The sequence below is a fragment of the Photorhabdus machadonis genome (assembly GCF_052657765.1).
Map to the genome: position 1 here is coordinate 4,208,755 of NZ_CP199761.1, position 922,746 is coordinate 5,131,500.

Here is a 922,746-nt window from a genome sequence, read left to right on the forward strand (position 1 = left end):
TTTTCGCTCATAAGAATGGGTCCCGGCAACTTAAGAATATTTTCAGAAAAGAGTTTTCACAGAAAAAGTTGCGCGAGATTATAGTGATTTAGACCAGCAAAAACCAGCGGAAACAGGGAATCGATGAATCACATTATTCTTACCAAAATAAAGTGGTATTCTGAGCTCAATAGCATCAAAGCGTTAATCACTTGTAATAATAAAACCTATGTCTCTGGTAGAGAGTAATATTTCCATCTTATTGAGATGCAGTCACAGGAGATTCGTCGTGTCAGAACTATCACAATTATCCCCTCAGCCTCTGTGGGACATCTTTGCCAAAATCTGCTCTATTCCTCACCCTTCTTATCATGAAGAAGCGCTGGCAACCCATATTGTTCAATGGGCGCAGGAAAAAGGCTTGCACGTTGAACGCGATCAAGTTGGCAATATTCTGCTCAGAAAGCCCGCCAGTAAAGGGTTGGAAAATCGTAAAGCCGTTGTTCTGCAAGCTCACCTTGATATGGTGCCACAGAAAAACAACGATACAGAACATGACTTCACCAAAGATCCTATCCGTCCTTATATTGATGGTGAATGGGTTACTGCACAGGGTACAACATTAGGTGCAGATAATGGTATTGGCCTGGCATCAGCATTGGCAGTGCTGGCTGATGACAATGTAAAACATGGTCCTCTGGAAGTTTTACTGACCATGACAGAAGAAACCGGAATGGATGGTGCTTTTGGCCTGCAACCGGGCTGGCTACAGGCTGATATTTTAATCAATACCGATTCAGAAGAAGAAGGCGAAATCTACATGGGTTGTGCCGGAGGTATCGATTTCACCACAACGTTAGCACTTACCCGTGAAACGGTTCCAGCTCACTACAAAACACTAAAACTCACCATCAAAGGTCTGAAAGGCGGGCATTCCGGTTGTGATATTCATTTAGGGCTGGGTAATGCCAACAAACTACTGGCACGATTCCTTACTGCCCATACTGAGGAACTGGCGCTAAAACTGCTTGAGTTCCAGGGTGGTACGCTGCGTAATGCCATTCCACGTGAAGGTCATGTTATTGTTGCCGTCCCCGCAGATAAAACAGCGCGGCTGACCCAACTGAAAGATAACTACCTGGGCATCCTGAAAAATGAATATGTCATCGTCGAGAAAAATCTGACTGTATTGCTGGAAGAGGTTGAAACCGATATTCAGGCACTGACTGATGATTGCCAGAACCGTTTTATCCCACTGCTGAACAGTACACCCAACGGCGTTATCCGTATGAGTGATATCATCAAAGGCGTAGTAGAAACTTCTCTCAACGTGGGCGTTGTGGCCATGGAACAGGATAAGGTCAATATTATTTGTCTGATCCGTTCGCTTATCGACAGTGGTAAATCTTATATTATAGGCATGCTCAGTTCCCTAGCTAAACTGTCAAATGCTGAAATTATCGCTAAAGGCAATTATCCAGGCTGGCAGCCGGATGCGAATTCTCCGGTTATGCACCTGGTACGTGAAACTTATCAACAGCTGTTCGATAAAACACCCAATATTATGGTGATTCACGCAGGGCTGGAATGTGGTTTGTTTAAGAAACCTTATCCTGATATGGATATGGTCTCTATCGGGCCAACTATCACAGGCGCTCACTCCCCTGACGAACAAGTTCACATCAAAAGTGTTGGTCAATATTGGCAGCTGCTGACCGCAGTCCTAAAAGCTATTCCTGAAAAATCTTAATCAAATCTCCCCTGCTCCGATGTAGTAGCAGGGGAATTACCACTCAAGCAAAAGTTGCCGATCAATTTGTGGGTCCAGCAAAGTTACATGCAGGCCCACTAAGCGAACTCCTCGCCCTTCTCGCCGGGATGCCCATGCTTTCTGAGCCAATTGGAGTAAATCCGGTTTATCCAGTATTGGGTGGACATGTTCCTGAGTTGTCAGTTGAAAATCATCAAATTTCAATTTAACTCCCTGACGGGCAATCCGCAGATCAGGTTTGACTGCGCTCAAGCGTTTTTCCAACTCCAGATACAAACTTTCTATCAGTTCAGTGCACTGTTCCCAATGGTGAATATCCTTCGCCAGTGTCCGCTCCACCCCAACCGATTTTCGCAGACAATCCGAACGAACCAACCGCTCATCAATACCGTGGCACCGATCCCAAAGTACCTGACCAAATTTTCCCAACCGTTTCACCAGAGCAATCACATCATATTTTTGTACATCAGCACAGGTTTCCAGCCCCATATCTTTCAGACGTTGCACCGTGACTTTGCCGACACCCGGAATTTTTTTCAGAGGTAAAGTTTTAACAAACTCAGACACTTGATCAGGTGAAATCACATATTGCCCATTCGGTTTATTAATATCAGAAGCGATTTTTGCCAGAAATTTTACCGATGCAATACCGGCTGATGCCGTCAGTTGCAGTTCATCAAAAATAGATTTACGGATTTCATGGGCGATAAGCGTGGCGGATCCATAACAATGATGGCTATCAGTGACATCCAAATAGGCTTCATCCAGTGAAAGAGGTTCTATTCGCTCAGTATAACGAGAAAATATCTGACGGATATGCTGGGAAACCTCTTTATACAGAGCCATACGCCCCGGAAGAACGTTGAGCTGAGGACACCGTTTCAGCGCCATTGCGGTAGACATTGCACTATGTACCCCGAAACGACGGGCAGGATAATTAGCCGTGCTGATAACACCTCGTCTATCTGCACTGCCACCAACAGCTATCGGAATATGACGGAATGACGGATTATCACGCATTTCAATAGCTGCGTAGAAACAGTCCATATCCACATGAATAATCTTTCGCATTTTACTTTGACCAACCACCATAGACTGTATAAATATACAGTTAACTATAATAAAGATCAATCGGAAAAAAGTTAATTCCGTTATTAACTTTCTTCTGCCCGATTCCCTTCGTTAAGTGACCTGTTGGATACAACTTTTTTATTTAGTGACATTTCAAAGGTGATTATGACAATTAAAAATAGCGGGAAACTGCAAAAAAGCTCAGCCACAATGGTTACACAACAAATCAATCGCACTATTCGTTATGCCTTATCAGGCATGATTATTCTTAGTGCAGGTCTGCCCGGTTATCTGACAGCACAGGAGAATGAAACACAGAAAACCGCAGAACAGTTAGAAAAATCAGAGAAAGTGATTGCCCTGCCCGCACTTTCCGTTATTGGAGAGTTAAACAATAGCGTCAGCGCTGGAAGTTCTGTATTAAGAAAATCAGATATTGAGCGTACCCAAGCAGACAATATCGCCGAGTTACTCAACCAACTCCCTGGGGTTTCTATGTCAGGCTCGCCCCGTCCAGGCGGTCAAACTCTGAATATCTGGGGAATGGGTGATACAGAAGACATCAAAATCACACTGGATGATGCACCAAAAAGCTTCGAAAAATATCGCCAGGGATCTATCTTTATTGAGCCGGAATTAATCAAACGAGTCGATGTCGATAAAGGCCCACATAACCTACTTGATGGTAACGGAGGATTTGGCGGAACAGTCAAAGTTGTCACCAAAGATGCTAGTGACCTGTTACAGCCAGGAGAAGATTTTGGTGGATTGCTAAAATACAGTTATCACACCAATGACCGCCAAAATATTTATAGCAGCGCAGTTTATGGCCGGACAGTAGAAGGCTTCGCTGACGGCCTGTTATATATGAGCAAACGAGATGGCGGCAATATTAAACGGCCAGATGGCACCCGTTTTGCTTTCTCTAAAAGTGATCAGGCATCCTATTTATTGAAAACGAATTTTTACCTGAACGATGCCAATACATTGACGCTTTCCGCTATGCGTTCTGATTCTGCTGGCTGGCAACCATGGGCAGCAAAACGCGATGAAATAGTCGTTCCGTCAGAATCCGAGGTTGAAAAATATGGTTGGCATGAAGCCTGGCGCCGTAAGTTGGTTTATCGTGATCAAACGGATCAAAACTACACCGCCAAGTGGAATATCGCACCAGAAGACAATCCGTTACTTAACCTGACAGCAACCTATGCCTATTCGAAAACAGCACAGCATGATAAACGCTCTGAAAAAGCCCACAGCGGTTTTATTGGTTCATTAGGAAATGGAAGCTGGATCGACTATGTGGATAACTTAGCAGATATCAATAACAAAAGTGTTTTTATAACCGGGCCAATAGAACACACATTACTCGTTGGCGCTCGTTGGCATAAAAATCAACGTAATACCCTTATGCATGATAAAAGCAAAGACAAAAAACCTGAATATAACCATGGCTATTTCCAGCCAACCTACATGCCTTCAGGCGAGCAAAAAACGAACAGCTTCTATTTACAAGATGAAATGGTTATCGGCAACGTTACTGTGACCCCCAGTGTCCGCTATGACCATATCACCAATACCGGCAAACCCAATATCGCGGCAATCTACAATGATAGCTCACCAAATGTAGGCCATGATTACAGCAGCGTCACCTATACTGGTTGGTCTCCACATTTAGGTATCATATGGAAAGCAACGCAAAACCTGTCATTATTCTCGGATGTCAGCCGGACATGGCGAGCTCCACTCGTGGATGAACAGTATGAAATGCAATATGCACAAGCGAGTATCACGGCCACCAGCCGTAATTTAGACGTAGAAAGAATGACGGGTTTACGCTTCGGTGCGATTCTGAATTTCAATAACCTGCTGGCAGACCAAGATAGCTTGCAAATCCGTACGACTTTATTCCGAAATAGAGGCAAGGATGAAATATTTGTCCGTCGTGGAGTCGTGTGTAAATTACCGGATTGTGGAAAGCCTTTATCCAACTACCGTAATTTACCGGGATACACCATTCAGGGGCTGGAAATCGAGACTTTCTACGACAGCGATTACCTGTTTGGAAAACTTTCTTATTCAACTATCCGTGGTCAGAGAGATGCTTCACCACGCGATCCTTGGGGTAATAAAACCTGGATTGCGGAAATTCCACCCACCGCTGCCCGCGCCATGTTAGGCATAAAAATCCCTCAATGGCAGATATCTATGGGCTGGACTGGCGATTTTGTCCGTAAGCAAGATCGATCGCCTAAAGATGGCGATCCCATGGCAGTACTCTGGTCAATACCCAAAAGCCAAGGTTACGTTCTGCACGGTTTATTCGCCAGCTGGCAACCTGATTTTCAGCAAGGTCTTGAAGCCCGTGTAACGGTAAATAACCTGTTTAATCATGATTATTACCCATACCTCAGTGAATCCTTTTCTGGGGTTGGGCGTAACATTAAATTCAGTATCTCCCAGAAGTTCTGATTTCTTACCTGACAGTTCCCTCTCTTTGAGGGAACTCAGGCTGCTGACCAACCCATTTGACATTTCGCTTTATCGGAAACTTTAGATAGCGTGTTGTCGGCGGATTCGTTTTCTCTGGTGCTTTAATCATGTTTTATTACATCAACGATGGTAAACACCTGGCAGATTAATCAACCAGAAAAATTATAACGGTTAAACGGATATTTAAACATTAAAATAACGCTTAAATCGCTTATAAAAAAAACGATATGAATTAATTTTAGCATGAAAACATTAAAGACATAATTAAAAACATAAAAAGAGGAATGGTTTAAATCATTTATTTTCGGATTTTATTACGCCGATTTTTCATGATTGATGATTTAATTGGTTTATAAAAAAGTTTATTCCCCGGTTGAAAACGTTATTAAAATCGGTTTCTTTTTGACAATAGATTGTCTGATTAATATATTAATATTCTTATTTACTTTTTTCTGAATATATAATCATTAATAAAACCAATTTTTATTTCTTATTCTTCACTGTATAACTCTATGATAGACAGGTTTTAAACTGTTATTAAAAGCCATTTTTTAACCCCTAATTTTAATCGACACAATAAGGTTTTAGCCATTGTTTGAACTACTTTTAATACCTAATTCTTATTAAGTTTAATCATCATGATATATTGTGCTTTATGTTTAACTAACGTTGATTATACTCACTTTATCTTTACTGACACTGTTTTACTGGTAATACTGTGCAGTTTTTATAAATCACCATCCTATATTTTATCTTTATAAATCAACTGGTAAATAGTTTTATAGTATCAAGATACCCCTTTGTGTTTTTCGGATAATATTCTTTTTTACTGATTGATTTTCAATTTTCTGTTAATAGTTAATGGGCTTAGATTAAATTTGACTAATGTCTTTTTAAAAACCGCACTTATAGTTAAATCCATCTTTTATATAAAAGCTTTAATATCTCTATTTTTGTGCTTTTAAATGGTCATGATAGATTAGGTAAATGTAAAATAAGTAGAGAACAACATTGCCGATAAACAAATTAAACATAGATGTGAATAGTCTATTAAAGGGAAATTCAGGTAAAAAGATAAAATGAACATGGTAAAAAGAGTGATATCGAGTCAAGCAATTCTCATTCCGAAAGTTTTCTTATTTTTTAATTAAAAATTTATTTAATGAATGGTTTTGAGTCTGTAATTTAAATTTTTCCATTTTCATTAAATTGATAATCGGATTTTCTCGTTTTTCATTTTTCCTGTATTTGGTTTTTAGATTTAAAACCAAAGGGGGAAATAGATAGACTAATGGTATTAAAATCAAAATCCATTTCTTTAATCATTTTTAACACTGATAAACGCTATTGTTATTTTTTCGCTATGCGGTTAACTCTGTTAAATGTTTTAATATAATCTCATGTTTTTGTTACTTCAATTAACCCGCATTGAAGCGCGGGTTTTTGCCCAACTGGGCGGAGATACGTGCCTGTGCGGTGAATAACGAGGAAGCGTATCAGATTAAGGATGCCATCGGTAAGCTCCAGTCGGCGCTGGCTTACTGTGGCTATGCGCCTCGGTAAATCATGAATAAGGCCGGAAGATCGCAGGGATCTTCCGGTTATTTTACAGGCCTTGAACTAACTTCATGCCCTTATCTTCTGTTTGAGAGAGCAGTTGTTTGAAGAACTCTTCAAAAGAATAGGATATCTTATAAAGATTTCCACATTCATCTACCTCATTAAAGGCAATATCTTGTATTTCATCCTCAATATGTAAATGAGTCCTGTCCCAATAATAAACGCCTCCATGCTCTCCTTCTGTTACCAATACATAAAAATTACCACCGGGATCTGTACCAATAATCAGCAAATTTTTTATAAAAAATAACTCATCTAAATAATAATCATTTATTTCAGTTAAGTTGAAGTTTTCATTTTCAATATTGATACCGAATAAAGCGTCAAAAGCGATCTCACCATCATCAACACCTTGATATGAAAGATTACATGCGTCCGGATCTTCAACATAAAATCCGTTATATTTCTTCAAGAAAGCACGGTAACTTTCAGGAAGAGTTATTGAATAATGCTGCTCTACGGATGATATTTCGTCATCATCTACATTAATACCATGATTTATTGGCATAACTTTCCCTCAAGACTATTCGTTAACATTTTTTTCTTAGCGTTGATGCGCCGCCACGGTGAGTAAAGGTGCCGTGTACATTTCTAGGCACTTCTTGCATTGTTTTTCCATTTTCATGATGATGCCAAGTATTTGAACCATAATCAGCTTTACCTTTTGGCGCTAACTTGTCAGCTTTTGCAAAATCACCATCTCCATATCGATGATGGTTTCCTTTCAGATCCGGCACATCTACACGTTGTTTTTCATACGGTGAAAAATCAGGGTATCCATTTGGGTAACGAACGACATTACCTGAGGCATCTTTATATACCCATGTTTTCGAGTCTATTTCTTGCCAGACGGTTCCGCCTTTTTTATTTACCCATTTACCGGCATCCGGTGAGTTCATCGGTTTTCCGGTTAATCCCCACGGATCAATCCACATCAAAGGATTGGGGGCATACGTGTATAGGTTCAGACCCCCTGCTAATCCTATCGGATCAGGCGTGATAAACCGGCCTATCTCCGGCGCATAATACCGATACGTATTAAAATGCAGCCCCATATCTAAACTTCAGTTAGCGCCGGCTTGCCGTGGCTATGCACCTCGGTAAATCATGAATAAGGCCGGAAGATCATAAAGATCTTCCGGTTTGCGGCTTAATCTAGAAAATCATCGTATACAAGATAATGTATCACTGCTTCAATTAAATCTTCTTTAATCGCATTAGGATTGTGTTCCAGTTTGTTATCGATAATATCTGCAAACATGGGGCATTCTAGAAATGTTCCATGAGTTTCATCCATATCAAACTCTTCATCATCATTTTCAGCCAGATAATAATTTTTATTTAAAATATCTTGGGTAGATTCTGTATCAAAATCTTTATCAATATAAATCCAACCAACATCAGGCAGTTGTTTATAAAGACTAAGTAGCTGATCGAAACCACTAATTGTTTTCATATAATAACTCCATTACTTGCGGCATTTATTCCCACCTCCCCATTTATCTCTACCACCTGATCCATCAGGATGATAAATCTTGTGATAGGACTTATGGTCATATCGGTCAACCAGACTTAATTTCCCTGGCTGATTCTCATGATGCCAAGTCATATTCTTTGGTGAAGTCCCTCTAAAGTTCCCTTTAGAATTTGGCTGAACATGTTCCACCACTCCCGGATATTTAGTCTGCATTTCATGTCTGAATGCCGGATCGCGCTGCATTCTTTCGTACACAGATTGGTTGCCCCGTTTAAAGTGCTGACCATCAGATAACTGATATTCAGATGGATTCAGAGTATGTTCATGGAAGACATGGTACTTCCCTAAACCCCGTTGTCCCTCACCCTTGTATAACCCCCACGGATCGATCCAACTCATTGGGTTAGGCGCGTAAGTATATAAGTTTAATCCACCTGCTAATCCTATCGGATCAGGCGTAATAAACCGGCCAATTTCCGGCGCATAATACCGATACGTATTAAAATGCAGCCTGGTCTCTTTGTCAAAATATTGCCCTGCATAACGCAGGTTTTGCCGGAAGTCAAAGCCCTTTGATGACCGGGCCGGATCGGTGAAGTAAGCCAGCGGGGCGCCATCCAGTTCACCGAAAGTACTGTATTTCTCCGCCCACGCAATTTTGCCCTCTTCGTCCGTCACTTCCAACGGCGCTCCATTGATATGAGATGACGATGGCGATTGAGCATTTGCAGAACATTCAGTTAACCCACATTGAAGCGCTGGCCCAACTGGTTAAGCGGTTAAACTGGGCAGAGATACGCGCCTGTGCGGTGAATGACGAGGAAGCGTATCAGATTAAGGATGCTGTCGGTAAGCTCCAGTCGGCACTGGCTTACTGTGGCTATGCGCCACGGTAGATCATTAGAAGGCCGGAAGATCGTGAGGATCTTCCGGCTTGCTTTTAATTTCACTCTTTGATAGCAAACATATTAATATCGTCTATCGCATCTTCTATTCGACCAGTGAAACGGGTGTCCATAGCTTTTTTCTTTAGTGCGGGAATTACCTTATCTCGATCAATATTAGAGTAAATACGCGCTATATGCCCCAAACAAGTAATAGCTAAACCAATGATATCTTCATTATTACTATCAAATAGTTGCAAACATTTTTCTTGCACCCAATTATAGTCATTAACGTTGAATGTCAAATATAAAAGAGCATCAGTTACTATTTTGACATCGCCAGAATGTAATAAACTTTCTAACTCAGATTTAGAATATTCCTTCATATTTAGCACCCTTTAATTTTCCCTCTTTTATTCACTTTTCCAGTTTTTTTCAAAGCAGATTGCTGATCATTATGTAGCGCATCCCATTCTCTAACGTGTCCATGGAATAATTCATCACCACTCGATAATGTGCGAGTTTTATCCATAACAACAATTTCATTATTTTTTATATCTACACCAACTCGACGAGGTGAGGTAGGTTTCACTTGAACTGAATTATCTAATGCTGCCTGACCATTTACTGGGGCTTTACTTTTTACTGCATTATCGGTTTTACCGTGGTAAGGAGCATCTTCGTAGATCCTCGATAATCCAAGCGGATCGATCCATGTCAGGGGGTTTGGTGCGTACTGATATAAGTTTAATCCCCCTGCTAATCCAATCGGATCAGGCGTAATAAACCGGCCAATTTCCGGCGCATAATACCGATACGTATTAAAATGCAGCCCGGTCTCTTTGTCAAAATATTGCCCTGCATAACGCAGGTTTTGCCGGAAGTCAAAGCTCTTTGATGACCGGGCCGGATCGGTGAAGTAAGCCAGCGGGGTGCCATCCAGTTCACCGAAAGTACTGTATTTCTCCGACCACGCAATTTTGCCCTCTTCGTCCGTCACTTCCAGCGGCGCACCGTTGATATCCGTGTGGTACCAGTAGTAATCGTGCCGGGTTCCCTTCGTGATGATGCTGGCCAGCGGGGTGTAGCTGTCATGGGATTCGTAGCAGTAGGTTTGCGTTTCACCCCTTTTTGCCTCGCGCTCCTGCAACAGTCGCAGGCCATGCCAGACAAAATCGGTTTGTTCATAACGCGCCAGTCCATCAATCCCGATCTTCACCACTTTGCGGATACGCCGCCCAAGGGCATCATAATGATAACGCGCCGTGGTGTTGCCGATTACCGCCACGGTCAGGCGGTTGTCGCCATCATAGCGGTAATCCTGGGTTTCGCGCATGCTGCCCGCCCGGCGGGTTATGTTGCCGTGCGGGTCATGCTCATAGCGCCATTCCCGCCAGTGGTTCAGGCGGTCGCCCTGCGGCTCCATTGTCTTAGACAACCCCCGCTCTTCCGCTTCACGCTCCAGTATCGCCTGCGGTTGCTCCAGCAGGTTATCCGCCCGGTCATACCACAACATATCCTCATAAGCGTTACCCCAATGCGTCACTTTTTTCAGGCGACTTTCGGCGTCATAAAGATATTCGATCACGCCCCGGTAATGATCTTCCATTACCTGTAATTCGTCCTGGAGGGTGTAGAGCCACGCCCGCCACGGCTTACCCTCGCTGAGATAGGGCAGTGGTTCGGCCTCGGCCTGCGTCAGCGGCAGGCTGTACTGGCGGGTACAGCGCCCCAGAGGATCATAATCGCGCCGCTGGAATAACTTGCCCTGCGTGCGGCGGGTTTCCCGATGCAGGTCATCGCGCTCAAATTCAGTGATGAGTGTCTGTTCATGCCGGATTGCACTCAGGTGGCCAGAGCCGTAGTAGAGCCAGCTTAAGGTGCCGCCCTGTGGCAGCGTGAGGGCGGTCAGGTTATCCCGTTCGTCATAACTGAACTGGAGGCAGTCGTCGCCGTTCTGCTCGCGAATGACGCGCCCCAATGCGTCATAGCCAAAACGCACGGTGTTGGGCTCGATCCCCAGTTGTTTGCCGTTGTCGTTCGGTTCACGGCGGGCTTCCCGCAGCCGGCCCATTTTATCCCACTGGTACTGATAGGTGTCCGTGTAGGTTTCCCGCTGGATCAACTGACCGGCCGCATCATAATGCTGGTGTACCCGGCGTTCCGGGTATTTGAACACGCGGTCACCCAGGCGCCGCTCGGTGCTCAATAAGCCCGCCGCGTTGTATTCGTACTGGATTAAGGTGTCGTCGGGGCGGATTTCTTCGATTAAGCGCCCTTCGGCATCCCGGTTCAGCAAATAGCGGCCATCGTTGGCATTCTCAATGTTCACCAGATGCCCTTCAGGGCTGTACTGATAGCGAATTTGACGTTGCAGACGGTCTGTCGCACAGACCACCTGACCGAATGCATTGTATTCCCAGGCGCGGGGCGCATTCTCATTGCGCTGGTGATGGATAAGCTGACCCGCGCTGTCCCATGCCATGTGTTCCGTGGAATCGTCAGGATAGGTGATGAGGATTAACTGGCCGTTATCGTTATAGTCATAACTGACCCTTTCCATCAACGCATTGGTAAAGCGGCTCAACCGGTGCTCATTGTCGTAGTACCATGTGCTGCTTTGCCCAGAACAGTCGGTGTGGCGGATCAGCTGCCCCTGACCATTCCAGATAAAATGGCTTTCTCCGCCTTTGGCATCCGTGATTCTGTAAGGACGCACCGTATTATTAAAGCTGTAGTGATAACGGGTCGTTTGTTTCAGTGGCGAGGTTTCACTCACCCGCCGTCCAAATTCATCGTAAGCCAGCGCCGTCTCGGTGCCATCCGGCCAGAAGATAAAAGTGAGCCGGTCGGTATCATTCTGGTACTGCCAGCCGGTCTGGTTGCCGTTGGCATCGGTGAAACTCAGCTGGCGACCATGCGCGTCCCATTCACTCAGACGGGTGTGGCCGTCCGCATCTGTGTAACCGTTCGGCAGGCCAAATTCATCCCACAGGATATGGTGTTCCGTGCCGTTGCGGTCGCGGCAGTGGATGATGTGGTGTGCGTCGTTGAGGCGCCAAACCGTGCGGCTGCCGTCGTGCCAGTGTGCCGTGCGGGTGGAGTTTTCATCATCGTATGCCAGCCGATAGCCCGCCCCCTCGCTGGTTTGCTGGGCCATGACACGCCACAGCCCTTCTTCAGTCTGTTCCCACTGGTAATCACAGCGTAATCCCCGCGGGTCCTGATGCCATGCCATCACGCCGGGCTCTGTCCAGCCGAATTGTCGCTGGAGCGCGTCGTTGCGATGGCTGACCCCCGTCAGTTGGGCGTTTTCATTATAATGGTAGCGGCAAAGCTGAATACGCTGGCCGTCATGCAATTCGCGCCAGACGGTGGTGAGGCGGGTAACCGTTTTGCCCCCGATATCCAGCGTCACATAGTCACAATGCAGGTTCAGCCCGCCATGGCCCGTGATGCTGACCATCCGGTTCTGCTCGTTGTAATGAAAGCGCTGTTCGTTGCCGACGTTATCGCGGATGTGGCTCAGGCGGCTGAGGCCGTCATTATCAAAAGCCGTGTAGTGATAAACTAATTCGCCTGCATCACGGATTGCCCAGGTGTTTTCCGGCGTGTGTACCAGGTTGCTTTGGGCCTCCGGGCAGAAACAACGGTGTCCTGCCGGCACATCAGGGAAGGGCACGATATCCCCGGCAGGGGAACGCCAGAGCAGCCCGTCTTCCACGCGCGTGAGGTGGCTTTCCCAGAACAGGCTCCAGCCCTGACCAAGTACACTGTCATACTGATAACGGCTCAGGTAGCTACGCTGCCAGTAGAGCGGCAATTCAGCGTCAAAAACGAAGTCCAGTTCATCCTCATCGTTCAGGAATTTCTGGCCGGCAATGACTTCCACCGGGTTCATCAGAATACCCGCGACCGGCACCGCCACGGCAAGCGCCCCCAGCCGGCAGGCGATTTTGCGGATTTTAGCCGCTCCCGGTATCTTGTTAAACAGCGTCTGCAACGCGCCGGGGCCTTTGGCTGCCGCGCCACCAAAACTGATTAACCCGGCCGCAAACATCGTTAAATCGGAAACGGTATACGCCCATTTGGGGATTTCCGGCGCAATGTTTGCCGTCTGCGCCGTTCCGCCGCCGATGAAGACATTAGACGAACCGGTCATGACTACCGCATCACAGACCGTTTTGTCTCCCACCCGCACCACCGGATAACCATTGATGAAAACGGAAGCAGAGCCTTCCGCCATCTGACGAAGGCCATCCTCTTTACTGCACGCCACCTGACTCCGCGTCGCGATGGCGGCGGGTTTGCCGTTGATAAAAACATTGGGGGAGCCCCGGGTGATTTCCCCGCAGGGACTTCGCGACGAGGCTCCCTGAGAGACGCCGGCGTCACGTGCCATGTCGCCTAAATATCCCGCTGCCATGCCCACCGCAATGGCGGCACCTATCAGCAAAACGCCCACCCCGATGCAGGATGTGGCCAATCCGGCCACAAAGAGGGCCCCCGCGAGTATTCCCCCGGCGGCTGAAATTAATGAACCGATGACGGTACCCGCAACCAATCCGGCCAGGGCGCTGGAATGGCCTATCGTGTCTCCGAGCCGTGCAGCTTCTGGCATAGCGCCTCCCTAGAATTGGAAACTGTTCAGGCCGTCATCCAGCCACTGCCGTTGAGCATCGGTGAATGCCTGCTGAGATGACAGGGTGAAAATCAGCGCTTTTTTCTCATCCAGCAGAAATACCGCCTGATATTGATGAACCTGCTGCCCCTTCTTGGGCCGATAACGGGAAAGCAGCGTCGTGCCTTGCCGCAGGTTATCACCCAGCGTCGCGGGCTGTTCTGCCAATAATTGCCAGTCGCGCAGACCGCTTTTCAGCAGACCTTTCTGGCGGGTGAGGTAACTGGCGAGATCTTCACCTGCGACCAGCTGATCCCGCGAGATGTTCAGCGCAGGGGCATCGGGCGCAATGAGGATGTTTACGGTCTGTTCCTGATAGCCTTCCGGTAATGTGATGCTGCCTTCAGTGAACCGACAACGGGGGCGATTGTCCATTTTTCTTTAGTCTTATTTAATCATTAAGTGATGTTATCAATATATTAAGCCTGTTTATCCGGTGAGGTGAGTGAACCGAATGCTGATGAAGTCACAACTTTGGCATCAGCACCGTTAATCCACTGTTGTCACAGATAACCTGAATTAATAACACTGACTGAACAGAGTGGAGAGGTATCCTCTTCTCAGTCATTAATAAAGATACATAATCAATCATGTTATCCGCTTAATATTCAGGCAAAAGGTTATAACAAAAAATCGGCGATGTCTTGATTAATAGGTGAATTAACACTCAGTTAATTTAATGAAATGTGAATAGCATCACAAAAAACATCAATAATCTCACTAAAAATCAGCCTTAATGAGCTAAATAACTTAAATTTTATTAAATACCTTTCCCTTGCTTGGTTTATAGCCTTTGCATTAATCACCAAATAAATTTAACTCTGTATTTTTATCATCTTTATTTAAGAATAGTCAGTTCCGAGGCGCACATATTCGGATTCAGTGGGTTCTTGCCGGTATAGCGATAGCGTACTCAAGACCCATTTTTCGTATTTGGTTAACGTGACTGCTCCCCGCCGTAAAAAACGGCGAGGCTTCCCACTTCTCAGGCCGCAACCGTTGGTGCAACGGATTTACGCAGACCTCCATGAACAGAGACGACGTGTCCCGCCGCCTGTAATTCAACTATCCCTTTTTGCCGAATGTTGATAGCTGCATTGATGTCGCGGTCATGTTCTACCGAGCATTCAGGGCATTGCCGGCGCCGTTTATGCAGCGGCATTTCCGACATCTTGCAACCACAACCATGACACCTTCTGGAACTGGCGTACCACTGATCGAGTTTCACCACATAAACGCCTTTTTGTTCCGCTTTGTATTCCAGCCTGCTGATGAAACTATGCCAGCCTGCATCCCCGATGTAGTGCAGGCGGCGCAACGATTGAAACGTTGAAAACCTATGTCAGATCGCAGGAAACCCCTGGTTAGCTCCCCTTACTATCGCCGCCCGATTGGGCGACGGTTTACGGGGCAATTGCTAAAACCCATTTTTCCTGATGTTTTCTCTTTCAATATTAGGGGCTGTTGATGTTTTAAAGTCATTATTCAATCAACCCACATCGGCAACCAGACAATGATGAATGCGAGTGCCACCATACTGGTATAATTCCGTTCAAGTTTATCGTATCTCGTTGCTATTGCTCGAAAATGCTTAATTCGAGCAATAGCATTCTCGACTAAATGGCGATAACGGTATAAGCACTTATCAATACCCTGGTCTGTTTTTCGACTATTTTTACGATAAGGGAGCACTGGAGTCGCATCCCGTTGTTTAATAAACATCCTGAAACGCTGACTGTCATATCCTTTATCAGCAATAACTGCTTCGGAAGTGGGAGACTTGGAAATAAGGCTTTCTGCGTGAACACTGTCATGAACCTGCCCCCCCGAAAGTTCAAAATGAACGGGCAAGCCTCCGCTGTCTACCGCTAAATGGATCTTGGTTGAACGTCCACCACGACTTTTGCCTATCGCCTCGTCGTTATCTGAAGCAGCTCCAGCACTATGTTGATGAGCCCGAACGATAGTCCCATCAATGAACAACCACTCTGTATCTGCAATCGCAGATAACCCTTTGAAAATAATCTGTAAAATACCTCTCTTTGACCAAGCGTTGAAACGCGAAAAGACCGTATTCCATTTGCCGAATTCTGTGGGTAAATCGCGCCAGGGGATGCTTGTTCTCATCCGATAAATAATGCCTTCCAAGGTCAAACGGTGTTCAGGTTTATCATAAATCCAACCGGTGTGTTGCATGAATGCGGATAGCTTATTCCAGTAGAGATCTGTTAACATTGTTCTCGGCATGATGGTGAGGTCTGGTTGTTTTTTGGCGAAAGTAATTATATCAAATCATCATGCTGTCTAATAATCCCCCGAAAAACATCAACAACCCCTAATGAGTTGGCCTGTGCTGGCCGGGGAAAAAGATGAGCTGGCCACCACACTCAAACAGCTTGACCAGGTGCAGGCCAGTTTGGAACGCGCCCGGGTTTTGGCCGTTCAGGAGGGGCAGGCAGACCGTTTTTATTTTGATTATCTACGTGCTAACCGGGACCTCAATATTGTCCGTGAAGGCATTAACCGCTATCTGACCCCCTCCCGTGCCCAACCCGGGATTTCTGCGGCAGCGCTAGATGTGACCGGTCAGTATCGTCAGGAGCGAATACGGTGAACGAGGTACAACGCAATGCATTCAGGGCGGCTTCCGGCAATCTCGATCCTCATGTGATGCAATTTCTCTGTATCGGTTTACTGATAGCGGTGCTGTTTCTTTGGGCCGCATGGGGAATGGTGGACGTCTGGCAGGGCTGGGCCAATGAAAAGGTCCGTGAAGCGGCGATGAACCGTTTTGTCATTCGTGTGGTGTTGTTGCTGGTGATGGCTATCTGGATGTTTGCCAGCTAATCGGTTTTTAACCTGTAATGGAAAAAAGGGAAGAAGGAAATGGATCTGTTAAACCGGGGATGTCAGTCACTGTTCCGCCTGTTTGTCCGTATCAATACCTGTGCAGTGTCACTCAGTGTGTTGGCTTATCTGGTTTGTCAACCTGTGACAGCGGCATTGCCAACGGTTGAACCGCCTTCCAGCGGGAGTGGCGGTGGTATTTTTAATACCGTCAAAGGTTACTTGCAGGACGGCATAGTAATAGGCGGGCTGGTCGTTGCCGCGATCACGTTTATCAATGTGGCGACCGCGGCAATTCATACTTTTTCTGAAGTTCGCAGTGACAGAGCCTCCTGGACTAAATTTGGTGCGATTGTGGTGGTTGGCGTGGTGCTGTTAGTGGCGGTTATCTGGCTGCTGGGCAAATCGACGTCCATTCTCTTTTGACCCCAGGAAGTGTCAGTATGGTTCAGACTATTCGTTTTTTACCTGACCGTCTTAACGCCGAACCTGTCGTGTTCCGGGGATTTACTACCCCAGAACTGGGCTGGACGGCATTAACGGGACTGATAGCTGGCACGGTCATTGGTTTGTTACTGACACCGGTAACGGGTTGGGTGATGATACCGACGGTGGCACTGATTGCGCCGTTGTTATTGATTGCCTTTGGCGGCAAATACCTGGCCCGGATGAAACGCGGTAAACCGGCGCATTATCTCTATCGACGGCTGGAGGTTAAAAAGCGGTGCTGGGGTCTGGGTGACCCGTCACTGATTATCACCTCACAACGCTGGTCGTTGCGCCGCCGTCACCGGGTAATGACCCGAATGGGGCGGTTATGAGCCGTTTTCGTCATGCAATTCAAGATCGGGACCAGCATATCCTGACGTTACGTGCGGCCTGTGGTGTGCTGGTTTTGTTGTTGTTACTGAGTCTGAGTGGCTGGATGATGGCGCCGAGAGCGTTAACCATTTATACGCCGCCGGATGTCCGCAGTGGTAGTACCCGCCCGTGGTGGCCAGTGCCAGTCTCCCAGGTCTATGCCTTTGGTTTTTATATTTTTCAGCAACTGAATGCTTGGCCGAAAGACGGGGAAGTCGATTATCCAGCGAAAATATACGGCTCCGCTGCCGGTGGTCCTGACCCGTTACGCCGCGCAGAATCTGTATGCACCGCTGCGTACAGTAGAAGCTGTTCCCGGCATTCACCCGGTATCATTGGCGTTGTCGCCCCGATTGACCACATTGTATCCCTCTGCGCCGGTAATAGTCTCCCCGTTAGGGGGCTGGGGTGTGGATAACCTCACTGTGGTGGCGCTGAAAGTGCGTAATACCCACCGTGAGAACGTAGTGCTTGATCCACGCAGGTTGCAGGGGCAATTCATAGCAGCGACCTTTCAGCATCGTTGGCTGGGACCGTCAGGTACGCCGGAAGACACGACTACCGTCTATTTGGTGGTGAAAGGTCGGCCTGACCGTGCCTTTCTGCCTGAACCGATGAGGTCAAAAACGCCCATGAAGCAACAAGGAAATCCCCATGCAAATTAAGTCAAACGGTCTGGTGAAATGGGTCGTGCCTGCTTTTGTTATTGCGGGGCTGGTCGTGGGGATCAGGAGTTGTTGGCAATCAGAGATGCCCGTCAGCCAGACAGTGAGTCATCAGGCTTTGGCGGAACTGTCTCCCGGGGAGCTGAGGGCATTGGGGATTGAGGGGGACAATGGCATTCGGTTAAGATAACAACTATGCTATAAAAATCTAAGTTTCCCCGGAGAGTATGCTGATGGATATATATCATTTTCTGAACAAAACTTTTTTTGATTCATGCTCAAAAATTGACAAATCCTGGCGAAAAAGAAAAAGGTCAATAGACACAAAATTGATTGTTCTATTTCTCATGAAAATCATATCAGGGAAAAATAACCACGGATACTCTTATATTATTAATGAAATATGGGCTGAGTGCATTCGTGAAAAAATACCGTTACCTCAGCATAAGCCCGTCTCGGCTTCATCAATGTGCGAAGCCAGAATGAAATTACCTGATGATGCAATAAAAACCATAAACAAAAATATCGTTTCTGTATGGGAAGATAATACCCATCCCGAAACATGGAAAGGACATCGACTGTTTGCTATAGATGGCTCAAAATTAAACATTCCCAGAGGGTTGCTGGAAAATGGATATAAAACACCCAAAAACACATCACGACATTATCCCTATGCAATGATGAGTTGTCTCTATGATGTATTGAATTCGATCATATATGACGTTGATTTTGTTAACCATAATAATGAGAGGGCTTGTGTCGAAAAGCATCTCCAGTGTTTAGATAGCAATGCTATCGTGATCTTCGATCGGGGATACTTTAGCTATTACTTGTTATATCAAGTAATGCAAAACAATCTGAATGCAGTATTCAGAGTACAGGAGGGAAACAGGAATAAGGCTATTAGAGATTTTTCTGACAGTAATTCAGATGATCTTATTGTTAGTTATACGCCATCGGAAGCAGTAAAGTCAGATCTTAGAAAGAGAAAGCTTCTTTCAGAATTCCCATGCTTAACATTAAGACTAATAAAGCATACTGACCGAAATGGTGAATATATTCTTGCCACTACTCTTGTTGAACAAGGATATTATGAAGCCGAAGCCTTTCATGATTTATATCATCATCGATGGAATATAGAAGAGTTATATAAATTGTCAAAGTCAATCCTTTGCATTGAGGATTTCCATTCACAGAGTGAGAAAGGTGTCAGACAAGAAATCCAAGCGCATATATTATTACTGAACCTGGCAAGGATATCGGAAAATGATATTAATCACAGAGGTAACGATAGCGACTGCATTGATAGCAGAGAAAATAAACAGAAATTGAATTTCAAAAACTGTTTGTTTCTCGTTGTAAAACACTTGTCTTTGCTGATGCAGGGGATAAAAAAACATTTAAAATCATTTTATTGTGCTCTTTCAGAGGGACTTGCCGGAATGACTCAACGGGTGAGGCCTGGGAGGCACTATCCACGAAAATCTATGCGTCCCAGAACCCGATGGAACTCTTTTGATGCCCCAGCAAGAGGTTAACCGAATGCCATTGGTGAGTGAACTGCCCTGCATCAATAGGGATGGTATGAAATCTATGGTCACCCCCGTTTTTGCAACACTGATTTTGATGTAGGGTTGGCTTGCTTAAATCTATCCGGCGTCTCTATAGGCAAAGATGCCCGCGCCACGATGAGTTCCGCGCCTGATGAACCTGAAAAAAATATCGGCTTCGATGAGCCATTTTCATACTCAGATTCTTCATCAGGCCGATAGGCCGTTCATATCATCAATAATCAGTCTTAGCAAAACCAGATGGGTAACTGTCTTTAACTACTTTATCATTAACCTGAGCTTCGCTTAAGGGAAGGGAACTAAAGTGCCTGAGGCACGATCAAAGTTTTTGCTAAAGAAAACAAAATCGTGGAGACCCTCAGGCATGGTTAATTTAGAAGAACTTTACTGCTGCGTCGATGACTTTTGCCAAAAATTTATTCCTCTCTGGCATCAACAACTCATTGAACATGGATTACGTAAACGACACCGGGAGGCATCTCTTTCTCTCAGTGAAGTCATGATGATCCTCATTTTATTTCATATGAGTCATTATCGTGATTTTAAAACATTTTATATTGAACATGTAAAACAATATCTTACAGCCGATTTCCCCGGATTAGTCAGCTATACGCGTATCCTCACCCTGAAAAAAAGGGCGCTTATTCCTTTATGCGCTTTTCTTTCATCACGTAAGGCACAAACTCAAGGAATTGCTTTTATTGATTCCACCAAAATTGCTGTTTGTCACAATCGTCGTATTCCTCGTCATCGCGTATTTGAAGGGATGGCACAACGAGGTAAAACGAGCACAGGCTGGTTTTATGGCTTTAAACTTCATTTGGTTATCAATGATTGCGGTGAATTGTTAGCCGTGAAACTCACCGCAGGAAACCAGGATGATCGTCAGCCAGTCAGCGCGTTGACAAAAGGACTCACAGGCTGTTTGTATGGGGATAAAGGGTATTTGTCCCAGGCTTTATGCGATGAGTTAGAAGCGGAAGGTGTCACGTTAATCACCAATGTCCGGAGTAACATGAAAGCCAAAGCATTATCTCTCTGGGATAGGTTGATGTTAAGACGGCGATTTTTGATAGAAACGGTCGTCGACCAGCTCAAAAATATTTCTCAGATAGAACATTCAAGGCATCGCAGTCAGCTCGGTTTTTTGTTAGAAGTTGCTGCCGGTCTTATTGCTTATACATTCCAGCCTAAAAAACCGAGCTTGAATCTACGGGATAATGAGATCGCTATCTTTAAACGAAGCTGAGGTCATTAGCCTGTTGAATCAGATTGACATAGATCAGACCCGATATTCATTTTGCTGAGTGGTGATTGCCCACGCGATCCGTGCCAGCTTGTTTGCCAGCGCACAGGCAACGACATTCGAATGCTTCTTATTCAGTTGTTCCCGAACCCACTCAGCCAGTCTGCCCCGTTGATGTTCCAGCCGCATCATGAATATGCGGGCGCACTGAACCAGTAACCTGCGCAGATTTTTGTTGCCTCGCTTGCTGATACCCAGCAGGGTGGTTTTTCCGCCTGTGCTGTATTGTCGGGGCACAAGCCCGGTATCCATATAGAGGACTTCCCTCTTAAACATCTAAAGGATAACTATTATGGGTCTTAAACCTGGTCCTAAACCAATTGCTAAATCGACAGGTGAGCCTGATAAACGTCGACGTGATAATAAAGATACTCCTGGTAATACTCCGGCATTAAAACCTAGTAAATCCACAGGAAAATAAGTAACTCAGGGTGTGGATAAATTATCCATACCCTGACTACCATTCCGCCAAGCTTTAATCAGTGAATTGCTACTGGTGATCCAAGCTCTGCCATGTCATGTCTGCTCCAGACATAACATCCGCTCTTAGCAGCCGTTCAGTTACCAAAAGCAAAAAGCCCGCTCAGGTTTCCCTGAGCGGGCTTCTCTAATATGGTTCCTCTGACTGGGATCGCCTTTGCCAGTAACTGGCTAACAAATAAGCTAAAGAAGAATTCCCTGCCTGTCAAGACCCCCAGAATGACCACCATCAGACACGGGTTGCATAAAACTAGCTGGCGTTCTTTAAGGAAGGTGGTGATCGTAAGTAGGGTGCCCACCGCAAGAAAATCGGCGTACTCATTCCTCCCCGAAAAGGAGAACCATCTAAGGGCAAAACTTTATGACAAAGTGAATGTATTCATTACGGATAGCAATGTACGGTAGTTCATCCTGTTTCACGGGCTAATGTATAGTGAGTTAATTGATTTACTTATATTAATCAATGTAATGCTGTGCATTGGTTGCGCATTTTTATGCAAAAAAAACCGATTTCAAGATATCATCTCATTAGAGATAAAATATTATTTTTATTCTCTTTGTGCTTTAATTCTCCGTTGCAATGTTGCGTGTTTATTTTTTTGTAGGTTTTAATTCTGTTTTTTGTTTTTTTATGGAGCAATATGATTTCCTGGTTTTTATTGGTGAGATTTTGATTGGCATAAGAAATTCTAAAGTGATAACTTATTACAAACATTGAATAATTGAAATATTTATACATATTCTCTATTGTGAAAGTTTGGGGTGAGGTATAGGAATGTTATCTCTAAAAGAATGCACTGGAAGTGAAATTGGGGAATATTGCACCATCTTTGTTAATGAATATAAGATGGATCTTATTAGAAACCATCAGTTCAGCCAGTTAGAAGCGCACCAAAAAGCGAATGCTACATTCAACACCTCTTTTCCTGACAACCAGCCAGCAAAAAATAATTCCCTGCTCCGTATTAACAAAATACTCAGCGATGTCCCTTGTCATGTCGGTTACATGTGGTTGCTTTATTATCCCGAAGAGCAATCGGTATTTATAATGGATTTCTACATATCTCCGGAATATCGTAATAAAAAAATTGGCCATGAGGCGATGAATAACGTGATAGCGATGCTTGAAAAAAAGAAAATGGCTACACTGAAATTACGCGTTGAGCCTGATAATCAAGCAGCTATCGGACTATATAAAAAAACAGGGTTTGATATTACAGGGATAAACATGACTCACAGGATAACTCCAAAGGGAGTGTAAAATGATATATCAAGCGGCAGAGAGCATTAATGATGGACGGGTTTTTCTTAAAATTGATGAGTTCATTAAAAATAATAGCATCTATGTTAAAATAGAAAACATGAATCCCGGAGGGTCAATAAAAATAAAAACTGCGATAGCATTAGTTGATGCGGCAGAAAAAAACCTATGTTTAAAAAATAAAAAGCATGTTATCGAATCCAGCTCGGGTAATTTGGGGATAGCATTAAGTATCATTTGCGCGGCAAGGAAATATAAGTTCACTTGCGTTGCCGATAAAAATACATTGCCTCATACTATCAAAGTAATGAAAGCCTATGGGGTGGAAGTTATTATCATCGAAACTCCCCATCCTGAAAGAGACTATCTCGGTGCAAGGCTCGATTATATAAAACAAAGACTACTATCTGATACTAGGCTGCGTCCCTTAATTATTTAACCGCCTGTAAAAGAGTCGAATACAGCCTAATTTCACCATGGACAAATAGTGTCGGGCGGTTTTTTCGTAACGGGTTGCAATACGCCGATTTCCTTTCAGAAAACCGAAACAGCGTTCGACAACATTGCGGTTACGATAAGCCGGTTCATCAAATTGCGTACGACCATCAGAACAGCCTTTTTCATTGATTTTATAAGGAATTACGCTCTTGATCTTCAATTTACGCAGATAACCGCGAAGCTTTCTACTCGAGTACCCTTTGTCTGCCAGCACCGCTTTGCCGCGCCGTTTCAGGAAACCATTTTTGCGTTGTATACCAATGCCGTCGAGCAAAGGGATGGCGGATTGACTTTCATGAGCTTGCCCAGCGGTCAACATCAGGTTGAGGGGAAAACCCTTTCCGTCGGTTGCCAGGTGGATTTTGGTGCCATAACCACCGCGTGAGCGACCCAGCGCATGATCGTCAGTGATATCGGGATGTTTTTTTTCGCGCCTGCCGCATCTTTACTCGCGCGAATATTGCTGCCATCCAGGCAAATTTCAGCCCAGTCAATCGAGCCTTTTTCATCCAGAATGGACAGTAACCGATTAAATCGGTTATAGACCGTTTTCCAAGAACCATAGCGTTCAGGTAAATCACGCCACGGTGCCCCAGAGCACAAGACCCAGAACATTCCATTCATCACACGGCGGTGTTCAACATGTGGACGTCCTGCCCGCTCTGAATGGACCGGAGGTAAAACAAGGTTCTATCACTACCCATGCGTCATCAGGAATGTCGTAACGTGCCATCATCTTTTTCCCATATTGAAAACAGTTTAGATGATAGTACTATTAATTTACATTAAGGGACACAGCCTAGAGTCGTCAGCATTTCTATATATGTAGCTACTATATCACTGAATTCTCGTTTGAGATTTTGACATACTATGCTTGTGTCCTCTACTGTACATATAGCCAAGCGGCGGCAAGCGTTTCTTCTGTATGTGGCAAAAAAATGGCCAGCCTAGCTACTTCAGTTAGATGTAAAATATAAAATTTGTTAGTATATTTCTGCCTTTTTACTTAGCTTTAAAAGGCCGTTGTTACTTTCTTCTAACATTTTTTGCAACCCATGTGCCATTTGTATTGTCTGGCTCGAAATTCACGTTGATACCTATTTCGTGAGGTAAATTCTTTTCATGATTTCCATGGGCATCGAGAACAAATAGATTACTTGGATGTTTAAATGCTTTTATTGAAACCACCTTACCTTCAACCTTTACAATTACACCATCCAATCTTGTTTCTGCAATGTTTGTATTATACCAAGCCTCTATATCTACTGGATGTACTTGATCAAAATCTTTGGCTGCCTGTTTGAATCTCTCAATAGTTTCCTTTTTACACAGTTGTGTTATTTGCTCTATACTTTCCATAATAACAATTGTTTTGAGATTAGAGGGGTTAATATACTTAATTAAGTTCAAACACATCTTAAAACTATTGAGTACTGTATTAATGTGACCTTCAACTGAAAAACTTTTCTTATTATGCCATATAGGCTCATGATGAGCGATTCTATTTCGAAGAAAATTAAGTTTTTTTATGTCGTTGGTTATATGCTTGAAAGTCACTTTTTCACCTGGGAATGAAAAATCTATCATTTCCGGCCATATTTTAAGGGACCCCTGTTTATCAGATTTATGATGATTGGAGCAAATGTTACTCCATACACCAAATGTAAGCTTTGCAATCAATTCATCCGGAGTTACTTCTCTTTTTTCTTCTTGGATAGAAGAAAGGGCATTTTCCACTGCCTCACGGCTTTTTATAAATTTGTTATCTTCTGTATTTAAATAGAAATGTTGAATCCAGTTTCTGTCTATTGTCATTTCAGCAGCGGCAGGGGGAAGCCCACTATCTATAAGTTTTTGCCGTTGATATGCTAAGTGACCATAGTATAAACTGTTTCTTAGCGAAACTTCTAAAAGTTGTAATACAGGAAAAAAAGTGGCGCAGAGCATATATAGAGTCCTAAACATTCAGCTTCATCTTCTGTGTTAAAACCTCTTTTGTAAGTTGATATACGTCTTTCTGATATTGACATTAGAACACTTTTGACGGTCATTGTAATTCATATCCTTTTCTCACATGATTTAAAATAATATAATAATGATTATGGTATTTCATCTATACTTTTCACTTGCCTCTTTTCCATTCTTTGTGATTCATTACAGGCTGTTGTTTTAGCAGCAGGATGCTTGACGCTATCTGTTTGTTGCTGTAGTATTCCCTCTGCTGATCGCGGCTATTGCCGCTAGCAACGTGCTAGGGTCACAGATGATGGAAATCATGCTGCTGATGCCGAAAGATATTCGGGATAAACCCCTGTTGAGAAATCAATAGGGGTTTTCTCGTTTTTTTAATTAGAAAGGCAAAAATTAATATACGGAAATCCTATTTACTGGTATTTGTTAGTACTATAAATTGCACATCTTTATTTGTCTCAACAGAAGGTACATTCATAAGAAAGCTTTAAGTCATGCGGTTTCTCAGCATCGTGAGCATCAGAAAAACACAGATTTTTGATTTTTATAACTATAGTACTAAATGATGATAGGGGAAGGTTATGCAATCAAAACGCCGAATTTCTGAACTTAAGAAAATGTCCGTAAAAGAACGCAAAATTGAAGGCATGCGTCGAGCTAGGGCTGCTTTTGATCTGGCTGAACGTACAGGTACGTTAACAAAACGTCCTGTTATCGTTGAGTGCTGTTTTTTTCGTTAGCTTGATAAAGCTTTGTCTGTGACTTCCTTTTGAGTGGTGGTGAGCTTTTAGGTTGGTTTACCTAGTTCGTAATTATTCTTCGGGTGTTTTACACAATTGACCCACACACTCAGTTCTCCGTGCTGTTTCTCAATGTGATGCATTTTTATCTGGCTATTCGCCTGACTAAGTGAAAATTGAAAGGTATCGTCATTCTATACCCAAGAAACTTCAAGATGCAGTTTTTAGCACCTGAAAATGGTCGTTAATTCTAGACATCAGCGAGTCCGCTATATCCGGTAGCGTTGTGGTGAAAAATTTGAAGACGTTGTCTCGAAATTCATGTTTATCAGCGAAATAACGGTTATTTCGAACCTGTTCATTCATGACCTTCCATAATCGCTCTATCGGGTTTAAATTTGGGCTGTATGGCGGAAGGTAATGTAATTCAATATTGCTAACATAAGCCCACTCCTTAACAAGATGAGCTTTGTTGTCACCCGCCCCATCCACAATAAGATGAATTTTTTGATGATAGTCAGGATAAGACTTTCTTATTTCATTGAAAAAACAGCAAATATTGTAGTCATTGAGGGTTTGATATTCCTGGAACACCGTACGACCAATGGCATTCAGGTTGAGCGCGCCCAATATATTCAGGCGAGTCCGGCTTCCTGTTGTCTTGACGGTTTTTTTCTCGCCTTTTCGCATCCAGCCATAACTGAGTTTGGTGCCTTGAGTCGGGTGAACAGCGTCAAGAAAAAGGATGGGTTCGTCTTTCGCTGTGACTTTAAGATTCTCATAATATTCAATAAATTGTCGCTGTTTTTCTGCGTCGAATTTATGAGGGACGCCACCCGGTTTTTTATAAGAAAAACCCTGACGGTGTAGCCATTTATTCATGCCGGGAATGCTAAAGGTAATCTTCCAGAGCTGAGCAACATAGGCCACGATTTCATGGGTGTGATGGAAAAGATGTTGAGATAAGTGATTGATTAAAAAATCAGTTTGTTCTCGGGAAAGCAAACTATCAGACCCTCCATTGTCAGATTTAAGTTTACCTTGATTAAGGTAATCACTGATATGGCGGTCAACGGTGGTCTGATGGAGTCGCAATGCCTGGGCGATCATCACAGAACGCCACCCTTCAGAAGCCAGAAGGATAGCTTTTATTCTGTCTCGTACCTGACCATCACGAGTGGTGTCGTGAAGACGTTCAAGTTTGATTTTTTGTTCTGATGTAATAAATATTTTCATAGCGAGGATAAGGATCTCCATTTCGGATAAAATCAAGCATCTTCAATGATTACGGGTATATACCTATGCTTAACTCTACGCTGTTATGAGCATCAATCGGTTGTGTTTAATTTTTTTCTTGACTTATCAGGGTAGTAATACATTGCAAGATTTCTTTATCTGTTTATTCATCCCCAGCAAGAGCCATTTTGATTGCTTGTTTCAAGCTTGATCTAATATGAAGCTTATCAATGGTATCCTTGATATCTTGTTTTTCATGAGCCATTGTTAATAGCCCTTAAATACCTTTACGATGAATTAATTTTATAAGCTTATCTACTTCGCATAGATTTAGGGAGTTAAAAACCAAGTTCCAGGAATGTCGTAGCTCAATATCATCATAGTGTGCATCTGGTGTTTCAAATTTGAAATTTTTATCCCCATTTGCAAGCCAATCCAAGCTTACATTTTCCTTATTAGCAACAATTTGCATATATTTTAATGATGGGCTTGTTCCTTTATTGATGTAGTTATTGAGAGTTGAGTAAGGCAAGCCCTAATCTTTTGCAGCAGTCCTAATGTTTCTTTGCCCTACAAGTTGTAATAACCTACTGATAAAACCTTCTTTTTCTTCATCACTAAAATAAGCACCTGATGCTTTTTTGTTTTTCATTTTCTCAATTTTCATTCAATTGGTTGATTTTTAATTAAAAATTATTCCCTAAAGATAATATTTTCAAATCAGGGGATTTTTGGTTCTAATTTGCTTTACAATTTTCAAATTTAGATCAATACCTGTGTTCCAGTGAATAATTTCCCAAAGATTATTTGCACTGACAATTGGTTAGAGTAATTGAAATATAGATTGAAGTAAAACGTACTACTAACAGAGTTTAAAGTAAAGAATGTTACTCGTCGTTTTACAGTATTATTAGATAGTTATACCCGATTGGAGAATTATTGTGGAGAAAAAAGATTGGCATTCGGCAGATATTATCGCTGCGTTAAAAAAGAAAGGAACGTCATTGGCTGCCATTTCTCGGGAAGCTGGACTGGCATCGTCAACATTATCCAATGCTTTACAGCGTCCCTGGCACAAAGGTGAGACAATCATTGCGAATGCATTGGGACAGAAGCCTGATGAAATCTGGCCTTCCCGTTATCAGAAAAGAAGGAAGGGATATTGATCTCGAAGAGAAAAAATATGGTGGCTGCTATAGGAGCCATAAAAGCAACGCTCTGAAAGTGAGGCAACACAATCAGAGCGTCTAACCACAACATTACAAGAACTAATGTATGGCTAATATGAATAGTAACATATCCTCATACTCAAAGCATTATACATTTAACGCACAATCTAATGTAGAAATCAAAGTACACACCTTACTTGCGGACTTTTCTTTGGTTTTAATTTTTTGTAAACCAATTGGGAAGCAATATTATGCACAGTAGCATCCCTGATACTCCCGACGACGGTGATATATCTGATGTGAATACCCTATGGTCTGGCATGTCGGATGCGATTACATCACTGGATCTCTCATGTGTTAGTGATACTGTACTGTGTCAGCTAATTGAATCATCCAAAGAAAATACTATGGGCATTTGTCATGGAGTAACTTTTCTTGGTGACTCAATGTTGTCGTTTGCCAGTAATAATATCCATGAATTTACTCCAGAGAGTTTGTGTCAGCTCGGGCATAGCCTATCAGCGCTGAGTTCTCTATTACCGATGCTGTTTACCATGCATGAAAAAGCGAGTGGTGAATATCGTCGTAGAACTTCGAAAAACGAGATAAAATAGCTTTGTCAAATGAAACCGGAAAATTTTTGGATGGTTTTCCGGTTTAAAGGCATAAACTATCGCCGACAGGGTGTTCGATACTCATCAGAGCTGATTTTTCCCCTTCCCGAGGCTCGGTAAAAGTTTCTTTTGATGTATGGGCCCGTGTATTTTGTGAGTGGTGTATTAGTTCAGATTAGATCTGACACTTCGATTTGAAAAGAAGAGAGTTACCCGTTTTGATTAAAGGTCGCGGTAGGAATAGCCAGTAACGGCTATTCCTACCGCGACCAATGAACACATTAATAAAAAGGACGTTAGTTGCTGCGGCTGACGCTCTTAATGGGATTCCTTCTGGTGTCAGAATCAATGACGGATCTGCGCCAACTCGTCTTCAGATAAGCCAGTCGCTTCGAGAACAGCCTCGCGAGGCATCCCCATTTTCAGAAGGCTGTGGGCAACGTCGAGTTTACCCAGCCGCACGCCTTCTTCACGTCCTTTCTGTTCACCCAACTGAATCCCTTTCCGAATCCCGCGTTGTTCGCCCTCGAGGCGGAGTTTTTCAGCGATAGTCATCAGAGCTTCCTCATGCTGTGGCACACGTGATGCCAGAGTGTTTAGCAAAGCAGCCGGATCGTGAGATTCTCCCGCCTGCAGCATATAGTTTATCACAGATATCAGCTGTTCCTGTGTGGTATATCCTTCCAGTAACAATGTTACCAGCTGGTCAAGCAGCTCGGTCAGATCACGCTGGCGAATGTGTTTCTGCAACATTTCGAGCACAGCCATACGACGATGTTTCATTATTTCGTCGTCCGGAATAACGGTAATATCAACCAGCGGAAAATCTTTATTGTACAGCTCGCCGGCAAGTTCCGGATCATCGAACTCCAAAAGCCAATTCATCGGATACGGACTGATCTTTCCCTGGTAAAATAATACGGGTATCACCAACGGTAATGTTTTATGACCAGCATCAAGATGACGTTGCATGGCAGCAATGGCATAACGCAACATACGAAAAGCCATGTGTTTATCAGGCGAGCTTTGATGTTCAATCAGACAGTATACATAACCGTCACCCTTACCCGTTTTCAGTGAATACAAAACGTCACTGTAGTATGGCCGCAGATCGTCTTCAATGAAGCTTCCCGATACCAGTTGCAGCGTATTCAGATCACAAACCTTCAGCAGAGTTAGTGGTAAATGGAACTGTAGAAAATCTCTGGCCGTATCTGGATGCGTCAGAAACTGCTTAAAAATAGCATCATGTAATGTTGGCGTAGTGTTCTTCTTCATTGTTCATCATATCCCTGTAACCCCGATACTCATTTTAACATATTCTCCGGAGGTTCACAGAGAGATCAGTTCAGGTAAAAGGTTAAATGACCCTCGACAGAAACCAACCCCACATTTGTGATTTTTACTCCTACCTAGGTCAATACGCATCCATAAATCAAGAGAACCTTGCTCTAACAGAACAAGGCTTTTTGATACATAAAATGTATTAATTGATTTTATTAGCTTTTTCCATAACAATTTTTAAGTTATCACGGGCATCTTTTTTTGTTTTGCCTTTACCTTGTATTGTTTTTGCATACTCCTCTACAGATATAATTTCATTTTTAGTTATGGTGTTATCCATTCTAGATACATCAAATTCAATAACATACTTACCATTAACAAGATAAGTATAAATATCTACACCTTGATCTATACCCTGACCTAAGAAATAAGCTGAATTAACAACCCCAAACTCTTTTTTAAAAAAAGGGATAATATTGTTTTGTTCTAATAACTTAAAATCAACCAACATCTTTTTTGCTAATTCATCTACATTCATATTACATCTTTCCCGGAGTTGCTGTTATCAAATTACCATGTTTATCTGTAAGAATTGTCATAGTATTTGTTGGTTTTCCATCACTAAATTTATCGACACCTATATTTCTATCAAAAGTAATTACTCGTTCATAAAGAATCTCTTTTTGACCAGTTGTCTTATTAATTGAAATACGAGTATTACTAATAGGTATTTTTGTAACTTCTGAACTCTTAAGGATATTTTTCACTTCAGACTGACTGATAGTAAATTGACTCGCGTTATCTTTACCAGAAAAATGACGTTTAATAACATGCTCCCAACCAGCCTTAGAGTCACCATTTTGAACATTGATACGAGATTGAACAATTGGGTGATCTAAATTTGTTTTAGCAATTACATTATCAGCACCGTTTGAAATTTTATATCCATTGACAGTAGAGATTTCCTTCCCTTTTTCGGTATTAACCTGCTGACCTTGGGCTGCATTGATGGCACTCTTACCTGCCTTACTAATCCCACCGGCAACCGCCGCAGACGCCGCAATCCCCGTCTGCCCCATAATCTTCACGATTTCCTGGGTCGTCTCTTCTGAGCCGCCGGTGATTTGGGCACGATGGAGCACTAAATTCCGTGATGCGTCAATATTCGACATGGCACCGCGTAAATCTGCCCATAGCCGTACTTCTGCCGGCGTAAGGGAATCCAGCCCCTGTATTCTGGCTTTTTCCTGAATTTCACTCATCCGGGCGCTGTAATCACCTTGCAATGCCCGCAACTCTTTGGCAACAGCAACGCACTAGTCAGCCCCGGAACACGTTGTTATCCGCTCCTGAACCTTATCATACTCCTGCCGATATTTATCCCTAACGGCAGAACGGCAACTGCTATCACCCTGACAATTAACCAGTTCCTCACTGCGCGATTGGTTCTTCTCCACACTGAGGTGGTTGTTGTCTACAACAACACACTCCATTGCGGAGTTGACCGCCGACATTAAATTTTTTCAATGAATTCAGTTAGTTAAAAGCAACTTTCCCCGGTATGATTCGATGTCCAGCTCACAACGCCCCGACGCGACTTTTCAGCCTGATAAGCCACTTTTCCCAGACGTAATGAACTACCCCTTTTAAATGTCGGATGATTGCCTAACATTTGGGGCAGTTTACAATAGCCGGGATCAATGTTCATTTATTAGGTGGATAGCTGTAATAATCTGGGATTACGTAATCTTCTGGAATAGAAGGTAATTCACATTGTTCACTCCAGCCAACTTTTTCAATATCTTCAAAGATATTCAGGAAAAAATTTGATAAATCAAGTGAAATAACTCGAGCCATAACTAAAGCACACTTAGCCGTTATCATATCTTTCCTTTGGATTGCATCTGTCAATAAATTCAGTTCTATTTCTAACTTAACTAAGTCTTCTTGCAGTCTATTATCAAGATCTAATCGATAATCGATACTCCAATCCGAATCAACAAACTTAAAATCAGCAGCACTGATTTTTGACAGTTCTAAGATTGCACGTTTAATTTGATCCAAACCACTCATTTTAATTTCCTACCCATAGCTTTGTCTGTTTTGGCTTGATTAATGCTCCCATCAAGGTTGATAACAACCTTAAAGTTTCCTCTTTTGTCAAAGACTTCCAAGTGGTTCTTATGATCGCCGTCCAAATAAAATTGATCACCTTTTTTGATATGAGTCCCAATATCACTTGAAGCTCGATAAATACTCTGACCATCATACATTTTACTTGTTTTTTGTGAATTCGATTTTGTTTGGCTCCCAAAACCCGATTGCCTGAAGAATTCACCCATATTACCAACTGCCCCCTGATTCGGTTGATATGGTTGTTTACCTTTTCCGTCATCCCCGCGGCCTTTTGCTCCAGCTTTACTGATCCCTCCAGCCACTCCCGCAGACGCCGCAATTCCCGTCTGCCCCATAATCTTCACGATTTCCTGGGTGGTTTCTTCTGAGCCGCCGGTGACTTGGGCACGATGGAGCACTAAATTCCGTGATGCGTCAATATTCGACATGGCACCGCGTAAATCTGCCCATTCCCGTACTTCTGCCGGTGTGAGGGAATCCAGTCCCTGCATTCTGGCTTTTTCCTGAATTTCACTCATCCGGGCACTGTAGTCACCTTGCAATGCCCGCAGCTCTTTGGCAACAGCAACGCACTGGTCAGCCCCGGAACACGTTGTTATCCGCTCCTGAACCTTATCATACTCCTGCCGATATTTATCCCTAACGGCAGAACGGCAACTGCTATCACCCTGACAATTAACCAGTTCCTCACTGCGCGATTGGTTCTTCTCCACACTGAGGTGGTTGTTGTCTACATCTTATTTTACAACATCTCGTGATAAGAATAGACCAGTATAAGGATCGAAAAATATTCTTCTTCCATAAAAATCAACAACAAAATATTGCCCTTCAACGACGTTCAACCCTTCATATGGGTAACTTATTTGGCCTTCTTTTTGTAAATCTGACGGCTCTATTTGCCAAAGAAATTCTCCATTATTTGTATAAGAAAATAGATTATTTAGCCCATCATCTCCTATAGGAATATCAGTTAAGACAAGAACAGAACCATTATCAATTTCTATCGCCTTAATAATCTTTTGATTAAGTATAATTAAGTGCCCATTAATATTAATCTTGTTATCGTTAACTAAGATAGCCATTTTGATGTCCTATTTTTTTTGAAGAGCCCGTTCATTAGTGAATGTAAATAACTTTTCAAAATAATAGATCACTTGGAGGGAACTCAGTCCGATTTTTGCGATCTGATCAATTGCGAAAAATCCCAAACCCCAACACGGACTGAGTGATGCCTATCATAGCACCTATACCTCAAGATGAATGCCAGAAAATGAGAAAACTTATCCATAAAACCCGTGATAAGAACTATTCCCGTCGATTAACGGCGTTATTGATGCTCAATGAAGGATTGACAGTGACTTATGTCGCCAAGACCCTTCATGCCGCACGCTCTTCCGTCAATCGTTGGGTTCAGTGGTTTACATTATATGGGCTGGAAGGACTCGAAAGTTTACCCGTTGGCCGACCTGTTGTCTGGGATCTCTCCCCGCTCTATAACCTCTTACTTTTCTTATTACAGCAATCCCCCCAAAAGTTAGGCTATCTCCGCTCTCGCTGGAGCCTTGAACTCATGACTCATACCCTCAATGAATTACTCAACCTCTCTCTGACGCAAAATGTCCTTTATCGTTACTTTGCTCAGGTGGGGATTGTCTGGCGTAGAGCGGCACCCACAGTGAAACAACCTGATCCCGAATACGATGAGAAAATGGCAAAGATCGCGGAAGCCAAAGCGAACATTTCAGAAAAACATCCCGTTTTTTATGAAGATGAGGTGGATATTGATTTAAACCCGAAAATCGGCGCGGACTGGTGCTTCAAAGGACAACAAAAACGGGTTATCACCCCGGGAAAAAACGAAAAACATTACCTTGCGGGCTGCCTTAATGCCCAAACAGAGCAAATCACCTATGTTAAAGGAGTAAAAAAGAATTCTGATTTATTTATCAAAATGTTAGATGAACTGAATCATCAATATCCCCATGCGGAAACCCTCACATTAATCTTAGATAACTACTGTATTCATAAAAGTCAGAAGGTAAAGGACTGGCTGGCATGACATCCAAAATTTACCCTGTTGTTTTTACCGGTCTATTCACCGTGGCTAAATAAAATAGAACGGTTATGGCAATCGCTCCATGAGACAATAACGCGAAATCATTGTTGTCAATTTATGTGGCAGTTACTGAATTATGTTGATGCCTTTTTGGCATCGTTTTCATCACAGCAAAAGCCAGGAAGACAAAAAATGGGTGTAGCACAATTATGAAATCTTATTTAGTGATATATATCTAGTTTGAAAGTCAAATCTCTGTATAAATAACTCATACAATCTAATATTATATGAGTTAGTCAAAGATGAAACATTTCGGAGTAAAATATTTGTGAAAGAGCCTTGTAGCATTGTTAAGTAAGATAAAACAGTATCAGCGAAAGTTATTTCAATTTTCCCTTCACCTGAAATATATGTTGCTCTTTCTTGTAACCATCTAACCTCTCGTTTGACATTTTCTTCTTTAACAAAAATTGTTCTATCCCAAAGTCGATCAACGGCTTTGTTTAATTCCCTTTCTGCATTTTCTCTACCCATTTCAGGAAAGTTACAAAAAAACTCAGAGGCTGTAACTGTCATTGTTTTTTGCGCTTCTGCTGGGATATTAAAAGCCTTTAGCTTGCTAATGTAGGTAAGCAAAAAACGTTGTTCTTGCAAGGTTAACTTGTAACCAGCTTCAACTAAGAACCTATCCCAAAAGGAATTGTCATATTCTATAATGAATAATTTCGAAAGGTATAGAGAGTATGACAAACAACAAATGGCGGCTCAGTGATGAACTTTGGGAAAAAATGATGCCACTTATCCCCAAACATAAAACTCAGCATCCGCCAGGTACACATCACAAACGTGTTGATAACCGCGCCACTATGGATGCCATCTTCTTTGTGCTCAGAACGGGCTGCCAATGGAACGCCCTAAAACCCTATTGGGATAGGATCTTATTTAGGATAGCCCCATAAACTATATTATTGTTTTACACATATAGTTTATAATAGGATTTTTTGGCTAAAATTAAAACCAATAGGATATAACATGACAATTAAGCTTGATGATATAACTAACTTTGAGGAAAATAATTTAAATTTATGGAAACCCAGACTTCCTGAATTTACACCTCAAGGATATGCTAACTGGCAATTTATTACTATCAATAATAAAAAAGCATTATTATTCAATACCAATGGTGGCATTGATAATAGTGGTAGCGTTTTGACAAAGCAATATTCCAATTTGATTATTGGCCATTGGTATAGTTTCACCGTTTATGTCCGTCGTTATAATAATGTTAACCCTGCGCCAAAAATTTCTCTTCGTGTAGGGGGATCTGAAAATGACTCATCTAATGATATTACCATTTATGGAGATACTATACCTGAACAAGGTAATGGAACAATTTTATCTGGTCTGATAAAAGCACAAACTCCTACATATTATTTTAAAATATATAATAGCACACCAGACTCTCTTGGTAATGATTTCTCAATATCACGTATTCAAGTAACAGAACACGTGTGGTTGTGAACCAAAATACTAGAAATTTTTACCACTCCGACCCAGTTGTTATTACAAGCTCATCCAAATCGATGAGCTTTATGTTTAAATAACTTATATGGACACCGACTCAATTCAAGTGGGTGAGTAAATTTTTCTGACAACGTAGTCGCAAACATATATTCGGCTTCAATGAGCCCTGATGAAAATCCGCACTCTCTGCCCTCATTATTATTTCAACAGTCTCGATAAACTGGGCTATTTACCCGGTTCACAGAGAGTCGGTTCTACCTGTCAATACATCAACTTATGAACTTCTACATCATGGGTAACTCATCGTGGTTCATAACTCGATTGTTGGCTGACCAGAGCCCAGGCTATTCGGGCATTTTTATTTGCCAGGGCAACTGCCGCTCTATTGAGCCCGCTGCGGGCTATCACGCCTTTTAACCAGCGTTGTAATCCATTACATTGTTCATCAGGGATTTTTTGCACCCGATAAACAACTGAACGGGCACCATGAATCAGTATTCCTCGCAAATAGCCATTCCCGCGTTTCGTGATACCCAATAACCTGACTATCATCAAAGCGGATGCCCCCAGTGGACCAATACCCGGTAGCGTCAGTAGACGGCGAATATCTTCCTCTTGTGCATTCAAATGGTTGAGGCGTTTATCCAGCACTTTCAGACGCTGCTGCTATTCTTTGAGTTCAAAGAAAAAGCCCGTGTTACATTGATTCATGTGATGACACTTCTGGAGACGATGAAAATCAAGGATCGTCAAATTTGTGAATATTATCAATCAAACCTAAAACTGCGCTTTTATCAATAATCTGAACAGAGGTCGAAAAAATGGGTAATGATTTTCATTTACAATCGAAAAGCTATGCCGCTACTACAGCTATATGCAAATAATCAAAGGTCAAAAAATAGCGGAAACACAAATTAACCCTTGCTAACACCGTTATTTCTGCCTGATTAATGATTAAATCTTCACAATTAAAGCTATCGATAATGATTTTGATCATAAAATACACGCCAGAATCATTAGCAATAGAATATTCCAACAAACTACTAGAAAAAACAAACTAAATCGTCTGATTCATATCATTATTAATGATAAAATATTAGATTAGATAATAAATATCACTACTATTTCCTCTGTTCAAATCATTTAATCAATTGTTTAAGTCTGAAAATCACATACAAACACACCAAATCAAACGATTAATTTAAAATTATAACATCATGAAATAACAAGATATTTTTATAAAACAGAAAAAAAACACTCTTTTTTTATTTAAGTTGTTGAAAAAGATCATATTTTAGTTAATACTCCTCCCCATCGCATGAGAATAGCCCTAAAGAAAGATGAAAGTTCCAAATTGAAAACAAGTTAATGATATTAAGAAAAATTTATTGCCATCGTAATTATAATCAAGATGGCAATTTATTTAATTGTATTAATATAGCACCACTACGGTTAGCTCAATCAGAACATTGATGTAAATCTCTGTGTAAGATACATGTACCGAGCTTAACAATGATAGTTCGTTTTCATTAATGCAGTTATTTCACTAGTGGATATCCGCTCAGCAGACAATAAAGATAAATTTATCCATGCATATATCTTACCCACAAGAGCTTTTCACTGCATTATAACAATCACCTGGTAAAAATTTCATGATTGGTATGAAAATTTATCGTATCTGAGTACTTGCGATACTTTAACACAAATAAGAATCATTATTAATAACGTTAAGAGATTTGCAGTAATAGATGATATTTGGGAGAAAAAATTGCTCCTTGGGCTAAAATTAATATCAAAGATTATTATTAACAAACATGATGATATATCCAGAAAAGATCACAGAAATTACTGACGAATTATTTATCAGTAAAAAACGCTTAGTAGAAAGTTAACAGCATATACAAAATAGAGGTAAAAACTCAATCGAGTTATATATCACTATGTAAATTAATTCAATTATATAATCAGCCATTAAATTATAACTCTGGTTGGGTATATAGTTTTATTGTACAAAAAAATCACACACATCTTTATTAAGGGAAGGTATTTTTAAATGAGAAAGAATTTTATTTGGGCTTCTTTGGCTATGGTATTGGGGATTTTTACCAGTTTCAATGCATTGTCTTATGATGGAGTCATTAAATTCAGAGGGACAATTCTTGAGAACGGCTGTACTATTAGTAGCGGAAAAGACCAAACAGTTAATTTTGGCAATATACCTAAAGAAAGGTTTTCTGATATTAAAGGAACCATAGGTCATGCTAAATCGTTTACAATTAATTTAACTAATTGCCCAGGTTCAAAAATTGGTGTCGAATTTAACGGTAAAAAGGATAATGATGACCATAATCTGTACTCTTCAGGAGTTTCTGGTATAGGTATTCTGATTGCTAAAAGTGACGATACTAAAATACACGCAAATACATCAATCAATGATTATACACTTACAAGTAAAAGTGTCGATATACCTCTTATAGCAAAATTACAAACAACTAAAACTACTCCGAGTCATGGTATTATTAACTCAGATGTAAATTTCACAATTATCTATCCATAAAATCGGTTAAGTGCTTTATTAACGTTCATTTATAAAATCATTTATAACTAAAGGAGTAAAAATGCTTCGCTTTATTACTCCCTTTTTACTTGTCTTTTTTATGGGGCAAGTACAAGCAGGGATTACCTTAGGTGGAACCCGCCTTATCTATAATGGCTCACAAAAAGAAGCCACTATTTCTATCACAAACTCGGACACAGAACGACCTTATCTTGTTCAGTCGTGGGTAGATAATATCGATAACAGTCAAAACAAAGTACCGTTTGTTATCACACCGCCACTGTTTAAAGTGTCAAAAGAGAGCGAACACCAGATCCGTGTTTCATATATCGGTAATCATCTGCCAATGGATCGGGAATCGATATTTTTGCTAAATGTCAATGCGATTCCAGCAGTGGAAAAAAATGACAACAGCAAAATGATCATCACGATAAAAAACATTATCAAACTGATTTATCGTCCAATCGGGCTATCTGATAATGACGCTAATAATGTCATCAATCGTTTAGAAATATCACGTAATACTAATGGCATCCAGTTAACCAACCCCACTGCCTATTACGTCAATCTTAATGAAATGAAAATTGACGGGAAATCAATCGATAAACCCGGGTTTATCCCGCCTTTTAGCGATAAGGTATTTCCAACCAAAAGTAGTATAAAAAAGGTAACTCTGACGGCTATCAATGACTACGGTGGAACAACAGAAGAACGCCTGTTTAGTTTCTAATAAAATAATCTGATGAGAGTATTGTGAAAAAGATAATCAGCTTTGCGTTAATTGCTTATTGTTTATCATTACCAGTATATGCAGAGCTGTACTTTGATATCAATGCATTACAATTATCAGATGAAGACAGAGAAAATATTAACCTGGATAGCCTGGCAAAAACAGATTCTCACATTCCAGGCATCTATAAAGTAAATGTTATTGTCAATAAAAAAGATATCGGCATTAAAAATCTCGCCTTTATCGAGTGTGGAGATAAACTTTGCCCTGAGCTATCTGTCAGCTTGCTAAAGGAAATCGGAGTAAAAACAGAAAGCTTTCCTGAATTAGCGTCACTTTCTGAACAAGAAATTATTTCTCAACCAGAGAAATATATCAAACAAGCATCAACAGAGCTGGATTTAAGCCAGCTTACTTTGCACCTGAATTTTCCTCAGGCGGCAATGAGATCACAAATCAGGGGCGATATCTCTCCTGATCAGTGGAATGATGGCATGCCTATGTTTTTCACCAATTATCATCTGACCGGGATGCAATCCTGGAATAAAAATCAAAGTGAACAGAATCAATATCTGAATTTACGCAGCGGCGTTAATTTAGGTCCGTGGCGTGTTCGCCATAGTAGTTATTATAGCCGTAATAACACGACATCTGAATGGAAATCACTTAAAGCCTATGCTGAACGAGACATTCGTCCATTAAGATCCCGTCTGGTATTGGGTGAAACATCAACCGACAGTATGGTATTCGATAGTTTTACTTTTAATGGCGTTAAACTGATGTCTGATAGCCAAATGCTGCCAGATAGCCAGCAAGGGTTTGCCCCTGTTGTTCGCGGTATTGCCATGACTCACGCCAGAATAGAAGTCCATCAGAAAGATAATCTTATTTATCAAACTTTTGTTCCACCAGGTGCTTTTGAAATTACTGATATTTATCCGAGCAACCTTAATGGTGATCTGGAAGTATCCATTTATGAAGAAAATGGCAAAGTTAGGAAATTGACTCAGCCCTTTTCTGCTTCACCATTGATGATCCGTGAAGGCCAAATAAAATACCTGGTTAATCTCGGTAAATTCAGTGGTAGCAAACAAACCAGTAAAAAAAGGTTTATTCAAACAGAGGCGATTTACGGGTTATGGGACAGCACCACTATTTATGGTGGCGCCATTATTTCTCCTGACTATTTAGGCAGTGCAATAGGCTTAGGGCATAATCTTGGCTCATTTGGTGCAGTGTCAATAGATGTGACAAATGCAAAAACGCATTTCCCAACCGGAGAAAAGAAAACCGGCCAGTCTTATCAGATACGTTACAGCAAAGGTTTTACCGCGACCAATACAACGGTGACATTAGCGGGTTATCGCTACAATACTAATGGTTATTACAGCTTTAGCGATGCTAATAATAGCCGCCAATTTACTGATAACCACCGAAATAACGCGCCAAAAAACCGGATGCAAATAACAATGGGCCAGAGTTTAGGTCAATATGGCAGTTTTTCATTATCTGCTTGGCAACAAGATTATTGGCAAGATAAGACCAGCAAGAATCAATCATATTCTATGTCTTATAACACCAGTATTCGTGATATCTCTTTATCATTGGGCTATAACTATCACCGTAATCGTTCAAAAATTAATAACGATCAGGTTTTTTCACTTAATATCAGTGTTCCTTTGGACAAGTGGCTGCCATCAGGTAATCACAGTGCAACCGTAGATTATAACACCTCTTATAATACAAACGGTGACAGCCAGCATTCGATGTCATTATCCGGCTCATTACTGGAACAACAAAATCTAAGTTATATGATTTCTCAGGATTACAGTTATGAAAAATCAGAGAAAGAAAAACAATCAGGTAATGCCGCCAGTCTGTATTATAGAGGCTCATATGGTTCAATTAATGCCGGTTACACCACGGATCATGGTAAAAATCAACGCATTAATTATGGGTTAGAAGGTGCAATTATTGCCCATCCCTATGGCGTTACTCTGGCTCAAAATATCAGCGAAAGCGGCGCTAGTGCCTTAATTCGCGCCCCTGGGGCAGTCAATGCAAAAGTACTGAATAATACTTCTATCAGCACAGACTGGCGGGGATATACCATTGTTCCTTATATATCGCAATATCGGGAAAACTTGTTGTCTCTTGATACCAATACATTCAGTGATGACATCGATATTGATAACCCGACGGCTAAAGTTATTCCAACGAAAGGCGCATTGGTACTGGCGGATTATTCGATTCGCGTTGGTCATCGAGTATTTTTAACTTTACAGCATAAAGGTAAAAAACTCCCTTTCGGAACGGTAATCACCGGCAAGAATAGCGTCAATGGTATGGTGAATGAAAGAAGTGAAGTCTTCCTTAGTGGTGTCAGTGACACAGCAGAATTAAAAGCCGATTTAGGCAATAAACAAAGCTGTTATATTAATTTCGACAGTAAGTTATATCAGAAAAATAATGGTATTATCCTGGCTTCATTGAATTGCCAGTAACTAAAATAATCTTTATCCCGGAACAATATGAAAAATAAATTAATTACACTGGCAATATTAATACTGACACTATTCAGTATTACAGAATCAATTGCCACATGTACATTAAACAAAAAATTTAAAGCTATTGATTTAAATGTTAATATAAATGAAATTATCAATGCAGATTTTAACACTCGAAGACCTATTACCATTGCTGAATATGGTCCAATGGAGCTGGCTAACAAGATAGGAATTAAAGCCGATGCAACTATTGCTACCTGTGATAATAATGAAAACATAGTTTATAAAACAAAACCAGGTGAAATAAAATCATCCAAAAATAGTGGTTGGATAAATACAAGTGTAGATGATTTATATTTTTTCGTATCTTATGATGGAAATGGTCGTTCTCATGATGGTATCAATAAAAAAATAACTTTAAGAGATATCGGGAAAATAAAAATTGAGCTTATTCAAGAAAGAGATATCCGATCAGGCTCTATACTTAAAAAAGGGTTGATATCTTCGTTATTAACAGATGATGGTAAAAAATTAATAAATATCATATATAACAAAGACAATATCATTGGCAGTAAAAGCTGCATGACATCAACACCCTATCAAGAAATAAAGTTCGGAAAGATTCACTCTTCTGCATTTAAAAGAGAAGGTTCTACAGCAGGTGGTAATAGTTTTTATATTGTGATTCAATGTAAAGATGAAAATATCCCTGATATTAGTTTCTCAGGGGAAGTCGTGAGCTCAAGCCTAAATAACATTATTAAATTACATCAATACGGCGATGGAAATACAGCCAACGGTATTGGTGTTCAATTGTTACATGAAGATAGACCTGTTTATATGAACACACGTATTCCTATAGCTAAATGGGGAAGTGAAAAAGATCTCTATTATTTACGACTTACTGCCCGCTATTATCAAACCAATAAAACAATAACTGGGGGAAAGGCTAACGCCACAGTACATTTTACAATTGAATATAAATAGCTTTACAATCTTCTCTATTGAGATTAGTATATTAACATTATGCTAACATATAAAAAGAGAAACTCTCCACAGTAGTATTAAGCAAGAATTAAACGCAGATTTATACCACAAATAAATCTGCCATATTAATTTCATCAGTAAATTATATCAGAAAGATAATAGCATTATTCTGGCTTCATTGAATTATCAGTAATTAAGAATAAATCTCAACTGGAATCTATATGAAACGCTACTTAATGATAATCACAATATTTACATTAATATTACTCAGTATTACAGACACACATGCACGCTGCTTATTAAATGCAAGGCAAATTAGCTTAGATATTGATCTTAATCATATTGACATTAATCCAGGTGTAAATGAGAAAAAAAGCATTCTTGTTGGTGAATTCAGACCATGGCAACTGGCTCAACTCATGAATATTAATGACAATACGCCTCTTCTTAATTCCCATAATTGTGATCCAACCGGAGAGCCTTTTATTTTTATGGGAGATATATATCCATCTAAACCAGGGAATACACCTCATGGTACAGGAATGATAACCACAGGAATAGATAATCTCTATTTTTATCTTATTGCCTCTGGAGAAGAAGAAAACATGAAATTACCCACAACAAGTGGCAGTAATTACATTTATAAATATAAAGATAGAATGACATTAAAAGATATAGGGAAAATCAGTGTTTATCTTTACCAAGAAGGAACGTTGACATCAGGGAAAGTACTCAGGCCAAGAAAGATTGCTATGTTACAAACACTTGCAGGTACAGAATTAATAAGAATAAAAACCAAGAACAATTACACGATAAAAACTAAAACTTGCTCGACAGCAACCCCAAGGCCAATGGTAAATTTTGGTCGTGTGAACAGTGCTTTATTTAAAGGTATAGGCTCTACTGTGGGTAATGCGGGTTTTAATATCGAAATTAAATGTACAGAAAGTGTTAAGCCCAAAATTACTTTTTCAGCAGAAAAAATAGATTATGCCCCAGACAGTGTCATTCAATTAAATAACCCCAATAGGAGAAATACAGCTAAAGGCGTTGGTGTACAAATCTTATATATGGGAACAACACCGGTTTCTCTGGAAAATCCACTGGTTTTCGGATATGCAACAGCAAACGCCACCTATACATTACCTTTCACTGCCCGCTATTACCAAACCGATGGTAAAATAACAGCTGGAGAGGCTAACGCTATCGCACATTTTACAATTCAATATGAATGATATTAAGTATAGACTGTAGGATATTTCATTATCTGGATTATAAACATGGAACAGACAGTTATACACACCACTCAAGCACCACTGCCAGAATATAGCAATGGCTTTATCACTCAAATCGAGTATGGAACCGTTATTCAGTACCCTCAGGTACATTTCTGGCAAGCCCGTTTTGATCTGTCACATTATCACGATGACCTGTTCGAACAGTTAGATCTCCCTTTCCCTGCTCAGTTAGCCAAGGCCGTCAATAAACGGCGGGCTGAATATCTGGCAGCACGTTATTGCGCCAGACAACTTTTAGCACAATTAGGGCAACCGGCGTTTAATCTGATCTCAGGCAATGATCGCGCCCCAATCTGGCCAAAGGATATTTGCGGTTCGGTTTCTCATTCAGCGCATTGTGCAATTGTACTGGCAGCACCGCGAACGAATAACAGATTAATTGGTGCCGATGTCGAAACTATTGTCAACCGTCAAAATACGGATGAACTCACAACAATGATCGTGAATGACAGGGAAATACAACGCCTGAAACATTGTCATTTACCCTTTGAACAAGCGTTTACCCTCGCTTTTTCAGTAAAAGAGAGCTTGTATAAAGCGCTTTATCCACAAGTAAAACGGTTCTTTGGCTTTGAAGCAGCTGAGATAACTGCCCTATCCCTCGAAAATAATGAAATAACATTGGCGTTGCAGGAAACACTCACCCCTCATTATCCGGCAGGTACAATATTTCATGGGCAATTTATTATCTACCCACAGGAAATATTAACGCTAATTATTCAATAGTCCAAAATAATAATTGCTGATGCTGATCTTACTCAGCAATTTTTCTATTATTCATCATCATAATTTTGAATAAAATTTTTATTTAACTTTCTTACCCTTATTTCCCGCTGAGCTCTTACCAACAACAATTAACTCCTCCAACAACGCTGAAAGCTGAGCCATCTTCTCTGACGAAAAGGCTTTTTCTATGGCCTGATATCCCTGTTCAACCTGCTCTTTCGCCTTTTCATAAAGTTGCTGACCCTCCGGCGTCAAAGAAACATAAAGTTTGCGCTGGTCATTCATCGGTTTAAGACGAAAGATCAATCCATCACGTTCCATGCGAGTCAATATCCCCGTCAGACTTGGACGAAGAATACAGGTCTGGCAAGATAAATCATAAAAATCAATTGACCGGTTATCAGACAGTACACGAATAATACGCCACTGCTGTTCAGTCAAATTATGACTCTTAAGGATTGGGCGGAAAAAACCCATCGCGGTTTCCCGCGCCTGAAGTAATGCAATTGTCAGAGATTCATGCATGGGTAATGAAGGCTCTCATCTTAGTTAATCACTGATTTACTCTCTGTCGAGAGTGTCTATGTCACTCTGTAACTACAATAAAAAAGACTAGCACGTCACTCCATCAACCACAAAGAAAAAATCATAAAAATATTAATAAGTAAACAAAAATAAGCCCTAAAAACGAGGTTAATAAAAAGTTAATACGATAGTAATTATTTTATTTATAAAAATATTAACATATTGATTAATAATGATAAAAAACAAATTTAGCAGAGATATTGTTACTGAGATCACAATTAAAATTAACAAACACATTAACATATTGCAACAAATCGATTTGTGGTTTATTAATATATTAATAAATACATCTTAAAGCTGTCTGTTTACGCTCAGAGGAGTCGTTAATGAAAGGCACTGTCTTCGCCGTAGCCCTCAACCATCAGAGCCAGGTCGATTTCTGGCATGACTCATTTCAGCAAGCACCTTATAACACCCTGCCTAAAACCCCTATATGGTTTATCAAACCGCAGAATACCGTTATCACCTCCGGTGACGTTATTCCCCATCCTGCGGGGGAAGAGGTTCAGAGCGGCGCAACACTGGCGCTGGTGATAGGTAAAACCGCCCGTAAAGTCACCGCTGAAAACGCGGCCGAATATATCGCGGGTTATGCATTAGCCAATGAAGTCAGCCTGCCTGAAACGGCGTTCTATCGCCCGGCCATTAAAGCGAAATGTCGCGATGGCTTTTGCCCTGTAGGTCAAATGATCAATCCTGAATCAATGGATGCGCTGGACATCATTACTGAAATCAATGGGCAGGAAGTTGATCGCTGGTCAACAACCGATCTGGTGCGTTCAGCAGCAGAATTAGTCGCGGCATTAAGTGATTTCGCCACCCTGAAAGAAGGTGATGTGATCCTGCTTGGCACTCCGCATCAACGGGTTTCCATCAAACCGGGTGACAACGTGGTTATTCGGGCAGCAGGTTTCCCATCACTGGAGAATCAAGTTGTGCCAGCAGGAGAAAAAGCATGAAACACGCAAGAGTTCGTTATCAGGGCCAGGATCTGAATGTGACGGTTGATGATCAGGAAAATGTCTGCCTGCCGGATGGCAGCAAAGTCAGCAGCGAATCCGTTCAATGGCTGCCACCCGCCGATGGAACCCTGTTTGCCCTCGGCCTGAACTACGCCGATCACGCCACTGAACTTGAATTTAAGCCACCGGAAGAACCACTGGTTTTTATCAAGGCATCCAATACGCTGATCGGCCATCGTCAGGTTTCCGTTCGCCCGGATAATGTGGAATACATGCATTATGAATCTGAGCTAGTGGTTGTCATCGGCAAAACCGCCCATAAAGTCGCCAAAGAACAGGCGATGGATTACGTTGCCGGATACACGGTTTGTAACGACTACGCGATCCGTGACTATCTGGAAAACTATTATCGTCCTAACCTCCGGGTAAAAAGCCGCGACACGCTGACCCCCATCGGGCCGTGGATCATTGATAAAGAAGATGTCTCGGATCCACATAATCTGACATTAAGCACCTGGGTCAATGGTGAATTGCGTCAGCGCGGCGCCACCGCCGATCTGATCTTCGATATCCCCTTCCTGATCGCCTATCTGAGCGACTTTATGACGCTGCAACCGGGCGACATGATCGCCACCGGGACACCTAAAGGGCTGTCTGATGTCGTACCGGGGGATGAAGTGATTGTTGAGGTTGAAGGCGTTGGACGTCTGGTCAACCGTATTGTCAGCCAGCAAGACTATGAGGATAGCCTGTCATGACGATGATTAATCATTGGATCAACGGCAAAAACGTCAGCAGTAAAGCGTATTTTGCAACCACCAACCCGGCTAGCGGTGAAGTGCTGGCTGAAGTGGCTGCCGGTGGTCAGGAAGAGATTGATCAAGCGGTTGCCGCGGCAAAAGAAGCCTTCCCCAAATGGGCTGATCTGCCAATGAAAGAACGTGCACGCCTGATGCGCCGTTTGGGTGAGCTAATTGATGAGAATGTGCCTGAAATCGCGGCAATGGAGACCAAAGACACCGGCTTGCCTATTCATCAAACGCAAAATGTCCTGATCCCACGCGCTTCTCACAACTTCAACTTCTTTGCTGAGATTTGTCAGCAAATGAACGGCCGGACCTATCCGGTTGACGATAAGATGCTCAACTATACGCTGGTGCAGCCAGTCGGTGTTTGTGCGCTGATTTCGCCGTGGAATGTGCCATTTATGACCGCGACCTGGAAAGTCGCCCCCTGTTTGGCGCTGGGTAACACGGCGGTGCTGAAAATGTCAGAACTCTCCCCATTAACTGCAAACCGTTTGGGAGAGCTGGCACTGGAAGCCGGCATCCCTGCCGGTGTTTTAAACGTAGTGCAAGGATACGGCGCGACTGCCGGTGATGCATTAGTGAAACATCACGATGTTCGGGCAGTTTCTTTTACCGGCGGTACCGCCACCGGCCGCCAGATCATGAAAAATGCCGGCCTGAAAAAATATTCAATGGAACTGGGCGGTAAATCGCCGGTTCTGATCTTCGAAGACGCCGATATTGAACGTGCGCTGGATGCCGCTCTGTTCACCATTTTCTCTATCAATGGTGAACGTTGTACCGCCGGTTCACGCATTTTTATTCAAGAAAGCATCTACCCTGAGTTTGTGCAACGTTTTGCTGAACGCGCGAATCGTCTGCGGGTTGGCGATCCACAAGATCCCAGCACGCAGATTGGTGCACTTATCAGCAAGCAGCATTGGGAAAAAGTCTCTGGTTACATCCGTCTGGGTATTGAAGAAGGGGCAACGCTGCTAGCTGGTGGCCCAGATAAACCCGCTGATTTGCCGGAACATCTGAAAGGCGGCAATTTCCTGCGTCCAACAGTTTTGGCGGATGTCGATAACCGTATGCGCGTTGCACAGGAAGAGATCTTCGGCCCTGTCGCGTGTTTATTGCCATTCAAGGATGAGGCAGAAGGTCTGCGCCTGGCGAATGACGTGGAATATGGTCTGGCTTCTTACCTCTGGACTCAGGATGTCAGCAAGGTGTTGCGTCTGGCCCGTAATATTGAAGCAGGCATGGTATTCGTCAATACCCAGAATGTCCGTGACCTGCGCCAGCCATTCGGCGGGGTGAAAGCCTCCGGTACCGGTCGTGAAGGCGGTGAATACAGTTTTGAAGTGTTTGCAGAGATGAAAAATGTCTGTATCTCTATGGGGGATCATCCCATCCCGCGTTGGGGGGTATAACGGTTTCATCAGCGTTAACCACGGCGAACTCCGGTTCGCCGTCCTGATATCAAATGAGGATTTTATGGGTAAGTTAGCGTTAGCGGCCAAAATTACACATGTGCCATCAATGTATCTGTCTGAACTGCCGGGAAAACATCATGGTTGTCGCCAGGGAGCCATTGACGGGCACAAAGAGATCAGCCGTCGTTGCCGTGAAATGGGTGTCGATACGATTATCGTGTTTGATACCCACTGGCTGGTAAACAGTGCCTATCACATCAATTGTGCCGACCATTTCTCCGGTATTTACACCAGTAATGAATTGCCACATTTCATTCGCGATATGAGTTATGAATATGACGGTAACCCTGAATTGGGACAAATGATCGCGGAAGAGGCACGCAATATGGGGGTTCGTGCTCAGGCGCATGAAATCCCAAGCCTGACACTGGAATACGGCACGCTAGTACCAATGCGTTACATGAATAGTGACCGACATTTTAAAGTCATTTCTATCTCCGCGTTTTGTACTGTTCATGCTTTTGAAGACAGTCGACGTCTTGGGGAAGCTATTCTGAAAGCCATTGAGAAATATGACGGCACAGTTGCGGTACTGGCCAGTGGCTCCCTTTCTCACCGCTTTATTGATGATCAGCGCGCGGAAGAGGGCATGAACAGCTACACCCGCGAATTTGATGAACAGATGGATCACCGGGTGGTACAGCTTTGGAAAGAGGGCAAATTCAAAGAGTTCTGCAAGATGCTGCCGGAATATGCAGATTACTGCTACGGCGAAGGCAATATGCACGATACGGTGATGCTGCTGGGCCTGCTCGGTTGGGATAAATATGACGGTAAGGTGGAATTCCTGACCGAACTGTTCCCCAGTTCCGGCACTGGGCAAGTCAACGCGGTATTCCCGCTACCTAATAACATTACCGGCGAGCAAGCCACAGCCTGATTTGGAGTCACCTATGCCACATTTTTATGCTGAATGTACGGAAAATATCCGTGAACAAGCCAATCTGCCAGCGCTGTTTGCCAAAGTGAATCAAGCACTGGCAGATACCGGCATTTTTCCATTAGCGGGAATACGCAGCCGTGCTGTCTGGCTGGATACCTGGCACATGGCTGACGGTCAACATGATTACGCCTTTGTCCATATGACACTGAAAATCGGTGCCGGACGCAGCCTTGAAAGTCGTCAACAGGTTGGCGAGATGCTATTCAGCCTGATCAAAGAACATTTTGCCTCACTGATGGCACAGCGTTACCTCGCCCTCTCTTTTTCGATGGAAGAATTGGACCCGGTACTGAACTACAAACAAAACAACGTTCACGCTTTGTTTCGTAAGGAATAGTGATGCCGAAGCCCTTTAATCAACATCCCCCGCGCTGGCTAATCCCGTTATTGGGTGCGCTGGTGGCATTCGGGCCTTTGTCGATTGATATGTACCTGCCAGCCTTGCCGGAAATGGCAAGGCAATTACAGGCAACACAAGGGCAGATGCAATATACTTTGGGCGCGTTTTTCGCCGGCTTTTGCATTGGAATGCTGTTATATGGCCCACTGAGTGACCGTTTAGGGCGCAGAAAGCTGTTGCTCAGTGGCATGGCGTTATTCGTCGTCGCCAGTGTGTTGTGTACACAGGTGACGCAAGTTGAACATTTGATTTTACTGCGCGCATTACAGGCGCTTGGCAGCGGTGCGGCGGTTGTCATGGCCAGAGCCATCGCCCGTGATATCTATCGCCCTGCGGAATTACCCCGGGTGTTGTCACTGATGACGCTGGTGACCATGATAGCGCCTCTTATCGCTCCCTTACTCGGTGGCTTACTGTTAACCTATTTCAACTGGCAGGCCATCTTTATTTTGCTGACGCTGGTCGGCTGTATCAGCGGGTTATTATTATTATTTTTGTTGCCAGAAACGCTACCTGCCAATAATGACGGTAGCAAACTTATCACCGCGTTTAAAAACTACGGCAAATTGCTGGCTGACCGTGAAGCAATGGCAACTATCGGCACATTGGCATTCACTTGCGCCGCCATGTTCGCTTTCATCAGTGGTTCGCCTTTCGTCTATATCAATTACTTTCAGGTTCCGGCGAACGACTACGGATTACTGTTCGGCTGTAATGCACTGGGCATGATAGTGATGGTGCTGATCAATGTTCAGTTACTAAAATTTTATAACCTTTCTGGTCTGTTATTTATCCAAACCAGTGCTCAATTACTGTTTGGTATTTTGTTGGTTATTTTTTATCAGCAAAATCTGACGGTTATCGTTATTTTGGTCATGCTGGTAATATCGCTGGTTAATGCCATTGGTACTAATGGCCTCTCCCTATTGCTTCAACATCGTGGTCAACTCGCCGGCAGCGCCAGCGCACTCGCTATCTCTTCTCAATTCGCGATGGCGGCACTCGCCAGCGTTGCCGTCTCTTTATTACAAGATGAAACCCCTTTTGCTATGGCCCTTGTGATGGCCGTTTGCGCCGGGTTGAGTTGGTTATGCCAACTACTGGCAACTTTTCACCAACAGACGCCACTCATCCAAGTGTTTTCAGGAGAAAAAAACAATGACAAATAATGTGAATACAGAACTATTGCGCCAGCAGGCTTATATCAACGGGCAATGGATCGATGCCGATAACAAATTCACGTTTAAGGTGACTAACCCAGCAAATGGCGAGGTTATTGCACACGTCAGTAATATGGGCGCGGCGGAAACAGAACGGGCAATTGCCGCCGCTCAACAAGCCCTGCCGGCCTGGAGAGCAATGACCGCCAAACAACGCAGCCAGCTTCTGCAACGCTGGTTTCGGTTAATAATGGAGAATCAACAGGCTCTGGCAGAATTGTTGAGTCTGGAGCAAGGGAAACCGCAGTCGGAAGCGATGGGAGAGATCGCTTATGGTGCCAGTTTCATCGAGTGGTTTGCGGAAGAAGGCAAACGTACCTACGGTGAAACGATCCCAAGCCCGCTGCCCGGTCGCCGGATCATCACGATCAAACAGCCTATCGGCGTTGTCGCCGCCATTACACCGTGGAACTTCCCTCATGCCATGATCGCCCGCAAAGTTGGCCCGGCACTGGCGGCAGGCTGTACCGTGGTACTGAAACCCGCCGCAGAAACCCCACTTTCAGCCCTGGCTTTAGCCGCGCTGGCTGAACAAGCGGGCATCCCCGCTGGCGTCCTGAATGTTGTCACAGGAAAAGAGGCTAAGGCTATCGGCGGTGTTATGACCCAAAGCCCGATTGTGCGCAAACTCTCGTTTACCGGCTCAACCGGTGTCGGCAAATTACTGATGGCCCAAAGCGCCGATACGGTGAAAAAGCTGTCGCTGGAACTGGGTGGCAATGCGCCATTTATCGTTTTCGATGACGCGGATATTGATGCCGCTGTACAGGGCGCACTTACCGCTAAATTCCGCAATAGCGGTCAAACATGCGTTTGCGCTAACCGTATCCTGGTTCAGGAAACCATTTATGACACCTTCGCAGAACGTCTGGCGCAAGCAGTCAATGCGTTGCAGGTTGGCCCAGCCAATGACGTCAAATCACAGCAAGGCCCGCTGATCAATCAGGCAGCCGTCGATAAAGTGCAAGAACACATCAGTGATGCCGTTTCTCATGGCGCACGCATACTGGCTGGCGGCAAGCCACACGCTCTGGGCGGCTTGTTTTTCGAACCTACCGTGCTGGTTGACGTCACTCAATCCATGCTTATCTCCCGTGAGGAAACATTCGGGCCTATCGCCCCCCTCTTCAAATTCCGTGATGAGGCAGAAGCCATTCATCTGGCAAATGATACTGAATTCGGCCTGGCAGCTTATTTTTACTCCCGTGATATCGGCCGGATCTACCGTGTGGCTGAAGCACTGGAGAGCGGTATGGTCGGCATCAATGAAGGTTTGATTTCTAATGAAGTCGCCCCATTTGGCGGCATTAAACAATCGGGGCTGGGGCGCGAAGGTTCACGTTACGGCATCGAAGATTATCTGGAAGTGAAATATCTCTGCTTTGGTGGCATAGAAGACACAGGAGCTTAACCGCATGTTACAGAAAGACGTCGTATCACAGGTTGCACACCGTCTGCATCAGGCAGAGAAAAGCCGTGAGCAAATACGCCAAATCTCGTTGGATCACCCTGAAATCACCATTGACGACGCTTATGCCATTCAGCGTGAATGGGTGAATTTGAAAATTGCGGAAGGTCGCGTACTCAAAGGCCACAAAATTGGCCTGACCTCCAAAGCCATGCAAGCCAGTTCACAAATCAGCGAGCCAGACTACGGCGCTCTGCTGGATGATATGTTTTTCCCTGATGGCAGCGATATTCCATGCGACCGCTTTATTGTGCCCCGTATTGAAGTCGAACTGGCTTTCATACTGGCAAAACCGCTGCGTGGCCCAAATTGCACACTGTTTGATGTTTACAATGCAACAGATTATGTCATTCCAGCGCTGGAATTGATTGACGCCCGTTGCCACAACATCGATCCGGAAACCCATCGCCCGCGCAAAGTGTTCGATACGATTTCTGACAACGCCGCCAACGGCGGTGTGATTATGGGTGGCCGCCCGATTAAGCCAGACGCGTTTGATCTGCGCTGGATCAGCGCCCTGCTCTATCGCAATGGCGTGATTGAAGAATCCGGCGTCGCGGCGGCGGTACTTAATCATCCCGCTAACGGTGTTGCATGGTTAGCAAACAAACTGGCGCCACACGGTGTTCAACTTGAAGCAGGGCAAATCATCCTTGGCGGATCCTTTACTCGCCCGGTTCCAGCCCGTAAAGGGGATACTTTCCATGTGGATTACGGCCCGCTCGGTTCCATCAGTTGCCGTTTCGTTTAAGGAGAAAATATGGATCGGTTAACCAACACATTTAAACAGGCATTAAAAGCAGGCCGTCCACAAATCGGCTTATGGCTGGGGCTTTGCAGCCCCTACAGCGCAGAATTAGTGGCTGGAGCCGGTTTCGACTGGCTGCTGATTGATGGCGAACATGCGCCGAACAACGTTCAGACTATTCTGAGCCAATTGCAAGCAGTCGCCCCTTATCCAAGCCATCCCGTGGTACGCCCACCCTGGAATGATCTGGTGATCATCAAGCAGTTGCTGGATGTGGGCGCCCAAACCTTACTCATACCGATGATACAAAACGCCGAACAGGCTTACGAAGCGGTTCGCGCCACTCGTTACCCACCAGAAGGTATTCGTGGCGTGGGCAGCGCTCTGGCAAGAGCCTCCCACTGGAACCGGATCCCTGATTACCTGCATCGTGCCAACGATGAAATATGCGTTCTGGTTCAGGTAGAAACCCGTGAAGCACTGCGTAACTTGCCGGAGATCCTCAAAGTAGACGGTGTGGATGGTGCGTTTATCGGCCCGGCGGATCTAAGTTCCGATATGGGTTTTACCAATAGTCCACATCACCCCGAAGTGAAAGCGGCGATTGAGCAGGCTATCGCTCAAATCAAAGCGGCCGGTAAAGCACCGGGCATTCTGATGTCAGCACCCGATGTTGCCGAGCATTACCTGAAACTCGGCGCGTTGTTTGTTGCTGTCGGTATCGACACAACTTTACTGGCTCGGGCGGCAGAAGCGCTGGCGGCACGATTTGGCGCGGGCAAAGACCTTCCCGCAACGCCTGCATCCAGTGTTTATTAATCCTGACAATTATCAACACTAACAACCGATTTACCCGACAAGCGTTTGATTTGCCATAACAACGTAATACAGATAAAAAAATAATAAGGAAAATGACAATGAGCGATTCATCAACCGCTGCGCAACAGCCGGATCTCGCGGCAGCTCAACATAAGCAGCTAACGGCACAACAGCAATCCGTCATTAACAAGTTATTCCGTCGCCTGATTATTTTCCTGTTTGTCTTATTTGTATTCTCGTTTCTGGACCGCATCAATATCGGGTTTGCCGGCCTGACAATGGGTAAAGATCTTGGGCTGAACGCGACAATGTTCGGTCTGGCAGCAACACTGTTTTATGTCACTTATGTCATCTTCGGTATTCCCAGCAATATCATGCTCAGTATTGTCGGGGCGCGGCGCTGGATAGCCACGATCATGGTGCTTTGGGGGATCTCCTCCACTGCCACCATGTTCGCCACCGGACCAACCAGTCTGTACATCTTACGTATGTTGGTCGGTATCGCCGAAGCCGGTTTCGTACCGGGCATCCTGGTCTATCTGACTTACTGGTTCCCGGCTTACTACCGCGCCCGTGCCAATGCGCTGTTTATGGTGGCAATGCCGGTGACCATGGCGTTTGGTTCTCTGGCTTCCGGTTACATTCTGGCAATGGATGGCCTCCTGAACCTTCACGGTTGGCAATGGCTATTCCTGCTGGAAGGTTTTCCTTCAGTATTACTGGGAATAATCGTTTGGTTCTATCTTGATGATTCACCCAAACGAGCCAACTGGCTGACAGATGCAGACAAAAAATGCTTACAAGAGATGATGGATAACGACCAGCTTGCTCTGGTTCAACCAGCAGCCCCATCAACTCATCAGACCCTGCAACAACGCAGTATATGGCGTGAGATTTTCACACCAACAGTGCTGATGTACACCCTAGCCTATTTCTGCCTGACCAACACCTTGAGCGCAATTAATATCTGGACGCCACAGATTGTACAAAGCTTCAATCAGGGAAGCAGTAACATCACCATCGGCATTTTGGCTGCGATCCCTCAGTTCTGTACTATTGTGGGAATGGTTTACTGGAGCCGCCGTTCAGACCGGTTGCAAGAGCGTAAGATGCACACTGCTCTGCCCTATCTATTTGCTGCTGCGGGCTGGATACTGACTTCACTGACCAACCACAGTGTCATTCAATTGATTGGGATTATTATGGCTTCGACCGGTTCATTTACCGCAATGGCCGTCTTCTGGACAACCCCGGATCAATCCATCAGCTTACGCGCAAGAGCGATCGGCATTGCGGTTATTGCCGCCACGGGTAACATAGGTTCAGCCCTTAGCCCGTTATTAATCGGCTGGCTGAAAGATCAGACAGGAAGCTTTAATACGGGTCTCTATTTTGTAGCCGGATTACTGATCATTGGCGCAGCCATTATCCAAACAATCCCAATGAAACATTCCAGACCGAGCGCAACAACGTAATTTTCAATCAGAAAGGAAAAACCAGCATGACCGAGCCTATGATTGCCAATATTGATATCAGCAAAGATTATGATGAGACCCAAGGCACTGATGATGTGCATTACCAGACCTTTGGCAGGATGGCGGCATTCTTCGGTCGTGATATGCAAGCTCATCGTCATGATGGTTTCTTCCAGCTTCATTTTTTGATCATCGGTCATATTGAATTGCAGTTGGATGATCAACACTATTCTGTACAGGCACCGCTGTTCATCCTGACGCCACCCTCCGTTCCTCATGCTTTTTTTACTCAAGATGACAGTGACGGATATGTACTCACCGTGCGGCAGGAATTGATATTACCGCTATTAGAATCGCTCTATCCTGCCAACAAAGATATTCTGGATATTCCGGCGATTTGCTTATCTGTCGCAGATAAACCAGAAGAGCTGGAAGCTTTTAACCATTACTGGGCATTAATAGCCCGCGAATCATTCAATAACTTTACCGGACGGGCGCAAGCACTGACATTTTTAGCGCAAGCCATGTTTACGCTGTTGCTGCGCAATATTCCCCTTGATGACCACCCTATTAATGGCGTTCGAGGAGAAATCAAGTTATTTCAGCGATTCAACCAATTAATAGACAATTATTATCATCATCATCTTTCCGTACCGGAATATGCTAATAAGCTGGGAATTACCGAATCGCGGTTAAAAGATATGTGCCGCCGGTTTGCCAATCGCCCCCCTAAACGATTAATTTTCGACCGTCAACTTCGTGAGGCCAAACGGTTATTACTCTTCAGTGATTGTGCCGTATTTGAAGTCGCTTATCAGCTTGGATTCAAAGATCCCGCCTATTTTGCCCGTTTCTTTAATCGATTAGTGGGCTGTTCTCCCAGCCTTTGGCGGGAAAAAAATACTCACGAAACATAAACACCAATACCCTTTATAGCAAGATAGGCACTTTTTATTCTAACCGTAAGAAAAATATGAAATTTAAAAATTTTAATATCGTCCGGAAACTTTTACTTTAAACGACAAATGAGGTGATAATTACTGTGCTATCTGTCTTTCCAATCTTTATATTTTCTGCTATTAACTTACCCCAGATTTAATCATTTTTGTTACAAAACCTCTTCCCAGAATTAAAATTATGAATATACTGGAGTTATACGACTTACTGGAACTATTAAGGATAAGCTAATGGCGACCGGAGTGCCGATATAGATAAATTTATTCAAGAAAAGGAAGTGACATATGAAAAATCCTTACTATGCGGCGGATAAATTCGGATCCCTGAGTTCTGATGCAACGTCCTTTACGTGCTATAAATGGCACGCCGGTAGTCCACATAATGTAACTAATCAAAGTTATTTATGGGCACATAAATCGGCTTGTTTACAATACAAAGAAACTTAATAATAAAGTACGCTCACTAAGGAAAAACCGCTATTTTACTATTTATGGAAATAGAGAAAAAATAATGCATTTAATAATGAGAATTTCAGAATGAGCAAATTAGCTATAGCTTTGGCTTTAAATATCAGTTATGCCATTTTTTGTGCGTTATTTATATTTTTGATGTCTTATTTAGAAGAAGAACACTACGTAGTTGGTAAGGATTTAAATAACATCTGCGCTATTTATAGAACACTTATAGATGATAACCGTGATCTATTTGCACCAACATGCTTACTGATTATATCGCCATTAATTTATGCAACTGCAAAAAAAAGATTCAAATCACGTTCCCTGAATGTCATTACATTTACGTTACTGGGATATTGGATATGGCGGTTTTTTATCAGACTAATGGTCTGTATTTAAAATAATTTCAAATAATTAGGTAGCAGCTATCAGATGCTACCTGAATATCCTGTCGGGTTTAGACTCCGTTTTATACTTTGATTTTATGACAATCTTGGCATTTGAAAACCACGTATTTCCTGATATTCAAATCACATAGAAATCACAGAATTAAAAATGTCTTTATCAACATCTCTTCGTGAAGAAAGAAAACCTCTCATTATCACTAACAACATGATATAAAAAGATAAATAATCTGATGACATTGATCATATCGCCCCTATTTCTTCGCCATATTTCCTTTCTATCCGCTTTATTAATGTAAATTACTCCAAATTTACAAATTTTTGGTTGATTTTTCCACACACCCTACAAGAGAATCAAATAAACAGTATAAGGAGCAACCAATATGGCGAATATAATCTATTTAACACTAAAAGGTAAAAAACAGGGGTTAATCTCCGCTGGCTGCGGCTCCTTAAACTCCATAGGAAATCATTACCAGCATGGTCATGAAAATGAAATTTTCATTTACACTCTTCAACATTTGATGACCAGAGAGCAGCATGCTTCTCATCATCCGGTCATGATAATAAAGCCTATTGATAAATCGTCCCCTTTACTGGCGCAGTGTTTTTCTGAAAATGAAGAGCTGGAATGTTTATTTGAATTGTACCGAACATCGCCAACCGGAGGGTTAGAAAAATACTATTCCATCAGGCTGGGCCATGCTTTTATATCCAGCATAAAATCCAATTATCCGCACTCCAAAGACAATAATTCAGGCACACCACAAGAAGTTATCTGTTTTACTTACAAGAATATCACCTGGAACAATCTTGCTTGTTCAACTGGTTCTTACAGCTTCTGGGATGACAGGATCTATTAACCATGAATAACGTCAATTATTTGACTGATGATGCTGTGGATTCAGAATCTGAAAATGGGTTACGCATTATTTTGTCGCCGGTTCAGCTGGCAGCGATTCTGTCGGATAATACCATTACTGAAGAAGAAACCTGGAGTAACCGAATATTAGGGGGTGCGGGTTTAGCCGCCGGGGTGGTTGAACTTATTGGTGCCGGCGGTCTTTGTCTGGTACCCGACCCGACAACACTAACTAAAGCGGCCTGTGTTATTGTCGGGGCACACAGTCTTGATGTAATGAATGCTTCTGCCAGTCAAATAATAACCGGCAGAGAAACCATGACGGAAACTTATCGCGCGGCGGTAGATTTAGCAAAAGAATTTGGTGCTGATGATTACACCGCGTCTGAAATAGGGCTTACCGTTGATATCGCTGTACCGCTTTCATTTGCTTCAATGGTGGGAGCTGTAAGAGTTGCCTCTGTTCGGGTAGGCAGGATTAAATTAATTGAGCATGAGTCAGAGACTGGATTAAAACCGGGTGGTCATACTTTGGCTAAACATGTTGGGTTATCGGAGCAGGAATTGAGAGAAAGACTCTTAAATAACAAGTCGATATCTAGAGCAAGTACATTTTACAATCAAGATGTAGCAGAGAAAGTGATTTCGGAAGCTCTAAAAGCAAATAGAATACACTTAGAGAATTGGGCTAAATATGTCCCTCCAACAGTATCTGCACCTATTGAATACGTTTCAAGTACCTCTATTGGTTTTGGTGTTACTAAAGGATCGAAATATGTAGAAAAGTTATATAAAGTCAGGGTTGTTCTAAGGTATTCTGAATACAATGGTAAACCATTATATATATTAACAGCATTTCCAAAGGCTTAATTTAATGACCGGACAATATCCATTCCTAGATATCTTAATGCATGCCTACTTTAATCAGGACTTCGATATAATATCCGGTCCTGAGCTTGATGATGTTATCAATGATTTTCTTAATGACGCATCTCAGGGAATGAAAAAAGGGTTAATAGAAGAAATCAACGATCTTATTGGCTCTTCTGAAGATGTAGAGAACACATTTGATTATCATTATCATGATGCTGAAGTTCTCCCCGAAGGGTGGGGCATGACAGCGCTTGAATTTTTGACACATGTGTCAAATAAGTCACAAGATTATTTAAACAAGCACACTGAACAAGATGAATGATTAAAGCATTCTGAATTTAACGGCAAACAATACTATATATTAACAGTATTCCCAAAATTTAATTAAAATTTATGGAGAAGAAAATGGCACTAAACCGCTTAATGTTTGCTTATTTCAATCAAGACTATGACATAATATCTGGCCCTGAGCTTGGTGATGTCATAAATGACTACCTTGATACCACGAATGAAGCAATGAAGAAAGAGTTAATAGAGGAAATAGAGGAAATAGAGGAAATAGAGGAAATAGAGGAAATAGAGGAAATAGAGGAAATAGAGGAAATAGAGTCTATTATTCATAATTCAGAGAATATAGAGAAAGACTTTCAAACTCTCTACTATAGTTCTAGCTTTTGCCCTAAATTATGGGATACCACAGCACTTGAATTTTCAAATCATATATCTCAAAGAACCCAGAGTTTTTTAAATGCACATCCTGAAAAAAAAGATGAGTAATTAAAATTTCTTTAATACAACCGTAAACAAAGAGGTTAAATATAATGGACATGAGAGAAAAATTGCAGTACGTAGATAAGCTGAAAAATGCTATTGATAATAATGATTATGAATTATTTCACAAAATATTCAATGAGTTGCAAGGAAATCATCTTAATATTGCACCACTAATATTATTAGAAAATATTAATCATCTTATCCGGGACACTAAAAATATAAAAGGATGCTTTAGCAACCATTATTATGGCGCAGCTGATCCAAAGTTATGGGAAACTATTTCCGCCATATTAGAACACCTGAATCAGTCATCAAAAATAATGCAAAGTTATATAAACAAATACCTTAAAAAGGATAAATAAATCAACCTTATATCCGTAAGATTTTCAAGAAAAAACGCTTTTGAAGGTAATAAATTAATTATATATTATACTTCAAAAGCGCCATTCAACAGTAATGACCTGCATTTGCACCAACATGCTTACTGATTATATCGCCATTAATTTATGCAACTGCAAAAAAAAGATTCAAATCACGTTCCCTGAATATCATTACATTTACGTTACTGGGATATTGGATATGACGGTTTTTTATCAGACTAATGGTCTGTATTTAAAATAATTTCAAATAATTAGGTAGCAGCTATCAGATGCTACCTGAATATCCTGTCGGGTTTAGACTCCGTTTTATACTTTGATTTTATGACAATCTTGGCATTTGAAAACCACGTATTTCCTGATATTCAAATCACATAGAAATCACAGAATTAAAAATGTCTTTATCAACATCTCTTCGTGAAGAAAGAAAACCTCTCATTATCACTAACAACATGATATAAAAAGATAAATAATCTGATGACATTGATCATATCGCCCCTATTTCTTCGCCATATTTCCTTTCTATCCGCTTTATTAATGTAAATTACTCCAAATTTACAAATTTTTGGTTGATTTTTCCACACACCCTACAAGAGAATCAAATAAACAGTATAAGGAGCAACCAATATGGCGAATATAATCTATTTAACACTAAAAGGTAAAAAACAGGGGTTAATCTCCGCTGGCTGCGGCTCCTTAAACTCCATAGGAAATCATTACCAGCATGGTCATGAAAATGAAATTTTCATTTACACTCTTCAACATTTGATGACCAGAGAGCAGCATGCTTCTCATCATCCGGTCATGATAATAAAGCCTATTGATAAATCGTCCCCTTTACTGGCGCAGTGTTTTTCTGAAAATGAAGAGCTGGAATGTTTATTTGAATTGTACCGAACATCGCCAACCGGAGGGTTAGAAAAATACTATTCCATCAGGCTGGGCCATGCTTTTATATCCAGCATAAAATCCAATTATCCGCACTCCAAAGACAATAATTCAGGCACACCACAAGAAGTTATCTGTTTTACTTACAAGAATATCACCTGGAACAATCTTGCTTGTTCAACTGGTTCTTACAGCTTCTGGGATGACAGGATCTATTAACCATGAATAACGTCAATTATTTGACTGATGATGCTGTGGATTCAGAATCTGAAAATGGGTTACGCATTATTTTGTCGCCGGTTCAGCTGGCAGCGATTCTGTCGGATAATACCATTACTGAAGAAGAAACCTGGAGTAACCGAATATTAGGGGGTGCGGGTTTAGCCGCCGGGGTGGTTGAACTTATTGGTGCCGGCGGTCTTTGTCTGGTACCCGACCCGACAACACTAACTAAAGCGGCCTGTGTTATTGTCGGGGCACACAGTCTTGATGTAATGAATGCTTCTGCCAGTCAAATAATAACCGGCAGAGAAACCATGACGGAAACTTATCGCGCGGCGGTAGATTTAGCAAAAGAATTTGGTGCTGATGATTATACTGCGTCTGAAATAGGGCTTACCGTTGATATCGCTGTACCACTTTCATTTGCTTCAATGGTGGGAGCTGTTAGAGTTGCCTCTGTTCGGGTAGGCAGGATTAAATTAATTGAGCATGAGTCAGAGACTGGATTAAAACCGGGTGGTCATACTTTGGCTAAACATGTTGGGTTGTCGGAGCAGGAATTGAGAGAAAGGCTAGCAGATGTATCTAGAGCAAGTACTTTTTACAATCAAGATGTGGCAGAACAAGTCATTTCAAAAACCTTGAAAGCAAATAAAATACATCTAGAAAATTGGGCTAAGTATTCGCTCCCAGAAGGAATGTATGCACCTATTGAATATGTTTCAAAAACACCGATTGGTTTTGGTGTTACCAAAGGATCTCAAAATATAAAAGAATTATATACAGTCAGGATTGTTTTAAATTATTCTGAATACAATGGTAAACCATTCTATATATTAACTGCATATCCAAAGGGATAACCTAATGAACAAACAATATCCGTTTCTAGATATTTTAATATATGCTTATTTTAATCAAGATTATAAGATTATATCAGGTCCAAAGCTTAATAATGTTATCGATGATTTTCTTCACGTTGCAACTCGAGGAATGATAAAAGGGTTAATAGAAGAAATCGATTCTATTATTAACACATCCGAAAATGTAGAGAACAGATTTGATTTTCTCTATCATGATGCTGATGTTCTCCCAGAAGTATGGAATATGACAGCGCTTGAATTTTTAACACATGTGTCAAATAAGTCACAAGATTATTTAAACAAGCACACTGAACAAGATGAATGATTAAAGCATTCTGAATTTAACGGCAAACATTCATAATTCAGAGAATATAGAGAAAGACTTTCAAACTCTCTACTATAGTTCTAGCTTTTGCCCTAAATTATGGGATACCACAGCACTTGAATTTTCAAATCATATATCTCAAAGAACCCAGGGTTTTTTAAATGCACATCCTGAAAAAAAGATGAGTAATTAAAATTCCTTTAATACAACCGTAAACAAAGAGGTTAAATATAATGGACATGAGAGAAAAATTGCAGTACGTAGATAAGCTGAAAAATGCTATTGATAATAATGATTATGAATTATTTCACAAAATATTCAATGAGTTGCAAGGAAATCATCTTAATATTGCACCACTAATATTATTAGAAAATATTAATCATCTTATCCGGGACACTAAAAATATAAAAGGATGCTTTAGCAACCATTATTATGGCGCAGCTGATCCAAAGTTATGGGAAACTATTTCCGCCATATTAGAACACCTGAATCAGTCATCAAAAATAATGCAAAGTTATATAAACAAATACCTTAAAAAGGATAAATAAATCAACCTTATATCCGTAAGATTTTCAAGAAAAAACGCTTTTGAAGGTAATAAATTAATTATATATTATACTTCAAAAGCGCCATTCAACAGTAATGACCTGCATTTGCACCAACATGCTTACTGATTATATCGCCATTAATTTATGCAACTGCAAAAAAAAGATTCAAATCACGTTCCCTGAATATCATTACATTTACGTTACTGGGATATTGGATATGACGGTTTTTTATCAGACTAATGGTCTGTATTTAAAATAATTTCAAATAATTAGGTAGCAGCTATCAGATGCTACCTGAATATCCTGTCGGGTTTAGACTCCGTTTTATACTTTGATTTTATGACAATCTTGGCATTTGAAAACCACGTATTTCCTGATATTCAAATCACATAGAAATCACAGAATTAAAAATGTCTTTATCAACATCTCTTCGTGAAGAAAGAAAACCTCTCATTATCACTAACAACATGATATAAAAAGATAAATAATCTGATGACATTGATCATATCGCCCCTATTTCTTCGCCATATTTCCTTTCTATCCGCTTTATTAATGTAAATTACTCCAAATTTACAAATTTTTGGTTGATTTTTCCACACACCCTACAAGAGAATCAAATAAACAGTATAAGGAGCAACCAATATGGCGAATATAATCTATTTAACACTAAAAGGTAAAAAACAGGGGTTAATCTCCGCTGGCTGCGGCTCCTTAAACTCCATAGGAAATCATTACCAGCATGGTCATGAAAATGAAATTTTCATTTACACTCTTCAACATTTGATGACCAGAGAGCAGCATGCTTCTCATCATCCGGTCATGATAATAAAGCCTATTGATAAATCGTCCCCTTTACTGGCGCAGTGTTTTTCTGAAAATGAAGAGCTGGAATGTTTATTTGAATTGTACCGAACATCGCCAACCGGAGGGTTAGAAAAATACTATTCCATCAGGCTGGGCCATGCTTTTATATCCAGCATAAAATCCAATTATCCGCACTCCAAAGACAATAATTCAGGCACACCACAAGAAGTTATCTGTTTTACTTACAAGAATATCACCTGGAACAATCTTGCTTGTTCAACTGGTTCTTACAGCTTCTGGGATGACAGGATCTATTAACCATGAATAACGTCAATTATTTGACTGATGATGCTGTGGATTCAGAATCTGAAAATGGGTTACGCATTATTTTGTCGCCGGTTCAGTTGGCAGCGATTCTGTCGGATAATACCATTACTGAAGAAGAAACCTGGAGTAACCGAATATTAGGGGGTGCGGGTTTAGCCGCCGGGGTGGTTGAACTTATTGGTGCCGGCGGTCTTTGTCTGGTACCCGACCCGACAACACTAACTAAAGCGGCCTGTGTTATTGTCGGGGCACACAGTCTTGATGTAATGAATGCTTCTGCCAGTCAAATAATAACCGGCAGAGAAACCATGACGGAAACTTATCGCGCGGCGGTAAATTTAGCAAAAGAATTTGGTGCTGATGATTACACCGCGTCTGAAATAGGGCTTACCGTTGATATCGCTGTACCGTTATCATTTGCTTCAATGGTGGGGGCTGTTAGAGTTGCCTCTGTTCGGGTAGGCAGAATTAAATTAATTGAACATGAGTCAGAGACTGGATTAAAACCGGGTGGTCATACTTTGGCTAAACATGTTGGGTTATCGGAGCAGGAATTGAGGGCAAGACTAGCAAATATATCTAGAGCAAGTACTTTTTACAATCAAGATGTGGCAGAGCAAGTGATTTCGAAAGCTCTAAAAGCAAATAGTATACATCTAGAGAATTGGGCTAGATATGCTCTTCCAGAAGGAATCACTGCTCCTATTGAATATGTTTCAAGTACTTCTATTGGTTTTGGTATTACCAGAGGATCACGATATATAGACAAATTATATAAAGTCAAGGTTATTTTAAAGTACTCTGAATACAATGGTCAACCCTATTATATATTAACTGCATTTCCAGTATATTAGAATTTACAGAGACAAACTTTAAAAGACTAAGATTACACATTCCAACATATAAAAGGTTTAATTAAAATGAACGGACAATATCCATTTCTAGACATCTTAGTAGGTGCTTATTTTTGTCAAGATTATGACTTATTGTATGGAGAAACTATGGATGAAGTCATAGATTGCTTTCTTAATGTTGCAACTCAAGAAATGATAAAAGAATTAATAGAAGAAATTGACTCTTTTATTAACACTTCAAAAGATATAGAGAAAGACTTTGACGCTCTCTACTATAGTGACTTTGACCCAGATTTTTGGGATACTGCCACAGCACTTGGTTTTTTAAACTATGTATCCAAAAGAGCACAGGATTTTTTAAACGAACATACTGAAAAAGATGAATAATTAAGGCATTCTGAATTTAACGGCAAACAATACTATATATTAACAGTATTCCCAAAATTTAATTAAAATTTATGGAGAAGAAAATGGCACTAAACCGCTTAATGTTTGCTTATTTCAATCAAGACTATGACATAATATCTGGCCCTGAGCTTGGTGATGTCATAAATGACTACCTTGATACCACGAATGAAGCAATGAAGAAAGAGTTAATAGAGGAAATAGAGGAAATAGAGGAAATAGAGGAAATAGAGGAAATAGAGTCTATTATTCATAATTCAGAGAATATAGAGCAAGACATTCAAACTCTCTACTATAGTTCTAAATCATATACAGGATCTTAAGAATTAAGTCGTTCAAAACACGCATCCAATGTTTTGTTTTTAGACGACTTTCTTTGCGGTGTTTTGAATGCATTCTGGGATAAATAGGTTTTGGCTTTTTCCAGCCAAAAACACGTTTCCGACCATGCCCTTTGGAGGAGATTTTCTATTATGGGTTTTAACCAGATCTCCGTATTTTGGGCCGCTTTAAGCAGTGAAACCGCTGGGAATAATCGCCTTGCCAGCGAGCGTCTGAGCAACAACGCTAATAAGCTCAGCCAGATAAGCCCCGTGACCAACGTTTCTTTTCGTGTCGTAAACCGGTGCCAGTTCGTGTGTGATTTGAGTTCTTTAAACAACAGTTCTATTTGCCAGCGGCAACGATAAATATCCATGATGTCATTGGCTGTAAATTCCTCGACTGATAAGTTAGTCAGCCAGAGACAGAAACGTTTTTCTTCAGCAAACCAACGGCGGATCAGGCGAAACTCATAGCCATTACGCCGACAAATCAGATCCAACACCTCAGAACGATTCGTTCTGCGTGTCACGGATTTCAGGGGCTTATCGGACAGCTTCGATAAGATTTTTCCCTGACCATTGCGTGCCCTGATTATTTGGGGATTAAGCGATTTACCGCCCCGCACAATAAACGAACCGCCTGAGCGTGAGAGTTGTTCAAAATACTCAAAATCGACATAACCGGCATCCGCTAATAATAATTGGTCATGCAATGTTGCCGGAATAGGCAGGTGAGTCCGCTCAGAGGCGGTATCTGCAGTAACAGCCATTTTCACGGGAGACTGGGTTAATAATGACAAGGTCATGTGACATTCCACTGCCGCTGCGGTTGCCTGAAATCGACAAGGAAAAACATCAGCCAGTGCCGAATGGACTTTAAATGAACTGCCATCCTGTAAAATAACATTTTGAAATTTGGCGAGTTTTTTGGGCAGGACGAGGTGCTTTTCAGCCCATTGTGCCATGGCAAACCTGACCAATATTTTGACAAATTCAACAAAAGCCGCTTTCCGTAGCTGATTATAAAAAGGACGGTAGCTAACGTGTTGTTTTTCATCGGGGCACAGGCCATTAAATTTTTGGTGTAGCTGAGCTATAGACGTCACTTTCCCCGAACTGAGCGCTGTGATAAGACTGAGAATAAGCGTATGAGGCTCGATATTTCTCACGCGCTGAATAAACCCGCAGCGAAGCGCCATTTTTTGCAAAGAAACGTCACTGAAGAATTGCATTAATTGGTGTTTTATAGCGATAATCGTCACAGGCTTCATCCGTGGTTTTGGTATTAGTTTGGCGACGATTATCAGATCATAAATGAAGCCTTTTTTCTATCTAAAATATACAGTTACTGCTTAAGAGCCTGTATATGAGTTCTAAATAACTTTTCAAAATAATAGATCACTTGGAGGGAACTCAGTCCGATTTTTGCGATCTGATCAATTGCGAAAAATCCCAAACCCCAACACGGACTGAGTGATGCCTATCATAGCACCTATACCTCAAGATGAATGCCAGAAAATGAGAAAACTTATCCATAAAACCCGTGATAAGAACTATTCCCGTCGATTAACGGCGTTATTGATGCTCAATGAAGGATTGACAGTGACTTATGTCGCCAAGACCCTTCATGCCGCACGCTCTTCCGTCAATCGTTGGGTTCAGTGGTTTACATTATATGGGCTGGAAGGACTCGAAAGTTTACCCGTTGGCCGACCTGTTGTCTGGGATCTCTCCCCGCTCTATAACCTCTTACTTTTCTTATTACAGCAATCCCCCCAAAAGTTAGGCTATCTCCGCTCTCGCTGGAGCCTTGAACTCATGACTCATACCCTCAATGAATTACTCAACCTCTCTCTGACGCAAAATGTCCTTTATCGTTACTTTGCTCAGGTGGGGATTGTCTGGCGTAGAGCGGCACCCACAGTGAAACAACCTGATCCCGAATACGATGAGAAAATGGCAAAGATCGCGGAAGCCAAAGCGAACATTTCAGAAAAACATCCCGTTTTTTATGAAGATGAGGTGGATATTGATTTAAACCCGAAAATCGGCGCGGACTGGTGCTTCAAAGGACAACAAAAACGGGTTATCACCCCGGGAAAAAACGAAAAACATTACCTTGCGGGCTGCCTTAATGCCCAAACAGAGCAAATCACCTATGTTAAAGGAGTAAAAAAGAATTCTGATTTATTTATCAAAATGTTAGATGAACTGAATCATCAATATCCCCATGCGGAAACCCTCACATTAATCTTAGATAACTACTGTATTCATAAAAGTCAGAAGGTAAAGGACTGGCTGGCATGACATCCAAAATTTACCCTGTTGTTTTTACCGGTCTATTCACCGTGGCTAAATAAAATAGAACGGTTATGGCAATCGCTCCATGAGACAATAACGCGAAATCATTGTTGTCAATTTATGTGGCAGTTACTGAATTATGTTGATGCCTTTTTGGCATCGTTTTCATCACAGCAAAAGCCAGGAAGACAAAAAATGGGTGTAGCACAATTATGAAATCTTATTTAGCTTTTGCCCTAAATTATGGAATGCCACAGCACTTGAATTTTCAAATCATATATCTCAAAGAACCCAGGGTTTTTTAAATGCACATCCTGAAAAAAAGATGAGTAATTAAAATTCCTTTAATACAACCGTAAACAAAGAGGTTAAATATAATGGACATGAGAGAAAAATTGCAGTACGTAGATAAGCTGAAAAATGCTATTGATAATAATGATTATGAATTATTTCACAAAATATTCAATGAGTTGCAAGGAAATCATCTTAATATTGCACCACTAATATTATTAGAAAATATTAATCATCTTATCCGGGACACTAAAAATATAAAAGGATGCTTTAGCAACCATTATTATGGCGCAGCTGATCCAAAGTTATGGGAAACTATTTCCGCCATATTAGAACACCTGAATCAGTCATCAAAAATAATGCAAAGTTATATAAACAAATACCTTAAAAAGGATAAATAAATCAACCTTATATCCGTAAGATTTTCAAGAAAAAACGCTTTTGAAGGTAATAAATTAATTATATATTATACTTCAAAAGCGCCATTCAACAGTAATGACCTGCATTTGCACCAACATGCTTACTGATTATATCGCCATTAATTTATGCAACTGCAAAAAAAAGATTCAAATCACGTTCCCTGAATATCATTACATTTACGTTACTGGGATATTGGATATGACGGTTTTTTATCAGACTAATGGTCTGTATTTAAAATAATTTCAAATAATTAGGTAGCAGCTATCAGATGCTACCTGAATATCCTGTCGGGTTTAGACTCCGTTTTATACTTTGATTTTATGACAATCTTGGCATTTGAAAACCACGTATTTCCTGATATTCAAATCACATAGAAATCACAGAATTAAAAATGTCTTTATCAACATCTCTTCGTGAAGAAAGAAAACCTCTCATTATCACTAACAACATGATATAAAAAGATAAATAATCTGATGACATTGATCATATCGCCCCTATTTCTTCGCCATATTTCCTTTCTATCCGCTTTATTAATGTAAATTACTCCAAATTTACAAATTTTTGGTTGATTTTTCCACACACCCTACAAGAGAATCAAATAAACAGTATAAGGAGCAACCAATATGGCGAATATAATCTATTTAACACTAAAAGGTAAAAAACAGGGGTTAATCTCCGCTGGCTGCGGCTCCTTAAACTCCATAGGAAATCATTACCAGCATGGTCATGAAACCGTCATTCCGCACCGTATTTCTGATTTAAAAATAATGTGATCTTACACAGGTTTTTTGTATTGATGACATCGGTGGGGTTGACGGTAATCGCTAATTTTGATCTATTATTTTTATTTGCCGGAAAGCGAATATGTCCACACCCATACCTGCCATTAAACGTCTCGATCATCCTGGCCTTATCGCCGCTTTTTGTCATGAAGCCGGTTTACCCCGCATGATTGATGCCATTATCCCAAAATATTCATCGCATACCGTCTCTCACGCCGACGCTTTTCTGGCGATGATCCTTAACGGGCTGGGGTTTCACAGCCGGACATTGCACATGTTTTCTGGCTTTTTTCAACATAAGCCGATTGCGCGTTTAATTGGCGCTGACATTGAAGCTGAACACCTTAATGATGATGTGCTCGGCCGTACACTGGATGCCTTATATGAAGCGGGGGTGTCGGAAGTTTATCAGGTGCTTGCTGAGCAAGTGGTTGATAAATTGGGGCTGAAGCCCGATTCCGTTCATTTGGATATCACGAGTTTTCATGTCGATGGTGACTATGACAGCGCGTTGGGAGATGACACAAAACGCATTGCACTGGTGCCGGGTTATAGCCGGGATCACCGGCCTGAACTGAACCAGGTTGTCCTTGAACTGATTTGCGAAAATCAGGCAGGCATCCCTGTCTATATGCAGGCTATGAGCGGGAATACGAATGATGCCAAAGCCTTTGCCCAGACGATCAAAACCCATATTCAATGTCTGAAAGCGGCACAAAACAGCCGCTACTTTGTGGCCGATGCTGCCCTTTATACTGAAGCCGCGATCGCTTCGCTTCATCAGCAAAAACAACGATTTATTACGCGTGTTCCCCTGACGATCAAGGAAGCTAAACAGTCTCTCCTGAACGTGACAGCGGAGCAATTCAGCCCCATCAGTGAGGGCTATTCAGGCTGCTGGGTGACGTCATCGTATGGCGGCGTTCCTCAGCGTTGGTTACTGGTGAACAGTACGGCGGCTGAAAAACGTGAAAACCAGACTTTCCGGAAAAACACACTCAGGGAAACAGAAAACGAGTCTAAACAGTTCGACAAACTGGGCAAAAAATCCTTTGCCTGCCGGGAAGATGCCTTACAGGCACTGCATGATTTTGAGTCTCAATGCCAGCTTATCGGCATCGCCTCGCCGGAAATTCAGGCGATTACCGTCTATGCGGGGCGCGGGAAACCCGGCAAGCATCAACACCCCAAATCGGTTCATTATCAATTAGCTGGTCAGGTTTATACCCGGTTAGACAAGGTGAAGCAGGCCAGATTGCGGGTCGGGAGGTTTATTTTAGCGACCAATGAACGGGATGAAGGACGGCTTGATATGGCGGCGTTACTGGCTAATTATAAGGCACAACAAAAGGTGGAACGGGGTTTTCGCTTCCTGAAAAGTCCGGAATTCCTGACGTCTGCTATTTTCCTGAAAAAACCAGAGCGGATAGAAGCGCTGTTAATGGTGATGACATGTTGTCTCATGGTTTATGCGGCGCTGGAACATAAAATTCGCCATGAATTGAAACAAAGTGTGCCGTTTTTCCCCGATATGAAGAACAAACCGACACAATCCCCCACCGCGCGTTGGGTGTTTCTGGCCTTTGAAGGGATCAGCACCTTTGAATTTCAAGAACATAAAATGGTGACAGGAATGCAATCTTACCACCATGAGCTTTTGAGTTTATTAGGCGCACAATATAAAGCGGTTTATTCCTGAATTAGGTGCGGAATGAAGGATATAAACATCTGGAATTAAATCTGACAGTCACCAGTAATATTAAATGTCAAACTAACAGCCTATCCCATTAATGCTACTGGGATAGGCTCTAAAACAACACATTATAGAAATTCAATCACATCCCAAATTCAACATAACAAAAGCAGCGTGATTAAAGAGCATCCTCAACAGCTTTAATTTGTGCTGTTAAACTCTCTAAACCACCACCAGATAAATACCACAAATCAGATTTCAGATAAGTAATTTTACTATTCTTATACGCAGAAGTAGATTTTACTTTATCATTTTCAAACTGTGCTTTATCAAGTTTACCGGCACCAATTGCTTCGCTGCGATCAATAATGAGAATCACATCTGGATTGGCCTGAGCAATCATGTCGGAAGTCACCACAATGCGTTTGGTTTTATCCTCACCAACCGGAATAGACACTTCCGCTTTTTGTGCCTTAACCACATCAAATACGACGCTCTGGTTATTCAGCATTAATTTATCTGCGTTATGCAATAATACTAAAACCTTAGCACCAGAAACTTTAGCTTTATCCTGAGCGTTAGCAATTGTTTTTTCCAATTCAACAATCTGCTCTTTCACTTCATTTTGCTTACTAAACAACTCACCTAATAACTTCAGGTTATTTTCAACTGAAACCAGATAATTTTTACTATCAGTTCCCAGATTAATGGTTGGCGCTATTTTTGACAAACGTTCATAGAAAGGCCCCTGGCGGGCAGTGATAACGATCAGATCGGGTTTAATTTGCGCCAATTTTTCCAAATTTGGCTCTTTTATACCCCCGGCACTTTCTACCCCTTTAGGCAAATTATTGCGGAGATATTCAGGCGTATGACCAGTAGGTAGTGCAATAACTCGATCTGACAAGCCTAATTTAGCCAATGAATCATAAGTACCGAAATCAAATAAAACAACTTTCTGAGGATTCCTTTTGACATCTGTTTCACCAGAAAGATGTTTCACTGTGATTTTATCGCCAACCTGGGAAGCAACAGCATTTGGAGTGAATACAGCAGATGTCTGACTAAATGTGGAATGGCTTGCAACAACAAATAATGAAGCCAGAACGACAGGGATTATCTTTTTCATATATCGCGATCCAAGAAAGAATATTAGTAACAATCTGCATTCTAGGCGGCGGGAAGAATATGTCAATCTAAATAAGAATCAATTACAAATTGATTCTTATTTGTAATTATTGGGGATTACTTAATAGAATTCAGTAATTCAATTCTTTGTTGTTCAAGGCCGCTGACTTTACCACAAACCTCTTTACCAAAACGCTGGAAATCTTCTTCCTGAGTTTTCCATTCGGCTTTCAGATTATTCTGCAACCCACCTAAGCTACCAAGCAAAGATTGCAATGCCTGATTATTATCACCATTCAAACTGAATTGTTTATTACCAATCTCATTAATGCTGTCTTGTAACACCTCACCAAGGCTCTGTTCAATTAAGCTACGGCTCTCTTTTTCAACCTGCTTAATCGCCTGATGATGAAATGCTATACCATCTGAGCGGGTTTCAATAATTCGGCTTATCTGTTTATTAAGCCCTGATTCAAGATCAGACAGCCGGTTACGCACATTACTGTCCTTCCCCATAGTATCTGCCACCACTTTATCCAAAGATTTACGGGCAGTTATCAGATGGTTACTGGTTTCTTGCTTAATCCAAGGCAAATCCTGCCGCAAAACTCGCTGATAATGTTGTGCTTTCCGACGCTGTTCCGTATTTAAGTTCAGATTCTTACCATCATGGATAACTGAACCATCAGGTGAAATCTGGAGATTACCACTTGCTCCCACAACCTGAACGGATTGAGAAGTAATAATAATGTCATTCTGCGGGTTTACCTGGCATTCATAACCAGCCTGAACCGGAGCAACAAATAGCAAAGATACAGCAATGATAGTCTTGCGTAACATATTTTCTCCTAAGAAAATCACCTGAGAGTTAAAAAACAGATCGCCCGACACGATCGGCTAACAGTTCTAAGGCAGCACAACCCGCTAAAGAGTTCCCCGATCGATCCAATTCTGGTGACCAGACAGCAACCGTCAATTCTCCCGGCACGACACACACGATCCCACCGCCAACGCCAGATTTTCCCGGCATACCAATTCTGAATGCAAATTCACCTGAACCATCATACATACCACAAGTCATCATCAGCGCATTAATCTGTCGTGCCTGACGCGGGCTCAAGATCTGCTGTTCAGAACCTATTGTGCTTCCCTGATTAGCCAAATAAACGAAACACCTGGCAAGTTCAATACAGTTCATTTTCAAAGCACAATAATGGAAATAAGTTTGCAGTACAGCAAGCACATCGTTATCGAAATTACCGAAGGATTTCATCAGATAAGCAATCGCCGCATTTCGGTGAGAATGTTCCATTTCAGAACGCACAACTTTATTATCGTAATAGATATCAGGACACCCTGACAATTTACGCACAAATTCCAGCATGCGCTGCTTAGGTGCGCTCAACCGAGACTGCAACATGTCACTCACAATTAACGCACCCGCGTTAATAAAAGGGTTGCGGGGTTTACCTTTTTCCAGTTCCAACTGAACTAATGAATTAAATGGCTGACCTGAAGGCTCCTGTCCGACCCGCTGCCAGATTTCCTGTTCCTGATAACGTGTCATCGCTAAGGTCAGGCTCAATATCTTAGAAATAGACTGAATCGAAAAACGCTTTTCAGCATCTCCGGCATGAAATATCTGCCCATCGATGGTGCAGATAGCTATTGCCAGGTTATCAGCGGGAACTTCCGCCAGTGCAGGAATATAATTTGCGACTTTCCCTTGACCAATCAGGGGGCGAACTTGTCGCAAAATATCCGACAATAACGTGTTAGAGAACGTTGTACTCACTGATTTTACTCCAGACAGGGGCACTTATTAATAGGCACCCCTGTTGTTATTCACTCAGGCTATTTTACAGCGATATGTTACTCAATCCCACCAAACATCAAACAATTCAGAGGTCATGACATCTTCCATACCGCGATCCTTCAGCCATTTCTCAACCAATTGGCGGTGTTCTTCTGTACACATACCAATTTTTTGCAGGCAGATTAAACCTTCCCAATGCAGGTAACCACTGGCATCCAGTGCTAAACCATTCGATTCAATCAGCTCATCAATAAATGCATCAACAGTGCTGTCAATAACATCTATAGGTGTATTAGGCGGAAAGCTCCACTTAACAGAAAAGCCCATTTCTTTGAATTCATCAATGTGCATCTTTTTACGCAAACGACGACTGCGGTTTTTAGCCATTACTTAACCCTCTTAAACATGATGTCCCACACGCCATGCCCCAACCGCTGACCGCGCAATTCAAATTTCGTTACCGGGCGTGAAGATGGACGCAGCACATAATCACCATTCTCAGACAAATTAAGGTAATTATCCACGCCATTCATCACTCCCAACATATGTTCAGCATATGGCTGCCAATCAGTCGCCATATGGAATACACCACCCACTTTCAACTTGCTTTTTATCAATTCAGCAAATGGCGGCTGGACAATCCTGCGTTTATTATGACGCGCTTTATGCCACGGATCTGGAAAGAAAAGCTGTACCATTTCCAAACTGTTCTCCGGGATCATATTCTCCAGCACTTCAATTGCGTCATGACACATCACCCGCAAGTTACTGATATTTTCACCTTCAGCAGAAGCCAGGCAAGCACCGACACCAGGTACATGAACTTCAATCCCAAGAAAGTTTTTTTCGGGATTCTGGCTTGCCATAGTGACAAGTGATGCTCCCATGCCAAAACCAATTTCCAGTACAATGGGGGCTTCACGCCCAAAAAGTGCCTCCATATCCAGTTTTTCCGCCTGATATTCAACACCCATTTTTGGCCAGAGATCATCAAGTGCTTGTTGCTGACGATGAGTTAACCGGCCTTGACGACGAACAAAACTTCTAACACGGCGCAATGGCCTGCCATTTTCATCAAATTTCGGCGAAATTACGTTATTTATCATGATATTTCTGTCAGTTTTAAAGGCATTTATTCAGGCGCTTATGGCTGCTTTACCGGCAAACCACCTAAGAGAGCGCATTATCCAAAGATGGGCGATTTTAGCAAGTCCAATAGTGACAAGTACAATTTTAATCCCAGATTGCTCAGTACCGCGAAAACAAAGTTCCGGTTTACAGCGAGGTAACACTATGTTGCAATCCTGTTCACGAAACACTGATTTTTCCCTAAAGATAATTATCCCAATGATGGAAGCAAAGCAATTCTCCGAAGTGGTACTGGATTGGTACCATCGTTACGGTCGTAAAACCCTGCCTTGGCAACTGGAAAAGACGTCTTATCACGTCTGGCTTTCAGAAGTGATGTTGCAACAAACCCAAGTTGCGACAGTCATTCCCTATTTTCAGCGTTTTATTTCACGATTTCCTGATGTAGCTTCACTTGCCGCCGCACCGCTTGATGAAGTTCTTCATTTATGGACCGGTCTTGGTTACTACGCCCGTGCCCGTAATTTGCATAAAGCAGCGCAACAGATTGTGGAACGGCATCATGATGAATTCCCAACAACATTTGATGATGTTGTTGCCCTGCCTGGCGTCGGCCGTTCAACCGCCGGTGCAATCCTTTCGCTTTCTCAGGGTAAACATTTCTCAATTCTTGATGGCAATGTTAAGCGAGTACTGGCCCGCTGTTACGCAGTAGACGGTTGGCCGGGTAAAAAAGAGGTTGAAAGTCACCTCTGGCAAATCAGCACCAATGTAACGCCAGCAAAAGAGGTAGAGTATTTTAATCAGGCAATGATGGATTTAGGGGCAATGGTTTGCACCCGCAGCAAGCCAAAATGTGAAATCTGCCCATTAAATCAGGGGTGTATCGCCTATGCGAACCATAGCTGGACAAAATACCCGGGTAAAAAACCTAAGCAAAGCATTCCTGAGAAAACAGCTTACTTCCTGCTAATGCAAAATGACAACACGGTCTGGCTGGAACAGCGCCCACCAACGGGGATCTGGGGAGGATTATTCGCGTTTCCTCAGTTCGAAAGCTTGGATTTGCTAAATAGCTGGCTGGAACAATCCGGTATTTCTCACAGCAAACATGAGCAACTAACTGCATTCCGCCACACCTTTAGCCATTTTCATCTGGATATTGTGCCGATAAAAATAAATATTTTATCTTTTGCCACCTGCATGGATGAAAATAAAGGACTTTGGTATAACTTACAGCAACCCGCGACTGTTGGGCTGGCAGCACCAGTTGAATATCTGTTACAACAACTGAGCTGAATCCCATACCCGCTATTTTGAGGATTTATTATGAGCAGAACTGTTTTTTGTACTTTCTTACAACGTGAAGCCGAGGGGCTGGATTTTCAACTTTATCCTGGAGAGTTGGGCAAACGCATTTTCAATGAAATTTCCAAAACAGCGTGGGGACAGTGGATGAGTAAACAAACCATGCTGATCAATGAGAAAAAACTGAGCACCATGAATCCGGAAGATCGTAAATTGCTTGAACAGGAAATGGTTAAATTTCTGTTCGAAGGCCATGATATTCAAATTGATGGATATACCCCACCAGAGAAATAATATTCAGCTTTCATCAGAGCCGCTGGCTCTGATGTTGTATTCAACACCAAATGGCAAATGTAAGATGAAAAAACTGTTAGCGCTGTTTGTTATTGCCCCACTGCTCGTTTCCTGTACCAATACTAAAGATACCAAATACAACGAAGAATATATAAAAGATACTAATGGCTTTGATATTTTGATGGGCCAATTTGCCCACGACATTGAAAACATTTGGGGGTTGCACGAAGTATTAATTGCGGGCCCAAAAGATTACGTCAAATATACCGATCAATACCAGACCCGCAGCCATATCAACTTTGAGGCCGGAACGATCACTATTGAGACAATTTCGCCAACAGACCCCACAACATATTTGCGCAAGGCCATTATCACCACCTTATTAATGGGTGATGATCCAGGTTCTGTCGATCTCTATTCTGATATTAACGACATTCAGATCAGTAAAGAACCCTTCCTTTACGGACAGGTTATGGACAATAACGGTCAGCCGATTCGTTGGGAATGGCGGGCTGCACATTTTGCAGATTATCTGCTGGCGAATAAATTACAAAAACGCCAATCTGGTTTACATGTTATCTGGTCTGTCACAATGCAACTGGTACCAAACCATTTGGATAAACGCGCTCATAAATATTTGCCATTGGTTCGTCAGGCTTCCATTAAATACGGTGTGGATGAATCCCTAATTCTGGCAATTATGCAAATAGAATCCAGTTTTAACCCCTATGCAGTCAGCCGCTCTGATGCACTTGGACTGATGCAGGTTGTACAACATACCGCTGGCCGTGATGTCTTTAAGATGAAAGGCAAATCAGGACAACCAAGCCGTAGTTATCTGTTTGATCCAGAAAATAATATTGATGCCGGCGCGGCATACTTATCGATATTACAAAACAGTTATCTGGGTGGCATCACTAACACCACCTCCCGCCGTTATGCGGTGATAACAGCTTACAATGGCGGCGCAGGCAGTGTATTACGGGTATTCTCCAGCGATAAAAAGAAAGCGGCTCAAATCATCAATGGAATGGCACCGGGTGATATTTATGAAACCCTGACAACTAAACACCCATCGGCAGAATCACGCCGCTACTTGATGAAAGTCAATACTGCCCAGAAAAACTACCATCATTAAAACGCCAGAGCGATAACATAATAACGGAGAGCAATTTTTCTACTCTTCGTTATTTTTTGCCTATACTTTTAACTAATCGAGTAATTTCAGAGCACAAATCACTATTTCAAAAGAAATATATTGACGGGTTCTACCGAATACGGTTTAATGCGCCCCGTTGCCCGGATAGCTCAGTCGGTAGAGCAGAGGATTGAAAATCCTCGTGTCGGTGGTTCGATTCCGCCTCCGGGCACCAATTCAAAGTGCGCTTGTTGGGAGATAAAAACTTAACGGGCGACCAATACAAGAACCCGAATGTATAACTGTGGTTAGTTTAGCTTTTCAGTATTTCGATATTGAACTGAACATAAGGGTTACCAAGCTAGGATGCTTAAGAATTTAGGCGTCCATTTTGTGCTGGAATGCAATACTTACAAGTTCTATTGCAGCTGTCAAGCCATCCAAACCAAAATCAATGAATTAATTAACACGATGTTGTATGTTGGTTACTCAACTTTCCTCATTGATCAGAAGAAAGTTAATTATGAGTGATTGTATCAGCTCAAAAAAATTCCCTATCTTGCAACAGGGAATTTGTACAGAAAAAACAAGTCCAGGCAACAGCGAAGAGATTTTGTTTTATCTGATTAACATTTCGCCTCTCTCTGGCTCAACATCAATATACAGCATTAATTCGCGCTCCAGCGCACGCCCGGCAATATCCAGATTGATATCAATATATTCCATCGTCGTGGCAATACTGCGGTGTCCCAATAATCCGCGTACCATTTGCAAATTACGATCAGGCGCTTTCATCAGTTCAGTTGCCAGAGTATGCCGGAAACGGTGTGGGCCCACATCAAATCCACACTCCTTTGACAAGCGCCGAAAGAATGATTTTATCGTCTGTAGCGGGTCGGTTTCATTTCCTCTGTCTGTTTTGGCGGTAAAATAATTCACACAGAACAGGGGATCATTCAGTTTTGCCCCAGCGGCCCGGGCACGCTCCAGCAAAATCTCCAGTCGAGGATACAACCATTTCACCACCGGCACCTGGTGTTCATAATGGTTTTTACTCCCCTCGGAGCAAAGAATAATCCGGCGCTCATTCAGATCAACATCCCCCAGCCGGATATGTAATAGTTGATTTTGCCGCATCCCGGTATAACGCAACGTATCCAGTACCGTCAGCCAGTACCCGGTCGGATATAATGCACAGCGGGCACGATGGTTATCCCCTGCCCGTCGCTCCCGCTCTTCAAATTGCCCCATCGTGAGATACAAAGCTGTCAATTGTTTTTTGGTCAATGTTTTCTTTTTATTTTTGTTCGCATTGACCTTTACACCATTAAATGGGTTTTCCGTTTGGGGCAGTATTTTTTCTTCTATCGCCAAATTAAACACCGCCCGCATATGCGTAATCTTACTGTTCCAGGTCACACCTTTCAGTCCGCGCTGATGCAACACATATCTGCGCCATGCCAGGACCTGCTGTCGGGTCACTTGCGCAGGCCGATTGTCTGCACCTGCAAACACCTGGAAGGTATTCACCACCTTGCGATAACTTGACTCCGTATCCGGCCGCAAAATTCTGGCAAAAAAATACTCATCCAGCAGGTTATCCCAGGTCATACTGTCCATCTCTACTTCCTCACTTCATCAATTTAAAAACCCATTGCGGGGCGCAGAAAATAACATATTGTTATTAAAGATGCTTTCTCATGAAATCATGAGAAAAGGGCTATCTTCCGGTACAGAACGGCCACGATAAAGCCACGTGTTTTTGATTAAGTAGCCATGAACACGTTGATAGGAGCCAGTCCGATCAGCCGAATCATAAAGATGACAGCAACAAAAACACTTTCCACGACTGACTCGATGTCGTCCCAGCCGCTCGAATGCAGTTTGTACCCGTTTCCATTTTTGGTTAACCTCTTTGCCATCCGCCTGCTGCTTCTCACTGAGAAACTGGAAGAAAATGGCCGGCGCACTCACAAACACAAAACCACTGACCAGATGTATCCGGGCTTTCGGCGTATTAATGGTTATCACACCCTGCATTAAGCCAGCGGACAACCAGTCCCAGAATTGCTCGCCAATACAGGGTGTCTCAATCGCATTTTCGTGCTGCAATGTTGTCTGAACCGCGTGTTGTGAAGGCACCGGCGTGTATGGCGGTACGATTTCTGCTTCACTCGCCATAATCTGTTCTGTCACCGTGCCCGCGACATTCATCCCCATTAGTGACAATAGCTGTTGCGTGCTCCCATCCGGCGGCATCCCCTTCTCCGACGTGACGGTCATGACAGTAGAAGGGATCTCATCAACAGACCTTACGGCTGATGAAACAATTTCAGTCATCGTGTTATCTTCCTGCCGTCTCTGAGAGGGCCGAACACTGTCCATTGCGGTTGATAAAGGCGTAGCAGAAACATCAGGACTTTTTGAGGCAATAATTTGCGGTGATGCAACCGAGACAGAGAATATTGCCGGCGCCCCGGCTTGACTCAGGGCTTCTGTGATTATCTGACCTATCGCGTCATCTTCCTTCATCTCACCAGAGAGAAGACAAAACAGCGAAGAGAAGGCATCAGGTATAGACGCCAGCCAGGTCAACGCCTTAGCCGGCAACAACCGCCCGGCAAGTAACCCCCCGAAATGACAGGCAACCCTCGTCTCCACTGGGGGAGTTTTGAACCGGAAACGATACGGCATCTGCGGCACAGCCAACCCAGGATACCAGGGTTGCCCTTCGTCCAGTTCCCCGTCAAACTGGGCTAAAATAGGTAAAAAATGAAATAACGCAGCGTAAAACACCACCGTGTTCCATCTCTCATTTTGTTCTGCCTGCGTTTCAGGGATCACCCCCGGCGGTAACATCTGCCCTTTCGCCAGACGTACCGCAAACGCAGTACATTGCAGAGTCACATCAATCAAGCCGCCCTGATGGGCATAAGGTCCCTGCGGTGCTGCCGGAAGTTGTTGCATCAATGCAACACACTCATGTAACGGGGCCAGCCACAGCGCCTGATAGTGTGTTTTAGGTAATGTGCTATTGTCCCACAGAGACTGTAAACACTGCCGTCGCCGGGCAGTCTCCAGCAGGAGCCTGGATTCAGACGGCCAAAAGTAGCCTGCTTTGACCGTTTCTGGGATGGCGGTGGGTTGTGGAAGTAACTTTTTTCCTGCGGATATTCCCGCCAGCAGGATGTTAATTTTTTTCAACACGATTAATCTCCCCCTTTTTTCCCAAAACCCTAATACATCCTCTGACAGGGACAAGGCAAAACTCTTTTCCGGGAATAAAAATTAATCAATGAAAACCGCACGCAATGATTCAAATGTTTCCAATTCAATCACGGGTAAACGAAGCATGTATCCGGTTCTTTCGTTGAATCAGTCATGATAAATACAAAAAGCAAGAATTTTATTCAAAAATGGATCATGCAAGAAAGGGTTAAAGAGGAAAATAGAGTGTGTCCGGTGCATCTGGGAAGCACTATTGATTCAAACCAAAAGTGTCAGCGATGAACAAAATAACCTCAATCGATTTACTTTTCATCTCCGTCCTGTTGGATAAAAACTCCGGCTCAAGAGCCGGAATTAGCTTAATTCAGTGTCTCAAACCGTTTGCACCTCATACTGCTTACGATTTTTCCTGAGACGACACGGCCAGTTTTCCAGCCAGTGTACCGGGGTATACATGACCTGATGACGTTCATTTGTCAGCGCATTACCTACCACCACCTCCCCGGGTATCCCCAACAGAGAAAGCTGGATATACGCCATGGAAGCGGCTATGACGTCCATATCAACGCAGGATACCCACATATGCCGGGCAGGGACATAGCCTGAGGTTTTCAATTCTTCCGCCACCGCAATAACCATACAACCCGCGCCACAGGCAGGCTCGTACAAGGTGAAAAAGGGGTGTTTCTCTAAAAATTGTCGCAGGTCACTCAATTGCATGTTTGCCATCACCCGGCTAATATGCCAGGGTGTGAAGAATTGTTTCAGGTGCTTGCTACCCAAATTCATCTCCATGAAAATGCCGCCAAGAAAATCGTGGGGTTCACGTTCCAATACCGTTATGACATGCAAAAGCAGTTGAGACAACCGCGTCACATCTTCCGGTTTATAATGTTTTATGATTTGCAAATACTGTTGCTCCAGCTCACTGTCCGGGCAAACAGCATTATGCAGACTGATTGCCGCACACTGCACAAAATCACCAAATACCCGGTCGCGCTGATGATAACGCGCTGTTTCATTCAATAAAGCCATAAACGCTTTTTTGTGATTAATCAATACAGACAAAACGTGTTCCTGAGAAAAGGGGGGAACACGCCCCCTCAGAGGACATATTCCCCCAATGGGTAAATCGCCGACGTCATATCCGCCGGCAGTAGCGTTATCAGACGCTCAGGTAAACCTGAACCTGTTTTTTATGTCAATTCACCACAAGGAATTTCCCTGCGGGATAACATTGTCAGCGCACTCACATCCGTCATATGAAATATTGCCGAGAATGTAGGCCGGCCCGATCACTTTACGGATACCGTCTTCCTCACCAAATTCCAGTTCATCAAAGCTGCCAGCTTCCCACTGCCCATTCTGGTATTTGTCGTAACCACAAAAGCCACAGACATCCTCAAAATAATGGGTAATATGGCAGTGATATTGCCGGGATAAAGGCACCATGATTTTTTCATACCATGGCTCCCAGGGTGCTGTATCAAAATTCCCGGTCAGACTACCATCATCATTGTACTTCCAGGCTATGTCATAACCTCGCGGGCGTGCCATATCGTACAATCGGAAATACAACTCATGAGTCGTTTCGTGATCCCTTAACAATCCACCGCAAAATCCATTGATTTCACTCGCAAGACGGGTCGGTATCAGCAGAAACAAGTCACCCGGAACTGTCTCTGTCAGCCTGTCATCAAGATGAGACCACAGCATTTCCGTGTCACGTTCTGCGTTCCAGCCAACCAGACCGAACCAGTCGCAGGACTTTTGGTTAAACAACGCGATGATGGTTTCCTGCGCTGCCGGGAGCAACGTCTCCCATTTTCGCGCGGCCAGACCACTTTGTTGGTATAGCCTGTCAATCTGTTGGCTGGTGACTTCATCAAGCGCCACATTCTCTTCTAACAAGGTCAGCCAGTGCTCAAACGCCCGGTTTTCCGGTGAGTCTACCCCTGTTCCTTTCGCTACCAGCGCCGGATAAAGTGAGTAATCTGTCGTTTCAGTGGGTTGCAAGAGACCGGCACAGCCCGCAACAAACAGCTTAATACTTTGATGGATAGCCTGCCCGTAATAGGGAGTTTTATCTCCCAATGCCCATTGTTGCAGCGCATCCAGTTGGTCAGGTTGACCCGTGATATGCAAACGATTGGCGTAACACTTCGGCATAGTAAAAAATCCTCTTTTTTTACCTGAAACAGGGCCTACCTGGTGAAGGCAATGACCCCACAGGCAGGTGATAAGTTCAGCGATGTGAAAAAAGGCTATCCGGCTTTCGGATAGACCCATCCCAGTTATTTATAGCCGGACAGCCGGTCTCCACAATTTTGTGGCCTGTACATCAGGGCGCCTTCTTTTTCCAAACGCCGCGATAATCCTGCCCGTCATCACCCGGTATAAATCAGGCTGGAAACGCCTGCCATGACGACGGGCGGCTTTGTTCTTGCAGACAGTTTTTGGGGCTGTTTTGGTTTTAATCTTTTTCATCGGTAACACGCCAAAATAAAAACGGGCGTTATCCCCTGACGGGAAATAACGCCCGTCAGGGTGAAAAATAACCACCGGCGTACCCGCAGTCAGGATTAACTTTCAATCAAGCCGCTAACTTTCGTATGGGGGCAATGGTACTCTCCGGGTGGGTTTTCCGCACAAACTGCTCATGTACCCATGTGATTGCCTCATCCATCACCTCCCGATAATCTCTGAGTGTTGGGTTGTTAACATCTTCAATGTCTATATCTGATCGAAAACTCTCTATCACACGATCATTTTTGTATACCACATCAACCTGGAACTGGACGGGTGTCATCAGTCCATCAGAGACCGCATCGATATACTCTTCGAGATACCCTGACTCAAATTCCTCTGCATCAATATTGTGCAAATCCTGTGGCCCCATGAATACATCGATGTAACCGATAGCGGAGGAAAAACGCCGTATTAAACGGGGTTCAACCTGTAAGTGACGCAGAAATTGACCCAAACGTTCAAAACAATACAGACACGTTTCTGTCAACCGCTTATCCAGATAGTCCATAAAATGTGTCCAGTATTTTTGCGTTTTGCTGAACTGTTCCAGCCCAATTTGCTCATCTTCCGGCAGGTTATCCTGCGCCGTCAGACGGAGAAACTCCTCCGCCGGCATATTCAGCAAAACGGCTGTGTCAGGTCTGATAAGGGTATCCACACGACCACTGCTTTCCGGATGGGTATAAGGCATCAGCCTCGGATCCTGATAAACATGAGATATCGCATCCATTCCCCGTATCCATAACGTCAGGATACGTTCACTATTTCTGCATCTGGCCCGGTTTGCCGGCTCCTCAGACAAACTGTCCAAAAGATGAGTCATGACAGGCAAAAGTAACTCTTTGGTAAACTTTACATGGGTATTGACGTAGTCTCCCTGGCACTCATGAAACAGACAGAAAATAGCATTGTCATTCAGCGCCAGCCCCATTCGTTCGACGAATTGATGCCGGATATAAAAACGTAATAAAGACATAAGGGAAATCTCGTGATTGACGGGGTTCCCCCTGTAGGGGATATCCCCTATCGGGTTAATGTGAGGCCACCCAATGGTGACTTGAATTAAAGATGTGTGTCAGCCAGCCTTGCGCATCGCTATTTCGTTTTCAGCTTCCTGACGCTGACGTTTGAACTGCCAGAAGCCTAAATGGTACATTGGCGTCACCATTTGCTGAGACATGACATGAGTGAGTGAATCGCCCACCGTGACCACGGCCGGGACACCCAGCAACGACAGCTGGATATACGTCATCATCGCGGCAACCGGGTCGATATCGACACAAAACGCCAGCATCTGCTGCTGAGGATTAAACCCCGCTTCCAGCATAGCCTGATGCATCGCAATAATCATCCCGCCGGCACCACAAGCCGGGTCAGACACCGTGATATATTCACGCTCACCGGATTTCAGCATTGGCAAACCGTCAGCCAGCTGTAATTTGGCCATCATATGGCTGACAGGAAACGGCGTAAGATACTGACCAGACTGGTCATTACCTAATTCCAGCGCCATAAAAATAGACCCCAGAAAATCACCGACCTCATACTCCAGACCCATAATAACTTCACTCAGCAAACGACTCAGCCGGAATGCATCTTCACGGGAATAACGTTTAACCCGCTGCATATAGTCCGCTTCAAATTCCTCATTTTGCAACAGCGCGTTATACAATGAACAGGCGGCCATATGCACAAAATCACAGAACACCTGCCAGCGATTTTCATGCGGGGCAATCTGGTTAAACAGTCTGATAAACGCCTGCTTATGTGGATTCGGTTCCCGGTAAGTCGCCGCCAAAGGTAGCGCCACCACATTATCGTCAGGAGAATAAGGGTCATTATCTTCATCCTCACTGTCCGTCTCAGACGCCACCGGCGGTGACAACCGCTCAGATTGTAATAACGTATCCGGTTCATCGGTATCAGCCTGTTCTGTGACCGGTACCCGATAATAGTTCAGACACGATGGCTGGCTGGAGAACAAGGCCAGTGCCTCACTGGCCGGCCCCAATTCTTCCGGGAATAACCGCCCTTCGGACTGATCACACCGGTCCCACTCGTATATTCGTGCCAATGCACTGATAGCCATGAGCGGCGTGATACCACCGTCGATATGACGCTGAACGACTGCATCACATCCCAACATCGTGTCATCCAGCGGCAGGCCATAATGTTCGCTAAGCAGTACGGTCGCCATCTGTTGCCACAACCCTACACGGGTTGGTAACTGTTGTCTTCGGCGCTGCAAATAATCCATAGCACGACGGGCATCATTAGCCACCTGAAACAACCACCATGGATCTGAACCCAAAGTCTGCACCCAGGGTGCCACACTATCCGGATATACCGGGTTACCCCGCACACCGGTCAGTACAGCCACAAACGCCGATCCCAGGGCTGTCACCCCTTGCTCCCGAGCTTCATCCCACTGACTTCGGGCTGTCAGGCCAAAGCGGTTTAACCGGGACGGATGGCCAGTGGCACACACCAGTTGATGCAACAAGTCATGCCAGTATTGTGCATCTTCAACGTAGTCCTGCCGGACGGGCAGCTCAATACGATCATGCCATGGTCGGTAAACGGGTATGATGCCCGACCGATGAACCACCGGGATCCCACTGGCCGTCACCAGTTGCTGAACAGCAGTAAAACCGGGAGCCGGACGGGGAGGTAAAGGACAACCGGGTTGAAGTTCTGTCGGCAGTCCTTCACATTGTTCCAGATTAATGACACGTATCAGCGACATTGAAGGCCGGTAACGGACGATGGTTGTCGGTTTTTCACCGTTGACCACCCATCCGCCTAACGCTCTTAACTCATCACCGGTTAACCAGCGGTTAGATATCAACTGCCGCTGCAACATAGTTTGCCAGAGCAACAGCACATTGATACCGCTAAACGGTTGTCCGGTCAGTGCATGCTGCGGCAAACCGTACTCACTGGCCGCTTGCCAGGGCTGCTGCCAGGGCGTCCATCCACTTTCCAGGCTGTCTGTAAGACGTCGGGTTATTAACCGGCAGATATCATCCGGTAGGTAAGAAAGGGTCATCATCTTTCCTGTCTAAAATTAAGGAAGAGACCCTTCCACAGGGAGTCGTCTCTCCCCGGGGGATAAATAATTAGCGCATGAAATAATGAGCTATTTTGGCCGGTAACGCGGTCAGCCAGTGATAAGCTGCTGACAAGTCAACTTCGTAAGCATGAAGCATCAAACACACGCCTGTCACCAGCGACGTCAATGCTATCCCGGTCAACAGCCAGCGACGACGCTGCCTGAGTTTTTTCTCCTTTAGCTGAACCTGTTGATACAGGAACAGCCCCAGCGTCTGCAACTCACTGAACCGGTGAAATTCCTCACGCCGTAAGGCTTCACAGGCCTCATCGTAACGCTCAAGCTCGGTCGGATGATGGCGAGCAAGAAAACAGCGGTAACCATGATTTCTCAGCGTGTGATAGTGATTGTCGAATTGCGCCTGCAGCCACTGATTAAACCGGCTACGGGTTTTTTTGAATATCTCCGGCTCAGTCAGCGCCTGCACTGACAGAGACTGAGACGGTTTCAGAATGTGTTCTTTCGTCGTCATTGTACTCATAGGGTTAACTCCTGTTGTAAAAAAATGACTGACGGAGTTAACCCTCACGGGTTTCCCCGTCAGGGTGATCAATAAATTAGGCGTCCAACGCAATCAGCAACCGATCAGATTCATGTTTAAGCCGCAGCGCTTGCCATAAGGGGGTCTTCATGTCGCCGTCATGCGGCAAACAGAAAAAACCAAACGTCACCTCACACGTTCCCGGCTTGGCTGCCGACCAGGCTTTGAATGCCTGGTAAATCAGTTGATGAAACCGCTCTGTTTCACATTCCGGCGCAGACGGATAACTTACCATTCGCAGCCAGACTTGCTCTTCAATCGCCACAGCCGGCATCACCGCCCGGGTAACGGCAGTCAACGTCTCATTGACCATTATGCGGCCTCATCATAAGCCTTCAACAAACTACGCTGTCTCAGCAGACGCGTGAGCATCTGTTGCGCCGAATCCACCGCTTCCGTTTCGTCGATAAGGTACCGCTCGCCATAAAACGGTTCCGGACTCTCCTCACCGAAATACAGCAACTCCACACCTGGTTTGTAGCTGTGTCTATCTCTGACCACAACCGGTCTCCCGCACGACTTCGCGTCATCAGAAAGTTGCCATTTACCGGCATACACCGTGTGTCTCCGTGCCTGGGTCATATGAGTCACCGGCAGTCTCACCTGTCTTCGGCGTAACAGCCAGGACATAACATGGTAAAACGACAGCGAAATCCAACGAATAATGCTCCAAAGTACTGTCACAAAGATCATTAACATCGTTCGTTTCCTTTATCCCCATAACAACTGGAAAACCAGCAACAGCACACCTAACGTCAGGATCCCTGCAATTTTGAACAGCGTTATCATGCCCAAAAGTTTAAGAAGTGCGTCACGATCTCGGTAGTCACACTCATCACGGATCAAATCGCGGATAAGTGAACGTTGTTTCGGTGTTAACCTCTCTGAAGCCGACAAGGCTGTCGTATCAGTGGTGGGGTGAAAAGCAGGCATTAACCACTCCTGTTACCGGGAGCCCGCCCTTGACGGGGACAAGCCCCGGGAAATGTAAGGAAGATGTTCATCACGAACATCATACAAAGTGAATAAATCCGTCAGGTCAATCCCTGTCAGGATGCCTGAACAGTATCGCTAGCCGGGGCAATTTCCCCGACTTAACTTTACGCCCAATCAGCGCTTCAAACCGGACAGCTTGCACCGATATTTCAGTGAATAACGATAAAGTTTGCATAATATTTCCTCAAATATAAAAAATGAGGAATAACCTCATCCCTCAGGGAAAGGTATTCCCCATCAGGAGGTGGTTGATATGAGAGAGACAACAGGCTTCACCCTGTCCCTCGACGGTGAGATCATCAGATGGCCAGCCGACCACCGTGTGTTACTAAAAATGCACCTTCATCACTGTAATCAGTGATACCCGTTTTCAAAGGATAAACGGGTGTACCGCCAAAAGGCACCATCTCTCAGGTTACAATGGTTTTATGACAAGTCACCCAAAGGCGTCAGTCTCAGACTCATCTGACATTGGCCGTTGTCCGAAAACAACAAATTAACGCCCTGATATTAAGCCCGGGGCGGTTTCGATTCAAGTTAAATTCAAAAACCGATTAATCGTCACCGTGCTATTTATTGTAGACACGGGCAACATAATGCCCGCGTCCATCCCCATGCCCTAAATCCATTGAAACCATCGCTTCCGCTTCTTTTCGACTGAATCCTTTCGACAAATGATAACTTATGGCCTCAACAGCATAAGCATAACGCAAACTGTGTGGCGAAGACTTTCCGGTTAACCCCGCTTCCCTGACGATATTCCGGTAACGATCAATGGCCGAATGTAAATTCGGTTTATCAATCAAACGACCCTGATTTTTATTGGCATACTTTATTGCCGTTCTGACTGCCTGGATCACTTTATCCCGCTCAACCACCGTCGTGTCACGGGGACGTCCTCCTTTTGTACCAAACACTACCCTCACTCTTTCATCCCCACGCAATAAGGCTTTTTCCCACGTTCTTAATGACTTTGCCGCCTGAACCGCTTCTTCCGTTCGCAGTCCCAGATAACGAGAAAGTTGCATAGCCGCAGCTACCCCTTCATCTTTCCCCCGGACCAAAACAAGCGTCGTGTGATAACGCTCATCCGAAATCGCCATCTTAGTCCCCTCCCGGCTGGCGCCAGATAATCCGAGCGCATGATTACTTAACCGTTCGTGATGAGGGTTAGCTAATTGAGATCTTCCCGCCATAGCGAATATCGCCCGAACGGCCGCCATCTCATTTTGTAACGTGCGCTTTGAAATATTCTCTGACTTTCGGCTATCGATATATTTTTCAATATGATTCATTTTCATATTCTTAATATCACGGATTTGAATATTTAATATCGCCATGCTTTCTGCCAGACGTTTGGCTATTTTCATTCTGTCTGAAACGGTTTTAAAACTGCCGCCAGCCTGACGGGCCAATGTGACTAACTGTTTACTCAACTTTGACATGCAAACGATTTCCTTTTTAACCCACACGACACCACCGCTTGTAACCTGACGGAGGCAAGCAATACAAAACGGTATTCTGAATGTCATCTCTCAACCCCAACGGCACGGTTTGATTTGCGCTTCCTGCAGCTCGACTGATATCTGTGCATCGGGGTGGCGAAATGTTGAGTTCTTACGAGGCACCCCAGCTCTCTGAGCTGTTCGCGGTTTACACCGTCCTGACCGTTGTCAGACTACCTCCAACGCCAGTTTTCACTGACGTCGCCATCAATACCGAGTCGATTGTTCTCCTTCTTCTGAATATAAAACGTCAACATGATTGTTTTTCACTCAAGACGTTAGGGTAAGTGGGCAGTCTTCAAACTATCCTGACCGATGTACTACGTGTCGATCAGACGGTAGAAGACGTGGGGAAAGCTTGTATTACGTGGTTTGGAAGGTTGTACGCTGGCAGCGTCACTTGGTTTTCGTTATCACGCCAACAAGTGACGCCGCCCATTTCTTCTGGACCCAATGCGTTGTCCGCAAGATACCCAATAACCTGTCAAATCTGGCAACAGTCATCCAGACTGCTGAACGAAACCACCCAGGCAAGCGTAGAAAGCAAAATCAACCCGCAGGGTGTTGTTTGAGGATACTGGCAAGTCAGAAAACTGTCTGTGAAATTGCACCTTCATCACTATTGTTAGTGATACCCGTTTTCAAAGGATAAACGGATTTGCCGTCCGAAGACGCCATCTCTCAGGCTATGATGGCATTGAGATCAGTCACCCGAAGGCGTTCCTCTCAGACTGCGGGAACATTAACGATCGCTTACGCGACAACGAATACTGCCTTAAATTAATCAAGGTCCATTTCAAGGTCAAGAAAGCTTTTCATACTGTATAGAATAATCATTTATGCCTTTCAAAAAGTGAGCAAAATGACAGGCCGAACAGTTGACACAAAGCAAGACTGGCATAAATCCGCACTAGCGATCTTTGTCTCCTTAAGGTTCATGATTTTTTCCACTCTGTGAATGAATTACGAACACCTGCTTCTGATGATTATCTCCCAATCCGCAATAGCGTAGCGCCTGTTTTGCCAACTGAGCTAAAAGTCATCATCCAATCTAATCAGAAAAGGTCATTACTTATCACAAATTAAAAATAACTGTCACAGTTCAAGTAATTCAATGCTGAAATCAATCATCATAAATGTGATGCTCATCACATAATTAAAATAAAACAATAAAATTAATTTGAAATTATTAATGTTGATTATTAAATGATTAATATTAATCTGTTTTTTATACAATCCTGTCACAAAATAATCACATTGGCCTGTTTTTTGCCTTGTCATATAACCTCTTGTTTTTGCTGCTATCTTGACCAACTCCCTATTTTAGTTGCCCGGTTGATAATCAATCCCAAATATTGATCGCTAAGTTAAATTCGCGGTTAATGCTGTTTCGACATTGTGGAATAGAAAGTCAATGAAAAGCAGTATTGTAGTATTAACGGTTTTTTGTAGTGCAGTCTCAGGTAGTCAAGCCGCCAACATCGCAGATCAACAACTCATTCATCAACAGGCCCGTCAGCAAGCCCTGGAGGCGCAATTAGCCCCGCCGCCCGCGGAGGTTCACCTGTCTGTACCGGAAACGGGGGAATCATCTGCTTTTCCGGTGGAAACTCCGTGTTTTCCCATTACCCACGTCAGACTGGCAGGCACCGAAAATTTCCCGCACTGGTTACCGTTTCGGCGTGTCGCTCAACAGGGCGAAAACCATTGTCTGGGCGATAAAGGCATTAGCTGGCTGATAACCCAATTGCAAGATCAGCTCATTAATCACGGCTATGTCACCAGCCGGGTTCTGGTTCCTCGTCAGGATTTGCGTACCCAAACCTTAAAACTGGTGATGATACCGGGAAAAATCCGGCATATCCGCTATACCCCTGACAGCGGGAAATATATCCAGCGGATAACCCCCTTTCCCGCGCGTGAAGGAAAATTACTGGATTTACGGGATATTGAGCAGGGACTGGAAAATCTGCAACGTTTCCCCACCGTGCAGGCGGATATGAATATTGTCCCGGCAGAGCAGCCGGGGGAGAGCGATATTGTGCTGGACTGGCGTCAGTCCCGGCACTGGCGAGTCGCCACGTATCTGGATGATACCGGCTCCAAAAGCACCGGACGTTATCAGGGCGGACTCACCTTCTTTCTGGATAATCCGCTGGCGCTCAGCGACCTGTTCTATCTCTCCGGTGGGCGCGATATTCATTCGTCTGCCGGGAAGGGCAGCCAAAATGACACGCTCTATTACTCCCTGCCCTTCGGTTACTGGATGGCGAGCGTGACGGCCAGCCATTACGATTATACCCAGACAATAGCCGGGCTGAATCAGGCGATCCAATACCGGGGCAAAAGTCAAAACCTGGCGGTCCAGCTTAGCCGGGTGCTGCACCGTAATGCCGACCAGAAAACCCTGCTTAACGGTGAAATTTATCGTCGGACTTCGCGCAATTTTATTGATAAAACCGAAGTTGATGTTCAGCGCCGGGAAACTGCGGGCTGGAAGCTGGGGCTGTCCCATCATCACTTTATCGGCAGCGCGACGCTGGATACCCGGGTGACTTACCAGCAAGGCATGCGCTGGTTTGGTGCGCAACCGGCGCCGGAAGAGTACCGCAATGAAGGGACCGCCTTACCCAAAATCACCCAGTTCTCGGCGACACTTGCCGGGCCGTTAACGCTGTTTTCTCAGCCCTTTTCTTATCAGACCCAATATTTGCGTCAGATAAGCGCCAGCCCATTGACGCCCCAGGATCGCTTCTCGATTGGCGGTCGCTGGACGGTACGCGGCTTTGATGGCGAGTTGACCTTATCCGCTGATCGGGGTTGGTACAGCCGCAACGACGCAACGAACTGGACTGGCAAACCCCGCTGCGCGGGCAGTCGCTGTATCTGGCAATGGATTATGGCGAAGTGGGCGGCCGGGGCAGCGACGCGCTGCTCGGAAAACACCTGGCGGGGAGCGCTCTGGGCTGGCGCGGCAGCCTGAAAAAGGTGAGCTACGACCTGTTTGTTGGTGTCCCGCTGTCCAAACCCGCCGGTTTCCAAACTTCCCCCGTCACGGCCGGATTCAACCTGTATTGGCAGTACTGATTCAGAATAATAACGCTGCCCGTGTGTAGCGAGTGAGTGGAGCAAACGTCATGAACAAGCAGTTGTATCGTATTATCTTTAATCAGGCCCGCCAGATGTGGATGGTGGTAGCAGAGATAGCACGCGCCGGACGGGGACGAACGGGACGTCGCACCCGGCGCCCATCTCTACTGTCGTGTCGTTGCCGACTCACCGTGCTACGATTCAGTCTTGTGTTAGCCCTTGGCGGCATTTCGCTCACCGCCCAGGCGAACATCGTGGCGGATGGGCAGGCACCGGGCCGTCAGCAACCGACGATTATCCACAGCGCCAATGGCACGCCGCAGGTCAATATTCAGACGCCCGGAGCCGACGGCGTTTCTCACAATACCTACCGTCAGTTTGACGTGGATAAACAGGGGGTTATCCTCAATAACAGCCATCAAGCTACGCAGACGCAACTCGGCGGCATGGTAGCGGGCAATCCGTGGTTAGCCAAAGGGGACGCCAGCGTTATTCTTAACGAAGTCAACAGTCGTGACCCCAGTCACCTCAATGGCTGGATTGAAGTCGCCGGGCATAAAGCTGAGGTGATTATTGCCAACCCGGCGGGTATCACCTGTAACGGTTGCGGGTTCATTAACTCACATCGCACCACGCTCACTACCGGACAAGCCCTGATGGAGAGAGGCCGGCTGAAAGGATTTGATGTCAATCAGGGGGACGTGCGGATTGACGGGCACGGCATGGACAGCACACAGCAAAGTTACACCGATATTATCGCCCGCTCCGTGGCGATTAACGCCAAATTACACGCGCAAGACCTGAAAGTGACCACCGGGCGCAATATTGTGGATGCGGCGCATCAGCAGATAGAGAAAAAATCGGTTGACGATGAAAAGCACCCGGCGTTTGCGCTGGATGTGGCGGCGCTGGGCGGCATGTATGCCCATAAAATCAGGCTGATAGGCACCGAAACGGGGGTGGGCGTGCATAATGCCGGTAATATCGGCGCGTCTGCCGGCGAGGTCCATATCACCGCTGAGGGTTGGGTAGAGAACCGCGGCACCATTAGTGGCCGTGACGCCCTGCAATTAACGGCTTCCTCGGGTATCTCGAATACGGGCAAATTGCTGTCACAATCGGCGGTAAATTTACAGACCAAGGGAGCACTGCGCAATCAGGGCCGGGTGGAAGCCCGCGGCGATACCACCGTTACTGCCGACACGATACACAGCAGCCATGACAGCGTATGGGCTGCGGGGCTGGATGATAACGGCAACACCACCCGCCCCGGCTCATTGACTCTGACCGCGCAGCACGTTCAGGCTAAGGGCAAAAATCTGGCCGCCGATACGCTGGCTATCCACAGTCAGCGGATTGACCTGAGCGACAGCCAGACCGCAGCCGGTCAGATTCAACTGACTGCCGGTCAATCGGGCATCAATACCGCTCGTGCCAGCGTCAATGCCGACCGTTTGACCGCGAAAACCCCGGGCCAGTTTAACAACGACGGCGGCCAGTTAGTGGCGCGGGCAATCCATCTGACGACGCCTGATATCTCTAACCTGAAAGGAGAAATTAACCAGACCGGGACCGGTGAACTGATGCTCCATACCCGCACCCTGAATAATCGTGAAGGGATGGTGTTCAATCAGGGGAAGCTGACGCTCACTACTGACCAGCTCGATAACCATCAGGGCACTATTGCCAGTCAGGGCGAGGACCTGCATCTGACCGCGCATCAGGCCGATAACAACCAGGGAACGGTGCAGTTGGCCGGTCAGGGGCAATTATCGCTCAATACCCAACGGTGGCTGGGTGATAAGGGCAAACTGCTCACCCATGGCGCCCTGACGATACAGGCCGGTGAACTGCAACTCAACCACGCTGAAACTCAGGCCGGGCAGATAACCATCAACGCCGACACCCTGAGCCATCAAGGCGGTGTGATGCAACAACAGGGCAAAGATACGCTGTCCCTCACCACCCGGAGGCTGGATAACCAGCACGGCACCCTTGCAGGCAACGGCAACCTGAACCTTAAAGCAACAACCGTCAATAATCGTCACGGCAACATCGTGGCCGCCGAAAAAGGCTCGCTGACACTGGCGGTCAAAGACACGCTGGACAATCAGTCGGGCCGGCTGGAAGCGGGCCACGCGTTCCGACTCAGTGCCTCCCAACTGAATAATAATCAGGGGAGCATTGTTGCCACCGGGGACAGCGCCACCCTCACCGTGGGCAAAACTATTCAAAACGTTAACGGTCATCTTGAAGCCAAAACCCGACTGACCACGACCAGCCAGACCCTGAATAACACGCAGGGCGTATTGCTGGCGCAAGACATTGACAGCCAGACCACAGGCCATCCCTTCACCAATACCGCCGGACAGGTGATAGCCGAGGACACCCTGAAGGTCAATAGTGGTGAACTGGATAACACGGCGGGGCTGTTACAATCTGGCCGCGAGATGTCCATTGATACCCACGGGCAGAAGCTCACCAATACCCGCGATGCCGACCAAAAAACGGGCCGGTTATTAAGCGGCGGACACTTAACTTTGCGTACTGGCGACATCGATAACACCGGCGGGATAATCGCGGCGGACGACAAAACCACGCTGACCAGCACCGCGCTTGATAATACTCAGGGCCAGATAGCCGGAAATGGCGGACTGGACATTCACAGCCGACAACTGACCAACCGCGAGGGCACCTTACAATCCGCTGACGCCCTGACTCTGGACACTGACGGGCAGTTACTGGATAACCAGCAGGGCCATATTCTCGGTGATGGCAAGACGACCCTCACCAGTGGCCCGCTGGACAATCGCCACGGTCATCTTCAAGGCGGACAGTTGGCTATCGATACCCGACACGCCGCGCTGGATAACCGGGACGGCAAATTGTTATCTACGGACACCTTAACCCTGAATACTCACCAGCTCGATAATCGTCACGGGCAGGCGCAGGCGGTGGGCGACACCACACTCAATGTTGACACCCAAACCGATAACACCGGCGGCCTTATCCGTGGCGGTCAGCAATTGACCCTGAACACCGCTCGCTTGATTAACCGGAAAACAGCGCAGGTTGATAACGGAGTGGAAGCGCAAAACCTGACGGTCAACGCTCAACAGGTGGACAATACCCAAGGCGCTTTACGGGCGGCCAATCACCTGCAAGCTCAGGTGAGTCACACGCTGGAGAATGCTGAGGGGTTAATCTCCGCGGGCAAACAGCTTACCGTAGACGACGAGACCCGTCCTACGTCTCTGGTGATTAACAACCGGCAAGGCACCCTGATTGCCGGGGAACAGGCCACGATTAACGCACATGGCCTGAGTGGGGACGGCCAACTGTTATCACAGGGCGATATGGCGGTCACCTTAACCGAGGATTTTCACCATACCGGCAACACTGCGGCCAATGGCAATCTGACGCTGAAAACGACCGGCAATCTTATCAATGACCGCCAGATAAAAGCCGGTCAAACGCTGCATCTTGATGCACACAACCTCACCAATAGCGCCTCCGGTGAAATTAGCGCCGGACAAACACAAATCCAGGTCCACGATACGCTGAACAACACCGGACTGATTGACGGCGGCCTGACCCACCTCACGGCTAATACCCTGAACAACATGGGTACCGGGCGTATTTACGGTGACCAACTTGCCCTCCAGACGGGCACGTTGAATAACACCGCACAAAACGGCAAAGCCGCGGTGATTGCGGCGCGTGACCGGCTGGATATTGGCACCGGCACACTGAACAACAGTGACCATGCCCAGATTTACAGCGTGGGCGACCTGCACATCGGCGGCCGGTTGGATAATACCCTGACGGCCACCGGTCAAGCCGGTGAACTCAATAATCACGCCGCGACGATTGAAGCCGGGAACAACCTGAAGATTCAGGCTGACCGGATTAACAATACCAACGCCGGGTTGGTGACTCAGGTCGTCGAAACGGAAAAATCGCCCCATCACGACGCGGTATTGAGCGGCCAGACCACCCGTTACGTGGTCACAGGTGGACACTTCCCGCCACAATAAATACGGCGTGCACGATGCCATCATGCCGGACGGCAGCGGCAGTAATGATTTTTACGAATATCAGTACACCCGCACCGTCAGGGAAACTCAGGTTAAACAGAGTGACCCCGGTAAAATGCTGGCCGGGGGTAATATCACGCTCAACAGTGCGCAGGTCACCAATCACGACAGCCAGATTGTCGCTGGCGGCACGCTCGGTGGTGAAATTGGTGAACTGCACAATATTGCTACTCAGGGAGAACGGATTACCACCGATACGGGCAGTCAGACCCACTGGTATGCTAAAAAAACCAAAAAGAAAAAGTTCGGGTTCGGGGGGACCAAAACCTCACAGGGGAAAAGCCGCAGCCATTATGACCCGGCCCCCGTAATAGAAACCCTCGACCTGAAAACGCTGGCCTGGCAGGAGAATACCCGTCCACAGGGCACCGATATTACGATGACAGACCGACAAACCGGTCAGATACATTCTGCCCCCACGACGGTCACACCGGTGAACGGTATCAAAAATCAGCCACTGGTATTGCCTCCCGGTCAGCCGTTTGAACTGTCCCTGCCCCCGGAGACCGTCAAAGGACAAACTGTCGACCCGGTGATACGCGTGGTGACGCCCGATACGCGTTTGCCGAATAACAGCCTGTATACCGTGCAACCGGGCAGTGACAGCCACTATCTGGTCGAGACCGACCCGAAATTTACCCAGTATAAACCGTGGCTGGGCTCGGACTACATGCGGCAACAGTTAACGCACGACCCGGCGCTGGTCCACAAACGTCTGGGCGATGGGTTCTACGAACAGCGGCTGGTGCGCGACCAAATCACCCAACTGACCGGCCAGCGCTATCTGCCGGGCTACAATAACGACGAAGCCCAGTTTAAGGCGTTGATGGATGCCGGCGTTGCCTTTGGCAAACAGCAACAATTGACGCCGGGTGTGGCCTTAAGTCCGGCGCAGATGGCGCTGCTGACCTCGGACATTATCTGGCTGACTCACCAAACCGTGACTTTACCGGATGGCACTACTGAGGTAGTCACCGTGCCACAGGTTTATGCGCGCGTCCGTCAGGGCGACCTGCGCAGTGATGGCAGTTTACTCGCCGGGAATACCGTGGCGCTCAACAGTCAGGGCGATATCACCAACAGCGGTACCATCAGCGGGCGTGACGTCACCCAACTGACGGCCAACAACCTGACCAACAGCGGCTTTATTCGCGGCGGCAAAGTGGATTTAACGGCCCAACAGACGCTCACCAACCGGGGCGGCCGGATTCAGGGGGATGACCGGGTGACCCTGAAAGGCCGCGATATCATCAGCGCATCGACGGTGCGCGGGGATGAGGCTAACCGTTGGTTAGACCGTCCGGCAGGCATCTATGTGCGGAACGATAACGGCGCCTTATCGCTGAGCGCCATCAACAATGTGCAATTAACCGCCAGTGACGTCAAGAATGCCGGTAAAGACAGTCACACCGAGATAACGGCAGGCCATGACCTGACGCTGGACGCCTTAAGCACGCGCCGCACAGAGCAAGGGAATTGGGGGAAAGATAACTATCGCCATCTGACCCAGCAACAGGATATCGGCAGCCAGATAACCGGCGCCGGTGAGGTGACCCTGCAAGCCGGGCAGGATTTGAACGCCACCGCCGCTCACGTCAACGCCGGTCAACAACTGACGGCGCAGGCTGGCAATAACCTGACGCTGACCACCGGTACCGCGTCCTCAGACTTAGTGGAGCACAGTAAGCAAACCAGCAAAGGCTGGCTGTTGAAGTCGTCAGTGGAAACCCACGACGAAGTGCATGACCGGCAGGCCCTGAGCACCACATTCAGTGGCGATAAGGTGAATCTCCAGGCCGGTAAAGACTTAAATATCAGCGGCAGCAATGTCGCCGGTACGCAGGATGTCAGCCTGAGCGCCGGTCATCAGCTCTCCGTCACCACCGCCGCCGAAGCGCACGATGAAACCCATTTGCGGCAGGAGAAAAAATCGGGCCTGATGGGGACTGGGGGGATTGGCTTCACCTTAGGTAAAGCCAGCCAGAAAGTCACCACCGACAGTGACAGCCAGCTGAGTAAAGGCAGCACGGTCGGCAGCAGTCAGGGTAACGTGGCCCTCAACGCCGGAGAACAACTCCGGGTTCACGGCAGTGAGGTGATTGCCGGTAAAGACCTGACGCTCGCCGGTCAACAGGTCGATATCACCAGTGTGGAAAACCGCCATCACACCTCGACAAAAACCGAACAAAAACAGAGCGGCTTAACCGTGGCGCTGAGTGGCACAGCAGGCGGGGCCGTCAACAGCGCGGTGCAAACAGCCAGAGCCGCCCGCACTGAAAGTGACCCGCGCCTGAAAGCCCTGCAAAACACTAAAGCCGCCCTCAGCGGAGTGCAAGCGGCGCAGGCTGGCCGACTGGCGGCGGCTCAGGGCAGTGACGACAAAGGCAATAATAATCTGGCCGGGGTGAGCCTGTCTTATGGTCGGCAATCCTCCCGTTCAGAACAGCAGCACCGCCAGACCACTCAACAGGGCAGCCGTCTCACGGCCGGGGATAACCTCACCATAACCGCCAAAGGGGATGGCAAAGGCGCATCAGGCCAGAATGGCGATATCCGTATTCAGGGCAGCCAGTTACAGGCGGGTAAAGACCTGCAACTCAATGCCAGCCGGGATATTCAGCTTTCATCCAGCCAGAACACCGAGCAGACTACCGGCAAAAACAGCAGCCACGGCAGCTCGCTGGGCGTGGGCCTGACTGCGGGACCGGGGGGCACCGGTCTGAACGTCTCGGCCAATGTCAGTCGGGGCAACGGCCGTGAAAACGGCAACGGCGTCAGTCACACTAACACCACGTTACAGGCGGGACAGACCGTCGGGCTGAACAGTGGCCGGGATACCACGCTGAAAGGGGCACAAGTCAGCGGCGAACAGATGACCGCCGGGGTGAAACGTCATCTGACCCTCAGCAGCGAGCAGGACAGCCAGCGCTATGACAGCAAACAACAGAATACCAGCGCGGGCGTCAGTGCCACCGTGGGTCCCCTCACTAACGGTACCGCGAGCCTCAATGCCAGCCGCAATAAACTGCACAGCAACTACGACAGCGTGCAGGAGCAGACCGGACTGTTTGCGGGGAAAGGCGGCTATCAGGTTAACGTCGGTGACCATACCCAACTGGACGGCGCGGTGATAGCAAGTACCGCCGATAAAGCCAAAAACACCCTGAACACCGGGACGCTGGGCTTTAAGGACATGCAAAATCAAGCAGACTTTACTGTCGAACAGCAAAGTGCGGGCGTCAGCCTCGGCCAACCGACTGCCGGTCAGGTCCTGAATAATCTGGCGGTCAATGGGCTGACGGGTTCCCATAATCAGGGGCATGACAGCACCACCACGCACGCTGCGGTCAGTGAGGGCAACCTGATTATCCGGGATAAGGTTCACCAGACGCAGGATGTCGCGAACTTAAGTCGCGATACCGATAATGCCGCGAATGTCCTGAGTCCAATATTTGATAAGGAAAAAGAGCAGCAACGGCTGAAACAGGCGCAACTGATTGGCGAGCTCAGCGCCCAGATGACCGAAATAGCCAGTACCGAAGGGAAAATTATTGCCACCAAAGCGGCGAAAGCGAAACTGGACCATATCAGTGAACCGGACAAAGCCGCAGCCAGAAAAAAACTGGTCGACAGTGGTAATCCACACCCGACTTCGGCGGATATCAATAAGCAAGTTTATGACACCGCTTACACGCAGGCACTGAATGACTCGGGCTTTGGGACCGGCGGAACCTATCAGAAAGCCCTACAGGCCGCCACCGCAGCGATTCAGGGCTTAGCGGGGAACAATCTCGGTCAGGCGCTGGCCGGAGGCGCTTCACCGTATCTGGCCGGGGTGATAAAAGCGCTGACGACGGACCCACAAACCCATCAGGTGGATATCGCCACCAATACGCTGGCCCATGCGATTTTAGGCGCGGTAGCGGCAGAGGTCAGCGGCAATAATGCCTTGTCAGGGGCAGCCGGTGCCGCGTCGGGTGAACTGGCGGCTCAGGTCCTGATTAAGCAACTTTACGGCGACGGGGCCAAAGTCAGTGAATTAACGGAGGAGCAGAAACAAACTATCAGCACCCTTTCCACCCTGGCGGCAGGGCTGGCAGGCGGTATTGCTGGTGACTCCACCGCCAGTGCCCTCACTGGGGCGCAGGCAGGGAAGAATGCAATTGAGAATAACTTTTTGAGCGCGGAGCAGATAGATGACTTTGCGGCCAGAGCCAAAGGGTGTGAGGGACGCGGCGACTGCAAACAGATCACGAAGGAAATGGAAGATCTGAGCCTCAAGCAGCAAAAAGAGCTGATCGCGGTGTGTTCTTCCAATCCCGCCGCCTGCAAGGAAAAATACGGCGATATCCCGGCTAATGGTATGCTGGTACGTCAAGCCATCGATCGCGTACTGGGTGACGATGTGCCTTCACGGATGAAGAATGACATGTCTTCTCTGTTGGCCCAGCAGATTGAAGCTGAAGGCGTCGTTTCGAGTACGGAATTTGCGCATCAGTTGCAAAGCCGCTACGGTATCGACAAGCAGCAGGCAGAAATCTTAGCGGGCGCTGCACTGGGTGCTGTAACTGGAGGATTGGGTAAAGGTAAATCTGGAAACTCTGCAAATAATACAAATTCTGGGGCTACCCTCCCTATGGGAGGTAAACAGAAGCAGATGAATCAGCCTAAGAATCCCTCTTATCAACCCGTAAGGAATGAACCTGCGACTATTAATAACAGAGAGTATTCCGGTCATGCCTTGGATCGTATGCAAGATCGCGGAATTACTCCATCTGTTGTAGAAAATACCATCAAAAATGGAATATCAACCCCGAGTAGAGGGGGAACGACTGTTCATTATGACCCAATGAATAATGTATCTATTGTTACTAATGAATCAGGTAAAGTGGTAACGGTGAAATATGGAAAATAAAGAATCCTTGATAAAAGATGCGGTTAACTCATTAGATGACTTAATGGTGTTCTCTAGGTTCATTCATTCATCAGAGGATCTGTACGATGATGAGCGATATCAGAAAATATGGTTTGAATTAGAAATAATTAATGCTGTTGCTTTAGCTGAATGGGAAGATCAAGGTCGACCAAGTGATTGGACTAAAGAATGGAGCATTAAATTTAAAGAAGAAGCCACTGAAGTGATGGCTTCACTTATTAATCGAATAAAAGAATCTTAGTAAAATTCCCGGCTTTATGAATTGACCAAGATCTTTCTTTTAGCTGTTAGTCATTTTCAGCCAGTTGAATGATTAACTGTCCGGCTTCGCTGGTAATAGTGATCGGCTTCCCTGTGGTAAAGCCCAACGCAGCCAACCAACGTCCCTTAATGGTGAGCTGCGGGTACGGATTGGGCTTGCCCCGGTTAGGCCGGTAGCCCACGGTGTAATGCCGTGGCTTTACAGCCTGCACTTTAGTTGTAATGGTTTTTGCTTTAGAATCGCATTTAGCCATGATGAACTACCTCTGATAGTTGGTGATGGTTAGCGGCGCTGGAGTGTTCCCGCACTTCAGCGCCGTGCTGTGTTAACTCTCTTCCTTCGCTGTTGTTGAAATACAGGCCATTGTGCCGGCAATCTGAGTTTTGATGATCATTGCATCCAGCAACTCCTTAATAACCTCCTGCTCATACTGCGGCATACGAGAAATTGCCTCAAATTGATAGCGCAGCCGCTCACTAGGCCCGCGCTCCTGTTCATCAAAAACCAGCATATCCGCACTGACACCGAGCGAAATAGCCAAGCGACGTATTACCTCTAAGGTAGGTTGTGCTGAGCCTCCCTCATAACGCCGGATCTGTAAAACTGCCACACCAGCCATATCAGCCAGCGCCTGCTGAGTGAGCCCGCGTTCCTTGCGTAATGTGGTAAGCCGTTCAGGGAACTGCATATCGAGAAACCAGGTTGTTGAACTTGATATCACTATATATCCCCCTTTTAAAAAGCTTGTTTTTAGATATCTTATCAGATATGTTTTAAATATCAATATAGCATCTTGACAGGTTTTTACAGGAGGTCATTGATGACCCGCGTTCCCGACACCGATTTAGTCCACTTAAAGCAAACCGTCTCGTTGCTGGGGCTGGCGCGTAAGCAAGGCCGTCCGATGAAAAAACGCGGTGAGGATTATGTGCTGCGCTGCCCGTTCCACAATGAGAAAACCCCTTCAATGGTGATCTCACCGGCTAAGAACCTGTATCACTGCTTTGGCTGTGGCGCAGCGGGATCGGTGCTGGACTGGGTGATACAAACGGAAGGGGTGACGCTGAAAATCGCTATCCGCCGGCTGCGGGAGCTGGCCGGGCTGCCGGACATGGACAATACGGTGGTGGCCGCCTCTTCGTTAGCCGCCCCGCCGGGATCACAGGCGGCCCCCCTGCCGCGCCCGAAACTGGCCGACCTGGACGATGACGGGCAGGCGCTGTTGCATCAGGTGATTGATTTTTATCATCAGCACTTACTGGCATCACCGGAAGCCAAAGCCTGGCTGGCACGACGCGGGCTGAATCATCCTGAACTGGTCAGCCACTTCCGGCTCGGTTATGCGGGTCATCACGGTATCAGCGGTTCCGCGGGATTGTTGCCGTCCAAAGACAGTCAGGAAGGCCAGCAGTTGCGCGGCAAGCTGTCAGGGCTGGGCGTGTTGCGTACCACCACCCGGCAGGACCACTTCCGGGGCTGCGTCGTGGTGCCGATAATCGGCTGGGCCGAATCGGCCAGTGTGGCCAGCCGCGGGCGGGTGCTGCAACTGTATGGCCGCCGAACCCAGCCGGATTACAAAGTCCTGAAAGACAGCCCGAAGCATCTGTACCTGTCCTCACCACTGGCCGGGGTCTGGAATGAGGCAGCGATGAAAGCCGCTGCGGAAATTATCCTGTGCGAAGCGCTGATCGATGCTATGACCTTCTGGTGTGCCGGGTTCCGCAACGTGATCGCCGCGTTCGGGGTGAACGGGTTTAACCGTGAGCACCTCGCAGCCTTGCCGTATCACGGCGTGAAACGGGTGCTGATTGCCTTTGACCGGGACGAGGCCGGAGACCGTGGCGCGGCCAGTGTGGCGGCTGATTTACTGGAAGCCGGTATCGAGGCGTGGCGGGTGCAGTTCCCACCGGGCATGGATGCCAATGACTATGCGCTCAAAAGCGGCAACGCCGAACATGCGCTGGGGCTGGCCTTGCAACAGGCGGTCTGGCTGGGACAGGGAACCGCGCCGGGCGCGGTGTTCAGCCATGAGCGGCCCGTCTCGCCGAGTGTGACGGAAAAGCCTCACAATGCCGGGGTGGCTAAACCGGCTGCTTTAGCCGCCCCGCCGGCGCTGACCGTTGCCCCCGTGGCCTGTGAGCGCACGGCCTCCGGTGAACTGCTGATGAAAAGCGGCCCCCGGGTCTGGCGGATACGGGGGATGAAAAAATCCCCGGTGCCGGACGTGATGAAAGTGAATGTGCAGGTGCGGGATGAAACGTCCGGCCTGTTCCATGTGGATACGCTGGACATGTACCATGCGCGGCATCGTCAGCACTACATCAGCACGGCGGCGCAAGAGCTGGCATGCGAGCCGTCGGTGATTAAACGTGAAGCCGGGCGGGTGCTGTTAATGCTGGAGCAGCAACAGGATGCTGAGCAGCGAGCAGAGGCCGAAGCCTCAGGGACAACGGCGGTGACGGTCAGCGCAGAAGACGAAGCCGCCGCGCTGGCGTTACTGACATCACCGAACTTAACAGAACAGATTATCAACGACATGGCCGCCTGTGGGGTGGTCGGCGAATCGACCAATCTGCTGACCGGGTATCTGGCGGCGGTCTCGCGCAAACTCGATAAACCGCTGGCCGTGTTAATCCAGAGCAGCAGCGCGGCAGGCAAGAGCAGCCTGATGGATGCCGTGCTGAACCTGATGCCGGAAGAGGAGCGTATCCAGTACTCGGCAATGACCGGGCAGAGCCTCTACTATCTTGGGGAAACCAGTCTGCAACACAAAATACTGGCGATAGCCGAAGAAGAAGGCGTGCGGCAGGCGGCCTATGCCCTGAAACTGTTGCAATCTGACGGCGAGCTGAAAATCGCCAGCACCGGCAAGAACGAACAGAGCGGCGAACTGGTGACGCGGGAATACAGGGTACAGGGACCGGTGATGCTGATGTTAACGACGACGGCCATTGATGTGGATGAAGAGCTGCTGAACCGCTGTCTGGTGCTGACGGTCAACGAATCGCGCGAGCAGACGCAGGCTATCCACGCCATGCAGCGGCACCGCCAGACACTGGCCGGGTTGCTGGCTGACTCGGAGAAAGGCTATCTGACGCAGTTACACCAGAACGCCCAGCGCCTGTTAAGGCCGCTGAAAGTGGTCAATCCTTACGCCCATCAACTGACGTTCCTGTCAGACAAAACCCGGATGCGGCGCGACCACATGAAATACCTGACGCTGATACAGGCCATTGCCCTGCTGCACCAGTATCAACGTGAAGTGAAGAAAACGCCCCACCGCGGGCAGGTCATCGAATATATCGAAGTCACCCAGGACGATATTGCCCTCGCCAACCGGCTGGCGCATGAGGTGCTGGGGCGCACGCTGGATGAAATGCCGCCGCAGACGCGCAAGCTGTTGCTGCTGATACAGGACTGGGTACGGGAAACCGCCGGACAACAGGCGGTCAGGGTCGATGAACTGCATTTTACCCGGCGGGATATTCGGACCGCTCTGCACTGGGGCGATACGCAACTGAAAGTGCATCTGGCGCGGTTGCTGGAAATGGAATACCTGTTGCTGCATCGCCGCGGGCTGACCTATGAATATACGCTGTTGTGGGATGGTGAAGATACCGGGCAACCGCATCTGTGCGGGTTACTGGAGATGACTGAATCCCGGTCAGAAATGACAGGCAATGCGTTCCGGTCGGGGTCAGAGGATATTCAGTCGGGTGCTGGTCGGGGCATGGTCGGCAGTCAGTCGGTCAGTCAGAATCCAGCCTCAGGGCAGGCAACACCAGACCTGTCGGCGGAAGTGGACGGGGTAAAGCAAAAAGCAGTTATCAAGACAGAAAAAAAACCGGCTTCAATCCCCCTGCCCGAAGAAACAGAAATGACGAATGACGCTGTTGCGGGCAAGGCGTTCCGGTCGGGGTCAGAGGGTGCTCAGTCGGGTACAGGTCGGCCCCAGGTCGGTACACAGCCGGACAGACAAAATCCGGCCTCAGCACAGACAGCACAAGGCTTAACAACAAAACCGGGCGGAGCCGGAAAGAAAACGGTTAACAGACATAAAACGCAAAAGGCCCCACCGCCCGCTGCCTCAGCCGCCCATCCCCAATCCGAAACGGAGGTTAATCATGGCAAACCGTAAACCGCGCAAAGGAAGTCTCCTGACCGTCAATGACGTCTACCGTCAGCCTGTAGGGCCGGCACATGACCCAAAAAGCCTGTATGCGCTGCTACTGCGCTTCGTGGCCTGGCGGCAGGAACGGAACTGGTCGGAAACCACGCTGAAAGTGCAGACCCATCACACCTATCACTTTATCCTGTGGGCCACGGACCGGGGCCTGTACTATGCCGCGGATATCACGCGGCCGATACTGGAGCGTTACCAGCGCTACCTGTACCAGTACCGCAAGACCAACGGAGAGCCGCTGAGCATCCGCACCCAGCGCACGCAGTTGCAGCCGTTACAGGTGTGGTTCAAATGGCTGACGAAACAGAACCTGATACTGGCGAACCCGGCAGCGGACATTGAGTTGCCGCGGGAAGAAAAACGGCTGCCGCGGTATATCCTGAGCATTGATGAAATCGAGCATATCCTGTCGCTGCCTGACCCGAATACGTTGCAGGGCGCGCGCGACCGGGCCCTGATGGAGCTGCTCTGGTCAACAGGGATACGACGCAGTGAAGCGGCCCGGCTCGATATCTACAGCATTGACGGGTCACGCAAAACCGTGACCATCCGGCAGGGCAAGGGGAATAAAGACCGGGTATTGCCCCTCGGCGAACGGGCCTTAAACTGGCTCCAGTTCTATCAGCAGCAGGTTCGCCCGCAACTGCTGGTCACCCCGGACATCCAGTCGCTGTTCGTGGCAATGGACGGTCTCGACGGATTGCAGCCGAACGGTATCACCCATGCCGTGAGCGGTTATATCCGGGCCGCCGGCATTGAGAAAAAAGGGGCCTGCCACCTGTTTCGGCATGCGATGGCGACGCAGATGCTGGAGAACGGCGCGGACCTGCGCTGGATACAGGCCATGTTAGGCCATGCCAGCGTGGAGTCAACTCAGGTGTATACGCAGGTCTCTATCCGGGCCTTGCAGGCGGTGCACGCCAGTACGCATCCGGCGGAGCAAATGGCCGACGAAAAAGTCTGCGACGCCGATGAAGTGGGTTTACTGGCCGACCTGTACGCCGACGATAACGCCGACACGGACACGCCGCCGGACAGTTCAGAGCCGACCTCAACCCCGATACCCGATGACTGTTCGCACGCCCCCGTTGAGTTGGGCGGGTTCGGTGTGGGGGCAGACCGTGGCCGGACTGCCCGTTAGCCTCGGCGCACGCGGGGGTAAATAGTCGTCAGGCGGCGCAAGCCCCGGTGTCCCCGTTGAGCCGGTCCAGGCCGCCCAACGCCTATTCAACATAATGCGGGGGAATTATACGCACTGCGCCGGTGAGCCCGGGCAACCGCCTGAGCATTGATGAGCGGCTTAATGCGTATAATTGGCATTATGTCTTGCGCCCCCGCGGGTCGGCATTGCGGGGAGTGGCGCACAAGGCTGCGCCTTATGCTCTAACCGACTGAGCCGGACATCGGCAACTCTGAGTTCTTCTTTAGCTGCCCTGCAACCGTTGGGCCACCCCCCTAAAGGCAGGTCGGCCTGCGGCCTCCGCTCATTGACTTCCCCCCGCCCCAACCCCGCTGCACTGGCTGCGCCCGGTTCGCAGTCGCCGGCTCCTTGCTCATTCCCGTGCTCGCCATCGCCGCCCCGTGCAGCCCCCGGGGGCTTCCCTGAACAAAACAAAACCGCGTGGTCATGCAAGGTCATACGCAAACCGAAGCCACAGTGCCTCAGAGCGTCGCAGGGGCGCCGCTTGCGGGCTCTATGCCGCCCGCGCCCGCAGAACGGGCGTCCGCCGCCCAAGCGAGTTGGGCGACGTTCGCCCGTTGCCGAAAAAGGCGCTACACTGACAATGGCACGGCGGGAAAAACCGGCCTTTGGAGGCGAAAAGCGCGTCAGGGGGTTTTGGGTCCGGCGGTCAACGCACATTGGAAAAAACGGGTGGTAACCGACTGAGTGCGCAGGGAAAATTGGTGTTCGGTAATCAACTTCGCAATGGAATGGGTTGTTGCGGATAATAATGCCCTTGGCGCAGCAGCCGGCTCGGATCTTGGATTCTGGTTAAGTAAAACACCAGACTGCGATACGACGTGCAAGGCTAATATTGCTAAAGGTATAGCTGATGGAAACCTAATTGTCTCTGCGGGAGGAATGGCAGTAGCTGGTGGTGCCCAGATTGTGGCCGCCACACCTGAAATTGCTGCACTGGAAGGATGTAAAGCTGCGCCAACAATTTGTCTAAATAATGCAGGTATTCAGGTCGCAGAAGCATTAACGCCGGGTGGTGTGGGCGCAGCCGGCGTAATAGGTGTGGGTAAAACTGCGGCAGAGGCAGTGGCAGCAAAATCCGAAGCTGTAGCGGCTAATGTGGTGAAGAATGTCTCGAAGAACTTAGAACAAGGAGTATCAAAAACTATAAAATCTTATAGCCCGCATGAAATTGGCCCATTAGGAAACCCCAATGATTTGCGAGCTCCTGCTTCAACGTTCAGAAGTGGAAGTTATACTGAAAAAGTCGCAGAAACAGATATGTATTTTTTCAGAGATTATGGCGGCTCTGCTAAAGTTGATGGTCGCTTTTGGACTCCTCAGCCATCAAAAGGACCTCTACAATCTCAACTGGATAGTGCTGTTTTACCTGAATGGGGTAATACTTTTAAAAACCAAGCCATTATAAAGATCCCCAAAGGTACTAGGCTGTGTCCCGCAATTCATTTGGACTGGCTGAAGGTGAAGAGAAAACGTCAATCTCGTTCATTTTTTGAACCATTAATCTGCATTTTTGCTATCAATCACCGAGAAAACTGCATGGTTTTCCACTGTGCAGACAATTGAGGGACACAGCCTAAGTATTATGAAGGGCCAGCGGCAGCACAAATTGGAACTAAAGGGACTCAACCAACGTTACATGGTGGTGGTACGCAAATATTTTTACCATCACTAGACAATAACTGGATAATTAAGAAATGAACACAAAAGAAATAGTTGAAAATTGGGTAAAAGAGAAAAAATCACTTTACTTCTTTCTCCCTGATGGCCCTTATGGTAGACCCTTTGATAATCAATATATTATTGAGAAAATTGAGGAAACCAGTGAGAGCTTTAACATAATATTTTCTAATGAAATAGCATTGCGTTTTCTGGGAAAAATTAATATCACAGATGAGGGATATAATCTAACAATAAGCGATTTTACTAAGTGTATATTTGAAATAAGCAGTAGGATTCTTAAAAGTTATACAGAAGGGCAAGTAGTATTAAGTGGCTTTTAAACAACGATCCAGCCTTTACAAAGCTAGGAGGGCAGCATGAGTCCACCGGGGTAATATTTAATCAGCTCCACGCTAGCAGGCGGTATTGCCGGTGACTCCACCGCCAGCGCCCTCACCGGGGCGCAGGCCGGGAAGAATTCGGTGGATAATAATGCCCTTAGCATGGGAAGTTTGTTTGGTTCCGAAAGCGCTAAACATTTTGAAGGCGCAGGGTCACTGGCTCAAAAGATGACTCAATCCGGGGCAACACCCGAAGAAATCAACGCAGCCTTAACTCACTACCTCAAAGGACAAGTCCCTGAGGGTCAAGACCCGGCAAAAGGTCTGATTATTGCGTGGGGGAACTTCTTTGGTGTTCCGTTAGATGTCGTGTTATCAAATGAGCAGATGACGCCACAGAAAGCGGCGGAAATTGTTGCTGGAGGGATACCTACTAGTGAAGCGAAGCTGATACAGTTTGCAGCCGCGAAAGCATATCTGTCTTTAAGTAAGTATCGGTCAACAGAAGTGGTTGAGGGGAAAGGAGGTTCTCTGGCTGATAAAAGTATTACTGGAAATAAGACGACGATTTCATCTATAAATGAGGGCAAAGGTACTTCTGGACGACTCCCTGAAAAGCCCATTAAAGAAGTAACAGCAACAGAAGTAAATAATTGGTGGAAAAGTCAGGGATATGAACAACCTCCATATACTCCAGGAACTACAGTAAAGGAATTTGAATTAGCAGCTAACACGCAATTTGTTAGGGTTTATGATGGTACTCATTCACAAATGAGAGGGGGATGGATGATGAAAGCCGAAGATATAAAAGGATTAAGTAGTAAACAAATTCAAGAAAAATTTGCTTTGCCATATGAGCCAAAATACGTTGCGGATGTTGAAATTAAAGCAGGTACTAAGATGAGAGTAGGTTCTGCAAATAGTCTGTTTGGCTATAAAGGTGGAGGAACCCAGTTTGATCTTATGGGGCAAAGAACAGGTACATTCACTAATGAACGGGCTATTCAGAAAAAATAGGATATAAAATGGCTATCTTAGTAAACGATAACAAGATTAATATTAATGGGCACTTAATTATATTTAATCAAAAGATTATTAAGGCGATAGAAATCGATAATGGTTCTGTTCTTGTCTTAACTGATATTCCTATAGGAGATGACGGACTAAATAATCTATTTTCTTACACAAATAATGGAGAATTTCTTTGGCAAATAGAGCCTTCAGATTTACAAAAAGAAGGTCAAATCAGTTACCCATATGAAGGATTGAACGTTGTTGAAGGGCAATATTTTGTTGTTGATTTTTATGGAAGAAGAATATTTTTCGATCCTCATACTGGCCTATTCTTATCACGAGATGTTGTAAAATAAGATTGAGAATAATGCGCTGGCCTCGCGAAATCTGGGCGATTGCCGCACGATGTCACCGGAAGCGTGCGGCAAGGCTAAAGAGCTGAGCCAGCGTATTCTGGATAAAGGTCTGCCGTCAGTGGAGGACATGCGCGGTAAACTGGCATCGTGTCAGGATGACAGATGCCGTAAAGGGGTCTGGACGGAATATCGACAGGCCAGTGATGCGACCATCAATACCCTGAAACAAATGTAAACGTCCGGTCATCTCACCTTGTTCTTCCTCTCCGGCCCATGCACGCTACTGCTTCCTTATCTTCACCTGGAGACTGACACCATGAGCCGTAGCCGATATACCCCGGAACAAAAATAGCAACATGTGACCCAATGGCGCCACAGTGACCTGACCCGAAAACAGTATTGCGAACAGCATCAGCTGAGTTTTTCCGCTTTTCGCGACTGGATTGCCGACAGTCACAAAATACGCCAACCTCTCAGCCAGACACTGCCCGCCCTCTTGCCAGTTTCACTCCAGCCTGACGACGCGCGCACCGTTACCCTGTATACCCCAGACGGCTATGCCATCGCCTGTCCATTGACGCTGTTGCCTGACGTGATGCGGGTACTGGCCCGATGCTGAAACCGCAACAGCTCTTTCTGGTGCGAGAGCCCGTCGACATGCGCCGGGGCATTGATGCCCTGACCCGGCACCTGGAGGGACTGAATTTGCGCTGGCAGGACGAGGCCGCTTTTGTTTTCTGCAACAAGGCCCGCTCCCGTCTCAAGGTGTTGCGCTGGGACCGACACGGCGTCTGGCTGTGTACCCGCCGTCTGCACCGGGCCCATTTTGTCTGGCCGAAGCAGGGCGAGCGCAGCTGGGTGATGACGCCCGCCCAGTTTGACTGGCTCATCCGCGGCATTCACTGGCAACAAGTCGAGGGAGATGACCTGTCCGGCTGGCGAAGCTAATTCCGCTACCCCGGTCACACTTTTACCGGATAACGACGGGGAATTATCCGGTACACTGTCGGCATGACGCTCAATGACTTAATCGCGCTGGATGACCCCGGCCAGTTCCGCCTGCGGGCACTGGCGCTGCTTCAGCAACAAGGTGATTATATTCGCCAGCTGGAAGACGCCCTGAAACAGGCGCAACGCTGGCGTTTTGGTGCGCACAGCGAAACCCTGCCTGCCGGTCCCAAACGCAGTCAGTTTGAGGAAGATGCCGATACCGATATCGCGGTGCTGGAAACCCGGCTGTCACGCCTGCATATCAAGGAAAACGCGACCCCGGCCCAGCCTAAACGTCAGCCTTTGCCGGCGACTTTACCCCGTGAAGATATCCGGCTGGCGCCGGAGACGGAGAGCTGCCCGGATTGCGGTCATGCCCTGCGCTTTTTGCGTGATGAAATCAGTGAGCGACTGGAATACTGTCCGGCCACGTTTATCGTCCGGCGTTATGTCTGTCCGCAGTACAGCTGTGCGGCCTGCCAGCGAATTCATGCTAAAGCCCAGCCCGCCCATCTTATTGAAAAGGGCCTTCCGGAGCCGGGGTTGCTGGCTCAGGTGGTGGTCGCTAAATATCGTGACCACCTGCCGCTCTACCGTCAGCAGCAAATCTATGCCCGCAGCGGTGTAACCCTGGCCCGCAGCACCCTGTCGGACTGGGTGGGGCAGGTGGCTGTGGCGTTGCAACCGCTGGCCGATGCCCTGAAGCAGACGCTGCTGACGTCCCCGGTGCTGCATGCCGATGAGACCCCGTTGCCGATACTGGCCCCGGGAAAAGGCCAGACCCGGCGAGCTTACCTGTGGACGTCTGTCACCGGCCCCGATACCTCGCCGGCAGTGGTGTACTATGAGCTGCATCCCGGCCGCAGCGGCCGTTATGCCCAGAGCCTGCTGAAAGACTGGTCGGGCGGCACGTTGGTGACGGATGACTATGCCGGTTACAACGCGCTGCATGCCCGGGCGGATATCACCGAAGCGGGTTGCTGGGCTCACGCCCGCCGCAAATTCTTTGACCAATACAAAGCGAGCCAAAGTCCGGTGGCGAAACAGGCGCTGGATGGCATTCGTGACCTGTACAAGCTGGAGCGAAAAATCAAACACCGGCTGCCGGATAAACGGCGTCAGTGGCGACAGCGTTATGCCCGGCCGTGGCTGAATGAGTTCCGGTCCTGGTTGCAGACGACTCAGGCCCAAACGGCACCCAACTCCGGGTTACGCAAAGCGATAGATTACACGCTGAAGCGCTGGCCGGCGCTGGTGTGTTATCTGGATGACGGGCGGGTGCCGATAGACAACAACCGGGCGGAGAATGCGGTCCGGGGTGTGGCGCTCGGCCGAAAGAACTGGCTTTTTGCGGGTTCACTGGCCGCGGGGCAACGGGCGGCCATGATAATGAGCCTGCTGGAAACGGCCAAAGCCAACGGACATGAGCCCTGGGTCTGGTTACGTGATGTCCTCAGTCGGCTGCCTGTCTGGCCGAACAGTCGGTTGAATGAGCTGCTGCCCTGGCCTGAGAATCCCTTCCGTTAACATCCCATTTTGTTGTTATCTGACAACGCAAGGTGAGTTCACCGGAACATTACGGTTAATCTGAACTGTACCCCAAATGTTAGGTAATCATCCGACATTTAAAGGGTGCAGTTCATTACGTCTGGGAAAAGTGGCTTATCAGGCTAAAAAATCGGTCACGGTAGGGGTTGCTGGTAACGGCTATTCCTACCGCGACCGATTGAGAAGACCCGCTTTGATTTAAGATTCAGCGCCTTTAATCAAAGCGGGTAACTCTCTTCTTTTCAAATCGAAGTATCAGATCTAATCTGAACTAATACACCACTCACAAAATGTACAGGCCCATACACCAAAAGAAACTTTTACCGGGCCTCGTGCCCAGTTTCTTTACCCTTGTGTTAAAAAATGGCCTTCGGATTATTTTAGCTCCTCATTAATGACCTGCCGAACAATCAACTTTGCAGCCCAACTCGTTAAGTTGATGATTTCATCATTTTCTAAACCAAAAGTATCTTTCAGAATAGTCATAGCCTCTGTACCATATAAAACTGAAATCAACATAATAATCTTATGTATTGTGTCATCTTTAAGCTGACCTTTTAGAGGCGCTAACGCCGTGGAAAGTGTCTCTTTACGGTTACTTTTTTTCTTCAAAACAGGTCGTTTGTCGTTATCTTCACCGGATAAAGATTCCTGCCAGCGTAACTGAGAAATGCGTAAAGCATCCCTCATCAGTGCCTCATTGGCTTCTATTTCTTCATAACCCCATCTTAATAATTTCTCAATATTGTCCTCTGCATCATCGCCCATAGGGGGGATAACGAATGATCCAATGACTTGTTTTACAACATATTCGACAAAATCACTGTGGGTTGAAAAGTAGCTGCGCAACGTGGCCTTCGCATATTCAGCTTCATTAGCAATCTCTTCAGGAGACGGAAATTTTTTTTCTCGATATAACTTCAGAGCTGAATGAGTGATACGTTCCAGGGTACGACGCCGGACTGGTGACAAATTTTCTTCATCAAACAGGATCATTTAACCCCCTTAAAGTTTTAACCATATAGCATTCACAATAAAAAATATCACTAATGATAAAAAATAACTTGCATGTTGTAAAATATTACAATAGGTTTACATTCGTCTTTGAACTAGGTATACCACATAGGGTGAACACTATGACGCGATTTGTGGTTGTCGTTGGCACAGCAGACACAAAACTGGACGAGCTGGTCTGGTTGAAATATTGTTTATACCTCGCAGGAGTTGATTCAATCATCATTGATGTGTTTACATCAATTCCTGGGAAAAATTATCAGAATAAAAAGATAGATATTCATTCACTTCCGGTGGCTGAGTATCATCCCTCTGGCGCTGACACTGTTTTTTGTGACGTGCGGAATAAAGCGATAACCGCGATGTTTGTCGCCCTCACGAATTTCCTGAACAGCTCAATCGACGATATCGCGGGGATGATTGGTATCAGCGGAACAACGCTGATCACTCCGGCTATGCAAAGCCTGCCGATCGGTTTACCTAAAATCATGGTATCAGCGATGACGTCAGGGAATGTCTCGGCCTACGTTAGGGCCAGCGATATTGCCATGCTTTATACGGTAACCGATCTCAACGGACTCAACCGTATTTCTCGTTCATCCTTGTCTAATGCTGCAAATATGATGGCTGGCTCTGTCAATTATTTTACGCCATTGGCTGATATTCATAAACCCGCTTTAGGGTTGACGATGTTTGGTGTGACAACTCCGTGCATTAATCAGACTAACATTAAAGATTATTTGGCTGTTGTTCGGATTATTGCCTGTGAGTTAAGTTTGATTGTTGAATCTAAATTAATAAGAAATAAAGTGTGTAAACAAGCTGAAAGCATTTTTTAATATGAAATCCCTTTAATGAAATTTACGATTTTTTATTCTAATTAAAATAGAAAACTGTCTTTACTGTTGATCATCAATGAAATAAAAATATCCACGCAATAACAAGGGTTTTAATGATTTGATATGTCAGATAATCAGAAAGAAATTTTAAAACGGCTCAGGCGAGATCCATTGATGAAACCAACGGAATTAGCCGATATTTTTGGGATTGGACATTCATGCACTTCAGGGCATAAAGACATTGTTCACTTTGAACAAAGATGCTCAGCTTTAGTCTTGTCCTTAAAATTCACCAATAATTCCAGCTTATCTCATAATAAAGTAAAAAACTTTTTGGAATCAAAATGAAAATTATTTTGGCAGGGTAATAACGAAAAACATTACTTGCAACAGTAATGGGCATGAATGACAAGGACGTTTTTTAGTAATAGTAATTTGACAAATAACTAGGAATCATAGTCCTGTGTTCATGGACATTGGTAAGAAACTTTTTGCCGATGTGTCTGTTATTAGCCTTTTCATGGCGGTTCTGGCGGGAGAAGTTTTGGTTTTGCTTGCCGGAAATGAACACTGATTCATGCATCCTATTTGAATAGCCACCATAAATCGATTAGGGGAAGTAAACAGAGATGATAACGGCTCAAAATGACTGGCATCCGGCAGATATTATTGCTGCATTACGTAAACGTGGCACAACACTTGCCGCATTATCAAGGGAATCAGGACTGAGTTCATCAACACTATCTAATGCATTAATACGCCGGTGGCCTAAAGGGGAGAGGATTATTGCGGACAGACTAGGAGTACATCCTTCAGAAATATGGCCCAGTCGATATTTTAACAAGAATGGGGATCCCATTAAGTGAAATTTTCGAAATTATTTGAATAACAGCACTAATGATAATAGTCGATATGCTATCCAGTTCTAATTTAAATCCACTATTATTTTTGTGTATTCAGAGGGGATGCTATAAGAAAACAGGTTTCATTAGATCAATGATATGCATATATCAGTTCTGGCAACTTCTTTATATGAGGTGTTCCTTGAAAAAGTAGCTAAAGAATTTTTATAACCCTTATCAGGTCTTATTACATTGGCATGTGATATAAATCAAGAAATTTATCGTACTCTTGTCGCGTATAATGAGGAAAAAGATATTTATATTATTAATAATCCAGGGTTGGTTAAAACTCTTTTAAAAACTCATATGAAAAAATTGTAAATATAATTTAAGCGCTACCTTTGAACCTTCATTTATATCTCTTAATCAAGGTCGGTAGCGCTTTCTTTGGTAATGACTCTAATTTATTGATAGTGATGAATATTCAAATACTCCCGCTCCCTCTATGTAAGCGGCGCATTCAGACCGTATTAACGGTGGCTAAGAAGTGAGATCGACCCGTTCATGCATCCGGTTTGCAGGCCAGTCCGCGATATGACTGATGACATGGCGTAGCCAGACCTCAGGATCCACTTTATTTAACCAACAAATACCGATAAGACTGTACAGAAGGTCGCTCGTTCGCCACCTTTGTCAGCGCCTGCAAAGAACCAGATAGTATTGACCTTTTATCATCACTTTAATTTTCTTGGTCGAAAACTCTGTTTTTCGAACAGGCACTTAGTTCAATTTTTTTATTCAGAACTCAAGTTATGTCTAATCTCATCAGAAGGTTGGTGACAGAAGTTATCGGCACCAAAAGAAACTTTTACCGGGCCTCATGCCCGGTTTACCCTTTATGTTAAAAAATGGTTTTCTGATTACTTTAGCTCCTCATTAATGGCCTGCCGAACAATCAACTTCGCGGCCCAACTCGTTAAGTTAATTATTTCATCATTTTCCAAACCAAAAGTATCTTTCAGAATAGTCATAGATTCTGTACCATATAAAACTGAAATCAACATAATAATCTTATGTATTGTGTCATCTTTAAGCTGACCTTTTAGAGGCGCTAACGCCGTAGAAAGTGTCTCTTTACGGTTACTTTTTTTCTTCAAAACAGGTCGTTTGTCGTTATCTTCACCGGATAAAGATTCCTGCCAGCGTAACTGAGAAATGCGTAAAGCATCCCTCATCAGTGCCTCATTGGCTTCTATTTCTTCATAACCCCATCTTAATAATTTCTCAATATTGTCCTCTGCATCATCGCCCATAGGGGGGATAACGAATGATCCAATGACTTGTTTTACAACATATTCGACAAAATCACTGTGGGTTGAAAAGTAGCTGCGCAACGTGGCCTTCGCATATTCAGCTTCATTAGCAATCTCTTCAGGAGACGGAAATTTTTTTTCTCGATATAACTTCAGAGCTGAATGAGTGATACGTTCCAGGGTACGACGCCGGACTGGCGACAGATTTTCTTCATCAAACAGGATCATTTAACCCCCTTAAAATTTTAACCGTATAGCATTAACAGTAATAAATATCACTAATGATAAAAAATAACTTGCATGTTGTAAAATATTACAATAGGTTTACATTAGTCTTTGAACTGGGTATGCCACATAGGGTGAACACTATGACGCGATTTGTGGTTGTCGTTGGCACAGCAGACACAAAACTGGACGAACTGGTCTGGTTGAAATGTTGTTTACACCTCGCAGGAGTTGATTCAATCATCATTGATGTGTCTACATCAATTCCTGGGAAAAATCATCAGAATAAAAAGATAGATATTCATTCACTTCAGGTGGCTGAGTATCATCCCGCTGGCACTGCTCCCGTTTTTTGTGGCGTGCGGAATAAAGCGATAACCGCGATGTCTGTCGCCCTCACGAATTTTCTGAACAGTTCAATCGACGATATCGCGGGGGTGATTGGTATCGGAGGCTCAGGTGGAACAGCGCTGATTACGCCAGCTATGCAAAGCCTGCCGATCGGTTTGCCTAAAATCATGGTATCAACGATGGCGTCAGGGAATGTCTCGGCCTACGTCAGGGCCAGCGATATTGCCATGCTTTATACGGTAACCGATCTCAACGGACTCAACCGTATTTCCCGTTCAGTCTTGTCTAATGCTGCAAATATGATGGCGGGCTCTGTCAATTATTTTACGCCATTGGCTGATATTCATAAACCCGCTTTAGGGTTAACGATGTTTGGTATGACGACGCCGTGCATTAATCAACTCACTACTGAGTTAAATACTCAATACGATTGCCTGGCTTTTCATGCTACCGGCAATGGTGGAACAAGCATGGAGAAATTGGCTAAGGACGGCGAATTGGTTTGTGTTTTAGATATTACATTAACAGAAATTGCTGATCTGTTATTTGGGGGTGTTTTGGGTTGTCCTGACACACGGTTAGACGTCATTGCAAAAAAAAATATTCCGTGGATCGGCAGTACTGGTGCTTTGGACATGGTTAACTTTGGTGCAAAAGACACGATCCCAGAACGCTACAGCAACAGGCTGTTTTTTGAGCATAACTCTCAGGTGACATTGATGCGAACGACACCTGAAGAAAACTATCAGCTTGGTATCTGGGTAGGGAACAAACTGAATAAGTGTGATGGACCTATTCGATTCATTATTCCGGAGGGCGGATTCTCTGCGCTAGATTGCCCTGAACAACCTTTTTATTTACCTGCATCAACACAGGCTTTCTGTCATGGACTAAAAAAAACAATAAAACAAACAAAATTGCGAAAAGTTATAAAAACACCTTTTCACATCAATTCACCACAATTTTGTACTCTTGTAATACAACAACTCAAGGAAATTATAGAACACCAGGGAATCTCTTATGAAGAAAAAATATAATCAGATTATTGAAACTCTAAAACAAAAAGTCGAACGTAAAGAAACTATTATTGGGGCGAGTGCAGGTAGTGGTCTTTCGGCACGTTGCGAGGAAGCAGGAGGGGCAGACCTCATTATCGTATATAATTCTGGACGCTTCAGAATGGCTGGCAGAGGATCATTGGCCGGATTAATGCCATACGGTAATGCAAATGAAATTGTCAGAGAAATGGGTAATGAAATATTACCGATAGTTAAGGAAACACCTGTATTGGCGGGTGTCTGTGGGACTGATCCATTCTGTAATTTATCTCTTTTCCTGGATGAACTAAAGGCACAAGGTTTCGCTGGTATTCAGAACTTCCCAACAGTAGGACTTATTGATGGAAAATTCAGAAAAAACCTGGAAGAAACAGGCATGAGCTATGCGCTGGAGGTGAAGCTAATCCGCTTGGCACATGAAAAAGGAATGATGACCACGCCTTATGTTTTCAATGAAAAAGAGGCTGAGGCTATGGCACAAGCAGGTGCTGATATCATCGTCGTACATCTTGGGCTAACCACTGGCGGTGATATTAGTGCTAATACATCATATGATCTGAAATCTTGTATACCAATCATTAACGCTTGTGCTTTGGCAGCTAAAACTATCCGAAATGACATTATTACTTTATGTCACGGCGGCCCAATTTTGGAACCGGAGGATGTCGCCTATATTATGGCTCATTGTCCCAATTGTCATGGATTCTATGGTGCTAGTTCAATGGAGCGTTTGCCAACAGAACAAGCCATCAAACACACCATCCAGAAATTTAAAGAAATTAATCGGGGTTAGTAAGAATTATACTTAAGCTATGCGGAAACTTAGTACTGCAACCGTCATACCTGTTACGTTATGATGACGCATCGTTTTCTTTTCCTCAAAATACGGAAAGGTATCCAATATGCCATACCCAGCCAACATATGCCTGTCTGGCTCCTTTATTTCATCCTACCAGGCCGCAACAACCCAGTCTCGCTTGTCTTCGGGGCTTACTCAGCAATGTTAGCGAAAAAATGGTTGGCAACTAGCTGGACAGAAGCCCCTACACCAGATGGCATTCAATACTTTTTTGAAGGTGCTGATCGAGGCAGAAACAGCCCTCAATATTCTACGTCTAGTGCGTGCTGATGCCGGACAAAGTGCACGGTGACGACATCTCGGTGCCAGTTCAAACCTCGTGAAAGGGAAAAATCAGCTCTGATGAGTATCGAACACCCTGTCGGCGATAGTTTATGCCTTTAAACCGGAAAACCATCCAAAAATTTTCCGGTTTCATTTGACAAAGCTATTTTATCTCGTTTTTCGAAGTTCTACGACGATATTCACCACTCGCTTTTTCATGCATGGTAAACAGCATCGGTAATAGAGAACTCAGCGCTGATAGGCTATGCCCGAGCTGACACAAACTCTCTGGCGTAAATTCATGGATATTATTACTGGCAAACGATAACATTGAGTCACCAAGAAAAGTTACTCCATGACAAATGCCCATAGTATTTTCTTTGGATGATTCAATTAGCTGACACAGTACAGTATCGCTAATACATGAAAAATCCAGTGATGCAATTGCATCCGACATGGCAGACCATAAGATATCCAGATCAGGTATATTACTGTCGTCGAGAATGTCTGGGATGCTACTGTGCATAATATTGCTTCTCAATTGATTTAGAAAAAATTAAAACCAAAGAAAAGTCTGTAAGCAAGGTATGTGCTTCGGTTTCTACATTAGATTGCGCGTTAAATGTATAACGCTTTGAGTATGAGGATATGTTACTATTCATATTAGCCATAGCATTAGCTCTTATAATGTTGTGGTTAGGCGCTCTGATTGTGTTACAGCACTTTCAGAGCGTTGTTTTTATGGTTCCTATAACTGTCACCATATTCTTTCGCCTGGAGATCAATATCTCTTCCTTCTTTTCTGGTAACGGGAAGGCCAGATTTCATCAGGCTTCTGTCCCAATGCATTTGCAATAATTGTTTCACCTTTACACCAAGGTCTTTGCAAGGCATTAGATAACGTTGACGATGCCAGCCCTGCTTCTCTAGAAATAGCTGCCAATGATGTTCCCTTTTTTCTTAAAGCAGCGATAATATCTGCTGGGTGCCAATCTTTTTTCTCCACAATAATTCTCCAATCGGGTATAACTATCTAATAATACTGTAAAACGACGAGTAACATTCTTTGCTTTAAACTCTGTTAGTAGTACGTTTTACTTCAATCTATATTTCAATTACTCTAAAAAGATATCAGTGCAGATAATCCTTGGAGGATCATTCACTGCTGTAGATTATCGTTCTATAAATAGAAAATTTCAACCATTATTTTCTATTTATAGATATTATTGATCTTTAAATAGAAATTCATTCGTAAAAAGGAAAATATGAACAATAAGACTAACGAAGCTACTTTCCTTGAAGAAGGAAAAGAAACCTTTAAAAACAGGTTAAAACAGCTTCTTAAAGGAAGGAGTCTTCGAGCTGCTTCAACAGAATGGCAAATACCTTATTCGACGTTAAATAACTACTTTGATAAAAAGACACTACCATCTCTATATGTAGCTCAGAAAATCGCTAGAATAGAAGGTGTTTCTTTGGAATGGCTAGCTTCTGGGACTCCGAATGAAAAACCTACTGATGATTCCCAAAGAGACGACACAGGCTATGGATATGATGAACTAAAAACAGCATGGTCCCTCATTTTAGATTCTCTTGATGTCAAAGAAGCAAAAACATTAATTAATTTAATGCATCGAAAAGGTATTGAAGGGATATTAACCATGATCCATGAAAAGCAAGATATCGAAGAACTTATTGATAAGCTTAAAATTAGATCAAATTTGAAACAAGCAATCAAAGTAGCTCTTGATGGGAATGAATCAACAGATAAAGAAATTTTGCGTTACATTACTACCCTGATAAGTCAAGAAAAAAATTAAACACCGTCAATTAGTGATCATAATAGTGTAGAGTTAAGCACAAGGTATAGAATGACGATACCTTTCAATTCTCGCTTAATCAGGCTAAATAGCCAATTAAGAATGCAGTACATTTAAGAAGCAGCACGGAGAAATGAGTGGGCGAGTATTAAAACAATTGGATAGAACACCCAAAGAATAATTACCAACCTAGCAAGCTAACGAAAAAAGCAGCACTCAACGATAACAGGACGCTTTGTTAACGTACCTGTACGTTCAGCCAGATCAAAAGCAGCCTTAGCTCGACGCATGCCTTCAATTTTGCGCTCTTTTACGGACATTCGCTTAAGTTCAGAAATTCGGCGTTTTGATTGCATAACCTTCCCCTATCATCACTCAGTACTACAAGCTATAAGAACCAAAAATCTGTGTTTTTTTGATGTTCACAATGCTGAGAAACCACATGACTTAAAGCTTTCCTATGAATGTACCTTCTGTCAAGACAAAAGATGTACTATTATAGTACTAACAAATGCCAATATATAGGATTTCCGTATACTAATTTTTTCCTTTTAATTAAGAAGAACGAGAAAACCCCTGTTGATTTCTCAACAAGGGTTTATCCCAAATATTTTTCGGCATCAGCAGCATGATTTCCATCATCTGTGACCCTAGCACGTTACTGGCGGCAATAGCCGCAACCAGCAGAGAGAATGCTACAGCAACAAACAGATAGCGTCAAGCATCCTGCGGCAAAAACAGCAGCCCGGTTATAAATCACAAAGAATGGAAAAGAGGAAAATGAAAAGTATAGGTGAAATATCACAATCATTATTATATTATTTTAAATCATGTGAGAAAAGGATATGAATTACAATGACAGTCCAAAGTGTTCTAATGTCAATATCAGAAAGACGTATATCAACTTACAAAAGAGGCTTTAACACAGAAAATGAAGCTGAATGTTTAGGACTCTATATATGGAATAAAAGGCTCTGCGCCACTTTCTTTCCTGTATTACAACTTTTAGAAGTTTCGCTAAGAAACAGTTTATACTATGGTCACTTAGCATATCAACGGCAAAAACTTATAGATAGTGGGCTTCCCCCTGCCGCTGCTGAAATGGCAATAGACAGAAACTGGATTCAACATTTCTATTTAAATACAGAAGATAACAAATTTATAAAAAGCCGTGAGGCAGTGGAAAATGCCCTTTCTTCTATCCAAGAAGAAAAAAGAAAAGTAACTCCGGATGAATTGATTGCAAAGCTTACATTTGGTGTATGGAGTAACATTTGCTCCAATCATCATAAATCTGATAAACAGGGGTCCCTTAAAATATGGCCGGAAATGATAGATTTTGCATTCCCAGGTGAAAAAGTGACTTTCAAGCATATAACCAACGACATAAAAAAACTTAATTCTCTTCGTAATAGAATCGCTCATCATGAGCCTATATGGCATAATAGGAAAAGTTTTTCCGTTGAAGGTCACATTAATACAGTACTCAATAGTTTTAAGATGTGCTTGAACTTAATTAAGTATATTAATCCCTCTAATCTAAAAACAATTGTTATTATGGAAAGTATAGAGCAAATAACCCAACTGTGTAAAAAGGAAACTATTGAGAGATTCAAACAGGCAGCCAAAGATTTTGATCAAGTACATCCAGTAGATATAGAAGCTTGGTATAATAAAAACATTGCAGAGACAAGATTGGATGGTGTAATTGTAAAGGTTGAAGGTAAAGTGGTTTCAATAAAAGCATTTAAACATCCAAGTAATCTATTTGTTCTCGATGCCCATGGAAATCATGAAAAGAATTTACCTCACGAAATAGGTATCAACGTGAATTTCGAGCCAGACAATACAAGTGGCATATGGGTTGCAAAAAATGTTAGAAGAAAATAACAACGGCCTTTTAAAGCTAAGTAAAAAGGCAGAAATATAATAACAAACTTTATATTTTACATCTAACTGAAGTAGCTAGGCTGGCCATTTTTTTGCCACATACAGAAGAAACGCTTGCCGCCGCTTGGCTATATGTACAGTAGAGGACACAAGCATAGTATGTCAAAATCTCAAACGAGAATTCAGTGATATAGTAGCTACATATATAGAAATGCTGACGACTCTGGTAATAACAATGGTGATAACAGAATTATCCAGAAGAATAATGATTATTACATTCATCTAAATCAGTACCAAAATCAAAAACTATAAAATTAACTGACCTCATTGACAATCCTGATTCGACTGTAAATCATTATCCTAGATTCGTACTAGTATATTCAGCTGAGAAGTCTCTAGATTATTTAAAGATAAGGATTTTATTTTAAATAACAATAACAATAACAAAAAAACCTTATCAAAACTATTAACAAACTTTCTTTTTATGATTCCAAATTTATAGAACGCTACAACAAGCTGAGTGAAAAATGTAATAAAGGTTATTCGATTAAATTAAATATCTCCTGTTTCCTACAAAATTCCAGACAAAAATACTGACAGGTGTTCCTGATAGTTTCGCAAAGAAATACTCTTTTCGATGCATCAACCCGCCAGAAAGTTAAAAATATGACTACTCACCTTATTCGTTAAAAAAGCGTTATACACAGTTACACCGCTGATGTTGGTTCGCCTCCCCAGCTCACCAACCGCTTCCATTCACCCGACCCTTTGATGGGGTCAGGTGAATGAGCTTTATCAGCCGTGCAAATGTGCATAACACACAACTCGTTTTACGATTCATACCATAGACGCCGCTTAAATTTTTGGCTAACCTAACCAAGAAATAATTATGTTATTTATGAATACCATCTCAACAAGAGGTTACTCAATGACTGACAATCATGACACACAACGTACAATGCGTGCTCAGATTCGGGGAGCAAAAGTTGCTGGAATTTATCTCAACTTATGCCAACGTTTACGTACCTGGGATGCAAATTGTGTTACTAAAGCCCACAAACATAATCTCCCTACATGGGTAGGGCATTTGCCCATTTACTTACTTGCTGCCAGTCTGGCGACCACTTTGCTGATGGGTACATTAATGGTAGTTGGGGTTATTATGCTAATATTTGGAATAATCCTAGGTTTTTCACTGAATAAAGGTGTAATTGATAAAAAACTTACAGATGAACAAGGTTACGGAAATCAATATCGTGATGGTCCCTATGGGTGGGGCTGGTATGATGCAACCGGTTATATTGATGTCGACAATAAAGATGAATAGTTCATAAAGGAAGGGATTCCCCTCCTTAATATAATTATGTTACCTACTTATTCTATCTCCTAATTTCCCACCCGATTTCTGAATATCAGCAGAACCATTTTTCGTTGCATTTGTTACTGCGTCACCCATTTTAATTCCCGCCCAAGACAAAGCACTCATCCACAATGCCGGCAGCACAATAAACATCGTCCCCATCACAAAACTCATAATGATATCGTCTGTGCTATTCTGAAAACCAGCCATATTCCAGCGGCTGTGCGTATCCGAACCGTACAAAGCCTCCAATAACCAGCTGTCCAACCAGCGTGCCAATTCCCACCAAAATGTCAAAAAGTTCAACGCAAACACGACAAAGGTCAGCGTAATGACCGTCTTATATTCGTAGACAGCAAATACTATAATCAGCGGTAATATGATAGTCACTGCCATCAGTATAACAGCCTGCACCATTGGTAATGCCTGGCGCATTGCATCAAATGCCGGAAATGCCGCCAGACTCCCCAACGACATCCCACCCAATGAAGCCAGACGGCCCACTGAATTCATCAGGGTAAAATCCGCGTTCCCCCCGTAACCTGCATAGACATGTCCCCCCTGAGATGTTGTCAGGCTTTCCGGACTCACCAAACGCCGTATCACTGCCTCCTTATACTCTGATGTCTCCTTACCCATCAATTTCAATGCCGCCGATAACCGAAACCACATGCCTGGCTCAGCCTGCGCCATGATCCGTTTTTCCAATCCTACCTGACTGTCTGACCACCATTCCTTACAGGTCGGATAGCCGCCTTGTCCCGTATTAGCAAAACCATCATCACGGCGCGGTTTCCAGGGAAAATCCGGCCGGGGCGTTTTTGACTGAAGCGCATCATAATAACCCGCCCCATTCAGAAACGTTTTTGACCCCAACCATTCAATATCCCGTAATACCGCTTCATCCAGGGTTTTTCCCTCGTCCCGGCGTTTCCACTGATACAATGCCAGCGCATAACAGTCATGGGTAAAATCCTGTAATATCTGAGCCAATGCCGGATTATTAATCTGCGTATGCTGGACCTCAAAACGCAGTTGCCTCAGGTCGGGGCGGCAGGGAAGAGAAGCTATTGCGGCCTGAGTGACCCCTTTGGAAATCTGATGAACCAGTATCCACCAAACTGGAGCGGCCGCTGTTTTACCCTCAAGCGACGATATCACTGACGCATAACCCGTTTCAGCCGGTTTCGGTGTCCAAGTACCACAACTTTTTACGCGCGAGTCATCATACGTAATGGTACTCAGACTCACATTGACCAACGGCACACAGCAAGCAATCATCACCAGAAAAGCGCCATACAAAGTGTTTTCAATCCGGGTTACTGAGAGCATGCCCTTATTTCCTTCATCCTCCCCTTCTTCCCGGACTTTCAGCCAGATACCTATCATTTTGAATGTCAGCGGCAGCACAAATAACCCGGTGGCCAGCAGCACATTCCACAAGCCGTTATTCACTATCCAGCCCAGCAGGGTCAGAAAATATTCCAGATAGCTGTAAGTTGTCATGACTGCTCTCCGGAGACGAAGAACATGGCATACTCACAACATCCCACAAATCCCAGCGAAATGAGCGCCATCCGTTTCAGAGCCGCTTTCTGTGTTAACGGCAATGGGGATCGCCAAAGCTGCCACATGAAACAGGCAATCACACTGTACATGGCCAATCGCCAGGCCAGCCAGCCGTAACGGGTCGTGTACATCCAATGTTGTAAGGCACTGAACTGAGACGGATACGCCAAGCCAACTGCGGCAACAAGTAACATGCCCCCCATCATCAACATGACGATTAACCCCCGCCTGAAATGCCGTTTCAGTCCCACTATCAACCTCTGTTTAGTGCCAGCAGGTACCCGAATTTCACTTTGCTCAGACATCATTATTGTCCTTCACGCCCTTTCGGCGGCACGGACAAGGTGTGAATACGACTGTCGGTATTATCGGTGGATTGCCGTTGCAGATTCATTTCAACCCGATGTTGTTCACGCTCAAGCGTGGTCAGTGCGGTATTTTGTGCAATCGCCCGGCGCAACTCCATTTCATTCTTCAGGGCAGTAATTTCTCTGTCCAGTGTCGCAATACGACGATCACTCTCTGCCATAGCCTGCGCCTGCGCAGCGGCATTCGGTTCTGCCTGCCCGGTCATCAACATTCGCCGCATAGTGAGCGCAGTCTCAATGGTGTCTGCCATCGCTAACTCACTGGCCAACCGACTCACCAGCGCACCACTGTCCGGATCACGTTTCAGGGCCTGGACAACCCCGCGAGTCACCATCAGGCTACCTGTTTTGAGTTTTGCCAGATTGACTATGGTAGGCGCATTTTCCCCGCTGACCAGTTTCATCAATTGCTCAATGTTGGTTCTGGTCGCCTCTTCCAGCATCGGCGCAAACCCCGTCCCAGCAACACTCGCACCCGGCTGGTCTTCGGTACTACCACTAGTACACTGACGGCTGTCAGTACAGGTACGAACCGAACGATCACCTAATACCTTGACGACCGCGTCTGCGGCTTCTTCACTGTTCTTGAATTTCTGGCAAGCAGCGCCATTACATTGTGTGTGGCTGACATTGGCATGGCTATTCGCCGGCAGGTTGTTCATCATATTGAAGCCGGCTTTTGCCAGATCCCGGATAGGCTGAATCGCTTTCTGTCCTTTTCCTCCCCGTTTTTCACCCCCAATCCAATTTGAACCTTGTGTACCGTCCGCAACCTCCATTTTTTGTGTCGTGCCAACCGCATCACCGTTGCCGGTATTCACCAGCGTTTTGTATTCCTCCATCAACGCCGCTTTAGTCCATTTACTGCTATCCGAAAAATCCATCATACGCTGTGACATGTTCTGGCAGCTTAGTTGTGATTTGTCGAACGCAATACCTGCCTGTAACACCCCGTTGGTCAGCATTTCATATAATCCCGGATTAGCACGCTGGATAACCATTGCCGGCAAACTGGCTACGGCCCCGGTAGCCCCCTGTATTACTTCCCCCATCAGGTTTTTAAACCCCGAAGTCAGGCCATTAAGCTGATTCCCTACCGTCGTTTTTAAATCAAAGTGACCGCACATCAGGTCACTGCTCCAACCGAGGTTTAATCCGCCCAGATGTTGCAGATGACTGCGGGTCGCCGGCTGCGATATCACTGATCCGCCACCTATGTTGTAAAACAGCTTATCCGATACCGCCCCATTCAGGCTTTTCCCGTAACCTATCGGGCTGTCCGCAATGGCAAAACCTGCCGCCTGAACAACAGGAACAGTCATAAACGCCAGTGCTATCAATACAGGCAAAAATAATCGTTGTCTCATCCCATGATCCCAGTCTCAAAAATCGGTACTGTAAAGAAAAGTCTGTCCACGTCGCTGACAACAACTGTAGGGTTGCCACAATGCAAAGACATAATTCCCGTCCTTGGCCGCTTCCCCGCTGTTATCCGGAAAAACAGCACAAGATGCGCTCATTTTCGGCGCTAAACGTTGCCATTGATGATTTTGGCTACCCGTATTCTCAACGACTTCGCCGGGTGGCCAGTAACCCTGTTTACGGTTCCCTTGCAGGGGTTGATAAACATGCCCCTGCCCGGTACGGGTGATAATGTCTGCTACCCGTTGCGCTACTACCGCAGCCGCTTTATTATCATCCTGTTGTGTCACAAACCCGCTTCGCGGATAAATATTGCCCCACATATTGCCCCGAAACGAATCCCCCAGCTCACGTTTACCAGGAATAAGCGCCTCGGGATAAAACGACTCTGGCACACCGGACCGCCAAACCAGGCTGTCCAGCGTACTCAAAAAGTAAGGCATAAAAGGCGTGGCGGCACTTTTACACGCATACCCCGAAATTTTCCCGCCCATCATGGCAGTTGCCGGATGCCCAATCGCATCGGCATATTTAAAATACAGATTGTTTTTTCGGTTGCCTGGGATTTTCAGCTGATGATTACCGCCCCCCACGGCTATCCCGGAAAGTGCTCTCGTTACGGTATTTTCCACTCCGTCAACAGTCTGGCTGACCAGAGACATTTCTCTCCAGGGATTACCGCCAGGCGCGTTATAGACGGAAACCACGGCCTGAGGAATAAAATGCGCAACTTTTATCGAGGTCTGCACTTTGCACCCCCAGGGAGAACACAGCAGCCAGTAACAAATACCTTTTATCCGCCAACTGATGCACGATACCGACGCGGCACTGGCCACAATCTGAGCCGTATTCACACTGGCAACGGCCACGGGCGCCAGAACAACCGTTAGCATCAGGACCATACCGAACTTTTTCAGCCGGGAATGCCATGTTAATGACGATAAATCCGAAGATTTCATGGCTGGTTTTCCTGCTGATAGGTATCCCAAAGTAACCGGGCCTGTCTGATGTCTGTCGTACCGTACACAACATAATCATCATCAAAAACCACTGCCGGGAACTTCTTAAGGCCCAACGTCCAGGCATTCAGTAACCCCTGGTAAGCCTGACTGATATGTCGCCCCTGTTGATGCCACGATGGAGACTGCAAAATCTGACGGAACTGTTTGACTGCCTGTTCAGGATCAGCCGATAACTGACCGAACAGTTGTGCTTGCAGCTGTTCGGCCCCATCAAGGTACACAACCCGGACACGTTGATCAGCATTGCGCGGCGGATGGCTTGTGTCGGTATATATCACCGTGCTGGCAAACACCGATACCGGCATTAACAACAGCAAAAGCGTCCAGAATACCCTGATATTCATAGCCTACACTCCTGCATGGCTAAGAGATCTTCATCACGCACATTTGCCGCTTCCCCGGATATCAGACCACGGGCACGGTCCAGCCTGCGCGCCACAACAAAGGCGGCATCCAATTCGCTGCAATAAAGCGCTTTCATAATCGCCCTGCGCTCTGCCTTTTCCTCTTTCTCCGTCATACCCAGCGCCAGATAGACACTGGGCGGCACCACCCGAAACAACGCCTCCACTTTTTTCGACAACACCACGCCTTCGGTGTAACAGCCCGGGAGTTTGCTGGCTGACAGCAACACCGATTTTTGTTCTTCAGACAGCTTTTTAAAACGCGCTATCTGTTCGACTTCATCCGGCGGCATTGTCAGACACAACCACCACTCCGCCATATTCAGCATCTTCTCCGCACTATCCGGATAGTCCGCCAAATTCTGAGTAGCCAGCCACAACCAGGCGCCCAGTTTTCGCCACATCTTGACGACTTTGGTCATGTAGGGCGACAACAGCGGATTAGTAGTCAGTATATGCGCTTCATCCACCACAAAATTAATTTCCCGGTCCTCAAACTGGTCACGCTCCGCCATATTGTTGATGGTATTGACCAGAGACACCATCGCCAGCGACATCTGGGCACCATACCCTTCACGCGCCAACGTACCGAGGTCAATCAGCGTCACATCGGCTTCTGGCCACGGAGTTCCCGGACGATTAAACAATTCCCCCTCAAAACCACTGGTGAACATTGACATCGCCCCCGCCATCTCTTCAGCACGGGTCCGACGCTGTTCGGTACACAATGCTCTCCCCTGTTCATCCCGCCGGCTGTCCCGGGCAATCACAGACAATGCCTTTTGCAAATCTTCCGCGATCATCTGTCGGCCGTCATCAAAGCTGGCTCTCGCCGCTATCATGATGGCTTCACGTATCATGCCCCGATCCGCCCGCGTCAGACGCTCCTCCTCTTTCTTCTCCCCGCCAGTGATCATCATACGGGCCGCAATTTCCATTTCACCCAGAATATCGCGCTGCTCATCGTCCCCGTCGTCTTCAATTTCCTCTGCCGGCTTTTCACCCGCCAAATCCAGCTGAGAAGATGCCATTTGAAGCAATTGGTGGGCATCAGCAAACAGCGCCAGACTGACACCACAGCCCGGTTTAATACTGATTTTGTTGACACTCAGCCCCAGACGTTGACAGTAATCAGCAAACAACCCAAAACTGTTGCCCGCTTCCGCCACAAATAACCGGGGACGGTGCACCGCCATCAGCTGCGATAAACTCACACAAAGCGTAGCCGACTTCCCCGCACCGGTCGGCCCGAACAGCAACAGATGCGCATTCTGGGTACGGTCATGTTTACTTTGCGGATCAAATGTCAGCACATCGCCGCCCCGGTTAAAAAAGCTAAGACCCGGGTTACCCGTGCCGGTCGCCCGCCCTGTCACTGGCAACAACCCAGCCACATGCTGCACCCAAGTCAACCGGGTATACCAGTGATGCTTGTCTCGTTGCGGGTTAAAACACATCGGTAAGGCACGCAGATAACCGTTTAACGGCGCGACGTCGCATTCGGGTTTGACCGGCTGCAACCCCGAGACCAACAGGGTGGCGGCCAGTTGCTGATGCCGACGGTTCAAATCATCAACATCAACCCCCTGTAACAAAAAAGTCAGTGCAGAACGGCACAGTTTATGTCTCAGCCCCAGATGCGCCTTAGCTTCTTTTACGTCTGCACGCACTCGCCCTGATTCAGTATTTTCTCCCATTGCATTTTTTGACAATCTGTCGAAATCCCGCTCCAGTGTATCCTGCGCCTGTATGACAATGGTCAATGAAACAAGAGTACCTGACGGTAATAAATCCATCAGCGCATTGATATGTTCACCCCGGACCATTTCACCGGTCAGCGTTCCCGGTTCTGGAGGGCGACGCAGCCGTTCAACCGGTACCGCCCGATGAGCAATATTATCAAACCACCAGACACCGTTTTTCACGTCAGAACGCGGCGGGGTAAACCACAAGGTTTCCGTGAAATCATTATCTGGCTTCCACTCACCAGCCTGTGGGGTTGCATAACTAGCCGCCTGATACAACGTCGTTTTATCTATCCAATCTGGAGCGGGATTGAATAACCGCAGTAACCAGTGATGAACCTGTTCACCATCTTGTCGTTCACACAAAATGCCGGCGCTGGCCAGCGAGGCCGTCAGTCGGTTACAGACCTGATTAAGCAACGCTGCCGGTGACAGAGCATCCTTCTGGCCTGCCGGGACCCAGCGATAAACAACCATTCGGGTACGGCGTTGCTGCCCTCTCCAAGGTTGACCGGTGATCAATGTGTCGTTAAACAGCCCTTCAGGCCGGGCAATACCCCGCAAATGTCGTTCAGTCTCAGCCAGCCACGTTTCGGTAAAGGCTGTGCCCTGTGCCCAGGGCCTGATATATTGACGAAGCTGCGTCAACGATGACGACGAGTCATCTTCATCCTGACAAAAAAACTGCACCACCCAGGGAGAAATATCCTCTTCCTCCAGACTGTCCTGCAACGCATCCTCCACCTGGTCACGGATCTCTTCCAGACGGGCAGCAGGGCGTCCATCTGTCGAGACCGGAGAGACGGTATAAACCGCCCCGACTGACAGACCGTCATCCAGCAACAGACACTTTTCCTCGTCCAGGTATTCTGCCCAGGGCAAATAATCAATGATAGATGGTGAAGGGTTATACAGTGCCGCTTCATCAACGTGCGTCATTTTGCCGGGCCGCTTTACAGGTTCACGCCCGATCACGCAGGAAGAAGGCGATAGGTTGTCCGCTTTACGCAGGCGGACTTTATTTAACCACGTCCACATCACAATGCCACCGTCCGCTCACCCGGCAGGGCATACTGCACCTGACTGTAAAACGAAAACACCGTGCTGTATCCCGGCACAGGCGAATTTCCCGCCACCAAATGGGGAAAGAGATACATCACCATGTCCGGATTGGGCAGCCGTGGGAAGGTTTGACTGATTTCATTTTCCTGTGTACGACTATAACTTTCAGCATAGTCAGTCGAAATCTGCTGCTCCCGTTCATTGAGCCCCCGGCGCAGCACCTGACGGGCTTCCAGCGTGATCTGTGACGACGCGGCCTTTCCCTGCCACAATGCCAGCATAGTCTGATCTCCCGATGGCAACATGTTCTCTTTGGACGTGCTGCAACCGGTCAGGAGCGTCGTCACTACGAGCAGGCAAACCCAACAACCTGATTTCAATCTGACGCTGCACATACCGGCTCCACAGATATTCACTTTCTCAGTCCAGCCCATCGCTGTTCTCCTGTTCCAGGCTAAAGGGGTATTTCACCTTGCGCCCCTGTGTGTCGTAATCAATGGTGATTTGTTGGGTAATATGTACCGCCACGCTGGCTCCCGGCGGCACGTAGACGGCATCAAAGGTTTGACCATAACGGGCTTTAACCCATTCCAACACGGCTTTAAATCCTCCGGCAGCCGCTTGCCCCAAAACCGCTTTACCGGCATCCCCGGTCAGTGATGATGTTGCGCCACCATAACCGTTAGTCTGGGTGGTAAGCTGGCTCTGTGACAGCACATCACCGGCTGCTGTACCACCAGAAAGAGCAAATAAGGTTGACAAGTAACTGGCTGCATTGGATTTTCGTGTCCCGCTGATACACGGAATACCATTATCGTCAGACAACCAGCCGATACCGCTGCCATGATTATCCTGAACGTGATGGCGGCCATTAATGCGATGATCCGATTTCGGTACGGTTCTGACGGTGCCGTCTGCAAAGACAAAGGTGAAAGAGGTGACATTGCCGCGCACACAAGACAAGGTCCAGTCACCGGTAGCCGTACCCGAAACAATCGCGCCTTCCACGTCCGGCAGTTCAATGCCGTTGGCAGTCAGGTTATCTTTACCCATCAGTATCTTAAAAGGATACGGGTCAGTGACTTTGTCATTTACCGGTACCCGGCCTAATAATGCCGTCATCGCCTGGCTGCCGACCAGCGTCGTATTCTCGGGCAGAGTATAAACGGGCCGAATAGTCTCGTTTGTATCACCCTCGGTAATGGCTCGCTGATTTTTAGTCATACCGTCATATTCCACTTTCTGACGGCGCAATGCATTGTCTTCCATAAATGACACGGGAAAACGGGGAGTCGCTGGCTGACCGCTCATTGCAACCTGTGAGTCAGCCGGTAACACGTCCTGTGGGGTAATCCAGACCAGCCTGTCCCCGTCTGAGGTCGTATTTTGGCCGGTATCGTCCAATCCTAATCCCAGCGGAATATCACGCTCAACCAAAGGAGAGTTTGTACTTATGCTTTTATTGCCTAACTGACGGGTCAACTGGTCAAGTCGGCTGAACAGCGTTTGCTGCTCCGCCTTCAACACCTGCTGTTGCTTTTCTGTTTCCTCACGGGTACCCGCTACCACCCGGTTAATCTGGTCAGTCATGCGCTGACTCCCGTTTCGCCATTTCTCATTGTCCGCCAGGAATTGTGCGTTTTGTTTTTCCAGTGCCGCCTGCTGAACACGGATACTGCGCAAAGCTCCAATCAAGGTACGCAATGTGTCTTCCGGGGTGTCTCCCTCAATACCTAATGCCCGCAGCTCCCCGGAAGACAGTTCCGCCAAAGCCTGATGACTCACTGTCTGGCTGACAGGCGTCTCTGATTGCCGACAACTTTTGATACCCACCGCCAGCCCTGCAACAACAAAAGCAGGCACGACCCACTTCACCACACCGTTTGACTTAATTTGCATGGGGATTTCCTTGTCGCTTCATGGGCGTTTTTGACCTCACCGGTTCAGGCAGAAAGGCACGGTCAGGCCGACCTTTCACCACCAAATAGACGGTAGTCGTGTCTTCCGGCGTACCTGACGGTCCCAACCAACGATGCTGAAAGGTCGCTGCTATGAATTGCCCCTGCAACCTGCGTGGATCAAGCACTACGTTCTCACGGTGGGTATTACGCACTTTCAGCGCCACCACAGTGAGGTTATCCACACCCCAGCCCCCTAACGGGGAGACTATTACCGGCGCAGAGGGATACAATGTGGTCAATCGGGGCGACAATGCCAATGATACCGGGTGAATGCCGGGAACAGCTTCTACTGTACGCAACGGCGCATACAGACTCTGCGCAGCATAACGGGTCAGGACCACCGGCAGCGGAGCCGTATAGGACGGTTTTTGACGCCGGGCGGCCTGACGTTCACCGGCAAGAGAGGGAGACGTTGCTGACGTATTATCCCCTTTGGCTCCATGATGAATCTGATGGTTGTCCGTCAACGTAATCACGTCCCCGTGGTACACCATACGAACCGGCTCAAGGGGACCTTTTCCATTTGTAGCTGTCACATCCAGCAAAATCACTTCACCACTTTCCACATCCTGAAGTTGTAGCCGGGTCTGGGTAAACGTTTCACTCGGATACAGATACACTGCACCACCGGTGCTTTGTACCCGCAATTTGCCATTCAACACACTCGGAAAACCTACCCGGACATTTTTATCCACAAAAACCACCCGCTCCTGTCCAACATGCAGGGCAACCGGCAGCGGGATACGCTCCCACTTCATCAACTCCACAGCCTCAACGGCTGAAACCATCACCAGCCCAGCGAATAATAATGCGGTCAATACCAATAACTCGACGAGTACCTGTTTTTTCACTGGAATATCCCCTTTTTCGCCGGTACCGGCTGTGATGCTGCTTCCAGCCGTTGCGGTGTGCTGTCATAACAATCCAGTGCCAGGCCAAACGGGTTACGCTCTGCATCCCCTTCCCAACGGGTGACTTTAATTGGGTAACGTACCAATGCCCGTTTGACCGGCTCAGCGTGAAAATATTCATCGACCACTAAATCTAACCGGATAACCCAGTTATCCCGGTCTTTTACCATCACATTGCTGTCACGAAAGCCCCGTTCCGGAATTTCATACACCACCCGCACGCGATCTTTTAGCTCACCCACTTGTGAGCGGTTTTGAGCATCCTGTTCCAGAAATACCTGACAGGAGGGGGTCAGATAAGGAGAAAGCGCCGCTATTTTCGCTGGATAATCGACTTCCCCGTCTTTCGGCCAGGCATTCAATTGCTGAAAAATATAAAAGCCAAAGGCATAGACCTGGGAGACAGGCACTTGCCACCACGGGCGGGTACTGCCACTGCGGACATCCGGCGGCGTATAAATGGTTAACGCTCTCGGCGCCATCATCCAGCCACTCAGACTCAGTAACAACAACAAAACCAGCACACCACAGGCCGCACGTAACGTCAGGATATGCTGGTCCCGATCTTGAATTGCATGACGAAAACGGCTCATAACCGCCCCATTCGGGTCATTACCCGGTGACGGCGGCGCAACGACCAGCGTTGTGAGGTGATAATCAGTGACGGGTCACCCAGACCCCAGCACCGCTTTTTAACCTCCAGCCGTCGATAGAGATAATGCGCCGGTTTACCGCGTTTCATCCGGGCCAGGTATTTGCCGCCAAAGGCAATCAATAACAACGGCGCAATCAGTGCCACCGTCGGTATCATCACCCAACCCGTTACCGGTGTCAGTAACAAACCAATGACCGTGCCAGCTATCAGTCCCGTTAATGCCGTCCAGCCCAGTTCTGGGGTAGTAAATCCCCGGAACACGACAGGTTCGGCGTTAAGACGGTCAGGTAAAAAACGAATAGTCTGAACCATACTGACACTTCCTGGGGTCAAAAGAGAATGGACGTCGATTTGCCCAGCAGCCAGATAACCGCCACTAACAGCACCACGCCAACCACCACAATCGCACCAAATTTAGTCCAGGAGGCTCTGTCACTGCGAACTTCAGAAAAAGTATGAATTGCCGCGGTCGCCACATTGATAAACGCGATCGCGGCAACAACCAGCCCGCCTATCACAATGCCGTCCTGCAAGTAACCTTTGACGGTATTAAAAATGCCGCCACCACTCCCGCTGGAAGGCGGTTCAACCGTTGGCAATGCCGCTGTCACGGGTTGACAAACCAGATAAGCCAGCACACTGAGTGACACTGCACAGGTATTGATACGGGCAAACAGGCGGAACAGTGACTGACATCCCCGGTTTAACAGATCCATTTCCTTTTCCCTTTTTTCCATTACAGGTTAAAAAAACCGATTAGCTGGCAAACATCCAGATAGCCATCACCAGCAACAACGCCACACGAATGACAAAACGGTTCATCGCCGCTTCACGGACCTTTTCATTGGCCCAGCCCTGCCAGACATCTACCATTCCCCATGCGGCCCAGAGAAACAGCACCGCTATCAGTAAACCGATACAGAGAAATTGCATCACATGGGGATCGAGATTGCCGGAAGCCGCCCTGAATGCATTGCGTTGTACCTCGTTCACCGGATTCGCTCCTGACGATATTGACCGGTCACATCCAGCGCAACCGCAGAAATCCCGGGTTGGGCACGGGAGGGGGTCAGATAGCGGTTAATACCTTCACGGACAATATTGAGGTCCCGGTTAGCACGTAGATAATCAAAATAAAAACGGTCTGCCTGACCCTCCTGAACGGCCAAAACCCGGGCGCGTTCCAAACTGGCTTGCACCTGGTCAAGCTGTTTGAGTGTGGTGGCCAGCTCATCTTTTTCCCCGGCCAGCACAGGCCAACTCATTAGTATCGTCAGGACAAAAAGACTATGGGAAAATAAACGGAAATAAACCATAGCATTACCCTAAATCTGCGTAGATATATACATCAACAGAGTGACGAAAAAGGGTAACGATTACAGTGAATAATTGTTTATCTGATTTTGAAAATTTTGGGTACTTGAATTTAAGGTTGAAACCAAGGCGGGATTCCACTTTGTATTTAACTTAAGGGGCTGTCCTAGATAAGTTATTTTATCTAGGATATCCAGATGAGAAAAAGTCGGATTAGCCAATACAAGCAAAAACGTCTTCATGGGCTCTTCGTTGCCGGGGCTACAACTCGAGTTAGTCGGTGTCAACAAAACGACTTCGGCTTACTATTTTCACCGCCTCAGAGTCCTTATCGCAGGTTATGTCGATGAATATTCTATGTTTGACGGTGAAGTCGAGATAGACGAAAGCTATTTCGGCGGTAAACGTAAGGGCAAACGCAGACGAGGCTCCTCGGGGAAAGTCCCTGTTTTTGGACTTCTCAAGCGAGGTGACAAGGTTTACACCCGCCTAATACCTAACGCTAAATCTGATACCTTAATGCCGATAATCACTGCCAAGATTAAGCCTGACAGCCTGGTCTACACAGACAATTTTGCCCGCTATGATGTGTTAGATGTATCCGATTTTAAACACTATCGAATCAACCATAGTACAGAGTGTGTAGACGCTAAAAATAGTCAAAATCATATCGATGGAATAGAGAATTTTTGGAACCAAGCCAAACGTCATTTGCGTAGATTTAAGCATACCAAAGGAGCATTTTGAGCTCTTTCTTAAGGAATGTGAGTGGAGGTTTAATACACCGGGTGTAAAAGACCAATTACACATTCTAAAACAAATAGTTAAAGGAAGAATATAATCGCGATCTAGGGCAGCCCCAAACATTTTTTATATTGAACATGTAAGACACTATTTTAAGGCTGATTTTCCCGGATTGGTCAGCTACACCTCCGTTTCCCCGTCATCAAGTATTTGAGAGCGTCTCACAGCAAATGAAAACGAGTACGGGCGTTTTATAACTTTAAACTTCATCTGATTATCAATGATTGTGGCAAACTTTTGGCGGTTAAGTTGATCTCAGGAAATTAGGATGATTGCCATCCCATCAAAGCGCGGGTACAAGGATTAACAGGATGGACGATAAAGGGTATTTATCACAGACCTTGTGCGATGAGCTGAAAGCAGAAGGAATAACGTTAATCACTCACCGTAATAATATGAAGGCAAAAGCATTATCTCTCTGGGATAAGCTGATGTTAAGAAGGCAATTTTTGATAGAAACGGTCATGGATCAGCTCAAAAATATTTCTCAGATAGCGCATTCAAGACACCGCAGTCAGCTCGGTTTTTTATTGGAAATCGTCGCTGGCCTAATTGCTTATACATTCCAACCTAAAAAATCAAGCTTGAATTTACAGGATTATGATATCACTATTTTTAAACGAAACCGAGGTTAATTAAAACAAAGTACCGGATAAAAAAACAATACCTTGTCAATAATCTGAAGAAAGCCCGCTCTGCGGACTTTCTCCCTTAAAGATGGAAAACTACGCGCTTACCCGTTGGAAGTGTCACATCAAGACTTAATTCGCCGCCTAATGCTTTCACATAGCGCTTAAGTGTTGATAGCCTTGGATCATTGTCAGCTTGTTCCATTCGAGCAACGGAAGGCTGTTTGACCCCCATAACAGCGGCCAATTCTGTTTGTGAAATTTTTAGCTCATCACGCAATTGGCTAAGGGCGATCTGGATACTGGCTTCTTCAACCCGTTCCGCGACTCGTGCCTGCATTTCAGGACTTTCTTTAGCCAACAGTTCTCTGTAAGTAGCCATGATTATTTCTCCAGTTTCGCAAGATGTTTATGGTACTCGGAATCAGCCAGCCGAATCATATCCTTATAGAAACGTTTCTCATTTAATCCCGTTTTATCGCCAGCACACAAAATAATTGCGCAGCGGGTAGGATCAAACGCAAAAAACGCTCTGATAGGATTACCAGCATGTTGTACACGCAGTTCCTTCATATTGGGGAAATCAGAACCACTCAATGTATCAACATATGGTCTGCCAAGTTTTGGGCCGAACTTTTCCAATACCCCCATAGCTTCATAGCTTCATAGCTTCATAGCTTCATAGCTTCATAGCTTCATAGCTTCATAGCTTCATAGCTTCATAGCTTCATAGCTTCATAGCTTCATAGCTTCATAGCTTCATAGACTGACTCCCTTAGAGCATCTTCCTGAGTCAGGAACCACTCATCAAAACACTCTGTCGTTATGACTTCCCACATATCGACTCCATAGCCTATTTGTTATAATCAAGAATATAACGTATTCACTATAATTTCAACCATAGCAGCTCGATTTTATATTCTTTTTTCAACCGAAAAAGCCGAGTTTGAATTTACGGGGTTCTGAACTCGCTCTTCTTAAGCAAAGTTGAGATTAACTAATGTCAGTTTTGCACTTTGATGGAGGTACTGGAACAAAAGTCAAACGTTGAAGGGTGCTGATGATATGAGACAACATTTCAGCTATTCTATTTATTGCCTGCTGCTTATATTTATAATGCTCTTCAGTTCTCTGTAATACACTCTTTTTTAGATTTATTATTAACCTATTCATTTCACTGCAAGCAGAACCTTTTCTGGCTGTATATTCCCCATGAAAGTAACAATAAAACTAACAAATGTCGTCCTCTGCAAGATAGTAGTGATCTCTACGACTCAATTCATCAATTTTTGCAAGACGGTAAGTCACAGATGTTCCCTAATATCCTCATAGTCTTTAACCCTTATAGCCCCTAACGCTTCATATTTTGCCGGCCAGCTAATCGAAGTATTCTTGAAACAAGATTCTAATATAAATAATTTCCTGCCTTGATTCAAAGCCGCTCTAGCTTGCGTCATCGTTCCTGAGGTATCAGATGCCTCAACGATAATAGTCGCTTCAGATAATGCTGACATAGTCACATTACGCTCAGGAAAAAACAGACGATTACTACGGTAATCTTGCTCAATATAACGTTTAAATGGTACCTGGCTAATTAGCAAATAACTTTCTCTAATTGCCTTTTGGAGCTCACTATTCTGTCTTGGGTAAATATGAGACAACGGAGTACCAATAACCGCTATTGTGTTACCTCCCAACTCCAACGCAGTCGTATGAGCAACCGTATCGACTCCCTCAGCCAAGCCAGAAATAATAGTAAATCCATCATTCACAAGACTTTTAACTAGCTTTCTTGTTCTACGGCGACCTTCATCAGATATCTTTCGTGAACCGACAACAGCCACACACCGAGTATTAACTAAATCCCACCAACCTTGATAATAAAACAATTCTATTGGGTGACGAGCATCTCTCAATTTATCAGGATACTCACTAGCTCCGTGCACTCTAACACCTAAATGCTCCACAGAATATTTATTAAGAATATATTTCAGTGACTTTTTGACAGACTCTCTTTTTTCTTCGGGGACGAGTTCAGATGGTATAGTACCATTAGGTGCTTGCCGGAACTTATCAGCAATAGTTTTAAATGTAGCGTCCTGCTCGGTCCACAACGCTTCATATGCCGCCATCTCCTCAAATGGAGATATCGCTCGTTCGAAGGAATCTGAAGATCCAAAATCAAGTTGCAACATTCTATCCGTTCTCAATTCATAGTATAAAAGGTTACTAAGAACACCTACTACAGTAACTGCCGAAAAGGCAGTACAAAAACAGGCTAAATGGTTAACTGAGCAAATGCCATTATTTTTTCTTTTTACTGCCAAATTAGGCTTTTTCGCTGAAAAATCTAACAAAAATCATTAAAAATTTCACCTATTTATTACCTCAAAGATATTTCTTAAAAGTACTTATCATCACGGTAATAGCGATCCCTAATAGAAGAGCTGCAGGCAACAAGAGTAAATTAGGATACACAGCCGATGGCCAGGAGAGATATAACAGACAGGGTACACAAAACGCTGGTTTCACAAACCGTTTGGCATGATGATAAACAAAACTCGACTCATAAGCGGCACCATAACGTCGCAAGTCACGTCGGCTTAGTCCTTCAACGACAGCAACGCCTATAACCATCACAAACAATGGCAAAGACAACACCAGAATAGTGAGCCGGATAATAAAGGTTACGGTCACATATACCGTTGCCAGCAAGTACTTCCGCAAACTTTCCGCCAGTAATACACGCCAATCGCTCAACTCTCTCACCATCTCATAGTGGCTCCGAGCTTGTACTGTATGTTGCTGGTTAATCCAGTCCAGTGCACCACTGTCTACAAACACCCACTGATAACTCCATTTTAACCCGATACTGAGCGTAGTCGCGGGCTCTGATAACAGTAAGCTGCGGGTAAATTCTTTAGACAACCAACCGCTTTCCGTGAGCATCACTTGTTGGCTGTGCCTTTCGCCCTGTTCCGGCCAGAAAAAGGCTATCCCAAGGTATTCAACAACCAAACTAAAAAACAACGATACCAGCAAAAAGCCAATGAGCATCCATGGCAGCTCCCACAGGGCCGTTTTTAACGGGCCTGATTTTTTCGGCGGCATCTGCGGCGATTTAGCTTTCTGCTGCGTCATCGTCAGCTTCCTCATCAGGCGTCAGCACCGCTGGATTTAACATCACATTGAAGTCAACCTGACTGTCATCTGGCATTGCACTACCCGACCACCAGGATTCACTGGTACGGTAATGTTTACTCGGCTAACACTTAATTGGAGCTATCTGCGCTCTTTTTGCGCAGATAGATGTAACTAAACCGGTTCCGCTCCAGGTTGGAGGGGGCTGGTTTATGAGATCATGAGGTCGGCCTTTTCAGCTATAGCGATTTCCCCAATTTTCGGAGCTTCGGCTCCCTTAATTTGACCAACGATTTTTACGCATTGCGTATTGCTAACTTATATGCTGAATTCCGAAAATGACTTCACGTTTTTCCTGTCTATACGCTCATTCTTCTCGTTCGGTTAGGTAAATTTGTCAGGCGCTTCTTAATAACTTCTTAGTCTCAAGATAGAGGTTTATAAGGCTAAGATAGCTTTACATTAGAGGTAGGTTCAAGTTCAGCTGAAATCATAGCTGAATGCATTCCAATCATTTTCATTTGGTTAGGCATTTCATTCTGTACTGTGCATTATGATAGGGGTGTTAACCCCATTTTAATGAGTGCAGAATATACCGCCTAACTGTTCGGAATTGGTTACCGTGCTACAGATTTAAAGGAAAAATGGGTAAATTGAATAAATTACAGTCATATTTACGACGCTAGTTGTGTAAAAAATTTTCAATAGATGAAACGCAATTGTCGCTTTATTTATCGAGCGGATAAGCGAAATTTATCGCGCGCGGCGTCAATATACGCTTGGTGAAGCACGCTCCAAATCAGCATTAACATGGGATAACGAAGCAATGAAGTGTTTCCGTGCCAAGGGTGGTGCTAACATCGGCATTCGCTGTATATCCACATGCCTGACCCACAAATTGACTTTGTGACAGGCGGCTTTCTTTAGCGGTGTGACCGCAACAGGCGCATTTCATACCAGCCCTGATCCCGTATTGAGCGGTGTTTAACATAGCCGTAGTTTCCTCTTGGCTTTCGATGTTGATCCCCAAAATAGTACCGCACCTTAATTTATAAAAAGGTGTAAATACATATCAGGCGCATTCTCCAGACTCAAAATGTGATGTTTAATAATCAATCGCCAATTTCTTTAAACGTGAGATCAATGTCGTTGGGTTCATTCCCAACAATTTTGCTGCGCCGTCATCACCAAAAATTTTCCCTTTACATTGTTTAACGGCAAGAGAGAGATTGTTAATTTCCAACTCTTTCAGCTGTTGCATGGTCAGCACGCTTTCGATTTGTTGAAGTTCATTGTGAATATTCTGATACGTAGTTTCGTTTTGCTGTTGATCTTGTTCCAGCAAATATTTAAAGGATACAGCGCCTTGTTTGACGGTAATGAGTGCGCGTTCAATGACATTTTGCAGCTCACGGATATTACCAGGCCAGTCATATTGCTGTAGCCCCAAAATATGTTTTTGAGAAAATGGTAGATAGTTAATTTTACGCTTGTCACAAATCAACTTAGTAAAGTGTGTCACCAACAGTGGAATATCTTCTTTACGGTCACGTAAGGCAGGTGCATAAATCGGGAATACATTTAAACGGAAATACAGATCTTCACGAAAGCGTTTGTGTTTAACTTCTTCTTTTAAATTGCGGTTGGTGGCGGCAATAATTCGCACATCCACCTGCCGCGTTTTTTCTTCGCCGACCCGCTCAAAGGTGCCTTCTTGCAATACACGCAGCAATTTACTTTGTAGCTCGATAGGAATTTCGCCAATTTCATCTAAAAACAGTGTGCCCTGATCTGCCAATTCGAAACGTCCGACACGGTCACGTACAGCGCCAGTAAATGCACCTTTGACATGTCCAAAAAATTCACTTTCAAACAGTTCCGAAGGAATGGCGGCACAGTTGACCCGAATAAGTGGTTGCTGTTTACGGTGACTGGATTGGTGAATAGCACGAGCAATCAGTTCCTTGCCTGTACCCGATTCACCATAAATCATCACATTGGCATCGGTTGGGGCGACCACCTTGATTTTTTCGATAATCTGTAAAATGGATGTACTACTGCCAATAATTTCATGATATTGATTTTCTTGTAAAATTTCTTCTTGCAGATATTCATTTTGTTGTTCCAGCCGACTTTTTAAATCTTGCAGTTCTTCAAGAGCATGAGTCAGTTGCCTTTCAGTATTCAGCCGATCAGTAATATTGCGGAACACCACTACCGCGCCAATAATTTCTCTGTCACGAATCACTGGGGTACTGGTAAATTCCACTGGAAAACAGCTGCCATCACGACGCCAAAAAATTTCCTGAACACCTTCATGCACAATACCATCATGTACCGCCGCATAAATCGGGCACTCTTCTTCAGGATAGTCTTCGCCATTTTCATGGGTATGGTGATGAATCTGATGGATATTATTACTCAGTACATCTTCAGGTTGCAGCCCCAACATTTTCGCCCCGACAGGGTTAATAAAGGTACACAAACCTTGTTTGTTGATACTGTAAATGCCGTCACCGACTGAACTCAGCAATAAATGTTTGCCTGTGTCGGAGTCAATAAACAGTTCTTGCAAGGCTTGCTGTTCTTTTAAGCCTGTGCTGATGACTTTATCGGCATTTTTATTGAGCTGGCGCAGTGCTAACTCTTTGACATCCACCAGCGACCATATCAGCAAGGTTTTATTTTTATAGGGCAATGACATGGAAGTAATATCCAACTGGATTTTTTCACCATTTTTATCAAAGATATACAGCTCATTATTCCAAGCCGAACCTTTTGCCAAAGCACCTTCGGTAAATGCCATAAGGTATGGCAGTTGTCTGAAATCACCAAAAATGGAAGTGACCGTTTTTTGAATAATCTCATGACGTTCATAGCGTAATAATTTAGTGGCACTGATATTCACATCAATAAACCGGTTTTGATGTGGGTCCAATACAATTAATGCTTGTGACGTGTGTTCAAACACCAACGGGCGAATCGAGTCTTCAGAAACGACCCAGTCCGAAATAAAGTCAGTCGTATTCATACTATGAATTTTCATAATTTAAGTTATGGAATTTCATAATACTACGAAAAATCATAACTTCCCAGCAGTTCAATTTATCTCCACAAAAACATTTTTATAAAAATTAAATGTTATTTTTCAATTTGATAGTAATTATCCTCCGCCAAAAAGTATAACTTGGCACAACTCTCGCATTAATACAGTCAGACTAGACTACATGTTGGTTCATTCCCAAATAACATTGAACTAGGAGGCTGCTATGCCAAACATTGATATCGAACAATATAAAGATGGCGATTTTCTCGTTGATTATGAGGAAAAAGTGTTTGAGGACGTCAAAGCCCAGCCGGGTGAAAAAGCATTGGTGACTTTCCATACCGTTGCATTTGAGGGATCAATTGGACTGGTCAATGTGTTACAGGCAAAGCGTTTATTGCGCAAAGGCTTTGAAACCAAAATCTTGCTTTACGGCCCAGGCGTACAGTTGGGTGTACAACGCGGTTTTCCAACTTTAGGGGCAGAAGCTTTTCCGGGTCATCTGGCCGTCAATAATCAGCTGAAAGCCTTTATGGCAGAAGGTGGCGAAGTCTATGCCTGCCGTTTTGCGTTGCAAGCGATGTATGGTCAAACCGAAAAAGCGCTTATTCCGGGAATTCGTCCAATTAATCCACTGGATGTAATGGATTTAAAACTGCTGATGCGTCGTGACAATGCCTTAATCATTGATACTTGGACTGTCTGAGTCAACATAAACTGTAAGGGGATAAGGTTATGAACCGAATCGTTAAAGCTGCCGCTGTGCAATGTAGCCCAGTGCTTTATAGTCAAGCCGCAACGGTAAAAAAAATCTGTGACATTATTGTAGAACTTGGAAAACAAGGAGTACAATTTGCCGTTTTTCCTGAAACCATCGTGCCTTATTACCCTTATTTCTCCTTTGTACAACCGCCATTCGCCATGGGTAAAGAGCACTTAAAGCTGTTGCATGAATCGGTGGTTGTCCCTTCCGAAGCAACCTTAGCGATTGGGCAAGCCTGTCTTGCAGCCAGCATGGTAGTGTCGATTGGCATTAATGAACGTGCGGGCAATACGATTTATAACGCCCAACTGTTATTTGATGCCGATGGTTCAATCATTCAGCATCGCCGCAAAATTACCCCAACTTACCATGAGCGAATGGTGTGGGGGCAAGGCGATGGCAGTGGTTTACGTGCCATTAATTCTGCGGTGGGACGTATTGGTTCGCTGGCATGTTGGGAACATTACAACCCGTTGGCACGTTTTTCTTTGATGGCAGATGGTGAGCAAATTCATGCTTCGATGTTTCCTGGTTCGTTGGTAGGACACGTGTTTGCCGATCAAATCAGCGCAACCATTCAACACCACGCTTTAGAGTCTGGCTGTTTTGTGGTCAATGCCACCGCATGGCTGCACCCCGAACAGCAACAGCAAATTATGCAGGATACTGGCTGTGATATCGGTCCAATTTCAGGCGGATGCTTTACCGCCATGGTTTCTCCCGAAGGCAAGTTCCTGGCTAAACCGATCACGCAAGGTGAAGGTTATTGCATTGCCGATCTGGATTTCAGCCTGATTAATAAACGCAAACGCATGATGGATTCGATTGGACATTACAGCCGTCCTGAATTGCTCAGTTTATTGATTGATCGTCGTCCAACACATGTATTACACGAACTGAAAGTTGAAACATCAGATCAAAGTCATCTCGAAAAGCGCTCAAAATCCAATGAAGAACATGTCGAAACCGTATTGATGTAAACCCAATCGATAGGGGGTAAAAATGTCTGCAATACAACTATTGACCGATTTGCAATGTAATGGTCTGAAATGGGAAGGCAAGTTTGGCTTGTCCCGTAAAGGTGGCGCTGGGCCAAGCGATCATAAAGCGTTGAGCCTTGACGGACAGACCATGATGATTCCGGTGCTGAACCTTGCAGCACAAGACTCTCCCTATACCGCAAGGCCTGAACCGCACTCCGACAAGGTGATTGTCTTTAAAAACCGGATACCGGTGGCGACCTTAACCGCCCCTGCACGACCCCGTTTTTATGATTTAAAAACCGCCGAAGGCATTGCCTATGAACAAATTGCGACCTTACATAGCCATGATGTGTTGGCGACAACGGTGTTACAGCATTGCATTCGGATGAAGAACAAAGCAACAGCATGCCAATTTTGCTCGATTGATCAGTCGTTAAAAGAGGGCCGAACCTTAACCCGTAAACGCCCGGAACAATTGGCGGAGGTCGCGAAAGCCGCCGTTGAACTGGATGGCGTCAAGCAAATGGTGATCACTACAGGCACGCCAAATACGGGAGATCGTGGGGCAAAAATTTTATATGACTCAGTTAACGCGATTAAGGCGCAAGTAGATTTGCCGATACAGGTACAGTGCGAACCACCCGATGATTTTGCCTGGTTTCAACGTTTAAAAAATGCAGGCGCTGTGTCGATTGGGATGCACCTTGAGGCAGTGAGCGAGCGTGTACGGCAGAAAATTATGCCGGGCAAAGCCGAAGTCTCGTTGGAAAAATATTTTGCGGCCTTTGAAGCAGCCGTTGCGGTGTTCGGTCGGGGACAGGTCAGTACCTATATTTTGGCCGGTTTGGGGGACACCGAACAGGAAATCGTGGAGATGACCGCCAAACTGACTGCAATGGGGGTGTATCCATTTGTAGTGCCGTTTGTGCCGATTCAAGGTACACCATTAGAGCATCATCCTAAACCTGATCACGCTTTTATGCAGTCGCTTTATCCGAAAATTGGGCAGCAACTTAAACAGCAGGGTTTGAACTCGGAAAATACTCAAGCAGGCTGTGCCAAATGTGGCGCCTGCTCTTCGCTGAAAGCGTATGAATAAGGCGAATGTGATATGGAACTTTCTCACGATCCTTGGCTGCTTGATCTGAATGAAGAGCTGAAACCATTTCTTAGCGATGACATTGTCATCAAAATAGTGTCGGAAGATTGGGAGCGTCGCCAATATTATCGTTTGCGTGAAGTCACCTTTCGCGATGAACAGAAGATCTTGCCAGCAGATCGCGACGAGCACGATGTTGATGCATTAGGCATTGTTGCCATTGGAAAAATGTTTGGTGAGCATGACCGGGTGATTGGTGCAGTACGGATTTTCCCTGATGGCGAACAGACGTGGTATGGCGGGCGTTTATGCGTAGAACCTTTATATCGACGTCACCATATCATTGGTAAAGCATTAATCAATACTGCGGTATCGACCGCCAAAAACTTGGGATGCCGTACTTTTTTAGCCACCGTGCAAAGTCAAAATGAGCGCTATTTCCAAAGATTATGTTGGGATAGCTTACGTCAGTTGACTGTCGCCAACATTCCACATGTGTTGATGCAGGCACAGATTGAAAACTATCCGTTACAGCATATCCCGATGCCAGCCTATATGCTGAAGGAGACACGATGATGGCACTCAATCAACTACTCGAAATGTTAAAACATACACCTGCGATGCAGTCCAAGCAGGCGATTGCTCACACGGTTTCAGTCAATACAACTTGCCATGTGGATTCATTGGATAGCTTATATGCCTGTCCCGGAGATGATACGGCGGCACTGCCGCTAAATGGTCAATATATATTGCACGCCTGTGAAGGCATGCTACCCAGTTTTGTGACCAATCATCCTTATTTTGCCGGATGGTCAGCGGTGATGGCGAATATCAGTGATATTGCCGCAATGGGTGGTCGGGCATTGTCGGTAGTGAATAGTTTTTGGCATACCAGTAGCGAACATGCCCGGTTGTTAATGCAAGGTATACAGGATGCTTGTCGTGCTTATGGTGTGCCATTGGTCGGTGGGCATACCAATCTTAGCGTCGTTTATCAGCCCACTTTATCCGTTGCGATGCAAGGCATAGCGCGAAAACTGCTCTCGGTGCTACATGTCAAACCACAACAAAAAATTCTGATTGCGTTAAATCTGCGAGGGCAATTCCACGCCAATACCACTTATTGGAAATGTTTTGAACGGGTGCCTGACCGCATTTTACAGTCACAAATTGCCTTGTTGCCACAATTAGCAGAGGCCAATCGGGTTCATGCCGCCCGTGATATTAGCAATGCCGGCATTTTAGGCAGTTTGCTGATGCTGCTCGAAGCGACAGCATCGGGGGCGCATATCAACTTAGATGCCATTCCTAAACCTGATGATGTGGGCTGGTTTAAATGGCTGCAAATTTTCCCCAGTTTTGGTTTTTTACTGACTGCCGATGCAAATGAATGCGAAGAAATTATCGGGCTGTTTCACCGTCAAGGCATTGCCTGCGCGGTGATTGGTGAAACCAATGTCAGTGGTGCGATTGCAGTACAACAGCAACAGCAGCACGACCTATTTTGGGATTTTAACCACCAAATGTTTACCGGTTTTTGTTATGCCGATGTTTTAACAAAGTTACCGACTCAATCCGTACAGAGTGAGGCTAAAAGTCAGCAGGAGTCTATGTTATGCCCAGTGTGAATTTTACTGTGAAATGGCCTGATGGGGAGCTGATGCAATATTACTCACCCTCAACGGTGATTTATGAATATCTGTCCATTGATCAGCGTTACCCAAGTGCGCAGTTCTTACATCAGGTTGAAAATGGCCTGAATGCTGCATCGGAAAGGGTACAGGTACGTTATGGCTTTGCCTGTAGTTCGGCCATGGACACTCTGGCAATGATCAAACACCAAGCCAAATTCTTCGGGTTAAGTCCAGAAGATCAAATTGAAGTTATTGAAATGACGAATCAATGAGAGGTGTCCCATGTTAAATATCCAAAATCAAATGTTACAGCCACATTATGATGTGGTGATTATTGGTGGTGGACAGGCAGGTTTATGTATCAGCCATTATTTGCAAAAAACAGGCATTGACCATGTGATATTAGAAAAAGAATCCGAGTTGACCCATAGCTGGCGCCATAAACGTTGGGATAATTTTACCTTGGTGACACCGAATTGGCAGTGTCTATTGCCTGAACATCCTTATCAGGGAAAAGAGCCTGACGGCTTTATGACCAAGCCTGAGATTGAGGCCTATCTTGATGATTTTATTGAAAAAACAAATCCTCCAGTCATTTTAAATATTCAAGTAGAACATGTGAAAAAAGTGGCAGCACATGAGTTTGTCATTAAAACCAATCACGGTACAACCACGGCCAAACAGCTTGTCGTTGCAGCAGGCGGGTATCACACCCCAATTTATCCAAAATTAAGTGATACCTTGCCTAAGCAGGTGAAAGTGATGCATTCGGAAGAGTATTCAAATGCAGATCAACTGCCTGAAGGAGCGGTGTTGGTGGTTGGGTCAGGGCAGTCCGGCGCACAAATTGCCGAAGATTTACATCTGGCGGGCAAAAAAGTCTATTTATCGACAGGCAATGCACCACGTTGTGCCCGATTCTATCGCGGTAAAGATGTGGTGAAGTGGTTGTTTGATATGGGGTATTACGAAACGACTGTCAACAATCATCGTTATAGTGAAGAAGTACGTAACAGCACCAACCACTATGTCACAGGACGTGATGGTGGGCGTGATATTGACCTGCGCAAATTTGCCTTAGAAGGTATGCAATTGTTCGGATATTTTGATGACTTTAAAGAGGGTCAATTCTGGTTTAGTCCAAATTTATCAGAAAACTTGGACAGTGCCGATGCCACTTATAATCGCATTAATGCCTCAATTGATGAGTATTTAGCGAAAAACAATATGGCAACCGATGAACCTGCATCGGTATATCAACCGGTTTGGCAGCCTGAGCAGGAAATCACACATATTGATTTAGCAAAAGAAAATATTACTTCCGTGATTTGGTGTATTGGTTTTAGACCAGATTATTCATGGCTTGATTTAGATATTTTTCAAGCCAATGGTTATCCAAAACATGACCGTGGTATTACTATTGATCAGGATGTCACGTTTATTGGTTTGCCATGGTTATATACTTGGGGTTCCGGGCGCTTTCTGGGGATCGATCAAGATGCCGCCTATGTGGTGCAGCATATTGAGCAACAAATAAGTCAGCAAAATATACCTATATTACCCACTTTGATTAAAAGCGCTAAATCTGAAATAAAAGATAAGAGAATATTTAAAATGTAACTTTTGAGACCTTGATTAACAACTTTATCTATATTTAATATGTGTTAGCTTGGGTAAATAAAATAAAACCCGCGGTTTTATGCGGGTTCAAACTGCTGACAAACCCTGTTTAAAATGGTAGGTGTTCCTTATTTTTCCTTTATTTTTATATTGAATTGAAAACCTAACTTCTATTATAATAATGCTATTATTAGTTACATAAATAAATAATTCACGTCCTTGTATAATAATTGCAATATAATTAAATTAAATCAATAACTTGAATGCAGTAAATAGATCTCTGAAAAGCAGTTGAAACAGATTAATAAGGAAAAATAGGAAATATTATTATTCATGACAAAAACAAAAACCCCGTTATTTTTAACGAGGTTTATCTGTATTCTTAAAAAACACTTAATCAAACTATCCGCCTATTCTACCTTCATAGTAAGCCTGGAAAGCGTCACGTCCGGTATGAAATTCACAAGCTCCACGACGCTCTTTTAAATACCATGTTATCTTTCCAAATCTAGTATCCTCCGTAAATACATTAGCAAAGTTATTATAAGGATTAACAACAAATCTATAATACTTACCACCACCCATAGGTGCTGGGTCCTGAGAATTACAATATGTTGCTGCCGAAGCAGTCCCAATTCCTCCGATTAATACTGCTGCTAACGCCCCAATTTTTAATAATTTCTTTAACATAACAATTTTCCTTTAATAGTTTAGAATTTGCAACTTAAATGTATCACTTATAAAGTCATATGTGATAATGCATGCTAAATCTAAATCATCACCAGATGATGTTACAATTTTAAAAATTTGAAATCAACTATATATTTCACTCTAGATTAGAAACCCAACTTCCATTATAGTAATTTATGAAAAATCATGATTCCGTTATTGATTTCATAAATAAAATAATTTATCTATAATTACAATGCACTGCTATTAAATATATTTAAGGAGATTGAATTTAAATTATTATTAAATTATTAATTTCTTAGCGTTAGCAAAAGTCGGTTATTTTAATAAAAGTCTATTACTACTGACAAATATAAATATTAAAGCGGAGAAATTATAAAAAACAGTGATTCTTATAAATTCTACTTGCAGCGTGGGTTACGTATGATTGATGGTCAATTGCATGAAACCAGAGGGATGGCAATCCATGCATGATAATAGTCAGTCCGCCAATTATGGCATGTCGGTACTCATGATATGGCGAGAAGCCTGGCGTAATTTGATGGCAACGGGGAGAAGTACTCTGCTTGCTTTATCGGGTATTGCTATTGGTTGCGCGTCTGTTGTGGCATTTGTTAATACCGGGCATAACGCTACACTTGCTGCGTTGAAAATGTTCAGCGGGCTTGATATCAATGTCATTACAGCAGACCTGAACTCCTATGATCATGGGGTTGATAGTGCGTCAATTAAAATGGCCGACTTAACAACGGCTATTCCTGGTTTATCTTCAGCAGCACCTTGGATCTATTACCCCTCTCCTGGGCGCTATAATGGGAAAACAGAAACATTTACCATGATAGGGTCCTCTGCGGAACTTGAGAAAGTCATGCAATTGCGACTTCGCCATGGCCGATTTATCTCTGATTATGATCAGCACTCTCCTTATCTGGTCATTGGCAATGAAGTGGCCGTCACCCTTGGTCAAGGGAACCCATCCCGTATACTTGGTGAACAGATTCAGATTGGCAATTATTTATACACAGTGATTGGCATCTTCGATATCAAAGGGCAAAACCCCATCTTTCCTTTTTCTCTGGATTCGGTAGTCATTGCCCCTATAAATGCCATGCGTAAAATATCACCCAATACTGATCTAAACGGCATCATCGCTCGCACCATAACGACCGCGACCACAGAAACCGATGCGAAGGATTTATTGGCGTTGCTCAAGCACAAGTTTCCAGCGGTTGAAATTGAGGTTCGGGTAGCTCAACAACTACTGAAAGGGCAGGCAGATCAAAGCAAGACCTTTTCTTTTATGTTGGTCGGGTTGGCGGGTATTTCGCTACTGACTGGCGGCATTGCGATTTCAAATGTAATGCTCATGAACGTTTCGACCCGACGGAAAGAGATTGGGTTGCGCATGGCTTTGGGCGCAAGACCCCATGATATCCGGCACCTTTTTTTGTATGAAGCGGTAGCACTGACTTTAGCCGGCGCAATCCTTGGTACGCTGGTAGGTGTCATCGTCTCCTTTCTTTTTGTTCTTTATTCTGGCTGGTCGTTTTCTCTAGCCCCTTTATCCATTCCTTTAGGGATAGGTAGTTCAATTGTGGCCGGGCTTATCTCCGGCTTTCATCCGGCACACAAGGCCTCACAGATGGAACCCGTACAGGCATTACGTGATGATTAAAAAATATTTCCTTTATGGCTCTTTTACCTTGTTTTTCCTTTTCCCCCGCACAGGGATCTCTGCATCTGAACAAGAGCGGTTAACTCTATCAGAACCTGATTACAGTCTGCGAGGCCTTGGCACGACACTGGAAAGTTGGGAGATAACACTCAATGATTAAACGTTATCGATGGGCCATAGCTGGCATATTTGTCGTGGCGGCCTGTTTTTTTGCCTTTTTGTCCTCAGAACCATCGCCCACTCAGGAATCAGTGCAGTGGATTGAAGTAAAACACGGCCTGATAGAAAAACAACTAGGTCTGGTTGGCAAGTTGCAATCTGGGCGTCTTGAAACCATCCCCGCGCCATTTGATGCAATTATCAAACAAGTCTTGGTCAAAGAAGGGCAACGGGTGAAAGCTGGCCAGACATTAGTGACGCTTGATACCCGGAAGCTTGATATTGAGCTTCGACAAGCGCAAGTTGAGATGATCAAAGCCTCATCTGTCGTTGACCAATTGCATGACTGGGAAAACAGCCAGGAAGTCATTCGGGCCAGAAGAAACGTCGAAAACGCGAACCATATGGTTATGGAATTGAAAGATAATCTCGCAAAAACACAGACTCTTTTTTCACGGGGCATCATTCCACAAATGGAAGTGGAAACCCTCCAGCAACAACTTCGCCGACAACTCATGGAACTCGCTTCAGCACAGGACGATCTTACGTCCATTAGACAAAAAGGAAGTCTTGATAATTTAAATGTCGCAAAGATGGAGCTTCAGAATGCAACAAGCCGCTATCAGGCGCTACAGGAACAATACTTATATAAAGAAATCAAAGCGCCATTTTCGGGTGTGGCGCTTAGGGCAGCACAAGGAGAAAGTAAGAAGCTCTTAACGATTCAAACAGGCGTTCGAGTTACCGAAGGGATGCCCTTACTGGAAATTATGGACACAACACAATATCAGGTACTGGCACAGGTTGAAGAAGCTGATCTCGCCAAACTCAAAGAAGGGCAGGCAGTAAAAATTAGTGGGGAGGGATTTTCTGAGCACCCTCTGGATGGAGAGATTGAAACCATTGCTATGCAAAGCGTCAGTACGGATAAACCCGGATCGGCGATTTATTATGATGTTGTGATTAAAGTGACTTCATCCATGAACCAGAGTTATCCCATCAGACCCGGTATGAGCGCCAAAATCAATATTGTGATTTATCGCAATGAACAGGGAATGGTTGTACCAGAAGCAGCACTCACTCACGATAGCAATGGACAATTAATCGTAAATTGGCGCCCGGATTTAAAACGTCAGGCGGTGTCTCGCCAGGTAACAGTTGGGGTGGCTATGCCGGAAGGTATGGAGATCCATGGACTGGAAGAGGGATTTATCGCACTGCCCCGTTGAAAAACAATAAGTTGGGAATAAGCGAAACAAAACCCGCGGTTTTCGGCGGGTTCAAGCTGCTGACAAACCTTACCTTGCTTAAACATCAAAATTTCGTAAATTGGGTGCCCATCGGTTACTCGTTCAAAGCGTTGAGTGTCAGTGTGCCGTTACCCAGCTCAATGGTACGGGGTTTATCCGCATCCAATTCATCGCGTTTGATCACCAACCGCCAGTGATTATTGACCGCATCCGGTGTATGGAACAGCCCCACGACCGCCACAAACCGCGCGGCTTTCTCCATCGGCATATCCAGTGCCACACTCCCTTGCGATGCCACCCTGATATCCCGCTGTGCCAGCCAGTCCGCCTTCAGTGCTTCACTATCCCCTTTTAACAGTTCCGCATAACTGGCCTGTTCAAAGGCTTTGTTGTCCTTGAGTTGATAAACACGCACCATCGTACTCAGTGGAATTTGTGCACCATGGGTGTTAAGCGCACTACGGGCATTGAAATCCAGATGCAGTGTCTTCACCTGCTTATAGAAAAGGGATTCAGTCACGGCGACAGTACTGTCGGATAGCGTCTGCGTCAGACCGCACCCGGTTAACTCCGCCGCCGCCAGCCACACCATACCGCCCATGATGACTGATTTAAAATTGATAACCGCCATTTTCGGCCTTCCTATACTGATAACCAGGCAATAACCCCTGATAGCATCCCAAATTAATCGTGACCATCCCTGAAATAATCTGTGCTCCCAGTTTCAAACCGAGTACCCCGGTTCGACCTAACCGGACACGCGGCTTCCCCAATTGCGCCAGCGGCAATATCCGTTTAGGCAAAGTGAGCTGTAACCGCACACTGCAACGCCAACCCAGATAAACACGCAGCAACGCCAGTAGAACGGATGGGATCATCAGCAGGCGAAATCGTACTGCCCAAAGGCGGACGCTCATCCCGCCGGCTTTCCAGCAACTGACAGAAGCGATAGAAGTTAAAACCGTAAATATTCGGTGCCAGCCGCTGCACTAGCCGGGAATACGCTGATTGTGATTTTCTTTCCATCGTAAACATTTCTCTGAAGGTTGAAGAAGTAGAGTCAACTGGGTAAATAGATGAATATCGGCATACAGCGCAAAGAAACGGTTAAGCATTTCACCAAATAGAAAAATATCGCCGTCACCGGTAAAGCCATGGCTGTTAAGGGTGATTTCAATATCAACCCCCCGCAACAGAAAGCCCTTTTCAAAACGCTGAATCAAGGTATGTTTAACCCCGATAATGGCATCCAGACGGCGGCAATTCATCTCATCATCTGTCCAGTTATACAGCCCCAATATCCCACGCAATATTTCCGGATTATCCATCATGCTCAGAAAGTTGGAACCGAGATGGCTCAGTATTCGCCAATGGAAACGATCATTCGCCGGGGGGTAACAAGGCAGCGTCGGTGAACACAGGTTTTTCACCGACAATTTGCCCCCGGCAGCTTGTAATGTCTGTTCAAATTGCGCATTACGCAGTGCCTCACGGGGCAACTGACCATTGGTGCCCGTGATACGCAGCGACAATGTTTCATCATCAATATCCGGATCATTTTCAAACGATTCACCGCCGAGGATCAGCCAGGTATCATGCAAACCGGAAGGGCCCAGAGACACACGAGTGTGATAGTAACGCTCCGGTGCGGTCTGGCGCATGATGCCGCCCCGATGGCGGAAACTGCTAAACGGCACAAAACGTTGTTCCTCACCCCGTCTGGAAGAGAACACCTCATCCACCGAGTAAATTTCAGTATGGCCGTCCTGAATGCGCATCGGACGTAACAAATACTCATTTTGCATCGGCGAAATGTGCATCGGATCCGCTTCAACATTAAACAAGTTGATCACCGGGACACAATGCAAACGGATATTTTCCGCCGCAAACGTCAACTGATACGGCCACAGTTCACTCAGTACGATGTCCAGTTCAAACCACGGCGTACCATCAGGAATGTTCAGCGTGTCCAGGCCGTTGAGAGCCACAAACATAAATTTTTCACGGAAAGTAAAATACTCCAGCAACAGTTGATAACCACTGAACGCACTTCCCCCTTTCGGCCACAGGACATCATCACTATCAAAACCCATGGGTGAAAAATAGCCCTCAAGACGGCAACGCGCCATCTCCGGCAGACGCAGATAAATGTGCTGGGTTTGTCGGGTCAGCGCCAGATGTAAAGCAGAACTCACCGGACTATCCGCCTTGAGATACAGGGGCAGTCGCGCCAAATCGACTTTATCCCATTCCGCCAACCGACCACAGTCGAAGCGCAGACGGATCACTGAACGTCCATCGGTTTCATTTTGCGCCGTGGCAGAAGTGATATGTAATGGCGCAATGCGCATATCACGAGTGGTACGATAATAGCAACGGGTCCGACCCGACCCTACGGGCTGGGATACCACCTCAAACCCTTTGGGCATATTTGCACTTCTTTGGGGACTCTGATAATCAGGGGCCAGCTCAACAATGGAAAGAGAAGGGATCGTCCGCATATAATGCGGCCATAGCAGGCTAACCAACCCTTCCGTCAGTTCCGGCAGATCATCGTCAAGCTTCTGACGCATCCGCCCCATCAGGAAAGCAAAGCCTTCAAGTAACCGCTCGACATAAGGATCGCGATCCCGCCCGTCGTCCAGATTCAGCATCGCCGCCCGATCCGGGTGCGCCTGCGCAAACTCTTTGCCTGCCTCACGCAGATAGTGCATTTCCGCCTCGTAATAGCGGAGAATTGGATCATCCATATTATGACTCTCATGGTTATGACAAAAATACCGTTGCCGGTTCAGAATAAAGACATCGTAAAGCGACAAAACAGTTCAATTGGACATTGTTGCCACCTGTTTTATTCTCCCTTAATGCTGAATATCTCCGTCGGCAATTGGAACCCTTTCAGTTTCAGCAGCGCCAGCGGACCCGTATCCTGTTTCAGCGCAATCATCCAGACTTCAATGTCAAGCATCAAATCATCAATTGAGATCACTTTATTCATGAGCGCAGCACCGCAAACAGTTCTAACTGAATACCCGATAATGTGCCGGGCACATAGAAAGCACAGCTCCCCGCTTCCAGCATGGCTTTAGCCAACGGATTATTCAGATCGAAAGCAAAATACTGGTTTTCCAGCCGCAGTGGGATCGCCGCCGGCACATGACTAAGCGGATGTAAAGGGATCCCCCTCAATGCCTGATTAATCAGCCGGTTAATATCATCAGGGGCGCCCACTTTGCACAATTGTGGAAACTGGGTTTGTAGTAAGTACGCCAGCATTGACGATCGTACTGAGAGATAGAAATCGGCTTCCTCTCGTAGACGCCTATCGTGAAGTGAGGCTTTCCACTGATTTTCGCGCACCACTTCCAGTTCAATAGCCACCACTCTGGATGGCAGGCTGGCTTCCAGTAAGGTGCTGATAAGCCGCATCAACGGCGGGAAAACATCACTTAATTGATCGTGTTTATAATGCGGGATGACATCAAGATCATGATCCAGAGAGAACGTGAGCAATGCGCCGGCCAACTTGACCAGTTCACGGTAGATGATTTACGGGTGCAGTGCAGGAGCAGTATTAAAAGCATTCAATACTGGCTCATAGCTGTTGAGCGCATTCAGCAACCGCAAAATCCGCCATTCTTTCATTACTCTCGCGGCGCATTCCCATCAGACGACTACGTTTAGTACGTAGCTGCATGAGCAGCAGATCGAGCTGTTCCAGTAGTGGCGGATGAGCAGCGAAAGAAATCAGCGGAGGAATAAAGCGATTATCAAGTTTCCAACCCGCTTTCTCAGCACGCACCAGACGGGCCATCGGACACGTTTGGTAAGCCTCATTTTCGTCATGGGCAAAGCGCAAGGACAGTGCGTGGCGCTCAACCGCAATAGACTCACACGTAGTGCCGTACCGGTCCTGCACCTCCACCCATTCCTGCTGATAACGTAGCGGTGTCTGGCCAGGTACCAGCGCCTCACTGCTTTGACGGCAGTTTCCCCCATTGGCGTGCTCCAGAGGTAACGCGAGTAATACTTCGACAGTACTCAACTCGTCGGGAATGACATGCAGCAAATCACAAGCCGCAGGCAACTTATCCGCGTGATCGGTGTCAATCAGTGTGCCATCTTGTAAACGGACTCGGAGATGTTGAACTTTCAGTCGGCCTAAGCGCAGTGCATCCTGATCAAACTGAATATTGTCTATCCCCCAAGGGTAGGTCACCGCCAAATGGGCAATAGAATTGTTAGTTAACACCTCCCAGCGTGCCTGTTGCTGAAATTGTTGCGGCGACAAAAAGGTATCCTCAATCCAAAGAGGACGTAAAATTTTCATCATAATCTCCTGGTGAACAGTTACGGTTACTCTTTCGCTTTCGGCATCTGAGAAACCAGAGACAAACTGACATTGAGCCCTTCTACCTGAAAGTGCGGGACGGCATACAATTTGACCCGGAAGAACCCCGGATTGTCGTCAATATCCTCAACAATGACGTGCGCTTCGCGCAACGGATGAGACGCCTGCAAATCGTCGGCAGGATCGGTCATCTCCGTCACTAACGTATCGATCCAATTATTCAGTTCAATTTCGAGCAGACGCCGATCCTTCGTGGTGCCGATATTCTCCCGCTGAATCAACTTCAAATAATGGGCAATACGTGACAACAGGAAGATATACGGTAGACGCGCATTAATACGGCTGTTAGCCGTCGCTTCGCAGGTATCGTACAACGCGGGTTTTTGTGTGGAATTGGCAGAAAAGAAGCAAGCGTAATCCCGTTTTTTATAGTAAGAAAGCGGAATAAAACCCAGCTTGGCAAATTCAAACTCACGGGTTTCCAGGATCATCACTTCTGATGGGATTTTAGCCTGATGGCGGGTCCCCAGATCGTAGAGATGAATCGGCAAATCGGTAACAGCACCACCTGCCAGAGGCCCACGGATCTGCACACACCAACCATTTTTCACAAAGCTTTTGACCATATTGGCCGCAAAAGCAAAAACCGCACTGATCCACAAATATTTATCGTGATTCGGCCCTTTTACCTGTTCGGTATAGTTAAACGTTCGCACCGGCACGGTATCTGGGTCGTATGGCAGACGCCCCAGCACTCGCGGCAAAGTCAGGCCGATATAACGGGCATCGTCGCTGTCGCGGAACGCTTGCCACTTGATGTATTCGGCGCGGTCAAAATAGTCACCAATATTTTTAATCGCAACCACGTCATCCATGTTTTTTTTGCCAAAAAAGGCCGGACCAGCAGCGGTAATGAAAGGCATATGCGCCGCCGCCGATACTTTGGCGATATTGCGCAAGAGGACAATATCCTGTGAACTCGCGTCAAACTCATAATTGGCAATTACCGATCCGATAGGTTCGCCGCCCGGCGTGTCGAACTCCTGAATGTAAGTGTGGCGATAGAAACCACTCTGGATAATTTCCGGCGCATCATCAAAATCCCGACGCAGATCATCCTTGGTCACATCCAGCACATCAATTTTGACGTTCTGACGAACATCAGTCCGATCTACCAGAAATTTCAAGCCTCGCCAGGCGGATTCGATGCGCTGGAACACCGGATGATGTATGACCACATCCAACTGGCGGCCAATTTGGCGGTCCAGTTCACCAATATAATGATCCAACAAGGCTTTGTTCAGCCGCTCGACTTTACGCCCTGAAGCTTTCAACAGATTGAGAAAAACGCTGACCGCCGCAGTCACCCGTTCATCCTCCGTCACCTCAGCCAGCACATCGCTGTTATGAAAGCGGTCGATACCACTCAGTCGTTCGATCGGCTGTAAATGGATTTTCTCAAACAATGATTGATAGACACGGCCTTCGGCGTAGATGGTGGTTGCCACCGCAGAAGCCGTTTGCTCTTGTTCAGCCATTAGATTTCCTTACTTAACTTAAATCGGAGCATGCCTTTATCCGGTGCCAAGACAACCCGTTCAGCCCACAGTTGAGGAATTTGGCGGGCCATTTGTTCAGGCTCGAAATCGTTTATTCGCTGAAAGGTGAATGCGATATTTTCTTCGCTGCCGTTTCCGGCCAGCGTATTAGTATGCAAATCCAATTTAATATTCACACGCGCTTTGGGGATCGCGTTTTGGAAACTCGGTATCACAAGCGGCTCCTCAACAATGAAAAAAAACTCAATAGCATGAGTCATGCCATAATAACAGGAATGCAAAACCGGATTCAGGTATTTCAGGACAGGCAATTAACCAAGCAGAAAATAAGAGAACACCGACAATACCCACCACAATAAATAACAGCATTTACCGGACAGGCCATTTCCTAACCAATGGTGATTTTCTAAACTCTCTTTTAAAAAATCAAGACATTTTTTTAAAAAAGCACTTTTTGTTTAAGACTTGCCAGAGATAAAACTCGCAAAGTTACGTAATAAACAAACAATATATCAACAAAACCTAAACGAATCGGCATTCTCTTTTAAAAAGAAATTGTATTTATTTTCATTAAATGATAGCCGATCATCTATTGCTCTATAATAGATAGAGTAACTCGGCTATATATTACACTGCCGTACTTTCATTATTTATATTATTTTTCAATCAGGTAAATGATAAAAAAACCACGTTAAAACATCGGTGAAAAAGAGAATAATTATCAATCAACATGTGAGAATGAGAATAGATTCCGTCAGGAAAAGTTATAATCTTCATAGTATATGACCAAGCATGATAATTATTTTATCGCTTATCTGTGATAATAATGAGTTTGAAGCCTGAATACTTATTAGAGAGTTTTTTAGATGTTTCTGCCATGGACATTATTGAAAATATTTTACGAGCAATGACAAGTTTCAGTTTTCCTTTCAGTAGATTTTACGTTTCATAAAACATAATTTCATTCTTAACATTAAGACCGAACTTACCCGCAAGTTGTTGGCATTGATATCGCCAAACACGTTTTTCAGGTTTGTGTCTGGTTTGATAGACGACACTGTGACCTAGGTTGTGTCCCTTAATATCAATTCATATACAGGCTCTTAAGCAGTAACTGTATATTTTAGATAGAAAAAAGGCTTCATTTATGATCTGATAATCGTCGCCAAACTAATACCAAAACCACGGATGAAGCCTGTGACGATTATCGCTATAAAACACCAATTAATGCAATTCTTCAGTGACGTTTCTTTGCAAAAAATGGCGCTTCGCTGCGGGTTTATTCAGCGCGTGAGAAATATCGAGCCTCATACGCTTATTCTCAGTCTTATCACAGCGCTCAGTTCGGGGAAAGTGACGTCTATAGCTCAGCTACACCAAAAATTTAATGGCCTGTGCCCCGATGAAAAACAACACGTTAGCTACCGTCCTTTTTATAATCAGCTACGGAAAGCGGCTTTTGTTGAATTTGTCAAAATATTGGTCAGGTTTGCCATGGCACAATGGGCTGAAAAGCACCTCGTCCTGCCCAAAAAACTCGCCAAATTTCAAAATGTTATTTTACAGGATGGCAGTTCATTTAAAGTCCATTCGGCACTGGCTGATGTTTTTCCTTGTCGATTTCAGGCAACCGCAGCGGCAGTGGAATGTCACATGACCTTGTCATTATTAACCCAGTCTCCCGTGAAAATGGCTGTTACTGCAGATACCGCCTCTGAGCGGACTCACCTGCCTATTCCGGCAACATTGCATGACCAATTATTATTAGCGGATGCCGGTTATGTCGATTTTGAGTATTTTGAACAACTCTCACGCTCAGGCGGTTCGTTTATTGTGCGGGGCGGTAAATCGCTTAATCCCCAAATAATCAGGGCACGCAATGGTCAGGGAAAAATCTTATCGAAGCTGTCCGATAAGCCCCTGAAATCCGTGACACGCAGAACGAATCGTTCTGAGGTGTTGGAGCTGATTTGTCGGCGTAATGGCTATGAGTTTCGCCTGATCCGCCGTTGGTTTGCTGAAGAAAAACGTTTCTGTCTCTGGCTGACTAACTTATCAGTCGAGGAATTTACAGCCAATGACATCATGGATATTTATCGTTGCCGCTGGCAAATAGAACTGTTGTTTAAAGAACTCAAATCACACACGAACTGGCACCGGTTTACGACACGAAAAGAAACGTTGGTCACGGGGCTTATCTGGCTGAGCTTATTAGCGTTGTTGCTCAGACGCTCGCTGGCAAGGCGATTATTCCCAGCGGTTTCACTGCTTAAAGCGGCCCAAAATACGGAGATCTGGTTAAAACCCATAATAGAAAATCTCCTCCAAAGGGCATGGTCGGAAACGTGTTTTTGGCTGGAAAAAGCCAAAGCCTATTTATCCCAGAATGCATTCAAAACACCGCAAAGAAAGTCGTCTAAAAACAAAACATTGGATGCGTGTTTTGAACGACTTAATTCTTAAGATCCTGTATATGATATCAATTAATAGTATTATTATCTGATTGATTTCGATGCAGGAACAAAATGATGGCACGTTACGACATTTCTGATGACGCCTGGATATTGATAGAATCTTGTTTGCCCCCTGTACGTTCAGGGCGGGCAGGACGTCCACATGTTGAACACCGCCGTGTGATGAATGGGATGTTCTGGGTGTTATGTTCAGGTGCGCCCTGGCGCGATTTGCCTGAACGCTACGGTCCCTGGAAAACGGTTTATAACCGATTACTGTCTACTCTGGATGAAAAATGCCTCATAGACTGGTCTGAAATTTGTCTGGATGGCAGCCATGTTCGTGCCAGTAAAGAGGCGGCCGGGGCGAAAAAAAACATCCCGATATCGCTGACGATCATGCGTTGGTCGCTCACGCGGTGGTTATGGCACCCAAATCCACCTGGCAACTGACGAAAAGGGCTTCCCACTCAACCTGATGTTGACGGCAGGCCAGGCCCATGAGAGTCAAACGGCTATTCCTTTGCTTGATGGCATTGGCGTCCAACGCAAGAATGGCTTTATGAAACGGCGTGGCAAAGCGGTGTTGGCAGATAAAGGCTATTCGGGAAGAAAACTCCGCGGTTACCTGCGCAAATTGAGAATAAAGAGCATTATTCCTTATAAAATCAATGAAAAAGGGCATAGTGATGGTCGTACACAATTTGATGAACAGGCTTATTGTGACCGTAATGTTGTCGAACGCTGTTTTGGTTTTTTGAAAGGTAATCGACGTATTGCCACCCGCTATGAAAAAACAGCACGAAACTATCTGTCGATGGTGAAATTAGGCTGTATTCGACTCTTTTGCCGGAGATTATATAATTAAGGGACACTACCTAGAATCAAAAATATCACGACAAAAACTGCTCAGTACGGTGAGAACCTTTCAACGCTTTGCCGAGTTTGCAAGCACTGATGAGAAAACGGCTACCGTCCCTGCAATAGCCTGGTCTTGACCAAGGTAGTGGTATGCCTATGTAGTAATAAGGAAACTTGCTCTCCTTTCCAGGCCACAGGAGTTTTCGTTCACCACCCGATGGGTAATCCTTGCAGCCAATGGATCATAAATAATAACGTATCATCGATTGGATTGAGCGGGGTCAAACTTTTGTTTGATGATGAGAATAGCTTCACCTCTATTCAAACATTGACAGCTTACAATATTTCTTAATCTATATGGTGGACGTTCCCGATTGTATAAGCATTGGAGTAACCTCTCATCTTTTTCTCACAAGTGTTACACTTATTTAAACTGGCGGTAGTTTATATTTGTATTTATGTGGCTGAAAGCCGCATAAACTCTGGGTTTGTAACGATGTAGATAATCTCCAGGTTAATATTATCTAAACCCCTGTTTTATTTTGTGATGATTATCACGGATAAATCGCATTTATATGTTAATTTATAGTTAACTAAAAGTGAGTATTTTACATAAATTTAACTGTTGTTTTTTCATTTTTTAATTCATTGTAAAGCCCTCAGGGCGAGAGCATGGGCACCTAAATTTCATTTAGACAGAGCTATAATCAAGCAGTATTGGCAATAATACTCATTGAACTATTTGAAATAACATCTTGATCTGATTGGTTTTCAAACTGAGGTTGTTTTATGTTGAAGAAGTTACTCAAACAGAAGAAATCGCTTACTTTTATTGAAGCACATAATCCGCTTTCAGCACTCATTATCAAAAATACAAATTATACAGATGATAATGGCTGTACCCATAAATTTGATGGTATCTGGTCAAGTTCTTTAACTGACTCAGCTGTTAAAGGTATTCCTGATAATGAAACATTGGATATTAATAGTCGTTTACAAAACATTCATGAAATAAAATTACTCACTAAAATCCCGGCTCAGTCAATATGAAAGGCACTATAACAATATTTTAATTATGCCGGGGCTGTGCTTTTTTATTGGTGCTGATGAAGAGAGTGCCAAAAAGAAATTTAACGATTTGCAGGCTCTTATTCACCCTGAATTTGGCCTCAGCATGTTATCTGATTTGCTCGGTGGTATTGATTTATCAGGCTACGATATTAATCAACCTCTGCCAGATCTTCCTGTTTCTAATGGAAATCAAAGCCGTCGGGCGATTATTGAAAAGATGGCCATATCAGAGTCTTTAACGATTAAACAGTTATACGAAAAAATCATTATTGCCAGAGGCCATTTAATTCTTATTGGCTCTTACCAACAAGTTGCTACGCAAATGGTGCAGTGGCTACAGGAAAAAGCCTGTGACGGATTTAATCTTATGCCTCCTTATATGCCCGGATGTCTGGAGGAATTTGTGACTCATGTTGTACCTGAATTACAAAAACGGGGTGTGTTCAAAACGGATTATAAATCAGGGACATTAAGGGAGAAGCTGAATATTCCCAAACCTCCCAGTAAATTTCACGTTTAAATAATACTCATTAATAGAAAATAAGGTTATGACGCTATGACTATTCAGCAGACTATTATTCTGGAAGATACAACGTTACGCGATGGTGAGCAGGCTCCTGGTGTTGCATTTTCAAAAGAAACAAAAGTGAGTATTTTTAATTCGTTGGTAGACGCCGGTGTTAAGTGGATAGAAGCCGGGATCCCAGCCATGAAAGGGGATGAAGTTCTGGCATTAGAAGAGATGCTGGAACGCAAGAATGAAGTGAATATTATCGGCTGGAATCGGGGGGTACTGGAAGATATTAAATATACTTTCTCTCTGGGATTTAAGGCGATACATATCGGCCTTCCGACTTCCAATATTCATCTTAAACACAGTGTGAGCAAAGACAGATATTGGTTGTTAATGACCGCCGACGATATGATCAAATTCGCTAAAGATAAAGGTGCTTTTGTCTCAATCAGTGCCGAAGATGTCGGCCGGACAGAAATCAGTTTTTTGCAAGAATATGCGGCTACCGTCGAGCAGGCTGGTGCCGACCGTCTACGTCTTTCAGACACGATAGGCATTCTGAATAGCCAGCAATATGCACAGCGGGTTTCCGCTGTTCGTCAGGCATCAGCCATTGATTTGCAGTGTCACTGCCATAATGACTTCGGGCTGGCTGTAGCCAATACGCTGGCGGGTCTTGAAGCGGGGGCTCGTTATTTCCATGTCTGCGTTAATGCGATGGGGGAACGCGCCGGAATGCCGGATTTAGCCCAGATGGTAATGGCTCTGCAACATTTCCATCAGATAGATACCGGTGTTGATACCCGACAACTTACCCGCCTATCTCAGAAAGTCGCTCAGGCCAGTAAACATACAATTTCTCCCTGGCAACCTATCGTTGGTGACAATGTTTTTGCCCATGAATCCGGTATTCATGTCAATGGAATGCTGAAAGATAGCAAAACATTTGAACCTTTTGAGCCTGAGCAGGTTGGCGGTCAGCGTCGTCTGGTTGTCGGCAAGCATTCCGGTCGGGCTATCTTACAAAATATGTTAGAAGAAAATAGCATAAAGACAGATCCACAGGCACTGGAATATTGTCTGGCGCTGGTACGTAAAGCTGCCGGAGAATATCCCAGCGGGATCCCAACACATGTATTGCATGAACTCTATCAGCAGGCAGAAGGAACATCAGAATGATGATTCATGAACAGCCTATCGCTAATCAGATTATTGCTGAACACAGCCAGAAACCCAGGGTTATGGCTAAGGAGCTGATAACTGTTGAGGTCGATAGAATTTATGTTCAGGATGGGAATTCACCGACTATCGCTAAACTCTTTCGCCAGCATAATCTGAAACAGGTTCTGCACCCGGAAAAAATTGGTTTTTTCTTCGACCATTCAGTGATTGTGCCCGATAGGTTAATGGCTGAACGTGTTAATGAAGCAATGGAATTTGCCAAATCGATTGGTGTCAATATTTTCGCCAGAGGTGAAGGTATCAGCCATTTAATTGCCTTGGAAGAGCAGTGGTTTCAACCCGGTAACATTGTAATTGGAGCTGATTCTCATACTTGTACAGGGGGTGCCGTACAGTCACTGGCCTTAGGCATGGGAGCTTCAGATGTATTGGCAGCAATGCTGACTGGGCAGACTTGGCTGAAAGTACCGGAAACAGTCAGTTTGAGTATTTCCGGTCAACCCCATCCGGCTACGCGGACTAAAGATGTGATGCTCGCTTTACTGCGACATTTCGGGCAATTCCCTTTTTTATATCGTTCAGTGGAGCTATGTGGGGAATGGAGCCAGACACTTTCCTTAGATTCTGCTGCCAGTTTCGCCAGTATGGGTGTTGAACTTGGCGCTAAATGTGTCTTTATGCCTGATGGGCCAGGCAGGCCAGCCAATATGCGGCCTATCAATCCAGAGGTTGTTGATCATCATCTGACATTTTCGCTGTCAGAACTGACACCACATATCTCCCTACCACATTCCCCTGCTCAGGCAGTGCCGCTAGAAACGCTGTCAGGGCAGAAGATAGATTATGTCTTCATCGGTAGTTGTACCAACAGCCGATTAGAAGATATTGCGGAAGTAGCGGCAATCCTTGATAAGCACCGCGTACATCAGGATGTTCATTGTATCGTTACGCCTGGTTCAAAACGTGTATATCTGGAAGCTATGCGACGTGGCTATATTGAAAAAATTGTTTCTGCGGGTGCTCTGGTAACTCCTCCCGGGTGTGGGGCCTGTGTTGGCACGCAAGGTACCATTCCCGCCAAAGGGGAAAGGGTTCTTTCAACGATGAACCGGAATTTTCAAGGGCGTATGGGTAATGCTGAAGCGGAAATTTATCTCTCATCGCCTTTAGTTGCAGCAAATGTGGCATTACATGGCAGGGTGCCGCTGATTACGGAGCTTGAATGGCATGATTGATCAAAAAAACGATTTTGCAAAAAGGGATCCCATCAAAAATCAACGTGTCAGGATGATTACGGGAGATATTTCTACCGACGATATTATTCCAGCACGTTACAAACACATGTACACCGAGCCAGCTCAACTGGCTCCTCATCTGTTTGAAAACCGGTTTCCTGAGTTTGTCTCTACACTTCAACCCGGAGATATCATTGTCTGTAATGGTATTTTTGGTATTGGTAGTTCAAGGGAACAGGCGGTGAGCACTTTATTAGCAGCAGGTATACCTATGGTTGTTGCTCCTGCTTTCGGGCGGATTTTTTTCCGCAACGCATGGAATCTTGGCTTGTTAGCGATTGAAGCCGACATTGAAGGTTTTCGTGAAGGATTAGCTGTTGAATGCTTAATTAACGAAGGCCGTTTTATCGCTGAAACGTCATTAGCGGATTTTTATCCACCATCCGAACAAATGTTGGCTGTTGTCCGAGCAGGTGGACGACTCAATTACATTTTTAATCAATTGCCCGAAAACCCATCACCCAAAGAGAAGGAGCGGAGGATAATATGACACAGCATAAAGAAAAATTTGATGGTTTAGCTAAAGGTTATGATCGCTACCGTCCTCATTACCCGCAGTCACTTTTCCGTGAAATTTGCCACTGGCTGCCTAAAGACAGGACACTGTCTGTTGTCGATATTGGTGCTGGAACCGGCATTGCTCTCGAGGGACTGGCAAATCTGCTTGGTCAGCAACACCACTACACTGCCATCGATATTTCTCAGGATATGATCGACACCGGTAAACAGAAACTGCCATGGGTCAATTGGTTACATGGCAGTGCTGAACAGCATCTCTCCAATGTGGGTAATCCTGACCTAATCATGGCAGCACAATCTTTTCAATGGATGGATCGTGCAACAGTATTAAATCTGGTCAGAAACAGTCTGGCAGATAATGGCATCATAGCGATCCTGCAAAATAACCGAGATTACCGGCATAGTGAATTTCTGAATGAGTATGAAAATCTGCTGGAAGAATTAAGCCCTAACTATAGCCGTTACTATCGGGATTTTGATTATGAGCAGGAATTGAATACAGCATTCCTGCATGAAAATGCCCTCCATATTACACTCAATACCCGCTGGAGTATGCTTATTCCCGGCGAAACATTTATCGGGATGAGTCGTTCATCGACTCAAGTGCAACGTGCTTTATCTGTCCACGGTGAGTTATTTATCGAAAGATTAAAAATGCTGGTGGATAAATATCAATTTGAGGGGAAATTGGCAATTTTATATGAAAGCCAACTGTTTATGGTTATTAAGCAGGTTAATTCTGGAAACGAATAATGTCAGAAATAGCGATCAGCTTCTCTATACCAACTGAAGAAGATATCCAAGGAATATTGGCACTCTTGCAAGACGTTTATCTGCCATTTGTGGCTGATTTTATGCCAACAGCACTGAATGAAACGCCTGTCAATATTATGGAGAAGTTAATTTATTGGAGAATTGCTAAATATGATAATCAGGTTGTTGCAGCTGTATTAATTGAGCAAGAAGACGATAATTTAACGTTCAGTTATTTATCTGTATTACCTGCATTCAGGTGCCGGGGAATTGCCAGCAAATTACTCAATATCATTTGCCAAGAAGCAGTCCAGCAGGAGCAATTACCTATCATTATTGCATTACGTCGTTCACTGGCGATGAATATTCATTTCTTTACTCAACGAGGATTTGAATATTTAGGCCCTTTTAATACCAACGAACACGATCTCTATATCTGGCGATCAGGAGAAAATGAATGAACAACACGGTTATTGTATTAGGATATCGTGAAGGTATTACGACAGCTTTAGCCCATCAGGGATATCAAATTATTCATATAGTGAAAAGAGTTAAACCTGCCCTTAGTGGCACGAAGTACTATATAGTTAAAAATCTGGAAGATGCACAAGAAGTTCTGCGGTGTGTATTAAGCTTTTCCTTACATACAGTTATAGGTATTGTTACAGGCAACGAAGACGGTGTATTTACGGCGGCGGTATTACGCAATATGTTACAATTACCTGGCCCTAAAGATTATCGTAATACTTTATATTTTCGGGATAAATGTTTACAAAAACAGAAGCTGGCACACCTTGTCCCTCATGCTTATTGCCGGTATGTAACCCGTGATGACGATTATTCACAATTGGTTGTTGAGTTGGGTACCCCTTTCATTATAAAACCGGCCAATAGCATGGGTTCTTTTGCTACTACTGCTATCAATTCAAGATCAGAGTATGAAACTTATTTCCAACAGTATGAAAAAAATCTAAGTAATGTGGCCTACGTTGCAGAAAATAAGATCACTGCTGCTGAATTTTGTGTTGATGGGATTTGGTCTGAAGGTAAATTACATTGGTTTTCTATCAGCCAATACGCCACCCCTGTGATGCAATGTAATGAAGGAAAAACACTAGCTTTACAAATACTATCACGTCAAGATTTTCCAGATATTTACCAACAAATTGATCAGTTTTGTCCACGTATTTTGGAACGTTTAAATGCCGCTAACGGGGTATTCCATCTTGAGTTTTTTAAAAATGAGGAAGGGGTATTTTTTAGTGAATGTGCTTTAAGACCTGCTGGTGCCTGGCTACCTGAAATAATAAAACTGAGCTATGGTGTCGATCTATATAGTGCTCATGCCACACTTTCTTTGGGGCTACCTTATGAACACCACCTGCCTAAATATCCTTCTCAGCTTTTTGCTGTTGTGCTATTACGTGCTTTTGACGGTGTCTCACTGACAAAACAGGCTTTTTACCAGAATTTTGATTTGGTTGAACTGGATTGGATAGAAGATACACAGATGCAATCTCAAGGCATTTATGGTCGTGCTGGCTACGCGATTATCACGCATAAGGATCACTACACACTAGTAGAAAATGTCAACAAACTTATTGCATTTACGGGAGCACGATAATGTCTGAACGAGCCCTTATTCTGGATACTCACAAAACAATGTTAGAACAATCGATTAATCAACATCAGGATATTGATTATATTCGTGTTTCTGAACCGCAGGTGTACTTTGCTCCACAGGAAGAAACGCTGGCAAAAATAGATAACATAATGAATCAGACACCTTTTCATTATGTGGTTGCAAGTTCAGAAAGTAATATGGCATTTTCCGGATTTCTCCGTAGTCGCTATGGATTGCCAGGCTTAAATTACGAACAGACGTTATGTATAACCAACAAATGGCGTATGCGTAAATGTCTTGAAGATGAATTACCTGCTCCAAGGTATTGGCTTTCAGGTCATTTCTACAACAATTTTGCACAATGCACTCAAGGAGCTGCCACCCATTTTATTATTAAGCCGCTGTCTAGTTCTTCATGCCAGAATGTTGAACGCCTAACCGTCGATCAGCTGTATCAAAAACTTACTCATCTGGATACATTAATGTTGATTGAGGAAGAGATAGATATGGAAGAAGAATTCCATCTTGACGGTATCGTCAATCTGTCTGAGATCGCTGTAGCCTGCCTTTCTTGTTACAGCCTTCCTATCCTCAGTGCCAGAGGTCAAACAAGAGCAAGTATTCACTTACCTTCATCCCATCCAATGTTTTCAATAGCCTATTCCATGGCTCAACGAGCCATTGCCAAATTAGCGCTAAAACAAGGCGTTTTTCATATGGAAGTTTACAGACGAGGTGAACGATTAATTTTTGGTGAAATTGGCCTACGGCCACCGGGAGTTGGCGTTGCTGAATCACTATTGCGTTTTACTGGAGTAGATTTATGGCAGGCTTTTGTTAACAGCCAGTTACTGCGCCCAATTAATAATATACCATCACAGGATTATCACGGTTATTCTGGGGTTATTGGTGTTTATCCAGAGGGGCACAGCGCATCAGATTTATTACGTTTACCAAATGTTGTTACTGTATCGGAATTAGAAAAAACACGCCATAAAATGACACGTACTGGTGCTCACGACTTCCGCTATTTGGCATTCGCCTCATGTCAAAGTCTGGCTGAATTTCATAATTTGATTAATCAATTGTCAAAATCTTCCCCATCAATGCATGTTAAGAGAGAAGTACAATGAATAATCAACAGTTATTGCGGAAAAAATTTATAGGGTTCCAAGCCTATACAGCTTTTTCTGCCTTAGCTGAGGGGATGCAAAGTGTGATTATTCTCTGGTTGGTTTTCCAAATCACACACAGTCCGTTAGCTATCAGTTTCACGATAATAGCAGGGTATCTTCCATCCGCAATTATGGGTTTTTTTCTTCTTTCATTTGCCGATACTAAAAACCCTGCCCGGCAACTCGCTGTCAGTAATGGCATCCTCACTCTGTCAGCACTCTGCCTGCCGCTGTTTTTTTTATTTTCAGCAACACAACCTACACTACTCATGCTGGCAGTTGTAACCGTACAAAGTATTTTATCTCTAGTGAAGATGTTCAATAAAACGTCGGTTAACCGTATTGTCCGGGATAATTTTACGCCAGAGGATGGCAGTAAAATGTTGCAAATTTCGGCATCAAATATTCAGATTTCGCAAACATCGGGTGCTGCATTGGGAGGGGTATTTCTCACATTGGATGCCGGTAATTCAGGCTTATTTATTGCTAGTTTTTTTTATGCCGCCAGTACAATAGCGACCGGCTTTTTTACTTCTTTTACTCTATCAGTGATACCAACAACAGTTCATACCGATAAAAAACAGAAACAACTGCTGGATAAAACATATCTCGTTCATATATTTAACCGACAGGAATTAAGAAAAATATTATTGTTTTCCATTCCTTCCAGTGGTGCATTTCAATTTATTAATGCCTCTTTACCACCACTAGCTGATACTCTTACTGAATCAGGGGCGAATTTTTACGCGTCACTCAATATTAGCTGTATGATAGCGGGGTTTATCTCTGGGTTACTTCTGTCGCGAAAAATAGTCGGAGAAAAATTTATTCTTAATCATGCGCTGTTAATCAGTGCAATCATAATTGCATTAATGGCTGGAACAGAGAATAAATATCTGGTAACTACATTGTTATTTGGTGCAACACTGTTTATCACCTGTCACGTTATATGTATTCAGGTAAAATGTAATCAGGTACCTGAAAAACAGGATGTCGGCAAATTTATTATGCTAAGAACATCCATTGCTTCATTGTCTAAGATAACGTTTTCATTAGGTGCTGGGGCATTATTATCACTCTTTTCCCTGAAAACCACTTATTACTTGGTGGTTGGTATCTTATTATTATTTTCTTTGCAATGGTATTTATCTCAGCGAGATTTACTTGATAAAGGAATAAAAAAACATGAATAATATAATTTATCGTCGATTAATTATTTCACAGATAAATAATCAAACATCTCTACTTTTTCCAACCCTGCCGGATAAATTATCACATAAAATATGGTCTTTATTAGGTTGGAATGAGATAACATTGAAACGTTTTCTCTGTGCAAAAAAAATATTTGTCACTTTACCCCATGCTAGTCCTAATATCTTTTTTCCACGCGCTGGTGTCAGTAAATTCGTTGCTGACAAACAAAAGGAAGACCATGAAATTTTTCATCTCCGGGTTGTGCTGACTCACACAAATTTTAGTGATCTTGGCTGGCGCCCTTATTCTTGGTGGTATCTCAATGAGGAAGGAGTATTAATAAAACAATCTATATTCAGTCGTAATAAAAAGAAAAAACATTATATTATTGCCAGCCAACCTCCTTTATTATCAGATAAACAATATTATCCCCCTGTTCTGAGACTGGGCATACAATTAGCGCAATATGCCGATAATCTGGCTCTCTCATATATTATTTTGCAGGCATTTCAGGAACAATTATCGGGATTTTCTCTTGCCGGCAGAACCCTTTATCTACCACTGGATATATTGATCTTATTGATGCAGACACTTGCCAGACAGCAACCTGGTGTACACCCCTGGTTATTGAATTTATTAATTCATGCACAAAGTCGAAAACTTAATAAATATCAACTTGAATATACACATCAGTGGGAAAATGCGTATGCTTATGATAATCATACAAATATATCACTATTATTTCCGTTAAATCCGACTGCAATCGTCGGGGGAATAAAGATGCAACGGTATTGGCCGGATATTATTGATAGTGTCAACATAATTAATGAAAAAACCACAACGCCTTGCCCGATACCGCAATGTCTTACTTTTCCGCAGTGTCAGGAATATCTGTTACCTTACCGGCCTAAACAGGAAACATTACGTCAAATTCAGACGGCCAATATTGAATACAGTCTTGCAATGGCAATAACCGAACATCAGCTTTATGTAACTTCATAAATTTGTTACTACATACTGGTTTTGCGAAGACTAATTATTGATGACATGAACGACCTGATGAAAAACCTAAGCATAACATTGAAGCGCAGGCATCCTTGCCCAAAATTTGACGATCAATTTAACTATTGAGGTAATCACCGATATGGCGGTCAACGGTGGTCTGATGGAGTCGCAATGCCTGGACTATCATCACAGAACTCCACCCTTCAGAAGCCAGAAGGATAGCTTTTATTCTGTCTCGTACCTGACCATCACGAGTGGTGTCGTGAAGACGTTCAAGTTTGATTTTTTGTTCTGATGTAATAAATATTTTCATAGCGAAGATAATGATCTCTATTTCGGATAAAATCAAGCATCTTCAATAATTACGGGTATTCTATCAGCTAAAGGTAAAAAACATAGGTGCTCTATTAATACCAGATTTAAAAAAGAGGCAGCGTGGCTGAAAACGGTTTTATTTTCTGTCACATTTAATGCATTTATCGGCAATATTATCCTATGTTTATTTTACATTTATCTAACCGACCTGATCATTTAAAAGCACTAATATAAATAGATTAAAATTTTTATATAAAATTCGGATTTAACTCAATAAATGCACTTTTCAGATAAATAGTAAATTTCGTTTAATCGAAATTTACTAAACAGGTAGATTCACATAATAAGTACAACATCGTTAATCTAGAAGTAAACATGTTTGTATTCCCTTAAATAATTCATGTCGCTACTTTTCAAATCATTTTCGTACCCTATTAACACTTAAATATCCATCTCCCCCCAAATACTAAAAGTGCGCTTTGCCCTCAATTAGCACTCAGGAAGGAGAATTCCGCCGATTTGTTAAACTCAAATAATCCGATGCTTCTCTAACTGAACCTGCCGAGCTGCTTCACGTGCCATACGTCTCTTACGGGCATCACAAGGTGCTGGGCAATCACACACTTTCTCCACACCAATACTGCTTAAACCACCACAGCTTCCTTGTATGCTCTTACGTTTAATCATGTAGCCTAACGACATTCCCGCAAAAGCCAGCAGGAAAAAGATGAAGGTTGCAATAAATACTGTCAACACGCCCTTCCCCTCCTCTCATTGATTTTTCTGTAAGTATGGCTCAAAGGCTTTACTGTAACGCTCTTCAAAACCATTTTTTGTTTTTACAATCATAAAAACCGGGATATTCAAGCTTTCCGCAACTTTCAATCCTTTTTCCGGCCCTAACACATTCAACCCGGTAGAAAGCCCATCAGCACTCATGCAAGCCGGCGCAACAACAGTAATAGAGACCAGATTATGCGAAATAGGATCACCGGTTTTTGGATCAATCGTGTGTGAATAGCGCACACCATCTTGTTCAAAATAGTTACGGTAATCGCCAGAAGTGGCAATCGACATATTTCCAGGCGTTATTACCTCTTGAGCACTTTGTTCCATTCCGGTATCAGAAGGCTTTTCAATCGCAATCCGCCACGGCAGATCTTTACCATTATGGCCTGATGTGCGAACTTCACCCCCAATATCAACCATATAATCGTTGATATTCTGCGATTCCAGATACTCAGCAACAACATCTACACCATAACCTTTAGCAATAGATGACAAATCGACATACAGCTCTGGCACTGTCTTAATCAGATTATTGCTTTCCACTGCCAGTTTCTCAATCCCCGTCCATTCACGACGTTTTTCCAGCTCACTTTCAGAAGGCGTTTTCGTCACACGGCCTTCAGGGCCAAAACCCCATAAATTCACCAACGGACCCACTGTCACATCCAATGCGCCATCGGTTAATTTATTAATATGGATCGCTTCTTTGACCACTTTTGCTGTCGCCGGTGATACAGGGAATGGTTTATTAATTTCACGACTTTGATTAAAACGACTCAATTCAGAATCAGGGCGATAAGTTGACATCTGGTCGTTAACCTCTTCCAGCAAACGATCAATCTCTTTTTGCAAAATTTCTGACGAGGGGGCCGACGAACCAGTGACAAATTTAATGGAGTAGTAAGTTCCCATCGTTTGCCCATGAATATTCTGCTGCTCCTGACCATCACAGGCAGCCAACAGCAGCACTGCAAATATTAATGCTATCCAGTCACTTATCTTTTTACGCACAATTCATTACCCTTTCTAAACCACCAACGCCCACAAATTGTGGGCGCCAGCATTAAATCAAACTGTTTATGGCCTATCAGCCACCAAAATCATCCAGCATGATGTTTTCATCCTCAACACCCAGATCTTTTAACATCTTGATCACTGCGGCATTCATGACCGGAGGTCCACACATGTAGAATTCACAATCTTCAGGAGCCGGATGGTCCTTCAAATAGTTTTCAAACAAAACATTGTGGATAAAACCGGTGTAACCATCCCAGTTGTCTTCAGGCAATGCATCAGATAAAGCCACATTCCAGGTAAAGTTTTCATTTTCAGCCGCCAGTTGGTCGAAATCTTCGGTATAGAACATTTCACGTTTAGAACGAGCACCATACCAAAAGCTGATCTTACGTTTGGAATTTAATCGCTTAAGCTGATCAAAAATATGAGAACGCATGGGTGCCATACCCGCACCACCACCGATGAAAATCATTTCCGCATCAGTATCTTTTGCAAAAAACTCACCGAATGGACCAGAAATAGTCACTTTATCACCGGATTTCAGTGACCAGATATAAGAAGACATCATTCCCGGAGGCGCTTCCGAATCCCTAGGTGGTGGCGTCGCAATACGAACGTTAAGCATGATAATGCCGTGTTCTTCTGGGTAGTTTGCCATTGAGTAAGCTCGAACTGTCGGCTCTTTCACCTCAGAGACAAAACGGAATAAGTTAAATTTATCCCAGTCTTCACGGTATTCTTCCGGCACATCATAATCTGAGTAACGAGCAGTATGTGGTTGAGCTTCAATCTGAATATAGCCACCGGCACGGAAAGGCACAACGTCCCCATCAGGGATCTTCAATTTCAGCTCTTTAATGAAAGTGGCTTTGTTATCATTGGAGATAACTTCACACTCCCATTTCTTAACACCAAATATCTCTTCCGGTAATTTAATTTTCAGGTCCTGTTTTACATTAACCTGACAAGCCAGACGGCAGCCCTCTTTCGCTTCACGCTTACTAATGTGGGAAAGCTCTGTTGGCAGAATATCGCCACCACCATCTTTAATCTTTACACGGCACTGACCACAAGAGCCACCACCACCACAGGCAGAAGAGACAAAAATGCCCTGGCTTGATAACATATTCAGCAACTTATCACCGGCAGGAGCGGTAAAGCTCTTTTCCGGATCACCGTTAACTTCAACTTTAATATTCCCGGTGTTAACTAACTTTGATTTTGCGAACAAAATCAGGGCCGTTAGTACCAACACAATCAGGGTAAACATCACTACGCCTAAAATTATTATATCCATGAACGCTTCTCGCCTTTATAACTGCACACCAGAGAAGGACATAAAACCCAATGCCATCAAACCCGTGGTGACAAAGGTGATCCCCAATCCTTTCAGACCTGCCGGAACATCAGCATATTTCATTTTTTCACGGATAGAAGCCAGCAGAACAATTGCCAGCATCCAGCCTATACCTGAACCAAAGCCATATACGATGGATTCAGAAAAGTTATAGTCACGCTGCGCCATGAAAGAAACACCACCAAAAATCGCACAGTTAACGGTAATCAGTGGCAAAAAGATGCCGAGCGCGTTATAGAGTGAAGGGAAATAACGATCGAGGATCATTTCAAGAATCTGCACTAATGCAGCAATCACGCCGATAAAAGTAATAAAGTTCAGGAAGCTGAGATCAACCCCCTCAACCAATGCACCGTCACGCAAGACAAAGTTATAAACGAGGTTATTGGCAGGAACAGAGATCCCCAAAACCACCGTTACTGCAATACCTAACCCAAACGCTGTCGTGACATTTTTCGATACGGCCAAAAAAGTGCACATACCGAGGAAGAAAGCCAACGCCATATTCTCGATAAAGACGGCACGGACAAACAGGCTTATAAAATGTTCCATGTTGTCAGTTACTCCTTCTCAGCCTGCGCCGGTTTCAACGTCCTCAGACCCCAAATCAGCATACCAATAATGAAAAACGCGCTAGGTGCTAACAGGAACAAGCCATTAGGCTGATACCAGCCACCATTCTGTACGGATTCCATAACGGTAATACCAAACAATTTGCCGGAGCCAAACAACTCACGCAGAAAACCAACCAGTACCAGAATAACGCCATACCCCAAGCCATTACCGATACCGTCCATAAAGCTCTCAATAGGTGGAGACTTCATAGCATAAGCTTCTGCACGCCCCATCACGATACAGTTAGTAATGATAAGACCAACAAATACAGACAATTGCTTGGAAATTTCATAAGCATATGCCTGCAAAATCTGATCTACTACGATAACCAGTGATGCAATAATCGCCATCTGTACAATAATTCGTACACTGCCGGGAATGTAATGACGGATCAATGAGATAAAAAAGCTGGAAAATGCGGTAACCAACGTCACAGCGATTGTCATCACCAACGCAGTTTCCAGTTTGGTTGTGACAGCCAGCGCGGAACAGATCCCCAGAACCTGCAATGCAATCGGGTTGTTATCCAATAGTGGTCCAAGAAGGACGCGTTTTATTTCTTTACTATCAGCCATCTTTCAACGCTCCTTTGCGTACTTTTTTCAGGAACGGACCAAAACCGTTATCTCCTAACCAAAAATCAAACATATTCTGCACACCAGCAGAGGTCAGAGTCGCACCAGACAGGCCATCAACACCATAAGGATTATCGGCAGCAGCACCGCCACGGACAATTTTGATCGCCGGGTGGCCCTCATCGTTATACAGTTTTTTACCTATCCACTTTTTACGCCATTGTGGATTATCGACCTCACCACCCAGCCCCGGGGTTTCTCCGTGTGCATAATAGGTAATTCCGCGGGCGGTTTTACCATCCACATCAACAGAGATAAAGGCATACATAACAGACCACAGACCAGAGCCATAAACAGGCAGAACGATTTCACTGGTTTTACCCTGTTCATCCTTCACCAGATAGATCTCCGCCATATTGGCACGACGGCGGATTTTCGCCAGATCCTTCTCAGGAGGCAATGCGATACTGGTATCATCACTGCGCAACGCATCATTCAGGTTAAACTTGCCATGACGCTTTTCAAGCGTTGCCGTATCCAGATTCAGTAATTCAGCTTTAATACGGCTTTTAAACGTTTCTTTAAGCTCATCAGCACTCATTTTGGGGGTTAATAACCCGGCAACATCAAGGATGTTACGCTGTTTATCCAGCAGTTTTTGTTCCTGTTGCTGAGATTTCAGCCCTACCGCAGAGCCTGCTACAACAATTGAACAAACGAGGCAGAGCACAAAAACAACGATAAACGTTCTGCCGATGCTGTCATTATTTTTTGGTTTATCATTAGCCACGGGCTTTTCTCCGCTTAATATTGGCCTGGACTACCAGATAATCAAACAATGGCGCAAACAGGTTGGCGAACAGAATCGCCAGCATCATGCCTTCCGGGTATGCCGGGTTAACAACCCTGATCAGAACACACATCACACCAATTAGAATGCCGTACCACCATTTACCTTTATCGGTAAATGAGGCGGATACCGGATCTGTCGCCATAAAAATCATACCAAAAGCAAAACCACCCAGAACCATGTGCCAATACCACGGCATAGCAAACAACGGGTTAGTATCTGAACCGATAGCATTAAACAAATAGGAAGTTGCGACCATCCCCAACATGACACCAGCGACAATGCGCCATGAAGCAATACGGGTAAACAGAATGATTGCCCCACCGATGAAAATCATCAGCGTAGAAACTTCACCAATAGAACCCGGAAGATTGCCAATAAAAGCATCCATCCAGGTAACAGGCTGACCGGTAACGGTATTCACTAATCCTTGGCTACCAGCAGCAGCCCACTGAGACAACGGGGTCGCACCAGAGAAACCATCAGCCGCCGTCCATACCAAGTCACCTGAAATTTGTGCAGGATAAGCAAAGAACAGAAAAGCACGGCCAGCCAGTGCCGGGTTCAGGAAATTACGACCGGTACCGCCGAAGACCTCTTTCGCAATCACAACACCAAATGTAATACCCAACGCCGCCTGCCACAGGGGAATTGTTGGCGGAACAATCAACGCAAACAGAATAGAGGTAACGAAGAATCCCTCATTAATTTCATGTTTACGGATAATGGCGAACAGTACTTCCCAGAAGCCACCAACAACAAATACAACGGCGTAAATAGGCAAGAAATAAGTTGCCCCAAGCAACATTTTACTGCCCCAACCCGCATCAGGTGTCAGTGACGCCCCAAGGAATTGAGCAACACGATAGTGCCAGTCAGATGCCAGTAATTGTTGCAATTCTGCACCATTGTATAAATGATGCAGTGCAGGTAACGCCTGTTGACCAACGTTATACATTCCCCAGAACATTGCCGGGAATACCGCCAGCCATACTGTGATCATCATACGTTTTAGATCGATAGCGTCACGGATATGGGCACGGCCAGAAGTGACTGTACCTGATGTATAGAAAATCGTCGTTATCGCTTCATACAACGGGTAATATTTTTCTAATTTTCCCCCGGGCTCAAAATGGTGCTCAATTTTTTCAAACAAGTTTTTCAGGCCCATGGATCATCCTTCCTGCTCAATCTTAGTCAGCACTTCACGCAGTACCGGACCATATTCATATTTGCCGGGACAGACATAGGTACAAAGTGCTAGGTCTTCCTCATCCAACTCCAGACAACCCAGTGCCTGAGCACTATCGGTATCACCTGCAAGCAGATCCCGCAGCAAATGCGTTGCCATAACATCCAAAGGCATAACACGCTCATAGTTACCGATTGGCACCATAGAGCGTTCACCACCATTCATCGTGGTTGAAAAAGCAAAACGCTTATTTTTCAGGAAATGACCAATAGTGGTTCGAGTAACAGAAAACTTATCGGTGCCCGGCATGATCCAACCAAACAGCTCTTTTTCGCGGCCTTCACGCAAAACAGAAACTAAGGTGTGGAAACGACCAAGATAGTGATGAGCGTCATCTGACTGCGTACCGCACAATACCGAACCTGAAATAATACGGTTTTCACCCGCTTTCAATTGAGCCTGAGTCAGCTCAAGCAGGTCTGCACCCAAGCGGGTGCGCATAAGACGCGGCTTCTCAACTTGTGGCCCTGCCAGTGCTATAACACGGTCAGTATAAAGTGTGCCGGTAGTGAATAATTTACCGATGGCAATCACATCCTGATATCCCAGGTGCCATACCGTTTTTGTCGCGCTGACGGGTTCAATAAAGTGGATGTGAGTTCCAGCGAGTCCCGCAGGATGTGGACCAGAGAACTGATTATAAGTGATTTGTGCATTATTACCGGCGTTCGGCAAGTTCCCTGCACCGTGGCAAACATGAACTTTACCTTCGGTTAATCTGGTCAGCACATTCAGTCCATCAACAAAAGCCTCTTCCTCAATAGCGATAACCACCTGTGGATTTGCAGCCAAGGGCTGGGTATCCATTGCTGTTACAAAAATTGCTTTCGGCGAGGAGCCGGGAGCAGGGCTTTGACTGTAAGGACGAGTACGCAGTGCAGTCCATAATCCGGAATCAATCAGATTCTTTTCTGCCTGTTCCCGGGATAACTGAGCAAGTTGGCAACGATCATAACGGTCAAAATCAACCTGCTCGTCTCCAGTTATTTCAATCACGATTGACTGAAATACACGCCGCTCACCGCGATTGATCGCAACTATCTGCCCACAAGCCGGACTGGTAAAAACCACCCCTGGATTCTTTTTATCTTCAAAAAGAATCTGGCCTTTCTTAACATGCTCACCTTCCTTAACCAACATAGAAGGACGCATTCCAACATACTCATCACCCAGCAGTGCTACATGGCGAATTGTCGGACCGTCTTCTATCACTTGAGCAGGCGCTCCTGCAATCGGGAGGTCGAGTCCTTTTTTAATTTTAATCATAAGATTTGCACAAGTTTATCAATTAAATCATATGCTACAGATTACCTGGTGGTAACATAGCCACTCTATAAAAAACCCCTTAAGTCACGAATCGTGCCCAGGTTATAATTCTCCGATAATTGTTACGATTTTCTTTTAATCTCAGGGCGGCAATTTTAACATCTCCCTTCTTCGACTGTCTGACTAATCAAGTGATTTAGTTCAAGCAAACAGGAATAATTTTAGCCCTGAACCATTAACAGATCGCAAAAAACGAACGATTGTATCACCTTTCCCGACGGCTGATTATTTTTTGATCTTATAATCACTTTCCAGGATGAAACCATCGTTATTATTTTTTATTCACAAAATCGATCACTCATGGCAATCTTAAGCTAAATCCTAGGTTAGCCCACGACATTTCTATACGGTAGTCACATGAAAAAAACTGCTGCTTTTGCTGCAATAACATTGTTGTTTTTTAGTTCAATCTTGCCTATCCATGCTCAAGATACTTTAGCTAGACTTAAGCAAAGCGCCCCCACACCACCCGACTCTCCCATCTTTATCCAAATATTCAAAGAGGAGCGGATACTGGAGCTTTACACTAAAAATAATCATGGAAACTACCAACTGGCTAAAAGCTACCCCATTTGCAATTACTCTGGTGGCCTCGGCCCCAAAACCACAGAAGGTGATTTGAAAAGCCCAGAAGGTTTTTATCGTGTAAAAACCAGTCAGCTAAATCCAAATAGTCGGTATTACCGATCGATTAATCTTGGTTTTCCAAATGAATACGATAAATCCAGAGGCTATTCCGGCAACCATTTAATGATCCACGGCGAGTGTAAATCTGTCGGTTGTTACGCAATGACTAACGGTTACATGGATGAGATCTACCACTATGCAGAAACTGCATTATTGCGTGGACAGTATGAAATTGATATCAGCATTTATCCATTCAGAATGACACCGCAGAATATGTTGCGCCACCGCTCATCCTCCCATTATCTGTTTTGGCTGCAATTACAGCCGGCCTATGAGTATTTTGTCAAAAATAATCGGCCAGCAGCGATTAGCGTCATCAATGGTCAATATGCGGTTAACGCAACACCTTATAAATCGCCATCTTTGCAAAATCAATCACAATATGCGCTCACCAAGATGAAATAGCGCATAATCACCCGGCGCGATCCGGTCCCAGGACTCATTGCCGGTTAAAGGCTGAGTCACAATGACAGAAACGACATCATCCGGCTGAGTGTGCTGTTGGAAATCAATTTCAACATCCTGATCCAAAAGTTTTGCTTTTCCAAACGGTGCCCGGCGGGTAATCCAATAAAGATGAGTTGAACAATATGCCATCACAAAACACCCATCTGACAGCAGCATATTGAATACACCTTTTTTCCTGAGTTCATCCGCCAGTGAGGCAATAAAACGAAAAACCGCAGGCCAGTTAGAGGGAGTCCTTGGATATTTTTGTGAAAGTTGATGTAAAATCCAGCAAAAAGCATGTTCACTGTCAGTTTGCCCTATTGGACGATATTGACCGGTTTCAAGCCGCCGGTACCCCCTAAGTTGCCCATTATGGGCATAGGTCCAATTGCGCCCCCACATCTCGCGGATAAAAGGGTGGGTATTTTCCAATGCAACATTACCCCGGTTAGCCTGCCGGATATGAGAGATCACCACTCTAGATTTAATCGGGTATTCTTGTACAAAACGGGCAACAGGTGAATGGTAACCTGGTTGATGATCTTTAAATGTGCGGCAGCCTCGCCCCTCATAAAAAGTGATCCCCCAACCATCTTTATGGGGTCCGGTATAACCGCCACGCTGGATCAGACCACCTAAACTAAAGCAGATATCTGTTGGCACATTTGCACTCATGCCAAGTAACTCACACATTGCCCACCTCTATAACCTGTAAAATCAAGCTCTAACCATTTCTTTTTCAATAAGTTGAATCAGGATATGAATCACTTTGATATGAATTTCTTGAATACGATCTGCATAGCCAAAATGCGGGACACGAATTTCCACATCAGCCGTTCCTGCCATTTTACCGCCATCTTTGCCTGTCAGCGTAATCACTTTCATGCCTTTTAAACGGGCAGCTTCAACGGCTTTGATAATGTTGCCGGAATTACCGGAAGTGGAGATACCCAGCAAGACATCCCCTGCTTGCCCAACCGCTTCCACATAACGAGAAAAAACAAATTCATAACCAAAATCATTACTGACGCAGGAAAGATGACTCACATCAGAAATTGCAATCGCCGGATAACCAGGGCGATTTTCGCGATAACGGCCTGTCAATTCTTCCGCGAAATGCATTGCATCACAGTGCGAACCACCATTACCGCAAGACAGTACCTTACCACCCGCTTTAAATGAATCAGCCAATAATACCGCGGCTTTCTGAATCGCTTCCATATTTGCATCGTGACTTAAAAACTTTGCCAGCGTATCTGCGGCTTCACTCAATTCACTACGGATCAGGTCTTGATACATAGGTTCCTCGCTCAGTCAGGTAATCTTTAATGTTGTGCAGAATGGCAGTTTACCGGATCAGGAGAATTGAAAGAAGACGCCATCACATTTCTGGGAAACTAATCCGCTCCCGATTACCACGAGTTTGTGAGCTGCATTGTAATTAAGATGTAAATATATTGCTAAAAACAGCTTCCTAGTCTAAAAAGAGAAGAACACCACAACAGGTCCGACCTCTGATGACTTACCCTGACCCTGAGATTAACCAGGAGCTTTTATTATGACCACATTGAGTATTATTCTATTTTTAGTCTTGATTGGGATACTTTGTTATCACAAAGTCAATCTCAGCCTCAGCAGCCTACTGCTCCTTGTCTATACCGTTTTGATGGGCGCTATTGATGCATGGAGCTACTGGATGTTGCTACCCATGGCCATCATTCTATTCCCGCTGAATTTTGCACCAATGCGTCATTCCTTACTTACTGCTCCGGCATTAAAAGCCTTCCGTAAAGTGATGCCAAGCCTATCCCGTACCGAAAAAGAAGCCCTTGATGCCGGTACTACCTGGTGGGAAGGCGAACTGTTCCGCGGTAACCCCGATTGGAAGAAATTACATGACTATCCAAAACCTCAATTAACCGCTGAAGAACAAGCATTTCTGGATGGGCCGGTAGAAGAAGCTTGCCGTATGACCAATGATTTCCAGATAAGCCATGAACTTGCTGATTTACCACCGGAGTTATGGAATTACCTGAAAGAACACCGTTTCTTTGCCATGATCATTAAAAAAGAGTATGGCGGTCTGGAATTTTCAGCATATGCGCAGGCACGAGTACTGCAAAAACTGGCGGGTACATCCGGCATTCTTGCCATTACCGTAGGTGTACCAAACTCCCTCGGCCCAGGTGAATTATTACAGCATTATGGCACCGACGAGCAGAAAAACCGTTATTTACCCGGACTTGCCCGTGGTGAAGAGATCCCTTGTTTCGCATTGACCAGCCCGGAAGCCGGTTCTGATGCAGGATCAATCCCAGATACCGGTGTAGTTTGTATGGGAGAATGGCAAGGCGAGCAAATTCTGGGTATGCGTCTAACCTGGAACAAACGTTACATTACACTTGCCCCTATCGCTACCGTACTTGGCTTGGCTTTCAAACTCTCTGACCCTGACCATTTACTGGGCGATACAAAAGAGTTAGGCATTACCTGCGCATTGATCCCGACAAATGTACCAGGAGTAGAAATTGGTCATCGCCATTTCCCACTGAACATTCCATTCCAGAATGGTCCAACTCGCGGTCAAGATATTTTTGTACCAATCGACTACATCATTGGTGGGCCGAAAATGGCCGGACAAGGCTGGCGAATGCTCGTTGAGTGTCTGTCTGTTGGCCGTGGTATTACCCTGCCGTCAAACGCAACGGGTGGTTTGAAAAGCGTTGCCATGGCGATTGGTGCATACGCTTATATTCGCCGTCAGTTCAAAATGCCAATTGGTAAAATGGAAGGAATTGAAGAACCACTGGCACGAATTGCCGGTAACGCCTATCTGATGGACGCCGCTTCAACACTTGCTACAACAGGTATCATGCTGGGCGAGAAGCCCTCCGTATTATCGGCGATTGTGAAATATCATTGTACTCACAGAGGCCAACGCTCGGTTATTGACGCAATGGATATTGCCGGTGGTAAAGGTATTTGCCTTGGCCCATCCAACTTCCTTGCCCGCACTTATCAGGGTGCACCTATCGCCATTACTGTTGAAGGTGCCAATATTCTAACCCGCAACATGATTATTTATGGTCAGGGAGCTATTCGCTGCCATCCTTATGTACTTGATGAAATGTCTGCGGCTGAAAATAATCGTATTAAAGATTTTGATAAGGCATTGTTCCGCCACCTTGGTCACGTTGCCAGTAACCTGTTACGCAGCTTCTGGCTTGGTCTGACCAACGGCCGCACCAGTCGCACGCCGGTCAATGATGCAACACGCCGTTACTATCAGCAATTAAACCGCCAGTGTGCCAACCTTGCGCTATTATCAGATGTCGCAATGGGGGTATTCGGTGGCAGCCTAAAACGTCGTGAACGTGTCTCCGCCCGCCTTGGCGACGTTCTAAGTCAAACGTATTTGGCTTCAGCGACCTTGAAACGTTATGAAGATGAAGGTCGTCAAAAAGAAGATTTACCGCTAGTCCAGTGGGCCGTTCAAGATAGCCTGTATCAGGCAGAACAGGCGATAGATAATTTACTGCGTAACTTCCCGAACCGTCTGGTTGCAGGTTTGATGCGTGCTATTGTCTTCCCATTAGGACGTGTACATTCAGCCCCATCTGACCGTCTGGATCACAAACTGGCGCAACTCTTACAACAACCTTCAGCTACTCGTGATCGCATCGGTCGTGGTCAGTTCCTGACACCGAGCGAACACAACCCTCACGGATTATTGGAAGAAGCTCTGCACGATATTATTGCCGCAGAACCGATCCACGCCCGCCTGAGCCGCGAAGCGGGTAAACACCTTGGCTTTACCCGCCTGGATAAACTGGCTGAACGGGCACTGGCAGAAAGTAAGATTTCTCAAGATGAGGCGGAAATTCTGAAACGCGCGGAAGCAAGCCGTCTGCGTTCTATTAATGTCGATGAATTTGAACCAGAAGCATTAGCTGTTCCTGCTCCAATCGCAAAGTCAAGAACGAAAGCAGCCTGATATTGACGACTAAAGAATGGACGTAATCACGGGGCGATACCTTAAGGTATCGCCCCCATATTTCACGACACAGATGCAAAAGATACGTCTTCCAGCGCTAATAACTCGTCAATCGTTTGACGACGGCGAATCAATTGAGGTTTGCCATTAATAAACAACACTTCTGAGATAAGCGGACGGCTATTGTAATTAGAAGACATTGACGCACCATAAGCACCGGTATCATGGAAAACCAGATAATCACCAACCTGAACAGGTGGCAACATTCTTGGCGCAACGCCACCACCTTCCACCTGCGTGAAAACATCACCTGATTCACATAACGGACCTGCAACTAACGTTTCCTGCAATGGAAGCGGTTCAAGCTGACGCCCATCAGCAGGCAAAACCGAAATATGATGATAACTGCCATACATTGCCGGCCGCATTAAATCATTGAATCCCGCATCCACCAGCACATAAAGACGGCTTCCCATCGGTTTAACAGCCCGAACTTCTGTCATCAGAATGCCGGATTCTGCAACCAGAAATCTCCCCGGTTCAATTTCCAGTTCAATGCTATGACCTAAATGTTGCTCAATTCTTTTACGAGCATCATCCCACAACCCAAAATAGTGAGCGATATTGATCTGTTCATCTCCCTGCTGATAAGGAGTAGATAAACCGCCACCGGCTGAAATTGCCTGAATATCTTCACCACAGAGAATAACTTGTTCAACCATAGCATCGCACACACTCGCAAGGTGCTGATAATCAACACCAGAGCCGATATGCATATGCAAACCAAGCAATTTCAATCCATAGTGCCGTATTTTCTCAATCGCCAGTGAGAGATCCTGATACCAAATACCATGTTTGCTGTTTTCACCACCAGTATTCGTTTTCTGGCTATGGCCATGACCAAATCCAGGGTTAATCCGCAACCATACCGGATGCCCTTTTTTACATTGACCAATCTGCTCCAGCATATCAATAGAGCCCGCATTAACTGGAATATCCAGTTCAGTTACCTGTCTAAGCGTTGGCACATCTATCAAATCAGCAGTAAAAACGATTTCTGCTATTTCTTGGCCTGGACGAAACCCAGCCCGCAAAGCACGCTCAATTTCACCCAGTGAAACCGCATCAACTTTCACACCATATTCACGCATAAGACGCAAAATATGAGTATTAGAGCAAGCTTTCTGCGCAAACCGAATCACATCAAACTGACGTAACATCCTGATTCTTTGGATAATTGTTTCGCTATCATAAACCCATAACGGAGCGCCATAAGTTTCTGGCAGACTGCTCAGATTTTCTGGTATCAGATCAGAACGACTATTAAGGATAAAGGCACTCATCAGGGTTTCTCTCACAAAATCAGCAGGTAACCCATTATTGGTTGTAAAAAACAGGAATAAAAATATCTGTTTCGCTATAGTCTATTCATCTGTGATATAGAGTTATTAACTGAAGGAGTTATCTATGTCTGCTTGTTCATGGCGCCATATTGAAATATTCCATGCGGTAATGACAGCAAAAAATCTGACAGAAGCGGCAGTTTTATTACAAACTTCACAACCAACAGTCAGCCGGGAATTAGCACGATTCGAGCATTTGATAAAATTCAAACTGTTTGACCGGGTAAAAGGCCGCCTGCATCCGACAGCCCAAGGATTACGCCTTTTTGAAGAAGTTCAGCGCTCTTATTATGGCCTTGAAAGAATAATGAATACGGCTGACAGTATCCGTAAATTTCAACACGCTCAACTTTCTATTACCTGCCTGCCGGTATTTTCACAATCCTTATTACCTAAAGTTTGTCACAACTTCACCCGCCAATACCCTGAGGCTAATTTAACCATCATTCCACAGGAATCACCGCTATTAGAAGAGTGGCTCTCAGCTCAACGTCATGACCTTGGCCTGACCGAACATTTGCAAACACCACCCGGTACACAAAGAGAAACACTGATCACGCTGAATGAAATTTGCATATTGCCCGCCACTCATCCGCTCAGTCATAAATCATTGCTGGCTCCAGAAGACTTCAGTGGGCAAAATTTTATCAGCCTTTCGATAACAGACAGCTACCGTCAACTTATTGATGGAATCTTCGCAGAACACCATATTAACCGCCGAATGATTATGGAAACTCACAGTGCCGCATCAGTATGTGCAATGGTGCGGGAAGGCATCGGCGTTTCTATTGTCAACCCACTGACCGTACTCGATTATCTGGACTGCCACGGCGAAGCTGAAATATGCGCCCGCCCGTTTAGTATTAACATTCCTTTTACTGTCAGCCTGATCAAACCCATTCACCGCCCTTCTTCCACCCCAGTCGATACTTTTATTGAACACCTGAAAGCACAGATTGCCCTGTTTCCTCAGAAGTTGAAATCAGCGTTTCAGCATTAACTTTTGCCAGTACGGAGAAGAAGCAAACCATTTCACCAAAAAATCCAGTAATGCCCTGAGCGTTGCTGGCATATTTTGACGACTGGCATAAATACCATAAATACCCATAGCCTGAGGTTGATATTCCGGCAACAACTGAATCAGTTTTCCTGATGCCAGATGAGAAGCAACAGAATAATAAGGTTGCATAGCGATTCCCGCCCCTTGCAATGTCGCTTCCATTAAGACAATGGATTCATTGGCGCTCAAAGTACCACTAACCGGAACAGAATATTTTTCTCCCTGACGCCCAAACAACCAAAGACTTTTGCCAAAAAAATTATAAGTCATACAGTTATGCAATGCCAAATCAGCCGGCTTATGAGGGATAATTTTTCCTGCCAGATAGGAAGGTGCAGCACAAACAACAGAGTGACAAGTCGATAACGGTCTGGCAATCAAATTCGGTTCCAGATTATTCGTGATCCGTAACGCCAAATCTATCCGCTCTTCGACCAGGTTTATTGCTTTATTACTCATCTGCATATCAATAGCTATCTGAGGATAAATTTGCATAAACTCAGGAATAGCCACAGACAGTGCGCTCATTGCCAGAGACTGAGAACTGCTTATCCGCAAAAGGCCACTAAGCTCTTGAGCTGCTACTGGTTGATGGACAGGTATCTCTTCCGCCAATTGCAACAGTTTACAGCTACGCTGATAGGCGATCTCTCCTGCCGATGTCAGGCTGATCTTTCTGGTTGTACGATGTAACAGGCGTACTCCCGCCCATTTTTCCATTTCAGCCAAATAGCGCGATACCATTGCACGCGACATATCTAACCGTTCCGATGCGGCAATCATGCTGCCTTGTTCTACAATTATAGTGAACACTTGCGCAGCAGTGACTCTATCCATCAATTAGCTCGATTTATGCAACAAATAATTGCTAATTATGCGGTTTTTCCATCGAAAAACGCAACTTATTATAAGCCCCATTGACACAACATCAGGAATTCAATCATGACTCGCAAAACAACATTGAATATTGCTCTGGCTGGTATCCTTTCTTTAGGTACCGTTTCTCTGGCACAAGCCGCTAATCTAAAACTGGATGTTTATAATCCAGGAGAAAAAAGCGTATTTCCCGTCTCTTCTGAAATCATTAGTGGTGATAAAGAAGTTGTACTGATCGATGCTCAGTTCCAAAAAAATGATGCTGAAGCACTGGTCAAGAGAATTAAGGATACCGGCAAAAAACTGACAACCATCTATATCAGTCAGTCCGATCCTGATTTCTACTTCGGTCTTGATGTCCTGACCAAAACGTTCCCTGATGCAAAAGTCATTGCATCCCCAGAAACAATTAAAGAAATCAACCAAACCAAAGATGGCAAATTGGCTTATTGGGGAGGTGTCCTGAAAGGACAGGCACCCAAAAAAGTTATCGTGCCGCAACCGCTGGAAGGTAACACTTTTACGGTTGATGGTGAAAAGCTGATCGTTGTAGGTCTTGATGGCCCGGCGGCTGACCGTACTTTCGTTTGGATACCAAAACTGAAAGCTGTAGTCGGTGGCGTCACCGTTTCAGGCAACATTCATGTCTGGATGGCAGATACACAGACTAAAGAATCCCGCAAGAATTGGATGCAAACGTTGGATCGTATCAAAAAACTGAAACCTACCATTGTGGTACCGGGACATTTCGTTGGTAACGCACCAATGACATTGCGATCGGTCAAGTTTACTCAAAAATACCTAGCTACTTTTGAGAAAGAATTACCAAAAGCGAAAGATTCAAAAGCGCTGATAGCCGCAATGGAAAAATATTATCCAAAACTTGGAGACAAATCCAGCCTCGAACTGAGTGCCAAAGTGCTAAAAGGCGAAATGAAGTGGCCTCAATAAGTCAATTAACTCTTTTTCAGGAATAAGTAATATGCCCGGAACGACTCTGCATTATATCTATGATCCCCTATGTGGCTGGTGTTATGGCGTTTCCGCTCTAATACAAGCAGCGCAAGAGGCCACAAATGTGAAAATTAAATTGCATGGCGGCGGAATGCTAACTGGAGATAACAAACGCCAAATAGACAGCGCATGGCGTGATTATATCCTTAGTCAGGATAAACGGATCGCAAGCCTTACCGGGCAAGTTTTCAGTGAACAATATGTCGCACTGTTAAACGATAGATCACTGATGATGGATTCATTACCACCAATATCAGCCATCCTTGCAGCAAAAAAGTTGTCTGGTAAAGGTGTCGAAATGTTACTGGCAGTACAAAAAGCGCATTATGTTCGTGGATTAAAAATCAGCGAAACTGAAACATTATTGAATTTAGCAAATGAATTACAGCTTGATTCAGAGCAGTTCCAGCAAGAGCTGACACTGAATAATGAATCAGAAAGTCTCCAACATATCAAGAACAGCCGTGAACTATTAGCAAAAGTTAGCGGCTCAGGCTTCCCTACTTTTATTCTAGAAAATGACAGAAACGAACTATCTGTTATTTCTCTTGATAAATATTTAGGACAACCAAAACGTTGGCAAGATGCACTGATTCACGCTCAGTTTTAATACCACAGTTTAACTAATGGTGCCCATATCTTATTCAGCTATTGGGCACCATCCACGATAATCCATCAATTCCTTGTAAGTTCAAATAGAGCATTATGATCGCAGAAATGGCTATATATGGGCCAAAAGCAACAGGTGCCTGATAATTTCCTCGTGATTTCCACATCCACAAACACCCAATAATGCCAAACAATGAAGATAGGAGCATTAATAAAGGAATTGCGCCAACACCCAACCAAGCACTAACTGCCGCCATTAACTTAAAATCACCATACCCCATTCCCTCTTTGTGATTGATAATTTTGAATAACCAATAGAACGACCATAAAATCAAATAACCCGCAACTGCACCTGTTACAGCGTGATCAATAGGCACAAAAGTTTGATTCAAATTCAATAATAAACCTAACCATAAAAGTGGATAATTTATTATATCTGGCAATAATTTAATTTTTATATCAATAAAAGAAAGTATAATTAGCATCCAAATAAATATCAAAGCAACATATAAATCAAAATTCAATGGGAAATAAATCACAAAAAAAGCAGTTACAAACAGTGTAACTAATTCAACCTGAAAATAATCAAAAGATATTTTTTCATATCCACAAACAATCTCAGGAAATAAAAACATTATTTTATTTAAAGTGATTCCTGACACTACCCCAATAAAAATCGCCAGAATGACAATTGTCACATTAAACCTCATTCAATAAAACACCTTTAATTTCAAATTATTACATTAAAAACACTTTTAATTGAATAACAGAAGGAATTCCCACTGTATTTTCGAACAATAAGATTGTAATAAAAACATCCACATTAAAACAACAAAATAAACATATAACATTCAAATAAGAAATAAATATGCGAGCAGACTCGCAACATTTATTCAGAGATAAAAATCAGTATCAGAGATAGCTTGATAGTTAGCTTAAGCCTCCCTTATCATAGCACTATTATTTATTGCCTTATGTTATAGCTCTACCCCGCAGGAAGGAACAAAAAACATGCGTATACCCCGCATTTATCACCCGGAATTACTCACATCCGACACTGAAATTTATTTGAGTGATGAGGCAGCCAACCATGTCGGGCGGGTACTCAGAATGAGTCATGGTCAACAGTTACAACTGTTTGATGGCAGTAATCAGATCTTCAATGCCGAAATCACCGAAGCCAATAAAAAATCTGTCCAGGTTCATATCAACAATAGCGAACTTGCCGATAACGAATCACCACTTAATCTGCATCTGGGGCAAGTCATATCCCGCGGTGAGAAAATGGAATTCACCATTCAAAAATCTGTAGAGTTAGGGGTGAATGTTATTACACCTTTAATTTCTGAGCGCTGCGGTGTCAAACTGGATGGAGAACGGCTGGCTAAAAAACTTCAGCAATGGCAAAAAATTGCCATTGCTGCCTGTGAGCAATGTTGCCGTAATCGCATACCTGAAATTCGTCCGGTAATGCAACTTGAACACTGGTGTGCAGAAGATGATGGCAGTTTAAAATTAAATTTACATCCACGCGCCAGTCAAAGCATCAATACCCTGCCTTTACCTGTGGAAAAAGTACGTTTACTGATTGGTCCGGAAGGTGGCTTATCAATAGATGAAATTGCTATGACCGCTAATTACCAATTTACTGATATCCTGTTAGGACCACGTGTCTTAAGAACAGAAACAACAGCGCTTACCGCAATTACTGCATTACAAGTGCGTTTCGGCGATTTGGGTTAAGGAGGAAGAATGATCAAACTCGGCATAGTGATGGATCCCATTTCATCCATCAAAATCAAGAAAGACACCAGTTTTGCTATGCTGTTGGAAGCGCAACGCCGCGGCTGGGAACTTCATTATATGGAGATGAGCGATCTCTATCTGCACCAAGGCGAAGCCCGCGCACGTACCCGCCTATTGCAAGTAGAAAACAATCCACAGCAATGGTATCAATTCGATAGAGAACAAGATCTGGCACTGGAAACACTGGATGTCATCTTGATGCGTAAAGATCCTCCATTTGATACTGAGTACATTTACGCCACTTATATTCTGGAGCGCGCTGAAGAGAAAGGGACACTTATCGTCAATAAACCTCAAAGTCTGCGCGATTGTAACGAAAAACTCTTTACAGCTTGGTTCTCTGATTTAACACCGGACACATTAGTGACCCGCAATGCTGCTCACCTACGTGAATTCCATCAAAAACATGGTGATGTCATCTTTAAACCGTTGGATGGCATGGGTGGCGCATCTATATTCCGCCTGAAAAAAGATGACCCAAACGTCGGCGTGATTATTGAAACCCTGACAGAACACGGCAATCGCTTCTGCATGGCGCAGAATTTCTTACCTGCTATAAAAGAAGGCGACAAACGGATATTAATTGTCGATGGTGAACCGGTTCCTTATTGTCTGGCCCGCATTCCAGCCCAGGGTGAAACCCGTGGTAACCTTGCTGTCGGTGGTCGTGGTGAAGCGCACCCGCTTTCAGAAAGTGACTGGGCTATAGCCAGAGCTGTTGCGCCAACGTTAAAAGAAAAAGGGTTAATTTTTGTTGGACTGGACATTATCGGTGACAAATTGACTGAAATTAATGTCACCAGCCCAACCTGTGCACGCGAGATAGAGGCGGCTTTCCCTGATATTTCAATAACCGGCATGTTGATGAATGCGATTGAAAAACAATTGGAGAAATAAAAATCTCTTTTCGTTAATTTTCCTGTCAAGGTTTGTCATTTGCACTTTTAGCCCACATACTGTGGGCTAAATAATCCTTAAATAGCCAGGTTAATTACCAAAAACAAAATGAATCTACAGCACCATTTTCTTATCGCCATGCCCACATTATCTGATTCCTACTTCAAACGCTCAGTTGTTTACGTTTGTGAACACAACGAAAACGGGGTAATGGGATTGGTGATAAATAAACCAATTGAACAAATCTCTGTTCGGAAAGTTTTACAAAAACTGAAAATCTCACCAGAAGATCGGGATGAAAGTATTAGCCTAAACAAACCGGTCATGACTGGTGGCCCTCTTGCCGAAGATCATGGTTTTATATTGCACACACCACAATCAGGTTTCAGTTCAAGTATCAAAATTTCCGATGACACGATGATTACCACATCCAAAGATGTACTTGAAACCCTGGGCACACCACGCCAACCAAAACAGATATTAGTCACGCTGGGGTATGCAAGTTGGGAAAAGGGGCAACTTGAAAAAGAGATCATGGAAAATAGTTGGCTAACCGCAAACGCTGATCCACATATTATTTTCAACTCACCCATTGCGGATCGCTGGCGTGAGGCCGCATCTTTGCTCGGTATCAATATCTATAATATTGCTCCACAGGCAGGACATGCATAGATGGGTAACCGCACAATAATGGCTTTCGATTTTGGTACCCGTAGTATCGGCGCAGCTATCGGGCAGGAAATTACGGGTACCGCCAGAGCATTGACCTCGTTTAAAGCCACAGAGGGTATCCCCAATTGGCAGCAAATCGAAAAATTACTTAAAGAGTGGCAGCCAGATCTGGTTATTGTTGGTCTTCCCCTCAATATGGATGGCACTGAGCAACTTGTAACAACACAGGCACGTAAATTTGCAAACCGGCTTCATGGCCGGTTTGGTGTGCAAATTGAACTCCAGGATGAACGCCTGACAACGGTTGAAGCCCGCGCTCATCTGTTTGACCGTGGAGGCTACAAAGCCTTAGATAAAGGGAAAGTCGATTCTGCATCCGCTGTTATTATTCTGGAAAGCTGGTTCGAGCAGCACTATTAAACTATCAACTAACAATAACTGCGGATCAACTAACAACAGCGATTAATTGTTAACCTCCGACTGCTCTGCCAATAATCCCTGTAATTTACGCTGCTGCCAGCCTTGCTCATAGGTTTGCATCCCACTGGCAGCACCTGTTTGCATAAGCGTTGTTATTTGATGATTTTTGCCTTCCCGTATCAGATGACTGACCGCCTGATTAACCACCAACACTTCATACACGGCAATCCGTCCTCCATCCTGCGCAGAAACCAATTGCTGCGCTATCACGGCCTTCAAACTCCCTGCAAGCTGACTGCGTACCCATCCTTTTTCTTCCGCCGAAAATATATCCACCAGCCGATCAATTGCCTGTACTGCGCCTCTGGTATGCAAAGTTGAAAATACCAAATGCCCTGTTTCTGCCGCAGTTAATGCCAGACGTATTGCCTCCTTATCTCTCAGCTCACCCAACAGCAATACATCAGGATCCTGCCGGAGAGCACCTTTCAGCGCTTCCTGATAGCTGGAGGAATCCAATCCGATTTGTCGTTGCTGTATTAGACAATTGCGGCTGTGGTGGATAAATTCTACAGGATCTTCCAATGTAATAATGTGCTGACAACAATGACTGTTCAGCATATCCACAATGGCGGTTAAGGTTGTCGATTTCCCGCTGCCTGTAGCACCGGTCACCAAGATCAATCCACTTTCTTCCCGTAAAATCATTTCCCGGATAATTGCAGGCGCTTTTAGCTGTTCCAGCGTTGGGCACTGAGAGCTAATTAAACGCAGAACGACTGACAGCCCCGATTGCTGACGAAAAATGTTGCCTCGCAATCGTTGGTGGTTTTCTGTCTCCATTGAGAAATCCACATGCCCACAAATTAATAGCTGTTTTAACTGATTTTCTGATAAAAACTGCCTGCTCCACTCTTCCAACAAAGTATTATTTACAGATGGCAGTTGAGTTTGTGAATAAAGCACACCATTTATACGTAATACAGGAGCTTGCCCAACACAAAGATGCAGATCAGAAGCATTATGCTTTACACTAAGGGCCACTAGCTTATCCATATTCATTTTTTAATCTCCTGAGTCACTATGAACAATATTGAACAAAACTTACAAGATGTCAGGACCCACATAGCCGTTGCCGCACAGAAATGCGAACGTTCTCCAGAAGAAATTACGCTGCTTGCAGTCAGTAAAACCAAACCTGTGGAAGATATCGAAAAAGCAATCGTTGCCGGTCAGCGCCAGTTTGGTGAGAATTACGTACAGGAAGGGGTAGAAAAAATTGCTTATTTTGCAAATCATAATGATTTGATATGGCACTTTATCGGTCCGTTACAGTCTAATAAAAGTCGTCTGGTGGCAGAAAATTTTAACTGGTGCCATACCGTTGACCGCCTGAAAATAGCACAGCGTCTAAGCGAACAACGCCCGGAAGGAATGGAACCACTGAATATTCTTATTCAAATAAATATCAGTGATGAACAGAGCAAATCAGGTATTCAACTTGACGAACTCCCCTCTCTGGCAACCGAAATAAGCAAACTGCCGAACGTGACGCTACGCGGTTTAATGGCAATCCCTGCACCGGAGCCCGACTATGAACACCAATTGGTGGTTTTCAGGCAAATGGAACAGGCTTTCTTTAATCTGAAAACTCAATATCCTCAAATAGATACCCTCTCAATGGGGATGACTGATGATATGGCTGCTGCCATTAATTGTGGTTCCACATTAGTGCGGATCGGGACGGCAATTTTCGGTGCACGTCGGTATCACAATTAACCATATCGACGCTACGAGGTATTTAATGGAAAAACGTAAAATTACTTTTATTGGTGCAGGTAATATGGCTCACGCCATCATTGCCGGATTAGTAAAAGGAGGCTACCCTGCTGAACTGATCAATGTCTGCGCTCCCGGTAATACTCGCCGCGATGTACTGGCAAAGGAGTATGGCGTCAACAGCAGCAGTGATAATATTCGCGGTACACAGGAAGCCGATGTTGTTGTTATGGCGGTAAAACCGCAAGTGATGGCAGATGTCTGCCAGCCGCTAAAGGAGCAGGTGGATTTCAGTAACAAATTGGTTCTGTCTATCGCAACAGGAATTCCTATTGCGCGCTTTGAAACTTTATTACAAGACAAACTCAACATTGTCCGTATCATGCCAAATACCCCGGCATTAGTTGGTCAGGGGTTGAGTGGATTATTCGCGTCTGAGCAAGTCAATCAGTCTGACCGTGATTTCACTCAAGCATTGATGAACAGCGTCGGTAAAACCCACTGGGTAAAAGATGAAAACGGCATCAATGATATTCTCGCTATAGCAGGTAGTGCCCCCGCTTATTTCTTCCTGTTTATGGAATCAATGCAACAAGAGGCAGAACGCCTAGGTTTTGACAGTGAAACAGCCCGTGAAATCGTTTTGCAAACAGCAACCGGTTCTGCGGCGCTGGCCGCATCAAATGCAGATCTCCCTTTTGCAACCTTGCGTGAGCAGGTAACATCTAAAGGTGGTACCACTGCGGAAGCATTGCGCATTTTTTATGAAGGCAAATTGCCGGAAATCGTATCCAGTGCCATGCAGGCAGCTATTCGCCGCGCACAGGAAATAGAAAAACAATTTTAATTTTATCAGGGCTGCTAAATGCAATTTTTAACTTTTATTCTGTTCACCGTTCTGGATTTATACATCGTTGTTTTATTACTTCGAGTATGGATGCAATGGGCCCGTTGTGATTTTTACAACCCATTTGCCCAGTTTATCGTGAAAATTACTCAGCCGATCGTTCGGCCACTGCGCCGTGTGCTCCCAGCTATTGGTCCGCTTGATACCGCTTCTGTTGTTGTGGCCTATGCTCTGGTGCTGCTTAAATTAACCATGCAACTCTGGTTCAGTACCGGTGCGTTTGCTTTCCTCACGCTTTTCATTCCTATCGGATTAATTGAACTACTGACAGCCGCCGGCAAGCTGGTATTTTGGCTGGTGCTGGCGCGTGCTCTGTTAAGCTGGATAAGCCAGGGCCGCAATCCGATTGACTATGCTCTGATGCAACTGACAGAACCACTGATGGCACCTATCCGCCGTATTATCCCGGCAATGGGTGGCCTTGATTTCTCCGCAATGATCGTCATTTTGATCCTCTACGCGCTGAACTATCTCCGCGCTGATGTTCTCTCATGGCTGATACAGTAAATAACAATTAAATTGGGTTCAAAATAATGCAAAAAGTTGTTCTGGCAACCGGCAATCCCGGAAAAGTGCGTGAATTGGCGCAATTACTGGCTGATTTTGGTCTGGATATCATTGCTCAAACTGAATTAGGCGTAAATTCCGCCGAAGAAACTGGGCTGACATTTATTGAAAATGCCATTCTTAAAGCCCGTCACGCGGCACAAATTACCAGCCTGCCAGCGATTGCTGATGATTCCGGTTTATCCGTAGATATCCTTGGCGGCGCTCCTGGCATCTATTCAGCCCGTTATGCGGGGGAAGATACTACCGATCAGCAAAATCTGGCAAAACTGTTGGATACGATGAAAGATATTCCTGATGATCAACGTCAGGCTCAGTTTAACTGTGTACTGGTTTATATGCGCCACGCAGAAGATCCCACTCCTCTGGTCTTTCATGGCCGCTGGCCGGGGATTATTGCCCATAAACCTGCCGGTAATGGCGGGTTTGGTTACGATCCCATCTTCTACATACCAGAATTAGGCTGTACTGCGGCTGAGTTAAGTGGTGAGCAAAAAAATGCCGTGTCACACCGCGGTCAAGCACTGAAAATGATGTTGGATACACTACATAATGCTTAAGCTTCCACCACTGAGTCTTTATATCCATATTCCGTGGTGTGTACAAAAGTGTCCTTACTGTGATTTCAACTCCCATGCCTTAAAAGGTGATGTTCCACATCAGGAATATGTTGACCATTTATTAGCAGATCTGAAAGCGGATCTTCCAATGGTCAACGGTCGGGAAATCACCACTATCTTTATTGGTGGTGGAACTCCCAGTCTGCTCAGTTCACAAGGGATGCAACAATTACTGGACGGTGTTCGTACTCTACTGCCGGTATCGGCGCAAGCTGAAATTACGATGGAAGCCAACCCGGGTACAGTGGAAGCCGACCGTTTCAGTGGTTATCAGCAAGCCGGTATTAACCGGATATCCATTGGTGCCCAGAGTTTCAGCCCGGATAAACTGGTACGCCTTGGCCGTATCCACGGCCCGGATGAAGCCAAACGGGCAGCACATTTAGCCGCCAGTCTGAAGCTACGCAGTTTTAATCTGGATTTGATGCACGGTTTGCCAAACCAAAGCCTTGATGAAGCACTGGATGACTTACGTCAGGCGATTGCGTTATCACCACCGCATCTTTCGTGGTATCAACTGACTATTGAACCAAATACCAGCTTTGGTTCCCGCCCTCCGGTTCTGCCTGACGATGATGCTTTGTGGGATATTTTTTCACAAGGGCATCAATTGCTGACAGCAGCAGGTTATCAGCAATACGAAACTTCTGCTTATGCCAAACCAGGCTATCAATGCCAGCATAATCTCAACTACTGGCGTTTTGGCGATTATCTTGGTATTGGTTGTGGCGCTCATGGAAAAATCACATTTGAAGATGGCCGTATTCTGCGTACAATAAAAACCAAACATCCTCGTGGATATATGCAGGCCCGCTATCTGGATAAACAGCATCAGGTAGGAAATGAAGATCGGCCATTTGAATTTTTTATGAACCGGTTCCGTTTACTGGAAGCCATGCCAAAACAAGATTTCAGTGATTTCACCGGATTGTCGGAAAGTTCAATCCGTAATCAAATTGATAAAGCCTTAGCCGCAGGTTATCTCTCTGAAACAGCAATACATTGGCAAATTACGCAGAAAGGGAAACTATTCCTGAATTCATTATTGGAACTGTTTATTTAATGCAGCAATTGCCTTCAAAAAATTCAACTCCACAAAATTCATTTTGTGCATGAAATCGATACCGACACTGGTTTCGGTTCTATTCATAATACATTGCCCCTACTGAATTTCAGTGGGGGCTCCCCCCCGTTAGACGGTGACAACTGAATACTCAGTGTCTCAATCAATAAAGATAATAAGCTATCACCCGAAAAAACCTCCGGTCCCCAACTGTTAGGGAAATTGATAACACATCATTTTTATCAAAATGAAGAGAATAACTATAAATAATCATAACTTTTGTACCAAGAAAACTAATATCCGAATAATGATCTGAATATTCTATCAGAACTGACACACCCAATATAGAAAATCATCTTGGATTCACATATAAATTACAACGCAATTAAAGTATTAATATTGAAATAACAATTAAATTATCAACAACAAAAGTCCAGCATGTAAAAAATAAATAAAACAAACATTCGTCAACTTTTCCTATAAATATATTTACCCATATAAATAATAGTTAATGTTGATTATTAATAAACACATTAGTTGCATTTTAATAAAATTAAAATATATCCGTCATTCCGCACCGTATTTCTGATTTAAAAATAATGTGATCTTACACAGGTTTTTTGTATTGATGACATCGGTGGGGTTGACGGTAATCGCTAATTTTGATCTATTACTTTTATTTGCCGGAAAGCGAATATGTCCACCCCCATACCTGCCATTAAACGTCTCGATCATCCTGGCCTTATCGCCGCTTTTTGTCATGAAGCCGGTTTACCCCGCATGATTGATGCCATTATCCCAAAATATTCATCGCATACCGTCTCTCACGCCGACGCTTTTCTGGCGATGATCCTTAACGGGCTGGGGTTTCACAGCCGGACATTGCACATGTTTTCCGGCTTTTTTCAACATAAGCCGATTGCGCGTTTAATTGGCGCTGATATTGAAGCTGAACACCTTAATGATGATGTGCTCGGCCGTACACTGGATGCCTTATATGAAGCGGGGGTGTCGGAAGTTTATCAGGTGCTTGCTGAGCAAGTGGTTGATAAATTGGGGCTGAAGCCCGATTCCGTTCATTTGGATATCACGAGTTTTCATGTCGATGGTGACTATGACAGCGCGTTGGGAGATGACACAAAACGCATTGCACTGGTGCCGGGTTATAGCCGGGATCACCGGCCTGAACTGAACCAGGTTGTCCTTGAACTGATTTGCGAAAATCAGGCAGGCATCCCTGTCTATATGCAGGCTATGAGCGGGAATACGAATGATGCCAAAGCCTTTGCCCAGACGATCAAAACCCATATTCAATGTCTGAAAGCGGCACAAAACAGCCGCTACTTTGTGGCCGATGCTGCCCTTTATACTGAAGCCGCGATCGCTTCGCTTCATCAGCAAAAACAACGATTTATTACGCGTGTTCCCCTGACGATCAAGGAAGCTAAACAGTCTCTCCTGAACGTGACAGCGGAGCAATTCAGCCCCATCAGTGAGGGCTATTCAGGCTGCTGGGTGACGTCATCGTATGGCGGCGTTCCTCAGCGTTGGTTACTGGTGAACAGTACGGCGGCAGAAAAACGTGAAAACCAGACTTTCCGGAAAAACACACTCAGGGAAACAGAAAACGAGTCTAAACAGTTCGACAAACTGGGCAAAAAATCCTTTGCCTGCCGGGAAGATGCCTTACAGGCACTGCATGATTTTGAGTCTCAATGCCAGTTTATCGGCATCGCCTCGCCGGAAATTCAGGCGATTACCGTCTATGCGGGGCGCGGGAAACCCGGCAAGCATCAACACCCCAAATCGGTTCATTATCAATTAGCCGGTCAGGTTTATACCCGGTTAGACAAGGTGAAGCAGGCCAGATTGCGGGTCGGGAGGTTTATTTTAGCGACCAATGAACGGGATGAAGGACGGCTTGATATGGCGGCGTTACTGGCTAATTATAAGGCACAACAAAAGGTGGAACGGGGTTTTCGCTTCCTGAAAAGTCCGGAATTCCTGACGTCTGCTATTTTCCTGAAAAAACCAGAGCGGATAGAAGCGCTGTTAATGGTGATGACATGTTGTCTCATGGTTTATGCGGCGCTGGAACATAAAATTCGCCATGAATTGAAACAAAGTGTGCCGTTTTTCCCCGATATGAAGAACAAACCGACACAATCCCCCACCGCGCGTTGGGTGTTTCTGGCCTTTGAAGGGATCAGCACCTTTGAATTTCAAGAACATAAAATGGTGACAGGAATGCAATCTTACCACCATGAGCTTTTGAGTTTATTAGGCGCACAATATAAAGCGGTTTATTCCTGAATTAGGTGCGGAATGAAGGATGAAAATGAAATTTTCATTTACACTCTTCAACATTTGATGACCAGAGAGCAGCATGCTTCTCATCATCCGGTCATGATAATAAAGCCTATTGATAAATCGTCCCCTTTACTGGCGCAGTGTTTTTCTGAAAATGAAGAGCTGGAATGTTTATTTGAATTGTACCGAACATCGCCAACCGGAGGGTTAGAAAAATACTATTCCATCAGGCTGGGCCATGCTTTTATATCCAGCATAAAATCCAATTATCCGCACTCCAAAGACAATAATTCAGGCACACCACAAGAAGTTATCTGTTTTACTTACAAGAATATCACCTGGAACAATCTTGCTTGTTCAACTGGTTCTTACAGCTTCTGGGATGACAGGATCTATTAACCATGAATAACGTCAATTATTTGACTGATGATGCTGTGGATTCAGAATCTGAAAATGGGTTACGCATTATTTTGTCGCCGGTTCAGTTGGCAGCGATTCTGTCGGATAATACCATTACTGAAGAAGAAACCTGGAGTAACCGAATATTAGGGGGGGCGGGTTTAGCCGCCGGGGTGGTTGAACTTATTGGTGCCGGCGGTCTTTGTCTGGTACCCGACCCGACAACACTAACTAAAGCGGCCTGTGTTATTGTCGGGACACACAGTCTTGATGTAATGAATGCTTCTGCCAGTCAAATAATAACCGGCAGAGAAACCATGACGGAAACTTATCGCGCGGCGGTAGATTTAGCAAAAGAATTTGGTGCTGATGATTATACCGCGTCTGAAATAGGGCTTACCGTTGATATCACTGTACCGCTTTCATTTGCTTCAATGGTGGGAGCTGTTAGAGTTGCCTCTGTTCGGGTAGGCAGAATTAAATTAATTGAGCATGAGTCAGAGACTGGATTAAAACCGGGTGGTCATACTTTGGCTAAACATGTTGGGTTATCGGAGCAGGAATTGAGAGCGAGATTTTTAACAAATAAAAAAATGGAAGTATCAAGTTCTTTTTATGATATAAAAATCGCAGAGACAGTGATTTCAAAAGTCTTAAGAAATAATCAAATCAAAATAACTTCCATGTTAAAATATGCCCCAAAAGGATTAAGATTAGAGATGGATTATATTTCAAGCACCCCCATTGGTATTAGTGTGACTAGAGGATCACAAAATGTAGAAAAATTATATAAAGTCAGAGTCGTTTTAATTCACTCTGAATATAATGGTCAACCGTATTATATATTGACCGCATTTCCAAAACCCAATTGAAATATATGGGGATAAAAATGGAACTCAATCGTTTAATCGACACTTATTTTAACCAAGATTGTTATATATTTGGCGAAATAACAATAGATGAGGTAATAACTGAGTATATAAATAGCGAACCTCCCATGCTTATGAAAGAATTAATAAAAGATATTGATTACTTTATCCATAATTCCGAAGATGTAGAAAGAGAATTCGAAGAACTGCATCGTCATAGTTTTAATTCTGATTTATGGGAAATTACTGCTTTAAACTTTCTAAATCATGTATCAGAAAGAGTACAGGATTATTTAGAATTCAATGGAGAAAAAATGGAACTAAATCGTTTAATAGGTGCTTATTTTAATCAAGATTGCGAAATAATATCTGGTCCAGAGATTGACGATACGATAAATGACTATCTTGAAACAACAACTAAAGGGATGAAAAGAGAATTATTAGAGGAGATCAAGTCTTTTATCCATAATTCTAAAGATCTAGAAAAAGAATTCAGAGAACTGTATCGTTATGATTTTAACCCTGATTTATGGGAGACTACTGCTTTAGACTTTCTAAATCATGTATCAAAAAGAGTACAAAATAATTTAGATAACGATAACTAACCATAGTATTTTTATATAGTTAGCACACACAGAGGTTTAATTTAATGAACGAACAGTATCCATTTCTAGATATTTTAATGTACGCTTATTTCAATCAAGATTACGATATAATATCTGGTCCAGAACTTGATAACGTCATAAATGACTATCTTGATACTGCAAGTGAAACGATGAAAAGAGAGTTAATGAAGGAGATAGAGTCTTTTATCCAGAATTCAGGAGATATAGAGAAAAACTTTCAAGTACTCTATTATAGTTCTAGTTTCTGCCCTAAATTATGGAATGCCACAGCACTTGAATTTTCAAATCATATATCTCAAAGAACCCAGAGTTTTTTAAATGCACATCCTGAAAAAAAGATGAGTAATTAAAATTTCTTTAATACAACCGTAAACAAAGAGGTTAAATATAATGGACATGAGAGAAAAATTGCAGTACGTAGATAAGCTGAAAAATGCTATTGATAATAATGATTTTGAATCATTTCACAAAACATTCAATGAGTTGCAAGGAAATCATCTTAATATTGCACCACTAATATTATTAGGAAATATTAATCATCTTATCCGTGACGCTAAAAATATAAAAGGATGTTTTAGCAACCATCATTATGATGCAGCTGATCCAAAGTTATGGGAAGCTATTTCCGCCATATTAGAACATCTGAATCAGTCATCAAAAATAATGCAAAGTTATATAAATAAACACCTTGAAAAGGATAAATAAATCAACCTTATTTTCGTAAAATTTTTAATAAAAAAACGCTTTTGAAAGTAATAATTTAATTATATATTACACTTCAAAAGCGCTATTCAACAGTAATAATACGCTATATATTAGCTGAACTTACAAAATAAAAACCTTAGGTAGACTCACATAATAATTACATTATAATGCCTTTGATTCCAATATATGGAAAACTGTTACCGTAGATTTTCTAAATTATACACGCTAGAAAGTAAATGAGAAAACCATGCAAAAAATCACATTAATTACGGGTGGATCACGCGGCATTGGTCGTGCAACGGCTTTTTATCTGGCAGAAAAAGGACATCATATTGGTATTGGTTACCATACTAATCAAGATAAAGCTCTGGAAGTCATTAAAATTATCCGTCGTATGGGCGGTAAAGCTATCGCCATTCAGGTCGATGTCGCTGATGAAAAACAAGTTATCGAACTTTTCCAGAGAACCGATACAGAACTTGGATGCATAACAGGTTTGGTCAATAACGCCGGAATACTTAAACCACAAGCGTCTATTGAGCAATTAACCGCTGATCGCTTAAATGATATTTTTGCCACCAATGTCGTGGGCAGTTTTCTCTGTGCACGGGAAGCCGTTAAAAGAATGTCTTTACGGCATGGTGGTCAAGGTGGATCAATCGTCAATGTTTCATCAGCAGCATCCCGGCTGGGATCACCGCATGAATATATTGATTACGCGGCATCGAAAGGCGCCATTGATACTTTAACAATCGGTCTGTCTCTGGAAGTCGCAGATCAGGGAATTCGGGTAAATGCCGTTCGCCCCGGATTTATTTATACCGATATGCATACCGATGGCGGCGAGCCAAACCGGGTTGAACGGGTGAAAAATTCCCTCCCGATGAAACGTGGCGGACAACCGGAGGAAGTCGCCCAAGCTATAGCCTGGCTGTTGTCGGATGAAGCTTCATACGTGACCGGGAATTTTATTGACCTGGCCGGAGGGAAATAGAGCAACATGCAGGAAAGAAACCAGAAAATAAAAGACGATCCCTATTTTCAATTACCCCCGAATTAATATCTGGGGTCTATTATTAATTAGCTGGACTCGCTATCAATACTAAGGCTGATCACCGCTATCTGGATAAATAATATGCCAAAACGCGCATCCAGCTTAATGCAGATAAAGCTGCAATTACAGGAATTATCAAATATAACAAAGAGATAAGTCATGAAAAACAGTGATCCAACACTTTATCAGCGCACGCCCACCGTCAGCGTCTACGATAACCGTGGCCTGACTATCCGTGACATCGGCTTTCACCGTACCGTTGCAGGAGGTGATACGGATACCCGTATTAACCGCCATCAATATGATGGTCGTGGGCGTTTGATCCAAAACATTGACCCACGTCTATATGATGTCAATTCAGCAAAGCCTAATTTTACCTGGCAATATGATTTGATCGGCAATGCCCTGCGAACAGAGAGTGTCGATGCAGGGCGTACTGTCACCCTCAATGATATAGAAGGTCGTCAGATATTGCTTGTAACGGCAGCTGGTGTTACCCAGACTCGGCAATATGAAGCGACCACCCTGCCCGGCCGCCTGTTGTCTGTAAGCGAACAGGCTCCAGAAGAAGAAACACCCCGCATCACTGAACACCTTATTTGGGCCGGTAATACGCAGGCAGAAAAAGGCCATAACCTTGCCAGTCAGTGTGTACGCCACTACGACACAGCCGGGCTGAATCAACTGAAAAGCCTGTCATTGACCGGAAACATTTTATCTCAGTCCCGTCAGTTACTGGCCGATGGGCTGGAGGCAAATTGGACAGGAGACGATGAAACCCTCTGGCAGGCAAAATTAAACAGCGAAACTGACACAACACAGAGCACTTTTGATGCTACCGGCGCTTTACTGACTCAAACCGATGCAAAAGGCAACCGACAACGTCTGGCCTATGATGTCGCCGGGCAATTAAAAGGTAGCTGGCTGACGGTGAAAAACCAAAGCGAGCAAATAATTGTTAAATCCTTGACCTATTCCGCCGCAGGACAAAAGTTACGCGAAGAACACGGTAACGGCATTATCACTGAATACCGCTATGAACCTGAAACCCAAAGGCTTATCGGTATCAAAACCCATCGCCCGTCAGATACCAAAGTGTTACAGGATTTACGCTATCAATATGATCCGGTAGGCAATGTCATCAATATTCGTAATGATGCAGAAGCCACACGCTTCTGGCGTAATCAGGAAGTGGTACCGGAGAATACCTATACCTACGATTCCCTGTATCAACTTATTAGTGCAACAGGACGAGAGATGGCTAATATCGGCCAGCAAAGCAACCAGCGTCCTTCTCCGATCCCTCTTCCTACTGATAACAACACGTATACCAATTATACCCGCACTTATGATTACGACCGTGGGGGCAATCTGGCTCAAATCCGGCACAGTTCACCCGCTATCCAAAATAACTACACCACAGATATGACAGTCTCGAATCGCAGTAACCGGACAGTATTGAGTTCACTCACCGAAGATCCAACACAGGTAGATGTATTGTTCGATGCAGGCGGACATCAAAAAACATTGCTGCCGGGGCAAAATCTGGTCTGGAATGCACGGGGGGAGCTGCAACAAGTAACGCCGGTAAACCGTGAGAATGCCAGTGATCGCGAATGGTATCGCTACGGTAACGACGGCATGCGACGGTTAAAAGTCAATGAACAGCAGACCGGTAACAGCACACAGCAACAACGAGTGACTTATCTTCCCGGATTAGAACTGCGTACAACGCAAAATGGCACAACTACATCAGAAGATCTGCATGTTATTACCGTAGGTGCCGCCGGTCACGCACAGGTACGGGTGCTGCATTGGGAAACTACACCACCAGCCGGTATCAGTAATAATCAATTCCGTTACAGCTATGATAATTTGATTGGTTCCAGCCAGCTTGAACTCGATAGCGAAGGGCAAATTATTAGTCAGGAAGAATATTATCCATTTGGCGGTACAGCGCTGTGGGCGGCAAGAAACCAAACAGAAGCCAGCTATAAAACCCTTCGTTACTCAGGCAAAGAGCGGGATGCAACCGGACTCTACTACTACGGCTATCGCTATTACCAGCCATGGGTAGGCAGGTGGTTAAGCGCCGATCCGGCGGGAACCGTGGATGGTCTGAATCTGTACCGGATGGTGAGAAATAATCCAATTACTTTATATGATAATGATGGTTTGGCACCTCCACGAGTGAGAGCCCGTCATCCTGATTCAGAGGGGGAATCAGAAAGCGAAGACAGTAGCATTGGTTATCGTGCATTGAGATCTGATGAGCATCCCTCTATACATGGCCTTCGTCCTCCAGAAGGAGCAAATCTAAATATTTCTGCTTATGCTCATGTTAGAACAGGGACAAGTGCAAAGGTCAAATCCCGTTGGATCTCCTATAGCCGTTCCTTGAAAGTTGCAGCAAGCTGGGCAGCCTCAAGTGGTAGCGGTAGAGTTGTTAAATTCCGAATAAAGAAAAATAACCGATCTTTTGATCTAACCAATAAAAGTGATCAGATCAGAATGCTTCAGGAACAAGCTACTTCATCTCATAGCGAAATAAATCTTGATCCTAATAAACACCCAGCAATTAACTTTGCTAAAGGATCTCAGGAGGGACTTGTTTACGGAAAAGTTGATAAATCACAAATTATCGCTGAATATCAGGCTGAAAAAACTACAGAACTTGAATATTCTGAATATAAGAGATTGAAAGAAAAAAATACTCCTGATGATGCGTGGAAGTTAATAAAATCGCGGACAACGGTTATGAAAAAGATTGATGGAGTGAAAGTTAAAACCACACCAGAACCTGTATTAATAACAGAGAGTTATAACGAGAGTAGTTTTTTAAATCAAGCCAGAGGAGAATGGGATGAATTACAGAATAAAGCATCACCGTTATTAATAGGACATTTAGAAAGTGAAGGATTGTCACCATACGAAATGGATTATATTTCAAATAAATCTGAATATAAAAAATATCGTGAAGATGTTCGTAATAGTATTGCTAAATATAGAAACAACCTACGTAACTAAATAATATAAAAGCTTTTGAGTCTGAACATAATCCCGTTCAATTATTCTCATCTCACTAATGGTGACCGTCTAAACGGTCACCAAACTCGATAATAAGTAGATTCCCCTTAGCCACAAAAACATCGCCTGGATCACACTTTAGTCACAAATCGCCATTTCCCAACGAAAAGTACCAGCGAACCTTCCAAAAATCTATTCAAGAAAAGCCGTTCTGAGGCTTCAATTAAGAAACACAAAATAAACATTAAATTAACATTTCCGTGCCAATATTGATTATCTTTATATCAAGATCGGCGCTTTTTATTCAGACTGTGAGGTAGACATGAAACCAGAAGATTTCCGCGCCGATAAAAAACGCCCGTTTACCGGTGAAGAGTACCTGAAAAGCCTTCAGGATGGCCGCGAAATTTATATTTACGGTGAGCGCGTAAAAGATGTCACCACCCATCCCGCGTTCCGCAATTCTGCTGCCTCAGTTGGTCAATTGTACGATGCCCTGCACGCGCCTGAAACCCATGATGCTTTATGCTGGAATACCGATACCGGCAATGGCGGATATACTCACAAATTCTTCCGCTTTGCCACTTGCGCTGACGATCTGCGCCTACAGCGTGACGCTATCGCTGAATGGTCACGTCAGACCTATGGTTGGATGGGCCGTTCACCTGACTATAAAGCGGCATTCGGCAGTGTGTTAGGCGCATTCCCGGAATATTATGGTCAATTCGCTGATAACGCCCGTCATTGGTATAAAAAAATTCAGGAAACGGGGGTATATTTTAACCATGCAATCGTTAACCCCCCCATCGATCGCCATAAACCCGCAGATCAAACCCGTGATGTTTTTATCCAACTGGAAAAAGAGACGGATGCCGGTATTGTCGTCAGCGGCGCAAAAGTGGTTGCGACCAACTCGGCTCTGACTCACTATAACTTTATCGGTTTTGGTTCCGCGCAAGTTATGGGAGATAACCCTGATTTCGCCCTGATGTTTGTCGCGCCAATGGATGCCGATGGGGTAAAACTGATTTCCCGTGCATCTTATGAACTGGTAGCCGGTGCGACAGGTTCCCCGTTCGATTATCCTTTATCCAGCCGTTTTGATGAAAACGATGCGATTCTGGTGATGGATAAGGTCCTTATCCCTTGGGAAAATGTGCTGATTTACCGTGATTTTGACCGCGCACGTCACTGGGCGGTTAAGGGCGGTTTTGCCAGCCTGTTCCCGTTACAGGCTTGTGTGCGTCTGGCGGTGAAACTGGATTTTATTACCGCCCTGCTGCAAAAGAGCCTGGAATGTACCGGCGTGATAGAATTCCGGGGAGTTCAGGCTGATCTGGGTGAAGTGGTTGCCTGGCGTAACCTGTTCTGGTCGCTGAGTGATGCTATGTGGGCAGAAGCCAAGCCATGGCAAGGCGGTGCTTATCTGCCGGATACTCAGGCAATACAAACTTATCGCGTAATGGCTCCAACCGCTTATACGAAAATTAAAAATATTATTGAAAAAAACGTCACCAGTGGCCTGATTTATCTGCCATCCAGTGTCCGTGATATGAATAACCCAGAAATTAATAAATACCTGGAACGATATGTTCGTGGTTCCAACGGTATAGATCACGTTGAACGCATCAAGGTTTTAAAACTGATGTGGGATGCCATTGGCAGTGAATTTGGTGGTCGTCATGAGTTGTACGAAATCAACTACGCTGGCAGCCAGGATGAAATTCGTCTGCAATGTCTGCGCCACGCCCACGGTTCCGGCAATATGAAGAAAATGATGGATATGGTTGATCGCTGTCTTTCTGACTATGATCAGAACGGCTGGCTCAGACCACACTTATACAACAATAACGATATTAACCAGTTAGATACGCTGCTGAAATGATCGGTAGCAGGAGGCCAATTATGTCTGTAGAAAATGAACATCGCCTGCGTTTCAGAGATGCGATGGCGAGCCTGTCAGCAGCAGTGAATATCGTCACCACCGATGGTCCTGCCGGATGCTGTGGTATTACTGCCACCGCAGTATGCTCGATCACCGATACGCCACCCACTCTGATGGTATGTCTTAACCGCAATAGTGCTATGAACGCGGTTTTTCAGGAAAATGGCCGCCTGTGTGTCAACATCTTAAACCATGAGCAAGAATTGATGGCACGCCACTTTGCGGGTATGACCGGAGTCAGTATGGAAGAACGTTTTCGCTGGAATATCTGGCAAAAAGGTCCGCTGGGCCAACCTGTGTTGACCGGCACCCTCGCTAGCCTTGAAGGTGAAATTGAGCAGGTTCAGGAAGTCGGCTCTCATAATGTGTATCTGGTTCACACCAAGCATATTACCCTGAGTGAACAAGGCCACGGCCTGATCTACTTCAAGCGTAATTTCCGTCCGGTTATGCTGGAAGCTGTCGCCGCCGCAGTTTAACAACCGACTGATTAAGCTCTAAGCTGTTCCTCCAATATTCAGGCCATAAACGGCCTGAATAGCTTTCTTTGCTTGCTTTATTCAGTTAACAATTCAACTAAATCCTCTTCCTAACCATTTTTGACATTCACATGATGAATATGCTGTTAAATTCTATATGCAATCTTTATGTTCGTGTGATCAACCATTGAGAATCTATTTTAACCTCGCAAGGAATTCCATCAGTCAGATATGGAGCATCTAGAATTTAGTCGCTTTGAACATTGCGAAAGGTGGGTAATATCGTAGACCTTCAGTATCTTTTGAAGCATCAGCGTCACTGTGTTCAAAAAGCTCAATAGTTTTGAACCCGGCCTCATTCAAGGTCTTGTAATATGTATCTTTATGCCAATGCGTATCCAAAATCTTAAAAATACACCCATTTGGCAGCTCTAAATACACTGGCCTGGTTTCTCCATCACTGTATTTTTTATTTAGATCACCACTCATAAAAGAGCTGAACTTAATCCCAACGGAATCCGGATTGGTATCCAATACGTAAAAAATGCCACCAGGTTTTAATGTCCTGTGAACTTCCTTAGCGATTTTCAAAAGATCAGACTTTTCACTGTTAGTAACGAACACATAACAGCATATAGCTGCGTCGAAAGTATTATCATTGAAGTTAAGGACATCCGTTGTGATTTGATGATAAGAACTATTGCCACGATTGATGTTACTGGAAGCTTTGTCCACCATGGTTTGTGAAATATCGACTCCCGTTACCGTCTTGATGCCCCCAGCAATTAGCCGACGTGACACTTTCCCACCACCACAACCGTAATCAAGAACTGATATGTTTTGCCCCAAGCTCTCCTTAAGGTTCTCAATCAACGGCGTGTACCCAAGTCTCTCCTCCAAATAATCATCATATTGATCGAATAAGTTTGAAACCTCTTCATTCATCCAGTCAGTATTCATTTGTCATCTCATATTCATTTATGTGTAGTCATAACCCAAAAAGGACTAGATTCGCCTATTTCAGCCCGCTCAATAAAAAGATCTGTGAAATGGATGGACGTTTTCAATCAGCATATCAGGCACGCACTCCCCGCTTCGGAAATAAATGTTCATTTTGAAGAGACGGAGAATTTCTATCCAGTACTCGTCTAGTGGAACCTGATTTATATCGCTCAAAGGCAATTCAGAGCAACGAATTGTCTTCTCGTACTCCAAAACCTTGGATACCACTGAAAAATCCGATTTAAGCATTACAGGCGGTAAATATATTGGCTCAAATGTTTCAAATGGACGATCCCGTACGAATTGGACTTTCTCTTGAATTGAAAGTGTATTTTCGGGGCACATCATATTTAGCAATATTGTTTTTTCCTTAAATTACTCACGTTCCTCCAACCCCCATTGTGAAAAAAATTCAATATCAAAATGACACAAATATAACCATGTGTATATGAGCATTATCTATATATTGAGTTCAGTCACAATATTCCTTCTTTTACAGAAGGTTTCTTGGATATATTTTCATTCTAAAAATAGTTTTAAAAAAATAATAACTAACCCGAGTTCTGGATAAGAAATTGACGAGAAGCCTGTTCCAAGAGCAAAGTTTTGGTGTACGCTAAAAACAGCTCCGAGGTGGAACAGGCTATGGACAACTTAGTTGAAGTTTTCTGTGATAATGAGAGCGTAAATAGGCTTTCTTTACAGAATAAGGGGATTATAAAGGCAGGGGAAGTTTATTCTGAAAACAACAAGAATGAATTAATGTCATTCTTAATAAAATATCACAATAAAGTTTAAGTTAATTTAGTGGAGAGATGTTTTCCTGTAATAATAGGGAGTTGTTTCAAGTGCTATAATAAGATGAAAATACGAAATCATTAATAGCTAACTTTTAATGGTATATACCCGTAATCATTGAAGATGCTTGATTTTATCCGAAATGGAGATCATTATTCTCGCTATGAAAATATTTATTACATCAGAACAAAAAATCAAACTTGAACGTCTTCACGACACCACTCGTGATGGTCAGGTACGAGACAGAATAAAAGCTATCCTTCTGGCTTCTGAAGGGGGGAGTTCTGTGATGATAGCCCAGGCATTGCGACTCCATCAGACCACTGTTGACCGCCATATCAGTGATTACCTTTAGCATTCCCGGCATGAATAAATGGCTACACCGTCAGGGTTTTTCTTATAAAAAACCTTGTGGCGTCCCTCATAAATTCGAGGCAGAAAAACAGAGACAATTTATTGAATATGATGAAAATCTTAAAATCACAGCGAAAGACGAACCCATCCTTTTTCTTGACGCGGTTCACCCGACTCAAGGCACCAAACTCGGTTATGGCTGGATGCGAAAAGGCGAGAAAAAAACCGTCAAAACAACAGGAAGCCGGACTCGCCTGAATATATTGGGCGCGCTCAACCTGAATGCCATTGGTCGTACGGTGTTCCAGGAATATCAAACCCTCAATGATGACAACATTTGCTGTTTTTTCAATGAAATAAGGAAGTCTTATCCTGACTATCATCAAAAAATTCATCTTATTGTGGATGGGGCGGGTGACAACAAAGCTCATCTCGTGAAGGAGTGGGCTTATGTTAGCAATATTGAGTGACATTACCTTCCTCCATACAGCCCAAATTTAAACCCGATAGAGCGATTATGGAAGGTCATGAATGAACAGGTTCGAAATAACCGTTATTTCGCTGATAAACATGAATTTCGAGACAACGTCTTCAAATTTTTCACCACAACGCTACCGGATATAGCGGACTCGCTGATGTCTAGAATTAACGACCATTTTCAGGTGCTAAAAACGGCATCTTGAAGTTTCTTGGGTATATACTGACCCAGTTTCATCATTTGCTGGTAATATCCATGATTCTGTTGGAGTAGCAAGAATAGCAAATGACTTAGTACTACAGCCGTACTTACTTCTCTCAATAGAAAAGACACTCATAGAAAAGCTTAATTCATGCGGTTTCTCAGAGTTGTGAATATTACCGTCAAAAGCACCACCTATACCAATATAAGAATTTGATTTAAAAGGTAAAAAACAGACCGAAAACAAGAATGAAAAGGGGTCTGAGGTGAGTAGACCCCTATTAATATTATTTATCATCTTACAGCCATTTTATCCCTATTTAGCAACATAATACGCTTTATGATATTATGGATAATGGTAACCTCAGGTAGTTTAAACTCATCAATGCAGTGGGTTCTCCGCGATACCCAGGAATGTTTTGAATGAAAACCGAGCCGGGCTATGAAAGCAATTTCGCCTTATTCGTCAAGGTGTTATGGCATCAGAAGTGAAGCAATGTCGTCATTCAAAAAATAAGGAGAAGACCGATGCAGGTCAGCAGAAGAGCTTTCTTCAAGATCTGCGCAGGTGGTATGGCGGGAACAACAGTCGCCGCGTTGGGATTTGCGCCAGCCGTGGCGCTGGCTGAAACTCGTCAGTACAAACTACTGCGCTCACGTGAAATTCGTAATAACTGCACTTATTGTTCCGTTGGCTGTGGCATTCTGATGTACAGCTTGGGCGATGGTGCTAAAAACGCCAAAGAAAGCATTTTTCACATCGAAGGTGATCCGGATCATCCGGTCAGCCGGGGTTCTCTGTGCCCAAAAGGGGCTGGAGTGCTCGATTATATTCGCAGTAAAAACCGCCTTCATTACCCCGAATACCGTGCTCCAGGTTCTGATAAATGGCAACGTATCAGTTGGGATCAAGCAATTGGACGCATTGCCCGTCTGATGAAGGATGATCGTGATGCCAACTTTGTTGAGAAGAATGAAAACAATGTCACCGTCAACCGCTGGCTGACAACGGGTATGCTCTGCTCCTCTGCGGCCAGTAACGAAACCGGTATTCTCGATCAGAAATTCACCCGCGCGATGGGCATGATCGCCATTGATTGTCAGGCACGCCTCTGCCACGGTCCGACAGTATCGGCCTTGGGGCCAACATTTGGCCGTGGAGCCATGACCAACAACTGGGTCGATATTAAAAACGCTAACGTTGTTTTGATCATGGGTGGAAACGCCGCTGAAGCGCATCCGGTAGGTTTTAAATGGGTGATTGAAGCAAAAATCAAAAACAATGCTCAAGTAATTGTGGTTGATCCGCGTTTCAATCGCAGTGCTGCCGTAGCTGATTTTTACGCACCGATCCGTGCCGGCTCAGATACTGCGTTCTTACTGGGTGTGATCCGCTATTTGATGCTCAACAACAAAATCCAGTCTGAGTATGTTAAAGCTTACACCAATGCGGGTTTGATTATTCGTGAAGATTATCAGTTTACAGACGGTTTATTCAGCGGCTTTGATCAAGCTACCAAAAGTTATGACAGATCTTCGTGGCATTACGAAACCGATGAACAGGGTTATGCCAAACGGGATGACACCTTATCCCATCCACGCTGTGTATGGAATTTGCTGAAAAATCACGTTGAACGTTATACCCCGGAACAGGTTTCTAATCTGTGTGGAACTTCAAAAGAGGATTTCCTCTATATCTGTTCTCAACTGGCAAGCACCTCAGTAACCAACCGCACTGCAACTATTCTCTATGCACTGGGCTGGACTCACCACACTGGCGGTGCTCAGATTATTCGTGCCGCCGCAATGGTTCAGCTACTGTTAGGTAACGTGGGAATGCCAGGCGGCGGTGTTAACGCATTACGCGGTCACTCCAATATTCAGGGCTACAGTGACCTTGGTTTATTGTCGCTTAACCTGCCCGGTTATCTGCCTCTGCCAAGTGAAAAACAGGAAAATCTCACCACTTATCTGGCGCAAACCACACCAAAAACCCTGGTGCCCAATCAGGTTAATTACTGGAAAAACACACCAAACTTCTTTATCAGCTTGTTAAAAGGTTTCTGGGGCGAACACGCCACAGCAGAAAATGATTGGGGTTACGACTGGCTGCCTAAATGGGATAAAAGCTACGATATCCTGACTCAGGCCGAATTAATGACTCAAGGCAAAATGAACGGCTACATCGTTCAGGGCTTTAATCCGCTGGCAGCATTCCCGGATAAAAACAAATCAAGCAGAGCATTAGCTAAACTAAAATATCTGGTGGTGATCGATCCGCTAGCCACAGAATCATCCAACTTCTGGCAGAACCACGGTGAGATGAATGATGTGAATCCGGCTGATATTCAAACCGAAGTTTTCCGCCTGCCCTCTTCCTGTTTTGCCGAGGAAAATGGATCGATTGCCAACTCAGGTCGCTGGCTGCAATGGCACTGGGCGGGGGCTCATCCACCGGGAGAAGCCCTGCACGACGGTAAAATTCTTGGCAAGCTGCTGATGCGTCTGCGTGAACTCTACCGTGAAGAAGGTGGCGCTTATGCCGATCCTATTATGAATCTGTCATGGGATTACCAAAATCCTGAAGATCCGACACCGGAAGAGATTGCCCGCGAAGCTAACGGGAAAGCATTAGAGGATATTAAAGACGAAAACGGCAATATCATACTGAAAAAAGGTCAGCAACTTTCCAGTTTCTCCCAACTGAAAGATGATGGTTCCACATCCAGTTTCTGCTGGGTCTACACTGGCTGCTGGACTGAACAAGGCAACCAGATGGCTCGTCGTGATAACTCGGATCCATCCGGTTTGGGCTGTACTCCGGGCTGGGCGTGGGCGTGGCCACAAAACCGCCGGGTGCTCTACAATCGCGCATCGGTTGATCCACAGGGCAAGCCGTGGGATCCGAACCGTGAGCTGATCAAATGGGATGGCAGCAAATGGTGTGGCTTTGATGTTGTTGATTACAGCAATGCCGCGCCAGGAACCCATGTCGGGCCGTTTATCATGCAGCCAGAAGGGGTTGCCCGCCTGTTTTCCATTGATAAAATGGCTGACGGGCCATTCCCTGAACATTACGAACCGATTGAATCACCTATCGGCACCAATCCACTTCATCCAAATGTGATCTCCAACCCGGTTGCCCGCATCTTTCATGCCGATGCTGCTTCTATGGGAGAAGCAAATGAATTCCCTTATGTTGCAACAACTTATTCCATTACCGAACTGTTCCGTCACTGGACAAAACACGCGCAGCTTAATGCCGTGATTCAGCCCGAACAATTTATTGAAATCGGTGAAACACTGGCAACAGAAAAAGGCATTATTCAGGGAGATGAAGTCAAAGTTTCTTCCAAACGCGGTTTTATCAAAGCCAAAGCGGTTGTCACCAAACGAATTCAGCAACTGACCATTAACGGCAAGCAAGTTGAAACTATTGGTATTCCTTGCCATTGGGGTTTCACAGGAGCAACCCGGAAAGGTTTTCTGGCAAACACTCTCACACCTTCCGTGGGTGATGCCAACGCGCATACACCAGAATACAAAGCGTTTCTGGTGAATGTGGAAAAAGTCTAACAGGAGCGAATTATGGCAATGCAATCTCAAGACATTATTCGTAAATCCGCCACCCATTCCTTTACCCCAGCACCTCGTGTGCGTGATCATCAGGAACACGTGGCAAAATTGATCGATGTCACCACCTGTATTGGCTGTAAAGCCTGTCAGGTAGCCTGTTCAGAATGGAACGATATCCGTGACGAAGTGGGTTTTAACGTCGGTGTTTATGATAATCCAACTGATCTGACCGCTAAATCATGGACCGTGATGCGGTTCTCTGAAGTGGAAGAACACGGCAAACTGGAGTGGCTTATCCGCAAAGATGGCTGTATGCACTGCGCTGATCCGGGCTGCCTGAAAGCATGTCCGTCAGAAGGTGCGATTATCCAGTATGCAAACGGCATTGTGGACTTCCAATCAGAACACTGTATCGGCTGTGGTTATTGTATCGCGGGTTGCCCGTTCAACGTGCCTCGGATCAACAAAGAAGACAACCGGGCATATAAATGTACCCTGTGTGTTGACCGTGTTGATGTCGGCCAGGAACCTGCCTGCGTGAAAACCTGTCCGACCGGAGCAATCCATTTCGGCACCAAAGAAGATATGAAAAATCTGGCATCCGAACGAGTCACTGAACTGCAAGGCCGTGGTTATCAGAACGCGGGGTTGTACGATCCCGCAGGTGTTGGTGGCACGCATGTTATGTACGTCCTGCATCATGCGGATAAACCGCAGCTTTATCACGGTTTGCCAGATAATCCGACCATCAGCCCAACCGTAACTTTCTGGAAAGGTATCTGGAAACCATTGGCAGCAGTGGGTTTTGCCGCGACATTCGCCGCCAGCCTCTTCCACTATGTCGGCATGGGTCCAAACCGCACCAGCGAAGCAGACGAAGAACATGCCCGTCAGGATGATGAGGCACCGGCAAAATCAGCTAATCGGGAGGTGTTGTGATGAAAAAGAAGGATATGATCCTCCGCCACTCACCGATTGAGCGGGTGAATCACTGGTCAGTGGTGCTCTGTTTTCTGTTTACGGCTATCAGTGGGTTGGGGTTCTTCTTCCCATCCTTTAACTGGTTGATGAATATTTTCGGCACACCTCAGTTAGCGCGGATATTACACCCGTTTATCGGCTCAATGATGTTTTTCTTGTTTATCTTTATGTTTTTCAGATATTTCAAACATAACTTCATCGACAAAGAAGACATTGTTTGGCTGAAAAACATCCATAAAGTCCTGAGAAACGAGGAAGCTGGCGATATCGGCCAATATAACTTGGGTCAAAAAGGCATTTATTGGTCTATCAGTGGCTGCCTGATCTTACTGGCTATCAGTGGCGTGATTATCTGGCGTCCCTATTTTGCCGATTTCTTCTCAATCCCGCTGATCCGGCTTGCACTTCTGGTGCACTCTCTGGCCGGAGTTGGCCTGATCCTGCTGATTATGATACATGCCTATGCCGCATTTTGGGTGAAAGGCTCTATCCGATCGATGGTGGAAGGCTGGGTAACCCGCGGCTGGGCGAAAAAACATCATCCTCGCTGGTATAGAGAAATCCGTCAAAAAGAGCAGCAGGAAGAGAAAAACTCTTAACGCGTTTTCCTGCTGAATTTTCCTGAACCATGCCATTTGAATAACTGACAGAGATATTCCGGCATGGTTTTTTTTACTCAATTTTCTTCTTTTCTCTGTTTATAACAGAATGAAAAGAAATTAAAATCAGCTAATTACAATACTTCACTATGATCTATCAATTTATGCCATTAAAAAGTAATTTCTATTTTTCACTTATACCTGATCGATTATTCTGTAACGTGAAAATGTTCTCCCGTTATCTTCTTACTGACAATCAATCTGCATAGTGAAATGCACTGATATATACGAATCTCAAAAAATAGGGTTGTTGTTGCATCATGCGGCATCTCTTCCCTATAACACTTACATTTTTAACGGAAATAATAAGCGAGAGCCATTATGGAAACGGCAAAAAACAACCATATCATGGTCGCAGATTCTCCTGCGGCAAAGCGGGCAAACATGACTGAAAGTGAATGGCGGGAAGCGATCAAGTTCAACAATCTTGATGTTGGCTGGGTCATCATGAGTATCGGCATGGCAATCGGTGCCGGTATTGTCTTCCTACCGGTTCAGGTTGGCTTGATGGGATTGTGGGTTTTCCTGCTGTCATCGGTGATTGGTTATCCGGCGATGTACCTGTTCCAACGTCTGTTTATCAACACGCTGGCAGAATCCCCCAAATGTAAAGATTATCCCAGCGTTATCAGCGGATATCTCGGTAAAAATTGGGGTATTCTGCTGGGTGCACTCTATTTTGTTATGCTGGTAATTTGGATGTTTGTTTACTCAACAGCCATCACCAATGACAGCGCTTCCTATCTGCAAACTTTCGGTGTTACTGACGGTTTGTTGTCCGACAATCCTCTCTACGGACTGGTACTGATTTGTATTCTGGTTGCGCTTTCATCCAGTGGTGAGCGACTCCTGTTCAAATTATCCAGCTTTATGGTGCTGTCCAAACTGCTTGTCGTCGCGATACTTGGCTTATCCATGATAGGCATGTGGCACTTATATCATATCGGTGCGCTGCCGCCGGCAGGAACGCTGATAAAACAGGCGATCATTACGCTGCCATTTACCCTGACTTCGATTCTGTTTATTCAAACCTTAAGCCCAATGGTTATCTCTTACCGCCATCACGAGAAAAATCGTGAAGTCGCCCGCTATAAAGCATTAAGAGCAATGAATATCGCCTTTGGCGTCCTGTTCTGTACAGTCTTCTTCTATGCAGTTTCATTCACCTTAGCAATGGGACATGATGAAGCGGTTCAAGCTTATGAACAAAATATCTCTGCTCTGGCAATTGCTGCAAAATTCTTCCCCGGTGGCTGGGTAACGGTTATCAGTGTCTTGCTGAATATCTTTGCTGTGATGACCGCCTTCTTTGGCGTTTATCTTGGCTTCCGTGAAGCAACCCAAGGCATAGTCATGAATATTCTGGCGCGTATCATGCCAGCAGAAAGAATCAATAAAAACTGGGTACAAAAGGGCATCATGATTTTCGCTATTCTGCTAGCTTGGGGAGCGATTATCCTGAATGCACCAGTACTGAGTTTTACTTCAATCTGTAGCCCGATATTCGGTATGGTAGGTTGTCTAATCCCGGCTTATTTGGTCTACAAAGTGCCAATGTTGCATAAATATAAAGGAATATCGCTAATCCTGATTATCTTTACCGGATTCCTATTGTGTATCTCACCATTGTTGGCATTTTCTTGAATTAAAAAAAATATTCATTGAATTGAATGGATCGCAGTCTGGTACCAGACTGCGTTTATCCAATGACACTGCATTTTAATCATTTATTCTTAAGTCATATACAGGACCTTAAGCAATAACCGTTTATTTTAGATAGAAAAAGGCTTCATTTATGATCTGATAATTGTAGCTGCTCGCAATTATCAAGGTTCTGAGTGAAGAAGAACTTTACTGCTGCGTCGATGACTTTTGCCAAAAATTTACTCCTCTCTGGCATCAACAGTTAATTGAAAATGGTTTGCTCAAACGTCGCCGCGAAGCTTCCCTTTTTCTCAGTGAAGTCATGACGATACTCATTTTATTCCACATGAGCCATGATCGTGATTTTAAAACATTTTATATTCAGAAGGAATAACGTTAATCACTCATGTCCGTAATAACATGAAGGCAAAAGAATTATCTCCCTGGGATAAGCTGATGTTAAGAAGGCGATTTTTGATAGAAACGGTCATAGATCAGCTTAAAAATATTTCTCAAATAGCGCATTCAAGACACCGCAGTCAGCTCGGTTTTTTATTGGAAATCGTCGCTGACCTAATTGCTTATACATTCCAACCTAAAAAACCGAGCTTGAATTTACGGGATGGTGATATCGCTATTTTTAAACGAAGCTGAGGTTAAATTAGGTTTATGCCGCTTCTTTTTCCGAATTTAGATAAACTTCCTGCATGTGTTCCCCGTTACGGATCTTTTTACTGTGTCCCGGATGATGTTGACGTACACCCAGAACAGAAAATAATAATCATTGTAATACTAAAGATTATCAGACTGTTCATTGACGAGAAAATAAAACCAACAACAAAAAAATAATTGCTTCTATGAATTAAAAAATCAAATTGAGAAAACACTTCATTTTTTCATTACCCTAAATTTCCAATGAATTTTTCAGTTATATAATTAATGATTACTAAAAAAATGAAATAAATAAGAATGAATTATTCATTTGTTATAACAATATTGCTGACAACGAAACCATAAAAGTGACCGTTCCGTCGGTCACGAAACTCAGACATCAACCAGTTTATACCTTCCCCCTCTTTAAACCATAATCAGTTAACATCCAAATTTACCCAATGTCGCTTCCGCAATAGGAATATATTGGTCCGTTAATTTACTGACGCTGTTATTAGTTGCAGGATAACAACAATCAAGGAAAAACCAGTTTATCGGTGTATCCAATATCGAAGCGATCTGCACCAGATGGGACAGATTAATGCGGTTTATCCCTCTTTCATAGCGTGAAAGTTGTTGTTGGCTGATACCTACTTGTTCCGCCAATTTTACTGCGGTCATGCCTAATTCTTTCCTTCTTTTCTGAATACGCTTCCCTACTAATAGATGATCTTGTTTCATTTTCATCCCAGCCTTTAGCTTAAAAAAACACCCTATTTTATGGCATTGCCAAAATTATTGCCCCTGATCCAGAAAAAGGCCCTGCCTCTACTCTGCCATTTTTCTGTAAAACTGATTTCACCGTAACCGGTACACTTCCACCAGCCGGTACAAAAACAGAAACACCATCTTCGCCTTTTCTATTATTTAATAATAACTGGGCTTTCAAACTACCATCACTTCTCAACGGTACGAATCCCCTGTCAGGACCGGTCGCTGTCACAATAATCTCTATATCTCTATTACAAGTCACATTAATATTCTCGGCTCTGGTTGCGCCTTCCAATTTCTCTTCGTCAATGTTGCCGTAATTAAGTTCAACTGAACCTTCACTTACTTGACAAAAACCGATCGGAGGGGGTGCAACACCACATAAAGATCCCGGCAATAGTCTTCCTCTAAAACCATTTCGATCGGTTTCATAAAACAACCCCACACATTCCTGGTGAGATTGAATAGCCGGGCCAAAATGTTTTGCAATTCCGGTAATTGGAAAACTTGTTTGTTTCAATATCTGAGCCTGAACTTGTTTCATCGTCCTGTATCTTTCTACACGGATATTGAATAGTTTATATGGCTGCCCTGAATAACCGTCTACACTATGACGATGGTTAACCGACACCCAACACGCAGAATAACCATAACAAGGATTTGGCGTAAAATCGTTCTCTTCATCCCAGCGTTCAATCACAAAAGTATAATAAGCATTTGAGGGAACACCTTCAGATTTAGTGATATATGAAAATATTGATGCCGCAGCACCTGATGAGAACAGCAATAAAAATACCAGACAAGCAGAGAATAATTTTTTCATTTACTTACCTAATAAAATAAAACCAAAACTGTGCGATTAGTCATAGTTGAGATTAAATGTCGCAATAGCATGAAACACGCCCCGTTTAATCGTCTGGTTACCCAGCGCCGTTGGTTCAGCCTGCACATACGCTTTCAGGATAATCACGTTTTCCCCCTCTTTTAGCGAATAGGCATCCCCGTCTTTATTCAACGGCAACCGTTTGCCTTCAGTCGTTTCGATACCAATGGCAATCCCGGAAGCCTGACTACCCGCGCCTAATGCTAATAAACCCGGTAATTGTGTGTTTTCTACCCCATTGAATGTCAGTTTAATAGATTTTCCCACACTCATATCACAGCCAGCCAACCTGAGCTGAAAAGGCTCACTATTGGTCCGGCCATGCAGATACAAATATTTTTCCGTAATCGAGCCTAAATCGAGCCGGATATCTTCATCACCCGGTTTAATTGTGCAGGGCTCTTCAACCAATGCGCCGTAAAAACGCATATTATCCGCAGCCTGTACCACCTGATTGCAATAAACCGCAGTAGCAACAATCATAAAACCAACGCGCAACACGAATAACTTGAAATAGTTCATTGGTTTTCCTTTCACTGGTATTCCGCCAATAATGTCGCTGTCACTTCAAATGCCCCTTCCGGTAACGTACTTCCCGGTTTTTTCACCGGCACAGCCTGTATCACCGGCAGTTTCTGTGATGTCACAGGAATACGCTTGTTAAGGGTGAATACTTTACCATCCAAAGTCAGACGAATACCCAAATTGGTGATATTCGTTTTCAAAGCAGCAGCATCAAATGAAGTCTGTGGACCAATCACCGTCAATCCTAAACTCCAGCCTGAAACATTAGGCGCACACACCAATTGATAATTCACCCGCTGGGTATAATTCACCCCATCCACTTTATGTATTCCAACGTTATGGCCGAAATAAACATCAATCATATTGCCGTCATTAATGACGCAAGGAGGTGGTTCAAGCAATGTGCCATGAAACCACATATTATCTGCCGCTTGCCCCGGCATCACGTTGATCAAGACCAGGCAAATCGTCCAGAAAGCACGATAAATTAAATGCTTCATCAGTGTCTCCTGTTCATTGGTACTCAACCATCATCGTAGCAGCAGCACCAAAACCACCGCCTTTCAATATCGCAGCCATATTTTTTACCGGCACGGCATATAACTCAGGAAAATCCGGGTAGGAAAATTTCATCCAGTCATTGACAGGTAATTTCTGTCCGTTATGAATAACCGCAATACCCAGCCCGGTATGATTGGTTTGTAACACTGCCCGGTCAAAACTGGCGGTGTTACCCGATATCATCATTTTCATCGCGTTGGCCGGCATTTTTTCACATTTCACCGTGTACTTAACCGGCTTCATGTAATTAACCCCATCAATACGAGTAATCATCACTTCACCAAAATCCACATCAATAGTATTACCATTATTAATCACACAAGGTGGAGGCGCGATAACAACACCATATATATTGACCGGCGTTTTACCCGAAAAACGATTAAATGCCGTGGCTGCAACGTTTACCCTTTTTGTCGGTAAATCAGCCTGAGCACTGACACTCAGTAAACAACCCAGCAGTAATACAACCCATTTTTTTCGCCGGCGGTACAGTTTTTTTATTCGCAGAGGTTTAGTCATAATTCACCCTAAAATCCACTACTGCCCGGTAATGCCCGATCCCCAATGTTCCCGACGTCCGCACCGGCGTCACGTAATACGCCAGACTATCCTGCCCCGCAGCCACAAAATGCGGGCGTCCCCGTTCTCCCAACCGGATATCATTATTAGCGGAATCTGTGATCTGTAACCCCAAGCCGGTGATCCCCGCCACCCGCACCAGATGGGGATAATCCCGATCCGCCGCAGCCACAAAACTGACGGTCACCACCGGCTGCAAATTACTCCACGTCAGATTGCCTGTCCGGGTATCACGCACCGCTCCTTTAGTCCGCAAGCAGTCGCGGAATTTCAGGGTGAACGGTATCGGCGTGCCTTTATCTCCCGGTCGGCGTAAATCACTGTTCGGCGTCGTCCCCAAACTCACTTCCTGCCACTCAGAAGTCATATCCAGATGGCACGTCGCCTCAGTTAACATACCAAATACATGCAGTTCACCGTGGTGACTCTCTATATCCGCTATATCCGTCACCCAGTTCTCCACCGCGTGACCCTCTGTCACCGGCATCAGTACGATCGCCAGCGCCAGTGCACGACCTGCTCGCTTTATGTTCATCGTCGCTCCTCGCGGTTTCGCCCGTTACGACGAACGTTCAGCCACCTGACACTGGCTTCCTGCACAGCTAAAAGTCAGTTGTGGCCGGCCACCAAAATCATTGATATAAGTCAGTACCGGCGCACTTCCCAACGTCCCCGCACTCCCACTCAGCACCGCGCTACTTTTTGGTGCCACCATCAACGGCTTAAAATCCGCCACACTCTTCCCCTTAAGCTGATTCGACGCATCCACCACGGTGATGTAATACGGCGTCGGGTTGTTCACCTGATATTGATCCCCCTGACGTGTCAGCGTCATCTTCTCTTGCCACGGGTTATCCAGATCAGTGCGACTGGCAAAAATCGCCTTTGGCCGATAGAACAGTTTTATCCGGGTTTGCAGCGCAATTTGCAATGTGTTCGGTTTCTTGCTGCGCGGCGGAATTTCACGCAAATTAAAATAGAACAGGCTTTCCCGGTCCTGTGGCAGCTGTGCTATTGCTGGCAGTGACTGTATTTTCACCTGGCTCTTTGCCCCCGGCTCCACTCGCTGCACTGGCGGCGTCACCACTAACGGACCATTGATTTTGTTACCCTGCTCATCTTCTATCCAGCCCTGAGCCAGATACGGCAACTCTTTGTTCTGGTTACTGATATCCATACTGGTGGATTTATCCTCACCGTTAAACACTATCCGGGTACGATCCAGTGCAATGGCCGCCATTGACTCACTGACCACTGACAAACTCAGGGCGGCGATCGTTACTGCGTTCATTGTTTTCTTCAATTTCATGCTCAATTACTCATTCTCAGAATATGTCATTTCAGCGTCATGACGGGTCACCGCGATAAGTTCCGGTGACAGCAACAAGGTTTTCACGCTGCCTGTCAGTTGAAACTATGGCTGTTTATTACCGCTGCTCAACTGGCAGAACAGTAATAACGAGGCCATCTCTTCAACTATTGGTAATTCATGCGGCAGTTCAATCACACACTGCAACTCCCCATCCCAGCGTACATCCAGTTTCTCCCCCGGATTTATCCCGCTCAGGTAGGTATTCCCACCATCATTGACGATGCCGATCTCCCGTCTATCCTTATTCAATACGGTGGCTCCAAACGGAGGTATACTCCCGTCCGACAAACGGATCATGCTCATCGCTTTCTCACCGGATATCACCTGAAATTTACGGTAACCAATCGCCCCTTCCGTCAGCGTCGCTTGTTGTACCGACCGTATTGCTTCCACATTGTCCGGCAGTTTATTCAAATCAATACTCGCACTGTTGCGGTAATAGTTGTTTACATCAGAGATCACCGCCTTACCGAACATATTGGTATGGGTAATCGCACCGAAGCCTTTCACCGGGACACCCCCTATACCATCGGTATCCACCATCAGACGCGTCGTACCCGGCGTATTGATGCGATGCAGTGCCGCACCTTCTGATGTGACAGTCACCCCACCCTGAACAGCAAGCGCCGCCGTGGTATAACGCCCATCCTGATAACTCGCACTGGTCGTCAGTTGGGCAAGATCACCGTAATGAGTTAAATAGCCATTAGCCGCTGCCTTGCCGCCAATACTGGTACCCGCGGCTAAACGATAGCTGCTGTTTTCATTAATCCGGTCATAATAACCTACCGTATTGGAGTTACCTTTGCGGTTAACCATCGCGTTATAACTGATCGTTCCTGAATTCCCCCACGGCAGGGATAACGTCAGATACATGCCATCGTCATTCTTACCTTCATATTTATGACGATAAGCCGACAAGTTCAGGTTAATATTCTTCATGGTTCCAATGCCGAAATAGCGTGATACCGATATGTTGTAGCGATCATTGTTCGACTGGTTCCAGTAAGTCTGGTGGCTGTAGTTTAGATAAGTACTGATCCCTAAATCCGTGAACTGCTTATTCAACATAATGGTATAAAGTTCTTTACTACTCTCCGCATCCCCATCGTAATAACGGCGATCTAAATACTGGCTCATGCTCATGAAATCACGTTCCGAGAAGCGATAACCCGCAAACGTCACCTGGCTGTCATATTCCTCAAAACGCTTGGAATAACTGAGACGATAAGAACCTCCGGTCAAAGTTTTACCCTCATCCGGTAAACGGGCACGGGATTCAGTCACATCAACCGACAACGCACCGAAGGCCATCAGATCACGCCCTATTCCCAACGACAGCGCGTTGTAATCTCCGGCCCCCAATAGCCCACCATACAGTGACCAACCGTTGTTTATCCCCCAGGAGAATTCCCCCAGCCCAAAGCCGTTCCCCTCACTGTGGTGTTTCCAATTGGTCGGCTTACCCGCCGCCAGTTTGTACTGCACCCGGCCCGGACGAGTCAGATAAGGAATGCTCGCGGTATCGACCTGAAATTCCTGTATGCCACCATCCTGTTCTTCCACCCGTACATCCAGTTTGCCGCTGACCGCATCATTGATGTCTTGAATCCGGAATGGCCCCGGCGCAACCTGGGTTTCATATAACACCCGGCCCTGCTGACGGATGGTCACTCTGGCATTGGTTTTCGCCACGCCAGTCACCTCCGGCGCATAACCACGCAGGTTTGGCGGCAACATATTGTCATCCGTCACCAGACTCGCCCCGGCAAAACGAAAACTGTCAAAAATACCTGAATTGAGATAATCCTCACCCAATGTCAGCTTGGCCTGCCAATGCGGTATCGCCCGGTACATGTAGTAACGGCTCCAATCCCAATTCCTTTCTGTACTCCCTTCCCGGCCAGTAGTGTGGTTATATTGTGACTGCCAATCTGCCCGCAGACGCCACACCCCAAAGTTTATCCCGGTTGTGCCGTTGGCACTGACATTATGATTCTCATTTCCCTTAGCCGGCTTAGATACCTGAGCGTTGACATTATAATCAAACATCATTCCTAAGATCCCTTCATCCCAACGTGATGGCGGGTCCCAATCTGATGAGCTGTACTCAAGATAAGCTTGCGGCACACTCAGATATAACGTATCGCTGCCCAAATCGCCGCGCACCGTCATTCCTGGCAGCGTTTTAATCGCCATGCACTGATTATTATTCCACCAGGTCACCTTTGATGCCCATTCCGCCCGCAGTCCTAGCTGCTTCACCATATCTGGCGGCAGACAAGCCACACTGCCCTTCGGATCATCCGGCGGCGCCATAAAAGTCACCGGCATCTCAGACAGCTCGCTTTTATTCAGACGTATCATCATCTGGTAATCCCCCGGCATAATATAACCAGCACGAGAAAACTCTTTTAAATCAATCCGCGAACGATCCTGAACATCCAATACGTCGGTATTAAATTCAATTTCTTCTTCCGCATACGCAGCATGAATCCCAATCACAGCAAGTAATACCAAAACAGTAAAAGGTTTCAGGACACACCGAACCGGGACCACCCAGTCATGTTCAGCGGTCAAACCAAAAAACAAAGCCATAACATTCCCTGATCGATGATTAGTGATAATCCAACCTGAACCGGACAGTGGTTCGATACTGCCCCGCCTGCAATAACTGGTGATTGCCCACCAATCGCATCGCGTAACTAAGAGTCATATGCCCTTCCTGTAAATCCCCCACAGATAATGGCATTCCCGGATAGGCCTGATTGCCGTACATGTCGGTAATTTGCAACGCGACACCTTGCGCCACACCATCCAAGCGAAAATTGTTCCCATCCGGCACGCCGTCAAACGTCATCTGAAAATGACGCCAGTCAGGCTTACCCAATGTGGCAGAAGTCAGTACGCAATTAATCAAACGGATGGAAAAGGGGCGAGCAAGCCCCTGCCCATCATGGACTATCCGGCTTACCGGAATCGTGGCTAGCTCAATCGTCTGATCACGGCTACCTGCGTCAATCGCACAGGCCGAATCAATAATGGCACCTTGCATGCTAACGCGACCATGCCCTTGTATTCCTCGTGTGGCAGTCGCTTCAACGCTGACAGCAATGCAGGAAAACATTAACAGGCAGGGCACCACAACAACGGCAGAATATCGGCTCATGACTTCTCTCCGGCTAAACTCATTCAAAATTTTTGATTAGGAAACACCTGCCTCCCTGTAGGCGTTTCCATGCATGAAAGCGTTATTGATAAGTCAGTTGAAAATTGGCAATGCCGGTGAAATCACCCGGAACAACGGCATCAGGCCCGGTATCACCCTGAAGATAAGCAGCGAAGTTTAGATCATTACTCCCATCATGCAGTGTTACTGCGGGAGCAGGCGTACCCAGTTTAATCTTATTGCCACCCCCATCGGTGATCGCAATACCTGCACCTTTAGCCGATCCTTCAATACCCAGCAGACCCTCACCGCCAGTGATACTGGATTTGGCACCGATAAACGTGGTTGTTACTGTATTTATCGTTTCAGTTGTGCAGTTCTCTAAAGAAATTTTGAACGGCTTAGAGGAAGAACGACCGCCGTTTTTCAAAGAAACGTTAGAGATAGAACCCAATGGTACAACCTGATCAACTGTTTCTGGGGTGATAGAACAAGGTGCATCAATGATAGACCCCGTAAAAGTGACTGTTCCATGACCTTGGCTAGGATTAGCCGCATTGACAGAACCCGCAACCAAAACCATGCCCAATCCCAGAGCCATAACCAATTTATTCAATTTCATGTGAATTAATTCCTTGAATTTAAGGATAAAATACCCATAACCATAAAAAAATAGCCGTGCAGGATTCCCGATCCATGCACCCGATATCCGGCACAAAATAGGGTTTCAAAATTTCGGATTAATATTTTTTAAAACCAAACAAAATGCACCAAACTGTTTTATTTGGTTAAAAATACTAATAATAAATAATAATTTGGAGTAAAAATTCAAAATTTCATATTATTTTAAATTAATAACCTGAGTAATTAATTAATATCTGATTAAATTCAGATGAATTGACTGAGTTTTTACAATCTAATTAATATGAGTTACGAGAAATAGTAAAAATTATCCAAGAAAATCTATATATTATAAATAGTTAAATATTGGCAATCTGGAATTACACTAAATTTGACTTAAGAGGTGGTTTTGTAGGAATATATTTACAGTTTGGTGCATTCTGTTTAGTTTCTTTTTATTGTCTAATAATTTCCAAATATATAATTACAAAGTTTACAAGCTGATATTTTCTATTAAAAAATAACTATTTGCGACTATCTGAAAACGGTATTTATAGATTTCGTCCCAAATAAATAGAATTACCAGCCAATAATTTTATAAAAGTTCTATTAATTGATATATTCCGGTAGATTAATATTATTTTCTACCGATAACTATCTGCTCAGATTCCACAGGAACTATTTTCATGAAGAAGCGTAAATTCTTAACCAGACATGAAATTAATGCGATTTTAGAAAAAACACGTCAAGGTCGTCACGCTGAGAGAGATTACTGTATGATACTCATGTGCTTCATTCATGGGTTTAGAGTTAGTGAGCTATGTAATCTAATGCTATCCGATCTTGATCTTCACTCGGAAATTATTCATGTAAGGCGACTAAAAGGGGGATTATCAACAACACACCCATTGCTTCCAGAAGAAATAATCGCGTTAAATAAATGGCTTAATATAAGAAAGCAGTGGAGAGAATCAGATACATCGTGGGTCTTTTTATCACAAAAATCAGGCGCTATTTCACGCCAGCAAGTTTATGGTTTATTAAAGCGTTATGGCAGACAAGCATTAGTGAATATTTCACCTCACCCACATATGTTAAGACATGCCTGCGGTTATGCTCTCGCTGATCTCGGAAGAGATACACGCCTTATTCAGGATTATCTCGGCCACCGCAATATATCCCATACCGTTATTTACACAGCAAGCAATGTAAAACGGTTTTCCCGAATATGGGAAACACCGTCAAAAAGTCTCGACTAATCTCAATATCTGTTTTTATAAAAAACACTGTAGGATAAGAAATTATTTCTCTTAGCAATAAAAAGCATCATTTAATTATAAAAATCCTTGTCTATGTATGTATTGATGAGGGTTTTTCATTCACTAAAATAATTATTAATATCATAAGATGCAGTTTCTTATTTCTTACAATTACGTTTAAATTAAATTTTTCAGAAATAAACACATTGCGTTATTAAATAAAAACTAAAGTTAGCATATACCCAATAGATTTCAAGTTGCAGCGCGGCGGCAAGTGAACGCATCCCCAGGCGCATAGATGACGATGTGACTGGGGTAAGTGAAAGCCGCCACCAAAGCAGCAACTTGAAAGATGAAGGGGATATATATTTAGATATATAATCTGCTTCAATAACTTAAAACGTGGATAACTCATCAATTGCAATAGTCACAACTCCCGACAAACGCCCCCAAGGAGATGAGCCATCGTATTAAACTGAGCTTAAGAATTGCCACATACCGATAACGCAAGAAAAATCGGCTCAGGTCATGGTACTAACAAAATATGGATGACGGTAAGAGGATTTTTCTCCCTGAATGCTCTTCAAAGAGAAAATCCTCTCATCCCTTCAATTTTACACAACAATCAAATAATCAATAAAATAATTATCACATTAATGATTATTTAATATAATTAACAAATAAATTAATGATTATTTTTCGCCGAAACGAGTTGTGTATCGGCGAAGTCTTCATTCAATTCATCATAATCTTTAACTTCATTTTTAAATGTAATAATCTTATCTTGCCCACTGCATTGGCTATTAGATATCATATTGCAATCATCTGGAATATTTTTTTCCTTTATTCCAAGCCATTGAGAAAATAAAGTTAGAAAATGTAATCCACTTCTTTTCGCCGTTATTTTTTCACGATGAAAATAATCGCTTCCGGTAATAAAAAAAGGCACCTGAAAACTCTGTTTATTCTTGTCATTATGTGTCAGATTTTCCTGATCGGTTCCTTCATCAACATGAGAAAGACCGTGATCTGAAAAATACATCATCGTCCATTTTAAATGATTACCATTCGCCTCAGACACAATTTCAGAAAGAAGCTTGTCTGTATTAGCGATACTTTTTATATAACAGGAAATTTCTTTCGATTGTAAAAACAGATCATATTTTCCATTAGTTCTGACGCACGCCTGTGGATGAGACCCCATCAGATGAATAACAATAAGTTTTTTCTTATTTTCTGATATTAACGCCTTTTTAATATAAGGCATCAATTTATCATCAGGTAAATAACGCCTGTCATCAGAACTGCCACTTTTCAGAAAATTAAAACTATCTGCCTGCTGCCCAATTAAAGCAATCGGAGAATCAAAAGCACTTTTCATACCCTGGTTAGATATCCAATAAGTATAAAATCCCGCTTTTTTTGCCAACGTTATGACACTGTTGCTCAAATTGATAGTATTGTCGTCTTTCAGAGCAAGTGAATTCGTCAAAGACAGCTGGGTAGATGCCGATGATGAAATATAATTTGTAAATATCTTGCCATTGGCTTTGTCCAGCCACGGCGTATTATTATAAGGAAAGCCATACGCATTCATAAAATCTTTTCTAACACTTTCACCAATTACCATTATATATGTTTCATATCGTTCCTCTTCCACCACCGGCTGCCATGAATCCTTCTGTTTTATTATTTCAGCAAATTTCACCCTTTCTGAATTAACGTCATTATAGCTCTCAACCAGATCGCTAAAAAACCTGATTTCAGGTAAGCCAGAGGATAATATATTAAAATCAGGATCGAAATTAGATTTTATATATCCTCTTACCGGTGACCAAAAAGCTGACAATACAAAAAATAGAGACAGAAACATGACACTATTTCGCTTCAAAGTCACTTTTATCTTGAGAGATAAAAACATTAAAGCAATGATTGCCAACGCAACTAAATAGGTAAACAAAGGAAGCCCACTGATGAATTCAATAACTTCATTTTTATTGGTGTAAATTAAAGACCCTACTGAATTAACATCAGGATAACCATAAATCAACCCGACTGGAGAATAAACCACACTCGTTAATCCAATAGCAAGTATAAAGATACAATATATAGAGAAGCTGAAATTAGATAACAATATTAGAATCGAAAAAGCACTGAATACATATATAAACTTTAACTGATACCCAAGACTTAAATGGGCTAAGATGAGAAAGCTAAATAAGCACACCAAAGTGAACAGTTCTCGAAAATTTTTACTTAACAACATAACTAACTCATTTCCTTACTTTATAGAGAAGACACCTCAAAATTAATAATATTTTCTTAACAATATAGATCATTTTACAAAATTAAAATCTCTGTGATTGGTCAACCTCCAGCCTGAATGCAATCATTTGTGCTAATATTTTGTTCAACACGATTATATTCCACATATCATCTATTCTTTTGGTTGAGAACTTCCTTAGTTAGGATATAAGATTTTCAGTTATTGATCTGCAATATTTAACTAAAAATCTGTAAATAAGGCGCATTTTCCTGTAAATAACAAAAATTCTGGGATACGCTGATCATGCTCATTATCTGTGAGCTATAATTATACAGATAAATTATGATCTGGAGTGTGTTATGAGAACAACTGCAAGTAGTAGAAAGAAGGGGGCAAACGTCTACCTTAAACATTGCATATGAATCTATCAGCAACACTAAAACAAGCCTTAAGCAAACGCTGTAAGTGAACGTAAACGTCAAAAATGGATTGAAACGGGATTGAAGCACTGAATGGCTTTATAAACAAAGCTGGATTATTTTCAGACGATGAAAGATTCAGGGGTGCCTGATGACTCAATTTTCAATTTATACACATGCCGTTAGCTGCCAAGAGTAAGGCTAATTCAAAAATTAATACCAATATTAACAATAAACGGTAAAGAATATGTCATGCTTTCAAATATGATTTCATCTACCGATGTTAAGAATTTGAAAAAAGATGATATTGTCATAGAAGCACCGAAAATACGAGATGATATATTTTCAGCTATAGATATGCTAATAGCAGGAATATAAAATTGCATTTTTCATTCGTTATTAACGAGTGTGACAGCATTACATTGACGTTATTCATTGTAAATCAAAAGGTTGTAATTAACCGAAAAAAGGATCAAAATCAAAGATAAATAATGTACTTAATCCATAAGATCTAAAAGCCTTGGCGTTCACCATCACAAAATTGCCACTATGATAGCAAAAAATGGCAAAAAAAACCTATTTTTGCTATCATAGTAGCAAAATTTACAATTCAATAGGTGCTGAAATGCTATCACTAAATACCCCATACGACACTCAGATTGCGTTTAAGACATATCTGAAGAAAGTTCGCAAAAACCGTAAGTTATCTATTGAGGCACTAGCACAACATTCCGGTGTACCCAACAGTACGATTCGAAAGTTTGAAGCAACAGGTAATATCTCTTTAAGACAATTCTTAATGCTTTATGATGCACTGTGCAATCTCAATGATATTCATCAGATAACCAAAATAAAACACCATCCCCAAAGTATCGAAGAGGTTTTAAAACATGCTTAATATCCCTTTACTGGTAAAGCGCAGATTCAGTAATGGAAACGTTGAGAACGTCGGTAAATTAGCTGAAAACAGCAACGGAGTTTACTTTCAATACGATGATAATTATTTATCAGCACACAAAAGCTCTATTGCTCCATTTAATCTCGAGCACGATGATTCATTGCAAAAAGCACCACATCAACCTCACTACGGATTACATGGCGTTTTTGGTGATAGCTTGCCCGATGAATGGGGATTATATTTGATGGATCGCGTTTTCCGCCAAAATGGTTATATTCCCCAAAATATCACAGCATTGGAAAGACTGGCGTTTATCGGAAATCGTGGCCCTGGCGCTTTATCCTATGAGCCTGAAATACAAATTGAAAACAGAGATAAATATCAAGATATAGAACTCATTACATTAGGTAAAGAAGCCGTTAAAGAATTTGAAGGAACGGAATCTCACCTAATAACACACCTAATGAACGCAGGGAGTTCAGGTGGTGCAAGACCAAAACTTAATGTAACCAAACTGGCAAATGGGACTTTTACCACAAAACAAGATGCTATTGGCGAAAAACTGATTATCAAATTAACCTCAGAGAAATTTGCGCTAGAACATTATGAAAGCCTTATTGAATATACCTATATGAAAATAGCAGAACGCGTAAATATTGAAGTTTCCGATTTTGAGTTATTTGATGCCGGGAATGGGCAATATTGGTTACAGCAATCCCGTTTTGACTGTGTAGGTGAACAAGGGCGTTTTCATATGATTTCTGCTTGCGGGTTACTGGATGCTCCTTTCAGAGAACCTTCGCTGGATTATATCGAATTGATCAAAGCAACCCGAATGTTATGTAACACTAATGAAGCCAAGAAACTTCTCTACAGAGCCATATTTAACTATCTGATGATGAACCAAGATGACCATGCAAAGAACTTCGCTTTCCTGGCCGATGACAATGATAACTGGCGTATCTCTCCTTTCTACGACATTATGTATAGTCCATCACGCTATAATGAACATATGACAGCTTTCAATGGTTATGGCTCGAAAATAACAAAACAAGCAATGGAATTAATGGCAGGTCAGGCCGGGTTATCAGGCGCAAAAGCGATGATGAATATAACCGCTGAAATTTATGACATAGCCAAAGATTTTCATATAGCAGCAGAACATGTTGGTATTCCAACAATTTTAGCCAGAGAAATTCAACGAAATATTGACAACAGATGGAACACGTTGAAAGAATAATCCTACAACTATAGGAGATGAGTAATGAACGAGAAATTCTATCAGTTAAAAATAACACTTACAGACTCACAACCCGCTATCTGGCGACAATTTGTCGTTCCTGCCTCTATTTCACTCGACAGGCTGCATGATGTGATACAAATCGTCATGGGATGGCAAGATAGCCATCTGCATGAATTTCGTATTGGCAAGCTGCGGCTAACAGAAATGCCAGAAAGTTCGTCTGATGACAAGGAAGAATATTTATATCGCTTGGTTGATCTGATTAAACAAAAAGGTCGAGCGTTTACCTATCTCTATGATTTTGGCGATAATTGGGAACATGAAATTGTTTTAGAAAACAGTAATTATCCTGAGAACGATCTTCCGCTGCCTTTTTACTGTCTGGATGGCGCCCGCTCATGTCCTCTTGAAGATACCGGTGGTGTTTATGGGTATGAAAATTTTATAGCGATACTCAATGATCCTTCTCATGAAGAATATAAAGAAACACTGCAATGGACCAATCAATTACTTGGTTTCCCTGAAAATGAGCATTTTGACCCTGAACAATTTTACCCTGATAATATTAATGCTTTCTTAGCACTTTATTATCGCTGGTCGCGAGATCGTTACCACCATTTATGGGAATGAGAAAAGTTTCAGATGAATCACTATTACAAATATTGGTGATTGATTCGGACTCATTTTTCTCATGGAGCAGGTAATGCTTAACTTATAGTATCGAGTGCAGTTTCAGAGATGTTTTTAACTTACCCCCTGTCAAACTGCACCGGCACTTTACACAGCGATAATTATGCTTTCCATAGCAATCTGAAGATATATCGTCATTCCTCTTGTTTAGATTGCATAATCGCCTCCCGACAACGATTAATGCATGTCCAGAACAATAATAATATTGCTGCAATGAAAATATAATTGGAATAAACCAATGATTGTGGCCAAAGTGCGATACACATCCCATAAACCCCCAGAAAGAAAGCCCGATCGCTTTTCCCTAATGGCCCTTTATAACTACGTACACCTGTCAGGGTCTGCGCAACAACACCACAAAACTCAGTAGATATGGCAAATATCACAGTAAAAATAACTAACCAAAGCGATGTATTCGCCAAAAGAGCAAAAGGTAAATATAACGCAAAATCAGACACGATATCGCCTATTTCATTTAATACGGTCCCCAATCGGGATTGCTGATTAAATTCTCTTGCTAACATGCCATCAATAGCATTAAGTGCCATACGGAAAAATAGAAAAAGAGGTAAGAAAAGAAAAAGATGTGGATAAGGAAAAAATGCCAGAATTCCACCTACAATCACCGAGGTTATCATTGCACACAACGTCACCTGATTGGCAGTAACACCTCGTTGATAAAAGCGTATCACCCAAGGTCTGAGTAAGTTTTGAAACTTTGGTTTTATATCATATAACGTCATAATTCACCTATCGTTAAAATTTCTTGAGTAATAATGTATAAATAGCCGATAACTTTCATTGTCTTTGCTATCATCATTAAAGATAAATCAAACTCATCAAAATACAATGAAAGAGACGTCATTAGATCAACAAGAAGTTTCTATTTCTAACCGGAAATTTGTTAACAATGACGTACAGTCGATAACTGTGAAGAATATGTTTTTTAATTAAAAATTAGCATGTTAAATATTCACCTTGGTATTAATTACATGAAAAGAAATTGAATTACAGACGATTTTATATCTCGTGGATTATTTTTCTGAGAAAATAGTATATTACTACCCTTTTTTATGATGTATTAGATTGAAGATAATTGAATCCATACTGAGTTATCATGCTTTCTTACAGTTTGTCACCATTTCTTACAAATTTATAGTTTTGTAAATTTATGAAAAATTCTTGCTATCTGATGAAAGTTCAATAATTATTACTTTAATTTCCATCATATGTACAGTATGAAAGGGATTTCAACCTCTGTTCCCTTTATTCAAAGGGATTAATCGATTGGAATACATTGCTGTCTTCCTGTCGTTCAATTCGTTATTACTCACTGCATTGAGCTGTGCTTTCTGTCTGTGGTAATAGAATTTTTGCTACCTTATTTTTTAGGATGGTGAGATCAATTATTTCAATTCCTGACAAGATATTTATGCTGAAAAATATCATACGACAAGGGGTTCCTGTGCGGGGTCACCAGCTTATCCTGACGCTGAACCCGGCTTGTTTTGCCAATCAGGGGAAATGAAAATGATTGATGGTCAGACAGGAGAAGTCTTGTGGGACTTTCAAGAGATGATGTTCGGGCTGTGTGCCTATATATAATGTGAAAAGAAGGATATTAAACCAATGGGCATATCAGATCCGCTTCTGTGTATAGATTGTAAGAAGTATTTGAGACACTGGGTAGAATTTCAGTTGGTGGATGAACAGGATAAGCCGCTGGTCAACCAGCCTTATCATCTGATCAGTCACGGAACCCCAGGTTATGTGCGTCAGGGCGTAACCGATGGTTTCGGGGTACTCAGGGAAGAAGACTTGTCAGCTTATCCCGTGACATTGTCTATCCATGCCCAATCGTTGGCGGATGAAATGGAACAGCGCCCGTTGCGGGAAATACGCGATGAAGCGGCGTCGATGGTGAAGCCCAAAGCAGAAGCCGAAGGCCATCACTATCACTATGTGACTATCGGGCAGATCAGTGATGGCTTGCCTGTGATGGAGGATTGGAATGACCCTAAAAAAATTCCACCGCCCTATCATTTCCCAGACCCGGAGCCTAAAGGGTTTTATTCCCGCCATCTAAATTGCCGACATGTTCTGGAAATATGCCCGTTCAGGGCTTGGGTTTTGCAGCTACATCATCAAAAGGAGTATTCCCTTGTTAATGCGTATAACCAGTGTTTGATGAGCGTGCTGGCTTATGCCGGTGGGAACGTCAAAGCAGGCAGGTGAACAGCAAAACGCCCTGTTTAACCAGCTCACCCCGCAAGAAAAGGATAAACTGTTTGCTGAAAATAAAAATCCTGAGTTAAAAGACAAACTAAGTATTCTTAATCACTTCTCATCTGAATATGCCGGTTATATTAATGCACGTCTTAAAGAGCTATGCGAACCGGATAAAATGACAGTTTATCAGGACAGTCAGCGTCAATTTAAGGAGAAAATGGATGTTTATAAGAGGTTGATCCCAGAGGCTATTTACTACCGTAATCTCTGTTTTCTGGAAATGGATAAACAGTTAATAACATCATTGGCCGTTAGTCAGCAAACAGAGAAGGGAAAACTGGCTTTACAGCATTATTGCAATGGTAAGGAACTCTCAGTATGAAAATAGTAAAAATCACGCTGTTATTGTTATTTTCGTATTTTATTTACTGGGCGTTAGGCGATACTTTTTTTAACTGGCTTTTTCCTTTTTCATCTGCTGGAAAAGGGCCGTGGATAACCGTGGACGGTGTCGCACCGAAATACACAAAACCCTATGTATCATCAGAGTATATCTCAAAATATTGCTTTTAATATCAATTGCATGCAAATGTGTCTCCTTATCAGGTACCGACCTATAACGGATTGACGGATTGCGCCTGAATGTAAAGGCCGATCCAAAAACCGGCCATTTTCAGGTAAAATTACCTTTCAGTGGTGGAGGGTGGTGTAAATGGAAAATTGGCCAGGCATTTGTGTCCGTGAGTTATACCGATGTCAGCCACCTAGTGAAAGATGCTATACCCTATGGAGGAACGGGTCTAACCGCCTTTATCAACGATGCAGTTCAAACAAATCTTAGCGAAACGGCGGCATCGAATACCATTGACTTTAGCCCAGTTATTTACCCTGTTTTAAAGGTAGTTGAAAAGCGTCCGAAAAGAATATCCTTACAAGGTGAAGTATCAAAAATGCGCTCCTTTCGACTCACGTTAACTCCAGGAGCGGAATGGAAAATTATCTTTAAACCTAAACTGGATGAAACTAAAATACCAAAAATCACTATTACGAACGAGAAAGGTGAGTGGGTTGAATATCCTGACGGGCAAATTGAAATCGGCACCCAAACAGTCGATTTTCGATACATAAAGTAACGCCATAAATAAAAAGTCCATATGAACGATAGCTAATATGTTCTCCGAATCAACGGAGATGAACCATAAACGAAGTGATAAGTCAATTGACTTCAAATACTGTCCCTCGTGTCCACGGGGATGAATGAGAAAAAATGAAATAATTCCAGCTTAATCTCTAATTATAGAATTAGATGATTTTCACGACTGTTGGGAACCCCCGGCTGTCGTCTGTCAGGATAGTGGATAATTTTCACTACTGTTTTTATTGTCATCATTAAAGATAAATCAAATACAACTAAACAAGTTCAATTGAATCATTAAGATGTTTTTACACCTGACAGAAAACCGGTTAACCGTGGAATACCATCGATTGGGCAAGATAATAATCTCATTACCCCCAGTATTTAATGAAGAATGACCTATTAGTGAAACACTTAAACAAATAGCTTTATTAGTTATCACAACAGATTTGAGCAAGTATATTTTTTGATTAAAAATCAATGTATTATTCTGTCGCAATGATAATGGGAAGGAATTCAGGTGAATCAGAAGCTGTTTTATCTATCGTGGATTATTTTTCTGAGAAAATAGTATATTACTACCCTTTTTTATAGTTTATTAGATTGAAGATAATTGAATCCATACTGAGTTTGTCATGCTTTCTTACAGTTTGTTACAATTTCTTACAAATTTATAGTTTTGTAAATTTATGAAAAACTCTTGCTATCTGATGAAAGTTCAATAATTATTACTTTAAGTTCCATTATATGAATAGTATGAAAGGGATTTCAACCTCTGTTCCCTTTATTCAAAGGGATTAATCGATTGGAATACATTGCTGTCTTCCTGTCGTTCAATTTGTTATTACTCACTGCATTGAGCTGTGCTTTCTGTCTGTGGTAATAGGATTTTTACTACCTTATTTTTAGAGTGGTGAGATCAATTATTTCAATTCCTGACAAGATATTTATGCTGAAAAATATCATACGAAAAGGGGACAAAACCTCTCATGGCGCCACATTAATCGCCTCACAGACACTTTTTCAGGCAAAAAATATATAAGGGTAGCGTGCAATGAATAGAAGAATATCGTTTTTCCTGCAAGAACTGAATTATATGCGGCAACTGGCGCAGGAAGCCGGAAAAGAACACCCTCATTTGGCCGGTTTTTTATCCGAAGGAGCGGGGGATCCAGATGTTGAACGAGCAATACAGGTTTATTCCCTGTTCGCTTCCCGTCTGCGCTACAAAATTGAGGATGATTTTCCTGAAATTACGCTAAATATGCTGACGCATATTTGGCCGCAAGCGCTGCGCCCATTGCCACCAACGAGTCTCGTTCAATTTTCACCGCAAGAAGGTAATCACCTGGGGGCGATGACGCTGCCGGCGGGTACGCCGGTTTTTGCCGGTGAAGGGGAACAGAAAATAAGTTTTGAAACCTGTTGTCCCCTGCATATTGAACCCCTGACGGTGATTGATCGACAATTAAGTGCCACCGCAGAATACAGTGAAATAACGTTAACACTGCGCTGTTCGGGCAATTCCCTGGAATGGCGAAGCCAGCCGCTGCATTTCTTTTTGGGCCGTGATCGTGAGCAGGCGGCACTATTAGCCTTATGGCTTGATTTTCATCTCTGTGATATCCAGTTACGGACACAGGGTAAAACCGTCACGCTTCGTGACAGCTACCCGGTATCGGCGTTGTGGGGGACAGAGCGGCAAGTTGCTATTCTTCCTGCCAAGGAAAATTCGCCGTTTTCCATTTTGCAACTGATGATGGAATATTACTATTTCCCGCATGTACATGATTTTGTGACGATTGATATCACGGGGGGGTGTTCGTTAGTGGCGTTGAACGCCGACCGGACATTCGAGTTGATTTTGCGGTTTGAAGGCAGTCTGGCACTGACTGATATTGCCCAAACCTTTCTGCTGGATTGCGTGCCGGTCAGACAACTGGAGCCGATGACCAGTGCAGCAATCCCGGTGAACAGTGGCATCAGCGATTATGACATCCCATTAGAGCCGACAGTACGACTGTTCAGCCTGGATCACGTTTACGTATCGACGGAGCCGAAGCTGGAACGCGGGCTGCCCTACTGCTATCTGCCGGTTAAACAATTTACCTTAACCTCTCATTTCCAGCAGGATGCCGAGTTTCTTTATTATTATCAACTGGATACGGAATGCGATATTTTACAGCATACCCGCCATCAGCTGCGTTTCTTTGACTGTCATGGTAAAGCAGCGAATAACCTGCCGTCACAGTCGATTTTTTGTCAGTTTACCGGCTATCGATCACAGGCAGCTGAATTGGGCATCGGCGATATCAATCTGGCGGGAGAAGATGCCACGGGGTTAACGGCCAGCAATATCACCCCGGTTTCCGCCTGTTATCCCCCCATGACAGAAGAAAGATCGGCCTGGCCGCTGATTTCCTGCTTTGCCGGCTCGCCTTGGATCATGTTTCAAACCCACTCGTTACAAGAGTTTCTGAAGATATTTGATTTTTCCCCTGATCAGGCATTAAGCCGACGTCTCCAGTCACATATTAACGGTATCGTCCGGCTGGAGAATATCCCGATAGATCGCCTGGACAAGGGCGTTCCGGTACGGGGCCACCAGCTTATCCTGACGCTGAACCCGGCTTGTTTTGCAAATCAGGGGAGATGTATCAATTCTGCTTGGTGGTGACACGCCTGATGACGATTTTCATTAGCATGGGCGCTTTTCTGATGATGAAAGTGATTGATGGTCAGACAGGAGAAGTCTTGTGGGACTTTCAAGAGATGATGTTCGGGCTGCGTGCTTATATATAATGTGAAAAGAAGGATGTTAAACCAATGGGTATATCAGATCCGCTTCTGTGTATAGATTGTAAGAAGTATTTGAGACACTGGGTAGAATTTCAGTTGGTGGATGAACAGGATAAGCCGCTGGTCAACCAGCCTTATCATCTGATCAGTCACGGAACCCCAGGTTATGTGCGTCAGGGCGTAACCGATGGTTTCGGGGTACTCAGGGAAGAAGACTTGTCAGCTTATCCCGTGACATTGTCTATCCATGCCCAATCGTTGGCGGATGAAATGGAACAGCGCCCGTTGCGGGAAATACGCGATGAAGCGGCATCGATGGTGAAGCCCAAAGCAGAAGCCGAAGGCCATCACTATCACTATGTGACTATCGGGCAGATCAGTGATGGCTTGCCGGTGATGGAGGATTGGAATGACCCTAAAAAAATTCCACCGCCCTATCATTTCCCAGACCCGGAGCCTAAAGGGTTTTATTCCCGCCATCTAAACTGCCGACATGTTCTGGAAATATGCCCGTTCAGGGCTTGGGTTTTGCAGCTACATCATCAAAAGGAGTATTCCCTTGTTAATGCGTATAACCAGTGTTTGATGAGTGTATTGGCTTATGCCGGTGGGGATGTTGATACTGAAGGCTCTGTGACTCACTTTTTTAATCGGCAGATGGTGGATGTTTCAAAGTTGCCTTACAAAGTTGAGGAATTGTCAGCAACTCCGGTGGTTTATGATGTGCCATTTAGTGAACGTTATACTCAAGTGGAATTTATTAATTCAAAAGCAGGAGATAATAAACAAGGTAATACTCAGCTGTTTTATACGATCAGCAAACGTGATGTCATTGTTAGTTGGCGGGGTACGACCAATACGGAGGATATCCTGACTGATGCTACGTACCAGCCTTTGGGGTTAGATTGTGATGAGAAGGTGCTGTGCAGCAGGTTTATTCACCATGGTAAGGTGCATAAAGGGTTTTGGGAAGGATTTAGTTTAGTTGGGATGTTAAGAGCTCCCAATAATAAAGATATAACAGTATTCAGCGATATTCTGGATTTAACCACAGGCAAAAGGTTGTTCGTTTGTGGACACAGTCTGGGAGGAGCATTGGCATTACTGCACAGTGCTCAATTGAAGGACCATAATCCTTGCCTCTATAGCTACGGGATGCCCAGAGTATTAACCATCAGTGCTATACGGGAACTCGCAGATATCACCCATTACCGTCATGTTAATGAAGATGACCCGATCCCTTCTTTACCACCGGAAAAAAATCTGGATAACTGGCTGTATGATTGTTGGGGGCCACTAGGCTATTTATTTAGCCCGGTTGAATTGCTAGATTTTACCGACAGCGGTGAAGTTTATCTACATCACGGAAAAATAGTGCACTTTTGTAAAATCAATCTGGTTATTGAATGGCTGGAAGAACGTAATCCCAGTAACCATGTACGACTCAGAACCACCTTACCCACCAAAACAAAATTGTATTTAGTTCCGTCATTAAACCGTGAAACAGAAGATAATCTGAAGGATGCCGGGAACATTCAGAAAAAATTTTTTCAACAGATCAGCGAGACAGATAAAGCCAAATGGTTTCCATTGAACGAAAACCCGACCTTAAAAGATGCGCTGGGTTTCCCTGATCACAGTTCACTGAAATATGCTCGTTATATTGGCGCACGACTTGCCGAACTGGTTGCGCCGGAGAAATACCATTTTTTCCGGGATCAGGAACAATTATTTGAAAAAACACTGAATGAAAGGACCGATATTGTTCAAGGTATTCGACAGCGCGATGCATTATTTTTACAGATGGATCATCAGTTGCAGCAAGCACTGATTTGTACTCAGCAGGATGAACAAGGTCCGTTGGCCTTATTGCGCTATACGGATAACGGGGGAAGAATTGAGGAAGATTTACCATGACAAATATCGATCAATACTTATTAGTATTGTTAATCACATTAATATCAGGTTGTGCTGACCCGGATGAACCACTTTCTCCCCCTAAAGAGAATCAGTGGATCACAGTCGAAGGGGTGGCACCGAAATACACAAAACCGTATGTGTCGGCAGAATATATCTCAAAAGATTGTCTTGAATATCAGTTGCATGCTGATATGTCGCCTTATAAGGTGCCAACTTATAATGGCCTTCGTCTGAAAGTAAAAGCTGACCCACAAACGGGGTACTTTCAGGCGAAGTTGCCTTTTTATGGCGGCGGCCGGTGCAAATGGAAAATTAACCAAGCATTTGTAACCGTAGGTTATACCGATGTCACCCATTTGATGAAAAATGCTGTTCAGGAGGCCGGGGCTGAAGGAACAGGTTTAACTGCATTTATCAACGATGCTGTCCGAATAAGTCTTAGCGAAACCGAGGCATTGAATATCATCAATTACAGCCCCACTATTTACCCTGTTTTGAAGATGGTTGAAAGGAGACCGAAAAGAATATTCTTACAAGGCCAAGTAGCGCAACGTTTTTTTAGGCTGAAGTTAACGCCGGGCGCTGAATGGAAAATTATCTATAAGCCTAAACTGGATGAAACCAAAATGCCGAAGGTCACGGTGACTGACGGGAAGGGAGAATGGGTTGAATATCCCGATGGACACATTGAAACTGATACTCAAATGGTAGATACCCGTTACATAAAGTAGTGTCACTGGAATAGCAACCTGTTTATGTTTATTCACATAAAATAGAATGAATGAGGCATGTTGGTTTTAACTCACTATACAGATAATGTTGTCGGGATCGAAGAAAACTGACCATGATAAATATGAAATGCAATAGTAAGGAACTCTCAGTATGCAGTATGAAAATAGTAAAAATCACGCTGTTATTGTTATTTTCATATTTTATTTACTGGGCGTTAGGCGATACTTTTTTTAACTGGCTGTTTCCTTTTTCATCTGAAGGAAAGGGTTGGTATAAATGGAAAAAATCCATATGAACAATGGATGACATGTTCTCCGAATCAACGGAGATGAACCATAAACGAAGTGATAATTCGATTGACTTCAAACACTGTTCCTCGTGTCCACGGGATGAGAATGCATTGGCATTTATTTTGGCTTCTCCCTTCATCCATGACCTTGCTTAAAAGCCGGCATGACTGTCGCTGTAAATTGCGCTCTGTACGGCAATCACCCTGCCGTCGTCTGTCGGGATACATTAAGACGTTTTTATTCCTGACAGGAAACCGGCCAACAACGAAATACCATCAATTGGGCAAGATAATAATCTCATTACCCCCGGTATTTAATGAAGAATGACCTATTAGTGAAACACTTAAACAAATAGCTTTATTAGTTATCACAACAGATTTGAGTAAGTGTATTTTTTGATTAAAAATCAATGCATTACTCTGTCGCAATAATAATGTGAAGGAATTCAGGTGAATCAGAAGCTGTTTTATCTATCGTGGATTATTTTTCTGAGAAAATAGTATATTACTACCCTTTTTTATGATGTATTAGATTGAAGATAATTGAATCCATACTGAGTTATCATGCTTTCTTACAGTTTGTCACCATTTCTTACAAATTTATAGTTTTGTAAATTTATGAAAAATTCTTGCTATCTGATGAAAGTTCAATAATTATTACTTTAATTTCCATCATATGTACAGTATGAAAGGGATTTCAACCTCTGTTCCCTTTATTCAAAGGGATTAATCGATTGGAATACATTGCTGTCTTCCTGTCGTTCAATTCGTTATTACTCACTGCATTGAGCTGTGCTTTCTGTCTGTGGTAATAGAATTTTTGCTACCTTATTTTTTAGGATGGTGAGATCAATTATTTCAATTCCTGACAAGATATTTATGCTGAAAAATATCATACGACAAGGGGTTCCTGTGCGGGGTCACCAGCTTATCCTGACGCTGAACCCGGCTTGTTTTGCCAATCAGGGGAAATGAAAGTGATTGATGGTCAGACAGGAGAAGTCTTGTGGGACTTTCAAGAGATGATGTTCGGGCTGTGTCCCTATATATAATGTGAAAAGAAGGATGTTAAACCAATGGGCATATCAGATCCGCTTCTGTGTATAGATTGTAAGAAGTATTTGAGACACTGGGTAGAATTTCAGTTGGTGGATGAACAGGATAAGCCGCTGGTCAACCAGCCTTATCATCTGATCAGTCACGGAACCCCAGGTTATGTGCGTCAGGGCGTAACCGATGGTTTCGGGGTACTCAGGGAAGAAGACTTGTCAGCTTATCCCGTGACATTGTCTATCCATGCCCAATCGTTGGCGGATGAAATGGAACAGCGCCCGTTGCGGGAAATACGCGATGAAGCGGCGTCGATGGTGAAGCCCAAAGCAGAAGCCGAAGGCCATCACTATCACTATGTGACTATCGGGCAGATCAGTGATGGCTTGCCGGTGATTAAGGGATGGGACACTAAAAATATTCCACCCCCCTATCATTTTCCAGACCCGGAGCCAAAGGGGTTTTATTCCCGCCAGTTAAACTGTCGGCATGTACTGGAAGTGTGTCCGTTTCGGACTTGGGTTTTGCAGTTACACCATCAAAAAGAGTATTCCCTTGTCAATGCCTATAATCAGTGTTTGATGAGTGTATTGGCTTATGCCGATGGAGATGTTAATACTGAAGGTTCTGTGGCTCATTTTTTTAACCGGCAAATGGTGGATGTCTCAACGTTGCCCTATAAAGTGGAAGAATTGTCGGCAACACCTGTGGTTTATGATGTGCCATTTAGTGAACGTTATACTCAGGTAGAGTTTATTAATTCAAAAGCAGGAGATAATAAACAGGGCAATACTCAACTGTTTTATGCGGTCAGCCAGCGTGATGTGATTGTCAGCTGGCGGGGTACAACTAATATAACAGATGCTGTTACGGACGCTACGTACCAGCCTTTAGGATTAGGTTGTGATGAAAAAGCCCTGTGCAGCGGGTTTATTCACCATGGTAACGTGCATAAAGGTTTTTGGGAGGCGTTTAGTTTAGTTGCGAGATTAAGAGTCCCAAGTGATACAACTCAAGAAGTATTCAGCGATATCCTTGATTTGGCTAAAAACAAACGGTTATTTATCTGCGGCCATAGCTTAGGCGGTGCACTGGCATTACTGCACAGTGCGCAATTAAAAGAACATGACCCCTGTCTCTATAGCTACGGAATGCCACGGGTGTTAACGGTCAGTGCGATACGAGAACTGGCAGATATCACCCATTACCGCCATGTCAATGAAAATGACCCGATCCCTTCCTTACCGCCGGAGAAAAATTTGGATAACTGGCTGTATGATTGTTGGGGACCCCTAGGTTATTTGTTTAGCCCGGTTGAATTGTTAGATTTCACCAACAGCGGTGAAATTTTCTTGCATCACGGGAAAATAGTGCATTTTTGTAAAATCAATCTGGTCATTGAATGGCTGGAAGAACGTAACCCTAGCAATCATATTCGGTTGATGACCACCTTACCCACCAAAACAAAACTGTATTTAATTCCGTCATTAAACAGTGAAACAGAAAATAATCTGAAGGATGCCGGGAACATTCAGAAAAAATTTTTTCAACAGATCAGTGAGGCAGATAAAGCCAAATGGTTTCCATTGAATGAAAACCCGACATTAAAAGATGCGCTGGGTTTCCCTGATCACAGCTCACTGAAATATGCTCGTTATATTGGCGCACGGCTTGCCGAACTGGTTGCGCCGGAGAAATACCATTTTTTCCGGGATCAGGAACAATTATTTGAAAAAACGCTAAATGAAAGGACCGACATTGTTCAAGGTATTCGACAGCGCGATGCATTATTTTTACAGATGGATCATCAGTTGCAGCAAGCATTGATTTGTACTCAGCAAGATGAACAAGGTCCGTTGGCCTTATTACGCTATACGGATAACGGAGTAAGAATTGAGGAAGATTTATCATGACAAATATCAAGCAATGCTTATTAGTATTGTTAATTACATTAATATCAGGTTGCGCTGACCCAAATGAACCACTTTCGCCCCCCAAAGATAATCAATGGATCACGGTAGAGGGAGTAGCACCGAAATACACAGAACCGCATGTATCAGCAGAGTATATTTCAAAATATTGCCTTGAATATCAGCTTCATGCAGACATGTCATCTTACAAAGTACCAACCTATAATGGCCTTCGTCTAAAAGTAAAGGTTGATCCGCAAACCGGTTACTTTCAGGCAAAATTACCTTTCAATGGTGGTGGCAGGTGCAAGTGGAAAATTAACCGAGCCTTTGTGTCTATCAGTTATACCGATGTGCATCATCTGGTGAAAGATGCTGTCCCGTACTCAGGAACAGGTTTAATCGCATTTATCAATGATGCAGTCCAGACCAATCTTAGCGAAATCGACGCATTGAATACCATTGACTTTAGCCCGGTTATTTACCCTGTTTTGAAAGTAGTTGAAAGACGCCCGAACAGGATATTCTTACAGGGTGAAGTATTAAAAATGCGCTCCTTTCGACTCATGTTAACTCCAGGAGCGGAATGGAAAATTACCTTTAAGCCTAAGCTGGATGAGACCAAAATGGCAAAGGTTACTGTGACTGACGGGAAAGGCGAGTGGGTTGAATATCCTGGCGGTAAGATTGATAACGGTACTCAAGAAGTCGATTTTCGGTACATGTATATGAACATGAAGTAACGCTATCAGAATCGCTCATTTACTTCTAATAAGAATGAACAGGAAGATTTGATATTGAATACGCTGTACGGATAATGCGGTAGAAATTGAGGAAAACTGACCATGATAAATATGAAATGCGATGGAAAGGAACTCTCAGTATGAAAATAGTAAAAATCACGCTGTTATTGTTATTTTCGTATTTTATTTACTGGGCGTTAGGCGATACTTTTTTTAACTGGCTTTTTCCTTTTTCATCTGCTGGAAAAGAACAGTTGATTACCGTGGAAGGCGTCATGCCGAAATACACAAAACCGTATGTATCCGCGGAATATATCTCAAAAAACTGTCTTGAGTATCAGTTGGACGCAGGAATGTCGCCGTTTAAAGTACCGACTTATTATGTATTGGATTTGGATGTAAAAGCCGATCCGCAAACCGGTTATTTTCAGGCGAAATTGCCTTTCAGTGGCGGAGGTTGGTGCAAATGGGAAATCAATCAGGCGTTTGTGTCCGTGGGTTATGCCGATGTTAGCCACCTGGTGAAAGATGCTATACCCTATGGAGGAACAGGTCTAACGGCCTTTATCAACGATGCAGCGCGAACATATTATTCTGAAGCCTCTGAGACTCGCGCATTAAATACGATAGACTTCAGCCCGGTTATTTACCCTGTGTTGAAACTAGCTGAAGGGCGGCCAAAAAGAATTTCCTTACAGGGTGTGGTCGGTTTGTTTCCTTTTCGGCTAAAATTAACACCGGGAGCTGAATGGAAAATCACCTTTAAACCTAAACTGGATGAAACCAAAATGCCGAAGATAACCATAACTGATGGGAAGGGAGAATGGGTTGAATATCCGAATGGCCGAATTGACCTCAATCGGCAATCAATAGATTACTGGAAAATAACGTCACCAAAGCTTCCAGCAAAATAAACAGGAAAATATAACCTTAACACGCTATACAGATAACGCGGTAGGAATCGAGGAAAACTGACCATAATAAATATGAAATGCGATGGTAAAGAGCTCTCAGTATGAAAATAGTAAAAATCACGCTGTTATTGTTATTTTCGTATTTTATTTACTGGGCGTTAGGCGATACTTTTTTTAACTGGCTTTTTCCTTTTTCATCTGCTGGAAAAGAACAGTTGATTACCGTGGAAGGCGTCATGCCGAAATACACAAAACCCTATATGTCGGCAGAATATATTTCAAAAGATTGTCTTGAATATGAGCTCGATGCAGATATACCGCCTTATAAGGTGCCAACCTACCCAAGGCCATATTACTCATTTACCTAACCACTAACACCAGAAATAAGGAGTCCCTATGAACGATGGATTACATTTTCTCTGTCAGGTTACCGATTTGCCGGAAAAAACTTTTGCGGTAGCGGAGTTCTCTTTACAGGAGGAATTATCTGAACTGTTTACCCTCTCTTTAACTCTGGTCAGTAAACGGGCCGATATTGATCTGGAGTCGCTGCTATTACAATCGGTAAAATTCCAGGTGGTTTTCAACGACGTTGAACAACGTCAGGTCAGCGGCATTATCGCACAGGCTGTATTGGGTGATACCCATACTCACCGCACGATTTATTATCTCACCGTCCGGCCTGCGCTCTGGCGGATGAACCTGAATCAGGACAGCCGGATTTATCATCGGCAAAGCGTACCGGAAATTCTTAAAAGCTTGCTGAAAAAACACCATATTCTGGCCGATTCCCAGTTGGATGAGTTTCATTACACGCGCGAGTATGTGACGCAAAAGCGTGAGTCCGATTATGACTTTTTTGCCCGGTTAGTCGCCGAGGAAGGGCTGAATTTCTGGTTTGAAGACGACAAACTGTTTTTCAGTGACAGCCATTTAGGCATGACGGCCAATTTACCGCTGGTTTACAATCCGCAGGTACAAGTCGCCACTGAAATGAATGTGGTTAATCAGGTGCGTCTGGGTGTCTCCATGACCCCGCAACGGGTGATCTATAAGGACCGAAATCCGCAAAACCCCTCTTATTTCCTGACACACCGGGCCAATGTCGATCCGCGTGTTGAGGGGCAAGAAACCCTGTTTTCAATCTTTGAAAGCTACGGCCGTTTTCAGAAAGACGCGGAGGCGAAACCGTTTGTCCAGCGCCGTCAGCAGGCCGTTCAGAATAAACGTCAGGCGGGCAGTGGGCAAAGCAACTGTTTTAAGCTGATGCCCGGTAAAATCTTTGACCTCAACGAGCATCCGATTGATGCCATGAACACCCGCTGGCAAATCGTGACCATTCATCATTACGGCAAATGTCCGCAGGCCCTGCAAGAAACCAGTGGCGGATCAGGAACTTATCTGCATAACGAATTCAGTTTTATTTCCGGCTATAAGGACTGGCGAGCGCTCTATCGTTATAAGCCATTGGCGGATGGTGATGAAGTCGCTACTGTGGTGGGCCCGAAAGGGGAAGAGATTTATGTCAACAAAGACGGTTGTATTCGCGTCCATTTTCACTGGGATCGCTATGATAAGGCCGATGAAAACGCGTCTTGTTGGGTACGGTTTGCGCAAGGCTGGAATGGCAGCGGTTACGGTTTTATGGCGGTTCCCCGTATCGGTCAGGAGGTGATTGTCTCCTATCTGAACGGCGATATTGATCGGCCGATTGTCACCGGCTGCACTTACAACGGCTTAAATCGGCCACCACTGGATTTACCCGCCGAAAAAAACCGCACCACGTTTAAAACCCGGACCCACAAAGGTGACGGTTTTAATGAATTGCGGTTTGAAGATGCCAAAGATCAGGAAGAGATTTACCTGCACGGGCAGAAAGATCTGACCGCCCATATTCAGCATGATGCTTACTGGCATATTAAACACGACCATAAACAGCGGATCGATAATAACCGGTACAGTGAAATCAGTGCCGATGACCACCGGAAAATCGCCGGCTCCGGTAAATACAGTACCGATGGGGATGTATCGCACCGTATCACCGGCAGTCAGTATTTACAGACCGGGGAGGCACTGGTCACTGAAAGCGGTCAGGAAACGCACCTGAAAAGTGGCGGTAAAATCGTGCTGGAAGCGGCGTCAGAAATCACCTTGAAAATCGGCGGCCATTTTATCCGGTTAACTCCCGGCGGTATTCTGACTTCCCCAAATTTATTAGTCGGACAAGGCGCTGCCGGTACCGGACGTGGCTTGTCCCTGCAACTGCCAGAAGGGGTAGAACCGCTGCCAGAGGTGAAATCTCCAGTCAAACCGATTTGTGCCTTACAAGCCCAGAGGGATGTTAATTTAACTATCAATAATCAGGAGGATGAATGAACACTTCCATAAACTGGCAACAATGGCTGAGCACGCCTGATAAGCCGCCTGTTTTCTTTATGCTCAATTCACTAGCAGAACCTAACCCCGTCGGTCACTTTTACAAAAATAACTGGGTAGAACAGGCTTTTCCACTATACAGCGGTACACCAATGGATCACCTGCTGGCGCAAAGCCCCTGGCTGGTTCAGCCTAAGTCAGGTTGCCTGGCAATAATAAGTCATTTACTTGATAGCCATACCCTGAGCGATAACAGTTGGGGCTGGGCTTATCGCAGTGAGGACTCATGGACTCAACAGCTTAATCACTGGCGTTCACGCCAGCAGGTGATATTACAGGAGAAACAGGTGCTTTTGCGCAGTATGGATACGCGTATTCTCAGTCAGTTATTACCGGCAATGATCATCAGCGATTGGTCGGGATTCCTGACGCCGGTGAGTGAATTAATGATCGACGCACCTGAGCCACAGATTTATTCTCGCCCTGAGAATTGTGGTCAAAGTGGGAGTGAACGACCTTTCGTCCTGGATAGTCATTTATCGTATGCCTGGCGTCATTCCGATTATGCCCTGAAAGGGAAAGCATTTGTGATCAGTAGTGATTTATGGGAAAACCACGGTGAATTAGCTGAAAAATTGAATGCGTCAGAGGGGCAATTAGTGGAACAGATAATCAATTGGCTGAAAGCGTGTTTAGAAAACGGCGATGACATCAGCAGCCTGACCAGTGAGGATTATTTGCAGATGCTCAATGAGCAACATACAACCACTCTATCCCTGTAAGCACAGGGAATACTTCATATTCATTATCTAAATCTTTTCTATTATCGGTTTATCCCCGCAAACACGGGGAACCTTTTTACTCTGCCACCACCACAAAACCCGAATCTGGTTAATCCCCGTAGACACGAGGAATTCTGGTACTATTGCGGGAATTTTCCTCCCCGATGACGGTCCATCCCCTCAAATTACAGGGAACACAGTTACAACAGACGAAGATGATTCTGTATTTAGCGGTTTATCCCCGTAGTAACAGGGAACATGTATGTTTCCACTAATTCAACCGCTAACTGTTCGGTTTATCCCAGTAAATACCGGGAACGTTTTTCCAAACCCGATATACAACAGTATCAGTTCGGTTCATCCTCGTAAACGAGGAATACTTTATTAACTGTCTTTAGTGGTAATATCCAAAACAACTGATCCCAGTCGATACAAGGAACACAGATTACCGCTAATTACGCCCCTGTTACTGCCCGGTTTATCCCCGAAGGTTACAAGGAACTTATTCCTGGCTTTTATGCTATTTGGAGCACTGCTAGGTTCATCCCTGTAATTACAGGGAACATTTAGTAAATTTACTAAAGCATCACTCATGACGCGGTTTATCCCCGCCAGTGCAGGGAACATGTAAGTTCGCGCATTGGTAAGATTTATCGAGTTAGGTTTATCCCCGTAAGCACAAGGAACATTCACCAACACGGTCTCTTATGGTTAATTATAGCGATTTATCCCATTAAGCAAAGGGAACGTATTCTTCCTAGTCTAAATGCATACCAAAACCCGGGTTTATCCCCACAGATAATGGGGAACACAGTAATTATTTTATCAATACCTTTAGCGTCACAACTGCACCCAACTCGACAGAATATCGCGGCACGAATACATTAATTAGCAATATCGCCAGTTACCCTGCTTTCAAAGCATAACACGAACACCTAATAACACAAATGAACCATCTTCAACAATCAATACCCTTAAGGCGATTATATTGCCATCCCCAACAGAAATAGATTTAAATGAAGTCAATGCCATTATACTGTTCTGATTAACATCAATCCGCACCCCATAGCTTTAGATCGACCAAAACCTTTTGTATATTGTGCCAAGAATAAATCACCATTGGTAATCGTCAGAAGTCCCTGGAAATCGACACTGGAGAATTGGATTTTTTGTCCCTTCCTTTTTACGCTGCGATGCTGCGTATAACCTTCAATATTCAGTAAATCATCAAACTGAATACCCCATTGCTGCATACGACGATTATCCAGGAGCCAATTACGAGCAGCATCCTCCATCATGGTCTTTATTTTCCCCTGTTCTATTTCACCTTGCCGTCTTGCCTGAAATTTGGCATGCATCAAAACATCATGACGCCGACGTTTTCCAGAAGGATCGGTAACACAAATTGTTGGATTAACACGTAATTTGAAAGCTAAACGCTGTCCCGCACTCAATAGAGGATAAAACGATTTCGTTTCAACATCAAATAATGGTGACTGCGTTTGGGGTGATGTTTTAGATAAAACATAGAATACAGGTAATCCCATTATTCCGATTTCTTGCCGGAATAGAAATTGACGCTGTACGTCTTCCGTAAACAATTTCCATAACAATTGATGAGAGGTATAAACTCCATTTGCACCAAGCTTCGCCAATATATTTGCTGTCTGGCCTGATTGACGAAGTGTAATTTTAGACAAATACATTAACACCCTCCTCGACAGAAAGTTGATACATAGTACGTTGCCTGAATTGCCAACGCCCACGGTTGATCGGCTCATCCCAAGGATGGCTTATTAAGATATTTGAAGAGATAATTTCATCTCCCTTTCCCTCCCAAAAATAAGTCACAAGACCATTTGCTCCCAGCCATAACTTATCTTCTTCATCAGAATGAATCAGTGGTGGGAAAGAGATATCCAACGCCGCTTTTAATATCGTTCGCCCAGTTAATTTAGGGCAGAGAGGTAAAGCAGGTGGGCAAGATTTACGGCCAAGATGCAAGACAAATACCGGTTTAAGTAAAGCATCCCGCAATTGTTCCAGAGTGAAAGAAGCACATTTGGTTAATGCAATAGCAACAATCCAAATACCATCACAACGATAGTCACGATTAGACAATATAGTATTCAGTTTATCTGAACTTAATTCACTTTTACGACTCTGATGAAACAGATTATTCTCGTGCGTTGGTACCTGTGTCGTATGGTAATCACGTATTAAGGAACTGGGAACAATTTGCTTAATTGCAATCAACACACTTTTTTGTAATTTCGCTAATTCAGACTCATTATCCCGTCGAATACCTAACGCTGCCCCTAATAACCCCAAAATCGCAGAACGACCAGGATATAATCCCGTCGGCCTTTCCCCACCAACTGCGGGTTGGCCCCAACTTGCCATCGGACCATATAATCGAAAGACTAAATACGCTTTCATTCTGCCCCCCATTACTGCGCAACAAACTTAAGCAGCTCGGTCAAACTTCCTTCCCCTGTAAATGTGTTGAATTTATAGCGGGCATCGGCACACGCACCGTAAACCTGATCAATATTGTGCATTTGGCTTTCTAATTCATGAATTGCCGATGGGCCTTGGTCACTGTCATGAATCGGTTTTAAAAATGCGACAGATAAAGAACGCGGTTGTTGTTCGCCTTTTTCAGCGAGAGCAAAATTGGCATAAGCACGAGAAGCAAAACTACTTTGTTTGCCCGTCGGTGAGACTTTCACTGCCGCTTCTGTCAATGCTTTAATCGCTTTATTAGCAAGCGCTTTATTACCATCCAAATTCTCTATTAATTGCGTTTTATTAATGCAGATATAACTGTAGAACAACGCCGCTGCAAAACCCGATTCCCCTATATGGGCCGAACCGGTGTCTTCCTTACCATCATTTAAATCATCCACCGCCGTAAAATAATCATCTTCAACGACAACACTGTGCACACTAATCGCATGAGCAACCTGGCAAGCGGCTTCGACGTTAAATGCAGGGCTTGAAGCTAACATTCGACCAAACAATGCAATATCCACAGCGGTTTGTTCAGCTTTTAACAGATTAAGTTCTTCCGATGTTGGTGCCCGGCCTTCTTCTGCCAACACGGCGACCAGCGACATGACAGATCGCTGCTCTGCCGGGCTGATATGTGCCAATTGTTCAGTCTCTAAAGCATCTTTTTTAGTTTTACCAAAAACACCAGCAATACTTGTAGCCAATGCCTTAGCTGATTTTTCTTTCACGCCGGCGCTGATCAAAGCTTCAAATACCTTGATACCAAAGCGCTTTGTACGAATACCAATATTCTCTGATAACGCTTGCTCAAATAATTCAGAAGTACGCCAGTGGCGCTTCAAACTTTGAGAACTCACACGTAGACGTTCAAAACCCCCCATTTTCGCTGTTTTCGGCCGGCCTAGATCATCACGATTAAGATTGGATGGTGCATAGGAGGTTAATAGGTGTAATTGAATAAACTGACTCATCGTCATTCCCCTAAATTTAATTAATAAGAATCTGCTAAATCAACCAATTTACTACTGGCAGCACAGTAATAATCCATCACCCACTTTACATTGATGCGCTTATCCGCTTTACATGGTCGTAATTGTCCATATTCAGCAAACCATTCCTCAATATCCTGAGCTAAAGCTAGAACAGAAATATTGCCCTTTACTTGCTGTATAATCCGACGTAATCGACGTAATAATTCGTTCGGTGTTTTCGCATTTTGTAATTGTGAAAAGCGCAATTCACTGACAACCGGTTTATTCCCTCCTCCTTTCCTACCCGCCGCCACGGCCAATTTAATACCGTTATTATTTCTGACATAAACTAATACCGCCGCTATCGTGGCCCAATATTCTATTTCTACCGGATTATCAGATAAGCTAATTTCGTCAGGTAAACTGAGCCATAAACCCCGAAAACCCTCAGTTAACATCGCCATTTCAACATTTTCACAGCGCTTTAATTGGGCTTTATAAGTAGAAGGAGACGGAATAATATCTTTCTCTTTTAACTGTTTTGGTGACAGAAACATACTTTGCCACCAACGCAATAATATCATTTCAGTCTTACTTTCCATTACATCTCCTCTTTACCAGAATTAATATGATTGTTGGTAATAAATGTTTTGATTTCTTTTAACGCTTTTTGCCCATATAACCCCATGATTAACTGCTGACGCGCTCTTATACGTTTCGCCATTGAACGCTCATTACCAAGTTCAGATAAAGCAGCATGTTCATCAAATAAATCCCGGCAGAGATGACGCAAGGTATTGAGCCAATGTTTGGCTTGTTCCGGGGTCAGAAAAGGATCACTCGAGCGCGCATTGTCGATAAGTTGATGAACCACTGAAAAGAATAACGATTCACTTTGTTGCCAAAAAGCAAGGTCAATAAAAGAAGTGTCTCCTTTCACCTCTGCGGGCTTTTCAAACCAGGCCGCTTTTATTTGGTTTCGGCATAACCAAATTATAGTGGTTGCCAGCTTTTGTAGATCTTTAACTTGACACAGAATATCTTCTTGCTGTTCAGGTAAGATAAAAAACAGCGGCATGATAACGGAATACCAGCAACGCGCTTTCATATTATCCATATCGTAGCCAAACACCCACAAATAGGGTATGGCACTTTGAAGTTCAGCAAAATCACAGCATAAAGAATAAAAATGGTTCACTACCGGTGCACAGCGTTGCCCTCTTTCATGACTGTTAAATACCAAAGTATCCCACGTTTTGTAGGTCACGCCTCCCGGCTGACCTTTAACAGATAAATGTTCTGCTGATTTTTTCGGGTCCCATTTATAGGGCGTTAATGGATGAAACCAATTACCGGAATAATTGCCACCATAATTCTGTGTGCGATATTCAGAAACAGTCAATGCAGAATACTTGCCTGAAATTTTACAAACCTGCTCCTTCTTTTCCACCACAAGACGTATACGTCTTGGCATCGCCCAATACATATGCAAGGGATGAACATCTGAAAAACAAATTTCCGTCCCTTCCTTAACACTTGCTTTTGTTGGCCCTAACCAAGGAAAAACCTGAGCACTGGTTAAATCAGGTTCGGAATAACACCATTCATTTCGATTAATGACGTTTAACCACAGTTTTTGCCATAATGTTGCATCAACCTGGCCTGGCCGCACTAACGTAGTTAATGGCCCTCCCCCCCGCAACCCGACCCGATGTCCCACACCACCTGATGGCGCGTTAATTTGTAAGGTAAAAAGCGCCAAAACGGCCATTTCAAGAGACATCACATCACCAATGCCACGCTTAATGAAATGATCAGTATTCAGTCTTAAACCATTGGCTCCTGGAGCTTCAATTAACAGTCCAGCGACAGTGGTTGATTTTACCTTTTGCAGAGGATCAAAATCCTGCATAAAAAGGGGACCGGTACCGGTAATATTGAAAGCATGTTCAGCTTTATCAAAAGCCTGTTGTAATGTTTTCGTATCAGGCGATGTTTCATATAAGGAATGCCATTGATATTGATTTTCCGGCGCAAAAACAGTCTGCAATAATCCAATAGCGAATTGACAAGCCGCTCCCTGAAAATCAGCTCTCGGTAAAGCAAAGTCCATAACATCATGGTCACATATCGCATTAATGGGCAGTACTTTTTCACTACCATCACGTAATCGGAAAGGCAACCACGGGTCCTGAACTAAGTTCATAACACCTCCTGCTTTTATTTTTCACAAAAGCCTATTGTTGAAGAATAAGTAAAATTTGGGTCCTGTTCTGGCAACCACGGTTGCAAGTATCTAACTTGGTGATATCTCTGTTGTAGTGCATTAAGAGCGGGAATTAATTTCCTTGGAATTGGCGCTAATTTATCCGCATACTTATTTTTAGATAATGTAATCGTACTCAATGACACTGAAAATTCGGCTGAATTTATCCAAGGTACAAGTTGTCCCGAATCAGTCTTTTTCAGTAATAGCACCGTCACAGTTTCAATATCGCTGTAGCGGGTATGAATATCGGCATCATCTTCATACCAATTATCAGCACTTCGATCGCAATAACCATATAGCTGCCATTGCAACCAATAAGATTTCGCTTTGGCTTCCTGACTTCGTTCCTCACCAATTAATACATTTTCCTGGCGCTTTAACTTTTCAGGCGCTTGCTCATAAGCATGACCATAAACCGCATCAATTAACTCACGGGTTTCCGCTGGCATACGTATTGCACCCAGCGTTCTCAACACGCGCATGCTTAACCACAAACGTGCAGGCGAGCGATAAACATATTGTGTGCTACGGAAATTATGGCTTAACCAATCGGATTCGGGTTGCTCCTTCCACTCAGGCGCGAGGATAAAGAGTATTGGTGCAGAACGTGAATCTTTAATTCCATGTTGATAAACGCCATCACTATCACGAGTATGGCGTTGCAAACGCCCTGTTCGCTGAATCAAGTCATCAATAGGGCAAATATCTGAAATCATCACATCGGTATCAGCATCCAAACTTTGCTGGAATACTTGTGTAGCAATTAATGCTTTACCGCGGCGTATCTCACTATGACTATTTTTACCAAAAATAGTCATTACATGATTTTCAATTTCTTTCCGGTGTTGCAATACAAACCGGCTATGAAATAACAGACAACGTTCAGGTTCAGTGAGCAAACTTCGCAATGTCTGATAAGCCTCAATAGCATCGTCTACTGTATTTCGGATCCAAACGACACATTGCCCTTGTACAATCGCAGCCAATACTTTTTCAACACAACAGACAAAGCTATTTAAGAAATCAACCTTGACTTCCCGGCTAACATCTTTTCGACTTGATAACGGTTGTTCAATAACGGGCGATATGGCATTTAAGCTTATTTTTGTCGCTAAAGGAAAATCCGTTTTTTGCAATAGTTGTGAGCTCAATCCACCGGCGTTCAACCAAATATCCGTTAAACGTTGACGCTGTTTCAGGGTCAGTGTCGCTGTCAGCAAAATAGCCGAACCACCTTGATAAAGATGCAGAGCTAATAAATTTTCCAATAAATTAAACATAAATTCATCAGCGGCATAAACTTCATCAACGATTAATACCTTACGATTAAGCCCAAATAATCTCAGTGCCTGATAACGCCTTGGTAATACAGCCAATAAAGCTTGATCAATAGCGCCTACTCCAACAGGCGCTAACAATGCTTTTTTGCGTGGATCCGCCAGCCATTGATGGCACTGCGCTGAAGTGGTGATATCTGTTTCGCCATAATTTCTGTCTGAATGACCTAACGCCAGAATGGCTTCACGAAATTGATCATTCATCTCTCGTGCACCATGAGCCAAAATAATACCGGGTTTACTGCCCTCGTCTGGTGATAGCATTTGCTGATAATGTTCAGCAATCCGGTTAAACATTGCATTGGAAGACGCTATATCAGGCACACCGAAATAAAAACCATCGGCTGCTTTTATTCGCATTAAACGATGTGTCAGCGCTAATGCCGCCTCTGTTTTTCCTGCACCAGTAACATCTTCTAAAATAAAGAGTTGAGGAGAATCATCTACAGGTATTGATTCAGCCCACTGCTGCAATGGCGTTGCAGCAAAACCGTAATAGTCCTGAATAGAAATAAATGGCTTAACTACCGGCGCTTTGCCTAAATCTGTCGCCATCACCGCTTTTTTTGCCACGGCTTTAGCATGTTGCCAATAATCTGTTAATGGCATAGGTTCAGATTGATATACAAAATAGTGACTATCAGAACCAATCCAATCCGCCAATATCGCAATACCAGCAAACTGCCAGCTCACTTGCTCTAATCGCCGTCGCCATTCTTTGGATTGTAATTTTTCAATAGGAAACTCAGGTTGGAGTAAGTCAATTAAATGATGAACAAAGAGTGTCGCAGCATTGAGATTATGAGGTTCGGTAAAATATTCGATAGCTTTATAGTCTGTTTTATCTATTGGCTGACCATGATGTCCTAATACACAGTCCATCAGCACCATTAAGGTATCGAAAATTTCTTGCTGTTCTCTCCGTTTAGCATCCTCAATATTAACCAGCTTTTTAAGCAATTTTGGTTTGATATTTTCCCAAAAATACAGCCCCATACGGTCATGACAAAAATAACGTCCATCATAGCCTTTGCAGCAATAAGGTTGATAAAGACCGGCTGACTGACCAGGAAATAATTTTTGAAAAGCAGATGCGAATTTACCAATATCGTGCAACGCCAGTACAAAAGAGACAATACTTTGTAACTGTTTTGTCGATAACGCTAAAAAATTAGTGAGATCTTTAGTCAGCGATCTTTCTAAAGAAAGTAACTGAATGCCGACAGCAGCGACGTCCAAACAATGATAAGGAAGTAGATGATAATCTGTACTCTCAGCGTCTGATGTTCGCTTCGCCTTACCCCAGTATTGAAAATAAATTGGTATTTCCATTTAAAATCCTTACTTAAACATTTCTTTTGCCTACTTTTAGAACATAATGCGAAAATTTAGATCAAAAAAATACTACTTTCTGTTTTTTTAGGATAATCCTGTATAAAGATGCCTTATTTAAACAGATAAACTTCCGGTTCATCTGTTTAAGCACAAACCAGAATTAAAGCGACATCGTATTGCAAGGAACAACTTGATAACGTGACCAATCTTGTCCATCAAATTGATAAATAAGTAAAAAATTTGTAACGTTTCACCAAGAATTCATTTATGCCAGCAACCCTGCATATATAATGTCTGACCAAGTTGGAATGAAAATACTGATGGGTGTTTAGCAATGTCAATACAATCATATGCGAATCGCTTTCAGTCTTTAGCGATACAAGCTTAAATCCTGATGCAATAACATAGTGAAAGGACTAATTTACTAACAAAAAAACCCTAATAGGTTGATTAATCTATATATTTTTACGGACTAACGAGTTTCAGTAAGAACATGGCGCAATTCAGATAATTGCGCCATTTTTGTGCCATCATTGTGGCGCAATAAAAGTTTCACTCTTTTTTATTTGCTCGCCATAAAACAATACTTTCTCCTTCATTTTCAGGATAACGGCTTAATCGATAGTGACATCCAACAGGATTTCAATGGCACCGCTACGTAAAAAACGTTGAGTTTTAGGTGCCACACTCACTTTTTCACTCACAGGAAGAACTTCAATCCCTGTGCCTAAAAATACTGGGATCATGGTTAAGAATATTTGCTGTAATTCACCGGCCTCGGCAAAATACGCAGCGGTTTTACCACCTCCTACCAACCAGACATTTTTACCATTAGCCAATTTCTTCGCCACAGCAGCAATATCTCCTGCTGCTGTATTGGTTATGGTAATATTTAACCCTTCATGCTTTGACAATGCCCGATGAGAAAGAACAAATGCGGGAATATTTTTGTATGGCCAATCATCCGATGAATTTGCCATTATCTATTCGTATGTTCCCGAACCCATAATCACCGCACCAATACCTTGGTAAAAATCATCATAAGATGTTGCGTCATCGCCAAGCACAAACTCATCCAACCAACCCAACCCGTGGTTATTATTAGCAATATAACCGTCTATTGTCGCAGCGACATAATAAATTAGTTTCGGCATTTTTCCTCCACACCAAACACAATGTTAAGACGCTATGCTGCCAGAATATATATATTAACACATAGATTTATTCGCACCATTTTATATCCTCTCCAACGTTCCATATTACAAAGAAAAATATAGAAGTACAGTTACTCATGTCCGATATTATCGTTTGTTAGATATCGCGGGACACCGATATTAACATTACGCAGAATGAGAAGAAGAAGTAAAGTGTATTACTAATCACAAATATCAAAATTCAACCAATAAATTATATTGACTGTCAAAGACTCTATAAAAAAATATATTTTTCAGTGTAACCTCCTCTATATTACATTCTATTTAAGCACTTAATATATTAGCCATTATAATATATCGATACAAAATAATGCTGTCACACTACAAAGGAGTACTTATCTTAAATTATCGATCGCATATTTAAAGCTTGTATAATTTAGCCCTGTTAATAATAAGTAAAAAACCTATCTGAACACCGTATCCCCGCAAATTATTTATTGGTAACGGAGAGTAATTACCTGTAACATGCCAAAAATGATAATGATTTGCATTTACATTGTAAAATAGCATGAAAATGACCGTTAATGCTTTAGACACTCAACAGATCCAGTGGATGTACGTCCAGAATCATGATTGGCTATTCCGTTGGCTTAAGCATCGTCTTCACTGCGATGAAACCGCCGCAGACCTGGCTCAGGATACTTTTGTCAAATTACTTCGCTCGCCCCTGCCACAGCGGTTAAATGAACCGCGTGCCTATATCGTCACTATCGCTAAGGGACTGATGGTTAACTGGTATCGCCGTCGATCACTTGAACAGTCTTATCTGGATCTGCTCGCCAGCCTGCCCGAGCTGCTTATTCCTGCACCAGAGCAGAGACTTATTATCCTCGAAACTCTTCAAGAAATTGATATGATGCTCAGTCAGCTCCCCACACCGGTACAAACTGCCTTTTTGCTCTCCCAGATAGAGGGAATGAAATATGAAGATATTGCAAATCATATGAATATTTCACTATCTACGGTAAAACGCTATATGAAACAAGGATTTTATCAGAGAGCATAAAAAACTGTGGGGCATTTATGTAGCAACGCAGCTAAAGAAGCCACTTTAACGTATAAGTATTCATGGGCCGATAATGGGTAATAGTCCGGTTGAGTTGCCCATTTTACCGCTAAATAACTCAAGTGCCCCACACATTTTGATGCTCTCCCTTAACTCCCAGGATAACTATAAGAACGCAGCAAACGGGCCTCCAGCACCCGGTGTATCATACCTAGGGTGAGCCCGCCCATCAGCAATGCTAAGGCACTCCCATATTCTCCCTTAACCAGAATTTCCCCAGCAGCATTAGCCGAAAACAGCAACGGTATGCCAATACCAAGCACGAATTTCCATCCGCCTTGAGGTAAAATACCAGAAGGAAGAAACACCATTCGACTCAGCTCAGATATCATGAAATCAGCCGGTGCCTGCCGTTGTGTTAAAAGCGCTGGCAACGAAATCAATGCAAAGAGGATGATAATTGTCAACACGCCTAAACCAAGCGCCAGAACGCCGCTAATCCACTCTAGTAACCCTCGCTGAGGAGAAGGATCAACCCAAGGCCAAATACAGAGCAAAAATAACACCAGTATCATGAACCCTGGTTCTGACCATCGTAATAGCTGCAAGAAGCGTCGTTTAATCGGTAGGGCAAGCATGGGATCGAGCTTTCCTTGCACTAATTTTCTGTAATATTGCTCTAACGAGCAGGTAAAGCATTCCGCGCATAAAATCACTATATTTGCCAAATAAAAGACGAAAACAGCTTCTTCTCTATTCCAACCATTTAGCTGGTCGGTATAGGTATAAACTGTATACAGATAGAAAAGAGTAAGTAATTGAGTCACACTCTGTATAGCAAGAAAAGACACATAGTTACCGGGATAGTGCCATTGAGTAGCATAAGCTTTACGCAACAACGTCCACATATCAACCTCCTCCCCCACTGTAGTTTTCGAGCGCTCGATTCCATAGGTACCTTAATAGCAGCAACAGTGCAAACACGTATAACAGGCTAATACCTAGGTCTTGCAATCCCTTATGGATATCACCATGAATAATGAATTGAGCAGGTGCTGAAATGAAATACTGAAAAGGATTGTATTCCATCAATGGGCGTATAAACTCAGGCCAAAACATTGGCGGAATAATAGCACCACCTAAAAACGCCACAACCGCTGTTAAGAATGTAAGAACAAAATCTGCTTTCATCAGCCAAAATACACTCGTCGCTAGAATCATTCCGATAGAAAAGCTCAGAATCACACCTATTAATAAAAAAGAGCAAAGTATTATTAGATAGAGAAGAGCGCTACTAAACGTTGACGCAAAAAAAAAGTCTTGCCGTATCCAAAATAGCGTGCATACCAACAGAACTGGAAAAACATACAGCACACCACCACCAAGATAGGTAAAAAACTTCTGAATTAATAAGTGGGTAGGACGTGCTATTAAAACCTCTAGCCTACCGTCAATGATTTCGTGCTCTATTTCTTCAATCAAGTCATAACAGTTGTGTAGCCGCGATAAAAAGATCGTTAACGCACAATAAACCATCAGAGCACTGAAGGAAAATCCGTTAATTTCCTCATCTTGAGTATAAATTGAAGTCCACACGAGAAACTGAATAAAAAAAGCGACTCCAGTGGCAATGAAAAAATCAACCAGCAGCACCCCGCGATCGACTATTAATAAGCGCAATCCGTTGAGCATATACGGTTTATGCCGCTCAATCATCTTCATCTTCCCCCGGAATTTCGTGCATTAGTTCATTACCAAATATGAATTCCTCATCGTTAGCATGATTCGCACGAAAAGTGTTTATTAAACTTTCCTCAAGACCTCGGCTATTATTAGGGCTGATATTGAATCGCTTCAACAGCTCGTCTAAGGTGCAATTTTCAAACAACCGACCAGCTTGCAGGAGCGCTATATGGCTACAACAGGATAATAAATCATTAACATCATGACTGGTGAGTAACATTGCTATCTGCTTTTCCTGCACAACGTGATTTATTACAGCGCGCAATTGCTGCTTAGACTCCATATCAACGCCAATGGTCGGCTCATCTAACAGTAAAACGCGTGGTTGGTGTGCCAAAGCCAATACCAGCTCGCACTTGATTCGTTCTCCAAGACTGAGTTGGCGCACCGCTCGTTCCATCAAATGTTCGATATGTAGTAAGTTGGCATAGTGCTGCATATCGCGCAGAAAAACCTCAGAGGGGGTTTGATAAATCTTTTGAATCGCCTCAAAAGAATGGCGAACCGGTAGATCCCACCACAAAGAAGTTTTATGGCCAAATACCACGCCTATTTGGCTTAAAAAATCAACTTGACGTCGCGAAGGCTCAAAACCCAACACCGAAATCTGTCCAGTATCAGGTTGGAGCATTCCAGTTAATAGCTTAACCAAGGTTGATTTGCCGGCCCCATTGGGGCCGACTAAACCTAAGCATTGACCGGCATAGATTTTTAAATCTATTTGATCGAGAGCCAAATGTTGATCGAATTCCGGTTTTAGCAATTGCTTCCACCATGCTCCTTGATGGTGGCGACTGCGGTAAATACGACTGACCGCTTGCAATTGCAGTGCCGGTAGCTTACTGAAAATTGGGTTGGGTTCTCGCATTAATGCTCCAATTTAAATAGGCGCGCTAGACGCACCGCGTCGCACATCAAGAGTCGCACAGTGGAAGGAGCCGCCAAATGTTTGAAAATGTTTAAAAGGTATAGGAATCGCTTCGATTTTCCAGGATTTAAACGCTTCTATCAATGGTGTTTCGCTTTCTTCTACCAGAACATGATGCGCATCTAACATTAAAATATTCACACTGATCCAGCGGCTGGTGAAAGGTAATGGATGCGAGTCAGATAGAGTGGATGGCGGTGGGGTCAATATTTCCCAGTCTTTAAAGAAATCAGGCAATCGCGAAACCCAAGCTTTATTGACTAGGACTCTTCCCGGAGCAATAGGCAGTAAGGTTGTGTCAATATGCATAGGACCAGCATCATCAAAATTGTACATATGTACTTTGTAATCTGGCCCGAGTTCGCGCGCCAGCCATTGAGCCCCAGTGCGGTTAGTCACATGGCTATACTGACCAATGATGTCTGGTCCAATGCGCACAAAATCTGCTGCATCAAATACAGGTTCTGCTTCTGTTAAAACCGAATCGAAATGTTCCACGGAACTGTCATAATCTTGGCGGTACAACGCCTTTTTCAGGGTAAGTGTGAATCGAAGCGTGAGACTCTGCCAATACTGCTACTATGGTCACGCCAGAACATGCTCAAGCCTGGGAGCAGGCACAATGCCTGTTAGCACGGTTACATCATCTGCCACCTCATATCGCATCACCCTTGTTGAACAATAAACGTCCCCTTACCCGCCGCGAAGCTATCAGAAAACTCACGCTTATGTTGTTAATACCGGCTGGAGCATCGTTCTTCTGGCAATCCGATCAATTTAAGCTTCTGACTGGCGATTATCACACCGCTATGGGACAAATACAGCACTGGTCATTACCAGACAGCAGTCAGCTAACGTTAAACACTCAAAGTTCAGCGGATGTTCATTACGACGATACCCAGCGGCTTGTTCATTTAAAGTTGGGGGAAATGTATATTGAAACCCATAAAGACAGCCACCAGCCAGTACGCCCATTTAAAGTACGAACCAAACAAGGCATCATTGTGGCGTTGGGTACAAAATTCAGCGTCCGCCAGCAAGCCTCCCACACTCAGGTGGAAATAGCAGAAGGGGCAGTTCGTATTATTCCAGATAATGGTTCACCACAAATATTGTATGCCGGAGAAACGACGCATTTCACTCCGTTTTCCGTTTCCCCACCACATCTCAGATCAGCAATATCACTAAGTTGGTTACAAAGTATGATAGTGGCTGATAATTTGCCGCTAGCAACGGTGATTGCTGAACTGAATCGCTATCGCTCCGGCGTGATCCGCTGTGATGATGCAGTGGCAAACCTGCGGGTTTCTGGCACCTTTCCTATACGGGATACGGATCTGGCACTGCATATGCTATTACAGACCTATTCGCTCTCAATGCGCAGCCTGACTCGCTACTGGATTACCCTCTATCCACCCAATTAATAAAAATAATTATTTTTACTGACACTTTTTTCAATCTCATACGGCATAGAGACCAAAGAAGCTTAAAAAGCGATGGAGAAATTGCCTATGCCATATCATGTTAACTGCCAGGGATCACAACCACGCCGGCAGAAAAAGTCCTTAACCGCATTGTTACTTCCATTGATTCTGCTGTCGGCGCAACCCATTTATGCCGCCACACAAACCGAGACCGTTTATTCCGTCAATATTCCGTCGGGAGCATTGGGAACTTCTTTGTCCCGTTTCGCTGCTCAAACAGGTACTGCATTCTCCTTTGATCCGAATTTAACCAATGGACTGACAGCACCTTCATTAAACGGCAGCTTTACCGCTCATGACGGCTTGGCCCGGCTGCTTACAGGCAGCCATTTACAACTGTCCCAGCGTACCAATGGCAGCTATACGTTAGTAAAAATAGCAAAAAATATGACTAGCAAAGGTGCAATAACACTGAGCCCCCTTGCAGTGACAGGCAATCGTGGGTACTCAGGTCATGAGCCATTGCGTTTCGATAGCACCACCATCAAAGGTAAAGATATCGAAAAATTTGGTGTGATCCATCCTGTTGATATATTCAAAACAACCCCGGGCGTATTGTCTGGTGAAGCACGCAGTTCAGGCAGCCTGGATGTGAATATACGGGGCCTGCAAGGACAAGGCCGAGTCTTAACCACCGTTGATGGCGCATCTAACCAGACTGCCCTGTATCGTGGTTATCAAGGTGTCTCCAACCGTTCCTTTATTGATCCCGATTTCATTGGCCGGGTAGATATCAGCCAAGGCCCGACAGGAAAAGGCGGCATGGGAGCTATCGGTGGCGTTGTGGAGATAAAAACCATCGAAGCCAGCGATATTCTGCTTGATGGACAAAACATCGGATTTCGTCTGAAGGGAAGTCTATTAAACAACCATTCTAATCCTACCGATTATCAACGTAATGACTGGCCATCCCCATCAAAAACCTCTTTCTTTGATGCCAGGAATCGAACCGGGAGTCTTGTTTTCGCAGTGGCCGAACCTTCCTATGAATTGCTGTTTGGTGCTTCTCAGCGCAAGCGTGGCAATTACCATTCGGGTAAACACGGGCCAGGGGCCAAGGAACGTGGGATGCCGGGTTACCTGTGTCAAAGCGATCCACAGGATTGTCTCATTCCACAATTCAGTGAACAAATGGCAGGTTATTCGCTGTATGCAATGGGAGATGCTGTACCTAACACTTCTGAAGATAGCCAATCGTTACTGGGTAAAGGAAAAATTCGTTTTGGTGATGGCCATGAAATCTCCGCTATCGTTAGTCATTATCAAAATCTCTACGGAGAATCTTATGTTGCAGATATGGCAAACCTGAGCCAAACATTCATGATTTTAGATCAGGGTCCGCTGACACGGCTCAACATGAACAGACACAGCCTCAATTATAAATGGGAACCGTCATCAAATCCCTGGATTAACTTGGACATCGGCGTGTGGCAAACACGGGTTAACGATCGCCCCCGAACTTCAAATAATACCCTTGGTGATAAAAAATTCATGCGTACAGTAGGGATGAATCTGAGCAACACCTCATTATTTGAGCTTTCAACGCAAGATATTGAGTTGAACTACGGTGCCAGCTTGATTCGCGAACGCACAGGCCCAAGCGAAGGCGAATGGAAATATGCCGTTAATCGGGAAGGAGAGCGTAAGGAAGGTCACCTTTTCCTGAACGGTAGCTATATGCTTACCGAACGCCTTACCTTAATGGGTGGATGGGATTACAAATCCTATCAGGTAGAAGATTATAGCCCAGTACCTTCTCTTCGTCGGAAACTGGTCTCAGGCAAAGTCAACAATAAGCAGGATCATGCTCATGGTTACTGGGCAGGAGTTAAATTTGAAGTTAATAATGAAACTGCGCTACATGCCAAATATACCTATGCGCCACGCTTTCCATCAATGGTTGAAGGTATTCGTGGCTATATGATGAGTGTTGACGACCATATAAAACCTGAAATTTCGAAAAATATAGAATTCGGGCTGACATCACGTTTCCCAGATGTAATTGCTGACAATGACAGTGTAGATATCAAAATATCCTACTTCGATAATCGGGTGAAAGACTATATCAACCGATCATGGATGGATGATTACTGGAGTATGTACATCAGCAATATTAAAGCAGCGAAATTCGCAGGATTAGAGTTGGCGAGTGTTTACCACAGTGATCATTTTGATGCTCGCTTATCTATGAATTATTATACGAAAGTCAGATTCTGTACTGAAAATGAAGGTTGTGTTGCTCGCAGCCTCCCTTCGGATTATGCCACTAACCATATTCCGCCTAAATATGCTGTATCACTCGATCTGACACGAAAATTTCTAGATGACAAAATGTCCATCAATGCAAGAGTCTCACATTATGACCAAAGATCTGTACCCGCAACAAAACCGGGGCAAGGTTCCGCCCTCCTGCTGGCCCCCATTATTTGGCGGCCCGCAACAGTGGCGGATATCTCTCTGACCGCCCATGTGAATAAACATATCGAGTTTGAGTTTGGTATAGATAACGTCTTCGACAAATATTATATCCAGCCTCTCAGCCTGGGTTATATTCCATCGCCGGGAAGAACATTCCGTGCCGGGATCACAGCTTACTTTTAAATCAATCAGTTAAAATAAAGGCATATCACTGAGCTGATATGCCTTTTTCTGACAGCACGCTATTTATCCCCGTGAACACAGGGAACACTTTTTGATTCTGTCCTAAGTGCATAAAAGATAAGGTTCATGCCCGAAAATACGGGAAACACACCAAAAGTGGTTTATTTCTTTATATCTATTTTAATAGAGTAAAAGTTTTCCTCAGTTTTTAAAGGACTACATAGCAATATATTTAAAAATTAAAACCAAACTTACAAATTAAATCCAAACTCTACCTATATAAGTTTATAGATCGCACAATTAATTAGTTTGTTTAAGTTGTTATGATTGAATTATTAGTAAATATAGTTTCAAATAAACTCACCAAATCATTACATTTCGACATTAACAGTTTTTATTTCGAATAAAAAAGAACAATCATGATATAAATATAATCTTAATAGAAATACAAGGTAATTTTAAAATAAGAAATAGTTTATGTGTCATTAATCATTCTTAGATGATCGTATGCAAAAATACATATTAACACATAGGGTTTTATAAAATAAAATCACGTTTGTTTGACACTTAATAAATCAGAAGTTAGCTTTAAATAAAGTATTAACTGTTTATCTTCTTAATGAAAAATAAGAAGAATAAATGAGAATGCCAATCTACAAAATTAAATATCTCGTTCATTAAATTACTATCAAATTAATCTGAAAAGTTATTTTTTTAATAAGGCATACATATGAAAATAGACTCTGTTGATATATTAAATTTAGATAATGCCCAAAATTATATAAACAGTACCAAACACCGACTCTTCCTGGTCAGGCTGGCAGTCACTAGGTGGTGGGATCACCAGCAACCCGGCAGTATATGTCAACGCCGATGGCCAGCTTGGCGTTTTTGCACGCGGCGGTGATAACGCACTCTGGCACATCTGGCAAACCACATCATCGTGGTCCGCTTGGGCAACCCTCGGAGGCACCTTGATCGACGCTTCAGCGATACAAATAATCTGGAAAAAACCAGCTTCTCACAAGACAAGCGTAATCTTCTGGCCCGATGCACAAGGAAAACATTCACTGAGTCGCATCGGGCCAGTGGTACTGAAAATAGATTCTTGATTGAATATGTCTGAGAAACAATCGCTCATAAAGCAACCACTTGGTTGCCAGGTGTATTGAATAAAATTAAAACAACCATGAAAAAATATATTTTCAAATATAAGAAAGACGAAACCTTAAAACAGAAAAACAATTCATTCATAATTTATTATTTTTGAATGACTGTATGTAAAAATATATATAAACACACGAGGTTTTATAATGTAGTATCACCATCCACTTAATACTTCACGGAACATCGATCAGCATCACATAAAATATTAATTATTTCTTCAAAGAGTAAAGAGTAAAAATGAGAATGTTAATTCAAATAATTAGAAGTCTTGATTATTGAATGACCATTTAGTGAGTCTGGAAAATTATTTCTAACGAGGATATATATATGCAAGAAGAACCTATTAATATACCAAAGCCAGATAATGTCGAGCTACCTGTTGCAAATGAGGTAGAAATCGAAAACGCGCCAATCGCGTTGTCTGAAATTGTCTCGGTAGTAAACACCACCGACGGTCGGCTTGAGGTTTTCGGCGTAGGCACTGACAATGCCGTGTGGCACAATAGGCAAACAGCGCCACATTCAGGCTCTTCCTGGTCCGGCTGGATCTCACTTAGCGGAAACGTAACCAGCAAACCTGTCGTTTATATCAATACAGATGGTCGATTGGAAGTATTCGCACGCGGCACAGATAATGCGCTCTGGAATATCTGGCAAACCTCCGCCAATGCCGGTTGGTCAAACTGGCAATCTTTAGGGGGGACAATTACTAGTAACCCGGCGGTATATGTCAACACCGATGGCCGACTCGACGTTTTTGCGCGTGGCACCGATAACGCTCTCTGGCATACCTCACAAACTGCCGCTCATTCCGGTCCGTGGTCAAATTGGCAATCTTTGAACGGCGTGATCACCAGCAACCCCGCAGTTCATATCAACTCAGACGGTCGGCTTGAAGTCTTTGCGCGTGGTACCGATAACGCACTCTACCACATCTGGCAAACCGCTCCTGATTCCAACCAGTGGTCAAGTTGGGAATCACTCGGCGGTGTAATCACTAGCGATCCTGTAGTCATCGGTACCGCTGATGGTCGACTTGAAGTGTTTGCACGCGGCACCAATAACGCACTCTACCACATCTGGCAAACCGCTCCCCATTCCGGTCCATGGTCCAACTGGACCTCGTTGAATGGCGTGATCACTAGCGCCCCTGCGGTAGCGAAGAATTCCGATGGCCGGCTTGAAGTTTTTGCACGCGGCACCAATAACGCACTCTACCACATCTGGCAAACGGTATCCCATTCCGGTCCGTGGTCTAACTGGGCCTTGTTAAATGGCGTGATCACCAGTGCGCCAACGGCGGTGGAAGACGCCGATGGTCGGCTAGAAGTCTTTGCGCGTGGCACCGATAACGCTCTTTGGAACACCAGGCAAACCACATCATCGTGGTCCGCTTGGGTATCCCTCAATGGCAACTTAATCGATGCTTCAGCAATTAAATAATCTGGAATGAGTCCAGCTTTGCACAAAACGAACATCACCTTCTGGCCCGATACGCTAAGGAAAATATTCACTGCGCTTCATCGGGCCAGTGTTACCTAATTTGCCAGTAAAAATCTAATATTCGATCATATACAGGCTCTTAAGCAGTAACTGTATATTTTAGATAGAAAAAAGGCTTCATTTATGATCTGATAATCGTCGCCAAACTAATACCAAAACCACGGATGAAGCCTGTGACGATTATCGCTATAAAACACCAATTAATGCAATTCTTCAGTGACGTTTCTTTGCAAAAAATGGCGCTTCGCTGCGGGTTTATTCAGCGCGTGAGAAATATCGAGCCTCATACGCTTATTCTCAGTCTTATCACAGCGCTCAGTTCGGGGAAAGTGACGTCTATAGCTCAGCTACACCAAAAATTTAATGGCCTGTGCCCCGATGAAAAACAACACGTTAGCTACCGTCCTTTTTATAATCAGCTACGGAAAGCGGCTTTTGTTGAATTTGTCAAAATATTGGTCAGGTTTGCCATGGCACAATGGGCTGAAAAGCACCTCGTCCTGCCCAAAAAACTCGCCAAATTTCAAAATGTTATTTTACAGGATGGCAGTTCATTTAAAGTCCATTCGGCACTGGCTGATGTTTTTCCTTGTCGATTTCAGGCAACCGCAGCGGCAGTGGAATGTCACATGACCTTGTCATTATTAACCCAGTCTCCCGTGAAAATGGCTGTTACTGCAGATACCGCCTCTGAGCGGACTCACCTGCCTATTCCGGCAACATTGCATGACCAATTATTATTAGCGGATGCCGGTTATGTCGATTTTGAGTATTTTGAACAACTCTCACGCTCAGGCGGTTCGTTTATTGTGCGGGGCGGTAAATCGCTTAATCCCCAAATAATCAGGGCACGCAATGGTCAGGGAAAAATCTTATCGAAGCTGTCCGATAAGCCCCTGAAATCCGTGACACGCAGAACGAATCGTTCTGAGGTGTTGGATCTGATTTGTCGGCGTAATGGCTATGAGTTTCGCCTGATCCGCCGTTGGTTTGCTGAAGAAAAACGTTTCTGTCTCTGGCTGACTAACTTATCAGTCGAGGAATTTACAGCCAATGACATCATGGATATTTATCGTTGCCGCTGGCAAATAGAACTGTTGTTTAAAGAACTCAAATCACACACGAACTGGCACCGGTTTACGACACGAAAAGAAACGTTGGTCACGGGGCTTATCTGGCTGAGCTTATTAGCGTTGTTGCTCAGACGCTCGCTGGCAAGGCGATTATTCCCAGCGGTTTCACTGCTTAAAGCGGCCCAAAATACGGAGATCTGGTTAAAACCCATAATAGAAAATCTCCTCCAAAGGGCATGGTCGGAAACGTGTTTTTGGCTGGAAAAAGCCAAAACCTATTTATCCCAGAATGCATTCAAAACACCGCAAAGAAAGTCGTCTAAAAACAAAACATTGGATGCGTGTTTTGAACGACTTAATTCTTAAGATCCTGTATATGAATATTCGATACACAATCCTGGTTCGGATTCGAACTTGCATATTATCGTTGAGACAAGGACATATTTTTGTCTACCTGAAGCAGACTCTTAGTCGAATATGTCTAGAAAACAACTTCAAACAGAATAACCTCTTTGAGGTACATGATTAAATCAGGATCTGCGTTTCTCAATAGCCAGATGATGAATTGTGTGCTTTAATAATGATTCAATAAAATATTTTAAATAAAATTAAAAAACAATGAGTAAAATATATTTAAAGATAGAAAACAATGGAAGATTTTAAATAAAAAACAGTTAATTTAAAATTGATTTAACTTAAATAATTACATGAAAAAGCAACATGTAAAATATGTCATCACATAATTAAAAACCATATCTATTTAACACCTTACAGGTCAGGAATTAACAAAAAACACCCGCCATTTAGTTTGTTGATAATAACATAGGAGACTAGTGAAAGCATCAATATATAAAACTTAATATCCCTCTCATTAAATGATTATTTTTTTGAATCCGAAAAATTATTTTTAAAGAGAATATACATATGAAAAAAGAACCTATTAAAACGCCAAGTCCAGATAATACCGAAGCATATGTTGCAGGTGAGGTAGAAATCGAGAACTCTGCGATAGCGTTATCTGGAATTGTCTCAGTAGCAAACAATGCCGATAATCGACTTGAGGTTTTCGGTGTAAGCGCTGACAACGCAGTGTGGCACAATTGGCAAACAATGCCGCTACCAAACTCTTCTTGGGCTGGCTGGAGCAAATTTAACGGAATAGTGACTAGCAAACCCGCTGTTCATCGTAATGCGGACGGTCGATTGGAAGTATTCGTACGTGGTACGGATAATGCACTCTGGCACAACTGGCAAACCGCCGCTGATACCAATACTTGGTCAAGCTGGCAACCGCTGTATGGTGGGATCACCAGCAATCCTGAGATATGTATCAACTCTGACGGCCGACTTGAAATCTTTGCACGCGGCACCGATAACGCTCTCTGGCACATCTGGCAAACCGCAGCCCATACCAATTCGTGGTCAAGCTGGAAATCTCTAGGTGGCACACTCACCAGTAATCCAGCCGCACATATCAACGCCGATGGCCGGCTTGAAGTCTTTGCACGTGGCCCCGATAACGCTCTCTGGCACATCTGGCAAACGACTCCCCACACGGATCAGTGGTCAAGTTGGCAGTCACTAAAAGGCATAATTACTAGCGACCCGGTGGTTATCGACACCTGCGATGATCGGCTCCAAGTCTTTGCGTGCGGTGCTGATAGCACACTCCGGCACATCTCACAGATCAGCTCTGATTCCGTTTCGTGGTCAAACTGGCAATGTTTGGATGGTGTGATCACTAGCGCCCCGGCGGCGGTGAAGAATATCGCTGGTCGACTTGAGGTCTTTGCACGCGGCGCTGATAACACGCTCTGGCGCACCTGGCAAGTTTATCACAACGGCCCGTGGTCTAATTGGACTTCATTCACAGGTATAATAGCTAGTGCTCCAACGGTAGCGAAGAATTCAGACGGGCGGATTGAAGTCTTTGTGCTTGGTCTTGATAAGGCACTCTGGCATCTCTGGCAAACTACTTCATCAACTACATCATCGTGGACCACCTGGGCTCTCATCGGTGGTATCACCTTGATCGACGCTTCTGTGATCAAATAATCTGGAAAAAACTAGCTTCGCACAGGACGTACGTAATCTTCTGGCCCGATGCATTTAAGGAAAACATCCACTGAATTGCATCGGGCCAGTGGTACGTAACGAGGATTTTGCTTTTAATTTTGTAGCACCCCCGCAAAATATCGACCCTTATTTCCGATCTATTCAGATCCTTACAATTTATCCAGTCCAATTTGCGAATGACTTCCAGATTTTACCTGTGTAAGTTTAAAGCTTGGTGCGATACCATAACGGAAGAATTGATTCACAAACTTAACTAAGACAACTGCATGATTAACACAGAAACTTTTGATACCCACACGCCCATGATGCAGCAATATCTCCGTCTTAAAGCGCAGCATCCCGATATCCTGCTGTTTTATAGAATGGGGGATTTCTATGAACTCTTTTATGACGATGCTAAAAAAGCCTCAAAATTGCTGGATATTTCGCTGACCAAGCGAGGCCAATCGGCTGGTAATCCTATTCCAATGGCGGGCGTGCCACATCATGCAGTAGAAAACTATTTAGCTAAACTGGTTCAATTAGGCGAATCAGTCGCTATCTGTGAACAAGTTGGTGATCCTGCCACCAGCAAAGGCCCGGTTGAGCGTAAAGTCGTTCGCATCGTTACCCCCGGTACCGTGACAGATGAAGCTTTATTGCAGGAACGGCAAGATAATCTGCTCGCAGCTATCTGGCACGATAACCAGGGATTTGGCTATGCCACGCTGGATTTAACATCCGGTCGTTTCCAAATATCCGAAACCGCAGAACAGGAAACGATGTCAGCCGAATTGCAACGTAGCCGCCCTGTTGAATTGCTCTATCCTGAAAGTTTTGAGCACATGGCTTTGATTGAAAATTATCATGGCCTGCGCCGCCGCCCTTTATGGGAATTTGAGCTGGATACAGCAAAGCAGCAACTTAATCTGCAATTTGGTACCCGTGATCTGGTCGGTTTTGGTGTGGAAAAAGCAACCCTCGCTCTGCGTGCCGCAGGTTGCCTGTTGCAATACGTCAAAGATACTCAGCGCACAGCGTTGCCTCACATCCGTGGCATCACGGTGGAACGTCAGCAAAATACGGTTATTATGGATGCGGCAACCCGCCGTAATCTGGAGCTGACACAAAACCTGTCTGGCAGTACAGATAATACCCTCGCCTCTGTTCTTGATCTGTGTGTAACTCCAATGGGTAGCCGAATGTTGAAGCGCTGGTTGCATGCCCCTGTCAGGGATCGCCAGATATTGGAAAACCGTCAGCAGGCCATTGCGACCTTGCAGGATATGGGGTTGGAGTTGCAGCCATTTTTACTGCAAATCGGTGATCTGGAACGTGTGTTAGCCCGTCTGGCTCTACGCTCTGCCCGACCTCGGGACCTGGCAAGAATGCGCCATGCATTCCAGCAATTACCGGATATCCATCAGATTATGGACTCTTCGGACTCCCCCTATATCAAGCAATTACAGCGAAATATTGGTAGGTTTGATGAATTACAGGAATTGCTTGAAAAAGCGATTGTAGAAACACCACCAGTATTAGTTCGGGATGGTGGCGTGATCGCACCCGGTTATAACAGCGAGTTGGATGAGTGGCGTGCATTGGCTGATGGTGCCAGTAACTATCTGGAACAACTGGAAATCCGCGAACGTGAAAAACTGGGCATTGATACTCTGAAAGTCGGCTTTAATGGTGTTCACGGCTACTATATTCAAGTCAGTCGTGGGCAAAGCCATCTGGTGCCCATTCATTATGTTCGCCGCCAGACACTGAAAAATGCAGAACGTTATATCATCCCTGAACTAAAAGAATATGAAGATAAGGTTCTGACTTCTAAAGGGAAGTCTCTGGCAATAGAGAAAGCGCTTTACGAAGAATTATTTGATCTGTTGCTGCCTCACCTGGCCGAATTACAAACCAGTGCCGAAGCACTGGCTGAACTTGATGTACTGGCAAACCTGGCAGAACGTGCTGAAACCCTGAATTATATTTGCCCAACATTGAGTGATAAACCGGGAATTCAAATCACCGGTGGACGTCACCCGGTCGTTGAGCAAGTTCTGCGTGAGCCATTTATCTCCAACCCGCTCTCTTTATCCTTACAGCGACGTTTGCTGATTATTACCGGTCCAAATATGGGCGGTAAAAGTACCTATATGCGTCAGGCAGCCCTCATTACACTTCTGGCTTATATCGGCAGCTTTGTGCCTGCTGAAAAAGCCGTCATCGGCCCGGTTGATCGCATATTTACCCGTGTGGGTGCTTCCGATGATCTGGCATCCGGCCGTTCAACCTTTATGGTGGAAATGACAGAAACTGCCAATATCCTGCACAATGCGACCGAACAAAGCTTGGTATTGATGGATGAAATTGGCAGAGGAACATCAACCTACGATGGTCTTTCTCTGGCATGGGCATGTGCAGAAAATCTGGCAAACCGTATTAAAGCAATGACTCTGTTTGCCACTCACTATTTTGAGCTGACCACGTTGCCGGAAAAACTTGAAGGAGTAGTTAATATTCATCTGGATGCGGTAGAACATGGGGATACCATCGCATTTATGCACAGTGTACAAGAGGGTGCAGCCAGTAAGAGTTATGGACTGGCTGTGGCTTCCCTCGCAGGCGTGCCACGCGAAGTGATTAAACGGGCGCGCCAGAAACTTAAAGAGCTGGAATCGCTGTCTAACAATGCAACGGCAAGTCATGTAGATACACCGCAACTTGCGCTATTAACAGAAGAAACCTCACCGGCAGTTGAAGCATTGGAAAATCTCAATCCAGACTCACTGACTCCGCGTCAAGCATTAGAATGGATTTATCGGCTAAAAGATATGGTGTAAGAACGTGTTTGATAAAAGCCTTTTACAACCAATATCCCGTTTTTTGCAATGTGAAACTCCGGATTTGTGGGTAGATAAAGCAAAACAGCCTGAAAATTTACCTGTGCTTCTACGGGATCATCTGTTATGTGAACTAAAAGCAGCACAGAGCGCAATGTATTTGATCCGTAAGTATGCTGTAGATCAGCAAAGTGCAGATACACTGCTGGCATGGTTTAAGCCTTATGAAGATTTTGCCTACAAGAAAATTGGCGATCTCAATTCATTAAAAGGTCAAAACCAGGCGACCAAACAGATCACCGCCAAAGCTGATTCACCATACAGTCAAGATCTGATCGATAAGATGGTATTGCTGATCAAAGAAGAGTTACATCACTTCTATCAGGTGCTGGAGATCATGGATGCACGCAATATTCGCTATGAAAGTATCAGCGCCAGCCGTTATGCCAAAGGAATGTTTAACCATATCATCAACCACGAGCCTTATACTCTGGTGGATAAACTGATTATCGGCGCTTATATTGAAGCGCGTTCTTGTGAGCGTTTTGCCAAACTGGCACCTCATCTTGATGAAGAATTGAGTAAATTTTATATCTCGCTACTTCGCTCTGAAGCTCGCCATTACCAAGATTATCTTGCTCTGGCTCAATCTATGGCTAATGAAGATATTACTGAGCGGGTGAACTATTTTGGTCATGTTGAAGCTGAACTGATTCAACATCCAGATAGCGATTTTAAATTCCATAGCGGTGTTCCTGTAATTTGAATATAACATTGATTAAAAAAGGTGAGCTTATTCTCACCTTTAAACCAATGACAAATCAATTGAGGTGGTTCAAAATTAGGAGCATTGAAATTATTAATCAAGCTATTTGCAATCGATGAAGGTGAGATACATCAATATGCTGTTTTGCCTGCCATAAATCGTAATCCACCTGCATTCCCATCCAAACTTGAGGTGAACTGCCAATAACGGCAGACAATTTCAGTGCCATTTCTGGCGAAACATCAGACTTGCCAACAACCAAGCGTTGCACAGTTGATGGTGCTACACTCAGTGCCTTAGACAAACTTCTAGCGCTCAAATTCAGAGCTTCCATAGCCTCTTTAACCAATATTCCGGGGTGCGGGGGGTTATACATCATAGCCATTAGTGGTAATCCTCATAGTTCACAATGTAGACATCACCATCATACAACTCAAAGGTAATTCGCCAATTCCCTGTCACAGTAATAGACCACACACCATTCCGGTTTCCTGCAAGTGGGTGTAAGAAAAAGCCAGGGATATCTACATCTTCAATTTTTACAGCTCTATTCAACACCTCAAGACGGGTAGCAATCTTTGGAGCTTGCATGCCATTGATACCGGCTGTAGAACCTGTTTCGAAAAACTTTTTCAACCCTTTATGTTTAAAATTCTTAATCATATCCGTCTGCTGAACAGTGCTGCTCGGTACGATTATCATACTCAATCGCCGCGCAATACGCAACGCTTTTGCAAGTCACAATGAGACTTTAAAACCCTCTGTGGTTTGGTATGGAATTACCTAGTACTACAGCCGTACTTCAGAAGGTCCACGGATAGAAGAGCTTAATTCATGCGGTTTCTCTGAGTCGCGAACATCAGAAGAAACACGGATTTTTGGTTTCTACGGCTGTAATACTAGCGGGAGTGATGAACTTACTCCCGAAAAAGGAGTCATTAAAAGTCCTTGATTAAGATTCACCATCATCCCAGACAGGGCTAGGATAATTTTACCGGGTACTGAAGAACTTGCTAAGCACCAACAACACAAAAACACGGACAACAGTTCTTCAGAACCCAAGTAGTTAAACTACTCAACAATTAAGTACGGAACAAGGCTTCAATATTCAAACCCTGGGTTTGCATAATATCTTTCAAACGCCGCAAACCTTCGACTTGGATCTGACGCACTCTTTCCCTTGTTAAGCCGATCTCTTTTCCTACATCTTCCAGCGTTTCAGCTTCATATCCCAAAAGACCAAAGCGACGCGCTAATACTTCACGTTGTTTCGAATTCAACTCAAACAACCACTTGACGATACTCTTTTTCATATCATCTTCCTGCGTTGTTCCCTCCGGCCCTGTTTCATTCTCATCAGATAAAACGTCCAATAATGCTTTATCGGAATCGCTACTAATAGGTGTATCAACCGAAATGATACGCTCATTTAACCGCAACATGCGGCTTACATCATCAACCGATTTATCCAGTTGTTCTGCTATCTCTTCCGGGCTAGGTTCATGATCTAATTTATGGGCGAGTTCTCTTGCTGTACGCAAATAGACGTTGAGCTCCTTAACAATATGGATTGGCAACCGAATAGTGCGGGTTTGATTCATAATCGCCCGTTCAATAGTTTGTCGAATCCACCATGTTGCATAGGTAGAAAACCTGAATCCACGTTCCGGGTCAAATTTCTCAACAGCACGGATAAGACCGAGATTGCCTTCTTCAATCAAATCAAGAAGCGCTAACCCCCTGTTACTGTAACGACGGGAGATTTTGACAACCAATCGCAGGTTACTCTCGATCATTCTCTGGCGGGCCAGAACATCACCACGTAATGCCCGCCTGGCGAAAAAAACCTCTTCTTCCGCGGTCAACAACGGAGAAAAACCAATCTCGCCAAGATAAAGCTGTGTCGCATCAAGAACCCGCTGGTTCATACCCTGCAATACATCTAAATCATTCTCAAGATCAGTTAGGTTATCCTCATCATTCTTTAATAATTTCTCATCGAAGTCGTCAACAATACCACTTTCATCTAAATCCGCATCATCATACAACTCGTTAACTTTCAGCGTATTTTGGCTCATAAGCTGCCCCTACCCATGATAATGCAGGCAGAATTCAGCATTCTGCCCAGTTTATCGCTGCGGAAGATAACGCAGCGGGTTTACGGATTTTCCCTTGTAACGAATTTCAAAGTGTAATCTTACAGAACTGGTACCCGTGCTACCCATAGTGGCAATTTTTTGCCCCGCCTTAATATCTTGTTGCTCACGAACCAGCATTGTATCGTTATGAGCATAGGCACTCAGGTAGTCATCGTTATGTTTTATAATTATCAGATTTCCATATCCACGTAAGGCGCTTCCGGCGTAGACAACTCGACCACCTGCTGTTGCGAATACTGACTGACCACTGCTACCAGCAATATCAACCCCTTTGTTACCCCCTTGGGTATCAGAGAAATTTTCAATCACTTTGCCCTCAGCTGGCCACATCCAACTGCTGACAGCGCTGTTTCCACTGCTTGCAGTTGTCGTCGGTGATTTTACATACGTATTGTTTACGGTTGACGTAGTTGCCTGTGGCAACATTTTTACACTTTTCTGTTTTCCGGAATTTGCAGGATACGCATTAGTTGATTGAGAATCAACCAGCGTTGTTTGAATTTGATTATGGCTATAAGTGGTTAACATCCCGCCGCTGCCGGTCTTCAAAGTCTGTCCCACCGTCAGGCCATAAGGTTCTGAAATATTATTTTTGCTCGCAAGATCACGAAAATCACTCCCCGTGATCCAAGCAATATAAAACAGAGTATCACCGTGCCTTACGGTATAAGTGTTGCCGTTATAGCTACCTTTAGGAATACTTTCATAATCACGGTTATAAATAATTCTCCCTTGTGAATTGCTGCCGCTAGCACTCATTGATGAAGGCGAAGATGGCATTGGTGTAGATATAGCAGAGCTGTCTGAAGAGATTACCGGACGACTGATACCCCTGCTTTGTTCCTGATTAATACTGGTGATAGGCGCTGGGCGAGTTGGCGGATTTGTACAACCGACTAACCAGATTCCCATCAATGAACAAATTACAATCCGCTGTATTTTCTTCATTGGGCTTCCCGAATTCATACTTTCTTCCCCCATATCGGCAAATAATAAGCGTAAAAATCAATAACTCTTAAAGGTTATACATAACCACAAAAATTTCAAAACAAAAATAATTTCGCTTATTAAAGCAAATATAACCATTAATTGAAAAATAGTTGCAATAGACTACGAATTTAAGCCAGTTCCCCTTGCACAAGAGGCACAAAACGTACAGCTTCGATCACTTCACTATGAAAACCATTGCCATGACGTTTCACAGATTTAAGAATTTGTGTCTGTTCACCAACGGGCAAAACCATAACACCACCATCAGCAAGCTGGAACATCAGTTCTTGTGGAATATACGGCGGAGCTGCGGTCACAATAATAGCATCAAATAACCCACGTGATGGCCATCCTTGCCAACCATCCCCATGACGGGTTGAGACATTATGTAAATCAAGCTGTTTCAATCTGCGTTTAGCCTGCCACTGCAAACCTTTTATCCGTTCTACCGAAAAAACATGTTTGACCAAATGAGCTAATATCGCCGTCTGGTAACCAGAGCCTGTACCAATTTCCAATACTTTAGCATTAGGTGTTAACTGAAGCAGTTCAGTCATACGGGCGACAATATAAGGCTGAGAAATCGTTTGCCCATGACCAATAGGCAAAGCCGTATTTTCATACGCTTTATGTGCCAGTGCTTCATCGACAAAACGCTCCCTGGGCACAGCGGAAATGGCTGCCAGTAAACGTTCATCTTCTATTCCCTGCTGGCGTAATTGTGTCAGCAAATTTTTCATTGCCCGACTTAGCATTCTCCATCAACCTTAGCTTTAGCTAACCAGTCTCTGACTAACCCCTGCGCTTTATACGCAGTCAGATCGACCTGCAATGGCGTAATAGAGACATATCCCTGTTCTACAGCCGCAAAATCTGTTTCAGGCCCTGCATCATGTTTATCTCCTGGCGGCCCCAGCCAGTAAAGCATGTTTCCTTTCGGGTCTTGCATAGAGTAGACTTCTTCCGCTGCATGACGGCTACCACAACGCGTCACCCGAAAACCTTTAATTTGCTCAAGAGGCAGATCAGGCACATTCACATTCAGAATATTACCCGCTCTCAAAGGCGTTGTTTGTAACATTTGCAGCAAACGACATGTGATTTCTGCCGCCGTTTCGTAATGCGATTGCCCATCAAGTGAAATGGCCAATGCCGGCAAACCCAAGTGGCGGCCTTCCATCGCGGCAGCAACAGTACCGGAATAAATCACATCATCCCCCAGGTTGGGCCCACAGTTAATACCAGAAATAACAATTTCCGGGCACGGAAGGACTAAACGATTAACACCGAGATAAACACAATCTGTTGGTGTGCCATCCAATACCGAGATATCCCCATTCGCCAGCGTATGAATTCTTAATGAACGATCAAGTGTCAATGCATTAGAGGAGCCGCTCCGGTTACGATCAGGCGCAACAATCTGTACATGATAGCTTTCTCGCAATGCTGACGCTAAAACCTGAATACCTGGTGCAGTTACACCGTCATCATTACTCAGCAATATTCGTAACATTATTTTGATCCTGATTGATGATTTCCCTGACCACACTGGTCGCAAAACTGCCGGCAGGCAACCAGAAACTGATCTTTACCGTGCTATTATCCGACCATTCCCAACACAGATCCTGAGGCCGAACCAGAATAGCCCTACGGGTGCAATCCACTCTTTCCCGTTTGATAAGTTCCCACAGTGATTCGTAAGGCTGTAAATATTGCCGTTCAAAATTCGCAGATTGATGCCGTGTTCCCAATTCACCACTGCCTGGCAGTGGCGCGGTTATCTGTAGCTCTCCGTCGATGACCCGCTGCTGTAATAAAGGCAACTCGGCTTCGTCAGCAACAAACCAACTACCACGCCCCGTTAATTGTAAGGCGTCACCATTAATGACCTGCTGTTGTTGTTCAAGAGCAATCCGCGCACTCGCTACCGCATTAAACATAGCACTGCGACTGGCTGAAAGATAAAAGCTGCGTTTATTTCTCTCTTTTACCCGGATTTCATTATCCGCCCAGCGTTGCGCCTGAATCAGATTTTGTCCATCCCGCCCAAAACGCTGTTCACCAAAATAGTTAGCAACCCCACCTTGTTGAATCAGTTGTAATCTGTTTTCAACAAACTGGTGATGACTGATTTCCCGCAAGATCAGAGTAAATGAATTTCCTTTCAGTGCTCCAATGCGCAGTTTACGTTTCTGACGATCTGTCGCCAAAACCTCACATCCTTCAAGCTGAAACGATGTAAAATCAGGATCCTGTTTACCCGGTAAGTGTAAGCAAAACCATTGTTCTGTTACTGCGTTACGGTCTTTTAAACCGGCATAACTGACCGATCTAGGCGGTATACCAGCGAAACGGGCAAGGTTATCTGCAACAAATTGGGTATTACAACCCGTTTTACGGATATGCACCATCAAGTGCTCACCTTCCCCATCAGGAGAAAAGCCTAAATCTTCGCGGACGATAAAATCTTCCGGTGAAGCTTTTAATATCCCCGTCGCTTCCGGTTGCCCATACAGCCAATTTAATTCAGCTAATGCCATCAATTATTCCTTAACCAGCAAGGCCACCGCTTCGCAAGCAATGCCTTCTTTACGCCCAACAAATCCCAATTTTTCGGTCGTTGTCGCTTTAACATTGATATCATCAATGTGGCATTGCAGATCTTCCGCCAGATTGACTCTCATTTGTGGGACATGCGGCAGCATTTTTGGTGCCTGAGCAATAATCGTAATATCCAAATTACCGATCCGATAACCCTTTTCTCTGATACGACGATAAGCTTCACGCAATAACTTACGGCTATCCACACCTTTAAATGCCGGATCAGTATCCGGAAACAATTTTCCGATATCACCTAATGCCGCCGCCCCTAGCAAGGCGTCAGTCGCTGCATGGAGAGCAACATCACCATCGGAGTGCGCCAATAGCCCTTGTTCATAAGGGATACGAACACCACCGATAATAATCGGCCCTTCACCACCAAATTTATGCACATCGAAACCGTGTCCGATTCTCATGATGTCTGTTCCTTCATTTTCTGGACAGATAAAATTCTGCCAATACCAAATCCTCGGGGCGCGTAACTTTTATATTGTCAGAACGCCCGTTAACCAATACCGGTTGATAGCCACAATATTCCAGTGCAGAAGCTTCGTCAGTGATATTAGCGTGTTGTGACAGTGCTTTTGATAAGCTATCCCTCAGTAACATTAGTGGAAAAAACTGCGGTGTTAACGCATGCCAGAGATCTTGCCGCTCTACCGTATGGTCAATAACCTGACCAACACGTCCACGTTTCATCGTATCGCTGGCCGGAGATGCCAGAATACCACCACATGCCATATTTCCCTGTTCATCCGTTTCTGCCAATTGTAGCAAACGTTCAAGATCGTCACGGTGTAAACAAGGGCGGGCCGCATCATGCACTAAAACCCAGCGATTATCATTCCCGGCCAAATTAGCCAAATAATTTAAACCAGCCAATACAGAATCTGCCCGCTGCTTCCCACCGATTACCGTCGTAATGCGCGGATTTGATGCAACCTCAAGAGATTGAAACTGTGTATCAGCCGGATTTAAAACAACCACAACGCGTTGAATGCAGGGATGAACAAGTAATGCAGCCAGAGTATGTTCAATAACAGTTTTTCCGGCAATAGGCAGATATTGCTTTGGGCAATCCGAATTCATTCGGCTACCAATGCCTGCGGCGGGTACCAAAGCAAGAATATCAGCACAGGAATGCCATAATAGATCGTTCATTTTAATTATTGAGTTTTATTTGGAGTCGAGGGACGTGAAGTGTTTTCTTTAGATTTATCAGTAACTAAACGATAGAAAGTTTCACCTGGTTTGATCATGCCCAATTCATTACGGGATCGCTCTTCAATCGCTTCCTGCCCGCCAGTAAGATCGTCAATTTCCGCCGATAACTGATCGTTACGCACTTTAAGTTTGCTGTTTTTGCTTTCTTCCATAACAACATCATTCTTAACCCGTACATAATCATGAATACCGTTTTTACCAAGCCACAGTGAATACTGTAACCATCCGAGTAAAATCAATAATAGTAGCGTCAGCTTACCCATTTCCGCCCCCTGAAATATCCGTCAATCATCCCATAACTCAAAGAGCGACGCTACTACCACAAAACAGGATGGGGGAAAAATAGTTAAGAATAAAGCTATGACATAAGCACATCACTGAAGATTCAATAATGTGCTTATGTTGATGTTATACGTTATTAAGACTTGAACGTATAATTCCGCCTTTTTTCAGTTCCGCCAGCAACTGTTCCACAGATGCTTCAACGGGTTGTTGACCTAAAAGATAAATTTCCGGGTTATCGGGAATTTCATAGACTGAATCAATTCCCGTGAAATGACGGATTTCACCCGCACGGGCTTTTTTATACAACCCTTTAGGATCACGGGATTCGCAAATTTCCAACGGTGTATCGACAAAAACTTCAATAAATTGCCCCGGTTCCAGCAATTCACGAACCTTTTGCCTCTCTGCTTTATGAGGAGAAATAAAAGCAGTCAATACGACTAAACCCGCCTCCACCATCAGATTGGCAACTTCACCCACACGGCGGATATTCTCTTGTCTGTCCGGTTCTGAGAAACCTAAATCACAGCAAAGACCATGACGCAAGTTATCACCATCAAGCAGATACGTTTTTATTCCCCGTTGAAACAGGGCCTGCTCTAAGGCCCCAGCCACCGTGGATTTACCTGAACCAGATAAGCCAGTGAACCAAATAACCAATGCGGGATGCCCATTTTCAGCTTCCCGTCGCTCTCTGGTCAGTTGATGTGTATGCCAGACAACATTTTCTAACGCCAAATTTTCAATTCCTTCTGCCAATTTATTTACCTCCCAGTAAATCTCTGGCTCCCCAATGGGGGAAATGGCGGCGAATCAACCGGTTCAACTCCAGTTCAAATTCACTGAATTCTTTTGGTCCTTCATAAACATCTGTCTGAATTTCACGCACCAAACCAGCACCAACCGTGACATTAGTCAGCCGATCAATAAAGATAATGCCGCCAGTGTCACTATTTTGCTGATAACTATCGAGCATTAATGGCTCTTCAAAAGAAAACTCCACTGACCCGATGGCATTCAATGATAAATCAACGGCCACCCGTTGTGTCAGGTTCGTAATATCCACCTGATACTGGATATTCTCAACTTTCCCACGGCTCTTTTTACCCGCCACTTTGATATCAAGATTTTGTCCCTGCACCAAAGGCTGTTCAGACATCCACACAACATCCACCAACGCATGTCGGGTAACCAGCATCTCATCATCAGTAGAAATCAGGAGATCGCCCCGGCTGATATCAATGTCATCTTTCAGCACCACAGTAATGGCTTCACCAGGGACAGCAAAATCCAAATCACCATCAAAAGTCACGATCCGCTCTACTTGCGAGGTTATACCAGATGGCATGACTTTAATTTTCTGCCCTTTGCGTAAAATCCCTGATGAAAGTGTACCGCTGTAACCACGAAAATCGAGATCAGGCCGGCTGACATACTGTACCGGGAAACGCAGTAACTGCTTCGAAGCTTCTTTCTTTACATCTGCGGTTTCAAGAATATCCAACAACGCTGGTCCTTCATACCAGACCATATTGGTACTTCTGGTGACAATGTTATCGCCATCAAGCGCAGAGATAGGAACAAAATAAATTTTCAAGTCTGTCGGCAACTGAGCGGCAAAGTTCAAATAATCTTGTTTGATCAGGTCAAAAACCTCCTGCCTGTATCCCATCAGATCCATTTTATTTACAGCAACCACCAAGTGGCGGATCCCCAGCAATGTACTGATAAAACTGTGACGGCGGGTCTGCTCCTGAACACCTTTACGGGCATCAATCAACAGAATTGAAAGATCACAGGTCGATGCACCTGTCGCCATATTACGCGTGTACTGTTCATGTCCCGGCGTGTCGGCAATAATAAATTTGCGTTTTTCGGTGGAAAAATAGCGATAAGCTACATCAATGGTGATGCCTTGTTCGCGTTCTGCGGCGAGACCATCCACCAGCAAAGCCAAATCCAATTTTTCACCCTGAGTACCAATTCGTTTACTGTCATTCTGCAATGTTGAAAGCTGATCTTCGTAGATCTGACGGGTATCATGTAACAGACGACCAATCAGGGTACTTTTACCATCATCCACGCTGCCACAAGTCAGGAAACGCAATAATCCCTTATCCTGTTGAGCATGCAGATAGGCCTCCACACCACCCTGTTGTTTAATTTGATCAGCAATAGCTTCATTTTGTGCAAGTGCAGGCATGGCTGTTCTCCTTAGAAATAACCCTGACGTTTTTTCAGTTCCATAGAAGCAGATTGATCACTGTCAATCAGCCGCCCTTGCCGTTCACTTGTCGTGGATATCAGCATCTCTTCAATAATTTCCGGCAATGTTTCAGCATCAGATCTCACGGCCCCCGTCAGCGGCCAGCAGCCAAGAGTACGAAAACGAACCTTGCGTTGACTGATAACTTCGCCAGGTTTCAAATCGATCCGGTCGTCGTCAACCATAATCAGCGTGCCATCACGCTCTATTACCGGACGCGGTTTGGCAAGATAGAGAGGAACGATATCAATTTGTTCTAGGTAGATGTATTGCCAAACATCCAGTTCAGTCCAGTTGGAAAGCGGGAATACGCGAATGCTTTCACCTTTGTTAATCTGACCGTTGTAATTACGCCACAATTCAGGACGCTGGTTTTTAGGATCCCAACGATGTGAGCGATCACGGAATGAATAAATACGCTCTTTGGCTCGTGATTTTTCTTCATCACGCCGGGCACCACCGAAAGCCACATCAAAACCATATTTATCCAGTGCCTGTTTTAACCCTTCCGTTTTCATGATGTCGGTATGTTTGGCGCTACCATGCACAAATGGGTTTATTCCTATCGCTTCCCCTTGTGGGTTGCGATACACCAGTAGTTCAAAACCGTAATTCTTGGCGGTACGATCACGAAACTCGTACATTTCGCGGAATTTCCAGCCCGTATCCACATGCAGCAAAGGAAATGGTAAGGTTCCCGGATAGAACGCCTTGCGTGCAAGATGAAGCATGACCGAAGAGTCTTTACCAATAGAGTAAAGCATCACTGGGTTTTCAAACTCTGCGGCCACTTCCCGTATAATATGGATACTTTCAGCTTCAAGTTGCTGCAAGTGTGTCAATCTTTTCTCGTCCATTACCACTCCTTATGCAAAATCGACTACTGCCGGACGGCTTATTTTGGCAATAGGTTGTTGCCCAAACCAAGCTATCTGATGGTGGAGTTGGGCCACCTCCCCCACCACCAGTAACGCCGGTGACGGTGCCTGCTGTGCTAACTGTTCCAGTTCCAGCAAAGTGCCTGTCAACACTTGCTGCTCTGGACGAGTGCCACAACCGATAACAGCTACGGGTGTATCTTTCGCCCGCCCATGTAAAATTAATTGATGACTTATCAAGGCGGATTTCACCGTCCCCATATAAATCGCCAGAGTCTGATTGCCTTTGGCCAAAGCCTGCCAATCCAAATCATTACCATTTTCCCGGCAATGACCTGTAATAAAAGTGATACTCTGCGAGTGCTCCCGGTGAGTCAGCGGAATTCCCGCGTAAGCAGCCGCTCCAATAGCGGCGGTAATTCCCGGTACGACTTGAAAAGGAATACCTGCTGATGCCGCAACCTGTAACTCCTCACCACCACGACCAAAGATAAAGGGATCACCGCCTTTAAGGCGAACCACTTTTTTCCCTTGTCTGGCAAATTTCACTATCAATTGGTTAGTTTCTTCCTGAGAAACCGAGTGATTACCCGCTTTTTTACCAACGCAAATTTTATCTGCATCCCGGCGAACCAGATCCAGCACTTCGCTGCTGACCAGATGATCATAAAGCACCACATCAGCCTGCTGAATAACCTGTAATCCTCTCAATGTCAGTAATCCCGGATCGCCTGGGCCTGCACCAACCAGAGCCAATTCTCCCAGTGAACCAGGCTGTTCTAGTTGTTGCTCAAGCTGCTCTTCCGCCTGTTGGATTTGACCACTTGCAACCAACATAGCGAAACGGCCATTAAAAGCCTGTTCCCAAAAAGAACGACGCTGGCGCATGGAAGTTAATCGCTGTCTCACCCTCTCACGCCAATTCCCGGCAATTTTCGCCATTGCACCAAGACTGGAAGGCAGTAACGCTTCCAGTTTTTCCCGTATTAAACGCGCCAATACCGGCGCTTTTCCTGCTGATGAAACCGCCACTAAAACAGGAGAGCGATCGATAATTGATGGAAAAATAAATGAGCAATGAGATTGATCATCAACGACATTGACCAAAATACCGCGCTTATCCGCTTCGGTAAAAACCCGATGATTCAGAATGTGATCATCAGTCGCCGCAATCACCAGAAAAATACCATCAAGATATTCAGACTGGAATTCTCTCTTATACCATTCCAGTTCACCAGCTTGATAACGCTGTTGTAATTCAGAGCATAATTCAGGCGTTACAACCTGTAATAATGCACCTGCCCGTAGTAGTAGAGTCGCCTTACGTGCGGCCACACCTCCACCACCGACAAGTAATACAAGCCGCCCTTTTAACTCAACAAATATCGGTAAGTAATCCACAATTGCCCTTTGTATCCAGTGAAATATTTATAGGTAATGAAACTGTTTCGAATGAATATATGAGTCGGTGGTAAGGTTATGAAATGACAAAAAGGAATTATTTGTTCTGTAATGGAATATAGGTGACCTTTCTAGAATAGGGTTGGTGCAGTTTTTTCCATTGTGGAGAACAATTACATTGTGCAGCAGCCGAGCATCAGATTTCGGTGAACACGTTCATCATTGAAACTTTAAATGAACGAATGAAACACGCGTAGAAATCTATTGCACAAAGAACTAAATTGTTTTTCAGACTATTTATATTAATAATCACCCTCGCCCTAAAACAAAACGAGGGCTTTATCATCGATCCCACTCAGGAAATATCCGGTTTTTTAATTTTCATGTAACCCGCATTCTCGCTTTAAGCCAAAGAAACGGGTTTGTTCTTCACTCATGCCCGGTTCCCATTTTTGAGTTGTATGGATATCACCAACAGAGAGATAACCCTGTTCCCATAATGGATGATATTCCAACCCATGCTTTGTCAGATATTGATGCACACGTTTGTTATCCCAGTCAATAATCGGCAAGATCTTAAATACGCCACGCTGTACAGACAAAACCGGTAATTTTGATCGGCTTTCAGATTGCTGGCGGCGTAAACCAGCAAACCAGCTTTGCGCATTCAGATTTTTCAAAGCACGATTCATTGGTTCGACTTTATTAATTTGATTGTAGCGTTCAATTCCCTCTACACCGTGTTCCCACAATTTTCCATAACGAGCTTCTTGCCAGGCTGGAGAGTGTTCAGCACTGAATACTTGCAGATTCAGTTTCAGTTGCGTTGTTAATTTATCTATGAATTGATAAGTTTCAGGAAACAAATAGCCGGTATCAGTAAGAATGACAGGAATATCCGGGTATTCCTGTATCACTAAATGAAGGCATACCGCCGCCTGAATGCCAAAACTGGAAGAAAGAACAAACTCCCCCGGCAAATTCTCCAACGCCCAATTTACCCGCTGATGAGCATCCATAATTTCAAGTCGCTGATTAATTTCAGCCAGTGATGTCTCCTGCTGTTCTGCCGCTACCCCAACCAATTGTGATACGCTGAGTTGGCTCATACCGCCTCCTGCCAATCATAAAAATCACGGGCTGAATCCAGTACCGGCTTGATAATATCCATGCGGATCAGGAAATCACCGAACCCTTCATTTGGCCGTCGCCCTATCGCCCAGCGCCCGATAAGTTCATCCATGATGGATAAGATCGCTTTAGAACTGATATTTTCTTGATACATTCGAGGAATACGGGTGCCGATCCGGTTGCCGCCAAGATGGAGGTTATAGCGATCAAGCGCTTTACCCACCAACCCCACTTCCGCCAACATAGCTCTACCACAGCCATTCGGGCAACCCGTCACCCGCAAGACAATATGTTCATCACCAAGACCATGTTTATTCATCAGTTGTTCAACATGAGTGACAAACTCCGGTAAGAAACGTTCAGCTTCAGCCATTGCTAACGGGCAGGTAGGGAAAGAGACACAAGCCATTGAGTTTTCACGTTGAACTGTGGTTTTATCATCAATCAGCCCATGTTCTCGAGCGATAGTTTCAATTCGTTGTTTTTCACTTTCAGGAATACCAGCAATAATTAAGTTTTGGTTGGCTGTCAGGCGAAAATCCCCTTTGTGGATTTTTGCAATTTCGGCAATACCACTTTTCAGTGGCCTGCCCGGATAGTCCAAAAGGCGGCCATTCTCAATAAACAGCGTCAAATGCCATTTATCATCGATTCCTTTCAGCCAGCCAACTTGATCACCACGGCCAGTAAATTCATAAGGCCGGATTGCTTCAAATTTCACGCCCGCACGTTTTTCCACTTCCTCTTTAAAGGTATCAACGCCAACCCGCTCCAACGTATACTTGGTTTTAGCGTTTTTACGCTCGGTCCGGTTACCCCAGTCACGCTGAGTGGTCACCACAGATTCAGCAATCGCCAATGTGTGCTCAAGCGGAATATAACCAAATTCACTCGCCATACGTGGATACGTATTTTTATCACCGTGAGTCATTGCCAACCCCCCCCCCACCAGCACGTTAAAACCAACCAACTTGCCACCTTCTGCAATAGCAATAAAGTTCAGATCGTTGGCATGTAGATCAACATCATTCTGGGGAGGGATAACAACCGTGGTTTTAAATTTACGAGGCAAATAAGTAGCACCAAGAATCGGCTCTTCATCAGTAGTAGCGACTTTTTCTTTATCCAGCCAGAGTTCAGCATAAGCTCGGGTGCGTGGCAGCAAATGTTCTGAAATTTTCTTCGCCCATTCGTAGGCTTGCTGATGCAGCTCGGATTGAATAGGATTCGAGGTACAAAGCACATTTCGGTTAACGTCATTCGCCGTCGCAAGCGAATCCAGACCAACCTGATTCAGTAATTGATGTGCAGGTTTGACATCCCCTTTCAAAATGCCATGAAACTGAAATGTCTGACGGTTAGTCAACCGAATACTGCCATACAGAGTGTTCTCTTCAGCAAACTTATCAATACCCAACCATTGCTGCGGTGTAATAACACCGCCCGGAAGACGACAACGCAACATCATCGCATGGCGTGGTTCCAGTTTCTGCTCTGCCCGCTCAGCACGGATATCACGATCATCCTGCTGATACATGCCATGAAAGCGAATCAGCAGGAAATTATCCCCTGTAAAACCTCCCGTTAAGCCATTCGTTAAATCTTCACTAATTGTACCTCGCAGGAAGTTACTCGCCTGCTTCATACGCTCACTATCAGCCAGTTTACCTTCGACAATTAAAGGACCATGTTGTTTATCACTCATTAGTACACATCCCTCTGATAACGGCGCTCAAGGCGCAGTTCACTTAAGAATTCGTCTGCCTGATCGGTATCCATGGCACCATACTCAGAAATAATATCCAGCAACGCATGTTCCACATCTTTCGCCATGCGGTTTGCATCACCACATACATACAGATGTGCCCCTTCCTTGATCCAACGCCACACTTCTTCGCCCTGTTCACGCAATTTGTCCTGAATATAAACTTTATGCTGCTGATCACGGGACCATGCCAGATCAATACGAGTCAACAGGCCATCTTTGACATAACGCTGCCACTCCACTTGATAGAGAAAATCTTCCGTAAAATGTGGATTACCAAAGAACAGCCAATTTTTCCCCGCAGCACCATCGGCATCTCTTTGCTGCATAAATGCCCGGAATGGCGCAATTCCGGTTCCCGGCCCAATCATGATGACAGGTGTTTGCGGATCGGCAGGCAAGCGGAAATTGTCGTTATGCTCGATAAAAATACGAATATCGTCCTCTTCCTGTAAGCGATCTGCCAAATAGCCGGATGCACCACCTGTGCGGGCTCGACCATCAATTTCATACCGGACAACACCGACTGTAATATGAACTTCATTTTCTACTTCAGCCAGAGAGGAAGAAATTGAATAAAGCCTTGGCGTTAGAGGCCGCAATAAATCAATAAACTGTTGAGCTTCTGGCTGAGAAGCAGCCTCTCTTACCATATCGGCAATAGGTTTATTGTGAGCGTATTGCTGTAATGCCTGTTTATCGGCAATCAGAGACAGTAATTTTTCATTTTTTGCCAGCACCGCATATTTTTCTACAATCAAGCTAGTGTTTTGAGTTAGCTCAACATGGCTGATCAATACTTCCCTTAATGGTAATTTCTGACCATTAACTTCAACCTGTTCTGTTCCTTCCAACCAGAGTAGATTCAACAATTCATCCACCAGAGCCGGATCATTTTTAAACCAGACACCCAAAGCATCACCCGGTTGATAACGCAGACCTGAATCTCCCAGATCGATTTCAATATGGCGAACATCTTTATCAGAGCCACGACCCGTTATTTTCTGACGGGTCGCTAAGGCCGCTGTCAATGGTGCCTGCTTAGTATACGGAGTTGAAAAAATTTCATGTACCGATTCGCTCTGTACAGAAGTAATCGCCGTATTTGTCTGCACAGGAATACGCTGTTTCAAGATTTCAGTTAATCGCTTACGCCACTGAACCGCAGCCTCCTGATATTCCACATCACTATCAACACGATCCAGAAGCCGTTGAGCCCCCAATTCATTCAGACGATTATCAACATCTTTTCCTGCCTGACAGAATTTCTCATAAGAAGTATCGCCCAGACCAAAAACAGCAAACTCAGTATCACTCAGCTTCGGTGCCTTTTTAGAATAGAGATATTTATATAATGCAATCGCTTCTTCGGCTGGTTCTCCTTCACCTTGCGTAGAAGCGACAATGATGAGCATTTTCTCTTGAGCAATTTGTTTGAATTTATAATCACCGGCATTAAACAGATTAACATTGAGTTTCTCTGCCAACAGATCATCACGAAGCTGTTCAGCTAAACGACGGGCATTACCTGTTTGTGAAGCTGAAATTAATGTAATCGTCTCCTGTGTCGGAATCGCTGGAGACACGGACTGAACCTTTGGCTGTTGATTCATCATTCCCCAAAAATAACCAGACAGCCAGGCTAACTGATTCGGTGAAAAATCCCCAATTGCCGATTGCAAACGCGCTAGCTGTTCAGGCGAAACCGGCAGAAGTGAAATTGAAGGTGGTTTTATGCTCATTATCCTGTGCGGCCCTTTACGATTACCAATGTCTGTTATCTTTAGTAAAGAAAATAAATAGGGGGTGCTAGTAAGGTTATCTCAGCGACTTGCCACTATTTAAAGAAACTATCGCAATATCAAATAACCAAAACGCCTAACCATATTTACAGATTTAATATATCTATAAAACAGTTAATAAGAGCAATTGCAAAAAAAGGAAAAAACCGGGTTTAATTCAGAAGATCGGGTAGAATAGCGGGTTTTTTGAAGTCAGGGAGAACCACTATGAATACAACGATTTTTAAAGATTTTCAGTTTGAAGCCGCCCACCATCTGCCACATGTTCCAGAAGGCCATAAATGCGGACGCCTGCATGGGCACTCATTTATGGTTCGGCTGGAAATTACCGGGGAGGTCGATCCTCATAGTGGTTGGATTATGGACTTTGCTGATCTAAAAACTGTATTTAAACCCGTTTGGGAACAGCTAGATCACCACTACCTGAATGATATCCCTGGGCTGGAAAACCCAACCAGCGAAGTACTGGCATCCTGGATTTGGGCTAAAGTAAAGCCCTCAGTTCCACAACTCAGTGCCGTTATGGTGAAAGAGACCTGTAGCGCAGGATGTATTTTCCGCGGAAAATGAAACAAATTACTGCACCAGGAAACCTCCAGTGCAGTAGTCTCTCAGGCAATATTCAAATACTTATGTGTTTGCATAGAAAGCCGCCAATTGCGCGCAATACAAGTTTCAATACATAAACGGGTAGCGTCTTCTTTCTGACTAATCGGTTGCAATGCAATAATACGCGATGAGTTGTGATCCAATGTCGCTAATAACTCATCCAGTGCTTCAATGTCTCTTTCACGTGCAACTGGATGTTTTATTTCATTAGCTCTTTGCAAAGCTTGCTGCAATACCTGATAACCACCACGCATTTTAACTTTTGGCGAAACTGTCACCCAAGTGGCAGAAGAACATTTAACATGATACGTACCACTGGTTTCTATCTGGCATTGATAGCCAAGGCTTTCTAGCTCTTCAGTCAGAGGAGTAAGATCATAAAGGCAAGGCTCACCACCAGTAATAACAACATGACGCGCGGTATATCCCTGTCGAACAAACAGTGCTGCAATTTGCTTAGGTGATGCTTCACCCCATTCATCGCTTTCACTCGTCTTCAGTAAGATTGTCTCCAGCATTCGCTGCTTTTCCGTTTCTTTCTCCCAGGTGTGTTTAGTATCACACCAGCTACAACCGACTGGACACCCTTGCAGACGAATAAAAATTGCCGGGACTCCCGTAAAAAAACCTTCTCCCTGCAATGTCTGGAATATTTCGTTAATCGGGTAAAACATAAAAATCTCTGGTTTCATTAGATAGGAATGCATTATTACAGATATCTATCCCGCGGACATCAATCTTTATGGTAAGGTACAGGGTTTGCTTCGCTCGGCTAATATGGAGCTTGTCGGGGCATTGTGTGCTTAAAATATATCTAGCACTGAGAAAGTGACAGGAATAAATAATGCAGAATAATGAAACTCAGCTGAAACGGGGTCTAACCGGGCGGCATATCCGCTTTATGGCATTAGGTTCCGCAATAGGCACAGGGCTGTTCTATGGTTCCGCAGCTGCTATCCAGCAAGCTGGCCCAGCCGTATTACTCGCCTATTTAATCGGCGGGGCAGCCGTATTTATGGTGATGCGTGCATTAGGTGAAATGGCTGTTCACCACCCAGTAGTCGGTTCTTTTTCACACTATGCCAGCCATTACCTCGGCCCTTTGGCTGGATTTCTAACCGGATGGAATTATATATTCGAAATGCTAATTGTCTGCCTGGCTGACGTTACTGCATTCGGCTTTTATATGAAGCTCTGGTTTCCTCATGTGGAACAGTGGATCTGGGTTCTGAGTATTGTCTGCTTCATTGGCGCAATTAATCTTTGCCATGTGAAGATTTTTGGTGAAATGGAATTCTGGCTGTCTATTGTGAAAGTTACCGCAATTATTGCTATGATTATCGGCGGCATGGCTATCATGATATATGGATTCGGTCAAGAAACAGACCATGTAACCGGTATTTCCAGTCTCTGGGAATATGGCGGTTTTATGCCTAATGGCATCAGTGGTGTAATAGCTTCGCTTGCCATTGTGATGTTTGCTTTTGGTGGTATTGAAGTCATTGGTATCACGGCCAGCGAAGCTAAAAATCCTGAAAAAACTATTCCAAAAGCAATTAATGCGGTTCCTTTCCGTATTTTGCTGTTCTACGTATTGACTCTGTTTATTCTGATGTGTATCTATCCGTGGAATCAAATTGGTCAGGAAGGGAGTCCGTTCGTACAGATTTTTTCCAGCTTAGGTATCAATTCTGCGGCTAATATCCTTAACATTGTAGTTATTACTGCCGCAGTTTCTGCGATTAACAGCGATATTTTTGGTGCCGGCCGCATGATGTATGGCATGGCCCAAGAAGGACAAGCACCTAAATCATTCACCAAGTTGAGCAGTAATGGCGTACCGTGGATGACGGTGGTAGTCATGTCAGCCGTCCTGCTGATTGGCGTGGTTCTTAACTATCTGCTGCCGAATGAAATTTTCGTTATCATTGCTTCTATCGCAACATTTGCCACTGTGTGGGTATGGCTGATGATCCTACTTTCTCAGGTTGCTATGCGCCGCAAAATGAGTAAAGAAGAAATTAAAACACTAAAATTCCCTGTTCCTATGTGGCCAATAGCGCCAATATTAACAATTATTTTTATGGTATTTATTATTGTATTACTGGGCTATTTTGAGAAAACCCGTATTGCATTAATTGTGGGAGCTGCATGGATAGCCTTGTTGTCAATTACCTATTTCTTGAACATAAAGAAAAACATGTCCCAAACTCATCAAATTAAATAATTTATCCTAATAAATGCCAGAATAATCTGGCATTTATTTTCATTAATCTCAGCATGATATAACTAATATTTTAATATCATTTCTATTTGTTAGGAAGTGGGAATTATTTTATAAATTAGAATAATGATATATATTACTTCAACAAGAATAATTTTTTATTTCTGAAATATAAATCCACTTATAGATAACAAACAATTAATTGTATTTACTTTCAATAAATTAAATGAAAAAATAAAACAATGATCTTTCATAAAAAATAGACAAACATACTTTTAAAAAAATATTAATAAAAATTTGCAATAAGAGGATTATGATCAGAAGCATCCGTAGGCATAACTATAGCATTAGCTACATTTAACTCTCGATAAAAAATAAAATCTAAAGGTCTTCCAAATACAATTGTTCGACAGTCATCAGCAAAAGAGACTTCTTTAAGATGTAAATGTCCGGTAAAACGCTTAAGAGCATTTAACCGTTGCTTACTCCATGCATTAAAGTCACCCGCCATAATTACTGGGCCATTATGTAAACGAACATGAGCACCAATATTATTCAACTGACGGCTATACACATCCACACCAAAACTGAAATTTATCGCATGCACATTAATAACCATCAACTGGCGATTATCCTGTAAAGAATAAACAGTGATGAGAGCTGATTTAGATAAACGTAACAGAGGCTCTTTCTCTCTCAATGGGCAACAATAGATAGGGTGAGAAGTTGCTAGCGTCATTACACCAGAGGGATGTTGAGGCAATAAAAATGCGGGAACTTGATCAGCTGTCAGATAATTTGAAGTAACAAATTCAACTAAATCAGGGGTTGTCTGCGCTTCTTGCAATAAAATTAACTGGCTTTCATTAGTCAGCTCCTTCAAAACCTTTCGCCATGAAGGACGCTGCTGTTTATAGATATTCCATACAACAACCTTAAGCTCATTTGTATCAGTAATCAAAGGGATACCTACAGGTAATGACCTTCCAAGCTGATGGGTTGACATCGGAAAGACACGTTCAACAGGTTGCCCAGCAACATATCTTATTGCATAGGTTTTCTTTACCACGTGAAAAACCTCTTCAATGCAGAAAGTAATATTAAAAGCATCTGATTTTATCAAATATAATGAGGGAATTATTGATTTTAATATTTATAAACAGAAAAAACCCTGAGATTTCTCTCAGGGTTTCTCTAGAAATTAAGTGGCGGTGCGGACGGGGCTCGAACCCGCGACCCCCGGCGTGACAGGCCGGTATTCTAACCAACTGAACTACCGCACCACCGAATTTCTTGTCTTCTATGTCATTATCACAACATAAAATTTCAATGCCTATCAGGGCAGCCTGCGAACGGCTCTTCTGCCATTCGCCCCTCGGAACGCCGCTTTACACGACGTTTAAAATCACTCTCAGCGATTTGGTCCGACTGTCTACCCACTACACTCCGTGTCATTCTTCATCACACAAAGCTAAATTAAAGCCTGGCAGTTCCCTACTCTCACATGGGGAGACCCCACACTACCATCGGCGCTACGGCGTTTCACTGCTGAGTTCGGCATGGGGTCAGGTGGGACCACCGCGCTATCGCCGCCAGGCAAATTCATTCCATTCCAACCGTGATACCCGCCTTTAACAGCTCGCACCACCATCAGAACCAATCCGGTCAACAAGCTAAAATTCTTTTCGTCTCTCTCACCAAAACACCTTCGGTGTTGTAAGGTTAAGCCGCTCGGTTCATTAGTACTGGTCAGCTCAATGCATCGCTGCACTTACACACCCAGCCTATCCACGTCTTCGTCTCAAACGTTCCTTCCGTGACCTTAAAGTCAAGGGAAGACTCATCTCAAGGCAAGTTTCCCGCTTAGATGCTTTCAGCGGTTATCTCTGCCGCACTTAGCTACCGGGCTATGCCATTGGCATGACAACCCGTACACCAGCGGTGCGTCCACTCCGGTCCTCTCGTACTAGGAGCAGCCCCTTTCAATCTTCCAACGCCCACGGCAGATAGGGACCGAACTGTCTCACGACGTTCTAAACCCAGCTCGCGTACCACTTTAAATGGCGAACAGCCATACCCTTGGGACCGACTTCAGCCCCAGGATGTGATGAGCCGACATCGAGGTGCCAAACACCGCCGTCGATATGAACTCTTGGGCGGTATCAGCCTGTTATCCCCGGAGTACCTTTTATCCGTTGAGCGATGGCCCTTCCATTCAGAACCACCGGATCACTAAGACCTACTTTCGTACCTGCTCGAGCTGTCACTCTCGCAGTCAAGCTGGCTTATGCCTTTGCACTAACCTCACGATGTCCGACCGTGATTAGCCAACCTTCGTGCTCCTCCGTTACGCTTTGGGAGGAGACCGCCCCAGTCAAACTACCCACCAGACACTGTCCCCGTTCCGGATCACGGAACTGGGTGAGAACATCGAACATTCAAGGGTGGTATTTCAAGGATGGCTCCATGCAGACTGGCGTCCACACTTCCTGGCCTCCCACCTATCCTACACATCAAGGCTCCATGTTCAGTGTCAAGCTATAGTAAAGGTTCACGGGGTCTTTCCGTCTTGCCGCGGGTACACTGCATCTTCACAGCGAGTTCAATTTCACTGAGTCTCGGGTGGAGACAGCCTGGCCATCATTACGCCATTCGTGCAGGTCGGAACTTACCCGACAAGGAATTTCGCTACCTTAGGACCGTTATAGTTACGGCCGCCGTTTACTGGGGCTTCTATCAAGAGCGTCGCGCTTACGCGCTAACCCCATCAATTAACCTTCCAGCACCGGGCAGGCGTCACACCGTATACGTCCACTTTCGTGTTTGCACAGTGCTGTGTTTTTAATAAACAGTTGCAGCCAGCTGGTCTCTGCGACTGGCTTCGGCTCCGGATGTTTCTTCCTTCACCTGCTGCCAGCGTGCCTTCTCCCGAAGTTACGGCACCATTTTGCCTAGTTCCTTCACCCGAGTTCTCTCAAGCGCCTGAGTATTCTCTACCTGACCACCTGTGTCGGTTTGGGGTACGATTCAATGTCACCTGATGCTTAGAGGCTTTTCCTGGAAGCCGGGCATCAACCACTTCACCGCCGTAGCGGTTCGTCATCACGCCTCAGTGTTACAGCAGAACGGATTTGCCTGTCCTGCCCACCTGCACGCTTAAACCGGGACAACCGTCGCCCGGATGGCCTAGCCTTCTCCGTCCCCCCTTCGCAGTCACATTCAGTACAGGAATATTAACCTGTTTCCCATCGACTACGCTTTTCAGCCTCGCCTTAGGGGTCGACTCACCCTGCCCCGATTAACGTTGGACAGGAACCCTTGGTCTTCCGGCGAGCGGGTTTTTCACCCGCTTTATCGTTACTTATGTCAGCATTCGCACTTCTGATACCTCCAGCGCGCTTCACAGCACACCTTCGACGGCTTACAGAACGCTCCCCTACCCAACGACACCTTAGTGTCGCTGCCGCAGCTTCGGTGCATGGTTTAGCCCCGTTACATCTTCCGCGCAGGCCGACTCGACCAGTGAGCTATTACGCTTTCTTTAAATGATGGCTGCTTCTAAGCCAACATCCTGGCTGTCTGAGCCTTCCCACCTCGTTTCCCACTTAACCATGACTTTGGGACCTTAGCTGGCGGTCTGGGTTGTTTCCCTCTTCACGACGGACGTTAGCACCCGCCGTGTGTCTCCCGTGATACCATTCTTCGGTATTCGCAGTTTGCATCGGGTTGGTAAGCCGGGATGGCCCCCTAGCCGAAACAGTGCTCTACCCCCGAAGATGAATTCACGAGGCGCTACCTAAATAGCTTTCGGGGAGAACCAGCTATCTCCCGGTTTGATTGGCCTTTCACCCCCAGCCACAAGTCATCCGCTAATTTTTCAACATTAGTCGGTTCGGTCCTCCAGTTAGTGTTACCCAACCTTCAACCTGCCCATGGCTAGATCACCGGGTTTCGGGTCTATACCCTGCAACTCATGCGCCCAGTTAAGACTCGGTTTCCCTGCGGCTCCCCTAAACGGTTAACCTTGCTACAGAATATAAGTCGCTGACCCATTATACAAAAGGTACGCAGTCACCCCCATAAATGAAGGCTCCCACTGCTTGTACGTACACGGTTTCAGGTTCTGTTTCACTCCCCTCGCCGGGGTTCTTTTCGCCTTTCCCTCACGGTACTGGTTCACTATCGGTCAGTCAGGAGTATTTAGCCTTGGAGGATGGTCCCCCCATATTCAGACAGGATACCACGTGTCCCGCCCTACTCGTTGAGCTCACAGTGAAGAGGGTTTAGTGTACGGGACTTTCACCCTTTACTGTGCGACTTTCCAGACGCTTCCACTCACCCCTTCACTGATGCAGACTCTGGGCTGCTCCCCGTTCGCTCGCCGCTACTGGGGGAATCTCGGTTGATTTCTTTTCCTCGGGGTACTGAGATGTTTCAGTTCCCCCGGTTCGCCTCGCTTGACTATGAATTCATCAAGCGATAGTGCAACGGATTGCACTGGGTTTCCCCATTCGGACATCGCCGGTTATTACGCTTCATATCAGCTTACCGACGCTTTTCGCAGATTAGCACGTCCTTCATCGCCTCTGACTGCCTAGGCATCCACCGTGTACGCTTAGTCGCTTAACCTCACAACCCGAAACTGTCTCGGCTTGCGGATTGTTGAGAGACTCATCAATAACCCCTCGGGGAGGTTATTGACTGTATTCAATTTTCAGCTTGTTCCAGATTGTTAAAGAGCAAAATAATTCACAGCATACTGTCGCCAATATACTCTGAACTATTATTTTAGTATGGTGGAGCTAAGCGGGATCGAACCGCTGACCTCCTGCGTGCAAGGCAGGCGCTCTCCCAGCTGAGCTATAGCCCCATACAAATTCGTTATCGCCGGTTTACCCTCACCAACTCACTTAACCGCCGGACAGTTCAACGCCAGCCACGCCGCGTTCGAAAAATACCAGGACAAGTCAATTTGGTAGGCCTGAGTGGACTTGAACCACCGACCTCACCCTTATCAGGGGTGCGCTCTAACCACCTGAGCTACAAGCCTGTTACGATAATTTACTCTGTTCTTTCATCAGACAATCTGTGTGAGCACTGCACTCAACTGCATCTCAGGTAAGGAGGTGATCCAACCGCAGGTTCCCCTACGGTTACCTTGTTACGACTTCACCCCAGTCATGAATCACAAAGTGGTCAGCGCCCTCCCTTAGGTTAAGCTACCGACTTCTTTTGCAACCCACTCCCATGGTGTGACGGGCGGTGTGTACAAGGCCCGGGAACGTATTCACCGTAGCATTCTGATCTACGATTACTAGCGATTCCGACTTCATGGAGTCGAGTTGCAGACTCCAATCCGGACTACGACAGACTTTATGTGTTCCGCTCACTCTCGCAAGCTCGCTTCACTTTGTATCCGCCATTGTAGCACGTGTGTAGCCCTACTCGTAAGGGCCATGATGACTTGACGTCATCCCCACCTTCCTCCGGTTTATCACCGGCAGTCTCCTTTGAGTTCCCGCCATCACGCGCTGGCAACAAAGGATAAGGGTTGCGCTCGTTGCGGGACTTAACCCAACATTTCACAACACGAGCTGACGACAGCCATGCAGCACCTGTCTCTCAGTTCCCTAAGGCACTTCGCTGTCTCCAGCAAATTCTGAGGATGTCAAGAGTAGGTAAGGTTCTTCGCGTTGCATCGAATTAAACCACATGCTCCACCGCTTGTGCGGGCCCCCGTCAATTCATTTGAGTTTTAACCTTGCGGCCGTACTCCCCAGGCGGTCGATTTAACGCGTTAGCTCCGGAAGCCACTCCTCTAGGGAACAACCTCCAAATCGACATCGTTTACAGCGTGGACTACCAGGGTATCTAATCCTGTTTGCTCCCCACGCTTTCGCACCTGAGCGTCAGTCTTCGTCCAGGGGGCCGCCTTCGCCACCGGTATTCCTCCACATCTCTACGCATTTCACCGCTACACATGGAATTCTACCCCCCTCTACGAGACTCCAGTCAACCAGTCTTAGATGCCGTTCCCAGGTTAAGCCCGGGGATTTCACATCTAACTTAATTGACCGCCTGCGTGCGCTTTACGCCCAGTCATTCCGATTAACGCTTGCACCCTCCGTATTACCGCGGCTGCTGGCACGGAGTTAGCCGGTGCTTCTTCTGCGGGTAACGTCAAAATACAACCCTGTTCAGGTTATACCCTTCCTCCCCGCTGAAAGTACTTTACAACCCGAAGGCCTTCTTCATACACGCGGCATGGCTGCATCAGGCTTGCGCCCATTGTGCAATATTCCCCACTGCTGCCTCCCGTAGGAGTCTGGGCCGTGTCTCAGTCCCAGTGTGGCTGGTCATCCTCTCAGACCAGCTAGGGATCGTCGCCTCGGTAGGCCATTACCCTACCGACTAGCTAATCCCATCTGGGTTCATCCGTGGGCGTGAGGCCTTTTCAGGTCCCCCACTTTGGTCTCGCGACATTATGCGGTATTAGCCACCGTTTCCAGTGGTTATCCCCCGCCCTCGGGCAGATCCCCAGACATTACTCACCCGTCCGCCGCTCGTCAGCGAAAGTGCACGCACTTTCCTGTTACCGCTCGACTTGCATGTGTTAGGCCTGCCGCCAGCGTTCAATCTGAGCCATGATCAAACTCTTCTATTAAAAGCTTGATGCTCAAAGAAACTGACTGTTCATTCGTAATGAATTCACTGTTGTTCACTCTTCAAGACTTTAAAACGTATTTTTTTGTGATACGGTCTTGTGAGTGCCCACACAGATTGTCTGATTAATTGTTAAAGAGCAGGCTGAAATAAAAATTGATATTCTCGTTCAGCCGGGCTGCGTATATTACGCTTTTCGCCCGCAGAGTCAAGCGCTTATTCACTTTACTCTGCCTGGCCTCACACGTTTTGTCAGCGTTGTGTCGGTCAGTGGTGGCGCATTATAGGGAGTTCTTCGGCGCTGGCAAGCGTTTATTTTAAAAAAACTTTTGATCGCGCATTTTTTCAACAAGCAGGTGATATAAAGAACAAAAAAGCCTAATTTCTAATGCTTCTAATCGCTTTAGGCAAGTCTGCAAGGCTATTTATTATCAAATCAGCCGTTTGCTCTGCTTCATTTGTAATTGGTTTACCTGTACGAACTAATACCTTAGTACCAACTTTCGCCGTCACCGCCGCTTGCATATCTTCCAATTTGTCACCAACCATATAAGAAGCAGCCATATCAATGCCAAGCTCCTTTTGTGCATCCAGCAGCATTCCTGGTTGTGGTTTACGACAATCACAACTCTTCTTATATTGTTCTTCCGTCGCATCTGGATGATGGGGACAATAATAAATGCCATCCAAATCTACGCCGCGATCTGCCAGTGACCAATCCATCCATTCTGTCAGTTGCAAGAGTTGTTCTTCATTAAAAATGCCACGGGCAATACCTGACTGGTTTGTGACTAACACCAGTGCATACCCCATTTTTTTCAATTCAATCATGGTTTCAATGGCACCATCAATAAATTGAAAATCATCTATTTCGTGTACATAACCATGATCGATATTTATTGTTCCGTCACGATCTAAAAATACGGCAGGAATACCTTGTGTCACCCGATTGCTCCAAGCAATGTAAGAAGTTCTCAGTATCGCATGATTTAGCCATGAATGAGAATGCAGCAATTAATTTATTCCCAGTTGACTTGGACGTCTAGACACCTTAACATCCAATTTAACTCGTGGTTTGTTTTCTCAAAATGTTCAAACTATCAATTTTCGAATTTTTATAAGAATAAATAAGAATAAAAATGATAAAACTTTTTCATATCAATAAAATATTCCAGCAGGGTGCCCGATCTATCAACGCACTTTCAGATATCAGTTTGCATGTTCCGCAAGGGCAAATTTACGGTGTCATCGGTTCATCCGGTGCAGGCAAAAGTACGTTGATTCGCTGTGTAAATATGCTTGAGCGCCCAACTTCCGGGCAAATACTGGTTGATGGTCAGGATCTGACTATCCTATCTGATAGTGATTTAACCCATGCGCGTCGCCGTATTGGCATGATTTTCCAACACTTTAATTTGCTGTCTTCAAGAACAGTTTTTGGCAACATAGCCTTACCTTTAGAATTAGATAATGTTCCAAAGGCAGAAATAAAAAAACGGGTAGACGAGTTATTAGAACTTGTTGGCCTTGCAGATAAACATGATGCTTATCCAGCAAATCTCTCTGGTGGACAGAAACAACGTGTTGCTATTGCCCGTGCTTTAGCTAATTCACCTAAAGTACTTTTATGTGATGAAGCAACCAGTGCTCTGGATCCAGCAACAACCCGGTCTATTCTGGAATTATTGAAAGATATTAATCGCCGTCTGGGTCTAACTATTCTGTTAATTACACATGAAATGGATGTGGTCAAACGTATCTGTGACCAAGTCGCAGTTATCAGCGGTGGGCAACTGATTGAACAGGATATTGTCAGTGAAGTGTTTTCTCATCCCAAAACACCTATCGCTCAGGCATTTATCCAGTCAACTTTGCATTTGGATATCCCTGTAGATTATGTGCAAAAAATGCAAAGCACCCCGGCCCCAGATCTTAGCCCATTATTGAAACTGGAGTTCACCGGTCAGTCTGTAGACGCACCTCTGATTTCGATGGCAGTACGTCGTTTTAATATTGATATGAATATATTAAGTTCCCAAATCGACTATGCCGGTGGAGTAAAATTTGGTGTGATGTTAGCGGAATTATACGGTGAAAATGGCGGCGTTGAATCAACAATTAAATTTTTACAAGACCATCATGTGAAAGTAGAGGTTCTCGGTTATGTCTGAAGGAATGATCTTATTATTGGCTAAAGGCGTCTGGGAAACTCTGGTAATGACTTTTGTTTCTGGTTTCTTTGGCTTTATTATTGGGCTACCAATAGGTGTATTGTTATATGTCACCCGCCCTGGTCAGATTATGGAAAACAGTAAGCTCTATCGTTTTCTTTCAGCGATAGTGAATATTTTCCGTTCTATCCCATTTATTATCTTACTGGTATGGATGATTCCTTTTACCAGATTAATTGTTGGAACATCTATCGGTTTACAAGCCGCCATTGTTCCATTAACCATAGGGGCTGCACCATTTATTGCTCGTATGGTGGAAAATGCTTTACTGGAAATTCCATCAGGATTAATTGAAGCAGCTCGCGCAATGGGAGCGACTCCATTCCAAATTGTGAAGAAAATTCTATTACCTGAAGCGTTACCGGGTTTGCTCAATGCAGCCACAATTACCCTGATTACGTTAGTAGGTTATTCCGCAATGGGAGGTGCTGTAGGTGCGGGCGGATTAGGCCAGATTGGCTACCAATATGGTTATATCGGCTATAATGCAACAGTAATGAATACCGTATTAGTGTTACTGGTTATTTTAGTTTACTTAATCCAATTAAGTGGTGACCGTTTAGTTAAAGCCACAACACACAAATAATAAAATTATTTTAATAGCAGCACTGTTATCGGTGCTAATAAATCAGTATTCAATAGGGGTAAAGTATGTCTGTTAAATTAAGAACCATCGCAACTATCAGCGCTCTTTTAGGTTCATTAATTCTGGCTGGTTGCGGGCAGGAAAAACAAGATCCAAACCATATTAAAGTAGGCGTTATCGTTGGTGCAGAACAGGAAGTTGCTGAAATTGCAAAAAAAGTAGCTAAAGATAAATACGGTCTTGATGTAGAACTGGTCACTTTTAATGATTTTGTATTGCCAAACGAGGCTCTGAGTAAAGGTGATATTGATCTGAATGCATACCAGCACAAACCTTATATGGATCAACAAATCAAAGATCGCGGTTACAAACTGGCCACTGTTGGCAACTCTTTTATTTATCCAATTGCTGGTTATTCCAAGAAAATTAAATCACTGGATGAATTACAAGATGGTTCACAAATTGCGCTACCAAACGATCCAACGAACTTAGGCCGTTCTTTATTACTGCTACAGAAACAAGGTTTAATCAAACTGAAAGATAACATAGGTTTATTACCAACAATTCTGGATATTGCTGAAAATCCTAAAAATCTAAAATTGGTTGAGCTAGAAGCACCACAATTGCCACGTTCGTTAGACGATCAAAAAATTGCTCTAGCAATCATTAATACAACATATGCCAGCCAGATTGGCCTAACTCCAGCAAAAGACGGTTTATTTGTTGAAAATAAAGATTCTCCATATGTAAATCTGCTGGTTAGCCGTGAAGATAATAAGGATGCGGAAAATGTTAAAAAATTCGTTAAAGCGTATCAATCCGACGAAGTTGACGAAGCCGCCAATAAAATTTTTAATGGTGGTGCAGTGAAAGGCTGGTAATCTTTCATATTACACTCATTGATACTAGAATAATCAGGCGGACAGATTGTCCGCCTGATTTGTTATGGCATCATGTTTTCGATATTTTTTTGTTAACCTGATTATTCGCTTAACTCTCACAGTAAAAATTCAAGGATCTATTAATGCGCGGGCTATTTATCTCTTTATTAGCATTGTTCATAACAGGATGCTCAATGCAACAAACAACATTTCCTGATTCTTCCCAGTTATCAGATATGAGGCTCAAAAATCCATTAACTGGAGAAAGAAAGCATTCCTCTCTATCCGTAAAGTTATATACCAAGAGTGAGGAGCTGTTAGGCGTTCCATTTAAAGATTTAGGGATTGTTTCTGGTCAATCATGCCGTGGTTCTTTACAGGATCCACCAGCTAATCTCACCGTGGCACGTAACCAAATGATAACTAAGGCTGCTTATTTAGATGCCGATGCAGTTTTATTACATAGGTGCGAAATATTATCAGGCCAAGGATGCTACCAAATAGCAATATGTGAAGGTTCAGCCCTGCTTATTACTCAATGACAGACTTTCATTTCACACAAATAGGGGTTATCCACTCCCCTTATAAAGAAAAATTTTCTGTTCCCCGCCAACCAGGCCTTATTGAAGATGGTGGTGGGCAATTGATACTTCTTCCGCCTTACAATCAGCCAGATGCAGTTCGTGGTTTGGAACAATTTAGTCATCTGTGGGTTATTTTTATTTTCCATCAAACAATGAATGGCGGCTGGAAGCCAATGGTGCGTCCTCCCCGTTTAGGCGGCAATGCAAAAATGGGCGTATTCGCAACCCGTTCAACTTTCAGACCAAATCCAATTGGTATGTCTCTGATTGAACTTAAAGGAATTGAATACAGAAAAGGTAGTGTTACTCTGGAATTGGGCAGCCTGGATTTAGTTGATGGCACACCGGTTATTGATATCAAGCCTTATCTGCCTTTCGCTGAATGTCAGCCACACGCGGTGGCAGGCTTTGCTCAAGAAACACCTTCTGCCAGTATGGAAGTAATATTTTCACCTGCCGCCGAACAACAGCTCATCTCAGTTCAAAATACTTACCCAGATTTACGCCGTTTTATCAGTCAGGTCTTGGCTCAAGACCCTCGCCCAGCTTACCGGAGAGGAGAACAGGAAAATCGAGAATATGCCGTTCATTTACTGAATTTTAATGTACGCTGGAGAATCTGTGGCACACTGACTGAAGTGTTTTCCATTGAACCCCTTTAAAAATCAGTATATGCCCTTTTGGCATTTTAAACTCGCTGGTAGACTAAAGACTTATTTTCGTTTTTTTATTAGCTGGCAAATTTCTGCCAGTCAGACGCAATTTGCTGCTCTAATGGAACCCTAACAATGCGCACTAGCCAATATCTGCTCTCTACATTAAAAGAGACTCCTGCCGATGCAGAGGTTGTCAGTCATAAACTGATGCTTCGTGCGGGCATGATCCGTAAGCTCGCTTCAGGTCTGTATAATTGGATGCCTACAGGTGTCCGCGTACTAAAAAAAGTTGAGAAAATTGTTCGTGAAGAGATGAACAATGCCGGAGCAATTGAAATATCTATGCCCGTCGTACAGCCGGCAGATTTATGGCAGGAAAGTGGTCGCTGGGAACAGTACGGCCCAGAATTACTGCGTTTTGCTGACCGGGGGGATCGCCCTTTTGTGCTGGGTCCAACTCATGAGGAAGTCGTTACTGATCTGATCCGCAATGAAGTCAGCTCATACAAACAGTTACCGCTGACTTTATTCCAGATCCAGACTAAATTCCGGGACGAAGTTCGCCCTCGCTTTGGTATAATGCGTTCCCGGGAATTCTTAATGAAAGATGCTTACTCTTTCCATGCTACCCAAGAATCACTACAAGAAACTTACGACAATATGTACGAAGCCTACAGCAAAATCTTTACCCGTATTGGTTTGGATTTCCGTGCTGTTCTGGCAGACACCGGTTCTATCGGCGGTAGTGCTTCCCATGAATTTCAGGTTCTGGCGGCCAGTGGAGAAGATGATATCGTTTTCTCAACTGAATCCAATTACGCAGCTAATATTGAATTGGCCGAAGCTGTCGCTCCTGCTTATGATCGTGCAACACCAACAGAAGAGATGCATCTGGTAAACACCCCAAATGCAAAAACAATTGCTGAACTAGTTGAACAATTCAATCTACCAGTTGAAAAAACGGTTAAGACTCTGATGGTTCATGCAGCAGAAAATACAGGCCATAAATTGATCGCCTTACTGGTCCGCGGCGACCATGAACTTAATGAAATTAAAGCAGAGAAATTATCTTTGGTTGCCAGCCCTCTGACTTTTGCTACCGAAGAAGAGATTCGTGCAATTGTAGGTGCTGGTCCAGGCTCACTGGGACCTGTCAATCTGCCAATACCTGTTATTATTGACCGCAGTGTGGCGGTAATGAATGACTTTGGCGCAGGTGCCAATATTGATGACAAACACTATTTCGGGATCAACTGGGAACGTGATTTACCAATACCAACAGTCGCTGATATCCGTAATGTTGTTGAAGGTGATACCAGCCCGGATGGTAAAGGAACATTGCTCATCAAACGCGGCATTGAAGTTGGCCATATCTTCCAACTTGGCACCAAGTATTCTGATGCAATGAAAGCAACCGTTCAAGGCGAAGACGGCCACAATCAGACCGTCACTATGGGTTGTTATGGTATTGGCGTTACCCGTATTGTCGCCGCAGCGATTGAACAAAATCACGATGACCGCGGTATCATCTGGCCTGATGCAATTGCACCATTCCAGGTCGCTATTCTGCCAATGAATATGCATAAGTCATATCGTGTTAAGGAAGTTGCAGAGAAACTGTATGCCGATCTGCGCGCCAACGGCATTGATGTCATTTTCGATGATCGTAAAGAGCGCCCAGGCGTAATGTTTGCCGATATGGAGCTTATTGGTGTACCACACACTATCGTTATCGGTGACCGTAATCTTGATAACAGCGAAGTAGAATATAAATATCGTCGCAGTGATGAAAAACAGATATTGAAGCTAAACAATGTTGCTGATTATCTGAAGCAACAACTTGGTTGTTAATTAGAGTTATTACAATAACTCATTGAGCAGTATGGTGATAATGGTCAGACCATAAAGACGCAGTAAGTGAACTCGTTTTACTCTTCTGGCCCATTATCACCATTCATATTGAAGCTAGAATTATTTCTTCATATTACAAGATTTCGATTTATCGAAATGAATTTTACCTGTCTGAACCAAGGCAGAATTAAATTGCCCATCCTCCATTGAAGGACTCACGCTATAATAGCCTTCAACTTCAACATAAACCGGTGTTCCACCTTCTACGCCAACTTGATGATAGGCTTGCTCCAAATCCAAACTTTCCGGCACGTCATAATGCTTACCTGTACTACAATCGGTGAATGAAGCAGCATCAGCTATGTAACTGTATTCACCCATCAGTTTTTCTGGTTTTACCCGTTTCAGCTCATAGTTGAATGACGATTCAATTGTGTTGCCTTCCATATCCAGCATTACCAGGTTTCCATCTTTCGGCAGATAGTAATGTTTCTGGTCATCTGATTTTGCCAGACGGATTTTTTCTCCATCTTTCGCCCATTGACCGGATTCAAAGAATGACTGATCACCATCACGAGAACCAAGATAAGTTTGTTCCAGAATATAAGTACCATCATCATCCAATAACAGTGTGGTATCAATACCAGAACAATCAGCACAAGGAAGAACACCATGAAATGTCTGATCCACTGGCTGTGAACTCGTTTGCTGTACCAAGTTACCTTTACATCCCACCAAAGCAGATACGCCCACAGCAACTAACGCTGTTAAAAGTTTTTTATTCACATTTATCTCCAAACAGTATAATGAGCTCTGTGACTCATCTTAATTAGTAACACAAAGAACATAAAATCCTTGCAGCTTAATATCGCAAATACCGTCCTTTTTAAGGATGTTCCCCAATAGTAGCGAAATGATATGAGCCGATTTTAATACTTTTGTCAGGAACTTGCTGTGAAATAAGACTTTTATTTATTTACCGTTCAGAAGAAACAACCAAAGTTATTCATTAATCACGATTGATTTCCTGTGCTATAGTCATTAATAGTGCTTTTGAGTTACAATTTTTAACAACCACAGGCGGCAATAACCGCCACTAACCATAGTGGTGAGCAAATATGTCTATAAATACTGAATATCAACCAATTAACTGTGACGACTATGACAACCTTGAGTTGGCTTGCCAACATCAGCTCCATCTACACATAAAATTACGAGGTGGTGAAGTTATTGAAGGGAAAGCCTGTGATTTGATTTTAAGAAAGAAAGTTGAATACCTGATAATCGAAGCAACAGATAATCCCCAAGAACTGCGGTTGGATCATATCGCCAGTTTCAGTCACCCTGAAATTGGTACTGTTATTGTTGAACATTCCGAATCCTGATAAGAAAATCAAAAACACCCGCATAGCGGGTGGTTCAGACCGCTGACAAACCTCGTTATTTTTAACGAGGTTTGTTCCTTTCATTATGAATCATTTTTCCTCATTAACCCGGTTTAATCCCCCGCCAGGGCGCTATTTTCGCTTCTCCTGCAATAAAATACTCGCTCTCCAGAGATAAAAACAACACAGCTTTGCGACCAGCAAGGCTATCTTCTTGATATTTTGGGCTGTTGCCGCCAGGAGACACTGTATTTGCACTTTCTGCAACCCACGAAAACGGGCATAGCGGTGCCCGTGATGCTGCTTCGCATCCGCAAAACTACGCTCTATCGTCTCCTTTCTTCGTTTGTAGAGCTTCTTCCCCCACGGGGTTAATCGGTTTTCTCTGGCCTGCTCTTTACTGGCCTCCCAGACATAGTGGGTTAGCATTTTTCCGCCTTTCGCGTGAGTGCAGGCATCACGCTGCGGACAGCTCTGGCAGAGAGTCGCCGGCGCTTGATAATGCCGGTATCCCTGACGGTCGGTTGTGGTATAAATCAGGTTTTCGCCCTGCGGGCAGACATAGCAATCTTGCTGCCTGTCATAGGTGACGTGTTTCTTCTGAAAGGTGTTCGGTCCCTTGTTTGGGCGGCGATAACCGATAATGGGCGTCATGCCTAACTATTCCGTCAGGTAACAAACCGGGCCGTAAAATAGTCCGCATCCAACCCAACCGCGAGGGGATTGAGAGCAAAACGCTCTAACTGACGCGTCAAACGCTTGATAAAAGGCTGGCTGTCGTGGACATTACCCGGTGTGGCGTAGGTATCGATGATAATACCGACTTGCCCATCCACGGTACGGTGGTCAAGGTAAAAGAACTCCCTGGGTTTGTTGGTCCGGTGCATAAACCCGCTTTCCTGATCGGGGGTACTGACCTTCGTCTTTCTCTGCCGTTCCTTTAGGGCTGGCTTCAGGCTTTTTTTCCGGCTGCCGCCCGGTCTTGAGTGACGGCTTTATCCAGTGCGTCAAAATAGGCGCCGGGGGGAACCGACCGCATGACATTCTCCGATTTATGCGGATTGGCACTAGCTTTCAGGTGGGTGCTGTCGGTATAGAGTACGTGTCCGCCCACAAATCCTTTGGCTATCGCCTGTTCAACAATGTGGTCAAAAATCTGTTGGAAGACCTCGGTATGATTGAAACGGCGGCGGCGGTTCTGGCTCAGGGTTGAGGCATCAGGGACCTTTTCTGTCAGTCCGAGGCGCAGAAACCAGCGGTAAGCCACATTAACCTGAATTTCCTGTACCAGACGGCGTTCACTGGGGACGCCAAACAAGTAGCCGGGTAACATCATTTTAATCAGAATGACCAGATCGATAGCAGGACGGCCATTAATATAAAAAAATAAAAATAGACATTATGTCACTACTTATTCTACTCTACACGATCAGTTTAACTCATATTTGAAAAGACATGCCCCCCATTTTAATCCCGTTGATATAGAACTCATTATAATATCATCTCCAAAATTAATTTCTCTTTTTAATACCAATAGTTTAAGTGAGATGAGTAAGTCAGCACATCCCATATGCCCAATTTCCGATAATAAACCTAGATTGCTTCTTGATACTGGAATATCCAGCCTGTTACAAAGATGCTCAATACTTTGCTTACCTTCTAAAGTATGTAGTAAGAATGGAGCATTTAACTTATTTCCAGACTGAGTAATAACATGATTTATTATTTTTAAGCTGTTATCCACCCGCAAGGCCAAAAACTGATGAAGTTCATCTATTGAAAACTGATAAATATCCATTATTTTTTCAAAACCAAGCTTATCATAGCGGCTGTCGTATTCCTCTGGTACGTAAGGCCGACTACCTCCACCTCGTTCAATTCGCATCATATCTACATAACGGCAATCTGAAAAATCTCCACCGGATAAGTAGCTAAAGTAGGGCTGTTTAGTATCTACCGTTGAAGGGGCAACTACTGCAACAGCTGCCCCATCACTTAATATGGCATTCATTTGACTAAAACGATCTTGATGCACATCGCTGACTCGTTGAGCTAAGACTACCAAACCAACTTTACCTGGTAGTAGAGAATTAACCAGTGATACTGCATGGAGCCAAACACTGATGCTACTGCCACAACCTTCAACTAAATTCACTGTTCGAACGTTATTACATTTCAATTCTGCGCCAACCTGACAAGCAAAATCGATACTAATAAAATCCGGTACATTAGACTGACCTGCAACTATAAAACCAATATTTTCAGTTTGATAACCAGCTTCAGAAAGAGCACTAATAGCCGCTTTTGCCGCCATATCCCGTGCTAGTCCACGATGTACCCAATACTGATCATAGCCAGCATATCGTATTGCTTCTAAATGCATTTTATTTGGATGAATTACATCCTTTAGGCACGCAGCTTGGGTCATTGTATGTCCAATCGCCAGTATTTTCATTTGTGATATTCCATTTTAGTCATTGAGCTATATTAATTAGTTTTACATTACCAATTTTATCTCCCAATAGCTGGGCCAAATTAATTTCAATACCTTCGCTTTCTTTTAAAATCTTAGCGATTTGTATAGCTATTATTGAATTTCCTCCCAATTCAACGAAGTTATCATCCAGCCTTATATCAGATTCGTTTAGAATAATTCCTATTATATCAACTAATTTATCTAAACTTATTTTCTTATTGCTCATTTTGCAATCTCCTAAGTGCAGAGCGGTCTGTTTTACCACGTTCATTCATTGGCCAATCATTTTGATGAATAATCAAGTAACGGGTGGGCCTTAACCATGGTGACAACTTAACACACTCCATCCTCAAACTGCGCGTAGTCAACACTATTCCAGGTATAGCATTGATGCAAGCGCAGATATAAGGGATATTTTCCTGCGTAAAATTAATCCAAACAATAGCTTCATAGACTCCAGGAATAGTTTGAAGAAATGTTTCTATATCTAATAGATCAACGCGAAAGCCATTTATTTTATGAAATCCACCACTACGTCCGATATAAAGATATTCTCCTTCTTCATTACTACAGCAAATATCACCGGTTAGATAATCTTTATTAATAACAGAATGCCCATCATATCCATCAAATACTTGATTTCCTTTTAACAATAGGTTTCCACTACCATCTTTTCCTAGATTTTCAAGGGAAAAATGTATGCCGGGAAAAGGCTTACCTATTGGTATTGAGTCATATCGAAAATCAGTTTCTGTCACAATATGAGCAGAACAAAATACTGTAGCTTCTGAAGGACCATACGTATTAATCAATCGTACACAATTTTCTTTCATTGCAGCATAAACTGGCCTTAATGTTTCTGTTGAAAGTTTTTCTCCACAAAACGTCACTAAATTTAATGACAATCTTGTAATATCCATAGGCTGGTATGGAGAAAAAATATAACGAAATTCAGAGGGGGTGAGCATCAATACGTTAACTCGATATTGTTCAATTATATTCCAAGCGGCATAGGGATCGCGTTTATTTTTTTCATCCAATATAATCAGACACCCACCATGAGTCAAGCAACCAAGAAGTTCCCAAATGGATAAATCAAACGAAAGATCATGAATCCACAGCCAATTCAAATAATGAGGAATAGTGAGAACATTACTACTATTTTCTAAGAACGCATCAAGCTGCCTAACATTAATAGGTACTATCTTTGGTTTTCCTGTGGTACCCGAAGTACGCACACAATAAACTTCTGCACCTGAGGAGGAATTTAACTTTGTTTCATAATGAATTTCAGGTAATCGCCATAAATTGCCAAATTCAACAATATTTGCGTCTAAATGCTCAAAAGATTCTGTAAGAGAAAATATTGCTGTACAACGGGCATCAGCAGCAATTTGTAATTTTTGTTGTTTTTCTAATATAGCCGGTACGTATATAAAAGAAATTCCAGACAATAAACAACCTACCACAACGTGAAACAATTCACTGGAACGCGGAGCATCTAATGCTAGCCTATGGCCAGAATGAATACCAGAGGCATGCAACTGTCTAGAGATAACCTGAGCAGTCATAAAAAGCTGGCGATAGGTATAAGCTACTTTCCCTTCTATAATTGCAGTAGATTCTGGTCTCTCAGCAAGAATGCGAATTAGAGCTGTATTAAGGAATTCTATCCTAGTATTTATCGACCATGAACTAATATCATTATACATGATTTCCCTTTTTTAACCACTAATAGTTAAACTTAATTTATAATCTAATATACCACATATTTCATTAAAAGATTTTTATTTGTTTTATTTATAGCTGTTTTAGGTAAATTATCAACAAACATGACTTTGTCAGGTATTTTGTATTTAGAAATGGAAAATGAATTTAAAAATTTCAATACTTCCATTTCTGAAGTTTTCATATTTCCACACACAACGAAAAGGCAGCTTTTTTCACCTAAATATTTATCAGGATAACCAACAAGTGCACAATCATTAATAGTCTCATGAAGAAGAGCTAATTGTTCAATTTCTTGAGCAATAATTTTTTCACCACCTCGATTAACTACATCTTTTTCTCTTCCACAAAAAATAAAATTACCTTCTTTAGTTTTAATCGCAGTATCACCTGTTTTATAGAAACCATTTTCTGTAAATGAATGATTACAATCATCTGAAGAGCCAAAATATTTCCGTATAGTGTAAGGGCCTCTAACTAAAATACTCCCTTTTTGACCATCAGAAACAGGATTTCCAAATTCATCCACTAAGATAACCTCATCAAATTCAGACATTGGCCTCCCCTGCGTTTCTAATATAGTATCGATAGGATCAGACAATCTAGTATAGCAAACTAATCCCTCACCCATACCAAATACCTGTTGCAATCGCGTTGATAATATCGTATATACCTGCTTTGCAATTTCGGGGAGCAATTTTGCCCCACCAATTTGTATAAATCTTAATGAAGATAAATCAATTGAACTAATTTTTGAATAATGCAACCAAATTTGCAATACAGCAGGAACTAAAGAAGTAAACGTTATTTTTTTTTCTTTTATAACTGAAAAAAGTATATTTGCATTAAGGTTTTTTTTCAATACAATAGTTCCCCCCGCTGATAACACACCCAAAACGCCAGGAGAGCTTAAAATGAAGTTATGTAAAATTGGCAATGAAGCTAAATATCGATCATTATTAGTAATGCCACATACTTTATTACTCTGCAACACACTATATAAATAGTCATTATGAGTTCTTGGTATTAATTTAGGTAATCCCGTGCTACCACCGGACAATTGTAATAAAGCCAAAGAAGAACCAGAAACCCGATATGAGATATCGAAAGACTCAGATGTATCCATAAGCACATCAGTTAATATTGGATATTTTAGAGACTTACCCACAATCAATGCTTTATTTCTATATGAATTAATGCTACAAAAGCAATCTGCTAAAGATTGATGATCATAACCATCATAAAAATCAGCACCTATATATAAAACAGCATCAGAAAGAGAAGAAATATATTTTAGTTCATATTCCCTATGAGCAGGCAAGCATAAAACTGGAATCGCACCTATTTTAAAACAAGCGAAAAGTAAAATTATCAGTTCAGGTATATTAGGAAGTTGAATTACTATACGATCACCTTTTTTAATTCCCATTTTATGAAGAACATTAGAATATCTGTTTCTTTCCCTTCCTAAATGTTGATACGTTATTTTTAAATCATCAGATTCTATAGCGATACTATTACTATATTGGTTGATTACTTGATCTAAAATTTGGTTAAGATTTTTATCTAACCAACAATTATGAGAGCGATAAAGTTTACAGAATTTTTCAGGCCATAAATTATCTGAATTATATAAATTAACATCTATCATACATAGACCTAGCACTTATTTTTATAAATTTAAATTAGTTGTTTTAAAGATGAAACGTGTATAAGTTATTTTATAAATTCTTATAAAACAAAGTGATGAGATAATTAAACACTCTTGCTTAATTATATAAAATAATCTGTAAAAATTAATTATCATAACCTAACCAATATTAGTTTATATTCCACGCCATAGCACTACCACTATATCATAATTTCAATAAATAGGAGAAGAACCGTCAGCATGAGTTTTTTGGATAAACTTTCATCTCAGGCTAAATTTTTTAATTGACATTTTTCTTACATCAACTTAAGAAAATACTTTTTTCCTTAATGCATCCAATCCTTTAAATAAATCGATATTTTTTGCTATATTTCTTATGGTTCCTTTTTCTAATAAAAAATTGTATGTAATTCTAATAGAGAATCTTTTGTTTATTTCTTCAAGTAGAAAAATTGCAGAAAGCGAGGAGATCCCAAATTCTAAAAGGTTTTTATCAAAATCTATCACATCTAATTTTAACACCTCCTTAATAATATCGTAAATTATTTTTTCTGTTTTTAATAAACTAGCATCTGAGTCATCTTCAAATAAATTTTCATCAATTAATAGATTCATATTATTATTCACATTTGAAATAGGTAATCGCGCTAATAGCTTTGGCATATCGTAACTAAAATTTCTTCCAATGGAGTCGAAATTAGTATTTGAAAAATCACAATCACACATATATATAAAAAATAACTTAAACTCCTCCAAATAAAAATTAACTTTATTTTCATTATACATATAATAATTAGCTTCCAGACATAGATCTATATCTTTTTCAGGATCATAATATACCGTCATTGAAAGATCTTCAACAGGCCCTGAATTTATTGTTTCTATTTCACAAGTTAATTTATCAGTATTAATTACGTTTGAGAATGGAATGAAATTTAAAACAGCCGTAAACAATCTCTTTTCATTAACTATATTTTTTATTTTTTCATGCCGAAATGAAGAGTGTTTTTTATAATTGAATAATGAATCTAACATTTCCATTACACTTTCCTTCACTGACACATTCTTGTCTATTTCAAAAGAAACAGGGAGTATGTTCATTGTCATAGATAATGGCATTGCATTAATATCGGTGTTTACTATCTGCCCTAATAATGGCACTCCTAATGTTATTCTATTTTTAGTGTAAAAACTTAGAAAAACAGAAAATAGAATTATAAGAACATCTGATATAGATACATTATATTGATTAAATTTTTCTAGCATTTTATTAATATGTACAGCTTCTAATTTATTATTAGTCTTATGTACATTTAGAGATTCTGAATAGTCACGATTTACCATTCTAGAAGGAGATATCAAATTTGTAACTTTACTGTACCAAAATTCTTCATCTTCTATATATTTATTAGAATTAAAATATTTTTTTTCACTCGCCAAAATACTCAATGGTTGAATAATTTCCAAAGTGGTATTTTTACCATTTAAAATATTATCATATTCATCTAATACTGTTTTTATAAAAAGATAAACCCCATGACCATCTAAATATAAATGATTTACTATAAAAATCCACTCATGCTCATTTTCATTATATGAAAACAATAAACTTTTATAAGGTGGAATACTAAAGTCATTAGCTAAATAATCAATTGATTTTTTAATGAAGATGTGAGCTTTATTTGTATCATTTGAAAAATGAAAATCGTGATTAATATTATTTTCATTTTTATTGCATACAAAAAAAGGATAATCACCACTTACTTCTTTTATTAAGCAATTTAAATAGTCACATGTTTTAATAACTTTTGACAACGATTCATTAAAAATGACATTATCTAGAAATCCATCTATTTTTATTTTTTTTACACAATAATAAACCTCAGGGTATTCAGATAGTTTTATCGCTGACCATATCCCAATTTGAGCAGAAGTTAGGTTTATCGTCTCATCATTATACTGTGAAAAAACTTTAACTGAAGTGTTATTAGATATTCCAGATTCATACTCAGCTAACGCAATTTCATACAAATCACGTGGAGTTAGTTCTGAAGTAAAAACATCATATTGAATGTTGATACCAAACTTAATTAATTCATTAATAATAAAATATTTTCTTACTGAATCTAATCCTAATAACTGAAATGAGATATCCATTTTATCATTAAGATTTTTAATACTGCAAGTTTTTGATATGACAGAAAAAAAATCTGAGTATTCCATATAGTCTCTTTAATAGAAGATGTTGTATTAATTTTCAACTAGCATTATTAATGTGTAACTTTATTTTTATATTAATTAATATTGATATAAAATATCTCAACATGTTAACATTAATCTTAAAATATAAAATAATATTTTTCCCACTTTTAGTGCGTTAGATTAATTACTCTATTTGCAGATTCGATTGTCTCTTTTCTGTGAGCTACCATTACTTTTGTAATATTCAAGCTTTTAATATTATATGAAATTTCTTTTTCATTGTCAATATCAAGGTGGCTCGTTGCTTCATCTAAAAATAGAATTTTAGGTTCTTTATATAATGCCCTAGCCAAACATATTCTTTGCTTTTGCCCTCCAGATAAAACACTGCCCATATCACCAATTAATGTTTCATACCCCATAGGCATTTTCTTTATATCATTATGAATTACTGCTATTTTTGCACAATTAATAGCCTTATCTATACTTGGCTTATCATCAAAAAACGTTATATTATCTATTATAGAGCCTGAAAATAAAGCATCATCCTGAGCAACATATCCTATTATGTCTCTAATGCTTTTAGTATGATTTTTATCAATAGCAACTCCCCCAATTCTAATTTCTCCACTTGTAGGTAATATATTACTCATCATTAAATTTAGTAATGTTGATTTGCCACACCCTGAAGGACCTATGATAGCAACTGATTCACCTTCTGCTACATTGAAAGATAATCCATTTATTAAATATTGGCTATTTGCATCATGTTTAAAATGTAAATTATTAACTTCGATAAAGCTTGAGTTAATTTCTTGGAAATTTATTGATTCATTTTTTTTTATTTCCTTTTCATTCATAATGATATCTGATAATCTTTCAATGTGTAAATCCATCATTTTAAATAATGCAAACTGATCTATTAAAGATATTACTCTCGATTCAAATTGACTTTTGTATGCTATAAATGAAATTAAAATACCCGTAGTGAAAAACCCATCAAAAATGTAAGAGGAGCCTATATACATTACAATTATGCTTTGAACCCCAAATAACATTTTATTTAAAAAAGAAAAAATTAAGGATAATCTTTGTGTTTTTAAATTTGAATTAACAGCATCAATGGATAGAGATAGCCATGCATTATACCTATACATTTCCTTACCAAAAATTTTTATTGTTTTTATTCCACGCAGTGTTTCCATAAAATTAGAACTTTGCTTAGCTACATGTGTAATATTTTCCCTTGTTGCATTTTTTAACGGACGATACCACATTACTCTTATTGCTATATAAATAAGCACAGTAATAACTGATATTAGTGTTAATTGTAAACTATAGAAAATCATCATACTAAGAGTAATGACAGATACCAAACTATTACATACAGATACAAAAAAAGATGATGTTAAAATACTTTGAATGCTATCAATTGATGTAAATCTGGATATTATATCACCCAAATGCCTTTTTTCAAAGAATGCTATAGGAAGACAAATTAGATGAGTAAAAATATTTGATTTCCATTGTACATTCAAATTAGTACTAATATATGTTGTAAGTAAAGTTTGCACTACACTAACAATTTGCTGGAATGCCAATAATATTCCAAATCCCAATGATAATAATAAAATAAAATCCTTGTCTTCTGAAATAATCCCATGATCAATTATTAACTGCATGTAAAAAGGACTAATTAAAGTAAAAAATTCCAAAACAAAAGTTAATAGTAAAATTTTAAAAATTGATTTTTTAATTCCAACAATGTTTTTAATAAAACTTCCAATCTTTATTTTTTCTTTGGTTATTTCTCTTTCTTTTTTAAAATCATTATCTGGCCAAAATTCAACGGCTATACCGGTAAAACTATTTGAGAATTCTCGATGACTTACATGTCTTATCCCAACACTAGGATCCATAATAGTTATTTTATTTTTTGATACTTTTTTTAATACTACAAAATGATTAAAATCCCAATGTAAAAGGCATGGTAACTTTATATTTTTTATTTCATCAATATCGAGACTTATAGCTCTGTAAGATAGTTTTAATTTTTTAGCATAATTAGTGATATCATTTAGATTTGTTCCTGTCAAAGGTATAGAAAAACTTTTTCTAAGTGTATTTAAATCAATCTCATAACCATAAAAAGAAACAATAGATGCGAGACAAGCTAATCCGCACTCACTTATTTCTGTTTGTAAAATACAAGGAAGCTCATGAGAAGACCAGAATTTAATCCTGTCAATTTTTATCATTTTATTTAACTTTTCTTTGTTATTGCAAAGAGTGGTTCAAACATCCACTCATATAATTTTCTTTTTTCATGTAAAATATCTGCGTCAAATATCATCCCAATATCTAAAGGTTTTTTTACTCCGTTAACTTCCATATATTTTTTTTCTGGTTCAGCTTTTATTAAATAAATTGGTTCATTTGTAATATTTAGCGCAGGTAATACAGTTCCGATACTTTTTACTTCGTGAATAGGTATTGCCGATTTACTTATAGAGACAATCCTAGCTTTAAAAACACCAAACTTTTGATACGGATATGCCGAATATCTTATATTAACTAAATCACCATTTTTCACAAACCCCATAGATTGGCTTGGTATATATAAATGAAGAATAAGATTTTGATTTTTAGTGTTTATGCTAAGTAATAATATCGACTGATTTACTTGCAATCCCAATTCAAAATTATTCATACTCACAAAACCAGAAGTATAAGCTCTAATAATAGACTCAGTTTGACTTTCTATGTGTAATAATTCTTGTTCAATAGAAACTAATGTTCTTTCGAACTCCTGACTTTCTATAATTTTCTTTAATGGAAAATCGCTAATTTCTATTTTTTTCTCACTTATTAGTCTGTCTATTATAGTTAATTCTTTTTTGCTAGAATTAAGTTGTATTACTTGTTCTAGTTCATTGTTTTCAGCAATGTTTATATCCTCATCTGACACATATCCCTTTTTATTTAAAACTTTATATTTAACTATATTATCTTTAAGCTTGTTTAGTTTTTTCTCTTGTAGTGAAATCTGTTCATTAATATATCCTCTTTGAGAAATTAAATTACTTATATCACTATTAAGTAATTCTAATTTGTTCATTTGAATTTTTTCTAATTTGATCATTTCTTGAATTATTGTTTTTTTCTTTAAAAGAACTTTTTCCTTTAATTTATCTTGCAATGTACTTTCATTTAAAGATTGAGCTTTATAAATTACACCTAAAACATCCCCTTTGTTAACAAATTGCCCATCTCTGACTTTTATATCACTAATAACTCCTGTATCGCTTGCATATACTTTGAACATCCCTTCTTTGGGGTAAACTTGTCCTTTAACTGAAGTTTTTCTAGGATATTCAGAGAAAATAATAAATATTATGCTTAATAATACAAAAAAAACAAAAAAGTATGTCATTATAGTTAATAATAATGGGCTGGTCAAGACAACTCTGCCAGCCAAAGATACTGATTTACTTTTTAGGGCTTCTTTACGAAAAAGATTTTTTTTATCATCCATTTACAATTTCTAATATATCTTGATAACTAAGTTTATAAATCAGTTCTTCTAATTGCTTATGTTTTGTATTATTAAAATATGACATTAGATCATCATACAATATATAATAATTTTCATCGATTATTTTTAATAATGATAGACTAATTGGATCTAAATATAATTTAGTACCATTACATATTATATAGCCACTATTTATAGATAAATTATTGTTTGAGTTTATCCGCAAATGTTTCCCACTTAATTGTAATCGTTTTTTTCCATTGCAAAATAAATCTAAATTTAATTTTGATGCTACTCTTTTTTCTGCATTAAATGACTGCATAAATTCATTATATATATCTTCTGAACTTAACTGTAATTCGATAAATTCTGATAGCTCTTTAATTTTGTTCTTAGCATCATCCCATGAACCTGATAATGATTTTCTTCCAATATCAAAGTCAGTTATTCTGTTAAAAAACCAGGATAAATAATCATGGATAAACGGAGGAAAAACTCCAACAGATAAGTGAATTGTTTCTTCACCAATCGGTAGTGGATTATGCCACCAACCTCTAGGCAAATAAAGAACATCGCCCTCTTCTAAAACAATATCAGAATATGGCTCAGAGGAGCAGGGATATGTATTTTCCATATCTACAGACCTGTGAATAAATAATGGATCTGTAAAGGATGGTTCGTAAATAACCCACCTTTTTTTGCCTGTTAATTGAACAACAAATATATCTCTACTATCCCAGTGAGATTTAAAAGATCCCTTATCTCCGTAAGCTAAATATATGCTAGAAAAAGCCTGGCTATTTGTAAGCGATGCAAAATATTTAGAAATAAAATCAATTTTTGGCTCATTAATTACACCATTTGCAACTAGTGTTGCTCCCGAATTAATGTAATCGTACAACTTGGGATAAATATATCTATGTCTTTCAATACCCAAATCTGAGTACGACTCAATATACTCTGACTTATCTAGAATTCCATTATACATTAATTTAATGCCTTCAAACGACATTAAGTCAGAACGATTGAATATGTCTTCTATTTCATGTTGATCAATAAATTTAGTATCATACACACCTTTGAATACACATGGTTTTTTTTCAAAGTAATTTTCTAAAAAATATTCTTTTTTTATAGGCTTATTAATTGGATTCATTTTTATTTACTAAATATATATTAGGATTTTAATTTATAGGAAATAGTGCGCCAAATGGTTATTTTGACCATGTCACGTAAACACATTAGTTATTAAAAGCAATGTTTATCATAATAAATACATAAACATTACTTTAAATTTAAGTTTATAATCACAGCATGTAATTAACAGCCGTCACCAGTACCGCTACCGCTACCACAGCAGTAATTAGTTCCAGTTTGGCCTGCTCCTGTTAGAGAGTTTGATATAGCTCGCCCAGCTGCACCACCAACATACCCTCCCCCAGCTCCTCCAGCAACCGATCCTATAGTCCTCCCTACAGACCCACCAATTACAACTCCAGCTATTGTTCCTCCGGGACCAGCGAACGATCCTACCGCACCTCCTACATAGCTGCCAACTGTAGTTCCTGCGGCCCCTCCAGCCACTCTTCCAACCATTGCTCCCGCTGCTGCTCCGCCTCCTGCCGCGGCATCTGCAATATCACCGACAAAATCACTAGCAGCACCTGATACTAACTCAAACTCTTGAACTTTTAATTCACGCATCTCTAAGTATTCTCCTTTTATTTAGCTAAAATTTTTATAATTAAATATATGGATGTGCTAATAAACACAGATAAAAGAACTAGTAGTGAAAATGTATAATTCATAAAGCTTACTATATAAAAACAAGAGAGCAACAACATAGCAATAATAATGATCAAAATAAGCGCAGATATTATTTTGTGTAAGTTCGTTACTTCTTTAATATCAATTTCATGATTTTTATAATTACCTTTATTAAAATCAATTAAAAGCAAATTAAATTCCTGAGTTGTTTTTTTTATTATACTTATTATTGCCACTAATAATCCTATAGCCATGATAAAATCTATATATAAGAATATGCTATTTTTTATCCCATATGTTATCATTAATAGAAAATATACCAAATAACCGTTGAAAAACATATTTTCCTTATAAAATAGCTTATTTTTCTTTGGATTGAATGAGCAGCACTTACTATCTGCTAAAATTTTTTTAAAAATTTCTATTTTCATTTTTAATACATACCATGGATTTTAAAATAATATCTATTAGAGTAGTTTAATTCATTCATCAATTGACATAAAAAATTTATATCTTAGCTAATTATAGTAGTATCTTAAAAGTCATCTTGAAGTTATTGACTTTAATGAAAGATTATAAATAGAGTGACATCAATTGAATCCTATACCAGCTAGTGTTGCACTCATCGTATTGATTTAACTATAACCTATCACATTCAGATTATAACACTTCTTATCAATAAAACTTTATTTACTAAATGATATTTCAAAATAATAGAACACCACTTGAATTCTCGCACCGCGAAGGCTCAAGTCCTCCACAAATCTTAGCACCTCACTATTATGAAAAATTATTTATAAATTAAATAAATTCATAGTTTTCAATTTCAATTTCAATTAATTGATAATAAAAATGATAACACTTATTATTTATCTTTTGCGATATAATAAATCTTTATTACTAATTGTCAATAAATATTTATGTTTTTTTAGTATATAGTTAAGAAAAAATAATGTTTGTTTCTTTTTAATACAAACAGAGCAGAACCAAATCATGGCAACTCACTTTGCAAACAAAAAGACTCAAGTAGATAATCATCGTCAAATAGCAGGATTTGCGCTTATTTTTAATACTTAAATTAACCTCAGTTTTGTTTAAGTATCGCAATTTCATGGTCAAGTAAATCTAAGCTCGGTTTTTTCGGCTGGAAGATAAAAGCAATGATCCCAGATACTGTTGTACTTTAATAAATCCGGCACTTTGTTTTAATTAAGTTCCGTTCACTCAACGGAGCTTGCCACCATGTTAAGAACACCCCCTCTCCAGACTTTCCCGCCAGAAACGCTCTCGCTTGACGAGCTGGCCCCTAAAAATCATTTGGTCCGTCAAGTCGATGCTGCCATTGATTTCGAATTTATCCGCGAATTAGTCGCCCCGTTGTATTGCCACAATAATGGCCGTCCTGCTATCGATCCGGTCATGCTGATTAAAATGATGTTTGACGCGTCAGTTAGAGCGTTTTGCTTTCAATCCCCTCGCGGTTGGGTTGGATGCGGGCTATTTTACGGCCCCGGTTTGTTATCTGACGGAACAGTTAGGCATGACGCCCATTATCGGTTATCGCCGCCCAAACAAGGGACCGAACACCTTTCAGAAGAAACACGTCACCTATGACAGGCAGCAAGATTGCTATGTCTGCCCGCAGGGCGAAAACCTGATTTATACCACAACTGACCATCAGGGATACCGGGCATTATCAAGCGCCGGCGACTCTCTGCCAGAGCTGTCCGCAGCGTGATGCCTGCACTCACGCGAAAGGCGGAAAAATGCTAACCCGCCATGTCTGGGAGGCCAGTAAAGAGCAGGCCAGAGAAAACCGATTAACCCCGTGGGGGAAGAAGCTCTACAAACGGAGAAAGGAGACGATAGAGCGTAGTTTTGCGGATGCGAAGCAACATCACGGGCACCGCTATGCCCGTTTTCGTGGGTTGCAGAAAGTGCAAATACAGTGTCTACTGGCGGCAACAGCCCAAAATATCAAGAAGATAGCCTTGCTGGTCGCAATGCTGTGTTGTTTTTATCTCTGGAGAGCGAGTATTTTATTGCAGGAGAAGCGAAAATAGCGCCCTGGCGGGGGATTAAACCGGGTTAATGAGGAAAATGGATGGCATTATGATTCATAATGAAAGGAACAAACCTCGTTAAAAATAACGAGGTTTGTCAGCGGTCAGCAGCCGCCTCTGGCGGCTTATAACGCTTTATTTTAACAACGTTTTATTCCAGTTAATTGTCAATATTCTCTGCCCTTCTGCCGCTTCGCTTTCTTTGGTAATAAAAATACCTAATGCAGCTATCAGCTGTTCGCTGTAATAAAGCAATGGAATTCTCTCTCTAAGCCATGGAGCAACCCCAAACTCCTGCCACAATTTTTTACTGTGCCGGGAATGTTGGCGACCCACAATACTCATCTTTCCCTGAACACCAAAGCGGATAGTCACCCGCTCATTATTAGCAGGTGCCCTTACTTGAATACCACAATCAGAAATATTCAATTCTCCCAGGCGATCCGGTAATACCAACGTATTGCAAATATCCCATTCAAGAATAGTGTCTCTCAAAGATTGTAATTGAGGAACCAACCAAAGTTTTTGCTTATAACGACGCACATTATATTGACCAAATTGTAACTGGGGTTCAGCATCAGTGCGAGCAAGAGCCACCTCATACCAAAGTCTGTGAAGTTGCTCCCGTGAGGGCATTTTCATACCATGGTAACCAAACCAACGGCGTAACAACGCATTTCGTTTAGCTTCTGAGCACGTTTCCAAAGGTGAAATACCTAAAGCACCATCCTGAGTTATCAGCTCTTTCAGAAATTCATTCAACAACTCATCCAGAAGCTGCTCCTGCTCACCACATAAACTAGCACTGCGAGCAACAGATTGTGGGAAATGCGGCCAGCGTTGATTCAGTAACGGCATAACATGTAAGCGCAGAAAATTCCTGTCATAGCGATCATCCTGATTACTGTCGTCTTCAATCCAATTCAGACGATGTTCACTGGCATATATTTCCAACTCCCTCCGACTATAACCAAGCAGTGGGCGAAACAATAATGTATCAACAAATACGGCAACTGGAGGCATAGAAGCGAGGCCTGCCGGACCGCTACCACGCTTTAGTGCTAGCAAAAAAGTTTCCGCCTGATCATCAAGATGTTGAGCAGTTACCAGAATTTCGTCTTTTTGTAATTCACGCCTGAACATCTGATATCTGGCATCACGAGCAGCAGCTTCAATGCCTTTCTCACGGGCATCTATCGTGACTCGTTCAAAACAAAATTCCACTTGCCAGTCATCACAAATCTGTTGGCAATGTTCAACCCATTGATCTGCTTTTGGATTTAAACCGTGGTGAATATGCATTGCTCTCAGTTGAACTTCCTGATTGTGCTGATTACGCCAATTGACCAATAAATGCAGCAAAACTGAAGAATCCAGCCCGCCACTGAATCCAACCAAGATTTTCTTATGTTCACCAAGCTGTTTAGCTAAAGTGAAAAATAATCGCTCATCAATTTTTGTCATTACAGACTCAAGAGTTCCTTAATTTGCAACAATCATGAATTCATTATCATTTGCGTCATTAAACTAAGAACCACTGCCCCTCAGATAATATTTTTCACTATTTTTATGAAGAATATGAAATGGCAAAAAAAGCAGAAACAGTAAGGGATGGGCGTGACTGAAATTAATCAATTTCAGTCACGCCCATCCCTTATTCAAGCAGTTAGTTCAGATCTCAACAATAACCATATTGCATCAGACGCTGATAACGACGGTTCACCAATTCTTCAGGTGCAAAATGATCGAGAGCTGCCAGATCAGCCAATAACTGAGCTTTTAGTGATGCTGATATTGCATCGTAATTACGATGCGCACCACCTAATGGCTCTGGGATCACGGTATCGATTAATTCCAGCTCTTTCAAGCGAGGAGCGATGATCCCCATTGCTTCTGCCGCCAGAGGCGCTTTTTCCGCACTCTTCCATAGAATTGAAGCACAACCTTCCGGGGAGATAACAGAATACGTACTGTATTGCAGCATATTCACTTTATCACCAACACCAATTGCCAGTGCGCCACCGGAACCGCCTTCACCAATCACGGTACAAATGACAGGCACAGACAAACGGGACATTTCACGCAAATTGCGAGCAATAGCCTCAGACTGACCGCGTTCTTCTGCGCCAACGCCAGGATATGCGCCAGGAGTATCAATGAAAGTGATAATTGGCAGCTTAAAACGTTCCGCCATTTCCATCAGACGCAGAGCCTTACGATAACCTTCCGGTGCTGGCATTCCGAAATTACGGCGGATTTTTTCTTTTGTTTCACGGCCTTTTTGATGACCAATAATCATCACTGGACGCCCATCAATACGAGCCAAGCCACCAACAATTGCTTTGTCATCAGCGTAAGCGCGATCACCCGCCAGCTCTTCAAAATCAGTAAAAATATGCTGAATATAGTCCAATGTATAAGGACGGCGTGGATGACGGGCAAGTTGAGCAATTTGCCAAGCACCTAAATCTGAAAAGATTTTGCGAGTCAATTCCAGACTTTTTTCCCGCAAACGTTGTACTTCTTCATCCAGATTTATATCTAATTTTTCATCTTGACGGCTAACTGCGGTTAGCGAATCAATTTTCGCTTCCAGCTCGGCAATCGGCTGTTCAAATTCAAGAAAATTCAGACTCATAACATTCCTATTTAGTCAAATTCTAATTCTACCTGCTCATTACCCAGCAGAGTTCGCAAATCTGTCAGAAGGTTATCCGTTGGCGTTACCCTCCACGTCGCGCCAAATCTTAAACGGGCGCGGGCGTCTTCCCTCTGGTAATAAAGATGAACCGGTATCGTTCCAGAACGATGTGGTTCCAAGGCACCACGAAGACGGTTCAACAATTGATCATCAATTTGCCTGTCTAACAGCGAGATAGCAAGCCCACGCGCATATTTTTCACGCGCTTCACTAATATCCATTAGTTCACGGGCTGTCATTTTAAGGCCACCGTTGAAGTCATCAAAGCTGACCTGCCCCGTAGCTATCAATATCCGATCCTGTTCCAACAAATGCCGGTATTTCTCCAGAGCATCGGAAAATAACATAACTTCCAGACGCCCTGAACGGTCATCCAATGTACAAAGACCAATCCGGTTACCCCGTTTGGTTATAATCACTTTGGACGCCAGTACCAAACCTATCACAGTCGTTACTTGACCACGCGGTGTCGGATTCACATCTTTTAACCGTAATCCATTAGTATAGCGCTCAATTTCTTTTAAATAACGTGTGATCGGGTGCCCCGTTAAATAGAGCCCCAAAGTTTCCCGTTCACCATCAAGAACAACTTGTTCCGGCCATTGAGAAACATTGGCATAAGAACGCTCAACTTCTTCCGGCGCGTCAGCTAATACACCAAACATATCAGTCTGACCAATGGCTTCTGCTTTAGCGTGTTGATCTGCCGCTTTCAGGGCATCTTCCAGAGAGGACATCAGTGCCGCACGGTGCGGCCCCAGACGGTCAAACGCCCCTGACATGATCAGCTTTTCCATCACCCTGCGATTTAATTTCTTAGTGTCAACGCGGGCACATAAATCAAACAGTTCTTTAAAATAGCCGCCTTTCTGACGAGCGTCGATGATCGCTTCAATCGGCCCCTCACCTACCCCTTTAATTGCTCCGATACCATATACGATCTCCCCATCATCATTAACATGGAAATGATACAGTCCGCTATTAATATCAGGTGGTAATATTTTCAGCCCCATGCGCCAGCATTCATCAATCAACCCAACGACTTTTTCTGTATTATCCATATCAGCAGTCATTACCGCAGCCATGAATTCAGCTGGGTAATGTACTTTCAGCCATAAAGTCTGATAAGAGACCAATGCATACGCAGCGGAGTGAGATTTATTAAATCCATAACCCGCAAATTTCTCTACCAGGTCAAAGATTTTTATTGATAGTTCGCCATCAATGCCGAGTTTTTTGGCTCCATCCTCAAATACTGAGCGCTGCTTCGCCATCTCCTCCGGCTTTTTCTTGCCCATTGCCCGTCGGAGCATATCTGCACCACCGAGAGTATATCCCGCCAGCACCTGAGCAATCTGCATCACTTGTTCTTGATAAAGGATAATGCCGTAGGTTGGCTCCAAAACAGGCTGTAAAGATTCGTGCTGCCATTGTACATCTGGGTATGAGATCTTTTCCCGACCATGTTTACGATCAATGAAGTTGTCCACCATACCTGATTGCAAAGGACCCGGCCGAAACAGTGCCACAAGCGCAATCATGTCTTCGAAGCAGTCGGGACGCAGGCGTTTGATAAGATCCTTCATGCCACGGGATTCGAGCTGGAATACCGCTGTTGTTTCAGCGCGTTGCAGCATATCGAAGCTCTTAGTGTCGTTCAGCGGAATCGCTGCGATATCAATGGGGTCCAGATCTTTCTTCGCTCTGCGTGCATTGATCATTTCCAACGCCCAATTGATGATAGTCAACGTCCTCAGTCCGAGGAAGTCGAATTTCACCAACCCCGCATATTCCACATCGTTTTTATCAAACTGAGTAACCGGGTTCAAACCTTCCGGGTCACAGTAGAGAGGCGCGAAATCCGTGATTTTAGTTGGGGCGATAACAACCCCACCAGCGTGTTTCCCCGCGTTACGGGTAACACCTTCCAATTTACGCGCCATATCTATCAGCGCTTTAACTTCCTCATCCGCTTCATAAATTTCAGGAAGTTGTGGCTCTGCGATAAATGCCTTTTCCAGTGTCATACCGGGATCAAGCGGGATTAATTTGGAAATTCTGTCAACAAACCCGTATGGATGCCCCAGCACACGGCCAACATCCCGAATGACGGCTTTCGCTGCCATCGTACCGAATGTGATGATCTGAGATACGGCATCACGACCATATATATCAGCCACATGATCAATCACCAGATCACGTTTTTCCATACAGAAATCGACGTCAAAATCGGGCATGGAAACACGTTCAGGATTAAGGAACCGTTCAAACAGCAGGTCGAACGCCAAAGGATCGAGATCAGTTATTTTCAGAGCATAAGCCACCAAAGAACCGGCACCAGAGCCACGCCCTGGGCCAACAGGAACACCATTGTCTTTCGACCACTGAATAAATTCCATCACGATCAAGAAGTAGCCAGGAAATCCCATCTGGTTGATGACCAGAAGTTCAACATCAAGCCGCTCATCATATTCAAGACGTTTTTCTGCCCGTACTTTAGGATCCGGGTAGAGAAATGCCAAACGCTCTTCTAACCCTTGTTTAGATTTATCAACCAGATAATCTTCAGTGCTCATTTCTCCCGTCGGGAATTGTGGCAGGAAATACTCACCAAGGCGGATAGTGACATTACAACGCTTAGCAATTTCTACACTGTTTTCCAGCGCTTCGGGAATATCAGCGAATAGTTCACACATCTCCTGTTCACTACGCAGATATTGCTGAGGACTGTAATTTTTCGGGCGTTTTGGATCAGCTAATGTATAGCCATCATGAATCGCCACGCGGATCTCATGAGCATCAAAATCTTCACTGTCGATGAAACACACATCATTAGTCGCAACAACAGGCAAGTTCTTTTCTGTCGCTAATGCAACCGCTGCATGAAGATAACTTTCTTCATCTGCACGGCCAGTACGGATTAGCTCCAGATAATAACAATCGGGGAAATGCTCCTGATAAAACTCAAGGCATTGGTCCACCATAACCTGATTACCACGTAACAAGAATTTGCCAACATCTCCCATACGGCCACCAGAGAGCAGGATCAACCCTTCTTTATGGTTTATCAGCCATTCCTGTTTAATTGTCGGGCCAATAGCACCATACCCCTTCTGATAAGCCTCTGATATCAGTAACGTCAGGTTATGATAGCCAATATTATTGCGTGCAAGAATGGTCAGGTTAGCGCACTCATCACCGAGCAACTTGCTTTCCATATAGAAATCAGCACCAATAATCGGTTTTATTCCCGTCCCATGAGCACTGCCGTAAAATCTTACCAACCCACACAGGTTAGTAAAATCAGTGATCGCAAAAGCTGGCATACCTAATTGAGCAACCTTTTTCACTAAAGGGCTGGTTTTGGCTAAGCCATCAATCATTGAATAGTCGCTGTGGACACGTAAGTGTACAAAACGGGGTTCGGCCATGTGTTTGTCCAGATGATATTGATTTGAAGAATAGCTGTATTCAGTCAACAAGTTAACTTAAAGGCCAATTGCTCTTTTAACCGGCGCAAAACTTTTACGGTGATGTTTTGTCGCTCCCAACAGAGCCAGCTTTTCTAAATGAAATGCCGTGGGGTAGCCTTTATGTTTAGCAAATCCATATTCAGGAAATAATTGGTCAAGTTCAGCCATTTCCCGATCTCTAGTCACTTTCGCCACGATAGAAGCCGCACTGATTTCAGCAACTAGCCCATCACCTTTTATCACCGCTTGTGCAGGCATTGACAATTTAGGGCAACGATTACCATCAATCAGCACATATTCAGGCGAAATAGACAAGCCAGCCACAGCCCTTTGCATCGCAAGCATAGTTGCGTGCAAGATATTCAGTTGATCAATTTCTTCTGGCTCTGCGCGCCCCAAGCTCCAACACAACGCTTTTTCTGTAATCTCCAGATACAATGCTTCACGGCGTTTCTCGCTGAGTTTTTTAGAATCAGCCAGCCCAGCGATCGGCCTGGATGGATCTAAAATAACAGCTGCGGTCACCACTGCACCGACTAATGGGCCTCGGCCAACTTCATCAACTCCGGCAATCAGATTTGCCTGAGGATATATAAATTCCATCATTTTCCTGCTAATTCCAGTACAACTTGTGCAGCTTGTTCATCAGCATTACAGCGGATGCTTTCGTGCAGATGTAAAAATGTCTGTTTCAATGCTTCAACTTTTTCACTACCTTGCAGTAATGACAACAATTCATCTGCAAGTTTCTGCGGCTGACACTTTTCCTGCAATAATTCTTTCACCAGCTCTTTACCGGATAGCAAGTTCGGCAATGAAACATAAGGTGTTTTTACAAGACGTTTTGCCAGCCAGAAAGTAAAAGGTTTCATGCGGTAACCCACAACCATCGGGCATTTTGCCAGCATACATTCCAGAGCAGCCGTGCCAGATGCCAAAAGTGCAGCATTACTTGCGATCATAATTTCACGCGCTTTGCCATCCACAAGGTGGACATTCAGATCTGGCGTAGTTTCCTGCTTGATTTGCTCGAATTGTTCACGCCGTTTAGCATTCACTAACGGCACAAACACATGCAAATCAGGCATCTTTTGCCGCAATAACTGAGCCGTTTTCAGAAAATCAGCACCTAGCATCTCAACTTCAGAATGGCGACTCCCTGGCAACAAAGCCAGGCAAACGGCCTCTTGCGGGATACCTAATAGCTGACGTGCTGCCGCTTTATCCGGCTGTAACGGCATAGCATCCGCCATTGTATGCCCAATAAACCGGCAAGGGACATTAAACTTATCGTAAAACGCTTTTTCAAAAGGCAAGAAGGCCAGAACCATATCGGTGGCTTTACCAATTTTGAAAACACGTTTTTGACGCCAGGCCCATACCGATGGACTGACATAATGAATAGTACGGATGCCCTGCTGTTTTAACCGGCCTTCCAATGTAATATTGAAATCCGGCGCATCAATGCCCACAAACACATCAGGTTTCAGTTCTGTGAAACGGGTGGTCAAATCCTTACGGATTTTCAGCAAACGAGGAAGACGTTCAAGAACTTCGACAATCCCCATTACAGCCAGCTCTTCCATCTCATACCAGGCTTCACAACCTTCATCCTGCATAAGAGGACCCGCAACACCAACAAAACGGGCATTGGGTATTTTGGCTTTTAATGCACGGATTAAACCCGCTCCAAGGATATCACCGGAGGTTTCTCCGGCGACTAATCCAATCGTCAGCGGGTGCAGACTATCAATAGAAGAAATGGTAGCCAAAGGAGTATCCTTCATCTACTTAACGGATAATGCCACGGGTAGAATTTGCCAGAAAATCGCTGAAGATTTTTACATGCTGATTGTCTTCAGCCAACTTAGCAATTTCCTGCTGTGCTTCTTCTAAAGTTTTTCCGTTACGATACAATAACTTGTATGCATTTCTGATTAAGTGCAATGAATCTTTATCAAAGCCACGGCGTTTCAAACCTTCAACATTAATGCCAAAAGGTGTTGCATGATTACCCTGAGCAATAACATATGGAGGAATATCCTGTACCACACCGGAACAACCACCGACCATAGCATGAGAGCCAATCTGACAAAACTGATGAATTGCGCTCATACCACCGATGATGACATAATCCCCCAGAATAACATGCCCCCCCAAAGTACCATTATTCGCAATGACACAACGATCACCGATAATACAGTCATGAGCGATATGAGCATTAATCATCAACAAATTATCATTGCCGATTTTCGTTAAACCACCACCTTGCTCAGTTCCACGATGAATGGTCACACTTTCGCGGATACGGTTACGATCACCAATTTCAACTCTGGTTGGTTCACCGTGATATTTCAGGTCCTGATTCATTTCCCCAATCGAGGCAAACTGAAAAACCTGATTATCACGGCCTATTTTAGTTATTCCATTGACAACAACATGAGATTTAAGCTCTGTGCCTTCGCCAATTTCAACCTGAGAACCAATGCAACAAAATGGGCCAATACGAACATTAGCACCAATAACTGCGCCATCTTCTACAATAGCGCTAGGATGTATATAAGCGGTTTCATCAATCATAGACTAGACCTCACGACGGCGAGCGCACATCATTTCTGCTTCGCAAACCACTTCCCCATCGACTTTTGCTACGCCTCTACAACGAGCAACCCCTCGACGCTCTTTAATAAATTCAACTTCTAAAATCATTTGGTCCCCAGGCACTACCGGGCGTTTAAAACGGGCACCATCAATAGCGGCAAAATAATAGAGTTCATTAGGCTCCAGTTTACCCACACTTTTAAATGCCAGAATTCCGGTGGCCTGTGCCATAGCTTCAAGGATCAGAACACCAGGGAAGATAGGTTTGCCTGGGAAATGCCCCTGAAAGAAGGGTTCGTTAAAAGATACATTTTTAACTGCACGTAGGAATTTACCTTCCTCAAAATCAAGAACGCGATCCACCAACAAAAACGGATAACGATGCGGAAGCAGATCTAAAATTTCTTCAATGTGCAGAGTATGATTATCACTCATCTAAATACTCTTCCTGTCTAAAAAGGACTAATTATATTAACGACACGGCCCGCTTAAACCCCAAATCCAGAGTTCCCAGGCAGGCCGCAAAAATAAGACACAACCAAAAATATAGTGCAATTACTCGTTTTTGCCTTCCAGCTTACTCTCCAGTGACTTAAGACGTTTATTCATTTCATTGATATTCATGACTAAAGCTGCTGTCTTACGCCAAACTTTATTTGGTTGTGACGGAATGCCAGAAGAGTATACACCAGGTTCAGTGATTGGACGCATCACCATACTCATCCCCGTGACTGTTACCTTATCACAGATTTCCATATGTCCATTAATGACACTGGCACCACCAATCATACAATAACGCCCAATTTTCAGGCTACCGGCCATGATCACACCGCCAGCAACTGCTGTATTATCACCAATAATAACATTATGGGCAATCTGACACTGGTTATCGATAATGACGCCATTACCGATAATGGTATTGTCCAGCGCACCCCGATCGATAGTTGTGCAGGCACCAATCTCAACCCGGTCACCAATAATGACTGAACCTAATTGAGGGATTTTAACCCAATTACCGCGATCATTCGCATAGCCAAAGCCATCAGATCCGATAACGGCCCCTGACTGAATCAAACATTGCTCACCAATTTCAACATTATGGTAAACAGAGACATTTGCCCAAAAGCGGCTTCCCGCGCCAATATGTGTATTTTTGCCAATAAAGCAACCAGCACCGATCACAACATTGTCACCAAAAACAACACCGGATTCGATAACAGCATTAGCGCCAACAGAAACATTTTTACCCAAAGTTGCCTGAGGTGAAATTACCGCAGAAGGGTGAATATCTTGTGCAGGAACCGGTGTTGTATCCATAATCTGAGCCATATAGGCATAAGCCAGATAAGGATTGGCCACAACCAACGCCGGAACATTACAATAAGGAAGATCTGACTCGCAGAGAACAACAGCGGCAGCCTGACATTCACCTAAACGTTCACGGTAACGGCTGTCAGACAAAAAAGTGATCTGTTCGTTATTGGCCGAATGCATTGGGGCAATACTGGTGATGACCACATCGCCATCACCATGTAATTGTGCATTCAACTGTTGAGCTAAATCAGCCAATCGAATTGAAGACATCTATTATTTAACCTGTTTCAATACACTTGCAGTAATGTCTTTGCCAGATACTGAATAAGCAACAGCATTCGCATCAACTACAACGTCATAGCCTTCTTTACCTGCAACTACTTTGATTGCGTCCTGAATACGGCTCAGAATTTTGTTGCGTTCTTCCATTTGGCGACGACGATTATCTTGCTCAAAAGCCTGGGCTTTTTTGCCGAATTCTTCACGCTTAGCCATAACATCTTTTTCCAGATTAGTACGCTCGCTGGATTTCATGGTAGAACCATCGCGCTGTAATTTCTGAATTTTGGTCTGCAAATCAGCTTCCATTCTTTGCAGTTCAGATGCGCGGCTTTTGAACTCATTTTCCAACTGTTTCGCAACAGCTTCACGGGCAGGCAACTGCTGGAAAATCTCACCGACATTTACAACGGCAATTTTGTCTGCTGCCTGAGCACCAGCAGAAAAAGCTAATGCAATACCGAGGCTTGCTGCACACAACAATTTCTTCACTATAAACTCCTTAAACCACGCTATCTGTAACATGTTGGAAAACTTCGTTAATGCCCTGAAACCAATGATTTCAAAGCTTGCTTTATCAATAATCTGTTTTATCAATAATAAGATAAAAACGCATTATCACCAGGTTTTGCCAATATTAAATTGGAATTGTTCTGATCTATCACCTTCGTAGTCTTTGATCGGCTTAGCATAAGAGAACACCAGCGGCCCCAAAGGAGATATCCATTGCAATGCAATACCCGCCGAAACGCGGATATTACCTGGTTTACTGTAATCAGGTATACCTTTGGCTTTCATTACAGCAGAATCACTCCAATCAGTATCCCAAACCGTACCTGAATCAATAAAGAATGAAGTTCGGACAGAATTCGAGTATTTACCATCAAGGAATGGCGTTGGTGTGATCAACTCAAGGCTGGCGACTGCCATTGCGTTCCCTCCCACAGCATCACGAGATGGGCTATTTTCCTTAGGACTTCCGTCCTTATTCAGGTAAATAGCCTTAGGACCGATATTGTTGGAACGGAAACCACGAACGGTACTGGCACCACCTGCATAGAAGTTCTCATAGAATGGTAACTCTTTACCGCCGACCCCATCACCATAGCCTAAACGACTGCGTCCCAAAATCACCCAAGTACGCGCATCATTAATTGGATAATACGCAGATGTATCAAAAGTTACTTTATAGAACTCGTTATCCGAACCAGGAATGGTCACTTTACCGTTCAGAGTCGATTTCACACCCGATGTTGGGAAAAAACCACGGTCAAGGTTGTTGTATGTCCAACCTACATTCAGAGAGAAGTCATCCGCTTTAAAGTCAGCTTTACTTTCAAGATTTGGATTCTCACCCATAGACTTCAGATAGCGCCACATTGCTGCCTGAGGGAGCATCTCGGACAGAGAGTTATGAATATAGCCCAACCCAAAACGTAAGGAGTTATTTTCATTAATCGGGAAACCAAGGAAACCATCTATACCATAACTTTGGTTGGTATAACCGGACAAGTCAGCATCATCAGCTCTGAAATCGTTATAGAATACCCGACCACCGAGACTCACCCCATTAACCGTAAAATAAGGATCGGTAAAAGAGATTTCTGCATAGGTTGAGTAGTCATTCTTACTGGCATTCACCCCAACAGAGTTGCCTGTTCCCAACCAGTTATCCTGTTGAGCGCCAATCTGGAAACTGACGCCACTTTCAGTACCGAAACCAACCCCAAAGTTCAGAGAACCAGTATTACGCTCCTTAACTTTATAAACGATATCGACCTGATCAGGGCTGCCGGGTATACGCTGAGTTTCAACATCCACAGTTTCGAAATAACCCAAGCGATTAAGACGTTCTTTACCCAACTCAACCAGATCACTCCCCAGCCATGCGCCTTCCATCTGGCGCATTTCACGACGCAAAACGGAGTCTTTACTGGTGTCATTACCGGAGAAACGGATTTTACGAACATAGAAACGGTTACCTGCATCAATGTTGACATGCAGTTTTACTGTTTTGTCCTGATCATTAATTTCAGGTTGAGTCATCACCCGTGGGTAAGCATAACCATAACGGCCAAGCAAATTTTTAATTTCACTTTCCATTTTAGTCACTTGAGTCCCGTTATACAGAGAACCCGGCTCAATGTTAGCCAGTTTAGTGATTTCTGACTGATAGCCGGCCATATTACCGTTCAGGTCAATACCAGATATTTTGTATTGATCCCCCTCAGTAATATTCAACGTGACATAAATACTTTTTTTATCCGGCGTCAAACTGACCTGAGTCGAATCAATGTTAAAACGGGCATAACCGCGATCAAGGTAAAAACTGCGCAGCGCTTCAAGGTCACCAGCCAGTTTTTGTTTCTGATATTTCTGATCAGCAGTCAGATTCCACCACGGCACATCATCTCTGAGTTGGAAACGATTCAATAACTCATCAGAAGAAAATGATTTGTTACCTACGATGTTAATCTGCTGAATTTTTGCCGAAACACCTTCAGCGAAAACCAGTTTTAAATCAACACGATTGCGTGGAAGTGGCGTAACAACCGCTTTTACACTGGCGTTGTATTTACCCACACTGTAATAGAAATCCTCCAGCCCTTTTTCGATATTGGACAAAATAGTACGATCAAGAGCTTCACCGACACGAACATGAGATGCTTCAAGATTCTGTTTCAGCATGTCATCTTTCACCGATTTATTTCCAGAGAAAGTAATACTGGCAATAGTCGGCCGTTCTTTTACCTGAACAATAAGTGTATTGCCATCACGCAGGACACGAACGTCTTCAAAGTTACCAGTAGCAAATAGTGCATGAATGGTACGACCGATATCTTCATCGCTGACCGTATCACCTACGCGAACTGGCATGTTCAGTAATGCTGCACCTACGGCAACGCGTTGAAGACCTTCAAAGTGAATATCCCGAACCACGAACCCGTCTGCACCGTATGCAGTGGCGCTGCCAAACAGCAGCGACGCTATGAGTAACTTTTTCATCGCCATCGTTGTAATGCGTCTTCCTAACCGGTCTTCCGCTCTAGAAGCGGGAGAAATCATTGAAAAGTGCAAGCCCCATCAATAGCACCAGTACTATGGCACCGATGCGATAGCTGAAGTCTTGTACACGCTCGGAAACTGGCCCACCTTTTATCTTTTCGATAATCAAGAAGAGCAAGTGTCCACCATCTAACACAGGTAATGGAACCAAGTTAATGATCCCAAGATTGACACTTATTAGCGCCAAAAACATCAAATAATACACCAAGCCTGAATCAGCCGACACCCCTGCCCCTTTGGCAATAGAGATAGGCCCACTCAAGTTGTTAACTTTCACATCACCAACGATCAACTTACCCATCATACTGACAGTTAACCGCATCAGTTGCCAAGTCTTGTCTCCTGCCTGATAAATGGCAGAGAAAGGCCCGTATTGCTGAACTATTTTATATTCGTCTGCTAATGGTATAACCCTCAGTTCCACACCGGCAAAGCCAACTTCCTTACCCCTGGCTTGCTGTCTTACTTCCGGTGTCATAGAAAGAGAAATAATATGACCCCCCCTATCTACTGAAAGTTCCAGCGGGACGTTCGGATTATTGCTAACAAAGGATGTAAAGGTATGCCAAGCATCTATTTCCTGACCATTGACTTTAACTATCCTATCCCCCTTTTGTAAACCGGCCTTTTCCGCTGCGGTACCGGGAGTCACATTCTCCAGCAGAGAATCCAAACGAGGGCTGACAGGCATAATCCCTAATGACAACACAGGATCCTGTTTATCGGGGTTAAAGCGCCATTGCTGCAAATCCAGAATTTTCTCTACCGGATGCGATGAACCTGGAGGTATGACCTGAACAGTCAGGTTCTCATCACCTATTTTACCTATCAGAGCAAAACGAACTGAATTCCAGTCAGGCGTTTCGATACCATCTACGGATTTTAGTTCCATGCCTGATGAAATATTTGCTTGTGCCGCAATAGAATCTGGTTTGATATCTGCAATGACAGGGCGTATTGCCGGCACACCAATAATAAACACCAACCAATAAACCACAACCGCCAGTAAAAAGTTAGCAATTGGCCCAGCACTGACAACCGCCGCACGCTGACCAATAGTTTTATTATTGAATGCCATATGGCGGTGTTCAGGAGAAACAGGTGAAACACGCTCATCAAGCATTTTCACATATCCCCCTAGTGGAATAAGGGCTATGACATATTCAGTTCCCTGACGATCCGTACGCCGCCATAGTGCTTTACCAAAACCAATGGAGAAACGTTCAACATGAATACCACACTTTCTGGCTACCCAAAAATGACCGAATTCATGCACAGTGATCAATATACCCAGCGCAATAATAAAAGCCGCCAGATTCCAAAGAATTCCCATCATATTCCTTTAAACACCGTCAAACAGAGAAATCAAAATACCAGCAATATCAGGCCGGCAAAGACAGGGATCGCCGCAGTCAGGCTATCGATACGATCCATAACACCGCCATGTCCCGGAATTAGCTGACTGCTATCTTTAATACCAGATTCACGTTTGAACATACTCTCAGTCAAATCACCAAATACCGAAGCGATAACAACAATGGCAGAACACAACATGAGTTTTTCAGGCATTACTGGCACTGGCGCATATTGACCAAATAACCATGAAATAATAGCTGCGGTTATTAAACCACCCACTAATCCTTCCAGCGTTTTTCCTGGCGAAACTTTTGGCGCCATTTTGTGTTTACCTAAAGTACGTCCGAATAGATAAGCACCAGAGTCAGCGCCCCATACCAGCAACATGACATACAGCAACCACCATGCACCGTGATATGAATTGTCATCATATCCCTGAGTCCGTAAGACCATCATTCCACAGTAAAACGGCACTAATGTCAGGGCACCAAACAAGAGGCGCAATAACATGGATTTCTTCCAGATTAAAGCGGAAGAAGGATAGGTAACAACCAGAAGAGTCGCAACGATCCACCAAATCATCCCCATCCATAGGATAAAGGTGATTTGCTGTTGTTCAATCAAATCAGTGAAATCTGGCAGAGTATATTGTAAGGCCAATAAACCGATAGCAAATAGAACAGCTAGAATAACCCGTTTCTTTTGGCTAAATAAGCTGGCGAATTGCCCCCATTCCCATGCAGCAAGGACTGAGACAGCTATAATAACCAGCCCGAAAGCGGCTGGTGGCAGCAAGAACAGAGCGGCAATCACAAGAGGGATTAATATCACAGCCGTTATAAGGCGGTACTTCAGCAAGAGTTCCTCCTATGATCCCACATTGGCATCGTCTGGTATTGTTCCGCCAAACCGGCGTTCTCTTTTGGCAAAGGCATTAATTGCACCTTCAAAAACGGTTTCATTAAAATCAGGCCAGAGTATATCGGTAAAATAGAATTCTGCATAAGCTATCTGCCATAACAGAAAATTACTTATACGATGTTCACCGCCGGTTCTGATGACCAAATCAACCTGAGGCTGCTGACTCAGATTAATGTAATTATTGACTAATTCCTCAGTAATATCCTGTGGTTCAAGGGAATTATCCTTAATCTGCCGGGCAATTTTCTGAACACTTTGAACTATATCCCAACGACCACCATAATTTGCAGCAATGTTAAGTTGCAGACCAGTATTACTAGCAGTCAACTTAACCGAGCGACAGATACGCTCCTGCAAACGCTCACTGAACCGGCTGATATCACCAATAACAGATAATCTAATATTATGTTTATGTAAACTTTTGATTTCGCTATCTAGTGCAAAAATAAACAACTCCATTAAAGAGCTGACTTCCTGCTCCGGCCGGTTCCAGTTTTCACTGCTGAAAGCGTACAGAGTCAACGACTCAATTTTGTGTTTAGCCGAGAAACTCACCGCACTCCGTACCGCCTTAATCCCTGCACGATGACCAAAGACTCTTAATTTCCCACGCCTCTTTGCCCAACGGCCATTGCCATCCATAATAATGGCAACGTGCTTAGGTAATAATGACGACAAATCGTTCTGATGATGATCGCTGGATAATATCACTCAATTAATCCTATACTGGTTAGGGTAATTCTCTTGCAAATTTAAGCATCCAAACATAAAAAAGCCGTGTTTTGTATCACGACTTGGGCAAGGACCTAATTATCTGAAAGAAAACCCTCCAAAATCTGAACTGTTAATTATACCAACCAACAGTTATACGAAAACTATACCATCAGGTAAAAATGCGAACAAATACCCATTTGCCAAAGCAACACTATCTAATAAACGAGCTGATAGTCTTTATAGCTAAATCTCTTGCGAGCTTATCAATCTGTAAGACTTCTTCAATGCTCTGAGGTTCCGGTAAATTTAATTTTTCTACAACCTGCCGATTTATGATAGCAATATCTGTGAAAGAGATTCCATTTTGTAAAAAAACTTTAACGATTTCTTCATTCGCCGCATTCAGCGCTGTAGTTGCAGCCTGACCTTCGTGGCAAGCTTCAATAGCCAGCTGCAAACAGGGATAGCGTTCATAATCTGGTTTCGAAAAAGTCAGTGTGCCTAAAGAACAAAAATCGAGAGGTTCAACACCGGAAGCAATACGATTTGGGTATGCCATTGCATAGGCAATCGGCGTACACATGTCCGGGGTTCCTAGTTGAGCGATAACGCTACCATCCTGATAACGGACCATCGAGTGAATGACCGACTGAGGATGAATCACCACTTCCATTTCCGCAGCAGATGCATTGAACAAACAACACGCCTCAATGTATTCCAGGCCTTTATTCATCATTGTCGCAGAATCTACAGAAATCTTGCGCCCCATCGACCAATTCGGGTGGGCACAAGCCTGGTCCGGTGTCGCAAAGGCCAACTGTTCCAAAGGCGTATGGCGAAAAGGCCCACCCGAACCTGTCAGAATGATATTAGCAACCCCGTATTGTTTCAGATCCCCGCACCCAAGATTCTGTTGTATAGCCTCAGGTAAACTCTGGAAAATAGCATTATGCTCGCTGTCAATGGGTAACAATTGAGCATTATGCTTCACCACGGCATCCATAAAAAATCGGCCGCTGGTGATCAGCGATTCTTTATTCGCAAGCAAAATCTGTTTACCCGCCCGGATAGCGGCCAGTGTTGGCAGCAAACCCGCAACACCGACAATCGCAGACATTACCTGATCAACATCATTCAAAGCAGCCAGATCACATGCAGCCTGTTCGCCGAAAAGTACTTCGGTCTTACAACAACCTTGTTCAATAAGCAACTGCCTAAGCTCTTTTGCGGAAACTTCATCCGCCATCACAGCATATTGAGGCTGAAATTCCAGACATTGCTCAACCATAACCTGAACATTCTTCCCGGCGGCAAGCGCCGTTATTTCAAATTTATCAGGATGATTGCGCACTACAGTAAGTGTACTTTTGCCTATGGAACCTGTGGAACCAAGGATGGTCAACCTTTTCATACTGATGCTCTGAATTGCTCTGTTTGATGTATATCGATACTTGTCTGATTTGTCTGGCTATGAATGCCCATGACCTCAGAGAAATGCCGGATAAAAAATAGCGCCGCACGATAGCGACGCTTGATATATCTCACGAAAGAGATTAGAACTCCATCAATTCTTCTTCTTTCTTAGCTAAAGCTTCATCAACTTTTTTGATGAAATTATCAGTCAACTTCTGAATATCATCCTGTGCACGACGCTCATCATCTTCACTGATCTCTTTATCTTTCAATAAGGCTTTGATTTTATCGTTAGCATCACGACGAATATTACGCACAGAAACACGTCCTTGTTCAGCTTCGCCACGAACCACTTTAATCAGATCCTTACGACGTTCTTCTGTCAATGGAGGCAAAGGAACACGGATTGTTGTACCCGCAGAAGAGGGATTCAGGCCTAAATCAGAAGCCATGATTGCCTTTTCAATCGCCGGAGTCATAGTACGATCAAATACCGTAATAGCCAGAGTACGTGCATCCTCAGCGATGACATTAGCAATCTGACGTAGAGGTGTAGGCGCACCATAATACTCAATAGTGATACCGTCCAACAGACTTGGAGAAGCACGGCCAGTGCGAACCTTACTGATTTGGTTTTTAAGTGCTTCGACGCTTTTTTCCATACGGTCTTGTGCGTCTTTTTTGATTTCATTAATCACGTTACAAACCCTTGGGAACTGGTTGTTTTTCAAGCCATAAGTCATTATGACCATGTTTATTACATTTGACGTATCAGGCGACTAATCATACCGCCAAACATCTCGGGTGTCTCTGAACATTATTCGTGGAAAATCAGGGTACCTTCATTTTCACCCATTACCACACGACGCAGCGCACCCGGTTTATTCATATTAAATACACGAATTGGTAAGCTATGATCACGAGCCAAAGTAAATGCCGCCAAATCCATGACTTTTAATTCACGCTCTAATACCTGCTGATAAGACAACTTATCGAACAATACCGCTTCCGCATCTTTAGCCGGATCAGCAGAGTAAACACCATCTACTTTAGTTGCTTTTAGCACAACATCTGCTTCAATCTCAATACCACGCAAACATGCTGCCGAATCTGTAGTAAAGAACGGATTGCCAGTACCCGCAGAGAAAATAACAACCCGACCATGACGTAACAAACTAATCGCTTCTGCCCAACTATAGTTATCGCAAACGCCATTTAAAGGAATAGCTGACATTAGACGGGCGTTCACATAGGCGCGGTGTAATGCATCCCGCATAGCCAAACCATTCATTACTGTTGCCAACATGCCCATGTGGTCGCCTACTACACGGTTCATCCCTGCTTCAGCCAAACCCGCGCCACGAAACAGGTTACCCCCGCCAATTACGACACCGACCTGTATGCCTAACTCAACCAGTTCTTTGATCTCTTGAGCCATGCGGTCTAAGACGCTGGCATCTATACCAAAACCTTCTGCACCTTGCAGGGCTTCGCCACTGAGCTTAAGCAGGATACGCTGATATACGGGTTTTGCATTGGTTGCCATGATGTTCTGTCCTAAAGCAGAAAAGTATATTGGGGATTTACATACATCCAAGCCACTCTGACCAGATGCAAAAACTCAACGCCTACTGAAATAGACGGTTTAGATTAGATAAAACAGAACCGCCATTTGGCGGCTCTGTTTATAGAAATTAAGACTGTTTACTCATTGCAGCAACTTCTGCTGCGAAGTCAGCCTCAACTTTCTCAATACCTTCACCAACTTCATAACGGATGAAGCTAGTCACTTTAGCATTGTTCTCTTTCAACAGATCGCCAACCGTTTTGCTTGGGTCCATCACGAAATGCTGACCCGTCAGAGAGATCTCGCCGGTGAATTTGTTCATACGGCCAAGAACCATTTTCTCTGCGATTTCGCGTGGTTTACCAGACTGCATGGCGATATCCAACTGGATTTGGTGCTCACGCTCAACAACTTCAGCAGGGACATCACTTGGGTTAACATATTCTGGCTTGCTTGCGGCGATGTGCATAGCCACATGCTTAATCAGCTCTTCATTAGCGCCTTCAGCCGCAACCAGAACACCGATACGTGCGCCATGCAGATAAGTACCCAGTTGTTCACTTTCTAATACAGAAACGCGACGAATGTTGATGTTTTCACCGATTTTAGCAACCAGTGTAGTACGTTGTTCTTCAAACTTGGCTTTCAGAATTTCAATGTCAGAGACTTTATCAGCCAATACTGCTGCCATAACTTCTTTACCGAAAGCGATGAAGCCTGCATCTTTAGCAACGAAGTCAGTTTCACAGTTCAACTCAACCAAAGCACCGAATTTGCCATCAGCAGCCACTTCCGCCAGAATAATACCTTCAGCAGCAACACGACCCGCTTTCTTAGCCGCCTTCGCCTGACCTGATTTACGCATGTTGTCAATGGCTAACTCGATGTCACCATTAGCTTCAACCAGCGCTTTTTTACATTCCATCATACCTGCGCCAGTACGCTCACGCAGTTCTTTTACCAAAGCAGCGGTAATTCCAGACATTTGTTTTATTCCTCGATGTATCCCGCAGGAAGATAATATTCCGCATGGATAGTTCTTATATCAGATACGTAAAAGGGGGCCATAACAGGCCCCCCTAACCAATATATTTCAATACCTGGTTAATAAGGGCTCAACAATGAGCTTGCCTTATTATTCAGCTTCTACAAAGCTTTCTTCTGCCTGAACAGCCAGATCTTGAGAACGACCTTCACGAACAGCGGTAGCAACAGCACCCAAATACAGTTTTACTGCACGGATTGCGTCATCGTTACCCGGGATGATGAAATCAACACCATCTGGATCAGAGTTGGTATCAACAACAGCGAATACTGGGATACCCAGATTGTTCGCTTCTTTGATAGCAATGTGTTCATGTTCAGCATCGATAACAAACAGAGCGTCAGGTAAGCCGCCCATATCTTTGATACCGCCCAGGCTGTTTTCTAACTTACCAAGTTCACGAGAACGAATTAACGCTTCTTTCTTGGTCAGTTTGTCAAAAGTACCGTCCTGAGACTGTGCTTCTAAATCTTTCAAACGCTTGATGGACTGGCGAACGGTTTTCCAGTTAGTCAGCATACCGCCTAACCAACGGTGATTAACGAAGAATTGATCACAGCCCAGAGCTGATTCTTTAACCGCTTCGCTTGCAGCACGCTTAGTACCAACAAACAGGATCTTGCCTTTGCGTGAAGCAATTTTGTTCAGTTCAGCTAACGCGTCGTTGAACATTGGAACAGTTTTTTCCAGGTTGATGATATGCACTTTATTACGAGCACCAAAGATGAACGGCTTCATTTTTGGGTTCCAGTAACGAGTCTGGTGACCGAAGTGAACGCCCGCTTGCAGCATATCGCGCATGGAAACAGTTGCCATTGTAAACCTCTGTAAAATATTAAGTTGGGGTTATGCCTCCACGAGCCCCATAACACCGACTCTTTAGCTGCATGTTCTGCATGAGAGCACCCCGGTGTATGTGCCGACCCGTGTGTGTTATTTACACAGTGAGTATATTTTAACGCCTCTGGTGTTTTGCCTTAGAAACAAATACACAGAACGCCGGCGCGCTTTATACCATAAACCGGCTTAAGACACCAACTTTTGTTGTCATTTTCTGATAGCACAATATGGAAAGAAAAACACAGTTTTGATGGATATTCCTAGTAAAACAAGTAACGGGGGAAATATGGCTACCAACGGTTATTGGCAGATATTCTGTAGGCTGATACCATTGGTTCACTAATTTTTTCCCTATTGATAATCATACAACCAGCAGATTTGCTGGCTTTGAATGGACAAGTTTCATGGCAATCTCAATTAAAACCTCTGAAGATATTGAAAAAATGCGCGTCGCCGGCCGCCTGGCGGCGGAAGTACTGGAAATTATTGAACCTTACGTCAAACCCGGCGTGACAACGGGTGAATTGGATCGCATCTGTCACGATCACATCACCAATAAACAACAGGCTATTTCAGCTTGTCTTGGTTATCACGGTTTCCCAAAATCTGTTTGTATTTCGGTTAATGACGTCGTTTGTCACGGTATCCCAAGTGATGATAAGGCTCTGAAAAATGGCGATATCGTTAATATTGATGTGACTGTCATAAAAGAGGGCTTTCACGGCGATACTTCAAAAATGTTTATTGTTGGTAAGCCAACCATTCAGGGTGAGCGTCTATGCCACATCACTCAAGAAAGCCTCTATCTGGCACTGAAAATGGTAAAACCAGGTATTCGCCTGCGCACTCTTGGTAAAGCCATTCAACAGTTTGTTGAAGCCAAGAATTTCTCTGTGGTCCGTGAATATTGTGGTCACGGCATCGGCGCAGTCTTCCATGAGGAACCTCAAGTACTGCACTATGATGCAGATGATGGCGGTGTTGTACTGCAAAAAGGGATGGCTTTCACTATTGAACCTATGGTTAACACTGGCGATTACCGCATCCGTACCATGAAAGATGGCTGGACAGTCAAAACCAAAGACCGCGGGTTGTCGGCTCAGTATGAACACACGATTGTTGTAACTGATAACGGCTGTGAAATCATGACCTTGCGTAAAGAAGAGGAACCCGTTCTTTCCGCCGTCTTGGTTAATGAATAAGTTACATACCAAATTGTGAAGCCTTACTGAAACCATACAGGGCTTCCAATCTCTTTCTCTGGCAATATCTCCTGTTCAACACGATATTTTCTCAGTAATCTGGTCGTTATGATTCGTCTTTCTCACGGGTTCATACCTATGCCAGCAGATATCGCCACAATTCAGGCTCCTGTCCCGCCACTTTCTCCAACTGATTTTTCCTGTGATGATCTTCACTACCCGGTGCTGAAACGACACCTCGAAGAATTTCAACTTTGGCTAGAACATGCATTTAAAGCAGGAATTTCCGCAGAAGCCTTGATTTCTGCCCGCAGTGATTACATAGATCAGTTACTGAAACAGTTATGGAATGTTTATGGGTTTGATAAAATTTCATCACTTTCATTGATTGCGGTCGGCGGATACGGCCGACGAGAGCTACACCCGCTATCTGATATTGACGTACTGATACTCAGTGAGCAACCTCTCACACAACATCAAGCTCAGAATATTGGACAATTTATCACCTTACTGTGGGATATCCGGCTGGAAGTAGGCCATAGTGTTCGTACCTTCGAAGAGTGTTTGCTGGAAGGGTTGTCAGACTTGACTGTTGCGACAAATTTAATCGAATCACGGTTAATCTGCGGTGACCTGTCGCTTTTTCTTCGATTACAGCAATACACCTTCTGTGATGGTTTCTGGCCTTCCACTGAATTCTTTGATGCCAAAATTATCGAACAACACGAACGCCACAAGCGCTATCACAGCACCAGTTACAATCTGGAACCTGATATCAAAAGCAGCCCCGGAGGGTTACGGGATATCCATACCTTGCTATGGGTTGCCCGCCGCCATTTTGGAGCAACCTCAATAGATGAAATGGTCGATTTTGGTTTCCTGACTGCGGAAGAACGTAATGAATTGAATGAGTGCCAAAGCTTCCTTTGGCGTATCCGCTTTGCCCTTCATCTAGTCGTTAATCGTTATGATAATCGCCTGTTGTTTGATCGCCAATTCAGCATTGCTCAACTACTGGGCTATCAAGGAGAACGTAATCAGCCGATAGAGCGGATGATGAAAGATTTCTACCGGATGACACGCCGCGTCAGCGAACTCAACAATATGCTGCTGCAACTGTTTGATGAAGCTATTCTGGCGCTGGAAACCAATGAAAAATCCCGCCCACTGGATAGTGAATTCCAGCTACGTGGACAATTAATTGATCTGGTCGATGAGACGCTGTTTATCAAAGATCCTACAGCGATTATGCGGATGTTTTATCGCATGGCTGAACATGCTGAAGTCCAGGGCATCTATTCTACTACGTTACGCCAGCTCCGTTATGCCCGCCGCAATTTGAATCAGCCATTGTGTGAATTACCCGAAGCCCGCCAAATCTTTATGGATATCCTGCGTCACCCCAGGGCGATTGAAAGCGCATTTGTCCCTATGCACCGTCACAGTGTGCTTGGCGCTTATACACCGCTTTGGAGCAACATTGTCGGCCAGATGCAATTTGATCTGTTTCACGCATACACCGTCGATGAACATACAATCCGTGTGCTGAGAAAACTGGAAAGCTTTGCTGATGAGAACAACCGTGCAGCCCATCCACTCTGCGTTGAACTATACCCGCGTTTACCTCAGCTTGAGATCCTGCGCCTTGCTGCGCTATTTCACGATATCGCCAAAGGGCGTAACGGTGACCATTCTGAACTTGGCGCTGAAGATGCACTGGCATTTTCACTGCAACATGGGCTTAACTCACGAGAAGCTGACTTGCTGACCTGGCTGGTTCGTCATCATCTATTAATGTCAGTCACGGCTCAACGGCGAGATATCCAGGATCCGGAAGTCATTCAGCAATTTGCCCATGAAATACTCAATGAAACCCGGTTACATTATCTCATTTGCCTGACCGTCGCGGATATCTGCGCAACCAACGTCAACCTGTGGAATAGTTGGAAGCAGAGCTTATTACGGGAACTCTATTTTTCTACAGAGAGCCAACTACGCCAGGGAAATACACCGGATTTGCGGGAACGCATCCGTCATAACCGCTTTCAGGCTCTTGCGCTTCTGCGCCAGGACAATATTAACGAACAGAGACTTCATCAGCTTTGGAGCCGCTGTCATGCAGATTATTTCCTTCGCCATACACCAAGACAACTGGCATGGCACGCCCGTCATCTGGTGGCACATGGTTCTCAAGAGCCGCTGATACTGATCAGTACTAAACCAACTCGCGGTGGCACCGAGATTTTTATCTGGAGCCCGGACCGCCCTTCCCTATTTGCAGCAGTTGTCGGCGAACTGGACAGACGCAATCTCAGCGTTCATAACGCGCAGATATTTACCAACCGTGATGATATGACGATGGACACTTTTGTGGTACTGGAACCCAATGGTCACCCTTTAGCACCGGATCGTCACGACATAATACATAACGCACTTTTGCGGGTCGTTCTGGATCCTTATACCAAAACACCCAAAGCACGAAGATTGCCAACCAAACTGCGTCACTTCAATGTACCAACAAAAGTGATCTTCCTGCCTACCCACAATGAACGGCGGACCTATGTGGAGCTATTCGCGCTGGATCAACCCGGATTACTGGCCAGAGTCGGCAATATTTTTACCGAAATGGGCGTTTCACTGCATGGTGCACACATCACTACGATCGGCGAACGTGTCGAAGATTTTTTTGTGCTGGCGGATAAGGACCATAAAGCATTAGATAAAAAAGTCAGAGAAGAATTGTCAGAAAGGTTGACAGAAACCCTAAATCCAAAGGATAAAATGTAACTGAATACAAGCCCCCATGATTCGGCTGATAACCAAGGAAACAGATGTAATGCAGCAATTAAAATCCATTATCGAAAGTGCTTTTGAAAATCGCGCGACTATTACTCCAGCAACAGTCAACAGTGAAACACGTGATGCCGTTACTCAGGTCATCAATCTGCTGGACCGTGGAAAACTGCGTGTTGCAGAGAAAATTGGCAGTCAGTGGGTCACTCATCAATGGCTGAAAATGGCGGTACTGCTCTCTTTCCGTATTAATGAAAATCAGGTCATGGATGGCGCAGAAAGCCGTTATTTCGATAAAGTCCCGATGAAATTCGCTGACTACGATCACGCGAGATTTGAAAAAGAGGGTTTTCGCGTGGTTCCTCCTGCGGCAGCGCGGCAGGGAGCCTTTATCGCCCGCAACTGTGTGCTGATGCCTTCGTATGTCAACATCGGTGCCTATGTTGATGAAGGAACAATGGTAGATACCTGGGCGACTGTCGGCTCCTGTGCCCAAATTGGTAAAAACGTCCATTTATCCGGCGGCGTCGGTATCGGTGGCGTGCTGGAACCATTGCAGGCCAACCCGACCATTATTGAAGATAACTGCTTTATCGGTGCCCGTTCTGAGATCGTAGAAGGTGTCATTGTCGAAGAAGGTTCTGTGATTTCAATGGGCGTCTATATCGGTCAAAGCACCAAAATCTATGATCGTGAAACAGGCGAAATCCATTATGGCCGAGTCCCTGCCGGCTCTGTTGTGGTCTCTGGCAACCTTCCATCGAAAGATGGCAGCTACAGCTTGTATTGTGCTGTCATTGTGAAAAAAGTGGATGCTAAAACACGGGCAAAAGTGGGCATTAATGAACTCTTAAGAGCAATAGAGTAAACTTTAAAATAGCGGATAATAAGTCCGCTATTTTTTTGCTTTTTATCATCATTACCGACCTCAGTAAGTGTTATTAATATAGATAGTTTGAACGTGGGCAATGTGCACAACCCCGAACGTACGCAGAGTACATAAGGAGTACAAGCACGATCCAAATTCAAAATGACGTATTAATAACCTACTGGGAAAAATACCCTTAAGGTGGTGCCATGTACGATAATTTAAAGAGTTTGGGGATCACATATCCCGAAGAGATTGACCGCTACAGCCTGCGCCAGGAAGCTAACAATGACATCCTGAAAATCTATTTTCGCAAGGATAAAGGTGAATTCTTTGCCAAAAGCGTGAAATTCAAATACCCACGTCAACGCAAAACGGTTGCTTCAGACAATCCAGAGCAAGGATACAAAGAGATCAACGAAATCAATACTAACCTACGTTATGTGATTGAAGAGTTGGATCAAATTTGCAAACGTGATCAGGCAGAAGTCGATTTGAAACATAAAATCCTTGATGACCTGCGCCATCTTGAACACGTTGTTGCCAATAAAATTGCCGAGATTGAAGCCGACCTGGAAAAATTAACCCGTAAATAAAGCGATTCATATATCACTACACCGCTTATATCCTATCCGGTATAAACGGTGTATTAAGATTATTCAACTAATTCGCCCCACTGTTTGATCCAGGACTGGGCAAAAACTTCCGGTTCAGCTTCTTCCATCGCATCCACCAGAAGAACCTCACCGATTCTTATTGCTCCCTGCTCGTGTAGCAGCTCATCAAAAGTACGACCACCACCACAAAAATTCTCGTAACTGCCATCACCCAAAGCGATCACGCCATAGCGTAATTCTGGCTGATAACCTAATTCATCCCGCAAAGCATAATAAAGCGGCTGAATATTATCAGGTAAATCCCCTTGTCCAGTCGTTGAAGTAATAACTAAAATTACCTGATTCAAATAGGATTGCCATTGTTCCAACTCCCCCTCTTCAAAAACTTCTATCTCATGGCCTTGTTGTTCAAGGATTAGCAGTGCTTCTTCTGCAACTGCCAGGGCATTACCGTAAACAGTACCAACAAAAATACCAATCTTCGCCATCACCTATTCTCTCTGTTTATAAGGAACGATTAATTATCCTCGCTGGCAGCCACAGAAAATTCAACCCCTTCCAAATCAGGGATAATGACTTTGCCAGCTAAGTCGTCGCACCGATCAAATGTTGCCACTGTTGGGCTCCCTCTGTCATGTCAACAATATCTCATCAGCACTAATAACTAATGATATATCTGTCAGACTAATTACGGACAGATGCGCTGATCAATGACTGTGGCTATTCTACATAAAACGGTAACAGGTAATCACCAACATTTCATCTTTAACAACTCCTAAAAAATTAAATATAATTCAAATAGATAACTTGAATTTTCTCTAAAAACCGCCATAAAGTAGCAAAATAAAGTGGTATTAAGCTAAGTTATTCAGCCAATAATAATTTAATATTAACATTACTTTTTGGAAAAATTTTAGCTGATAATATTTTCATTGACATTAAGGATTGCTTATACCCTATTTCAATGAAAATAATAGTAGAATGAAATTAATAGAATGACAGAAATAAATAAGCATAAGGAGGATGATCACCATGTTTAATAATAGGGCTGTCGTGCTTAGTGTGTTATTAAGTGCTGCAAACATCATCGGATCTGATGATCTGGGTAGATACCGTGGGTATGCAATCAGGCGTTTATGTATTTATTACTATGATTATTCTTTTTTATACTATTTACTTAGGTGCTGGAATTGAAGAAATAGTCGCTGGATTCACAATATTATTAAGTTCCTCAATAGTAATATCAACTATTTTTCTCTCAATAATAAAATCTAAAAAAACAATAACATTAGCCAGTAGACACCAATAAAATTATATACTAACAATTCCCATTTATAATATCCCCCTCAACTTTTCCTTGTCTCTTAATTAATGACCTCAATCAAGAGACAAGGAAAACAGGTATTCTTTGAAAACACCCTAATCTATAACATTTTCCATCCTGATCGCTTCGTCATATTCCAAATCTGGAATAATCCCTTGCCAGCCAAATTGTTGCATCAAATGTTGCCACGACGCATCCCATTTTGCTGTAAGAGATAACTTCTCACCGGTAACAGGGTGATCCAATTCAAGCAAACTGGCATGCAGCATCAACCGGCTGGTTTGGTAATGAGTGGTAATCCCTCTGTTCTGCCGTAAATCACCATGTGTCGTATCACCAATAATTGGATGACGAATATGTACCATATGCCGTCTCAATTGATGTTTCCGACCTGTTTTCGGCGTCAGTTCCAGCAGACTAAAGCGTGATGTAGGATAACGACCAATCTCTACCGGACATTCTACTTTCGCCAATGGCCGGTAATAAGTCACACTGGGTTGCGCCTCTTTATCACTGTCTGCAAACTTATCAGCAATTTTATCCAACTCTTCAACCAGAGCATAATCGATAATATCGGGTTCCAGCACATAGCCACGCACGACAGCATGATAAGTTTTTTGCAACTGATGAGATTCAAACTGTTGAGAAAGCTGACGAGCAACATCACTGGACAGCGCCATTAACAATACGCCTGATGTCGGCCTGTCCAGACGGTGTACAGGGAAAACATGCTGACCAATCTGATCACGCAATGTCTGCATAACAAAGCGTGTTTCGTGGCGCGCCAACCAACTACGATGAACTAACCAACCGGCCGGTTTATTAACCGCCACAATATACTCATCCTGATATAGTATTTCCAACATATCAGGCGTTATCCTGAATAAATAAGCGATCCAATGCACGAAGATGTTCAAGCAGTTGCTGACAACGCCCGGTAGCCTCTTTTTTATAAGATTCTTCAAAATAAGGAGCGATAGCGAATACCGCAGGTAACTTTGCGCCCTGTTCCAGCAACGTATACATTCCCGGAATTAATACCCACTGCAACCACTCTTCAGCCAGCATCGTATCAATTGAAAATGGTTCAACACTTTCGAAAGCTTCCGCTTTAGGCGGATGACTCTGCCATAGGTCAATTTCCCTCATGGCGTGTTCAATTAGTTGTAATTTTTGCAGAATTTGTTTTTCAGTACTCATATTTTCAGCCTGATAAATATTTATTCAAAGCTACCAAGTTCATAAGAATATCATTGATAACCGCTAAGCTGAAAATTTGCTTTTTCCATCAATCAAATAAAGAGAAGGGAGCGAACTAGCGCTCCCTTTAAGTTGTGCTTTTATAGCAGTCCGGCTAATAGTTTGCTCCCTGCTCACTCCCTGACAGATTATCCTTAATTGGTTATCCCTTACCCATCATTTTTATTTATATTGCATACAATCCTGTTATGCATTGCATCAGTCATCCTGACTATCATCACCCTATTTGTCCTTGAGGAGTTATGCGCAATGATTCCTTTCCTGCGAGGGACAGAATGAATTAATTCGCTGTATGAAACAAGCCACACAAATGGAACCGGTAAGTCAGTAAAGCAAATGAAATCTGTAATTATTTATAGGCTATTGAAATAAAATAAAAATAATAAACTAATGTTAAGCTCACCAAAGTAAACAATGACATCTCTTACATAAAGTGTAAGAGATATCTCACAAATTCAGCGTTAAAAATCCGGGCCTAAAGAATGAAGACGGGCTCAATTGCGCTAAGAAACCCAATTAAGTCAGTAGATAAGCGAGTTCGTTTGTTACTGCCAAACTGCTCCAGAATCACTTCACCGGTCAAATTACATAGAGAAATGAGACTCATATCCGAATCCACAGTAGCGATAAATGCCGTTGGCGATAGTTTCAGCCGCTTTTGCGTCACCAAATGCCCTATCAAGTTCTCCTGTAAACGGATAAAGTCATCCTCACTCCAGACCTGAATCAAACTAAACTGCTGGCCTTCAAACATGGCCGTCATATCACCGGCCAATTGCGATGTATAAAAATCATGAATTGCTGGCTGCAATTGGATATCCAGTGCAACTTCAACTCTATTCAGCTTATCTTCTGAAAGAAAAGGCTGCGGAAGCCAGTAAACCATGTCATTACCAGTATGGGTAATGCAAGGTGATGGCACACCATAAAGCTCACTGCTGGCAGGTGAAGCCCCGGTTTCCTTTTGCCACAAATCAACATAACGACGGGTAAAATCAGCCAACGCCGCTGTAACATTAGAAATCATATTATTTTCAACCAGTCACTGTTAGGGTGTACTTAATGTTATTGTAAACCAAATATTCTGACTGTTCCCCTGCCCAAAGGCTATAGATACCTACACATCACCAAACTGACCCAGAATATTTGCGGCTAACATTGTACGTGGTGACGCGATTATTGATGAGTAACATGATCCCCACGCAAAGGGTATTCGCCAGACGCTGGATGCAATCACAAATAACGATCACCTGATTGCTACAACGTTTCAGACAGTAGGAGAAAAGGGGTGAGATGGTTTTGCTCTACTGCGAGTGACGAAGGTACCTACACAGTTAAAACGTTAATCCCCAGAGAGGGATTCTCGCCATCGTAAAGAGTCCTTTATCACGGTTTTAACGTTAAATAACATTAAAGGCATAAAAAGAGGCATAGCTTAAATCAAACCGCAGAAAATCAATGTAATTGGTGGATTAAAGCAGTATAAATCAAGTTTAAACGGGCGTATTTAAGATATCACGGTGTTACATAATAACGCTAAAAGTAACCCGGTTCGTATTCGGTTAAATCATTTATTTGCGGATTTTGTTATTCCTATTTTTCATGAATGATTATTTCACTGGTTTATGAAAAAAGTTTGCCTCCAGTTTAAAACGCTATTAAAGTCGGTTCTTTTTGGGAAATAGATTATCTGATTAACCGATTCATATTTCTATTTATCCTTTTTTACGGGATACATAAGCATTAACAAAGCCAATTCTTTTTCTCTTTTTTACTGATAGATTTATGAATTGATAAATATAACCACATATAATAGCATAGTTATATTTTCTTATTTACTGTGTGTTTTATACTATAGTTTAATAAAACTGTTTGTTATTAAAACAGGCTCATCATATGATTCTAATTCTTCACTTAACCACATTTCCCCATTCCTATTTAAATGAAATTTAACTGAAGCTCCAAATTCGTCTAACGAAATAATAACATTAAGTTTATTATTGGGATTAAAAGACCTCCATGAAATAAGTAAGGAATTACAAAATAATATTGCATACTCTAAATAATCTTTATCCACATAGTCATCAATATGAAGTGAATTTACAAAACATTCAAACCCAATACAATCCTGAAAGTGTTTTTTTGATGCAGAAGAGCTATAATTCATAAGCTTTTTAGAGAAAACACAATGTTCTTTTTCAATAAATCCACTGGAAATAATTGATTGTAGTTCATCTGTAAGAACCAGATGATTCTCTTTTAACTCTTTCATTTTCTGTTTCATTTTTAAGTTGATTTTTAGCATCATTTCTCCCCTAAATATTGTTTCATACCTTTATCAATCGCATTTTTAAAACTACTATTCTTTAATAACTCATTGACTTTTTTAGGTGCATCAGGGAATGTATTTGAAATAGAATCATAATAATATTTATTTCCTTGATTGTCCTGATAGTGTAATTGTCCTGCTCGTTGACCAGGATTTGGGTTTTCCACATCAATACGTTCTTTACCTACTCCTTTCCAAATTGTTTTACTTGGTACTTGAACTCCGCTTGCATCTATCATTTGACCATTTTTGTTTAACGTATAGTCATGTGAAGATTGTTGGCCTTTATTCTTCCCAACAATCGAAGCAACTGAAACCTTACCACCGATAGCACCACCAATACCGGCAGATTCTACCGCTTCTTTGGCTATTAATGCACCTTTTTCCCAGGCAGGCAGCGAGAGTAGTGGTATAAGGATCTCGGACACTTCAAAAGCCTGCTCATGTTATTAACATGACAATGAGGTGTAACGATGAAATTGAAACCCACCAAACGCCACTATTCCGCTGAATTTAAGCTGGAAGCGGTTCAACAGGTTGTTCTCCATCAGCAGCGGGTTGTTAAGGTCGCTCGTTCACTGGGGATTGATGCCAGCACTCTGGGAAAATGGGTTCGCCAATACCAGGCTGAAATGCAGGGAATTACGCCTGTTGGCAAGGCACTGACGCCCGAACAACGCCAGATACAGGTATTAGAGAAACAGGTGAAACGCCTTGAAATGGAAAAAGAAATCCTAATATTGTGGCGCAGCGCTTCCCGCTATTGTTGGGCTTGCTGCAACAAGGCTTTTTGTTGTTGCGTGATCGTTTCTTGATCCGCCGAGCTGACAGGAATTGCCGCCTGTGCCAGTGCGGAGATTGTCAGCAGAATAAGCCCGGTCAGACTGCGGTGATAAAACGGTAATTCTCCCATAGGTAATAATTAATAATTAATAATTAATAATTAATAATTTGATAATGATATTATTAAACTATTCCAATGTGGTATTGATTTCCCGCATGAATGGATAGGGTGAAATGTGATCAAGAGCTAGATCTTTAATCCTGACAATGGGAAATGAAATATATTAAATGCTGTAAAGTGGTGATAAGGATGAAGGTAATCTTTTATACATCAATATCAACTCTTCAAGTTGCTTAATGGTATTGCGTCCCAAATCCAGCAGGTGTGCGATATCCTGCTGACTATTCTCCAGCGCATTTGTTGACCGGTGAGCGAGTAGCGTGGCATTAATAACGTTGATGATCATAATGGTGTATTAAAGGAAGTAGCTCGAATTCTTATTAATGATTTAGCAATGATTAATAACTTAGTATTATCTGTTTATGACTATGTTATATCCCCTTATGAATCCGGCAACTTGAGTGATAGCTTATATTATTTTTTGGATGAAGTTTCGGAAAAAATGATGGACTCCCAGCATTGTCTTATTAGTTATGATGACTCTAATTCCATAATGTGTAAACCACGAGAGGTTATTCGAAAAAGTATATTTCAGGAAAGTGAACAATACTTCAAAGTATAGTCTTTCGTGACAGGATGGCCGAGTTGTAATAAATGATCGCATTGGCGATCAATCGGCCGCACTGGTTGCTGATTTCGATTTCAATGTCAGTTTTTCCGGTTAATTCCTTCTTTCTACCCACTCTGGCAACGGCTGATCGTAACTGGTGATAAGACTCAACCCAATTCTAGGAACGGTGTATATTTCGCTTATTAGTCGAATCCGCTATTAAATAGTTACTTAACGGCGTGTACTATTCCGTTGTTTCTGAACCCTATTATTGCTTAAAATTAGTAAAGAATTTCAAGTTGAACAGGATCACTTATTATTTTAATAACCCCAGTGTCAGATTTTTCAAATTCAATTTGATATTTTTCATTGTCAATGCCTGTAATAATATTATCTAGATAAGAATATGCAAACCTTATTGATTTGTTTTTAGCCCATTCAGGTAATAAGTGTACATAGTAGTTAAAAACTATAAATCCTCTTTTTTTATTTATGTAATTTATATTTAGAATGTCTTGTAACATCATTCTACCGTAACAAAAATCACCATTTTTATTAAATTCTTTTTTCCCTAAATTGGTTAAATTCCATAATTTATTTTTTCCTCTTTTAAAATCCAACTTTACTAATCCAGCATCAACAAGAGATTCCATGTTCGCATTAGCCCATATAGAATCCTCATTAATTGATACTGGCCATTCAGTCTCACCTAGGCATAATAATATTTTATCGTCAATTTCTTTTTGTATTTTATTTCTAAACAATTCATTTCCTTCTGAATGACAAAAAAAAGATAAAAACAATAAAAACAATAAAAACAATAAAAACAATAAAAAATAATTTTTCATAAACCACACTTTATATTGTATTCTGTTATGGAATCACTAGCATTTTTATATTTTTTCTTTGTAAGATAGGATTTAGTATAATTCCAATAATAATTTGAAATGCCAGGTACTTCATTGTTATACTTTATATCATATTTAATAAATTCCACTGGATATTCTCCAAATATGTCATCATCATTATTTTTTTTGCGAAAAAAAATAATATAATAAACCCCATTTTTTACTCTTAGCTCGTAATCTTGTATTTTTATTTCAGAAGCAGATAATTTAAAATCAAACCAAGTAAAGCCAGTATCATTTGGGAGTGGAACTATATTAAACTTTCCACTTTCATTTTTCATAAAAACAGTTAATGTATTACTTGGATGAGATGTATTGTTTTCAAATTTAGCATAAAAAACCACATCTTTTTTTCCATCACCGTTCAAATCTATAAGATTGATTCCATCCTTTAGATTTACCTTATTTCCGCAATGAGAAAATGCCTTAAACGAGAAAAGGAAAATAAAAATAAGGTAAAATTTATGTTTCATTTAAATAACTCCTAACTAATCTAAACCCAACATCTGGCATCATATATCCTGAACTATGGTTATCACAATTGGACAAGCTGTTTGAATGGAAAAGATAACTTCCACCACAAAAATAATACAACTTAACTTTACCAAGCTCATAACTATCATAGACCCATTCAGAAACATTTCCACTCATATCGTATAAACCTAAGTCGTTTGGAGATAATTTACCTACAACCTGTGTTCCAAAATTACTTGTATTAAACTCTGGATACCACGCCACCTTCTTAGAATCATTGCTCCCAGAGTGATAGTATCCATATCTTCCTAATCGTAAGGCAGGTTTTCCCCCCCTTGCTGCAACATGCCATTCGTTTAAGGTAGGTAAACGATAGCCATTAGCCTTTATATTTATAAAAACCTCTAAGCTTTTGTCTTCTTTTCTAATAATTTTATTTCCTTTTTGAAAATATACTGGAGTGAGTTTTAATTTCTCACTTAATGCATTTGAAAAAAGAACGGTATCTAGCCATTTAATATTCGTCACAGGATGCCTGCCTTCATCCTGTTCAGGGGGAAGACAATCTTCATAATATGCCCCGTTACATCCATCATCAAAATCATAACCATTTAATATAGCCCATTCATATACCTCTTTATATTCTGAATAAGTAACTTCATTCTTCATGATATAAAAAGAATTTAATTTAACATTAGAATGAGATTCATAATTTTGAGCGCCAAATACACTACCAACGTAAAAATCACCACCTTCAACAAAACTAAGTTTCATGTCATCAAATGAATATGCTCTTAATGACATTATTATAGATAAAAACAAATAAATATACTTCATTTTTTTCCTATATTTCAATATTGCTTTTTGGGTATGAGCAGCAAGTCAATATATACCCTCTTAACTTGAAGATGCAGGATTCAGAACCTGGAAATTGTCATTAATACGGCACGACAGGTTCCCGGCAAGTTCCGGTAATATTTCCGTAAAAAAGCGATGTATTGCCTGCCTGAACAAGGCCGTCGAGGCGAAATAAGGGTTATTTCTGACCTGTTCATTCATCACCTTCCACAGCCTTTCTATCGGGTTCAGATCCGGGCTGTATGGCGGTAAGTAATGAAGGTCGATATTCATCACATAAGCCCAGTCTTTCACCAGCTTACTCCGGTGGTAACCGGCTCCGTCAAGGATAATATGAACCTTCTGACTGACCGGATAGGTTTCACGCAGGGCAATGAAGAACTCGGCGATGTGATAACTGTCGATACGGTCATACTCGCGTATCACCGTTTTACTGATATCGGCCAGATTCAGGGCGCCCATCAGGTTCAGACGGGTACGGCTTCCCGTGGTTTTCACCGCCGTTTTCTGGCCTTTGCGCATCCAGCCATAAGCCAGTTTTGCTCCCTGCGTGGGATGGACGCCATCAATGAACAGGATGGGCTCATGGTCTCCGGCTGCCTGCTTCAGTTTCCCGTAGGCTTCCATAAAGGCCCGTTGCTGTTCCGCGTTGAACTTGTGTGGCACGCCGGTCGGTTTTTTATAACTGAAGCCATTGTGGTGCAGCCATTTATTCATGCCGGGAACGGTGTAACGGATATCCCACTCTTCTTTGACAAGGCGGATAACAGCCTGTGTGGTGGGCAGAAGATTCGCGGTCAGATAAGCGATAAATGCCTGAGTCTGGGTTTCGCTGAGAGGGCTCTGAGAGCCGCCATTTTCGGGCTTGAGTTTGCGGTGATTAAGGTAATCGCTGATATGACGATTAACGGTCGTTTCATGAAGACGCAGGGCCTGAGCGATCATCACTGAACTCCAGCCTTCAGAGGCCAGCAGAACCGCTTTGATGCGATCACACTCCCTCTTATCACGGCAGGTGTGATGGAGGTGTTCAAGCTCGGCTTTTTGTTCATCGGTAATGAATATTTTCATAGCGAGGATAATGATCTCCATTTCGGATAAAATCAAGCATCTTCAATGATTACGGGTATATAAACAGCATATGATTTCCCTAACCCTTCGTCTTCACCAATACCAAAAATAACACCTTTTTGATGGCTATATTCTATTACACGATCAATATCTTGAATAATAACCTCTTGATAGAAAGTGAATTTATCTTTCATTTATGTGTCATTCTCCCGTCAAGCGAAACATTTAGATGTTTACCCTCTCTACTCGCCCAGCCCAATTGAATCTTTCCTTGTGGTGAAAGTTGGACATCCCATTCAAAAGGTTGTCCTTGAGTTCTGGAAGATCCTTTTGTCCATTCATTACCAAACTTATCAGTGCATCTTTTTCCCAGGTGGGTAGCGAATTATACAACAACCCTAAAAATCTAATGCACTCTCAGCTTCGACAAAACCTTTGAAATTGAATGGCCTAAGTCCAGTACAATACCGGACCCAAGCCATGTTATCGACCGGATGAAATTGACCAAAAATTGGGGTCCAGTTCAAAAAGACCAATATCTTTTATCACCATCCTAACAAGTTATTTAGTCCTTTAACTGAATCATTAATATAACTTTCATATTGACTTAGTGGTTTATTTCTATCTAAAGCTACAGCATAAACTTGCTCTAAACTAAACAATGCTCATAAAACTGCTCTCTCCACTCATTATTCACATCTTGTAAGCAATCCAATAAATCTCTTAAGCGATCAATGAGTACATTTAAAGGAAGATTGTTGTCAACATATGCTCCTAGAGTCTCTTTCATCAAATTAAGTTGTCTAAGATCGTACTCAGTAAGAGTAATATTGTTTAATTTATTCATTGTTTTATAATCCCAAAGTCTACCGTAACCACACGGCCAGATTTTTCATCAACGATTACTGTGAGGTTATTCGTTTTATCGTGATAAGCCATTGTGTCTGGAATTTTTCCTTTCATTTACTGTAAGGAGGTTATTGATTTGGTTAGTGGCTATTCCTGTGGATTGATTGTGACAGAGTGAATTGTAATAATAGCCCCGGTTTATAAAATACCGGGACTCATCTTATTTCGAAACTGGCTATCCTACAGCACTTTGTATTTTTGTATAAAAGAATTCACCAAAATTACTAGCAAGTGGCTTAAATGCATAGAGGTGATTCTTTACTCCAGGATCCCATTGTTCAATAACGCCTTCTTCTTTATTCGTATTACTACAATCTAAGACCACATAACCGCCATCACCTGTAGAGCAAATGATTAAATAATTATTTGGTAAATTAGAGTTATTACGTTCCTGCATTGTTATCCAGACAGCATCAGGAATGCCAGAATCAATAAAATTCGGTTTAATCAAGCCATAAAATTCCTGACCGGCAATATCTCCACATCCCAGCATTTCTAAGAAATGTCTGTAAGCAATAGGAAAATTCAAGCCAAGAATTTTTTCGGCTGCGATAATTAAATTTTCATCTTTGGGGCCTTCAAAATCAGCTAACTCAATATTTTCATTGATTATCTCAATCGCTTTATCTACATCTTCTATGATCATAATCACCTACTTTTTAAAATCCTGTGACCGGTTTTCCAGTATTGTGAACGCCATTTATCGAATTCAGTTCGATTAATTCCTGATGGAATTTTATTATCATTAATATGTAAAATACCATGATTATCTTTATGGAAAGATTGAGTGATCTCAGCTATTGGGCCATCTTGTTTTTGTAACATATGGTGTAGATTAACAGAGTTTCCATTCGCATCAAGTGGAGCTAAACCTTTTTTCATCCTTTGGATATTAGTTCGACCTCGAGCATCCACTGCATCGGGATCAAACAAATCATTCCGTTGATAAACTTTATTCCCTTTAAATTCAGCTGGATCGACTGACCAATATTTTCTTTCCTGACCAAAATATTTCGCTGTATTAACTTCATCACAGGCCTTATTGATAAATTTAGAGGCTTCCCCAACATTACCTTTTTGTAAGGCTTTCTCTGCTGCTTTGATAGTCTTTCCGGCAGCATCACCTGCACCGGGAATAATAGCTATCGCGGCGACCAGATAATCTAATGCACTCTCAGCTTCAACAAAACCTTTGATATCCCCGATAACCGGCACGAAGTCAGTACCAACGCTGATAATTTCCCCGGCTTGCTTACACGCCTCCGGTGACTGCTGACAAAAGGCCTTCTTTTTCTCCTCGTAAGCTTTGATTGTACCCAGTCTTTCTTTCTCTGCTGCGGACAGAAGGTGTGCTAGCGAATTGTAGACAATGACGATTTCCCCGGCATTAGCACCACTGTTCGCACCTTCTGCGCTATGAGTCGCAATCGCACCGGCAACGCCGCCGATAATTTTACCGCCAGCCTGAATGCTCATTGGGTCGCTAAAGGTTTTATCCAGCGTGATCGCTGCCAGTTATGCTGCCAATGCACCCACTGCGGCACCTTTTGCATTGCCTCCACCTATCTCAGCGGCCAGAGCGGATACCGCAGCATGGCTGATCGCCTTGCCGGGTAAACCCAATATTTGGCCGTTTTTACCAATTAAATTGGCTCCTTCCGCATTAATCTGGCTGCCAATATTAGACAGTAAAGCCGTGGTGAAATTGTCTTTAAAGCTGCCGCCAGTAATCGTTGTTCCCAGACTGGAGCTGATGATGGACTGGCCTGCGACCCGTTGAGCCACTTTGCTCCAGTCATGATTGCTCAGTTGGGGTAAGGTGGCTTTTGCCGGATCCAGCTTCCCGCCAGTGCGCCGCCCATTACCATGGACGTGAAAGTGGATTTAACCGTGTCGCTGCTGCCCATCGCCTTTAAGGTTTTGGATAAGTCTCCCTGATTATCCACCAGGGCGACCGCCGCCTGAGAGGCCAGCGCCGCCATGCCGGAAGCCGTCGCGCCGTAAGCCATTGAGCCCACGGTAGCGGCGGTACTGGCGGTCGCCCCCGCTGCCATCGCCGCTGAAACCACCGGGTTCAGATGCTGGCTTTTATAATCCCAGCGGTCATACGCGTCTTTGACTAAGTTCCATTGCACATCCTGACGTTCACTGAGCCCTTTCAGCCAGGCGGCGGGGTATTGCCAAAGACGGAGACGGCAGCCTGTAATGACTGACCATTTTTAGCTTTAATATCCGCGTTGATCCCGTTGGCGGCCTCTACGGTGAGTTTTCCGCCGAGATGGATCGCCGGAAGCACCCAGGTATTTTCAATGTAGCCTTTATCACTGTGGGTAATAAAAAAGCCTGTGGACTCGGTAATGGTCTGTTCAAACGTGGTGTTCTTCACCGCCTTGAAATTCACCTGACCTGTGCGGCTGGTGATGTTGGCATTTTTCTGCGTGTTAACCCGTGCGGCTTCCAGCGTCACATCATCTTTTGCCAGCAGATTAATATTACCGTCGGCGGTAAATTCGGTGACTTTATTCGTGGCGCTCTCTTTTCTCCGGGTTTCCGTCTTAGAACCAAAAACGAGAGCATAAAAATGTGTGGGGCACTTATGCGGCCAAACAGTTAAAGAAGTTTCACCTGGCAACCTAAAGCGTCGCAAAACCAGAGGGTTGACATGGATGAGAACCACTTAACGGTATAAGTATTCATGGGTCATAATCCGGTTGAATTACCTATTTTACAGCCAAACAACTCAAGTGCCCCACAGATTTTTATGCTCTCCTATAACCGGAATAGTGGCAAAGGAAATCGCTGATAAGATTTCTTCAGAAGACTTAGACCATCTGATTATGCTTCAGATGATGGGAAATGATGAAATCACACAGCTATGTTCGTCAGTCATGGCGCTGTTCTGGTGTTCCTGCTATGTATTTTCCTAGTCTACTGGCGCGGGGTAGCACCGCTGCTGGCAGTGGGCCTGTTACGCTTCTGGGATAAAAAGTTATATATTTATTTAACTTTTTAGTGTTGCCGCCTAGTTTATTTCCCTGTTGGATGTTATATTTATATATAACTTTTATGGAGGTGAAATATGCATACTACTCGTCTGAAGAGAGTCGGCGGTTCCGTTATGTTGACCGTTCCGCCGGCGCTGCTGAACGCACTGTCTCTGGGATCAGATAATGAAGTCGGCATGACCATTGATAATGGCCGGCTGATAGTGGAGCCGCACAAACGCCCACAATATTCGCTTGCTGAACTGCTGGCACAGTGCGATCCGGATGCCGAAATCAGTGCAGAAGATCGTGAATGGCTGGACGCGCCAGCTGCCGGCCGGGAGGCAATCTGATATGGAGAGAGGGGAAATCTGGCTTGTCTCACTCGACCCTACCGCGGGCCATGAGCAGCAGGGAACGCGGCCGGTGCTGATTGTCACGCCAGCGGCCTTTAACCGCGTGACCCGCCTGCCTGTAGTGGTACCCGTTACCAGCGGTGGTAATTTTGCCCGTACCGCTGGCTTTGCAGTATCGCTGGACGGTGCCGGTACACGTACAACCGGCGTTGTGCGCTGCGATCAGCCGCGCACAATTGACATGGGCGCACGGGGCGGAAAGCAGCTTGAGCGTGTGCCTGCAAAAATCATGGATGACGTTCTGGCCCGACTGACCGTAATTCTTAGTTGAATCAATAACGTGAATATGTTGCCGGCATTGCCTGTTCCTGAATAGCTGCAATATACTGTATGTAGGACTACTCGACCAGCTACCCGGTCACTACCCCTATTCCTCGGTTTCCGGATCGGTGTGAGAGCATAAAAATCTGTGGGGCACTTGAGTTGTTTGGCTGTAAAATAGGTAATTCAACCGGATTATGACCCATGAATACTTATACCGTTAAGTGGTTCTCATCCATGTCAACCCTCTGGTTTTGCGACGCTTTAGGTTGCCAGGTGAAACTTCTTTAACTGTTTGGCCGCATAAGTGCCCCACACATTTTTATGCTCTCGCACCTTGGGCTATTTTTGCCCATCCCCCGATAGGTGTAGCTGCTCGCAATTAAAAACAGCCGTACTCGCATTTGTCCGCTTTTTCGGCTCACGCTCATTGCAAATGAAATTGGGTTCAGGCTCACATTAACTGCAAATGTGTTCGCATTTATTTTTTATGCTCGCATTCCATTTCATCCTGCTCACGATAACTGCAAATGAATTCCATCATATTGGCAGCCCAACCGCCAACATTCTGTTGCGCAACTCTGTCGTGCGAACCGGATCGAGCTGATTGTTAAACAGTGCCCTGATTTCAGCAGGTTTGGCATCAAATTGTTCCACCATATCTTTCAGACGATAACCATGACGCGTTAGCATCGGCTCTAAATCATCAAGTTGTCGCGAGAGTACCGATTCTGTCAGCGTTGCTGTTATTGGTTTTTCACCAGTTTGATAACCGGCTTCCATGGCCAGCGTCAGATGCAACTGCACCTGTAATGGGGTACGGAGTTTCATTGCCAGTAAATCGATAGCCTCCGCCGTCAAAATATTTTCCGTTTTTCCTTTCCCCATGCTGGTTTTAAGCAACCACTGAATATATTCCCGTTGGCTGCCGGTGATCCCGTCCAATGTGATAATATCTGTGCTTTTTAGCCATTTTTAGTTCTTCGCTTTCGCCTCTGCCGGTTCAGCTTTCCCGGCTAGCATGGTCGTGGCTTTGTGGATAAAATTGCGAGCGCGGAACGTGATCTTACATCGCGTTATGACCAGTTGAAAAAGAACCTTTGGAAAATTGTCGGCGGAACGATGCTGTCCACAGCACTGGTTACGACTCTTGTCGTTGGGTTGAGTGCCCAATTTTTCTTCAGTGCCGGTGTGGACAGAAATTACTCCGCCATCTACAACACTTATCAGCTGGTCGAGCAGCTTAAAACGCAATGCCATACCCCAACAGGGAAACTTGATCCGGTTCCCAATAATTCAGGAAATCTAAAGAAAAAGGGGGAATGAGGGTTATATAAGATAATTATCAACTTTTAGCCGGATTTTCTAAATTGACGTAAATTCTACTACCAATACGATTTTTAAAAAATGTCGCCAGTTCTACATTAGTACTGGTGATATAAAAAAACTAATGTTATTTTTTATTGACTAAAATAAAATGTTTGGAGTTTGTATTTTCTTTTGCATGAAATTGATGCTAGTTGTTATCATTTTTTAAGTTCTTGATTGGTGTGGTCACGTTTTATATGAATGTGATATATTCATTTTTAAATTAAAAATGGAGATATTGTATGGATGAAAAAGATGATTTGATGAAAAAAATAAATAATATCATGGTTAATAGTTCAGTGAGATCTGAGGATAAACTCGCTGTAATTATGATGTTTTGTTTTCAGTTATTATCATCTACAAAAACAGATATGGTTAATATGCGAATATCTGATGGTAGGGTATTAACACTTAAATTTGATGAAAATTCAATCAAACATTAATTTTGGAGTTATGTAATGGGTTCTAGTATCGAAGATGACCTCTGGAGAGAGGTAGATCGGCAAAATGATTGGAATTTGAGAGTAGAAGAAGCTTATCGTGTAGCTGGCCTCAAGCTCGAAAGAGCTGTAAATGACACTGTAGAATTAGGTGAAGAGGTCGTAGATACTATAGGCTTAGGTATGAGACGTAAACTCTGGCAACTTTCATATTTCTTTGAGGGTTATGAAGATGTATATGCACGGATAAAAGAAGAAGATCACAGAATGAAGTTAAATCTCATGGATCTTAAAAATAAGGAGAAAAGAAATTTTATTGCAAGAATAATAGAAACATATATTGATGAAATATTTAAAGGAAACGAAGAAAGAGAAAAAGAAAGAATATATAAATTAATATTGAAATTTTCTTCAAAAATTGCAACAGGTAAATCAATTAAGTTAGGGGTGTCGGCTATAATAGCAGAGTCTATATATTTAAATGTAATTAAAAAGACCATAGTGAAAAATGTCGCTAAGAAGTTCATTAATGGAATGTTGAATATCGCTCAGGGATATGGGAATGTAGAAAAAGCATCAATATCAGCAAATAATCTAAAAATAACATGCCCCCAACTCTATTGGGCTTTGTATTTTAAAAAGTTGGAAATGTTATATTTTATAGTTGAACCTGAATTAGAAAAAGGTATTTATTTAATTTAGGGGTTTAAAAACAAGCAGGTAAACGATGAAGAAGTTGCTCGTGTACTTACGGGAATGATGGGGCATTTATAATGAAAAATAAAACATTCAGTATGGGATGGTTCAAAGATCTTTTTTTTGTGTTTTTTAAAGAATTATTGTGGTCAAATATTCCCGTTGTGGCGATTTTTATATGGGGTGTTGTGTCAGTTTATTTTTTTCCAGATGAGTGGTGGGTTGTATCTTTAATAGGTAGCTTTGTGATTATTGTTTTGTTTTTTATCCTTTCGTATATAAGTGAAAAGAAAAAAAGCTAAGCATAAATAAGATTTCATAATTGTGCTACACCCATTTTTTGTCTTCCTGGCTTTTGCTGTGATGAAAACGATGCCAAAAAGGCATCAACATAATTCAGTAACTGCCACATAAATTGACAACAATGATTTCGCGTTATTGTCTCATGGAGCGATTGCCATAACCGTTCTATTTTATTTAGCCACGGTGAATAGACCGGTAAAAACAACAGGGTAAATTTTGGATGTCGTGCCAGCCAGTCCTTTACCTTCTGACTTTTATGAATACAGTAGTTATCTAAGATTAATGTGAGGGTTTCCGCATGGGGATATTGATGATTCAGTTCATCTAACATTTTGATAAATAAATCAGAATTCTTTTTTACTCCTTTAACATAGGTGATTTGCTCTGTTTGGGCATTAAGGCAGCCCGCAAGGTAATGTTTTTCGTTTTTTCCCGGGGTGATAACCCGTTTTTGTTGTCCTTTGAAGCACCAGTCCGCGCCGATTTTCGGGTTTAAATCAATATCCACCTCATCTTCATAAAAAACGGGATGTTTTTCTGAAATGTTCGCTTTGGCTTCCGCGATCTTTGCCATTTTCTCATCGTATTCGGGATCAGGTTGTTTCACTGTGGGTGCCGCTCTACGCCAGACAATCCCCACCTGAGCAAAGTAACGATAAAGGACATTTTGCGTCAGAGAGAGGTTGAGTAATTCATTGAGGGTATGAGTCATGAGTTCAAGGCTCCAGCGAGAGCGGAGATAGCCTAACTTTTGGGGGGATTGCTGTAATAAGAAAAGTAAGAGGTTATAGAGCGGGGAGAGATCCCAGACAACAGGTCGGCCAACGGGTAAACTTTCGAGTCCTTCCAGCCCATATAATGTAAACCACTGAACCCAACGATTGACGGAAGAGCGTGCGGCATGAAGGGTCTTGGCGACATAAGTCACTGTCAATCCTTCATTGAGCATCAATAACGCCGTTAATCGACGGGAATAGTTCTTATCACGGGTTTTATGGATAAGTTTTCTCATTTTCTGGCATTCATCTTGAGGTATAGGTGCTATGATAGGCATCACTCAGTCCGTGTTGGGGTTTGGGATTTTTCGCAATTGATCAGATCGCAAAAATCGGACTGAGTTCCCTCCAAGTGATCTATTATTTTGAAAAGTTATTTAATTGAGGGAACATTTTGTTATTCATTATTTGAAGAATCCATTTTTTGCCCGAATCTGATGACGGAATTTATTGAAATTGCTGAATTTTTCTTAAGTTATGATAATGATCTTGAAATTAAACAATTATTGGAATGGATTATTAGTTGCGTTGAACAATGCTTTCTATCTCATCATGATGAGAATGATTATTACCATATAAAGAATTATTCAATAGATATAGAAAGCAAATGGGAAAATATATGGAAACCAAAACTTAATTATTTACTTGATATAGAGGGAAGTTGATTTAATACCTTAATACTTAATCAGTATTGTGCCCCGGAAATCGGCCGGTTTATCACGCCTGATCCGATTGGATTAGCCGGGGGTCTGAATCTGTATACCTATGCGCCGAATCCGATGACATGGATCGACCCTTTAGGTTGGGCGGGCAATCCTAAAACGGCAACGCATATCACCTATCAGGGTATTGATGCTGAAACCGGCAAACCGTATGTGGGCTATGCCAGTAAGCAGGGGCAGCATCCGGGTTCAAGAGTGCTGGATTACCGTTATGGCAGCAATTTTGAGCGCTTTGGTGGTGAACCACCTGAAGTTATCTATAAAGGTTATTCTCAAGCAGGTAAAGATACTGCTCGTGGACTAGAACAACGGCGATTTGAAAATCTGGGTCAAACAATTAAACGCAACGGCAAAGGAGGCAGCCGTTGCTGACGGCTGTGTTGATTAAATGGTGAAACGAATTGTCTGGAAGCATAACCATCTGGTTAATATTAAACTGAGGGATAATCTGTATACCATTGGACAGATGCTTAATAGTGTAGAAATGCAGTTTTATGATATCTGTAATACAGATGGAGTATGGAAAAATATTTATTTAAATCAAGTGCCTATTTTGTTTCGGATTTTAGTTGTCAATGCTGTTTATAAATTGATGCCAGATAAAATTAAAGACAAATCAGTTATTCCTAATACTCAATCCTATAATAATTACTGGATAAAACCTTATTCTTCATTCGATGGTGATCATTATCTTGGGGATAAAAATTCTTTTTTATTTATGGGCGGTAAACTGATTGATATCGGAACCACACTGGCACCCGTATTAAAAGAAGGCTTAACCTTACCAGAAGATCGGGAACTCATTGAAAAATATGAACTGACCAATATGTGGTCACATGAAGAGTTAGCAGAACGTCTGTGTCGCTATTTTGATACCGGTATTAACCGTGATGACTTGAAATTCGAGGTGTTTCCGGGACTGTGGGATGATAGAGAGCAATTAAGGCCCTTGACCAGTCGTTTACCGTTACCGCTACGATAATATAAAAAACCGGAAGATCTCTGTGATCTTCCGGCCTGAATGATGATCTACCGGGGTGAATATTTACAGTAAGCCAGCGCGGACTGGAGCTTACCGATGACATCCTTAATCTGATACGCTTCCTCGTCATTCACCGCACAGGCCCGTATCTCAGACCAACACAACCGCTTAACCAGTTGGGCCAGGGCCAGCGCTTCAATGTGGGTTAATTGAAGTAACAAAAACATGAGATTATATTAAAGCATTTAACAGAGTTAACCGCATAGCGAAAAAATAACTATAGCAACTGACCGCCATTCTGAAAAATTGCACTTATTAGTCGAATTTGCCGCATTTATCAGTATTAAAAATGATTAAAGAAATCGACTTTGATTTTAATACCATTAGTATATTTATTATTCCTTTTGGTTTTAAACCTAAAAATCAAATACAAGAAAAAGGAAAAACGAGAAAATCCGAGTATCAATTTAATGAAAATGGAAAAATTTAAATACAAAGAAGTAAATAGAAAAACGATTATATTTATAAAAATGGCCCAATGAAAACCATTCATTAAATAAATTTTTAATTAAAAAACAAGAAAACTCTCGAAATGAGAATCGCTTCACTCTATATCACCTTTTTAACAGTATTCATTTTATCTTTTTACCTGTATTTCCCTTTTTTAAAAATCACAAGTTCATTTTTATCGGTGATTAATCAGTTAAGGGTTAAAAAACAGGTACTCCATTAATACCTGCTTTTTAAAAAGATACAGAGTAGCTAAAAACAGCCTATCCACATCCATGTTTAATGTGTTTGTCGGCAATGCTATCCTCTGTTTATTTTACATTTACCTAATCTATCGGGACCCTTTAAAAACACGAACATAGAGATTAAAGCTTTTATATAAAAGGCAGATTAAACTCAATAAACGTGATTTTCAGAAGGACAGTAAATTGCGTTTAATCGAACTCCATTAAAACTATTAACAGGGAGTTAAAGATAAATCAACGAGAAAAAGAATATTATCCGAAAAAATAAAAGTATATTTTTATACCATCTGGCTATTTACAGGCTGATTTGACCCAGTAAAATAACGTCAATAAAGATAAAAATTGAGTATAATCAACGTAGATAAAACATAATATATCATGATGATTAAACTGAATAAAAAAGGCAATTACACAATTAAAATTACAGTCTCTACAGGACTCATACGCCAATTTAAACTTTTTTTACACTATCTTATCCGTCAAATAATATTACTTTTATACGGTTTTATTTAAATCGTTCCTCTTTTTATACCTTTAATGTGAATCCAAGCATCGTTATTTTTCCAATATTTTTTCAGGACTTAAATCCTGCCAGATTAACCGTTTTATCCATTTTTTATTGCGTTATTTTTTAGGGTTTTATTCGTAAAATAACTGACGAGAAAGCGCTTTAATATCCATCTGTTCCGATAATATTCTTTTACGTGCGGATTTCTTTTCAACTCTCTATTAATGGTTAATGATTTTCAATTAAATGCAATTCACTATCATTTTGAAAAGTTGCATTTATTATGTGAATCTACCCGATTGAAAAATTATATGACTAAATAAAATATGGTTGAACGTTCAGAAAATATGGATGCCCTTTTTTCTAGTGGTACAGAAGACATGATAGATGATATTAATATGTTCACTGTCGAAGAATAAAGTTAAAAGCCGGAAGAGCTCCGCGATCTTTCTGCCTGATTAATGATCTGCCGGGTGTATATCCACGATAAGCCAGCGCTGATTGGAGCTTACAGATCGCGTCTTTGATCTGGTATGTTTCCTCGTTATTCACCGTACAGGCGCGTATCTCCGCCCAGATCTTTGTACTTCAGTTCTTTCTGCAAGTCATTTTATATGACTCAGAGGTGTCTACGAAACCTGTGTCGATTCAACCCACAATCCTTCTGATTACCTGCCTGAAATTGATGGAAATCGATTTTGATGTAGAAACGGTCAATCGGCATTGGTTGATTTTATATGGTTATAATTTCATTTAGTGACTATTTACATGCTTTTCTATTAGGCGTAGTATTGGGGAGATTGATGGCTTTCTATACAATAGTTATCCGGTGTGAGTCATCTTAGTTACTTACTCCTTCTAAATTGCGTTGTTTTGGATGGTTCTTCTCCATCTAATCAAGGTCAAGCAAACTGATGAACAATTATTTTTAATCTATCCAATGAAAGGAGAACAACAATACTTAACTCGTTACAGAACAATCTTTGAGTTCCTTTAGCACTAACTAAAGAGGAAAGACTATGAAAAGTCACAATAGGTTATCGTTATTCACGCTTTTACTGTTCACTGCCAGCGCGGCGGCATTTTCGGTGCAGAACAATTGGCCCGGCACGAAAGTAGGCGAACCAACACCGAAAGTCAAAGGGATTCCCCAAGCTCTGGCAAGGAATCTGGCTAACTTTGACGACCTTGATTTCCGTGTCTACACAGACCAAAGATGGTGGGAGCTACATAAGAGCCATGCCATGGACATTATTGTTCACTATCCTGATGGTCATACTACTAAGGGCATTCGAAAGCATATTGAAGATCTGAAGTATATGTGGACATTTGCCCCTGATAACCGAATCACAGAGCACCCGGTACGGTTTGGTACTGCTGATGCGGAATGGACCGCTGTAACGGGGTTTGATGATGGGACATTTACGAAACCCATGGTTCTCGCGGATGGTAAGGTTATTCAACCTACAGGTAAGGCGTATCACCTCCCCATGGTAACACTTGGGCACTGGAACAAAAAAGGGGTTATGGATGAAGAGTATCTGTTCTGGGACGATGCTGAACTTATGAAACAGATAGGTGTTAGTAATTGATTCAACAACTTTGTACGGATTTGCTTAAGGGCGAGTCCGTACATGTTGCAATGTACCTGTTTGGGTTTTCCCCAATGGTGGTTGAGAGCATGATAGCTTGCATGCGCACTTCTTTACAAAACCGGCTAGGCAGAAAGGGACTTGGATCTGACAGTCAGCAAATGCATAAAAGTTTTCGATACTTCAAGTCTATTTCCCTCCCGCCAGATCGATGAAATTACCTGTGACATATGAAGCTTAGTCCGATAATAATCAAGCTATCTCTTGTGTAACTTCTACTGGTTGACCGCCATGTTTTATGGGCTACCCGACCAATTACAAGTGTCGAGTAATAAACCCACAGGAAACCAGCTCAGTGCGGTTGGTGACTTTAGTTTTGGCAAAGATATTACGCAGGTGGGTTTTTACCGTAGACAGGGAAATATCAAGTATTTGTGCAATACGTTTGTTACTTGAACCTTCTCTTACCAGATTAATAATTTCCTGCTCTTTAGCCGTCAGAATAGCCGGCGTTTCAGGCAGTAAATCTCTGGCGGCTAATTCAATTAATGGCAAGATAGTACTGAGGCGGTTAAAGTCTGGTGGGGTAAATGGTGTATCTCGAAATAGAGAAACGCCGGCAATAATCCGGTTATGCTGGCGGATAAATATTTCCGCAATGTCCTGTATGTTATTTGGCAGCATAAATTCATGGTAATACTTATTATTCTTCGTAAGTGTCTGCTGATCCATGCTAATCATATTTATCTCATTTTGCTGATAATTGGCAGGTCTCAGTGGATCTAATGGCTGGAAATTAGCCAGATAATTTTTATGTATTTCGTCTGAAATACCGTACAAAATGTAATTCTCCGGGTGTAACTCATTGTTCACCAGATAGAATGCCGCTGCTGAGATAGGAACCAGATGGGCAATGGTATTCAGGCAGCTACTGATTAAGGCATTTTCACGGCTGGTCGGGAGTACGGTAGACAAGAAAGTTCTCTCTTTAGAGTAGTATCTAACTGGATAAATTAATATCGACGATTAATCAAATGCTAATTAAAACGCAGAATTAACACAAAACAAACATATTAATAACGTGATGTGGGCTGCAATATACGAAATTTCCTAAGGTGATAATAACTCACTAATCATACTATGTTGGTACATATCTGAAATAATTTCTTTATGTATTAATAAATAGGTTTGTTCTTTATTGATTGATATTTAAATGGTTATTTTTGTTTTGCTTTATCTGTTTGTATTTTTCGTCATACTTATTCTGTGACTCATCCCTCTTTGGGTATCATTCTTTAGGACGATGGTCGGTATTCCTGTTCACTTTCTATAGTGTATTTATCCTCGATAAAGTTTACAAAAAATTCACATATGAACCGTTGTGAGCGTTATTTTTACGACCGGAATAAAAGGGAACATGATGAATATGTCAACGCGGCTTACTTCGCACATTGAAAAGGGGGTGGTAGGGTTTCCTACCACACTGGCAAGTTCAGTCGGAGTTATCATGGCAAGCCCGGTTATTCTGACCGTGACAAGTGGTTTTGGCATAGGTGGTGATACTTTCGCCCTGGCAATGTTGATCAGTTTTATCATGATGCAGGCTCAGGTGACGACGTTTGCTGAGGCGGCAGCTATTTTGCCTACATCCGGTTCTGTTTATGATTATATCTCTTGTGGGATGGGACGGTTCTGGGCGATTACTGGTGCGCTTTCAGCTTATTTAATTGTCCATATTTTTGCTGGTACGGCAGAAACGATCCTGTCCGGCGTTATGGCGTTAGTTAATTTTGAGAACCTGAATACGGTGGTAGAAAGTCATAACGCGTCGTGGATGGTAGGTGTTGGACTGGTTATTACGTTCGGATTACTGAATGCGCTGGGTATTGAAGCGTTCAGTAAAGTTGAAATTGTGCTGACATTCTGCATGTGGAGCACGTTGGTTATTTTCAGTATTTGTGGGTTATTGATACCGTTTTCTGTGCCGCTGGAGAGTTGGTTTGGTGAAGGGCTGAATCTGAGCGATCCATTGGCGGTACTGAGTCTGGTGGGTATGGCGATGTTTATGTTTGTCGGTTGTGAGCTGGTGACGCCGATGGCACCTGAAATTAAAAACTCTGCAAGAGTGATTCCCCGGGCAATGATGACAGGCTTGTGTGGCGTGGCTTTTTGTATGTGTATATATGGGGTGTCAATCAGTCATCAGGTGGAAAATGTGCTGGTGGATGCAGAAAATAATGTTCATTTACTGGAAACGCCAATGGCGATCCCTGCTTTTGCGGGTCAGGTAATGGGTGATTTTGGTAAGTATTGGATTGGTATCGGGTTATTACTGGCGGGAGCGGCCACGATTAATACCCTGATGGCGGCGGTACCTCGTATTCTCTACGGTATGGCATTGGATGGCGCATTGCCGCGTATTTTCGCTTACCTGCATCCACGTTTTAAGACGCCAATATTTGGGATTCTGGTTGCAGTGATGATCCCTTGTTTGCATGCCTTTATTATTCAGGGGGATTTGAACCGGATTATGCCGTTGGTGTTGGCTGCCGTATGTGCCTGGTGTGTGGCTTATTTGCTGGTGACGTGTTCGGTGGTATTACTGCGTATCCGCAGGCCTGATTTGCATCGTGCCTATAAATCACCGTTTTTCCCGTTACCTCAGATTATCTCCAGTGTGGGGATTATCCTGGCGATTATTCATATCACCCCGTCGGGAATGAATCCCAGTGAAATATATATTCCATTCGCCATCATATTGGGTCTGACGGCCAGCTATGCTCTGTTCTGGACGTTATGTGTGCAACGGGTGAATCCGTTCAAACCCGTACCGGTTGAGCAGGTGCTTTCGCATACTTTTACTAAAGGTGAATTGCCGGAGGTGAAACTTGAGCCGCTTCGTTCCCTTGTTTGATCGTGTGTGGCGGCGGTTGAATAAACCCCGCTATCCTGCCGGCTATCAGGCCGGTGTTACCCTGAGCAGGCTGGAACAGAATCTGTCACCTTATTGTTGTGAGCGTTTATCAGCAAAAAGTATGCAAATCATTTTGCCTGATGGATTGCAGATTGAAGTTTGTGAAAAGCCGAAAGCGTTGTTTCTGGCCTACATTGTAAGTTGCTGTTTTCGTTTGGACGGAATAACGCCACTGAAGGAAAAAATAATTATTAAAGCCAAAGTTAAAGGGATATTTCGGCGGAAGTCGGTGACTTATTATTGTTGTCAGGGGGCAGAATCTGGGCAGCAGGTTATTGATTTACTTAATCAGTATCCGTTAATTGGTGAAACGTTGGCGGAATTGGATTTTCGGGATCTCACATTGAATATTCATCAGGGGCAATGGCGGTTTGAGGTGGTGCATTTTGCCGCTTCTGAGATTGTCAGCCGGTTGCCAGCCAGTCGTCGTTATTTACGCCTGACGGCTGAACAACGTCATCTGTTGCTCAGTACATTGCTGATGTTTAGTCAGCTAATGGGAAAGTTTTAATTTAGGCAATTTTTCTGCGTTGTGAAGATTAGGAAAAATATCGACTTGAGTTTTTTATGGCTATACGTGAGATTTATCGGAACACATAAACAATATGATGCGATGGACGCTAACACTATTGAGCCGTAGTAAAAAGCGAGGAATTAGGATTTAACCCATACGGGTATGTCAATAATCCAGTGAGTTTATATTAATCCTCATGGCGAAAGAGGTATATTCACAATAAATCGTATTTTTATGGATAAGCTAAGATCGATATCACAGATACCCCGGAAAATTTAAATAGCAGTGACAATTCCGGATCCTCATCGTATAAAAGTTATTGAGCCTATTAAAATGACGACAAAGCCATATCGTCAAAACGTGCTTGCGGAGGCGGGATTAAACCCTTTTCTTTTGAGGTATGACGATGTTTTTATTAATCTTTTGACTGACAGTGGTACAGGAGAAATGAGCGACCAGTAATGGTCTGGAATATTCTAAGGTAATGAATCATATGCGGGCAGCCGAAGTTTTTATCATCTGGATAACGTCGTTAAAGATATATTTAATTATGAATATTCCCAATCAATTACAGTTATATGCTTGCTAGGTCGTTGTTCAGTCAATTTATCCCAAAGTTATAGAAAACATCAGAAAACGCTCTGGAGGTGGTGTGAATATGTTACCGTCAAGTTATGTTGACTTCACAAACCCAGAGATCCGTTGTTTAATAGAAAAAACGCAATATTCAACCTTACTGGAACCCATTGACCGAATAAAGTTGCTGAAATTAGTCTGGGATGCCGTTGGCCCTGAATTTGCCTCACGTCATATTCAATATGAAATGTTCTATTCTGGAGCCCATTTTGTTGCTCTGTCTCGTCTTTATGGACGATATGACTGGAATTTAGCTAAGAGTATGAACAAAGAGATTTTGGATTCCATTTCGGTTAATTAAATTTTGAAGTTGATAATCATACTGTTTGACTAAGTTTAATTTAGTGAGTAGTTAAACAATTTTATCTTTGTTACATTTTCAGAGGCGGAATAAAGTATATTCCGTTTCTTTATTGTAAATAAATTACTTAATATTTTAATGTGCAGAGATTCACAGAGTTATATCAATGCATTGAATCCTTTCTATTTTCGACCATAAATTATTTTATCCTGTTAGGGAATAATTTCTCTGAAATGTTTTTGCACATTTATCTCTGTATAGAAAAATTAACACACAATTTATTCTATTGGTAATAGTAATTGTTATTATTATTAAATAACAATTTGATGCATGATTTGTCGCGGAGAAATGGTTTAATGTTTTTAACTGAAAATTAATAAAGAGAAAAGAATGAAAATAAAGATAGTGATATGTGCTCTTATGGCTTCTTTCAATGTATTTGCATCTCAGTGTCACCAAATAAAATTCCAGCAAGATCAACAAGAAATAACGGGGAGTTTCGATTCTCAGGGAATGGCTTGTATTGAATTTAAAATTCAGGCTGAACATTATGTGCGCGGATCGGGACTGGGTATAGAGAAATTGGTGGTTCAGAAGGGTAATCAACAACATATTCGTACGCTTTTTTCCGATAATCCGGCGGATGCCCGGCAGTCAATTGGATTTACCGTTCCTCAGGCAGAAAAATACCGATTGGTGGCCACGGGGAAGGCTGGTGCGCCGTGGCAACTCACATTGTCATTTCCACGTTATATTCCTTGGGATAATGATTACGGACAGCAACCAGAAAGCCCGCGCCTGAAACAACTCCAGGCTGAAGTAGCAAAAGGGAAAGGAACTCATGCTTTCTGGCAGGAAATGGCCCGTCATGGTACGCCACTGATTGAAAATGATGATGGTAAAGACAAGCGGGTAACTTTCTTGTGGCGTGGGGCAAAAGCGAATGCTTTTATTCTTGGTGCACCGAGTAACGATCATGATCCTATGTCACATCTGGCAGGGACTGATGTCTGGTTTCGCAGCTATATCGTTCCGTCAGATACCTTGATGCAATATAAATTGGCACCGGATTTGCCGCAGTTAGTAGGCACTGTTGACGAGCAACGTAGAGCGATTCTGGTGACAGCTCAGGCTGATCCGTTGAATAAAAATGTAGTGCCAGCGGTGTCAGAAGATGTATTCAATCATGATTCATTGTTGGCGTTAAGACCAACTCTGTGTGATATAGAGCGATTCAAGCAATTGCCTTTTCATGGTGATGTTAAGGTTCATCAGTTTCAGAGTAGAATTCTGGGCAATAGTCGGGAAATTGCGATTTATCAACCGGTTATCCCGATGAAACAGCCTGCCATGTTGGTGCTGTTTGACGGGAATATTTACCGTAAGCAGTATCATATCGATAGATTTTTTGATTCTCTGATTGAAGAAGGAAAAATTCCACCAATGTATGTGGTGTTTGTCGATAGCTTGGATAGCGTACGCCGGGGTCAGGAATTGCCACCCAACCCTGATTTTGCTGAATTTATGGCTAGCGAGCTGATGCCGTGGTTGGCTGCTCAGGGGATTGAAGCGCTGGTGGAACGTACCATCATTTCAGGTTCCAGCTATGGTGGACTGGCATCTTCATGGGTTGCATTTAATCACCCTGAGTTGTTCGGTAATGTCCTTAGTATGTCGGGTTCATATTGGTGGGCACCTCAGGGAGAAGAGCCTGAATGGCTGATCCGTGAGTTTGCTAAAGCAGAGAAAAAACCGCTTCGTTTCTATTTACAGGCGGGTTTGTTTGAAGTCAACCGGGGTGAACTGGAAGGTATTCTGCATAATAACCGTCGCATGAAAAAAACGTTATTGCAGAAGGGTTATCCGGTTGAATCCAGTGAAGTCTCCAGTGGTCACAATTATGTCTCATGGTGTGAGACGCTTTATCATGGAACACAGTCGTTGGTAGCAAAATGGTAAATTGGATCTATTTTCTTCACATAATTGTCACATAGTTTATTTAGTATCTTTTTGTCTGATGATGATTTTTACTTCAATTGATTTTCTCAAGGAAATCCTATGTCTCAAAAATATACGAAAAGTTTGGTTGCAGCGATGATATCGGCCTTAATTTCAAGTGCCAGTTTGCCTGTATTGGCAGCGGGTGAGCCGGGGGCTAATCAAATTATGGCGGAAGGTCGGGCAGTAAAAGGTAATATTACGGAATTTGGTGGTGCTCGCCGTATGAGTCACAATCAAGTTGAGGCATTAAAAGCGGCAATTAATAACAATAAAGCCAAGAATGTTATTTTGTTTATTGGTGATGGTATGGGGGATTCTGAAATTACTATCGCCCGTAACTATGCAGAAGGCGCAGGTGGATTTTTCAAAGGGATTGATGCCTTGCCATTCACGGGTCAATATACTCACTATTCTCTTGATAAAAAGACTCGGAAACCCAACTATGTGACTGACTCAGCCGCTTCTGCCACGGCCTGGGCTTCCGGTATAAAAACCTATAATGGCGCATTGGGTGTTGATGTTTTTGGTAAAGATCATCAAACCTTGCTTGAGTTGGCAAAAATGAATGGCAAAGCGACAGGTAATGTAACAACGGCAGCAGTTCAAGATGCAACACCGGCGGCACTTTATGCACATGTGACCAGCCGTAAGTGTTATGGCCCAAAAGAGACAACTGAAAAATGCCCGACTAATGCACTGGAAAAGGGTGGACTCGGTTCCATCACCGAGCAACTGTTGGTGGCCCGTGCTGATCTAACATTGGGCGGAGGTGCCAAGATTTTCGCCCAGAAATCGGTTGCTGGTGCTGGAAAGGGTAAAACGTTGGAAGAGCAGGCACGGGAACAAGGTTATCAGTTGGTAAGCGATGTTAACTCTTTGAATTCAATTACTGAGGCAAACCAGAAAAAACCGTTGTTGGGTCTGTTCCATGAAAAAAATATGGATATTGCCTGGGAAGGGCCTAAAGCGGTTTATCACGGTAATATTGATAACCCGCCGGTGAGTTGTAAGGTGAACTCCAAACGGAATCCTGATGCGCCAACGTTGGCGCAGATGACGGAGAAAGCCATCGATCTGTTGAAAGAAAATGAGAATGGTTTCTTCCTGCAAGTAGAAAGCGCTTCTATTGATAAGCAGGATCACAAAGCTAATCCTTGTGGGCAGATTGGTGAAACCGTGGTATTGGACCAAGCGGTTCAAGTTGGTCTGAAATATGCGCGTGAACATGGTGATACGTTAGTTATTGTGACCGCTGACCATGCTCATTCCAGCCAGATTATTGAAGCTGATGTGAAATCTCCAGGGTTGACTCAGGCATTATTGACCAAAGACGGTTCAGTGATGGCAGTGAGTTACAGTAATTCTGAGGGGAAAGATCAAGAACATACGGGGACTCAGCTTCGTGTTGCTGCTTACGGACCTCAAGCAGCAAATGTCGTTGGTTTGACTGACCAGACAGACTTGTATTTCACCATACGTGATGCGATGGCGTTGAAGTAATTTTTGCCAGATGATGCGTTGAGTGGTAAAAGTTGAGAGTAAGGTTTTTTTAAAATCCTGCCCGTTAGTCAGATTTTCTGATTAGCGGGTAGACCTGTGTACCAGTATCATAACCTCAAATACCCTACAAATCCGATAAAAAGGTTAACATCATTATGTCAGACATTCGCCTGTATATGCTGCAAACCGGATCCATCAAATGTAAGGTTCACAATATTAAGATGAATCAGGGGAATGGGGCCGATTATGAAATTCCGGTTCCGTTTTTTTTACTCACTCATCCTAAGGGTCATACGCTGATTGACGGCGGTAATGCGGTTGAAATTGCAACTGACCCTGAAGGCTATTGGGGAGCTGTCACAAAAGTCTATCGGCCGGTAATGCGTGAAGATGAAGGCTGTATAGCGCAAGTGAAAAAGTTGGGTATCGATCCCACAGATATCCGCTATGTGGTGCAGTCCCATCTTCATCTCGATCACACTGGTGCAATAGGACGTTTCCCTAATGCGACGCATATTGTACAACGACGTGAATATGAATACGCCTACACGCCTGACTGGTTTGCTGTCGGTGGCTACATTCGTAAAGATTTTGATCGTCCGGGATTGAAGTGGGAATTTCTGGATGGGGAACGCAATGATTTATTTGATGTTTACGGAGATGGCATTCTAAAAACGGTATTTACTCCGGGGCATTCGCCGGGACACCAATCACTGCTGGTCACTCTGCCGAATAGTGGCAGCCTGTTGTTAACGGTTGATGCTGCTTATACTCTTGATCATTGGGAAGAACGTGCATTGCCTGGGTTCCTCACCTCTACCATTGAAACCGTACGTTCGGTGCAAAAACTACGACATTTAGCTGAACGTACGAACGCGATTGTGGTAACGGGACATGATCCGGACGCCTGGCCAACATTTTGTAAAGCGCCGGGATATTACGATTAAGCCGATACAGCCCGCTGAAAAGTGGGTTCATTTGTGTATTCGGCAATGATTCACTCGGTAATTAGATTGCTTAAATGTCCACTTAATATTGATCTGAGCCCTATTCCACGCAGAAATTTACTTAATTCATTTGACTAATTATTTGTGTGATTATTAATCTATTGATAAATAATAGATTAATATTAATTTTTTAACAAATAGTAGATTAATATTAATTTGTTCATAAATAATGGATTAATATTAACTTGTTGAAGAAGATCATTTTTGATTTTAATTTAAAGTGAAGAGGGAAGTGATGATTATTTATAGTGTTATTGTTCCAATAATGATCACAAAATTAACTCAACAAGGTTTACATTTTTGATACGCAGCTGATATTTTTAAATAAAATAAGCGTATAAAAAAGGATTATTCATGTCTAAATAATAAGTTAAAAATTTATGTAAAATCAGAAGCAAATGTGATTATTTTGCTAAATTAATCATGGATATAAGTTCAACTAATTGAATTTATCATTCTTCCGTATGCTTTTATCTGAATATCTTAATAAGTAGAGACAACATGATAAAATCAGTATTAATAGTTGGTGGTGGTACAGCTGGTTGGATGACAGCGGCTTATTTATCGAAAGCATTCGTTCAAAATGTCGATATTACAGTTTTGGAATCGAAGAAAGTAAAAAAATAGGTGTGGGAGAAGCGACATTCAGTACAGTCCGTCATTACTTTGATTACCTTGGTTTAGATGAAAGTGAATGGTTAGCTAAATGTGCAGGAAGTTATAAATTAGGGATTAGATTCGAGAATTGGGATGGTCAAGATAATCATTTCTATCATCCTTTTGAACGTTGGGAAACAGTTAAAGGCTTTCCCATTTCTGAATGGTGGTTAAGAAAAAGTACGACAAACCAAGGTTTTGATTATGCGACTTTTTTGACACCTCACCTTTGTGAGGCTAAACGATCTCCTAGAAGACTAGATGGTTCGCTTTTCGCTCAATCTTCTGATAAATCGTTTGGTCAATCAACATTAGCAGAACAGCGGGCTCAGTTCCCATATGCCTATCATTTTGATGCGGACGAAGTTGCGAATTTTCTCAAACGTTATGCAATGAATCGAGGTGTTAGCCATATAGAAGATGATGTTACCCATGTAGAAATTGATGAGAGCGGAAATATTGGGTATTTGGAAACAAAAATACGTGGAAAACTTAAGGCTGATCTCTATATTGATTGTACCGGATTCAAAGGATTGTTAATTAATCAAGCATTGAATGAACCATTTATTAGTTTCTCTGATGTATTGAAAAACAACCGCGCAGTAGCATTACGAGTACCCAGAGAGGATACTCGTGATATTGAACCGTATACAACTGCTCGTACTATGTCTAATGGATGGCGTTGGACAATTCCTTTATATAAAAGAAATGGTTACGGGTATGTATATTGTGATGAATATCAAAGCCCTGAAGAAGCTGAAGTTGAACTAAGAAGATCAATTCCATATGAAAACGTAGATTGTGCGGCAAATCATATTAGAATGAGAATTGGTCGTAGCAACCGTTCTTGGGTGAAGAATTGTGTCGCTATTGGATTATCAAGCGCATTTGTTGAACCTTTAGAATCAACGGGTATTTTTTTCATTCAACATGGAATTGAACAACTCGTTAGATTTTTTCCAAGAAGTAGCAGTAATGAATCACTAATTGAAGAATATAATACACGAGTTAATCGCGTCGTTGATGGTGTTAAAGAGTTTCTGTTGCTTCATTTTTCGCTAGCACAGCGTAATGATACTTTATACTGGAAAAAATGGAAAAATATTGAATTACCTAAAGAGCTATTAAAAAAAATAATGTTAGCTAAGGATCACTTATTGGATAAAGAGACTATCTATCCTTTCTATCACGGCTTTGAAGAATATTCGTGGAATACAATGATCTTAGGGTTGGGTTCAGGGCCATTAACTAGTAAACCTGCATTATCATTAATGATCCCTGATAAAGCGGATGAAATATTATTACAACATTATGTTAAAGCAAGACAAATGGTAAGTGGCTTACCAACATGCCATGAATATTTGCAATATCTACATAATTCAGAAGGTAAAAATGGATAATAGATAAAAAAACTGGCGCCTAGTTGTATTAAGCAAGTGTAAAAGCTTGCTGAAAAAGGATCTTAATTGAAATTAAGCTTAATTATCCAGATAACCTACATAATACTAAAAAGTCATTAATAAATTCTTTATACGGTATTTAGATTATCGGTAATCTAAGGGCGGTAGCTTACCAAGAGAAAGGCAAAGTGTCAGATGAGTTCTCATTAGTTATATAGCCCAATGTGTTTAGCGTACTTCACAGTGTGTCTGATCGTTTTTGGCAATCTATTCATCCTTGCTGGGTTGGCCGCGTATTGGTCTGGGTATCATAAGTTCGATTTTTTAGGACTTTTTTATTTTACGGTGAGTTGATTTACTTACACCAGTTTGGTACTAAAGATAGTATCAGGAGAATGGTGGTGAGCTGTGGTGTTTATGAGTTCCTTCAATTTATTCAATACAGCCCTATCAAATTGATGTCTATACCCTATAGATTTCAAGATGCTTCGCGACGGCAAGGGAGTGAATCCCCGGGAGCATAGCGAACTATGTGACCGGGGTGAGCGAGTGCAGCCAACAAAGAGGCAACTTGAAAGATAACGGGTATATATAAATAATTGAGAAGGGTGATAAGGTAATGGATATGGGGTTGAGTGTTTCATTGAAAAATCATTTATCAAAACTTGCTTTTGTCATGCAGTTTATGGCTTGGAGAGCGTATTAGTTAGTATGAATCATCGAATTTGAGAAATCTTAATATGTTTGAATATACGTTGGATATTTCAGAAAAAACCGGTGTCATTGAAGGTAGAAAATTTAATAAGTTGGATTGGAGTAATGAGTAAATAACTCTTCATAATTCTGCTACACATGGACTTTCTCAACCCATTGTTATACATAGAATTATAAGTGGTATAAGATGTAGCACTATTTTGGAAACTTATTTACCAACCGGACTTGATATTTAAAAACTGTGTTATCACTGATTCAAAATTTTCAAGTGCATATTTAAAGGGTTTGCAGTTAAAAAATTGTCAAATATTTAACTGCGACTTTAGTGAAACAAATATTTCAAATGGCGAATTTGAGAATACATTATTTTATAATAAAGAGAGTCAAAAAGGTTGTGATTTTCATAGTGCAAAATTGTGTCATTCGAAATTTGTTTGTTGTGACATTTCAACAAGTAATTTTTATCGTTCTGAGTTATTCGATATAACAATAGATAGATGTCAGGCTCAGGGGTGTAGTTTTGAACTTGCTGACTTTACGAAAATAGTCAGTCGAAAAGTGATATTCAGTTCAGCAACATTAATAAAATCAAATTTTAAGTATTCAGACTTTGAAGGGGCATATCTTGAAAAGTGCGATTTGTCAGGAAGCAATTTAGTTTCAGTCGTATTATCAGGAGCAAACCTTGAAGGTGCAAACCTAACCAATACCATTTTTTCTCCATCACAACATGATGGGATGTCAATATTTAAAGCTGATTTGAGAAATGCGGAAATTTCTAACATAGATGTGAGAACATTAGATTTTTCTGGAGTTGAAATATTTGAGTGGCAAATGATCCCTCTGATGGAAGAGATGGGGTTTATCATTCACCCAGATAATTAAAATAAATACACTATATAAAGTAATCAAAATAATACTGCTTGGGATAGAGGAAATGGCACTCTTTCCCAATCTATTGTGCTGGAGATTATCTTGATTATTAAATTGTTAGGCTGCGTCCCTTAATTATTTAACCGCCTGTAAAAGAGTCGAATACAGCCTAATTTCACCATGGACAAATAGTGTCGGGCGGTTTTTTCGTAACGGGTTGCAATACGCCGATTTCCTTTCAGAAAACCGAAACAGCGTTCGACAACATTGCGGTTACGATAAGCCGGTTCATCAAATTGCGTACGACCATCAGAACAGCCTTTTTCATTGATTTTATAAGGAATTACGCTCTTGATCTTCAATTTACGCAGATAACCGCGAAGCTTTCTACTCGAGTCCCCTTTGTCTGCCAGCACCGCTTTGCCGCGCCGTTTCAGGAAACCATTTTTGCGTTGTATACCAATGCCGTCGAGCAAAGGGATGGCGGATTGACTTTCATGAGCTTGCCCAGCGGTCAACATCAGGTTGAGGGGAAAACCCTTTCCGTCGGTTGCCAGGTGGATTTTGGTGCCATAACCACCGCGTGAGCGACCCAGCGCATGATCGTCAGTGATATCGGGATGTTTTTTTTCGCGCCTGCCGCATCTTTACTCGCGCGAATATTGCTGCCATCCAGGCAAATTTCAGCCCAGTCAATCGAGCCTTTTTCATCCAGAATGGACAGTAACCGATTAAATATCTTGTTGATAATGCCCGATTTTGACCAGCGATTAAATCGGTTATAGACCGTTTTCCAAGAACCATAGCGTTCAGGTAAATCACGCCACGGTGCCCCAGAGCACAAGACCCAGAACATTCCATTCATCACACGGCGGTGTTCAACATGTGGACGTCCTGCCCGCTCTGAATGGACCGGAGGTAAACAAGGTTCTATCACTACCCATGCGTCATCAGGAATGTCGTAACGTGCCATCATCTTTTTCCCATATTGAAAACAGTTTAGATGATAGTACTATCAATTTACATTAAGGGACACAGCCTAGATTTTGGTTCACCTTCGATCGAGTCCCGTTACGATGAAATGTGTTCAACCCCTGATATTGTCAGCAAAATCGTCGAGTCTGAAAAGGAAGGATATGATGGCGTCTTCGTTAGCTGTGTAAGCGATCCAGCTATTTCTGTTGCAAGAGAGCTGGTTGATATTCCTATCGTTGGTGGATTTGAGCCTGCTGCGTTAAGTGCTGGAATGATTTCGAAGCGTTGGGGAATTATTACAATTACCCAGTCTTGTGCATGTTTGATTAGGGACCTTGCGACTCTGGCTGGTATTCACCAGCAGTTGGCCTGTATTCGTAGTATTAATCAACCTATTGACGAATTGCACCAAGTACCAGGAAAGCTAGAAGAGGTGCTACTTGCTCAAATTAAAAAGATGGTGAGTGAAGACCGTGTAACAGCCATCGTCTTAGGTTGTACCGGGATGATGGGAATGGCGAAGTATCTGTCCAGAGAAATGGAGACAGTAGGAATGCCAATCCAAGTAATTGACCCTTCAGCCGCCGCATTGGGCTGTCTACAAATGATGATAAGAGCTGGTCTTACGCATAGCCGATTGGAGTACCCAAAGTTGAATTTAAGGGAAAGCGTGATTAGTTGTATTAAGTGATCTTGTCTGCCATGCTGAGTAATCCCCTTATCTCATGATTGCAACTGGCTTGTACTTCACACTTTTTCATATATGATATTGGTAATCATTATCATTTAGGTTGGTGCAAGTTATGATCAGGGTTAAAGAGAGAGAAAGATCGCTTTTCTGGCAGGGTATCACCAGTTTGTGGGGAGTGGGTGTATCCAGTCTGGCCGGAATGCTATTCGTCATCGTCGAGCCTGGGGTTGAGCAGCTTAAAATTGGGGTTGTCGTCGCGATGTTGTTGACTTTATTCATGTTGCTGAACCAGAAGTCACGCCATTTTCTGTTAATACCATCGGGGTTTGCTGTGTTGTGTGTCTTATTAGCTGGAGCACACCGGTTTGGCTGTTTTTGATGCTTTGTTGAAGAAAAAACAGGGGCGAAGGAAGATTGATACGGAAAATGAACAGATTGGTGCGAAAGGAGGGACTTGAACCCTCACGTCCGTAAGGACACTAACACCTGAAGCTAGCGCGTCTACCAATTCCGCCACCCTCGCAGGTACTGTCATTTATTGTTGCCGAATTTAATCAGCGGTTGTCTGATTTGGTGCGAAGGGGGGGACTTGAACCCCCACGTCCGAAAGGACACTAACACCTGAAGCTAGCGCGTCTACCAATTCCGCCACCCTCGCAAATTCAGACACTATCAGCGAGTTGCTTGATAGCATGGGGGCGAATTCTAGAGGTTTTGCAGCTTGCGTCAATCATTATTTATTACGGCGTTGTATGATTGCCGTAAAAATCATCACTCTTTACGATTTTGTTAAAACAGCCTGTCCGTGGGCTACGGACAGGCTGAACAACTCAGAATTTTTTCGTTGCTTGATAAACTTTAAATTTACCTGTCTGAGCAATGACTTCATGATTGCCAAACGTTTTATCCAGTAAATCGGGATAAGGCAGGAAAGCGTTGGCGACAATCCGTAGTTTGCCTCTAGGTTTAAGGTAGTTAGGCGCTTGGCGGATCAGGTCATCCGCTGCTTGTAAGTTGGTTCTTAGCCCGTCATGGAAGGGGGGATTGGAGATAATCCAGTTGAATTTATCTTCAATGTTGGAATAAACGTTACTGACAACAACATGACCTTCCAGTTTATTGGCCTTTAACGTCGCTTTGCTGGACGCGATAGCCGCTGCATTGACATCACTGAGAGTCAGCGCTAACTCAGGGTTTTTCTTACCCAGTACGGCGGCCAGAACACCGGCACCACATGCGACATCCAGTAAGTTGCCCGAGAGAGGTTTGTCGAAAGTGGAGAGGAGTAAACGGCTACCAACATCCAGCTCATCCTGACTGAATACACCTGGTAAAGTATTCACGGTGACGTTTTCCACCTGATAACTGTTCCACCAATTTTCCTGATCAAACAGCACTTCATGTTCCAGCCGGCCATAGAACAAGCTGCAACGGCGGGCACTGTCGATTTTCCGGAAAGTTGCCAGGCCTTCCATCAGTTTGTCTACACTGCGCACTCCGCTACGATTTTCGCCGACAATGAAAATATCAATATCTTTCGGCAGAACAGAAAACAGGCTACGTAACTGAAAGCGAGCTTCTTGCTTACTTTTAGGCCAATAGTAGATTAGGGTGTCACAACTTTGGGTAAATCCCTTTTCTGCTACCAGCCCGAACAAGGCATTATCGCCCAGAGTACGGATCAGTGATTGCCAGTGATGATACTGGCTAGTGTGTACTCGCACACTGGCAGCATCAATTTGGGTTGCCAGTGTGTCCTGGATATCACCGGCGAAAAGCAGGTGATGAGAGCCAAATTGCTCATGGTGACGCAAAATAACTTCACTGGCGGGGGTTAACGCAGACATTTGTCTATAGCTCCTTTATGTTCTATGCCAAATATTAGGGACGGATAAATCTAAAGCCCAATATTGGCGCGGATAGTGGCCTCTGATAACATGTTACTGATTATTTTTTACAGCAGGTGAATAAATATGGTAACCCGGCGCGACAGGTTATTAGCTCTATTGGGGATTACCCAATGGGGCTTGCGTAACCCGGCGGTTTTGCAAGGTGAGTTAGCTGTTCACTTACCCGATACCACCCGTCTGCTGATTATTACTAATGACCAAATTGATTTAACTAATTCATTATTAATAGATATTTTCACAGCTATGGGGCTGGATAAATCCTCTGTTTACTGCATTACATCGGATAATATTGCGATGTTACCGGAACAGGTTAAGTGTCCATGTTGGCTGTTGGGGGTGGATATTACACTATCATGGCAGGGAATTTCTTTGAGAAGCCCTGCATTAAATGATTTATATTGTGACGGGAAGGCAAAACGTTCCCTTTGGCAGCAGATTTCGCAACATGAACAACATTTCTCTCTTAACTCCCGCTGATCTCCCGTCCGCTTTTCTGGTTGAGAAAGCCAGTCATGCGTTCCCGTGGAGTGAAAAAACATTTTTCAGTAATCAGGGCGAGCGGTATCTGAATTATAAAATAGTGATTAATGAACAGCTTATTGGTTTTGCTGTAACCCAATTGATATTAGATGAAGCAACTTTGTTTAATATTGCGATTCATCCCGACTATCAAGGTCAAGGCTACGGTAAAGCGTTATTGGAATATTTAATAGCAATTTTGCCTGGAAAGGGGATTAATACTTTATGGCTTGAAGTCAGACAATCGAATTGCTCTGCTATTAGATTGTATGAACAGTCAGGATTCAATCAAGTGACTGTCCGTAGGAATTACTATCCTGCTGCGACAGGTAAAGAAGATGCTATCATCATGGCGTTGCCGTTGTTTGCCTAATAAGTGCGATAAAATTGATTGATTGTTTATAGCACCAATTTCAGCGAAAATGAGCGCCAATTTTTCATTCACCCACGGGTTTGGCAGCTGTTTTCCTTGCGGGGAAGCGTCTAATGTTGAGTACAAGCCCGTTTACAAAGCAGAAGATTGTTATTGATGTCAAATTCCCCTTTTCAGCAGGAAGTCGCTAAACGGCGAACTTTTGCGATCATTTCTCACCCTGACGCAGGGAAAACAACTATTACTGAAAAAGTGTTGCTGTTCGGACAGGCGATTCAAAAAGCTGGTACGGTAAAAGGCCGTGGTTCAAATCAGCACGCCAAATCTGACTGGATGGAAATGGAAAAGCAACGCGGTATCTCCATTACCACGTCTGTGATGCAGTTTCCTTACAGTGATTGTCTGGTTAACCTGCTTGATACACCGGGGCATGAAGACTTCTCCGAAGATACTTACCGTACATTGACGGCTGTTGACTGTTGTTTGATGGTCATTGATGCCGCTAAAGGGGTTGAAGATCGTACACGTAAACTGATGGAAGTGACCCGTCTGCGCGATACTCCAATTCTGACGTTCATGAACAAGCTTGATCGCGATATCCGTGATCCAATGGAACTGATGGATGAAGTGGAAAATGAGTTGAATATCGCTTGTTCCCCAATCACCTGGCCGATTGGCTGTGGTAAATATTTCAAAGGGGTTTATCACCTCTATCTTGATGAAACTTATCTGTATCAGACCGGAAAGGGTCATACTATTCAGGAAGTTCGCGCTATCAAGGGGCTGAATAACCCTGAACTGGATATGGCGATTGGTGAAGATTTGGCTGAACAATTGCGTCAGGAACTGGAACTGGTTCAGGGGGCTTCCCATGAATTTGATCATCAAGCATTTTTGCAAGGTGAACTGACACCGGTATTTTTCGGTACCGCGTTGGGTAACTTTGGTGTTAACCATATGCTGGATGGTTTGGTTAAATGGGCACCCGTGCCGATGCCTCGTCAGACCGATGCGCGCGAAGTCTCCGCTCAGGAAGATAAATTCACTGGGTTTATCTTTAAGATCCAGGCCAATATGGACCCTAAACACCGTGACCGCGTGGCTTTCATGCGTGTGGTGTCAGGTAAATATGAAAAAGGCATGAAGCTGCGTCAGGTAAGAACGAAGAAAGATGTGGTGATTTCTGATGCGCTGACCTTTATGGCGGGTGATCGCTCTCATGTGGATCATGCCTATCCAGGAGATATTATCGGTCTGCATAACCACGGCACAATCCAGATTGGTGATACCTTTACTCAAGGGGAAGATCTGAAATTTACCGGTATTCCTAACTTTGCTCCGGAATTATTCCGTCGTATCCGCTTGCGCGATCCCCTGAAACAGAAGCAGCTACTGAAAGGATTGGTCCAACTCTCTGAGGAAGGCGCGGTACAGGTATTCCGTCCATTGGCAAATAACGATTTGATTGTGGGAGCGGTAGGTATTCTACAGTTTGATGTCGTTGTTGCCCGTTTAAAAAGTGAATACAACGTTGAAGCCTTATATGAACCAGTAAACGTTTCAACAGCTCGTTGGGTTGAGTGCCATGACGCGAAAAAACTGGAAGAGTTTAAGCGTAAGAATGAGCAAAACCTGGCGCTCGATGGGGGTGATAATCTGACCTATATTGCACCCACTATGGTTAACCTGAATCTTACCAGTGAACGATATCCTGACGTCAATTTCCGTAAGACACGGGAACATTAATATTTTATAAGGCTAACAATAGGTTAGCCTTTTTCTTTACAAAAATATATATAACACAAGAATAATTTATAATTTTAGGCGGTAAGATTCGTCTTATTTTATAGCGCTTTGCTTAATTTTCCTGTTATTATTTCTTTGTCTTTCGCTGTATTGATGTTTTTATTCTCCAATTTAACTTAGCTATTGGAGGTGATAACCTATTTTAAATTCTAATGCGGATTGTGATTCTGTTTAGATGACTTTATACAAAGACAGTTTGCATGGCTTTATAGATTCAGAAATCTAACCGACAAAAGGAAGGTATAAGATGAAGAATGTTAAATTGACTCACTCATTGATGGCTGTTGTTTTGGGGACAGCCTTGGTCAGCGGTAGTGTACTGGCGGAAGAGTCTTTTAAAAATAAAGCGACACAAGCACTTGACAGTGCTGGTCAGAAAATCGATGACTCCATGAAAAGCGTTGATGGTTACATGGATGATAGTGCTATCACAGCGAAGATCAAAAGTGAGTTGTTGGCGGAAAAAGGTATCAACAGTACCGGCATCGCGGTAAAAACAGAAAAAGGCGTTGTTTATATTTCTGGTTTTGTGAAAAGTGAGCAGCAATCCAGAAAAGTGTTGGATGTTATCTCTAAAGTGAAAGGGGTCAAATCTATTCAAAACGGTCTGACCATAAAAAAATAATATGTTTTTCTAATTTGGTGGTTGTTTTCCATTCAAATAATTTTGTTTTGTACTAATCGGATATGTGCCCTCACCAGGGGTTTTTATCAAAATATTGACTACGTAGCACCATAATATAATGACGGATAATAACTTCTCAAGTTATGCTCTCTATCCGTCATTTATTTTCTTGGGGAACTGTGTGGGGAAACGTATACCGATAACTTTGGGAAATATTGATCTATTATCCCATAAATATAAATCGCATATTAAATCTGGAAAAGTTGCACTTGTTTGTGAGGGTGGGGGGCAGCGTGGCATTTTTACTGCGGGTGTACTGGATGAATTTATGCGTGTTGAATTTAACCCGTTTGATCTATTGCTTGGTACTTCGGCGGGTGCTCAGAACCTTTCGGCCTATATTTGTGGGCAGCGTGGATATGCCCGTCGGGCTATTACCCGTTATACAACCAGACCTGATTTCTTTAACCCCCTGCGTTTTGTTCGTGGTGGTCATTTAGTTGATTTAGACTGGTTTTTGCAGACCGTTTTTCAGGAACTTCCATTGGATATCCCCGCCGCTTTACGCAAGTTTGACGCCGGGTGTGAATTTTATATGTGCGCGTGTCGTTCAGATAATTTTGAACCAACCTATTTTCATCCGGATGGGAAGAATTGGCTGGAGGTGATTAAGGCATCAAGTGCTATTCCTGGGCTTTATCGCAATGGTGTGACGATTGATGATGTCGTTTATTATGATGGTGGTATCAGTGATGCCATTCCAGTGGAAGAGGCGTATCGCCGTGGTGCTGATACGATAGTGGTGATCCGCACTGTTCCTTCGCAGCTCTATTACACGCCTGATTGGATGAAACGGATGGAACGCTGGTTGGGGGATAGTAGCCTGCAAAAGATGGTACGGATGTTACAGCAACATGCGAAAAGTTATTACCGCACACAGAAATTTATTGAGAATCCACCTGATGATGTACAGATCTTTGAAATCTATCCGCCTGCGCCATTAACTGCCAGTGCATTAGGCAGTCGTTTGCCGGCACTGAATAAGGATTATCATCTTGGGCGTCGTTGCGGTCGCTATTTCCTAGCGACGGTTGGTCATGCATTTGTTGGTGATAAATTTGGTATGGCGGAGCGTAAAGATTATTGTTTGAGCCGCAATATCTTACGTCGGAGTGAAGAAAATAGCGTTTTGGTTCAATCGCCAACTGCATTGGCAGGATCCCCGGAACAGATGAATAACGGATAGTTTCATGTTTATTGATACCCACTGCCATTTTGATTTTCCCCCGTTTCGTGATGACGAACAGCAGAGTTTGCAACGGGCGGCACAGGGTGGTGTGGATAAAATTATTGTTCCCGCTGTGAGTGGGAAAAATCTGCAACGGGTATCTGAACTGGCTCGCGTTTATCCGGAGATTTATGCGGCGCTGGGTTTGCATCCTCTTTATATCAATGAACATCAGGAATCACACCTTGCTGATCTGGAGCGATTACTGAAACAGAAAAATGAAAAGCGGGTGGCTGTTGGAGAGATTGGGCTCGATCTCTATATGGTTGAACCTCAGTTTGAAAAACAGAAACAATTGCTGCGCGCTCAATTGCGGCTGGCAAAACAGTGTGAATTACCCGTCATACTTCATTCCAGAAAAAGCCATGATCAACTGGCTGCGATCCTGAGAAGAATCGACCTTCCCCGTACCGGCGTGGTACATGGATTCGCGGGTAGTTTATCTCAGGCAGAGGCTTTTATCCGTTTGGGATATTACATTGGGATAGGGGGAACCATGACTTATGCAAGAGCACAGAAAACCCGTCGTGCAGTTGCTGAACTTCCTTTAACTTCTCTTGTGCTGGAAACAGACGCACCGGATATGCCACTTTTCGGGTTTCAGGGAGAACCTAACCGACCGGAAAGAATCACCGGGGTTTTTGCTTCGTTATGTGAGCTTCGCCGTGAATCTGCTGACGAAATCGCTGTTCAGCTTTATAGTAACAGTGTTGAGTTATTTAGGTTGAATAAATGAGTGGTATATCATAAAACTTTAACTGGGCTTACCTGATAATCATCTCTTAATTGTTTGTTATTTTGCCGTCATGACGGTTAGATTATCTTATTGCAGATTATTTCTGCAATTTTGTGTGACTTGCATCACATTTATCGTTTTTCCATTGCTTTTTTCGGTGGGTATTTGTGATGTAGATAGCTTGTTCATTCCGATGACTGAGTATAATCAGCGCCGAAACAGTGTCAGTGAATATTGACATTCTCACTGACATATTTAATTTATTATTAAGTGAACAGGGATTCTTCCAATGCAACTCTTTATGAGCCTGGTCGGGATGGTAGTGCTGATCTTGATCGCAGTACTTTTTTCCAGTAACTATCGCGCTATTAAACTTCGTACCGTCCTTGGTGCTTTTTTGATTCAGATCGCTACCGGCGCTTTTGTACTTTATGTTCCCGCAGGCAAGATAATATTAATGGGTATGTCTGAGGGAGTTTCCAGTGTTATCCAGTATGGTCAGCAAGGAATGGATTTTATTTTTGGTGGATTAGTTTCCCCCAAAATGTTTGAACTGTTTGGTGGTGGTGGTTTTGTTTTCGCCTTGCGTGTACTGCCTATTATCGTTTTCTTCTCTTCACTGATTGCTGTTTTGTACTACATCGGTGTTATGCAGCTTGTTATCAAAGTATTGGGTGGTGGCCTGCAAAAAGTTCTCGGAACTTCACGTACCGAATCTTTGTCAGCAACAGCGAATATTTTCGTGGGTCAAACTGAAGCACCACTGGTTGTTCGCCCTTATATTGCCACTATGACCCAGTCTGAACTGTTTGCGGTTATGTGTGGTGGTCTGGCTTCTGTCGCGGGTTCTGTATTGGCCGGTTATGCATCAATGGGCGTACCGTTGGAATATCTGATTGCGGCTTCCTTTATGGCGGCCCCAGGTGGCCTGTTATTCGCTAAATTGATGGTACCTGAAACTGAAAAGTCGCAAGACACTGTTGATGCGATGTCACTGGTCGCTGAATCGGAACGCCCTGCTAACATTATCGATGCAGCCGCTTCTGGTGCCGCTGCTGGTATGCAATTAGCGCTGAACGTCGGTGCAATGTTATTGGCGTTTGTTGCCCTGATTGCGTTAGTGAACGGTATTCTTGGTGGCGTTGGTGCGTGGTGGAATTACCCACAACTTTCCCTTGAATTGGTGCTGGGCTGGATTTGTGCGCCTATTGCGTATCTGATTGGTGTTCCATGGAATGAAGCCACAGTTGCCGGTTCTTTTATCGGTCAAAAACTGGTTGTGAACGAATTCGTTGCCTTTATGAACTTCGGCCCATATTTGCAACCGGATGATGTGGTTGCGGCTGCGGGTTTACAGGTTCTGTCAGGTCACACCAAAGCCATCATCTCCTTTGCGCTGTGTGGCTTTGCTAACCTTTCTTCTGTCGCTATCCTGCTGGGTGGTTTGGGCGGTATGGCGCCAAGTCGTCGTGGGGACGTCGCTCGCCTGGGGATGAAAGCAGTCATAGCAGGTACATTATCCAACCTGATGAGTGCAACCATTGCCGGTTTCTTCTTGGCACTGTGACTTAGTTGCAATATGCAGGTGGGATAATCCCGCCTGCAATCCATTTTTCTTCCAATTAACCTATTGATGAAAGACAGCGCCTGCCATACCCTTTGTTTGGCAGTGAGTTATATTTTTTATCGTGTACTATTTGATGGTAGGAAGATTCGATTGGCAGATAAACCGAATAGCATGCTAGTTTAATGTGATTTATGTCGCATATAAAATTGTTATCTTGCAAATTACATTGTATTAATGTGATATTTGGCGCGATTTTTTAAGCGTTTAAATGTTCAAATAATAGTATGCCAATATTTTATGGATAAAGGCGAGGCTCACATTAAGGACCATAAGCTGAAAAGAGCATAGTGCGGTGAAAAGGAGTTCAACTGTCGCTGTGGGCATCCCACCGCGACATCTTCAAGGAACCAAGTCCGCTCGCCAACAAACAATCGTTTAAAAAAATGTGTGGTTCCGGCGTGAAGCCGGCCGCGATAATAACGTTGGAGAGTTTTATGACCGATTTAACCGCAGCAGCGCAGCGTGCGCTGGGTTTGATGGATTTAACGACACTTAATGATAATGATACAGATGACAAAGTGACGTCACTTTGTCATCAGGCGAAAAGCTCGGTGGGTAACACGGCGGCTGTCTGTATTTACCCTCGTTTTATTCCTCTAGCGCGTAAAGTATTGCGTGAACAGGGCACCCCTGAAATCCGTATTGCAACAGTGACAAACTTCCCACACGGTAATGATGATATTGAGATCGCTGTAGCTGAAACCCGTGCGGCAATTGCTTATGGTGCTGATGATGTTGACGTGGTTTTCCCATACCGCGCATTGATGGCCGGTAATGAACAAATTGGTTTTGATCTGGTTAAAGCGTGTCAGGAAGCCTGCGCGGAAGCCGGTGTTCTGCTAAAAGTCATTATCGAAACAGGTGAACTGAAAGAAGCATCTCTGATCCGTAAGGCGGCTGAAATTTCAATTAAAGCAGGTGCCGATTTTATCAAAACGTCCACCGGCAAAGTACCCGTTAACGCCACACTGGCAAGTGCTGAAATTATGATTAAGGTTATTCATGAGATGGGGGTGGGTGAAACCGTTGGTTTCAAACCGGCGGGGGGGGTGCGTACCGCTGAAGAAGCAGCACAATATCTGGCATTGGCTGATCGCATTATGGGTGATAAATGGGTTGATGCCCGTCATTTCCGTTTTGGTGCTTCCAGCTTGTTGGGAAGTTTGCTGAACACTCTGGGTCATCAGGGGCAAAAACAAAGCAGCAATTACTGATAATCATACACCGTACCTGCTGGTGCGTAATAATAGCTGAATCTTTCCTGATTTTAATCATGATGAGGAGAATGCTTTGTTTCTGGCACAGGAAATTATCCGTAAAAAACGTGATGGATATCCACTGAGTGAAGAAGAGATCCGCTTCTTCATCAATGGCGTGCGTGACAATACCGTTTCAGAAGGGCAGATTGCTGCGCTGGCGATGGCTATCTACTTCCACGATATGAGAGTGGAAGAGCGAGTGGCTCTGACTCTGGCTATGCGTGATTCCGGTACGGTGTTGAACTGGCAAAGCCTGAATCTGAATGGCCCGGTTGTGGATAAACATTCAACCGGCGGTGTCGGTGATGTCACATCCCTGATGCTTGGCCCAATGGTGGCGGCTTGTGGTGGTTATATTCCGATGATCTCCGGCCGTGGTCTGGGCCATACCGGTGGTACGCTGGACAAACTGGAAGCGATCCCAGGGTTTGATATTTTTCCTGATGACAGACGCTTCCGTAACATTATTCAGGATGTTGGCGTAGCGATTATCGGCCAGACCCATTCGCTGGCACCGGCAGACAAACGCTTCTATGCAACTCGGGATATTACCGCGACGGTGGATTCTATCCCCTTGATCACTGCGTCTATCCTTGGCAAAAAACTGGCTGAAGGTTTGGATGCATTGGTGATGGATGTCAAAGTTGGTTCTGGTGCGTTTATGCCGACGTATAAAGCATCGGAGCAACTGGCGGAATCTATTGTTAGCGCAGCTAACGGCGCGGGTTGTAAAACGACTGCGCTGTTGACAGATATGAATCAGGTTCTGGCGTCCAGTGCGGGTAACGCACTTGAAGTTCGTGAAGCCGTTCGCTTTCTGACGGGGGAATATCGCAATCCACGTTTATTCGAAGTTACAATGGCACTGTGTGTTGAAATGTTGGTATCCGGTAATCTGGCAACAGACCGTGAAGATGCCCGCAATAAACTCCAGTCTGTATTAAATAACGGTAAAGCCGCAGAAATCTTTGGTCGCATGGTCGCTGCACAAAAAGGCCCGGTTGATTTCGTTGAGCGGTATGACCGTTATTTGCCAACCGCTGTTTTCAGCCAGCCTGTATTGGCTGGACAGCATGGATTTATCACAGATATGGATACCCGCGCTTTGGGCATGTCTGTGGTTTCCCTTGGTGGGGGACGTCGTAAGGCAGCAGATCTTATAGATTACAGTGTAGGGCTGAGTAATATCGTTGCTCTGGGTTCAGAAGTGAATGCCGATACCCCCTTAGCTATTATTCATGCCAACAATGAAAACGAATGGCAGGAAGCGGCGGAGGCAGTACGTAAAGCTATCGTTCTGGGCGTGGAAGCCAAACCAGCCACACCAATGGTTTATCGCCAAATCAGCGAGTAATAACCATACTTATTATTAAATAACGGTGGCATTTCCGCATTGTTAGCGTGACTTGACGCAGGAGAAAATTATGAAACGTACATTCATCATGGTATTGGATTCTTTTGGCATTGGCGCCAGTGAAGATGCCGAAAAATTTGGTGATAAAGGATCTAACACCTTGGGACACATTGCAGAAGTCTGTGCCCGTGGTGATGCTGATGTTGGCCGTAAAGGGCCTCTGAACTTGCCGAACTTAAGCCGTTTAGGTTTGGGTAAAGCGGCGGCGGCGTCTTGTGGAACTTTCCCTGTAGGTCTGGATAAAGATGCAGACATTATCGGAGCTTACGCTTATGCCAGCGAACTCTCTTCTGGTAAAGACACACCATCAGGTCATTGGGAAATTGCCGGTGTACCGGTTCTGTTTGACTGGGGTTACTTCAAAGATGAAGAAAACAGCTTCCCACAAGAATTGTTGGATAAACTGGTAGCGCGTGCAAACCTGCCGGGTTATCTGGGTAACTGCCACTCTTCCGGTACAGTCATTCTGGATAAACTGGGTGAAGAGCATATGGAAACCGGCAAACCGATTTTCTATACCTCTGCTGACTCGGTATTCCAGATTGCTTGCCACGAAGAGACTTTTGGCTTGGATCGCCTGTACGAACTGTGCGAAATCGCTCGTGAAGAGCTGACTAACGGTGATTATAATATCGGTCGCGTTATTGCCCGCCCATTTGTTGGTGAGAAAGCCGGTCATTTCCAGCGTACCGGTAATCGTCATGATCTGGCGGTAGAGCCACCGGCTCCAACTATATTGAAAAAATTGGTTGATGAGAAAAATGGCGAAGTCGTTTCTATCGGCAAGATCGCGGATATTTACGCAAATGTCGGTATCACGCAAAAAGTGAAAGCGACCGGTATTGATGCACTGTTTGACGCAACTCTGGTTGAGATGGAAAAAGCGGGTGACAACACCATCGTCTTCACTAACTTTGTCGATTTCGACTCTGCTTACGGACATCGCCGTGACGTTCCGGGTTATGCTGCTGCATTGGAGCTGTTTGACCGCCGTTTGCCTGAAATGCTGAAATGGGTGAAAGAGGATGACATCCTGATCCTGACCGCAGACCACGGTTGTGACCCAACATGGCCTGGTACTGACCATACTCGTGAGCACATTCCGGTTCTGATTTATGGGCCAAAAGTGAAACCCGGCTCACTGGGTCACCGTGAAACTTTTGCTGATATTGGACAGACAGTCGCTAAATATTTTGAACTGTCGCCAATGGAATACGGTAAACCCATGTTCTAATCCTGATTACTGGCTGCTTGTGGGCAGCCAAATACCACCAAAATAACCAGTAAATAAGAAACAAGGAATTTAATTATGGCCACTCCCCATATTAATGCCGAGATGGGCGATTTTGCAGATGTTGTTCTGATGCCTGGCGATCCATTACGTGCAAAATACATTGCTGAAACTTTTCTGGAAAATGTTCGGCAGGTAAATAATGTTCGCGGCATGTTGGGTTTCACCGGGACTTATAAAGGCCGCCCGATTTCTGTGATGGGACACGGTATGGGTATCCCATCCTGCTCTATCTATGCGAAAGAACTGATTGCTGATTTTGGCGTTAAAGTCCTTATCCGTGTGGGTTCCTGTGGTTCGGTACGTCACGACATTAAATTGCGTGATGTGGTTATTGGCATGGGTGCATGTACTGACTCCAAAGTTAACCGCATACGTTTTAAAGATCATGACTTTGCCGCGATTGCTGATTTCGATCTGGTCCGTAATGCAGTTGATGCCGCTAAAGCAAAAAACATTAAAGCGCATGTAGGCAACATCTTCTCTATTGAACTGTTCTATACACCTGATACACAAATGTACGATGTAATGGAAAAGTACGGTATTTTGGGTGTAGAAATGGAAGCGGCGGGTATTTACAGTGTTGCGGCTGAATATGGCGCAAAAGCACTGACTATCTGTACCGTTTCTGATCACATTCGTACCGGTGAACACGTTATTGCAGAAGAACGTCAGACAACATTCAATGAAATGATTGAAATCGCGCTGGAATCTGTGCTGTTGGGCGATAAATAACTCCTGCTCTTTATTTTCAGTTGCATAATAAAGAACGGTTTTCAGCTAATGCCAGTCAATTCAGCGATTGACTGGCATTACTCTTTTTCTCTCTTTTATTGAGCTGCTTTTTCTAATGCCTGAGCCAAATCTGCGATGAGATCCTCTGCATCTTCTATACCCACTGAAATCCGCACTAACTGTGGTGTAATCCCGGAAGCAAGACGCTTCTCTAACGGAATAGACGCGTGAGTCATACTAAATGGCTGGCCTATCAAGCTTTCCACACCGCCCAGACTTTCCGCCAGTGTAAATAATTTCAGCTCCTGAATCAGCCGACGGGCATAATCATCATCACCCTTTAAATGAACAGAAATCATACCGCCAAAACCCTTCATCTGGCGCTTTGCCAGCTCATGTTGCGGATGGGAAAGGAGACCGGGATAAAAAACAGTTTCGATCTGCGGTTGTTGCGCCAGCCAGTGTGCGATCTTTCCCGCACTGTCGATGTGACGCTGCATACGCAGAGCAAGCGTACGCATTCCGCGTAGTACCAGGAAACTGCTAAATGGATCGAGCACGCCACCCACCGAGTTTTGCAGAAAACCGAGTTTTTCTGCCAGGTCTGCATCTTTGCCGACGACAGCCAGCCCTGCGATGACATCGGAATGACCATTAAGATACTTAGTCGCTGAGTGCACCACGATATCAAATCCCAGATCAAGCGGGCGCTGGATATACGGGGAGGCGAAAGTATTATCTGCCACGCTGATGATACCGTGTCGTTGTGCTATTTGCGCGATAGCCGCCAGATCGGCCAGTTTCAGCAGTGGGTTAGTGGGTGTCTCCACCCAGATCATTTTTGTCTCGGGACGAATTGCGGCTTCAAGGCCCGCAATGTCATGCGCTTCAACATAAGTGACACGTAAGCCGGCGCTACGGCTACGTACTTTTTCTAGCAGCCGATAGGTACCACCGTACAGATCATCTACAGCCACCAAATGGCTGTCTTTATCCAGCAGCTCCAGCACCGTGGAACTGGCAGCCAGACCTGAACTGAACGCATATCCCCGGCTGCCGTTTTCCAGTTCGGCTATAGCGCTTTCCAGCGCATCGCGCGTCGGATTGCCACTGCGGGAATATTCATAACCAGTGTGCTGGCCGGGAGCTGACTGGGCATAAGTTGAAGTTGCATAAATCGCCGGCATTACTGCGCCGGTGTGATCGGGTGTATAGCCGGCGTGAACAGTTTTGGTATCAAACGTGGTCATAGAATTATTCCTGCAAAAAGATCAATTAAGTTGCTGACGCCATGCGTTCAGCACATCGGTGCGAGTCACCAGCCCGAGGAAACAGCCATTATCGACGATCAGCGCTACATGCCCGGCATCGAAAGTTGCCATCAATTGTTGCAAAGAAGCGTTTTTATCCAGCATCTTCACTTGATGAGTCATCGCGTGGCTAACGGGCAGGGTAAAATTGAGAGGATTAGCCTGTACCGTGTGCATTAAATCCCACTCATCAATAATGCCTACCACTTGTTCATCTTTCAGCACTGGCAACTGAGAAATCTCATACAGACGCATTCGGGTATGAGCGGTTTTCAATGTATCTTCCGGCGACACAAAAACCGTAGCGCCATCCTGATAGCGGTAAGTAATATAATCGCTGAGATCATGCTGTTGCACACGTGATTGGAACCCTTTTTCCAGCATCCAGTAATCGTTAAACATCTTTGATAGATACTTATTTCCGCTGTCACAGGCCAGTGTAACCACGCGTTTTGGTGTGGTTTGCGAGCGGCAGTAGCGCAGTGCAGCAGCCAGTAGAGTGCCACTGGAAGAACCGGCCAGCACACCTTCCTTTAGCAGTAAATCGCGAGCACTGGAGAAAGCTTCTGCATCATTAACACGATATGCATGGTGTACCCGGCTGAAATCGCCGAGAGGCGGAACAAAATCTTCGCCGATACCTTCCACTTGCCAGCTCCCGGCTTCGCCATATTTACCGTGTTCGATATAGTCCACCAGGATAGAACCGTTCGGATCTGCCAGTACAAACTCGGTTTCTGGTGAGACTTGAGTAAAATAGTTGCTCAGACCGCCCAGCGTACCGCCGGAACCGACACCGATCACCACTGCATCAACGTTGTGATCCATTTGCTGCCAGATTTCTGGGCCGGTGGTAGCGGTGTGAGCTGCTGAGTTAGCCGGATTATTGAACTGATCGATGTAATAAGCGCCGGGGATCTCTTGAGCCAGACGCAGGGCATAATCCTGATAATATTCTGGATGGCCTTTACTGACATCAGAACGGGTCAGACGCACATCGGTACCGAGTGCACGCAGGTGAAACACCTTCTCCCGGCTCATCTTATCTGGAACGACCAGAATCAGCTTATAACCTTTTAGGGAGGCGACCAGGGCTAACCCGATACCGGTATTGCCGGCGGTGGCTTCGACAATCGTCCCACCAGGTTGAAGCAGCCCCTGTTTTTCCGCCTGTTCGATCATTGAAAGAGCGACGCGATCTTTAATAGAGCCCCCGGGGTTTTGATTTTCCAACTTAATAAACAATCGACACGGACCGGTATTCAAATGCGTTAACTCCAGCAACGGGGTATTGCCAATCATATCGAGAACAGAGCGTGACGTGGTCATATCATCTCCAGATAATCCGTTATATTCAGATAGTTATAAAGGATAACTCTGTAGATATGTTTCTTTGAAAGAATGAATAGCAACCATATATAGCCAAATGGCATATGTTAATTTTATTTTGGATGTAAAGAAGTTTAGACGTTTAGAAGTGTAAATTTATCTAACCTGTCATACTTATTTAAAAACGTGAATATAGAAGTATTAAAGATTTTATATCCAAAGCAGATTTAACTCGATAAAGGCAATGTTTCAGAAGGGGAGTTAATGACATTTAATTAAATCATTAACCGTTAATAGCGAGTTGAAAAGAAATCTGCCCGTAGAAGAGTATTATCCGAATAGATGGGTGTTTAAGTGTTTTATCGCCGGTTATTTTACGAAGAAAACCCTCAAAATAACGGAATAAAAAATCGATAAAAACGGTTAATTTGGCAGGATTTAAATTATTAGAAAGGGGATGATTATCCGAAAAAACAGAGTCAGTAAATATAAAAAGCGGATATGATTAGTGTTTTTTAAACGTAAAAAACATTATTCGATGATAGTTAAACTTAACAAAAATCAGGTGTCAAAAGGGATAAAAACAACGGTTAAAACTTTATGCCGATTAAAACCATAAGTTAAAAAATGACTTTTAATAACAGTTTAAAGCCTGACCATCATAAAACTAGGGTGGGATTCCACATTATTTACCTTACCATATTTAATTTATTTATACCCGTAATCATTGAAGATGCTTGATTTTATCCGAAATGGAGATCATTATCCTCGCTATGAAAATATTTATTACATCAGAACAAAAAATCAAACTTGAACGTCTTCACGACACCACTCGTGATGGCCAAGTACGAGACAGAATAAAAGCGATCCTTCTGGCTTCTGAAGGGTGGAGTTCTGTGATGATAGCCCAGGCATTGCGACTCCATCAGACCACTGTTGACCGCCATATCAGTGATTATCTTAATCAAGGTAAACTTAAATCTGATAATGGGGGGTCTGATAGTTTGCTTTCTCGAGAGCAAACTGATTTTTTAATCAACCACTTATCTCAACATCTTTTCCATCACACCCATGAAATCGTGGCCTATGTTGCTCAGCTCTGGAATATTACCTTTAGCATTCCCGGCATGAATAAATGGCTACACCGTCAGGGTTTTTCTTATAAAAAACCTTGTGGTGTCCCTCATAAATTCGAGGCAGAAAAACAGATACAATTTATTGAATATTATGAAAATCTTAAAATCACAGCGAAAGATGAACCCATCCTTTTTCTTGACGCTGTTCACCCGACTCAAGGCACCAAACTCGGTTATGGCTGGATGCGAAAAGGCGAGAAAAAAACCGTCAAGACAACAGGAAGCCGAACTCGCCTGAATATATTGGGCGCGCTCAACCTGAATGCCATTGGTCGTACGGTGTTCCAGGAATATCAAACCATCAATGACTACAACATTTGCTGTTTTTTCAACGAAATAAGGAAGTCTTATCCTGACTATCATCAAAAAATTCATCTTATTGTGGATGGGGCGGGTTACAACAAAGCTCATCTTGTGAAGGAGTGGGCTTATGTTAGCAATATTGAGTTACATTATCTTCCTCCCTATAGCCCAAATTTAAACCCGATAGAGCGATTATGGAAGGTCATGAATGAACATGTTCGAAATAACCGTTATTTCGCTGATAAACATGAATTTCGAGACAAAGTCTTCAAATTTTTCACCACAACGCTACCGGATATAGCGGACTCGCTGATGTCTAGAATTAATGACCATTTTCAGGTGCTAAAAACTGCATCTTGAAGTTTCTTGGGTATATCAGTGATTCTATACTCCACTTGTTTTACATTTACCTAACCTGTCATAATCATTTAAAAACGCGAATACAGAGTGGATAGGGTGGATTTAACTCGATAAAGGCAACTTTTCAGAAGGAGAGTTAATTGTATTTAATCGGAGGTCATTAACCATTAATAGAGAGTTGAAAAGAAATTCATACGTAAAGTAATATTATCCGAATAGATGGGTATTTAAGTGCTTTATAGGTAACCAGACGTTTACCAGTTAACTATGGTTAACCGCGATTGTAATGCAGAGGATTTCAAAAGCCCAGCGCCGCTATAAAGTCGGCTATATCAGCCGATGTCACGCCGACCGACACACCGGCATCACCCGTTATTACAGCCAGCATCCCAGTTTGCATCTTAAAGGCAACTGGCTGGAAGAAGCGGGCTTTGCCACCGGACTGACTGCCGGTGTAGGTCAGTGTTGAGCACGGACAGTTGATTATCCGGCTTGTTGAGAACAGCTGACGGCTAAAAGGAAGATCCCAGCGCTTGGGCTGGGATCTTTGAAGTCAAAGCCATCTAAAACGGTATGCTAACCAAATAATTGCGCCGCCAGCTCCACCGAGAGTACTTCCCATTTTAAAACCTTTTATCCAATCGAGCTGATAAATATTTTTATCAGTCAAAATCCATTCCAGTGCTACAAGACCAAATGAGCATGTTAACCCATACGCAAGTATCAACAAGATCAAAGTAATCAAAGGACGTTTCATTATCTTTCATCCTTATTATTTACTTTGTCGTTAGTCATGCTATTGCTGATATTAATTAGCTTCCCCAGATATAAAATTGGAATACACTGGTTTTTCTGCATATTTAAATGCGTCTCGGCTTGCAGGCATCCCAAAATAATTTTTAATTGCATTGGCTTCTAACTTACTTGTAATTGCAGAGCCAAATCCGTAACCCAATGTTGTACCGAACGTGGCCCCAACGACTGCTGCCTCTGAGTTCTGACCGGTTACCTGACTACCAAAATACGCACTACCCGCGTTTAACTGGACATTCGAATGCAGTGATCGACCTGTACCTGTCCAACCGGTGAAACCCGCGAGGAATAAGCTCGTATAATCAAATTTATCTCCGGTATTACCGTTGTAAACCTGAACACCGGCATTCGCGCCCATACTCAGCCCTGTACCTATCACTTTAGCCCCTGCGGATGCATTTGAATTAAATAAAGAATGTCCTCCTGCTACCAAACCGATCACATTTTCCGGTTCAGCAATGAAAGCACCTGCCCTGTCCCAATTGTCCGTATGCTTGTTACCGTATTCCGCATCCTGACTATTGACATAAAGCACCGCATTTTTGACCTCTTCATTATCCAGCGAACCATACAACCATTTAGGTCTTGATGCTGCCGAAATACCGCCATCTATTTTGAGTTTGTCTTCACCCGCTGCACATACCAATGAGTTTTCTTGGCAAGCCTTCTGATATCTTTCGGAGTTTTCCTTGTGTATTGCAGCATATTTGTCAATGATCGGTTGACAGTCTTTGCCTGCCGCTTTGCAGGCGGTTATTTCTTTATCAAAAGCACGGGCTTCATCAAAACTCAGGAAGTTGTTCTCCACCGCATTCTTCCCGGCCTGGGCCCCGGTAACGGCGCTGCCGGTAGAGTCACCGGCAATGCCGCCTGCCAGACCTGCCGCTAGGGTGGAGAGGGTGCTGATGGTCTGTTTTTCTTCTTCACTTAAGTCACTGACTTTAACATTTTCACCATGAAAATGCTTTATCAGTGCTTGAGCAGCCAGTTCACCGGAAGCAGCTCCTGCCGCCCCGGCCAATGCACTGTTGCCACTGGCTTCCGCCACCGCCGCGCCCAGAATCGCATGGGCCAGGGTATTGGTGGTGATATCTACTTTACCGGTTTGCGGGTCGGTGGTCATGCCCTTAATCACCCCGGCCAGATACGGTGAGGCACCCCCGGCCAGTGCCTGACCAATATTTCCGCCTGCCAGTCCCTGAATGGCTGCCGTCGCGGCCTGTAAGGCGGTCTGGTATTTACCGCCAGTACCAAAGCCAGAATCATTCAATGCCTGATTGTAAGCTGTGTTGTAGATTTGGTTTTTAATGTCATCTTCAGTTGGGGGGAGAGTGCTGGTTTTCGCCAGTTTCGCTCTGGCGTCCGCTTTGTCCTGTTCGCTGATGAGCGTCAGGTTGCGTTTTACGTCGGCGGTAATCTGTTCGCCACTGACCTGTGCGCCCTTTGAGCGTGGCATCCGGCCGGCGTTGAGGGTGACAGTTTGTCTTGCATCCAGCGTAGTTTCATTATGGCTGACGCCGTTGCCGCTTTCACGGCCTTTGCCGTGGTTAACACTGGCGGAGAGGTTGATACCCGTGCCCCCCGGTCCGGCAGTGAAACCGACGCCCAGTGAGCCACCGCGACTGCTTCCCAGTTTGCACCTCAAGGGCGGCTGGCTGGAGGAAGCCGGATTTACCACTGTGCAGGCGGTTAACATCACTGTTGAGCAGGAGTAGCTGATTATCCAGCTCGTTGAGAACAACTAAAGAGAAAATTCCTGCTAAACGTTTAATACCGCTCGCTACTATGCGAGCGGTATTTCTGAACTACATTTGTAACTTCCAAAAATTCATACCATCAACAAGCCAATATTGTTCCTTATCTGGTACTAACAGACCAAAATCGCTATTAGCTTGAGCATTCCAATCAGATGGTACTGTTGATTCATGGCTTCTATCCCAGTCAGTATGACGATATATTTTTTTATCGAAATTAATATAAAAGCTAGGTAGCCGCATTCGCCAACTATCCCATTCAGATGATACTACGTCTGTTAGGGTGGATAAATATTGCTCAATATAATCATAAAAATTAACAAGCAATACACTATTTTTGCCCGATATAAAGAATGATCTCATCCAATCAACAGAGTAAACAGCAACATTATTTCTGTTTATGTAGTCTTTAAAACTATCCTTAGTCAATATGGGAATACCATTTCTAAACGACCTGACAGCTTCATCATAAAGAGCCTCTTTCATCCATCCTTTATCTATGTAAGATTTGTATTCAGGTCTAACATCAATACAGTAATTATCTTTACTATCAACAAGATAATAATGATTTCCATCTAAAACAAAAATAGCTATATCCTTTTCACCGTTAAAAATGGCATCAAGTAGATTCTGATAATCATTTTCCAAATTCACGTAAAAATTCCTCTTTTGTTAGCACGCGACCTTTTGATGAATTTTGCTCTATTAACCTATCCCATACCTTCGGTAATTCGAGAGCTACACTTGGCTGGCCTTTTGTCGGGTCCACTATTTTAGGCGCATTTTTGTCTCTTGGTACCCCAGGAATTGGCCTTTGAGGAATAGCGGCATCCATTATTTTTTTGTGAAGAACCGCATCCACTTCAAAAACAACTACAGTTCCATCTTGTCTTCTATTTGTAAGGTAATAAGCAGCATGATTTGCCCCCTTAGTACTAACACATAACTGCCCACTACAACCTGAATTAATAGTTACACTTCCATCAGGATTTACGCTAATTCTGTTCTGACTCGTTTGCGTACCATTATCTCCGCCCTCAACTCGGAAATAAGTTTCAGACGACTGTTTTGTACTTTTTGCTGCATTATTTGTCTGATTTGCAGATGCGTTATTTCCTTTTGCTCCCACATTAGCCGTTTGGTTAGGCTGTACTTGAGTAGCTTCCACCGGAAAGTTTTTATCAACATTATTTTTTGATGATACAAATGATGGTTTCGCCTGAATCTTATTATTGGCTGCGCCTCCAATAATCCCAGTCGTAGTCTCCAGCAACATCATGTTGCGCTGCTCTTCTTTCACATATTGCGCCGCATCCGCTTTGGACAAACCTGTGTTCTCTAGCTCTTTCTGACGCAATTCAGTATTAAAGAACCCGGAGAGGGGTCCGCTGCCGCCATTTAACCAGCTGCTCTGCTCTGAACGCCCTAGCTTGTCATTGGCACGGTATCCCGATACCGCCAGTTCTTTACCCAACTCATGGTTGATAAAGGTCAGCTCTTCGCGGCTCAACTCACCATTCAACGCCATTTGTTTCAGGGTATTGATGGTTGCATCACTGGCCTGTCGATATTCCGTCCACACCCCTTTACGGCAGCTGTCATCCTGACACGATGCCAGTTTACCGCACATGTCCTCCACTGACGGCAGACTTTTATCCAGAATACGCTGACTCAGCTCCTTAGCCTTGCCGCACGCTTCCGGTGACATCGTGCGGCAATCACCCAGATTTCGGGAGGCCAGCGCATTATTCTCAATATCAGTAGTGGATTTTTGGCTGGCTTTGCCGACGGAGAAGCCGATACCGCCGGTCCCCATCAGACCGGATTTTTTCTCTTGCCTGAAGTGCGTTTCATGACGGGCTTCATCAGCGGTGGTGATGGTGAGTTGATTGCCTGCGGCCAGATTAACATCCTGAGTGCCTGCCACGTTACTGCCGATGATGTTTAGGTTATTCCCGGTTTGTAGGGTCACGCTGTCGCCGCTGAGCGTGGTGCTTTGTGCCCGGCGTTCATGCACCTCATCGTGGGTTTCGACGGAGGATTTGGAGAGTAAGCCTTTACTGGTCTGTTTGCTGTGTTCTGCCAGGTCTGATGAAGCGGTTCCCACTTAAATGTGACAAATGCTTCCTGTACTTCTTCATGGAGAACTTCCCCCTACTTGTTGGGTGTCCAACTTTCGGGGTGTAGTTTAATTAAGCTGGGATCTTTTGCTATCTAACTAATGTTCCCCATTTAACAGATATAAATGGTTTTAATCTAATTTCAACGTCAGCTCTTGTATCAGTAAAGACGATTTCAGCATGTATATACTCTCCATCTATTTCATCTTTGATTTTAAAGCTGTTAACACCCTCACTGAGATATCCTGCTATTTTGTTTCCATTAAACTCTAAAATAGTCTGTATCCATCCTTCCAGAACATTAAAAGAGAATACCAAGTGGATTCCGTTGCCATCGGTAAATTCATATGCAAAACGTCTATCAGAATGATCTACCAATGTTGGTTCACTTTCAAAGAAGGAAAGTAAATCTAGCTCATCAGGATAGGATTCAATAAACATTATTTTTTTCCTTCTTTCGGGATTGTTGTAATAAATCGCCTAGTGCCATCAGGCATAATTTCAAATGAAGTTTCTAGGGGTTGTTGATGTTTTTCGGGGGATTATTAGACAGCATGATGATTTGATATAATTACTTTCGCCAAAAAACAACCAGACCTCACCATCATGCCGAGAACAATGTTAACAGATCTCTACTGGAATAAGCTATCCGCATTCATGCAACACACCGGTTGGATTTATGATAAACCTGAACACCGTTTGACCTTGGAAGGCATTATTTATCGGATGAGAACAAGCATCCCCTGGCGCGATTTACCCACAGAATTCGGCAAATGGAATACGGTCTTTTCGCGTTTCAACGCTTGGTCAAAGAGAGGTATTTTACAGATTATTTTCAAAGGGTTATCTGCGATTGCAGATACAGAGTGGTTGTTCATTGATGGGACTATCGTTCGGGCTCATCAACATAGTGCTGGAGCTGCTTCAGATAACGACGAGGCGATAGGCAAAAGTCGTGGTGGACGTTCAACCAAGATCCATTTAGCGGTAGACAGCGGAGGCTTGCCCGTTCATTTTGAACTTTCGGGGGGGCAGGTTCATGACAGTGTTCACGCAGAAAGCCTTATTTCCAAGTCTCCCACTTCCGAAGCAGTTATTGCTGATAAAGGATATGACAGTCAGCGTTTCAGGATGTTTATTAAACAACGGGATGCGACTCCAGTGCTCCCTTATCGTAAAAATAGTCGAAAAACAGACCAGGGTATTGATAAGTGCTTATACCGTTATCGCCATTTAGTCGAGAATGCTATTGCTCGAATTAAGCATTTTCGAGCAATAGCAACGAGATACGATAAACTTGAACGGAATTATACCAGTATGGTGGCACTCGCATTCATCATTGTCTGGTTGCCGATGTGGGTTGATTGAATAATGACTTTAAAACATCAACAGCCCCTAGTATACAGACAATTTCAATGCTTACAACCTCTTGCCGATAAGCCAACACCTTATTAGGAATAAGGTTTCACACAACGTATCGAATATGGAAATTTGACTTTGCGTAACCGGATTAAACGACTGAATCGTAAGACACTCGGTTATTCAAAATCGGCCGAAATGCATGACAAAATCATTAGTATTTTCACTAAGCGCAAGTACTATGTTTAAAGCGAGTCAATACCTTGAATACACGACCTGTAAAAATGATAATCAAGATATAAGGTTAAATTAGACTTGTTTTCCCTGTGTAATAAATATAAAACCTATACTTATGGATAGTATTATTTCAACTTTCCTCAATATATCATCCATATGCTCACAATGTTAAATAGTTTTTGTGAACTTTTTAAAGAAAAAGGTGACTCATGCGTGAGAATAATATAGAAAAAGAACTTATAGAATCATACAACAACTTAGCTGATTGGGGAAAATATCTAGAGAAAATTAAGGTGCATAGCTTTCAAAAAAATGAAAACAGATTTCAAATTAATACGGATGCTTACATAGCCACATTTAATTTTGATTGTGAAATATTTTCTTTATTACATCATTCTTTTAATTATGTAGATAGAAAATTAGAAAATACTCCTTATAAACGAATGGGTTTCTTTTTCCATAAAATTGTCAAACTAGATAAAGTGATACAAACTCAAATAAATTCCGATGATACTTATTTAATTTCGGATGCTATGAGTATCGGCTTTGTTTATTGTGGATTAACTAAATCATTTAATTCGGAAGGTGATTTTGTTGATGTTGTAATATTGTATCTAACGAGGGAAGTGCTAAATACTGTACAAAAAAACAAGTTAAAACTACTCCCTGAATCAGGGTTGTCAGACGGTATGCTGACTCTACGAGTTACATCAATTGAGGATAGTTATGGCTTATATTATGAACAAAAGGATCCAACGACTCGCCATTGGTCTATATTCCCGGAGGCTAGTTTTAACTCAGTCCATAAGGAAGCAAAACTAGGTTGTGTCCCTTAATTATATAATCTCCGGCAAAAGAGTCGAATACAGCCTAATTTCACCATCGACAGATAGTTTCGTGCTGTTTTTTCATAGCGGGTGGCAATACGTCGATTACCTTTCAAAAAACCAAAACAGCGTTCGACAACATTACGGTCACAATAAGCCTGTTCATCAAATTGTGTACGACCATCACTATGCCCTTTTTCATTGATTTTATAAGGAATAATGCTCTTTATTCTCAATTTGCGCAGGTAACCGCGGAGTTTTCTTCCCGAATAGCCTTTATCTGCCAACACCGCTTTGCCACGCCGTTTCATAAAGCCATTCTTGCGTTGGACGCCAATGCCATCAAGCAAAGGAATAGCCGTTTGACTCTCATGGGCCTGGCCTGCCGTCAACATCAGGTTGAGTGGGAAGCCCTTTCCGTCAGTTGCCAGGTGGATTTTGGTGCCATAACCACCGCGTGAGCGACCCAACGCATGGTCGTCAGTGATATCGGGATGTTTTTTTTCGCGCCTGCCGCATCTTTACTCGCGCGAATATTGCTGCCATCCAGGCAAATTTCAGCCCAGTCAATCGAGCCTTTTTCATCCAGAATGGACAGTAACCGATTAAATATCTTGTTGATAATGCCCGAGTTTGACCAGCGATTAAATCGGTTATAGACCGTTTTCCAAGAACCATAGCGTTCAGGTAAATCACGCCACGGTGCCCCAGAGCACAAGACCCAGAACATTCCATTCATCACACGGCGGTGTTCAACATGTGGACGTCCTGCCCGCTCTGAATGGACCGGAGGTAAACAAGGTTCTATCACTACCCATGCGTCATCAGGAATGTCGTAACGTGCCATCATCTTTTTCCCATATTGAAAACAGTTTAGATGATAGTACTATCAATTTACATTAAGGGACACAACCTAGAGCCAACTGAAGAACAGTCGTCGCGTTTGCGGCAGTTATGCGGGTGTGCTCGTTTTGTCTGGAATCACGGACTTGAGGTAACAAAACACATTCTGGATTCTGGCGGAAAACTTCCCTCAGCGTTTGAACTAAACCGAATGCTCACGGGGTGGAAAAAAACACCGGAATACGCCTTCTTATAGGAGGCTTACACCGATAACCTTCAACAAAAACTTAAAGACTTACATGGGGCATGGAGGCGTTGCTTCGATAAAACACTGGCAGTGAAAGCGCCTGTATGGAAACGAAAAAATGACGGCAGGGATTCAATCCGGTTCGTCAATTTTGAAAAATATTGTCTCCTTGAAAATCGCCGAGTCAGGCTTCCTTCCGGGCTCGGATGGATAAAGTTCCGGCAATCGCAGGATATAAACGGCAAAATCAAAAATGCCACGATCAGCCAGTCAGTGGGTAAGTGGTATGTGTCGTTTCAAGTCGAGATAGAAGCCTCTGAGCCCCACCACGAATCAACAACCATGGTGGGTCTGGATGCCGGGATATCGAAACTGGCGACGCTCTCAGACGGTACGATATACGAACCGGTCAACAGTTTTAAAACCCGCCAGCGCAAGCTGGCGAAGCGCCAGAGACAGTTAAGCCGCAAAGTGAAGTTCAGCGCCAACTGGCAGAAACAGAAGCGAAAAATTCAGCGTCTGCACGCGTATATTGCCAATATTCGCCGCGACTACCTTCATAAGACCACCACGAAAATAAGCAAAAACCACGCGATGATCGTGATTGAAAATTTGAAGGTTAGTAACATGTCGAAGTCAGCGAAAGGCACGGCAGAACAGCCCGGAAGGAACGTTCGGGCTAAAACAGGCTTAAATCGCACGATACTGGAGCAGGGCTGGTATGAAATGCGCCGTCAGCTAGAATATAAGCAGCTCTGGCGCGGCGGTCAGGTACTGGCAGTCCCGCTGGCATACACCAGCCAGCGGTGCGCATGTTGCGGTCATACAGCAAAAGAGAACGCTTGTCGCAGAGTAAATTTGTGTGCCAGGTGTGTGGATATACCGCGAATGCAGATGTAAACGGCGCTCGTAACATTTTAGCGGCAGGGCATGCCGTGCTTGCCTGTGGAGGGACGGTGCAGTCAGGCCGCCCGTTGAAGCAGGAACCAGACGCAGAGCGATCAGTCGTCGCCCACTAACGGGGATCCCCCTCTTGAGTCACGAAGTATGAAAGTGGAGGAGGATGTCAAAAATATGGAATTGATGAAGGTGATCATCATGCCATCCCTGAGCGCTCTGAATGATATTAGTGAAAAGCCGCTAAAGAAGCCTCGCCTGATAGCCTGAAGCGACGCCAGACCATAGGACTGACACCCCGAAGTACTATTTTAACGACATAGGCTTTCATGATGAGATGCCCGATAAGTGCGTTTAGTTGCTCATTCTCTCGCCGATTGAATAGAGTGCCCCAGGCTTTTTATGCTCTCCCTATAGGGTTTCAACCAGACCCGCACCATCCGTAGCCTGACACACATAAATGGTTTCTTTCAGACCTGTCGATGCAAAATAGTGTTGTGCTACTGCGGCCTTAACAGCATCAACCTGTACTTGCGGCACTAAAGCAACCACACAACCGCCAAATCCCCCTCCTGTCATTCTTACTCCACCCTGTTTACCGATAACTTGCTTCACAATATCAACCAAGATATCAATTTCAGGTACAGTAATTTCAAAGTCATCACGCATTGACTGATGTGATTGTGTCATGAGTTCTGCTATTAATGGCATATCACCTCCTGCCATTAACGCTTTTGCTGCCAAAAGTGTACGCTCATTTTCTGTGATTACATGGCGTGCACGTTTAGCGACTACCCCATCAAGCTCAGAAATGCGCTTTTCAAACTCATCTATTGTCACATCACGCAAAGCTTTAACACCAAATAATGCCGCTGCTTGCTCACATTGAGCCCGGCGAATATTGTATTCACTGCTAACCAATTCTCGTTTTTTATTCGAATTAATTATAATAACCGCTATATCTTTAGGCATAGATACAGCCTGAGTAGTTAAATGCCGGCAATCAATTAATAACGCATAATTATTTTTCCCTTCTGCTGAAATTAATTGATCCATAATGCCGCAATGGCAGCCCACAAATTCATTTTCTGCTTGCTGCCCATTTAGCGCAATTTCTGTTTGACTAATGGTTAAATGGTAAAGGGTTTTAAATGTTTGACCAATAACCGTTTCCAATGCAGCCGATGAGCTTAATCCCGCTCCCTGCGGTATATTTCCAGTCACTACAATATCTGCCCCTTTAAATGAATACCCACGAAGGAGCAGATACTTCACAACTCCTCTAATATAATTGATCCACATTTTACTTTCGTGAAATATAATAGGTTGACTGATATCAAACTCATCTAATTGATTACCATAATCAACTGAAACAACACGAATAATATTATCCTGCCGTTTCGCCGCGGCAACCACAACGTGGTAATTAATGGCACATGGTAATACGAAACCATCATTATAATCAGTGTGCTCTCCAATCAAATTAACCCGACCTGGCGCTTGAATAATATGCGTTGGTGTACAATGGAATACTGAATTAAACATACCTTTAGCGCAATTAATTAAAATTTTCATCACGTTATTCTCAAATATAGCGTTAAACGCACAACACTTTCAATGAAATATCGCCACCGGGCATAATCACTTTTGCTCTTTATAATGCATGTCACTCAAAGCACGCAGAATTTTGGCTGCTTGCTCTGCGGTTAAATCACGTTGCGTTTCAGCAAACATTTCATAACCCACCATGAATTTTCGCACGGTAGCAGACCGCAATAATGGCGGATAGAAAAGTGCGTGTAATTGCCAATGTTCAATATCTGTATCTCGTTCAAAAAACGGGGCAAAATGCCAGCCCATAGAATAAGGAAAAGAACTTTGAAATAAATTGTCATAACGACTGGTGAGTTTTTTAAGTGCGACCGCTAAATCACCGCGTTGTCCATCTGTTAATTCATTCATACGACGAACATGAACTTTAGGTAACAACAGAGTTTCATAGGGCCATGCTGCCCAATAAGGCACAACCGCCAGCCAATGCATGGTATTAACCACAATTCGCTCACCATTAGCTAATTCAGCCTGAACATAATCCACCAGTAAGTTAGACTTATGCTCCTGATAATAGGCTCGCAACTGTTTATCTTTACGCTCAATTTCATTTGGCAAAAAACTATTTGCCCAGATTTGCCCATGCGGATGAGGCTGAGAACACCCCATTGTTTCTCCCTTATTCTCAAATAATTGCACCCAGAGATACTCTTTACCCAGTATTTCAATTTGTTCATTCCAGGTATCAATTAATTGACTAATTTGTTCAACAGACAATTCAGGCAATGTTTTACTGTGATCAGGAGAAAAACAGATCACACAGCTTAACCCTCGTACCCCTTGCGTTTTAAATAACGGGTGATGCGATTGTGGTACATCAGGCGAATCTGGCATTAAAGCCGAAAAATCATTATTGAAAACAAACGTTGCTTGATAAGCAGGATTTTGCTCGCCGGAAATACGCACGTTTGATGGGCAAAGGAAACATTGCTCATCATAGTTTGGGATATCGTCTATTAATGACTGCTCATCTTGCCCACGCCATGGCCGTTTCACCCGATGGGGAGAGACCAAAACCCATTGTCCTGTTAGAGGATTATAACGACGATGGGGATGTTCAACAGGATTAAATTCAATCTTAGACATAACAGTCTCTACTTTATTTATATTTTTCAGCATCATTTGTGAAAGTATTTGTTAATACTTGGACTGACCTCAGTGTAACAATGCACCTCAACACCAATCTGAGATATTAATCACGCAAATGTAAACGATTTCACACAAAGTGCGAAAATGAATTAAAGATATAGATAAAACAATGACATTGATATCTTATAAAAATATTAACTAAAAGTGGCAGTAAAATGACTTAATGTGTTATTTACCTGAAATCGCTACGAATAAAGGCCAGTATCAAGAATGGTATTTAATGATAATTTTGTGGCTCTAATTACATTCAAACTAAATGGTAACATTTACAATCCGATAACAAATAAACTCACCAGGAAAAGAGAACATACCGATCTTGTCAGACCAGGTATTTTAGCCGTGTACTTATTTAACTTATTCTGGAAAAAACAACCAGTAAAGGAGCAATCATTGGTGTGGTTTTATCAATAGCTTTTGCTTTATTCCTAAAATTTATGCCGCTCTCAATGCCATTCATGGATCAAATACTCTATACTTTGCTCTATACGTTGGTTGTTATTGCATCCACAAGTTTAAGCATATCGGCCAACGATGATGATCTAAAAGGAATAACATTAGTTTCATCCATGTTTGTTACTGACCGCAGTTTTAACATAGCAGCTTATGCCATCATGATTATTCTCGCTGTGTTGTATGTTACTTTCTGGTAATGAAATTGTCTCATGCAGAGCTGGGGAGATTTAATTGTATAACCTTAAGTTGGAATCACCTCATTATCTGGTCTGACGTTGAATTTGTTAATTTTTTCGTTTAAATATCGATTAATTAATGCATTAAAATCCACTCAAATATTAAAATATTTTCCACTAAAAACATTAGTGAAGATTAAATAGTTTAATTAATATAATGCTTTGACAAAGAAGGTTGCCCTTAGGTAAAGCAACCAATAATATAAGGAAGCAAAACATCTCACATTAAATGCTGTACTCTGGCATAAATATGATTTGTCATGAAATCGGTCACAAGCAATGAAATAAAAAAATCTTTAAATAACATATGATTGAGATTTAGATGGAATTGCATAATAAAGATAATACGATCTCGTCCGAGATAATAATCGCGCAGAAATTATTGAAAAATAGTAATGTTTTATTTCCATTGACAAGTTTGCTTCTCCACTCTATTGATACCTATTACATAATAATTACTGTCCATTATTTACCTTGCAGAGAAGATGATATCAATGATGGTAACCAACAATACCTACTGAGCCCAATCTGTATCTTACAGACCAAATCATATCAAAACTTCATACGTTGGACTCATGATTATGGATAGCCCAATTTCCTAAAGTTATTAACTAATAAGAGCAGAACAACTATAGACTTAGTGAGGTTTTATCTAATATGAAATGGTTTTTAAGAGAAGCGCTTTATATTCACAATACTAAAGCAAATGACGAAGTCATAAATATCGGTTCAGGATTTGGTCCTACAGGCCTTCCTCATATAGGAACCTTATGTGAAATCATTCGGACCAATTTCGTTAAAACGGAATTAGAAAAACTTGGTCACAAAGTCAAACTTTTCCTAGTATCAGACGATCTCGATCCTTTCAGGAAAGTACCAGAAAACGTTCCATTACAAGAAGAATTAAAACGCTATCTTGGTAAACCTATTAACCAAGTACCTGATCCCTATGGTGAGTTCAATTCTTTTTCTGCGATGTCTGAAAATAAATTGATACAACTGGCTGAAAGATACAATATCAATTATACTTTTATCCGCAATTCATTAGCTTATTCCAAAGGAGACTATAATAAACAACTTACTGAATTAATTAAAAACTACGATAAAATCAACACTATTTGTATGAATTCAACCGGGCCTTTAAGACAAAGGACATATAGTATTGTTATGCCTATATCTCCCATTACTGGAAATGTTATTGAACATATAAAGGTGACAAACGTTGATTGGAATAAGGGAGAAATGACTTATTTTATTCCCAGCAGCGAAGTGATAAATAAGCCCGGTTATGAATATGCTGTTGAGCTAAGTGAATTTTACAAGTCTGAAGTTTTGGATGAAGAGCAAACAATTTCTGTCCTCAATGGTCACTGTAAACTCCAATGGAAAGCTGATTGGGCAATGCGATTGCTTTCCAGATCGATTGATTTTGAAATGCATGGTGAAGATCTGAGTGATTCAGCCAAAGTGGTCAAAGAAATCGCAGAAGCATTAAACGCCCCCATCCCTAGGTTATATAGATACGGGCTTTTTCTGGATGCAAGTGGTAAAAAAATTTCTAAATCTAAAGGTAACGGCTTCTCCTTATCCGATGCCGAGAATTTATTAAAAAAAGGAGCGATAGAGTGGTATCTGTCTAAAAAGCCTCAACGGACATTAAAATTTCATATCGCACTTGCACCAAAACTCAATGACAGAACAGATGAGAAACGATCTTCATGCAATATAGGTTTCGAAAAGGCTGTTCGCATGTTATTTGCCTCTAAGCCTGTTGATAAGCTTTCAGCCAGAAAATTCTTACTTCTATATGCGAGAAAATCTCGATCTGAAATCACTGATGATGTTATCAATTACAGTTACAATTATCATGAAAGAATATTTAACTACGGATCTAATGGACTAAGTACCGAACATGAAAAACGATATATCTCCACGATAGCAGATAATTTGACGACTGGCTTTGTATGCAATGCCAATGAACTACATAAATTTGCCATCAATATATTCATCAAGTTATTCCCAGAAAGACAACCAAATGAAGCATGGAGTCTACTTAATCGAGCTTTGTTTGGAACTATCCACGGACCTAAACTTAAAACCTGGTTTGGTACTGTCGGTATCGAAGTTGCAACAAAGCGTTTGCAAAATCCGGTCCTTACAATGGACACCCTACTTCCTGCTAAAAATCCAGCTATTGAACAACACGAATTATTAACAAGAAATAATAAAGAGGATGATCAAATGGGCTCTTCTCTACTCTATGAAGATATCGATTTCGAAAGTGTAAAAAAAACCTGCCAATTATTCGCAGATGCTTTAGTCGAAAAGAAAGATCATATTATTGAGGCATTATCTTCCTATCAATGTAAAAATGTCACAGAAGATGAAATTGAAAGATCGACAGATTTGCTTTTGAATATTGAGATGAACCAAAACTATTTCAAAAAGAAAATTTACGGTGTAACCTCATTTCTTCCATTAAATCAGCCTATTTATGCATCTGTATGTTTTGGATTTATCCCCTCCATGATGTCAAAAGATGTTTGTATTCGACCACCGACAGCCATGACCCCACATTACAAACGTCTCCTTAATGCAATAGACATCACACAATATTCACCTTCTTTATCGGTATCCTTTGCCGAAAAAGAAAATTTTCTTAGCGACCGGATAAAAATTACAGATGCGGTGATTTTTACAGGAACGCCAGAAAATGCATTAAAAGTTCGAAAATATTTTAAGAAAAAAACACTATTTATCCTCAATGGTTCGGGCCATAATCCTTTAATTGTTTCAGATGATGCGAATATAGAGAAAGCTGTCGAAAGTGCTAAAAGTGTCGTTCTTTACAATCAAGGCCAAGATTGCGCTGGCCCTAACACCATATTAGTACATAGTAAAATGTATAAGAATTTCAAAGAACGGTTGTTATCAGACCTGACTTTGCTTGAAAATAAAGTTGGCCCCTATAGTGTGAGAGAAAATATTGTCGGTCCCAACAGTGATATTGATCACACTATAAAAATTGCCAATATATTCAAGCAATATCGAGAGTTCTGTACATATGGCGGTGAAGTCAACCCTATTAACGGTATGATTAAACCTACAGTATTTGAGAAACCTATTTATCTTGGAGGGAATTATAAGGAATTTTTCGCGCCTGTATTTTTTCTTCAAGAATATAATACTGATTCCGACCTACATCTTTACTTCTCAGACCCACAATACCCGAACAACGCTATGTACATCTCCTTATTTGGAACCAGTGATTATATTTCTCATCAACTGGATGAGAAATTACACCTCAAAGAAAGTATCCTCCATAATACGGACCTCCATAAAGAAGAACGCGGTTTTCTTCCTTATGGTGGACAAGGCCCTGCGGCTTCATGTATTTTTTATGATGGTGAACGTTTTAATGGAAGCACTCTGCCACAAAGAGATATATACACTTATTTGGTAAATCCCATATAAGGAAAATATATAATGCATGTTAGATTCAGTGCGCAAATTCTGGCTATTTACTTAGTCATCGCCAATATATCACTAGGATAATCGATCTGGCGTACGGGTATTCCATCCTTATTGTGGCACTGAAACTAACTGCCTTTAGTGACAGCTCTACTTCAATATGTAGCTATTTTTCCCACCTTCATCTCTCCGACCGCATTAGGCAAAGGTTTACGGTGATTTTGACTAAAGAGTAAGGCGCCACTATTATTTCAATTTCACTTTTTCAAGCGCAGCAAAAATTTGCTGTTTATCCGAATCCTTTAAGTTATGTTGTTGAATATTCGCCATAAACATTTCCTTATCAGAAGCATCTATCCTTGCTCCGTCTTTTAGCAGAACCGCCATTTGTTGGAGAATTTCAGTACTTAACCCGCTAATTTTAATACGAACATCATCTAACGGTTTTGGCTGCCAGCCATTTTCAGGAACTGACAACCAATCGGCCCGATAACGATATTGAATTGCCTTCGCGGCCCCCATCTGGATTACAATAAATGGCCTGACTGACTCTCCGCTTAATCCAAAAGACTCGGCTTCACTGATTGATTTGGCAAGCACCTTATCTTCCTGAGCCATAACCTCAACAGGTAAATGGTTTTCGGCCTTATATCCTGCCACATCTTTCATGTAAGAAAGACGCTGATTAATTAACTGAACTACCGTCGTCTTTGTTTCCGTTGCTTGCGTTATTATTGGAGATATTGCGCTCATCACCAATGCTAAACCAGAAATAAAGCCAATTATCTTTGCTTTTTTTGACCGCTTCATCTTTTCACCTCGGAATTTATTCCAAAAAACTAATCAACATGCTAAATGAATTATAGACTTATAATGTTGAAATTGCCTTTCGATAAAAGTCAGATAAAAGCACGATTTTTCTGATTCTTTCCACAGCTAGTACATTGTTCAGCGACAGGCACTCTTCGGTCTAAAAGCAGCAACTACCTTATCATCGGTTTCGACATATGGGCCATCCAGCAATTGGATACAATATGGCACGCTGGCAAAAATGCCGGATACCAGAACATTGCCATTTTCGTCTTTCAAACCTTCCAACGTTTCTGCTATTGCTTTTGGTTGCCCTGGCAAGTTCAAAATAAGCGCCTGTTTGCGGATAACGCCAATCTGGCGGGATAAAATTGCTGTTGGAACAAATTTCAGGCTGATCTGACGCATCTGTTCGCCATAGCCTGGCATTTCACGATCTGCAACAGCCAATGTTGCATCAGGAGTCACATCACGGCGTGCGGGGCCGGTTCCACCGGTAGTCAAAACCAGATGACAGCCGATTTCATCCACCAGCTCGCACAGGGTTTGTTCAATGATAATTTGCTCATCAGGGATCAGACGGGTTTCTATACTGAAAGGTGTTGTAATAGCACTTTTCAACCACTCTTCCAGTGCCGGAATCCCTTTGTCCTGATAAACACCGCTTGATGCACGATCAGAGACGGATACCAGGCCAATGCGCAATTCATTCATACAAACCTCAATAATACATAATTAACTAACAGCAAAAAGGCGGCTAATTATGCCGCCTTTAAAACAAAAAGAATAGTTTATAACCTGCAATTACAGCAGATCAGCGATCATCTTCTCAAGTTTGCCCTGATCTACCGCAAATTTACGGATGCCATCCGCCAGTTTTTCTGTAGCCATTGCATCCTGATGATGTTCCCAATAGAACTGAGCTTCATTCAGTGGTGCTGGACGCGCTTTAATTTCACCACGATAACCCAGCTTACATTCAACCTCACCCTGAGTTTCAGACAGCTCTTTCAGCAGTGCCGGGGCAATAGTTAAACGGTCACAACCCGCCAATTCCAGAATCTCACCGGAGTTACGGAAACTTGCGCCCATCACAACAGTGTCATAGCCATGTTCTTTATAATATTGATAGATTTCCGTCACAGAAACTACGCCCGGATCTTCGTGTGGAGCGTACTCTTTCTGATCACTGTTCGCTTTATACCAATCAAGGATACGGCCAACGAATGGAGAAATCAGGTAAGCACCCGCTTCTGCGCAAGCGCGGGCCTGAGCGAAAGAGAACAGCAAAGTCAGGTTACAGTTAATACCTGCTTTTTCTAACTGTTCAGCCGCACGGATACCTTGCCAGGTTGAAGCGAGTTTGATCAGAATACGATCATTGCTGATACCCGCCTCGTTATACAACTTAATCAGGCGTTTAGCTTTAGCTATGCTACCTTCGGTGTCATAAGACAGGCGGGCATCCACTTCGGTAGAGATACGGCCAGGGATCAGTTTCAGAATTTCCAGACCAATATTCACAGCCAGTTTATCGCTGGCATCCACAATCTGCTGCTCACGGGAATCACTTTGTTCACGTGCCCACGCAATGGCCTCATCAATGAGTTTGCGGTATTCAGGGATCTGTGCAGCGTTAAGGATCAGAGATGGGTTAGTTGTAGCATCTTGTGGCTGATAAAGTTTCATCGCCGCAATATCCCCGGTATCTGCTACTACTGTTGTCAGTTTACGCAGGGAAGTTAGTTTATCGGTCATTTTGTCATATCTCATCGTTATGCGTGAAATTGAGGCATTGTTACTGAGCCATCCATTGATAATAACATGCTAAGACCTTGCTGCAAGGCGGTAAAAACGATCATTCACAGTCACTTATTCGCAACCGTTTTTAATTTTGTATCTGTCGTCACGACCTATAGAACACTGCCAAGTAGTTTCCGCTATCGTTGTTATTATTCTTTTCATCTGAGTTTTTGTTAAAGTAACTCAATCTGAACAACCGGGATGACGTTATGCTTATTACTATTTCACCTGCCAAAACCCTTGATTATGAAAGCCCGCTTGCCACGGCAAAATACAGCCAGCCAGAATTACTCGACCAGTCAAAGCAGTTAATCAGTATCTGTCGAGAACTGGCGCCTGCTCAAATTGCCAGCCTAATGGGGATCAGCGATAAACTTGCCGGTCTGAATGCCGCCCGTTTTGGCGAATGGCATGCTGATTTCACACCAGAAAATGCACGTCAGGCTATTCTGGCATTTAAAGGTGATGTTTATACCGGTATGCAGGCTGAAGTTTTTTCCGATAGGGATTTTGATTTTGCTCAGGATCATCTGCGGATCTTGTCCGGTCTTTACGGCGTGCTTCGTCCTTTGGATCTGATGCAACCTTACCGGCTGGAAATGGGGATCAAACTGGAAAATAAACGCGGTAAAGATCTCTACTCTTTCTGGGGAGATCTGATCACTGAAAAGATCAATGAAGCCCTAGAGCAGCAAGACGATAATATATTGGTTAATCTGGCTTCCGATGAATACTTCAAATCCGTTAATACGAAAAAATTAGCCGGTAAAATTATCAAACCCGTATTCCTTGATGAGAAAAACGGTAAATATAAAATCATCAGTTTTTATGCGAAAAAAGCCCGTGGGCTGATGAGCCGGTTTATTATTCAAAATCAGCTAACCCAAACTGACCGTCTGGTGGAGTTTAATCTGGATGGCTATGCCTTTGATGAGTCGTTATCCAAAGGGAACGAGCTGGTATTTAAACGCCCGGAACAACGTTAAAACTTTTATTATTGATATAAACGCCGCATGATCTGTGCGGCGTTTATTTTCTTAATTAACCTCAGCTTCGTTTAAAGATAGCGATCTCATTATCCCGTAGATTCAAGCTCGGTTTTTTAGGCTGGAATGTATAAGCAATAAGACCGGCAGCAACTTCTAACAAAAAACCGAGCTGACTGCGATGCCTTGAATGTTCTATCTGAGAAATATTTTTGAGCTGGTCGACGACCGTTTCTATCAAAAATCGCCGTCTTAACATCAACCTATCCCAGAGAGATAATGCTTTGGCTTTCATGTTACTCCGGACATTGGTGATTAACGTGACACCTTCCGCTTCTAACTCATCGCATAAAGCCTGGGACAAATACCCTTTATCCCCATACAAACAGCCTGTGAGTCCTTTTGTCAACGCGCTGACTGGCTGACGATCATCCTGGTTTCCTGCGGTGAGTTTCACGGCTAACAATTCACCGCAATCATTGATAACCAAATGAAGTTTAAAGCCATAAAACCAGCCTGTGCTCGTTTTACCTCGTTGTGCCATCCCTTCAAATACGCGATGACGAGGAATACGACGATTGTGACAAACAGCAATTTTGGTGGAATCAATAAAAGCAATTCCTTGAGTTTGTGCCTTACGTGATGAAAGAAAAGCGCATAAAGGAATAAGCGCCCTTTTTTTCAGGGTGAGGATACGCGTATAGCTGACTAATCCGGGGAAATCGGCTGTAAGATATTGTTTTACATGTTCAATATAAAATGTTTTAAAATCACGATAATGACTCATATGAAATAAAATGAGGATCATCATGACTTCACTGAGAGAAAGAGATGCCTCCCGGTGTCGTTTACGTAATCCATGTTCAATGAGTTGTTGATGCCAGAGAGGAATAAATTTTTGGCAAAAGTCATCGACGCAGCAGTAAAGTTCTTCTAAATTAACCATGCCTGAGGGTCTCCACGATTTTGTTTTCTTTAGCAAAAACTTTGATCGTGCCTCAGGCACTTTAGTTCCCTTCCCTTAAGCGAAGCTCAGGTTAATTATTCAGGTGCTCTTTCCATCAGGAAAGCACGCAATTCAGCAAAATTTGCAGGTAGATAATGGGACAACAACGCTAAATCAGCCCGTTCTGCCAGCGCTTCAGGCAAGGGCAATTCCTCACCCAAAATTTGCTCCACACTCTCTTTAAATTTCGCCGGGTGAGCCGTACCGAGAAACAGCCCGTATTCATCTTCTTGTAGCTGATCACGCAGGACACGGTAAGCAATGGCAGCATGAGGCTCAGAGATATAACCCAATTTAGCCAGCGCCTTAATCGTCTCTTTAGTCATTTCATCACTGACTACACCATAGCTCAATTCACTTAACGGCCAAGATTTACGACAAAACAGCGCTTCAATACGCGGCCAGTTGTTTGGCTGACTAACATCCATTGCATTGGAAAGCGTGGCAACTGTCTGATGAGGCACCCATTTTCCCTCAGTCAGATAACGTGGAACCGTATCGTTTACATTAGTCGCAGCAATAAAGCGTTTTACTGGCAGCCCCATTGATTTCGCCAATAAACCTGCGGTCAAATCACCAAAATTCCCACTTGGTACAGAGATAACCAGTTGTTCACGTTTATCTTCTGGTAATTGAGCAACCGCCTCAAAGTAATAGCAAATTTGCGCCAACAAGCGGCTGATGTTAATTGAGTTAGCTGAATTGAGATACAGAGCCTGTTTTAACGCATTATCATCAAACGCCTGCTTAACCAGTGCCTGACAATCATCGAAATCACCCTCAATCGCCACCGTATGAATATTACCGCCCAATGTACAGAACAGTTTTTCCTGTAACGGGCTGATTTTTCCCTGCGGATAAAGGATCACTACCTGTACATTGTTCAACCCATAAAAGGCGTGTGCTACCGCTGCACCGGTATCGCCGGAAGTCGCAGTCAAGATAGTCACAGGCTGCTCACCAGCAACCTGTGCCAGCATTTGCGCCATAAAACGACCACCAAAATCTTTAAATGCCAGAGTCGGGCCGTGAAACAATTCCAGTGTTGCAACATCATCTTCCACTTTTGCCACCAGCGCAGGGAAAGTAAACGCGCTCTTAACCCGCGCCGCCAGTTGTTCTGGCGGAATCTCATCACCAATAAACGCCGAAAGAATATGGCTGCTGCGGGTAACAAAATCCAGTTTCAGTAGTTGAGCAATTTCTTCACGGTTAAATTCTGGTAAATCTTGCGGAAAGAAAAGCCCTTGCTGTTTGCCTAACCCCTGCTTTACCGCCTGCGCAAAACTCACCTGCTCGCTGTTGTCTTTTAAGTTATACAGTTTCATCTGTTCCGTTACCCTATCTGTCGTGCGCCTGCGAGATCCAGACGGCAAATGTGTACAAGACCTTCATCATTCTGAACATAATGCTGTTGCAGCCACTGAGCCATTTTCTCTGCGGTAGTCATATCATTACAAATGGAAAATAACGTCGGGCCAGAACCAGAAATACCACAGGTCAACGCCCCTATCGCTTTTGCTGCCTCACGAGCCTCGGTAAAACCCGGAAGCAGTTGCGTCCGATACGGTTCAGCAACCACATCTTTCATCAATCTGGCTGCCAATTCTGGCTGCCGTGTATGGCAGGCATGAATAAAACCAGCCAAAAAACGTCCGTGGTCGATAACATCCTGCTTCGAATATTTTGCCGGTAAAATGGCTCTGGCTTCCGCAGTGGAAACTTTGATTCCCGGATAGGCCATCACCCATAGCCACTCATCAAATGACGGCATCGACTGACAGATAATGTCCTCCTGTTCCATAATCAATTGCAAACCACCGAGGTAGCATGGAGCGACATTATCATAGTGAATGCTGCCGGAAATGCGCCCTTCCAGTTGCCCCATCATTTCCAGTAATTGGTGTTCACTGAATGGACGCCCTGTAAATTCGTTCAGCGCCATCAAACCCGCCACAACAGAACAAGCACTGGAACCAAGGCCAGAACCAATTGGCATATTCTTTTCCAGCGTCATCTCCACGGGTAATTGTTTACCTAAATGCTGGCAGAACAGCTGCCAGCACTGATAAACGATATTGTACTCCGGCTCCGCAGGTAACTTTCCAACAAACCGCCCTTCATTATGCAGGCTAAAACTCTCGGCGGCCCGGACAGTCACACAATCGCCTAACAACGTACCATCAACCGGAGAGACCGCGGCTCCCAGCACATCAAACCCAACACTGACGTTCCCGATAGATGCGGGCGCATAGACTTTAACCACAATTAAACTCCCTGTTTCCAGGATAAAGTACGCAGCATATCTGCGAAAACACCAGCGGCAGTGACATCATTACCTGCCCCATAACCCCGCAGTACCAACGGTATTGGTTGGTAGTAACGCGTGTAGAATGCCAGCGCATTTTCGCCATTTTTGACTTTATAAAGCGGATCATTGCCATCTACTGTGGAGATTTTCACCTTGCACTGACCATGTTCAATCATACCAACATAGCGCAACACTTTTCCTTGCTCCTTCGCTTCTGCCACACGCTGGCTGAAAACGTGATCAAGAAAGGGCAAATGTTCAAGGAAAGTATCCACACTACCGCCACTGTCAAAAGAGACGGGCAGCACAGGCTCCACATCAATATCCCCCAGTTCAAGTTCATAACCTGATTCACGGGCGAGGATCAACAGCTTACGGGCAACATCCATACCGGAGAGATCATCACGAGGATCCGGTTCGGTATAGCCTTTCTCTTTCGCCAGTAAAGTCGCCTGAGATAATGACATCCCTTCATCCAACATACCGAAAATGAAAGAGAGAGAACCAGAAAGAATACCATTGAATTGCACCAGTTCATCACCCGCGTTAAGCAGGTTTTGTAAGTTCTCAATAACCGGCAAACCCGCACCCACATTGGTATCATACAGGAATTTACGTTTAGATTTCTCTGCTGCCTTACGGATCTGACGATAATAAGCCATTGACGAAGTATTGGCTTTTTTATTCGGTGTTACCACGTTGAAACCATCACTTAGGAAACTGGCATATTGGTCAGCAATTTGCTGACTGGAGGTACAATCGACTATCACCGGATTAAGCAAATGGGACTCTTTCTCCAGGCGGATCAGACGGCTTAGACTAAATGGCTCTTTGGCCTCTGATAAACACTGCTGCCAGTTATCAAGACAAATACCTCTCATATCCGTCAGCATGGCTCGTGAATTGGCGATACCACATACCCGTAAATCAATGTGCTTTTGCTTCAACCAAGTTTGCTGACGACGGATTTGCTCAAGTAAAACACTGCCAACACCACCCACACCAACGACAAAGAGCTCGATCACCTGATCGGTATTAAATAACATCTGATGGCACAGACGAACCGCTGTCGTTGCCATTTCATTGTCGATAACCGCAGAGATAGAACGTTCAGAAGATCCCTGTGCGATGGCGACAATATTGATATTACCGCGAGCCAATGCGGAAAAGAAACGGGCAGAGATGCCACGCAAGGTACGCATACCATCACCCACAACAGAGATAATGGAAAGATTTTCCATCACATCCAGAGGATCAAGAACGCCATCTTTCAGTTCGAGATAGAATTCCTCACTCAACGCCTGACGAGCACGTCCCAATTCACGTTGAGGGACACAGAAGCTGATGCTGTATTCTGAAGATGACTGAGTAATCAGCACGACAGAGATCCCTTTGCGGGACATGACAGCAAATACCCTCGCGGCCATACCAACCATCCCCTTCATACCAGGGCCTGATACGTTGATCATTGCCATATTGCTCAGGTTGGTAATCCCTTTCACCGGCGTACTTTCATCCTTCTGCCCATCACCAATAAGTGTTCCCGGCGCATCTGGATTGGCTGTATTTTTAATCAAACAAGGGATCTGGAATTGAGCAATCGGGGCGATAGTCCGTGGATGAAGTACTTTAGCACCGAAATAAGAGAGTTCCATCGCTTCCTGATAGGACATGCCTTTTAATAGCCGTGCATCCGGCACAACTCTGGGATCACAGGTATAAACGCCATCCACATCCGTCCAGATTTCGCAGCATTCAGCCCGCAAACAAGCAGCCAAAGCAGCAGCAGAATAGTCAGAACCATTCCGCCCCAGAACAACCAACTCCCCTTTATCATTGCCGGCAGTAAATCCAGCCATCAGGACAATATGGTCATCAGGAATATTCAGAGAAGAAATGCGCTTGGTAGACTCATTAATATCTACCGTAGATTCAAGGTAATGACCTTGTGCCAACAGATTTTTTACCGGATCAATCACCGTGACTTTGTGACCACGTGCCTGCAATACAGACTCCATGATTGCGATAGAGAGTTTTTCACCACAGCAGATCAGGGAAGCGTTAATACTGTCCGGGCATTGACCCAATAACGAAATACCATGCAGAACCTGTTTCAATTGAGCAAATTCTTGCTCTACCACCATTCTTAACCGCTCATAATCAAAACCAGGTTGTGCTTGCGCTAACTCCTGCAATGAATCAGCAAAGATCCGCTCTGCATCATGCATATGGGTAATAACATCTTGCCCAGCCACAGTTTTTTCGATCATCGCCACTAAATGGTTGGTAATTTTTGCCGGGGCAGAAAGCACTAACGCAACCCCGCCCTGAGAAAGTTTTTTCTCTGCAATATCGGCGACACTCTGCACACGCTGGCAATTAGCGACCGAAGTTCCTCCAAATTTAAGCACTCGCATTAACATTTTTCTCCTGATTTCACGCCAAAAAAAAGCCCGCATCTGATTTGGATGCGGGCTTTTTTCTCTCTCTTAATATATGCGTCAGCCCGCCCCGCAACCTGTGGTTCCGGTGGTGATAATCATTGTCGTTTTCAGGCTGATAGCTTGCATAGGTTCCTGTCTGTCATTTAATGAGTTCGACCCTATACTGGTTAAATGAATTCTTTCACAAAGTCAAACATTTTATCTAAATAATCTTATTTTTTTGATATTTTTCCCATTGGAATAATTCATTTCATAGACATTAATACCAACAAATATATCTTACTGAACGTAATATTTTAGTTATTAAATCTATTTTTAACAAAATTAACAATATGTTTTATCTTTTAGTAAAAATCAGTTATTTTTGTTCGCCGGCAAGCTTATTGTAGATTATTTTTCACACAACAACGCTCAGTGCGTTAACAGGAATTTGTCATTTGCCTGACATAGTACAAGGTATAAAATAACAAATATAAATAATATTAACGTGCTACAATCAATTTTGATTTACGTCAATAAAAGGTAGTTTTTTTAGATGGTAAATGCATTGCAAGCTGTTATATTGCTGTTAATAGACTAACATAACACTGTTTAGCTAGTTTTTTCGGGTATATGCCCACAAAGGAAAAACAACTTTTACTTTCAGTGTAAAACATATCAATAAATGTTATTACTGACTTAAGCTATAATTTCAGTGATGACAAACAATAACCAGTAAATATCCTGAGATAAGAGTAGTTTGAGTCATTCTGATTTTATTTTAAGCGATTCTAGGTAGCAACCATGCAAACCCCGCACATTTTGATTGTTGAAGACGAAATTGTCACTCGCAATACCCTGAAAAGCATTTTCGAAGCCGAAGGGTATATCGTTTATGAAGCCACTGATGGTTCAGAAATGCACCATATTCTGTCAAACAATGACATTAACCTGGTGATTATGGATATTAATCTTCCAGGCAAAAATGGCTTGTTACTTGCCCGTGAATTGCGTGAGCAAGCGAATGTCGCTTTGATGTTCCTGACCGGCCGTGATAATGAGGTAGACAAGATCCTTGGGTTGGAAATTGGTGCGGATGATTACATCACCAAACCCTTTAACCCACGAGAATTAACTATTCGGGCACGCAACCTGCTTTCCCGTACCATGAATCTGAGTACTGTCACCGAGGAGCGACGCCAGGTTGAGAGCTACAAATTCAATGGCTGGGAATTGGATATCAATAGCCGTTCTCTGATCAGCGCTGCGGGTGAGCAATACAAATTGCCACGCAGTGAGTTCCGCGCCATGCTTCATTTCTGTGAAAATCCGGGTAAGATCCAGACTCGCGCAGAATTACTGAAAAAGATGACAGGCCGTGAACTGAAACCTCATGACCGTACTGTTGATGTGACTATCCGGCGTATCCGTAAACATTTCGAATCTAATCCAGATACGATGGAAATTATTGCCACCATTCATGGTGAAGGTTATCGTTTCTGCGGTGATTTAGAAGCGTAATGTGAATCATTGATAAAGCTAAAATAAATAACAGGATGGGATATCCATGAGGAACCCCATCCTGCCTCTCAGTTTTCCGCAAATTTCCACGGCATAATGGGTACAGCACTGATCGCATTCTTCGGTGAACCATCAATCATTTTGTCAGAATAAGTCAGATAGACTAATGCATTACGGTTTACATCGTAGAAACGAACAACTTGAAGTTTTTTAAACACCAGTGAAGTGCGTTTCTGGAAAACAATCTGACCTTTCTTATCGCCTTTTTTAATCTTATCTGTCAGTTCAATGGATCCGACCTGCTGGCAGGAAATAGCCGCATCAGCGGTATCTTCCGCAAGCCCCAATCCCCCTTTTATTCCGCCTGTTTTTGCTCTGCTCAGGTAGCAAGTCACATTTTTAACATCTGGATCATCAAATGCTTCCACCACAATTTTGTGATCTGGCCCGATAAATTTAAACACGGTGTCTACCGAGCCAATTTCTTCAGCCTGAGTAGCCAGAGGTACGAACAACAATGTGGTTGCTACTAATATCTTTATGATTTTTAACATATATAATCTCATACCTTAATTAATTAAGCCTAAAATTTCACCACAGTAATACTAAACAGTGTGGTAATACACCAACAATAATAGTTACTCATTAATATAATTTCATAAAGTAATGAGTGAAATAATAATACGAACAAGTATCCTATTGTAAATAGAAGACTTGCCTTACACTTAGTGTTTATATCCAGTAGAATTATTGTTGAATGTTACTCTTGTCAATAAATAATGAACACGAACAGCACGCAGAAACCAGAACGTACACAATATATGTGAATGATTCGTTTCACTTAGCCTGCGGGACTGTTCAAATAGCAAGCAAAATAGCCTAATGGTATAGGCTCTTATCTTATTCTTTCTGGTCTTAATGACTAAGGAGATGTATGGATCAAACCAACATCATTCGTGATTTATTACGTTGGCTAGATAATCATCTGGATCAACCGTTATCACTCAACAATGTTGCAGCCAAAGCAGGTTATTCTAAATGGCACCTGCAACGTATGTTTAAAGATGTTACCGGCCAGGCTATTGGCTCCTATATCCGTGCCAGAAGGTTATCGCGGGCAGCCGTTGCTTTGCGTTTAACCAGCCGTCCTATTCTGGATATTGCTTTACAGTACCAGTTTGACTCCCAACAAACTTTCACCCGTGCATTTAAAAAACAGTTCAATAAAACTCCGGCACTTTATCGGCTCAGTGAGGAATGGTGTGCTGCCGGCATTTGTCCCCCCATATTGCTGGATAAGAGACATATTCCCGAAGCAACATATATCACGCTAGAAGAACAGCCACTGGTTGGTATAGAACAGACCTGTTCCTATACGCTGGAACAGTGGTCCAGCTCTTGTACTGAAATGCGCCATAATTTCTGGACATACTATTTGCAAAATGCAGAAGTGTTACCGCCTGTGCTTTATGGCCTTCACCACGCTATTCTCAACCCAGAAAAAGAAGATGAGCAGACAGTGTTCTACACGACAGCGGTAGAACCCAAATATGCGCAGTTTGATGTAGCAGGTAGCCAACCTGTTACATTGCCAGCTGGAGAATATGTCTCATTCAGTTACTATGGCACCAAAGATGGCTTACAGGATTTCCTGTTCACCGTCTATGGTATTTGCTTACCAATGCTAAACCTAACACGCAGGAAAGGATACGATATCGAACGCTATTATCTCGCCAATACCAATGACCGAGAAAAGGAAGCGGCGAACCATATCATCGAATTTCAGTATCTCATTCCTATCCAGCACTAACGCTGTAATTCATCCAGTGCGGGCATATCAAGATGTGTGATATCGCCTGCCGTTTCCACAATCCAGCCTGATGCCAGCCACGGACTGTGCTGATAATCCACCCTGGACAGAGAGCAATTACGCAAACGAAGACGACGTTCAGCATGTGCGGGTAATCCCAATATCGTGCTAACTAAGCATCCCAAAGCGATTCCATGACTGACCAGTAACGGCCGGCTACCATCAGGCAGATGGCGGCAAGTCTCCAGCGCGGCCCTCATTCGCACAGAGAGCTCCTCCATAGATTCGCCTTCGGGGATGCGCCCGCCGGGTGTACCATCAAGGACTTTCTTACGCCATCTTTCTTCTTCTGAAGTCAGTGAGTCAATATTTCTGCGCTCAAGCACTCCCATGTGCAATTCACGCAAACGTGGCTCCAAAATAACTTCACAACCGCAAACCTCAGCAATGATTTCCGCGGTACGACGTGTACGCCCGAGGTCACTGGCCATAATATGGGTAATATTTTCAGATTTGACTCTTTGCGCCACTAATCTGGCCTGATGTTCACCTGTTTCGGTTAAAGGGCTGTCAGATTGACCCTGGATACGACGTGCCGCATTCCATTCGGACTCCCCATGACGAACAAGATATACCTGTAACATTTTCATTTTCCGTTATACTGCGTAAATATTAGTTCAAAGGATAACTTATCTATTATGTATCACGTTATTGCTGCAACCACCAACCCCGCCAAAATTAAAGCCATCAGTCTCGCATTTGATGACGTTTTTGGACCAGGTGCTTACCGGATCGAAGATATCAATGTAGACAGCAGTGTCCCACAACAACCCATAGGTAACACAGAAACCCGTACCGGTGCCCGTCAACGTGTGATGGCCGCCAGACAAGTCCGCCCCGAAGCAGACTTTTGGGTAGGTGTGGAAGCCGGTATTGAAGATGATATGACATTTGCCTGGATGGTAGTGGAATATCAGCAAATTCGCGGAGAATCCCGCTCAGCCAGCCTGATGCTGCCAGAGAAAATTCTTGATGGTATCCGCGAGGGTCGTGAATTAGGCCAAGAAATGGCTTACCTCACAGGTGTTGATAACATCAAACAGAAAGGCGGCGCTATTGGCTTTTTCACTAATGGTATTCTGACTCGTACCCGTGTGTACCATCAAGCCCTGATACTCGCTTTAGTGCCTGTCCATCATGAAATTTATAAAGAACTGAATGCCCGTTAAACAGGCAGTTACCCTAGGCCGCAATCGGCGGCCTGTTATTTCAGCAATTGTTCTTCTAACCACGCTTTCACATCGTTTGAAGCAAACTTCAAGCTATTAGAACCACGAGTGATAGTCGCAATTCCAACCCCAAGTTCATTTTTCAGCTCACGTTGGCTCATTTGCCCACTCATCAATTCTTTGATAATCCGGACTCTTGTAGCCAGTGCTGTCCGCTCATCAGGCGTCAATAATAACTGCAAAACCGGATGTTGCAGATCTTGCGCAAAAGCCTGTTGGAGTAACGTCACAAAGCGTTGCCAATCTTCATTATCTTGTGACGAAAGCGCCGGGTCTGTCAGATGATTTGGAATCATAATTAATCAGTTGCCATACTATTTAACTAGTACAGCAGCATAGCATAGTTTGCCGTAAATCAGTATCGCCTTTGCCATTCTGCGTTAGTCAACACCGTTGATGACTTACCCATAAAGTTACTGTAGAAAACATCATAAGCCAAAACATTTTTGACATAACTACGCGTTTCGGAAAATGGAATGCTTTCAATAAAAGCTATCGCGTCCAACCGCCCACCACTGTCAGATAACCAACGATCCACACGGGCCGGACCTGCATTATAAGCGGCACTGGCAAGTATCCGGTTATGACCAAAACGCTGATAAACCGATTCGAGATAAGCCGTACCAATTTCGATATTCGTCAGCGGATTCATCAACTGGCTACTATTTACATACCCCTGAATAGCATTTTGCTTAACCGTATCTGCCGCCGTTCCCGGCATCACCTGCATTAAACCCATTGCACCGACTGGGGAACTGGCTTGCGGATTCCAAGCACTTTCCTGACGGGCTATCGCCATCGCATAACTTTGAGAAATCCCCTTATCTGACGTGAAACGACTGAAATCTTGCTGCCATGCCAACGGAAAGCGCTCTTCAAGATAGTCCCACATTTTCCCGGTTATGGTCGCCTGTACACTAAGAGCCGCCCATTTTTGGTTAAAAGCATAACGTGCCAACTGCTGTTGTTTTGATTTATTCTGGCTGACAACCAAATAACTCCACTCTATGCGAGCAAGATTATCCATTTGCCAATATATCAATTCCCTTACTCTCTGCACTTCGGACATCGAAGCAATAGCCGAATCTGGTTTTTCTGCGATATTAATCGTCAGTGGATAACGGATATTCAGTCTTTGCGCAGCAACCATTGGGTAAAAACCGCGACCTTCTGTCAACTTACGCAGTATCGCCTCACCTTCGCTTTTATTATTCTGCGCCAATAAAATATTAGCCCGCCAATAACGCCATTCCTCTTTGTTCTGGGTCGCTAACGGTAGCAATTTGATCCACTGAACCAGACCAGACTCATCTGCATGACCCAACGCCAGACGAACACGACGCTCAAGCAGTGAAACAGATTGGCTATCACGGATCACATCATCGCGCCACTTCTCCTGCGCATCGTTTACATCACCCATTAACTGCCAGGCAACAATATCTTTTAACCGCTGGCGCTCACTGTCATTCATCTTTTGTGCTCTGGCAATTGATGGAATGATCGCTCTTGCCTGATCCGGATCTTGACGGGCAAGGAGTGAGAAAGCCGTTAAAGTAGCGACACGGGTCAAACCAGTCGGCCCAATATTATCAGCAAAAACAGATACGGTAGCAGGATCATCCTGCAACTTAATCAGGCCATCACCAATACTTTTGTATCCCAGTGGCAATCGTTTAGCGAGGTAACTGACCAGCGAAGTGTTCCCTGCTTTTAATGCGAGACTAATACGCTGTAATATCAATTCCGCCGATAAGTAGCCCGCTTGCTGCCAGACATCAAATAATTTATCGCAACTGGCCGGTAAAGAGCGACCATTCAACCAAATGTCTTTCGCTCCCTGCCAGGCAACCTGTTCTTCACCTATCGCCCATTTGGCAAAATAGTAATTACAACGGGTTGTAATCGATTTCGGTGCTGTAGGGCTAAATGCCAGCAGCCCACGCCAATCTTCACGATGTGCAAGTTCATTGATAAAACGGGATGATAAAGAACGTGCTGGTGGCAGATTAGGGTAACGATCAATAAAGCCACGGATCTGTTCTGGTGTCACCCGCGCCAAATCCTGAGTCAGTTCCCGGTATTTAAGATAAGGATAAAGCGGGTAGTCTTTCAAGGTTGGCATCAATCTCGCCACCTCAGCCATATCACTGGCATCCCACGCTTGCTTAATTTGCTGATATCGCTGTCGCTGATCGCCCAGAGAATCCGCGTTTGCTGCGACAGACACAACAACCAACCCTATAGCCATCGCAAAGTGTTGCCATTTAGCCATTCCCACACGCTCCTCCCGGAGATCAAATTGAATAGGTTAATATTACGAATGTATACACATCATAATAATATAATCACCGCCACTTACCACATTAATTCACACCATGATGAAATATTTAACCGTATATATTAAGCAGGTAAGTTTTTTATCCAATAAATTGATCCATCCTAACAAACTCGCCCCAGAGCCATCCTCTTCCGGCAATTGGGTTATAGAGTTTATTAACTTAAATCGGGTAAACTGTGACAAATCGTATTCAGATGAACATAAATAACCTAACTGGATATAATCAGAAACCAACACGCCCTGTTCATGCGATTGACTTCGCAAAACAGGCATTATCATTATAACAATCAGAGATAGCGAGGCTTATAGCAACGTGGCTCAATATGTTTACAGCATGCATCGGGTCGGCAAAATTGTCCCCCCGAAGCGTCACATTCTAAAAAATATCTCCCTGAGTTTCTTTCCGGGAGCCAAAATTGGTGTTCTTGGCCTTAACGGCGCGGGTAAATCAACCTTACTGCGGATTATGGCCGGTATTGATAAAGATATCGAAGGCGAAGCCCGCCCACAGCCGGGAATTAACATTGGCTATCTACCACAGGAGCCAAAACTAAACCTTGAGCACACTGTCCGCGAAGCAGTCGAGGAAGCGGTTAGCGAAGTGAAACTCGCGCTGACCCGTCTGGATGAAGTCTACGCAGCCTATGCTGATCCTGACGCTGATTTTGACAAACTGGCTAAAGAGCAAGGCGAGCTGGAAGCGATTATCCAGTCCCACGATGGCCATAACCTTGATAACCAGCTTGAGCGTGCAGCTGACGCGCTGCGTCTGCCGCCGTGGGATGCAAAAATTGAGCATTTATCTGGGGGTGAACGCCGCCGTGTAGCAATCTGCCGTTTACTGCTGGAAAAACCAGATATGCTGCTGCTGGATGAACCGACAAACCACCTTGACGCCGAATCCGTCGCTTGGCTGGAGCGCTTCCTGCACAATTACGAAGGTACTGTTGTTGCAATTACGCATGACCGTTACTTCCTTGATAATGTTGCTGGCTGGATTTTGGAACTTGACCGTGGTGAAGGTATTCCATGGGAAGGTAATTACTCTTCATGGCTGGAGCAGAAAGACGCCCGCCTGGCTCAGGAAGCGTCAACAGAAGCCGCCCGCCGTAAATCTATTGAGAAAGAGCTGGAATGGGTTCGCCAAAATCCAAAAGGCCGTCAGGCAAAAGGTAAAGCACGTCTGGCCCGGTTTGAAGAATTAAACAACGTTGAATACCAGAAACGCAACGAAACCAGCGAACTGTTTATCCCACCTGGGCCACGCTTGGGCGACAAAATTCTGGAAGTGGAAAATCTGACCAAATCCTATGGCGACCGGGTGCTTATCGACAATCTGAATTTCTCTCTGCCAAAAGGGGCAATTGTCGGGATTATCGGGCCTAACGGTGCAGGTAAATCCACCCTGTTTCGTATGCTTTCCAACCAGGAACAACCTGATTCTGGTACTATCGTATTAGGTGAAACTGTCAAACTGGCTTCTGTAGATCAGTTCCGTGACGATATGGATGATAAGAAAACCGTCTGGGAAGAGATTTCCGGCGGTCAGGATATCATGCGTATCGGCAACTTCGAGCTGCCAAGCCGTGCTTATGTTGGTCGTTTCAACTTCAAAGGTGTTGATCAGGGTAAACGTGTCGGTGAACTGTCAGGTGGAGAAAGAGGCCGGCTACATTTGGCGAAACTGCTGCAAGTTGGCGGTAACATGCTGCTGCTTGACGAACCAACCAACGACCTGGATATCGAAACCTTGCGCGCACTGGAAAACGCCCTATTAGAGTTCCCAGGTTGTGCCATGGTTATTTCCCATGATCGTTGGTTCCTTGACCGTATCGCAACCCACATCATTGATTATCAGGATGAAGGTAAAGTGACTTTCTTTGAAGGTAACTTTAGTGAATACGAAGACTATAAAAAGCGGACTCTTGGGGCCGAAGCGCTAGAACCGCATCGCATTAAATATAAGAGAATCAGTAAATAATCATATTGGAAATGGCCTGATAACAGGCCATTTTCCTCTCAATTATTTTCATATAAACGCGTAGTTTTATTCATTATGCTATGTGTTAGATAAGTATCATGGATAATCTTTCCTTCTTTCAGCGTAATAATACGATCTGCATGCCTAATAAGCCTATTATCCTGTGAAGCCACAACAACCGTTCCTCTTTGGTTATGAGCAATAAAACTTAAGATATCAATAGCTACCTGACAATCATAATTATCAAGATAACTGGTTGGCTCGTCAGCAAACAAATACAAGGGACTTTTCACAATAGCTCTGGCGATTGCTACCCGTTGTTTTTCATTATCACGTAATTCATTGGGATATATATCTTTCTTGTGTTTCAGACCAACAATATTGAGTGCCTTAGTTGCCCTGATCATGGCTTCCTGATGAGAAGTTGTCATTCCACAAGACAGAGATAATAGCAAATTATCCAGGACCGTAAGTTCATTAGATAAATTAACTCTTTGAAAGATAAAACCACAATTCATCAAATGGAATCTATCTAATTCGCTGTTATTCAGTTTACCCAATTCTTTATCAGCAATTAATATTTTTCCTCTATCGAGACGCAATAACCCAGAAATCGTTGCCAGGAAAGTACTTTTTCCCGAACTGAGATCCCCAGTAACCAAAGTAAATTCACCTGGAAAAATAGAAAGAGTGATGTCTGAAATCATTTTCTGGTTAGCTTTACTGTTAGAAAAACCATATGAAATATCAATGGCTTCAATCGTAGCAATTTGATTCAAATTCATTATCTCAGCATAATAGTGTAAGAAATCTGGCATTATCAGTAACACTTGCAGCCAGAGCAATCCGTAAAAATACAGATATTCATCATTATAAGATTACACAAACGAGGGGAAATCATATAAGAAATATCTCAACTAAAAGTATATCAATATTTCTACCAGTGACTATTTCAAATGGCTATCTGTATGCTAAAATTAAAATTTCACTAAGCAAGATCAACCCATTCCTATCAACCATTCATTAGCAATAAGCGATTATTTTGTTAGTTAAAATACAAAAATAACATCAGACAAATAATTTTTTATATATAAAAACACCTTAACATCATAACACCATGTTAAAATTGATATTTATTTTCTATATAACAACGACACATCAAATGTTTAAACTTTTAATAAAAAACCAACCTTAACTTATTCTAAAATAAATCACAAACATAAAAAATTTTATTTGGAAATCAACAGGGAAGTATTTAATTATTAATTTTACTTTTATTCAAGGAATAAATAATCAATAGAAGTATCAAAAATATTAATAGCTATTATATATTTTATTACTTATAAGTAATAAAAACATCCAACCACAATGCATATTGTGGTTGGATATACATTGAATATATTTATTAATTTATCATATAAAATATTGTATATGAATCTAATTACAAACGATTCAACTAACGTGTTACTTAGGATTAACAGCTAAAAGTTGCTGAATTAGCTCTATACAGTGCAGAAAACGCTGATCATAGTCTGGTGAATTTACATTGACATATTCAATATTATTGTCTTTCAGCATATCTTCCAACAATTGCTGGAACGCTTTACGATCCTGCTCGCTGCCAAGGCTACGCAAACCGTCAGAAACCCAAGGTGTGTTGTTTTCCAATAAAATGACTAAATCAAATCGGTATTCATCAATCAATGCCTGAACAAACGGGTGTTCACGTCCCTCATACCGCTTACAGAATGCTTGGGTAGTCACGAAATCAGTATCGACAAATGCAACTTTATTCGCATATTTTACTGCGAAATCAATATACTGAGCCTGCCCCAACGCAATTTTGTCATAGTCTGAATATTGCAGCGCCATCTCATCGCCTCCCAGATGAGAAAAAACATAATCACGACCATATTCCCAGGCACTGGTAGTATTAAAAATATTTGCCAATTTGTTAACCAATGTGGATTTACCGCTGGATTCTCCACCGAGAATCGCCACAGTACGCACAAAGAAAGGCTTTACCTCCGTAGGGATATATTCCCAATGACGGAATGGATCCTGACGAATATGCCGGCCACTGATCTTCATAAACGAACGCTGTGGATCGATAAGAATAGTCTCAATTCCCAATTGCTCTTTATAACGGGGAGTATCCTGAGCTTCACTGGAATAAATATAACTTGGATTAATCCCTTTTTTTGACATAAAGGCTTTCATGCCTTTACTCCACACATCCCAACCATGTGGGTATGGCTCAATTCCCTGTTCATCAAAAGAGTGAATATGAATATTTTTCTGATACTTAAACGTCTGAAGTAACCAGCGCAGACGATCACTGACCGTCGGTTGCTGCGACATGGAGCTGCTTATAAACAACTCCCTGTCTCTGGGCTCATCATGGCAGAGGATGATATGCAACTCATCCACCTGACTACAAGCCCGCTGAATCAGATAGATATGCCCGGTATGCAATGGATAGAACTTACCGAATATCACCCCAACCGTTTTAGGCTGCACAGGATATTGCACCCCCAAATAGTTATGGAGAGATGCCAGTTTTTGAGCACTGGGACTTTTGATTTTGTCATTAATTAACTGGCTGAGATAACCTTTGGTCATACCGCTTACATCAGCAACTTGCTGCAAGGTACAACCTGTTTGTTTGATCGCTTCTTTAAGGTAGTCAAATTGACCCATATCTCCTCCTGTTTAATCAAGATCTTCCATAACAGATAACGCATCTGCCAACTTTTTCACACCGAAAACTTTCATCCCTGGCAGCTCTTTTTTCGGCATATTGGCATAAGGCACTATCGCCCGTTTGAAACCATGTTTAGCCGCTTCAGATATCCTTTCCTGCCCGCTGGGTACAGGACGAATTTCACCGGCCAGCCCCACCTCACCAAATACAACCAAATCATGCGGTAGAGGCCGGTCGCGAAAACTGGAGACTAAAGAGAGAAGTAAAGCGAGATCTGCGCTGGTTTCCGCGACCTTAACCCCACCAACCACATTGACAAACACATCCTGATCAGACATTTGCAAGCCACCGTGACGATGAAGAACCGCCAACAAAATAGCCAACCGGTTTTGCTCCAAACCCACAGCCACCCGCCGTGGATTGGTCATCATCGAATGATCCACCAGCGCTTGAATCTCGACCAACAGAGGACGCGTCCCCTCCCACACCACCATGACGGAACTACCTGCTGTGATTTCATCACCACGGCTAAGGAAAATCGCGGATGGGTTACTGACTTCGCGCAATCCCTGCTCTGTCATAGCGAATACCCCAAGCTCATTGACAGCACCAAAACGATTTTTATGACTGCGTAAAGTACGAAAACGGGAATCAGCTTCACCATCAAGCATCACTGAACAGTCAATACAGTGTTCCAACACTTTCGGACCCGCCAGCGAGCCATCCTTGGTTACATGGCCTACCATGACAATGGCAACACCGCGGGTTTTGGCAAACCGGGTAAGATAAGCGGCGGTTTCCCTGACCTGCGCGACACTCCCCGGAGAAGATTGAATATCCGCCATATGCATCACCTGGATGGAATCAATCACCATCAGTTTTGGCTGCTCCTGCTCCGCAATCAGGCAAATCTGTTCAATGCTTGTTTCTGACAGCATATTCAGATTATCAACCGGCAACCCCAACCGGTGCGCACGCATCGCAACCTGCTGTAATGACTCCTCTCCAGTGACATATAAGGTTTTCATCTGTGCGGACAACTGACACATCGTCTGCAACAATAAGGTACTTTTCCCTGCGCCGGGGTTCCCTCCAATCAGAATCGCGCTACCGGGTACAACACCACCGCCAAGAACCCGATCGAACTCTTTAAATCCAGTGGAAAAGCGGGGAAGCTCTTCCAGACTAATCTCTGATAATTTCTGAACCCTGCTGACACCAGCATCTCCCGCATACCCACTGAACCTGTCATTACGAGAGGAAGATGCGGCGGCTAAACGCACCTCAGTAATGGTATTCCAGGCATGACATGCACTGCATTGCCCCTGCCAGCGCGGATAATCCGCCCCACACTCATTACAGACAAATGCCCGTTTTACTGCTTTTGCCACGCTGTACTCCCTAAAACCACTTTATTAACGTTCTTCGTGTTTAAGACCGCCGCTTAACACACACAGTACTCCCATTAGATCAGCATGACGAATCGTCACTTTCGACTGTGCATAAACTTTCGGTTTGGCATGATAAGCAACACCCAGCCCTGCTTTGCGAATCATTTTCAGGTCATTGGCACCGTCACCAATAGCGACAGTTTGTTCCAACGGGATATCCAATTTTTTCGCCAGCTTCACCAATGTGGCAGCCTTATATTTAGCATCAACAATTGGCCCGATAACCTTACCTGTTAACTTGCTGTTTTTGACTTCTAATTGGTTTGCCACCGCAGCAACTAAACGTAAACTCTGGCGCAAATGGTCGGCAAAATAGGTAAACCCTCCCGATGCGATTGCGACATGCCAATCAAAAGATTGTAACTTACGCACCAAACTGGTCAGCCCCGGCATAAGCGGCAAATCTTGCGCCACCTGCCGCAAAATGTCAGCATCAGCCCCTGCAAGTTGAGCAACCCGCTCCCGTAGGCTATCAGAAAAATCCAGTTCTCCTTGCATTGCCCGCTCGGTAATTTCGGCTACTTTGTCACCTACGCCGGCCAAACGGGCAATTTCATCAATACATTCAATTTGAATTGCCGTTGAATCCATATCCATCACCAGCAAACCTGGTGAGCGCAACCGTGGGATCTGCCCCAAAGGAACTACATCCAGCCTGCACTCATCAGCCAACCTCTTAATACGCGAAGTCAAACTTCCGGCAATACGTACCACCCGATAATCATCAATACGCCATGAAGAAACGATGACAATAGCAGCACCAAGCCGGTGCTGAAAATTACTGATACGTTGTTTATCCAGGCCACGACCATATATCAACCAGCCACTGTCACCAGCCCGATAATCCAATGGCATAACCTCCTCCCCACTTAACGAAAGTGGTAATCCCGGCCACTTATGGACCTCCTCCGGCAAATAGCGATAAGCCAGGTTATTAGACATGAATCCCTACTCCTGTAATCCCACATGACTCTGGCAGCAAAAAATTGCATTTCAAACTATCCTCCCTATATTGCATCTGGCAACATTGAGTTGACCAACGCCTGGAAGAAATAACCATGACCAAAGCTAAATTAAAATTTCGACTGCATAAAACAGCTATTATATTGATTTGTATTGCGTTATTAGCATCTCTAATGCAGGGCGTTTCTTATTTTAGCCGTTCTCACCAACAGGCCCAGATGGATCAATTTGAGGAATTGGCGAAAACCCTCGCAAAACAAGTCGCATTCAGCTTATCCGATTATATGGAGAGTGGCAGCAAAGATCTTAATAATGAACAGATACTGGCTAATTTGCACTACCTGACCAAAAACAGCCGCATACTTGACGCCAGTGTCTATATTAACAATGGGACACAAGTTGCCCATAGCGGAGAAAATGTATCGGTGCGGGATCGCTTATCTTTGGATGGTAAAAAAGCTGGCAGCTATTTTAACCACCAAATAGTCGTTCCCATTCCAGGAAAAGAAGAACCAAAAGGTTTTCTACGCCTGACACTGGACACACACAAACTGGCGACAGAGTCCAAACAAGTGGACAACACCACCAACCTGCTCAGGATCATGATTTTACTGGCTTTAGCCATTGGTTTTATTTTGGCACATAACCTATTGCAATTAACACCCAGCCGCTGGCAACAGTCGCCTTATTTGTTGACGGCCAACAGCAAATCAAACGAGAAAGAAGAAGAATAAGTTAAAATATCTAACGGCTATCTCTCAATCAGTAGTCGCTTATTTTTCGGTAAATAAGCCCCCTGCAATAATAATAAAAATAAAATCCCCCATGACTTAATACCAAAGCAAATAGTTTTCTAAGTTACTTTAACTATAATTACATAATAATACTCCTAGTGACATATATCACATATTCATCAATAAATAATATTAAATTACAAATACCCACATTATTAACATAAGTAATTGATTAATATCATATTTTATATTATTCATTATTCCCCAATAAAATATATAAGATATTGTTTTTATTAAAAATAAACATAAATCCACACGTCTTATTCATATCGATTAAGTAAATCTTACATATTGATTATTAAGTAAAATTAATGACTAATAGCGCCCCAAAAATTACATGACGTGTGCAGGATGCTAAAGAATAATGCAAAAAAAAGTTATTGTTTTTACTAGCTTTCTTATTGTTACTACCAGTGCTAAAGCCGCCGAAATATCAGATCAACAACTTATTCATCAACAGGAACGTCAGAAAGCCCTGGAGGCCCAATTAGCACCGCCACCAGCGGATATTCGTCTGTCTATACCTGAAAAAACAGTACCTTCTGAATTTCCGGTCGATACGCCCTGTTTTCCCATTACGCGTGTTGTTCTTGAAGGAACAGAAAATTTTCCTCACTGGTTACCACTGAAGCGTCTAGCCCAGAAGGGCGAAAACCAATGTCTGGGTACTCAGGGGATTAATGTGTTGATGACCCGAATACAAAACCGGTTAATCAGCCATGGCTATGTCACCAGCAGAGTATTAGTGCCCAATCAGGATCTTAATTCCAAGATATTAAAATTGGTGGTGATACCGGGCAAAATCCGGCATATCCGCTATACCGCCGAAAGCGGAAGTTATATCCAACAGGTAACCACATTTCCCCCTAATGAAGGAAAGCTGCTTGATTTACGGGATATCGAACAGGGATTGGAAAATTTACAACGTTTTTCTACCGTACAAGCCAATATGGAAATAGTGCCGGGTGAACAGCCAGGAGAAAGCGATATTGTGTTGGACTGGCGTCAATCACGACATTGGCAGTTAGCCGCCTATATGGATGATTCAGGTGCCAAAAGCACCGGGCGCTACCAAGGTGGGTTAACTTTATATCTGCATAACCCACTGGCGTTGAGTGACCTGTTTTATATCTCGGGTGGGCGTGATATACACTCCCCCTCCGGTCGCGGCAGCAAAAACCACACCATCCACTACTCACTGCCTATGGGGTATTGGATGGCCAGCATAACTGCCAGTCATTATGCTTATAACCAAACAGTCGCAGGGCTACACCAAGATGTTAAATACAGAGGTAAAAGCAACAACCTAAATTTCCAGCTAAGCCGGGTCTTACATCGTAACGCCAGCCAAAAAACCTCTCTTAACGGAGAAATTTATCGTCGCACATCCAGAAGTTTCACTGATGATACTGAGATAGGCGTACAGCGCCGGGACACTGCCGGTTGGAAACTGGGCTTATCCCATCGTCACTACATCGGCAGTGCGACACTGGATACGGGAGTAACTTACCAGCAAGGAACACGCTGGTTTGGCGCTCAACCAGCCCCAGAAGAGGCCCTTAGTGAAGCAACCGCTCTACTTAAAATAACGCAGTTTTCTGCCGCGCTTACCGCGCCATTTACCTTATTTTCTCAGTCATTTTCCTACAAAACCCAATACATGCGTCAAATCAGCGCCCGACAATTGACGCCACAGGATCAATTTTCGATTGGCAATCGCTGGACTGTACGCGGATTTGACGGGGAACGGACACTGAATGCAGATCGTGGCTGGTACAGCCGTAACGAATTGGAATGGCAAACACCACTGAATGGTCAATCCCTGTATATGGGAATGGATTATGGCGAAATTGGCGGACCGGGGAACGAAAAACAGTTGGGAAAACGCCTGGCTGGTAGCGTCCTGGGCTGGCGAGGCAGTTTGAAAAGCGTGAGCTATGACCTGTTTGCCGGTATTCCCCTATCCAAACCGGATGGCTTTAAAACCTCACCGGTCACAACCGGATTCAATTTGTACTGGCAGTACTAATTCAGAATAACAATGCTGCCAGAACGTAGCAGATATCAAGCGTGTTAGCGGAGAAAAACAATGAACAAGAACCTGTATCGCATTATCTTTAATAAAGCCCGGAACATGTTGATGGTCGTGGCTGATATTGCTACCTCCGGGCAAGGTAGTACGGTACGACGCCGCAGCCGTCGGCAATCATCACAATGCCTTTGTCGGCTAACAGCGTTAAAGCTAAATTTGTTGTTGGCAACCGGCTGTATTTCTCTGACCGCGCAAGCAGACATTGTGGCTGACCGACAAGCACCGGGTAATCAACAACCGACTATCCTTAGCAGCGCAAACGGCACGCCACAAATCAATATTCAAACCCCCAGCGCTGCGGGTGTTTCGCGCAATACCTACAGCCAATTTGATATAGATAAACAAGGTGTTGTTCTTAATAACAGTCACAATGCTACCCAAACTCAACTGGCCGGTATGGTGGCAGGAAACCCATGGCTCGCCAAAGCGGAAGCTAAAATTATTCTCAATGAAGTCAACAGCCTCAATGCAAGTCAGCTCAATGGCTGGATTGAGGTTGCCGGACAAAAAGCAGAAGTGATCATTGCCAACCCAGCTGGTATCACTTGCAATGGCTGCGGATTCATCAACGCCCATCGCGCAATACTCACCACTGGGCAGGCAATGATGGAACAAGGCAGAATAAAAGGCTTTGATATCAGCCGGGGGGAAGTACGCATTGAAGATTTGGGCATGGACAGCTCACAACAAAATTACACGGAAATTATTGCCCGCTCGGTGGCAATTAACGGCAGGCTACATGCTCAGGATCTGAAAGTAACAACCGGACGTAATATTGTTGATGCCGCTCACCAGAACATCGAGAAAAAATCTGCTGACGACAGTAAGCTCCCGAAATTTACGCTGGATGTAGCCGCACTCGGAGGCATGTACGCCAATAAAATCACGCTGGTAGGAACAGAGGCTGGCGTGGGTGTACGTAATGCTGGTCATATTGGGGCATCAGCCGGCGAAGTACGTCTTACGACTGATGGACAAATTGAGAACAACGGCACAATCGCGGCGCGGGGCAATACCACAATAACAGCGAGTACAATACAAAGTAACAAAGGCAGTATTTTGGCTGCCGGTATTGATGATAAAGGGAAAGCCACCCTGCCTGGTTCGCTGACACTAAGCGCTAAACAGCAAATTCAAGCCAATGGACAAAATCTGGCAACCAATGCCCTGGAAATACAGAGTAAAAAGATTGATCTCAGCGGCAGCCAAACCTCCGCCAACAACATTCAACTCACTGCCAGTCAAAAAGAGATTAGCACTTCCAATGCCACAGTCACCGCTGACCGCTTTACAGCTAAAACACCAGACCAGTTTAACCATGATGGCGGTAAACTGGTGGCACGGGAAATCAACTTAACCACACCAGATTTATCTAACAATCAGGGGGAAATTAATCAGATCGGCAAAGGCGACCTGGTAATCAACACCCAAAAATTAAGCAACCGCGGTGGCACCCTGTTCAATGAAGGGAAACAGCTAACGATCACAACAGCAAAGCTGGACAACCATCAAGGAAAAATCGCCAATAATGGTCATAACCTGAATCTGACCACACATGAAGCGGACAACACCCTGGGAACAATTCAACTGTCTGGTAAAGGTAAACTATCACTCAACACACAGCAGTGGATAGGCGATGGAGGCAATCTGCTCTCCAACGGTGAATTGGATATACAAGCCCACAACCTGCAACTGAACAAAAAAGCAGTCACTAGCGCCGACAAAATTACCATAAAAGCAGGCACATTGAGCCATCAGAGTGGATTAATGCAACAGAAGGGCAAAGACAAAATGTCCCTCACTGCCAATACGCTGGATAACAACAATGGCAAGATTGAAGGTAACGGCAGCCTGACAATTAACGCCACTACAGTGGATAACAGCAAAGGCAACATCGTAGCTGCCGAAAAAGGCTCTTTGAAGCTGACTGTCAATAACGATCTAAATAACCAAGATGGCAACCTGGAGGCAGGTCAAGACATCCAATTAACATCAACACAGCTTGATAACAGTCGGGGTAAAATCGCGGCAACCAGTGGTAATGCAAAACTGATCACCGAGAAAAACATTAAGAACACCCGCGGCCGAATCGAAGCCAAAACAGAGCTCACCACAAAAAGTCAGGAGTTGAATAACCATCAAGGACAATTACTCGCCCAACAAATAGACATCCAGACAAAAGGACATAAATTCATCAACACCACTGGAAAGGTTATTGCCCAAGAAAAACTGACCCTAAACAGCGGTGAACTAGACAATACGGCGGGTCTGTTACAATCTGGCAGTGACATGATAGTAAATACGCACGGACAAAAGCTGACTAACGCTAACGGTGACAACGAAAAAGGCATACTAAGCAAAGGCACACTGGAACTCCATACAGGTGATATCAACAACACTGCCGGCATCATTTCTGCCAAAGGAAAAACCACGCTTAACGCTGATGACGTTGATAACACAGAGGGTAAATTATTATCACAACAGATGGCTGAACTGACCACACGAGCCCTGAACAATACCCGTGGGCAGATACAATCAGAATCAACCCTATCACTGGACACCCAAAATCAACTCCTGACAAATATTGATAGCGGTAAGACTGGCGGCATCATTGCCAAAGATTCATTACGGATTTCCAGCGGTAAACTGAATAATGATGCTGGCCTTATCCAGGGTCATGACATCAACATTGATACCCATCAACAAACGCTGAACAACCAAAGTGGCGCCATAGCCAGTAAGAAAAACCTGCAACTCGACAGTGGAGAACTTAACAGCACCAGAGGGAAGATAAAATCTGATGGCGATATGACGCTGAACACCCACGGGAAAAAGCTGACCACTGCTCAAAGTAGCGACACGGGTGGCGTGACCAGTGAAGGAACGCTGACCTTAACCACAGGTGAAATTGACAACCAAGATGGCTCGATTATTGGTACAGGAATAACAACCGTCACTGGCGGTGAGTTGCATAACCAACGCGGGAAACTTGCCAGTAAAACCAGTTCCCTGGCATTAACAGTGAATAAAACGGACAACAGCGACGGACTACTACACTCTGCTGGCGATCTGACATTGGATACGCAAGGTGGGCTGCTGACCAACACCAACAGCGGTCAAGACCGGGGCATAATCAGCACAGGTAACATGAAGCTGACCACCCAAGGGGTCAACAATGATGCAGGCCTTATCCATGCGGGCAAAAACTTGCTCCTTGATGGGCAAAAAGGAACCATAACCAACCGTAACAGCCAGCCTAATCAGGGCATACTAAGCTCAGAGAACTTAACTCTGACCGCAGATGCTATCGATAATCATCAAGGAACCGTGACAGCCAATCAGCAACTCACAGTAACATCAGGAACCGTTGATAATACAGGTGGCCTGCTAAAATCCGGCACTACCCTTTCACTCAACACCCAAGGCCAGAAACTGACTAACGCCCAGAGCGGGGATAAACGAGGTATTCGCAGCGGCAATGACCTGATGCTCGAAACTGGTGAAATCGATAACACCGCTGGCGTGATAGATTCACAAGGCAACACCACACTGACCAGCCAGAACCTCAACAACACCGACGGGAAAATCCTCTCTCTGGGGAAAGCAGACCTGACAACACAAGCGGTCAACAACCAACGCGGACAGATACAATCCGCAGCCAGTCTAGATCTGGATACCCAACAGCAGGAACTGGTCAACACTGACAGCGGTGAAAACGGCGGGATAATAGCGCAAGATGCCTTGGAACTAACGACCGGTAAACTGATCAATGACCGCGGCTCTATCCGTGGTAACGAAACCCACATTAACACCCATCAGCAAGCGCTAAACAACTTAACCGGCACCATAGCCAGTAAGAAAAATCTAAAACTCGATAGCGGGGAGTTAGACAGTACCGGTGGCAGGATAGAATCTGCCGGTGATATGACGCTGGACACACATGGAGAAAAACTGACCACGGCAAAAAGCGGCGATACGGGTGGCGTTATCAGTAAAGGCACACTCACCCTGACTACCGGCGAAATCGACAACCATGATGGCGTCATCATTGGCGAAGGAACAACGACAGTCACCGGTGGTGAACTGAACAACCAAAGTGGGACACTTGCCAGCGAAACCGGTGCACTGAAATTAACCGTGGGCAAAACTGACAACAGCAACGGCTTACTGCAATCTGGCGATGACCTAACGCTGGACACACAGGGCGGACTACTGACAAACACCCACAGCGGTCAAAGCGGGGGCATAATCAGTACAGGCAATATAAATCTGACCACAGGCACCATTGATAACCAACAAGGAAAAGTAATCGCCAATAAGCAGCTCAAAGTAACATCAATGGGAACCGTTGATAATACAAGCGGTAAAATATTCAGCCAACATCAACAACTGACACTGAATACCGGCGAACTGAATAACACCGGTGGTCTGCTGCGATCCCAAACAACGCTTTCACTCAACACCCACGGGCAGAAACTGATTAACACTCAAAGCGGAGATAAACACGGCATATTCAGCGGTAGTGACCTGACTCTGGAAGTGGGTGAAATCGATAACACCGCTGGTATGATAGATTCACAAGGCAACACCACACTGACCAGCCAGAACCTCAACAATACCAAAGGAAAAATCCTCGCAAAGGGAAAAGCAGACCTGACAACACAAGCGGTCAACAACCAACATGGGCTGATTCAATCCACAGCCAGTCTACATCTGGATACCCAGCAGCAGGAACTGGTCAACACTGACAGCGGTAAAAACGGCGGGATCGTAGCGCAAAATGCCTTGGAACTGACGACCGGTAAACTGATCAATGACCGCGGATTTATCCGCAGCGATGAAATCCATATTGACACACAGAAACAGACATTAAACAACCTGGGCGGTGTCATATTCAGTAAGAAAAACCTGCAACTCGACAGCGGAGAGTTAAACAGTACCGGTGGCAGGATAGAATCTGATGGCGACATAACGCTGGACACACATGGAGAAAAACTGACCACTGCGCAAAGCGGGAAAAATGGGGGTGTTATCAGTAAAGGCACACTCACCCTGACCACCGGTGAAATCGACAACCGTGATGGAAACATTACTGGTACAGGAACAACAACCGTCACTGGCGGTGAACTGAAAAACCGGGGTGGAACACTCATCAGCAAAAAAGGTGCGCTGACATTAACCGTAAACGAAACTGACAACACCGGCGGCCTGCTGGAATCCGGAACCACCCTTTCACTTGATACCCACGGCCAGAAGCTGACTAACGCGCAAAGTGGAGATAGCCATGGCATACGCAGCGGTAGTGACCTGACTTTAGAAGTCGGTGAAATCGATAACACCGCTGGCATGATAGGCTCACAAAACGAGATCACACTGATAAGCCATAACCTCAACAACACCGACGGAAAAATCCTCTCGAAAGGTAAAGCGGACCTGACAACAAAAACAGTTAACAACCAACGCGGACTGGTGAAATCCGCAGCCAGCTTAAAACTGAACACTCAACAGCAGGAACTAACCAATACTGACAGCGGTGAACTCAACGGTATCACGGCAGGAGATACCCTGAAACTGACCACCGGTAAACTGACCAATGATCGTGGATTTATCCGTGGCGACGAAACTCACATTGACACGCAGAAACAATCACTCCACAACAAGGCCGGCACCATCATTAGTAAGAAAAACCTGCAACTCGACAGCGGAGAACTCAACAGTACCGGTGGAAAAATAGACTCTGCCGGTGATATGACGCTGAACACGCATGGAGAAAAACTGACAACCGCCCAAAAGGGCGACAACGGTGGCATTATCAGCAAAGGGACAATGACCCTGACCACAGGTGAAATTGACAACCATGATGGTGTAATTATTGGCACAGGGAAGACAACCATCACTGGCGGTGAACTGAAAAACCAACGCGGGACCCTCGGCAGCAAAACCGATGCCCTGGAATTATCAGTGAACGAAACTGACAACAGCGGTGGTCTATTACATTCCGCAGGTAAACTGACACTCAATACGAATGGTCACACCCTGACTAACAAAAACAGTGGTGATCAGAACGGCATTAGCAGCCAGGATGACATGTTCATTACCAGCGGTGATTTACATAATCAAGCTGGCACTATTACCAGCCGTAAAGTTGCAACACTAAACACCGCCGCCGTAAATAACACCCAAGGCACTATTGTCGGCACTCAACAGACTACGCTCACGACCCAAGCATTCAATAACCTGAAAGGCACCGTCCGGTCTGATGGAACACTGAGATTGAACACTCAGGGCCAACGCCTGGATAACAACGGTGACAAAGATAAATCAGGAAAAGTGTCTGCTCTGGGAGATTTGACACTGGATATCGGTGAATTAAATAATGACACCGGTTTTATCGCCGCTGATGGAAAAACCGACATCACCAGCACGACATTCATCAATAACAATGGTCATATTGCCGGTAACGGTGGATTGGAGATTCACAGCCAAACACTCACCAACCACAATGGCAAATTACAGTCGGCGGAAACCGTCAATATTGACACGAACAAGCAACTGCTGGATAACCAGCACGGCCGTATCATTGGTGATCACGGAACAACAGTGACCAGCGGCAAACTGGACAACCGCCACGGACATATTCAGGGTGGGAAACTGGTTATCGACACAGGATTGGCTGATACAGATAACCAGGACGGTAAACTGTTATCAACAAACACCATGGACCTAGAGACCCAACAGCTCGACAATCGTCACGGACAGATCAAAGCCGTGGGTGACTCAACACTTAACGTGAAGAAACAAACGAACAACACTGACGGCTTTATCCATAGTGACCAACATCTGACCCTAGACACGGCAGAACTGATTAACCGGGAGACTAATCACCCTGATCGGGGGGCTGAAGCTCAACACCTGATCATTAGAGCTCAACAGGTGGATAACACCCAAGGCGCATTACGGGGAGCCGACAGCCTACACGCTATCGTCCGCCAGACACTGGATAACACGCAGGGGCTGGTCTCTGGTGGGAAACAACTCACCATTGAAGACGAGACCCAGAAACTGACGATGAATAACCAGCAAGGTACACTGATTGGGGGTGAAAAAGTCAATATTAAAGCCAACACTCTGAACGGTGACGGCCAAACCTTATCGCAGGGCGATATGGAAGTGAAATTAAAACAAGACTTCCACAACACCGGCAACACCACCGCCAACGGCAAGCTGTCTCTGGAAACCATAGGCAACATCATCAATGACAGCACAATTAAAGCCGGACAAGCGTACCTGACAGCAAAAAACCTCACCAACACCCAAACTGCGGAAATCAGTGCTGGAAAAACCCGCGTCAACATCCGTGACACATTGACCAACACAGGACTCATTGACGGCGATCTTACCCATCTGACAACCAAAATACTGGACAATACCGGTACCGGACGTATTTACGGTGACCAAATAGCCCTTGAGACAAGCACGCTCAATAACACCGCGCAGAAAGACAAAGCCGCGGTCATTGCTGCCCGAGACCGAATGGATATCGCTACCGGCACCCTCAACAACAGTAACCACGCCCAAATTTACAGCGTGGGCGATATGTACATTGGTGGACAACTGGATGAGAACCTGACTGCGACGAGTCAAGCTGGCCGGTTAAGCAACCACGCGGCAACCATTGAGGCCGGGGGCAACCTAGGAATTGACGCGGCTATTATCCGCAATACCAACAACCGCCTAGTAACACACATTGTAGAAACGGAAAAATCCCAGCGCCATGACGCGGTATTGAGCGAACACACTACCCGCTATGACTGGTCGCAAGTGGACACGTCCTACCGCAACAAATACGGTGTGCACACTGCTGTCATGCCGGATGGTAGCAGCGATAATGAGTTTTACGAGTACCGATACACTCGTACCGTCAATGAAACCCAGATAAAAGAGAGCGACCCAGGTAAAATTCTGTCCGGGGGCAACATGACCCTGAATAGCGCAATGTTGACCAACAATGACAGTCAAATCGTAGCTGGCGCAACACTGGGCGGCAATATTGATGAACTGCACAACAACGCTACCAAAGGTGAACGCATCACCACGGATGAAGGCAGACAGACCTACTGGTATGCCAAAAAGAAAAAACGCAGAATCGGGGGAACCAAAACCTCCCAAGGAAGAAGCGGCAGTAATTATCGCCCGGCACCGGTAACCGAAACCATCGACCTGAAAGCGCTGGCCTGGAAGGCCAATACTCGACCGGATATTACCAGCATAACAATAGATGACAGGCAGAAAAGCAGTGTTCAAAGTGCACCAGCCGGGGTTAATCTGGCCTCAAGAATGGCGGAAGTCGGTGAAGTTACACTCACGAACGCGACTATCAACGATATCACACTCAGCATCCCGACACAGACTAACGACCGAGAAACTACGGTGACTATCCCTACGAAAACAGTCACACTGCCGGACAGGGATACATCGTTTGATCGCCCATTATTTTCTCCTACAGGCCAACAGACCGAACAGGTATTGTCACCCGGCGCAGTGACACTACCGCACAGAAACGCCCTAGTTGAACACTCATCACTTTCACCGGCTCAACAGACTGAACGGGTACTACCACCTGCCACTGTTACCCTACCAGACAGTGGCACACTGGCTGAACACCCACTCGTATTACCGACCGGCCAACAATTTGAACTGGCATTGCCGCCTGACACCGTTAAAGGACAGACAGTCGAACCGCTTATCCGCATAGTCGCCCCAGAGACCCGCCTGCCGGATAACAGCCTGTATATCGTGCAACCGGGTAGCGACAGCCACTATCTGGTAGAAACCGACCCAAAATTCACCCAGTATAAAAAATGGCTGGGTACAGATTATATGCAACAACAGCTCACCAATAACCCGGTACTGACCCACAAACGCCTGGGAGACGGATTCTACGAGCAGCGTCTGGTGCGTGATCAGATCACCCAGTTGACCGGACACCGTTATCTGGCCGGTCACAACAACGATGAAGCCCAGTTCAAAGCGCTGATGGAAGCCGGGGTCTCCTTCAGCAAACAACAACAACTGACCCCAGGTGTTGCCCTGAGTCCATCACAAATGGCTCTGCTCACCTCAGACATTATCTGGCTGACCAACCGCACAGTGACCCTGCCGAATGGCACAACACAGACCGTGACCGTGCCGCAGGTCTACGCCCGGGTCAATAAAGGCGACCTGACCGGAGATGGTGCCCTGCTCTCGGGTAACAACGTCATACTGAATAGCCGGGGTGATATCACCAACAGCGGCACCATCAGCGGACGTGAAGTAACCCAATTGACCGCTAAAAACCTGACCAACAGCGGCTTTATTCAAGGTGGTAAAGTAGATTTAACCGCACAGCAGGATATCACCAACCTAGGCGGCAACATTCAAGGACAAGATAGAATTTCCGCGCTGGCCAGCCGGGATATCACCAGCACCTCTACCCTGCGTGATGACAGTGTTAACCGCTGGCTGGACCGCCCAGCGGGGATTTATGTCCAGAATAACCAAGGTACCTTGTCGCTGAAAGCCATCAACAACGTCCAACTTACTGCCAGCAAAGTTGATAACGCCGGTAAAGACAGCCAGACAGAGATAACGGCAGGCCATGACCTGACTCTGGACACTCTGCTCACTCGCCGCACGGAAAACGGTGACTGGGGGAACGACAACTACCGCCATTTGACGCAGACGCACGACACTGGCAGCCAGATAAACACCGCCGGTAACCTGGCACTGCGAGCCAGCAATAACCTCAATGCCACCGCCGCTAACGTGAGTGCCGGTCAGCAACTGACGGCCCAGGCCGGGAACAACCTCACCCTGAACGCCGGTACCGCTTCATCAGACTTGGTCGAACATAGCAAACAGACCAGCAAAGGCTTGCTCTCCAAATCCTCCGTCGAAACCCACGACGAAATCCATGAGCGCCGGGCAGTGAGCACCACCTTTAGCGGAGACAGCGTCACCGTACAGGCCGGCAAAGACCTGAACATCATCGGCAGTAACGTGGCTGGCACCCAGGATGTCAATCTGGCCGCCGGTAATCAGCTCACCGTCACCACCGCAGATGAAGCCCGTCATGAAACGCACTTCAAGCAAGAGAAAAAATCCGGCCTGATGGGCACCGGGGGTATCGGCTTCACCGTCGGCAAAGCCAGCCAAAAATCCACCACCGACATCGACAGCAACCTCAGCAAAGGCAGCACCATCGGCAGCAGTCAGGGCAACGTCACGCTCAACGCCGGAAAACAGCTCAACCTTCACGGCAGTGATGTGGTCGCGGGCCGGGATATGACCTTCACCGGCCAGGATGTCACTATCACCAGCGCGGAAAACAGCCATACCGCTATCTCCAAAACCGAACAGAAACAAAGCGGTCTGACCGTGGCCCTATCCGGGACAGCTGGCAGTGCCGTGAATACCGCCGTTCAGACCGTTAAGGCGGCCAGCAGTGAAAGTGACAGCCGACTGAAAGCCTTACAAGGCACCAAAGCCGCCCTCAGTGGGGTCCAGGCAGTTCAGGCCGCTCGTCTGGCCGATGCCAAAGGCGGTGACAACAAAACCAACAATAACCTGGTGGGTATCAACCTCTCCTACGGCAGCCAGTCCTCCCGTTCAGAGCAGAAACAGCACCAGACCACTCAACAGGGCAGCAGCCTGACTACCGGGGATAACCTCAATATCACCGCTACCGGCAACGACACGCCTGACCAGAACGGCGATATCCGTGTTCAGGGCAGCCGGTTGCAGGCAGGCAAACACCTGCAACTCAATGCCAATCGGGATATCCAACTCACCTCCAGCCAGAATACCGAACAGACCACCGGCAGCAACAGCAGTAGCGGCGGTTCACTCGGCGTGGGCTTCACCGCCGGACCGGGGGGCACCGGCCTGAATGTTTCCGCCAGCATTAACCATGGCAAAGGCCGTGAAAGTGGTGACGGCGTCAGCCACACTGAAACCACCCTGGATGCCGGACAGAACGTTACCCTCAACGCCGGCCGGGATGCGGCCCTCAAAGGCGCACAGGTCAGTGGCGAACAGATTACCGCCGACGTCAAACGCAACCTGACGCTCACCAGCGAACAGGACAGCAACCGCTACGATATGAAGCAGCAGAACATCAGTGCCGGTGCCAGTGTCACGGTCGGCCCTCAGACTGATGGGACTGTGAGTCTCAGTATTGGCCGCGACAAAATCCACAGTAACTTTGACTCCGTGCAAGAGCAGACCGGGCTGTTTGCCGGCAAAGGCGGCTATGAAGTGAAGGTAGGCGAACACACCCAGCTTGACGGCGCTGTGATTGCCAGTACCGCAGACAAAGCCAAAAACACCCTTGATACCGGTACCCTGGGTTTCGGGGATATTCAAAACAAAGCGGATTTCAAAACCGAACACCAGAGCGCCGGATTCAGCACCGGCGGACCGATCGGGAGCTCATTGCTGAGTAATCTGGCCTCCAATACCCTGGGAGGAGCGAATAAAGAAGGCCATGCCCAAAGCACCTCTCATGCGGCAGTCAGTGACGGCACCATTGCTATCCGGGATAAGGACCACCAACAGCAAGATATCACCACCCTGAACCGCGACACGGATAATGCCGGCAATGCATTAAGCCCTATCTTTGATAAAGAGAAAGAACAGAAACGACTGAGACAGGCACAACTCATTCGGGAAATCAGCGCACAGGTCATTGATATTGCCGGTACTGAAGGGTCTATTATCGCCACCAAAGCCGCCAACGCGAAAATGACGAATATCAGTGAGCAGGACAGAAAGGATGCCCGTGCGAAACTGGCGAAAACCAGCACTCTCCCCCCAACTGAAGATGACATTAAAAACCAAATCTACAACACAGCTTACAATCAGGCATTGAATGATTCCGGCTTTGGTACTGGCGGTAAATACCAGACCGCCTTACAGGCCGCGACGGCAGCCATTCAGGGACTGGCAGGCGGAAATATTGGTCAGGCACTGGCCGGGGGTGCCTCACCGTATCTGGCCGGGGTGATTAAGGACATGACCACCGACCCGCAAACCGGTAAAGTGGATATCACCACCAATACCCTGGCCCATGCGATTCTGGGCGCGGCGGTGGCGGAAGCCAGTGGCAACAGTGCATTGGCCGGGGCGGCAGGAGCTGCTTCCGGTGAACTGGCCGCCCAGGCACTGATGAAGCATTTTCATGGTGAAAATGTTAAAGTCAGTGACTTAAGTGAAGAAGAAAAACAGACCATCAGCACCCTCTCCACCCTGGCGGCAGGTCTGGCAGGTGGCATTGCTGGTGACTCTACCGCCAGCGCCGTTACCGGGGCCCAGGCCGGGAAGAATGCGGTGGAGAATAACTCTCTGAGCGTGAATGAGCTGGACAGTTTTGCGCACCAAGCCCGCACCTGTGAAGGCGAAAGCTGTAAGCAGGTGATCAAGGAGATGGTTGATACCAATATCCGTAATCAGCAGGAAATGATGAATTTCTGCAACAGCAACCCGACCCAGTGTGCACAGAAGTATGGTTATCTGGTTGATCAGTGGCCGGTGTTTGAACGTACCCTCAAAAATATGGACCGGGATGGCACATTGCCAGTTGAGTTCAGAAATTACCTGTCGGCAGTGAATACGTTAGGTCAGGCGGCCACAGGCAAGGTAGGCGAACTCGGCTGGACAAAACGCTTTGAAGCGATGGGCATGAGTCAGGAGACTGCCGCTGCAATGGCGATGACGCTGCCTATTGTGATGGAGGGAGGAAAAGGCCCTAAGTCTTCGCCAAAAACACCACAAAATCAGACTGGTAAAACGTCTGAGCGTGTAATACCAGAAAATTTCACAGCCGAAGTATCAAAACATAATACTCAGATTGGTTTATTGAATAAGAAGAAAACAAGTATATCTGGCGCTCATAGACAAGATGCATTTTTAGAATCTGCTGAAAAATTAGGAGTAAAAGTCACGAATAAAATAACCGATAAGAAATATCCAGGATTAATAGAATATAGTTATCAATTACCTTCGGTAGACAGAGCAGGTAATCCTACTGGTAAGTACAAAAAGACTCAATCGAAGACAACATACGATCCTCGAGTCTTATCTGACGATACAGTTCTTAAAATGTCTACTCAAGCAGCTAAACAATCAAAGGATTACTTTATATCCAACCCAGATAAAAGGGAGTATTCAACTAAAGTTGATGGATATTGGTTTAGAGTAACGAAAGATGCTAAAAGTGGTGAAATTAGTAATGCATTCATCACGATGCCATCAAGGAATATTCCATGAGTGATAAAACGAAGTGGTTAGATGAGACAAAAGAATATTTAATAAACAATAGTGGTGAAGATTTATATTACCTCATGTTCACCATGTTGAGTGAAGAGAAAATAAGTTTTATAAAATTTCTCTTGGATGCTTCGAAGGGAATTGGATGTGTAGTACATGAAGGATTAGAATATGTATTAGATCAAGATCTAGATTATCCAGAAGATTTTGATCTGGTTACTTTTTATGTTGGAGAGTTTGAAAGTTCGGAAATCAGCCCAAATCAATTTATTATGCTGATGCAATATGTGTCTAATGCTTATATCGATGCTTTTCCTAGCAGTAAAGAAACGGTAGAAAGACATATGAAAGCACTTACAGAACGTTACGCTTAGCGCTGTATCTTGTTGAGAAAGTAAAACGATCCCAGCCCTTGAAAGGTTGAGAGTTACCGACTTTGCTATAACCTCACTGTCCATGCGGGCGACGAAGCTAAAGTCCGTAACAGTGAACTGATCGCTGGTAAGGATCTGACGATTAGTGGCAGCAGGGTACAGATTGAAGCCGGGAGTAACAAACTGACTCTGGATGAGACTGTTGAACAGAAGAGTCAAGGGTTGACGTTCTCTCTTGATGGTTCACGAGGAGGCCAAATTGCGGCTGCCCAGACTTTTGCTCAGCAGGCGCAACAAGGCAACAATAGCCGAGTATCGGCACTATATGATACCAAGGCAGCCCTGAGTAGTGCTCAAGCCGCACATGATAAGGCAGAAGAAAATTTCCTTGAGGGTAAAGATCCAGTGATGCCATCTTTTGCCTTCCAGACAACTGTCGGCAAACAAAAGAGTTCATCCAGTACTCATAAAGCCTCGGATGTGGCTGTGGGGTCAATCCTGACTGCCGGGGATAACTTATCTATTACAGCCACCGGTCAGGGAGAAGGCCCGGTGGCCGGTAATCTGGCTATTGTGGGTAGCCAACTTAAAGCCGGGGGAAATACCACCTTGGTGGCTGAAAAAGATATTTCTCTGTCAGGGGCGGCTAATACCCATAAAACGGATAAAGAAAATCGCAGTAGTGGCAAGCAATTCGGTGCCAATGCCTCTTTGGGCTTGGGAAGCGGTGTTTCTGTTACCCCGATGGATTACCAGGCCCATCGCAGTCAGGGTGTTATAAGAGATTATCTATTTGGTAATGGCCTACCCGAAAAGCACCAAAGACAGTCTGACGGATGCTGAAAAATCAGAACTGAAAAAGCTGACAAAATTACTGAAAGACGAGGTGTAACATGAGTTTTTTTGACGACCTAAAAGCGTCACTGGAAGAAGCTGTCGACATCAAAAATGGTGTTAAAGCACCCGAACGTGTCACACGTTATGAACTGGCAGATGTGAAGTCCATCAGAGCACAACTTAACGTTTCACAGAGTGAGATGGCACAGGTTCTGGGAACAAGTATCGACACCATCAAAAGCTGGGAGACCGGAAGACGTAATCCTACTGGACTGGCGGCAAAGGTACTGGCGACCATTCAGGAAAACCCAAAATTCTTTCAGGAACTGGCGGCGCATTAAGCCGTTGTGACAGAAGGATTCAACAATTCTGTTGCCGTAAAGAATGCGCTACGTAAGAAATTAGACTCTGACATGGGATATTCGAGGTTAATATCCATGACCTAAAAAAGCATGTTTCCGTGCTTCAGGCCATTTTCGTTGATGAAAACCACATGAGGAAAAAATGGCTTGAAGACAAAAACTCGCAAAGTAGTGTTCAGGAGGTTCCGACAGCAAATGTTATGCCTTAAAAGCCCCGTAGGGCTTTGAGGATAGCTATTTATCTGTGGCTTTTACGAGAAACTTCCACTTATTGGTGTGGCCCTTTTTCTTGCAGTTAGAGCAAGGTGGAAGCTTCTCGCATTCACGGTTCACGACATCTTCGTACTTACAGGTCTGGCATTCATAAATTCCTGGACCTGGAGGGATCTCACCGATACTACGTATTTTCCGATACTGTTCTGGTTTATCTGTTTCAAGAACAGACTTTTTGTTTTCATAGAACGCCATCCTGCTCCCTTATAATGTTAAGTAATGAGCGAATATTACCCATTACTTAAATATAGTCATTTGTTTTTTTTCAAGAAGTCGAGGAGGCTTCGTTGTTCAGACGTTATAGTAAATAGTGAGTATCAGTAAATTGGAAATGTCAACATATAAACAGATTGCAGACTACGTAAAGACGCGAACTGGGAGAACGATGAAATCCTGCTGGATTGCACATGTGAAGTTAGTTCATTGACTAACAAGAGGTGTTTCGGCAAATACACTATAGTATCAATAACCAAGTTTACTCTTGTCCTATTCAGTGGATTGCTGAAATCAAAGCCTCTGTTAAGAAATTTGGCAATATTCCCGTCGGATTATTCTTTCGCGTATCAGAGAGACGTTCTCCAGATAAAATTCTGAAACGAACTTCTTATTCACCCTTTTTGTGTTGATGCTCTTTCAAATCCGGATGTTTAGGCTTATTTTCCGGTGTCACTCTCTGTCGTTTATCTTCCTTTCCTGTTGATTCAGCAATAGGTTTAGGTCCTGGTTTAATTCCCATAACAATCTCCATTAAATGTAAAATACTTACTGGCATTTTAGGTAATGAATAATTGGACTAGCGAGAGCATTTGCCCAGAAACTTACAGTTTTACTCTCACGTTTCTTATTCAAACCGTAAATGGCAGTATAACATATTAACAGACTACGCTAGTCAATACTGCGGCGAGCATTGCGGGCTAAAGCAAGAAAAGAAAGTCCGAGACAAGTCAGCCGCATCGTGTTTTTCCATAGGCTCCGCCCCCCTGACGAGTATCCAAAAAAATGGACGCTCAAGTCAGAGGTGACGATATCTGACAGGACTTAAAGATGACCACCGTTTCCAGTGGTCGGCTTCCCCGTGCGCTCTCCTGTTCCCACCATACGGTTTACCGATGTCATTCCGCTGTTAGGGGTTCCGCGCACATTTCCTCCAAAAGTCCCACCTCTCACATAAAAGTCATTATTTATCATCCTGTTATTGATTTTATTCGTGCTCTTCATCTTCTTCATCGCTCAGCGGATCAACACCTTCCAGAAGATTGTCCAGACTTGTGATCGCCGCTTTATCTTCGAATGAATAATTTCCGCCAAGAAGAATGTGTCCCCATGCTACTGGAGATAAATTAGCCAGAACGTCTATCGCTTTTTTATTATTTTCCTTCTCAAATTTTTCAACCAGACCTGATAATATTGCTGAATTATAGTAAATTACGCAATTAGCTATCAGCCTGGCGCAGTCATTCCATTGATCTATCTGATAGTCGCTGCCGCCACGAAATTGATTTCCGTTGACTGATGCTATTGCTCTTCTCAGCTTCACCTCTGTTCAGGGCCTGCTGAACAAATTGCCTTAACGTTTTATTATCAGCATAGTCCAGAACGTAGATACATTTGATGATTCGATCATATTCTCTGAGCGCGGCCAAAATAAAGTATTTCCTGCCATTTAGGATGCCGCTTAAGGCTGAATGTTGTGCTGTGTTTTACTATTGTGGCATAGTATTCCATGTTTCCCTGCGATATGCTTAATTCATTCTCTCTTTCCTCTTAAGTTAATCTGGCTTCGGTGATAAAACGATCATCTTTCCATAGGAAATATTGATAACTTTATAGTGACACAAGAAAACTATTCTAATGTGGTATTAATTGCCTGTCTGAATGGATAGTGTGAAATGTGATCAAAAGCGGGTTGTTTAAGCCTGATAATGGGGAATGCGATATATTAAATGCTGGAAAGTGGTGATAAGGCTGGAAATGCTCTATTTACAACAATATCAGTTATTTAAGTTTCTTAATGGTATTACGTCCTCAATCCAGCAGATGTGTAGCATTCTGCTTATATATTTGAGGATGTTTTTAAATGGGTTGGTCAACAACCTGAAAGCCCTCTGGGCTTTTCGCCTTATATCCCCGCCCGCACTGGGCAAGGGTTTACGGCGGTTTTTGCTAAAAAACAGAGGTTCCCAAGGCCGATTAATAAAATAGGCCAACAAATAAAATTCTGACAAACACCATAACTTGTTACACTTGAATGATGACTACTATTACTACCATCAGATTTTAAGGAATAACATGTCGTTATATCAGGATCACCAAGCTCTTGAGCAACTTACACTGGGTAAAACCACTTTATATCGTGACCAATATGATGCCAGCTTATTGCAAGCGATACCCCGCAATATGAACCGTGAGCCGCTGAAAATTTTCCCTGATAATTTACCGTTTCACGGTGCTGATATCTGGACATTATATGAACTATCATGGCTGAATAGCCGTGGTCTGCCGCAAGTTGCGGTCGGGCATGTCAGCTTGAATGCAGTGAGTAAAAACCTGATTGAATCTAAAAGTTTTAAACTCTATCTGAACAGCTTTAATCAGACCCGTTTTGAAAACTGGCAAATTGTTGAAGAAACACTACAGCGCGATCTGGCCGCTTGTGCTGAAGGTCATGTGGAAGTAACACTTCATCATTTAGATCATTTCAATAACCAACCCATCTCCGCTTTTACCGGTGAATGTATTGACAATCAGGAGATTGAAGTGACTGAATATAATTTCAATCGTGATTATCTGCAAGGTGCAGCACAAGGCCCACGGGTGGAAGAAGTTTTGGTTAGCCATCTGCTGAAATCCAACTGTCTGATTACCCATCAACCTGATTGGGGGTCTATCCAAATTCGCTACAAAGGACCAAAAATCAATCGGGAAGCATTGTTACGTTACCTCATATCATTCCGGCATCATAATGAATTTCATGAGCAATGTGTTGAGCGTGTTTTCAATGACTTACAACAGTTATGTGCTCCAGAAAAGCTCTCAGTCTATGCGCGTTATACTCGACGCGGAGGATTAGATATCAATCCGTGGCGCACAAATAATGAAGACTTTATTCCAACGACAGGCAGACTGGCACGTCAATAAATCACTTTTCTGAGTGCCGTTTGTACAAAATAAGCTGAAATAGGCAATGTAATACATTCAGTTTAGTGATATTGATGTGTAACCCATACACGGTATAAAGGAGTCATTCTTGATTACTCATATCAACCCACTCGGCTCAATGGATTTATTATCTCAACTTGAAGTAGATATGCTAAAGAGTACCGCAAAAAGTGATCTGTATCGGCTGTTCCGCAACTGCTCACTGGCTGTACTCAATTCAGGTAGCCAAACCGATAATAGTAAAGAGCTGCTCTCTAAATACACAGATTTTGATATTAATGTATTGCGCCGTGAGCGCGGGGTAAAACTGGAACTGGTGAACCCACCAGAAGATGCATTTGTTGATGGGAAAATTATCCATTCACTACAAGCTAATTTATTCGCCGTACTTCGGGATATTCTGTTTGTTCATGCTCAGATTACCGATTCAGCACAACAGCATCATCTCGATCTGGAAAATAGTGCGCATATCACCAATAGAGTATTCTCTATTCTGCGTAACGCCAGAGCGCTGCATACCGATGAAGATCCCAATATGATCGTCTGTTGGGGAGGCCATTCAGTCAGTAAGCAAGAGTATCAGTATGGCCGTAAAGTCGGTAATCAGCTTGGGTTACGTGGACTCAACATCTGTACCGGCTGCGGCCCTGGTGCAATGGAAGCACCGATGAAAGGTGCGGCTGTAGGACATGCCCAACAGAATTATAAAAATAGCCGCTTTATCGGTATCACTGAGCCCTCCATCATTGCGGCCGAACCCCCTAACCCACTCGTGAACGAACTGGTTATCATGCCAGACATAGAAAAACGTCTGGAAGCTTTCGTTCGCATTGCTCACGGCATCATTATTTTCCCAGGCGGCGTCGGCACAGCAGAAGAATTACTCTATCTGCTCGGTATTCTGATGAACCCGGAAAACCAGGGGCAAGTGCTGCCATTGATTCTTACCGGCCCGAAGGCGAGTGCAGACTATTTCCAAGTCATGGATGAGTTTATTATTCACACATTAGGAAAAGAGGCGCGACGCTACTATCACATTATTATTGATAATGCGCCGGAAGTTGCCCAGGTAATGAAAAAAGCGATGCCATTAGTGAAAGATAACCGACACAGTACCGGTGATGCATACAGCTTTAATTGGTCAATAAAGATCAACCATGATCTGCAACAGCCATTCGAACCAGCACATGAAAACATGGTTAATCTCAATCTCTATCCCGATCAGTCGCCGGAAAAACTGGCGGCATCGCTACGCCGCGCTTTCTCTGGGATTGTTGCAGGTAACGTAAAAGAGATTGGTATTCAAGCAATTGAAAAACATGGCCCATTCAAAATCCACGGTGATACTGAAATAATGCGCCGTATGGATAATCTGTTGAAAAACTTTGTGGGACAACACCGAATGAAACTACCAGGAGGCACAGCCTACGAACCCTGCTACGAAATTATCAGTTAAAATGCCCCAAAAGAAAATGATGTCTGCTCCACGGATGGAGCATAACTCTGCTGAATGCTGAATAGTGACCCATATGATACATCTTCTGATTGTTGATGCCCTTAACCTTATCCGCCGTATTCACGCTGTGCAGGGTAGCCCATGCATTCCCGCTTGTGAACATGCGTTAAGGCAGTTGATCCAACATACCAATCCCACACACGCTGTTGCCGTATTCGATGAAGAAGATCGCAGTAATAGCTGGCGCCACCAAATATTGCCTGACTACAAAGCGGGCCGTTCACCAATGCCTGACAATTTGAAACAAGAAATGCCGCAGATCAGAGCGTCATTTGAGCAACAAGGGGTTGCCTGCTGGCATGCCCAAGGGCATGAAGCCGATGATCTAGCAGCAACGCTGTCAGTAAAAATCGCTTCCTCTGGTCACAATGTGACAATTGTTTCTACCGATAAAGGTTATTGCCAGTTACTTTCACCGACTATCCGTATCCGGGATTACTTCCAGAAACGCTGGTTGGATATGCCATTTGTTCAACAAGAATTTGGCGTTTTACCAGAGCAGTTACCTGATTACTGGGGCCTGGCGGGTGTCAGTAGCAGTAAGATCCCTGGGATCCAGGGAATCGGCCCTAAAACCGCAGCCACTTTATTGCAACAGGCCGGTACATTGGATAACCTTTTCCAGAACCTCGATCAACAGCCCGATAAATGGCGCAACAAACTGGCGTCAAATAAAGAAATCGCTTTTATCAGCCGGGAAGTTGCGTCATTACGTACCGATCTGGCTTTAACAGGCAATCTGCAACAACTCCGGCTGACAACTGCAAACTAGCGAAAATAACCCGCTATCTTGTCCAAATGTTCGCCTTTTAATTCTCCGGCCTCATTAAGCAGGCCGATCCAGGCTTTAATATAGTTATATTTTGCCTGAGAAAGATCACGCCGGGCAGTATATAACTGTTGCTCTGCATTCAGGACATCCACATTCACCCGCTGTCCAAGAACAACACTTTTACTGGTCGCATCTACCTGCAAGCTGGCTGATTCAACAGCCATTTCATAAGCATTAATCCGTTTTTCGCTATTCAGGTACTGATTATAGTTGCGTCGTAATGCATTGAGGATTTCGCCCGCCTGAGCATCAAGATCATATTTAGTTCTGCCATATTGTGCCGCTGCCTGACGCACAGCGGCAGACGTTCCGCCACCATTATAGATATTCATGCTCATTCGCAAGCCAATGGTATCGGTTCGATATTTTTGATCTACCGTATTATCGCTGCTGGATTCGTTTTCAGAATGGGATGCATAGAGTTCCAGCTTAGGTAAATAACCTGCCCGGTTACGTTGCACCTCATGATACGCGGCTTTCACTTCCTGACGGGAAGCGGCCAAAACCGGATTGTTAGCTAATGCCAATTTTTCCCATTCCTCATAACGGCCAGGCGACAACCGCGATATCTGAAATTGTTTTTTATCGGCTAATCGTTGTACCGGTAAATCAACTGGCAGAGGAACACCGACAATCAATTGCAAACTCCGGATGGCCGCATCCAAATCGTCGTTGGCCGCTATCTCATCCGCAACCGCCTGACTGTAACGGGATTGAGTTTCCACCACATCAGTGCGAGTCCCTTCACCAGAAGTAAACAATTTCTTATTCAGCTCCAGTTGTTTTTCATAAGCCATTTTCTGCCGCACGACTAAATCAATCTGATCCTGCGCATAAGCCGCATCCACGTAAGCATTCACGACCCGGACAGCCAGTTGCTGAAAATCTGCCCGAAAACGTTCATTACTCATCAAAGTGTAAGCCTGACTAGCTTTATAACGCGCCAATATTTCAAAATCCATCAATGGCTGAGTTATCACAATCGCTGCGTTATAACTGCGATATTGGCGATCCCGGGTTTCGGTGATCCTATTTCCCTGACGATCATAGCCAGCGGGATATTCCGTATGTTGCCTGTTCCTCGGTGAATTCTGATAAGACATCATCACTTTAGGTAACAATTCTGCTCGGCCAATTTTTTCGTACTCAGCCCCCCCCTCCTTCTCTTTTATTGCAGCAAGAAAAGTAGGATCATTTTCTAATGCCAGCGCATAAGCCTCGGTCAAACTTAGCGACCATGCAGGAAAAGAGAATAAACTGATGCTGAAAAGAATAAGCAAATCCACTGATAAAGAAGCATGATTCAATTTCATAATTACTCCTCTATCAACGATGTTGAAGCCCGATCCACCAATGGCTTAAACAGATAACTAAACAAGGAGCGGGAACCCGTTTTAACAAAGACCTCAACCGGCATCCCTGGCCTGATATCCAACCCTTTCAGTTTTTCCATCCCGCCAGGAGAAACAACGGCTCTCATCTGATAATAAGGTTGGTTGGTTGCGGGATCCACCAACCTGTCTGCGGAAACCATAACCACTTTCCCTTCAATTTTTGGCGTCCGGTTCTGGTTAAAAGCAGTGAACATCAGATCCACATCCATCCCTTTACTAATCTTATCTGCCAAATTAACCGCAACACGGGTTTCTACCTCAAGCGCCATCTGATCCGGCAGGATTTCCATCAATTTTTCGCCAGGAGCAACAACACCACCTTGCGTAAAAACATTTAATCCGACAACCGTGCCATCAACTGGCGCGACAATTGAGGTATGAGTAAGTTCGAACTGGGCTGTATCCAGCTTATTTCTGTATTCGCTGGCAGCAACCTGCACATCCGCCAATTGAGTGCGAACTTCCCGCTGATAGTCTGCTTTACGCTGAATAATACGCTGCTGCGTTTCCTGTAACTGTTTTTCAAGCTGACCAGCACGCCCTACCATTTCCGCTATGCCACTGTTGAGTTCAGCCTGCTCACGCAACAGCTCCAGATAACGGTTACGCGGGAAATAACCCTCATCCGCTAAAGATTTAAGATTAGTTATCTGTTCCTTAAGCGCCACCTGCTGCACACGCTTGCTGACAAGAGAAGATTTCAACCCTTTAATCTGAAAATCTGTGCCTTCGACAGACTGCTCAAGCCCTTCCAAGTCGCTTTGCAGCATTTCACGACGTGATGCAAGCAGTTGTTTTTGCAGTACGATGATCTCTTTCACCCGGGGTTCAGATTGTAATTGCTGTAATATTTCAGGGAAAATCAGAGTTTCATCACCATGCTGTTCCGCCAATAAACGGGCTTCCGTTGCCAGTGTGGTATGCAGTTGATGCTGAAGCGCATCAACTTGGGCTTTTGCCTGCACCTGACTGAGCTGGACCAGTGTCTGACCCGCTTTGATTGTTTCGCCTTCAACAACCTTAATCTGGCTGATAATACCGCTTGCCGGGGTCTGAACTGTTTTACGGTTGCCATCCACCACCACCACGCCTGAAGAGGCAACCCCTTTATCCAACGGTGCCAATGCTGCCCAAATAAGAAACCCCAGGATCCCCACCCCAATCACTAACCATCCTAGTCGCAAAAAATGCCTTTCTTCCAGAGGCAACAATCCTTTTCCATCTCTTACCGGCGTAATCTGATCAGACATATCCACTCCCGGACAGAAATCTCCGTCTCAGCTATTTAATATTATTATGATTGAATGCCTATTTACTTATAATGCCTGTGCTACTGCCTTGGCCGCAGAATGTTCCTGATTTTGTTGCGATAAAGCCGCTATCACCTGCTGAGATAAGCCAAACATCTTCATTTTGCCCTGAACCAGCAACAATATTTTGTTTGTCTGTGACAACAATGACATGCGATGAGTAATCACAATCACTGTTTTTCCTTGCGCTTTCAGTTGGGCAATAGCCTCATTCAGCGCTCTTTCCCCTGCTTCATCCAGGCTGGAATTAGGTTCATCCAAGACCACTAATGACGGCTCATCATATAACGCGCGGGCAAGACCAATTCGCTGCTTCTGCCCACCCGATAACCCAACCCCTCCGGCACCAATAACCGTGTCATAACCCTTATCAAGAGCCAATACCAGTTCATGAACACCTGCTTTCTGTGCCGCCTTAACAACCTTTTCCGGCTCCACTTCATTAAAACGGGCAATGTTCTCAGCGATAGTGCCGCCAAACAGCTCAATATCTTGCGGCAAATAGCCTATTGAGGAACCCAGTTCATCTTTATTCCATTGATAAATATCGGCATTATCTAGGCGTACAACACCTTCCTGTGCAGGCCATATGCCAACAAGTAACCTGGCAAGGGTCGATTTCCCGGAAGCACTGGGGCCAATTAATCCCAATACATCTCCCGCATCCAGCGTAAAGCTGACATCCTGTAAAACAGCCTTGCTGTTTCTTCCCGGAGGCGCGGCGGAAACTTTTTCCACAGCCAAATTACCTTTTGGTGCGGGTAATGACATTCCCGGTTTCCGTTCTGGTTGTTGTTCTAACAGGTTTGTTAACCGTTGCCATGATAAACGGGCACCATTCCAGCCTTTCCAGGCTTGAATAAGTTGTTCAATCGGTGAAAGCGCACGCCCCATCAGAATTGAAGCCGCAATCATCATTCCCGGCGTGATATGCCCGCCAATCGCCAACCACCCCCCTAATCCGAGGATCAGCGACTGTAATGCCATACGCACGGTTTTAGTGACGGAATTAATCACAGAAGCCCGTTCACTGGCAATGCGCTGGAAATTCAGAAAACGTTCATGCAACCCAAACCATCTCCGGCGAAGCACCGGCAACATGCCCAACGCTTCTATCACTTCTGCGTTACGTAAATTAGTGCTGGCAAGGCTGGCTGAGCGTAGAGAGAGTTGACTTGCTTCGGATAAAGGCTGACTTGATAACCATTGATTCAGCGCAGCAAGGGCAATTAAGACCAGAGCACCGACCAATGCCAACAAACCAAGCCAAGGGTTAAAAAGAAAAATAACCAACAGATAGATTGGAAACCAAGGGGCATCAAAGAAGGCAAACAAGGCATTGCCGGTCAAAAACTGACGAATATTTGCCAAATCATTGAGCATCTGACCCGCATCTGTTGTGCCATTTTTCAAATTTGATTCATAAGATGCGGTATAAACACGATTATTCAATTTCATATCCAGCTGACTACCGATACGAATGACAATCATGCTGCGGATATATTCCAGCATACCCATCATGGTAAACATGCCAAGAGTAATCAGAGTCAACATCAGCAAAGTGATTTCATTGCCCGATGGCAACACTCTGTCATAAACCTGCAACATATAAACAGATGGAACCAACATCAGCAGGTTAATAAAGGCAGTGAACAACCCGATAGTCCAGAACACCCGGCTACGGGCACGAATAACATCAGTAATTTCATCCTTCGGGAGATGTAATTTCACAGTATTTCCTTAATCACTGTTTGATATATTTTTTTATCTTTCTAAAAAAAATCGCCATCTGACGTTAACGTTCCCCGCCCTATCCACTTTTCTTATTGGGCTTCATCATCAATTCCCGGCCACCCGCAAAGCGGGCAAACCAGCCATCTGACTCCTGAGCGAAGAAAGCCAAACCACTGCCCTCCTCATCGGTAATCGTGATGCCATCAGGCGTAGGCCGCCACCCGGCAGGGACTTCACCAAACATATCGGTCAAGCAGGTGCTATCACCGCTAAGTGACCAAATTGAACCTTCAGGTAATGGTTGGTCAGTCAATGAGACATCACATTGCTGATGTTCATCCGACAGTTGCCACACGCCTTTTAATTCACTGGCATATGGGAGATGAAGACTACTTGCCATACTTCCTCCGATAACACTGAATACAAGAGAAATAAAGAGCACAAATTTCAGATACCGGGCTGAACAAGTCATTCCGCCTCCAAACTAATAACCGCATCCAGTCAGATGCGGTTGTGTTTTTGTATTATGCAAGGATAAAATCAGACTCTAATATCGGCTCTCCGACAATCTTCACCCAAAAATCATCATAGGAGAATTCATCGCCCAAATTAATAGCGAAATCATTCACCTTGTTCACCGTATCATAGCGAAGCACTGCTTCTCCGACTGCGCCAGTAAACTCCCTGACAAACTTAACGCCACCTTTCCCTGCTTCACCCAGATCGAACAACGACACATCAATCTTGTCCTCACCGGAAACGAAGTCATGGATCCAATCACGCTCAAGAGGTGGTGATTCTTTAGCGCTTAGGTAGACAAATGTATCTTTGCCTTCCCCGCCCCAAAGCTGATCTGCGCCCAGACCACCGTAGATAATGTCATCACCGGCCCCCCCCTTAAGAACATTCTCTGCGTCATTTCCGATCAGAATGTCATTACCACTGCCACCAATCGCATTTTCAATCGTTACACCACGGGCAATAGAGACGTTTCCTTTCAGGCCGCCGACATCTGAGAAGGAAGCTTCATTCAGGTTGATACGCTGATCCTGAGTAAAACCAGAGAAATCAAATGTGTCATTACCACCCGCATCCCAAGCGGTGAACAACAGTTTGCTGTTTTCATCTTTTGCGGTATAGAAGTCACGATCTGTGTTGGAATTAAAACCATATATCGTGTCATCTGTACGGATGGTCTTATTAGCGCCATAGACTTCCTGAATGGCCGAAATATCGTTAAGTAATGGGGCGGAAGAATAAATACCTTTAAAGTCCTGTCCGGTATTTTTTTCACCGAAATAACTCATGACAGTATGAGCGCGGCTATCTTCAAAATACGTGGCGCTCTTCTTATAAGTTGGTCTTTCCTTATCAGACGCATTATAAGCAGCGGGGTGCTCTAACCCCAATGTATGACCAATTTCATGCGTAAAAGTCTGACGCCCATAACCGTTCACACCAATATCATTCTCTGAGAAGGTGTGGCTTTGCAGGTTATACCAGGTTCCTGATTGTTTCGATTCAGGGCTGGGAAGATAAGCAAACGCGTAGCTCCCTCTCAAACTAACGTCAAAGAAACCAAAGGTAATGTGAGCCTTATCCGAATCAGTTGTTTCAGTGAAATTAATATTAGCGACATCAGACCAAGATTGTATTGACAGTTTCGCAGCAGCTCTTTGTTCTTCATTAAATGCTGAAAACTCAGAAATATGCCAAGGCATATTCTCCGGTTTACTCTCTAGGAAACTATAAGTTAATTGGAAAGCTTCCGATTTATCGTCGCCCTGATGCCCCCAGCGATAATCACCTCGAATTAATTCTTTTGCAGCATTTTTACTTGGCTCATGTTCAACAACAATATTAGGATCCTTGCCTGGTACATAAGCCTGTAACTGTGCCTGAAGCTCATTTGCCTTTGCCGAGCCGATAAGTTCCGAGTATGAAATTTTCTTCTTTAAAGACATATATCTCTCCATAAATGCAGGGCTTAGAATTTTTATTTAAATAAATACAAGTCAATAAAACCTGAGAACAATGGCCCCTCCTGGCCATACAAATAACAATGAAAATCCCTTTCACACAAACGTAACACTAAAGTTAATTATGTAAAAAGCAATTAACATATTTTTTTAATATAAACGTGATAAAAATAACATAAAACAAATAAGCGATTGTTTTATATCACATAACTATTTAAGACGAAAAAAACACCGCTAATTTCTTATTGATATTTTATTATCACTAAATTATCTATTATTTAACTGTCCATAAAGTAAAATTTAAAAATTTTATAGAATTATTATGAATAATTATGATTAGCAATTATCACCGTTAACTAAATAAACAGACCAAATACGAAATAAGAGATACCCTTTGATTGCAATGTTAGGCATTCTGAGGCACCTGAAAGTAAATTGAGTTAGGGGACATCCATACAAAACCAGAATGTTATTGTTAATCAAAGTAACAACAACTTTATGAAATCAATAAATAAAATATATATAATAGTAAATTAATACTTTCTTTATTCTTAATGATTCCATCTTGATAAAGTTAAATTGAATTTATGATTTATAAATAAAAAATAGGAACATAAACAGAGTTAATTAAATTATATTAAAAACAGAATACAGAATACAGAATACAGAATACAGAATACAGAATACAGAATACAGAATACAGAATACAGAATACAGAATACAGAATACAGAATACAGAATACAGAATACAGAATACAGAATACAGAATACAGAATACAGAATACAGAATACAGAATACAGAATACAGAAATAATATTATATTTATCTTGATACCTATCACAACGACTATTTAACATAAATGAGATATATCAATAAAACATCAAAATTAACCAATATAAAATAAACATTCAGTTATTATATATTTAATAAATAAATAAATCAAAATCACAACAAAATAAGAAACAACAAAACATTCATTATAATTTACAGTCTCAATTCAATTAATTATTTCATTATTAATATAATATATGATTAAAAAATTAAAATGATACATTGAATTTATTATTTACCTTAAGTCAAGTTAAAAGCCAACATTCGCCAGACAAAAATCAAACAATATTAATTATTACATTAAATCATGATGATCTCACCATAGAATATCGATTAATCGTTTTTTGTTGAATAAATGAAATAAATCATTTTAATGTGTGCTTTTATTCCACATAAGAATGAGAAATAAAATACAATAATATTAACTAATACTGAAAATGAAATCGCCTCAGAATATCACTGAGGCGATTTGAGAAGCGTTGTTTTCGGGATTTACTCCAGGATACTGATGAACATAAGTTAATCAATAATCATCCCGGTTGGCGGCATAAGCAGACCAAATACGTCGGACATGAACAGTTATTTCTTCCCTGTCATGATACAGATGCTTTGCTTGAATTTGCGTATTGATACCATTTTCCTTTAATTGCAGATGCATCTTCTGCAAATTATACGCCACTTCTTCATAACGCTTTTTCATTGGTAATTTAAGATTAAAAATAGCTTCCCGGCACCAGCCATTAACCAGCCAATCTGTCATTAACTGAGTCACTTTTGCTGGTTTTTCCACCATATCACACACCAACCAATAAATATTTTTTGCCGAAGGTACAAATTTAAAACCATCAACTTTGTGATGTTTAACCTGCCCTGTATCCATCAAACTTTCCGACATCGGGCCATTATCCACAGCATGAACCATCATACTGCGTTTCACCAGTTGATAAGTCCAGCCCCCAGGACATGCACCCAAATCAACAGCATACAAACCACTCGCCAAACGCTCTTCCCATTCGTCATAAGGAATGAAAACATGAAAAGCTTCTTCCAGTTTCAATGTTGAGCGACTTGGAGCATCTGAAGGAAATTTCAGCCGTGGAATGCCCATATAAAATGGCGAGTTATTATTACTGTAAGAATAACCAACATAACAACAACCCGGAGCAATAAAGAAAACGTGTATTACCGGACGGTTAGCATTTTCCCTAATCAGCAAAAGCTTTTCCTGACGCATCGCATTACGCAGCGGAACAGTAAACTTCCGGCAAAATTTCAGTAACTCTTTGCTTTCGTTGGTATCAGGCACTTCAACCCGCAACTCGCCTGCACGCTCCATGACGCCCTGTAACATACCAATAATCGGGCTTATCCGATCTTCGGGCGATAAACCCCGCAATAATTCACCCACGACCAACATTTGACGAGCAAAAATCAACTCCTGGAATGGTATCTCACGAATAAGCCGATCCGCGTCTTCATGTTGATAACACTCAAACAGGACATAACCACTGTTATCTTTTACCCGGGCAAAACCGTAAATCTCTTTTCGACCCGCTTTATCGGTGATCTCTGCTGCGCACTCTTTTTCAAAACCAGGGCGGCAATATAAAGCAATTTTATTCATGGCGAAGCGCCGATTTCCTTAGACGCAAAGCGCCAATTAACACTAAGAGCCAGCCAATAAGAAAGCTGAACCCTCCAACTGGGGTAATATAAGCAAAAAATTTAACCTGCAATAAAGCCATACAATAGAGACTGCCACTAAACAACAAAATGCCTACCGCGAAAAAGACACCACTCCAGTAAAACCAGAGAATAACTCTACGCATCAGCATGGCAGACATCGCCATCATTGCCAAAGTGTGAATACCTTGATATTGCAGGCCGAGATCAATCCAACTTATCTGATATTTCGCCATCATCGGGGATAAGAAATGCGACCCGATAGCGCCAAACGCCACATAGAAAAAACCACTGAAGCCAGCAAAGATAAGCATCAAACGACTATTCACTGTTATCTTCCTTTTTCACATTATATCTGAGAGTTCTTACAGCCCGAATACCTTATTTTTTTCTTATTCATTGGTAATAAAGCCCAGTTTCTCCTGCTCACTGGCTGCCTGTGCCAGCACCCATTGCCGGAATGCTGCGATTTTCCCCAACTCAGCCTGATTGTCATGACAGACAAGGTAAAATGCATTCTTACTCACTAACACATCATTAAATGGACACACTAAGCGCCCGGCATCAATTTCAGTCCGAGCCATAACATTATTTGCCAGTGCAATCCCCTGACCATGAACTGCGGCCTGGATCACCATTGCACTATGGCTGAATATCGGCCCTTGCTGAACATTTATCTGTTGCTGCATATCAAGCTGGCGTATATAAGCCTGCCAATCACGACGGGAAGAATCGTGTAACAATGTATGGCGTGCCAAATCTGCGGGAACTTTCAACGGGTTTTCCCCGGTCAGTAACGAAGGTGCACAAACGGGGAGCAAATATTCCGCATAAAGACGATCCGTTCGCAACCCCAGCCAATTTCCACGACCATAAAAGATAGCAACATCAACATCATCAGCAAGCTTCTCTTCTTCTCTGTCTACCGCTTGTATCCTGACATCAATTCCCGGATAAGCTAAATTAAAGCTAGACAACCTTGGAACCAGCCACTGAATAGCAAAACTGGGTGAAAGACTGACAGTCAAAGCACCTTTAGCACTTCGTGCTTGAAGTTTACGCGTTGCTTCATTGATTGATGTGAATATTTCTTTAATATCCAGATAGTAGCTTTGCCCCTCTTCAGTCAACAATAATGATCGGTTGCGACGACGAAACAACTTCAACCCAAGGAAATCCTCCAGGCTTTTCATCTGGTGGCTAACTGCGGCTTGCGTCACAAATAATTCTTCAGCCGCCTTAGTAAAACTCAAATGGCGCGCCGCTGCATCAAAAACCCGCAACGCATTCAGTGGTGGTAAACGTTTGGACATGTGAGCCCTTATGCAATATTAGTGATACCGGTAACTCTTTATATTTAGTTATTAGTTTTTGTAATCCAAATCATTATAAATTGTCCATTGAGGATACACCAGTAAATCCCTATAGTGGCGCCACTTCCTAAGCCGGAACGAAAAGTGAATTAGTTGTAACGCTATGAAACTTTTGGCTTTGTGGTTGTGATGTTGTGTTTGCAAGTTGTCTGGGAAACCAGACTGTGTAGCTTAAGCTACTGTTTTTTCACTTCCTGTACATTTACCCTGTCTGTCCATAGTGATTTAGTGATTTTTAATGCACTGCGATTGCAGTGCTTTTTTTTGTCATAATAGCTGGAACATGGCAATATTATTCAATGTAACAACCTATCCATTTTCAGCCAGAAACAAGCGGATCATCATCAATAGAATAATCTAATCAATAACCACGAAACCTAATTAAAACACTATGAAAAAGTTCGAACCAGAACAGTTCCGCCGGCAATTCCCAGCCCTGCAACAACAAACTGTATTCCTGGACAGCGCAGCAACTGCCCTGAAACCACAAGCCATGATAAAGGTAACTCAGGATTATTATCAATACAGTAGTACTACTGTACATCGCAGCCAACATCACACAGCGCTGGAAATCACATCTCGCTATGAAAATGCCCGGCAACGGGTTGCTGAACTCATCAACGCCCCACAAGCCGAAAATATTATCTGGACAAAAGGCACAACAGAATCTATCAATCTGGTTGCCCAAAATTATTTCCGTCCCCATCTTCAGCCCGGTGATGAAATTATCGTTAGTGAGCAGGAGCACCATTCCAACCTGATCCCTTGGTTAATGCTGGCGGAACAAATCGGTGCCAGAGTGATAAAATGGCCTTTAGGCAACGGCAAATTACCGGATATCAACACGCTGCCTGAACTTCTGAATAGACGCAGCCGATTAATAGCAATCAGCCAAATGTCCAATGTGACCGGTGGAGCGGTCGATCTGACTGCAATAACAAAAATAGCGCACCAACATAGCTGTCTGGTCGTTGTTGATGGTGCTCAGGGAGTTGTTCACAATCCCGTTGATGTTCAGCAATCAGATATCGATTTCTACGCGTTTTCCGCTCATAAGCTCTATAGTTCAAATGGTGTTGGTGTACTTTACGGCAAAAGTGAGTTACTTGATGCGATGTCTCCCTGGCAAGGCGGCGGAAAAATGCTTACCCACGCCTCATTCAGCGGTTTCACACCGGAAGCTGTACCATTCAGGTTTGAAGCAGGGACACCGAATGTTGCAGGTGTTATTGGTTTTTCTGCCACGCTGGAATGGCTAAAAGATATTGATATCGTCAAAGCAGAAACCCATGCCATCACACTCGCCGACTACACCGAACAACAACTTTCCGTTTTACCCGGATTTATCAGTTATCGCATTGCGGGTTCCAGCCTGTTGGCTTTTAATTTTGCCGGTATTCATCACAGTGATCTGGCAGCTATTTTGGCAGAACAAAATATTGCTTTACGCTCCGGTCAGCATTGCGCTCAACCACTAATTGAGGCTTTAGGTATCAACGGCTGTTTGCGTGCTTCTTTTATGCCTTATAACAATCAGCAGGATGCCGATTCTTTAGTTCAAGCAGTAAAATTCGGCCTTTCTCTATTACAGGATGAATAAAATATGGCTCAAGCCGCAGAAAACCTGACCGCACCACATCCATTTGGCAAAGAAATTAGCCAGCAACAGTTGGTTGAAACCTTTAATCAATGCCGCCAATGGGAAGATCGCTATCGCCAGTTAATCCTGCTAGCCAAGAAACTACCTGCACTACCTGACAACTTGAAACAACAGAATATCGAAATGTCTGGCTGTGAAAACCGGGTTTGGCTAGGACATCAATTACTGTCAGATGGTCACCTGCATTTTTATGGCGATAGCGAAGGCCGCATTGTAAAAGGCCTGCTGGCGGTGATATTGACGGCGGTGGAAGGAAAAACACCGCAACAAGTTTTGGCAACTAACCTGTTGGCGCTGCTCCACCAACTTGGGCTGGAGCAACAGTTAAGCGGTTCACGGTTGAATGGCGTGAAATCGCTGATTCATGCAGTGCAAAGCGCCGCAAAAAATTATATTAAAGCGAGCCCTGACGTTGCGCTTTAGCAACCATCTTTTTCAATGCATGGGAAACTGCAACAAATCCGAATGTCGCCGTGACCATTGTTGCGGCACCAAAACCTGATGCGCAATCCATACGTTTCGTCCCCTCCGCAGTACTTTTAGCGGCACAAACAGAACCATCACTCTGTGGATACACTAACTGCTCAGTTGAAAACACACAATCAATTCCCAACTTACCTTTACCATTCTTCACAACGTGATAATCAGATTTCAGCCTTTCCCGCAACTTAGCCGCTAAAGGGTCCTGAATCGTTTTCGCTAAATCAACAACCTGAATTTGTGTAGGATCCAATTGCCCACCCGCACCACCGGTTGTTACCAACGGAATTTTATAACGACGACAATAAGCCAACAGCGCGGCTTTTGGCCTGACACTATCGATCGCATCAATGACATAACTGAATCCACCCGCCATCATCTCTTCAACATTATCTGGCGTGAGAAAATCATCAATACAAGTGACTTTACACTCAGGATTAATCGCCAGAATACGTTCAGCAATCACATCCGTTTTTGGTTGTCCAACATGCTGTCTTAACGCATGTAACTGGCGGTTAGTGTTAGTGATACAGACATCATCCATATCAATCAGGGTAATCGCGCCTATTCCTGTACGAGCTAACGCCTCGGCAGCCCAGGAACCCACACCACCGATACCCACTACGCAAACATGGGAATGAGAAAACAAAGAAAGCGCTTTTTGACCATATAAACGGGCTGTACCCGCAAAGCGCTGCATATATGCATCAGAAAGAGAAGCTTGCATCACTGAATATCAATCCTGAAAACCTGTTATAAAATTTATAGAAAGAAATTACTGAGTTACCATTAGCATAGCAGGCGGCTCTTCTTTCAGCACCCAAACCCGGCCGTAGTGGTTATAGAAACCCGCCGCAGTACCCGCCTCATCACCAATGCCATGATAGATATCGAAATGATGCCCCTTTATTGCACCGCCGACATCCAGTGCAATCATCAGGCGCATCTGGTACTGACCGGTAAATTTACCCTCGTTATCCAGCAAAGGTATCTCTGCCAGCAATGTTGTTCCTGGTGGAACAAGCATTTTATCAGCGGCCACAGAGGCTTTTGCAATCAGAGGAACGCCACTCGCTCCCCGCACCGAGGCATAAAATTCAGGTTTAAAAAAGACAAATGATGGATTCTGTTCCAGCAACTTACGAACCTCTGCCTCACTGTGTGATTCAACCCATTTGCGAATCGCCAGTATAGATATATCTTCCTGCGCGATTTCTCCGCGTTCAACCAGCAGCCTGCCAATACTCCGATAAGCCTGTCCATTCTTACCCGAATAACCTAAAAAGGTCAGCGGCTCGCCGTCACCAAAATCGACATAACCACTGCCCTGCACTTCCATAATAAAATTATCAATCAGAGAATTACTGTAGCCAATGATCAGGCTGGCGCTGAGGGCACCATTGTATATCGCGGCCCGGCTTGGTAAATGATATCTGCTTTTAGACGGCATACGGTACAAGGGATATTTAAACTCCCCCTGTTTAACGCGGCGGGCCTGTAACACCGGCGTATAATAACCCGTGAATTGAACATTACCGTAATTATCCACACCTTCCATCTGGTAAGCGCGTAAATTAAACAAATTTAATTTACTGGTTGCACCGCCAGCCAGCACCCAGTTCTGAACTGCGTCAAAAGTTGAGCTATTACGATTATACAGGCGGGGAGCAGACTGACTAATAAGCATCACCTGCTCTGAAAAATCTTTAGCATTAACCGGCCTGCCCTGAGCATTGGGCTGATTAACCAGCAATAAATCCTGAGTGATATGACCATCTTTATATTGTTGGCCCTGGGCTGTTGGACGGGAATGACATCCAACTAACAGTGAAATCACGATCCCACACAGAACGTACTTACTCCAGAATGTCATTGCTGCCTTCTCTCTTACCGACATTGCCTAACGGCGAACAATACCAAACCAACAAAAATAATGAAACTTACTACAAAAAAATAACTTAACGAAACAGCGAAAAAACGCATACAAAAACACCAGCATGCAGAGTAATTAATCAAAAAAGTAACGAAACAAACAATTTTTAATAAAAAAACTTGCAACAGATCTGATCCTGAGTATAGTGCCCGAATCGGACGCGGGGTGGAGCAGCTTGGTAGCTCGTCGGGCTCATAACCCGAAGGTCGTCGGTTCAAATCCGGCCCCCGCAACCAACACAATGAAATAGTTCGATATTTGCGAATGAGGAACCTATTCCAGCAGGCATTAATGATGCAGGAAAGCATAAAATAGGTTCTTAACGGACGCGGGATGGAGCAGCATGGTAGCTCGTCGGGCTCATAACCCGAAGGTCGTCGGTTCGAATCCGGCTCCCGCAACCAATTTTCGCAATTCAGAGTATTAAAACAGACAGTATTGAAATAGACAGTATTGAAATAGACAGTACTTAAACGGACGCGGGGTGGAGCAGCTTGGTAGCTCGTCGGGCTCATAACCCGAAGGTCGTCGGTTCAAATCCGGCCCCCGCAACCAATTCTTAATGCGTTTCAGCATACAAATTCCCAAAATACCTCCCAAGCAGCTTTCTTACTATTGTAACTTATCGCTTAGTTTCGTTCTAATGGCGGATATTTTACCGCCGTGCTAAATCACCACCATGACTAAAATACGCTTTGATACCCGCGAAAATGGACTCCGCTACCTGCTGCTGGAAGCGTGCTGTTTTCAATTTCCGTTCCTCTTCCAGATTACTGATAAACGCAGTTTCTACCAGAATAGATGGGATATCCGGTGCTTTCAGTACCGCAAACCCAGCCTGATCCACCCGGTTTTTATGCAGTTTATTCACTTTACCCATGCGCTTGAGCACTTCACTGCCAAATTTAAGGCTGTCATTGATGGTCGCAGTCTGTAGCAAATCAAACATGGTATGATCCAGATACTTATCACCGCTTTTACTTACACCACCAATCTGGTCGGCTTCATTTTGCGTTTGGGCCAGAAAACGTGCGGTATTACTGGTTGCGCCTTTAGTAGAAAGTGCAAAAACCGAAGAGCCATGTGCAGCTCGGTTAGAAAAAGCATCAGCATGAATAGAAACAAATAAATCAGCCCGCATCTTACGTGCTTTTGCCACCCGGACTTTTAGCGGGATAAACACATCTTCATTACGAGTCATATACACTTTCATGCCCGGTTCACGCTGAATAATAGTTCGCAATCGACGGGCAATTTGCAGAACAACGTCTTTCTCACGGGTTTTATATTTGCCGATAGCGCCAGGATCTTCTCCACCATGTCCAGGATCGAGCATGATAACAATCGGCCTGTCCTTACCTGCTTTGCCTGACTTCGGTGTTTCCGCCGGTAAATCCTCAACCAAATTACCTTTATTGTACTCTTCAAGCAGAGCAAGTAATGGATCATCATCCTTATTCGCTCCCGCTGCGGGATAAATATCCAAAACCAAACGGTGCTTAAATTCCGCCACTGGTTTCAATGTAAACATATGTGGGCTGACCGATTGTTTAACTTCAAACACCAGACGGACCGTTTTAGGATCAAACTGCCCCGCCCTGACCAGTTTAAGATAAGGATCACGGGATTGAATCTGCTCCCCCATACCTTTTAGGGTATGGTTCAATTGCACACCCTCAAGGTCAACAACAATTCTGTTTGGATTTGTCAGCATGAACTGGCGATATTTGAGTGGAATATTGGACTCAAGAGTCACACGGGTATAACTGGATGCAGGCCAAATACGAACTGCAATAATCTTTGATGACGCTGCGTAACCCACCTGGCTGACACTAAGCAACCACATTGCTGCCGCTCCCTGCAACAAGCGACGTCGTGACAGATTAAGATCTGAATGACTCATCTACTATTTATTCCATTCATAAAATACAAATATTCAGGGTGACATTCAACTCAGGAAACAACCAAGTGAAAAACGCTAACCAACATTTATGCTGCCATCAGCAATAAATATTTTATATTTTGCAAATTATTCACGTCCACATATATATCGCAATGTTTTTGTTTTAATTGCCTCTTGCCATTTCCTTTCAAAAGGAATAAAAATACATAAATTACGAATAAAAATTCAATCGAGAGTCTTTTATGAAAGAACGCAGCACCGAATTAGTTGAGGGATTTCGCCACTCGGTTCCATACATCAATGCACACCGTGGCAAAACGTTTGTTATCATGCTTGGCGGAGAGGCGATTGCTCACGAGAACTTCCCGAACATCATCAACGACATCGGATTACTGCATAGTTTGGGCATCCGGCTGATAGTCGTTTATGGCGCCAGACCTCAAATTGAAGAAAACCTTGCAACCCATCATTATGAACCGGTTTACCACAAACACACCCGCGTTACCGATAATAAGGCATTGGAATTCGTCAAACAATCCGCAGGTTTGTTGCAACTGGATATTACCGCCCGTCTTTCTATGAGCCTAAATAATACGCCATTGCAAGGCGCAAATATTAATGTTGTCAGCGGTAACTTTGTTATTGCTCAACCTCTTGGTGTTGATGATGGCGTGGATTATTGCCACAGTGGAAAAATTCGCCGTATTGATGAAGCTGCCATAAATCGTCAGTTAGATAATGGCGCAATAGTGCTAATTGGCCCTGTTGCAGTTTCCGTTACCGGCGAGAGTTTTAATCTGGCATTTGAAGAAGTTGCTACTCAGTTAGCGATCAAACTACAGGCTGAAAAATTGATAGGTTTCTGCTCTACTCAAGGCGTACAGGGCAAAGACGGAAAAATTCTATCTGAAATTTTTCTTAATCAGGCACCAGATCTCATGAAAGAACTGGAAGCTGAAGGTGACTACTATTCAGGTACAGCCTGTTTTTTACGGAGTGCCGTAAAAGCTTGCCGTCGTGGCGTTCATCGCAGCCACTTATTGAGTTATCAAGCAGATGGTTCTCTGGTTCAAGAACTATTTTCCCGTGATGGTATTGGTACTCAAATAGTCATGGAGAGCGCGGAACAAATACGCAGAGCGAATATCAATGACATCGGAGGCATTCTCGAACTTATTCGTCCGCTGGAACAGCAAGGCATTTTGGTTCGCCGTTCAAGAGAACAACTTGAGAGAGAAATTGATAAATTCATCATTATCGAACGCGATAACCTGACTATCGCTTGTGCCGCGCTTTACCCCTATCCTGATGAGAAAATTGGGGAGATGGCTTGTTTAGCGGTTCATCCTAAATACCGGAACTCTTTAAAAGGTGAAGTACTCATGAATCGCATTTCGGATCACGCTAAACAGATCGGGCTGGAAAAACTATTTGTCCTGACTACCCGCAGCATTCACTGGTTCCAGGAACGGGGTTTTGAACCGGCGGAAATCTCAATGCTGCCAATTCAGAAACAAGAGCTATACAACTACCAACGCCGCTCCAAGATTCTTATGTTAAATTTGGAATCGCAGTAATGAGCTGATTAATGTTAAAAAATAACTCAATCCCATTGGGAAACATCCTTTGTGGCGATCGATCAGATCGCCTAAACCGGGTTCGATTTTATCTAACTAAAATCTATACTCGTTCCTAGTACTACAGCGTTTACGTAATGCGCTCAGCCGTATTGTCAGGATAAACAGGGGCACACCAATGAGTGTGAAGCTTAACCCGATAGGGAGAAAGACTCCTGAGGGTGCTGCTTTCGTCACGATATCTGCGGTGACGACCAGATTGCCGCCCACCAGAGCGGAAAGAAACAGTCGGGCGCGGCCTGTGGCCGATGAAATAAAGCTAGCCAGATGCGGCGCCAATATCCCCAGAAAGCTCAATGGCCCTACTGCGGTGACAGATGCTGCACTTAACAGGACAGAAAACATCATCAGCAACGGACGGGAATATTTGATAGGCTCCCCAAGGGATATAGCAAGCTCATTTCCAAGCTCATAGCGGTTTAAAGCGGGGCCAGTGATCAGAATTCCGATAATACTCAATAAGAATAATGGTATGAATGATGCGATAATTGACCAACTGGCCTGAAACAATGATCCTTGCATCCATCCGGCAAGATTCAAGGATAACTCTGTCGGAAGATAGAGAATAAGAAAAGAGCTGACAGAACTAAGAACGGACGAGACGGCAATCCCCATCAGTAAAATTGCCAAGCCACTTGCGCGATTATTGCCGACGAGCAAAATCAAAAACAACGCAACAATCAGCCCACCAGCCAGTGCAGCAAGGACGATCAGCATTTTAGGCGCGGAAGGAACAAACGCCAGCAAGACGATGATCATCGTCATAGATCCCTGACTTATGCCAAGAAGGCCGGGGTCGGCCAGCGGATTGCGAGCAATCGGCTGCAAAATAGCACCGGCAAGGGCTGCACACCAACCCACCATCAGCCCCAATAAAATATGAGGTATCCGTACAACCCAAAGTGCATAAAACTGGTGGTGCTCGAGGGAATATCCGAAAAGCATATGCGTGAATTCACGTATACCAACGTTCGTAACCCCGACGTTTAAAGAAACAGCCACGAGTATGATCGTGATGGTAAATAGGTATAAACCGACTTTTATATCACGGGTACGCATCTGCAATCCGTTGGCGAAACGTAATACCCTTTGTCCGTCTGTTGCCTGACCGAAGTTCATAACGATCTCTCCGATGTTGCTGAAAGATAGCGCTTTCTGATGACCCAGATAAAAAACAGCCCTCCCAAAAAATCCAGTAGAATGCCAGTATGTATGACATAAGGCTGGAAGAGTGTCTGCGCACAGAGATTGGCAATCAGGCAAATACTTGCCCCCGTCAGAGCACAGGCTGGCAGCGACAGCATAAAATTCTGACCAACCAGAGGCTTGACAATATGGGGTACAACCAGCCCCACGAAACCAATCAGACCGCATATGGCAACGGCAGAACTAGATGCAACTATGGCTGCAATCAGTGCAATGCGTGAAACAAGCGTTGCATTCACGCCAATTGAAAGCGCCTTTTCGTAACCGAGCAGAATAAGTGTCAGTGGACGTGCCAGTAATAAAAGTATCATCAAGGCCAGTATCCCGAACCACCAGAAATGGTGAAGCCTTGTGATATAGGCATGATTGATAGCCCCTGCTAGCCAGCTCAAATATTCGGTTCGTAATGCAGGATAGGCAAGAAGAACAGCATTGCTTATCCCAAGATAAAGCATCGCTATTAATGTGCCTGACAGTATCAGTAGCAAGTCACGAGAAACGCCGTTAACACCAGCCAGGCGAGAGACTGCAAGTGATGACAGAAAGCCGAATAACCCGCCGACAAGGGCTGCTATGCCTTGTAATGTCAGATCGAACTCAAAGCTGATTGCGCCTACTATGACAAACAGTGCCGCACCGGCATTGATTCCCAATGTTGATGAGGAGGCCAGTGGATTGCGGATAAGCCCCTGGAAGACGAGACCACTGCATGCCATCACCGCACCGACATAAACAGAAATCAAGGCCCGTGGTAGTCGCTGGTATAAAATAACTGCCTGCTCATAGTCTTGCGGTTCGGGCTGTGTTAAGGCCGCATAAATTTGCGAAACTGACGCAATATTCACGCCAAAAGAGAGACTAGAAAAAAAGATCAGCAGCAATACAAAAGGTGCGAATATAAAGAACAGTCTGGATTTCATTATCATACTCCAGACTGACTTTCAGGGTGGTTTATGCCCGGATAAGGCTGACAGATAAGGCTGCCGTTGTAACTGAAAATATCGACCGGAATATCGAATACGCGCCGGATATTATCTACCGTTATCGTGTTATTGACAGCACCTGCTGCAATAACGCTGCCAGTATTCAGCATCACAACATCATCGGCAAAAATCGTTGTTAGATTTAAATCATGTAACACTACAACGATGGTTTTTCCGTGCTGGAGTGAGAGATCGCGAACCAGTTTAAGCACTGTGTATTGATATTTGATATCCAGGTGGTTCACTGGTTCGTCCATAAGAATGATGTCAGTGTCCTGTGCAAGCACCATCGCCACCCATGCGCGCTGGCGTTGCCCTCCTGAAAGGGAGTTGACTTGAGAGCCTGCCTTATCGGCCAAGCCGACGATTTCCAGTACATCATGAAACAATTTGCGATCCCGCGAGGATGGCCCGCCGAAAAGCGAATTGCGCCCACAAGCTGTCAGCTCGATCAACTCTCCCAATGTCATGTAATCCGGGCAGTGACATTCCTGCGGCAGATAAGAGACTCTTCGAGCCAGCGCTTTACGGCTTATCCCTGTAATCAGCTTACCTTCCAACAGAATTTCTCCGCTTTTCAGGGGAATGAAACCCATGATGGACTTCAGAAGTGTCGACTTACCGCAGCCATTAGACCCGACGAGTGCAGTGATGCGCCCTTGAGCAAAGTCTACTGACAAATCATGCAATACGGTTTTCTTGCCGTAAGTTGCGGTGATATTTTTTGCTGTAAGCACCAAAGGCTCCTTCAGTTTATCTTATATAAAATAAATTACAGTGTAATCGTTATGATTTGGCTAGCATACCAAGATCACAGGGCAAGCCCTAATGTAGTTATTTTTACCTCTCACATGACAGCATCCTGCACTTGAACTATCTGACGCGATTCCGCAATAACATCGTTGATTAATGCATCGATTTTACTACTGTCGTGATGATGTGCCGTAGTGATTAGGTGAGCAATATCTCCCGACGTTGCCAAACAATGCTTCTTCCAGACGGCTGCTGACGGGCATGGAAATACCACCGTAATGGAGTTGTCATGACGCCAGGCGTCTATCCCGGCAGCACGAAAACGCTTGACGGCATATTGTGCCATCTCCAGGCAGTGTTTGGTGCGGTGCTGCCAATCAGCAAACGAGTGACTGCGAATGGCCGCCCATATCATTAGTGGTGTCTGGCCATTACGTGAACCTGAGATGGTCTTGTCTTGGGCCGAAATGTAATCAACATCGACTGTAATTCGCTCAACGTTTTTCCGTTTTGCAACAACAATCCCGCAAGGAATGGGGGAACCTATCATTTTGTGCCCGGAGACACAGATGGAGTCGATACCATCTGCAAAGGTAAAAGGCTGCGGGTTATCTACGAACGGCAAGATCATCCCACTTAAGGCAGCATCGGCGTGTAGATAGTAATTCTCGCGAGCGATACCGACTTGCTGCATACTTTGTTGAATGATCTTTATATTATCCACCGCACCGCGCAATGTCGTACCGATATTGACAAAGATGATTGGGTGTGGTTCTTTATGAGCGATGATCTTCTGTATCAGGTCATTATAATCTATCTCACCAGTGGGTAAGGATTCTACTAAACAAGATTTGATACGCAGTAATTTGACGATTTTTGCCACCGAATAATGCGTATCTTTTGAATAATAAAGAGTCCCTCCCGGGAATAGTTCTCGCCCAAGATAGCAGCCGAACATATTACCTTCCGTTCCTCCGTTGGTAACATAACCCCAACTGTCTTCGAAAGGGATTTTGAACAGTTCAGCAAAGTATTTCATGACTTCTTTTTCGAACTCAAAAGAGTTTAAGAGATAGTTGCCCTCCACTCCCCAGTCACCACAATTGTTGATAGAGAACAGCATGAATCTCTGTAAATAAGAATAATCAAAGTCTGAGGACTCAGGATAGCCGATATTGAAATACTGGTTTTTAACACAGTAATGCCAAAACGCATCTAGCCTGTTCTTATCGGCAAAGGACAATGTCATCTTTATCTCCTGTATCGTAACACTCTGGCAGATCAAAGCCCTGGAATGACGAGTTTTGAGGCAAACGATAATACCCTCGCCCAAGAAGCTGGTTGGCAATGATCCCATTGCGATACGCGCCAAGCCCCAGATCGGGAGAGCCAATACCGTGCTGAAAAATCTCAGCATTCTGGACGAAAATAAGGCCTTTTCCTTTATCAAGGCGCTGAGCGCTAAAGTCCTCTTTTACAATAAAATCGCCATAATCATCGGTTGCAAGCACGGTATTTTTGAGTCCTTCTAACCATTCGGGGCTGGTATGCTCATAACCTGTAGCAGCGACAATAGCATCGGTTTCAATGACGCCGACTTTATCGAGATGCCGATGACGAAAAACGACCCGCAACGCCTCAGAGTCTCCTGTGTTTTCTACCTGCTCGACTTCGCAATTTGAAACAAGCAAAAGTCCTGGATCGCGACCGCCGATGGAACCTTCATACAAAATGTCGAAGATATCTGCGATAGTTGAGGTGCTGATACCTTTATAAAGTCCTCCTTGACCCGCCACGATCTTGCGGCGTTTCTCTCTTGTTATACGGTGAAAATGGTTCATGTAGGCCGGCGTGAAACATTCCTGACCGAGTTTCGACGACTCCATAGGATGAAAACCGGCAGATCGCGTAATCCACTGGATTGAAGCACCAGCCTCTATCATTTCAGGCGTCAACGCATTGTGGAGCGCCAGCACGCATTCAGCAGCACTTTGCCCTGAACCAATTACCGTGACACGCCTGCACGTTGAGAGTTGTGCACGTCTGTTTATGAATTCCGCCGAATGAAAAATAGGCGCTTTGGTCTGGATTTTAGCCCACTCAGGCAGAAACGGAGCGGTGCCTATACCGATAGCCAGGTGACGACTGTAATACTGGTGCGTCGGTCCCGTATGAGACTTACTTTCAATAATGAAATGATCGGAAACCGGATCATAAGCCACATCAATAACATTTTCACCGAACTGGCAGGAGGGAAGCCGCTGCGTCACCCAGCGGCAATAATGGTCATATTCCTGGCGTGGGATCTGAAAGTTTTCATAATAGTAGAATTTGTAAAGACGATCATGTTCATGAAGATAATTAAGAAAACTCAGAGGGTGTGTAGGCTCAGCCATTGTTACTAGATCCGCGAGGAATGGAACCTGCAGCGTTGTACCGGGTAACAGGAGCCCCTCATGCCAGCGAAACTCAAGCTTACGTTCGAGGAAAAGGCTGGTCAGATCAGAATGTGACGAAAGCAGTGCCGCCAATCCCAGATTGAAGGGACCAATACCAATACCGATCAGGTCAATATTATTCATATTAATAATCCGGGCTGTTTTCTAAAATTTTTCCATTAAGATGCTGTTCGACTTCTGCCACGTTACGGCAACGCAGCAATTGCGAGAGCGAAAGCACGATCGCAAATTTCTCATAGATCCGTGCTGAAATTGTTTTCAGATGCTGAGGACGCAGCCCCATGCTGATGAAGTCGCTGTCTCCATCGATGTGGCTAGCGTGTGATTGGCCGAGCACGTCCAGATAGATTTCCAGCACCTTCTTTTTCATCGCTGTTTCTCGCGCAGGGAAAGAGTCGTGCCGAATAGGAGGTTGTTCATGCACCGATTCCGTCAGCAGGCTGCGTGCTTTAGAGCGATCAGGCTTGCCATTTGGTGAGAACGGTAATTCGGTGACCGGCAGGATCCGTGTTGGGATATGCGATGGTGGCAGACATTGGCAGGCATATTTGCGCAATTCTGCTCCTGACAAAGCATCCTCTTGTGGCGGCACATAAAGTACGCCGATGGAAGTCTCACCGTGCATTTTCTCGCCATAGTCCACAACAAGAACATGCTTAACCGACGGGTGGCGAATCAGTTCATTCTCGATGTCAGGTAACGAAATACGTACTCCACGCACCTTGACGTAACCGTTGACACGGCTATCAAAGACAATGATGCCATCACGACGATAATGCCCGTGATCACCGGTCCGGAATGCACGGATCTCTTCTCCGTTCGTATCCTTGATGGTCACAAAATCAGTCTGAGTGAGGCTTCCGTTTTCCAGATAACCCAATGCGACATTGATGCCTGCCGTATGAATAAGGCCAGTAACACCCACCGGACAATGGTCGCCACGCCCGTTTAGCAGAAAATAGCTGTTAGCCGGTAAGGGCCTTCCATAAGGGATCAGGCTAACGTCGTCCAGCCCTATTTCATGCCATATACTCCATATAGTCGTCTCTGTTGGTCCCCCCAACGAAATCAACCGTACTGATGGCAGGAGTGTACGCAGGCTGCCAATAACAGCTGGTTTGATGTAATCGCCGCCCTGAGCAATCAGTCGCAGGCTTTTCAATTCATTTCCCTGGCGACACGCGAGAAGCATTTCCAGAATAGCGGGCACAGAGCACCATAATGTCACCTTGTGCTTGGCAACTAACTGGTTCCAGCGTAGTGCATCTTTTTCTTCACCGATAGCGGGAAGAACAAGGGTCGCACCTACAGTCAGGCAGCCAAAAACGTCGAAGACCGACATATCATGATGCAAAGGCGTGACAGAAATAAAGACATCCCGGTGCGTTACGGACCATTCGTCAAGAGTGCTGGTGATGACATTCGATGTTGATTTATTGGATAAAACAACGCATTTCGGCCTTCCGGTTGTCCCGGATGTGTAGAGGTAATAAGCGGGCGCTTCGCTTGATGAGAGAGCGTCAAGCATAAGCGGGAGTTCCGCCAAGGGCTCGGCAGACAAGAGTTTTTCAGGTGTTTCTGCTGGATGTTCAATCCCTTCTCTTTTTGTCGTTACCACAAGGTCTGGATGGCAATTTTCAAGGAGATAGCGCAGTCGCTCTGAGGGCGAATCTGCGTCTATCGGAACCCAGATCACCCCCGTCAACGCACAGGCTAGGGTCACAGCCGTGTGCTCAGGCCCACGGTGCATACAGAGGGCAACGACACTACCCTTGGAAAGCCCTTTCTCCATGAAAGCTCCCATTATTCGACGCACATTACGACCCAGTTCGGCGTAGCTGACATGCCTGTCGCCACTGATAAGTGCCGTTTTGGTGTTTTTGCTGTCGAAGATATTGGCGGCTATCCGGCTAAGAAACCGCCCACAGTGAAAATCAGCTTCAATGCCGTTCAATCGATAGTGGTTCGTATCGATAATCTCCTGCGCCGAAATTGCGAATACGCCTGAAACTGCGACAGCCTGTATTGCCTTGCCTATAGCGCTTAAAATGTCTCGAACGAGAGCCGATTCAATCGCCGCAGTGGCATAATCGATGTCAAAGATAAGCGCTTTGTCTGCATTGATCGAAAAACGAATATCCATCGCGACTTGTGGTGTCTGCGTCAGCCCACTATGCCACTGCATACAACTGTCCTGACCTGATACCGGCCACGAAAGTCCGTTGGTAATCACCACCGGTAAAACAGGGCCAGCACCATGCTTTTCAACCAGAAGCCGGGTAATGTCTATACCTGAAAATGCAAGATGTTCTAGCCCTTCCAGCACATCATTCTGTAGGGTGCTGGCTCGCTCAGAAAGGTTACCCTGCTCAGCATTCCAGTTGACCACAATAAAACTTGAATGATTACATAAAACACCGGATACCTGCGGCGCGACGGGAACGCCGATGAATAAACTCTTCTCTTCGATCCAATGGGACATAACCTCAAGTACCAGCGTCATGATAGTAGAATTCTTGAAAAGCATTTGTTTGGCGCCAGCTTTCGACACTGCGATATAATCTTCCCGTGCTACAATCAGGCTTTGCCGTGCATAGAGGGAAGTACCTATTTGCGCCAGTGGTTTTGTCCACGGAAATCGTAGTGGACCGCTGACTGCCTCAAGCTTTGTTTTCCAATACGCTTCATCCATCTTGCGCCTTTCAGAGATATCTTCTCCATCCAAGGGGGAATCAGTATCCGCCACGATTGATACCTTGCCCTCGAAAAGCTCTACCATCAGGGCGGCTATCGACCGTCCATCAAGGATCAGTGCGTCGAAACGAACAAATGCGATCAGATTATCCTCTTCCGGTTTATTCTCCGGCAAACGGAACAGCGTGATATCCCACGGAGAGCGATCCAAGTCGAAAAGCGCATGTGCAAATTCTTCACGGTGGTTTTCCACATGACGGAGTGCCTCTTCCCGTGACAGGATGCTCAGGTCTATTTGCTGTAAATTGATATCCACTTCTGCGCTAACATATTGGACGAGTCGCTTTGCATCTATTCGAGTGCGCAAACTTTCATGACGTTGAACCATGTCCGCTAGGTGATTTTGCAGATGTGCCAACTCCATGCGTCCGCGGTACTCGCGAAATTCTTGCATCGCAACACCACCAAGCGGTAATTCTGCTCGCCGCCCAAGCAGATATGCCAGTTGCAGGGAGGTTAATGGTTTTTCCATACGGTTCTTCCGGTCGATTTTTACAGTAGAGTCAGTAGTTCTGATTCTGGCTATCGGTGATGGGGCTGTTATTTCATCGGGTGAATGTATTGCCTCATCGAAGCGTTGCGGATCTGTAGCGATTTCACGGACGAAATTGACAAAACTGTCGAACATTGGGGTTATCCATTCTTCTGGCAGTATATCCAGACGAATGTCCCAGTTGATGAGAATACCACCGTCGGCGGAAGCAACTTGTGCGTCAAGCGCAACTTGCGGACCTTGTGAAATAACCCAGTTCATGGGACCAAATGCGCGCCTGACACGATCTGAGAGAAGCTCTTCCCCCGGTATATCCAGTGCCGCAGTGAAAACGACAGGAGTCAATTGCGTCGCACCATGATGCCGGGAAAGATCGCGCATCAGATTCACACCAGGATAAGCCGAATGGGCAAGCAAATCGGTCAGTTGCCCGCCAAGCCGTTTACAAAGGTCAGCAGGGCTTTCTGCTTCATTGATACCCACGCCGACGATGAGCACATTAGAAAAATCGCCGACGATCCTCTCCACGCCATCCACAAGGGGGGAACGCCAGAACATCGGCACATTGAGCCGAAAGCATTTATCTCCGGTATGCCTTCCAAGAACAATAGAGAAAAGTCCCAGCATCAAGCTCGACATGGTTACCCTGTGTGTTCGGGCAAGCCTTTTCAACGCCTGACGCTCGTCTGGCTGGAGCCATGCCGCCAGCCGATGGCTGCGAGCCTGATTGGGCAAAGTTTTGTTAATAGGCAACACGGGGGCCGGCGGAATGTGCGGAATACGTGAGCGCCACCAGATTCTGTCCCTTTCACGGGCAGCTTTTAGATAGGGTTCGGTGCGCACCTGGTCGCACCAGTTGAAATACGACGCGATTACCGGAACCGGCTGATCCGGGTTATCATAAAATATCGCCAGATCCTCCATTAATACCCTGAAACTCGAAGGATCGATAGCTATCATATCTGTATCGACATGCAGGCGAAATTTGCCGCCATCCCGCAGACTGAGCGAAAAACGGGACGCCTGACCGGAAGAAAGATCAAGTTTCTGATGGGTCCACTCCACGCGTTTAACAAGAAGTAACCTTGTCTCCTCTTGTGCTGGTAATCCCCTAAAATCCTCAATCTCCAGCAATAACGACTCACCGAATGGAGCAACAGACTGAAGCCCTTCAGCGCTGACACAGAGTCTTAGCATGGGGTGCAGAGAACAAACGCGTTCCAGAGCCTGTTTAAATCGTTCTACCTCAATGTTATAGCCGTCGAACTCAGCATAAAGATGCGCGGCAACGCCTCCCAAATCGGTCTGAACGTTACGCCCGACCCAGCAGGCTGCCTGCATTGACGTTAATTCTCTCATAGTTTATTCATGTAGTTGAAAAATTCTGATTAGTAAGAGCAAGTATAAAAATAAGTTGAATTCACATAGCCTCTGGCGGACTGGATCATTTTATTGCTTTGTCTTAGCCCATTCTCCCACGGCTCTGAGAGTATGTTCCGCACTAGCAAACGTGGGGGTAAAAACTTCGCCTGTGTTAAGAAAAACAATCCGTTTTTCGCGAGCGGGTTTCATATAGTGAGTCCATCCAGGCACAATCCGATCAAGTGCAGAGCGAATAGCGTTCTCATCGAGCTCCTTGCTGCCCCAACTGTTGAGTACGACCAGAACGTCCGGATTGAGTTCGCCTAATTTGTCAGCGCTCAACTGTAAAAGCAGTTGAGATGAGGAGGCAGAAAGACCGCCTTGTGCCGAGAGATTCAGACGGGTGAAACCAAGATCTTCCAATGCTTGAGTGAAACCGGTTGCTTCGCCGACAACATTGATCTGATCTGTTACAAGGATCGGCAAATAGGTCTTATTAGCCAGATTTTCCGGCAAAAGGGCGCGTGTTGCTGCTACGCGTTGTAAATACATATCCCGCCGTTTTTGAAAATTCTGCTCACGTCCGGTAAGTTTGGCCAGATTTTCTTCAATATTGAAATTATGGAATTTTCCAGAAAGGAAATTTTGTAGATAAACAGGAGCGACCGTTGAAAGCTGTTTTACCTTGTCAACATCGAATTCTGTTCCAATAATGAGGTCGGGTTTAAGCGCGTAAAGTTTTTCCAGATCGATCTCTCGGCCAGAACTGATGCCTTGTGGTTTTGTGTACCCTTTACCGAGCACACTATCGACGAAATCTGCACCAAACTGATAGGTGCCATCTTCCGAACGGCCATAACTGCCGACCGGTTGAACGCCCAGCTCCATTAGGGGCAGACCGATAGCTGGCTCGCTCATCACCACAATACGTTGTGGTTCCTCAGGAATAACGACTTCCCGTCCCATAGCATCCGTGACCTGCCGCGTTGCGGCAAAGGCCGATGTTCCCATCAAGCACAGTAATATGACAGTAATAGCAGATTTCATAATATTTTCTCTTTCAGAGCGAAATAGGGTTATATGGCTCGGTCAGGCAACAAACCACCCTTGACCGAACCACATCCATAATGGTTGGTTCATCACCCCATAGACATCACACAGGAACTTGAGCAAGAGGGAGGCTTGAGACCTCAGGTGTTGTGAAGAATGCGAAAACTTTATCTATTGTTTCACGGATGCGCTGGACGTGTTCTTCAGGGTAACGATCCGCACGGTAAGTTATCACCAGTCGCATTATTCTTTCTCCATCAATGACATCTTCCATGATCTCGAATTGAAGACCAAACATGGATTCTTTTTTATCGGGATCAATTTGCCGGTAGCGTATATCGTTACCAGACGGGGTCTTAAGGGCACCATTCAGCGCATTATTGGCATGAATCTGAATATAAACGTCGAATATCAGGCCATCCTCAGGTGTCATCCCTAACGATTGTTGAATAAGATCGAGCGGTATATCCGCATACGGCATGGAATTATTGATAGTGTCTCTGGTGTCTTCGATCAGTGCGCCGACGGATTTCTCTGGATAGAATTGCAGCCGATGAGCAACCATGGTGGTAAAATAACCTACTGTTTCATAGGTATCGGGATCGGTACGACCCGACGCAGAGGTACCTATCACGATATCCTTCAGATTGCCAAGCTTGTATAGCGAAAGCGCAATTGCAGCGTAGACGACACTGAACAGGGAAGCATTATTTTGCCGAGCAAAGGAATAAAGACGATGAGTAATTTCAGGTTTAGGTTTGTACTCGATCCAGCCGGCTTCTGACGAACTTTCATGCGCGGTGATAATCTTCCGGTTGTCAGATAAGGCGAGTTCTAACCCGCGCGTTGCATCACGCAACATGTTAGTCCAGTAATCGAGATGCTTTTGATTAAAACCGCCTGTCTGCTGTTGCAGAGCAAACTTATGGAATGACAATGCGGTTTTTTTCCAGACAGGAGACATACCTGCGGAACGCGCTAAATAAGCCTGGGCAAGTTCTTCCATCAGGACGTTCAACGACCATTCATCAATAACCATATGATGAACGAGGAATGACAATATTTGACGTCCGGTTTCTGGATTGCGGATCAGCCGTATTCTGATCGGCAATTCGCGGGAAAGATCGAATTTATAAGCAGCTTCGTCATCAAGATGTACACCTTTGCTTTCGTGACTGCGCCAGAACCACTTATCATTGGTCACGTCCGACATGGCGACAATCTGCTGACAGGCCTCACCATTTTGAACATGGAATAGGGTGCGCAGGCTGGAATGACGCTCGATAAGATCAGAAAAAGCCTGCTCAAGGAGCGTTTCGTCAACCTCATCAAGAAAATCCAGCGCGAATGGCAGGTTGAAGATGGTGCCAAATTCATAAGCGTTATAGGCATTCCAAAGAGAGGTTTGTGCGAGTGCCAAGGGTGCCGTCAAACGATCGTTTTGCGTCTGCGCCGAAGGCTCCGCGTCCTTACTCTGATTTGTTATCACTGCACGTGATGCCAAGGCGGCAGCTGAAGGGTGGCTGAAGAAATCACCGAAATGCACTTCCAGCCCGTGCGTGCCACGTAGTTTACCGATAATGCGCGTTGCCAGCAGAGAATGACCGCCACAGTCAAAAAAATCATCATCCAGCGTCATATCTGTAACGGCCAAAGTTTCACGGAACTCTGACAATATGATCGCTGCTATTTCATCAGTACCAGCGGAGATCTCCTTGCCGGGGGCGTTGTGAGCAGAATGCACCGCAGTGCCAGACACAAAGTTCGCGATTAAACCCGCAATGGCATCTTCACCACCTTTAAGAAACGACACAAAACGATTTAGCAGAAACTCGCCGGTATGACCGGAAATCGCCTGGCCGGTTGTTAATATAAGGCTAATTTCTTCTGTACCTTCACACTCTGTTGCCAGTTCAAAATCAGGACGCATTTCATAGGTTGGCAATAGGATGGGCTGGCTCAGTAAGCTCTGTTGTTCAACCAGACCGTTCGGACGAGATAGCAACCGAACATATACCCAGGACTCATCACTCCCTGTTACGGGAGTACCGGAGAGAAGATTATCTTCGTCTGGTTGCGCCTGAAGCCTATCCATGACGGATTTGATGATCTGTGTTTCCGCCATGCCACACTCGATAATAATGCGGCGGAAACCGTCCGGCTGTAACAGACAAAGTGCAATCTTTTCTTGACCACCGAGCAGGCCAATGAACTGAGCGAATCTGACTGAAATCATAGCCGACACACAATGGGGCAGTCTGTCGCGAGAAAGGGACGTTTTCAGTTCATTAATTTTAAGTCCTGTTTTCCAACGCAGTGCGAACCGATCTTTATTCAGGTCGGCTGTTACATCAAAAGAGGAATGAATGATGCTGTTCTCACTATTGCAACAGCGTAGCCAGGATACGAGAGAAATCGCCTTTCCGTCGAAAGGTAGTAAGGAGACACGTTTTAGGGATGGGGGCTCTACACAGTGACCGGCATAAGCGCGGATCAGTATTTCGAGTATCTCGTTTTCATGACAAGTTTGTGCCAATATCTCGTGCAAAATAAGAGATAAAACAACTTCATTATTTTTTTGTATTATCAATACTTTAAATGGCGGATGTCGCTCAGGGACCCAAGCAGATGCTTGCACAGCCAGTATCTGCTTGATCATGTCTGTATGTGAGCTGGCATGGGAAAACTCAAGGCATGCCTGCCAGCCCACGACTCGGGTTTTATGCAACTCACCGTCATCATTTAGCTCATAGCGTACGTTCAGAGCCGGTATTGCTTCAATAACAGACTGAATAGCATGTACCATCATTGAAATATTAACATTGTCATGAAGCCGCCAGGCTGAGAGCTGCTTGAAAATTCGGCCAGGGTTTTGTTGCTGTAGTAGCCAGATATGTTCTTCATAACGGGATACGGATATGTGCGATAACTTTCCTGAATCAATATTCAACATGGATTTTCTCGTTTTATCAAACTGAACGATCATTTTTTACAATGCACTAATACGAGCCAATATCCATTAAATGCCACATAGGAGGGCTAATGCTGCCCACAGGATGTGCGTTGCAATGGCTGCCGTATTTGAAACGAACTGACAAATATACAATTGACAAATGAAGAGGTTAACATAATATTGTTAGCCTGTGAATGATAATGATAATGATAATGAGAATGAGAATTATATCCATAAAGACAGTCACACCTATTGGTGTAAAGATGGGGAATCTGCTTTTTTCACGCAGAAAAGTGTTACTTAGCAGTGCGATTTTGTTTTCCTTATCGTCCTTGGGAGGCCAAGCTATCGCTTTGACTCAAACAGAGAAAAACAAAACGGGGAACGATAACGCCGATGTCATCACGGTAACGGGTGAAAAAACAGAAAGAACTTTGCAGAGAACGTCAAGTTCAGTCACGGTTATCTCCAGGCAGGAGATACAGAGTAAGCCTGAGGCGACAACCATCGTTGATATTTTGCAGGGTACACCCAATGTGCTTTATACCAGCAATACAGGTGCGCCGAGTATTCGCGGTATTGAGACAAACGGGCCTCTCGTAGGAGGAAATACCTTTCTTTCTAAACCCATACCGCGAGCGACCATCAGTATTGATGGGCGTTATATCAGCTCCGCAGAATTTAGTTTGGGGAGAGGGCCTGTTTGGGACGTGAATTCAGTAGAAGTATTCCGTGGCCCACAAACGACGACACAGGGGGCGAATAGTATCGCCGGTGCGGTTATTATCAAGACTAACGATCCCACCTTTACCCCCGAATTCGATGGGCAGATTCTATACGGAAGCCACCAAAAGAAACGTGCTTCCTTTACTGTCAATGGCCCATTGACAGAAGATCTCGCAGTACGCCTCGCCATGGATTACAGCGGCAGAAATACATTCATTAAATATACCAATCCCCGTTTCTTTGATTCTGATATGAACAAAGATTTCGAAAATCTGGATGTTCGCGTTAAGGCGCTTTGGCAACCGCTGGATAGTCCTTGGTTGGTCAAACTGACCTACTCCCATATGACAGCAAAAAGTCCTGATAGTGAGTCGGCGTCGTTGCCCTACAGCGATTTGAAAAACTCGACTCTAAGCACCAACAGAGCTAAGACCAATAGTAATATCGGTATTTTAGATCTTCAATATACGTTTGAAAACGATATGGTGTTCTCCAACCAGCTCCAATATTCTGCATCGCAGTATCGTTACACTTTCACGAAGATGCTTCCAGGTATCGCGAATCGCGATTCGAACAATGTTTCCAACGAAATGCGTTTGAACTTCGGTGATGAATATTCAACCTGGAGTGGAGTGACAGGGCTCTATTACTCGCGTGACAAGGCCTGGAATGTGCTTGATAATCTGTTGGGCAAGGCAGACGCCGATCTGACTAACACCAGTGTCGGCCTTTTCTCAGAGACTACCAGGCGTTTTGCGGAAAAATGGGCTCTGACTGGCGGTTTGCGTTATCAATATGACCAAGTCAAGCATGAAGGGGTCACCAGCTATGTACCTGGTGTCTATCATGAATATAGCAAAGGATTCCATGCTATTCTGCCGAAAGTTTCTCTCGCCTATGACGTTACTGACGATATAACCGTCGGTACTCTGATAAGCAAAGGCTATGCGCCGGGTGGTACAGGTGTGAATTTCTCTGGGCATTCCTATTACACCTTCGCTCCAGAGAAGGCTTGGAATTACGAGTTGTTTGCGCGTGGTAAAGCGCTCAATAACCGATTGCTGGTAACCGGTAATATTTTTTATACAGATTATAGAGGGTTCCAGAGTTCTGTAGAGGATTACACGAAAGACAGACCTAACGGTTCTATCCTTGTCAACGCCGACAAGGCGGTAACCTATGGACTTGAGCTGGGGGCAGATTATCAGGCGCTGGACAATCTTCGCCTACGCGGTGGGCTTGGATTGCTTCATACCGAAATCAAAAAATTCGCCGATTATCGAGGCAACTTGTTTGAAGGAAAACAATTCGCTAAAGCGCCTGGCTACATGTTTAACGTCGGTGCTGACTGGAACATCACCGAAAAAGTTCGTCTGAATGGCAATCTTCGTTACGTGGATCATTACTTCTCAAATGACCAGAACAATCCCGAGTTGCGCGTCAGTTCCTATTTAGTTTCCAATCTCCGTTTATCATATAATCCGACCAACAATCTGGAACTCTTTGCTTACGGAAATAACATCTTTGACAAACGTGTGCCGACATACAAATACCATGATCGTACAGCTGGGTCTTCAGGATACATGCTGGAACCGCGTGAAGTGGGTATCGGTGTGAAAGTACTTTTCTAAAAAATCAGCACTGACCGCGCCGACTTGTAGGTGGTAGGAGCAGGGGGGAGCTAATCAGTCGCTCCCCCTGTTTCCATCTCAAATCACGCGTGGCACTGATTATCTGAATTCACGACCTGACAATGTTTATTAATAATTTATTGGCCTGAATTCGCGACTATATATGGTTCTATTAATAGCAGCTTGGTTAATTCCTTAGACGAAGGCTTACTTTCTTCCCCTTTAGGTACCACAAAAAACTCACCTTGCTTTATTATTACATGATCATTTTTAAAATCTATACGAAGTTCACCTTCAATAACCATAAACACCTTGTCTTCATCTTCATGTGTGTGCCATATAAAATCACCCTCAGCCAGCAATATGATTATCTTATATTCGCTTGTTTCAGCTATCACCTTCGGTGACCAGATTTCTTCTATTAAATCAAACTCTTGTTTTAAATTATTGACTTTTCTCAATGCTGCAATATGGCTCATGTTATATCCCTTTCCTTTAACTCGTTTTTGGTTTAAATTTTTAATACTGACCCATTCCATGTAATTATAGTCTTTCCGTTTTTTATAGTGGCATACAGGTAAACAGATTTAAACATTCGGTTTATCAGGCGCCGAGTGTAGCGCCCCCATCAATGACAATATCTTGCAATGTTATGTGGCTTGCTTGGTCGGAGGCCAAAAACAAAATGACGTTGGCTATTTCGTCGGGCTGTGCGATTTTCCCGAGTGGAATGCCGAGTTTAAATTGTTCGGTAAGGCCGTTGATCAGACGCTGATGTGCCATATCATCATCGTTGAGCATTCCCTCCAGCATTGGAGTCAGTGTGGAACCGGGTGAAACAATGTTACATCGTACCCCAAAAGGCGCCAGTTCCAGCCCCACACTCAGGCACAGGCTACGCATCGCAGCCTTAGAAGCGCAGTAAACTGCCATATTAACGCGCGGCACGTGAGCTGCGTTGGAGGCTATTGAGACGATATTGCCGCTGCGCTGGCGCTGAAAGTGTGGAATGAGGATTTTAAACAAATTGAATGCTGCGCCTGCATTAACATTGATTGAGCTTTCCCAGTCTTCATGGCTTAACGTTTCTGCGGAGCCGAGGCGCAGAATTCCCGCACCGTTAACCAGCACATCCAGCCCATTTGCCTTCAGCAATGGAGGGCAGGTTTCTTGCACCGCATGGGCATCGCTGACATCCAGAATGAGCGTCTCAAACGGCATTGAATCAGGAAACTTCAGATCGAATCCAAAAACCCTCGCTCCTGCCTCGTGAAAACGGAGGGCTGTTCGGGAGCCGATACCGTTCCCTGCTCCCGTTACCCAGACGGTTTTTCCCTTGAATCCGTTCATTTCTCTTCCAGATCGCCGTTCAGCAATGCGAGCCAGTTTCGCAACGTTGGTTGTTTCATCAGCATGATAAAATCAATTTCGTACCCTTCCTGACGGCACTTTGAGACGAAGGACATTGTGCGTAGCGAGTCTAAGCCGTAATCAAGCAGGTTTTCGTCATCATCAATGTCGTGTGCATCTTCGTCCAGAGCGGGTTGCAGTATGGCAAGCAGACGTTCGCGATCCCATCTACGTTCTGCTGCGGGAGGCGCGAGCTCCGACAGAGCCATAGAGGTACTCAATACTTGTCCGGAACGGCCCGCAGTATAGCGGAGCGCCATCATATGTTCTTCCAGACTGAAATCCGCCAGCGCATCGCTTATAATAAAAGCCTGTATATCGCGCATAAAGGCATCAGTGGCAGTGGTTAAGCAGCCGATATGGGCGTACACGCCGCAGATCATAAGCTGGTCGCGCTTACATTCTTGCAGATAGGTTTCCAAGTCAGAGCGCTGAAACGCGCTGTAGCGCCACTTCACCAATACAGTGTCCTTCAATTCGGGGGACAGTGCTGCCGCGATTTTTTGCTGTTCTGGATAGCGGTTCAGGCCGGGCCCCCACATATCATTCAGTAGCGCTCGATCGACGTCGTTCTGTTGGCTCGGCTGAGCTGTGTAATACACTGGAATACCGAGCTCATGGCAACATGCGCGCAGAGTAACTATGTTGTCGATAACCTGCTGAATCATCTTGCTCTCTTCCCCCCAGAAGTTGAGGAAATATTCCTGCATATCGTGAATCAACAGAGCGGCACGCTGTGGCTCCAACCTCCAGTCGACTTTATTCGCAGGTAAGGCGGTTTCATCGGGCAGGATATAGTCCTGAAGTTTAGGAATGCTCATGGCATATTTCCTCAATTTTCTAAGGTGGCGCTAGCAAGTGCACGTAACGCCTGTTTGTTGATTTTTCCTACCGGAGTGAGCGGCAGCTCAGGTAGACTTTCAAAACGATCGGGGATCTTGTAGTCAGCTATACCCTGTTCACGTAACCAGCGGCGCAGCACGGCTGATTTCACGGATTCGCGTTCGCGCGTTACCACATAGGCGCAGGTTTTCTCGCCCATTAGACAGTCAGGAATAGCGACCAATGCGGCGTACACCACCGCCGGGTGGCGCAGCAACAGGTGTTCAACCTCTTCAGCGGCAATTTTTTCGCCGCCACGATTTATTTGATCCTTCTCACGTCCAACTACTTTCAGATATCCGTCGGGAAGCTGAATGACCACGTCGCCAGAACAATAAAACCCGTTACTGTCGAACACTGTCTGGTTATGTTCTGGGCTTCGGTAATAGCCCCGAAAGGTGTATGGACCTCGGGTCATCAGCAATCCAGGCTCTCCGTACGGTACCGGGAGGCCTTCTCGGTTTGCGACCCATACCTCATCATCCTCACTGATGGGGCAGCCCTGAGTTGTGAAAGTATGCGCGTCGTCATCGTCTAGTCGGGTGTAGTTCACCAGACCTTCTGCCATACCAAATACCTGTTGGAGCTGGCAGCCCAGCTCCTCTGGAATGCGTCTGGCCAGCGTTTCGCCCAAAGGGGCACCGCCGACCTGCATCACTTTCAGACTGGAGAGTTCATTAATGTGGCCTCTGATATTGGCATATTCCAGCCAGATGCTGACCGCAGGTGGCACCAGAGCGGCAATATTGATCTGATGGCGGGCTATGACCGGAAAACATCCATCCGGACTTGGATCGGGGACGAGGATAACTTGACCACCTGCATAAAATACGCCCAGCGCGCCCGGTGAACTCATAGGATAATTGTGTGCGGCCGGCAGTGCGCAGAGATATCGGGTTTTGCTGCTGATGTCGCAGATCGGATTGCTGGCGCGGATACTGTAATAGTAGTCGTTGTGGGTGCGTGGAATCAGCTTGGGAGTACCAGTGCTGCCACCGGAAAGCTGGAAAAATGCGACCTCATCCGCTGGCGTTGGCGTGGCCGTGAAGTCTCCCGGCTCTTCCGAGATCAGGCATGAAAGCGAACGGTTCGAATCTGAACCCTCATGGTGAAGTACCACGATATTCAGTTCCGGGCACTTGGCTACCAGAAGATCAATAAGAGCATCATCATGAAACTGGCGATGCTGGCGATCAGCAATGAGTATCTCTGGCGTAATCTGGTGCGCATATGCAGTTAATTCGCTGCTCTGGTGACTATAAAGCGCGTTAACTGGCGTCACACCCAGGCGCAGTAAGGCAAAAAAGACGATATAAAACTCAGCCTCGTTGCCAAGCTGCACCAGCGCGGTTTGTCCCTGACGCACGCCGCGTCGGTGCAGGGAGGCGGCGAGTCGGTTTACTGCTTCATTAAGCTCTCGATAACTCCAGCACCGTTCCCCGCAGAATAGTGCCACGGCATCGTTCTCGCGGTGAATATCGAGAATCTCGCTCAGCGGGCGATCAATCCAGTACCCTTTCAGGCGATAACGTTTAGCCAGATCCTGGGGCCAGCGGTTGAATTCAATCATAATGTCTGCCCCTGTTGTGTTGCAAAACCAAGTGCACTCAACATGGTGTTAAATTTGGTGCGGGTTTCCAGCCATTCGTTTTCCGGAACAGAGTCCGGAACAATGCCCGCGCCGGCGAATAACTCAATCTGATGGGGCCGAACTTTGCCGCAGCGGATCGCCACAACCCATTCCCCATCTCCTCGGGCGTCACACCAGCCGACAATACCACCAAACCAGCCGCGGTCGAATGGCTCCAGCTCGCCGATCAGGTTGCGGGATGAGGTATAAGGAGCGCCACATAATGCAGGCGTGGGATGAAGTAGGCAGGCAAGAGACAGCGCGTTATCGCGATCATCGGACACTATACCCTGAATCTCAGTAGCGAGATGCCAGAGCGTAGGCGTACTGAGCAGCGAGGGTTCTGGGATCGTCAGAGACCAGCAGAGATCCGTCAATTGGCGGCGGATAGCCTCCGTGACCACCAGATGCTCATGGCGATCCTTTCCGGAGGCCAACAGCTTTTCCCTGGCATTTCTGTCACTGGCATCATCGTCGCCTCGCCGTGCTGAGCCGGCAAGAGGACAGGAGTGCAGGACATTGCCCTCTTTACGTAGCAGCAGTTCAGGGCTAGCACCAATCAGAATACCATCCGCCAGCGGTAAGTGAAAGTTGTAGCTCTCCGGATTCTGTCTGTTGAGCTGCATCCATAAGCTCAGAGCGCTAAGCGGGGGGATGCTTTCAATCTGTAGCAGGCGCGACAGCACCACTTTATTCAGTGCACCGATGCGCAGCGGATTCAGGGCGTTCTCCACCATGGTGCAAAACGCATCGTGATCTGGAATGCAGTGAGCTTGGCCCTCCACCTGCACCGGAGAGTCGGAGAGGTTAAAGGTGTGGCGATCGAACCAGTAGCAGGTCTGTGGGACAAACAGCGAACAGGGGTGGCGCTTGTCAAACGGAATAGCTCCTACGACAATGGGATTTTCTACTCCGGCCTGCTGAGTCTGACGAAGCAACTGTTGCACCTTCTGTTGGAACCCGCCTTCGACACGATGTCCAGATGCGGCGGGATGTGTCAAGGTGGCGAGGCATCCCCGGGCGAGCAGGCTTTTGTGGGGCGATAGAAAGATAAAGTCATCTTCTTGCAACGAAAGAAGGTCATTGGAGATACCAGACAAAATCAGGTTCCTCTTGTTGGTGTAGGGGCCAGCCTTTCCCCCCTTCCTGAGGGGAGAAAAATACTGACGGCAGCGTAAGGGCGAGCCGCCAGCTGTGCCGGATACCAAGTGTTACCAGCTATAGCTGACCGTGGAGAACATGCTGCGGCCGTAGCAGTGGCAACACGCCTCTTTTCCGCAGCAGAAGGCGACATGGTGAGGTTGTTGACGTTAAACTGCACGGATGCGCTTTTCAAATTAGAAGTATTTTCTCTTAGTTCATTGCTTGTCATGTAGCAAAGGCGGTGGATTACAACTTCATCGTTGTGGTTAGATGAACATAGATAATTGGTGAAGGCACTTTTGGTGTAATTTAGTGCGTTGGATACGAAAGTCGCTCTTTGGCGATCCATCTGGTCACGAGTAACCACGGAGATTGTCTGCCGTGTTTTGAGAAGTAGAATCGCCGTTTTAGTGCCTGATACGCGACTTTTCGCTACAATCTTTTTCATTGGTAGCGTTACGCTTTTCAGCTCCGCGGCTGCATCCCTCATGATCTTTTCCCCATCGCTAGCTGCATACGCCCCGTCATATAACGTGGGTGTTGAAAACAGTGTCACCTGAAACCCAAACCCTGTGCGTTTGGCGATGATTTTCATCACAAGTTTTTTTTCTTATCTTAAACATAATCAAACACCGTCTGATTTGCCTTATAAAAATATTTAATAACAATTAATTTGTGCTGCTTACAGGCAGCACCGGAAATCCAATTTACAAAACGTTCATCAGGAAGAGGTATGAGCTCCTGAGAAGGAAAACGCCATTACAATAATGTAAATAAAAATGATAATCAATATGATTTGCATTATTGATTATTGCGTTTTCTTGTAAAAATTTCTATATACCCTATGGATTTCAAGATGAATCGCGACGGCAAGGGAACGAATCCCCGGGAGCATAGTGAACGATGTAACCAAGGTGAGTGAGTGCAGCCAACAAAGAGGCAACTTGAAAGATAACGGGTATAAATATGGCAATAGAGAAAAGTCATGCGACTATTGCGTGGGTATAGCGAGGGATTTTGGGTCGTGACATCAATTTATTGAATCCGGTATAGGATGCCTATTTAGAGAACATTCAGATAGCAAAGATTGATGTGACCTGCTCATCTTGTTGTGCCGTTAAAAGAGTTCACCGCAATGGACGCTCTCGTTCTGGTCATTAGCGTTACCTTTGCCAAGCCTGCCGTCATTCTTGGCAACGGGCATTCACTTATACTGCATGTCATCCCGGCACACATAAGCAAATAGTCGATATGGTCATGAATGGCATGGAATGTCGAGCAACAGCACGTGTTATGGGCATTGGCCTGAATACTGTCCTTCGTCACTTAAAAAGCTCTGCACCAAATCATGGAATGAGGATTGATTATTACATAAATCTATTCATGACGACACTATCTAATACTACAGCCGTAGATACCAGAAAGTTGCATTTTCCTTGATACTCACAACTCTGAGAAACCGTATGAATTAAGCTTTTCTATGAGTGCCCCTTCTGTTGAAAAAAGGAAGTACGGCTGTAGTACTAAGTCGCTATTTTTCTCAGGCAACAAGGCATTACTCTCCAACGGTAGCTCGACACGTTGGATTTCAGAATTTGTCATGCTATTCTAGCTGTTTTGGGATGAAAATAATGTTGACGAAGTAGATGCACGCGCGGTAAGGGCATGACTCACAATTGCCGAAAACTCATCGATCTCTATTGATAAAGGCTCGTATCGCAACCATCCCAAGGTGCAGTCAAACAGTGCTTCCAGACGCACCACAAATTCAATCGCATCGCGTGGAGGGATCTCCAGCCGTCCGCGCTCGATTAATTCTTCTGCATCATCACCTGTCGTATCGCAGGCGATTTTGATAATCAATTGCCGAATGTAATTCACTGATATTGACATGATTTCTGCCAAAATCTTTCTGCATGACAGACATCCTGATTCGCATTGAAACACGCTTGAGTCAGACGTTGTGCATGCAATGGCACGAATAATAGCAATAGGGTCAACTTCCGCCAATTTAAAACGGCCTCTCTTCTCTGCTTCTGTGTGAACCAGAGCACGTTGAATATAGGTTTCAATTTCCTCTGTTATGCCATAGGGCACCAGCCCTAGCTGTTTGACGCATTGCTGGCATTGGTTGTCAGAAAGTAAATTAGCATGATAAGCAAGCAGATATTCCTTGCAGCGCTTAAATTTACTTTGCCAACCTATGACTTCATCTGCAATTGTAGAGACAGAGTCTGCATTCACCGCTATTTCAGGAACATGGTGTAAAACCAAATCGCGCAAAGCCACATTTTCCGGCACTGCAATCAGTTGTTGCAATGTGGCCGCCAGGTCACGACGATGTAACAGACTTACGCCTATTCGTTCAGCGGCAACCGGTGATAACGGCGCTTGTACCATTCGATTCAGTGTCTGTTCTGGCCACATCGCTGCAAGCAGCAATCCCAGTTGCCCTGCTGTGGTGTGAAGAACCACCCACTGGTTTTGGTCAGCTTCTATTTTCTCCAATTTTTCAACAATACAGTGAAAGCTTTTCCAGGCACCTTCAAAACCGGCAATACAAGCTCCAGTTATCTCATCACGTACAGACTGATTCAGGCAAAGTGCTGCTAGCGTTGTGGCAAAAGGCAATGAATAGACTGTGATACGTTGAATGGAGAAATCAACCATTGCCCGGTAATTAACATAAGCACGAAACAGTTCATTCCAGGGAGAATGACCAACCATTTCATACACATGTGAAACTTCATCGTTAGGAACATATGAAAAGTCGTAAGCTGTATCGAACAACACTCGTAACCAAAACACCAGCTGATTTAGATCATCAGCTTGCCAATGTGCATCATCGGTACGCCGCATGCGCAAGAAAAGTGTCCAGGTGCCTAACTGACAAACTCGATTCAGTGATACTCGCCATATAGGTTCCCACTCGACAATACGCAATGCCAACGCTTCGAATACATGTAAACGACCAATGTCCCCTTCCGGCGCATTCGGTAGTTCGGCAAATTCAACGATCAGCTCCTTCTCATTAAAGAGGAAACTGGCCTTATGTACTACAAAGGGGAGTGAAATCTCCAGAATGTTCCGCGTTAACCTCAGCAAACAAGAGCGTGCATCACCAAATCCATCTGCGATATTTATCAGTTTGCGTAAGGAGGCTGGCAGTTCAGCCCCTGATCCGGTTCGGAAACGAGCCAACATCCACTGATGTAAGAGATTGTGTAGTTGATGCGCATTTTCTATAGGGAGTTGATCAGGAGCCATATTGCCAGCAATGGGTATGAAAACTTGCCAGCGTAAGAAGTCGTCGCCCAAACATTCCACCATGTCTTCTTTTAACTCAAGCAAAAAATTGTCTGGCAGGGATTGATGACGAGCACGCTCTATCCATCTTAAGAAAGAGAGCAATGCCGCCTCCTCCTCCGCAGAAAGAATCGACAGTTGAGCAAATGCAATCCAACCACTTAGCAAATCCAGGTAACGCTGATGTGTGATGGGATCACACCGATCTACCACATCGGTTAATACCGCTTTAAGCACCTGATCATAAGTATCCACCAAATCAATACGACAGAGTCCCTTCAATGTTAGTAAATTTGCTTTATGTAAAGTTTCCATTAGGTTAGCGGTGGCTTGCAGTAAATCGGCTACTTCGCGGGCTCCAGCCAGTGCAGCGGCAGCCTTAAAACGTTTCAGCGGAGTCAAAAAAGCCAGGTAGGCGGCAAATGCTTTGGGTGCACATACCAAGCTAGCCAGCGCAGTCGGTGCTAGTTGGCTGTGATGCATTACCTCTAATAGCGAAGCCGGAGAAAGCCCAGACTCTGCTGCACCGACTAGGGAATGTACAATGTTTAGCCGATCAGTATTTTCGTAAATGGGCAGAATTTCTGTATCGGCGAGTACATGGAGTATACATTCCAGCAACAAACGCGCATCACCATACGGTGCGATTATCGCAGCATCAACCCATGGGGCTAATCGGATGAATGGTAATTTTTCAATCCATGCTTCAGCTTTGATTAACTGCATCAGTAGACGCAGATCATTCAGTTGGGTGATCCTGTCTGCAAGTGTTGGGATGGCCTTACATAAGCGCGATAACGCGGATTGCGGACTGCTTTTGGCGGTGAGAGCGCAAAGATAATCTGCTGTTGCGTCAGTTGTCAGCCCATCAGAGGGGATAAACTCAGTGACTCTCTCGCCTACCTGTGCGAGAAGCCAACCTGTCAAACTGGGACTCCGAACAGCATTACCACTTTGTAGCCAAGTGTCTGTTGGGAAAATCGTGCGCTGTTTAAGTGTGGTATAACTTTTTTCCGTCAGCGCAGGTAAACCGGTCAACGCATTTTGTAAAAGATCGGTCATGCACTGAGAGGTAAGTTCCGCTACTGGCAGGGATTCACTGTCGTCAAACACACGTTGTACTGAGGCAGGCAAATTAACCGATTCGGCGGCTTCCGTTTTCAGTTCGATAAGCGGCTTTTGCGCACTAAAGTAAGCCAGTTCCCCCATACTATCAATGACGACCCAGAGAACAGAGGGTAGATCCGTTAGTTGGGTAAGAAAAACCGGTAAATTTTGTTGGCGGAACATGATGCCTGCGTGTTCACTAGCCACTCCAGATTCAACGAAGACAGCGGCAAGCGCCGCTTGCACAGACGGGGAAAGATGCAGGTAACGAGACCAGGCATCGTCCAATGTCGATGCAGAAAGGAAGCTACCTAAAGAGGGCGCTGAAGGATGCAATAGTGCTGTCACCGGGACAACCCGCATACAACGCATCAGCTCGGTTCGTACCTCGGCTGTTAACCGTTGAACACGACGTTCAAGCGTGTAACCAGGCGCTGGACGCACCTGTACCAACCAAAGTTTATCTACGTGCACTTGACGTAATTGTGTGCCATACCACAAGGGAGCGGCTAATGTCGGCCAATGATAAGCGACCGAGTTTGCCCTTGAACCGGGTGATTGCGCCGACGCAAAGCCAAAACCAAACGCCAGTTCTCCCCGGATGCCATCAGAGGCGGCCAAGGTCAGCCCAGTGGCCGATACCAGACCATGATCTGTTTCCAATACCCATTCAGTATCTAATGCGACTTCAGAAAAATGTTGATGCAACTGCATGATAATTTCATACAAACCATGACATACATCAGCGGTCAGATAGGGTGCCTGCAAGGGTTCTACCTGAGGAGGGATACCTTCAATCAATCGCTGAACAAAACAGGCAATTGGCTGCGGTTGATAATTAGGATTCATTAGCCGTTGTTGTGCAACAGCCTGAGGGTCAAATCCACTAAAAGTAACTGCTGCAACAGTATCGGCAAAATCCGCTATGTGATGGCAAATTACACTGATATAGCCCCCCGCATTGACGAAAATTGCACCGTCCTCCAGACCTGCACTACGAACAATCCAGGGGGGCGGGCCACATACTTCCTCTACTTGTTTAATCCAATCGTGACGCGCTGTAATATGCTTACTGTAAATAGTGCGCAACAGCGTAGCATCAGCACATGGAGAACCCTCTGTGATAGCAAGCGCTTCATTGGCAGGAAGCGCCACCAAAGGGGGAATAAGAGCCGAGAAATCAATGTGCCGGGCAAGCTGTTGCAATCGTTCAAATTTTGCAGTCATACGTTTTATTTTCTTACCTTAAAGCCAGAACCCCAAGTGAGTCTTCGCGTTGACAAGTACGAGTTCCGTCAGTTCCAGTCGGAATGTGTAGGCTTTCAGAATGAGCATATTAATTCAGGGTATCCTATCATATTGCCGCAATATTACAGACCGGGTGGTTATTTTCAATGCAGAAATACCTCCTCAACCGCTCCCGCTATGCCGCTTTTCACCAGTATGAGAGGCAGGCAACAAAAGTCCGTTCCTGAGTTTCGTTTTCATTTTGCAGGTTTATGTGACAATGCTCGACGTTGTGAAACACTATACGGGCTAACGCCCCATCAAAATTTCTCTCCCATCCTATATCAGCGGGAGAGAAATTTCGACGGAAAAGATGGAAAATATAAATAACACACATATTTTATGAAGCTCTATTTTTCCATTATATGGAAAATAGCTTTTAAAACATTTCAAGCTTATTGATTAATAAAGGGTGGATTAGACACATGCAGTGGCATCGATAAAAACAATAGTTAGCAAGCTTAATAGCGCATTAATATCGGTATTTATTTCCATATAAGAAAATATTTAAAATAATTTTCACCACTAATCATAAATATATTTCGGATGAGCAACTTTGTATTTCCTACTAATCAGCATAAAAAAATATAAGCGAATATGGAACGCGCTTAATCGCCGCTCAAAGCAAACCAACAGAGCGGCATATCGCTAATTTAAATATCCTATGTCAACGGAAGAGAGCGATCCTGAATAACGGTTTTCATGACAAGTGTAGATATGAGCCGCTGAACACCGGGCATGCCAGACAACCGTTCGTCATAGAGCTTCTGAAAAGCCGGCAGATCAAGCGTAACGATGTGCATGAGATAGTCAGGATCACCGAAAAGCCTTTGCGCTAGGATAATCTGCGGTATTTCCGTGACGGCATCTTCAAATGACCTGATTGCCAACTTGTCCCCCTCACGCAAGGTTACGAATACAATCGCGGAAAAGTTAAAGCCAAGGCTGCTGGGATCAAGATGAGCACGATAGCCTCTGATAACCCCTGATTGTTCCAGTGACCGTACCCGACGATGACACGGTGAAAGGCTGAGACCTACCCGTTCAGCAAGGTCGGTCACGGAAAGACGGCCATCCGCCTGTAGCTCAGCAAGAATCTTGCGATCAATCTTGTCCATTTGGAAGAATTTCTCTTTTATCTGCATCAAAACAATCAAAATTGGAAGCACATTTTAACAACAGAAGGATATTCTTTCCACTGACGTAAACGGCCCGGATGTACCGATACTTTTCATCAAGAAGGGTAATCCGGAAATGAGCATAATGAAGGTGGAAATAAATGTGTATCTATTCATGTTGCAGGAATCTTTCAGACGGGAAGACACTACAATTTGTGGCTGGAGCAGCTGTAACCCTGCAATCTGATTGGAGGGCAAAACTATGGAGTTAAGTCTGTTTGTTGCATTCTGGGCTGTGTCCGTTCTATTTATCATCACTCCAGGAGCAGACTGGGCTTACGCCATCTCTGCTGGTATGCACGGTCGTGCAGTGCTTCCTGCGGTCACGGGACTACTGTGCGGACACTTCATTGTAACAATTGTCGTGGCAGCTGGCATAGGGGCGCTTGTTGCTGGTACACCCGCTGCTCTGACCGTGTTAATTGTAGCCGGAGCGGGTTACCTGCTATGGCTTGGCATTAACATGACCCGTCATCCTTGCGTACCTACAGCAAGCAATGAGCGGGAGATAGGTTCCAGATCCCAGTGGGTGATAAAAGGACTCTGTGTCAGTGGCCTAAACCCGAAAGTCTTCCTGCTATTCTTAGCACTGTTGCCACAGTTCACCGATCCGACAGCCGCCTGGCCGATCCCTGTACAAATTATTGCACTGGGTCTGCTTCACATTTTAAGTTGTAGCATAGTTTATCTGATTGTCGGGTATAGCTCCCGGGCAGTCTTGAAGACCCGCCCACAAGCTGCGCACATTGTCAGCCGGGTATCCGGCGCCGTGATGATTATCATCGCTGTAGTCTTACTGGCAGAGCAATTCATCTGAGAATGTAACAAATGTCTGATATCACAATCACTCAACGGAAGACGATGAAACAGAGAGGCGAAAAAATGGCCATGCTGATCTGCTACGACGCGACTTTCGCTTATACAGCCAGCGTGAAGCGCGGCTACGGCAGCAGCGCCATTATTGCTGATCTTTCCTTCATGACCGATGCCTCACCGGAGTAGGTGCTGCACAGTTCAGGCCGGCGCAGCCATGATTCTGGTTGAGGCTGTGCCGGCATCACTCGGCAAGGCGCTCAGTGAAGCCGTCACAGTTCCGGTCATCGGGATCGGAGCGGATATGGGAACTGACGGTCAAGTGCTGGTATTACACGATATGCTCGGACTGAGCCTGAGCGGGCGGGCGGGCACCAAAGTTCGTGCGTAATTTCATGAATGTCAGGAGGGCATCTAATGAGATGATTAATATTGCGCATTAGCTGCTACGGTTAAACGCTGACGTAAATTATCTTCCATGGAGGGCAGTTCTTTCTCGATTTCAGTCCGCTTAATACGCGCTTCTGACACAATGCGCATTGTATCTTCAATCGTATTGACCAAACGACTCTGCGCATCATGTTCGCGAATAAACATGACTAGAGCTGAGAGTTTCTGGCCTACTTCATTGGCTTCTTTCGTCCGTACATTCTGTGACTGCTCCCCGCCGTAAAAAACGGCGAGGCTTCCCACTTCTCAGGCCGCCACCGTCTTTATGACGGATTGACGCTGGCCTCCGTGGGCAGAAACGACGTGTCCCGCCGCCTGTAATTCTGTTATGCCCTTGCGCTGTATGTTGATCGCCGCATTGATATCACGGTCATGTTCGACTCGACAGAAAGGGCATTGCCAGATACGCTTACTCAGCGGCATTTCCGGCATTTTGTGACCGCAGCAATGACAGGTTTTCGAACTGGCGAACCACTGATCCAGTTTGACCAGATGGACGCCCGCCGCTGCGGCTTTGTATTCCAGTTTCTTGATGAAGCCATGCCAGCCCGCATCCCCGATAGCGCGAGCAATGCGGTGATCCTTCATCATGTTGGCCGATTTTAGCGTCTCAACAATGATCGCTTGGTTTTCGTCAACCATTGTTCGAGAGAGCTTGTGTTGAAAATCGGCGCGGGTGATAACACCCGGCCTGTTCGGGTGTTGGGTAGATGCGGACTTTGGTCGCTCTTAACATATTCAGCGCTCATTGATTAAAGTGAATTCATTTTAGCCTGTTTTATAGGCAGATATCAATTCAGTCAGGATACGTTGGAGTAGCCAGACCTAAAGCCCTTTGGGCTTTTCGCCTTATCTCCCCGCCCGCGCTGGGCAAGGGTTTACGGCGGTTTTTGCCAACAATAGGAAACAGTGACAACCCTTCCCCTGATCCGAGGCCATCACCAAAGACCGACGTTTCTAGCTAATCCACCTGCTGACCAAGCCGTTCAGCCAGCCCGCTTCGCCTTTGAGTTGGCATCTGAATAGCCTGACGCAATACCGCTTCATGCGCATAAAGAGTCAGTTTTTCTCTGGCCCTAGTCATTGCCGTATAAACCAGTTCCCGGCTGACAACCGGTACAAATTGGGTTGGCAGTACCAAAGCCGTATGCTCAAATTCTGAACCCTGGGATTTGTGTACTGTCATCACATACGCGGTTTCATGCTGTGGCAAACGACTCGGCTGAATCCCTTTAATCTGTCCATCAGGCAATTGAAAATACGCACGCAACTCATTATTTTCGTCTCTGAGCATAATACCGATATCACCATTAAACAGTCCCAGTGTACTGTCATTACGGGCAATCATGACTGGCCGGCCTGCATAACCACGGCTGAAAATCCCGGCTGGGAGACGGATCAGTCCCTGACGATGCAATAGCTGTTCTATTCGCTGGTTAAGCCCACTAACACCGAATGGCCCTTCTCTGAGTGCACACAACAGGCGATAGCGATTAAATTCAGCCAGAATCTCTCTAGCAGATGCTTGCTTTGCCACCCGTTGCAAATAAGAGTGGTAACCCGATACCGTTTCTGTCAGCAACCGCTGATAATCTTCGTCCCCAGATAACGGGCAAAAACAGATATCATCCAATGACTGTTGCAGAATAGACAGAGCTTCCCGGCTCTTTCCCTGATTAACTGCCGCAGCAAGTTGCCCAATTCCCGAATTTGCATCAAAGCGGTAACTTTTGCGCAACAAGCACAGACGATCACGAACCTCTGGAGCGTTTTCCTGAGCGCCTGCAATCAAATGGCATCCCGTCAACCGACTTAACTGTTCTGCTCTCACAGCGCTGTATCCCAGTTCAGCAAAACGACAAATATCGCCCAACACAGCTCCAGCTTCCACTGACGCCAATTGATCACGGTCACCAAGCAAAACGATTTTCGCCTTGGGTGGCAATGCATCAATCAACCTGGCTATCATGGGTAAATCCACCATTGAAGCTTCATCCACCACCAGCACATCCAGATTCAGTGGGTTATCCCGGTCATAGCGCAATCGCTGGCTATCAGGTTGAGCTCCCAACAACCGATGAATCGTCTGCGCCTGATCTGGCATAGATTCAAACTGTTTCTCTGTCAGAGGCAATTTTCTAACGACACTGTTAAGAGATTCAGTTAATCTGGCAGCCGCTTTTCCCGTCGGAGCCGCCAGTTGGATAACCGGCTTTTTATCAGGATTAAGTTTGATTAAGGCAGCCAATAACTTAGCAACAGTTGTCGTTTTTCCAGTTCCCGGCCCGCCAGAGATAACCGAAACTCTGCTAGTCACTGCTACAGCCGCAGCCACCCTTTGCCAGTCCACTGCTTCATCAGACAGATCAGACAGAATGAATAATTCATCCAGAATAGTTCTCAGTTGCTCTTCCTGAATACTATCTGCTGATTGATTAGCCGAGAAAAAAGCGGCCACCTGGCATTCACTTTGCCACATCCTCTGCAAATAGAGTCGATCATGCGAAAGCACAACAGGCGTTGGTTGAAAACCACTACTGACGGCAGCACAGTTTTCCAGTGCCGCAAGTAAACTTTGCTCATCAGGTTTTCCCGCAATTTGCCATAACTGCTCCGCAAATTCACGATGTCGCCCATCAAAAAAATGTTCAGGTGTTATCCGGTTAACAGGCAGGCAAACATGGCCGGTACCTGTTTCAGCACTCAACAACGCCATTACCAACAACAGAACAGGATCTTCATCCTCAATCAACGTATGAGCAAACTGTAAATCCAATGAGCGCAGGAGCCTGAGGTCTACTGCCTGTCGTAATAACGAAATCATCAATTTCTCTCTTTATCCGGCTGTTCATTACCACGAAAAAGCAGATCCAAAGCATCCACAAATTCAGCCGCAGGACGGCAGCTGAAAATACCATTCCCCGGCTGTTGTTTATCTATTCCCCTCAGAAACAGATAAATCACACCGCCAAAATGGTGTTGGTAATCATAATTAACTAGCCTGTGGCGCAAGTAACGATGCAATGCCAGTGTATAAAGCTGGTATTGCAGATCATAACGATGCTCAATCATGGCTGTTTCCATCGCTTCGCGGGTGTAAGCCTGACTCCCCTCGCCCAACCAGTTTGATTTGTAATCCAATACATAAAACCTGCCTTGCCAACAGAAGACCAAATCAATAAACCCTTTCAGCATCCCTTTCACCTGCTGAAATTCCAATTGTGGGCAGCGGGCAGAAACAGGGTCGTAACGACGCATCACCGTATCCAGCTCCTGAGATCGCAAAAGTTGTTCAACCGGCAGATAAAACTGCATTTCATCCTGTTGGTGATGAAGCGGAATTTCTGCAAGCTGTATACCGTCATCACTCAATGGCGTCGTAAAAATATCTGCCATCCACTGTTGTAATACCCCACTCCAGTGTTCATCAAACCCGGCCGATTTCAGTTGTTCTGCCAACCATTTCTCATCGGGCAATTGGCTGAAATCAAGCTCTTCCAGAATAGAGTGCAAAAAAGTCCCCGCAGAGGCTCCCCGTGGAAACGTATGTGGTGTCATTTCAGGTTGTTCTGCTATTTGTTTTTCACCACTGGCATCAACATCCAACTTTGGCGCGATAGACTGAACAATGACCTCAATAGACTCTTCCCCAGCAATACGGGGGGAAGTATTGCCATGGTGAACAGCAGAGTTTTGTAAACCAGAATAACTGGTGATACGCCAATCATCCTGAATCCTGCGATTAAACTGCCTTGCCGACAGCAATAAATCATTTTGGCTTTGTGATTTCCATGGACTATCATCAGTATCACTGATTGAGGAGACAATAATTCCATCCCCGTTTAATTCTTTAAGACATGTCGCTAGAAAATCAGCATCACCTTTAACTCCCTTTTGGAGCAGGTAACCCAGGGCACACTGATGCAGATCGGTATCTCCGGCCTTTTTCTTATTGCCTTTTATCAGTGGAGCCACACCGACACTGCAATGGTAAACAGAGCGCGTCAATGCAACATAGAGCAAACGCAAATCTTCTGCTAGCCGCTCTTGTTCTGCCAGTTTGATCGTTTCCTCATCAGGAAAAATATCAAGGCAAGCATCAAAACTTGTACGATCATGATATATCGCCTGTTTCTGCGCCCTGAAATTACAAACAAATGGCAACCATACCAACGGATATTCCAATCCTTTGGATTTATGGATAGTACAGATTTGTACCAAATGGCGATCGCTTTCCAGCCGCATTTGCTGGTTTTCCGACTGAGGATCAGGATGAGATATTTGTTGAGCCAGCCAACGAGTAACTGCATGTTCACTGTCGAGTTGTAAAGATATCGCCTGTAATAACTCACCAATATGCATCACATCGATCAAACGCCGTTCACCCTCATAACTGACAAGTAAATTTTCAGCAATATGATGGTTTGCTATTACCGCCCTTAACATAGGTAATACACCACGGCGTTGCCACAGGCGGAAATAACCATCAAATTCATCAACTAACTGATCCCACGCCTTTTCATCATGATTCAACTTGTCTATCTGACGAGCGGTCAAACCAAACAAACCACTGGCAAGCGCACTTCTCAGAACGCGTTCTTTCTCTGGCGATAACACAGCTTGCAGTAGCCAAAGAATATCCTTTGCTTCTGCGGTATCAAATACACTTTCCCGGTTAGAAAGAAATACAGAAGGAATAGATAACAAGTTAAGCGCATGACGGATCAGTATGGCTTCCTTTCTGCTACGTACCAAAACAGTAATGTCGGCAGCAGCCACAGGCCGGGAATCATCTCCCTTATGTAACAAAGCACGTCCTTCACTGCCAGCCTGCAACCAATCACGAATTTGCGCAGCGCAAAGCCGTGACATCGTTTGTTCATAATCTCCGGTAGAAATACCTTCTCCTGGCTGTAACCAGAAATTCAACGCTGCCTGCTCTTGACCGTCATAGCTAAAAGAAAGTCCCCGGTTTTTCTCTGCCGCAGCAACTTCAATAAAAGGGATTTGTTCAAACAAAAATGGATTTTCTGAACGCATAAACAACTTGTTTATTGCCTGTACCATTGAGCAGGCAGAGCGCCAGTTTGTCTCCAGAGTATAGTGAGCACGGACCTGAGAGCGGGCACGAATATAAGTGAAAATATCTGCACCACGAAATGCATAAATAGCCTGCTTAGGGTCGCCGATAAATAGCAACCCATTTTCAGGCTGATCGCCATAGATAGTATGGAAAATCCGGTATTGCTGTGGATCGGTATCCTGAAACTCATCAATCAACGCAACCGGATAGCGCTGGCGGATAGTTTGAGCAAGCAAATCACAGCCCGGGCCTTTCAAAGCATCATCAAGACGGGTTAGTAAATCATCAAACCCCATCTGACCACGTATCAATTTTTCCCGGCAGATTGATTGGCGAATTTCAATAATCGCTCTGGAGATAATCAAATCACGTAAAGTCAGTGGTTGCTGGTATAAATCATCGATAACCACAAAAAGTGAATGCTCAGGGACATCGCCTTTTTTTGTCTTTTCTGCTAATACCGACTGCCGGAATTTCTCCAACTCTTTTGGTAACTGATAATCCTCTGTAGGCTCCTGAGCCCAATCAGTGACTCTGTTCAGCCAATTTGGTAAATGCTTACTACTATAACTTCTCTTATCTACACCAGAACCCGCAATCAAATCATGCAATTCTCCAGCAACTTCGTTCCATTGGCATTTAACACCACTGATCAACTGGATAATCTTCTCATGGCGGCTTAACAGAGTTTCATTACTGTCTGGCGCATCAACAATATGTGGCATATCCCCTTGTAAATAAGGGTGTAACTCAGATAACAGCGCTTCCGGCCCACTCCATTCCTGGCTGATGACCATTGCCATTGACAACGGCAATGGATAACAGTAACGGCGCCAGAAATCAGCACCCCCTTGTTTTTCCAATGGATGTTGATCCTGAATTAATGTCTGTTCAAACAAAATCCCAGATTCAAAAGCATTATGTGCCAACATTCTCTGACAGAAACCATGAATGGTATAAATCGCGGCTTCATCCATCTGCCGCTCGGCTGCCAACAACCAGAGAGCCGCTTGCTCTTTATCCGGGATTTCATCCAATAGCTGTTGATAGTCGGTTTCTGCGCCTTCTACTTCGCTTCGAATACAAGCCAGGCGAAGTTTATGAATATTTTCACGGATACGGCCACGCAACTCATCTGTTGCGGCTTCCGTAAACGTCACCACCAGAATTTCTTCCACACTTAAAGACCGTGGAAAAGCGGCATCTTTCCCCAATCCAAGTAGCAAACGGAGATATAAAATGCCAATGGTGTAGGTTTTACCCGTCCCGGCAGAAGCTTCGATCAGCCGCTGACCATTCAGCGGCAGAGTTAATGCATTAAGCCTATGGACAGATATCTCTGTACTCACTGAACTCTTACCTCAACAGGTAACTGTTTTTGAAGTTCAGTGACATTATGATAGGTTTTCCAACCTTTCAATTTCGCATACCCATCTGGGTTTGCTAATTTGCCAATCACTTGGGAAATCAATGACAGTCCACGATGTTTGATTACCGCATCCCGATAGAAATTAATTAGTTGCTTCTGTGTAGTTTTCTTTAGTACCTCAAGCATTTTATCTCGGCTATCAAAACTAAAGTTATTGCGGCTAAAATCACCAGAGAAACGGGCAACCTCAGCATAGAAAGTTTGTGGCGGCTGCTGCCTTTCATTAATCAGCGCATTTTTGTACTGCTCAAAATCAGTTTGAGACATCGCATTCAGTTTACCTGCGGCTTTCTGATAGAAATCCAGATAACGCTGATTCAAGTCTTTTGGTTGTTTACTGTTACTTTGCAGCAGGAAACCCAACCCCCACTGCTCCCCGACACTGGTATTGAAAGCAAACACCGCATACCCCAATTGTTCCGTTGTCCTTAGCTGTTCATAGAACCAAGGCTGAAGCATATTGCTCAACAAACTTGAATAAACATAACCTTCTATGCGGTCATACCCCGTCGGGATATAAACTTCGGCTAAAGCACCGTCAGTACTGCTACCAGTACGCTGGAAATTAACCGGGTAATTTTTATCAATCACCACCTTGTTCCCACTCCACCAGTAATTTCCTTGATTCGCCAGTTGATGATGGGCCGATTCAGCAATAACTTTGCTCTGTTGTTCGGTCAGGTTTCCAATGATCATCATCTGCAAAGCAGCGTTTTTGATCATCTCATGACGATACTCAACAATATCCTGAACAGTGATGGTTTCCAGCTCTTTCAATCGAACAGATTGTTCAGTGTAAGGCACCCCAGAAAGGCGCTTCAATGGCTGCATAGCCATTTCATAAGCTTTACCGTTATTAGAAACCTCGATCTGTTCACGATACCAGGATTTAGCTTGTTCCAGTTGACTCTCGGTTGGCGTAAATGCCGTGTAATTACTGATTAAAGAGGTTAAGAGTTGCGGCAGATTCTGAGTGTAGCCACTGACGCCTAATTGCAATCCTTGCGATGCACCACTGGAGATACTCATTCCTGCAACGGAAGCTTGATAACCAAGCTGGTCAAGGGAAAGCCCTGTCAAATAATCAAGCAAAGAGCCAGTTACCTGCTTGCGGGCACTATTCAGACTTTCCGCATGGCGCAAATCAAGAAGGATGCTGGCTTTAGGTTCATCAGCAAAATATTGGCTCGGCATATAGAACAAACGGAGATTCTGCTGTTCAAGAATCATCTCAGGATGCTTCTGACTTTTACCTGCTTTTATCAGTTTCAAGTCGTCAGGAATATAAGGATTTGGCGCTGGCAGAGAAAAGTTCATCTGTTCCTCTAACTGCTGCCATTTTGACTGCTGCTGTGATGTGATTCGATCAACCTGATAAGGTGCCTGAACAAAGTAAGCCTGTTTATTGTGCGGCTCTTTTGGGCTGATATACCAGATACGGGCATTTTCAGGCGTCAACTCAGCAAGCCGATTGGCAATTGCTTTCGGATTATAATCATCAGCCACATAGCCAGAATTCAGTACATTGGCAACAGGAACCCGCAGCATAGCATCCGATAACCATTCGATATAATGCATATCACGAACAACAGAACCATATTGGAAAGAGAGCTTCAAAACCTTAGCAATCTCATCAAAATAGCTTTTCTGAATGCCTTTTTGTTTTAACAAATTAATATAAGCAAAAATAGCCGCAACAACCTGATCACGCTGCTCAAGTCCTTTGTCTGTCAACGTCACATAGATAAAAAAGATGCCTTTATTGCGGTCAATCATCGGTGCCGCACCTGCGTTGATACTTTCTGCCAGCCCCTGAGATTGCAGCCAGTCTGATAATGTATTCAGGCTACGGTTGCCTATGATATAACCGAGATATTCATCCGTTTTACTGCGAAAATCAGCACTGTTATTGTCAATACTGAACTCCAGTTGCAACGCTTTTTGCGGTTGAGCAGGAACATAATGGATAATAATTCCTTTCTCTTTTTCCGTTACTGCTGGGACGGTAATCGCCGGCACTCTCGCTTTTTTGTCCGGTATCCGACCAAAAGTATCAACAGCAATTTGAGCCAGTTTATCAATAGGCTGATTACCGTAAATGACACCTTTCATCAGATTGGCTGAATAATAGTGCCGATAGAACCCCACCAGTTCTGCTTGTAATTGACTCCCCGGTTTATCTTTCAGCGTTTCCAGATTACCACCAGAAAAACGGGCATTTGGATGCTTAGGGTTCAAGGTTTCTGAGCGTATTTGAGCAACCCGCATCCCATCACGAGAACGCGCCATTGTCAGTTCCGCATTGACGGCGTTCCGCTCCCGATCTGCGTTTACCGGGTCTAGCAGAGGTTCAGCCAGTGCATCAGCCAGACGATCTGTGGCATCAGCTAACGCTTCATTTTCTACTTCAAGATAGAAAGCCGTACGGTAAGAGGCAGTGCTGGCATTATAGCTACCGCCGTGTTTTTGTAAAAACTCAGATAAACTACCCGACTGTGGGTAGCGCGCAGATCCCATCAGAACCATATGTTCCAGATAATGTGCAAGCCCAAGCTGGCTGTCAGGGTTTTCCATACTACCAACCGGAATCGATATCGCTGCCAGAGATTTTGTCGCCTTCTCGTCAGACACCAGCAAGACCGTCATATTGTTTGCTAATTTGATCCCCTGATACTGACGGTGATCATTTTCGCTTTTATAAATTGTCTCTTGCAGTGGCTGCCACTGTTGCATTTGCGCATAACCTGCCGTTCCCCAAAAAAGCAGGAACATCACAGCAATCATGCGGATAAGATGTTTATGCATTATCGGATATTCTCCCTATGTGTTCTGATATCGCGCTATCGGTAACAAATAACTGAGCGCTTCCTGTTTAAGTTTTGCTAAAAATGATTTATCAGCTTGCCTGAAAGCCCGCTGAACATAAGGATCGTCACCTTCCCCTTTGCGCCCTTGCTCCCCAAGCCATGCTTTCAATAGCTGGCTTTCAGCTTTTGACTGAATTTCATCACTGCTGTCAATCTCACCCGTTTCTTTATTCATACATGTTGAAAGCCACACCCAACCACTTTTACAAAACAAGGGCAAAGGTACTGATCTTCCGCGCTGATAACCTTCAAGCAATTGACTCAGATAATCTTTCGCTTGTTCTGACGGAACAGGGGCAAAACACCATTCGCTGTTATCGCGTCCATAACTGCGGCTTTCCCCCTTACCACCAGCAAGACAGTAAGCCAGATGTTCAATCCACAACTGCATACCATCATTTGCTGTCAGACTAGCCGGCCGCCAACGTAGCAAACCATCCGGTTGCACCTTATTAATTCGTCCTGTCAGAATGACTTGCCCTAAATCATGATGTAAATCGACAGAGAAAGTCTCTATTTGTTGTTCACGAATTTTATCCGCCAGTGGTTGCATCTCTTTTTGCTGCTTCAACCAATAAACTTCACCAAAAGCACCAAAAGGCAATCCTCCAGCCGCACGAAGTCGGTTGAATAGCGGTTCAGGCGATTGTTGTTCAATGAGTGTATTCAACAATAGCTGATTAAATTGATAACGTTGAAGGTTATCCAAAACAAAAGGTTCTTCCTCAGGTAACTCCGTTTCTTCAATGACAAAATTTATTTTCAGACAACGCTGGAAAAAAAACCGAACGGGATGACGGTAAAAGCGGATTAAATCATCAAGTGTAATTTCCCGAATGTGTTCCGTTTCGACAGGCTGACAAAATTCAGAATATGCAGCACCTTGCTCAGTCGCGGCCGGTAACCACTCTCCTGCATAACTTTGCTGATAACTGCCCGGTATAAAGTTTTCCGGCGCAAATGGAACCCGGGCATGAAGAGACAACAGATGTTTTCTGATATTAGCGGCACTTTCATCAACGTTCAGTTTTTCATTGCTTGGTAAGCAGAAACTCTGGCAAACATAATCCAGCAATTCATTAACCAGCACTGAAGGATTGCATTGCGTATCATCACGCATGGATTTACCAATGTAACTAATATAAAGAAACTGTTCAGCGGATATCAGCGCTTCAAGGAATAAATAACGATCATCATCCCGCCGTTTTCTGTCTCCCCTTTGGCTTTTTTCTGCCATCAGGTCAAACCCAAGCGGTGGAATTGAACGGGGATAAATACCGTCATTCATTCCCAATAAACAGACAACCTTAAAGGGGATAGAACGCATTGGCATCAAAGTGCAAAAGTTGACAGATCCAGCGAGAAAACGCTGACTTATTTTTTCATCATCAAACCGGATCGCCAATTCATCCCGCAACAGAACCAGTGGCACGATTTCTTGATAGTGGGCATTCAGGCCATTACCTATCACTTTCTGCCACTGCTGCTCTATCATTGCCAGTACTAATTCAGTTTCACTGTCTGCGACGAAAAATGCCTCCAGCAATTGCTGGCAGACAGGTAACCACCCCATTAACGTCTGATTCTCACCCAGAATTTTGCGCCAGTAACTCAATTGCATTAAAAACTCAGCTAATTGACCGGCAAGTTCCGCCGCTAAACCGCTGGATTCATCATAAGGCAATACCTCTTTCCAAGGACCTGAACGACTATCCATGGCATAACCCAACAACATTCTGGTCAGTCCAAAACGCCATGTATGCTGGCCCGTCACCGGCAAGGACAACTCTTCCACATTGTCGTCATCCAGCCCCCAGCGAACACCGGATTCTTCAACCCAACGCCTTAATAAACGTAAACCATCTTCATGAATTTCAAATTTATTCGCCAGTGCCGGCACTTCCAGTAATGCTAAAACCTGCTCAGTTGTAAAACGGCTTTGAGGTAAATCAAGCAGTGTAATAAATACCTGTAAAATTGAATGCGCCTGACGGGCTTTACGATCAGAAATTGCGAATGGAATATAACGTTCAGCAGAGACATTACCAAATACCGCCTGAACATAGGGAGTATAACTGTCAATATCCGCGACCATCACAATAATATCCCTTGGCGTCAGTGATGGATTATCTTCCAGTAACCTTAAAAGTTGATCCTGTAAAACTTCCACTTCCCGTTGAGGGCTATGGCAAACATGGAAAGACAAAGAACGATCCGCAGGATTAACCAACCGTTTTTGCAGGCTATTTTCAAATGTTTCTTTTGTTGAGCCAATCTGGGCATGATCCTCCAGATAGAGAATATCCCTTTGGAGCTGATGTAACACGTTGTCTTGCTCTAATTCGACAAAAGCGTGAACATCAGAACTTTGCTCAAGCTGCGACAGTAAATAAAGATTATCACGCCCTAATCGCCCCCATGACGCCAACAAGGGATTACTGATATCCTGTTCACCTTCATCGTTAAACAGTGATTGAGCATTGCCAGGATCTTTAAAATATTCCAGTTCCTGCTTGTTTTTATAATGACGCGGTTTACGGCTGCTCAGTTTTGCCAGAAAAGCATAATTCTGAATATCTCCCCAATAATATTTACATGGATTGGTAAACATCAGGTGAATATCAATATGCTGTCCCAGTGCCTGTAAGGCCTGTAAATAAACAGGCGGCAAAGCAGAAATACCACAGATAAATACCCGTTTCGGTAAACAAGCTGAAAGTTCAGCACTGTTTTCCAATATCGAAATAAAACGGCGATACAAGTTAGCCCGATGCCATTGCGGTTGTTGTAGCTGGTGGGTATATTCCGTTAATTCCAGCCACAATCTTTTCTGCCACAATTGATTATCGCTCAAACCATCAATAAGCTGCCCTTGCTGCCAGCTTTCCAGCCATTGCGGGCGATAAACAAGATATTGGTCAAACAGGTCAGCAACCCGCCCAGCCAATTGATGAATTTTCCGTTTATCAAAATCCTGATCAAGATAGTGCCTGAGTGCGACAAATTCCGCTTCTGGCAATAATTGAGGCAATAACGCCATCAGTTTCCATGTCATGGCATCTTTACTAAAAGCGCTTTCTTTAGGGATATCAGGCAATACTTTGGTAAACATATTCCAGATAAAAGTAGCCGGAAGCGGAAATGAAATATTGGCTGATATGCCAATTTTTTCAGCCAGTTGGATTTGCAGCCACTGTGACATTCCCGGGCTTTGTACCAGAATAACTTCCTGCTCAAACGGATCAATCAGTGGATTATCTCCGATAAGTATTGTTATCAGCTCTTTAAGAAGATCCAACTGATTAGAATGATAAACCTTGAACATCAGGACTCCCGTTTGAACAAATCCACCGGCTTGCTTTACTTTGCTGATTATAAGGTGTTGTTACTATAACTGTAAGCTGATAGCAATCAGATAACTGATATGTCGTCTGAAATTCAGCATGCCATCCCGGTGGCGGTGTTAATTCTGCTAAAGCACTTTGACCTGCAATTAATTCATATTGTTCCAGGTATCCATAAGATAATTTGTCCGCCTTTGATTGTTGCCAATGTTGCTGAAATCCAAATAATAACGCCTGATGATAACGCATTAATCCCAGTAAAGAGACAGAAAAGACCATAACGGCAACCATAACTTCGGGCAAACTCATCCCTGATTGATGAGTATGAAAAAGATCCAGCTTCATAAACAAAACCCCGAATCTGCTTCGGGACAGAAATCCAACCAACCACTTTCTACCGGAATAAGAGAATCACTTCCACCAGAAGAGATTAATTTCATCCATTGATATAATCCAACAGATTGCCCGGATGCCACTTCTGCCACACCTTTCAGCAGAAAAAAATTACTTGAATACCTTTTTAAACAACTTGTTAGATGGAACTCCTGCTGTTGCAGGCAATACCACTCTTCTGTTTTATCATTATAAAGTAGCCATGACTGAGCCATTCCCCATGCCAATGCAGATTCTGCTTGCTGAAAAGCTTTTAAATATCTGCGTTCATCAACCATCATGATTAATGCGTTATCAAGATGATGATGTAAAGCTTTCAGCATCATAAGGCTCACAGCCAGCAACATCAGCACTGAAATCAACAATACATTTCCTTGCTGAAATTGCAGGCAGGCATTTGGAGAATGCTCAGTCACGGTACTTATCCCCTGATATTGCGCAAACGTATTACTGCCTGATATTGGTAGTTTATTGATGGATGTTTAAACCAATGTGCAATAAACGTCAATTTGATAAAAACTAAACCATCTTTTGTTGGTAATTTTTCCGCTTTAAATGAATCTACCACTATCTCATTTGGGTCAAATAGTCTTTCCCAGCCATTTTCCTGACAGTTACCCGCCCCTCTTTTCCATTCCACTGACTTATTACTAAGACGATAGCCAAAGAATTCTGATTCGTTGTGTTCTGGTGGCTCCCATTGGTTATTCACATTAAGATCGTATGCAATAATCAGGCATGAATCCTCACTTTCATCACTTTTATTATTGATTAACATTGGCTTTCCATCGCAATAATGCTGGCAATATCCTGCTCGACGAATATCTTTTTCTATAATATGCAATGTTTGTTTAATAAAATAGCTTAAACGATATCGTTGATATAACTCCATTATTTGTCTGGTTAAAACCGGGTAACTTTTGGCAATCGCCAGTAAAATAACAATACCAATAGCCATTGCCACAATCATTTCTAATAATGTCATTCCAGATTGGTTTTTATGTTTCATTATTACAATAGAGTATCACTTATTTTATAAGAAAAAGCATAATTAACCACAAGCTGGGATACTATTAAACTTATTATTACTACATGATCTTACTCTTCCTCGTGAAGAAAAAATAACTGATATTTCACCTGCGGCATTAGACAAGATAAAACTCGCAGGCATCATCGTGTTTCTTATTCCATGAAACTCTACCTGTTCCTTAGTTGCTGAACTTATAACAACATCCTGATAGGATGATTGTATACCCTCAGCATGCTCTAAATCACAATCAGTAAGTGCAGATCTCGAAATCGCTATACACCACTCTTTTCCCGTTTTCAGCCACAATACCACCTCTTTATTCAGATAATTTGCCATAGATTGCTGCCTGGCGATAAATGTCAATACTTTCTGTACTGATTCCTGTAGTCTGGCTCTTTCCTGATAATCACCCCATTCCTGTATCCCCCATAAAGAAAATATTGAAATTAAAACAATAACAATCATCAATTCCAATAAGGAAAAACCTAATTGATTATCAATATTATAACTACCAATTATATTAATGTTATCTTCCATTAACAATTCCTTACATCCTTTCGTAAGACATTCTATTTATTTTAAAAACAGAATAAACACATAATTGAATTTTATGCGAGAGTGCATCAATAAAGAAATAACAACATCTTATTATTACATTTAAATTGCGTAGAGCCTCGCAAAAATCAATAAGAATAGACGTTTTTTTTATTATTATTGTCATGCAGTGTAAGCTTATATGGCTATAAGGAAGAAGTTTCATAAATATAATCAAAAAAACTCTTGATATATCGTATCCTACGTAAAATACGACAAACTAACCGACTACTCATGGAGAAACAGAGCATGATCAATTTTGCAAGTCGTTCAAGAACGGGCTAGTGCTCTGTTTTCAGAGATCCCTTGGCTGGCCTACATCGATACCGCAAAACAATATAAAGAAGCGTTGGATTTAACTGATGAGCTTTTCAAAGATTACGCCAACAACAAAGGACTAATTGAAATTCTAGCTACAGTAATTGGACGCTATGAAGATACCGCCCCTGAATTTGCAGAATTTAATCAGGCTATTGAAAATATTCCTACGGAGGTTGCAGCCCAGCGGGTTCTGATGGATCAATACGGCCTTAAACAAGCCAACCTTAAAAACGAAATCGGGGGAGCTTCCCTCGTATCACACATTCTGAGTGGAGCGAGGTCGCTGACAGTAACCCATATAAAAACCTTGAGTACACGTTTTAAGGTTTCTAGGGCAGTTTTTATCGATTAGCTTTATCTGTTCCCTCAATTAATTGAGTAACAAAAGGATTTTTTTTAACTTTATATATCACACCCGACGTTCCCTGCGTCTACAAAGTGCTTCTTCAGGGGTTATTTTTCTACCTTCTATAATGTCTTTCTTAGACAACATTGTGATTTTGAGCAACGCTATCGCCTGTTGTTCCGTGTTTCTATCGGCCAGTTCTCTCTCACTCTCCGCTACTGGTTGAATAATCAATTTAGATACCACGTTATTAGTGACAAACATACTACTCTCAAAATATTCAGGGTTGTTGAGCAGATCTCTGATTTTTTTCTGAGAAATAGTATTTATGGTCTTTTTTCTCCACTTCTGCGTGTCTGTATTTATATCATCAAAATCAAAAGGGAGACAATTTATAATAAATTGTCTCCCCCAGATGTGTTGCTAATAACCGAACAACTAAATAGCAACCGGTGCCTTTATTCCTGGATACGGGTCATAATCGACAACGTCAAAATCATCAAATTTATAATCAAAAAGTGATTCTGGTTTACGCTTTATGACCAGTTTTGGCAGTGAACGCGGCTCACGACTGAGCTGCAATTGTGTCTGTTCCATATGGTTGTTATAAAGATGCGTGTCACCACCGGTCCAGACGAAATCCCCCACTGCCAGATTACACTGCTGTGCCATCATATGAACCAACAATGCATAGCTGGCAATATTGAATGGCAAGCCAAGGAATACATCACAGGAACGCTGGTAAAGCTGGCAAGAAAGTTTGCCATCCGCAACATAAAACTGGAAAAAAGCATGACATGGCGCTAATGCCATTTTATCCAGTTCACCGACGTTCCAAGCCGATACAATGATCCGGCGTGAATCCGGATCGCTTTTAAGCTGTTCCAGTACCGTTTTCAGTTGGTCAATCTGGCGGCCATCTGCCACTCCCCATGCACGCCATTGTTTACCATACACTGGCCCCAAATCGCCGTTTTCATCCGCCCATTCATCCCAAATAGTGACGCTATTTTCATGCAAATATTTGATATTCGTATCACCATTCAGGAACCAGAGAAGCTCATGAATAATCGAGCGAATATGACAACGTTTAGTGGTCACCAGTGGGAAACCATCCTTCAAATTGAAACGCATCTGATGCCCGAAAATGGAGACAGTCCCCGTCCCGGTGCGGTCTGCTTTCGGCGTGCCTTCTTCAAGCACTCTTTTCATTAAGTCCAGATACTGTTTCATTTTACCTTTTGTACCTTATTACCTTGGTGTTTATATGCCCATATCATCATTAATACTCCCGCCAGGATCATTGGAACAGACAGAATCTGTCCCATGCTGATTCCATCGAATAAACCCAGTTGTGCATCTGGTTGACGGAAAAATTCCACTATTATCCTGAAAACACCGTAGCCAATTAAGAACAGACCGGAAACACTGCCCATTGGACGAGGTTTACGGATATATAAATTCAAAATAATAAACAGGACGATCCCCTCTAACGCCATTTCGTAGAGTTGTGAAGGATGACGAGGAAGAACGCCATATTGTTCCAGTATTGATAACAGTGAAGGGTCAGTTGCTGCCAGTGCAATATCTTCACCACGGGAGCTTGGAAACAGCATAGCCCACGGTGTATCCAATGTGACACGTCCCCACAATTCACCGTTAATAAAGTTACCGACCCTCCCCATACCTAAGCCAAAAGGGACTAACGGTGCAATGAAATCAGCAACTTTTAAGAAGTGGCGTTTAGTTCTGCGGCCAAATAACCACATTGCGCAGATAACCCCCATCAAACCACCGTGGAAAGACATTCCTCCATCCCAAACTTTAAACAAATAAAGCGGGTTATCGAGAAAGGCAGGGAGATTATAAAACAGTACGTAGCCAAGACGGCCACCAACAAAGACGCCAACAAATCCCGCATAGAGCAAGTTTTCTACTTCATTTTTTGCCCAACCACTATTGGGTTTCGCGGCCCTGCGTGTCGCCAGCCACATGGCGAATACAAACCCTACCAAGTACATAAAACCATACCAATGAAGGGATATGGGGCCTATTGAAAAAATAACCGGGTCAATATTAGGAAATGCCAGGTAGCTGTTACTCATCGTTCCCCACTTAATATTTAAAATGAATACTCTAAGGCAAATGATCTCGGATCATAACACAGGCAGTTAAGCGGATTAAATTCCGCCTCTGACCAAACCACCAATCCCATGCCGCGCCATAAACGTTGCTGACAACTCCTTTACTCTTACGCTGGTTTCAGCCTGTAGCACTTCGGTCATTAATCGCTCAACCTGAACCCTCTCCAGATGGCGTAATAAATATTTAATCCTTGGCACACTACAACCACTCATACTCAGGCTACGATAGCCAAGGCCTATCAATATCATGGCACCCATAGGAAAACCCGCCATTTCACCACAAATACTGATAGCAAGACCGGCTTGCTGGCTATTTTCAAATACCAGTTTTAATGCCCGAATCACAGCCGGGTGTAGACAATCATAAAGGGAGGCAACATGGGTGTTGTTTCGATCCACTGCCAACAGATACTGTGTCAGGTCATTGGTTCCAATAGAAACAAAATCGACTCTGCTCTTCAGTTGTGGCAAGAGAAAGATGGATGAAGGAACTTCTATCATCACGCCAAGCTGCGGCGTAGGTATCTGATGCGCCAGAATTTGCTCAACTTCCTCTTTCGCCCGGTCTATCAACCTCTTAGCTTCATCAATCTCTTCCATGCTGGTGACCATTGGCAGAAGGATTTTCAAATTACCGCTATTAACATTCGCTCTGAGCATAGCCCTAAGCTGAATGAGAAAAATTTCCGGTTGGTCCAATGTCACCCGTATACCGCGCCACCCCAAACAAGGGTTTTCTTCGCTGATGGGCATGTAAGGCAGTTGTTTATCCGCACCGATATCAAGTGTACGTAATACCACCGGTTTATCGGGAAATAATTGCAGCATCTCCTGATAACGGGCTTTTTGTTCATCTTCTGAAGGGAAACCACTGTGCAACATAAAGGGTATTTCAGTTCGATAGAGACCAACACCATCAATATTATTGCCTATATGTAATTCATATTTCAGGCTCAAACCCGCATTAAGCTGAACAAGAATACGCTCACCACTTTTGAGCCGCGCTTCCTGATCAACATCCCCTTCCGCCAGTTTGCTAAGTGCTTTTTCTTTTTCGATGATCTGTTTATATTCCTGAGAAATTAACGGCTCAGGTTCAATAAAAACGTCTCCTCGGAAACCATCAAGAATCAGCATACGATTGTGCAGGAGTTCCGGCTGGATATCAGCCCCCATAATAGCCGGAATACCCATCGCACGAACCAATATGGCAGAGTGTGAATGCGTTGCGCCATCACGAACAATAACCCCAGCTAATCTTTCCGGCGGCATTTCTGCCAATAGGTTAGCACTCAGTTCATCAGCAACCAGAATAAACCATTCAGGCCACTGATGGCTGACAGTCGGTGAATCATCCAGATGAAACAGTAATCGTTGCCCAAGTGCCCGCAGATCCGATGCCCTTTCCCGCATATAAGCGTCTTGTAAGCTGGCGAATTGCTCTACGTATTTCTCAATAACTTGTTTAACCGCCCATTGCGCAACAGAGCCCTGCCCAATACAAGAAAACAGATCTTGTTTCAATTGAGGATCATTCAAAAGGTAGGAATAGAGATCAAAAATCGCGGCGCTCTCTCTTTGAGAGCTAGTCGTAAAACGCTTACTGAGCCGCCGGCATTCCGCCATCGTATCTTCAAGTGCCTGAATCAGACGAGAACGTTCCGCTGCATGATCCAGGGTTGATGCTTCAAAAATTTGTTCAAGTGAGGGCTGGGAACAATCCTGCCAACCCTGAGCCATGACGATGCCACTGGAAATTGCCAACGCTTTAATTCGTGTCTGCCGGTAGTGACCAAACAAACCCTTAGTCTGAGCCTGAGCAAGGATCACGGCCAGTTGTGTCGCAAGCGTCACCATAAAGGACTCTTCGGTTTCATTAAACAAGCGTTGTTCCTGCTGCTGAACGACCAGAACACCTTGCAACTGACGACGATAAATGACCGGAACCCCTAAAAAAGCGCGGAAGTTATCTTCTTTAACCTGAGGCAGATATTTGAAACTAGGATGACTGCGGACATCCGCCAAATTAATCAGTTCAGATAATTGACCAACTTGTCCAACCACCCCCTCACCAAAAGCCAGGCTGATAATTCTTCCCCGGGGTTTCCTCAATCCTCGGGTTGCCATCAGGTAATAACACTGCCGTTGATGATCAGCAAGGTAGATAGAGCACACATCCGTGCTCATCGCCAGACAAGTTTCATTCACCAATAGCTCAAGCGCTTCGGTCAAATTGGTTGCCATCGCAACTTTTTCAACAATTTCCCGTAAGCGCATAAGCATGGAACTAACCTAACTTCTTTTGCGACGATAAGAATATGAAGAACGTAACAATGATACGTTTTCCTGCATTGGCATAACAACCGAAGCAAATTCTTTCATCACGCGCCGGTAAACATCACGTTTAAAAGAGACAACCTGCCGGACAGGATACCAATAGCTGACCCAGCGCCAACCATCAAACTCCGGGGTATTGCTATGCTGCACATTAATATCTTCTTCATTACAAAGCAGTTGTAATAAAAACCACCGCTGTTTTTGGCCAATACAGACAGGTCTTGTATCCCAACGCACCAAACGCTTGGGTAATTTGTAACGTAACCAATTACGGGTAGAGGCCAAAACGCGTACATCTTTCCGGCCTAAACCCACTTCTTCATACAGTTCCCGGTACATAGCCTGCTCTGGTGATTCCCCCGGATTAATCCCCCCCTGAGGGAATTGCCAAGAATGTTGCCCATAACGCCGGGCCCACAAAACCTGGCCTTGTCGATTACAAATTACAATTCCTACATTCGGGCGGTAGCCATCATCATCGATCACCAGACTACCTCAATAAACTAAATTTGAAAGATGACTGATTGTTTCACACTACCCTCAAGTGGTAAACCTCTATCATTGGACTTTGCAGTAGCTAGCTAAATCTCTACAATAGCGTCATCTCAACGGGGTGCTGGCTGTTTAAAACAGTCTTGCTGAGAGTAAACCCGCCGAACCTGAATCCGGCTAATACCGGCGTAGGGATTTGAGCTGCTAATTGTTTCACAGAAATTATCTTTACGTTTAGCGCGCCCTCAGATCCTTTGCCAATCCTCTTAATTAAGGAGAGCAAAGTGTTTAAGACGTTATTTTCCAAATTAACCATACTGACGGTACTGTCAGCCTTTACTTTGTTATTGAGTCAGGTTGTACAGGCAAAGCCGGTCTTAACTGTCTACACCTATGATTCTTTTGCCACCGATTGGGGACCAGGGCCCGCGATTAAAAAAGCGTTTGAAGCTGAATGTGACTGTGAGCTGAAATTGGTTGCTCTGGAAGATGGTGTATCCCTGCTCAACCGCCTCAGAATGGAAGGAAAGCGCACGGCTGCCGATATTATCCTTGGTCTGGATAACAACTTGATTCACGCGGCTCAACAAACAGGTCTGTTCACTGAAAGCCAAGTGGATACCAGCAAACTGAAACTGCCTGTGCAATGGAAGAACAGCGTATTTATTCCTTATGACTATGGCTACTTTGCCTTCATTTACAACAAAAATACGTTGCCAAATCCACCAAAGAGCATGGATGAACTGATCAACAGTCACAATAACTGGAAAGTGATCTATCAAGATCCCCGTACCAGCACACCGGGGCAAGGTTTGCTGTTGTGGATGCAGAAAATTTATGGTGATGATGCCCCACAAGCCTGGCAAAAACTGGCAAAGAAAACACTGACAGTCACCAAAGGCTGGAGTGAAGCTTATGGTCTGTTCTTAAAAGGTGAAGGCGATCTGGTCCTGAGTTATACCTCTTCACCGGGCTATCACATTTTGTCTGAGAAGAAAGACTATTATGCTGCGGCAACGTTTAGTGAAGGCCATTACCTGCAAATCGAAGTTGCCGCCCAACTGGCCTCCAGCAAGCAACCGGAACTTGCCCAGAAATTTATGCGGTTTATGTTAACTCCGGCTTTCCAACAGGAAATTCCAACCACTAACTGGATGTATCCGGTTATTGATATTCAACTACCCGAAGTTTATTCACAGCTTTCAATACCCGAGAAATCATTACAGTACAATGCGGAAGACGTCGCAAAACACCGTAACCAATGGATTCGTACATGGCAAAACGCTGTCAGCCACTGATAGCCGGATGGCTGCTGCCGGGGGCGATTGCCGCCGGCCTTTTGCTATTGGTCGCTTTACTGACATTCGGCACACTTTGGTTTAACGCACCTGAAAGCGGCGGGTACTTGCTGACAGAAGATCGCTATTTGTGGCACGTAGTACGTTTTACCTTCTGGCAGGCTTTCTTATCGGCAGTATTTTCTGTTACCCCTGCTATCTTTCTTTCCCGGGCACTCTACCGCCGCCATTTTCCCGGCCGAACTTTGTTTCTGCGCCTGTGTGCTATGACGCTGGTTTTGCCGGTACTGGTCGCTCTGTTCGGCATTCTGACTGTCTATGGCCGAGTCGGCTGGCTGGCACAGTTCTGTGAATGGATAGGAGTCAATTATCCTTTCACCCCTTACGGTTTACAGGGCATTTTACTGGCACATATCTTCTTTAATATGCCACTGGCAACACGGCTGTTACTGCAATCACTAGAAAATATTGCGGTGGAACAGCGGCAGTTAGCCGCTCAATTAGGCATGAATGAATGGCAACATTTTCGTTTCGTTGAGTGGCCTTACCTGCGCCGCCAAATCCTGCCAACCAGCGCACTGATTTTTATGCTCTGCTTCGCCAGTTTTGCCACAGTGCTAGCTTTAGGTGGTGGGCCTGCGGCAACAACCGTCGAGCTGGCAATCTATCAGGCGTTAAGCTATGACTACGATCTCGGCCATGCCGCGTTACTGGCTTTGATTCAGCTGACTTGCTGTCTTGGTCTTGTTCTTCTTAGCCAGAAACTTAACGGTGCGCTATCCATCGGCTATAGCAATCAACAACAGTGGCGTAATCCACAGGATACTTTGCTGAGAAAAATCTGTGACAGCGTGTTAATTACCGCAGCATTGTTACTGCTGGTGCCGCCATTGCTGGCTGTTGTCGTGGATGGTCTGAACAGCGGGGTATTCAACGTATTGTGCCAGCCTGCATTGTGGCAGGCGTTTATTACATCCGTTGTGATTGCTTTAGGTGCCGGATTACTGTGTGTTTTGTTCACAATGATGCTACTGTGGAGCAGCCGCGAGTTGTACCTACGTTATTTACCTCGATGGGGACAAATGATGGAAATAAGCGGTTTGCTGATCCTGGCTATGCCCGGCATCGTGCTAGCAACCGGTTTTTTTCTACTCCTTAACGATACTATCGGCCTGCCCCGCTCACCCTACGGCTTAGTGATTTTAACCAATGCACTGATGGCAATTCCTTATGCATTGAAAGTTCTGGATAATCCGATGAAAGATCTGGCAGCCCGCTATAATCCGCTGTGTCGATCCCTGAACATTCAAGGGATTAACCGGCTGTGCTGGATTGAGCTAAAAGCACTGAAAATCCCGCTGGCGCAAGCTCTCGCTTTTGCCTGTGTCCTCTCAATTGGTGATTTTGGCGTTGTCGCGCTGTTTGGTAATGAAGATTTCCGTACACTTCCCTTCTATCTTTACCAGCAAATAGGGGCTTACCGCAGTCAGGATGGCGCTACCACCGCCTTATTGTTGTTATTGTTGTGTTTTATGCTGTTTAGTTTACTTGAACACTTACCGGGACGACGTCATGCTTAAACTTGAGAATCTGACTTACACCTATGAACATCTGGTGATGCTCTTTAACTTACAAATTCAGGCTGGGGAGCGTATCGCCATTCTTGGCCCCAGTGGAGCAGGTAAAAGTACATTACTGAATCTGATCGCCGGTTTTCAAACAGCAGAAAAAGGTTCTGTATGGCTGAACGGGGAAAATCATACCCGCAGGTCGCCTTCTCAACGCCCGGTATCCATGTTATTTCAAGAAAATAATCTCTTCTCTCATCTGACGATTGAACAGAATATTGGGTTAGGATTACATCCCGGATTACGCCTTAATAGCAAACAGAAACAGACGTTACAGCAAATAGTCTCCCAGGTTTCGTTGGAAAATTGCCTTACTCGTTTGCCTGCTCAACTTTCTGGTGGACAACGACAACGGGCAGCATTAGCGCGTTGTTTAGTGCGCCAGCAGCCAATTCTGTTACTTGATGAGCCCTTTTCCGCTCTTGATCCAGCACTGCGTAATGAAATGCTGGTATTGCTGGAGCAAGTTTGCCATGAACGCCAGCTTACTTTGCTGATGGTTTCGCATAATCTGGATGATGCCGCCCGTATAGCCGACCGCGCTTTATTAGTTGTTGATGGCAATATTCATTATGACGGTTCAACAAATGCATTGGTTGCCGGTACTGTTTCTGAGGCCGCTATTTTGGGGAGGAAAAAAGACGATTTTGTTAAAGCAATTTAAAAATCAAAAGAACATTAGCTGAAGATTAATGGGTTTCATACGGAGAAGTTATATCTAATCGATTAGATCATATAGATAATTTATTAAAGAGATAAAAACGAAAATAAAGTTTACAGACATCATAACATTTGTAGTATTGTCATTATTATCTTTTCTTATTATTAACGGATTTGCCTTTGATATTCAGGAGCCTTATTTCGATTTTGGTTATGTTGATTGTGAACTTTGGCAATATAAAGAGGGTGGCATTGATATAATAAATCCTTTATTTATTTTAACTCCGCTTATCCATTTTTATATTTCATGTTTTTACAAATCATTCTTTTTATTTAAAAAAAACAAAATCAGATCTGTGATTTACTTCGTTTTTGCCGCTGTCTTTGTTCTTTATTGGTTCTATACTTACTACGCTAGATTTATACTTTATTGCTACATGGGATAAGCATAATGGTGTCTAATCTGGCGGTTTTATACCCTTCATCTTTCAAGTTGCTACTTTGTTGGCTGCTTTCACTCACCCCGGTCACAGAGTTATCTATGTGACTGGGGATGCGTTCTCTTGCCGCCGCGCTGCAAATTGAAATCTATTGGGTATAAATTAAAGCAGGATTGACGGCAATATTTGACGAGTTTGACGTTGAACTGAGGGAACGGAGTGACCGATAATTTTACACGTTTCTCTCGATGAGATTTGTTATTGCTCTCCGTTGGTAAAAGCTGTGAAAAATGATAACCATAAATCTAAAGGGTAGGGAAAATATTACAAGATATTTATTTTAATATTCCCCCTAAATTCCCCCCAAGAAAACCAAACTATTATATGAAAATAACACCAACCTATTTAATATAATATATTTTGCTGATTGAAACCGTACTGTGATTAAATAAATATAAATTTATTTTTCCCGCTTTTTTTTCTTTTTCTTCACCTTGCTTTTCAGTTTCAGTTTTAGTTTCGGTTTCCGGATGTCGCTGACGTATGGCTCCAAACTGTCCAGCCAGTTTAAGCACCGCTTTTTTATTGATAAACCAAAAAGACAGACAGGCCGTCTGGACAACAATTAGGCTCCAAAACAGGCGGATAATATCTTCTGTGAAGGTTAAATAGATGACAACGACACAGAGTAAATTGATAAAGACAGAGGTTAATAAACTGATAGCCAGTGTTTGAATAACCTGGCTAATTCCCCGCGTATAGATAAAGGGACTTAGGCAGAGTATCATACCTATAGGGCCAAAAATCGCAATGGTTATTAAAATACCGTGGTTACTACGGATAGCATCAACAAATCCGAATAAATCAAATGGAATGGTAAACATGGACTTTATCCTTGCATAGGTTTCAGCATCGAACTGGGTTTATATCTTAATATCCGGGCAAAAATTATATTGGGAAACTGCTTGATACCCATATTGTAAAGGGCAACGCTTTTATTAAAGAATTCACGTCTGTCTGCAATCTGATTTTCCAGCAGAGTAATCTGCGCTTGCAAATGTTGAAAAGTCGGTTGACTGATTAGGGTCGGATAATTCTCTGCCAGCATCAGCAATAACGACAACTGATGTTCTAATGCATTACCTATCTTCACTTTTTCATCGATTATTTTTGTACCGAGATAATTTTTCCTGACTGCTGATAGTTGCAGAAAGAATGATTTTTCATGGATCATTGCCTGTTCCGCGATTGTGATAAGCTGTGGAATTAAATCAGCCTGCTTTTTCAGTAAAACATCAATATTAGCGAATGCTTTATCCCGGTATTTTTTTAGCATGACAATTTTATTAAAAATCCCCAGGAGATAACGAACCGTGACAAGCAGAATAATGGCTAGAATAAGAAAAGAGAGAATATATTTATCCATTGCTATATCTCTAAAATAACCATTGCAATAACGGAGATTCACGATAAAAAACCGTTAAATGATGAGAGTGATATTTATAGGGAACAGTCAGAATAAAGGCAATTAATATTGCTGCACTAATGACGGTAATCGCAAGATTACGGCGCATTGGTGCAACTTCATTCCAGATTTCTAAATATCTCGTCGAAGTAATCCCCAGTAATTGATGAGGAGCGGTCTGAGTAATAACAACCTGATCGTCTTTTTCAACCGCTGTACCAATAATGAGATATTCTTCATCTGGAAATAACAGGTATTCTTGGTAAGATATGGAATTGGTTTCATAATTCTGATAAGGAGAAAAATTCACAAATGTCAGCGCCTCTGGTGTTGCCTCAATACGGACTGATCCTGAATCATCGGTTAAAGTGAACTGACTGATTTTTTCTTCCGAATGGCGCAGAGAATAACGTTTGCTGCCTTCAGAATCCCTGCTGACATCATATTCATAATAACGATAACCATAGCATAACTTTTTACTCAGTGGACTTTTGAATTGTTTTCCATTTGTTATTTTTCCTTCTATTTCCACCAGACCCATAGCGATTGAACGGATTTTTGATGTGGGTAAAATCTGTTGAAATTTAAGGAAGTTATTTTTCGGTGTTGTTTTCAGTCGGCTAAATAGCTTTTCATAATACCGATACAGTTGGTCTATTTGATTAATGTCCGAGTAGTGCAAGTCTGATGCTTGATAGGCAGCACTAACTTATCGCTCTGCTATGCATAGCGCACAACCCTTGCTACACAAAGCGTTGTACGAAGTGGAGCACTATTTTGGAAAGTTATTTAGTGTACATCAATGTATTTAACTTAAATCTTAGGCGTTCAAGTTACTAGAATCATTATCTATTATAAATATAATGCTATCGCATCTTAATAGTTACAAAAAAATCAAATTTAATCATTTGATTTAAGGTGATTAACATCACACTATCTGTTAATTTTAGTTTTAAAAACGAATAATAAATGGATTATCAGAGTTTATTTCAATTAACCACGCAAGAAAAACATAACCTCTTTTTAGCATTAAATAAAATTGATTACGATCCTACTGGTGGTGATTCGTATATTCACCCAGTAAGATCCGCAAGGGTCTTCAGATGTTAAATGTTTTCTTTTCAATTCTTCCTATATTCCTACTAATTATTCTTGGTTTCTTATCTAAAAAATACGTAAAAGATGTTTCTAATTTCTGGAACTTCTCAGATAAATTTGTTTACTATCTATTTTTTCCTGCTTTATTAATTTTAGACATTAGTGAAGCTAATTTTTCTGGAACTGACAATTTCTACCCAATAGTATCAACAATAAGCTCCACAATAATAATCGCCATTATTATTTTCTCTGGTAGATTTTTCTTTAATACTACACCTGCTCTATTTACCTCTATTTTCCAAGGTGGAGTAAGATATAATTCATATGTTTTTATCGCCCTTTCACAATCACTATTCGGCAGTGAAGGCGTTGCATTATCTGGATTTTTTGTAGCCTATATGATAATTATTACTAATATTATGAGTGTACTGGTAATGAATCATTATGGTAGTGGAAGTAAAAAAAGCCTCAGTAGTGCTATTCTTGCATTAGCTAAAAATCCACTCATCATTGGCGCAATCATTGGTGTGTTACTAAACTTCTTTGACATTCATATTACTGGCTCAATTAAGCAACTTTTTATCTATCTATCCAATGCGGCCACACCATTAAGCTTAATGTCTGTAGGCGCTGGATTGATCATCAGTATGCATATAAAAAAGCTACTTTCGATCTCCTATGCAACAATACTCAAGCTGGTTGTCATGCCACTTATCACTATCTTGATAATTAAATATTTAGGTTCATCAGGCGTGCCTGCAAATATTGCTATTCTATATTCCGCCGTGCCTTGTGCCGGTAATGCTTATATATTAGCCAGACAAATGGGTGGTGACCATGAGGCAATGGCCTCTATTATCACATGGACTACGTTATTATCCATTATTACTGTAACTTTAATTCTTGGTAGTATGGAATTATAGAAATACATATAAGAATAAAGCTATATAATATTAAAAACGTATTGATAAAAACAAATGTAATACGTTTTATCTTACTATACTCCCATAGATATATTCAATAACACCTGCCTATCCTATTAGATCTATTTTATTTTCCGCTCTTTGTCATAAAGAGATCATTTAGACAACTGTATAAATAACCATTATCCAATGCTATAATTGTGTTTATTTTCAACAAATATAAGCGCCAGCCTCTATATGCAACAGAATCATGCTGAACAAGGTTTTATACTGACACGCCACTGGCGGGATACTCCCTCGGGTATTGAGGTGGAATACTGGCTGGTGACAGATCAGGGGCCACGTCATATAAAAATTCTTCACCAACAAGCTGTTGCTTTTATCCCGCAAGCCAATATGCCGCAGGTGGAAAAAATTCTGGCACAAGAGCGCAACTACTATCTCCGCCCACTTTCATTAAAAGATTTCAATCGCCAGCCTGTTGCCGCGCTTTATTGCCAGCAATATCGCCAATTACAACGGATTGAGAAAGTGCTACAGCAACAGGAAATTCAGGTTTATGAAGCAGATATCCGTCCACCAGATAGGTTTATGATGGAACGTTTTATCACTGCTCCCATCTGGTTCAGTCAAGCACCTAATGGCGGCTATCACATGAAACCCAACCCAGCTTATCGCCCAACATTGAAATGGGTATCCTTGGATATTGAAACCAGCCAGCATGGAGAACTTTATTCCATTGGATTGGCAGGGTGTGATCAGCAAAAAGTATTTATGCTTGGCTCTGCTAACGGTAATGAGCAACCGATAAATTTTGATTTGGAATATGTAACAAGTCGTCCACAAATGCTGGAAAGACTCAACGAGTGGCTGGAAAAATATGACCCTGACGCCATTATTGGCTGGAATCTGATTCAGTTCGATCTGCGGATTTTACAAAAACATGCTGAACGCTACGGTGTTCCACTGAAATTTGGACGGGCCGGAGGGTTACTGGAGTGGCGGGAGCACGGCTTTAAACCGGGGCACTTTTTCGCTTCCACCGCCGGCCGGTTGATTATTGATGGTATTGAAGCACTGAAAACCGCGACCTGGAGTTTTCCTTCTTTTAGTCTGGAGTATGTTTCACAAGGACTATTGGGCGAAGGTAAAGCCATTGATACACCCTATCAGCGTATGGATGAGATTGACCGCCGTTTCCAGCAAGATAAGCCCGCACTGGCGCAATATAATCTGCAAGACTGTATTCTGGTAAACCGGATTTTCGATAAAACCCACTTAATGGAGTTCCTGTTGGAAAGGGCAACAGTTACCGGTCTCGCCGTAGATCGCAGTGGTGGTTCAGTCACGGCTTTCACTCATCTTTACATGCCAAGAATGCACCGCATTGGTTATGTCGCCCCTAATCCTCGTGGGAGGCCCGAAGATAACAGCCCTGGCGGTTTCGTGATGGATTCTCGCCCCGGCTTGTATGATTCAGTGCTGGTGCTGGATTATAAAAGTCTGTATCCCTCGATTATCCGCACTTTTCTTATCGATCCTGTCGGTATGGTGGAAGGTCTGGCACAGCCGGACAGCGAACATGCGGTTCCCGGTTTTCGCAACGCTTTCTTTTCCCGTACTCAGCACTGTCTGCCTGATATCGTGACGCAAATCTGGCATGAACGTGACGCAGCAAAAAAACAGCAGAACGCCCCATTGTCACAAGCATTGAAGATCATCATGAACGCTTTCTACGGTGTTCTTGGGGCGGAGGGCTGCCGTTTCTTCGACCCGCGTCTGACGTCTTCCATTACTATGCGCGGCCACGAAATTATGCTCCAGACCAGAAAGCTGATTGAATCTCAAGATTATCAAGTTATCTACGGTGATACAGATTCTATCTTTATATGGCTAAAACAGGTACATGAAGAAGAACTGGCTCTCAGCATCGGTAAAGAACTTGCGCGATTCGTTAACCAATGGTGGCAAAAGTACCTGCAAGAACATTTTGGGCTTAAAAGTACCCTTGAGTTGGAGTTTGAAACTCACTATCGCCGCTTCCTGATGCCAACCATCCGGGGTGCTGAACAAGGCAGTAAAAAACGTTATGCCGGTCTGAGTGGTGACCGCATGGTCTATAAAGGTCTGGAAACGGTACGCACCGACTGGACACCTCTGGCGCAAGATTTCCAGAAGCAACTGTATTCACTGATTTTTCATGAGCAGCCTTATCAGGAATTTATTCGTGGTTATGTTACCAGTACCCTAAAAGGAAAATTTGATGATAAACTCATCTACCGTAAAAGGTTGGGCCGTAAGCTGTCTGACTATCAGCGCAATATACCACCCCATGTAAGGGCAGCAAGGCTGGCAGATGAATACAATCTGCAACATAACCGGCCCTTGCAGTACCAAAATGGGGGTTGGATAAGCTATGTCATGACACAATCCGGGCCAGAACCACTGGAAAATCAGCATTCATCACCGGACTATGATCACTATATCAATAAACAACTTCAGCCTATCGCTGATGCTATCCTGCCATTTTTACAGGATGATTTTATAACTTTACTCACCGGACAGATGGTAATGCCTTTTGGTTGATTACTATTTTTTGCAGGTGACGACCGGCTTTGCTTCCATTAACATATCGCCCCTTTAACGAGTGATAAGGCGATTTGCGGGCATCTTGCTATCTGCCCATTATCTTCGTTAGATCAAATAAAAGCTGTCGTCCTTCACCTATAAATAACATTTATCTAACAGAAACTGAGTCAAAATTTATGCCATTTACCCTCGGTCAACGCTGGATCAGCGATACAGAAAGCGAACTTGGATTAGGAACCGTTGTTGCATTAGACGCACGAATGGTCACTTTGCTTTTTCCTGCCAGCGGTGAAAACCGCCTTTACGCACGCAATGATTCTCCTATTACCCGCGTTATGTTTAACTCGGGGGATGTTGTCACCAGCCATGAAGGCTGGCAACTCAAAGTGGATGAAGTCCAGCAAGAGAATGGTCTGATTATTTATACAGGTACACGTCTTGATACTCTGGAAGAAAATGTCAGTCTGCGCGAAGTGTTCCTCGACAGCAAACTCACGTTCAACAAGCCACAGGATCGCTTGTTTGCCGGTCAGATTGACCGCATGGATCGCTTTGCCTTGCGCTTTCGCGCCCGTAAATATCAAAGCGAACAATTTAAACTGGCTGAAAGTGGTCTACGGGGTATCCGCGCAAGCCTGATCCCCCATCAGCTTCATATTGCTAATGAAGTAGGCAAACGCCACGCTCCAAGGGTATTGTTGGCGGATGAAGTCGGCTTGGGTAAAACCATTGAAGCCGGAATGATCATCCACCAGCAACTGCTGGCAGGTCGCGCTGAACGTGTTCTGGTTATTGTACCAGACAGTCTTCAGCACCAATGGCTGGTAGAGATGCTGCGCCGTTTCAATCTGCGTTTTGCCCTGTTTGATGACAGCCGCTATACCGAAGCTCGACATGACAGCGATAATCCATTTGAAACAGAACAACTGGTACTGTGCTCATTGGATTTTGTCCGCCGTAATAAACAACGTTTTGAGCATATGCTTGAAGCCAATTGGGATCTGATGGTGGTGGATGAAGCTCACCACCTGGCCTGGAGTGAAGATGCACCAAGTCGAGAATACCAGGTTATTGAAGAATTGGCTGAACAGATCCCGGGTGTACTGCTGCTGACCGCAACACCAGAACAGTTAGGACAGGAAAGTCATTTTGCCCGCCTGCGCCTGCTTGATCCAAGCCGTTTTCATGATTATCAGGCTTTTATTGACGAGCAACAAAACTACCGCCCGGTTGCCGATGCCGTAACTCTGCTGTTATCTGGCGAACAACTTAACAATAATCAATTAAATCTGATGGGTGAGCTTATTAGTGAGCAGGATATTGAGCCTCTGCTGAAAGCAGCCAACAGTAATAGTAATGAAAGTGAAACCGCACGTCGTGAACTGATTTCCATGCTGATGGATCGCCACGGTACCAGCCGTATTCTGTTCCGTAATACCCGTAATGGTGTGAAAGGCTTTCCTCATCGGGAACTGCATCAGATTAAGTTACCTCTGCCAGCCCAATATCAAACAGCCATTAAAGTTTCCGACATTATGGGCGCTAAAAAATCGCTGGAATCACGCGCAAGGGATATGCTTTACCCAGAGCAGATTTATCAGGAGTTTGAAGGCGAAAACGCCACATGGTGGAATTTTGATCCCCGCGTAGAATGGTTACTGGGTTTCCTAACCGCAAACCGTGATGAAAAAGTGCTGGTCATTTGTGCTAAAGCAACCACAGCTCTGCACCTGGAACAGGTACTGCGTGAACGCGAAGGCATTCGCGGTGCTGTTTTCCATGAAGGATTATCACTGGTTGAACGTGACCGCGCCGCAGCCTACTTTGCTTCTGAAGAAGAGGGTGCACAGGTGTTGCTGTGCTCCGAAATTGGCTCAGAAGGCCGTAACTTCCAGTTCGCCAACCAGTTAGTCATGTTCGATTTGCCATTCAACCCGGATTTACTGGAACAACGCATCGGACGTCTGGATCGTATCGGCCAAAGCCGTGATATCCAAATCAGTGTGCCCTATCTGGAAAATACCGCACAGGCCGTTCTGATCCGGTGGTATCACGAAGGTCTGGATGCTTTCGAACACACTTGTCCAACTGGCCGTACTATCTACGATAACTATTATGAAACGCTGCTGAACTATCTTGCCAAACCAAATGAACAGGAAAAATTTGGTGAGTTTATTGAGCAATGCCGCCAACAACATGAGCAGCTCAAATTACAACTGGAGCAAGGCCGTGACCGGCTGCTGGAAATGAACTCCAATGGCGGAGAACATGGCTTACAGTTGGCAGAAAAAATTGCAAAGTATGATAATGATACTGAACTAGTGAATTTTTCTCTCAACTTGTTTGATATCGTTGGTATCAATCAAGAAGATCGCAGCGACAACATGATAGTGCTGACACCATCCGATCATATGCTGGTTCCGGATTTTCCAGGACTGCCACAAGATGGCTGTACTATCACATTCGATCGTGAACAAGCACTGTCCCGTGAAGATGCCCAGTTTATCAGTTGGGAACACCCGATTATCCGTAATGGATTGGATCTTATCCTTTCCGGTGATACCGGCAGCTGTGCTGTCTCTCTTTTGAAAAATAAAGCATTACCCGTTGGAACCCTGCTGGTAGAGCTGATTTATGTGGTTGAAGCACAAGCACCAAAACATCTGCAATTGACCCGTTTCCTGCCACCAACACCATTGCGGGTACTGATGGATTTGAAAGGCAACAATCTGGCGGGTCAGGTGGAATTTGAAAGCTTTAACCGCCAGCTTAACGCAGTTAATCGTCATACTGCGAGTAAACTGGTTAATGCGGTACAAAAAGAAGTTCACGCTATTTTACAACAGGCAGAAGGTTTGATAGAAACACAGGCTCAATCATTGATTGAACAAGCGAAACAGGAAGCTGATGAAAAACTCACTGTTGAACTTTCCCGCCTGGAAGCACTTAAAGCCGTCAATCCGAATATTCGTGATGATGAGTTGGAAGCGATTGAATCTAATCGTCAACAGTTACTGCTTAACCTGAATCAGGCAAGCTGGCGTCTGGATGCTATCCGCCTTGTTGTTGTCACACACCAGTAAGTATTAGAAATACCCAGAGGCTGGACCGGGATGGGGAGCTCTTCACCGACCCCCATTCCCCCACCTCCCTTGATATTCTGCTACCGGAGCCTCAATGGAAGCTTATAACCCCCCCACCGATCCCTGGCTACATGTGCTCTATCAGGATCAACACATCATTGTGATCAATAAACCCAGTGGGCTACTCTCTGTTCCTGGCCGGGCAGAAGAACATAAAGACAGCATTATGACGCGGATACAGCAGCAGTTTCCGACAGCAGAATCTGTCCACCGGCTGGATATGGCAACCAGCGGCGTAATGGCAGTTGCATTGACCAAAGACGCAGAGCGTGAATTGAAACGCCAATTCCGTGAACGGGAACCGAAAAAAACCTATATTGCACGGGTTTGGGGACATCTGGAACCAGAAACCGGCATTGTCGATCTACCACTGATTTGTGACTGGCCGAACCGACCAAAGCAGAAAGTCTGTTTTGAAACCGGCAAATCAGCTCAAACTGAATACGAAGTACTCGCTTACGAAGATGAAGTGACCCGGGTAAAACTCTCACCAATAACAGGTCGTTCACATCAGCTCAGGGTACACATGCTGGCACTTGAGCATCCTATTCTGGGAGATCGGTTTTACGCTCATCAGCAGGCAAGAGCAATGGCACCTCGCCTGCAATTACATGCACAGGAGCTCTATATCTCCCATCCGGCCTATGGAGCCCCAATGCATTTTCAGTGTAAAGCCGATTTTTAATTAATAGACAAATACGGTAACCGAATCCAATGAAGCCAATATCAGGCACAAGGCCAAGCCAAAATAACCCGAAAGAATACGGATACTTGCCATTTTTTCATTCCTCATTTATTTAAAGTAAAAAATACATAAAATTTTCTAATATTTTAAAGAAATAAAAAATAAACTCAATGACAGTAGGGGACTTTACTCCCCTATATGTTTAATAGCGTGTTTTTAAAAAGAAAAAATGGCTCACTTAAAACCTTTATCTTTTTTAATCAGATCATAAGCAGCTTGAATTGACTGGGCTTTTTGTTTAGCAATCTCCATCATTTCCGGTGGTAAACCTTTTGCCACCAGCTTATCAGGATGATGTTCACTCATCAGTTTACGATAGGTACGCTTAATTGTTGTCACGTCATCACTTTCACTCACACCCAGCACCTTACAAGCGTCCGCCAGTGTTGGCCCCTGAGCGGCTCTCTGGTAGCTGCCATACTGCTGTTGCTGCCACTCTCCACCACCACCGAAATGGCGACCACCTTCCATCATGGCAAGAAATTGTTCAAACTGGCTACGGGAGATCCTAAGTTCATCAGCAATGATAAACAGCACGTTCCTCTCATTCGGGTGCAACTGGCCATCAGAAAATGCAGCCTGCAACTGAATCTCCAAAAACATCCGAATTAAGTCAGACCGACCAAAGCAAGCACGACGCAATTGTCTCAGCGTCTCACGCAAAGGAAAATTCAGCTCTTTACCTTCACGAAAAGCGTACTGTGCCGCAGTCCTTGCTTGCCCGTGAAGTTGCATTCGGTCCATTAACTGGCTGGCAAGTTGGATGTCTGTTTCCGTCACTCGTCCTTTTGATTTAGTAATATGCCCCATTACCTGAAAGGTACTGCTGAAAAACAGTATCTGGCGGGACTGATTATTTGCAAAAAAACCTTGGTTTCTCCGTACACTGGCCCTATCAAACATATGACCAATAAACAGACCAATGACAATACCCCAGAAGCCCGCTCCAGACATGACACCAAAGATCAGCCCAAGCAATTTTCCCCAATAATGCATATACTCCTCAATTCATCAATGCTCTGAGTGTAGTTTTGCATTATCATACTATTCATTCAGCTCCGTGCCTAACGGCAAGATAAGTAAAGGTATGACTTTACACTGGCGCATACTCATTGAGTGCGCTAGTCTCTTGAGGTTTGCCGGCATAACGCCACTGATGACGGAACCGCATAAATATCTATGAAGAAATGTTATCCAACTTTGCTGGCCACAATGGTATGGGCCGCACTTTATAGTCAGCATGCACATGCTGATCTCGCAACACAATGCATGCTGGGTATACCTGTTTACGATCAGCCAATAATTAATGGCGATCTAAATCAACTTCCTGTCAATATCCTGGCAGATGACTCACGCGCAGATTATCCGCGTTCTGCTAAGTTCAGCGGTAATGTCCATATTAAACAGGGTAATAAAACGCTGACCGCCGATAAGGTACAACTTGATCAAACAGAGGATGAAGTTCCGTTAAGGACTGTTACGGCTACAGGCAATGTTCATTATGACGACCCCCACATTATTCTGAAAGGTCCACGCGCCTGGTCTAATTTAAATAATAAAGACACGGATATGGATCAAGGCGATTATCAGATGGTCGGGCGTCAGGGACGCGGCATCGCAGATAAAATGAAACTGCGTGGTGAAAACCGTTATGCCATTCTGGATAATGGTTCTTTTACTTCCTGCCTACCTGGTAATGATAGCTGGAGCGTTGTTGGCTCCGAAGTCATTCTCGACCGCGAAGAAGAAGTGGCTGAAATATGGAATGCCCGTTTCAGAGTGGCGAATATTCCGGTATTTTACAGTCCGTATCTGCAATTACCGATCGGCACTAAACGCCGCTCCGGTTTCCTTATTCCTAACGCCAGCTATTCCAAAAATAGCGGCGTTGAATTTATTCTGCCCTATTACTGGAATATCGCACCAAATTATGATGCCACGATTACGCCGCATTATATCAGTAGACGTGGTTTAAAACTGGATAATGAATTCCGTTATTTAACGAAAGCAGGCTCAGGTACACTTGCGTTCGACTGGCTGAATAATGACGATCTGTATGTCAAAGATAAAAATGCAGGAACACGTACCGCCAGAGAGAGCGATAATCGCTGGTTATTTTACTGGGGACACAGTGGTGTGATGGATCAGGTATGGCGCTTTAATATCGATTATACCAAAGTCAGTGATCCTGAATATTTTTCTGACTTTAGTTCTCAATATGGCTCCACCACCGACGGCTATGCCACACAGAAATTCAGCCTGGGATATGCTCAACAAAACTGGAATGCCACTTTATCCACTAAGCAATTCCAGATTTTTTCTAAAGATACCAATAGAAAAGCCTACAGAGCTGAACCACAGTTAGATCTGAACTATTACAAAAACGATCTGGGGCCACTTGATCTTAAAGTCTATGGTCAGGCGGTAAAATTTACCAGTGTAGGTAAAGATAATCCGGAAGCAACCCGCTGGCATTTAGAACCCTCCATTAACCTGCCACTATCCAATGGCTGGGCCAGTATAAATAATGAAGTTAAGCTGATGGCGACTCACTATCAGCAGGATATTCCCAAAGCGCTTGAAAATACTGAATATAAAGAATCTGTTAACCGGGTTCTGCCGCAGTTCAAAAGTGAAGCCAAAATGGTGTTTGAGCGTTCAACATACCTGAACAGCGATTACACTCAAACGCTGGAACCACAGGTTCAATATCTGTATGTGCCATACAAAAATCAGGATAATATCAATAACTTCGATTCATCCTTACTGCAAACTGACTATACCGGCCTGTTCCGTGAGCGCTTTTATGGTGGTCTGGACCGCATTTCATCCGCTAATCAGGTGACTACCGGCCTCACTACCCGCATTTATGATGAAAGTTTAGTTGAACGTTTTAACCTATCGTTAGGTCAAATCTATTACTTTGAACGTCCACGCACCGGTGAGGAAAATATCATTAACAGTAAAGACAGAACAGGTATGATGACCTGGGCTGGTGATACTTACTGGAAAATTAATGATTCCTGGGGTTTGAAAGGCGGTATGCAGTACGATACCCGTCTGGGCAGCGTAACGATGGGGAATACAGTACTGGAATATCGCCGTGATGCAGACCGGCTTGTGCAGTTGAGCTACCGTTTTGTTGACAGAGATTATATCCAAGCCACAGCTAAAAGTGCCCCGGCTTTCCAGCAAGGAATTTCTCAACTTGGTCTGGTTGCAAGCTGGCCGTTAAGTGATCGCTGGGCTTTAGTTGGCGCTTACTACTATGATACCAAAGAGCAGCAACCTGCGAGTCAGTTAGTGGGCTTGCAATACAACACTTGCTGCTGGGCGGTTAACGTCGGTTATGAGCGTAAAATCGTTGGTTGGAAAGACAACAATAGTGAATATGACAACAAATGGTCATTTAACTTTGAACTCCGAGGCCTAAGTAACAATCATAGTCTGGGTAGCAAGAAAATGTTGGAGTCTGGCATCATGCCATACCAGCGTGCATTCTGATGCTAATAACGCTTTGATATTAAACAATATAAGTCCGCTATTGCGGAACCTACATATGATGGGAAAAGTATGAAGAACTGGAGAACGCTCATTCTCGGATTGATGTTTTCAGTGAGTACCGCCTTCGCTGCACCTCAGCAAATGGATAAAATTGCTGCGGTTGTCAATAATGGGGTAGTACTGGAAAGCGACATCAGCAACCTCTTACAGTCCGTTAAACTGGATGCGCAACGTGCAGGCCAGCAAATACCGGATGAGAAAATGCTACATAATCAGATCCTTGAGCGTCTGATTATGGATAATATCCTGCTACAAATGGCAAAGCAGATGGGGATCGCCATTCCTGATCAGGCTCTGGATTCCACAATTGCAAATATTGCAGCCCAGAACCACATAACCGTGGATCAGATGAAACTCCGTATCGCTGCTGACGGGATGAATTTCGATACTTATCGTAATCAGATCCGTAAAGAGATGATAATCGCAGAAGTGCGCAACAATGAAGTTCGCCGTCGTGTCACCATTCTTCCTCAGGAAATTGACACCTTAGCGAAACAAATTGGCAACCAGAGTACTTATGATACTGAGCTGAATATCAGCCACATTCTGATCCCATTACCAGAAAACCCTGACCAAACACAAATGGAAAAAGCCACGGCTGTAGTACAGAAAATTATGTCTGAACTTAAGCATGGCGTTGACTTCGGTAAACTGGCTATCGCTTATTCCGCTGATCCACAAGCCCTGAAAGGCGGTAATATGGGTTGGAGTAAGCCTCAGGAACTGCCAACCCTGTTTGCCGAACAGCTGCAATCAGCCCCGAAAGGCGCCGTCGTTGGCCCAATCCGCTCTGGTGTTGGTTTCCATATTCTTAAAGTCAATGATATCCGTGGCGGTAATGCAACAATCGCAGTTACTGAAATTCATGCCCGTCATATTCTACTGAAAACTTCACCCGTCATGACCGATGATCAGGCACGTACTAAGTTGCAGCAAATCGCCGGTAATATTCGCAGCGGAAAAACGGATTTCGCTGACGCCGCGAAAGAGTTTTCAGAAGATCCCGGCTCAGCTCTGCGTGGTGGCGATCTTGGCTGGACCACACCTGATATCTATGATCCCGCCTTCCGTGACGCGTTAATGCGACTGAATAAAGGTGAAATCAGCCAACCGGTTCATTCCTCTTTTGGCTGGCATCTGATTCAATTGCTGGACACCCGCAAAGTGGATAGAACAGATGTCGCTCAGAAAGATCGAGCTTACCGTATGTTATTTAACCGTAAATTCACCGAAGAAGCACAAAGCTGGATGCAGGAACAACGCGCCTCAGCTTATGTGAAAATTTTAGATGGCAGCGATGCACAACAATAAACCTATTGTTATTACCCCCGGCGAACCGGCCGGGGTTGGACCCGATTTGACTGTCGCTCTTGCTCAACAAAGCTGGCCAATACAGCTAGTCGCCTGCGCAGACCCCAGTTTGCTGCTGGACAGAGCCAGGCAACTCAATTTGCCTTTACAATTATTAGAATATTCGCCGGATAAAATACCCGAACCCCAGGCTGCCGGCACCTTGAGTATACTGCCAGTTCCTCTTCATATACCGGCAATCGCCGGCGAGTTGAAGCAGGAAAACGGCAGATATGTGACTGAAACCCTGGCAAGAGCCTGCGACGGTTGCCTGAATGGAGAGTTTTCAGCGTTAGTCACAGGACCGGTTCATAAAGGGAATATCAATGACGCCGGCGTACCTTTTATCGGCCATACCGAATTCTTTGCTGATCGCAGTGGATGTCAGCGGGTTGTCATGATGCTTGCAACAGAAGAACTTCGGGTTGCTCTGGCAACAACTCATCTGCCCATTGTTGATGTGCCAAAATCCATCACTTCCGATAGTCTGCGGGAAGTTATCACGATCCTTAACCATGACTTAAAAACAAAGTTTGGCCTGGCAAAACCCTGTATTTATGTTTGTGGTCTGAATCCCCATGCAGGAGAAGGCGGTCATATGGGGCGGGAAGAGATCGATGTCATTATTCCCGTGTTAGAAAGTCTGAGAGCAGAAGGTCTGATATTAGAAGGACCTTTGCCGGCAGATACCCTGTTCCAACCTAAATATCTTCAACATGCAGACGCCGTTCTCTCAATGTATCACGATCAGGGATTACCCGTGTTAAAATACCAAGGTTTTGGCAGAGCTGTGAATATTACGTTAGGCCTGCCGTTTATCCGTACTTCTGTCGATCATGGCACAGCATTGGAACTGGCTGGTACAGGTCAAGCTGATGTGGGAAGCTTTATCACCGCATTGAATTTAGCAATTAAAATGATACAGAACAGTAATGAATAATCGAGTCCACCAAGGGCACTTCGCCCGTAAACGCTTCGGGCAAAACTTTTTAACCGATCAGTTTGTCATTGATAGTATTGTTACTGCTATCAATCCACTACCAGGCCAGGCAGTGCTAGAAATCGGCCCCGGTCTTGGCGCATTGACAGAACCGGTTGGTGAGCGCATGGATAAAATGACCGTGGTTGAACTTGACCGCGATTTAGCTGCACGTCTGCAAGTTCATCCGCAATTAAAAGATAAGCTGACCATTATCCAGCAAGATGCAATGACCGTTAATTTTAGCGAATTGTCTCAGCAAAGAGAGTTGCCTCTGCGGGTTTTTGGTAATTTACCTTATAATATTTCCACACCGTTAATGTTTCACCTTTTTAGCTATACTGATGCTATTGCTGATATGCATTTTATGCTGCAAAAAGAGGTAGTAAACCGCTTGGTAGCCGGCCCCGGCAGCAAAGCTTTCGGACGTTTGAGTGTCATGGCCCAATACTATTGTCGGGTTATCCCTGTGCTGGAAGTACCACCAACCTCGTTTACTCCGGCCCCTAAAGTCGATTCAGCAGTTGTACGTCTGATACCGCACAAAAGCATACCTCACCCGGTCAAAAATATTCGTATGCTGAGTCGGATCACAACTCAGGCTTTCAACCAACGGCGTAAAACTATCCGTAATAGCCTCGGTGACCTTTTCACTGTAGAACAGCTCACAGAACTGGGTATCGACCCAGGTACACGTGCAGAGAATATTTCTGTTGAGCAATACTGCAAAATGGCAAACTGGTTATCGGCACAACCTGAAATGCAGTCATAACAGGAGTCAACCATGATTAATGCGCCCAGAGTTTCTATTCAGGTACAAAGTGTTTATGTAGAGAGCCAATCGTATCCCGAGCAACAGCGTTTCGTTTTTGCCTATACAATCACTATCCGTAATCTTGGGCGCGAACCGGTTCAGTTAATCAACCGTTATTGGCTAATTACCAACAGTGACGGTCACCAGACTGAAGTTCAGGGGGAAGGCGTTGTTGGTGAACAACCAATAATCCTGCCAGGTACAGAATACCGTTACACCAGTGGCGCTATATTGGAAACACCTTTAGGCACGATGCAAGGCCATTATGAAATGGTCGATCACAATGGTGATCCATTCCGCGTTGCCATTCCGGTTTTCCGTTTGGCTATCCCAACGCTGATTAATTAATTATGTCTACCTATCTGATCGGTGATATTCATGGCTGTTATCATGAATTACGAATTTTATTAACTAAAGCCAATTTTGATCCCAAAAAGGATACGTTATGGCTGACAGGCGATTTAGTTGCCCGTGGCCCAGATTCTCTTGAAGTTCTGCGGTATGTTAAACAGTTAGGTTCAGCCGCAAAAATAGTATTAGGCAATCATGATCTTCATTTATTAGGCGTTTATGCCGGGATCAGCCGTAATAAACCTAAAGATAAAATTAATGAATTACTGTCCGCTCCAGATGCAGACGAATTAATTAATTGGCTACGCAAACAACCGCTATTACAGTGCGACGATGATCTGAAACTGGTCATGACACATGCGGGTATTACGCCCCAATGGGATCTGGAAACAGCTAAAATATGCGCTGGCGAAGTTGAAATCATGCTCAATAGTAGCAGCTATCCTCTGTTTCTCAATTCAATGTATGGGGATATGCCGAATAACTGGTCACCGGAACTCTCTGGACTGGCACGCTTACGTTTCAGTACCAATGCATTAACACGTATGCGTTACTGTTTTCCAAATGGTCAGTTGGATATGCTTTGCAAAGATAAACCCGAAAGTGCTCCCGCGCCGTTAACGCCCTGGTTTGAGCTACCACAACAGATCTCAGCAGAATACTCTATTGTTTTCGGTCACTGGGCATCACTGGAAGGTCAGGGAACATCAGAAAGATTTTATGCATTGGATACAGGTTGCTGCTGGGGAGGCGAGCTAACCATGCTACGTTGGGAAGATAAACAATATTTTACGCAACCATCGCTGTCAGCCGTAAAACAGCACTAAAACTAAACACGCCGTGAAAAAAGCTTCATCGGCGTGTTTTATCAATTAGATACGGCGTTGTAAAATCTCAAAACAGTAGCTGTGAGAATTTAATTCATCTGCATCATGGTACTCAGTAAATTCAGAATCCCACTCATCAGGCTCATAATCAGGGAAATGAGTATCACCTATCACTTCCGCGTCAATATGAGTCAGGTACATACGGCTAGCCAGCGAGATGAACTGGTCATAAATTTTGCCGCCCCCCATCACCATAATCTCTTCTGCATCACCAGCCGCGGTCAGTGCTTCATCGACCGACCCGACCCAGGTTACACGCTCATCATTACCCGGTTGATTGCTCAATACAATATTGAGCCGGCCTGGCAATGGGCGACCTATGGATTCATAAGTTACTCGTCCCATAATGACTGGTTTATTCAATGTATTACGTTTAAACCAAGCCAGATCCCCCGGCAGATGCCACGGCATTGTCTTCTCCATGCCGATAATCCGATCCATAGCTAAAGCAGCGATCAAGCTGATATTCATTGAGTCACCTTATAGGCAAATAGTATAAAAATTGGTGACACTATACGGAAAGGGATGTACCCAGTCGATAGGATCAACACTTTCTTCAGTACAAAAAATGCATTTATACTTGATTTGTCGTTTAAGACATTTATTGATCAAAATAATAACAAATATAATATTAACCATGGGGTACATTATGCTGGAAACATCACTGCTCGTCATCACCATCTCAACTTTGGGCATGCTCTCTCCCGGACCCGATTTCTTTCTGGTAGTCAAAAATGCCATACGTTATCAACGCTCTGCCGCAATGATGACGGTGATGGGATTAATTGCCGCTATCGCCTGTCATATGGTTTACTGTGTCGCTGGACTGGCTATTCTTATTACCACCACTCCGTGGTTGCTTAATCTGATGAAATACGCCGGAGCGGCTTATCTTATTTGGATCGGGATCAATAGCCTGCTTTCTTGCGGAGGAAATACCGCCACTCTTAATGACCAGGCACGACAAATTGTCACTTTTAAAAAAGCGTTTATGCAGGGATTTCTATGTAATCTGCTGAATCCAAAAGCAACCTTATTCTTCCTGGCAATATTTACTCAAGTACTCAACGTCAATTCGGGTGTTGATGAGAAATTATGGTATGCCTTTATTATCTGGAGCCTGGCGGTAATCTATTGGCCATTACTGGTCATATTGATCCAGAGTGCGTCAGTACGCCGTGGATTAGTTAAATCTCAAAAGATTATTGATAAACTGCTTGGTGTTGTTTTGATTGGCTTAGGTATCAAAGTGGCACTGGGATAACAGGAGCTCAATCCCTTCCTTTAAGTTTTCAATGAACATAAAAAAGTGCGCTTAATTGAGCGCACCTTTTTATTACTTCAATTAATCAGAATACGGACAGACTAGCGATTAATCTCCGCATGCATTTCCTGTACAGAAATCACCTGCTCGGTTGGATCTGCGCTCAGTGCCATTGTTGTAGCAAAACCGCCATTCAATGTGGTGTCATAATGCACTTTATATTGCAGTGCACTACGGCGAATAAGCTTGGAGTCCTCAATCGCCTGACGACCAGCAGTGGTGTTCACAATATAGCTATACTCACCATTCTTGATTCTATCCTGAATATGCGGACGCCCTTCGTGAACTTTATTCACCAAGCGTGGATTGATACCGGCTTCACCCAGCACAACTGCCGTACCGTGAGTCGCATCCAATTCAAAACCCTGCTTAAGCAACTTAGCGGCCAAATCTACAACCCGGCCTTTATCACCATCACGCACCGACAAAAGTGCTCTGCCACTCTGCTGCATTCTGGAGTTACATCCCAACAGTGCCTTTGAGAAAGCTTCTGCAAAAGTACGGCCAACACCCATCACTTCCCCGGTTGAGCGCATTTCAGGCCCAAGAATCGGATCCACACCCGGGAATTTGTCGAAAGGCAATACAACCTCTTTCACCGAGTAGTATGGCGGGATGATCTCCTGAGTTGTGCCCTGCTCTGTCAGAGACTGACCCACCATCACACGAGCTGCAACTTTCGCCAGTGGCAAACCGGTAGCTTTAGAAACAAATGGCACAGTACGGGCCGCACGAGGGTTGACTTCAATCAGGTAAACCTCGTCATTCTTAACTGCAAACTGGACATTCATCAAGCCGCGGACACACAACTCAAACGCCAGTTTTTCTACCTGCTGACGCATGACATCCTGAATTTCCTGACTCAATGTGTAAGCCGGCAGTGAACAGGCAGAATCACCGGAGTGAACACCTGCCTGTTCAATATGTTCCATAATGCCACCAATCAGCACACGTTCACCGTCACAGACAGCATCAACATCCACTTCTATTGCATCATCAAGGAAACGATCAAGCAGTACCGGGGCATCATTAGATACACTGACCGCCGTCTGGAAGTAACGACGCAGGTCAACCTCGTCATATACGATTTCCATCGCACGGCCGCCCAGGACATAAGATGGACGAACCACCAGCGGATAGCCCAGCGCATTCCCTTTCTCAACCGCTCGTTCAATCGTCGCTACAGTAGCATTTTCTGGTTGTTTCAGACCGAGACGGTTTACCGCCTGTTTGAAACGCTCACGATCTTCAGCACGATCAATTGCATCCGGGCTGGTACCAATAATTGGCACACCAGCGGTTTCCAACTCACGAGCCAATTTCAGTGGAGTCTGCCCGCCATACTGAACAATCACCCCTTTTGGCTGCTCAACACGCACAATTTCAAGTACATCTTCCAAAGTAACGGGTTCGAAATAGAGACGATCCGAAGTATCATAATCCGTTGAAACTGTTTCCGGGTTACAGTTCACCATAATGGTTTCATAACCATCTTCACGCAGTGCCAGTGATGCATGAACACAACAATAGTCAAACTCGATCCCTTGTCCAATACGATTAGGACCACCGCCCAACACCATGATCTTCGGCTTGTCACTATTCGGATTGGCTTCACACTCATCTTCATAAGTGGAATACATGTATGCGGTATCCGTCGCAAATTCTGCCGCACAGGTATCAACCCGTTTGTAAACCGGATACAGATTATATTTGTGACGCAGTTTGCGGATCTCGTTTTCCGCCACACCAGCCAGTTTCGCCAAACGTGCGTCAGCAAAGCCTTTGCGTTTCAAATAACGCAGGAAATCAACAGTCAGGCTGTTAATTCCCTGTTCAGCCACTTGTTCTTCCAGTCGCACCAATTCTTCAATTTGCACCAAGAACCAGCGGTCAATATCAGTCAGATTGAAAACACCATCAACCGACATACCGGCGCGGAAAGCATCGGCGATATACCAGATACGCTCTGCACCAGCATCTTTCAATTCACGGCGAATTTTGGTCAATGCTTGTGGATCATCCAGACTGACTTTCGGATCAAAGCCAGTTGCTCCCACTTCCAAACCACGCAACGCTTTTTGCATGGATTCCTGCTGAGTACGGCCAATCGCCATCACCTCACCAACAGATTTCATCTGAGTCGTCAGGCGATCATTAGCACCGGCAAATTTCTCGAAATTGAAACGAGGAATTTTAGTCACTACGTAATCAATAGAAGGTTCAAAGGAAGCCGGCGTGCGACCACCAGTGATATCATTCATCAATTCATCAAGGGTATAACCTACCGCCAGCTTGGCGGCAATTTTAGCAATCGGGAACCCTGTCGCTTTCGAAGCCAATGCAGAAGAACGGGAAACGCGCGGGTTCATTTCGATGATAACCAAACGGCCATTTTTCGGGTTCACCGCAAACTGAACGTTAGAGCCTCCAGTTTCCACACCGATTTCACGCAGTACCGCCATCGAAGCGTTACGCATGATTTGGTATTCTTTATCGGTCAGCGTTTGTGCCGGTGCAACAGTGATGGAATCGCCAGTGTGAATCCCCATGGCATCGAAGTTTTCAATCGAACAGACGATGATGCAGTTATCATTTTTATCACGCACCACCTCCATTTCATACTCTTTCCAGCCAATCAGAGATTCATCAATCAATAGCTCGTTGGTTGGCGAAAGATCCAAACCACGCTCACAAATTTCTTCAAATTCTTCGCGGTTATAGGCGATACCGCCACCACTTCCTCCCATAGTAAAGGAAGGACGGATAATACAAGGAAAACCGACTTTATCTGCAACAACCAGCGCTTCTTCCATTGACTGAGCGATACCAGAACGCGGGGTCTCCAAGCCTATTTTTTTCATTGCCATATCGAAACGGCGACGATCTTCCGCTTTGTCAATCGCATCTGCGGTAGCGCCAATCATAGTCACGCCAAATTCTTTCAGAACCCCTTCGCGTTCCAGTTCCAACGCACAGTTCAGCGCGGTTTGTCCACCCATGGTTGGCAAAACCGCATCAGGACGCTCTTTTTCAATGATTTTACGTACCACTTCCCAGTGGATCGGCTCAATATAAGTGGCATCCGCCATTTCTGGATCAGTCATAATGGTAGCCGGGTTTGAGTTCACCAGCACAACACGATAACCTTCTTCCCGTAACGCTTTACAAGCCTGTGCACCTGAGTAGTCGAACTCACACGCCTGGCCGATAACAATTGGGCCAGCACCCAAGATCAGGATACTTTTAATATCAGTACGTTTTGCCATTTTATTTTCTCCTGATTACTTAGTGTTATGACGATTATTTTGCTGACAGTACTGTTTAATCAGCTCGATAAAGTGATCGAACAATGACGCAGTTTCATGCGGGCCTGGGCTGGCTTCCGGGTGCCCCTGGAAGCTGAATGCCGGTTTATCTGTACGGTGAATTCCTTGCAACGTACCATCAAACAGGGATTTGTGGGTCACTCGCACATTTGCCGGCAATGACTTTTCATCCACAGCAAAACCGTGGTTCTGTGCAGTAATCATCACAATATTATGATCAAGATCTTTTACCGGATGGTTACCACCGTGATGGCCGAATTTCATTTTCATTGTTTCGGCACCACTCGCCAATGCCAGCAATTGGTGCCCAAGGCAAATACCAAAGATTGGAATACTTGCCTCAAGGAAAGTTTTAATTGTTTCAATCGCATAGCCACAAGGTGCTGGGTCGCCCGGGCCATTGGACAAGAAAATACCATCTGGATTCAGCTTCAATACATCCTCAGCGGGTGTCTGAGCAGGAACCACTGTCAGGCGACAGCCACGATCTACCAGCATCCGCAAAATATTACGTTTTGCACCAAAGTCATAAGCAACGACATGATAAGGCAGCGCCTGTTCTTGCTTCTCTTCCGGTAATCCATCTGCCAGAGTCCAGCTCCCCTGTAACCACGGATAAACCTGCTGCGTTGTCACCTCTTTTGCTAAATCCATCCCTTCCAGCCCTGGGAACGATTGTGCTTTTTCCAGTGCAACCTGAGCGTTAATCTGCTGACCTGCTATAATACAACCATTCAGTGAACCTTTTTCCCTTAACAAACGCGTCAGTTTACGGGTATCGATATCCGCTATCGCAACAATATTATGGCGTTTAAGGTAATCAGAAAGCGTTTCTTCACTGCGGAAGTTACTGGTCAATAGCGGCAGATCACGAATTACCAGCCCCTGGGCCTGTACTCTTAGTGATTCTTTATCGGCTGAGTTAACACCGACATTACCAATATGGGGATAAGTAAGAGTGACAATTTGGCGGGAATAGGAAGGGTCTGTAAGAATTTCTTGATATCCGGTCATTGAGGTATTGAAAACCACTTCCCCAACTGCCGCCCCTTCAGCACCTATGGCGCGACCGTGGAATTGGGTTCCGTCTTCCAGAACCAATATAGCTGACTTAATCAAAACACCCTCCAGAGAATAATAAATCACAATTAGTGCATATTAATTCAGATTTGTCTGTCAAAATCAATGCCAAAGCTGCTTTTTAGGCAAAATTTTGGCAAATTGCGCGCATTCTAATGATGAGAGGGATAGTTGTCTACAAAAAATGTTACTTTTATTATTTTTTTGCACACTTCACCGAAAAAACCAACAAAAGAAGGCCAAAAACAGAAATAAAGTTAACTTAGAAAACGGTTGCCAGCATAGAAGATTTAATTTTCAGGCAAAAACTGAAAAGAATCATAAAAAGGAGAAAAAATAAGGCAATAAAGGTAAAAAATAAGACAAAAATAGTAAAAATCAACGATAATTCAATAAAAACCAAAAAAACAACCAAAAATCGCACAATATGTAAATTAATTATGCGATATCAATAAGTTACAAAAATTCCTTTTTAAAGAAAATCGAGCTCCAATACATCTTTCATATCAAAAAGACCACTATTTTTACCACTTAACCATAATGCTGCCTTCACCGCCCCATTTGCAAATGTCATCCGGCTGGAAGCCTTATGAGTTATCTCAACTCTCTCGCCAATATCTGCAAACATAGCGGTATGTTCACCTACAATATCTCCGGCACGGATAGTCGCAAAACCAATGCTTTTCGGATCACGTTCACCGGTATAACCTTCACGGGCATAGACAGCACACTCTTTAAGATCCCGCCCTAAGGCATGGGCAATTGATTCTCCCATCGCTAACGCCGTTCCTGACGGAGCATCCACTTTATGACGGTGATGTGCTTCGATAATCTCGATATCAGTATATTCACCCATCACTTTCGCCGCTTTTTCCAGTAATTTAAGCACCAGGTTCACACCAACACTGAAATTTGCAGCAAATACTATCGGGATATCCACAGAAGCCTCTTTAATCGCCTGCTTACCTTCATCATCAAAGCCTGTGGTACCGATAACCATCGCTTTACCGCTCTGACGGCAGATTTCAAGATGGGCAAGTGTTCCTTCCGGGCGGGTAAAATCGATAAAAACATCAAAATTATCAACAACACTTTTCAGGTCATCACAAACAATAACGCCTGTATTACCGATACCCGCCAATTCTCCGGCATTCACGCCAATCAGAGAAGAACCTGAGCGTTCTAAAGCTGCACTAAGAACAACGCCACTCAATTGATGGATAGCCTGTATTAACTGACGCCCCATACGCCCACCAGCACCAACAATAGCAACACGAATTTCTGTATCAGCCATAAGCCCTCTCTGTGAATTAGTTCCTGTCCTGATTTAATACAGGCGTTCAGTCAGATAAACTTTTTAAATCAATAGATTATGAGTAAACTCACTCTTAATCTAGCGCAGTATTTTTTAACTAATCTGTTTAACTTCAACACGTAACTCTTTCGGCACTTCGAAAACAATATTCTCTTCCCTGCCATGTAACTCCTTGACAAAATCAGCACCAAAACTTTTGAGCCGTTCAATGACTTGCTGAACTAAGATATCCGGTGCCGAAGCTCCCGCAGTCACACCAACCAAAGAAACGCCTGTCATCCACTCTTTTTTAATATCATCAGCCGAATCTATCAGGTAAGCAGGTTTACCAACACGTTGGGCTAACTCTGCAAGGCGGTTAGAGTTAGATGAATTCCTCGAACCAACAACCAATACAACATCAGCATCAGATGCCAAATCCCGCACCGCTTCTTGGCGGTTCGTTGTCGCATAGCAGATATCATCTTTACGCGGGCCGACAATGTTGGGGAATCGCTCATTAAGCGCATCAATCACTTCTGAAGTATCATCAACTGATAACGTTGTTTGAGTCATAAAGCACAAGTTATCTTGATCTTTGACGTTCAGATTCCACACATCTTCAGGAGATTCAACCAGATACATCCCACCATTCGCATTATTGTACTGACCCATTGTCCCTTCAACTTCCGGATGCCCAGCGTGACCAATCAGAATAGCTTCTTTGCCTTTGCGACTGGCTCTGGCCACTTCCATATGAACTTTGGTCACCAAGGGACAAGTCGCATCGAACAGCATCGTCAGATTGCGGGAACGAGCTTCTGCGCGGATCGCCTGTGAAACACCATGGGCAGAAAAAATCAGAATCGCATCATCGGGTACTTCGGCAATGTCTTCAATAAAGATAGCCCCCCGCTTGCGCAGGTTATCCACAACATAGCGATTATGCACAACCTCATGGCGAACATAGATCGGTGCACCATATAATTCCAGAGCACGTTCTACAATACTGATGGCCCGGTCAACACCGGCACAAAAACCACGAGGGTTAGCCAGCAATATCTGCATGGTTTTCCTCCAACTGTGGATCAATTTCCAACACTTCAACCTCAAATGTGATGTTCTGATCGGCTAACGGGTGATTGAAATCAACAGTGACGGACTCCTCTGCCACTTCTTTTACGACACCTGGCATTTCACTGCCATTCATTGCCGTAAATAACATTATAGTTCCAATTTCAGGAATACCTGTTTCGGCAAAATCACGCGGAGTAAAATATTGAATCAGATCAGGATTCGGTTTACCAAATACAGCCTCACCAGCCAGAGTAAATGTGTGTTTATTTCCCTCTTTCAGACCGGTAAGCTGCTGTTCCAAAGGTGAAGAAAGGGTTCCATCACCTAAACGGAATAATGCAGGTTTGCCCTGATGATAGGAGGAATCAGCAGTAGAACCATCTTGCAGTTTTAACGTGAAATGCAGTAAAACCGCACTATCTGCATGCACCTGCTTTGACATATTGCTTAGAACCTATTTTATTTGCCTATTTTATTTGCCGTTTTTTGTCGTAAAAAGCGAACCTGAACACTGTCCAAGTTCACTATTCACTCACAAGAACGGCCTGAACAATAACGCCTACTAAAATAGGCTTTTATTCTGCTTTGATTGTCTTTTCATCCGGGCTTAAAAAGCTATCAATGATAACCAATGCCGCCCCGATGCATATCGCCATATCGGCGATATTAAAGGTTGGCCAATGCCAGTCACCGACATAAAAATCAATGAAATCGATGACAAAACCATGAACCAACCGGTCAAACAGATTACCCAATGCTCCACCAATAATCAGGGCATAAGCGATATTACTCAGTTTCTTGCTTGCACTGGAGCGATACATCATCACCACCAATATGACTGAAATAGCCACGGCAATTAATGCAAACAACCAACGCTGCCAGCCATCTTTATCCGCCAAAAAACTGAAAGCCGCCCCCAAATTCTGGGCATAAGTCAGGTTGAAATAAGGTATCAATGGAACAGATTCATACAGATGAAAGTGTTTCAGCACTAACTGTTTAGTACCCAGATCCAGAATCAATACCACGACAACTAACCAAAGCCAGCGAAGGCCAGTGGAGCAAATGGGTCTATTCATCAGGCAAACTTACGCTCTTCGCCGTTACCGGCAACATTAGTTACACAGCGGCCACAAAGTTCTGCATGCTCCGCCACCAATCCCACATCTTTAGCGTAGTGCCAGCAACGAGGGCATTTTTCACCATCCGCTTTACGGAAAGCAATTTTCAGGCTGTCGATTTCGCTTTGCTGAGCATCGTCACCAGCCTGTTCATAAGCCGCAACAGAAACCTGAGATGTCAGCAGCACAAAACGCAATTCATCTCCCAAGCGGTTCAATTTATCAGCCAGTTCATTATTTGCATACAGAGTGACAGCGGCTTCCAGAGAGCTGCGGATATGTTTATCTGCACGTGCCTGCTCCAGCACTTTGTTGACCTCACCACGAACAACCAGTAAATCAGCCCAGAAAGCATCATTCATTTGTTCGCCTGCGACCAGACCAAACAAACCGTCATACCACTCTTCAGTAAAAACATACTGAGCACGTTTACCAGGCAATTCATTCCAGACTTCATTCGCGGTAAAGGAGAGAATAGGTGCCATCCAGCGAACCAGTGCTTCTGCAATATGATACAACGCAGTCTGGCAACTGCGGCGAGCCAGACTATCGCCCTTCGCGGTATACTGACGGTCTTTAATGATATCGAGATAGAACGACCCCATTTCCACAGAACAGAACTGCATTAAACGCTGAACAACAGAGTGGAAATCATACTCATCGTAACATTTTGTAATATCTGCCTGAGCAGCCTGAGCACGACCCACAGCCCAGCGATCCAACACCGCCATCTCTTCCGGTTTAACCCTATGTTGTTCAGGATCAAAACCATTCAGGTTTGCCAGCAGGAAACGCGCTGTGTTACGGATACGACGATATGCATCAGCAGAACGTTTTAGAATTTCATCTGATACCGCAATTTCACCGGTGTAATCAGTAGAAGCTACCCACAGACGCAGAATATCCGCCCCTAATTTATTGATCACATCCTGCGGACTGATGGTGTTGCCGATAGACTTAGACATCTTACGGCCCTGACCATCCACCGTGAAACCGTGTGTCAACACCTGACGGTAAGGCGCTTTGCCTTTCATTGCGGTTGAGATCATCAGGGAAGACATAAACCAGCCACGATGCTGATCTGAACCTTCCAGATAGATATCCGCAGAATTACCCTGGAATTCAGAACGAGCATCAACAACAGACGAATGAGTTGAACCAGAATCGAACCATACATCCAGAGTATCAAAGATTTTGACATAGTCAGCCGCATCATCGCCCAACAGTTCGGCTGGATCCAGATCCCACCACGCCTGAATACCATCCACTTCAACACGTTTGGCAACTTCTTCCATCAGCTCGACAGTGCGTGGATGAAGTTCTTCCGTCTCTTTGTGGACAAACAAGGACATAGGGGTGCCCCAGGTACGCTGACGTGAAATACACCAGTCAGGACGGTTCTCAACCATGGCCTCAATACGGGCCTGTCCCCAGCCGGGGATCCACTGAACACCTTTGATCTCTTTCAGAGATTGTTTGCGCAGACCATTTTGATCCATGCTGACAAACCACTGCGGCGTGGCGCGAAAAATGATGGGTGTCTTGTGACGCCAGCAACAAGGATAGCTGTGCTGTAATTTTTCCTGGTACAACAGTGCGTTGTTTTCACACAGGATATTCAGAATAATATCGTTCGCCTTAAAGACAAACACGCCATCCAGAGAAGGATTAGTACCCGGCAGATAACAGCCATTCGGACCAACCGGGTTTGCCACTTCCAAACCATATTTCTGACCAATAACAAAATCGTCCGGGCCATGACCTGGCGCAGTATGGACGGCACCGGTACCCGCGTCCAGTGTAACATGTTCGCCCAGTACAACCGGTGAATCAAAGCCCATAAATGGATGTTTGAAGCGCAACAGTTCCAACGCGGAACCCGCACAATGCCCCAGCACGGTCCACGATGTCACACCCGCGCGCTGCATCACACTTTCGACCAAATCAGCAGCCAGGATCAGACATTCACCATCAATCTGTACTAATTGATAGTCAAATTCAGCATGCAAAGCGATCGCCCGGTTAGCTGGTAACGTCCACGGCGTGGTTGTCCAGATCACCAGAGAAACGGGTTGATTTGATGCCTGCACGCCAAATTTCCCGTAAACCGCTACCGTATCAACAGCATTAAAACGCACGTCAATAGATGGAGACGTTTTGTCGTAATACTCAACTTCCGCTTCAGCCAATGATGAACCACAATCAGTACACCAGTGAACAGGTTTAGCGCCTTTCAACAAATGTCCATTGGCAATAATACGGCTCAATGCACGAATAACGTTGGCTTCGGTCTTAAAGTCCATCGTCAGGTATGGGCGATCCCAATCACCTAATACGCCCAGGCGAACAAAGTCTTCCTTCTGACCTTCTATCTGCTCTTTAGCATATTTGCGGCACTCGACACGGAATTCCGCAGCGGAAAATTTTTCTCCTGGCTTACCAATAAGCTGCTCAACCTTAAGCTCAATGGGTAAACCATGGCAATCCCAACCGGGTATATATGGCGAATCGTATCCTGCCATCCCTTTGGATTTAATAATAATATCTTTGAGAATCTTATTGACTGAGTGACCAATATGAATGCTGCCATTCGCATAAGGAGGGCCGTCATGCAGAATAAATGTTTTTTTACCGGCTTTTGCTTTACGAATTACCTGATACAACTCATCTTCGTACCAACGTTTTAGCATGTCTGGTTCGCGCTTTGCTAAGTCTCCGCGCATTGGAAACCCTGTTTCTGGTAAGTTCAGGGTATTTTTATAGTCACTCATTCGATTCTCAATTCCAATTTTCCGCTAGATACATGACACTGGCAACTGTTTAAAAAATTCCTTCGCAGCGACCAAATCATTAGCAATTTGCTGCTTGAGTGCATCAAGGGAAGCAAACCGCTGCTCATTACGCAGTTTTTTGCGTAACACCACATCAATATGACGCCCATACAGATCCATTTGGGTATCAATCAGATGTACTTCAAGTTGTTGGCCCTGACCAGAGACGGTTGGACGTGTACCAATATTGGCAACACCCGGTAAAGGCTTATCTCCCAGGCCATAGACTTCAACGACATAAACGCCTTGTACAGGAGCCACTAAACGTTTTAATGGCAAATTAGCTGTTGGAAAACCAATAGTACTCCCCAGCCGTCTGCCATGAACGACCCGGCCACAAATGCTATATGGATGCCCCAATAATGTTTCAGCTAATACCAAATCATCATCTTGCAGTGCCTGACGGATAGCTGTGCTGCTGATGCGCAAACCGCTGTCACAAAAACTTTCGCTGTTGGTCACGTCAAAACCGTATGTTTCACCGGCCTGCTGTAAAAAGACAAAGTCACCACTGCGAGATTTGCCAAAACGAAAATCATCGCCTACCGCCAGAAACTTAACACCCAATTTTTCCACGAGCAACCGCGAAACAAAGGCTTCTGGCGTATTTGCCGCAAAATTCCTGCCAAATTTTACACATAATAAATAATCCACTCCATACTGGGCGAGATATTTCGCTTTATCCCTCAATCTCGTCAGACGGGCTGGAGCATTATCCCTGGCAAACACTTCCAAAGGTTGTGGTTCAAAAATCATAACCGTTACCGGTAAACCCAGACGCAGCCCTTCACGTTTTAACTGCTTCAGTAGTGCCTGATGGCCTCTGTGAACGCCATCAAAATTACCAATCGTCAGCACGCAACCATGGTGACGCGCCCGGATATTACGTATACCGCGAATTAGCTCCATAGCTGGCTCAATACCCTGGAAATGACCAAATTATACCTTGTACAAAGCGCAAGGTTAACCCACCATCATAAGATGGCTAAAATTAATAACCCTGATTCATACAACAAAAACGAACAGGAATCCCGAAAAATATTCATTTTATTTCTCATCTGGACTATTCAATGAGATTTTTATTGTGAAAGACTGTATTCCAACTAAGTAAGCTGATAAAATCCTGCGCCATCACAACGTAACAAGTGCTGCGGTACAACGGCGCTTATTTGCACAAATCCATTGACAAAAGAAGGCTGAACAGGCATATTCCTCGGCCTTTGAATTGTCCTCGATAGAATATATTTGGGAGTTGGACCTTGGCTAATATCAAATCAGCTAAGAAACGCGCCATTCAGTCTGAAAAACGTCGTCAGCACAACGCTAGCCGTCGTTCTATGGTGCGTACCTTCATCAAGAAGGTTTATGCTGCTATCGCTACCGGCGATAAAGAAACTGCACAGAAAGCATTTAATGACATGCAACCGATTGTCGATCGTCACGCCTGTAAGGGTCTGATCCACAAAAATAAAGCAGCACGTCATAAATCTAATCTGACAGCTCAAATCAACGCAATGTAATAATTTGCGTTTAGATTACTGAAAAACCGGCCTTCGCCGGTTTTTTTGTGTTTGCAATTATTATTAATTATTTTTTAAATCCGCTTCGATGGCACATTAAACAATGCGGAAAAATCTTTATTACACACTCGCTGAACAGCCGGATGTTGAATCATTCGTTCAGCAAAAATCACATAATACTCTTCCTGCACTGCATCCAGCCGACCAATTTCAGCAATATCATTGTCAGCAAAAATATCATTGGTATACAAAGACGGCGCAACGAAAATCGCATTATGATACATACCAAATGCCTTCATTAATGCGGCATCATCAAATTCACCCAAAACTTCAACCTGGAGGTTTTTATTACGGATCCAAGTCAACAGTTTACGCCCTAACATAGAGCGACGTCCTGGAACCAACAAGCGACGTTCCTCTAAACATTCTGGGAAAGGCTTTTCCGGAACAGGTTGCCGACAGAAGAAACTGACATTGCATTCACCCAGTTTTACCGAGAACAACCCTTCCTGCTGGGAAGAATCCACAGGGCAATCAGACAGTATCATATCGAGTTTGTGCTGACTAAGTTGCTCAAGCAGCAATTCATGGGTTGATTCAAAACAGCGTAGATGAATCTGCTCATGTTCCACCACCGCCGTTTCCAATACCTGGCTAACCAGACGTTTGGACAGAGCATCAGCAACACCAACATCAAACAACAGATTAGATTCACGGCTGTAGTTAACAATATCCAGCATCTCCTGACTCAGCATAAACATCTTATCCGCATAACGGAAGATAAGCTGTCCCAGTTCTGATGGCACCAGACCCCGGCCTTGGCGCTTGAACAGCTTTCCGCCTAAACGTTCCTCCAGTGCCTTTATTTGCCCTGTAATTGTCTGAGGCGTCAGATAAAGCGCTTCTGCCGCCCCAACCACAGAGCCTTCCTTGCAAACATGCCAGAAATAATAGAGATGATTAAAATTCAGATGTGACACCCGCATATATTTTTCCTTGCGTATCGCTTTCGTCTGATAACCAACGCCAGCCATACATTCCTAATTTACCGTTATACGGCGATTTCCTGTTTTTTCGCTGCATAAAATATCCTCGATACAACTTTATTGTTGTACCTCGAGTACAAAAATGAGAGTCAGTTCGGAAATTCTTTCTGAGACTATCAGGCTAAATTAATTAATTTATCACGGCTCTGCCATCATTTTTTCTTTGGTAAGACCATTCGTAACAAACCATAACCAAATAGCGCGGCAGTTGTTGATCCAATCAGAATTCCCAAGCGGGAATAAGTACTGAAAGATTCACCAGCCCCTTCAAAAGCCAATCCTGAAATAAAGATGGACATGGTAAAGCCAATCCCACAAAGAACCGAAACAGCAAATATCTGTTTAAGACTAATCTGTTGTGGCAATTTAGCCAATCTCATCTTAATGGAAATATAGCTGAACAGGAAAATGCCCAGTGGCTTACCAAGAAACAGAGCCGCCGCAATGCCCAGCGGTAACCTATCAGTCAAACCATTCAGTGTAACGCCACTCAGGATCACACCGGCATTGGCAAATGCAAATAACGGCAAAATAAGATACGCCACCCAAGGATGTAATCCATGTTCAAGTGATTCAGAGGGTGAATGACCATTCCGACAACGCAGAGGAATAAGAAAACCAACGATGACGCCGGCCAGCGTTGCATGAACACCCGATTTCAGGATACAAACCCAAAGAATTGTACCAATAATCAAATAAGCCGATGTTTTTTCGACACCACGCCAATTCATCCAAATCAGCACAGCAATCATTGCTGCCGATAATCCAAGCGCGATAAAGGAAACTGTTTTGGTATAAAACAGAGCAATAATCACAATAACGCCCAGATCATCAATAATCGCTAATGCCAGCAGAAAAACCTTGAGTTCTGTCGGTACCCGTTTAGCCAATAGCGCCATCACACCTAAGGCAAATGCGATATCTGTTGCCGCAGGAATAGCCCATCCCTGACGGGTAAATTCATCACTGCCATTAAATAGCAGATAGATCAATGCCGGCGCGACCATACCACCAATAGCCGCTATCACTGGAAATACCGCTTTATCACGCCCCGCCAAAGAACCTTCCAGCAGTTCACGCTTAACTTCCAAACCAACAATCAAAAAGAAGACAGCCATCAAGCCGTCATTTATCCACAATAATAGAGGTTTATTTATCTCCAGCGCAGAAAATTGTACTACCACCGGAATATTAAGAAATTGCTGATAAATATCCTGTAATGGCGAATTCGCCATTATCAGCGCAATAATGGCCGTAAAGATAAGAAGAAGCCCTCCAGCCGCTTCTAATTTCAGGAATTGACGAATAATTGCTGTCACGATGATTAACCTCTGAAATTGATCGGGTTATAAATAGTACTCCAACTATAATTTCGAAAAAAATCGATTTTATAGCCAGAATAATTCGCTATAACCGATCTATTGATGATCTACATCTCAATAAAAGTAGATTATCAATCAGAGGAGGGTCGCCGAATGACGGCTCGATTACCTTACATTAGCCCCAATTTCCCGCATTTTAGTCAAAATACGGTTTAGATCACTTTCTGATAGTGTAAGCTGTACTGCTATATAGAATAAAATATGTGGAGACATAACACGCGGCATTTTCCCACCCGTATATTTTCTCCATTGGTTGTTGCCGGAAATTCCCGCTAAGTCGGTCATCTGTTCTCCTGTGAAGCCTAATGCGTCCTTAAGCTTAATGAGATCTTCAGTAGTAGGAGGAGAATAATTGTCAATCAGTCGCATAGGTATTCCAGAACAAAGCCCCTTTCAGGGCTAATTAATTAAATAAATTTGAGCAATAGAGTTGTGATGGCAGCTACCGCGCCAACAAGGCCAGAGGCGACGACAATCGGATACCACATGGCCTTACGATTTATCTTTGCTGTTTCCGCCATTAATTTTGCTATTTCAGCATGGATTTTTTCGAGTTCAGCAGTAGTCATTTCATGAGTGCTCATCGTTCTTCCTTTTTTAGGGATGCCAGGTTGCGGCCATTCCGCTACCTTATATATTACATATTGACAACTAGCCACTTTAAGGCTAGTTGTCAATATGGATTGTTTGATTTTTAATCGCAAATTATTTGTATTCGACATGAACTCGCATTATGTGAAATACATTAAGAAAATTATTAATATATATAAATTCCCAAAAACTAATACTTATTAAAAATTAGCAAACAATCCTTAGCCGCTATAACCAATTTTTTCTCAGTAGGAATTATTTCACAATATTCTTCGTTATTAGTAATAATAATTGGTGATATCAGTTGAATCTGATTCTCTTGAAGAAAAGAAATATCAAAATTAACTAATATATCACCGGCAACTACAGCCTGGCCTTCCATAACTTGCAAATTAAATCCCTTTCCTTGTAAATCTATAGTTTCAATACCGATATGAATCAATAATTCAACTCCTTGTTCGGAAATCAAACCAATAGCATGTCCAGTTGGAGTAATCATTGAAATCTTACCATTAAAAGGCGCTTTCACCACACCTTCGGTAGGAATAATAGCAACACCATCACCAATCATTTTTTCAGAAAAAGTGTCATCAGGTACGCTTGAGAGAGGTTTAATTTCACCGGTCATAGGAGAAAGTAATATAAATTTTTTCATTTTCGAAGAGTGTGATTTTGTTAATACCATAGCCTCAACATTAGATTCTAATTTCATTAATAACGTGAGTATAAACGCAACTAAGAAACTACAGAAAATCCCAAACAAAATAAAAAGAAAATTATTGCTATCTTTTTGCATATAAAAAGGGAGTGATACCAATCCTGGAATACTAAAAGCAAATATTTTTATAGAGAAAATACCTACAATAGCCCCACCAACTGCCCCTCCAATTAATGCCGCATAAAAAGGCTTTTTTAATTTAAGAGTAACACCATACATTGCGGGTTCAGTTACCCCTAAAAAAGCAGAAAATGAGGCTGAATATGCTAATGATTTCATCTGCCTATCTTTAATTTTAATTGCAACTGCCAATGTAGCGCCAGCTTGTGCGATATTACTGGCGAAGCTGATTGGTAATAGCATAAAATCATATCCGAGAGATTTAAAGTTAGCAAAAACACTCGGTAAAAAAGCATAATGTATCCCAGTAATTACCAAAACAGGTATCAGTCCTCCCAGTAATAATCCCGCAAATGGTCCAACCACAGAAAATAACGCTAAAATCACCTTATCAAGATACAGGCCAATTGCATTTCCTAGCGGTGCCGCAATAATTAATAAAATTGGCACGGAAATCAATAAGACTAACAATGGCGTAAATATTATTTTTAATACCGTTGGAATAAATCTGTCTACACAACGATGAATATAACTAAGCAACCAAACACCTAAGATAATTGGAATGGCAGTATAGCTATAATGAATAGCAGGAACAGAGATACCAAACACATCGAGATATCCACTACCGGAGGCGCTTATAAGATCAGATAATGTTGGATAAATTAAAATACATGCTAACGTCGCTGCAATAAATTCGTTAGTTTTAAATTTTCTTGCCGCCGAAAAGGCAAGAAGAACAGGCAAAAAATACAGAGGTGCATCAGAAAGAATATATAATAATTTATACTCATTACTCTCCGCTGAAACCCAGTTCATCATATAGAAGAAAATCAATCCGCCTTTCAGTAATCCAGCGCCAACTATCACTGGCAATATAGGAACAAATATACCTGAAATTATATCAAAAACATGACTTACCCGGCTTTCATTTTGGTCATCATCGCTATCTTCACTTTCTTTTAATTGCTTAATTATTTCACTAAATATTTCAATAACTCTATTGCCAATAATTACTTGCAACTGTCCACTATGGAAACGCGCCCCCATAATTCCCTGCATTTTTTTTATCGCGGCAATATCTACTTTACTATCATCTATGACATTAAAACGCAATCTGGTAACACAATGCCAACTTTTATTTATATTCCCACTTCCCCCAAGAAATATAATAATATCTTTTGCAAAGTCTTCATAATTCATTTTTACCACCTAAATCTAATCTATTGTCAAAAAGAACCAAACAACATAAATCTATTTATCTTATATTTTTTAACTTAATACCTGTCTACACGCCTGTTTGACGATTCACTTGCTATTAATCTCTGGCCTTATAGCTATCATTGACCACCCGCTCTATATGAATAACCAAATAAATCAATTCATCATCGGGAACTTTCCACTGATATTTTTCTCGCAGATATTTAATTAACTTCACTGCACAGTTATAACTTTTGAAATATTTTTCTTCTATCAATTCTTGCAATGAAAAGTCCATTTCAATAGCAGACGAATGCTCATTTTTATTCTGTCTGATTAAGAAATAGCGCAGATGAGTAATAAAACGGGAATAGTTCACTGACGTTGAGTCAAGATTAACATGAAAATAGTAGTGAATAAGTTTAACGGTTTTATTAATTAAATTCGTTAATTTTAATGTATCTCCCATCGTTTGCCCTTCATATTGAGCATTAACAAAATGCAAGGCAATCAATGAAGCTTCTATCGGCGGTAATGGCATTTCAATCTGGTTATTAATATGAATAATTGCCTGTTTACCAATTTCATATTCTAACGGATAAAGATGAGGGATCTCCCACTGCAAAACATTACCAATCTGATATCCTTTTCTCACACGCTCAAATGCGAAGTTTAAATGTTCTGACAAAGTAATGAGTAATGAATCGTTAAGAGGCTTGGCAAGAAAATCTTCACCTAATGTGATAATTTTCTCAGTTAGCTCTATAACTGAAACAGGGATAGTAGAAAGGATCTGATTTATCTTATAGTGTTTTTCGACAGTAAAAACTTTTGCAACATCTTGAATATTCAGCCTATCCCCTTTTTTTCGATTAAATCCTATGCCCTTATCCATGAGAATCATTTCATTATTATTCTCATCAATAGCAAGAACGACATTATTATTTATGAGTTTTATTATCGTTAACAAAAGATATACCCTAAGGATAAACTATTATCAGCCCTAATCTATAGAATAGGTAAAATATATCCGTGACCTAGTTGTACCTGATCTAGTTAGTCCTAGTCATTAACACTTCTGTACACTAATTCATATAGATATTCCATCTTTCAGGCTAAGGTATAACTTTTATAAAGTCAATGACACCGCAACATACTCAAATTACCTACCATATTTATGATAAGTATCACATTTTTGCCAAAATTACGTTTAATAACTTGCAAGTATCATAAGAAATAACTAGGTTTTAAATATTGAATCTAGGCTTGTTACCGACTTAGTTGCGACTAACGTGTCGGGCAAAACCTAATCCATTATCTACGATGCTCCTATTCCAGGGCTATTAGATGGTGGGTTAGGTTTTTTTTTGACTTAAATTTGGCCTTTCGCTGTTTTCAACTTAATTCAAAGAAGGGGAAGTCTAATGAGGTACGAAAGTCTGGCGGATAAGATAGTCAGCACAATCGGTGGGAAAGAGAATATATCCAACCTTGTCCATTGTGCCACACGTTTACGATTTAAGCTTAAAGACAGAAGTTTAGCTAACAGCGAATTACTCAAGCAGACGATAGGAATTATCACCGTAGTAGAGAGTGGTGGGCAATATCAAGTGGTTATTGGTAGCCATGTAGGCGATGTCTACGATGATATTAATAATAAATATTTACAGAATAATGTAGAAAAAACCGATAATAAACAAAGTGTAACCTCACATCAAGAGATAAAAAAAGAGAATACAAAAGGTTTAAAACGTATTTTTGATGGCGCAATTGATATTATTTCCAGTATTTTTACACCACTATTAGGTGTGCTGGTTGCTGCCGGGTTGATTAAAGGAATAATCGCTTTATCTAACGTGTTTAATTGGATGAGTATAGATAGTGGTACCTATAAAATTTTATTCGCTACCGGCGATGCAATGCTTTATTTCATGCCTATTTTATTAGGATATACCGCCGGTAAGCGGTTTGGTGGAAACCCTTTTATTACTATGGTTATTGGGGCAGTATTAACTTATCCAACCATGACGGAGGCATTTAAACTTTCGCAAGCGACGCCAGATATTCACTTAAATTTCTTAGGTATTCCCATTACTTTCATTAATTACAGCTCGACAGTCGTTCCTATCATTTTATCAGCATGGTTTAGCTGCTTTCTAGAGAAGAAGCTCAATAGTTGGTTTCATTCCTCTTTCAAAATATTTATGACGCCTTTCCTGTGCCTGTTAATTACCGTTCCTTTGACTTTTCTAGTCATCGGCCCTGTAGCAACAGAACTCAGTAATGGTCTGGCCGCAGGATATCTCTTTTTCTATCAATTAAATCCCGTCATTGCAGGGATCCTGATGGGCGCAATATGGCAAGTTTGTGTTATTTTCGGTCTACACTGGGGACTCATCCCAATAATAATCAATAATATGATGACACAGGGAAAAGATATGCTTTCCCCACTGCTCCAGCCAGCAATATTTGGTCAGGCAGGTGCAACACTGGGCGTATTTTTACGTACACGCGATAAGAATATGAAAACATTATCAGGAACTGCATTCATATCAAGCCTATTTGGCATTACTGAGCCGTCTATTTATGGTGTAACACTGCCACTGAAACGTCCATTTATTATCGGTTGTATTGGCGGTGCACTTGGTGGTGCTGTTGTCGGTTTCTATTCAGGAACGGCACATAACTTCGGCGGTATGGGTGTCTTTGCGTTCACCTCATTTATTTCTCCGGCAGGAATAGACAACGCTTTCTGGAGTGTAATCTTAGGTTCACTGGGTTCATTCATTTTCTCCTGTGTTGCAACCTATTTATTCGGTGTACCGTCAGAGGCTAAAACATATCCCGCACAACAAATTAATTTAAACGCAGATAAAACGTGTCGCATTAAGACGATATCTTCCAAGTTTAACGAGTAATAAAAGAGAGGAAAACCATGAAAAAACAATTTCCAGCAGACTTCCTTTGGGGAGGCGCATTAGCTGCAAATCAGGCAGAAGGCGCCTATCAAACAGGCGGAAAAGGGTTATCAACCTCAGATATGCAACCTCACGGCGTTATTGGTCACAGTATAGAACGCAATTTGGGTGATTTCCACATCAAGGATATCGGCATCGATTTTTACCATCGTTATCCTGACGATATTGAGCTGTTTGCTGAAATGGGATTTAAATGCCTGAGAACCTCTATCGCCTGGACACGAATATTTCCCGAAGGCGATGAAGAAATACCGAACGAAAATGGCCTGGCTTTTTATGATCGCCTTTTTGACGAAATGAGAAAATACCATATTCAGCCATTAATTACGCTTTCTCATTTTGAAATGCCTTATGGCTTAGTAAAAAAATATGGTGGTTGGGGAAATCGTAAAACAATTGAGTTTTTTGACCGTTATGCCAGAACTGTCTTTGAGCGTTACAAACATAAAGTAAAATACTGGCTGACATTCAATGAAATTAATATGTCTTTATTTTCTTGCTTTACCGGCGCGGGATTACCGGAAAACAGTAAAATTCAGGATATTTATCAAGCACTACACTATCAGCTAGTTGCCAGTGCCAAAGCAGTTAAGGCCTGCCATGAAATTATTCCTGATGCAAAAATTGGTAATATGGTCGCGGCAGCATCTTACTACCCATTAACTTGTCATCCTGATGATGTACTGGAATCATTGAAAAAGAACAGAGAATCGCTGTTCTTTTTTGATGTACAGGCGCGTGGGTATTATCCATCCTATATGATGCGCCTGTTTAAAGAGCAAAATATTACGCTTGATATAACAGATAAAGATACACAAGCACTAAAAGAAACCGTCGATTTCCTTTCTTTCAGTTACTACATGAGCTGTTGTGCGACGACAGATCCGGAAATAACCAAAAGCGCCGGAAATCTGATTAATCCGGTGAAAAATCCTTATTTATCCAGCTCAGAATGGGGATGGCAAATAGATCCTCAGGGCCTTCGTTATCTGCTTAATATGCTATATGACCGTTACCAGAAGCCACTGTTTATTGTAGAAAACGGCTTGGGTGCCAGAGATATTATTCAAGACGATGGCACTATTATTGATGATTATCGTATTCAATATCTCAACGATCATTTATTCCAGGTACGGGAAGCCATTGAAGATGGTGTTCAGTTATTAGGATATACCTCATGGGGGCCAATAGATTTGGTCAGCGCCTCTACTGCGGAAATGTCAAAACGATACGGGTTTATTTATGTCGATCGTGATGACCAAGGCAACGGCACACTGGAGCGGCGACGTAAGAAAAGTTTTAGCTGGTATAAAGATGTTATAAGCAGTCATGGCAATATTCTTAAAGCCCCGGAGGTAAAAAATGAAAATAGCCAATAAATTTCTTTTATTAACGCTGTCGCTTATTCTTCTTCATAGCAATACAGTGGCAGCGACAAAAAGTGACTGTAGTTCATATGATGCCCTTTTACCAAGAGGTCCGGAAACACCCTCGGTTTCATCCGCCTGCGATACCGTATTTCCTGAATGGGGCGGTCTCAGAAAAGAGATGGCAGATCATGGTTTTTATGCAAATATCCAAATGTTAACAAATCTAACCTATGATGTTTCAAGAAACTGGAAAAATACCTCTAATCCTAACTATGTAGGCCAACGCTTAACCACTGGTAATATGTTTATTACAGAACTGACCTATGATTTATCGCGGATTGGTTTCACGGATAAGGCACAATTACGTGTAGGTCTAAACTATGCCTACAATAATTTTAAAAATAATGGTCAAGATGGGCATCCTTTTATCTCCGCTTTTTCTATTAACCAACCTTTATTTAATGATCGGGTGATATTGAATTACGGCTACACAACACTGCTCTCTCATTTCTATGGATTGTTTTTCGGTAGCAGTACAGCGTCATCTGCGCTAGGGCCAACCAGTGTGATGTTGTCCCAGGCCGGTCTGCCCAGTACAAAACCGAGTCCATCAATAGATATTCGGTTTTTATCGGAAAATAAACGTTGGTATGACCATATTGGCGTTGCCAGAAGTCAAAGCTCGGAAGGTTTAAGAGCGGACTCAAAATACAATACTTATGGTCTGCGCTGGAAACTTCCCAGTGCGGGTACGTTAGTCATCAATGAATTAGGTTATCGTGTTAATGCCAATGAAACGGAAAACATGATCTGGATTCGAGGCGGCTCGGTGTTTAATAAAACACCTTATTTTAACTATAACAACTCAGAATATGAAGATCATACCTACTCTCATTATATCGCGGTTACCCGCCAGATAACCAAACCGGATGCGTCAATGCCTTTCCGCGGCTGGTATATTGATGGTAAAGCCAACTATGCACCAAAGGATCGTAACCTGTTTAATACCGATGTTTCATTATCATTGTTCAGCATTGGTCCATTCGATTCACGTCCGACCGATATGCTTACTTTTGGTTTGTCATATAATAAGTTTAGTAATGACGCAAAAGATTACTTCGCCCGCAATGGTCAATTTGCTGAAAGTTATAGTGCAACCGCTTCCGCGTCATATTCGTATCGTGTCTACAACGGGATCTATTGGACCAACAGCTTATCCTATACTCATCACCCCTCAGTAACACCAAAAGAGGACGATGCTTATAATTTACTCACACAAATTACCTTTAGCTTATAATTCTCTGCTAAAACAAAAAGTCCTCGCATGAAAACGAGGACTTTATCAGTCATCTGAGCTGTGTTTATAAACACAGCCCGATTATGAAGATATGTGCAGTTATTTGGTTAAATCATCAAAGAATTTCTTTACGCCATCGAAGAAACTTTTAGAACGTGGGCTGTTGGTTTCGCCACCCGTACCACCTAAAGATTCTCCCAATTCACACAGTAATTCTTTCTGTCTTTCGTTCAATTTAACCGGAGTTTCTACTACCACCCTGCACAGTAAATCACCCTGTGCGCCGCCACGGACAGATTTAACACCTTTACCTTTCATGCGGAACATTTTACCGGTCTGGGTTTCAGCAGGTATTTTCAGTTTCACACGACCATCAAGCGTTGGGACTTCGATTTCTCCACCCAGTGCCGCCATCGCAAAGTTAATTGGCACTTCACAATAGAGATTATTTTCTTCACGCTCGAAAATATGGTGCTTTTTCACCTGTACCTGAACATACAAATCACCTGCCGGTGCACCCTTACCACCCGCTTCACCCTCACCACTCAGGCGAATGCGGTCACCGGTGTCCACACCAGCCGGGATCTTAACAGACAGTGTTTTATATTTTTCGACACGACCATGACCATGACACTTGTTACAAGAATCTTTAATGATCTGACCACGACCATGACAATGTGGACAAGGTTGCTGAACGGTGAAGAAACCCTGACGCATATGAACCTGACCAGCCCCTTGACAGGTTGAACAGGTGACAGGGCTGGTACCGGCTTTAGCACCACTGCCATGACAGGTATCACAGGTTTCCAGTGTCGGGATACGGATCTCTTTGGTCACACCACGAACCGCTTCTTCCAGTGTCAGTTCCATACTGTAACGCAAATCAGCACCGCGGCTTGGACGCTGCTGACGACGACCACCACCGAAGATATCACCGAAAACGTCACCAAAGATATCACTGAAATCAGCACCGCCACCACCGCCCATACCACCTTGCTCAAAAGCAGCATGACCATATTGGTCATAAGCAGCCCGTTTCTGGTCATCAGTCAGAATTTCATAGGCTTCTTTAACTTCTTTGAATTTGCCTTCTGCATCTTTATCACCCTGATTACGATCAGGATGATATTTCATTGCCAGCCGCTTATAGGCTTTTTTAATCTCTTTTTCGTCCGCTGTTTTGGAAACCCCCAAAACCTCGTAACAATCTCTCTTTGCCATCTCTTATTTTACCCTTAACATACGCGCACGGGCGCAGAGTTCCCTCAACGCCCGTGCCGGTTAATCAGCAACAGTTGTCATCACTGTCACCCCGCCCGCTAAGGGCAATTATTTTTTGTCTTTAACTTCTTCGAATTCAGCGTCTACAACGTTGTCATCTTTTTTCGCGCTGTCACCCTCGTCTGCTGCGCCAGCCTGAGCCTGCTGTTGAGCAATTTCCAACAGTTTAGCGGAAGCCTGAACCAGAGCCTGAATTTTCGCTTCGATATCCGCTTTGTCTTCGCCTTTAGCCGCAGTTTCCAATGCAGTTACCGCGCTTTCAATGGCTGTTTTATCTTCTGCCGACAGTTTGTCACCCGCTTCTTCTACTTGTTTACGAGTACCATGAACAAGTTGATCTGCCTGGTTACGCGTCTGTACCAATTCTTCAAACTTACGATCAGATTCAGCGTTAGCTTCTGCGTCACGGACCATCCGTTGAATTTCTTCCTCATTCAGACCAGAAGAAGCCTTGATGGTGATCTGCTGTTCGCGGCCACTGTTCTTATCTTTAGCAGATACGTGCAGAATACCGTCAGCATCAATGTCAAAAGTGACTTCGATCTGAGGCATACCACGAGGTGCCGACTGAATACCATCCAGATTGAACTGACCCAGAGATTTGTTATCGCCGGAACGTTTACGCTCACCCTGCAATACATGGATAGTTACCGCAGATTGGTTATCTTCTGCCGTAGAGAACACTTGGCTGTGTTTAGTTGGGATAGTGGTGTTTTTCGTAATGAGAGAAGTCATCACGCCGCCCATCGTTTCGATACCCAGAGACAGAGGCGTTACGTCCAGAAGCAATACGTCTTTCACATCACCAGCCAGAACACCGCCCTGTACCGCAGCACCCATCGCTACCGCTTCGTCAGGGTTCACATCTTTACGTGGTTCTTTACCGAAGAAGTCAGCAACCACTTTCTGCACCATTGGCATACGGGTCTGACCACCCACCAGAATCACATCTTGCACATCAGAAACTGACAAGCCAGCATCTTGCAATGCAACCCGTACAGGCTCCATAGAACGTTTAACCAGGTCTTCTACCAGTGATTCCAGTTTCGCACGGGTCACTTTGATGTTCATGTGCTTAGGACCAGCTGCATCCGCAGTGATGTACGGCAGGTTAACATCGGTCTGCTGTGCAGAAGAAAGCTCAATTTTTGCTTTTTCCGCCGCTTCTTTCAGACGTTGCATTGCCAGTGGATCATTACGCAGATCCATGCCCTGATCTTTCTTAAATTCGTCAACCAGATAGTTGATCATACGGCTGTCGAAGTCTTCACCACCCAAGTGGGTATCACCGTTGGTTGCAAGCACTTCATAGGTTTTTTCGCCGTCAACTTCATCAATTTCGATAATAGAGATATCGAACGTACCACCACCAAGGTCATAAACCGCAATAGTACGGTTACCCACTTCTCTGTCCAAGCCGTAAGCCAGTGCAGCTGCGGTTGGTTCGTTGATAATACGTTTTACTTCCAAACCTGCGATACGCCCTGCGTCTTTTGTTGCCTGACGTTGAGCATCGTTGAAATAAGCAGGTACAGTGATGACGGCTTCAGTTACTGGTTCACCCAGGTAGTCTTCAGCTGTTTTCTTCATTTTCTTCAGAACTTCAGCAGAAACCTGAGGAGGAGCCATTTTCTGGTCTTTCACTTCCAGCCATGCGTCACCGTTATCTGCCGCAATGATTTTGTATGGCATGATAGCGACATCGCGTTGTGCTTCATCGTCCTGGAAACGACGGCCAATCAGACGCTTAATAGCAAACAGCGTATTTTGCGGGTTAGTAACAGCCTGACGTTTAGCCGGTTGACCAACCAGAGTTTCACCATCCTGGGTATATGCAATAATGGAAGGAGTTGTACGATCACCTTCGCTGTTTTCCAGTACACGAGCTGTCGTGCCATCCATAATAGCTACACAAGAGTTGGTAGTTCCCAGGTCGATACCAATAATTTTACCCATCTAAACGCCTCCACAAGAAATTCATAATCAGTCAAGTTGCTAATCAATATGAGGATGGTTATCAGCTTTTCAACGGCACCTATTTTTATTGCCTCTATGCGATTCCTCACCTTTGCTTATATACATCAGCTGTATAGGACAGCGATTAGCAACTGCGGTTGATTATAAGATGGGGCCGTTAAAACCATCATCAAGGGGGGGAGTGAAAAAAAAACCTTTTTATTATTTCATAGGTCATTGTTTCCTTGCTGACAGATCATTATGATTCGCCACCTTTGCTATTTATTACTTTTACGATTTTCTTTCAGAGGACTTATGAGCACTAATCAGTTGGCAAATCCCGGCCCTTTAGGTTTGATGGGTTTCGGCATGACAACCATTCTGCTTAACCTGCACAACGCAGGTTTCTTTCCACTGGCATCAGTTATCCTGAGCATGGGCATTTTTTATGGCGGTCTGGCCCAAGTACTGGCGGGGCTTTTTGAATATAAGAAAGGTAATACTTTTGCCGCAACGGCTTTCACCTCTTATGGGCTGTTTTGGCTCAGTCTGGTCGGGTTATTGTTTCTACCCAAAATGGGGCTGGCAGAAGCCACCAGCAGTCAGTATTTAGCGGTATACCTTGGTTTGTGGGGTATTTTTACGCTATTTATGTTCTTTGGTACCTTCAAGACTAACCGCATACTCCAGTTTATCTTTGGTGGCCTGACACTGTTATTCGCTTTATTAGCCATTGGCAATTTTACTGGAAACACAATGCTTCTGACGATTGCCGGTTATGAAGGCATAATTTGTGGCGCCTGTGCGTTTTATCTGGCAATGGCGGAAGTCCTGAATGAGCAGTATGGCCGCACTATCCTGCCTATTGGTGAGATGAAACAGTCATAAACCGCAGGTTGGAAGCGGGAAAGTTCTTCCATTCCCGCTTTCAATCCAGTAGAGCGTATTGCCATCTTAAAACACCTGTCATTTCATTTACCTATACATTCCAACCTAAAAAAACCGAGCTTGAATTTACGGGATTGTGATATCGCTATTTTTAAACGAAGCTAAGGTTAATTAGGCTCTTACAGCAGTATAAACCTTATGGATCCATGATTATTGGGGACAAGTTCGTCAAGAAAAGCTCTTTTCTGGCGGAAAAGTTTAGGGGAAGTGGTGTTCTCACATAGCAGCAAGCTTCGTTTGGTGAACGAAGCTTGATTAAAACAAAGTGACAAATAAAAAACTAGAACTTTGTCAGTAAGCTGGTCCTTAAATCATACCTGTCCTTCGGTAATTTCTTCATTGTTATTATCGACCTTATTTTTAATATAAATGCTTAAAAATGCCATGAATGTAAAGACAATACTGCTCAGAACAACCGTATGTACCCCCAGTTGTGACACAAACCACCCTCCCACCATAGCACCAATCGTTATGCCTAGGTTAGAAAAAGAAATATATAGGCTATTGGCAAACTCTGGCGCTTCATTGGCTTCTCGCATAAGCCATGTCTGACTGATAACAAGCCCGGCAGAATGTAATGCGCCCCAGAAAATGGTCAATACAAACATGGCTACTGGCGAGAATCCCAGATACCAGATAAAGATATACAGAAGGATTAATAATATAGGATATACATAGGTTGTTTTTACAACATTTTTTTGTAAGAAACTGCTAAAGATAAAATTCCCTACGAACCCACATACACCAAATAAAAATAAAATTGCACTAATAAAATTATTATCAAGGTGCGTAATTTTAGAAAGGTAATCTGCCATATAGCTGAAGTTTGAAAACATCGCTGAGAAAATCAATGTCACTGTAGAGATCGTCAGCCATAGCTTTCCCTTCCGCAACACTTTCAACTGACTAGAAAAAATAACTTTTTTTGTAGCGGGTATTGAGGGAACAAAAAACAGAATACCAATGAAAGCCAACGCGCAGGACACTGCTCCAAAGTAAAATGCAGCACTTAGTGATAAATGCTCTGCGATGAGTGAGCTCATTGGTACACCTAATACCATTCCCACAGCAACACCTGCAAAAACTTTTGCTACCGCCCCAGTACTTTTTTCTTTAGGTACTGAATTGGCTGCAACCACAAGTGCGACAGCAAAGAAAACAGCATGTACCAGTGCCGGAAGCAATGGCATTCGGTTAACCTCTTGCTGGGGCATCAAAAGAGTTCCATCGGGTTCTGGGACGCATAGATTTTCGTGGATAGTGCCTCCCAGGCCTCACCCGTTGAGTCATTCCGGCAAGTCCCTCTGAAAGAGCACAATAAAATGATTTTAAATGTTTTTTTATCCCCTGCATCAGCAAAGACAAGTGTTTTACAACGAGAAACAAACAGTTTTTGAAATTCAATTTCTGTTTATTTTCTCTGCTATCAATGCAGTCGCTATCGTTACCTCTGTGATTAATATCATTTTCCGATATCCTTGCCAGGTTCAGTAATAATATATGCGCTTGGATTTCTTGTCTGACACCTTTCTCACTCTGTGAATGGAAATCCTCAATGCAAAGGATTGACTTTGACAATTTATATAACTCTTCTATATTCCATCGATGATGATATAAATCATGAAAGGCTTCGGCTTCATAATATCCTTGTTCAACAAGAGTAGTGGCAAGAATATATTCACCATTTCGGTCAGTATGCTTTATTAGTCTTAATGTTAAGCATGGGAATTCTGAAAGAAGCTTTCTCTTTCTAAGATCTGACTTTACTGCTTCCGATGGCGTATAACTAACAATAAGATCATCTGAATTACTGTCAGAAAAATCTCTAATAGCCTTATTCCTGTTTCCCTCCTGTACTCTGAATACTGCATTCAGATTGTTTTGCATTACTTGATATAACAAGTAATAGCTAAAGTATCCCCGATCGAAGATCACGATAGCATTGCTATCTAAACACTGGAGATGCTTTTCGACACAAGCCCTCTCATTATTATGGTTAACAAAATCAACGTCATATATGATCGAATTCAATACATCATAGAGACAACTCATCATTGCATAGGGATAATGTCGTGATGTGTTTTTGGGTGTTTTATATCCATTTTCCAGCAACCCTCTGGGAATGTTTAATTTTGAGCCATCTATAGCAAACAGTCGATGTCCTTTCCATGTTTCGGGATGGGTATTATCTTCCCATACAGAAACGATATTTTTGTTTATGGTTTTTATTGCATCATCAGGTAATTTCATTCTGGCTTCGCACATTGATGAAGCCGAGACGGGCTTATGCTGAGGTAACGGTATTTTTTCACGAATGCACTCAGCCCATATTTCATTAATAATATAAGAGTATCCGTGGTTATTTTTCCCTGATATGATTTTCATGAGAAATAGAACAATCAATTTTGTGTCTATTGACCTTTTTCTTTTTCGCCAGGATTTGTCAATTTTTGAGCATGAATCAAAAAAAGTTTTGTTCAGAAAATGATATATATCCATCAGCATACTCTCCGGGGAAACTTAGATTTTTATAGCATAGTTGTTATCTTAACCGAATGCCATTGGTGCCGGAAGTACCCTGAAAAAGAGCATCAGGTTAAAGACGTTTGTTGTTGCATATATAAGGTTAGAAATGATAAATATGAGGAGAATAGTGAGAAGAATATATTTTTTATTACACCCAGATAGCATTAACGTAATAAATGGCCCCGTCACGGCTACAATAATAGCATATATGCTTACAAGAAAGCCAACCTGAGTAGGGGTCACATGAAGTTGCGACTCTAACTGTGGTAATAATCCAATTACAGCTACCTCGGTAGTAATAACACCAAAAACTGCAACAGACAAAGTTAGTAATAACATAGAACTTTTATTTTGCATAGCGATTCCTGCATGGTTTATATTTTTCGTAGTGGCTTTTTGTGTCAAAGGAAAGCAAACAATCTATATCTTATTTCCTACATCAAGTAACACGCTGATCAAAATTAATTTTTCATATATTGGAAAGATAATTACAAACTATCTATGTAAACACAAGGACATTTTAGAGACTGTTCAGAATGCTGTATCAGTTTAAAATTTCCGTTACAAGGTTATTACGTTATCAAGCTTGCCTTCAAAATAAATAGCTAGCTGTGACAAATTTACACTCCAACTTTATAATCGCGTCGTCCATTTTTTCTAGGTATTTTCTAGTCTCAGATAGAATAGTTTTACCAGATCATTTTCATTCGGTAACGCACCTTTGGTCTTCGTTAATTTCCTGAATTAAAGGTGAACGGGTTCAATCGCATTGGTCGTATAAATGACTTTACGAATGAATGTCGGATACTATTTACTTAATTTTACTATTTTCCATTAATATAGATGTATTATTGTATTATTCATCTGTTAATACTACAACCGCCCTGAAAAAAGTTTAATTAAATTAAATAAAATTGTAAGATGATGATTGAAAATTAAATAATCTATAATATCATTTTTTCTCGATGGATATTTTTTATGAATAAAAATAGTAAAAAAATCACTGAAGAGTTTTCTCAGAATATTAAATGTATTGTTGAATCATTTGGTGTACAGAGTTATTCATATGTAATAAAGTCAAAATATAATCAAAATGAACCACTAATAATATCCAACTTCCCTATACACTGGCTAAATAAATATAAAAAATTGTCATTACATAGGATTGACCCTATATTAATAGCAGCTAGAAAAAACATAATACCGTTTAGCTGGCAAGATAAAAATTCAAATAAATTTGATAACTTAAGATATCTGGAGTTAAATTCTTGCCTAGTGCCCAACTCCCTTTTTGGATATACCTTCCCTTTGCATGACCATAAAAATAATTTCGCTGCCCTAACTGTATGTAATATTGAGTCTAATAGTGAATTTGAATATTTAATCGAAAATAACAAAAATACCATACAGGCAAAACTAGCAAGTATCCATCATGAAATACTTTTGTTTGATGATGGATGCGATAAGGTTATTAATAATAACGTCAGATTAACTAAAAGGGAAAAACAGATATTATATTGGGCAAGCCAAGGTAAAACTTACCCTGAAATAAGCATTATACTTGCAATAAAGTAAGTAACTGTCAAGTTTCATGTGGGTAATATTTTAAAAAAGTTTGGAACAATAAATATGAAACAAACAATCAGACACTACGTAGATTACCAATATTAGCAGGGAGGGAGCATACTTTGTTAACAACGGTTGTATATTCAATGCGTTGTTCTTTGTGTATAATCCCTGTTTTTTACGAGAGAGCTTAGATAACAATTGTGGAAGCTAAATGTCAGTTTTGTCATCAAATAAAGAACGTTAAAAAGCACGGCATAGGTAAAGGTGGTCATCAGCGTTCCCGTTGTCTATCCTGTTGTCGCACCTTCCAGCTCGAATATAGATATCGTGCCTGTCGTGCAGGAATAAAAAAACAATTTGTTAATCTTGCAATGAATAACGCAGGTATCCGCAACACCTCTCGGACATTACATATCGGCATTAATGCTGTCGTTCAAACCTTAAAAAACTTTCCCCACGATGTGTGACTACATTACCTCTGGATGATTTAGAAATTCAACTTATCTGCGAAGTCAATGAAATGTGGTCATTCATCGGTAATAAGAAGCAGCAACGTTGGTCGTAGTATGCTTAGGAGCCTTACCTGAAGCATATCATCGCCCATACCTTCGTAAAAAGAATCAGGAAGACATTGTGTCAAAATTCAAGGTGTTTTTCTAGTATACAGACAATTTCAATGCTTACAACCTCTTGCCGATAAGCCAACACCTTATTAGGAATAAGGTTTCACACAACGTATCGAATATGGAAATTTGACTTTGCGTAACCGGATTAAACGACTGAATCGTAAGACACTCGGTTATTCAAAATCGGCCGAAATGCATGACAAAATCATTAGTATTTTCACTAAGCGCAAGTACTATGTTTAAAGCGAGTCAATACCTTGAATACACGACCTGTAAAAATGATAATCAAGATATAAGGTTAAATTAGACTTGTTTTCCCTGTGTAATAAATATAAAACCTATACTTATGGATAGTATTATTTCAACTTTCCTCAATATATCATCCATATGCTCACAATGTTAAATAGTTTTTGTGAGCTTTTTAAAGAAAAAGGTGACTCATGCGTGAGAATAATATAGAAAAAGAACTTATCGAATCATACAACAACTTAGCTGATTGGGGAAAATATCTAGAGAAAATTAAGGTGCATAGCTTTCAAAAAAATGAAAACAGATTTCAAATTAATACGGATGCTTACATAGCCACATTTAATTTTGATTGTGAAATATTTTCTTTATTACATCATTCTTTTAATTATGTAGATAGAAAGTTAGAAAATACTCCTTATAAACGAATGGGTTTCTTTTTCCATAAAATTGTCAAACTAGATAAAGTGATACAAACTCAAATAAATTCCGATGATACTTATTTAATTTCGGATGCTATGAGTATCGGCTTTGTTTATTGTGGATTAACTAAATCATTTAATTCGGAAGGTGATTTTGTTGATGTTGTAATATTGTATCTAACGAGGGAAGTGCTAAATACTGTACAAAAAAACAAGTTAAACCGTCATTCCGCACCGTATTTCTGATTTAAAAATAATGTGATCTTACACAGGTTTTTTGTATTGATGACATCGGTGGGGTTGACGGTAATCGCTAATTTTGATCTATTACTTTTATTTGCCGGAAAGCGAATATGTCCACACCCATACCTGCCATTAAACGTCTCGATCATCCTGGCCTTATCGCCGCTTTTTGTCATGAAGCCGGTTTACCCCGCATGATTGATGCCATTATCCCAAAATATTCATCGCATACCGTCTCTCACGCCGACGCTTTTCTGGCGATGATCCTTAACGGGCTGGGGTTTCACAGCCGGACATTGCACATGTTTTCCGGCTTTTTTCAACATAAGCCGATTGCGCGTTTAATTGGCGCTGACATTGAAGCTGAACACCTTAATGATGATGTGCTCGGCCGTACACTGGATGCCTTATATGAAGCGGGGGTGTCGGAAGTTTATCAGGTGCTTGCTGAGCAAGTGGTTGATAAATTGGGGCTGAAGCCCGATTCCGTTCATTTGGATATCACGAGTTTTCATGTCGATGGTGACTATGACAGCGCGTTGGGAGATGACACAAAACGCATTGCACTGGTGCCGGGTTATAGCCTGTCTCTTGATCAGATCTCCAAATCAACTGATTTAGCCAGCAAATAGCCGTCTATCAGGGTTTGCAGCCGAAACCAGCCTTCCCAAAGTCGTTCCCATCCGACTCGACCCGTGCGTTTGGAATCGTACCAGCCGGCCAGTTTTCCCAGATTGATGAAGGCCCAATGCAAACTCGGGGCTTTTTTCGGCACACGGCGTTTTTCTTGTTTTGACCACAGTAATTTCCACGCCAGGGGGCTTAATACTGTCTCACAGCTCTCTTTCTCTGCCTCTTCTTTGTTCAGACCCATAAAACGCAGCTGGTGTATTCGTACCGCAATAAAGGCCAGCAGCACTATCATGCGCTCCAGATTATCTTTGCTTTGCATACGCAGCGCTTCTACCTGCGTGCCGCCCGTTTTCCACGCTTTGTGAAATTCTTCTATCAGCCAGCGGCGCTCGTAATAACTGAATATTTTATGGGCGTCTTCCTGACTGTTGACGGGTTCGGAGGTCAGAAGATGCCAGCAAAGCCCATCCTCCGGACCTTTTTCGTAGCAACCGACATAAAATATCCGCACCGCCTCACCGCTTTTTCCTTCGGGGATTTTCAACGTCACTTCGGCATAACTGATATCACAATGCGCGACACGCGCCTGACGCCCGCCTTTCTGTCTGACCTGAACTAATCGTTCTCCAGCACTCTGTAACCGGCTGATAAAATCATAAAGTTTATCCTGACTTTCCTCTATACGCCGGTTTTGCATCGAACGGATGACGAAACGTTGTTTTTGGCTCGTTTTATCACGCAGATATTCGATGATATCGGCTTCACGGTCACAGACAGAAATCACGTTGGCCATCTGCTCCCCTAACCGGCTGTCGACGGCTTGTGAGGCCCGTTCCCACTTATAACTCTCTTTCCCTTCATAAGGGCGTGTATCGCGTTGTCGGCTTTTGCCATAATCACTGACATCTCGACACCAGCGCTGTTGCTCTATCAACCCCACGACCTGTTGTTCTTCAGGCGCAAATAACAACACCGAGTGTGCCTGCATGCCCCGGGATTTTTCCTTTGAGGTGGTATAGCCGAGTTCATCGGCGACCGACGCATGGGAAAATGACAGGGTTGTCGTGTCTTCCAGCGCTAACAGGCAATGATAACGTTGAGCGTGAGCGACGGTGGCGGTAAATCCGGCTTCGGCGATGGCCTGAGGCGCAATGGCGGAATTTCGGGTCAGTCGGTAGGCCGCTTCAACATCGGCAGGAGAGTCAAGAGATTGCACGAGCGATTGTCCTCTATGGTTAGCCAACGAACAGGCCACTTTCACCAGGCGGTTGGTACGGCGTTTATCACCTAATTCCGCATGTTGAAACGTGTCATTTGCCCATTGTTCGGCGCAGGTTGAAAACATAAAGATTACCTCAAGTCGTGTTTTTTATTGAGATCAATCTATGAGGGAAAAGTTCAATAACGCGGGGGCGGGTTAAAATATTTGTGTAGGAAAGACAGATCCAGTTCACCGAAAGTACTGTATTTCTCCGCCCACGCAATTTTGCCCTCTTCGTCCGTCACTTCCAACGGCGCTCCATTGATATGAGATGACGATGGCGATTGAGCATTTGCAGAACATTCAGTTAACCCACATTGAAGCGCTGGCCCAACTGGTTAAGCGGTTAAACTGGGCAGAGATACGCGTCTGTGCGGTGAATGACGAGGAAGCGTATCAGATTAAGGATGTCATCGGTAAGCTCCAGTCGGCACTGGCTTACCGTGGATATGAGCCACGGTAGATCATGAATAAGACCGGAAGATCACAGAGATTTTCCGGTTTCAGACTGTTTGAATATCTATATATGATGGAAACTGATATATCCCAACCCCCCAAAGACTAAGTTCTATAAATATCTAAATCTGGATTACAAAAGCCTTCAACAAAATCCAATAAATCCCATATCGTATCTTCATTTTCATTGGATATAAGTCTGTTCAAAGATTCCCGCATAGATTCTTTAGTCATTCCTTTATTTTTAAATAAAACAAGGGCATCTCTGAGTTCTAAAAGACTTTTATTTAACTGAATTTCCTCGGTTAGAACATTTATTAGTTCTTGTTCCATTAGCATCTCTTCCATTTACCTTTTAAATTAGCTAGAGCTTGCTGATATCTCGACAGTGACACCGTGCGCGTAGGCTGGATAGTGCCATGACCCGGCTTATCTGGTACATGTTTTAATTCATCACCAAGATCTGATGTATCAAGTTTCCAGACAGGATCTTTACCAGTCCCTCCATACTCAGGCGGTCTTCTATGGGGAGGTAAATCTTGCGGTGATGGTGATACCGATACACCACCTGTATTAGGATGAACATTTCCCTTTGCATCAACAGGTATATCACCATTTGGCCTAGCGCCTAATGCTCTGGCAGTTTCACCAACTTTAGGTTGACCATTTTCTTCAGTCATACCTCGATATATATATGAACCACTCAATCCCCAAGGATCAATCCACATCATCGGATTCGGGGCGTACTGATATAAGTTCAGACCCCCTGCTAATCCAATCGGATCTTAGGGACTATCCCGACGCCATCATACGGTTTAGGCCACTTTTCCCCCTGATTTAGCAGCCTTTTTCTTCGCCGGCTTTTCCCATCCTGTTAAAGAGCATGCCAATTCGCCCCGACTGGCTTACCGGTCTGTGGCTGTTGACCTTAACAGGCTGGCGGGCGAGTTTTAGGGCCGATGTTATCACCAGAGCCGCCAAGGAGGGCGGCGTTTACAGGATATTCAATTAAGCCACATTGAAGCGCTGGCACTGGCTTATCACGGGTATTCGCCACGGTAGGAAAAATAAAATCCGGAAGGAGAGTTACACTTCCGGATTTAATCTTAATCATTTAACGAAAAATTATATTTCATTTAGTCATGTAGCCTCTCTATCATATTAATGATTTCATCTTTAGATTTATTATAAGGTGGTATCCAGAGAGGGATATCCTTTTCGATCAATTCATCATATTCTTCAGGTATCAATTTCACCGATAGTTCATTATTAATAATCTTTCGTATATTTGCCAACTTATCCAATACAAGATTTTCTTTAAAAAACAGCAACAAGACTAAACCTACAGTATCGCTATCAGAGAAACCTGAACCAATCTTGTCAATGGTCGGAACAATTTCCTCAATAAGCATGAATGCTTTTTTTAAATCATTTACTCTTCGTTGAGATTGTTCAATCATTATTAACACCTCTTTACAAATTTTGTCGTTTTATTATCCAAGTGCACATCACCTTTAATCTTATATTCTTCTACACCTAAATAAGATTTCATAATTGTGCTACACCCATTTTTTGTCTTCCTGGCTTTTGCTGTGATGAAAACGATGCCAAAAAGGCATCAACATAATTCAGTAACTGCCACATAAATTGACAACAATGATTTCGCGTTATTGTCTCATGGAGCGATTGCCATAACCGTTCTATTTTATTTCCTGATTACCATCGAATCTCAGCTAGCTTGAGTAAATACTCAGGTATAGGTGCTGCCCGGATACATGAATAAATAAGCTGTTCGAATGTTTTTTTAAGGTTAAAGCGCCAATTGAACTTGAAACAGAATTCGGCAAGATAACGAGGTAAATACTTTTTGCTAATCGAATGATATGTTCCGCGTATCGAATTTTTTACATTACTTATCATTGTGTTAACCCACTGAAAATAAGGAAGCTTAACACTCTGCGCTCCACCGCCGGTAACGAGGGGCAAATGGAAAGTCCCGGCTTGCTCAATCCCCCGAAAGCAAGCTAATCCATCTGAAATAACAAGAGATTCTGGTTTGAGATGCACTTTAGCCCAACGGGTCAGTTCCTCGGTCTTAAACCCTTTCACAACGCTGAAACGCATGAACATAGGGTGGCCCTTTTCATTCATTGAAACTGCCGCAACGAAAGGGCATTTCCCTTTTGCCCCTCGCCCTCGGGGGCCATGCTGAGCCCCTCCCCAGTATGCGTCGTCAAGCTGAATAAACCCGCCGAGAGGCTTTTCGTCATCCCGTTCTTTCATTGCTTTCATTAGCTTGTGTTTCATACGCCATGCCGCGTTGTAGGAAATGCCCAGTTGACGTGACAATTCAAGTGCAGAAATCCCATTTTTCTCCTGAGTCATGAGATAAATCGCCAAAAACCACACAGTTAAAGGTAATTTTGACGCAGAAAACAATGTGCCGGCCGTCAAAGATGTCTGATGATGGCATTGATTGCACTGATAAAGGAGACGAGATTTTAACTGGCAATACTTATCATGCCCACAATGAGGGCAGTGATACCCCGTAGGCCAGCGCATATCGAACACCTGTTTCTGGCATTGTTCTTCATGACCATATAATGAAATAAACTCATGAATAGAAATGCCTTTTTGGAATTGAATCTGATTTTTAGCCATTTTCATTTACCTCCACACAGACTTATTTTAAGTATACGCCTATGGGAGCTGAATTTAAGTGATAATCAGGTTTTATTTAGCCACGGTGAATAGACCGGTAAAAACAACAGGGTAAATTTTGGATGTCGTGCCAGCCAGTCCTTTACCTTCTGACTTTTATGAATACAGTAGTTATCTAAGATTAATGTGAGGGTTTCCGCATGGGGATATTGATGATTCAGTTCATCTAACATTTTGATAAATAAATCAGAATTCTTTTTTACTCCTTTAACATAGGTGATTTGCTCTGTTTGGGCATTAAGGCAGCCCGCAAGGTAATGTTTTTCGTTTTTTCCCGGGGTGATAACCCGTTTTTGTTGTCCTTTGAAGCACCAGTCCGCGCCGATTTTCGGGTTTAAATCAATATCCACCTCATCTTCATAAAAAACGGGATGTTTTTCTGAAATGTTCGCTTTGGCTTCCGCGATCTTTGCCATTTTCTCATCGTATTCGGGATCAGGTTGTTTCACTGTGGGTGCCGCTCTACGCCAGACAATCCCCACCTGAGCAAAGTAACGATAAAGGACATTTTGCGTCAGAGAGAGGTTGAGTAATTCATTGAGGGTATGAGTCATGAGTTCAAGGCTCCAGCGAGAGCGGAGATAGCCTAACTTTTGGGGGGATTGCTGTAATAAGAAAAGTAAGAGGTTATAGAGCGGGGAGAGATCCCAGACAACAGGTCGGCCAACGGGTAAACTTTCGAGTCCTTCCAGCCCATATAATGTAAACCACTGAACCCAACGATTGACGGAAGAGCGTGCGGCATGAAGGGTCTTGGCGACATAAGTCACTGTCAATCCTTCATTGAGCATCAATAACGCCGTTAATCGACGGGAATAGTTCTTATCACGGGTTTTATGGATAAGTTTTCTCATTTTCTGGCATTCATCTTGAGGTATAGGTGCTATGATAGGCATCACTCAGTCCGTGTTGGGGTTTGGGATTTTTCGCAATTGATCAGATCGCAAAAATCGGACTGAGTTCCCTCCAAGTGATCTATTATTTTGAAAAGTTATTTAGATCATTCTTTCTAAACTCAACTCTACTTTCATCAATATCAAAATCTATATAATTCCTTCCATGATTTTGTTTGATTTTAAATTTATCAGCAGCATCAGCCATACTTAACGGTTTCCCTTTCGCTTTGGTTGCAAATACAGCATTTTGATCACTAGCCTTAATCACACCACTTTCTTGTATCCCTTTGAATCCTTGATTACTGGTGTAGTGTCGTAAACGTACGACATCAAGACCCAGCGGATCGATCCATGTCAGGGGGTTTGGTGCGTACTGATATAAGTTTAATCCCCCTGCTAAGCCAATCGGGTCTTAGGGACTATCCCGACGCCATCATACGGCTGAGCGGACCTTTCCCCCTGATTTAGCCGCCTTTTTCTTCGCCGGCTTTTCCCACCCTGTTAAAGAACATATCAACTCGCCCCGACGGGCACTTTCCCGATGTTAGCGCATTTTTTCCCCGACGTCAGCGCCGGGTTTCGGCCCGCTTTGCCTGCCAGAACCGGGTTTTATCAGGAACCCGTGGCGGCGGTGCAGCTTGTCTGCGCCGCTGACGCGGGTTGGCCGGGTGCGGGCTGGCGAAGCCCGCTTATCGACGGGGTTCAGCGGGGAGCCCCCGCCCGCGGGGGCGGACGGGGCGGAGATGGCGAGTACGGGAACGAGCAAGGAGCTTGCGACTGCGAGCCGGACGCAGCCAGTGCAGCAGGGTTGGGTGGGGGCAATAAACCGCGGCCAGCTTGCTGGCCTGCCTTCAGGGCCGTTGACCTTGACGGCCTGACCGGCAACGGCTTAAGGCAGATGTTAACACCGGAGCCGCCAGGGAGGGCGGCGACTGCGGCGGTGGGATTTTGCACTGCGGCTGACAGCGGAAGGCGTCCGCCTTGCGCGCCTTTGGGGCTGAGAGGCCCCACCCGGCGGCCAGCCGCGCACCGGGGCTGAGGTAACCGCGCAGCGCCCTTGGGTGGGCGGCGCCGACATAATGTACCATTAAGCGTTGTGGGCCGTTCAGGCCCATTTCGCTTAATGCCACATTATGTTGAATGGGGGTTGACCGGCAACCGTGTTGACAGAGAACACTTGAGTTGAGGGCCGGGCGGCCACCATTTACCGCCGGCACTCCGAAGGTGGGCAGGCAGTCTGTGCGCAGGGAGGCGCGCAGTCTGCCTTTCACTGCACCCCACGCGCTCACAGGGAACCGGCTAACATTAAGATTGTCCGGCAACACAGCGCGTTCAGACCGGCTTCGGGCTGTCCGGCTGGTCGCTATTTGCCTGCTTATCCTCTGGCAGCGTTGCCTGCTTTGACTGCCGTTCTGCCGGGTGGGTCTGCTCATGCACTTCCTTTAAGTGACCGATAGCCACCCGGGTATAGATTTGGGTGGTTTCCAGCTTCTCATGCCCCAGTATCGCCTGGATGTGCCGGGTGTCTGCGCCGTTCTCTAACATCTGCGTCGCCATTGAGTGGCGGAACAGATGACAGGCCCCCGGTTTAGCCAGTTGCGCCTGTTTACGGATGCTGTCGGCGGCTATCTGGGTTAACGTGCCTCTGGCCAGTCCCCGGCCTTTCCTGGTGATAAACAGGTGACCGCTGTCCTCCCGCCGCGTTAACTCGGGCCGGACGCTGAGCCAGCGACTTAACCAGTGCAGCGCCTGTTCGCCGATGGGCACCACCCGGTCTTTACCGCCTTTACCCTGTCTGACCAGCACCACCCCGCGCCCGAAGTCCACCTCGCTTAACAGCAGGTTGGCTACTTCCATCCGCCGGATACCGGTACTCCACAGTACTTCAAGGATAGCCCGGTTTCTCAGCCCGGTTGGGGTGTTGATATCCGTTGCGGCTAAGACCGTGTGGGTTTCGTCTTCATTCATCACCTGCGCCGGCAGCCGTTTTTCTTCTCTTGGCAATACCATGTTATCCGTCGGGTTATACAGGATATGGTGACGTTGCAACAGCCAGCGGAACCACTGACGTAAGACACTCAGGCGGTCCCGCTGACTGCCCGGGCTGTAGGGTTGACCGTTCGCTTTACGGGAGCTTCTCAGCCAGCGCTGGTAACTTTCCAGTAACGGCAGGCTGACCTGCGGTGCCGTCATCACGCCACGCGCTTCGCACCAGTTGATGAACGGCAACAGCCGTTCTTCATAGGACTCCTGAGTCCGTTCGCTTAAGCCCTGTCCTCGTACGGCTTCCAGCCAGGCGGCCAGATGCTGGCGTAAGGTGGCGAAGCGGGCCGGTATGGCGTCGGGTTGACCGTGGGTCTCCGTCACCGAGGGACGTTTTTTTCTGTCTGGCGAGGCCAGTGTTGCCGCCGGGCTGGTCGGGATAGCGTGCTGTTGCTGCAACCAGTCGAACCACAGGCGTAAGGCGCGCAGGCGTCGGCGCTGACTGTCCGGCGGGTAGGGCTGACCGTTGGCTTTGCGGTACCGGGTCAGATGCTGCTGCCAGTTTTCCAGTAACGGTTCGGTGACCTGAGCCGCGGATATTACGCCCTGTTCCTCACACCAGTTGACGAACGGTGACAGCCGTTCATGACGGGCGGACTGGCTCTTTTGACTCGCCCCCTGCAACAGCAGGTTATCCAGATACGCGTCCAGATGCTGGCGCAGGGTCAGCGGGCGGGAGTTGGATTGATGTTTAGCGGGTGATGACATGATGGGATTTCCTGTAGGGAACAGCGGTTAATGGTTATCGGTGTGTGATGCATCACGACGGTACGATGGCTTGATTGTTAAGTGGCCGGAACAGTCCTTTTCTGTCTGCCCAGACTTGCGAGTCATTCAGCCCTGTGCTACTGCGGCTTGCCGCCGGTTTTGGCGAACCAGACTTGACCCCGACTTGGGGCAGACTTGACCCTGACTTGCCTTCATTTGAGCCAGACTTGCACCCGTCATATTCACACTTTCCTTTCTGGCTTTCAGGTTCGTTGATGAAGGGGCAGTACGGTACGACGGCCTGATTTTTAGGGGGCCGGAACAGTCCTTTTCAGGCTGTCCCGACTTGCGAACCGTTCAGCCCTTTGTCACTGCGGCTTGCCGCCGGTTTTGGCGACCCAGACTTGGCCCTGACTTGGGGCAGACTTGACCCCGACTTGCCTTCATCCGGGCCAGACTTGCACGAGTCATATACACTATTGGCAGCCTGATTTTCCGGTTCAATCAGACCGCACAGGTGAGCCTCCTCCGCTTTATCGCCATTCCAGAGCAGTTCATATTGCAACAGATGGCCGCGACTGCCGCCGTGTGTCAGCAGGTATTCCATGTCACTCAGGCGCTGACAGTGGAGCTTAAGCTGGCTGTCACTCCAGTGGGTATAACTGCGGATATCCCGGCGGGTAAAGCGGATATCTTTCACCGGGCGTTGTTGCGCTGCCGCTGTGTCTTTCACCATTTGCTGTATCAGCAGCAACAGTTTTCGGGTCTGGGGCGGCATCTCATCCAGCGTGCGGCCTAATATCTCATGGGCCAGCCGGTTTGCTAAGCTAATATCGTCTTTGGTCACCTCGATATATTCAAGCCGTTTGCCCCGGTGTTCCGCGGTCTTCACCTCGCGCTGGTGCTGATGCAGCAGGGCGATACTTTGTATCAGGGTGAGATATTTCATGTGGTCGCGCCGGGTGCGGGTTTTATCGCTCATGAACGTTAACTGTGAGGCATAAGGGTTAACCACATTGAGCGGGCGCAACAGCCGCTGGGCGTTTTGATGCAGTTCGGTGATATACGCCTTTTCATTCTCGGCCAGTAAGCCTTCGAGGGTTTGCTTATGGCGCTGCAAGGCGTGGATAGCTTCGGTCTGTTCCCGCGATTCGTTCACGGTCAGCACCAGACAGCGGTTTAACAGCTCTTCATCGACATCTATCGCGGTGGTGGTGAGCATCAGCATCACCGGTCCTTTCACCGTGTACTGTTTGGTGACCAGATTCCCGCTGGCATCGTCTTTACCGGTGCTGGCAATGGTCAGTTCGCCGTCGCTTTGCAACAGCTTAAGCGCATAGGCGGCCTGCCTGACGCCTTCCTCTTCGGCAATGGCTAAGATTTTATGCTGGAGATTGGTTTCCCCCAGATAGAACAGACTCTGGCCGGTCATGGCGCTGTATTGCAGCCGTTCCTCTTCCGGTATCAGATTGAGGACCGCATCCATCAGTGAGCTTTTCCCGGCGGCACTGCTGCTTTGTATCAGCACGGCCAGCGGACGGTCCAGCTTGCGACTGACGGCGGCTAAGTAACCGGCCAGCAGGTTAGTGGATTCGCCCACCACGCCACAGGCGGCTAAGTCAGTGATGATGCGCTCACTCAGTTTCGGCTCTTGCAGCAACGCCAGCGCCGCAGCCCGCTGGTCCCCGCTCAGTTCGGGAACCGGTGGGGTTTCGGTTTGTTCACCAACACCGGCCTGTTGACACTGCTCCAGCACCAGTAACAGCTGCCCCAGTGAACGCCGTAAGTCGCCTTCGGCCAGCCCCAGTTCGGTGGCGGCCAGTCGCGCATACCCGCCCCGGCTGCGGGCGTTCATCATGTCCACGCTGTCCGCGAACATCACGCCGCTGTCGGTATCAACGACCTGAACATTGACTTTCATCACCGCCGAACCTGGTTTCACCTGAGTCAGCCCGCGCACCTGCCAGCACAGCGCACCCAGTGTAACCCGCACTGCTCCGTGGGCGCCTTTTTCCCACACCACACCGGGCATAGCCGGCTGTGCCGCGGTTAAGGCCGGCGGAGAGGTCGGTTCTGCCGCCGACTCAGTGGCTGTGTCCGGCGCCTGCATCGGCACCGCCCCGTCAAGTAACAGCCCGAAGGCCCGTTCCGGCTCGGCCACCTGACACAGATAGCCGTTGGCATCCATGCCCTCGGGGAACACCACCCGGAAAGTGACCACGCCATCAGAGGCTAATGAAGAAGCCAGTTTCACCGCCGCCTCATTCCCGGCGGCGTCATTATCGAAGGCAATCAACACCTGTTTAACGCCATGCTGCCGGAACGCCTGTCGTATCGCATCGGTGAAGCCATGCACCCCATAGGCGGCGGTGACGTGGCGATAACCGGCCACCCAGAATGACAGGGCGTCGATGAGCGATTCGCACAGGATGACCACGCCTGAACTGACCAGTGCCGCTTCATTCCACACACCGGCATGGGGGCCGGGCAGATACAGATGCATCGGCGTGCCGGCGCGCAGCCGGTCGGTGATTTTTCGCCCGTACAGCTCATGCACCTGCCCTTGTTTGTCGATGACCGGTATCACCAGCGAGCCGGCAAAGTGTTCATGCCCGGACTCACGCATGATGCCAATCGCCTGTAACCGGGCCCGGATATCAGCGCCGGCTTTGAGTTTCCCGGGGGGCAAACGATAGGCCAGCGTCCGGTTGGCAAAGCCCGGTTTAAACTGGGCGACTAATTCCGGATGGTTGAGCCGGCGTTTTTCCAGATAGGCCAGCGCTTCGGGGGCGTTCAACAGCGTATGATGGTAGAACTCGGTTACCCGATGCAGCAACGCCTGCCGACCGGCTTCGTCTTCGGTCAGCATGGCCGGTTCATCCGGTTGCACCAATGGCACCACCGACGGGTTATCCCCCAGTTCCCCGCGTAACCGTTCCACCGCCCGGCGCAGACTTAAGCCCTCGGTTTTCATCACCCAGTCGAGCACTGAGCCGCCGGCATCACAGCCGAAGCAGTGATAGAGGTTCTTTTTAGGACTGAGCACCATTGACGGGGTTTTCTCCTGATGGAACGGGCACAGCAGTACGTAATCTTTACCGTGTTTAACCAGCTTTCGCCCCTGTTGCTCAACGACGGCCACTAAGGAGACGGCGGCTTTCAGGTGCTGTAATTCGGTTTCGGGAATGCGGGCCATAAATTTGTTCCTTCAAAAACATGTCAAGACGCAAAGAGTAAAAATAACTCTGTTGCAGAGTACTCCAATATGGAGTATTGTCAACTGCAATATTAAAAACAGGGAGTATCCTCATGGCAACATTAACGCAACGACAGATACAGGCCATGAATACGAAGGATGAACAGTTCTTTAAAGAGTTAGGCGCCCGGATTGCGCTGGCGCGTAAAGAGCAACAACTGACACAGCAGCAACTGGCGGAGCAACTGGGGATTGCACAGCAGACGATGGCGCATTATGAGGGTGGCCGATTAAAAGTATCCGCCGCGCTTTTACCGCTATTAGCTCAGATACTTAATCTTTCACTGGATGAGCTTCTGGGTTTACCGGTCGTCAGAAGGACGGGCAAACGGGGGCCAAATTCACGACTGGAACAACAAATTGAGATTATCAGTCAGTTGCCGAAAGCCAGACAGAAGTTTGTTTCGGAGATGCTGGATACGGTAATTGGTAACAACAGAGATTAAACAGAAAGATAGCGCGACTGAGACAGGTTGGCCCCTGTAACAGCCGCTCACCACAGCAACTAATAGGAGTAGTGACTATGGCTAAGGCGCATTCTAAAGCAGAAGCGGCGGTAAATAAAGCCGCGAAAACAGAACGTTATTACACGGTGGGCTATGTGCCGAACGGGAACAGGGTTAGCAACGCCACCCCGGCGATACATCTTAAGGGGCAGTGGCTGAGACAGGCGGGATTTAATACTGGCGGCCAGATTACGGTGAAGGTGATGGACGGCTGTCTGGTGCTCATTCCTGACAGTGAAGCCACGCAACAGCAGCATCAGCAATACCGGCGGCAGCAGAGCCAGCTCAATGAGATTAAGCAGCAGATGCAGGCGTTGATAACCGGTTTTGCGGGTTAAAGGGAGAGCATGAGATGACGATTGAACATTTACAGGACATTCAGTTAACCCACATTGAAGCACTGGCCTTAGCACAACTGGTTAAGCGGCTGTGCTGGGCGGAGATACGGGCCTGTGCCGTGAATGACGAGGAAGCGTATCAGATTAAAGATGCTGTCGGTAAGCTCCAGTCGGCGCTGGCTTACCGTGGCTATTCGCCCCGGTAAATCATGAATAAGGCCGGAAGATCGCAGGGATCTTCCGGTTTATATATTCTTTTAGGTATTATTTATCTAAATATGGGGATTTATATTTTTGTACTGTAAGTTCAGTAGCTATCTTAGCAATACATTCATGTGGATCTATTTTTGATACGAAATACATATAAAAATCATATCCAAAATGAAATTCACATTTATCTGATATAAGCTTGCACCAAATGTCTTCTCTCAATATTGATTTAATTACATCACCTAATTGGTTGATATATATAGATTGCCCCTCGGAATAAGAAATTTCGTCAGCGAAAATATCTAAGCCATTGATTATAATGCAATTAATTCTCAGGCAATTGCATAGATTAATAACATAATCTACGTATTGATTCTCAATCCTTTCATATTCACTTTTTTCTACTTTTTGACCAATGTCAAAAAAGCTAGTCCATTCATCAGGACGAGAAAAAACATCACCATTTTCATTGATGTTAGTATATTTTATTATTCTGTATGAATATTCCATTAATCACCTATTCTATTGAGGTCAGCATCATAAGTTCCCGATCTTGTTCGTCTACTGCCTAGATTTTTCACGTTATCAGCAGCTTTCCAAACACCACCATTATGTTGATCAACATCTGGCGTAATATATTTTACTCTGCTAAATAACTTTCCAAAATAGTGCTCCACTTCGTACAACGCTTTGTGTAGCAAGGGTTGTGCGCTATGCATAGCAGAGCGATAAGTTAGTGCTGCCTATCAAGCATCAGACTTGCACTACTCGGACATTAATCAAATAGACCAACTGTATCGGTATTATGAAAAGCTATTTAGGTGCTTTTTTATTCGTATAAACCGGTTGTCCATGAGAACGCTCATTAACTTTTGTATATCCAAGTTCTTTAGCTTTATCTGAATGGCTACATCTCATTAATCCAAGCGGATCAATCCAACTCATCGGATTAGGGGCATAAGTGTATAAGTTCAGACCCCCTGCTAATCCTATCGGATCTTAGGGACTATCCCGACGCCATCATACGGCTGAGCGGACCTTTCCCCCTGATTTAGCCGCCTTTTTCTTCGCCGGCTTTTCCCACCCTGTTAAAGAACATATCAACTCGCCCCGACGGGCACTTTCCCGATGTTAGCGCATTTTTCCCCCAACGTCAGTGCCGGGTTTCGGCCCGCTTTGCCTGCCAGAACCGGGTTTTATCGGGAACCCGTGGCGGCGGGGCAGCTTGTCTGCGCCGCTGACGCGGGTTGGCCGGGTGCGGGCTGGCGAAGCCCGCTTATCGACGGGGTTCAGCGGGGAGCCCCCGCCCGCGGGGGCGGACGGGGCGGAGATGGCGAGTACGGGAACGAGCAAGGAACCTGCGACTGCGAACCGGACGCAGCCAGTGCAGCGGGGTTGGGTGGGGGCAATAAACCGCGGCCAGCTTGCTGGCCTGCCTTCAGGGCCGTTGACCCTGACGGCCTGACCGGCAACGGCTTAAGGCAGATGTTAACACCGGAGCCGCCAGGGAGGGCGGCGACTGCGGCGGTGGGATTTTGCACTGCGGCTGACAGCGGAAGGCGTCCGCCTTGCGCGCCTCTGCGACTGAGAGGCCCCACCCGGCGGCCAGCCGCGCACCGGGGCTGAGGTAACCGCGCAGCGCCCTTGGGTGGGCGGCGCCGACATAATGTACCATTAAGCGTTGTGGGCCGTTCAGGCCCATTTCGCTTAATGCCACATTATGTTGAATGGGGGTTGACCGGCAACCGTGTTGACAGAGAACACTTGAGTTGAGGGCCGGGCGGCCACCATTTACCGCCGGCACTCCGAAGGTGGGCAGGCAGTCTGTGCGCAGGGAGGCGCGCAGTCTGCCTTTCACTGCACCCCACGCGCTCACAGGGAACCGGCTAACATTAAGATTGTCCGGCAACACAGCGCGTTCAGACCGGCTTCGGGCTGTCCGGCTGGTCGCTATTTGCCTGCTTATCCTCTGGCAGCGTTGCCTGCTTTGACTGCCGTTCTGCCGGGTGGGTCTGCTCATGCACTTCCTTTAAGTGACCGATAGCCACCCGGGTATAGATTTGGGTGGTTTCCAGCTTCTCATGCCCCAGTATCGCCTGGATGTGCCGGGTGTCTGCGCCGTTCTCTAACATCTGCGTCGCCATTGAGTGGCGGAACAGATGACAGGCCCCCGGTTTAGCCAGTTGCGCCTGTTTACGGATGCTGTCGGCGGCTATCTGGGTTAACGTGCCTCTGGCCAGTCCCCGGCCTTTCCTGGTGATAAACAGGTGACCGCTGTCCTCCCGCCGCGTTAACTCGGGCCGGACGCTGAGCCAGCGACTTAACCAGTGCAGCGCCTGTTCGCCGATGGGCACCACCCGGTCTTTACCGCCTTTACCCTGTCTGACCAGCACCACCCCGCGCCCGAAGTCCACCTCGCTTAACAGCAGGTTGGCTACTTCCATCCGCCGGATACCGGTACTCCACAGTACTTCAAGGATAGCCCGGTTTCTCAGCCCGGTTGGGGTGTTGATATCCGTTGCGGCTAAGACCGTGTGGGTTTCGTCTTCATTCATCACCTGCGCCGGCAGCCGTTTTTCTTCTCTTGGCAATACCATGTTATCCGTCGGGTTATACAGGATATGGTGACGTTGCAACAGCCAGCGGAACCACTGACGTAAGACACTCAGGCGGTCCCGCTGACTGCCCGGGCTGTAGGGTTGACCGTTCGCTTTACGGGAGCTTCTCAGCCAGCGCTGGTAACTTTCCAGTAACGGCAGGCTGACCTGCGGTGCCGTCATCACGCCACGCGCTTCGCACCAGTTGATGAACGGCAACAGCCGTTCTTCATAGGACTCCTGAGTCCGTTCGCTTAAGCCCTGTCCTCGTACGGCTTCCAGCCAGGCGGCCAGATGCTGGCGTAAGGTGGCGAAGCGGGCCGGTATGGCGTCGGGTTGACCGTGGGTCTCCGTCACCGAGGGACGTTTTTTTCTGTCTGGCGAGGCCAGTGTTGCCGCCGGGCTGGTCGGGATAGCGTGCTGTTGCTGCAACCAGTCGAACCACAGGCGTAAGGCGCGCAGGCGTCGGCGCTGACTGTCCGGCGGGTAGGGCTGACCGTTGGCTTTGCGGTACCGGGTCAGATGCTGCTGCCAGTTTTCCAGTAACGGTTCGGTGACCTGAGCCGCGGATATTACGCCCTGTTCCTCACACCAGTTGACGAACGGTGACAGCCGTTCATGACGGGCGGACTGGCTCTTTTGACTCGCCCCCTGCAACAGCAGGTTATCCAGATACGCGTCCAGATGCTGGCGCAGGGTCAGCGGGCGGGAGTTGGATTGATGTTTAGCGGGTGATGACATGATGGGATTTCCTGTAGGGAACAGCGGTTAATGGTTATCGGTGTGTGATGCATCACGACGGTACGATGGCTTGATTGTTAAGTGGCCGGAACAGTCCTTTTCTGTCTGCCCAGACTTGCGAGTCATTCAGCCCTGTGCTACTGCGGCTTGCCGCCGGTTTTGGCGAACCAGACTTGACCCCGACTTGGGGCAGACTTGACCCTGACTTGCCTTCATTTGAGCCAGACTTGCACCCGTCATATTCACACTTTCCTTTCTGGCTTTCAGGTTCGTTGATGAAGGGGCAGTACGGTACGACGGCCTGATTTTTAGGGGGCCGGAACAGTCCTTTTCAGGCTGTCCCGACTTGCGAACCGTTCAGCCCTTTGTCACTGCGGCTTGCCGCCGGTTTTGGCGACCCAGACTTGGCCCTGACTTGGGGCAGACTTGACCCCGACTTGCCTTCATCCGGGCCAGACTTGCACGAGTCATATACACTATTGGCAGCCTGATTTTCCGGTTCAATCAGACCGCACAGGTGAGCCTCCTCCGCTTTATCGCCATTCCAGAGCAGTTCATATTGCAACAGATGGCCGCGACTGCCGCCGTGTGTCAGCAGGTATTCCATGTCACTCAGGCGCTGACAGTGGAGCTTAAGCTGGCTGTCACTCCAGTGGGTATAACTGCGGATATCCCGGCGGGTAAAGCGGATATCTTTCACCGGGCGTTGTTGCGCTGCCGCTGTGTCTTTCACCATTTGCTGTATCAGCAGCAACAGTTTTCGGGTCTGGGGCGGCATCTCATCCAGCGTGCGGCCTAATATCTCATGGGCCAGCCGGTTTGCTAAGCTAATATCGTCTTTGGTCACCTCGATATATTCAAGCCGTTTGCCCCGGTGTTCCGCGGTCTTCACCTCGCGCTGGTGCTGATGCAGCAGGGCGATACTTTGTATCAGGGTGAGATATTTCATGTGGTCGCGCCGGGTGCGGGTTTTATCGCTCATGAACGTTAACTGTGAGGCATAAGGGTTAACCACATTGAGCGGGCGCAACAGCCGCTGGGCGTTTTGATGCAGTTCGGTGATATACGCCTTTTCATTCTCGGCCAGTAAGCCTTCGAGGGTTTGCTTATGGCGCTGCAAGGCGTGGATAGCTTCGGTCTGTTCCCGCGATTCGTTCACGGTCAGCACCAGACAGCGGTTTAACAGCTCTTCATCGACATCTATCGCGGTGGTGGTGAGCATCAGCATCACCGGTCCTTTCACCGTGTACTGTTTGGTGACCAGATTCCCGCTGGCATCGTCTTTACCGGTGCTGGCAATGGTCAGTTCGCCGTCGCTTTGCAACAGCTTAAGCGCATAGGCGGCCTGCCTGACGCCTTCCTCTTCGGCAATGGCTAAGATTTTATGCTGGAGATTGGTTTCCCCCAGATAGAACAGACTCTGGCCGGTCATGGCGCTGTATTGCAGCCGTTCCTCTTCCGGTATCAGATTGAGGACCGCATCCATCAGTGAGCTTTTCCCGGCGGCACTGCTGCTTTGTATCAGCACGGCCAGCGGACGGTCCAGCTTGCGACTGACGGCGGCTAAGTAACCGGCCAGCAGGTTAGTGGATTCGCCCACCACGCCACAGGCGGCTAAGTCAGTGATGATGCGCTCACTCAGTTTCGGCTCTTGCAGCAACGCCAGCGCCGCAGCCCGCTGGTCCCCGCTCAGTTCGGGAACCGGTGGGGTTTCGGTTTGTTCACCAACACCGGCCTGTTGACACTGCTCCAGCACCAGTAACAGCTGCCCCAGTGAACGCCGTAAGTCGCCTTCGGCCAGCCCCAGTTCGGTGGCGGCCAGTCGCGCATACCCGCCCCGGCTGCGGGCGTTCATCATGTCCACGCTGTCCGCGAACATCACGCCGCTGTCGGTATCAACGACCTGAACATTGACTTTCATCACCGCCGAACCTGGTTTCACCTGAGTCAGCCCGCGCACCTGCCAGCACAGCGCACCCAGTGTAACCCGCACTGCTCCGTGGGCGCCTTTTTCCCACACCACACCGGGCATAGCCGGCTGTGCCGCGGTTAAGGCCGGCGGAGAGGTCGGTTCTGCCGCCGACTCAGTGGCTGTGTCCGGCGCCTGCATCGGCACCGCCCCGTCAAGTAACAGCCCGAAGGCCCGTTCCGGCTCGGCCACCTGACACAGATAGCCGTTGGCATCCATGCCCTCGGGGAACACCACCCGGAAAGTGACCACGCCATCAGAGGCTAATGAAGAAGCCAGTTTCACCGCCGCCTCATTCCCGGCGGCGTCATTATCGAAGGCAATCAACACCTGTTTAACGCCATGCTGCCGGAACGCCTGTCGTATCGCATCGGTGAAGCCATGCACCCCATAGGCGGCGGTGACGTGGCGATAACCGGCCACCCAGAATGACAGGGCGTCGATGAGCGATTCGCACAGGATGACCACGCCTGAACTGACCAGTGCCGCTTCATTCCACACACCGGCATGGGGGCCGGGCAGATACAGATGCATCGGCGTGCCGGCGCGCAGCCGGTCGGTGATTTTTCGCCCGTACAGCTCATGCACCTGCCCTTGTTTGTCGATGACCGGTATCACCAGCGAGCCGGCAAAGTGTTCATGCCCGGACTCACGCATGATGCCAATCGCCTGTAACCGGGCCCGGATATCAGCGCCGGCTTTGAGTTTCCCGGGGGGCAAACGATAGGCCAGCGTCCGGTTGGCAAAGCCCGGTTTAAACTGGGCGACTAATTCCGGATGGTTGAGCCGGCGTTTTTCCAGATAGGCCAGCGCTTCGGGGGCGTTCAACAGCGTATGATGGTAGAACTCGGTTACCCGATGCAGCAACGCCTGCCGACCGGCTTCGTCTTCGGTCAGCATGGCCGGTTCATCCGGTTGCACCAATGGCACCACCGACGGGTTATCCCCCAGTTCCCCGCGTAACCGTTCCACCGCCCGGCGCAGACTTAAGCCCTCGGTTTTCATCACCCAGTCGAGCACTGAGCCGCCGGCATCACAGCCGAAGCAGTGATAGAGGTTCTTTTTAGGACTGAGCACCATTGACGGGGTTTTCTCCTGATGGAACGGGCACAGCAGTACGTAATCTTTACCGTGTTTAACCAGCTTTCGCCCCTGTTGCTCAACGACGGCCACTAAGGAGACGGCGGCTTTCAGGTGCTGTAATTCGGTTTCGGGAATGCGGGCCATAAATTTGTTCCTTCAAAAACATGTCAAGACGCAAAGAGTAAAAATAACTCTGTTGCAGAGTACTCCAATATGGAGTATTGTCAACTGCAATATTAAAAACAGGGAGTATCCTCATGGCAACATTAACGCAACGACAGATACAGGCCATGAATACGAAGGATGAACAGTTCTTTAAAGAGTTAGGCGCCCGGATTGCGCTGGCGCGTAAAGAGCAACAACTGACACAGCAGCAACTGGCGGAGCAACTGGGGATTGCACAGCAGACGATGGCGCATTATGAGGGTGGCCGATTAAAAGTATCCGCCGCGCTTTTACCGCTATTAGCTCAGATACTTAATCTTTCACTGGATGAGCTTCTGGGTTTACCGGTCGTCAGAAGGACGGGCAAACGGGGGCCAAATTCACGACTGGAACAACAAATTGAGATTATCAGTCAGTTGCCGAAAGCCAGACAGAAGTTTGTTTCGGAGATGCTGGATACGGTAATTGGTAACAACAGAGATTAAACAGAAAGATAGCGCGACTGAGACAGGTTGGCCCCTGTAACAGCCGCTCACCACAGCAACTAATAGGAGTAGTGACTATGGCTAAGGCGCATTCTAAAGCAGAAGCGGCGGTAAATAAAGCCGCGAAAACAGAACGTTATTACACGGTGGGCTATGTGCCGAACGGGAACAGGGTTAGCAACGCCACCCCGGCGATACATCTTAAGGGGCAGTGGCTGAGACAGGCGGGATTTAATACTGGCGGCCAGATTACGGTGAAGGTGATGGACGGCTGTCTGGTGCTCATTCCTGACAGTGAAGCCACGCAACAGCAGCATCAGCAATACCGGCGGCAGCAGAGCCAGCTCAATGAGATTAAGCAGCAGATGCAGGCGTTGATAACCGGTTTTGCGGGTTAAAGGGAGAGCATGAGATGACGATTGAACATTTACAGGACATTCAGTTAACCCACATTGAAGCACTGGCCTTAGCACAACTGGTTAAGCGGCTGTGCTGGGCGGAGATACGGGCCTGTGCCGTGAATGACGAGGAAGCGTATCAGATTAAAGATGCTGTCGGTAAGCTCCAGTCGGCGCTGGCTTACCGTGGCTATTCGCCCCGGTAAATCATGAATAAGGCCGGAAGATCGCAGGGATCTTCCGGTTTATATATTCTTTTAGGTATTATTTATCTAAATATGGGGATTTATATTTTTGTACTGTAAGTTCAGTAGCTATCTTAGCAATACATTCATGTGGATCTATTTTTGATACGAAATACATATAAAAATCATATCCAAAATGAAATTCACATTTATCTGATATAAGCTTGCACCAAATGTCTTCTCTCAATATTGATTTAATTACATCACCTAATTGGTTGATATATATAGATTGCCCCTCGGAATAAGAAATTTCGTCAGCGAAAATATCTAAGCCATTGATTATAATGCAATTAATTCTCAGGCAATTGCATAGATTAATAACATAATCTACGTATTGATTCTCAATCCTTTCATATTCACTTTTTTCTACTTTTTGACCAATGTCAAAAAAGCTAGTCCATTCATCAGGACGAGAAAAAACATCACCATTTTCATTGATGTTAGTATATTTTATTATTCTGTATGAATATTCCATTAATCACCTATTCTATTGAGGTCAGCATCATAAGTTCCCGATCTTGTTCGTCTACTGCCTAGATTTTTCACGTTATCAGCAGCTTTCCAAACACCACCATTATGTTGATCAACATCTGGCGTAATATATTTTACTCTGCTAGGTGCTTTTTTATTCGTATAAACCGGTTGTCCATGAGAACGCTCATTAACTTTTGTATATCCAAGTTCTTTAGCTTTATCTGAATGGCTACATCTCATTAATCCAAGCGGATCAATCCAACTCATCGGATTAGGGGCATAAGTGTATAAGTTCAGACCCCCTGCTAATCCTATCGGATCAGGCGTAATAAACCGGCCAATTTCCGGCGCATAATACCGATACGTATTAAAATGCAGCCCGGTCTCTTTGTCAAAATATTGCCCTGCATAACGCAGGTTTTGCCGGAAGTCAAAGCTCTTTGATGACCGGGCCGGATCGGTGAAGTAAGCCAGCGGGGTGCCATCCAGTTCACCGAAAGTACTGTATTTCTCCGACCACGCAATTTTGCCCTCTTCGTCCGTCACTTCCAGCGGCGCACCGTTGATATCCGTGTGGTACCAGTAGTAATCGTGCCGGGTTCCCTTCGTGATGATGCTGGCCAGCGGGGTGTAGCTGTCATGGGATTCGTAGCAGTAGGTTTGCGTTTCACCCCTTTTTGCCTCGCGCTCCTGCAACAGTCGCAGGCCATGCCAGACAAAATCGGTTTGTTCATAACGCGCCAGTCCATCAATCCCGATCTTCACCACTTTGCGGATACGCCGCCCAAGGGCATCATAATGATAACGCGCCGTGGTGTTGCCGATTACCGCCACGGTCAGGCGGTTGTCGCCATCATAGCGGTAATCCTGGGTTTCGCGCATGCTGCCCGCCCGGCGGGTTATGTTGCCGTGCGGGTCATGCTCATAGCGCCATTCCCGCCAGTGGTTCAGGCGGTCGCCCTGCGGCTCCATTGTCTTAGACAGCCCCCGCTCTTCCGCTTCACGCTCCAGTATCGCCTGCGGTTGCTCCAGCAGGTTATCCGCCCGGTCATACCACAACATATCCTCATAAGCGTTACCCCAATGCGTCACTTTTTTCAGGCGACTTTCGGCGTCATAAAGATATTCGATCACGCCCCGGTAATGATCTTCCATTACCTGTAATTCGTCCTGGAGGGTGTAGAGCCACGCCCGCCACGGCTTACCCTCGCTGAGATAGGGCAGTGGTTCGGCCTCGGCCTGCGTCAGCGGCAGGCTGTACTGGCGGGTACAGCGCCCCAGAGGATCATAATCGCGCCGCTGGAATAACTTGCCCTGCGTGCGGCGGGTTTCCCGATGCAGGTCATCGCGCTCAAATTCAGTGATGAGTGTCTGTTCATGCCGGATTGCACTCAGGTGGCCAGAGCCGTAGTAGAGCCAGCTTAAGGTGCCGCCCTGTGGCAGCGTGAGGGCGGTCAGGTTATCCCGTTCGTCATAACTGAACTGGAGGCAGTCGTCGCCGTTCTGCTCGCGAATGATGCGCCCCAATGCGTCATAGCCAAAACGCACGGTGTTGGACTCGATCCCCAGTTGTTTGCCGTTGTCGTTCGGTTCACGGCGGGCTTCCCGCAGCCGGCCCATTTTATCCCACTGGTACTGATAGGTGTCCGTGTAGGTTTCCCGCTGGATCAACTGACCGGCCGCATCATAATGCTGGTGTACCCGGCGTTCCGGGTATTTGAACACGCGGTCACCCAGGCGCCGCTCGGTGCTCAATAAGCCCGCCGCGTTGTATTCGTACTGGATTAAGGTGTCGTCGGGGCGGATTTCTTCGATTAAGCGCCCTTCGGCATCCCGGTTCAGCAAATAGCGGCCATCGTTGGCATTCTCAATGTTCACCAGATGCCCTTCAGGGCTGTACTGATAGCGAATTTGACGTTGCAGACGGTCTGTCGCACAGACCACCTGACCGAATGCATTGTATTCCCAGGCGCGGGGCGCATTCTCATTGCGCTGGTGATGGATAAGCTGACCCGCGCTGTCCCATGCCATGTGTTCCGTGGAATCGTCAGGATAGGTGATGAGGATTAACTGGCCGTTATCGTTATAGTCATAACTGACCCTTTCCATCAACGCATTGGTAAAGCGGCTCAACCGGTGCTCATTGTCGTAGTACCATGTGCTGCTTTGCCCAGAACAGTCGGTGTGGCGGATCAGCTGCCCCTGACCATTCCAGATAAAATGGCTTTCTCCGCCTTTGGCATCCGTGATTCTGTAAGGACGCACCGTATTATTAAAGCTGTAGTGATAACGGGTCGTTTGTTTCAGTGGCGAGGTTTCACTCACCCGCCGTCCAAATTCATCGTAAGCCAGCGCCGTCTCGGTGCCATCCGGCCAGAAGATAAAAGTGAGCCGGTCGGTATCATTCTGGTACTGCCAGCCGGTCTGGTTGCCGTTGGCATCGGTGAAACTCAGCTGGCGACCATGCGCGTCCCATTCACTCAGACGGGTGTGGCCGTCCGCATCTGTGTAACCGTTCGGCAGGCCAAATTCATCCCACAGGATATGGTGTTCCGTGCCGTTGCGGTCGCGGCAGTGGATGATGTGGTGTGCGTCGTTGAGGCGCCAAACCGTGCGGCTGCCGTCGTGCCAGTGTGCCGTGCGGGTGGAGTTTTCATCATCGTATGCCAGCCGATAGCCCGCCCCCTCGCTGGTTTGCTGGGCCATGACACGCCACAGCCCTTCTTCAGTCTGTTCCCACTGGTAATCACAGCGTAATCCCCGCGGGTCCTGATGCCATGCCATCACGCCGGGCTCTGTCCAGCCGAATTGTCGCTGGAGCGCGTCGTTGCGATGGCTGACCCCCGTCAGTTGGGCGTTTTCATTATAATGGTAGCGGCAAAGCTGAATACGCTGGCCGTCATGCAATTCGCGCCAGACGGTGGTGAGGCGGGTAACCGTTTTGCCCCCGATATCCAGCGTCACATAGTCACAATGCAGGTTCAGCCCGCCATGGCCCGTGATGCTGACCATCCGGTTCTGCTCGTTGTAATGAAAGCGCTGTTCGTTGCCGACGTTATCGCGGATGTGGCTCAGGCGGCTGAGGCCGTCATTATCAAAAGCCGTGTAGTGATAAACTAATTCGCCTGCATCACGGATTGCCCAGGTGTTTTCCGGCGTGTGTACCAGGTTGCTTTGGGCCTCCGGGCAGAAACAACGGTGTCCTGCCGGCACATCAGGGAAGGGCACGATATCCCCGGCAGGGGAACGCCAGAGCAGCCCGTCTTCCACGCGCGTGAGGTGGCTTTCCCAGAACAGGCTCCAGCCCTGACCAAGTACACTGTCATACTGATAACGGCTCAGGTAGCTACGCTGCCAGTAGAGCGGCAATTCAGCGTCAAAAACGAAGTCCAGTTCATCCTCATCGTTCAGGAATTTCTGGCCGGCAATGACTTCCACCGGGTTCATCAGAATACCCGCGACCGGCACCGCCACGGCAAGCGCCCCCAGCCGGCAGGCGATTTTGCGGATTTTAGCCGCTCCCGGTATCTTGTTAAACAGCGTCTGCAACGCGCCGGGGCCTTTGGCTGCCGCGCCACCAAAACTGATTAACCCGGCCGCAAACATCGTTAAATCGGAAACGGTATACGCCCATTTGGGGATTTCCGGCGCAATGTTTGCCGTCTGCGCCGTTCCGCCGCCGATGAAGACATTAGACGAACCGGTCATGACTACCGCATCACAGACCGTTTTGTCTCCCACCCGCACCACCGGATAACCATTGATGAAAACGGAAGCAGAGCCTTCCGCCATCTGACGAAGGCCATCCTCTTTACTGCACGCCACCTGACTCCGCGTCGCGATGGCGGCGGGTTTGCCGTTGATAAAAACATTGGGGGAGCCCCGGGTGATTTCCCCGCAGGGACTTCGCGACGAGGCTCCCTGAGAGACGCCGGCGTCACGTGCCATGTCGCCTAAATATCCCGCTGCCATGCCCACCGCAATGGCGGCACCTATCAGCAAAACGCCCACCCCGATGCAGGATGTGGCCAATCCGGCCACAAAGAGGGCCCCCGCGAGTATTCCCCCGGCGGCTGAAATTAATGAACCGATGACGGTACCCGCAACCAATCCGGCCAGGGCGCTGGAATGGCCTATAGTGTCTCCGAGCCGTGCAGCTTCTGGCATAGCGCCTCCCTAGAATTGGAAACTGTTCAGGCCGTCATCCAGCCACTGCCGTTGAGCATCGGTGAATGCCTGCTGAGATGACAGGGTGAAAATCAGCGCTTTTTTCTCATCCAGCAGAAATACCGCCTGATATTGATGAACCTGCTGCCCCTTCTTGGGCCGATAACGGGAAAGCAGCGTCGTGCCTTGCCGCAGGTTATCACCCAGCGTCGCGGGCTGTTCTGCCAATAATTGCCAGTCGCGCAGACCGCTTTTCAGCAGACCTTTCTGGCGGGTGAGGTAACTGGCGAGATCTTCACCTGCGACCAGCTGATCCCGCGAGATGTTCAGCGCAGGGGCATCGGGCGCAATGAGGATGTTTACGGTCTGTTCCTGATAGCCTTCCGGTAATGTGATGCTGCCTTCAGTGAACCGACAACGGGAGCGATTGTCCATTTTTCTTTAGTCTTATTTAATCATTAAGTGATGTTATTAATACATTAAGCCTGTTTATCCGGTGAGGTGAGTGAACCGAATGCTGATGAAGTCATAACTTTAGCATCAGCACCGTTAATCCACCGCCGTCACAGATAACCTGAATTGATAACACTGACTGAACAGAGTGGAGAGGTATCCTCTTCTCAGTCATTAATAAAGATACATAATTAATCATGTTATCCGCTTAATATTCAGGCAAAAGGTTATAACAAAAAATCGGCGATGTATTGATTTTTAGGTGAATTAACACTCAGTTAATTTAATGGAATGTGAATAGCATCACAAAAAACATCAATAATCTCACTAAAAATCAGCCTTAATGAGCTAAATAACTTAAATTTTATTAAATACCTTTCCCTTGCTTGGTTTATAGCCTTTGCATTAGTCACCAAAGAAATTTAACTCTGTATTTTTTATGATATTGAAAAAAATTAGGGATCATCGGCTATCTCATTAACCTCAGCTCAATCTGAGCCAAATAAGCTTTTTATTCGACTCACAGGAGAAACCAATGTGGATATAGGAACAACCGAACTGGCCTAAATTCCATTAGAATGCCGACACGATTGCGCCATTACGGCGAGACGTGCATTTTAACCAAGGGTTGTGTCAGCAAATCCGATGATGAAGATGCCAAGCAAGCAACACTTGATAGCCCCTTTTACCGCTCAGGGGCCGTCCTTTCCTAATTCAGAAATAAAATCAATAACGGACCATAACCGATTTCAGTTCAGTATAGTGCTCAATAAAAGCGCTGCCGAATTCACGGCCAATACCTGAAGATTTCGTACCACCGAACGGTAATGCCGGATCAAGGAATGTATGCATATTAACCCAAACAGTCCCGGCTTCAATACGCGGGATCATACGCATAGCTTTGCTCAGATCATTGGTCCATAAACTCGCTGCTAAACCAAATGGCGTGCTGTTCATCAACCCAATCAGCTCTTCCTCATCGTCATAACTGAGGAAAGTGCCTACAGGACCAAATGTCTCTTCCTTCATCAGCGAATCTTCTGGGCTGTTAGCACGAATAATGGTTGGCACCACAAAGCAACCGGGACCTTCCAGAGCATAACCGCCATAAACAATTTCACTGCTTTCCTGACGGGCTTTGTCAAATAGGGACAGTATCTTGTTGTAGTGCTCTTTGTTCGCCAGCGGTCCCATTTCCGTCGATTCATCCAGCGGGGAACCAATGTTCATTGCAGCAAGTCTTTCAGACAACAATTTCAGCACTTCATCCATGTGGCCGGCAGGAATATAGAAACGTTCAGCCGCAGCACAAATTTGCCCTTGATTGAGATAACCCGCTTCCAGAACACCATCAACAATCTTTTCAGCAGACATATCTGCCAAAAACGCCGCACCGTTTTTACCACCAAGCTCCAATGTAACGCGAGTCAATCCCTGTTCCATCGCTGATTTACCCACGGCAATACCGGTTGGCACAGAGCCGGTAAAAGTCACTTTGGCACACAATGGATGACTTATCAGCGCAGGACCTAATACCGAGCCTGAACCATTAACCACATTGATGACACCATCAGGAATACCCGCTTCTTTTGCCAATTCAGCCACCCTGAGCATTGTCAGCGGTGTGTATTCGCTTGGTTTCAACACAATGGTACAACCACAGGTCAGTGCAGCCGCCATTTTCCAGATGGCAACGATGATGGAGAAATTCCACGGAATGATCCCTGCCACAACACCAATCGGCTCACGACGGGTAAACGCCGTGTATTGTTCACCTTTAAAAGAGGGCAAAGAAACATTCAGCGTTTCACCGCTAATCTTACTTGACCATCCGGCAAAATAACGCAAGAACTGAACAGAAGAGTCAATTTCTAGCATGCGGGACAATTGGATAGTTTTACCAGAGCAAACACTTTCCAATTGCGCCAGTGCTTCCCGATGTGCCAGTAATAAATCTGCCAGACGATTCAGGCAGTTACCACGCTCCATAGGTGAAGTTTGCGCCCACACACCATGAAATGCAGCATGTGCCGCTTGCATAGCCGCATTGACTTCCGCTTCACCGCCTTGATTCACTGTCGCAATAACTTCATCAGTCGCAGGGTTCACCACGGAAAATGTTTCATTTCCCTGACCGCCGACTAACTGACCATGAATATAATGACCATGATTGCGTTGCAGAAAGGCCGTAACCTGCTGTAACAGGGTTATATCACTCATGACTTAACTTACCTCTAATCAAACGGGTGCTTTTTAACCTTTAATACAAGCCAGATAATGCTTCACAAAACGGTCTGCGGTCACTTCCCACAACACTTCAGTTCCTTTCGCGGCAAACCAGGAATCCCCCGGATGATATTCAACTGTTTCACCGGTTTTCACATCGGTCAGTTTTACCGAGCCTTCCGAGACGGTTGCGTGCTCATCAAATGGATACACCATACTGAATTTGCCACGGGTACAGGCGAAAATGCCGCAAGTCAGATTATCAGTCGGTTCGCCAAATATCATTGCAACACTTGCCTGTGGATCACCTTCCACAACGGTAGAACCCAGATTGCTTACGCTACCAATGTCCAATAGTTCAGGCAGTGATTTGTTCAATAAAAGAGATTTAATCATGATGTTCTCGCTTCAAATAAAAGAATTTATAGATCGTTCAGTGAATACTATTGATACCGAAAATCTCAATAAGTTAACGGCGGCCTTTCCAGTATCCTGACGTTTGATGCCAGATCTTGCCCGCCGACACCATCAGATGTCTCAACGTATCTTTGCCAATAATGTTCGCATGAGGAATTGCGCTCATCAGGTCATAACGCTCAGATCCTTCGCTTATCCCCTCAGCCAGGACCTTACAAACAATATGGCTTGGCGTTACCCCAAAGCCGGAATATCCCTGCACGTAGAACACATTATTATGCTGCGGCAAAGAACCGATTTGCGGGAACAGGTTGGCACTGCAACACAATGGTCCTCCCCATGCCAATTCAATTTTTACATCTTTCAGATAGGGGAAAACCTTCAGCATCAAATGGCGGTTCCAGGCTTTCAAATCCGATGGAATGTGTTCAATTAAAGGCGTTGTACTGCCGAACAACAGGCGGTTTTCGTTAGTCACCCGGTAGTAATCGATAACCGGACGAATATCACTGTATGCACCACGGATTGGGCTGATTTTCTCGATCACATCATCCGATAATTCTTCCGTCATTAGCTGGAAAGCATAAGTGTTAATTGTCTTCTTGTAGATATACGGCTCAAGGCCATTGAGGAAACCGTTACAAGCCCACAGCATTTTATTGGCGCGGACAGATCCCATTGAGGTACGAACCGTCACTCTGGAACCGTATTCAACATTCAGCACCTGGCTGTTCTCAAAGATTTTTACGCCAAGTTCTGTCGCGGCTTTAGCTTCACCCAATAATAAGTTCAGGGAGTGAACATGCCCGCCCCCCATATGCTTCAACGCGCAGGTATAGACATCAGAACCCACAACTTTTTTCACATCAGAGCCGGTATACAGCTCAATTTCTTCATCAGGAGAAACCGCCTGAAAATCTTTCAGCCAGCCACGTAACGTTTTTTCCTGCCGCTTATTAAAACCAAGATAGCCATAACCACGGCAGAGATCCGCATCAATGTTATATTTCGCAATACGATCACGAATAATGCCGGCACCAAGGTTGCTGATCTTAAAGATCGTCTCCAGCCCTTTTTCACCAACATGCCGCTTGATCACTTCCAGATCATGACCAATACCCGCCATAACCTGACCACCATTACGGCCAGTACCACCATAGCCAAGATGACGCCCTTCCAGAATCGCAATATTGGTGATGCCTTTTTCCGCCAGTTCAAGCGCGGTATTGATACCGGAAAATCCACCGCCGATAATGACGACATCCACATCCAGATCTTCTTTTAATATCGGAAAACGAAGATCATACTTCTTGGTCGTTGCATAATAAGTCAATGAATCAACATTATTGTTCATGTGATACTCCAATTAGCATCTGACATAATCACCGGATTATCTGTAGTGCGAAGTCACATCACCATGTCCCTTTAGGGATATTTGCAACACTGTATTAACAATTGTGACTCAAGCGAAATAACGCACAGGAGGCGTCAAAAACAGGCTAAACAGCTCTGCTTGTGATCTGATTTGCAGTTTTTGATAGATATTTTTCCGGTGGTTTTTCACCGTTCCAGTACTGATAAACAGTTTTTCAGCAATCTGTGGCGAGCCTTTACCTTGCAATATCAATTCAACAATCTCACATTCCCTTGGCGTCAAAGCATAACGGGACTGGGTATCCAGACAAACCATGTCAGCAGAAGAGGCTTGCTGCACCATTTCACCGTGTAATCGGGTAACACTGCGAACAATTTCCAGCGCTGTTTGCAGGTTTTTCTGGTGCTGTTTTTGTATGAAGAATGGCTGATTTTCATTACCCAAAAACAGGCCAAGCTGCCTTTGAGGAGAGAGTTTCAGCAAAACGCCCGCTTCATCCCGCCAGCCGGTCTTACGATAAAAATTCAGATAGTAATCAGTATGATAAAATCCTGTAGGAACGAGTTCCCGTAAGGTAAACAGATCAGTCTCAGCCCCCTTTATCAAAGCCTGATAGAAAGGATCTTGCAGATAAGCACCCTGTTGATAGATCTGGTTTACCGCATCGCTGTTTTTCTTCTCTGCTTTACTTAAACAACGTGGAGGAGAGCCTTGCTCAAAGGCATAGACAATGGCGTTATCAAAGGCAATAAATTGTTCCAACCAACTAAGTAAATTAGGATAAAATTCACTGGTTGCCACAGATTCAATCACTGTTGACAATCTATCCACATGAATATCCATTCCAGCCCTCGCAATTATTAAGAAATTAACAATAAATCCGAAGTAGATATTGCCCGCCAATTCCATAGCGAAACTATATAAGAATCACACTCAAACTGGTTATACAACTCAATTGTCGTTTATATGCTAATAAAATCACAATTATGAAACATTTTATTAATTATTTATGAGCACCCTCACACAGACCTGAGATCTCATCACGGAATAGATTTTTTAACTGAATTATTCTCATTTTTTATATCACTTTCTTTGACAAGGAGTAAAAATGACCTCTAAGAAAATTATTCTTGATTGTGATCCGGGACATGATGACGCCATTGCGATACTACTGGCACATGGTAATCCTGATATTGAGCTATTAGCCGTCACCACTGTTGCCGGTAATCAAACATTGGAGAAAGTCACTCGCAACGCGCTGGCGATAGCGCATATTGCCGGTATTAACGGGGTGCCCTTTGCCGCAGGCTGTCATCGCCCATTGGTCCGTGATCTCGAAACAGCACCAGATATTCACGGCGAATCGGGTCTGGGAGGCGTGAAGCTCCCGAAACACTCACGGACGCTTGATCCCCGTCACGCGGTGGATCTGATCATTGATACCATCCTGTCTCATCCACCCAAAACAGTAACATTGGTCCCTGTCAGCAGTCTGACCAATATTGCTCTCGCTGTCCGTAAAGCACCACAGATCGTTGAACGGGTAAAAGAAGTTGTTTTAATGGGGGGTGGATATCACACCGCTAACAGAAGTGCAGTTGCAGAATTCAATATCAAAGTTGATCCAGAAGCAGCACATATTGTTTTCAATGAAAAATGGCCGCTGACGATGGTCGGCCTGGATCTGACACATCAGGCACGAGCTACACAAGAAGTCACGAAAGCGATTGCACGTATCAATACCAAAGCTTCCCGGTTTGTCGTGGATATGCTGGAGTTCTACGGCAAAAGTTACCAAGAGAGACACGGCTTCAATTGTCCTCCAATACATGATCCTTGTGCTATCGCCTATGTGATTGACCCTACAGTGATGACAACGCAAAAAGCACCAGTCAATATTGAACTGAACGGCACTTTAACCGTCGGTATGACCGTGGTGGATTTCCGTTCTCCACCACCAGAAGATTGCTATACTCAGGTTGCGGTAAAATTGGATCAACAACGATTCTGGCAATGGGTCATTGATGCGTTGAGCAACATTGGCGATACTTGCAATTAAGGTGGAAAATCACTTCAGGCATAAAATCATAATTAAAGCCGTTATTTAATACTAAACGGCTTTCAGCGCTACCTTAGACCGTGAATATCGACAAGCCAGACGCCATAATCTAAATCCACGGGTATTTTTCCAGATCATTGACCAAATAACCACATTCAAACAATTCAAGAACGATTTGTTGCTTGATAGCGGAAGATTCTATCTCATTAATCGAGTTCACCATCATCACAGCTGGAGTCCACAACACCGTATTCGTGACTACACAGTAACTGACTGAATTTTATGTTAACCAAGTATAATGATGTGGTTGTTTATCTGAACCATAGACTTTCATCTTCCACACCACAGAAAAGGAATCCAATTCCATGAAAAAACAGGGCCAAATAACCTGCCAAGCACTTATTACCGCTGGTTTACTGACACTGATCACCGGCTGTAGTCATATAGAAAAACGCCATACTCCCGAAGAAAATAAGCCGGTACTCTCTACTAAACTGAATCTCCATCAACCTACCACGATTATAGTTCCTGTCACGATCTCCGGTAAAAAATATCAATTCCTGCTGGATACCGGGGCCAGTTATACCTTCATCGACAATGAATTGGCTAAGACACTGACCCAAATCACGCCAGAATCAAACATCCCGGTGACATTCCACCATATGTTATCCGATGGATTAATGACGACCAGTGAAAAACGATTACACAGAGATGAGCTGACATTATGGCAATCCCTTGCTATTACCATCGGTAATTATAGCGTGCCAGCTTCTGATCCCTGGATTGGCATTGATATGAATCTTTTCAATCAATCCATTGGTCAGAAGCTGGATGGCATCCTTGGAATTGATACTTTCCGCCAATTAAACTGGGAGGTGAATAATGTAAACCATACCCTGACAGTATGGCACCATGCACCTTCAATCCTGAATTATCAGCAATGTGAACCTTACAGTGACAGCTACGGGAAATCTCCTGCAATTCAGGTTTCTAATGTCATTTTCAACATAGATACCGGAGCTGATTATAGCTATGCTTCTCAAGAGTTTATTAAATATCTGAAAAAAGATCATAAAGATAAAATTTCTGAAGGAATTAATGTCAAATATGCATCAGCCAGCGGGCTTGATAGTGGGAAAGAGTACCTGATTGACGGCTTTTATTTACAACAACTGCCTGTTGGTCGTCTGAGAGTCAGCGAAAATAAAAACGACCAATACTATCTCGGTATGAGTTTCCTCTCTCGTTTTGATGACTATCTATTTATCCCCAATAAAATGTTGCTCTGTTTTAACGCCAAGAATTTCACCCGTTATGACAGTAAATTACTGCGCACGATTGCAGTCCGCTATTTTAATAATAAAGTAGAAATATTCTACAACGAGCCAAAAGATATTGAAAAATTTGGCTTGAAGAACGGAGATATTGTGTTGGAAGTTAACGGCCAGAAAATCCTTCCTAAGGATATGACCTATCTTCGTAATCAATTATCAGAGACACCATCGGGTAAACTGACAATAAAAATTGAACGGAATGGCGTCCAGCAATCCATTCATATCTAATCGCTTCATTCATAGTGGGAGAACCTGATTCTCCCACTATAAACTATTTCAATTCGTTATTTATTCTGGTTTCCTGACTCATGCCTTTATGCAATTTACTCATAATGACATTTCCTCAATCGCACTTGCCAGTCATTGTTAACCTACTGGGCTCAATTTCATTGAGGGTTAACACTGTAATTCATTCCAATAAAACATAAATAAGAAAATTCCTAAGAAATAAAAGGAAAGGTACGGCTAGCTTTTTTGTTTTGTACTGAAATCAAACAGATCTGTCAACTCAATCTGCAAACCACTTGCAATGATATTGATAATTTCCAGCGTAGGATTTCTGATCCCCCTCTCAATGCCGCTGATATAGGTACGATCAATTCCACATTTATCGGCAAAGGCTTCCTGAGACATCCCAGACGACTGTCTGAGATGCCTAACTCTTTGTCCAAAAAGGGATTTTACAGCATTTGGCTTTTTCATCTAATAAGTATCGAATTATGTTACTTATCAGACCACGGACTATAAGTCACTTTTCACGGTAAGTTATGTTATCATACGTGACTCATAGTCTACTATGTAACGATTTATCTTTTTATATCAAAGTTATCCGTAACATGAAGGATTAATGATGAAAAATCAGGACTGGCACCCAGCAGACATCATCGCAGCACTGAAAAAACGGGGAACATCGTTAGCAGCAGTTTCAAGAAAGGCAGGGTTAGCCTCATCTACCCTTGCCAATACCTTGCAACGCCGTTGGCCCAAAGGTCAGCGGCTCATTGCCGCTGCTTTAGATTGCGACCCAGCCGAGATATGGCCTTCGAGGTACACGAGGTAAGTGGCTGTAGATCGAAATGGGGTAGTTCATCAACGATGATGAGCTACCCCAACAGGCTTTATGCCACTTGATGAAATAATGATGGATAGGGCAGAAAAATAAAATCGCCCAGAAGGAAATGGTTGAACCAAAAGGTAATAAAATGATACGCAAATAAAATCAGTTAACTCTTTTTTTCCGCACTAAAATCAAACAGATCTTTCAACTCGATCTGCAAACCATTTGCGATGACATTGATAACTTCAAGCGTGGGATTCCTGACTCCACGTTCAATACCGCTGATATAAGTACGATCAAGCCCACATTTATCAGCAAAAGCTTCTTGAGACATACCCGATGTCATTCTGATATATCTCACTCTTTGTCCAAAAATGGATTTTATTGTATTAGGCTTTTTCATCCGATAAGTATCGAATGATGTTACTTATCAAACCACGGACTATAAGTCACGATTTCCTATAAGTCGTGCCATTAATATGACTGACAGCCAGTTAAGATGCTCTGTTATTTTGATATTTTTTAATCTTTTTAAGCACCATTTGTCTTTTCAATGGTGACAGATAATCAATAAAAACCTTGCCATGAAGGTGATCAATTTCATGTTGCATCACAATAGCCAGAAAATCCTCACTTTCCACCGTGATGGTTTCACCATGCCTGTTTAACGCTTCAATTTTTACCTTTTCGAACCGTTCTACATCAGCGTAATACCCTGGGACGGACAAACATCCTTCCTGCCCTACGACACTGCGTTCTTTTTCAACAATTTTTGGATTTACCAGAATCAAGGGCTGATCCCGATTCGCTGAAATATCAATGACCACCACCGCTTCTTTTCGCCCCACTTGCGGTGCAGCCAAACCGATCCCATTATCTGTGCTATACATAGTGTCAAGCATGTCATCAATAAGACCTTGTATCTCCTCAACATTTATGACTTCAATACATTTTTGCCTCAATCTCTCATCTGGAATAGTCAATATTTTTAATGTTGCCATGACAAATGATTCTCTCTCTTCGGGCAGCCCGTCGTTGCTTTCAATCGGTTTTAAACCGCACTCTAGCGCTACAGCCCAAGCTGCTTTGTTTTTAGATTTATATAGTTAGTACACTTCTCATCCTGAATTCAGTAGTAACTATGCCTTAACGATATGTTTTCCATGATAGAAATTAATCGATATCATATCATCCAGTACACCTTTGAAGCTGTTAAATAGCACGAATGGCATATCACTCGAATAAAGATCCTGGCTGCTTTCTACCATTACCCCTAACTCATCATCGAATAATGTCTTCAAGATAAAAGGACAAATCCCCGATGGTTAGACCCCGGCAAAAAATCTGATGATCACATGGGGTAATTTCTTTAGTGTTCTGTTGGGTGTTGTGCTATTGAATGAGCTGATGGCTCCACCGAATCGCTTTCCCGGTCAATCACATGAATCAACATGTTACCTAAATCCAATGCATCACCCCGGCTGAGTTCCTCGGGGAAACCCGGCCTCATTGAACATCGGATACAATATCAACCTGCACATAATGTGAATACTTGAACGAGATACGATAATTTAACCAGAACTTGGTATCAAAGATGCAAAAAATAATATACAAATCAAATATATACTAAATGACAATACCATTATTCACTTTAAATGTGTAGATACCTATGCCGATGAAGAGGTGTTAGTCACGGTATAACTTCTCTACTACGCAAGAATGCAACCTATCTATACCCTATGGATTTCAAGATGCATCGCGGCGGCAAGGGAGCGAATCCCCGAGAGCATAGATAACGATGTGACCGGGGTGAGTGAGCGCAGCCAACAAAGAGGCAACTTGAAAGATAACGGGTATATAACGACACAACAGGTATTTCTATGTACAGAGGTAACACAACATGCAACAAATAGTGAATCTATGGCCGTTGATTGGCATCGCGGTCATTGTAGTCGGCTTTTTACTGAGATTTAACCCCGTACTGGTGGTGATTGTCGCCGGAATCATCACCGGGCTGGCGGCACATATGCCAATCACGAATATTCTGGAAAAGTTAGGTTCCGGCTTCCTTAATACCCGAAATCTGCCATTGATCCTACTGCTGCCACTGGCAACGATTGGCCTTTTGGAACGACACGGTTTAAAAGAGCAAGCTCAGAACTGGATTAAGAATATCAAAACAGCGACCGCCGGACGTCTGCTGATTGTCTATCTATTCATTCGTGAAGTCACGGCTGCACTGGGCCTGACCAGCCTGGGTGGGCATCCGCAAATGGTGCGTCCATTGCTGGCCCCTATGGTGGAAGGCACGACGGAAAACCGCCACCATGATCTGCCTGACGATGTACGCTATCGCCTGCGTGCTATGTCAGCAGCCACCGACAATGTTGGCCTTTTCTTCGGTGAAGATATCTTTGTCGCCTTTGGGGCAATCATCTTTATGCATAACTTCATGCTGGAATCTGGCGGCATCCAAACGGAGCCACTGCATATCGCCATGTGGGGGATCCCTACGGCTGTCTGCGCCTTCCTGATCCATGCCTTTCGTTTATCCCGCCTTGACCACCACATCGCGACCGAGCTGGCAACCTTGAATGGCATGGACCAAAATAAAAGGAAGCCAAAGTAATGTTTCAGCAACAATATCTCTACTGGTTGGCAGGTGTGATCCTGTTGGCCGTAGCCGTGATGTCCTTGCGTGATCACACCAACCCCCGCCGCCTGACCACCAGCTTATTCTGGGCGCTATACGCAATCGTATTTCTGGTTGGTGACTGGACCTACCGCCTGATAGCGCTGTGGGCAGACAGCGAAGCTGAGGTTCAAAAAATGCTGCATATCAGTGTGGGGCTGCTCGTGGTGTTAATGGCGCTGATAGCCGGTCTTGGCGGTGTGCGACTCGGCAGCTACCACCAGCGCACACCTCAGCAACGACAGGAAAGTGCCTCTCGCCTGGGCCATCGTATCTTCCTTCCCGCACTGGCGATTCCCATCGTCACTGTGGTGGGAGTGCTATTATTTAACCATGTTCCTGAACTACAACAGGCATTATTTGGTACCGGCAACCATTCCACGCTGGTGACTCTGTTTTCCATGACAGTGGGTTGTTTAACCGGATACGGCATTGCATTGAAAATGACACATGAAAGCATCGCTCAATCAACCCAGGAAGCACGTCGCTTGTTGGATGCTATCGGTTGGGCGTTTATCCTGCCACAGATATTAGCTACGCTGGGACTCTTATTTACAGTAGCAGGCGTAGGTACCGCCATTTCTCACCTGACTGAAAACTACCTGGCAGTCGATAACAGATTTATCGCCGTAACAACATACGTGATCGGCATGGCATTACTGACAATGGTGATGGGCAACGCCTTCGCCGCCTTCCCGATTATTACCGCCGGGATCGGTATTCCAATTCTGGTACTGCAACACGGCGGTAATCCAGCAGTGATGGCAGCCATCGGCATGTTCTCAGGCTATTGCGGTACATTGATGACCCCAATGGCAGCAAATTTCAATATCGTTCCCGCCGCACTGCTGGAACTGCCAAATCGCAATGCGGTTATTAAAGCACAAATCCCCACCGGAACAGCGCTGTTGATTGCCAACGTTTTTCTGCTCTATTTTTTGATGTTTTTATAAGGGGATCACATGAAAACAGTTCTGATCACCGCACGGGTAAACATCTTGGGTTTCTCACTGCATTTTTGAATATCATTTTATTGAGGGTAATTCTATGAAATTTATCGATTTAAACAGTGATCTTGGCGAAGGCTTTGGTCAGTGGAAAATGGGTGACGATAATGCCATGTTGAATATTGTCACCAGTGCCAATGTGGCGTGTGGATTTCATGCTGGTGATCCCGCCGGGATTCTTCAAACCCTGAAAGCTGCCCATGAAAATCAGGTGGTTATTGGTGCCCATGTCTCCTATCCCGATCTTGTTGGATTTGGTCGCCGCAATCTGGACATTTCCAGCAATGAACTGATCGCAGATGTTATTTACCAGATTGGTGCGCTGAAAGGTCTGGCAACAGCAGCAGGAACTACCGTGAGTTATGTTAAACCGCACGGCGCACTGTATAACACCATTGCCAACAATGAGTACCAAGCACTTGCCGTTATTACAGCAATTCGTGAAGTGGATGACAACTTGGCGCTGGTTGGATTAGCCGGTTCAAGAATTTTGGATTTGGCGAAAGAAAAAGGCTTACGTACCGTTGCCGAAGCCTTTGCCGACAGAGCTTACACGCCACAAGGCACACTGGTTTCCCGACGGGAAAAAGGGGCGGTACTGCATGATACTAACGAGATCGCCCGACGCATGTTGCAACTGGTCACCGAAGGGGGAGTTGATGCGATTGATGGCAGCTTTACCCGCATTCAGGCGGACTCCATTTGTGTTCATGGCGACAGTCCCGGTGCTGTAGAAATGGCGCATCAGGTGAAAACAACCCTGCAACAAGCCGGGATCACTGTACAGTCCTTTATGCAAACCAGTAAGTAATCATTAACATCACGCGCCTTCTTACATATGTCGCTTATCATGCTCAGGAGTGCTTAGTGCGTTTTTTACCTGTTAATTTGAATGCCATTATTGTCGAACTTTGCGATCTGGATGAAACCCTGGCGTTATTTGATTCACTTAACGCCAGCCCAATTCCAGGCATAGAAGAAATTATTCCAGCGGCCAGAACACTTCTGATTCGATTTCGTCCCAATGTCATTTCCGCCGTCAAACTTGCCAGAAAAATCAATGGCCACAACCTGAATACACGGCACAAAACAACCGGAAAACGCGTTGAAATCCCAGTGTATTACAATGGTGAAGATCTGGTTGAAGTGGCTGAAATCCTTGGTATCACCACACAAGAGGTCATCAAACGACATACAGCAAGTGAATACACCGTTGCTTTTACCGGATTCGCCCCTGGATTTGCTTATTTAGTAGCAGACTCTGATCTTTTGCATGTTCCTCGCCGGATGACGCCAAGAGCCCGCATCCCGGCGGGATCGGTAGGGCTGGCAGGAGAATTCAGTGGAATATACCCACAAGCCAGTCCGGGAGGGTGGCAAATCATCGGCACCACACCAGAACGTATGTGGGATCTCTCGCGTTATCCCCCTTCCCTGTTGCAACCGGGCTTTCGAGTACGTTTCAGAGATAAAGGCAAAGGCGCAACAATCACCGTCATCCAACCCGAAAATCCTGTTGTTAACCCAGAAAGCGACTTCTCTTCACAGGTTGATAAACATTCATCACTGGAAATCTTATCAACCGGGATACAGACACTTTTTCAGGATTTAGGGCGTTCAGGACAAGCAGGTTTAGGCATTTCCTCTTCTGGCGCGCTGGATAAAACAGCGCTGCGAAGTGCAAATCGTATCGTCGGTAATCCTTCAAATAACGCCTGTCTGGAAATTGCAGAAGGCGGATTAAGCTTCATCTCTCATGGCAACGTCATTATCGCTGTCACAGGCGCTGACTGCCCAATCACGGTCCAAACGGCATCTGGCCAGAGGTTTCAGGTTGATGGCTACCAACCTGTTGATCTGAGTGATGGTGCTAAAGTGATGCTGGGCACACCCAAAGCGGGAGTGCGTTGCTATCTGGCAGTCCGTGGCGGTTTTGCCAAAACGCCTATCCTCTCCAGCCTTTCTTACGATACGCTGGCAAACATTGGCCCCAAACCCATCGCTACAGGCGATATTCTGGATATTCTGACTGTCATGCAGGGTTCCGCTGTATCAATGGACGAAAGCCCGGCTTTCAATATGCCTGCCGCTGACGATATCGTCACACTGGATATTATTCTGGGACCACGAACCGACTGGTTCACCGCAGAAGCGCTATTCCTGTTACAAAACCAACTCTGGCAGGTCACTCCACAATCTAACCGGGTAGGTATTCGCCTGAATGGAGACACACCGTTATCGCGTTTTAACCATGAAGAGTTACCCAGTGAGGGAACTTCCGCTGGTGCCATTCAAGTTCCCGCCAGTGGGCAACCGGTTCTGTTTTTGGCGGATCACCCTTTGACCGGCGGCTATCCTGTCATAGGTTCGATTGCCAGTTACCATCTTGATCTTGCCGGACAAATTCCTGTCAATGCCCGTATCCGTTTCAACCCAATCAGTGAATTTCACGAAATAAAAGGGAGTGATTGCTGCTTATGAATACTGCAATAACTTTGAATAATAAAGAAAACCATATGAAAAAAGTTTTGATCGCTAACCGCGGTGAAATTGCCGTCCGTATCATCCGTGCCTGCCGGGACTATGGCTTACACGCCATTGCCGTTTACGCGGACTCCGATATCAATGCACAACATGTACAACTGGCTGATGAGGCTTATGGTCTGGGAGGAAATAGCCCCACTGACACTTACCTTAATATTCCCCGCCTGCTGGATATTGCTAAACGCTCAGGTGCCAGCATGGTACATCCAGGTTATGGATTTCTGTCTGAACGGGCGGAATTCGCCCGCGCAGTCATTGATGCAGGGTTAATCTGGATTGGCCCGGAACCAGCAGCAATTGATATTCTAGGGGACAAAGTTAAAGCGCGTAAAATTGCCCAACGCGTCGGTGCACCACTGGTTTCAGGGACAGAAGAACCAGTGAAAAATGCGGAAGAAGCCCTGACGTTCGCGGAAGAATATGGTCTGCCAATGGCAATCAAAGCGGCCTATGGCGGTGGCGGACGTGGCATGAAAGTCGCTTGGCGGCTGGATGAGGTAACCGAACGCTATAATTCAGCCGTTCGTGAAGCAACCGCCGCCTTTGGCCGGGGAGAATGCTTCATTGAACAGTTTCTGGATAAACCTCGTCATATTGAAGCGCAAATCCTGGCTGATAAACACGGCAATGTAGTAGTACTCGGCACACGTGATTGCTCACTACAACGGCGCAATCAAAAGCTGGTGGAAGAGGCACCTGCCCCTTTTCTGACCGATAATCAGCGCCAGCGTATTCATCAGGCAGCACAGGATATTTGTGCCGAAGCTCGTTATACCGGTGCAGGTACAGTAGAGTTTCTGCTCAGTGCAGACGGAACGATTTCATTTCTGGAAGTAAATACTCGTTTGCAAGTCGAACATCCTGTAACCGAAGAAACCACAGGTATCGACATTGTGATAGAGCAGTTCCGGATTGCGGAAGGTAAACCTTTATCATTGACAGCAACGCCAATTCCATCAGGGCACTCTTTTGAATTTCGTATTAACGCAGAGGATGCGGGTAAAGGATTTTTGCCTACACCGGGAACCGTGACACTATTTTCTCCACCTTCCGGCCCTGGAATAAGATTAGATTCCGGCGTTGTGGCCGGCTCCATCGTTCCCGGAACTTTCGATTCGCTAATGGCTAAATTGATCGTCACCGGAGCAACACGCCAACAAGCTATTGCCAGAGCGCGGCGTGCATTACAGGAGTTCAATATTGAAGGCGTTGCATCAGTGCTGCCTTTTCATCGGGCAATCATAGAACATCCCGATTTTACTTCTGATAACACATTCAAGATTCATACACGTTGGATCGAAACCGACTTTATCAACGATGTGAAAATATCGCCGCGCCAGGAAAATCAGCATCAAGAAAAGGTAACACGCACTTTTATTGAAATTGATGGCCGCCGACACGAACTGGGGTTACCTGCCGGATTATTAGAAGGGCTTTCATTGTCTGATCTTGGACAAAATTCTGTCACCAAGGATAAAGGTAGTGAAGCTAAGAATATCATTATCGCACCTAATCATGTATCAGCCCCAATATCAGGCCTTTTACAATCCTGGTATGTGCAGGAAGGTGATGAAGTTAAACAAGGTGATGTTATCGCTGTGATGGAAGCCATGAAGATGGAAACACAACTGACCGCACATCGTTCTGGAAAAATTATTATCCATGCGGAGGAAAACGCTTATCAACAGGCGGGAAGTGTGTTGGCGAGTATTAATGCTGGAAGTTAGTCATGGCACTGTCAGGTTAATTTATAAAAGGCTAACTTGACACTACACTCATATTGTACGGAAAATATCCGTACAATCTAGAAAAAGGGGAAAATTACTCTTATGCAATCAAAACAATAAAACTCGTTTATTCTTACCCATGAAAACGATTTCTCAAATTTTTTAAACTATATACTTAAATTATAAATCAAACAGTTATTACACTTAATAATAAACCTGTAAAAACGCCAACAAAGTTATAAACATAAAGAATAATCAAAAAATAATTTATAATTACACGAATGATGATAAAGAGGATATATTTTATTTTTATGGTCATTCAAAATAAATAATAATTGACAAAACAAAATATAACTTGTGATTATTTAAATATATATTTAAACGATAATAAATCATTAATCCCACATAAATCACCGACTATATAATATTAAATATTGAATTTCATACATAGATAATATAAAAATTAGTCACAAAAAATCACTTCGCAACCACAATAAATAAGCAAGATACTGATATTATTATAAATTAACCACAAATAAATTAACGAAAATATTATAGACAATATATTGCACACGTTGAAACTTCTAATAAAAACATTAAATAAAATTTATATTTTCAATTTAACCATAATAAAAATCAACTTTCAAATAGCTAATAACCATAGCTTGATAAAAATTAAACACATCATTCCATACAGTAATTAGTTATATGTTTACTCACATCTTACTTAATAGTAAAAAACAATACTTTAATTAACAACATTATAAAATAACCAAGTGACTTTATAATTTCTTTGCAATAATAACCACAGACAATTTTAATATTATTAATAAATTAACATATAATTTTTTACAATACATTTTTATATAGATTGGCATCACAATTTCAATATTATTCAATAAAATAATTGCATTTTTCATTAAGCGTAATAATATATTAATAGTAGAATAAAATTCTTATTCACAATATTTCTCAATGATTCATAAGGAAATTAATATGAAAGTATATTCAGAAGCATTGATTAAAAAGGGGAAAATATTAATTACTTTAAATTATAGTAGTAGTGACGGATAAAATGGGTAAATAATCAGGAGAACAATGTGAGCACAAACGATTACGAATTGATGACTGCACCAAACAGCGCACCCGTAAAAATGTGGACTCATGGCGTACCAGTAGAAGCAGATGCTCGTGAACAGCTATTGAACACAGCAAAAATGCCTTTTATATTCAGCCATTTGGCAGTTATGCCAGATGTACATCTTGGTAAAGGTTCAACCATCGGCAGCGTAATCCCAACACATAGGGCGATTATTCCAGCCGCAGTAGGCGTAGATATCGGCTGTGGAATGATGGCAGTACGTACCTCATTGAATGCCAACGATTTACCGGACAACCTGTATGCTATCCGCCACACTATTGAAATCGCCGTGCCACACGGCCGTACCGTAAATCATACCGGCCACGATAAAGGCTCTTGGCAAAAACCGCCAGAAACCGTCGATCACCACTGGAGCATATTGCAGGCAGGCTTTAAACGCTTGACCGATAAATACCCACAATTACTGAAAACCAATCACCATCAACATTTAGGCACGCTAGGTACCGGTAACCACTTTATCGAACTATGCCTGGATGAATCCGACCGGGTATGGGTGATGCTGCACAGCGGTTCACGTGGCGTCGGAAATGCCATTGGCAACCTATTTATTACCCTCGCCCAACAGGACATGAAACAACATATCGCTAACCTGCCTGATCGTAATCTGGCCTATTTCAAGGAGGGCAGCCGTCACTTTGCCGATTATATGGAAGCTGTCGGTTGGGCACAAAACTTCGCCCGCCATAATCGTGAAGTCATGATGCAACATACACTGTCAGCACTGGCGACAGTGATTACAAAGCCGTTCACTGCCATCATGGAAGCGGTAAATTGTCACCACAATTACGTGCAACAGGAACAACACTTCGGCCAAAACGTGCTGGTGACGCGCAAAGGCGCTGTGGCCGCACACAAAGGAGTAATGGGCATCATTCCGGGATCTATGGGCGCGAAAAGCTTTATTGTGCGTGGACTGGGGAATAAAGAGAGTTTTTGCTCATGCAGTCACGGTGCAGGACGGGTATTAAGCCGTACGGCAGCGAAAAAACGCTTCACAATAGAGGATCAGAAGCGTGCGACAGCACATGTGGAATGCCGTAAGGATAGCGACGTCATCGACGAAATTCCGATGGCCTACAAAGACATTGAAGCAGTAATGGCCGCTCAGTCTTCACTGGTAGAAGTCGTTCACACTCTGCGTCAAGTGGTTTGCGTAAAAGGATAATCACTATGAAAGAAAAATTTGGTGTCAGTGACACCATGAAACAACACATATGCCAAAAACTGGCGCAACTTGAGACGGAACAGCAAATACGAATACTTTATGCCTGCGAATCCGGTAGCCGCGGTTGGGGATTTGCCTCGACAAACAGTGATTACGATGTGCGTTTTATCTATGTGCATACTCCATCATGGTACTTGCGCGTTGACCCACCAAGGGATGTGATTGAATTACCGATCAACGACGAACTGGATATTTGTGGCTGGGAACTGCGCAAAACCTTGGGACTACTGAAACGAGCCAACCCAACACTGATGGAATGGACCGATTCACCGGTGGTCTACCATGAGGATGTAGAATTTATGACAGCATTGCGTATTTTACTACCAGACTACTTTTCCAACAACAAAGCACGGTATCACTATCTGTCAATGGCGAAGAAAAACTTCCGTGGTTATCTGCAAGGCGAAAAAATACGGCTGAAAAAATATCTTTATGTACTGCGCCCGTTGCTGGCGGTGCGTTGGATAGAAGCAGGTAAAGGCGTACCACCAATGCGCTTTGACGTTCTGCTGGCTGAAATGGTTAAGGATGCAACGCTGATGCAAGAAATACAGACTTTGCTTGCTATCAAACGTAACGCCGATGAAACGGATTATGGCCCACGTTTTAAGCACATCCATGACTTTATCCGCCGTGAGCTGGATGATTCATTTACCCGCCGCGAGTTGAAAAAAGATGAAAAACTTCTCCCGGATACTAAACTGGATTTGCTTCTGATGCATACAGTACTTGGCAATAACAAAGAGCATGTATGTTGAAAGACTGGTTGAAAAAGCTGTCCAATGACATAAGATCTCAGTGACAAAGTTGCACGTTTACAAAGGACCAGTAAAACAGATTTTTACCCCCTTGTTGACCTACAGCCAGTAATTTGAATAAGTTACTGGCTGACAGCATATAACTCATATCATTTCTATTCAGAAGAAATAAACGACATAGCCCCACGGGTGGGTTTTTCCAATAAATTGCACAAACGCGCAAGAAAAGTCAGTTATAGCTATATAGCCGGAAGCCAATATGGAATAGCAGAAGTATAGCGGTATTAAGATAAGTTAGTTAGCTAAACTGTTTATAATAACATTAATATATCTATTATATAGATTTATCTCGGCACTATATTTTACATTCTATCACCCCCAGCACTTATATATATCTCCATTATTAACTCTAAATAAAAAAATTACCTCGACAATATACTCATCGCCATGAATACATTATTTCATAAGAATCCAGCCATTGAAATAACAACCAACCAATAGCCATATTATATTAGCAGGAAATATTGCCGCTAATATTATATTGACTTAATCATTATTTCTTTAAATTAACTTCCATTTATAAGTTAATCACCACCAATCATTGAAATCATTATCCAAATTAAACATTAGATCGAAGTAATAAAAATAGTTACCTTACCCCTTTATTATTATAAAAAAACATTATTTCTAATATATTTTCTGTTTTATTCATATTAAATATAATATTTCATAGGCTAGTACCGGCTCCCCTACATGAGACGCCATCATTATATTAATTGAAAAATTTCACATTATCCTTTTATCATTCTAATTACTTTTCCTGGGTTATAACTATCTTCATAAATATAATATTAGATATTCTTCTCTGCCAGTTATCTTCAATTAATTAACTTCTCTTTATTACCTAAAACAATTTATAACCCACCTCTGGCAGAATATCATAGCGTTCTCGCAATCCACCAAGCACTAGCGCATGTTTCATTCAATTAAACCCAAGTTAAACCTTTAATTCTTCTGGGGTTCCATCTCTATATGGCACCAACGTCGTCCTATCTTGCGAATCAACCGCGCAATGATTATTACCAACAACAACCATGACTAAATCGCTGGTTGCCTTAATCGCGTGATCTATTTCCCCATTCACAAAATAACAAACTCCAGGCTCTATTTCATGCTTTTCACCGGCATAAATAACATAACCCGTTCCTGCGAGTACAAATAAGATATGATGTCCTAAGTGAGTATGATTTTGCATCCCTTCATTTTTACTAAAACGAATTAGATCAGCACCAAAACCATCAAACGAAACTAATCCCTCGCCCGTACCCATACTATTAACCATTTTATGATTTTTAGCCATTGTATCTACAACGAGGTGTTCACCATTCCAGTGACAAAATCTATTTTTAATAAATTCCATATTACCTTCCTTTTATCTCTACAAATAAAATTTTATTTTAAAGTAACTATCATCTCTATTTATTAATTGAAATAACACTATCGACCTATCAAATAAAATAATATTCCCCAGTGATATTTCAATCATCACAAACAATATCGACAAATGAATTAACTGGTTATTAACAATATATCAAATAGAAATATGTAATTCCATAGCATTATTTTACAAAGATTCACACTGTGATAAAGGTCACTGTAAAACTCTTATTTTAAATATAATTGCAGAAAATAATTTCCCTATAAAATAGTCTCGACCAAAAGTTAGATTAATCACATTATTAATTTATGGCAACCATAGCACTAATTAAATCGACCTTAACACCGCCTCAAAATAGCTATTTCAGAGGCACGTAAAATCGAACTCTTTTTTTAGCTACAAAATATATACCCTATGGATTTCAAGATGCATCGCGGCGGCAAGTGAACGCAGCCAACAAAACAGCAACTTGAAAGATGAAGAGTATATACAATTAATCCTGCTGTCACCCTTAGCAAAAGCCATATTAAACTACCGTGCCTCAAATATCGTTTCAACTAAATACTATTTTATTAGCAAAATATTCCAATCCCCCCTCGATTTAACACCTTCGCGCCTGTCGCTGTTAACGAAATCCCATGGGCGATGAGTCGTAGACAAACACAACTCGAGGGGAAGCTCTGCTGGCGAGCATAATTGATGGCACTGACGGAAAGCGTGTAGCCACTAATGAATTTGTACTGTCCAAAAACCATCCGGATAGCGAGCTAACATGGCCTCAGTGGTTTCAAGCTACTGAGGTTGTGGAAATATGACATTCGCTAGTGAGCTTTGCACGTAAAACCTTTCATCACACTACCTATGCAACGTTGTAACAAGTACTTTGAAAACCATCATCTTTGCGAGCATGATCGCAATAACTTCAATCTATTAGCAAAACAACCTATGACAACCAGTAAAACACTGCAAGTTGCCATATCTAACATTACCATCTGGCGTAAAGGCGATCAGCGTGTGCCGCATAAGCCGTTGTTGTTACTGTATATATTGTCTGAATACAAAAAAGATCATGATCGACTCTTTAATTACGGCAACGAAACTCATCAACCGCTGCTTGATCTGCTGACTTGCTTTGGACCAAAGCGACGAGCGCATTACCCCACTATGCCATTCTGGCGTTTACAGGGTGATGGATTCTGGGAATGACAAAACACAGAATATTGCACGCCACAAAAAGGTAGCAAGGAACCGCCCAAGCGAGAACTGATTGAAAACAACGTCGCAGGTGGATTTGATCAGGAAAGTTATCAGCTACTACGCAGTAAACCACGTCTAATCGATAAACTCGCCAGTCAGATTTTGAGCAAGCATTTCCCCGAAAGTATCCAAGAGATCATTGCTAATCGTCTGGATTTTGCGCTGGCGGACTTACACAAAGAACGCGATCCTGCTGCATTCGATATGGGCGCGATCGGGCTGGATGATAATATGAAATTACTGATTTCTGAAGGTGTTAATGGCAGTCATATGGTTGAGCGATTGTTCTGGGATTTCGCTGGGCATTCTCTATTGTTACCCAAAAACCGGGAACATTACCCTTTAGAACTCTTTGTCAAATGGCATCAGGAACAGGTGTTTAGGAGATAGATTGGGATATATTAGAATTTTCCCCTCATCTATTCGTCCATTTCTTCTGCCATTAAATTTCCTGTCATATGCAACAAGACACAAAATACGTTCATAGTTCTTGCGACCCGCCTCGCATCATGGACAATAGAGAAAAAACTTCAGGTTACTTACATACTGTGACTACAAAAATTGATACAACAATATCTCAAGCATTAGATTTTATCGAACTGATAAAAGAACGTCGCTCCGCCCTTATCTCCGCCGCCGTCACCGGCAAAATCGACGTACGCGACTGGCAACCCCCTAAGGATGCTGTATGAGCGATATCCAGCTGTTTCGCTACAACCACAGCCGATGTAACAGAACTCCCAGGCAAAGCAGCAGCCATTGAAAAAAATCTGCAATCACTGATCGAATCCCATATGGACGCCTTTTTGGGCGTCCGATTCTTGGCGACGGAATACAATACCGGCAAAACACATCGCGGACGCATTGATTCACTGGGACTGGACGAAAATAACTGCCCAGTAATTATCGAATATAAGCGGCACAGCAATGAGAACGTAATTAATCTCAGCTCTGCTTAAGAACAGAGATTTCAGAGGCACGTAGATTCAGGCTCGATCTTATCGCTTGGCATGTAAATGTGCTGCTTCTATGCGTTTCGCGCATTGACTCAAGCATTTTTACGCCGATAACGTATCAACAGTAAGTTTGTCGGACATTTGTTCAAGCTCACTCGGGTTCAGTCCGGTGATTTTCATCACCGTTTCACGGTCAATACTCAGACTTCGGGGACTGTTCTGCCAGTCGCCGGATAAAACCCTCTGGATCGGCGGTATCTCCCGCCTGTAATATGTCGCTGTTTTTCTGCCTCGAATTTATGAGGGACGCCGCAAGGTTTTTTATAAGAAAAACCCTGACGGTGTAGCCATTTATTCATGCCGGGAATGCTAAAGGTCATATTCCAGAGCTGAGCAACATAGACCACGATTTCATGGGTGTGATGGAAAAGATGTTGAGATAAGTGATTGATTAAAAAATCAGTTTGTTCTTGAGAAAGTCAACTATCAGACCCCCCATTATCAGATTGAAGTTTCCCCTGATTGAGGTAATCACCGATATGGCGGTCAACGGTGGTCTGATGGAGTCGCAATGCCTGGGCTATCATCACAGAACTCCCCCCTTCAGAAGCCAGAAGGATAGCTTTTATTCTGTCTCGTACTTGACCATCACGAGTGGTGTCGTGAAGACGTTCAAGTTTGATTTTTTGTTCTGATGTAATAAATATTTTCATAGCGAGGATAATGATCTCCATTTCGGATAAAATCAAGCATCCTCAATGATTACGGGTACATAACGCTGTTCTGCCGCTTCTAGCAAATCAGATTCACTAAAATTACCTTCCATAATTTTGCCCATCTTATCTTCTGTTTTATTAAGAATTTTAGAAAGAGTTTTAACAGCATTATTAACATCCCAAGGCATTAACTCTCTTCCTCTTATTTTTGCAAAAGGTATCAATCAGCAACATCCCTTCCTCTCTGAAAATTTAACATACCGGGCCCCACAGAGAACAATGCACCGATATCTATCGCTTCATCTAATACTAATGGTGCGAAGGCCGGACTCGCAAACGAATATAATTTATTGAAATTAAATAAATTATTAAAAGTAAATTTTCAAAATGCCCCATTTTGTGCCCCATATTTATTTTACTCCTTTTACCCGTTCATATATTTGATTTTAATATATTTTTATGAATTATTTGATACATTGGTATAAGAATGAAGTTAAAAAAGCCATGAGGTTTAAATTAGTCTGCCATCTCACTCTCAGGGCTTCGTATAAAAATTTATCATTTTCACAAAGTAGATCACAAGTTAAAACGGGTTATTCCTGCGACTTATCTCGAACTTTTCGCTCAATTAATCGACCCTGCTTATCAAAATAACGGCTAGGCCAGATTTCTGAGGGGTGAATACCGAGATAGTTAGCGATTATCCACTCGCCTTTAGGCCATTGCCTGCTGAGTACATTTGCTAATGTTGATGAACTGAGTCCTGCTTCACGAGAAACAGCCGCTAAGGTTGTACCTCGCTTACGTAATGCAGCAATAATATCGGCCTGATGCCAGTCATTTTGAACATTGTTGTTATTCATTCCTGTTACCCCTTCCATTAATTAATATTGATGGTGGTGATTCAAGGCAGGGTTAGCAGACTGGGTTCACACCAGCGAGGCCGAAGCCTCCCCTACCTGAATCACCATAGAAAGGGTGAACGCAGGCGCACTGGCAGAAACATCCTACCAGTGTCAGTGAACACAAGGCTGCTAAACCTTGACCATTGGATTGAGCCAATGGCAAGAATACTTTAACTGATTGTATTATCGGACTCAATAACCGAACGAATAAGTTTAACGGCTATAAACACGTTCAACATAACAGCCAATGTTTCGAATGCGGTCAATTATTTAATCAATCAGCTCTACTTATATCTAACAACATGCAATCTCTGGCGCGCGACAGTTCGGGCAAAATAGAAAATACTAATCTTGCCCTTGATCGATATCTGTGCGCCAGAGTGAACGCAAGTTGAGGTATTTCGGGATATCGGTTGAGTACTCAGTACTGCCGCCTGCATTTGCAGGTCATCCCCACCGGCCAAAAGCCAGCCTCGATATCGTCAAGTTCTCCTTTTTCAATCTATAAAATGCAGTGTCAGATTCACTGTGTGGTTAATTAGGCCAAAGCCTGTCAGGGTTGTATTGCTCTTTTGCTGCGGCGTCACTTTCAGCGGTAAACCTGCTAAAAGTGACGCCTTGAGTTCCGCGAACGGCTAGCAAAAGTAGTGAGAGCGTTGAAATACCAGTAGTTGCCGCAAGATGAGGAGTCAAACGGTAGTAATGAGTTAAATGTTTAGATGTAGAAAATTTATCCGCTGAATAATTCAGACGGTGATCGTGATAAGTATGAACAGGATGTACTAAAGCCATCCAGTTATTCATTGAAGATAAAGGAAAAAATGGTTTATGTTGATATAAAAGATAAGTGCATGACCTAATGTTCACTACACTTGATTGGCAATATAAAAACACCTTTTGGGTGTATTTTTTAGTTTAAGAGACCTTCATTGCCAGACGAGGGTTTAGGTGTCTTGGCAATATCTGCTTCCAAAGGTGGGCAGATGTACCGCAATTTTGCTCTCCCTTTCAGGCTACAGGAGTTTTTTAGCCATTACAGCTATGTGACCATCTATGATGGTGATTAGACAAATTCAGATTAGAATTTTTTTTCAGTTATGGCAATAAAAAGTAGGTGGTTTGAACAATAAAAACTATATCTATTTTTCACACCAAACCATGCAATAAATAAAAAGTCTTCCTTCCAATATTGCGCCCCTAGCATTTTCTTATTTGGCTCGCCAAAAATACAGCATTTAGTAGACAAAGATCGATAAGGGATGTGAAAGCTGCAAACATTTAGATGCTAGCTGATCAAGCTACAATCAAAAATACTAACAAACCTTAAAGTGGTACGTGAGTGTTAAAAACCGGGACGAAAAAGAGTGAATTGATGTTTTTTTTAACTAATGATATCTACATTGGTGTATTATTACCAAAAAATTGGTTTGATTTTGTCATGGGGCGGTAAAATGATTAACTTAACTAATGATGTATTCATTGACTTCGTCAGTGATGCTCTGTCTGGAAAGCGAGATAGTCTTGTCATGCGGCTACGCATGGTAACGAAAAAGCTCAAAAAAGAGTCGCCAGAATTAGCAACAAAGTTAGAAAGCCTACTTATGCAAACTAGTGGAGCATATGCTGTAGAAAGAGCTCAACAGGTTACTCCTAGAGCAACCCCTGTAGATACAGATACAAGGCAAAAGTTGTTAATTGAAACATATCCTGTAATTCTAGATGTTGAACCCGTTTGGCCAACGAGCACAACGTTAGCCCTAAATCGTTTTGTAATCGAATGGGAAATGAAAGAACTTTTACACAAAGAGGGCTTACATCCGTCTCGCTCCCTTTTAATGGGTGGGCCTCCTGGAGTAGGTAAAACTTTGGCTGCAAAATGGTTAGCCAGTCGACTAAATATGCCCTTATTGACTCTTGACCTTGCGAGTGTGATGAGCAGTTATCTTGGTAAGACAGGAAATAACATAAGGTCCGTACTTAACTATGCCTCATCTTTCCCATGTGTATTGTTACTTGACGAGTTCGATGCTATTGCCAAAAAAAGAGATGACGCTACAGATGTCGGTGAACTTAAAAGACTTGTTACTGTTCTTTTACAATCTATCGATGAATGGCCTAACACCTCTATTCTCATAGCAGCAACTAATCATTCTGAACTTTTGGATACTGCTGCATGGAGAAGATTTGATAGAGTTATAAATTTTGAACACCCTACTAATGATTTAATTCAGCACTATCTCATATCGAAAGAAATTACAGAAAGTTTAGCGCACTATATTTCGTCAAGACTAGGTGAAATATCTTATGCTGTGATTGAAAAATCCATCAATCAAGCGAAGAGGAATTCCATTATAGAGCAGATATCTTTAAGCGCAGCTCTAATAGATGAATTATTGAGCAATACATCATTGGAAGATGTCGTAAAAACGATGCTTGATGAGGGTATTTCCCAAAGAAAAATTTCGTCAGACTTAGGAATACCAAGATCGCAAATTAGAAAAATCATTAAGATAGAGGATGAAGGTAATGAATAATAAGAATATGCTTTTGGGTTATGGAGAAACACTGACGGGTAATGTAGAAGTAAAAAAAGGTGGGGGAGGGAAAAATAAACCCTATACCTATAATGAAAATAAGCTAGTAATAATACGTGATTTGGCATCACTAATTAGTGAAATTGAAAATGAACCAGCCTCTGCACTACCAGATGGTAAAGCAGTAGCAAAATTCGTGCTTCATCCAACTTTTCTGGCTAAAAGTTATTTTCCAGTAGGATTATTTAACAAATTTTCTCTTACAAGTGTAGGTAGTAAGTCTGTCAGAATTAAGCCCCGTAAAGATATAAAGAAAAAAGGTAGAAAAGATGAATATACGACGGCTTGTATCTACGTTTCAGGGAAAACTGAAAATTTTCAATCATTTTTGTATGCATTAAACGATGATACTTTAAATAAAAGCCAAAAAGATGATTTCATTACACTTGAAAGTGTTTCAATGTTTAAGCCATCCGATAAAATTAAGTCTTTAGAAGGTGAGGGTGAAAGAAGCATTGAAATAGCCTTACATACCCCAGATAAAAATTCATTTATAGTGGACTCTTTTGTTAGATATGCGTTACAACAAGGGGCCTCTGTTGATAAAGAAAGATGCATAAAAGTTAAAGGATTAACCTTTATGCCTATTAGAGCTAATAAAAAAACGGCTTATGAAATAGCAAAATTTTCTTTTTTAAGGACGATTAGAGATCTCCCAGAGCTAAGAGTTAGTGAGCCAGTAATTAGACGTTCTGTGAATTCTCCATCTAGTTTTGAATTACCATCAGAAGGAGCAATCAACCCAAATTTAAAGGTAGCAATATTTGATGGAGGAGTAAGTATTGATGACTTTAATCAGTGGGTAACTGAGTACACTTTTAACAAAGATGGAAAAACGAGTGCCCAGCTTCTCTCACATGGACAAGATGTGACATCTACGCTTCTCTTTGGCGTTATGGATTCAGATACTGTAAAACTAAATGTTCCTTATTGTAATATTGATCATTACAGAGTCTTAGATTCGAACATAAACAATGCCGACATTGATCTTTTTGATGTTTTAATCAGAATAAAGAAAGTGCTCGATACACAACACTATGATTATTTTAATTTAAGTTTGGGGCCAAGGCTACCTGTTGATGATGATGATGTTCATGTCTGGACTTCAACTCTTGAGGAAGCGCTCTCAACAGGGGATACGTTATGCACAGTTGCTGTTGGAAATGATGGTCATTTGCCAGCAGGTCTTAATCGAATTCAACCTCCTGCCGATTTAGTCAATGGGTTATCTGTAGGTGCAGCAACATCTCTTTCAGAAAACTGGGAAAGGTGCCACTATAGCTGTGTTGGTCCCGGTAGAAGTCCAGGATTTGTGAAACCTGATGGCGTTGCTTTCGGCGGAAATTCAGAAGAACCTTTCAAGGTATTCAGCCCCATGAATAATGGATTGGCTAGTACCGCAGGTACTAGCTTTGCCGCTCCACTAGCATTGAGACAAGCAATCGCCTTAAGTTCATCTTTACAATATAATATTACGCCTCTAACTGCTAAAGCTCTTTTAATTCATCATGCTGAAAACAGTAATCATGAACGTTCAGAAGTCGGCTGGGGTAGATTTCCTCATAATATTTCAGATGTTATTTATTGTGACGACAATGAAGTGAAAGTCATTTATCAAGGTATGCTCAAACCTTCTCAACACATGCGGGCATTCATTCCTTATCCTGATGAGCCAACTACAGGTTATGTCAATCTTCGAGCAACATTTTGCTTTTCTAGCCCAGTAGACGCAGAACATCCATTAAATTACACCCGAAGTGGTTTAGAAATTACCATGAGGACAGGGAAATCTAATACAACAAAAGGCTTAACATTCCCGCTTTTTAACCTAAAAAATATTTATGCAGATGAAAATGAACAAAGAGGTGATGGTCATAAGTGGGAAACAACATTAAGAAGTGAGCACACATTCAAACAAGGTGAACTTGCTATGCCATGCTTTGATATTATTTATTATGGTCGCGATTGTGGGATGCCAATTGATGTTTCTGAACTTGACGATTTACCTTATGTTTTAATTGTTACTTTATCTGCTGGGGAAATGCCAGATTTATATAATAATATCCGACAAAAATATCAGACATTACAGCCTATACAGGTACAGCAGCAAGTTATCTTACATACTTAATAAAGGATATATGGATAACATTTTAGTTATCCATAAATTTAGTGAAAATAAAAGTACTAATTATAATCAGCATTCTATCAATGAGTGAAGTTGGATTTTTTATAACTTTGTCGATCTTTTTATTAAGAGATATGATGTTTATCATAGAGAAAATATAAAAAATTTAGGTTTATTATTTAAAAGTAAGTCCTCAAGAGAAATTAACTGCAAATTGGCTACCATAATTTTCAAATAACGCATTCAATTCATGCTCCATTGTATCCTGAGTCCAAGTGATAAAACGTCGCCAATGGTATTTAGCCTCTCTCCAGACGATTTCAATCAAATTCAGTTCTGGGCTGTAGGCGGGAAGGTAAAGTAAAAACAGGTTGTGCTCTTGTAACCAATGACTTTTCATTTCTTCATCGATCCCATGATGGATAGGCGCATTATCTAACACGACAAATGTCAGGCGATGATCCACTTGTTGGGCGATCTGCGCTAAAAAACCAATGACATCACTCCGCGTAACACTGCTTGATATTATCTGATAAAACAACGTGTTATCTGTATAATTTAGCGCACCCAGCACTGACCGTCTGACATGATTTTGCGCCTCGGCTTCATGAGGCTTGCCCCGTGGACTCCATCCGTATTGTACCGGCGGGGAGGCGGAAAAACCGGCCTCATCAAGATAGATCAGCCGATAATGACCCAATCGGGCTCCTGCCTTAATTTTATTCAATAAGGCGGCTTTTTCCGCAAATTCTGCTTCATTGCGTTTTTTTTAAAGACATACGGGCGCGTTTATAGGTTAATCCCTGTCTTTTCAGCGTATTAGCCAGCGTTTCAAGCGTACAGGGCAGAGGGCCATGCTTGTCCTCAACTTTCTGTGCGATCCGGGCTAGCGTCAGAGATTCTGCGCTGGCGGCTTCGACTGCGGTGGCAATCATGTCAGGGGTCATGGCGGGATATCGGCCTCCGACATGACCACCTAATAACCCCACTATCCCTGAATCATGCCAGACATGAACCCAGTCATAGATAACCCTGAGACTACATCCTATCTCATCAGCGATCTGGCGGGGTTTGATGCCTCTGGCAAGCATAAGTAACCCCGCCCCTCGTGTACGGATGTCCCAGTGTCTGTGATTCAAAGCAAGCTGCTGTAATGTAATACGTTCTGGTTCAGACAATGTGATATTCGATTTTAATTTCAATTTCATAAGAACAGGTGGTAAGTCATCGGATTACCAATTATAACACCAATGCAGATTGTTTATCTGATCAACTTAAGTGATTATTAATAATTATGTAACATAAAAATCAAGTGATACAACAAATTCAAACTATACTGACGTGCTACGCTTGTCTTCTCAGTGTTACCGGGCTAATAAATTACCCCAGTAACACTGAGAGCTGAAAGATCACCTGCCAGAGAAAACATTTTTACCTCCCCCCTACTAAAGAATTAGTAGTAAAACTGTTCACCCTGTTCATCTTTGAATAATTTTATTGAAATTCATGTTGTTAAAGGGTGATGAGTTGAAATTAAACCCATCACCACTCTTCACCCAACCGTTCACCTCCAACCAGAAAAAAGGTGAACAGTGATGAAGAGTTGTGAACAGTTTTAAAATAACTATTCACCCTATAATGTATTGATATGTCTGGTTTAAATCACAGGGTGAATAGTAGTGAACACTTTTTATATTTCTTTGAAAAATTACTGTAATCAGAAAAAATTATTTTTCTGGCAGGTTATCTCCTGTCAGTTTCGGCATCCACTCGATAGCAGTATCAATATCTATATTCAGATTGCTACGAATGCCTTGTTTGCTTTTCTTACGCAGGTAATGCTGACCGTACTCCGCCAGCGCGCCCGGCATATCCATGCCAAAACGAGTTACAGAAACGGGTTTATTCAGGTTATTGCCTTTCATATAAGCAAGATAGGAGTGATAAAGGTATTTACGAGGATTGAACGGCATAATTTCCGCATTGCCGATTAACAAGCCATCAGGTTCATGAGAAGAAATCAGGTAGCCACAGAAATCGATCAGTGGATCTGTACCACGTTTGATATCCAACGCCTCCGCAGATTTCTGTTGTTCTGCCAGTAAGCTCCTTGCAGTTTGTGGATCAGTGAACCGATGCAACAAATGCCGGATAATCACAGGCAATTCTGCCGCGATTTTATCCCGTAGGAGTGGATCACGTTCATTTTCTGGCACAACTTCGGAAAAATTAAAAATCACCCGACGCCGTGACACACCACCACTACGATCACTGAAACTCATGGCATTATTGTTTACTGCCAGCACTACCGCAGGGATACGGGTTGAGTAGGGCTGTTTGTGTTTCGGATCGATAGCAACTTCATCACCACCAGTAATTGCCTTGATGCCGGAACCATCGCCCACATAGCGAGTTTGGTCTGGCAGGATAATCAGCGAATAGCCGACAATCAACGCCCGTTCCCGTGGGTTTTCTAGTGCAGCCATGCTTGCAGAAACAGTATTGCCTTTACCTGCCAGCATGGAACAAATTTCGGCAAAGATGCTTTTACCGCTGCCTCCGGCTCCGGTGACTTCCAGAAAAAGTTGCCAGTCATAGCGGTTCGCCAGCACCATAAACAGCGCTGCCAGCACTCTGTTTGTTTTGTTTTCACAGTTGGCTGTTGCCTGATTGAGCCAGCGCCAGAACTGGGGCGCGTGATCTTGCAGAGTTTCCCCCGAAATAGGGGAATTGAATTCAACGTCATTGGCAAGCAATAGCCAGTCATTTTTGCGGTGAGGCCGGAACTGACAGGCTTTCAGGTCAAATACGCCATTACTAAACCCGATTAAGTGGCGTTCTGGTAGTTGCATCATGGGAAGCTGTAATTTCAGGGCATCCACGGCTGAACTAATACCATGTGGTGAATACGGTAGTTTCTCTTCCATAAAGGCGGCGACCATTTCCCGCCTTAAATCGCGATCACTGACCGGACGCCAGACAATACCATCATAGTGATGAACACTTTCCGAAGCGCCATCCAACGCTAAATCTCCGCTATAACGCGCCAGTAACACTTCTCCGCGCTGGCTGGCTCCCATCTGGCATAATGTCAGTTTTGAAGATTCGGTATCATTATTAAGCTGAACGGCTGCTTTTTTCTTGATTGATGTTGGTTGATAAAGCCCCTGAGCAAAGGCTTGCTGTGCTATTTCCACTCCGTGTTGCTGGCGGTAATCGTCCCAATCGGCTTTGTGCTCAGTTGGTGGTAACGTTACCCATCCATTGATCGTTTTGGCGGTTTTTTCTGCCGCAATTTTGCCAACATTCTTTTTCGGCTTACCGTTCTTATCTAACTCATTGGGAAGATGCCAGTCGTTATCTGCGGCAATAATGATTTTCGTATCAGGCCAGTGTTCCCTGACTGATTGAGCGACAGAGAGCAAATTACCTGCATCTATTGCAGCCAGAACTGTGCCTTGATGTAACTGGCTAACGGTCAATGCCGTGGCGTAACCTTCGGTAATTATCACTGTGCCTGGATGTTTTCCCAACTCTGATAATGCAATGAAAGCACTTTTCTTTTGGCTACCAGACAGTAATTTCTTCGTTCCATCCGGTTTGATAATTTGCGCACCTGTAACTTTTTTATCTAATGTTCTCAGCGGCAATAACAACGAACCATCTTCCAATAATCGCTGGTTAGAGCAATGCAGACCTTTTGCAGTCAGGTAGGGAAATTTTCCGGCGACAGTTAGCGCCATTAGTGCCGCTACTTTTTCGGCAATCGGCTGTGTTGTTTGAATGATTTCTTTGGCTGGCTTGAGTTCATGTAAAGGTAGTGCCAGTACGGTAGCAACAACTTTTGCCGCCTCAAGAATCGAGATCCCTTTAGTTTTTGCTACTAAATCTAGCCCATCGCCATAGTTTGGAGCGTCACACTGGCGGCAATGCCAGTTGCCGTTATGATGATCATCAATAAAGTGAAAGCGGTCAGTACCGCCGCAAATAGGGCAAACGCCATGTTTGCCTTTTGCGGGAATATCAATGCCACAGATAGGCAGAAGGTTTTCCCAATGATACATAGCGGATTTTTTCACGGTTTGGATCAGGTCGAGCGGTTTTTGTTCGCCTGTTTTATCTGAAGATGTAAATTTAGGGTGAGTTTGGGTATGCTGTATATCAGCCATCATCGTTACCTTTCTTAACGGTTGTTGGTTAGACGCCTCGATAGTGTTTGCTGCACTTCGGGGCGTTGTTTTTTATGTCATGCTTTTATGTATTACGTAACTGGCTATCCTATATATAAAATTTTGTTGGCTATGCTACTGGTTTTTCCTGTCACGAAGCGGCTTGGCAAAATCATAAGGAGTTACAAATTGCGCCTTGTTAGCATCCAGATAATCCGCCCACCATTGCACCATCAACCGCCGTTCATCCAAATGTTTGGATGTGTGAATATACGCCGCCCGGACATTGTTTCTTTCGATATGGCTTAACTGGCGTTCGATCGCGTCATCACTCCACAGGCCAGATTCTCCCATTGCACCACGTGCCATTGTGCGGAATCCGTGCCCGCAAACTTCTGTTTTGGTGTCATAGCCCATTGTACGTAACGCATTATTGACGGTGTTCTCACTCATCACTTTCTTTGGATCGTGATCGCCGGGAAACATTACCTCACTTTCTCCGCTCAGACTGTGCAAGGTTTCGATAAGCGAAATCGCCTGATGGCTCAACGGTACAATGTGCTCAGTTTTCATTTTCATACCACGTTGAGAATGTTTAACACCATCAATGGGTTTTCGTGTCGCCGGTATATGCCAGATCGCTCTTTCAAGATCGATTTCTTCCCAACGGGCGAATCTCATTTCACTGGAACGAACAAACGTTAATAAAGTTAGCTCTACCGCAATTTTGGTCAGTAAGCGCCCACGATAACATGAAAGGCGAGTTAAAAATTCAGGCAGGCGTTCATGAGGCAATGCAGGGTGATGTTTGGGTTTTACTATGGTGAGAGTACCCGCCATATCATTGGCAGGGCTATATTCAAGGAGGTCATTTTGGACAGCATAACGCATGATGGCAGCTACACGCTGTTGTAATCTCTGGGCTATATCGTGTTTGCCATCAGTATCAACGGCTTGGATCGGTGCTAACAGTTGGCTGGTTCGCAAAGTGCGAATATCGAGAGTACCAATATAGGGGAAAATGTATTGCTCGAAACCTCGCATAATTCGGTCTCGATGGTCTTCACTCCACCGTTTATTGCTGGCGTGCCATTCACGAGCGATCCGCTCAAAGGTATATGCACCCTTTGATTCGGCTTGTGCGTCTTTTCTCTCTGCTTTGGGATCAATACCTTGAGCGAGCAATTTTTTGGCTTCGTCCCGTTTGGCGCGTGCATCAGCTAATGAAACAACAGGATAGACACCAAAAGCCAGCCGATCTTCTTTTCTATCGGTGGGGCGATGATACTTCATGCGCCAGTATTTAGAACCGCGCGGCGTGATTTCGAGATATAAGCCAGCGCCATCCGCTAATTTATAGGATTTCTCTTTCGGTTTCGCAGTCTCGATTTGTCGGGCGTTTAGTTTCATTTTTGGGGCACATTTACAATCGAAGTGTAGATGCCCCAAATTATGCCCCTTGGTGCTTGTTGATTGCAACAGACCACAGTAGACGTCAAAATAACTAAGTATCTTGATTTATTGGAGTTTTTTGGGAGTTTGTAGACTTGGGTAGACGTTAATAAACTAACGAATGGTGCCGAAGGCCGGACTCGAACCGGCACACCCGAAGGCGGTTGATTTTGAATCAACTGCGTCTACCGATTTCGCCACTTCGGCACTGAAGTAGTATGCGGATAACGGGAGCTATTATACCTGTCAGTGATCTGTTAGCAATAGTTATCCTACTGATTTAGTTTAACCGTCGAAAAAAAGATCATTTCCATTTATTCAATACAAATTCACGCTCAATTGTTAAACACAAAAACCCCAAACAAGTATAAAGCATACTCAGCAATATCTTTTTAGTCTGAAATTAATCTTCCTACTCAGCACCAGCTCACAACCGAAAAAAAACCTAAAACAGTTTTATATCACCATAATGGGCTGAAACACCTGACGCCGATAGACAACTTATAATCACCTTATATAATCTGGATGATAATTCACTATGAGGTAAATGGTTATGACTATTATTAGCTGGATTGGTGCCGGTATCTTTTTGGGCATTGTCATTGGCGCGTTGATGATGCTGTTTAAAAAGAATAAGTAACCGTATTTTGATATCTCTATCCTGTCCGTCAGTTCACTGGAAGTATGCCTGATTGGTTAATTCAAAATGAATAAACAGTTTTTTAAGATCTTCCCTGTTTCTGCCATGATGTTGGCTCTCGCAGCCTGTTCTTCTTCCGATAAAACCTATTCGACACAGTTTCTGCAACCGAAGAAACAACCATTGAAATGGGAGGTGTTTGAAGGAAATGCGAGAACTAAAAAGCTAGCTTCGCAATTGGTTGATCAGTACGCGCAGGATATTTTCAATGGCAGCAATGCTCAAGGCATGGCGATGGTGGTGATTGATAATAATCAGGCAGTTTACCGCAGTTTCGGTGAAACCCGTCCGGGAAACGGTATCCGTCCTAAGCCTGATTCAGTTATCCGCATCGCCTCACTGACTAAGCTGATGACCAGTGAGATTATGATCAAGCTGGAAGAGGATAAGGTTCTGCGTTCCACCGATCCATTGCAAGATTACAGCTATTATGGCGTGAAAGTGCCTCAATACAGCCCTCTTCAGCCTATCCGGTTGTTCCACCTGGCAAGCCATACCAGTGGTTTGCCTCGTGAGCAGCCGGGAGGTCAATGGGGACGCCCTGTTTTTGTCTGGCCTACACAAGCCAATCGCTGGACTTGGTTGAAAGCAGCTCAATCAGATGTATCTCCAGGCACGACTGTATCTTATTCCAATCTGGCTTACGATTTATTAGCGGATGCGCTCGCTAAAGCCGCAGGTAAGCCATATACCCGCCTGTTGCACGATAAGATCACCGGCCCTTATTACATGAAAGACACGACACTGACACCCAACCGCTCTCAGTGCGCCCGTCTGATGGAAAGTGATAAATCCAGCCCATGCCTTAACACTGTTGCGGCAGCGGGTAGTGGTGGAATTTATTCAACGCCAAGAGATATGCAGCGCTGGATGCAGCAGTTTTTGTCATCAGACAGTCAGTTACGTAAGCAGACCGCCAGCCGCGAGCAGGGAGTTTATTTTAAGCGTTCCGATCTGGCTTCAATTAAAGGAATGGATGTTGCCGGTCAGGCAGATGGCATCGGCCTTGGCTGGGTTTACATGAACGCCCGTGGTGATGTGCCGGGTATTTATCAGAAAACCGGTGGCGGCGGTGGGTTCAATACGTATATGGCAATGATCCCCGAGCAGAATATCGGGGTATTTGTGGTGATTACCCGGAAGCAACGCAGTAAGTTCAGCAATGTAACGACCGGAGTTAATCAACTGGTAACTGCATTGTCGAGGAATCACAAACAAGTTTGAATCTGAGTTTTATAAATCGAGATACCTGGGATGGAGTTTCCCGCTTAGTAGTTCTCCATCCCGGTGGTGCCTCTAATATCAGGTTCCCATCATCTGCACCACGATTTCTAAAAGTTACTGTCTCTTAAGCAGTAAATAAACACTCACAGTAAGGAACAGAAAACTTGGTAGCAACGCTGCCAGAACTGCCGGCATACTGTAAACCAGACTCAGTGGGCCAAAGATCTCGTTGAGAACATAAAATAAGAAGCCAAAACTGATCCCTGTTACTATTTTAACACCCATCGGTACGGTACGCAGCGGTCCGAAGATGAAAGAGAGCGCCATCAACATCATTACCGCAACTGAAAGTGGGGCAAATATCTTTTTCCACATATTCAGTTGATAACGCCCTGATTCCTGCTCACTCTGTTTGAGATACTTGATGTACTGATACAAGCCACTGATGGAAAGCGCGTCAGGATCGAGCGCGACAACACCCAATTTTTGTGGTGTCAGCCGAGTTTTCCAGTCACCAGAGATACTCTGTGATCCCGTGATTTTTTTGTTGTCTGTCAGGTCAGATTCTTCCACCTGAGAAAGCTTCCACAAGTCACTATCTTCGTCATAAACAGCACTGGCTGCATATTTTACAGAGAGTAGTTTTTTATCATCATCAAAATGATAGATATTGACGCCTTTAATCTCTGTATCACTCGTTAACTGCTGGATGTAGATAAAATCAGCCCCATCTTTCGCCCACATGCCTTTAGTTGTTGAAACCAGAGAACCACCAAATATCTTCTGAGCCCGGTAGTTACGTGCCATCTGTTCACCTTGTGGCGCAACCCATTCACCAATAACCATGGTCAGGATCACCAGCGGAATTGCCGTTTTCATGACTGAGCCAGCAACCTGCATACGGGTAAAACCAGAAGCCTGCATAACCACCAGCTCGCTGCGGGTTGCCAACGTGCCAAGCCCCAGTAAAGCCCCAAGTAAAGCGGCCATCGGGAAGAATATCTGAATATCTTTCGGCACACTCAGTAAAGCATAAAGACCAGCGGAAAGAGTGGTATATTCCCCCCGCCCCACTCTTCTTAATTCGTCAACAAACTTAATAATGCCGGAGAGTGATACCAGCATAAATAGTGTCATCAGAATAGTTTGTAGAATAGTCCGCCCAATATAACGATCCAATACACCAAACATCAGGCTACTCCTCTACCTTTGAAACGGGCCCGAATCCTGCGCATCGGTACGGTATCCCAGATATTAAGAATCAACGCCAGCATCAGATAAGCCCCGTTAACCGCCCACATCCAGATCATCGGATCCAATTTGCCCTTGCTACCATTAGAACGCAGGGAGCTTTGTAGTAAGAAGAAGATCAGGTAAAGCAGCATCGCAGGCAACATGCTGAGTACCCGGCCCTGACGTGGGTTCACCGCACTTAATGGTACAACCATCATGGTCATAATCAATACCGAGAGCACCAAGGTCAAGCGCCAATGGAACTCAGCGCGGGAATCTTTATCATCATTTTGCCATAACTGAGTCATGGACTTTTGTTCAATTTTATCGCCATCTACAGTCGAGGCCTGATGCCCAACAACCGCCTGATAATCATTGAACTCGGTAATTCTAAAATCCCGCAGCATTGCAGTACCTTCGTAACGGGTACCGTGGTTAAGGACAACCATCTGTTTACCATCAGGCCGCTCCACCATATGACCACCATCCGAGATCACAACTGAAGGACGCTGGTTATCAACCGGACGAAGCTGGGCAAGAAATACGTTTTCGAATTTGTCGCCGTGCACGTTACCAATATAGAGCACCAAGTTGCCGTTATTGGCAGGTTTGAATCTCCCTTCCATTATCGCCGCCAGGCTTGGGTTAGCCCTGGCGTCAGCCAGCACATGTTCCTGATATATTGAGGACCACGGCATTGCCCAAATGACATTCACCGCCGCCAGCGCGGAAGTCAACAATGCCAGAATAAATGCCGAAACCACCAACACGCGTTTGCCCAAGCCACACGCATGCATAACAGTAATTTCACTTTCAGTATAGAGTTTGCTGAAAGTCATCAATACCCCAAGAAAAAGACTCAGGGGTAAAATAAGCTGCGCCATTTCAGGCACACCTAGCCCTAACAAGGATAAAACCAAATTTGCCGGGACGTTTCCTTCCACTGCTGCACCCAGAATTTCTACTAATTTTTGACAGAAAAAAATCAGTAAAAGGATAAAGAGTATCGCAACTTGGCTTTTCAGGGTTTCCCGTACCAGATATCTAATGATGATCACGCTTATTACGCCTGTGAAAACTTGTCTTTTTGCAGGAAAATGGCTAACTTCATTGTATATCTACTATTTATTATATGCATCAGTTTGGCTTCCCTATTGCTAAAATGTTCTCGAAGCATTTCATATTTATTTAGGTTCCCAATCAGAACATACTTAAATAGTTAGCTAAACAATTATTAAGTAGTGCGTTTAGCTTAACATAAAGAGTGAACTTTCTATGGGGTAGATTAATGCGGAACGCTATATTTTAACGATAGCGTACGTCTTTGTCTTTAAGATTCAGGAGAACGCATGGAATTTAGTGTAAAAAGCGGTAGCCCGGAGAAACAGCGCAGCGCGTGTATCATTGTCGGCGTTTTCGAACCGCGCCGCCTTTCCCCTATTGCCGAACAGCTCGATAAAATAAGTGATGGTTATATCAGCGCCTTGCTGCGCCGTGGTGAACTGGAAGGCAAAGTTGGTCAATCTCTGCTGCTGCATCATGTTCCCAATGTGTTATCTGAACGTATTTTGCTCATTGGCTGCGGTAAAGAGCGCGAACTGGATGAACGTCAGTATAAACAGATTATCCAGAAAACGATCAATACCCTTAATGAAACAGGTTCAATGGAAGCGGTCTGTTTCTTAACAGAGTTGCATGTTAAAGGCCGTAATAATTACTGGAAAGTACGCCAAGCGGTAGAAACAGCCAAAGAGTCTCTCTATGTCTTCGACCAGCTTAAAAGTAATAAAAATGAGTTGCGCCGCCCACTGCGTAAAATGGTCTTCAATGTTCCAACTCGCCGGGAGCTGACTAGCGGTGAACGTGCAATCCAACACGGTCTTGCTATTGCTGCCGGTATCAAAGCGACCAAAGATCTTGGCAATATGCCGCCAAATATCTGTAACGCAGCTTACCTAGCCTCTCAGGCACGCCAACTCGCAGATTCTGTCAATAGCCACATTACAACCAAAGTCATTGGTGAAGAGCAGATGAAAGAGCTGGGAATGAACGCCTATCTGGCTGTTGGTCAGGGTTCTCAGAATGAATCTCTCATGTCAGTCATGGAATATAAAGGCAGTCCGGATAAAAATGCCAAACCCATTATCCTGGTTGGCAAGGGCCTGACTTTTGACTCCGGTGGTATTTCAATCAAACCTGCGGGTGGCATGGATGAGATGAAATACGATATGTGTGGTGCTGCAACCGTTTATGGTGTTATGCGTGTGGTTGCTGAGTTGCAACTACCACTCAATGTTATCGGTGTAATGGCAGGCTGTGAGAATATGCCGGGAGGCCGTGCTTACCGCCCAGGAGATATTTTAACCACCCTATCCGGTCAGACTGTCGAAGTGCTCAATACTGATGCAGAAGGCCGACTGGTTCTGTGTGACACGTTAACTTACGTTGAACGTTTCGATCCGGAACTGGTCATTGATATCGCTACGCTGACTGGTGCTTGCATCACTGCCCTTGGTAATCATTACAGTGGATTGCTATCCAACCATAATCCACTGGCCCATGAGCTACTAAATGCTTCTGAACAATCAGGTGATCGCGCATGGCGTCTGCCAATGACCGATGAGTTTTTTGAGCAAATTGATTCTAATTTCGCTGATCTGGCAAACGCCGGTGGCAGTGGGGGTGGCGCGATTACCGCAGCCTGCTTCCTATCCCGCTTCGCCACAAAATATCACTGGGCACACCTGGATATCGCCGGTACTGCATGGCGTTCAGGTAAAACAAAAGGCGCAACAGGCCGCCCGGTTGCATTACTGTCGCAATTCCTGTTAAATCGTGCAGGCAATGCTGGTATCAATAACGACGATTGATTTAATCCATCCCCGCTTATTATAAGGGCATTTACAATGCCCTTTCTCCGTAACAGAGACATTAATGAAAAGTGCCACGTTTTATTTACTGGAACAGCCATCACCGCAAGAGGATTTGCAGGCTCACGAATGGCTGGCATGTCAATTTGCGGCTGACCAATGGCGAGCAGGAAAGCGGGTGCTGATTGCCTGTGAAGATCAACAACAGGCAGAAAAGTTAGATGAAGCTTTATGGCAACGGGAGCCTCATCAGTTCGTCCCGCATAACCTCGCGGGTGAAGGGCCAAGATATGGTGCCCCGGTTGAGCTATGTTGGCCACAAAAACGGGGAAATGCACCCCGTGATATCCTGATAAATCTGCTGCCGCACTTTGCAGACTTTGCCACCGCTTTCCATGAAGTGATAGACTTCGTTCCTATAGATGAAAATTTGAAACAGTTGGCGCGTGAACGATATAAAACATATCGCAGCGTCGGCTTTAATTTGACCATGGCAACGCCGCCAACATACTAAGTATTAAGATAAAATGGAAAAAACACCCGCTAACCAAACGCAATCCGAGCCATCTCTCGATAAGACTTACAATCCTAAAGAAATTGAGCAGCCTCTTTATACCCATTGGGAGAAAAGTGGTTATTTCAAACCTAATGGTGACACCAGCCGCGAAAGTTTCTGTATTGTTATCCCGCCACCAAATGTGACTGGCAGTCTGCATATGGGCCATGCGTTCCAGCAAACCATTATGGATACGATGATCCGTTATCAGCGGATGCAGGGTAAAAACACCTTGTGGCAATCCGGTACTGACCATGCCGGTATCGCTACTCAAATGGTAGTTGAACGTAAGATCGCAGCAGAAGAAGGCAAAACCCGTCACGATTATGGCCGCGATGCTTTTATCGATAAAATCTGGCAGTGGAAAGCAGAATCCGGCGGCACGATTACCAATCAGATGCGCCGTCTGGGTAACTCTGTTGACTGGGAGCGTGAACGTTTTACCATGGATGAAGGTCTGTCCAACGCCGTAAAAGAAGCTTTTGTCCGTTTATATAAAGAAAACCTGATTTACCGGGGCAAACGTCTGGTTAACTGGGATCCAAAACTGCACACTGCAATCTCTGATCTGGAAGTTGATAACCGGGAAGTTAAAGGTTCTATGTGGCATCTGCGATATCCGCTGGCTGATGGCGTAACAACCGCAGAAGGTAAAGATTACCTGATCGTTGCAACTACCCGGCCTGAAACTATGTTGGGCGATACCGGTGTAGCCGTTAACCCGGAAGATCCGCGTTATAAAGATTTAATCGGCAAAGAGATCATTCTGCCATTGGTTAACCGCCGCATTCCTATTATCGGTGATGAACACGCGGATATGGAAAAAGGCACCGGTTGCGTAAAAATCACGCCGGCCCATGACTTCAATGACTATGAAGTGGGTAAACGCCATGCTTTGCCAATGATCAATATCATGACACTTGATGGCAGTATCCGTAATGAAGCAGAAATTTTCGATACCAATGGTGAGATTTCTGATGGTTACAGTTCTGATATTCCGGCTGAATACCAGGGCATGGAGCGTTTTGCCGCTCGTAAAGCGATGGTTGCTGAGTTTGAAAAACGGGGTCTGCTGGTCGAAATCAAAGCTCATGATCTGACCGTTCCTTATGGTGATCGTGGCGGTGTGGTTATTGAGCCAATGCTGACTGATCAGTGGTATGTCCGTACAGCGCCTCTGGCGAAAGTGGCTATCGAAGCCGTTGAAAATGGCGATATCCAGTTCGTACCTAAGCAGTATGAAAATATGTATTACTCCTGGATGCGCGATATTCAGGATTGGTGTATCTCCCGTCAATTGTGGTGGGGCCACCGTATTCCGGCGTGGTATGACGCTGAAGGTAATGTCTACGTAGGCCGCAACGAAGAAGAAGTTCGTCGTGAAAATAATCTGGGTGCAGATGTCGCCCTAAACCAAGATGAAGATGTATTGGATACGTGGTTCTCTTCCGGTCTGTGGACTTTTTCTACCCTTGGCTGGCCAGAACAAACAGAAGCGCTGAAGACTTTCCATCCAACGGACGTGTTGGTAAGTGGCTTTGATATCATCTTCTTCTGGATTGCCCGTATGATCATGATGACCATGCATTTCATCAAAGATGAAAATGGCAAGCCTCAGGTTCCATTTAAGACCGTCTACATGACCGGACTTATCCGGGATGACGAAGGCCAGAAGATGTCCAAATCCAAAGGGAATGTCATTGACCCGCTGGATATGGTTGACGGTATTTCCCTGGAAAACCTGCTGGAAAAACGTACCGGCAATATGATGCAGCCACAATTGGCTGAAAAAATCCGCAAGCGTACAGAGAAGCAATTCCCGGCGGGTATTGAATCTCACGGTACCGATGCCCTGCGCTTTACACTGGCAGCATTGGCCTCTACAGGTCGTGATATCAACTGGGATATGAAGCGTCTGCAAGGTTACCGTAATTTTTGTAACAAACTGTGGAACGCCAGCCGTTTTGTTCTGATGAATACGGAAGGTCAGGATTGCGGCCAAAATGGCGGCGAAATGGTGCTGTCACTGGCTGATCGCTGGATCTTGGCTGAATTTAACCAGACAGTAAAAGCCTATCGTGAAGCACTGGATACCTATCGTTTTGATATGGCTGCCAATATTCTTTATGAATTCACTTGGAACCAATTCTGTGACTGGTATCTGGAGCTGTCTAAACCAGCGATCAACAAAGGTTCAGAAGCCGAAGTTCGTGGTGCCCGTCATACTTTAATTGAAGTTCTGGAAGGGTTATTGCGCCTGGCTCATCCTATTATTCCATTTATCACCGAAACCATTTGGCAGCGGGTGAAAATGGTTAAGGGGATTGAAGCAGATACCATTATGTTGCAACCGTTCCCAGAATTTAATCAGGCGAAAGCGGATGAATGGGCACTGACCGATCTGGAATGGATTAAAGAAGCGATTATTGCAGTACGTAATATCCGGGCTGAAATGAACATCGCGCCAGGCAAACCATTGGAAGTTCTGCTGCGTAATGCCGATGCCGACGCACAACGTCGTGTAGCAGAAAATCTGAATTTTATTCAGGCAATGGGCCGCCTCTCTTCTGTCACTATTCTGTCTGCTGGTGAAGAAGCTCCGGTTTCTGTGACTAAGCTGATTAATGGCGCAGAGGTGTTAATCCCAATGGCGGGATTAGTCGATAAACAAACCGAGTTGGGCCGTTTGGATAAAGAGATTGAGAAGCTGGATAAAGAGATTGGCAGCATTGAAGGTAAACTGTCGAATGAAGGCTTTGTCAGTCGGGCACCTGAAGCCGTTGTCACTAAAGAACGTGAACGCCTGGCAACCTGTAATGCATCAAAAGAGAAGCTGTTAGCTCAGAAGGAAACCATTGCTGCGCTGTAATATTTTCAACAAGTAAATTTTCATCAAAGCCACTGCAATTCGTTGTCAGTGGCTTTTTAATTTAAAACGTAAACGATAAAATTTATAAGAAAGTGTAAATTAACCCCATTCTATATAAACACCATAAAATATATTGAAAATAACAATAGCTACTTCATTAATAATGAATCATATAATAAATGTTTATTTCATTCATTTATCCATATGAAATTACAATATGATATAATTTTATTTTATATATAAATCATTAAATTTCGCACATTATATCTGGAATAAAATCACATAAATAAATATATTATTATCAGTGATAATTTTAGATTATGATTTAATAACTCTAATAATCTGGAGAAATAAAATGAAAATAATTTTTACCCTGTTATTGGCAAGTACTGTTCAATTCGGTCTTGTACATTCTGCCAATGCAGAATCAACGTTTGATAAGATTCAATCCACCGGCATATTTAGAATTGCAACTGAAGGGGCTTATCCACCCTTTACTTATCGCGACGCTTCAGGCACTTTGACTGGTTTTGATGTCGATATCGGTCGTGAAATTGCCCATCGGCTGAATGTCAAACCGACATTTATCGAAGGAAAATGGGATGGTCTTATTGCTGGGCTAGATGCCGGACGTTCTGATGCTGTCATTAATCAAATTGCGATTACTCCTGAGCGCCAGAAAAAATATGATTTTTCTATTCCCTATATCACATCTCAAGCTGTACTTATCACCAATAAAGATAACAACAGCATAAAAACATTCAGTGACTTGCAAGGTAAAACCTCAGCACATACTCTGACCAACAACTTCGCTCAGATAGCAAGAAATAATGGCGCGGAAATCATCGCCACGAATGGATTTAACCAAGAAATCGAACTGGTCAGTACCGGCAGAGCCGATGCCACTATCAACGATAGCCTCTCTTATCTGGACTATAAGAAACACAAGCCAAATGCACCGGTGAAAATTGTGGCATCTGATCCAAACGCAGGGCAAACAGCAATTTTACTCCGCCAAGGCGAGTCAGAGCTAAAAACGGCTATCGATAAAGCAATTGTTGATATCAAAACTGATGGCACCTATCAGCGCATCTGGGTTCAATACTTTGGCGACAATATTCCCGAATAAGTGAAACATACCTTACTCAAATGCACCCGTTCCCTCAACGTTGGATACAAATTCTGACCAGGGAACTTTATCCTTAATCCTTGTTGAATTGAATAACCGGAGAATATTTCAATCAAACATAAAATATCTTAATTTATACAAATATTTTATATATCTAAAATAACAATATGATATAACTTTATTTTATATATATAAATCCCCAGCTTGCCATATGATATTTAAAACAATCTCATAAAAATAAATATATTTTTATATTACACACAATAGGGAAAGTATATGGAGCCCTCCTGGTTTAATTTAGTACTCGATTCTTTTTGGCCTATGTTTTATGCAGGCCTTACTTTCACTATTCCGCTGACGCTTATTACCTTTACTCTTGGTATCATACTTGGGTTTATCGTTGCACTCATCCGGCTTTACGGGCCAAAGCCTCTTATTGCTGTCGTCAAATTCTACGTATGGCTGATCCGTGGTACACCGTTACTTGTACAACTGTTTCTTATTTTTTATGCCTTACCCAGCGTCGGTATTACGCTGGGCGCATTTACCTCTGCCATTATTGGTTTCACTCTGAATGTTGGCGCCTATACATCCGAGGTGATTCGCGCCACTTTATTGTCTGTACCAAAAGGACAGTGGGAAGCTGCTTATTCTATTGGTATGAGCTGGACACAATCATTACGCCGGATCATTCTGCCTCAAGCCGCGAGAATCGCTATTCCACCACTCTCAAACACATTTATTTCACTGGTGAAAGATACTTCATTAGCCTCAGTCATTACCGTACCGGAGCTTTTCCTTGCGGCACAACGTATTGCTGCGGTGACTTATCAACCCCTCATTCTTTATACCGAGGCTGCAATACTTTATCTGATAATCAGTTCAGTATTGTCATCATTGCAAACCCGTCTGGAAAAGAAGTTCTCGCAACAGAGTGATACAAAGGAATTAAAAGATGATTCAGCTCTCCGGCATTGAAAAAAGTTTTGGCGGGCAAAAGGTCCTGAAAAATATCGATCTTACCATTGAGGAAGGCAGTCTTACCGCCCTGATCGGCCCATCAGGAAGTGGCAAAAGCACGCTATTACGCTGCATCAACTTATTAGAAATTCCCCAGGCCGGGAAGCTCCAAATCGGCAGTGAAAGCATGACTTTCATCGGTAAAGAGCGTATAGCCCATAAGGATATACAACGGATCCGCCAGCAAACCGGCATGGTGTTTCAAAATTTTCAGCTTTTCCCTCATCTGACGGTGATTGAAAACATTATGGAAGGGCTTATTTGGGTGCAGAAATGGTCGCCTGAAAAGGCTAAAAAGCGAGCACTTGAACTACTGGAAAAGGTTGGCATGTCACACAAAGCCGATGTCTTGCCTGCCACACTATCCGGTGGTCAGCAACAGCGTGTAGCAATTGCCAGGGCGCTGGCACCTTCCCCCAAAGTGTTATTGTGTGATGAACCAACTTCCGCGCTTGACCCGGAATTATCGCTGGAAGTTGTTGCTGTATTGAAGCAGTTGGCTAAAGAAGGAACGACGATGTTGATGGCGACACACGATCTACGTCTAGCTGCCAATCTTGCTTACAACGTCATATTTTTAGAATCTGGCGAAATTGTCGAATCGGGGACATCAAAAACGATTTTTACCCGTGCTCTCAAGCCGCGGACGGTTGAATTTGTTTCCACTTTAACGAATACCTTACCGGATTGGGAGATATAACCCACCGTTAAAAACACCTTGCCGTAATTGCGCGTTGAATCCATCAAATCAATTACGATTAAATAAATTTTCTGACAGTTTGGAGAAATAAAATGAAAGCATTCCTTACCGTATTATTGGCTGGCGTCATTCAATTTGGCATTGCATATTCTGCCAGTGCAGAGTCTGGCCTTGATAACATTAAATCAGCCGGCGTGTTTAAAATCGCTACCGAAGGAACCTATCCGCCATTTACCTATCACGATACTTCAGGATCCTTAACCGGCTTTGATGTTGATATTGGTCGCGAAATCGCACGCCGTCTGAATGTCAAAGCGGAATTCACCGAAGGAAAATGGGATGGGCTTATTGCCGGACTTGATGCCAAACGCTATGACGCAGTAATTAATCAAGTCGCTATTACGCCAGAGCGTAAAAAGAAATATGACTTTTCCGCCCCGTATATTATCTCTAAAGCCGTACTTATCACCCGTCAAAACAATGACAATATTAAAACGTTCAACGACCTGAAAGGTAAAACATCAAGCCACAGCCTGACCAGTAATTACGCGCAGTTAGCAAAACGTCACGGCGCAGAAATTGTCCCCACGGAAGGATTTAATCAGTCAATTGATTTGGTTGCTACAGGCAGAGCCGATGCTACTATCAACGATAATCTATCCTATCTGGATTTTAAGAAACACAAACCCAATGCACCGGTAAAAATTGTTGCAACTGAACCCAATGGTGATCAAGTTGGTATTCTAATCCGAAAAGGCGAACCAGAATTACAAACTGCTATCGATAAAGCGTTAGCCGATATCAAAGCGGATGGCACTTATCTGCGTATTTCTACTCAATATTTTGGCACCGACATTTCTAAATAAGAAAATAACCGCCTCTTTATACGAGAGGTGGTTTTATCTTAATTAAATTATTTTGAATTTCAACACCTGATTATTATTTATATAGAAACGCAAAGTTTTATTTCCTCCTCCTGAACTTGGACCTTCTATATTCTTTGCATTTGCATAGCTAAAACCCTCTTCTTTATAATATTTCATTTTATCCTTATGAGGAGGATCCCAATAATCGCGGTACTTGGTTAACCCACTATCGTTATACGGATAGCCTTATTATTCTCCTCTTGATTGCCAATCCATTGCACCTTAATGTTACTTATCAATACAGAATTAGCGTTAATAGTGTGAATTCTACTATTGTTTTCACCTTCCACAATATATATTTTCCTAGGAATATCATTAATAACGCCCCTAATATGAGTTACACTAAATAGCTTTTCATAATACCGATACAGTTGGTCTATTTGATTAATGTCCGAGTAGTGCAAGTCTGATGCTTGATAGGCAGCATTAACTTATCGCTCTGCTATGCATAGCGCACAGCCCTTGCTACACAAAGCGTTGTACGGAGTGGAGCACTATTTTGGAAAGTTATTTAGCCATTTGAGACACCTTTTTTAAGTTAATATTATTTTCCTGAGATAATTAATGTTAATATATATGATATTACTATTAACTTACTACTTAGAGTAAAATCATGCTCAACAATATTGATGCGTTATAAAAAATCATAAAACTGAATTATTTTCTTCGGTTAATAAATTGTAATTCTTTACATCCTTTAACGACACCTATATTATAGACAATGGCAATAATTAATATTTATTTATTTATTTATTTTTCATCAGAGAGTTAATATAGAAAACCACCAAACCGCCTTATGTATTTTATTTTAACATCCGTAAAAAATCTGTAATGCAAAATAATAAAAACATTTTAAATATATATCCAAAAAAATTTTAAATTAATTGCATTCAATATTATTTATTTTTACATAAAAATATCACATAAATAAAATATTTATTTACATTATTACTCCAAAAAAAACATATAATATTTACCATCCATAAAGAATTTCAATGAAAATAATTCCTCTGCTCTTATACCATTCTATTTCTATCTGTTGAAATATTAATTCCCATGTTGTCAATTTCAAAAATTATCATACTATTTTGTTAAATATTTATTCATTACGTAGTAAAGTTTCAGGTTATTACTATCAAGTTGTCTAAGTAGATTGAAACATTTCAAGAAACCGAAATATGAATCTTCACAATTCTGTAATTAACCTAAAGACCACATCTGGTGATTAAAGGAGCATTAAAAATCGCGTTTCTGGCATGGAAAGTGACCGGCGTTGTTCATACCGCAGAAGAATTAGGAGAACTCGCAGAAAAACATAAAGATCTGGTTTCTAATGAGCTGGGACAAGAATTAAAAAGGGAAATCACTGAGGCAAACCAAATCAGGAAAGGGACGATTCTTTCAAAGGTCAGAGAACATGGTTTGATAAGATAATCCATTAAAATACAATAGCCCTTATTCGCAAAAGCATATAAGGACTATTTTGTTTTTAATCATATGCATCAGCCACGACCAGAGCTAACACAAGATTTTTAACGAATTGATTTTATTAATGAAGTATGGTTTCACCCTGCTCTGGCAAATCATCTTCGCCGTCTTCATCTTGCTCATCAGGATCTTCGAAATAAGTGCCCCAACCGTCATAATTGACACCCATCTTCTCGGCCAGATTTGCCAGTTGCTCAACCTGAGCATCAATCAATTCAGCATTCAACCCACATTCGCTGATAACATCACAACACATCAGAATAGAACCATCTTCGATTTCCAATTCTTCCGCGTCAGTCACTTCATAACCCAGCTTAAAGGCTTCAACTGCCGCCTTTTCCAACAGATTAAAATCTTCCGCAGAAAAGTGGTGTTCAATGGCATAAAGCGCATCTGGATCACTACCATCTTCCAGTAATTCTTCAATAATAAGGCGCGTTTCTTCGCGTTGTTCTTCTAAGTCTTTTTGATTTGCCATACCCAATACCCTCAATCAGTTGGCCGTCCCAATGTTCATTCTCCCACACCACAAGCAGGCTAACCACTGTTTACATCAAAGAAATCTAATGCGGAGTTGAAATTGAATTTTTATAGATATAAATTGAATTTAAATGCAAGAAATAAATGTGGAGATATCCAACCATGAATCCATTCTATCAACGTAATTTCCTAAGGCTGCTTGATTTTTCCTCAGCAGAAATCCATGCCTTCCTAAAACTGGCGGCTGAATTAAAATCGACTAAAAAATCCGGCACAGAAAAAGCCTGGCTAACAGGTAAAAATATTGTGCTGATTTTTGAAAAAGACTCCACTCGCACCCGCTGTTCATTTGAAGTAGCCGCTTACGATCAGGGGGCAAATATCACCTATCTTGGTTCCAGTGGTAGCCAGATTGGTCATAAAGAATCAATTAAGGATACCGCCCGTATACTTGGCCGCATGTATGACGGTATTCAATATCGCGGCCATGCTCAGAAAGTGGTTGAAGCCCTGGCAGAATATGCAGATGTTCCTGTATGGAATGGGCTGACGGATGAATTTCACCCTACTCAGTTACTGGCAGATTTGCTGACTATTCAGGAATATCAACCAGAGAAACCGCTGTCAGAAATCAAATTCGCCTACTTGGGGGATGCCCGTAACAATATGGGTAATACCATGTTGGAAGCTGCGGCATTGACAGGCATGGATGTTCGGCTAATGGCTCCTGAACAGTACTGGCCAGATGCAGCGCTGGTTGCAAACTGTCAGAAACTGGCCGAAAAAACAGGCGGGAAAATTACGCTAACCGAAAATGTCCCTGAGGGGGTTAAAGACGCTGATTTTCTTTATACCGATGTCTGGGTTTCTATGGGTGAGCCAAAAGAAGTTTGGCAACAACGGGTTAACCTATTAAAACCTTATCAGGTGAATATGGATGTGGTGAAAATGACAGGCAACCCACAGGTAAAATTCCTGCACTGCTTGCCCGCATTCCATGATGAAGAAACGACGTTAGGCAAGCAACTCGCCGCTGAATTTGATATGTATGGAGGGCTGGAAGTCACCAATGAAGTTTTTGAATCAGAGCACAGCATTGTGTTTGATCAGGCAGAAAATCGTCTGCATACCATTAAAGCGGTAATGGTAGCGACACTGGCAAGTGATCTTAAAATTTAATTACTTATGATATCCGCAGGGATATGTCTGTAAAGAGGCGCCCCTACCAATATCATTTTTCTTCAGGCAAACGCTTGCTGTGAGATTTTTCACGAGTATAATGCGCCACAATTTGCCGGGAGAAATTATGAAAAACTGCGCCTCTTTTCATCAAGCTAAAGTACGGGTGCAATTGCCTGAAGGCAGCCAGCAATCATTATTTTTCCCGTTGCTAAACCAATCAGTTAATGCCCCTCACTGAGGGGCTTTTTTTTGCCCGGTAATCAATTGATGATCACCACCCGGATGTCAGCATTAGAGGAGAGTGAAAAATGGCTAATCCGTTATATCGCAAACATATCATCTCAATAAATGATCTGAGCCGCGAAGATCTGGAATTGGTGTTGCAAACCGCTGCCACACTGAAAGCCAGACCACAGCCTGAATTGCTGAAACACAAGGTTATCGCCAGCTGTTTCTTTGAAGCCTCTACCCGTACCCGCCTCTCTTTTGAAACCGCAATCCACCGCCTTGGCGCTTCAGTGGTTGGCTTTTCAGACAGCAGCAACACCTCCCTGGGTAAGAAAGGCGAAACACTGGCAGATACCATCTCCGTTATCAGCCAATATGTTGACGCTATCGTGATGCGCCACCCGCAGGAAGGTGCCCCGCGCCTGGCTTCCGAATTTTCCGGTCAGACTCCGATTATCAATGCCGGTGACGGTGCTAACCAACATCCAACTCAAACCTTGCTGGATCTGTTCACTATTCAAGAAACTCAGCAACGGTTAGATAGTCTGAATATCGCTATGGTTGGTGACCTGAAATATGGCCGCACGGTTCATTCATTGTCACAAGCGTTAGCGAAATTTAATGGCAACCATTTTTATTTCATTGCCCCGGAAGCATTGGCAATGCCAAATCATATTCTTCATATGCTGAATGAAAAAGGGGCAACTTACAGCCAGCATACCAATATAGAAGAAGTGTTACCGGAACTAGACATCCTTTATATGACTCGTGTGCAAAAAGAGCGCCTTGATCCATCCGAATACGCCAATGTAAAAGCGCAATATGTTCTGCGTGCCACTGATCTGACGGGAGCGAAAGAGAATCTCAAAATTTTGCATCCATTGCCACGTATTGATGAAATTTCTGTTGATGTGGATAAAACCCCCCACGCCTATTATTTTCAACAGGCGGAAAATGGTATTTATGCCCGTCAGGCACTATTGTCTCTAGTGCTAAATGAGTGATTAAAGAAAATATTGAATGTCCTTAAATAAAATCGTTATTATCTACTTTTGAAATGATGTTCTGCTTCTGTATATAATTGAATAGCAAGTCTATTTATTCACCTTCAAATTCGAAAGTGAATTCAGATAATAAACCGGCAGATTTAGAGTACAGTTAACGCATATTTTATGCCTCCTGATGGAGGCGTATCGTTAACGGTCAAAAGTCAATCAACTAAGAACATTGAAATGGATAATGATTTTTTTGGCTCATTGGAATGTATTTTATTAGCTATTATGCACTTAGATTTTTAATACGTTGTTTAGAAAAAATAGGTATCCAATGGAATAACCCAAAGAGGAATACATTAGGATTTATAATATTATTAGCGATTGCTTTTCTGACCGGTTATTGTATAGGGCACACCGATGTAGACATTAATTTATATACTTACCTTCTTCTCTTCGCCGGGCTAGAATACCTATGGATTACTTCTATTTTATTATTAAGTGTGATTTAAAGCAAAAAATATTATAAAGAATACCTTACAAATTTTTCAATACTATTTACATCATCACTCATCTTCTTATTCGGCTTCCAAGGTTTTGGTGTAACCCTTGCATAAATATGATAACTCAACCCTATAAATAAATCATAAGAAGTCAATATAATCACACATGAGTTCGACGTAGTGTGAGAAACTGCTGATTCAGGCTTGTTAAACCAGCAACATGAACCTGTGAATTCCACTGTGTCTGAAGGCACTGTACCGCATCCACCCAATCAGGAGTTCTCCCTGTCCGAAAGTAAACACCAAAAGCTAATCTTTCCAACCAGCCATTTTGGGCATACTTCCAAGACACACTACGATCAATACCGTGTGCCGATAGCCATGATTGGAGCAGGATTTAGCCCGGAGCAGTATTGTTTAATATCCAATTTAAAGGTTTAGCCATATGTGGCCTCTTGGTTGACAATTTATGAAATTATTAAACTAAATATAGCACCTTATGCTATGACAGCTAAAGCCAATGTACGGAATAACAACTGTAGAATGACACTGAATTACCTGCGTCTTATCTGGATAAACAGGATGGCACCACCTAAAATGGAAGACGTACCGATTCTTAACAATATATCTGGAGGATGAATACAGAAAGAGTTGCCACTAAAATGTATTCATACAGAACACTATGACCCAAGATCATCAACTACAAGTCGAAGCCATTAAATGCGGTACTGTGATTGACCATATCCCAGCTCAGGTAGGTTTCAAGTTACTCTCTCTATTTAAGCTGACTAAAACCGATCAGCGCATTACTATCGGCCTGAACCTGCCTTCCAATCAGTTGGGTAAAAAAGATCTCATCAAAATCGAAAACACATTTCTGACAGAGCAACAGGCTAATCAGCTTGCTATGTATGCACCGCATGCAACAGTGAACTGTATTGAAGACTATGAGGTTGTGAAGAAACTGCCAATTAACCTGCCTGAGCGTATTGATAGCGTGTTAGTCTGTCCTAATAGCAATTGCATCAGCCACAATGAGCCGGTAGAAAGCAGTTTTCGGGTCAAAATCACATTTGAAGATGTGGTATTGACCTGTAAGTACTGCGAGAAAGAGTTTGATCGCAACGTGGTAATACTCAGCAAGTAAACAATCTATGCCCGTTGCTGGGGCAGATACGGACACTATAATAGTACCTTTGTTGAAATATTTATTCAGTTATTACATTAACAGGAGAACCTATGTCATACGAGATTAATACCGAGAAAGCCCCTGCTGCAATTGGTCCATATGTTCAGGGTGTTGATCTGGGCAGTATGGTAATCACTTCCGGTCAGATTCCGGTCAATCCAGAAACAGGTGATGTCGCAGAAGATATCGCTGCCCAGGCTCGTCAATCACTGGAAAACGTTAAAGCTATCGTTGAGAAAGCAGGTCTGACTGTCGGTGACATTGTTAAAACAACTGTTTTCGTTAAAGACCTGAATGATTTCGGCACGGTTAACGCGACTTATGAAGCATTCTTCAAAGAACACAATGCCGCTTTCCCAGCACGCTCCTGTGTTGAAGTAGCCCGTCTGCCAAAAGACGTTAAAATCGAAATCGAAGCTATCGCCGTTCGTAAATAATCCCTACTCTTATTTCCTATAAACCTTTGGTCAGTTCACCCATTGACCAAGGGTTTTTTACTTTTTCCCGTCTCCCAGATATAGCTTCCTGTTCTTTGTTTTAGATCAAATCAGACCGTTATTATTTCACTTTAACTTACTACATATTGTGCTTAAATATAAAAACACAAACCATATATAGCATCACCTCTATTTAATCTGAATATCAGAACGAGAATGGCTCATACCTTTGGATAACATTCTCAAGGAGTTATATTGTGAAAACTGTTGTGATAAAACGAGATGGTCGTCAGGTACCATTTGATGAAATTCGTATCAGAGATGCCGTAAAACAGGCCGCCTCTGCCGCTGGCGTCACAGATGATGAGTACTGTGCTCAAGTTGCATCCACAGTAACGCAATTAATGGCTGACCACCGACAAGTTGATATACGAAATATTCAGCACGCAGTAGAAAACCAATTGATGGCAGGCAACTATAAGCATCTTGCCCGTCTCTATATTGAATATCGCCATGACAGGGATCTTGCCCGGGAATCACACAGCCGCCTTAATCAGGAAATCCGTGGTCTGGTCGAACAGCGTAATATTTCCCTGCTCAATGAGAACGCGAATAAAGACAGTAAAGTTATTCCAACCCAACGCGATCTACTGGCAGGAATTGTTGCCAAATATTATGCCAAACAACACATGCTACCGCGTGACGTGGTACTGGCTCATGAAAGAGGTGAAATCCACTATCACGATCTGGACTATTCACCCTTTTTCCCAATGTTCAACTGTATGCTGATCGACCTGAAAGGCATGTTGACCAACGGGTTCAAGATGGGTAATGCTGAAATAGAGCCCCCCAAATCTATTACAACTGCAACAGCAGTAACTGCTCAAATTATTGCCCAGGTTGCCAGCCATATTTATGGCGGTACCACGATTAACCGTATAGATGAAGTATTAGCGCCATTCGTTAAAGCCAGCTATGACAAACAGCTGGCCGTTGCTGAAAAGTGGGGTATTGCCGATAAAAAATCTTATGCTGAAGCCCGGACAGAAAAAGAGTGTTACGACGCTTTCCAGTCACTGGAATATGAAGTTAATACACTGCACACCGCCAACGGACAAACACCTTTTGTCACTTTTGGCTTTGGTCTGGGTACTTCAAAAGCATGCCGCTTAATCCAACAATCTATTCTGCGTAACCGTATTGCCGGGTTGGGCAGGAACCATAAAACCGCAGTTTTCCCTAAACTGGTATTTGCTATCCGTGATGGCCTGAATCATAAGTTCGGTGACCCCAACTACGATATCAAACAACTGGCTCTAACATGTGCCAGCAAGCGAATGTATCCTGATATTCTTAACTACGATCAGGTTGTTAAAGTCACGGGCTCCTTTAAAACCCCAATGGGTTGCCGCAGCTTCCTCGGTGTTTATGAAGAAAATGGTGAGCAAATTCATGAAGGTCGCAATAATTTGGGGGTTATCAGTTTAAACCTGCCTCGGATTGCTATCGAAGCCAAACGAGATGAAAAACATTTTTGGCGATTGCTGGATAAGCGCCTGGCACTGGCAAAACAAGCATTGATGACTCGTATTACCCGTCTGGAAGGCGTCAAAGCGCGGGTTGCGCCAATCCTTTATATGGAAGGTGCTTGCGGGGTTCGCCTGAAAGCCGATGATAATATCGCTGAAATCTTTAAACATGGCCGGGCTTCTATCTCTCTGGGCTATATTGGCATTCATGAAACCATTAACGCATTGTATGGCAATCAGATTCATCTATTTGATGACCAACAATTACGTGTAAAAGCTCTCGCAATAGTTAGCCATCTGCGAAAAGCAACTGATCAATGGAAAAAAGAGACGGGTTATGGTTTCAGCCTGTACAGCACACCCAGTGAAAACCTGTGTGATCGTTTCTGCCGCCTTGATGCCGCTGAATTTGGTGTTATCGAAGGGGTGACAGACAAAGGCTATTACACCAACAGTTTCCATCTTGACGTTGAAAAAAAGGCCAACCCTTACGATAAACTGGATTTTGAAGCATCTTATCCACCATTGGCAAACGGCGGTTTTATCTGTTACGGCGAATATCCCAATCTGCAACATAATTTGAAAGCACTGGAAGATGTCTGGGATTACAGCTACTTACACATTCCTTACTACGGGACCAATACCCCCATTGACGAGTGTTATGACTGCGGATTTACCGGTGAATTCTCCTGTACCCGTAAAGGGTTTACCTGCCCCCGTTGTGGCAATCATGCCCCCTCCAGGGTATCAGTAACCCGCCGTGTCTGCGGCTATCTGGGCAGCCCTGACGCCCGCCCATTCAATGCAGGCAAACAAGAAGAGGTGAAACGCAGAGTAAAACATCTTAAAAATGGGCAACTCGATTCATTCAGGCAGGCTAAAAAATGAATTACCACCAATATTACCCTGTTGATGTGGTTAACGGTCCCGGAACCCGCTGTACGCTGTTTGTCGCAGGATGCCAGCACCAATGCCCCGGGTGCTATAACAAAAGCACCTGGCGAACAAATTCCGGCCAACTATTTACACAGGAAATGGCAGACCATATTGTCGCTGATTTACAGGATAGCCGCATTAAACGGCAAGGGCTGTCTCTGTCTGGCGGCGATCCTCTTCATCCACATAACATATCTGTGATCCTGAAACTGGTAAAACGGGTCAAGGCAGAGTGCCCTGAAAAGGATATTTGGCTGTGGACTGGCTATCTGCTAAGTGAACTCAGCAAAGCTCAACAGGAAGTTGTCAGCTATATTAATGTGCTGGTAGATGGCAGGTTTATCCAGAATCTTTATGATCCCAATTTATTATGGCGCGGCAGCCGCAACCAGATTATTCATCGATTTAGATAATTTTATCGCTGCCAGCAGATTTTCTTACCAAATCCCAGCGAATTATCAGTCATTTTTATTTCACTGAGATTCAGTTGCCAAACAGGTGTTTTAGCCGCAATTGCCACAGGAAAACGGCGGCAATAACGTGCTCTGGCAGCTTTATCGTCTTCTCCTTCCAGACAAATAACTTCCCCTTTGAACTGAATACCTTTTATCTGCGCGATATTACGAATCTGCTCGGCAACAGTACCTGCCACCTGCGAGTTTATCTGCATCATTTCACCATGACGGGTATGGGATTCAGTCATAAACCAAAAGGCTATTTTCTCGGCATCGAAAACATAGAAACAACTTGCACACCAGATATCATTTTCTGTTGTTGTGCAAAGCGTGAAGACGTGCTGTCTTGCAAGGTATTGGCGGATAATCTGAAAGTTTTCAGTAGTATTCACACTCCCTCCAATGGGAGGATTTTATTGGCCTGGAAACCCAGAACCACGCCGGGATAAACATCATCCTGCGGCGTGTTCTGACATCTCCCGACAGAGTCAGGGTTCAGTGTGTTCTACTATAAATTAGTTATAGATTTCAGCAACACCTGACAATTGGTTCTTACCGCTAGTAGATATAATACGGAAAGAAGATGCACCAGCTTTGTCAGCTTTTTTGGACAATTCGGCACTCAAGCCTTCCAGGGTATCAGCACCGGTTACAGAAACCACACCAACCTTGGCAGATGAAGTCGTTTGAACTTCTGTCGCTGCCATACTACCAAAAGAGATAGCACTTAAAGCCAAAACAGCAGCGATATATTTTACATTTTTCATAACATGATCCTTGATCAATTTTTAATGGAATGAGTTACTCTCTGTGATGTGGATCATAGTATGCTCTAACAGCCAGAATAAAAATTAGCAATTATTGCTATTCTATTTCAATTTTTTTGAATAAAAAATGCGATATATAGGAATTTGATATGTAAAGAATTTTGATAAAACTATTATATTATAATGGCTTAAACTAAGTTATTCAGAAAAATAATATAGAAAAAACGTCTTAGTAAAATGCAAATATCAAAAATAAAAAATTAAGAAAAAGTTATATGGCTAAAAATCAATGGGTTCTTTACTTACTGAAAACGAAAGCAGGGATGCTGTATACGGGGATAACGACAGATATCAACCGCCGTTTTGCACAACATGCAGATGGTAAAGGAGCAAAAGCACTGAGAGGGAAAGGACCATTACAGCTGGTTTTCAGCAGTCATGCCGGAGACAGATCCCATGCCTCACGACTGGAATATCAGGTAAAGCAATTGAATAAACAACAAAAAGAGAGGCTGGTTATTTGCCAGCCTATCTGCATAGCAAAATATTTGGCATCAATCAGAAACGGTCAAAATGGGGAGAATAGCTAACCAGCCCAGTATAATCAGCCAAAGAACTGTCAGCTAATTCATATACCTGAAAATAGGGTTCACACTTTAGCCGCTTACAATGTAACTGGTGCTCACTGGCAAGCGTAAAACCAAACCGGCGATAATAGTGCGGATCACCTAAAACAACGACGACGCCGTAACCAAATTCATTCAGGCTATCTAGACCTTCATAAACGAGTTTTTCACCAATCCCCTGCCGACGATACTCTTCAGCAACCGCTAACGGCGCTAAACCAATCCATTGATGATCTTCTCCATTAATATCTACCGGACTAAATGCCACATAACCAATAATCTGGCCTTCTTCATCCGTAGCAACCATACCCAACGTGAGTAATCCATCTTCCCGCAATTGTTGAACCAATTCCGCTTCCACCGAGGTAGCAAAAGATTTCCGCAGTAATTGATCTATTCCTGCTGCATCTACTGGAATTTCTACCCTGATTAACATGATAATCGCGCAGGAGCATACTGTTCTGCGCCCTCCGGTAAACTGACTTTAATAAACTCAACCAATCGTAATAAACCGGTACGAATGACCGCAGTCATAAACTTCAACGTTATCGTATCCACCCAATTTCTAACATACAACTCTGATTCTGTATTCCCTGCGATATACAAACGACACTGGAAAAACAAAATATCCAGCTCTTCTTTACGGCTAGCTATTAGAATCAGATCATTGGTTTCACCGATGAAACTAACCTCTTCCTGCTTATGCTGGCTGACAACTAAATGATTATCACGGACAGTAGTAAACCAGCGCAGATTAAGATCGCGGATTTTTCCTAACACAGCTCAAACTCCTTACTTGATAAAGTAACATAGCTATTCAACCAGAATATATCGGTATTTCGCCGATCCTACATCAAGAATCCAATACAGAACCAGTTGTAAATCTTACCTTTTAACTATTGGAGTAATATCCGCCTATAAACTGCTCTAAATCAAAACATCTCATCATTCAGTTAATTACAATTATTAACCATTATTACTTTATTCCAGTATTTCATATAGAACAGACTTGTCCCACAAAAAGCTTATTTATGTGGAACATAGTTGTTGTAGATAACGGGGTGGATGTCATTTATATCGGACTGATACATGACATCAAGGCTCATTATTTTTCAATCCAAAAAATCAAAAATATCAGGTAAACATACAGTTATGAAAAAAAATGTAAACATAAGTTGCATACTAATATTTAAATTTACACATCTTGATTATAGCGGATTGCAAATTTTTGGCTTAACGTATGGCACTGGTCGATACGTATTTCTTACGGCTACCTGCTAAAAAGCACGTATAGACTTTATTAAGATTTGCTTTTGGATTTATTATCCTTGGATTGGATTGTTACAAACGTATATTAGTTTAATCTTTATACAATAAATAGGAATGACGTATGGAAGGCCAAGATATCTATTCAAAATTCATTGGTAAGAGGATAAAGCTATGGATGGATGAGCGTTTCCCGCTACAAAATGCACCGCTTTTCTTTATTTTTTATATCATCAGCTATTCCGTAGCTTTTTATTCAATAGGGGAAAAGCCGGTTTTGTCATGGGAAATCCTGCTCGGTTGCCTGATGGCCTTCTCCTATTTTTTACTATTACGGATATTCGATGAGCATAAGGATTATCAACTGGATTGTGAACACCACCCACAGCGGATCTTACAGCGCGGTATTATTACACTGAAAAATCTACGGGTACTCGGTATCTGCTGTATCGCATTGCAATTGGGTGGAAGTCTATTTTTAGATCGAGGCGTTGGTTCAGTCACTTTTGCCTGGCTATTAGTCTTTATCTGGACCTGCCTTATGGGGAAAGAGTTCTTTATCAGTGAATGGTTAAACCAGCGCCTCACTTGGTACGCTATTTCCCATATGCTGGTCATGCCGCTCATTATCTGGTGGTTGGGCAATATCGCTAACCCTAACGTTGCACTCACTTTCCCAATATGGGTTTTAATGGGATTGTGCTTTTTCTCTGGATTCAGTTTCGAAATTACACGCAAATGTAAAGGTCCAGATGAAGAGCGTCTGGAAATACCAACTTATTCATCTATTTTCGGCAGAAAAATAGCCGTCGCTATTATCGCATCATTACTCACCGTAATGTTGGCGTTACAGATTTGGCTAATCAATATCACCACTGATGGTATAGCGTTATGGGCGTTAATTATCTTGGTCGTTTGTTATGCATTATGTCTATGGCAATTAGGCAAATTCCTTCATCGCCCCACTATCCAGAATCGCAAACGCGATGAAGCTGTAGTGGGAATATTTATGGTACTGGGTTACTCAGTTTGCACTACCAGCATCTTAATAAAGCTTGGGTTTGCTTAGGTATTAAAGGAAATAGAGTTATGTTGCAAAAAGAAATCCAATCATGTGTATTTGATGTTTCAGATAATACCACTGCTCACATAGAAAACTGTGCGCGAAGTTCTATTCTCGAATTATCACATGATATATTCAGCATTAAACACCAAGAAGCATCTGCCGTCCGCACAGAAGCAACCCAAGCAGAATTATTGCCCCGCCGCCACCTCTATACATATACCGAGGAAGCCCGGCAAAAGCGCCTGGATTATCTGGCAAAACATACTGGGTATCCACTGGAACACGTAGCCGCTACCCATCTGGATGCGACGAAATTAACCAAAACCATTGAGGGATTTATTGGTTCAATAGAAATCCCTGTCGGGATCGCTGGCCCTCTCTTAATAAAGGGACAATACGCTCAAGGGGTATATTATGCACCGCTCGCCACCACAGAAGGCGCTTTAATTGCGTCGATATCCCGCGGCTCCTCCGCCATTATGCAATCAGGCGGCACCACTACTCGTGTGCTCGGCCAACGCATGATACGAGCACCCCGCTTTGAATTTCAAAGCGTCGCACACAGCATCATGTTCAGTGATTGGATTAACGAACATCTCAGCGAAATACGGCATGAAATTGGCCACCACTCCAAACATGCGCAATTGCTGGAAATAAAACCGCAAATCATTGGGCGCAGCGTCCATTTACAGTTCATCTACAATACAGCGGCAGCAGCAGGCCAAAATATGACTACCGTCTGCACCTGGTATGCATGCCAATGGATCCAACAACAACTCGCCAAAATGGCGTTTATACCACTGCGCCACTTTATGATAGATGGTAATACTTCAGGCGATAAAAAAGTCTCTTATAAAACGTTTATTGAAGGACGTGGGACACGTGTCGTCGCCGAGGTTTATCTCAGTGATGAATCCTGCCAGCAAATCCTGAGAGTCACTCCGCAACAACTTGTCACGGCTTATCATCATATCTGCGAGGGGGCTATCGCCTCAGGGATGGTCGGCGTAAATATTAATGCAGCAAATGTTATCGCCGGTATGTTTACTGCCCTCGGTCAAGACATCGCCTGTGTGCATGAATCATCAGTCGCACATTTACACATGACATTAACTGCCGATAACCAGGTCTATTGCAGTGTCACACTGCCCTCGCTAATCGTAGGAACAGTCGGTGGCGGAACCTATTTACCACACCAACGCGAATGTCTGAATATACTGGGCTGCACCGATGAAAACGGCACTGCCCGCCTGGCTGAAATCATCGCCAGTTATTGCCTGGCCCTCGATATTTCAACATTGTCAGCGATTGCGGCGGATGAGTTTGCTCAATCACATGAAAGACTTGGCCGCAACCGCCCAACCGACACTAGCGGTATTATTCCGCACACCCTACAGGAACTTGATCTGTCATTTTTCCAGCAAGCAAACTTTAATCCAGTGTTACAGGGAACTCACCTGACCACGATCAAACCTGAATTTTCTGGCAATGATGAACATAGCCTGCTGACACATCTGAGTTCGAATTATGCGGAACGTTTAATTGGTTTATTTCCCTTTGCTATGACGACATCCGCACAACATACTCTGCCAGTAATGCTGAAATTGAAACCTTTGGGGAGTGAGATCGTTAAAATGGTCCTGGATATTGCCAGGCACTGTTCCCCTGAATTGTTTGCTGCTTTCCAAGATTTTGCCCACCAGCTTGAATTTAACCAAAGCCATAGCCGTGAGCTGGCGATTATGAATCAGCAGAATCCACAGTTGATGCGCTATATACCCATTATCTATGGTGTGATTGAAAATGAAGCAACCGGAACTTACGCCCTGATTGAAGAATTACTTCAGGATATGGTGCTAATGAACAACATTAACCTGGAAACACCGTGGGAACAGCACCATCTTGAAACCGCTATCAGAGGGGTAGCCGATATTCACTCCATTTGGTTAGGGCGGGAAGGAGAGCTTATGTGGAAATTCCCACAACTGCAAATTCCTGACGCCAATACAGTTTCACAGATGAAGCCCCTGTGGCAAAAACTAGGTAATTTTATTCACCAGGCATTCCCTGAGTTGTTCACCGCCGAAGAACAACAAGACTTTCAACACTGGGTAGATAACGCCGCCACCTGGTGGCAAGAAATCGAACAAATGCCCAGGACGTTGATCCATGGTGATTTCAACCCACGGAATATTGCTTTCCGGCAGCAGGAAGAAGGATTACGTTTATGCGCTTGGGATTGGGAGTTGTCTACTTTGCATCTACCACAGCGCGACCTTGCCGAATTACTGGCCTTTAGTTTAGACCAGCATAGCAATGCGGACAGTGTGGCCTATTATATTGAACTGCACCGGGTTGAACTTGAACAAAAATCGGGACTCTCTCTTGATCCAATCAGTTGGCAACGTGGCTATGAGCTCGCATTACGTGATTTATGGATGAGAAGAATACCGCTTTATATGATGGCGCATAATGTTGTTGGCTATCCATTTATGGAACGCACAATGAAAACTATCCGCTGGCTTATTTCATTAACGCTGAACTAATAGTAACCCGAATAAATTATTTAATTTACTCTTCCTCTAAAATAAGGATACAGCAATAGTTTGTCATACATTCGTGTCTTATTGATTGACCTACGCCAATATTATTACGCGCAGATAGGCCCATGATGTAAGCAAGGTGTACTATTGCTGCATTGGTGGAACAACATGAAATATCTCTATACTCAAGATAGCGCTATTGAATTAGCAGAACATTCCCTAGGCGGTAAAGCGGCTAATTTATTATGGCTTACGCAAAACGGTTTCCCTGTACCTGATTATTGGGTCATCAGCAGCGAAGTGCTGAACAGTTTATTAATCAACGATACGTTTGCGATTAACATTGTGGAACAATTAGCCGCCGTGCCACATGATATTAGCCAGGAAAAACTCGACACCATCGCCGCCCCTCTGCGCCAATGGCTACAATCGATCCCGTTGCCTGCTGAGTTAGAAGAAGAATTAGCTCTTTTATCAGAAAATTACCCGGATGCGTTTTTTGCTGTTCGCTCATCAGCTATTGGTGAAGATGCAGCCAACGCGTCCTTCGCCGGACAGATGGACAGCTACCTGTTTCAGCGTGGCAAATCCGCCCTTGCCGACAGCTTACGCGCCGTGATGGCCTCAGCCTTTAATACCCGTGCGTTACAATATCGTTTGCACAAACAGCTGCCAATGGGCAATATCCGTAGCGCTGTCATCATTCAGAACATGGTTGCCGGTGAGGTTTCTGGCGTCATGTTTACCGCACATCCCGTGACTGGCAGCAGACAACATTGCCTAATCTCATCCGCCTGGGGCACAGGAGAAGGTGTGGTTTCTGGCGAATGTGATACCGATGAATTTTCCGTTCATCTCACCACGCCAGAAATTGAACGCCATATCACGCAAAAAGGGACGGCCAGTGTTTTCGATACCACCAGCGGCAGCGGAACAGTAACGATGCCCGTCGCGGAAGAAAAACAGTGGGAACCGACCTTACCCGATAGCGAAATCTATGCATTGCGGGATATTGGCAAAAAAATCGCCGCAGCACGGGGATGTCCACAAGATATTGAATGGACGATTCAAAACCACCAAATCTTTATTCTACAGACTCGGCCAATCACCCGTCTGCCCCGTCTGGATGATAAAAGCGAACACCATATTATTTTTGATAACTCCAATATTCAGGAATCTTATTGTGGAATAACAACACCGCTGACCTTCTCTTTTGCCCGCGCAGGTTATGCCACTGTTTATGAACAGACAATACGTGCCTTAGGTTGTTCGGATAAACAAGTTAATCAGCATCGTTCCATGTTGGAAAATATGCTCGGTTTAATTAAAGGCAGGATCTATTACAACATCAATAATTGGTACAAGGGACTATTATTACTGCCCTCTTTCCAAACCAATAAAAAAGATATGGAAAGAATGATGGGGCTGGAAGACCCAGTTGATTTTATTGAAGATAAAACACCTTCACTGAGCGAGAAAATAAAAAAACTCCCACAGATGGGGTGGGCACTCCTGCGCCTGCTATATGCTTTCAGAACGATGGATCAGCGGGTAGAACTCTTCTTAGAACAGTTTAAACAACATGCTGCCGCCATAAGACGAACTGAATTGCACATCTGCAACAGCAGCCAATTGATCGAGAAATTGAAATATCTGGATGAGCATCTGCTACAACGTTGGACGACGCCGATCCTGAATGACTTCTACGTGATGATGTTTAATGGCCGGGTACACCGGGGACTGACCGCCGCTGGCATTGAAAACCCCTCCGCATTATTAGGCGATCTTCTTTCTGGGGATGAAGATATTGAAAGTACCCAGCCGACCAAAGTGTTATTAAAAATGTGCCAATATGCACGCCAGCATTCAGAATTATGCACCCTGCTAACACACGGCGATGCACGTACCCTGTTAACTCAGGTACGAAAACTCGATACATCTTTCCACCAACAATGCATTGATTATATTGAAAAATATGGCGATCGCACTATGGGTGAGCTAAAGCTGGAGACCATTACGCTAAAACAAGATCCCCGTTTTCTATTTCTGATAATAAAAAACTACCTTGCGATCGATACCCTCACACCCGAAACCTTGTCCAGCCGGGAAAGAAAGTTACGTACTCAAGCTGAAAACACGGCATTTCAGCAAATACGCGAGCAACTTGGCTCCAGGCGTATGGAAGCCTTCAAAAAAAATCTGCATAAATTACGTCAGGCAATACGTCACCGGGAGAATATGCGCTTCACCCGAACCCGTATGTTTGGGCTATATCGGGATATTTTCATACAGCTTGGTCAAGCATATGCATTAGAAGGACTCCTCGCAGAACCCCGCGATATTTTCTATCTGACGTTAGAGGAGATCTACAGCAGTTACGAAGGAACAGCAGTACAGACTCAACTTAAGCCTCTAGTCGCTATACGCAAACAGGAATACGCCAGCTACGAAACAGAGGATGAGCCTGCTCACCACTTCTTTATCAGAGGCTCACTGTATCAACAGCAAGATTACAGCTATCCCTATCAGGAACAACAGGCACCAACCGATAGCGGGATGCTACAGGGCATGGGCTGTTATCCAGGGGTAGTTGAAACGACCATCCGCTTAATTAAAAACCCACAAGATGAGATGTCATTGGCAGGGCAGATCCTTTGTACCGTCCGTACCGATCCCGGTTGGGCACCACTATTCCCTACAGCAGGCGGGTTATTGATCGAACGCGGATCCACCCTCTCGCATTCTGCCGTTGTCGCTCGTGAACTGGGGATCCCCGCCATTGTCGGCATTCCAGCGATCACTCAAATTTTAAAAGATGGCGATCGGGTACGTATGGATGGCGCAACCGGAAGTGTTATCCGCCTACACGACATCACTACAGAAGAATTACCTTCAAGGAGCGAACATGTCTGATATCTTCATGCGCGAATGGTCCCCGACCAACCCACTGCCTGAAAGTTTTCTCGATCTTCCAGCAACAATCTACCGTGACTGGCCGCTCTGGCCTGGCGAAGACCGGGAGAAGGTGCAACAACAGTTCAGTCTGGAAAATCCCTGGTTTAATCACAGCAAAGCCTGGATTGGCTGTATTCCGGGGAAAACTCGTCTTGCTGGCTTTTTAGTACCCCATGCCGTTGACGGCCAATCCGCCGCATTCTTCGGTTTTTGGGAAACCGATAATGATATGGCAAGCAACATCATGCTGTTTAGCGCCCTGGAACAATGGGCCAAGCAAAATGGCGCCCACAATCTCTACGGGCCAATTAACTTCTCAACCTTCGGACATTACCGCGTCCGGCTTGATCATTTTGATATCCCCCCCTTTGAGCATGAACCTTACAACCCACCTTATTACTCCCTATTGTTAGAAGAATTAGGGTTTGATATTCGTTACCGCTACGCCTCGATATTCGACGATACTCAGGCAGTAGCAAACAACTTTCGGCTGGACTATCAGCGCGGGCAAAAGCTCCCTGAGGCTCAGGCGACGTTACTGCCGCTAACGCCCGAATTATGGATGCAGGAACAGGTTAGATTATATTCCTTTATCGATTCGGTCTTCGGCGAGAATTTCGCTTACACCACACCGTCATGGACAACATTTCAACATTATTGTGGTGAGGCGTTTATTAAACCTTTTTGCCATTACCCTGCATCATTCCTGGCTAAAACCGATAGCGGTGAGATTACCGGGTTAATTCTTAGCTTATCCGTGAGCCAAAAAGGTCAGCCCGCTATAGGCTTGTTGAAAACTGTAGCAGTTGCGCCGCAATATCGGGGGAGTCGGCTATACCATTCGCTGTATCACTCATACCAGCAGAGCACCAGCCGTATTCACCCCCGTCTGGGGGCTGCCCTGATGCGCGAAGATAATAAATCATTAAAAACCGCAGAACGGATCTTCAATACACCCGCGTCCACCAAACATCAATATGCGCTTTATTACAGGAGGATCGCATGACAAATATTTGTCAGCCAATTGTCGATGCGGCCCAAAAACACCCTGAGCATTTAGCCCTGCAAGCACCACACTCACTGGATAATGGCAGTGGTTTAAGCTTTCGGGAATTTTTTTCTCATGCATCTCATTACCAACATCTGTTAACCCAAGCCGGGTTCGTAGCCGGCGATCGCTTATTAGTGATTGTTCAGCCAGGCTTAATACTTTATCCATTGCTTATCGCCATTCTGGGATTGGGGCTGGTTCCGGTTATGCTTGAGCGGGGGCTTTCCCGAAAGCAACTCCGGGAGACGCTACGCCACAGTAAATTATCGGCGGTTATCACCCAACCTGCGTTAGGAAAATTCTGGTTTCTGATCCCCGAATTGTGGCGACTGCGCCGTTTTGTTATCGGACAGCCTATCTGGGGCATGAAAGTGCTGAAAACGCCCAGCCAACATTTACCAATGGATAACTTTATCTGCCGGGACTTACCACCGGATACGACGGGATTAATGACTTTTACCTCGGGTTCTACCGGGATGCCTAAAGGCGCAAACCGCACTCATGACAGCCTGTTAGCACAACTTTATGCCATAAAAGCGCTTTTCCCTGAGGAAAAGAACGAAATCGACTTGCACAGTTTCCCCGTCATGGTGCTGCATTCATTGTGCTGCGGCAACAGCAGTATTCTGCCTGATTTTGACTTTGCCCATCCCGCCACCGTTGATGCCAAAAAGATTATCAAGCAACTGCAAGATAAAGGTATTACATGCCTCAGCGGCGCACCCGCCTATATGAACAAAGTCACTGATTACGCCAGAAACAAGAGATTGTCATTCCCTAATGTTCGAACTGTCATCGTGGGCGGCGCACCTGCCAATAAGGAACTGCTTGAAAACTGCCAGGCTGTCTTCCCACATGCTCTGCGTCTGGTGGTCTATGGCTCCACCGAGGTCGAACCGATCAGTACAGTCGAAATGACAACGCAATTAAATCACTGGGCAACACATGATGGTTATCTGGTCGGGAAACCCGTCGCACAAGCGGAAATATGTATCAGGGAGATAACCACTGATCCCCAACAAATTACCCCGCTGGCTACCGGTGATATAGGTGAAATTCTGGTTGCCGGGCCTCATGTGCTCAAAGACTATATTGATAATCCTCAGGCGACGAAAGAAAACAAACTCCCGCGTAAACAGGGAGGGATCTGGCACTGTACTGGTGATGTTGGCTGCCTGGATACCACAGGACAGCTCTGGTTACTTGGACGGGTCAAAGACAAGGTGCTGTTAGATGATGGCCGCATCATCCATCCCTATGTGGTGGAAAAAAGGATCAATGAACTGTCAAACATCGCACGGAGCGCATTCGTGTTGCATCCTTTGGGTGGAGCCGCTCTGATATTGGAAAGTACCACCCTGCCGACAGGTTTATCCGCCATTTTAGACGAACTGGATCTCACTCTGGCTACCCGTATTTATTATGTCAATCCTATCCCCGTAGACATTCGCCATAACAGCAAAATAAACCGCATAGCACTGATAGACATGCTCAGGAAAGGCCAATTATCCTCCTTTCCATACAAGGAAAAATTATGAACAGTAATCATTTCATCATCCAGCTAAACAGAGCGGACTATATTACTATTGGTGGGGCGGTATTTAGTGCGCTCTCCGTGGCAACCGCATTACAGCATTGGTATTACCTGGCTATTGCGTTCCTGTATCTTGCCATGCTTGGCGACGCGCTTGATGGTATTCTGGCAAGGAACTTAGATATTGTCCGCCCTTTTGGCCGTTATCTTGATGGATTTATGGATCAACTTATTTACTTGATCTCACCATCCATCATCCTATACCTTTCCGGTTACCAATCTTGGTATTCGCTGTTTATTCTCTTAATGATAATCAGCGGTTGTCTGCGATTATCCGTCTTTAATGAAGTCGGAAATATTCAGGATGAAGATCGACTCTCCTATCTTGGTATGCCCGTATTCTGGAGCTTATTTATTGTCAGTGGTTACGCTTTGGTAGGTTTGGTAGCAACGCCGTGGCTGACCCATATTTTACTGACATTAGCGCTCCTTGCATTCAGTATCGCCATGCTATGGGATCGCCCGTTTTATAAGTTCAAACATCTCAGTACTATCGTCAGTACAACACTTGCAGGGTTTGTTTTATTTACAGGCCTTCATTTCTGGAGTCTCTATGTTCAATAGTTTTTATCACGGGGGGATTTTACTTATTCCCGTCATTCTTGGTGGTTGTTTACACATGGTGATTGTTACAAAAAACTATTTTTCCTGCTGGGCTATCCCGGTACACCAACGTTATTTCGGCTACAACAAAACCTGGCGTGGTTTTATTGCTGTACCCATTATTACCGCGCTATTTTCACCGCTGTGGTTAATACTTTGTACCGAAACACAGGATACCATTATTCCACGGACTATTGCCTCCTGCTTATTTACCGGGTTCCTGGCGGGTTTAGGTTACGTTCTTTTCGAGTTGCCAAACTCTTGGTTGAAAAGGAGACTCGGCGCACCACCGGGACAACATCCGAAACAAAATAAGCGGCTGTTTATTTTATTCGATCAGCTCGATTCCGCTATTGGTATCACAATAGCGTATTTCATTTGTCTTAATCTGACTTATATTGATACGCTTTTTATTTTCCTCTGGTTTTTAATCAGCGCTTTTATCGTTAAAAATATGCTGTTTTTACTTTCGCTGAAAAAAACGAGATTTTAGGTGGGAATACCGCAGAAAAATGGCTTCCTTAATTGGAAGCCATTTTAGGGCATACTAGATAAGTGTGCCTCTGCGTGTTATCACCAACAGAACACGCATTTTACAACATTATTTCGTAGTCAAAGATAATTCAACCACATGCAGCAGCATAACGTTTAAGTGTGTGCCAGCTAGCTCTCGTTACATTCTTCACCTTCTTAATAATTCATTAACTATTAATTCCAGCTTATGACATTGGGCTATCATGGTGCCATAACTTGATTAAAGCAATCTTCCCTAAATCAAACTTTTCAAAATAAATTAAATCATTATGTTACTTAAACACCGATAAAATTTACACCCGTGACTGTTATAAAGTGAGATTTACACATCTTTAAAATATCAATCTTGATATTTATTAAATTAACATATAAATTCACATTAACCTTTGATCATAAAAGAGGCAGGCACACCTTACCTCATGTATCCCTGAATCGAGTGATCCCGATATTCTCCGGGGCTGGAAGGTCATGAATACTGGACATCTTTCAATAATGCCCGGACACCAAAAAATTATGTCATTGAGGAAAAACCATGAAAACCGGACTCCGCTTTTCCTGCACTATCGGCAACCTGGCCCCCATGACTTTTGCGGTCGTCAATTTTACATTAGATGAAGCGCTTTCATCGTTATTTACCCTGTCTCTGACATTAGCGACACCGCGTTCAGATATTGATACCGATACCCTCCTGCTCCAAACCGCGCAGTTCACCGTCACCCGTGACGATAATCCGCAACGTGAAGTGAAAGGGTTGGTTGAAAGTGCCGTTATTGGCACCACAAACCGGCATCAAACCCTGTATCACCTGACCGTCAGACCAGAAATGTGGCTGCTGACCCTCGATCAGGACAGCCGCATCTATCACCAACTCAGCGTTCCCGAGATTTTACACAGCATACTGAAACAGAAAAAACTCAGGGCTAATATGCATTTTAACGACCCGCATTCAGTGCGGGAATACACCACCATGAAAAGGGAATCCTCCTATGATTTCTTTACCCGCCTTGCGGCGGAAGAGGGGATTTTCTTCTGGTTCGCCGATGACGGGCTCCATGTCAGCGACAGCCATTTAAACATGAGGGCACCGGATACACTGATCTACAACCCGGACGTCACCAGCGCAACAGAAGAAAATGTTATCTCCAAATGGTCTCTGGGCTCCCACATGCGCCCGGAATCGATCTCCCAAAAAGACAGAAATTACCACAACCCCAATTATGCCTTGCAGCATAACGCGACAGATTTTGAGGCAGAGAGCAGCACGCCATTTCACATTTTCGAAAGTTATGGCCGCTTTCTGAAAAACAAAGAGGGCATGCCATTAACCCAGTACCGGCTGGAAGCGGTGCGGGCCGACAGCAAATCAGGGCAAGCGGACAGCAATTGTATTCGATTAATGCCGGGCCGGATCTTCACGTTAACCCACCACCCGATTGACACCATGAATGACCGCTGGCAAGTCGTCTCTTCCCGACATCAGGGGCATGTGCCCGCCGTTTTGGGTGATGGCGGAGCCGGTACTACCTTAAACTCACAGACCCGGTTCATTCCCGGTCGCAACGATTGGCGTCCGCCCTACCGCTACAAACCCCAGGCTGACGGCGATGAAGTCGCCACGGTTGTCGGGCCCGGCACGGAAGAAATTTACGTCAATAAAGATGGCGCGGTTCGCGTTCACTTCCACTGGAACCGTTACGACGCGCCTGATGACCAGGCGTCCTGCTGGGTACGGGTGGCACAAGGCTGGAACGGCAACGGATTTGGCTTTCTGGCCACCCCGCGAGTCGGCCAGGAAGTGATTATCTCCTATCTCAACGGCGATATTGACCGCCCCATAATTACCGGATGTACCTATAACGCGCTTAACCGTCCGCCGCTGAATTTACCGGCGGAGAAGACCCGCACTACGTTCAGAACTAAAACCCATAAAGGTCATGGTTTTAACGAATTGCGTTTTGAAGATGAAAACGGCAGCGAGGAAGTGTTTATTCATGCTCAACGGGATATGAATACGCAGGTTCTCAGGGATAAAACCACACAGATAAACCATGACCAGAAAACAGAAGTTGAACATAACCGTACCACTATGATTAAAAACGATGATGACGAAGCCGTGCAGGGCTTCCAGACGCTGGAAGTCAGTCAAAATCAAACGGTGACCATTAAAGGCCAGCAGGCCATTTCAATCGGTAAAAGCCATCAATTTAGCATCACCGATAACCAGCAAATCATCGTAGGTAAACATATCACTGTGCACTCGGAAAGCGGGCAAATCACCATTGGGAACGCAGGCGGGCAGATAGTCATTGACCCAATGGGGAACATCCGTATCGAAGGGGTCAGTATTACCATGTCTGACCATATCACCGGAAAAAAATCCGCTGATGCGCTGTTTGACTACTCAGCACGCTATACCCTGCGAAGCGAGCAAACCGGTAAGCCGCTGGCGCATACCCCCTATACCATTACCACCGCTGGCGGTCAGACCCTTTCCGGTAAAACTGACACGCTGGGCAGAACTGTAACCGTACAGAGTGAGGCAGAAGAAAATCTGCAACTGAGTTCACCGGAAACCCCACCGAAACCGAAGCAAACCTTATATCAGGCCAGTGATAACACACCGGTAGAGCATGTTATGGAATTTACGGAGAAATAAGTATGACAATATCCAACAGCGGCAAGATGTGCCCGACAGTCACCTCAATTAACTGTACGATGGAAATAGGCATCTTTCCCGCCGATGAAGATCCCTGTTATCTGGCGAGAAAAGCCGAATACGCCCTGCGTCTGCCGGCAATGATTATCACCCGGCTGGGTGCTATTCGCTTTCTTAATCAAGTCATTATGAGTGGATTGATTAAGATTGAGGAACTCAAACATGACTTTCTGTGGCCCTATAAAGCGGAAGTGGTGTTTGCTATCCGAGGGCCTAAAGATGTTCCTTTGCCCATGCTGGCGACCAGTCTGGCCTCTAAACAGCGTTATAGCGGTAATTTACCGCAATCCAGCAATCCATTTGCCCGGCCTTCTGCCGACGATACGAAGAAGTTTAGCGTTAAGCGTATTCGGCGCCCCGATATTATTTTGGTTAAAGATAAAGCTCTCCGCTGGCCGGGCAGAAATGCCACCTACTTCGATGGTTCTGTGCACCCTGATAATCTAAAAATGTTAATTGAGGTGAAATTTCCGGGGGATAAACTTGCCGAAGATCAAGAAATAGATTATATCCAGATTGCGACCGAAGACCGCTTTGGTGTAATGCGTATCAGCGATAATCGCACCGAGGAGCAAAAACAGTACGATGAAGCATGGCGAAAACATTACCAACCCGGCTCCCAGCACTATAAAAATCCCATACCACTGGCCCCCCTGCCGCCCGGTTCACCTCCTGATGATGACACCTTACCCTCACCTCCTGAAGAGGGCGTGCCAGGCACTATTCCGCAACCCCTGACAAAAAATCCACCGCTTCTCAGCACTTCCCGCTGGTCGTTTCTACCCAGCTATGAAGACTGGGTTGTCCTCGGGCAGGAGGTAGCCGGCTTGACAGAACAGGGGTTAGATTATGTCCGTAACAGTACCCGTGAACGCCTTGCCCAGTTTGGAGCATGGTTCAGTGAAACCGGCAAGTGGGTATGTAACGAGATTATTGACCCAATAACCCATCAGGCCAGTTACGCTTTTTCCTGGGTCAGTGAACAAACGGGAAAAATCGTGACCTGGACGGAGAGTGAGATAAAAGCCCGGTGGCAAACCGTACAACAGGGCTCAGATATCACCCTGGAAGACCTCAAAAATATTAGCTGGATGCAAATATTGAAAAAGGTGGGTGAAGAGATGCTGGAAGTGATTGTGATTATTGCCGAAGTTGCCGTTGTTATCCTCGTCACCCTTGCCGTCGCTGCGGCGCTGATTGTACTGGTGAAAATTTTAGCCGCAGCCAGTGCCGCAGCATTAGCGGCTGTCCTGACTATATTGGCGGGTGTAACATTCGCCACCGCCTCATAATTCACGGAGAAAATGATGGAAACTGTAGATTACTTTGACCAGTTGAGATCACAACTGACCGCTTTTCTTTTTATCAATGGCGATGGACTGACTGTTTCTCGCCTGGGTATCTCAATAACCCTGTTTTTTAAACAGGGCTACACGCTGGAGAAAAAGCAACGCATTCTGGCCTGCTACCGGCGCTTTCGCGAAGAGTTTGGCACTCAGCTGCGTTTTCATAGCCATTCATTGAAAAGGTTAAGCAAATATTCACCGGAAAATATTATTAAGATAGAAGAAGGCATTCTCTCCAGGAGAAAAAACCAGCTCTGTGGCTGGGTCGTTAGTAATGCTAAAAATGAAGATGAAGCACCTAATTATCTGATGCGTTACCTGGATTCCGATGAGGATGATGGTGACGATAGTAGCTCCTACCTGAGTCTGGTGCTGCCCTGGGATTATCTAAAGGAACCAGAGGGCATGACTCGTTTTATGGCGTGGCTGAATTTTCTATGTGAACAGCTCGAACCCGACAGTGGAGACTGTGGCTACTGTCTGGTCCTGCCCAAAGATTACTATGACTACTTTCCTTTAGAGCACCAACTGGCGCAACGTTACCCTTCCCTGCAAGTGAACTCCGCAGTGCATACAGCCAAATTACAGTACGGACATTCCATCCGTGGCATTAACTGGATCACCCTGCTGTCTAAACGCTTTGTAGGACGTCTGGGCGGAGAAGTCTGGATACGCAAAACACTGGCTCGTTACCCAGATGTGGTCATTAGTCCTTACTCCAAGGGTCTGATGATACGGGCAGGTCAATACCCAGATCTGACACCGCTGCCGGGCAGTGTCCCGGAGAGTTATTTCGCCATTAACCAGTTGATACGTCCGATACGGGTGATCCCCCGGGAAGGTCATTCACTGCATTTTTATGGGGCCGGTCATTTTAATTCAACTTCCACCTTGGCTTGGTATGCCCGCTATGACCGGGGCCCTCTGCATGTAACCCCAGTGAGAAGCGGCGAACCGATGCTGGTCAGCGGATTCTGGCGAACCGACAGCCAGCCTGACAAACAGTATTTCTTTGTTCAGGGCGCGACTGCCTTTGATATTCAGGGCGCGGAGCCGGGAACAACGGTATGGCATCTGATACGAGAAGCAGAAAACAGGAATGAGTAAAGGGTGAGAAACAGTCGATGAAAAAGAGATGCTGGAAGTGGTTGTGATTATTGCCGAAGTTGCTGTTGTTATCCTCGTCACCCTTGCCGTCGCTGCGGCGCTGATTGTACTGGTGAGAATTTTAGCTGCCGCCGCCGCAGCATTAGCGGCTGTCCTGACTATATTGGCGGGTGTAACATTCGCCACCGCCTCATAATTCACGGAGAAAATGATGGAAACTGTAGATTACTTTGACCAGTTGAGATCACAACTGACCGCTTTTCTTTTTATCAATGGCGATGGACTGACTGTTTCCCGCCTGGGTATCTCAATAACCCTGTTTTTTAAACAGGGCTACACGCTGGAGAAAAAGCAACGCATTCTGGCCTGCTACCGGCGCTTCCGCGAAGAATTTGGTACCCACCTGCGTTTTCACCGTCATGAGCTGAAAGGGTTAAAAAAATATTCACCGGAAAATATTGCCAAAGTGGAAGAAGGTATTCTTAATCAGAAAAAAAACCAGTTTTCTAGTTGGGTGGTCAGTGATGCCAAAAATGAAGATGAGGCACCTAATTATCTGATGCGTTACCTGGATTCCCGAGAAAGTAATGGGGACGATGATAGCTCCTACCTGAGTCTGGTGCTGCCCTGGGATTATCTAAAGGAACCAGAGGGCATGACTCGTTTTATGGCATGGTTGGATTTTCTATGTGAACAGCTCGAACCCGACAGTGGAGACTGTGGCTATTGTCTGGTCCTGCCCAAAGATTACTATGACTACTTTCCTTTAGAGCACCAACTGGCGCAACGTTACCCTTCCCTGCAAGTGAACTCCGCAGTGCATACAGCCAAATTACAGTACGGACATTCCATCCGTGGCATTAACTGGATCACCCTGCTGTCTAAACGCTTTGTAGGACGTCTGGGCGGAGAAGTCTGGATACGCAAAACACTGGCTCGTTACCCAGATGTGGTCATTAGTCCTTACTCCAAGGGTCTGATGATACGGGCGGGTCAATACCTAGATCTGACACCGCTGCCGGGCAGTGTCCCGGAGAGTTATTTCGCCATTAACCAGTTGATACGTCCGATACGGGTGATCCCCCGGGAAGGTCATTCACTGCATTTTTATGGGGCGGGTCATTTCGATGATATTTCCACCTTGGCTTGGTATGCCCGCTATGACCGGGGCCCTCTGCATGTAACCCCGGTGAGAAGCGGTGAACCGATGCTGGTCAGCGGATTCTGGCGAACCGACAGCCAGCCTGACAAACAGTATTTCTTTGTTCAGGGTGCGACTGCCTTTGATATTCAGGGCGCGGAGCCGGGAACAACGGTATGGCATCTGATACGAGAAGCAGAAAACAGGAATGAGTAAAGGGTGAGAAACAGTCGATGAAAAAGAGATGCTGGAAGTGGTTGTGATTATTGCCGAAGTTGCTGTTGTTATCCTCGTCACCCTTGCCGTCGCTGCGGCGCTGATTGTACTGGTGAGAATTTTAGCTGCCGCCGCCGCAGCATTAGCGGCTGTCCTGACTATATTGGCGGGTGTAACATTCGCCACCGCCTCATAATTCACGGAGAAAATGATGGAAACTGTAGATTACTTTGCCCAACTGAGATCAAAACTGACCGCTTTTCTTTTTATCAATGGCGATGGACTGACTGTTTCCCGCCTGGGTATCTCAATAACCCTGTTTTTTAAACAGGGCTACACGCTGGAGAAAAAGCAACGCATTCTGGCCTGCTACCGGCGCTTCCGCGAAGAGTTTGGCACTCAGCTGCGTTTTCATCGTCATGAGTTGAAAGGGTTAAAAAAATATTCACCGGAAAATATTGCCAAAGTGGAAGAGGGTATTCTTAATCAGAAAAAGAATCAGCTTTCTAGCTGGGATATTAGGGGCTGTTGATGTTTTAAAGTCATTATTCAATCAACCCACATCGGCAACCAGACAATGATGAATGCGAGTGCCACCATACTGGTATAATTCCGTTCAAGTTTATCGTATCTCGTTGCTATTGCTCGAAAATGCTTAATTCGAGCAATAGCATTCTCGACTAAATGGCGATAACGGTATAAGCACTTATCAATACCCTGGTCTGTTTTTCGACTATTTTTACGATAAGGGAGCACTGGAGTCGCATCCCGTTGTTTAATAAACATCCTGAAACGCTGACTGTCATATCCTTTATCAGCAATAACTGCTTCGGAAGTGGGAGACTTGGAAATAAGGCTTTCTGCGTGAACACTGTCATGAACCTGCCCCCCCGAAAGTTCAAAATGAACGGGCAAGCCTCCGCTGTCTACCGCTAAATGGATCTTGGTTGAACGTCCACCACGACTTTTGCCTATCGCCTCGTCGTTATCTGAAGCAGCTCCAGCACTATGTTGATGAGCCCGAACGATAGTCCCATCAATGAACAACCACTCTGTATCTGCAATCGCAGATAACCCTTTGAAAATAATCTGTAAAATACCTCTCTTTGACCAAGCGTTGAAACGCGAAAAGACCGTATTCCATTTGCCGAATTCTGTGGGTAAATCGCGCCAGGGGATGCTTGTTCTCATCCGATAAATAATGCCTTCCAAGGTCAAACGGTGTTCAGGTTTATCATAAATCCAACCGGTGTGTTGCATGAATGCGGATAGCTTATTCCAGTAGAGATCTGTTAACATTGTTCTCGGCATGATGGTGAGGTCTGGTTGTTTTTTGGCGAAAGTAATTATATCAAATCATCATGCTGTCTAATAATCCCCCGAAAAACATCAACAACCCCTAGTGACGCAAAAAATTTCTATGAAGCCCCACTATCTGATTATGGCCTGGCTGGACTTTCTATGTGAACAGCTCGAACCCGACAGTGGACTGTGGCTACTGTCGGGTTTTACCCAACGACTTCTATAACCACTTTCCCTTAGAGTGCCAGTTAGTTCAGCGTTATCTTGCCCTCAGGGCGGGATTCCACTTTGCTTATTTTTCATTTCACCTTCTTTTCCCCGGCTGTTGACCGCTTTTTGGTAAAGAACAACGCCAGCATCGATATCATAAACACTGACAACATGCAAAGCGGTGTGATTGTCTTCTAACCCGACCCGTCACAGAGTTTTTTCAATAAGTGAAATCCTACCCTGACCTGGCTGCCTGAATTAATAAATAAATCCCTTTATGTTTTTTCGGATAATCAATCCCTTTCTTAGGGCTTAAATCCTGCCAAATTAACCGTTTTATCCCTTTTTATTGTACTGCTTTTTATGATTGTCTCCATAAAATAATAGTGAGAAAACACATTAATCTCAATCTATTCAGATAATATTCTTTTTCCCGCTGATTTCTTTTCAACTTTCTATTAATAATTAATGGACTTCGATTAAATACAATTCACTGTCCATTTGAAAAATATGTTTATTGAGTTTAATCCAACTTTTATATCAAAGTGTTAATCTCCTCTGTATTTTCGTTTTCAAATGATTATGATAGGTTAAATAAATGTAACATAAGAGGAGAATGCATCGCCAATGAAAAGGGGTTTATGAGCTACTATCACTCTGAGGGTTTTCTTATTTTTTAATTAAACATTTATTTAATGAATGGTTTTCATTGTGCCGTTTTTTTGTAAATCCAATCGTTTTTTCCGTTTTCTGACTCATATTTAAATTTTACTGCTTCCATTAAACTGATACTGAATTTTTTCCTTTATTTAATTTTCCAGGTTTAAAACCAGAGAGGGTAAAAATATATTCCAATGATATTAAAATCAAAGCCTATTTCTTCAATCGTTTTTAATACTGCTAAACGTTTTTATCCTTTTCTTTCTATTAATCCGATTAATCAAAAAGCTTCCTGGTTTTCTTTAACGATTTATCTCTCTTTTCGAAAGTCTTTTTCAACCATGTAACATCTTTTACTTAAAAATTTTTTTAATGCGATTAATCGTGCTTTCAATACTTCGTGATTAATAGCATCGAATAGAAAGCTAACGTGTTTTTTAAGCTTGGTTTTGTTTATAACCAAAATTAATAAATTTAAAATCCGTTTTTCCTGATGTTTTCTCTTCCAATATCAGTACAGTACCGAGTTTTTTACCTGCTCCTATCGGGTTTCTCGCCTTATATCCCCTCCCGCACTGGATGAAGGTTTACGGCGATTTTTGCTAAATTCACCACTGCGCACCTTCCCAATCAGAATCCCCAGCAGCGTATAAACCACGCCAAGGATCAGCATCATGGCAATATCTCCCAATACATTCTGTAATGGCAGCCCCATCTGGTTAACACCTGCAATCGCTTTTGTCGCCCAAGTGGATGGTAAGGCAGAAGAGATTGCCCTCACCCAATCAGGCATCGCCTGTATCGGCCAGATTGTGCCGGAAATATAGAACACAGGCGTTGTGCTAAGGGCGAGCGTCAAATAGATCATTTCTACACTGCGCATGCATTCTGTCACCAGCTTCCCCAATCCAAACACTGACAACATAAACAGAAAAGTCAGCATTAATAACAGAGGAATAGACGCTTCCTGACGGTATCCCAATACCCACGGCCAAAGAACAAAAAATATGAGAGAGAGAAAAAGCCAGATGGGTAATAGCGCCGACAATGCACCTAAATAGACGGGTAATGGGGGTTTACCTTTCGGTGTACTGCGCATCGTAATACTGACTCGCACACAAGATATTAGCAAAGAGTGTTGCAACAACATCACCAACAAACCAGGAAAGGTAATTGCAGCAAAGCTAACACCTGGGTTGAACAACCCAACAGTTTCACTACGAATTGGCATCAGTAATAGCTTTACTTGTTCAGGACTGAAACCATATTTCAGTAGTAATTTGCTGTTATATTCACTCAGCAATTGCCGGTGGGCAGAGGTCAACTCTTGCTGAATTTGTCCATTGGCAAGACGACTCGTTGCATCTCCATAAATCGGAAAGGTGATATTTTTTCCATTAAGGATATTTTTCTCCAGATCCGCCGGTATGATGATGATCGCAAAAATTTCACGTAATAGCAGATCGTGACGGGCATCAGCCAGATTGTCATAGCTGTGGACCGCAATTTTAGCCGTGGAATTAAGCTGACGTATCAGAGCACGACTGGCGAAGCTGTGATCCTGATCGATCACGGCAACGGGCAGATCCCATACTGTTGGCCGGACATACACTAAACTCATCAGACACAGGGAAGCCAGCATCAACATCCACATGGGTTTTTCCAGCATTCCCATTAACACCCGGCGAAAGGTCTGCCAGTACATCTGCATCATTCACCGCCTTGCGGCAGTCTAAGCCGTTTCAATAACCGGTTACGCACTAGCAGGGAACAAACGAGTGGATAGATCAGTAACGAAGCACAAACAGATAAAATACCCAGTAAAGAAACCTCACGCAGAAAAATATCAAACATTGCATTCAAGGCATGGGTCAAAGGCTCAAGATTGGCAATTATCCTCGCCGGCAATATCATGGATAATTCGGGTACTGACATACCTGAAAATGTCATCGCGATACTTACCAACACCCCAATAAGGCTATAAGCTGTTAATGCGCTATTGGTGAAAGTAAATAGCAACAGACCAATGCTTTGAGCGGCAATCACATAGAAGAAACCTACTACCACCATATATATTGGATTACCGTTCACTTTTGCATCAAATACCCCAATCAGCGCCGCCAACTCCACAATTAACAACAGAGTAAAAAATAGGGTATAAGGCGCCAGTTTTCCCAACAAGGCGAAGGTAAACGGTTTCATTGTCATCAGCGTACTGCTGCGGGACATACTGTAAATCGTGCAAGTTACAACAAAAAGCTGTAACAAATGGATAGTGGCCGCAAACTGCTGATAATAGATGTAACTACCACTGGCATTGAAAAGACTGTCATAAGCGAGTGTGACATTGGCTAACGGAGGTAACTGGTGCCCCATCTCCGTTGCCAGTATGGAACGGTATTTCGCATTGATCTCCGCCATTACTCCACTGAAATCCTGAATAGAATAACTTCCGGCACCATAAAACAATGCGTTGTAATACATACGAACGGTTGGCTGGTGCCCCCGGAGAGCATCAGCCTCAAAATCATTCGGGATATAAAGCAGAGAGTAATCCTTAGCGTTGCCAAGCCGTTCAAGAGATTCATGCAATCCGCCATCGTAGGATTTAATCTGTGCATGAGAAGCGCCATCCAGATTACGGATCAAACTACGTGACAACGGGCTATGATCATTATCCACTACTGATACTGGCAGATTGAGCAGCGTCCCTTCTGAAAAGTTAGCGCTGATTAGCACAAATAGCATCAAAGGGAATAACCAACTTAGCCAGTGAAAAACCGGGCTGCGGATCGTAGCCCGAATCTCTTGACTAAAAGCGCGTTCGAACCCACGCCATACAACCTTGCCCCTCATCAGCAAGTCACCTATTTATCCCAACGCCACAAGGCGCTCATACCAGGGCGTAAACCTTCAACCGGCTGTAAGGGGAACAAACGAACTTCAAAGGTTCTCAGGTCAAAATCACCGGTCGCACGAGTCGCGCGTTTGGTTGCGTAATCTCCCATCGGGGCGATATAACGTATTTCTGCTTCGATCTCTTTATCACCCAGCGCAGGAACACGGAGTTTGACTTTATCCCCTTTGCGCACTTTCGCCAGAATATCTTCCCGCAAGTTATAAATAAAATAGGCTTCCGAGACACGAACTAATGTCACCAGCGGGCTGTTGGCATTAAATAATTCACCCACTTCTGCTGGAATCGGCCCAACTTCACCCTCGGCTGGCGCTTTAACCTGTAAATCATCCTTCTGGGTTTGTAACTCAATAAGTTGCTGTTCAGCCTGACGCAGAGCCGCCGCATATTTCTGGCGTAGCTCAATTCTGTCACCATGCATACCTTCATCTAACGCGGCTTTTGCGCCCTGCATTTTTTGATAGGAAACATCCCTGCTTCTGCGGGCGTTATCCAATTCATTTCGTGAAACATAGCCTTTAGACGCAATGTTCTGAATACGGTTATATTCACGTACCGCATTATCATATTCAGCCTGGGCCTGTGCCAAACCCGCTTCCAGATTCCGGATACTTTCTTCACGCGTACCATGCAGAGATTGCTCTAACTGGGCTTTAGCCTGATCACGGACAGCTTCCAATGAAGCGACTTGAGCCAGTAATTCAGGGCTTTCAAGTGTGATCAGCAGTTGACCGGTTTTGACATCATCTCCCCGCTCGACGTGGCGCTCGATCACCCGGCCTTTAGCTTTAGATGCCACAATCACTTCCGGCGCATCAACTTCACCTTGCAACAATAAATATTGGTTATGAGAACGAAATAACACAGCCATTGCTGTGAGCAAGATAACCAGTAAGATCGTAAAAAGTGTTCTTTTTTTCATTATGTCTTACACACCCAAAATTGCTCAACCTGAAACTAATAGCATCTTCACATTATTCTGTAGAAAATTTCTTCTATATTTGTGCGTATAATCACTGACGGAAAGAATAAGTCTTTATAATAGTGTAATGGTTTATGATTCTTGTCAAATATTGAACTACTTGGTAGATTCACATAATGAGTGTTCTTAAAGAATAGTTATGACTACATTGACTCGATTAAGAAAGTAACGAATACAATGATAACTAAAAGTAAAAATTCCCCAAGAAGACTGAACATAACATAATTGAAACACTCGGTAGATTGAAGTGCATTGGCAACAAAAACGGCTCCTGTAAAAAGGAGCCGTTTTATCATTCAAATATCAGTTAATTACTGCGCGTTGCTATTGTTATAACGACGGCGTGGAGCAGATGAACCATTCTCATCGCTACGACCACGGAAATTGCTACGGCTTTGGCCTTCACCGCGACTTTCACCACCACGGCCTTCTCCACTACGGCGTTCACTGCTGAAACGACGGGCACCACCGTTGACATTCTCACGATCACGGCGAGGAGCATTGCCATTACTGTTACCATTACGTGGGCCACCACGGCGTTCACGACGTTCAGATGGTTGCGCATCACCCATTAACTGCATATTCATTGGTTTATTCAGAATACGAGTACGGGTAAAATGAGACAACAAGTCGCCTGGCATACCTTTTGGCAGCTCAATTGTAGAATGAGTTGCAAACAGTTTAATGTTACCAATATAACGGCTGCTGATATCGCCTTCGTTAGCAATCGCACCAACGATATGACGAACTTCGACACCATCATCACGACCCACTTCAATACGGTACAGCTCCATTTCACCAACATCACGGCGCTCACGGCGAGGACGATCACCACGTTGTTCACCTCGCTCACCACGATCATCGAAACTATTACGGCGACGATCATCACGCTCGTTAAACTCACGACGAGGACGGCGAACTGGGTCTGGTGGCAAAATCAACGGACGCTCACCTTGTGCCATTTTCAACAATGCCGCTGCCAGAGTTTCTATATCCAAATCTTCCGCAGGTTGCAATTTGGACAACAGAGCACGGTACTGCTCCAGATCGCTGCTTTCCAGCTGTTGTTGCACATTGGCCGCGAATTTTTCCAGACGGCGCTGACTCAGCAATTCAGTATTCGGCAGTTCAACTTCAGGGATAGTCAACTTCATTGTACGTTCAACGTTACGTAACAGGCGGCGTTCACGGTTTTCTACAAACAGTAATGCACGTCCCGCACGTCCCGCACGACCTGTACGACCAATACGGTGAACATAAGATTCCGCATCCATTGGAATATCATAGTTAACGACCAAACTGATACGCTCAACATCCAGACCACGCGCTGCAACATCCGTTGCTATCAGAATATCCAAACGACCATCTTTCAGACGTTCCAGTGTCTGCTCACGCAGTGCCTGGTTCATATCACCGTTCAGGGCCGCACTATTGTAACCACTACGCTCCAGTGCTTCTGCCACTTCCAGCGTTGCATTTTTGGTACGCACGAAAATAATCGCAGCATCAAAATCTTCAGCTTCCAAGAAACGCACCAGCGCTTCATTTTTACGCATACCGTAAACAGACCAGTAGCTCTGGCTGATGTCAGGACGGGTTGTTACACTCGCCTGAATACGCACTTCCTGAGGATCGTTCATGAAACGACGAGTGATGCGGCGGATAGCTTCCGGCATCGTTGCAGAGAACAGCGCAGTTTGGTGCTCTGCGGGGATCTGGCTCATGATGTTTTCAACATCTTCAATGAAGCCCATGCGCAGCATTTCGTCTGCTTCATCCAAAACCAAACCGCTCAGGTTAGAAAGATCCAAAGTACCACGCTTCAGGTGATCCAGAAGACGCCCAGGTGTACCTACAACAATTTGTGGACCTTGGCGCAAAGCACGTAACTGAACGTCATAACGTTGCCCACCATACAGTGCAACAACATTCACATTACGCATATGTTTAGAAAAGTCCGCGCACGCTTCAGCTACCTGTACCGCCAGTTCACGGGTCGGTGCCAACACAAGGATCTGCGGAGCTTTCAGTTCAGCATTGATGTTATGCAATAAAGGCAGGCTGAATGCCGCCGTTTTACCACTACCGGTCTGTGCCATACCCAGCACATCACGACCATTTAATAAATGGGGGATACATTGTTGCTGGATTGGAGATGGCTTTTCATAGCCAAGATCTTCCAGTGCAGAAAGAATAGGTGCTGATAAACCCAGATCAGCAAAGGAGATTTCAGTTTCAGTGGTCATGTAATGGTGCCTCATTAGTTATGGCGGCCAGTCTACATAACGCATTGAAAAAAATTTCGGTCATTTTCATTTAAAATGTGAACTGGCTCAAAGTATGTAATTAAACGAACAAACAAGCCCTCATCGGTCAAGATGATGGACTTTGCAAATCGATCTCGAAATGTTCGTCAGCTATTGCTGGTCCGATTCTGATAGGTCGTCTTGTTCCTGGCCTAACAGCGCCAATTCCAACAATGCATAGCGGTGCTCAACAAAGTTATGTGCATTGTTAGCCACCGTCAGCTTGAATAACGCAGATGCGCTATCCTTGTCCCCCAGACTTAGGTAATGTTTACCTAAATAGAAGTCAGTTTCACTGAGATGCTCAGCGAGCGAAGTGTTATCTGTTGCATTCTCTTTCAGGCGATCCATCAATGTATATTCACTGATTTTGCCTAAATAGAATTCAACTATATTCCAGCCCCATTGCCCCCGGTTCGCTCTTTCATAGTGTTGCGACAAGTTTACCATCGCTCCTTTAGGATAAAATTCTTTTTCCACCAGGTATAACCATAACGAACGGAAGGGATCATTTGGATCGTCTTGATAAAACGCCTGCAGATCATCCTGCGCTAACTTATACCGGCCACCGTAATACAATGCGATGCCGCGGTTCAGACGCGCGTAATTGTAAGTTGGATCAAGCTCTAATACAGAATCAAACGCTTCATAGGCGGCATCAAAATTGCCAGCCTGCGTAAAGTAAATTCCCAGATAATTAAAAATCTCTGGAATATTAGGCCGAATAGACAAGGCAATAGAAAAATCATTCCGTGCCAAGGCTCTTAGCCCGAGACTATCATACAGCACACCCCTCTCATATAAAAGCTGTGCGTACTCATCTTCTGTCAATGATCGACTCGCAAGAATCTGTTCCATACGGGCCAGAATAACTTCCTGCTGCAATGAAGGTTGTAATGGAATAGCAAAGACTTCGTTTTTACGCCAATCCTTACTGCTGCTGCATCCTGCCAAAATAAGTATTGCTACAGCATAACACCAGCGCAGAAAAAAATTCATTTCCTACTCCCGAAAGTCAGACATTGATTAAGAATGCCCTATCACCTATTGCATTTATTGGGCCTCCTGCCCTGAGTCTGTTAAACGGCGCTTTTTTACAAGACACCGTTTATGACATCAAATTTATTCTGCTGATTGTGGTGCTGGTTGTGCTTCCTCAACTGCGGTGCCGGCTGTCGCTTCTTTGATGCTCAGGCGAACACGGCCCTGGCGATCAATTTCCAGTACTTTAACTGATACTTCCTGACCAACCTGCAAATAGTCAGCCACTTTCTCAACGCGCTTATCAGCAATCTGAGAAATATGTACCAGACCTTCTTTACCACCACCAATAGCAACAAATGCGCCGAAATCAACGATACGAGTTACCTTACCAGCGTAAATACGGCTAACTTCGATCTCTGCGGTAATTTCTTCAATACGACTGATTGCATGTTTCGCTTTTTCGCTATCAGTTGCAGCAATTTTCACTGTGCCATCATCTTCAATCTCAATGGTAGTCCCGGTTTCTTCAGTCAATGCACGGATAACCGAACCACCTTTACCGATAACATCCTTGATCTTATCAGGGTTGATCTTGATAGTGTGAATACGTGGCGCAAATTCAGAAATATCATTACGTGGGCTGTTAATTGCCTGTTCCATTACGCTCAGGATATGCAAACGCGCACCTTTTGCCTGATTCAAAGCAACTTGCATAATTTCACGAGTGATACCTTCAATTTTGATATCCATTTGCAACGCACTGACACCTTCACAGCTACCCGCTACTTTAAAGTCCATGTCACCCAGATGATCTTCATCACCCAAAATATCAGACAGAACAACAAAGTTATCACCTTCTTTCACCAGGCCCATTGCAATACCAGCAACAGCGGCTTTAATCGGCACACCTGCATCCATCAACGCAAGAGATGCGCCACAAACAGATGCCATTGAAGATGAACCGTTAGATTCTGTAATTTCAGAAACTACACGAACTGTGTATGGGAACTCGTTAGCTTTTGGCATAACTGCCAATACACCACGTTTAGCCAAACGGCCATGACCAATTTCACGACGTTTTGGTGAACCCATCATACCTGTTTCGCCAACAGAATATGGAGGGAAATTATAGTGCAGCAAGAAGCGATCTGTACGTTCGCCCATCAGCTCATCAATGATCTGTGCATCACGTTCTGTCCCCAGAGTCGCAGTAACCAGAGCCTGGGTTTCACCACGGGTAAACAATGCAGAACCGTGAGTACGAGGCAGAACACCAGTACGTACGTCCAACGCACGGACCATATCTTTTTCACGGCCATCAATACGTGGTTCACCGCGTAAGACACGACTACGAACAACATTTTTCTCTAAGCTGCCCAGAATTTCATGGATTTCCGCTTCTTCCAAAGTTTCGTCCTGTTCTAACAGCGCTGCTGTAACTTCATCTTTGATAGCATCAACCTGAGCATAACGCTCCTGTTTCTCAGTGATACGGTAAGCATCACCCAGACGGCTTTCTGCTAATTCAGCTACACGATCATGCAACGCCTGATTAACAGATTCTGGCACCCAATCCCACTTCTCTTTGCCCGCTTCCGCAACCAACGCATTGATGTTATCAATAACCACTTGTTGTTGATCATGACCGAACACTACCGCACCCAGCATTTGTTCTTCAGCCAGCAGATCTGCTTCAGATTCCACCATCAAAACAGCACCGGCAGTACCTGAAACCACCAGATCCAAACGGCTGTTTTTTAGCTCATCACTGGTTGGGTTCAGCACATATTGATCATTAATATAACCAACGCGGGCAGCGCCAATCGGACCATTGAATGGAATACCAGACAATGCCAGCGCAGCAGAAGCACCAATCATTGCAACGATATCTGGGTTAATTTGTGGATTGACAGAAACAACAGTGGCTACAATCTGAACCTCGTTCAGGAAACCTTCCGGAAACAGAGGACGCAAAGGGCGATCAATCAAACGGGCTACCAGCGTTTCGCCTTCTCCTGGGCGACCTTCACGACGGAAGAAGCTGCCTGGGATACGGCCTGCGGCGTAAGTACGCTCCTGATAGTTAACAGTCAGCGGGAAGAAACCCTGACCAGCTTTTACTTTTTTCTGACCAACAACAGTGACGAATACAGCAGTGTCATCCATATTGACCATGACAGCAGCCGTGGCCTGGCGAGCCATCATACCCGTTTCGATAGTAACGGTGTGTTGACCATATTGAAATTTACGAACAATCGGATTCAGCAAAATAATATCCTTTCGTTAACGTTGTCTTTGATATTCAGCAGACAACAATGAATGATCTCTTCATGCCACATCCTCGCGACTAATGACAGCGCTCACTCTTTTAAGCACTCTCATTAGCCGCGCGAACCTCTGTAACCGAAGAGCCTTACCCCAAAATCATCATCAGTATTCTTATGCTGTTACATATGATGACTTCTCAGAAGAAAAGGGGCCATAATGGCCCCTTTCCACTGAAACTTGCTTGATTAGCGACGTAAGCCAAGACGCCCAATCAGCGCAGTGTAACTTGTTACATTCTTACGCTTCAGATAGTCCAGCAATTTACGACGCTGAGAAACCATGCGCAGCAGACCACGACGGCTATGGTGATCTTTTTTGTGCTCTGAAAAATGGCCTTGCAAGTGGTTAATTTGTGCGGTCAGCAGAGCAATCTGCACTTCACTAGAACCACTGTCATTTGCATCACGACCAAATTCAGCAATAATTTGCGCTTTTGCTTCAGTACTTAGAGACATATTACAACTCCAAAAATACATAAATTAAAATTACAGGTGCCGATCTCTAATTCAGCCACCCAACATATAGCTGCGCCATTCTACGCTGCAAACAAGTTAAGCGCAAGATAGCCCCAAATACCCTAATCCTGGTTTTCAACAACCAAACGGCGAGGAGCAATAAGCCCATCATCATTGATAACAGCAATGCCAATGAATTTACGTTCATCACCCTCAGTTACGCGCACCATACTCTCAACCAGAGCCAGAGATTTAGCACTTCGTACCGCCTGACCTTGTTTAAAATAAGCCGCAACTACCGGAAGTAAATTAACCTCTGGGAAATGAGCAACTGCACTATCCATTGGTAATAACAACAAATCAATTAATTCGTCTACAGGTATTTCCCGATCTTCAGCCTGCTTTTGCAACTCATATAATTGCTCAAGCGTAACCATTCGATCATTTGGATAATTCGCTACCTGTAAACGACGTAAATAAATAACGTGAGCACCACAACCTAATAATTCGCCTAAGTCATCAATAATAGTGCGAATATAAGTTCCTTTCGAACAGTGTATTTCCAATTCCAGTTCATCATCTTCCCAGCGGATAAACTGTAATTCATAGACCGTAATTGGCCGTGCTTCCCGTTCTACTTCAATACCTTGACGGGCATATTCATACAGTGGTTTCCCCTGATGTTTCAGTGCAGAATACATCGAAGGAATTTGCATGGTATCACCGCGGAATTTAGCCAAAGCTTCATTAAGCTGAACCGGATCTAGCCGGATTGCTCTTTCACTGATGATCTGCCCGTGTGAATCAGATGTGTCAGTACGCTGACCAAGACGGGCTATCACCCGATAACGCTTATCAGAATCAAGTAAGAACTGGGAAAACTTCGTAGCTTCACCGAGACAAACCGGCAGCATACCCGTTGCCAGTGGATCCAACGCGCCAGTGTGACCCGCTTTGTTGGCGTTGAAAATGCGTTTTACTTTTTGCAACGCATCATTAGAAGAAATATCCTGCGGCTTATCCAGTAACAACACGCCATGTATATCACGACCGCGACGACGACGCCCCATTACTTCTCCTCTTTGTGATCCACAGAAGCCCGGCGCTGCTCATCATTCTTCACAACATTAGTGACCAGATTGGACATCCGCATCCCCTCGACCAGGGAATTATCATAGGAGAAAGTCAGTTCTGGTACGACACGCAAACGCATTGCCTTACCCAGCAGAGAACGAATAAAACCAGAAGCTTCATTCAATGCCTTAATACCGTTTTTCACCACATCGGAATCATGTTCTTCAGTCAATACATTCAGAAAGGTAACAAATACTTTGGCATAAACCAAATCACGGGAAACTTCAACGCCAGAAACAGTCGCCATACCGATCCGAGGATCTTTTACTTCTCTCTGTAAAATGATGGCAATCTCTTTTTGCATTTCCTGTGCAACGCGCTGAGTACGGCTGAATTCTCTTGCCATTGTTATATCTCCTGACATTTGGGGGGCATAAGCCCCCCAACAATGAAATTAACCAGCGGTAGGAATTAAGCGATAGAACGTTTAATTTCAATAATTTCAAATACTTCTATCATATCGCCGACACGAACGTCGTTGTAGTTCTTAACGCCGATACCACATTCCATACCGTTACGGACTTCGTTAACGTCATCTTTAAAGCGGCGCAGGGATTCCAGTTCACCTTCGTAAATCACCACGTTATCACGCAGTACGCGGATTGGGTTATTACGCTTAATGGTCCCTTCAGTCACCATACAACCTGCAATCGCACCGAATTTCGGTGATTTAAACACATCACGAACCTCTGCCAAGCCCATGATCTGCTGTTTATATTCAGGTGCCAGCATACCACTCATTGCCTGTTTAACTTCATCAATCAGGCTATAGATAACGGAGTAATAACGCAGATCCAGGCTTTCATTTTCAACGACACGGCGTGCAGAAGCATCGGCACGAACGTTGAAACCCAGAATAATTGCGTTAGAAGCAGCAGCCAATGTAGCGTCAGTTTCAGTAATACCGCCTACACCAGAACCGATGATTTTCACCTTCACTTCATTGGTAGACAGTTGCTCCAGTGCTTCACGGATTGCTTCACATGACCCTTGAACGTCAGATTTCAGAACGATATTCAGTTCAGAAACTTCACCTTCTTCCATATTAGCAAACATGTTTTCCAGTTTAGATTTCTGCTGACGAGCCAGTTTGACTTCACGGAATTTACCCTGACGATACAGAGCCACTTCACGGGCTTTCTTCTCGTCACGTACAACCGTTGCTTCATCACCAGCTGCCGGCACGTTGGACAGGCCAAGGATTTCCACTGGAATAGAGGGACCTGCGGAAAACACTTCACGACCCAGTTCGTCACGCATCGCACGAACGCGTCCATATTCAAAGCCACAAAGTACGATATCGCCTTTGTTCAACGTACCTTCCTGAACCAGTACTGTCGCCACCGGGCCACGACCTTTATCCAAGAACGATTCGATAACAACGCCGCTTGCCATACCAGAATAAACAGCATTCAGTTCAAGGACTTCAGCCTGTAGCAAGATTGCGTCCAGCAGTTCATCAATTCCGATACCAGCTTTAGCAGATACATTGATAAACTGAGTTTCACCACCCCACTCCTCAGGCTGAACACCGTGCTGAGAAAGCTCGGTTTTCACGCGATCTGGATCAGCTTCTGGTTTATCGATTTTGTTAACTGCAACAACCACAGGAACATTCGCTGCTTTCGCGTGCTGGATAGCTTCGATAGTCTGAGGCATTACACCATCATCGGCAGCAACAACCAGAACCACGATGTCAGTAGCTTTCGCCCCACGCGCACGCATTGAAGTAAATGCAGCGTGTCCTGGAGTATCCAGGAAAGTAATCATGCCACTTTCAGTTTCAACATGGTAAGCACCGATATGCTGGGTAATACCGCCCGCCTCACCAGAAGCCACCTTCGTAGAACGAATGTAATCCAACAGAGAAGTTTTACCGTGGTCAACGTGACCCATGATAGTCACAACCGGCGCACGAGATTCAGCTACAGCTTCACCGGTATCGCGGTCACTCATCAGCGCTTCTTCCAGTTCGTTCTCACGACGCAGGATGACTTTATGACCCATTTCCTCAGCAACCAGTTGTGCAGTTTCCTGATCAATCACCTGGTTGATGGTTGCCATTGCGCCCATTTTCATCATGGCTTTGATGACCTGAGAGCCTTTAACCGCCATCTTATTAGCCAGCTCAGCAACAGTAATAGTTTCACCAATGACAACGTCACGGTTAACAGCAGCTACAGGCTTGTTGAAGCTCTGTTGCAATGTACTGGTTTTACGTTGTTTGCCTTTTGTACGGCCAACTGCACGGGCTTCTTCACGATCCGCTTTGGATTCAGAATGTTTATTATTTTTCTTCTGGCGAGTAGTTTTACTGCTGCGGGTACGAGCACGGCGATCACCTTCAACTTTAGCATCGTTTTCGTCTTCCGCAGCACGGGCGTGGCGAGAGGTAGTGACATGATAATCTTCATTATTATCGCTGGAATCTGAATCATTTGACCATTTATCCTGATTCTCCTCAGCCATACGGCGAGCCTCTTCAGCTACGCGTTTAGCTTCCTCTTCTACCTTACGGCGCATTTCTTCTTCGGCTTTACGCTTAAGATCAGCAGCTTCTGCTTCTCGACGCGCTTTCTCATTTTGAGCTGGTTTTTGTCTATGTTCGGTATGTTGATTGGTCACTTTTTCATTTTCCGCTGCCTGGCGCTTAGCTTTTTCAGCTGCCTCACGTTCGGCTATTTCTTCTGCCTCACGTTTAGCCTGCTCTTCAGCGAGTTTCTTCGCTGCTGCTTCGGCTTCGCGTTGCGCTTTTTCTTCTGCTTCGCACCGTGCTTGCTCTTCCGCTTCACGCTTCGCCTGTTCTTCCGCTTTAGCCTGTTCAACTGCATCGCGGTTTACATATGTGCGCTTTTTGCGGACCTCGACGGCTACCGGTTTGCTTTTTCCATCGGTGCCTGAAACACTCAATGTACTACGTGTTTTACGCTGTAATGTTAATTTATCTGGTTTACCAGCTGAACCGCCTTGTTCGCGGTTCAAATGCGCCAGTAAAGCTTCTTTTTCTTTCTGGGAGACAAAATCAGTTTCGGTTTTTCTAATCCCTGCATCAGCAAATTGCTGTACCAGGCGATCAACCGAAGTCTGGATCTCTTCTGCCAGTGATTTTACGGTTACATCTGTCATGCTGTTCCTTCCTGCTACAGTTTATTACGCATCATCACCAAACCAACAGATATTGCGAGCAGCCATGATGAACTCTCCTGCTTGCTCATCACTCAAACTTTCAATATCCGATAGGTCGTCGATACCCTGCTCGGCAAGATCTTCCAGCGTACAGATGCCACGGGCAGCTAGGTCAAATGCCAGAGTGCGGTTCATACCAGTCAGATTTAACAACTCTTCAGTTGGTTGCTTATCACTGAGACTCTCTTTCTGAGCCAGTTCCAAAGTAGTTAAAGCAGCTTTTGCACGTTCACGCAGGACTTCGATAGTTTCCTCATCAAGGCCGTCAATTTCCAGAAGCTCTTTAATTGGCACATAAGCCAGTTCTTCCAGAGTTGAAAAACCCTCTTCGACCAGAACAGTAGCGAACTCTTCATCAATATCGAGATGCTTAGTGAATGTATTAATAGAAGCGTGAGCTTCTGCCTGATGTTTTGCTTGCAGCTCCTCAGCAGTCATGACATTTAATTCCCATTTGTCATCACCACGGTGTTTTTTCAGCAACTGCGCAGCCAGACGCACATTTTGACCATTACGGCCAATAGCCTGAGCCAAGTTGTTGCTTTCAACGGCAACATCCATCGTGCATTTGTCTTCGTCAACCACAATGGATGCAACATCAGCCGGAGCCATAGCATTAATGACGAATTGAGCTGGGTTATCATCCCACAATACGATATCAATTCGTTCGCCGCCCAGTTCACTGGAAACAGCCTGTACTCGCGCCCCACGCATACCGACACAAGCACCAACCGGATCGATACGCTTATCATTAGTTTTTACTGCGATTTTAGCGCGGGAACCCGGATCACGGGCAGCAGCTTTAATCTCGATAAGCTCCTCACCAATTTCCGGAACCTCAATACGAAACAGTTCAACCAGCATTTCCGGACGGGAACGGCTGACAAACAGTTGCGCTCCTCGTGCTTCAGGGCGAACATCATACAGTACACCACGCACGCGGTCACCTGGACGGAAATTTTCCCTTGGTAACATGTCTTCGCGAAGGATAACTGCTTCAGCATTATTGCCCAGATCAAGAGTGATATTTTCACGATTTACTTTCTTAACGACACTGGTGATGATCTCACCTTGTTGTTCGCGAAACTGGTCAACAACCATGGCCCGTTCAGCTTCACGGACTTTCTGTACGATAACCTGTTTAGCAGTCTGCGTTGTAATCCGGTCAAATGTGACTGATTCAATTTGATCTTCGGTATAACTACCCAAATCAATTTCAGGCTCTTCGAATCTAGCCGCTTCCAACGTAATTTCACGAGTCGGCTGAGTCACTTCTTCAACAACTAACCAACGGCGGAAGGTGTCAAAATCGCCAGATTTACGATCTATACTGACACGAACATCAATATCTTGTTCATATTTTTTCTTGGTGGCTGTGGCCAGTGCTGTTTCCAGCGCCTCGAAGATTTTTTCGCGTGGAAGGGATTTTTCATTAGAAACCGCTTCCACAACAGCCAGAATTTCTTTATTCATCCTAGTTGCCTCATCCGAACTTTAAAAGTGGGGTACCAGGTTCGCTTTCTGGATGTTGCTCAGTGCGAACACTTCATCTTTTCCATCCACCGTAACCGTGATCATTTCGCCGTCGACAGTTTTGATAATGCCCAGCCATTTCCGACGGTTTTGCATTGCAATACGTAAAACCAGACTGATTTCTTCACCAATAAAACGCTGGTAATGTTCAGCAGTGAACAATGGACGTTCTAGACCAGGTGAAGAAATTTCCAGGTTATAAAGCACCGAGATAGGATCTTCGACATCCAATACCGCACTGACCTGGTGGCTAACATCAGCACAATCATCAACAGTGATACCATTCTCACTATCAATATAGATCCGCAGTGTAGAAACACGCGCACGAATAAACTCCAAGCCGACTAATTCAAAGCCTAAAGCTTCAACTGGTGCTGAAATCATCGCTGTTAATTTTTGTTCTAATGTGGACAAACCCACCCCCAAGACATAAAAAAAGGGCTCATTAGCCCAGTAGTTCTGTTGTCAAATAACAAAAAACCCCGAAATTCGGGGCTTTATGCAACTGGACCCTATTTGCTGCCAGTGACTTAAACCACTCACTTCGCGCACCTTTCAAATCAGGATCAATATGTTAAATATTGCTGAATTATTTCATTCGAAAAAGGTACATCTTATTAAGAAGTGGTTGCGGGAGCCGGATTTGAACCGACGACCTTCGGGTTATGAGCCCGACGAGCTACCATGCTGCTCCATCCCGCGTTCGAAAACGTGGCAAATACTACGCTGATAACTGCCAAAACGCAAGCTATCTGAATTTAATGGTACCGAGGACGGGACTTGAACCCGTAAGCCCTAGTGTGGGCACTACCACCTCAAGGTAGCGTGTCTACCAATTTCACCACCTCGGCACTGATATAAGGCTATCTACTAAACAACAACCTCATCTCAATTCTTCTTTGTGACGATTACTGCGGAATGTCACTATTTGGTGCTGCTGGCACTGCCGGGATTTCTGTGGACTTCTCGACTTTAGCCGGTTCACCAATATTCTCCCACTTACTGCCTATACCCGTTTGATTACTGGTCATGTTCCCAAGCACCAAACTAATAATAAAAAACAGAGTGGCAAAAAGCGCAGTCATACGGGTCATAAAGTTACTGGAACCCGATGAACCAAACAGTGTTGCAGACGCACCCGCACCAAAGGAAGCACCCATATCAGCACCTTTACCCTGCTGTAGCATAACCAAGGCAACCAGCCCGATAGCAACCAGCAAGAAAACAACTAAAAGAGCTTCATACATATGTTGTACCTGTATCCTCGTGGGGTTTACCACGATTTACGTGGTTACCTTATACCGCATCACCCACCCAAACAGATTAATCGCCTGTTGAGTGGGTGTGAATACTAACCAAACAACACCTGATACGCAAGGTTAATTTCAATAATCAGAATCACTTGAAGAAAAAAACAACAAATTAACCAACGTGTTTCACTGCATCAGCAATGCGATGCGCCAAAGCAGTTACCTGAACATCATCTTCACCTTCCACCATGACACGAATCAATGGTTCAGTGCCCGACTTACGTAACAATACCCGTCCACGGCCATTTAATTCAGCTTCAACAGATTTGGTGACACTGATTACATTTTCTGATTGAAGCGGATCGTGTGAACCAGAAAAACGAACATTTACCAGCACCTGCGGCAAAAGTTTCATACCACTGCACAGATCATGCAGGCTCATATGGTTACGCACCATTGCACTCAGAATCTGAAGACCAGCAACAATACCATCACCTGTAGTTGTTTTATCAAGCAGAATAACATGACCGGAATTTTCAGCACCTAAACGCCAGCCTTCTTCCTGCAATTTTTCCAGCACATAACGGTCACCCACCTTAGTACGCAAGAATGGGATACCAAGCTGTTTCAATGCCAACTCCAATCCCATATTACTCATCAGCGTGCCCACAACGCCACCACGCAGTTGTCCTTGTCTCAAGGCTTCGCGGGCAATAATATAAAGGATCTGATCACCATCAACCTTCTGCCCCAAGTGGTCAACCATAATCACGCGGTCACCATCACCATCGAATGCCAGGCCAACATCGGCCTTCTCTTCTACAACACGTTGCTGCAACAACTGAACATCGGTAGCACCGCATTTTTCGTTGATATTAATCCCATTCGGCTCACAGCCAATCGTCACAACATTAGCCCCTAGTTCCCTGAGTACATTTGGAGCAATGTGATAAGTCGCACCGTTAGCGCAGTCAAGAACAATTTTTAACCCATTGAGACTTTGTTCGCTTGGAAATGTACCTTTACAAAATTCAATATAGCGACCAGCCGCATCAACAATACGGTTTGCACGTCCTAACTCTGCGGACTCCACGCAAGTCAGTGGTTTTTCCATTTCAGCTTCAATCGCTTCTTCCACATCATCCGGCAGTTTCTTACCGTCAATAGAGAAGAATTTAATACCATTATCATAATAAGGATTATGAGAAGCAGAAATAACAATTCCAGCTTCAGCACGGAAAGTACGAGTCAGATAAGCAACAGCTGGGGTTGGCATAGGACCAGTAAACGAAGCAGACAAACCAGCCGCTGCTAAACCTGCTTCTAAAGAGGACTCCAGCATATAGCCGGAAATACGGGTATCCTTACCGATAATGATCTTACGAGAACCATGACGAGCCAATACCTTACCCGCCGCCCAACCGAGCTTTAACACAAAATCCGGCGTGATTGGGCTATCGCCCACTTTGCCACGAATGCCATCAGTACCAAAGTATTTGCGGTTACTCATAATTTCTTTTCTTCCTTTACTGAAAGTGTTGCTTCAACAATTCGCATTGCCTGCACGGTCTCTTTAACGTCATGTACCCGGATAATTTGCGCTCCTTGCATAGCAGCAATAACAGCGCAAGCCACACTACCGGCAACCCTTTCTTGTGGTGGAACATGAAGCAACTGACCTATCATGGACTTACGTGACATTCCTGCCAACACAGGCAAACCAAATTGATGAAGTTCGTTTAAATGCGCCAGTAATTGATAATTATGCGTCAAGTCCTTGCCAAAACCGAAGCCCGGATCAAGAATAAGTTTATCTTTCGCTATCCCTGCCACCATACAACGTTCAATTTGCTCAGTAAAAAATTGTTTCACTTCACCCAACAAATTTTCATAATGTGGCGCATCCTGCATAGTCCTCGGCTGACCTTTCATGTGCATCAAACAAACAGGTAAGCCAGATTGAGCAGCACTTTCCAAAGCACCAAACTCTTGCAATGAACGAATATCGTTAATCAAATGAGCGCCCGCTTTTGCTGATTCACTCATAACCAATGCTTTTGAGGTATCAACAGAAATCCAAATATTAAATCGTTGAGCTAAAGCTTCAATAACAGGAACAACCCGATCTACTTCTTCCTGTTCACTGACCTCATCAGCCCCCGGACGGGTAGATTCCCCACCAACATCAATGATTGCAGCGCCTTCAAGAACCATCTCTTCAGCATGTCGTAAGGCCATATCCAAAGTATTATGAGCACCGCCATCAGAAAATGAATCTGGAGTAACATTCAAAATACCCATCACTTTCGGGCGGGAAAGATCGAGAACATTATCTCTAGCTATGAGTTTCATGTTGGTCTACCTTTAATATCAAAACCCCAGGACTTGCCTGGGGTTTAATGCGTATATCTATCGGACTAATGAACAATTACTGATCTTTATTTCCTGATTGCTCACCATCTGGTACCGACGTATTGGTATCATCAGTTGGTTTTGCAGCCTGTGGAGATGGCGTATTACTTGCTGGTCGGCCGTTATTGTTGCCACCGTTACCATCTTCCCATCCTGCTGGCGGGCGCACATTCGTACGATTCATTAAATCATCTATCTGAGGTGCATCAATAGTTTCGTACTTCATCAACGCATCTTTCATCGAATGCAAAATATCAAGGTTGTCCATCAGAATCTCACGGGCACGTTGATAGTTATGGTCGATAATCGCTTTAACTTCCTGATCGATCAGACGAGCCGTTTCATCAGACATATGTTTAGCTTTCGCAACTGAACGCCCGAGGAACACTTCTCCTTCTTCCTCCGCATAAAGTAATGGGCCAAGTTTTTCCGAGAAACCCCACTGTGTTACCATGTTACGGGCAATCGATGTTGCAACTTTGATATCGTTAGATGCACCAGTAGAAACACTGTCTGGACCATAAATAATCTCTTCTGCCAGACGGCCTCCGTATAAGGTTGAGATCTGGCTTTCCAGTTTCTGACGGCTAGCGCTGATCTGATCCCCTTCCGGCAGGAAAAAAGTCACCCCTAAAGCGCGACCACGAGGAATAATGGTAACTTTATGAACAGGATCATGCTCAGGAACCAAACGACCAATAATGGCATGCCCTGCTTCATGATAAGCGGTTGATTCTTTTTGCTCTTCCGTCATCACCATGGAACGGCGCTCCGCACCCATCATGATTTTGTCTTTCGCTTTTTCGAATTCAACCATAGAAACCACACGTCTGTTGCCACGGGCAGCAAACAAAGCAGCTTCATTCACCAAATTCGCTAAATCAGCACCAGAGAATCCCGGAGTACCGCGCGCAATGACAGAAGCATCAACATCAGTATCCAAAGGAACCCGCCGCATATGAACTTTCAGAATCTGCTCACGACCACGTACGTCTGGCAGACCGACAACAACCTGGCGGTCAAAACGCCCAGGGCGCAGTAACGCCGGATCAAGTACGTCAGGGCGGTTAGTTGCGGCAATAACGATAATACCTTCGTTACCTTCAAAACCATCCATCTCAACCAGCATCTGGTTCAAAGTCTGCTCACGTTCATCGTGACCACCACCCAAACCGGCACCACGCTGACGGCCTACTGCATCAATCTCATCAATAAAAATGATACAAGGTGCTGCTTTCTTCGCTTGTTCGAACATATCACGAACACGGGATGCGCCAACACCGACAAACATTTCAACAAAGTCAGAACCAGAAATAGTGAAGAATGGCACTTTTGCCTCACCGGCAATTGCTTTTGCCAGCAAAGTTTTACCCGTACCTGGAGGCCCGACCATCAGAATACCTTTTGGGATTTTTCCACCCAATTTCTGGAAGCGGCCTGGCTCACGCAGATATTCCACCAGTTCACCGACTTCTTCTTTCGCTTCGTCACAACCAGCAACATCAGCAAAAGTGGTTTTAATCTGATCTTCTGTCAGCATACGGGCTTTGCTTTTACCAAAAGACATTGCCCCTTTACCGCCACCACCCTGCATCTGACGCATAAAGAAAATCCAGACCCCGATAAGCAGTAACATCGGGAACCAAGAAATGAAAATAGAAGTTAGCAGGCTTGGTTCTTCCGGCGGTTCACCAACCACTTTCACGTTCTTATTCAGTAACGTATCAAGCAGTTTTTCATCCTGTATTGGTAGGTAAGTGGTGTATCTGCTGTTATCTTTCTTACTCACATTAATTTCACGACCTGTGATACGAACTTCGCGCACCTGATCCTGGGCTAACTCATTGATGAAGGTAGAGTAATCCACCCTACGACTATTGGAATCGCTGGGACCAAAACTCTGGAATAACGACATCAGCACAACTGCGATAACTAACCAGAGAATCAGGTTTTTCGCCATGTCACTCAAGGGATTAACCTCATATTACAACTGTGTTAACAAATAGCATTCAGGGTACTATAGTTTCCGCCCTGTCGCTACAATGTATACTTCACGCGATCGTGCCCGCGAAGCGTCTGGCTTACGAATTTTCACGTTCGTAAACAGGGAGCGAATTTCCCTCAGGTATTCATCAAAGCCCTCTCCCTGAAACACTTTGACAATGAAACTCCCCCTAGGGGCCAGCACATCACGACACATATCTAACGCCAATTCAACCAGATACATGGATCGAGGAATATCGACCGCAGGTGTTCCGCTCATATTGGGTGCCATATCCGACATGACAACCTGGACTTTGTTATCACCAACTCGCTCAAGCAATGCTTTCAATACAAGTTCATCACGAAAATCGCCCTGAAGGAAATCGACTCCGACAATTGGATCCATCGGTAAAAGATCACAGGCAATCACCCGCCCATGTTCATTAATTTGACTCACTGCGTACTGAGACCATCCACCAGGGGCGGCGCCTAAATCGACAACGGTCATGCCGGGCTTAAAAATTTTGTCACTTTGTTGAATTTCATCAAGTTTAAACCAAGCGCGAGAGCGAAGCCCTTTTTTCTGTGCCTGAAGAACATATTTATCACTAAAGTGTTCTTGTAACCAGCGGCTGGAGCTTGCCGAACGTTTTTTATTGGTCATTGTCCTTTCCAACTATACTAATAAAGAGCCAGATATCTATTGCTCCGCACACCAAAACCACAACACACTATTTATGGTGATAGATATGAGATGGCGGTAGAATGTCCCGTTTTCAATCCTAACTAAGCAAAAAAACAATGACTCTTAACAAAAAACAAGTGCAACACCTGAAAAGTCTCGCTCATCCATTAAAACCTGTCGTCATGATTGGTAACAACGGTTTGACTGAGGGCGTGTTGGCTGAAATTGAACAAACGCTGGCACACCATGAGCTTATCAAAGTCAAAATCGCAGGCGAAGATCGTGAAATCAAAAATTTGATCGCCGATGCAATTGTCCGCGAAACTGGTGCATATAATGTGCAAATTATCGGAAAAACACTGGTTCTTTACCGCCAATCGAAAGAACGCAGAATTATTTTACCTAAATAATCAAACCACATTTATATAAAAATGCCATGCGCATGATTATGGTAAAAAAGGCCATATCCGGCCTTTTTTACCTTCTCTACGATTTTTGTGTAACTTTACCTAATAGAAATCAATAGCAACAGGCTGATTCTGAAGTTTAAATATATTCAACTTTCAGGATTTCATATTCAACTTCACCGCCTGGCGTTTTGATAATAACAACATCATCAGCTTTTTTACCAATCAAACCACGGGCAATTGGTGAATTCACTGAAATTAAATTTTCTTTAATATCAGCTTCATCATCACCCACAATCCGGTAAGTCTGCTCTTCATCCGTATTTATATTCAAAGCTGTAACTGTAGCGCCAAAAATAACGCGCCCAGTCTTGGGCATTTTTGTGACATCAATCACTTGTGCATTAGAAAGCTTAGCTTCGATTTCCTGAATACGGCCTTCGCAGAAACCTTGCTGTTCACGAGCTGCATGATATTCCGCGTTTTCTTTCAGATCACCATGTTCACGCGCTTCAGCAATGTCTGAAATAATTTTTGGACGGCGTACGTTCTTTAGATAATCTAACTCTTCGCGCAACTTATCCGCGCCACGTACCGTCATTGGAATCTGTTTCATTTATTAATCCTCTAAATCTTTCCTGAGCAAAAAACAAGCATCATCCTGATGTTTTCAGATAACAGCACAATGAGCACGCCTTGTCGGGCGGGCTTCCAGACAATAAACAATAATGTGAACCTACGAGCTACCCAGAGTTCACAGTCATATTCTACCTATTAATATATCATTCTAACGTAGACTTGATGATGGGTCATCGTTTACTTTCCCCCTCGTTGCGCCTTAGTATTGTGGCATGTCCACATCCATATGCGAAATTTATGTCCTTCTTTAAAATTGCCAGCAAATTGGTTTGCGTTACCTATCTGTACTTGGCTACCGCCAACGCAAACGCCACACCTGTCGAGGAATATACGCAATATCTGCCTGATGGCACTAATCTTGCGTTAATCGCTCAGAAAATTGGCTCCAGTACCCCGGTAATTGATTATCACGGGCAGCAAATGGCTCTGCCAGCAAGTACGTTGAAAGTTGTCACAGCGCTTGCAGCATTGTTACAACTGGGAAAAGACTATCGCTTTATCACCACATTGGAAAGTCATGGCAAAATTTCAAACGGTATTTTAAAAGGGAATTTAATCGCTCGTTTTGTCGGTGATCCAACATTGACCCGTCAACAACTTCGCAATATGGTTATAGTTTTGAGCCAAGCTGGCGTGAAAAAAATTGACGGGGATCTTTTAATAGATGTTTCCGCTTTTGCCAGCCACGATAAGGCTCCTGGTTGGGTATGGAATGACATGACCCAATGTTTTAGTGCACCACCCGCTGCCGCAATCGTGGATCGAAATTGTTTTTCCGTTTCACTGTATAGTGCAGAACGTCCCGGTGATACTGCATTCATCCGTGTCGCATCCTTTTATCCAGTGAATATATTCAGTGAAGTTAAAACATTAGTAAAAGGCGCTCCTGAAGGCCAGTACTGTGAATTAGATGTCGTTCCAGGAGAACTCAATCGCTTTACACTCACCGGATGTCTTATTCAGCGCAGCGAACCATTACCATTAGCTTTCGCTATTCAGAATGGAACCAGCTATGCGGGGGCAGTTCTCAAAAACGAACTGCAAATTGCGGGAATTGAAATCACAGGCAACCTCAAACGCCAAAGCTTACCAACTGAGCCGGGTAAAGTTCTGGCTCAGAATCAATCAGCACCATTACATGATCTGCTGAAAATAATGCTGAAAAAATCTGACAATATGATCGCGGATACCGTATTCAGGACAATAGGCCGACAACACTTTGATATACCAGGAACCTGGCGTTCAGGCTCTGATGCAGTACGACAAGTATTGAAACAAAAAGCAGGTATCGACTTGGAAAATACCGTGATGGTAGATGGCTCAGGATTATCCCGCCATAATCTAATTACCCCAGCAACCATGATGGAAATATTGCAGTTTATTGCTCAACATGATCAAGAATTAGATTTCATTTCCATGCTGCCATTAGCAGGTCATGACGGTACTCTAAGATACCGGGGAGGATTAGATGAAGCAGGAGTAAACGGGAAAGTTTCGGCTAAAACCGGTGCCCTGCAAGGAGTGTATAATTTAGCGGGCTTTATAACCACTGCCAGCGGTCAGCGAGTGGCCTTCGTACAATTTATTTCTGCTTATGCTGTACCGCCAAAAGATCATCGCAACCGCCGGATTCCTTTGGTGCGGTTCGAAAGCAGATTGTATAAAGATTTATACCAACACAATTAATAAAATCGGTGCCACAAATAGGTGGCACCCTTCGCTATTAATGAAAGATCAGGAGAGTCAACGTTTATAAATAACTTCAACGCTTTCATCGTCATCTTCGTCCCAATCGTCATCCCAGTCATCGTCTGCTTCCGAAACCTGTTCCAGTTGCTCTTTATGGTAATCATCCCACATGAATTCAACTTTCTCAGGCTGAGCTTCGTCTTCTGCTGTACTCATATTACGAGGTTTGGTTTTCATAAACTCCATAATATCCCAACAAAGCTCTTTAACCCCCAGACGATTTATCGCTGAGATCATGTAAAAATCGCCTTCCCAGCCTAATTCATCAGCAATAGCTTGCGTACGCTGTTTAACTTCTTCTGGTTCTAACAGATCAACTTTATTGAATACCAACCAGCGTGGTTTTTCTGCCAATTTTTCACTGTATTGCTGTAGCTCATTGACAATAATCCGGGCATTTTCGACAGGATCTGATTCATCAACAGGGCAAATATCAATTAAGTGCAGCAGCACCCGACAACGTTCCAAATGTTTCAGGAAACGAATACCCAGGCCAGCACCGTCGGAAGCACCTTCAATAAGCCCTGGAATATCAGCAACCACGAAACTCTGCTCGTTATCCATCCTTACTACACCCAAGCTTGGTACCAGAGTTGTAAATGGATAATCTGCAACTTTTGGTTTAGCGGCGGAAACAGCACGGATAAATGTGGATTTACCCGCATTTGGCATCCCCAGCATACCAACATCTGCCAATAACATCAGTTCCAGCGTCAATTCACGGGTTTCACCTGAAGTCCCCATTGTTCTTTGACGAGGAGCCCGGTTAACAGAAGATTTAAAGCGGGTATTACCCAGTCCATGGAACCCACCTTTCGCTACCATCAGACGCTGTTCATGACGAGTCATATCGCCCAGAACCTCACCGGTTGCTACATCGCGGATACGCGTACCAACAGGTACTTTAATCGTAATATCCTGACCACGCTTGCCTGTACAATCACGGCTTTGACCATTTTGCCCGCGTTCCGCCCGGAAAGACTTTTCAAAACGATAGTCAATCAGTGTGTTGAGATTTTCATCTGCCAGCAGATAAACATCTCCACCATCTCCACCGTCACCACCGTCTGGCCCACCTTTCGGAATATATTTTTCACGACGGAAGCTGACACAACCATTGCCACCATCCCCCGCAACAACCAGTATTCTGGCTTCATCTACAAATTTCATATTTTTTCTCCGTATGATAGCCATTATCGTGCTGGACGGCTGTTTTACCCAGAGATGGCGTATTCAGAATAATAAAAAGCCCCGCAACGCATTGCAGGGCTTCTGATTCGGTTTATAACTCGAAGAACTTATTCAGCTTCGATGCTGATAAATTTACGGTTTTTCGAGCCTTTAACTTCGAACTTAACTTTCCCGTCAGCTAATGCGAACAGGGTATGGTCACGACCACAACCAACGTTAGTGCCAGCGTGGAATTTAGTACCACGTTGACGAACAATGATGCTGCCTGCTAATACAGACTCGCCACCAAAACGTTTTACACCCAGACGTTTACTTTCAGAATCGCGGCCATTACGAGTTGAGCCGCCAGCCTTTTTGTGTGCCATTAATCTGCTCTCCTAAATCTTAAGCGATGCCAGTGATTTTAACATCAGTGAACCACTGACGGTGGCCTTGCTGCTTACGGCTGTGTTTACGACGACGAAACTTAACGATTTTAATTTTCTCGCCGCGACCATGGGCAACCACTTCAGCTTTGACTTTAACGCCTTCAACTACAGGAGCGCCGATTTTGATGTCATCACCATTAGCGACCATCAGAACCTGGTCAAACTCAACAGTTTCACCTGTTGCGATGTCCAGCTTTTCCAGGCGAATTGTTTGACCTTCGCTGACTCGGTGTTGTTTACCACCACTTTGGAAAACCGCGTACATATAAACTCCGCTTTCCGCACGCCCCCTAAATATCATTCCAGAGCGCGCTATAAATATTCATAATAGGGCGCGAATTCTACGCAAAAAAGCCTAAGAAGACAAGAGCAGAATTAGAGCAGATGATAAAAAAACATAGTTTCTGAATTGTCATTTATTTGAACTGTTTTTCGAGTACAATCAAGACACAGCGATAACTATTATAATGTTAATATGAACACTGCTCTGCATTAGAACCTATAGCCGAAAAAACATGAATTTAGAATCTATTATCAAGCTAACCGCTGATGATATGGCAGCGGTAAATGAAGCCATTCTTAGCCAGTTGAATTCTGACGTTACTCTTATAAATCAACTGGGCTATTACATAATCAGTGGCGGTGGAAAACGCATCCGCCCAATTATTGCCATTCTCGCTGGCAGGGCATTAGGTTGTCAGGGTGATAGGCATATTACAGTTGCCGCTTTAATTGAATTTATCCACACAGCGACCTTGTTACATGATGATGTTGTGGATGAATCGGATATGCGACGTGGCAAAGCCACCGCCAATGCCACTTTTGGTAATGCGGCCAGTGTATTGGTTGGTGATTTTATATACACCCGTTCGTTTCAGATGATGACGACGCTTAACTCTATGCGGGTTCTTAAACTGATGTCAGAAGCAACTAATGTTATCGCGGAAGGCGAGGTTTTACAGTTAATAAACTGCAATGACCCAGATATCTCCGAAGACGATTATATGCGCGTGATTTACAGTAAAACAGCACGGCTGTTTGAAGTTGCCGCCCACTCTTCTGCGATTCTTTCCAACGCGACACCAGAACAGGAAGCTGCTTTACAAGATTACGGACGTTATTTAGGCACCGCATTCCAGCTAATAGATGATTTGCTGGACTATGATGCTGATAGCGACACATTAGGCAAAAACACCGGCGATGACCTCAATGAAGGTAAACCAACATTACCATTGCTGCACGCGATGAATCATGGTAGTCCAGAACAATCAGCACTTATCCGTGAAGCAATTGAAAAAGGTAATGGCCGCCATTTACTCGAAACAGTATTGACCACAATGAGACAGTGCGGTTCGCTGGAATATACTCGCAAGCGAGCAGAGGAAGAAGCAGATAAAGCCATTGCTGCTTTACAGGTGCTGGAAAGCTCCCCATACAAGCAAGCACTTGTGGGGTTAGCACATATCGCCGTACAACGCCTCTCTTAATTGATGGCAGCAAAACCTGGGGTTAATCTGCCTCCAGGTTTTTTTCTACATCTTCAACACCAACATCAATATAACCAATAAGTTTTGCCAGTCCTTCCCGAAGAATGAATTTCACAATTTTTTCCCGCTCAACTTTAGTCAGTTGATAGTAAGCTTCAACCCAGATTAAGAATGGGTCCTGCCGTTTGTTCACGTAATCAACCGTGTTTTCCCCTACGGATAACATATTAAGTACATCTTCAGGCAAACTATTTATATGATATTCAAGAGCCTTGCCCTGAACACCCAGTTTACGTCTATATTCCCATCCTTCCCGCCTTGCCATCAGATTTATTCCCTGTGGCGAAGAAGGAAGCCCGGCAATACCAACCAGCTCTTTAGCTGAGTACCATTCTTTTTTCATACTTTTCTTCTCACTTTGCACCGAGATAATGAAGAAGAAGCCAAGTTAATTGGCATTTTTAATTTCCAAAAATGAGTTAAATAATAGAAAGTTTTTCCAAAAAACTTCTGATACCGTCTCGTAAAATCATGGCTGTCACAGCCTGTTTCTCAGATTCTGACAACTGGTGGAAAGCACCAACCCAAATCGATAAAGGATCTTGTTTCTGCACCTGATACTCAGAAGATGATTCATGAAACGCCAGTGCTGCAATGGTCGTCTCTGGAAAACAGGAATAGTGATATTCGATTGCCTTGCCTTGTACTCCTCGCCTTTTCTGACATAACCACTCCTCGCGCTTTGCTCTGGCATTAACTCCTTGTGGTGATTCAGGTAACTCACCCACGCCAATCAATTCCTTGGCCGAAAACCACTCTTTTTTCATCACGTTTCTCTATTTTTGTAACCAAGTTCAAAAAAGAAGTTTTTAAGAAAAAATTTGGAAATATTTTTAGAAAAATAATGCTATTTTATTTCTCAATAACAGGTTTCAGTTCGTTATTGCTCTCATGCAGACCTGTTATTTATACCACTAACATAGCATCAAATTTAATAAAAAAAGGATTAAAAATGATTTCAAGGAAATCTGATTGGCATCCTGCCGACATAATTGCAGCTTTACGCAAGCGGGGAACAACCTTAGCTGAAGTATCACGCAAAGCTGGACTGAGCTCATCTACACTCGCTAATGCACTGTCCCGCCCATGGCCAAAGGGAGAATGGATAATTGCGAATTATCTGGAAATACACCCTTCAGAGATTTGGCCTAGTCGTTATTTTGATCCAAATACTGGAGAATTATTAGAAAGGAAAATACGTGAACAAACAAATAATTAGCTAACGAATTATATTCGTTAAATAAAAACCGCCGGTAATTCGTTATACCAGCGGTTTTTATTATTTCATAAGTATATATTTTATATTTATAAAATATATCAATTAGTTATTAATGAATTTTTCGCCTAATTCTATATCTTTTCTCAATACGTCCAACATGCTTTCCAGTGATTTTTGTTCAAAATCACTCAATTTGCCAATTTCCAGACGCTCTTCTACGCCATTTTTACCCAAACGAATCGGTTGAGCGAAGAAACGTGCATATTTGCCATCACCTTCAACATAGGCACATTCCACAACATTGCTTTCGCCCTGTAAGCCACGGACCAAAGAAAGGCCCAGACGAGCCGCAGCTTGTCCCATAGACAGAGTTGCAGATCCACCACCAGCTTTAGCTTCAACGACTTCAGTACCTGCATTCTGAATACGTTTAGTTAAGGCCGCCAACTCTTCATCAGTAAAGCTCACATCAGGGATTTGGGACAACAGAGGCAGGATCGTCACACCAGAGTGACCACCGATAACCGGTACTTCGATTTCCTGCGGTTTTTTACCTTTCAATTCAGCAACAAAAGTATTAGAGCGGATAATATCCAGAGTTGTTACGCCAAACAGGCGGTTTTTATCATATACACCCGCTTTTTTCAGCACTTCGGCCGCAATAGCTACAGTTGTATTGACTGGGTTAGTAATAATCCCAATCAGTGCTTTCGGACACATTTTAGCCACTTGCTCTACCAGATTACGAACGATACCCGCATTAACATTAAACAGATCTGAACGATCCATGCCTGGTTTACGAGCAACACCTGCAGAAATCAATACAACGTCCGCTCCTTCCAACGCTGGCGTTGCATCTTCACCAGCAAAACCCTTAATTTTCACATCCGTTGGGATATGGCTCAAATCAGCAGCCACCCCAGGTGTCACTGGAGCGATATCATATAAAGAGAGTTCTGAACCTGAAGGAAGCTGGGTTTTTAGTAGAAGAGCAAGAGCCTGACCAATACCACCGGCTGCACCGAGAACTGCAACTTTCATCCTGATACTCCTTAAATCGTTTATACTTTAAAATACTGTGAATTCATCTGGTTATAAACCATAGATTACTACGTTCTTGAAAACAATCTGTTAACAGCCAAATTGTGGACTTACACTCTAATAGCGGGACGCAAAAGTCGCCGTATTCTAGGCAAAATGCTTATCTGTTAATGAGATAATGGACACTATTTTGATAATTGCCTTATGATTTTATGAAATAACCCGCTAAATACCTTACACCCAGCCACAACACCAAACAACATCATTTCATTAACAATATATTTACCTGATGACCAGCCCAAAAAAAGCAAATTCTCATATTCATGTTTTTTGAATTTCTATATAGCATAAGACTTATTCATACCATACAATAATGGTTAAAAAATCATTTTAATTGCATAAAAAATCATCTATATGCATAATATGATCTTCATAGCTGATTGAATATGGTGAAATATGCGTACTCCCTCTAAACAGGAAGATTTAGTAAAAGCTTTCAAGGCGTTATTGAAAGAAGAAAAATTTAGCTCTCAAGGAGAAATCGTTACCGCCTTGCTGGAAGAAGGTTTTGAGAATATTAATCAATCCAAAGTCTCCAGAATGCTGACTAAATTTGGTGCTGTTCGCACCCGTAATGCCAAAATGGAAATGGTCTACTGTCTTCCTGCTGAGCTTGGCGTTCCTACTGCCACTAGCCCACTAAAAAACCTGGTATTAGATGTTGATTACAACCATTCAGTTGTTGTGATCCGCACAAGCCCTGGCGCTGCTCAACTTATTGCTCGCCTGTTAGATTCTCTTGGTAAAGCAGAAGGTATACTTGGCAGTATCGCTGGTGACGACACCATTTTCACTACACCAGCCAGAGGTTTCACGGCAGAGCAACTACGTGAAGCAATCCTTGGATTATTTGAGCAAGAACTTTGAATAAACGCGCCAACATGGCGCGATTCATTTTCCTGCCACCATTTTCAGGATTGATAAGTTTTTTTATTCAGCTCAGACAGTAATTTTTCATGAATACCACCAAATTCACCATTACTCATAACCAAAATATGATCGCCCTTTTGTGCCTTATCAATAATCATATGTACCAGTGAATCGATATCAGCACTCCAATGCACAGGCTGAACACAGCGATCTGCAATTTCTGATACATGCCATTTAATATTAGCCGGCTGGAATAAGAACACTTTGTCAGCACGCCCCAGCGCTGGCGCAATCTCATTCTTACTAACGCCCATTCTCATGGTATTTGAACGCGGTTCCAACACAGTAAGAATACGGGCCGTTCCGCCAACCTTACTGCGTAGAGCTTCCAGTGTCGCCAGAATTGCTGTTGGGTGATGCGCAAAATCATCATAAACGGTGATGCCATTTTCCTCACCACGTAGTTCAAGGCGGCGACGAGCATTCATAAAATCGCTCAAAGCACGGCAGGCATCGGCTGGCTGGACACCAACATGATGTGCAGCTGCGATCGCAATCAGCCCATTACGCATATTATGTTCACCAACCAGTGACCAATTCACCTCTCCAACAATTTCACCACCATAAAACACCCGATAATCACTGCTGTCTGTACTTATTTTTTTTGCCAGCCAGCGGCCAGTTTCACCCACCAGCTCCAATTCACTCCAGCACCCCATAGACAAGACATGCTTCAGGTTCATATCGTTATCTGGAACAAAGATCTTGCCACTAGCCGGAATGATCCTGACAAGATGATGGAACTGTCTCTGAATAGCCGCCAGATCGCCAAAAATATCCCCATGATCAAATTCGAGATTATTCATGATCAGCGTACGTGGGCTGTAATGCACAAATTTAGATCGTTTATCAAAGAAAGCACTGTCATATTCATCGGCTTCTATCACGAAAAACGGGCTTTCTCCGATCTGAGCTGATGCGGCAAAATTCCCAGGAACACCACCGATCAAGAAACCCGGTTTATAGCCACAGGCTTCCAGAATCCAAGCCAACATGCTGGCGGTTGTTGTTTTGCCATGAGTCCCTGCAACCGCCAGAACCCAACGCTCCGGCAAGACATAATCATGCAGCCATTGAGGGCCAGAGGTATAAGGGAGCCCACGCTCCAGCACAGCTTCTACACAAGGATTTCCACGGCTCATGACATTACCGATGATGACCATATCTGGCACAGAATCCAATTGTGCCGGATCATATCCCTGAATTAGGCTAATCCCATGTTTTTCTAGTAAGGTACTCATTGGTGGATAAACATTGGTATCTGAACCGGTTACCTCATGGCCGAGAGAACGTGCCAAAATTGCCAGTCCACCCATAAAAGTACCGCAGATACCAAGAATATGAATACGCATTGATTTCCCATTCCATAGCATGAAGTTAGCCACTATTCTAACCATCAAAAGCAAGATAAGAAATGGAATAGCCTATGAATCATCCCTTTCTTTGGCTAAACTGCCCGCGTAAGAGTGCAATGGACATTCTAAAACCACTATCAAATCACATTCAGGACTTTCGTCATGAAAACATTAGGCGAATTCATCGTCGAAAAGCAGCACGATTTTTCTCATGCCACAGGTGAACTCACTGCATTGCTTTCCGCTATTAAGCTCGGAGCAAAAATCATTCACCGTGATATCAACAAAGCCGGTTTAGTGGATATTTTGGGGGCCAGCGGTGCGTCCAATATCCAAGGCGAAGTACAGATGAAACTGGACCTGTATGCTAATGAAAAACTCAAAGCAGCACTGAAAGCACGCGGTGAAGTTGCCGGTATCGCTTCCGAGGAAGAAGACGATATCGTTATTTTTGAAGGCGACCGCGCTGAAAATGCAAAATATGTTGTTTTGATGGACCCATTGGATGGTTCTTCAAATATTGATGTAAACGTTTCCGTTGGTACTATCTTCTCTATCTACCGCCGTATTACACCTGTCGGCAAACCCGTCACTGAAGAAGATTTCCTGCAACCGGGTAACCGCCAGGTTGCAGCCGGATATGTTGTTTATGGCTCTTCAACTATGCTGGTCTATACCACTGGCTGCGGTGTGCATGCCTTTACTTATGATCCTTCACTCGGCGTATTCTGTCTTTCTCATGAGAAAGTCCAGTTCCCCCCCAAAGGCAATATGTATTCCATCAACGAAGGGAATTACATCAAATTCCCTATGGGCGTGAAGAAATACATTAAATATTGCCAGGAACAGGATGAGGAGACTCAGCGTCCTTACACCACACGTTATATCGGTTCGTTAGTTGCTGATTTCCACCGCAACCTGCTGAAAGGCGGAATCTATATTTATCCAAGTACCGCCAGCCATCCATCAGGAAAATTGCGTCTGCTGTATGAATGTAACCCAATGGCATTTCTGGCCGAACAAGCCGGCGGTAAAGCCAGTAATGGCGCCAACCGCATTCTGGATATCATCCCATCCAAACTGCATCAGCGCGTACCTTTCTTTGTTGGCAGTAAATCAATGGTAGAGAAAGCCGAAAGTTTTATGGCTGAATTTCCAGATGAGTAATTTCATCGGTTAATTATGAAAAGACGGCGGGATTTCCCGCCGCTTTATCATTTATATCTATACCGGTAGCTACACGCCAGAAAAAATCATTTTTTCCATTTATTTACCAATAGAATAACCAGCAACGCTATCACACCAACTAATCCAATAGTGTTAACGATTCCCCACCCATTTCCCACGGCCATTACACCACCCACTGATAGTGATGCCATCGCATTCAATAAATATGTAATCAGAGAATTGATTCCTTGAATACGGGATTTATGAATAGAATGAGAAAAAGCATTCAATAAGAAAGTTCCGCCATTGAACATGAAAGCCCAGCCAACACCAAACATGATAAGCGAACTAAGGAAATGGAAAAATGAAGTACCGCTATATGCTAGCAGGATACCAATAAGGTTGGTTATTATTCCCAACACAATGATTATCTGAGAACTTAACCTTGTTACCAATCCTACCAATAACAATGCAGGCAAATACATAGCGACAAAATGCCATTGCAGTACAACAGCGCTATTTGCTATCGAAAAATGATGATGATGCATTGCTAATGGTGCTGAATTCATTAATAACGTCATAACGGAAAACGCAATTGCACAGCTGGCAGTGCCCATTAAGAAAGCTCTATCTTTAAGTAATACAGATAAGGGGCGCATATCCTTCCCTACGGAACCTTTAGCCACTGTGTCACCCAAAATCAGTTGCGCCTGAACAATCGCGGTAAGCAAGCAAATTAAAGCAGCGAAAACGAAACTACCAAAGAAAGGATATTCAGGGTATAACTCTACCCCCTGGCTGGCAACAAACGGCCCCAAAAAACCGCCCATTACCCCTCCACCTACAACCCAAGCAATAGCTCGTTTTTTATTTTCACCATCTTCACAAACTTCAGCAGCGGCAAAACGGTAGTATTGGTTAAATGCACTAAAAGCACCAAGTACAAAGGTTCCTACAGTAAAAAAGGCAAAGCTGTGCCACAAAAGCGCACCACCCGCAATCAAACACCCTGATAATCCCAACATTGATCCAATAATAAAAGCAGACCGCCGCCCAAACTTTTCCATCAAAGCCGAAACGAAATAAATCATCAGCGCTGCACCTACAACTGTCCCGGTAACCGGTAATGTCACTAATTCAGGGATAGGGGACAGTTGTACGCCAACTAAGGTTGATGATAGTGTCAGTAATGAAATGATGCTGCCCGTCAACCCCTGCCCTAACGCCAACCATATGATATTTTTCTTTTGAGCAATATTCATGGCGAATGTTTCCATTAATTAAAAGAAATTCTTTTTAATATTTCAATACTTTCATTTTGATAAAAATTCTCTTCAGTCCATGGAAGAAACATCACTCGGTTCTGTTCTGTAGAAAAATATTCCGCAATTGAATTTCTTTGCCTATCATATTCGCGAGTCAATGCAGGACGAGTAAAAAGAGCTTGCCAAAAACGACTCCCCCCTGTTAAGACTTTAATTAAAACCTTATTCCCAGTCACCAAATTCAATGCTTTTGACAACATCTGTAACCGGGCTATCGCATATAATTCAGAAAAATCAGCATAGGCCCCTAAAGTTTTCAAACCACCGCAAGAACGTTTAGGTTGGATGGCATATATTCCTCAATCCAACTTTCATAATCCTGAAAGTTGATTACATCTTCAACTCCTAATTTTTTGATCCAAAAAATAATAGAATTTTGATATTCCTGTACAATATGGGAAGGAGTACCGCAAGCGCGATTATATTTTAACCCATCCGATAAGATCGTAAATTTACACCCTGTAGGGGAAAGATTATTAGTCAAATGCCCAAGTTTAGCGCAACGGATAATAGTCTGAATCTCTGCCAAATCAGCCAAACCGCCACGGTTTTTAATAGGTGAAAAAGGTTTTCTTGATAAAATTGGTAATAATAGCTCAATTTTCTCTTCTTTATTAAGGCATTTCTTTACCTGATCACGAATATAATTTCTGGGTGTATAATGCTTTTTAATTTTAAAAAAATAGTTATCAAATAGAGATTCAGATACGACCTCTGAAATTCCTATATTTTTAACCTCATATTCGTTCTGCAAGTTCCTTGATATTATGAGTGTAGCACTCTGACGCTGTGATATGGATTTATTCATTATATTTTGTAACAAAGAAATAAATTCATCCAAAAAATAATCAGCAGAAATATATTCTGACCTTACATTAACATCACCGAAAAAATAAAGAGAATAACGTAATTCCCTCGTTAATTCTATTAAAAGATGACGACTGGATATCTGAGCCTTCATCCTTTCCATAGTAAATACCTTCTCCGAATTCATCCATATTCCCAATGTCATTAATATATAAAATAGCCTTTATTCTTTATATGTTAACTTATTATGTGAATCTACCAACCACATTAGAAAAAAATAACTTCCATTTAAATAAAATTAAATAAAAAATTACCGGAATGAGATAATTTATATTGTAACTAATTAATATAAGTTTATATCAAGATTCATATCTCACAACACTATGATGGTATTACTGATGCATGGAAACAAAACCATCTCAACCCAGCGTTCCACTTCATCATCATTCTAGCTATAATAGCCTCCCACTCCATTCTGATTTGAAATAAAGGAAACTTTCATGAGCCTGAACTTAGTACCGGCAGGGAAAGAACTGCCTGAAGACATCTATGTCATTATTGAGATCCCTGCCAACGCAGATCCAATTAAATATGAAGTTGATAAAGCATCCAGTGCGCTGTTTGTAGACCGTTTTATGTCTACCGCCATGTTCTATCCATGCAACTATGGTTACATCAACAATACTCTATCTCTGGACGGTGACCCAGTTGATGTTCTGGTTCCAACTCCATACCCATTGCAACCAGGTTCTGTGATCCGTTGCCGTCCAGTTGGCGTTCTGAAAATGTCTGACGAATCAGGTGAAGATGCCAAACTGGTTGCAGTTCCGCACAGCAAATTGACCAAAGAATATGATCACATTAAAGATGTGAACGATCTGCCAGAATTGCTGCGCGCTCAGATCACTCACTTCTTTGAGCACTACAAAGATCTGGAAAAAGGTAAGTGGGTTAAAGTTGATGGTTGGGATAATGCCGAAGCGGCTAAAGCAGAAATTATCGCCTCTTTCGAACGTGCTGCTAAGCAATAATCCCTCTTTATACGCATAATTAAAAAACCTCTGTGGAACATCACCGGCAGAGGTTTTTTAATGTCATAATCCCTTTTTATCATGATAAAAAGGGATTTTTATTTACTCTTCTGCGTGGCGCTTTAACCAGTCACCGCTTTTTATCCGCCGTAAACCGGTTACCGGAAACTGATAAAGATATATCCATGCACTGCCATATGGCGTCTGAATCAACTCCCTTACATACTCCCGAGAATTATCTTTTAAATCGTCTAATTCTGTCAGGATAGTTGAGTTGATGCGATATACCTCACATTCAATACTTCCGTCACCACGGATTACCGCAGGATAATGCCCAAGGTCATACAGCTCATAACCTTCCAGCTTATGATCCCCTAACCATTGAGCATCGGTCATCCAGTGATGATTGCCCTGTTTGCGCCGTAAGCTGCCATAAACAATAATTCGCATTTTCAAAACTCAAACTGATAGAGCAAATCCAATGTCTGATCAATACCAGACACTGCTTCCAGATACAATCTAGGCATTAACCTATAGCGTAAGGTTAATGTTGCCAGTGAATCAAATATACCAACACCATACTTAACTTGCAGATCTTTTGTGATCTTTCCGCTAACAACTACCTGTGATTTATCACCAACCCCTTGAGTATCCAGTGCTAAATCGGAAACACCAAATATTTCACCGATTTTACCCACCAACTGACCACTCTGCGCAACCCCCAAACCTATCAACATTGCCGCCATCTTAGAATTGTCTGAATCACTGCTCTCCAACCCTTCACCACGCAACAAGTAAGAAAACGCTTCCTGTTGTGATTTGGCAGGTTCTGAGAAAATTTCCACTTTTGGCTGATCCGCCAAACCGGTAACTCTCACCCCGGCAATAACACGGCCATCAGTTGATTCTGGGTTACGGATAGCCTCAATATTAAGCAATGGTTGATCTGGTGGACCTGAAAACACAATCATCCCTTTACGGACAATCAGATCCTGCCCATAGGCATGGAAACGGCCATCAAGAATATCAACTTGACCATTCAAACCCAGGCCCTGCTCACCCTGAATCGCTTTCAGAGCGCCTCTAAGTTTCGCTTTCAGGCCAAATGCACTGAGTCGAACATCATCGCCTATATGAATCGTCAAGTTACTTTGAATCGGGATTGACGCTTTTTTCACTTCTAACGGCTGAAGATTCTCACCCAACATAATCTCATCCGATGACGCCTCTACAGCCGATTCGGGTAGTTCTTTAACTGTAATACGCGCCCAGGGAATAGCAACATTACCATCCAATTTCAGTAACTGAGGAGAAGCCTCAAACACCAGAGCAGGGCTGACATCAATTTTCACCATTGGTGGAAAAGTTACCCTCAATTTATCACCGTGAGCAGCGATTTTTGCATGCCACGCATCCAAATTACGCCAGTCAGCATCACCATTCAGGTTAAGTTGCCCCTTCGGCGTTTTGATAACACCCTCAAGATCGGAACGTATTCCATCAAAATTTACACCAAGTTGCCCTTGAGTAATATCAAATGGAATCCAATGACCCGAAGCTTGCAGTGCGCTCAGGTTCAACCGACCAAACAGTAATGGATTTTTGGCATTTCCGCCCAGACGCAAGTTAGCGTTCAAATGACCTTCTGCTTTATCACCTTTTCCAAGAATCGGTTCGATCAACGCCAGTGAAATATCCTGAATAACGATATTGCCCGATAGTTTGCGACGCCCTTCAAGATCAGCAATCTGTACCGCACCGTTAAACTGACCATTTCCCATAATTTTAAACAACCCATTCAGCTCTGCGGCCCCATTCTTCAGGCCTGCATTGAGTGTCAGGGTTTGAAAATCTACAGGTAATGCGATGCCATCAATCACTTGCTTAACCTGCACCGCATCACCACGCAAATTAACGTTGGCCTGAGGCAATCCACCTCCAGCACTCCATTTAACATTAGCATTACCACTGAATACACCTTTCAAATGTGTTTCAGGCCCCAGTAATGGCTGAATCATAGCAAGATCAAAACGATCAAGAATAACAGATGCACTACCGCTGGCACCGGCTTCAATGGGTTTCGGTACGCAGAGCTGTGCATGTGGATTCAACCAGCAATGAGTACCCACAGTGACTTTCTGCTGCTGATTGAGATAATCAATAGTAATAGCTTTAGTTAAACGCCATTCGCCAACCGGAGTATCAAAACGGGTATTATTAATACTGCCTTTCCATCGTTGTTGCTTGCGATCAAAACTACCATTAAGCGCAAGTTGACCAGCAACCGGCTCACCATCGACCTTCAGTTGCAAATTATGTTGTTTTTCATTGCCCTTAGCATTCAGCGTCAAACTACGAACGATTAAATCAGCCTGTTTCAACTGACCGACTTTGATAGCAAGATCGCCCTGGATCTGCGCAGCAGAACGTACATCTCCCTTCACATTCACACTATCAATGCGCAAATCCTGCCATTTCAACCCATTAGCATTCAGATCAGCCAGAATTTGAGGCGCTTGCATATTACCACGCAGTTTCAGCGTCCCATTAACGACACCGCCAAGCCCCGGTAATAAGCCATCCAACCTCGGTGCTTTGATATCGCCATCAAGTTGCCACTGTTTGAACAACTGTCCCTGGAGGTTGATTTTATTACGCCCCAAAGCCAGCTCAAATTGAGGAATATTCCACTGACCAGCCGCATTACCCGAAATCTTACCCCTGGCTTTTATCAAGTTCTGTTTTACATTACCATCAAGCGTTATTTCTGGGATTCGGAGCTGCCAGCTACCACCGTGCAAACTGCCACGAGTCACTATTTTCCCCTCTATTTCGGCTGGCCATTCCGGCCACTGTTTAGCAGTATTGATTCCAGAGAGTGTCAACACCGCATTCCAACTAACCGCCTTACTCCAATCGGCCACACCGACCAGTTCAGTTCTTCCCTGCAAAGCAGACAAGCGCAAGCGGGTCAACTTAAAGCGTTCTTCATTACCTTTAGCATCCAGCACCAATAATGCCGATGGAATTTCATTACCTTTAATACCTGAACGCAATGACACATCATAACCACTCGTTTTACCATTCAGGCGCATTTTTACATTATCAAGCTGATATTCAGGCTCCCCCGCCAAAGGCCAACTCAGTTGCTGGCTTTCAAGCGTCATACGCACTGGCAAACCGACCTTAGCCAGTTCCACCTGAGCATCAATTTTAGCTCTGACAGGGCCAGACAAATTCAGAATTAAGTTGAGCTGCTCCAGCAAGGCCCCATTAAGCGTCAAGTCAACTTTTTGTCCTTGAATCTCTTGCTGATCTATCTCACCTTTTATTGACAGTTTTACCGGCCATTGCTGCGCCAAAGTCGCGGAACCATGAACGGCTAAAGAACCTTCCGGTGCCTTTACATTCAATTTATCGAGCTGAATCTGCTGCCCCTGATTACTGATTTGCAGTAATAAGTCATTGATTGTGATATTGGTATCACCGGTCAGCCGTAATTGCTTACCCCTGATCTCTTCAACAGTAATATCCAATGGAATAGGCACTTCCGGTAACGTTGCCAATAGCGGCTGAGAAAACAATGTTTTCAGGATTTCTCCCAACGACTTTTCCGGTTCAACTTCCCGTTTTGCTTTCTCTGCTACTTCCGCTGTTTTCAATTGCTCAGGAGTCGTTTTTGGCAATCCCACCAGCAATCCATTGATTTTCGTTGGCTTAAAAATTAACGCCTTTTGCTGCCACTCCGCTGCGGTCCTGAATTCATCAAGGGCAAATACCCTATTATCTACGGTGACTGCGGCATTTTTAACAGATAACAAGTTAAGTAAAATCGGATATGGCGTCTCCAGTTCCGTCAGAGGCGCTGATTCTGGCGATGGTTCTCTCGCAGGGGATAATTGTTTGGTGTTAATCACCACTTTTACGCCTTCTGCCGTCAATGCATTAATACATAACTGACTATTTTTAAGACAGGAAAGACGCAGTGAAAGGTGGAGTTGATTCACATTAACATCAACACCGGGCATCTGGTACCTGATACCTTTCAGGGTCAAATCACGCCAGCCACCACTAACTCCGGTGATATCCAACCCCGGCACCCAACGGACGGCACTGTTGATCATAGTATGCAGGCCAGATTGCGTTCCTACCAATCCGGCAACAGCAATAACTAACAGCGTAATAATCAGTAAAAAAGCAATACTGACCTTCTTAATCCATCTCATAATTCAGATCCTAACCCGATGTAAAACTGGATATTACGGGATTCCGAATCCCCTATAGGCCTGGCCAGGTCAAACTTAATGGGTCCGACAGGAGAAGCCCAACGCACACCAACACCTGCGCCAGTTTTGAAATTGCTCCTTCTAACATCATTGACTGCTTCACCGGTATCAACAAAAACAGCACTCCACCAATCACCCGTTACGTTATATTGATACTCAAGCGAACCCACGATCAGCATGGATGCCCCAGTCAATTTTCCTTTATCGTCTTTGGGAGAAATTTTCTGATATTGGTAGCCACGGACACTGCGATCACCACCGGCAAAGAAACGTAAATCAGGAGGGACTTTCTGGAACTCATTGGTTTCTATCCAACCCAAATTACCCCGGGCAACAAAACGATGGTTATCCCAGTAAGTTCTGATCCAAACGTTTTGCGCCTGTAATACCAGGAAATCCACATCAGAACCCCAAAGGGTATCAGAAATATCAATGGAATAACGCTGGCTATCGCCCCAATAAGGCATCGTACCCCCACGTTGGCGGATACGACTCACATTCACTCCCGGATACAACAACATAGCAGTATTCGTGATATTAGCTTGAGTAAAGTGGCTGAGGCTCCAGCGCATATTGATCCCATACTGCCAACCAGTTGAAAGATCCCAGTTACGGGAAAGGTTCACCGTCGCAGTATCTGATACGGTATCGTTGACATCCTTACGTTTATAACCGGTCTGCAACGCATAATATTGCTCCAGCGGATTCGCTTTCAGCGGCATTTTATAGGTAGCATCAATCACCTGTTCAGGTGCAGAAAGGTTGATACTCGTGCCAAGGCTATGTCCACGAGAATTCAGCCACGGTTTTGTCCACTTAGCTTTTACCCGTGGCCCAACATCTGTTCCATAACCCCCACCTAATTCAACATAGTTTTTGGAACGTGGTGTTAATACCGCATCAAGAGGGAGAGTCTTATTGCCACTTTTTCGGGCGGCATTAAAATCAGGTGTCACCAGTGCTGAATTAAACCAACCCGTTTCTGCCAGCCGCCGATTGAATTCGGCCAATTGTTCCGAGGTATACAAATCCCCTTCTTTGAACGGCACCAAGTGACTCAGATAATCTTCACGAATTTGTGAACCACGATAATATATCTGACCAAAGTGATAACGCTCACCGCTGTTAAAATTAAAATCCCAAAATGCTTCATGCCGCTCTTTAGCAACACCCAATTGGCTCTTTTTCATTACGGCGTCAAAATAACCTTTTCTAATAGCAAGCCCGGTTAAAGAGCCTTTAAACCTTTCATATCCACCATGATTAAGAATTGTCCCTTTTTTCGGGCTTTTGCTTTTAACCAGTTTGGCATAATCTCTATCTGCCTTAGCCCCACCTTCCAAAACAACATTAACACCGGCAATCCGTACAGGTTCACCGGCCGTGACTTTTGCTGTTAATACCGAACGAGCGGGGGGTTTATTTTCCTGATAGGTAAATTCGATAATGGGTTCATAATAACCAAGGGGACGCAGACCTTCACGAATCGCTTTATCTACACGAGAGCGGAAACGACCATCTGCCGCAACTTCGTCAGTACTGATAGTGGAAAGATGAACTCGGGCATTTTTTTCTAAACTGCCAGTTAATCCTTCTATTTTTAGGCGAAGACTAGCACTATGAGCGATGGGAGTTGCGATAGACACACAAAGAAAACATAAAATGGGGTATCTTGACACGCGAACTCCTAACCTAATCGGAATAATTTGACTATAATAAAATTAATCTTGAGTAAAGTTTATAATATATACAATCTATCAATATCTGAAAACTTAATAATTACAGGAGGGAATTGTGCCAACATCAGCGAGTAAAACCCCATCTATTGATCCTCAAAGTACATTACCAGGAAGAGCTGAACCACTTAAGATTTCACCTAACCATACTGTCACCAATCATACAATAGAGCCTGTTCCAGCCAATATGGAAGTTGCCTATTTTGGTATGGGATGCTTTTGGGGCGTAGAACGGCTGTTCTGGCAACAACCTGATATTTACACGACCTCTGCGGGTTACAGCGGTGGTACAACACTAAATCCAACTTATGAAGAAGTCTGTAGCGGCCAGACCGGTCACACCGAGGTTGTCAGAATTGTTTATGATCCGGCAAAAAATAGTTACGAAAACCTGTTAAAACTTTTCTGGGAAAACCACGACCCGGCTCAAGGAATGCGTCAGGGAGGGGATATTGGTACTCAGTATCGTTCCGCGATTTATACTGTGTCACCTCTGCAACATGAACTGGCATTAGCCAGCCGTGAACGCTTCCAAAAAGCCATGCAACAGCAAGAAGATAACCGACCTGTTACAACCGAGATCACAGAAGCAGGGCCATTCTATTTTGCTGAAGACTATCACCAGCAGTATCTGTTTAAAAATCCTGAGGGGTATTGCGGGTTAGGCGGTATTGGCATTTGCCTACCCCAAATGAGCAAAAACTAGCCGGCTCATCTAAACTGATGTTATAATTAATACACTAATCAATAGCTTTCTAAGCATTTATTGCAACTTTTTATTTTATATGATTTTTATTGTTTCCTCCGGTGTTCTTTCAACGATAACCTACCCTATCACCGGAGGTAAAACACGGATACCTTATGCTAAACAGTCTATTAGTGGTGCTTTTATTGTGCGCGATCAGCGCCTTTTTTTCGTTATCTGAAATTTCTCTTGCCGCCTCAAGGCGAATCAAATTAAAACTGATGACAGATGAAGGTAATGTCAACGCAGCTCATGTTCTCAAATTACAAGAATCTCCAGGGATGTTTTTTACCGTTGTGCAAATCGGCCTGAACGCAGTCGCCATTTTGGCAGGTGTTGTCGGTGAATCGGCATTCTCTCCTTCACTGAAAGCTTTTTTCATTCAATTTATGCGACCAGAATGGGCAGAACAACTCGGCTTTATCTGTTCATTCATCATTGTGACCAGTGCATTTATTTTGCTTGCTGACCTAACACCAAAGCGTATCGGCATGATCAAACCAGAAGCTATCGCGGTGAAAATCGTTAATCCAATGCGTTTCTGTCTGGCAATTTTCCGCCCATTAGTTTGGTTATTTAATGGACTGGCTGATCTTATCTTTAAGATCTTTAAAATTCCGATGGCGCGTAATGAAGACATCACATCTGATGATATTTTCGCGGTTGTAGAAGCAGGGGCTGTTGCTGGTATCCTACGTAAACAAGAGCATGAGCTGATTGAAAACGTGTTCGAACTCGAATCCCGTACCGTTCCTTCTGCCATGACCTCACGGGAAAGCGTCGTCTACTTTGATAAGAATGAAAGTGAAGAAAGTATCAAACAACAGATTTCCACCCAACCACACTCCAAGTATCTGATATGTGACGGAGATATTGATCATGTTATCGGTTATGTGGATTCCAAAGATCTGCTGAACCAAGTCCTGAGTGGTCAGAGCCTGAGCTTCAATAAAGGTGTCCAGATCCGCAACGCGCTGATCATTCCAGATACCTTAACGCTTTCAGATGCCTTGGAAAGCTTTAAAGCTGCCGGCGAAGATTTCGCTATTATCCTGAATGAATACGCGCTAGTAATGGGTGTAATTACCCTCAATGATGTTATGACCACCCTAATGGGTGATTTAGTTGGTCAGGGGCAAGAAGAACAGATTGTCGTCCGAGACGAAAATTCATGGCTGGTCGAAGGCGGAACACCGATTGATGATGTACAGCGGGTACTGGATATTGATGATTTCCATGATTCCAGTAACTACGAAACCATCGCAGGCTTTATGATGTTCAGGTTGCGGAAAATTCCAAAACGTACTGATTCGGTCAAATTTGCTGGTTATAAGTTCGAAGTTGTCGATATTGATAACTACAAAATCGATCAGCTATTAGTCACAAAAATCACTGACACCCCCACCACGGCTCCCGCTCACAACCCAACCATCAGTGACGATAAATAAAAACGGCCTATTTTTGAACTGAGGCCGTTTAATCTTCTCATATTAAGCGCCACTTATTTGTGGCGCAGATTATTCAGTATACTGCTTGCGGCTATTTTCGTTATCTATCCTATTTCAGCCTGTAAACGCAGCACCTGTTGATTAACTTCACTCATCACACTGAAATGGCGCTTGTCTCTCACCTTCGGTGGTAAAATTTTGCCGCAGTCGAATTCAAAAGCCCCCATATCTTTAATGTATAAACGTCCACGGAATAAAGTTTTAACGTAGAGAGCAATTTTCAGTGGGTTATATCGGTGAAAAATTTTCATCTCTGCTTTTTTCCTCCTATGCTTCTTACGGTTACGTTTGGTGAACCAGCTCCATGCACCACACCGTTATGTAGAATAGTAGACTTAATTTATCGGATTTTGTTCCCCCCATTTTTAATTTTATGCACTGACTTTACATAAAATGACAGATATTTAGATATGCATAACTATGTAAATTTATCTCTTACTTAATGTTAAAAAATTGATCTTCTTTAAAGAGATAAATCAACGGATAACCGCTATGCTAAAGACCCGTGCATCGTCACATTCACTTACAAAGGAAAAATTATGATCAAGAATTTTATGTTATATGCTGCGCTACTTTGTTCTCCTGCTCTGGCATTCGCTCACAACATTAACCTGGAACAAAAGGTTCCTGTGGTCAGTGTTTCTGATAAAGGTGAGTTGTTACTCAACAATAATAAGTTTAGCTACCAAAATTGGGATAGTGGAAAACTGATCGGAAAAGTGAGAGTCATACAACATATTGCAGGTCGTAGTGCAGCAAAAGAACTGAATGCTCCGCTGATAGAAGAAATAAAACGTGCTGATTTTTCAAAAGAGAAATACCAAACAACCACCATCATCAATGTTAATGATGCCATATTTGGTTCCGGGCCATTTGTCCGCAGCAGTATTGAAGACAGTAAAAAAGAGTTTCCTTGGTCCCAATTTATCGCTGACAGCAATGGTGTCGTCAAGAAAACCTGGCAGTTGGAACCCAAAAATTCTGCCATTGTTGTCTTGGATAAAAATGGCGTCGCGAAGTTTGCCAAAGAAGGTAAGTTAAACAGCAACGAAATCAAACAGGTAATTGAATTAGTTCGTAAAGAATTACAGTAAAAACATCAGTGGTGATAACGGCTTGCGGATATATTTCGGTTTGTCCTTATCACCACCGCCCTACTGAAAAGTAGCTTATTTAAGCTTTGCTTAAGAGCAGCAAATTTTCAGAATCACGTAAATTCAAGCTCGGCGTTTTTAGTTGGACGGTGTAAGCTATTAATTCCGACACCATCTCCAATAAAAACTGAATAGGCTACGATGCCTTGAATGTTCTATCTGAGAAATATTTTTGAGTTGACCAACAACCATTTCTATCAAAAAACGCTCCCGTAACATTATTCTATCCCAGAGCGATAAAGCTTTTACTTTCATGTTGTTACGAAAATAGAATCAGTGATCAAATTGGGTGGAATACGTATGGGTACCGAAATCTGACAAAACAGTGTTTGCACTCCAACATCTTAGGAAATAGCGACAAGTCGTGCGACCACACCTACTCGACATCACGTTAACATGAAATAAAAACCTTCAAGAACAATTGTAATGATTACCATTCTCACATTAAGATGATACCGTGATTATTAACTTTTGATATTATAAAGCTATGTCTGACTACATTGTTGTTTCCGCTGAGCTGGCGCTTGAATCGTTTTACGGCGCGCATCACGGCTGGCTGAAAAACTGGCTCACACGCAAACTGCAATCGTCCTTTGACGCCGACGACGTAGCGCAGGATACCTTCCTCCGCGTGATAACCAGTGACTCGCTACAGACAATTCGCGACCCAAAATCCTTCCTCTGCACTATCGCCAAAAGGGTGATGATCGATCTGTTTCGCCGCAACGCTCTGGAAAAAGCCTATCTGGAACTGCTTGCGCAACAGCCTGAGGCACTTATACCCTCGCCAGAAATTCGTCAATGTCAACTTGAGACGCTCCAACAAATCGACCAGATGATCGATGGCCTGAGCAGCAAAATGCGCCAAACGTTTTTACTGTCTCAGCTTGAAAGTCTGACCTACAGCGACATCGCTTCACGTCTTAATGTGTCTGTCAGTTCCGTGAAAAAATATATGGCTAAAGCCACCGAACATTGCTTGCTGTTTCGCCTGGAGCATGGACTCTGATATGAATACTACGTTGACCAATTCTCGTCTCCAGGCCCTAAAATCAGCATCACACTGGTATGCCGTACTGAGTAGCGATCAAGCAAGCCCACGGCAAACCGAAAAATGGCAACATTGGTACGAACAGCATCAGGATAATCAGTGGGCGTGGCAACAGGTGGAAAATCTGCGTAACCAAATGCTTGTGGTGCCAGGCGATGTGGCAAGCCGCACACTTCAGGAAACGCACCTGTCACGCCGCAAAATGATGAAAAGCGTGCTGTTGCTACTAGGAGTGAGTGGTATCTGGCAACTGTGGTATTCAGAAGCGGGAGAGGGTCTGCGAGCCGATTACCGTACTGTTAAAGGGGACATTCAGCATCATCGACTGAGCGATGGCACACTGCTTACACTCAATACTGACAGCGCAGTAGATGTCCATTTTGACCCTGAGCAACGTCTGGTGCATCTCTGGTATGGCGAAATTGCCATCACTACCGGGCACGATGCTGAAACAAGGTTATTACGCGTACAAACCCGCCAGGCACAATTGACCGCATTGGGTACCCAATTTACGGTTCGTCAGGAAGGCAATACCACGCTAGTTAGCGTGCAGCAGCATGCCGTAGAGGTGATACTGACCGATGCTGACCGCAAATATATTGTGCGTCAGGGTGAAAGCTTAAGATTCAGCGCCACCAATTTTAGCGAACTGACAACGGCAATCGCCGAAGACAGCGCGTGGACGCAGGGTATATTAAGCTTCAGCGACAAACCACTGAGTGAAGTGATAGCGACCCTCGCCCGCTATCGCAACGGCGTATTACGCTGCGACCCAACTGTCGCCTCACTACGGTTAAGCGGCACTTTCCCGATAAAAAATACCGATACGGTATTAACCGTCATAGAAAAAACACTTCCCGTTAAGATTCAATATATTACCCGTTACTGGGTGAATGTTCTGCCCGCATAAAAATCATTAACGTAAAAATAATCATTTTCGATTGTCCCTTTTTACCTCTTCATTCGACTTATAAGTGAATACAGCCACAAAATGATTATGGAGACGTTATGACGCCTTTACGTGCACAGCCACTACGTGCGCTTCACAAAACAACACCACTGGTACTGGCGATTCATTTGAGCCTGTTACCGGCGGCTTGCCTAACCTCGGGGATCACGTATGCTTCGGTGGCACCAGCTAGCGCACACTATGACATTAATGCAGGCGAACTGGATAAAGTTCTCAATCAGTATTCCACCCGCGCAGGTATTACCTTTTCGGTAGATGCCAGCTTAACGCGCGGCAAACAAAGTAGCGGCCTACACGGCGATTACTCCATCACCGATGGGCTGAACACCTTACTGGCCGGTACTGATTTACAGGCGAAAACGTTGGGTGATAACACGTTCACACTCGAACCCGCTTCTGTCACGCCGAAAGACTCGATGACCGTGATAGGCGACTGGCTAGGCAGTGCACGTGAAACTGACGTATTTGAACATGCAGGCGCACGCGATGTCATCCGCCGTGAGGATTTTGCCAAAACAGGCGCAACAACAATGCGTGAAGTGCTAAACCGCATTCCTGGCGTCAGCGCACCGGAAAACAACGGTACCGGCAGTCACGACCTGGCGATGAACTTCGGCATTCGTGGCCTGAACCCGCGTCTTGCCAGCCGCTCTACGGTTCTGATGGATGGCATTCCGGTCCCCTACGCGCCTTACGGTCAGCCACAGCTATCGTTGGCGCCAGTATCTCTTGGCAACATGGACGCAGTAGACGTGGTACGCGGCGGCGGCGCTGTGCGCTACGGACCACAAAGCGTAGGGGGTGTGGTGAATTTCGTGACTCGCGCTATCCCACAGGATTTTGGTATTGAGGCAAGCGTAGAAGGCCAGCTTAGCCCCACATCGTCACAAAATAATCCAAAAGAAACCCATAATCTGATGATTGGAGGTACGGCAGATAACGGTTTCGGCACGGCGCTTCTCTACTCCGGTACACGAGGTAGCGACTGGCGCGAGCACAGCGCCACGCACATTGACGACATGATGCTCAAAAGCCGCTATGCACCCAATGAAGTGCACACCTTCAACAGCCTGCTGCAATATTATGATGGCAGTGCGGATATGCCCGGAGGTCTTTCACGCGCCGATTATGATGCCAATCGCTGGCAATCCACTCGCTCATATGATCGCTTCTGGGGCCGCCGTCAGCTCGCAAGCCTCAGCTATCAGTATCAGCCCGACCAGCAGCACAAATTCAATATTCAGAGCTTATATACCCATACCTTACGCAGCGGTTATCTTGAGCAGGGCAAACGCATTACCCTTTCCCCACGGGAATACTGGGTGCGCAGCATCGAACCGCGCTATAGCCAGCTCTTCAATTTAGGGCCTTCAGCCCATGAAGTAGGAATTGGCTACCGTTACGTGAATGAAGCCAGTCACGAAATGCGTTACTACACCGCCACCAGCAGCGGCGAATTACCCAGCACATCGAGCCCTTATGACCGTAATACCCGCTCTGGCACCGAGGCTCATGCTTGGTACATTGACGACCGCATTGATATCGGCAACTGGACCATCACTCCAGGGATACGATTCGAACATATCAAATCCATCCAAAACAACAACCTGAAAGGCACCCGCCAAGAAGTAAGCTACAATGCGCCGCTGCCTGCACTCAACGTTCTTTATCACGTTACTGACAGCTGGAATCTTTATGCCAATACGGAAAGCTCATTCGGTACCGTACAGTACAGCCAGATTGGTAAAGCTGTGCGGAGCGGCAATGTAGAACCGGAAAAAGCACGAACCTGGGAAGTCGGAACCCGCTACGACGACGGCGCTCTGACTGCGGAAATGGGGCTGTTCCTGATTAACTTCAACAATCAGTACGACTCCAACCAGACCAACGATACGGTTACGGCACGTGGAAAAACCCGACACACTGGGTTGGAAACTCAGGCACGTTACAATCTTTCCGAGCTTACGCCTAAACTGGAGAACGTTTCGGTTTACGCCAACTACACATATGTGAACGCAGAAATTCGCGAAAAAGGCGATACCTACGGGAATCAAGTGCCATTCTCACCGAGACATAAAGGTACACTTGGCATGGATTACAAACCTGGCAGTTGGACCTTCAACCTCAACAGCGAATTCCAGTCTAGCCAATTTGCCGATAACGTTAACACCGTACAGGAAAGTGCCGATGGCAGCACCGGCCGCATTCCAGGCTTTATGCTGTGGGATGCGCGCATGGCGTATGACTTCGGCCCAAAAATGGCCAATCTGACTCTAGGCTTTGGGGTGAAAAACATTTTCGACCACGAGTATTACACCCGCTCCTATGATGATAACAATAAAGGCATCTACGCCGGGCAGCCGCGCATATTCTATATGCAAGGTTCGCTGAAGTTCTGATGCTACGTTAACCCTTTCGCCGGGCCATTGCCCGGCTTTGCTATTTCTGGAGCTCAGTTATGTCTGCACTGATCCGCATTATGTTTATCGCTTTGCTCTTCTCCACCAGCCTGACCCGTGCCCTTGCCGTCACGGTGCAGGATGAGCAAGGTAGTTTCACCCTCAATACTGTTCCTAAACGCGTGGTCGTGCTGGAACTGTCGTTTGTTGATGCGCTGGCCGCCATCAATATCAGCCCGGTGGGTATTGCCGATGACAACGATCCGCTGCGCATCCTCTCGGATGTTCGCCAACATATTAAGCCCTGGCAGTCAATAGGCACTCGCGCCCAGCCGAGCCTTGAAGTGATCAGCGCGTTGAAGCCGGATCTCATCATTGCGGACAATCGCCGCCATGCAGGGATTTATCAGGCACTCAAGGGCATCGCCCCCGTCCTGCTGCTAAAGTCCCGCAACGAAACCTATGAAGAAAACCTGCAATCTGCCGCTATCATCGGCAAAGTGATGGGGAAAGATCGTGAGATGCAAAAACGGCTGGCAGAGCACCATAAACGCATGAAAGGCTATGCCAGCCAGTTGCCACAAGGTGTCAGTGTGGTTTTTGGCACCTCGCGCGAACAACAATTTAACCTGCACTCCAGCGACACCTATACCGGCAGTGTCTTAATCGCATTAGGGTTGAAGGTTCCCATGCCAGTTAATCACGCGGCAATGGTTTCTCTCAGCCTTGAACAATTGCTGGCACTCAATCCTGACTGGCTTATCGTGGCCCACTATCGCCAGGAAAGCATTGCGAAGCGCTGGCAGCAGGACACGCTGTGGCAGATGATGACAGCACAGCACAAACATCAGATAGCAGCGGTAGATAGTAACACTTGGGCACGTATGCGCGGGATATTTGCCGCTGAACACATTGGCAGTGATGCGGTAAGAATCTTCCATCATCAGCCGGTTAACGAAACACCATGAGACGCCGCTATCATCCCGTCTGGCGCTGGGGATTACCGTTGATTGCACTGTTTAGCGCGTTCTGGTTAAGCCTGTTTTGCTATTCCGCTATTCCGATTCCCGCTATCAGTGCGCTCAAAGCGCTGGTGCCAGGTCATACACCGACGCTGCCTGAAGCACTGGTCATCAATCTGCGACTACCACGCAGTCTGGTTGCTATTTTGCTCGGCGCCGCGCTGGCGCTGGCCGGTGCATTACTCCAGACGCTCACCCATAATCCTCTGGCCTCACCCTCCTTACTGGGAATTAACAGTGGTGCAGCGCTGGCAATAGCGCTGGTCAGCGCTTTCAGTCCAGCGCCTCTAGCCGGATATTCCATTTCCCTAGTGGCGGCCTGTGGCGGTGGAATCAGTTGGATGATGGTGATGGCCGCAAGTGGCAGCTGGCAGCAAAAATACGATCGCAACCAGCTGATTCTGGCGGGCATTGCTTTATCTGCCTTATGTATGGCACTAACACGCATTACGCTACTGCTTGCCGAAGATCATGCTTACGGCATTTTCTACTGGCTGGCGGGTGGAGTCTCTCATGTCCGTTGGTCAGAATTCTGGCAACTATTTCCTTTCGTGGCAGTCACTGCACCTGTGGTTTTGTTGTTGGCGAAATCGCTTAATCTGCTCAACGCTGGCGATGTGAGTGCCCATACGCTTGGTGTGAACCTGACACACCTGCGCATTTTCGTCAATCTGGCGGTACTGATTCTGGTGGGAGCCTGTGTCAGTGTTGCAGGACCGGTCATGTTTATTGGCCTTCTGATGCCGCATCTGGCGCGTTTCTGGGTTGGCTATGATCTGCGCCGCGCACTACCAATGTGTATGTTGCTGGGAGCCGTATTTATGCTACTTGCGGATTTACTGGCCCGAGCGCTGGCCTGGCCAGGAGAACTCCCGGCAGGCGCGGTACTGGCGCTGATTGGTGCTCCCTGCTTTGTCTGGCTGGCAAGGAGGCGAGCATGAATCGTCAGGTTATTTCACTTTTGATGTTGCTACTAGCGGTTACACTGGTACTGGCGCTACGCATGGGTGCACAACCGCTTCCCTGGGAAGCGTTAATAAGTGGCTGGCAACCCAGTGACAAACACCACTTTATGCTCACGCAGTACCGCCTACCGCGCATTTTACTGGCCATCACTGTAGGCGCTGCACTGGCACTTTCCGGCGTTCTGATCCAGGGTATTGTTCGTAATCCACTGGCCTCACCCGATGTACTGGGGATAAATCATGCAGCAAGCCTGGCGTCCATCAGCGCACTGATCCTTTTCCCTTCTCTACCAGTACTGTGGCTTCCGCTGCTCGCTTTTGGCGGCGGAATAGCCGCGCTAATCCTGCTGCGAGCGATTGCCGGACCTTCTTCGCCACTGCGCCTTGCGCTGGTTGGCGTGGCACTTTCAGCTACCTGGACAAGCATCACCGACTATCTGATACTCTCACGTCCGCAGGATATCAACAACGCGCTTTTATGGCTGACAGGCAGTCTGTGGGGACGCGACTGGCAGTTTGTGGCGATAGCTCTACCGATATTGATGATACTGATGCCGTTCAGTCTACGCTTTTGTCGCGACTTAGATTTATTGGCACTCGGTGATGACAGCGCCAGCACACTAGGCGTTTCGCTCCTACACGTACAATCGTGGGGACTCATGCTGGCAGTAGCACTTGCCGCAACATGCGTCGCCGTTTGCGGACCGATTAGCTTTATCAGCCTCGTGGTACCCCATCTCGTTCGCAGGCTTGTGGGAGGACGGCATCGCTGGCTTATACCAGCATCCATGCTTACGGGTGCGCAGGTTCTGCTGCTAGCCGATTTGCTGGCAAGAACCCTAGATCCACCGATGGAGCTACCAGCAGGCGTACTGACCGCCATCATTGGCACCCCTTATTTCTTCTGGCTTTTAGTGAGGACGCGTTAAATGCAACTGGCTACAGAAAAGTTATCTGCGGGCTACGGGGAAAAATACATTCTGAATGACCTGTCGCTTACCCTTTCAACTGGGAAAATCACAGCACTGCTCGGCCCCAACGGTTGTGGGAAATCGACATTACTGAAATGCTTTTCAAGGCTATTAACACCATTATCTGGAAAGTTAACAATAAATAATGAACCTTTGGCGCACTTTTCCTCACGCAAGCTCGCCAGACATCTGGCGCTTTTGCCGCAACACCCTCTCACACCTGAGGGGATCGCCGTCCGTGAACTGGTTGCATACGGACGCAGCCCCTGGCTGACGTTCTGGGGGCGTTTAGCATCTCATGATCATCGTCTTGTGCAACAAGCAATGGAAAAAACACAGATTAGCCATCTTGCCGATAAACGCGTTACAGACCTTTCTGGCGGGCAACGCCAACGTGCTTTTCTGGCGATGGTTCTGGCCCAGGATACGCCGGTGCTACTGCTTGACGAACCCACTACGTACCTGGATATCAATCATCAAGTGGAATTGATGAAGCTACTACGTGAACTGAACAGCGAAGGAAAAACGGTAGTGACGGTACTGCACGACCTCAATCAGGCCAGCCGGTACTGTGACCACCTAGTGCTGCTTTCGCAAGGGCAGATTATCGCCCAAGGCTCCCCCGAAGAGGTTATGACACCGGAATTATTACAGCGGGTATTCAGCATTGAAGCAGAAATTCACCCCGAACCCGTTTCAGGTAAACCAATGTGTGTCATGTGTTAAGGGGGGGATCTAATGTAACGTGTTGGCTCTCTTCTCCAGAACAGCTTAACTTCATCGGCCTCCAACTATAGCGCCAAATATACCCACGGATATGGAGCAAACTAGGCTTTTTGTGAAAGATTGTGTCGGAATTAATTGTTTATACCCTTCATCTTTCAAGTTGCTGCTTTGTTGGCGACTTTCACTTACCCCAGTCACATCGTTATCTATGCGCCTGGGGATGCGTTCACTTGCCGCCGCGCTGCAACTTGAAATCTATTGGTATATACCTTCCAACCAAAAAAGCCGGGCTTGAATTTACGTGATTCTGAAATTACTGCCCTTAAGCAAAGCTGACGTTATTTGCTAAAAAATCGTCACTCTAAATCCCGGATTCAGGAATGATTCACGAGGCGTATAATCCAGAGTCTGGCCTTTCCAGTTTGTTACATGAGCACCGGCCGCAATTGCCACAGCATGGCCTGCGGCGGTATCCCAGACATGCGTTGGTCCAAAACGGGGATAAAGTTGCGCCTTTCCTTCGGCCACTAGGCAGAACTTTAATGAAGAACCCACAGAAACCGTCTGATGTTCGCCTAACTGACTGAGATAATCCTCCAATTCTGTATCCATATGAGAGCGGCTGACTACCACCATTGGGGGATTAGCATCACGAATTTTAATCGGCAAACATTGACCACCACAGGTTTTTTTCCATGCCTGCCGTCCTTGCCCGAAATAAAGCGTATCCTGTACAGGCGCGTACACCGCCCCCATCACAGGAATGCCCTCATCAATCAGAGCAATATTAACCGTGAATTCACCGTTACGATTAATAAATTCCTTGGTTCCATCCAGCGGATCAACTAACCAATAGCGCTTCCAATCACGCCTCTCCTCCCAGGCTGGCGGTTCTTCTTCCGACAACAATGGAATTTCCGGTGCGATACGGGATAATCCGGCTTTAATTATTTTATGGGCCGCAATATCAGCAATAGTAACCGGTGAATCATCCTGTTTATGATCAACTTTCAGGGGATGTCCATCCTGATAAATTGCCATAATAGCCACGCCAGCTTCCCGGGCCAGTTGGCAGACTTGTTCTAGCATCATACACCTCTACGGTTAGTTATCTGTTATCATTTTAGACTATATTATCAATCGATCTTCTGCCGGAATTGTAAGAATTTTATTGCCATCACCAAAACAAAAACAGCCGGATATACCGGCTATTTTTAATCATATTTCTGGATAAAATTATAGAATATCCAGTAATTCCACTTCGAAAATCAGTGTGCTATATGGAGGAATCGATGCGCCGGCACCACGCTCACCATAAGCCAAATCATATGGGATATAAAGTTTCCATTTAGAACCGACAGGCATCAGGGTTAATGCTTCGATCCATCCGGCAATCACACCATTCACAGGGAATTCGGCAGGTTCGCCACGCTGTACTGAACTGTCAAATACAGTGCCATCAATCAGGCAACCAGTATAGTGAACACGAACCCGGTCAGTACGGGCCGGAATTGCGCCATCACCCTGTTTTAGTACAGAGAACTGTAAACCAGATTCTGTCGTACTGATCCCATCACGCTGAGCATTTTCTGCCAGAAACTTCTGACCCTCTTCTACCATAGCCTGCTGGCGTTCATGACGCACACCGTCTGCACGCTCATGCATCTCACGTAAAGCACGATGCAGTATATCAACCGGCACCGCCGGAGAATGACTTTCCAGCGCATCACATAATCCTGCCAGCAATGCTTCAGGCTCCAGACCTTGCAGACCAGATTCCAGTAATTGCTGACCGACTTGTAAGCCAACCCCATAACTTGCTTGTGCTTCGATAGAGTCAAAAGAAAGTTTTGCCATGAAAATACCTGTGATCAAATTAAATTAGGACTGCAAGCATAACAGTGCTATGTAGCAGGGTAAACCGAAGATATTCACCGGAGGATACGTCTCGCCGAAATATATAAGACTCGATAATCGATATAACTCTAAGTGGCATATTTATTTCTTAAAGGTTATAATACAAACAAATTCTTTTAAAATATTTTTACTTCCAATTGATTATATTAATAAAATATTATTGATATAAAATTAATTTTACATCTAATATTATATAATGAGGAAAATCTTATGAATACGTCATTTAATGAGATTTTATCAGAAATTCAAAAATCCAAAACCATGCTAGAGTTAGAAAGTAAATTATTAAACGCGATAAATTATCTGGATTTTGAATTCTACTCAATTTATCAGGAAGAAAAATATCCATTCACAACAAAGAAATATGTTCTAATAACCAATTTAAACATAGAAACAGCAAACAATTATAATCAAAACAATAATCACGATAGTGACCAACTAATGAATGGTGATTATACTTTTTCCATTCCTTCAATTTGCAATGAAAAAATATCAAAAGATACTGACTTTATGATTAAAAAGTCAAAAATAGATGAAATTCAAAATAGTCTTTCAATTAAAATCAAAGGCTCTCATGGAGAAAGATCAATTTTTTCAGTCGCCAGAAAAGAAGGTGCCATTTCTCACAATGAGATACTTAATAAAGCAGGTATGTTAGGCATATTGGCAAATGAATGCGTGGAAACATTCAATAAATTAAAAAATAAAAAGGATAAAATAATTGTTCCGACACTATCCACGAGAGAAGTCGAAGTAATAAGATGGACTTGTGAAGGAAAAACCTCTGCTGAAATAGCCAATATACTGGAAATTTCAACAAGAACAGTCAATTTTCATATTAATAATGTTATGGAGAAATTAGTTGTTCCCAATAAAGTCGCTGCTGTTGCTAAAGCAATAGCATATAACCTGATCATATAATAATTAGAGCCAAAATGAGGCTCTAATTATATGAAATTATAAAATATAATTTTCCAAAATATTTCTCCAAGCATCATTAATTTCATTCATCAGGGATTCACATTTGATATGTTCATCATTAACATGCACACAAACATAACCACAAAAATCATTATTACTCTTCGGCACTTCATAAACCAGTGAATTTCGCTCCAAATTAATATTTATTGAAATAATTTCATAATGTAATTTCACCATAATATGATCAATAGATACTAACAACAATTTATTTACTTCTATCTTACTAAATTTATCATTAATTTTCCCGTCTTTACCCGCCAGCAAATTAATCAAAAATGCTCTACCCTTCGCTTCGGGTAATATTATTCGATCACTAAATCCTTTAACTAAGTGATCAACCCAAATTTCCTGCAAACTTATACCATATACCCAATTAGCCATATCCCAAATACGCATACCTGCTGGTCTACGGTTAGTTTCAACTAGGAAGGTTTCTCCCGTTTTACTATCTTGCTTAATCTCATTATGGAATGCGCCGAGAGTCTGCCCTGAAATCAGGTTAATTGCTTGCCCTGCTTTATGTAATGCAATCGCATTCCTTCCATCACATTGCGCGGGAACTATTTGCCCTATTTCAACAGGATATTCACCTTTCTGAGAGACTTTTTGCGTTAAAAAAGCCATACAACCAATACCATCGTAAGAATATTCTGTATCGAAAGTAATAAGTTCTTCTGCAAGAATTGGCTTGCCGCCAGACTGTGCAACAGATTGAGCAAAAGCAGTTGGGATTTTATGCCTATCTTTAATCGCCACTACCCCGAAATTTGCCCGGCCACAATTAGGTTTAATAACTACACCATACGGAACAGAATCATAAAACTCTTCCAGTTCATTAATATCATTAATTAAACTGTATCTAGGGGTTTTAATATGTTGGGCCGCAAGCAGTGGCAATATACGGGTTTCTTGTTGACGGAACTGAGATTTCTCAATACCCGCGAAACTTAATTCAGGATCATCACCATAAACATTCAGTTTATTCGCTATAACAGCAGCATGCCCGGACACTGCATCCATAAAGGGAAGAATACCGGCACATGTCATATCGAGTTCAGAAAGAGCACCTATTACTCTATCAACATAATTTTCTGTCCGTACAGGTATATGATAGACAAATGGGGTGATATTTTGCTCTTCACCGGACAACATATCACTAATAATAACTAATTCAAGGGAATAATTATACTGGATATAATCACGAATATTAACGATTTCATTCAGTCTTGCCGGAAGATAATCAAGTACTAACAAGTATTTTTTCGAACTCATATTTTCTCCATTATTAACTATTATGCAAATTTAATTTAAGCGAACGATAAGGATTAATAATGACGAACATCAATAAAACAAATACAGAGAATATCAAATAGATACTATTGTAGGAAAAATAGTTCAGTAAATTAGCACAAATGAAACTGGTTAAAGGTGTCGCTATCTGATTCAAAACAAGCACAACACCGAGATACTGAGAAAAATTCTTCTTCGGAATAAGGCTTGCCCGGTAAGAGCGGGAAAAAAGATTGAAACAACCTTCCGAACCAATGACCAGCAAGAAACCCAATGTATAAATAACGAATAACGGACCGGTAGCGAATAATGTCAGACCACATAACGCAATAAGAAAAGCCGTCACACCAACGATACGCACATCAAAGATACGGCACAATTTCGGCGCAACAAAAAATACACAACAGTTCACCACCCCTGCATAAGCCAAAAGCCGGGCATACCCCTCTTCCGGTTGTGAAAAAATACGGGTGATAACATAAACAGCCGTTGACAAGATAGCCCCTTGCATCACATTCATCAGAAATGTCAGGCTAATAACCCGTAGCAGCGACGGGTTTCCCATCAGGAATTTAAATATCGCAGGCAGATTATAACCTTCTCTATTAACATGCTCTGCAATCTGATTTTTCCTTTGTAGCTGAAACCATATGAAACTGCTAATCAGGAAAGGAAAAAAAGCAAATGCAAATACGGCATAAACGCTGAATTTATAAACCAGCACACCCACAACCACCGGGGCTGCAATATAGGTAAACTGTTCAACAAATTGCAAACGAGAGTTAACAGAAGGTAACTCTATTGCATTAATGTTTTTAGAAACAAAACTTTCAAGGTTGACATATCCCGCTCCACTAAAAAAGGATAAAACACATGAGAGAGGAATAATGACATATACGATATTATTGTCAGAATATATAAATGAAAAAATAAAAAGGAATAAACAAACCAATGAACGTAGGATATCACTCAGGAATAACATAACTAATGTATGCATCCTGTCACCCATCCAGCCAGAAATAGGAAGTGAAATGACTCGAAATAACCGTTCAAGCCCAAAAGCAAAAGATGAAAGTGAAGCACTATTAGTTGAGGTATACACTAATACAGGCACAGCAAACATAACAAATGCCTCTGAAAAAACAGAAAAAAACCGAGCCAGTATGATCCTGTGTATCATTAGTATTACCTCAACCTTATTGTCTATCCCATTAGGCTATTTTATTTATGAACTTGAGTTTGGGCAATACTCAAATTGATTTCATCAATTACGCCTACTGGGATAGACTTTTACTACACAAAATTTAATGAATCGATTTAATCAAATAATTCCCCAAAACTAAATAATCAATATTTGTTTTCATGAAAGTTTTAATAGCATCCTCAGGTGAACAAACGATCGGTTCACTGTCGTTATAAGAGGTATTCAGCAACAAAGGAACACCTGTTTTCAGATAAAATTCCTCAATTAACCGAGCATAACCTGAATTTGATTCACTATCTACAACCTGAACTCTGGCAGTACCATCTGCGTGAATGACAGCTGGAATTTGCGATGCTTGATCGACCTTAGCATCCATCGCCAACAGCATATATTTTGCAGCTTCAGGTAATTCTTTCCGAACATGGAACCAATCAGCGACATGCTGACGCAATACACTCGGCGCAAATGGCCTGAACATTTCACGATGCTTAATTTTACGATTCATTAAATCCCGGATATCTTTATTTCTCGGATCTGCCAGCAAACTACGATTACCCAGTGCCCGCGGCCCAAATTCCATCCTCCCCTGGAACCAACCGATCACATTATTTTCAGCCAGCAAGCCCGCGACGACCTCATGAATATTTTCTTCATATGTCCAATCTAAACCATGAGCGCTCAAACTACGCTGGTAATCATCGTCACTATATTCAAGCCCCCAATAAGTGTGAGGCAGAGGATAGCGTTGCTCATTTCCAAGAATCTGATGCCAAATAAATAACGCGGCTCCCGTAGCAGTACCCGCATCATGCGCGGCAGGTTGTACAAAAATATCTTTAATATCCAACTCTTCATACAACCGCTTATTTGTTATGCAATTTAATGCCACGCCACCAGCAAGGCAAAGCTTATTCGTTGCCGTTTCCTGTAAATGATAACGAGCCATATTCAACACTATCTCATCAGTTATTTCCTGAAGAGAGGCGGCAATATCATAATATTCCTGTGCAACTTCTCCACCAGGAACCCTTTTCTCAATGCCAAATAAAGATTCCAGTTTAGCAAAATCTTTACCACGGAAATTGAGAATGGTGTTATCGATAGTAAACTCCCCTTTCTCATGAATCTTAACTAATTGTTGGAATGCCGGCATAAAGCTTTCAGGCGTTCCATAGGCAGACATTCCCATTACTTTGCATGCATCGTATACTGAGAAACCCAAGAATTCCGCTAATTTCTCCCACATAAACCCGATTGAATTAGGATATTCAATCGTTTTAATTTTCTCAATGCTATTGCCATCGCCCAGATAGACGCCAGCGGTATTATCCTCTCCGATACCATCAAGCGATAACGTTAGCGCTTTATCAAATGACGAAACAAAATAAGCAGATGCCGCATGAGCTGTATGATGAGGTACCCAATGGAACTGACCACGAAATCCCATCGACTGCAAAATTTCTGGTACTGAAGTCGTTTTACGATAGAAAACTGATTCACCCGATACGCTTCCCCAACTTCCCTCATCCTTGATTTCATCAATAAAAACTGACTTTCTTCGTTCTATCGGATCAATAGAAAATCCTATATGACTCACGTCTTCCAACTTAATGCCAGCAAAATCTAATGCAGCTTCAATTGAAGCCAATGGCAGCTCATCAGAATTATCGACATTTGCCGGTTTCCCATGTTTCCGTCTATTTAACCGTTCTTCTTCAATGGCAAAAATAGTTTCACCATTTTTTAATAAACAAACGGCTGATTCATGGTAAACAGAATTTAAACCTAATATATACATGGCTTATCACCCTCTCATTATGGTTAATTTATTTTTAATACCAGGCAGCGTAAACTACCACCGCTCTTTAAGAACTCACCCATATCACACTTGACGACATTATAACCATAATTATTTAATTGGCGTTCAACCTCAATAGAACAATCATGCATTAGAATATCTTTCCCTACTGGAATATTATTACAAGAAAATAACTCTTTAGCATCATGCTCTGATATAGAGATCCTTCGTTCAAATGTTTCAGAAATATAATCTTGACTTTCCTTAGTAAATGCTTCCGGATAATAAATAACAGTATCTTTGTCAATAAATGAAAATGCCAGAGCCACATGGAAGAAAGTATTGTCCTGAATATGCAGTTCGCCTTTAACTTTAAGCTCTGGATATACTTTCTGAATTGTATTTATTGCTTCTTTATCTGAGCGAGGACCATAACCAAATATGATGTCATGACCCCAATAGATAACATCTCCAAGCCCTTCAAAATAGATATCTTCATCAACACGATGTATCTCATAACCCAGCTCTTCCAGATAATCTATATAATACTGACTTTCTCCCTGACGTTCAGCGTGCCGGAAATTACTGGCAAGAAACTTATTATTATGCACCATGCCACAATCTCCTGAAAAAGTCATATCAGGCAAACCATTAACAGGATCGATAGTGCGAATACTAATACCTCGTTCGATCAGTCGTTCATAAAGAAAGTCCCACTGCTGTTGTGCTAATTTTTTATTAACTTTATTATTAGGATCCATCCAATCATTAATAACATATTCAATATCGTAAAAATCCGGTTTACACATTAATAATTCATTAATCATTATATTTTCCTCATTTTTGATTTAACACTTTGATTAGTATGAATATTAAATATCTTTGCAAATCCTTCCACATCATTTTGACTATATAAATGTCCACAGTTATATATCGCCAAATTATGATCATAAATGCTGTTTTTTGAAGCACGAGAGCAAACATTGACATATTTATAACCTAATTCAAGTTTGACCTCGCCATTGACATTCTGATTCATACTATTAATAAAGTGGTTTAAATGCGTTAATAATGGATCATGCCAAATACCGGAATAAACCAATTCAGCCCATTTTTTATCAACGATTTCTTTAAACCAGTTTTCATTACGATTACTACAGTAGAGTTCCAAATCACGATGAGCGGTAATTAAGATATGTGCAGCAGGAGATTGATAAATTGCACGCGTTTTCAAACCCACAATACCATCTTCAACAATATCGAAAATGCCAATCGATAGCTTCTTACCAATTTTATTTAACACTTCAATAATTTCATTTAATGATTTATTTTCACCATCCAGTGATACAGGGATTCCATTCTCAAAACCTAATGACAGAAATATTGGTTCAGTAGCAGAGAATGCATGCTCAAATAATTTCTCTTTGACATCGTCAGGCAGCAATGTTTCTGGCTCTTCCAACGGCCCGCATTCGATACTGAATCCCCATATATTTTCACTGGTAGAATAGGGATTATTACAACCAAATTCTTGAGGAATACCATATTGGGTAGCATAATTATTTACGCTATTTTCATCGTATTTAAAATCTCTCAACGAAGCAATAGGTATTTTATCCAGAAGGCCTATATTCATATCCATTCTGACTTGATCATTACCTCTGAATTGATGTGCAATATAATTAATATTAAGTGAATTGGCTACCTCAACGGCAGCTTCAGCAATTGCAGGTCGGGACAGTGCCGCACTGAGAAAATAACCATGTTGATAAATAGCGTTGGCTTTTATTGCTTTTGAAAGAAAATTTTCAGCATATTGCGTTCGATAATCTTTATAAATAAACTTATCAGCACCCGCAACCATGCACTCCAACTCAATATCTTCAATGTCTCTTACTTGTCCTTCATCAATATAAAGAGCAATAACCTCTTTATATTTAGATTTAAGATTCCTTATTATAAGAGGATTGTAGCGGCGATTATAGTAAATCACCAAAACACTATCAGAATTCATTTAGTGTGCACCCCATGCTTGTGATAATTTCTTCTAACCCAGATTCAGTCATACTTTCTTCAATGAGTTCCGAGAAATTATTTTCAAATAGCCAGGTATTGTTATAAATCGTATCGATGTAACGTTCTCCACTATCAGGAATAATGACAACAATATTATCTCCAGGTTTAAAATCGTCCAGATGATCTAATGCAGCACTCACCGCACAGGCTCCCGTCCCACCAATCAGAATACCTTCATTTCTGGCCAATTTTCTTGCCATACGGAATGCATCAATATCTGCAACTTTCAACGTAAAATCGATGTTGCTGCGATCGAGAATAGTCGGTATGAATGCCAACCCCGCTCCCTGTACCAGATATTTTCCTGGCTCACCACCGAAAATAATTGATCCAACAGGTTCAACACCATAAATTCGTATTTGTGGATTTTTTTCTTTCAAATAACGAGAAATCCCAGTAAGGGTTCCACAACTTCCTGCCGTAGAAAAACAAGCCGTTAAATTATCGCCAAAAGTTTCATACAACTCACGCCCTGTAGAATGATAATGTTCATCAGGATTAACCTGGTTTTCAAATTGCATAGGACTGAACGCATTCGGATAGGCTTTTATGATCTCTTTGGTTAAATCAATACGATATTTAACCGTATCCACTCCGGCTTCAAACTCTGGCAGAAAAATAATTTCAGCGCCAAATGCTCTGATTTTATCGCGTTTCGCTACCGGCACCATGCGGTCTAAAACAGCAATAAATCGGTAACCTTTAACAGCACACGCCATTGCCAAACCAATCGCAGTATTACCCGATGATGGCTCAATAACCACCATTCCTGGTCTCAATTCTCCCTGGGCTTCCGCCTTTTCCAGCATGGCGACGGCAATACGGTCTTTAATACTCCCACCGGGGTTAATATTCTCCATTTTAAGAAAAACATTAACACCTTTAGTATATTTTCCACCTAACATAACCACAGGGGTATTACCTATAGTTTGTAATATATTTTTACCTAGCTTCATATCCGTTTTATCTCTCATTTTTGGGTCAATGTGAAGAACATACAGTGATAACAAGGTATTTTTATTAACAAATAAAGTACTTTTATATCTAATATATCTATTAATCCATTGATGAAATTATTTATTTTATAAATAACTCTTAGAAATAATTTGATTCCTATTAAAAACAAGCCCATCTGTGTGTGTTCTCACACAATGATTAATCAACACAACTGATAATTATAAATTTACACCTGAAAGTCTACTGTCAACTCTGACAGTTATATAAAGAAAATCCCATATAAATTTTCGATATTACCATTTAACAATAAGAATATACATCGTTAATTTACCCCCTATTTTTATATAAAATCAGACGAAATAAATTACCATTATAAACAAATCATTAAATTATTAAATTATTAAATTATTAAATTATTAAATTATTAAATTATTAAATTATTAAATTATTAAATTATTAAATTATTAAATTATTAAATTATTAAATTATCATGAAATAATAATATCTGTAATTAACCAGACTTATGAGAAAATAAGTCAGAATATCCGATAAAAGATCGCCCATTACAATCGGATTAACAATGCCATATTATTAGATAATAAAGAGCATAAAATCAATCACTCCTAGATTATAACATGACAATTATTTACATTTTTACCATAAAAAACCAAAAGATAAAGTTATAGGAAAATATGCAAGAGAAATCATACCGCTATAAATTAAAAATAAAGACAACAAATGGAAAATAAATTAGATTAATATTCAGCTTAATATAAATTACCTGCGGAAACTTTATAAACTAATGAGATAATAGTGAGTTGAAACAATAAAAAACGCTGGCATTGCCAGCGTTTTTTACTTGTTAGCATCAGTTAATCAGAGATTAAGCTTCAGCAACAATGTTAACGTTCAATTTCGCGAATACGTCGCTGTGTACCTGGAAGTTAACTTCATGTTCACCAATAGTACGCAGAACACCATTAGGCAGACGAACTTCACTTTTAGATACTTCAACACCTGCGGCAATCACTGCATCAGCAATATCGCGAGTACCGATAGAACCGAACAGTTTACCTTCATCACCCGCTTTAGAAGCGATAGTAACGGAACCCAGTGCGCTGATTTTCTCAGCACGAGCTTGCGCTGCTGCCAGAACGTCAGCCAGTTTGGCTTCCAGTTCAGCGCGGCGAGCTTCGAAGAATTCGATGTTTTTCTTAGTCGCAGGAACAGCTTTACCCTGTGGTACTAAGTAGTTACGGGCATAACCCGGTTTAACGTTAACTTGATCACCCAGGCTACCCAGGTTTGCTACTTTATCAAGCAGAATAATTTGCATTACCTTATCCTCTCAGAGTCGTTAATGGACTGTGCCAATTACTGATGACGATCAGTGTAAGGCAACAAAGACAGGTAGCGCGCGCGCTTGATAGCACGAGCGAGCTGACGCTGGTATTTTGCACGGGTGCCAGTAATACGGCTTGGTACAATTTTACCACTCTCGGTGATGTAGTTTTTCAGCGTAGCGATGTCTTTATAATCAATCTCTTGAACGCCTTCCGCGGTGAAACGGCAGAACTTGCGACGACGGAAATAACGTGCCATTAGGCTAGTCTCCAGAATCTATCAATTCAATCTGCTCGGCATGAAGAACCAGTTTGTTAAGACCATTGCGACCTTGATGGCAACTAATGAATCCTGAAACGGTTAATCGACTGCCGACCGTTATACTGTGAGTTAAAACGTGTAACAATTGTCCGCTGGCAATAACGGGCATTCTGCACCATGCTTGCCTGCTCAGACCGGCTTCCTGCTGCTGTGAGCGATGCTCAAGTACAAACTGGCAATGAGGAATACCGGCAGGACTGACTTTTCGAATGGGGGCTTTGCACACTGTGCCAGAAAGCACCAAACGATTAGTTGTCACAGTGATTACTCTTCAGAATCCCCAGCTTCCTCAGCATCAACGCCGGCGTCTTCCATAGAGTAATCGCGGCTGCGACGCTCATCTTTGGCTTTAACCATTGGAGATGCTTCAGTTACCGCGTGCTTAACGCGCATAATCATGCTGCGGATAACGGCATCGTTGAAGCGGAAGTTAGTTTCCAGCTCATCAATCGCTTCCTGCGGTGCTTCAACGTTCAGCAGAACGTAATGAGCTTTGTGCAGTTTGTTGATTGGATAAGCCAGTTGACGGCGGCCCCAGTCTTCCAGACGATGAATCTGACCTTGCGCGTTAGCGATAGTCGCACTGTAACGCTCGATCATGCCCGGAACCTGTTCGCTTTGGTCAGGATGGACCATAAAAACGATTTCGTAATGACGCATTAGAATTGCTCCTTACGGATTATTCAGCCTCCTGTCAGGGTCAACCGCGGCCCGTGGAGGCAAGGAACTTGTTTAAGTGCGGCTGAAAAATTTGACGCGTAACTATACCCGCCCCACATAAAAAACTCAAGGAGCGGGTAACGCTTTATGTTATGGGTTACTGCGAACTCCGCTGACGCACTGCTTCAAACAGGCAAATACCCGTGGCAACAGACACGTTCAGGGATGAGACCGAACCCGCCATTGGAATACTCATCAATTCATCACAGTGTTCGCGGGTCAGACGACGCATACCTTCCCCTTCAGCCCCCATCACCAGCGCCATAGGGCCGGTTAGTTTGCTCTGATGTAGCGTATGGTCGGCTTCTCCTGCTGTACCCACCACCCAAATATTGTGTTCCTGTAACAAACGCAAAGTACGGGCAAGGTTGGTGACACGAATAAGCGGTACGCTTTCTGCGGCTCCACATGCCACTTTCTTCGCAGTCGCATTAAGCTGGGCGGAACGGTCACGGGGCACAATGACAGCATGTACACCTGCTGCATCTGCACTGCGCAGGCAAGCCCCCAGATTATGTGGATCTGTCACACCATCAAGCACCAGCAAGAAAGGGGTTTCTATTTGTGCCAGCAAATCCGACAGATCGTTTTCCTGATACTGACGGCCTGGCTTCACTTTAGCAATAATCCCCTGATGCACAGCCCCTTCCGTTTGATTATCCAACCACTGACGATTTGCCAGTTGGATCGTCACCCCGATATTTTCCAGTTCATTAATCAGTGGTGTCAGACGGCGGTCTTCGCGCCCTTTCAGTACATAAACTTCCATAAAACGCAGAGGATCGCGCTCCAGTAAAGCTTTAACGGCATGAATACCGTAGATAATTTCACTCATAATCTTCTTATTTTCACTGACATACCTAAACCCACCCATCAGGCTCAATGTATTCAAGAGACTAAAATATTCAGGCTATCCTGAAGAAACAGGATAGCCCTTTGATTATTTATCTGTGCTTTTCTTAGCCCGTTTGGCTTTGAATTTAGCAGCAATTTTCTGTGTCTTGGCTGAAAGGTTCTTACCCCTTTTCTTGTCTCCTTTAGGCTTATCCCCAGATTTCTTTTTATGGAAAGCGCCATCGGGTTCAACGTTAGCCTCTTTGCTATGACTACGTCCTTTCTTACTGTTACTACGGCCAGGTTCTGCTTTTTTCGCCCTGTCACGCGCTGTCTTACCCACATTTCGGGCTTCCCGGCTAACGGAGAGCAGTTTAAAATCAATGTTACGCTCATCCATATGGACAGCGTCCACACGGATTTCAACTTCATCTCCTAACCGGAAAGTTTTACCAGAAAACTCACCAATTAAACGCTGACCAACATTATCGAAATGATAATAATCATTATTCAATGTGGAAACATGTACCAGACCGTCAATAAACAGATCATTCAGACGAACAAAGAAGCCGAAACCGGTCACACTAGTGATAATTCCAGTAAAGGTATTGCCCACCTGATCCTGCATAAAGTCACACTTAAGCCAATCGGCGACGTCTCTCGTTGCTTCATCTGCGCGGCGCTCTGCCATCGAGCAATGTTGGCCCAGTTGCAGCATATGCTCCATATCGCTGTGCCATCCACCTGTCGGTGTCCCACAGTGTTCAACAACACCTTGTTGTTTCACCAGCAGATATTTAATCGCCCGATGCAGCACCAAATCAGGATAACGGCGGATAGGTGAGGTAAAGTGCGCATAAGAACTCAAGGAAAGACCGAAATGACCACGGTTTTCCGGATCATAAATTGCCTGTTTCATTGAACGCAGCAACATGGTTTGCAATAACTCATGATCCGGACGTTCAGCCACTTGATGCATCAGTTGCGCATAATCCTTTGGTGTTGGTTGCATACCACCTGGCAGAGTTAACCCCAATTCGCCGAAAACAGAGCGCAGATTAACAATGCTCTCTTCTCTTGGCCGATCATGAATGCGGTAAAGCACCGGTTCGCTGTTTTTCTCCACGAAACGCGCAGCAGCAATATTTGCCAGGATCATGCACTCTTCAATCAGTTTATGGGCATCATTGCGGGCAACCGGCTCAATTCGCTCAATACGGCGTTCAGCGTTAAAAATAAACTTAGCTTCATCTGACTCAAAGGAGATAGCCCCTCGCTGTTCACGGGCATTTTCCAACGCCTGATAAAGACCATGCAAATGTTCAAGATGCTGAACCAGCGGTTTATAGTGCTCACGCAGCTCTTCATCACCCTGCAACATACGCCATACTTTGGTATATGTCAGGCGAGCGTGAGAATTCATTACTGCTTCGTAAAATTTATAGGATGACAATTTTCCCTGCTCTGAAACCGTCATCTCACACACCATACAAAGGCGGTCAACCTGCGGATTCAGAGAACAGAGACCATTGGAAAGCACTTCAGGCAACATGGGAATAACCTGAGAAGGAAAGTAAACTGAGTTACTCCGGTTGCGTGCTTCTGTATCCAATGCTGTTTGTGGGCGAACATAGTAACTGACGTCGGCAATAGCAACCCATAAACGCCAGCCGCCACTTCGTTTTCTTTCACAATAAACGGCATCATCAAAGTCACGGGCATCTTCACCATCGATTGTCACCAATGGCAAATCACGCAGATCAACGCGGCCTTCTTTCGCGGATTCCGGCACCTGCTCATTCAGGATAGCCACTTGGTCTGCCACCTGTGGCGGCCAACTGTGCGGAATTTCATGAGTACGCAAGGCAATTTCCACTGCCATGTTCGTTCCCATCTTTTCACCCAGTACTTCAACTATTTTACCGACAGCTTTTATACGGCGCGCTGGACGTGTAGTCAACTCAACGACAACAACGTTCCCCATGCGGGCTCCACTATTTTCATCTTTCGGGATCAGGATATCAAAGCTCAAACGACTATCATCCGGCACAACAAAACCCATACCGGAGTCAATAAAATAGCGGCCAACAATCTGGCTGGTCTTAGGTTCCAACACACGGACAATGCGCGCTTCACTACGCCCTTTGCGATCTGAATGTAATGACTGTGCCAGCACAACATCACCATGAATCGCCATTTTTAACTGCTCGGCAGAGAGATAAAAATCATCTTTGTGGCCTTCTACCCGTAGAAAACCATAACCATCCCTGTGACCAATGACGGTACCTTTCAATAAATCCAGTTTTTCCGGCAAGGCGTAACATTGACGGCGCGTGAAAACCAGTTGACCATCACGTTCCATAGCCCGTAAACGACGACGTAACGCTTCAAGCTCCTCATCGTTAGCCAGATTCAGCTCTCGTGCCAGTTCCTGGCGATTTACCGGTACAGTGTGTCTAGAAATAATGTCTAAGATGTATTCTCGGCTTGGAATAGGAGATTCGTATTTTTCTGCTTCGCGCTCCAAAAAAGGATCTTGTGACATGGCGGTTCCTCCGTTGTCATCAGCAGGCTGTTTGCGCCATTTCTTCATTCGGTCAGAAGCAGCTTATAAAGGGGGATATTATCTTCAACCATATCAGCTAAAGTATACTTATCCAGTTCATTCAAAAATGTTTCTATTGCCTGATTTAATATCACTTTCAGACGACATGCAGAGGTAATATGGCAAGATTCTTGACTACAATTAACCAATGATAATGGTTCGAGAGCACGAACGACATCACCAATTCTAATATCCTTTGCTGGCTTACCCAGACGAATACCGCCGTTTTTACCACGAAGAGCATCCACTAATCCTAAGTGGCTCAACTGGTTAATAATTTTCACCATGTGGTTACGAGAAACACCATAAACACGAGTAACTTCGGAAATACTGGTCATCCGATTTTGCGGTAAAGCAGCCATATAAATTAGCGCGCGCAAGCCATAATCTGTAAAACTCGTTAACTGCACATCAACCTCTGGATAATGAGATATAAACTAATATATCCGAGAACAAATTAAAAAAATAAGTATTTGTTCAACTTATATACCTTGAATTGGCCGAAATCATGTTAATCATCTGGTAGTTACGCAAAAAAGACCATAATAAATAGCAAAAAACCGGGCTGAAAGGCCCGGCTTTACCTGATTATGTGACACAATCAAGCATCAAACGGATCACGCAGAATCATCGTTTCTGAACGATCCGGGCCTGTAGAAATAATATCAACCGGAATGCCGGTCAGCTCTTCTACACGTTTGATATAATTCAGTGCCGCCTGAGGCAATTTACTGTATTCTTTCACACCAAAAGTACTTTCGTCCCAGCCAGGCATAGTCTCATAAACAGGTTCAATACCTTCCCAGTCATCCGCAGCCAGAGGCGTTGTTTCAACCACATGACCATCAGATATACGGTAACCAACACAAATTTTGACTTCTTTCAAACCATCCAGTACGTCCAGTTTGGTCATACAGAAGCCAGACAGTGAGTTGATTTGTACTGCGCGACGGATAGCAATGATATCCAGCCAGCCAGTACGACGACTACGCCCCGTAGTCGCACCGAACTCTTGGCCTTTTTCACGCAGATAATTGCCAGTTTCATCAAACAGCTCAGTTGGGAATGGGCCAGCACCTACACGAGTGGAGTAAGCCTTGATAATCCCCAAGACATAATCAACATAGCGTGGACCTAAACCGGAGCCTGTTGCAACGCCACCCGCCGTGGTATTGGAAGAGGTCACGTATGGATAGGTACCGTGGTCGATATCCAACAGAGTGCCTTGTGCTCCTTCGAACATAACCCGCTCACCTTTCTGAGTTGCTTTATACAGCAAGTCAGAAACGTCAACAACCATACCCGTCAGAATATCGGCAACAGCCATGATTTCGTCCAGAGTTTTCTGGTAATCAACCGCCGGCTCTTGGTAATAGTTAACCAGTTGGAAGTTATGATATTCGATAATTTCTTTCAGCTTGACCGCAAATACTTCTTTATCAAACAAATCACCAACGCGCAGGCCACGACGTGCAACTTTGTCTTCATACGCAGGGCCGATACCGCGGCCGGTTGTACCAATTGCTTTTGCGCCACGTGCTTTTTCGCGGGCATTATCTAACGCAACATGATACGGAAGAATAAGCGGACAGGCTTCTGAAATAAGCAAACGCTCGCGGACAGGAACACCTCGGGACTCTAACGCGTTCATCTCTTTCATCAACGCGTCCGGTGCTAATACGACTCCGTTTGCGATGATGCTGATAACATTTTCACGCAAGATCCCCGACGGGATTAGGTGGAGAACGGTTTTTTCACCGTTGATAACCAGTGTATGACCAGCATTATGGCCCCCTTGATAACGAACAACATACTTAGCTCGTTCAGTCAGCAAGTCGACGATCTTGCCCTTGCCCTCGTCACCCCATTGGGTGCCCAATACGACAACGTTCTTACCCATTTCAAAATTCACTCGGTTGCTTAAAAATGGATTCTAACATCTCATTCCGCACCTTTCAGTAATTTTTATCACATCCGTTATTTTTGTTGACCTCCTGACACGACAAGGCCCGCCTGATGCGGGCCTTACTTAGATATTCAAACATCTATCAATGCTGAACTGCACGTTTTTCAGGTGCTTTCATATAACGGAAGAAATCAGTATCGGGGCTTAACACCAGAACATCTTTCCCATCTTCACTGAAGCTTGTCTCGTAAGCACGTAAGCTACGGATAAAGGCATAGAAGTCAGGATCTTTGCTGAATGCATCCGCAAACAGTTTAGCGGCTTCTGCATCACCGGAACCACGCAAAGTACGGGCTTCACGCTCCGCTCTTGCCAATGTTTCAGTCACTTGTTTATCCGATGTTGCGCGCAATTTCTCTGCTTCTTCCTGACCCTGAGAACGGTGACGACGGGCTACCGCTTCACGCTCTGCACGCATACGCTGGAAGATAGCTTCTGAAACTTCCAATGGCAGGTTAATCTGTTTGATACGCACATCAACAACCTCAATCCCCAGAGCAGCCATACTGTTCGGGTTAATAGCCAGTTGTTTACCCGCAGTTTCTTTCGCTACACGAGCCGCCGCTGATGCAATCGCATCATCAGCTTCACTGGTCGCTGCTGCTTCACCGTCAGTCGTCCCTTTGTTCAGGGCGTCACGAACATCGGTAGTCAGTTTCCCGCGGGAATCAGTCACAATGCCGCGAACATCCAGACGACCAATTTCAGAACGCAAACGGTCACTGAACTTACGCTTCAACAGAACCTCAGCCTGAGAAATATCACCATTACCGGTAGCCAGATAGTAACGGCTGAAGTCAATAATGCGCCATTTCAGGTAAGAATCGACAATCAGGTCTTTGTTTTCACTGGTCAGGAAACGGTCCGCCTGAATATCCATAGTCTGGATACGGGAATCAAGTGTTTTCACTGTTTCAATGAATGGCACTTTAAAGTGCAAACCCGGTGCATAAACGATCGGTTTATTTTCCGCGTCACGGGCAACTTTGCTGAAACGCAGAACAATACCGCGCTGTCCTTCATGCACAACAAACACTGAGGTATACAAAGCCACCAGTACAGCGACAATAATAACGATGAATGACTTACGCATGATTATTATCTCCCTACTCTGACAGTATCGTTACGCAGATTATCTGTGCGGTTTGAACTTAAGGGTGCTGTCGGGCGAGTAATGCGTGGGCTGGAAGTAGATGTATTACCAGACTGACTTTCCACGGCCGTTTTACCACTGACTGCATCGCTACGGAACATTTGCTCTAATGGTAGAACCATCAGGTTATTACTGTTCTCATTAGCAATAACTTTGCGGGTATTACTCAGTACTTTTTCCATAGTTTCAATATACAGACGCTCACGGGTAATTTCCGGTGCTGCTTTATATTCAGGCAGCATCTTGGCAAAACTCGCCACTTCACCCTGCGCTTCCAGTACCACACGCGCTTTATAAGCCTTAGCATCTTCGATTAATCGTTGAGCCTGACCATTTGCACGTGGCTGAACTTCATTAGCGTAAGCTTCCGCCTCACGAATGTACTGCTGTTCATTTTCACGGGCAGCAATCGCATCATCAAATGACGCTTTTACTTCTTCCGGTGGACGGGCAGTCTGGAAGTTGACATCCAGCAGCGTAATACCCATTTTGTATGGACGAATCGTTTCTTCCAGTACCCGCTGGGTATCACTACGTACAATGGTACGACCTTCAGTCAAAATTTTATCCATAGTGTATTTGCCGATAACCCCGCGAACTGCGCTGTCTGTTGCCTGACGCAGGCTGTTATCAGGGCTTGTTACGCTATACAGGTAAGCGGCTGGATTAGTCACACGGTACTGAACGTTCATTTCCACGCGAACAACGTTTTCATCGGAAGTCAGCATCACACCCGATGCCGCTAGTTCACGAACAGATTCCACGTTGACCGGAACAACTTCATCAATAAACGTTGGTTTCCAGTTCAGACCTGGCTGCACAATATGACTCAATTTACCCAAACGGGTAACAACACCACGTTCTGTTTCTTTAATCGTATAGAAACCACTGGCGGCCCATATCACGACGATCGCGACAACAGCAAGGCTAACAATACGCCCGCCAAATTTTGCCCCCTGACCAGAGCCATTACCACCCTTATTCCCACCGAAACCACTGAGTTTACTACTCAGCTTACGGAACAGATCGTCGAGATCAGATGCCCCACGGTTTCGACTACCTTTGTTCCCGCCGGAGTTGCCGCCATTATTCTTGCTCCCCCCCCACGGGTCGCGGTCTTGTCCGTTGTTCCCGGGCTGATTCCACGCCATGTTTTAGCTCCATTCTTTTATGATTGGTTTTTCAGGCCAAGAGCCGCTTGTAAACAAGCCAGCTCTCAATCACACAAGTTTTCAGATATTCATCTGACAAGCACATCAGACGATATAATCAAACAAATCCTGTTCTTGTTTGCACAGACGGTGCCAGTCAACAATCGGCATTCTCACTTCAATACCAATTTTGCCGTCCTCTTCTATCCACTCTTTCTCTATTGCCTGAAGTTGATAGAAGCAACTGCGTAAACGACCCGCTTCTGGCGGCAAGCGCAATTCGTAGTGTGCGATTTCACCCGAAAGACGCTCCGTTAACGCTTGTAACAACAACGTGATACCTTCACCGGTTTGCGCCGACAACCAAACTTTGACCGGTAAGTTATCTTCGTTGCGATCAATACGCGGTGTGAAGTCTCCCAACATATCAATCTTATTCATCACCAGCAGTACCGGAATTTCATGAGCTTCAATTTCTTCCAGTACACCGTCAACTGCGGCAATATTTTCGTCAATGCGGCTATCCGCAGCATCAACGATATGCAGCAATAGTGTTGCCTGCCGGGTTTCCTGCAATGTTGCTTTAAATGCCGCAACCAGATCATGAGGCAAATGACGGATAAAACCAACAGTATCAGCCAACACCGCCGTGCCAACATCATCAACTCTAATCCGCCGCAACGTTGGATCCAGCGTTGCAAACAACTGATCAGCTGCGTAGACCTCAGCGGAAGTCATGCGGTTAAATAAGCTTGATTTCCCGGCATTGGTATATCCCACCAAAGAAATCGTCGGTATATCCGCCTTATTCCGCGCCTGACGCCCCTGTTCACGCTGCTTCTCAACCCGATTAAGGCGGCCCAGAATCTGGCGGATCCTATCCCGCAGTAAACGCCGATCTGTCTCAAGCTGAGTTTCCCCCGGCCCCCTTAGACCAATCCCACCTTTTTGACGTTCAAGGTGAGTCCATCCCCGGACAAGACGGGTAGAAAAATGGCGTAACTGTGCCAACTCCACCTGCAACTTCCCTTCGTGAGTCCGCGCCCGTTGAGCAAAAATATCCAGAATCACACCAGTGCGATCGATCACACGACACTGACAGAGCCGTTCAAGGTTACGCTCTTGAGCAGGGCTAAGAGTATGATTAAACAGAACAACATCAGCACCACTAGCCTGTACCGCCTCAGCGATCTCCTCAGCCTTACCTTCTCCGACAAAATATTTCGGATGAGGTGCTTTTCTGCTCCCTGTGACAATTTGAACAGGAACTACACCAGCAGAAGTTACCAGTGATTCAAACTCACTGAGATTGTCTGTGTCTTTATCCTGCGAGAAGAAAATGTGCACCACAACGGCTCGTTCACCGCCTTCATAACGCTCAAACAAAGGTGAGACCTCTCAGGCTGAGTAAAAAACTATAGGAAAAAACATAGGTAAAGTCTCCCTACCTATGTTTTTCTTCATTTTGTTACCGTTCTTAAGCTTATTCAGCGCCATCACTTTCCTGTTGTGCTGCCGGAGCGGAAGCTCCACCAGAGTGGTAATTACCTACACTTGCCCCTACACCCGTATTACTACTGTGATGAGAAACTGGACGGGAAGGCACAACAGTCGAGATAGCGTGTTTATAAACCATCTGGCTAACCGTATTTTTCAGTAAAATGACAAACTGGTCAAAAGATTCAATCTGCCCCTGCAATTTGATGCCATTGACCAAATAAATAGAAACCGGGACCCTTTCACGCCGTAATGCGTTCAGGAACGGATCTTGCAAAGATTGCCCCTTAGCCATTCTATATTTTCCTTATTTTGTTGTTTTTAACTAAGAACCTAGAGGTTCGAAAAAATGAACTACTCAAAAATTGCGCTTTGGTACTCATCAATTGTACACAATCAATAAACCTATGCACTAACAACCTGCATAACTGTGCTTAAAGCCTGTTCAGGTTGAGAACTCTCCAACCAATGAACCGACTCCCAACCTCTGAGCCAAGTTATCTGACGCTTTGCCAATTGGCGTGTTGCACAAATACCGCGATAAACCATTTCATCGTAGTTAATCTCGCCAGAAAGATAGGACCACATCTGGCGATAACCAACACAACGAATAGAAGGTAAATCCACATGCAAATCATTACGAGCATAAAGGGCTTTAACTTCTTCTTCAAATCCTGATTCAAGCATTTGATAAAAACGCGCTTCAATACGTTGATGAAGGATCTCACGCTTTGCCGGCGCAATAGCAAATTGATGGACACGGTAAGGAAGCACATCTCCTGACAATCTCGTCAGTTCAGTAAGAGTTTTACCTGAAATAAGAAAAACTTCCAGTGCCCGGGAAAGCCTCTGTGGATCATTGGGATGAATTCTTAACGCCGCTACAGGGTCAATCTTCTGTAGCTGCTGATGCAATGCATTCCATCCTTGCTCTACTGCCTGCTGCTCTATTTGCGCACGAATAACCGGATCAGCAGAAGGCAGAGGGGATAAACCTTCAAGTAATGCCTTGAAATAGAGCATAGTTCCGCCAACTAATAGAGGAATACGCCCAGAAGCGGTAATTTCCGCCATTTCCCTCAACGCATCCTGACGGAAATCAGCCGCAGAATAAGGCTGAGAAGGGTCAAGAATATCGATCAAACGATGAGGTGCCAACGCCCGCTCTTCTGTTGTCGGTTTAGCTGTACCAATATTCATTCCACGATAAATCAACGCAGAATCAACGCTTATCAGTTCCACCGGAAGATGCTGGCGCAGAGCGATAGATAAGGCTGTTTTGCCTGAGGCCGTCGGCCCCATAACAAAGATTGCCGCTGGCAGATGTTGAGTTTTCTGATCACTCATGAGTAAGGAATGCCACCACTGCTTGTAAATCAATTAATTGTAATAGCCCATCTGGTGGAGATTTTACCAGTTGTGGGCAAAGCCGCTCAACATCAGCCAATAACTGTATTGCCTGAGCAACATTCCACGTTTCATGCTCACTGCCAATATGACGAGCAAGCCAAGTTACAATCTGTTCTGCCGATGCTGATGGCTGCTGCGCCAAATAGTTTAACAATTCAGGAATTAATTTGGGCAAATTTTGCTGGCGCAATGGTAACGATACAGCACGTAGTGTTGCTTTTCCATGAGATACAGACGCTTCGATACCAAAAGAGCCTAATAAGTCACTATAACGATTTAAAGCACTAGCTTCTTCCTTACTGAGAACAAGTTTCAGCGGGATCAAAAGAGGTTGTGGTTTCAGTCCTTGCTCCGTTGGTGTCAATTGTATTTGTTTTAACCAACGTTCAGCGACTGGCAAAGATAACAGTCCAATACCTAACGGAGATTCAATCAGAGCGTAGCATGGCAGATATATGCTCAACACTTTACCAAAACTATGACTGTTATTTTTAACCTGAACAGGAACAGGTGTCACTTTTGCTGCCATAACAGGCGCGATTCTTGCCGGGAACAGCTCTCTTTTCTCTTCGGGTTCCGGCACAGATTGCATCAGCTTCTGATACAACTCACCCTGAGGTTTTTGATCATTGTCCCCATGATACTGACGGTTTTCACCACTGCGGGAAAACCCCGTACTCCTCTTCTCGCCTGACAAAACCTCTTTTGGTGATGAAGTTGCCGCAGATGTGACATTATTTTGCCGGGAAAAATGATTTTCTCCTGCTGATGGGCGGTTTTCCGGCTCCCAGACCGGCGCAGGTTCACAACATGCCATATCCAGCTCAACGCCGCTTCCGCGCTGTTTTAATACGGCAGTGACCCCCTGATAGATAAAATCGTGTACCAAACGAGCCTGATGGAAGCGAACTTCATGCTTCGCCGGATGTACATTAACATCCACCTGATGCGGATCAACCTCCAGATACAAAACAAAAGCCGGCTGCTGTTCTCCCTTGATCAAATCTTGATAAGCCTGACGGATAGCATGATTAATTAAACGATCACGCATCATACGTCCGTTAACATAGCAATATTGAATATCTCCACTCGCCGCCGCATTCATCGGATCCGCAACCCATCCCTTGATGGATAAATCTCCATGCTGCCAAGAAAGAGCAAGCGCCTGCTGCATAAAAGCGGTACCACAAATGGAAGTCAAACGTCGTTCATACTGTGATTCTTCTTTTGCCGGCCGGTACTGGCGAACCAACTTACCGTTATGATGCAAATTGATTGATACATCCAGACGCGCCAGCGCAATACGTCTGACAATTTCATCAATATGACCAAATTCCGTTTTTTCTGTTCGCAAAAATTTACGCCGCGCGGGTGTATTATAAAACAGATCTAACACTTCAACAGTACTGCCTACCGGATGAGCAGCCGGCTTCACTGTGACGTCCATATCCCGTCCTTCAGCGTAGGCTTGCCAGGCTTCATTCTGTCCTTCAGTACGGGAAGTCAATGTCAGACGCGAAACTGAGCTGATACTGGCCAGCGCTTCTCCGCGGAATCCCATACTGATAATCGCTTCCAGATCATCCAGTGTGGCAATCTTACTGGTGGCATGACGTGCCAGTGCCAACGCAAGATCCTGATGATTGATTCCACAACCATTATCACGGACACGGATAAGTTTTACTCCACCGCGCTCGATTTCAATATCAATGCGGCTGGCTCCAGCATCAAGACTATTCTCCATCAACTCCTTGACTACTGATGCAGGACGTTCTACTACTTCGCCAGCAGCAATTTGGTTTGCCAATTGAGGAGGTAAAATCTTGATCGCCATATTTAACCCTTACTTCCTGGCTGCTTTAGGTGCAGACTGTAATGGATGCGCCAGAAAATAGTTGCGCAATCCACGATGGATAGCGCTTGCCAGCTTATCCTGAAAATCACTGGAACCCAGCAATGCTTCTTCAGCTGAGTTACTGATAAATCCAGTTTCTACCAAAATTGAAGGGATATCCGGTGAACGTAGCACACCCAAACTGGCATGTTCTGGCGAACGTTTATGTAATGAACCCACTTTGTGCAACTCATTCAAAACCTGTACTGCAACGTTATACCCCACCCGTTGAGAGTGACCAAATTGTAAATCCAGTACCGCCTGGCTTAGATAAGGATCTGCACCATTTGCCAATGCATCGCCTGCACCGCCCAATAATTCAGACTGTTTCTCATGCTGCTCAAGCCAATTACCCAATTCGCTGTTTGCACGCTTGTTTGACAGCACCCAGACAGAAGCACCACGCGCACTGCGATTAGGCGCAGCATCAGCATGAATAGAAACCAGCATATTTGCGCTATGTTTACGCGCAACCTCAGAACGACCAGCAACAGAAATAAAATAGTCTCCGTTACGGGTCAGAACAGGTTTGAACATAGGATCATTACGCAATAGCGCTTCCAGTTTGCGCGCGACACTAATAGTGACATTCTTCTCTTTCAGTCCATGTTGCCCGATCGCGCCAGGATCTTGTCCACCATGTCCCGCATCAATAGCAACAACAACCCGCTGATTCCCCTTGGAAATAATTTGTGGCGTCACCTTTTTTGTCACCAGCTGTTTATTATCAGTCATGACTGATTTACTGGCTGCCACTTGTGAACTTTCTCTGAAAACAGGATTACTGACAAATGTACCGGAAGCCCGCAAGGTAAAAATAACCCGATATTCACTACCCGACTGCTGCACTATAGAGTTGACTTTCACTTTCTTATTTAGTTCAAACACAATACGTTTTTTTTGTATATCAGGTGCCTGACTGGCGCGAACTTTCCTCACTAAATCCAGGCCCGGCAAATTCATTGGCAAACCAATAATATTTCCTGACTGATGAATATCTACCACTAAACGTTCCGGTGAATGCAATGGGAAAAAGCTGTAATCAGGGCGACTACCTGAAAAAACCATCGTCACTTTGGATTCACTGACACTGTTACTCACGTGAATATTGGATAAAGTCGCCGCTGTCGCTGTTACCACCACTAAACTGCTCATCATGATAGACAGCCAGCAAATTATCCTAAAACTGATTTGCCATTTCTTTATCATTTTTGCAACTACAGGGTGCATCATGGTCGGGTGATCCCTCATAAATATTTCAAATTATCTAACAGACTCTCACCATATTCAGACAAAGCAATAAAATGTGCCTGTCGCCCTTCGGGCTGGTAACTCAAATATAATTTAATATCTGCATCCGGTAATACACCTTCTCCTTGCTGAGGCCATTCCACCAGACAAATGGCATCCTGATGGAAATAATCACGTATTCCCATAAACTCCAGCTCTTCCGGGTCAGCCAACCGGTATAGATCAAAATGATAAACCGACCTTGGTGTTAAAGCATAAGGTTCCACTAAAGTGTAGGTTGGGCTTTTCACATGCCCTTGATGGCCCAGGGACTGTAAAAAACCACGGCTGAATGTCGTCTTACCCGCGCCTAAATCACCATATAAATAAATTACACTGCCATGATGACAGGCAGCCGCAACCGCGCCTCCAAGGGAAACCGTCGCATCTTCATCTTGAAGTGATAAAACAAGTTCTTTCATCGAATAATATCTGTTATTTTATTAATTCATCAGCTAAAACGATAACCCTAACACAACTCTATTATCAACATTTAACATCTTCTGCTCAGTTTCATTGATAAACGCCTATTTTTAGCCTGCAACAGATTATGCTACACTGCGGATCATTGCAGCATAAACTAATTTCCGTCATGGCAACTCCCCTCGATCTCAATCTTCTGGTCACAAACATCAAACAATGGGGCCTCTCTCTGGGTTTCCAGCAAGTTGGCATTTGCGATACTGATTTATCAGTAGAAGAGCCAAAACTTCAGGAATGGCTGGATAAACAGCATCACGGTGAAATGGCCTGGATGAAACGCCACGGCATGATGCGTGCCCGCCCAAATGAACTGCTGCCAGGAACATTGAGCGTCATTAGTGTAAGAATGAATTATCTCCCAGCCAAAGCCTCTTTTGCCAGCACACTCAGTGATTCTGAACTCGGTTATATAAGCCGTTACGCTTTGGGAAGAGATTACCACAAACTATTACGCCAACGTCTTCAGAAACTGGGGGAGCAAATTCAAGACTATTGCCATGACTTCGAATATCAAGGAATCCTTAATTTCCGGCCTTTTGTGGATTCCGCACCAATCATGGAACGCCCACTAGCCTCTAAAGCCGGATTAGGCTGGGTTGGTAAACACTCACTTATCCTTAATAGAGAGGCTGGTTCATGGTTCTTCCTTGGTGAGCTGCTGATTAATCTACCTTTGCCTGTAGACACACCACAACAAGAGCAATGTGGTCGTTGCGTGGCCTGTATGACAACCTGCCCAACAGGTGCAATTATCGCCCCTTATACCATTGATGCCCGCCGTTGCATTTCTTATCTGACGATTGAATTGGAAGGTGTTATTCCTGAAGAATTTCGCCCACTGATGGGAAACCGCATTTATGGTTGTGATGACTGCCAGATTATTTGTCCGTGGAACCGCTTTTCCCAACTAACAGATGAAAATGATTTCAGCCCCCGGGCAACATTGCATACGCCGGAATTATTGGATTTATTCAATTGGAGTGAAGAAAGATTCCTTCGAATAACAGAAGGTTCGGCAATCCGCCGGATTGGTCATTTACGCTGGTTACGCAATATTGCGGTTGCCTTGGGAAACGCACCATATCAAGACAACATCGTTCTGTCTCTGCAACAGAAACTAGGATTAAACACAATGCTTGATGAGCATATTCATTGGGCTATTGACCAACAAATGATTCGCCGGGCAACCAATACTGTCAATGTACAAACTTCACAACAAAAACGGCTTATCCGAGCGATAACCAAAGGCTTACCCAGAGATGCTTGATTATTAGCCACCCTAGCAGTATATCAAAAAATTCAGATAATTTTCCTGTGAATAAAATAAAAACCCCTTGCTGATCAATATTCAAAAAAAGCGCAAGTGATCAGTATGACATTTCTTAACAAAGGACCATTCCGAAAAAATATCAATAACTTACAGAAGGAATATTGATTTTACAAAATATAAGATCAGAAAGAGACGAAGGAAACAGCCTGTGGATAAGTCTGTGTGATAATTTTAACGTGCCATACTTATTTACCAAGAAATCACTTTCTATTCTGTGGATAAAAGATGGAAATCAGCACCGAACCCTATAGCTCAAAAACCGAATCAAAATAAGCGAGTATTATCATTGAGGAAAAAACTTGGAGAGGGAAGCAAATCGTCTGAATCCCACTTAACTTATTGATTCAACAGAGATTTTTTAAATTCATCATCGTTGGAAGGAGTGCATTATGTACTACCCTCAAAAGTTTGGCAAGCAGAAGTTGAAAAAACTTTGGGGACTAAAGGGTCATGCCTTTCTCCTTCCTACGAGTCCTGTGTTAAAGAAAGACAGTTGACATCCTCCCCGCCCTAAAGACGATGTTTACGACATCATACGACGGGTTCTGTTGAGTGAAAATAGGATTGATAAAGGAAAAGGACACTTCTGGATTATCGGCATGAAAATAAGGATTGGAGCGGGAAACGAGACTCGAACTCGCGACCCCGACCTTGGCAAGGTCGTGCTCTACCAACTGAGCTATTCCCGCATTACTGATTGGCTAATGATAGCCTGAAACGACATACTGATTACAAATCGAAATTTGGAGCGGGAAACGAGACTCGAACTCGCGACCCCAACCTTGGCAAGGTTGTGCTCTACCAACTGAGCTATTCCCGCGTCACTGATTGGCTAATGATAGCCTGAAATAACATACTGATTACAAATCGAAACTTGGAGCGGGAAACGAGACTCGAACTCGCGACCCCGACCTTGGCAAGGTCGTGCTCTACCAACTGAGCTATTCCCGCATATCTTTCAGTATGCCATACCTAATAAAATTCTTCACCGGTACGGGGAGCGCATTATACGAAAAATCGTTGCACTCGCAAGCCCCTTCAACGCAAAAAAACAAACTTTTCGGTCAAATGGCGATTTAATAAACACCAATGCGGATTAATAATCGTCACACTGAGCTTGCGTCATCATAGCCAGCAGAGGACAAAATAAAACTTTTTTATTCCGATTGAATAAAATGTTCCCGATAATAAGCTAACTCAGCCACTGATTCGCGGATATCATCCAGTGCCTGATGAGTATTCTGCTTTTTTAATCCCGCCAGAATTTCCGGTTTCCAACGACGGGCTAATTCTTTCAATGTACTGACATCCAGATAACGGTAGTGAAAATAGGCTTCCAACTCCGGCATATAACGGAACAGGAAACGCCGATCCTGACCAACACTATTACCACAAATAGGTGAAGCCCCCGCAGAAACCCATTGTTCCAGAAACTCAATCGTCGCCTTCTCTGCCGCACGATCATCTATTTTGCTTGCTTTAACACGTTCAACCAACCCACTGCCAGTATGGGTACGCACATTCCATTCATCCATCAGAGCCAGTTGCTCATCAGACTGATAAATCGCAATGACCGGCCCTTCAGCCAGAATATTCAAATTTGCATCGGTGACAATTGTCGCAATTTCAATAATGCGATCCCGCTCTGGATCTAAACCCGTCATTTCCAGATCTATCCAGATAAGATTATGCTCACTTTTTGACATGTTATATCCTAGGTTGGAGAGATAGTTCTTATTAATGGTGTATCATAGCGCTTTTAAAAAATAGCAGCGATAAATATGGAACAAGTGAGGTTCGGTGGCTAAGAATAAATTATCCAAAGGCCAGCAACGGCGGGTACAGGCAAATCATCAGCGCAGACTGAAAAAACAGGATAATAAACCTGAAATGGATGATAGCCAGTTAGGTGAACCTCAGGAAGGGCTGGTTATCAGCCGTTTCGGCCAACATGCTGATGTAGAGGCAACAGACGGTTCTATACAACGTTGTAATATTCGCAGAACGATCCGTTCACTAGTCACAGGTGATCGAGTGGTATGGCGTCCTTCGCTGCAAACGCAAACGGATGTTAAAGTAAATGGCATTGTTGAAGCGGTTCACGAGCGGACTTCTGTACTGACACGCCCTGACTACTATGATGGCATTAAACCTATCGCCGCCAACATTGACCAGATAGTTATTGTGTCAGCCATTCTCCCTGAACTTTCACTCAATATTATCGATCGCTACCTTGTTGCCTGTGAAACACTGGGCATTGAGCCATTGATTGTGCTGAATAAAATTGACCTGTTGGATGAAGAAAGCCGTGAATGGGTCAATGAAGTCATGTCCACATACCATAATATTGGCTACAGAGTATTAAAGTTATCAAGCCATACTGGCGAAGGTATGGAAGAATTACTAAAGATGCTCGCAGGCAGAATCAGTATCTTCGCCGGTCAGTCCGGAGTGGGTAAATCAAGTCTACTGAACACGCTCCTGCCAGAAGATGAAGAAGAAATTCTGGTCAATCAGGTTTCAGAAGCTTCCGGTTTAGGTCAACACACCACCACTGCATCCCGCCTTTATCATTTCCCACATGGCGGTGATGTGATTGATTCTCCAGGTGTACGGGAATTTGGCCTATGGCATTTAACACCAGAACAGATCACCCAGGGTTTCATCGAATTCCGCGATTATCTAGGCAGTTGCAAATTCCGTGATTGTAAACATCGGGAAGATCCAGCATGTGCATTACGGAAAGCAGTAGAAGATAGCGAAATAGCTGAAGAACGTTTTGAGAATTATCACCGTATTCTCGATAGCATGGACCAAATTAAACCACGCAAGACGTTTACAGATAACGATAGCTAACTGACATTAAATAAAAGGACAGGTACAATAACCCCCTTTTGTCTAATTTTGCCAATAAAATAAAATCCAAGAGGTTGACGTGCTGGATAACATTAAAATCAGGTTGCATTATTTATTACCGAAGCAGGGAATTACGAATCTGGCAGGCTGGTTTGCAAATAAAAAGGCGGGCTGGTTGACTCAACTGGCAATTAAAGCGTTTGCCCGGGTTTATAAAGTGAATATGAATGAAGCGAAAGTGCCTGAGTTTTCAGCCTATACGACATTCAACGAATTCTTTATCCGCCCATTAAAAGAAGATGTTCGCCCGGTTGTCAACGAAGCACATCAATTAGCACTACCTGCTGATGGCATTATCAGTCAGTTAGGGAATATCCGTACAGACCAGATTCTTCAGGCCAAAGGGCACCACTATACCCTTGAAGCTCTGCTAGCCGGCAATCATCAGTTAGCAGATATATTCAGTGATGGACAGTTTGTAACGACTTACTTATCACCAAAAGATTATCACCGTGTACATATGCCTTGCGATGGATTACTGAAAGAGATGATCTATGTTCCAGGTGATCTATTCTCCGTCAATCCGTTAACTGCCGCCAACGTACCAAACCTGTTCGCCCGTAACGAAAGGGTCATTTGCCTGTTTGATACTCAATTTGGGCCAATGATACAAATTCTGGTTGGTGCAACTATCGTCGGCAGTATTGAAATGGCCTGGTGTGGGACGGTTACACCACCACGGGAAGGTATTATCAAACGCTGGGCTTACCCTGACGCAGGTACAACCGGAGCGGTCTCTTTAAAGAAAGGTGAAGAAATGGGGCGCTTCAAACTGGGCTCTACCGTTATTAACCTGTTTGCAGCAAATCAGGTGCAGTTAGCCGGGAACTTAAGCAGTGGTTCAGCAACCCGCATGGGTGAACTATTAGCCCAGGCAACAATACCTGAAGAACCTACTGATAACATAAGCTAATCCTCTTCCAAGGAGAGCCCTCTATCGTGCGCCTGATTATCAGCTTATTACTTAGCCTGCTCATTATTAGTCCTGTTTTTGCTGCTACTCAACTTGATGAAAACCAGCTCAAACAAGAACTGAAACAAATTGAATCCAGTAAAAATCCGCAGGATGCAGAAGTTGCTCAGGCGCTCCAAGGAGCGCTGAATTGGATTGCTGATACTAAATCTGCTAACGACAGAACACAGAAATATCAGGCTACCATTGATGATTTCCCAAAAATAATCAGAGAGCTTCGTCAAAAGTTACTTGCTGAAAGTGATACTCCCCGCCGAATTCCTGCTAACCAACCAATCGCAAATCTTGAGCAGCAAATCATTCAGATCAGCAGTCGGTTACTGGACCAAGGTGGACAATTACAGCAAGAGCAGGACAAAGGACGGGAAATCAGCGACTCCCTTGGATTATTACCCCAACAACAATCAGAAGCACGACGCCTGCTGACTGAAGCATCCTCTCGCCTTCAATCATTAGAAACACCCTCCACTCCGTTAGGAGAAGCCCAATTTTCTTTAGCTCAAGCCGAAGTAAACGCTCACAAAGCTACAGTTAATGAACTGGAAATAGCTCAACTTTCTGCCAATAACCGGCAGGAAATTTCCCGTATGCGAGTTGACCTATTCAAAAAGCGTTATCAGCGACTTGATCTTGAGCTGCAACAACTCCGCAGCCAACTTAACGCACAACGCCAGCAAAAAGCAGAATTAGCCCTGGAACATACAGAAATGCTGGCAGAACAGAGTGGTCAGCTACCAAAATTTCTGCTTGATGAATTACAACTGAACCGTCATTTATCTCAAGAACTAAATCAGCAAGTGCAACGAATGAATACCATCGGCTCAAAGCAACGCCAGGCCGCTAGTGATATTATTCAAGTCCGGCAAGCATTGAGTACCATTCGTGAACAGGCCCAATGGCTTGGAGGCTCTACGACGCTTGGAGAAGCACTTCGAACTCAGCTTGCCCGTTTGCCCGACATATCTAAACCTCAGCAACTTGACCGGAATATTGTCAAATTCAGGGTCGATCGGCTGAAATACGAAGATATGCTGGAACAGTTACAGAAAGAAACAAAACCAACGCAGGCAAACAATGTTGCATTGACGGCCGAACAAGAGCGGATTTACGATTCCCTGATTCGTACCCGCAAAGAATTACTCAATTCACTATTATCTGGTTATGACAGTGAGATTCTTGAACTAACCAAACTGAAAGTCGCTACCAACCAGCTAAACGATGCACTGACAGAAGTAAAGGAAGCCACACACCGTTATCTATTCTGGATCGCAGATGTTAATCCTGTTTCGCTCGATTACCCTATCAGTGTTGTGCAGGATCTGACCCGCTTATTATCACTGGACACTTTCTCTCAGTTAAGTGGGGCTCTGATAGTCATGCTGACCACTCAGGATACGCTGCTATATCTGCTTGGTGCACTATTTCTTGTCATATTCAGCGTTGGTTCTCTCCGTCACTATCACGCATTTCTTGAGCGCGCGAGTAACCGCATCGGCAAAGTAACATATGATCACTTCTCCCTTACTTTACGTACCGTGTTCTGGTCGGTCGTTGTTGCGTTACCTTTGCCAATGCTCTGGTCTGCGATTGGCTATGGGCTGCAAAGCGCCTGGCAGTACCCAATGGCAATCGCCATTGGATATGGTGTCAATGCGACAACTCCCGTATTATGGATCTTTATGCTGAGTGCGACGTTTGCACATCCAAATGGACTCTTCATTGCCCATTTTCGCTGGCAGGAAGAACGAGTCAAACGCGCATTGCGATTCTACCAACTCTCTATCTTTGCCATCGTGCCATTGGTGATGGCATTAATCACTTTCGAACATTACAGTGATCGAGAATTCGCCTCCACACTTGGCAGGCTCTGTTTCCTGATATTGTGCGTCTCCTTAAGCTTGATTACCAGCAGCCTGAAACGGGCAAGAATCCCTCTTTATCTGGATAAAAATGGCTCCGGTGAAAACGTTATCAATACTGCTCTCTGGTGGATTTTACTCTCTGCGCCGATCATCGCGGCTCTGGCTTCCATACTGGGCTATTTCAGTACATCGCAGGCATTACTGGGACGTTTGGAGACTTCCGTTGCTATCTGGTTCTTCCTGCTGGTTATTTACCATATTATCCGGCGCTGGATGCTGATTCAGCGGCGCCGGATTGCTTTTGAACGGGCAAAACAGCGGCGGGCAGAAATTCTGGCTCAACGTGCCAAAGGAGAAGATGATTCAACGGGATCAAGCAGCATCGAAGGTTCCATTGAAGTTGACGAACCCATTATTGACCTGGATGCAATCAGTGCTCAATCCCTAGGACTGGTACGCTCAATTCTGACCATGTTTGCATTGGTTTCACTGATTTGGCTCTGGTCAGAACTCCATTCAGCTTTCTCATTCCTGGAAAATATCCGCCTGTGGGATGTCACTACAACAATAAATAATGTAGAAACGGTTCAACCCATCACAATGGGCTCGGTATTAATCGCCATACTGGTGATTATTATCACAACTCAGCTAGTACGTAACCTGCCTGCACTGCTTGAGCTGGCCTTATTGCAGCATCTGGAACTGGCCCCAGGTACCGGTTTTGCCATTACCACACTAACCAAATACACCATCACGCTAATCGGTGGCTTAGTAGGTTTCTCGCTGATTGGTATTGAATGGTCAAAACTGCAATGGCTTGTTGCGGCACTGGGGGTTGGGCTTGGTTTTGGCTTACAAGAAATCTTTGCCAACATCGTTTCTGGCCTGATGATCCTGTTTGAAAAACCCATCCGCATTGGTGATACCGTCACCATCCGCAATCTGACTGGCAGCATCACAAAGATCAACACAAGGGCGACAACACTTTCAGATTGGGACAGAAAAGAGATTATTGTGCCTAACAAAGCCTTTATCACCGAGCAATTTATCAACTGGTCACTATCTGACACCATCACCCGTGTCGTACTGACAATTCCTGCGCCGACAGAGAATAATAGCGAAGAGATCACCCAAATCCTGTTAACGGCTGCCAAGCGCTGTGCTCTGATCCTGGATAACCCTGCACCTGAGGTGTATCTGGTTGATCTCCAGCATGGCCTTCAGATATTTGAATTACGTATTTATGCCGCTGAAATGGGGCACCGAATGCCAGTCCGCCATGAAGTTCACCAGCTTATTCTGCAAGAATTTCACAAGCATGGTATTACTCTGCCATTCCCACCCTTTCAAGCTAGCATTGATATCATTGGTCAGAATATCCGCAGTGCGACGACCAATATGTCAGGCCGAAATCCACCACGCCAACCGGGTAGTTTGTAAAAAGATCATGGCAAACTGAACACTCGTACCTGAACCAACTCACTCTATTTCAGGCAACGTATTACCGTTTACCACGACCCTATGCCTGAAATAGACTTTGCGAAGCAATCAATGTCGCTCCACAAGTGGTTTTCATCCCCTCCAGGGCATACATTTGCCCATTAGAACCGACTATGCCCGGCGTCCCCTCCACGATGGTTTGATGACCACCACATTTTGGACAGGATACCGGATCCCCAACCCGGGCCGCTTTCTTCCCTGACACCGCCAACCCGCCATCACCTGCCAGCACCTTGCCACCATGCGAAGTCGAATCTCCAACTAAAATAATGGAACGTAACATTTATTACCCCCTTAACTATGAGTTAAATATTAATTTCAGCTTATGACATCCCGCTATCATGGTGCCACAACTTAATCAAGGAAAACTACCCTAAATCAAACTTTTTGAAATAAATTAAATCATTATGTTACTTAAACACCGATAAAATTTACACCAGTGACTGTTATAAAGTGAGATTTACACATCTTTAAAATATCAATATTGATATTTATTAAATGCGGGCATTAACTTTGGCAATGGATCACCCGGCAGCGGCTCAGGTTGGGGTGGCAAACTGCCGGATAGGCTGGATAAACTGAAACAGGCGAGTGTCGTACAGGCAGAAAAAGCCCTGACGGCACCCTTGAAAGAAATCTGTCTGACCTGTCTGATGAAAGCAGAACTGAATGGCACGGCAATGGTTATCAGGGGGCAGTCATGACACCGGAATTACAGAAAAAATGGCGTGAATACAGAGAAATGCATCCTGAAATGAAACGGTATGCCTTAGTCAGTGGCCTACAGTATGAACGTCATTTTGCTGAAGAGATTAAGTATATCTCCGGCACGAATAATCCCCTGTTCCGGCAATACCCGGATGCCAAAATTGCGTTCGCGGGGCCATGGTTGTTTGATATGGCTTATGCGAAATCATGGGAAGAAAAGTTATCTGCGTTGGAAAAGGTTGCACCTTCGGTGTCCTGGCTACACACCACGCTGTCTTTGGACAAACTGACCCGCCACCTTGAAAACTACCTGAATGTTGAGCTGGAAACGGGGGAAACAGCGTTGCTGCGTTTTTACGATCCCCGCATTTTGCATCAAATTCGGGATATTTTCAGCCCAGAGCAATTGTCAGCATTCACTGACGGTATTCATGAGTGGGTGTATTTATTTGATAATAATGATTATTTTGTAAAAGGAGCCTGACGATGATAAAACTCAACAAAGAGCAGGTCGCTAAATTTATTGATGTGGAAGATGAGGCTTATGTGACCCAAATCCGACAACGTATTCTGGCTGAGCATAGTGAATTAGTCGAAAATGAAAGTGAACAGAGCCTGCACAGGCGGTTAAAGGTCGCTTATCTGGATTTGATTGCGATGGGATTTAAGGATGAAGCGTTGATCCGCTCTTATTTATATTTCGTTGCGTTTAACCGTGATTTTCACGGTTCGTCAGAAATCCAGAACATGTTGAACTCGGGAGATAGCCCGGAGCAACAATGCCGTGATTATTTACGTGTTATGGATAATTTAATGAAAAGGAGAAATTGACATGCCATTACCACTTCTTGCGCCAGCGGCTCCTGCTCTTTTAGCTGCTGCTGAATGGACACTGGCTACTTGTGCAGCGGGATTAGCCGCCGTTGGTGCGATGGAAAGCACCAAAGATAGAGAAGGCGAACAAGACAAGGCAAAAGCGGATACACAAACAATTGCTTCGTCCCGTACTGAATGTGAGAAATGTCCGGCTATTGGGAACGTTACGATGGTTTGGGAAAAGACCACATCGTATTCAGAAATAACCATTGCCTACCAAACAAAAATTGCCGGGACGATATACAACCCTGAATTAAACATAATTGAAACTTGGTTATGTCTGGAGACAAATTTTGATGGCTGGAAACCTGCACAATGCTTATTTCTTGAAGCCAAAGCTAAGTATGATCAGTTTTTTAAAGATGGAGAACCTAATGACTTTTATAAGAATATCAAGTTAAAGGGAAAAATGTCTGGACATGACAGTATGATTAATCAGGCTAGAAGGCAAAATTTAGTATGCGAGACATTAAATAATATTCCAAAATTCCATTGGCACTTTCTAAATAACTTTCCAAAATAGTGCTCCACTTCGTACAACGCTTTGTGTAGCAAGGGTTGTGCGCTATGCATAGCAGAGCGATAAGTTAGTGCTGCCTATCAAGCATCAGACTTGCACTACTCGGACATTAATCAAATAGACCAACTGTATCGGTATTATGAAAAGCTATTTAGAACCAATATCTTATGAATACTTTCTTACGGCACTTTCTATGTTTCCTAACATTACGGTATTTAACACTAAACTTTAATCATTCTCACAAAAAGGAGAGTTAAAAATGTCAATTATCTTTTCAAGAATAAAATTATTTCATGACTCAAATGAGGCTTTAACTCCTAAAAATGCATTACTTGATTTATATCAAATCACATGCAAGATAAATAAGTTAACAACTAGAAAAAGTGGTTGGCATTTGCCTGGTTATACTCAAGAAGAAAGATTAAAAAATAATGCATTTGATGAAAATGGACCTACTAAATACGCTATAGAGGATTTTAAAGAAACTTATGATGAAAACTCTGGATTTATTGTGAAATCATTATCTGATGGAGTCGATGAGAACAACAACAGTATTCTATATATGGGTGAAGATAAAATCCATGTTAATCCTGTTAGATTAGGTAAAACTAATATATCTATAAGCATCAATTTAAACAAAGATAAATTTAATTCTCAAGATATTATTGAGATTTTAAAAAATTCAATATCGGTTCGAAACTCTCCATTTATTTTAGTAGATACAAGAGGTTACTCATTAAAACAAAAACAAGTTTTTCCAGATAGGGTTTATGCCGGTTGGATGCTCTATTTACCAATAGAAATAGACCCAACTTTAGTCCCAATGGCGGAAGAAATAATACCTATCTCTGATAAAAATGACAAAAAAGGCTCATTGATTATCACGACAAAAGATATCTTTGATATTGAAAACCAGGAACATATTAATAAAGCCAATGATATTGAAATCTGCTTGCGGGATCTACAAATATTACCACTGATAACAGAGATATAACTATGGCAAACAAAGCAGTTATCCGATTAAACGACCTAACCGATCATGGTGGTAAAGTCATTACCGCCATTGATGATTGCGTGTATCAAGCCGTACGTGTTGCCACTAAAGCTGATTTGTAATGATACAAAGATTCCGGACACGCTGTAAGCCTATTAATCTAACAACAATCAAGAGAGGCATGGTAATGAAACACTATCCCAGCCCGGCAATTTGTAAAAAGACAGATAATAAAGGACTGAACACCCGTACCTGAACCAACTCGCTCTATTTCAGGCAACTTATTACCGTTTACCACGACCCTATGCCTGAAATAAACTTTGCAAAGCAATCAATGTCGCTCCACAAGTGGTTTTCATCCCCTCCAGGGCATACATTTGCCCATTAGAGCCGACTATGCCCGGCATCCCCAACCCGGGCCACTTTCTTCCCTGACACCGCCAACCCGCCATCACCTGCCATCACCTTGCCACCATGCGAAGTCGAATCTCCAACCAAAATAATGGAACGTAACATTTATTACCCCACTTAACTATGAGTTAAATATTAATTTCAGCTTATGACATCCCGCTATCATGGTGCCACAACTTAATCAAGGAAAACTGCCCTAAATTAAACTTTTTGAAATAAATTAAATTATTATGTTACTTAAACACCTATAGAATTTACATTATTGACTGTTTTAAAGCGGAATTTACATATCTTTAAAATATCAACCTTGATATTTATCAGATTGAAATATAAATTCACATTAATAGTTGAGCACAAAAGAGACAGGCGTAAATATGAAGAATTTTGAAGATTTCTACCGAGAAGCACTCTCTCAAATAAAACATGATATGCGTCACGCGGCGCAAGAACATCCACACCTTGCCCCCTTTACCGCCGAATCTGGTGACCCGGATATTCTCCGGGTACTGGAAGGTTTTTCGCTTCTGGCTGCCGGTCTTCAGCAAAAAATTAATGATGCTTTCCCTGAAGTGGTTAACCCTATTTTACGCAATGTCTGGCCGATACCGTTACATCCTATTCCTTCAACCAGCGTTATCCAGTTAGCTATTCAACCGGGCAGCATGACTGAAGCCACACACATTGCCAAAGGCAGTCAAATTTCCGCCATACAACCTAACCAATCCATTACGTTCAGAACCACCCAGGATATCAGCATTGAACCGGTCACCCTGATCCATAAGACTCTGACACACAGCGAAAACAAAAGCCTGATATCGCTGACCTTTCAATACCATGGGCAAACTCCCTACTGGAAGACCGGACCAGTCACGCTTTTTCTGGGCGAAGATCAAAAACTGGCGTCTTTACTGACGAAATACCTGGATCAGTCGCTAGACAACATTTATCTGAAAACATCCCTTGCAGAGAAGGAGATGTGGCTGTCTATCAAAAGCGCTTCACGTATGAAGGAAAATTTGGTCCTGCCGAGACCCCATGACTATTTCTGGCCGTTGCAGGTATTATACGAATACCTCTACCTGCCACATGTCAATGACTTGATGTCATTTGATTTATCGAAGGAGATCTCTAAGCTCCCTTTAGGCGAAGATAAGCAATTTACCCTTACCCTGGAATTCGACTGCAATATTCCCATCGAGGACATCACACCCGCCTTTATTCCTCACTGCGTACCGGTTATCAACCTGTCTTCGGCAAGAACAAAACCGATAATATTTGAAAAGGACAAATCGCGTTATGTATTACCGGCAGATGAAATTTTCAGTATTGATAACGTTAAACTCCACTCTGAACCTGAAGAAATATGCAGCGGATCGGGTCGCCGTGTTCCTCTTATCAATAGCGCGCAACTGACGGCCCACCATTTTGCCGAACCCAGTGACAACATATTGCTTTTTGACCATATACGGGAGGAATTGCCATTTGGCGGCAGTCAAATTACTCTCACATTTTATGATCATCAGGCAAAACCTGTCACAGCGCACCATCATCGCGATTTTTACTGCCAATATCAGAAATTTGATACCCAGGCACACACACTGGACATCGGGCAAATCTGTATATCCGACGAAGAGATACCCAGCCATATTCAGGCCAAAAATATCGTGGCGGCATCAAAAGATTTGCCTGCCGTAGTCAATAGTCATCAGCATTGGCCGATACTCTCCCTGTTGTCGATTGGGCCCTTTTTTCTCGGTCATATTGATTCCGTCAGATCTCTGGTCAAACAACTTAATACCTTCGCGCATCTGGACGCCCCACGTAGCCGGCATATTCAGCGCATGGCCGATGGTCTCAATCACATCCATATCGAGCCACACTACCGTCTGGTCAAGGGTATCCCCGTGAGAGGCCAAAAAATCACGCTTCGTATGACACCCGGAAATTATGAACATGAAGGCGAAATGTATGCCTTCGCCAAAACATTACATACCGCTTTTTCCCTCTGCCTGGTCGAAACAAGCTTTCACATATTAACTGTCATCAATGATGACACCGGTGAACACTGGGAATTTTACAATATGCCCGGGCACCAGAAGCTCATGTAACATAACGAGGAAGAATGATGAAAACCGGACTCCGCTTTTCCTGCACTATCGGCAACCTGGCCCCCATGACTTTTGCGGTCGTCAATTTTACATTAGATGAAGCGCTTTCATCGTTATTTACCCTGTCTCTGACATTAGCGACACCGCGTTCAGATATTGATACCGATACCCTCCTGCTCCAAACCGCGCAGTTCACCGTCACCCGTGACGATAATCCGCAACGTGAAGTGAAAGGGTTGGTTGAAAGTGCCGTTATTGGCACCACAAACCGGCATCAAACCCTGTATCACCTGACCGTCAGACCAGAAATGTGGCTGCTGACCCTCGATCAGGACAGCCGCATCTATCACCAACTCAGCGTTCCCGAGATTTTACACAGCATACTGAAACAGAAAAAACTCAGGGCTAATATGCATTTTAACGACCCGCATTCAGTGCGGGAATACACCACCATGAAAAGGGAATCCTCCTATGATTTCTTTACCCGCCTTGCCGCGGAAGAGGGGATTTTCTTCTGGTTCGCCGATGACGGGCTCCATGTCAGCGACAGCCATTTAAACATGAGGGCACCGGATACGCTGATCTACAACCCGGACGTCACCAGTGCAACAGAAGAAAATGTTATCTCCAAATGGTCTCTGGGCTCCCACATGCGCCCGGAATCGATCTCCCAAAAAGACAGAAATTACCACAACCCCAATTATGCCTTGCAGCATAACGCGACAGATTTTGAGGCAGAGAGCAGCACGCCATTTCACATTTTCGAAAGTTATGGCCGCTTTCTGAAAAACAAAGAGGGCATGCCATTAACCCAGTACCGGCTGGAAGCGGTGCGGGCCGACAGCAAATCAGGGCAAGCGGACAGCAATTGTATTCGATTAATGCCGGGCCGGATCTTCACGTTAACCCACCACCCGATTGACACCATGAATGACCGCTGGCAAGTCGTCTCTTCCCGACATCAGGGGCATGTGCCCGCCGTTTTGGGTGATGGCGGAGCCGGTACTACCTTAAACTCACAGACCCGGTTCATTCCCGGTCGCAACGATTGGCGTCCGCCCTACCGCTACAAACCCCAGGCTGACGGCGATGAAGTCGCCACGGTTGTCGGGCCCGGCACGGAAGAAATTTACGTCAATAAAGATGGCGCGGTTCGCGTTCACTTCCACTGGAACCGTTACGACGCGCCTGATGACCAGGCGTCCTGCTGGGTACGGGTGGCACAAGGCTGGAACGGCAACGGATTTGGCTTTCTGGCCACCCCGCGAGTCGGCCAGGAAGTGATTATCTCCTATCTCAACGGCGATATTGACCGCCCCATGATTACCGGATGTACCTATAACGCGCTTAACCGTCCGCCGCTGAATTTACCGGCGGAGAAGACCCGCACTACGTTCAGAACTAAAACCCATAAAGGTCATGGTTTTAACGAATTGCGTTTTGAAGATGCAAACGGCAGCGAGGAAGTGTTTATTCATGCTCAACGGGATATGAATACGCAGGTTCTCAGGGATAAAACCACACAGATAAACCATGACCAGAAAACAGAAGTTGAGCATAACCGTACCACCATGATTAAAAACGATGATGACGAAGCCGTGCAGGGCTTCCAGACGCTTGAAGTCAGTAAAAATCAAAATGTGACCATTAAAGGCCAGCAAACCATTTCAATCGGTAAAAGCCATCAATTTAGCATCACCGATAACCAGCAAATCATCGTAGGTAAACATATCACTGTGCACTCGGAAAGCGGGCAAATCACCATTGGGAACGCAGGCGGGCAGATAGTCATTGACCCAATGGGCAATATCCGTATCGAAGGGGTCAGTATTACCATGTCTGACCATATCACCGGAAAGAAATCCGCCGATGCGCTATTCGACTACTCAGCACGCTATACCCTGCGAAGCGAGCAAACCGGTAAGCCGCTGGCGCATACCCCCTATACCATTACCACCGCTGGCGGTCAGACCCTTTCCGGTAAAACTGACACGCTGGGCAGAACTGTAACCGTACAGAGTGAGGCAGAAGAAAATCTGCAACTGAGTTCACCGGAAACCCCACCGAAACCGAAGCAAACCTTATATCAGGCCAGTGATAACACACCGGTAGAGCATGTTATGGAATTTACGGAGAAATAAGTATGGCAATATCCAACAGCGGCAAGATGTGCCCGGCAGTCACCTCAATTAATTGCACGATGGAAATCGGGGTCTTCCCCACCGATGAAGACCCCTGCTACCTGGCAAAAAAAGCCGAATATGCCCTGCGGCTGCCGGCAATGATTGTCACTAAACAGGGTGCCATTCGTTTTCTTAATCAAATCATTATGAGTGGGCTGATTAAGGTTGAAGAGCTTAAACATAACTTTTTATGGTCCTATAAAGCAGAAGTGGTGTTTGCCATCCGAGGGAAGAAGGATGTTCCTCTGCCCATGCTAGCGACCAGTCAAGACTCTAAGCAGAGTTATGGTGATAATCTACCACAATCCAGTAATCCGTTTGCCCGGCCTTCTGCCGCCGATGCGGAGAAATTTGGTGTTAAGCGTATTCGCCGTCCCGATATTATTCTGGTTAAAGAGGAAGCTCTCCGCTGGCCGGGCAGGAATGCCACTTACTTTGATGGTTCCGTGCATCCCGACAATCTAAAAATGCTGATTGAGGTAAAATTTCCAGGGGATGAACTCTCTGATGGTCAGGAAAAAGATTATATCCAGATTGCTACCCGTGATCGTTTTGGTGTGATGCGTGTCATTGATAACCGCACCGAGGAACAAAAACAGTATGATGAAGCGTGGCGAAAACATTACCAACCCGGTTCCCAGCACTATAAAAACCCCATACCACTGGCCCCACTGCCGCCCGGTTCACCTCCTGATGAGGAAGCTTTACCCATCCCTCCAGAAGAGGGCGTGCCGGGCACTATTCCGCAACCCCTGACAAAAAATCCACCACTTCTCAGCACTTCCCGCTGGTCGTTTTTACCCAGCTATGAAGACTGGGTTGTCCTCGGGCAGGAGGTAGCCGGCTTGACAGAACAGGGGTTAGATTATGTCCGTAACAGTACCCGTGAACGCCTTGCCCAGTTTGGAGCATGGTTCAGTGAAACCGGCAAGTGGGTATGTAACGAGATTATTGACCCAATAACCCATCAGGCCAGTTACGCTTTTTCCTGGGTCAGTGAACAAACGGGAAAAATCGTGACCTGGACGGAGAGTGAGATAAAAGCCCGGTGGCAAACCGTACAACAGGGCTCAGATATCACCCTGGAAGACCTCAAAAATATTAGCTGGATGCAAATATTGAAAAAGGTGGGTGAAGAGATGCTGGAAGTGATTGTGATTATTGCCGAAGTTGCCGTTGTTATCCTCGTCACCCTTGCCGTCGCTGCGGCGCTGATTGTACTGGTGAAAATTTTAGCCGCAGCCAGTGCCGCAGCATTAGCGGCTGTCCTGACTATATTGGCGGGTGTAACATTCGCCACCGCCTCATAATTCACGGAGAAAATGATGGAAACTGTAGATTACTTTGCCCAACTGAGATCAAAACTGACCGCTTTTCTTTTTATCAATGGCGATGGACTGACTGTTTCCCGCCTGGGTATCTCAATAACCCTGTTTTTTAAACAGGGCTACACGCTGGAGAAAAAGCAACGCATTCTGGCCTGCTACCGGCGCTTCCGCGAAGAGTTTGGCACTCAGCTGCGTTTTCATCGTCATGAGCTGAAAGGATTAAGAAAATATTCACCGGAAAATATTGCTAAGGTGGAAGAAAGTATCCTTAATCAGAAAAAAAATCAGCTGTCCAGTTGGGTAGTCAGTGATGCAAAAAATCTCTATGAAGCCCCCCACTATCTGATGCGTTACCTAGATTCCGATGAGGATGATGGTGACGATAGTAGCTCTTACCTGAGCCTGACACTGCCCTGGGATTATCTGAAAGAGCAAGACGGCATGACCAAATTTATGGCATGGCTGGATTTTCTTTGCGAACAACTCGAACCTGACTGGGGAGATTGTGGTTATTGTCTGGTCCTGCCCAGAGATTATCATGATTATTTTCCCTTAGAGTATCAACTGGCCCTGCGCTACCCCACCCTGCAAGTCAACTCTACCGTTCATACCACACTGGATGATTATGCCGATACTATACGGAGCATGAACTGGATCACCCTGCTATCCAAACGCTTTGTCGGACGGCTGGGCGGGGAACATTGGATACGTAAAACACTGGCACGCTACCCGGATGTAGTGATAAGTCCTTACTCCAATGGTCTGATGATCCGGGCCGGTAAATACCCGGATCTGACACCGCTGCCGGGCAGTGTCCCGGAGAGTTATTTTGCCATTAACCAGCTGATACGCCCGATACGTTTTGTGCCGGGTAAAGGTGATTCTCTGCACTTTCACGGCGCGGGTCATTTTGATGATATTTCCACACAAGCCTGGTATGCCCGCTATGACCGGGGCCCTCTGCATGTAACCCCAGTGAGAAGCGGCGAACCGATGCTGGTCAGCGGATTCTGGCGAACCGACAGCCAGCCTGACAAACAGTATTTCTTTGTTCAGGGCGCGACTGCCTTTGATATTCAGGGCGCGGAGCCGGGAACAACGGTATGGCATCTGATACGAGAAGCAGAAAACAGGAATGAGTAAGGGTGAGAAACAGTCGATAAAAAAGAGACGCGGGAAGAAGAGGACGCGCTGGAGTTCCAGTTTTTCAGTGAAATCCTCTCCGGTTTGCTTGGCAATCTGCAATCCTCCCTGCCGGGCCAGCAGGTTTTGGCAAAACTGGCGGCTAACGAGTCGGACAGCAACGGGGATGGCAACTTCTGGCGCACCATTACCGGCAGTGTTATCACCGTGCTGAATAACGACAAAGTAAAATCACCGATGCTTAAGAGCCCGTTTATTCGCGGTGTCGATAATATTCTGCTGGGTATGGGAACATTCCTGGCCACCGTCTGTGCTGATCCCGGTCAGGCGATTTCTCAGGGGACAAATTATCTCCGCCAGCTTCCCCAGAAAGCCATCGACCAGATAACCCAACAATTTGTTCCCGCCCTGCTCTCTACGCTGGGCGTGGTAATTGAACCGGATGGCAGAGTGGCACTCAGTGAACAGAGTTATCAGGAAATGCTTAAACGGCTGGAATCGAAAGCCCATCGTCACCTGCCAGATCCAGCGGTACGGACACAGGCTATTGGGGAACGGATCATTAACTGGAGTCAACGCCTGGGATCACTCGGCAACAAACCGGTGATAACCCTGCCCGCCGTTAAAACCAGTGCAGACTCGCCGGTCCAGCTTTTTACCTTAGACGGTGCCGGTAAACCGTCCATTGGTTTACTGTTTGACGCCCCACTGACCGGCGTCAGCCTGTTTCTCAATGCCTTTACCCTGGCAGATGTGGCTATGCAGACAGAATATGCCCGCAATAACCCGTTACAGCCCGGACCGACCTATATGAACCTGCTGCGCTTTAGTACGGCGGTGATTGGTATGAGTGCTGATTTGACCTCTCTGGGTTCGACGCTGGCGAGTAAGGTAAATTCCCCGATAGTCAAGGCGCTGATGAACGGGATAAAAGTGCCAGCTATCAATGCAGCCATGGTCAGTCAGTTCTCCCGCGTTGCCGGTAGCGTGGCAGGTTATTTAGGGGCGCTGGTCTCCTTCTATGATGCCAGTAATGCTTTCAGAGTGGGTAATAAAGTGGAAGGTTATAGCCAGGTAGCGATAGGGACAGGTTCTACCCTCTTAACAACAGCAGTCTTAATCGGAGCGGCGGCAGGCAGCTTCCTGACGGGAGGCATACTCACGGCAATAGTCGTCGGGGCCAGTTTGCTTATCGGTGGCAGTATTGTTCAGGCCAACAGTGCCTGGTCAGATTTAGAGAAAGTGTTGAATAACTGTTTTTGGGGAGCGGGGAAGAAATATGATTTTTGGGGAGAAAAAGGAAGACCTGAAATATCAGAACAACTTAAAACAGCAAGAAGAATGAACAATGATACCCAAAATCATTTTCTTATCGAAAACCAAGAGTTCTTAAATCTCTTTATTCAACCACAACTGAAAATACATCAGGGGTTTGGTGTCACGACCTATTGTTTTACCCTGCCTGCTTTTCAGATGGGTCTCTCAAATATTCGCGGGATCTTTGTGACGCCATTCAGAACTCCCCACTACTGGGAAGGAAAAATCGATTATGTTGAAATTAACCGCCGCAAATATATCCCTGATACCTTCCGTAGTACCAAATTCAGGGAAGCTAAGGAGCAGGCCAAATTGACCCTGAATGGCGATACGGCAACGCTGGAAGTAATAGTCCCAGAAACAATGGGCGTTTATCCCCGTAGTAGCGAACTATACTGGTACTATGAACAATCAGAAAATATCATCGCCCCTATGCGCTATCTCTAGGGAGAAAAACCCACAGCAGAAAATACCATTAAAGGCAGTTTTGACGGAGAGCACACACTATGAAGCAACGCCTAAAAAGCTTACTTAAAAAATGGTTTCCTACGATTCATCCACTGCCAGCCAAGCGGCTGGCACGCTGGGAAAAAAAGCTTCTGGCAACACCACCGGATATTAAATATAGGGAGAAAACCTGTAGCAATGTAATTGGCTGGTATCGTTGTACTTTCCTGAAAAACCTGGATGACCTGCCGTGATAATCTATACTTTCATAAAATACCGCTAACAATGTTAAGGTATCGCGGTTTTACATAATAAATGTCAGGGTTAAATCCTCATTTTAGAAGAAAAATCTTATCTGGATAAATTATAAAAAAGTGGAATCCTACTCCGAGTTTTATCATAACCAGTCTTTAAACTGTTATTAAATAAGATTCCAAAATAGTGCTACATCTTATGCCACTCATCATTCTATGTATAACAGTGGGTTGAAGGAGTTAATGTGTAGCAGAATTATGAAACGTTATTTAAAAGTCATTGCTTTTATTTATAGTTTTAATCAATATAAAGTTTTTACCTCCTTTTTACCACTTTTATTACCTGATTTTTATTAGGTTTAATCATCATCGGCTATCGTATTTTATGTTTAATCAACGTTAATCATACCCGGTTTTTATCTTTACTGATGCCGTTTTACCAGCAATCTTAATCAGTTTTAATAAGTCCCTGCCTTTATTTTTCCTTCATAAATCAGAAAATAAATAACTGATAAGATAAAAGTACTCCTTTTTATTTTTCAAGGCTTAAATCTTGCCAAATTAACCGTTTTATCTGTTTTTTATTACGCTCTTTTTAGGGTTTTCTTCATAAAATAACAACGAGAAAGCGCTTAAATACCCATCTGTTAGAATAATGTTCTTTTACGTGCTGATTTTTTCAACTCACTATTAATAGTTGATGGTTTTCGATTAAATAATCTCGCCTTCTGAAAAGTTGAATTTATTGAGTTAGATCTATTATTTATATAAAAACTTTAATATCTCTGCATTCATGCTTTTAAATGATTATGCAAGTTAGGTAAATTCATGATGGGAAGGCTTTAAACGTTATTAAAAATCATTGTTTTAACTTATGGTTTTAATCAGTATAGAGTTTTAACGGTTTTTTACTACTTTTAACACCTGATTTTTATTGATTTTAATCATCATGGGTATCGTGTTTTACGTTTAATCAACGTTAATCATACTCACTTTTTATCTTTACTGACGCTGTTTACCGGCAATTTTAAGCAGCTTTAATAAGTCACACCACCCTTTATTTTTCTTTCATAAACCAGAAAATAAATAGCCCGATGGTATGAATAAATCCCTTTATGTTTTTCCGGATAATCACCCTCTTCTTCAAGGCTAAAATCCTGCCAGATTAACCGTTTTATCCATTTCTTATTACATTATTTTTATAGTTCTCTTTATACCATAATGACGAGAAATCGCTTAAATACTCGATTGGTAAAATAATATTATTTTACATACTGATTTGTTTTCAATTTTCAATTAAATGCAATTAATTCTCTTTCTGAAAACTCGCATTTATTTAAACCTACCATTTATACAAAATTATTAATACCTCCACATTCACTCTTTTAAATAATCATGGCAGATTAGCTAAATGTAAAATAAACGGAGTATACAATCACTGATAAATGAATTAAACATAGTAGGGAATAATCTGCTTTTAGTCATTCTGTACCTCTTAAAAATCGGCATTAATCGGGGACCTATTTTTTTCACCCTTGGCTGATAGATAACTGCGTTAATCACCGATAAAAAGAAGCTTGCAATCTCCCAAAAAGGAAATGCAAGCAAAAAGAGAAAGTGAACAATGTTAAAAGATGCGCAATGATTACTGCAATTCTCATTCCGAGGATTTTCTTATTTTTTAATTAAAAACTCATCTAATAAATGACCTTCATTAAGCAGTTTTTGTAAACCTAATGGTCTTTTCCCGTTTCCTGACCAGTATTTAATCTCTCCATTTTCATTAAACTGATACTTCGGTTTTCTCGTTTTTCCTGTTCCTTTGTTTGATTTTTTAGGTTTAAAACCAGAGAGGGTAATAGGTATGTTAATGGTATTAATATCAAATCCCATTTCTTCAATAATTTTTAATATTTCTAAACGTTTTTGTTCTTTTTCTTCTATTTCTAATCTAGCTAATCTAGAGGATTCCCGGCTTTCGTCAACGATTACCTCTAGTTTTTGGTAAACTTCTTCCAACCAATCAAAATCTTTTGTTTGAGCAAATTTTCTTAATGTGGTTAATCCTGTTAAATATTTTGATACAATTTCATATTCTTGTTCTTTGGTTAATTCTGTCATTTTGTCACCTTGTTAATAGATTTAAAATCCGTTTTTCCTAATGTTTTCTCTTTCAATGTCAGTATATCACCGAATTTTTTACCTACTTAAAAAAATCCTTAATCATTTCTGTTTTACCTTTAATAATTAAAGTTTTTATCTGTTTATTCGTAATACGCTTGCTCTTTTTTCAGATTTTAAAACCACACTGATTTTGTCTCAAAGCAATAGCTTCACGGATAAATCCGAAATCAATGGCGGTATCGATTTTACGAACCAGATGATTGTAAGAAACAAAGTTTTCAAGCGAGATCTTTTCAAAAAAGAAAAGTTTTTAGGGGGATGTTCTTAACATGGCAGCAAGCTCCGTTTGGTGAACGGAACTTGATTAACACAAAGCGCCAGATAAATAACCAGCACTCTGTCAGTAATCTGAGCGCCAATAGCGCTCAATTATAACTGAGCAATCAAACCTGATACATTTTGCATAGATAGCGAGTAACAGCATCATCTGCATTTGAACCAATCACATCCATATCCGGCAGGATATCTTTCAAACGTTGGTGAGCATCCCGCATAATACAGCCCTTACCCGCCACCGTCAGCATTTCCAGGTCGTTCATTCCATCACCAAAAGCGATGCAATCACTGAGTTTATAGCCCATTGATTTAGCAACCTGTTCAAGGGCATGACCTTTGGAAACACCACCAGCCATGACCTCCAGGCAATTACGTAACGAGAAACTTACATTCACTCGGTCACCCCACCGGGCTTTAATGGTTTCCTCTAATATAATCAATAGATCATGATCTTCGCAGGTAAAGTAAACTTTACAGACACCATCAGTTTTAAAATTATCACGTCCAAACAGCTGATAATGGAATACGGATTCCTGGAAGAATTCTTTCTGCTCAGGACTTTCGCGATTTATATACCATCCATCATGACGGTAATAATTTGTCAGAATATCCGGATTCTCAAACTCGATAAGACACAAGTCATGCGCTATATCAGGATCAACATTGTGACTGAAAACCAGTTCACCCGAGGTATTATGTACCCTGGCTCCATTGGAGGTGATCATATAGGCATCAATACCAAGCCCATCACGGATTTGGGAAACATCCACATGATGACGGCCGGTAGCAAAAATAAAATGAATACCTTTGTTTGTGAGTAAATTAAGCGTTTCCTTGGTGTAAGACGTTAATTTGTGATCAGGAGACAGCAAAGTACCGTCTAAATCTGAAGCAACAATGTGATACATAGTTATCGTTCCTATAATTGAATCAATTCTGGTCAAAAAAGTCACATATAGCGTTGAGTGCCTGGCTGCGTAATTTATCTTTTTCAAATAGGATCTCATGATGCGCCCCCTGAATAATCAAAGGTGACGGCTCTTCAATGAAAGTCCTCTCTTTCCTATGTGATTCACAAAAAGCCCGTAATTGCTGATTATTAACTACTTTATCTTCACTGGCTTTTAAGACCATCAGTGGCGTCTCAATTTTTCCTGCTTTTTCTATCAATATATCGCCAATCCGCATGCTTTCCCGCATCCAATGATATGTCGGACCGCCTATGCGTAATTCCGGGTCATCCACGTAATAACGAAGATAGCGACTGTAACGTTCATAACTGTGTGTCAGAAGATTTATCAAATAAGGCAACGGACGCCATTTTCCAGTCAGTATTGCGTAGTTATTTCGTCTATCCGGTCGCTTTTCTGCCCGATTCACCAGCAAAGCAGCCAACCAGTGTGGCATGGGTAAGTTAATACCAAACATAGGAGCACAAAGGGCCGCTGCATCAAAAATCTGACTGTGACGTAATAAGAATCCCCCTAATATTGCCGCGCCCATTGAATGAGCCAGCGCATAACAGTGAGAATAATAACGAGGGAGAATTTCTCTTTCTATAAACGTTTCAACGTCGTCAATATAGTCATCAAATTTTTCTACATGCCCTTTCTGTGGATCTTCAAGCATCCTGCCGGATCGCCCCTGTCCACGATGGTCAATGATAAAAACGTCGTAACCAAGGTGATAAAAATCAAATGCCACCTCCGGGTATTTGACATAACTTTCACTGCGGCCTGGCAAGATAACGACGGCTTTATGATTCTGGGTTGTTGCACAAAAACGGACATAGCGTATCAGCACATGATCGACACCGATAAACTCATGCTCTTCCCTGGCTTGCCAGAAATCTAACAGAGGCCCGTTAGCAAAAGCAGAAAACTGTATCTCACGATTAAGCCAGCTCTCTTTCAACATTTCGGGCTTCATAAATCATCTCCAAGCTATTCACACTCCTCCAGATGTTTACAGATCACAGCCATAAAAACGCTACCAAAACGTTCTAGTTTTCGTTGTCCTACCCCGTTGATTAATAACATTTCATCAGCCGTAACCGGGCATTGCTCTGACATTTCAATCAGTGTGACATCGTTAAACACAACAAAAGGCGGGATATTATCTTCGTCAGCAATAGATTTCCGTAATTTACGCAACTTGGCAAACAATTTGCGATCATAATTGCCACTATATGATTTACTTTGCTGACTGCGCCCTTTCAGGCTCTGTATCCGTGGAACTGCCAGTTTCAGCGGAACTTCACCGCGCAATACTGGCCGTGCAGCTTCTGTTAATTGTAATGCTGAATAATTGGCAATGTTTTGGCTGATAAAGCCTAGGTGAATAAGCTGCCTCAACACGCTGACCCAGTGCTCCTGACTTTGATCTTTACCGATGCCGTAAACCGGCAAACGATCATGCCTTATATCGCGGATACGCTGATTATTTGCGCCTCTGAGCACTTCAACAATATAACCGATACCAAAACGCTGACCAACCCGGTAAACACAAGAAAGCGCTTTTTGTGCATCCACCAAGCCATCATAATTTTTCGGTGGATCAAGACAGATGTCACAGTTGCCACAAGCGGTTTGTTGGCTTTCACCAAAATAGTTCAATAACACCAGACGGCGGCAAGTTTGCGCTTCGGCAAAGGCCCCCATCGCATTAAGCTTATGCCGTTCAATATCTTGCTGTGTGTCAGCCGTTTTCTCTTCCAGACAGCGACGAAGCCATACCATATCAGCCGGATCATAGAACAACACCGCTTCCGCAGGTAAACCATCACGCCCGGCACGCCCTGTTTCCTGATAATAGGATTCGATATTACGTGGAATATTAAAGTGAACCACAAACCGAACATTAGGTTTATTAATGCCCATACCAAATGCCACAGTCGCCACTACAACCTGCAAGTCATCACGTTGAAATGCATCCTGTACCCGGGCGCGTTGGCTATTATCTAATCCTGCATGGTATGACGCAACACTCAAGCCACGTTTTTGTAAACGTTCTGATATCTCTTCAACTTTATTGCGGCTGTTGCAGTAAATGATGCCACTTTTACCTTTCTGACCACGGATAAATAACCATAATTGATCTAATGGTTTGTATTTTTCTATCAAGGTATAACGAATATTGGGGCGATCAAAACTGCTGATATGAATAAGCGGATTTTCGAGATTCAGTAGCCGGGCAATATCATTGCGGGTAGTTTCATCAGCGGTCGCCGTCAACGCAATGACCGGTAATGTTGGAAAGCGTTGCCTGAGCTGCCCCAACGCCCGGTATTCAGGCCGGAAATCATGGCCCCATTGTGAAATACAATGCGCTTCATCCACAGCCAGCATCGCCGGTTGCCACTCCAAAAGCTGTTCAAGGAAGTTATCCATCATTAAGCGTTCAGGAGCGATATACAGCAATTTGATCACGCCCTGACGGCAACGCCGGATCACATCCATCTGCTCTTCACGGGCCTGAGTTGAATTCAGGCAATCAGCCGCGACACCATTCGCCCGAAGTTGATCTACCTGATCTTTCATTAAAGAGATCAAGGGAGAAACAACCAAGGTTAATCCTTCCTGCACCAACGCCGGGATTTGGTAACACAGTGATTTGCCACCCCCCGTCGGCATAATGACCAGACAATCATGCCCTTCAAGAATGGTATTGATGACTTGTTGCTGACCAGGCCGGAATTGCAGATAACCAAAGGTTTCCCGCAATACTTGCTCTGTCAGTGATATCGTATTGATGACTTCTGCGGTAGACACGCTTTTCCTCAACCATTAAAAAATCACAGACGCTTAAGCATCTGCGTATTATGTTATCTTACTCTCGCAATAATTACTTCAACAACAAGCCCGCGACATAACAAACACCGTTGTCATTTATAAAGAGTCAAAAAAGCAACATAGGTTATTTTACACACGAACTTTAATTTTGCTCAGATTGTTTCTCGAGACGCCTCGCAAACTGGCAAGGTTGGCAATAAAAGCATAACATTAACAATTTATTAACTATATAAAGTGGTATTAATAACACGTACCTTTATTTGGGGATAAATTAAATGTCAACAACGCAAGTCACCTTGGAGCAAGCCCGCCAGCTAATTGGTAATTTTTTCATTTACCATATGCCTTTTAACCAGATATTAGGGCTTGAGCTGCTCCGGTTTGAACAGGATTACGCAGAAATACAGTTCCATAATCAGAATAAGCTGGTAGGGAATACTGCACAAAAGATTTTACATGGCGGTGTGATTGCATCAGTGCTGGATGTCTGTGCCGGATTGGTCTGTGTCGGTAATGCTTTAGCCCGTATAACACCCATTCCACGAGAAGAATTAGAAAAGAGATTATCAACAATGGGAACGATTGATTTGCGGGTGGATTATCTACGCCCCGGTCGTGGTGACGTGTTTACCGCCACCAGCAGTATTATCCGCAATGGAAATAAAGTTTCTGTCGCCAGAGCTGAATTGCATAATGAGCAGAGAGCACATATCGCCAGTGTAACGGCAACTTACCTGGTCGGTTAGTCATATCATTTTAAATATTAATCCCTTGCGTAATATTCAGCCCGGTGACATATTATTTTCATGTTAACGGGCAGAAACTCATTACGCTTTTTATACCTTTTATTAACATTAGGACAACATGAATAAGCCACAAACTACCAAAGGCGTTCTGTACGCTTTCGGTGCCTGCTTTATTTGGGGAATCGCCCCTGTTTATTTTAAGTACATTCAGCAAGTACCTGCCGACGAAATCCTGACGCATCGTGTTATCTGGTCATTTTTCTTTATGTTGCTGCTGCTAACAGTAACCCGTCACTGGTCACAGGTATTCAACGTTTTTCGTCAACCTAAAAAAGTACTGCTATTGGCCGTGACGGCGACCATTGTTGCCTGTAACTGGCTAATTTATATCTGGGCAGTGAACCACGGCCATATGCTGGAAGCCAGCCTGGGTTACTTCATTAGCCCACTGGTTAACGTTTTGTTTGGTATGCTGTTTCTGAGTGAACGTTTTCGCCGGATGCAATGGGTTGCCGTTACTTTGGCCTTCACTGGCGTGCTAATCCAGTTATGGCAATTTGGCTCTATACCTGTTATTGGATTAAGTCTGGCTGTCACTTTCGCTCTGTATGCCCTGCTTCGTAAGAAGATGAATGTTGATGCTCAAACGGGTATGACGATTGAAACACTGTGGTTACTACCCGTTGCAGCTATTTACCTGTTTGGTTTTGCCAACACCCCAACCAGTGATTTAAGTGCCAACTCAACAATCCTGAATTTACTGCTGCTGGCCGCAGGCATTATCACCACGGTTCCATTACTGCTATACACGGAAGCCGCTACCCATTTGCGTCTGTCTACGCTGGGTTTCTTCCAGTATGTCGGCCCAACGTTGATGTTCTTACTGGCAATACTGGTCTATGGCGAGCAAATAGGCACAGACCGCCTGATTACTTTTGGTTTTATCTGGGCAGCATTAGTGCTGTTTACACTGGATGCACTTTATACACAGCGCAGGTTGAAAACATAACAGGATCAGTTTACTACATGGAAATAACCATCAGACTGGCTAAAATTGCAGAACAAACTGCCCTTGAAGCACTCCAGTTACGCGCGTCTCTCATGTGGGAAGAACAGACTCAATTAGGGACAGCGATTCGTATGATTAAGTACATATGATAAAATGATTAAAATAACAACAGAATTTACAACGAGCAAGGAATGTATTTCTTGTCATTCGAACATATTATAAATATTCATTTTTGTTACTAATTCGCGGATAAATTCGAAATCAATGGCGGCAGGGGGCAAGCTCCGTTTGACGAACGGAACTTGATTAAAACAAAATGCCGGATAAAAAACCAGCACTTTGTCAGTAACCTGTAATACACTACAACCAATTCTTCCGCTTAAAGTAAAGATACGGCGCAAGACCCGCCGCGATCATCAGCCCAATCGCGCCTGGATAACCGAATGGCCAATGCAGCTCCGGCATAAACTCAAAGTTCATACCATAACTGGAAGCCACCAGCGTTGGGGGCAGGAATACTACAGAGACCACCGAGAAGATTTTGATAATCCGGCTCTGTTCGATATTGATAAAGCCCATTGCGGCCTGCATCAGGAAGTTAACTTTCTGGAATAGGGATTCATTGTGTGGCAGCAGGGATTCAATATCCCGCAGAATTTCACGGGCCTGCTCAAGCTGGTCGCCCGGCAGACGGGCACGCCGCACCAGAAAGTTGAGCGCTCGCTGAGTATCCATAAGACACAAACGTACCTTCCAGCCGATATCTTCCTGTTCAGCAAGGCTGGACAGGGCTATATCAAACTCATCCCCCTGTTTCCCTTCCATGATGACCCGACTCAGGGATTCCAGAACACTGTAAATATTTTCGATAACATCAGCCAACTGTTCGATTTTGGTTTCAAACAGATCCATCAGTACTTCATAGGCATTACCATCAACCAATGTCTGATTACGGGCACGCATACGGTACAATCGGAATGCAGGGAGTTCACGCTCTCGCAATGTATAGAGACGACCATCACGAATAGTAAATGCAACGGTTGCGTTGCCAGCATGGTCTTCCGCGTCTTCAAAGTAGAAGAACGAGTGAACGTGTATCCCGTCTTCATCTTCAAAAAAACGCGCCGACGCCTCAATGTCATCCAGTTCCGGTCGGGTTGCCAGAATTTGGCCTAATTCATTTTGAACTTGAAGCCGATCTTGCTCTTCCGGTTCGACCAAATCTACCCACAAGGAATCAGATAACTTTTCTCCCTCTTCAAATTCAAGACGGAGCAGGCGATTATTCTCTAACTTAAATGCGATCAGCATGTATCATAAGTCTCCTTTACTCCCTACGTGATCGTAAGGCGCGAATGTTACGCTTAGAGGAAAAAGCCTGTCAACATTCAACCTGGATATTATTTTCAGACTGTTTCAAGTCTGGCATAAGCAGCGACCAACCACTTAATCCCTTCCCCATGAAACGCGATTTGTAGCCGGCTATGTTCACCACTCCCCTCCATGTTGACAATGGTTCCTTCACCAAATTTAGGATGACGAACACGTTGTCCAAGGGCATAACCGCTGTCATTGGCACTGATTGGCGTACCTAACCGACTGTGGTTGACTGGACGAGAGACTGTCGCACGTAACCGAACTTCTTCAATACATTCTGCCGGCAGTTCCCTAATAAAGCGAGATGGACGATGATAAACTTCTTTACCATATAAACGGCGACTTTCTGCATAAGTGATTGTCAGCTTTTCCATTGCCCGTGTCAGGCCCACATAAGCCAATCGACGTTCCTCTTCCAGACGCCCGCCTTCTTCAATCGACATCTGGCTTGGGAACATGCCCTCTTCCATTCCAACAATAAATACCTGTGGGAATTCCAGCCCTTTGGCTGAATGCAATGTCATCAGTTGCACAGAATCCTGATAAGCGTCAGCCTGACCTTCTCCAGATTCCAGCGCAGCATGGGAAAGAAATGCCTGTAATGGCATCAGATCTTCGTCCTCATCCTGATAACTGAACTGGCGGGTCGCCGTGACAAGTTCTTCAAGGTTCTCGATACGCGCCTGTGCTTTTTCACCTTTTTCCTGCTGGTACATCGCACGCAGGCCAGAATCGCGGATAACTCTGTCAGTCTGCACATGTAACGGCATATCGCTGGTTTCCGTCGATAACGCTTCTATCAGTTCAATGAAACGCTGCAAGGAAGACGCTGCCCGCCCAGCCAGCACTTTCTCTTGAAGCAATATTTGACAGCTGTGCCACAACGTTTCCTGCCGTTCACGGGCAGCCTGGCGCACTATATCCAACGTTCTGTCACCGATGCCACGGGTAGGCGTATTCACCACACGTTCAAACGCCGCATCATCATTGCGGTTAGCAATCAAGCGCAGGTAAGCTAACGCATCTTTAATTTCCTGACGTTCAAAGAACCGCTGACCACCATAAATACGATATGGCATTGATGCCTGTAACAACGCTTCTTCCAGTACACGGGACTGGGCATTACTGCGGTAAAGTATGGCACAGCTTTTCAGTGCACCACCATTTTCAAGCCAGCTTTTAATCCGACTGACTACATAACGGGCCTCATCAAGCTCATTAAATGCACAATACAGGGAAATCGGTTCACCTTCTACACCGTCAGTCCACAGATTCTTGCCCAGGCGATCACTGTTATTGGCAATCAGTGTATTGGCAACTTTCAGAATATTACTGGTGGAACGGTAATTTTGCTCCAAACGGATAGTTTCTGCGCCGGAGAAGTCTTTCAGGAAACGTTGAATATTCTCAACCTGCGCCCCACGCCAGCCATAAATAGATTGATCATCATCCCCGACAATCATCACTTTGCCCGTTTCCCCCGCCAATAGGTGGATCCAGGCATATTGAATGCTGTTGGTGTCCTGAAATTCGTCCACCAGAATATTTGTAAAGCGGCCACGGTAGTGTTGCAGGATTTGCGGTTTATTCAGCCACAGTTCATGAGCCCGCAACAGAAGCTCTGCAAAGTCTACCAATCCCGCGCGATCACACGCTTCCTGGTAAGCCTGATAAATTTTCTGCCATGTCGCCTCGACAGGGTTACCATAACTTTCAATATGCTGTGGCCGTAACCCTTCATCTTTTTTACCGTTGATGTACCACATACCCTGACGAGCCGGCCATTGCTTATCATCCAGATTCATCGCCTTGATAATGCGTTTGAGCAGACGATGCTGATCTTCACTGTCAAGAATCTGAAAATCCTGCGGCAAATTGGCATCCAGGTGATGCGCCCGTAACAAACGATGAGCCAATCCGTGGAATGTACCAATCCACATTCCTCCCTGGCTGGTACCGATCAAGTTTTCAATCCGGTGGCGCATTTCTGCGGCCGCCTTATTGGTAAAGGTCACTGCCATGATGGAAAATGGTGAAGCCTTCTCCACCGACAACAACCAAGCAATTCGGTGTACCAAAACCCGGGTTTTACCACTCCCTGCTCCGGCCAGTACCAACATGTTGGTCCGCGGAGCAGCTACGGCTTCACGTTGTTTGTCATTCAGACTTTCGAGCAGATAGGAGATATCCATAGTTACCATCAGTTGATTAAACAGCGACCACAGCCTGCTGTGTTTTTATACAGAATAATTTCATGATTATATCAATGCTGTCAAAGAAGCCAAATCGTAAATCTCAATGTGTGGCAGCAGGCGGCTCTCAATCATCTGCAATAGTTTTTTATTTTCTGTATTAATCCAACAAGCCTGCATACCACTACGAAGCGCCCCTTCCACATCCGTGTTCAGGTCATCACCAATATGCAAAATTTTCCCAAGTGGTAAACCCAGGCGTTCTGCTGCCAGACGGTACATATCACTATGAGGTTTTGCGCGTCCATCAGGACCTGCTTTCAGCACAAATTTAAAATAAGGAGCAAGACCACAAGCCGCAGGTTCTGCATTACCGTTAGTAATGGCGACCAATGGCATCTGTTCAGCAAGTGCAGCAAGGGTTTTATGTGTTGATTCCGGTACATCAATCCGGCTGCGCCAGTGGGAAAAATGGGCCATGATATCATCCGCACCCCGGCAGGCATCTTCACGGCTAAAACCGTAATGGCAAAACATCAGCTTTGCAGACTGCCTGCGCCACAAGGTCATGTCATGGCAGATTTCAGGATCTTGCTCAAATATCACTTCACGGAAAGCATCCAGATCCTGATGATCAAGGTGACTGAACTTAGGATCATATTGCCGTATAAAATTCAGCACCTCTTGTTCCGTCTTATCTAACACTGGACGATTGTCATAAAGGGTATCATCCAGATCAAATGTCATTGCTGAGACTGGCGCAAGAGGCCGGTAAAAACGCATTACGATTTCCCCCGTTTGGCTCTGGGATGGGCCACATCATACACTTTTGTCAAATGCTGGAAATCCAGATGGGTATAGATTTGTGTGCTGGATAAGCTGGCGTGACCAAGCAGTTCCTGAACTGCACGCAAATCACCACTGGATTCCAGAATGTGAGTGGCAAAGGAGTGGCGCAATTTATGAGGATGAATATGGCTGTTCACCCCCTGACGTATGCCCCACTGCGCAAATCGTTTCTGTACATTACGGGTTGATATCCGCCGCCCAAGATTTGAGATAAAAACCGCATTATCCTCCGGTTCGAACAGTTCCCGCATCTCCAACCAACGATTAAGCCATTCAACAGCGGTCTGCCCCAAAGGAACCTTCCGCTCTTTACTGCCTTTACCTGAAACCCATACTTCCCCACTTTCAAGATCCAGATGCAGGCAATCAAGCCCCACCAGCTCTGACAAACGCAACCCAGCGCCGTACATGACTTCCAGCATCGTCCGGTCACGCACTGATATTGGATCATTGAAATTGATGTTCAGCAGTTGATTCACTTCATCCACATCAATATTTTTCGGTAAATGTCGCTTGGTTCCCGGCGTACTAACGGTCTTTGCCGGATTAACGGAAATCTCACCCTGAGTAACCTGCCAATCAAAAAAACTGCGCAGAGAAGATAAGCGTAAAGCCAAGTTAGCAGACTGCAAGCCAGCACGACGACTACGTGTTACCAACATTCTGATTTTCGCAGGATCAAAATCTTTCCATTGCCTGACACCTATTTCTAAAGCCATCCCAGCCAATGTGAAAAGCTGGCGACGGTAATGAGTGATAGTCACCGGACTTAGCCGGCGCTCTACCCTGAGATACCGCAAAAATGCCTCAACCGGCTCCAGTAACAGATCAATTCCCTGCATCATATCCGTTTAATCCAACGAGATAGTATATCCGGCAGTAATTTAGCCAGATGATCAAGCATGTCAGTTCCCATGCCGTCTTGATAATGCTGATAATTGCGACTGTTAAATATCACCATACCCAACTCTCCCCTCGTTCCCAGTAGCGATACAGCAACCGAACCGACATGACGAACCTGTGGTAACAACATTAAAATTTCCGGCCCGTTCAACATACCGAGATAGTGGTTACTATTACCAAAACGATGAATACGGATTGGTTCAAAAGAGTTACGGGAAAGCGCTAAATCGGGCGCATTAAGCGGTGCGCCAATATGCCATTTATCACTGAAAAGACGGATACTGGCACTATTTAACCCCAGACTCTTAGCCCATGAACTCAACCGACTAAGCATATCTTGTAAACTCTCTGCCGCCGCTAAATCAACAAGTAATTTCAGCAACTGTTCGAACAGTTGCTCATTCACTCTAGCCTGCTCCATTAGCAAGGTTATATTTTCTTCCAGATAAGCAATACGTGTTCTCTGACGGCTCATATACCATTCAACCAAAGAAACCGTCTCTCTTACCGGGTGAGGAACCCGTACCTGTTCAACGACACATGCATTGCGGATAAAGAAATTGGGGTTTTCCAACAAATAATCCACAACAGTTTGAGCATCGAGTGTACCACCGATGTTTAACTGCTCTTCTTTCTTCTCCATCTTCCGATGCCCCGCAGTTCAAAACAAAATCGATTACAAATGAATTGTGCCATCATAAACATGCGTCGCCGGCCCAGTCATATAGAGAGGTGTGCCCGGCCCTTCCCAACAGATAAACAGTGAACCGCCTGGCAAGTCTACTTGAACATGACTGTCGAGCAGTTGCTGCTGAATGCCGATGGCTACCGCAGCACAAGCACCACTACCACAAGCCTGAGTTTCTCCAACACCACGTTCATAAACCCGTAAGCGAATATGACCACGGTTTAAAACTTGCATGAAACCAATATTAGCCCGTTCAGGAAATCTTTCATGGCTTTCCAGAGCAGGCCCCAGAATTCCCACTTCGGCAGTTTCCACATCTGCTACCTGAATCACACAATGAGGGTTCCCCAGAGAAACCACACCACAAAGAACCGTTTTCTCTACCACTCTTAAAATATAGGTTTTTTCTGCCTTTAACGCGCGAAATGGCACAAGATGTGGCTCAAATTCAGGTTCCCCCATATTCACACAAACCTGATCATCATTGGTGATACTCAATACCATACGTCCCGACTGAGTACTGACTTTAATATCACGCTTATTAATCAATCCCTTAAGGCGGACAAAACGGGCAAAACAACGCGCCCCATTGCCACACTGTGCCACTTCACTGCCATCAGCATTAAAAATGCGATAATGAAAATCCAGATCCGGATCATAAGGTGCTTCAACAATTAACAACTGATCGAAGCCCACACCTGTATGCCTATCCGCCAAACGGCAGATCAGTTCTGGTGAGAAATAAACATTTTGGGTCACAGCATCAACGACCATAAAGTCATTACCAAGACCATGCATTTTGGAGAACTGCATATAATGCTCCACCGTAAGCCGCAGTACTAAATACCAGCCTATTTCGCTTATTTCTGAGTGGCGCTATCCACTTTCTGCCCTTGCTGCACAGTCTTCACAGGAACCTGAGCTGCGGTCTTAGTCTTCTCTACCGATGGTTGTTCTGGAGGAAAATAGAGCGGGCCTTTCAGTCCACAGCCGGAAAGTACAAATAAAGTTATGATAGCCAGAAACCCGCGTAATTTTTTCTTCATTGCATTAATGCCTGTAATTCATACGTCAATATTCTCTATAATCGCAGTTAGGCCCCGAAAAGCAAATAGGAATTGAAAATGAACGACAGTGAATTTCATCAGTTAGCTGACCAACTGATGTTTTATATCGAAGAGCAACTGGATAATTATGATGGCAATGCTGATATCGACTGTGAAACCAATGGCGGTGTCATGACCCTGAGCTTTGAGAATGACAGCAAAATTATTATCAATCGTCAGGAGCCTTTCCATCAAATCTGGCTGGCAACCAAAAACGGGGGGTATCATTTTGGCTATAAAGATGATCAGTGGATTTGTGACCGTAGCGGGGGCAATTTCCTGGCTATGTTAGCACAATCCATCACAGAACAGAGTGGTGAACTGTTCAATTTCTAATGATTGATTTACCCCGTGCCGCGGGGTAAATCAGTAATGCGACACAGAACGATAAAGTTCTGTCTGTTCTTCTCCACCTGTTTCCCCATCATGAGTCACACACAAATGTGAAAAAGAGGATCCATTGAATGGAATCACCTGAACCTGGTCTTTCATTTGCACAATCTGATAAAACTGTGGCAGGTTAAAGTTGATAAAACTTGATCCGTAAGTAAATCGATCATGCGATGAAGAGTAAAACCGACTGACGTCGTGTACCAGTTCTTCCTTACTTCCCTCACAATGAGAATAAATTTCTACCCGGTTAGTTTCATCCAGGATATAAATATTAAAGCTTTTATTATCTTGAGTATTTTCGAAGAAAAACTGAATGATACCCTCGCTGGCAAAACCATCAACCACAGCAGGCAAATATGTCTCTTTGGTATTAATTTTTACCGGCAACCCATGCAATTTGTTATTAGAAATTGCCCCATAAAACTCCACGGCATTCTCCAATTTCTGTACAGAGACGTTAAGACGTTCAAAGAACAACCCCCAAGTCTGGCCCGCAATGCGCAGTGCTTTAAAACGGCCCGGATCCTGACGATTGCTGGATAAACGCAACTCAATGCACTCAGATACCAGTTGCTGGATTCGGGTTCGGATAAGCCCGCGTAAATGTTCACTGTAACAGAATACTTCAACAGCCGCTGGCGGTGCAGCATCTTGATGCATTTTGCCCAGTATAGTTTTCAATGCTTCCAGAACAGATTGCTCGCCACTAAAATGTAACGTTCTCACTTCATTCCATGAATTGCGGTAAAGCAAGTCGATGCTTCCCACCAAGCACTGTTGCGATTCTCCAAAGCTGAATACATCAAGTTTGCGGAAATCAAAATGCACAACCTGGTTAGAGAACGCAGCAGTCGGATCTTTCTCCAGATTAACAATAATCGCCAAGTGCCGGATTTCACACGGACTATAGAGTGCTTTTGGCGTCGGTGCTGGCAAACGAATAGGAAAATGAGCAGAAATATCGTTAATCAATTCATGCAACTTCAGTTCATCACACTGGGCTTCACCATTATGAATATGAATACAGGATTTTTCTGTCAATAAGCCGTTAAAATAGGTCCACGACACCAGTTTATTTAGGTAACGATTATATTCCAGAGGCTGATGACCAATAATTGATTCAATTATCGGTGCCTGATTGTAGAGATACCAGCCGCTACGATTTGCACGTCCTTGAGGCACATAAATAAATGCTAAATGTTTCTCTGACAGGTCCGGTGAGATCTGTGGATTAACCAGCGTCACTTTACCTGGCAACGCTTCAAATGCAGCATAGAGTTTACGGGTCAGCACGCCAATATCCTGTGGACTGGCACTGACACTCAGATTATTACGGCGGGCAAAACGGATAAGGTTACGGTAACTCTGCATCATGGTATCAAGCAGTTCATTATGGGCATCACGAACCCGTTCAATTTTCCATGAGTTGCGGTTATCCAGAATGCCCAACCGCTCTGTATCCCACTTCCATTCATATACCAACTGAGTCAAAACCTGACGTCGCCAACCGGTACAACCTTCATCATCCTGGTTTAGAGAGAGCTTTTCACAAACTTTTAAATAGAAGCATCGACGTATTAAATCTAAGCGAGTCGTATCATTAATTTCTATCAGATAGCGGGTAACACGTTCAAGCATCATGCTGTATGCATCAAGGCCAAATGAAACTATTTCACCCGCATGCAAACGCTGTTTCATCTCCATTGCCAGTAATTTACCATTGGGATATTCCCAGGAATATGCCTCAAGCAACAAGCTTTTCAATACAGCTTTATAAGGAGAGTCGATACTTTTGTAAAGTTGCCATAAGCTGGCGCCAAAGTATTCTTCAGCGGATAGTTCTCCTAATCCACCGAGATCAAGCCACTCATTAGGCGTCAGAACACCTTGCGCATAAAGAGATAAAACATATTCATCATAATGGCGCTCTTCTTCTACAGGCACCATTTCCCATAACAAACGCTTACCAGCCATACGCACAGCCGTACGGTAAAATTCATCAAGTAACAGAATATGCTGAGTAGAACCGCAATCTTCACCGCCAAGACTACCACTGGTATTATGGCGAAAGCGGTTTTCATCAATAAGAAAAAAATTGACTTCGATACCAAGCGCTGCCGCCCATTGTTCAATAAGCGTACACTTACGTTGCAACAGGAGGCGCTCATCATTATCAAGCCACGACTGATGACATACCCAAATATCCAAATCAGAACAACTACTTTGCCCGATTGACGAAGTACTCCCCATTGAGTAAATACCCGTAATAGGAAGCTGACCATTAGCAGGCTGTTCTATGGCGTATTCTAATTTACTTTCTAAATCATTAAGATAAGATTTTTGTGATTCATCATGCACGAAAAAACATACGCCGTAAGGAACATTACCATTAATGTAACCTGGCATCATCGGATGATGATAATGCAATAATACTGGCAGTAAACTGTATACCTGCTTAAATTCCGCACTCATGGCGGTAGAGGCGCGTTCTAACCTGAGTTGGTTTATCGCATCCAGTCTCTGCTTCAGTGTTTCGATGTAAAGGTACAAGACGTCTCGCCCGATTGAGTTCCAGTGCCCAGATAAATCCCCCGCTTCCGGCTGTTATAACTTAATGGAATTATTTAGAATGATTTTTACCAATTTATTACCGGAAACGTGATCAATTTAACATCTTGTAGATAAACCGTAAAGTCAGTAAAGCAATTGAATTGCGATACGATACCAGACAAAAAAACAAGTAACTTATTGTTATATATATAAATAACATAAAAAACCATACGTTTTATACTTTCTTTTATGAAGGAAATTTTCTCTGCTCATTTTTCAAGTCATGTATCTAATGCTTTTTTATCAGCAGTCTCATAAAAATAACCCATTAGCTATATTTTAATTAGTCATTCTTTTCATTCAAGATTTTCTAATTACAGAAATAATTCACTGAAAAAGTGACTTCATATTTAAATTAATCTACTTTATATAAATATAAAATAATTTAAAAAATTAAAATTTATTTTATATTTTAACCTGATCTGCACACTTTCTTCTCAGGCCTTAACTGGAAAAAAAACTGCTGAAGTGTTAAAACGAGTGCTAGTTTTTCATTTATATGACGGCAGAAAAGCCAGAGAAATACAAACATCTATGTCAACAAAAACCATCCGGATCGCAACCCGTCAAAGCCCTCTGGCTATGTGGCAGGCACTTCATGTTCAGCAAAAATTACAACAACATCACCCAGACTTGGAAGTTCAACTGATTCCGATGGTAACCCAAGGCGATATCATTTTGGATACCCCTCTGGCAAAAGTGGGCGGCAAGGGGCTATTTGTCAAAGAATTAGAATGGGCTCTGCTTGAAAATCGGGCCGATATCGCAGTTCATTCAATGAAAGATGTACCTATCTCTTTTCCTGACGGGTTGGGCTTGGTCACTATTTGTGAACGTGATGATCCACGCGATGCTTTCGTTTCTGCCAAATATCACTCTCTTGATGGATTGCCAACAGGCAGCATTGTTGGCACATCAAGTTTACGCCGTCAGTGTCAACTCCGTGAATTACGTCCCGACCTGATTATCCGTGACCTTCGGGGTAATGTCGGCACCCGTCTGAATAAGCTGGATAATGGTCATTACGATGCCATCATTCTCGCTGTTGCAGGATTGAAAAGGTTAAAACTGCATGAACGTATCCGTATGCCGTTGTCTGTAGAACAATCATTACCTGCCGTTGGTCAAGGTGCCGTGGGGATTGAATGCCGCCTTGACGACCAGCAAACACAAGTTCTACTGGCACCATTAAATCATTATGATACAGAAATCTGTGTTCTGGCCGAACGGGCAATGAATACCCGCCTGGAAGGAGGCTGCCAAGTACCAATAGGCAGCTATGCCATCTGGCAGGATGGGAAAATCTGGCTGCGGGCATTGGTTGGAGCACCAGATGGCAGTGTGATTATTCGTGGTGAGAGAACAGCATTAGTAAAAGATGCCAGCCAGGCAGGGATTGAACTGGCAGAAGAGTTGCTGGAACGGGGAGCAAAGGCAATTCTGACCAACATTTATCAAGGAAATCCCCCCACATGAGCATTCTGGTGACACGGCCTTCTCCTGCCGGAGAGGAGTTAGTCAGAAAGTTACAGGCAGCGGGAAAAACGGCTTTCAGCGCACCTTTAATCAATATTCACCCAGGTTCAGAGCTGCCACAGCTAGCTGAGAAGCTGAGTCAGTTGAATGCCGGTGATATAGTATTTCTGTTGTCAAAAAATGCAGTTCATTATGCAAACTCACAGTTAAATAAAATTAATCTATCATGGCCTGACAAGCTGATTTATTATGCTATTGGCAGATCAACCGCACTGGCTTTTCATCAATTGACTGATATAAATATTATCTGGTCATTAAAGGGTGAAACCAGCGAAATCCTGCTGGAACTACCATCATTACATCAGGTTGAAAATAAACAGGCTTTGCTGCTCAGAGGAAATGGCGGGCGTGAAGTTATTGCCCGCACCTTAACAGAAAGAGGGGCCTCCGTTAATTATTGTGAATGTTATCTTCGCCAGCCAGTAGACTATCCGGCAGCAGAATTCAGTGCCCACTGGCAAAAATATGGAGTACAGACTTTAATTGTAACCAGTGGCGAAATACTGCAACTGTTATATAACTTAATACCCGAAAGTGATCGGAATAGGTGGTTATTATATTGCCGCCTTGTTGTGGTAAGCGAACGTCTTGCACACACCGCCCAGTGCCTGGGCTGGCAAGATGTTAAAGTTGCAAAAAGTGCAGACAACGATGCCTTAATTCAGGCACTAGAATAAACTGACATGGGATGCCCACTATGACGGAACAAAAACAGTCCGCCGAGACGGTTGAAAAAACAATAACTACGGTTGAAAACTCGCAACAGCCCGAAACAACGCCTCAGAAGCAAGAACGTTCTGGCACTCTGAGAAGTATCATGACTATTGCAATTATTCTGGCAATCGGTGGCAGTCTTTATTACTACGGACAACAACAAAGCCATTTACTCAGCGTGGAAAACCATGAACTGCGCCAACAATTGGAATCATTGAAACAACAGCAATCACAAGATAAACAACGTATTGAAATTCTGTTCAAAGAACAATCGCAAGCTTTAAACCATTTTGCCGCCCAAGCTGCACAAAATGATCAACTGGATAATCGCCTGCAAGAGTTACAAGCCAGAATCTCTTCGTTATCCAGTTCTGACGTAAAAAGCTGGCTACTGGCACAAGCTGACTTTTTGGTCAAAATGGCCGGACGGAAATTATGGAATGATCAAGATGTCGTCACCGCCGCAGCCCTATTAAAAAATGCAGATGCCAGTCTCGCTGAGATGAATGATCCAAGCCTGATTGAAATCCGTCGTGCAATTACACAGGACATCAGCGCATTATCTGCCATCAATCAGGTTGATTTTGATGGTGCCATCCTGCGGGTTAATCAACTCTCTAACCAGGTAGATAACCTGCGTCTGGCTGACAACACAATTGATGGTTTACCTATGGATGAAGACAATGATGAATTAACCGGCTCATTATCTGAATGGCGTCAGAATCTGAATAAAAGCTGGAACAGCTTTATGGATAATTTTATTACTATCCGTCGCCGCGATACCACAGCAGAACCATTACTGGCACCAAATCAGGATATCTATCTACGGGAGAATATCCGTGCCCGTCTGTTGATTGCCGCTCAAGCAATACCGCGTCATCAGGGTGAAGTTTTTAAACAATCACTGGAAACGGTTTCAACTTGGGTCAGAGCTTACTTTGATATCAACGATCCAAATACCAAAGCATTCCTGGAAGAAATTGATTCACTTAGTCAGCAACCTGTTTCCATGACAGTACCCGATCATCTTTCAAGTCAGCCTTTACTGGAAAAACTGATGCAAACCCGGGTTCGCAACTTACTGTCCCAGTCCTCTGAAACCCACCAGGAGGGCTAAGTTATGCTGAAAGTTTTGTTACTGTTTGTTGTACTGATTGTTGGTATTGTGCTTGGCCCAATCGTTGCGGGTCATCAGGGGTATGTTCTGATTCAGACTGACAAGTACAATATTGAAACCAGTGTTACCGGCCTGTTCATTATATTTGCTCTTTCACAAATGGTGCTCTGCTTCCTTGGCTGGAGCTACCGCAGAGTTATGCGTACAAGTTCCCGTACCCGTGGTTGGTTCCTCGGACGTAAACGCAGCCGCGCTCATGCTCAGACAAAAGAAGCACTCATCAAACTGGCCGAAGGTGATTTTAAACAAGTTGAGCAATTACTGACCCGTAATGCTGATCATGCAGAACAACCTGTAGTCAACTACTTGTTGGCAGCCGAAGCAGCCCAGCAACGTGGAGATAAATTCCGTACCAATCAATATCTGGAACGTGCAGCAGAAGTCGCAGACAATAATCAGTTACCTGTGGATATTACCCGTGTACGTATTCAACTGGCACAAGGTGAAATTCATGCCGCTCGCCACGGTATAGACAAACTTCTGAATCAAGCTTCACGCCATCCAGAAGTTTTACGCCTGGCTGAACAGGCTTATACAAGATCGGGAGCTTACCAGTCACTGATTGATATACTGCCAACAATGGAGAAAATCCATCTGCATGATGAATTACAAATTCACAAGCTGCGTCAACAAGCCTATATCGGTCTGATGAATCAGCATATGGCAGAACAAGGCAGCGAAGGTTTAAAACACTGGTGGCATGATCAAAGCCGTAAAATTCGCCATGACGTGGTTTTGCAGGTTGCAATATCTGAGCATTTGATTGAATGTGATGATCATGAAACAGCACAAAAAATCATCCTAGAAAGTTTAAAACGTCAATACGATGAACGTTTATTGTTGTTGATTCCACGGTTAAAAAGTGAAGATCCAAAGCCGGTACAAAAAGCGCTGGATCATCAGTTAAAGCAACATGGCGCAACCCCTCTGCTAAACAGTACTCTTGGACAGGTTGCTTTGCATCATGGAGAATGGGAAAAAGCAACACGAGATTTTAAAGCCGCATTAGATCAACGACCGGACGCCCATGATTATGCCTGGTTAGCAGATGCATTGGATAAGTTACGCAAACCGGATGAAGCGGCACAGGTTCGCCGCGAGGGATTGGTGCTAACTTTGAAGCGCGAAAGTGATGTAGCTAATAGCCAATAGTGTCAGCTAACATTTAACACTAGAGTTTTATGATCTATCGAGCAATATTCCTTTACAAGTTATTCATGCCATTGATTAAAAATGCCCTCCATGAGGGCATTTTTCTAGCCATATTTTCTGGCAAAATCTTCATCAGAAGTGCAAAGATAAATAATAAATTCAATAAATGAGATAAACGAAGGGATCAATGTCCAGAAAAATAACAGATATAAAATCCCCATGCCGATTTTACCCAGATAAAATTTATGAGCGCCAAAACAACCAAGAAAAAATGCCAGTAACGCAGCAGCAATTCTGCTTTTACTGCCAGAAGAATATGCCTTTATCACCGCACCACAATGCGGGCATGATTGCGCAGATTCATGCAACATTTGACCACAACCAAGGCATCCGATCATTTTTGACATCTATATTTCCTTTAAATAAGTTAGGAAGAAATAACTGTAACTAAGTCAGTTTCATAGTAGAAACCAATCGTCGTATTTCCCATTTTACTTATATTAATGTCTAAACAGTAAATAAATCTATCAGAGATTCCCAAACGATAGGAAAAAAAACACCTACCCTAGAAATAAAGATAGGTGTACAAATACAATCAGGTCTACAGACGGATAGTGCCTCACTCAACGTTAAGTCCGATCGGCGATGAAAAAATAACGATATCTTACTCATCTGTGACATGGACAATAGGCACCGATAATCGGCTCTGCATCATCCCTGGGTTTATGAAGCATATGCTGTCATAAGAAATAGGATGAGCATCTACGTTTGTAGTAATGCATTTAACATGCCAACTTTTATCCGGATGATAAATCGCTTCGCCTCATCGGTTATTTCTCTATTTATTACAACGAGAAAGCAAATCATCACAAAATCCACTTCATTGACTGTCTCTTATTTGAGACAACGTATAACACATTTATTATTTTTCATTTTAATTCAATATGTTATAAGTCTCTTATTTGAGACAACTGATATATCAATCGTCGTCAAAATACAACAAGATAAAAAATTATTATATAAAACAAGTCGCTAATGTCGGAAAAACAATTCATTGAACTTAAATCGAATAAAGTACACACTGCGAGTAATGGGTAGAAGGGGAAACAAAAATAGGAAGGGAGAAAGCAAAAAACCCTGCAATGCAGGGTTCTTCAGAATTTGGTCGGCGAGAGAGGATTCGAACCTCCGACCCACTGGTCCCAAACCAGTTGCGCTACCAAGCTGCGCTACTCGCCGAAATTTTTTTCTTTTTTATGGTGCGAAGGGGGGGACTTGAACCCCCACGTCCGTAAGGACACTAACACCTGAAGCTAGCGCGTCTACCAATTCCGCCACCCTCGCGTGTCATAAAAAAGATGGGGTGGCTAATGGGACTCGAACCCACGACAACTGGAATCACAATCCAGGGCTCTACCAACTGAGCTATAGCCACCATAACAACTATTTTACTACTATATTACAACTTATAAATAGCGGAAATACACCGCAGCTCTTGCACGCAAACTAATGGTGCGCCCGACAGGATTCGAACCTGAGACCTCTGCCTCCGGAGGGCAGCGCTCTATCCAGCTGAGCTACGGGCGCTTAACGCCGTTGCGGATGGGGATACTACGGATTTAATGATATACTGTCCAGTGCTTTTTTTAAGAAATAATGAGTTTGGTTACACCTTGCTCACTTCGTTGATAAAGCCAGCTCTTATTTCCCTACCCACTACCGCAGTAATCACAAATTAGTCTATCAGGGTTTTAGTTCTTTACTGCTAAAAAACCTTACTATCCAATAAATCAGTGACACTATCAGCAGAAAACCTCCACCTACCAGCAATGAGAAACGAGTATCCGGGTTAATTGCCATACCTACCAATACACAGCATAAAAATACCAGTGTCAGATAATTCACATAGGGGAACAGGATAGATTTAAAACTATGTTGCTTCAGAGCCTCTTGGTGGTACTGACGAAAACGCAACTGGCTCACCAGAATAACAAACCACGGAACCATTCCCGGCAGTACACTAGCACTGTAAACATAAACAAAAACAGCCTGTGGATTTGGGATCAGGTAATTCAAACTGGAACCTATCAGCAAGCACAGAATTGTAATGGCAATACCCATTACCGGCACACCATTCTTTGACAGTTTTGTCAGCGAAGAAGGTAACTGATGGTTTTGTGCCAGCGCATAGAGCATCCGTCCACCGCTGTACATACCACTGTTACAACCAGAAAGTGCAGCGGTCAAGACAACAAAGTTAATCACAGCTGCCGCTGAAGTGATACCCACTTTGGTAAAGGTCATCACAAACGGGCTGCCCTGTGAACCAACTTCTATCCACGGAAACAAGGTAACGACAATAAAGATCGCACCCACGTAGAAAATCAGGATACGCCAGAGAATATTGTTAATCGCTTTTTTCAACGTAACCTGTGGGTTCTTAGCTTCACCCGCAGTGATGCCTACCAGTTCCACACCCTGATAAGATGCAACAACAATACAAAGTGCAAACAGAAATCCTTGCCAACCACCAGCAAAGAAGCCGCCATGAACAGTCAGATTATCCAATCCAATAGGCTGCCATTGATTACCAATACCAAAAAATATCAATCCCAGGCCAATCAGGATCATGACGATAATTGTGGTCACTTTAATCATGGCAAACCAAAATTCCAGTTCACCATAAAGACGTACTGCCGCGAGGTTCGCTAAAGCGACTAATGCCACCGCAATCAATGCGGATACCCATTGAGGAAACTCAGGAAACCAGAACTCGGCATACACTCCGATAGCTGTTATTTCTGATATCCCTACGGCCACCCACATAAACCAATAACCCCAAGCGGTCAGGCATCCCCAATATGGGCTGAGATATTTATGTCCAAAAGAAGCAAAAGAGCCGGTGACAGGCTCAAGAAACAGCATTTCGCCCATGGACCTCATGATGAAGAAAACAAAAATTCCGGCAATAATGTAAGCCAGCAAAACAGAAGGGCCAGCCCATTTCAACGTGCTGGCTGAGCCCATAAACAGACCGACACCAATAGTTCCGCCTAATGCGATTAGCTCAATATGACGGGCTTCTAAACCTCGTTGCAGGCCCTGTTGTTGATCTGCCATAAATTCCCTGTCCATTATTATGTGTTTGAATGTGCAATAATCAAAATATACAAGACTGGTTTTGACCAGCCATAAAAATGGCAGGGATCAAAACACGTTTTTCCGCTCAGTGGAATAAAAAATTACCTAATAATTAGTACAGATGACAAAAGCCCGGCAGGATCAAACGGTTATATAGACGCTGTGAAATGAATTTTTTGACAGCCTGCCGCAAATTGTTATACGACAGGCAGGCAACATATTTACAGACGATTGCGGTAGTAATATTCCAGAAATTTCAGCAACTTAAACTGACGACGGATGCGGCTTGGTTGTGATAACAAACGATAAAACCACTCAAGCCCGAGGTTCTGCCATACTTTTGGCGCACGTTTTACGTGACCAGTGAATACGTCATAAGTACCACCAACCCCCATATAAAGAGCATCGCAATGAATTTTACGGCAATCACGCATGAAAATTTCTTGCTTAGGCGACCCCATTGCAACTGTCACAATTGCTGCTCCGCTAGCATGAATTCGTTCAAAAACAACATTACGCTCTTCTGACGTAAAATAACCCTTCTGACTGCCAACGATATTAACGTTCCACTGAGTCCGCAGTTTGTTTTCCGTCTGTTCCAATATTTCTGGTTTACCCCCAATCAGAAAAACGGGGGTGCCTTCTTTGCCAGCACGCTCCATGATAGCTTCCCACAGATCAGCACCCGCTACGCGGGAAACTTCAGCATCAGGGTATTTACGGCGGATAGCACGTACAATGCTGATACCATCAGCATACAGATATTCTGCTTCGCCCAACAATGTGCTCAATTCATTATCTTGCTCTGCTGTCAGAACTTTTTCCGCATTAATCGCCACCAAAGTACCCGTCTTTACCCGCCCACGCTGAAAAAGATGGTCAAGAAAGTGTGCCATATCGCGGAAGCCCCAAATATTCAGACCGCGAATGCTATACTTAGGAATATTGTTTAGCTCCATTTTCTTTCCTCACATTGCAACGGACGTTCTTGCGATACAACTAGGTTGCTGGTCAGGTATTTTCGAATAAGCCCTGCACTCTCAAGTAGCCAATACACCAATTTAGCAACCACCAGACATAAGCCAAAAATAATACAGAAAAATACCACACGGGAAACAAATGAATCCAATCCTTCACGAGCCAGTACTATCATGTTGAAGATCGCGCCAAAGCAGAATGCCTGCAAAATAGCGGCCTTATAACGATTAGCCTCCTGTTTCCCTAACTCATAAATCCAGTCAAACCACTTAATTATCAACCCAACAATAATCGCACCAACCGGAACAAACAACACCCCGCCCATAACCACCAGAGAACCTATCAAAGTCGGGGAGATTGCCAGACCAGAGTGGTTATCCAGCACCTCCCAGGTGAAGTAATTCGCTGAATTCAACACCGCATCAGGGCGCCCAGGCCATAGCCAACTTGGAATAAAAACATAGAAATCACGGATAATCGGTGCCAGCCCCTGAAAATCGATTTTGTCATAGTTATTCAGCAGTAACGCAAGATTTTCCCACGGCGAGAAAGTGTCCCTAGTGAGGTAGAGGAAGGTATAAAACGCTTCTGCACCATTGACATCCAGGCTGTAACGTTTGAGCGCCAACCAAAACATGCCAACAATTCCCATCACTCCCGCAGTCATCAGCATCCACAAGGTTATCCAGCCACGAACAATGCCGATAAACAGGAATAACGCAAACGCAATAATAATATTAGCCCTTGTTCCCCCAACAATGACATAAGTCAGAATCCCAAAAGCAACCGTGCTCATCAGAAAAAACAACCAGCGTAATTGTGTCGGTTTCAGGAAATAAACCACTAACATGGCAGGAATAAAGAAGTAAAAGAACCGCTTCAGAGCAACACCGGAAACCTGACTGGAAAAAATCTGACTGTACGACTGTAATTTAAACAATAGAAAACCGTTTTGCATAAAGAACAGCCCAACGGTCACAACCGCAACCAATACCAACAATAACCATGTGAAGTGAGTTTCTACCCGGTTCATGGTGAATACGGGTGTTTTAAGCTGTATAGACGGCTTTCTTAACCGGGTTTTATAACTGACGTAATAAATTCCATAAAAACAAGTTGAAGCCAGCAGAGCATGTAATAAGGAGTCTACAGGCACCACCTCAACATCGAATTGAAAAACCAGCAAGCATGTCAGCGGGAAACCAAAATAAAATGTCAGCAGATAAAGCAATGAGAAGAACACATTAAAATTAAAGCGTACACGCCGGAATTCCTGATAAGTCAACGTCAGGATAAAAACCAGTGATATCAGATAAACAACAAATAATCCGCCAAATTGCGTTAAAGTCATTGCTGATCTCCTGCCGCTTTTACCAGCGCTTGCCGCCAGCCATCAACAAAATTTGGGCTGAAGAAAGCTATTGTATTTCTATCTAAAGAAAGCATCTGCCGTTGTGCTTCTGTAATTAGTTGGTTATCTACGGAATCACCGAAGAAAAATACCGGAACCTGCTGTTCTGTTAAATCCTGCCAAAAAAGATTCTGACGACTAAGCACCAGCGGCACACCAAATTGTATCAACAGACAAATTGTCCCAATCCCCTGCTGGCGGTTAAAAATGAAATACCCTAAATCACAACGACGCAACAATGCCAAATAATCATCAAACGCCATATTTTGCTTAAGAATTCTTAAATTTTCCGGCCGGAACAGTGATAAAGCAGACTGCTCAACCTGCTCAATATAAGCCTGATTATTTTCCGGATAACCCATTGGAATGACTATTTGTACCTTATCACCAAACTGTTTATGAATAGCTTTCAGTGCAGCGATATGACGGTTTGATCGATCACCCGAGTTCCCTAACAAAATTGTCATCTTGTCATCATCAGAAGGGGCTTTTTCTGCCATCGTAAAGGTTGGGTCCATTCTGGTTGGGAAATAGAGCAATGACGCGGGTACTTTCGGATGATGTTGAGAATAAAAATAGAGATCTCCACGAACCGCAAATACATGCCCTACCCGACGATGCGCCAGACGACGCAGGAAATAAAACAAACGGAATTTTAACTGACAAGAGTCTTCATAAAGATCGGCACCCCAAGCATGCCACCAGAATTGATTACGTTTGATTTTTCCTGATAACAACGCTAACCACAAACCCGCATTAAATTGCCCATGAAAAAAAAATCGGCAATCCCTGTCTGACTGCGCTTTAGCAATAACAGCTTGAGACAGAGATTTTTTACTGTCGAAAAATGTCATATCCAATGCCGGGCAATCACCCAATGAAGCTCGATCCCTAGCCGCTACCATAAACTTTGGTTTGGCTGAAAAACCAATTTCTTGCGCTAAAACGTCATTAAAAAAGCGCAATACCGTTCGATTATGATGGGGAATATCAGATCCCAGAACGTGAATTAGGGTTGTCATGCTCGCCTGCGATAAATAAGAAATGCACCACAACAAAGGGTGAAATAAACAATATAAGTTGCCATATAAGCCTGCGCTGCACCTAACGCTCCATTGGTAGGAATCAGCCAGTGGGCAAAACCAGTGAGCAACAAAAACTGGCTGACTTCAGTCAGCACATAAAAACGCAACGCCGCTTTGGCAATTACCAGATAACCAAAAACATAAGCGCCCACTTTCAATACATCACCAATCAATTGCCAAGCAAACAAATCACGCATAGCAGTAAATTTGTCAGAAAATAGCAACCAGATAGCAAAATCGCGCAACAACCATACAGTAAAACTTGCAAATGCCACTGCTGGCAAAACAAATTTCAGTGCCTTAACTATCTCATTTGATATTTCACCCTTACCCTGCAATCGTGAAAGGGTTGGCAACAAATAAACACTGAAAGAAGCTGTGATAAATTGCAAGTAAGCATCGGAAATACTGCTTACACCTTGCCAAATACCCACATCATCCCAGCTATAATGCGCTGCCAGTAGGTTTCGCATCATAATGTAAGCAACCGGTAAGGTAATGGAAGTCAGCAGAGCCATAAGGGTAAATTTACCGAGCTCCTTAGACAGTACCTTATCCCACATGGGCTTAAGATATGAGAATGAAATCTCTTTACGACGCAAAAGCATCAATCCCGCTGGAAATATTATCAGTGCCGGCACTAAGGCCAGACCAGCCAAAGCACCTTCATACCCACCAAGGGTGAAACAGAGATAATAGGCAATTACGCCTATCAAACTACCAAGAATAATCGCCAGCGCATTCCCTTGAGCATCCCGGTATCCTTTCAAAATAGCCAGAAAATAGTTGGCACAGGCAATTCCCATTTGAATAAATGCGATCGCCTGCACAACCGGCTCATAATTCCTATGACCAAATAACCCAATACTGATCGGCCCGCTAAATAACAGAAAAATGACGGCCAACAGAGTGGAAAACCCGAGAATAATGGCAGAAGAAGTGCCCAATACCGCACGCAACCTTTCCGGCTGCTGTTGATACTCAGCGATATATTTAGTCACACCATTAAAAATACCGGCGCCTGCCAACACCCCAAGAACAGTAATAAGCTGACGGAAGTTACCCGCCTGCCCAACCCCGCTGGGGCCGAAAGCAACAGCCAGTAATTTAACGATTAAAAGCCCCACACCGATTTTTATCAGTGTAGAGCCCGCAGTCCATATTGATGTTTTAGCTAATGACATATCAGGCGAAGTATTCTCTGATATGTTCGATAACAACCTGCTGTTCAGCTTCCGTTATGTTGTAGAACATTGGCAAACGTACCAAGCGGTCACTTTCACTGGTAGTGAAACGATCTTCTCCGTGGAAACGGCCAAATTTTTCACCGCCCGGGCTGGTATGCAGAGAAACATAATGAAATACCGTCAGTACACCCGCGTCTTTCATATAGCGATTGAATGCAGAACGTTCTTCAACATCTTTCAGCTTGATATAGAACATATGGGCATTATGCTCCAATCCTTCCGGTACTACAGGTAATGTCAGGTAACCAGTATCAGCCAACGATTTTAATGCCTGATAATAGGTATCCCACAAGGCAAGACGACGTTCATTAATTTTCTTAGCTTCCTCAAGTTGTGCCCACAAATAAGCAGCTTGAAGATCTGACATCAGATAACTGGAACCAATATCGCGCCAAGTATATTTATCAACTTGACCACGGAAAAACTGGCTACGATTAGTTCCTTTTTCACGGACAATTTCAGCACGGGAGATCAGGGATTCATCATTGATAAGTGCTGCACCGCCTTCACCACCAGAAGAGTAGTTTTTGGTTTCATGGAAACTGTAGCAACCAATGTGCCCGATAGTTCCCAATGCACGCCCCTTATAAGTAGACATTACCCCTTGGGCTGCATCTTCCACGACAAACAGATTATATTTCTCTGCCAGAACCATGATGGTATCCATTTCACAAGCCACGCCAGCGTAATGAACCGGAACAATCACTCGTGTTTTATCTGTAATCGCAGCTTCGATTTTGGTTTCATCAATATTCATGGTATCTGAACGGATATCCACGAAAACAACGGTTGCCCCACGCAGTACAAACGCATTAGAACTGGAAACGAAAGTGAAACTCGGCATGATAACTTCATCACCGGGCTGGATATTCAGCAAAATAGCCGCCATTTCCAGAGCAGCTGTACAGGATGGCGTCAGCAAAACTTTCGGGCAGCCGAAATGTTGTTCCATCCACTCTTCACAACGTTTGGTAAAACCACCGTCCCCACAAAGCTTACCGCTCTCCATTGCCTGCTTCATGTAATCTAATTCAGTGCCGACTACGGGTGGTCTGTTAAATGGAATCATTTCGTCCCCTGTATAACCAATAAGCAGTGTTTTCAATAAATGCACCACTGCGTGTATAAAGGCGCAAAGCAGCGATGTTGCTGGTTTGTGTCGCAATTCTTAATTGCTGTACTTGATGGTGTTGACACCACTGTTGCGCCACCGACATTAATTTTGAACCCATTCCACGACCGGTATTTCCTGGAAATACTGCCAGCAACCCCATACGAGCCTCACCATTCCCTAAATCCCGCAAAGTAACAAACCCTGCGGGTTGCCCGTTATCTCCGTTTACCAGTAAACATTGATGATCAAATGTCCCTAATACCGCTTTCTCAACCCAAGTAGCATAGAAACGACCACTATCCTGCGGCTGGTACCACGGGGCACGGAAACGGCTTAAAGAAAATATTTTGGCAGCTACCTCTTGCAGCATCGGGATATCTCGCTGTTCCGCCGGGATCAGCACATTCTCAGAAAAGTTGTTACTACACGTAATATAAGCATTTTCTATGCCAATCCTTAAGGAAAGATCGACTTCCCCCTCCACCAACGAAAAACCCAACGCGGATAACCCATCAATAAGATCTAATCGTTGTGCGGGCACTTTGGCCTGCACCAAAGCATACTGTTCTAACTGAGGTAAAGTTAACAACCTGGCATCAGGTGTGAAATCAAGACGAGCAGTGGGCAGCCCGAAGTAGTGGCTATCCCACTCTAATGGTTCAATACTGGCGCGAACGGACATGAAGTAGATCCAGCAGATATTGACCGTAGCCAGTTTTTGATAAGGATTTTGCTGTCTTTCTTAACTGCTCATCATCCAACCAACCATTACGCCAAGCAATTTCTTCAAGACAAGCGATTTTAAAACCCTGACGTTTCTCAACAGTCTGCACAAAAGTGCTAGCCTCAATCAAGCTGTCATGAGTACCCGTATCCAGCCAGGCAAAACCACGCCCTAACAGTTCAACATTCAATTCACCACGTTCCAAATACATCTGATTAATGCTGGTAATTTCCAACTCACCCCGTGCAGAAGGTTTTACCTGTCTGGCAAAATCCACGACCTGATTATCATAGAAATAGAGACCAGTTACCGCCCAGTTTGATTTTGGTTTTTCTGGTTTCTCCTCAATGGAAAGAACATGGAACTCGTCGTCAAATTCCACCACACCAAATCGCTCAGGATCCATCACCTGATAACCAAAAATAGTCGCCCCTTTTCCACGGGAAACAACTTTCTTCAGTTTTGGACTAAACGCTTGCCCAAAGTAGATATTATCTCCCAATACCAGACAACTGGGTTCCCCGTTAATAAACTCTTCACCAATCAAAAAAGCCTGAGCTAAACCATCTGGTGATGGCTGTGCTTTATAACTCAAGCGAATACCAAATTCATCACCATTGCCAAACAGTCGGCAGAAAGCAGGCAAATCTTCTGGCGTGGAGATAATCAGAACATCACGTATCCCTGCCAGCATCAGTACTGACAAAGGATAGTAAATCATCGGCTTATCATAGATTGGCAGTAGTTGTTTGGAAACACCTCGTGTTATCGGATGCAACCGGGTACCTGACCCCCCTGCCAAAATAATGCCTTTCATGTTACCTCCAGAGTAGCTTAGTTTTCACCTAGCCCAAGACGTTCACCAACATAAGATCCATCCTGAACCCTACGCCACCAATTTTCATTTTCCAGATACCATTGAACTGTTTTGCGAATCCCGGATTCGAAGGTTTCCTGTGGTTTCCAACCCAGCTCATGCTCAATTTTCGCAGCGTCAATGGCATAACGCATATCATGACCAGGACGATCTACGACATGAGTAATCAAGTCACGATAATAAGCAGTACCTGCTGGCTTCTCAGGGCAAAACTCTTCCAAAAGTTCACAAATGGCACGAACCACATCTATATTTTTGCGTTCATTATGACCACCAATATTATAGGTTTTACCCGGTTCAGCTTCTGTTACAACCAAATAAAGCGCTCTGGCGTGATCTTCCACGTACAACCAATCACGGATTTGCTTCCCTTCGCCGTATACCGGCAAAGATTTGCCTGCTAATGCATTCAAAATCATTAATGGGATCAATTTTTCCGGGAAGTGGTAAGGACCATAGTTATTTGAACAATTGGTAATAATTGCCGGCAAACCATAAGTACGGTGCCATGCTCTTACCAAATGGTCACTGGATGCCTTGGACGCTGAATATGGACTGCTTGGCGCATAAGGTGTCGTTTCAGTAAAGAAACCATCCTCACCATGCAAATCACCATACACTTCATCCGTTGAAATATGATGAAAACGAAAGGCAGCTTGTTTCTCTTTACTCAGTTTCTGCCAAAAAGCCCGGACAGCTTCCAATAAAGTATAGGTACCCACAATGTTGGTTTCGACAAATGCCGCAGGGCCATCAATAGAGCGATCTACATGGCTTTCTGCTGCTAGATGCATCACACAATCCGGCTGATACTGTTCAAAAACCCGATCCAGTGCTTCACGCTGACAAATATCAATCTGTTCAAACGCATAACGTGTGCTATCCGCAACAGAGTCAAGAGATTCCAGATTACCAGCATAAGTCAGGCTATCAACTACAACCACGCTGTCTTCTGTATTATCAATGATATGCCGCACAACAGCGGAACCAATAAAACCTGCTCCACCTGTGATTAGAATACGTCTCAACGCCAGACTCCTTTTGTATCCACAATCCATTTCTGTTTAATTTCACAACCACTTACAGCTTTAAACTGATTATGATCCACCAGCATCAACAAGATATCAGCTTCTTCCAACGCCTTTTCCAGGTTAATCAATCGAGTCATTCCTTCCAAGGAAGTAGGTAATTCATGGACATTAGGCTCTACAGCCAATGTCTCACCTGCATGCCATTGAGCAATCATACGAGTGATATGTACCGCTGGACTCTCACGTAAGTCATCAATATTTGGTTTAAATGCCAAGCCAAAGCAGGCGATTTTCACTTCGCTTGCACGCTTTCCACTTTCAGCCAGACAATCCGCAACAGCCGCTTTGACTTGATCCACAACCCACAATGGCTTGCTATCATTAACCAGACGTGCTGTATGGATAAGACGTGATTGTTCCAGGTTCTGGGAAACAATGAACCACGGGTCAACAGCAATACAATGCCCCCCCACTCCAGGGCCGGGTTGAAGAATATTTACACGGGGATGACGGTTTGCCAGACTGATAAGTTCCCACACATTGATGCCTTGTTCAGCACAAATCAGGGAAAGTTCGTTGGCGAATGCAATGTTCACATCCCGGAAACTGTTTTCTGTCAGCTTACACATTTCTGCTGTTCTTGAGTTCGTGATAACACATTCACCTTCAAGGAAGATTTTATACAGTTCACTGGCTCTGGCCGAAGATTTTGGCGTCATACCGCCAATAACGCGGTCATTTTTAATCAACTCGACCATAACTTGTCCTGGTAATACACGTTCAGGACAGTAAGCGATATCAATATCAGATTCATCTCCCACCTGTTGTGGGAACGTCAGATCAGGGCGCGCTGTCGCTAACCATTCTGCCATCTGCTCTGTCGCACCCACTGGCGAGGTAGATTCCAGAATAACCAGATCGCCTTTTTTCAGAACCCGCGCCACGGATTCAGCAGCAGAACAGACATATGTCATATTCGGCTCATGATCACCTTTAAAAGGAGTTGGAACAGCTATCAGAAAAGCATCTGCAGGTAACGGAGAAACCACTGCTTTCAGGTAACCACTTTCCACAGCGATTTTCACCACTTTGTCCAGATCCGGTTCTACAATATGAATTGCACCACGGTTAATAGTTTCTACCGCATGCTGGTTAACATCTACCCCGATCACTTTCTTATTATGGGATGCAAACGCTGCCGCAGTTGGCAAACCAATATAACCAAGACCGATAACTGATATAGTTTCAAAACTCATAGTGTCACCTGATTTTTTTCAAAGCGTCGAGAATACGTTGACAGGCATCGCCATTCCCGTAAGGATTATGAGCGCGGCTCATTTGCTGATAGGCAGCATCGTCTGTCAACAATCGAGTCACCTCCTCCACAATAGTTCTTGTTTCTGTCCCTACCAGACGTACCGTACCCGCATCCACCGCTTCTGGCCGTTCAGTAGTATTACGCATCACCAACACAGGTTTTCCTAAAGAAGGTGCTTCTTCCTGAATACCACCAGAATCCGTCAGGATCATATAGGCATGGTTCATCAAATAGACGAATGGTAAATAGTCCTGTGGTTCGATGAGAATGATGTTATCAATATCATGCAAAATACGCTTTACCGGCTCACTGACATTCGGGTTTAGATGAACCGGATAGACTATCTGTACTTCTGGATGGGTGCGGGCTATCTGTGCCAATGCTTCACAAATTCGCACAAATCCGCCACCAAAACTTTCACGACGATGACCCGTTACCAAGATCATTTTTTTATTAGTATCAATAAACGGGTAATGTTTCGCCAACTTATTCCGCATAGCTTCATCATTCATTATTCGATCACGTACCCACAACAACGCATCGATCACCGTATTACCCGTGACAAAAACTCGACTATCTGCAATTGATTCTTTCTGTAAATTCTTGCGGGAGTTTTCCGTCGGAGCAAAATGATACATTGCCAAATGCCCGGCAATTTTACGGTTTGCCTCTTCCGGCCAAGGGGAATAGAGATCACCGGTTCTTAGTCCAGCTTCAATATGACCAACAGGGATACGCTGATAGAACGCAGCCAAACTGGTCGCCATCGTTGTTGTGGTATCACCATGAACTAATACAACATCAGGCTTAAATTCTGTCAAAACGGGCTTCAACCCTTCCAGAATACGACATGTAATATCCGTTAAATCCTGCCCTGATTTCATAATATTGAGATCAAAATCGGGAGTGATCTCAAAAAGATGTAACACCTGATCCAACATTTCCCGATGTTGGGCGGTGACACATACTTTTGCTTCGAAGGCTTCATCCCTTGCCAATGCGTGTACCAACGGAGCCATCTTGATAGCTTCCGGCCGGGTACCAAACACAGTCAACACTTTCACAGTGACTCTCTTATTGGTCAGTAACTTGCAGACTTTCCTGCAAAAAATGCTCTTTAGTGCTATTTAGTCCTGCTCCTGGAGTTGCAAAAAATATCTCTGAGAAACAGTTATTCATATAATTATTTGATTATTTACGTGAACGTCGTATCAATGCCACGCCAGCACCAACCAAGGCACCCACTGCGCCCCACATGATCATCAAAAACACTCTGCGAGGACTGTCTCTGGCAACAGGTTCCTCTGGGGTTCTCAAATAGCGGTAAGTCTGGAATTGATCCTGTAATGTCGGGCCAACATTTAACGTCGCTAACATTGCAATATTCTGGTCATAATCCATATCATAGTTGGGGCCTGTCGCTTCCAAAGTTTCAAGTTGAGCCTGTAACAACGGCGCACCTAACATAAACATTTTTGAATCAGGTAATTGATCCATCGGAGTATCAGTTTGATTACGTCGAATCCCCTGTTTTTCCGCAACTTTCAGCGATTGCTGCAACACGTTCATTTCTCGGTTATAAACCGTTTTAGCGACCATTTCTTGGCGCATAACCAATGCCTTCATAGATTGGGTGCGGGTAGCCCACGCATCTTTTACTTCATCATTCAAATGAGTGCTGGCGCGACTGTTAGCAAAAGCAATGTACTGACGCAAGAGTTGATTTGCTTGTGCAGAAGACTCTGCTGTCAGTTTAATACTGTCATTCAACACTTTTTTATCATCATGAGGAATGAACTGAATATTGTTGATTAGCTCATCTAATAAGGCCGCATCAACTCTGACATCACCTTCCCGATGCTGCTTGTAATAATCAGATTTTAACCAGAATTCACGGCGAGTATCATATGCCGCGACCTGAGTAACAAATTCCTTATAAGCTTCTTCCGGAATAGACGATAACTGAGTTTCCGGTGAAATGTTAATGTGAGTATCCAAATTGCGCAAAAACTGCTGCTGAGAGTAATAGCTCCCCAAATGACTAGTGGTAGGCAAGTCAGTAGTAGCCATTGCACTCCATTTTTGTTGCATCAGATATGTCACACCAAGAGCTATAGCAGCGAAAATAACTGTCAGTACGACAATCCATATCTTTCCGCGCCAGAGAGCACTGCACAAGGCTCTGATATCCAGCTCATGTTCCAGAGCTTGTTCATCCTGAATGGATTTCGTTTCTGATTTTATCACTGCACAAAACCTCTGTTAGATAGATGTTTAATGGTTAACTGAACGGCGCATACGACGTTTTTGCCGTTTGATGAAACGAGCCACCCGCCATGCGTGCTTGATGCAATAGCCATACAACATAAATGCAAGCAAAAAAAGTGCCAACATTACCCATTCGGGCACAAACTCCAACCATTCCCCAGTAATTCCAATAGCAGCGAATAAAGCTGCGGCAACAGTAATCAAAATAAATGCCTGACGTGATGAGAATCCAGCCCGCATAATCAGATGATGAATATGTTGTCTGTCAGGAGAAAATGGGCTCATCCCTTTACGTAACCGACGGTACATAATGGCAATCATATCCATTAATGGAATGGCAATAATCCATAATGCAGTCACTGGATTAACAGGGTGCTCATTCCCCTGAGTAGATTCAATAAGCAACCAGATAATTGTAAAACCAATCAATGTACTGCCTGCGTCCCCCATAAACACTTTGAAACGCTGGCTCAATAAACCAAGATTAAAAATAATATAAGGGAGAATGGCAGCAATAAATGCAAAACACCATAATGCCAGTGCAGTGTTACCACTTTGATATAGTAAAATCCCCAAGGCTCCGAAAGAGACGCAGGATAACCCACCCAATAATCCATCTATTCCATCAACCATATTGAATGCATTGATGGCCGCCCAGACAGCAAATAAAGTCACAACATAACTGAACGGCCCAAGTGTCATGTCCCAAGGACCAAAAGCATAACCAAGACTATTTAATTTCAGGCCAGCAAAATACATCATCGCAATACCAACCAGAGCCTGGATAGTTGCCCGGATCTTAACGCTGATGTCAAAACGGTCATCCAACGCACCGATAAATACCAGCACACCGGCACAAACCAAATATAACCACTTGTGAGGAATAAATTCTTTAGTGATAACAAAAGCAAAACAAACCCCGGTAAATACTGATATTCCTCCAACCAGAGGCACCAATCCCTGATGACACTTACGATAATTGGGTTTATCAACGAGACCGATTTTCTTAGCTACTTTGCGCGCTATAAACAAAAACGCAAACGAAAATAGAAAAACGCAAAAAACTTCGATATCCATACTGAAAATATTCACGATAACAACTCTCTGTAAAAATAAAGACACCCTGGTTATTTATTATCCAAAACCCAATTCCACAGGCACACCAGCTTGCGAAGACACTGTTTTATTATGGAAAAGTTAATGACCTTTATATCATTTTTGTGACATTTCATTTTAAATAGACGGCAGTATATGAAATGTGTGCAAAATACATACCATATTTACATAACATCATAATCGTGGATGCAAAAAACGCCACGAAATCGTGGCGCTTATTAAAATCATCGTAAAGTGAGTTAGAAACTACGAACGTTTCATCATGTCAAAGAAATCGTCGTTTGTTTTGCTCATAGCCAACTTATTGATAAGGAATTCCATCGCATCAATTTCTCCCATCGGGTGAATAATTTTGCGCAGAATCCACATTTTCTGTAGCTCTTCAGTCGTGGTGAGTAGATTTTCTTTACGTGTACCAGAACGGTTGTAATCGATAGCCGGGAAAACACGTTTTTCAGCAATTTTACGGGAGAGGAGCAACTCCATGTTACCAGTGCCTTTGAACTCTTCGTAAATCACTTCATCCATCTTGGAGCCCGTATCCACCAACGCAGTCGCAATAATGGTCAGACTTCCACCCTCTTCCACATTACGTGCAGCACCAAAGAAACGTTTTGGGCGATGTAACGCATTAGCATCTACACCACCGGTCAGTACCTTGCCGGATGCAGGGACAACCGTGTTATAAGCACGAGCCAAGCGGGTAATAGAATCAAGCAGGATAATAACGTCTTTTTTATGTTCAACTAGGCGTTTTGCTTTCTCAATGACCATTTCTGCCACCTGAACGTGACGAGAAGCAGGTTCATCAAAAGTAGAAGCAATAACTTCACCTTTCACCAGACGTTGCATTTCGGTTACTTCTTCTGGACGTTCATCAATCAGAAGTACCATCAATACACAATCTGGATGATTGTGAGCAATGTTAGCAGCAATATTTTGCAGCAACATGGTTTTACCCGCTTTTGGTGGAGCGACGATAAGACCACGCTGTCCACGTCCAATCGGTGCAGCCAGATCCAGAACACGGGCAGTCAGATCCTCAGTGGAACCATTACCACGCTCCATACGCAGGCGATTATTGGCATGCAAAGGAGTTAAGTTTTCAAAAAGGATTTTGCTACGGGCATTTTCTGGTTTATCAAAGTTAACTTCGTTAACTTTCAACAGTGCAAAATAGCGTTCACCTTCTTTAGGTGGGCGGATTTTACCTGAAATGGTGTCACCGGTACGGAGGTTAAAACGGCGGATTTGGCTGGGAGAAACGTAGATATCATCGGGACCGGCAAGGTAGGAGCTGTCTGCTGAACGGAGAAATCCAAATCCATCCTGCAATATCTCCAGCACACCGTCACCGAAGATATCTTCTCCACTTTTCGCATGCTGCTTAAGGATAGAGAAGATAATATCTTGTTTACGCATACGGGCCAGACTTTCCAGCCCCATCTTTTCGCCGAGTGTAATCAGTTCAGATACCGGCGTATTCTTTAATTCGGTAAGATTCATAATGGTGGGTTCTTAAACTCGGGGTATATCTCGAACTATGAACGTGAATAGTATGGCAGCGTCATCGGTGCCTGTTTATTTTGTACAAAAAACAAATAAAACCTTTAATACATTATTCATATAAAAAGGTAGTAATTTGAAGTACTAAGATTGAGCTCAAATAAGACTGACAGGCTGTCAAAAACGCTGTTGAGATAATGCTGAAACATTACTGATTTCTAAAAAAACTATCTCAACGTAACGAGCTATACGCCAGATTATTCCCGTATAACCCATTGGATATTTTAGACTATCCAGAGATAACAGACTTATCAGACACTACAGATTGTTCAGTATGCAACATACATCAAACAGATGTATGTGATACAAGCAGTGGCGCTAACTTATCACGCTTCTTTACGGACGTCTAGCGGTCAATGAAATAAATAATAGTATACGCTAAACGTCCGGTATTAATGTGATCTTACTTCAATCAGAGGTTGGCATCCAAAAATTCTTTCAATTGAGTTTTTGACAGTGCTCCCACTTTGGTAGCAGCAACTTGACCGTCTTTAAACAGTAACAGCGTAGGAATACCACGGATACCAAACTTAGGAGCAGTTGCCGGATTGTCATCAATGTTCAGTTTAGCAATCGTCAGTTTACCTGAATATTCTAGGGCAATTTCATCTAAGATAGGTGCAATCATTTTACATGGTCCACACCAGGCAGCCCAAAAATCGACAAGAACCGGGCCAGCAGCTTTAAGCACATCAATATCAAAGCTAGCATCACTCAAATGAATAATTTTATCGCTCATTTTTTACTCCAAAGAATAATTTTTTACCATGCTAGTGTAACATTACTGGCATAAGCTTGCCTTTATTTCAGTGGATACACTTTCGTAAAACAATGGTTAACTGATATTCTACCACACTATGAGTAAAACACACCTGACAGAAAAGAAGTTTTCCGACTTCGCCTTGCACCCCAAGGTCATAGAAGCTCTTGATAACAAGGGTTTTTCTAATTGTACGCCGATACAGGCACTGACATTACCTTTCACTGTCGAAGGTCGTGATGTCGCGGGGCAAGCGCAAACCGGTACTGGGAAGACGTTAGCATTTTTGGCGTCTGCTTTTCATTATTTACTGACTCATCCCGCAGCGAAGGAGCGTCAGACCAATCAGCCAAGAGCGCTGATTATGGCTCCTACCCGCGAACTGGCTGTACAGATTTACTCTGATGCAGAAGATCTGGCACAGGCAACCGGATTAAGGATGGGCCTTGCCTATGGCGGTGACGGTTACGACAAGCAGCTGAAAGTGCTGGAATCCGGTGTTGATATTCTTATCGGCACAACCGGACGTTTGATTGACTATGCCAAACAAGAGCATATCAACCTGAATGCAATTCAGGTTATCGTTCTTGATGAAGCTGATCGTATGTACGATCTGGGTTTTATCAAAGATATTCGCTGGCTATTCCGTCGGATGCCTCCTGCAAATGAGCGCATGAACCTGCTGTTTTCTGCCACCCTCTCTTACCGGGTCCGGGAACTGGCATTTGAGCAAATGAATCATGCAGAATATGTAGAGGTGGAACCGTTACAGAAAACAGGGCACCGCATCCGCGAAGAGTTGTTTTATCCCTCTAATGAAGAGAAGATGCGTCTGCTTCAAACGTTATTGGAAGAAGAGTGGCCTGATCGCTGCATTATTTTCGCCAATACAAAACATCGTTGTGAAGATATCTGGGCGCATCTGGCTGCTGACGGGCATCGGGTTGGTCTGCTAACCGGTGATGTGGCACAGAAAAAACGATTACGCATTCTGGAAGAATTCAGCAACGGCAACATTGATATTTTAGTTGCAACTGATGTAGCAGCCCGCGGATTGCATATTCCTTCCGTAACCCATGTTTTTAACTATGACTTACCCGATGACTGCGAAGATTATGTTCACCGCATTGGCCGTACTGGTCGTGCAGGTGAAAGTGGTCACTCAATCAGCCTGGCCTGTGAAGAATATGCTCTGAACCTGCCTGCGATTGAAGATTATATTCAGCACAACATTCCTGTCAGCAAATATAACAGTCATGCATTGCTGAAAGATTTACCGGTTCCTAAACGCCGCCACCGTTCGCGTTCAGGGAACCACCAACGCCGTAATAATTTATCGCATCGCAATAATACACCACGTAATAACCATAAACGTTCAGGCTGAATTAAATGATGCTGAGTTCTTCTTCGCTCTATGCGGCTATCGACTTGGGTTCAAACAGTTTCCATATGCTGGTTGTGCGTGAAATATCCGGCAGTATTCAGATACTGGCACGAATCAAACGTAAAGTAAGACTGGCCACAGGACTGGATAAAAATAACCACCTATCTCCACAGGCAATGGAGCGAGGTTGGCAATGTCTCAGGATTTTTTCTGAACGCTTACAGGATATACCACCATCACAAATCCGCGTTGTTGCTACAGCAGCTTTGCGTATCGCCGAAAATTCAGGTGAATTTGTGAAAAAAGCATCAAAAATCCTGGGTTGCCCGGTTACAGTAATCAGCGGCGAAGATGAAGCTCGGCTTATTTATCAAGGTATTGCCCACACAACCGGTGGCCCTGAAAAACGTTTAGTTGTAGATATTGGCGGGGCAAGTACCGAACTGGTCACTGGAAATGGGGCAAAAACCACCCAGTTATCCAGCCTGAGTATGGGCTGTGTTACCTGGCTTGAATGCTACTTTCATGACCGGAGCCTAACGGAAGAAAATTTTGCCAAAGCCGAAACAGCCGCACATGAAACGCTGAAAGCTATTGCGCCAAGGCTTATCGAACAAGGCTGGCAAATTTGTGTCGGAGCTTCCGGCACCGTTCAGGCTCTGCAAGAAATCATGATTGCTCAGGGTATGGATGAGCTGATCACGTTGCCAAAACTCCAGGAACTCAAACATAAAGCAATTGAATGCGGTAAGCTGGAAGAGCTGGAAATAGAGGGATTGACGCTGGAGCGGGCTCTGGTTTTCCCAAGTGGTCTTGCCATCTTGATAGCTATTTTTCAGGCATTAAATATTAAAAGCATGATCCTTGCGGGCGGCGCTTTACGGGAAGGTCTTGTCTACGGCATGCTGGATTTACCGATAGAACAAGATATTCGCACCAGAACCCTACGTAATATCCAACGTCGCTTTCAGTTGGATGCAGAACAGTCTCAACGAGTCAAACAATTAGCTGAACACTTCTTACAACAAATTGCTAAGCCTTGGGAGCTGGATAGCCGATGTCATGACTTATTACAGAGTGCTTGCCTGATACATGAAATTGGGCTGAGTGTTGATTTCCATCAAGCCCCATCACACGCAGCCTACCTTATCAATTACCTCGATCTCCCTGGCTATACTCCTGCACAGAAAAAACTATTAGCCACACTGCTGAAGAACCAAAGTGGCACGATTGATTTGATTTCCTTCAGTCAACAAAACGCTTTGCCTCTGATACAAATTCAACGTTTATGCCGCCTGTTGCGGTTAGCTATCATATTCACCAGCCATCGCCGAGATAACACACTTCCTGCTCTGGGTTTAAAAGTGAGTGGAGAAGCGCTGATGGTAATACTGCCTCATGGCTGGCTAATGCAACACCCTCTGCGGGCAGAATCTTTACAGCAGGAAATTCAGTGGCAAAGTCATGTTCAATGGCCACTTGTTTTGGAAGAACAGATTAATTAAAACCTAAACTCAATCATTTTCCCTGTATCTCTGTGATACAAGGCGTCTTTAATATACTTATTGCTTATTTTTTTGCCCAAGGCCTAAACGCGACTTGATATCCGCAATACGCGACTGCCCTTTTTGCATTCTCTCTTCAGCAGTAATGATTTTTTTATCTTGCGGCCAATGTAAGTCATCTTGGGGCAACTCATGTAAAAAACGGCTGGGTTCAGGACGGATTAATTCACCATATTGGCGACGCTCTTTACATAAAGTAAAAAATAACTCCCGTTGAGCACGAGTGATTCCCACATAAGCCAATCGTCGTTCTTCATCAATATTTTCTTCATCAATACTGCTCTGATGAGGTAACAGACCTTCTTCCATTCCGACCAAAAATACATAGGGAAACTCTAATCCTTTAGAGGCATGCAGAGTCATCAATTGCACCTGATCAAACTCTTCACCCTCTTCACCCCGCTCCAGCATATCCCGCAATGTGAAACGCGTAACAACCTGAGATAAAGTCATTGGTTCGTTCAGTTCATCACCCTCCAGCATTTCACTCATCCAAGTAAATAGCTGATTAATATTTTTCATCCGCATTTCAGCAGCTTTCGGGCTTAGTGATGTCTCGTATAACCAACTTTCATAATCCATACCACGCAGCAAATCACGCACCGCCAGCAAAGGTTCCTGCTCAACCTGACGGGCTATTTCATCCATCCAGTGGGTAAAACGCTGTAGTGCTGCCAACCCACGACCAGTTAGGCTTTGTTCCAAACCAAAATCAAAACTGGCCTGATAGAGGCTTTTATTACGCTGATTCGCCCACTCACCCAGTTTTTGAATTGTCGCCGCACCAATTTCACGTCTTGGCGTATTCACAATCCGCAGGAATGCGCTGTCATCCTCAGGATTAGTCAACACCCGCAAATAAGCCAGCAGATCTTTAATTTCAGGGCGGGCAAAGAAAGAAGTACCACCAGAAATCCGGTAAGGAATTCGGTTTTGCATCAGCATTTTTTCAAACGCCCGGGATTGATGATTTCCCCGATAGAGAATAGCGTAGTCTTGATATTGGGTTTTATTGATAAAGTGATGTGCAATCAGTTCCCCGACAACCTTTTCCGCTTCATGTTCTTCATTATTAGCCATAATGACTTTCAGCGGATCACCATAACCCAGTTCAGAAAAAAGCCGCTTTTCAAACACATGAGGATTATTAGCAATCAAAATATTAGCCGCTTTCAGAATACAACCAGAAGAACGATAGTTTTGCTCTAGTTTGATCACATTAAGCTTCGGGAAATCCTCTTTCAATAACACCAGATTTTGTGGTCTTGCGCCACGCCATGAATAGATCGACTGGTCATCATCACCCACTACCGTAAAACGGGCCCTTTGCCCCACCAGCAATTTAACCAGTTGATATTGACTGGTATTGGTATCCTGATATTCATCTACCAACAAATAACGGATACGATTTTGCCAACGTTCTCTTACCTCTTCATCACGTTGTATCAGCAATGTCGGTTTGGTAATCAGATCGTCAAAATCCAATACATTACAGCTCGCCAAGTGCAAATCATAACGGCGATAACATTCAGCAAACTGATGCTCTTGAGCAGAACGGGCTAATGCTGTAGCTTGTGGCGGAGAAAGTAGATCATTTTTCCAGTTCGAAATAGAAGAGATCAGTTTTTGTAGCAAATCTTTATCTTCTTCCAGTAAATCAGCTGTCAAATCTTTCAACAGAGCCATCTGGTCCTGATCATCAAACAATGAGAAATTGCTTTTCATTCCCAACGCTTTGTACTCGCGCTTAATGATTTCCAATCCCAGAGTATGGAAAGTAGAGATCATCAACCCCTTAGCCTCTTTGCGTCCCAGCGTTTGCGCTACACGCTCTTTCATTTCCCGGGCGGCTTTATTCGTAAAAGTCACAGCAGCGATATGACGAGACTGATAACCACAAATACGAATAAGATGGGCAATCTTATTCGTGATCACTCTGGTTTTGCCAGAACCGGCCCCCGCCAGAACCAGACAAGGACCGGTAACACATTCAACTGCTTGTTGTTGGCTGGGATTTAATCGCATGATGTTTAATGAGTTATATCAGGACAGTGCTTCAGGGGCTGGAATTGTAGCAGAAAGAGAGAGAGGAAACGCCGTTTTCTTTAATAAGGAGAAGAACCCCCACAGGTCGATAATAGTCACTTACTACTCAGAACTTGTACACACTTCATCTCAGCAACTATTTCTGATTAAATTTAAAAGGGGAAATTGCTCCCCCTTTATCTTTAACTCAATCTGATATTAACCACCAACAGAAATACGCTTCATATCTGTCATATAACCACGTAATACACCGCCAACGACTTCAATTGGATGGTTACGAATAGCTTCATTAACATCACGTAACTGGGCGTTATCAATACCATTATCAGCAACAGGCTTACCTAAATCACCTGCCTGTAGTGAATCCATAAACTTCTCCTTCAGCAATGGAACCGCAACATGGGAGAACAAATAGTTACCATATTCGGCGGTATCAGAAATAACCACATTCATTTCATACAAACGCTTACGAGAGATTGTATTCGCAATCAACGGCAATTCATGCAGAGATTCATAATAGGCAGATTCAGCAATAATACCGGTATCAACCATAATCTCGAATGCCAGTTCAACCCCGGCTTTCACCATAGCGACCATTAAAACACCGTGATCAAAGTACTCCTGCTCACTGATTTTGCCATCATATTGCGGTGAATTTTCAAACTGAGTGTTCCCGGTTTCCTCACGCCAACCTAACAGATTCTTATCATCATTAGCCCAGTCAGCCATCATACCGGAAGAGAATTCACCCGAAATAATATCATCCATATGTTTCTGGAACAGTGGTGTCATGATCTCTTTCAACTGCTCAGACAACACATATGCACGCAATTTTGCCGAGTTAGACAAACGATCCATCATCAAGGTAATGCCACCTTGTTTCAGTGCTTCCGTGATGGTTTCCCAACCAAACTGGATCAGCTTTCCTGCATAACCTGATTCAGCGCCATCTGCTACCAGCTTGTCATAACACAACAATGAACCAGCCTGTAGCATACCGCACAGAATGGTTTGTTCACCCATCAAGTCAGATTTCACTTCAGCAACGAAAGAAGATTCCAAAACGCCAGCACGATGACCACCCGTTGCCGCTGCCCACGCCTTAGCAATCGCCATACCTTCACCTTTAGGATCGTTTTCTGGGTGAACCGCGATCAAAGTAGGGACACCAAAACCACGTTTGTATTCTTCACGTACTTCAGTACCAGGGCACTTAGGCGCTGCCATCACAACAGTGATGTCTTTACGGATTTGCTCACCAACTTCAACGATATTGAAACCGTGAGAGTAACCCAGCGCAGCACCTTCTTTCATCAAGGGTTGCACTGCGTGAACAACATAAGAGTGCTGTTTATCTGGCGTCAGGTTGATGACAAAATCAGCCTGCGGGATCAACTCTTCATAAGTACCAACCTGAAAACCATTTTCGGTTGCTTTACGCCATGAAGCTCGTTTTTCTTCGATCGCTTCTTTACGCAAGGCATAAGCGATATCCAAACCGGAGTCACGCATGTTCAGGCCCTGATTCAGCCCTTGTGCACCGCAACCGACGATGACCACTTTTTTACCTTTTAAATATCCTGCCTCATCAACAAACTCTTCCCGCGCCATAAAACGACATTTACCTAACTGTGCCAACTGCTGACGCAAGTTCAGCGTATTAAAATAATTAGCCATTAGTGACTCCGTTATCATGTTGTGTTCAGCAATCAAGTGCTGCGACTATTTTTTAGATTTCCCCACCCTGTTAGGGTGGTTGCATATTTTCAATATATGACATGAAAGGCATTGCTTAAATTGATATATTAACAATACTACATTGCATTTTATGCAACACTGATTATTAGGCAGAAATAAGGTGAATAGACTATGGATATACGTGATCTCAAACTGTTTCTGCATCTGGCTGAAAGCTGTCATTTTGGCCGCACAGCAAAAGCAATGCACGTCAGTCCATCCACCCTATCCCGCCAAGTCCAGCGTATTGAAGATATATTGGGGCATTCATTACTCTTACGGGATAATCGCACCGTAAAGCTGACGTTTGCCGGCGAGCAATTTAAACAGTTCTCCCAACAGACACTATTACAATATCAGCAGCTACAGCACTCATTAAATCAGCAAAATCCCTCTCTAAGTGGTGAATTACGCCTGTTTTGTTCAGTAACTGCGGCTTACAGTCATTTACCACAGATCCTTGATCGTTTCCGTGCAGAACATCCTCTAGTTGAAATCAAACTCACTACCGGTGATGCCGCAGATGCAGTCAATAAGATACAGTCTAATGATGCCGATTTAGGTATCGCCGGTAAGCCAGAAAAATTGCCAGATAATGTTAGTTTCACCAAAATCGGTGAAGTACCGTTGGTACTGATCGCGCCTTCCCTTCCCTGTACTGTACGGGCACTCGCTACACAAGAGCACCCCGACTGGAATAACATTCCCTTTATTCTGCCGGAGCACGGCCCTTCACGTAAGCGCATTGAGTTCTGGTTTCGCCACCATAAAATTAACAACCCATTGATTTACGCTACAGTGTCCGGTCACGAAGCCATTGTTTCTATGGTTGCATTGGGTTGTGGCGTTGCATTAATTCCCAATGTAGTTGTAGAGAACAGCCCCGAACCAGTACGCAATCGCATATCGTTACTGGACAATATTTCTCTGGTGAAGCCGTTCGAATTGGGTATATGTGTACAGAGAAAACGACTGAATGAACCCTTGATCAAAGCGTTTTGGGAGTTGTTATAAGAAACCGCATTAGCAGGTGTTTTTGTTCATTACAAGTCTGATATCACCCACTTTTAGCATTATGTCAATATACTTATGATTCATGTGACATAATTCACAAAGAACACAAAAAAATAACCATATTGTTTTCATGATAATATGTTTACTATAAGTTATAAGTAATCAATAATAATTATATGAAAAGATTAATTCCTCATTGAATTTTTGGTCATTAATTAGGTTACTAAAAAAATACTTTTAATTATATCAATTGAATAACAGCCATTTAACTCTGATAAATGCAGGAATTTTTAAAATTAGCTAATAAAAACAACAACATTAAATATTCCACCGGCTAAGAACAAAGTGGAAAAAGATTCTTTTTCCATGTCATATCAACATCTTATAATAATGAAATAATTTCTTACTGAGTATTACAGGAGGTATTTTAAATTTCATAGAAAGCAGTTAATAATATTTCTACGATATAGTTACCAATAATAATCACTTAAGATTTAATTTAATTGAAAATAATATCATTAATTTATCATAATTATATAAAACAATTAATTAAAAAACACAAAATGATTTAATAAAGGACAATATTATGTTACATAAAATAGACAAGGCGCCATATTTTATTAAATTCTATAAATTCCATCTACAAGATCTCGTTTTCTCTTATAATATGAAAACAGAGTGGCATCACCATCCTTGTATACAATTAAGTGTATCACCACATAATTCACTGATGAGAATTGACACTGAAAATGAATCGAAACAAGCGCATGGATTCATTATTTCTTCTAATATTAAACATAAATTACACTCAGAAGGACAACTCTGTTTTAATTTACTGATAGATCCAGCTAATCCTCTATGCCATCTATTATCACATCAGATGATGGGTTCAGATATAATATATTTAAGTCAAGAATCATCCGATTTGATAGCAAATTATTTTATTAATTGTTTACAATCAGAAACCGCTCCAGATATTTTTATCCTAAACAACCTATTAGGTGAAATAGAAGACTGTCACTGTTATCAGGATAAACGGATCATGAAAGCAGCCTCCCTTATTACTGAATTACCCGTTAAATGTATATCGTCTCGTGAAATATCAGATCAACTCTATTTATCCGAAAGTCGGTTCTTACATCTATTTCGAGAAAAAATGGGAACTAATTTCCGTAGTTATCTACTATGGAAGCGCCTACATCATGCCATTAATGAGATACATTTATCTGACTCACTGACTTTATTAGCTTGTAATAGCGGATTTTCCGACAGTGCACATTTCAGTCGTACCTGTATGATGTTATATGGGTTAAGGCCCTCTGAATTAAAAAATGCCAGTATGAACAGAACGCAACAATCACAACAAAAACAATCTAATTTTTCATCAGCGTTAGCAGGTTTAAATTTTCCAAAACAAAATATCTAAATCACGAATAAATAGTATTTTTTAAAAAATTATCTAAGATAAATAAATTCTATTTATAATTCATTATCAAAGCCAATATGTTAGCGATTCTGTATCATTCTATTCCTAATATTATGCAATTTTAGTAATGATACAGAATTCAGGATAGCACCATAGCAATACCATCCAATAATTCATGAAGTCACAACAAATAAAACATACAGAGTGAAATATCACTATCCTGTATTAATTATTCATTTTAATGATACATGCTCTTTTAGATAATTTTCTACCCATTTAGCTACTCGGCTTGTGTCTTTATAAGCACCTAACATAAGTTCAGAGCCACGGCTACTCAACCATTTCCGCCCGACGATAAATAACCCAGGATAAGGTGTTTTCCCACCTTCTTCATGCCCATTTTTACAAACGAATCCGTTGGCATCCGTAGCACCGGGCAGAGTTAACCACACCGTATTATCTTTATACCCCAAACACCAGATAACAGTATCAACCTCATATTGATTGCCAGACAAATCACATAACTTATTATCTTTTATATCAACTAATCTATTCGCTATTTTTATACCAAAAGCGGCTAACCGGTGATTTTTCAGCTCTCCACAAGGAATGGGATTACGCCGCCGCATGACTTTCCCTACCAGACTGTAATAATTGGCAAACAACAGACCACTTTTACTTAGCCACCAAAAGATATCTTTGCCCATTATTCTATTAGGTAAGAGAGGACGAGAAGAACCACAAAATAATGTCACCTTCACAGTCGTCGCTAAATCTTTGGCAATCTGGCGACCACTGGCACCATCACCAACAATAGCGACTCTGCTGCCTGCTTTAATTTGTTTAGGTTCCTGATATTGATCCGCCCCAATTTGGTGTATATCAGTAGACAGTTGCGCAGAAAGTACCGGAATATCAGCTAATTGATTAGCACCTGTTGCATTAACCAGACAAGGTGCATTAAATATTTTCCCGTCTTTTGTTTTAACGCTATAGCCACTTTTATCATGCTTCACTTCAACCACTTCAGTTTGAGTATGTATCGTCAGGTTATGGTGTGAAGCATAACGCTCAAGGTAATCAGCAACTTCATTCTTATCCGGATAACCATCTTCAATTCCAGGAAACGGCAGGCCATGAAGCTGAGTCATACCACGTGAAGTAAATAACAGCATATTATCAGGGCGCCTGCGCCACACATCACCAATACGTGCCTCTCGCTCTAATATGCAGACATTAATATTCTTAGCCGAAAGAATAGCAGCTAAACTTAATCCGGCTTGACCGGCACCCACAATTAAGCAATCCATTTTCATCATGCGTACTCGTTTTTAATTCGACATTTATCTATATTTTATTTTTATCACTATCTCAATCTTAGGACAATGAAAAAATTTATAAAAAAACATTCAATAGATCAAAAAACAACGGACTTCACAAAAATATAAAACACAATTAAAAAAATCACTTGAATTAACTGGTCATATTCGTATTAAAGTAAGAATTTTGAATAAACCAGCTGTTTTTATCATAATTTTAACAATATTGACAAATCCATATAATAATCAGAACAATAATATAGCCAATTTATTCAATAAAATGGAATTATTAATCATTATCCTTTTTTCCTACGTAACTTATGCTTTATTGCTATAACTTATAATAAACAAAGATGAATTTATCTACTCTTTACCCTACCGGAGATGAAAAAATGGAAAATATCAAAAATATATATGATGGTATAAAATCCCGTGGAGGCAATCCGCTGAAATGGTTGATGGCCGATGTCGACTTTCTCTATAAGCTATCCAAAGAAGAGCAACAAGAGTTAAAAACCTGTCTGCTTAAGGATGCGTTTCATTTTCATTATCACAATAACCCCTACTATAGAGATAGCTGTGAGAAACAAGGTATTAAACCAGAAAATATCCAGAGTTATAATGATTTAGTTCGCATTCCACTGATACCTGTTGCAACTTATAAATCAGCCGAAAGTCATCGTTTATTAAGCAAACCACTCTCTGAAATCGAACATGAAATGCGTTCAACCGGTACGAGCGGAATTCCCAGCGTTTATCGTCGTTGCCACGATACGATGGATCACACAGTACTGGCTGTTTATTCTAATTACCGCAGCATGTTCAAGTTATCTGGTGGCGCAGGCCTATGCTTATGCCCTTCAACAGAAGATATTCCAGAAATGGCGCTGGTCAAGATCTTTAATTTCCTGACAGGTTTATTAGATACCCGACGCTATATGATTAACCAGGATCGGTTTTCCCCAGAAGACGCACTGAATCAATTAATCCAGTGGAAAGGCAAATTCACCCGGCATTTAATTGGCCCTCCATTCATGATCCATCGTTTTATTACTTTCTTAAAAGAGAATAACACCAAACTCACTTTAGATCGCGATAGTATGGTGATTACGATGGGAGGCTGGAAACGTTTTACCGGGGATATGATCTCCCGCAGCGAATTAAATGCAGATATCGAAGAATGGATGGGAATTCCAGTATCCCGAACACGTGACATGTATGGTCTGGTTGAAGCAAACGTTCTCGCCATAGAAGATGAATATAACCATAAGCATGTTCCTCCTTATATTCATTTCTCCGTCCGTGATCCTAATGATTTATCACGCGAACTACCTGATGGTGAAACAGGGCAATTGGTGATCCTGGATCCACTTTCTGTTTCCACCCCAGGTATGTTACTGACAGAAGATTTGGTCTACCTGCGTACCGATCCTAACAAATCCTGGCGTAATTCTCAGCGGATTCAGTTTGTTATGCGTACTGCTGCCGCTAAAGAGTTTGGTTGTTGTGCCGTCAACCTTGAGAGAAAAATGTCAGATGATGAAACGGCCCCAGCTACACCCGCGGTATAAATAGCAAGGTGGAATTATGTTTAACAACATCATTATTGACAACTTTTGCAATCCTGACTGCCAGGGGACGTTATCCAGCCCCGCAATTAAACTGGCATTAGGCAATCCTGTCTGTGGTGACAAGGTTGATATCGACCTGACACTAGATAGTCAAGGGCGGGTAAATAATGCCTGTTTCCGCGCATGGGGATGCACAGCATCCCTGGCAATGTCAAACCAGTTTTGTCGCCACGCTAAAGGTAAGACTCTCGAAGAATTGAACGCATTATCATCTGAGAGTATTGATGCGTTATTAGGCGAGTTAGAACCCGCCCAACAACACTGCCTTGATATGTTGCATAAGCTATTTGAGCAGCTAAAGGGAAAAATATGACAAACCTATACTTCGACTACAACGCCACGACACCGCTAAGTGTTAAAGCCCAGTTGGCGATTAAAGATGCTTTGTCTGTTTTTGCTAATCCTTCCAGCCACTACAGTTTAAGCAACATGGCTAAAAACTTGCTCGCTGACGCCAGAAGCTCTATGGCGTCATTAATGGGCACGATACCAGAACAAATCCTGTTTACATCAGGAGGAACCGAAAGTAATAACCAAGCAGTATCCAGCCTGTTAGCCACGCTTCCCGGTTCGGATCTGTCTGCACATCATGTTATTAGCTCTTCCATTGAGCATCCGTCTGTCCTGGTGCCGTTACTCTGGTATCAGCAACGCGGACTTCAACTGACGCTGATCGATCCTGATTATCAGGGGCGGATAAGTGTACAAAGCATCCGGGAAAACCTGCGGCCACAAACCCGCCTGATCACATTGATGGCGATTAACAACGAAACCGGAGTGATACAACCCTATGAGGCTGTCGCCTCTTTAGCAAAAGAGGTTGGTATCTATTTACACATAGATGCAGTACAGACTATTGGTAAACTTCCTTTTAGCTGTGACACACTTTCTGGCATAACGACTGTCTCTTTCTCCGGCCATAAGTTTAATGGTCCTAAAGGTATTGGTGGGCTCTATCATGCGCCAGGTATTCAATTAAACCCCTTGCTGCACGGTGGCGGCCAAGAACAAGGAATACGCAGCGGCACTGAAAACACTCTGGGCCTTGCAGGACTGGCGGCGGCAGCTAAAGAATCGCTGAATGGATTGCAAGAACATTTCAATACCTGCAAAACGCTCAGAGAAATCTTGCTATCTCGGCTGGAACAGCACCAGGTTAACTACTTGATTAACGGCAATATAAATCTAGCATTTCAGGCCCCCTGGACACTGAATTTAAGTTTCCCTGGGGTCCGTGCTGAATCATTAGCCAGCAGACTGGATTTATGTCACGGAATCTCTTTATCTTTAGGATCAGCCTGTAGCAATAACAAATCTACACAACGTTCTCATGTTCTAACGGCAATGGGGCTACCTAATGATCGTATCGATAGCGCAGTACGTATCAGCTTTGGGTATACCACAAGCCAAAATGATATTGAAATGCTGGCTAGCGCGATCAAACAAGAAACTTATAACTTGCTGAAAATTTCGGGGAAACCGTTAAACACTCAGGAATAACAGCAAAATTGTATTTAAAAGATGGTGTAGCAGAAATAACTTATTTATTAATCATGAATACCGATATTACTGCATTTAAGCTCCGCCAACATTTTTTAGATTTTAAGGGGATATTAATATGAAACTATTCGAATTACTGCAATCTCAAATTACTGAATTAACTGATATCGAACCAGACGATATTACGCTTGACACCCTGCTTGATGATATTCACCTGGTCAGTCTGGATTTTGTCTCTATTCAGGTTGCTTTAAAAAGAGAAATGGGTATTCAGCTAAATTTCGATAAGTTCCAGCGAAATGAAACAACGACAATCGCTGATTTTGTCAATTATGTCCGTGAATTAACAAAATAATCACTATTAATGCATTTGGATGTTAGCTGTCTATGGCATATCACAACACAGCTAACATTCATTTTTGTGATGCTTTTATCTACCAACCCCATTATTTGGTTATATTAAAAAATAAAGCATGTCACCAGGAACTGACCTTTGGAGATGATATTTCATGAATTTTCAAACTGGCTACCACCGCGTTGCTATTACAGGCTATGGTTCTATCTGTTCTCTTGGGCAAAATACCCAAGAAATTTGGGATGCAATCCTAAACTATCGTGTAGGCTACAAAAAGGAAGTTCACCCAGATGCTTCTGTCGTAGCAAAATTCTTCGGCAACATACCATTTTCTCCTGATGTATCACGGTTTTCCAAAAAGCTGCTAAAAAACCTTCCCAGATTTAGCAAACTTGGGCTGATTGCTGCGGATGAAGCAATCAAAATGGCATTTGGTCACGATAAAGCCGCTCTTGATGACAGCTATTCCTCTTTTGAACGCGGTGTCATTTTTGGTACTGGCTGGGGAGGAGAAGACGCAACCGTCGAAAACAGCAATTCCTACGCTGACCAAGGTATTGCCTCACCCATGACAAATATTATGTCTATGCACAGCGTAGGTACGGCGGCGATTTCAATGAACTGGAATCTACGGGGATATCAGAATACCCCGGTGGCAGCTTGTGCAACAGGCAGTATGGCAATAGGTGATGCTTTTGAACTTATCCGTAGCGGACGCACTAAAATGATGCTGGCTGGGGGCGGTGAAAGTATCAGAGATCCATTCATCGTCTGGAGCATTGATATTCTTGGCGCACTGAGCAAAGAACAGGAATCTGTCGAAAAAGCTTGCTGTCCGTTCAGCAAAGATCGCAGTGGCTTTGTGATGTCAGAAGGCGCAGCAATATTATGTCTTGAAGATTATGACAGTGCTGTTGCCAGAGGAGCCAAAATACTGGCGGAAGTCGTCGGTTATGGAAATTACTCTGACGCATCAGATATGACAGCACCAGCACCAGATTGCCAAGGGCGGGTTATGGCAATTCAAGCGGCACTGGAACAGGCCAAACTCTCCGCGTCAGATATTCACTATATCAATGCCCACGGCACATCAACCCCGTTAAATGACATTAACGAAACCGATGTTTTAAAACTGAGCCTGGGAGAACACGCCTACCGTATTCCGACTTCCAGTACAAAATCCTACACAGGCCATCTTATTGCCGGGGCAGGCGCAATTGAGTCCATTTTCTGTATGAAAGCAATGGAAACCGCAACTATTCCCGCAACTATGCACTTGAATAATCCTGATCCACTCTGCGATCTGGATTACGTCCCCAACCGCCACCGAACTAACCACGTTATTGATACGACTTTAAATGTTAACTATGGATTCGGTGGCACAAACTGTGCACTTATTTTCAGGAAAGCCGATAGATGAACGTTCAATTCAGTAAAAAAGATCTCAGTCAATGGGCTAAATTCTCTGGAGATTATAACCCCATCCATTTTGATGAAAGAATCGCAAAAGAAGTCGGATTAGGCGGTATTGCCGTACACGGTATGCTGGCAATGATCCCGCTCAAAAGCGGATACGATTACCTGTCACAACCAAACGAGGGAATGGGCAGACAGTGGCACGTTAATTTGCGAAATCCAGTGCCTCTGAATGCCTGCTATTGTGTCAAAACTAAGCATACTGACTTGAATGGGAAAACGACCTTTAATCTGCAAGATGAAACAACAAACTTGAAACCATTGGTTGGTCATTATAGTCGTTTCGATTTTTCGAAAAAAACCGGCTTTCCTGAAAAACCACAGTGTCAAGTTCCGATACAAGAGACAATAAAAAAATCTATTGAATTCAAAAGCACCTTCCCCGAAGTCAATGAGTTCTGGATTTTTCTTGATGCCCTGATTTTTTATCTTTTCATGCAGCAAAGTGCAAAAACGGCACTAGCAACGGAATTTAAAACCTATTTCGGCAAGCAGGGACATGATGAAATATGCCTCAAAGACCTTATCGTATTGCATGTTATGCATACAGTGAGTTTTTCTCCAACCCTGCTCAATCGCCAAATCCCGGATGAAATGCCAAGCATCGAATATACGATCCTGCCTAAGGATACATTCGACGTTGATGGTTCGTTATACGGTACGTTGGAAATCCCGATCTGGCTGAATGGAGAAATCTCTTTAGTTGTTGAAATGAGTCTGATGGGAACAACAAAAAGAAAGCAGGTTGCCAACTAAGGTTTGATGAATTCTGTACTGACAAACAGATGGCATAAAAATTTAGAGGAATAACTTAATGAATATCAACGCACCTTGGGTTTTTGTTTCAGGAGGATCACGTGGCATTGGCAAAGGCATAGTAAAAATGCTGGCTGCGCAAAACTACCATGTGGTTTTTACCTACAAATCAAGTACAGACGAAGCGCAAACACTTTGTCAGAAAATTAAGCAGCAAGGCCACAGTTGTGAAAGCCATCAATGTGATGTCTCAAACGCGCAAGAAGTCTCAACCCTGTCGGCAGAACTTATCTCACGGTATGGCTCTCCCTATGCAATCATCAATAACGCCGGAATTACACAAGATGCGTTGCTGATAAACATGAAAGAAGAAGAGTGGCACAACGTGATTTCCACCAATCTTTCTTCTGTTTATTTAGTCAATCACGCGTTTCTCACTGAAATGATGATGGCTGGAGAAGGCTGCATCATCCACATGAGCTCGGTCACTGCATTTAAAGCTAACTCAGGGCAAGTTAACTACGCAGCCACCAAAGCCGCCATGATCGGCATTACCCGATCATTAGCTGTTGAAGTTGGCCGATTTAATGTTCGGGTCAATACCGTTGCACCAGGCTTGATTGATACTGAAATGCTGAATCATATTCCTGCATCACATAGGAAAAAACTGCTATCTAACATCCCATTGGGTCGCTTGGGTTCAGTGGAAGATATTGCTATGACCATCAATTTCCTCCTCAGCCCTGGAGGGCGCTACATTACCGGGCAAACATTCGTTATTGATGGCGGAATGACAGCCTAACCAGTTAAGCGGAATATCAATGGGTTCGTATTCATATCCTGTGGTTATTTGTACCCAGATAAATATCTGGGTACCTAAAAAATGCCGTTAATCATTGCCAGATAGCCAATCCAGTCTCTCTGATAAATGTTAATAACGATAATAAATAATTTTAATACTCATAATACTTGTGGCATTAAGTGCTAAATATTACCCATTTTCATCTTATCAAGACGAGAAGATCTTGACCTTGTAGTCAACTCCAAGGTGTTTAATCAAATATAAACATATTAATAGTCTAATTTATTTTTGATCACAGTTATGGGAGAGGAACATGGCCGAAGAAATAGAATCAGTTCCAGTACAATCACCTCCGCTTAATGAGAAAAAATCAAAGCGCAAGCTAGCATTGATCCTCGCAACTCTCTTATTTGTTTTTGCCGGATTAGGTTACTTTTACTACTGGTTTGTTGCATTACGCTATCATCAAGCTACTGATGATGCCTACGTTGTCGGTAATCAGGTGCAAGTGATGGCCCAAATCACCGGTAGCGTAACGTCTATCCATGCCGATAATACAGATTTCGTTCAGCAAGGAGACATTCTGCTACGTTTAGACTCTGTTGATGCAGAACATGCTTTTGAACGGGCGAAAAATATATTGGCTAATAGTGTCAGACAAACTCACCAAACCATCATCGATAATGAAAAACTGCTGGCGAATATTGAACTAAAACAGACGGCATTACAGCAGGCTCAGGATGATTTAAAACGACGTGAACATCTGGGGCTCACCGGCGCTATTGCCAAAGAAAATCTGATTCATTCCCGTAATAGTGTTCAAATGGCAAAGTCTGAGCTGAATGTCGCCCAACAACAATATCATGCCAACAAAGCGTTAGTTATAGACACCCCATTGGAACAACAACCAGCCATTAAACTCGCCGCTTCCCAGCTCCGAGATGCATGGTTAACCTTACAGCGCACTCAGATTGTCGCACCGGTGACAGGTTACGTTTCACGCCGCAGTGTTCAAGTCGGCTCACAAATAAAAAGCGGTGCCCCGCTGATGGTTATCGTACCGGCAGATCAACTCTGGGTCGAAGCTAACTTCAAAGAGGTTCAACTCGCCAATGTGCGTATTGGTCAACCAGTAACTCTGATTAGCGATTTCTATGGCAATGATGTCATTTATCAAGGCCGAATCGTTGGTCTTGATATGGGAACCGGCAGTGCATTTTCTTTACTACCGGCACAAAATGCCACCGGTAACTGGATCAAAGTGGTTCAACGTTTGCCTGTCCGTGTTGAACTGGAAGCACAACAACTTATTGATCATCCTTTACGAATTGGTTTATCCATGCACGCCACTGTCGATACCAGAAATCAAGATGGTTTGGTCCTTTCCGATACTCCCCGTAAAGGCATTGTTTATGAAACCAACGCCCTATCTTACAACACCGGAGAAATTGATCGGCTAATTAACGAAATCATTCACGCTAACAACAGTAAAGATGAGTGAGGTTAACATGCTAAAAGAGCCATTATCAGGAGCCAAACTTGGCTGGCTAACCCTGGCTTTAGCATTAGCCGCTTTTTTACAAATATTGGATCTGACCATTGCTAACGTTGCAATATCAACAATTGCTGGAGACCTGGGTTCATCAGTATCGCAAGGTACTTGGGTAATTACTTCATTTGCTGTTGCTAACGCGATTTCTATCCCATTAACAGGCTGGTTAGCTAAACGATTTGGGGAAGTTCGGGTTTTCTTAATATCCATGCTATTGTTTGTAATAACCTCTTGGCTGTGTGGTATCTCCAATAGCCTGGAAATGTTGATCATTTCCCGCATTCTGCAAGGCATCTCAGCCGGACCAATCATGCCTCTTTCGCAAAGTTTGTTACTAAACAACTATCCTCCGTTAAAACGCAATATGGCACTGGCGTTATGGTCAATGACTATCGTTGTCGCCCCGGTTTGTGGTCCAATACTCGGCGGGTGGATCAGTGACAGCTATCATTGGGGATGGATATTTCTAATCAACGTCCCAATAGGCTTTGCCGTCATTGCTATCACTTGGGGGCTGTTAAAAGATCGGGAAACTGAAACAAAGGTCAGGCCAATTGATGCTGTAGGGATTATTTTATTAGTTACCGGCGTCGGTTGTTTTCAGTTATTGCTTGATCGAGGAAAGGAACTTGACTGGTTCAACTCAACAGAGATTATTACATTAGCGATTATTGCGGTTATTGCCGTAACTTTCCTGATCATCTGGGAACTGACCGACGATGATCCGATCATTGATTTATCACTCTTTAAATCACGCAATTTTACTATTGGTACTTTATGTATCAGCTTGGCCTTTTTACTCCACATCGGCACTCTCGTTCTGCAACCTCAGTTATTACAAATGGTCTTTGGTTATACTGCCACTTGGGCAGGGTTGGTTATGGCCCCATTAGGGATGGTTCCCATAATACTTGCTCCACTCATTGGCCGCTTTGGTTCAAAAATCGATATGCGTTATTTGGTTATGTTCAGCTTTATCGTTTTTGCCTTGTGCTTCTTTTGGCGAGCTTATACCTTTGAGCTATCAATGGACTTTGCCACTGCGGCCTGGCCTCAGTTTATTCAGGGTTTTGCTATTGCCTGTTTAATTATGCCACTAACAGCCATTATATTATCCGACGTTGAACCGGATAAAATCGCCTCTGCGGGTAGTCTGTTCAACTTCTTACGTACTCTGGCAACATCCGTGGGTACCTCAATTACGACGACCATGTGGTCCCGCCGTGAAGCTGTCCACCACGTTCAGTTAACTGAATCGATAACCGCCCATAACCCTATTGCCCAACAAGCCTATCAGAAAATGGAACTATTAGGGATGTCACAAGCTCAAGCCAGTAGCTCTCTGGCCCGTGAAGTCACTAACCAGGGATTAATTATCGCCGCCAACGAGATTTATTGGCTATTTGGTTTTATTTTTCTTATTTTGCTGCTCTTTATCTGGCTGGCAAAACCCACAGTTGGAGCAAAAAAATAACATGATAATAAATAAACTGGATGACTACCCCATCGGCACTAATAACAATAGTCAAAGAACCCAAGGCTATTTCCAGTGAAACCTCAGAGAATACAAAATCTTGTCAAAATAGCACCTTCCAAGGCGCTATTTTATTGTTCTACGAAACATATTTTTTTCATCGTCAAAATGCTTATCATCATCCAGCTGTTTCAGATGACTGACCCATTAAAAAGAACTTAAACGCAGGCGTATCCGTCTCATCGTGATATCCATAGCCCAACGCATCAAGGTGACGCTTAAAGCGCACTTCTGTTCCTGATAATTCAAATGCCGCTAACACCCGACCATAATCTGTACCATGATTGCGGTAATGAAATAATGTAATATTCCAGTAAGTTCCCAATGTTTGCAGGAACTTCAGCAAAGCCCCAGGTGATTCAGGGAATTCAAAACTATACAAACGCTCACTCAATGGCTTAGACGGGCGGCCACCAATCATATAGCGGACATGTAATTTTGCCACTTCATCATCTGAAAGATCTGCAACCTGATATCCTGCGGTACACAACTCCTCGATGATTTCCCGTCTCTCCACATCACCACGACTCAATCGGACACCAACGAAAAGGCAAGCTTGTTCAGGATCCGCATCCGTATAGCGATAATTAAACTCCGTTACCACCCGATCGCCCAATTTCTGACAAAAACGCAGAAAACTACCCTTTTGTTCAGGAATAGTCACGGCCAACAGTGCTTCCCGTTGTTCACCCAACTCACAACGTTCAGAGACATAACGTAACCCGTGGAAGTTTACGTTAGCACCAGAAAGAATATGTGCCAGCCGCTCACCTTTGATCTGATGCTGTTGAACATACTTTTTCAATCCAGCCAGTGCCAATGCTCCGGATGGTTCAGCAATCGCACGCACATCTTCAAACAGATCTTTTACCGCAGCACAAATAGCATCACTGTCCACCGTGATAACATCATCCACATATTGCTGACACAAACGAAAAGTTTCATCACCGATACGTTTAACGGCAACACCCTCAGCAAACAGGCCAACTCTTGGTAAATCTACTGGATGCCCAGCTTCCATCGCTGTTTTCAGGCAAGCTGAATCTTCCGCTTCCACCCCAATAATTTTAATTTCTGGCATCAGTTGCTTAATCAACACAGCAACTCCAGCAACCAAACCACCACCACCGACAGGTACAAAGATTCGATCCAGATGTACATCTTGTTGCAGAAGTTCCATCGCCAGTGTCGCCTGACCCGCGATGACATCGGGATGATCAAACGGTGGAACAAAGGTATAACCTTCCTGCTGTGCCATTTCTATTGCTTTGGCTTTAGCCTCATCAAAATTGGCACCATATAGCAGAACTTCTCCACCGAAACTACGGACTGCATCGACCTTGATATCCGCAGTGGCAACCGGCATAACAATCAGGGAGCTAATTCTCAGACGATTGGCGGAAAGTGCAACACCTTGAGCATGATTACCAGCGGATGCCGTAATCACCCCCCGGCTTTTTTGTTCCTCAGTCAAACCCGCAATCATAGTGTAAGCGCCACGGAGCTTGAAACTGTGAACAGGCTGCCGATCTTCCCGTTTTACCAAAATAGTATTTCCCAAACGGGTAGAAATTTTCTTCATTTCCTGTAAAGGCGTCACCTGAGCAACTTCATAGACAGGCGCACTTAACGCCGCTTTCAGGTACTCTGCACCATTTGGTGCGGAAGTTAAGGGACGAAATACAACCATGCAATTATCTCCCTAGCTTAGATTTATCACGGACAGCCCCTTTATCCGCACTGGTCGCCAATGAAGCATAAGCTCTCAGGGCAAAAGATACTTGGCGTTCACGAGATTTCGGCGTCCACGCGTTATCTCCGCGGGCAAGTTCCACTGTTTTACGGGCAGCAAGTGTCTTTTTATCCACATCAAGTTGAATTTTTCGCAGTGGAATATCAATATCAATGATATCGCCATCTTGAACCAAACCGATCAAGCCACCATTAGCGGCTTCTGGCGAAACGTGGCCTATCGATAAACCAGAGGTACCTCCAGAGAAACGGCCATCTGTAATCAATGCACAGCTTTTACCCAATCCCATAGATTTCAGATACGTCGTCGGATACAGCATCTCCTGCATGCCTGGCCCACCTTTTGGTCCTTCGTAACGAATGACGACCACATCACCAGCAACGACTCTGCCAGCCAAGATCGCATCAACCGCATCTTCCTGACTTTCATAAACTTTAGCTAGCCCACGAAATGTCAAACTGTCCTCATCAACACCTGCGGTTTTTACAATACAGCCATCTATAGCCAAATTACCAAACAAAACTGCAAGGCCACCATCCTGACTGTATGCATGTTTGAGGTCACGGATACAACCTTCTACACGGTCAATATCCAAAGAAGGCCAACGACAATTCTGTGAAAATGCCTGAGTAGTACGGATACCCGCAGGGCCTGCTGAATACATTTTTTTTACCGATTCATCTACCGTCAGCATCACATCATATTGATCAAGCGTTTGTAGCAAATCCAGCCCCAAAACATTTTTAACCTGACGATTCAACAAACCGGATCTATCCAGCTCACCTAAAATACCCATCACACCACCAGCACGATGGACATCTTCCATGTGGTATTTTTGTGTGCTTGGGGCAACTTTACACAGATGAGGAATCTGACGAGACAGACGGTCAATATCCGCCATAGTGAAATCAACCTCCCCTTCCTGTGCCGCAGCCAGTAAGTGAAGTACAGTATTTGTTGAACCGCCCATGGCAATATCCAGCATCATCGCATTTTCAAATGCAGCTTTCGTTGCGATATTACGCGGCAGAGCACTCTCATCATCTTGTTCATAGTAGCGCTTAGTCAGCTCAACAATACGTTTGCCCGCGTTCAGAAATAGCACCTTACGATCCGCATGAGTCGCCAGTAACGAACCGTTCCCTGGCTGAGACAGACCCAGAGCTTCTGTCAAACAATTCATAGAGTTAGCAGTAAACATCCCGGAACAGGAACCGCAGGTTGGGCAAGCTGAACGCTCAATCTGATGGCTATCCTCGTCACTGACATTAGGGTTTGCACCTTGAATCATGGCATCGATCAAATCCAATTTGATAATCTGATCCGACAATTTTGTTTTACCGGCTTCCATGGGACCACCGGAAACAAAAATCGCAGGGATATTCAAGCGCAGGGCGGCCATCAGCATACCTGGTGTGATTTTGTCACAGTTAGAAATACACACCATGGCATCAGCACAGTGAGCATTCACCATATATTCGACAGAATCAGCGATCAATTCGCGTGATGGCAGAGAATAGAGCATACCACCATGCCCCATTGCGATACCGTCATCCACCGCTATTGTATTGAACTCTTTTGCAACACCACCTGATGCTTCAATCTGCTCGGCAACCAATTTACCTAAGTCCCGCAAATGAACATGCCCCGGAACAAATTGAGTAAATGAGTTAACTACCGCAATAATCGGTTTACCGAAATCTGCATCGGTCATCCCTGTCGCACGCCATAAAGCGCGGGCCCCAGCCATATTGCGGCCATGAGTCGTGGTGGCAGAACGGTACTTAGGCATTATTCTTCACTCCCGTGTTATCAAAACAGGCGGGGAACGAACCGCCCGTTAGATTATTTATAGTTTTATTAAGGATTTACTGGATCTAACCAGCCCCATTTATCTTCTGTTGTGCCATCAAACAAACCAAAGAATGCTTGCTGAATCTTCTTGGTAATTGGTCCACATTTACCAATACCAACCTGAATATCATCAACACTGCGAACGGGTGTGATTTCAGCCGCTGTACCAGACATAAAAACTTCATCCGCCAGATACAGAGATTCGCGCGACAATACCTGTTCACGAACTTCCAACCCCAAATCTTTCGCTAGTTTGATAATGGCATCACGGGTAATTCCTGGTAATGAAGCTGAGGTAAAGGGTGGAGTGAACAATACACCATCTTTTACTTCAAACAGATTTTCACCCGCGCCTTCAGAGATATAACCATAAACATCCAGAGCAATACCTTCCTGATACCCATGACGACGGGCCTCACTACCAACCAAAAGAGAAGAAAGGTAGTTACCACCCGCTTTGGCAGCCGTTGGTATTGTATTTGGTGCCACACGGTTCCATGAAGAAACCATAGCATCAATTCCTTGATCCAGTGCATCTTCTCCCAAATAAGCTCCCCATGGGAAAGCGGCAATAATGACATCAGTTTTATAACCAGCGGGTGGATTAACTCCCATTCCAACATCCCCAATAAAGACCAATGGACGTATATAAGCACTGACTAAATTATTTTTACGAAGAGTTGCCCGGCACGCTTCCATCAATTCATCAACACTCTGACTCACTGGCATACGGTAAATCTTTGCAGAATCATGTAAACGCTGCATATGCTCTCGATGGCGGAAAACGACTGGCCCTTTATAAGAGTCATAGCAGCGAACTCCCTCAAAAACCGACGTACCGTAATGTAAAGCATGTGACATTACGTGAACTTTAGCATCTGCCCAAGGAACCATCTCGCCATTGAACCAAATGTAATCGGATTGCTTCGTCATTCTCTTATTCCTTTATTTCTACGTTATGCACGTATTAATTGTGATTTCGGTTGCAAAATCTTGACACCAGCGACATCCACTAATTTAGTCAATTGCGAAGACAACAAATTAACAGATCTTTGGCTGGCAACAATTAATTCGATATTAACATTATAGCCATCCATTGTTTGATCCATATTCATTGAACATATCTGAAATCCACGATGACGCGTTACCCGTAAGATACGTTCTAATATTTCAGGACAGGAACGAGCCTGGATTGCAAGTTGATGCTGCATCATAATGATTTCTCCAACATAGTTTCATTGCTTGCACCGGGAGGGACTAACGGCCAAACGTTCTCTAATTCCTCAATGGATACCTGTAATAAATACGGTCCCTTACTGCTAAATAACGCATCCAAAGCTTCATCAATCTGTGATTTATCAGTGATATGTTGCCCAGGAATATCAAAAGCTTTCGCTAATGCGACAAAGTCAGGGTTATCCGTTAATGTTGTTTCGCTATATCGTTTATCAAAAAACAGTTCCTGCCATTGCCGCACCATTCCCAGCCGCTGGTTATCCAACAGTAAAATTTTTACTGGTAACTGCTTGCGTTTAATTGTCCCCAATTCCTGAACATTCATCATGAAAGAACCATCACCGGATACACAGATCACCATATCCTCTGGTCGGGCAATTTGAGCACCAATCGCAGCAGGGATACCAAATCCCATCGATCCCAGCCCACTGGATGTAATAAAATTCTCAGGCCCATCAAAAGTCATATGTTGAGCTGTCCACATCTGATGCTGTCCAACATCGGTGGTAACAACCGTGTTTAATGTTTTACGATCCGAAACCTGCTTCAATAACAAAGGTGCATAGATAGCCTCACCCTGATGGTCGTAGCACCAAGGATATTCAGCTTTCAGGCGCTTAACTTCCCGCTGCCAGGACATAATTGATAATGGTTGCTGTAAACAAGGCAACAACGCTTTTAAATCCCCCAGCAATGACACATGAGCCTGACGTAATTTCCCCAGCTCTGCCGGATCGATATCCAGATGAATAACTTTTGCATTCGGCGCAAAGGTATTGAGTTTGCCAGTCACACGATCATCAAAACGGGCACCTGCGGCAATCAGCAAATCACATGACTGAACAGCAAAATTTGCAGCTTTCGTACCATGCATCCCAAGCATTCCCAGATAACATGGATGTTTAGTATCAGCAGCACCCAAACCTTTCAATGTGGAAACAACCGGCATACCTGTTTCCGCAACAAAATTACGCAGAACAGAAACTGACTGAGACATACCGACTCCGCCACCAACATACAGTACTGGCTTTACCGCAGCCGCAATCATCTTCCGGGCTTGTTCTAATTCATTTTCAGTACAGGGTATCTCTTGCTCAACAGGAACCAGATGTGGGGTTAAATTCCCCTCTTTCAGTTGAATATCTTTAGGAATATCAACTAAAACTGGGCCAGGTCGACCACTGGTTGCAATAGAAAAAGCTTCAGCCATAATTTGAGGTAAATTTTCTAGGGAGTCCACTAAAAAGCTGTGTTTAGTGCAAGCAAGGGAGAGACCTAAAACATCGACTTCCTGAAAGGCATCAGTTCCAATCAATTCAGAACTAACCTGACCAGTGATAGCGACAACAGGAATAGAATCTAACAACGCATCAGCCAATCCAGTGATTAAGTTTGTTGCCCCCGGCCCGGATGTGGCAATACAAACTCCCGGCTTACCACTAGCTCTCGCATAACCAATTGCTGCCATAACGGCACCCTGTTCATGCCGACAAAGTAAGTGCTCCACACCACCATCGTACAAAGCATCGTAAACCGGCATGATTGCACCACCAGGGTAGCCGAAAACCTTATCAATACCCTGCGTTCGTAATGCTTTTACAACCCACTGCGCCCCGTTCATTTTTTATATCCCCTGTGTTTACCCTGTGAGACAAAATTTTGTTCTGTTGTATGTTTTTGTCTCTGACTGATTTTTGCTTGCCGAAAAAAAACCCCCGCGCCTTTCGGTGCGGGGGTCTTCGAGAGATCTGGCTGTTCGTCTAAGCCTTTCTTCGTCCAAGTGCAGCCCCGCACGGTGGGATAATAATCACCACCACGCTGACGATAACTAGGCTAATCACTTGGACGAATATGTTCATAATCTTAGTCGCTTTAACTCGTTCGTTTAATCTATATTTAAGAGTTATCACGTTCTTCATAGCTTGACAACTTTTATTTTGTTTTATTCCTCGACATGATAAAATACTGTTTATTTTCAATTTGATACTTGAAAATTGGATTATTTTCCCATAAATGAATTAAATTTAGGTGATAAAATCCAGATTGTTATATAAAAACAATATATCACATTAATAAATAACAAATAAAACAAATCATTCAACTAAAACCAAGTAAATATCTTATCATTAATCACCTGGGTGACAAAAACCCCAGTTAACAAATAAAACAAAAATATATAAAACACTAATTTAACCTACTGTGAAAATATATAAACTTACTATAAGTAAATATAAAAATTTCAATTCAAAACAAATAAAAAACCAATATCAAAACAATAAAAAACCATCATGAAATAATATGAAAAATAAATCTCATGATTAAACTTACGAATATAAAACAAATAAATATCAATTCACTGAAATAAAAACCATATAATGAAAACTTAAGAAAAATTCTTTTAGTCACCTTGTGAAATATTTCTTAGAGCCGTCTCGCAAAAAAATAATAAGACACTATTTATTATCTTATTTCAGCCCATCATATGCGTTTTCTTACTAAGGAGAATAGGATGGCCCTCTCTGTTATTTATACCAGAGCGATTATAGGTATTCATGCCCCCATTGTTACTGTTGAAGCGCATATTAGTAATGGCTTACCTGGATTAACTCTGGTCGGTTTGCCTGAAACAGCCGTAAAAGAAGCAAGAGATCGTGTCAGAAGCGCGTTGATCAACAGTGGGTTTACCTATCCGCCTAAAAGAATCACCGTCAATCTTGCACCAGCAGACCTTCCCAAAGAAGGTGGCCGTTATGATTTGCCGATTGCTATCGCTATTCTGGCAGCTTCAGAACAAATACCTGCCGATAAACTGAACCGTTATGAGTTTCTTGGTGAACTCGCGCTATCCGGGGGCTTACGGAGAGTTAATGGCGCAATCCCAGCTGCACTAAGCGCGGGAGACGCAGGCAGGCAACTTATTCTATCGACAGAAAACGGAACAGAGTTAGCAATCTTATCTCAGGATGCAACGTTAATGGCAGAACACCTCTTGCACATCTGCCACTTTCTTCAAGGAGAAAAACAACTGCTGACAACAACAATCCAGCATGAATTTTCAACAGAACAATCACAACCGGATCTTCAGGATATTATTGGTCAGGAACAAGCAAAACGCATACTGGAAATCGCGGCAGCAGGCGGACATAATCTTTTACTACTTGGCCCACCTGGGACAGGAAAAACGATGCTGGCAAGCCGCCTATGCAGTTTATTACCACCATTAACAAACAAAGAAGCCCTTGAGGTTGCCGCTATCAATAGTCTAGTAAATACCTACCTTCCACCAGAACAATGGCATACACGCCCATTCAGAGCGCCTCATCACAGTTCTTCAATGGCAGCCCTAGTTGGCGGTGGTGGACTTCCTAAACCTGGTGAAATATCACTTGCTCACAACGGTGTGCTGTTTCTAGATGAACTTCCTGAATTTGAACGCAGAGTCCTTGATGCCCTCAGAGAACCACTGGAGTCAGGGGAAATAATCATATCCAGAGCCAGAGCAAAAGTTTGTTTTCCTGCTCAGGTTCAATTAATAGCAGCAATGAATCCCAGCCCTACAGGCCATCATCAAGGAATTCACAATCGAAGTAATCCTCAGCAAATACTTCGATACTTGGCAAAACTTTCCGGGCCTTTTTTAGATCGTTTTGATCTCTCAATTGAAGTTCCTCTGTTACCCATTGGAACATTGAGTAGCGCAGTTAGATCAAGCGAAAGCAGCAAAAATGTGAAATTAAGAGTACTGACAGCGCGAGAAATACAATTGAAACGCTGTGGAAAAATTAATGCTCATCTGAATAGTAAAGAGACAGAAGCATTTTGTAAGCTCAAACCTAACGATGCAGTGTTTCTGGAAGAAACACTAACAAAATTAGGTCTTTCCATCCGGGCATGGCATCGAATTCTGAGGACATCCCGGACACTCGCCGACTTAGAAGGAAAAAAAGAGATAGAAAAACCACATATTATGGAAGCCTTAAGCTACCGTAGTATGGACAGGCTATTAATACAGTTACAAAAACAATCAGGTTAAAAATGAAAAAAGGGGCAAAGCCCCTGTACTCATAACTTATGATGATATTAATCATCAGTGTCGGTATAGTCATCAGAAGAATCAACCTGAGGCTTACCACCTGACAGGGTATGAAAACGTTTTGGACGACTAATCCTTGCCAAATATTTGGTCCATACTTTTTCTTCCATCGTCACAGGCTGACGTTCACCCCGGCAAACAGCAACAAACAGTTTTTCTATTTCTGTTTGAGGTTCACGTTTACCGAGATCTAACTCATTGAACGCATGACCATGACGCTCTAGCAATTGCGCCTCTTTAATGGTGAAATCGCCATGGCGGGAAAACCCGCGAGGATAATGTTTGTTATCAAAAAAACGATTAGTCGTGATGAAGCTTTCGGCCATCTGACACACTCCTAATTCTATTACTGTTACTATCATGCTAATTATGGCGCGGAGTATTAGATAGGCCTGGCGTTCTGTAAAACAAAACATTTAAATCTTAACGATAAAAATTATTGGAGAAACATGTGGACACCGAATTACTGAAAACCTTCCTGGAGGTCAGTAAAACTCGTCACTTTGGTCGGGCAGCCGAATCACTATACCTGACACAGTCAGCAGTCAGCTTTCGCATACGCCAATTAGAAAACCAATTAGGTGCTAATCTTTTCACACGTCATCGCAATAACATCCGGCTTACAGCCGCTGGCGAACGCCTTGTGCCGTATGCAGAATCACTGATGAATACCTGGCAGTTAGCTAAAAAAGAGATAACACATGCATCTCAACATACGGAATTGACAATTGGCGCTACCGCATCATTATGGGAAGCATATTTAACTCCTTGGCTACAGGATTTCTATAAAAGACATCAGGAACTAAGATTAGAATCCCGGATTTCTACGCGGCAATCCCTTGTTAAACAACTTCATTCGCGTGAGTTAGATCTACTAATAACGACTGAACCACCTAAAATGGATGAGTTCCAAAACTTGTTATTAGGGAATATTTGCCTGAAATTATTAACAACAGAAGAAAATCTGAAATACCAAGTTGAAAACTACATCAAATTAGAATGGGGAGCTGATTTCCATCACCAAGAACAACGGATTTTAAAAAGTGAACAATTGCCCATCATCACAACCACTTCAGCACATATAGCTCGCCAACTGCTCAATAGTGTCAGAGGAACCGCCTTCCTACCAATACACTGGCAAAACGAATATTCAGAACTTGTCTCTTACCCAAATACTGAACTAATTGAGCGCCCATTATACGCTATATGGCTACAGAACAACGATCAACAAGCATTGATTCAGCAACTATTAAAAATACCTGTCATCAATACTTCTACAAGAGATTAAGAGACATTTTATGCAACTCATTCAATTAGTGGATCTATGTTCTGCAAGATTTCCAGATAGGAGTGTTACACGGAAACAGAAACCAAAATAGTAACAGGAAACGAAATCTTAGATCACGCAGGAGGCGGGATTACTTTCGCCATCCTTCCACATATTCCCCTGTTTGCCAAATAATCTTCACCTACTACACACTACATCATGGTTTAAGGCTGTGACTTGAATCAGAAAACCCAGAACCACAGTGAAGAAGTGTAAGGGATTTTGAATAACTTACTAAACGAACCTATCCTCATCGTCTGGATACTCAATACTCTTACCTTGCTATTCGACTTAGATAACTTTCATTTTAAACTTTAAACCGAACTTCATTTAATAAGAAAACTGTCACGATTAGAGTGTTCACTAAATAACTTTCCAAAATAGTGCTCCACTTCGTACAACGCTTTGTGTAGCAAGGGTTGTGCGCTATGCATAGCAGAGCGATAAGTTAGTGCTGCCTATCAAGCATCAGACTTGCACTACTCGGACATTAATCAAATAGACCAACTGTATCGGTATTATGAAAAGCTATTTAGACTTAATTGACAAAAATCCCTTAAACATAATTAACTCAGAAAAATTTCACAGCAAAGTCGATAATTTTTGTTAACAATTTGTACGCTAGTAGTATCAGTAATAAGTTGAGAATATATTCAGACGTACCAACCGCCTAGCTTCTCCCTTATAAACAAGATCTCGAAATATTATATCTTTCACTTAGCTATCCCTCTATTTACCACCATGTAAGACCTATTTATAGATGAAATATGTAAGAACTCACACTGATAATAAATATCCATAAATGAATAAAAAGGAAATATTTTATTACTATGGGAGTGGATAATACTGAAAAAATATTATCTAATTGAAACGATGTTTATTACGTTAAGAAATATTTCTCAAATAGAATACTTAAACTGATCAGTTTCCTATTAGGCGGTAGACGTATTGATCACCTACACCTTCTAACCCCAAAAAAAGCCTAAATCTACATGCCGCTGAATTAATTCATGAAAAGATACTTGACAAAGACAATAAAGAATATGCTGTTATAGTTTACTCTTAGATACGAGTCCAACATTCTGGTCAAAATTAAGATAATAAACTAAATAACTTTCCAAAATAGTGCTCCACTCCGTACAACGCTTTGTGTAGCAAGGGCTGTGCGCTATGCATAGCAGAGCGATAAGTTAATGCTGCCTATCAAGCATCAGACTTGCACTACTCGGACATTAATCAAATAGACCAACTGTATCGGTATTATGAAAAGCTATTTAGCAACACCCTTTAATTGATCCGTCAAGAGATGCCTCTCGGTATGTAAAAGTGACAATAAAGATATTAAGTTTAAATAAATTTTTGTTCGTTAAATCAATATATTGTGTCTAGCTAATATTTCCCTTGCCAGATACCCAGAAGACTTTTTCCTCTGAGCCACTCCTTAACTATCATGGTCAAAAAATAACATCTGCCAAGGTGATATTGTATTCATTATGCACAGTGCAGATAAGAAAAAACCCAGCTACATAGCTGGGTTATCAATATTGCGAACTACCTTAGTTATTACTTAGTTTGTAACTGGCAGGGGCGGAGAGACTCGAACTCCCAACACCCGGTTTTGGAGACCGGTGCTCTACCAATTGAACTACGCCCCTAAATAAGGTGGCGGTGCGGACGGGGCTCGAACCCGCGACCCCCGGCGTGACAGGCCGGTATTCTAACCAACTGAACTACCGCACCACCGAATTTCTTGTCTTCTATGTCATTATCACAACATAAAATTTCAATGCCTATCAGGGCAGCCTGCGAACGGCTCTTCTGCCATTCGTCCTTCGGAACGCCGCTTTACACGACGTTTAAAATCACTCTCAGCGATTTGGTCCGACTGTCTACCCACTACACTCCGTGTCATTCTTCATCACACAAAGCTAAATTAAAGCCTGGCAGTTCCCTACTCTCACATGGGGAGACCCCACACTACCATCGGCGCTACGGCGTTTCACTGCTGAGTTCGGCATGGGGTCAGGTGGGACCACCGCGCTATCGCCGCCAGGCAAATTCATTCCATTCCAACCGTGATACCCGCCTTTAACAGCTCGCACCACCATCAGAACCAATCCGGTCAACAAGCTAAAATTCTTTTCGTCTCTCTCACCAAAACACCTTCGGTGTTGTAAGGTTAAGCCGCTCGGTTCATTAGTACTGGTCAGCTCAATGCATCGCTGCACTTACACACCCAGCCTATCCACGTCTTCGTCTTAAACGTTCCTTCCGTGACCTTAAAGTCAAGGGAAGACTCATCTCAAGGCAAGTTTCCCGCTTAGATGCTTTCAGCGGTTATCTCTGCCGCACTTAGCTACCGGGCTATGCCATTGGCATGACAACCCGTACACCAGCGGTGCGTCCACTCCGGTCCTCTCGTACTAGGAGCAGCCCCTTTCAATCTTCCAACGCCCACGGCAGATAGGGACCGAACTGTCTCACGACGTTCTAAACCCAGCTCGCGTACCACTTTAAATGGCGAACAGCCATACCCTTGGGACCGACTTCAGCCCCAGGATGTGATGAGCCGACATCGAGGTGCCAAACACCGCCGTCGATATGAACTCTTGGGCGGTATCAGCCTGTTATCCCCGGAGTACCTTTTATCCGTTGAGCGATGGCCCTTCCATTCAGAACCACCGGATCACTAAGACCTACTTTCGTACCTGCTCGAGCTGTCACTCTCGCAGTCAAGCTGGCTTATGCCTTTGCACTAACCTCACGATGTCCGACCGTGATTAGCCAACCTTCGTGCTCCTCCGTTACGCTTTGGGAGGAGACCGCCCCAGTCAAACTACCCACCAGACACTGTCCCCGTTCCGGATCACGGAACTGGGTGAGAACATCGAACATTCAAGGGTGGTATTTCAAGGATGGCTCCATGCAGACTGGCGTCCACACTTCCTGGCCTCCCACCTATCCTACACATCAAGGCTCCATGTTCAGTGTCAAGCTATAGTAAAGGTTCACGGGGTCTTTCCGTCTTGCCGCGGGTACACTGCATCTTCACAGCGAGTTCAATTTCACTGAGTCTCGGGTGGAGACAGCCTGGCCATCATTACGCCATTCGTGCAGGTCGGAACTTACCCGACAAGGAATTTCGCTACCTTAGGACCGTTATAGTTACGGCCGCCGTTTACTGGGGCTTCTATCAAGAGCGTCGCGCTTACGTGCTAACCCCATCAATTAACCTTCCAGCACCGGGCAGGCGTCACACCGTATACGTCCACTTTCGTGTTTGCACAGTGCTGTGTTTTTAATAAACAGTTGCAGCCAGCTGGTCTCTGCGACTGGCTTCGGCTCCGGATGTTTCTTCCTTCACCTGCTGCCAGCGTGCCTTCTCCCGAAGTTACGGCACCATTTTGCCTAGTTCCTTCACCCGAGTTCTCTCAAGCGCCTGAGTATTCTCTACCTGACCACCTGTGTCGGTTTGGGGTACGATTCAATGTCACCTGATGCTTAGAGGCTTTTCCTGGAAGCCGGGCATCAACCACTTCACCGCCGTAGCGGTTCGTCATCACGCCTCAGTGTTACAGCAGAACGGATTTGCCTGTCCTGCCCACCTGCACGCTTAAACCGGGACAACCGTCGCCCGGATGGCCTAGCCTTCTCCGTCCCCCCTTCGCAGTCACATTCAGTACAGGAATATTAACCTGTTTCCCATCGACTACGCTTTTCAGCCTCGCCTTAGGGGTCGACTCACCCTGCCCCGATTAACGTTGGACAGGAACCCTTGGTCTTCCGGCGAGCGGGTTTTTCACCCGCTTTATCGTTACTTATGTCAGCATTCGCACTTCTGATACCTCCAGCGCGCTTCACAGCACACCTTCGACGGCTTACAGAACGCTCCCCTACCCAACGACACCTTAGTGTCGCTGCCGCAGCTTCGGTGCATGGTTTAGCCCCGTTACATCTTCCGCGCAGGCCGACTCGACCAGTGAGCTATTACGCTTTCTTTAAATGATGGCTGCTTCTAAGCCAACATCCTGGCTGTCTGAGCCTTCCCACCTCGTTTCCCACTTAACCATGACTTTGGGACCTTAGCTGGCGGTCTGGGTTGTTTCCCTCTTCACGACGGACGTTAGCACCCGCCGTGTGTCTCCCGTGATACCATTCTTCGGTATTCGCAGTTTGCATCGGGTTGGTAAGCCGGGATGGCCCCCTAGCCGAAACAGTGCTCTACCCCCGAAGATGAATTCACGAGGCGCTACCTAAATAGCTTTCGGGGAGAACCAGCTATCTCCCGGTTTGATTGGCCTTTCACCCCCAGCCACAAGTCATCCGCTAATTTTTCAACATTAGTCGGTTCGGTCCTCCAGTTAGTGTTACCCAACCTTCAACCTGCCCATGGCTAGATCACCGGGTTTCGGGTCTATACCCTGCAACTCATGCGCCCAGTTAAGACTCGGTTTCCCTGCGGCTCCCCTAAACGGTTAACCTTGCTACAGAATATAAGTCGCTGACCCATTATACAAAAGGTACGCAGTCACCCCCATAAATGAAGGCTCCCACTGCTTGTACGTACACGGTTTCAGGTTCTGTTTCACTCCCCTCGCCGGGGTTCTTTTCGCCTTTCCCTCACGGTACTGGTTCACTATCGGTCAGTCAGGAGTATTTAGCCTTGGAGGATGGTCCCCCCATATTCAGACAGGATACCACGTGTCCCGCCCTACTCGTTGAGCTCACAGTGAAGAGGGTTTAGTGTACGGGACTTTCACCCTTTACTGTGCGACTTTCCAGACGCTTCCACTCACCCCTTCACTGATGCAGACTCTGGGCTGCTCCCCGTTCGCTCGCCGCTACTGGGGGAATCTCGGTTGATTTCTTTTCCTCGGGGTACTGAGATGTTTCAGTTCCCCCGGTTCGCCTCGCTTGACTATGAATTCATCAAGCGATAGTGCAACGGATTGCACTGGGTTTCCCCATTCGGACATCGCCGGTTATTACGCTTCATATCAGCTTACCGACGCTTTTCGCAGATTAGCACGTCCTTCATCGCCTCTGACTGCCTAGGCATCCACCGTGTACGCTTAGTCGCTTAACCTCACAACCCGAAACTGTCTCGGCTTGCGGATTGTTGAGAGACTCATCAATAACCCCTCGGGGAGGTTATTGACTGTATTCAATTTTCAGCTTGTTCCAGATTGTTAAAGAGCTTTTATCGGTAAGCCGACTTCATCACAAATCCGCTTAACGATAACACGACAACGGCTTTCACCCGTCATCACCGCAAGTGGCGTCCCCTAGGGGATTCGAACCCCTGTTACCGCCGTGAAAGGGCGGTGTCCTAGGCCTCTAGACGAAGGGGACACAATGGCCGGCTTCGCAGACGCGTCTTGCTCTACTTTTATCAGACAATCTGTGTGAGCACTGCACTCAACTGCATCTCAGGTAAGGAGGTGATCCAACCGCAGGTTCCCCTACGGTTACCTTGTTACGACTTCACCCCAGTCATGAATCACAAAGTGGTCAGCGCCCTCCCTTAGGTTAAGCTACCGACTTCTTTTGCAACCCACTCCCATGGTGTGACGGGCGGTGTGTACAAGGCCCGGGAACGTATTCACCGTAGCATTCTGATCTACGATTACTAGCGATTCCGACTTCATGGAGTCGAGTTGCAGACTCCAATCCGGACTACGACAGACTTTATGTGTTCCGCTCACTCTCGCAAGCTCGCTTCACTTTGTATCCGCCATTGTAGCACGTGTGTAGCCCTACTCGTAAGGGCCATGATGACTTGACGTCATCCCCACCTTCCTCCGGTTTATCACCGGCAGTCTCCTTTGAGTTCCCGCCATCACGCGCTGGCAACAAAGGATAAGGGTTGCGCTCGTTGCGGGACTTAACCCAACATTTCACAACACGAGCTGACGACAGCCATGCAGCACCTGTCTCTCAGTTCCCTAAGGCACTTCGCTGTCTCCAGCAAATTCTGAGGATGTCAAGAGTAGGTAAGGTTCTTCGCGTTGCATCGAATTAAACCACATGCTCCACCGCTTGTGCGGGCCCCCGTCAATTCATTTGAGTTTTAACCTTGCGGCCGTACTCCCCAGGCGGTCGATTTAACGCGTTAGCTCCGGAAGCCACTCCTCTAGGGAACAACCTCCAAATCGACATCGTTTACAGCGTGGACTACCAGGGTATCTAATCCTGTTTGCTCCCCACGCTTTCGCACCTGAGCGTCAGTCTTCGTCCAGGGGGCCGCCTTCGCCACCGGTATTCCTCCACATCTCTACGCATTTCACCGCTACACATGGAATTCTACCCCCCTCTACGAGACTCCAGTCAACCAGTCTTAGATGCCGTTCCCAGGTTAAGCCCGGGGATTTCACATCTAACTTAATTGACCGCCTGCGTGCGCTTTACGCCCAGTCATTCCGATTAACGCTTGCACCCTCCGTATTACCGCGGCTGCTGGCACGGAGTTAGCCGGTGCTTCTTCTGCGGGTAACGTCAAAATACAACCCTGTTCAGGTTATACCCTTCCTCCCCGCTGAAAGTACTTTACAACCCGAAGGCCTTCTTCATACACGCGGCATGGCTGCATCAGGCTTGCGCCCATTGTGCAATATTCCCCACTGCTGCCTCCCGTAGGAGTCTGGGCCGTGTCTCAGTCCCAGTGTGGCTGGTCATCCTCTCAGACCAGCTAGGGATCGTCGCCTCGGTAGGCCATTACCCTACCGACTAGCTAATCCCATCTGGGTTCATCCGTGGGCGTGAGGCCTTTTCAGGTCCCCCACTTTGGTCTCGCGACATTATGCGGTATTAGCCACCGTTTCCAGTGGTTATCCCCCGCCCTCGGGCAGATCCCCAGACATTACTCACCCGTCCGCCGCTCGTCAGCGAAAGTGCACGCACTTTCCTGTTACCGCTCGACTTGCATGTGTTAGGCCTGCCGCCAGCGTTCAATCTGAGCCATGATCAAACTCTTCTATTAAAAGCTTGATGCTCAAAGAAACTGACTGTTCATTCGTAATGAATTCACTGTTGTTCACTCTTCAAGACTTTAAAACGTATTTTTTTGTGATACGGTCTTGTGAGTGCCCACACAGATTGTCTGATTAATTGTTAAAGAGCAGGCTGAAATAAAAATTGATATTCTCGTTCAGCCGGGCTGCGTATATTACGCTTTTCGCCCGCAGAGTCAAGCGCTTATTCACTTTACTCTGCCTGGCCTCACACGTTTTGTCAGCGTTGTGTCGGTCAGTGGTGGCGCATTATAGGGAACCCAGATTTTTACACAACACTTTTTTTTAGATTTATCGCCAATAGGTTGCTTATTGCTCTTTTTGAGTTGAATTTAGGCGATGATAGCCAAAATCAATAAGCTTTTTCCATTGCATACTGGTGTTTTCCTCACTAGGATCCCGTTAAGGATAAGAGATCTCCATTTCTTCATTAGAGGTATATATGTCTGGAGTGTTACGCAGTTACCTTGGTACTCAACCTAAAATTGGCCAGAAAGTTATGTTAGATCCATCTAGTGTGATCATTGGTGATGTCAGACTTGCTGATGACGTCAGCATATGGCCTTTAGTTGTCATCCGTGGCGACGTTAATTACGTATCTATTGGCACACGTACGAACATTCAGGATGGTTCTGTATTACATGTGACACACAAATCTGTTGATAATCCCGATGGTTTTCCTTTAATTGTTGGGAATGATGTCACTATCGGGCATAAAGCTATACTCCATGGTTGCACTATTGGTAATCGAGTGCTCATCGGTATGGGTTCCATCCTACTTGATGGTTCAGTTATTGAAGATGACGTTATTATTGGAGCAGGCAGCTTGATAGCCCCAGGAAAAATATTAGAAAGTGGATACCTTTATGTCGGTAGCCCCGCTCGTCGGATCAGAAAACTAAAACCTGAAGAATTAGAAATCCTATGTTATTCAGCAAGCAATTATGTTTGCTGGAAAAATAACTACCTGCAAGAAGGTAATATATAACGTCCTAAATGATCATCATCCCCGTTATTGATTAACGATTCAAATTCCTCTTCAAGATCCCAACGATTTTGTCGGAAAAGATTTAATGGATGATGATCTTCCCCATAACGGTATAAAAGATCCCTAGCACTCATAGCACAGTGAACCAATGACCCATTTACCAACGCGGGAAAAATGACTATCTGCTGTTGTTCGTCCCACTCTTCTCTATCAGGAAACTGGATAGATTGATTCAAAAATGTAACTCCTGTTCCAATGTTAACAGCACAGGTGCAATTTCTGGCAGTACACCATGCCATAATTTAAATGAATGAGCGGCCTGTCCTACTAACATCCCTAATCCATCAGCATAACGAGAAACACCATGTTTTTTGGCAAAGGAAATGAAAGGCGTCAAATTAGCCTGATAAAACATGTCATAACAGACACAATTTTCATTAAATATTAATGGAGATATCGCAGGAATCTCACCATTAATACCGGATGCAGTCGCATTGATAATAAGATCAAACTCAGGGCTATTAAGTGTTTTCATCTCAACGGGTCGAATGTTACCTATTGGCGAAAAATCATTAGCGATCTGAATGGTACGACTGAACGTTCGGTTTGTCATTGTAATATCACAACCAAATTCTAATAATGGAGATAAAACACCTCTGGCACCACCACCAGCCCCAATTATTAAAATATGCTGTCCCGGAGTAATAAACTCAAGCCGTATCAAATCTGCTAACAATCCTATACCATCCGTGTTATCACCAAGCAGTTGATTATTATCTAACAATTTCAAGGTATTGACTGCACCACTGAGTCTTGCCCGCTCAGTCAATTCATTTGCCCTGATAAATGCCTGCTCTTTAAATGGCACAGTAACATTAGCTCCCCCCCCCCCTTGTTGAAGAAACATATCCAATGTCTCTTCAAATTTACCTATTGGCGCTAAAATCTTCCCATAACAATGTGCAATACCTGTTTGATCAGCAAATAACTGATGAATACGGGGTGATTTACTGTGCGTAACAGGATTACCAAAGACAGCGAATTGATTCATATGTATTCTACCCTTGACGATAAAGCTCACCAGTTAAAGCGTCCCGAATTTCGGAAGGATTTTTCCGCCCTCCAACATCACCATCTAACACAGAAAGTTTATCCCCAAACTGTCGTCTGACTTCTTCTGCTGTTCGACATGGTTCAAGACCATTTAAATTTGCACTGGTCGATACCAATGGTTTTCCATAAAAAGTACATAACTGTTTCACCAAAGGATGATCACTAACTCTAACAGCCAAAGTGGAAAATTGCCCAGTCAACCATTTAGATGTACCGACTTTTGCAGGGATCACCCAGGTTACAGGCCCAGGCCAAGAAGCAAATATAACTTCTTTTTGGTATTCTGTTAGAAGATTATCATCAAGATATGGCTGTAATTGTCTATAATTATCTGCAATAAGAATCAACCCTTTTTGCCACGGGCGCTTCTTTAATGTAAGTAGTTCATTTACTGCTCTTTCACTATCAGGATCACATCCAAGCCCAAAAACAGCTTCAGTTGGATAAGCAATAACTTTTTCTGATTTTAGCGAAGTTAATACTTTTTCAAATGCAAGTGATACTTCATTACTCATTTTATTACTCAATTTAATTTATTTGCTGTTTTCCACACAACTTACTAGCACAAAACAACTTTATACCTTGTGATGTGCGTTTCTCCATCAATAATGGATAGAAACAAAACACACATTCACCAACAACTGGCTTATTATTTAATACAAACTGGCAGTTGGGGTAACGGTTACATGCGTGAAAAATTTTTCCGAAACGTGATTTTTTTTGGAGTAGTTGCCCTTGTTTGCATTGGGGGCAGGCTATCGACGTCTCATCCGGTTTATCAATCAGTGCCGTATATTCGCATTCAGGATAACGACTACAACCAATGAACATTCCATAACGCCCTTGACGTAAAACTAAATTAGCTCCACATGCAGGACATAACTGCCCTTCAAGTTCTTTTACCACATGCCCGTTACTTTGCCCTTTTAATGAGCGAATATATTGACATGATGGATAACTAAAACATCCAAGAAATGGGCCATGAATGCCATTACGAATAACCAAAACAGAACCACATTCAGGACAATTTTCAGTTTCATTAGTGGAAAAAGGAACCATTTTTGCCATATCATTTTCACTTGAAATTTATACTCATATGATGATGCTAAGCAAGACTTTGAGTATTCAGTTAACTAACTCACGCGCACATAACCACCAGCAACCACAGCCACCTTACCTAATAATTCTAGTTCAAGAAGCCTTGTCATTACCTCAGCTATAGGTAATGCAGAACGTTGCGCAATAATATCAACTGGCGTTATTGCATCACCTACGTTAACCAGCACATCAGCAAATGGCAACTCAGTTTGCTCAAACTGGGGTTTTACTTCTTCCTTTGTTCTTTCCATATGTAACCATTGTAGTGAACTGTAAACATGTTCTACAATATCCATTGCATTTGTAGCCAGATATGCTCCCTGTTTTATCAACCAGTGATTCCCTTCACTGACTGAGCTCCCCAAAAACCCTGGTAATGCAAATACATCCCTTCCCTGTTCAAGAGCACAACGAGCTGTAATTAATGAACCGCTGTTTTGACTCGCTTCTACAACAATAACTGCCGAACTTAATCCACTGATAATTCTATTTCTTTTAGGGAAGTTTTTTGCGCGTGGAGGAGTATCCGGAAAAAATTCAGAAACAAGGGCTCCCCCCTCCTCTATTTGCTTTGCTAATAATCCGTGTCTATAAGGATAAATCTGACCAAGACCGCTACCTAATACAGCTATTGTTTGACCACCACTATCCAGCGCAGATCGGTGACAAATACCATCAATACCAATAGCTAAACCACTAGTAATAACTAACCCATGTCCAACCAATTCACTTGCAAAAAATTTTCCCCATTTCTCTCCATAATAGCTTGCTGCCCTGCTCCCTACCATCGCCACCTGCTTCTTTAAAAGAAGATCTGATTTCCCTGACACAAAAAGCGCAAGAGGTGGAGTATGTATTTGCTTTAATAGTGGTGGATACAAAGGATGAGAATATGTCAATAAATGACGTTCCGGCTGTTCCAACCATTTTAAACATGAAGCTAGCAAGGTTTTATTCGCTTTAGTAAATTGCAAACATTGTGCTGATGTTAACCCACTATCCTTGAGTACGGTGAGATAACGATTCCCAGCATGCAATAATTTCTCTGTAATATTTGCTGCTTTTTCTGTTGCTAAATGAGAGATCATCTTCATTCGCAACCATATTTCCATAGCTTCCATGTTGTCATCCTGACTAAGATTGACGGACAAAACCAAACTGCTCAATTAGCAATCAATACTGTCAATCTAAACGAGAAATGTCTAGAATAGAGATAAAATACCATTCACATTTTGAACACAGATCTAAACATATATGTCAGTATTACAAGTATTACATTATCCAGACGAGCGGCTTCGCACTATTGCAACGCCTGTTAAAGAAATTAATGCGGAGATTCAACGTATCATTGATGATATGTTTGAAACTATGTACGCAGAGGAAGGCATTGGCCTGGCAGCAACACAAGTTGATATTCATCAGCGTATTGTCGTTATTGACGTATCGGAAACTCGTAATGAACGCCTTGTACTGATAAATCCAGAGTTACTGGAAAAAAGTGGTAATACTGGGATTGAAGAAGGCTGTTTGTCTATTCCTGAACAGCGAGCACTAGTGCCACGAGCTGAAAAAGTCAAAATCAGAGCCTTAGATTACAATGGTCAATCATTTGAATTACAAGCTGATGGCTTACTAGCTATTTGTATTCAACACGAGATGGACCATTTAATTGGTAAGCTTTTTGTGGATTATTTATCTCCACTGAAACGCCAGCGTATACGCCAGAAAGTAGAAAAGCTGGATAAACAAAAAGCCCGAACCAAATAAATTATATTAATACAGGAAATAAACGTGTCTGATTCTTTACGTATTGTTTTTGCCGGAACACCTGACTTTGCGGCGCGCCATTTAGAGATTTTATTAACGTCTCAGCATGAGATCGTTGGCGTTCTTACGCGACCAGACAGACCAGCCGGAAGAGGTAAAAAACTGACACGCAGTCCTGTAAAAGTACTGGCAGAAGAACACAACATTACCGTTTTTCAGCCAGCCACTTTACGTTCAGAAGAAAACCAGCAATGGATTCTTAAACAACAACCTGATGTTCTCATAGTTGTAGCCTATGGATTAATCCTCCCTAAGGCTGTTTTAGATATTCCAAGATTAGGTTGCCTGAACGTACACGGTTCTCTATTACCACGTTGGCGTGGTGCAGCACCAATTCAACGTTCACTTTGGGCCGGTGACACGGAAACAGGCGTGACGATCATGCAAATGGATATAGGCCTTGATACTGGCGATATGCTATATAAAGCAAGCTGTCCTATTACACTTGAAGATACTAGTGCCAGTTTATACGAAAAACTGACCAATATTGGGCCAGATGCACTGCTTAAAACATTATCATTAATAACATCAGGTAAAAGCCAACCTGAGACTCAAAGTGAAAAGTTGGTTACCTACGCTGAAAAACTAAGCAAAGAAGAAGCCAAAATAAATTGGAAACTATCTGCAACCCATCTTGAACGTTGCATTCGTGCATTTAATCCTTGGCCCATGAGCTTTTTCGAGATGGAAGAGCAACCTGTTAAAATCTGGAAAGCAGAAGTCATTGAAGAACAAATTTCGGTAGAACCAGGAACTGTCTTAAAAGCGGACAAAAAAGGTATTCATATTGCCACTGCCGATGGAATTCTGAATATCACGCAATTACAACCTGCTGGTAAAAAAGCAATGTCAGCTGCAGATTTACTTAACTCCAAACGTGAGTGGTTTACACCAGGTAATAAAATCAACTGAATACTATTCTATGTAAACTCTCATTTACAAACTTTCTCTTAATGCTGACTTTTGTCAGCCTTTTTAACTATGAAAAATACATATAATCTACGAAGTATCGCCGCGAAAGCAATCAATCAAGTTCTGGACCAAGGGCAATCTCTCAGTACAATATTGCCTGAACTTCAACGAAATATAACTGATAAAGATAAATCTTTGTTACAGGAGTTATCTTTCGGGGTATTACGTGTATTACCTCAGTTAGAATGGATAATAAGCCAATTAATGGAAAAACCTCTAAAAGGTAAGCAACGTATTCTTCATTACCTGCTTATGGTTGGCATATACCAACTTACCTATACCCGTATCCCAGCTCATGCGGCACTTGCTGAAACAGTAAATGGAGCCGTAACTCTGAAATATCCTCAGCTAAAAGGATTAATTAATGGAGTCCTTCGTCAGTTTCAGAGGCAGCAACTGCAATTAATGGAGCTTTCACAAAATAGCCCCAGCAATCACTTACATCCTAAATGGTTATTAGCTAAAATCCAAAAAGCCTACCCGCAAGAATGGCCGCAACTTATTGAAAATAATAATAAGAAACCGCCCATGTGGTTGCGAGTTAATCGAATATACCATAGTCGAGATGAATATCTTTCTCTTCTCCATAAAGCCGGAATTGATGCAGAACCAGCTATCGAATTACCTTCTGCTATCCGTGTAATTTTCCCCTGCCCGGTAACAATATTACCTGGATTTGATAAAGGTTGGGTGACTGTTCAAGATGTATCCGCACAAGGGTGTGCCGAGTTATTACAACCAATCAATGGAGAAAAAATCCTCGATCTTTGTGCCGCACCAGGAGGGAAAACAACACATATTCTCGAAATAGCGCCAAAAGCCCAAGTATTAGCTGTAGATATTGATGAACACAGGATCAAACGAGTAAAAGAAAATCTCCAGCGCCTTAATTGCCATGCAACAGTAAAAACCGGTGATGGGCGCCACCCTAAATATTGGGCAGAAGGCCAGCAATTCGATCGTATCCTTCTGGATGCACCTTGTTCAGCAACAGGGGTAATCCGTCGCCACCCTGATATCAAATGGTTACGCCGCGAAGAAGATATTGCTCAATTGGTTCAATTACAATCTGAGATTATTGATGCAATCTGGCCATATTTAAAGAGAGGTGGGACATTAGTATATGCAACCTGTTCTATTTTGCCCGATGAAAATAGCCAGCAAATCAGCTCGTTTTTAAAACGCCATCCAGATGCCAAACTATCGGGAACAGAGACAGGCGATAACCTAGGAAAACAAATAATACCTGAATTCAATGGTGGTGATGGTTTCTTTTACGCTCGATTAATTAAACAGTAATATATCTCCACAATTTATACAGATAACTATCTGTTTCTAACAAGTTAGAGAATACTATGAAAATAATTATTCTTGGTGCAGGTCAAGTTGGCGGTACATTAGCTGAAAATCTAGTAGGTGAAAATAACGATATCACTATAGTCGACACTGATCCCAACCGCCTGCACCAACTACAGGATAAATTCGACCTCAGAGTAGTCAATGGTCATGGTTCTCATCCCAGAGTATTAAGAGAAGCTGGTGCTGAAGATGCTGATATGTTAGTTGCTGTAACTAATTCTGACGAAACTAACATGATTGCATGCCAAATTGCTTATTCCTTATTTAATACACCAAATAAAGTTGCGCGAATACGCGCAGCAGAATATATCCGTGAATCAGATAAGCTTTTTCTCCCTAACGACATTCCTATTGATTATCTTATTTCACCAGAACAACTCGTCATAGATTATATTTATAAACTAATTCAGTATCCTGGCGCTTTACAGGTTGTTAACTTTGCCGAAGGTAGAGTAAGTATTGTTGCAGTAAAAGCTTACTACGGAGGTTCACTTGTAGGAAATGCTCTTTCTTCACTTCGTGAACACATGCCACATATTAATACCAGAGTTGCTGCCATATTTCGCCAAGATCGACCAATAAGACCACAAGGCTCTACAATCATTGAGGCTGGTGACGAGGTTTTCTTTGTGGCTGCATCCCAACATATTCGTGCTGTAATGAGCGAGCTTCAACGCTTAGAAAAACCTTACAAGCGTATTATGATCGTTGGTGGTGGTAATATTGGCGCGGGACTTGCTCTACGTCTCGAAAAAGATTACAGGGTTAAATTAATTGAACGAAATCAGCAAAGAGCCACAGAACTAGCGGAATTATTACACAACACTATTGTTTTCTATGGGGATGCATCTGACCAAGAGCTATTAGCCGAAGAACATATAGAGCAGGTAGATGTATTTATTGCCCTAACCAACGATGACGAAGCAAATATCATGTCTGCAATGCTTGCCAAGCGCATGGGAGCCAAAAAAGCTATGGTTCTCATTCAGCGTAGTGCATATGTTGATTTAGTACAAGGAGGTGTCATTGATATTGCAATCTCTCCACAGCAAGCAACTATTTCAGCTCTACTAGGTCATGTTCGTAAAGCAGATATCGTAAGTGTTTCCTCATTACGTCGTGGAGTAGCGGAAGCTATCGAAGCAATTGCTCATGGAGATGAAAGCACTTCAAAAGTTGTCGGCCGAGCTGTAGGTGATATTAAATTGCCACCAGGTACTACAATTGGAGCAATAGCCCGCGGTGACGAAGTGATTATTGCTCATGATTACAGTGTAATCGAACAAGGAGATCATGTAATTATGTTTATTACAGATAAGAAATTTGTTCCCGAAGTAGAAAGACTATTCCAACCAAGCCCTTTTTTCCTTTAGGAACCAAAAATAATTATCTACCAGTCATATAATTCAAATACAATAACTGAGACAACTTGATACATTTTAATTAACATCATGATTGAAAGAACGTGGTGAGTTTTTTAAAAAAGTTTGTAAATTTACCATAAAAGGCAATTTTACTAATCCAGCTGCTGACGTGATTATTGATATAATCTTAAAAAATATCGTGCTGTCATTAGCTATAGCTATTTCCTATGCAGTAAAACGAATAAATCATATAGTAAAAAAGAGATTTAAGCCATTCCAGCCCCCAACTACTAAAAAAAAATCATTAATAGAAATCCGTAATTTACTGAAAGAGTAAAAATAAACCTATCAAGACTAAAAGGCCAGTGGTAAAAAATCTAATGATCTCTTACCACTGGCCTCCCAGTTACTTGTCTTGTTATGCTTCCCCTTCCTCTGGTAGCTTCCTTTCCCCTTTTTATTTTTCTCAACTCGTTGTTTGAATAATGGATCACGCAGTAGAGCTTCAATAGCATTATCCTTTATTACGCCTTTTTTATGGTGATATGTAATCATCATGTTCCTCTATCATATGAATCGACCTAAAAACATAACAATTGTACTCGCTGAATTATCCATAATAAAGAAAAATTACTTATTCCTTATTTAAAGCTCCTTGTTCTAAAGTTTCAAGAATAGAACAATAAGTACTTATGTGAGAACTCCCACAGCAAGCATCACTTAACATCTTAAGTGAATCACGCATCTTTAACATTTCAAGAAGTTTTTCTTCTACTTCCATCAACCTAGAATCTACAATTTGCTTCGACTCTTCACAAGTATGATGATCTGGATCTACACGAATAGACAATAATTCTGTGATAGCTTCCAATGTAAATCCCAGTTGCTTGGCATAACGTATAAATCTAAGGCGCTGTAGATCTTGCTCTGTATAAAGCCTATATCCTCCCTCAGTACGGTTCTGATGTTCCATCATTCCTTGTTTTTCATAGAAACGTACTGTATCAGGGGTCACATTCGCTAATTTAGCCAGTTGGCCAATACGATACATTTTCATATCTCCTACAATAAACACACTGTTTGAGATATCAGCATAACAGGATAGAAAGAAATAAGTGAGGAATTCAAATATACAGATATAAAAAAACCGGGATAAACCCGGTTCTTTTATATGCCCCTACAGATTACTCTGCAGTCGCAACTTCTGTTTGAGGCTCAACAGCACGGTCAACGAGCTCGATGTATGCCATCGGAGCATTATCACCAGTACGGAAGCCACACTTAAGAATACGAGTGTAACCACCTGCGCGACTCGCAAAACGCGGGCCCAGCTCATTAAACAGTTTTGCCACGATTTCGTTATCACGAGTACGGGCGAATGCCAGACGACGATTAGCTACGCTGTCGGTCTTGGCAAGAGTAATCAGCGGCTCAACGACGCGACGCAGTTCTTTCGCTTTAGGCAGAGTCGTCTTGATGATTTCATGACGGACCAAAGAACCTGCCATGTTGCGGAACATAGCTTGGCGATGGCTGCTGTTGCGGTTCAATTGACGACCACTCTTACGATGGCGCATGACCTTATCCTTCTCAGTAAAACCTTAACCTGTGATCTAGTTATTCATCAGCAATACTTGCTGGTGGCCAGTTTTCCAAGCGCATGCCTAGAGATAAGCCACGTGAAGCCAGTACGTCTTTGATCTCTGTAAGAGATTTTTTACCCAGGTTAGGTGTCTTAAGTAACTCAACCTCGGTACGCTGTACCAAATCACCGATGTAGTGGATAGCTTCTGCCTTAAGGCAGTTAGCAGAGCGGACAGTCAATTCCAGATCGTCAACAGGGCGCAGCAGGATCGGATCAAACTCTGGCTTCTCCTCTTTTACTTCTGGCTGACGTACATCACGTAAATCAACAAAAGCTTCCAGCTGTTCAGCCAAAATAGTAGCTGCACGGCGAATCGCCTCTTCAGGATCGATTGTACCGTTAGTTTCCATCTCGATAACCAACTTGTCCAAATCGGTACGTTGTTCTACACGCGCTGCTTCAACATTGTAGGCAATACGCTCTACTGGGCTATAACAAGCGTCTACTAACAAACGACCAATAGGGCGCTCATCTTCTTCCGAATGAATCCGGGCAGAAGCCGGCACATAACCCCGACCACGCTGAACTTTAATACGCATGCTTATAGAAGCAGTTTCATCAGTCAGGTGGCAGATTACATGTTGCGGCTTGACGATTTCGACATCTCCGTCATGGATAATGTCGGCTGCAGTCACAGGGCCAATGCCAGACTTATTCAAGGTAAGAATAACTTCATCTTTACCCTGAACTCTTACCGCCAGCCCTTTCAGGTTGAGGAGAATCTCCAGGATATCTTCCTGTACACCTTCTTTGGTGCTGTACTCATGCAGTACACCATCAATCTCAACCTCAGTCACCGCACAACCCGGCATAGACGAAAGTAGAATACGGCGCAGTGCGTTGCCTAGAGTATGACCAAAGCCACGCTCTAAAGGCTCAAGGGTCACCTTGGCGTGCGTCGAACTGACTTGCTCGATATCAACCAGGCGCGGTTTTAGAAACTCTGTCACAGAACCCTGCATTGTGTCCTCTCTTTGGTGCTAAGCTTTACTTAGAGTAAAGCTCGACGATCAGGTGTTCGTTGATGTCAGCGGACAGATCGGTACGTTCTGGAGTACGTTTGAACACACCTTCCATCTTCGCAGCATCAACCTCCAACCAAGTTGGTTTCTCACGCTGCTCAGCCAGTTCTAAAGCCGCCTTGATACGAGACTGCTTTTTCGATTTTTCGCGAACGCTGACTACGTCATTCGGGGATACCTGATAAGAAGCGATGTTAACAACGCGACCATTTACCATGATAGCCTTATGGCTTACCATTTGGCGTGATTCAGCACGAGTCGCGCCGAAACCCATACGGTAAACAACGTTGTCCAGACGACCTTCCAGCAAACTCAGTAGATTTTCACCTGTATTGCCTTTCAGACGAGTTGCTTCTTTGTAATAATTACGGAATTGACGTTCTAGGACACCGTAAATACGGCGAACTTTTTGTTTTTCACGTAACTGTACACCATAGTCAGACAGACGCGGTTTACGTGCGCCATGCTGCCCAGGTGGTTGTTCCAATTTACACTTGGTGTCAATCGCGCGAACGCCAGACTTCAGGAATAGGTCTGTACCCTCGCGACGGCTCAGCTTGAGCTTAGGACCCAAATATCTTGCCATTTTCTTTCTCCAACAAACCTAAAAAAGTAAACGCTATTAAACGCGACGTTTTTTAGGTGGACGACAACCGTTATGAGGGATCGGAGTCACATCAGTAATGTTAGTGATGCGGAAACCCGCCGCATTTAACGCTCGGATAGTTGACTCGCGGCCAGGACCAGGTCCTTTAACCATAACTTCCAGGTTCTTAATTCCGTATTCTTTCACTGCTTCAGCACAGCGCTCTGCTGCAACCTGAGCTGCAAACGGAGTAGATTTACGAGAACCACGGAAACCGGAACCACCCGCAGTTGCCCAACCCAGAGCGTTACCCTGACGGTCAGTAATGGTCACGATGGTGTTGTTGAAAGAAGCATGGATATGAGCCACACCGTCAGAGACTTGCTTTCTTACACGCTTACGTGCACGAATAGGTGCTTTTGCCATTATACAATACCCCGATTATTTCTTGATCGGCTTACGTGGACCCTTACGGGTACGTGCATTGGTCTTAGTACGCTGACCGCGAACCGGTAGACCACGACGGTGACGTAAACCACGATAAGTACCAAGATCCATCAGACGTTTGATGCTCAGGGTTACTTCACGACGCAGATCACCTTCTACAACATATTTGGCAACTTCGTCACGCAGCTTGTCAATTTGCTCTTCAGACAGCTCACTGATCTTAACATGTTCAGCAATACCCGCTTCAGCACAAATGGCCTGGGAACGAGTTTTGCCGATTCCGTAGATCGATGTTAAAGCGATTACGGTATGCTTCTGATCAGGAATGTTAATGCCTGCTATACGGGCCACTATGCACTCCTACAATTATTTACGGCAACACTATTCTGAAAAGCCCGTTTTCAGGATACTCAAACAATGTTGCTGTGATATAAAAAGATTGGCTGGCTAATTTAGCCAGCTCAAACCGACTTTGCAAGAAAAATATGCTATTTTATCAGCCTTGGCGTTGTTTATGCTTAGGCTCTGCACTACAAATCACACGAACGACACCGTTACGCTTAACGATTTTGCAGTTGCGACATAATTTCTTGACGGAAGCACGAACTTTCATTTTTACCCTCCGTAACTTCTCAAGCAAACCAATCAGCGGTTATAACCTTTAAGGTTTGCCTTCTTCAATGCAGACTCATACTGACTTGACATCATCAGAGTTTGCACTTGAGCCATAAAGTCCATGATAACCACAACTACGATAAGTAGCGAAGTACCGCCAAAATAAAATGGTACCTTCATCGCGTCACGCATGAACTCCGGGATTAAGCAGATAAAAGTAATATACATCGCACCAACTAAAGTCAGACGTGTCATTACCTTATCAATGTACTTGGCCGTTTGCTCTCCCGGACGAATTCCTGGTACAAATGCACCGGACTTCTTCAGGTTATCTGCTGTTTCCCTCGGGTTAAAAACCAACGCTGTATAAAAGAAACAGAAGAAGATGATTGCAGACGCGTAGAGTAACACATAAAGCGGTTGCCCAGGCTGCAAATACATTGAAATAGTAGTCAGCCAGTTCCAACCAGTTCCACCCCCAAACCAAGAAGCTATGGTACCAGGGAACAGAATAATGCTGGAAGCGAAAATTGCAGGGATAACTCCAGCCATATTCACTTTCAACGGTAAATGTGTGCTCTGTGCAGCATAAACTCGGCGACCTTGTTGCCGTTTCGCATAGTTAACAACAATACGCCGTTGACCACGCTCCATGAAAACAACGAAGAAAGTTACTGCAAACACTAACACTGCAACCAACAGCAACAGGAGGAAGTGCAGATCGCCTTGCCGAGCTTGCTCAATGGTATGGCCGATGGCCGGCGGCAAACCCGCAACAATACCAGCAAAGATTATGATAGAGATACCGTTTCCAATACCACGCTCAGTAATCTGCTCACCCAACCACATCAGGAACATAGTCCCAGTAACTAGGCTCACAACAGCCGTGAAGTAGAAAGCAAATCCTGGGTTAATCACCAGCCCTTGCATTCCTGGCATATTCGGCAAACCAGTAGCAATACCGATTGACTGGAATATAGCCAGCACTAAAGTACCATAGCGGGTATACTGGCTAATCTTACGACGGCCAGCTTCCCCTTCCTTCTTAATCTCGGCCAACGTTGGGTGAACCACCGTTAGCAACTGAATAATAATAGACGCAGAAATATACGGCATTATCCCCAGTGCAAAGATAGAAGCACGACTTAAAGCACCACCAGAGAACATGTTAAACATTTCAATGATGGTGCCCCTTTGCTGTTCGAGCAATTTGGCAAGCACAGTGGCATCAATACCAGGGATAGGAATAAAAGAACCAATACGGAAAACAATCAGCGCTCCAATAACAAACAACAGTCTGCGTTTTAGCTCGCCCAATCCACCTTTAGCGCTTTGAAAATCTAATCCTGGTTGTTTAGCCATCTGTTACTTATTCCTCAATTTTACCACCGGCAGCTTCAATTGCCGCACGAGCGCCTTTAGTAACACGAAGGCCACGCACAGTTACTGCGCGTTTGATTTCGCCAGAAAGCATAACTTTTGCGAATTCAATTTGAGTGCCAACGATGTTAGCGGCTTTCAGTGCATTCAGATCGATAACATCGCCTTCAACGGCGGCAAAGTCAGACAGACGAACTTCTGCTGTAATCATTGCCTTACGTGAAGTGAAGCCAAATTTTGGCAAACGACGGTATAAAGGCATCTGACCACCTTCAAAACCGCGACGTACGCCACCGCCAGAACGAGATTTCTGACCTTTATGACCGCGGCCACCAGTTTTACCCAAGCCAGAACCAATACCACGACCTACACGTTTAGGCGCATGCTTGGCACCTTCAGCCGGAGACAGAGTATTTAAGCGCATCTGTTACTCCTCAACTTTAACCATATAGGAAACCAAGTTGATCATACCACGTATAGCAGGAGTATCTTCGCGCTCTACTGTATGACCGATACGACGCAGACCTAAACCAACCAAAGTTGCCTTATGTTTAGGCAGGCGACCGATTGAACTGCGAATTTGTGTTACTTTAATAGTCTTAGCCATGGCCATTACCCCAGAATTTCTTCGACGGATTTACCACGCTTAGCTGCGACCATTTCTGGAGACTTCATGCTGTCTAAAGCATCCAGAGTTGCACGAACCACATTGATAGGGTTAGTGGAACCATAGGTTTTAGCCAGTACGTTACGAACACCAGCCACTTCCAAAACAGCACGCATAGCACCGCCTGCGATGATACCAGTACCTTCGTGAGCAGGTTGCATGAACACGCGAGAACCTGTGTGTGCACCTTTCACTGGGTGATGCAGAGTGCCGCTGTTTAGTGCGACGGTTTTCATATTGCGACGGGCTTTTTCCATCGCTTTCTGGATTGCTGCCGGAACTTCGCGTGCTTTGCCGTAGCCAAAACCAACGCGACCATTACCATCACCTACAACAGTCAGTGCGGTAAAGCTGAAAATCCGGCCACCTTTTACGGTTTTAGATACGCGGTTTACCGCGATCAGCTTTTCCTGCAGTTCGCCAGCTTGTTTTTCGATGTGAGCCATCTTACACCTCTACCTTAGAACTGAAGGCCAGCTTCACGGGCAGCATCTGCCAGTGCCTGGACTCGACCATGATATTGGAAACCAGAACGGTCAAAGGATACATCTTTGATACCTTTCTCCAGTGCACGTTCAGCAATTGCTTTACCAACTGCTGCTGCTGCTTCTTTATTTCCAGTGTATTTCAGTTGCTCATTGATAGCTTTTTCTGTAGTAGAAGCTGCCACCAAAGTTTCAGAACCGTTTGGTGCGATAACCTGCGCATAAATATGGCGTGGGGTACGATGTACCACCAGGCGAGTTGCACCCAGTTCCTGGAGCTTGCGGCGTGCGCGGGTCGCACGACGGATACGAGCTGCTTTCTTATCCATAGTGTTACCTTACTTCTTCTTAGCCTCTTTGATACGCACGACTTCGTCGGCGTAACGAACACCCTTACCTTTATAAGGCTCAGGACGACGATAGGCACGCAGTTCTGCCGCAACCTGACCGATTACCTGCTTATCAGCACCTTTCAGTACGATTTCAGTTTGTGACGGACATTCTGCAATAATGCCTACTGGCAGTTCGTGGTCAACTGGATGCGAGAAGCCCAGAGACATGTTAACAACATTGCCTTTGACTGCTGCACGATAACCAACACCTACCAGTTGAAGCTTCTTAGTGAAGCCTTCGGTAACACCAATAACCATGGCATTCAGCAAAGAGCGAGTCGTACCCGCCTGTGCCCAACCATCAACATAGCCGTCGCGTGGAGCGAAGGTCAGTTGGTTATCTGCATGCTTAACTTCAACTGCGCTGTGGATTGTACGACTCAGCTCGCCGTTTTTACCCTTAATCGAAATAACCTGACCGTTGAGTTTTACCTCTACGCCGGCAGGAATGACGACGGGTGCTTTTGCAACACGAGACATTCTTTCCTCCCGATTAAGCTACGTAGCAGAGAATCTCGCCACCAAGACCTGCTTGGCGAGCTGCACGATCAGTCATTACACCTTTAGAGGTAGAAACAACAGCAATACCTAAACCAGCCATAACTTGTGGCAGCTCATCTTTTTTCTTATAGATGCGCAGACTTGGACGGCTTACACGCTGAATACTTTCTACGACAGCCTTACCCTGGAAGTACTTCAGTACTAATTCCAGTTCTGGCTTAGTGTCGCCTTCAATTTTAAAATCTTCAATATAACCTTCTTCCTTCAGCACTTTGGCAATTGCCACTTTCAGCTTGGAGGAAGGCATGGTGACCGCAACTTTATTCGCGGCCTGACCGTTACGGATACGGGTCAGCATATCCGCGATGGGATCTTGCATGCTCATCTGTCTTTACTCCCGTGATTCAATTGGTGACAATTACCAGCTAGCCTTCTTAAGACCCGGGATTTCACCGCGCATAGCGGCTTCACGGACTTTAATACGGCTCAACCCAAACTTCCGCAAAAATCCATGCGGACGCCCAGTTTGGCGGCAGCGATTACGCTGACGAGAAGGGCTGGAATCACGTGGCAGTGTTTGCAGCTTAAGAACAGCATTCCAACGCTCTTCATCAGATGCATTCACATCAGAAATGATAGCTTTCAGTTCTACACGCTTAGTGAAGAATTTTTCAGCCAATTTCACACGTTTCACATCACGTGCTTTCATTGATTGCTTAGCCATGAATAACCCTGCCTTACTTGCGGAACGGGAAGTTAAAAGCAGCCAACAGTGCGCGGCCTTCATCATCAGATTTCGCAGTTGTGGTGATAGTAATATCTAAGCCACGAACACGATCCACTTTATCATAGTCGATTTCAGGGAAGATGATTTGCTCACGTACACCCATGCTGTAATTACCACGACCATCAAATGACTTCGCAGACAAACCACGAAAATCACGGATACGAGGTACAGCAATAGAAATCAGGCGCTCAAGAAACTCCCACATGCGTTCACCACGCAGGGTTACTTTACAGCCGATTGGATAGCCCTGACGGATTTTGAAGCCTGCAACTGATTTGCGTGCTTTGGTGATCAATGGTTTTTGACCAGAGATTGCGGTTAGATCCGCTGCTGCATTATCCAGCAGTTTCTTATCAGCAATCGCTTCACCAACACCCATGTTCAGGGTGATCTTCTCGACCCGAGGGACTTGCATGACAGAATCGTAGTCAAACTGAGCCATCAGTTTTTGGACTACCTCGTCTTTGTAGTAATCATGCAGTTTCGCCATCGTATTACTCCAAATTACTTGATAGTTTCGCTATTAGATTTAAAGAAACGAACTTTTTTACCGTCTTCAAATCTAAAACCTACACGGTCAGCCTTGCTGGTTGCCGCATTGAAGATTGCAACGTTTGAAACTTGAATTGCAGCTTCTTTTTCAACGATGCCACCTGGTTGGTTCAGAGCCGGAACAGGCTTCTGATGTTTTTTAACCAAGTTAATACCTTCAACAATGACTTTCCCAGTAGAAAGAACCTGTTTTACTTTACCGCGCTTACCTTTATCTTTGCCAGTCAGCACGATAACTTCGTCATCACGACGGATTTTCGCTGCCATTGTCCGCTCCTTAGAGTACTTCTGGTGCCAGGGAGATAATTTTCATGAACTTTTCATTACGAAGTTCACGAGTTACCGGCCCAAAAATACGCGTACCGATAACCTGCTCACTCGTGTTGTTTAACAACACACAAGCATTGCCATCGAAGCGAATGACAGAACCGTCAGGGCGACGAACACCCTTCTTGGTGCGCACCACTACCGCTTTCAGGACATCACCTTTTTTCACTTTACCGCGAGGAATTGCTTCCTTGATGGTGATTTTAATGATGTCGCCGACATGTGCGTAGCGACGGTGCGAGCCACCCAGAACCTTGATACACATTACGCGACGTGCACCGGAGTTGTCGGCCACGTTCAGCATAGTCTGTTCTTGGATCATTTTAGTGCTCCGCTAAATGTCAACTACTACTGAGCCCACTTCATTGTTATGAAGAGGCCGTTCAAATACCCCATACCATGAGGGCGCGGCATTATAACACCACATCTCAGATATGGATAGAAAAAATAAACGGCCCATAATCTGAGCCGTTTACTCTATTCGAGTCAGCTTACAGAATCGCTTTCTCTACAACGCGAACTAAGGTCCAAGATTTAGTTTTGGACAATGGACGGGTTTCGCGGATTTCCACTACATCACCGATTCCACATTCATTGTTCTCGTCATGTACGTGCAGTTTAGTCGTACGCTTGATGAACTTACCATACAGAGGATGTTTCACCTTACGCTCGATAGCAACAACAATAGATTTTTCCATTTTGTCACTAACAACACGACCTTGCAGAGTACGGATTTTATCGGTCATTACGCACCCGCCTTCTCAGTCAGTAAAGTCTTAACGCGTGCGATATCACGACGCACTTGTTTCAACAGATGAGACTGTTGTAGCTGGCCACTTGCTGCCTGCATACGCAGGTTAAATTGTTCACGCAACAGGTTCAGCAGCTCAGTGTTCAGCTCTTCAACGCTTTTTTCGCGCAGCTCTTGTGCTTTCATTACATCACCGTCTTAGTTACAAAGGTGGTTTTGATAGGCAGTTTCGCTGCTGCCAGCTTGAATGCTTCACGAGCCAGCTCTTCAGGCACACCGTCCATTTCATAAAGGACTTTACCGGGCTGGATCAAGGCAACCCAATATTCTACGTTACCTTTACCTTTACCCATACGCACTTCGAGTGGCTTTTCAGTGATAGGTTTGTCTGGAAATACACGGATCCAGATTTTACCTTGACGTTTAATTGCACGGGTCATAGCACGACGTGCCGCTTCAATCTGACGTGCAGTCAGACGACCACGGCCCACAGCTTTCAGACCGAAAGTGCCGAAGCTAACATCCGCACCTGCTGCTAGGCCACGGTTACGGCCTTTATGCACTTTACGGAATTTCGTACGCTTTGGTTGTAACATCAGCGACTCTCCTTACTTGCGGCCTTTACGCTGCTGCTTTTTAGGTTGCACAGCCGGTTTTTCCGCCTGTTCAACAGCAGCCATACCACCCAAGATCTCACCTTTGAAGATCCATACCTTAACGCCGAGTACACCATAAGTGGTGTGCGCTTCTGAAGTATTATAGTCGATGTCTGCACGCAGTGTGTGCAATGGTACACGACCTTCACGATACCATTCAGTACGCGCAATTTCAGCACCACCCAAACGGCCACTTACTTCCACTTTAATGCCTTTAGCGCCCAAACGCATTGCGTTCTGAACTGCGCGTTTCATAGCACGGCGGAACATAACACGACGTTCCAGCTGCGAAGTGATACTATCAGCAACCAGTTTAGCGTCCAGCTCAGGCTTACGCACTTCAGAGATATTAATTTGCGCAGGCACACCAGCGATTTCCGCTACAGTTTTACGCAGTTTTTCTACGTCTTCACCTTTCTTACCGATTACGATACCTGGGCGAGCAGTGTGAATAGTTACACGGATGCTTTTAGCAGGACGTTCAATAACAATGCGTGAAATAGACGCTTTTGCCAGTTCTTTGTTCAAGTACTGGCGCACTTTAAAATCGCTGTCCAAGTTGTCAGCGAATTCTTTGGTATTCGCATACCAGGTAGAGTTCCAAGGTTTGACGATACCCAGGCGAATACCATTAGGATGTACTTTCTGACCCATTGCTAGTCTCCAGAGTCTCAGCGATCGGACACAACCACAGTAATGTGGCTGCTGCGCTTCAGGATGCGATCTGCACGACCTTTCGCACGAGGCATAATGCGCTTCATGGTAGGGCCTTCGTCTACGAAAATCTTCGTAACTTTCAGATCATCAATGTCAGCGCCATCGTTGTGTTCTGCATTAGCAATAGCAGACTCAAGTACCTTCTTCACCAAACCAGCAGCTTTCTTGTTGGTATAGGTCAAAGTTTCCAGAGCTTGCGACACTTTCTTACCGCGAATCAGGTCAGCTACAAGGCGAACCTTCTGAGCAGAAGAACGAGCGTGGCGATGTTTAGCGATAGTTTCCATCTCTTCCTCCTACCTTAGCGCTTTTTAGCCTTTTTATCGGCCGCATGGCCGCGATAAGTACGAGTCGGCGCAAATTCACCTAGTTTGTGACCAACCATTTCGTCGGAAACAAAAACTGGTACATGCTGACGACCATTATGGACAGCGATGGTCAAACCGATCATGTTAGGAAAGATCGTTGAACGACGGGACCAAGTCTTAATAGGCTTTTTGTCTCCGCTTTCCACCGCTTTCTCTACCTTCTTCAGCAAGTGCAGGTCAATAAATGGACCTTTCTTGAGAGAACGTGGCATGGCTTATCCTCTAATTATTTTTTAGTACGGCGACGTACAATGAACTGATCAGTACGTTTATTACTGCGGGTCTTCTTACCTTTAGTTTGAACACCCCAAGGAGTTACAGGATGTTTACCAAAGTTACGACCTTCACCACCACCATGTGGATGATCTACTGGGTTCATCGCCGTACCACGAACGGTAGGACGGATGCCACGCCAGCGACTTGCACCAGCTTTACCCAGAACGCGTAACATATGTTCTGCGTTACCAACTTCACCTAAAGTAGCGCGGCAATCAGACAGAACTTTACGCATTTCACCAGAACGCAAACGCAAGGTTACATAAGAACCATCACGAGCAACGATCTGAACATATGCACCAGCGGAACGAGCCAACTGGCCGCCTTTACCCGGCTTCATTTCTACATTGTGTACAGTAGAACCAACCGGGATATTACGCATTGGCAATGCATTACCAGCTTTGATAGCTGCGTCAGCACCAGATTGGATCTGATCACCAGCTTTCAGGCCTTTAGGTGCAAGAATATAACGACGTTCACCGTCTTTATACAGAACCAGGGCGATGTTTGCTGAACGGTTTGGATCATATTCCAAACGCTCAACTACAGCAGGGATACCATCTTTGTTACGCTTGAAGTCAATCAAACGATAGTGCTGTTTGTGGCCACCACCGATGTGACGAGTGGTAATACGGCCATTGTTGTTACGACCACCGGTTTTGCTGCTTTTTTCCAGCAACGGAGCATAAGGCTTACCCTTATGCAGCTCAGGGTTAACCACTTTAACAACGTGGCGACGGCCCGGAGACGTAGGTTTACATTTAACAATTGCCATTGTTCTTTACTCCTCCGACTTACTCTGCACCACCGATGAAGTCCATATTCTGGCCTTCTTTCAGAGTGACATAAGCTTTTTTCCAGTCGCTACGACGACCAATACGCTGACCGTGGCGTTTAGTTTTGCCTTTAACCAGCAAAGTGTTAACACCTTCAACTTCGACTTCAAACAATTTCTGCACAGCAGCTTTAATTTCTGCTTTAGTCGCGTCTTTTGCAACTTTGAGAACGATGGTATTGCTTTTTTCCATCGCTGTAGAAGCTTTTTCAGATACGTGCGGCGCGCGCAGTACTTTCAGCAGACGTTCTTCACGGATCATGCCAGCATCTCCTCAACTTGCTTCACAGCGTCAGCAGTCATAACCACTTTATCGAAGGCGATCAAACTAACTGGATCGATACCAGCTGCATCACGAACGTCAACCTTGTACAGGTTGCGAGCGGCTAAGAACAAGTTCTCATCAACTTCACTAGTGATAATCAGCACATCTTCCAGAGCCATCTCTTTCAGTTTCTGAGCTAGAAGCTTAGTTTTAGGGGCTTCTACAGAAAAACTCTCGACAACTATCAGACGATCTTGACGTACCAGTTCAGACAGGATGCTTTTCAGAGCACCGCGGTACATTTTCTTATTAACTTTTTGACTGTGGTCCTGTGGCTTAGCTGCGAAAGTTACACCACCAGAGCGCCAAATTGGGCTCTTAATAGAACCAGAGCGTGCACGGCCAGTGCCTTTCTGACGCCATGGTTTTTTACCTGAACCAGAAACTTCAGCACGGGTTTTCTGAGCACGAGTACCTTGACGTGCACCAGCTGCGTAAGCAACGACTACTTGATGCACAAGCGCTTCATTGAAATCACGCCCGAAGGTAGTTTCGGAAACAGTCAGCGCGCCTTGCGCGTCTTTCATTACCAATTCCATTCCTATCTCCTTGACGTTACGCCTTGACAGCCGGTTTTACGATCAGGTTGCCACCAGTTGCACCTGGAACAGCACCTTTGACCAGCAGCAGGTTGCGCTCAGCGTCAACACGTACTACATCCAGGCTTTGAACGGTTACACGCTCATTACCCAGTTGGCCTGCCATTTTTTTGCCTTTAAATACCTTGCCCGGAGTTTGGTTCTGACCGATAGAACCCGGAACACGGTGAGACAAAGAGTTACCGTGGCTAGCATCTTGGGTACGGAAGTTCCAGCGCTTAACAGTACCAGCAAAACCTTTACCTTTAGATGTACCAGTAACGTCGACTTTCTTAACGTCAGCGAAAATTTCAACGCTAATGCTTTGACCTACAGCATATTCTTCGTCTTCAGACAGACGGAATTCACGCAGGATACGGCCAGCTTCAACGCCAGCTTTAGCGAAATGACCCGCTTCAGGTTTGTTTACACGGTTAGCTTTTTTGCTACCAGTAGTAACCTGAATTGCACGATAACCGTCGCTATCCAGATCTTTAACCTGAGTAACACGGTTATCTTCAATTTCGATAACTGTTACAGGGATTGAAACTCCATCTTCTGTGAAGATACGAGTCATACCCACTTTTTTACCGACTAAACCAATCATTGTTTCAACCTCTCAATCGTTCAATGACCTGATTAACCCAGGCTGATCTGCACGTCTACACCGGCAGCCAGATCCAGACGCATCAGAGCATCAACGGTTTTCTCGGTTGGCTCAACGATGTCAACCAGACGCTTATGAGTGCGAATTTCGTACTGATCACGCGCATCTTTATTAACATGCGGAGAAATCAGAACAGTAAAACGCTCTTTACGAGTCGGCAGCGGGATCGGACCACGAACCTGCGCACCAGTGCGCTTAGCGGTCTCGACAATTTCCGCAGTTGATTGATCTATCAAACGATGATCAAATGCTTTCAGGCGGATACGGATTCTTTGGTTCTGCATGAGACCAGAGCTCCAACTATTTTATAAACGTAAATAACTACTCCTCGTGCCCATTTCGATTGATGGGAGAGTGTAATCGTTCAATATATAACCCCCATATCGGGAGTATTTTTAAATGGCAGAAAAGCAAAACACTGCACATTTACTGACTAATAGATCAGGCTTACTCAAAGTAAGCCCGCGTATTATACGCAAATCAATTAGCAAAGCAAGATACAGATGAAAATCTATTCGGAATGAAATAAATGAGTGTAGAATAAGATGCCCTAGCTTTAGTAGATAGGGCATTTTTCTAGGACTATTCTCCTTCAAGAATCTGTACCTGGGTATAATTTTGAATCCCCATGCGTTCAATTAATTCAAACTGAGTTTCCAGCCAATCAATATGCTCTTCTTCTTCATCTAAGATATCGATCATCAAATCACGACTAACATAATCATGAATCGAATCAGCATAAGCGATCGCTTCTCTCAAATCCTTGGCTCCTTGCAATTCTAGTTGCAAATCGGATTTGAGCATTTCTTCAATATCTTCTCCGATGTTAAGTTTTCCTAAATCCTGCAAATTAGGAATTCCCTCAAGAAAAAGGATACGTTCAATGTATCTATCAGCATGTTTCATTTCATCGATAGATTCATGATATTCCTTGTCATTAAGGCGGGTAAGGCCCCAGTTTTTGAACATCCGGGCGTGCAGAAAATACTGATTAATTGCAACAAGCTCATTTCCAAGAAGTTTGTTCAAATGAGCAATTATTTTTTTATCACCTTTCATAGCTACTCCTCCGCTTCCAGTACTTAAAGTGTAGTACCTATTCAGCAGAGTAGTAATAAACTTACCTTATTTTTTATCAAGCAACGTTATCTATCTTAGGCAGTTGTGCAATTTCCTCATTAATTAGCTCTCTGGCTTGGCGTATGCATTTACCACAATCACGGCCCACAGGCACAATACGTTTTAGTTCTCTAATAGAGTGAACATGATGCTGACGCACCGCGTTACGTATTGTTTTGTCACTCACCGCATTACATAGGCAAACATACATAAATAGCACTCTCTGGTACATATTATAGCTTATATTAAATAATAATGAGTATCATTTCAATAATCATTCGTATTTTAATTTTCTGATCCAACTCTTCCAAATTTTCTTTCACCTTCATCCGATGGAAATGGTTCACTCATCCACATAATATTCTGATGGATAAGACTTTTATCACTACTGGTAACTTTATTAAACTTATTCCATCCTAAATAAAATTTAGCTAAACCAACCACATATTAAAGACACAGCAACTACACTATTTCCTACATCAACAACTTGCTCTAGAGCTGAGAACTGATAGTCAGAAGGAAGGAGAGGGATCATCTGTTTTACGATATTACGGGATTCACATGTTTAGTTGTATGAGAAGGACTTAGCATAAGAACAAACATTAACATATTTAATGACGAATGGATGATAGGTGATAGGTCCAGATGTACCCTGAGTATCTTGGTAGAACAAGCGGATAATATCCAAAGACAAACTACGAACTGTCACAGTCAAAAACCAAAGACTAAGACTAGAAGAAGTACCCCAAGATGATTCATGTAGGCAATTCAAGGAAAGGATATATTTGAAGACATCAACCGACAGACACCTGATGTAATACACCAGGTGTCTATTCTAAAGCAAACCCGAGTTCAAGCTTGCCCTAGGACTAAATATACGATCAGCTATTAAGCAATAACTTTAGCAACAACACCAGCACCTACTGTACGGCCACCTTCACGGATTGCGAAGCGCAGACCCTGGTCCATCGCGATTGGTGCAATCAGGGTAACGATCATCTGAATGTTATCACCTGGCATCACCATTTCCACGCCTTCTGGCAGTTCGATAGTCCCGGTTACGTCAGTTGTACGGAAGTAGAACTGTGGACGGTAGCCTTTGAAGAACGGAGTATGACGGCCGCCTTCGTCTTTGCTCAGAATATAAACTTCTGATTCGAAAGTGGTGTGTGGCTTGATTGAACCGGGTTTTGCCAATACCTGACCACGTTCGATTTCGTCACGTTTGGTACCACGCAGCAGAACACCCACGTTCTCACCCGCACGGCCTTCGTCCAGCAGTTTGCGGAACATTTCTACGCCGGTACAAGTTGTTTTCGTGGTGTCTTTAATCCCCACGATTTCAACTTCTTCACCCACTTTAACGATACCGCGCTCTACACGACCGGTAACGACAGTACCACGGCCTGAAATAGAGAATACGTCTTCGATTGGCAGCAGGAATGGCTGGTCAATAGCACGCTCTGGCTCTGGAATGTAGCTATCCAGGGCCTCTGCCAGTTCGATGATTTTGGCTTCCCACTCTGCCTCACCTTCCAGTGCTTTCAGAGCAGAACCACGGATAACTGGCGTGTCGTCGCCTGGGAAGTCGTACTGAGACAGCAGCTCACGCACTTCCATCTCAACCAGTTCCAGCAGCTCTTCGTCGTCTACCATGTCACATTTGTTCAGGAACACGATGATGTAAGGAACGCCTACCTGACGGCCTAACAGGATGTGCTCACGAGTTTGTGGCATTGGACCATCAGTTGCTGCAACTACCAGGATCGCGCCGTCCATCTGGGCAGCACCGGTGATCATGTTTTTCACATAGTCGGCGTGGCCTGGGCAGTCAACATGCGCATAGTGACGGCTTGGCGTATCGTATTCTACGTGAGAAGTAGAGATGGTGATACCACGCGCTTTTTCTTCTGGCGCGTTATCGATCTGGTCGAATGCGCGAGCGTTACCACCGTAGGTTTTAGCCAATACAGTAGTGATGGCAGCAGTCAGGGTAGTTTTACCATGGTCAACGTGGCCGATAGTACCAACGTTAACGTGCGGTTTTTTACGTTCAAACTTTTCTTTAGACATTAGATTGTCCCTCTAAGACACGGAATCGGTGGCTTCACCACATCAACCAAGCTATTGCTTGTTGAATATTGCTTACAGGAAGAAAACCAAGAGACAAGAACATAAGGAAATGGTGCTGATAGGCAGATTCGAACTGCCGGCCTCACCCTTACCAAGGGTGTGCTCTACCAACTGAGCTATATCAGCACATTTTGGAGCGGGCAGCGGGAATCGAACCCGCATCATCAGCTTGGAAGGCTGAGGTAATAGCCATTATACGATGCCCGCATTGAACCCGGCTACCTGATTTTAATCAGCTGTACATTGTATCTCAATGTGCTTCGCTTGGAGTAACTACTCAAGCAGGACACTCAAGACTAAATCTGATTGTTTGGTGGTGGGGGAAGGATTCGAACCTTCGAAGTCTGTGACGGCAGATTTACAGTCTGCTCCCTTTGGCCGCTCGGGAACCCCACCCTATCCAAATTTTTAATGGTGCCGGCACCAAGAGTCGAACTCGGGACCTACTGATTACAAGTCAGTTGCTCTACCAACTGAGCTATGCCGGCATCAAGTGCTGCGCATTCTAGGCAGTGTGAACACTCTATGCAACAAAAAAATTGCCTCAATCTGATCATTCGGTCATAAAACACTCAATTCTATCTGATCAGCTGCTTTTTTCAATAGATTCAGTCCAAATAACAAACAAAAAATTATCTATAACTATTGTGGAACTGATTATAATCCTCTATAAAACTCGATAAAATACTTCATTTGCCGTCAGTTAAATTCCCATCATTAAACAAACAACCTAAGCTAGCAGTAAGCAAAGTAACTCAATTTTTTACAATTCTGCATTTCTTATCAAAAAAAATCGCCAAAAATATAAAAAAGCCTACGCCTGTCGCTCCTCAGTCGATATGATGCGATTTATTTTTTGTCGGGTACAGGTTGTTTATTACAATCTGTCCAACCTGCACAAACAGGCAGATGTTGGTTTATGAATAAAAAAGAACCTTTTTTGGCTACTCCATATTTGCAATTCAATCGTGAACAATGGGCAACCTTACGTGATTCAGTTCCACTGACATTAACAAAAGAAGAACTAATTGATTTAAAAGGGATAAATGAAGAAATTTCTTTAGAAGAAGTTGTTGAAATTTACCTTCCTTTATCTCGCTTACTTAATTTTTATATTAGCTCAAATTTACGTCGCCAAGCAGTGCTCGAACAATTTCTAGGCACTGATGGACAAAAGGTCCCTTATGTCATAGGCATTGCTGGCAGTGTTGCTGTTGGCAAAAGTACTACCGCACGTCTATTGCAAGCACTACTAAGTCGTTGGCCTGAACACAGAAGTGTAGAATTAATTACTACAGATGGCTTTCTACATTCTAACAGCGTACTAAATGAACGTGGATTGATGAAAAAGAAAGGTTTTCCACAATCATATGATATGCATTGCCTAGTGAAATTTGTATCTGATATAAAATCAGGGTCCGAGCAAGTATCTGCACCAGTTTACTCTCATCTTACCTATGATATCGTACCAAATGAACAAAAGTTCATTGAACAACCAGATATTTTGATTCTGGAAGGTCTGAATGTATTACAAAGCGGTATGGATTATCCCCATGACCCACACCATGTATTTGTCTCTGATTTTGTCGACTTCTCTATCTACGTCGACGCACCAGAAAAATTACTCCAAAGTTGGTATATCAGTCGGTTCCTAAAATTTCGTCAGGGTGCCTTTTCAGATCCAGATTCTTATTTCCACAGTTATTCCAAATTATCAGAAGAAGAGGCCATAAACATTGCATCTGATATCTGGCAAGAGATCAATGGCTTAAACTTGCAACAAAATATTCTACCAACGCGAGAACGAGCAAGCCTAATCATGACAAAAGGCACTAATCACACTATTGAAAGCGTAAGGTTACGTAAGTAAAAATAGTTTCCGAACCCGGAAGATATCTCTCTTCCGGTTGTTCTTAACAACCTCTCAAAGAAATCTCACCACCGATATATGGAGTTATGACACCATCCTGATCGAGTAATAAAGCACCTTGCTGATTAATACCTCTGGCTATGCCATAAACTTCCTGACTACCAATAATTAATTTTACTGGTCTATCCATAAAATTATCTAACTCAAACCACCGGGAAATAAATGAAGATAAGCCTTCATTTTCAAACTGCATCAGCGCTTTCCTCAGATCAAGTATTATTTCTACAGCCAATTTATTACGATCAATTTTAATTCCAGCCTGCTGCAAATTAACCCATTGCTGATTAATAGATTCTTCGTCCTTATGATCCATCGCAATATTTATACCTGCACCGATCACAACCTGAGCAGCATCCCCAGTTTTTCCCATTAATTCGACTAATATTCCTGCTAGCTTCTTGTCATCAAGATATAAATCATTTGGCCATTTTACCCTAATTCTATCAGCGCCAAATCGATGCAATACTTCAGCAATAACAATACCGACAACCAGACTCAATCCGATTGCCGCAGCTGGTCCTTGTTCAAGACGCCAATACATAGATAAGTAAAGATTCTTACCAAAGGGCGAAATCCACTTCCGTCCACGCCTCCCTCTGCCAGCATACTGGTATTCTGCAACACAGGCATCCCCTGACTTTAACTCAGATAAACGTTCAAGTAGATACTGATTAGTCGAATCAATAACTGGCAAAACAGCTACACGATCCTGGGGTAAATATTGCAAAATAGTACATTCATCAAGTAGTTGCATCGGTGCCACGAGGCGATAACCTTTGCCAAGAGCAGTTCCCAGTTCAATTCCCCATTGACGAATTGTCTGTATATGCTTATTAATTCCAGCCCTACTCATCCCTAAATCCTGCCCCAGTTGTTGACCAGAATGGACTTCACCATCAGACAAAATTTTAATCAATTGTAATGGTACAGTTATATCTTTCATGAAATACATTCCACAGCATCAATTTCGCCTTTAGAGCCAATAAAACGCACCTCAGGTTCAAGCAATACACCAAACTTACTTATCACTTGCTGGCGAATATAGGCAGCCAATGCGATTACATCCTTACCTGTCGCATTTCCCTGATTTATCAATACTAGAGCTTGCCTGAGATGCACAGATGCACCACCGATACGATAACCTTTTAAATTACACTGCTCAATGAGCCAGCCTGCCGCTAATTTGAACATCCCATTATCATGAGGATACTGGGGGCTATCAGGGTAACTTTCTTTAATTTTTACCGCAACTTCCGCACTGACAATTGGATTTTTAAAGAAGCTACCTGCATTTCCTGTTATTGCAGGATCAGGTAATTTACTGGTGCGCATTGTACATACTGAATCAAAAATCTGCTGAGGAGTTACACCACCTCTCGACAACCTAGTTAAATCACCATAACTCAACATCGGTTGCCAATTCTTTTTCAACAATAAGCCTACAGAGATAATAAAATAACTTTCTTGATATTTATGCTTGAAAACACTATCCCGATACCCAAATTGACATTCATCAACATTAAGGCGCGTTTGTTCTCCAGTTTCCAGATTCAGGACATCTACATACTCACATACATCTCTAAATTCAATACCATACGCACCAATATTTTGAATCGGTGCCGCACCAGCACAACCTGGAATTAACGCCAGATTTTCTAACCCATGAATATGATTTTTAAGAGAATAACAGACTAATTCGTGCCAATTTTCTCCCGCTCCTACATGTAGACGCCATGATTCATCAGTTTCCTGGTATTGAATCCCCATAATTCTATTCAGAATCACAGTTCCTTCAAAATCTTCAATAAATAAGATATTACTACCCCCACCAAGCAGCAGTACAGGTTGTTTTTGGCTTCTGGCTTTCTGCCATAAAGCTAATAAAGATTCAGCAGATTTAGCTATATCTAAACATTTAGCATGGGCTGATAACCCAAAAGTATTAAACTCTTTAAGGGAAAGCATTTACTTAATACTCAATAAAGCTATTTAATAAGTAGTTTATCAGTCTATAGACATGGAAAACAGTTGGAAAACAAAGTTAGTTTTTTCTCTAAATGCAAAAAGGCCACCCTTTTGGGTGGCCTTTTTGTCTTAAAATAAAGTCTGGCAGTTCCCTACTCTCACATGGGGAGACCCCACACTACCATCGGCGCTACGGCGTTTCACTGCTGAGTTCGGCATGGGGTCAGGTGGGACCACCGCGCTATTACCGCCAGACAAATTCTTTATATATTATCATGGTGCTGATACCCAGATTCGAACTGGGGACCTCACCCTTACCAAGGGTGTGCTCTACCAACTGAGCCATATCAGCAATAGTGGCTCGCAGTCAATATTAACGCAAACCCCAAAAAATTAAAGCCTGGCAGTTCCCTACTCTCACATGGGGAGACCCCACACTACCATCGGCGCTACGGCGTTTCACTGCTGAGTTCGGCATGGGGTCAGGTGGGACCACCGCGCTATCGCCGCCAGGCAAATTCATTCCATTCCAACCGTGATACCCGCCTTTAACAGCTCGCACCACCATCAGAACCAATCCGGTCAACAAGCTAAAATTCTTTTCGTCTCTCTCACCAAAACACCTTCGGTGTTGTAAGGTTAAGCCGCTCGGTTCATTAGTACTGGTCAGCTCAATGCATCGCTGCACTTACACACCCAGCCTATCCACGTCTTCGTCTTAAACGTTCCTTCCGTGACCTTAAAGTCAAGGGAAGACTCATCTCAAGGCAAGTTTCCCGCTTAGATGCTTTCAGCGGTTATCTCTGCCGCACTTAGCTACCGGGCTATGCCATTGGCATGACAACCCGTACACCAGCGGTGCGTCCACTCCGGTCCTCTCGTACTAGGAGCAGCCCCTTTCAATCTTCCAACGCCCACGGCAGATAGGGACCGAACTGTCTCACGACGTTCTAAACCCAGCTCGCGTACCACTTTAAATGGCGAACAGCCATACCCTTGGGACCGACTTCAGCCCCAGGATGTGATGAGCCGACATCGAGGTGCCAAACACCGCCGTCGATATGAACTCTTGGGCGGTATCAGCCTGTTATCCCCGGAGTACCTTTTATCCGTTGAGCGATGGCCCTTCCATTCAGAACCACCGGATCACTAAGACCTACTTTCGTACCTGCTCGAGCTGTCACTCTCGCAGTCAAGCTGGCTTATGCCTTTGCACTAACCTCACGATGTCCGACCGTGATTAGCCAACCTTCGTGCTCCTCCGTTACGCTTTGGGAGGAGACCGCCCCAGTCAAACTACCCACCAGACACTGTCCCCGTTCCGGATCACGGAACTGGGTGAGAACATCGAACATTCAAGGGTGGTATTTCAAGGATGGCTCCATGCAGACTGGCGTCCACACTTCCTGGCCTCCCACCTATCCTACACATCAAGGCTCCATGTTCAGTGTCAAGCTATAGTAAAGGTTCACGGGGTCTTTCCGTCTTGCCGCGGGTACACTGCATCTTCACAGCGAGTTCAATTTCACTGAGTCTCGGGTGGAGACAGCCTGGCCATCATTACGCCATTCGTGCAGGTCGGAACTTACCCGACAAGGAATTTCGCTACCTTAGGACCGTTATAGTTACGGCCGCCGTTTACTGGGGCTTCTATCAAGAGCGTCGCGCTTACGTGCTAACCCCATCAATTAACCTTCCAGCACCGGGCAGGCGTCACACCGTATACGTCCACTTTCGTGTTTGCACAGTGCTGTGTTTTTAATAAACAGTTGCAGCCAGCTGGTCTCTGCGACTGGCTTCGGCTCCGGATGTTTCTTCCTTCACCTGCTGCCAGCGTGCCTTCTCCCGAAGTTACGGCACCATTTTGCCTAGTTCCTTCACCCGAGTTCTCTCAAGCGCCTGAGTATTCTCTACCTGACCACCTGTGTCGGTTTGGGGTACGATTCAATGTCACCTGATGCTTAGAGGCTTTTCCTGGAAGCCGGGCATCAACCACTTCACCGCCGTAGCGGTTCGTCATCACGCCTCAGTGTTACAGCAGAACGGATTTGCCTGTCCTGCCCACCTGCACGCTTAAACCGGGACAACCGTCGCCCGGATGGCCTAGCCTTCTCCGTCCCCCCTTCGCAGTCACATTCAGTACAGGAATATTAACCTGTTTCCCATCGACTACGCTTTTCAGCCTCGCCTTAGGGGTCGACTCACCCTGCCCCGATTAACGTTGGACAGGAACCCTTGGTCTTCCGGCGAGCGGGTTTTTCACCCGCTTTATCGTTACTTATGTCAGCATTCGCACTTCTGATACCTCCAGCGCGCTTCACAGCACACCTTCGACGGCTTACAGAACGCTCCCCTACCCAACGACACCTTAGTGTCGCTGCCGCAGCTTCGGTGCATGGTTTAGCCCCGTTACATCTTCCGCGCAGGCCGACTCGACCAGTGAGCTATTACGCTTTCTTTAAATGATGGCTGCTTCTAAGCCAACATCCTGGCTGTCTGAGCCTTCCCACCTCGTTTCCCACTTAACCATGACTTTGGGACCTTAGCTGGCGGTCTGGGTTGTTTCCCTCTTCACGACGGACGTTAGCACCCGCCGTGTGTCTCCCGTGATACCATTCTTCGGTATTCGCAGTTTGCATCGGGTTGGTAAGCCGGGATGGCCCCCTAGCCGAAACAGTGCTCTACCCCCGAAGATGAATTCACGAGGCGCTACCTAAATAGCTTTCGGGGAGAACCAGCTATCTCCCGGTTTGATTGGCCTTTCACCCCCAGCCACAAGTCATCCGCTAATTTTTCAACATTAGTCGGTTCGGTCCTCCAGTTAGTGTTACCCAACCTTCAACCTGCCCATGGCTAGATCACCGGGTTTCGGGTCTATACCCTGCAACTCATGCGCCCAGTTAAGACTCGGTTTCCCTGCGGCTCCCCTAAACGGTTAACCTTGCTACAGAATATAAGTCGCTGACCCATTATACAAAAGGTACGCAGTCACCCCCATAAATGAAGGCTCCCACTGCTTGTACGTACACGGTTTCAGGTTCTGTTTCACTCCCCTCGCCGGGGTTCTTTTCGCCTTTCCCTCACGGTACTGGTTCACTATCGGTCAGTCAGGAGTATTTAGCCTTGGAGGATGGTCCCCCCATATTCAGACAGGATACCACGTGTCCCGCCCTACTCGTTGAGCTCACAGTGAAGAGGGTTTAGTGTACGGGACTTTCACCCTTTACTGTGCGACTTTCCAGACGCTTCCACTCACCCCTTCACTGATGCAGACTCTGGGCTGCTCCCCGTTCGCTCGCCGCTACTGGGGGAATCTCGGTTGATTTCTTTTCCTCGGGGTACTGAGATGTTTCAGTTCCCCCGGTTCGCCTCGCTTGACTATGAATTCATCAAGCGATAGTGCAACGGATTGCACTGGGTTTCCCCATTCGGACATCGCCGGTTATTACGCTTCATATCAGCTTACCGACGCTTTTCGCAGATTAGCACGTCCTTCATCGCCTCTGACTGCCTAGGCATCCACCGTGTACGCTTAGTCGCTTAACCTCACAACCCGAAACTGTCTCGGCTTGCGGATTGTTGAGAGACTCATCAATAACCCCTCGGGGAGGTTATTGACTGTATTCAATTTTCAGCTTGTTCCAGATTGTTAAAGAGCTTTTATCGGTAAGCCGACTTCATCACAAATCCGCTTAACGATAACACGACAACGGCTTTCACCCGTCATCACCGCAAGTGGCGTCCCCTAGGGGATTCGAACCCCTGTTACCGCCGTGAAAGGGCGGTGTCCTAGGCCTCTAGACGAAGGGGACACAATGGCCGGCTTCGCAGACGCGTCTTGCTCTACTTTTATCAGACAATCTGTGTGAGCACTGCACTCAACTGCATCTCAGGTAAGGAGGTGATCCAACCGCAGGTTCCCCTACGGTTACCTTGTTACGACTTCACCCCAGTCATGAATCACAAAGTGGTCAGCGCCCTCCCTTAGGTTAAGCTACCGACTTCTTTTGCAACCCACTCCCATGGTGTGACGGGCGGTGTGTACAAGGCCCGGGAACGTATTCACCGTAGCATTCTGATCTACGATTACTAGCGATTCCGACTTCATGGAGTCGAGTTGCAGACTCCAATCCGGACTACGACAGACTTTATGTGTTCCGCTCACTCTCGCAAGCTCGCTTCACTTTGTATCCGCCATTGTAGCACGTGTGTAGCCCTACTCGTAAGGGCCATGATGACTTGACGTCATCCCCACCTTCCTCCGGTTTATCACCGGCAGTCTCCTTTGAGTTCCCGCCATCACGCGCTGGCAACAAAGGATAAGGGTTGCGCTCGTTGCGGGACTTAACCCAACATTTCACAACACGAGCTGACGACAGCCATGCAGCACCTGTCTCTCAGTTCCCTAAGGCACTTCGCTGTCTCCAGCAAATTCTGAGGATGTCAAGAGTAGGTAAGGTTCTTCGCGTTGCATCGAATTAAACCACATGCTCCACCGCTTGTGCGGGCCCCCGTCAATTCATTTGAGTTTTAACCTTGCGGCCGTACTCCCCAGGCGGTCGATTTAACGCGTTAGCTCCGGAAGCCACTCCTCTAGGGAACAACCTCCAAATCGACATCGTTTACAGCGTGGACTACCAGGGTATCTAATCCTGTTTGCTCCCCACGCTTTCGCACCTGAGCGTCAGTCTTCGTCCAGGGGGCCGCCTTCGCCACCGGTATTCCTCCACATCTCTACGCATTTCACCGCTACACATGGAATTCTACCCCCCTCTACGAGACTCCAGTCAACCAGTCTTAGATGCCGTTCCCAGGTTAAGCCCGGGGATTTCACATCTAACTTAATTGACCGCCTGCGTGCGCTTTACGCCCAGTCATTCCGATTAACGCTTGCACCCTCCGTATTACCGCGGCTGCTGGCACGGAGTTAGCCGGTGCTTCTTCTGCGGGTAACGTCAAAATACAACCCTGTTCAGGTTATACCCTTCCTCCCCGCTGAAAGTACTTTAC

814 protein-coding genes, 28 tRNA genes, 10 rRNA genes, 56 pseudogenes, 1 riboswitch and 1 other annotated feature (2 of these 910 cut by a window edge) are annotated in these 922,746 nt (G+C 44.0%); of the genes and pseudogenes, 392 read left to right on the plus strand and 516 right to left on the minus strand.

What is annotated here, in order from left to right; all coding sequences use genetic code 11:
- On the minus strand, nucleotides 1-11 hold the start of the coding sequence (gene gpt / locus ACUN2T_RS20205) for a xanthine phosphoribosyltransferase (protein ID WP_021325967.1). It extends 451 nt beyond the left edge of the window; 11 of the gene's 462 nt are visible here — the first part of the coding sequence; its start codon is at nucleotides 9-11; its stop codon lies beyond the left edge, outside the window.
- A gap of 257 nt (nucleotides 12-268) precedes the next feature.
- Here gpt and pepD point away from each other — a divergent pair, with 257 nt between their 5' ends.
- Nucleotides 269-1,729 carry a beta-Ala-His dipeptidase gene (pepD, locus tag ACUN2T_RS20210; protein ID WP_445494711.1) on the plus strand — a complete coding sequence of 487 codons (1,461 nt, stop codon included), beginning with the start codon at nucleotides 269-271 and terminating at the stop codon, nucleotides 1,727-1,729.
- 36 nt (nucleotides 1,730-1,765) lie between these two features.
- Here pepD and dinB read toward each other — a convergent pair whose 3' ends face one another.
- Nucleotides 1,766-2,821: a DNA polymerase IV gene (gene dinB, locus ACUN2T_RS20215; protein ID WP_445494713.1), complete on the minus strand. Its 1,056-nt coding sequence runs from the start codon at nucleotides 2,819-2,821 to the stop codon at nucleotides 1,766-1,768.
- Nucleotides 2,822-2,986: 165 nt separating this feature from the next.
- Between dinB and ACUN2T_RS20220 the strand changes: the two genes are divergently transcribed.
- Nucleotides 2,987-5,293, plus strand: a complete 2,307-nt coding sequence (locus ACUN2T_RS20220; RefSeq protein WP_445494715.1) for a TonB-dependent hemoglobin/transferrin/lactoferrin family receptor — start codon at nucleotides 2,987-2,989, stop codon at nucleotides 5,291-5,293.
- A 1,464-nt stretch (nucleotides 5,294-6,757) separates the two neighbouring features.
- Nucleotides 6,758-6,877, plus strand: coding sequence for a DUF7706 family protein (locus ACUN2T_RS20225; RefSeq protein WP_445494716.1), 120 nt, complete (start codon nucleotides 6,758-6,760; stop codon nucleotides 6,875-6,877).
- 43 nt (nucleotides 6,878-6,920) lie between these two features.
- Here the strand turns inward: ACUN2T_RS20225 and ACUN2T_RS20230 are convergent, their stop codons facing one another.
- The 4 genes from ACUN2T_RS20230 to ACUN2T_RS20245 all read right to left on the minus strand — a co-directional run bounded on the left by ACUN2T_RS20230 (nucleotide 6,921) and on the right by ACUN2T_RS20245 (nucleotide 9,089).
- Nucleotides 6,921-7,442, minus strand: a complete 522-nt coding sequence (locus ACUN2T_RS20230) for an SMI1/KNR4 family protein (protein ID WP_445494717.1) — start codon at nucleotides 7,440-7,442, stop codon at nucleotides 6,921-6,923.
- Nucleotides 7,443-7,464: 22 nt separating this feature from the next.
- The gene (locus tag ACUN2T_RS20235; RefSeq protein ID WP_445494719.1) at nucleotides 7,465-7,989 is read right to left on the minus strand and encodes an RHS repeat-associated core domain-containing protein; all 525 of its coding nucleotides are present in this window, start codon (nucleotides 7,987-7,989) and stop codon (nucleotides 7,465-7,467) included.
- A gap of 95 nt (nucleotides 7,990-8,084) precedes the next feature.
- Nucleotides 8,085-8,390 (minus strand): hypothetical protein, encoded by a 306-nt coding sequence (locus tag ACUN2T_RS20240; protein ID WP_011148374.1) that lies wholly within the window; start codon nucleotides 8,388-8,390, stop codon nucleotides 8,085-8,087.
- Nucleotides 8,391-8,402: 12 nt separating this feature from the next.
- A complete protein-coding gene (locus tag ACUN2T_RS20245; protein WP_445494722.1) occupies nucleotides 8,403-9,089 on the minus strand; it encodes an RHS repeat-associated core domain-containing protein in 687 nt (228 codons plus the stop codon).
- Nucleotides 9,090-9,121: 32 nt separating this feature from the next.
- Here ACUN2T_RS20245 and ACUN2T_RS20250 point away from each other — a divergent pair, with 32 nt between their 5' ends.
- Entirely contained in the window at nucleotides 9,122-9,307 is a 186-nt protein-coding gene (locus ACUN2T_RS20250) for a DUF7706 family protein (RefSeq protein ID WP_445494724.1), read from the plus strand.
- A 50-nt stretch (nucleotides 9,308-9,357) separates the two neighbouring features.
- Here the strand turns inward: ACUN2T_RS20250 and ACUN2T_RS20255 are convergent, their stop codons facing one another.
- The 5 genes and pseudogenes from ACUN2T_RS20255 to ACUN2T_RS20275 form a co-directional block, all read right to left on the minus strand.
- Nucleotides 9,358-9,681, minus strand: a complete 324-nt coding sequence (locus ACUN2T_RS20255; RefSeq protein WP_445494726.1) for a hypothetical protein — start codon at nucleotides 9,679-9,681, stop codon at nucleotides 9,358-9,360.
- Between the two features lie 305 nt (nucleotides 9,682-9,986).
- Nucleotides 9,987-13,916, minus strand: a pseudogene (locus ACUN2T_RS20260) (RHS repeat-associated core domain-containing protein); the annotation flags it as partial.
- Between the two features lie 9 nt (nucleotides 13,917-13,925).
- Complete coding sequence (locus tag ACUN2T_RS20265) at nucleotides 13,926-14,351, minus strand: DcrB-related protein (protein ID WP_445494728.1); 426 nt, start codon at nucleotides 14,349-14,351, stop codon at nucleotides 13,926-13,928.
- A 610-nt stretch (nucleotides 14,352-14,961) separates the two neighbouring features.
- Nucleotides 14,962-15,276 (minus strand): annotated as a pseudogene (locus ACUN2T_RS20270) (zinc ribbon domain-containing protein); the annotation flags it as partial.
- Nucleotides 15,277-15,461: 185 nt separating this feature from the next.
- Complete coding sequence (locus tag ACUN2T_RS20275) at nucleotides 15,462-16,223, minus strand: IS5 family transposase (protein WP_445494372.1); 762 nt, start codon at nucleotides 16,221-16,223, stop codon at nucleotides 15,462-15,464.
- Nucleotides 16,224-16,314: 91 nt separating this feature from the next.
- On the opposite strand from ACUN2T_RS20275, the gene ACUN2T_RS20280 reads away from it, so the two are divergent.
- From ACUN2T_RS20280 to ACUN2T_RS20320, 9 genes and pseudogenes are all read left to right on the plus strand, one after another.
- Complete coding sequence (locus ACUN2T_RS20280; RefSeq protein ID WP_113044271.1) at nucleotides 16,315-16,590, plus strand: integrative conjugative element protein, RAQPRD family; 276 nt, start codon at nucleotides 16,315-16,317, stop codon at nucleotides 16,588-16,590.
- Complete coding sequence (locus tag ACUN2T_RS20285; RefSeq protein ID WP_445494730.1) at nucleotides 16,587-16,823, plus strand: TIGR03758 family integrating conjugative element protein; 237 nt, start codon at nucleotides 16,587-16,589, stop codon at nucleotides 16,821-16,823. Before ACUN2T_RS20280 ends, ACUN2T_RS20285 begins: the two co-directional genes overlap by 4 nt.
- Before the next feature lie 39 nt (nucleotides 16,824-16,862).
- Nucleotides 16,863-17,249, plus strand: coding sequence for a TIGR03745 family integrating conjugative element membrane protein (locus ACUN2T_RS20290; protein WP_445494732.1), 387 nt, complete (start codon nucleotides 16,863-16,865; stop codon nucleotides 17,247-17,249).
- 17 nt (nucleotides 17,250-17,266) lie between these two features.
- Nucleotides 17,267-17,644, plus strand: coding sequence for a TIGR03750 family conjugal transfer protein (locus tag ACUN2T_RS20295; RefSeq protein WP_445494734.1), 378 nt, complete (start codon nucleotides 17,267-17,269; stop codon nucleotides 17,642-17,644).
- Nucleotides 17,641-17,919: pseudogene (locus tag ACUN2T_RS20300) on the plus strand (DUF2895 family protein); the annotation flags it as partial. The gene ACUN2T_RS20295 and the pseudogene ACUN2T_RS20300, both read left to right, overlap by 4 nt.
- A pseudogene (locus tag ACUN2T_RS20305) lies at nucleotides 17,918-18,349 on the plus strand (TIGR03749 family integrating conjugative element protein); the annotation flags it as partial. The pseudogenes ACUN2T_RS20300 and ACUN2T_RS20305, both read left to right, overlap by 2 nt.
- Nucleotides 18,339-18,539 carry a hypothetical protein gene (locus ACUN2T_RS20310; protein WP_445494736.1) on the plus strand — a complete coding sequence of 67 codons (201 nt, stop codon included), beginning with the start codon at nucleotides 18,339-18,341 and terminating at the stop codon, nucleotides 18,537-18,539. The pseudogene ACUN2T_RS20305 and the gene ACUN2T_RS20310, both read left to right, overlap by 11 nt.
- A 43-nt stretch (nucleotides 18,540-18,582) precedes the next feature.
- Nucleotides 18,583-19,887: an IS4 family transposase gene (locus ACUN2T_RS20315; RefSeq protein WP_445494738.1), complete on the plus strand. Its 1,305-nt coding sequence runs from the start codon at nucleotides 18,583-18,585 to the stop codon at nucleotides 19,885-19,887.
- Nucleotides 19,888-20,284: 397 nt separating this feature from the next.
- Entirely contained in the window at nucleotides 20,285-21,169 is an 885-nt protein-coding gene (locus tag ACUN2T_RS20320; RefSeq protein ID WP_445494444.1) for an IS982 family transposase, read from the plus strand.
- Nucleotides 21,170-21,202: 33 nt separating this feature from the next.
- Here ACUN2T_RS20320 and ACUN2T_RS20325 read toward each other — a convergent pair.
- A pseudogene (locus tag ACUN2T_RS20325) lies at nucleotides 21,203-21,472 on the minus strand (transposase); the annotation flags it as partial.
- A gap of 46 nt (nucleotides 21,473-21,518) precedes the next feature.
- Between ACUN2T_RS20325 and ACUN2T_RS20330 the strand changes: the two are divergent.
- Nucleotides 21,519-21,647, plus strand: a complete 129-nt coding sequence (locus ACUN2T_RS20330; RefSeq protein WP_262209412.1) for a hypothetical protein — start codon at nucleotides 21,519-21,521, stop codon at nucleotides 21,645-21,647.
- Between the two features lie 136 nt (nucleotides 21,648-21,783).
- Here ACUN2T_RS20330 and ACUN2T_RS20335 read toward each other — a convergent pair whose 3' ends face one another.
- On the minus strand, nucleotides 21,784-22,005 hold the full coding sequence (locus ACUN2T_RS20335; RefSeq protein ID WP_445497994.1) for a hypothetical protein: 222 nt from the start codon (nucleotides 22,003-22,005) through the stop codon (nucleotides 21,784-21,786).
- Nucleotides 22,006-22,481: 476 nt separating this feature from the next.
- On the opposite strand from ACUN2T_RS20335, the gene ACUN2T_RS20340 reads away from it, so the two are divergent.
- Both ACUN2T_RS20340 and ACUN2T_RS20345 read left to right on the plus strand, forming a co-directional pair.
- On the plus strand, nucleotides 22,482-22,967 hold the full coding sequence (locus tag ACUN2T_RS20340; protein WP_445494740.1) for a GNAT family N-acetyltransferase: 486 nt from the start codon (nucleotides 22,482-22,484) through the stop codon (nucleotides 22,965-22,967).
- 1 nt (nucleotide 22,968) lies between these two features.
- Entirely contained in the window at nucleotides 22,969-23,406 is a 438-nt protein-coding gene (locus ACUN2T_RS20345) for a pyridoxal-phosphate dependent enzyme (protein WP_445494742.1), read from the plus strand.
- On the opposite strand, the pseudogene ACUN2T_RS20350 reads toward ACUN2T_RS20345, so the two are convergent.
- Nucleotides 23,395-24,198, minus strand: a pseudogene (locus ACUN2T_RS20350) (IS5 family transposase). The gene ACUN2T_RS20345 and the pseudogene ACUN2T_RS20350 overlap by 12 nt on opposite strands.
- Before the next feature lie 293 nt (nucleotides 24,199-24,491).
- Nucleotides 24,492-25,412 carry an Abi family protein gene (locus ACUN2T_RS20355; RefSeq protein WP_445494743.1) on the minus strand — a complete coding sequence of 307 codons (921 nt, stop codon included), beginning with the start codon at nucleotides 25,410-25,412 and terminating at the stop codon, nucleotides 24,492-24,494.
- Nucleotides 25,413-26,017: 605 nt separating this feature from the next.
- On the opposite strand from ACUN2T_RS20355, the gene ACUN2T_RS20360 reads away from it, so the two are divergent.
- Nucleotides 26,018-26,176, plus strand: a complete 159-nt coding sequence (locus ACUN2T_RS20360) for a hypothetical protein (protein WP_214085543.1) — start codon at nucleotides 26,018-26,020, stop codon at nucleotides 26,174-26,176.
- 210 nt (nucleotides 26,177-26,386) lie between these two features.
- Here the strand turns inward: ACUN2T_RS20360 and ACUN2T_RS20365 are convergent, their stop codons facing one another.
- On the minus strand, nucleotides 26,387-27,412 hold the full coding sequence (locus ACUN2T_RS20365; RefSeq protein ID WP_445494745.1) for an IS630-like element ISPlu3 family transposase: 1,026 nt from the start codon (nucleotides 27,410-27,412) through the stop codon (nucleotides 26,387-26,389).
- 277 nt (nucleotides 27,413-27,689) lie between these two features.
- Nucleotides 27,690-27,944, minus strand: a complete 255-nt coding sequence (locus tag ACUN2T_RS20370; RefSeq protein WP_445494746.1) for a helix-turn-helix domain-containing protein — start codon at nucleotides 27,942-27,944, stop codon at nucleotides 27,690-27,692.
- Nucleotides 27,945-28,347: 403 nt separating this feature from the next.
- Between ACUN2T_RS20370 and ACUN2T_RS20375 the strand changes: the two genes are divergently transcribed.
- The gene (locus ACUN2T_RS20375) at nucleotides 28,348-28,578 is read left to right on the plus strand and encodes a helix-turn-helix domain-containing protein (RefSeq protein WP_445497941.1); all 231 of its coding nucleotides are present in this window, start codon (nucleotides 28,348-28,350) and stop codon (nucleotides 28,576-28,578) included.
- A 254-nt stretch (nucleotides 28,579-28,832) separates the two neighbouring features.
- Complete coding sequence (locus ACUN2T_RS20380) at nucleotides 28,833-29,195, plus strand: hypothetical protein (RefSeq protein WP_445494748.1); 363 nt, start codon at nucleotides 28,833-28,835, stop codon at nucleotides 29,193-29,195.
- A gap of 345 nt (nucleotides 29,196-29,540) precedes the next feature.
- Here ACUN2T_RS20380 and ACUN2T_RS20385 read toward each other — a convergent pair whose 3' ends face one another.
- From ACUN2T_RS20385 to ACUN2T_RS20415, 7 genes are all read right to left on the minus strand, one after another.
- A complete protein-coding gene (locus ACUN2T_RS20385) occupies nucleotides 29,541-30,473 on the minus strand; it encodes an Rpn family recombination-promoting nuclease/putative transposase (RefSeq protein ID WP_445494750.1) in 933 nt (310 codons plus the stop codon).
- A 208-nt stretch (nucleotides 30,474-30,681) separates the two neighbouring features.
- Complete coding sequence (locus tag ACUN2T_RS20390) at nucleotides 30,682-31,017, minus strand: hypothetical protein (protein WP_445494752.1); 336 nt, start codon at nucleotides 31,015-31,017, stop codon at nucleotides 30,682-30,684.
- Nucleotide 31,018: 1 nt separating this feature from the next.
- Nucleotides 31,019-31,741 (minus strand): hypothetical protein, encoded by a 723-nt coding sequence (locus ACUN2T_RS20395; RefSeq protein WP_445494753.1) that lies wholly within the window; start codon nucleotides 31,739-31,741, stop codon nucleotides 31,019-31,021.
- A 54-nt stretch (nucleotides 31,742-31,795) separates the two neighbouring features.
- On the minus strand, nucleotides 31,796-31,993 hold the full coding sequence (locus tag ACUN2T_RS20400) for a hypothetical protein (protein WP_445494754.1): 198 nt from the start codon (nucleotides 31,991-31,993) through the stop codon (nucleotides 31,796-31,798).
- Nucleotides 31,994-32,183: 190 nt separating this feature from the next.
- Nucleotides 32,184-32,552 (minus strand): hypothetical protein, encoded by a 369-nt coding sequence (locus tag ACUN2T_RS20405; protein WP_445494756.1) that lies wholly within the window; start codon nucleotides 32,550-32,552, stop codon nucleotides 32,184-32,186.
- A complete protein-coding gene (locus ACUN2T_RS20410; protein WP_445494758.1) occupies nucleotides 32,549-33,328 on the minus strand; it encodes a hemolysin BL-binding protein in 780 nt (259 codons plus the stop codon). The genes ACUN2T_RS20405 and ACUN2T_RS20410 overlap by 4 nt, the downstream gene beginning before the upstream one ends.
- A gap of 24 nt (nucleotides 33,329-33,352) precedes the next feature.
- The gene (locus ACUN2T_RS20415) at nucleotides 33,353-33,697 is read right to left on the minus strand and encodes a hypothetical protein (protein ID WP_445494760.1); all 345 of its coding nucleotides are present in this window, start codon (nucleotides 33,695-33,697) and stop codon (nucleotides 33,353-33,355) included.
- A 146-nt stretch (nucleotides 33,698-33,843) separates the two neighbouring features.
- Between ACUN2T_RS20415 and ACUN2T_RS20420 the strand changes: the two are divergent.
- Nucleotides 33,844-34,884, plus strand: a pseudogene (locus ACUN2T_RS20420) (IS630-like element ISPlu16 family transposase).
- On the opposite strand, the gene ACUN2T_RS20425 reads toward ACUN2T_RS20420, so the two are convergent.
- Nucleotides 34,879-35,325 (minus strand): RepB family plasmid replication initiator protein, encoded by a 447-nt coding sequence (locus ACUN2T_RS20425; protein ID WP_445494761.1) that lies wholly within the window; start codon nucleotides 35,323-35,325, stop codon nucleotides 34,879-34,881. The pseudogene ACUN2T_RS20420 and the gene ACUN2T_RS20425 sit on opposite strands and share 6 nt — an antisense overlap.
- A gap of 89 nt (nucleotides 35,326-35,414) precedes the next feature.
- Here ACUN2T_RS20425 and ACUN2T_RS20430 point away from each other — a divergent pair.
- Nucleotides 35,415-35,588: pseudogene (locus ACUN2T_RS20430) on the plus strand (transposase); the annotation flags it as partial.
- A 115-nt stretch (nucleotides 35,589-35,703) separates the two neighbouring features.
- Entirely contained in the window at nucleotides 35,704-36,192 is a 489-nt protein-coding gene (locus ACUN2T_RS20435; protein WP_445494763.1) for a hypothetical protein, read from the plus strand.
- Nucleotides 36,193-36,495: 303 nt separating this feature from the next.
- Here ACUN2T_RS20435 and ACUN2T_RS20440 read toward each other — a convergent pair.
- Nucleotides 36,496-36,861 (minus strand): annotated as a pseudogene (locus tag ACUN2T_RS20440) (IS110 family transposase); the annotation flags it as partial.
- Nucleotides 36,862-38,248: 1,387 nt separating this feature from the next.
- Here ACUN2T_RS20440 and ACUN2T_RS20445 point away from each other — a divergent pair.
- The 6 genes from ACUN2T_RS20445 (at nucleotide 38,249) to ACUN2T_RS20470 (ending at nucleotide 45,000) form a co-directional block, all read left to right on the plus strand.
- Nucleotides 38,249-38,752 (plus strand): fimbrial protein, encoded by a 504-nt coding sequence (locus tag ACUN2T_RS20445; RefSeq protein ID WP_445494765.1) that lies wholly within the window; start codon nucleotides 38,249-38,251, stop codon nucleotides 38,750-38,752.
- A gap of 61 nt (nucleotides 38,753-38,813) precedes the next feature.
- A complete protein-coding gene (locus ACUN2T_RS20450; RefSeq protein WP_445494766.1) occupies nucleotides 38,814-39,482 on the plus strand; it encodes a fimbrial biogenesis chaperone in 669 nt (222 codons plus the stop codon).
- Between the two features lie 23 nt (nucleotides 39,483-39,505).
- On the plus strand, nucleotides 39,506-41,986 hold the full coding sequence (locus ACUN2T_RS20455) for a fimbria/pilus outer membrane usher protein (RefSeq protein WP_445494768.1): 2,481 nt from the start codon (nucleotides 39,506-39,508) through the stop codon (nucleotides 41,984-41,986).
- Nucleotides 41,987-42,013: 27 nt separating this feature from the next.
- Complete coding sequence (locus ACUN2T_RS20460) at nucleotides 42,014-42,976, plus strand: fimbrial protein (RefSeq protein ID WP_445494769.1); 963 nt, start codon at nucleotides 42,014-42,016, stop codon at nucleotides 42,974-42,976.
- A 221-nt stretch (nucleotides 42,977-43,197) separates the two neighbouring features.
- The gene (locus tag ACUN2T_RS20465) at nucleotides 43,198-44,211 is read left to right on the plus strand and encodes a fimbrial protein (RefSeq protein WP_445494771.1); all 1,014 of its coding nucleotides are present in this window, start codon (nucleotides 43,198-43,200) and stop codon (nucleotides 44,209-44,211) included.
- 45 nt (nucleotides 44,212-44,256) lie between these two features.
- The gene (locus tag ACUN2T_RS20470; RefSeq protein WP_445494773.1) at nucleotides 44,257-45,000 is read left to right on the plus strand and encodes a 4'-phosphopantetheinyl transferase family protein; all 744 of its coding nucleotides are present in this window, start codon (nucleotides 44,257-44,259) and stop codon (nucleotides 44,998-45,000) included.
- Nucleotides 45,001-45,078: 78 nt separating this feature from the next.
- Here the strand turns inward: ACUN2T_RS20470 and hpaR are convergent, their stop codons facing one another.
- The gene (gene hpaR, locus ACUN2T_RS20475; protein WP_445494775.1) at nucleotides 45,079-45,525 is read right to left on the minus strand and encodes a homoprotocatechuate degradation operon regulator HpaR; all 447 of its coding nucleotides are present in this window, start codon (nucleotides 45,523-45,525) and stop codon (nucleotides 45,079-45,081) included.
- A gap of 386 nt (nucleotides 45,526-45,911) precedes the next feature.
- Between hpaR and ACUN2T_RS20480 the strand changes: the two genes are divergently transcribed.
- The 27 genes from ACUN2T_RS20480 (at nucleotide 45,912) to ACUN2T_RS20610 (ending at nucleotide 66,162) form a co-directional block, all read left to right on the plus strand.
- The gene (locus ACUN2T_RS20480; RefSeq protein ID WP_445494777.1) at nucleotides 45,912-46,544 is read left to right on the plus strand and encodes a fumarylacetoacetate hydrolase family protein; all 633 of its coding nucleotides are present in this window, start codon (nucleotides 45,912-45,914) and stop codon (nucleotides 46,542-46,544) included.
- Nucleotides 46,541-47,305: a fumarylacetoacetate hydrolase family protein gene (locus ACUN2T_RS20485; RefSeq protein WP_445494779.1), complete on the plus strand. Its 765-nt coding sequence runs from the start codon at nucleotides 46,541-46,543 to the stop codon at nucleotides 47,303-47,305. The genes ACUN2T_RS20480 and ACUN2T_RS20485 overlap by 4 nt, the downstream gene beginning before the upstream one ends.
- A complete protein-coding gene (gene hpaE, locus ACUN2T_RS20490; protein WP_445494780.1) occupies nucleotides 47,302-48,768 on the plus strand; it encodes a 5-carboxymethyl-2-hydroxymuconate semialdehyde dehydrogenase in 1,467 nt (488 codons plus the stop codon). The genes ACUN2T_RS20485 and hpaE overlap by 4 nt, the downstream gene beginning before the upstream one ends.
- 64 nt (nucleotides 48,769-48,832) lie before the next feature.
- Nucleotides 48,833-49,711 carry a 3,4-dihydroxyphenylacetate 2,3-dioxygenase gene (gene hpaD / locus ACUN2T_RS20495; RefSeq protein WP_445497943.1) on the plus strand — a complete coding sequence of 293 codons (879 nt, stop codon included), beginning with the start codon at nucleotides 48,833-48,835 and terminating at the stop codon, nucleotides 49,709-49,711.
- A 13-nt stretch (nucleotides 49,712-49,724) separates the two neighbouring features.
- A complete protein-coding gene (locus tag ACUN2T_RS20500) occupies nucleotides 49,725-50,111 on the plus strand; it encodes a 5-carboxymethyl-2-hydroxymuconate Delta-isomerase (protein ID WP_350305702.1) in 387 nt (128 codons plus the stop codon).
- Between the two features lie 2 nt (nucleotides 50,112-50,113).
- Complete coding sequence (locus ACUN2T_RS20505; protein ID WP_445494782.1) at nucleotides 50,114-51,343, plus strand: Bcr/CflA family multidrug efflux MFS transporter; 1,230 nt, start codon at nucleotides 50,114-50,116, stop codon at nucleotides 51,341-51,343.
- Nucleotides 51,333-52,805, plus strand: coding sequence for an NAD-dependent succinate-semialdehyde dehydrogenase (locus ACUN2T_RS20510; protein ID WP_445494784.1), 1,473 nt, complete (start codon nucleotides 51,333-51,335; stop codon nucleotides 52,803-52,805). Before ACUN2T_RS20505 ends, ACUN2T_RS20510 begins: the two co-directional genes overlap by 11 nt.
- Nucleotides 52,806-52,809: 4 nt before the next feature.
- Nucleotides 52,810-53,613, plus strand: a complete 804-nt coding sequence (gene hpaH, locus ACUN2T_RS20515; RefSeq protein ID WP_445494785.1) for a 2-oxo-hept-4-ene-1,7-dioate hydratase — start codon at nucleotides 52,810-52,812, stop codon at nucleotides 53,611-53,613.
- A 9-nt stretch (nucleotides 53,614-53,622) separates the two neighbouring features.
- Entirely contained in the window at nucleotides 53,623-54,429 is an 807-nt protein-coding gene (gene hpaI / locus ACUN2T_RS20520; protein ID WP_445494786.1) for a 4-hydroxy-2-oxoheptanedioate aldolase, read from the plus strand.
- A gap of 98 nt (nucleotides 54,430-54,527) precedes the next feature.
- Nucleotides 54,528-55,904 carry a 4-hydroxyphenylacetate permease gene (gene hpaX / locus ACUN2T_RS20525; RefSeq protein ID WP_445494788.1) on the plus strand — a complete coding sequence of 459 codons (1,377 nt, stop codon included), beginning with the start codon at nucleotides 54,528-54,530 and terminating at the stop codon, nucleotides 55,902-55,904.
- Nucleotides 55,905-55,930: 26 nt separating this feature from the next.
- Nucleotides 55,931-56,821, plus strand: coding sequence for a 4-hydroxyphenylacetate catabolism regulatory protein HpaA (hpaA, locus tag ACUN2T_RS20530; protein WP_445494789.1), 891 nt, complete (start codon nucleotides 55,931-55,933; stop codon nucleotides 56,819-56,821).
- 576 nt (nucleotides 56,822-57,397) lie between these two features.
- A complete protein-coding gene (locus ACUN2T_RS20535) occupies nucleotides 57,398-57,715 on the plus strand; it encodes a YjeO family protein (RefSeq protein ID WP_445494790.1) in 318 nt (105 codons plus the stop codon).
- Between the two features lie 388 nt (nucleotides 57,716-58,103).
- Nucleotides 58,104-58,583, plus strand: a complete 480-nt coding sequence (locus tag ACUN2T_RS20540) for an Hcp family type VI secretion system effector (RefSeq protein ID WP_445494791.1) — start codon at nucleotides 58,104-58,106, stop codon at nucleotides 58,581-58,583.
- Between the two features lie 2 nt (nucleotides 58,584-58,585).
- Nucleotides 58,586-59,452: an RNase A-like domain-containing protein gene (locus ACUN2T_RS20545; protein ID WP_445494792.1), complete on the plus strand. Its 867-nt coding sequence runs from the start codon at nucleotides 58,586-58,588 to the stop codon at nucleotides 59,450-59,452.
- A gap of 4 nt (nucleotides 59,453-59,456) precedes the next feature.
- A complete protein-coding gene (locus ACUN2T_RS20550; protein WP_445494793.1) occupies nucleotides 59,457-59,777 on the plus strand; it encodes a contact-dependent growth inhibition system immunity protein in 321 nt (106 codons plus the stop codon).
- An 83-nt stretch (nucleotides 59,778-59,860) separates the two neighbouring features.
- Nucleotides 59,861-60,232, plus strand: a complete 372-nt coding sequence (locus ACUN2T_RS20555) for a contact-dependent growth inhibition system immunity protein (RefSeq protein ID WP_445494794.1) — start codon at nucleotides 59,861-59,863, stop codon at nucleotides 60,230-60,232.
- 44 nt (nucleotides 60,233-60,276) lie between these two features.
- Entirely contained in the window at nucleotides 60,277-60,591 is a 315-nt protein-coding gene (locus tag ACUN2T_RS20560) for a hypothetical protein (RefSeq protein ID WP_445494795.1), read from the plus strand.
- Between the two features lie 140 nt (nucleotides 60,592-60,731).
- Nucleotides 60,732-60,812, plus strand: coding sequence for a hypothetical protein (locus tag ACUN2T_RS20565; RefSeq protein ID WP_445497944.1), 81 nt, complete (start codon nucleotides 60,732-60,734; stop codon nucleotides 60,810-60,812).
- A 421-nt stretch (nucleotides 60,813-61,233) separates the two neighbouring features.
- Nucleotides 61,234-61,713: an Hcp family type VI secretion system effector gene (locus tag ACUN2T_RS20570; protein WP_445494791.1), complete on the plus strand. Its 480-nt coding sequence runs from the start codon at nucleotides 61,234-61,236 to the stop codon at nucleotides 61,711-61,713.
- A 2-nt stretch (nucleotides 61,714-61,715) separates the two neighbouring features.
- Complete coding sequence (locus tag ACUN2T_RS20575; protein WP_445494797.1) at nucleotides 61,716-62,576, plus strand: RNase A-like domain-containing protein; 861 nt, start codon at nucleotides 61,716-61,718, stop codon at nucleotides 62,574-62,576.
- Between the two features lie 4 nt (nucleotides 62,577-62,580).
- The gene (locus ACUN2T_RS20580) at nucleotides 62,581-62,901 is read left to right on the plus strand and encodes a contact-dependent growth inhibition system immunity protein (RefSeq protein ID WP_445494798.1); all 321 of its coding nucleotides are present in this window, start codon (nucleotides 62,581-62,583) and stop codon (nucleotides 62,899-62,901) included.
- Between the two features lie 233 nt (nucleotides 62,902-63,134).
- Entirely contained in the window at nucleotides 63,135-63,449 is a 315-nt protein-coding gene (locus tag ACUN2T_RS20585; protein WP_445494795.1) for a hypothetical protein, read from the plus strand.
- Nucleotides 63,450-63,589: 140 nt separating this feature from the next.
- Nucleotides 63,590-63,670, plus strand: coding sequence for a hypothetical protein (locus tag ACUN2T_RS20590; RefSeq protein WP_445497944.1), 81 nt, complete (start codon nucleotides 63,590-63,592; stop codon nucleotides 63,668-63,670).
- Nucleotides 63,671-64,091: 421 nt separating this feature from the next.
- Nucleotides 64,092-64,571 carry an Hcp family type VI secretion system effector gene (locus ACUN2T_RS20595; RefSeq protein ID WP_445494791.1) on the plus strand — a complete coding sequence of 160 codons (480 nt, stop codon included), beginning with the start codon at nucleotides 64,092-64,094 and terminating at the stop codon, nucleotides 64,569-64,571.
- 2 nt (nucleotides 64,572-64,573) lie between these two features.
- Nucleotides 64,574-65,434: an RNase A-like domain-containing protein gene (locus ACUN2T_RS20600; protein WP_445494800.1), complete on the plus strand. Its 861-nt coding sequence runs from the start codon at nucleotides 64,574-64,576 to the stop codon at nucleotides 65,432-65,434.
- 66 nt (nucleotides 65,435-65,500) lie between these two features.
- Nucleotides 65,501-65,821, plus strand: coding sequence for a contact-dependent growth inhibition system immunity protein (locus tag ACUN2T_RS20605; protein WP_445494801.1), 321 nt, complete (start codon nucleotides 65,501-65,503; stop codon nucleotides 65,819-65,821).
- A gap of 83 nt (nucleotides 65,822-65,904) precedes the next feature.
- Nucleotides 65,905-66,162, plus strand: coding sequence for a contact-dependent growth inhibition system immunity protein (locus ACUN2T_RS20610; RefSeq protein WP_445494802.1), 258 nt, complete (start codon nucleotides 65,905-65,907; stop codon nucleotides 66,160-66,162).
- Here the strand turns inward: ACUN2T_RS20610 and ACUN2T_RS20615 are convergent.
- Nucleotides 66,159-67,424: an IS4 family transposase gene (locus tag ACUN2T_RS20615; RefSeq protein WP_445497945.1), complete on the minus strand. Its 1,266-nt coding sequence runs from the start codon at nucleotides 67,422-67,424 to the stop codon at nucleotides 66,159-66,161. The two genes, ACUN2T_RS20610 and ACUN2T_RS20615, sit on opposite strands and share 4 nt — an antisense overlap.
- A gap of 214 nt (nucleotides 67,425-67,638) precedes the next feature.
- Here ACUN2T_RS20615 and ACUN2T_RS20620 point away from each other — a divergent pair.
- From ACUN2T_RS20620 to ACUN2T_RS20640, 5 genes and pseudogenes are all read left to right on the plus strand, one after another.
- Nucleotides 67,639-68,679 (plus strand): annotated as a pseudogene (locus ACUN2T_RS20620) (IS630-like element ISPlu16 family transposase).
- Nucleotides 68,680-68,840: 161 nt separating this feature from the next.
- Nucleotides 68,841-69,155 carry a hypothetical protein gene (locus ACUN2T_RS20625; RefSeq protein WP_445494795.1) on the plus strand — a complete coding sequence of 105 codons (315 nt, stop codon included), beginning with the start codon at nucleotides 68,841-68,843 and terminating at the stop codon, nucleotides 69,153-69,155.
- Between the two features lie 140 nt (nucleotides 69,156-69,295).
- Nucleotides 69,296-69,376 carry a hypothetical protein gene (locus tag ACUN2T_RS20630; protein ID WP_445497944.1) on the plus strand — a complete coding sequence of 27 codons (81 nt, stop codon included), beginning with the start codon at nucleotides 69,296-69,298 and terminating at the stop codon, nucleotides 69,374-69,376.
- Nucleotides 69,377-69,797: 421 nt separating this feature from the next.
- Nucleotides 69,798-69,914: pseudogene (locus ACUN2T_RS20635) on the plus strand (type VI secretion system tube protein Hcp); the annotation flags it as partial.
- 124 nt (nucleotides 69,915-70,038) lie between these two features.
- Nucleotides 70,039-71,655, plus strand: coding sequence for an IS1634-like element ISPlu4 family transposase (locus ACUN2T_RS20640; protein WP_445494803.1), 1,617 nt, complete (start codon nucleotides 70,039-70,041; stop codon nucleotides 71,653-71,655).
- Between the two features lie 172 nt (nucleotides 71,656-71,827).
- On the opposite strand, the gene ACUN2T_RS20645 is transcribed toward ACUN2T_RS20640, so the two are convergent.
- The 5 genes from ACUN2T_RS20645 to trmB form a co-directional block, all read right to left on the minus strand.
- The gene (locus ACUN2T_RS20645) at nucleotides 71,828-72,778 is read right to left on the minus strand and encodes a siderophore ABC transporter substrate-binding protein (protein ID WP_445494804.1); all 951 of its coding nucleotides are present in this window, start codon (nucleotides 72,776-72,778) and stop codon (nucleotides 71,828-71,830) included.
- Between the two features lie 116 nt (nucleotides 72,779-72,894).
- Nucleotides 72,895-73,617 carry a YggN family protein gene (locus ACUN2T_RS20650; RefSeq protein WP_445494805.1) on the minus strand — a complete coding sequence of 241 codons (723 nt, stop codon included), beginning with the start codon at nucleotides 73,615-73,617 and terminating at the stop codon, nucleotides 72,895-72,897.
- Between the two features lie 28 nt (nucleotides 73,618-73,645).
- On the minus strand, nucleotides 73,646-74,572 hold the full coding sequence (gene glsB, locus ACUN2T_RS20655) for a glutaminase B (RefSeq protein WP_445494806.1): 927 nt from the start codon (nucleotides 74,570-74,572) through the stop codon (nucleotides 73,646-73,648).
- 81 nt (nucleotides 74,573-74,653) lie between these two features.
- Nucleotides 74,654-74,980: a YggL family protein gene (locus ACUN2T_RS20660; RefSeq protein ID WP_445494808.1), complete on the minus strand. Its 327-nt coding sequence runs from the start codon at nucleotides 74,978-74,980 to the stop codon at nucleotides 74,654-74,656.
- Nucleotides 74,980-75,699, minus strand: coding sequence for a tRNA (guanosine(46)-N7)-methyltransferase TrmB (trmB, locus tag ACUN2T_RS20665; RefSeq protein ID WP_445494809.1), 720 nt, complete (start codon nucleotides 75,697-75,699; stop codon nucleotides 74,980-74,982). The genes ACUN2T_RS20660 and trmB overlap by 1 nt, the downstream gene beginning before the upstream one ends.
- Nucleotides 75,700-75,940: 241 nt before the next feature.
- Here trmB and mutY point away from each other — a divergent pair, with 241 nt between their 5' ends.
- The 4 genes from mutY (at nucleotide 75,941) to ACUN2T_RS20685 (ending at nucleotide 78,657) form a co-directional block, all read left to right on the plus strand.
- Nucleotides 75,941-76,981: an A/G-specific adenine glycosylase gene (mutY, locus tag ACUN2T_RS20670; protein WP_445494810.1), complete on the plus strand. Its 1,041-nt coding sequence runs from the start codon at nucleotides 75,941-75,943 to the stop codon at nucleotides 76,979-76,981.
- Between the two features lie 30 nt (nucleotides 76,982-77,011).
- Nucleotides 77,012-77,284, plus strand: a complete 273-nt coding sequence (locus ACUN2T_RS20675; RefSeq protein WP_445494811.1) for an oxidative damage protection protein — start codon at nucleotides 77,012-77,014, stop codon at nucleotides 77,282-77,284.
- Between the two features lie 64 nt (nucleotides 77,285-77,348).
- Nucleotides 77,349-78,422 carry a membrane-bound lytic murein transglycosylase MltC gene (mltC, locus tag ACUN2T_RS20680; RefSeq protein ID WP_445497946.1) on the plus strand — a complete coding sequence of 358 codons (1,074 nt, stop codon included), beginning with the start codon at nucleotides 77,349-77,351 and terminating at the stop codon, nucleotides 78,420-78,422.
- A gap of 159 nt (nucleotides 78,423-78,581) precedes the next feature.
- Nucleotides 78,582-78,657: transfer RNA gene (locus ACUN2T_RS20685), tRNA-Phe, on the plus strand.
- A 383-nt stretch (nucleotides 78,658-79,040) separates the two neighbouring features.
- Here ACUN2T_RS20685 and ACUN2T_RS20690 read toward each other — a convergent pair.
- From ACUN2T_RS20690 to ACUN2T_RS20750, 13 genes are all read right to left on the minus strand, one after another.
- Nucleotides 79,041-80,042 (minus strand): tyrosine-type recombinase/integrase, encoded by a 1,002-nt coding sequence (locus ACUN2T_RS20690; RefSeq protein ID WP_445494813.1) that lies wholly within the window; start codon nucleotides 80,040-80,042, stop codon nucleotides 79,041-79,043.
- Nucleotides 80,043-80,120: 78 nt separating this feature from the next.
- The gene (locus ACUN2T_RS20695) at nucleotides 80,121-81,629 is read right to left on the minus strand and encodes a conjugal transfer nickase/helicase domain-containing protein (protein ID WP_445494814.1); all 1,509 of its coding nucleotides are present in this window, start codon (nucleotides 81,627-81,629) and stop codon (nucleotides 80,121-80,123) included.
- Between the two features lie 393 nt (nucleotides 81,630-82,022).
- Nucleotides 82,023-82,718, minus strand: coding sequence for an N-6 DNA methylase (locus tag ACUN2T_RS20700; RefSeq protein WP_445494815.1), 696 nt, complete (start codon nucleotides 82,716-82,718; stop codon nucleotides 82,023-82,025).
- A 138-nt stretch (nucleotides 82,719-82,856) separates the two neighbouring features.
- The gene (locus tag ACUN2T_RS20705; protein ID WP_445494816.1) at nucleotides 82,857-83,819 is read right to left on the minus strand and encodes a DUF1281 domain-containing protein; all 963 of its coding nucleotides are present in this window, start codon (nucleotides 83,817-83,819) and stop codon (nucleotides 82,857-82,859) included.
- 129 nt (nucleotides 83,820-83,948) lie between these two features.
- Nucleotides 83,949-84,212 carry a hypothetical protein gene (locus ACUN2T_RS20710; RefSeq protein ID WP_445494817.1) on the minus strand — a complete coding sequence of 88 codons (264 nt, stop codon included), beginning with the start codon at nucleotides 84,210-84,212 and terminating at the stop codon, nucleotides 83,949-83,951.
- Between the two features lie 31 nt (nucleotides 84,213-84,243).
- Nucleotides 84,244-85,155, minus strand: a complete 912-nt coding sequence (locus ACUN2T_RS20715) for a hypothetical protein (RefSeq protein WP_445494818.1) — start codon at nucleotides 85,153-85,155, stop codon at nucleotides 84,244-84,246.
- A 99-nt stretch (nucleotides 85,156-85,254) separates the two neighbouring features.
- Nucleotides 85,255-87,231, minus strand: a complete 1,977-nt coding sequence (locus tag ACUN2T_RS20720; RefSeq protein ID WP_445494819.1) for an ArdC-like ssDNA-binding domain-containing protein — start codon at nucleotides 87,229-87,231, stop codon at nucleotides 85,255-85,257.
- Between the two features lie 67 nt (nucleotides 87,232-87,298).
- Nucleotides 87,299-87,772 (minus strand): hypothetical protein, encoded by a 474-nt coding sequence (locus ACUN2T_RS20725; RefSeq protein WP_445494820.1) that lies wholly within the window; start codon nucleotides 87,770-87,772, stop codon nucleotides 87,299-87,301.
- Nucleotides 87,773-87,848: 76 nt separating this feature from the next.
- On the minus strand, nucleotides 87,849-88,145 hold the full coding sequence (locus tag ACUN2T_RS20730; protein ID WP_445494821.1) for a hypothetical protein: 297 nt from the start codon (nucleotides 88,143-88,145) through the stop codon (nucleotides 87,849-87,851).
- A complete protein-coding gene (locus ACUN2T_RS20735) occupies nucleotides 88,145-88,531 on the minus strand; it encodes a hypothetical protein (protein WP_445494822.1) in 387 nt (128 codons plus the stop codon). The genes ACUN2T_RS20730 and ACUN2T_RS20735 overlap by 1 nt, the downstream gene beginning before the upstream one ends.
- Before the next feature lie 12 nt (nucleotides 88,532-88,543).
- Nucleotides 88,544-88,765: a hypothetical protein gene (locus tag ACUN2T_RS20740; RefSeq protein ID WP_445494823.1), complete on the minus strand. Its 222-nt coding sequence runs from the start codon at nucleotides 88,763-88,765 to the stop codon at nucleotides 88,544-88,546.
- A gap of 106 nt (nucleotides 88,766-88,871) precedes the next feature.
- A complete protein-coding gene (locus ACUN2T_RS20745) occupies nucleotides 88,872-89,003 on the minus strand; it encodes a hypothetical protein (RefSeq protein WP_445494824.1) in 132 nt (43 codons plus the stop codon).
- A gap of 394 nt (nucleotides 89,004-89,397) precedes the next feature.
- Nucleotides 89,398-90,273: an integrase domain-containing protein gene (locus ACUN2T_RS20750; protein ID WP_445494825.1), complete on the minus strand. Its 876-nt coding sequence runs from the start codon at nucleotides 90,271-90,273 to the stop codon at nucleotides 89,398-89,400.
- Between the two features lie 418 nt (nucleotides 90,274-90,691).
- On the opposite strand from ACUN2T_RS20750, the gene ACUN2T_RS20755 reads away from it, so the two are divergent.
- The 4 genes and pseudogenes from ACUN2T_RS20755 to ACUN2T_RS20770 all read left to right on the plus strand — a co-directional run bounded on the left by ACUN2T_RS20755 (nucleotide 90,692) and on the right by ACUN2T_RS20770 (nucleotide 102,697).
- A complete protein-coding gene (locus ACUN2T_RS20755; protein WP_445494826.1) occupies nucleotides 90,692-90,985 on the plus strand; it encodes a hypothetical protein in 294 nt (97 codons plus the stop codon).
- A gap of 762 nt (nucleotides 90,986-91,747) precedes the next feature.
- Nucleotides 91,748-93,420 (plus strand): annotated as a pseudogene (locus ACUN2T_RS20760) (ShlB/FhaC/HecB family hemolysin secretion/activation protein).
- A 50-nt stretch (nucleotides 93,421-93,470) separates the two neighbouring features.
- A pseudogene (locus tag ACUN2T_RS20765) lies at nucleotides 93,471-102,435 on the plus strand (two-partner secretion domain-containing protein).
- Complete coding sequence (locus ACUN2T_RS20770; protein ID WP_271868210.1) at nucleotides 102,425-102,697, plus strand: hypothetical protein; 273 nt, start codon at nucleotides 102,425-102,427, stop codon at nucleotides 102,695-102,697. Before ACUN2T_RS20765 ends, ACUN2T_RS20770 begins: the two are co-directional and overlap by 11 nt.
- 46 nt (nucleotides 102,698-102,743) lie before the next feature.
- On the opposite strand, the gene ACUN2T_RS20775 is transcribed toward ACUN2T_RS20770, so the two are convergent.
- Nucleotides 102,744-102,971, minus strand: coding sequence for a SymE family type I addiction module toxin (locus ACUN2T_RS20775; protein ID WP_011147858.1), 228 nt, complete (start codon nucleotides 102,969-102,971; stop codon nucleotides 102,744-102,746).
- A 72-nt stretch (nucleotides 102,972-103,043) separates the two neighbouring features.
- On the minus strand, nucleotides 103,044-103,406 hold the full coding sequence (locus tag ACUN2T_RS20780) for a helix-turn-helix domain-containing protein (RefSeq protein WP_011147857.1): 363 nt from the start codon (nucleotides 103,404-103,406) through the stop codon (nucleotides 103,044-103,046).
- Nucleotides 103,407-103,538: 132 nt separating this feature from the next.
- On the opposite strand from ACUN2T_RS20780, the gene ACUN2T_RS20785 reads away from it, so the two are divergent.
- Both ACUN2T_RS20785 and xerC (ACUN2T_RS20790) read left to right on the plus strand, forming a co-directional pair.
- The gene (locus ACUN2T_RS20785) at nucleotides 103,539-106,856 is read left to right on the plus strand and encodes a CHC2 zinc finger domain-containing protein (RefSeq protein WP_445494827.1); all 3,318 of its coding nucleotides are present in this window, start codon (nucleotides 103,539-103,541) and stop codon (nucleotides 106,854-106,856) included.
- On the plus strand, nucleotides 106,843-108,042 hold the full coding sequence (gene xerC, locus ACUN2T_RS20790) for a site-specific tyrosine recombinase XerC (protein WP_445494828.1): 1,200 nt from the start codon (nucleotides 106,843-106,845) through the stop codon (nucleotides 108,040-108,042). The genes ACUN2T_RS20785 and xerC (ACUN2T_RS20790) overlap by 14 nt, the downstream gene beginning before the upstream one ends.
- A gap of 159 nt (nucleotides 108,043-108,201) precedes the next feature.
- On the opposite strand, the gene ACUN2T_RS20795 is transcribed toward xerC (ACUN2T_RS20790), so the two are convergent.
- Nucleotides 108,202-108,540 carry a hypothetical protein gene (locus tag ACUN2T_RS20795; RefSeq protein ID WP_445494829.1) on the minus strand — a complete coding sequence of 113 codons (339 nt, stop codon included), beginning with the start codon at nucleotides 108,538-108,540 and terminating at the stop codon, nucleotides 108,202-108,204.
- A gap of 288 nt (nucleotides 108,541-108,828) precedes the next feature.
- On the opposite strand from ACUN2T_RS20795, the gene ACUN2T_RS20800 reads away from it, so the two are divergent.
- From ACUN2T_RS20800 to ACUN2T_RS20840, 9 genes are all read left to right on the plus strand, one after another.
- Nucleotides 108,829-109,668 carry a hypothetical protein gene (locus ACUN2T_RS20800; RefSeq protein WP_445494830.1) on the plus strand — a complete coding sequence of 280 codons (840 nt, stop codon included), beginning with the start codon at nucleotides 108,829-108,831 and terminating at the stop codon, nucleotides 109,666-109,668.
- Between the two features lie 131 nt (nucleotides 109,669-109,799).
- Complete coding sequence (locus ACUN2T_RS20805) at nucleotides 109,800-110,105, plus strand: hypothetical protein (RefSeq protein WP_011145458.1); 306 nt, start codon at nucleotides 109,800-109,802, stop codon at nucleotides 110,103-110,105.
- A 141-nt stretch (nucleotides 110,106-110,246) separates the two neighbouring features.
- Nucleotides 110,247-111,122, plus strand: a complete 876-nt coding sequence (locus ACUN2T_RS20810; protein ID WP_445494832.1) for a hypothetical protein — start codon at nucleotides 110,247-110,249, stop codon at nucleotides 111,120-111,122.
- An 8-nt stretch (nucleotides 111,123-111,130) separates the two neighbouring features.
- Nucleotides 111,131-111,475, plus strand: a complete 345-nt coding sequence (locus tag ACUN2T_RS20815) for a hypothetical protein (protein WP_011145456.1) — start codon at nucleotides 111,131-111,133, stop codon at nucleotides 111,473-111,475.
- A gap of 49 nt (nucleotides 111,476-111,524) precedes the next feature.
- On the plus strand, nucleotides 111,525-111,710 hold the full coding sequence (locus tag ACUN2T_RS20820) for a hypothetical protein (RefSeq protein WP_445494833.1): 186 nt from the start codon (nucleotides 111,525-111,527) through the stop codon (nucleotides 111,708-111,710).
- A gap of 123 nt (nucleotides 111,711-111,833) precedes the next feature.
- Entirely contained in the window at nucleotides 111,834-112,094 is a 261-nt protein-coding gene (gene tnpA / locus ACUN2T_RS20825) for an IS66 family insertion sequence element accessory protein TnpA (RefSeq protein ID WP_445494834.1), read from the plus strand.
- A complete protein-coding gene (tnpB, locus tag ACUN2T_RS20830; RefSeq protein WP_214089177.1) occupies nucleotides 112,088-112,423 on the plus strand; it encodes an IS66 family insertion sequence element accessory protein TnpB in 336 nt (111 codons plus the stop codon). The genes tnpA and tnpB overlap by 7 nt, the downstream gene beginning before the upstream one ends.
- Nucleotides 112,424-112,486: 63 nt before the next feature.
- Nucleotides 112,487-113,992 carry an IS66 family transposase gene (tnpC, locus tag ACUN2T_RS20835; protein ID WP_445494835.1) on the plus strand — a complete coding sequence of 502 codons (1,506 nt, stop codon included), beginning with the start codon at nucleotides 112,487-112,489 and terminating at the stop codon, nucleotides 113,990-113,992.
- 76 nt (nucleotides 113,993-114,068) lie between these two features.
- The gene (locus ACUN2T_RS20840) at nucleotides 114,069-114,215 is read left to right on the plus strand and encodes a hypothetical protein (RefSeq protein WP_323840614.1); all 147 of its coding nucleotides are present in this window, start codon (nucleotides 114,069-114,071) and stop codon (nucleotides 114,213-114,215) included.
- Between the two features lie 173 nt (nucleotides 114,216-114,388).
- Here ACUN2T_RS20840 and ACUN2T_RS20845 read toward each other — a convergent pair whose 3' ends face one another.
- Nucleotides 114,389-115,009 (minus strand): TetR/AcrR family transcriptional regulator, encoded by a 621-nt coding sequence (locus tag ACUN2T_RS20845; protein WP_445494836.1) that lies wholly within the window; start codon nucleotides 115,007-115,009, stop codon nucleotides 114,389-114,391.
- A 140-nt stretch (nucleotides 115,010-115,149) separates the two neighbouring features.
- Between ACUN2T_RS20845 and ACUN2T_RS20850 the strand changes: the two genes are divergently transcribed.
- From ACUN2T_RS20850 to ACUN2T_RS20860, 3 genes are all read left to right on the plus strand, one after another.
- Nucleotides 115,150-115,866 (plus strand): Tm-1-like ATP-binding domain-containing protein, encoded by a 717-nt coding sequence (locus tag ACUN2T_RS20850; RefSeq protein ID WP_445494837.1) that lies wholly within the window; start codon nucleotides 115,150-115,152, stop codon nucleotides 115,864-115,866.
- A 123-nt stretch (nucleotides 115,867-115,989) separates the two neighbouring features.
- Nucleotides 115,990-116,214, plus strand: coding sequence for a hypothetical protein (locus ACUN2T_RS20855; RefSeq protein WP_214090516.1), 225 nt, complete (start codon nucleotides 115,990-115,992; stop codon nucleotides 116,212-116,214).
- Between the two features lie 281 nt (nucleotides 116,215-116,495).
- Nucleotides 116,496-116,732 carry a helix-turn-helix domain-containing protein gene (locus tag ACUN2T_RS20860; RefSeq protein ID WP_350304593.1) on the plus strand — a complete coding sequence of 79 codons (237 nt, stop codon included), beginning with the start codon at nucleotides 116,496-116,498 and terminating at the stop codon, nucleotides 116,730-116,732.
- 516 nt (nucleotides 116,733-117,248) lie between these two features.
- Here ACUN2T_RS20860 and ACUN2T_RS20865 read toward each other — a convergent pair.
- Together ACUN2T_RS20865 and ACUN2T_RS20870 are read right to left on the minus strand one after the other, a co-directional pair.
- Entirely contained in the window at nucleotides 117,249-117,341 is a 93-nt protein-coding gene (locus ACUN2T_RS20865) for a hypothetical protein (protein ID WP_157866894.1), read from the minus strand.
- Nucleotides 117,342-117,628: 287 nt separating this feature from the next.
- Nucleotides 117,629-118,249, minus strand: coding sequence for a TetR/AcrR family transcriptional regulator (locus ACUN2T_RS20870; RefSeq protein ID WP_445494838.1), 621 nt, complete (start codon nucleotides 118,247-118,249; stop codon nucleotides 117,629-117,631).
- 140 nt (nucleotides 118,250-118,389) lie between these two features.
- Between ACUN2T_RS20870 and ACUN2T_RS20875 the strand changes: the two genes are divergently transcribed.
- Both ACUN2T_RS20875 and ACUN2T_RS20880 read left to right on the plus strand, forming a co-directional pair.
- The gene (locus ACUN2T_RS20875; RefSeq protein WP_445494839.1) at nucleotides 118,390-119,634 is read left to right on the plus strand and encodes a Tm-1-like ATP-binding domain-containing protein; all 1,245 of its coding nucleotides are present in this window, start codon (nucleotides 118,390-118,392) and stop codon (nucleotides 119,632-119,634) included.
- On the plus strand, nucleotides 119,618-120,448 hold the full coding sequence (locus ACUN2T_RS20880) for a phosphoenolpyruvate hydrolase family protein (RefSeq protein ID WP_445494840.1): 831 nt from the start codon (nucleotides 119,618-119,620) through the stop codon (nucleotides 120,446-120,448). The genes ACUN2T_RS20875 and ACUN2T_RS20880 overlap by 17 nt, the downstream gene beginning before the upstream one ends.
- A 493-nt stretch (nucleotides 120,449-120,941) precedes the next feature.
- Here ACUN2T_RS20880 and ACUN2T_RS20885 read toward each other — a convergent pair whose 3' ends face one another.
- Nucleotides 120,942-121,304, minus strand: coding sequence for a hypothetical protein (locus ACUN2T_RS20885; RefSeq protein WP_445494841.1), 363 nt, complete (start codon nucleotides 121,302-121,304; stop codon nucleotides 120,942-120,944).
- Nucleotides 121,305-121,559: 255 nt separating this feature from the next.
- Nucleotides 121,560-121,790 (minus strand): helix-turn-helix domain-containing protein, encoded by a 231-nt coding sequence (locus tag ACUN2T_RS20890; protein WP_046396484.1) that lies wholly within the window; start codon nucleotides 121,788-121,790, stop codon nucleotides 121,560-121,562.
- A 253-nt stretch (nucleotides 121,791-122,043) separates the two neighbouring features.
- Here ACUN2T_RS20890 and ACUN2T_RS20895 point away from each other — a divergent pair, with 253 nt between their 5' ends.
- Nucleotides 122,044-122,598, plus strand: a complete 555-nt coding sequence (locus ACUN2T_RS20895; RefSeq protein WP_058589720.1) for a transcriptional regulator — start codon at nucleotides 122,044-122,046, stop codon at nucleotides 122,596-122,598.
- A 197-nt stretch (nucleotides 122,599-122,795) separates the two neighbouring features.
- Here the strand turns inward: ACUN2T_RS20895 and ACUN2T_RS20900 are convergent, their stop codons facing one another.
- The gene (locus ACUN2T_RS20900) at nucleotides 122,796-122,954 is read right to left on the minus strand and encodes a hypothetical protein (RefSeq protein WP_445494842.1); all 159 of its coding nucleotides are present in this window, start codon (nucleotides 122,952-122,954) and stop codon (nucleotides 122,796-122,798) included.
- Between the two features lie 520 nt (nucleotides 122,955-123,474).
- Between ACUN2T_RS20900 and ACUN2T_RS20905 the strand changes: the two genes are divergently transcribed.
- On the plus strand, nucleotides 123,475-124,488 hold the full coding sequence (locus ACUN2T_RS20905; protein WP_445494843.1) for an Abi family protein: 1,014 nt from the start codon (nucleotides 123,475-123,477) through the stop codon (nucleotides 124,486-124,488).
- A 928-nt stretch (nucleotides 124,489-125,416) separates the two neighbouring features.
- Nucleotides 125,417-125,815, plus strand: coding sequence for a hypothetical protein (locus ACUN2T_RS20910; RefSeq protein WP_065389852.1), 399 nt, complete (start codon nucleotides 125,417-125,419; stop codon nucleotides 125,813-125,815).
- 39 nt (nucleotides 125,816-125,854) lie between these two features.
- Here ACUN2T_RS20910 and ACUN2T_RS20915 read toward each other — a convergent pair whose 3' ends face one another.
- The 14 genes from ACUN2T_RS20915 to ACUN2T_RS20980 are packed head-to-tail and all read right to left on the minus strand — an operon-like array spanning nucleotide 125,855 to nucleotide 138,283.
- Nucleotides 125,855-127,354, minus strand: coding sequence for a conjugal transfer protein TraG N-terminal domain-containing protein (locus tag ACUN2T_RS20915; RefSeq protein WP_445494844.1), 1,500 nt, complete (start codon nucleotides 127,352-127,354; stop codon nucleotides 125,855-125,857).
- The gene (locus ACUN2T_RS20920; protein ID WP_445494845.1) at nucleotides 127,351-127,725 is read right to left on the minus strand and encodes a hypothetical protein; all 375 of its coding nucleotides are present in this window, start codon (nucleotides 127,723-127,725) and stop codon (nucleotides 127,351-127,353) included. The genes ACUN2T_RS20915 and ACUN2T_RS20920 overlap by 4 nt, the downstream gene beginning before the upstream one ends.
- Nucleotides 127,725-129,107, minus strand: coding sequence for an integrating conjugative element protein (locus ACUN2T_RS20925; RefSeq protein WP_445497947.1), 1,383 nt, complete (start codon nucleotides 129,105-129,107; stop codon nucleotides 127,725-127,727). Before ACUN2T_RS20925 ends, ACUN2T_RS20920 begins: the two co-directional genes overlap by 1 nt.
- 60 nt (nucleotides 129,108-129,167) lie before the next feature.
- Complete coding sequence (locus tag ACUN2T_RS20930) at nucleotides 129,168-130,109, minus strand: TIGR03756 family integrating conjugative element protein (RefSeq protein WP_445497948.1); 942 nt, start codon at nucleotides 130,107-130,109, stop codon at nucleotides 129,168-129,170.
- Between the two features lie 53 nt (nucleotides 130,110-130,162).
- On the minus strand, nucleotides 130,163-130,573 hold the full coding sequence (locus tag ACUN2T_RS20935; protein ID WP_214090521.1) for a TIGR03757 family integrating conjugative element protein: 411 nt from the start codon (nucleotides 130,571-130,573) through the stop codon (nucleotides 130,163-130,165).
- A complete protein-coding gene (locus ACUN2T_RS20940) occupies nucleotides 130,570-133,416 on the minus strand; it encodes a conjugative transfer ATPase (RefSeq protein WP_445494846.1) in 2,847 nt (948 codons plus the stop codon). The genes ACUN2T_RS20935 and ACUN2T_RS20940 overlap by 4 nt, the downstream gene beginning before the upstream one ends.
- Nucleotides 133,416-133,835 carry a TIGR03751 family conjugal transfer lipoprotein gene (locus ACUN2T_RS20945; RefSeq protein ID WP_445497949.1) on the minus strand — a complete coding sequence of 140 codons (420 nt, stop codon included), beginning with the start codon at nucleotides 133,833-133,835 and terminating at the stop codon, nucleotides 133,416-133,418. The genes ACUN2T_RS20940 and ACUN2T_RS20945 overlap by 1 nt, the downstream gene beginning before the upstream one ends.
- A 25-nt stretch (nucleotides 133,836-133,860) precedes the next feature.
- Nucleotides 133,861-135,339 carry a TIGR03752 family integrating conjugative element protein gene (locus ACUN2T_RS20950; RefSeq protein WP_445494847.1) on the minus strand — a complete coding sequence of 493 codons (1,479 nt, stop codon included), beginning with the start codon at nucleotides 135,337-135,339 and terminating at the stop codon, nucleotides 133,861-133,863.
- Nucleotides 135,329-136,189, minus strand: a complete 861-nt coding sequence (locus ACUN2T_RS20955; RefSeq protein WP_445497950.1) for a TIGR03749 family integrating conjugative element protein — start codon at nucleotides 136,187-136,189, stop codon at nucleotides 135,329-135,331. Before ACUN2T_RS20955 ends, ACUN2T_RS20950 begins: the two co-directional genes overlap by 11 nt.
- A gap of 59 nt (nucleotides 136,190-136,248) precedes the next feature.
- On the minus strand, nucleotides 136,249-136,905 hold the full coding sequence (locus ACUN2T_RS20960; protein ID WP_445494848.1) for a PFL_4703 family integrating conjugative element protein: 657 nt from the start codon (nucleotides 136,903-136,905) through the stop codon (nucleotides 136,249-136,251).
- Nucleotides 136,902-137,279, minus strand: a complete 378-nt coding sequence (locus ACUN2T_RS20965; protein ID WP_445494734.1) for a TIGR03750 family conjugal transfer protein — start codon at nucleotides 137,277-137,279, stop codon at nucleotides 136,902-136,904. Before ACUN2T_RS20965 ends, ACUN2T_RS20960 begins: the two co-directional genes overlap by 4 nt.
- Nucleotides 137,280-137,296: 17 nt before the next feature.
- Nucleotides 137,297-137,683 (minus strand): TIGR03745 family integrating conjugative element membrane protein, encoded by a 387-nt coding sequence (locus tag ACUN2T_RS20970; protein WP_011145431.1) that lies wholly within the window; start codon nucleotides 137,681-137,683, stop codon nucleotides 137,297-137,299.
- A 40-nt stretch (nucleotides 137,684-137,723) separates the two neighbouring features.
- Entirely contained in the window at nucleotides 137,724-137,960 is a 237-nt protein-coding gene (locus ACUN2T_RS20975) for a TIGR03758 family integrating conjugative element protein (RefSeq protein WP_011145430.1), read from the minus strand.
- Nucleotides 137,957-138,283, minus strand: coding sequence for an integrative conjugative element protein, RAQPRD family (locus tag ACUN2T_RS20980; protein WP_445494849.1), 327 nt, complete (start codon nucleotides 138,281-138,283; stop codon nucleotides 137,957-137,959). The genes ACUN2T_RS20975 and ACUN2T_RS20980 overlap by 4 nt, the downstream gene beginning before the upstream one ends.
- Before the next feature lie 195 nt (nucleotides 138,284-138,478).
- Here ACUN2T_RS20980 and ACUN2T_RS20985 point away from each other — a divergent pair.
- Nucleotides 138,479-139,122, plus strand: a pseudogene (locus tag ACUN2T_RS20985) (IS1595 family transposase).
- Between the two features lie 97 nt (nucleotides 139,123-139,219).
- Nucleotides 139,220-139,720, plus strand: a pseudogene (locus ACUN2T_RS20990) (transposase); the annotation flags it as partial.
- A gap of 76 nt (nucleotides 139,721-139,796) precedes the next feature.
- On the opposite strand, the gene ACUN2T_RS20995 reads toward ACUN2T_RS20990, so the two are convergent.
- The 6 genes and pseudogenes from ACUN2T_RS20995 to ACUN2T_RS21020 all read right to left on the minus strand — a co-directional run bounded on the left by ACUN2T_RS20995 (nucleotide 139,797) and on the right by ACUN2T_RS21020 (nucleotide 145,886).
- Nucleotides 139,797-140,096, minus strand: coding sequence for a helix-turn-helix domain-containing protein (locus ACUN2T_RS20995; RefSeq protein WP_065389842.1), 300 nt, complete (start codon nucleotides 140,094-140,096; stop codon nucleotides 139,797-139,799).
- A 2-nt stretch (nucleotides 140,097-140,098) separates the two neighbouring features.
- Nucleotides 140,099-140,368: pseudogene (locus ACUN2T_RS21000) on the minus strand (type II toxin-antitoxin system RelE/ParE family toxin); the annotation flags it as partial.
- A gap of 650 nt (nucleotides 140,369-141,018) precedes the next feature.
- A complete protein-coding gene (locus ACUN2T_RS21005; RefSeq protein ID WP_036807928.1) occupies nucleotides 141,019-141,909 on the minus strand; it encodes a DNA-processing protein DprA in 891 nt (296 codons plus the stop codon).
- Nucleotides 141,910-142,102: 193 nt separating this feature from the next.
- Nucleotides 142,103-142,855 carry a TIGR03747 family integrating conjugative element membrane protein gene (locus ACUN2T_RS21010; RefSeq protein ID WP_445494850.1) on the minus strand — a complete coding sequence of 251 codons (753 nt, stop codon included), beginning with the start codon at nucleotides 142,853-142,855 and terminating at the stop codon, nucleotides 142,103-142,105.
- Nucleotides 142,856-143,660: 805 nt separating this feature from the next.
- Complete coding sequence (locus ACUN2T_RS21015) at nucleotides 143,661-143,846, minus strand: hypothetical protein (RefSeq protein WP_445497995.1); 186 nt, start codon at nucleotides 143,844-143,846, stop codon at nucleotides 143,661-143,663.
- A gap of 114 nt (nucleotides 143,847-143,960) precedes the next feature.
- Complete coding sequence (locus tag ACUN2T_RS21020) at nucleotides 143,961-145,886, minus strand: sigma 54-interacting transcriptional regulator (protein WP_445494851.1); 1,926 nt, start codon at nucleotides 145,884-145,886, stop codon at nucleotides 143,961-143,963.
- A 238-nt stretch (nucleotides 145,887-146,124) separates the two neighbouring features.
- On the opposite strand from ACUN2T_RS21020, the gene ACUN2T_RS21025 reads away from it, so the two are divergent.
- The 7 genes from ACUN2T_RS21025 to ACUN2T_RS21055 are packed head-to-tail and all read left to right on the plus strand — an operon-like array spanning nucleotide 146,125 to nucleotide 152,000.
- Entirely contained in the window at nucleotides 146,125-146,607 is a 483-nt protein-coding gene (locus ACUN2T_RS21025; RefSeq protein WP_445494852.1) for an MSMEG_0572/Sll0783 family nitrogen starvation response protein, read from the plus strand.
- A gap of 29 nt (nucleotides 146,608-146,636) precedes the next feature.
- Nucleotides 146,637-147,644 (plus strand): Nit6803 family nitrilase, encoded by a 1,008-nt coding sequence (locus ACUN2T_RS21030; RefSeq protein ID WP_445494853.1) that lies wholly within the window; start codon nucleotides 146,637-146,639, stop codon nucleotides 147,642-147,644.
- 22 nt (nucleotides 147,645-147,666) lie between these two features.
- Nucleotides 147,667-148,746, plus strand: coding sequence for an MSMEG_0568 family radical SAM protein (locus ACUN2T_RS21035; protein ID WP_445494854.1), 1,080 nt, complete (start codon nucleotides 147,667-147,669; stop codon nucleotides 148,744-148,746).
- A gap of 12 nt (nucleotides 148,747-148,758) precedes the next feature.
- Complete coding sequence (locus ACUN2T_RS21040; RefSeq protein ID WP_445494855.1) at nucleotides 148,759-149,322, plus strand: MSMEG_0567/Sll0786 family nitrogen starvation N-acetyltransferase; 564 nt, start codon at nucleotides 148,759-148,761, stop codon at nucleotides 149,320-149,322.
- Complete coding sequence (locus ACUN2T_RS21045) at nucleotides 149,319-150,374, plus strand: sll0787 family AIR synthase-like protein (RefSeq protein WP_445494856.1); 1,056 nt, start codon at nucleotides 149,319-149,321, stop codon at nucleotides 150,372-150,374. Before ACUN2T_RS21040 ends, ACUN2T_RS21045 begins: the two co-directional genes overlap by 4 nt.
- A complete protein-coding gene (locus ACUN2T_RS21050) occupies nucleotides 150,362-150,652 on the plus strand; it encodes an MSMEG_0570 family nitrogen starvation response protein (protein WP_445494857.1) in 291 nt (96 codons plus the stop codon). The genes ACUN2T_RS21045 and ACUN2T_RS21050 overlap by 13 nt, the downstream gene beginning before the upstream one ends.
- Nucleotides 150,653-150,662: 10 nt before the next feature.
- Nucleotides 150,663-152,000, plus strand: a complete 1,338-nt coding sequence (locus ACUN2T_RS21055) for an MSMEG_0569 family flavin-dependent oxidoreductase (RefSeq protein WP_445494858.1) — start codon at nucleotides 150,663-150,665, stop codon at nucleotides 151,998-152,000.
- Between the two features lie 402 nt (nucleotides 152,001-152,402).
- Here the strand turns inward: ACUN2T_RS21055 and ACUN2T_RS21060 are convergent, their stop codons facing one another.
- Entirely contained in the window at nucleotides 152,403-152,690 is a 288-nt protein-coding gene (locus ACUN2T_RS21060) for a hypothetical protein (RefSeq protein WP_445494859.1), read from the minus strand.
- 442 nt (nucleotides 152,691-153,132) lie between these two features.
- On the opposite strand from ACUN2T_RS21060, the gene ACUN2T_RS21065 reads away from it, so the two are divergent.
- From ACUN2T_RS21065 to ACUN2T_RS21075, 3 genes are read left to right on the plus strand one after another with little or no spacing between them, the layout of a single operon-like run.
- Complete coding sequence (locus tag ACUN2T_RS21065; protein ID WP_445494860.1) at nucleotides 153,133-154,365, plus strand: ABC transporter permease; 1,233 nt, start codon at nucleotides 153,133-153,135, stop codon at nucleotides 154,363-154,365.
- Complete coding sequence (locus ACUN2T_RS21070) at nucleotides 154,358-154,525, plus strand: hypothetical protein (protein ID WP_445494862.1); 168 nt, start codon at nucleotides 154,358-154,360, stop codon at nucleotides 154,523-154,525. The genes ACUN2T_RS21065 and ACUN2T_RS21070 overlap by 8 nt, the downstream gene beginning before the upstream one ends.
- Nucleotides 154,518-155,753 (plus strand): HlyD family secretion protein, encoded by a 1,236-nt coding sequence (locus tag ACUN2T_RS21075; RefSeq protein WP_445494863.1) that lies wholly within the window; start codon nucleotides 154,518-154,520, stop codon nucleotides 155,751-155,753. The genes ACUN2T_RS21070 and ACUN2T_RS21075 overlap by 8 nt, the downstream gene beginning before the upstream one ends.
- Before the next feature lie 115 nt (nucleotides 155,754-155,868).
- Here the strand turns inward: ACUN2T_RS21075 and tssJ are convergent, their stop codons facing one another.
- From tssJ to ACUN2T_RS21110, 7 genes and pseudogenes are all read right to left on the minus strand, one after another.
- Nucleotides 155,869-156,405: a type VI secretion system lipoprotein TssJ gene (gene tssJ, locus ACUN2T_RS21080; protein ID WP_445494864.1), complete on the minus strand. Its 537-nt coding sequence runs from the start codon at nucleotides 156,403-156,405 to the stop codon at nucleotides 155,869-155,871.
- Nucleotides 156,386-156,691 carry a hypothetical protein gene (locus tag ACUN2T_RS21085; RefSeq protein WP_445494865.1) on the minus strand — a complete coding sequence of 102 codons (306 nt, stop codon included), beginning with the start codon at nucleotides 156,689-156,691 and terminating at the stop codon, nucleotides 156,386-156,388. Before ACUN2T_RS21085 ends, tssJ begins: the two co-directional genes overlap by 20 nt.
- Nucleotides 156,692-156,763: 72 nt before the next feature.
- Nucleotides 156,764-158,524: a type VI secretion system baseplate subunit TssF gene (gene tssF / locus ACUN2T_RS21090; RefSeq protein WP_445494866.1), complete on the minus strand. Its 1,761-nt coding sequence runs from the start codon at nucleotides 158,522-158,524 to the stop codon at nucleotides 156,764-156,766.
- Between the two features lie 101 nt (nucleotides 158,525-158,625).
- A complete protein-coding gene (locus ACUN2T_RS21095) occupies nucleotides 158,626-158,772 on the minus strand; it encodes a hypothetical protein (protein ID WP_445494867.1) in 147 nt (48 codons plus the stop codon).
- Nucleotides 158,769-160,104: pseudogene (gene tssK / locus ACUN2T_RS21100) on the minus strand (type VI secretion system baseplate subunit TssK). The gene ACUN2T_RS21095 and the pseudogene tssK overlap by 4 nt, the downstream one beginning before the upstream one ends.
- A gap of 26 nt (nucleotides 160,105-160,130) precedes the next feature.
- Entirely contained in the window at nucleotides 160,131-161,663 is a 1,533-nt protein-coding gene (gene tssC / locus ACUN2T_RS21105) for a type VI secretion system contractile sheath large subunit (RefSeq protein WP_445494868.1), read from the minus strand.
- Between the two features lie 62 nt (nucleotides 161,664-161,725).
- Nucleotides 161,726-161,899 (minus strand): annotated as a pseudogene (locus ACUN2T_RS21110) (type VI secretion system contractile sheath small subunit); the annotation flags it as partial.
- Between the two features lie 982 nt (nucleotides 161,900-162,881).
- On the opposite strand from ACUN2T_RS21110, the gene ACUN2T_RS21115 reads away from it, so the two are divergent.
- The 13 genes and pseudogenes from ACUN2T_RS21115 to ACUN2T_RS21175 all read left to right on the plus strand — a co-directional run bounded on the left by ACUN2T_RS21115 (nucleotide 162,882) and on the right by ACUN2T_RS21175 (nucleotide 175,327).
- Nucleotides 162,882-164,147, plus strand: a complete 1,266-nt coding sequence (locus ACUN2T_RS21115) for an IS4 family transposase (protein WP_445497818.1) — start codon at nucleotides 162,882-162,884, stop codon at nucleotides 164,145-164,147.
- 65 nt (nucleotides 164,148-164,212) lie between these two features.
- Nucleotides 164,213-165,005, plus strand: a pseudogene (locus ACUN2T_RS21120) (IS5 family transposase).
- Nucleotides 165,006-165,787: 782 nt separating this feature from the next.
- Nucleotides 165,788-166,048 carry an isocitrate lyase/phosphoenolpyruvate mutase family protein gene (locus ACUN2T_RS21125; RefSeq protein WP_445494869.1) on the plus strand — a complete coding sequence of 87 codons (261 nt, stop codon included), beginning with the start codon at nucleotides 165,788-165,790 and terminating at the stop codon, nucleotides 166,046-166,048.
- 25 nt (nucleotides 166,049-166,073) lie between these two features.
- A complete protein-coding gene (locus ACUN2T_RS21130; RefSeq protein ID WP_445494870.1) occupies nucleotides 166,074-166,589 on the plus strand; it encodes a hypothetical protein in 516 nt (171 codons plus the stop codon).
- 36 nt (nucleotides 166,590-166,625) lie between these two features.
- Complete coding sequence (locus ACUN2T_RS21135; protein WP_445494871.1) at nucleotides 166,626-167,762, plus strand: homocitrate synthase/isopropylmalate synthase family protein; 1,137 nt, start codon at nucleotides 166,626-166,628, stop codon at nucleotides 167,760-167,762.
- A complete protein-coding gene (locus ACUN2T_RS21140; RefSeq protein ID WP_445494872.1) occupies nucleotides 167,759-169,000 on the plus strand; it encodes a 3-isopropylmalate dehydratase large subunit in 1,242 nt (413 codons plus the stop codon). The genes ACUN2T_RS21135 and ACUN2T_RS21140 overlap by 4 nt, the downstream gene beginning before the upstream one ends.
- Entirely contained in the window at nucleotides 168,993-169,550 is a 558-nt protein-coding gene (locus ACUN2T_RS21145) for a LeuD/DmdB family oxidoreductase small subunit (RefSeq protein ID WP_445494873.1), read from the plus strand. The genes ACUN2T_RS21140 and ACUN2T_RS21145 overlap by 8 nt, the downstream gene beginning before the upstream one ends.
- Nucleotides 169,547-170,332 (plus strand): class I SAM-dependent methyltransferase, encoded by a 786-nt coding sequence (locus tag ACUN2T_RS21150; RefSeq protein ID WP_445494875.1) that lies wholly within the window; start codon nucleotides 169,547-169,549, stop codon nucleotides 170,330-170,332. The genes ACUN2T_RS21145 and ACUN2T_RS21150 overlap by 4 nt, the downstream gene beginning before the upstream one ends.
- A complete protein-coding gene (locus ACUN2T_RS21155; RefSeq protein WP_445494877.1) occupies nucleotides 170,332-170,793 on the plus strand; it encodes a GNAT family N-acetyltransferase in 462 nt (153 codons plus the stop codon). Before ACUN2T_RS21150 ends, ACUN2T_RS21155 begins: the two co-directional genes overlap by 1 nt.
- Nucleotides 170,790-171,956: an ATP-grasp domain-containing protein gene (locus tag ACUN2T_RS21160; RefSeq protein ID WP_445494878.1), complete on the plus strand. Its 1,167-nt coding sequence runs from the start codon at nucleotides 170,790-170,792 to the stop codon at nucleotides 171,954-171,956. The genes ACUN2T_RS21155 and ACUN2T_RS21160 overlap by 4 nt, the downstream gene beginning before the upstream one ends.
- The gene (locus tag ACUN2T_RS21165; protein ID WP_445494879.1) at nucleotides 171,956-173,089 is read left to right on the plus strand and encodes a hypothetical protein; all 1,134 of its coding nucleotides are present in this window, start codon (nucleotides 171,956-171,958) and stop codon (nucleotides 173,087-173,089) included. Before ACUN2T_RS21160 ends, ACUN2T_RS21165 begins: the two co-directional genes overlap by 1 nt.
- Nucleotides 173,086-174,324: an MFS transporter gene (locus ACUN2T_RS21170; protein WP_445494880.1), complete on the plus strand. Its 1,239-nt coding sequence runs from the start codon at nucleotides 173,086-173,088 to the stop codon at nucleotides 174,322-174,324. The genes ACUN2T_RS21165 and ACUN2T_RS21170 overlap by 4 nt, the downstream gene beginning before the upstream one ends.
- Nucleotides 174,317-175,327 (plus strand): hypothetical protein, encoded by a 1,011-nt coding sequence (locus tag ACUN2T_RS21175; protein ID WP_445494881.1) that lies wholly within the window; start codon nucleotides 174,317-174,319, stop codon nucleotides 175,325-175,327. The genes ACUN2T_RS21170 and ACUN2T_RS21175 overlap by 8 nt, the downstream gene beginning before the upstream one ends.
- A gap of 124 nt (nucleotides 175,328-175,451) precedes the next feature.
- Here the strand turns inward: ACUN2T_RS21175 and ACUN2T_RS21180 are convergent.
- The 9 genes and pseudogenes from ACUN2T_RS21180 to ACUN2T_RS21220 all read right to left on the minus strand — a co-directional run.
- Nucleotides 175,452-175,643 (minus strand): annotated as a pseudogene (locus tag ACUN2T_RS21180) (helix-turn-helix domain-containing protein); the annotation flags it as partial.
- Nucleotides 175,644-176,173: 530 nt separating this feature from the next.
- Complete coding sequence (nqrM, locus tag ACUN2T_RS21185; RefSeq protein ID WP_445494883.1) at nucleotides 176,174-176,401, minus strand: (Na+)-NQR maturation NqrM; 228 nt, start codon at nucleotides 176,399-176,401, stop codon at nucleotides 176,174-176,176.
- Between the two features lie 15 nt (nucleotides 176,402-176,416).
- A complete protein-coding gene (locus ACUN2T_RS21190) occupies nucleotides 176,417-177,445 on the minus strand; it encodes an FAD:protein FMN transferase (RefSeq protein WP_445494884.1) in 1,029 nt (342 codons plus the stop codon).
- Nucleotides 177,446-177,521: 76 nt separating this feature from the next.
- Nucleotides 177,522-178,748, minus strand: coding sequence for an NADH:ubiquinone reductase (Na(+)-transporting) subunit F (gene nqrF / locus ACUN2T_RS21195; RefSeq protein ID WP_445494885.1), 1,227 nt, complete (start codon nucleotides 178,746-178,748; stop codon nucleotides 177,522-177,524).
- 15 nt (nucleotides 178,749-178,763) lie between these two features.
- Nucleotides 178,764-179,360: an NADH:ubiquinone reductase (Na(+)-transporting) subunit E gene (gene nqrE / locus ACUN2T_RS21200; protein WP_021322987.1), complete on the minus strand. Its 597-nt coding sequence runs from the start codon at nucleotides 179,358-179,360 to the stop codon at nucleotides 178,764-178,766.
- Between the two features lie 8 nt (nucleotides 179,361-179,368).
- A complete protein-coding gene (locus ACUN2T_RS21205; protein WP_021322988.1) occupies nucleotides 179,369-179,998 on the minus strand; it encodes an NADH:ubiquinone reductase (Na(+)-transporting) subunit D in 630 nt (209 codons plus the stop codon).
- The gene (locus ACUN2T_RS21210; protein WP_445494886.1) at nucleotides 179,991-180,788 is read right to left on the minus strand and encodes a Na(+)-translocating NADH-quinone reductase subunit C; all 798 of its coding nucleotides are present in this window, start codon (nucleotides 180,786-180,788) and stop codon (nucleotides 179,991-179,993) included. The genes ACUN2T_RS21205 and ACUN2T_RS21210 overlap by 8 nt, the downstream gene beginning before the upstream one ends.
- The gene (locus ACUN2T_RS21215; RefSeq protein ID WP_445494887.1) at nucleotides 180,781-182,019 is read right to left on the minus strand and encodes an NADH:ubiquinone reductase (Na(+)-transporting) subunit B; all 1,239 of its coding nucleotides are present in this window, start codon (nucleotides 182,017-182,019) and stop codon (nucleotides 180,781-180,783) included. The genes ACUN2T_RS21210 and ACUN2T_RS21215 overlap by 8 nt, the downstream gene beginning before the upstream one ends.
- 3 nt (nucleotides 182,020-182,022) lie before the next feature.
- Complete coding sequence (locus tag ACUN2T_RS21220) at nucleotides 182,023-183,366, minus strand: Na(+)-translocating NADH-quinone reductase subunit A (protein WP_445494888.1); 1,344 nt, start codon at nucleotides 183,364-183,366, stop codon at nucleotides 182,023-182,025.
- Nucleotides 183,367-183,783: 417 nt separating this feature from the next.
- Here ACUN2T_RS21220 and ACUN2T_RS21225 point away from each other — a divergent pair, with 417 nt between their 5' ends.
- Nucleotides 183,784-184,518 (plus strand): L,D-transpeptidase family protein, encoded by a 735-nt coding sequence (locus tag ACUN2T_RS21225; protein WP_445494889.1) that lies wholly within the window; start codon nucleotides 183,784-183,786, stop codon nucleotides 184,516-184,518.
- On the opposite strand, the gene ACUN2T_RS21230 is transcribed toward ACUN2T_RS21225, so the two are convergent.
- On the minus strand, nucleotides 184,489-185,256 hold the full coding sequence (locus ACUN2T_RS21230) for a class II glutamine amidotransferase (RefSeq protein WP_445494891.1): 768 nt from the start codon (nucleotides 185,254-185,256) through the stop codon (nucleotides 184,489-184,491). The genes ACUN2T_RS21225 and ACUN2T_RS21230 overlap by 30 nt on opposite strands.
- A gap of 24 nt (nucleotides 185,257-185,280) precedes the next feature.
- On the minus strand, nucleotides 185,281-185,862 hold the full coding sequence (lpcA, locus tag ACUN2T_RS21235) for a D-sedoheptulose 7-phosphate isomerase (RefSeq protein WP_445494892.1): 582 nt from the start codon (nucleotides 185,860-185,862) through the stop codon (nucleotides 185,281-185,283).
- 259 nt (nucleotides 185,863-186,121) lie between these two features.
- Here lpcA and fadE point away from each other — a divergent pair, with 259 nt between their 5' ends.
- Nucleotides 186,122-188,557 (plus strand): acyl-CoA dehydrogenase FadE, encoded by a 2,436-nt coding sequence (gene fadE / locus ACUN2T_RS21240; RefSeq protein WP_445494893.1) that lies wholly within the window; start codon nucleotides 186,122-186,124, stop codon nucleotides 188,555-188,557.
- Nucleotides 188,558-188,619: 62 nt separating this feature from the next.
- On the opposite strand, the gene lysA is transcribed toward fadE, so the two are convergent.
- A complete protein-coding gene (gene lysA / locus ACUN2T_RS21245; protein ID WP_445494894.1) occupies nucleotides 188,620-189,900 on the minus strand; it encodes a diaminopimelate decarboxylase in 1,281 nt (426 codons plus the stop codon).
- A 124-nt stretch (nucleotides 189,901-190,024) separates the two neighbouring features.
- On the opposite strand from lysA, the gene ACUN2T_RS21250 reads away from it, so the two are divergent.
- Nucleotides 190,025-190,960, plus strand: coding sequence for a LysR family transcriptional regulator (locus tag ACUN2T_RS21250; RefSeq protein ID WP_445494895.1), 936 nt, complete (start codon nucleotides 190,025-190,027; stop codon nucleotides 190,958-190,960).
- On the opposite strand, the gene ACUN2T_RS21255 is transcribed toward ACUN2T_RS21250, so the two are convergent.
- Nucleotides 190,943-191,857 carry a LysR family transcriptional regulator gene (locus ACUN2T_RS21255; RefSeq protein ID WP_445494896.1) on the minus strand — a complete coding sequence of 305 codons (915 nt, stop codon included), beginning with the start codon at nucleotides 191,855-191,857 and terminating at the stop codon, nucleotides 190,943-190,945. The genes ACUN2T_RS21250 and ACUN2T_RS21255 overlap by 18 nt on opposite strands.
- Nucleotides 191,858-191,962: 105 nt before the next feature.
- Here ACUN2T_RS21255 and ACUN2T_RS21260 point away from each other — a divergent pair, with 105 nt between their 5' ends.
- The gene (locus tag ACUN2T_RS21260; protein ID WP_445494898.1) at nucleotides 191,963-192,847 is read left to right on the plus strand and encodes an MBL fold metallo-hydrolase; all 885 of its coding nucleotides are present in this window, start codon (nucleotides 191,963-191,965) and stop codon (nucleotides 192,845-192,847) included.
- 31 nt (nucleotides 192,848-192,878) lie between these two features.
- Nucleotides 192,879-193,520, plus strand: coding sequence for a DsbA family protein (locus ACUN2T_RS21265; RefSeq protein WP_445494899.1), 642 nt, complete (start codon nucleotides 192,879-192,881; stop codon nucleotides 193,518-193,520).
- Nucleotides 193,521-193,554: 34 nt separating this feature from the next.
- Here ACUN2T_RS21265 and ACUN2T_RS21270 read toward each other — a convergent pair whose 3' ends face one another.
- A complete protein-coding gene (locus tag ACUN2T_RS21270; protein ID WP_445494900.1) occupies nucleotides 193,555-194,217 on the minus strand; it encodes a prepilin peptidase in 663 nt (220 codons plus the stop codon).
- A gap of 313 nt (nucleotides 194,218-194,530) precedes the next feature.
- Here ACUN2T_RS21270 and rsmE point away from each other — a divergent pair, with 313 nt between their 5' ends.
- The 4 genes from rsmE (at nucleotide 194,531) to ruvX (ending at nucleotide 197,314) form a co-directional block, all read left to right on the plus strand.
- The gene (gene rsmE, locus ACUN2T_RS21275) at nucleotides 194,531-195,262 is read left to right on the plus strand and encodes a 16S rRNA (uracil(1498)-N(3))-methyltransferase (RefSeq protein ID WP_445494902.1); all 732 of its coding nucleotides are present in this window, start codon (nucleotides 194,531-194,533) and stop codon (nucleotides 195,260-195,262) included.
- 9 nt (nucleotides 195,263-195,271) lie between these two features.
- On the plus strand, nucleotides 195,272-196,222 hold the full coding sequence (gshB, locus tag ACUN2T_RS21280) for a glutathione synthase (protein WP_445494903.1): 951 nt from the start codon (nucleotides 195,272-195,274) through the stop codon (nucleotides 196,220-196,222).
- A 108-nt stretch (nucleotides 196,223-196,330) separates the two neighbouring features.
- Nucleotides 196,331-196,894 (plus strand): YqgE/AlgH family protein, encoded by a 564-nt coding sequence (locus ACUN2T_RS21285; protein ID WP_445494904.1) that lies wholly within the window; start codon nucleotides 196,331-196,333, stop codon nucleotides 196,892-196,894.
- Nucleotides 196,895-197,314 carry a Holliday junction resolvase RuvX gene (gene ruvX, locus ACUN2T_RS21290; protein ID WP_445494906.1) on the plus strand — a complete coding sequence of 140 codons (420 nt, stop codon included), beginning with the start codon at nucleotides 196,895-196,897 and terminating at the stop codon, nucleotides 197,312-197,314. It begins immediately after the preceding gene.
- A 42-nt stretch (nucleotides 197,315-197,356) separates the two neighbouring features.
- Here ruvX and ACUN2T_RS21295 read toward each other — a convergent pair whose 3' ends face one another.
- Nucleotides 197,357-198,376 (minus strand): type IV pilus twitching motility protein PilT, encoded by a 1,020-nt coding sequence (locus tag ACUN2T_RS21295; RefSeq protein ID WP_445494908.1) that lies wholly within the window; start codon nucleotides 198,374-198,376, stop codon nucleotides 197,357-197,359.
- Between the two features lie 21 nt (nucleotides 198,377-198,397).
- Here ACUN2T_RS21295 and ACUN2T_RS21300 point away from each other — a divergent pair, with 21 nt between their 5' ends.
- From ACUN2T_RS21300 to hpaC, 15 genes are all read left to right on the plus strand, one after another.
- On the plus strand, nucleotides 198,398-199,093 hold the full coding sequence (locus tag ACUN2T_RS21300) for a YggS family pyridoxal phosphate-dependent enzyme (RefSeq protein ID WP_445494910.1): 696 nt from the start codon (nucleotides 198,398-198,400) through the stop codon (nucleotides 199,091-199,093).
- A 25-nt stretch (nucleotides 199,094-199,118) separates the two neighbouring features.
- Complete coding sequence (gene proC, locus ACUN2T_RS21305; protein WP_445494911.1) at nucleotides 199,119-199,940, plus strand: pyrroline-5-carboxylate reductase; 822 nt, start codon at nucleotides 199,119-199,121, stop codon at nucleotides 199,938-199,940.
- 18 nt (nucleotides 199,941-199,958) lie between these two features.
- Nucleotides 199,959-200,507 carry a YggT family protein gene (locus ACUN2T_RS21310; RefSeq protein ID WP_445494912.1) on the plus strand — a complete coding sequence of 183 codons (549 nt, stop codon included), beginning with the start codon at nucleotides 199,959-199,961 and terminating at the stop codon, nucleotides 200,505-200,507.
- Between the two features lie 26 nt (nucleotides 200,508-200,533).
- Complete coding sequence (locus ACUN2T_RS21315; RefSeq protein WP_445494914.1) at nucleotides 200,534-201,127, plus strand: XTP/dITP diphosphatase; 594 nt, start codon at nucleotides 200,534-200,536, stop codon at nucleotides 201,125-201,127.
- Nucleotides 201,120-202,250 carry a radical SAM family heme chaperone HemW gene (gene hemW, locus ACUN2T_RS21320; protein WP_445494915.1) on the plus strand — a complete coding sequence of 377 codons (1,131 nt, stop codon included), beginning with the start codon at nucleotides 201,120-201,122 and terminating at the stop codon, nucleotides 202,248-202,250. The genes ACUN2T_RS21315 and hemW overlap by 8 nt, the downstream gene beginning before the upstream one ends.
- Before the next feature lie 696 nt (nucleotides 202,251-202,946).
- Complete coding sequence (locus tag ACUN2T_RS21325; protein WP_445493676.1) at nucleotides 202,947-204,563, plus strand: IS1634-like element ISPlu4 family transposase; 1,617 nt, start codon at nucleotides 202,947-202,949, stop codon at nucleotides 204,561-204,563.
- A gap of 12 nt (nucleotides 204,564-204,575) precedes the next feature.
- Nucleotides 204,576-204,959: a type VI secretion system tube protein TssD gene (gene tssD, locus ACUN2T_RS21330; protein ID WP_445494916.1), complete on the plus strand. Its 384-nt coding sequence runs from the start codon at nucleotides 204,576-204,578 to the stop codon at nucleotides 204,957-204,959.
- 2 nt (nucleotides 204,960-204,961) lie between these two features.
- On the plus strand, nucleotides 204,962-205,831 hold the full coding sequence (locus ACUN2T_RS21335) for an RNase A-like domain-containing protein (RefSeq protein WP_445494918.1): 870 nt from the start codon (nucleotides 204,962-204,964) through the stop codon (nucleotides 205,829-205,831).
- Nucleotides 205,832-205,848: 17 nt separating this feature from the next.
- Nucleotides 205,849-206,433: a contact-dependent growth inhibition system immunity protein gene (locus tag ACUN2T_RS21340; RefSeq protein WP_445494920.1), complete on the plus strand. Its 585-nt coding sequence runs from the start codon at nucleotides 205,849-205,851 to the stop codon at nucleotides 206,431-206,433.
- A gap of 44 nt (nucleotides 206,434-206,477) precedes the next feature.
- Nucleotides 206,478-206,804 (plus strand): contact-dependent growth inhibition system immunity protein, encoded by a 327-nt coding sequence (locus tag ACUN2T_RS21345; RefSeq protein WP_445494921.1) that lies wholly within the window; start codon nucleotides 206,478-206,480, stop codon nucleotides 206,802-206,804.
- 40 nt (nucleotides 206,805-206,844) lie between these two features.
- Complete coding sequence (locus ACUN2T_RS21350) at nucleotides 206,845-207,159, plus strand: hypothetical protein (RefSeq protein WP_445494922.1); 315 nt, start codon at nucleotides 206,845-206,847, stop codon at nucleotides 207,157-207,159.
- A gap of 247 nt (nucleotides 207,160-207,406) precedes the next feature.
- Nucleotides 207,407-208,153: an SDR family oxidoreductase gene (locus tag ACUN2T_RS21355; RefSeq protein WP_445494923.1), complete on the plus strand. Its 747-nt coding sequence runs from the start codon at nucleotides 207,407-207,409 to the stop codon at nucleotides 208,151-208,153.
- A 219-nt stretch (nucleotides 208,154-208,372) separates the two neighbouring features.
- Complete coding sequence (locus ACUN2T_RS21360) at nucleotides 208,373-211,240, plus strand: RHS repeat protein (protein WP_445494925.1); 2,868 nt, start codon at nucleotides 208,373-208,375, stop codon at nucleotides 211,238-211,240.
- 322 nt (nucleotides 211,241-211,562) lie between these two features.
- A complete protein-coding gene (gene hpaB, locus ACUN2T_RS21365; protein WP_445494927.1) occupies nucleotides 211,563-213,125 on the plus strand; it encodes a 4-hydroxyphenylacetate 3-monooxygenase, oxygenase component in 1,563 nt (520 codons plus the stop codon).
- Between the two features lie 20 nt (nucleotides 213,126-213,145).
- Nucleotides 213,146-213,664 carry a 4-hydroxyphenylacetate 3-monooxygenase, reductase component gene (gene hpaC / locus ACUN2T_RS21370; RefSeq protein WP_445494929.1) on the plus strand — a complete coding sequence of 173 codons (519 nt, stop codon included), beginning with the start codon at nucleotides 213,146-213,148 and terminating at the stop codon, nucleotides 213,662-213,664.
- Between the two features lie 240 nt (nucleotides 213,665-213,904).
- Here hpaC and ACUN2T_RS21375 read toward each other — a convergent pair whose 3' ends face one another.
- Nucleotides 213,905-214,624 carry a class I SAM-dependent methyltransferase gene (locus tag ACUN2T_RS21375; RefSeq protein ID WP_445494931.1) on the minus strand — a complete coding sequence of 240 codons (720 nt, stop codon included), beginning with the start codon at nucleotides 214,622-214,624 and terminating at the stop codon, nucleotides 213,905-213,907.
- A 1,003-nt stretch (nucleotides 214,625-215,627) separates the two neighbouring features.
- Here ACUN2T_RS21375 and ACUN2T_RS21380 point away from each other — a divergent pair.
- The 6 genes and pseudogenes from ACUN2T_RS21380 to ACUN2T_RS21405 all read left to right on the plus strand — a co-directional run bounded on the left by ACUN2T_RS21380 (nucleotide 215,628) and on the right by ACUN2T_RS21405 (nucleotide 224,011).
- Nucleotides 215,628-216,501 (plus strand): annotated as a pseudogene (locus tag ACUN2T_RS21380) (IS630 family transposase).
- 524 nt (nucleotides 216,502-217,025) lie between these two features.
- Nucleotides 217,026-220,073, plus strand: a complete 3,048-nt coding sequence (gene fdnG / locus ACUN2T_RS21385) for a formate dehydrogenase-N subunit alpha (RefSeq protein ID WP_445494932.1) — start codon at nucleotides 217,026-217,028, stop codon at nucleotides 220,071-220,073.
- Between the two features lie 12 nt (nucleotides 220,074-220,085).
- A complete protein-coding gene (gene fdxH / locus ACUN2T_RS21390; protein WP_445494934.1) occupies nucleotides 220,086-221,012 on the plus strand; it encodes a formate dehydrogenase subunit beta in 927 nt (308 codons plus the stop codon).
- Nucleotides 221,012-221,653 (plus strand): formate dehydrogenase cytochrome b556 subunit, encoded by a 642-nt coding sequence (gene fdoI, locus ACUN2T_RS21395; protein WP_445494935.1) that lies wholly within the window; start codon nucleotides 221,012-221,014, stop codon nucleotides 221,651-221,653. The genes fdxH and fdoI overlap by 1 nt, the downstream gene beginning before the upstream one ends.
- 381 nt (nucleotides 221,654-222,034) lie before the next feature.
- Nucleotides 222,035-223,357, plus strand: coding sequence for a hypothetical protein (locus tag ACUN2T_RS21400; protein WP_445494936.1), 1,323 nt, complete (start codon nucleotides 222,035-222,037; stop codon nucleotides 223,355-223,357).
- Between the two features lie 190 nt (nucleotides 223,358-223,547).
- A pseudogene (locus ACUN2T_RS21405) lies at nucleotides 223,548-224,011 on the plus strand (transposase).
- 438 nt (nucleotides 224,012-224,449) lie between these two features.
- Here ACUN2T_RS21405 and ACUN2T_RS21410 read toward each other — a convergent pair.
- From ACUN2T_RS21410 to ACUN2T_RS21455, 10 genes are all read right to left on the minus strand, one after another.
- Entirely contained in the window at nucleotides 224,450-224,755 is a 306-nt protein-coding gene (locus ACUN2T_RS21410; RefSeq protein WP_445494937.1) for a helix-turn-helix domain-containing protein, read from the minus strand.
- A gap of 31 nt (nucleotides 224,756-224,786) precedes the next feature.
- Nucleotides 224,787-225,602, minus strand: a complete 816-nt coding sequence (locus ACUN2T_RS21415) for an MrpH family fimbial adhesin (RefSeq protein ID WP_445494938.1) — start codon at nucleotides 225,600-225,602, stop codon at nucleotides 224,787-224,789.
- 36 nt (nucleotides 225,603-225,638) lie between these two features.
- Complete coding sequence (locus ACUN2T_RS21420; RefSeq protein WP_445494939.1) at nucleotides 225,639-226,184, minus strand: fimbrial protein; 546 nt, start codon at nucleotides 226,182-226,184, stop codon at nucleotides 225,639-225,641.
- Nucleotides 226,185-226,195: 11 nt separating this feature from the next.
- Entirely contained in the window at nucleotides 226,196-226,687 is a 492-nt protein-coding gene (locus ACUN2T_RS21425) for a fimbrial protein (RefSeq protein WP_445494940.1), read from the minus strand.
- Between the two features lie 13 nt (nucleotides 226,688-226,700).
- Nucleotides 226,701-227,267, minus strand: coding sequence for a fimbrial protein (locus tag ACUN2T_RS21430; RefSeq protein ID WP_445494941.1), 567 nt, complete (start codon nucleotides 227,265-227,267; stop codon nucleotides 226,701-226,703).
- Nucleotides 227,260-227,862, minus strand: a complete 603-nt coding sequence (locus tag ACUN2T_RS21435; protein ID WP_445494942.1) for a fimbrial protein — start codon at nucleotides 227,860-227,862, stop codon at nucleotides 227,260-227,262. Before ACUN2T_RS21435 ends, ACUN2T_RS21430 begins: the two co-directional genes overlap by 8 nt.
- Before the next feature lie 24 nt (nucleotides 227,863-227,886).
- Nucleotides 227,887-228,618: a fimbria/pilus periplasmic chaperone gene (locus ACUN2T_RS21440; protein ID WP_445497951.1), complete on the minus strand. Its 732-nt coding sequence runs from the start codon at nucleotides 228,616-228,618 to the stop codon at nucleotides 227,887-227,889.
- Between the two features lie 123 nt (nucleotides 228,619-228,741).
- Nucleotides 228,742-231,297: an outer membrane usher protein gene (locus ACUN2T_RS21445; RefSeq protein WP_445494943.1), complete on the minus strand. Its 2,556-nt coding sequence runs from the start codon at nucleotides 231,295-231,297 to the stop codon at nucleotides 228,742-228,744.
- Between the two features lie 19 nt (nucleotides 231,298-231,316).
- Entirely contained in the window at nucleotides 231,317-231,868 is a 552-nt protein-coding gene (locus tag ACUN2T_RS21450; protein ID WP_445494944.1) for a fimbrial protein, read from the minus strand.
- 82 nt (nucleotides 231,869-231,950) lie between these two features.
- Nucleotides 231,951-232,490: a fimbrial protein gene (locus tag ACUN2T_RS21455; RefSeq protein WP_445494945.1), complete on the minus strand. Its 540-nt coding sequence runs from the start codon at nucleotides 232,488-232,490 to the stop codon at nucleotides 231,951-231,953.
- Between the two features lie 685 nt (nucleotides 232,491-233,175).
- Between ACUN2T_RS21455 and ACUN2T_RS21460 the strand changes: the two genes are divergently transcribed.
- Nucleotides 233,176-233,748 carry a tyrosine-type DNA invertase gene (locus ACUN2T_RS21460; RefSeq protein ID WP_445494946.1) on the plus strand — a complete coding sequence of 191 codons (573 nt, stop codon included), beginning with the start codon at nucleotides 233,176-233,178 and terminating at the stop codon, nucleotides 233,746-233,748.
- A gap of 685 nt (nucleotides 233,749-234,433) precedes the next feature.
- Here the strand turns inward: ACUN2T_RS21460 and ACUN2T_RS21465 are convergent.
- A complete protein-coding gene (locus tag ACUN2T_RS21465; RefSeq protein WP_445494947.1) occupies nucleotides 234,434-235,819 on the minus strand; it encodes a phosphoethanolamine transferase in 1,386 nt (461 codons plus the stop codon).
- An 866-nt stretch (nucleotides 235,820-236,685) separates the two neighbouring features.
- On the opposite strand from ACUN2T_RS21465, the gene ACUN2T_RS21470 reads away from it, so the two are divergent.
- The 4 genes from ACUN2T_RS21470 to ACUN2T_RS21485 all read left to right on the plus strand — a co-directional run bounded on the left by ACUN2T_RS21470 (nucleotide 236,686) and on the right by ACUN2T_RS21485 (nucleotide 239,204).
- Entirely contained in the window at nucleotides 236,686-236,811 is a 126-nt protein-coding gene (locus ACUN2T_RS21470; RefSeq protein ID WP_445494949.1) for a hypothetical protein, read from the plus strand.
- Between the two features lie 184 nt (nucleotides 236,812-236,995).
- Nucleotides 236,996-237,331, plus strand: coding sequence for a helix-turn-helix domain-containing protein (locus ACUN2T_RS21475; protein ID WP_445494950.1), 336 nt, complete (start codon nucleotides 236,996-236,998; stop codon nucleotides 237,329-237,331).
- Complete coding sequence (locus ACUN2T_RS21480; protein WP_445494952.1) at nucleotides 237,324-238,571, plus strand: type II toxin-antitoxin system HipA family toxin; 1,248 nt, start codon at nucleotides 237,324-237,326, stop codon at nucleotides 238,569-238,571. The genes ACUN2T_RS21475 and ACUN2T_RS21480 overlap by 8 nt, the downstream gene beginning before the upstream one ends.
- A 24-nt stretch (nucleotides 238,572-238,595) precedes the next feature.
- Nucleotides 238,596-239,204 carry a plasmid pRiA4b ORF-3 family protein gene (locus ACUN2T_RS21485; RefSeq protein WP_445494953.1) on the plus strand — a complete coding sequence of 203 codons (609 nt, stop codon included), beginning with the start codon at nucleotides 238,596-238,598 and terminating at the stop codon, nucleotides 239,202-239,204.
- A gap of 194 nt (nucleotides 239,205-239,398) precedes the next feature.
- On the opposite strand, the gene ACUN2T_RS21490 is transcribed toward ACUN2T_RS21485, so the two are convergent.
- Nucleotides 239,399-240,007 (minus strand): CDP-alcohol phosphatidyltransferase family protein, encoded by a 609-nt coding sequence (locus ACUN2T_RS21490; RefSeq protein ID WP_445494954.1) that lies wholly within the window; start codon nucleotides 240,005-240,007, stop codon nucleotides 239,399-239,401.
- A gap of 886 nt (nucleotides 240,008-240,893) precedes the next feature.
- Here ACUN2T_RS21490 and ACUN2T_RS21495 point away from each other — a divergent pair.
- The 12 genes and pseudogenes from ACUN2T_RS21495 to ACUN2T_RS21550 all read left to right on the plus strand — a co-directional run bounded on the left by ACUN2T_RS21495 (nucleotide 240,894) and on the right by ACUN2T_RS21550 (nucleotide 256,143).
- The gene (locus ACUN2T_RS21495; protein ID WP_445494955.1) at nucleotides 240,894-241,499 is read left to right on the plus strand and encodes a hypothetical protein; all 606 of its coding nucleotides are present in this window, start codon (nucleotides 240,894-240,896) and stop codon (nucleotides 241,497-241,499) included.
- Nucleotides 241,474-241,875, plus strand: a complete 402-nt coding sequence (locus tag ACUN2T_RS21500) for a hypothetical protein (protein ID WP_445494956.1) — start codon at nucleotides 241,474-241,476, stop codon at nucleotides 241,873-241,875. Before ACUN2T_RS21495 ends, ACUN2T_RS21500 begins: the two co-directional genes overlap by 26 nt.
- Nucleotides 241,872-242,626 (plus strand): annotated as a pseudogene (locus ACUN2T_RS21505) (hypothetical protein). Before ACUN2T_RS21500 ends, ACUN2T_RS21505 begins: the two are co-directional and overlap by 4 nt.
- Before the next feature lie 1,056 nt (nucleotides 242,627-243,682).
- Nucleotides 243,683-245,305 carry a type VI secretion system baseplate subunit TssF gene (locus tag ACUN2T_RS21510; protein WP_445494957.1) on the plus strand — a complete coding sequence of 541 codons (1,623 nt, stop codon included), beginning with the start codon at nucleotides 243,683-243,685 and terminating at the stop codon, nucleotides 245,303-245,305.
- Nucleotides 245,306-245,454: 149 nt separating this feature from the next.
- Nucleotides 245,455-247,344 (plus strand): lipase family protein, encoded by a 1,890-nt coding sequence (locus tag ACUN2T_RS21515; protein WP_445494958.1) that lies wholly within the window; start codon nucleotides 245,455-245,457, stop codon nucleotides 247,342-247,344.
- Entirely contained in the window at nucleotides 247,341-248,078 is a 738-nt protein-coding gene (locus tag ACUN2T_RS21520; protein WP_445494959.1) for a hypothetical protein, read from the plus strand. The genes ACUN2T_RS21515 and ACUN2T_RS21520 overlap by 4 nt, the downstream gene beginning before the upstream one ends.
- 1,366 nt (nucleotides 248,079-249,444) lie before the next feature.
- Nucleotides 249,445-251,331, plus strand: a complete 1,887-nt coding sequence (locus ACUN2T_RS21525) for a lipase family protein (protein ID WP_445494960.1) — start codon at nucleotides 249,445-249,447, stop codon at nucleotides 251,329-251,331.
- Complete coding sequence (locus tag ACUN2T_RS21530) at nucleotides 251,328-252,071, plus strand: hypothetical protein (protein ID WP_445494961.1); 744 nt, start codon at nucleotides 251,328-251,330, stop codon at nucleotides 252,069-252,071. Before ACUN2T_RS21525 ends, ACUN2T_RS21530 begins: the two co-directional genes overlap by 4 nt.
- A gap of 140 nt (nucleotides 252,072-252,211) precedes the next feature.
- Entirely contained in the window at nucleotides 252,212-252,985 is a 774-nt protein-coding gene (locus ACUN2T_RS21535) for a hypothetical protein (protein WP_445494962.1), read from the plus strand.
- A 101-nt stretch (nucleotides 252,986-253,086) separates the two neighbouring features.
- Nucleotides 253,087-253,326 (plus strand): annotated as a pseudogene (locus ACUN2T_RS21540) (hypothetical protein); the annotation flags it as partial.
- A gap of 55 nt (nucleotides 253,327-253,381) precedes the next feature.
- The gene (locus tag ACUN2T_RS21545) at nucleotides 253,382-255,361 is read left to right on the plus strand and encodes a type VI secretion system Vgr family protein (protein WP_445494963.1); all 1,980 of its coding nucleotides are present in this window, start codon (nucleotides 253,382-253,384) and stop codon (nucleotides 255,359-255,361) included.
- Nucleotides 255,358-256,143 carry a DUF4123 domain-containing protein gene (locus ACUN2T_RS21550; RefSeq protein WP_445494964.1) on the plus strand — a complete coding sequence of 262 codons (786 nt, stop codon included), beginning with the start codon at nucleotides 255,358-255,360 and terminating at the stop codon, nucleotides 256,141-256,143. The genes ACUN2T_RS21545 and ACUN2T_RS21550 overlap by 4 nt, the downstream gene beginning before the upstream one ends.
- 1,031 nt (nucleotides 256,144-257,174) lie before the next feature.
- Here ACUN2T_RS21550 and cas6e read toward each other — a convergent pair.
- The 8 genes from cas6e to ACUN2T_RS21590 form a co-directional block, all read right to left on the minus strand.
- Nucleotides 257,175-257,849 carry a type I-E CRISPR-associated protein Cas6/Cse3/CasE gene (gene cas6e, locus ACUN2T_RS21555; RefSeq protein ID WP_445494965.1) on the minus strand — a complete coding sequence of 225 codons (675 nt, stop codon included), beginning with the start codon at nucleotides 257,847-257,849 and terminating at the stop codon, nucleotides 257,175-257,177.
- Nucleotides 257,836-258,582: a type I-E CRISPR-associated protein Cas5/CasD gene (gene cas5e, locus ACUN2T_RS21560; protein ID WP_445494966.1), complete on the minus strand. Its 747-nt coding sequence runs from the start codon at nucleotides 258,580-258,582 to the stop codon at nucleotides 257,836-257,838. The genes cas6e and cas5e overlap by 14 nt, the downstream gene beginning before the upstream one ends.
- 11 nt (nucleotides 258,583-258,593) lie before the next feature.
- Nucleotides 258,594-259,628 carry a type I-E CRISPR-associated protein Cas7/Cse4/CasC gene (gene cas7e / locus ACUN2T_RS21565; RefSeq protein ID WP_445494968.1) on the minus strand — a complete coding sequence of 345 codons (1,035 nt, stop codon included), beginning with the start codon at nucleotides 259,626-259,628 and terminating at the stop codon, nucleotides 258,594-258,596.
- 20 nt (nucleotides 259,629-259,648) lie between these two features.
- The gene (casB, locus tag ACUN2T_RS21570; protein WP_445494969.1) at nucleotides 259,649-260,230 is read right to left on the minus strand and encodes a type I-E CRISPR-associated protein Cse2/CasB; all 582 of its coding nucleotides are present in this window, start codon (nucleotides 260,228-260,230) and stop codon (nucleotides 259,649-259,651) included.
- Nucleotides 260,230-261,834 (minus strand): type I-E CRISPR-associated protein Cse1/CasA, encoded by a 1,605-nt coding sequence (gene casA, locus ACUN2T_RS21575; protein WP_445494970.1) that lies wholly within the window; start codon nucleotides 261,832-261,834, stop codon nucleotides 260,230-260,232. The genes casB and casA overlap by 1 nt, the downstream gene beginning before the upstream one ends.
- 14 nt (nucleotides 261,835-261,848) lie before the next feature.
- Nucleotides 261,849-264,566 carry a CRISPR-associated helicase Cas3' gene (gene cas3, locus ACUN2T_RS21580; protein WP_445494971.1) on the minus strand — a complete coding sequence of 906 codons (2,718 nt, stop codon included), beginning with the start codon at nucleotides 264,564-264,566 and terminating at the stop codon, nucleotides 261,849-261,851.
- A gap of 617 nt (nucleotides 264,567-265,183) precedes the next feature.
- Nucleotides 265,184-265,549: a dihydrofolate reductase family protein gene (locus tag ACUN2T_RS21585; RefSeq protein ID WP_445494972.1), complete on the minus strand. Its 366-nt coding sequence runs from the start codon at nucleotides 265,547-265,549 to the stop codon at nucleotides 265,184-265,186.
- A gap of 3 nt (nucleotides 265,550-265,552) precedes the next feature.
- Nucleotides 265,553-265,723, minus strand: coding sequence for a dihydrofolate reductase family protein (locus tag ACUN2T_RS21590; RefSeq protein ID WP_445494973.1), 171 nt, complete (start codon nucleotides 265,721-265,723; stop codon nucleotides 265,553-265,555).
- 568 nt (nucleotides 265,724-266,291) lie between these two features.
- Between ACUN2T_RS21590 and ACUN2T_RS21595 the strand changes: the two genes are divergently transcribed.
- A complete protein-coding gene (locus ACUN2T_RS21595) occupies nucleotides 266,292-266,789 on the plus strand; it encodes a sigma-70 family RNA polymerase sigma factor (RefSeq protein WP_445494974.1) in 498 nt (165 codons plus the stop codon).
- 149 nt (nucleotides 266,790-266,938) lie between these two features.
- On the opposite strand, the gene ACUN2T_RS21600 is transcribed toward ACUN2T_RS21595, so the two are convergent.
- Genes ACUN2T_RS21600 through ACUN2T_RS21620 form a run of 5 tightly spaced genes read right to left on the minus strand, consistent with a single transcriptional unit; the run spans nucleotide 266,939 to nucleotide 270,049 of the window.
- Nucleotides 266,939-267,697, minus strand: a complete 759-nt coding sequence (locus tag ACUN2T_RS21600; RefSeq protein WP_445494975.1) for an ABC-2 family transporter protein — start codon at nucleotides 267,695-267,697, stop codon at nucleotides 266,939-266,941.
- Between the two features lies 1 nt (nucleotide 267,698).
- On the minus strand, nucleotides 267,699-268,505 hold the full coding sequence (locus tag ACUN2T_RS21605; protein ID WP_445494976.1) for an ABC-2 family transporter protein: 807 nt from the start codon (nucleotides 268,503-268,505) through the stop codon (nucleotides 267,699-267,701).
- Nucleotides 268,498-269,400, minus strand: a complete 903-nt coding sequence (locus ACUN2T_RS21610) for an ATP-binding cassette domain-containing protein (protein WP_445494977.1) — start codon at nucleotides 269,398-269,400, stop codon at nucleotides 268,498-268,500. The genes ACUN2T_RS21605 and ACUN2T_RS21610 overlap by 8 nt, the downstream gene beginning before the upstream one ends.
- A 12-nt stretch (nucleotides 269,401-269,412) precedes the next feature.
- Nucleotides 269,413-269,958 (minus strand): hypothetical protein, encoded by a 546-nt coding sequence (locus tag ACUN2T_RS21615; RefSeq protein WP_445494978.1) that lies wholly within the window; start codon nucleotides 269,956-269,958, stop codon nucleotides 269,413-269,415.
- Nucleotides 269,959-269,965: 7 nt separating this feature from the next.
- A complete protein-coding gene (locus ACUN2T_RS21620) occupies nucleotides 269,966-270,049 on the minus strand; it encodes an S-adenosylmethionine decarboxylase (RefSeq protein WP_445497952.1) in 84 nt (27 codons plus the stop codon).
- Here ACUN2T_RS21620 and ACUN2T_RS21625 point away from each other — a divergent pair.
- Both ACUN2T_RS21625 and ACUN2T_RS21630 read left to right on the plus strand, forming a co-directional pair.
- Nucleotides 270,042-270,884, plus strand: coding sequence for a FecR domain-containing protein (locus tag ACUN2T_RS21625; RefSeq protein ID WP_445494979.1), 843 nt, complete (start codon nucleotides 270,042-270,044; stop codon nucleotides 270,882-270,884). The genes ACUN2T_RS21620 and ACUN2T_RS21625 overlap by 8 nt on opposite strands.
- Before the next feature lie 87 nt (nucleotides 270,885-270,971).
- Nucleotides 270,972-273,545: a TonB-dependent receptor domain-containing protein gene (locus ACUN2T_RS21630; RefSeq protein ID WP_445494980.1), complete on the plus strand. Its 2,574-nt coding sequence runs from the start codon at nucleotides 270,972-270,974 to the stop codon at nucleotides 273,543-273,545.
- A gap of 760 nt (nucleotides 273,546-274,305) precedes the next feature.
- Here ACUN2T_RS21630 and ACUN2T_RS21635 read toward each other — a convergent pair.
- Complete coding sequence (locus ACUN2T_RS21635; protein WP_445494981.1) at nucleotides 274,306-274,518, minus strand: hypothetical protein; 213 nt, start codon at nucleotides 274,516-274,518, stop codon at nucleotides 274,306-274,308.
- 521 nt (nucleotides 274,519-275,039) lie between these two features.
- Between ACUN2T_RS21635 and ACUN2T_RS21640 the strand changes: the two genes are divergently transcribed.
- From ACUN2T_RS21640 to miaE, 5 genes are all read left to right on the plus strand, one after another.
- Nucleotides 275,040-276,155 (plus strand): hypothetical protein, encoded by a 1,116-nt coding sequence (locus ACUN2T_RS21640; protein WP_445494982.1) that lies wholly within the window; start codon nucleotides 275,040-275,042, stop codon nucleotides 276,153-276,155.
- Nucleotides 276,156-276,388: 233 nt separating this feature from the next.
- A complete protein-coding gene (locus ACUN2T_RS21645) occupies nucleotides 276,389-277,654 on the plus strand; it encodes an IS4 family transposase (RefSeq protein WP_445497945.1) in 1,266 nt (421 codons plus the stop codon).
- A 558-nt stretch (nucleotides 277,655-278,212) separates the two neighbouring features.
- Nucleotides 278,213-279,343 (plus strand): hypothetical protein, encoded by a 1,131-nt coding sequence (locus ACUN2T_RS21650; protein WP_445494983.1) that lies wholly within the window; start codon nucleotides 278,213-278,215, stop codon nucleotides 279,341-279,343.
- A gap of 287 nt (nucleotides 279,344-279,630) precedes the next feature.
- On the plus strand, nucleotides 279,631-282,186 hold the full coding sequence (gene mutS / locus ACUN2T_RS21655; RefSeq protein ID WP_445494984.1) for a DNA mismatch repair protein MutS: 2,556 nt from the start codon (nucleotides 279,631-279,633) through the stop codon (nucleotides 282,184-282,186).
- Between the two features lie 4 nt (nucleotides 282,187-282,190).
- On the plus strand, nucleotides 282,191-282,952 hold the full coding sequence (gene miaE / locus ACUN2T_RS21660) for a tRNA isopentenyl-2-thiomethyl-A-37 hydroxylase MiaE (protein ID WP_445494985.1): 762 nt from the start codon (nucleotides 282,191-282,193) through the stop codon (nucleotides 282,950-282,952).
- 97 nt (nucleotides 282,953-283,049) lie between these two features.
- On the opposite strand, the gene ACUN2T_RS21665 is transcribed toward miaE, so the two are convergent.
- The 14 genes from ACUN2T_RS21665 to cysG all read right to left on the minus strand — a co-directional run bounded on the left by ACUN2T_RS21665 (nucleotide 283,050) and on the right by cysG (nucleotide 294,756).
- Nucleotides 283,050-283,337 carry a HigA family addiction module antitoxin gene (locus tag ACUN2T_RS21665; RefSeq protein ID WP_445494986.1) on the minus strand — a complete coding sequence of 96 codons (288 nt, stop codon included), beginning with the start codon at nucleotides 283,335-283,337 and terminating at the stop codon, nucleotides 283,050-283,052.
- Nucleotides 283,337-283,615, minus strand: coding sequence for a type II toxin-antitoxin system RelE/ParE family toxin (locus ACUN2T_RS21670; protein ID WP_445494987.1), 279 nt, complete (start codon nucleotides 283,613-283,615; stop codon nucleotides 283,337-283,339). The genes ACUN2T_RS21665 and ACUN2T_RS21670 overlap by 1 nt, the downstream gene beginning before the upstream one ends.
- 419 nt (nucleotides 283,616-284,034) lie before the next feature.
- The gene (gene rpoS, locus ACUN2T_RS21675; RefSeq protein ID WP_445494989.1) at nucleotides 284,035-285,030 is read right to left on the minus strand and encodes an RNA polymerase sigma factor RpoS; all 996 of its coding nucleotides are present in this window, start codon (nucleotides 285,028-285,030) and stop codon (nucleotides 284,035-284,037) included.
- Between the two features lie 51 nt (nucleotides 285,031-285,081).
- The gene (gene nlpD / locus ACUN2T_RS21680; RefSeq protein ID WP_445494990.1) at nucleotides 285,082-286,059 is read right to left on the minus strand and encodes a murein hydrolase activator NlpD; all 978 of its coding nucleotides are present in this window, start codon (nucleotides 286,057-286,059) and stop codon (nucleotides 285,082-285,084) included.
- 170 nt (nucleotides 286,060-286,229) lie between these two features.
- On the minus strand, nucleotides 286,230-286,856 hold the full coding sequence (locus ACUN2T_RS21685) for a protein-L-isoaspartate(D-aspartate) O-methyltransferase (protein WP_445494991.1): 627 nt from the start codon (nucleotides 286,854-286,856) through the stop codon (nucleotides 286,230-286,232).
- The gene (surE, locus tag ACUN2T_RS21690; RefSeq protein WP_445494992.1) at nucleotides 286,850-287,614 is read right to left on the minus strand and encodes a 5'/3'-nucleotidase SurE; all 765 of its coding nucleotides are present in this window, start codon (nucleotides 287,612-287,614) and stop codon (nucleotides 286,850-286,852) included. Before surE ends, ACUN2T_RS21685 begins: the two co-directional genes overlap by 7 nt.
- A complete protein-coding gene (gene truD, locus ACUN2T_RS21695; protein WP_445494993.1) occupies nucleotides 287,592-288,641 on the minus strand; it encodes a tRNA pseudouridine(13) synthase TruD in 1,050 nt (349 codons plus the stop codon). The genes surE and truD overlap by 23 nt, the downstream gene beginning before the upstream one ends.
- Before the next feature lie 3 nt (nucleotides 288,642-288,644).
- Nucleotides 288,645-289,118 (minus strand): 2-C-methyl-D-erythritol 2,4-cyclodiphosphate synthase, encoded by a 474-nt coding sequence (gene ispF / locus ACUN2T_RS21700; RefSeq protein WP_036841446.1) that lies wholly within the window; start codon nucleotides 289,116-289,118, stop codon nucleotides 288,645-288,647.
- Between the two features lie 13 nt (nucleotides 289,119-289,131).
- Nucleotides 289,132-289,863: a 2-C-methyl-D-erythritol 4-phosphate cytidylyltransferase gene (gene ispD / locus ACUN2T_RS21705; protein WP_445494994.1), complete on the minus strand. Its 732-nt coding sequence runs from the start codon at nucleotides 289,861-289,863 to the stop codon at nucleotides 289,132-289,134.
- A gap of 5 nt (nucleotides 289,864-289,868) precedes the next feature.
- The gene (gene ftsB, locus ACUN2T_RS21710) at nucleotides 289,869-290,189 is read right to left on the minus strand and encodes a cell division protein FtsB (protein ID WP_445494995.1); all 321 of its coding nucleotides are present in this window, start codon (nucleotides 290,187-290,189) and stop codon (nucleotides 289,869-289,871) included.
- 145 nt (nucleotides 290,190-290,334) lie between these two features.
- Complete coding sequence (cysC, locus tag ACUN2T_RS21715; RefSeq protein WP_445494996.1) at nucleotides 290,335-290,970, minus strand: adenylyl-sulfate kinase; 636 nt, start codon at nucleotides 290,968-290,970, stop codon at nucleotides 290,335-290,337.
- Nucleotide 290,971: 1 nt separating this feature from the next.
- Nucleotides 290,972-292,414, minus strand: coding sequence for a sulfate adenylyltransferase subunit CysN (gene cysN / locus ACUN2T_RS21720; protein ID WP_445494997.1), 1,443 nt, complete (start codon nucleotides 292,412-292,414; stop codon nucleotides 290,972-290,974).
- Between the two features lie 11 nt (nucleotides 292,415-292,425).
- Nucleotides 292,426-293,334, minus strand: coding sequence for a sulfate adenylyltransferase subunit CysD (gene cysD / locus ACUN2T_RS21725; RefSeq protein WP_445494999.1), 909 nt, complete (start codon nucleotides 293,332-293,334; stop codon nucleotides 292,426-292,428).
- A gap of 9 nt (nucleotides 293,335-293,343) precedes the next feature.
- Nucleotides 293,344-294,756 carry a siroheme synthase CysG gene (cysG, locus tag ACUN2T_RS21730; protein WP_445495000.1) on the minus strand — a complete coding sequence of 471 codons (1,413 nt, stop codon included), beginning with the start codon at nucleotides 294,754-294,756 and terminating at the stop codon, nucleotides 293,344-293,346.
- 164 nt (nucleotides 294,757-294,920) lie between these two features.
- Between cysG and ACUN2T_RS21735 the strand changes: the two are divergent.
- Nucleotides 294,921-295,013: pseudogene (locus ACUN2T_RS21735) on the plus strand (toxin-antitoxin system HicB family antitoxin); the annotation flags it as partial.
- Between the two features lie 117 nt (nucleotides 295,014-295,130).
- Here the strand turns inward: ACUN2T_RS21735 and ACUN2T_RS21740 are convergent.
- From ACUN2T_RS21740 to cysJ, 3 genes are read right to left on the minus strand one after another with little or no spacing between them, the layout of a single operon-like run.
- A complete protein-coding gene (locus ACUN2T_RS21740; protein WP_445495001.1) occupies nucleotides 295,131-295,865 on the minus strand; it encodes a phosphoadenylyl-sulfate reductase in 735 nt (244 codons plus the stop codon).
- Nucleotides 295,862-297,592 carry an assimilatory sulfite reductase (NADPH) hemoprotein subunit gene (gene cysI / locus ACUN2T_RS21745; protein ID WP_445495002.1) on the minus strand — a complete coding sequence of 577 codons (1,731 nt, stop codon included), beginning with the start codon at nucleotides 297,590-297,592 and terminating at the stop codon, nucleotides 295,862-295,864. Before cysI ends, ACUN2T_RS21740 begins: the two co-directional genes overlap by 4 nt.
- On the minus strand, nucleotides 297,592-299,394 hold the full coding sequence (cysJ, locus tag ACUN2T_RS21750) for an NADPH-dependent assimilatory sulfite reductase flavoprotein subunit (protein ID WP_445495003.1): 1,803 nt from the start codon (nucleotides 299,392-299,394) through the stop codon (nucleotides 297,592-297,594). Before cysJ ends, cysI begins: the two co-directional genes overlap by 1 nt.
- A 267-nt stretch (nucleotides 299,395-299,661) precedes the next feature.
- Between cysJ and queD the strand changes: the two genes are divergently transcribed.
- Entirely contained in the window at nucleotides 299,662-300,024 is a 363-nt protein-coding gene (queD, locus tag ACUN2T_RS21755; protein WP_445495004.1) for a 6-carboxytetrahydropterin synthase QueD, read from the plus strand.
- A gap of 41 nt (nucleotides 300,025-300,065) precedes the next feature.
- Here queD and queE read toward each other — a convergent pair whose 3' ends face one another.
- Nucleotides 300,066-300,737, minus strand: coding sequence for a 7-carboxy-7-deazaguanine synthase QueE (gene queE / locus ACUN2T_RS21760; protein ID WP_445495005.1), 672 nt, complete (start codon nucleotides 300,735-300,737; stop codon nucleotides 300,066-300,068).
- A gap of 170 nt (nucleotides 300,738-300,907) precedes the next feature.
- Here queE and ACUN2T_RS21765 point away from each other — a divergent pair, with 170 nt between their 5' ends.
- Nucleotides 300,908-302,290, plus strand: coding sequence for an amino acid permease (locus ACUN2T_RS21765; protein ID WP_445495006.1), 1,383 nt, complete (start codon nucleotides 300,908-300,910; stop codon nucleotides 302,288-302,290).
- Nucleotides 302,291-302,573: 283 nt separating this feature from the next.
- Here ACUN2T_RS21765 and ACUN2T_RS21770 read toward each other — a convergent pair whose 3' ends face one another.
- The 8 genes from ACUN2T_RS21770 to gmhB form a co-directional block, all read right to left on the minus strand.
- Entirely contained in the window at nucleotides 302,574-303,356 is a 783-nt protein-coding gene (locus ACUN2T_RS21770) for an endonuclease/exonuclease/phosphatase family protein (protein WP_445495007.1), read from the minus strand.
- A gap of 137 nt (nucleotides 303,357-303,493) precedes the next feature.
- Nucleotides 303,494-303,570, minus strand: a tRNA-Asp gene (locus ACUN2T_RS21775).
- Nucleotides 303,571-303,768: 198 nt separating this feature from the next.
- A 5S ribosomal RNA gene (gene rrf, locus ACUN2T_RS21780) occupies nucleotides 303,769-303,884 on the minus strand.
- Between the two features lie 121 nt (nucleotides 303,885-304,005).
- Nucleotides 304,006-306,916: ribosomal RNA gene (locus ACUN2T_RS21785) — 23S ribosomal RNA — on the minus strand.
- Between the two features lie 165 nt (nucleotides 306,917-307,081).
- Nucleotides 307,082-307,157 (minus strand) — tRNA-Ala (locus ACUN2T_RS21790).
- A gap of 103 nt (nucleotides 307,158-307,260) precedes the next feature.
- Nucleotides 307,261-307,337, minus strand: a tRNA-Ile gene (locus ACUN2T_RS21795).
- Nucleotides 307,338-307,406: 69 nt separating this feature from the next.
- A 16S ribosomal RNA gene (locus ACUN2T_RS21800) occupies nucleotides 307,407-308,951 on the minus strand.
- Together the 16S, 23S and 5S rRNA genes with 3 tRNA genes alongside form the textbook arrangement of a ribosomal RNA operon.
- A gap of 377 nt (nucleotides 308,952-309,328) precedes the next feature.
- Nucleotides 309,329-309,895, minus strand: coding sequence for a D-glycero-beta-D-manno-heptose 1,7-bisphosphate 7-phosphatase (gmhB, locus tag ACUN2T_RS21805; RefSeq protein ID WP_445495008.1), 567 nt, complete (start codon nucleotides 309,893-309,895; stop codon nucleotides 309,329-309,331).
- 194 nt (nucleotides 309,896-310,089) lie between these two features.
- Here gmhB and metN point away from each other — a divergent pair, with 194 nt between their 5' ends.
- From metN to proS, 6 genes are all read left to right on the plus strand, one after another.
- On the plus strand, nucleotides 310,090-311,121 hold the full coding sequence (gene metN, locus ACUN2T_RS21810; protein WP_445495009.1) for a methionine ABC transporter ATP-binding protein MetN: 1,032 nt from the start codon (nucleotides 310,090-310,092) through the stop codon (nucleotides 311,119-311,121).
- Nucleotides 311,114-311,767 carry a methionine ABC transporter permease MetI gene (locus ACUN2T_RS21815; RefSeq protein ID WP_445495010.1) on the plus strand — a complete coding sequence of 218 codons (654 nt, stop codon included), beginning with the start codon at nucleotides 311,114-311,116 and terminating at the stop codon, nucleotides 311,765-311,767. The genes metN and ACUN2T_RS21815 overlap by 8 nt, the downstream gene beginning before the upstream one ends.
- A gap of 65 nt (nucleotides 311,768-311,832) precedes the next feature.
- Nucleotides 311,833-312,648, plus strand: a complete 816-nt coding sequence (locus ACUN2T_RS21820) for a MetQ/NlpA family lipoprotein (RefSeq protein WP_445495011.1) — start codon at nucleotides 311,833-311,835, stop codon at nucleotides 312,646-312,648.
- A gap of 194 nt (nucleotides 312,649-312,842) precedes the next feature.
- Entirely contained in the window at nucleotides 312,843-313,190 is a 348-nt protein-coding gene (rcsF, locus tag ACUN2T_RS21825; RefSeq protein ID WP_445495012.1) for an Rcs stress response system protein RcsF, read from the plus strand.
- Nucleotides 313,187-313,894, plus strand: a complete 708-nt coding sequence (gene tsaA / locus ACUN2T_RS21830) for a tRNA (N6-threonylcarbamoyladenosine(37)-N6)-methyltransferase TrmO (protein WP_445495013.1) — start codon at nucleotides 313,187-313,189, stop codon at nucleotides 313,892-313,894. The genes rcsF and tsaA overlap by 4 nt, the downstream gene beginning before the upstream one ends.
- 126 nt (nucleotides 313,895-314,020) lie before the next feature.
- Nucleotides 314,021-315,739, plus strand: coding sequence for a proline--tRNA ligase (gene proS, locus ACUN2T_RS21835; protein ID WP_445495014.1), 1,719 nt, complete (start codon nucleotides 314,021-314,023; stop codon nucleotides 315,737-315,739).
- A gap of 120 nt (nucleotides 315,740-315,859) precedes the next feature.
- Here the strand turns inward: proS and nlpE are convergent, their stop codons facing one another.
- On the minus strand, nucleotides 315,860-316,525 hold the full coding sequence (gene nlpE, locus ACUN2T_RS21840; protein WP_445495015.1) for an envelope stress response activation lipoprotein NlpE: 666 nt from the start codon (nucleotides 316,523-316,525) through the stop codon (nucleotides 315,860-315,862).
- Between the two features lie 332 nt (nucleotides 316,526-316,857).
- Here nlpE and rof point away from each other — a divergent pair, with 332 nt between their 5' ends.
- Entirely contained in the window at nucleotides 316,858-317,124 is a 267-nt protein-coding gene (gene rof, locus ACUN2T_RS21845) for a Rho-binding antiterminator (protein WP_445495016.1), read from the plus strand.
- A 132-nt stretch (nucleotides 317,125-317,256) separates the two neighbouring features.
- On the opposite strand, the pseudogene ACUN2T_RS21850 reads toward rof, so the two are convergent.
- The 10 genes and pseudogenes from ACUN2T_RS21850 to ACUN2T_RS21895 all read right to left on the minus strand — a co-directional run.
- Nucleotides 317,257-318,514, minus strand: a pseudogene (locus ACUN2T_RS21850) (IS1182 family transposase); the annotation flags it as partial.
- Nucleotides 318,515-318,553: 39 nt separating this feature from the next.
- Nucleotides 318,554-319,579, minus strand: coding sequence for a 3-oxoacyl-[acyl-carrier-protein] synthase III C-terminal domain-containing protein (locus tag ACUN2T_RS21855; RefSeq protein WP_445495017.1), 1,026 nt, complete (start codon nucleotides 319,577-319,579; stop codon nucleotides 318,554-318,556).
- Between the two features lie 19 nt (nucleotides 319,580-319,598).
- Complete coding sequence (locus ACUN2T_RS21860; RefSeq protein ID WP_445495018.1) at nucleotides 319,599-319,826, minus strand: phosphopantetheine-binding protein; 228 nt, start codon at nucleotides 319,824-319,826, stop codon at nucleotides 319,599-319,601.
- Entirely contained in the window at nucleotides 319,816-321,312 is a 1,497-nt protein-coding gene (locus ACUN2T_RS21865) for an AMP-binding protein (protein WP_445495019.1), read from the minus strand. The genes ACUN2T_RS21860 and ACUN2T_RS21865 overlap by 11 nt, the downstream gene beginning before the upstream one ends.
- A 44-nt stretch (nucleotides 321,313-321,356) precedes the next feature.
- On the minus strand, nucleotides 321,357-322,979 hold the full coding sequence (locus tag ACUN2T_RS21870) for a (2,3-dihydroxybenzoyl)adenylate synthase (RefSeq protein ID WP_445495020.1): 1,623 nt from the start codon (nucleotides 322,977-322,979) through the stop codon (nucleotides 321,357-321,359).
- Between the two features lie 306 nt (nucleotides 322,980-323,285).
- Nucleotides 323,286-325,202, minus strand: a complete 1,917-nt coding sequence (locus ACUN2T_RS21875; RefSeq protein WP_445495021.1) for a condensation domain-containing protein — start codon at nucleotides 325,200-325,202, stop codon at nucleotides 323,286-323,288.
- Nucleotides 325,203-325,348: 146 nt separating this feature from the next.
- Nucleotides 325,349-327,439 carry a peptidase domain-containing ABC transporter gene (locus ACUN2T_RS21880; protein WP_445495022.1) on the minus strand — a complete coding sequence of 697 codons (2,091 nt, stop codon included), beginning with the start codon at nucleotides 327,437-327,439 and terminating at the stop codon, nucleotides 325,349-325,351.
- A gap of 5 nt (nucleotides 327,440-327,444) precedes the next feature.
- Complete coding sequence (locus ACUN2T_RS21885; protein WP_445495023.1) at nucleotides 327,445-328,716, minus strand: HlyD family secretion protein; 1,272 nt, start codon at nucleotides 328,714-328,716, stop codon at nucleotides 327,445-327,447.
- Complete coding sequence (locus ACUN2T_RS21890; protein ID WP_445495024.1) at nucleotides 328,709-329,872, minus strand: cupin domain-containing protein; 1,164 nt, start codon at nucleotides 329,870-329,872, stop codon at nucleotides 328,709-328,711. Before ACUN2T_RS21890 ends, ACUN2T_RS21885 begins: the two co-directional genes overlap by 8 nt.
- 565 nt (nucleotides 329,873-330,437) lie before the next feature.
- Nucleotides 330,438-330,914, minus strand: a complete 477-nt coding sequence (locus ACUN2T_RS21895) for a hypothetical protein (protein ID WP_445495025.1) — start codon at nucleotides 330,912-330,914, stop codon at nucleotides 330,438-330,440.
- A gap of 811 nt (nucleotides 330,915-331,725) precedes the next feature.
- Between ACUN2T_RS21895 and ACUN2T_RS21900 the strand changes: the two are divergent.
- Nucleotides 331,726-332,546, plus strand: a pseudogene (locus tag ACUN2T_RS21900) (transposase).
- Nucleotides 332,547-332,681: 135 nt separating this feature from the next.
- Here ACUN2T_RS21900 and tilS read toward each other — a convergent pair.
- The 18 genes from tilS to rpsB all read right to left on the minus strand — a co-directional run bounded on the left by tilS (nucleotide 332,682) and on the right by rpsB (nucleotide 353,812).
- Nucleotides 332,682-334,010: a tRNA lysidine(34) synthetase TilS gene (gene tilS / locus ACUN2T_RS21905; RefSeq protein ID WP_445495026.1), complete on the minus strand. Its 1,329-nt coding sequence runs from the start codon at nucleotides 334,008-334,010 to the stop codon at nucleotides 332,682-332,684.
- A 214-nt stretch (nucleotides 334,011-334,224) separates the two neighbouring features.
- Nucleotides 334,225-335,184: an acetyl-CoA carboxylase carboxyl transferase subunit alpha gene (gene accA / locus ACUN2T_RS21910; RefSeq protein WP_445495027.1), complete on the minus strand. Its 960-nt coding sequence runs from the start codon at nucleotides 335,182-335,184 to the stop codon at nucleotides 334,225-334,227.
- A gap of 11 nt (nucleotides 335,185-335,195) precedes the next feature.
- Nucleotides 335,196-338,678 carry a DNA polymerase III subunit alpha gene (gene dnaE, locus ACUN2T_RS21915; RefSeq protein WP_445495028.1) on the minus strand — a complete coding sequence of 1,161 codons (3,483 nt, stop codon included), beginning with the start codon at nucleotides 338,676-338,678 and terminating at the stop codon, nucleotides 335,196-335,198.
- 57 nt (nucleotides 338,679-338,735) lie between these two features.
- The gene (gene rnhB / locus ACUN2T_RS21920; RefSeq protein ID WP_445495029.1) at nucleotides 338,736-339,326 is read right to left on the minus strand and encodes a ribonuclease HII; all 591 of its coding nucleotides are present in this window, start codon (nucleotides 339,324-339,326) and stop codon (nucleotides 338,736-338,738) included.
- On the minus strand, nucleotides 339,323-340,507 hold the full coding sequence (gene lpxB / locus ACUN2T_RS21925; RefSeq protein WP_445495030.1) for a lipid-A-disaccharide synthase: 1,185 nt from the start codon (nucleotides 340,505-340,507) through the stop codon (nucleotides 339,323-339,325). The genes rnhB and lpxB overlap by 4 nt, the downstream gene beginning before the upstream one ends.
- A gap of 4 nt (nucleotides 340,508-340,511) precedes the next feature.
- Nucleotides 340,512-341,300, minus strand: coding sequence for an acyl-ACP--UDP-N-acetylglucosamine O-acyltransferase (gene lpxA / locus ACUN2T_RS21930; RefSeq protein WP_445495031.1), 789 nt, complete (start codon nucleotides 341,298-341,300; stop codon nucleotides 340,512-340,514).
- Between the two features lie 3 nt (nucleotides 341,301-341,303).
- The gene (gene fabZ / locus ACUN2T_RS21935) at nucleotides 341,304-341,756 is read right to left on the minus strand and encodes a 3-hydroxyacyl-ACP dehydratase FabZ (protein ID WP_021324819.1); all 453 of its coding nucleotides are present in this window, start codon (nucleotides 341,754-341,756) and stop codon (nucleotides 341,304-341,306) included.
- Between the two features lie 120 nt (nucleotides 341,757-341,876).
- Nucleotides 341,877-342,905 carry a UDP-3-O-(3-hydroxymyristoyl)glucosamine N-acyltransferase gene (lpxD, locus tag ACUN2T_RS21940; protein WP_445495033.1) on the minus strand — a complete coding sequence of 343 codons (1,029 nt, stop codon included), beginning with the start codon at nucleotides 342,903-342,905 and terminating at the stop codon, nucleotides 341,877-341,879.
- 3 nt (nucleotides 342,906-342,908) lie between these two features.
- Nucleotides 342,909-343,406 (minus strand): molecular chaperone Skp, encoded by a 498-nt coding sequence (skp, locus tag ACUN2T_RS21945; RefSeq protein ID WP_445373970.1) that lies wholly within the window; start codon nucleotides 343,404-343,406, stop codon nucleotides 342,909-342,911.
- A gap of 126 nt (nucleotides 343,407-343,532) precedes the next feature.
- Nucleotides 343,533-345,926, minus strand: coding sequence for an outer membrane protein assembly factor BamA (gene bamA / locus ACUN2T_RS21950; protein ID WP_445497953.1), 2,394 nt, complete (start codon nucleotides 345,924-345,926; stop codon nucleotides 343,533-343,535).
- Between the two features lie 34 nt (nucleotides 345,927-345,960).
- A complete protein-coding gene (gene rseP / locus ACUN2T_RS21955) occupies nucleotides 345,961-347,316 on the minus strand; it encodes a sigma E protease regulator RseP (RefSeq protein WP_445495034.1) in 1,356 nt (451 codons plus the stop codon).
- Nucleotides 347,317-347,345: 29 nt separating this feature from the next.
- A complete protein-coding gene (gene cdsA / locus ACUN2T_RS21960; RefSeq protein WP_445495035.1) occupies nucleotides 347,346-348,194 on the minus strand; it encodes a phosphatidate cytidylyltransferase in 849 nt (282 codons plus the stop codon).
- Between the two features lie 9 nt (nucleotides 348,195-348,203).
- On the minus strand, nucleotides 348,204-348,965 hold the full coding sequence (gene ispU / locus ACUN2T_RS21965) for a (2E,6E)-farnesyl-diphosphate-specific ditrans,polycis-undecaprenyl-diphosphate synthase (RefSeq protein WP_445497954.1): 762 nt from the start codon (nucleotides 348,963-348,965) through the stop codon (nucleotides 348,204-348,206).
- A gap of 217 nt (nucleotides 348,966-349,182) precedes the next feature.
- Complete coding sequence (gene ispC / locus ACUN2T_RS21970; protein WP_445495036.1) at nucleotides 349,183-350,382, minus strand: 1-deoxy-D-xylulose-5-phosphate reductoisomerase; 1,200 nt, start codon at nucleotides 350,380-350,382, stop codon at nucleotides 349,183-349,185.
- A gap of 142 nt (nucleotides 350,383-350,524) precedes the next feature.
- Complete coding sequence (gene frr, locus ACUN2T_RS21975) at nucleotides 350,525-351,082, minus strand: ribosome recycling factor (RefSeq protein ID WP_445495037.1); 558 nt, start codon at nucleotides 351,080-351,082, stop codon at nucleotides 350,525-350,527.
- Nucleotides 351,083-351,201: 119 nt separating this feature from the next.
- Nucleotides 351,202-351,930: a UMP kinase gene (gene pyrH / locus ACUN2T_RS21980; RefSeq protein ID WP_350306752.1), complete on the minus strand. Its 729-nt coding sequence runs from the start codon at nucleotides 351,928-351,930 to the stop codon at nucleotides 351,202-351,204.
- A gap of 148 nt (nucleotides 351,931-352,078) precedes the next feature.
- Nucleotides 352,079-352,936: a translation elongation factor Ts gene (gene tsf, locus ACUN2T_RS21985; protein ID WP_445495038.1), complete on the minus strand. Its 858-nt coding sequence runs from the start codon at nucleotides 352,934-352,936 to the stop codon at nucleotides 352,079-352,081.
- A gap of 150 nt (nucleotides 352,937-353,086) precedes the next feature.
- The gene (gene rpsB, locus ACUN2T_RS21990; RefSeq protein WP_445495039.1) at nucleotides 353,087-353,812 is read right to left on the minus strand and encodes a 30S ribosomal protein S2; all 726 of its coding nucleotides are present in this window, start codon (nucleotides 353,810-353,812) and stop codon (nucleotides 353,087-353,089) included.
- 428 nt (nucleotides 353,813-354,240) lie between these two features.
- Between rpsB and map the strand changes: the two genes are divergently transcribed.
- The 4 genes from map (at nucleotide 354,241) to ACUN2T_RS22010 (ending at nucleotide 359,295) form a co-directional block, all read left to right on the plus strand.
- Nucleotides 354,241-355,038 carry a type I methionyl aminopeptidase gene (gene map, locus ACUN2T_RS21995; protein ID WP_445495040.1) on the plus strand — a complete coding sequence of 266 codons (798 nt, stop codon included), beginning with the start codon at nucleotides 354,241-354,243 and terminating at the stop codon, nucleotides 355,036-355,038.
- Between the two features lie 138 nt (nucleotides 355,039-355,176).
- Complete coding sequence (gene glnD, locus ACUN2T_RS22000) at nucleotides 355,177-357,825, plus strand: bifunctional uridylyltransferase/uridylyl-removing protein GlnD (RefSeq protein WP_445495041.1); 2,649 nt, start codon at nucleotides 355,177-355,179, stop codon at nucleotides 357,823-357,825.
- Between the two features lie 49 nt (nucleotides 357,826-357,874).
- Entirely contained in the window at nucleotides 357,875-358,699 is an 825-nt protein-coding gene (gene dapD, locus ACUN2T_RS22005) for a 2,3,4,5-tetrahydropyridine-2,6-dicarboxylate N-succinyltransferase (protein WP_445495042.1), read from the plus strand.
- Nucleotides 358,700-358,908: 209 nt separating this feature from the next.
- Nucleotides 358,909-359,295 carry a DUF3461 family protein gene (locus ACUN2T_RS22010; RefSeq protein WP_445495043.1) on the plus strand — a complete coding sequence of 129 codons (387 nt, stop codon included), beginning with the start codon at nucleotides 358,909-358,911 and terminating at the stop codon, nucleotides 359,293-359,295.
- Nucleotides 359,296-359,354: 59 nt separating this feature from the next.
- Here ACUN2T_RS22010 and ACUN2T_RS22015 read toward each other — a convergent pair whose 3' ends face one another.
- The 6 genes from ACUN2T_RS22015 to ACUN2T_RS22040 all read right to left on the minus strand — a co-directional run bounded on the left by ACUN2T_RS22015 (nucleotide 359,355) and on the right by ACUN2T_RS22040 (nucleotide 364,657).
- On the minus strand, nucleotides 359,355-359,804 hold the full coding sequence (locus ACUN2T_RS22015; protein ID WP_445495044.1) for a flavodoxin: 450 nt from the start codon (nucleotides 359,802-359,804) through the stop codon (nucleotides 359,355-359,357).
- A gap of 931 nt (nucleotides 359,805-360,735) precedes the next feature.
- Entirely contained in the window at nucleotides 360,736-361,506 is a 771-nt protein-coding gene (truC, locus tag ACUN2T_RS22020) for a tRNA pseudouridine(65) synthase TruC (RefSeq protein ID WP_445495045.1), read from the minus strand.
- 1 nt (nucleotide 361,507) lies between these two features.
- Nucleotides 361,508-361,840, minus strand: a complete 333-nt coding sequence (locus tag ACUN2T_RS22025) for a YqcC family protein (protein WP_445495046.1) — start codon at nucleotides 361,838-361,840, stop codon at nucleotides 361,508-361,510.
- A 535-nt stretch (nucleotides 361,841-362,375) separates the two neighbouring features.
- Nucleotides 362,376-362,927 carry a SecY-interacting protein gene (gene syd, locus ACUN2T_RS22030; protein WP_445495047.1) on the minus strand — a complete coding sequence of 184 codons (552 nt, stop codon included), beginning with the start codon at nucleotides 362,925-362,927 and terminating at the stop codon, nucleotides 362,376-362,378.
- A gap of 825 nt (nucleotides 362,928-363,752) precedes the next feature.
- Nucleotides 363,753-364,208 (minus strand): hypothetical protein, encoded by a 456-nt coding sequence (locus tag ACUN2T_RS22035; RefSeq protein WP_445495048.1) that lies wholly within the window; start codon nucleotides 364,206-364,208, stop codon nucleotides 363,753-363,755.
- On the minus strand, nucleotides 364,205-364,657 hold the full coding sequence (locus ACUN2T_RS22040) for a hypothetical protein (protein WP_445495049.1): 453 nt from the start codon (nucleotides 364,655-364,657) through the stop codon (nucleotides 364,205-364,207). The genes ACUN2T_RS22035 and ACUN2T_RS22040 overlap by 4 nt, the downstream gene beginning before the upstream one ends.
- A 45-nt stretch (nucleotides 364,658-364,702) precedes the next feature.
- On the opposite strand from ACUN2T_RS22040, the gene ACUN2T_RS22045 reads away from it, so the two are divergent.
- A complete protein-coding gene (locus tag ACUN2T_RS22045) occupies nucleotides 364,703-365,044 on the plus strand; it encodes a transposase (RefSeq protein ID WP_445495050.1) in 342 nt (113 codons plus the stop codon).
- A gap of 252 nt (nucleotides 365,045-365,296) precedes the next feature.
- Here ACUN2T_RS22045 and ACUN2T_RS22050 read toward each other — a convergent pair whose 3' ends face one another.
- From ACUN2T_RS22050 to ACUN2T_RS22100, 11 genes and pseudogenes are all read right to left on the minus strand, one after another.
- Entirely contained in the window at nucleotides 365,297-365,479 is a 183-nt protein-coding gene (locus ACUN2T_RS22050; protein WP_445495052.1) for a hypothetical protein, read from the minus strand.
- Between the two features lie 283 nt (nucleotides 365,480-365,762).
- A pseudogene (locus ACUN2T_RS22055) lies at nucleotides 365,763-365,942 on the minus strand (Tn3 family transposase); the annotation flags it as partial.
- A gap of 82 nt (nucleotides 365,943-366,024) precedes the next feature.
- Nucleotides 366,025-366,591: a carbapenem biosynthesis protein CpmH gene (locus ACUN2T_RS22060; protein ID WP_445495053.1), complete on the minus strand. Its 567-nt coding sequence runs from the start codon at nucleotides 366,589-366,591 to the stop codon at nucleotides 366,025-366,027.
- Nucleotides 366,588-367,124: a carbapenem biosynthesis protein CpmG gene (gene cpmG / locus ACUN2T_RS22065; RefSeq protein WP_445495054.1), complete on the minus strand. Its 537-nt coding sequence runs from the start codon at nucleotides 367,122-367,124 to the stop codon at nucleotides 366,588-366,590. The genes ACUN2T_RS22060 and cpmG overlap by 4 nt, the downstream gene beginning before the upstream one ends.
- Nucleotides 367,114-367,962, minus strand: a complete 849-nt coding sequence (locus tag ACUN2T_RS22070; protein WP_445495055.1) for an SUMF1/EgtB/PvdO family nonheme iron enzyme — start codon at nucleotides 367,960-367,962, stop codon at nucleotides 367,114-367,116. The genes cpmG and ACUN2T_RS22070 overlap by 11 nt, the downstream gene beginning before the upstream one ends.
- A gap of 60 nt (nucleotides 367,963-368,022) precedes the next feature.
- On the minus strand, nucleotides 368,023-369,054 hold the full coding sequence (locus ACUN2T_RS22075) for an IS630 family transposase (protein WP_445495056.1): 1,032 nt from the start codon (nucleotides 369,052-369,054) through the stop codon (nucleotides 368,023-368,025).
- A gap of 32 nt (nucleotides 369,055-369,086) precedes the next feature.
- On the minus strand, nucleotides 369,087-369,248 hold the full coding sequence (locus ACUN2T_RS22080; protein ID WP_445495057.1) for a hypothetical protein: 162 nt from the start codon (nucleotides 369,246-369,248) through the stop codon (nucleotides 369,087-369,089).
- A complete protein-coding gene (locus ACUN2T_RS22085) occupies nucleotides 369,245-369,427 on the minus strand; it encodes a polymorphic toxin type 17 domain-containing protein (protein ID WP_445497955.1) in 183 nt (60 codons plus the stop codon). The genes ACUN2T_RS22080 and ACUN2T_RS22085 overlap by 4 nt, the downstream gene beginning before the upstream one ends.
- 276 nt (nucleotides 369,428-369,703) lie before the next feature.
- Entirely contained in the window at nucleotides 369,704-369,901 is a 198-nt protein-coding gene (locus ACUN2T_RS22090) for a hypothetical protein (RefSeq protein ID WP_445495058.1), read from the minus strand.
- Between the two features lie 237 nt (nucleotides 369,902-370,138).
- Nucleotides 370,139-370,609, minus strand: coding sequence for an SMI1/KNR4 family protein (locus ACUN2T_RS22095; protein WP_445495059.1), 471 nt, complete (start codon nucleotides 370,607-370,609; stop codon nucleotides 370,139-370,141).
- A gap of 2 nt (nucleotides 370,610-370,611) precedes the next feature.
- Nucleotides 370,612-372,529 (minus strand): annotated as a pseudogene (locus tag ACUN2T_RS22100) (DUF637 domain-containing protein); the annotation flags it as partial.
- 290 nt (nucleotides 372,530-372,819) lie between these two features.
- On the opposite strand from ACUN2T_RS22100, the gene ACUN2T_RS22105 reads away from it, so the two are divergent.
- The 3 genes from ACUN2T_RS22105 to pemK-mt all read left to right on the plus strand — a co-directional run bounded on the left by ACUN2T_RS22105 (nucleotide 372,820) and on the right by pemK-mt (nucleotide 373,634).
- Entirely contained in the window at nucleotides 372,820-372,948 is a 129-nt protein-coding gene (locus ACUN2T_RS22105) for a hypothetical protein (RefSeq protein ID WP_445495061.1), read from the plus strand.
- Nucleotides 372,949-373,042: 94 nt separating this feature from the next.
- Nucleotides 373,043-373,300 carry an AbrB/MazE/SpoVT family DNA-binding domain-containing protein gene (locus ACUN2T_RS22110; protein ID WP_445495062.1) on the plus strand — a complete coding sequence of 86 codons (258 nt, stop codon included), beginning with the start codon at nucleotides 373,043-373,045 and terminating at the stop codon, nucleotides 373,298-373,300.
- A gap of 1 nt (nucleotide 373,301) precedes the next feature.
- The gene (gene pemK-mt / locus ACUN2T_RS22115) at nucleotides 373,302-373,634 is read left to right on the plus strand and encodes a type II toxin-antitoxin system toxin endoribonuclease PemK-mt (RefSeq protein ID WP_445495063.1); all 333 of its coding nucleotides are present in this window, start codon (nucleotides 373,302-373,304) and stop codon (nucleotides 373,632-373,634) included.
- 530 nt (nucleotides 373,635-374,164) lie between these two features.
- On the opposite strand, the pseudogene ACUN2T_RS22120 reads toward pemK-mt, so the two are convergent.
- Nucleotides 374,165-374,584 (minus strand): annotated as a pseudogene (locus ACUN2T_RS22120) (ExeA family protein); the annotation flags it as partial.
- A 75-nt stretch (nucleotides 374,585-374,659) separates the two neighbouring features.
- Here ACUN2T_RS22120 and ACUN2T_RS22125 point away from each other — a divergent pair.
- The 4 genes from ACUN2T_RS22125 to ACUN2T_RS22140 all read left to right on the plus strand — a co-directional run bounded on the left by ACUN2T_RS22125 (nucleotide 374,660) and on the right by ACUN2T_RS22140 (nucleotide 376,430).
- Entirely contained in the window at nucleotides 374,660-374,950 is a 291-nt protein-coding gene (locus ACUN2T_RS22125) for a hypothetical protein (RefSeq protein ID WP_445495064.1), read from the plus strand.
- A gap of 284 nt (nucleotides 374,951-375,234) precedes the next feature.
- The gene (locus ACUN2T_RS22130) at nucleotides 375,235-375,435 is read left to right on the plus strand and encodes a hypothetical protein (protein WP_445495065.1); all 201 of its coding nucleotides are present in this window, start codon (nucleotides 375,235-375,237) and stop codon (nucleotides 375,433-375,435) included.
- Between the two features lie 15 nt (nucleotides 375,436-375,450).
- On the plus strand, nucleotides 375,451-376,134 hold the full coding sequence (locus tag ACUN2T_RS22135; protein WP_445495066.1) for a hypothetical protein: 684 nt from the start codon (nucleotides 375,451-375,453) through the stop codon (nucleotides 376,132-376,134).
- A 71-nt stretch (nucleotides 376,135-376,205) separates the two neighbouring features.
- On the plus strand, nucleotides 376,206-376,430 hold the full coding sequence (locus tag ACUN2T_RS22140) for a hypothetical protein (RefSeq protein ID WP_445495067.1): 225 nt from the start codon (nucleotides 376,206-376,208) through the stop codon (nucleotides 376,428-376,430).
- Between the two features lie 14 nt (nucleotides 376,431-376,444).
- Here the strand turns inward: ACUN2T_RS22140 and ACUN2T_RS22145 are convergent, their stop codons facing one another.
- Nucleotides 376,445-377,485 carry an IS630-like element ISPlu16 family transposase gene (locus ACUN2T_RS22145; RefSeq protein ID WP_445493697.1) on the minus strand — a complete coding sequence of 347 codons (1,041 nt, stop codon included), beginning with the start codon at nucleotides 377,483-377,485 and terminating at the stop codon, nucleotides 376,445-376,447.
- A gap of 87 nt (nucleotides 377,486-377,572) precedes the next feature.
- On the opposite strand from ACUN2T_RS22145, the gene ACUN2T_RS22150 reads away from it, so the two are divergent.
- From ACUN2T_RS22150 to ACUN2T_RS22160, 3 genes and pseudogenes are all read left to right on the plus strand, one after another.
- Complete coding sequence (locus ACUN2T_RS22150) at nucleotides 377,573-377,872, plus strand: hypothetical protein (protein ID WP_445495068.1); 300 nt, start codon at nucleotides 377,573-377,575, stop codon at nucleotides 377,870-377,872.
- A gap of 24 nt (nucleotides 377,873-377,896) precedes the next feature.
- A pseudogene (locus tag ACUN2T_RS22155) lies at nucleotides 377,897-378,017 on the plus strand (RHS repeat-associated core domain-containing protein); the annotation flags it as partial.
- 378 nt (nucleotides 378,018-378,395) lie between these two features.
- A complete protein-coding gene (locus ACUN2T_RS22160) occupies nucleotides 378,396-378,911 on the plus strand; it encodes a hypothetical protein (RefSeq protein WP_445495069.1) in 516 nt (171 codons plus the stop codon).
- Between the two features lie 47 nt (nucleotides 378,912-378,958).
- On the opposite strand, the gene ACUN2T_RS22165 is transcribed toward ACUN2T_RS22160, so the two are convergent.
- Nucleotides 378,959-379,138 carry a DUF7706 family protein gene (locus tag ACUN2T_RS22165; RefSeq protein WP_445495070.1) on the minus strand — a complete coding sequence of 60 codons (180 nt, stop codon included), beginning with the start codon at nucleotides 379,136-379,138 and terminating at the stop codon, nucleotides 378,959-378,961.
- A gap of 122 nt (nucleotides 379,139-379,260) precedes the next feature.
- On the opposite strand from ACUN2T_RS22165, the gene ACUN2T_RS22170 reads away from it, so the two are divergent.
- Complete coding sequence (locus ACUN2T_RS22170) at nucleotides 379,261-379,401, plus strand: hypothetical protein (RefSeq protein WP_445495071.1); 141 nt, start codon at nucleotides 379,261-379,263, stop codon at nucleotides 379,399-379,401.
- 1,175 nt (nucleotides 379,402-380,576) lie between these two features.
- Here ACUN2T_RS22170 and ACUN2T_RS22175 read toward each other — a convergent pair.
- The gene (locus ACUN2T_RS22175; protein WP_445495072.1) at nucleotides 380,577-380,726 is read right to left on the minus strand and encodes a DUF7706 family protein; all 150 of its coding nucleotides are present in this window, start codon (nucleotides 380,724-380,726) and stop codon (nucleotides 380,577-380,579) included.
- 467 nt (nucleotides 380,727-381,193) lie between these two features.
- Between ACUN2T_RS22175 and ACUN2T_RS22180 the strand changes: the two genes are divergently transcribed.
- The gene (locus ACUN2T_RS22180; protein ID WP_445495073.1) at nucleotides 381,194-381,766 is read left to right on the plus strand and encodes a hypothetical protein; all 573 of its coding nucleotides are present in this window, start codon (nucleotides 381,194-381,196) and stop codon (nucleotides 381,764-381,766) included.
- Between the two features lie 315 nt (nucleotides 381,767-382,081).
- Here ACUN2T_RS22180 and ACUN2T_RS22185 read toward each other — a convergent pair whose 3' ends face one another.
- On the minus strand, nucleotides 382,082-382,741 hold the full coding sequence (locus ACUN2T_RS22185; RefSeq protein WP_445495074.1) for a response regulator transcription factor: 660 nt from the start codon (nucleotides 382,739-382,741) through the stop codon (nucleotides 382,082-382,084).
- Nucleotides 382,742-383,186: 445 nt separating this feature from the next.
- Between ACUN2T_RS22185 and ACUN2T_RS22190 the strand changes: the two genes are divergently transcribed.
- The 8 genes and pseudogenes from ACUN2T_RS22190 to ACUN2T_RS22225 all read left to right on the plus strand — a co-directional run bounded on the left by ACUN2T_RS22190 (nucleotide 383,187) and on the right by ACUN2T_RS22225 (nucleotide 394,355).
- Nucleotides 383,187-384,680 carry an APC family permease gene (locus ACUN2T_RS22190; RefSeq protein ID WP_445497956.1) on the plus strand — a complete coding sequence of 498 codons (1,494 nt, stop codon included), beginning with the start codon at nucleotides 383,187-383,189 and terminating at the stop codon, nucleotides 384,678-384,680.
- Entirely contained in the window at nucleotides 384,655-385,251 is a 597-nt protein-coding gene (locus tag ACUN2T_RS22195; protein WP_445495075.1) for a DUF3156 family protein, read from the plus strand. Before ACUN2T_RS22190 ends, ACUN2T_RS22195 begins: the two co-directional genes overlap by 26 nt.
- Before the next feature lie 655 nt (nucleotides 385,252-385,906).
- On the plus strand, nucleotides 385,907-386,191 hold the full coding sequence (locus tag ACUN2T_RS22200) for a 4-hydroxyphenylacetate 3-hydroxylase C-terminal domain-containing protein (protein WP_445495076.1): 285 nt from the start codon (nucleotides 385,907-385,909) through the stop codon (nucleotides 386,189-386,191).
- Nucleotides 386,192-386,581: 390 nt separating this feature from the next.
- The gene (locus ACUN2T_RS22205; protein WP_445495077.1) at nucleotides 386,582-388,150 is read left to right on the plus strand and encodes an alpha/beta hydrolase-fold protein; all 1,569 of its coding nucleotides are present in this window, start codon (nucleotides 386,582-386,584) and stop codon (nucleotides 388,148-388,150) included.
- Nucleotides 388,151-388,249: 99 nt separating this feature from the next.
- Nucleotides 388,250-389,692, plus strand: coding sequence for an alkaline phosphatase (gene phoA / locus ACUN2T_RS22210; protein ID WP_445495078.1), 1,443 nt, complete (start codon nucleotides 388,250-388,252; stop codon nucleotides 389,690-389,692).
- Between the two features lie 155 nt (nucleotides 389,693-389,847).
- Entirely contained in the window at nucleotides 389,848-390,639 is a 792-nt protein-coding gene (gene attM / locus ACUN2T_RS22215) for an AttM family quorum-quenching N-acyl homoserine lactonase (RefSeq protein WP_445495079.1), read from the plus strand.
- Nucleotides 390,640-391,245: 606 nt separating this feature from the next.
- Nucleotides 391,246-392,756 (plus strand): annotated as a pseudogene (locus tag ACUN2T_RS22220) (tryptophan halogenase family protein).
- A gap of 939 nt (nucleotides 392,757-393,695) precedes the next feature.
- Nucleotides 393,696-394,355, plus strand: coding sequence for a pentapeptide repeat-containing protein (locus ACUN2T_RS22225; protein WP_445495080.1), 660 nt, complete (start codon nucleotides 393,696-393,698; stop codon nucleotides 394,353-394,355).
- Between the two features lie 119 nt (nucleotides 394,356-394,474).
- Here the strand turns inward: ACUN2T_RS22225 and ACUN2T_RS22230 are convergent.
- Nucleotides 394,475-395,316 (minus strand): IS5 family transposase gene (locus ACUN2T_RS22230; protein ID WP_445497779.1). Its coding sequence is split into 2 segments (ribosomal slippage): nucleotides 394,475-394,974 and nucleotides 394,974-395,316, totalling 843 coding nucleotides; the frame shifts between segments, so codons are not numbered across the junction.
- A gap of 30 nt (nucleotides 395,317-395,346) precedes the next feature.
- On the opposite strand from ACUN2T_RS22230, the gene ACUN2T_RS22235 reads away from it, so the two are divergent.
- The gene (locus tag ACUN2T_RS22235; RefSeq protein WP_445495081.1) at nucleotides 395,347-396,009 is read left to right on the plus strand and encodes an aspartate/glutamate racemase family protein; all 663 of its coding nucleotides are present in this window, start codon (nucleotides 395,347-395,349) and stop codon (nucleotides 396,007-396,009) included.
- Between the two features lie 112 nt (nucleotides 396,010-396,121).
- Nucleotides 396,122-396,388 carry a DUF1435 family protein gene (locus tag ACUN2T_RS22240; RefSeq protein WP_445495082.1) on the plus strand — a complete coding sequence of 89 codons (267 nt, stop codon included), beginning with the start codon at nucleotides 396,122-396,124 and terminating at the stop codon, nucleotides 396,386-396,388.
- A gap of 57 nt (nucleotides 396,389-396,445) precedes the next feature.
- Here ACUN2T_RS22240 and ACUN2T_RS22245 read toward each other — a convergent pair.
- From ACUN2T_RS22245 to rsmC, 3 genes are all read right to left on the minus strand, one after another.
- Nucleotides 396,446-396,532 (minus strand) — tRNA-Leu (locus tag ACUN2T_RS22245).
- A 48-nt stretch (nucleotides 396,533-396,580) separates the two neighbouring features.
- Nucleotides 396,581-396,667, minus strand: a tRNA-Leu gene (locus tag ACUN2T_RS22250).
- Nucleotides 396,668-396,839: 172 nt separating this feature from the next.
- Nucleotides 396,840-397,856, minus strand: a complete 1,017-nt coding sequence (gene rsmC, locus ACUN2T_RS22255; protein WP_445495083.1) for a 16S rRNA (guanine(1207)-N(2))-methyltransferase RsmC — start codon at nucleotides 397,854-397,856, stop codon at nucleotides 396,840-396,842.
- A gap of 126 nt (nucleotides 397,857-397,982) precedes the next feature.
- On the opposite strand from rsmC, the gene ACUN2T_RS22260 reads away from it, so the two are divergent.
- From ACUN2T_RS22260 to deoD, 11 genes are all read left to right on the plus strand, one after another.
- Nucleotides 397,983-398,396: a DNA polymerase III subunit psi gene (locus ACUN2T_RS22260; RefSeq protein WP_445495085.1), complete on the plus strand. Its 414-nt coding sequence runs from the start codon at nucleotides 397,983-397,985 to the stop codon at nucleotides 398,394-398,396.
- Nucleotides 398,365-398,811: a ribosomal protein S18-alanine N-acetyltransferase gene (rimI, locus tag ACUN2T_RS22265; RefSeq protein ID WP_445495086.1), complete on the plus strand. Its 447-nt coding sequence runs from the start codon at nucleotides 398,365-398,367 to the stop codon at nucleotides 398,809-398,811. The genes ACUN2T_RS22260 and rimI overlap by 32 nt, the downstream gene beginning before the upstream one ends.
- A 156-nt stretch (nucleotides 398,812-398,967) precedes the next feature.
- Complete coding sequence (prfC, locus tag ACUN2T_RS22270; RefSeq protein WP_445495088.1) at nucleotides 398,968-400,557, plus strand: peptide chain release factor 3; 1,590 nt, start codon at nucleotides 398,968-398,970, stop codon at nucleotides 400,555-400,557.
- Nucleotides 400,558-400,864: 307 nt separating this feature from the next.
- Nucleotides 400,865-401,242, plus strand: coding sequence for a BON domain-containing protein (locus tag ACUN2T_RS22275; RefSeq protein ID WP_132355812.1), 378 nt, complete (start codon nucleotides 400,865-400,867; stop codon nucleotides 401,240-401,242).
- A 181-nt stretch (nucleotides 401,243-401,423) separates the two neighbouring features.
- Nucleotides 401,424-402,488: a patatin-like phospholipase family protein gene (locus tag ACUN2T_RS22280; RefSeq protein WP_445495090.1), complete on the plus strand. Its 1,065-nt coding sequence runs from the start codon at nucleotides 401,424-401,426 to the stop codon at nucleotides 402,486-402,488.
- Between the two features lie 4 nt (nucleotides 402,489-402,492).
- Nucleotides 402,493-403,266, plus strand: a complete 774-nt coding sequence (locus ACUN2T_RS22285; RefSeq protein ID WP_445495092.1) for a TatD family hydrolase — start codon at nucleotides 402,493-402,495, stop codon at nucleotides 403,264-403,266.
- Nucleotides 403,267-403,567: 301 nt separating this feature from the next.
- On the plus strand, nucleotides 403,568-404,833 hold the full coding sequence (locus ACUN2T_RS22290; RefSeq protein ID WP_445497957.1) for a NupC/NupG family nucleoside CNT transporter: 1,266 nt from the start codon (nucleotides 403,568-403,570) through the stop codon (nucleotides 404,831-404,833).
- A gap of 494 nt (nucleotides 404,834-405,327) precedes the next feature.
- Complete coding sequence (gene deoC, locus ACUN2T_RS22295; protein WP_445495094.1) at nucleotides 405,328-406,107, plus strand: deoxyribose-phosphate aldolase; 780 nt, start codon at nucleotides 405,328-405,330, stop codon at nucleotides 406,105-406,107.
- A gap of 76 nt (nucleotides 406,108-406,183) precedes the next feature.
- Nucleotides 406,184-407,506 (plus strand): thymidine phosphorylase, encoded by a 1,323-nt coding sequence (deoA, locus tag ACUN2T_RS22300; RefSeq protein WP_445495096.1) that lies wholly within the window; start codon nucleotides 406,184-406,186, stop codon nucleotides 407,504-407,506.
- Nucleotides 407,507-407,576: 70 nt separating this feature from the next.
- The gene (deoB, locus tag ACUN2T_RS22305) at nucleotides 407,577-408,800 is read left to right on the plus strand and encodes a phosphopentomutase (RefSeq protein WP_445495098.1); all 1,224 of its coding nucleotides are present in this window, start codon (nucleotides 407,577-407,579) and stop codon (nucleotides 408,798-408,800) included.
- A gap of 75 nt (nucleotides 408,801-408,875) precedes the next feature.
- Complete coding sequence (gene deoD, locus ACUN2T_RS22310) at nucleotides 408,876-409,592, plus strand: purine-nucleoside phosphorylase (protein ID WP_021324638.1); 717 nt, start codon at nucleotides 408,876-408,878, stop codon at nucleotides 409,590-409,592.
- A gap of 95 nt (nucleotides 409,593-409,687) precedes the next feature.
- On the opposite strand, the gene ACUN2T_RS22315 is transcribed toward deoD, so the two are convergent.
- Together ACUN2T_RS22315 and ACUN2T_RS22320 are read right to left on the minus strand one after the other, a co-directional pair.
- The gene (locus ACUN2T_RS22315) at nucleotides 409,688-410,842 is read right to left on the minus strand and encodes a trans-sulfuration enzyme family protein (protein ID WP_445495100.1); all 1,155 of its coding nucleotides are present in this window, start codon (nucleotides 410,840-410,842) and stop codon (nucleotides 409,688-409,690) included.
- A 21-nt stretch (nucleotides 410,843-410,863) separates the two neighbouring features.
- The gene (locus ACUN2T_RS22320; RefSeq protein WP_445495101.1) at nucleotides 410,864-412,231 is read right to left on the minus strand and encodes a pyridoxal-phosphate dependent enzyme; all 1,368 of its coding nucleotides are present in this window, start codon (nucleotides 412,229-412,231) and stop codon (nucleotides 410,864-410,866) included.
- Nucleotides 412,232-413,004: 773 nt separating this feature from the next.
- On the opposite strand from ACUN2T_RS22320, the gene ACUN2T_RS22325 reads away from it, so the two are divergent.
- Together ACUN2T_RS22325 and ACUN2T_RS22330 are read left to right on the plus strand one after the other, a co-directional pair.
- A complete protein-coding gene (locus ACUN2T_RS22325; protein ID WP_445493927.1) occupies nucleotides 413,005-414,030 on the plus strand; it encodes an IS630-like element ISPlu3 family transposase in 1,026 nt (341 codons plus the stop codon).
- Between the two features lie 286 nt (nucleotides 414,031-414,316).
- Nucleotides 414,317-414,472, plus strand: a pseudogene (locus ACUN2T_RS22330) (SymE family type I addiction module toxin); the annotation flags it as partial.
- A 111-nt stretch (nucleotides 414,473-414,583) separates the two neighbouring features.
- On the opposite strand, the gene ACUN2T_RS22335 reads toward ACUN2T_RS22330, so the two are convergent.
- On the minus strand, nucleotides 414,584-414,787 hold the full coding sequence (locus ACUN2T_RS22335; protein WP_445495102.1) for a hypothetical protein: 204 nt from the start codon (nucleotides 414,785-414,787) through the stop codon (nucleotides 414,584-414,586).
- 843 nt (nucleotides 414,788-415,630) lie between these two features.
- A pseudogene (locus tag ACUN2T_RS22340) lies at nucleotides 415,631-416,488 on the minus strand (VENN motif pre-toxin domain-containing protein); the annotation flags it as partial.
- On the opposite strand from ACUN2T_RS22340, the gene ACUN2T_RS22345 reads away from it, so the two are divergent.
- A complete protein-coding gene (locus ACUN2T_RS22345; RefSeq protein WP_445495103.1) occupies nucleotides 416,436-416,558 on the plus strand; it encodes a SymE family type I addiction module toxin in 123 nt (40 codons plus the stop codon). The pseudogene ACUN2T_RS22340 and the gene ACUN2T_RS22345 overlap by 53 nt on opposite strands.
- A gap of 90 nt (nucleotides 416,559-416,648) precedes the next feature.
- On the opposite strand, the gene ACUN2T_RS22350 is transcribed toward ACUN2T_RS22345, so the two are convergent.
- The 3 genes from ACUN2T_RS22350 to ACUN2T_RS22360 all read right to left on the minus strand — a co-directional run bounded on the left by ACUN2T_RS22350 (nucleotide 416,649) and on the right by ACUN2T_RS22360 (nucleotide 419,158).
- Nucleotides 416,649-417,251: a hypothetical protein gene (locus ACUN2T_RS22350; RefSeq protein WP_445495104.1), complete on the minus strand. Its 603-nt coding sequence runs from the start codon at nucleotides 417,249-417,251 to the stop codon at nucleotides 416,649-416,651.
- Nucleotides 417,235-418,704, minus strand: a complete 1,470-nt coding sequence (locus ACUN2T_RS22355; protein ID WP_445495105.1) for a hemagglutinin repeat-containing protein — start codon at nucleotides 418,702-418,704, stop codon at nucleotides 417,235-417,237. Before ACUN2T_RS22355 ends, ACUN2T_RS22350 begins: the two co-directional genes overlap by 17 nt.
- Before the next feature lie 103 nt (nucleotides 418,705-418,807).
- Complete coding sequence (locus tag ACUN2T_RS22360) at nucleotides 418,808-419,158, minus strand: hypothetical protein (RefSeq protein WP_445495106.1); 351 nt, start codon at nucleotides 419,156-419,158, stop codon at nucleotides 418,808-418,810.
- Between the two features lie 165 nt (nucleotides 419,159-419,323).
- Between ACUN2T_RS22360 and ACUN2T_RS22365 the strand changes: the two genes are divergently transcribed.
- The 3 genes and pseudogenes from ACUN2T_RS22365 (at nucleotide 419,324) to ACUN2T_RS22375 (ending at nucleotide 421,149) form a co-directional block, all read left to right on the plus strand.
- Nucleotides 419,324-420,085 (plus strand): IS5 family transposase, encoded by a 762-nt coding sequence (locus ACUN2T_RS22365; protein ID WP_445494372.1) that lies wholly within the window; start codon nucleotides 419,324-419,326, stop codon nucleotides 420,083-420,085.
- A gap of 34 nt (nucleotides 420,086-420,119) precedes the next feature.
- Nucleotides 420,120-420,325, plus strand: a pseudogene (locus tag ACUN2T_RS22370) (IS1 family transposase); the annotation flags it as partial.
- A 197-nt stretch (nucleotides 420,326-420,522) separates the two neighbouring features.
- Nucleotides 420,523-421,149, plus strand: coding sequence for a hypothetical protein (locus ACUN2T_RS22375; RefSeq protein WP_445495107.1), 627 nt, complete (start codon nucleotides 420,523-420,525; stop codon nucleotides 421,147-421,149).
- Here the strand turns inward: ACUN2T_RS22375 and ACUN2T_RS22380 are convergent.
- A protein-coding gene (locus ACUN2T_RS22380; RefSeq protein ID WP_445497825.1) for an IS5 family transposase occupies nucleotides 421,146-421,987 on the minus strand; the annotation gives its coding sequence in 2 pieces (ribosomal slippage) (nucleotides 421,146-421,645 and nucleotides 421,645-421,987; 843 coding nt in all). The two genes, ACUN2T_RS22375 and ACUN2T_RS22380, sit on opposite strands and share 4 nt — an antisense overlap.
- A gap of 30 nt (nucleotides 421,988-422,017) precedes the next feature.
- On the opposite strand from ACUN2T_RS22380, the gene ACUN2T_RS22385 reads away from it, so the two are divergent.
- Together ACUN2T_RS22385 and ACUN2T_RS22390 are read left to right on the plus strand one after the other, a co-directional pair.
- On the plus strand, nucleotides 422,018-422,239 hold the full coding sequence (locus tag ACUN2T_RS22385) for a helix-turn-helix domain-containing protein (protein ID WP_445495108.1): 222 nt from the start codon (nucleotides 422,018-422,020) through the stop codon (nucleotides 422,237-422,239).
- A 66-nt stretch (nucleotides 422,240-422,305) separates the two neighbouring features.
- Nucleotides 422,306-423,249: pseudogene (locus ACUN2T_RS22390) on the plus strand (RNA-guided endonuclease InsQ/TnpB family protein); the annotation flags it as partial.
- Between the two features lie 289 nt (nucleotides 423,250-423,538).
- On the opposite strand, the gene galK reads toward ACUN2T_RS22390, so the two are convergent.
- Nucleotides 423,539-424,702, minus strand: coding sequence for a galactokinase (galK, locus tag ACUN2T_RS22395; protein WP_445495109.1), 1,164 nt, complete (start codon nucleotides 424,700-424,702; stop codon nucleotides 423,539-423,541).
- A 66-nt stretch (nucleotides 424,703-424,768) separates the two neighbouring features.
- A complete protein-coding gene (locus tag ACUN2T_RS22400) occupies nucleotides 424,769-425,824 on the minus strand; it encodes a UDP-glucose--hexose-1-phosphate uridylyltransferase (RefSeq protein WP_445495110.1) in 1,056 nt (351 codons plus the stop codon).
- Between the two features lie 509 nt (nucleotides 425,825-426,333).
- Between ACUN2T_RS22400 and ACUN2T_RS22405 the strand changes: the two genes are divergently transcribed.
- The gene (locus tag ACUN2T_RS22405) at nucleotides 426,334-426,537 is read left to right on the plus strand and encodes a hypothetical protein (protein ID WP_445495111.1); all 204 of its coding nucleotides are present in this window, start codon (nucleotides 426,334-426,336) and stop codon (nucleotides 426,535-426,537) included.
- A gap of 696 nt (nucleotides 426,538-427,233) precedes the next feature.
- Nucleotides 427,234-430,050 carry an aldehyde dehydrogenase family protein gene (locus ACUN2T_RS22410; RefSeq protein ID WP_445495112.1) on the plus strand — a complete coding sequence of 939 codons (2,817 nt, stop codon included), beginning with the start codon at nucleotides 427,234-427,236 and terminating at the stop codon, nucleotides 430,048-430,050.
- Nucleotides 430,051-430,293: 243 nt separating this feature from the next.
- On the opposite strand, the gene ACUN2T_RS22415 is transcribed toward ACUN2T_RS22410, so the two are convergent.
- The 3 genes from ACUN2T_RS22415 to tal form a co-directional block, all read right to left on the minus strand.
- Complete coding sequence (locus ACUN2T_RS22415) at nucleotides 430,294-430,857, minus strand: chorismate mutase (protein ID WP_445495113.1); 564 nt, start codon at nucleotides 430,855-430,857, stop codon at nucleotides 430,294-430,296.
- A 138-nt stretch (nucleotides 430,858-430,995) separates the two neighbouring features.
- Nucleotides 430,996-431,571 carry a molybdopterin adenylyltransferase gene (gene mog, locus ACUN2T_RS22420; RefSeq protein ID WP_445495114.1) on the minus strand — a complete coding sequence of 192 codons (576 nt, stop codon included), beginning with the start codon at nucleotides 431,569-431,571 and terminating at the stop codon, nucleotides 430,996-430,998.
- Nucleotides 431,572-431,661: 90 nt separating this feature from the next.
- A complete protein-coding gene (gene tal, locus ACUN2T_RS22425; protein WP_445495115.1) occupies nucleotides 431,662-432,615 on the minus strand; it encodes a transaldolase in 954 nt (317 codons plus the stop codon).
- A gap of 254 nt (nucleotides 432,616-432,869) precedes the next feature.
- Between tal and yaaA the strand changes: the two genes are divergently transcribed.
- Nucleotides 432,870-433,646, plus strand: a complete 777-nt coding sequence (gene yaaA, locus ACUN2T_RS22430) for a peroxide stress protein YaaA (protein WP_445495116.1) — start codon at nucleotides 432,870-432,872, stop codon at nucleotides 433,644-433,646.
- Between the two features lie 61 nt (nucleotides 433,647-433,707).
- On the opposite strand, the gene ACUN2T_RS22435 is transcribed toward yaaA, so the two are convergent.
- The 4 genes from ACUN2T_RS22435 to thrA all read right to left on the minus strand — a co-directional run bounded on the left by ACUN2T_RS22435 (nucleotide 433,708) and on the right by thrA (nucleotide 439,380).
- Complete coding sequence (locus ACUN2T_RS22435; protein WP_445494444.1) at nucleotides 433,708-434,592, minus strand: IS982 family transposase; 885 nt, start codon at nucleotides 434,590-434,592, stop codon at nucleotides 433,708-433,710.
- Between the two features lie 95 nt (nucleotides 434,593-434,687).
- The gene (gene thrC, locus ACUN2T_RS22440; protein ID WP_445495117.1) at nucleotides 434,688-435,980 is read right to left on the minus strand and encodes a threonine synthase; all 1,293 of its coding nucleotides are present in this window, start codon (nucleotides 435,978-435,980) and stop codon (nucleotides 434,688-434,690) included.
- Nucleotides 435,981-435,988: 8 nt separating this feature from the next.
- Nucleotides 435,989-436,939, minus strand: coding sequence for a homoserine kinase (thrB, locus tag ACUN2T_RS22445; protein ID WP_445497958.1), 951 nt, complete (start codon nucleotides 436,937-436,939; stop codon nucleotides 435,989-435,991).
- Complete coding sequence (thrA, locus tag ACUN2T_RS22450; RefSeq protein ID WP_445495118.1) at nucleotides 436,921-439,380, minus strand: bifunctional aspartate kinase/homoserine dehydrogenase I; 2,460 nt, start codon at nucleotides 439,378-439,380, stop codon at nucleotides 436,921-436,923. Before thrA ends, thrB begins: the two co-directional genes overlap by 19 nt.
- A gap of 25 nt (nucleotides 439,381-439,405) precedes the next feature.
- Nucleotides 439,406-439,526, minus strand: a sequence feature (Thr leader region).
- 664 nt (nucleotides 439,527-440,190) lie between these two features.
- On the opposite strand from thrA, the gene arcA reads away from it, so the two are divergent.
- Entirely contained in the window at nucleotides 440,191-440,907 is a 717-nt protein-coding gene (gene arcA / locus ACUN2T_RS22455; protein ID WP_445495119.1) for a two-component system response regulator ArcA, read from the plus strand.
- A 68-nt stretch (nucleotides 440,908-440,975) separates the two neighbouring features.
- Here the strand turns inward: arcA and creA are convergent, their stop codons facing one another.
- The gene (gene creA, locus ACUN2T_RS22460) at nucleotides 440,976-441,461 is read right to left on the minus strand and encodes a protein CreA (protein WP_445495120.1); all 486 of its coding nucleotides are present in this window, start codon (nucleotides 441,459-441,461) and stop codon (nucleotides 440,976-440,978) included.
- Between the two features lie 380 nt (nucleotides 441,462-441,841).
- Here creA and robA point away from each other — a divergent pair, with 380 nt between their 5' ends.
- Complete coding sequence (gene robA, locus ACUN2T_RS22465; RefSeq protein WP_445495121.1) at nucleotides 441,842-442,717, plus strand: MDR efflux pump AcrAB transcriptional activator RobA; 876 nt, start codon at nucleotides 441,842-441,844, stop codon at nucleotides 442,715-442,717.
- On the opposite strand, the gene gpmB is transcribed toward robA, so the two are convergent.
- On the minus strand, nucleotides 442,714-443,361 hold the full coding sequence (gene gpmB / locus ACUN2T_RS22470; RefSeq protein WP_445495122.1) for a 2,3-diphosphoglycerate-dependent phosphoglycerate mutase GpmB: 648 nt from the start codon (nucleotides 443,359-443,361) through the stop codon (nucleotides 442,714-442,716). The genes robA and gpmB overlap by 4 nt on opposite strands.
- Nucleotides 443,362-443,415: 54 nt before the next feature.
- Between gpmB and yjjX the strand changes: the two genes are divergently transcribed.
- On the plus strand, nucleotides 443,416-443,946 hold the full coding sequence (gene yjjX, locus ACUN2T_RS22475) for an inosine/xanthosine triphosphatase (RefSeq protein WP_445495123.1): 531 nt from the start codon (nucleotides 443,416-443,418) through the stop codon (nucleotides 443,944-443,946).
- 35 nt (nucleotides 443,947-443,981) lie between these two features.
- On the opposite strand, the gene trpR is transcribed toward yjjX, so the two are convergent.
- The gene (gene trpR, locus ACUN2T_RS22480) at nucleotides 443,982-444,302 is read right to left on the minus strand and encodes a trp operon repressor (protein ID WP_445495124.1); all 321 of its coding nucleotides are present in this window, start codon (nucleotides 444,300-444,302) and stop codon (nucleotides 443,982-443,984) included.
- Between the two features lie 59 nt (nucleotides 444,303-444,361).
- Nucleotides 444,362-446,278, minus strand: a complete 1,917-nt coding sequence (gene sltY, locus ACUN2T_RS22485) for a murein transglycosylase (protein ID WP_445495125.1) — start codon at nucleotides 446,276-446,278, stop codon at nucleotides 444,362-444,364.
- A 379-nt stretch (nucleotides 446,279-446,657) separates the two neighbouring features.
- On the opposite strand from sltY, the gene ettA reads away from it, so the two are divergent.
- Nucleotides 446,658-448,325: an energy-dependent translational throttle protein EttA gene (ettA, locus tag ACUN2T_RS22490; RefSeq protein WP_445495126.1), complete on the plus strand. Its 1,668-nt coding sequence runs from the start codon at nucleotides 446,658-446,660 to the stop codon at nucleotides 448,323-448,325.
- Between the two features lie 38 nt (nucleotides 448,326-448,363).
- Here ettA and ACUN2T_RS22495 read toward each other — a convergent pair whose 3' ends face one another.
- The 4 genes from ACUN2T_RS22495 to serB form a co-directional block, all read right to left on the minus strand.
- The gene (locus tag ACUN2T_RS22495; RefSeq protein ID WP_445495127.1) at nucleotides 448,364-449,143 is read right to left on the minus strand and encodes an ABC transporter ATP-binding protein; all 780 of its coding nucleotides are present in this window, start codon (nucleotides 449,141-449,143) and stop codon (nucleotides 448,364-448,366) included.
- Between the two features lie 646 nt (nucleotides 449,144-449,789).
- Entirely contained in the window at nucleotides 449,790-451,025 is a 1,236-nt protein-coding gene (gene nadR, locus ACUN2T_RS22500; RefSeq protein WP_445495128.1) for a multifunctional transcriptional regulator/nicotinamide-nucleotide adenylyltransferase/ribosylnicotinamide kinase NadR, read from the minus strand.
- Nucleotides 451,026-451,037: 12 nt separating this feature from the next.
- Complete coding sequence (gene radA, locus ACUN2T_RS22505; RefSeq protein ID WP_445495129.1) at nucleotides 451,038-452,420, minus strand: DNA repair protein RadA; 1,383 nt, start codon at nucleotides 452,418-452,420, stop codon at nucleotides 451,038-451,040.
- Nucleotides 452,421-452,444: 24 nt separating this feature from the next.
- A complete protein-coding gene (serB, locus tag ACUN2T_RS22510; protein ID WP_445495130.1) occupies nucleotides 452,445-453,422 on the minus strand; it encodes a phosphoserine phosphatase in 978 nt (325 codons plus the stop codon).
- Nucleotides 453,423-453,538: 116 nt separating this feature from the next.
- Between serB and ACUN2T_RS22515 the strand changes: the two genes are divergently transcribed.
- The 7 genes and pseudogenes from ACUN2T_RS22515 (at nucleotide 453,539) to nadS (ending at nucleotide 471,189) form a co-directional block, all read left to right on the plus strand.
- Nucleotides 453,539-454,177: a YtjB family periplasmic protein gene (locus ACUN2T_RS22515; protein ID WP_445495131.1), complete on the plus strand. Its 639-nt coding sequence runs from the start codon at nucleotides 453,539-453,541 to the stop codon at nucleotides 454,175-454,177.
- 424 nt (nucleotides 454,178-454,601) lie between these two features.
- Complete coding sequence (locus ACUN2T_RS22520) at nucleotides 454,602-456,266, plus strand: ShlB/FhaC/HecB family hemolysin secretion/activation protein (protein ID WP_445495132.1); 1,665 nt, start codon at nucleotides 454,602-454,604, stop codon at nucleotides 456,264-456,266.
- A 60-nt stretch (nucleotides 456,267-456,326) separates the two neighbouring features.
- Nucleotides 456,327-469,637, plus strand: coding sequence for a hemagglutinin repeat-containing protein (locus tag ACUN2T_RS22525; protein WP_445495133.1), 13,311 nt, complete (start codon nucleotides 456,327-456,329; stop codon nucleotides 469,635-469,637).
- A complete protein-coding gene (locus ACUN2T_RS22530; RefSeq protein ID WP_445495134.1) occupies nucleotides 469,634-470,011 on the plus strand; it encodes a hypothetical protein in 378 nt (125 codons plus the stop codon). The genes ACUN2T_RS22525 and ACUN2T_RS22530 overlap by 4 nt, the downstream gene beginning before the upstream one ends.
- A gap of 408 nt (nucleotides 470,012-470,419) precedes the next feature.
- Nucleotides 470,420-470,689: pseudogene (locus tag ACUN2T_RS22535) on the plus strand (hemagglutinin repeat-containing protein); the annotation flags it as partial.
- 103 nt (nucleotides 470,690-470,792) lie between these two features.
- Nucleotides 470,793-470,903 (plus strand): annotated as a pseudogene (locus ACUN2T_RS22540) (type II toxin-antitoxin system RelE/ParE family toxin); the annotation flags it as partial.
- Nucleotide 470,904: 1 nt separating this feature from the next.
- A complete protein-coding gene (gene nadS / locus ACUN2T_RS22545) occupies nucleotides 470,905-471,189 on the plus strand; it encodes a NadS family protein (protein WP_445495135.1) in 285 nt (94 codons plus the stop codon).
- A gap of 898 nt (nucleotides 471,190-472,087) precedes the next feature.
- On the opposite strand, the gene ACUN2T_RS22550 is transcribed toward nadS, so the two are convergent.
- Entirely contained in the window at nucleotides 472,088-472,219 is a 132-nt protein-coding gene (locus ACUN2T_RS22550) for a hypothetical protein (RefSeq protein WP_445495137.1), read from the minus strand.
- A gap of 465 nt (nucleotides 472,220-472,684) precedes the next feature.
- Nucleotides 472,685-473,129: pseudogene (locus ACUN2T_RS22555) on the minus strand (Tn3 family transposase); the annotation flags it as partial.
- Between the two features lie 643 nt (nucleotides 473,130-473,772).
- On the opposite strand from ACUN2T_RS22555, the gene queF reads away from it, so the two are divergent.
- The 3 genes from queF to xni all read left to right on the plus strand — a co-directional run bounded on the left by queF (nucleotide 473,773) and on the right by xni (nucleotide 476,930).
- Entirely contained in the window at nucleotides 473,773-474,621 is an 849-nt protein-coding gene (gene queF, locus ACUN2T_RS22560; RefSeq protein WP_445495138.1) for an NADPH-dependent 7-cyano-7-deazaguanine reductase QueF, read from the plus strand.
- A 109-nt stretch (nucleotides 474,622-474,730) separates the two neighbouring features.
- Nucleotides 474,731-476,098, plus strand: a complete 1,368-nt coding sequence (gene ppnN, locus ACUN2T_RS22565) for a nucleotide 5'-monophosphate nucleosidase PpnN (RefSeq protein ID WP_445495139.1) — start codon at nucleotides 474,731-474,733, stop codon at nucleotides 476,096-476,098.
- A gap of 73 nt (nucleotides 476,099-476,171) precedes the next feature.
- Nucleotides 476,172-476,930 carry a flap endonuclease Xni gene (gene xni / locus ACUN2T_RS22570; protein ID WP_445495140.1) on the plus strand — a complete coding sequence of 253 codons (759 nt, stop codon included), beginning with the start codon at nucleotides 476,172-476,174 and terminating at the stop codon, nucleotides 476,928-476,930.
- Here xni and ACUN2T_RS22575 read toward each other — a convergent pair.
- The 8 genes from ACUN2T_RS22575 to ACUN2T_RS22610 form a co-directional block, all read right to left on the minus strand.
- The gene (locus ACUN2T_RS22575; RefSeq protein ID WP_445495141.1) at nucleotides 476,927-478,303 is read right to left on the minus strand and encodes a TolC family outer membrane protein; all 1,377 of its coding nucleotides are present in this window, start codon (nucleotides 478,301-478,303) and stop codon (nucleotides 476,927-476,929) included. The genes xni and ACUN2T_RS22575 overlap by 4 nt on opposite strands.
- A 2-nt stretch (nucleotides 478,304-478,305) precedes the next feature.
- Nucleotides 478,306-479,634 (minus strand): HlyD family type I secretion periplasmic adaptor subunit, encoded by a 1,329-nt coding sequence (locus ACUN2T_RS22580; RefSeq protein ID WP_445495143.1) that lies wholly within the window; start codon nucleotides 479,632-479,634, stop codon nucleotides 478,306-478,308.
- Between the two features lie 66 nt (nucleotides 479,635-479,700).
- The gene (locus ACUN2T_RS22585) at nucleotides 479,701-481,425 is read right to left on the minus strand and encodes a type I secretion system permease/ATPase (RefSeq protein ID WP_445495144.1); all 1,725 of its coding nucleotides are present in this window, start codon (nucleotides 481,423-481,425) and stop codon (nucleotides 479,701-479,703) included.
- A 79-nt stretch (nucleotides 481,426-481,504) separates the two neighbouring features.
- Nucleotides 481,505-481,828, minus strand: a complete 324-nt coding sequence (locus tag ACUN2T_RS22590; protein WP_445497959.1) for a protease inhibitor Inh/omp19 family protein — start codon at nucleotides 481,826-481,828, stop codon at nucleotides 481,505-481,507.
- A 124-nt stretch (nucleotides 481,829-481,952) separates the two neighbouring features.
- Nucleotides 481,953-483,404 (minus strand): serralysin, encoded by a 1,452-nt coding sequence (gene prtA / locus ACUN2T_RS22595; protein ID WP_445495145.1) that lies wholly within the window; start codon nucleotides 483,402-483,404, stop codon nucleotides 481,953-481,955.
- Nucleotides 483,405-484,761: 1,357 nt separating this feature from the next.
- On the minus strand, nucleotides 484,762-485,862 hold the full coding sequence (rlmM, locus tag ACUN2T_RS22600; RefSeq protein WP_445495146.1) for a 23S rRNA (cytidine(2498)-2'-O)-methyltransferase RlmM: 1,101 nt from the start codon (nucleotides 485,860-485,862) through the stop codon (nucleotides 484,762-484,764).
- Nucleotides 485,855-486,250, minus strand: coding sequence for a DUF423 domain-containing protein (locus ACUN2T_RS22605; RefSeq protein WP_445495147.1), 396 nt, complete (start codon nucleotides 486,248-486,250; stop codon nucleotides 485,855-485,857). The genes rlmM and ACUN2T_RS22605 overlap by 8 nt, the downstream gene beginning before the upstream one ends.
- A gap of 63 nt (nucleotides 486,251-486,313) precedes the next feature.
- Entirely contained in the window at nucleotides 486,314-487,234 is a 921-nt protein-coding gene (locus ACUN2T_RS22610) for a transcriptional regulator GcvA (protein ID WP_445495148.1), read from the minus strand.
- A gap of 451 nt (nucleotides 487,235-487,685) precedes the next feature.
- Here ACUN2T_RS22610 and csdA point away from each other — a divergent pair, with 451 nt between their 5' ends.
- Nucleotides 487,686-488,894: a cysteine desulfurase CsdA gene (gene csdA, locus ACUN2T_RS22615; protein ID WP_445495149.1), complete on the plus strand. Its 1,209-nt coding sequence runs from the start codon at nucleotides 487,686-487,688 to the stop codon at nucleotides 488,892-488,894.
- A gap of 3 nt (nucleotides 488,895-488,897) precedes the next feature.
- Entirely contained in the window at nucleotides 488,898-489,377 is a 480-nt protein-coding gene (gene csdE / locus ACUN2T_RS22620) for a cysteine desulfurase sulfur acceptor subunit CsdE (protein ID WP_445495150.1), read from the plus strand.
- On the opposite strand, the gene tcdA is transcribed toward csdE, so the two are convergent.
- Both tcdA and mltA read right to left on the minus strand, forming a co-directional pair.
- A complete protein-coding gene (gene tcdA, locus ACUN2T_RS22625; RefSeq protein WP_445495151.1) occupies nucleotides 489,349-490,161 on the minus strand; it encodes a tRNA cyclic N6-threonylcarbamoyladenosine(37) synthase TcdA in 813 nt (270 codons plus the stop codon). The two genes, csdE and tcdA, sit on opposite strands and share 29 nt — an antisense overlap.
- Before the next feature lie 48 nt (nucleotides 490,162-490,209).
- Entirely contained in the window at nucleotides 490,210-491,307 is a 1,098-nt protein-coding gene (gene mltA / locus ACUN2T_RS22630) for a murein transglycosylase A (protein WP_445495152.1), read from the minus strand.
- Between the two features lie 219 nt (nucleotides 491,308-491,526).
- Between mltA and ACUN2T_RS22635 the strand changes: the two genes are divergently transcribed.
- The 3 genes from ACUN2T_RS22635 to ACUN2T_RS22645 all read left to right on the plus strand — a co-directional run bounded on the left by ACUN2T_RS22635 (nucleotide 491,527) and on the right by ACUN2T_RS22645 (nucleotide 491,922).
- Nucleotides 491,527-491,603, plus strand: a tRNA-Met gene (locus tag ACUN2T_RS22635).
- 91 nt (nucleotides 491,604-491,694) lie between these two features.
- Nucleotides 491,695-491,771, plus strand: a tRNA-Met gene (locus ACUN2T_RS22640).
- A gap of 74 nt (nucleotides 491,772-491,845) precedes the next feature.
- Nucleotides 491,846-491,922: transfer RNA gene (locus ACUN2T_RS22645), tRNA-Met, on the plus strand.
- Between the two features lie 100 nt (nucleotides 491,923-492,022).
- On the opposite strand, the gene amiC is transcribed toward ACUN2T_RS22645, so the two are convergent.
- Nucleotides 492,023-493,270 (minus strand): N-acetylmuramoyl-L-alanine amidase AmiC, encoded by a 1,248-nt coding sequence (gene amiC, locus ACUN2T_RS22650; protein WP_445495153.1) that lies wholly within the window; start codon nucleotides 493,268-493,270, stop codon nucleotides 492,023-492,025.
- Nucleotides 493,271-493,512: 242 nt separating this feature from the next.
- On the opposite strand from amiC, the gene argA reads away from it, so the two are divergent.
- On the plus strand, nucleotides 493,513-494,847 hold the full coding sequence (argA, locus tag ACUN2T_RS22655) for an amino-acid N-acetyltransferase (RefSeq protein WP_445495154.1): 1,335 nt from the start codon (nucleotides 493,513-493,515) through the stop codon (nucleotides 494,845-494,847).
- Between the two features lie 96 nt (nucleotides 494,848-494,943).
- On the opposite strand, the gene ACUN2T_RS22660 is transcribed toward argA, so the two are convergent.
- The 8 genes from ACUN2T_RS22660 to ACUN2T_RS22695 form a co-directional block, all read right to left on the minus strand.
- Nucleotides 494,944-496,026 carry a FecCD family ABC transporter permease gene (locus ACUN2T_RS22660; protein ID WP_445495155.1) on the minus strand — a complete coding sequence of 361 codons (1,083 nt, stop codon included), beginning with the start codon at nucleotides 496,024-496,026 and terminating at the stop codon, nucleotides 494,944-494,946.
- Nucleotides 496,023-497,033, minus strand: coding sequence for a FecCD family ABC transporter permease (locus ACUN2T_RS22665; protein WP_445495156.1), 1,011 nt, complete (start codon nucleotides 497,031-497,033; stop codon nucleotides 496,023-496,025). Before ACUN2T_RS22665 ends, ACUN2T_RS22660 begins: the two co-directional genes overlap by 4 nt.
- Nucleotides 497,034-497,035: 2 nt before the next feature.
- Nucleotides 497,036-497,833: an ABC transporter ATP-binding protein gene (locus tag ACUN2T_RS22670; RefSeq protein ID WP_445495157.1), complete on the minus strand. Its 798-nt coding sequence runs from the start codon at nucleotides 497,831-497,833 to the stop codon at nucleotides 497,036-497,038.
- A gap of 110 nt (nucleotides 497,834-497,943) precedes the next feature.
- On the minus strand, nucleotides 497,944-499,098 hold the full coding sequence (locus ACUN2T_RS22675; RefSeq protein WP_445495158.1) for a histidine decarboxylase: 1,155 nt from the start codon (nucleotides 499,096-499,098) through the stop codon (nucleotides 497,944-497,946).
- The gene (basC, locus tag ACUN2T_RS22680; protein WP_445495159.1) at nucleotides 499,076-500,431 is read right to left on the minus strand and encodes a putative histamine N-monooxygenase; all 1,356 of its coding nucleotides are present in this window, start codon (nucleotides 500,429-500,431) and stop codon (nucleotides 499,076-499,078) included. The genes ACUN2T_RS22675 and basC overlap by 23 nt, the downstream gene beginning before the upstream one ends.
- Before the next feature lies 1 nt (nucleotide 500,432).
- Nucleotides 500,433-504,914: an amino acid adenylation domain-containing protein gene (locus tag ACUN2T_RS22685; RefSeq protein WP_445495160.1), complete on the minus strand. Its 4,482-nt coding sequence runs from the start codon at nucleotides 504,912-504,914 to the stop codon at nucleotides 500,433-500,435.
- A 90-nt stretch (nucleotides 504,915-505,004) separates the two neighbouring features.
- The gene (locus ACUN2T_RS22690) at nucleotides 505,005-505,964 is read right to left on the minus strand and encodes an ABC transporter substrate-binding protein (RefSeq protein WP_445495161.1); all 960 of its coding nucleotides are present in this window, start codon (nucleotides 505,962-505,964) and stop codon (nucleotides 505,005-505,007) included.
- A 106-nt stretch (nucleotides 505,965-506,070) separates the two neighbouring features.
- On the minus strand, nucleotides 506,071-508,920 hold the full coding sequence (locus ACUN2T_RS22695; protein WP_445495162.1) for a condensation domain-containing protein: 2,850 nt from the start codon (nucleotides 508,918-508,920) through the stop codon (nucleotides 506,071-506,073).
- A gap of 263 nt (nucleotides 508,921-509,183) precedes the next feature.
- On the opposite strand from ACUN2T_RS22695, the gene ACUN2T_RS22700 reads away from it, so the two are divergent.
- On the plus strand, nucleotides 509,184-511,277 hold the full coding sequence (locus tag ACUN2T_RS22700; RefSeq protein ID WP_445495164.1) for a TonB-dependent receptor: 2,094 nt from the start codon (nucleotides 509,184-509,186) through the stop codon (nucleotides 511,275-511,277).
- Nucleotides 511,278-511,414: 137 nt separating this feature from the next.
- Here ACUN2T_RS22700 and ACUN2T_RS22705 read toward each other — a convergent pair whose 3' ends face one another.
- The 6 genes from ACUN2T_RS22705 to ACUN2T_RS22730 form a co-directional block, all read right to left on the minus strand.
- Complete coding sequence (locus ACUN2T_RS22705; RefSeq protein WP_445495166.1) at nucleotides 511,415-511,756, minus strand: cupin domain-containing protein; 342 nt, start codon at nucleotides 511,754-511,756, stop codon at nucleotides 511,415-511,417.
- Between the two features lie 124 nt (nucleotides 511,757-511,880).
- Nucleotides 511,881-512,627, minus strand: coding sequence for a 2,3-dihydro-2,3-dihydroxybenzoate dehydrogenase (gene dhbA, locus ACUN2T_RS22710; RefSeq protein ID WP_350304695.1), 747 nt, complete (start codon nucleotides 512,625-512,627; stop codon nucleotides 511,881-511,883).
- Nucleotides 512,624-513,508 (minus strand): isochorismatase family protein, encoded by an 885-nt coding sequence (locus ACUN2T_RS22715; RefSeq protein WP_445495167.1) that lies wholly within the window; start codon nucleotides 513,506-513,508, stop codon nucleotides 512,624-512,626. The genes dhbA and ACUN2T_RS22715 overlap by 4 nt, the downstream gene beginning before the upstream one ends.
- A gap of 11 nt (nucleotides 513,509-513,519) precedes the next feature.
- Nucleotides 513,520-515,142 (minus strand): (2,3-dihydroxybenzoyl)adenylate synthase, encoded by a 1,623-nt coding sequence (locus ACUN2T_RS22720; protein WP_445497960.1) that lies wholly within the window; start codon nucleotides 515,140-515,142, stop codon nucleotides 513,520-513,522.
- Complete coding sequence (locus ACUN2T_RS22725; protein WP_445497961.1) at nucleotides 515,136-516,305, minus strand: isochorismate synthase; 1,170 nt, start codon at nucleotides 516,303-516,305, stop codon at nucleotides 515,136-515,138. Before ACUN2T_RS22725 ends, ACUN2T_RS22720 begins: the two co-directional genes overlap by 7 nt.
- Nucleotides 516,302-516,937, minus strand: a complete 636-nt coding sequence (locus ACUN2T_RS22730; RefSeq protein WP_445495168.1) for a hypothetical protein — start codon at nucleotides 516,935-516,937, stop codon at nucleotides 516,302-516,304. The genes ACUN2T_RS22725 and ACUN2T_RS22730 overlap by 4 nt, the downstream gene beginning before the upstream one ends.
- A 482-nt stretch (nucleotides 516,938-517,419) precedes the next feature.
- On the opposite strand from ACUN2T_RS22730, the pseudogene ACUN2T_RS22735 reads away from it, so the two are divergent.
- Nucleotides 517,420-517,686, plus strand: a pseudogene (locus ACUN2T_RS22735) (IS1-like element transposase); the annotation flags it as partial.
- Between the two features lie 264 nt (nucleotides 517,687-517,950).
- On the opposite strand, the gene ACUN2T_RS22740 reads toward ACUN2T_RS22735, so the two are convergent.
- Nucleotides 517,951-521,982: a DUF6137 domain-containing protein gene (locus ACUN2T_RS22740; protein ID WP_445495169.1), complete on the minus strand. Its 4,032-nt coding sequence runs from the start codon at nucleotides 521,980-521,982 to the stop codon at nucleotides 517,951-517,953.
- 722 nt (nucleotides 521,983-522,704) lie between these two features.
- Nucleotides 522,705-523,160 (minus strand): Lrp/AsnC family transcriptional regulator, encoded by a 456-nt coding sequence (locus ACUN2T_RS22745; RefSeq protein ID WP_445495170.1) that lies wholly within the window; start codon nucleotides 523,158-523,160, stop codon nucleotides 522,705-522,707.
- A gap of 262 nt (nucleotides 523,161-523,422) precedes the next feature.
- Here ACUN2T_RS22745 and ACUN2T_RS22750 point away from each other — a divergent pair, with 262 nt between their 5' ends.
- The 3 genes from ACUN2T_RS22750 to ACUN2T_RS22760 are packed head-to-tail and all read left to right on the plus strand — an operon-like array spanning nucleotide 523,423 to nucleotide 524,424.
- Complete coding sequence (locus ACUN2T_RS22750) at nucleotides 523,423-524,037, plus strand: LysE family translocator (RefSeq protein ID WP_445495172.1); 615 nt, start codon at nucleotides 523,423-523,425, stop codon at nucleotides 524,035-524,037.
- Between the two features lie 11 nt (nucleotides 524,038-524,048).
- On the plus strand, nucleotides 524,049-524,222 hold the full coding sequence (locus tag ACUN2T_RS22755) for a hypothetical protein (RefSeq protein WP_445495173.1): 174 nt from the start codon (nucleotides 524,049-524,051) through the stop codon (nucleotides 524,220-524,222).
- A 28-nt stretch (nucleotides 524,223-524,250) separates the two neighbouring features.
- Complete coding sequence (locus ACUN2T_RS22760; RefSeq protein WP_445495174.1) at nucleotides 524,251-524,424, plus strand: 3-methyl-2-oxobutanoate hydroxymethyltransferase; 174 nt, start codon at nucleotides 524,251-524,253, stop codon at nucleotides 524,422-524,424.
- 35 nt (nucleotides 524,425-524,459) lie between these two features.
- Here ACUN2T_RS22760 and ACUN2T_RS22765 read toward each other — a convergent pair whose 3' ends face one another.
- From ACUN2T_RS22765 to ACUN2T_RS22815, 11 genes and pseudogenes are all read right to left on the minus strand, one after another.
- Nucleotides 524,460-524,726 (minus strand): hypothetical protein, encoded by a 267-nt coding sequence (locus tag ACUN2T_RS22765; RefSeq protein ID WP_445495176.1) that lies wholly within the window; start codon nucleotides 524,724-524,726, stop codon nucleotides 524,460-524,462.
- A 3-nt stretch (nucleotides 524,727-524,729) separates the two neighbouring features.
- A pseudogene (locus ACUN2T_RS22770) lies at nucleotides 524,730-525,158 on the minus strand (RNA-guided endonuclease InsQ/TnpB family protein); the annotation flags it as partial.
- Nucleotides 525,118-525,219: a helix-turn-helix domain-containing protein gene (locus ACUN2T_RS22775; RefSeq protein WP_445495177.1), complete on the minus strand. Its 102-nt coding sequence runs from the start codon at nucleotides 525,217-525,219 to the stop codon at nucleotides 525,118-525,120. The gene ACUN2T_RS22775 and the pseudogene ACUN2T_RS22770, both read right to left, overlap by 41 nt.
- Before the next feature lie 225 nt (nucleotides 525,220-525,444).
- Nucleotides 525,445-527,307 carry an exodeoxyribonuclease V subunit alpha gene (gene recD / locus ACUN2T_RS22780; RefSeq protein ID WP_445495178.1) on the minus strand — a complete coding sequence of 621 codons (1,863 nt, stop codon included), beginning with the start codon at nucleotides 527,305-527,307 and terminating at the stop codon, nucleotides 525,445-525,447.
- Nucleotides 527,307-530,915, minus strand: a complete 3,609-nt coding sequence (gene recB / locus ACUN2T_RS22785) for an exodeoxyribonuclease V subunit beta (RefSeq protein ID WP_445495179.1) — start codon at nucleotides 530,913-530,915, stop codon at nucleotides 527,307-527,309. The genes recD and recB overlap by 1 nt, the downstream gene beginning before the upstream one ends.
- On the minus strand, nucleotides 530,912-533,800 hold the full coding sequence (gene ptrA, locus ACUN2T_RS22790; RefSeq protein WP_445495180.1) for a pitrilysin: 2,889 nt from the start codon (nucleotides 533,798-533,800) through the stop codon (nucleotides 530,912-530,914). Before ptrA ends, recB begins: the two co-directional genes overlap by 4 nt.
- Before the next feature lie 15 nt (nucleotides 533,801-533,815).
- Nucleotides 533,816-537,187: an exodeoxyribonuclease V subunit gamma gene (recC, locus tag ACUN2T_RS22795; protein ID WP_445495181.1), complete on the minus strand. Its 3,372-nt coding sequence runs from the start codon at nucleotides 537,185-537,187 to the stop codon at nucleotides 533,816-533,818.
- On the minus strand, nucleotides 537,165-537,551 hold the full coding sequence (locus ACUN2T_RS22800; protein ID WP_445495182.1) for a prepilin-type N-terminal cleavage/methylation domain-containing protein: 387 nt from the start codon (nucleotides 537,549-537,551) through the stop codon (nucleotides 537,165-537,167). The genes recC and ACUN2T_RS22800 overlap by 23 nt, the downstream gene beginning before the upstream one ends.
- Entirely contained in the window at nucleotides 537,548-538,015 is a 468-nt protein-coding gene (locus ACUN2T_RS22805; RefSeq protein ID WP_445495183.1) for a YgdB family protein, read from the minus strand. Before ACUN2T_RS22805 ends, ACUN2T_RS22800 begins: the two co-directional genes overlap by 4 nt.
- 5 nt (nucleotides 538,016-538,020) lie before the next feature.
- Nucleotides 538,021-538,584 carry a prepilin peptidase-dependent protein gene (locus ACUN2T_RS22810; protein ID WP_445495184.1) on the minus strand — a complete coding sequence of 188 codons (564 nt, stop codon included), beginning with the start codon at nucleotides 538,582-538,584 and terminating at the stop codon, nucleotides 538,021-538,023.
- Nucleotides 538,585-538,650: 66 nt separating this feature from the next.
- Nucleotides 538,651-539,166: a prepilin peptidase-dependent protein gene (locus ACUN2T_RS22815; RefSeq protein ID WP_445495185.1), complete on the minus strand. Its 516-nt coding sequence runs from the start codon at nucleotides 539,164-539,166 to the stop codon at nucleotides 538,651-538,653.
- A 316-nt stretch (nucleotides 539,167-539,482) separates the two neighbouring features.
- Between ACUN2T_RS22815 and ACUN2T_RS22820 the strand changes: the two genes are divergently transcribed.
- Nucleotides 539,483-539,896: a helix-turn-helix domain-containing protein gene (locus tag ACUN2T_RS22820; RefSeq protein ID WP_445495186.1), complete on the plus strand. Its 414-nt coding sequence runs from the start codon at nucleotides 539,483-539,485 to the stop codon at nucleotides 539,894-539,896.
- A gap of 57 nt (nucleotides 539,897-539,953) precedes the next feature.
- Here ACUN2T_RS22820 and ACUN2T_RS22825 read toward each other — a convergent pair whose 3' ends face one another.
- The 5 genes from ACUN2T_RS22825 to rppH form a co-directional block, all read right to left on the minus strand.
- Nucleotides 539,954-540,154 (minus strand): hypothetical protein, encoded by a 201-nt coding sequence (locus ACUN2T_RS22825; protein ID WP_445495187.1) that lies wholly within the window; start codon nucleotides 540,152-540,154, stop codon nucleotides 539,954-539,956.
- A 174-nt stretch (nucleotides 540,155-540,328) separates the two neighbouring features.
- Nucleotides 540,329-541,123, minus strand: coding sequence for a thymidylate synthase (thyA, locus tag ACUN2T_RS22830; RefSeq protein ID WP_445495189.1), 795 nt, complete (start codon nucleotides 541,121-541,123; stop codon nucleotides 540,329-540,331).
- A complete protein-coding gene (lgt, locus tag ACUN2T_RS22835; protein WP_445495191.1) occupies nucleotides 541,120-541,995 on the minus strand; it encodes a prolipoprotein diacylglyceryl transferase in 876 nt (291 codons plus the stop codon). The genes thyA and lgt overlap by 4 nt, the downstream gene beginning before the upstream one ends.
- Before the next feature lie 75 nt (nucleotides 541,996-542,070).
- A complete protein-coding gene (ptsP, locus tag ACUN2T_RS22840) occupies nucleotides 542,071-544,317 on the minus strand; it encodes a phosphoenolpyruvate--protein phosphotransferase (protein ID WP_445495192.1) in 2,247 nt (748 codons plus the stop codon).
- A gap of 9 nt (nucleotides 544,318-544,326) precedes the next feature.
- On the minus strand, nucleotides 544,327-544,857 hold the full coding sequence (gene rppH / locus ACUN2T_RS22845) for an RNA pyrophosphohydrolase (RefSeq protein WP_036843817.1): 531 nt from the start codon (nucleotides 544,855-544,857) through the stop codon (nucleotides 544,327-544,329).
- Between the two features lie 113 nt (nucleotides 544,858-544,970).
- A riboswitch (TPP riboswitch) is annotated at nucleotides 544,971-545,076 on the plus strand.
- Between the two features lie 71 nt (nucleotides 545,077-545,147).
- On the opposite strand from rppH, the gene thiB reads away from it, so the two are divergent.
- From thiB to thiQ, 3 genes are read left to right on the plus strand one after another with little or no spacing between them, the layout of a single operon-like run.
- A complete protein-coding gene (thiB, locus tag ACUN2T_RS22850) occupies nucleotides 545,148-546,161 on the plus strand; it encodes a thiamine ABC transporter substrate binding subunit (RefSeq protein WP_445495193.1) in 1,014 nt (337 codons plus the stop codon).
- On the plus strand, nucleotides 546,137-547,741 hold the full coding sequence (gene thiP, locus ACUN2T_RS22855; RefSeq protein WP_445495195.1) for a thiamine/thiamine pyrophosphate ABC transporter permease ThiP: 1,605 nt from the start codon (nucleotides 546,137-546,139) through the stop codon (nucleotides 547,739-547,741). The genes thiB and thiP overlap by 25 nt, the downstream gene beginning before the upstream one ends.
- Nucleotides 547,734-548,453, plus strand: coding sequence for a thiamine ABC transporter ATP-binding protein ThiQ (gene thiQ, locus ACUN2T_RS22860; RefSeq protein WP_445495197.1), 720 nt, complete (start codon nucleotides 547,734-547,736; stop codon nucleotides 548,451-548,453). Before thiP ends, thiQ begins: the two co-directional genes overlap by 8 nt.
- Nucleotides 548,454-549,290: 837 nt before the next feature.
- Here thiQ and ACUN2T_RS22865 read toward each other — a convergent pair.
- From ACUN2T_RS22865 to ACUN2T_RS22875, 3 genes are read right to left on the minus strand one after another with little or no spacing between them, the layout of a single operon-like run.
- Nucleotides 549,291-549,773 (minus strand): hypothetical protein, encoded by a 483-nt coding sequence (locus tag ACUN2T_RS22865; protein WP_445495199.1) that lies wholly within the window; start codon nucleotides 549,771-549,773, stop codon nucleotides 549,291-549,293.
- Between the two features lie 5 nt (nucleotides 549,774-549,778).
- Nucleotides 549,779-550,315: a LemA family protein gene (locus ACUN2T_RS22870; RefSeq protein ID WP_445495200.1), complete on the minus strand. Its 537-nt coding sequence runs from the start codon at nucleotides 550,313-550,315 to the stop codon at nucleotides 549,779-549,781.
- Nucleotides 550,316-550,325: 10 nt separating this feature from the next.
- The gene (locus tag ACUN2T_RS22875; RefSeq protein ID WP_445495202.1) at nucleotides 550,326-551,036 is read right to left on the minus strand and encodes a hypothetical protein; all 711 of its coding nucleotides are present in this window, start codon (nucleotides 551,034-551,036) and stop codon (nucleotides 550,326-550,328) included.
- A 421-nt stretch (nucleotides 551,037-551,457) separates the two neighbouring features.
- On the opposite strand from ACUN2T_RS22875, the gene ACUN2T_RS22880 reads away from it, so the two are divergent.
- From ACUN2T_RS22880 to rluA, 4 genes are all read left to right on the plus strand, one after another.
- Entirely contained in the window at nucleotides 551,458-552,375 is a 918-nt protein-coding gene (locus tag ACUN2T_RS22880) for an AEC family transporter (protein ID WP_445495203.1), read from the plus strand.
- Between the two features lie 237 nt (nucleotides 552,376-552,612).
- On the plus strand, nucleotides 552,613-554,961 hold the full coding sequence (locus ACUN2T_RS22885; RefSeq protein WP_445495204.1) for a DNA polymerase II: 2,349 nt from the start codon (nucleotides 552,613-552,615) through the stop codon (nucleotides 554,959-554,961).
- A gap of 179 nt (nucleotides 554,962-555,140) precedes the next feature.
- On the plus strand, nucleotides 555,141-558,047 hold the full coding sequence (gene rapA, locus ACUN2T_RS22890; protein WP_445495205.1) for an RNA polymerase-associated protein RapA: 2,907 nt from the start codon (nucleotides 555,141-555,143) through the stop codon (nucleotides 558,045-558,047).
- A 94-nt stretch (nucleotides 558,048-558,141) separates the two neighbouring features.
- The gene (gene rluA, locus ACUN2T_RS22895; protein ID WP_445495206.1) at nucleotides 558,142-558,792 is read left to right on the plus strand and encodes a bifunctional tRNA pseudouridine(32) synthase/23S rRNA pseudouridine(746) synthase RluA; all 651 of its coding nucleotides are present in this window, start codon (nucleotides 558,142-558,144) and stop codon (nucleotides 558,790-558,792) included.
- A 234-nt stretch (nucleotides 558,793-559,026) separates the two neighbouring features.
- Here rluA and djlA read toward each other — a convergent pair whose 3' ends face one another.
- Nucleotides 559,027-559,848, minus strand: a complete 822-nt coding sequence (gene djlA / locus ACUN2T_RS22900) for a co-chaperone DjlA (protein ID WP_445495207.1) — start codon at nucleotides 559,846-559,848, stop codon at nucleotides 559,027-559,029.
- 183 nt (nucleotides 559,849-560,031) lie between these two features.
- Here djlA and lptD point away from each other — a divergent pair, with 183 nt between their 5' ends.
- The 6 genes from lptD to apaH all read left to right on the plus strand — a co-directional run bounded on the left by lptD (nucleotide 560,032) and on the right by apaH (nucleotide 566,737).
- A complete protein-coding gene (gene lptD, locus ACUN2T_RS22905) occupies nucleotides 560,032-562,356 on the plus strand; it encodes an LPS assembly protein LptD (protein WP_445495209.1) in 2,325 nt (774 codons plus the stop codon).
- Nucleotides 562,357-562,425: 69 nt separating this feature from the next.
- Nucleotides 562,426-563,727: a peptidylprolyl isomerase SurA gene (gene surA / locus ACUN2T_RS22910; RefSeq protein WP_445495210.1), complete on the plus strand. Its 1,302-nt coding sequence runs from the start codon at nucleotides 562,426-562,428 to the stop codon at nucleotides 563,725-563,727.
- The gene (gene pdxA / locus ACUN2T_RS22915) at nucleotides 563,714-564,706 is read left to right on the plus strand and encodes a 4-hydroxythreonine-4-phosphate dehydrogenase PdxA (protein WP_445497962.1); all 993 of its coding nucleotides are present in this window, start codon (nucleotides 563,714-563,716) and stop codon (nucleotides 564,704-564,706) included. Before surA ends, pdxA begins: the two co-directional genes overlap by 14 nt.
- On the plus strand, nucleotides 564,699-565,517 hold the full coding sequence (gene rsmA, locus ACUN2T_RS22920; RefSeq protein WP_445495211.1) for a 16S rRNA (adenine(1518)-N(6)/adenine(1519)-N(6))-dimethyltransferase RsmA: 819 nt from the start codon (nucleotides 564,699-564,701) through the stop codon (nucleotides 565,515-565,517). Before pdxA ends, rsmA begins: the two co-directional genes overlap by 8 nt.
- 12 nt (nucleotides 565,518-565,529) lie before the next feature.
- Entirely contained in the window at nucleotides 565,530-565,907 is a 378-nt protein-coding gene (gene apaG / locus ACUN2T_RS22925; protein WP_036843834.1) for a Co2+/Mg2+ efflux protein ApaG, read from the plus strand.
- A gap of 2 nt (nucleotides 565,908-565,909) precedes the next feature.
- Nucleotides 565,910-566,737: a bis(5'-nucleosyl)-tetraphosphatase (symmetrical) ApaH gene (apaH, locus tag ACUN2T_RS22930; RefSeq protein ID WP_445495213.1), complete on the plus strand. Its 828-nt coding sequence runs from the start codon at nucleotides 565,910-565,912 to the stop codon at nucleotides 566,735-566,737.
- Nucleotides 566,738-566,782: 45 nt separating this feature from the next.
- Here the strand turns inward: apaH and folA are convergent, their stop codons facing one another.
- Entirely contained in the window at nucleotides 566,783-567,268 is a 486-nt protein-coding gene (folA, locus tag ACUN2T_RS22935; RefSeq protein ID WP_445495214.1) for a type 3 dihydrofolate reductase, read from the minus strand.
- Nucleotides 567,269-567,446: 178 nt separating this feature from the next.
- On the opposite strand from folA, the gene ACUN2T_RS22940 reads away from it, so the two are divergent.
- The gene (locus ACUN2T_RS22940; protein ID WP_445495216.1) at nucleotides 567,447-568,061 is read left to right on the plus strand and encodes a LysE family transporter; all 615 of its coding nucleotides are present in this window, start codon (nucleotides 567,447-567,449) and stop codon (nucleotides 568,059-568,061) included.
- 101 nt (nucleotides 568,062-568,162) lie between these two features.
- On the opposite strand, the gene carB is transcribed toward ACUN2T_RS22940, so the two are convergent.
- From carB to ribF, 8 genes are all read right to left on the minus strand, one after another.
- Nucleotides 568,163-571,387 (minus strand): carbamoyl-phosphate synthase large subunit, encoded by a 3,225-nt coding sequence (carB, locus tag ACUN2T_RS22945; RefSeq protein ID WP_445495217.1) that lies wholly within the window; start codon nucleotides 571,385-571,387, stop codon nucleotides 568,163-568,165.
- Between the two features lie 15 nt (nucleotides 571,388-571,402).
- Nucleotides 571,403-572,566 (minus strand): glutamine-hydrolyzing carbamoyl-phosphate synthase small subunit, encoded by a 1,164-nt coding sequence (carA, locus tag ACUN2T_RS22950; protein ID WP_445495219.1) that lies wholly within the window; start codon nucleotides 572,564-572,566, stop codon nucleotides 571,403-571,405.
- Between the two features lie 433 nt (nucleotides 572,567-572,999).
- Entirely contained in the window at nucleotides 573,000-573,821 is an 822-nt protein-coding gene (gene dapB / locus ACUN2T_RS22955; protein ID WP_445495220.1) for a 4-hydroxy-tetrahydrodipicolinate reductase, read from the minus strand.
- Nucleotides 573,822-573,935: 114 nt separating this feature from the next.
- The gene (gene ispH / locus ACUN2T_RS22960) at nucleotides 573,936-574,889 is read right to left on the minus strand and encodes a 4-hydroxy-3-methylbut-2-enyl diphosphate reductase (protein ID WP_445495221.1); all 954 of its coding nucleotides are present in this window, start codon (nucleotides 574,887-574,889) and stop codon (nucleotides 573,936-573,938) included.
- Nucleotides 574,870-575,340 (minus strand): FKBP-type peptidyl-prolyl cis-trans isomerase, encoded by a 471-nt coding sequence (fkpB, locus tag ACUN2T_RS22965; protein WP_445495222.1) that lies wholly within the window; start codon nucleotides 575,338-575,340, stop codon nucleotides 574,870-574,872. Before fkpB ends, ispH begins: the two co-directional genes overlap by 20 nt.
- Before the next feature lie 133 nt (nucleotides 575,341-575,473).
- Nucleotides 575,474-575,977 carry a signal peptidase II gene (lspA, locus tag ACUN2T_RS22970; protein WP_445495223.1) on the minus strand — a complete coding sequence of 168 codons (504 nt, stop codon included), beginning with the start codon at nucleotides 575,975-575,977 and terminating at the stop codon, nucleotides 575,474-575,476.
- Nucleotides 575,977-578,790, minus strand: a complete 2,814-nt coding sequence (gene ileS, locus ACUN2T_RS22975; RefSeq protein WP_445495225.1) for an isoleucine--tRNA ligase — start codon at nucleotides 578,788-578,790, stop codon at nucleotides 575,977-575,979. Before ileS ends, lspA begins: the two co-directional genes overlap by 1 nt.
- A gap of 24 nt (nucleotides 578,791-578,814) precedes the next feature.
- Nucleotides 578,815-579,759, minus strand: a complete 945-nt coding sequence (gene ribF, locus ACUN2T_RS22980; protein WP_445495226.1) for a bifunctional riboflavin kinase/FAD synthetase — start codon at nucleotides 579,757-579,759, stop codon at nucleotides 578,815-578,817.
- A 350-nt stretch (nucleotides 579,760-580,109) separates the two neighbouring features.
- On the opposite strand from ribF, the gene rpsT reads away from it, so the two are divergent.
- Nucleotides 580,110-580,370, plus strand: a complete 261-nt coding sequence (rpsT, locus tag ACUN2T_RS22985; protein ID WP_445495227.1) for a 30S ribosomal protein S20 — start codon at nucleotides 580,110-580,112, stop codon at nucleotides 580,368-580,370.
- A 74-nt stretch (nucleotides 580,371-580,444) separates the two neighbouring features.
- On the opposite strand, the gene nhaR is transcribed toward rpsT, so the two are convergent.
- The 7 genes from nhaR to ACUN2T_RS23020 all read right to left on the minus strand — a co-directional run bounded on the left by nhaR (nucleotide 580,445) and on the right by ACUN2T_RS23020 (nucleotide 586,394).
- Nucleotides 580,445-581,356, minus strand: a complete 912-nt coding sequence (gene nhaR / locus ACUN2T_RS22990) for a transcriptional activator NhaR (protein WP_445495228.1) — start codon at nucleotides 581,354-581,356, stop codon at nucleotides 580,445-580,447.
- The gene (locus ACUN2T_RS22995) at nucleotides 581,331-581,453 is read right to left on the minus strand and encodes a hypothetical protein (RefSeq protein WP_445495229.1); all 123 of its coding nucleotides are present in this window, start codon (nucleotides 581,451-581,453) and stop codon (nucleotides 581,331-581,333) included. Before ACUN2T_RS22995 ends, nhaR begins: the two co-directional genes overlap by 26 nt.
- 115 nt (nucleotides 581,454-581,568) lie before the next feature.
- Entirely contained in the window at nucleotides 581,569-582,735 is a 1,167-nt protein-coding gene (gene nhaA, locus ACUN2T_RS23000; RefSeq protein WP_445495230.1) for a Na+/H+ antiporter NhaA, read from the minus strand.
- 168 nt (nucleotides 582,736-582,903) lie between these two features.
- Nucleotides 582,904-583,167 carry an XRE family transcriptional regulator gene (locus tag ACUN2T_RS23005; RefSeq protein WP_445495231.1) on the minus strand — a complete coding sequence of 88 codons (264 nt, stop codon included), beginning with the start codon at nucleotides 583,165-583,167 and terminating at the stop codon, nucleotides 582,904-582,906.
- 38 nt (nucleotides 583,168-583,205) lie between these two features.
- On the minus strand, nucleotides 583,206-583,382 hold the full coding sequence (locus ACUN2T_RS23010; protein ID WP_445495233.1) for a hypothetical protein: 177 nt from the start codon (nucleotides 583,380-583,382) through the stop codon (nucleotides 583,206-583,208).
- Between the two features lie 197 nt (nucleotides 583,383-583,579).
- On the minus strand, nucleotides 583,580-585,427 hold the full coding sequence (locus tag ACUN2T_RS23015; RefSeq protein ID WP_445495234.1) for a beta-glucoside-specific PTS transporter subunit IIABC: 1,848 nt from the start codon (nucleotides 585,425-585,427) through the stop codon (nucleotides 583,580-583,582).
- A 115-nt stretch (nucleotides 585,428-585,542) separates the two neighbouring features.
- Nucleotides 585,543-586,394 (minus strand): PRD domain-containing protein, encoded by an 852-nt coding sequence (locus tag ACUN2T_RS23020; RefSeq protein ID WP_445495235.1) that lies wholly within the window; start codon nucleotides 586,392-586,394, stop codon nucleotides 585,543-585,545.
- Between the two features lie 454 nt (nucleotides 586,395-586,848).
- Here ACUN2T_RS23020 and ACUN2T_RS23025 point away from each other — a divergent pair, with 454 nt between their 5' ends.
- The 3 genes from ACUN2T_RS23025 to ACUN2T_RS23035 are packed head-to-tail and all read left to right on the plus strand — an operon-like array spanning nucleotide 586,849 to nucleotide 591,069.
- Nucleotides 586,849-588,342, plus strand: coding sequence for a PTS transporter subunit EIIC (locus tag ACUN2T_RS23025; protein WP_445495236.1), 1,494 nt, complete (start codon nucleotides 586,849-586,851; stop codon nucleotides 588,340-588,342).
- A 17-nt stretch (nucleotides 588,343-588,359) separates the two neighbouring features.
- Nucleotides 588,360-589,781 (plus strand): 6-phospho-beta-glucosidase, encoded by a 1,422-nt coding sequence (gene ascB / locus ACUN2T_RS23030; RefSeq protein WP_445495237.1) that lies wholly within the window; start codon nucleotides 588,360-588,362, stop codon nucleotides 589,779-589,781.
- On the plus strand, nucleotides 589,765-591,069 hold the full coding sequence (locus ACUN2T_RS23035) for a carbohydrate porin (RefSeq protein WP_445495238.1): 1,305 nt from the start codon (nucleotides 589,765-589,767) through the stop codon (nucleotides 591,067-591,069). The genes ascB and ACUN2T_RS23035 overlap by 17 nt, the downstream gene beginning before the upstream one ends.
- Before the next feature lie 99 nt (nucleotides 591,070-591,168).
- Here ACUN2T_RS23035 and dnaJ read toward each other — a convergent pair whose 3' ends face one another.
- Complete coding sequence (gene dnaJ / locus ACUN2T_RS23040; RefSeq protein ID WP_445495239.1) at nucleotides 591,169-592,290, minus strand: molecular chaperone DnaJ; 1,122 nt, start codon at nucleotides 592,288-592,290, stop codon at nucleotides 591,169-591,171.
- Nucleotides 592,291-592,398: 108 nt separating this feature from the next.
- Nucleotides 592,399-594,306, minus strand: coding sequence for a molecular chaperone DnaK (dnaK, locus tag ACUN2T_RS23045; RefSeq protein ID WP_445495240.1), 1,908 nt, complete (start codon nucleotides 594,304-594,306; stop codon nucleotides 592,399-592,401).
- 315 nt (nucleotides 594,307-594,621) lie between these two features.
- On the opposite strand from dnaK, the gene satP reads away from it, so the two are divergent.
- A complete protein-coding gene (satP, locus tag ACUN2T_RS23050) occupies nucleotides 594,622-595,194 on the plus strand; it encodes an acetate uptake transporter (RefSeq protein WP_445495241.1) in 573 nt (190 codons plus the stop codon).
- A gap of 371 nt (nucleotides 595,195-595,565) precedes the next feature.
- Here satP and ACUN2T_RS23055 read toward each other — a convergent pair whose 3' ends face one another.
- The 4 genes and pseudogenes from ACUN2T_RS23055 to ACUN2T_RS23070 form a co-directional block, all read right to left on the minus strand.
- Complete coding sequence (locus ACUN2T_RS23055; protein ID WP_445495242.1) at nucleotides 595,566-596,468, minus strand: MFS transporter; 903 nt, start codon at nucleotides 596,466-596,468, stop codon at nucleotides 595,566-595,568.
- On the minus strand, nucleotides 596,449-597,759 hold the full coding sequence (locus ACUN2T_RS23060; protein ID WP_445495243.1) for an IS4 family transposase: 1,311 nt from the start codon (nucleotides 597,757-597,759) through the stop codon (nucleotides 596,449-596,451). Before ACUN2T_RS23060 ends, ACUN2T_RS23055 begins: the two co-directional genes overlap by 20 nt.
- Before the next feature lie 42 nt (nucleotides 597,760-597,801).
- Nucleotides 597,802-598,137: an MFS transporter gene (locus ACUN2T_RS23065; protein WP_445495244.1), complete on the minus strand. Its 336-nt coding sequence runs from the start codon at nucleotides 598,135-598,137 to the stop codon at nucleotides 597,802-597,804.
- Between the two features lie 204 nt (nucleotides 598,138-598,341).
- Nucleotides 598,342-598,587, minus strand: a pseudogene (locus tag ACUN2T_RS23070) (transposase); the annotation flags it as partial.
- A 171-nt stretch (nucleotides 598,588-598,758) separates the two neighbouring features.
- Between ACUN2T_RS23070 and ACUN2T_RS23075 the strand changes: the two are divergent.
- The 4 genes and pseudogenes from ACUN2T_RS23075 to ACUN2T_RS23090 form a co-directional block, all read left to right on the plus strand.
- Nucleotides 598,759-599,355 carry an autoinducer binding domain-containing protein gene (locus ACUN2T_RS23075; protein ID WP_445495245.1) on the plus strand — a complete coding sequence of 199 codons (597 nt, stop codon included), beginning with the start codon at nucleotides 598,759-598,761 and terminating at the stop codon, nucleotides 599,353-599,355.
- Nucleotides 599,356-599,540: 185 nt separating this feature from the next.
- Nucleotides 599,541-600,218: pseudogene (locus ACUN2T_RS23080) on the plus strand (IS1 family transposase).
- 197 nt (nucleotides 600,219-600,415) lie between these two features.
- Nucleotides 600,416-600,889, plus strand: coding sequence for a hypothetical protein (locus ACUN2T_RS23085; protein WP_445495246.1), 474 nt, complete (start codon nucleotides 600,416-600,418; stop codon nucleotides 600,887-600,889).
- A gap of 107 nt (nucleotides 600,890-600,996) precedes the next feature.
- Nucleotides 600,997-601,470: pseudogene (locus ACUN2T_RS23090) on the plus strand (IS1634 family transposase); the annotation flags it as partial.
- An 11-nt stretch (nucleotides 601,471-601,481) separates the two neighbouring features.
- Here ACUN2T_RS23090 and ACUN2T_RS23095 read toward each other — a convergent pair.
- Both ACUN2T_RS23095 and ACUN2T_RS23100 read right to left on the minus strand, forming a co-directional pair.
- A complete protein-coding gene (locus tag ACUN2T_RS23095; RefSeq protein WP_445495247.1) occupies nucleotides 601,482-602,864 on the minus strand; it encodes an IS4-like element ISPlu9 family transposase in 1,383 nt (460 codons plus the stop codon).
- 53 nt (nucleotides 602,865-602,917) lie between these two features.
- Entirely contained in the window at nucleotides 602,918-603,025 is a 108-nt protein-coding gene (locus tag ACUN2T_RS23100) for a hypothetical protein (RefSeq protein WP_445495248.1), read from the minus strand.
- Between the two features lie 32 nt (nucleotides 603,026-603,057).
- Between ACUN2T_RS23100 and ACUN2T_RS23105 the strand changes: the two genes are divergently transcribed.
- Nucleotides 603,058-603,243: a DUF7706 family protein gene (locus ACUN2T_RS23105; RefSeq protein ID WP_445495249.1), complete on the plus strand. Its 186-nt coding sequence runs from the start codon at nucleotides 603,058-603,060 to the stop codon at nucleotides 603,241-603,243.
- A 98-nt stretch (nucleotides 603,244-603,341) separates the two neighbouring features.
- Here the strand turns inward: ACUN2T_RS23105 and ACUN2T_RS23110 are convergent, their stop codons facing one another.
- The 10 genes and pseudogenes from ACUN2T_RS23110 to ACUN2T_RS23155 all read right to left on the minus strand — a co-directional run bounded on the left by ACUN2T_RS23110 (nucleotide 603,342) and on the right by ACUN2T_RS23155 (nucleotide 612,800).
- Nucleotides 603,342-603,569, minus strand: a complete 228-nt coding sequence (locus ACUN2T_RS23110) for a hypothetical protein (RefSeq protein WP_445495250.1) — start codon at nucleotides 603,567-603,569, stop codon at nucleotides 603,342-603,344.
- Nucleotides 603,569-603,916, minus strand: a complete 348-nt coding sequence (locus ACUN2T_RS23115; RefSeq protein ID WP_445497963.1) for a Tse2 family ADP-ribosyltransferase toxin — start codon at nucleotides 603,914-603,916, stop codon at nucleotides 603,569-603,571. The genes ACUN2T_RS23110 and ACUN2T_RS23115 overlap by 1 nt, the downstream gene beginning before the upstream one ends.
- A 17-nt stretch (nucleotides 603,917-603,933) precedes the next feature.
- Nucleotides 603,934-604,021: pseudogene (locus ACUN2T_RS23120) on the minus strand (RHS repeat-associated core domain-containing protein); the annotation flags it as partial.
- Between the two features lie 351 nt (nucleotides 604,022-604,372).
- Nucleotides 604,373-604,696 carry a hypothetical protein gene (locus ACUN2T_RS23125; RefSeq protein WP_350304734.1) on the minus strand — a complete coding sequence of 108 codons (324 nt, stop codon included), beginning with the start codon at nucleotides 604,694-604,696 and terminating at the stop codon, nucleotides 604,373-604,375.
- Between the two features lie 88 nt (nucleotides 604,697-604,784).
- Nucleotides 604,785-604,946, minus strand: a pseudogene (locus tag ACUN2T_RS23130) (IS630 family transposase); the annotation flags it as partial.
- A gap of 6 nt (nucleotides 604,947-604,952) precedes the next feature.
- Nucleotides 604,953-605,897, minus strand: coding sequence for an IS1595 family transposase (locus tag ACUN2T_RS23135; protein ID WP_110090437.1), 945 nt, complete (start codon nucleotides 605,895-605,897; stop codon nucleotides 604,953-604,955).
- A gap of 71 nt (nucleotides 605,898-605,968) precedes the next feature.
- Nucleotides 605,969-606,853: pseudogene (locus ACUN2T_RS23140) on the minus strand (IS630-like element ISPlu16 family transposase); the annotation flags it as partial.
- Between the two features lie 100 nt (nucleotides 606,854-606,953).
- A pseudogene (locus ACUN2T_RS23145) lies at nucleotides 606,954-607,265 on the minus strand (HYD1 signature containing ADP-ribosyltransferase family protein); the annotation flags it as partial.
- Nucleotides 607,266-608,185: 920 nt separating this feature from the next.
- The gene (gene xerC, locus ACUN2T_RS23150) at nucleotides 608,186-609,220 is read right to left on the minus strand and encodes a site-specific tyrosine recombinase XerC (RefSeq protein WP_445497820.1); all 1,035 of its coding nucleotides are present in this window, start codon (nucleotides 609,218-609,220) and stop codon (nucleotides 608,186-608,188) included.
- 715 nt (nucleotides 609,221-609,935) lie between these two features.
- Nucleotides 609,936-612,800 (minus strand): CHC2 zinc finger domain-containing protein, encoded by a 2,865-nt coding sequence (locus ACUN2T_RS23155; RefSeq protein ID WP_445495251.1) that lies wholly within the window; start codon nucleotides 612,798-612,800, stop codon nucleotides 609,936-609,938.
- A 113-nt stretch (nucleotides 612,801-612,913) separates the two neighbouring features.
- On the opposite strand from ACUN2T_RS23155, the gene ACUN2T_RS23160 reads away from it, so the two are divergent.
- The 3 genes from ACUN2T_RS23160 (at nucleotide 612,914) to ACUN2T_RS23170 (ending at nucleotide 613,910) form a co-directional block, all read left to right on the plus strand.
- Nucleotides 612,914-613,306 (plus strand): helix-turn-helix domain-containing protein, encoded by a 393-nt coding sequence (locus ACUN2T_RS23160; protein WP_271867415.1) that lies wholly within the window; start codon nucleotides 612,914-612,916, stop codon nucleotides 613,304-613,306.
- Between the two features lie 77 nt (nucleotides 613,307-613,383).
- Nucleotides 613,384-613,704 carry a SymE family type I addiction module toxin gene (locus tag ACUN2T_RS23165; protein WP_445495252.1) on the plus strand — a complete coding sequence of 107 codons (321 nt, stop codon included), beginning with the start codon at nucleotides 613,384-613,386 and terminating at the stop codon, nucleotides 613,702-613,704.
- 14 nt (nucleotides 613,705-613,718) lie between these two features.
- Nucleotides 613,719-613,910: a DUF7706 family protein gene (locus ACUN2T_RS23170; protein ID WP_445495253.1), complete on the plus strand. Its 192-nt coding sequence runs from the start codon at nucleotides 613,719-613,721 to the stop codon at nucleotides 613,908-613,910.
- Nucleotides 613,911-613,968: 58 nt separating this feature from the next.
- On the opposite strand, the gene ACUN2T_RS23175 is transcribed toward ACUN2T_RS23170, so the two are convergent.
- The 5 genes and pseudogenes from ACUN2T_RS23175 to ACUN2T_RS23195 all read right to left on the minus strand — a co-directional run bounded on the left by ACUN2T_RS23175 (nucleotide 613,969) and on the right by ACUN2T_RS23195 (nucleotide 620,448).
- On the minus strand, nucleotides 613,969-614,424 hold the full coding sequence (locus tag ACUN2T_RS23175) for a hypothetical protein (protein WP_149617355.1): 456 nt from the start codon (nucleotides 614,422-614,424) through the stop codon (nucleotides 613,969-613,971).
- Nucleotides 614,424-614,633 carry a toxin C-terminal domain-containing protein gene (locus ACUN2T_RS23180; RefSeq protein WP_445495254.1) on the minus strand — a complete coding sequence of 70 codons (210 nt, stop codon included), beginning with the start codon at nucleotides 614,631-614,633 and terminating at the stop codon, nucleotides 614,424-614,426. The genes ACUN2T_RS23175 and ACUN2T_RS23180 overlap by 1 nt, the downstream gene beginning before the upstream one ends.
- Before the next feature lie 192 nt (nucleotides 614,634-614,825).
- Nucleotides 614,826-614,913 (minus strand): annotated as a pseudogene (locus tag ACUN2T_RS23185) (RHS repeat-associated core domain-containing protein); the annotation flags it as partial.
- A gap of 920 nt (nucleotides 614,914-615,833) precedes the next feature.
- Complete coding sequence (gene xerC, locus ACUN2T_RS23190) at nucleotides 615,834-616,868, minus strand: site-specific tyrosine recombinase XerC (protein ID WP_445497820.1); 1,035 nt, start codon at nucleotides 616,866-616,868, stop codon at nucleotides 615,834-615,836.
- A 715-nt stretch (nucleotides 616,869-617,583) separates the two neighbouring features.
- Nucleotides 617,584-620,448, minus strand: a complete 2,865-nt coding sequence (locus tag ACUN2T_RS23195) for a CHC2 zinc finger domain-containing protein (RefSeq protein WP_445495251.1) — start codon at nucleotides 620,446-620,448, stop codon at nucleotides 617,584-617,586.
- Nucleotides 620,449-620,561: 113 nt separating this feature from the next.
- Here ACUN2T_RS23195 and ACUN2T_RS23200 point away from each other — a divergent pair, with 113 nt between their 5' ends.
- From ACUN2T_RS23200 to ACUN2T_RS23210, 3 genes are all read left to right on the plus strand, one after another.
- A complete protein-coding gene (locus tag ACUN2T_RS23200) occupies nucleotides 620,562-620,954 on the plus strand; it encodes a helix-turn-helix domain-containing protein (RefSeq protein WP_271867415.1) in 393 nt (130 codons plus the stop codon).
- A 77-nt stretch (nucleotides 620,955-621,031) separates the two neighbouring features.
- Nucleotides 621,032-621,352, plus strand: a complete 321-nt coding sequence (locus ACUN2T_RS23205; protein WP_445495252.1) for a SymE family type I addiction module toxin — start codon at nucleotides 621,032-621,034, stop codon at nucleotides 621,350-621,352.
- A gap of 14 nt (nucleotides 621,353-621,366) precedes the next feature.
- Nucleotides 621,367-621,558, plus strand: coding sequence for a DUF7706 family protein (locus ACUN2T_RS23210; RefSeq protein WP_445495253.1), 192 nt, complete (start codon nucleotides 621,367-621,369; stop codon nucleotides 621,556-621,558).
- Nucleotides 621,559-621,616: 58 nt separating this feature from the next.
- Here the strand turns inward: ACUN2T_RS23210 and ACUN2T_RS23215 are convergent, their stop codons facing one another.
- Together ACUN2T_RS23215 and ACUN2T_RS23220 are read right to left on the minus strand one after the other, a co-directional pair.
- Nucleotides 621,617-622,072, minus strand: coding sequence for a hypothetical protein (locus ACUN2T_RS23215; RefSeq protein ID WP_149617355.1), 456 nt, complete (start codon nucleotides 622,070-622,072; stop codon nucleotides 621,617-621,619).
- Nucleotides 622,072-625,083 carry a toxin C-terminal domain-containing protein gene (locus tag ACUN2T_RS23220; RefSeq protein ID WP_445497964.1) on the minus strand — a complete coding sequence of 1,004 codons (3,012 nt, stop codon included), beginning with the start codon at nucleotides 625,081-625,083 and terminating at the stop codon, nucleotides 622,072-622,074. The genes ACUN2T_RS23215 and ACUN2T_RS23220 overlap by 1 nt, the downstream gene beginning before the upstream one ends.
- On the opposite strand from ACUN2T_RS23220, the gene ACUN2T_RS23225 reads away from it, so the two are divergent.
- Nucleotides 625,063-625,191, plus strand: coding sequence for a hypothetical protein (locus ACUN2T_RS23225; RefSeq protein ID WP_445497996.1), 129 nt, complete (start codon nucleotides 625,063-625,065; stop codon nucleotides 625,189-625,191). The genes ACUN2T_RS23220 and ACUN2T_RS23225 overlap by 21 nt on opposite strands.
- 159 nt (nucleotides 625,192-625,350) lie before the next feature.
- Here ACUN2T_RS23225 and ACUN2T_RS23230 read toward each other — a convergent pair.
- From ACUN2T_RS23230 to ACUN2T_RS23255, 6 genes and pseudogenes are all read right to left on the minus strand, one after another.
- Nucleotides 625,351-626,238, minus strand: a pseudogene (locus ACUN2T_RS23230) (PAAR domain-containing protein); the annotation flags it as partial.
- A gap of 9 nt (nucleotides 626,239-626,247) precedes the next feature.
- Nucleotides 626,248-626,673 (minus strand): DcrB-related protein, encoded by a 426-nt coding sequence (locus ACUN2T_RS23235; protein ID WP_445495255.1) that lies wholly within the window; start codon nucleotides 626,671-626,673, stop codon nucleotides 626,248-626,250.
- A 744-nt stretch (nucleotides 626,674-627,417) separates the two neighbouring features.
- Nucleotides 627,418-628,911 carry an aldehyde dehydrogenase family protein gene (locus tag ACUN2T_RS23240; RefSeq protein WP_445495256.1) on the minus strand — a complete coding sequence of 498 codons (1,494 nt, stop codon included), beginning with the start codon at nucleotides 628,909-628,911 and terminating at the stop codon, nucleotides 627,418-627,420.
- A gap of 33 nt (nucleotides 628,912-628,944) precedes the next feature.
- Nucleotides 628,945-629,313, minus strand: a complete 369-nt coding sequence (locus ACUN2T_RS23245) for a cupin domain-containing protein (protein WP_445495257.1) — start codon at nucleotides 629,311-629,313, stop codon at nucleotides 628,945-628,947.
- A 73-nt stretch (nucleotides 629,314-629,386) separates the two neighbouring features.
- Nucleotides 629,387-630,688, minus strand: a complete 1,302-nt coding sequence (locus ACUN2T_RS23250) for an NAD(P)/FAD-dependent oxidoreductase (protein ID WP_445495258.1) — start codon at nucleotides 630,686-630,688, stop codon at nucleotides 629,387-629,389.
- Between the two features lie 108 nt (nucleotides 630,689-630,796).
- Nucleotides 630,797-631,552, minus strand: a complete 756-nt coding sequence (locus ACUN2T_RS23255; RefSeq protein WP_445495260.1) for a helix-turn-helix transcriptional regulator — start codon at nucleotides 631,550-631,552, stop codon at nucleotides 630,797-630,799.
- Nucleotides 631,553-631,817: 265 nt separating this feature from the next.
- Between ACUN2T_RS23255 and uriH the strand changes: the two genes are divergently transcribed.
- Both uriH and ACUN2T_RS23265 read left to right on the plus strand, forming a co-directional pair.
- Nucleotides 631,818-632,768, plus strand: a complete 951-nt coding sequence (uriH, locus tag ACUN2T_RS23260) for a uridine-preferring nucleoside hydrolase UriH (RefSeq protein ID WP_445495261.1) — start codon at nucleotides 631,818-631,820, stop codon at nucleotides 632,766-632,768.
- A gap of 365 nt (nucleotides 632,769-633,133) precedes the next feature.
- Entirely contained in the window at nucleotides 633,134-634,330 is a 1,197-nt protein-coding gene (locus tag ACUN2T_RS23265) for an aspartyl protease family protein (RefSeq protein ID WP_445495262.1), read from the plus strand.
- A gap of 237 nt (nucleotides 634,331-634,567) precedes the next feature.
- Here the strand turns inward: ACUN2T_RS23265 and ACUN2T_RS23270 are convergent, their stop codons facing one another.
- Complete coding sequence (locus ACUN2T_RS23270; RefSeq protein ID WP_445495263.1) at nucleotides 634,568-634,804, minus strand: helix-turn-helix domain-containing protein; 237 nt, start codon at nucleotides 634,802-634,804, stop codon at nucleotides 634,568-634,570.
- A gap of 148 nt (nucleotides 634,805-634,952) precedes the next feature.
- On the opposite strand from ACUN2T_RS23270, the gene xreR2 reads away from it, so the two are divergent.
- Nucleotides 634,953-635,162, plus strand: coding sequence for a cell morphology transcriptional regulator XreR2 (gene xreR2, locus ACUN2T_RS23275; protein ID WP_445497965.1), 210 nt, complete (start codon nucleotides 634,953-634,955; stop codon nucleotides 635,160-635,162).
- A gap of 163 nt (nucleotides 635,163-635,325) precedes the next feature.
- Here the strand turns inward: xreR2 and xreR1 are convergent, their stop codons facing one another.
- The 4 genes from xreR1 to ACUN2T_RS23295 all read right to left on the minus strand — a co-directional run bounded on the left by xreR1 (nucleotide 635,326) and on the right by ACUN2T_RS23295 (nucleotide 636,669).
- Nucleotides 635,326-635,562, minus strand: a complete 237-nt coding sequence (gene xreR1 / locus ACUN2T_RS23280; RefSeq protein ID WP_445495264.1) for a cell morphology transcriptional regulator XreR1 — start codon at nucleotides 635,560-635,562, stop codon at nucleotides 635,326-635,328.
- Between the two features lie 91 nt (nucleotides 635,563-635,653).
- Nucleotides 635,654-636,160, minus strand: coding sequence for a peptide deformylase (gene def / locus ACUN2T_RS23285; protein ID WP_445495265.1), 507 nt, complete (start codon nucleotides 636,158-636,160; stop codon nucleotides 635,654-635,656).
- Between the two features lie 138 nt (nucleotides 636,161-636,298).
- Complete coding sequence (locus ACUN2T_RS23290) at nucleotides 636,299-636,460, minus strand: hypothetical protein (protein ID WP_445495266.1); 162 nt, start codon at nucleotides 636,458-636,460, stop codon at nucleotides 636,299-636,301.
- 68 nt (nucleotides 636,461-636,528) lie between these two features.
- Nucleotides 636,529-636,669, minus strand: coding sequence for a hypothetical protein (locus tag ACUN2T_RS23295; protein ID WP_445495267.1), 141 nt, complete (start codon nucleotides 636,667-636,669; stop codon nucleotides 636,529-636,531).
- 390 nt (nucleotides 636,670-637,059) lie between these two features.
- Here ACUN2T_RS23295 and ACUN2T_RS23300 point away from each other — a divergent pair, with 390 nt between their 5' ends.
- The 7 genes from ACUN2T_RS23300 to ACUN2T_RS23330 all read left to right on the plus strand — a co-directional run bounded on the left by ACUN2T_RS23300 (nucleotide 637,060) and on the right by ACUN2T_RS23330 (nucleotide 646,274).
- Complete coding sequence (locus ACUN2T_RS23300) at nucleotides 637,060-637,788, plus strand: DUF969 domain-containing protein (RefSeq protein ID WP_445495268.1); 729 nt, start codon at nucleotides 637,060-637,062, stop codon at nucleotides 637,786-637,788.
- A complete protein-coding gene (locus ACUN2T_RS23305; protein ID WP_445495269.1) occupies nucleotides 637,788-638,804 on the plus strand; it encodes a DUF979 domain-containing protein in 1,017 nt (338 codons plus the stop codon). The genes ACUN2T_RS23300 and ACUN2T_RS23305 overlap by 1 nt, the downstream gene beginning before the upstream one ends.
- Before the next feature lie 94 nt (nucleotides 638,805-638,898).
- The gene (locus ACUN2T_RS23310; protein WP_445495270.1) at nucleotides 638,899-639,669 is read left to right on the plus strand and encodes a LamB/YcsF family protein; all 771 of its coding nucleotides are present in this window, start codon (nucleotides 638,899-638,901) and stop codon (nucleotides 639,667-639,669) included.
- Nucleotides 639,670-639,725: 56 nt separating this feature from the next.
- Entirely contained in the window at nucleotides 639,726-641,339 is a 1,614-nt protein-coding gene (locus ACUN2T_RS23315; RefSeq protein ID WP_445495272.1) for a 5-oxoprolinase subunit B/C family protein, read from the plus strand.
- Nucleotides 641,340-641,374: 35 nt separating this feature from the next.
- Nucleotides 641,375-643,129, plus strand: a complete 1,755-nt coding sequence (locus tag ACUN2T_RS23320; protein WP_445495273.1) for an acetyl/propionyl/methylcrotonyl-CoA carboxylase subunit alpha — start codon at nucleotides 641,375-641,377, stop codon at nucleotides 643,127-643,129.
- A 1,100-nt stretch (nucleotides 643,130-644,229) separates the two neighbouring features.
- A complete protein-coding gene (locus tag ACUN2T_RS23325; protein WP_445495274.1) occupies nucleotides 644,230-645,456 on the plus strand; it encodes an RtcB family protein in 1,227 nt (408 codons plus the stop codon).
- Between the two features lie 5 nt (nucleotides 645,457-645,461).
- Nucleotides 645,462-646,274, plus strand: coding sequence for a nucleotidyltransferase domain-containing protein (locus ACUN2T_RS23330; RefSeq protein ID WP_445495275.1), 813 nt, complete (start codon nucleotides 645,462-645,464; stop codon nucleotides 646,272-646,274).
- Between the two features lie 997 nt (nucleotides 646,275-647,271).
- Here the strand turns inward: ACUN2T_RS23330 and ACUN2T_RS23335 are convergent.
- The gene (locus ACUN2T_RS23335; RefSeq protein WP_445495276.1) at nucleotides 647,272-647,694 is read right to left on the minus strand and encodes a cupin domain-containing protein; all 423 of its coding nucleotides are present in this window, start codon (nucleotides 647,692-647,694) and stop codon (nucleotides 647,272-647,274) included.
- Nucleotides 647,695-648,657: 963 nt separating this feature from the next.
- On the opposite strand from ACUN2T_RS23335, the pseudogene ACUN2T_RS23340 reads away from it, so the two are divergent.
- The 3 genes and pseudogenes from ACUN2T_RS23340 to ACUN2T_RS23350 form a co-directional block, all read left to right on the plus strand.
- Nucleotides 648,658-649,359, plus strand: a pseudogene (locus tag ACUN2T_RS23340) (phosphorothioated DNA-binding restriction endonuclease).
- Between the two features lie 119 nt (nucleotides 649,360-649,478).
- Nucleotides 649,479-649,661 carry a hypothetical protein gene (locus ACUN2T_RS23345; protein ID WP_445497997.1) on the plus strand — a complete coding sequence of 61 codons (183 nt, stop codon included), beginning with the start codon at nucleotides 649,479-649,481 and terminating at the stop codon, nucleotides 649,659-649,661.
- A pseudogene (locus ACUN2T_RS23350) lies at nucleotides 649,658-649,913 on the plus strand (DUF91 domain-containing protein); the annotation flags it as partial. The gene ACUN2T_RS23345 and the pseudogene ACUN2T_RS23350, both read left to right, overlap by 4 nt.
- Before the next feature lie 287 nt (nucleotides 649,914-650,200).
- On the opposite strand, the pseudogene ACUN2T_RS23355 reads toward ACUN2T_RS23350, so the two are convergent.
- The 4 genes and pseudogenes from ACUN2T_RS23355 to ACUN2T_RS23370 form a co-directional block, all read right to left on the minus strand.
- A pseudogene (locus ACUN2T_RS23355) lies at nucleotides 650,201-650,638 on the minus strand (helix-turn-helix domain-containing protein); the annotation flags it as partial.
- A gap of 32 nt (nucleotides 650,639-650,670) precedes the next feature.
- On the minus strand, nucleotides 650,671-650,829 hold the full coding sequence (locus ACUN2T_RS23360; RefSeq protein WP_445495277.1) for a hypothetical protein: 159 nt from the start codon (nucleotides 650,827-650,829) through the stop codon (nucleotides 650,671-650,673).
- 405 nt (nucleotides 650,830-651,234) lie between these two features.
- Nucleotides 651,235-651,504 carry a helix-turn-helix domain-containing protein gene (locus ACUN2T_RS23365; RefSeq protein ID WP_445495278.1) on the minus strand — a complete coding sequence of 90 codons (270 nt, stop codon included), beginning with the start codon at nucleotides 651,502-651,504 and terminating at the stop codon, nucleotides 651,235-651,237.
- Nucleotides 651,505-652,080: 576 nt separating this feature from the next.
- Nucleotides 652,081-652,338: a hypothetical protein gene (locus tag ACUN2T_RS23370; RefSeq protein WP_445495279.1), complete on the minus strand. Its 258-nt coding sequence runs from the start codon at nucleotides 652,336-652,338 to the stop codon at nucleotides 652,081-652,083.
- Nucleotides 652,339-652,475: 137 nt separating this feature from the next.
- On the opposite strand from ACUN2T_RS23370, the gene ACUN2T_RS23375 reads away from it, so the two are divergent.
- From ACUN2T_RS23375 to ACUN2T_RS23385, 3 genes are all read left to right on the plus strand, one after another.
- Nucleotides 652,476-652,613, plus strand: coding sequence for a hypothetical protein (locus ACUN2T_RS23375; protein WP_445495280.1), 138 nt, complete (start codon nucleotides 652,476-652,478; stop codon nucleotides 652,611-652,613).
- 384 nt (nucleotides 652,614-652,997) lie between these two features.
- Nucleotides 652,998-654,080: an AAA family ATPase gene (locus ACUN2T_RS23380; RefSeq protein ID WP_445495281.1), complete on the plus strand. Its 1,083-nt coding sequence runs from the start codon at nucleotides 652,998-653,000 to the stop codon at nucleotides 654,078-654,080.
- Complete coding sequence (locus ACUN2T_RS23385) at nucleotides 654,073-656,268, plus strand: S8 family peptidase (protein WP_445495282.1); 2,196 nt, start codon at nucleotides 654,073-654,075, stop codon at nucleotides 656,266-656,268. The genes ACUN2T_RS23380 and ACUN2T_RS23385 overlap by 8 nt, the downstream gene beginning before the upstream one ends.
- Nucleotides 656,269-656,458: 190 nt before the next feature.
- Here the strand turns inward: ACUN2T_RS23385 and ACUN2T_RS23390 are convergent, their stop codons facing one another.
- From ACUN2T_RS23390 to ACUN2T_RS23410, 5 genes are all read right to left on the minus strand, one after another.
- Nucleotides 656,459-656,992 (minus strand): IS630 family transposase, encoded by a 534-nt coding sequence (locus ACUN2T_RS23390; protein ID WP_445495283.1) that lies wholly within the window; start codon nucleotides 656,990-656,992, stop codon nucleotides 656,459-656,461.
- A gap of 28 nt (nucleotides 656,993-657,020) precedes the next feature.
- Nucleotides 657,021-657,473 (minus strand): helix-turn-helix domain-containing protein, encoded by a 453-nt coding sequence (locus ACUN2T_RS23395; RefSeq protein WP_445495284.1) that lies wholly within the window; start codon nucleotides 657,471-657,473, stop codon nucleotides 657,021-657,023.
- Nucleotides 657,474-657,992: 519 nt separating this feature from the next.
- Nucleotides 657,993-660,434: a toprim domain-containing protein gene (locus ACUN2T_RS23400; protein WP_445497966.1), complete on the minus strand. Its 2,442-nt coding sequence runs from the start codon at nucleotides 660,432-660,434 to the stop codon at nucleotides 657,993-657,995.
- Between the two features lie 135 nt (nucleotides 660,435-660,569).
- Complete coding sequence (locus tag ACUN2T_RS23405; RefSeq protein WP_445495285.1) at nucleotides 660,570-661,844, minus strand: tyrosine-type recombinase/integrase; 1,275 nt, start codon at nucleotides 661,842-661,844, stop codon at nucleotides 660,570-660,572.
- 164 nt (nucleotides 661,845-662,008) lie between these two features.
- A tRNA-Leu gene (locus ACUN2T_RS23410) sits at nucleotides 662,009-662,093 on the minus strand.
- A 499-nt stretch (nucleotides 662,094-662,592) separates the two neighbouring features.
- On the opposite strand from ACUN2T_RS23410, the gene ampH reads away from it, so the two are divergent.
- The gene (gene ampH, locus ACUN2T_RS23415) at nucleotides 662,593-663,810 is read left to right on the plus strand and encodes a D-alanyl-D-alanine-carboxypeptidase/endopeptidase AmpH (protein WP_445495286.1); all 1,218 of its coding nucleotides are present in this window, start codon (nucleotides 662,593-662,595) and stop codon (nucleotides 663,808-663,810) included.
- Between the two features lie 114 nt (nucleotides 663,811-663,924).
- Here the strand turns inward: ampH and lptG are convergent, their stop codons facing one another.
- Complete coding sequence (gene lptG, locus ACUN2T_RS23420) at nucleotides 663,925-665,001, minus strand: LPS export ABC transporter permease LptG (protein ID WP_445495288.1); 1,077 nt, start codon at nucleotides 664,999-665,001, stop codon at nucleotides 663,925-663,927.
- Nucleotides 665,001-666,101, minus strand: a complete 1,101-nt coding sequence (gene lptF, locus ACUN2T_RS23425) for an LPS export ABC transporter permease LptF (protein ID WP_445495289.1) — start codon at nucleotides 666,099-666,101, stop codon at nucleotides 665,001-665,003. The genes lptG and lptF overlap by 1 nt, the downstream gene beginning before the upstream one ends.
- A gap of 291 nt (nucleotides 666,102-666,392) precedes the next feature.
- Between lptF and pepA the strand changes: the two genes are divergently transcribed.
- The 7 genes from pepA to ACUN2T_RS23460 all read left to right on the plus strand — a co-directional run bounded on the left by pepA (nucleotide 666,393) and on the right by ACUN2T_RS23460 (nucleotide 675,053).
- Nucleotides 666,393-667,913, plus strand: coding sequence for a leucyl aminopeptidase (pepA, locus tag ACUN2T_RS23430; RefSeq protein ID WP_445495290.1), 1,521 nt, complete (start codon nucleotides 666,393-666,395; stop codon nucleotides 667,911-667,913).
- A 64-nt stretch (nucleotides 667,914-667,977) separates the two neighbouring features.
- Nucleotides 667,978-668,427: a DNA polymerase III subunit chi gene (locus tag ACUN2T_RS23435; RefSeq protein WP_445495291.1), complete on the plus strand. Its 450-nt coding sequence runs from the start codon at nucleotides 667,978-667,980 to the stop codon at nucleotides 668,425-668,427.
- A 13-nt stretch (nucleotides 668,428-668,440) separates the two neighbouring features.
- Nucleotides 668,441-671,338, plus strand: a complete 2,898-nt coding sequence (locus ACUN2T_RS23440) for a valine--tRNA ligase (RefSeq protein ID WP_445495292.1) — start codon at nucleotides 668,441-668,443, stop codon at nucleotides 671,336-671,338.
- A 355-nt stretch (nucleotides 671,339-671,693) separates the two neighbouring features.
- Entirely contained in the window at nucleotides 671,694-672,467 is a 774-nt protein-coding gene (locus tag ACUN2T_RS23445) for an amino acid ABC transporter substrate-binding protein (RefSeq protein WP_445495293.1), read from the plus strand.
- A 276-nt stretch (nucleotides 672,468-672,743) separates the two neighbouring features.
- Nucleotides 672,744-673,445 carry an amino acid ABC transporter permease gene (locus tag ACUN2T_RS23450; protein ID WP_445495294.1) on the plus strand — a complete coding sequence of 234 codons (702 nt, stop codon included), beginning with the start codon at nucleotides 672,744-672,746 and terminating at the stop codon, nucleotides 673,443-673,445.
- Entirely contained in the window at nucleotides 673,423-674,187 is a 765-nt protein-coding gene (locus ACUN2T_RS23455) for an amino acid ABC transporter ATP-binding protein (protein ID WP_445495295.1), read from the plus strand. Before ACUN2T_RS23450 ends, ACUN2T_RS23455 begins: the two co-directional genes overlap by 23 nt.
- 92 nt (nucleotides 674,188-674,279) lie before the next feature.
- On the plus strand, nucleotides 674,280-675,053 hold the full coding sequence (locus tag ACUN2T_RS23460) for an amino acid ABC transporter substrate-binding protein (protein ID WP_445495296.1): 774 nt from the start codon (nucleotides 674,280-674,282) through the stop codon (nucleotides 675,051-675,053).
- Nucleotides 675,054-675,095: 42 nt separating this feature from the next.
- On the opposite strand, the gene ACUN2T_RS23465 is transcribed toward ACUN2T_RS23460, so the two are convergent.
- Nucleotides 675,096-675,230, minus strand: coding sequence for a hypothetical protein (locus tag ACUN2T_RS23465; RefSeq protein ID WP_445495297.1), 135 nt, complete (start codon nucleotides 675,228-675,230; stop codon nucleotides 675,096-675,098).
- Nucleotides 675,231-676,334: 1,104 nt separating this feature from the next.
- Between ACUN2T_RS23465 and ACUN2T_RS23470 the strand changes: the two genes are divergently transcribed.
- A complete protein-coding gene (locus ACUN2T_RS23470; protein WP_445495298.1) occupies nucleotides 676,335-676,547 on the plus strand; it encodes a hypothetical protein in 213 nt (70 codons plus the stop codon).
- Nucleotides 676,548-676,662: 115 nt separating this feature from the next.
- On the opposite strand, the gene rraB is transcribed toward ACUN2T_RS23470, so the two are convergent.
- Entirely contained in the window at nucleotides 676,663-677,079 is a 417-nt protein-coding gene (rraB, locus tag ACUN2T_RS23475) for a ribonuclease E inhibitor RraB (protein WP_445495299.1), read from the minus strand.
- A gap of 164 nt (nucleotides 677,080-677,243) precedes the next feature.
- Here rraB and argF point away from each other — a divergent pair, with 164 nt between their 5' ends.
- The gene (gene argF / locus ACUN2T_RS23480; RefSeq protein WP_445495300.1) at nucleotides 677,244-678,260 is read left to right on the plus strand and encodes an ornithine carbamoyltransferase; all 1,017 of its coding nucleotides are present in this window, start codon (nucleotides 677,244-677,246) and stop codon (nucleotides 678,258-678,260) included.
- Nucleotides 678,261-678,571: 311 nt separating this feature from the next.
- The gene (pyrB, locus tag ACUN2T_RS23485) at nucleotides 678,572-679,495 is read left to right on the plus strand and encodes an aspartate carbamoyltransferase (protein WP_445495301.1); all 924 of its coding nucleotides are present in this window, start codon (nucleotides 678,572-678,574) and stop codon (nucleotides 679,493-679,495) included.
- Between the two features lie 651 nt (nucleotides 679,496-680,146).
- On the opposite strand, the gene ACUN2T_RS23490 is transcribed toward pyrB, so the two are convergent.
- Nucleotides 680,147-680,338: an AbiEi antitoxin N-terminal domain-containing protein gene (locus tag ACUN2T_RS23490; protein ID WP_445495302.1), complete on the minus strand. Its 192-nt coding sequence runs from the start codon at nucleotides 680,336-680,338 to the stop codon at nucleotides 680,147-680,149.
- 330 nt (nucleotides 680,339-680,668) lie between these two features.
- On the opposite strand from ACUN2T_RS23490, the gene pyrI reads away from it, so the two are divergent.
- From pyrI to nrdG, 4 genes are all read left to right on the plus strand, one after another.
- Nucleotides 680,669-681,133 (plus strand): aspartate carbamoyltransferase regulatory subunit, encoded by a 465-nt coding sequence (gene pyrI / locus ACUN2T_RS23495; RefSeq protein ID WP_445495303.1) that lies wholly within the window; start codon nucleotides 680,669-680,671, stop codon nucleotides 681,131-681,133.
- 92 nt (nucleotides 681,134-681,225) lie between these two features.
- Nucleotides 681,226-681,612: a 2-iminobutanoate/2-iminopropanoate deaminase gene (gene ridA, locus ACUN2T_RS23500; RefSeq protein WP_132352963.1), complete on the plus strand. Its 387-nt coding sequence runs from the start codon at nucleotides 681,226-681,228 to the stop codon at nucleotides 681,610-681,612.
- 257 nt (nucleotides 681,613-681,869) lie between these two features.
- The gene (gene nrdD, locus ACUN2T_RS23505; RefSeq protein WP_445495304.1) at nucleotides 681,870-684,029 is read left to right on the plus strand and encodes an anaerobic ribonucleoside-triphosphate reductase; all 2,160 of its coding nucleotides are present in this window, start codon (nucleotides 681,870-681,872) and stop codon (nucleotides 684,027-684,029) included.
- Nucleotides 684,026-684,490 (plus strand): anaerobic ribonucleoside-triphosphate reductase-activating protein, encoded by a 465-nt coding sequence (nrdG, locus tag ACUN2T_RS23510; protein ID WP_445495305.1) that lies wholly within the window; start codon nucleotides 684,026-684,028, stop codon nucleotides 684,488-684,490. The genes nrdD and nrdG overlap by 4 nt, the downstream gene beginning before the upstream one ends.
- Before the next feature lie 2 nt (nucleotides 684,491-684,492).
- Here nrdG and ACUN2T_RS23515 read toward each other — a convergent pair whose 3' ends face one another.
- Both ACUN2T_RS23515 and bhsA read right to left on the minus strand, forming a co-directional pair.
- Nucleotides 684,493-684,924 (minus strand): YhbP family protein, encoded by a 432-nt coding sequence (locus ACUN2T_RS23515; protein WP_445495306.1) that lies wholly within the window; start codon nucleotides 684,922-684,924, stop codon nucleotides 684,493-684,495.
- Between the two features lie 123 nt (nucleotides 684,925-685,047).
- Nucleotides 685,048-685,299 (minus strand): multiple stress resistance protein BhsA, encoded by a 252-nt coding sequence (gene bhsA / locus ACUN2T_RS23520; protein ID WP_445495307.1) that lies wholly within the window; start codon nucleotides 685,297-685,299, stop codon nucleotides 685,048-685,050.
- Nucleotides 685,300-685,574: 275 nt separating this feature from the next.
- Between bhsA and ACUN2T_RS23525 the strand changes: the two genes are divergently transcribed.
- Nucleotides 685,575-685,889: a GIY-YIG nuclease family protein gene (locus ACUN2T_RS23525; protein ID WP_445495308.1), complete on the plus strand. Its 315-nt coding sequence runs from the start codon at nucleotides 685,575-685,577 to the stop codon at nucleotides 685,887-685,889.
- Here the strand turns inward: ACUN2T_RS23525 and ACUN2T_RS23530 are convergent.
- On the minus strand, nucleotides 685,858-686,361 hold the full coding sequence (locus tag ACUN2T_RS23530) for a GNAT family N-acetyltransferase (RefSeq protein ID WP_445495309.1): 504 nt from the start codon (nucleotides 686,359-686,361) through the stop codon (nucleotides 685,858-685,860). The two genes, ACUN2T_RS23525 and ACUN2T_RS23530, sit on opposite strands and share 32 nt — an antisense overlap.
- A complete protein-coding gene (gene ubiT, locus ACUN2T_RS23535; protein WP_445495310.1) occupies nucleotides 686,355-686,705 on the minus strand; it encodes a ubiquinone anaerobic biosynthesis accessory factor UbiT in 351 nt (116 codons plus the stop codon). Before ubiT ends, ACUN2T_RS23530 begins: the two co-directional genes overlap by 7 nt.
- Before the next feature lie 610 nt (nucleotides 686,706-687,315).
- Between ubiT and ACUN2T_RS23540 the strand changes: the two genes are divergently transcribed.
- The 14 genes and pseudogenes from ACUN2T_RS23540 to ACUN2T_RS23605 all read left to right on the plus strand — a co-directional run.
- Nucleotides 687,316-688,260, plus strand: coding sequence for a prenyltransferase (locus ACUN2T_RS23540; RefSeq protein ID WP_445495311.1), 945 nt, complete (start codon nucleotides 687,316-687,318; stop codon nucleotides 688,258-688,260).
- A gap of 20 nt (nucleotides 688,261-688,280) precedes the next feature.
- Entirely contained in the window at nucleotides 688,281-690,803 is a 2,523-nt protein-coding gene (locus tag ACUN2T_RS23545; protein WP_445495312.1) for a phosphotransferase, read from the plus strand.
- 165 nt (nucleotides 690,804-690,968) lie between these two features.
- Nucleotides 690,969-693,713 (plus strand): phosphoenolpyruvate synthase, encoded by a 2,745-nt coding sequence (locus tag ACUN2T_RS23550; RefSeq protein WP_445495313.1) that lies wholly within the window; start codon nucleotides 690,969-690,971, stop codon nucleotides 693,711-693,713.
- Nucleotides 693,706-694,761: a hypothetical protein gene (locus tag ACUN2T_RS23555; RefSeq protein WP_445495314.1), complete on the plus strand. Its 1,056-nt coding sequence runs from the start codon at nucleotides 693,706-693,708 to the stop codon at nucleotides 694,759-694,761. Before ACUN2T_RS23550 ends, ACUN2T_RS23555 begins: the two co-directional genes overlap by 8 nt.
- A complete protein-coding gene (locus ACUN2T_RS23560; protein WP_445495315.1) occupies nucleotides 694,758-696,344 on the plus strand; it encodes a fatty acid CoA ligase family protein in 1,587 nt (528 codons plus the stop codon). The genes ACUN2T_RS23555 and ACUN2T_RS23560 overlap by 4 nt, the downstream gene beginning before the upstream one ends.
- The gene (locus ACUN2T_RS23565) at nucleotides 696,341-696,964 is read left to right on the plus strand and encodes a CDP-alcohol phosphatidyltransferase family protein (protein WP_445495316.1); all 624 of its coding nucleotides are present in this window, start codon (nucleotides 696,341-696,343) and stop codon (nucleotides 696,962-696,964) included. The genes ACUN2T_RS23560 and ACUN2T_RS23565 overlap by 4 nt, the downstream gene beginning before the upstream one ends.
- Nucleotides 696,954-697,496, plus strand: a complete 543-nt coding sequence (locus tag ACUN2T_RS23570; RefSeq protein WP_445495317.1) for a CDP-archaeol synthase — start codon at nucleotides 696,954-696,956, stop codon at nucleotides 697,494-697,496. The genes ACUN2T_RS23565 and ACUN2T_RS23570 overlap by 11 nt, the downstream gene beginning before the upstream one ends.
- A 573-nt stretch (nucleotides 697,497-698,069) precedes the next feature.
- Nucleotides 698,070-700,193, plus strand: a complete 2,124-nt coding sequence (gene tssI, locus ACUN2T_RS23575; protein WP_445495318.1) for a type VI secretion system tip protein TssI/VgrG — start codon at nucleotides 698,070-698,072, stop codon at nucleotides 700,191-700,193.
- A gap of 2 nt (nucleotides 700,194-700,195) precedes the next feature.
- On the plus strand, nucleotides 700,196-701,545 hold the full coding sequence (locus tag ACUN2T_RS23580; protein ID WP_445495319.1) for a VRR-NUC domain-containing protein: 1,350 nt from the start codon (nucleotides 700,196-700,198) through the stop codon (nucleotides 701,543-701,545).
- Nucleotides 701,546-701,560: 15 nt separating this feature from the next.
- Nucleotides 701,561-702,706: a DUF3396 domain-containing protein gene (locus ACUN2T_RS23585; RefSeq protein ID WP_445497967.1), complete on the plus strand. Its 1,146-nt coding sequence runs from the start codon at nucleotides 701,561-701,563 to the stop codon at nucleotides 702,704-702,706.
- Nucleotides 702,707-702,734: 28 nt separating this feature from the next.
- Nucleotides 702,735-702,902 carry a hypothetical protein gene (locus ACUN2T_RS23590; protein ID WP_445495320.1) on the plus strand — a complete coding sequence of 56 codons (168 nt, stop codon included), beginning with the start codon at nucleotides 702,735-702,737 and terminating at the stop codon, nucleotides 702,900-702,902.
- A gap of 15 nt (nucleotides 702,903-702,917) precedes the next feature.
- The gene (locus ACUN2T_RS23595) at nucleotides 702,918-704,063 is read left to right on the plus strand and encodes a DUF3396 domain-containing protein (protein ID WP_445497968.1); all 1,146 of its coding nucleotides are present in this window, start codon (nucleotides 702,918-702,920) and stop codon (nucleotides 704,061-704,063) included.
- A gap of 28 nt (nucleotides 704,064-704,091) precedes the next feature.
- Nucleotides 704,092-704,259: a hypothetical protein gene (locus ACUN2T_RS23600; protein WP_445495320.1), complete on the plus strand. Its 168-nt coding sequence runs from the start codon at nucleotides 704,092-704,094 to the stop codon at nucleotides 704,257-704,259.
- A 15-nt stretch (nucleotides 704,260-704,274) separates the two neighbouring features.
- Nucleotides 704,275-704,577 (plus strand): annotated as a pseudogene (locus tag ACUN2T_RS23605) (hypothetical protein); the annotation flags it as partial.
- A gap of 35 nt (nucleotides 704,578-704,612) precedes the next feature.
- Here the strand turns inward: ACUN2T_RS23605 and ACUN2T_RS23610 are convergent.
- Nucleotides 704,613-705,374, minus strand: coding sequence for an IS5 family transposase (locus ACUN2T_RS23610; protein WP_445494372.1), 762 nt, complete (start codon nucleotides 705,372-705,374; stop codon nucleotides 704,613-704,615).
- 130 nt (nucleotides 705,375-705,504) lie between these two features.
- Between ACUN2T_RS23610 and ACUN2T_RS23615 the strand changes: the two are divergent.
- Nucleotides 705,505-705,640: pseudogene (locus ACUN2T_RS23615) on the plus strand (type VI immunity family protein); the annotation flags it as partial.
- Nucleotides 705,641-706,776: 1,136 nt separating this feature from the next.
- Here ACUN2T_RS23615 and ACUN2T_RS23620 read toward each other — a convergent pair.
- The 20 genes from ACUN2T_RS23620 to rlmE form a co-directional block, all read right to left on the minus strand.
- Nucleotides 706,777-707,946 carry an ABC transporter permease gene (locus ACUN2T_RS23620; RefSeq protein WP_445497969.1) on the minus strand — a complete coding sequence of 390 codons (1,170 nt, stop codon included), beginning with the start codon at nucleotides 707,944-707,946 and terminating at the stop codon, nucleotides 706,777-706,779.
- A complete protein-coding gene (locus ACUN2T_RS23625) occupies nucleotides 707,946-709,091 on the minus strand; it encodes an ABC transporter permease (protein ID WP_445495321.1) in 1,146 nt (381 codons plus the stop codon). Before ACUN2T_RS23625 ends, ACUN2T_RS23620 begins: the two co-directional genes overlap by 1 nt.
- An 11-nt stretch (nucleotides 709,092-709,102) precedes the next feature.
- Nucleotides 709,103-710,074, minus strand: a complete 972-nt coding sequence (locus ACUN2T_RS23630) for an HlyD family secretion protein (RefSeq protein ID WP_445495322.1) — start codon at nucleotides 710,072-710,074, stop codon at nucleotides 709,103-709,105.
- A 371-nt stretch (nucleotides 710,075-710,445) separates the two neighbouring features.
- On the minus strand, nucleotides 710,446-712,380 hold the full coding sequence (locus tag ACUN2T_RS23635; protein WP_445495323.1) for a DEAD/DEAH family ATP-dependent RNA helicase: 1,935 nt from the start codon (nucleotides 712,378-712,380) through the stop codon (nucleotides 710,446-710,448).
- A complete protein-coding gene (yrbN, locus tag ACUN2T_RS23640; RefSeq protein WP_110742800.1) occupies nucleotides 712,370-712,450 on the minus strand; it encodes a protein YrbN in 81 nt (26 codons plus the stop codon). The genes ACUN2T_RS23635 and yrbN overlap by 11 nt, the downstream gene beginning before the upstream one ends.
- Nucleotides 712,451-712,551: 101 nt before the next feature.
- Nucleotides 712,552-713,439, minus strand: coding sequence for a lipoprotein NlpI (gene nlpI, locus ACUN2T_RS23645; protein WP_445495324.1), 888 nt, complete (start codon nucleotides 713,437-713,439; stop codon nucleotides 712,552-712,554).
- 123 nt (nucleotides 713,440-713,562) lie between these two features.
- Complete coding sequence (gene pnp / locus ACUN2T_RS23650) at nucleotides 713,563-715,692, minus strand: polyribonucleotide nucleotidyltransferase (protein ID WP_445495325.1); 2,130 nt, start codon at nucleotides 715,690-715,692, stop codon at nucleotides 713,563-713,565.
- A 245-nt stretch (nucleotides 715,693-715,937) separates the two neighbouring features.
- Complete coding sequence (rpsO, locus tag ACUN2T_RS23655; protein WP_015836102.1) at nucleotides 715,938-716,207, minus strand: 30S ribosomal protein S15; 270 nt, start codon at nucleotides 716,205-716,207, stop codon at nucleotides 715,938-715,940.
- A 122-nt stretch (nucleotides 716,208-716,329) separates the two neighbouring features.
- The gene (truB, locus tag ACUN2T_RS23660; RefSeq protein WP_445495326.1) at nucleotides 716,330-717,277 is read right to left on the minus strand and encodes a tRNA pseudouridine(55) synthase TruB; all 948 of its coding nucleotides are present in this window, start codon (nucleotides 717,275-717,277) and stop codon (nucleotides 716,330-716,332) included.
- Entirely contained in the window at nucleotides 717,277-717,687 is a 411-nt protein-coding gene (gene rbfA, locus ACUN2T_RS23665) for a 30S ribosome-binding factor RbfA (RefSeq protein ID WP_445495327.1), read from the minus strand. Before rbfA ends, truB begins: the two co-directional genes overlap by 1 nt.
- A 65-nt stretch (nucleotides 717,688-717,752) precedes the next feature.
- Entirely contained in the window at nucleotides 717,753-720,467 is a 2,715-nt protein-coding gene (gene infB / locus ACUN2T_RS23670) for a translation initiation factor IF-2 (protein ID WP_445495328.1), read from the minus strand.
- Between the two features lie 24 nt (nucleotides 720,468-720,491).
- On the minus strand, nucleotides 720,492-722,000 hold the full coding sequence (gene nusA, locus ACUN2T_RS23675; protein ID WP_445495329.1) for a transcription termination factor NusA: 1,509 nt from the start codon (nucleotides 721,998-722,000) through the stop codon (nucleotides 720,492-720,494).
- Between the two features lie 21 nt (nucleotides 722,001-722,021).
- The gene (rimP, locus tag ACUN2T_RS23680) at nucleotides 722,022-722,474 is read right to left on the minus strand and encodes a ribosome maturation factor RimP (RefSeq protein WP_445495330.1); all 453 of its coding nucleotides are present in this window, start codon (nucleotides 722,472-722,474) and stop codon (nucleotides 722,022-722,024) included.
- A 211-nt stretch (nucleotides 722,475-722,685) separates the two neighbouring features.
- Nucleotides 722,686-722,762 (minus strand) — tRNA-Met (locus ACUN2T_RS23685).
- Nucleotides 722,763-722,822: 60 nt separating this feature from the next.
- Nucleotides 722,823-722,911: transfer RNA gene (locus ACUN2T_RS23690), tRNA-Leu, on the minus strand.
- 57 nt (nucleotides 722,912-722,968) lie between these two features.
- The gene (gene secG, locus ACUN2T_RS23695; RefSeq protein ID WP_445495331.1) at nucleotides 722,969-723,307 is read right to left on the minus strand and encodes a preprotein translocase subunit SecG; all 339 of its coding nucleotides are present in this window, start codon (nucleotides 723,305-723,307) and stop codon (nucleotides 722,969-722,971) included.
- 175 nt (nucleotides 723,308-723,482) lie between these two features.
- Nucleotides 723,483-724,820: a phosphoglucosamine mutase gene (glmM, locus tag ACUN2T_RS23700; RefSeq protein WP_445495332.1), complete on the minus strand. Its 1,338-nt coding sequence runs from the start codon at nucleotides 724,818-724,820 to the stop codon at nucleotides 723,483-723,485.
- Nucleotides 724,817-725,662: a dihydropteroate synthase gene (gene folP, locus ACUN2T_RS23705; RefSeq protein ID WP_445495333.1), complete on the minus strand. Its 846-nt coding sequence runs from the start codon at nucleotides 725,660-725,662 to the stop codon at nucleotides 724,817-724,819. Before folP ends, glmM begins: the two co-directional genes overlap by 4 nt.
- 76 nt (nucleotides 725,663-725,738) lie before the next feature.
- Nucleotides 725,739-727,691, minus strand: a complete 1,953-nt coding sequence (gene ftsH, locus ACUN2T_RS23710; protein WP_445495334.1) for an ATP-dependent zinc metalloprotease FtsH — start codon at nucleotides 727,689-727,691, stop codon at nucleotides 725,739-725,741.
- 48 nt (nucleotides 727,692-727,739) lie between these two features.
- Complete coding sequence (rlmE, locus tag ACUN2T_RS23715; RefSeq protein WP_445495335.1) at nucleotides 727,740-728,369, minus strand: 23S rRNA (uridine(2552)-2'-O)-methyltransferase RlmE; 630 nt, start codon at nucleotides 728,367-728,369, stop codon at nucleotides 727,740-727,742.
- 137 nt (nucleotides 728,370-728,506) lie between these two features.
- Here rlmE and yhbY point away from each other — a divergent pair, with 137 nt between their 5' ends.
- Nucleotides 728,507-728,800, plus strand: coding sequence for a ribosome assembly RNA-binding protein YhbY (gene yhbY, locus ACUN2T_RS23720; RefSeq protein ID WP_445495336.1), 294 nt, complete (start codon nucleotides 728,507-728,509; stop codon nucleotides 728,798-728,800).
- Between the two features lie 136 nt (nucleotides 728,801-728,936).
- Here the strand turns inward: yhbY and greA are convergent, their stop codons facing one another.
- A complete protein-coding gene (greA, locus tag ACUN2T_RS23725) occupies nucleotides 728,937-729,413 on the minus strand; it encodes a transcription elongation factor GreA (protein WP_133813828.1) in 477 nt (158 codons plus the stop codon).
- A gap of 260 nt (nucleotides 729,414-729,673) precedes the next feature.
- On the opposite strand from greA, the gene dacB reads away from it, so the two are divergent.
- Nucleotides 729,674-731,122, plus strand: a complete 1,449-nt coding sequence (gene dacB / locus ACUN2T_RS23730) for a serine-type D-Ala-D-Ala carboxypeptidase (RefSeq protein ID WP_445495337.1) — start codon at nucleotides 729,674-729,676, stop codon at nucleotides 731,120-731,122.
- A 57-nt stretch (nucleotides 731,123-731,179) separates the two neighbouring features.
- Here the strand turns inward: dacB and cgtA are convergent, their stop codons facing one another.
- The 3 genes from cgtA to rplU all read right to left on the minus strand — a co-directional run bounded on the left by cgtA (nucleotide 731,180) and on the right by rplU (nucleotide 733,069).
- On the minus strand, nucleotides 731,180-732,355 hold the full coding sequence (gene cgtA / locus ACUN2T_RS23735; protein ID WP_445495338.1) for an Obg family GTPase CgtA: 1,176 nt from the start codon (nucleotides 732,353-732,355) through the stop codon (nucleotides 731,180-731,182).
- Nucleotides 732,356-732,483: 128 nt separating this feature from the next.
- Complete coding sequence (rpmA, locus tag ACUN2T_RS23740; RefSeq protein WP_445495339.1) at nucleotides 732,484-732,741, minus strand: 50S ribosomal protein L27; 258 nt, start codon at nucleotides 732,739-732,741, stop codon at nucleotides 732,484-732,486.
- A 19-nt stretch (nucleotides 732,742-732,760) separates the two neighbouring features.
- Nucleotides 732,761-733,069 carry a 50S ribosomal protein L21 gene (gene rplU / locus ACUN2T_RS23745; RefSeq protein WP_015836119.1) on the minus strand — a complete coding sequence of 103 codons (309 nt, stop codon included), beginning with the start codon at nucleotides 733,067-733,069 and terminating at the stop codon, nucleotides 732,761-732,763.
- A gap of 250 nt (nucleotides 733,070-733,319) precedes the next feature.
- Here rplU and ispB point away from each other — a divergent pair, with 250 nt between their 5' ends.
- Nucleotides 733,320-734,291, plus strand: coding sequence for an octaprenyl diphosphate synthase (gene ispB / locus ACUN2T_RS23750; protein WP_445495340.1), 972 nt, complete (start codon nucleotides 733,320-733,322; stop codon nucleotides 734,289-734,291).
- A 22-nt stretch (nucleotides 734,292-734,313) separates the two neighbouring features.
- On the opposite strand, the gene ACUN2T_RS23755 is transcribed toward ispB, so the two are convergent.
- Together ACUN2T_RS23755 and ACUN2T_RS23760 are read right to left on the minus strand one after the other, a co-directional pair.
- Complete coding sequence (locus tag ACUN2T_RS23755; protein ID WP_445495341.1) at nucleotides 734,314-734,694, minus strand: DNA-binding protein; 381 nt, start codon at nucleotides 734,692-734,694, stop codon at nucleotides 734,314-734,316.
- A 76-nt stretch (nucleotides 734,695-734,770) separates the two neighbouring features.
- On the minus strand, nucleotides 734,771-735,118 hold the full coding sequence (locus ACUN2T_RS23760; protein WP_445495343.1) for a DNA-binding protein: 348 nt from the start codon (nucleotides 735,116-735,118) through the stop codon (nucleotides 734,771-734,773).
- Nucleotides 735,119-735,303: 185 nt separating this feature from the next.
- Here ACUN2T_RS23760 and ACUN2T_RS23765 point away from each other — a divergent pair, with 185 nt between their 5' ends.
- On the plus strand, nucleotides 735,304-735,570 hold the full coding sequence (locus ACUN2T_RS23765) for a helix-turn-helix domain-containing protein (RefSeq protein WP_036770439.1): 267 nt from the start codon (nucleotides 735,304-735,306) through the stop codon (nucleotides 735,568-735,570).
- 102 nt (nucleotides 735,571-735,672) lie between these two features.
- Here ACUN2T_RS23765 and mdh read toward each other — a convergent pair whose 3' ends face one another.
- Complete coding sequence (gene mdh / locus ACUN2T_RS23770) at nucleotides 735,673-736,611, minus strand: malate dehydrogenase (protein WP_445495344.1); 939 nt, start codon at nucleotides 736,609-736,611, stop codon at nucleotides 735,673-735,675.
- 456 nt (nucleotides 736,612-737,067) lie between these two features.
- Between mdh and argR the strand changes: the two genes are divergently transcribed.
- Entirely contained in the window at nucleotides 737,068-737,538 is a 471-nt protein-coding gene (gene argR, locus ACUN2T_RS23775; protein ID WP_445495345.1) for a transcriptional regulator ArgR, read from the plus strand.
- 44 nt (nucleotides 737,539-737,582) lie between these two features.
- Here argR and mpl read toward each other — a convergent pair whose 3' ends face one another.
- The gene (mpl, locus tag ACUN2T_RS23780) at nucleotides 737,583-738,953 is read right to left on the minus strand and encodes a UDP-N-acetylmuramate:L-alanyl-gamma-D-glutamyl-meso-diaminopimelate ligase (RefSeq protein ID WP_445495347.1); all 1,371 of its coding nucleotides are present in this window, start codon (nucleotides 738,951-738,953) and stop codon (nucleotides 737,583-737,585) included.
- A gap of 165 nt (nucleotides 738,954-739,118) precedes the next feature.
- Here mpl and fbp point away from each other — a divergent pair, with 165 nt between their 5' ends.
- Nucleotides 739,119-740,123 carry a class 1 fructose-bisphosphatase gene (gene fbp, locus ACUN2T_RS23785; protein WP_445495348.1) on the plus strand — a complete coding sequence of 335 codons (1,005 nt, stop codon included), beginning with the start codon at nucleotides 739,119-739,121 and terminating at the stop codon, nucleotides 740,121-740,123.
- Nucleotides 740,124-740,209: 86 nt separating this feature from the next.
- Here the strand turns inward: fbp and ACUN2T_RS23790 are convergent, their stop codons facing one another.
- Genes ACUN2T_RS23790 through ACUN2T_RS23800 form a run of 3 tightly spaced genes read right to left on the minus strand, consistent with a single transcriptional unit; the run spans nucleotide 740,210 to nucleotide 742,418 of the window.
- Complete coding sequence (locus ACUN2T_RS23790; RefSeq protein ID WP_445495350.1) at nucleotides 740,210-741,385, minus strand: MFS transporter; 1,176 nt, start codon at nucleotides 741,383-741,385, stop codon at nucleotides 740,210-740,212.
- 14 nt (nucleotides 741,386-741,399) lie between these two features.
- A complete protein-coding gene (locus ACUN2T_RS23795) occupies nucleotides 741,400-741,708 on the minus strand; it encodes a hypothetical protein (protein WP_445495352.1) in 309 nt (102 codons plus the stop codon).
- Nucleotides 741,705-742,418: an L-tyrosine/L-tryptophan isonitrile synthase family protein gene (locus ACUN2T_RS23800; RefSeq protein ID WP_445495353.1), complete on the minus strand. Its 714-nt coding sequence runs from the start codon at nucleotides 742,416-742,418 to the stop codon at nucleotides 741,705-741,707. Before ACUN2T_RS23800 ends, ACUN2T_RS23795 begins: the two co-directional genes overlap by 4 nt.
- A 337-nt stretch (nucleotides 742,419-742,755) precedes the next feature.
- Here ACUN2T_RS23800 and ppa point away from each other — a divergent pair, with 337 nt between their 5' ends.
- Nucleotides 742,756-743,286: an inorganic diphosphatase gene (ppa, locus tag ACUN2T_RS23805; protein ID WP_445495354.1), complete on the plus strand. Its 531-nt coding sequence runs from the start codon at nucleotides 742,756-742,758 to the stop codon at nucleotides 743,284-743,286.
- 102 nt (nucleotides 743,287-743,388) lie between these two features.
- On the opposite strand, the gene ACUN2T_RS23810 is transcribed toward ppa, so the two are convergent.
- The 3 genes from ACUN2T_RS23810 to tamA are packed head-to-tail and all read right to left on the minus strand — an operon-like array spanning nucleotide 743,389 to nucleotide 749,251.
- Nucleotides 743,389-743,736, minus strand: a complete 348-nt coding sequence (locus ACUN2T_RS23810) for a gamma-glutamylcyclotransferase family protein (RefSeq protein ID WP_445495355.1) — start codon at nucleotides 743,734-743,736, stop codon at nucleotides 743,389-743,391.
- A 2-nt stretch (nucleotides 743,737-743,738) separates the two neighbouring features.
- Nucleotides 743,739-747,512 (minus strand): autotransporter assembly complex protein TamB, encoded by a 3,774-nt coding sequence (gene tamB, locus ACUN2T_RS23815; protein WP_445495357.1) that lies wholly within the window; start codon nucleotides 747,510-747,512, stop codon nucleotides 743,739-743,741.
- Complete coding sequence (gene tamA, locus ACUN2T_RS23820) at nucleotides 747,509-749,251, minus strand: autotransporter assembly complex protein TamA (protein WP_445495358.1); 1,743 nt, start codon at nucleotides 749,249-749,251, stop codon at nucleotides 747,509-747,511. Before tamA ends, tamB begins: the two co-directional genes overlap by 4 nt.
- Nucleotides 749,252-749,366: 115 nt before the next feature.
- On the opposite strand from tamA, the gene msrA reads away from it, so the two are divergent.
- Nucleotides 749,367-750,014: a peptide-methionine (S)-S-oxide reductase MsrA gene (gene msrA, locus ACUN2T_RS23825; RefSeq protein WP_445495359.1), complete on the plus strand. Its 648-nt coding sequence runs from the start codon at nucleotides 749,367-749,369 to the stop codon at nucleotides 750,012-750,014.
- A 155-nt stretch (nucleotides 750,015-750,169) separates the two neighbouring features.
- Nucleotides 750,170-751,501 (plus strand): hemolysin family protein, encoded by a 1,332-nt coding sequence (locus ACUN2T_RS23830; protein ID WP_445495361.1) that lies wholly within the window; start codon nucleotides 750,170-750,172, stop codon nucleotides 751,499-751,501.
- A gap of 104 nt (nucleotides 751,502-751,605) precedes the next feature.
- Here the strand turns inward: ACUN2T_RS23830 and ACUN2T_RS23835 are convergent, their stop codons facing one another.
- Nucleotides 751,606-751,812: a DUF1107 domain-containing protein gene (locus ACUN2T_RS23835; RefSeq protein ID WP_011148633.1), complete on the minus strand. Its 207-nt coding sequence runs from the start codon at nucleotides 751,810-751,812 to the stop codon at nucleotides 751,606-751,608.
- 288 nt (nucleotides 751,813-752,100) lie between these two features.
- On the opposite strand from ACUN2T_RS23835, the gene ACUN2T_RS23840 reads away from it, so the two are divergent.
- Nucleotides 752,101-752,655 carry a YtfJ family protein gene (locus tag ACUN2T_RS23840; RefSeq protein ID WP_445495362.1) on the plus strand — a complete coding sequence of 185 codons (555 nt, stop codon included), beginning with the start codon at nucleotides 752,101-752,103 and terminating at the stop codon, nucleotides 752,653-752,655.
- A gap of 79 nt (nucleotides 752,656-752,734) precedes the next feature.
- Here ACUN2T_RS23840 and ACUN2T_RS23845 read toward each other — a convergent pair.
- Nucleotides 752,735-752,979: pseudogene (locus tag ACUN2T_RS23845) on the minus strand (transposase); the annotation flags it as partial.
- Nucleotides 752,980-753,202: 223 nt separating this feature from the next.
- On the opposite strand from ACUN2T_RS23845, the gene fecI reads away from it, so the two are divergent.
- The 7 genes from fecI (at nucleotide 753,203) to fecE (ending at nucleotide 760,819) form a co-directional block, all read left to right on the plus strand.
- Entirely contained in the window at nucleotides 753,203-753,724 is a 522-nt protein-coding gene (fecI, locus tag ACUN2T_RS23850) for a ferric citrate uptake sigma factor FecI (RefSeq protein ID WP_445495363.1), read from the plus strand.
- A gap of 1 nt (nucleotide 753,725) precedes the next feature.
- A complete protein-coding gene (gene fecR, locus ACUN2T_RS23855; protein WP_445495364.1) occupies nucleotides 753,726-754,676 on the plus strand; it encodes a ferric citrate uptake sigma factor regulator FecR in 951 nt (316 codons plus the stop codon).
- Nucleotides 754,677-754,774: 98 nt separating this feature from the next.
- Nucleotides 754,775-757,135, plus strand: coding sequence for a TonB-dependent Fe(3+) dicitrate receptor FecA (fecA, locus tag ACUN2T_RS23860; protein WP_445495366.1), 2,361 nt, complete (start codon nucleotides 754,775-754,777; stop codon nucleotides 757,133-757,135).
- Nucleotides 757,136-757,194: 59 nt separating this feature from the next.
- Nucleotides 757,195-758,103 (plus strand): Fe(3+) dicitrate ABC transporter substrate-binding protein FecB, encoded by a 909-nt coding sequence (locus ACUN2T_RS23865; RefSeq protein ID WP_445495367.1) that lies wholly within the window; start codon nucleotides 757,195-757,197, stop codon nucleotides 758,101-758,103.
- Entirely contained in the window at nucleotides 758,100-759,098 is a 999-nt protein-coding gene (gene fecC, locus ACUN2T_RS23870) for an iron-dicitrate ABC transporter permease FecC (RefSeq protein WP_445495369.1), read from the plus strand. The genes ACUN2T_RS23865 and fecC overlap by 4 nt, the downstream gene beginning before the upstream one ends.
- Nucleotides 759,095-760,051, plus strand: a complete 957-nt coding sequence (gene fecD, locus ACUN2T_RS23875; protein WP_445495370.1) for a Fe(3+) dicitrate ABC transporter permease subunit FecD — start codon at nucleotides 759,095-759,097, stop codon at nucleotides 760,049-760,051. The genes fecC and fecD overlap by 4 nt, the downstream gene beginning before the upstream one ends.
- Nucleotides 760,052-760,819, plus strand: a complete 768-nt coding sequence (gene fecE, locus ACUN2T_RS23880) for a Fe(3+) dicitrate ABC transporter ATP-binding protein FecE (RefSeq protein WP_445495372.1) — start codon at nucleotides 760,052-760,054, stop codon at nucleotides 760,817-760,819.
- Nucleotides 760,820-761,164: 345 nt separating this feature from the next.
- On the opposite strand, the gene cysQ is transcribed toward fecE, so the two are convergent.
- On the minus strand, nucleotides 761,165-761,908 hold the full coding sequence (gene cysQ / locus ACUN2T_RS23885) for a 3'(2'),5'-bisphosphate nucleotidase CysQ (protein WP_445497970.1): 744 nt from the start codon (nucleotides 761,906-761,908) through the stop codon (nucleotides 761,165-761,167).
- Between the two features lie 147 nt (nucleotides 761,909-762,055).
- Nucleotides 762,056-762,676 (minus strand): peptidylprolyl isomerase, encoded by a 621-nt coding sequence (locus ACUN2T_RS23890; RefSeq protein WP_445495373.1) that lies wholly within the window; start codon nucleotides 762,674-762,676, stop codon nucleotides 762,056-762,058.
- A gap of 270 nt (nucleotides 762,677-762,946) precedes the next feature.
- Between ACUN2T_RS23890 and ACUN2T_RS23895 the strand changes: the two genes are divergently transcribed.
- Entirely contained in the window at nucleotides 762,947-763,657 is a 711-nt protein-coding gene (locus tag ACUN2T_RS23895) for a helix-turn-helix domain-containing protein (protein ID WP_445495374.1), read from the plus strand.
- Nucleotides 763,658-763,693: 36 nt separating this feature from the next.
- Here the strand turns inward: ACUN2T_RS23895 and ACUN2T_RS23900 are convergent, their stop codons facing one another.
- The 22 genes from ACUN2T_RS23900 to tsaE all read right to left on the minus strand — a co-directional run bounded on the left by ACUN2T_RS23900 (nucleotide 763,694) and on the right by tsaE (nucleotide 787,649).
- Complete coding sequence (locus ACUN2T_RS23900) at nucleotides 763,694-764,989, minus strand: ATP-grasp domain-containing protein (RefSeq protein ID WP_445495375.1); 1,296 nt, start codon at nucleotides 764,987-764,989, stop codon at nucleotides 763,694-763,696.
- Nucleotides 764,990-765,002: 13 nt separating this feature from the next.
- Nucleotides 765,003-766,130, minus strand: coding sequence for an MFS transporter (locus ACUN2T_RS23905; RefSeq protein ID WP_445495377.1), 1,128 nt, complete (start codon nucleotides 766,128-766,130; stop codon nucleotides 765,003-765,005).
- 181 nt (nucleotides 766,131-766,311) lie between these two features.
- Complete coding sequence (locus ACUN2T_RS23910) at nucleotides 766,312-768,009, minus strand: carbamoyltransferase family protein (RefSeq protein ID WP_445495379.1); 1,698 nt, start codon at nucleotides 768,007-768,009, stop codon at nucleotides 766,312-766,314.
- A 23-nt stretch (nucleotides 768,010-768,032) separates the two neighbouring features.
- Nucleotides 768,033-768,836 (minus strand): dimethylarginine dimethylaminohydrolase family protein, encoded by an 804-nt coding sequence (locus ACUN2T_RS23915; protein WP_445495380.1) that lies wholly within the window; start codon nucleotides 768,834-768,836, stop codon nucleotides 768,033-768,035.
- Nucleotides 768,836-770,023: an argininosuccinate synthase gene (argG, locus tag ACUN2T_RS23920; protein ID WP_445495382.1), complete on the minus strand. Its 1,188-nt coding sequence runs from the start codon at nucleotides 770,021-770,023 to the stop codon at nucleotides 768,836-768,838. The genes ACUN2T_RS23915 and argG overlap by 1 nt, the downstream gene beginning before the upstream one ends.
- The gene (locus tag ACUN2T_RS23925) at nucleotides 770,013-771,059 is read right to left on the minus strand and encodes a PLP-dependent cysteine synthase family protein (RefSeq protein WP_445495384.1); all 1,047 of its coding nucleotides are present in this window, start codon (nucleotides 771,057-771,059) and stop codon (nucleotides 770,013-770,015) included. The genes argG and ACUN2T_RS23925 overlap by 11 nt, the downstream gene beginning before the upstream one ends.
- Nucleotides 771,060-771,925: 866 nt before the next feature.
- Nucleotides 771,926-772,378: a 50S ribosomal protein L9 gene (gene rplI / locus ACUN2T_RS23930; RefSeq protein WP_445495385.1), complete on the minus strand. Its 453-nt coding sequence runs from the start codon at nucleotides 772,376-772,378 to the stop codon at nucleotides 771,926-771,928.
- Nucleotides 772,379-772,416: 38 nt separating this feature from the next.
- Entirely contained in the window at nucleotides 772,417-772,644 is a 228-nt protein-coding gene (rpsR, locus tag ACUN2T_RS23935) for a 30S ribosomal protein S18 (RefSeq protein ID WP_000135199.1), read from the minus strand.
- Nucleotides 772,645-772,648: 4 nt separating this feature from the next.
- Nucleotides 772,649-772,966: a primosomal replication protein N gene (gene priB, locus ACUN2T_RS23940; RefSeq protein WP_445495386.1), complete on the minus strand. Its 318-nt coding sequence runs from the start codon at nucleotides 772,964-772,966 to the stop codon at nucleotides 772,649-772,651.
- Between the two features lie 5 nt (nucleotides 772,967-772,971).
- Nucleotides 772,972-773,367, minus strand: a complete 396-nt coding sequence (gene rpsF / locus ACUN2T_RS23945; protein WP_445375817.1) for a 30S ribosomal protein S6 — start codon at nucleotides 773,365-773,367, stop codon at nucleotides 772,972-772,974.
- A 157-nt stretch (nucleotides 773,368-773,524) separates the two neighbouring features.
- Complete coding sequence (gene rlmB, locus ACUN2T_RS23950) at nucleotides 773,525-774,262, minus strand: 23S rRNA (guanosine(2251)-2'-O)-methyltransferase RlmB (protein WP_445495387.1); 738 nt, start codon at nucleotides 774,260-774,262, stop codon at nucleotides 773,525-773,527.
- A 105-nt stretch (nucleotides 774,263-774,367) separates the two neighbouring features.
- Nucleotides 774,368-776,806 carry a ribonuclease R gene (gene rnr / locus ACUN2T_RS23955; protein WP_445497971.1) on the minus strand — a complete coding sequence of 813 codons (2,439 nt, stop codon included), beginning with the start codon at nucleotides 776,804-776,806 and terminating at the stop codon, nucleotides 774,368-774,370.
- A gap of 44 nt (nucleotides 776,807-776,850) precedes the next feature.
- Entirely contained in the window at nucleotides 776,851-777,276 is a 426-nt protein-coding gene (gene nsrR, locus ACUN2T_RS23960; RefSeq protein ID WP_445495388.1) for a nitric oxide-sensing transcriptional repressor NsrR, read from the minus strand.
- Nucleotides 777,277-777,467: 191 nt separating this feature from the next.
- Nucleotides 777,468-778,766, minus strand: a complete 1,299-nt coding sequence (locus ACUN2T_RS23965; RefSeq protein WP_445495389.1) for an adenylosuccinate synthase — start codon at nucleotides 778,764-778,766, stop codon at nucleotides 777,468-777,470.
- A 148-nt stretch (nucleotides 778,767-778,914) separates the two neighbouring features.
- Nucleotides 778,915-779,925: a protease modulator HflC gene (gene hflC / locus ACUN2T_RS23970; protein ID WP_445495390.1), complete on the minus strand. Its 1,011-nt coding sequence runs from the start codon at nucleotides 779,923-779,925 to the stop codon at nucleotides 778,915-778,917.
- Between the two features lie 5 nt (nucleotides 779,926-779,930).
- Nucleotides 779,931-781,136: an FtsH protease activity modulator HflK gene (gene hflK, locus ACUN2T_RS23975; RefSeq protein WP_445495392.1), complete on the minus strand. Its 1,206-nt coding sequence runs from the start codon at nucleotides 781,134-781,136 to the stop codon at nucleotides 779,931-779,933.
- A 105-nt stretch (nucleotides 781,137-781,241) separates the two neighbouring features.
- Entirely contained in the window at nucleotides 781,242-782,522 is a 1,281-nt protein-coding gene (gene hflX, locus ACUN2T_RS23980) for a ribosome rescue GTPase HflX (RefSeq protein WP_445495393.1), read from the minus strand.
- 97 nt (nucleotides 782,523-782,619) lie between these two features.
- On the minus strand, nucleotides 782,620-782,928 hold the full coding sequence (gene hfq, locus ACUN2T_RS23985; protein WP_023044707.1) for an RNA chaperone Hfq: 309 nt from the start codon (nucleotides 782,926-782,928) through the stop codon (nucleotides 782,620-782,622).
- A 110-nt stretch (nucleotides 782,929-783,038) separates the two neighbouring features.
- Nucleotides 783,039-783,980 (minus strand): tRNA (adenosine(37)-N6)-dimethylallyltransferase MiaA, encoded by a 942-nt coding sequence (miaA, locus tag ACUN2T_RS23990; protein WP_445495394.1) that lies wholly within the window; start codon nucleotides 783,978-783,980, stop codon nucleotides 783,039-783,041.
- The gene (gene mutL / locus ACUN2T_RS23995) at nucleotides 783,973-785,877 is read right to left on the minus strand and encodes a DNA mismatch repair endonuclease MutL (RefSeq protein WP_445495395.1); all 1,905 of its coding nucleotides are present in this window, start codon (nucleotides 785,875-785,877) and stop codon (nucleotides 783,973-783,975) included. The genes miaA and mutL overlap by 8 nt, the downstream gene beginning before the upstream one ends.
- Nucleotides 785,878-785,886: 9 nt before the next feature.
- Nucleotides 785,887-787,188: an N-acetylmuramoyl-L-alanine amidase AmiB gene (gene amiB, locus ACUN2T_RS24000; RefSeq protein WP_445495396.1), complete on the minus strand. Its 1,302-nt coding sequence runs from the start codon at nucleotides 787,186-787,188 to the stop codon at nucleotides 785,887-785,889.
- The gene (gene tsaE / locus ACUN2T_RS24005) at nucleotides 787,185-787,649 is read right to left on the minus strand and encodes a tRNA (adenosine(37)-N6)-threonylcarbamoyltransferase complex ATPase subunit type 1 TsaE (protein WP_445495397.1); all 465 of its coding nucleotides are present in this window, start codon (nucleotides 787,647-787,649) and stop codon (nucleotides 787,185-787,187) included. The genes amiB and tsaE overlap by 4 nt, the downstream gene beginning before the upstream one ends.
- Nucleotides 787,650-787,819: 170 nt before the next feature.
- Between tsaE and queG the strand changes: the two genes are divergently transcribed.
- Entirely contained in the window at nucleotides 787,820-788,977 is a 1,158-nt protein-coding gene (queG, locus tag ACUN2T_RS24010) for a tRNA epoxyqueuosine(34) reductase QueG (RefSeq protein WP_445495398.1), read from the plus strand.
- Nucleotides 788,978-789,653: 676 nt separating this feature from the next.
- Here queG and ACUN2T_RS24015 read toward each other — a convergent pair.
- From ACUN2T_RS24015 to orn, 4 genes are all read right to left on the minus strand, one after another.
- Nucleotides 789,654-789,729 (minus strand) — tRNA-Gly (locus tag ACUN2T_RS24015).
- A gap of 55 nt (nucleotides 789,730-789,784) precedes the next feature.
- A tRNA-Gly gene (locus ACUN2T_RS24020) sits at nucleotides 789,785-789,860 on the minus strand.
- Between the two features lie 55 nt (nucleotides 789,861-789,915).
- A tRNA-Gly gene (locus tag ACUN2T_RS24025) sits at nucleotides 789,916-789,991 on the minus strand.
- A 206-nt stretch (nucleotides 789,992-790,197) separates the two neighbouring features.
- Complete coding sequence (gene orn, locus ACUN2T_RS24030; RefSeq protein ID WP_445495399.1) at nucleotides 790,198-790,746, minus strand: oligoribonuclease; 549 nt, start codon at nucleotides 790,744-790,746, stop codon at nucleotides 790,198-790,200.
- A 94-nt stretch (nucleotides 790,747-790,840) separates the two neighbouring features.
- On the opposite strand from orn, the gene rsgA reads away from it, so the two are divergent.
- From rsgA to mscM, 3 genes are all read left to right on the plus strand, one after another.
- Nucleotides 790,841-791,896 (plus strand): small ribosomal subunit biogenesis GTPase RsgA, encoded by a 1,056-nt coding sequence (rsgA, locus tag ACUN2T_RS24035; RefSeq protein WP_445495400.1) that lies wholly within the window; start codon nucleotides 790,841-790,843, stop codon nucleotides 791,894-791,896.
- Nucleotides 791,897-791,975: 79 nt separating this feature from the next.
- A complete protein-coding gene (gene asd, locus ACUN2T_RS24040; RefSeq protein ID WP_445495401.1) occupies nucleotides 791,976-792,869 on the plus strand; it encodes an archaetidylserine decarboxylase in 894 nt (297 codons plus the stop codon).
- Nucleotides 792,870-792,895: 26 nt separating this feature from the next.
- On the plus strand, nucleotides 792,896-796,231 hold the full coding sequence (gene mscM, locus ACUN2T_RS24045; protein ID WP_445495403.1) for a miniconductance mechanosensitive channel MscM: 3,336 nt from the start codon (nucleotides 792,896-792,898) through the stop codon (nucleotides 796,229-796,231).
- Nucleotides 796,232-796,310: 79 nt separating this feature from the next.
- Here the strand turns inward: mscM and ACUN2T_RS24050 are convergent, their stop codons facing one another.
- Nucleotides 796,311-796,574 carry a PAAR domain-containing protein gene (locus ACUN2T_RS24050; protein ID WP_445495405.1) on the minus strand — a complete coding sequence of 88 codons (264 nt, stop codon included), beginning with the start codon at nucleotides 796,572-796,574 and terminating at the stop codon, nucleotides 796,311-796,313.
- Nucleotides 796,575-796,991: 417 nt separating this feature from the next.
- Between ACUN2T_RS24050 and ACUN2T_RS24055 the strand changes: the two genes are divergently transcribed.
- From ACUN2T_RS24055 to ACUN2T_RS24070, 4 genes are all read left to right on the plus strand, one after another.
- On the plus strand, nucleotides 796,992-797,483 hold the full coding sequence (locus tag ACUN2T_RS24055; RefSeq protein WP_445495406.1) for a DUF4123 domain-containing protein: 492 nt from the start codon (nucleotides 796,992-796,994) through the stop codon (nucleotides 797,481-797,483).
- Between the two features lie 2 nt (nucleotides 797,484-797,485).
- Nucleotides 797,486-797,830 (plus strand): hypothetical protein, encoded by a 345-nt coding sequence (locus ACUN2T_RS24060; protein ID WP_445495407.1) that lies wholly within the window; start codon nucleotides 797,486-797,488, stop codon nucleotides 797,828-797,830.
- A gap of 1 nt (nucleotide 797,831) precedes the next feature.
- Entirely contained in the window at nucleotides 797,832-798,398 is a 567-nt protein-coding gene (locus tag ACUN2T_RS24065) for a restriction endonuclease fold toxin 5 domain-containing protein (RefSeq protein ID WP_445495408.1), read from the plus strand.
- Between the two features lie 256 nt (nucleotides 798,399-798,654).
- Nucleotides 798,655-799,389 (plus strand): immunity 52 family protein, encoded by a 735-nt coding sequence (locus ACUN2T_RS24070; protein ID WP_445495410.1) that lies wholly within the window; start codon nucleotides 798,655-798,657, stop codon nucleotides 799,387-799,389.
- A 384-nt stretch (nucleotides 799,390-799,773) separates the two neighbouring features.
- Here ACUN2T_RS24070 and ACUN2T_RS24075 read toward each other — a convergent pair whose 3' ends face one another.
- A complete protein-coding gene (locus ACUN2T_RS24075) occupies nucleotides 799,774-799,905 on the minus strand; it encodes a PAAR domain-containing protein (protein ID WP_445495412.1) in 132 nt (43 codons plus the stop codon).
- Nucleotides 799,906-800,174: 269 nt separating this feature from the next.
- Here ACUN2T_RS24075 and ACUN2T_RS24080 point away from each other — a divergent pair, with 269 nt between their 5' ends.
- From ACUN2T_RS24080 to ACUN2T_RS24105, 6 genes are all read left to right on the plus strand, one after another.
- Complete coding sequence (locus ACUN2T_RS24080; protein WP_445495413.1) at nucleotides 800,175-801,908, plus strand: type VI secretion system baseplate subunit TssF; 1,734 nt, start codon at nucleotides 800,175-800,177, stop codon at nucleotides 801,906-801,908.
- A 17-nt stretch (nucleotides 801,909-801,925) separates the two neighbouring features.
- Entirely contained in the window at nucleotides 801,926-804,049 is a 2,124-nt protein-coding gene (gene tssI, locus ACUN2T_RS24085; RefSeq protein WP_445497972.1) for a type VI secretion system tip protein TssI/VgrG, read from the plus strand.
- A 2-nt stretch (nucleotides 804,050-804,051) separates the two neighbouring features.
- A complete protein-coding gene (locus tag ACUN2T_RS24090) occupies nucleotides 804,052-805,401 on the plus strand; it encodes a VRR-NUC domain-containing protein (protein ID WP_445495415.1) in 1,350 nt (449 codons plus the stop codon).
- Between the two features lie 15 nt (nucleotides 805,402-805,416).
- Nucleotides 805,417-806,562 carry a type VI immunity family protein gene (locus tag ACUN2T_RS24095; protein WP_445497973.1) on the plus strand — a complete coding sequence of 382 codons (1,146 nt, stop codon included), beginning with the start codon at nucleotides 805,417-805,419 and terminating at the stop codon, nucleotides 806,560-806,562.
- Between the two features lie 84 nt (nucleotides 806,563-806,646).
- Entirely contained in the window at nucleotides 806,647-808,326 is a 1,680-nt protein-coding gene (locus tag ACUN2T_RS24100; RefSeq protein ID WP_445495416.1) for a hypothetical protein, read from the plus strand.
- 59 nt (nucleotides 808,327-808,385) lie between these two features.
- The gene (locus ACUN2T_RS24105; protein ID WP_445495417.1) at nucleotides 808,386-808,580 is read left to right on the plus strand and encodes a hypothetical protein; all 195 of its coding nucleotides are present in this window, start codon (nucleotides 808,386-808,388) and stop codon (nucleotides 808,578-808,580) included.
- Between the two features lie 1,674 nt (nucleotides 808,581-810,254).
- Here ACUN2T_RS24105 and ACUN2T_RS24110 read toward each other — a convergent pair.
- The 4 genes from ACUN2T_RS24110 to recQ all read right to left on the minus strand — a co-directional run bounded on the left by ACUN2T_RS24110 (nucleotide 810,255) and on the right by recQ (nucleotide 814,810).
- Nucleotides 810,255-810,701, minus strand: coding sequence for an H-NS histone family protein (locus ACUN2T_RS24110; protein WP_445495419.1), 447 nt, complete (start codon nucleotides 810,699-810,701; stop codon nucleotides 810,255-810,257).
- A 446-nt stretch (nucleotides 810,702-811,147) separates the two neighbouring features.
- Nucleotides 811,148-811,948, minus strand: a complete 801-nt coding sequence (gene yigL, locus ACUN2T_RS24115; RefSeq protein WP_445495421.1) for a sugar/pyridoxal phosphate phosphatase YigL — start codon at nucleotides 811,946-811,948, stop codon at nucleotides 811,148-811,150.
- 22 nt (nucleotides 811,949-811,970) lie between these two features.
- Nucleotides 811,971-812,969, minus strand: coding sequence for a lysophospholipase L2 (gene pldB / locus ACUN2T_RS24120; RefSeq protein ID WP_445495422.1), 999 nt, complete (start codon nucleotides 812,967-812,969; stop codon nucleotides 811,971-811,973).
- Nucleotides 812,970-812,983: 14 nt separating this feature from the next.
- Nucleotides 812,984-814,810, minus strand: coding sequence for an ATP-dependent DNA helicase RecQ (gene recQ, locus ACUN2T_RS24125; protein ID WP_445495423.1), 1,827 nt, complete (start codon nucleotides 814,808-814,810; stop codon nucleotides 812,984-812,986).
- Between the two features lie 296 nt (nucleotides 814,811-815,106).
- Between recQ and ACUN2T_RS24130 the strand changes: the two genes are divergently transcribed.
- Together ACUN2T_RS24130 and rarD are read left to right on the plus strand one after the other, a co-directional pair.
- Nucleotides 815,107-815,577: a thioesterase family protein gene (locus ACUN2T_RS24130; RefSeq protein ID WP_445495425.1), complete on the plus strand. Its 471-nt coding sequence runs from the start codon at nucleotides 815,107-815,109 to the stop codon at nucleotides 815,575-815,577.
- Nucleotides 815,578-815,695: 118 nt separating this feature from the next.
- Entirely contained in the window at nucleotides 815,696-816,586 is an 891-nt protein-coding gene (rarD, locus tag ACUN2T_RS24135) for an EamA family transporter RarD (RefSeq protein ID WP_445495426.1), read from the plus strand.
- Between the two features lie 360 nt (nucleotides 816,587-816,946).
- On the opposite strand, the gene corA is transcribed toward rarD, so the two are convergent.
- The 7 genes from corA to lptM all read right to left on the minus strand — a co-directional run bounded on the left by corA (nucleotide 816,947) and on the right by lptM (nucleotide 823,641).
- Nucleotides 816,947-817,897, minus strand: coding sequence for a magnesium/cobalt transporter CorA (gene corA / locus ACUN2T_RS24140; protein WP_445495427.1), 951 nt, complete (start codon nucleotides 817,895-817,897; stop codon nucleotides 816,947-816,949).
- Nucleotides 817,898-817,992: 95 nt separating this feature from the next.
- Entirely contained in the window at nucleotides 817,993-820,155 is a 2,163-nt protein-coding gene (gene uvrD, locus ACUN2T_RS24145) for a DNA helicase II (protein WP_445495428.1), read from the minus strand.
- A gap of 66 nt (nucleotides 820,156-820,221) precedes the next feature.
- A complete protein-coding gene (yigB, locus tag ACUN2T_RS24150) occupies nucleotides 820,222-820,938 on the minus strand; it encodes a 5-amino-6-(5-phospho-D-ribitylamino)uracil phosphatase YigB (RefSeq protein ID WP_445495429.1) in 717 nt (238 codons plus the stop codon).
- On the minus strand, nucleotides 820,938-821,849 hold the full coding sequence (xerC, locus tag ACUN2T_RS24155) for a tyrosine recombinase XerC (protein ID WP_445495430.1): 912 nt from the start codon (nucleotides 821,847-821,849) through the stop codon (nucleotides 820,938-820,940). Before xerC (ACUN2T_RS24155) ends, yigB begins: the two co-directional genes overlap by 1 nt.
- Nucleotides 821,846-822,550: a DUF484 domain-containing protein gene (locus ACUN2T_RS24160; RefSeq protein ID WP_445495432.1), complete on the minus strand. Its 705-nt coding sequence runs from the start codon at nucleotides 822,548-822,550 to the stop codon at nucleotides 821,846-821,848. Before ACUN2T_RS24160 ends, xerC (ACUN2T_RS24155) begins: the two co-directional genes overlap by 4 nt.
- Before the next feature lie 33 nt (nucleotides 822,551-822,583).
- Nucleotides 822,584-823,408 carry a diaminopimelate epimerase gene (gene dapF / locus ACUN2T_RS24165; protein ID WP_445495433.1) on the minus strand — a complete coding sequence of 275 codons (825 nt, stop codon included), beginning with the start codon at nucleotides 823,406-823,408 and terminating at the stop codon, nucleotides 822,584-822,586.
- Between the two features lie 47 nt (nucleotides 823,409-823,455).
- Nucleotides 823,456-823,641 (minus strand): LPS translocon maturation chaperone LptM, encoded by a 186-nt coding sequence (gene lptM / locus ACUN2T_RS24170; RefSeq protein WP_445495434.1) that lies wholly within the window; start codon nucleotides 823,639-823,641, stop codon nucleotides 823,456-823,458.
- Nucleotides 823,642-823,719: 78 nt separating this feature from the next.
- On the opposite strand from lptM, the gene cyaY reads away from it, so the two are divergent.
- Nucleotides 823,720-824,037: an iron donor protein CyaY gene (gene cyaY, locus ACUN2T_RS24175; protein WP_445495435.1), complete on the plus strand. Its 318-nt coding sequence runs from the start codon at nucleotides 823,720-823,722 to the stop codon at nucleotides 824,035-824,037.
- A gap of 30 nt (nucleotides 824,038-824,067) precedes the next feature.
- Here the strand turns inward: cyaY and ACUN2T_RS24180 are convergent, their stop codons facing one another.
- Nucleotides 824,068-826,644, minus strand: a complete 2,577-nt coding sequence (locus tag ACUN2T_RS24180) for a class I adenylate cyclase (protein WP_445495437.1) — start codon at nucleotides 826,642-826,644, stop codon at nucleotides 824,068-824,070.
- A gap of 594 nt (nucleotides 826,645-827,238) precedes the next feature.
- On the opposite strand from ACUN2T_RS24180, the gene hemC reads away from it, so the two are divergent.
- Genes hemC through hemY form a run of 4 tightly spaced genes read left to right on the plus strand, consistent with a single transcriptional unit; the run spans nucleotide 827,239 to nucleotide 831,283 of the window.
- Complete coding sequence (hemC, locus tag ACUN2T_RS24185; RefSeq protein ID WP_445495439.1) at nucleotides 827,239-828,180, plus strand: hydroxymethylbilane synthase; 942 nt, start codon at nucleotides 827,239-827,241, stop codon at nucleotides 828,178-828,180.
- The gene (hemD, locus tag ACUN2T_RS24190) at nucleotides 828,177-828,917 is read left to right on the plus strand and encodes a uroporphyrinogen-III synthase (protein ID WP_445495440.1); all 741 of its coding nucleotides are present in this window, start codon (nucleotides 828,177-828,179) and stop codon (nucleotides 828,915-828,917) included. The genes hemC and hemD overlap by 4 nt, the downstream gene beginning before the upstream one ends.
- A 20-nt stretch (nucleotides 828,918-828,937) precedes the next feature.
- Nucleotides 828,938-830,071 (plus strand): uroporphyrinogen-III C-methyltransferase, encoded by a 1,134-nt coding sequence (gene hemX, locus ACUN2T_RS24195; RefSeq protein ID WP_445495441.1) that lies wholly within the window; start codon nucleotides 828,938-828,940, stop codon nucleotides 830,069-830,071.
- Nucleotides 830,072-830,074: 3 nt separating this feature from the next.
- Nucleotides 830,075-831,283, plus strand: a complete 1,209-nt coding sequence (gene hemY / locus ACUN2T_RS24200; RefSeq protein ID WP_445495442.1) for a protoheme IX biogenesis protein HemY — start codon at nucleotides 830,075-830,077, stop codon at nucleotides 831,281-831,283.
- Nucleotides 831,284-831,387: 104 nt separating this feature from the next.
- Here the strand turns inward: hemY and ACUN2T_RS24205 are convergent, their stop codons facing one another.
- The 20 genes from ACUN2T_RS24205 to trxA all read right to left on the minus strand — a co-directional run bounded on the left by ACUN2T_RS24205 (nucleotide 831,388) and on the right by trxA (nucleotide 849,898).
- Nucleotides 831,388-831,690 carry a TM2 domain-containing protein gene (locus ACUN2T_RS24205; RefSeq protein ID WP_445495444.1) on the minus strand — a complete coding sequence of 101 codons (303 nt, stop codon included), beginning with the start codon at nucleotides 831,688-831,690 and terminating at the stop codon, nucleotides 831,388-831,390.
- Nucleotides 831,691-832,445: 755 nt separating this feature from the next.
- Nucleotides 832,446-832,522: transfer RNA gene (locus ACUN2T_RS24210), tRNA-Pro, on the minus strand.
- A gap of 18 nt (nucleotides 832,523-832,540) precedes the next feature.
- Nucleotides 832,541-832,627, minus strand: a tRNA-Leu gene (locus ACUN2T_RS24215).
- A gap of 15 nt (nucleotides 832,628-832,642) precedes the next feature.
- Nucleotides 832,643-832,718 (minus strand) — tRNA-His (locus ACUN2T_RS24220).
- A 75-nt stretch (nucleotides 832,719-832,793) separates the two neighbouring features.
- Nucleotides 832,794-832,870, minus strand: a tRNA-Arg gene (locus ACUN2T_RS24225).
- Nucleotides 832,871-833,026: 156 nt separating this feature from the next.
- A complete protein-coding gene (thrP, locus tag ACUN2T_RS24230; protein ID WP_445495445.1) occupies nucleotides 833,027-834,403 on the minus strand; it encodes a bifunctional threonine/serine APC transporter ThrP in 1,377 nt (458 codons plus the stop codon).
- A gap of 242 nt (nucleotides 834,404-834,645) precedes the next feature.
- Entirely contained in the window at nucleotides 834,646-835,383 is a 738-nt protein-coding gene (gene wecG / locus ACUN2T_RS24235; protein WP_445495447.1) for a lipopolysaccharide N-acetylmannosaminouronosyltransferase, read from the minus strand.
- Nucleotides 835,374-836,753 (minus strand): ECA oligosaccharide polymerase, encoded by a 1,380-nt coding sequence (gene wzyE / locus ACUN2T_RS24240; RefSeq protein ID WP_445495449.1) that lies wholly within the window; start codon nucleotides 836,751-836,753, stop codon nucleotides 835,374-835,376. The genes wecG and wzyE overlap by 10 nt, the downstream gene beginning before the upstream one ends.
- Complete coding sequence (locus ACUN2T_RS24245) at nucleotides 836,750-837,835, minus strand: TDP-N-acetylfucosamine:lipid II N-acetylfucosaminyltransferase (RefSeq protein WP_445495451.1); 1,086 nt, start codon at nucleotides 837,833-837,835, stop codon at nucleotides 836,750-836,752. Before ACUN2T_RS24245 ends, wzyE begins: the two co-directional genes overlap by 4 nt.
- Complete coding sequence (wzxE, locus tag ACUN2T_RS24250; protein WP_445495453.1) at nucleotides 837,832-839,082, minus strand: lipid III flippase WzxE; 1,251 nt, start codon at nucleotides 839,080-839,082, stop codon at nucleotides 837,832-837,834. Before wzxE ends, ACUN2T_RS24245 begins: the two co-directional genes overlap by 4 nt.
- Nucleotide 839,083: 1 nt before the next feature.
- Complete coding sequence (gene rffA / locus ACUN2T_RS24255; protein WP_445495454.1) at nucleotides 839,084-840,214, minus strand: dTDP-4-amino-4,6-dideoxygalactose transaminase; 1,131 nt, start codon at nucleotides 840,212-840,214, stop codon at nucleotides 839,084-839,086.
- Entirely contained in the window at nucleotides 840,201-840,941 is a 741-nt protein-coding gene (rffC, locus tag ACUN2T_RS24260) for a dTDP-4-amino-4,6-dideoxy-D-galactose acyltransferase (protein WP_445495455.1), read from the minus strand. The genes rffA and rffC overlap by 14 nt, the downstream gene beginning before the upstream one ends.
- Nucleotides 840,919-841,800 carry a glucose-1-phosphate thymidylyltransferase RfbA gene (gene rfbA, locus ACUN2T_RS24265; RefSeq protein ID WP_445495456.1) on the minus strand — a complete coding sequence of 294 codons (882 nt, stop codon included), beginning with the start codon at nucleotides 841,798-841,800 and terminating at the stop codon, nucleotides 840,919-840,921. Before rfbA ends, rffC begins: the two co-directional genes overlap by 23 nt.
- 17 nt (nucleotides 841,801-841,817) lie before the next feature.
- Nucleotides 841,818-842,888: a dTDP-glucose 4,6-dehydratase gene (rffG, locus tag ACUN2T_RS24270; protein WP_445495457.1), complete on the minus strand. Its 1,071-nt coding sequence runs from the start codon at nucleotides 842,886-842,888 to the stop codon at nucleotides 841,818-841,820.
- A complete protein-coding gene (gene wecC, locus ACUN2T_RS24275; RefSeq protein WP_445495458.1) occupies nucleotides 842,885-844,147 on the minus strand; it encodes a UDP-N-acetyl-D-mannosamine dehydrogenase in 1,263 nt (420 codons plus the stop codon). Before wecC ends, rffG begins: the two co-directional genes overlap by 4 nt.
- A 4-nt stretch (nucleotides 844,148-844,151) precedes the next feature.
- Nucleotides 844,152-845,273, minus strand: coding sequence for a non-hydrolyzing UDP-N-acetylglucosamine 2-epimerase (wecB, locus tag ACUN2T_RS24280; protein ID WP_445495459.1), 1,122 nt, complete (start codon nucleotides 845,271-845,273; stop codon nucleotides 844,152-844,154).
- A 127-nt stretch (nucleotides 845,274-845,400) separates the two neighbouring features.
- Nucleotides 845,401-846,456 (minus strand): ECA polysaccharide chain length modulation protein, encoded by a 1,056-nt coding sequence (wzzE, locus tag ACUN2T_RS24285; protein ID WP_445495460.1) that lies wholly within the window; start codon nucleotides 846,454-846,456, stop codon nucleotides 845,401-845,403.
- Between the two features lie 27 nt (nucleotides 846,457-846,483).
- Entirely contained in the window at nucleotides 846,484-847,554 is a 1,071-nt protein-coding gene (gene wecA, locus ACUN2T_RS24290; protein WP_445497974.1) for a UDP-N-acetylglucosamine--undecaprenyl-phosphate N-acetylglucosaminephosphotransferase, read from the minus strand.
- Nucleotides 847,555-847,839: 285 nt separating this feature from the next.
- On the minus strand, nucleotides 847,840-849,099 hold the full coding sequence (gene rho, locus ACUN2T_RS24295; RefSeq protein WP_023043607.1) for a transcription termination factor Rho: 1,260 nt from the start codon (nucleotides 849,097-849,099) through the stop codon (nucleotides 847,840-847,842).
- Nucleotides 849,100-849,571: 472 nt separating this feature from the next.
- The gene (gene trxA, locus ACUN2T_RS24300) at nucleotides 849,572-849,898 is read right to left on the minus strand and encodes a thioredoxin TrxA (RefSeq protein ID WP_445495461.1); all 327 of its coding nucleotides are present in this window, start codon (nucleotides 849,896-849,898) and stop codon (nucleotides 849,572-849,574) included.
- Nucleotides 849,899-850,016: 118 nt separating this feature from the next.
- On the opposite strand from trxA, the gene rhlB reads away from it, so the two are divergent.
- Together rhlB and gppA are read left to right on the plus strand one after the other, a co-directional pair.
- A complete protein-coding gene (rhlB, locus tag ACUN2T_RS24305) occupies nucleotides 850,017-851,303 on the plus strand; it encodes an ATP-dependent RNA helicase RhlB (protein ID WP_445495462.1) in 1,287 nt (428 codons plus the stop codon).
- 8 nt (nucleotides 851,304-851,311) lie between these two features.
- Nucleotides 851,312-852,808: a guanosine-5'-triphosphate,3'-diphosphate diphosphatase gene (gene gppA / locus ACUN2T_RS24310; RefSeq protein ID WP_445497975.1), complete on the plus strand. Its 1,497-nt coding sequence runs from the start codon at nucleotides 851,312-851,314 to the stop codon at nucleotides 852,806-852,808.
- A gap of 57 nt (nucleotides 852,809-852,865) precedes the next feature.
- On the opposite strand, the gene rep is transcribed toward gppA, so the two are convergent.
- Complete coding sequence (gene rep / locus ACUN2T_RS24315; RefSeq protein WP_445495463.1) at nucleotides 852,866-854,893, minus strand: DNA helicase Rep; 2,028 nt, start codon at nucleotides 854,891-854,893, stop codon at nucleotides 852,866-852,868.
- Between the two features lie 219 nt (nucleotides 854,894-855,112).
- Nucleotides 855,113-856,591, minus strand: a complete 1,479-nt coding sequence (gene ilvC, locus ACUN2T_RS24320) for a ketol-acid reductoisomerase (protein ID WP_445495464.1) — start codon at nucleotides 856,589-856,591, stop codon at nucleotides 855,113-855,115.
- Between the two features lie 192 nt (nucleotides 856,592-856,783).
- On the opposite strand from ilvC, the gene ilvY reads away from it, so the two are divergent.
- Both ilvY and ACUN2T_RS24330 read left to right on the plus strand, forming a co-directional pair.
- The gene (gene ilvY, locus ACUN2T_RS24325) at nucleotides 856,784-857,665 is read left to right on the plus strand and encodes an HTH-type transcriptional activator IlvY (protein ID WP_445495465.1); all 882 of its coding nucleotides are present in this window, start codon (nucleotides 856,784-856,786) and stop codon (nucleotides 857,663-857,665) included.
- A gap of 586 nt (nucleotides 857,666-858,251) precedes the next feature.
- Entirely contained in the window at nucleotides 858,252-859,091 is an 840-nt protein-coding gene (locus ACUN2T_RS24330; protein WP_445495466.1) for a helix-turn-helix domain-containing protein, read from the plus strand.
- A 233-nt stretch (nucleotides 859,092-859,324) separates the two neighbouring features.
- Here ACUN2T_RS24330 and ACUN2T_RS24335 read toward each other — a convergent pair whose 3' ends face one another.
- On the minus strand, nucleotides 859,325-860,410 hold the full coding sequence (locus ACUN2T_RS24335) for a flavin-containing monooxygenase (RefSeq protein WP_445495467.1): 1,086 nt from the start codon (nucleotides 860,408-860,410) through the stop codon (nucleotides 859,325-859,327).
- A gap of 392 nt (nucleotides 860,411-860,802) precedes the next feature.
- Between ACUN2T_RS24335 and ACUN2T_RS24340 the strand changes: the two genes are divergently transcribed.
- The 9 genes from ACUN2T_RS24340 (at nucleotide 860,803) to ACUN2T_RS24380 (ending at nucleotide 869,956) form a co-directional block, all read left to right on the plus strand.
- Complete coding sequence (locus ACUN2T_RS24340) at nucleotides 860,803-861,981, plus strand: LuxE/PaaK family acyltransferase (protein ID WP_445495468.1); 1,179 nt, start codon at nucleotides 860,803-860,805, stop codon at nucleotides 861,979-861,981.
- Between the two features lie 16 nt (nucleotides 861,982-861,997).
- Nucleotides 861,998-862,354 (plus strand): iron-sulfur cluster assembly scaffold protein, encoded by a 357-nt coding sequence (locus tag ACUN2T_RS24345; protein ID WP_445495469.1) that lies wholly within the window; start codon nucleotides 861,998-862,000, stop codon nucleotides 862,352-862,354.
- Nucleotides 862,351-863,541 (plus strand): cysteine desulfurase family protein, encoded by a 1,191-nt coding sequence (locus ACUN2T_RS24350; RefSeq protein ID WP_445495470.1) that lies wholly within the window; start codon nucleotides 862,351-862,353, stop codon nucleotides 863,539-863,541. Before ACUN2T_RS24345 ends, ACUN2T_RS24350 begins: the two co-directional genes overlap by 4 nt.
- Nucleotides 863,542-863,659: 118 nt before the next feature.
- Nucleotides 863,660-863,896 carry an acyl carrier protein gene (locus ACUN2T_RS24355; RefSeq protein WP_445495471.1) on the plus strand — a complete coding sequence of 79 codons (237 nt, stop codon included), beginning with the start codon at nucleotides 863,660-863,662 and terminating at the stop codon, nucleotides 863,894-863,896.
- Between the two features lie 154 nt (nucleotides 863,897-864,050).
- Nucleotides 864,051-865,316 carry a beta-ketoacyl-[acyl-carrier-protein] synthase family protein gene (locus ACUN2T_RS24360; protein ID WP_445495472.1) on the plus strand — a complete coding sequence of 422 codons (1,266 nt, stop codon included), beginning with the start codon at nucleotides 864,051-864,053 and terminating at the stop codon, nucleotides 865,314-865,316.
- On the plus strand, nucleotides 865,313-866,128 hold the full coding sequence (locus tag ACUN2T_RS24365; protein WP_445495473.1) for a MaoC/PaaZ C-terminal domain-containing protein: 816 nt from the start codon (nucleotides 865,313-865,315) through the stop codon (nucleotides 866,126-866,128). Before ACUN2T_RS24360 ends, ACUN2T_RS24365 begins: the two co-directional genes overlap by 4 nt.
- Before the next feature lie 58 nt (nucleotides 866,129-866,186).
- The gene (gene fabG / locus ACUN2T_RS24370) at nucleotides 866,187-866,930 is read left to right on the plus strand and encodes a 3-oxoacyl-ACP reductase FabG (RefSeq protein WP_445495474.1); all 744 of its coding nucleotides are present in this window, start codon (nucleotides 866,187-866,189) and stop codon (nucleotides 866,928-866,930) included.
- A gap of 313 nt (nucleotides 866,931-867,243) precedes the next feature.
- Nucleotides 867,244-868,431 carry a multidrug efflux MFS transporter periplasmic adaptor subunit EmrA gene (gene emrA, locus ACUN2T_RS24375; protein ID WP_445495475.1) on the plus strand — a complete coding sequence of 396 codons (1,188 nt, stop codon included), beginning with the start codon at nucleotides 867,244-867,246 and terminating at the stop codon, nucleotides 868,429-868,431.
- Between the two features lie 7 nt (nucleotides 868,432-868,438).
- Nucleotides 868,439-869,956, plus strand: a complete 1,518-nt coding sequence (locus tag ACUN2T_RS24380) for a DHA2 family efflux MFS transporter permease subunit (RefSeq protein ID WP_445497976.1) — start codon at nucleotides 868,439-868,441, stop codon at nucleotides 869,954-869,956.
- A 178-nt stretch (nucleotides 869,957-870,134) separates the two neighbouring features.
- Here the strand turns inward: ACUN2T_RS24380 and ilvA are convergent, their stop codons facing one another.
- The 6 genes from ilvA to ilvL form a co-directional block, all read right to left on the minus strand.
- Nucleotides 870,135-871,706: a threonine ammonia-lyase, biosynthetic gene (gene ilvA / locus ACUN2T_RS24385; RefSeq protein ID WP_445495476.1), complete on the minus strand. Its 1,572-nt coding sequence runs from the start codon at nucleotides 871,704-871,706 to the stop codon at nucleotides 870,135-870,137.
- A 4-nt stretch (nucleotides 871,707-871,710) separates the two neighbouring features.
- Entirely contained in the window at nucleotides 871,711-873,561 is a 1,851-nt protein-coding gene (gene ilvD / locus ACUN2T_RS24390) for a dihydroxy-acid dehydratase (protein ID WP_445495477.1), read from the minus strand.
- Nucleotides 873,562-873,629: 68 nt separating this feature from the next.
- Nucleotides 873,630-874,556 (minus strand): branched-chain amino acid transaminase, encoded by a 927-nt coding sequence (locus ACUN2T_RS24395; protein ID WP_445495478.1) that lies wholly within the window; start codon nucleotides 874,554-874,556, stop codon nucleotides 873,630-873,632.
- Nucleotides 874,557-874,579: 23 nt separating this feature from the next.
- Nucleotides 874,580-874,837, minus strand: coding sequence for an acetolactate synthase 2 small subunit (ilvM, locus tag ACUN2T_RS24400; RefSeq protein ID WP_023043625.1), 258 nt, complete (start codon nucleotides 874,835-874,837; stop codon nucleotides 874,580-874,582).
- Nucleotides 874,834-876,480 carry an acetolactate synthase 2 catalytic subunit gene (gene ilvG / locus ACUN2T_RS24405; protein WP_445495479.1) on the minus strand — a complete coding sequence of 549 codons (1,647 nt, stop codon included), beginning with the start codon at nucleotides 876,478-876,480 and terminating at the stop codon, nucleotides 874,834-874,836. The genes ilvM and ilvG overlap by 4 nt, the downstream gene beginning before the upstream one ends.
- Before the next feature lie 139 nt (nucleotides 876,481-876,619).
- Nucleotides 876,620-876,718, minus strand: coding sequence for an ilv operon leader peptide (gene ilvL / locus ACUN2T_RS24410; RefSeq protein WP_036844375.1), 99 nt, complete (start codon nucleotides 876,716-876,718; stop codon nucleotides 876,620-876,622).
- Nucleotides 876,719-877,368: 650 nt separating this feature from the next.
- On the opposite strand from ilvL, the gene ACUN2T_RS24415 reads away from it, so the two are divergent.
- A complete protein-coding gene (locus ACUN2T_RS24415) occupies nucleotides 877,369-878,892 on the plus strand; it encodes a YifB family Mg chelatase-like AAA ATPase (protein ID WP_445495480.1) in 1,524 nt (507 codons plus the stop codon).
- 47 nt (nucleotides 878,893-878,939) lie between these two features.
- Here the strand turns inward: ACUN2T_RS24415 and ACUN2T_RS24420 are convergent, their stop codons facing one another.
- Complete coding sequence (locus tag ACUN2T_RS24420) at nucleotides 878,940-879,278, minus strand: DUF413 domain-containing protein (protein ID WP_021322838.1); 339 nt, start codon at nucleotides 879,276-879,278, stop codon at nucleotides 878,940-878,942.
- A 125-nt stretch (nucleotides 879,279-879,403) separates the two neighbouring features.
- On the opposite strand from ACUN2T_RS24420, the gene hdfR reads away from it, so the two are divergent.
- Nucleotides 879,404-880,240, plus strand: coding sequence for an HTH-type transcriptional regulator HdfR (hdfR, locus tag ACUN2T_RS24425; RefSeq protein WP_445495481.1), 837 nt, complete (start codon nucleotides 879,404-879,406; stop codon nucleotides 880,238-880,240).
- Between the two features lie 1,618 nt (nucleotides 880,241-881,858).
- Here the strand turns inward: hdfR and ACUN2T_RS24430 are convergent.
- The 6 genes from ACUN2T_RS24430 to ACUN2T_RS24455 all read right to left on the minus strand — a co-directional run bounded on the left by ACUN2T_RS24430 (nucleotide 881,859) and on the right by ACUN2T_RS24455 (nucleotide 887,258).
- Nucleotides 881,859-881,934, minus strand: a tRNA-Trp gene (locus ACUN2T_RS24430).
- An 8-nt stretch (nucleotides 881,935-881,942) separates the two neighbouring features.
- Nucleotides 881,943-882,019, minus strand: a tRNA-Asp gene (locus ACUN2T_RS24435).
- Between the two features lie 198 nt (nucleotides 882,020-882,217).
- Nucleotides 882,218-882,333: ribosomal RNA gene (gene rrf / locus ACUN2T_RS24440) — 5S ribosomal RNA — on the minus strand.
- A 121-nt stretch (nucleotides 882,334-882,454) separates the two neighbouring features.
- Nucleotides 882,455-885,365, minus strand: a 23S ribosomal RNA gene (locus ACUN2T_RS24445).
- Nucleotides 885,366-885,555: 190 nt separating this feature from the next.
- A tRNA-Glu gene (locus ACUN2T_RS24450) sits at nucleotides 885,556-885,631 on the minus strand.
- Between the two features lie 82 nt (nucleotides 885,632-885,713).
- Nucleotides 885,714-887,258: ribosomal RNA gene (locus ACUN2T_RS24455) — 16S ribosomal RNA — on the minus strand.
- Nucleotides 887,259-887,731: 473 nt separating this feature from the next.
- Here ACUN2T_RS24455 and ACUN2T_RS24460 point away from each other — a divergent pair.
- Nucleotides 887,732-888,277 carry a gamma carbonic anhydrase family protein gene (locus ACUN2T_RS24460; protein ID WP_445495482.1) on the plus strand — a complete coding sequence of 182 codons (546 nt, stop codon included), beginning with the start codon at nucleotides 887,732-887,734 and terminating at the stop codon, nucleotides 888,275-888,277.
- Here ACUN2T_RS24460 and ACUN2T_RS24465 read toward each other — a convergent pair.
- From ACUN2T_RS24465 to dprA, 5 genes are all read right to left on the minus strand, one after another.
- Nucleotides 888,253-888,513, minus strand: a complete 261-nt coding sequence (locus ACUN2T_RS24465) for a DUF1488 family protein (RefSeq protein ID WP_445495483.1) — start codon at nucleotides 888,511-888,513, stop codon at nucleotides 888,253-888,255. The two genes, ACUN2T_RS24460 and ACUN2T_RS24465, sit on opposite strands and share 25 nt — an antisense overlap.
- Entirely contained in the window at nucleotides 888,510-889,328 is an 819-nt protein-coding gene (gene aroE / locus ACUN2T_RS24470) for a shikimate dehydrogenase (RefSeq protein WP_445495484.1), read from the minus strand. The genes ACUN2T_RS24465 and aroE overlap by 4 nt, the downstream gene beginning before the upstream one ends.
- Before the next feature lie 7 nt (nucleotides 889,329-889,335).
- A complete protein-coding gene (gene tsaC, locus ACUN2T_RS24475; RefSeq protein WP_445495485.1) occupies nucleotides 889,336-889,905 on the minus strand; it encodes an L-threonylcarbamoyladenylate synthase type 1 TsaC in 570 nt (189 codons plus the stop codon).
- Between the two features lie 13 nt (nucleotides 889,906-889,918).
- Nucleotides 889,919-890,458, minus strand: a complete 540-nt coding sequence (locus tag ACUN2T_RS24480; protein WP_445495486.1) for a topoisomerase DNA-binding C4 zinc finger domain-containing protein — start codon at nucleotides 890,456-890,458, stop codon at nucleotides 889,919-889,921.
- A 65-nt stretch (nucleotides 890,459-890,523) separates the two neighbouring features.
- Nucleotides 890,524-891,609 carry a DNA-protecting protein DprA gene (gene dprA / locus ACUN2T_RS24485; RefSeq protein WP_445495487.1) on the minus strand — a complete coding sequence of 362 codons (1,086 nt, stop codon included), beginning with the start codon at nucleotides 891,607-891,609 and terminating at the stop codon, nucleotides 890,524-890,526.
- A gap of 133 nt (nucleotides 891,610-891,742) precedes the next feature.
- On the opposite strand from dprA, the gene def (ACUN2T_RS24490) reads away from it, so the two are divergent.
- From def (ACUN2T_RS24490) to ACUN2T_RS24510, 5 genes are all read left to right on the plus strand, one after another.
- Nucleotides 891,743-892,255, plus strand: coding sequence for a peptide deformylase (def, locus tag ACUN2T_RS24490; RefSeq protein ID WP_445495488.1), 513 nt, complete (start codon nucleotides 891,743-891,745; stop codon nucleotides 892,253-892,255).
- A 24-nt stretch (nucleotides 892,256-892,279) separates the two neighbouring features.
- The gene (gene fmt / locus ACUN2T_RS24495; RefSeq protein ID WP_445495489.1) at nucleotides 892,280-893,227 is read left to right on the plus strand and encodes a methionyl-tRNA formyltransferase; all 948 of its coding nucleotides are present in this window, start codon (nucleotides 892,280-892,282) and stop codon (nucleotides 893,225-893,227) included.
- Between the two features lie 69 nt (nucleotides 893,228-893,296).
- Entirely contained in the window at nucleotides 893,297-894,586 is a 1,290-nt protein-coding gene (gene rsmB, locus ACUN2T_RS24500; RefSeq protein ID WP_445495490.1) for a 16S rRNA (cytosine(967)-C(5))-methyltransferase RsmB, read from the plus strand.
- Nucleotides 894,587-894,642: 56 nt separating this feature from the next.
- Complete coding sequence (trkA, locus tag ACUN2T_RS24505; protein WP_445495491.1) at nucleotides 894,643-896,019, plus strand: Trk system potassium transporter TrkA; 1,377 nt, start codon at nucleotides 894,643-894,645, stop codon at nucleotides 896,017-896,019.
- A gap of 82 nt (nucleotides 896,020-896,101) precedes the next feature.
- The gene (locus tag ACUN2T_RS24510) at nucleotides 896,102-896,347 is read left to right on the plus strand and encodes a hypothetical protein (protein WP_445495492.1); all 246 of its coding nucleotides are present in this window, start codon (nucleotides 896,102-896,104) and stop codon (nucleotides 896,345-896,347) included.
- Nucleotides 896,348-896,364: 17 nt separating this feature from the next.
- On the opposite strand, the gene ACUN2T_RS24515 is transcribed toward ACUN2T_RS24510, so the two are convergent.
- The 37 genes from ACUN2T_RS24515 to ACUN2T_RS24695 form a co-directional block, all read right to left on the minus strand.
- A complete protein-coding gene (locus ACUN2T_RS24515) occupies nucleotides 896,365-896,565 on the minus strand; it encodes an alternative ribosome-rescue factor A (protein ID WP_445497977.1) in 201 nt (66 codons plus the stop codon).
- A gap of 79 nt (nucleotides 896,566-896,644) precedes the next feature.
- The gene (gene zntR, locus ACUN2T_RS24520; protein WP_445495493.1) at nucleotides 896,645-897,061 is read right to left on the minus strand and encodes a Zn(2+)-responsive transcriptional regulator; all 417 of its coding nucleotides are present in this window, start codon (nucleotides 897,059-897,061) and stop codon (nucleotides 896,645-896,647) included.
- A gap of 133 nt (nucleotides 897,062-897,194) precedes the next feature.
- A complete protein-coding gene (gene rplQ, locus ACUN2T_RS24525; protein WP_133813955.1) occupies nucleotides 897,195-897,587 on the minus strand; it encodes a 50S ribosomal protein L17 in 393 nt (130 codons plus the stop codon).
- 40 nt (nucleotides 897,588-897,627) lie between these two features.
- Nucleotides 897,628-898,617, minus strand: a complete 990-nt coding sequence (locus tag ACUN2T_RS24530; protein WP_011148772.1) for a DNA-directed RNA polymerase subunit alpha — start codon at nucleotides 898,615-898,617, stop codon at nucleotides 897,628-897,630.
- A 25-nt stretch (nucleotides 898,618-898,642) separates the two neighbouring features.
- Nucleotides 898,643-899,263, minus strand: a complete 621-nt coding sequence (rpsD, locus tag ACUN2T_RS24535; RefSeq protein ID WP_023043907.1) for a 30S ribosomal protein S4 — start codon at nucleotides 899,261-899,263, stop codon at nucleotides 898,643-898,645.
- 36 nt (nucleotides 899,264-899,299) lie between these two features.
- The gene (rpsK, locus tag ACUN2T_RS24540) at nucleotides 899,300-899,689 is read right to left on the minus strand and encodes a 30S ribosomal protein S11 (RefSeq protein WP_002919257.1); all 390 of its coding nucleotides are present in this window, start codon (nucleotides 899,687-899,689) and stop codon (nucleotides 899,300-899,302) included.
- A 15-nt stretch (nucleotides 899,690-899,704) separates the two neighbouring features.
- Nucleotides 899,705-900,061 (minus strand): 30S ribosomal protein S13, encoded by a 357-nt coding sequence (rpsM, locus tag ACUN2T_RS24545; protein ID WP_445495494.1) that lies wholly within the window; start codon nucleotides 900,059-900,061, stop codon nucleotides 899,705-899,707.
- Between the two features lie 145 nt (nucleotides 900,062-900,206).
- On the minus strand, nucleotides 900,207-900,323 hold the full coding sequence (gene rpmJ / locus ACUN2T_RS24550) for a 50S ribosomal protein L36 (protein ID WP_002227352.1): 117 nt from the start codon (nucleotides 900,321-900,323) through the stop codon (nucleotides 900,207-900,209).
- Nucleotides 900,324-900,355: 32 nt separating this feature from the next.
- The gene (gene secY / locus ACUN2T_RS24555) at nucleotides 900,356-901,687 is read right to left on the minus strand and encodes a preprotein translocase subunit SecY (RefSeq protein ID WP_011148775.1); all 1,332 of its coding nucleotides are present in this window, start codon (nucleotides 901,685-901,687) and stop codon (nucleotides 900,356-900,358) included.
- A gap of 7 nt (nucleotides 901,688-901,694) precedes the next feature.
- Complete coding sequence (rplO, locus tag ACUN2T_RS24560) at nucleotides 901,695-902,129, minus strand: 50S ribosomal protein L15 (RefSeq protein WP_445495495.1); 435 nt, start codon at nucleotides 902,127-902,129, stop codon at nucleotides 901,695-901,697.
- A 3-nt stretch (nucleotides 902,130-902,132) separates the two neighbouring features.
- Nucleotides 902,133-902,312 (minus strand): 50S ribosomal protein L30, encoded by a 180-nt coding sequence (gene rpmD / locus ACUN2T_RS24565; protein ID WP_011148777.1) that lies wholly within the window; start codon nucleotides 902,310-902,312, stop codon nucleotides 902,133-902,135.
- A gap of 5 nt (nucleotides 902,313-902,317) precedes the next feature.
- Nucleotides 902,318-902,818, minus strand: a complete 501-nt coding sequence (gene rpsE / locus ACUN2T_RS24570; RefSeq protein ID WP_015836271.1) for a 30S ribosomal protein S5 — start codon at nucleotides 902,816-902,818, stop codon at nucleotides 902,318-902,320.
- A 14-nt stretch (nucleotides 902,819-902,832) separates the two neighbouring features.
- Nucleotides 902,833-903,186, minus strand: coding sequence for a 50S ribosomal protein L18 (gene rplR, locus ACUN2T_RS24575; protein ID WP_011148779.1), 354 nt, complete (start codon nucleotides 903,184-903,186; stop codon nucleotides 902,833-902,835).
- Nucleotides 903,187-903,195: 9 nt separating this feature from the next.
- Nucleotides 903,196-903,729 (minus strand): 50S ribosomal protein L6, encoded by a 534-nt coding sequence (gene rplF, locus ACUN2T_RS24580; RefSeq protein WP_445495496.1) that lies wholly within the window; start codon nucleotides 903,727-903,729, stop codon nucleotides 903,196-903,198.
- A gap of 13 nt (nucleotides 903,730-903,742) precedes the next feature.
- Nucleotides 903,743-904,135, minus strand: coding sequence for a 30S ribosomal protein S8 (gene rpsH / locus ACUN2T_RS24585; protein WP_021322790.1), 393 nt, complete (start codon nucleotides 904,133-904,135; stop codon nucleotides 903,743-903,745).
- Between the two features lie 33 nt (nucleotides 904,136-904,168).
- Entirely contained in the window at nucleotides 904,169-904,474 is a 306-nt protein-coding gene (gene rpsN, locus ACUN2T_RS24590; RefSeq protein ID WP_021322791.1) for a 30S ribosomal protein S14, read from the minus strand.
- Nucleotides 904,475-904,487: 13 nt separating this feature from the next.
- Nucleotides 904,488-905,027, minus strand: coding sequence for a 50S ribosomal protein L5 (rplE, locus tag ACUN2T_RS24595; RefSeq protein ID WP_445495497.1), 540 nt, complete (start codon nucleotides 905,025-905,027; stop codon nucleotides 904,488-904,490).
- Nucleotides 905,028-905,041: 14 nt separating this feature from the next.
- Nucleotides 905,042-905,356: a 50S ribosomal protein L24 gene (rplX, locus tag ACUN2T_RS24600; RefSeq protein ID WP_132356032.1), complete on the minus strand. Its 315-nt coding sequence runs from the start codon at nucleotides 905,354-905,356 to the stop codon at nucleotides 905,042-905,044.
- A 10-nt stretch (nucleotides 905,357-905,366) separates the two neighbouring features.
- Nucleotides 905,367-905,738, minus strand: coding sequence for a 50S ribosomal protein L14 (gene rplN / locus ACUN2T_RS24605; protein WP_015836277.1), 372 nt, complete (start codon nucleotides 905,736-905,738; stop codon nucleotides 905,367-905,369).
- Between the two features lie 169 nt (nucleotides 905,739-905,907).
- Entirely contained in the window at nucleotides 905,908-906,162 is a 255-nt protein-coding gene (rpsQ, locus tag ACUN2T_RS24610; protein ID WP_011148786.1) for a 30S ribosomal protein S17, read from the minus strand.
- The gene (gene rpmC, locus ACUN2T_RS24615) at nucleotides 906,162-906,353 is read right to left on the minus strand and encodes a 50S ribosomal protein L29 (RefSeq protein WP_021322794.1); all 192 of its coding nucleotides are present in this window, start codon (nucleotides 906,351-906,353) and stop codon (nucleotides 906,162-906,164) included. The genes rpsQ and rpmC overlap by 1 nt, the downstream gene beginning before the upstream one ends.
- Nucleotides 906,353-906,763 (minus strand): 50S ribosomal protein L16, encoded by a 411-nt coding sequence (gene rplP, locus ACUN2T_RS24620; protein ID WP_012990491.1) that lies wholly within the window; start codon nucleotides 906,761-906,763, stop codon nucleotides 906,353-906,355. The genes rpmC and rplP overlap by 1 nt, the downstream gene beginning before the upstream one ends.
- A 12-nt stretch (nucleotides 906,764-906,775) precedes the next feature.
- Nucleotides 906,776-907,477 carry a 30S ribosomal protein S3 gene (rpsC, locus tag ACUN2T_RS24625; protein WP_445495498.1) on the minus strand — a complete coding sequence of 234 codons (702 nt, stop codon included), beginning with the start codon at nucleotides 907,475-907,477 and terminating at the stop codon, nucleotides 906,776-906,778.
- 17 nt (nucleotides 907,478-907,494) lie between these two features.
- Nucleotides 907,495-907,827, minus strand: a complete 333-nt coding sequence (rplV, locus tag ACUN2T_RS24630; protein WP_011148790.1) for a 50S ribosomal protein L22 — start codon at nucleotides 907,825-907,827, stop codon at nucleotides 907,495-907,497.
- A gap of 14 nt (nucleotides 907,828-907,841) precedes the next feature.
- Nucleotides 907,842-908,120 carry a 30S ribosomal protein S19 gene (rpsS, locus tag ACUN2T_RS24635; RefSeq protein ID WP_011148791.1) on the minus strand — a complete coding sequence of 93 codons (279 nt, stop codon included), beginning with the start codon at nucleotides 908,118-908,120 and terminating at the stop codon, nucleotides 907,842-907,844.
- Between the two features lie 14 nt (nucleotides 908,121-908,134).
- Nucleotides 908,135-908,959, minus strand: coding sequence for a 50S ribosomal protein L2 (gene rplB, locus ACUN2T_RS24640; protein ID WP_021322795.1), 825 nt, complete (start codon nucleotides 908,957-908,959; stop codon nucleotides 908,135-908,137).
- Between the two features lie 19 nt (nucleotides 908,960-908,978).
- The gene (gene rplW / locus ACUN2T_RS24645; RefSeq protein WP_021322796.1) at nucleotides 908,979-909,281 is read right to left on the minus strand and encodes a 50S ribosomal protein L23; all 303 of its coding nucleotides are present in this window, start codon (nucleotides 909,279-909,281) and stop codon (nucleotides 908,979-908,981) included.
- The gene (gene rplD / locus ACUN2T_RS24650; RefSeq protein ID WP_445495499.1) at nucleotides 909,278-909,883 is read right to left on the minus strand and encodes a 50S ribosomal protein L4; all 606 of its coding nucleotides are present in this window, start codon (nucleotides 909,881-909,883) and stop codon (nucleotides 909,278-909,280) included. Before rplD ends, rplW begins: the two co-directional genes overlap by 4 nt.
- 16 nt (nucleotides 909,884-909,899) lie before the next feature.
- Entirely contained in the window at nucleotides 909,900-910,529 is a 630-nt protein-coding gene (rplC, locus tag ACUN2T_RS24655) for a 50S ribosomal protein L3 (protein WP_036841116.1), read from the minus strand.
- A 32-nt stretch (nucleotides 910,530-910,561) separates the two neighbouring features.
- A complete protein-coding gene (gene rpsJ / locus ACUN2T_RS24660; RefSeq protein ID WP_001181005.1) occupies nucleotides 910,562-910,873 on the minus strand; it encodes a 30S ribosomal protein S10 in 312 nt (103 codons plus the stop codon).
- Between the two features lie 298 nt (nucleotides 910,874-911,171).
- Nucleotides 911,172-911,648, minus strand: coding sequence for a bacterioferritin (gene bfr / locus ACUN2T_RS24665; protein WP_445495500.1), 477 nt, complete (start codon nucleotides 911,646-911,648; stop codon nucleotides 911,172-911,174).
- Between the two features lie 76 nt (nucleotides 911,649-911,724).
- The gene (gene bfd / locus ACUN2T_RS24670) at nucleotides 911,725-911,919 is read right to left on the minus strand and encodes a bacterioferritin-associated ferredoxin (protein WP_021322800.1); all 195 of its coding nucleotides are present in this window, start codon (nucleotides 911,917-911,919) and stop codon (nucleotides 911,725-911,727) included.
- Between the two features lie 677 nt (nucleotides 911,920-912,596).
- Nucleotides 912,597-913,781, minus strand: coding sequence for an elongation factor Tu (gene tuf / locus ACUN2T_RS24675; protein ID WP_445495501.1), 1,185 nt, complete (start codon nucleotides 913,779-913,781; stop codon nucleotides 912,597-912,599).
- Nucleotides 913,782-913,891: 110 nt separating this feature from the next.
- Nucleotides 913,892-913,967: transfer RNA gene (locus ACUN2T_RS24680), tRNA-Thr, on the minus strand.
- A 6-nt stretch (nucleotides 913,968-913,973) separates the two neighbouring features.
- Nucleotides 913,974-914,048 (minus strand) — tRNA-Gly (locus ACUN2T_RS24685).
- 104 nt (nucleotides 914,049-914,152) lie between these two features.
- Nucleotides 914,153-914,237: transfer RNA gene (locus ACUN2T_RS24690), tRNA-Tyr, on the minus strand.
- Between the two features lie 16 nt (nucleotides 914,238-914,253).
- Nucleotides 914,254-914,329 (minus strand) — tRNA-Thr (locus ACUN2T_RS24695).
- Nucleotides 914,330-914,760: 431 nt separating this feature from the next.
- Here ACUN2T_RS24695 and coaA point away from each other — a divergent pair.
- Nucleotides 914,761-915,711: a type I pantothenate kinase gene (gene coaA / locus ACUN2T_RS24700; RefSeq protein ID WP_445495502.1), complete on the plus strand. Its 951-nt coding sequence runs from the start codon at nucleotides 914,761-914,763 to the stop codon at nucleotides 915,709-915,711.
- 43 nt (nucleotides 915,712-915,754) lie between these two features.
- On the opposite strand, the gene birA is transcribed toward coaA, so the two are convergent.
- The 8 genes from birA to ACUN2T_RS24740 all read right to left on the minus strand — a co-directional run.
- Entirely contained in the window at nucleotides 915,755-916,714 is a 960-nt protein-coding gene (gene birA / locus ACUN2T_RS24705) for a bifunctional biotin--[acetyl-CoA-carboxylase] ligase/biotin operon repressor BirA (protein WP_445495504.1), read from the minus strand.
- Nucleotides 916,711-917,736, minus strand: a complete 1,026-nt coding sequence (gene murB / locus ACUN2T_RS24710; protein WP_445495505.1) for a UDP-N-acetylmuramate dehydrogenase — start codon at nucleotides 917,734-917,736, stop codon at nucleotides 916,711-916,713. The genes birA and murB overlap by 4 nt, the downstream gene beginning before the upstream one ends.
- Before the next feature lie 139 nt (nucleotides 917,737-917,875).
- Nucleotides 917,876-917,991, minus strand: a 5S ribosomal RNA gene (gene rrf, locus ACUN2T_RS24715).
- 21 nt (nucleotides 917,992-918,012) lie between these two features.
- Nucleotides 918,013-918,088, minus strand: a tRNA-Thr gene (locus ACUN2T_RS24720).
- Nucleotides 918,089-918,134: 46 nt separating this feature from the next.
- A 5S ribosomal RNA gene (gene rrf, locus ACUN2T_RS24725) occupies nucleotides 918,135-918,250 on the minus strand.
- Between the two features lie 121 nt (nucleotides 918,251-918,371).
- Nucleotides 918,372-921,282 (minus strand): 23S ribosomal RNA (locus tag ACUN2T_RS24730).
- A gap of 190 nt (nucleotides 921,283-921,472) precedes the next feature.
- Nucleotides 921,473-921,548: transfer RNA gene (locus ACUN2T_RS24735), tRNA-Glu, on the minus strand.
- Between the two features lie 82 nt (nucleotides 921,549-921,630).
- Nucleotides 921,631-922,746 (minus strand): 16S ribosomal RNA (locus ACUN2T_RS24740); it runs 429 nt beyond the window's last position.

Bases quoted from the DNA above. Each gene is read 5' to 3' on its own strand.
- ACUN2T_RS22865 (WP_445495199.1), bottom strand. From the start codon at position 549,773: ATGTTTACCATTCCATTTGATTTATTCGGATTTGTTGATGCTATCCGT.
- basC (WP_445495159.1), bottom strand. From the start codon at position 500,431: ATGAATAATATTGACCTGATCGGTATTGGTATTGGTCCCTTCAATCTG.
- ACUN2T_RS20500 (WP_350305702.1), top strand. From the start codon at position 49,725: ATGCCACATTTTTATGCTGAATGTACGGAAAATATCCGTGAACAAGCC.
- ACUN2T_RS21430 (WP_445494941.1), bottom strand. From the start codon at position 227,267: ATGACTAAACCTCTGCGAATAAAAAAACTGTACCGCCGGCGAAAAAAA.
- ACUN2T_RS20290 (WP_445494732.1), top strand. From the start codon at position 16,863: ATGGATCTGTTAAACCGGGGATGTCAGTCACTGTTCCGCCTGTTTGTC.
- ACUN2T_RS20385 (WP_445494750.1), bottom strand. From the start codon at position 30,473: ATGAAGAAGAACACTACGCCAACATTACATGATGCTATTTTTAAGCAG.
- ACUN2T_RS21030 (WP_445494853.1), top strand. From the start codon at position 146,637: ATGAACCGAATCGTTAAAGCTGCCGCTGTGCAATGTAGCCCAGTGCTT.
- fabG (WP_445495474.1), top strand. From the start codon at position 866,187: ATGAATATCAACGCACCTTGGGTTTTTGTTTCAGGAGGATCACGTGGC.
- ACUN2T_RS21600 (WP_445494975.1), bottom strand. From the start codon at position 267,697: ATGTGGACGTTGTTGCGTAAAGCTTATGCTACTCAATGGCACTATCCC.
- ACUN2T_RS20860 (WP_350304593.1), top strand. From the start codon at position 116,496: ATGATAACGGCTCAAAATGACTGGCATCCGGCAGATATTATTGCTGCA.
- ACUN2T_RS22190 (WP_445497956.1), top strand. From the start codon at position 383,187: ATGAATATGTCAACGCGGCTTACTTCGCACATTGAAAAGGGGGTGGTA.
- ispD (WP_445494994.1), bottom strand. From the start codon at position 289,863: ATGAACGATCTATTATGGCATTCCTGTGCTGATATTCTTGCTTTGGTA.
- mutY (WP_445494810.1), top strand. From the start codon at position 75,941: ATGATGGAAGCAAAGCAATTCTCCGAAGTGGTACTGGATTGGTACCAT.
- ACUN2T_RS21740 (WP_445495001.1), bottom strand. From the start codon at position 295,865: ATGAGCCAACTCAGCGTATCACAATTGGTTGGGGTAGCGGCAGAACAG.
- ACUN2T_RS20775 (WP_011147858.1), bottom strand. From the start codon at position 102,971: ATGGCTAAATGCGATTCTAAAGCAAAAACCATTACAACTAAAGTGCAG.
- rlmM (WP_445495146.1), bottom strand. From the start codon at position 485,862: ATGAATAAAATTGCTTTATATTGCCGCCCTGGTTTTGAAAAAGAGTGC.
- amiC (WP_445495153.1), bottom strand. From the start codon at position 493,270: ATGAGTCATTCAGATCTTAATCTGTCACGACGTCGCTTGTTGCAGGGA.
- thiP (WP_445495195.1), top strand. From the start codon at position 546,137: ATGGCAAAACGCTGTCAGCCACTGATAGCCGGATGGCTGCTGCCGGGG.
- tamB (WP_445495357.1), bottom strand. From the start codon at position 747,512: ATGAGATGGATTAAGAAGGTCAGTATTGCTTTTTTACTGATTATTACG.
- rcsF (WP_445495012.1), top strand. From the start codon at position 312,843: ATGCAACAAACAACATTTCCTGATTCTTCCCAGTTATCAGATATGAGG.
- ACUN2T_RS22410 (WP_445495112.1), top strand. From the start codon at position 427,234: ATGAAATGGTTTTTAAGAGAAGCGCTTTATATTCACAATACTAAAGCA.
- nadR (WP_445495128.1), bottom strand. From the start codon at position 451,025: ATGGGTCAATTTGACTACCTTAAAGAAGCGATCAAACAAACAGGTTGT.
- ACUN2T_RS21415 (WP_445494938.1), bottom strand. From the start codon at position 225,602: ATGAAAAAATTATTCTCTGCTTGTCTGGTATTTTTATTGCTGTTCTCA.
- ACUN2T_RS23450 (WP_445495294.1), top strand. From the start codon at position 672,744: ATGGAGCCCTCCTGGTTTAATTTAGTACTCGATTCTTTTTGGCCTATG.
- fecC (WP_445495369.1), top strand. From the start codon at position 758,100: ATGAGACGCCGCTATCATCCCGTCTGGCGCTGGGGATTACCGTTGATT.
- map (WP_445495040.1), top strand. From the start codon at position 354,241: ATGGCAATCTCAATTAAAACCTCTGAAGATATTGAAAAAATGCGCGTC.
- dprA (WP_445495487.1), bottom strand. From the start codon at position 891,609: ATGGAAGCTATGGAAATATGGTTGCGAATGAAGATGATCTCTCATTTA.
- ACUN2T_RS21860 (WP_445495018.1), bottom strand. From the start codon at position 319,826: ATGAGCAATAAGAAAATAAGTTTAGATAAATTAGTTGATATAATAGGA.
- ACUN2T_RS20415 (WP_445494760.1), bottom strand. From the start codon at position 33,697: ATGGCTATCTTAGTTAACGATAACAAGATTAATATTAATGGGCACTTA.
- ACUN2T_RS23900 (WP_445495375.1), bottom strand. From the start codon at position 764,989: ATGAGTTCGAAAAAATACTTGTTAGTACTTGATTATCTTCCGGCAAGA.
- ACUN2T_RS20605 (WP_445494801.1), top strand. From the start codon at position 65,501: ATGAACGGACAATATCCATTTCTAGACATCTTAGTAGGTGCTTATTTT.
- ACUN2T_RS23085 (WP_445495246.1), top strand. From the start codon at position 600,416: ATGCGTGAGAATAATATAGAAAAAGAACTTATCGAATCATACAACAAC.
- thrC (WP_445495117.1), bottom strand. From the start codon at position 435,980: ATGAAACTGTATAACTTAAAAGACAACAGCGAGCAGGTGAGTTTTGCG.
- lspA (WP_445495223.1), bottom strand. From the start codon at position 575,977: ATGAATAGACCCATTTGCTCCACTGGCCTTCGCTGGCTTTGGTTAGTT.
- ACUN2T_RS20580 (WP_445494798.1), top strand. From the start codon at position 62,581: ATGAACAAACAATATCCGTTTCTAGATATTTTAATATATGCTTATTTT.
- ACUN2T_RS20910 (WP_065389852.1), top strand. From the start codon at position 125,417: ATGACTGACAATCATGACACACAACGTACAATGCGTGCTCAGATTCGG.
- ACUN2T_RS21325 (WP_445493676.1), top strand. From the start codon at position 202,947: ATGTCCACCCCCATACCTGCCATTAAACGTCTCGATCATCCTGGCCTT.
- rfbA (WP_445495456.1), bottom strand. From the start codon at position 841,800: ATGAAAGGCATTATTTTGGCAGGGGGGTCAGGTACCCGGTTGCATCCG.
- mdh (WP_445495344.1), bottom strand. From the start codon at position 736,611: ATGAAAGTTGCAGTTCTCGGTGCAGCCGGTGGTATTGGTCAGGCTCTT.
- miaA (WP_445495394.1), bottom strand. From the start codon at position 783,980: ATGAGTGATCAGAAAACTCAACATCTGCCAGCGGCAATCTTTGTTATG.
- ACUN2T_RS22170 (WP_445495071.1), top strand. From the start codon at position 379,261: ATGATTAAAGAAATCGACTTTGATTTTAATACCATTAGTATATTTATT.
- ACUN2T_RS21490 (WP_445494954.1), bottom strand. From the start codon at position 240,007: ATGACGTTATATGATATAAAACCAAAGTTTCAAAACTTACTCAGACCT.
- cpmG (WP_445495054.1), bottom strand. From the start codon at position 367,124: ATGAAACATAAATTTTACCTTATTTTTATTTTCCTTTTCTCGTTTAAG.
- rpsC (WP_445495498.1), bottom strand. From the start codon at position 907,477: ATGGGTCAGAAAGTACATCCTAATGGTATTCGCCTGGGTATCGTCAAA.
- ACUN2T_RS20540 (WP_445494791.1), top strand. From the start codon at position 58,104: ATGGCGAATATAATCTATTTAACACTAAAAGGTAAAAAACAGGGGTTA.
- hemX (WP_445495441.1), top strand. From the start codon at position 828,938: ATGACGGAACAAAAACAGTCCGCCGAGACGGTTGAAAAAACAATAACT.
- ilvD (WP_445495477.1), bottom strand. From the start codon at position 873,561: ATGCCTAAGTACCGTTCTGCCACCACGACTCATGGCCGCAATATGGCT.
- ACUN2T_RS21060 (WP_445494859.1), bottom strand. From the start codon at position 152,690: ATGTTAAAGAAATTATTAAAAATTGGGGCGTTAGCAGCAGTATTAATC.
- rlmE (WP_445495335.1), bottom strand. From the start codon at position 728,369: ATGACCAATAAAAAACGTTCGGCAAGCTCCAGCCGCTGGTTACAAGAA.
- ACUN2T_RS21420 (WP_445494939.1), bottom strand. From the start codon at position 226,184: ATGAACTATTTCAAGTTATTCGTGTTGCGCGTTGGTTTTATGATTGTT.
- queE (WP_445495005.1), bottom strand. From the start codon at position 300,737: ATGTTTTACCCGATTAACGAAATATTCCAGACATTGCAGGGAGAAGGT.
- ACUN2T_RS23625 (WP_445495321.1), bottom strand. From the start codon at position 709,091: ATGAGGGGCAAGGTTGTATGGCGTGGGTTCGAACGCGCTTTTAGTCAA.
- nrdG (WP_445495305.1), top strand. From the start codon at position 684,026: ATGAATTACCACCAATATTACCCTGTTGATGTGGTTAACGGTCCCGGA.
- ACUN2T_RS21345 (WP_445494921.1), top strand. From the start codon at position 206,478: ATGAACGAACAGTATCCATTTCTAGATATTTTAATGTACGCTTATTTC.
- wecA (WP_445497974.1), bottom strand. From the start codon at position 847,554: ATGGATATCGAAGTTTTTTGCGTTTTTCTATTTTCGTTTGCGTTTTTG.
- ACUN2T_RS21510 (WP_445494957.1), top strand. From the start codon at position 243,683: ATGAATAGAAGAATATCGTTTTTCCTGCAAGAACTGAATTATATGCGG.
- ACUN2T_RS22050 (WP_445495052.1), bottom strand. From the start codon at position 365,479: ATGATCATCAACGTTATTAATGCCACGCTACTCGCTCACCGGTCAACA.
- ilvY (WP_445495465.1), top strand. From the start codon at position 856,784: ATGGATATACGTGATCTCAAACTGTTTCTGCATCTGGCTGAAAGCTGT.
- ACUN2T_RS23210 (WP_445495253.1), top strand. From the start codon at position 621,367: ATGACGATTGAACATTTACAGGACATTCAGTTAACCCACATTGAAGCA.
- ACUN2T_RS24355 (WP_445495471.1), top strand. From the start codon at position 863,660: ATGAAACTATTCGAATTACTGCAATCTCAAATTACTGAATTAACTGAT.
- ampH (WP_445495286.1), top strand. From the start codon at position 662,593: ATGAATAAACAGTTTTTTAAGATCTTCCCTGTTTCTGCCATGATGTTG.
- rplN (WP_015836277.1), bottom strand. From the start codon at position 905,738: ATGATCCAAGAACAGACTATGCTGAACGTGGCCGACAACTCCGGTGCA.
- ACUN2T_RS23595 (WP_445497968.1), top strand. From the start codon at position 702,918: ATGGAAACTGTAGATTACTTTGACCAGTTGAGATCACAACTGACCGCT.
- ACUN2T_RS24515 (WP_445497977.1), bottom strand. From the start codon at position 896,565: ATGATTACATATCACCATAAAAAAGGCGTAATAAAGGATAATGCTATT.
- ACUN2T_RS23840 (WP_445495362.1), top strand. From the start codon at position 752,101: ATGATCAAGAATTTTATGTTATATGCTGCGCTACTTTGTTCTCCTGCT.
- fecA (WP_445495366.1), top strand. From the start codon at position 754,775: ATGACGCCTTTACGTGCACAGCCACTACGTGCGCTTCACAAAACAACA.
- ACUN2T_RS21125 (WP_445494869.1), top strand. From the start codon at position 165,788: ATGTTGAAGAAGTTACTCAAACAGAAGAAATCGCTTACTTTTATTGAA.
- ACUN2T_RS23635 (WP_445495323.1), bottom strand. From the start codon at position 712,380: ATGACCACTGAAACTGAAATCTCCTTTGCTGATCTGGGTTTATCAGCA.
- ACUN2T_RS20340 (WP_445494740.1), top strand. From the start codon at position 22,482: ATGTTATCTCTAAAAGAATGCACTGGAAGTGAAATTGGGGAATATTGC.
- coaA (WP_445495502.1), top strand. From the start codon at position 914,761: ATGAATAAAAAAGAACCTTTTTTGGCTACTCCATATTTGCAATTCAAT.
- hemC (WP_445495439.1), top strand. From the start codon at position 827,239: ATGTCAACAAAAACCATCCGGATCGCAACCCGTCAAAGCCCTCTGGCT.
- ACUN2T_RS23440 (WP_445495292.1), top strand. From the start codon at position 668,441: ATGGAAAAAACACCCGCTAACCAAACGCAATCCGAGCCATCTCTCGAT.
- rpsO (WP_015836102.1), bottom strand. From the start codon at position 716,207: ATGTCTCTAAGTACTGAAGCAAAAGCGCAAATTATTGCTGAATTTGGT.
- ACUN2T_RS21355 (WP_445494923.1), top strand. From the start codon at position 207,407: ATGCAAAAAATCACATTAATTACGGGTGGATCACGCGGCATTGGTCGT.
- pepA (WP_445495290.1), top strand. From the start codon at position 666,393: ATGGAATTTAGTGTAAAAAGCGGTAGCCCGGAGAAACAGCGCAGCGCG.
- ACUN2T_RS20725 (WP_445494820.1), bottom strand. From the start codon at position 87,772: ATGAGTACAATGACGACGAAAGAACACATTCTGAAACCGTCTCAGTCT.
- ACUN2T_RS21300 (WP_445494910.1), top strand. From the start codon at position 198,398: ATGAACAATATTGAACAAAACTTACAAGATGTCAGGACCCACATAGCC.
- lpcA (WP_445494892.1), bottom strand. From the start codon at position 185,862: ATGTATCAAGACCTGATCCGTAGTGAATTGAGTGAAGCCGCAGATACG.
- ptrA (WP_445495180.1), bottom strand. From the start codon at position 533,800: ATGCATAAACATCTTATCCGCATGATTGCTGTGATGTTCCTGCTTTTT.
- ACUN2T_RS23220 (WP_445497964.1), bottom strand. From the start codon at position 625,083: ATGGTCAGCATCACGGGCCATGGCGGGCTGAACCTGCATTGTGACTAT.
- rsmB (WP_445495490.1), top strand. From the start codon at position 893,297: ATGAAAAATACATATAATCTACGAAGTATCGCCGCGAAAGCAATCAAT.
- hpaD (WP_445497943.1), top strand. From the start codon at position 48,833: ATGGGTAAGTTAGCGTTAGCGGCCAAAATTACACATGTGCCATCAATG.
- ACUN2T_RS23335 (WP_445495276.1), bottom strand. From the start codon at position 647,694: ATGGAATTTATTAAAAATAGATTTTGTCACTGGAATGGTGAACACCTC.
- ACUN2T_RS21095 (WP_445494867.1), bottom strand. From the start codon at position 158,772: ATGAATAAAGTGATCTCAATTGATGATTTGATGCTTGACATTGAAGTC.
- ACUN2T_RS20560 (WP_445494795.1), top strand. From the start codon at position 60,277: ATGGACATGAGAGAAAAATTGCAGTACGTAGATAAGCTGAAAAATGCT.
- hflC (WP_445495390.1), bottom strand. From the start codon at position 779,925: ATGCGTAAGTCATTCATCGTTATTATTGTCGCTGTACTGGTGGCTTTG.
- ascB (WP_445495237.1), top strand. From the start codon at position 588,360: ATGAAAAAACAATTTCCAGCAGACTTCCTTTGGGGAGGCGCATTAGCT.
- ACUN2T_RS20785 (WP_445494827.1), top strand. From the start codon at position 103,539: ATGACCCGCGTTCCCGACACCGATTTAGTCCACTTAAAGCAAACCGTC.
- ACUN2T_RS22690 (WP_445495161.1), bottom strand. From the start codon at position 505,964: ATGAAATCTGCTATTACTGTCATATTACTGTGCTTGATGGGAACATCG.
- ACUN2T_RS20550 (WP_445494793.1), top strand. From the start codon at position 59,457: ATGACCGGACAATATCCATTCCTAGATATCTTAATGCATGCCTACTTT.
- hpaX (WP_445494788.1), top strand. From the start codon at position 54,528: ATGAGCGATTCATCAACCGCTGCGCAACAGCCGGATCTCGCGGCAGCT.
- ACUN2T_RS21595 (WP_445494974.1), top strand. From the start codon at position 266,292: ATGAAAATGACCGTTAATGCTTTAGACACTCAACAGATCCAGTGGATG.
- rof (WP_445495016.1), top strand. From the start codon at position 316,858: ATGTCTATAAATACTGAATATCAACCAATTAACTGTGACGACTATGAC.
- ACUN2T_RS21650 (WP_445494983.1), top strand. From the start codon at position 278,213: ATGAAAAAAGAACCTATTAAAACGCCAAGTCCAGATAATACCGAAGCA.
- ACUN2T_RS20805 (WP_011145458.1), top strand. From the start codon at position 109,800: ATGAACACAAAAGAAATAGTTGAAAATTGGGTAAAAGAGAAAAAATCA.
- dapD (WP_445495042.1), top strand. From the start codon at position 357,875: ATGCAGCAATTAAAATCCATTATCGAAAGTGCTTTTGAAAATCGCGCG.
- ACUN2T_RS20980 (WP_445494849.1), bottom strand. From the start codon at position 138,283: ATGGTTTATTTCCGTTTATTTTCCCATAGTCTTTTTGTCCTGACGATA.
- ACUN2T_RS21025 (WP_445494852.1), top strand. From the start codon at position 146,125: ATGCCAAACATTGATATCGAACAATATAAAGATGGCGATTTTCTCGTT.
- ACUN2T_RS23570 (WP_445495317.1), top strand. From the start codon at position 696,954: ATGTTCAATAGTTTTTATCACGGGGGGATTTTACTTATTCCCGTCATT.
- rpsF (WP_445375817.1), bottom strand. From the start codon at position 773,367: ATGCGTCATTACGAAATCGTTTTTATGGTCCATCCTGACCAAAGCGAA.
- ACUN2T_RS20545 (WP_445494792.1), top strand. From the start codon at position 58,586: ATGAATAACGTCAATTATTTGACTGATGATGCTGTGGATTCAGAATCT.
- ACUN2T_RS21520 (WP_445494959.1), top strand. From the start codon at position 247,341: ATGACAAATATCGATCAATACTTATTAGTATTGTTAATCACATTAATA.
- ACUN2T_RS21450 (WP_445494944.1), bottom strand. From the start codon at position 231,868: ATGAGCCGATATTCTGCCGTTGTTGTGGTGCCCTGCCTGTTAATGTTT.
- rseP (WP_445495034.1), bottom strand. From the start codon at position 347,316: ATGATGGGAATTCTTTGGAATCTGGCGGCTTTTATTATTGCGCTGGGT.
- ACUN2T_RS21400 (WP_445494936.1), top strand. From the start codon at position 222,035: ATGGAAACGGCAAAAAACAACCATATCATGGTCGCAGATTCTCCTGCG.
- ACUN2T_RS20935 (WP_214090521.1), bottom strand. From the start codon at position 130,573: ATGAATATCAGGGTATTCTGGACGCTTTTGCTGTTGTTAATGCCGGTA.
- ACUN2T_RS22315 (WP_445495100.1), bottom strand. From the start codon at position 410,842: ATGACCACGTTTGATACCAAAACTGTTCACGCCGGCTATACACCCGAT.
- ACUN2T_RS23135 (WP_110090437.1), bottom strand. From the start codon at position 605,897: ATGGCTAAAAATCAGATTCAATTCCAAAAAGGCATTTCTATTCATGAG.
- ACUN2T_RS22435 (WP_445494444.1), bottom strand. From the start codon at position 434,592: ATGGTTAATTTAGAAGAACTTTACTGCTGCGTCGATGACTTTTGCCAA.
- cyaY (WP_445495435.1), top strand. From the start codon at position 823,720: ATGAACGACAGTGAATTTCATCAGTTAGCTGACCAACTGATGTTTTAT.
- ACUN2T_RS20750 (WP_445494825.1), bottom strand. From the start codon at position 90,273: ATGTCAAAGTTGAGTAAACAGTTAGTCACATTGGCCCGTCAGGCTGGC.
- ACUN2T_RS23310 (WP_445495270.1), top strand. From the start codon at position 638,899: ATGAAATTTATCGATTTAAACAGTGATCTTGGCGAAGGCTTTGGTCAG.
- ACUN2T_RS22530 (WP_445495134.1), top strand. From the start codon at position 469,634: ATGAGTGATAAAACGAAGTGGTTAGATGAGACAAAAGAATATTTAATA.
- ACUN2T_RS20445 (WP_445494765.1), top strand. From the start codon at position 38,249: ATGAGAAAGAATTTTATTTGGGCTTCTTTGGCTATGGTATTGGGGATT.
- ACUN2T_RS21410 (WP_445494937.1), bottom strand. From the start codon at position 224,755: ATGAAAATGAAACAAGATCATCTATTAGTAGGGAAGCGTATTCAGAAA.
- ACUN2T_RS20875 (WP_445494839.1), top strand. From the start codon at position 118,390: ATGACGCGATTTGTGGTTGTCGTTGGCACAGCAGACACAAAACTGGAC.
- ACUN2T_RS20780 (WP_011147857.1), bottom strand. From the start codon at position 103,406: ATGCAGTTCCCTGAACGGCTTACCACATTACGCAAGGAACGCGGGCTC.
- pdxA (WP_445497962.1), top strand. From the start codon at position 563,714: ATGCACAACAATAAACCTATTGTTATTACCCCCGGCGAACCGGCCGGG.
- ACUN2T_RS21265 (WP_445494899.1), top strand. From the start codon at position 192,879: ATGCCCGGAACGACTCTGCATTATATCTATGATCCCCTATGTGGCTGG.
- uriH (WP_445495261.1), top strand. From the start codon at position 631,818: ATGACCTCTAAGAAAATTATTCTTGATTGTGATCCGGGACATGATGAC.
- ACUN2T_RS23555 (WP_445495314.1), top strand. From the start codon at position 693,706: ATGTCTGATATCTTCATGCGCGAATGGTCCCCGACCAACCCACTGCCT.
- ACUN2T_RS23790 (WP_445495350.1), bottom strand. From the start codon at position 741,385: ATGAATATTGCTCAAAAGAAAAATATCATATGGTTGGCGTTAGGGCAG.
- yjjX (WP_445495123.1), top strand. From the start codon at position 443,416: ATGTATCACGTTATTGCTGCAACCACCAACCCCGCCAAAATTAAAGCC.
- ACUN2T_RS24530 (WP_011148772.1), bottom strand. From the start codon at position 898,617: ATGCAGGGTTCTGTGACAGAGTTTCTAAAACCGCGCCTGGTTGATATC.
- fdxH (WP_445494934.1), top strand. From the start codon at position 220,086: ATGGCAATGCAATCTCAAGACATTATTCGTAAATCCGCCACCCATTCC.
- lpxB (WP_445495030.1), bottom strand. From the start codon at position 340,507: ATGAAGGATACTCCTTTGGCTACCATTTCTTCTATTGATAGTCTGCAC.
- ACUN2T_RS23405 (WP_445495285.1), bottom strand. From the start codon at position 661,844: ATGAAACTAAACGCCCGACAAATCGAGACTGCGAAACCGAAAGAGAAA.
- ACUN2T_RS23055 (WP_445495242.1), bottom strand. From the start codon at position 596,468: ATGCCCCAGCAAGAGGTTAACCGAATGCCATTGCTTCCGGCACTGGTA.
- ACUN2T_RS22495 (WP_445495127.1), bottom strand. From the start codon at position 449,143: ATGCCAGATTTCTTACACTATTATGCTGAGATAATGAATTTGAATCAA.
- fabZ (WP_021324819.1), bottom strand. From the start codon at position 341,756: ATGAGTGATAATCATACTCTGCACATTGAAGAAATTTTAGATCTGCTT.
- ACUN2T_RS22140 (WP_445495067.1), top strand. From the start codon at position 376,206: ATGAAAAATAAAACATTCAGTATGGGATGGTTCAAAGATCTTTTTTTT.
- rpsK (WP_002919257.1), bottom strand. From the start codon at position 899,689: ATGGCAAAAGCACCTATTCGTGCACGTAAGCGTGTAAGAAAGCAAGTC.
- ACUN2T_RS20850 (WP_445494837.1), top strand. From the start codon at position 115,150: ATGACGCGATTTGTGGTTGTCGTTGGCACAGCAGACACAAAACTGGAC.
- ACUN2T_RS21475 (WP_445494950.1), top strand. From the start codon at position 236,996: ATGGCAAAAAAAACCTATTTTTGCTATCATAGTAGCAAAATTTACAAT.
- proC (WP_445494911.1), top strand. From the start codon at position 199,119: ATGGAAAAACGTAAAATTACTTTTATTGGTGCAGGTAATATGGCTCAC.
- ACUN2T_RS20570 (WP_445494791.1), top strand. From the start codon at position 61,234: ATGGCGAATATAATCTATTTAACACTAAAAGGTAAAAAACAGGGGTTA.
- argA (WP_445495154.1), top strand. From the start codon at position 493,513: ATGAAAGAACGCAGCACCGAATTAGTTGAGGGATTTCGCCACTCGGTT.
- yigB (WP_445495429.1), bottom strand. From the start codon at position 820,938: ATGCGTTTTTACCGGCCTCTTGCGCCAGTCTCAGCAATGACATTTGAT.
- hemW (WP_445494915.1), top strand. From the start codon at position 201,120: ATGCTTAAGCTTCCACCACTGAGTCTTTATATCCATATTCCGTGGTGT.
- ACUN2T_RS23915 (WP_445495380.1), bottom strand. From the start codon at position 768,836: ATGATTAATGAATTATTAATGTGTAAACCGGATTTTTACGATATTGAA.
- rsmA (WP_445495211.1), top strand. From the start codon at position 564,699: ATGAATAATCGAGTCCACCAAGGGCACTTCGCCCGTAAACGCTTCGGG.
- ACUN2T_RS22035 (WP_445495048.1), bottom strand. From the start codon at position 364,208: ATGATGCTAAAAATCAACTTAAAAATGAAACAGAAAATGAAAGAGTTA.
- rnhB (WP_445495029.1), bottom strand. From the start codon at position 339,326: ATGATGGAATTTATATATCCTCAGGCAAATCTGATTGCCGGAGTTGAT.
- deoD (WP_021324638.1), top strand. From the start codon at position 408,876: ATGGCCACTCCCCATATTAATGCCGAGATGGGCGATTTTGCAGATGTT.
- ACUN2T_RS22590 (WP_445497959.1), bottom strand. From the start codon at position 481,828: ATGGCAAGTAGTCTTCATCTCCCATATGCCAGTGAATTAAAAGGCGTG.
- djlA (WP_445495207.1), bottom strand. From the start codon at position 559,848: ATGCATTATTGGGGAAAATTGCTTGGGCTGATCTTTGGTGTCATGTCT.
- ACUN2T_RS21605 (WP_445494976.1), bottom strand. From the start codon at position 268,505: ATGATTGAGCGGCATAAACCGTATATGCTCAACGGATTGCGCTTATTA.
- ACUN2T_RS24245 (WP_445495451.1), bottom strand. From the start codon at position 837,835: ATGACAACCCTAATTCACGTTCTGGGATCTGATATTCCCCATCATAAT.
- ACUN2T_RS21005 (WP_036807928.1), bottom strand. From the start codon at position 141,909: ATGTTGCAACTTGATTTTGGATCTTCAGATTCCTTCGAACGAGCGATA.
- hflK (WP_445495392.1), bottom strand. From the start codon at position 781,136: ATGGCGTGGAATCAGCCCGGGAACAACGGACAAGACCGCGACCCGTGG.
- ACUN2T_RS22145 (WP_445493697.1), bottom strand. From the start codon at position 377,485: ATGCCTATCATAGCACCTATACCTCAAGATGAATGCCAGAAAATGAGA.
- rplB (WP_021322795.1), bottom strand. From the start codon at position 908,959: ATGGCAATTGTTAAATGTAAACCTACGTCTCCGGGCCGTCGCCACGTT.
- ACUN2T_RS21765 (WP_445495006.1), top strand. From the start codon at position 300,908: ATGCAGAATAATGAAACTCAGCTGAAACGGGGTCTAACCGGGCGGCAT.
- ACUN2T_RS21310 (WP_445494912.1), top strand. From the start codon at position 199,959: ATGCAATTTTTAACTTTTATTCTGTTCACCGTTCTGGATTTATACATC.
- ACUN2T_RS20405 (WP_445494756.1), bottom strand. From the start codon at position 32,552: ATGAGTGGTTTGGATCAAATTAAACGTGCAATCTTAGAACTGTCAAAA.
- ACUN2T_RS20435 (WP_445494763.1), top strand. From the start codon at position 35,704: ATGACAATTAAGCTTGATGATATAACTAACTTTGAGGAAAATAATTTA.
- ACUN2T_RS20315 (WP_445494738.1), top strand. From the start codon at position 18,583: ATGGATATATATCATTTTCTGAACAAAACTTTTTTTGATTCATGCTCA.
- ACUN2T_RS22025 (WP_445495046.1), bottom strand. From the start codon at position 361,840: ATGAGTACTGAAAAACAAATTCTGCAAAAATTACAACTAATTGAACAC.
- ACUN2T_RS21525 (WP_445494960.1), top strand. From the start codon at position 249,445: ATGGGCATATCAGATCCGCTTCTGTGTATAGATTGTAAGAAGTATTTG.
- ACUN2T_RS22405 (WP_445495111.1), top strand. From the start codon at position 426,334: ATGCCATTCATGGATCAAATACTCTATACTTTGCTCTATACGTTGGTT.
- rplI (WP_445495385.1), bottom strand. From the start codon at position 772,378: ATGCAAATTATTCTGCTTGATAAAGTAGCAAACCTGGGTAGCCTGGGT.
- ACUN2T_RS21435 (WP_445494942.1), bottom strand. From the start codon at position 227,862: ATGAACATAAAGCGAGCAGGTCGTGCACTGGCGCTGGCGATCGTACTG.
- ispB (WP_445495340.1), top strand. From the start codon at position 733,320: ATGAATTTAGAATCTATTATCAAGCTAACCGCTGATGATATGGCAGCG.
- thiQ (WP_445495197.1), top strand. From the start codon at position 547,734: ATGCTTAAACTTGAGAATCTGACTTACACCTATGAACATCTGGTGATG.
- ACUN2T_RS21135 (WP_445494871.1), top strand. From the start codon at position 166,626: ATGACTATTCAGCAGACTATTATTCTGGAAGATACAACGTTACGCGAT.
- ACUN2T_RS23270 (WP_445495263.1), bottom strand. From the start codon at position 634,804: ATGAAAAAGCCAAATGCTGTAAAATCCCTTTTTGGACAAAGAGTTAGG.
- xerC (WP_445494828.1), top strand. From the start codon at position 106,843: ATGGCAAACCGTAAACCGCGCAAAGGAAGTCTCCTGACCGTCAATGAC.
- ACUN2T_RS22730 (WP_445495168.1), bottom strand. From the start codon at position 516,937: ATGAAAATCATCGCCAAACGCACAGGGTTTGGGTTTCAGGTGACACTG.
- yrbN (WP_110742800.1), bottom strand. From the start codon at position 712,450: ATGAAAATGACCGAAATTTTTTTCAATGCGTTATGTAGACTGGCCGCC.
- cas6e (WP_445494965.1), bottom strand. From the start codon at position 257,849: ATGTATTTGTCTAAAATTACACTTCGTCAATCAGGCCAGACAGCAAAT.
- ilvL (WP_036844375.1), bottom strand. From the start codon at position 876,718: ATGAACATATTCGTCCAAGTGATTAGCCTAGTTATCGTCAGCGTGGTG.
- lgt (WP_445495191.1), bottom strand. From the start codon at position 541,995: ATGAGTAACAGCTACCTGGCATTTCCTAATATTGACCCGGTTATTTTT.
- ACUN2T_RS21895 (WP_445495025.1), bottom strand. From the start codon at position 330,914: ATGAAAATAGAAATTTTTAAAAAAATTTTAGCAGATAGTAAGTGCTGC.
- ACUN2T_RS24105 (WP_445495417.1), top strand. From the start codon at position 808,386: ATGAAGCAACGCCTAAAAAGCTTACTTAAAAAATGGTTTCCTACGATT.
- ACUN2T_RS24050 (WP_445495405.1), bottom strand. From the start codon at position 796,574: ATGTTACGTTCCATTATTTTAGTTGGAGATTCGACTTCGCATGGTGGC.
- ACUN2T_RS23205 (WP_445495252.1), top strand. From the start codon at position 621,032: ATGGCTAAGGCGCATTCTAAAGCAGAAGCGGCGGTAAATAAAGCCGCG.
- carB (WP_445495217.1), bottom strand. From the start codon at position 571,387: ATGGCAAAACGTACTGATATTAAAAGTATCCTGATCTTGGGTGCTGGC.
- ACUN2T_RS23065 (WP_445495244.1), bottom strand. From the start codon at position 598,137: ATGCAAAATAAAAGTTCTATGTTATTACTAACTTTGTCTGTTGCAGTT.
- ACUN2T_RS21075 (WP_445494863.1), top strand. From the start codon at position 154,518: ATGATTAAACGTTATCGATGGGCCATAGCTGGCATATTTGTCGTGGCG.
- ACUN2T_RS22285 (WP_445495092.1), top strand. From the start codon at position 402,493: ATGTTTATTGATACCCACTGCCATTTTGATTTTCCCCCGTTTCGTGAT.
- ACUN2T_RS23110 (WP_445495250.1), bottom strand. From the start codon at position 603,569: ATGGAACAAGAACTAATAAATGTTCTAACCGAGGAAATTCAGTTAAAT.
- folP (WP_445495333.1), bottom strand. From the start codon at position 725,662: ATGAAACTCATAGCTAGAGATAATGTTCTCGATCTTTCCCGCCCGAAA.
- metN (WP_445495009.1), top strand. From the start codon at position 310,090: ATGATAAAACTTTTTCATATCAATAAAATATTCCAGCAGGGTGCCCGA.
- apaH (WP_445495213.1), top strand. From the start codon at position 565,910: ATGTCTACCTATCTGATCGGTGATATTCATGGCTGTTATCATGAATTA.
- ACUN2T_RS20280 (WP_113044271.1), top strand. From the start codon at position 16,315: ATGAGTTGGCCTGTGCTGGCCGGGGAAAAAGATGAGCTGGCCACCACA.
- emrA (WP_445495475.1), top strand. From the start codon at position 867,244: ATGGCCGAAGAAATAGAATCAGTTCCAGTACAATCACCTCCGCTTAAT.
- rplX (WP_132356032.1), bottom strand. From the start codon at position 905,356: ATGGCAGCGAAAATCCGTCGTGATGACGAAGTTATCGTGCTGACTGGC.
- folA (WP_445495214.1), bottom strand. From the start codon at position 567,268: ATGAATATCAGCTTGATCGCTGCTTTAGCTATGGATCGGATTATCGGC.
- ACUN2T_RS23125 (WP_350304734.1), bottom strand. From the start codon at position 604,696: ATGATTGAACAATCTCAACGAAGAGTAAATGATTTAAAAAAAGCATTC.
- rplU (WP_015836119.1), bottom strand. From the start codon at position 733,069: ATGTACGCGGTTTTCCAAAGTGGTGGTAAACAACACCGAGTCAGCGAA.
- ACUN2T_RS23585 (WP_445497967.1), top strand. From the start codon at position 701,561: ATGGAAACTGTAGATTACTTTGACCAGTTGAGATCACAACTGACCGCT.
- rpsE (WP_015836271.1), bottom strand. From the start codon at position 902,818: ATGGCTCACATCGAAAAACAAGCTGGCGAACTGCAGGAAAAGCTGATC.
- lpxA (WP_445495031.1), bottom strand. From the start codon at position 341,300: ATGATTGATGAAACCGCTTATATACATCCTAGCGCTATTGTAGAAGAT.
- ACUN2T_RS23400 (WP_445497966.1), bottom strand. From the start codon at position 660,434: ATGGCTGATATACAGCATACCCAAACTCACCCTAAATTTACATCTTCA.
- truD (WP_445494993.1), bottom strand. From the start codon at position 288,641: ATGGCATTAGCTGAATTAAATTGGCTGTATGGGCAACCGGAAGCGACG.
- ACUN2T_RS21205 (WP_021322988.1), bottom strand. From the start codon at position 179,998: ATGGCTGATAGTAAAGAAATAAAACGCGTCCTTCTTGGACCACTATTG.
- greA (WP_133813828.1), bottom strand. From the start codon at position 729,413: ATGAAACAGATTCCAATGACGGTACGTGGCGCGGATAAGTTGCGCGAA.
- hpaI (WP_445494786.1), top strand. From the start codon at position 53,623: ATGGATCGGTTAACCAACACATTTAAACAGGCATTAAAAGCAGGCCGT.
- trkA (WP_445495491.1), top strand. From the start codon at position 894,643: ATGAAAATAATTATTCTTGGTGCAGGTCAAGTTGGCGGTACATTAGCT.
- ACUN2T_RS23580 (WP_445495319.1), top strand. From the start codon at position 700,196: ATGACAATATCCAACAGCGGCAAGATGTGCCCGACAGTCACCTCAATT.
- queF (WP_445495138.1), top strand. From the start codon at position 473,773: ATGTCGTTATATCAGGATCACCAAGCTCTTGAGCAACTTACACTGGGT.
- ACUN2T_RS21865 (WP_445495019.1), bottom strand. From the start codon at position 321,312: ATGTATAATGATATTAGTTCATGGTCGATAAATACTAGGATAGAATTC.
- ACUN2T_RS22810 (WP_445495184.1), bottom strand. From the start codon at position 538,584: ATGACATTATTAGAAATGATTGTGGCAATGGCTATTGGTATTGTTATT.
- ACUN2T_RS20880 (WP_445494840.1), top strand. From the start codon at position 119,618: ATGAAGAAAAAATATAATCAGATTATTGAAACTCTAAAACAAAAAGTC.
- nadS (WP_445495135.1), top strand. From the start codon at position 470,905: ATGAGTTTTTTTGACGACCTAAAAGCGTCACTGGAAGAAGCTGTCGAC.
- thrA (WP_445495118.1), bottom strand. From the start codon at position 439,380: ATGCGAGTGCTTAAATTTGGAGGAACTTCGGTCGCTAATTGCCAGCGT.
- ACUN2T_RS21820 (WP_445495011.1), top strand. From the start codon at position 311,833: ATGTCTGTTAAATTAAGAACCATCGCAACTATCAGCGCTCTTTTAGGT.
- nhaR (WP_445495228.1), bottom strand. From the start codon at position 581,356: ATGCGGGTGTCACATCTGAATTTTAATCATCTCTATTATTTCTGGCAT.
- ACUN2T_RS20715 (WP_445494818.1), bottom strand. From the start codon at position 85,155: ATGTCTTTATTACGTTTTTATATCCGGCATCAATTCGTCGAACGAATG.
- ACUN2T_RS23195 (WP_445495251.1), bottom strand. From the start codon at position 620,448: ATGGCCCGCATTCCCGAAACCGAATTACAGCACCTGAAAGCCGCCGTC.
- rplW (WP_021322796.1), bottom strand. From the start codon at position 909,281: ATGATCCGTGAAGAACGTCTGCTGAAAGTACTGCGCGCGCCGCACGTA.
- amiB (WP_445495396.1), bottom strand. From the start codon at position 787,188: ATGAGGGATCACCCGACCATGATGCACCCTGTAGTTGCAAAAATGATA.
- ACUN2T_RS21890 (WP_445495024.1), bottom strand. From the start codon at position 329,872: ATGAATCCAATTAATAAGCCTATAAAAAAAGAATATTTTTTAGAAAAT.
- tssD (WP_445494916.1), top strand. From the start codon at position 204,576: ATGAAGGATGAAAATGAAATTTTCATTTACACTCTTCAACATTTGATG.
- rpoS (WP_445494989.1), bottom strand. From the start codon at position 285,030: ATGAGCCAAAATACGCTGAAAGTTAACGAGTTGTATGATGATGCGGAT.
- ridA (WP_132352963.1), top strand. From the start codon at position 681,226: ATGTCATACGAGATTAATACCGAGAAAGCCCCTGCTGCAATTGGTCCA.
- ACUN2T_RS21285 (WP_445494904.1), top strand. From the start codon at position 196,331: ATGAATCTACAGCACCATTTTCTTATCGCCATGCCCACATTATCTGAT.
- ACUN2T_RS23005 (WP_445495231.1), bottom strand. From the start codon at position 583,167: ATGCGACTGATTGACAATTATTCTCCTCCTACTACTGAAGATCTCATT.
- nusA (WP_445495329.1), bottom strand. From the start codon at position 722,000: ATGAATAAAGAAATTCTGGCTGTTGTGGAAGCGGTTTCTAATGAAAAA.
- ACUN2T_RS21870 (WP_445495020.1), bottom strand. From the start codon at position 322,979: ATGATAGATGTTAATTTATATAATTCAGATAATTTATGGCCTGAAAAA.
- ispH (WP_445495221.1), bottom strand. From the start codon at position 574,889: ATGCAGATATTGCTGGCTAACCCTCGTGGTTTTTGTGCCGGTGTTGAC.
- bfr (WP_445495500.1), bottom strand. From the start codon at position 911,648: ATGAAAGGTGATAAAAAAATAATTGCTCATTTGAACAAACTTCTTGGA.
- ACUN2T_RS22110 (WP_445495062.1), top strand. From the start codon at position 373,043: ATGCATACTACTCGTCTGAAGAGAGTCGGCGGTTCCGTTATGTTGACC.
- ACUN2T_RS22525 (WP_445495133.1), top strand. From the start codon at position 456,327: ATGAACAAGAACCTGTATCGCATTATCTTTAATAAAGCCCGGAACATG.
- ACUN2T_RS21150 (WP_445494875.1), top strand. From the start codon at position 169,547: ATGACACAGCATAAAGAAAAATTTGATGGTTTAGCTAAAGGTTATGAT.
- ACUN2T_RS20855 (WP_214090516.1), top strand. From the start codon at position 115,990: ATGTCAGATAATCAGAAAGAAATTTTAAAACGGCTCAGGCGAGATCCA.
- ACUN2T_RS20645 (WP_445494804.1), bottom strand. From the start codon at position 72,778: ATGAAAAAGATAATCCCTGTCGTTCTGGCTTCATTATTTGTTGTTGCA.
- rplF (WP_445495496.1), bottom strand. From the start codon at position 903,729: ATGTCTCGTGTTGCAAAAGCACCCGTCGTCATTCCTGCCGGCGTAGAG.
- dnaK (WP_445495240.1), bottom strand. From the start codon at position 594,306: ATGGGTAAAATTATTGGTATCGACCTGGGAACTACCAACTCTTGTGTA.
- ACUN2T_RS20995 (WP_065389842.1), bottom strand. From the start codon at position 140,096: ATGGCTACTTACAGAGAACTGTTGGCTAAAGAAAGTCCTGAAATGCAG.
- xerC (WP_445495430.1), bottom strand. From the start codon at position 821,849: ATGATGCAGGGAATTGATCTGTTACTGGAGCCGGTTGAGGCATTTTTG.
- ACUN2T_RS21215 (WP_445494887.1), bottom strand. From the start codon at position 182,019: ATGGGCCTGAAAAACTTGTTTGAAAAAATTGAGCACCATTTTGAGCCC.
- ACUN2T_RS20735 (WP_445494822.1), bottom strand. From the start codon at position 88,531: ATGTTAATGATCTTTGTGACAGTACTTTGGAGCATTATTCGTTGGATT.
- ACUN2T_RS21225 (WP_445494889.1), top strand. From the start codon at position 183,784: ATGAAAAAAACTGCTGCTTTTGCTGCAATAACATTGTTGTTTTTTAGT.
- ACUN2T_RS22375 (WP_445495107.1), top strand. From the start codon at position 420,523: ATGCGTGAGAATAATATAGAAAAAGAACTTATAGAATCATACAACAAC.
- ACUN2T_RS22060 (WP_445495053.1), bottom strand. From the start codon at position 366,591: ATGAAAAATTATTTTTTATTGTTTTTATTGTTTTTATTGTTTTTATTG.
- ACUN2T_RS22320 (WP_445495101.1), bottom strand. From the start codon at position 412,231: ATGACCACGTCACGCTCTGTTCTCGATATGATTGGCAATACCCCGTTG.
- ACUN2T_RS23060 (WP_445495243.1), bottom strand. From the start codon at position 597,759: ATGCTGATGGATATATATCATTTTCTGAACAAAACTTTTTTTGATTCA.
- ACUN2T_RS23095 (WP_445495247.1), bottom strand. From the start codon at position 602,864: ATGTTTTCAACCTGCGCCGAACAATGGGCAAATGACACGTTTCAACAT.
- ACUN2T_RS20905 (WP_445494843.1), top strand. From the start codon at position 123,475: ATGTCAATATCAGAAAGACGTATATCAACTTACAAAAGAGGCTTTAAC.
- ACUN2T_RS20970 (WP_011145431.1), bottom strand. From the start codon at position 137,683: ATGGATCTGTTAAACCGGGGATGTCAGTCACTGTTCCGCCTGTTTGCC.
- ACUN2T_RS20900 (WP_445494842.1), bottom strand. From the start codon at position 122,954: ATGCAATCAAAACGCCGAATTTCTGAACTTAAGCGAATGTCCGTAAAA.
- ACUN2T_RS21260 (WP_445494898.1), top strand. From the start codon at position 191,963: ATGACTCGCAAAACAACATTGAATATTGCTCTGGCTGGTATCCTTTCT.
- ACUN2T_RS23300 (WP_445495268.1), top strand. From the start codon at position 637,060: ATGCAACAAATAGTGAATCTATGGCCGTTGATTGGCATCGCGGTCATT.
- ACUN2T_RS22290 (WP_445497957.1), top strand. From the start codon at position 403,568: ATGAGCCTGGTCGGGATGGTAGTGCTGATCTTGATCGCAGTACTTTTT.
- rpsN (WP_021322791.1), bottom strand. From the start codon at position 904,474: ATGGCTAAGCAATCAATGAAAGCACGTGATGTGAAACGTGTGAAATTG.
- tal (WP_445495115.1), bottom strand. From the start codon at position 432,615: ATGACCGATAAACTAACTTCCCTGCGTAAACTGACAACAGTAGTAGCA.
- tilS (WP_445495026.1), bottom strand. From the start codon at position 334,010: ATGACAAAAATTGATGAGCGATTATTTTTCACTTTAGCTAAACAGCTT.
- nlpD (WP_445494990.1), bottom strand. From the start codon at position 286,059: ATGAAGAAAATACAGCGGATTGTAATTTGTTCATTGATGGGAATCTGG.
- ACUN2T_RS22880 (WP_445495203.1), top strand. From the start codon at position 551,458: ATGTTAAATGTTTTCTTTTCAATTCTTCCTATATTCCTACTAATTATT.
- rpmA (WP_445495339.1), bottom strand. From the start codon at position 732,741: ATGGCACACAAAAAGGCTGGCGGCTCAACTCGTAATGGCCGCGATTCT.
- ACUN2T_RS23445 (WP_445495293.1), top strand. From the start codon at position 671,694: ATGAAAATAATTTTTACCCTGTTATTGGCAAGTACTGTTCAATTCGGT.
- ACUN2T_RS22675 (WP_445495158.1), bottom strand. From the start codon at position 499,098: ATGACATTGTCCTTTGCCGATAAGAACAGGCTAGATGCGTTTTGGCAT.
- fecR (WP_445495364.1), top strand. From the start codon at position 753,726: ATGAATACTACGTTGACCAATTCTCGTCTCCAGGCCCTAAAATCAGCA.
- thrP (WP_445495445.1), bottom strand. From the start codon at position 834,403: ATGGCAGATCAACAACAGGGCCTGCAACGAGGTTTAGAAGCCCGTCAT.
- ACUN2T_RS22705 (WP_445495166.1), bottom strand. From the start codon at position 511,756: ATGAGCCATATTGCAGCATTGAGAAAAGTCAATAATTTAAAACAAGAG.
- ACUN2T_RS23395 (WP_445495284.1), bottom strand. From the start codon at position 657,473: ATGAAATTGAAATTAAAATCGAATATCACATTGTCTGAACCAGAACGT.
- pldB (WP_445495422.1), bottom strand. From the start codon at position 812,969: ATGAAGCCCGAAATGTTGAAAGAGAGCTGGCTTAATCGTGAGATACAG.
- ACUN2T_RS24330 (WP_445495466.1), top strand. From the start codon at position 858,252: ATGTTACATAAAATAGACAAGGCGCCATATTTTATTAAATTCTATAAA.
- ACUN2T_RS23180 (WP_445495254.1), bottom strand. From the start codon at position 614,633: ATGCATAGCGCACAACCCTTGCTACACAAAGCGTTGTACGAAGTGGAG.
- cas7e (WP_445494968.1), bottom strand. From the start codon at position 259,628: ATGAGTCAGTTTATTCAATTACACCTATTAACCTCCTATGCACCATCC.
- ACUN2T_RS20365 (WP_445494745.1), bottom strand. From the start codon at position 27,412: ATGAAAATATTTATTACATCAGAACAAAAAATCAAACTTGAACGTCTT.
- ACUN2T_RS20730 (WP_445494821.1), bottom strand. From the start codon at position 88,145: ATGGTCAATGAGACGTTGACTGCCGTTACCCGGGCGGTGATGCCGGCT.
- ACUN2T_RS21065 (WP_445494860.1), top strand. From the start codon at position 153,133: ATGAAACCAGAGGGATGGCAATCCATGCATGATAATAGTCAGTCCGCC.
- rimI (WP_445495086.1), top strand. From the start codon at position 398,365: ATGAACAACATTTCTCTCTTAACTCCCGCTGATCTCCCGTCCGCTTTT.
- dnaE (WP_445495028.1), bottom strand. From the start codon at position 338,678: ATGGCCGAACCCCGTTTTGTACACTTACGTGTCCACAGCGACTATTCA.
- tssF (WP_445494866.1), bottom strand. From the start codon at position 158,524: ATGGATGATCCAATTCTCCGCTATTACGAGGCGGAAATGCACTATCTG.
- ACUN2T_RS20625 (WP_445494795.1), top strand. From the start codon at position 68,841: ATGGACATGAGAGAAAAATTGCAGTACGTAGATAAGCTGAAAAATGCT.
- ACUN2T_RS21160 (WP_445494878.1), top strand. From the start codon at position 170,790: ATGAACAACACGGTTATTGTATTAGGATATCGTGAAGGTATTACGACA.
- ACUN2T_RS21445 (WP_445494943.1), bottom strand. From the start codon at position 231,297: ATGGCTTTGTTTTTTGGTTTGACCGCTGAACATGACTGGGTGGTCCCG.
- ACUN2T_RS23910 (WP_445495379.1), bottom strand. From the start codon at position 768,009: ATGTATATATTAGGTTTAAATTCTGTTTACCATGAATCAGCCGTTTGT.
- rpsQ (WP_011148786.1), bottom strand. From the start codon at position 906,162: ATGACCGATAAAATCCGTACTCTGCAAGGTCGTGTTGTTAGTGACAAA.
- ACUN2T_RS22325 (WP_445493927.1), top strand. From the start codon at position 413,005: ATGAAAATATTTATTACATCAGAACAAAAAATCAAACTTGAACGTCTT.
- ACUN2T_RS20485 (WP_445494779.1), top strand. From the start codon at position 46,541: ATGAAACACGCAAGAGTTCGTTATCAGGGCCAGGATCTGAATGTGACG.
- ACUN2T_RS20885 (WP_445494841.1), bottom strand. From the start codon at position 121,304: ATGCACAGTAGCATCCCAGACATTCTCGACGACAGTAATATACCTGAT.
- creA (WP_445495120.1), bottom strand. From the start codon at position 441,461: ATGTTAAAAATCATAAAGATATTAGTAGCAACCACATTGTTGTTCGTA.
- prfC (WP_445495088.1), top strand. From the start codon at position 398,968: ATGTCAAATTCCCCTTTTCAGCAGGAAGTCGCTAAACGGCGAACTTTT.
- ACUN2T_RS23330 (WP_445495275.1), top strand. From the start codon at position 645,462: ATGAAAGAAAAATTTGGTGTCAGTGACACCATGAAACAACACATATGC.
- ACUN2T_RS21880 (WP_445495022.1), bottom strand. From the start codon at position 327,439: ATGATAAAAATTGACAGGATTAAATTCTGGTCTTCTCATGAGCTTCCT.
- rplR (WP_011148779.1), bottom strand. From the start codon at position 903,186: ATGGATAAGAAAGCAGCTCGTATCCGTCGTGCGACCCGCGCACGCCGC.
- ACUN2T_RS20320 (WP_445494444.1), top strand. From the start codon at position 20,285: ATGGTTAATTTAGAAGAACTTTACTGCTGCGTCGATGACTTTTGCCAA.
- ACUN2T_RS22045 (WP_445495050.1), top strand. From the start codon at position 364,703: ATGAAATTGAAACCCACCAAACGCCACTATTCCGCTGAATTTAAGCTG.
- ACUN2T_RS22610 (WP_445495148.1), bottom strand. From the start codon at position 487,234: ATGTCCAAACGTTTACCACCACTGAATGCGTTGCGGGTTTTTGATGCA.
- rhlB (WP_445495462.1), top strand. From the start codon at position 850,017: ATGAGTAAAACACACCTGACAGAAAAGAAGTTTTCCGACTTCGCCTTG.
- ACUN2T_RS22685 (WP_445495160.1), bottom strand. From the start codon at position 504,914: ATGAGAGAATTAACGTCAATGCAGGCAGCCTGCTGGGTCGGGCGTAAC.
- ACUN2T_RS22695 (WP_445495162.1), bottom strand. From the start codon at position 508,920: ATGTTGAATATTGATTCAGGAAAGTTATCGCACATATCCGTATCCCGT.
- ACUN2T_RS23010 (WP_445495233.1), bottom strand. From the start codon at position 583,382: ATGAGCACTCATGAAATGACTACTGCTGAACTCGAAAAAATCCATGCT.
- hpaR (WP_445494775.1), bottom strand. From the start codon at position 45,525: ATGCATGAATCTCTGACAATTGCATTACTTCAGGCGCGGGAAACCGCG.
- rplV (WP_011148790.1), bottom strand. From the start codon at position 907,827: ATGGAAACTATCGCTAAACATCGCCACGCTCGTTCTTCTGCTCAGAAG.
- tsaE (WP_445495397.1), bottom strand. From the start codon at position 787,649: ATGAAAGAACTTGTTTTATCACTTCAAGATGAAGATGCGACGGTTTCC.
- rpsR (WP_000135199.1), bottom strand. From the start codon at position 772,644: ATGGCACGTTATTTCCGTCGTCGCAAGTTCTGCCGTTTCACCGCGGAA.
- ACUN2T_RS23160 (WP_271867415.1), top strand. From the start codon at position 612,914: ATGGCAACATTAACGCAACGACAGATACAGGCCATGAATACGAAGGAT.
- ACUN2T_RS23380 (WP_445495281.1), top strand. From the start codon at position 652,998: ATGATTAACTTAACTAATGATGTATTCATTGACTTCGTCAGTGATGCT.
- ACUN2T_RS21165 (WP_445494879.1), top strand. From the start codon at position 171,956: ATGTCTGAACGAGCCCTTATTCTGGATACTCACAAAACAATGTTAGAA.
- rpmC (WP_021322794.1), bottom strand. From the start codon at position 906,353: ATGAAAGCACAAGAGCTGCGCGAAAAAAGCGTTGAAGAGCTGAACACT.
- ACUN2T_RS23250 (WP_445495258.1), bottom strand. From the start codon at position 630,688: ATGAACAATAATGTTGATTCATTGACTTATTATGCAACGACCAAGAAG.
- ACUN2T_RS20450 (WP_445494766.1), top strand. From the start codon at position 38,814: ATGCTTCGCTTTATTACTCCCTTTTTACTTGTCTTTTTTATGGGGCAA.
- ACUN2T_RS21625 (WP_445494979.1), top strand. From the start codon at position 270,042: ATGGTCACGCCAGAACATGCTCAAGCCTGGGAGCAGGCACAATGCCTG.
- ACUN2T_RS20950 (WP_445494847.1), bottom strand. From the start codon at position 135,339: ATGCAAATTAAGTCAAACGGTGTGGTGAAGTGGGTCGTGCCTGCTTTT.
- ACUN2T_RS20555 (WP_445494794.1), top strand. From the start codon at position 59,861: ATGGCACTAAACCGCTTAATGTTTGCTTATTTCAATCAAGACTATGAC.
- ACUN2T_RS21255 (WP_445494896.1), bottom strand. From the start codon at position 191,857: ATGGATAGAGTCACTGCTGCGCAAGTGTTCACTATAATTGTAGAACAA.
- secY (WP_011148775.1), bottom strand. From the start codon at position 901,687: ATGGCTAAACAACCAGGATTAGATTTTCAAAGCGCTAAAGGTGGATTG.
- ACUN2T_RS22715 (WP_445495167.1), bottom strand. From the start codon at position 513,508: ATGAGCATTCCTAAACTTCAGGACTATATCCTGCCCGATGAAACCGCC.
- ACUN2T_RS22815 (WP_445495185.1), bottom strand. From the start codon at position 539,166: ATGGAAGATAACATTAATATAATTGGTAGTTATAATATTGATAATCAA.
- ACUN2T_RS23075 (WP_445495245.1), top strand. From the start codon at position 598,759: ATGAATAAAAATAGTAAAAAAATCACTGAAGAGTTTTCTCAGAATATT.
- ftsB (WP_445494995.1), bottom strand. From the start codon at position 290,189: ATGGGTAAGCTGACGCTACTATTATTGATTTTACTCGGATGGTTACAG.
- ACUN2T_RS23265 (WP_445495262.1), top strand. From the start codon at position 633,134: ATGAAAAAACAGGGCCAAATAACCTGCCAAGCACTTATTACCGCTGGT.
- cysD (WP_445494999.1), bottom strand. From the start codon at position 293,334: ATGGACGAGAAAAGATTGACACACTTGCAGCAACTTGAAGCTGAAAGT.
- ACUN2T_RS21020 (WP_445494851.1), bottom strand. From the start codon at position 145,886: ATGAATACGACTGACTTTATTTCGGACTGGGTCGTTTCTGAAGACTCG.
- ACUN2T_RS21885 (WP_445495023.1), bottom strand. From the start codon at position 328,716: ATGGATGATAAAAAAAATCTTTTTCGTAAAGAAGCCCTAAAAAGTAAA.
- gpmB (WP_445495122.1), bottom strand. From the start codon at position 443,361: ATGTTACAGGTATATCTTGTTCGTCATGGGGAGTCCGAATGGAATGCG.
- ACUN2T_RS21455 (WP_445494945.1), bottom strand. From the start codon at position 232,490: ATGAAATTGAATAAATTGGTTATGGCTCTGGGATTGGGCATGGTTTTG.
- ilvA (WP_445495476.1), bottom strand. From the start codon at position 871,706: ATGGTTGTATTTCGTCCCTTAACTTCCGCACCAAATGGTGCAGAGTAC.
- ACUN2T_RS21535 (WP_445494962.1), top strand. From the start codon at position 252,212: ATGAAAATAGTAAAAATCACGCTGTTATTGTTATTTTCGTATTTTATT.
- ACUN2T_RS21425 (WP_445494940.1), bottom strand. From the start codon at position 226,687: ATGAAGCATTTAATTTATCGTGCTTTCTGGACGATTTGCCTGGTCTTG.
- dapB (WP_445495220.1), bottom strand. From the start codon at position 573,821: ATGGCTGATACAGAAATTCGTGTTGCTATTGTTGGTGCTGGTGGGCGT.
- xreR1 (WP_445495264.1), bottom strand. From the start codon at position 635,562: ATGAAAAAGCCTAATACAATAAAATCCATTTTTGGACAAAGAGTGAGA.
- ACUN2T_RS22660 (WP_445495155.1), bottom strand. From the start codon at position 496,026: ATGAACTTCGGTCAGGCAACAGACGGACAAAGGGTATTACGTTTCGCC.
- wecC (WP_445495458.1), bottom strand. From the start codon at position 844,147: ATGAGTTTTGAAACTATATCAGTTATCGGTCTTGGTTATATTGGTTTG.
- ACUN2T_RS22275 (WP_132355812.1), top strand. From the start codon at position 400,865: ATGAAGAATGTTAAATTGACTCACTCATTGATGGCTGTTGTTTTGGGG.
- ACUN2T_RS20920 (WP_445494845.1), bottom strand. From the start codon at position 127,725: ATGATGTCTGAGCAAAGTGAAATTCGGGTACCTGCTGGCACTAAACAG.
- dinB (WP_445494713.1), bottom strand. From the start codon at position 2,821: ATGCGAAAGATTATTCATGTGGATATGGACTGTTTCTACGCAGCTATT.
- glnD (WP_445495041.1), top strand. From the start codon at position 355,177: ATGCCAGCAGATATCGCCACAATTCAGGCTCCTGTCCCGCCACTTTCT.
- lptG (WP_445495288.1), bottom strand. From the start codon at position 665,001: ATGTTTGGTGTATTGGATCGTTATATTGGGCGGACTATTCTACAAACT.
- deoB (WP_445495098.1), top strand. From the start codon at position 407,577: ATGAAACGTACATTCATCATGGTATTGGATTCTTTTGGCATTGGCGCC.
- ACUN2T_RS23830 (WP_445495361.1), top strand. From the start codon at position 750,170: ATGCTAAACAGTCTATTAGTGGTGCTTTTATTGTGCGCGATCAGCGCC.
- tnpB (WP_214089177.1), top strand. From the start codon at position 112,088: ATGCTGAAACCGCAACAGCTCTTTCTGGTGCGAGAGCCCGTCGACATG.
- ACUN2T_RS24110 (WP_445495419.1), bottom strand. From the start codon at position 810,701: ATGACAGAATTAACCAAAGAACAAGAATATGAAATTGTATCAAAATAT.
- ACUN2T_RS24420 (WP_021322838.1), bottom strand. From the start codon at position 879,278: ATGGCCGAAAGCTTCATCACGACTAATCGTTTTTTTGATAACAAACAT.
- ACUN2T_RS23155 (WP_445495251.1), bottom strand. From the start codon at position 612,800: ATGGCCCGCATTCCCGAAACCGAATTACAGCACCTGAAAGCCGCCGTC.
- ACUN2T_RS20585 (WP_445494795.1), top strand. From the start codon at position 63,135: ATGGACATGAGAGAAAAATTGCAGTACGTAGATAAGCTGAAAAATGCT.
- ACUN2T_RS22995 (WP_445495229.1), bottom strand. From the start codon at position 581,453: ATGCAGCGAAAAAACAGGAAATCGCCGTATAACGGTAAATTAGGAATG.
- casA (WP_445494970.1), bottom strand. From the start codon at position 261,834: ATGAACTTAGTTCAGGACCCGTGGTTGCCTTTCCGATTACGTGATGGT.
- rpsJ (WP_001181005.1), bottom strand. From the start codon at position 910,873: ATGCAGAACCAAAGAATCCGTATCCGCCTGAAAGCATTTGATCATCGT.
- ppa (WP_445495354.1), top strand. From the start codon at position 742,756: ATGAGCCTGAACTTAGTACCGGCAGGGAAAGAACTGCCTGAAGACATC.
- queD (WP_445495004.1), top strand. From the start codon at position 299,662: ATGAATACAACGATTTTTAAAGATTTTCAGTTTGAAGCCGCCCACCAT.
- fecE (WP_445495372.1), top strand. From the start codon at position 760,052: ATGCAACTGGCTACAGAAAAGTTATCTGCGGGCTACGGGGAAAAATAC.
- ACUN2T_RS20250 (WP_445494724.1), top strand. From the start codon at position 9,122: ATGGCGATTGAGCATTTGCAGAACATTCAGTTAACCCACATTGAAGCG.
- uvrD (WP_445495428.1), bottom strand. From the start codon at position 820,155: ATGGATATCTCCTATCTGCTCGAAAGTCTGAATGACAAACAACGTGAA.
- ACUN2T_RS23025 (WP_445495236.1), top strand. From the start codon at position 586,849: ATGAGGTACGAAAGTCTGGCGGATAAGATAGTCAGCACAATCGGTGGG.
- ACUN2T_RS21040 (WP_445494855.1), top strand. From the start codon at position 148,759: ATGGAACTTTCTCACGATCCTTGGCTGCTTGATCTGAATGAAGAGCTG.
- ACUN2T_RS23345 (WP_445497997.1), top strand. From the start codon at position 649,479: ATGGACAATAGAGAAAAAACTTCAGGTTACTTACATACTGTGACTACA.
- bamA (WP_445497953.1), bottom strand. From the start codon at position 345,926: ATGGCGATGAAAAAGTTACTCATAGCGTCGCTGCTGTTTGGCAGCGCC.
- ACUN2T_RS20945 (WP_445497949.1), bottom strand. From the start codon at position 133,835: ATGTGCAGCGTCAGATTGAAATCAGGTTGTTGGGTTTGCCTGCTCGTA.
- hfq (WP_023044707.1), bottom strand. From the start codon at position 782,928: ATGGCTAAGGGGCAATCTTTGCAAGATCCGTTCCTGAACGCATTACGG.
- phoA (WP_445495078.1), top strand. From the start codon at position 388,250: ATGTCTCAAAAATATACGAAAAGTTTGGTTGCAGCGATGATATCGGCC.
- ACUN2T_RS21220 (WP_445494888.1), bottom strand. From the start codon at position 183,366: ATGATTAAAATTAAAAAAGGACTCGACCTCCCGATTGCAGGAGCGCCT.
- ACUN2T_RS22740 (WP_445495169.1), bottom strand. From the start codon at position 521,982: ATGACTGCAAAATTTGAACGATTGCAACAGCTTGCCCGGCACATTGAT.
- ACUN2T_RS23455 (WP_445495295.1), top strand. From the start codon at position 673,423: ATGATTCAGCTCTCCGGCATTGAAAAAAGTTTTGGCGGGCAAAAGGTC.
- ileS (WP_445495225.1), bottom strand. From the start codon at position 578,790: ATGAGTGACTATAAAAATACCCTGAACTTACCAGAAACAGGGTTTCCA.
- hpaE (WP_445494780.1), top strand. From the start codon at position 47,302: ATGACGATGATTAATCATTGGATCAACGGCAAAAACGTCAGCAGTAAA.
- ACUN2T_RS24090 (WP_445495415.1), top strand. From the start codon at position 804,052: ATGGCAATATCCAACAGCGGCAAGATGTGCCCGGCAGTCACCTCAATT.
- ACUN2T_RS23525 (WP_445495308.1), top strand. From the start codon at position 685,575: ATGGCTAAAAATCAATGGGTTCTTTACTTACTGAAAACGAAAGCAGGG.
- ACUN2T_RS20965 (WP_445494734.1), bottom strand. From the start codon at position 137,279: ATGGTTCAGACTATTCGTTTTTTACCTGACCGTCTTAACGCCGAACCT.
- tssJ (WP_445494864.1), bottom strand. From the start codon at position 156,405: ATGGCGGTTATCAATTTTAAATCAGTCATCATGGGCGGTATGGTGTGG.
- mog (WP_445495114.1), bottom strand. From the start codon at position 431,571: ATGAATGAATTGCGCATTGGCCTGGTATCCGTCTCTGATCGTGCATCA.
- recC (WP_445495181.1), bottom strand. From the start codon at position 537,187: ATGTTCAAGGTTTATCATTCTAATCAGTTGGATCTTCTTAAAGAGCTG.
- ACUN2T_RS22750 (WP_445495172.1), top strand. From the start codon at position 523,423: ATGGAGTTAAGTCTGTTTGTTGCATTCTGGGCTGTGTCCGTTCTATTT.
- ACUN2T_RS21630 (WP_445494980.1), top strand. From the start codon at position 270,972: ATGCCATATCATGTTAACTGCCAGGGATCACAACCACGCCGGCAGAAA.
- ACUN2T_RS22235 (WP_445495081.1), top strand. From the start codon at position 395,347: ATGATAGTACTATCAATTTACATTAAGGGACACAGCCTAGATTTTGGT.
- fadE (WP_445494893.1), top strand. From the start codon at position 186,122: ATGACCACATTGAGTATTATTCTATTTTTAGTCTTGATTGGGATACTT.
- ACUN2T_RS21815 (WP_445495010.1), top strand. From the start codon at position 311,114: ATGTCTGAAGGAATGATCTTATTATTGGCTAAAGGCGTCTGGGAAACT.
- ACUN2T_RS20265 (WP_445494728.1), bottom strand. From the start codon at position 14,351: ATGGACAATCGCCCCCGTTGTCGGTTCACTGAAGGCAGCATCACATTA.
- ACUN2T_RS20705 (WP_445494816.1), bottom strand. From the start codon at position 83,819: ATGCCGAAGTGTTACGCCAATCGTTTGCATATCACGGGTCAACCTGAC.
- ACUN2T_RS24415 (WP_445495480.1), top strand. From the start codon at position 877,369: ATGGCCCTCTCTGTTATTTATACCAGAGCGATTATAGGTATTCATGCC.
- rluA (WP_445495206.1), top strand. From the start codon at position 558,142: ATGGAAGCTTATAACCCCCCCACCGATCCCTGGCTACATGTGCTCTAT.
- ACUN2T_RS24070 (WP_445495410.1), top strand. From the start codon at position 798,655: ATGTCAATTATCTTTTCAAGAATAAAATTATTTCATGACTCAAATGAG.
- sltY (WP_445495125.1), bottom strand. From the start codon at position 446,278: ATGGCTAAATGGCAACACTTTGCGATGGCTATAGGGTTGGTTGTTGTG.
- ACUN2T_RS21170 (WP_445494880.1), top strand. From the start codon at position 173,086: ATGAATAATCAACAGTTATTGCGGAAAAAATTTATAGGGTTCCAAGCC.
- mutL (WP_445495395.1), bottom strand. From the start codon at position 785,877: ATGGCGATCAAGATTTTACCTCCTCAATTGGCAAACCAAATTGCTGCT.
- ACUN2T_RS24350 (WP_445495470.1), top strand. From the start codon at position 862,351: ATGACAAACCTATACTTCGACTACAACGCCACGACACCGCTAAGTGTT.
- ACUN2T_RS20240 (WP_011148374.1), bottom strand. From the start codon at position 8,390: ATGAAAACAATTAGTGGTTTCGATCAGCTACTTAGTCTTTATAAACAA.
- ACUN2T_RS22665 (WP_445495156.1), bottom strand. From the start codon at position 497,033: ATGAAATCCAGACTGTTCTTTATATTCGCACCTTTTGTATTGCTGCTG.
- ACUN2T_RS20380 (WP_445494748.1), top strand. From the start codon at position 28,833: ATGCACAGTAGCATCCCTGATACTCCCGACGACGGTGATATATCTGAT.
- ACUN2T_RS24335 (WP_445495467.1), bottom strand. From the start codon at position 860,410: ATGATGAAAATGGATTGCTTAATTGTGGGTGCCGGTCAAGCCGGATTA.
- ACUN2T_RS20925 (WP_445497947.1), bottom strand. From the start codon at position 129,107: ATGACTGTTCCTGTTGTTCAGGCGGCAGGTTTTGCCATTGCGGACAGC.
- bhsA (WP_445495307.1), bottom strand. From the start codon at position 685,299: ATGAAAAATGTAAAATATATCGCTGCTGTTTTGGCTTTAAGTGCTATC.
- rbfA (WP_445495327.1), bottom strand. From the start codon at position 717,687: ATGGCAAGAGAATTCAGCCGTACTCAGCGCGTTGCACAGGAAATGCAA.
- fkpB (WP_445495222.1), bottom strand. From the start codon at position 575,340: ATGTCAAAGCAGGTGCATGCAGATAGTGCGGTTTTACTGCATTTCACG.
- ACUN2T_RS21295 (WP_445494908.1), bottom strand. From the start codon at position 198,376: ATGAATATGGATAAGCTAGTGGCCCTTAGTGTAAAGCATAATGCTTCT.
- ACUN2T_RS22520 (WP_445495132.1), top strand. From the start codon at position 454,602: ATGCAAAAAAAAGTTATTGTTTTTACTAGCTTTCTTATTGTTACTACC.
- ACUN2T_RS20660 (WP_445494808.1), bottom strand. From the start codon at position 74,980: ATGGCTAAAAACCGCAGTCGTCGTTTGCGTAAAAAGATGCACATTGAT.
- ACUN2T_RS24360 (WP_445495472.1), top strand. From the start codon at position 864,051: ATGAATTTTCAAACTGGCTACCACCGCGTTGCTATTACAGGCTATGGT.
- ACUN2T_RS21875 (WP_445495021.1), bottom strand. From the start codon at position 325,202: ATGGAATACTCAGATTTTTTTTCTGTCATATCAAAAACTTGCAGTATT.
- ACUN2T_RS21130 (WP_445494870.1), top strand. From the start codon at position 166,074: ATGCCGGGGCTGTGCTTTTTTATTGGTGCTGATGAAGAGAGTGCCAAA.
- ilvC (WP_445495464.1), bottom strand. From the start codon at position 856,591: ATGGCTAATTATTTTAATACGCTGAACTTGCGTCAGCAGTTGGCACAG.
- ACUN2T_RS24095 (WP_445497973.1), top strand. From the start codon at position 805,417: ATGGAAACTGTAGATTACTTTGCCCAACTGAGATCAAAACTGACCGCT.
- ACUN2T_RS20930 (WP_445497948.1), bottom strand. From the start codon at position 130,109: ATGGTCCTGATGCTAACGGTTGTTCTGGCGCCCGTGGCCGTTGCCAGT.
- robA (WP_445495121.1), top strand. From the start codon at position 441,842: ATGGATCAAACCAACATCATTCGTGATTTATTACGTTGGCTAGATAAT.
- rlmB (WP_445495387.1), bottom strand. From the start codon at position 774,262: ATGAGTGAAATTATCTACGGTATTCATGCCGTTAAAGCTTTACTGGAG.
- ACUN2T_RS22095 (WP_445495059.1), bottom strand. From the start codon at position 370,609: ATGATCATAGAAGATGTAGATAAAGCGATTGAGATAATCAATGAAAAT.
- rarD (WP_445495426.1), top strand. From the start codon at position 815,696: ATGAATAAGCCACAAACTACCAAAGGCGTTCTGTACGCTTTCGGTGCC.
- ACUN2T_RS23245 (WP_445495257.1), bottom strand. From the start codon at position 629,313: ATGATTAAATCTCTTTTATTGAACAAATCACTGCCTGAACTATTGGAC.
- ACUN2T_RS21590 (WP_445494973.1), bottom strand. From the start codon at position 265,723: ATGCCGAAACTAATTTATTATGTCGCTGCGACAATAGACGGTTATATT.
- ACUN2T_RS21515 (WP_445494958.1), top strand. From the start codon at position 245,455: ATGGGTATATCAGATCCGCTTCTGTGTATAGATTGTAAGAAGTATTTG.
- aroE (WP_445495484.1), bottom strand. From the start codon at position 889,328: ATGAATCAATTCGCTGTCTTTGGTAATCCTGTTACGCACAGTAAATCA.
- truC (WP_445495045.1), bottom strand. From the start codon at position 361,506: ATGTTGGAAATACTATATCAGGATGAGTATATTGTGGCGGTTAATAAA.
- ACUN2T_RS23295 (WP_445495267.1), bottom strand. From the start codon at position 636,669: ATGAGGCCGGGTTTCCCCGAGGAACTCAGCCGGGGTGATGCATTGGAT.
- ACUN2T_RS21055 (WP_445494858.1), top strand. From the start codon at position 150,663: ATGTTAAATATCCAAAATCAAATGTTACAGCCACATTATGATGTGGTG.
- ACUN2T_RS23545 (WP_445495312.1), top strand. From the start codon at position 688,281: ATGTTGCAAAAAGAAATCCAATCATGTGTATTTGATGTTTCAGATAAT.
- argG (WP_445495382.1), bottom strand. From the start codon at position 770,023: ATGAATTCTGATAGTGTTTTGGTGATTTACTATAATCGCCGCTACAAT.
- ACUN2T_RS22365 (WP_445494372.1), top strand. From the start codon at position 419,324: ATGCCGAGAACAATGTTAACAGATCTCTACTGGAATAAGCTATCCGCA.
- ACUN2T_RS20480 (WP_445494777.1), top strand. From the start codon at position 45,912: ATGAAAGGCACTGTCTTCGCCGTAGCCCTCAACCATCAGAGCCAGGTC.
- tssC (WP_445494868.1), bottom strand. From the start codon at position 161,663: ATGGCTGAACAAGAGCAAACGGCTTCTGCGGTGGCAACCACCATCTAC.
- ACUN2T_RS20820 (WP_445494833.1), top strand. From the start codon at position 111,525: ATGTCACCGGAAGCGTGCGGCAAGGCTAAAGAGCTGAGCCAGCGTATT.
- hpaH (WP_445494785.1), top strand. From the start codon at position 52,810: ATGTTACAGAAAGACGTCGTATCACAGGTTGCACACCGTCTGCATCAG.
- surE (WP_445494992.1), bottom strand. From the start codon at position 287,614: ATGTTACGAATATTGCTGAGTAATGATGACGGTGTAACTGCACCAGGT.
- ACUN2T_RS21350 (WP_445494922.1), top strand. From the start codon at position 206,845: ATGGACATGAGAGAAAAATTGCAGTACGTAGATAAGCTGAAAAATGCT.
- ACUN2T_RS20895 (WP_058589720.1), top strand. From the start codon at position 122,044: ATGAACAATAAGACTAACGAAGCTACTTTCCTTGAAGAAGGAAAAGAA.
- rpsB (WP_445495039.1), bottom strand. From the start codon at position 353,812: ATGGCAACTGTTTCCATGCGCGATATGCTGCAAGCGGGCGTTCACTTC.
- rplO (WP_445495495.1), bottom strand. From the start codon at position 902,129: ATGCGCTTAAATACTCTGTCTCCGGCTGAAGGTGCCAAGCATGCGCCT.
- ACUN2T_RS22335 (WP_445495102.1), bottom strand. From the start codon at position 414,787: ATGAAACGTCCTTTGATTACTTTGATCTTGTTGATACTTGCGTATGGG.
- ACUN2T_RS24460 (WP_445495482.1), top strand. From the start codon at position 887,732: ATGTCTGGAGTGTTACGCAGTTACCTTGGTACTCAACCTAAAATTGGC.
- ACUN2T_RS20940 (WP_445494846.1), bottom strand. From the start codon at position 133,416: ATGTGGACGTGGTTAAATAAAGTCCGCCTGCGTAAAGCGGACAACCTA.
- argR (WP_445495345.1), top strand. From the start codon at position 737,068: ATGCGTACTCCCTCTAAACAGGAAGATTTAGTAAAAGCTTTCAAGGCG.
- ACUN2T_RS23435 (WP_445495291.1), top strand. From the start codon at position 667,978: ATGAAAAGTGCCACGTTTTATTTACTGGAACAGCCATCACCGCAAGAG.
- ACUN2T_RS20345 (WP_445494742.1), top strand. From the start codon at position 22,969: ATGATATATCAAGCGGCAGAGAGCATTAATGATGGACGGGTTTTTCTT.
- ACUN2T_RS20395 (WP_445494753.1), bottom strand. From the start codon at position 31,741: ATGAGTGAAATTCAGGAAAAAGCCAGAATACAGGGGCTGGATTCCCTT.
- ACUN2T_RS22070 (WP_445495055.1), bottom strand. From the start codon at position 367,962: ATGAAGTATATTTATTTGTTTTTATCTATAATAATGTCATTAAGAGCA.
- cas5e (WP_445494966.1), bottom strand. From the start codon at position 258,582: ATGAAAGCGTATTTAGTCTTTCGATTATATGGTCCGATGGCAAGTTGG.
- serB (WP_445495130.1), bottom strand. From the start codon at position 453,422: ATGTCTAATAACCTGGCTTATCGCTATTTGCCGGAGGAGGTCCATAAG.
- ACUN2T_RS20510 (WP_445494784.1), top strand. From the start codon at position 51,333: ATGACAAATAATGTGAATACAGAACTATTGCGCCAGCAGGCTTATATC.
- ACUN2T_RS22165 (WP_445495070.1), bottom strand. From the start codon at position 379,138: ATGTTTTTGTTACTTCAATTAACCCACATTGAAGCGCTGGCCCTGGCC.
- ACUN2T_RS21485 (WP_445494953.1), top strand. From the start codon at position 238,596: ATGAACGAGAAATTCTATCAGTTAAAAATAACACTTACAGACTCACAA.
- attM (WP_445495079.1), top strand. From the start codon at position 389,848: ATGTCAGACATTCGCCTGTATATGCTGCAAACCGGATCCATCAAATGT.
- ACUN2T_RS20275 (WP_445494372.1), bottom strand. From the start codon at position 16,223: ATGCCGAGAACAATGTTAACAGATCTCTACTGGAATAAGCTATCCGCA.
- mltC (WP_445497946.1), top strand. From the start codon at position 77,349: ATGAAAAAACTGTTAGCGCTGTTTGTTATTGCCCCACTGCTCGTTTCC.
- ACUN2T_RS23565 (WP_445495316.1), top strand. From the start codon at position 696,341: ATGAACAGTAATCATTTCATCATCCAGCTAAACAGAGCGGACTATATT.
- ACUN2T_RS23255 (WP_445495260.1), bottom strand. From the start codon at position 631,552: ATGGATATTCATGTGGATAGATTGTCAACAGTGATTGAATCTGTGGCA.
- rpsS (WP_011148791.1), bottom strand. From the start codon at position 908,120: ATGCCACGTTCTCTCAAGAAAGGTCCATTTATTGACCTGCACTTGCTG.
- ACUN2T_RS22135 (WP_445495066.1), top strand. From the start codon at position 375,451: ATGGGTTCTAGTATCGAAGATGACCTCTGGAGAGAGGTAGATCGGCAA.
- deoC (WP_445495094.1), top strand. From the start codon at position 405,328: ATGACCGATTTAACCGCAGCAGCGCAGCGTGCGCTGGGTTTGATGGAT.
- ACUN2T_RS21250 (WP_445494895.1), top strand. From the start codon at position 190,025: ATGTCTGCTTGTTCATGGCGCCATATTGAAATATTCCATGCGGTAATG.
- ispC (WP_445495036.1), bottom strand. From the start codon at position 350,382: ATGAAAAGGTTGACCATCCTTGGTTCCACAGGTTCCATAGGCAAAAGT.
- trxA (WP_445495461.1), bottom strand. From the start codon at position 849,898: ATGAGCGATAAAATTATTCATTTGAGTGATGCTAGCTTTGATATTGAT.
- rpmD (WP_011148777.1), bottom strand. From the start codon at position 902,312: ATGGCTAAGACTATTAAAGTAACACAAATTCGCAGTTCAATCGGTCGC.
- argF (WP_445495300.1), top strand. From the start codon at position 677,244: ATGAATCCATTCTATCAACGTAATTTCCTAAGGCTGCTTGATTTTTCC.
- ACUN2T_RS23890 (WP_445495373.1), bottom strand. From the start codon at position 762,676: ATGGCAAAACTTTCTTTTGACTCTATCGAAGCACAAGCAAGTTATGGG.
- ACUN2T_RS20235 (WP_445494719.1), bottom strand. From the start codon at position 7,989: ATGGGGCTGCATTTTAATACGTATCGGTATTATGCGCCGGAGATAGGC.
- ACUN2T_RS24075 (WP_445495412.1), bottom strand. From the start codon at position 799,905: ATGTTACGTTCCATTATTTTGGTTGGAGATTCGACTTCGCATGGTGGC.
- ACUN2T_RS23240 (WP_445495256.1), bottom strand. From the start codon at position 628,911: ATGAGTGATATAACCCTGTTACAGCAGGTTACGGCCTTTCTGCAACGC.
- fdnG (WP_445494932.1), top strand. From the start codon at position 217,026: ATGCAGGTCAGCAGAAGAGCTTTCTTCAAGATCTGCGCAGGTGGTATG.
- proS (WP_445495014.1), top strand. From the start codon at position 314,021: ATGCGCACTAGCCAATATCTGCTCTCTACATTAAAAGAGACTCCTGCC.
- ACUN2T_RS24080 (WP_445495413.1), top strand. From the start codon at position 800,175: ATGAAGAATTTTGAAGATTTCTACCGAGAAGCACTCTCTCAAATAAAA.
- ACUN2T_RS21685 (WP_445494991.1), bottom strand. From the start codon at position 286,856: ATGCTAAGTCGGGCAATGAAAAATTTGCTGACACAATTACGCCAGCAG.
- ACUN2T_RS22080 (WP_445495057.1), bottom strand. From the start codon at position 369,248: ATGAAAGATAAATTCACTTTCTATCAAGAGGTTATTATTCAAGATATT.
- accA (WP_445495027.1), bottom strand. From the start codon at position 335,184: ATGAGTCTGAATTTTCTTGAATTTGAACAGCCGATTGCCGAGCTGGAA.
- ACUN2T_RS23800 (WP_445495353.1), bottom strand. From the start codon at position 742,418: ATGGAAAGGATGAAGGCTCAGATATCCAGTCGTCATCTTTTAATAGAA.
- def (WP_445495488.1), top strand. From the start codon at position 891,743: ATGTCAGTATTACAAGTATTACATTATCCAGACGAGCGGCTTCGCACT.
- ACUN2T_RS22180 (WP_445495073.1), top strand. From the start codon at position 381,194: ATGAAAAGTCACAATAGGTTATCGTTATTCACGCTTTTACTGTTCACT.
- mutS (WP_445494984.1), top strand. From the start codon at position 279,631: ATGATTAACACAGAAACTTTTGATACCCACACGCCCATGATGCAGCAA.
- ACUN2T_RS23835 (WP_011148633.1), bottom strand. From the start codon at position 751,812: ATGAAAATTTTTCACCGATATAACCCACTGAAAATTGCTCTCTACGTT.
- ACUN2T_RS21640 (WP_445494982.1), top strand. From the start codon at position 275,040: ATGCAAGAAGAACCTATTAATATACCAAAGCCAGATAATGTCGAGCTA.
- rplP (WP_012990491.1), bottom strand. From the start codon at position 906,763: ATGTTACAACCAAAGCGTACGAAATTCCGTAAAGTGCATAAAGGCCGT.
- ACUN2T_RS20745 (WP_445494824.1), bottom strand. From the start codon at position 89,003: ATGCAAACTTTATCGTTATTCACTGAAATATCGGTGCAAGCTGTCCGG.
- ribF (WP_445495226.1), bottom strand. From the start codon at position 579,759: ATGGAGCTAATTCGCGGTATACGTAATATCCGGGCGCGTCACCATGGT.
- ACUN2T_RS22360 (WP_445495106.1), bottom strand. From the start codon at position 419,158: ATGTTTATTGAATCCTATCCTGATGAGCTAGATTTACTTTCCTTCTTT.
- nlpI (WP_445495324.1), bottom strand. From the start codon at position 713,439: ATGAATTTTTTTCTGCGCTGGTGTTATGCTGTAGCAATACTTATTTTG.
- infB (WP_445495328.1), bottom strand. From the start codon at position 720,467: ATGACAGATGTAACCGTAAAATCACTGGCAGAAGAGATCCAGACTTCG.
- ilvM (WP_023043625.1), bottom strand. From the start codon at position 874,837: ATGATGCAGCATCAACTTGCAATCCAGGCTCGTTCCTGTCCTGAAATA.
- hpaA (WP_445494789.1), top strand. From the start codon at position 55,931: ATGACCGAGCCTATGATTGCCAATATTGATATCAGCAAAGATTATGAT.
- hemY (WP_445495442.1), top strand. From the start codon at position 830,075: ATGCTGAAAGTTTTGTTACTGTTTGTTGTACTGATTGTTGGTATTGTG.
- ACUN2T_RS20330 (WP_262209412.1), top strand. From the start codon at position 21,519: ATGGGTCTTAAACCTGGTCCTAAACCAATTGCTAAATCGACAGGTGAG.
- bfd (WP_021322800.1), bottom strand. From the start codon at position 911,919: ATGTATGTTTGCCTATGTAATGCGGTGAGTGACAAAACAATACGTAAC.
- glmM (WP_445495332.1), bottom strand. From the start codon at position 724,820: ATGAGTAACCGCAAATACTTTGGTACTGATGGCATTCGTGGCAAAGTG.
- lptM (WP_445495434.1), bottom strand. From the start codon at position 823,641: ATGAAGAAAAAATTACGCGGGTTTCTGGCTATCATAACTTTATTTGTA.
- ACUN2T_RS23225 (WP_445497996.1), top strand. From the start codon at position 625,063: ATGGCCCGTGATGCTGACCATCCGGTTCTGCTCGTTGTAATGAAAGCG.
- ACUN2T_RS23465 (WP_445495297.1), bottom strand. From the start codon at position 675,230: ATGAAATATTATAAAGAAGAGGGTTTTAGCTATGCAAATGCAAAGAAT.
- rplE (WP_445495497.1), bottom strand. From the start codon at position 905,027: ATGGCGAAACTGCATGATTACTACAAAGACGAGGTAGTCCAAAAACTG.
- ACUN2T_RS20955 (WP_445497950.1), bottom strand. From the start codon at position 136,189: ATGGTTTCAGCCGTTGAGGCTGTGGAGTTGATGAAGTGGGAGCGTATC.
- ACUN2T_RS23765 (WP_036770439.1), top strand. From the start codon at position 735,304: ATGATTTCAAGGAAATCTGATTGGCATCCTGCCGACATAATTGCAGCT.
- tsaA (WP_445495013.1), top strand. From the start codon at position 313,187: ATGACAGACTTTCATTTCACACAAATAGGGGTTATCCACTCCCCTTAT.
- cysJ (WP_445495003.1), bottom strand. From the start codon at position 299,394: ATGAGCATAAAACCACCTTCAATTTCACTTCTGCCGGTTTCGCCTGAA.
- trpR (WP_445495124.1), bottom strand. From the start codon at position 444,302: ATGATTCCAAATCATCTGACAGACCCGGCGCTTTCGTCACAAGATAAT.
- ACUN2T_RS21045 (WP_445494856.1), top strand. From the start codon at position 149,319: ATGATGGCACTCAATCAACTACTCGAAATGTTAAAACATACACCTGCG.
- ACUN2T_RS21230 (WP_445494891.1), bottom strand. From the start codon at position 185,256: ATGTGTGAGTTACTTGGCATGAGTGCAAATGTGCCAACAGATATCTGC.
- ACUN2T_RS20800 (WP_445494830.1), top strand. From the start codon at position 108,829: ATGGAATGGGTTGTTGCGGATAATAATGCCCTTGGCGCAGCAGCCGGC.
- ACUN2T_RS22130 (WP_445495065.1), top strand. From the start codon at position 375,235: ATGGATGAAAAAGATGATTTGATGAAAAAAATAAATAATATCATGGTT.
- ACUN2T_RS20690 (WP_445494813.1), bottom strand. From the start codon at position 80,042: ATGGACAGTATGACCTGGGATAACCTGCTGGATGAGTATTTTTTTGCC.
- hpaC (WP_445494929.1), top strand. From the start codon at position 213,146: ATGTCTGTAGAAAATGAACATCGCCTGCGTTTCAGAGATGCGATGGCG.
- ACUN2T_RS21610 (WP_445494977.1), bottom strand. From the start codon at position 269,400: ATGCGAGAACCCAACCCAATTTTCAGTAAGCTACCGGCACTGCAATTG.
- dhbA (WP_350304695.1), bottom strand. From the start codon at position 512,627: ATGAACGGATTCAAGGGAAAAACCGTCTGGGTAACGGGAGCAGGGAAC.
- birA (WP_445495504.1), bottom strand. From the start codon at position 916,714: ATGAAAGATATAACTGTACCATTACAATTGATTAAAATTTTGTCTGAT.
- ACUN2T_RS21015 (WP_445497995.1), bottom strand. From the start codon at position 143,846: ATGTTAAACACCGCTCAATACGGGATCAGGGCTGGTATGAAATGCGCC.
- fecI (WP_445495363.1), top strand. From the start codon at position 753,203: ATGTCTGACTACATTGTTGTTTCCGCTGAGCTGGCGCTTGAATCGTTT.
- ACUN2T_RS21855 (WP_445495017.1), bottom strand. From the start codon at position 319,579: ATGAAAATACTGGCGATTGGACATACAATGACCCAAGCTGCGTGCCTA.
- ACUN2T_RS23305 (WP_445495269.1), top strand. From the start codon at position 637,788: ATGTTTCAGCAACAATATCTCTACTGGTTGGCAGGTGTGATCCTGTTG.
- ACUN2T_RS21335 (WP_445494918.1), top strand. From the start codon at position 204,962: ATGAATAACGTCAATTATTTGACTGATGATGCTGTGGATTCAGAATCT.
- gppA (WP_445497975.1), top strand. From the start codon at position 851,312: ATGCTGAGTTCTTCTTCGCTCTATGCGGCTATCGACTTGGGTTCAAAC.
- ACUN2T_RS23320 (WP_445495273.1), top strand. From the start codon at position 641,375: ATGAAAAAAGTTTTGATCGCTAACCGCGGTGAAATTGCCGTCCGTATC.
- ACUN2T_RS23590 (WP_445495320.1), top strand. From the start codon at position 702,735: ATGCTGGAAGTGGTTGTGATTATTGCCGAAGTTGCTGTTGTTATCCTC.
- ACUN2T_RS20960 (WP_445494848.1), bottom strand. From the start codon at position 136,905: ATGAGCCGTTTTCGTCATGCAATTCAAGATCGGGACCAGCATATCCTG.
- ACUN2T_RS20355 (WP_445494743.1), bottom strand. From the start codon at position 25,412: ATGCTCTGCGCCACTTTTTTTCCTGTATTACAACTTTTAGAAGTTTCG.
- tcdA (WP_445495151.1), bottom strand. From the start codon at position 490,161: ATGCAAGCTTCTCTTTCTGATGCATATATGCAGCGCTTTGCGGGTACA.
- ACUN2T_RS23035 (WP_445495238.1), top strand. From the start codon at position 589,765: ATGAAAATAGCCAATAAATTTCTTTTATTAACGCTGTCGCTTATTCTT.
- lysA (WP_445494894.1), bottom strand. From the start codon at position 189,900: ATGAGTGCCTTTATCCTTAATAGTCGTTCTGATCTGATACCAGAAAAT.
- ACUN2T_RS24380 (WP_445497976.1), top strand. From the start codon at position 868,439: ATGCTAAAAGAGCCATTATCAGGAGCCAAACTTGGCTGGCTAACCCTG.
- ACUN2T_RS20460 (WP_445494769.1), top strand. From the start codon at position 42,014: ATGAAAAATAAATTAATTACACTGGCAATATTAATACTGACACTATTC.
- ACUN2T_RS21470 (WP_445494949.1), top strand. From the start codon at position 236,686: ATGCTTTCAAATATGATTTCATCTACCGATGTTAAGAATTTGAAAAAA.
- ACUN2T_RS21670 (WP_445494987.1), bottom strand. From the start codon at position 283,615: ATGATTAAGAATTTTAAACATAAAGGGTTGAAAAAGTTTTTCGAAACA.
- ACUN2T_RS23170 (WP_445495253.1), top strand. From the start codon at position 613,719: ATGACGATTGAACATTTACAGGACATTCAGTTAACCCACATTGAAGCA.
- ACUN2T_RS24130 (WP_445495425.1), top strand. From the start codon at position 815,107: ATGTCAACAACGCAAGTCACCTTGGAGCAAGCCCGCCAGCTAATTGGT.
- ACUN2T_RS23235 (WP_445495255.1), bottom strand. From the start codon at position 626,673: ATGGACAATCGCTCCCGTTGTCGGTTCACTGAAGGCAGCATCACATTA.
- cysI (WP_445495002.1), bottom strand. From the start codon at position 297,592: ATGAGTGATAAACAACATGGTCCTTTAATTGTCGAAGGTAAACTGGCT.
- satP (WP_445495241.1), top strand. From the start codon at position 594,622: ATGAGCACTAATCAGTTGGCAAATCCCGGCCCTTTAGGTTTGATGGGT.
- ACUN2T_RS20390 (WP_445494752.1), bottom strand. From the start codon at position 31,017: ATGAATGTAGATGAATTAGCAAAAAAGATGTTGGTTGATTTTAAGTTA.
- tuf (WP_445495501.1), bottom strand. From the start codon at position 913,781: ATGTCTAAAGAAAAGTTTGAACGTAAAAAACCGCACGTTAACGTTGGT.
- ACUN2T_RS21145 (WP_445494873.1), top strand. From the start codon at position 168,993: ATGATTGATCAAAAAAACGATTTTGCAAAAAGGGATCCCATCAAAAAT.
- ACUN2T_RS22580 (WP_445495143.1), bottom strand. From the start codon at position 479,634: ATGTCTGATCAGATTACGCCGGTAAGAGATGGAAAAGGATTGTTGCCT.
- ACUN2T_RS23810 (WP_445495355.1), bottom strand. From the start codon at position 743,736: ATGCGAATTATTGTTTATGGCAGCTTACGGCGCAAACAGGGCAATCAT.
- ACUN2T_RS23105 (WP_445495249.1), top strand. From the start codon at position 603,058: ATGGCGATTGAGCATTTGCAGAACATTCAGTTAACCCACATTGAAGCG.
- def (WP_445495265.1), bottom strand. From the start codon at position 636,160: ATGGCAACATTAAAAATATTGACTATTCCAGATGAGAGATTGAGGCAA.
- apaG (WP_036843834.1), top strand. From the start codon at position 565,530: ATGATTAATGCGCCCAGAGTTTCTATTCAGGTACAAAGTGTTTATGTA.
- rapA (WP_445495205.1), top strand. From the start codon at position 555,141: ATGCCATTTACCCTCGGTCAACGCTGGATCAGCGATACAGAAAGCGAA.
- ACUN2T_RS22090 (WP_445495058.1), bottom strand. From the start codon at position 369,901: ATGAATAAATTAAACAATATTACTCTTACTGAGTACGATCTTAGACAA.
- ACUN2T_RS23865 (WP_445495367.1), top strand. From the start codon at position 757,195: ATGTCTGCACTGATCCGCATTATGTTTATCGCTTTGCTCTTCTCCACC.
- rho (WP_023043607.1), bottom strand. From the start codon at position 849,099: ATGAATCTTACCGAATTAAAGAATACGCCGGTATCTGAACTGATTACA.
- ACUN2T_RS21480 (WP_445494952.1), top strand. From the start codon at position 237,324: ATGCTTAATATCCCTTTACTGGTAAAGCGCAGATTCAGTAATGGAAAC.
- hpaB (WP_445494927.1), top strand. From the start codon at position 211,563: ATGAAACCAGAAGATTTCCGCGCCGATAAAAAACGCCCGTTTACCGGT.
- mltA (WP_445495152.1), bottom strand. From the start codon at position 491,307: ATGACATTCTGGAGTAAGTACGTTCTGTGTGGGATCGTGATTTCACTG.
- galK (WP_445495109.1), bottom strand. From the start codon at position 424,702: ATGAAAATTTTAATTAATTGCGCTAAAGGTATGTTTAATTCAGTATTC.
- ACUN2T_RS20600 (WP_445494800.1), top strand. From the start codon at position 64,574: ATGAATAACGTCAATTATTTGACTGATGATGCTGTGGATTCAGAATCT.
- ACUN2T_RS24065 (WP_445495408.1), top strand. From the start codon at position 797,832: ATGCCATTACCACTTCTTGCGCCAGCGGCTCCTGCTCTTTTAGCTGCT.
- ACUN2T_RS21340 (WP_445494920.1), top strand. From the start codon at position 205,849: ATGGAACTCAATCGTTTAATCGACACTTATTTTAACCAAGATTGTTAT.
- cysN (WP_445494997.1), bottom strand. From the start codon at position 292,414: ATGCCTGCACTTGCACAAAATGAAGCTATTGCTGATCAAATTAAACAA.
- ACUN2T_RS20595 (WP_445494791.1), top strand. From the start codon at position 64,092: ATGGCGAATATAATCTATTTAACACTAAAAGGTAAAAAACAGGGGTTA.
- tnpC (WP_445494835.1), top strand. From the start codon at position 112,487: ATGACGCTCAATGACTTAATCGCGCTGGATGACCCCGGCCAGTTCCGC.
- ACUN2T_RS22010 (WP_445495043.1), top strand. From the start codon at position 358,909: ATGTACGATAATTTAAAGAGTTTGGGGATCACATATCCCGAAGAGATT.
- ACUN2T_RS20815 (WP_011145456.1), top strand. From the start codon at position 111,131: ATGGCTATCTTAGTAAACGATAACAAGATTAATATTAATGGGCACTTA.
- cas3 (WP_445494971.1), bottom strand. From the start codon at position 264,566: ATGGAAATACCAATTTATTTTCAATACTGGGGTAAGGCGAAGCGAACA.
- ACUN2T_RS23015 (WP_445495234.1), bottom strand. From the start codon at position 585,427: ATGAATTATGAAGACTTTGCAAAAGATATTATTATATTTCTTGGGGGA.
- ACUN2T_RS20575 (WP_445494797.1), top strand. From the start codon at position 61,716: ATGAATAACGTCAATTATTTGACTGATGATGCTGTGGATTCAGAATCT.
- ACUN2T_RS23925 (WP_445495384.1), bottom strand. From the start codon at position 771,059: ATGAGAGATAAAACGGATATGAAGCTAGGTAAAAATATATTACAAACT.
- arcA (WP_445495119.1), top strand. From the start codon at position 440,191: ATGCAAACCCCGCACATTTTGATTGTTGAAGACGAAATTGTCACTCGC.
- ACUN2T_RS22700 (WP_445495164.1), top strand. From the start codon at position 509,184: ATGGGGAATCTGCTTTTTTCACGCAGAAAAGTGTTACTTAGCAGTGCG.
- wzxE (WP_445495453.1), bottom strand. From the start codon at position 839,082: ATGTCATTAGCTAAAACATCAATATGGACTGCGGGCTCTACACTGATA.
- ACUN2T_RS21495 (WP_445494955.1), top strand. From the start codon at position 240,894: ATGGGCATATCAGATCCGCTTCTGTGTATAGATTGTAAGAAGTATTTG.
- ACUN2T_RS20220 (WP_445494715.1), top strand. From the start codon at position 2,987: ATGACAATTAAAAATAGCGGGAAACTGCAAAAAAGCTCAGCCACAATG.
- ACUN2T_RS22075 (WP_445495056.1), bottom strand. From the start codon at position 369,054: ATGAAAATATTCATTACCGATGAACAAAAAGCCGAGCTTGAACACCTC.
- ACUN2T_RS22775 (WP_445495177.1), bottom strand. From the start codon at position 525,219: ATGTTAAGAGCGACCAAAGTCCGCATCTACCCAACACCCGAACAGGCC.
- rffA (WP_445495454.1), bottom strand. From the start codon at position 840,214: ATGATTCCATTTAACAGACCACCCGTAGTCGGCACTGAATTAGATTAC.
- ACUN2T_RS23460 (WP_445495296.1), top strand. From the start codon at position 674,280: ATGAAAGCATTCCTTACCGTATTATTGGCTGGCGTCATTCAATTTGGC.
- pemK-mt (WP_445495063.1), top strand. From the start codon at position 373,302: ATGGAGAGAGGGGAAATCTGGCTTGTCTCACTCGACCCTACCGCGGGC.
- lptD (WP_445495209.1), top strand. From the start codon at position 560,032: ATGAAGAAATGTTATCCAACTTTGCTGGCCACAATGGTATGGGCCGCA.
- ACUN2T_RS20770 (WP_271868210.1), top strand. From the start codon at position 102,425: ATGGAAAATAAAGAATCCTTGATAAAAGATGCGGTTAACTCATTAGAT.
- ACUN2T_RS21140 (WP_445494872.1), top strand. From the start codon at position 167,759: ATGATGATTCATGAACAGCCTATCGCTAATCAGATTATTGCTGAACAC.
- surA (WP_445495210.1), top strand. From the start codon at position 562,426: ATGAAGAACTGGAGAACGCTCATTCTCGGATTGATGTTTTCAGTGAGT.
- ACUN2T_RS20505 (WP_445494782.1), top strand. From the start codon at position 50,114: ATGCCGAAGCCCTTTAATCAACATCCCCCGCGCTGGCTAATCCCGTTA.
- ACUN2T_RS20720 (WP_445494819.1), bottom strand. From the start codon at position 87,231: ATGATGACCCTTTCTTACCTACCGGATGATATCTGCCGGTTAATAACC.
- csdE (WP_445495150.1), top strand. From the start codon at position 488,898: ATGGCTCAAGCCGCAGAAAACCTGACCGCACCACATCCATTTGGCAAA.
- wecG (WP_445495447.1), bottom strand. From the start codon at position 835,383: ATGGAGCTAAACAATATTCCTAAGTATAGCATTCGCGGTCTGAATATT.
- ACUN2T_RS20740 (WP_445494823.1), bottom strand. From the start codon at position 88,765: ATGCCTGCTTTTCACCCCACCACTGATACGACAGCCTTGTCGGCTTCA.
- ACUN2T_RS22385 (WP_445495108.1), top strand. From the start codon at position 422,018: ATGATAGTACTATCAATTTACATTAAGGGACACAACCTAGAGCCAACT.
- orn (WP_445495399.1), bottom strand. From the start codon at position 790,746: ATGTCAAAAAGTGAGCATAATCTTATCTGGATAGATCTGGAAATGACG.
- corA (WP_445495427.1), bottom strand. From the start codon at position 817,897: ATGCTGATCGCATTTAAGTTAGAGAATAATCGCCTGCTCCGTCTTGAA.
- ACUN2T_RS21035 (WP_445494854.1), top strand. From the start codon at position 147,667: ATGTCTGCAATACAACTATTGACCGATTTGCAATGTAATGGTCTGAAA.
- mpl (WP_445495347.1), bottom strand. From the start codon at position 738,953: ATGCGTATTCATATTCTTGGTATCTGCGGTACTTTTATGGGTGGACTG.
- tssI (WP_445497972.1), top strand. From the start codon at position 801,926: ATGAAAACCGGACTCCGCTTTTCCTGCACTATCGGCAACCTGGCCCCC.
- ACUN2T_RS23560 (WP_445495315.1), top strand. From the start codon at position 694,758: ATGACAAATATTTGTCAGCCAATTGTCGATGCGGCCCAAAAACACCCT.
- ACUN2T_RS22015 (WP_445495044.1), bottom strand. From the start codon at position 359,804: ATGGCGAAGATTGGTATTTTTGTTGGTACTGTTTACGGTAATGCCCTG.
- gshB (WP_445494903.1), top strand. From the start codon at position 195,272: ATGATCAAACTCGGCATAGTGATGGATCCCATTTCATCCATCAAAATC.
- ACUN2T_RS20610 (WP_445494802.1), top strand. From the start codon at position 65,905: ATGGCACTAAACCGCTTAATGTTTGCTTATTTCAATCAAGACTATGAC.
- xreR2 (WP_445497965.1), top strand. From the start codon at position 634,953: ATGAAAAATCAGGACTGGCACCCAGCAGACATCATCGCAGCACTGAAA.
- cgtA (WP_445495338.1), bottom strand. From the start codon at position 732,355: ATGAAATTTGTAGATGAAGCCAGAATACTGGTTGTTGCGGGGGATGGT.
- recD (WP_445495178.1), bottom strand. From the start codon at position 527,307: ATGATTTCGTTATTACGACAGGCAGTAGACCTCAGGCTCCTGCGCTCA.
- ACUN2T_RS23175 (WP_149617355.1), bottom strand. From the start codon at position 614,424: ATGGAATATTCATACAGAATAATAAAATATACTAACATCAATGAAAAT.
- ACUN2T_RS23215 (WP_149617355.1), bottom strand. From the start codon at position 622,072: ATGGAATATTCATACAGAATAATAAAATATACTAACATCAATGAAAAT.
- rsmE (WP_445494902.1), top strand. From the start codon at position 194,531: ATGCGTATACCCCGCATTTATCACCCGGAATTACTCACATCCGACACT.
- tsaC (WP_445495485.1), bottom strand. From the start codon at position 889,905: ATGAGTAATGAAGTATCACTTGCATTTGAAAAAGTATTAACTTCGCTA.
- fdoI (WP_445494935.1), top strand. From the start codon at position 221,012: ATGAAAAAGAAGGATATGATCCTCCGCCACTCACCGATTGAGCGGGTG.
- nqrF (WP_445494885.1), bottom strand. From the start codon at position 178,748: ATGGATATAATAATTTTAGGCGTAGTGATGTTTACCCTGATTGTGTTG.
- ACUN2T_RS21585 (WP_445494972.1), bottom strand. From the start codon at position 265,549: ATGGCAAATTCATCGGATGATTGGCCATACAAAAATATTCCCGCATTT.
- ACUN2T_RS23620 (WP_445497969.1), bottom strand. From the start codon at position 707,946: ATGCAGATGTACTGGCAGACCTTTCGCCGGGTGTTAATGGGAATGCTG.
- ACUN2T_RS20915 (WP_445494844.1), bottom strand. From the start codon at position 127,354: ATGACAACTTACAGCTATCTGGAATATTTTCTGACCCTGCTGGGCTGG.
- ACUN2T_RS23600 (WP_445495320.1), top strand. From the start codon at position 704,092: ATGCTGGAAGTGGTTGTGATTATTGCCGAAGTTGCTGTTGTTATCCTC.
- fecD (WP_445495370.1), top strand. From the start codon at position 759,095: ATGAATCGTCAGGTTATTTCACTTTTGATGTTGCTACTAGCGGTTACA.
- ACUN2T_RS22515 (WP_445495131.1), top strand. From the start codon at position 453,539: ATGACCAAAGCTAAATTAAAATTTCGACTGCATAAAACAGCTATTATA.
- rsmC (WP_445495083.1), bottom strand. From the start codon at position 397,856: ATGTCTGCGTTAACCCCCGCCAGTGAAGTTATTTTGCGTCACCATGAG.
- ACUN2T_RS22755 (WP_445495173.1), top strand. From the start codon at position 524,049: ATGTCTGATATCACAATCACTCAACGGAAGACGATGAAACAGAGAGGC.
- ACUN2T_RS22105 (WP_445495061.1), top strand. From the start codon at position 372,820: ATGATGAAATCACACAGCTATGTTCGTCAGTCATGGCGCTGTTCTGGT.
- csdA (WP_445495149.1), top strand. From the start codon at position 487,686: ATGAAAAAGTTCGAACCAGAACAGTTCCGCCGGCAATTCCCAGCCCTG.
- ispF (WP_036841446.1), bottom strand. From the start codon at position 289,118: ATGAGAATCGGACACGGTTTCGATGTGCATAAATTTGGTGGTGAAGGG.
- lpxD (WP_445495033.1), bottom strand. From the start codon at position 342,905: ATGTCTTCAATTCGATTGGCTGATTTAGCTCAACAGTTGAATGCACAA.
- ACUN2T_RS21315 (WP_445494914.1), top strand. From the start codon at position 200,534: ATGCAAAAAGTTGTTCTGGCAACCGGCAATCCCGGAAAAGTGCGTGAA.
- ACUN2T_RS23370 (WP_445495279.1), bottom strand. From the start codon at position 652,338: ATGGCTTTAGTACATCCTGTTCATACTTATCACGATCACCGTCTGAAT.
- ACUN2T_RS24060 (WP_445495407.1), top strand. From the start codon at position 797,486: ATGATAAAACTCAACAAAGAGCAGGTCGCTAAATTTATTGATGTGGAA.
- ACUN2T_RS21545 (WP_445494963.1), top strand. From the start codon at position 253,382: ATGAACGATGGATTACATTTTCTCTGTCAGGTTACCGATTTGCCGGAA.
- ACUN2T_RS24365 (WP_445495473.1), top strand. From the start codon at position 865,313: ATGAACGTTCAATTCAGTAAAAAAGATCTCAGTCAATGGGCTAAATTC.
- murB (WP_445495505.1), bottom strand. From the start codon at position 917,736: ATGCTTTCCCTTAAAGAGTTTAATACTTTTGGGTTATCAGCCCATGCT.
- ACUN2T_RS23755 (WP_445495341.1), bottom strand. From the start codon at position 734,694: ATGAAAAAAGAATGGTACTCAGCTAAAGAGCTGGTTGGTATTGCCGGG.
- cysQ (WP_445497970.1), bottom strand. From the start codon at position 761,908: ATGCTAGAACAAGTCTGCCAACTGGCCCGGGAAGCTGGCGTGGCTATT.
- rffC (WP_445495455.1), bottom strand. From the start codon at position 840,941: ATGTCCGTTCGCGCCAGTATTGAACCATTAGAGTGGGATAGCCACTAC.
- ACUN2T_RS24055 (WP_445495406.1), top strand. From the start codon at position 796,992: ATGACACCGGAATTACAGAAAAAATGGCGTGAATACAGAGAAATGCAT.
- ACUN2T_RS22885 (WP_445495204.1), top strand. From the start codon at position 552,613: ATGCAACAGAATCATGCTGAACAAGGTTTTATACTGACACGCCACTGG.
- ACUN2T_RS21360 (WP_445494925.1), top strand. From the start codon at position 208,373: ATGAAAAACAGTGATCCAACACTTTATCAGCGCACGCCCACCGTCAGC.
- ACUN2T_RS23200 (WP_271867415.1), top strand. From the start codon at position 620,562: ATGGCAACATTAACGCAACGACAGATACAGGCCATGAATACGAAGGAT.
- syd (WP_445495047.1), bottom strand. From the start codon at position 362,927: ATGATTTCTAATGTTACAGCGGCGTTGGCTGATTTTACCCGTCGTTAT.
- tsf (WP_445495038.1), bottom strand. From the start codon at position 352,936: ATGTCTGGAATTACCGCTGCTTTGGTAAAAGAACTGCGTGAGCGTACT.
- ACUN2T_RS21375 (WP_445494931.1), bottom strand. From the start codon at position 214,624: ATGAATACTGACTGGATGAATGAAGAGGTTTCAAACTTATTCGATCAA.
- ACUN2T_RS21085 (WP_445494865.1), bottom strand. From the start codon at position 156,691: ATGAGCGTCCGCCTTTGGGCAGTACGATTTCGCCTGCTGATGATCCCA.
- rraB (WP_445495299.1), bottom strand. From the start codon at position 677,079: ATGGCAAATCAAAAAGACTTAGAAGAACAACGCGAAGAAACGCGCCTT.
- ACUN2T_RS22575 (WP_445495141.1), bottom strand. From the start codon at position 478,303: ATGAAATTGAATCATGCTTCTTTATCAGTGGATTTGCTTATTCTTTTC.
- ACUN2T_RS20255 (WP_445494726.1), bottom strand. From the start codon at position 9,681: ATGAAGGAATATTCTAAATCTGAGTTAGAAAGTTTATTACATTCTGGC.
- ACUN2T_RS20230 (WP_445494717.1), bottom strand. From the start codon at position 7,442: ATGCCAATAAATCATGGTATTAATGTAGATGATGACGAAATATCATCC.
- rplQ (WP_133813955.1), bottom strand. From the start codon at position 897,587: ATGCGCCATCGTAAGAGTGGTCGTCAATTGAACCGCAACAGCAGCCAT.
- ACUN2T_RS23550 (WP_445495313.1), top strand. From the start codon at position 690,969: ATGAAATATCTCTATACTCAAGATAGCGCTATTGAATTAGCAGAACAT.
- ACUN2T_RS21665 (WP_445494986.1), bottom strand. From the start codon at position 283,337: ATGGCTATGATGTATAACCCCCCGCACCCCGGAATATTGGTTAAAGAG.
- ACUN2T_RS23540 (WP_445495311.1), top strand. From the start codon at position 687,316: ATGGAAGGCCAAGATATCTATTCAAAATTCATTGGTAAGAGGATAAAG.
- ACUN2T_RS21550 (WP_445494964.1), top strand. From the start codon at position 255,358: ATGAACACTTCCATAAACTGGCAACAATGGCTGAGCACGCCTGATAAG.
- ACUN2T_RS21175 (WP_445494881.1), top strand. From the start codon at position 174,317: ATGAATAATATAATTTATCGTCGATTAATTATTTCACAGATAAATAAT.
- ACUN2T_RS21070 (WP_445494862.1), top strand. From the start codon at position 154,358: ATGATTAAAAAATATTTCCTTTATGGCTCTTTTACCTTGTTTTTCCTT.
- ACUN2T_RS22240 (WP_445495082.1), top strand. From the start codon at position 396,122: ATGATCAGGGTTAAAGAGAGAGAAAGATCGCTTTTCTGGCAGGGTATC.
- ruvX (WP_445494906.1), top strand. From the start codon at position 196,895: ATGGGTAACCGCACAATAATGGCTTTCGATTTTGGTACCCGTAGTATC.
- pyrB (WP_445495301.1), top strand. From the start codon at position 678,572: ATGGCTAATCCGTTATATCGCAAACATATCATCTCAATAAATGATCTG.
- rnr (WP_445497971.1), bottom strand. From the start codon at position 776,806: ATGTCACAAGATCCTTTTTTGGAGCGCGAAGCAGAAAAATACGAATCT.
- ACUN2T_RS24480 (WP_445495486.1), bottom strand. From the start codon at position 890,458: ATGGCAAAAATGGTTCCTTTTTCCACTAATGAAACTGAAAATTGTCCT.
- ACUN2T_RS20640 (WP_445494803.1), top strand. From the start codon at position 70,039: ATGTCCACACCCATACCTGCCATTAAACGTCTCGATCATCCTGGCCTT.
- ACUN2T_RS23630 (WP_445495322.1), bottom strand. From the start codon at position 710,074: ATGAAAAAAAGAACACTTTTTACGATCTTACTGGTTATCTTGCTCACA.
- rep (WP_445495463.1), bottom strand. From the start codon at position 854,893: ATGCGATTAAATCCCAGCCAACAACAAGCAGTTGAATGTGTTACCGGT.
- ACUN2T_RS23905 (WP_445495377.1), bottom strand. From the start codon at position 766,130: ATGTTTGCTGTGCCTGTATTAGTGTATACCTCAACTAATAGTGCTTCA.
- ACUN2T_RS22825 (WP_445495187.1), bottom strand. From the start codon at position 540,154: ATGTTTGTCACTAATAACGTGGTATCTAAATTGATTATTCAACCAGTA.
- rpmJ (WP_002227352.1), bottom strand. From the start codon at position 900,323: ATGAAAGTTCGTGCTTCCGTCAAGAAATTATGTCGCAACTGCAAAATC.
- ACUN2T_RS24395 (WP_445495478.1), bottom strand. From the start codon at position 874,556: ATGACGAAGCAATCCGATTACATTTGGTTCAATGGCGAGATGGTTCCT.
- ACUN2T_RS23365 (WP_445495278.1), bottom strand. From the start codon at position 651,504: ATGAATAACAACAATGTTCAAAATGACTGGCATCAGGCCGATATTATT.
- ACUN2T_RS24205 (WP_445495444.1), bottom strand. From the start codon at position 831,690: ATGTCAAAAATGATCGGATGCCTTGGTTGTGGTCAAATGTTGCATGAA.
- ACUN2T_RS20470 (WP_445494773.1), top strand. From the start codon at position 44,257: ATGGAACAGACAGTTATACACACCACTCAAGCACCACTGCCAGAATAT.
- ACUN2T_RS22400 (WP_445495110.1), bottom strand. From the start codon at position 425,824: ATGTCTAAGATTGAATTTAATCCTGTTGAACATCCCCATCGTCGTTAT.
- ACUN2T_RS20870 (WP_445494838.1), bottom strand. From the start codon at position 118,249: ATGATCCTGTTTGATGAAGAAAATCTGTCGCCAGTCCGGCGTCGTACC.
- pyrH (WP_350306752.1), bottom strand. From the start codon at position 351,930: ATGGCAACCAATGCAAAACCCGTATATCAGCGTATCCTGCTTAAGCTC.
- rplC (WP_036841116.1), bottom strand. From the start codon at position 910,529: ATGATTGGTTTAGTCGGTAAAAAAGTGGGTATGACTCGTATCTTCACA.
- fbp (WP_445495348.1), top strand. From the start codon at position 739,119: ATGAAAACATTAGGCGAATTCATCGTCGAAAAGCAGCACGATTTTTCT.
- trmB (WP_445494809.1), bottom strand. From the start codon at position 75,699: ATGATAAATAACGTAATTTCGCCGAAATTTGATGAAAATGGCAGGCCA.
- casB (WP_445494969.1), bottom strand. From the start codon at position 260,230: ATGGAAAGTAAGACTGAAATGATATTATTGCGTTGGTGGCAAAGTATG.
- ACUN2T_RS21050 (WP_445494857.1), top strand. From the start codon at position 150,362: ATGCCCAGTGTGAATTTTACTGTGAAATGGCCTGATGGGGAGCTGATG.
- dacB (WP_445495337.1), top strand. From the start codon at position 729,674: ATGTCCTTCTTTAAAATTGCCAGCAAATTGGTTTGCGTTACCTATCTG.
- ACUN2T_RS22260 (WP_445495085.1), top strand. From the start codon at position 397,983: ATGGTAACCCGGCGCGACAGGTTATTAGCTCTATTGGGGATTACCCAA.
- ACUN2T_RS23385 (WP_445495282.1), top strand. From the start codon at position 654,073: ATGAATAATAAGAATATGCTTTTGGGTTATGGAGAAACACTGACGGGT.
- yaaA (WP_445495116.1), top strand. From the start codon at position 432,870: ATGCTTATTACTATTTCACCTGCCAAAACCCTTGATTATGAAAGCCCG.
- yigL (WP_445495421.1), bottom strand. From the start codon at position 811,948: ATGTATCACATTGTTGCTTCAGATTTAGACGGTACTTTGCTGTCTCCT.
- ACUN2T_RS20795 (WP_445494829.1), bottom strand. From the start codon at position 108,540: ATGACCTTGCATGACCACGCGGTTTTGTTTTGTTCAGGGAAGCCCCCG.
- wzyE (WP_445495449.1), bottom strand. From the start codon at position 836,753: ATGACTTTAACGCAATTTGGCGGATTATTTGTTGTTTATCTGATATCA.
- ACUN2T_RS21460 (WP_445494946.1), top strand. From the start codon at position 233,176: ATGAAGAAGCGTAAATTCTTAACCAGACATGAAATTAATGCGATTTTA.
- ACUN2T_RS22160 (WP_445495069.1), top strand. From the start codon at position 378,396: ATGCTTAATAGTGTAGAAATGCAGTTTTATGATATCTGTAATACAGAT.
- secG (WP_445495331.1), bottom strand. From the start codon at position 723,307: ATGTATGAAGCTCTTTTAGTTGTTTTCTTGCTGGTTGCTATCGGGCTG.
- ACUN2T_RS24345 (WP_445495469.1), top strand. From the start codon at position 861,998: ATGTTTAACAACATCATTATTGACAACTTTTGCAATCCTGACTGCCAG.
- xni (WP_445495140.1), top strand. From the start codon at position 476,172: ATGATACATCTTCTGATTGTTGATGCCCTTAACCTTATCCGCCGTATT.
- ACUN2T_RS22745 (WP_445495170.1), bottom strand. From the start codon at position 523,160: ATGGACAAGATTGATCGCAAGATTCTTGCTGAGCTACAGGCGGATGGC.
- dnaJ (WP_445495239.1), bottom strand. From the start codon at position 592,290: ATGGCAAAGAGAGATTGTTACGAGGTTTTGGGGGTTTCCAAAACAGCG.
- ACUN2T_RS20400 (WP_445494754.1), bottom strand. From the start codon at position 31,993: ATGTCGGCGGTCAACTCCGCAATGGAGTGTGTTGTTGTAGACAACAAC.
- pyrI (WP_445495303.1), top strand. From the start codon at position 680,669: ATGACCCAAGATCATCAACTACAAGTCGAAGCCATTAAATGCGGTACT.
- ACUN2T_RS22415 (WP_445495113.1), bottom strand. From the start codon at position 430,857: ATGAAGCGGTCAAAAAAAGCAAAGATAATTGGCTTTATTTCTGGTTTA.
- ACUN2T_RS23760 (WP_445495343.1), bottom strand. From the start codon at position 735,118: ATGAAAAAAGAGTGGTTTTCGGCCAAGGAATTGATTGGCGTGGGTGAG.
- ACUN2T_RS20845 (WP_445494836.1), bottom strand. From the start codon at position 115,009: ATGATCCTGTTTGATGAAGAAAATTTGTCACCAGTCCGGCGTCGTACC.
- prtA (WP_445495145.1), bottom strand. From the start codon at position 483,404: ATGGAGAGATATATGTCTTTAAAGAAGAAAATTTCATACTCGGAACTT.
- ACUN2T_RS22205 (WP_445495077.1), top strand. From the start codon at position 386,582: ATGAAAATAAAGATAGTGATATGTGCTCTTATGGCTTCTTTCAATGTA.
- ACUN2T_RS22940 (WP_445495216.1), top strand. From the start codon at position 567,447: ATGCTGGAAACATCACTGCTCGTCATCACCATCTCAACTTTGGGCATG.
- ACUN2T_RS24340 (WP_445495468.1), top strand. From the start codon at position 860,803: ATGGAAAATATCAAAAATATATATGATGGTATAAAATCCCGTGGAGGC.
- ACUN2T_RS23610 (WP_445494372.1), bottom strand. From the start codon at position 705,374: ATGCCGAGAACAATGTTAACAGATCTCTACTGGAATAAGCTATCCGCA.
- ACUN2T_RS20465 (WP_445494771.1), top strand. From the start codon at position 43,198: ATGAAACGCTACTTAATGATAATCACAATATTTACATTAATATTACTC.
- zntR (WP_445495493.1), bottom strand. From the start codon at position 897,061: ATGTATCGTATTGGCCAACTGGCTAAATTAGCGAATGTGACCCCTGAT.
- queG (WP_445495398.1), top strand. From the start codon at position 787,820: ATGGCAACTCCCCTCGATCTCAATCTTCTGGTCACAAACATCAAACAA.
- nqrE (WP_021322987.1), bottom strand. From the start codon at position 179,360: ATGGAACATTTTATAAGCCTGTTTGTCCGTGCCGTCTTTATCGAGAAT.
- ACUN2T_RS23965 (WP_445495389.1), bottom strand. From the start codon at position 778,766: ATGGGTAAGAACGTTGTCGTATTGGGCACCCAATGGGGTGACGAGGGC.
- ACUN2T_RS24160 (WP_445495432.1), bottom strand. From the start codon at position 822,550: ATGGAGAAGAAAGAAGAGCAGTTAAACATCGGTGGTACACTCGATGCT.
- ACUN2T_RS23530 (WP_445495309.1), bottom strand. From the start codon at position 686,361: ATGTTAATCAGGGTAGAAATTCCAGTAGATGCAGCAGGAATAGATCAA.
- ACUN2T_RS20295 (WP_445494734.1), top strand. From the start codon at position 17,267: ATGGTTCAGACTATTCGTTTTTTACCTGACCGTCTTAACGCCGAACCT.
- hemD (WP_445495440.1), top strand. From the start codon at position 828,177: ATGAGCATTCTGGTGACACGGCCTTCTCCTGCCGGAGAGGAGTTAGTC.
- ACUN2T_RS20310 (WP_445494736.1), top strand. From the start codon at position 18,339: ATGCAAATTAAGTCAAACGGTCTGGTGAAATGGGTCGTGCCTGCTTTT.
- ACUN2T_RS22800 (WP_445495182.1), bottom strand. From the start codon at position 537,551: ATGAAGCTGGATCTTTTTCATACTCATCAATCAGGGATGAGTTTGCCC.
- ACUN2T_RS21010 (WP_445494850.1), bottom strand. From the start codon at position 142,855: ATGACGCAGCAGAAAGCTAAATCGCCGCAGATGCCGCCGAAAAAATCA.
- ACUN2T_RS23895 (WP_445495374.1), top strand. From the start codon at position 762,947: ATGAATACGTCATTTAATGAGATTTTATCAGAAATTCAAAAATCCAAA.
- yhbY (WP_445495336.1), top strand. From the start codon at position 728,507: ATGACTCTTAACAAAAAACAAGTGCAACACCTGAAAAGTCTCGCTCAT.
- ACUN2T_RS22870 (WP_445495200.1), bottom strand. From the start codon at position 550,315: ATGGATAAATATATTCTCTCTTTTCTTATTCTAGCCATTATTCTGCTT.
- ilvG (WP_445495479.1), bottom strand. From the start codon at position 876,480: ATGAACGGGGCGCAGTGGGTTGTAAAAGCATTACGAACGCAGGGTATT.
- ACUN2T_RS20675 (WP_445494811.1), top strand. From the start codon at position 77,012: ATGAGCAGAACTGTTTTTTGTACTTTCTTACAACGTGAAGCCGAGGGG.
- ptsP (WP_445495192.1), bottom strand. From the start codon at position 544,317: ATGCTTATGCGCTTACGGGAAATTGTTGAAAAAGTTGCGATGGCAACC.
- ACUN2T_RS22760 (WP_445495174.1), top strand. From the start codon at position 524,251: ATGATTCTGGTTGAGGCTGTGCCGGCATCACTCGGCAAGGCGCTCAGT.
- ACUN2T_RS21530 (WP_445494961.1), top strand. From the start codon at position 251,328: ATGACAAATATCAAGCAATGCTTATTAGTATTGTTAATTACATTAATA.
- rplD (WP_445495499.1), bottom strand. From the start codon at position 909,883: ATGGAATTGGTAATGAAAGACGCGCAAGGCGCGCTGACTGTTTCCGAA.
- rpsD (WP_023043907.1), bottom strand. From the start codon at position 899,263: ATGGCAAGATATTTGGGTCCTAAGCTCAAGCTGAGCCGTCGCGAGGGT.
- ACUN2T_RS20360 (WP_214085543.1), top strand. From the start codon at position 26,018: ATGCAATCAAAACGCCGAATTTCTGAACTTAAGAAAATGTCCGTAAAA.
- ACUN2T_RS23115 (WP_445497963.1), bottom strand. From the start codon at position 603,916: ATGACTGAAGAAAATGGTCAACCTAAAGTTGGTGAAACTGCCAGAGCA.
- rpsH (WP_021322790.1), bottom strand. From the start codon at position 904,135: ATGAGCATGCAAGATCCCATCGCGGATATGCTGACCCGTATCCGTAAC.
- tssI (WP_445495318.1), top strand. From the start codon at position 698,070: ATGAAAACCGGACTCCGCTTTTCCTGCACTATCGGCAACCTGGCCCCC.
- ACUN2T_RS22550 (WP_445495137.1), bottom strand. From the start codon at position 472,219: ATGGGAATTAAACCAGGACCTAAACCTATTGCTGAATCAACAGGAAAG.
- ACUN2T_RS21155 (WP_445494877.1), top strand. From the start codon at position 170,332: ATGTCAGAAATAGCGATCAGCTTCTCTATACCAACTGAAGAAGATATC.
- ACUN2T_RS20650 (WP_445494805.1), bottom strand. From the start codon at position 73,617: ATGTTACGCAAGACTATCATTGCTGTATCTTTGCTATTTGTTGCTCCG.
- truB (WP_445495326.1), bottom strand. From the start codon at position 717,277: ATGGGGCGTCGTCGTCGCGGTCGTGATATACATGGCGTGTTGTTACTG.
- ACUN2T_RS20840 (WP_323840614.1), top strand. From the start codon at position 114,069: ATGTTAGGTAATCATCCGACATTTAAAGGGTGCAGTTCATTACGTCTG.
- thyA (WP_445495189.1), bottom strand. From the start codon at position 541,123: ATGAAACAGTATCTGGACTTAATGAAAAGAGTGCTTGAAGAAGGCACG.
- ACUN2T_RS23360 (WP_445495277.1), bottom strand. From the start codon at position 650,829: ATGCCTTGGGATGTTAATAATGCTGTTAAAACTCTTTCTAAAATTCTT.
- dapF (WP_445495433.1), bottom strand. From the start codon at position 823,408: ATGCAGTTCTCCAAAATGCATGGTCTTGGTAATGACTTTATGGTCGTT.
- ACUN2T_RS23165 (WP_445495252.1), top strand. From the start codon at position 613,384: ATGGCTAAGGCGCATTCTAAAGCAGAAGCGGCGGTAAATAAAGCCGCG.
- ACUN2T_RS20535 (WP_445494790.1), top strand. From the start codon at position 57,398: ATGAGCAAATTAGCTATAGCTTTGGCTTTAAATATCAGTTATGCCATT.
- ACUN2T_RS21440 (WP_445497951.1), bottom strand. From the start codon at position 228,618: ATGAACGCAGTAACGATCGCCGCCCTGAGTTTGTCAGTGGTCAGTGAG.